The organism is Bradyrhizobium sp. USDA 4503 (assembly GCF_054055815.1).
In genome coordinates this window covers 111,211-1,029,215 of sequence record NZ_JBSRXS010000001.1, presented here as the reverse complement: position 1 = coordinate 1,029,215, position 918,005 = coordinate 111,211, and the positions used below count along the sequence as shown (strand labels likewise).

Annotated in this window: 850 protein-coding genes, 1 tRNA gene, 15 pseudogenes and 1 riboswitch (1 of these 867 running past the window's edge); of the genes and pseudogenes, 351 read left to right on the top strand and 515 right to left on the bottom strand. The window is 64.2% G+C overall.

Annotation, left to right across the window (positions count from 1 at the left end):
* Positions 1-15 precede the first annotated feature (15 nt).
* Positions 16-225, top strand: a complete 210-nt coding sequence (locus ACVMIH_RS04905; protein WP_371852171.1) for a hypothetical protein — start codon at positions 16-18, stop codon at positions 223-225.
* A 278-nt stretch (positions 226-503) separates the two neighbouring features.
* On the opposite strand, the gene ACVMIH_RS04900 is transcribed toward ACVMIH_RS04905, so the two are convergent.
* Positions 504-848: a hypothetical protein gene (locus ACVMIH_RS04900; RefSeq protein WP_456856272.1), complete on the bottom strand. Its 345-nt coding sequence runs from the start codon at positions 846-848 to the stop codon at positions 504-506.
* 133 nt (positions 849-981) lie between these two features.
* On the opposite strand from ACVMIH_RS04900, the gene ACVMIH_RS04895 reads away from it, so the two are divergent.
* From ACVMIH_RS04895 to ACVMIH_RS04885, 3 genes are all read left to right on the top strand, one after another.
* Positions 982-1,665, top strand: a complete 684-nt coding sequence (locus tag ACVMIH_RS04895) for a DUF2161 domain-containing phosphodiesterase (RefSeq protein WP_057020059.1) — start codon at positions 982-984, stop codon at positions 1,663-1,665.
* Between the two features lie 107 nt (positions 1,666-1,772).
* Positions 1,773-2,072 (top strand): putative quinol monooxygenase, encoded by a 300-nt coding sequence (locus tag ACVMIH_RS04890; protein ID WP_076832055.1) that lies wholly within the window; start codon positions 1,773-1,775, stop codon positions 2,070-2,072.
* 89 nt (positions 2,073-2,161) lie between these two features.
* Positions 2,162-2,470, top strand: a complete 309-nt coding sequence (locus ACVMIH_RS04885) for a hypothetical protein (RefSeq protein WP_016843036.1) — start codon at positions 2,162-2,164, stop codon at positions 2,468-2,470.
* Between the two features lie 136 nt (positions 2,471-2,606).
* Here the strand turns inward: ACVMIH_RS04885 and ACVMIH_RS04880 are convergent, their stop codons facing one another.
* Together ACVMIH_RS04880 and ACVMIH_RS04875 are read right to left on the bottom strand one after the other, a co-directional pair.
* Positions 2,607-3,230, bottom strand: a complete 624-nt coding sequence (locus tag ACVMIH_RS04880) for an N-acetyltransferase family protein (RefSeq protein ID WP_456860892.1) — start codon at positions 3,228-3,230, stop codon at positions 2,607-2,609.
* A 140-nt stretch (positions 3,231-3,370) separates the two neighbouring features.
* Entirely contained in the window at positions 3,371-3,769 is a 399-nt protein-coding gene (locus ACVMIH_RS04875) for a PaaI family thioesterase (protein ID WP_057019919.1), read from the bottom strand.
* 149 nt (positions 3,770-3,918) lie between these two features.
* Between ACVMIH_RS04875 and ACVMIH_RS04870 the strand changes: the two genes are divergently transcribed.
* Complete coding sequence (locus tag ACVMIH_RS04870; protein WP_057019918.1) at positions 3,919-4,704, top strand: cobalamin-binding protein; 786 nt, start codon at positions 3,919-3,921, stop codon at positions 4,702-4,704.
* Between the two features lie 193 nt (positions 4,705-4,897).
* Here the strand turns inward: ACVMIH_RS04870 and ACVMIH_RS04865 are convergent, their stop codons facing one another.
* On the bottom strand, positions 4,898-6,175 hold the full coding sequence (locus ACVMIH_RS04865; protein ID WP_456784751.1) for an ArgE/DapE family deacylase: 1,278 nt from the start codon (positions 6,173-6,175) through the stop codon (positions 4,898-4,900).
* A 54-nt stretch (positions 6,176-6,229) separates the two neighbouring features.
* Positions 6,230-6,922: a pyridoxamine 5'-phosphate oxidase family protein gene (locus ACVMIH_RS04860; RefSeq protein ID WP_430641972.1), complete on the bottom strand. Its 693-nt coding sequence runs from the start codon at positions 6,920-6,922 to the stop codon at positions 6,230-6,232.
* Between the two features lie 105 nt (positions 6,923-7,027).
* Here ACVMIH_RS04860 and pdxR (ACVMIH_RS04855) point away from each other — a divergent pair, with 105 nt between their 5' ends.
* From pdxR (ACVMIH_RS04855) to ACVMIH_RS04845, 3 genes are read left to right on the top strand one after another with little or no spacing between them, the layout of a single operon-like run.
* Entirely contained in the window at positions 7,028-8,542 is a 1,515-nt protein-coding gene (gene pdxR, locus ACVMIH_RS04855; RefSeq protein WP_456860891.1) for a MocR-like pyridoxine biosynthesis transcription factor PdxR, read from the top strand.
* 46 nt (positions 8,543-8,588) lie between these two features.
* On the top strand, positions 8,589-8,738 hold the full coding sequence (locus ACVMIH_RS04850; protein WP_167350431.1) for a hypothetical protein: 150 nt from the start codon (positions 8,589-8,591) through the stop codon (positions 8,736-8,738).
* 11 nt (positions 8,739-8,749) lie between these two features.
* Positions 8,750-8,995, top strand: a complete 246-nt coding sequence (locus ACVMIH_RS04845) for a DUF6719 family protein (RefSeq protein ID WP_210262764.1) — start codon at positions 8,750-8,752, stop codon at positions 8,993-8,995.
* Positions 8,996-9,046: 51 nt separating this feature from the next.
* Here ACVMIH_RS04845 and ACVMIH_RS04840 read toward each other — a convergent pair whose 3' ends face one another.
* Together ACVMIH_RS04840 and ACVMIH_RS04835 are read right to left on the bottom strand one after the other, a co-directional pair.
* A complete protein-coding gene (locus ACVMIH_RS04840; protein ID WP_018271325.1) occupies positions 9,047-9,454 on the bottom strand; it encodes a hypothetical protein in 408 nt (135 codons plus the stop codon).
* A 42-nt stretch (positions 9,455-9,496) separates the two neighbouring features.
* Positions 9,497-9,655, bottom strand: a complete 159-nt coding sequence (locus ACVMIH_RS04835) for a hypothetical protein (protein WP_310879470.1) — start codon at positions 9,653-9,655, stop codon at positions 9,497-9,499.
* Between the two features lie 431 nt (positions 9,656-10,086).
* Here ACVMIH_RS04835 and ACVMIH_RS04830 point away from each other — a divergent pair, with 431 nt between their 5' ends.
* Positions 10,087-10,311: a hypothetical protein gene (locus ACVMIH_RS04830; RefSeq protein WP_076832039.1), complete on the top strand. Its 225-nt coding sequence runs from the start codon at positions 10,087-10,089 to the stop codon at positions 10,309-10,311.
* A gap of 43 nt (positions 10,312-10,354) precedes the next feature.
* Here ACVMIH_RS04830 and ACVMIH_RS04825 read toward each other — a convergent pair whose 3' ends face one another.
* Positions 10,355-10,912 (bottom strand): CreA family protein, encoded by a 558-nt coding sequence (locus tag ACVMIH_RS04825; RefSeq protein ID WP_028332339.1) that lies wholly within the window; start codon positions 10,910-10,912, stop codon positions 10,355-10,357.
* Between the two features lie 223 nt (positions 10,913-11,135).
* Between ACVMIH_RS04825 and ACVMIH_RS04820 the strand changes: the two genes are divergently transcribed.
* The 5 genes from ACVMIH_RS04820 (at position 11,136) to ACVMIH_RS04800 (ending at position 15,732) form a co-directional block, all read left to right on the top strand.
* A complete protein-coding gene (locus ACVMIH_RS04820) occupies positions 11,136-12,866 on the top strand; it encodes a L,D-transpeptidase family protein (RefSeq protein WP_456860889.1) in 1,731 nt (576 codons plus the stop codon).
* A 102-nt stretch (positions 12,867-12,968) separates the two neighbouring features.
* Entirely contained in the window at positions 12,969-13,538 is a 570-nt protein-coding gene (locus tag ACVMIH_RS04815; protein WP_057019911.1) for a glutathione peroxidase, read from the top strand.
* Positions 13,539-13,709: 171 nt separating this feature from the next.
* Complete coding sequence (locus tag ACVMIH_RS04810) at positions 13,710-14,711, top strand: polysaccharide deacetylase family protein (protein ID WP_092086392.1); 1,002 nt, start codon at positions 13,710-13,712, stop codon at positions 14,709-14,711.
* Between the two features lie 17 nt (positions 14,712-14,728).
* Positions 14,729-15,286, top strand: coding sequence for a hypothetical protein (locus tag ACVMIH_RS04805; protein WP_057019909.1), 558 nt, complete (start codon positions 14,729-14,731; stop codon positions 15,284-15,286).
* A 17-nt stretch (positions 15,287-15,303) separates the two neighbouring features.
* Entirely contained in the window at positions 15,304-15,732 is a 429-nt protein-coding gene (locus ACVMIH_RS04800) for a hypothetical protein (RefSeq protein ID WP_253590423.1), read from the top strand.
* A 109-nt stretch (positions 15,733-15,841) separates the two neighbouring features.
* On the opposite strand, the gene ACVMIH_RS04795 is transcribed toward ACVMIH_RS04800, so the two are convergent.
* Both ACVMIH_RS04795 and ACVMIH_RS04790 read right to left on the bottom strand, forming a co-directional pair.
* Entirely contained in the window at positions 15,842-16,294 is a 453-nt protein-coding gene (locus tag ACVMIH_RS04795) for a DoxX family protein (protein ID WP_057019907.1), read from the bottom strand.
* Between the two features lie 156 nt (positions 16,295-16,450).
* Positions 16,451-18,760 (bottom strand): NADP-dependent malic enzyme, encoded by a 2,310-nt coding sequence (locus tag ACVMIH_RS04790; RefSeq protein WP_057019906.1) that lies wholly within the window; start codon positions 18,758-18,760, stop codon positions 16,451-16,453.
* 232 nt (positions 18,761-18,992) lie between these two features.
* Between ACVMIH_RS04790 and ACVMIH_RS04785 the strand changes: the two genes are divergently transcribed.
* Positions 18,993-20,984, top strand: a complete 1,992-nt coding sequence (locus tag ACVMIH_RS04785) for a hypothetical protein (protein WP_456860887.1) — start codon at positions 18,993-18,995, stop codon at positions 20,982-20,984.
* A gap of 177 nt (positions 20,985-21,161) precedes the next feature.
* Here ACVMIH_RS04785 and aspS read toward each other — a convergent pair whose 3' ends face one another.
* Positions 21,162-22,937: an aspartate--tRNA ligase gene (gene aspS, locus ACVMIH_RS04780; RefSeq protein WP_141340463.1), complete on the bottom strand. Its 1,776-nt coding sequence runs from the start codon at positions 22,935-22,937 to the stop codon at positions 21,162-21,164.
* 200 nt (positions 22,938-23,137) lie between these two features.
* On the opposite strand from aspS, the gene ACVMIH_RS04775 reads away from it, so the two are divergent.
* Complete coding sequence (locus ACVMIH_RS04775; RefSeq protein ID WP_456860886.1) at positions 23,138-24,610, top strand: protein adenylyltransferase SelO; 1,473 nt, start codon at positions 23,138-23,140, stop codon at positions 24,608-24,610.
* Positions 24,611-24,719: 109 nt separating this feature from the next.
* On the opposite strand, the gene ACVMIH_RS04770 is transcribed toward ACVMIH_RS04775, so the two are convergent.
* A complete protein-coding gene (locus tag ACVMIH_RS04770; RefSeq protein ID WP_456860884.1) occupies positions 24,720-25,709 on the bottom strand; it encodes a zinc-dependent alcohol dehydrogenase family protein in 990 nt (329 codons plus the stop codon).
* 101 nt (positions 25,710-25,810) lie between these two features.
* Between ACVMIH_RS04770 and ACVMIH_RS04765 the strand changes: the two genes are divergently transcribed.
* From ACVMIH_RS04765 to ACVMIH_RS04740, 6 genes are all read left to right on the top strand, one after another.
* Positions 25,811-26,710, top strand: a complete 900-nt coding sequence (locus ACVMIH_RS04765) for a LysR family transcriptional regulator (protein WP_076832014.1) — start codon at positions 25,811-25,813, stop codon at positions 26,708-26,710.
* Positions 26,711-26,826: 116 nt separating this feature from the next.
* Positions 26,827-27,030, top strand: coding sequence for a hypothetical protein (locus ACVMIH_RS04760; protein WP_253590428.1), 204 nt, complete (start codon positions 26,827-26,829; stop codon positions 27,028-27,030).
* A gap of 42 nt (positions 27,031-27,072) precedes the next feature.
* A complete protein-coding gene (locus ACVMIH_RS04755; protein ID WP_028344824.1) occupies positions 27,073-27,567 on the top strand; it encodes a YciE/YciF ferroxidase family protein in 495 nt (164 codons plus the stop codon).
* 280 nt (positions 27,568-27,847) lie between these two features.
* Entirely contained in the window at positions 27,848-28,369 is a 522-nt protein-coding gene (locus ACVMIH_RS04750) for an OsmC family protein (RefSeq protein WP_057019900.1), read from the top strand.
* A 334-nt stretch (positions 28,370-28,703) separates the two neighbouring features.
* Positions 28,704-29,927, top strand: coding sequence for a chromate efflux transporter (gene chrA, locus ACVMIH_RS04745; protein ID WP_456860882.1), 1,224 nt, complete (start codon positions 28,704-28,706; stop codon positions 29,925-29,927).
* Between the two features lie 70 nt (positions 29,928-29,997).
* Positions 29,998-31,152, top strand: coding sequence for an acyltransferase family protein (locus ACVMIH_RS04740; protein ID WP_456860880.1), 1,155 nt, complete (start codon positions 29,998-30,000; stop codon positions 31,150-31,152).
* A 151-nt stretch (positions 31,153-31,303) separates the two neighbouring features.
* Here ACVMIH_RS04740 and ACVMIH_RS04735 read toward each other — a convergent pair whose 3' ends face one another.
* Together ACVMIH_RS04735 and ACVMIH_RS04730 are read right to left on the bottom strand one after the other, a co-directional pair.
* Positions 31,304-34,771 (bottom strand): ATP-binding protein, encoded by a 3,468-nt coding sequence (locus ACVMIH_RS04735; protein ID WP_456860878.1) that lies wholly within the window; start codon positions 34,769-34,771, stop codon positions 31,304-31,306.
* A gap of 382 nt (positions 34,772-35,153) precedes the next feature.
* Positions 35,154-35,876: a GNAT family protein gene (locus ACVMIH_RS04730; protein ID WP_168856981.1), complete on the bottom strand. Its 723-nt coding sequence runs from the start codon at positions 35,874-35,876 to the stop codon at positions 35,154-35,156.
* Positions 35,877-36,392: 516 nt separating this feature from the next.
* Between ACVMIH_RS04730 and ACVMIH_RS04725 the strand changes: the two genes are divergently transcribed.
* From ACVMIH_RS04725 to ACVMIH_RS04715, 3 genes are all read left to right on the top strand, one after another.
* The gene (locus ACVMIH_RS04725; protein WP_456860876.1) at positions 36,393-37,745 is read left to right on the top strand and encodes an ISNCY family transposase; all 1,353 of its coding nucleotides are present in this window, start codon (positions 36,393-36,395) and stop codon (positions 37,743-37,745) included.
* Between the two features lie 431 nt (positions 37,746-38,176).
* Complete coding sequence (gene rnd, locus ACVMIH_RS04720; protein WP_057019895.1) at positions 38,177-39,325, top strand: ribonuclease D; 1,149 nt, start codon at positions 38,177-38,179, stop codon at positions 39,323-39,325.
* Positions 39,326-39,681: 356 nt separating this feature from the next.
* A complete protein-coding gene (locus ACVMIH_RS04715; protein ID WP_016847412.1) occupies positions 39,682-39,885 on the top strand; it encodes a cold-shock protein in 204 nt (67 codons plus the stop codon).
* Between the two features lie 77 nt (positions 39,886-39,962).
* Here the strand turns inward: ACVMIH_RS04715 and purN are convergent, their stop codons facing one another.
* On the bottom strand, positions 39,963-40,613 hold the full coding sequence (gene purN, locus ACVMIH_RS04710) for a phosphoribosylglycinamide formyltransferase (protein ID WP_456860874.1): 651 nt from the start codon (positions 40,611-40,613) through the stop codon (positions 39,963-39,965).
* Positions 40,610-41,683 carry a phosphoribosylformylglycinamidine cyclo-ligase gene (purM, locus tag ACVMIH_RS04705; protein WP_456860872.1) on the bottom strand — a complete coding sequence of 358 codons (1,074 nt, stop codon included), beginning with the start codon at positions 41,681-41,683 and terminating at the stop codon, positions 40,610-40,612. Before purM ends, purN begins: the two co-directional genes overlap by 4 nt.
* Before the next feature lie 160 nt (positions 41,684-41,843).
* Here purM and ACVMIH_RS04700 point away from each other — a divergent pair, with 160 nt between their 5' ends.
* The 4 genes from ACVMIH_RS04700 to ppx all read left to right on the top strand — a co-directional run bounded on the left by ACVMIH_RS04700 (position 41,844) and on the right by ppx (position 47,003).
* Positions 41,844-42,386 (top strand): CDP-alcohol phosphatidyltransferase family protein, encoded by a 543-nt coding sequence (locus ACVMIH_RS04700; RefSeq protein ID WP_028332358.1) that lies wholly within the window; start codon positions 41,844-41,846, stop codon positions 42,384-42,386.
* 88 nt (positions 42,387-42,474) lie between these two features.
* Positions 42,475-43,152, top strand: a complete 678-nt coding sequence (locus ACVMIH_RS04695) for a P-loop NTPase family protein (RefSeq protein WP_168856980.1) — start codon at positions 42,475-42,477, stop codon at positions 43,150-43,152.
* Positions 43,153-43,283: 131 nt separating this feature from the next.
* A complete protein-coding gene (locus tag ACVMIH_RS04690) occupies positions 43,284-45,488 on the top strand; it encodes an RNA degradosome polyphosphate kinase (RefSeq protein WP_057019892.1) in 2,205 nt (734 codons plus the stop codon).
* A 12-nt stretch (positions 45,489-45,500) separates the two neighbouring features.
* Complete coding sequence (ppx, locus tag ACVMIH_RS04685; RefSeq protein WP_057019891.1) at positions 45,501-47,003, top strand: exopolyphosphatase; 1,503 nt, start codon at positions 45,501-45,503, stop codon at positions 47,001-47,003.
* Between the two features lie 3 nt (positions 47,004-47,006).
* On the opposite strand, the gene ACVMIH_RS04680 is transcribed toward ppx, so the two are convergent.
* Positions 47,007-47,846, bottom strand: coding sequence for a TerC family protein (locus ACVMIH_RS04680; protein WP_057019890.1), 840 nt, complete (start codon positions 47,844-47,846; stop codon positions 47,007-47,009).
* Between the two features lie 112 nt (positions 47,847-47,958).
* Entirely contained in the window at positions 47,959-48,381 is a 423-nt protein-coding gene (gene ndk, locus ACVMIH_RS04675) for a nucleoside-diphosphate kinase (protein WP_016847423.1), read from the bottom strand.
* 346 nt (positions 48,382-48,727) lie between these two features.
* Here ndk and ACVMIH_RS04670 point away from each other — a divergent pair, with 346 nt between their 5' ends.
* The 3 genes from ACVMIH_RS04670 to ACVMIH_RS04660 all read left to right on the top strand — a co-directional run bounded on the left by ACVMIH_RS04670 (position 48,728) and on the right by ACVMIH_RS04660 (position 51,354).
* A complete protein-coding gene (locus ACVMIH_RS04670) occupies positions 48,728-48,991 on the top strand; it encodes a hypothetical protein (protein ID WP_018271306.1) in 264 nt (87 codons plus the stop codon).
* A 210-nt stretch (positions 48,992-49,201) separates the two neighbouring features.
* Positions 49,202-49,384 carry a hypothetical protein gene (locus tag ACVMIH_RS04665; RefSeq protein WP_038377182.1) on the top strand — a complete coding sequence of 61 codons (183 nt, stop codon included), beginning with the start codon at positions 49,202-49,204 and terminating at the stop codon, positions 49,382-49,384.
* A 107-nt stretch (positions 49,385-49,491) separates the two neighbouring features.
* Positions 49,492-51,354, top strand: coding sequence for an ABC-F family ATP-binding cassette domain-containing protein (locus ACVMIH_RS04660; protein ID WP_076831987.1), 1,863 nt, complete (start codon positions 49,492-49,494; stop codon positions 51,352-51,354).
* A 383-nt stretch (positions 51,355-51,737) separates the two neighbouring features.
* On the opposite strand, the gene ACVMIH_RS04655 is transcribed toward ACVMIH_RS04660, so the two are convergent.
* The 3 genes from ACVMIH_RS04655 to ACVMIH_RS04645 all read right to left on the bottom strand — a co-directional run bounded on the left by ACVMIH_RS04655 (position 51,738) and on the right by ACVMIH_RS04645 (position 54,364).
* Positions 51,738-52,292 (bottom strand): hypothetical protein, encoded by a 555-nt coding sequence (locus ACVMIH_RS04655; RefSeq protein WP_083715152.1) that lies wholly within the window; start codon positions 52,290-52,292, stop codon positions 51,738-51,740.
* A gap of 101 nt (positions 52,293-52,393) precedes the next feature.
* Positions 52,394-52,846 carry a DNA polymerase III subunit chi gene (locus ACVMIH_RS04650; protein ID WP_028335176.1) on the bottom strand — a complete coding sequence of 151 codons (453 nt, stop codon included), beginning with the start codon at positions 52,844-52,846 and terminating at the stop codon, positions 52,394-52,396.
* Between the two features lie 15 nt (positions 52,847-52,861).
* The gene (locus tag ACVMIH_RS04645; RefSeq protein WP_310884763.1) at positions 52,862-54,364 is read right to left on the bottom strand and encodes a leucyl aminopeptidase; all 1,503 of its coding nucleotides are present in this window, start codon (positions 54,362-54,364) and stop codon (positions 52,862-52,864) included.
* A gap of 370 nt (positions 54,365-54,734) precedes the next feature.
* Between ACVMIH_RS04645 and lptF the strand changes: the two genes are divergently transcribed.
* From lptF to ACVMIH_RS04605, 8 genes are all read left to right on the top strand, one after another.
* Positions 54,735-55,901 (top strand): LPS export ABC transporter permease LptF, encoded by a 1,167-nt coding sequence (gene lptF, locus ACVMIH_RS04640; protein WP_016847429.1) that lies wholly within the window; start codon positions 54,735-54,737, stop codon positions 55,899-55,901.
* Entirely contained in the window at positions 55,898-56,995 is a 1,098-nt protein-coding gene (gene lptG / locus ACVMIH_RS04635) for an LPS export ABC transporter permease LptG (RefSeq protein ID WP_028335173.1), read from the top strand. Before lptF ends, lptG begins: the two co-directional genes overlap by 4 nt.
* A gap of 77 nt (positions 56,996-57,072) precedes the next feature.
* Positions 57,073-59,490: an LPS-assembly protein LptD gene (locus tag ACVMIH_RS04630; protein ID WP_253608914.1), complete on the top strand. Its 2,418-nt coding sequence runs from the start codon at positions 57,073-57,075 to the stop codon at positions 59,488-59,490.
* 82 nt (positions 59,491-59,572) lie between these two features.
* Positions 59,573-60,520, top strand: coding sequence for a SurA N-terminal domain-containing protein (locus ACVMIH_RS04625; protein WP_456860869.1), 948 nt, complete (start codon positions 59,573-59,575; stop codon positions 60,518-60,520).
* 17 nt (positions 60,521-60,537) lie between these two features.
* A complete protein-coding gene (gene pdxA / locus ACVMIH_RS04620) occupies positions 60,538-61,539 on the top strand; it encodes a 4-hydroxythreonine-4-phosphate dehydrogenase PdxA (RefSeq protein ID WP_076831975.1) in 1,002 nt (333 codons plus the stop codon).
* A complete protein-coding gene (rsmA, locus tag ACVMIH_RS04615; RefSeq protein WP_057019884.1) occupies positions 61,540-62,394 on the top strand; it encodes a 16S rRNA (adenine(1518)-N(6)/adenine(1519)-N(6))-dimethyltransferase RsmA in 855 nt (284 codons plus the stop codon).
* Between the two features lie 19 nt (positions 62,395-62,413).
* The gene (locus tag ACVMIH_RS04610; protein WP_028344804.1) at positions 62,414-63,472 is read left to right on the top strand and encodes an alcohol dehydrogenase; all 1,059 of its coding nucleotides are present in this window, start codon (positions 62,414-62,416) and stop codon (positions 63,470-63,472) included.
* Between the two features lie 291 nt (positions 63,473-63,763).
* Positions 63,764-64,846, top strand: coding sequence for a hypothetical protein (locus ACVMIH_RS04605; protein WP_253590441.1), 1,083 nt, complete (start codon positions 63,764-63,766; stop codon positions 64,844-64,846).
* Positions 64,847-64,905: 59 nt separating this feature from the next.
* Here ACVMIH_RS04605 and gmk read toward each other — a convergent pair whose 3' ends face one another.
* From gmk to ACVMIH_RS04560, 9 genes are all read right to left on the bottom strand, one after another.
* Entirely contained in the window at positions 64,906-65,559 is a 654-nt protein-coding gene (gene gmk / locus ACVMIH_RS04600; RefSeq protein ID WP_456860867.1) for a guanylate kinase, read from the bottom strand.
* Positions 65,560-65,562: 3 nt separating this feature from the next.
* On the bottom strand, positions 65,563-66,450 hold the full coding sequence (locus ACVMIH_RS04595) for a YicC/YloC family endoribonuclease (protein WP_141343071.1): 888 nt from the start codon (positions 66,448-66,450) through the stop codon (positions 65,563-65,565).
* Between the two features lie 212 nt (positions 66,451-66,662).
* Positions 66,663-67,913 (bottom strand): endolytic transglycosylase MltG, encoded by a 1,251-nt coding sequence (gene mltG / locus ACVMIH_RS04590; RefSeq protein WP_076831963.1) that lies wholly within the window; start codon positions 67,911-67,913, stop codon positions 66,663-66,665.
* A gap of 127 nt (positions 67,914-68,040) precedes the next feature.
* Positions 68,041-69,306 carry a beta-ketoacyl-ACP synthase II gene (fabF, locus tag ACVMIH_RS04585; protein WP_456827497.1) on the bottom strand — a complete coding sequence of 422 codons (1,266 nt, stop codon included), beginning with the start codon at positions 69,304-69,306 and terminating at the stop codon, positions 68,041-68,043.
* Between the two features lie 96 nt (positions 69,307-69,402).
* Positions 69,403-69,642 carry an acyl carrier protein gene (locus ACVMIH_RS04580; protein ID WP_002716125.1) on the bottom strand — a complete coding sequence of 80 codons (240 nt, stop codon included), beginning with the start codon at positions 69,640-69,642 and terminating at the stop codon, positions 69,403-69,405.
* Positions 69,643-69,931: 289 nt separating this feature from the next.
* Entirely contained in the window at positions 69,932-70,669 is a 738-nt protein-coding gene (fabG, locus tag ACVMIH_RS04575; protein WP_141343070.1) for a 3-oxoacyl-[acyl-carrier-protein] reductase, read from the bottom strand.
* 21 nt (positions 70,670-70,690) lie between these two features.
* Positions 70,691-71,644: an ACP S-malonyltransferase gene (fabD, locus tag ACVMIH_RS04570; protein WP_141343069.1), complete on the bottom strand. Its 954-nt coding sequence runs from the start codon at positions 71,642-71,644 to the stop codon at positions 70,691-70,693.
* Positions 71,645-72,085: 441 nt separating this feature from the next.
* A complete protein-coding gene (locus ACVMIH_RS04565) occupies positions 72,086-73,111 on the bottom strand; it encodes a fatty acid desaturase family protein (RefSeq protein ID WP_456860865.1) in 1,026 nt (341 codons plus the stop codon).
* Positions 73,108-73,824 carry a TetR/AcrR family transcriptional regulator C-terminal domain-containing protein gene (locus ACVMIH_RS04560; protein WP_141343068.1) on the bottom strand — a complete coding sequence of 239 codons (717 nt, stop codon included), beginning with the start codon at positions 73,822-73,824 and terminating at the stop codon, positions 73,108-73,110. The genes ACVMIH_RS04565 and ACVMIH_RS04560 overlap by 4 nt, the downstream gene beginning before the upstream one ends.
* 338 nt (positions 73,825-74,162) lie before the next feature.
* On the opposite strand from ACVMIH_RS04560, the gene rpsF reads away from it, so the two are divergent.
* From rpsF to rplI, 4 genes are all read left to right on the top strand, one after another.
* Positions 74,163-74,630: a 30S ribosomal protein S6 gene (gene rpsF / locus ACVMIH_RS04555; RefSeq protein ID WP_026192679.1), complete on the top strand. Its 468-nt coding sequence runs from the start codon at positions 74,163-74,165 to the stop codon at positions 74,628-74,630.
* Between the two features lie 6 nt (positions 74,631-74,636).
* On the top strand, positions 74,637-74,876 hold the full coding sequence (gene rpsR / locus ACVMIH_RS04550; protein ID WP_016844287.1) for a 30S ribosomal protein S18: 240 nt from the start codon (positions 74,637-74,639) through the stop codon (positions 74,874-74,876).
* 126 nt (positions 74,877-75,002) lie between these two features.
* Positions 75,003-75,971 (top strand): hypothetical protein, encoded by a 969-nt coding sequence (locus tag ACVMIH_RS04545; RefSeq protein WP_456860863.1) that lies wholly within the window; start codon positions 75,003-75,005, stop codon positions 75,969-75,971.
* A gap of 51 nt (positions 75,972-76,022) precedes the next feature.
* Positions 76,023-76,625: a 50S ribosomal protein L9 gene (gene rplI / locus ACVMIH_RS04540; RefSeq protein WP_456860861.1), complete on the top strand. Its 603-nt coding sequence runs from the start codon at positions 76,023-76,025 to the stop codon at positions 76,623-76,625.
* A gap of 49 nt (positions 76,626-76,674) precedes the next feature.
* Here the strand turns inward: rplI and ACVMIH_RS04535 are convergent, their stop codons facing one another.
* The 3 genes from ACVMIH_RS04535 to ACVMIH_RS04525 all read right to left on the bottom strand — a co-directional run bounded on the left by ACVMIH_RS04535 (position 76,675) and on the right by ACVMIH_RS04525 (position 78,787).
* The gene (locus ACVMIH_RS04535) at positions 76,675-77,136 is read right to left on the bottom strand and encodes a PaaI family thioesterase (RefSeq protein WP_456860859.1); all 462 of its coding nucleotides are present in this window, start codon (positions 77,134-77,136) and stop codon (positions 76,675-76,677) included.
* Positions 77,133-77,738 (bottom strand): TetR/AcrR family transcriptional regulator, encoded by a 606-nt coding sequence (locus tag ACVMIH_RS04530; protein WP_057019874.1) that lies wholly within the window; start codon positions 77,736-77,738, stop codon positions 77,133-77,135. Before ACVMIH_RS04530 ends, ACVMIH_RS04535 begins: the two co-directional genes overlap by 4 nt.
* Positions 77,739-77,827: 89 nt before the next feature.
* Positions 77,828-78,787 carry a hypothetical protein gene (locus tag ACVMIH_RS04525; RefSeq protein WP_456860857.1) on the bottom strand — a complete coding sequence of 320 codons (960 nt, stop codon included), beginning with the start codon at positions 78,785-78,787 and terminating at the stop codon, positions 77,828-77,830.
* A gap of 258 nt (positions 78,788-79,045) precedes the next feature.
* Between ACVMIH_RS04525 and ACVMIH_RS04520 the strand changes: the two genes are divergently transcribed.
* Entirely contained in the window at positions 79,046-80,299 is a 1,254-nt protein-coding gene (locus ACVMIH_RS04520; protein WP_057019872.1) for an SAM-dependent methyltransferase, read from the top strand.
* Between the two features lie 20 nt (positions 80,300-80,319).
* On the opposite strand, the gene ACVMIH_RS04515 is transcribed toward ACVMIH_RS04520, so the two are convergent.
* Positions 80,320-80,490 carry a hypothetical protein gene (locus tag ACVMIH_RS04515; RefSeq protein WP_194295401.1) on the bottom strand — a complete coding sequence of 57 codons (171 nt, stop codon included), beginning with the start codon at positions 80,488-80,490 and terminating at the stop codon, positions 80,320-80,322.
* Positions 80,491-80,674: 184 nt separating this feature from the next.
* On the opposite strand from ACVMIH_RS04515, the gene ACVMIH_RS04510 reads away from it, so the two are divergent.
* From ACVMIH_RS04510 to ACVMIH_RS04495, 4 genes are all read left to right on the top strand, one after another.
* The gene (locus ACVMIH_RS04510) at positions 80,675-80,797 is read left to right on the top strand and encodes a hypothetical protein (RefSeq protein ID WP_256520498.1); all 123 of its coding nucleotides are present in this window, start codon (positions 80,675-80,677) and stop codon (positions 80,795-80,797) included.
* Positions 80,798-81,089: 292 nt separating this feature from the next.
* On the top strand, positions 81,090-82,592 hold the full coding sequence (locus tag ACVMIH_RS04505; RefSeq protein ID WP_057019871.1) for a replicative DNA helicase: 1,503 nt from the start codon (positions 81,090-81,092) through the stop codon (positions 82,590-82,592).
* Positions 82,593-82,640: 48 nt separating this feature from the next.
* Positions 82,641-83,945, top strand: coding sequence for an alanine racemase (gene alr, locus ACVMIH_RS04500; RefSeq protein WP_456784724.1), 1,305 nt, complete (start codon positions 82,641-82,643; stop codon positions 83,943-83,945).
* Between the two features lie 30 nt (positions 83,946-83,975).
* Entirely contained in the window at positions 83,976-84,746 is a 771-nt protein-coding gene (locus tag ACVMIH_RS04495; protein WP_456785640.1) for an exodeoxyribonuclease III, read from the top strand.
* A gap of 63 nt (positions 84,747-84,809) precedes the next feature.
* Here ACVMIH_RS04495 and ACVMIH_RS04490 read toward each other — a convergent pair whose 3' ends face one another.
* Positions 84,810-86,054 carry an IS4 family transposase gene (locus tag ACVMIH_RS04490; RefSeq protein ID WP_456866381.1) on the bottom strand — a complete coding sequence of 415 codons (1,245 nt, stop codon included), beginning with the start codon at positions 86,052-86,054 and terminating at the stop codon, positions 84,810-84,812.
* A 445-nt stretch (positions 86,055-86,499) separates the two neighbouring features.
* On the opposite strand from ACVMIH_RS04490, the gene ACVMIH_RS04485 reads away from it, so the two are divergent.
* The 9 genes from ACVMIH_RS04485 to ACVMIH_RS04445 all read left to right on the top strand — a co-directional run bounded on the left by ACVMIH_RS04485 (position 86,500) and on the right by ACVMIH_RS04445 (position 96,381).
* On the top strand, positions 86,500-87,225 hold the full coding sequence (locus tag ACVMIH_RS04485) for a sulfite exporter TauE/SafE family protein (RefSeq protein WP_456860855.1): 726 nt from the start codon (positions 86,500-86,502) through the stop codon (positions 87,223-87,225).
* A gap of 441 nt (positions 87,226-87,666) precedes the next feature.
* Positions 87,667-87,954: a hypothetical protein gene (locus tag ACVMIH_RS04480; protein WP_050386652.1), complete on the top strand. Its 288-nt coding sequence runs from the start codon at positions 87,667-87,669 to the stop codon at positions 87,952-87,954.
* 173 nt (positions 87,955-88,127) lie between these two features.
* Positions 88,128-88,742, top strand: a complete 615-nt coding sequence (locus tag ACVMIH_RS04475) for a hypothetical protein (protein WP_456860853.1) — start codon at positions 88,128-88,130, stop codon at positions 88,740-88,742.
* 96 nt (positions 88,743-88,838) lie between these two features.
* The gene (gene radA / locus ACVMIH_RS04470) at positions 88,839-90,308 is read left to right on the top strand and encodes a DNA repair protein RadA (RefSeq protein ID WP_229192200.1); all 1,470 of its coding nucleotides are present in this window, start codon (positions 88,839-88,841) and stop codon (positions 90,306-90,308) included.
* Positions 90,309-90,496: 188 nt separating this feature from the next.
* Positions 90,497-91,132 carry a CvpA family protein gene (locus tag ACVMIH_RS04465; protein WP_026192677.1) on the top strand — a complete coding sequence of 212 codons (636 nt, stop codon included), beginning with the start codon at positions 90,497-90,499 and terminating at the stop codon, positions 91,130-91,132.
* 25 nt (positions 91,133-91,157) lie between these two features.
* Entirely contained in the window at positions 91,158-92,711 is a 1,554-nt protein-coding gene (purF, locus tag ACVMIH_RS04460) for an amidophosphoribosyltransferase (protein ID WP_456860851.1), read from the top strand.
* Between the two features lie 220 nt (positions 92,712-92,931).
* Positions 92,932-93,672, top strand: a complete 741-nt coding sequence (locus tag ACVMIH_RS04455) for an SDR family NAD(P)-dependent oxidoreductase (RefSeq protein ID WP_456860849.1) — start codon at positions 92,932-92,934, stop codon at positions 93,670-93,672.
* A 193-nt stretch (positions 93,673-93,865) separates the two neighbouring features.
* The gene (locus ACVMIH_RS04450) at positions 93,866-95,005 is read left to right on the top strand and encodes an NHL repeat-containing protein (RefSeq protein ID WP_229192202.1); all 1,140 of its coding nucleotides are present in this window, start codon (positions 93,866-93,868) and stop codon (positions 95,003-95,005) included.
* A 149-nt stretch (positions 95,006-95,154) separates the two neighbouring features.
* Positions 95,155-96,381: an ABC transporter substrate-binding protein gene (locus ACVMIH_RS04445; RefSeq protein ID WP_456860847.1), complete on the top strand. Its 1,227-nt coding sequence runs from the start codon at positions 95,155-95,157 to the stop codon at positions 96,379-96,381.
* A gap of 145 nt (positions 96,382-96,526) precedes the next feature.
* Here ACVMIH_RS04445 and ACVMIH_RS04440 read toward each other — a convergent pair whose 3' ends face one another.
* Both ACVMIH_RS04440 and ACVMIH_RS04435 read right to left on the bottom strand, forming a co-directional pair.
* The gene (locus ACVMIH_RS04440) at positions 96,527-97,096 is read right to left on the bottom strand and encodes a DUF2147 domain-containing protein (RefSeq protein WP_456860845.1); all 570 of its coding nucleotides are present in this window, start codon (positions 97,094-97,096) and stop codon (positions 96,527-96,529) included.
* Positions 97,097-97,147: 51 nt separating this feature from the next.
* Positions 97,148-97,807, bottom strand: a complete 660-nt coding sequence (locus ACVMIH_RS04435) for a DUF3313 domain-containing protein (RefSeq protein WP_456860843.1) — start codon at positions 97,805-97,807, stop codon at positions 97,148-97,150.
* A gap of 116 nt (positions 97,808-97,923) precedes the next feature.
* On the opposite strand from ACVMIH_RS04435, the gene ACVMIH_RS04430 reads away from it, so the two are divergent.
* Both ACVMIH_RS04430 and ACVMIH_RS04425 read left to right on the top strand, forming a co-directional pair.
* Positions 97,924-98,034, top strand: coding sequence for a nuclear transport factor 2 family protein (locus tag ACVMIH_RS04430; RefSeq protein ID WP_244558936.1), 111 nt, complete (start codon positions 97,924-97,926; stop codon positions 98,032-98,034).
* Between the two features lie 9 nt (positions 98,035-98,043).
* Positions 98,044-98,280 (top strand): nuclear transport factor 2 family protein, encoded by a 237-nt coding sequence (locus tag ACVMIH_RS04425; protein ID WP_256520504.1) that lies wholly within the window; start codon positions 98,044-98,046, stop codon positions 98,278-98,280.
* A 33-nt stretch (positions 98,281-98,313) separates the two neighbouring features.
* Here ACVMIH_RS04425 and ACVMIH_RS04420 read toward each other — a convergent pair whose 3' ends face one another.
* The 9 genes from ACVMIH_RS04420 to ACVMIH_RS04380 all read right to left on the bottom strand — a co-directional run bounded on the left by ACVMIH_RS04420 (position 98,314) and on the right by ACVMIH_RS04380 (position 107,312).
* Positions 98,314-99,561, bottom strand: a complete 1,248-nt coding sequence (locus tag ACVMIH_RS04420; protein WP_057019856.1) for an MFS transporter — start codon at positions 99,559-99,561, stop codon at positions 98,314-98,316.
* Positions 99,558-100,940 carry a ribosome biogenesis GTPase Der gene (gene der / locus ACVMIH_RS04415; protein WP_076831908.1) on the bottom strand — a complete coding sequence of 461 codons (1,383 nt, stop codon included), beginning with the start codon at positions 100,938-100,940 and terminating at the stop codon, positions 99,558-99,560. The genes ACVMIH_RS04420 and der overlap by 4 nt, the downstream gene beginning before the upstream one ends.
* Before the next feature lie 153 nt (positions 100,941-101,093).
* The gene (locus ACVMIH_RS04410) at positions 101,094-101,651 is read right to left on the bottom strand and encodes a hypothetical protein (protein ID WP_076831906.1); all 558 of its coding nucleotides are present in this window, start codon (positions 101,649-101,651) and stop codon (positions 101,094-101,096) included.
* Positions 101,652-101,688: 37 nt separating this feature from the next.
* Positions 101,689-102,345 (bottom strand): tetratricopeptide repeat protein, encoded by a 657-nt coding sequence (locus ACVMIH_RS04405; RefSeq protein WP_028335134.1) that lies wholly within the window; start codon positions 102,343-102,345, stop codon positions 101,689-101,691.
* Positions 102,346-102,704: 359 nt separating this feature from the next.
* The gene (locus ACVMIH_RS04400; RefSeq protein WP_456860841.1) at positions 102,705-104,303 is read right to left on the bottom strand and encodes a class I adenylate-forming enzyme family protein; all 1,599 of its coding nucleotides are present in this window, start codon (positions 104,301-104,303) and stop codon (positions 102,705-102,707) included.
* Positions 104,304-104,313: 10 nt separating this feature from the next.
* Positions 104,314-105,135 carry a 3-methyl-2-oxobutanoate hydroxymethyltransferase gene (panB, locus tag ACVMIH_RS04395; protein ID WP_456860839.1) on the bottom strand — a complete coding sequence of 274 codons (822 nt, stop codon included), beginning with the start codon at positions 105,133-105,135 and terminating at the stop codon, positions 104,314-104,316.
* Between the two features lie 2 nt (positions 105,136-105,137).
* Entirely contained in the window at positions 105,138-105,722 is a 585-nt protein-coding gene (locus ACVMIH_RS04390) for an NnrU family protein (protein ID WP_057019851.1), read from the bottom strand.
* A 192-nt stretch (positions 105,723-105,914) separates the two neighbouring features.
* Positions 105,915-106,526, bottom strand: a complete 612-nt coding sequence (locus ACVMIH_RS04385) for a hypothetical protein (protein WP_057019850.1) — start codon at positions 106,524-106,526, stop codon at positions 105,915-105,917.
* Positions 106,527-106,625: 99 nt separating this feature from the next.
* Positions 106,626-107,312 carry a TetR/AcrR family transcriptional regulator gene (locus tag ACVMIH_RS04380; RefSeq protein ID WP_057019849.1) on the bottom strand — a complete coding sequence of 229 codons (687 nt, stop codon included), beginning with the start codon at positions 107,310-107,312 and terminating at the stop codon, positions 106,626-106,628.
* Positions 107,313-107,394: 82 nt separating this feature from the next.
* Between ACVMIH_RS04380 and ACVMIH_RS04375 the strand changes: the two genes are divergently transcribed.
* Positions 107,395-108,540 (top strand): FAD-dependent oxidoreductase, encoded by a 1,146-nt coding sequence (locus tag ACVMIH_RS04375; protein WP_456860836.1) that lies wholly within the window; start codon positions 107,395-107,397, stop codon positions 108,538-108,540.
* Between the two features lie 64 nt (positions 108,541-108,604).
* On the opposite strand, the gene ACVMIH_RS04370 is transcribed toward ACVMIH_RS04375, so the two are convergent.
* Complete coding sequence (locus ACVMIH_RS04370; protein WP_028335130.1) at positions 108,605-110,224, bottom strand: peptide chain release factor 3; 1,620 nt, start codon at positions 110,222-110,224, stop codon at positions 108,605-108,607.
* A gap of 153 nt (positions 110,225-110,377) precedes the next feature.
* Between ACVMIH_RS04370 and sugE the strand changes: the two genes are divergently transcribed.
* Positions 110,378-110,692, top strand: coding sequence for a quaternary ammonium compound efflux SMR transporter SugE (gene sugE, locus ACVMIH_RS04365; RefSeq protein ID WP_016839884.1), 315 nt, complete (start codon positions 110,378-110,380; stop codon positions 110,690-110,692).
* 60 nt (positions 110,693-110,752) lie between these two features.
* Here sugE and ACVMIH_RS04360 read toward each other — a convergent pair whose 3' ends face one another.
* The 7 genes from ACVMIH_RS04360 to ACVMIH_RS04330 form a co-directional block, all read right to left on the bottom strand.
* Complete coding sequence (locus ACVMIH_RS04360) at positions 110,753-111,757, bottom strand: inorganic phosphate transporter (protein WP_057019847.1); 1,005 nt, start codon at positions 111,755-111,757, stop codon at positions 110,753-110,755.
* A gap of 99 nt (positions 111,758-111,856) precedes the next feature.
* The gene (locus ACVMIH_RS04355; protein WP_057019846.1) at positions 111,857-112,501 is read right to left on the bottom strand and encodes a DUF47 domain-containing protein; all 645 of its coding nucleotides are present in this window, start codon (positions 112,499-112,501) and stop codon (positions 111,857-111,859) included.
* 145 nt (positions 112,502-112,646) lie between these two features.
* Complete coding sequence (locus ACVMIH_RS04350; RefSeq protein WP_057019845.1) at positions 112,647-113,615, bottom strand: branched-chain amino acid ABC transporter permease; 969 nt, start codon at positions 113,613-113,615, stop codon at positions 112,647-112,649.
* A 1-nt stretch (position 113,616) separates the two neighbouring features.
* Positions 113,617-114,480, bottom strand: a complete 864-nt coding sequence (locus ACVMIH_RS04345; RefSeq protein ID WP_016839880.1) for a branched-chain amino acid ABC transporter permease — start codon at positions 114,478-114,480, stop codon at positions 113,617-113,619.
* A 64-nt stretch (positions 114,481-114,544) separates the two neighbouring features.
* Positions 114,545-115,774 (bottom strand): ABC transporter substrate-binding protein, encoded by a 1,230-nt coding sequence (locus ACVMIH_RS04340; RefSeq protein ID WP_141342302.1) that lies wholly within the window; start codon positions 115,772-115,774, stop codon positions 114,545-114,547.
* Positions 115,775-115,814: 40 nt separating this feature from the next.
* Positions 115,815-116,558, bottom strand: a complete 744-nt coding sequence (locus ACVMIH_RS04335; RefSeq protein ID WP_057019843.1) for an ABC transporter ATP-binding protein — start codon at positions 116,556-116,558, stop codon at positions 115,815-115,817.
* Positions 116,551-117,306, bottom strand: coding sequence for an ABC transporter ATP-binding protein (locus ACVMIH_RS04330; RefSeq protein ID WP_016839877.1), 756 nt, complete (start codon positions 117,304-117,306; stop codon positions 116,551-116,553). The genes ACVMIH_RS04335 and ACVMIH_RS04330 overlap by 8 nt, the downstream gene beginning before the upstream one ends.
* Positions 117,307-117,645: 339 nt before the next feature.
* Between ACVMIH_RS04330 and ACVMIH_RS04325 the strand changes: the two genes are divergently transcribed.
* Both ACVMIH_RS04325 and ACVMIH_RS04320 read left to right on the top strand, forming a co-directional pair.
* Positions 117,646-117,807 (top strand): hypothetical protein, encoded by a 162-nt coding sequence (locus ACVMIH_RS04325; RefSeq protein ID WP_456860834.1) that lies wholly within the window; start codon positions 117,646-117,648, stop codon positions 117,805-117,807.
* A gap of 3 nt (positions 117,808-117,810) precedes the next feature.
* Entirely contained in the window at positions 117,811-118,428 is a 618-nt protein-coding gene (locus ACVMIH_RS04320; RefSeq protein WP_456860832.1) for a hypothetical protein, read from the top strand.
* Positions 118,429-118,473: 45 nt separating this feature from the next.
* Here the strand turns inward: ACVMIH_RS04320 and ACVMIH_RS04315 are convergent, their stop codons facing one another.
* The 3 genes from ACVMIH_RS04315 to ACVMIH_RS04305 all read right to left on the bottom strand — a co-directional run bounded on the left by ACVMIH_RS04315 (position 118,474) and on the right by ACVMIH_RS04305 (position 120,511).
* Positions 118,474-118,842 (bottom strand): ArsC family reductase, encoded by a 369-nt coding sequence (locus tag ACVMIH_RS04315; protein ID WP_085967190.1) that lies wholly within the window; start codon positions 118,840-118,842, stop codon positions 118,474-118,476.
* Between the two features lie 98 nt (positions 118,843-118,940).
* Positions 118,941-119,450, bottom strand: a complete 510-nt coding sequence (locus ACVMIH_RS04310; protein ID WP_076831881.1) for a cytochrome P460 family protein — start codon at positions 119,448-119,450, stop codon at positions 118,941-118,943.
* Between the two features lie 20 nt (positions 119,451-119,470).
* On the bottom strand, positions 119,471-120,511 hold the full coding sequence (locus ACVMIH_RS04305) for an alpha/beta fold hydrolase (protein WP_168855625.1): 1,041 nt from the start codon (positions 120,509-120,511) through the stop codon (positions 119,471-119,473).
* 164 nt (positions 120,512-120,675) lie between these two features.
* Between ACVMIH_RS04305 and ACVMIH_RS04300 the strand changes: the two genes are divergently transcribed.
* Positions 120,676-122,229, top strand: a complete 1,554-nt coding sequence (locus ACVMIH_RS04300; protein ID WP_141342296.1) for a winged helix-turn-helix domain-containing protein — start codon at positions 120,676-120,678, stop codon at positions 122,227-122,229.
* On the opposite strand, the gene ACVMIH_RS04295 is transcribed toward ACVMIH_RS04300, so the two are convergent.
* The gene (locus ACVMIH_RS04295) at positions 122,190-123,029 is read right to left on the bottom strand and encodes an SDR family NAD(P)-dependent oxidoreductase (RefSeq protein ID WP_456827483.1); all 840 of its coding nucleotides are present in this window, start codon (positions 123,027-123,029) and stop codon (positions 122,190-122,192) included. The two genes, ACVMIH_RS04300 and ACVMIH_RS04295, sit on opposite strands and share 40 nt — an antisense overlap.
* Positions 123,030-123,185: 156 nt before the next feature.
* Between ACVMIH_RS04295 and ACVMIH_RS04290 the strand changes: the two are divergent.
* Positions 123,186-123,929: pseudogene (locus ACVMIH_RS04290) on the top strand (LysR substrate-binding domain-containing protein); the annotation flags it as partial.
* 156 nt (positions 123,930-124,085) lie between these two features.
* On the opposite strand, the gene ACVMIH_RS04285 reads toward ACVMIH_RS04290, so the two are convergent.
* Both ACVMIH_RS04285 and ACVMIH_RS04280 read right to left on the bottom strand, forming a co-directional pair.
* Complete coding sequence (locus ACVMIH_RS04285) at positions 124,086-124,727, bottom strand: glutathione S-transferase family protein (protein WP_168855626.1); 642 nt, start codon at positions 124,725-124,727, stop codon at positions 124,086-124,088.
* A 412-nt stretch (positions 124,728-125,139) separates the two neighbouring features.
* Complete coding sequence (locus ACVMIH_RS04280; RefSeq protein WP_076831866.1) at positions 125,140-126,468, bottom strand: dicarboxylate/amino acid:cation symporter; 1,329 nt, start codon at positions 126,466-126,468, stop codon at positions 125,140-125,142.
* Between the two features lie 140 nt (positions 126,469-126,608).
* Between ACVMIH_RS04280 and ACVMIH_RS04275 the strand changes: the two genes are divergently transcribed.
* A complete protein-coding gene (locus ACVMIH_RS04275) occupies positions 126,609-126,767 on the top strand; it encodes a DUF5993 family protein (protein WP_168855627.1) in 159 nt (52 codons plus the stop codon).
* A gap of 8 nt (positions 126,768-126,775) precedes the next feature.
* Complete coding sequence (locus ACVMIH_RS04270) at positions 126,776-127,321, top strand: disulfide bond formation protein B (protein WP_456827482.1); 546 nt, start codon at positions 126,776-126,778, stop codon at positions 127,319-127,321.
* Positions 127,322-127,326: 5 nt separating this feature from the next.
* Here ACVMIH_RS04270 and ACVMIH_RS04265 read toward each other — a convergent pair whose 3' ends face one another.
* Positions 127,327-128,031 carry a glutathione S-transferase family protein gene (locus tag ACVMIH_RS04265; protein ID WP_456827481.1) on the bottom strand — a complete coding sequence of 235 codons (705 nt, stop codon included), beginning with the start codon at positions 128,029-128,031 and terminating at the stop codon, positions 127,327-127,329.
* A 79-nt stretch (positions 128,032-128,110) separates the two neighbouring features.
* Here ACVMIH_RS04265 and ACVMIH_RS04260 point away from each other — a divergent pair, with 79 nt between their 5' ends.
* Complete coding sequence (locus tag ACVMIH_RS04260) at positions 128,111-128,992, top strand: SDR family oxidoreductase (RefSeq protein ID WP_229190765.1); 882 nt, start codon at positions 128,111-128,113, stop codon at positions 128,990-128,992.
* Between the two features lie 32 nt (positions 128,993-129,024).
* On the opposite strand, the gene ACVMIH_RS04255 is transcribed toward ACVMIH_RS04260, so the two are convergent.
* On the bottom strand, positions 129,025-129,369 hold the full coding sequence (locus ACVMIH_RS04255) for a Lin0512 family protein (protein ID WP_057019830.1): 345 nt from the start codon (positions 129,367-129,369) through the stop codon (positions 129,025-129,027).
* Between the two features lie 62 nt (positions 129,370-129,431).
* On the bottom strand, positions 129,432-130,655 hold the full coding sequence (locus tag ACVMIH_RS04250) for an MFS transporter (RefSeq protein WP_057019829.1): 1,224 nt from the start codon (positions 130,653-130,655) through the stop codon (positions 129,432-129,434).
* A 97-nt stretch (positions 130,656-130,752) separates the two neighbouring features.
* Here ACVMIH_RS04250 and ACVMIH_RS04245 point away from each other — a divergent pair, with 97 nt between their 5' ends.
* Positions 130,753-131,694, top strand: a complete 942-nt coding sequence (locus tag ACVMIH_RS04245; protein ID WP_456827480.1) for a LysR family transcriptional regulator — start codon at positions 130,753-130,755, stop codon at positions 131,692-131,694.
* A gap of 48 nt (positions 131,695-131,742) precedes the next feature.
* Here ACVMIH_RS04245 and ACVMIH_RS04240 read toward each other — a convergent pair whose 3' ends face one another.
* The 5 genes from ACVMIH_RS04240 to ACVMIH_RS04220 form a co-directional block, all read right to left on the bottom strand.
* Positions 131,743-132,447 (bottom strand): PA1136 family autoinducer-binding transcriptional regulator, encoded by a 705-nt coding sequence (locus ACVMIH_RS04240; protein ID WP_057019828.1) that lies wholly within the window; start codon positions 132,445-132,447, stop codon positions 131,743-131,745.
* 156 nt (positions 132,448-132,603) lie between these two features.
* Positions 132,604-133,479, bottom strand: a complete 876-nt coding sequence (hchA, locus tag ACVMIH_RS04235) for a glyoxalase III HchA (protein ID WP_057020049.1) — start codon at positions 133,477-133,479, stop codon at positions 132,604-132,606.
* A 100-nt stretch (positions 133,480-133,579) separates the two neighbouring features.
* A complete protein-coding gene (locus ACVMIH_RS04230) occupies positions 133,580-134,275 on the bottom strand; it encodes a GNAT family N-acetyltransferase (RefSeq protein ID WP_057019827.1) in 696 nt (231 codons plus the stop codon).
* 123 nt (positions 134,276-134,398) lie between these two features.
* Positions 134,399-135,043, bottom strand: a complete 645-nt coding sequence (locus tag ACVMIH_RS04225) for an O-methyltransferase (RefSeq protein ID WP_456827479.1) — start codon at positions 135,041-135,043, stop codon at positions 134,399-134,401.
* 23 nt (positions 135,044-135,066) lie between these two features.
* Entirely contained in the window at positions 135,067-135,699 is a 633-nt protein-coding gene (locus ACVMIH_RS04220) for a PadR family transcriptional regulator (RefSeq protein WP_225641185.1), read from the bottom strand.
* Positions 135,700-135,891: 192 nt separating this feature from the next.
* Between ACVMIH_RS04220 and ACVMIH_RS04215 the strand changes: the two genes are divergently transcribed.
* Both ACVMIH_RS04215 and ACVMIH_RS04210 read left to right on the top strand, forming a co-directional pair.
* Positions 135,892-136,245, top strand: a complete 354-nt coding sequence (locus tag ACVMIH_RS04215) for an MmcQ/YjbR family DNA-binding protein (RefSeq protein WP_057019824.1) — start codon at positions 135,892-135,894, stop codon at positions 136,243-136,245.
* A gap of 157 nt (positions 136,246-136,402) precedes the next feature.
* Positions 136,403-136,819, top strand: a complete 417-nt coding sequence (locus tag ACVMIH_RS04210) for a DUF4145 domain-containing protein (RefSeq protein ID WP_456860830.1) — start codon at positions 136,403-136,405, stop codon at positions 136,817-136,819.
* A 54-nt stretch (positions 136,820-136,873) separates the two neighbouring features.
* Here ACVMIH_RS04210 and ACVMIH_RS04205 read toward each other — a convergent pair whose 3' ends face one another.
* On the bottom strand, positions 136,874-137,440 hold the full coding sequence (locus tag ACVMIH_RS04205; protein WP_057019822.1) for a hypothetical protein: 567 nt from the start codon (positions 137,438-137,440) through the stop codon (positions 136,874-136,876).
* A gap of 90 nt (positions 137,441-137,530) precedes the next feature.
* Positions 137,531-138,496 carry a GlxA family transcriptional regulator gene (locus ACVMIH_RS04200; RefSeq protein ID WP_456827476.1) on the bottom strand — a complete coding sequence of 322 codons (966 nt, stop codon included), beginning with the start codon at positions 138,494-138,496 and terminating at the stop codon, positions 137,531-137,533.
* Between the two features lie 205 nt (positions 138,497-138,701).
* Here ACVMIH_RS04200 and ACVMIH_RS04195 point away from each other — a divergent pair, with 205 nt between their 5' ends.
* The gene (locus ACVMIH_RS04195; RefSeq protein WP_057019820.1) at positions 138,702-139,343 is read left to right on the top strand and encodes an HD domain-containing protein; all 642 of its coding nucleotides are present in this window, start codon (positions 138,702-138,704) and stop codon (positions 139,341-139,343) included.
* 7 nt (positions 139,344-139,350) lie between these two features.
* Here the strand turns inward: ACVMIH_RS04195 and ACVMIH_RS04190 are convergent, their stop codons facing one another.
* Positions 139,351-139,809 (bottom strand): SRPBCC family protein, encoded by a 459-nt coding sequence (locus ACVMIH_RS04190; protein WP_057019819.1) that lies wholly within the window; start codon positions 139,807-139,809, stop codon positions 139,351-139,353.
* A gap of 77 nt (positions 139,810-139,886) precedes the next feature.
* Between ACVMIH_RS04190 and ACVMIH_RS04185 the strand changes: the two genes are divergently transcribed.
* A complete protein-coding gene (locus ACVMIH_RS04185; protein ID WP_057019818.1) occupies positions 139,887-140,978 on the top strand; it encodes an adenylate/guanylate cyclase domain-containing protein in 1,092 nt (363 codons plus the stop codon).
* Between the two features lie 5 nt (positions 140,979-140,983).
* On the opposite strand, the gene ACVMIH_RS04180 is transcribed toward ACVMIH_RS04185, so the two are convergent.
* Positions 140,984-141,232 carry a hypothetical protein gene (locus ACVMIH_RS04180; protein WP_225159130.1) on the bottom strand — a complete coding sequence of 83 codons (249 nt, stop codon included), beginning with the start codon at positions 141,230-141,232 and terminating at the stop codon, positions 140,984-140,986.
* 92 nt (positions 141,233-141,324) lie between these two features.
* Between ACVMIH_RS04180 and ACVMIH_RS04175 the strand changes: the two genes are divergently transcribed.
* Positions 141,325-142,545 carry a helix-turn-helix domain-containing protein gene (locus tag ACVMIH_RS04175; protein ID WP_456827475.1) on the top strand — a complete coding sequence of 407 codons (1,221 nt, stop codon included), beginning with the start codon at positions 141,325-141,327 and terminating at the stop codon, positions 142,543-142,545.
* 133 nt (positions 142,546-142,678) lie between these two features.
* The gene (locus tag ACVMIH_RS04170) at positions 142,679-143,326 is read left to right on the top strand and encodes a Vgb family protein (RefSeq protein ID WP_057019817.1); all 648 of its coding nucleotides are present in this window, start codon (positions 142,679-142,681) and stop codon (positions 143,324-143,326) included.
* A 12-nt stretch (positions 143,327-143,338) separates the two neighbouring features.
* Here ACVMIH_RS04170 and ACVMIH_RS04165 read toward each other — a convergent pair whose 3' ends face one another.
* From ACVMIH_RS04165 to ACVMIH_RS04155, 3 genes are all read right to left on the bottom strand, one after another.
* On the bottom strand, positions 143,339-143,710 hold the full coding sequence (locus ACVMIH_RS04165) for a hypothetical protein (protein WP_245311731.1): 372 nt from the start codon (positions 143,708-143,710) through the stop codon (positions 143,339-143,341).
* Between the two features lie 120 nt (positions 143,711-143,830).
* On the bottom strand, positions 143,831-145,048 hold the full coding sequence (locus ACVMIH_RS04160; protein WP_057019816.1) for an MFS transporter: 1,218 nt from the start codon (positions 145,046-145,048) through the stop codon (positions 143,831-143,833).
* Positions 145,049-145,180: 132 nt separating this feature from the next.
* On the bottom strand, positions 145,181-146,347 hold the full coding sequence (locus tag ACVMIH_RS04155; RefSeq protein WP_057019815.1) for an ABC transporter substrate-binding protein: 1,167 nt from the start codon (positions 146,345-146,347) through the stop codon (positions 145,181-145,183).
* 213 nt (positions 146,348-146,560) lie between these two features.
* Between ACVMIH_RS04155 and ACVMIH_RS04150 the strand changes: the two genes are divergently transcribed.
* Positions 146,561-147,127 (top strand): AAA family ATPase, encoded by a 567-nt coding sequence (locus ACVMIH_RS04150; RefSeq protein ID WP_057019814.1) that lies wholly within the window; start codon positions 146,561-146,563, stop codon positions 147,125-147,127.
* A gap of 8 nt (positions 147,128-147,135) precedes the next feature.
* On the opposite strand, the gene ACVMIH_RS04145 is transcribed toward ACVMIH_RS04150, so the two are convergent.
* Complete coding sequence (locus ACVMIH_RS04145; RefSeq protein WP_057019813.1) at positions 147,136-147,687, bottom strand: carboxymuconolactone decarboxylase family protein; 552 nt, start codon at positions 147,685-147,687, stop codon at positions 147,136-147,138.
* Positions 147,688-147,823: 136 nt separating this feature from the next.
* Positions 147,824-150,334 (bottom strand): outer membrane protein assembly factor BamA, encoded by a 2,511-nt coding sequence (gene bamA, locus ACVMIH_RS04140; RefSeq protein ID WP_456860829.1) that lies wholly within the window; start codon positions 150,332-150,334, stop codon positions 147,824-147,826.
* A gap of 284 nt (positions 150,335-150,618) precedes the next feature.
* Here bamA and ACVMIH_RS04135 point away from each other — a divergent pair, with 284 nt between their 5' ends.
* Complete coding sequence (locus tag ACVMIH_RS04135; protein ID WP_456860827.1) at positions 150,619-151,341, top strand: response regulator; 723 nt, start codon at positions 150,619-150,621, stop codon at positions 151,339-151,341.
* The gene (locus ACVMIH_RS04130; protein ID WP_057019811.1) at positions 151,338-152,678 is read left to right on the top strand and encodes an ATP-binding protein; all 1,341 of its coding nucleotides are present in this window, start codon (positions 151,338-151,340) and stop codon (positions 152,676-152,678) included. The genes ACVMIH_RS04135 and ACVMIH_RS04130 overlap by 4 nt, the downstream gene beginning before the upstream one ends.
* 32 nt (positions 152,679-152,710) lie before the next feature.
* Here ACVMIH_RS04130 and ACVMIH_RS04125 read toward each other — a convergent pair whose 3' ends face one another.
* Positions 152,711-153,178, bottom strand: a complete 468-nt coding sequence (locus ACVMIH_RS04125) for a MarR family winged helix-turn-helix transcriptional regulator (protein WP_456860825.1) — start codon at positions 153,176-153,178, stop codon at positions 152,711-152,713.
* 148 nt (positions 153,179-153,326) lie between these two features.
* On the opposite strand from ACVMIH_RS04125, the gene ACVMIH_RS04120 reads away from it, so the two are divergent.
* Positions 153,327-153,728: an Ohr family peroxiredoxin gene (locus ACVMIH_RS04120; protein WP_057019809.1), complete on the top strand. Its 402-nt coding sequence runs from the start codon at positions 153,327-153,329 to the stop codon at positions 153,726-153,728.
* Between the two features lie 96 nt (positions 153,729-153,824).
* Positions 153,825-154,229, top strand: coding sequence for a cupin domain-containing protein (locus tag ACVMIH_RS04115; RefSeq protein WP_057020046.1), 405 nt, complete (start codon positions 153,825-153,827; stop codon positions 154,227-154,229).
* 51 nt (positions 154,230-154,280) lie between these two features.
* Here ACVMIH_RS04115 and ACVMIH_RS04110 read toward each other — a convergent pair whose 3' ends face one another.
* Positions 154,281-155,798 (bottom strand): MFS transporter, encoded by a 1,518-nt coding sequence (locus tag ACVMIH_RS04110; RefSeq protein ID WP_456827474.1) that lies wholly within the window; start codon positions 155,796-155,798, stop codon positions 154,281-154,283.
* 214 nt (positions 155,799-156,012) lie between these two features.
* Here ACVMIH_RS04110 and ACVMIH_RS04105 point away from each other — a divergent pair, with 214 nt between their 5' ends.
* Positions 156,013-156,921, top strand: coding sequence for a LysR family transcriptional regulator (locus ACVMIH_RS04105; RefSeq protein WP_057020045.1), 909 nt, complete (start codon positions 156,013-156,015; stop codon positions 156,919-156,921).
* Positions 156,922-157,102: 181 nt separating this feature from the next.
* On the opposite strand, the gene ACVMIH_RS04100 is transcribed toward ACVMIH_RS04105, so the two are convergent.
* On the bottom strand, positions 157,103-158,014 hold the full coding sequence (locus tag ACVMIH_RS04100) for a LysR family transcriptional regulator (protein ID WP_456860824.1): 912 nt from the start codon (positions 158,012-158,014) through the stop codon (positions 157,103-157,105).
* A 125-nt stretch (positions 158,015-158,139) separates the two neighbouring features.
* Between ACVMIH_RS04100 and ACVMIH_RS04095 the strand changes: the two genes are divergently transcribed.
* Complete coding sequence (locus ACVMIH_RS04095; protein WP_082653987.1) at positions 158,140-159,579, top strand: MFS transporter; 1,440 nt, start codon at positions 158,140-158,142, stop codon at positions 159,577-159,579.
* A gap of 20 nt (positions 159,580-159,599) precedes the next feature.
* On the opposite strand, the gene ACVMIH_RS04090 is transcribed toward ACVMIH_RS04095, so the two are convergent.
* A complete protein-coding gene (locus ACVMIH_RS04090; protein WP_057019805.1) occupies positions 159,600-160,793 on the bottom strand; it encodes an MFS transporter in 1,194 nt (397 codons plus the stop codon).
* Entirely contained in the window at positions 160,790-161,572 is a 783-nt protein-coding gene (locus ACVMIH_RS04085) for a GNAT family N-acetyltransferase (RefSeq protein WP_082653986.1), read from the bottom strand. The genes ACVMIH_RS04090 and ACVMIH_RS04085 overlap by 4 nt, the downstream gene beginning before the upstream one ends.
* A gap of 103 nt (positions 161,573-161,675) precedes the next feature.
* On the opposite strand from ACVMIH_RS04085, the gene ACVMIH_RS04080 reads away from it, so the two are divergent.
* A complete protein-coding gene (locus ACVMIH_RS04080; protein ID WP_456827471.1) occupies positions 161,676-162,575 on the top strand; it encodes a LysR family transcriptional regulator in 900 nt (299 codons plus the stop codon).
* Between the two features lie 129 nt (positions 162,576-162,704).
* On the opposite strand, the gene ACVMIH_RS04075 is transcribed toward ACVMIH_RS04080, so the two are convergent.
* Positions 162,705-163,502 carry a DUF899 domain-containing protein gene (locus ACVMIH_RS04075; RefSeq protein WP_456827470.1) on the bottom strand — a complete coding sequence of 266 codons (798 nt, stop codon included), beginning with the start codon at positions 163,500-163,502 and terminating at the stop codon, positions 162,705-162,707.
* 217 nt (positions 163,503-163,719) lie between these two features.
* Between ACVMIH_RS04075 and ACVMIH_RS04070 the strand changes: the two genes are divergently transcribed.
* The 7 genes from ACVMIH_RS04070 (at position 163,720) to ACVMIH_RS04040 (ending at position 170,271) form a co-directional block, all read left to right on the top strand.
* Positions 163,720-164,229: a MarR family winged helix-turn-helix transcriptional regulator gene (locus ACVMIH_RS04070; RefSeq protein ID WP_456827469.1), complete on the top strand. Its 510-nt coding sequence runs from the start codon at positions 163,720-163,722 to the stop codon at positions 164,227-164,229.
* A complete protein-coding gene (locus ACVMIH_RS04065; protein ID WP_456827468.1) occupies positions 164,226-165,086 on the top strand; it encodes a DMT family transporter in 861 nt (286 codons plus the stop codon). Before ACVMIH_RS04070 ends, ACVMIH_RS04065 begins: the two co-directional genes overlap by 4 nt.
* A 160-nt stretch (positions 165,087-165,246) precedes the next feature.
* Positions 165,247-167,346, top strand: coding sequence for a YncE family protein (locus ACVMIH_RS04060; RefSeq protein ID WP_456827467.1), 2,100 nt, complete (start codon positions 165,247-165,249; stop codon positions 167,344-167,346).
* A gap of 91 nt (positions 167,347-167,437) precedes the next feature.
* Complete coding sequence (locus tag ACVMIH_RS04055; RefSeq protein ID WP_057019801.1) at positions 167,438-167,905, top strand: carboxymuconolactone decarboxylase family protein; 468 nt, start codon at positions 167,438-167,440, stop codon at positions 167,903-167,905.
* Between the two features lie 59 nt (positions 167,906-167,964).
* Positions 167,965-168,759, top strand: a complete 795-nt coding sequence (locus tag ACVMIH_RS04050) for a sigma-70 family RNA polymerase sigma factor (protein ID WP_456866379.1) — start codon at positions 167,965-167,967, stop codon at positions 168,757-168,759.
* Between the two features lie 72 nt (positions 168,760-168,831).
* On the top strand, positions 168,832-169,704 hold the full coding sequence (locus tag ACVMIH_RS04045) for a GNAT family N-acetyltransferase (protein ID WP_456827466.1): 873 nt from the start codon (positions 168,832-168,834) through the stop codon (positions 169,702-169,704).
* 69 nt (positions 169,705-169,773) lie between these two features.
* Positions 169,774-170,271 carry a peptide deformylase gene (locus ACVMIH_RS04040; protein ID WP_456827465.1) on the top strand — a complete coding sequence of 166 codons (498 nt, stop codon included), beginning with the start codon at positions 169,774-169,776 and terminating at the stop codon, positions 170,269-170,271.
* Between the two features lie 124 nt (positions 170,272-170,395).
* On the opposite strand, the gene ACVMIH_RS04035 is transcribed toward ACVMIH_RS04040, so the two are convergent.
* The 6 genes from ACVMIH_RS04035 to ACVMIH_RS04010 form a co-directional block, all read right to left on the bottom strand.
* Positions 170,396-171,658 (bottom strand): serine hydrolase domain-containing protein, encoded by a 1,263-nt coding sequence (locus ACVMIH_RS04035; protein ID WP_456860821.1) that lies wholly within the window; start codon positions 171,656-171,658, stop codon positions 170,396-170,398.
* A 188-nt stretch (positions 171,659-171,846) separates the two neighbouring features.
* Positions 171,847-172,320, bottom strand: coding sequence for a VOC family protein (locus ACVMIH_RS04030; protein WP_057019799.1), 474 nt, complete (start codon positions 172,318-172,320; stop codon positions 171,847-171,849).
* Between the two features lie 114 nt (positions 172,321-172,434).
* Complete coding sequence (locus ACVMIH_RS04025) at positions 172,435-173,559, bottom strand: MFS transporter (RefSeq protein ID WP_456860820.1); 1,125 nt, start codon at positions 173,557-173,559, stop codon at positions 172,435-172,437.
* A gap of 47 nt (positions 173,560-173,606) precedes the next feature.
* Entirely contained in the window at positions 173,607-174,635 is a 1,029-nt protein-coding gene (locus tag ACVMIH_RS04020) for an adenosine deaminase (RefSeq protein ID WP_456860819.1), read from the bottom strand.
* Positions 174,636-174,810: 175 nt separating this feature from the next.
* Positions 174,811-175,347 (bottom strand): helix-turn-helix domain-containing protein, encoded by a 537-nt coding sequence (locus tag ACVMIH_RS04015; RefSeq protein WP_057019797.1) that lies wholly within the window; start codon positions 175,345-175,347, stop codon positions 174,811-174,813.
* 414 nt (positions 175,348-175,761) lie between these two features.
* Complete coding sequence (locus tag ACVMIH_RS04010; protein WP_076824982.1) at positions 175,762-176,598, bottom strand: IS5 family transposase; 837 nt, start codon at positions 176,596-176,598, stop codon at positions 175,762-175,764.
* Positions 176,599-176,705: 107 nt separating this feature from the next.
* Between ACVMIH_RS04010 and ACVMIH_RS04005 the strand changes: the two genes are divergently transcribed.
* Positions 176,706-177,359: a glutathione S-transferase family protein gene (locus tag ACVMIH_RS04005; RefSeq protein WP_456828442.1), complete on the top strand. Its 654-nt coding sequence runs from the start codon at positions 176,706-176,708 to the stop codon at positions 177,357-177,359.
* A gap of 79 nt (positions 177,360-177,438) precedes the next feature.
* On the opposite strand, the gene ACVMIH_RS04000 is transcribed toward ACVMIH_RS04005, so the two are convergent.
* Entirely contained in the window at positions 177,439-178,626 is a 1,188-nt protein-coding gene (locus ACVMIH_RS04000) for a serine hydrolase domain-containing protein (protein WP_456860818.1), read from the bottom strand.
* A 366-nt stretch (positions 178,627-178,992) separates the two neighbouring features.
* On the opposite strand from ACVMIH_RS04000, the gene ACVMIH_RS03995 reads away from it, so the two are divergent.
* Positions 178,993-180,138 carry an NAD(P)/FAD-dependent oxidoreductase gene (locus ACVMIH_RS03995; RefSeq protein ID WP_456856380.1) on the top strand — a complete coding sequence of 382 codons (1,146 nt, stop codon included), beginning with the start codon at positions 178,993-178,995 and terminating at the stop codon, positions 180,136-180,138.
* A gap of 375 nt (positions 180,139-180,513) precedes the next feature.
* Positions 180,514-180,750, top strand: coding sequence for a hypothetical protein (locus ACVMIH_RS03990; RefSeq protein WP_057019793.1), 237 nt, complete (start codon positions 180,514-180,516; stop codon positions 180,748-180,750).
* A 280-nt stretch (positions 180,751-181,030) separates the two neighbouring features.
* On the opposite strand, the gene ACVMIH_RS03985 is transcribed toward ACVMIH_RS03990, so the two are convergent.
* Entirely contained in the window at positions 181,031-181,927 is an 897-nt protein-coding gene (locus ACVMIH_RS03985; protein WP_076831767.1) for a LysR family transcriptional regulator, read from the bottom strand.
* 303 nt (positions 181,928-182,230) lie between these two features.
* Here ACVMIH_RS03985 and ACVMIH_RS03980 point away from each other — a divergent pair, with 303 nt between their 5' ends.
* Together ACVMIH_RS03980 and ACVMIH_RS03975 are read left to right on the top strand one after the other, a co-directional pair.
* Entirely contained in the window at positions 182,231-182,965 is a 735-nt protein-coding gene (locus tag ACVMIH_RS03980) for an SDR family NAD(P)-dependent oxidoreductase (protein ID WP_456860816.1), read from the top strand.
* A 36-nt stretch (positions 182,966-183,001) separates the two neighbouring features.
* The gene (locus tag ACVMIH_RS03975) at positions 183,002-183,601 is read left to right on the top strand and encodes an NADPH-dependent F420 reductase (protein WP_456860814.1); all 600 of its coding nucleotides are present in this window, start codon (positions 183,002-183,004) and stop codon (positions 183,599-183,601) included.
* Positions 183,602-183,772: 171 nt separating this feature from the next.
* On the opposite strand, the gene ACVMIH_RS03970 is transcribed toward ACVMIH_RS03975, so the two are convergent.
* Positions 183,773-184,426, bottom strand: a complete 654-nt coding sequence (locus ACVMIH_RS03970; RefSeq protein ID WP_456860812.1) for a glutathione S-transferase — start codon at positions 184,424-184,426, stop codon at positions 183,773-183,775.
* 107 nt (positions 184,427-184,533) lie between these two features.
* On the opposite strand from ACVMIH_RS03970, the gene ACVMIH_RS03965 reads away from it, so the two are divergent.
* Positions 184,534-185,097 (top strand): TetR/AcrR family transcriptional regulator, encoded by a 564-nt coding sequence (locus ACVMIH_RS03965; protein ID WP_456860810.1) that lies wholly within the window; start codon positions 184,534-184,536, stop codon positions 185,095-185,097.
* A gap of 910 nt (positions 185,098-186,007) precedes the next feature.
* Here the strand turns inward: ACVMIH_RS03965 and ACVMIH_RS03960 are convergent.
* Together ACVMIH_RS03960 and guaA are read right to left on the bottom strand one after the other, a co-directional pair.
* Complete coding sequence (locus ACVMIH_RS03960; RefSeq protein WP_456860809.1) at positions 186,008-186,775, bottom strand: hypothetical protein; 768 nt, start codon at positions 186,773-186,775, stop codon at positions 186,008-186,010.
* Positions 186,776-186,892: 117 nt separating this feature from the next.
* Entirely contained in the window at positions 186,893-188,503 is a 1,611-nt protein-coding gene (gene guaA, locus ACVMIH_RS03955) for a glutamine-hydrolyzing GMP synthase (protein WP_456860807.1), read from the bottom strand.
* A 137-nt stretch (positions 188,504-188,640) separates the two neighbouring features.
* Here guaA and ACVMIH_RS03950 point away from each other — a divergent pair, with 137 nt between their 5' ends.
* Positions 188,641-189,012, top strand: coding sequence for a nuclear transport factor 2 family protein (locus tag ACVMIH_RS03950; RefSeq protein WP_456860806.1), 372 nt, complete (start codon positions 188,641-188,643; stop codon positions 189,010-189,012).
* 180 nt (positions 189,013-189,192) lie between these two features.
* Positions 189,193-189,525 carry a DHCW motif cupin fold protein gene (locus ACVMIH_RS03945; RefSeq protein ID WP_057019784.1) on the top strand — a complete coding sequence of 111 codons (333 nt, stop codon included), beginning with the start codon at positions 189,193-189,195 and terminating at the stop codon, positions 189,523-189,525.
* A 186-nt stretch (positions 189,526-189,711) separates the two neighbouring features.
* Here ACVMIH_RS03945 and ACVMIH_RS03940 read toward each other — a convergent pair whose 3' ends face one another.
* Complete coding sequence (locus ACVMIH_RS03940; RefSeq protein WP_456860804.1) at positions 189,712-190,161, bottom strand: winged helix-turn-helix transcriptional regulator; 450 nt, start codon at positions 190,159-190,161, stop codon at positions 189,712-189,714.
* Between the two features lie 114 nt (positions 190,162-190,275).
* Between ACVMIH_RS03940 and ACVMIH_RS03935 the strand changes: the two genes are divergently transcribed.
* Complete coding sequence (locus tag ACVMIH_RS03935) at positions 190,276-191,550, top strand: MFS transporter (RefSeq protein WP_456860802.1); 1,275 nt, start codon at positions 190,276-190,278, stop codon at positions 191,548-191,550.
* 137 nt (positions 191,551-191,687) lie between these two features.
* Here the strand turns inward: ACVMIH_RS03935 and ACVMIH_RS03930 are convergent, their stop codons facing one another.
* The 3 genes from ACVMIH_RS03930 to ACVMIH_RS03920 form a co-directional block, all read right to left on the bottom strand.
* On the bottom strand, positions 191,688-192,986 hold the full coding sequence (locus tag ACVMIH_RS03930) for an RsmB/NOP family class I SAM-dependent RNA methyltransferase (protein ID WP_456827451.1): 1,299 nt from the start codon (positions 192,984-192,986) through the stop codon (positions 191,688-191,690).
* A gap of 22 nt (positions 192,987-193,008) precedes the next feature.
* A complete protein-coding gene (locus ACVMIH_RS03925) occupies positions 193,009-193,431 on the bottom strand; it encodes an MAPEG family protein (RefSeq protein WP_057019781.1) in 423 nt (140 codons plus the stop codon).
* Between the two features lie 135 nt (positions 193,432-193,566).
* Entirely contained in the window at positions 193,567-193,719 is a 153-nt protein-coding gene (locus ACVMIH_RS03920) for a hypothetical protein (protein ID WP_456827450.1), read from the bottom strand.
* A 104-nt stretch (positions 193,720-193,823) separates the two neighbouring features.
* Here ACVMIH_RS03920 and ACVMIH_RS03915 point away from each other — a divergent pair, with 104 nt between their 5' ends.
* Positions 193,824-194,660: a metallophosphoesterase family protein gene (locus ACVMIH_RS03915; protein ID WP_456827449.1), complete on the top strand. Its 837-nt coding sequence runs from the start codon at positions 193,824-193,826 to the stop codon at positions 194,658-194,660.
* A 6-nt stretch (positions 194,661-194,666) separates the two neighbouring features.
* Here ACVMIH_RS03915 and ACVMIH_RS03910 read toward each other — a convergent pair whose 3' ends face one another.
* Positions 194,667-195,014 carry a hypothetical protein gene (locus ACVMIH_RS03910; protein WP_307720386.1) on the bottom strand — a complete coding sequence of 116 codons (348 nt, stop codon included), beginning with the start codon at positions 195,012-195,014 and terminating at the stop codon, positions 194,667-194,669.
* Positions 195,015-195,068: 54 nt separating this feature from the next.
* Positions 195,069-196,091: an NADP-dependent oxidoreductase gene (locus ACVMIH_RS03905; protein ID WP_456827447.1), complete on the bottom strand. Its 1,023-nt coding sequence runs from the start codon at positions 196,089-196,091 to the stop codon at positions 195,069-195,071.
* 703 nt (positions 196,092-196,794) lie between these two features.
* On the opposite strand from ACVMIH_RS03905, the gene ACVMIH_RS03900 reads away from it, so the two are divergent.
* The 6 genes from ACVMIH_RS03900 to ACVMIH_RS03875 all read left to right on the top strand — a co-directional run bounded on the left by ACVMIH_RS03900 (position 196,795) and on the right by ACVMIH_RS03875 (position 203,954).
* Positions 196,795-198,765, top strand: a complete 1,971-nt coding sequence (locus ACVMIH_RS03900) for an AMP-dependent synthetase/ligase (RefSeq protein WP_456860800.1) — start codon at positions 196,795-196,797, stop codon at positions 198,763-198,765.
* A complete protein-coding gene (locus ACVMIH_RS03895) occupies positions 198,762-199,547 on the top strand; it encodes an ABC transporter ATP-binding protein (protein ID WP_456827446.1) in 786 nt (261 codons plus the stop codon). The genes ACVMIH_RS03900 and ACVMIH_RS03895 overlap by 4 nt, the downstream gene beginning before the upstream one ends.
* A gap of 9 nt (positions 199,548-199,556) precedes the next feature.
* Entirely contained in the window at positions 199,557-200,486 is a 930-nt protein-coding gene (locus ACVMIH_RS03890; RefSeq protein WP_080667122.1) for a branched-chain amino acid ABC transporter permease, read from the top strand.
* A gap of 15 nt (positions 200,487-200,501) precedes the next feature.
* The gene (locus ACVMIH_RS03885; RefSeq protein WP_229190669.1) at positions 200,502-201,629 is read left to right on the top strand and encodes a branched-chain amino acid ABC transporter permease; all 1,128 of its coding nucleotides are present in this window, start codon (positions 200,502-200,504) and stop codon (positions 201,627-201,629) included.
* 82 nt (positions 201,630-201,711) lie between these two features.
* Positions 201,712-203,037 carry an ABC transporter substrate-binding protein gene (locus ACVMIH_RS03880; protein WP_057019777.1) on the top strand — a complete coding sequence of 442 codons (1,326 nt, stop codon included), beginning with the start codon at positions 201,712-201,714 and terminating at the stop codon, positions 203,035-203,037.
* Between the two features lie 74 nt (positions 203,038-203,111).
* Entirely contained in the window at positions 203,112-203,954 is an 843-nt protein-coding gene (locus ACVMIH_RS03875) for an ABC transporter ATP-binding protein (RefSeq protein WP_456860798.1), read from the top strand.
* A 75-nt stretch (positions 203,955-204,029) separates the two neighbouring features.
* Here ACVMIH_RS03875 and guaB read toward each other — a convergent pair whose 3' ends face one another.
* Positions 204,030-205,520 carry an IMP dehydrogenase gene (gene guaB / locus ACVMIH_RS03870; RefSeq protein WP_028335041.1) on the bottom strand — a complete coding sequence of 497 codons (1,491 nt, stop codon included), beginning with the start codon at positions 205,518-205,520 and terminating at the stop codon, positions 204,030-204,032.
* Between the two features lie 183 nt (positions 205,521-205,703).
* Positions 205,704-205,955: a hypothetical protein gene (locus ACVMIH_RS03865; RefSeq protein WP_018271177.1), complete on the bottom strand. Its 252-nt coding sequence runs from the start codon at positions 205,953-205,955 to the stop codon at positions 205,704-205,706.
* A 139-nt stretch (positions 205,956-206,094) separates the two neighbouring features.
* Between ACVMIH_RS03865 and ACVMIH_RS03860 the strand changes: the two genes are divergently transcribed.
* Positions 206,095-207,582: a DHA2 family efflux MFS transporter permease subunit gene (locus tag ACVMIH_RS03860; protein WP_028344675.1), complete on the top strand. Its 1,488-nt coding sequence runs from the start codon at positions 206,095-206,097 to the stop codon at positions 207,580-207,582.
* 66 nt (positions 207,583-207,648) lie between these two features.
* Here ACVMIH_RS03860 and ACVMIH_RS03855 read toward each other — a convergent pair whose 3' ends face one another.
* The 3 genes from ACVMIH_RS03855 to ACVMIH_RS03845 form a co-directional block, all read right to left on the bottom strand.
* On the bottom strand, positions 207,649-207,852 hold the full coding sequence (locus tag ACVMIH_RS03855; protein ID WP_310882397.1) for a hypothetical protein: 204 nt from the start codon (positions 207,850-207,852) through the stop codon (positions 207,649-207,651).
* Positions 207,853-208,128: 276 nt separating this feature from the next.
* Positions 208,129-208,830, bottom strand: coding sequence for an RlmE family RNA methyltransferase (locus ACVMIH_RS03850; protein ID WP_057019775.1), 702 nt, complete (start codon positions 208,828-208,830; stop codon positions 208,129-208,131).
* Positions 208,831-208,996: 166 nt separating this feature from the next.
* On the bottom strand, positions 208,997-210,040 hold the full coding sequence (locus tag ACVMIH_RS03845) for a Ppx/GppA phosphatase family protein (RefSeq protein WP_082653981.1): 1,044 nt from the start codon (positions 210,038-210,040) through the stop codon (positions 208,997-208,999).
* A gap of 217 nt (positions 210,041-210,257) precedes the next feature.
* Between ACVMIH_RS03845 and ACVMIH_RS03840 the strand changes: the two genes are divergently transcribed.
* Positions 210,258-212,630, top strand: coding sequence for a xanthine dehydrogenase family protein molybdopterin-binding subunit (locus tag ACVMIH_RS03840; RefSeq protein WP_456860796.1), 2,373 nt, complete (start codon positions 210,258-210,260; stop codon positions 212,628-212,630).
* Positions 212,631-212,797: 167 nt separating this feature from the next.
* Here the strand turns inward: ACVMIH_RS03840 and ACVMIH_RS03835 are convergent, their stop codons facing one another.
* Positions 212,798-213,601 (bottom strand): hypothetical protein, encoded by an 804-nt coding sequence (locus tag ACVMIH_RS03835; RefSeq protein ID WP_456827444.1) that lies wholly within the window; start codon positions 213,599-213,601, stop codon positions 212,798-212,800.
* 135 nt (positions 213,602-213,736) lie between these two features.
* On the opposite strand from ACVMIH_RS03835, the gene ACVMIH_RS03830 reads away from it, so the two are divergent.
* From ACVMIH_RS03830 to ACVMIH_RS03820, 3 genes are all read left to right on the top strand, one after another.
* Positions 213,737-214,237 (top strand): YaiI/YqxD family protein, encoded by a 501-nt coding sequence (locus ACVMIH_RS03830; RefSeq protein ID WP_456827443.1) that lies wholly within the window; start codon positions 213,737-213,739, stop codon positions 214,235-214,237.
* Between the two features lie 4 nt (positions 214,238-214,241).
* Positions 214,242-216,059, top strand: a complete 1,818-nt coding sequence (locus ACVMIH_RS03825) for an ABC-F family ATP-binding cassette domain-containing protein (protein WP_456860793.1) — start codon at positions 214,242-214,244, stop codon at positions 216,057-216,059.
* 127 nt (positions 216,060-216,186) lie between these two features.
* On the top strand, positions 216,187-217,266 hold the full coding sequence (locus tag ACVMIH_RS03820) for a D-TA family PLP-dependent enzyme (RefSeq protein WP_456860791.1): 1,080 nt from the start codon (positions 216,187-216,189) through the stop codon (positions 217,264-217,266).
* A gap of 15 nt (positions 217,267-217,281) precedes the next feature.
* Here ACVMIH_RS03820 and ACVMIH_RS03815 read toward each other — a convergent pair whose 3' ends face one another.
* Positions 217,282-218,184, bottom strand: a complete 903-nt coding sequence (locus ACVMIH_RS03815; protein WP_229191197.1) for a LysR family transcriptional regulator — start codon at positions 218,182-218,184, stop codon at positions 217,282-217,284.
* 93 nt (positions 218,185-218,277) lie between these two features.
* Between ACVMIH_RS03815 and ACVMIH_RS03810 the strand changes: the two genes are divergently transcribed.
* On the top strand, positions 218,278-219,495 hold the full coding sequence (locus ACVMIH_RS03810) for an MFS transporter (RefSeq protein WP_225641321.1): 1,218 nt from the start codon (positions 218,278-218,280) through the stop codon (positions 219,493-219,495).
* A 98-nt stretch (positions 219,496-219,593) separates the two neighbouring features.
* Here the strand turns inward: ACVMIH_RS03810 and ACVMIH_RS03805 are convergent, their stop codons facing one another.
* The 9 genes from ACVMIH_RS03805 to ACVMIH_RS03765 form a co-directional block, all read right to left on the bottom strand.
* Positions 219,594-220,814, bottom strand: a complete 1,221-nt coding sequence (locus tag ACVMIH_RS03805; protein WP_456827441.1) for an NAD(P)/FAD-dependent oxidoreductase — start codon at positions 220,812-220,814, stop codon at positions 219,594-219,596.
* Between the two features lie 2 nt (positions 220,815-220,816).
* Complete coding sequence (locus ACVMIH_RS03800; RefSeq protein WP_057019767.1) at positions 220,817-221,734, bottom strand: SDR family NAD(P)-dependent oxidoreductase; 918 nt, start codon at positions 221,732-221,734, stop codon at positions 220,817-220,819.
* A gap of 259 nt (positions 221,735-221,993) precedes the next feature.
* Positions 221,994-222,140: a hypothetical protein gene (locus tag ACVMIH_RS03795; protein WP_229191194.1), complete on the bottom strand. Its 147-nt coding sequence runs from the start codon at positions 222,138-222,140 to the stop codon at positions 221,994-221,996.
* A 192-nt stretch (positions 222,141-222,332) separates the two neighbouring features.
* Positions 222,333-222,812, bottom strand: a complete 480-nt coding sequence (locus tag ACVMIH_RS03790) for a MaoC family dehydratase (RefSeq protein WP_456827440.1) — start codon at positions 222,810-222,812, stop codon at positions 222,333-222,335.
* A gap of 13 nt (positions 222,813-222,825) precedes the next feature.
* Positions 222,826-224,550: an AMP-binding protein gene (locus tag ACVMIH_RS03785; protein ID WP_456784663.1), complete on the bottom strand. Its 1,725-nt coding sequence runs from the start codon at positions 224,548-224,550 to the stop codon at positions 222,826-222,828.
* A gap of 130 nt (positions 224,551-224,680) precedes the next feature.
* Positions 224,681-225,568 (bottom strand): 3-hydroxyisobutyrate dehydrogenase, encoded by an 888-nt coding sequence (mmsB, locus tag ACVMIH_RS03780; RefSeq protein WP_456827439.1) that lies wholly within the window; start codon positions 225,566-225,568, stop codon positions 224,681-224,683.
* A gap of 25 nt (positions 225,569-225,593) precedes the next feature.
* Positions 225,594-226,676, bottom strand: a complete 1,083-nt coding sequence (locus ACVMIH_RS03775; RefSeq protein WP_456827438.1) for an enoyl-CoA hydratase/isomerase family protein — start codon at positions 226,674-226,676, stop codon at positions 225,594-225,596.
* A complete protein-coding gene (locus tag ACVMIH_RS03770; protein ID WP_057019762.1) occupies positions 226,673-227,818 on the bottom strand; it encodes an isobutyryl-CoA dehydrogenase in 1,146 nt (381 codons plus the stop codon). The genes ACVMIH_RS03775 and ACVMIH_RS03770 overlap by 4 nt, the downstream gene beginning before the upstream one ends.
* Positions 227,819-227,945: 127 nt before the next feature.
* Positions 227,946-229,442 (bottom strand): CoA-acylating methylmalonate-semialdehyde dehydrogenase, encoded by a 1,497-nt coding sequence (locus ACVMIH_RS03765; RefSeq protein WP_057020030.1) that lies wholly within the window; start codon positions 229,440-229,442, stop codon positions 227,946-227,948.
* Positions 229,443-229,563: 121 nt separating this feature from the next.
* Here ACVMIH_RS03765 and ACVMIH_RS03760 point away from each other — a divergent pair, with 121 nt between their 5' ends.
* Positions 229,564-230,478 (top strand): LysR family transcriptional regulator, encoded by a 915-nt coding sequence (locus ACVMIH_RS03760; protein ID WP_456827437.1) that lies wholly within the window; start codon positions 229,564-229,566, stop codon positions 230,476-230,478.
* Positions 230,479-230,642: 164 nt separating this feature from the next.
* Here ACVMIH_RS03760 and ACVMIH_RS03755 read toward each other — a convergent pair whose 3' ends face one another.
* Positions 230,643-231,254, bottom strand: coding sequence for a TetR/AcrR family transcriptional regulator (locus ACVMIH_RS03755; RefSeq protein WP_253609110.1), 612 nt, complete (start codon positions 231,252-231,254; stop codon positions 230,643-230,645).
* Between the two features lie 60 nt (positions 231,255-231,314).
* Positions 231,315-231,867, bottom strand: a pseudogene (locus tag ACVMIH_RS03750) (PaaI family thioesterase).
* A 221-nt stretch (positions 231,868-232,088) separates the two neighbouring features.
* Between ACVMIH_RS03750 and ACVMIH_RS03745 the strand changes: the two are divergent.
* Positions 232,089-232,859, top strand: coding sequence for an enoyl-CoA hydratase (locus ACVMIH_RS03745; protein ID WP_456860789.1), 771 nt, complete (start codon positions 232,089-232,091; stop codon positions 232,857-232,859).
* A 182-nt stretch (positions 232,860-233,041) separates the two neighbouring features.
* Here ACVMIH_RS03745 and ACVMIH_RS03740 read toward each other — a convergent pair whose 3' ends face one another.
* From ACVMIH_RS03740 to ACVMIH_RS03730, 3 genes are all read right to left on the bottom strand, one after another.
* The gene (locus ACVMIH_RS03740) at positions 233,042-234,454 is read right to left on the bottom strand and encodes a sensor histidine kinase (protein ID WP_456860787.1); all 1,413 of its coding nucleotides are present in this window, start codon (positions 234,452-234,454) and stop codon (positions 233,042-233,044) included.
* A gap of 141 nt (positions 234,455-234,595) precedes the next feature.
* Positions 234,596-235,855, bottom strand: a complete 1,260-nt coding sequence (locus ACVMIH_RS03735; RefSeq protein WP_431017260.1) for an MFS transporter — start codon at positions 235,853-235,855, stop codon at positions 234,596-234,598.
* Between the two features lie 229 nt (positions 235,856-236,084).
* Positions 236,085-236,747 (bottom strand): hypothetical protein, encoded by a 663-nt coding sequence (locus ACVMIH_RS03730; RefSeq protein ID WP_456860785.1) that lies wholly within the window; start codon positions 236,745-236,747, stop codon positions 236,085-236,087.
* A gap of 177 nt (positions 236,748-236,924) precedes the next feature.
* On the opposite strand from ACVMIH_RS03730, the gene ACVMIH_RS03725 reads away from it, so the two are divergent.
* The 3 genes from ACVMIH_RS03725 to ACVMIH_RS03715 all read left to right on the top strand — a co-directional run bounded on the left by ACVMIH_RS03725 (position 236,925) and on the right by ACVMIH_RS03715 (position 240,469).
* Positions 236,925-237,092 carry a hypothetical protein gene (locus ACVMIH_RS03725; protein WP_168855689.1) on the top strand — a complete coding sequence of 56 codons (168 nt, stop codon included), beginning with the start codon at positions 236,925-236,927 and terminating at the stop codon, positions 237,090-237,092.
* Between the two features lie 634 nt (positions 237,093-237,726).
* Positions 237,727-238,923 (top strand): acetyl-CoA C-acyltransferase, encoded by a 1,197-nt coding sequence (locus tag ACVMIH_RS03720; RefSeq protein ID WP_253587115.1) that lies wholly within the window; start codon positions 237,727-237,729, stop codon positions 238,921-238,923.
* Between the two features lie 241 nt (positions 238,924-239,164).
* Positions 239,165-240,469: an MFS transporter gene (locus ACVMIH_RS03715; RefSeq protein ID WP_168855690.1), complete on the top strand. Its 1,305-nt coding sequence runs from the start codon at positions 239,165-239,167 to the stop codon at positions 240,467-240,469.
* A gap of 27 nt (positions 240,470-240,496) precedes the next feature.
* On the opposite strand, the gene ACVMIH_RS03710 is transcribed toward ACVMIH_RS03715, so the two are convergent.
* The 3 genes from ACVMIH_RS03710 to ACVMIH_RS03700 all read right to left on the bottom strand — a co-directional run bounded on the left by ACVMIH_RS03710 (position 240,497) and on the right by ACVMIH_RS03700 (position 243,809).
* Positions 240,497-241,813, bottom strand: coding sequence for a carbohydrate porin (locus ACVMIH_RS03710; RefSeq protein ID WP_456860783.1), 1,317 nt, complete (start codon positions 241,811-241,813; stop codon positions 240,497-240,499).
* Between the two features lie 48 nt (positions 241,814-241,861).
* The gene (locus tag ACVMIH_RS03705; RefSeq protein WP_456860781.1) at positions 241,862-242,881 is read right to left on the bottom strand and encodes a transporter; all 1,020 of its coding nucleotides are present in this window, start codon (positions 242,879-242,881) and stop codon (positions 241,862-241,864) included.
* A gap of 142 nt (positions 242,882-243,023) precedes the next feature.
* Positions 243,024-243,809 (bottom strand): acetoacetate decarboxylase, encoded by a 786-nt coding sequence (locus ACVMIH_RS03700; RefSeq protein ID WP_253587117.1) that lies wholly within the window; start codon positions 243,807-243,809, stop codon positions 243,024-243,026.
* A gap of 221 nt (positions 243,810-244,030) precedes the next feature.
* Here ACVMIH_RS03700 and ACVMIH_RS03695 point away from each other — a divergent pair, with 221 nt between their 5' ends.
* Positions 244,031-245,194: a patatin-like phospholipase family protein gene (locus ACVMIH_RS03695; protein ID WP_456860778.1), complete on the top strand. Its 1,164-nt coding sequence runs from the start codon at positions 244,031-244,033 to the stop codon at positions 245,192-245,194.
* A gap of 109 nt (positions 245,195-245,303) precedes the next feature.
* Here the strand turns inward: ACVMIH_RS03695 and ACVMIH_RS03690 are convergent, their stop codons facing one another.
* A complete protein-coding gene (locus ACVMIH_RS03690; RefSeq protein ID WP_057019749.1) occupies positions 245,304-246,863 on the bottom strand; it encodes an acyl-CoA carboxylase subunit beta in 1,560 nt (519 codons plus the stop codon).
* On the bottom strand, positions 246,793-247,767 hold the full coding sequence (locus tag ACVMIH_RS03685; RefSeq protein WP_028335005.1) for an IclR family transcriptional regulator: 975 nt from the start codon (positions 247,765-247,767) through the stop codon (positions 246,793-246,795). Before ACVMIH_RS03685 ends, ACVMIH_RS03690 begins: the two co-directional genes overlap by 71 nt.
* A 129-nt stretch (positions 247,768-247,896) precedes the next feature.
* On the opposite strand from ACVMIH_RS03685, the gene ACVMIH_RS03680 reads away from it, so the two are divergent.
* The 4 genes from ACVMIH_RS03680 to glsA all read left to right on the top strand — a co-directional run bounded on the left by ACVMIH_RS03680 (position 247,897) and on the right by glsA (position 253,524).
* On the top strand, positions 247,897-248,118 hold the full coding sequence (locus ACVMIH_RS03680) for an acetyl-CoA carboxylase biotin carboxyl carrier protein subunit (protein WP_076826552.1): 222 nt from the start codon (positions 247,897-247,899) through the stop codon (positions 248,116-248,118).
* A gap of 153 nt (positions 248,119-248,271) precedes the next feature.
* The gene (locus tag ACVMIH_RS03675) at positions 248,272-249,435 is read left to right on the top strand and encodes a TAXI family TRAP transporter solute-binding subunit (RefSeq protein WP_456816549.1); all 1,164 of its coding nucleotides are present in this window, start codon (positions 248,272-248,274) and stop codon (positions 249,433-249,435) included.
* A gap of 143 nt (positions 249,436-249,578) precedes the next feature.
* Positions 249,579-251,642 (top strand): TRAP transporter permease, encoded by a 2,064-nt coding sequence (locus ACVMIH_RS03670; protein WP_057019745.1) that lies wholly within the window; start codon positions 249,579-249,581, stop codon positions 251,640-251,642.
* Between the two features lie 22 nt (positions 251,643-251,664).
* Positions 251,665-253,524: a glutaminase A gene (gene glsA, locus ACVMIH_RS03665; protein WP_456860776.1), complete on the top strand. Its 1,860-nt coding sequence runs from the start codon at positions 251,665-251,667 to the stop codon at positions 253,522-253,524.
* A 189-nt stretch (positions 253,525-253,713) separates the two neighbouring features.
* Here glsA and ACVMIH_RS03660 read toward each other — a convergent pair whose 3' ends face one another.
* The 15 genes from ACVMIH_RS03660 to ACVMIH_RS03590 form a co-directional block, all read right to left on the bottom strand.
* Positions 253,714-254,241 (bottom strand): carboxymuconolactone decarboxylase family protein, encoded by a 528-nt coding sequence (locus ACVMIH_RS03660; RefSeq protein WP_168855695.1) that lies wholly within the window; start codon positions 254,239-254,241, stop codon positions 253,714-253,716.
* A 577-nt stretch (positions 254,242-254,818) separates the two neighbouring features.
* Positions 254,819-255,178, bottom strand: a complete 360-nt coding sequence (locus tag ACVMIH_RS03655; RefSeq protein WP_456860775.1) for a Zn-ribbon domain-containing OB-fold protein — start codon at positions 255,176-255,178, stop codon at positions 254,819-254,821.
* A complete protein-coding gene (locus ACVMIH_RS03650) occupies positions 255,175-256,311 on the bottom strand; it encodes a thiolase family protein (protein WP_456860773.1) in 1,137 nt (378 codons plus the stop codon). The genes ACVMIH_RS03655 and ACVMIH_RS03650 overlap by 4 nt, the downstream gene beginning before the upstream one ends.
* Positions 256,312-256,436: 125 nt before the next feature.
* Positions 256,437-257,603 (bottom strand): acyl-CoA dehydrogenase family protein, encoded by a 1,167-nt coding sequence (locus ACVMIH_RS03645; RefSeq protein ID WP_028344637.1) that lies wholly within the window; start codon positions 257,601-257,603, stop codon positions 256,437-256,439.
* Between the two features lie 11 nt (positions 257,604-257,614).
* A complete protein-coding gene (locus ACVMIH_RS03640) occupies positions 257,615-258,814 on the bottom strand; it encodes a CaiB/BaiF CoA transferase family protein (RefSeq protein WP_057019740.1) in 1,200 nt (399 codons plus the stop codon).
* Positions 258,815-258,977: 163 nt separating this feature from the next.
* Positions 258,978-259,187 carry a hypothetical protein gene (locus tag ACVMIH_RS03635; RefSeq protein WP_057019739.1) on the bottom strand — a complete coding sequence of 70 codons (210 nt, stop codon included), beginning with the start codon at positions 259,185-259,187 and terminating at the stop codon, positions 258,978-258,980.
* A 143-nt stretch (positions 259,188-259,330) separates the two neighbouring features.
* A complete protein-coding gene (locus ACVMIH_RS03630) occupies positions 259,331-260,869 on the bottom strand; it encodes a class I adenylate-forming enzyme family protein (protein WP_456860771.1) in 1,539 nt (512 codons plus the stop codon).
* A 1-nt stretch (position 260,870) separates the two neighbouring features.
* Positions 260,871-262,040, bottom strand: a complete 1,170-nt coding sequence (locus ACVMIH_RS03625) for an acetyl-CoA acetyltransferase (RefSeq protein ID WP_028344634.1) — start codon at positions 262,038-262,040, stop codon at positions 260,871-260,873.
* Positions 262,041-262,085: 45 nt separating this feature from the next.
* Positions 262,086-262,736 carry a bifunctional 4-hydroxy-2-oxoglutarate aldolase/2-dehydro-3-deoxy-phosphogluconate aldolase gene (eda, locus tag ACVMIH_RS03620; protein ID WP_057019737.1) on the bottom strand — a complete coding sequence of 217 codons (651 nt, stop codon included), beginning with the start codon at positions 262,734-262,736 and terminating at the stop codon, positions 262,086-262,088.
* Positions 262,733-263,689 (bottom strand): sugar kinase, encoded by a 957-nt coding sequence (locus ACVMIH_RS03615; protein ID WP_057019736.1) that lies wholly within the window; start codon positions 263,687-263,689, stop codon positions 262,733-262,735. Before ACVMIH_RS03615 ends, eda begins: the two co-directional genes overlap by 4 nt.
* Positions 263,690-263,845: 156 nt before the next feature.
* The gene (gene denD / locus ACVMIH_RS03610; protein WP_028344631.1) at positions 263,846-264,832 is read right to left on the bottom strand and encodes a D-erythronate dehydrogenase; all 987 of its coding nucleotides are present in this window, start codon (positions 264,830-264,832) and stop codon (positions 263,846-263,848) included.
* 52 nt (positions 264,833-264,884) lie between these two features.
* On the bottom strand, positions 264,885-265,808 hold the full coding sequence (locus ACVMIH_RS03605) for a carbohydrate ABC transporter permease (RefSeq protein WP_057019735.1): 924 nt from the start codon (positions 265,806-265,808) through the stop codon (positions 264,885-264,887).
* Complete coding sequence (locus ACVMIH_RS03600) at positions 265,801-266,760, bottom strand: carbohydrate ABC transporter permease (RefSeq protein ID WP_057019734.1); 960 nt, start codon at positions 266,758-266,760, stop codon at positions 265,801-265,803. Before ACVMIH_RS03600 ends, ACVMIH_RS03605 begins: the two co-directional genes overlap by 8 nt.
* A gap of 109 nt (positions 266,761-266,869) precedes the next feature.
* On the bottom strand, positions 266,870-268,189 hold the full coding sequence (locus tag ACVMIH_RS03595) for an ABC transporter substrate-binding protein (RefSeq protein WP_057019733.1): 1,320 nt from the start codon (positions 268,187-268,189) through the stop codon (positions 266,870-266,872).
* A gap of 76 nt (positions 268,190-268,265) precedes the next feature.
* On the bottom strand, positions 268,266-269,333 hold the full coding sequence (locus ACVMIH_RS03590) for an ABC transporter ATP-binding protein (RefSeq protein ID WP_028334988.1): 1,068 nt from the start codon (positions 269,331-269,333) through the stop codon (positions 268,266-268,268).
* A gap of 206 nt (positions 269,334-269,539) precedes the next feature.
* On the opposite strand from ACVMIH_RS03590, the gene gntR reads away from it, so the two are divergent.
* The 4 genes from gntR to ACVMIH_RS03570 all read left to right on the top strand — a co-directional run bounded on the left by gntR (position 269,540) and on the right by ACVMIH_RS03570 (position 274,222).
* Positions 269,540-270,568, top strand: a complete 1,029-nt coding sequence (gene gntR / locus ACVMIH_RS03585; protein WP_456860769.1) for an HTH-type transcriptional regulator GntR — start codon at positions 269,540-269,542, stop codon at positions 270,566-270,568.
* 210 nt (positions 270,569-270,778) lie between these two features.
* A complete protein-coding gene (locus ACVMIH_RS03580; protein ID WP_141339954.1) occupies positions 270,779-272,617 on the top strand; it encodes an IlvD/Edd family dehydratase in 1,839 nt (612 codons plus the stop codon).
* A gap of 111 nt (positions 272,618-272,728) precedes the next feature.
* Complete coding sequence (locus ACVMIH_RS03575) at positions 272,729-273,463, top strand: SDR family oxidoreductase (RefSeq protein WP_057019730.1); 735 nt, start codon at positions 272,729-272,731, stop codon at positions 273,461-273,463.
* A 12-nt stretch (positions 273,464-273,475) separates the two neighbouring features.
* Entirely contained in the window at positions 273,476-274,222 is a 747-nt protein-coding gene (locus tag ACVMIH_RS03570) for an SDR family NAD(P)-dependent oxidoreductase (protein WP_057019729.1), read from the top strand.
* Here the strand turns inward: ACVMIH_RS03570 and ACVMIH_RS03565 are convergent.
* Entirely contained in the window at positions 274,219-275,079 is an 861-nt protein-coding gene (locus ACVMIH_RS03565) for a LysR substrate-binding domain-containing protein (RefSeq protein WP_456785634.1), read from the bottom strand. The two genes, ACVMIH_RS03570 and ACVMIH_RS03565, sit on opposite strands and share 4 nt — an antisense overlap.
* A 105-nt stretch (positions 275,080-275,184) precedes the next feature.
* Here ACVMIH_RS03565 and ACVMIH_RS03560 point away from each other — a divergent pair, with 105 nt between their 5' ends.
* The 4 genes from ACVMIH_RS03560 to ACVMIH_RS03545 all read left to right on the top strand — a co-directional run bounded on the left by ACVMIH_RS03560 (position 275,185) and on the right by ACVMIH_RS03545 (position 278,793).
* Complete coding sequence (locus ACVMIH_RS03560) at positions 275,185-276,087, top strand: DMT family transporter (RefSeq protein WP_057019727.1); 903 nt, start codon at positions 275,185-275,187, stop codon at positions 276,085-276,087.
* Positions 276,088-276,172: 85 nt separating this feature from the next.
* Positions 276,173-276,853, top strand: coding sequence for a site-2 protease family protein (locus ACVMIH_RS03555; RefSeq protein WP_038384092.1), 681 nt, complete (start codon positions 276,173-276,175; stop codon positions 276,851-276,853).
* Positions 276,854-276,955: 102 nt separating this feature from the next.
* Positions 276,956-277,363, top strand: a complete 408-nt coding sequence (locus ACVMIH_RS03550; RefSeq protein ID WP_057020029.1) for a hypothetical protein — start codon at positions 276,956-276,958, stop codon at positions 277,361-277,363.
* 236 nt (positions 277,364-277,599) lie between these two features.
* A complete protein-coding gene (locus ACVMIH_RS03545) occupies positions 277,600-278,793 on the top strand; it encodes an ABC transporter substrate-binding protein (RefSeq protein ID WP_420888230.1) in 1,194 nt (397 codons plus the stop codon).
* A gap of 139 nt (positions 278,794-278,932) precedes the next feature.
* On the opposite strand, the gene ACVMIH_RS03540 is transcribed toward ACVMIH_RS03545, so the two are convergent.
* From ACVMIH_RS03540 to ACVMIH_RS03510, 7 genes are all read right to left on the bottom strand, one after another.
* Positions 278,933-279,724: a TonB family protein gene (locus ACVMIH_RS03540; RefSeq protein ID WP_057019725.1), complete on the bottom strand. Its 792-nt coding sequence runs from the start codon at positions 279,722-279,724 to the stop codon at positions 278,933-278,935.
* A gap of 11 nt (positions 279,725-279,735) precedes the next feature.
* Complete coding sequence (gene exbD, locus ACVMIH_RS03535) at positions 279,736-280,200, bottom strand: TonB system transport protein ExbD (RefSeq protein WP_057019724.1); 465 nt, start codon at positions 280,198-280,200, stop codon at positions 279,736-279,738.
* Between the two features lie 3 nt (positions 280,201-280,203).
* Positions 280,204-281,265 (bottom strand): tonB-system energizer ExbB, encoded by a 1,062-nt coding sequence (exbB, locus tag ACVMIH_RS03530; protein ID WP_456860766.1) that lies wholly within the window; start codon positions 281,263-281,265, stop codon positions 280,204-280,206.
* A gap of 3 nt (positions 281,266-281,268) precedes the next feature.
* Positions 281,269-281,958 (bottom strand): Fe2+-dependent dioxygenase, encoded by a 690-nt coding sequence (locus ACVMIH_RS03525; RefSeq protein WP_028334318.1) that lies wholly within the window; start codon positions 281,956-281,958, stop codon positions 281,269-281,271.
* A 20-nt stretch (positions 281,959-281,978) separates the two neighbouring features.
* Positions 281,979-284,546: a TonB-dependent receptor gene (locus ACVMIH_RS03520; RefSeq protein ID WP_057019723.1), complete on the bottom strand. Its 2,568-nt coding sequence runs from the start codon at positions 284,544-284,546 to the stop codon at positions 281,979-281,981.
* Between the two features lie 259 nt (positions 284,547-284,805).
* Positions 284,806-285,045 carry a hypothetical protein gene (locus ACVMIH_RS03515; protein WP_028344615.1) on the bottom strand — a complete coding sequence of 80 codons (240 nt, stop codon included), beginning with the start codon at positions 285,043-285,045 and terminating at the stop codon, positions 284,806-284,808.
* A gap of 127 nt (positions 285,046-285,172) precedes the next feature.
* Positions 285,173-285,634, bottom strand: a complete 462-nt coding sequence (locus ACVMIH_RS03510) for a MarR family winged helix-turn-helix transcriptional regulator (RefSeq protein WP_016841339.1) — start codon at positions 285,632-285,634, stop codon at positions 285,173-285,175.
* 182 nt (positions 285,635-285,816) lie between these two features.
* Between ACVMIH_RS03510 and ACVMIH_RS03505 the strand changes: the two genes are divergently transcribed.
* From ACVMIH_RS03505 to ACVMIH_RS03495, 3 genes and pseudogenes are all read left to right on the top strand, one after another.
* Positions 285,817-286,986, top strand: coding sequence for an efflux RND transporter periplasmic adaptor subunit (locus ACVMIH_RS03505; RefSeq protein WP_057019722.1), 1,170 nt, complete (start codon positions 285,817-285,819; stop codon positions 286,984-286,986).
* A pseudogene (locus ACVMIH_RS03500) lies at positions 286,983-290,130 on the top strand (efflux RND transporter permease subunit). The gene ACVMIH_RS03505 and the pseudogene ACVMIH_RS03500 overlap by 4 nt, the downstream one beginning before the upstream one ends.
* 105 nt (positions 290,131-290,235) lie before the next feature.
* Complete coding sequence (locus tag ACVMIH_RS03495; RefSeq protein WP_057020027.1) at positions 290,236-290,742, top strand: invasion associated locus B family protein; 507 nt, start codon at positions 290,236-290,238, stop codon at positions 290,740-290,742.
* A 22-nt stretch (positions 290,743-290,764) separates the two neighbouring features.
* On the opposite strand, the gene ACVMIH_RS03490 is transcribed toward ACVMIH_RS03495, so the two are convergent.
* The 3 genes from ACVMIH_RS03490 to ACVMIH_RS03480 all read right to left on the bottom strand — a co-directional run bounded on the left by ACVMIH_RS03490 (position 290,765) and on the right by ACVMIH_RS03480 (position 294,079).
* Positions 290,765-291,172, bottom strand: a complete 408-nt coding sequence (locus tag ACVMIH_RS03490) for a GNAT family N-acetyltransferase (RefSeq protein WP_456860765.1) — start codon at positions 291,170-291,172, stop codon at positions 290,765-290,767.
* A 171-nt stretch (positions 291,173-291,343) separates the two neighbouring features.
* A tRNA-Gln gene (locus ACVMIH_RS03485) sits at positions 291,344-291,417 on the bottom strand.
* 181 nt (positions 291,418-291,598) lie between these two features.
* Positions 291,599-294,079: a penicillin-binding protein 1A gene (locus ACVMIH_RS03480; protein ID WP_057019719.1), complete on the bottom strand. Its 2,481-nt coding sequence runs from the start codon at positions 294,077-294,079 to the stop codon at positions 291,599-291,601.
* Between the two features lie 556 nt (positions 294,080-294,635).
* Here ACVMIH_RS03480 and ACVMIH_RS03475 point away from each other — a divergent pair.
* On the top strand, positions 294,636-294,971 hold the full coding sequence (locus ACVMIH_RS03475) for a hypothetical protein (protein WP_225160656.1): 336 nt from the start codon (positions 294,636-294,638) through the stop codon (positions 294,969-294,971).
* A gap of 117 nt (positions 294,972-295,088) precedes the next feature.
* On the opposite strand, the gene ggt is transcribed toward ACVMIH_RS03475, so the two are convergent.
* The 8 genes and pseudogenes from ggt to ACVMIH_RS03435 form a co-directional block, all read right to left on the bottom strand.
* A complete protein-coding gene (ggt, locus tag ACVMIH_RS03470) occupies positions 295,089-296,825 on the bottom strand; it encodes a gamma-glutamyltransferase (protein ID WP_456860762.1) in 1,737 nt (578 codons plus the stop codon).
* A gap of 84 nt (positions 296,826-296,909) precedes the next feature.
* Complete coding sequence (locus ACVMIH_RS03465; protein WP_456785633.1) at positions 296,910-298,409, bottom strand: amino acid permease; 1,500 nt, start codon at positions 298,407-298,409, stop codon at positions 296,910-296,912.
* Positions 298,410-298,555: 146 nt separating this feature from the next.
* Positions 298,556-298,864, bottom strand: a complete 309-nt coding sequence (locus ACVMIH_RS03460) for a BA14K family protein (protein ID WP_063607138.1) — start codon at positions 298,862-298,864, stop codon at positions 298,556-298,558.
* Between the two features lie 136 nt (positions 298,865-299,000).
* Positions 299,001-299,498, bottom strand: coding sequence for a c-type cytochrome (locus ACVMIH_RS03455; RefSeq protein WP_057020025.1), 498 nt, complete (start codon positions 299,496-299,498; stop codon positions 299,001-299,003).
* Between the two features lie 34 nt (positions 299,499-299,532).
* Entirely contained in the window at positions 299,533-300,810 is a 1,278-nt protein-coding gene (gene soxC, locus ACVMIH_RS03450; RefSeq protein ID WP_310884791.1) for a sulfite dehydrogenase, read from the bottom strand.
* A 221-nt stretch (positions 300,811-301,031) separates the two neighbouring features.
* Complete coding sequence (locus tag ACVMIH_RS03445; RefSeq protein WP_310884792.1) at positions 301,032-301,502, bottom strand: DUF1801 domain-containing protein; 471 nt, start codon at positions 301,500-301,502, stop codon at positions 301,032-301,034.
* A 157-nt stretch (positions 301,503-301,659) separates the two neighbouring features.
* A complete protein-coding gene (locus ACVMIH_RS03440; RefSeq protein WP_456860760.1) occupies positions 301,660-302,616 on the bottom strand; it encodes a catechol 2,3-dioxygenase in 957 nt (318 codons plus the stop codon).
* Between the two features lie 181 nt (positions 302,617-302,797).
* A pseudogene (locus ACVMIH_RS03435) lies at positions 302,798-304,588 on the bottom strand (putative bifunctional diguanylate cyclase/phosphodiesterase); the annotation flags it as partial.
* Between the two features lie 499 nt (positions 304,589-305,087).
* Between ACVMIH_RS03435 and ACVMIH_RS03430 the strand changes: the two are divergent.
* The 3 genes from ACVMIH_RS03430 (at position 305,088) to ACVMIH_RS03420 (ending at position 308,034) form a co-directional block, all read left to right on the top strand.
* Positions 305,088-306,836, top strand: coding sequence for an ATP-binding protein (locus tag ACVMIH_RS03430; RefSeq protein ID WP_137479616.1), 1,749 nt, complete (start codon positions 305,088-305,090; stop codon positions 306,834-306,836).
* A 98-nt stretch (positions 306,837-306,934) separates the two neighbouring features.
* On the top strand, positions 306,935-307,513 hold the full coding sequence (locus tag ACVMIH_RS03425) for a peroxidase-related enzyme (RefSeq protein ID WP_076826497.1): 579 nt from the start codon (positions 306,935-306,937) through the stop codon (positions 307,511-307,513).
* An 8-nt stretch (positions 307,514-307,521) separates the two neighbouring features.
* Positions 307,522-308,034, top strand: coding sequence for an MgtC/SapB family protein (locus tag ACVMIH_RS03420; RefSeq protein ID WP_057019712.1), 513 nt, complete (start codon positions 307,522-307,524; stop codon positions 308,032-308,034).
* On the opposite strand, the gene ACVMIH_RS03415 is transcribed toward ACVMIH_RS03420, so the two are convergent.
* Positions 307,995-308,621, bottom strand: a complete 627-nt coding sequence (locus ACVMIH_RS03415) for a ParB-like protein (RefSeq protein ID WP_057019711.1) — start codon at positions 308,619-308,621, stop codon at positions 307,995-307,997. The two genes, ACVMIH_RS03420 and ACVMIH_RS03415, sit on opposite strands and share 40 nt — an antisense overlap.
* A 436-nt stretch (positions 308,622-309,057) precedes the next feature.
* Here ACVMIH_RS03415 and ACVMIH_RS03410 point away from each other — a divergent pair, with 436 nt between their 5' ends.
* The 6 genes from ACVMIH_RS03410 to ACVMIH_RS03385 all read left to right on the top strand — a co-directional run bounded on the left by ACVMIH_RS03410 (position 309,058) and on the right by ACVMIH_RS03385 (position 313,880).
* Complete coding sequence (locus tag ACVMIH_RS03410; protein WP_057019710.1) at positions 309,058-309,399, top strand: hypothetical protein; 342 nt, start codon at positions 309,058-309,060, stop codon at positions 309,397-309,399.
* Between the two features lie 181 nt (positions 309,400-309,580).
* The gene (locus tag ACVMIH_RS03405) at positions 309,581-309,880 is read left to right on the top strand and encodes an acyl carrier protein (RefSeq protein WP_024582229.1); all 300 of its coding nucleotides are present in this window, start codon (positions 309,581-309,583) and stop codon (positions 309,878-309,880) included.
* A 9-nt stretch (positions 309,881-309,889) separates the two neighbouring features.
* The gene (locus ACVMIH_RS03400; protein ID WP_057019709.1) at positions 309,890-310,366 is read left to right on the top strand and encodes a 3-hydroxyacyl-ACP dehydratase FabZ family protein; all 477 of its coding nucleotides are present in this window, start codon (positions 309,890-309,892) and stop codon (positions 310,364-310,366) included.
* Positions 310,359-311,543 (top strand): beta-ketoacyl-ACP synthase, encoded by a 1,185-nt coding sequence (locus tag ACVMIH_RS03395; RefSeq protein ID WP_456860758.1) that lies wholly within the window; start codon positions 310,359-310,361, stop codon positions 311,541-311,543. The genes ACVMIH_RS03400 and ACVMIH_RS03395 overlap by 8 nt, the downstream gene beginning before the upstream one ends.
* Before the next feature lie 106 nt (positions 311,544-311,649).
* On the top strand, positions 311,650-312,927 hold the full coding sequence (locus ACVMIH_RS03390) for a beta-ketoacyl-ACP synthase (protein WP_028344597.1): 1,278 nt from the start codon (positions 311,650-311,652) through the stop codon (positions 312,925-312,927).
* 17 nt (positions 312,928-312,944) lie between these two features.
* A complete protein-coding gene (locus ACVMIH_RS03385) occupies positions 312,945-313,880 on the top strand; it encodes a lipid A biosynthesis lauroyl acyltransferase (protein ID WP_456860756.1) in 936 nt (311 codons plus the stop codon).
* A gap of 102 nt (positions 313,881-313,982) precedes the next feature.
* Here the strand turns inward: ACVMIH_RS03385 and ACVMIH_RS03380 are convergent, their stop codons facing one another.
* The 7 genes from ACVMIH_RS03380 to ACVMIH_RS03350 form a co-directional block, all read right to left on the bottom strand.
* Positions 313,983-315,092, bottom strand: coding sequence for a polyamine ABC transporter substrate-binding protein (locus ACVMIH_RS03380; RefSeq protein WP_456851453.1), 1,110 nt, complete (start codon positions 315,090-315,092; stop codon positions 313,983-313,985).
* Positions 315,093-315,098: 6 nt separating this feature from the next.
* Positions 315,099-316,268, bottom strand: coding sequence for an aminotransferase (locus ACVMIH_RS03375; protein WP_456784642.1), 1,170 nt, complete (start codon positions 316,266-316,268; stop codon positions 315,099-315,101).
* 8 nt (positions 316,269-316,276) lie between these two features.
* Positions 316,277-316,606 carry a rhodanese-like domain-containing protein gene (locus tag ACVMIH_RS03370; RefSeq protein WP_016848419.1) on the bottom strand — a complete coding sequence of 110 codons (330 nt, stop codon included), beginning with the start codon at positions 316,604-316,606 and terminating at the stop codon, positions 316,277-316,279.
* 136 nt (positions 316,607-316,742) lie between these two features.
* Positions 316,743-318,668, bottom strand: coding sequence for a potassium transporter Kup (locus tag ACVMIH_RS03365; RefSeq protein WP_456860754.1), 1,926 nt, complete (start codon positions 318,666-318,668; stop codon positions 316,743-316,745).
* Between the two features lie 156 nt (positions 318,669-318,824).
* The gene (locus ACVMIH_RS03360) at positions 318,825-320,723 is read right to left on the bottom strand and encodes a potassium transporter Kup (RefSeq protein WP_456860751.1); all 1,899 of its coding nucleotides are present in this window, start codon (positions 320,721-320,723) and stop codon (positions 318,825-318,827) included.
* A 112-nt stretch (positions 320,724-320,835) separates the two neighbouring features.
* Positions 320,836-321,666: an OmpA/MotB family protein gene (locus ACVMIH_RS03355; RefSeq protein WP_016848417.1), complete on the bottom strand. Its 831-nt coding sequence runs from the start codon at positions 321,664-321,666 to the stop codon at positions 320,836-320,838.
* A 28-nt stretch (positions 321,667-321,694) separates the two neighbouring features.
* A complete protein-coding gene (locus tag ACVMIH_RS03350) occupies positions 321,695-322,468 on the bottom strand; it encodes a motility protein A (protein WP_456860749.1) in 774 nt (257 codons plus the stop codon).
* A gap of 374 nt (positions 322,469-322,842) precedes the next feature.
* Between ACVMIH_RS03350 and ACVMIH_RS03345 the strand changes: the two genes are divergently transcribed.
* On the top strand, positions 322,843-323,823 hold the full coding sequence (locus tag ACVMIH_RS03345) for an NADPH:quinone oxidoreductase family protein (RefSeq protein WP_456860747.1): 981 nt from the start codon (positions 322,843-322,845) through the stop codon (positions 323,821-323,823).
* Between the two features lie 296 nt (positions 323,824-324,119).
* Positions 324,120-324,308, top strand: a complete 189-nt coding sequence (locus tag ACVMIH_RS03340) for a hypothetical protein (RefSeq protein WP_016848414.1) — start codon at positions 324,120-324,122, stop codon at positions 324,306-324,308.
* A gap of 6 nt (positions 324,309-324,314) precedes the next feature.
* Here the strand turns inward: ACVMIH_RS03340 and ACVMIH_RS03335 are convergent, their stop codons facing one another.
* On the bottom strand, positions 324,315-324,626 hold the full coding sequence (locus ACVMIH_RS03335; RefSeq protein WP_245311745.1) for a hypothetical protein: 312 nt from the start codon (positions 324,624-324,626) through the stop codon (positions 324,315-324,317).
* A 42-nt stretch (positions 324,627-324,668) separates the two neighbouring features.
* On the opposite strand from ACVMIH_RS03335, the gene ACVMIH_RS03330 reads away from it, so the two are divergent.
* Positions 324,669-324,902, top strand: a complete 234-nt coding sequence (locus tag ACVMIH_RS03330; protein ID WP_057019701.1) for a hypothetical protein — start codon at positions 324,669-324,671, stop codon at positions 324,900-324,902.
* A gap of 20 nt (positions 324,903-324,922) precedes the next feature.
* On the opposite strand, the gene ACVMIH_RS03325 is transcribed toward ACVMIH_RS03330, so the two are convergent.
* Both ACVMIH_RS03325 and ACVMIH_RS03320 read right to left on the bottom strand, forming a co-directional pair.
* On the bottom strand, positions 324,923-326,194 hold the full coding sequence (locus tag ACVMIH_RS03325) for an NAD(P)/FAD-dependent oxidoreductase (RefSeq protein ID WP_057020023.1): 1,272 nt from the start codon (positions 326,192-326,194) through the stop codon (positions 324,923-324,925).
* A 42-nt stretch (positions 326,195-326,236) separates the two neighbouring features.
* On the bottom strand, positions 326,237-327,898 hold the full coding sequence (locus tag ACVMIH_RS03320; protein ID WP_057019700.1) for a thiamine pyrophosphate-binding protein: 1,662 nt from the start codon (positions 327,896-327,898) through the stop codon (positions 326,237-326,239).
* Positions 327,899-328,035: 137 nt separating this feature from the next.
* On the opposite strand from ACVMIH_RS03320, the gene ACVMIH_RS03315 reads away from it, so the two are divergent.
* Entirely contained in the window at positions 328,036-328,185 is a 150-nt protein-coding gene (locus ACVMIH_RS03315) for a hypothetical protein (RefSeq protein ID WP_156436480.1), read from the top strand.
* A gap of 598 nt (positions 328,186-328,783) precedes the next feature.
* The gene (locus ACVMIH_RS03310) at positions 328,784-330,274 is read left to right on the top strand and encodes a methyl-accepting chemotaxis protein (protein WP_063790157.1); all 1,491 of its coding nucleotides are present in this window, start codon (positions 328,784-328,786) and stop codon (positions 330,272-330,274) included.
* A 151-nt stretch (positions 330,275-330,425) separates the two neighbouring features.
* On the opposite strand, the gene ACVMIH_RS03305 is transcribed toward ACVMIH_RS03310, so the two are convergent.
* The 5 genes from ACVMIH_RS03305 to ACVMIH_RS03285 form a co-directional block, all read right to left on the bottom strand.
* A complete protein-coding gene (locus tag ACVMIH_RS03305; RefSeq protein WP_057019698.1) occupies positions 330,426-331,571 on the bottom strand; it encodes an acyl-CoA dehydrogenase family protein in 1,146 nt (381 codons plus the stop codon).
* 12 nt (positions 331,572-331,583) lie between these two features.
* Positions 331,584-332,411 carry an SDR family NAD(P)-dependent oxidoreductase gene (locus ACVMIH_RS03300; protein ID WP_057019697.1) on the bottom strand — a complete coding sequence of 276 codons (828 nt, stop codon included), beginning with the start codon at positions 332,409-332,411 and terminating at the stop codon, positions 331,584-331,586.
* Positions 332,412-332,627: 216 nt separating this feature from the next.
* On the bottom strand, positions 332,628-333,032 hold the full coding sequence (locus ACVMIH_RS03295; protein ID WP_057019696.1) for a MaoC family dehydratase: 405 nt from the start codon (positions 333,030-333,032) through the stop codon (positions 332,628-332,630).
* A complete protein-coding gene (locus ACVMIH_RS03290) occupies positions 333,029-333,484 on the bottom strand; it encodes a MaoC family dehydratase N-terminal domain-containing protein (RefSeq protein WP_028344581.1) in 456 nt (151 codons plus the stop codon). The genes ACVMIH_RS03295 and ACVMIH_RS03290 overlap by 4 nt, the downstream gene beginning before the upstream one ends.
* 7 nt (positions 333,485-333,491) lie before the next feature.
* Positions 333,492-334,676, bottom strand: a complete 1,185-nt coding sequence (locus tag ACVMIH_RS03285) for a lipid-transfer protein (RefSeq protein ID WP_253587148.1) — start codon at positions 334,674-334,676, stop codon at positions 333,492-333,494.
* A 95-nt stretch (positions 334,677-334,771) separates the two neighbouring features.
* Here ACVMIH_RS03285 and ACVMIH_RS03280 point away from each other — a divergent pair, with 95 nt between their 5' ends.
* The 3 genes from ACVMIH_RS03280 (at position 334,772) to ACVMIH_RS03270 (ending at position 337,843) form a co-directional block, all read left to right on the top strand.
* Positions 334,772-335,566 (top strand): TetR/AcrR family transcriptional regulator, encoded by a 795-nt coding sequence (locus ACVMIH_RS03280; protein ID WP_456860744.1) that lies wholly within the window; start codon positions 334,772-334,774, stop codon positions 335,564-335,566.
* On the top strand, positions 335,496-337,052 hold the full coding sequence (locus tag ACVMIH_RS03275; RefSeq protein WP_456860742.1) for an acyl-CoA synthetase: 1,557 nt from the start codon (positions 335,496-335,498) through the stop codon (positions 337,050-337,052). Before ACVMIH_RS03280 ends, ACVMIH_RS03275 begins: the two co-directional genes overlap by 71 nt.
* 194 nt (positions 337,053-337,246) lie before the next feature.
* Positions 337,247-337,843, top strand: coding sequence for a DUF2889 domain-containing protein (locus ACVMIH_RS03270; RefSeq protein WP_057019693.1), 597 nt, complete (start codon positions 337,247-337,249; stop codon positions 337,841-337,843).
* 116 nt (positions 337,844-337,959) lie between these two features.
* Here ACVMIH_RS03270 and ACVMIH_RS03265 read toward each other — a convergent pair whose 3' ends face one another.
* Positions 337,960-339,573: a winged helix-turn-helix domain-containing tetratricopeptide repeat protein gene (locus ACVMIH_RS03265; RefSeq protein WP_316394891.1), complete on the bottom strand. Its 1,614-nt coding sequence runs from the start codon at positions 339,571-339,573 to the stop codon at positions 337,960-337,962.
* A 368-nt stretch (positions 339,574-339,941) separates the two neighbouring features.
* Here ACVMIH_RS03265 and ACVMIH_RS03260 point away from each other — a divergent pair, with 368 nt between their 5' ends.
* Both ACVMIH_RS03260 and ACVMIH_RS03255 read left to right on the top strand, forming a co-directional pair.
* Positions 339,942-340,955: a methyltransferase gene (locus ACVMIH_RS03260; protein ID WP_456860740.1), complete on the top strand. Its 1,014-nt coding sequence runs from the start codon at positions 339,942-339,944 to the stop codon at positions 340,953-340,955.
* Between the two features lie 92 nt (positions 340,956-341,047).
* A complete protein-coding gene (locus ACVMIH_RS03255; protein WP_456860738.1) occupies positions 341,048-342,388 on the top strand; it encodes an MFS transporter in 1,341 nt (446 codons plus the stop codon).
* A gap of 16 nt (positions 342,389-342,404) precedes the next feature.
* Here the strand turns inward: ACVMIH_RS03255 and ACVMIH_RS03250 are convergent, their stop codons facing one another.
* Both ACVMIH_RS03250 and ACVMIH_RS03245 read right to left on the bottom strand, forming a co-directional pair.
* Positions 342,405-342,875 carry a carboxymuconolactone decarboxylase family protein gene (locus ACVMIH_RS03250; RefSeq protein WP_456860735.1) on the bottom strand — a complete coding sequence of 157 codons (471 nt, stop codon included), beginning with the start codon at positions 342,873-342,875 and terminating at the stop codon, positions 342,405-342,407.
* Complete coding sequence (locus tag ACVMIH_RS03245) at positions 342,872-343,279, bottom strand: cupin domain-containing protein (protein WP_168855733.1); 408 nt, start codon at positions 343,277-343,279, stop codon at positions 342,872-342,874. The genes ACVMIH_RS03250 and ACVMIH_RS03245 overlap by 4 nt, the downstream gene beginning before the upstream one ends.
* Before the next feature lie 88 nt (positions 343,280-343,367).
* Here ACVMIH_RS03245 and pdxR (ACVMIH_RS03240) point away from each other — a divergent pair, with 88 nt between their 5' ends.
* Entirely contained in the window at positions 343,368-344,822 is a 1,455-nt protein-coding gene (gene pdxR / locus ACVMIH_RS03240; RefSeq protein WP_456860733.1) for a MocR-like pyridoxine biosynthesis transcription factor PdxR, read from the top strand.
* On the opposite strand, the gene ACVMIH_RS03235 is transcribed toward pdxR (ACVMIH_RS03240), so the two are convergent.
* The gene (locus ACVMIH_RS03235) at positions 344,800-345,627 is read right to left on the bottom strand and encodes an SDR family NAD(P)-dependent oxidoreductase (protein WP_076826468.1); all 828 of its coding nucleotides are present in this window, start codon (positions 345,625-345,627) and stop codon (positions 344,800-344,802) included. The two genes, pdxR (ACVMIH_RS03240) and ACVMIH_RS03235, sit on opposite strands and share 23 nt — an antisense overlap.
* A 263-nt stretch (positions 345,628-345,890) precedes the next feature.
* Here ACVMIH_RS03235 and ACVMIH_RS03230 point away from each other — a divergent pair, with 263 nt between their 5' ends.
* Positions 345,891-346,244, top strand: a complete 354-nt coding sequence (locus ACVMIH_RS03230) for a hypothetical protein (protein WP_082653787.1) — start codon at positions 345,891-345,893, stop codon at positions 346,242-346,244.
* A gap of 179 nt (positions 346,245-346,423) precedes the next feature.
* The gene (locus tag ACVMIH_RS03225; protein WP_057017273.1) at positions 346,424-347,056 is read left to right on the top strand and encodes a TerC family protein; all 633 of its coding nucleotides are present in this window, start codon (positions 346,424-346,426) and stop codon (positions 347,054-347,056) included.
* 63 nt (positions 347,057-347,119) lie between these two features.
* On the opposite strand, the gene ACVMIH_RS03220 is transcribed toward ACVMIH_RS03225, so the two are convergent.
* The 4 genes from ACVMIH_RS03220 to ACVMIH_RS03205 form a co-directional block, all read right to left on the bottom strand.
* A complete protein-coding gene (locus ACVMIH_RS03220) occupies positions 347,120-347,839 on the bottom strand; it encodes an RraA family protein (RefSeq protein ID WP_028344569.1) in 720 nt (239 codons plus the stop codon).
* A 404-nt stretch (positions 347,840-348,243) separates the two neighbouring features.
* Positions 348,244-349,125, bottom strand: a complete 882-nt coding sequence (gene pssA / locus ACVMIH_RS03215; RefSeq protein ID WP_253587153.1) for a CDP-diacylglycerol--serine O-phosphatidyltransferase — start codon at positions 349,123-349,125, stop codon at positions 348,244-348,246.
* A gap of 77 nt (positions 349,126-349,202) precedes the next feature.
* Positions 349,203-349,901, bottom strand: a complete 699-nt coding sequence (locus ACVMIH_RS03210) for a phosphatidylserine decarboxylase (protein ID WP_016846296.1) — start codon at positions 349,899-349,901, stop codon at positions 349,203-349,205.
* A 53-nt stretch (positions 349,902-349,954) separates the two neighbouring features.
* Entirely contained in the window at positions 349,955-351,943 is a 1,989-nt protein-coding gene (locus tag ACVMIH_RS03205; protein ID WP_057017271.1) for an ABCB family ABC transporter ATP-binding protein/permease, read from the bottom strand.
* A 213-nt stretch (positions 351,944-352,156) separates the two neighbouring features.
* On the opposite strand from ACVMIH_RS03205, the gene ACVMIH_RS03200 reads away from it, so the two are divergent.
* A complete protein-coding gene (locus tag ACVMIH_RS03200; protein WP_057017305.1) occupies positions 352,157-352,762 on the top strand; it encodes an LOG family protein in 606 nt (201 codons plus the stop codon).
* 153 nt (positions 352,763-352,915) lie between these two features.
* Here the strand turns inward: ACVMIH_RS03200 and ACVMIH_RS03195 are convergent, their stop codons facing one another.
* The 4 genes from ACVMIH_RS03195 to cysS form a co-directional block, all read right to left on the bottom strand.
* Positions 352,916-353,293 (bottom strand): VOC family protein, encoded by a 378-nt coding sequence (locus tag ACVMIH_RS03195; protein ID WP_229192507.1) that lies wholly within the window; start codon positions 353,291-353,293, stop codon positions 352,916-352,918.
* Between the two features lie 109 nt (positions 353,294-353,402).
* Entirely contained in the window at positions 353,403-355,001 is a 1,599-nt protein-coding gene (gene cimA, locus ACVMIH_RS03190; RefSeq protein WP_456860730.1) for a citramalate synthase, read from the bottom strand.
* Positions 354,998-355,504 carry a GNAT family N-acetyltransferase gene (locus ACVMIH_RS03185; protein WP_057017268.1) on the bottom strand — a complete coding sequence of 169 codons (507 nt, stop codon included), beginning with the start codon at positions 355,502-355,504 and terminating at the stop codon, positions 354,998-355,000. Before ACVMIH_RS03185 ends, cimA begins: the two co-directional genes overlap by 4 nt.
* The gene (gene cysS, locus ACVMIH_RS03180) at positions 355,501-356,916 is read right to left on the bottom strand and encodes a cysteine--tRNA ligase (RefSeq protein WP_057017267.1); all 1,416 of its coding nucleotides are present in this window, start codon (positions 356,914-356,916) and stop codon (positions 355,501-355,503) included. The genes ACVMIH_RS03185 and cysS overlap by 4 nt, the downstream gene beginning before the upstream one ends.
* Before the next feature lie 294 nt (positions 356,917-357,210).
* On the opposite strand from cysS, the gene ACVMIH_RS03175 reads away from it, so the two are divergent.
* Together ACVMIH_RS03175 and ACVMIH_RS03170 are read left to right on the top strand one after the other, a co-directional pair.
* A complete protein-coding gene (locus ACVMIH_RS03175) occupies positions 357,211-357,534 on the top strand; it encodes a hypothetical protein (RefSeq protein WP_057017266.1) in 324 nt (107 codons plus the stop codon).
* Between the two features lie 143 nt (positions 357,535-357,677).
* Complete coding sequence (locus tag ACVMIH_RS03170; protein WP_076826456.1) at positions 357,678-358,844, top strand: DUF2865 domain-containing protein; 1,167 nt, start codon at positions 357,678-357,680, stop codon at positions 358,842-358,844.
* Positions 358,845-358,851: 7 nt separating this feature from the next.
* On the opposite strand, the gene ACVMIH_RS03165 is transcribed toward ACVMIH_RS03170, so the two are convergent.
* The 3 genes from ACVMIH_RS03165 to ACVMIH_RS03155 all read right to left on the bottom strand — a co-directional run bounded on the left by ACVMIH_RS03165 (position 358,852) and on the right by ACVMIH_RS03155 (position 362,544).
* Entirely contained in the window at positions 358,852-360,603 is a 1,752-nt protein-coding gene (locus ACVMIH_RS03165; RefSeq protein ID WP_057017264.1) for an NAD+ synthase, read from the bottom strand.
* 149 nt (positions 360,604-360,752) lie between these two features.
* The gene (locus tag ACVMIH_RS03160) at positions 360,753-361,106 is read right to left on the bottom strand and encodes a diacylglycerol kinase (protein WP_028334253.1); all 354 of its coding nucleotides are present in this window, start codon (positions 361,104-361,106) and stop codon (positions 360,753-360,755) included.
* A 49-nt stretch (positions 361,107-361,155) separates the two neighbouring features.
* The gene (locus ACVMIH_RS03155) at positions 361,156-362,544 is read right to left on the bottom strand and encodes a class II 3-deoxy-7-phosphoheptulonate synthase (RefSeq protein WP_028334252.1); all 1,389 of its coding nucleotides are present in this window, start codon (positions 362,542-362,544) and stop codon (positions 361,156-361,158) included.
* Between the two features lie 151 nt (positions 362,545-362,695).
* Here ACVMIH_RS03155 and ACVMIH_RS03150 point away from each other — a divergent pair.
* Positions 362,696-363,621: pseudogene (locus tag ACVMIH_RS03150) on the top strand (alpha/beta hydrolase family protein).
* Positions 363,622-363,884: 263 nt separating this feature from the next.
* Here the strand turns inward: ACVMIH_RS03150 and ACVMIH_RS03145 are convergent.
* From ACVMIH_RS03145 to ACVMIH_RS03120, 6 genes are all read right to left on the bottom strand, one after another.
* A complete protein-coding gene (locus ACVMIH_RS03145; protein WP_456860728.1) occupies positions 363,885-364,238 on the bottom strand; it encodes a cupin domain-containing protein in 354 nt (117 codons plus the stop codon).
* A 57-nt stretch (positions 364,239-364,295) separates the two neighbouring features.
* On the bottom strand, positions 364,296-364,505 hold the full coding sequence (locus ACVMIH_RS03140) for a DUF2934 domain-containing protein (RefSeq protein ID WP_057017262.1): 210 nt from the start codon (positions 364,503-364,505) through the stop codon (positions 364,296-364,298).
* A gap of 475 nt (positions 364,506-364,980) precedes the next feature.
* A complete protein-coding gene (gor, locus tag ACVMIH_RS03135) occupies positions 364,981-366,366 on the bottom strand; it encodes a glutathione-disulfide reductase (protein WP_456860726.1) in 1,386 nt (461 codons plus the stop codon).
* A 216-nt stretch (positions 366,367-366,582) separates the two neighbouring features.
* Positions 366,583-367,113 carry a DUF2059 domain-containing protein gene (locus ACVMIH_RS03130; protein WP_057017260.1) on the bottom strand — a complete coding sequence of 177 codons (531 nt, stop codon included), beginning with the start codon at positions 367,111-367,113 and terminating at the stop codon, positions 366,583-366,585.
* Positions 367,114-367,136: 23 nt separating this feature from the next.
* Positions 367,137-367,835, bottom strand: a complete 699-nt coding sequence (gene rpiA / locus ACVMIH_RS03125) for a ribose-5-phosphate isomerase RpiA (RefSeq protein ID WP_156436204.1) — start codon at positions 367,833-367,835, stop codon at positions 367,137-367,139.
* Positions 367,836-367,943: 108 nt separating this feature from the next.
* On the bottom strand, positions 367,944-368,777 hold the full coding sequence (locus tag ACVMIH_RS03120; protein WP_057017258.1) for an SDR family NAD(P)-dependent oxidoreductase: 834 nt from the start codon (positions 368,775-368,777) through the stop codon (positions 367,944-367,946).
* A 76-nt stretch (positions 368,778-368,853) separates the two neighbouring features.
* Here ACVMIH_RS03120 and ACVMIH_RS03115 point away from each other — a divergent pair, with 76 nt between their 5' ends.
* From ACVMIH_RS03115 to ACVMIH_RS03090, 6 genes are all read left to right on the top strand, one after another.
* Positions 368,854-369,534 carry an HAD hydrolase-like protein gene (locus ACVMIH_RS03115; RefSeq protein ID WP_168858326.1) on the top strand — a complete coding sequence of 227 codons (681 nt, stop codon included), beginning with the start codon at positions 368,854-368,856 and terminating at the stop codon, positions 369,532-369,534.
* Between the two features lie 161 nt (positions 369,535-369,695).
* Positions 369,696-370,172, top strand: a complete 477-nt coding sequence (locus ACVMIH_RS03110; RefSeq protein ID WP_456860724.1) for a hypothetical protein — start codon at positions 369,696-369,698, stop codon at positions 370,170-370,172.
* A 255-nt stretch (positions 370,173-370,427) separates the two neighbouring features.
* The gene (gene moaA, locus ACVMIH_RS03105; RefSeq protein WP_456860722.1) at positions 370,428-371,462 is read left to right on the top strand and encodes a GTP 3',8-cyclase MoaA; all 1,035 of its coding nucleotides are present in this window, start codon (positions 370,428-370,430) and stop codon (positions 371,460-371,462) included.
* A 342-nt stretch (positions 371,463-371,804) separates the two neighbouring features.
* Positions 371,805-372,344, top strand: coding sequence for a TRAP transporter small permease subunit (locus tag ACVMIH_RS03100; RefSeq protein ID WP_028334243.1), 540 nt, complete (start codon positions 371,805-371,807; stop codon positions 372,342-372,344).
* Complete coding sequence (locus ACVMIH_RS03095) at positions 372,341-373,942, top strand: TRAP transporter large permease (protein ID WP_057017254.1); 1,602 nt, start codon at positions 372,341-372,343, stop codon at positions 373,940-373,942. Before ACVMIH_RS03100 ends, ACVMIH_RS03095 begins: the two co-directional genes overlap by 4 nt.
* A 269-nt stretch (positions 373,943-374,211) precedes the next feature.
* On the top strand, positions 374,212-375,441 hold the full coding sequence (locus ACVMIH_RS03090; RefSeq protein ID WP_456860720.1) for a M20/M25/M40 family metallo-hydrolase: 1,230 nt from the start codon (positions 374,212-374,214) through the stop codon (positions 375,439-375,441).
* 33 nt (positions 375,442-375,474) lie between these two features.
* Here ACVMIH_RS03090 and ACVMIH_RS03085 read toward each other — a convergent pair whose 3' ends face one another.
* The 7 genes and pseudogenes from ACVMIH_RS03085 to ACVMIH_RS03055 form a co-directional block, all read right to left on the bottom strand.
* Positions 375,475-376,803, bottom strand: a complete 1,329-nt coding sequence (locus ACVMIH_RS03085; RefSeq protein ID WP_456784619.1) for a sensor histidine kinase — start codon at positions 376,801-376,803, stop codon at positions 375,475-375,477.
* 2 nt (positions 376,804-376,805) lie between these two features.
* Positions 376,806-377,480 (bottom strand): response regulator transcription factor, encoded by a 675-nt coding sequence (locus tag ACVMIH_RS03080; protein WP_057017251.1) that lies wholly within the window; start codon positions 377,478-377,480, stop codon positions 376,806-376,808.
* Positions 377,481-377,868: 388 nt separating this feature from the next.
* On the bottom strand, positions 377,869-378,957 hold the full coding sequence (locus tag ACVMIH_RS03075; RefSeq protein WP_028334238.1) for a TRAP transporter substrate-binding protein: 1,089 nt from the start codon (positions 378,955-378,957) through the stop codon (positions 377,869-377,871).
* Positions 378,958-379,197: 240 nt separating this feature from the next.
* Positions 379,198-380,287: pseudogene (locus ACVMIH_RS03070) on the bottom strand (TRAP transporter substrate-binding protein).
* A 308-nt stretch (positions 380,288-380,595) separates the two neighbouring features.
* Entirely contained in the window at positions 380,596-380,832 is a 237-nt protein-coding gene (locus tag ACVMIH_RS03065) for a hypothetical protein (RefSeq protein ID WP_076826437.1), read from the bottom strand.
* Positions 380,833-381,038: 206 nt separating this feature from the next.
* Positions 381,039-382,169 carry an Mrp/NBP35 family ATP-binding protein gene (locus ACVMIH_RS03060; protein WP_057017247.1) on the bottom strand — a complete coding sequence of 377 codons (1,131 nt, stop codon included), beginning with the start codon at positions 382,167-382,169 and terminating at the stop codon, positions 381,039-381,041.
* A 57-nt stretch (positions 382,170-382,226) separates the two neighbouring features.
* Positions 382,227-382,664: a VOC family protein gene (locus ACVMIH_RS03055; RefSeq protein ID WP_016843272.1), complete on the bottom strand. Its 438-nt coding sequence runs from the start codon at positions 382,662-382,664 to the stop codon at positions 382,227-382,229.
* Positions 382,665-382,867: 203 nt separating this feature from the next.
* On the opposite strand from ACVMIH_RS03055, the gene ACVMIH_RS03050 reads away from it, so the two are divergent.
* The 4 genes from ACVMIH_RS03050 to ACVMIH_RS03035 all read left to right on the top strand — a co-directional run bounded on the left by ACVMIH_RS03050 (position 382,868) and on the right by ACVMIH_RS03035 (position 386,712).
* Positions 382,868-383,740, top strand: coding sequence for an NAD(P)-dependent oxidoreductase (locus ACVMIH_RS03050; protein ID WP_076826435.1), 873 nt, complete (start codon positions 382,868-382,870; stop codon positions 383,738-383,740).
* Positions 383,741-384,034: 294 nt separating this feature from the next.
* A complete protein-coding gene (locus ACVMIH_RS03045; protein ID WP_456860718.1) occupies positions 384,035-385,642 on the top strand; it encodes a sensor histidine kinase in 1,608 nt (535 codons plus the stop codon).
* Between the two features lie 250 nt (positions 385,643-385,892).
* Positions 385,893-386,096, top strand: a complete 204-nt coding sequence (locus ACVMIH_RS03040) for a DUF1289 domain-containing protein (RefSeq protein ID WP_028334232.1) — start codon at positions 385,893-385,895, stop codon at positions 386,094-386,096.
* Between the two features lie 25 nt (positions 386,097-386,121).
* Positions 386,122-386,712, top strand: coding sequence for a TIGR02281 family clan AA aspartic protease (locus ACVMIH_RS03035; protein WP_076826434.1), 591 nt, complete (start codon positions 386,122-386,124; stop codon positions 386,710-386,712).
* 22 nt (positions 386,713-386,734) lie between these two features.
* Here ACVMIH_RS03035 and catC read toward each other — a convergent pair whose 3' ends face one another.
* Positions 386,735-387,025: a muconolactone Delta-isomerase gene (catC, locus tag ACVMIH_RS03030; RefSeq protein ID WP_057017243.1), complete on the bottom strand. Its 291-nt coding sequence runs from the start codon at positions 387,023-387,025 to the stop codon at positions 386,735-386,737.
* An 88-nt stretch (positions 387,026-387,113) separates the two neighbouring features.
* Positions 387,114-388,691 carry a 4-hydroxyphenylacetate 3-hydroxylase N-terminal domain-containing protein gene (locus tag ACVMIH_RS03025; protein ID WP_028334229.1) on the bottom strand — a complete coding sequence of 526 codons (1,578 nt, stop codon included), beginning with the start codon at positions 388,689-388,691 and terminating at the stop codon, positions 387,114-387,116.
* Positions 388,692-388,943: 252 nt separating this feature from the next.
* Between ACVMIH_RS03025 and ACVMIH_RS03020 the strand changes: the two genes are divergently transcribed.
* From ACVMIH_RS03020 to ACVMIH_RS03000, 5 genes are all read left to right on the top strand, one after another.
* The gene (locus ACVMIH_RS03020; RefSeq protein WP_456860716.1) at positions 388,944-389,561 is read left to right on the top strand and encodes an FAD synthetase; all 618 of its coding nucleotides are present in this window, start codon (positions 388,944-388,946) and stop codon (positions 389,559-389,561) included.
* Positions 389,558-390,082, top strand: a complete 525-nt coding sequence (locus tag ACVMIH_RS03015) for a flavin reductase family protein (protein WP_456860715.1) — start codon at positions 389,558-389,560, stop codon at positions 390,080-390,082. The genes ACVMIH_RS03020 and ACVMIH_RS03015 overlap by 4 nt, the downstream gene beginning before the upstream one ends.
* A 70-nt stretch (positions 390,083-390,152) precedes the next feature.
* Positions 390,153-391,022, top strand: a complete 870-nt coding sequence (locus ACVMIH_RS03010) for an intradiol ring-cleavage dioxygenase (RefSeq protein WP_456860713.1) — start codon at positions 390,153-390,155, stop codon at positions 391,020-391,022.
* Positions 391,023-391,089: 67 nt separating this feature from the next.
* Entirely contained in the window at positions 391,090-392,268 is a 1,179-nt protein-coding gene (locus tag ACVMIH_RS03005) for a muconate/chloromuconate family cycloisomerase (RefSeq protein WP_456860711.1), read from the top strand.
* A 165-nt stretch (positions 392,269-392,433) separates the two neighbouring features.
* Positions 392,434-393,351: a LysR family transcriptional regulator gene (locus tag ACVMIH_RS03000; protein WP_229191310.1), complete on the top strand. Its 918-nt coding sequence runs from the start codon at positions 392,434-392,436 to the stop codon at positions 393,349-393,351.
* A gap of 9 nt (positions 393,352-393,360) precedes the next feature.
* On the opposite strand, the gene dusA is transcribed toward ACVMIH_RS03000, so the two are convergent.
* Positions 393,361-394,356 carry a tRNA dihydrouridine(20/20a) synthase DusA gene (dusA, locus tag ACVMIH_RS02995; RefSeq protein WP_274612842.1) on the bottom strand — a complete coding sequence of 332 codons (996 nt, stop codon included), beginning with the start codon at positions 394,354-394,356 and terminating at the stop codon, positions 393,361-393,363.
* 134 nt (positions 394,357-394,490) lie between these two features.
* Between dusA and ACVMIH_RS02990 the strand changes: the two genes are divergently transcribed.
* Entirely contained in the window at positions 394,491-394,973 is a 483-nt protein-coding gene (locus tag ACVMIH_RS02990; RefSeq protein ID WP_456860709.1) for a tyrosine-type recombinase/integrase, read from the top strand.
* Between the two features lie 1,079 nt (positions 394,974-396,052).
* Here the strand turns inward: ACVMIH_RS02990 and ACVMIH_RS02985 are convergent.
* The 4 genes and pseudogenes from ACVMIH_RS02985 to ACVMIH_RS02970 form a co-directional block, all read right to left on the bottom strand.
* Positions 396,053-397,195: a nucleotidyltransferase family protein gene (locus ACVMIH_RS02985; protein WP_456860707.1), complete on the bottom strand. Its 1,143-nt coding sequence runs from the start codon at positions 397,193-397,195 to the stop codon at positions 396,053-396,055.
* A gap of 65 nt (positions 397,196-397,260) precedes the next feature.
* Entirely contained in the window at positions 397,261-399,351 is a 2,091-nt protein-coding gene (rlxS, locus tag ACVMIH_RS02980) for a relaxase/mobilization nuclease RlxS (RefSeq protein ID WP_456860705.1), read from the bottom strand.
* Between the two features lie 587 nt (positions 399,352-399,938).
* Positions 399,939-400,118, bottom strand: a pseudogene (locus ACVMIH_RS02975) (IS110 family transposase); the annotation flags it as partial.
* 235 nt (positions 400,119-400,353) lie between these two features.
* On the bottom strand, positions 400,354-401,082 hold the full coding sequence (locus ACVMIH_RS02970) for an autoinducer binding domain-containing protein (protein ID WP_456860703.1): 729 nt from the start codon (positions 401,080-401,082) through the stop codon (positions 400,354-400,356).
* A 502-nt stretch (positions 401,083-401,584) separates the two neighbouring features.
* Here ACVMIH_RS02970 and ACVMIH_RS02965 point away from each other — a divergent pair.
* The 9 genes from ACVMIH_RS02965 (at position 401,585) to ACVMIH_RS02925 (ending at position 411,146) form a co-directional block, all read left to right on the top strand.
* On the top strand, positions 401,585-402,790 hold the full coding sequence (locus ACVMIH_RS02965) for an ABC transporter substrate-binding protein (protein ID WP_456866376.1): 1,206 nt from the start codon (positions 401,585-401,587) through the stop codon (positions 402,788-402,790).
* 248 nt (positions 402,791-403,038) lie between these two features.
* Positions 403,039-403,353, top strand: a complete 315-nt coding sequence (locus tag ACVMIH_RS02960) for a putative quinol monooxygenase (RefSeq protein WP_456860701.1) — start codon at positions 403,039-403,041, stop codon at positions 403,351-403,353.
* A 26-nt stretch (positions 403,354-403,379) separates the two neighbouring features.
* The gene (locus tag ACVMIH_RS02955; RefSeq protein ID WP_456860699.1) at positions 403,380-404,171 is read left to right on the top strand and encodes an enoyl-CoA hydratase/isomerase family protein; all 792 of its coding nucleotides are present in this window, start codon (positions 403,380-403,382) and stop codon (positions 404,169-404,171) included.
* Positions 404,090-405,001 carry a CaiB/BaiF CoA transferase family protein gene (locus ACVMIH_RS02950; RefSeq protein ID WP_456860697.1) on the top strand — a complete coding sequence of 304 codons (912 nt, stop codon included), beginning with the start codon at positions 404,090-404,092 and terminating at the stop codon, positions 404,999-405,001. The genes ACVMIH_RS02955 and ACVMIH_RS02950 overlap by 82 nt, the downstream gene beginning before the upstream one ends.
* A complete protein-coding gene (locus tag ACVMIH_RS02945) occupies positions 404,964-405,404 on the top strand; it encodes a CoA transferase (protein WP_456860695.1) in 441 nt (146 codons plus the stop codon). Before ACVMIH_RS02950 ends, ACVMIH_RS02945 begins: the two co-directional genes overlap by 38 nt.
* Positions 405,405-405,861: 457 nt before the next feature.
* Positions 405,862-408,399, top strand: a complete 2,538-nt coding sequence (locus ACVMIH_RS02940) for a CoA transferase (RefSeq protein WP_456860693.1) — start codon at positions 405,862-405,864, stop codon at positions 408,397-408,399.
* Positions 408,400-408,444: 45 nt separating this feature from the next.
* Complete coding sequence (locus ACVMIH_RS02935) at positions 408,445-409,107, top strand: flavin reductase family protein (protein ID WP_456860691.1); 663 nt, start codon at positions 408,445-408,447, stop codon at positions 409,105-409,107.
* A gap of 49 nt (positions 409,108-409,156) precedes the next feature.
* The gene (locus ACVMIH_RS02930) at positions 409,157-409,876 is read left to right on the top strand and encodes a hypothetical protein (RefSeq protein WP_456860689.1); all 720 of its coding nucleotides are present in this window, start codon (positions 409,157-409,159) and stop codon (positions 409,874-409,876) included.
* 406 nt (positions 409,877-410,282) lie between these two features.
* The gene (locus ACVMIH_RS02925) at positions 410,283-411,146 is read left to right on the top strand and encodes a LysR family transcriptional regulator (RefSeq protein WP_456860687.1); all 864 of its coding nucleotides are present in this window, start codon (positions 410,283-410,285) and stop codon (positions 411,144-411,146) included.
* Between the two features lie 201 nt (positions 411,147-411,347).
* Here the strand turns inward: ACVMIH_RS02925 and ACVMIH_RS02920 are convergent, their stop codons facing one another.
* The 4 genes from ACVMIH_RS02920 to ACVMIH_RS02905 all read right to left on the bottom strand — a co-directional run bounded on the left by ACVMIH_RS02920 (position 411,348) and on the right by ACVMIH_RS02905 (position 415,189).
* The gene (locus ACVMIH_RS02920; RefSeq protein ID WP_456860685.1) at positions 411,348-412,139 is read right to left on the bottom strand and encodes a crotonase/enoyl-CoA hydratase family protein; all 792 of its coding nucleotides are present in this window, start codon (positions 412,137-412,139) and stop codon (positions 411,348-411,350) included.
* A 1,059-nt stretch (positions 412,140-413,198) separates the two neighbouring features.
* A complete protein-coding gene (locus ACVMIH_RS02915; protein WP_456860683.1) occupies positions 413,199-413,588 on the bottom strand; it encodes a cupin domain-containing protein in 390 nt (129 codons plus the stop codon).
* A 62-nt stretch (positions 413,589-413,650) separates the two neighbouring features.
* Positions 413,651-414,403: an SDR family oxidoreductase gene (locus ACVMIH_RS02910; RefSeq protein WP_456860681.1), complete on the bottom strand. Its 753-nt coding sequence runs from the start codon at positions 414,401-414,403 to the stop codon at positions 413,651-413,653.
* 207 nt (positions 414,404-414,610) lie between these two features.
* Positions 414,611-415,189 (bottom strand): hypothetical protein, encoded by a 579-nt coding sequence (locus ACVMIH_RS02905; RefSeq protein ID WP_456860680.1) that lies wholly within the window; start codon positions 415,187-415,189, stop codon positions 414,611-414,613.
* Between the two features lie 999 nt (positions 415,190-416,188).
* On the opposite strand from ACVMIH_RS02905, the gene ACVMIH_RS02900 reads away from it, so the two are divergent.
* The gene (locus ACVMIH_RS02900) at positions 416,189-416,527 is read left to right on the top strand and encodes a hypothetical protein (RefSeq protein ID WP_456860678.1); all 339 of its coding nucleotides are present in this window, start codon (positions 416,189-416,191) and stop codon (positions 416,525-416,527) included.
* On the opposite strand, the gene ACVMIH_RS02895 is transcribed toward ACVMIH_RS02900, so the two are convergent.
* Positions 416,507-417,466, bottom strand: coding sequence for a helix-turn-helix domain-containing protein (locus ACVMIH_RS02895; RefSeq protein WP_456860676.1), 960 nt, complete (start codon positions 417,464-417,466; stop codon positions 416,507-416,509). The two genes, ACVMIH_RS02900 and ACVMIH_RS02895, sit on opposite strands and share 21 nt — an antisense overlap.
* 343 nt (positions 417,467-417,809) lie before the next feature.
* Here ACVMIH_RS02895 and ACVMIH_RS02890 point away from each other — a divergent pair, with 343 nt between their 5' ends.
* The 10 genes from ACVMIH_RS02890 (at position 417,810) to ACVMIH_RS02845 (ending at position 426,018) form a co-directional block, all read left to right on the top strand.
* Positions 417,810-418,763, top strand: a complete 954-nt coding sequence (locus ACVMIH_RS02890; protein WP_456860674.1) for a helix-turn-helix transcriptional regulator — start codon at positions 417,810-417,812, stop codon at positions 418,761-418,763.
* Between the two features lie 56 nt (positions 418,764-418,819).
* On the top strand, positions 418,820-419,494 hold the full coding sequence (locus ACVMIH_RS02885) for an SDR family NAD(P)-dependent oxidoreductase (protein ID WP_456860672.1): 675 nt from the start codon (positions 418,820-418,822) through the stop codon (positions 419,492-419,494).
* Positions 419,495-419,706: 212 nt separating this feature from the next.
* Complete coding sequence (locus tag ACVMIH_RS02880; RefSeq protein WP_316398780.1) at positions 419,707-419,970, top strand: hypothetical protein; 264 nt, start codon at positions 419,707-419,709, stop codon at positions 419,968-419,970.
* Between the two features lie 97 nt (positions 419,971-420,067).
* On the top strand, positions 420,068-420,370 hold the full coding sequence (locus ACVMIH_RS02875) for a hypothetical protein (protein ID WP_316398779.1): 303 nt from the start codon (positions 420,068-420,070) through the stop codon (positions 420,368-420,370).
* 112 nt (positions 420,371-420,482) lie between these two features.
* On the top strand, positions 420,483-421,700 hold the full coding sequence (locus tag ACVMIH_RS02870) for an NAD(P)/FAD-dependent oxidoreductase (RefSeq protein ID WP_316398778.1): 1,218 nt from the start codon (positions 420,483-420,485) through the stop codon (positions 421,698-421,700).
* Between the two features lie 76 nt (positions 421,701-421,776).
* Complete coding sequence (locus ACVMIH_RS02865; RefSeq protein WP_456860669.1) at positions 421,777-422,709, top strand: MBL fold metallo-hydrolase; 933 nt, start codon at positions 421,777-421,779, stop codon at positions 422,707-422,709.
* A gap of 70 nt (positions 422,710-422,779) precedes the next feature.
* Complete coding sequence (locus tag ACVMIH_RS02860) at positions 422,780-423,580, top strand: acetoacetate decarboxylase (protein ID WP_456860667.1); 801 nt, start codon at positions 422,780-422,782, stop codon at positions 423,578-423,580.
* 29 nt (positions 423,581-423,609) lie between these two features.
* Positions 423,610-424,785, top strand: coding sequence for a DUF3734 domain-containing protein (locus tag ACVMIH_RS02855; RefSeq protein WP_456860665.1), 1,176 nt, complete (start codon positions 423,610-423,612; stop codon positions 424,783-424,785).
* Positions 424,786-424,818: 33 nt separating this feature from the next.
* Complete coding sequence (locus tag ACVMIH_RS02850) at positions 424,819-425,223, top strand: hypothetical protein (protein WP_456860663.1); 405 nt, start codon at positions 424,819-424,821, stop codon at positions 425,221-425,223.
* A gap of 12 nt (positions 425,224-425,235) precedes the next feature.
* The gene (locus tag ACVMIH_RS02845) at positions 425,236-426,018 is read left to right on the top strand and encodes a 3-hydroxybutyrate dehydrogenase (RefSeq protein WP_456860661.1); all 783 of its coding nucleotides are present in this window, start codon (positions 425,236-425,238) and stop codon (positions 426,016-426,018) included.
* A 404-nt stretch (positions 426,019-426,422) separates the two neighbouring features.
* Here ACVMIH_RS02845 and ACVMIH_RS02840 read toward each other — a convergent pair whose 3' ends face one another.
* Positions 426,423-428,099, bottom strand: a complete 1,677-nt coding sequence (locus tag ACVMIH_RS02840; RefSeq protein WP_456860659.1) for a winged helix-turn-helix domain-containing tetratricopeptide repeat protein — start codon at positions 428,097-428,099, stop codon at positions 426,423-426,425.
* Between the two features lie 223 nt (positions 428,100-428,322).
* On the opposite strand from ACVMIH_RS02840, the gene ACVMIH_RS02835 reads away from it, so the two are divergent.
* A complete protein-coding gene (locus ACVMIH_RS02835; protein ID WP_456860657.1) occupies positions 428,323-429,270 on the top strand; it encodes a helix-turn-helix domain-containing protein in 948 nt (315 codons plus the stop codon).
* Between the two features lie 383 nt (positions 429,271-429,653).
* Positions 429,654-431,393 carry a ubiquinone-dependent pyruvate dehydrogenase gene (poxB, locus tag ACVMIH_RS02830; protein WP_456860655.1) on the top strand — a complete coding sequence of 580 codons (1,740 nt, stop codon included), beginning with the start codon at positions 429,654-429,656 and terminating at the stop codon, positions 431,391-431,393.
* A 517-nt stretch (positions 431,394-431,910) separates the two neighbouring features.
* Here poxB and ACVMIH_RS02825 read toward each other — a convergent pair.
* On the bottom strand, positions 431,911-432,807 hold the full coding sequence (locus tag ACVMIH_RS02825) for a helix-turn-helix domain-containing protein (RefSeq protein ID WP_456866374.1): 897 nt from the start codon (positions 432,805-432,807) through the stop codon (positions 431,911-431,913).
* Between the two features lie 269 nt (positions 432,808-433,076).
* A complete protein-coding gene (locus ACVMIH_RS02820; protein WP_456860654.1) occupies positions 433,077-433,679 on the bottom strand; it encodes a glutathione S-transferase in 603 nt (200 codons plus the stop codon).
* A 122-nt stretch (positions 433,680-433,801) separates the two neighbouring features.
* Between ACVMIH_RS02820 and ACVMIH_RS02815 the strand changes: the two genes are divergently transcribed.
* A complete protein-coding gene (locus tag ACVMIH_RS02815) occupies positions 433,802-434,707 on the top strand; it encodes a LysR family transcriptional regulator (RefSeq protein ID WP_229193104.1) in 906 nt (301 codons plus the stop codon).
* Positions 434,708-434,882: 175 nt separating this feature from the next.
* Here the strand turns inward: ACVMIH_RS02815 and ACVMIH_RS02810 are convergent.
* The 22 genes and pseudogenes from ACVMIH_RS02810 to ACVMIH_RS02705 form a co-directional block, all read right to left on the bottom strand.
* Positions 434,883-435,002 (bottom strand): annotated as a pseudogene (locus tag ACVMIH_RS02810) (nitronate monooxygenase); the annotation flags it as partial.
* Between the two features lie 40 nt (positions 435,003-435,042).
* Positions 435,043-435,402, bottom strand: coding sequence for a hypothetical protein (locus tag ACVMIH_RS02805; RefSeq protein WP_456860652.1), 360 nt, complete (start codon positions 435,400-435,402; stop codon positions 435,043-435,045).
* A 102-nt stretch (positions 435,403-435,504) separates the two neighbouring features.
* Positions 435,505-436,733: pseudogene (gene hemA / locus ACVMIH_RS02800) on the bottom strand (5-aminolevulinate synthase).
* 376 nt (positions 436,734-437,109) lie between these two features.
* Positions 437,110-437,343 carry a DUF6894 family protein gene (locus ACVMIH_RS02795; RefSeq protein WP_456860650.1) on the bottom strand — a complete coding sequence of 78 codons (234 nt, stop codon included), beginning with the start codon at positions 437,341-437,343 and terminating at the stop codon, positions 437,110-437,112.
* Positions 437,340-437,570, bottom strand: coding sequence for a hypothetical protein (locus ACVMIH_RS02790; RefSeq protein ID WP_456860648.1), 231 nt, complete (start codon positions 437,568-437,570; stop codon positions 437,340-437,342). The genes ACVMIH_RS02795 and ACVMIH_RS02790 overlap by 4 nt, the downstream gene beginning before the upstream one ends.
* 594 nt (positions 437,571-438,164) lie before the next feature.
* Positions 438,165-438,620 carry a hypothetical protein gene (locus ACVMIH_RS02785; RefSeq protein WP_141340154.1) on the bottom strand — a complete coding sequence of 152 codons (456 nt, stop codon included), beginning with the start codon at positions 438,618-438,620 and terminating at the stop codon, positions 438,165-438,167.
* A gap of 5 nt (positions 438,621-438,625) precedes the next feature.
* On the bottom strand, positions 438,626-439,021 hold the full coding sequence (locus ACVMIH_RS02780; protein WP_168857402.1) for a cytochrome o ubiquinol oxidase subunit IV: 396 nt from the start codon (positions 439,019-439,021) through the stop codon (positions 438,626-438,628).
* Complete coding sequence (locus ACVMIH_RS02775; RefSeq protein ID WP_229189006.1) at positions 439,018-439,650, bottom strand: cytochrome (ubi)quinol oxidase subunit III; 633 nt, start codon at positions 439,648-439,650, stop codon at positions 439,018-439,020. The genes ACVMIH_RS02780 and ACVMIH_RS02775 overlap by 4 nt, the downstream gene beginning before the upstream one ends.
* Entirely contained in the window at positions 439,647-441,629 is a 1,983-nt protein-coding gene (cyoB, locus tag ACVMIH_RS02770) for a cytochrome o ubiquinol oxidase subunit I (protein ID WP_253641050.1), read from the bottom strand. The genes ACVMIH_RS02775 and cyoB overlap by 4 nt, the downstream gene beginning before the upstream one ends.
* A gap of 2 nt (positions 441,630-441,631) precedes the next feature.
* Positions 441,632-442,507, bottom strand: coding sequence for a ubiquinol oxidase subunit II (gene cyoA, locus ACVMIH_RS02765; protein WP_168857404.1), 876 nt, complete (start codon positions 442,505-442,507; stop codon positions 441,632-441,634).
* A gap of 1 nt (position 442,508) precedes the next feature.
* On the bottom strand, positions 442,509-443,540 hold the full coding sequence (locus ACVMIH_RS02760) for a heme o synthase (RefSeq protein WP_456860646.1): 1,032 nt from the start codon (positions 443,538-443,540) through the stop codon (positions 442,509-442,511).
* A gap of 45 nt (positions 443,541-443,585) precedes the next feature.
* Positions 443,586-444,608 (bottom strand): 3-hydroxyacyl-CoA dehydrogenase NAD-binding domain-containing protein, encoded by a 1,023-nt coding sequence (locus tag ACVMIH_RS02755; protein WP_456860645.1) that lies wholly within the window; start codon positions 444,606-444,608, stop codon positions 443,586-443,588.
* A 21-nt stretch (positions 444,609-444,629) separates the two neighbouring features.
* A complete protein-coding gene (locus tag ACVMIH_RS02750; RefSeq protein WP_168857405.1) occupies positions 444,630-445,553 on the bottom strand; it encodes a 3-hydroxyacyl-CoA dehydrogenase in 924 nt (307 codons plus the stop codon).
* 53 nt (positions 445,554-445,606) lie between these two features.
* Entirely contained in the window at positions 445,607-446,389 is a 783-nt protein-coding gene (locus ACVMIH_RS02745) for an enoyl-CoA hydratase (protein ID WP_229189011.1), read from the bottom strand.
* A 30-nt stretch (positions 446,390-446,419) separates the two neighbouring features.
* Positions 446,420-447,661, bottom strand: a complete 1,242-nt coding sequence (locus ACVMIH_RS02740) for a CaiB/BaiF CoA transferase family protein (protein WP_456860643.1) — start codon at positions 447,659-447,661, stop codon at positions 446,420-446,422.
* A gap of 27 nt (positions 447,662-447,688) precedes the next feature.
* Positions 447,689-448,588: an enoyl-CoA hydratase-related protein gene (locus ACVMIH_RS02735; protein WP_229189018.1), complete on the bottom strand. Its 900-nt coding sequence runs from the start codon at positions 448,586-448,588 to the stop codon at positions 447,689-447,691.
* Positions 448,588-449,802, bottom strand: coding sequence for an acyl-CoA dehydrogenase family protein (locus ACVMIH_RS02730; RefSeq protein ID WP_229189020.1), 1,215 nt, complete (start codon positions 449,800-449,802; stop codon positions 448,588-448,590). The genes ACVMIH_RS02735 and ACVMIH_RS02730 overlap by 1 nt, the downstream gene beginning before the upstream one ends.
* A 169-nt stretch (positions 449,803-449,971) precedes the next feature.
* Positions 449,972-450,727 (bottom strand): helix-turn-helix domain-containing protein, encoded by a 756-nt coding sequence (locus tag ACVMIH_RS02725; protein WP_229189022.1) that lies wholly within the window; start codon positions 450,725-450,727, stop codon positions 449,972-449,974.
* Between the two features lie 217 nt (positions 450,728-450,944).
* On the bottom strand, positions 450,945-451,430 hold the full coding sequence (locus ACVMIH_RS02720) for a hypothetical protein (protein WP_229189024.1): 486 nt from the start codon (positions 451,428-451,430) through the stop codon (positions 450,945-450,947).
* Positions 451,431-451,484: 54 nt separating this feature from the next.
* Positions 451,485-451,811, bottom strand: coding sequence for a hypothetical protein (locus ACVMIH_RS02715; protein ID WP_229189026.1), 327 nt, complete (start codon positions 451,809-451,811; stop codon positions 451,485-451,487).
* A 61-nt stretch (positions 451,812-451,872) separates the two neighbouring features.
* Positions 451,873-452,061 carry a hypothetical protein gene (locus ACVMIH_RS02710; RefSeq protein ID WP_229189027.1) on the bottom strand — a complete coding sequence of 63 codons (189 nt, stop codon included), beginning with the start codon at positions 452,059-452,061 and terminating at the stop codon, positions 451,873-451,875.
* A 138-nt stretch (positions 452,062-452,199) separates the two neighbouring features.
* The gene (locus tag ACVMIH_RS02705; protein ID WP_168857411.1) at positions 452,200-453,096 is read right to left on the bottom strand and encodes a LysR family transcriptional regulator; all 897 of its coding nucleotides are present in this window, start codon (positions 453,094-453,096) and stop codon (positions 452,200-452,202) included.
* 224 nt (positions 453,097-453,320) lie between these two features.
* Here ACVMIH_RS02705 and ACVMIH_RS02700 point away from each other — a divergent pair, with 224 nt between their 5' ends.
* The 7 genes from ACVMIH_RS02700 (at position 453,321) to ACVMIH_RS02670 (ending at position 458,479) form a co-directional block, all read left to right on the top strand.
* Positions 453,321-453,482 (top strand): hypothetical protein, encoded by a 162-nt coding sequence (locus ACVMIH_RS02700; RefSeq protein WP_456860641.1) that lies wholly within the window; start codon positions 453,321-453,323, stop codon positions 453,480-453,482.
* Positions 453,483-454,023: 541 nt separating this feature from the next.
* The gene (locus ACVMIH_RS02695; protein WP_141340166.1) at positions 454,024-454,245 is read left to right on the top strand and encodes a hypothetical protein; all 222 of its coding nucleotides are present in this window, start codon (positions 454,024-454,026) and stop codon (positions 454,243-454,245) included.
* Positions 454,246-454,276: 31 nt separating this feature from the next.
* Positions 454,277-456,331, top strand: a complete 2,055-nt coding sequence (locus ACVMIH_RS02690) for an FUSC family protein (RefSeq protein ID WP_456860640.1) — start codon at positions 454,277-454,279, stop codon at positions 456,329-456,331.
* Positions 456,328-456,537 (top strand): DUF1656 domain-containing protein, encoded by a 210-nt coding sequence (locus ACVMIH_RS02685; protein WP_456860639.1) that lies wholly within the window; start codon positions 456,328-456,330, stop codon positions 456,535-456,537. Before ACVMIH_RS02690 ends, ACVMIH_RS02685 begins: the two co-directional genes overlap by 4 nt.
* Positions 456,534-456,971: a DUF983 domain-containing protein gene (locus ACVMIH_RS02680; protein WP_456860637.1), complete on the top strand. Its 438-nt coding sequence runs from the start codon at positions 456,534-456,536 to the stop codon at positions 456,969-456,971. The genes ACVMIH_RS02685 and ACVMIH_RS02680 overlap by 4 nt, the downstream gene beginning before the upstream one ends.
* The gene (locus ACVMIH_RS02675; protein WP_141340170.1) at positions 456,968-457,951 is read left to right on the top strand and encodes an efflux RND transporter periplasmic adaptor subunit; all 984 of its coding nucleotides are present in this window, start codon (positions 456,968-456,970) and stop codon (positions 457,949-457,951) included. Before ACVMIH_RS02680 ends, ACVMIH_RS02675 begins: the two co-directional genes overlap by 4 nt.
* A gap of 345 nt (positions 457,952-458,296) precedes the next feature.
* The gene (locus ACVMIH_RS02670; RefSeq protein ID WP_420888171.1) at positions 458,297-458,479 is read left to right on the top strand and encodes a hypothetical protein; all 183 of its coding nucleotides are present in this window, start codon (positions 458,297-458,299) and stop codon (positions 458,477-458,479) included.
* A gap of 128 nt (positions 458,480-458,607) precedes the next feature.
* Here ACVMIH_RS02670 and ACVMIH_RS02665 read toward each other — a convergent pair whose 3' ends face one another.
* Genes ACVMIH_RS02665 through ACVMIH_RS02645 form a run of 5 tightly spaced genes read right to left on the bottom strand, consistent with a single transcriptional unit; the run spans position 458,608 to position 464,073 of the window.
* The gene (locus ACVMIH_RS02665) at positions 458,608-458,754 is read right to left on the bottom strand and encodes a hypothetical protein (protein ID WP_159109525.1); all 147 of its coding nucleotides are present in this window, start codon (positions 458,752-458,754) and stop codon (positions 458,608-458,610) included.
* On the bottom strand, positions 458,751-459,107 hold the full coding sequence (locus ACVMIH_RS02660) for a hypothetical protein (RefSeq protein WP_229189032.1): 357 nt from the start codon (positions 459,105-459,107) through the stop codon (positions 458,751-458,753). The genes ACVMIH_RS02665 and ACVMIH_RS02660 overlap by 4 nt, the downstream gene beginning before the upstream one ends.
* A 54-nt stretch (positions 459,108-459,161) precedes the next feature.
* Positions 459,162-462,293 carry an efflux RND transporter permease subunit gene (locus tag ACVMIH_RS02655; protein WP_456860634.1) on the bottom strand — a complete coding sequence of 1,044 codons (3,132 nt, stop codon included), beginning with the start codon at positions 462,291-462,293 and terminating at the stop codon, positions 459,162-459,164.
* A complete protein-coding gene (locus ACVMIH_RS02650) occupies positions 462,290-463,495 on the bottom strand; it encodes an efflux RND transporter periplasmic adaptor subunit (RefSeq protein WP_456866370.1) in 1,206 nt (401 codons plus the stop codon). Before ACVMIH_RS02650 ends, ACVMIH_RS02655 begins: the two co-directional genes overlap by 4 nt.
* Positions 463,496-463,497: 2 nt before the next feature.
* Positions 463,498-464,073, bottom strand: coding sequence for a hypothetical protein (locus ACVMIH_RS02645; protein WP_316399099.1), 576 nt, complete (start codon positions 464,071-464,073; stop codon positions 463,498-463,500).
* An 81-nt stretch (positions 464,074-464,154) separates the two neighbouring features.
* On the opposite strand from ACVMIH_RS02645, the gene ACVMIH_RS02640 reads away from it, so the two are divergent.
* Positions 464,155-465,051 (top strand): LysR family transcriptional regulator, encoded by an 897-nt coding sequence (locus ACVMIH_RS02640; RefSeq protein ID WP_456827385.1) that lies wholly within the window; start codon positions 464,155-464,157, stop codon positions 465,049-465,051.
* A gap of 66 nt (positions 465,052-465,117) precedes the next feature.
* Positions 465,118-465,306, top strand: a complete 189-nt coding sequence (locus tag ACVMIH_RS02635) for a hypothetical protein (protein WP_229189039.1) — start codon at positions 465,118-465,120, stop codon at positions 465,304-465,306.
* Between the two features lie 489 nt (positions 465,307-465,795).
* Here the strand turns inward: ACVMIH_RS02635 and ACVMIH_RS02630 are convergent, their stop codons facing one another.
* The 4 genes from ACVMIH_RS02630 to ACVMIH_RS02615 are packed head-to-tail and all read right to left on the bottom strand — an operon-like array spanning position 465,796 to position 472,005.
* Entirely contained in the window at positions 465,796-468,942 is a 3,147-nt protein-coding gene (locus ACVMIH_RS02630) for an efflux RND transporter permease subunit (RefSeq protein ID WP_456860632.1), read from the bottom strand.
* Complete coding sequence (locus ACVMIH_RS02625; protein ID WP_456860630.1) at positions 468,939-470,015, bottom strand: efflux RND transporter periplasmic adaptor subunit; 1,077 nt, start codon at positions 470,013-470,015, stop codon at positions 468,939-468,941. The genes ACVMIH_RS02630 and ACVMIH_RS02625 overlap by 4 nt, the downstream gene beginning before the upstream one ends.
* A complete protein-coding gene (locus ACVMIH_RS02620; protein WP_456860628.1) occupies positions 470,012-471,136 on the bottom strand; it encodes an efflux RND transporter periplasmic adaptor subunit in 1,125 nt (374 codons plus the stop codon). Before ACVMIH_RS02620 ends, ACVMIH_RS02625 begins: the two co-directional genes overlap by 4 nt.
* Entirely contained in the window at positions 471,133-472,005 is an 873-nt protein-coding gene (locus tag ACVMIH_RS02615; RefSeq protein WP_229189045.1) for a histidine kinase dimerization/phosphoacceptor domain -containing protein, read from the bottom strand. Before ACVMIH_RS02615 ends, ACVMIH_RS02620 begins: the two co-directional genes overlap by 4 nt.
* 208 nt (positions 472,006-472,213) lie before the next feature.
* Between ACVMIH_RS02615 and ACVMIH_RS02610 the strand changes: the two genes are divergently transcribed.
* A complete protein-coding gene (locus ACVMIH_RS02610; RefSeq protein ID WP_141340178.1) occupies positions 472,214-472,867 on the top strand; it encodes a TetR/AcrR family transcriptional regulator in 654 nt (217 codons plus the stop codon).
* Between the two features lie 43 nt (positions 472,868-472,910).
* Here ACVMIH_RS02610 and ACVMIH_RS02605 read toward each other — a convergent pair whose 3' ends face one another.
* From ACVMIH_RS02605 to ACVMIH_RS02595, 3 genes are all read right to left on the bottom strand, one after another.
* The gene (locus ACVMIH_RS02605; protein WP_316399091.1) at positions 472,911-473,561 is read right to left on the bottom strand and encodes a TetR/AcrR family transcriptional regulator; all 651 of its coding nucleotides are present in this window, start codon (positions 473,559-473,561) and stop codon (positions 472,911-472,913) included.
* 8 nt (positions 473,562-473,569) lie between these two features.
* On the bottom strand, positions 473,570-474,007 hold the full coding sequence (locus ACVMIH_RS02600; RefSeq protein WP_168857422.1) for a hypothetical protein: 438 nt from the start codon (positions 474,005-474,007) through the stop codon (positions 473,570-473,572).
* A 71-nt stretch (positions 474,008-474,078) separates the two neighbouring features.
* Complete coding sequence (locus ACVMIH_RS02595; RefSeq protein WP_456860625.1) at positions 474,079-474,330, bottom strand: hypothetical protein; 252 nt, start codon at positions 474,328-474,330, stop codon at positions 474,079-474,081.
* A gap of 152 nt (positions 474,331-474,482) precedes the next feature.
* On the opposite strand from ACVMIH_RS02595, the gene ACVMIH_RS02590 reads away from it, so the two are divergent.
* The 8 genes and pseudogenes from ACVMIH_RS02590 to ACVMIH_RS02555 form a co-directional block, all read left to right on the top strand.
* A complete protein-coding gene (locus ACVMIH_RS02590; protein WP_141340181.1) occupies positions 474,483-474,686 on the top strand; it encodes a hypothetical protein in 204 nt (67 codons plus the stop codon).
* 172 nt (positions 474,687-474,858) lie between these two features.
* Entirely contained in the window at positions 474,859-475,566 is a 708-nt protein-coding gene (locus ACVMIH_RS02585) for a hypothetical protein (protein ID WP_456860623.1), read from the top strand.
* Between the two features lie 30 nt (positions 475,567-475,596).
* A complete protein-coding gene (locus ACVMIH_RS02580) occupies positions 475,597-476,199 on the top strand; it encodes a PepSY domain-containing protein (protein ID WP_229189051.1) in 603 nt (200 codons plus the stop codon).
* A gap of 40 nt (positions 476,200-476,239) precedes the next feature.
* A complete protein-coding gene (locus tag ACVMIH_RS02575; protein ID WP_229189052.1) occupies positions 476,240-477,412 on the top strand; it encodes a DUF3734 domain-containing protein in 1,173 nt (390 codons plus the stop codon).
* 28 nt (positions 477,413-477,440) lie between these two features.
* Positions 477,441-478,232 (top strand): acetoacetate decarboxylase, encoded by a 792-nt coding sequence (locus tag ACVMIH_RS02570; protein WP_229189101.1) that lies wholly within the window; start codon positions 477,441-477,443, stop codon positions 478,230-478,232.
* Positions 478,233-478,305: 73 nt separating this feature from the next.
* On the top strand, positions 478,306-479,094 hold the full coding sequence (locus ACVMIH_RS02565) for a 3-hydroxybutyrate dehydrogenase (RefSeq protein WP_456860621.1): 789 nt from the start codon (positions 478,306-478,308) through the stop codon (positions 479,092-479,094).
* 26 nt (positions 479,095-479,120) lie between these two features.
* Positions 479,121-479,369, top strand: a complete 249-nt coding sequence (locus ACVMIH_RS02560) for a hypothetical protein (protein WP_456827375.1) — start codon at positions 479,121-479,123, stop codon at positions 479,367-479,369.
* Positions 479,370-479,952: 583 nt separating this feature from the next.
* Positions 479,953-480,087 (top strand): annotated as a pseudogene (locus tag ACVMIH_RS02555) (nitroreductase family protein); the annotation flags it as partial.
* A 19-nt stretch (positions 480,088-480,106) separates the two neighbouring features.
* Here ACVMIH_RS02555 and ACVMIH_RS02550 read toward each other — a convergent pair.
* The 12 genes from ACVMIH_RS02550 to ACVMIH_RS02495 all read right to left on the bottom strand — a co-directional run bounded on the left by ACVMIH_RS02550 (position 480,107) and on the right by ACVMIH_RS02495 (position 493,248).
* Entirely contained in the window at positions 480,107-481,723 is a 1,617-nt protein-coding gene (locus ACVMIH_RS02550; RefSeq protein ID WP_456827373.1) for a dihydroxyacetone kinase subunit DhaK, read from the bottom strand.
* 162 nt (positions 481,724-481,885) lie between these two features.
* Positions 481,886-483,052, bottom strand: coding sequence for an ABC transporter substrate-binding protein (locus ACVMIH_RS02545; protein ID WP_229189056.1), 1,167 nt, complete (start codon positions 483,050-483,052; stop codon positions 481,886-481,888).
* 76 nt (positions 483,053-483,128) lie between these two features.
* Positions 483,129-483,842: an ABC transporter permease gene (locus tag ACVMIH_RS02540; protein WP_229189057.1), complete on the bottom strand. Its 714-nt coding sequence runs from the start codon at positions 483,840-483,842 to the stop codon at positions 483,129-483,131.
* A gap of 112 nt (positions 483,843-483,954) precedes the next feature.
* Positions 483,955-484,752, bottom strand: a complete 798-nt coding sequence (locus ACVMIH_RS02535; RefSeq protein WP_456860619.1) for an ABC transporter ATP-binding protein — start codon at positions 484,750-484,752, stop codon at positions 483,955-483,957.
* Between the two features lie 96 nt (positions 484,753-484,848).
* Complete coding sequence (locus tag ACVMIH_RS02530) at positions 484,849-485,898, bottom strand: alpha/beta fold hydrolase (RefSeq protein WP_229189060.1); 1,050 nt, start codon at positions 485,896-485,898, stop codon at positions 484,849-484,851.
* Between the two features lie 10 nt (positions 485,899-485,908).
* The gene (locus ACVMIH_RS02525) at positions 485,909-486,421 is read right to left on the bottom strand and encodes a GlcG/HbpS family heme-binding protein (RefSeq protein ID WP_229189061.1); all 513 of its coding nucleotides are present in this window, start codon (positions 486,419-486,421) and stop codon (positions 485,909-485,911) included.
* 247 nt (positions 486,422-486,668) lie between these two features.
* A complete protein-coding gene (locus ACVMIH_RS02520) occupies positions 486,669-487,580 on the bottom strand; it encodes a response regulator transcription factor (protein ID WP_456827371.1) in 912 nt (303 codons plus the stop codon).
* 419 nt (positions 487,581-487,999) lie between these two features.
* Positions 488,000-488,683 carry an SGNH/GDSL hydrolase family protein gene (locus ACVMIH_RS02515; RefSeq protein WP_316399197.1) on the bottom strand — a complete coding sequence of 228 codons (684 nt, stop codon included), beginning with the start codon at positions 488,681-488,683 and terminating at the stop codon, positions 488,000-488,002.
* Between the two features lie 7 nt (positions 488,684-488,690).
* On the bottom strand, positions 488,691-489,638 hold the full coding sequence (locus ACVMIH_RS02510) for an ABC transporter permease (RefSeq protein WP_456860617.1): 948 nt from the start codon (positions 489,636-489,638) through the stop codon (positions 488,691-488,693).
* A gap of 3 nt (positions 489,639-489,641) precedes the next feature.
* Positions 489,642-490,583, bottom strand: a complete 942-nt coding sequence (locus tag ACVMIH_RS02505) for an ABC transporter permease (protein ID WP_141340193.1) — start codon at positions 490,581-490,583, stop codon at positions 489,642-489,644.
* Positions 490,584-490,598: 15 nt separating this feature from the next.
* Positions 490,599-492,077, bottom strand: coding sequence for a sugar ABC transporter ATP-binding protein (locus ACVMIH_RS02500; RefSeq protein WP_229189103.1), 1,479 nt, complete (start codon positions 492,075-492,077; stop codon positions 490,599-490,601).
* Between the two features lie 97 nt (positions 492,078-492,174).
* Positions 492,175-493,248: an ABC transporter substrate-binding protein gene (locus tag ACVMIH_RS02495; RefSeq protein ID WP_168856804.1), complete on the bottom strand. Its 1,074-nt coding sequence runs from the start codon at positions 493,246-493,248 to the stop codon at positions 492,175-492,177.
* Positions 493,249-493,569: 321 nt separating this feature from the next.
* Here ACVMIH_RS02495 and ACVMIH_RS02490 point away from each other — a divergent pair, with 321 nt between their 5' ends.
* The gene (locus ACVMIH_RS02490) at positions 493,570-494,235 is read left to right on the top strand and encodes an SGNH/GDSL hydrolase family protein (RefSeq protein ID WP_200844587.1); all 666 of its coding nucleotides are present in this window, start codon (positions 493,570-493,572) and stop codon (positions 494,233-494,235) included.
* Positions 494,236-494,283: 48 nt separating this feature from the next.
* Positions 494,284-495,366, top strand: coding sequence for an ROK family transcriptional regulator (locus ACVMIH_RS02485; RefSeq protein ID WP_229189105.1), 1,083 nt, complete (start codon positions 494,284-494,286; stop codon positions 495,364-495,366).
* A gap of 867 nt (positions 495,367-496,233) precedes the next feature.
* On the opposite strand, the gene ACVMIH_RS02480 is transcribed toward ACVMIH_RS02485, so the two are convergent.
* Complete coding sequence (locus ACVMIH_RS02480) at positions 496,234-496,479, bottom strand: helix-turn-helix domain-containing protein (protein WP_229189107.1); 246 nt, start codon at positions 496,477-496,479, stop codon at positions 496,234-496,236.
* Positions 496,480-497,090: 611 nt separating this feature from the next.
* Here ACVMIH_RS02480 and ACVMIH_RS02475 point away from each other — a divergent pair.
* Positions 497,091-498,125 (top strand): helix-turn-helix transcriptional regulator, encoded by a 1,035-nt coding sequence (locus ACVMIH_RS02475; RefSeq protein ID WP_456860615.1) that lies wholly within the window; start codon positions 497,091-497,093, stop codon positions 498,123-498,125.
* Positions 498,126-498,349: 224 nt separating this feature from the next.
* Here ACVMIH_RS02475 and ACVMIH_RS02470 read toward each other — a convergent pair whose 3' ends face one another.
* The 3 genes from ACVMIH_RS02470 to ACVMIH_RS02460 form a co-directional block, all read right to left on the bottom strand.
* Entirely contained in the window at positions 498,350-498,781 is a 432-nt protein-coding gene (locus tag ACVMIH_RS02470) for a hypothetical protein (protein WP_456860613.1), read from the bottom strand.
* Between the two features lie 61 nt (positions 498,782-498,842).
* Positions 498,843-499,967, bottom strand: a complete 1,125-nt coding sequence (locus tag ACVMIH_RS02465) for an HlyD family secretion protein (RefSeq protein ID WP_229189067.1) — start codon at positions 499,965-499,967, stop codon at positions 498,843-498,845.
* Between the two features lie 111 nt (positions 499,968-500,078).
* Positions 500,079-501,518 (bottom strand): DUF1254 domain-containing protein, encoded by a 1,440-nt coding sequence (locus ACVMIH_RS02460; RefSeq protein WP_456866366.1) that lies wholly within the window; start codon positions 501,516-501,518, stop codon positions 500,079-500,081.
* Positions 501,519-501,901: 383 nt separating this feature from the next.
* Here ACVMIH_RS02460 and ACVMIH_RS02455 point away from each other — a divergent pair, with 383 nt between their 5' ends.
* Entirely contained in the window at positions 501,902-503,332 is a 1,431-nt protein-coding gene (locus ACVMIH_RS02455; RefSeq protein WP_456860611.1) for a DUF1254 domain-containing protein, read from the top strand.
* 198 nt (positions 503,333-503,530) lie between these two features.
* On the top strand, positions 503,531-503,968 hold the full coding sequence (locus ACVMIH_RS02450) for a DUF2721 domain-containing protein (protein ID WP_456860609.1): 438 nt from the start codon (positions 503,531-503,533) through the stop codon (positions 503,966-503,968).
* A gap of 196 nt (positions 503,969-504,164) precedes the next feature.
* On the opposite strand, the gene ACVMIH_RS02445 is transcribed toward ACVMIH_RS02450, so the two are convergent.
* From ACVMIH_RS02445 to ACVMIH_RS02425, 5 genes are all read right to left on the bottom strand, one after another.
* Positions 504,165-504,821 (bottom strand): hypothetical protein, encoded by a 657-nt coding sequence (locus ACVMIH_RS02445; protein ID WP_253623975.1) that lies wholly within the window; start codon positions 504,819-504,821, stop codon positions 504,165-504,167.
* Between the two features lie 88 nt (positions 504,822-504,909).
* A complete protein-coding gene (locus ACVMIH_RS02440; protein WP_456860608.1) occupies positions 504,910-505,656 on the bottom strand; it encodes an outer membrane protein in 747 nt (248 codons plus the stop codon).
* Positions 505,657-505,785: 129 nt separating this feature from the next.
* Positions 505,786-506,652, bottom strand: coding sequence for a helix-turn-helix domain-containing protein (locus ACVMIH_RS02435; RefSeq protein WP_456860606.1), 867 nt, complete (start codon positions 506,650-506,652; stop codon positions 505,786-505,788).
* Between the two features lie 211 nt (positions 506,653-506,863).
* Positions 506,864-507,217: an HdeA/HdeB family chaperone gene (locus ACVMIH_RS02430; protein WP_456860604.1), complete on the bottom strand. Its 354-nt coding sequence runs from the start codon at positions 507,215-507,217 to the stop codon at positions 506,864-506,866.
* A 199-nt stretch (positions 507,218-507,416) separates the two neighbouring features.
* Complete coding sequence (locus ACVMIH_RS02425; RefSeq protein WP_057017172.1) at positions 507,417-508,136, bottom strand: outer membrane protein; 720 nt, start codon at positions 508,134-508,136, stop codon at positions 507,417-507,419.
* A 48-nt stretch (positions 508,137-508,184) separates the two neighbouring features.
* On the opposite strand from ACVMIH_RS02425, the gene ACVMIH_RS02420 reads away from it, so the two are divergent.
* Positions 508,185-508,412: a hypothetical protein gene (locus tag ACVMIH_RS02420; RefSeq protein ID WP_456860602.1), complete on the top strand. Its 228-nt coding sequence runs from the start codon at positions 508,185-508,187 to the stop codon at positions 508,410-508,412.
* Between the two features lie 10 nt (positions 508,413-508,422).
* Here the strand turns inward: ACVMIH_RS02420 and ACVMIH_RS02415 are convergent, their stop codons facing one another.
* From ACVMIH_RS02415 to ACVMIH_RS02400, 4 genes are all read right to left on the bottom strand, one after another.
* Positions 508,423-509,364 (bottom strand): hypothetical protein, encoded by a 942-nt coding sequence (locus ACVMIH_RS02415; RefSeq protein ID WP_456860600.1) that lies wholly within the window; start codon positions 509,362-509,364, stop codon positions 508,423-508,425.
* Positions 509,365-509,592: 228 nt separating this feature from the next.
* Positions 509,593-509,895, bottom strand: coding sequence for a hypothetical protein (locus ACVMIH_RS02410; protein WP_194295333.1), 303 nt, complete (start codon positions 509,893-509,895; stop codon positions 509,593-509,595).
* Positions 509,885-510,361: a helix-turn-helix domain-containing protein gene (locus tag ACVMIH_RS02405; protein ID WP_456860598.1), complete on the bottom strand. Its 477-nt coding sequence runs from the start codon at positions 510,359-510,361 to the stop codon at positions 509,885-509,887. Before ACVMIH_RS02405 ends, ACVMIH_RS02410 begins: the two co-directional genes overlap by 11 nt.
* A gap of 405 nt (positions 510,362-510,766) precedes the next feature.
* Complete coding sequence (locus ACVMIH_RS02400; RefSeq protein ID WP_229189072.1) at positions 510,767-511,177, bottom strand: helix-turn-helix domain-containing protein; 411 nt, start codon at positions 511,175-511,177, stop codon at positions 510,767-510,769.
* Positions 511,178-511,412: 235 nt separating this feature from the next.
* On the opposite strand from ACVMIH_RS02400, the gene ACVMIH_RS02395 reads away from it, so the two are divergent.
* Positions 511,413-512,228: an AraC family transcriptional regulator ligand-binding domain-containing protein gene (locus ACVMIH_RS02395; protein ID WP_244558742.1), complete on the top strand. Its 816-nt coding sequence runs from the start codon at positions 511,413-511,415 to the stop codon at positions 512,226-512,228.
* Between the two features lie 2 nt (positions 512,229-512,230).
* On the top strand, positions 512,231-512,407 hold the full coding sequence (locus tag ACVMIH_RS02390) for a helix-turn-helix domain-containing protein (protein ID WP_229189074.1): 177 nt from the start codon (positions 512,231-512,233) through the stop codon (positions 512,405-512,407).
* A gap of 156 nt (positions 512,408-512,563) precedes the next feature.
* On the opposite strand, the gene ACVMIH_RS02385 is transcribed toward ACVMIH_RS02390, so the two are convergent.
* Positions 512,564-513,049, bottom strand: coding sequence for a DUF992 domain-containing protein (locus ACVMIH_RS02385; RefSeq protein WP_229189075.1), 486 nt, complete (start codon positions 513,047-513,049; stop codon positions 512,564-512,566).
* A 433-nt stretch (positions 513,050-513,482) separates the two neighbouring features.
* Between ACVMIH_RS02385 and ACVMIH_RS02380 the strand changes: the two genes are divergently transcribed.
* The gene (locus ACVMIH_RS02380; RefSeq protein ID WP_199805235.1) at positions 513,483-513,758 is read left to right on the top strand and encodes a hypothetical protein; all 276 of its coding nucleotides are present in this window, start codon (positions 513,483-513,485) and stop codon (positions 513,756-513,758) included.
* A gap of 315 nt (positions 513,759-514,073) precedes the next feature.
* Here ACVMIH_RS02380 and ACVMIH_RS02375 read toward each other — a convergent pair whose 3' ends face one another.
* From ACVMIH_RS02375 to ACVMIH_RS02360, 4 genes and pseudogenes are all read right to left on the bottom strand, one after another.
* Positions 514,074-514,754, bottom strand: coding sequence for a cupin domain-containing protein (locus ACVMIH_RS02375; protein WP_229189077.1), 681 nt, complete (start codon positions 514,752-514,754; stop codon positions 514,074-514,076).
* A 90-nt stretch (positions 514,755-514,844) separates the two neighbouring features.
* Positions 514,845-516,155, bottom strand: a complete 1,311-nt coding sequence (locus ACVMIH_RS02370) for a tetratricopeptide repeat protein (protein WP_057017167.1) — start codon at positions 516,153-516,155, stop codon at positions 514,845-514,847.
* 157 nt (positions 516,156-516,312) lie between these two features.
* On the bottom strand, positions 516,313-516,831 hold the full coding sequence (locus ACVMIH_RS02365) for a hypothetical protein (RefSeq protein WP_156436194.1): 519 nt from the start codon (positions 516,829-516,831) through the stop codon (positions 516,313-516,315).
* Between the two features lie 219 nt (positions 516,832-517,050).
* Positions 517,051-518,225: pseudogene (locus tag ACVMIH_RS02360) on the bottom strand (MFS transporter).
* 34 nt (positions 518,226-518,259) lie between these two features.
* On the opposite strand from ACVMIH_RS02360, the gene ACVMIH_RS02355 reads away from it, so the two are divergent.
* Positions 518,260-519,279 (top strand): AraC family transcriptional regulator, encoded by a 1,020-nt coding sequence (locus ACVMIH_RS02355; protein WP_456860595.1) that lies wholly within the window; start codon positions 518,260-518,262, stop codon positions 519,277-519,279.
* 58 nt (positions 519,280-519,337) lie between these two features.
* Here the strand turns inward: ACVMIH_RS02355 and aspT (ACVMIH_RS02350) are convergent, their stop codons facing one another.
* Together aspT (ACVMIH_RS02350) and aspT (ACVMIH_RS02345) are read right to left on the bottom strand one after the other, a co-directional pair.
* Positions 519,338-521,032, bottom strand: a complete 1,695-nt coding sequence (gene aspT / locus ACVMIH_RS02350; RefSeq protein ID WP_456866364.1) for an aspartate-alanine antiporter — start codon at positions 521,030-521,032, stop codon at positions 519,338-519,340.
* A 26-nt stretch (positions 521,033-521,058) separates the two neighbouring features.
* Positions 521,059-522,750, bottom strand: a complete 1,692-nt coding sequence (aspT, locus tag ACVMIH_RS02345; protein ID WP_057017161.1) for an aspartate-alanine antiporter — start codon at positions 522,748-522,750, stop codon at positions 521,059-521,061.
* A 363-nt stretch (positions 522,751-523,113) separates the two neighbouring features.
* Here aspT (ACVMIH_RS02345) and aspD point away from each other — a divergent pair, with 363 nt between their 5' ends.
* Complete coding sequence (aspD, locus tag ACVMIH_RS02340) at positions 523,114-524,739, top strand: aspartate 4-decarboxylase (RefSeq protein ID WP_456860593.1); 1,626 nt, start codon at positions 523,114-523,116, stop codon at positions 524,737-524,739.
* 104 nt (positions 524,740-524,843) lie between these two features.
* Here aspD and ACVMIH_RS02335 read toward each other — a convergent pair whose 3' ends face one another.
* From ACVMIH_RS02335 to ACVMIH_RS02280, 12 genes are all read right to left on the bottom strand, one after another.
* Positions 524,844-525,581: an outer membrane protein gene (locus tag ACVMIH_RS02335; RefSeq protein ID WP_057017159.1), complete on the bottom strand. Its 738-nt coding sequence runs from the start codon at positions 525,579-525,581 to the stop codon at positions 524,844-524,846.
* Positions 525,582-525,795: 214 nt separating this feature from the next.
* The gene (locus tag ACVMIH_RS02330; protein ID WP_168856871.1) at positions 525,796-526,026 is read right to left on the bottom strand and encodes a hypothetical protein; all 231 of its coding nucleotides are present in this window, start codon (positions 526,024-526,026) and stop codon (positions 525,796-525,798) included.
* A gap of 233 nt (positions 526,027-526,259) precedes the next feature.
* A complete protein-coding gene (locus tag ACVMIH_RS02325; protein ID WP_076826336.1) occupies positions 526,260-526,553 on the bottom strand; it encodes an HdeA/HdeB family chaperone in 294 nt (97 codons plus the stop codon).
* 23 nt (positions 526,554-526,576) lie between these two features.
* Entirely contained in the window at positions 526,577-526,873 is a 297-nt protein-coding gene (locus ACVMIH_RS02320) for an HdeA/HdeB family chaperone (protein ID WP_168856810.1), read from the bottom strand.
* A 53-nt stretch (positions 526,874-526,926) separates the two neighbouring features.
* Positions 526,927-527,355: a universal stress protein gene (locus tag ACVMIH_RS02315; protein ID WP_168856811.1), complete on the bottom strand. Its 429-nt coding sequence runs from the start codon at positions 527,353-527,355 to the stop codon at positions 526,927-526,929.
* A 187-nt stretch (positions 527,356-527,542) separates the two neighbouring features.
* Positions 527,543-527,965: a hypothetical protein gene (locus tag ACVMIH_RS02310; RefSeq protein ID WP_233475530.1), complete on the bottom strand. Its 423-nt coding sequence runs from the start codon at positions 527,963-527,965 to the stop codon at positions 527,543-527,545.
* A gap of 29 nt (positions 527,966-527,994) precedes the next feature.
* A complete protein-coding gene (locus ACVMIH_RS02305; RefSeq protein WP_316397287.1) occupies positions 527,995-528,879 on the bottom strand; it encodes a DUF2950 domain-containing protein in 885 nt (294 codons plus the stop codon).
* Positions 528,880-528,923: 44 nt separating this feature from the next.
* Positions 528,924-530,609 carry a DUF3300 domain-containing protein gene (locus tag ACVMIH_RS02300; RefSeq protein WP_456860592.1) on the bottom strand — a complete coding sequence of 562 codons (1,686 nt, stop codon included), beginning with the start codon at positions 530,607-530,609 and terminating at the stop codon, positions 528,924-528,926.
* Positions 530,610-530,696: 87 nt separating this feature from the next.
* Entirely contained in the window at positions 530,697-532,019 is a 1,323-nt protein-coding gene (locus ACVMIH_RS02295; RefSeq protein ID WP_456860590.1) for a TAXI family TRAP transporter solute-binding subunit, read from the bottom strand.
* Between the two features lie 91 nt (positions 532,020-532,110).
* Positions 532,111-532,524: a hypothetical protein gene (locus ACVMIH_RS02290; RefSeq protein ID WP_057017153.1), complete on the bottom strand. Its 414-nt coding sequence runs from the start codon at positions 532,522-532,524 to the stop codon at positions 532,111-532,113.
* A gap of 24 nt (positions 532,525-532,548) precedes the next feature.
* On the bottom strand, positions 532,549-533,781 hold the full coding sequence (locus ACVMIH_RS02285; RefSeq protein WP_057017152.1) for an HlyD family secretion protein: 1,233 nt from the start codon (positions 533,779-533,781) through the stop codon (positions 532,549-532,551).
* Positions 533,774-534,211, bottom strand: a complete 438-nt coding sequence (locus tag ACVMIH_RS02280) for a hypothetical protein (RefSeq protein WP_456860588.1) — start codon at positions 534,209-534,211, stop codon at positions 533,774-533,776. The genes ACVMIH_RS02285 and ACVMIH_RS02280 overlap by 8 nt, the downstream gene beginning before the upstream one ends.
* A gap of 155 nt (positions 534,212-534,366) precedes the next feature.
* Here ACVMIH_RS02280 and ACVMIH_RS02275 point away from each other — a divergent pair, with 155 nt between their 5' ends.
* Together ACVMIH_RS02275 and ppk2 are read left to right on the top strand one after the other, a co-directional pair.
* Complete coding sequence (locus ACVMIH_RS02275; RefSeq protein ID WP_057017151.1) at positions 534,367-534,822, top strand: hypothetical protein; 456 nt, start codon at positions 534,367-534,369, stop codon at positions 534,820-534,822.
* 22 nt (positions 534,823-534,844) lie between these two features.
* On the top strand, positions 534,845-535,645 hold the full coding sequence (gene ppk2, locus ACVMIH_RS02270) for a polyphosphate kinase 2 (RefSeq protein WP_057017150.1): 801 nt from the start codon (positions 534,845-534,847) through the stop codon (positions 535,643-535,645).
* Positions 535,646-535,687: 42 nt separating this feature from the next.
* On the opposite strand, the gene ACVMIH_RS02265 is transcribed toward ppk2, so the two are convergent.
* The 3 genes and pseudogenes from ACVMIH_RS02265 to ACVMIH_RS02255 all read right to left on the bottom strand — a co-directional run bounded on the left by ACVMIH_RS02265 (position 535,688) and on the right by ACVMIH_RS02255 (position 540,846).
* Positions 535,688-536,122 (bottom strand): hypothetical protein, encoded by a 435-nt coding sequence (locus ACVMIH_RS02265; RefSeq protein ID WP_057017289.1) that lies wholly within the window; start codon positions 536,120-536,122, stop codon positions 535,688-535,690.
* 91 nt (positions 536,123-536,213) lie between these two features.
* Positions 536,214-538,966, bottom strand: a pseudogene (locus tag ACVMIH_RS02260) (decarboxylase).
* Between the two features lie 185 nt (positions 538,967-539,151).
* Entirely contained in the window at positions 539,152-540,846 is a 1,695-nt protein-coding gene (locus ACVMIH_RS02255) for a SulP family inorganic anion transporter (protein WP_456860586.1), read from the bottom strand.
* Between the two features lie 163 nt (positions 540,847-541,009).
* Between ACVMIH_RS02255 and ACVMIH_RS02250 the strand changes: the two genes are divergently transcribed.
* On the top strand, positions 541,010-541,897 hold the full coding sequence (locus ACVMIH_RS02250) for an alpha/beta hydrolase family protein (RefSeq protein ID WP_456860584.1): 888 nt from the start codon (positions 541,010-541,012) through the stop codon (positions 541,895-541,897).
* 27 nt (positions 541,898-541,924) lie between these two features.
* On the top strand, positions 541,925-542,506 hold the full coding sequence (locus ACVMIH_RS02245) for an invasion associated locus B family protein (protein ID WP_456860583.1): 582 nt from the start codon (positions 541,925-541,927) through the stop codon (positions 542,504-542,506).
* A gap of 16 nt (positions 542,507-542,522) precedes the next feature.
* On the opposite strand, the gene ACVMIH_RS02240 is transcribed toward ACVMIH_RS02245, so the two are convergent.
* The 3 genes from ACVMIH_RS02240 to ACVMIH_RS02230 all read right to left on the bottom strand — a co-directional run bounded on the left by ACVMIH_RS02240 (position 542,523) and on the right by ACVMIH_RS02230 (position 545,581).
* Positions 542,523-542,942 (bottom strand): response regulator transcription factor, encoded by a 420-nt coding sequence (locus ACVMIH_RS02240; RefSeq protein WP_309143535.1) that lies wholly within the window; start codon positions 542,940-542,942, stop codon positions 542,523-542,525.
* A 124-nt stretch (positions 542,943-543,066) separates the two neighbouring features.
* A complete protein-coding gene (locus ACVMIH_RS02235) occupies positions 543,067-543,699 on the bottom strand; it encodes a response regulator transcription factor (protein ID WP_076826313.1) in 633 nt (210 codons plus the stop codon).
* 118 nt (positions 543,700-543,817) lie between these two features.
* The gene (locus ACVMIH_RS02230) at positions 543,818-545,581 is read right to left on the bottom strand and encodes a sensor histidine kinase (protein ID WP_456860581.1); all 1,764 of its coding nucleotides are present in this window, start codon (positions 545,579-545,581) and stop codon (positions 543,818-543,820) included.
* A 332-nt stretch (positions 545,582-545,913) separates the two neighbouring features.
* Here ACVMIH_RS02230 and ACVMIH_RS02225 point away from each other — a divergent pair, with 332 nt between their 5' ends.
* Positions 545,914-546,582 (top strand): helix-turn-helix domain-containing protein, encoded by a 669-nt coding sequence (locus tag ACVMIH_RS02225; RefSeq protein ID WP_057017143.1) that lies wholly within the window; start codon positions 545,914-545,916, stop codon positions 546,580-546,582.
* 6 nt (positions 546,583-546,588) lie between these two features.
* Here the strand turns inward: ACVMIH_RS02225 and ACVMIH_RS02220 are convergent, their stop codons facing one another.
* Complete coding sequence (locus ACVMIH_RS02220) at positions 546,589-547,026, bottom strand: potassium channel family protein (protein ID WP_038374727.1); 438 nt, start codon at positions 547,024-547,026, stop codon at positions 546,589-546,591.
* Positions 547,026-548,105, bottom strand: coding sequence for an AI-2E family transporter (locus ACVMIH_RS02215; protein ID WP_057017142.1), 1,080 nt, complete (start codon positions 548,103-548,105; stop codon positions 547,026-547,028). Before ACVMIH_RS02215 ends, ACVMIH_RS02220 begins: the two co-directional genes overlap by 1 nt.
* Positions 548,106-548,508: 403 nt before the next feature.
* Here ACVMIH_RS02215 and ACVMIH_RS02210 point away from each other — a divergent pair, with 403 nt between their 5' ends.
* Positions 548,509-548,928: a hypothetical protein gene (locus tag ACVMIH_RS02210; RefSeq protein WP_057017141.1), complete on the top strand. Its 420-nt coding sequence runs from the start codon at positions 548,509-548,511 to the stop codon at positions 548,926-548,928.
* Between the two features lie 36 nt (positions 548,929-548,964).
* On the opposite strand, the gene ACVMIH_RS02205 is transcribed toward ACVMIH_RS02210, so the two are convergent.
* Positions 548,965-549,282 (bottom strand): hypothetical protein, encoded by a 318-nt coding sequence (locus ACVMIH_RS02205; protein WP_082653777.1) that lies wholly within the window; start codon positions 549,280-549,282, stop codon positions 548,965-548,967.
* A 440-nt stretch (positions 549,283-549,722) separates the two neighbouring features.
* Positions 549,723-550,376, bottom strand: a complete 654-nt coding sequence (locus ACVMIH_RS02200; RefSeq protein WP_456860578.1) for an ATP-dependent Clp protease proteolytic subunit — start codon at positions 550,374-550,376, stop codon at positions 549,723-549,725.
* 617 nt (positions 550,377-550,993) lie between these two features.
* Between ACVMIH_RS02200 and ACVMIH_RS02195 the strand changes: the two genes are divergently transcribed.
* Entirely contained in the window at positions 550,994-551,116 is a 123-nt protein-coding gene (locus ACVMIH_RS02195; protein WP_256520575.1) for a hypothetical protein, read from the top strand.
* Between the two features lie 30 nt (positions 551,117-551,146).
* Here the strand turns inward: ACVMIH_RS02195 and ACVMIH_RS02190 are convergent, their stop codons facing one another.
* The 10 genes from ACVMIH_RS02190 to ACVMIH_RS02145 all read right to left on the bottom strand — a co-directional run bounded on the left by ACVMIH_RS02190 (position 551,147) and on the right by ACVMIH_RS02145 (position 560,314).
* On the bottom strand, positions 551,147-552,139 hold the full coding sequence (locus ACVMIH_RS02190; protein WP_057017138.1) for a formate dehydrogenase subunit gamma: 993 nt from the start codon (positions 552,137-552,139) through the stop codon (positions 551,147-551,149).
* Between the two features lie 41 nt (positions 552,140-552,180).
* On the bottom strand, positions 552,181-552,777 hold the full coding sequence (gene fdh3B / locus ACVMIH_RS02185) for a formate dehydrogenase FDH3 subunit beta (protein ID WP_011088224.1): 597 nt from the start codon (positions 552,775-552,777) through the stop codon (positions 552,181-552,183).
* 13 nt (positions 552,778-552,790) lie between these two features.
* Positions 552,791-555,733, bottom strand: a complete 2,943-nt coding sequence (locus ACVMIH_RS02180; protein WP_456860576.1) for a molybdopterin-dependent oxidoreductase — start codon at positions 555,731-555,733, stop codon at positions 552,791-552,793.
* A gap of 2 nt (positions 555,734-555,735) precedes the next feature.
* Complete coding sequence (locus tag ACVMIH_RS02175) at positions 555,736-555,954, bottom strand: twin-arginine translocation signal domain-containing protein (protein WP_028345027.1); 219 nt, start codon at positions 555,952-555,954, stop codon at positions 555,736-555,738.
* A 29-nt stretch (positions 555,955-555,983) separates the two neighbouring features.
* On the bottom strand, positions 555,984-556,763 hold the full coding sequence (locus ACVMIH_RS02170; protein ID WP_141342512.1) for a Cro/CI family transcriptional regulator: 780 nt from the start codon (positions 556,761-556,763) through the stop codon (positions 555,984-555,986).
* Positions 556,764-556,892: 129 nt separating this feature from the next.
* Entirely contained in the window at positions 556,893-557,510 is a 618-nt protein-coding gene (locus ACVMIH_RS02165) for a DUF3306 domain-containing protein (RefSeq protein ID WP_456860575.1), read from the bottom strand.
* Complete coding sequence (locus ACVMIH_RS02160) at positions 557,507-558,022, bottom strand: DUF3305 domain-containing protein (protein WP_253623995.1); 516 nt, start codon at positions 558,020-558,022, stop codon at positions 557,507-557,509. The genes ACVMIH_RS02165 and ACVMIH_RS02160 overlap by 4 nt, the downstream gene beginning before the upstream one ends.
* Positions 558,019-559,026: a DUF6352 family protein gene (locus ACVMIH_RS02155; RefSeq protein WP_456860573.1), complete on the bottom strand. Its 1,008-nt coding sequence runs from the start codon at positions 559,024-559,026 to the stop codon at positions 558,019-558,021. The genes ACVMIH_RS02160 and ACVMIH_RS02155 overlap by 4 nt, the downstream gene beginning before the upstream one ends.
* Positions 559,023-559,562, bottom strand: a complete 540-nt coding sequence (locus ACVMIH_RS02150) for a DUF6505 family protein (RefSeq protein WP_456860571.1) — start codon at positions 559,560-559,562, stop codon at positions 559,023-559,025. The genes ACVMIH_RS02155 and ACVMIH_RS02150 overlap by 4 nt, the downstream gene beginning before the upstream one ends.
* Positions 559,559-560,314, bottom strand: coding sequence for a biotin/lipoate--protein ligase family protein (locus tag ACVMIH_RS02145; RefSeq protein ID WP_456860569.1), 756 nt, complete (start codon positions 560,312-560,314; stop codon positions 559,559-559,561). The genes ACVMIH_RS02150 and ACVMIH_RS02145 overlap by 4 nt, the downstream gene beginning before the upstream one ends.
* A 152-nt stretch (positions 560,315-560,466) precedes the next feature.
* Here ACVMIH_RS02145 and ACVMIH_RS02140 point away from each other — a divergent pair, with 152 nt between their 5' ends.
* Together ACVMIH_RS02140 and ACVMIH_RS02135 are read left to right on the top strand one after the other, a co-directional pair.
* On the top strand, positions 560,467-562,437 hold the full coding sequence (locus tag ACVMIH_RS02140) for a 4Fe-4S binding protein (RefSeq protein WP_456784532.1): 1,971 nt from the start codon (positions 560,467-560,469) through the stop codon (positions 562,435-562,437).
* Between the two features lie 16 nt (positions 562,438-562,453).
* Positions 562,454-562,735: a hypothetical protein gene (locus ACVMIH_RS02135; protein ID WP_057017130.1), complete on the top strand. Its 282-nt coding sequence runs from the start codon at positions 562,454-562,456 to the stop codon at positions 562,733-562,735.
* A gap of 64 nt (positions 562,736-562,799) precedes the next feature.
* On the opposite strand, the gene ACVMIH_RS02130 is transcribed toward ACVMIH_RS02135, so the two are convergent.
* Positions 562,800-564,092, bottom strand: coding sequence for a c-type cytochrome (locus ACVMIH_RS02130; protein ID WP_057017129.1), 1,293 nt, complete (start codon positions 564,090-564,092; stop codon positions 562,800-562,802).
* Positions 564,093-564,208: 116 nt separating this feature from the next.
* Between ACVMIH_RS02130 and ACVMIH_RS02125 the strand changes: the two genes are divergently transcribed.
* Positions 564,209-564,610 carry a hypothetical protein gene (locus tag ACVMIH_RS02125; protein ID WP_456860567.1) on the top strand — a complete coding sequence of 134 codons (402 nt, stop codon included), beginning with the start codon at positions 564,209-564,211 and terminating at the stop codon, positions 564,608-564,610.
* A gap of 128 nt (positions 564,611-564,738) precedes the next feature.
* On the opposite strand, the gene ACVMIH_RS02120 is transcribed toward ACVMIH_RS02125, so the two are convergent.
* The 9 genes from ACVMIH_RS02120 to ACVMIH_RS02080 form a co-directional block, all read right to left on the bottom strand.
* Positions 564,739-564,933, bottom strand: a complete 195-nt coding sequence (locus ACVMIH_RS02120) for a hypothetical protein (protein WP_456835193.1) — start codon at positions 564,931-564,933, stop codon at positions 564,739-564,741.
* Between the two features lie 136 nt (positions 564,934-565,069).
* Positions 565,070-566,374: an acyl-CoA dehydrogenase family protein gene (locus tag ACVMIH_RS02115; RefSeq protein WP_456860565.1), complete on the bottom strand. Its 1,305-nt coding sequence runs from the start codon at positions 566,372-566,374 to the stop codon at positions 565,070-565,072.
* A gap of 11 nt (positions 566,375-566,385) precedes the next feature.
* On the bottom strand, positions 566,386-568,062 hold the full coding sequence (locus ACVMIH_RS02110) for an AMP-binding protein (protein WP_310884909.1): 1,677 nt from the start codon (positions 568,060-568,062) through the stop codon (positions 566,386-566,388).
* A gap of 111 nt (positions 568,063-568,173) precedes the next feature.
* Positions 568,174-568,848 carry a GntR family transcriptional regulator gene (locus tag ACVMIH_RS02105; RefSeq protein WP_229189506.1) on the bottom strand — a complete coding sequence of 225 codons (675 nt, stop codon included), beginning with the start codon at positions 568,846-568,848 and terminating at the stop codon, positions 568,174-568,176.
* A 130-nt stretch (positions 568,849-568,978) separates the two neighbouring features.
* On the bottom strand, positions 568,979-570,520 hold the full coding sequence (locus tag ACVMIH_RS02100; protein ID WP_456866361.1) for a sugar ABC transporter ATP-binding protein: 1,542 nt from the start codon (positions 570,518-570,520) through the stop codon (positions 568,979-568,981).
* Positions 570,517-571,635, bottom strand: a complete 1,119-nt coding sequence (locus ACVMIH_RS02095) for an SMP-30/gluconolactonase/LRE family protein (protein ID WP_456860563.1) — start codon at positions 571,633-571,635, stop codon at positions 570,517-570,519. The genes ACVMIH_RS02100 and ACVMIH_RS02095 overlap by 4 nt, the downstream gene beginning before the upstream one ends.
* 3 nt (positions 571,636-571,638) lie before the next feature.
* A complete protein-coding gene (locus ACVMIH_RS02090; protein WP_168856835.1) occupies positions 571,639-573,750 on the bottom strand; it encodes an ABC transporter permease in 2,112 nt (703 codons plus the stop codon).
* A gap of 115 nt (positions 573,751-573,865) precedes the next feature.
* A complete protein-coding gene (locus ACVMIH_RS02085; protein ID WP_057017122.1) occupies positions 573,866-574,888 on the bottom strand; it encodes a sugar ABC transporter substrate-binding protein in 1,023 nt (340 codons plus the stop codon).
* Positions 574,889-574,947: 59 nt separating this feature from the next.
* The gene (locus ACVMIH_RS02080; protein ID WP_057017121.1) at positions 574,948-575,934 is read right to left on the bottom strand and encodes an ABC transporter permease; all 987 of its coding nucleotides are present in this window, start codon (positions 575,932-575,934) and stop codon (positions 574,948-574,950) included.
* Between the two features lie 510 nt (positions 575,935-576,444).
* Between ACVMIH_RS02080 and ACVMIH_RS02075 the strand changes: the two genes are divergently transcribed.
* On the top strand, positions 576,445-577,038 hold the full coding sequence (locus tag ACVMIH_RS02075; RefSeq protein ID WP_456860561.1) for an alpha-ketoglutarate-dependent dioxygenase AlkB: 594 nt from the start codon (positions 576,445-576,447) through the stop codon (positions 577,036-577,038).
* A 216-nt stretch (positions 577,039-577,254) separates the two neighbouring features.
* Here the strand turns inward: ACVMIH_RS02075 and ACVMIH_RS02070 are convergent, their stop codons facing one another.
* On the bottom strand, positions 577,255-577,527 hold the full coding sequence (locus tag ACVMIH_RS02070) for a DUF2312 domain-containing protein (protein ID WP_016842183.1): 273 nt from the start codon (positions 577,525-577,527) through the stop codon (positions 577,255-577,257).
* 99 nt (positions 577,528-577,626) lie between these two features.
* A complete protein-coding gene (locus ACVMIH_RS02065; protein ID WP_057017120.1) occupies positions 577,627-578,238 on the bottom strand; it encodes an exopolysaccharide biosynthesis protein in 612 nt (203 codons plus the stop codon).
* Between the two features lie 66 nt (positions 578,239-578,304).
* On the opposite strand from ACVMIH_RS02065, the gene ACVMIH_RS02060 reads away from it, so the two are divergent.
* On the top strand, positions 578,305-578,835 hold the full coding sequence (locus ACVMIH_RS02060; protein WP_456815977.1) for a hypothetical protein: 531 nt from the start codon (positions 578,305-578,307) through the stop codon (positions 578,833-578,835).
* Positions 578,836-578,843: 8 nt separating this feature from the next.
* A complete protein-coding gene (locus ACVMIH_RS02055) occupies positions 578,844-579,206 on the top strand; it encodes a hypothetical protein (RefSeq protein ID WP_063790083.1) in 363 nt (120 codons plus the stop codon).
* A 102-nt stretch (positions 579,207-579,308) separates the two neighbouring features.
* On the opposite strand, the gene ACVMIH_RS02050 is transcribed toward ACVMIH_RS02055, so the two are convergent.
* The gene (locus ACVMIH_RS02050) at positions 579,309-580,229 is read right to left on the bottom strand and encodes a LysR substrate-binding domain-containing protein (RefSeq protein ID WP_057017118.1); all 921 of its coding nucleotides are present in this window, start codon (positions 580,227-580,229) and stop codon (positions 579,309-579,311) included.
* 100 nt (positions 580,230-580,329) lie between these two features.
* Here ACVMIH_RS02050 and ACVMIH_RS02045 point away from each other — a divergent pair, with 100 nt between their 5' ends.
* The 21 genes from ACVMIH_RS02045 to ACVMIH_RS01945 all read left to right on the top strand — a co-directional run bounded on the left by ACVMIH_RS02045 (position 580,330) and on the right by ACVMIH_RS01945 (position 604,416).
* Entirely contained in the window at positions 580,330-581,100 is a 771-nt protein-coding gene (locus tag ACVMIH_RS02045; RefSeq protein ID WP_057017117.1) for an ABC transporter ATP-binding protein, read from the top strand.
* Positions 581,097-581,819, top strand: a complete 723-nt coding sequence (locus tag ACVMIH_RS02040; protein WP_057017116.1) for an ABC transporter ATP-binding protein — start codon at positions 581,097-581,099, stop codon at positions 581,817-581,819. The genes ACVMIH_RS02045 and ACVMIH_RS02040 overlap by 4 nt, the downstream gene beginning before the upstream one ends.
* A 1-nt stretch (position 581,820) precedes the next feature.
* Positions 581,821-582,735: a branched-chain amino acid ABC transporter permease gene (locus tag ACVMIH_RS02035; protein WP_057017115.1), complete on the top strand. Its 915-nt coding sequence runs from the start codon at positions 581,821-581,823 to the stop codon at positions 582,733-582,735.
* A gap of 3 nt (positions 582,736-582,738) precedes the next feature.
* On the top strand, positions 582,739-583,812 hold the full coding sequence (locus ACVMIH_RS02030; protein ID WP_016846056.1) for a branched-chain amino acid ABC transporter permease: 1,074 nt from the start codon (positions 582,739-582,741) through the stop codon (positions 583,810-583,812).
* A gap of 31 nt (positions 583,813-583,843) precedes the next feature.
* Positions 583,844-585,031, top strand: a complete 1,188-nt coding sequence (locus ACVMIH_RS02025) for an ABC transporter substrate-binding protein (protein WP_028345052.1) — start codon at positions 583,844-583,846, stop codon at positions 585,029-585,031.
* Positions 585,032-585,120: 89 nt separating this feature from the next.
* Positions 585,121-585,849 (top strand): 5-oxoprolinase subunit PxpA, encoded by a 729-nt coding sequence (pxpA, locus tag ACVMIH_RS02020; protein WP_028345053.1) that lies wholly within the window; start codon positions 585,121-585,123, stop codon positions 585,847-585,849.
* A 40-nt stretch (positions 585,850-585,889) separates the two neighbouring features.
* Positions 585,890-586,132: an acetyl-CoA carboxylase gene (locus tag ACVMIH_RS02015; RefSeq protein ID WP_018270951.1), complete on the top strand. Its 243-nt coding sequence runs from the start codon at positions 585,890-585,892 to the stop codon at positions 586,130-586,132.
* A 16-nt stretch (positions 586,133-586,148) separates the two neighbouring features.
* Positions 586,149-587,549, top strand: a complete 1,401-nt coding sequence (locus tag ACVMIH_RS02010) for an acetyl-CoA carboxylase biotin carboxylase subunit (protein WP_456860558.1) — start codon at positions 586,149-586,151, stop codon at positions 587,547-587,549.
* A gap of 42 nt (positions 587,550-587,591) precedes the next feature.
* Positions 587,592-588,467, top strand: a complete 876-nt coding sequence (locus tag ACVMIH_RS02005) for a 5-oxoprolinase subunit B family protein (protein WP_225646064.1) — start codon at positions 587,592-587,594, stop codon at positions 588,465-588,467.
* The gene (locus ACVMIH_RS02000) at positions 588,457-589,434 is read left to right on the top strand and encodes a 5-oxoprolinase subunit C family protein (protein WP_229189496.1); all 978 of its coding nucleotides are present in this window, start codon (positions 588,457-588,459) and stop codon (positions 589,432-589,434) included. Before ACVMIH_RS02005 ends, ACVMIH_RS02000 begins: the two co-directional genes overlap by 11 nt.
* Before the next feature lie 218 nt (positions 589,435-589,652).
* Positions 589,653-590,618: a LysR family transcriptional regulator gene (locus ACVMIH_RS01995; protein ID WP_076826275.1), complete on the top strand. Its 966-nt coding sequence runs from the start codon at positions 589,653-589,655 to the stop codon at positions 590,616-590,618.
* Between the two features lie 105 nt (positions 590,619-590,723).
* Positions 590,724-591,683 (top strand): AraC-like ligand-binding domain-containing protein, encoded by a 960-nt coding sequence (locus ACVMIH_RS01990; RefSeq protein ID WP_057017110.1) that lies wholly within the window; start codon positions 590,724-590,726, stop codon positions 591,681-591,683.
* A 165-nt stretch (positions 591,684-591,848) separates the two neighbouring features.
* On the top strand, positions 591,849-593,876 hold the full coding sequence (locus ACVMIH_RS01985; protein WP_456860556.1) for a hydantoinase/oxoprolinase family protein: 2,028 nt from the start codon (positions 591,849-591,851) through the stop codon (positions 593,874-593,876).
* 3 nt (positions 593,877-593,879) lie between these two features.
* A complete protein-coding gene (locus tag ACVMIH_RS01980; RefSeq protein ID WP_456860554.1) occupies positions 593,880-595,841 on the top strand; it encodes a hydantoinase B/oxoprolinase family protein in 1,962 nt (653 codons plus the stop codon).
* Positions 595,842-595,944: 103 nt separating this feature from the next.
* Positions 595,945-597,045 (top strand): TMAO reductase system periplasmic protein TorT, encoded by a 1,101-nt coding sequence (gene torT, locus ACVMIH_RS01975; RefSeq protein ID WP_456860552.1) that lies wholly within the window; start codon positions 595,945-595,947, stop codon positions 597,043-597,045.
* 72 nt (positions 597,046-597,117) lie between these two features.
* Positions 597,118-598,656 carry a sugar ABC transporter ATP-binding protein gene (locus tag ACVMIH_RS01970; protein WP_456784517.1) on the top strand — a complete coding sequence of 513 codons (1,539 nt, stop codon included), beginning with the start codon at positions 597,118-597,120 and terminating at the stop codon, positions 598,654-598,656.
* Complete coding sequence (locus ACVMIH_RS01965) at positions 598,653-599,669, top strand: ABC transporter permease (protein ID WP_456784516.1); 1,017 nt, start codon at positions 598,653-598,655, stop codon at positions 599,667-599,669. Before ACVMIH_RS01970 ends, ACVMIH_RS01965 begins: the two co-directional genes overlap by 4 nt.
* The gene (locus ACVMIH_RS01960) at positions 599,662-600,675 is read left to right on the top strand and encodes an ABC transporter permease (RefSeq protein WP_456784515.1); all 1,014 of its coding nucleotides are present in this window, start codon (positions 599,662-599,664) and stop codon (positions 600,673-600,675) included. Before ACVMIH_RS01965 ends, ACVMIH_RS01960 begins: the two co-directional genes overlap by 8 nt.
* Entirely contained in the window at positions 600,672-601,565 is an 894-nt protein-coding gene (locus tag ACVMIH_RS01955; RefSeq protein WP_233475532.1) for an FAD binding domain-containing protein, read from the top strand. The genes ACVMIH_RS01960 and ACVMIH_RS01955 overlap by 4 nt, the downstream gene beginning before the upstream one ends.
* Positions 601,566-601,581: 16 nt before the next feature.
* Entirely contained in the window at positions 601,582-602,040 is a 459-nt protein-coding gene (locus ACVMIH_RS01950) for a (2Fe-2S)-binding protein (protein WP_456866358.1), read from the top strand.
* A 15-nt stretch (positions 602,041-602,055) separates the two neighbouring features.
* Positions 602,056-604,416, top strand: a complete 2,361-nt coding sequence (locus ACVMIH_RS01945; RefSeq protein WP_456860550.1) for a xanthine dehydrogenase family protein molybdopterin-binding subunit — start codon at positions 602,056-602,058, stop codon at positions 604,414-604,416.
* A 144-nt stretch (positions 604,417-604,560) separates the two neighbouring features.
* Here the strand turns inward: ACVMIH_RS01945 and ACVMIH_RS01940 are convergent, their stop codons facing one another.
* The 4 genes from ACVMIH_RS01940 to ACVMIH_RS01925 form a co-directional block, all read right to left on the bottom strand.
* The gene (locus ACVMIH_RS01940) at positions 604,561-605,448 is read right to left on the bottom strand and encodes a 2-hydroxy-3-oxopropionate reductase (RefSeq protein ID WP_057017100.1); all 888 of its coding nucleotides are present in this window, start codon (positions 605,446-605,448) and stop codon (positions 604,561-604,563) included.
* Positions 605,449-605,573: 125 nt separating this feature from the next.
* The gene (gene hyi / locus ACVMIH_RS01935; RefSeq protein WP_057017099.1) at positions 605,574-606,359 is read right to left on the bottom strand and encodes a hydroxypyruvate isomerase; all 786 of its coding nucleotides are present in this window, start codon (positions 606,357-606,359) and stop codon (positions 605,574-605,576) included.
* A gap of 36 nt (positions 606,360-606,395) precedes the next feature.
* The gene (gene gcl / locus ACVMIH_RS01930) at positions 606,396-608,183 is read right to left on the bottom strand and encodes a glyoxylate carboligase (RefSeq protein WP_456860548.1); all 1,788 of its coding nucleotides are present in this window, start codon (positions 608,181-608,183) and stop codon (positions 606,396-606,398) included.
* A gap of 182 nt (positions 608,184-608,365) precedes the next feature.
* Entirely contained in the window at positions 608,366-609,214 is an 849-nt protein-coding gene (locus ACVMIH_RS01925; protein WP_229190204.1) for an IclR family transcriptional regulator, read from the bottom strand.
* 238 nt (positions 609,215-609,452) lie between these two features.
* Here ACVMIH_RS01925 and ACVMIH_RS01920 point away from each other — a divergent pair, with 238 nt between their 5' ends.
* The 6 genes from ACVMIH_RS01920 (at position 609,453) to pyk (ending at position 615,928) form a co-directional block, all read left to right on the top strand.
* Complete coding sequence (locus tag ACVMIH_RS01920; protein WP_057017285.1) at positions 609,453-609,866, top strand: CBS domain-containing protein; 414 nt, start codon at positions 609,453-609,455, stop codon at positions 609,864-609,866.
* A gap of 85 nt (positions 609,867-609,951) precedes the next feature.
* A complete protein-coding gene (locus tag ACVMIH_RS01915; protein WP_057017096.1) occupies positions 609,952-610,971 on the top strand; it encodes a 2-dehydropantoate 2-reductase in 1,020 nt (339 codons plus the stop codon).
* A 5-nt stretch (positions 610,972-610,976) separates the two neighbouring features.
* Positions 610,977-611,759 carry a fumarylacetoacetate hydrolase family protein gene (locus ACVMIH_RS01910; protein WP_057017095.1) on the top strand — a complete coding sequence of 261 codons (783 nt, stop codon included), beginning with the start codon at positions 610,977-610,979 and terminating at the stop codon, positions 611,757-611,759.
* 65 nt (positions 611,760-611,824) lie between these two features.
* A complete protein-coding gene (oxlT, locus tag ACVMIH_RS01905) occupies positions 611,825-613,183 on the top strand; it encodes an oxalate/formate MFS antiporter (protein ID WP_456860546.1) in 1,359 nt (452 codons plus the stop codon).
* Between the two features lie 30 nt (positions 613,184-613,213).
* Entirely contained in the window at positions 613,214-614,509 is a 1,296-nt protein-coding gene (locus ACVMIH_RS01900) for a glycerate kinase type-2 family protein (protein ID WP_456860544.1), read from the top strand.
* Between the two features lie 3 nt (positions 614,510-614,512).
* On the top strand, positions 614,513-615,928 hold the full coding sequence (gene pyk, locus ACVMIH_RS01895; protein ID WP_057017093.1) for a pyruvate kinase: 1,416 nt from the start codon (positions 614,513-614,515) through the stop codon (positions 615,926-615,928).
* An 81-nt stretch (positions 615,929-616,009) separates the two neighbouring features.
* On the opposite strand, the gene ACVMIH_RS01890 is transcribed toward pyk, so the two are convergent.
* From ACVMIH_RS01890 to ACVMIH_RS01880, 3 genes are all read right to left on the bottom strand, one after another.
* Positions 616,010-616,219 (bottom strand): hypothetical protein, encoded by a 210-nt coding sequence (locus ACVMIH_RS01890; protein ID WP_092084574.1) that lies wholly within the window; start codon positions 616,217-616,219, stop codon positions 616,010-616,012.
* Positions 616,220-616,333: 114 nt separating this feature from the next.
* Positions 616,334-617,581 carry a DNA polymerase IV gene (dinB, locus tag ACVMIH_RS01885; protein WP_456860542.1) on the bottom strand — a complete coding sequence of 416 codons (1,248 nt, stop codon included), beginning with the start codon at positions 617,579-617,581 and terminating at the stop codon, positions 616,334-616,336.
* Between the two features lie 198 nt (positions 617,582-617,779).
* A complete protein-coding gene (locus ACVMIH_RS01880; protein ID WP_456860540.1) occupies positions 617,780-618,166 on the bottom strand; it encodes a hypothetical protein in 387 nt (128 codons plus the stop codon).
* Positions 618,167-618,592: 426 nt separating this feature from the next.
* On the opposite strand from ACVMIH_RS01880, the gene ACVMIH_RS01875 reads away from it, so the two are divergent.
* On the top strand, positions 618,593-619,633 hold the full coding sequence (locus tag ACVMIH_RS01875; protein WP_456860539.1) for a hypothetical protein: 1,041 nt from the start codon (positions 618,593-618,595) through the stop codon (positions 619,631-619,633).
* A gap of 157 nt (positions 619,634-619,790) precedes the next feature.
* Here the strand turns inward: ACVMIH_RS01875 and ACVMIH_RS01870 are convergent, their stop codons facing one another.
* From ACVMIH_RS01870 to ACVMIH_RS01795, 16 genes are all read right to left on the bottom strand, one after another.
* Positions 619,791-620,327: a tetratricopeptide repeat protein gene (locus ACVMIH_RS01870; protein ID WP_156436206.1), complete on the bottom strand. Its 537-nt coding sequence runs from the start codon at positions 620,325-620,327 to the stop codon at positions 619,791-619,793.
* 171 nt (positions 620,328-620,498) lie between these two features.
* Complete coding sequence (locus tag ACVMIH_RS01865; protein ID WP_456860538.1) at positions 620,499-620,900, bottom strand: hypothetical protein; 402 nt, start codon at positions 620,898-620,900, stop codon at positions 620,499-620,501.
* Positions 620,901-620,912: 12 nt separating this feature from the next.
* The gene (locus ACVMIH_RS01860) at positions 620,913-622,598 is read right to left on the bottom strand and encodes a type II and III secretion system protein family protein (RefSeq protein WP_456860536.1); all 1,686 of its coding nucleotides are present in this window, start codon (positions 622,596-622,598) and stop codon (positions 620,913-620,915) included.
* 394 nt (positions 622,599-622,992) lie between these two features.
* Entirely contained in the window at positions 622,993-623,403 is a 411-nt protein-coding gene (locus ACVMIH_RS01855; RefSeq protein WP_456860534.1) for a TadE/TadG family type IV pilus assembly protein, read from the bottom strand.
* Positions 623,403-624,722, bottom strand: a complete 1,320-nt coding sequence (locus ACVMIH_RS01850; protein WP_456860532.1) for a pilus assembly protein TadG-related protein — start codon at positions 624,720-624,722, stop codon at positions 623,403-623,405. The genes ACVMIH_RS01855 and ACVMIH_RS01850 overlap by 1 nt, the downstream gene beginning before the upstream one ends.
* 8 nt (positions 624,723-624,730) lie before the next feature.
* On the bottom strand, positions 624,731-625,204 hold the full coding sequence (locus tag ACVMIH_RS01845) for a hypothetical protein (protein ID WP_456860530.1): 474 nt from the start codon (positions 625,202-625,204) through the stop codon (positions 624,731-624,733).
* A gap of 6 nt (positions 625,205-625,210) precedes the next feature.
* Complete coding sequence (locus ACVMIH_RS01840) at positions 625,211-625,846, bottom strand: methyltransferase (protein WP_253587248.1); 636 nt, start codon at positions 625,844-625,846, stop codon at positions 625,211-625,213.
* An 18-nt stretch (positions 625,847-625,864) separates the two neighbouring features.
* On the bottom strand, positions 625,865-626,770 hold the full coding sequence (locus ACVMIH_RS01835; protein WP_168856859.1) for a type II secretion system F family protein: 906 nt from the start codon (positions 626,768-626,770) through the stop codon (positions 625,865-625,867).
* Positions 626,767-627,693 (bottom strand): type II secretion system F family protein, encoded by a 927-nt coding sequence (locus tag ACVMIH_RS01830; protein WP_229190216.1) that lies wholly within the window; start codon positions 627,691-627,693, stop codon positions 626,767-626,769. Before ACVMIH_RS01830 ends, ACVMIH_RS01835 begins: the two co-directional genes overlap by 4 nt.
* The gene (locus ACVMIH_RS01825) at positions 627,693-629,138 is read right to left on the bottom strand and encodes a CpaF family protein (protein WP_456791938.1); all 1,446 of its coding nucleotides are present in this window, start codon (positions 629,136-629,138) and stop codon (positions 627,693-627,695) included. Before ACVMIH_RS01825 ends, ACVMIH_RS01830 begins: the two co-directional genes overlap by 1 nt.
* Positions 629,135-630,337: an AAA family ATPase gene (locus ACVMIH_RS01820; protein ID WP_229190218.1), complete on the bottom strand. Its 1,203-nt coding sequence runs from the start codon at positions 630,335-630,337 to the stop codon at positions 629,135-629,137. Before ACVMIH_RS01820 ends, ACVMIH_RS01825 begins: the two co-directional genes overlap by 4 nt.
* Entirely contained in the window at positions 630,337-631,302 is a 966-nt protein-coding gene (gene cpaB / locus ACVMIH_RS01815; RefSeq protein ID WP_168856862.1) for a Flp pilus assembly protein CpaB, read from the bottom strand. Before cpaB ends, ACVMIH_RS01820 begins: the two co-directional genes overlap by 1 nt.
* Position 631,303: 1 nt before the next feature.
* Positions 631,304-631,810: an A24 family peptidase gene (locus tag ACVMIH_RS01810; protein WP_057017078.1), complete on the bottom strand. Its 507-nt coding sequence runs from the start codon at positions 631,808-631,810 to the stop codon at positions 631,304-631,306.
* A gap of 72 nt (positions 631,811-631,882) precedes the next feature.
* Entirely contained in the window at positions 631,883-632,098 is a 216-nt protein-coding gene (locus ACVMIH_RS01805) for a Flp family type IVb pilin (RefSeq protein ID WP_057017077.1), read from the bottom strand.
* A 91-nt stretch (positions 632,099-632,189) separates the two neighbouring features.
* Entirely contained in the window at positions 632,190-632,405 is a 216-nt protein-coding gene (locus ACVMIH_RS01800; protein ID WP_028334082.1) for a Flp family type IVb pilin, read from the bottom strand.
* 353 nt (positions 632,406-632,758) lie between these two features.
* Positions 632,759-633,055 carry a hypothetical protein gene (locus ACVMIH_RS01795; protein WP_456860526.1) on the bottom strand — a complete coding sequence of 99 codons (297 nt, stop codon included), beginning with the start codon at positions 633,053-633,055 and terminating at the stop codon, positions 632,759-632,761.
* Between the two features lie 757 nt (positions 633,056-633,812).
* Here ACVMIH_RS01795 and ACVMIH_RS01790 point away from each other — a divergent pair.
* From ACVMIH_RS01790 to ACVMIH_RS01765, 6 genes are all read left to right on the top strand, one after another.
* Positions 633,813-634,349, top strand: a complete 537-nt coding sequence (locus ACVMIH_RS01790; protein WP_038377452.1) for a LabA-like NYN domain-containing protein — start codon at positions 633,813-633,815, stop codon at positions 634,347-634,349.
* Between the two features lie 122 nt (positions 634,350-634,471).
* Positions 634,472-634,930, top strand: coding sequence for a hypothetical protein (locus ACVMIH_RS01785; protein WP_057017075.1), 459 nt, complete (start codon positions 634,472-634,474; stop codon positions 634,928-634,930).
* Between the two features lie 270 nt (positions 634,931-635,200).
* Positions 635,201-636,901 (top strand): TolC family outer membrane protein, encoded by a 1,701-nt coding sequence (locus ACVMIH_RS01780; protein ID WP_057017074.1) that lies wholly within the window; start codon positions 635,201-635,203, stop codon positions 636,899-636,901.
* A 267-nt stretch (positions 636,902-637,168) separates the two neighbouring features.
* Entirely contained in the window at positions 637,169-639,322 is a 2,154-nt protein-coding gene (locus tag ACVMIH_RS01775; RefSeq protein ID WP_274612733.1) for a type I secretion system permease/ATPase, read from the top strand.
* A 14-nt stretch (positions 639,323-639,336) separates the two neighbouring features.
* Entirely contained in the window at positions 639,337-640,587 is a 1,251-nt protein-coding gene (locus tag ACVMIH_RS01770; RefSeq protein WP_018270880.1) for an HlyD family type I secretion periplasmic adaptor subunit, read from the top strand.
* Positions 640,588-640,807: 220 nt separating this feature from the next.
* Complete coding sequence (locus ACVMIH_RS01765; RefSeq protein ID WP_057017073.1) at positions 640,808-641,821, top strand: transglutaminase-like cysteine peptidase; 1,014 nt, start codon at positions 640,808-640,810, stop codon at positions 641,819-641,821.
* Between the two features lie 84 nt (positions 641,822-641,905).
* On the opposite strand, the gene ACVMIH_RS01760 is transcribed toward ACVMIH_RS01765, so the two are convergent.
* Entirely contained in the window at positions 641,906-651,574 is a 9,669-nt protein-coding gene (locus ACVMIH_RS01760) for a DUF5801 repeats-in-toxin domain-containing protein (RefSeq protein WP_456860524.1), read from the bottom strand.
* A gap of 174 nt (positions 651,575-651,748) precedes the next feature.
* On the opposite strand from ACVMIH_RS01760, the gene ACVMIH_RS01755 reads away from it, so the two are divergent.
* Positions 651,749-652,252 carry a hypothetical protein gene (locus ACVMIH_RS01755; RefSeq protein WP_229158651.1) on the top strand — a complete coding sequence of 168 codons (504 nt, stop codon included), beginning with the start codon at positions 651,749-651,751 and terminating at the stop codon, positions 652,250-652,252.
* A 44-nt stretch (positions 652,253-652,296) separates the two neighbouring features.
* On the opposite strand, the gene ACVMIH_RS01750 is transcribed toward ACVMIH_RS01755, so the two are convergent.
* Together ACVMIH_RS01750 and ACVMIH_RS01745 are read right to left on the bottom strand one after the other, a co-directional pair.
* Positions 652,297-652,851 (bottom strand): DUF3617 domain-containing protein, encoded by a 555-nt coding sequence (locus ACVMIH_RS01750; RefSeq protein WP_229190224.1) that lies wholly within the window; start codon positions 652,849-652,851, stop codon positions 652,297-652,299.
* Positions 652,852-653,116: 265 nt separating this feature from the next.
* Complete coding sequence (locus ACVMIH_RS01745; RefSeq protein WP_158074169.1) at positions 653,117-653,701, bottom strand: DUF3617 family protein; 585 nt, start codon at positions 653,699-653,701, stop codon at positions 653,117-653,119.
* 329 nt (positions 653,702-654,030) lie between these two features.
* Here ACVMIH_RS01745 and ACVMIH_RS01740 point away from each other — a divergent pair, with 329 nt between their 5' ends.
* Positions 654,031-654,405 (top strand): hypothetical protein, encoded by a 375-nt coding sequence (locus ACVMIH_RS01740; protein WP_057017069.1) that lies wholly within the window; start codon positions 654,031-654,033, stop codon positions 654,403-654,405.
* A 62-nt stretch (positions 654,406-654,467) separates the two neighbouring features.
* On the opposite strand, the gene ACVMIH_RS01735 is transcribed toward ACVMIH_RS01740, so the two are convergent.
* The 5 genes from ACVMIH_RS01735 to ACVMIH_RS01715 form a co-directional block, all read right to left on the bottom strand.
* Complete coding sequence (locus ACVMIH_RS01735; protein ID WP_018270873.1) at positions 654,468-654,731, bottom strand: hypothetical protein; 264 nt, start codon at positions 654,729-654,731, stop codon at positions 654,468-654,470.
* Positions 654,732-654,828: 97 nt separating this feature from the next.
* Positions 654,829-655,599, bottom strand: a complete 771-nt coding sequence (locus ACVMIH_RS01730) for an SDR family NAD(P)-dependent oxidoreductase (RefSeq protein WP_456860521.1) — start codon at positions 655,597-655,599, stop codon at positions 654,829-654,831.
* A gap of 53 nt (positions 655,600-655,652) precedes the next feature.
* On the bottom strand, positions 655,653-656,450 hold the full coding sequence (locus ACVMIH_RS01725; RefSeq protein WP_168858924.1) for an SDR family oxidoreductase: 798 nt from the start codon (positions 656,448-656,450) through the stop codon (positions 655,653-655,655).
* Positions 656,450-657,838 carry a transaminase gene (locus ACVMIH_RS01720; RefSeq protein WP_456860519.1) on the bottom strand — a complete coding sequence of 463 codons (1,389 nt, stop codon included), beginning with the start codon at positions 657,836-657,838 and terminating at the stop codon, positions 656,450-656,452. The genes ACVMIH_RS01725 and ACVMIH_RS01720 overlap by 1 nt, the downstream gene beginning before the upstream one ends.
* Positions 657,835-659,319 (bottom strand): aldehyde dehydrogenase, encoded by a 1,485-nt coding sequence (locus ACVMIH_RS01715; protein WP_456860517.1) that lies wholly within the window; start codon positions 659,317-659,319, stop codon positions 657,835-657,837. The genes ACVMIH_RS01720 and ACVMIH_RS01715 overlap by 4 nt, the downstream gene beginning before the upstream one ends.
* A 217-nt stretch (positions 659,320-659,536) precedes the next feature.
* Here ACVMIH_RS01715 and ACVMIH_RS01710 point away from each other — a divergent pair, with 217 nt between their 5' ends.
* The 3 genes from ACVMIH_RS01710 (at position 659,537) to ACVMIH_RS01700 (ending at position 662,933) form a co-directional block, all read left to right on the top strand.
* On the top strand, positions 659,537-660,799 hold the full coding sequence (locus tag ACVMIH_RS01710; protein ID WP_057017064.1) for a Tm-1-like ATP-binding domain-containing protein: 1,263 nt from the start codon (positions 659,537-659,539) through the stop codon (positions 660,797-660,799).
* Positions 660,796-661,461, top strand: a complete 666-nt coding sequence (locus ACVMIH_RS01705) for an HAD family hydrolase (protein ID WP_057017063.1) — start codon at positions 660,796-660,798, stop codon at positions 661,459-661,461. The genes ACVMIH_RS01710 and ACVMIH_RS01705 overlap by 4 nt, the downstream gene beginning before the upstream one ends.
* 119 nt (positions 661,462-661,580) lie before the next feature.
* Entirely contained in the window at positions 661,581-662,933 is a 1,353-nt protein-coding gene (locus ACVMIH_RS01700; protein ID WP_456860515.1) for an aminotransferase class III-fold pyridoxal phosphate-dependent enzyme, read from the top strand.
* On the opposite strand, the gene ACVMIH_RS01695 is transcribed toward ACVMIH_RS01700, so the two are convergent.
* From ACVMIH_RS01695 to ACVMIH_RS01650, 10 genes are all read right to left on the bottom strand, one after another.
* Complete coding sequence (locus tag ACVMIH_RS01695; protein ID WP_456860513.1) at positions 662,919-663,236, bottom strand: hypothetical protein; 318 nt, start codon at positions 663,234-663,236, stop codon at positions 662,919-662,921. The two genes, ACVMIH_RS01700 and ACVMIH_RS01695, sit on opposite strands and share 15 nt — an antisense overlap.
* Positions 663,233-665,245: a copper amine oxidase gene (locus ACVMIH_RS01690; RefSeq protein ID WP_253587267.1), complete on the bottom strand. Its 2,013-nt coding sequence runs from the start codon at positions 665,243-665,245 to the stop codon at positions 663,233-663,235. Before ACVMIH_RS01690 ends, ACVMIH_RS01695 begins: the two co-directional genes overlap by 4 nt.
* A 68-nt stretch (positions 665,246-665,313) precedes the next feature.
* Entirely contained in the window at positions 665,314-666,333 is a 1,020-nt protein-coding gene (locus ACVMIH_RS01685) for a branched-chain amino acid ABC transporter permease (RefSeq protein WP_229189302.1), read from the bottom strand.
* A gap of 5 nt (positions 666,334-666,338) precedes the next feature.
* Positions 666,339-667,205 (bottom strand): branched-chain amino acid ABC transporter permease, encoded by an 867-nt coding sequence (locus tag ACVMIH_RS01680; protein WP_456860510.1) that lies wholly within the window; start codon positions 667,203-667,205, stop codon positions 666,339-666,341.
* A 17-nt stretch (positions 667,206-667,222) separates the two neighbouring features.
* Positions 667,223-667,921: an ABC transporter ATP-binding protein gene (locus ACVMIH_RS01675; protein ID WP_456860508.1), complete on the bottom strand. Its 699-nt coding sequence runs from the start codon at positions 667,919-667,921 to the stop codon at positions 667,223-667,225.
* Positions 667,908-668,639, bottom strand: a complete 732-nt coding sequence (locus tag ACVMIH_RS01670; protein WP_456860506.1) for an ABC transporter ATP-binding protein — start codon at positions 668,637-668,639, stop codon at positions 667,908-667,910. The genes ACVMIH_RS01675 and ACVMIH_RS01670 overlap by 14 nt, the downstream gene beginning before the upstream one ends.
* Before the next feature lies 1 nt (position 668,640).
* Positions 668,641-669,954, bottom strand: a complete 1,314-nt coding sequence (locus ACVMIH_RS01665) for an ABC transporter substrate-binding protein (protein WP_229189300.1) — start codon at positions 669,952-669,954, stop codon at positions 668,641-668,643.
* 42 nt (positions 669,955-669,996) lie between these two features.
* Positions 669,997-671,085: a CobW family GTP-binding protein gene (locus ACVMIH_RS01660; protein ID WP_456860504.1), complete on the bottom strand. Its 1,089-nt coding sequence runs from the start codon at positions 671,083-671,085 to the stop codon at positions 669,997-669,999.
* Positions 671,085-672,752, bottom strand: coding sequence for an amidohydrolase (locus ACVMIH_RS01655; RefSeq protein ID WP_456860502.1), 1,668 nt, complete (start codon positions 672,750-672,752; stop codon positions 671,085-671,087). Before ACVMIH_RS01655 ends, ACVMIH_RS01660 begins: the two co-directional genes overlap by 1 nt.
* Before the next feature lie 330 nt (positions 672,753-673,082).
* Positions 673,083-674,660, bottom strand: a complete 1,578-nt coding sequence (locus tag ACVMIH_RS01650; RefSeq protein ID WP_456851767.1) for a gamma-glutamyltransferase family protein — start codon at positions 674,658-674,660, stop codon at positions 673,083-673,085.
* 496 nt (positions 674,661-675,156) lie between these two features.
* Between ACVMIH_RS01650 and ACVMIH_RS01645 the strand changes: the two genes are divergently transcribed.
* The gene (locus ACVMIH_RS01645; protein WP_456815932.1) at positions 675,157-676,083 is read left to right on the top strand and encodes a D-alanyl-D-alanine carboxypeptidase family protein; all 927 of its coding nucleotides are present in this window, start codon (positions 675,157-675,159) and stop codon (positions 676,081-676,083) included.
* A 1,208-nt stretch (positions 676,084-677,291) separates the two neighbouring features.
* On the opposite strand, the gene ACVMIH_RS01640 is transcribed toward ACVMIH_RS01645, so the two are convergent.
* A complete protein-coding gene (locus ACVMIH_RS01640) occupies positions 677,292-677,966 on the bottom strand; it encodes a helix-turn-helix transcriptional regulator (RefSeq protein ID WP_028345120.1) in 675 nt (224 codons plus the stop codon).
* Positions 677,967-678,200: 234 nt separating this feature from the next.
* Here ACVMIH_RS01640 and ACVMIH_RS01635 point away from each other — a divergent pair, with 234 nt between their 5' ends.
* The gene (locus ACVMIH_RS01635) at positions 678,201-679,403 is read left to right on the top strand and encodes a serine hydrolase domain-containing protein (protein ID WP_456860500.1); all 1,203 of its coding nucleotides are present in this window, start codon (positions 678,201-678,203) and stop codon (positions 679,401-679,403) included.
* A 22-nt stretch (positions 679,404-679,425) separates the two neighbouring features.
* Positions 679,426-681,015 carry an ABC transporter substrate-binding protein gene (locus tag ACVMIH_RS01630; protein ID WP_456860499.1) on the top strand — a complete coding sequence of 530 codons (1,590 nt, stop codon included), beginning with the start codon at positions 679,426-679,428 and terminating at the stop codon, positions 681,013-681,015.
* Positions 681,016-681,020: 5 nt separating this feature from the next.
* On the opposite strand, the gene ACVMIH_RS01625 is transcribed toward ACVMIH_RS01630, so the two are convergent.
* From ACVMIH_RS01625 to ACVMIH_RS01585, 9 genes are all read right to left on the bottom strand, one after another.
* Positions 681,021-682,424, bottom strand: a complete 1,404-nt coding sequence (locus tag ACVMIH_RS01625; RefSeq protein WP_456860497.1) for an amidase — start codon at positions 682,422-682,424, stop codon at positions 681,021-681,023.
* Positions 682,425-682,510: 86 nt separating this feature from the next.
* Positions 682,511-683,272: an SDR family NAD(P)-dependent oxidoreductase gene (locus tag ACVMIH_RS01620; RefSeq protein ID WP_225647396.1), complete on the bottom strand. Its 762-nt coding sequence runs from the start codon at positions 683,270-683,272 to the stop codon at positions 682,511-682,513.
* A 63-nt stretch (positions 683,273-683,335) separates the two neighbouring features.
* A complete protein-coding gene (locus ACVMIH_RS01615; RefSeq protein WP_016845725.1) occupies positions 683,336-684,046 on the bottom strand; it encodes an ABC transporter ATP-binding protein in 711 nt (236 codons plus the stop codon).
* Positions 684,036-684,755 carry an ATP-binding cassette domain-containing protein gene (locus tag ACVMIH_RS01610; protein ID WP_018270850.1) on the bottom strand — a complete coding sequence of 240 codons (720 nt, stop codon included), beginning with the start codon at positions 684,753-684,755 and terminating at the stop codon, positions 684,036-684,038. Before ACVMIH_RS01610 ends, ACVMIH_RS01615 begins: the two co-directional genes overlap by 11 nt.
* A 3-nt stretch (positions 684,756-684,758) precedes the next feature.
* On the bottom strand, positions 684,759-685,832 hold the full coding sequence (locus ACVMIH_RS01605; RefSeq protein ID WP_038382048.1) for a branched-chain amino acid ABC transporter permease: 1,074 nt from the start codon (positions 685,830-685,832) through the stop codon (positions 684,759-684,761).
* Positions 685,833-685,845: 13 nt separating this feature from the next.
* The gene (locus ACVMIH_RS01600) at positions 685,846-686,712 is read right to left on the bottom strand and encodes an ABC transporter permease subunit (protein WP_076833547.1); all 867 of its coding nucleotides are present in this window, start codon (positions 686,710-686,712) and stop codon (positions 685,846-685,848) included.
* A 93-nt stretch (positions 686,713-686,805) separates the two neighbouring features.
* Positions 686,806-688,020, bottom strand: a complete 1,215-nt coding sequence (locus ACVMIH_RS01595; protein ID WP_141339913.1) for an urea ABC transporter substrate-binding protein — start codon at positions 688,018-688,020, stop codon at positions 686,806-686,808.
* Between the two features lie 58 nt (positions 688,021-688,078).
* Positions 688,079-689,074 carry an acetamidase/formamidase family protein gene (locus ACVMIH_RS01590; RefSeq protein ID WP_057015930.1) on the bottom strand — a complete coding sequence of 332 codons (996 nt, stop codon included), beginning with the start codon at positions 689,072-689,074 and terminating at the stop codon, positions 688,079-688,081.
* Positions 689,075-689,091: 17 nt separating this feature from the next.
* On the bottom strand, positions 689,092-690,492 hold the full coding sequence (locus ACVMIH_RS01585; protein WP_456860495.1) for an amidase: 1,401 nt from the start codon (positions 690,490-690,492) through the stop codon (positions 689,092-689,094).
* A gap of 423 nt (positions 690,493-690,915) precedes the next feature.
* On the opposite strand from ACVMIH_RS01585, the gene ACVMIH_RS01580 reads away from it, so the two are divergent.
* Entirely contained in the window at positions 690,916-692,079 is a 1,164-nt protein-coding gene (locus ACVMIH_RS01580; protein ID WP_057015928.1) for a transporter substrate-binding domain-containing protein, read from the top strand.
* Positions 692,076-692,663 carry an ANTAR domain-containing response regulator gene (locus ACVMIH_RS01575; RefSeq protein ID WP_057015927.1) on the top strand — a complete coding sequence of 196 codons (588 nt, stop codon included), beginning with the start codon at positions 692,076-692,078 and terminating at the stop codon, positions 692,661-692,663. Before ACVMIH_RS01580 ends, ACVMIH_RS01575 begins: the two co-directional genes overlap by 4 nt.
* Before the next feature lie 10 nt (positions 692,664-692,673).
* On the opposite strand, the gene ACVMIH_RS01570 is transcribed toward ACVMIH_RS01575, so the two are convergent.
* The 15 genes from ACVMIH_RS01570 to hutI form a co-directional block, all read right to left on the bottom strand.
* On the bottom strand, positions 692,674-694,962 hold the full coding sequence (locus ACVMIH_RS01570; RefSeq protein WP_456860493.1) for a VWA domain-containing protein: 2,289 nt from the start codon (positions 694,960-694,962) through the stop codon (positions 692,674-692,676).
* Positions 694,963-694,976: 14 nt separating this feature from the next.
* Positions 694,977-695,804 carry a CbbQ/NirQ/NorQ/GpvN family protein gene (locus ACVMIH_RS01565; protein WP_051002629.1) on the bottom strand — a complete coding sequence of 276 codons (828 nt, stop codon included), beginning with the start codon at positions 695,802-695,804 and terminating at the stop codon, positions 694,977-694,979.
* Positions 695,805-695,838: 34 nt separating this feature from the next.
* Positions 695,839-696,858, bottom strand: coding sequence for an alpha/beta fold hydrolase (locus tag ACVMIH_RS01560; RefSeq protein ID WP_456860491.1), 1,020 nt, complete (start codon positions 696,856-696,858; stop codon positions 695,839-695,841).
* A gap of 34 nt (positions 696,859-696,892) precedes the next feature.
* Positions 696,893-698,227, bottom strand: coding sequence for a purine-cytosine permease family protein (locus tag ACVMIH_RS01555; RefSeq protein ID WP_225647403.1), 1,335 nt, complete (start codon positions 698,225-698,227; stop codon positions 696,893-696,895).
* 94 nt (positions 698,228-698,321) lie between these two features.
* Positions 698,322-699,359: an aliphatic amidase gene (locus ACVMIH_RS01550; protein WP_028331418.1), complete on the bottom strand. Its 1,038-nt coding sequence runs from the start codon at positions 699,357-699,359 to the stop codon at positions 698,322-698,324.
* A 33-nt stretch (positions 699,360-699,392) separates the two neighbouring features.
* Positions 699,393-700,085: an urea ABC transporter ATP-binding subunit UrtE gene (gene urtE / locus ACVMIH_RS01545; protein ID WP_050386944.1), complete on the bottom strand. Its 693-nt coding sequence runs from the start codon at positions 700,083-700,085 to the stop codon at positions 699,393-699,395.
* Positions 700,078-700,830: an urea ABC transporter ATP-binding protein UrtD gene (urtD, locus tag ACVMIH_RS01540; RefSeq protein ID WP_057015922.1), complete on the bottom strand. Its 753-nt coding sequence runs from the start codon at positions 700,828-700,830 to the stop codon at positions 700,078-700,080. Before urtD (ACVMIH_RS01540) ends, urtE (ACVMIH_RS01545) begins: the two co-directional genes overlap by 8 nt.
* Positions 700,827-701,966, bottom strand: a complete 1,140-nt coding sequence (gene urtC / locus ACVMIH_RS01535) for an urea ABC transporter permease subunit UrtC (protein WP_456860490.1) — start codon at positions 701,964-701,966, stop codon at positions 700,827-700,829. Before urtC (ACVMIH_RS01535) ends, urtD (ACVMIH_RS01540) begins: the two co-directional genes overlap by 4 nt.
* A 16-nt stretch (positions 701,967-701,982) precedes the next feature.
* Positions 701,983-702,852: an urea ABC transporter permease subunit UrtB gene (urtB, locus tag ACVMIH_RS01530; RefSeq protein ID WP_057015920.1), complete on the bottom strand. Its 870-nt coding sequence runs from the start codon at positions 702,850-702,852 to the stop codon at positions 701,983-701,985.
* A gap of 129 nt (positions 702,853-702,981) precedes the next feature.
* Positions 702,982-704,232 carry a transporter substrate-binding domain-containing protein gene (locus tag ACVMIH_RS01525; protein ID WP_057015919.1) on the bottom strand — a complete coding sequence of 417 codons (1,251 nt, stop codon included), beginning with the start codon at positions 704,230-704,232 and terminating at the stop codon, positions 702,982-702,984.
* Positions 704,233-704,359: 127 nt separating this feature from the next.
* Positions 704,360-705,001, bottom strand: coding sequence for an ANTAR domain-containing response regulator (locus tag ACVMIH_RS01520; protein WP_016845707.1), 642 nt, complete (start codon positions 704,999-705,001; stop codon positions 704,360-704,362).
* Positions 704,998-706,152 (bottom strand): transporter substrate-binding domain-containing protein, encoded by a 1,155-nt coding sequence (locus ACVMIH_RS01515; RefSeq protein WP_028331424.1) that lies wholly within the window; start codon positions 706,150-706,152, stop codon positions 704,998-705,000. The genes ACVMIH_RS01520 and ACVMIH_RS01515 overlap by 4 nt, the downstream gene beginning before the upstream one ends.
* Positions 706,153-706,515: 363 nt before the next feature.
* On the bottom strand, positions 706,516-708,183 hold the full coding sequence (gene hutU, locus ACVMIH_RS01510) for a urocanate hydratase (protein WP_456860488.1): 1,668 nt from the start codon (positions 708,181-708,183) through the stop codon (positions 706,516-706,518).
* Positions 708,184-708,210: 27 nt separating this feature from the next.
* Positions 708,211-709,770 carry a histidine ammonia-lyase gene (gene hutH, locus ACVMIH_RS01505; RefSeq protein ID WP_456860486.1) on the bottom strand — a complete coding sequence of 520 codons (1,560 nt, stop codon included), beginning with the start codon at positions 709,768-709,770 and terminating at the stop codon, positions 708,211-708,213.
* On the bottom strand, positions 709,767-710,981 hold the full coding sequence (gene hutI, locus ACVMIH_RS01500; protein ID WP_456860484.1) for an imidazolonepropionase: 1,215 nt from the start codon (positions 710,979-710,981) through the stop codon (positions 709,767-709,769). The genes hutH and hutI overlap by 4 nt, the downstream gene beginning before the upstream one ends.
* Before the next feature lie 85 nt (positions 710,982-711,066).
* Here hutI and ACVMIH_RS01495 point away from each other — a divergent pair, with 85 nt between their 5' ends.
* The 5 genes from ACVMIH_RS01495 to ACVMIH_RS01475 all read left to right on the top strand — a co-directional run bounded on the left by ACVMIH_RS01495 (position 711,067) and on the right by ACVMIH_RS01475 (position 715,890).
* Positions 711,067-712,425 (top strand): formimidoylglutamate deiminase, encoded by a 1,359-nt coding sequence (locus ACVMIH_RS01495; RefSeq protein WP_456860482.1) that lies wholly within the window; start codon positions 711,067-711,069, stop codon positions 712,423-712,425.
* A complete protein-coding gene (gene hutC, locus ACVMIH_RS01490) occupies positions 712,422-713,165 on the top strand; it encodes a histidine utilization repressor (RefSeq protein ID WP_057015913.1) in 744 nt (247 codons plus the stop codon). The genes ACVMIH_RS01495 and hutC overlap by 4 nt, the downstream gene beginning before the upstream one ends.
* Positions 713,166-713,311: 146 nt before the next feature.
* Positions 713,312-714,256: an ABC transporter substrate-binding protein gene (locus tag ACVMIH_RS01485; protein ID WP_057015912.1), complete on the top strand. Its 945-nt coding sequence runs from the start codon at positions 713,312-713,314 to the stop codon at positions 714,254-714,256.
* A 78-nt stretch (positions 714,257-714,334) separates the two neighbouring features.
* Positions 714,335-715,108 (top strand): ABC transporter permease, encoded by a 774-nt coding sequence (locus ACVMIH_RS01480; protein ID WP_057015911.1) that lies wholly within the window; start codon positions 714,335-714,337, stop codon positions 715,106-715,108.
* Complete coding sequence (locus ACVMIH_RS01475; protein ID WP_168857084.1) at positions 715,105-715,890, top strand: ABC transporter ATP-binding protein; 786 nt, start codon at positions 715,105-715,107, stop codon at positions 715,888-715,890. The genes ACVMIH_RS01480 and ACVMIH_RS01475 overlap by 4 nt, the downstream gene beginning before the upstream one ends.
* A 116-nt stretch (positions 715,891-716,006) precedes the next feature.
* Here ACVMIH_RS01475 and ACVMIH_RS01470 read toward each other — a convergent pair whose 3' ends face one another.
* The 7 genes from ACVMIH_RS01470 to urtA form a co-directional block, all read right to left on the bottom strand.
* Complete coding sequence (locus tag ACVMIH_RS01470) at positions 716,007-716,354, bottom strand: FmdB family zinc ribbon protein (RefSeq protein WP_057015943.1); 348 nt, start codon at positions 716,352-716,354, stop codon at positions 716,007-716,009.
* 101 nt (positions 716,355-716,455) lie between these two features.
* Complete coding sequence (gene fmdA / locus ACVMIH_RS01465) at positions 716,456-717,685, bottom strand: formamidase (RefSeq protein ID WP_057015910.1); 1,230 nt, start codon at positions 717,683-717,685, stop codon at positions 716,456-716,458.
* Positions 717,686-717,713: 28 nt separating this feature from the next.
* Positions 717,714-718,403, bottom strand: coding sequence for an urea ABC transporter ATP-binding subunit UrtE (gene urtE, locus ACVMIH_RS01460; RefSeq protein WP_050400072.1), 690 nt, complete (start codon positions 718,401-718,403; stop codon positions 717,714-717,716).
* 12 nt (positions 718,404-718,415) lie between these two features.
* The gene (gene urtD, locus ACVMIH_RS01455) at positions 718,416-719,171 is read right to left on the bottom strand and encodes an urea ABC transporter ATP-binding protein UrtD (protein ID WP_057015909.1); all 756 of its coding nucleotides are present in this window, start codon (positions 719,169-719,171) and stop codon (positions 718,416-718,418) included.
* 12 nt (positions 719,172-719,183) lie between these two features.
* On the bottom strand, positions 719,184-720,320 hold the full coding sequence (gene urtC / locus ACVMIH_RS01450; RefSeq protein ID WP_057015908.1) for an urea ABC transporter permease subunit UrtC: 1,137 nt from the start codon (positions 720,318-720,320) through the stop codon (positions 719,184-719,186).
* Between the two features lie 17 nt (positions 720,321-720,337).
* On the bottom strand, positions 720,338-721,264 hold the full coding sequence (urtB, locus tag ACVMIH_RS01445) for an urea ABC transporter permease subunit UrtB (protein WP_057015942.1): 927 nt from the start codon (positions 721,262-721,264) through the stop codon (positions 720,338-720,340).
* A gap of 171 nt (positions 721,265-721,435) precedes the next feature.
* A complete protein-coding gene (gene urtA / locus ACVMIH_RS01440; RefSeq protein ID WP_057015907.1) occupies positions 721,436-722,698 on the bottom strand; it encodes an urea ABC transporter substrate-binding protein in 1,263 nt (420 codons plus the stop codon).
* Between the two features lie 169 nt (positions 722,699-722,867).
* On the opposite strand from urtA, the gene ACVMIH_RS01435 reads away from it, so the two are divergent.
* Complete coding sequence (locus tag ACVMIH_RS01435) at positions 722,868-726,236, top strand: hybrid sensor histidine kinase/response regulator (RefSeq protein WP_456860480.1); 3,369 nt, start codon at positions 722,868-722,870, stop codon at positions 726,234-726,236.
* Positions 726,226-727,152, top strand: a complete 927-nt coding sequence (locus ACVMIH_RS01430) for a response regulator transcription factor (RefSeq protein ID WP_076833513.1) — start codon at positions 726,226-726,228, stop codon at positions 727,150-727,152. Before ACVMIH_RS01435 ends, ACVMIH_RS01430 begins: the two co-directional genes overlap by 11 nt.
* A gap of 53 nt (positions 727,153-727,205) precedes the next feature.
* Here ACVMIH_RS01430 and ACVMIH_RS01425 read toward each other — a convergent pair whose 3' ends face one another.
* Positions 727,206-728,201 (bottom strand): AraC family transcriptional regulator, encoded by a 996-nt coding sequence (locus ACVMIH_RS01425; protein ID WP_229189279.1) that lies wholly within the window; start codon positions 728,199-728,201, stop codon positions 727,206-727,208.
* Positions 728,202-728,332: 131 nt separating this feature from the next.
* Here ACVMIH_RS01425 and ACVMIH_RS01420 point away from each other — a divergent pair, with 131 nt between their 5' ends.
* Positions 728,333-728,869 carry a carboxymuconolactone decarboxylase family protein gene (locus tag ACVMIH_RS01420; protein WP_456860478.1) on the top strand — a complete coding sequence of 179 codons (537 nt, stop codon included), beginning with the start codon at positions 728,333-728,335 and terminating at the stop codon, positions 728,867-728,869.
* Between the two features lie 37 nt (positions 728,870-728,906).
* Complete coding sequence (locus tag ACVMIH_RS01415; RefSeq protein WP_057015903.1) at positions 728,907-729,413, top strand: YkgB family protein; 507 nt, start codon at positions 728,907-728,909, stop codon at positions 729,411-729,413.
* A gap of 566 nt (positions 729,414-729,979) precedes the next feature.
* Here the strand turns inward: ACVMIH_RS01415 and cobF are convergent.
* Genes cobF through cbiE form a run of 6 tightly spaced genes read right to left on the bottom strand, consistent with a single transcriptional unit; the run spans position 729,980 to position 735,109 of the window.
* Positions 729,980-730,729, bottom strand: a complete 750-nt coding sequence (gene cobF, locus ACVMIH_RS01410) for a precorrin-6A synthase (deacetylating) (RefSeq protein ID WP_456851805.1) — start codon at positions 730,727-730,729, stop codon at positions 729,980-729,982.
* Between the two features lie 7 nt (positions 730,730-730,736).
* The gene (gene cobA / locus ACVMIH_RS01405) at positions 730,737-731,465 is read right to left on the bottom strand and encodes a uroporphyrinogen-III C-methyltransferase (protein ID WP_057015901.1); all 729 of its coding nucleotides are present in this window, start codon (positions 731,463-731,465) and stop codon (positions 730,737-730,739) included.
* Complete coding sequence (locus ACVMIH_RS01400) at positions 731,462-732,772, bottom strand: cobyrinate a,c-diamide synthase (RefSeq protein WP_057015900.1); 1,311 nt, start codon at positions 732,770-732,772, stop codon at positions 731,462-731,464. Before ACVMIH_RS01400 ends, cobA begins: the two co-directional genes overlap by 4 nt.
* Positions 732,769-733,566, bottom strand: a complete 798-nt coding sequence (gene cobM / locus ACVMIH_RS01395; RefSeq protein ID WP_456860475.1) for a precorrin-4 C(11)-methyltransferase — start codon at positions 733,564-733,566, stop codon at positions 732,769-732,771. Before cobM ends, ACVMIH_RS01400 begins: the two co-directional genes overlap by 4 nt.
* Positions 733,563-733,931 carry a cobalamin biosynthesis protein gene (locus tag ACVMIH_RS01390; RefSeq protein WP_057015941.1) on the bottom strand — a complete coding sequence of 123 codons (369 nt, stop codon included), beginning with the start codon at positions 733,929-733,931 and terminating at the stop codon, positions 733,563-733,565. The genes cobM and ACVMIH_RS01390 overlap by 4 nt, the downstream gene beginning before the upstream one ends.
* Positions 733,928-735,109 carry a precorrin-6y C5,15-methyltransferase (decarboxylating) subunit CbiE gene (cbiE, locus tag ACVMIH_RS01385; RefSeq protein ID WP_456860473.1) on the bottom strand — a complete coding sequence of 394 codons (1,182 nt, stop codon included), beginning with the start codon at positions 735,107-735,109 and terminating at the stop codon, positions 733,928-733,930. Before cbiE ends, ACVMIH_RS01390 begins: the two co-directional genes overlap by 4 nt.
* On the opposite strand from cbiE, the gene ACVMIH_RS01380 reads away from it, so the two are divergent.
* Positions 735,108-735,857 carry a cobalt-precorrin-6A reductase gene (locus ACVMIH_RS01380; protein WP_456860471.1) on the top strand — a complete coding sequence of 250 codons (750 nt, stop codon included), beginning with the start codon at positions 735,108-735,110 and terminating at the stop codon, positions 735,855-735,857. The two genes, cbiE and ACVMIH_RS01380, sit on opposite strands and share 2 nt — an antisense overlap.
* Here ACVMIH_RS01380 and cobJ read toward each other — a convergent pair.
* Genes cobJ through ACVMIH_RS01345 form a run of 7 tightly spaced genes read right to left on the bottom strand, consistent with a single transcriptional unit; the run spans position 735,833 to position 743,740 of the window.
* The gene (gene cobJ, locus ACVMIH_RS01375; protein WP_076833496.1) at positions 735,833-736,567 is read right to left on the bottom strand and encodes a precorrin-3B C(17)-methyltransferase; all 735 of its coding nucleotides are present in this window, start codon (positions 736,565-736,567) and stop codon (positions 735,833-735,835) included. The genes ACVMIH_RS01380 and cobJ overlap by 25 nt on opposite strands.
* A complete protein-coding gene (locus ACVMIH_RS01370; RefSeq protein ID WP_456860469.1) occupies positions 736,564-737,295 on the bottom strand; it encodes a precorrin-2 C(20)-methyltransferase in 732 nt (243 codons plus the stop codon). Before ACVMIH_RS01370 ends, cobJ begins: the two co-directional genes overlap by 4 nt.
* Before the next feature lie 2 nt (positions 737,296-737,297).
* The gene (locus ACVMIH_RS01365; protein ID WP_456860467.1) at positions 737,298-737,927 is read right to left on the bottom strand and encodes a precorrin-8X methylmutase; all 630 of its coding nucleotides are present in this window, start codon (positions 737,925-737,927) and stop codon (positions 737,298-737,300) included.
* Positions 737,927-739,090: a precorrin-3B synthase gene (cobG, locus tag ACVMIH_RS01360; RefSeq protein ID WP_456860465.1), complete on the bottom strand. Its 1,164-nt coding sequence runs from the start codon at positions 739,088-739,090 to the stop codon at positions 737,927-737,929. The genes ACVMIH_RS01365 and cobG overlap by 1 nt, the downstream gene beginning before the upstream one ends.
* Positions 739,087-742,335, bottom strand: coding sequence for a cobaltochelatase subunit CobN (gene cobN, locus ACVMIH_RS01355; protein WP_456860463.1), 3,249 nt, complete (start codon positions 742,333-742,335; stop codon positions 739,087-739,089). Before cobN ends, cobG begins: the two co-directional genes overlap by 4 nt.
* Positions 742,335-743,369, bottom strand: coding sequence for a cobalamin biosynthesis protein CobW (cobW, locus tag ACVMIH_RS01350; RefSeq protein WP_253609414.1), 1,035 nt, complete (start codon positions 743,367-743,369; stop codon positions 742,335-742,337). Before cobW ends, cobN begins: the two co-directional genes overlap by 1 nt.
* The gene (locus ACVMIH_RS01345; protein WP_028331460.1) at positions 743,366-743,740 is read right to left on the bottom strand and encodes a DUF1636 family protein; all 375 of its coding nucleotides are present in this window, start codon (positions 743,738-743,740) and stop codon (positions 743,366-743,368) included. Before ACVMIH_RS01345 ends, cobW begins: the two co-directional genes overlap by 4 nt.
* Positions 743,741-743,834: 94 nt before the next feature.
* A riboswitch (cobalamin riboswitch) is annotated at positions 743,835-744,046 on the bottom strand.
* A 36-nt stretch (positions 744,047-744,082) separates the two neighbouring features.
* On the opposite strand from ACVMIH_RS01345, the gene cobO reads away from it, so the two are divergent.
* On the top strand, positions 744,083-744,736 hold the full coding sequence (cobO, locus tag ACVMIH_RS01340; RefSeq protein ID WP_229193022.1) for a cob(I)yrinic acid a,c-diamide adenosyltransferase: 654 nt from the start codon (positions 744,083-744,085) through the stop codon (positions 744,734-744,736).
* A gap of 11 nt (positions 744,737-744,747) precedes the next feature.
* Positions 744,748-746,196, top strand: coding sequence for a cobyric acid synthase (locus tag ACVMIH_RS01335; protein WP_057015889.1), 1,449 nt, complete (start codon positions 744,748-744,750; stop codon positions 746,194-746,196).
* On the opposite strand, the gene cobD is transcribed toward ACVMIH_RS01335, so the two are convergent.
* Together cobD and cbiB are read right to left on the bottom strand one after the other, a co-directional pair.
* Complete coding sequence (gene cobD, locus ACVMIH_RS01330) at positions 746,193-747,158, bottom strand: threonine-phosphate decarboxylase CobD (RefSeq protein ID WP_456860461.1); 966 nt, start codon at positions 747,156-747,158, stop codon at positions 746,193-746,195. The two genes, ACVMIH_RS01335 and cobD, sit on opposite strands and share 4 nt — an antisense overlap.
* A gap of 11 nt (positions 747,159-747,169) precedes the next feature.
* Positions 747,170-748,111: an adenosylcobinamide-phosphate synthase CbiB gene (gene cbiB, locus ACVMIH_RS01325; RefSeq protein ID WP_456860459.1), complete on the bottom strand. Its 942-nt coding sequence runs from the start codon at positions 748,109-748,111 to the stop codon at positions 747,170-747,172.
* A 149-nt stretch (positions 748,112-748,260) separates the two neighbouring features.
* Between cbiB and cobU the strand changes: the two genes are divergently transcribed.
* Genes cobU through ACVMIH_RS01300 form a run of 5 tightly spaced genes read left to right on the top strand, consistent with a single transcriptional unit; the run spans position 748,261 to position 750,717 of the window.
* Positions 748,261-748,764, top strand: a complete 504-nt coding sequence (gene cobU, locus ACVMIH_RS01320; protein ID WP_456860457.1) for a bifunctional adenosylcobinamide kinase/adenosylcobinamide-phosphate guanylyltransferase — start codon at positions 748,261-748,263, stop codon at positions 748,762-748,764.
* A 32-nt stretch (positions 748,765-748,796) separates the two neighbouring features.
* Positions 748,797-749,429, top strand: coding sequence for a 5,6-dimethylbenzimidazole synthase (gene bluB, locus ACVMIH_RS01315; protein ID WP_057015939.1), 633 nt, complete (start codon positions 748,797-748,799; stop codon positions 749,427-749,429).
* The gene (locus ACVMIH_RS01310) at positions 749,407-749,751 is read left to right on the top strand and encodes a hypothetical protein (RefSeq protein WP_076833476.1); all 345 of its coding nucleotides are present in this window, start codon (positions 749,407-749,409) and stop codon (positions 749,749-749,751) included. Before bluB ends, ACVMIH_RS01310 begins: the two co-directional genes overlap by 23 nt.
* A complete protein-coding gene (locus tag ACVMIH_RS01305; protein WP_456784431.1) occupies positions 749,748-749,960 on the top strand; it encodes a CbtB domain-containing protein in 213 nt (70 codons plus the stop codon). The genes ACVMIH_RS01310 and ACVMIH_RS01305 overlap by 4 nt, the downstream gene beginning before the upstream one ends.
* Before the next feature lie 10 nt (positions 749,961-749,970).
* A complete protein-coding gene (locus ACVMIH_RS01300; RefSeq protein ID WP_092079904.1) occupies positions 749,971-750,717 on the top strand; it encodes a CbtA family protein in 747 nt (248 codons plus the stop codon).
* Here the strand turns inward: ACVMIH_RS01300 and ACVMIH_RS01295 are convergent.
* The gene (locus ACVMIH_RS01295) at positions 750,700-751,527 is read right to left on the bottom strand and encodes a dienelactone hydrolase family protein (RefSeq protein WP_456860455.1); all 828 of its coding nucleotides are present in this window, start codon (positions 751,525-751,527) and stop codon (positions 750,700-750,702) included. The two genes, ACVMIH_RS01300 and ACVMIH_RS01295, sit on opposite strands and share 18 nt — an antisense overlap.
* A gap of 104 nt (positions 751,528-751,631) precedes the next feature.
* Between ACVMIH_RS01295 and ACVMIH_RS01290 the strand changes: the two genes are divergently transcribed.
* From ACVMIH_RS01290 to ACVMIH_RS01280, 3 genes are all read left to right on the top strand, one after another.
* Complete coding sequence (locus ACVMIH_RS01290) at positions 751,632-752,558, top strand: GlxA family transcriptional regulator (RefSeq protein WP_057015882.1); 927 nt, start codon at positions 751,632-751,634, stop codon at positions 752,556-752,558.
* Positions 752,559-752,682: 124 nt separating this feature from the next.
* The gene (locus tag ACVMIH_RS01285) at positions 752,683-752,910 is read left to right on the top strand and encodes a hypothetical protein (RefSeq protein WP_156436101.1); all 228 of its coding nucleotides are present in this window, start codon (positions 752,683-752,685) and stop codon (positions 752,908-752,910) included.
* A 214-nt stretch (positions 752,911-753,124) separates the two neighbouring features.
* Entirely contained in the window at positions 753,125-754,492 is a 1,368-nt protein-coding gene (locus tag ACVMIH_RS01280) for a glycosyltransferase family 87 protein (RefSeq protein ID WP_456860453.1), read from the top strand.
* 234 nt (positions 754,493-754,726) lie between these two features.
* Here ACVMIH_RS01280 and ACVMIH_RS01275 read toward each other — a convergent pair whose 3' ends face one another.
* The 13 genes and pseudogenes from ACVMIH_RS01275 to ACVMIH_RS01215 all read right to left on the bottom strand — a co-directional run bounded on the left by ACVMIH_RS01275 (position 754,727) and on the right by ACVMIH_RS01215 (position 770,540).
* Positions 754,727-755,971 (bottom strand): IS4 family transposase, encoded by a 1,245-nt coding sequence (locus ACVMIH_RS01275; RefSeq protein ID WP_456785505.1) that lies wholly within the window; start codon positions 755,969-755,971, stop codon positions 754,727-754,729.
* Positions 755,972-756,293: 322 nt separating this feature from the next.
* Positions 756,294-757,127, bottom strand: coding sequence for an inositol monophosphatase family protein (locus ACVMIH_RS01270; RefSeq protein ID WP_456860451.1), 834 nt, complete (start codon positions 757,125-757,127; stop codon positions 756,294-756,296).
* Positions 757,128-757,184: 57 nt separating this feature from the next.
* Positions 757,185-758,375: a multiple monosaccharide ABC transporter permease gene (gene mmsB / locus ACVMIH_RS01265; protein ID WP_141339879.1), complete on the bottom strand. Its 1,191-nt coding sequence runs from the start codon at positions 758,373-758,375 to the stop codon at positions 757,185-757,187.
* Positions 758,372-759,953, bottom strand: a pseudogene (gene mmsA / locus ACVMIH_RS01260) (multiple monosaccharide ABC transporter ATP-binding protein). Before mmsA ends, mmsB (ACVMIH_RS01265) begins: the two are co-directional and overlap by 4 nt.
* A 168-nt stretch (positions 759,954-760,121) precedes the next feature.
* Positions 760,122-761,195, bottom strand: a complete 1,074-nt coding sequence (chvE, locus tag ACVMIH_RS01255; protein WP_057015877.1) for a multiple monosaccharide ABC transporter substrate-binding protein — start codon at positions 761,193-761,195, stop codon at positions 760,122-760,124.
* A gap of 615 nt (positions 761,196-761,810) precedes the next feature.
* Positions 761,811-762,527 carry an HAD family hydrolase gene (locus ACVMIH_RS01250; protein WP_456835234.1) on the bottom strand — a complete coding sequence of 239 codons (717 nt, stop codon included), beginning with the start codon at positions 762,525-762,527 and terminating at the stop codon, positions 761,811-761,813.
* Positions 762,524-763,465 carry a CbbX protein gene (cbbX, locus tag ACVMIH_RS01245; protein WP_057015875.1) on the bottom strand — a complete coding sequence of 314 codons (942 nt, stop codon included), beginning with the start codon at positions 763,463-763,465 and terminating at the stop codon, positions 762,524-762,526. The genes ACVMIH_RS01250 and cbbX overlap by 4 nt, the downstream gene beginning before the upstream one ends.
* A 109-nt stretch (positions 763,466-763,574) precedes the next feature.
* Positions 763,575-764,000: a ribulose bisphosphate carboxylase small subunit gene (locus tag ACVMIH_RS01240; protein ID WP_076833455.1), complete on the bottom strand. Its 426-nt coding sequence runs from the start codon at positions 763,998-764,000 to the stop codon at positions 763,575-763,577.
* A 12-nt stretch (positions 764,001-764,012) separates the two neighbouring features.
* Positions 764,013-765,470 carry a form I ribulose bisphosphate carboxylase large subunit gene (locus tag ACVMIH_RS01235; protein WP_456866355.1) on the bottom strand — a complete coding sequence of 486 codons (1,458 nt, stop codon included), beginning with the start codon at positions 765,468-765,470 and terminating at the stop codon, positions 764,013-764,015.
* Positions 765,471-765,506: 36 nt separating this feature from the next.
* Complete coding sequence (gene fba / locus ACVMIH_RS01230) at positions 765,507-766,589, bottom strand: class II fructose-bisphosphate aldolase (RefSeq protein ID WP_076833454.1); 1,083 nt, start codon at positions 766,587-766,589, stop codon at positions 765,507-765,509.
* Positions 766,590-766,604: 15 nt separating this feature from the next.
* Positions 766,605-768,626, bottom strand: coding sequence for a transketolase (tkt, locus tag ACVMIH_RS01225; RefSeq protein ID WP_456860449.1), 2,022 nt, complete (start codon positions 768,624-768,626; stop codon positions 766,605-766,607).
* Positions 768,623-769,498 (bottom strand): phosphoribulokinase, encoded by an 876-nt coding sequence (locus ACVMIH_RS01220; protein WP_229192041.1) that lies wholly within the window; start codon positions 769,496-769,498, stop codon positions 768,623-768,625. The genes tkt and ACVMIH_RS01220 overlap by 4 nt, the downstream gene beginning before the upstream one ends.
* A gap of 10 nt (positions 769,499-769,508) precedes the next feature.
* Complete coding sequence (locus tag ACVMIH_RS01215; RefSeq protein WP_410469753.1) at positions 769,509-770,540, bottom strand: class 1 fructose-bisphosphatase; 1,032 nt, start codon at positions 770,538-770,540, stop codon at positions 769,509-769,511.
* A 155-nt stretch (positions 770,541-770,695) separates the two neighbouring features.
* Between ACVMIH_RS01215 and ACVMIH_RS01210 the strand changes: the two genes are divergently transcribed.
* Positions 770,696-771,622, top strand: a complete 927-nt coding sequence (locus ACVMIH_RS01210; protein ID WP_028331483.1) for a LysR family transcriptional regulator — start codon at positions 770,696-770,698, stop codon at positions 771,620-771,622.
* Between the two features lie 97 nt (positions 771,623-771,719).
* Positions 771,720-773,477 (top strand): ATP-binding protein, encoded by a 1,758-nt coding sequence (locus tag ACVMIH_RS01205; RefSeq protein ID WP_338132258.1) that lies wholly within the window; start codon positions 771,720-771,722, stop codon positions 773,475-773,477.
* A 13-nt stretch (positions 773,478-773,490) separates the two neighbouring features.
* Here the strand turns inward: ACVMIH_RS01205 and ACVMIH_RS01200 are convergent, their stop codons facing one another.
* Complete coding sequence (locus ACVMIH_RS01200) at positions 773,491-774,195, bottom strand: TetR/AcrR family transcriptional regulator (protein ID WP_456860447.1); 705 nt, start codon at positions 774,193-774,195, stop codon at positions 773,491-773,493.
* A 157-nt stretch (positions 774,196-774,352) separates the two neighbouring features.
* On the opposite strand from ACVMIH_RS01200, the gene ACVMIH_RS01195 reads away from it, so the two are divergent.
* Both ACVMIH_RS01195 and ACVMIH_RS01190 read left to right on the top strand, forming a co-directional pair.
* Positions 774,353-775,537: an HlyD family secretion protein gene (locus ACVMIH_RS01195; protein ID WP_456860445.1), complete on the top strand. Its 1,185-nt coding sequence runs from the start codon at positions 774,353-774,355 to the stop codon at positions 775,535-775,537.
* 8 nt (positions 775,538-775,545) lie between these two features.
* Complete coding sequence (locus ACVMIH_RS01190) at positions 775,546-777,159, top strand: DHA2 family efflux MFS transporter permease subunit (RefSeq protein ID WP_082653692.1); 1,614 nt, start codon at positions 775,546-775,548, stop codon at positions 777,157-777,159.
* A gap of 45 nt (positions 777,160-777,204) precedes the next feature.
* On the opposite strand, the gene ACVMIH_RS01185 is transcribed toward ACVMIH_RS01190, so the two are convergent.
* The 3 genes from ACVMIH_RS01185 to ACVMIH_RS01175 all read right to left on the bottom strand — a co-directional run bounded on the left by ACVMIH_RS01185 (position 777,205) and on the right by ACVMIH_RS01175 (position 780,320).
* Positions 777,205-778,848 (bottom strand): benzoate-CoA ligase family protein, encoded by a 1,644-nt coding sequence (locus ACVMIH_RS01185; RefSeq protein ID WP_229193098.1) that lies wholly within the window; start codon positions 778,846-778,848, stop codon positions 777,205-777,207.
* 158 nt (positions 778,849-779,006) lie between these two features.
* A complete protein-coding gene (locus ACVMIH_RS01180; protein ID WP_456851846.1) occupies positions 779,007-779,822 on the bottom strand; it encodes an alpha/beta hydrolase in 816 nt (271 codons plus the stop codon).
* A 3-nt stretch (positions 779,823-779,825) separates the two neighbouring features.
* Positions 779,826-780,320 (bottom strand): MarR family winged helix-turn-helix transcriptional regulator, encoded by a 495-nt coding sequence (locus tag ACVMIH_RS01175; protein WP_016845834.1) that lies wholly within the window; start codon positions 780,318-780,320, stop codon positions 779,826-779,828.
* A 294-nt stretch (positions 780,321-780,614) separates the two neighbouring features.
* Between ACVMIH_RS01175 and ACVMIH_RS01170 the strand changes: the two genes are divergently transcribed.
* Entirely contained in the window at positions 780,615-781,781 is a 1,167-nt protein-coding gene (locus tag ACVMIH_RS01170) for an ABC transporter substrate-binding protein (protein WP_456860444.1), read from the top strand.
* Between the two features lie 21 nt (positions 781,782-781,802).
* The gene (locus tag ACVMIH_RS01165) at positions 781,803-782,255 is read left to right on the top strand and encodes a cupin domain-containing protein (protein WP_057015936.1); all 453 of its coding nucleotides are present in this window, start codon (positions 781,803-781,805) and stop codon (positions 782,253-782,255) included.
* 134 nt (positions 782,256-782,389) lie between these two features.
* On the opposite strand, the gene ACVMIH_RS01160 is transcribed toward ACVMIH_RS01165, so the two are convergent.
* The 11 genes from ACVMIH_RS01160 to ACVMIH_RS01110 form a co-directional block, all read right to left on the bottom strand.
* Positions 782,390-783,631 carry a flavin-dependent oxidoreductase gene (locus tag ACVMIH_RS01160; RefSeq protein ID WP_456860442.1) on the bottom strand — a complete coding sequence of 414 codons (1,242 nt, stop codon included), beginning with the start codon at positions 783,629-783,631 and terminating at the stop codon, positions 782,390-782,392.
* Between the two features lie 286 nt (positions 783,632-783,917).
* A complete protein-coding gene (locus tag ACVMIH_RS01155) occupies positions 783,918-784,313 on the bottom strand; it encodes a RidA family protein (RefSeq protein WP_038382134.1) in 396 nt (131 codons plus the stop codon).
* Position 784,314: 1 nt separating this feature from the next.
* A complete protein-coding gene (locus tag ACVMIH_RS01150; protein ID WP_194295415.1) occupies positions 784,315-785,154 on the bottom strand; it encodes an enoyl-CoA hydratase family protein in 840 nt (279 codons plus the stop codon).
* Positions 785,155-785,165: 11 nt separating this feature from the next.
* Positions 785,166-785,945 carry an SDR family NAD(P)-dependent oxidoreductase gene (locus ACVMIH_RS01145; protein ID WP_456860440.1) on the bottom strand — a complete coding sequence of 260 codons (780 nt, stop codon included), beginning with the start codon at positions 785,943-785,945 and terminating at the stop codon, positions 785,166-785,168.
* The gene (locus ACVMIH_RS01140; RefSeq protein WP_456860437.1) at positions 785,942-788,257 is read right to left on the bottom strand and encodes a bifunctional salicylyl-CoA 5-hydroxylase/oxidoreductase; all 2,316 of its coding nucleotides are present in this window, start codon (positions 788,255-788,257) and stop codon (positions 785,942-785,944) included. Before ACVMIH_RS01140 ends, ACVMIH_RS01145 begins: the two co-directional genes overlap by 4 nt.
* Positions 788,258-788,604: 347 nt before the next feature.
* Complete coding sequence (locus tag ACVMIH_RS01135; RefSeq protein ID WP_076833429.1) at positions 788,605-790,140, bottom strand: sugar ABC transporter ATP-binding protein; 1,536 nt, start codon at positions 790,138-790,140, stop codon at positions 788,605-788,607.
* 11 nt (positions 790,141-790,151) lie between these two features.
* Positions 790,152-791,273, bottom strand: coding sequence for an SMP-30/gluconolactonase/LRE family protein (locus ACVMIH_RS01130; RefSeq protein ID WP_456860435.1), 1,122 nt, complete (start codon positions 791,271-791,273; stop codon positions 790,152-790,154).
* Positions 791,273-793,546, bottom strand: coding sequence for an ABC transporter permease (locus ACVMIH_RS01125; RefSeq protein WP_456860433.1), 2,274 nt, complete (start codon positions 793,544-793,546; stop codon positions 791,273-791,275). The genes ACVMIH_RS01130 and ACVMIH_RS01125 overlap by 1 nt, the downstream gene beginning before the upstream one ends.
* Positions 793,547-793,754: 208 nt before the next feature.
* A complete protein-coding gene (locus ACVMIH_RS01120) occupies positions 793,755-794,780 on the bottom strand; it encodes a sugar ABC transporter substrate-binding protein (protein ID WP_038382137.1) in 1,026 nt (341 codons plus the stop codon).
* A 70-nt stretch (positions 794,781-794,850) separates the two neighbouring features.
* Entirely contained in the window at positions 794,851-795,192 is a 342-nt protein-coding gene (locus ACVMIH_RS01115; protein WP_456860431.1) for an ABC transporter permease subunit, read from the bottom strand.
* A gap of 2 nt (positions 795,193-795,194) precedes the next feature.
* Complete coding sequence (locus tag ACVMIH_RS01110) at positions 795,195-795,878, bottom strand: ABC transporter permease (protein WP_456860429.1); 684 nt, start codon at positions 795,876-795,878, stop codon at positions 795,195-795,197.
* Positions 795,879-795,969: 91 nt separating this feature from the next.
* On the opposite strand from ACVMIH_RS01110, the gene ACVMIH_RS01105 reads away from it, so the two are divergent.
* Entirely contained in the window at positions 795,970-796,965 is a 996-nt protein-coding gene (locus tag ACVMIH_RS01105; protein ID WP_456860427.1) for a LysR family transcriptional regulator, read from the top strand.
* A 128-nt stretch (positions 796,966-797,093) separates the two neighbouring features.
* Here the strand turns inward: ACVMIH_RS01105 and ACVMIH_RS01100 are convergent, their stop codons facing one another.
* Positions 797,094-797,309, bottom strand: coding sequence for a hypothetical protein (locus ACVMIH_RS01100; RefSeq protein ID WP_168859229.1), 216 nt, complete (start codon positions 797,307-797,309; stop codon positions 797,094-797,096).
* A gap of 5 nt (positions 797,310-797,314) precedes the next feature.
* Here ACVMIH_RS01100 and ACVMIH_RS01095 point away from each other — a divergent pair, with 5 nt between their 5' ends.
* Entirely contained in the window at positions 797,315-797,443 is a 129-nt protein-coding gene (locus ACVMIH_RS01095; RefSeq protein WP_456860425.1) for a hypothetical protein, read from the top strand.
* 289 nt (positions 797,444-797,732) lie between these two features.
* Here ACVMIH_RS01095 and ACVMIH_RS01090 read toward each other — a convergent pair whose 3' ends face one another.
* The 3 genes from ACVMIH_RS01090 to ACVMIH_RS01080 are packed head-to-tail and all read right to left on the bottom strand — an operon-like array spanning position 797,733 to position 799,738.
* Positions 797,733-798,296: a VOC family protein gene (locus ACVMIH_RS01090; protein WP_456784408.1), complete on the bottom strand. Its 564-nt coding sequence runs from the start codon at positions 798,294-798,296 to the stop codon at positions 797,733-797,735.
* A 16-nt stretch (positions 798,297-798,312) separates the two neighbouring features.
* Positions 798,313-799,176: an SDR family NAD(P)-dependent oxidoreductase gene (locus tag ACVMIH_RS01085; RefSeq protein ID WP_456860423.1), complete on the bottom strand. Its 864-nt coding sequence runs from the start codon at positions 799,174-799,176 to the stop codon at positions 798,313-798,315.
* A 4-nt stretch (positions 799,177-799,180) separates the two neighbouring features.
* A complete protein-coding gene (locus tag ACVMIH_RS01080) occupies positions 799,181-799,738 on the bottom strand; it encodes a carboxymuconolactone decarboxylase family protein (RefSeq protein ID WP_141340879.1) in 558 nt (185 codons plus the stop codon).
* A gap of 219 nt (positions 799,739-799,957) precedes the next feature.
* On the opposite strand from ACVMIH_RS01080, the gene ilvD reads away from it, so the two are divergent.
* Entirely contained in the window at positions 799,958-801,802 is a 1,845-nt protein-coding gene (gene ilvD / locus ACVMIH_RS01075; RefSeq protein WP_456781047.1) for a dihydroxy-acid dehydratase, read from the top strand.
* 419 nt (positions 801,803-802,221) lie between these two features.
* On the opposite strand, the gene ACVMIH_RS01070 is transcribed toward ilvD, so the two are convergent.
* From ACVMIH_RS01070 to ACVMIH_RS01055, 4 genes are all read right to left on the bottom strand, one after another.
* Entirely contained in the window at positions 802,222-802,437 is a 216-nt protein-coding gene (locus ACVMIH_RS01070) for a hypothetical protein (protein ID WP_028331505.1), read from the bottom strand.
* A gap of 657 nt (positions 802,438-803,094) precedes the next feature.
* Entirely contained in the window at positions 803,095-804,144 is a 1,050-nt protein-coding gene (locus ACVMIH_RS01065; RefSeq protein WP_253587318.1) for a hydroxyacid dehydrogenase, read from the bottom strand.
* Positions 804,145-804,159: 15 nt separating this feature from the next.
* A complete protein-coding gene (locus ACVMIH_RS01060; RefSeq protein ID WP_456860420.1) occupies positions 804,160-805,056 on the bottom strand; it encodes an amidohydrolase family protein in 897 nt (298 codons plus the stop codon).
* A gap of 3 nt (positions 805,057-805,059) precedes the next feature.
* Complete coding sequence (locus ACVMIH_RS01055) at positions 805,060-806,025, bottom strand: Bug family tripartite tricarboxylate transporter substrate binding protein (protein WP_057020281.1); 966 nt, start codon at positions 806,023-806,025, stop codon at positions 805,060-805,062.
* A 170-nt stretch (positions 806,026-806,195) separates the two neighbouring features.
* Here ACVMIH_RS01055 and ACVMIH_RS01050 point away from each other — a divergent pair, with 170 nt between their 5' ends.
* Positions 806,196-806,747: a thiamine pyrophosphate-binding protein gene (locus ACVMIH_RS01050; protein WP_050405122.1), complete on the top strand. Its 552-nt coding sequence runs from the start codon at positions 806,196-806,198 to the stop codon at positions 806,745-806,747.
* Positions 806,748-806,755: 8 nt separating this feature from the next.
* Positions 806,756-807,358, top strand: coding sequence for a thiamine pyrophosphate-dependent enzyme (locus ACVMIH_RS01045; protein ID WP_057020279.1), 603 nt, complete (start codon positions 806,756-806,758; stop codon positions 807,356-807,358).
* Positions 807,359-807,509: 151 nt separating this feature from the next.
* Here the strand turns inward: ACVMIH_RS01045 and ACVMIH_RS01040 are convergent, their stop codons facing one another.
* The 4 genes from ACVMIH_RS01040 to ACVMIH_RS01025 form a co-directional block, all read right to left on the bottom strand.
* Positions 807,510-808,571 (bottom strand): ketopantoate reductase family protein, encoded by a 1,062-nt coding sequence (locus ACVMIH_RS01040; RefSeq protein WP_229191380.1) that lies wholly within the window; start codon positions 808,569-808,571, stop codon positions 807,510-807,512.
* A 202-nt stretch (positions 808,572-808,773) separates the two neighbouring features.
* Entirely contained in the window at positions 808,774-809,163 is a 390-nt protein-coding gene (locus ACVMIH_RS01035; protein WP_016842369.1) for a DUF1236 domain-containing protein, read from the bottom strand.
* Positions 809,164-809,377: 214 nt separating this feature from the next.
* Entirely contained in the window at positions 809,378-810,157 is a 780-nt protein-coding gene (locus tag ACVMIH_RS01030; protein ID WP_057020277.1) for an NYN domain-containing protein, read from the bottom strand.
* Between the two features lie 148 nt (positions 810,158-810,305).
* Positions 810,306-810,713 carry a hypothetical protein gene (locus ACVMIH_RS01025; RefSeq protein ID WP_057020276.1) on the bottom strand — a complete coding sequence of 136 codons (408 nt, stop codon included), beginning with the start codon at positions 810,711-810,713 and terminating at the stop codon, positions 810,306-810,308.
* 361 nt (positions 810,714-811,074) lie between these two features.
* Here ACVMIH_RS01025 and ACVMIH_RS01020 point away from each other — a divergent pair.
* From ACVMIH_RS01020 to ACVMIH_RS01010, 3 genes and pseudogenes are all read left to right on the top strand, one after another.
* A pseudogene (locus tag ACVMIH_RS01020) lies at positions 811,075-811,662 on the top strand (MFS transporter); the annotation flags it as partial.
* 55 nt (positions 811,663-811,717) lie between these two features.
* Positions 811,718-812,488 (top strand): MFS transporter, encoded by a 771-nt coding sequence (locus tag ACVMIH_RS01015; protein ID WP_456860417.1) that lies wholly within the window; start codon positions 811,718-811,720, stop codon positions 812,486-812,488.
* A 106-nt stretch (positions 812,489-812,594) separates the two neighbouring features.
* Positions 812,595-813,353 carry a GntR family transcriptional regulator gene (locus ACVMIH_RS01010; RefSeq protein ID WP_229189929.1) on the top strand — a complete coding sequence of 253 codons (759 nt, stop codon included), beginning with the start codon at positions 812,595-812,597 and terminating at the stop codon, positions 813,351-813,353.
* Between the two features lie 6 nt (positions 813,354-813,359).
* Here the strand turns inward: ACVMIH_RS01010 and ACVMIH_RS01005 are convergent, their stop codons facing one another.
* From ACVMIH_RS01005 to ACVMIH_RS00980, 6 genes are all read right to left on the bottom strand, one after another.
* Positions 813,360-814,469 carry a Zn-dependent alcohol dehydrogenase gene (locus ACVMIH_RS01005; RefSeq protein ID WP_076833361.1) on the bottom strand — a complete coding sequence of 370 codons (1,110 nt, stop codon included), beginning with the start codon at positions 814,467-814,469 and terminating at the stop codon, positions 813,360-813,362.
* Between the two features lie 35 nt (positions 814,470-814,504).
* Positions 814,505-814,813: a DUF6166 domain-containing protein gene (locus ACVMIH_RS01000; protein WP_076833594.1), complete on the bottom strand. Its 309-nt coding sequence runs from the start codon at positions 814,811-814,813 to the stop codon at positions 814,505-814,507.
* A 40-nt stretch (positions 814,814-814,853) separates the two neighbouring features.
* Positions 814,854-815,051 (bottom strand): hypothetical protein, encoded by a 198-nt coding sequence (locus tag ACVMIH_RS00995; protein WP_024579640.1) that lies wholly within the window; start codon positions 815,049-815,051, stop codon positions 814,854-814,856.
* Positions 815,052-815,063: 12 nt separating this feature from the next.
* Positions 815,064-815,441 carry a hypothetical protein gene (locus ACVMIH_RS00990; protein WP_057020272.1) on the bottom strand — a complete coding sequence of 126 codons (378 nt, stop codon included), beginning with the start codon at positions 815,439-815,441 and terminating at the stop codon, positions 815,064-815,066.
* Complete coding sequence (locus tag ACVMIH_RS00985) at positions 815,428-816,225, bottom strand: sterol desaturase family protein (protein WP_456860415.1); 798 nt, start codon at positions 816,223-816,225, stop codon at positions 815,428-815,430. Before ACVMIH_RS00985 ends, ACVMIH_RS00990 begins: the two co-directional genes overlap by 14 nt.
* Positions 816,226-816,492: 267 nt before the next feature.
* Positions 816,493-818,622, bottom strand: a complete 2,130-nt coding sequence (locus tag ACVMIH_RS00980; RefSeq protein WP_057020270.1) for an acetate--CoA ligase family protein — start codon at positions 818,620-818,622, stop codon at positions 816,493-816,495.
* A gap of 217 nt (positions 818,623-818,839) precedes the next feature.
* Between ACVMIH_RS00980 and ACVMIH_RS00975 the strand changes: the two genes are divergently transcribed.
* From ACVMIH_RS00975 to frc, 3 genes are all read left to right on the top strand, one after another.
* Positions 818,840-819,535 (top strand): GntR family transcriptional regulator, encoded by a 696-nt coding sequence (locus ACVMIH_RS00975; protein ID WP_050387017.1) that lies wholly within the window; start codon positions 818,840-818,842, stop codon positions 819,533-819,535.
* Positions 819,536-819,624: 89 nt separating this feature from the next.
* Positions 819,625-821,358, top strand: coding sequence for an oxalyl-CoA decarboxylase (gene oxc / locus ACVMIH_RS00970; RefSeq protein WP_456827262.1), 1,734 nt, complete (start codon positions 819,625-819,627; stop codon positions 821,356-821,358).
* 58 nt (positions 821,359-821,416) lie between these two features.
* Positions 821,417-822,694, top strand: coding sequence for a formyl-CoA transferase (gene frc / locus ACVMIH_RS00965; protein ID WP_057020269.1), 1,278 nt, complete (start codon positions 821,417-821,419; stop codon positions 822,692-822,694).
* A gap of 101 nt (positions 822,695-822,795) precedes the next feature.
* Here frc and ACVMIH_RS00960 read toward each other — a convergent pair whose 3' ends face one another.
* Complete coding sequence (locus ACVMIH_RS00960) at positions 822,796-823,038, bottom strand: helix-turn-helix domain-containing protein (protein WP_057020304.1); 243 nt, start codon at positions 823,036-823,038, stop codon at positions 822,796-822,798.
* Positions 823,039-823,049: 11 nt separating this feature from the next.
* Entirely contained in the window at positions 823,050-823,607 is a 558-nt protein-coding gene (locus ACVMIH_RS00955; RefSeq protein ID WP_199805354.1) for a DUF2975 domain-containing protein, read from the bottom strand.
* 133 nt (positions 823,608-823,740) lie between these two features.
* Between ACVMIH_RS00955 and ACVMIH_RS00950 the strand changes: the two genes are divergently transcribed.
* The gene (locus tag ACVMIH_RS00950) at positions 823,741-824,247 is read left to right on the top strand and encodes a DUF2147 domain-containing protein (protein WP_156436518.1); all 507 of its coding nucleotides are present in this window, start codon (positions 823,741-823,743) and stop codon (positions 824,245-824,247) included.
* 126 nt (positions 824,248-824,373) lie between these two features.
* On the opposite strand, the gene ACVMIH_RS00945 is transcribed toward ACVMIH_RS00950, so the two are convergent.
* Complete coding sequence (locus ACVMIH_RS00945) at positions 824,374-824,577, bottom strand: helix-turn-helix domain-containing protein (RefSeq protein WP_253587329.1); 204 nt, start codon at positions 824,575-824,577, stop codon at positions 824,374-824,376.
* Positions 824,578-824,703, bottom strand: a complete 126-nt coding sequence (locus ACVMIH_RS00940; protein WP_456860413.1) for a hypothetical protein — start codon at positions 824,701-824,703, stop codon at positions 824,578-824,580.
* Positions 824,704-824,749: 46 nt separating this feature from the next.
* Here ACVMIH_RS00940 and ACVMIH_RS00935 point away from each other — a divergent pair, with 46 nt between their 5' ends.
* The 7 genes from ACVMIH_RS00935 (at position 824,750) to ACVMIH_RS00905 (ending at position 831,887) form a co-directional block, all read left to right on the top strand.
* Positions 824,750-825,331 carry an autotransporter outer membrane beta-barrel domain-containing protein gene (locus ACVMIH_RS00935; RefSeq protein ID WP_456860411.1) on the top strand — a complete coding sequence of 194 codons (582 nt, stop codon included), beginning with the start codon at positions 824,750-824,752 and terminating at the stop codon, positions 825,329-825,331.
* 187 nt (positions 825,332-825,518) lie between these two features.
* Complete coding sequence (locus ACVMIH_RS00930) at positions 825,519-825,656, top strand: hypothetical protein (protein WP_167350443.1); 138 nt, start codon at positions 825,519-825,521, stop codon at positions 825,654-825,656.
* Positions 825,657-825,914: 258 nt separating this feature from the next.
* A complete protein-coding gene (gene oxlT, locus ACVMIH_RS00925; RefSeq protein WP_076833351.1) occupies positions 825,915-827,207 on the top strand; it encodes an oxalate/formate MFS antiporter in 1,293 nt (430 codons plus the stop codon).
* Between the two features lie 232 nt (positions 827,208-827,439).
* Positions 827,440-828,756: an oxalate/formate MFS antiporter gene (oxlT, locus tag ACVMIH_RS00920; protein ID WP_456827260.1), complete on the top strand. Its 1,317-nt coding sequence runs from the start codon at positions 827,440-827,442 to the stop codon at positions 828,754-828,756.
* Positions 828,757-829,069: 313 nt separating this feature from the next.
* Complete coding sequence (locus ACVMIH_RS00915; RefSeq protein ID WP_028331534.1) at positions 829,070-829,504, top strand: CBS domain-containing protein; 435 nt, start codon at positions 829,070-829,072, stop codon at positions 829,502-829,504.
* 246 nt (positions 829,505-829,750) lie between these two features.
* Positions 829,751-830,746: an NAD(P)H-dependent flavin oxidoreductase gene (locus ACVMIH_RS00910; RefSeq protein ID WP_456827259.1), complete on the top strand. Its 996-nt coding sequence runs from the start codon at positions 829,751-829,753 to the stop codon at positions 830,744-830,746.
* A 172-nt stretch (positions 830,747-830,918) separates the two neighbouring features.
* Entirely contained in the window at positions 830,919-831,887 is a 969-nt protein-coding gene (locus ACVMIH_RS00905; protein ID WP_456860409.1) for a zinc-binding dehydrogenase, read from the top strand.
* A 46-nt stretch (positions 831,888-831,933) separates the two neighbouring features.
* Here the strand turns inward: ACVMIH_RS00905 and ACVMIH_RS00900 are convergent, their stop codons facing one another.
* The 4 genes from ACVMIH_RS00900 to ACVMIH_RS00885 form a co-directional block, all read right to left on the bottom strand.
* Positions 831,934-832,428 (bottom strand): septal ring lytic transglycosylase RlpA family protein, encoded by a 495-nt coding sequence (locus ACVMIH_RS00900; RefSeq protein ID WP_194295413.1) that lies wholly within the window; start codon positions 832,426-832,428, stop codon positions 831,934-831,936.
* A gap of 362 nt (positions 832,429-832,790) precedes the next feature.
* Positions 832,791-834,812 carry an alkyl/aryl-sulfatase gene (locus ACVMIH_RS00895; RefSeq protein WP_456860407.1) on the bottom strand — a complete coding sequence of 674 codons (2,022 nt, stop codon included), beginning with the start codon at positions 834,810-834,812 and terminating at the stop codon, positions 832,791-832,793.
* Positions 834,813-835,237: 425 nt separating this feature from the next.
* Positions 835,238-836,104 carry a DMT family transporter gene (locus ACVMIH_RS00890; RefSeq protein WP_076833340.1) on the bottom strand — a complete coding sequence of 289 codons (867 nt, stop codon included), beginning with the start codon at positions 836,102-836,104 and terminating at the stop codon, positions 835,238-835,240.
* A 92-nt stretch (positions 836,105-836,196) separates the two neighbouring features.
* The gene (locus tag ACVMIH_RS00885; protein ID WP_456866352.1) at positions 836,197-836,793 is read right to left on the bottom strand and encodes a TetR/AcrR family transcriptional regulator; all 597 of its coding nucleotides are present in this window, start codon (positions 836,791-836,793) and stop codon (positions 836,197-836,199) included.
* 556 nt (positions 836,794-837,349) lie between these two features.
* Between ACVMIH_RS00885 and ACVMIH_RS00880 the strand changes: the two genes are divergently transcribed.
* Both ACVMIH_RS00880 and ACVMIH_RS00875 read left to right on the top strand, forming a co-directional pair.
* A complete protein-coding gene (locus ACVMIH_RS00880; protein ID WP_456860405.1) occupies positions 837,350-838,738 on the top strand; it encodes a cation diffusion facilitator family transporter in 1,389 nt (462 codons plus the stop codon).
* A gap of 193 nt (positions 838,739-838,931) precedes the next feature.
* A complete protein-coding gene (locus tag ACVMIH_RS00875; protein WP_456860403.1) occupies positions 838,932-841,253 on the top strand; it encodes an ATP-binding protein in 2,322 nt (773 codons plus the stop codon).
* Positions 841,254-841,262: 9 nt separating this feature from the next.
* Here the strand turns inward: ACVMIH_RS00875 and mdoH are convergent, their stop codons facing one another.
* From mdoH to ACVMIH_RS00860, 3 genes are all read right to left on the bottom strand, one after another.
* Complete coding sequence (mdoH, locus tag ACVMIH_RS00870; protein WP_456860401.1) at positions 841,263-843,383, bottom strand: glucans biosynthesis glucosyltransferase MdoH; 2,121 nt, start codon at positions 843,381-843,383, stop codon at positions 841,263-841,265.
* On the bottom strand, positions 843,371-844,837 hold the full coding sequence (locus ACVMIH_RS00865; RefSeq protein WP_456860399.1) for a glucan biosynthesis protein G: 1,467 nt from the start codon (positions 844,835-844,837) through the stop codon (positions 843,371-843,373). The genes mdoH and ACVMIH_RS00865 overlap by 13 nt, the downstream gene beginning before the upstream one ends.
* A gap of 234 nt (positions 844,838-845,071) precedes the next feature.
* Positions 845,072-845,968 (bottom strand): LysR family transcriptional regulator, encoded by an 897-nt coding sequence (locus ACVMIH_RS00860; protein ID WP_018270739.1) that lies wholly within the window; start codon positions 845,966-845,968, stop codon positions 845,072-845,074.
* Positions 845,969-846,224: 256 nt separating this feature from the next.
* On the opposite strand from ACVMIH_RS00860, the gene ACVMIH_RS00855 reads away from it, so the two are divergent.
* Genes ACVMIH_RS00855 through ACVMIH_RS00835 form a run of 5 tightly spaced genes read left to right on the top strand, consistent with a single transcriptional unit; the run spans position 846,225 to position 852,191 of the window.
* The gene (locus ACVMIH_RS00855; RefSeq protein ID WP_456860397.1) at positions 846,225-846,701 is read left to right on the top strand and encodes a formate dehydrogenase subunit gamma; all 477 of its coding nucleotides are present in this window, start codon (positions 846,225-846,227) and stop codon (positions 846,699-846,701) included.
* A complete protein-coding gene (locus ACVMIH_RS00850; protein ID WP_456814168.1) occupies positions 846,698-848,254 on the top strand; it encodes a formate dehydrogenase beta subunit in 1,557 nt (518 codons plus the stop codon). Before ACVMIH_RS00855 ends, ACVMIH_RS00850 begins: the two co-directional genes overlap by 4 nt.
* A 13-nt stretch (positions 848,255-848,267) precedes the next feature.
* Positions 848,268-851,147, top strand: coding sequence for a formate dehydrogenase subunit alpha (fdhF, locus tag ACVMIH_RS00845; protein ID WP_456860395.1), 2,880 nt, complete (start codon positions 848,268-848,270; stop codon positions 851,145-851,147).
* Between the two features lie 2 nt (positions 851,148-851,149).
* On the top strand, positions 851,150-851,986 hold the full coding sequence (fdhD, locus tag ACVMIH_RS00840; RefSeq protein WP_141340902.1) for a formate dehydrogenase accessory sulfurtransferase FdhD: 837 nt from the start codon (positions 851,150-851,152) through the stop codon (positions 851,984-851,986).
* Complete coding sequence (locus tag ACVMIH_RS00835) at positions 851,970-852,191, top strand: formate dehydrogenase subunit delta (protein WP_456860393.1); 222 nt, start codon at positions 851,970-851,972, stop codon at positions 852,189-852,191. The genes fdhD and ACVMIH_RS00835 overlap by 17 nt, the downstream gene beginning before the upstream one ends.
* A 163-nt stretch (positions 852,192-852,354) precedes the next feature.
* On the opposite strand, the gene ACVMIH_RS00830 is transcribed toward ACVMIH_RS00835, so the two are convergent.
* The 11 genes and pseudogenes from ACVMIH_RS00830 to ACVMIH_RS00780 all read right to left on the bottom strand — a co-directional run bounded on the left by ACVMIH_RS00830 (position 852,355) and on the right by ACVMIH_RS00780 (position 868,061).
* On the bottom strand, positions 852,355-855,312 hold the full coding sequence (locus ACVMIH_RS00830; protein ID WP_456860391.1) for a bifunctional [glutamine synthetase] adenylyltransferase/[glutamine synthetase]-adenylyl-L-tyrosine phosphorylase: 2,958 nt from the start codon (positions 855,310-855,312) through the stop codon (positions 852,355-852,357).
* Entirely contained in the window at positions 855,309-856,763 is a 1,455-nt protein-coding gene (locus ACVMIH_RS00825) for an ATP-binding protein (protein ID WP_456860389.1), read from the bottom strand. Before ACVMIH_RS00825 ends, ACVMIH_RS00830 begins: the two co-directional genes overlap by 4 nt.
* Positions 856,747-857,427, bottom strand: coding sequence for a response regulator transcription factor (locus ACVMIH_RS00820; RefSeq protein ID WP_016842329.1), 681 nt, complete (start codon positions 857,425-857,427; stop codon positions 856,747-856,749). Before ACVMIH_RS00820 ends, ACVMIH_RS00825 begins: the two co-directional genes overlap by 17 nt.
* A 265-nt stretch (positions 857,428-857,692) precedes the next feature.
* Positions 857,693-859,279, bottom strand: a complete 1,587-nt coding sequence (locus tag ACVMIH_RS00815) for a Do family serine endopeptidase (RefSeq protein ID WP_057020253.1) — start codon at positions 859,277-859,279, stop codon at positions 857,693-857,695.
* Positions 859,280-859,450: 171 nt separating this feature from the next.
* The gene (locus ACVMIH_RS00810; protein WP_316397117.1) at positions 859,451-859,957 is read right to left on the bottom strand and encodes a cytochrome c-type biogenesis protein; all 507 of its coding nucleotides are present in this window, start codon (positions 859,955-859,957) and stop codon (positions 859,451-859,453) included.
* Positions 859,957-861,939: a heme lyase CcmF/NrfE family subunit gene (locus ACVMIH_RS00805; protein ID WP_168858114.1), complete on the bottom strand. Its 1,983-nt coding sequence runs from the start codon at positions 861,937-861,939 to the stop codon at positions 859,957-859,959. Before ACVMIH_RS00805 ends, ACVMIH_RS00810 begins: the two co-directional genes overlap by 1 nt.
* Positions 861,936-862,433 (bottom strand): cytochrome c maturation protein CcmE, encoded by a 498-nt coding sequence (gene ccmE, locus ACVMIH_RS00800; RefSeq protein WP_141340773.1) that lies wholly within the window; start codon positions 862,431-862,433, stop codon positions 861,936-861,938. Before ccmE ends, ACVMIH_RS00805 begins: the two co-directional genes overlap by 4 nt.
* Before the next feature lie 59 nt (positions 862,434-862,492).
* On the bottom strand, positions 862,493-863,614 hold the full coding sequence (gene ccmI / locus ACVMIH_RS00795) for a c-type cytochrome biogenesis protein CcmI (RefSeq protein ID WP_456860387.1): 1,122 nt from the start codon (positions 863,612-863,614) through the stop codon (positions 862,493-862,495).
* A gap of 362 nt (positions 863,615-863,976) precedes the next feature.
* Positions 863,977-865,372 (bottom strand): annotated as a pseudogene (locus ACVMIH_RS00790) (hypothetical protein).
* Positions 865,373-865,729: 357 nt separating this feature from the next.
* Positions 865,730-867,106, bottom strand: a complete 1,377-nt coding sequence (locus ACVMIH_RS00785) for a sensor histidine kinase (protein WP_141340776.1) — start codon at positions 867,104-867,106, stop codon at positions 865,730-865,732.
* Between the two features lie 292 nt (positions 867,107-867,398).
* Positions 867,399-868,061 (bottom strand): response regulator transcription factor, encoded by a 663-nt coding sequence (locus ACVMIH_RS00780; RefSeq protein WP_016841655.1) that lies wholly within the window; start codon positions 868,059-868,061, stop codon positions 867,399-867,401.
* 172 nt (positions 868,062-868,233) lie between these two features.
* On the opposite strand from ACVMIH_RS00780, the gene ACVMIH_RS00775 reads away from it, so the two are divergent.
* A complete protein-coding gene (locus ACVMIH_RS00775; RefSeq protein WP_456860385.1) occupies positions 868,234-868,833 on the top strand; it encodes a VanZ family protein in 600 nt (199 codons plus the stop codon).
* 18 nt (positions 868,834-868,851) lie between these two features.
* Here the strand turns inward: ACVMIH_RS00775 and ACVMIH_RS00770 are convergent, their stop codons facing one another.
* Complete coding sequence (locus ACVMIH_RS00770; RefSeq protein WP_456860383.1) at positions 868,852-869,085, bottom strand: hypothetical protein; 234 nt, start codon at positions 869,083-869,085, stop codon at positions 868,852-868,854.
* Positions 869,082-870,239, bottom strand: a complete 1,158-nt coding sequence (locus ACVMIH_RS00765; protein WP_456860381.1) for a hypothetical protein — start codon at positions 870,237-870,239, stop codon at positions 869,082-869,084. The genes ACVMIH_RS00770 and ACVMIH_RS00765 overlap by 4 nt, the downstream gene beginning before the upstream one ends.
* Positions 870,240-870,365: 126 nt before the next feature.
* Here ACVMIH_RS00765 and ACVMIH_RS00760 point away from each other — a divergent pair, with 126 nt between their 5' ends.
* Together ACVMIH_RS00760 and ACVMIH_RS00755 are read left to right on the top strand one after the other, a co-directional pair.
* A complete protein-coding gene (locus ACVMIH_RS00760; RefSeq protein ID WP_456860379.1) occupies positions 870,366-871,943 on the top strand; it encodes a hypothetical protein in 1,578 nt (525 codons plus the stop codon).
* 36 nt (positions 871,944-871,979) lie between these two features.
* Positions 871,980-872,966 (top strand): UbiA family prenyltransferase, encoded by a 987-nt coding sequence (locus ACVMIH_RS00755; protein ID WP_456860377.1) that lies wholly within the window; start codon positions 871,980-871,982, stop codon positions 872,964-872,966.
* 100 nt (positions 872,967-873,066) lie between these two features.
* Here ACVMIH_RS00755 and galE read toward each other — a convergent pair whose 3' ends face one another.
* The 5 genes from galE to ACVMIH_RS00730 all read right to left on the bottom strand — a co-directional run bounded on the left by galE (position 873,067) and on the right by ACVMIH_RS00730 (position 877,377).
* Positions 873,067-874,062 carry a UDP-glucose 4-epimerase GalE gene (gene galE / locus ACVMIH_RS00750; RefSeq protein ID WP_456860375.1) on the bottom strand — a complete coding sequence of 332 codons (996 nt, stop codon included), beginning with the start codon at positions 874,060-874,062 and terminating at the stop codon, positions 873,067-873,069.
* 139 nt (positions 874,063-874,201) lie between these two features.
* A complete protein-coding gene (locus ACVMIH_RS00745) occupies positions 874,202-874,459 on the bottom strand; it encodes a hypothetical protein (protein WP_143271190.1) in 258 nt (85 codons plus the stop codon).
* Positions 874,460-874,614: 155 nt separating this feature from the next.
* Entirely contained in the window at positions 874,615-875,244 is a 630-nt protein-coding gene (locus ACVMIH_RS00740) for a transglutaminase-like cysteine peptidase (RefSeq protein WP_057020242.1), read from the bottom strand.
* Positions 875,245-875,463: 219 nt separating this feature from the next.
* Complete coding sequence (locus tag ACVMIH_RS00735; protein ID WP_028345280.1) at positions 875,464-876,126, bottom strand: ParA family protein; 663 nt, start codon at positions 876,124-876,126, stop codon at positions 875,464-875,466.
* 15 nt (positions 876,127-876,141) lie between these two features.
* A complete protein-coding gene (locus ACVMIH_RS00730) occupies positions 876,142-877,377 on the bottom strand; it encodes a glycosyltransferase family 4 protein (RefSeq protein ID WP_456860373.1) in 1,236 nt (411 codons plus the stop codon).
* Between the two features lie 194 nt (positions 877,378-877,571).
* Here ACVMIH_RS00730 and ACVMIH_RS00725 point away from each other — a divergent pair, with 194 nt between their 5' ends.
* From ACVMIH_RS00725 to ACVMIH_RS00715, 3 genes are read left to right on the top strand one after another with little or no spacing between them, the layout of a single operon-like run.
* Positions 877,572-878,498, top strand: coding sequence for a hypothetical protein (locus ACVMIH_RS00725; protein WP_229158222.1), 927 nt, complete (start codon positions 877,572-877,574; stop codon positions 878,496-878,498).
* A 25-nt stretch (positions 878,499-878,523) separates the two neighbouring features.
* Positions 878,524-879,357: a tetratricopeptide repeat protein gene (locus ACVMIH_RS00720; protein ID WP_456860371.1), complete on the top strand. Its 834-nt coding sequence runs from the start codon at positions 878,524-878,526 to the stop codon at positions 879,355-879,357.
* On the top strand, positions 879,251-881,080 hold the full coding sequence (locus ACVMIH_RS00715; protein ID WP_456866350.1) for a glycosyltransferase family 2 protein: 1,830 nt from the start codon (positions 879,251-879,253) through the stop codon (positions 881,078-881,080). Before ACVMIH_RS00720 ends, ACVMIH_RS00715 begins: the two co-directional genes overlap by 107 nt.
* Here the strand turns inward: ACVMIH_RS00715 and ACVMIH_RS00710 are convergent.
* Positions 881,021-883,597, bottom strand: coding sequence for a glycosyltransferase family 2 protein (locus ACVMIH_RS00710; RefSeq protein ID WP_456860369.1), 2,577 nt, complete (start codon positions 883,595-883,597; stop codon positions 881,021-881,023). The genes ACVMIH_RS00715 and ACVMIH_RS00710 overlap by 60 nt on opposite strands.
* Here ACVMIH_RS00710 and ACVMIH_RS00705 point away from each other — a divergent pair.
* On the top strand, positions 883,596-884,903 hold the full coding sequence (locus tag ACVMIH_RS00705; RefSeq protein ID WP_456860367.1) for a UDP-glucose dehydrogenase family protein: 1,308 nt from the start codon (positions 883,596-883,598) through the stop codon (positions 884,901-884,903). The genes ACVMIH_RS00710 and ACVMIH_RS00705 overlap by 2 nt on opposite strands.
* A 136-nt stretch (positions 884,904-885,039) precedes the next feature.
* Here ACVMIH_RS00705 and rfbD read toward each other — a convergent pair whose 3' ends face one another.
* The gene (gene rfbD, locus ACVMIH_RS00700; protein ID WP_456860365.1) at positions 885,040-885,951 is read right to left on the bottom strand and encodes a dTDP-4-dehydrorhamnose reductase; all 912 of its coding nucleotides are present in this window, start codon (positions 885,949-885,951) and stop codon (positions 885,040-885,042) included.
* Positions 885,951-886,505 (bottom strand): dTDP-4-dehydrorhamnose 3,5-epimerase, encoded by a 555-nt coding sequence (gene rfbC / locus ACVMIH_RS00695; RefSeq protein ID WP_456860363.1) that lies wholly within the window; start codon positions 886,503-886,505, stop codon positions 885,951-885,953. Before rfbC ends, rfbD begins: the two co-directional genes overlap by 1 nt.
* A gap of 109 nt (positions 886,506-886,614) precedes the next feature.
* Here rfbC and rfbA point away from each other — a divergent pair, with 109 nt between their 5' ends.
* From rfbA to ACVMIH_RS00680, 3 genes are all read left to right on the top strand, one after another.
* Positions 886,615-887,526 (top strand): glucose-1-phosphate thymidylyltransferase RfbA, encoded by a 912-nt coding sequence (gene rfbA, locus ACVMIH_RS00690; protein ID WP_018270712.1) that lies wholly within the window; start codon positions 886,615-886,617, stop codon positions 887,524-887,526.
* Positions 887,516-888,583 carry a dTDP-glucose 4,6-dehydratase gene (rfbB, locus tag ACVMIH_RS00685; RefSeq protein WP_057020236.1) on the top strand — a complete coding sequence of 356 codons (1,068 nt, stop codon included), beginning with the start codon at positions 887,516-887,518 and terminating at the stop codon, positions 888,581-888,583. The genes rfbA and rfbB overlap by 11 nt, the downstream gene beginning before the upstream one ends.
* 168 nt (positions 888,584-888,751) lie before the next feature.
* Positions 888,752-889,318, top strand: coding sequence for a hypothetical protein (locus tag ACVMIH_RS00680; protein WP_225161215.1), 567 nt, complete (start codon positions 888,752-888,754; stop codon positions 889,316-889,318).
* Between the two features lie 116 nt (positions 889,319-889,434).
* On the opposite strand, the gene ACVMIH_RS00675 is transcribed toward ACVMIH_RS00680, so the two are convergent.
* From ACVMIH_RS00675 to ACVMIH_RS00620, 12 genes are all read right to left on the bottom strand, one after another.
* Complete coding sequence (locus tag ACVMIH_RS00675) at positions 889,435-890,679, bottom strand: glycosyltransferase family 92 protein (RefSeq protein WP_057020235.1); 1,245 nt, start codon at positions 890,677-890,679, stop codon at positions 889,435-889,437.
* Positions 890,680-891,182: 503 nt separating this feature from the next.
* Positions 891,183-892,106 (bottom strand): glycosyltransferase family 2 protein, encoded by a 924-nt coding sequence (locus ACVMIH_RS00670; protein ID WP_057020234.1) that lies wholly within the window; start codon positions 892,104-892,106, stop codon positions 891,183-891,185.
* 11 nt (positions 892,107-892,117) lie between these two features.
* Entirely contained in the window at positions 892,118-894,322 is a 2,205-nt protein-coding gene (locus ACVMIH_RS00665; protein WP_456860361.1) for a glycosyltransferase WbsX family protein, read from the bottom strand.
* A gap of 334 nt (positions 894,323-894,656) precedes the next feature.
* Positions 894,657-896,693, bottom strand: a complete 2,037-nt coding sequence (locus ACVMIH_RS00660; protein ID WP_229190042.1) for a tetratricopeptide repeat protein — start codon at positions 896,691-896,693, stop codon at positions 894,657-894,659.
* On the bottom strand, positions 896,690-898,036 hold the full coding sequence (locus tag ACVMIH_RS00655) for an HlyD family type I secretion periplasmic adaptor subunit (RefSeq protein WP_076833256.1): 1,347 nt from the start codon (positions 898,034-898,036) through the stop codon (positions 896,690-896,692). The genes ACVMIH_RS00660 and ACVMIH_RS00655 overlap by 4 nt, the downstream gene beginning before the upstream one ends.
* Positions 898,026-900,260 (bottom strand): peptidase domain-containing ABC transporter, encoded by a 2,235-nt coding sequence (locus ACVMIH_RS00650; protein WP_057020230.1) that lies wholly within the window; start codon positions 900,258-900,260, stop codon positions 898,026-898,028. Before ACVMIH_RS00650 ends, ACVMIH_RS00655 begins: the two co-directional genes overlap by 11 nt.
* A gap of 195 nt (positions 900,261-900,455) precedes the next feature.
* On the bottom strand, positions 900,456-901,070 hold the full coding sequence (locus ACVMIH_RS00645; RefSeq protein WP_057020229.1) for a class I SAM-dependent methyltransferase: 615 nt from the start codon (positions 901,068-901,070) through the stop codon (positions 900,456-900,458).
* Between the two features lie 461 nt (positions 901,071-901,531).
* Positions 901,532-902,803, bottom strand: a complete 1,272-nt coding sequence (locus ACVMIH_RS00640) for a calcium-binding protein (protein ID WP_076833253.1) — start codon at positions 902,801-902,803, stop codon at positions 901,532-901,534.
* Positions 902,804-903,470: 667 nt separating this feature from the next.
* Positions 903,471-904,625 carry a glycosyltransferase gene (locus ACVMIH_RS00635; protein WP_168856483.1) on the bottom strand — a complete coding sequence of 385 codons (1,155 nt, stop codon included), beginning with the start codon at positions 904,623-904,625 and terminating at the stop codon, positions 903,471-903,473.
* Positions 904,622-906,610, bottom strand: coding sequence for an alginate lyase family protein (locus tag ACVMIH_RS00630; protein ID WP_253587357.1), 1,989 nt, complete (start codon positions 906,608-906,610; stop codon positions 904,622-904,624). Before ACVMIH_RS00630 ends, ACVMIH_RS00635 begins: the two co-directional genes overlap by 4 nt.
* Before the next feature lies 1 nt (position 906,611).
* Complete coding sequence (locus ACVMIH_RS00625; RefSeq protein ID WP_456860359.1) at positions 906,612-908,705, bottom strand: bi-domain-containing oxidoreductase; 2,094 nt, start codon at positions 908,703-908,705, stop codon at positions 906,612-906,614.
* A 200-nt stretch (positions 908,706-908,905) separates the two neighbouring features.
* Positions 908,906-910,156: a glycosyl hydrolase gene (locus ACVMIH_RS00620; RefSeq protein ID WP_456860357.1), complete on the bottom strand. Its 1,251-nt coding sequence runs from the start codon at positions 910,154-910,156 to the stop codon at positions 908,906-908,908.
* 117 nt (positions 910,157-910,273) lie between these two features.
* Here ACVMIH_RS00620 and ACVMIH_RS00615 point away from each other — a divergent pair, with 117 nt between their 5' ends.
* The 3 genes from ACVMIH_RS00615 (at position 910,274) to ACVMIH_RS00605 (ending at position 913,674) form a co-directional block, all read left to right on the top strand.
* Positions 910,274-911,557, top strand: a complete 1,284-nt coding sequence (locus ACVMIH_RS00615) for a glycosyltransferase family 4 protein (RefSeq protein ID WP_057020223.1) — start codon at positions 910,274-910,276, stop codon at positions 911,555-911,557.
* Between the two features lie 78 nt (positions 911,558-911,635).
* On the top strand, positions 911,636-912,946 hold the full coding sequence (locus tag ACVMIH_RS00610) for a nucleotide sugar dehydrogenase (RefSeq protein WP_456860354.1): 1,311 nt from the start codon (positions 911,636-911,638) through the stop codon (positions 912,944-912,946).
* Between the two features lie 8 nt (positions 912,947-912,954).
* Positions 912,955-913,674 (top strand): class I SAM-dependent methyltransferase, encoded by a 720-nt coding sequence (locus ACVMIH_RS00605; RefSeq protein WP_076833235.1) that lies wholly within the window; start codon positions 912,955-912,957, stop codon positions 913,672-913,674.
* 21 nt (positions 913,675-913,695) lie between these two features.
* Here the strand turns inward: ACVMIH_RS00605 and ACVMIH_RS00600 are convergent, their stop codons facing one another.
* From ACVMIH_RS00600 to ACVMIH_RS00580, 5 genes are all read right to left on the bottom strand, one after another.
* On the bottom strand, positions 913,696-914,367 hold the full coding sequence (locus ACVMIH_RS00600; protein WP_057020220.1) for a class I SAM-dependent methyltransferase: 672 nt from the start codon (positions 914,365-914,367) through the stop codon (positions 913,696-913,698).
* A gap of 85 nt (positions 914,368-914,452) precedes the next feature.
* On the bottom strand, positions 914,453-915,079 hold the full coding sequence (locus ACVMIH_RS00595) for a class I SAM-dependent methyltransferase (RefSeq protein WP_057020219.1): 627 nt from the start codon (positions 915,077-915,079) through the stop codon (positions 914,453-914,455).
* Positions 915,076-916,395, bottom strand: a complete 1,320-nt coding sequence (locus ACVMIH_RS00590; protein ID WP_456860352.1) for a polysaccharide transporter — start codon at positions 916,393-916,395, stop codon at positions 915,076-915,078. Before ACVMIH_RS00590 ends, ACVMIH_RS00595 begins: the two co-directional genes overlap by 4 nt.
* On the bottom strand, positions 916,392-917,684 hold the full coding sequence (locus tag ACVMIH_RS00585) for an O-antigen ligase family protein (protein ID WP_057020217.1): 1,293 nt from the start codon (positions 917,682-917,684) through the stop codon (positions 916,392-916,394). The genes ACVMIH_RS00590 and ACVMIH_RS00585 overlap by 4 nt, the downstream gene beginning before the upstream one ends.
* Positions 917,681-918,005, bottom strand: the end of a protein-coding gene (locus ACVMIH_RS00580) for a glycosyltransferase family 4 protein (protein WP_456860350.1). 791 nt of this gene lie beyond the right edge of the window; the window shows 325 of its 1,116 coding nt (coding positions 792-1,116); its start codon lies off the right edge, out of view; it ends in the stop codon at positions 917,681-917,683. The genes ACVMIH_RS00585 and ACVMIH_RS00580 overlap by 4 nt, the downstream gene beginning before the upstream one ends.

Below are 918,005 nucleotides of genomic sequence, written 5' to 3'. Positions count from 1 at the left end.
TCTGGCCGATGCCATATGCTCGTGATGACTACTGCAGAAGACATCGAAAAGGCCGTCGAACGGCTGCCTCCTCGTGAGCTGGCCCGCTTTCGCGCCTGGTTTGAAACGTTCGATGCCGAGCGTTTCGATGCAGCGATCGAACGGGACGCAAAGGCCGGGAAACTCGACGCCTTGGCGGACGAGGCCTTGGCAGCTTATCGCGCCGGACAGTCGCGCGACTTGTGAAGCACTCGGCCTCCCCCAAATTTTGGACTGCCTACGAATAACTACCCGTTCCAATCCGTGAGCTCGCCGACGCGAACTTTGCGCTGTTGAAGCGCAATTCACGTCATCCATCTCTACAATTCAAGAAGATCGGGCGATTTTGGTCCGTTCGGGCTGGCTTGCGCTATCGCGCGCTTGCCGTCGAAACAAACGAGGATACCTCTGGTTCTGGATCGGCTCGCACGCAGAATATGATCGCCTGATCAGCTGAGGCCGCGAGCGCGACTAGCATCGGCAGTTCAGTCCGCAACCAGCAGCCGCAGCTTCGACCGGAAGCGGATGCTCTGCTTGCCGGCGAGCGGCATGCCGTCACCTTCGGCTGTCTGGTCGGTGTAGGTGCCGGTAAATCCGATCGTGACCACCTTGCGTTCCCACACCGGGCGCTCGCCATAGGTCGGCGAATGCTCCTCGTTGGTGACCTCGCCCTTCCACTTGCCATCGGCTGCGGTGTAGCTGCCGTAGGCAAAGAAAAACGAGTCGCCGCCGCGCATCTGTCCGTCGCGCAGCACCATGACGCCCTGGTTGCTGCCAGAGACGCCGTCGAGAAATTCGACGGTGATGTGATCGAGCCCGTTTCGGATCATGAGCTGCGCCTGGTCCCGGTTCCGACAATAGCCGCTCGGCCGTGTCTTGGGCAAATTCCAATCGCATCGGCGGGCGCAATTCCGCGCTATGCTGGCGCACCGAGTCGCGGCCGATGCCGCAGGAGCCTGCCTGTTGGAAACCGCGCTTTATCTGCCCGTCAAACGCTTCCTGGAAAAGCTCGGCTTCACGGTGAAGGGCGAGATCGGCGGCTGCGACCTCGTGGCGCTGAGCGGCGATGATCCACCGGTCGTCGTGGTCGGTGAACTCAAGCTCGCCTTCAATCTCGAACTGATCTTGCAGGCGGTCGATCGCGCCGGCGCCGCTGACGAGGTGTGGATCGCGGCCAAGGTGTCGGCCCGCGGCAAGGGCCGCGAGAGCGACGCGCGCTATCGTAATCTGTGCCGGCGGCTCGGCTTCGGCATGCTCGGTGTCACCGACCGCGGCGACGTCGAGGTGCTGGTGCCGCCGCCGACCGCGGCGCCCCGCCGCAATCCGAAGAAACGTTCACGGCTGATCACCGAGCACCAGAAGCGCAAGGGCGATCCCGCAATGGGCGGATCGACGCGGGCGCCGATCATGACCGCCTACCGGCAGCAGGCGCTGGCCTGCGCCTGTGCGCTTTCGGATGGGCCGCGGCGGGTGCGCGACCTCCGCGCGGATATTCCCGACGCCGGCAAGATCCTGCTGCATAATGTCTATGGCTGGTTCGATCGCGCCGAGCGCGGCATCTATGTGCTGACCGATGCCGGTCGCGCCGCGCTGAAGCGCTGGCCGCAGCAACAGATGAGTGCATCCGGGGCAGAAGCCATCCCGTAGAGCATGATCCGGAAAAGTGCGAAGCGGTTTTCCGAAAAGATCATGCTCAAACAAGAACCTAAAGTGCGATGATGACTTGGCTTCATCGCGCATTGGAGGGGGAAATCATGATCGTCGTCACCGGCAGCGTCACCGCCCGCCCCGACTCGTTCGACGAGGTGCGGCGGCTGAGCCTTGAACATGTTCATCGCTCGCGCACCGAGCCCGGCTGTATCTCCCACGCGGTCCATGTCGACTGCGAGAATTCGCTCAGACTGGTGTTCTTCGAGCAATGGGCCGACCGCGCCGCGCTGGCGGCGCATTTCGCGGTCCCTGCGTCACGCGATTTCGTCCGCTCGCTGCAATCTCTCGCGGCCGCGGCGACCACCATCGAACTTTATGACGCTCACAAGATTGAGAGACTCTAGCTGCATGGCTGGATTGCCATCTCACATTCATATTGCAATGCAACATTGGGGACCTTACGTATCTCTCGCGATTCAATGATGAGGCGGCGATGAGCGGAGACTGGAACACCAAGTATGGCACCCGGCGCGTGCGGCATGATCCGCCGACGCTGGAAGAAGCAATCTTCGCTGCCATCGGCATCACCGATGACGTGGAGGCCCAGGCCGAGATCGCGTCGGCCCTCATGGGGCTGCCCTATGACGACGTGCTCGCCGAGGTGAAGAAGACCGCGCGCGTCAGTGCCCGCACCGGCACGGCAACCCGTGTCATCGCCGGCGAACAGGGCGCTCAGCGCTCCGTCGTGGTTGAGCGCCGCGTGGTCCGCCGCTTTGCGACCGACAAGCGCACCGGCACCTGAGACGCACCATCCAATTGCTGAAAGAAAGAGGGCAATCCATTGAGTGGATTGCCCTTTTTCGTTTGATCCGAGATTCTTGCTGGACGCGTGTCCTTCACGCGAACCGGTATCCACTTCGCTTGGAAACGCTGCCGATTCAGGCCGCCCGGCCCCAGCCGGAGATCTGCATCACCATGCGCCAATACGCGCGGTTCATTTCGACGATCGCGTGCGCAGCCTCGACCGGCGTCACCGCGGTGACAGCCGGCGCCGCTTCGGGCTGCTGCTGCTCGCTCAGGTCGATGCTGCCGGTCGACTCGCCATGACGGAAGGTCAGCTGGGCACCGAACTTGGTGGCGAGCGCCCGCATCGCATCGTTCTGTGCGCCAGTGGTGATGCGCAGGCTGCCGTGGCCCTTGGCGTGCGCCTCGGCGATCAGCTTGCGGAACAGGGTGCTGCCGACGCCCTTCCGCCGCGCCGACCGCTCGACGCTGAAAGCGATCTCGGGCTGGGCATCCGGTGACTGCTCCGGCGGATGCAACTCGGCCGCGCCGCGGACCACGCCGTCCTCGAAATAGGCGATGATGACCGTGCCGTCATTGGCGCAGCGCTCGGCGTAGCGGCGGATGAAACTGTCGTCGATGAAGCCATGAAAACGATCATGACGGCTGGTGCGATCCAGCCGCAGCAGGTGATCGCGCAGCAGCGGAAGCTCTTCCTGCTGGCTCAACGTCCGCACGGTGCCCTTGGCGGCCGTCGAACGAATGGAATCATAGTTCATTTCATAACTCCTCTTGGTAGCCCTCGAGGAGGCGTCGAGTCCCTAGCAACCCCTATATTGTGCGACGCACCATAAAATTCAAGCGCCGGGATTCATTCGATTAAGGCATGTGGTGATTGGTAAATCACATTATCGCCCCATCATAGTACCAGCTGTGTCTGGGTCACCACCGCGACCAGCTTGCCGTCTTCGGTCTCCAGCCTGGTCTGCCACACCTGGGTCCGGCGCCCGCGGTGAACCGGTGTTGCGGTCGCAATCACGGTCGTCCCCTCCTTGGCGCCGCCGATGAAGTTGGTCTTGCTCTCCAGCGTCGTGGTGCCCTTGGCGTCCCCAGGCAGGTTGATCACGGTCGCGGCGGCGCCGACCGAGTCCGCAAGGGCCATCACCGCGCCGCCATGGATCGTGTTGCGGAGGGTGCAGAGGTCCGGCCGCACCACCATTTTCGCGACCACCCGGTCCTGATCGGCCTCGATGAACGTAACGCCCTTCAGTTCCGCAAACGGCATCTTCATCGACTGGATCTTTTCGAGCGGCGTCATGGGCACTCCCTGCTTTGTGGCCTTCTTCGAGGTTGATATCGGGCATGATGGATTGCCAGAGCGGGCCCTGCAATGACGTCTGAGGTAATGGCGCGAATGACGTCATGACATCAGTGACAATGTGCCTCGGAGCCTGCATACCGCCTGCCATGCGCGACTTCCCTCCCCGTCGGATCGTCTGCCTGACCGAAGAGACGGTCGAGACGCTCTATCTGCTCGGCGAGCAGGACCGCATCGTGGGCGTCTCCGGCTACGCGGTGCGGCCACCGCAGGTCCGCCGCGAGAAGCCGCGCGTGTCGGCGTTCATCTCCGCCGACATGCCAAAGATCCTGGCGCTCGACCCCGATCTGGTGCTCGCCTTCTCCGATCTGCAGGCCGACATCGTCGCCGATCTCGTGCGCGCCGGCGTCGCCGTCCACGTCTTCAACCAGCGCGACGTCGCCGGCATCCTCGCGATGATCCGCAGTCTGGGCGCAATGGTCGGTGCCGCCGACCGCGCCGATCGGCTCGCGCAAAACCTCGAACAACGGCTGGCGACGATCGCGGCAACGCCGCGTCCGGCACCGCGGCCAAAGGTCTATTTCGAGGAATGGGACGATCCGCTGATCAGCGGCATCGGCTGGGTGTCCGAACTGACCGAGATCGCCGGCGGCGAGGACGCGCTGCCGCATTTGCGCGTTCACAAGGCGGCCAGGGATCGCATCGTCACGCCTGACGCGGTGCGCGCGGCGATGCCCGACGTGATCCTGGCGTCCTGGTGCGGCAAGAAGGTCGTGCCCGACCGCATCCGCAAGCGTGAGGGCTGGAGCGAAATCCCGGCGGTGCGCAACGACCGCATCGTCGAGATCAAGTCGCCCATCATCCTGCAGCCCGGCCCCGCCGCGCTGACCGATGGGCTCGATGCGATCGTGAAGGCGTTGTGGGCGGAGCGCTGAAACCTCCAGCGTCGTCCCGGCGCAGGCCGGGACTCATACTCCGCGGCTAATGTTGTGATCGGGACTCGTCCTCGCAGCGCTGCACAACAAGCAAGATTTGTGGTTATGGGTCCCGGCCTTCGCCGGGACGACAGCGAATTTGTTGCGCAATCACGCACAACACTATGATTGCAATGGCATAGGGAGAACGAAGCTACGCCTTCTCTACGCCGCACCATTCCGCGATGAACAGCGCCATCGCCTTGGTCGCTTTCCGCAGCGACTCCAGTTCGACATATTCGTTGAAGCCGTGCATCGCCGCGCCGGTGGCGCCGAAGCAGAGGCTCGGGATGTTGTGGTTCAAACCGTAGAAGCGCGTGTCGGTCAACGCGGTGAAGGCGCGGTCTTCCACAGCGCCGCCATAGACGACCGAGTGCGCCTTGGCGAAGGCAGCTTCCGGTGCCTCGGAGTTCACCAACTCGTAGCCTTCCGACAGGAAGCCCGACCATTCGACCTGCGGCGGATTGTTGGAGAGGAAGCGATGATCGCGCGCCGCCGCCGACACGCAGGCCAGAATCTCCTTCTGGCACTCGGCGATCGACCAGCCCGGCAAGACCGCGATGCGGCAGTCGACGTCGCACCAGGCCGGCACGCTGGAGGCCCAGTCGCCTCCCTTGATGATGCCCGGATTGAAGTTGATCGGGTGATTGACGCCCTTGAAATGGCGGTCGGCCTTGGCGCGCTCGTTCCAGGCGATCTCGAGCTTCTCCAGCGCATGCACCAGATGATACGCCGCCATGATCGCGTTCGAGCCCGCGCCGGCCTCGAACACATGCACCGGGAAACCGCGCACCTTCAGGCGGAACCAGATCACGCCGACCTGCGAGCGGATCATCGTGCCGTTGGTCGGCTCCGGGATAAAGCAGGCATCGGCGCGATAGCCGCGCTGCAAGGTCGAGAGCGCGCCGACGCCGGTGCTCTCCTCCTCGATCACGGACTGGAAGTGAATCCGCGCCGTCGGCTTCAGGCCGGCCTTCCCGATCGCATCCAGCGCGTAGAGCGCGGCGATCGTGCCGGACTTCATGTCGCAGGCGCCGCGGCCATACATCCTGCCGTCCTTGATGACGGGCGAGAACGGCGGCGTCTCCCACATCTCGAGCGGACCGGTCGGCACCACGTCGCAGTGGCCCTGCAGGATCAGCGATTTGCCGGCATTGCTGGCCGGGCGGTAGGTGCCGACCACCGTGCGTGCCTTCGAGAAATCATGCTCGATCGGGCCGAAGCCGCGCAAATCCTTCAGCTCGTCGAGATTGATGTGCCAGTCGTCGACCTCGTAGCCGCGCTCGCGCAGGAGATCGCCGATCATGTCCTGGCACGGCCCCTCGGCGCCGCGGGTCGAGGGGATCGCGACAAAGGCCTGCGTCGTCGCAAGCTGCGCATCGAATCCCTCATCAACAGCGGCAAGGATTCGTTGTTGCGTCTCGGCAGTCATGCTTTGGCTCCATCGGGAAAACAGATCAGGCGGGAGCCGCAGCGTAGCCCGATTTCACTCCGCCTTGTATTGCGCAAAATAGGCATCCCGCAATGCATCTTCGAGCAGCCGGCCCTCCGAATAACCATCGAGCGTCTTCGGCCGCGTCACGCCGTCGAGCAGCCGCGGACACGGCTCCGGCGCGCCGAGCACGGTGCGCACCGGAATGCGCTCGGCATAGATCGGCAACTCGTAATCCTCGTCATCGTCGGCGACGCCCTTGGCGCGAATTTTTGCCGAGGCCTCCTCGATCTCCATCGCGATGAACGAGGTCGCCTTGATCTCCTGCTTGTTGCTGGCACGCAGGCTCGCGGTGCGCTCGGGAAAGAAGCGGTCGACCATCGCGACGATCGCGCGTTCCTTCTCTGCGGGGTCGGTGACGAGATAGGCCGACCCGAACGCCATCACCGCGCGATAGTCGGCCGAGTGGTTGAAGCCGCAGCGCGCCAGCACCAGGCTGTCGAGATGGGCGACCGTCAGGCACACGCGTTGCCCTTCGGACTGGTTCTCCAGCATCCGGCTCGCGCTCGAGCCGTGCCAGTAGAGCCTGGTGCCCTCGCGCCAGAAGAAGGTCGGCGTGCAATAGGGCTGGCCGTCGATCACGTAGGAGACGTGGCACAGCATCGAGGCGTCGAGGATCTTGTGCACGGTGGCGTGGTCGTAGAAGCCGCGGTCGTGGCGGCGCTTCACGCGGCTGCGGGACGACATGGGATAGGACGGAGCGGATGCGCCTTCGGTCACGGTGAGCCTTTCGAAATCTGGAATCTGTCCAGAGTTGTAGCGGCTCATTTGGTCTGCGATAGTGCCAATTCCATGCGAAAAATTCCGACCAATTCTCGGGAGCCCGCGGCGCGCAAGGCCGAGCTGCCGCTCGATCTCGCCGGCCCGCACGTCACCCCCGGCGCGGCCTCGCAGCAGCGGCTCTATCAGGCGCTGTGCCACGCGATCGTCGGCGGCCTCGTCAAGCCGGGCGAGCCGCTGCCGCCGTCGCGCGCGCTCGCCAAGCAGACCGGCTTCCGCCGCAACGCGGTCACTACGGCCTATGAGCGGCTGATCGCCGACGGCTTTGCGGTGGCAACAACGGGCGCCGGAACCTTCGTCGCGGCGCGCATTCCGGCGCAGGCCGCCGCGCCGCGCCGTGCAAGGATCGCGATCGAACCGCCGCAGCACAACGCGCTGTCGCTCGGCTGCACCCATATCGACGAGCGCGCGCTGCAGCGCTTCCGCGCCTTCGCCGGCCGCAGGCTGCGCGCCTTCGGGTCCGAGCATCTGCATTACGGTGATCCCCGCGGCAGCAGCGAGCTGCGCGCGGCGATATCGGACCATCTGCTGTCGGCGCGCGGGCTGCGCTGCGACCCCGACCAAATCATGCTGGCGTCCGGCACGCTGCATGCCCTGCGCATCGTGCTCGGGGCGATCCTCAAGCCCGGCGACCAGGTCTGGTGCGAAGACCCTGGCTATCCGGCGGCGCGGCGCGCGATCGAGCATTGCGGCTATCGTCCGGTGTCGGTGCCGGTCGACATGTCGGGCATGCGCATCGACAAGGGGCGCGCGTCCGCGCCGCAAGCGCGCGCTGCCTATGTCACGCCCTCGCACCAGTTTCCGCTCGGCGTGCAGATGTCGATGCCGCGCCGGCTCGAGCTGCTCGACTGGGCACGGGATGCCGGCGCCTTCGTGTTCGAGGACGACTACGACAGCGAGTTCCGCTACGACGGCGCGCCGCTGTTGTCGCTGGCCGGCATCGATCATCTGCGCCGCGTGATCTACATGGGCACGTTCGCGAAGACGCTGTTTCCCGGATTGCGGATCGGCTATTGCGCCCTGCCCGAAGCCTTGATCGGCCCGGTGACGGCGGCGCGCGCCGCGCTCGACCGCTTTCCCGCCACGTTGATGGAAGGCGCGGTCGCCGACATGCTGAACTCCGGCGCCTTCGCGGCCAACTTACGCAAATCGCGCAAACTCTATCGCGAGGCGCGCGACATCCTGGCGTCGACGCTTGTGAGCGCATCCGAAGGCGAGCTCACGGTTCCCGTGCCCTCGCAGGGCCTGCACCTCGTGGCGCGGCTCGATCCCTCGACCGATCCGCTGATTGCCGCGCAGGCAAAGGCTAATGCCGGCGTCGGCGGCTGGCTGCTCGCCGAGACCTATCATCGCGCGCCGCCTCTGCCCGGCTTCGTGCTGGGATTTTCCGGCCATCCGGTTCCGCAACTCGTTGCATCGGCGGAACGATTGGCGAAGACAACGCTCGCCGCGCTGCGCGCGACGCGCAAGACATCGGTCAAGCCATCCGCCAAGCCGCAGCGCTCTAGGAGAATCGCAGTCACCTGACTAAGGTCGCCCGCGTTCAGTCAGTGTCCGCTTACGGAGATACCGGATGCCAAATCGCAACGTCCTGTATCTCGTGATCGCCGCGCTGGTCGTGATCGCAGGCATGCTCGGCTACAATCTTTATCAGGCGAACAAGCAGCCCGAAGGCCTTCAGATCAATGTCGGCCCCGACGGGCTCAAGATCCAGAACAAGTGAAGGAGGCTGCGATGCTGCGCTTGGGATTCGTCGCGCTGGTCAGCGTCGCAGCTCTTGGCGCGATGACTCAATCCGCCGCAGCAGAGCAGTCCTACATGCGCGAGGGCGACATCGTCGATCTGCGGGTCGGCCAGCGCGTCCTTGTCGATGACGGCTCGTGCCCGGCCGGGCAGATCAAGCAGGTCGTCGGCTCCAGGCTGAGCCAGAACGGCGTGGTGCGGACCAGCAGCTGCGTGCCCCGCCTCGCCAAAAAGTAAAACGCCCCGCTGTCGCGAGGCGCTGCGGTCCTCATTGCTTTGATGCGCGGCTCAGTTCGAGACCGGCTCGAACATGCATTGCAGGGTCGGCTTGGCGATCTTGGTGAAGGTCGGGCCGATCTCACCCTGCTTGGACGGCGGTACCCAATCGGTCTCGATGGTCGGCACGCCGGTCTCGCTGATGCCGCGCAGCAGCGCCTGGCGCAGGTCGGGATCGTCCACGGTCGCGGCGGCGTGGTCGTGCAGGCAGCCGCACACGGCCTCGGGATGCGCCCAGCGGCCGAGCATATGCGGCGCGCATTGCCGCACGAACTCGTCGCGCGGTTCAGGCACCCGGTACAGCGAGCGGATCTGCATCGATTCGAGGGGGAGCTGGGATTGGGCCTGCGCGGCGCCCGCCAAGGGCCCCATCAGGACAAGCGATGCCAACATCGCGGCGGAACAGATACGGAGCACCATTGGGAGAGCCTTTAACCGGCAGTTCTGTTTTTTGCGTTGCGCTCAGTTGGCCTGCGCCAGCACCATCGGGACCGGGGTGACCACCGGCGAGCCGTTATAGGAGAAGGTGCCAATCCCGGGCAAACCGCTGTCCGGCGAGCCTGCCATCGACGAACCGGCCATCACAAAGGCGAAGGCGAGGATCAGGCTCATGGTTCGCATCTGACAGTCTCCGTTATTCCGCTCGGCATCCGGCGCCGTTATGTGACGGTCTGATAACGATCTGCCGTTTCCGGAGTTCTGCGGAACAAGCCGAAAATGGTTTCGTCGGAACTCGAATTGTTTCGTCGACCAGCGGTCCACGAAACATTCGGCGGAAAACACCAATGATTTCATCGGCAGGAGCGTGGCTGAAAGGCTGTTGAAAACTTCGCACGACAATGCCGGACCCCGGCCACTGCCGGAGCGACGGCCAATTATGCGTGCAAACTGAACGAGCTAGCGCGCTTTGTTAACTTTCCTTTGCTGAGAGGAGAAGCAGCACAGCAAGGGCGGCGGTGAACCGGGCGGCGGTTTCGTCGACTCATGTCTGGGCGCCGTGCAACCATCTTCGCGGTGGCACGTTGTCGTAATCCCTCCCGATCCAACGAAGGATGTCAGTCGTGGGCAATGGCAACATCGGTGTTGGCAATGAATCCGCGGCGAGCAAATCCGGCCAGCAGCAGATGACGGCCGCGATGCCGCAGCAAGGCGCCTACGTGATGGGCGACAATGAGTGCGCGCCGCAGAAGCTGGTCCGCCTCGTCGGCTGCCGCGACTCGAAGGTCAAACCGGGCCTTGGCATCAGCGCGAAGCAGTTCGGGCAAACCGAGCGCTAGCTCGCCCACCGCCTCAGCCGCCTGGGCCAAGCCCCTGCTCCAGCTATTGAATGAACTCGCCGCACTTCTGCACGGCAGCATCGGCCGCGCCCCACGGCATGATCGGCACCGACGACGTCGAGTTCTTTGGCGAGCCCTCGATCAGGCGGTCCGAATAGACCATGTAGACCAGCACATTGCGCTTGGCGTCGCAGCCGCGCACGATCTGCATCTTCTTGAAGAACAGCGACCGGCGCTTGCTGAACATGTCATCGCCCTGCCCGAGCTTGGTCTTGAAGCGGATCGGCCCGATCTGCCGGCAAGCCAGCGAGATATCGGAGACTTCCTCGGCAAGGCCAAGCCAGCCCTTGAAGCCGCCCCTCTCCGGCACCGTGAAGTGACAGGCGACGCCCTCGACCTCGGGATCGTCGACGCCATAGGTCGCGAGCTTGTCGTTGGGGCTCACCCATTTGAACACGGTGGAGCGGCGAAAGATCAGGTCCGGCTCGTCGGCCGCGACCGCAGGACCCGCCTGCCCCAAAGCCAGCAACATCAGCAGCACCGCGCATCCCCATCGAGACAACCGTCGCAGGTCACACAAGCTCACAGTTCTCGATGTCATTGAGGTCTCCGCGGGGTGGGTCCCGCCTATGTAGTGCGCAAACGCCGCACAGGAAGGCGCTGACAGTTCGGTGATCGAACGCGGCGCTTTAACCTCTTGTGAGGCTTTTTTGTTACTCTTTCGTCGAAAATACCGCCCTCACGGAAGGGTTAGATCGCTTGCGCTGGTGAACGCTTTGTGCGTCTGCGACAACCAACATGTAGTTTGGACTGGGATTCGGAATATGCGCGCAGGTGGACGGCGGATTTCGGTTTTTGACTTCGCGAATGAGCGGTTCTGGCAGCTGGCAATTCTGACGACCGCCGGCACCGTCGCCGCCTCCACGCAGGCCGATGCAGCGCTCTATTACTGGAACCGCGACTCCGCCTTCTACGGCGACTACGAGCCGATGCCGCAGCCGCACCGGCAAAAGCCGAAGCGCAACACAGCCAAGAAGAATCCGGCGATCGAGAAGGAGGCCAGCAGCAAGCCGCAAGGTCCCCTGATCATCTCGGTCTCGATCGACCAGCAGCGGGTCAGCCTCTACGACGCCAACGGCCTCTATGCCGAGAGCCCGGTGTCGACTGGCATGAAGGGGCATTCGACCCCCTTGGGTGTCTTCAGCGTCATCCAGAAGCAGAAGTACCATCAGTCCAACATCTACAGCGGCGCGCCGATGCCGTATATGCAGCGCATCACCTGGTCGGGCATCGCCATGCATGCCGGCGTGCTGCCCGGCTATCCGGCGTCCCACGGCTGCATCCGCATGCCGATGTCGTTCGCGGTCAAGATGTACAATTGGACGCGGATGGGCGCCCGCGTCTTCGTCACGCCGGGCACGATCTCGCCGGAAAGTTTCTCGCACCCGCTGCTGGTCACGCAGAAGGTGGCGCCGCAGCAGCCGGTTGCCGACGACATTCTGAAGATGGATGCGCCGCTCGGCGTGAAGAGCGACAAGGGCGCCGACAAGCAGTCCAGTCTCGATTTGCGCAGCAGCGTCGGCCATGCCGCCGCGTCGCTGCGCGACAACACCCACACCGCCGACGCCAGCAGCGCGATGCCGGCAGCGAGTGCGTCAGTGACAATGTCCGATGCATCCTCTTCCACGGCGCGCGACGCCATCGCGGAGAAGATCGCAGCCGACAAGTCCGAGACCGTGAAGCCCGAGACGGCCGCCGCCGACAAGCCGGCCGAGACCAATTCCGCCGGCCACGACAGCAACGCGACCACAGATGACAAGACGGTCGGCGAAACCACCGCCAGCACCGACACGCCAAAGAGCGAGGTCTCCGCAAGCGATCCGGCGAAGGCGGAAGCCAAGGCCGACGAGCCGAAGGCGGACGCCGCCAAGCCTGGTGTTGCCGAGGCGCCCAAGATCGATGCACCGAAGACCGACGCACCGAAGGCCGATGCCTCGAAGGCCGCTGACAAGCCCGCCGAGGCAGCGACTGCAGCCGATGCGCCCGACGCCAAGAAGGATCCGGCGCGGCTGCCGGGCACCGCCAGGATCGACGTGCCGAAGCGCGCCGGCCAGATTGCGGTGTTCATCAGCCGCAAGGATTCCAAGCTCTACGTGCGGCAGAATTTTGCACCTCTGTTCGAGGTGCCGGTGACGATCGCGGCAAGCGACCGGCCGCTCGGCACCCATGTGTTCACCGCACAAGCCGACAAGACCGATACGAACCTGCTGCGCTGGTCGGTGGTGACGCTGCCGACCCGCAACGTCGCCCGCATCGACGTCGAAGAGCGTACCTCGCATCGCCGCAAGGTCGCGGCCGCAGCGGTGGCCGAGGCCAAGCCGCAGCCGGTGACCAACAGTCCGGCCGAGGCGCTCGACCGCATCTCGATTCCGGCCGACGTGATGGCGCGGATCAGCGAAGCGCTCGGCACCGGCGGATCGATCATCGTCTCCGACCTCGGTGTGAACCAGGGCGAGACCGGCGAAGGCACTGACTTCATCCTGCCTTTGCGCTGAGGCCATCCGGGCGACCCGCTTCCGGCAATAACGCCTTCTTGAAAGCCTGCGCGTCCCCTCCGGATTATGATCCCGACGAACATCTGTTCTGGGGACGAGACCATGATGGACCGCAGGACCCTGATCGTGACCGCGATCGCCGCAGCCGCGGCATCCCGCCCGCTGCATGCCGAGCAGCCCGCGATAAGCCGGATCACCGCCTACGCCTTCTCATTTCCGGCACTCGGCGGCGGCGATATCAGACTTGCCGACTATGCCGGCCGTCCGCTGATGATCGTGAACACGGCCTCGCTTTGCGGCTTCACGCCGCAATATGCCGGCCTGCAGCAACTCTGGACCGAATTCCGCGATCGCGGCTTCGTCATCATTGGCGTCCCCTCCAATGATTTCGGCGGCCAGGAGCCCGGCGGCCCGACCGAGATCGCCGAGACTGCGCAGCATCAATATGGCGTCACCTTCCCGATCGCGGCGAAAGCAATCGTCCGCGGAGCGAGCGCGCATCCGTTCTACCGCTGGGCGGCGGAGGCTCGGCCAAAGGACGTGCCGCGCTGGAATTTTCACAAATACCTGATCGGCCGCGACGGCTACATCGCCGACGTTTTCGCTGAGTCGGTTGCGCCCGACGACACGCGCATCAAGACCGGGATCGCACGGGCATTGGCGGCCGCCTGAGATATGACGATAATCCCCGGAATTAACTGATCCGACGAGGATTTTGGACACGCGCTCGCCACGTTCATTGCCTTGGCGTCGCCACTGCGACTAGGGTACGATCGGTTGGGGGCGAAGCGACCCGGTCGCGGCAATGCCGGCGCCGGGCGCGCGAGCAGCAGGGAACACGCCATGCGCATTGCGACAGGTCTGATTTTTGCGGGGACCGTATCGTTGCTCGCGTCGAGCGCAGCTTGGTCGCAGACGTCGCCCCCCAAGGGCGCTACTGCAGCACCGACAGCACCAGCGGCCGCGGCTCCCGCGCCCGCCGCCGCAGCCCCGGCAGCGGCCACTGCAACCGCAGCCCCGGTTCCGCCGAAGCAACCGCCACAACCGGCGCGCGCCGCCTGCAACAATCCGAACGCGCTCGGCGTCGGCCGCACGGTCGAGATCGATACCACCGGCGGTCCGGGCTTCGGCTTCGAGCATTTCAAGCAGCTCGACTTCCTGCGCGACCATGAGGTGGTGCTGACCTTCGACGACGGCCCGTGGCCGGGCAACACGCCGGCGGTGCTGAAGGCGCTCGCGGATGAATGCACCACGGGCATCTTCTTCCCGATCGGCAAGCACGCGACCTATCACCCCGAAATCCTGCGGCAGGTCTATGCCGCCGGCCACACGGTCGGCGCCCACACCTGGTCGCACGCCAATCTGAACAACAAGAAGCTGACCGAGGATCAGAAGAAGGACGAGATCGAGCGCGGCTACGCTGCGGTCAAGTGGGCGCTCGAGACCTCACCCTCGCCGTTCTTCCGCTTCCCGGCGCTGCAGCATCCGCCGGAGATGGTGACCTATCTCGGCAACCGCAACATCGCGATCTTCTCCTGCGACCTCGACTCCTTCGACTTCAAGGCGAGCAAGCCGCAGCAGGTGATCGACACCGTGATGAAGAAGCTGAACAAGCTCGGCAAGGGCATCATCCTGATGCACGACTTCCAGAAGCACACCGCGGAAGCCCTGCCCACGCTGCTGACGCAGCTCAAGGCCGGCGGCTACAAGGTGGTCGCGATGCGCGCCAAGTTCCCGGTAACAGTGCTGCCGCAATACGAGCAGGAGCTCGCCAAGGACGTCAAGCTGCCGACCGTAAGCTCGCGCCCGGTGAACAGCGTCGTCACCACCGTCGATCAGCAATAACGCCGGCGACAATCCTGGTGCCGGCGCTGCGTATCGAAGGCTTCGTCATCGTCTCCGCCGATGGCCGGCTGGCGAATGCGCGGAATGTGATGCCCGACGATCTCAAGATCGAGGGCGACAAGCGGTTCTTCACCGCGGCCCTCGACCGCGCCGACCTCGTCGTGCATGGCCGTCACTCCCAGGAAGAGCAGCCGAACGCGCCGAAGCGGCGGCGACTGATCCTGACCAGCGAGGTCGCGGCCACCGCGCCCGACCCCGACAATCCGAAGGCGCTGTTGTGGAATCCCGCCGGCTGCCCGTTCGAGACGGCGAGCCGCGAGGCCGGCGTGACCTCGGGAATGGTCGCGATCATCGGCGGCCCCGGCGTGTTCGGCATGTTCATGGACCGCTACGACACGTTCTGGCTCTCGGTCGCCCCGAAGGTGCGCATCCCCGACGGCGAGCCGTGCTTTCCCGGCGTCCCCGCCCGCACCCCGCAGCAGGTGCTGTCAGCGCACGGCCTGCACGCCGGCGCGCCGCAGCTGATCGATGCCGCGCAGGATGTCAGCGTGACGCCGTGGCGGCGAAGCGCATAGATCCCGAGCAGCTTGCGATGAACAACGGCATGACCTCCCTGGCGAAGGCCGTAGCGCTTGTGGCGATGGCGTCGCTGGTCGCAACCAGCGCAGTCGGCGCCTGCAAAACCACCCTGCGCGGCGAACTCGTGCAAGCGCCCGGCGACCGCAAGGCCTCTGTCGGGGAATTCCTATACTTCTATCTCGTCGAAATGACGCCGGAGAGCCCGACGGGCTCGGAGAAGCTCTTCCAGTCCTTCGTGGTTCCCAACATGAGCAAGACACTTCCAATTCCGTTCGCCCTGGAGATCGAACAGCCCAAAGACTGCCCAGGCAAACTCGAGCTGCGCGTCGATACCAAAGACCGAGACATCATGCGACTTGGCACTGATGCGTCGTCGGCTGGCAGGAAAACGGTCCGCCTCGAGAGGTTTGAAAGCGTACCTATGTGGGGACCATCTTTCTGAACGTCGCAGAGGGGGTTAGCGCCAGCGTAACCCGCCACCCCTCTTGCCGAATGCGCAGGTCGGCGGGTTACGCCTTCGGCTAACCCGCCCTCCACAGCTGCGTATCGTCCTACACGTCCCCATAGGCCGGGTCGTCGCGGCGCGGGCCGCGGCCGTAGCCGGCGATGATGAACAGCGCGCCGATCAGCGACAGGTTCTTCAGCGCATCGATCAGCGTCCTGAGGTTGTCGGGCGCCGGCTGATTCCAGAAGTCATGGAAGTAGAAGGTGGCGAAGCACACGAAGATGATCAGGAGAATCGCGAAGAACCGCGCCAGCACGTTCACCGCGATCATCAGCCCCGCGACGATCTCGAAGCCGCCGATCGTGACCGCCAGCAGCTGCATGAAGGGCATGCCGACGGCGGTTTCGATCTGCTGCGTATAGGGCGCGACCACGGCCGGGATCGTCACCTTGGCCGCCAGCAGATCCGCCGTCGCCTGGATGCCGAACAGCTTGCTCGCTCCCGAATAGAGGAACAGCACGGCGAACAGGATCCGCCCGAAGGTGATGAACGCTGGCATGGGTCGGCCTCACTGGATGGCAGAAATCGGACGAAGCAGGCGAAGCGATTATGGTCGCTCCACCTGCCTCGATCAAATCGAATCCATCTCGGTTCAAACACGATGCGGAAAACCGCGCTGCGGTTTTCCGAACATAACGTGCTCAAACAACGGCCGTCAGCCGAACAGCGTCGGCTGCGCGCGGCCGGCGCGTTCCTGGGCTTCGACGGCGGCCACCGCCGTCATGTTGAGGATGCCGCGCGCCGTCACGCCGGGGGTGAGGATGTGCGCCGGGCGCGCCGGACCGATCAGGATCGGCCCCACAGGCAACGCGTTGGCGAGCGATTTGATCATCTGGTAGGCGATGTTGGCGGCATCGAGGTTCGGCATGATCAGGATGTTGGCCTCGCCTTCCAGCCGCGACTGCGGCAGCACCAGGCGCCGCGCCGCCGCCGACAGCGCGGTGTCGCCCTGCATCTCGCCGTCGGCCTCGATCTCCGGATGCTTGTCCTTCAAGAGCTGGGTCGCCCGCCGCATCTTGCGCGAGGAATCCGTGTCATAGCTGCCGAAGTCGGAATGTGACACGAAGGCGACCCTCGGCTTGAAGGCGAAGCGCTGGACGTGGATCGCCGCGAGCGATGCCACCTCGGCGAGTTCCTCCGCGCTCGGGTTCGGCCGCACCTGGGTATCGGCGAGGAAATGGGCTCCGGTGGAGGTGATCATCAGCGCCAGCGCGGCATAGTCGCTGACCCCCGGCAGGAAGCCGATGATCTCGCGGACATGGCGCAGATGGCTCATGTAGCGGCCCTCGACGCCGCACAGCATCGCGTCGGCCTCGCCACGCGACACGGCAAGCGCCGCGATCACGGTATTGTTGGTGCGGACCACGGTCCGCGCGGCCTCCGGTGTCACGCCGCGCCGGCCGGCGACGTCGATATAGGACTGCACATAGGAACGGTAGCGCGGATCGTCCTCGGGATTGATCAGGTCGAAATCGCGGCCGGCCTTGATCGACAGGCCGAAGCGCTTGATCCTGGTCTCGACCACCGACGGCCGGCCGACCAGGATCGGCCGCGCCAGCTTTTCCTCGAGCACCACCTGCGTCGCGCGCAGCACGCGCTCGTCCTCGCCTTCGGCGTAGATCACGCGCACCGGCTGGGTCTTGGCCTTGGCGAACACCGGCTTCATGGTGAGGCCGGAGCGGAACGCAAAGCGTTCGAGATTGGCGGCGTATTCGTCGAAATTGGTGATCGGCCGGGTCGCGACGCCGGACTCGATCGCGGCCCTGGCCACCGCCGGCGCGATGCGCAGGATCAGGCGCGGATCGAACGGGCTCGGGATCAGCGAACCGGGGCCGAACCCCTGGGTCTCGCCGCTCTCGAAACCATGGGCCACCGCATCCGACGGCGGATCGCGCGCGAGCTGCGCGATCGCGTCCACCGCGGCATGCTTCATCGCCTCGTTGATCGCGGTGGCGCCGACGTCGAGCGCGCCGCGGAAGATGAAGGGGAAGCAGAGCACGTTGTTGACCTGGTTCGGAAAGTCCGACCGCCCGGTGCAGATCATCGCGTCGGGACGCGCCAGACGCGCCTCATCCGGCATGATCTCCGGCACTGGATTGGCCAGCGCCATCACCAGCGGCTTGTCGCCCATCTGCTTGACCATTTCGGGCTTCAGCACACCCGGTGCAGACAGTCCGATGAAGATGTCCGCGCCGGGAATGACGTCGGCGAGCACGCGTGCGTCGGTCTTCTGGGTATAGACCGCCTTCCAGCGATCCATCGTGGTGTTGCGGCCCTCATAGACCACACCGTCGATGTCGCAGACCCAGATGTTCTTGCGCTGCGCCCCCATCGAGACCAGCAGATTGAGGGTTGCGATCGCGGCGGCGCCGGCGCCCGAGCAGACGATCTTCACGTCAGACAGTTGCTTGCCGTTCAACAACAGCCCGTTGACGATCGCCGCGGCGACGATGATGGCGGTGCCGTGCTGGTCGTCGTGGAAGACCGGGATCTTCATGCGCTCCTTGAGCTGCGCCTCGATCTCGAAGCACTCAGGTCCGCGGATGTCCTCGAGATTGATGCCGCCGAAGGTCGGCTCCAGCGCGGCAACGGTCTCGACTACGCGCTCGATCGTGTCGGCCTTGATCTCGATGTCGAACACGTCGATGCCGGCGAATTTCTTGAACAGCACCGCCTTGCCTTCCATGACGGGTTTCGAGGCCAGCGGACCGATATTGCCGAGACCGAGCACCGCGGTGCCGTTGGAGACCACGGCGACCAGATTGGCGCGCGCGGTCAGCGTCGCCGCCTCGGCCGGGTTCTTGGCGATCTCGGTGCAGGCGGCGGCCACGCCCGGCGAATAGGCCAGCGCCAGGTCACGCTGGTTGGCAAGCGGCTTGATCGCCTGGATCTCGAGCTTGCCCGGCCGCGGCAGCCGGTGGTAGGCGAGCGCCGCGTTGTGGAGTTCTTCAGACGATGACGACATGCGTGCTCCCCGCGTTTCCGGCCCAAATTTCTTGTTTCTGTGCTAATCCAGGCAAAAGTCAGTTGTCCGGCAAATCGAGCCGGATGTGAAGCATGTCCAACCACTTGGATGCAACATCCGATAATATCCCCGTCAACAGGTCCGGGCCGGCCGTTCATCGACGCCTGCCCCTCCCCGCGCCATTCGGCCGGGATTGGCAATTTTTTTCCCTTGATGATCCGGAGTTGACCGAATGAAGAAAATTCTGCTCGGCCTGATCGCCGTGGTTGTGATCGCGGCCGCGGGCTTCTTCGGTTTCGACTTCTACGCCCAGCGCCGGGTCACGCGCGACGTCGAGGCCGCCTTCGAGCAGGTCCGTGCCACCGGCGCCAAGGCGAGCCACGGCAAGATCACGTTCGACGTCAAGAGCCGCACCCTGACGATCGCGGACGTCGCCACCGAGTCGGGGACGCAATCCCCGGTCAGCGTCAAGATTGCCAGTCTCACGATGACCGGCCTCGGTCAAACCGACGCGGCACGGGTCTCCGCCGGCAATGTCGAGTTCAGCGATGTCGAGATCGGCATGTCGGGACCGACCCCGACGATCGCCTCACTGACCTACAAGGCGCCGCGGATCACGGTGAAGGATTATTCCGGCCCCGCCAGCCTGCCCCAGCTTCCGGCGTCGTCGTCGATCTTCGAGCTGTACCGGTCCGCGTTCGGACTGCTCGCGAGCATCAACGCATCATCGGTCGCTGCGCCTAGCCTGACCGGAACGATGACCTTCAGCGCCGCCGCAAAAGCCGGCGACGGCGCCGGCGGCGAATTCGCCTATTCGGGCATCGCCATCGAAAACATGAAGGACGGAAAAATCGCGTCCAGCAAAACCGACAAGGTTGTGTTCACGATCAACCAGCAGGCGGCCGGCAAGCCGATCAAAATGACCGGCGAGCTCGCCAACATCGCCGCGACCGATATCGACGTCGGCGCGATGGCGGCGATATTCGATCCAGGCAAGGCCAACGATGACAGGGAGTATCGGGTCCAGGGACACGTTTCGGCCGGTCCTTATGTCATTACCGCCGCGCCCGGTGTGAACATGCGGATCGAGGGAGTGACCGTCGACGACACCAGGATCAATCCGTCACGGATGCAACTGCCGGCGCTGCTGGCAATGATCCCGCCGCAAGGGAGTCCGCCGCCGTCTGCCGCCCAGGCACGCGAACTGCTGGACAAGGTCGCCGGCCTCTATTCGGGCATCGGAATCGCAGATGCCGAGATGCATGGGCTCTCGGTCGAGACGCCGCAGGGCCCGCTCAAGCTCGCCTCGATGCGGTTCAACTTCGAACACGGCAAGATCGGCGAGCTTGCGGTCGAGGGACTCGATACCCGTGCGCCGAACGGTCCCATCAAGGTCGGACGTTTTGCGCTGAAGTCGCTCGACGTCGCCAACTTCATGCGGCTCTCGGCGCAGTTCGCCGCGCAGAAGCCGTCGGCCGAACAGGCGCTGGCGCTATTCCCGCTGATCGAAGGCGTCGAGGTCAAGGGCGTCGCGTCGCCCTACAAGGCCACCGGCAAGCCGGTCAACATCGACGTCCTCAGCCTCGACTGGGGTCAGTTCGTCGGATCGATCCCGAGCAAGCTGCGGCTGACCGCGAAGCTGGCGGCGCCGCTCGATGCGGCCGATCCGCGGCAGCAACCGCTCGTCGCTGCCGGGATCGACCGGATGGCCGTCGATGCCGATCTCGGCGCCGTCTGGACCGAGACCTCACGCGCGTTCGCGCTCGAGCCGGTCAAGCTCGACATCGCGGGCCTGTTGAACGCGTCGGCAAAGGTCACGCTCGGCAACGTGCCGCGTGAGGCATTCTCGACCAGCGCCGCGGAAGCAATGGGCGCGGCCGCGCAGATCGAAACCGGCACGATCGAGCTCGCGGTCCACGACCTCGGCGTCATCGATCTCGCCGTCGCTCAATTTGCGCGCACCCGGAACGTCAGCCGCGACGAGGCGCGCAAGGTCATCCTCGACGCCATCAAGGCGCAGGGCGGCGAGATCGGCGGAGCCAATCCCGACGCCACCGCGCTCGTCACCGCGATCGGCCAGTTCATCGAGACGCCGGGGCAGACGCTGGTCATCAAGCTGACTCCACGCGCGAAGGCGCCGGCGCTTCAGCTGATGCAGCTCCTCAAGACCGATCCGCAATCGGCGCTGGCGCAGTTCCGGATCGAGGCCTCGACGGGGTTGTGATTGCTGGGCCCTTACCTGCTTTTCCCTCTCCCCGTTCTTACGGGGAGAGGGTCAGGGTGAGGGGCTGCTTCTGCAAAATTGCTGTCGAACGGACTCGCGGAGGCTCCCCCTCACCCGGATTGCATCTAACGATGCAATCCGACCTCTCCCCGCAGGCGGGGCGAGGTGAAGGCCCGCCTAACCCTTCGCCGGCAGGTTGGTGCGGATGTGCAGCTCCTTAAGCTGCTTCGGCGTTGCTTCCGACGGCGCGCCCATCAGCAGGTCCATGGCCTGCTGGTTCATCGGGAACAGCGAGATCTCGCGCAGATTGTTGGTGCCGCAGAGCAGCATCACGATACGGTCGAGGCCGGCCGCCATACCGCCGTGCGGCGGGGCGCCATACTGGAACGCACGGTACATGCCGCCGAAGCGGTCGATGACCTCCTGCTCGCCATAGCCTGCGATCTCGAACGCCTTCACCATCGCTTCCGGCTTGTGGTTGCGGATGCCGCCGGAGGCGATCTCGTAGCCGTTGCAGGCGATGTCGTACTGGAACGCCTTAATGGTCAGCGGGTCCTGCGTCGTCAGCGCGTCGAGGCCGCCCTGCGGCATCGAGAACGGGTTGTGCGAGAAGTCGACCTTCTTGTTCTCCTCGTCATACTCGTACATCGGGAAGTCGACGATCCAGGCGAGCTCGAACCGGTCCTTGTCGATCAGGTTCAATTCCTCGCCGAGCTTGGTGCGCGCGAGACCCGCGAACTTCCAGAATTTCTCGGGATCGCCGGCGACGAAGAACGCAGCATCGCCCTCCTTGAGGCCGAGTTGATCGCGGATCGCAGCGGTGCGCTCGGGGCCGATGTTGTTCGCCAAGGGGCCTGCGCCCTCGCCGCCCTCGCGCCACATGATGTAGCCGAGGCCGGGCTGGCCTTCGCCCTGCGCCCACGAGTTCATGCGATCGCAGAACGCGCGGCTGCCGCCGCCGGTGCCCGGGATCGCCCAGACCTGGTTCTTCGGGTCTTCGAGCATGCGCGCGAACACCTTGAAGCCGGAGCCGCGGAAGTGCTCGGAGACTTCCTGCATCACGATCTTGTTGCGCAAATCGGGCTTGTCGGAGCCGTATTTGCGCACGGCCTCCGCAAACGGAATCCGCGGCCAGTTCTTCGTGACCGGCTTGCCCTTGGCAAAATCCTCGAACACGCCGGTGATCACAGGCTCCATCGCCGCGAACACGTCGTCCTGGGTGACAAAGCTCATCTCGACGTCGAGCTGATAGAACTCGCCCGGCAGACGGTCGGCGCGCGGGTCCTCGTCGCGGAAGCACGGCGCGATCTGGAAGTAGCGGTCGAAGCCCGACATCATCAGCAGCTGCTTGTACTGCTGCGGCGCCTGCGGCAGCGCGTAGAACTTGCCGGGATGGATGCGCGAGGGCACCAGGAAGTCGCGCGCGCCTTCCGGCGAGGACGCCGTCAGGATCGGGGTCTGGAATTCGAAGAAGCCCTGCTCCTTCATCCGCTTGCGCATGGAATCGACCACCGCGCCGCGGGTCATGATGTTCTGGTGCAGCTTCTCGCGACGCAGGTCGAGGAAGCGGTATTTCAGCCTGATATCTTCGGGATATTCCTGCTCGCCGAACACCGGCAGCGGCAGCTCGGCCGCCGGGCCCAGCACCTCGATCTCCTTGATGTAGATCTCGACCATGCCGGTCGGCAGCTCCGGATTGTCGGTGCCGGCGGGACGGCGGCGCACCTTGCCGTCGATCCGCACCACCCATTCGGAGCGGAACTTCTCGACCTCGGCGAATGCCGGCGAGTCCGGATCGGCCACGCATTGGGTGATGCCGTAATGGTCGCGCAGATCGACGAACAGCACGCCGCCATGGTCGCGGACCCGGTGAACCCAACCCGAAAGCCGGACCGTCTGGTCGATATCGCCCTCTCGGAGCGCGCCGCATGTGTGTGACCGGTAGCGATGCATAGTCGTTCCAAAAACTGATGTCGGAGGAGAATCGCGATAGGAAATTTCCTATCCGAAGGCGCTGGGTTTACCCGAGCCCGCTCGGGGCGGCAACCAAGGGAACGCCCGCTTTTGGCCCGAAACTGCAGATTTTGCTGCGATCCGGCGCCAGATGGGCGCCAATCGTTTGCCTATTCGGCCCGCAGGCCTATCTTCGGGATATGACCATTCATTTCCCGTTCCAGAACACCTATTCGGCGCTGCCGGCGAACTTTTTCGCCCGCGTCGCGCCGACCCCGGTGGCCGCCCCCCGCCTGATCAAGCTGAACCGGCCGCTCGCGGTCCAGCTCAGGCTGGACCCGGACCTGCTGTCGACGCCGGAAGGCGCCGAGATCCTTGCCGGAAAGCGGCTGCCTGACGGCGCCGACCCGATTGCCATGGCCTATGCCGGCCATCAATTCGGGCACTTTGTTCCCCAGCTCGGCGACGGCCGCGCCATCCTGCTCGGCGAGGTCATCGACAAGGACGGCGTCCGCCGCGACATCCAGCTCAAGGGATCCGGCCCGACCCCGTTCTCCCGCCGCGGTGACGGCCGCGCCGCGCTCGGTCCGGTCTTGCGCGAATACATCGTCAGCGAGGCGATGTTCGCTTTGGGGATCCCGACCACCCGCTCGCTCGCCGCCGTCGTCACCGGCGAGCCCGTGATGCGCGAGACCGCGCTGCCCGGCGCGGTGCTGACCCGCGTCGCCGCGAGCCACATCCGCGTCGGCACCTTCCAGTTCTTCGCCGCCCGCGGCGACACCGACGGCGTGCGCGCGCTCGCCGACCATGTCATCGCCAGGCACTATCCCGAGCTGAAGGACGCCGCCCAGCCCTATCACGCCCTGCTCGCCGGCGTCGTGGCACGGCAGGCCGCGCTGGTCGCGCGCTGGCTCCTGGTCGGCTTCATCCACGGCGTGATGAACACCGACAACACCTCGATCTCGGGCGAAACCATCGATTACGGTCCCTGTGCCTTCCTTGATGCCTACAACCCGGCGCAGGTGTTCTCATCGATCGACGAGATGGGCCGCTACGCCTATGCCAACCAGCCGCGCATCGCGTTGTGGAATCTGACCCGGCTCGCCGAATGCCTGCTGCCGCTGTTCGCGGACGAGCAGGAGAAGGCCATCGAGCAGGCGCAAGTGATCCTCGGCGAATTCCCCGAAAAGTTCACCGCAGCCTATAACGCCGGCCTGCGCGCCAAGGTCGGCCTGTTCACCGTGCGCGACGGTGACGAGGCGCTGATCCAGGATCTGCTCGACGCGATGGCCAAGAACGCGGCCGACTTCACGCTGACCTTCCGCCATCTCGGCGAGGCCGCAAGCGATGACGCCGCGGACGTCCGCGCGCAGTTCACCGATCCCGCGGCGTTCGACGAATGGGCCGCCCGCTGGCGCACCCGCCTCGCGCTGGAGCCGCAAGCGCCGGCCGAGTGCAAGGCCGCGATGCAGGCGGTCAATCCGGCCTTCATCCCGCGCAACCACCGGATCGAGGCGGTGATTGCGGCTGCGGTGAACTCGGATGACTACGCGCCGTTCGAGGAATTGCTGACGGTGCTGGCAAAACCCTATGAGGACCAGCCGCAGTTCGCGGCCTACGCCGATCCGCCGCTCCCCGAGCAGCGCGTGACGCAGACGTTCTGCGGGACGTGAGGTCTTTCCGCCGTCATTGCGAGGAGCGCAGCGACGAAGCAATCCATACCTCCGTGCATGCGAGCCGATGGATTGCTTCGCTTCGCTCGCAATGACGTTGGTGCGACCCTCACACCGTCACCACGATCTTGCCGAACTGCGTGTTCGACTCCAGGTACCGGTGCGCCTCGACGATCTCCTCGAACGCAAACGTCCTGGCGATGATCGGCCTCAAGGTGCCATCGGCAAGCCCGTCGAGGATGAACGCCTTCGCCGCGGTAAGCCGCGCGGGATCGCGCACGATCTCGTGCACGAGGTAGCCGCGCAGGGTCAGGCTCTTGCCGAGCACGTTGGCGAGCGGAAACGGCGTCGGCTCAGGACAGAGTCCACCATATTCGATCAGGATGCCGCCGGGTGCCATCGCCGCCGTCAGCGGCACGAAGGCGGGGCCGCCGACGGCATCGAGCACCACGCGCACGCCGTTCGGTCCCGCGATCTGCTCCAGCCTTGATTGCAGATCCTGCTCCGCCGACGCGATCACGTGCGCCGCGCCGGCCTCGCGCAGCGCCTGCGCCTTGGCCGATGTCCGCGTCACCGCTATCGGGACCGCGCCGATACGGTTGGCGATCTGGATCGCCGCGAGCCCGACGCTGCTCGACGCCGCTGTGATGACGACGAACTCGCCTCGCCCGAGCCTTGCAAGATCGACCAGCGCACCGAACGCGGTGAGATACTGCATCCACACCGCAGCGGCCGTTTCAAAATCGAGCGCGGGCGGATGCTTGACGACAAGCTCCGCCGGAAAGGTCGCGAGCTCGGCATGGGCCGGCCAGCGCACCATCGAGACCGGCGGCACGATGCTCACGGCATCGCCCGGCGCAAATTCTTCGACGCCTTCGCCGATCGCCGCGACAATCCCGGCGGCTTCCAGCCCGAGGCCGGACGGCAGCGTCGCGGTCTCGATATAGCTGCCCCGGCGCAGCGAGGCCTCGGCGCGGTTGAGCCCGAGCGCCTTGACTCGGATCTGAACCTCGCGGGGCGCCGGCGGCGCAACCGCGATCTCCTCGATACGCAGCACCTCGGGACCACCATGCTGGTGAAAGCGGACGCCGCGGGCCATGGGCGAACTCCAAAACAATTGAATGGAATGCCGCTATGCCCGGCGGCGATCGCCGGATAAATCACCCGGTAGCTCCGACAATCGAAACCAGGAGTTTTGAATTGGATCGCCTCACCAGCATGGCCGTCTTCGTCAGGGCGGTCGATCTCGGCTCGTTCGCGGCCGCCGCCGATGCGCTCGAGATGTCGGCCCCGATGGTCGGCAAGCATGTGCGCTTCCTCGAACAACGGCTCGGCGTCCGCCTGCTCCATCGCACCACGCGGCGGCAGAGCCTGACCGATTCAGGGCAAGCCTATTACGAGCGCTGCCGCATCGTGCTCGGCGAGGCCGAGGCGGCCGACGCGCTCGCCTCCGATCAATCGTCGCAGCCGCGCGGGCGGCTGCGGGTGACGATGCCGGCGCTGCTCGGCCGCTACTGCATCGTCCCCACGCTGCTGAAGCTCGCGCAGAAATATCCCGCGCTCGAGCTCGATCTTTCGTTCGGCGATCCGATCGCCGATCTGATGGAGGGCGGTCACGACCTTGCGATCAGGACCGGCGAGCTCAACGAGCAATCCGGCGTGATCGCGCGGCGCATCGCGCGCCAGCGCATGGTGGTGTGCGGCTCGCGCGCCTATCTGAAGGCCCATGGCAGGCCGCGCACGCTCGACGAACTCGGCCGGCACCAGGCGATCGTCTACCGCCGCTCGGGCCGCGTTCGCCCCTGGCTGTTCCCGCGCGACGGTCTTGCGCCGCACGAGGTCTGGCCGGCCGGGCGGCTCAGGCTCGACGACCTCGAAGCCATCGCAGATGCCGCAGCGCGCGGCATGGGGCTGGCGTGGCTGCCCTCCTGGCTGGTGCGCGAACGCCTCGACACCGGCGCGCTGGTCCGCGTTCTCGGCGACAGCGGGGAATTTCCCTACGATTGCCACGCGCTGTGGCTGCCGACGCCGCGCTTGCCACTCAAGATCCGCTTTGCGGTGGATGCGCTCGCGGCCGCGCTGCCGAAGCTCGTGGCGTAGCGCCGCGCCCCCGATTTGTTTGCAACGATTTCGCGCGCGCATCGTTGGCCGGTCAGCGCGGAACGTGCGGCCTCGTCCGATCCAGGTTCCGTGCCGCCTGTTGATGGAGCGCCAGTATGAACCAGCGCGATGACGACCTGAAAACCGCGATCGAGCGCAGCAACCCGAACGGCGTCGAGCCGCCCTTCTCCGAGGACGATCTGCAGCGACAGCAACTCGGGCCGCGCGGCGTGCCCGGGCAACCGGACCCGGCGAAGATGACGCCACAACGTGCCAAGAAGACGCCGGTCGATTCCGGTTCCGGCGGCCACACCGCCTGAACGCCGAAACAACCTGAACGCCGAAACAAGAAGGGTTTCACGATGAGGATCACCAGCTTCAAGGACATGTATGTCGCCGAGCTTCAGGAACTCGCAAGCGTCGAGGAGCAGCTCGCCGTGGCGCTGGCGCGGATGGCGGAGATCGCCTCGCATCCGTCGCTCAAGGATGCGTTCAGCCGCCATCACCGCGAGACCATCGTGCAGGGCGAGCGGTTGAAGTCGCTGCTGCGGATGCACGGGGCCGATCCGCTGGAGCACACCGACCAGGCCATGCAGGCGCTGATCCACGAGACCGCCAAGATGGTCTCGCTGCTGCCCGACGACAATCTGCGCGATGCCGGCCTCGTCGCGTCGGCGCAGAAGCTCGCGCATTACGAGATCGCCGCCTATGGCAGCGCGGCCGCCCTCGCAGGCCAGCTCAACCTGCGCGACGACCAGCGGCTCCTGCACGACAGTCTCGACGAAGAGCGGCACGTCGACACGCTGCTGACGGCGCTCGCCAAGGGTGAGATCAACCAGGACGCCCTCGCCGCGTGACGCGGCAGGATGGGTAGCCCGTAGGATGGGTAGAGCGCAGCGAAACCCATCAGCTCATCTCGCGAGCGGCACCACTATGGGTTTCGCGGAGTTCTATCATCTGGACGCGCCTTGCGCGGCCCCGTTGGCTCTACTCATCCTACGCATCGACGCGCGCGGGAAAAATGCTGCTGCAAATTTCGCGCTTCGCGGAGCTGCTGTCGTTTTTATCTCGCGACTATTGCCCTGCATGGGCCGTTCGATCAGCCTCTCATGATCGATGCCATGGGGGAGACGAACGATGAGCTTCAGGTTCAAGCAGGTTTTCGCAGACACCCAACAGGCGCTCGGCGCCGATCCGGCGCAGGCGCAGGCCGTGTTCCAGGCGACTTCGCAACTCGGCGACGGCGTCAATAGCCGCGTTGCCGTGCGGCAATTCAACGTCAGCGTCGACGAGCCGCCGGCGCTGGGCGGCAAGGACACCGCACCGAACCCGGTCGAGTACATCCTCGCCGCGCTCGGCTCATGCCAGGAGATCACCTATCGGCTCTATGCCGACGCGCTCGGCATTCCCCTCAACGGCGTCTCCGTCAAGCTGTCGGGCGCCATCGATCTGCGCGGCTTCTTCAGCGTCGATCCAGACGTGCGCGCCGGTTTCCAGCAGATCGAGGCCGAGGTCGCCATCGACAGTCCGGCCTCCGCGGCTGACATCGCCCGGCTGAAGGAAACCGTCGACCGTCATTGCCCCGTGCTGGACATCCTGCGCAACCCGACGCCGGTGGATCTGAAGTTGCGCACCGGACCGCTGAGTGTGGCCGCCTAACGTGCCATGTGAGCGTTAACTCACTCTCCACCATGCGCCGAGGCCGGCTGCGGTAACCATAAGGCTTAACAGCGCGTCAACGCTCCCCCAACAAGTCTAACTGTTTCTGATGGGGAGAATGGCCCGTGGACGCATTTGCATTCGAATTTATGGGATTGGCGATGATCGCGCTCTGTCTCGTCGTGCTGGCGATGCCCGCCGCGCGCCGGCCGTCGAAGAACATCCGCTACGAGTGAGAGCCGCGAGAAATAAGGCGCTCAAACGTCATCGAATGGCGATATGCTCGCGCTGACGAGTCCCGACCTGGGACGCAAATTGCGGGAATTGACGACGCTTGAACAACACCGACGTCCCGCAGCCCGGCACACCGCCCGCCACCGCGAGCTCGACGCACTCGCCGCTCGAGGTGCTGCTCATCTTCTTCAAGCTCGGCGTCAGCTGCTTCGGCGGCCCGATCGCCCATATCGGCTATTTCCGCGACGAGTTCGTCACCCGCAGGCGCTGGCTTGACGAACAGGCCTATGCGGATCTGGTCGCGCTCTGCCAATTCCTGCCGGGCCCTGCGAGCAGCCAGGTCGGCTTTTCGCTCGGCCTGATGCGCGCCGGGTACTTGGGGGCGCTGGCCGCCTGGACCGGATTCACGCTGCCCTCGGCGATCGCGCTCGTGCTGTTTGCCTTTGGCGCCAGCGGATTGAGCGGCCCTGCGGGTAGCGGCCTGGTGCATGGCCTCAAGCTGGTTGCGGTGGCGATCGTCGCCCAGGCCGTCTGGGGCATGGCGCGCTCGCTTTGCCCCGATCGCGAACGCGCCTCGATCGCGACGGTCGCAGCACTCGTCATCCTCGCCAGTTCGTCGTCGATCGCGCAGATCGGCGCGATCATTCTCGGCGCTGTCGCCGGGCTTTGGTTCTGCCAGGCGCAACAGGCCAACGGGGTCACCCTTATCGCGATGCCGGTATCGCGCCGCGTTGGCGGCGCAGCGCTGATCCTGTTCGTCGCGCTGTTGGTCGGACTGCCGCTGCTGTCGCGGACATGGCCCGGCCTCGGCCTGTTCGAGGCCTTCTACCGCTCGGGCGCATTGGTGTTCGGCGGCGGCCACGTCGTGTTGCCGCTGCTGCGCGAAGCCGTGGTGACGCCGGGCTGGATCGGCGACGATGCGTTCCTGACGGGCTATGGCGCCGCGCAGGCGGTGCCGGGCCCGCTATTCACCTTTGCCGCCTATCTCGGCGCCGTGATCGGCGGCCTGCCGGGCGCGATCGCCGGCCTCGTCGGCGTCTTCCTGCCGGGACTTCTCGTGCTGCTCGCGGCGCTGCCGTTCTGGGATAGCTTTCGCAAACGGCCGGCGGCGCAGGCGATGATGCGCGGCATCAACGCCGCCGTCGTCGGCCTTCTGGGGGCCGCGCTCTACAATCCGGTGTGGACCAGCAGCGTGCACCGTCCGCTCGATTTCGGCATCGCGCTGGCCGGCTTCGTCCTGCTCACGGCATGGCGCGCGCCGCCGCTCGTGGTGGTCGTGCTCAGCGCGGCCGCCGGCATCGCCACGGGGCTCCTGCAATCGTGAACGATCGCGCGGTCGTTTCGCCGGGTGGATTAAGAACGCCTTCATGCCTCGCCGCCACGATAGCGGATATATGCCGAGCGTTTCTAAACAACCGGATCCGACCCGGGTTCCCGTGCTGGACCTGCTGCGGCTCGCCGCGGTCGGGGCCGTGATCCTGTATCACTACGGCTTCTGGGGCGTGGCATCGAACGGCGTGCAAAAGGTGGCGATGCCGTACCTCGCCCCGGTCGCGCAATACGGCTTCCTCGGCGTCCCCGTGTTCTTCGCGATCTCTGGCTTCGTCATCGCCTATTCCGCCGAAGGCCGCACGCCGGTCGGTTTCGCGATCGCCCGCTTCAGCCGGATCTATCCGACCTTCGTCATCTGCATGACGCTGACCTTCCTCGCGACGCTGCTGTTGGGCCACGCGTACTTCCACGTGACGTGGGGGCAATGGCTGGCAAACCTCTTTATCGCAGCCCCGATGCTCGGTCAGCCCTACATGGACGACGCCTACTGGTCGCTGGTGATCGAGGTCGTATTCTACGTCTGGATCACGCTGTTCCTGGCCTGGGGCATCTTTCCGCGGCGCATCGACACGCTCATCGTGGCGTGGATCGCAATCACCTTCGCCAACGAGCTGACCCTCGACGTTCCCCTGTTCGAAAAGCTGTTCATGGCCGACGACAGCGGCTTCTTCGCCGTCGGGCTCCTGATCTATGAGCACTACCGGGGACGGCGCGACACCAGGCTGTACAGCCTGCTGACGCTGGCGATCGGCACGGCGACGTTCCAGGCCGTGCACAAGCTGGAGCGGCTCGGCGTCCACACCCATGGCAGCTTCGATCCCCGCGTCGTGACGGTGATCTGCATCGTCTCGCTCGGCATCGTGTTCGCCGCCACTCGCATCAAGTCGGTAGCCCTGCCTGCAGGCCTCGTCAGGGCCGTCGGCGGCATCACCTATCCGCTCTATCTGCTGCATCTGCAGCTCGGCTACGTCATCCTGCTCTTGATCACACCAACGCCGGACGGGCTGTCGACCGCGCTGGTCGTGACGGGCATGGTGGTGCTGGCATGGCTCGTCTGGCGCTTCCTCGAAGGCCCCGCGCATTATCTCGTCAGGGACAGGCTGACGACGCTGGCCTCGCGGCACGGATGGCCGTCACGCGTTCGCGCGAACGAAGCCCGGATCGATCGGGACGACGTTGCCTCGCCAATCGAGGCCAGCAGCATCGCCAACCGCTGATCAGTCCGGCGCACATCGCCGGAACAGCATCCACCCAACGTTGCCGCCGCCGCGAACTTGGGCCGAAGCGAACACCATCATTCATCTGCGATGCGTGGAGACGACGGTCAGGCGCAAGCGGGCGGACGGGCCCCGGGGCGCCTCTGTATCCTTAGACCCGCCCGCTCCATTCTTGATCTCCGGGGATTTCCATTGCCAGTTCATTCGCCAGCTCGAGCGCTTCCTTGACGTCAGGCGTACCTAGACCTTCCGTGAACGTTCGAACGACGGGTAGTAACAGCTCGGCTGCTCGCGCCTGTTTGCCGGAATGTCGCCATAAGCGCGCCAGGCTGACAGCTGACCGTAATTCAAAGGACCGCGCGCTTTGCCTGCGCGCCAGCTCGATCGAGGCGAGGAACATTCGCTCGGCGGATTCAACGGACGATGATCTCGAATCATTGAGCATCATCTCACCTTGCAGACGATAGATCTCGGCTTCGTAAAAATGCTCTCCCGTTCTTCTCCCGATCGCCAGTGCGCTGTCGAGTTCGTGCAAGGCAGCATCCGGCAAGCCGGCACTTGCATAAGCCTTCGCGAGCAGGCTTCTGAACCAGCAACTGGCTAGCCGGGCGCTCATGCCCTCGTAGCCGTCGATAGCCATTCGCATCTGGTTCAATCCCTCATCGACATTCCCGAGCTCGGTCATCGCCCATCCTCGCAGGATGGTCGTCTGATGCTTCCAATGCAGGAAGCCGTGTTCCGATGAGAGAGCCAGTGCCCTGTTGGTGTAGTCGTGGGTCCCTTCGACATCGCGGAGGTGCTGGCAAACGTAGGCGCCGAATGTCAGCGCAAATGACAGCGTGAAGGGGTGGCGAAGGTCTTCCGCTTCCGAAATAGCCTGCTGGCTATATCGGCGCGCCGCGTCAGGACGGCCCAGAAACCACGACACGTACCCGAGATACGAGAGCGAGACGATGCCAGGATGGATGCCATGCGTTGCCGTCAGGGCGCCGTGTAGATCAGGACTGTACAGATTCCTGAAGCGATGAAGGTGATGTTCGGCGGCGACAAACCGCCCGCGGTACAGCATGGTCATCGCGATCGCCCGATGCGCCTCGATCAGATATCCCGTCTGTTGCGTCGCGGACGAACTTTGGTTCGATGCCTCGCGCCTTGCGAACTGCAGGAGCTCCGCGCTCAGCTCATGCGCCCGTGCGAGATCGCCGCGGATGAAGTGGCACACCCAAAGTCCGCGCGTCGCCGCAAAGACCTTCGCCATGTTGCCAAGATTCCGGCCGAGTTCGAGCGCGCGAACATAGTTCTCCTCGACTTCCTGCACGGCGTATCCCTTTGCCGCGATCAGGGCGGTGCCCAGGGCGATGCGAAGCTCAAGCTCGGACTCGTTTCGGCCCTGCATGCCGGGTGAGGCTTGCAGAACCCCGAGCCCACGACGCAAATGACCGATCGCCTCCAGAGTCGCACCCTTCATCGCGGCCTGCTTTCCGGCCTTGAGCCAGAAACCCGCGGCCGGCTCGCTTTGTCCAGACTCGGTCAGGTGGTAGGCGAGAAGCTCCGGTTCGCGCTCGATCTTTTCCGGATATTTTTCGGCCAGCACGCGTCCGATCTTGGCGTGCAGCGTCCGTCTTTCCCTGTGCAACAAGCTTTCATGCGCCGCATTCTGGATCATCACGTGCTTGAACGAGTACAGCGCCTCCGGCAGAAAGCCGAAGCGGACGATCAATCCGGCTGCCTCCAGATGGTTCAGGGCGGCTTCGATCTGGTCCGCCGGCGCTTCGGCAACCTCGCGAAGGATCTCATAAGAAAACTCGCGGCCGATGGTGGCGCCGATCTGCGCGATTTTCTTGAACGATCCCATCCGGTCGAGGCGGGCCATCAGGGAATCGTTCAATGTCGCGGGAATAGCGAGCTGATGCCACGGACCGGACAAGACGTAACGTCCATGTTGCTCAGTCAAGACGTCGGATTCGAGAACGGCCTTGGTCAGCTCTTCAAGGAAGAGCGGCACGCCATCGGTTTTGACAATGATGTCCTCAATCACCTCTCCGGGAAGCTCCTTTTCTCCAGCCACACGTTCGACCAATATCGTGCGGACCTGTCGGCCGAGACGCTTGAGGTTCGCACTGATGGTGTGCGCGTGATCCTTCCAGCCCGGCTGAAACTCCGGACGACAGGTGATCACGACAAGGATCGACGTGGTGCGAACGTTCTCCACCAGCAGATCGAGCACGGCCCGCGAGGTGGGATCGATCCAATGTGCGTCCTCAAAATCGATCAGGAGCGTCTGCTCGCGCGCTTGCGCGAGCAGATGGTTGACGAGCGTGGCGATCGTCGCATCCTTCAGCTGTTGCGGCGAGAGATCCAGGGCCGCGTAGCGGTCCCCGGTGGGAATTGAAAGCAACGCCGCAAGGATCGGCACCACTGTGTCCGCCTCGCCGTTCGAGGCGGCGACACCAGCTTCAAGCTTTGTCAGCCAAAGCGCAGACGCGTTCTCGCCGTCAAGGCCGAGCGCGAATTTGAGATGCTCGATGAAGGGGTGAAAAGCGGTGCTGCTGTAATAGGGAGAGCACTGGAACGAAACTTGTCCGTGCTGATCACCCGCGATCCGCTCCCGCAATTCCTGAACGATCCTGGATTTTCCAATTCCCGGCTCGCCGGTCAGCAGCACGACCTGCCCCTCATGGGCTTTCGCTTGCTGCCAACGCGTGAGCAGCAACGCCACCTCTTCGGTGCGGTTGACCAGCGGCGTCAATCGGGAGCCCATGGCTGCGGCAAATCGCGTCTCGGCGCGGCAGGGCCGAACCACGAGCCAGGCCTGGGCCTTCGCGGATATCCCCTTCAGCGCGTGAAATCCGAAGTCCTGGTAGTCGAACTTTCCTCTCAGCAGGGATTGCGTCGAAGACGCAATCACGACGCCGTCCGGAGGCGCCAAGGCCTGCAGACGGGCAGCCAGATTTGGCGTCTCGCCGACTGCGGAATCGTGCTCCTCGGTGTCCTGTCCAACCAGGTCTCCGACGACAACAAGGCCGGTCGCAATCCCGATGCGCACACTGGGCCCATGACTTGCAACGTCGCGGGCGTCGCTCGCTCTCGCCGACGACAGGCTCCGTACAATTTCGAGCGCCGCACGCACCGACCGCTCGGCGTCATCCTCATGCGCATTCGGATAGCCAAAATAGACCAGAATGCCGTCCCCAAGGTAGCGGGCCGCGAAGCCTTCGTACCGCTTGACCACGCTGACGCACTTTTCCCTGAAGCTCGCGATCACGTCGCGGACGTCTTCGGGATCGAACTGCTCGGACAGCGAGGTCGAACCGACCATGTCGCAGAACATCACGGTCAGCTGGCGCCGCTCGGCGCTCACCGCCGCGCTTTCCGCGACGCTCCTACCGCCGGCGGGACCTTTTGCCGAACGGGTCAGGGAAGCAACCGCGCGCTGCAAGCGCTTGCGGTCTCCCAGCGGAAGTCCAAGTTCGACCAGATCCTGCTCGGTCAAATCGGGCAGGATGTCCAAACCGATGCGATGCAGGACAAAGAGGTCGCTATACTGGCCGAGATCAACGGTTTCGAGCCAGTGCTTGAGAGCAGCCTCCATATCGGCGCTTGGCTGTTTCTCCGGCATTGTGATCCGTCCGACTGCGGGCCATTGGCGACAATGGGCCTCGTTCGACGATGCCAAGGGACCTGTTTACCCCAGACTGGACGCGTTCACAAAGTGCGAAAACAAGGAGCAGACCGATCGAAGACGCACTCTGCCCTCGGTCACTCGGATATTCGAGATAGCGCACGCGCTGGTATTTTGGCCCTTCGCCGACTGCGATGGCGCTGTAGGCGAAACCAGAGTCGCCCCCTCGGGCGCCATCATCCAACCTCCGGCATGTTCGGTACTCGGCGCGACAAAGGCGCCCGGCGAACGACGGCGTGACTCACGAATTTGCGCGCGGAGCCATTCGATTTTGCGCGCTATGACAGGCAGCCCCTGCCACCGAGTTGCCCGTCTGGGGCTATCCAGTCCTTGGCAACGCTGCCCGGTGCCGTGACCAGCGATTGCTCGCCAATCCGGCACAGAACACCGCGTCAGCGCTGTTGGGGATGGTCTGCGCGAACCATCGGTCGACATCCGGCGAGGTTTGGGTCGTCGGCTCATCGCGATAGCGAAGCCGGCCATAGGCCCCCCGCATCACCATCGTCGTCTTCTCGACGGTTTGACGAGGGTACAGGGTTGCAGCCAGTTTGAGACAGAGATCGTCGAGATCATCCGCGTGCGTGTCGTCCGAGATAGCGGACACGACGCTGCGGCACTGCGCGCGACCCAGCACGTAGATGACGGGATTTCTCGTCCGCCAGCACAAGCAGAAGTCAGCCGGCGCCGCCGGGTGACCGAACTCCGCCGTCATAGCGGCATCGAATATCCGCTTGAAAGAGCCGCGACCACGATGCGTGTCTCTGACGGCGGTACCCGAGAGATAGATCACCGACGTGCTGGCAAGGGCGAGGCGCTGAATGATGAGGTAAGCCACGCATTCACCGCCGTGGTGGAGCAGGACAATGCCGTGGTCGGGCTTGAACGGAGAGTGTTCGCGGGACCAGAACTTTTCCTCCGTCAGCCAATTCGTGTCGATGATGCTGTTGATGCTATCGAGCACTGCATCGCGGCGTTGTTCCGGGACTTCAGAGGCGATTTGAAACAGCTCGCTGGTGACAGCCCCGGGCTGCGTCGCGATCACGATAGCGGCTCCTCGTTGGTCATCGACTTCAGGTTGCTTTGGCAGAATACGGCACCCATGATCGGCCAGGCAAGCCGGCCCCGAGAAAGCTCAGCACTCCGGTTGACCCAAATCGCCATCCCGACGGCGCAAGCTCCCGCAGCGGCGCGCCCCCACTACGACTGTCATCGTCCGCGAAAGCGGGCGATCCAGTACGCCGCGGCCTCTCGGTTCGAGCACAACTGTCTCTGGAATACTGGGCGGATTCAACCGGTCGAGCCGGGCGATCAAAGCTGCAAGTGGGGACGCAATGACGGCGCGGTGCGCCTCGTCACCATGACGGGTCGGTTGCAGAAGTCCGCAAATGTCACAGCCCCAAGCGTGGCGACGCATGACTTCGGAATAATGGAAAAATATCGCTGATTTGCCCGACGTGTCAAGTTGCCGTGTCGAACACTGTCAGTAGCTCGTGATCTGTCGCCTGTTTGTAGCTCGTGAAGTGTCGTGTTTTCGGTGCTCCGGAACAAGGGGGGCACGATGAGCACGGCATCCATTCACGAGGGTGTACGACGGATGCGGTTTTCAGATTTGCTGGATCGGACGGAGGCGAAGGAACTGACGCAGGAGGCAGCTTCGGAGGTTCTTGGGATCAGTGTTCGGACGTTTCAACGCTGGGCGGAGCGCTATGAGGCGGAGGGCGACGACGGGCTTGTCGACCGCCGGCTGGGGCGTCGTTCGCCACGGCGGGCGCCGGAGGAGGCGCTGGAACGGATGCTTGCGCTGTACCGGGACAAGTACGCGGACTTCACGGTGAAGCACTTCCACGAGCAGATGCAAAAGCGGCACGACTATGTGCTGGGCTATACGGTGACGAAGCTGGCGCTGCACGCGGCGGGGCTGGTGCGGAAGGCTCCGAAGCGTTCGGCGCACCGCAAGAAGCGGCCGCGGCGGCCGCTTCGGGGCATGCTGCTGCACCAGGACGGATCGCGCCACGTTTGGATCGAAGGCCTGCCCGCGAGGGACCTGATCGTCACGATGGACGATGCGACCAGCGAGATCTACTCGATGGTGCTGGTCGAGGAAGAAGGAACGGCCTCGACCTTCCAGGCCTTGCGCGAAGTGATTGGCGAGCATGGCCTGTTCTGCGCGCTCTACACCGACCGCGGCAGCCATTATTTCCTGACCCCAAAAGCTGGCGAGAAGATCTCGAAGACGCAACAAACCCAGGTGGGACGGGCTTTGTCGCATCTTGGGATCGAGCATATCGCAGCCTATTCGCCGCAGGCGCGCGGGCGCTCCGAGCGGGTGTTCGGCACCTTGCAGGATCGGCTGCCGAAGGAGCTGCGGCTTGCCGGGATCACGACGGTTGAGGCTGCCAACGCGTGGCTGAAGGCGCATTACATCCCCGGGCACAACGCCGCGTTTGCGATCAAGCCCGAACAGGAAGGCACGGCATTCGTGGCCGATCGGCATGAGGCCTGGCGCGAGGCGCTGTGCGTGATCGAGGAGCGAACCGTCGCCAACGACAATACCGTTGCATGGAACGGTCGGCGGCTGCAGTTGCCGCAGAGCCGGCTCAGACCTCACTTCGTCAAGGCTGTGGTGCGGCTCCATGAGTATCCCGATGGCACCGTCAGCGTGTTCCTTGGACCGCATCGGTTGGCGATGTTTAGCGCCAACGGACAGCAGATCAGCCCCGACGCGCCTCAGCCTGGCGGTGTGCTCGGAGCCGTCAAGGACAAGCCCTGGCGGGCGCGCAAGCGCGCGTCCTTGACCGCTCCTGCGCGCGCCGCCGTCGAGAAAGCGCGGGTCGGGACGGAGAAACGGGCTTCAAGTCGAACAAAGAAACTCACCCACAGGGCTAAAACCGCCACAACAGCCGTGGCATGATCAATCAGGGAAAGCCGTCCCCGCCTTCCGGCTCCCCTGCAAATCAGAAACGAAGGCGACAGATCACGAGCTACAAAAACACGACATCTTCACCCGCTACGGACAGTTGCCGTGTCGAACACGCTAGCTGTCGGCTCCTTTGCATGGGGTTGTTTTCGATATTTTGGTCGTGCGCCCCGGCGCCAGCGGGCTATCGCCTGTGGCGCTCAGCCCCCGATCGTCATGCCCGGTCAAGCCGGGCGGTGACACCGAAGGTGGCGGACGACCGACGAACTGCCGGCACGACCGGGCCGAAAACACCCTCGAATCACGCCCAATCAATTCAAAAATGGCCCGTCCCTCACCCCGCGCAGGGCCAAAATCCCTGCAAGACCCTTGACATAGCTGCCCTTTCGGCAGAACGCGTGTGGTCAAGCCGTTATGGACACTTCATGGATTTGATTAGCACGACCTCCGACCTCGCCGCCGCCTGCGACCGGCTCGCCAAACACAAGGTCATCACTGTCGACACCGAGTTCCTGCGGGAGACGACCTACTATCCGCTGCTCTGCGTCGTGCAGATGGCGAGCGCGGACGAAGCCGTCGTGGTCGACGCGCTGGCACCCGGCATCGACCTCAAGCCGTTCTTCGACCTGATGTCGAACGAGGCCGTGCTCAAGGTATTCCACGCCGCGCGGCAGGACATCGAAATCGTCTGGCACCTGTCCGGCACGATCCCGCATCCGATCTTCGACACCCAGGTCGCCGCCATGGTGCTCGGCTATGGCGACAGCATCGCCTACGACCAGCTCGTCGACCGCGTCACCGGCCACCGCCCCGACAAGACCCATCGCTTCACCGACTGGTCGCGCCGGCCGCTGACCGACGAGCAGCTCCACTACGCCGTCTCCGACGTGACGCATCTGCGCGAAGTGTTCGCAGCCCTCGATGCCGATCTGAAGAAGCGCGACCGCAGTGACTGGGTCAGCGAGGAGATGGAGGTCCTGACCTCGCCGAAGACCTACGACTTCCATCCGGAGCGCGCCTGGGAGCGGCTCAAGACCCGCGTCCGCAAGCCGCGCGAGCTCGCGGTGCTGATCGAGGTCGCGGCCTGGCGCGAGCAGGAGGCGCAGAGCCGCGACGTGCCGCGCTCGCGCGTGCTCAAGGACGATGCGGTCGGCGATATCGCCACCCATGCGCCGACCTCGCTGGAGAAGCTCGGCAATCTGCGCTCGCTGCCGAAGGGCTTTGAGCGCTCGAAATGGGGCGCTGACATCATTGCCGCCGTGCAGCGCGGGCTCGCCCGCGACCAGGCCATGCTGCCCAAGCTGGAGAAGCCGAGAAACAATTCCAACGGCGCGGCGACCGTCGAGCTGTTGAAGGTGCTGCTGCGCATGACCTCGGAGCGCCACGGCGTCGCCAGCAAGGTGATCGCCACCGTCGACGACCTCGAGCAGATCGCGGCCAGCGATCAGGCCGAGGTCGGCGCCCTGCACGGCTGGCGCCGCGAACTGTTCGGCGAGGCCGCGCTCAAGCTCAAGCACGGCCAGCTTGCGCTCGCGATCGACAAGGGCCGCGTGGTGCGGGTGGACCGGGGTTAGCGCGTCCGCCTGGTGCCCGCCAGGTTCCACCGGCAGTCGGCCAGTGGCCGAACGTGTTGCCCCGGAGTTCGACCGGCACAGGCTGAGGTTGCGTCACGCAAAACCACCGCGCTTGCTAAGGCGCAATTTTCGTGTTGCAATCCGTCCACAATCGGATTTGCGGCCGTTCGACTGTGCGTTTCGCGACGTTGATATCCAAGGCTTCGATGTACAGGGCCTCGAGAGGCGAAACTTCGGACTTGAAGACTTTGGATCTGACGACCCGGGAAGTGAACAGACAGCGCAAAGTCCGCTTGTGGCGTGGCACGCGGAAAACGTGGCCGCGTCTTTTTTATGTCTAAACTGGGAGAGAGACGATGCCGAAGGGTACCGTCAAATGGTTCAACCCGACCAAAGGTTACGGGTTCATCAAGCCAGCCGTCGGCGACAAGGACGTGTTCGTCCACATCTCGGCGGTCGAGCGCGCGGGCCTCAGCACATTGAACGAGAACCAGTCCGTCGAGTACGAGCTGGTGGAGAACCGCGGCAAGGCGTCGGCAGAGAACCTCAAGGTTCACTGAACGCCGCTGCCAGCGGAATTCATCCTGATGCCTCCCCCGGCCGCATCACCCCGGGGGATGTCTCCTGCAACCGCGCGCTAAGGCGCCGGCGCGATCAGGGTATGGTTGGTTGCGCCGCTGCCCAGGGTCCTGCAGAGATCGCCTTCCAGCTTGAGCCGGCCGCTCGCCAGCAGCCGCAGCGCCTCCGGATAGATGCGATGCTCGATGGTGATCACGCGCGCGGCGAGCGTCTCGGCCGTGTCGTCGTCAGCGACCGTGACCGCGCCCTGCATCACGATCGGTCCGGCGTCGGTCTCCGGGATCACGAAATGCACCGTCGCTCCGGACAGCTTGACCCCTGCACGCAACGCCTGGCCGTGCGGATCGAGACCCGGAAAGCAAGGCAGCAGCGAGGGATGGATGTTGAGCATCCGCCCGTACCAGTGCCGCGCGAACTCGGCGGTGAACAGCCGCATGAAGCCGCCGAGGCAGATCAACTCGACCTGCCTGTCGTCGAGCGCCCGCTGCAGCACGGCCTCGAAGCCGGCGCGGTCCTTGCCGAACGGCTTGCTCTCGATGACGATGGTCGCAATGCCGCTCGCGGCCGCCTTCTCGAGCCCGGCAGCATCGGCACGGTTCGAGATCACAGCCACGATCTCGGCCGGGAAATCCTCAGCCTTCGCAGCCTCGATCAGCGCGGCCATGTTGGAGCCGCGGCCGGAGATCAGGATGGCGACGCGGCGCTTCATCGCGAGAGATCGAGATGACCGTTATAGACCACGCGATGCTCGCCTTTGGCCTCGATCACCTCGCCGAGCAGTGTCACCGTCTCGCCGCCGGCGGTGAACGCCTCGGTCACGGCGTCGACCGCATCAGCCTTGACGATCGCGATCATGCCGATGCCGCAGTTGAAGGTGCGCAGCAGCTCGAGCTCGGCGATGCCGCCCTGCTCGGCCAGCCATTTGAACACCGGCAGCACCGGCAGCCGCGCCAGATCGATGCCGACGCCGAGATGCTTCGGCAGCACGCGCGGAATGTTGTCGGTGAAGCCGCCGCCGGTGATGTGGGCGAACCCCTTCACCGCGCCGGTGTCGCGGATCGCGCGCAGGCAGGATTTCACATAGAGCCGGGTCGGCGTCAGCAGCGCGGCGCCAAGCGTCATGACCGGCGCGAACGGCGCCGGCGCGTCATAGGCAACGCCGGACTGCTCGACGATCTTGCGCACCAGCGAATAGCCGTTGGAGTGCACGCCGGAGGAAGCCAGCCCGATCACGGCATCGCCCGCCGCGATATCCGCGGTCGGCAGCAGCGTGCCGCGCTCGGCCGCGCCGACCGCAAAGCCGCCGAGGTCGTAATCGCCATCCTTGTAGAGGCCGGGCATCTCGGCGGTTTCGCCGCCGATCAGCGCGCAGCCGGATTCGCGGCAGCCCTCGGCGATACCAGCGACGATCTGCGCGGTGGCCTCCGGGTGCAGCTTGCCGCAGGCGAAATAGTCGAGGAAGAACAGCGGTTCCGCGCCCTGCACGACGAGGTCGTTGACCGACATCGCGACCAGATCGATGCCGATACCGCCATGAATGCCGGTCTCGATCGCGATCTTCAGCTTGGTGCCGACGCCATCGGTCGCGGCCACCAGGACCGGATCCTTGAAGCCGGCGGCCTTGAGGTCGAACAGCCCGCCGAAACCGCCGATCTCGGCGTCCGCGCCAGGCCGCGCGGTGGCCCGCACCATCGGCTTGATCAGATCGACCAGTCGATTGCCGGCGTCGATATCGACACCCGAATCCGCGTAAGTGAGCCCGTTTTTGCGCTCGGTCATGCCCAATTCCAGATGATCAGGGGCTGGTTACGAGGAATTCCGCCCCCGCGCAATGGCTCGCGGCGCTGCCGCCGCGATACTATGTAGATAACACAAGGCGGCTGCGCAAAAGAGCCGGATATCGAGTAAAATCAGGCTTCTAGCCGGGAAGCGATCCAAGTTGAGCATTCCGAACATCATCACCCTCGGCCGCATCATCCTGGTGCCGGTGATCGTCTGGGCCATCGTGTCCAGCCAGATGGAGATTGCGTTCGCGATCTTCGTGATCGCCGGCGTCTCGGACGCGGTCGACGGTTTCCTCGCCAAGCGCTTCAACATGACGAGCGAGCTCGGCGCCCTGCTCGATCCGCTCGCCGACAAGGCGCTCCTGGTGTCGATCTATGTCGCGCTCGGAATCTGGGGCGCGGTGCCGCGCTGGATCGTGATTCTCGTGGTGTCACGCGACATCATGATCGTCTCCGCCGTGATTGTGTCATGGTTGTTCGACAAGCCGGTCGAGATGAAGCCGCTGATGGTGTCGAAGCTGAACACGGTGGCGCAGGTCGCGTTCGCAGCGCTGGTGCTGGCCTCGCTCGGCTTCGGCTTTCAGCCACATCCTTACGACCTGATCCTGATGGGCCTGGTCACGATCTTTACTTTGGGTTCGGTGTCCCTCTATCTCGTGGAGTGGGTGCGGCACATGAGCACGATCGAAGCTCGGTAGGCGGGATCCGGAAAAGTGGAAGCCGGTTTTCCCGCGACAAACGCGACGCGTTTGCGCATGGCTAAAATGAAGTGGTTTGGAGACTTGCGTGGCCAGTAGCGTTCAACCTCGTCAATTGGCCTTGGCCCTGCCGCACGAGGAGAAGCTGACCCGCGACGATTTCCTTGAGGGCCCTGCCAATGAGGCGGCGCTGGCGCTGATCGACGGCTGGCCGGACTGGCCAAACCGAATCATGCTGCTGGTCGGGCCTGACGGCTCCGGCAAAAGCCACCTCGCCGCGATCTGGGCCGAGAGCGCCGGCGCGCGCTCGACCGCGGCGCATGCGCTGACCGCCGACACGGTGCCGACCGCGCTTGCGACCGGTGCGCTCGTCGTCGAAGACCTGAGGCCGGCGGATTTCGACGAGCGCGCGATGTTTCATCTTTTAAATCTGGCGCGCCAGGACGATGCCTACGTGCTGATCACGGCGCGCATTCCGCCCTCGGCGTTCGAGATCGAATTGCGCGACCTGCGGTCGCGGCTCCGCGCGGTGCCGACCGTGACGCTGCTGCCGCCGGACGACCAGCTGTTCCGCGGCCTGATCGTCAAGTTCTGCGCCGACCGCCAGATGAGCGTGGACGAACCGCTGGTCAGCTATCTGAGCAACCGGATCGAGCGTTCCTACGTTGCCGTCCGGCAGGCGGTCGAGCTCCTGGATACCGAGGCACTCCGGCTCGGCCGTCCCGTCACGCGGGCGCTGGCGGCGGAGCTGTTGCGCGACGCCTGATCCATCCCGCGGCTTGACGGCGCAGGCGAGCGGAACATCAATGTCATCGAAACGTCATCGCAATATCACATGGTCTCTGCGGCTCTCGGCTACACCGCCCCGGCCCCTGCCCTGAATTGGACCAGCACTTTATGGACTCGGCACAAGCTACTGAAATCAAAGAAAAAGAGGCGGAGTTTCCCGCCATTCCCGCAATCGCGACCAGCCCCGAACGCTTCATCAACCGGGAGCTCTCCTGGCTGCACTTCAACCGGCGGGTGCTCGAGGAATCGGTCAATCTCGGCCATCCCGTGCTGGAGCGGGTCCGCTTCCTGTCGATTTCGGCGAATAACCTCGACGAGTTCTTCATGGTCCGTGTCGCCGGCATCAAGGCGCAGGTCCGCGAGGGCATTACCGAGCGCAGCCCGGACGGCCTGCTGCCGGCCGATCAGCTCGTGATGATCAACAAGACCGTCTCGCAGCTCGCCTCCGACCAGCAGGCGATCTGGAGCGACCTGCGGGATATCCTGGCCAAGGTCGGCATCCAACTGGTCGACGGCCGCGACGTCACCAAGTCCGAGCGCAGCTGGATCGAGGATCACTTCCTCCACAGCATCTTCCCGCTGCTGACGCCGCTGGCGATCGACCCGGCGCATCCCTTCCCGTTCATCCCGAATCTCGGCTTCACGGTGGCGCTGCAATTGTCGCGGATCTCCGACGGCAAGGCGATGAACGCGCTGATCCGCATGCCCGGCAAGATCGACCGCTTCATCCGCATCCCCTCCAACAAGGAAGGCGCGCCGGCGCGGCTGATCACGCTGGAGCAGGCCACCGGTCTCTTCATCGGCCGCCTGTTCCCCGGCTACACCGTCAAGGGCCAAGGCGCATTCCGCATCATCAGAGACTCCGAACTCGAAATCGAGGAAGAGGCCGAAGACCTCGTTCGCCTGTTCGAGACCGCGCTCAAGCGGCGACGCCGCGGGTCGGTGATCCGGCTCGAGATCGAGGCCACGATGCCAGAGGAGCTGCGCATCTTCGTGCAGCACGCCTTGTCGGCCGCAGACGACGAAGTGATCCTGGTCGACGGCGTGCTGGCGATGAACGAGCTGTCGCAGCTCACCCGCCTCAATCGCCCCGACCTCGAATTCCCGCCCTATGTGCCGCGCCACCCCGAGCGGGTGCGCGATCATGGCGGCGATATCTTCGCCGCCATCCGCCAGAAGGACCTCGTGGTCCATCACCCCTACGAATCCTTCGACGTCGTGGTGCAGTTCCTGCAGCAGGCGGCACGCGATCCCGACGTGGTCGCGATCAAGCAGACGCTCTATCGCACCTCGAACAATTCGCCGATCGTGCGCGCGCTGGCGGAAGCCGCCGAGGCCGGCAAGTCGGTGACCGCGCTGATCGAGCTGAAGGCGCGCTTCGACGAGGAAGCCAATATCCGCTGGGCCCGCGACCTCGAACGCGCCGGCGTGCAGGTGGTCTACGGCTTCATCGAATTGAAGACGCATGCCAAGCTGTCGATGGTGGTGCGCCGCGAGGGCGGCAATCTCACGACCTATGTGCACACCGGCACCGGCAACTATCACCCGGTCACCGCGCGCATCTACACCGACCTCTCCTACTTCACCTCGGATCCGATCATCGGCCGCGACGTCGCGCGGGTCTTCAACTACATCACCGGCTATGCCGAGCCGAGCGACATCGAGAAGATGGCGGTGTCGCCGCTGACGCTGCGCAAGCGGATCATCGAGCACATCCACGGCGAGATCGCGCACGTCAAGCACGGCCGGCCCGGCGCGGTCTGGATGAAGATGAATGCGCTGGTCGACCCTGATATCATCGACGCGCTGTACGAGGCCTCGCAGGCCGGCGTCTCGGTCGAGCTCGTGGTGCGCGGCATCTGCTGCCTGCGGCCGGGGCTGCCGGGACTGTCGGAGAACATCCGCGTCAAATCGGTGATCGGCCGGTTCCTGGAACACGGCCGAATCTATTGCTTCGGCATGGGTCAGGGCCTGCCGAGCACAAAAGCTGCTGTGTATATCTCGTCCGCCGACATGATGCCGCGGAACCTCGACCGTCGCGTCGAGGTTCTCTGTCCGCTGCAAAATCCCACGGTGCATCAGCAGGTTCTCGAACAGATCATGGTCGCGAACCTGAAGGACACCGAGCAAAGCTGGCAATTGTTGCCGGATGGGTCGTCAACGCGTATGAAGGCCGCGAAAGGCGAAGAGCCCTTCAATCTGCATGACTACTTCATGACAAATCCGAGTCTGTCCGGCCGTGGTAAGTCTCTCAAGGAATCTTCACCGCGCCGTCTCACGCGTCGCAACGAGCGTCAGCAGCCATCGTCTTAAGGGGGCCTTACGGTGAAGCGGCCGCGGAAGCGCGCTTCCAGCGTCGCTGTCATCGATATCGGCTCGAACTCGGTTCGTCTCGTGGTCTACGAGGCGATGGCGCGCAGCCTCATCACAATCTTCAACGAGAAGGCGCTGTGCGGGCTCGGGCGCGAGGTGCAGAGCACCGGCCTGCTCGCAACCGATGCCGTCAACAAGGCGCTCACCGCGCTGCGCCGTTTTCGTGCGCTGTGCAGGATCCAGCAAGTCGGCCGCGTCTACGCGATCGCGACCGCGGCCTGCCGCGACGCCAAGAACGGTCCGGACTTCATCGCCAAGGCCGAGCGCATCTGCGGCGCCAAGATCGAGATCCTCACCGGACCGCGTGAAGCGAAGCTGTCCGCGCTCGGCGTCGTCTCGGGGGTGCACAATCCGAACGGCATCGTCGGCGATCTCGGCGGCGGCTCGCTCGAACTGATCGATGTCAAGGGCAGCCGCGTGCGCAGCGGCGTAACGCTGCCGCTCGGCAGCCTCGCGCTGCAGGACCTCTCCAACAAATCGCTCAAGCGCGCCGAACGCATCGTCAAAAACGAGCTGCTCGGCGTCGCCCAGCTCAAGACCGGGCGTGGCCGTACCTTCTATGCCGTCGGCGGCACCTGGCGTGCGCTGGCGCGCATTCACATCATCCAGAGCGGCTACCCGCTCAAGGTGATGCACGGCTATTCGATCCCGGCGGCCGACGCCCTCGACTTTGCGCAGCGGCTGCGACGGCTGGCGGCCACCAACATGCTGGCCAATATCGAGTCGGTCGCTGACGCGCGGCGGCCGCTATTGGCCTACGCCGCGCTCGTGCTCGAATACATCATCCGCGTGGCCCAGCCGAAGACCATCGTGTTCTCGACCTTCGGCGTACGCGAGGGCCTGCTCTACGAGATGCTGCCGCAGGCCGAACGCGCCAAGGACGGACTGCTGTGCGCCGCGCAGAACCTCAACGAATTGCTGTCGCGCTCGGCCCGCCACGCCCAGGAGCTGACGGCGTGGACCGACCGGCTGGTGCGCGTCGTCAGGCTGCGCGAGACTGAGGAAGACCGCAGGCTGCGGCACGTCGCGTGCCTGCTCTCCGACATCGGCTGGCGGGTGCATCCCGATCATCGCGGCGAGGAAACCCTCAGCCTGATCATGAACGGCAATTTCGGCTCGATCACGCATCAGGGCCGCGCCTTCGTCGCGCTCTCGGTGTTCTATCGCTACGCCGGGCTCAGCGAGGAAAACGAGCCGCCGCCGCAGATCCGCGCGCTGGTGACGCCGGCGATGGACGAGCGCGCCCGCGTGCTCGGCGCCGCATTTCGCGTCGCGCATCTGATCACGGCGGCGCGCACCGGCGTGCTGCCGGCAACCCATTTCCGCACCCAGGGCCGCAAGCTGATGCTGGTGTTCGAGCACCGGATGGTGGATCTGGTCGCCGACCGCGTCGGCAGCCGCTTCAAGCAATTGGCGCGGCTGGTCGGGCGCGCCGGCTCGATCGTGCGGCGCTAGACCTCACGCCGCCTTGGCGGCGTGCTTGGCCTTGCGGAGTGCGTGGCGGCGCCAGATCGACCCCACAACCAGCACCACGATGATGCCGAGCACCGCGAGCGCGATCTCGCCGCCATTGCCGCCATGGGCGAATTGCGGCGACATCCCGACCGACGTCAGCCAGGAATCGAGCTTGGTACCGAGCGGTCCGGCGAACAGCGCGTCCAGCTTCGGATGCACGGCGGGATCGGTCGCGATGACGTCGCCCGCGATCCAGCCGAGCAGCGCGGCGCCGGCCCAGACCAGGACCGGCAGCTTGGTGAGCAGCGCCATGATCAGCGCCGCGCCGGCAACGATCAGGGGAACGCTGATCGCAAGTCCGAGCACCAGCAGCGGCACGCTGCCGTTGGCGGCGGCGGCCACCGCGATCACATTGTCGAGGCTCATCACGATGTCGGCGACGACGACGATCTGAACCGCGGCCCACAGATGCGAGGCCGCGTGCACGCTGTCCTCGTCCTCCTGCTCCGGCACCAGCAGCTTGGCGGCAATCACGATCAGCGCCAGCCCGCCGACCAGCTTCAAATAGGGAAGCTCCATCAGGCTGGCGACGATGCCGGTGAAGATGACGCGCAGCAGCACCGCCGCGGCGGCGCCGAGAATCATGCCCCACAGGCGCTGGCGCGGCGCGAGCCCGCGGCAGGCGAGCGCGATCACGAGCGCGTTGTCGCCCGACAGCAGGACGTTGATCCAGATGATCTTGCCGACGGCGACCCAGAACGTCGGCGTCGCCATCTCGTTCTTGAATTCGGTGAAGAACGCGCCGATGTACGCCGGATCAAAGATCTGCCACAGCCAGTCCACAGCGAGTCCTATTCGGCCTTGCGGCCGCCCCTGGCGGCGGTCGTCCGCCGCTCCCCGGTTCTACTTCGACGCGGTCTCCTCGGCAGACCGCGCCACTTTCAGCAATACGGTGTCAGCCGACGATCTCGTTGCCGGCGAAGAACTGCGCGATCTCGATCACCGCGGTCTCCGGCGCATCCGAACCGTGCACCGAGTTCTCGCCGATCGACTTCGCATAGAGCTTGCGGATGGTGCCTTCAGCGGCCTTCGACGGGTCGGTCGCGCCCATCACGTCGCGATATTTCAGGATAGCGCCCTCGCCTTCCAGCACCTGGACCACAACCGGGCCCGAAGTCATGAAGTCGACCAGCTCGCCGAAGAACGGACGCGCCTTGTGGACGGCGTAGAAGGTCTCGGCCTGGCCGCGGGTCATGCGGATGCGCTTCTGCGCCACGACCCGCAGGCCCGCCTTCTCGATCACCGCATTGACCGCGCCGGTCAGGTTGCGCTCGGTGGCGTCGGGTTTGATGATCGAAAAGGTGCGTTCAATCGCCATGATTTCGTCCTTGTAAACTTGGCTGGGAGTTGCCGGGGCTTATATCGGCGCGATGGGATAACGGCAAGCGACCCTGTGACGCGTTAGCCTTTAGTTTTGACGCATTTTCACGACGAAAACCGTCGTTAGGGCGCCCTCCGGACAGCGGCCGGCTCGGCCAACTTACCGCGATTTCACCTAGGTGAACCCATTCTGTCAGCGCCGTGCCGCTGCCGTTCAGCTCAAGTCACATAGGCTCTGCAGCGATCGGACGCCTTGCTGGCCCCCCATCCGCAAGCCTCACAGGACGTCTCGGGAAATGTCACCGCGGGCGCGTCGCGCGCGCCCATACCTCGAGGAGACGATCATGTTACGCAAACTCTCGCTTGCCGCCGTCGCCGCGGTTTCGCTCGGTGCCGCCGCGCTCGCCCCGACCTCCGCTTCTGCGTGGGGTGGTTGGCATGGCGGCTGGCACGGTGGATGGCACCACGGCTGGTGGGGCGGTCCGCGCGTCATCGTCGGCGGCCCGGCCTATTACGGCGGTTATGGCTACGGCGGCGGCTGCTACGTGCGCCGCGTGGTGCCGACCCCGTGGGGGCCCCGCTGGCGCCTGGTCAACCGCTGCTACTGATCCATCGAATCTACGACTGCTCCCCTGACTTGCTTCTCGCCCCGGCCCTCGCGCCGGGGCTTTTTTCGGGTCCGCCGGGGGAACCCGGGCATATATGGGACCCACTACCTCAAGGCGAGAGCAAGGCGCGGAAACCAAATTCGGGGTCGCGACTTGTCATGGCGAGGAGCTACTCGAACATGCGAGGTGGAACTCGCCAAGAGACATGCCATGACGATGACAATGAGCAAGATCGACAAGGACGCCGATCAGATTGATCACAAGACCTGCCGTTACATCTGCGATGCCGTAGGCGAACGGCTTCAGCAAAGCATGCGGCCAGAGCCCGCACTTTCGTCTCGCCTGCAGCAACTCCTCGATGAGATGCAACGACGGGAAGGCGATCGCCATTAGATGTTGAGGGCTGACCAGCAGCCCAATTGCGTTTTTGCAACAGCTCCGGGAGAGATTTTACGAACAGACGGGGTTGCGTTTGGCGGCGGGTCCGGTGACAACGCTGCATGCTCTCCATCACTGACATCTCGGTCCGGATCGCCGGACGGCTGTTGATCGATCACAGTTCGGTGCAAATTGTACCCGGAGCCCGCGTCGGATTTGTCGGCCGCAACGGCGTCGGCAAATCGACGCTGTTTCACGCCATCCGGGGCGACATCCCGACCGAGAGCGGCAGCATCGCGCTGCCGCCGCGCTGGCGTATCGGCAGCCTCGCGCAAGAAGCGCCCGACGGGCCCGAAAGCCTGATCAACGTCGTGCTGAAGGCCGATCTCGAGCGCGACGCGCTGCTGCGCGAGGCCGAGACGGCGCACGATCCGCACCGGATTGCCGAAATCCAGACCCGGCTGGTCGACATCGACGCCCATTCCGCGCCCGCCCGTGCCGCGGCGATCCTCTCCGGCCTCGGCTTCTCGACATCAGACCAGGCGCGGCCGTGCGCGGAATTTTCCGGCGGCTGGCGCATGCGCGTGGCGCTGGCGGCGACGCTGTTCTCCGCGCCCGACCTCCTGCTGCTGGACGAGCCGACCAACTATCTCGATCTCGAAGGCACCTTGTGGCTCGAGAACCACCTCGCCAACTATCCGCGCACCGTGATCGTGATCAGCCACGACCGCGACCTGCTGGACACCTCGGTCGATCAGATCCTGCACCTCGATCGCGGCCGGCTGACGCTCTACAAGGGCACCTATTCCTCGTTCGAGGACCAGCGCGCCGCGCGCGAATTGCTCGACGCCAAGCACGCCAAGCGGCAGGCCGATGAGCGCAAGCGCTTGCAGGACTTCGTCGACCGCTTCAAGGCCAAGGCCTCGAAGGCGCGGCAGGCGCAGTCGCGCGTGAAGATGCTGGAGCGGATGAAGCCGATCACCGCGCTGGTGACCCAGGATGTTCATGAGATCTCGTTCCCGGCGCCGGAGAAGCTGCTGTCGCCGCCGATCATCGCGGTCGATGACGTCTCGGTCGGCTACGAGCCCGGCAAGCCGGTGCTCAATCGCGTGACGCTGCGCGTCGATACCGACGACCGCATCGCGCTGTTAGGGGCCAACGGCAACGGCAAGTCGACGCTGGTCAAGCTGCTGGCGGGCAAGCTCGCGCCGTTTGCCGGCCGGATCACGAGGGCCGACAAGCTGTCGGTCGGCTATTTCGCCCAACACCAGGTCGACGAGCTCAATCTCGACGGCTCGCCCTATGATCACATCCGCAAGCTGATGCCGGAGGCGCCGGAGAGCAAGGTGCGCGGCCGCGTCGGTGCGATCGGCTTCTCCGGCAAGGCCGGCGACACGCTGGTGAAGAGCCTGTCGGGCGGCGAGAAGGCGCGGCTGCTGCTGGGGCTTGCCACGTTCTACGGCCCGAACATGATCATCCTGGACGAGCCGACCAACCACCTCGATATCGACAGCCGTGCGGCGCTCGCGGAGGCGATCAACGAATTCCCCGGCGCCATCATCATGGTCTCGCATGATCGCTATCTGATCGAGGCCTGCGCCGACCGCCTGTGGGTCGTGGCCAACCAGACCGTCACGGCCTATGACGGCGATCTCGACGAATATCGACGCATGATCCTGTCGGCCAATGACGGCCGGCCGGCCTCGCGCGAGCGCGTCAAGGAGGCCGCGAAGCCGGAGCGCATCCGCAACGAGAAGCGTGCTTCACCCAGGCAGCGGGTCGCGCAAGCTGAGGCCGAGATCGAGCGCATCAACGCCATCATCGCCAAGATCGATACCGCACTCGCATTGCCCGATATTTTTACCCGCGACCCCAAGCAGGCCGCGCAACTGACCAAGGCGCGCGCCGGCGCCGAGAGCGCGTTACAGCGCGCCGAGGAAGACTGGCTGGAAGCCAGCGCCGAACTCGACGAAGCGGCGAGTTAGACCGGGCGGAGCCACATATCCGATGTCGTCCCTGCGAAAGCACTAGCGTATATACATATCCTCCGCAGTCTTTCCGGAGTCTTCTCAAAGAGTTGGCCGAAAACCGCAGAGAACTTACTCATCTGCACTAGGGTTGCGCCCGCCGATGCGAAAGCAGGGACCCATAACCACAGATGGTCGTTGCTGCACGATCGTCGAACGACGAGTCCCCATAACCACATCCGCCGCGGCGTATGGGTCCGTGCTCCCGTGCGCAATTGCGCACTAGGCAGGGACGACCCGTGGAGGGAGCCGAGGCTCTCATTCTATCCGGTGTGATGTCCGCGCGTCCGGTATCATGCCCGCGCATGCAGGCATTGGCCTGCCGCTGCGGCGAAAACGCTCTAGCCGTGCGAGGTCTTTTTCTTCTTCGGCTTCGCCTGCTTCGGCTCGGGCACGGGATCCGGGCCGCGCTCGACGGACGACAGGCGCCCCGAGGTAAAGGTGTAGATGCCGGCGCGCGCGCCGCGCGACCAGGTCACGACCGCAACGCGCCCGCCGCCCGGAGCGCTGGACAGGTTGACGCTGTCGGGCGCGCCGATGCCGCGCACGACGTCGCATTCAGTGTGGCCGAGTGCAACGCTGCCGCCCGTTGGCTGCGGCGGTGGTGCACCGCCGGCCTGTGCGTTGGCATCGGTGGCGCCCGGCGGCGGTGCCATGCCTGGACAGCTGCCGTCGGCACTGACGAGATCGTCGTTCGTCACCGGCTTGTCCGGCGTCAGTGGGGGCGATTCGATCGAGATGTTGCGGATGAACACCCGCCCGGGACGCGAGAACCATTCCGCATCGCGCGAAAACAAGTCGGATCCGGCGCCCGAACAGCCGGCAAGTCCCGGTGCAAGCACCAGCAACGCCAGCAGCGACTTCCGACTGAATGTTCCGTCCCGCACGATCGACAAAGCTCCTACCCCTTACCTAAGGGCTTGTCCGAACATCACTTTGCGGCATGACCGTGGCCCGCCCCAAGAAACGTCGAATTATCATTAATTAGTAGCTATCGCTATTGGCGCCGCTGCCAGCGTCCCCGCTCGTCGGTCTGCCAATAGGTGACCTCGAAGCCGCGCGCCTTGCAAGCGGTCCAGCTTTCCCTGGCCGAGGCCACCGCGTCGGGGTCGTCGCCGTTGAACACGAGGACCACCCGCTCGTAGCTGTCGCAGTCGGCCGGCAGCGCCGCATTGTCGACCAAGAAGCGGACATTGGCCCGATTCGGGTTGCCCTCCTCGATCGACAGGATGATCGGCTGGTCCTGCGCGTCGGCAACGCGCGAAGTCGCGTGCGGTAGGAACGAATCGTCGCTGTAGGTCCACAGATGCGCGTCGAGCGTCTCGGCACGCTCCTGTGACGTCGATTGCACGACCACGCGCCAGCCGCGCTCGAGCGACTTCTCGAGCAGTGGCGGCAGCACGCTCTCCAGCGTCATGTTCTGCAGGTGGTAGAACAGAACCTCGGTCATGCGCCGGCCGACACTCTATTTCCTGGCTTCATAATAGTCGGAGACCAGCCGCTCGAGCAGCCGGACTCCATAACCCGAACCCCAGCTCTGATTGATCTCGGTCTTCGGCGCGCCCATCGCGGTGCCGGCGATGTCGAGATGCGCCCACGGCGTGCCGTCGACGAAACGCTGCAGGAATTGCGCTGCCGTGATCGAGCCGCCGTTGCGCCCGCCGGTGTTCTTCATGTCGGCAAATTGCGAATCGATCTGCTTGTCGTATTCGGGACCGAGCGGCATGCGCCACACCTTCTCGCCGGTCTCGAGCCCGACCTTGGCCAGCCGCTCGGCGAGTTCGTCGTTGTTAGAGAACATGCCGGCGTGATCGGTGCCGAGCGCGACCATGATCGCGCCGGTCAGCGTGGCCAGATCGACCATGAATTTCGGCTTGAACTTCTTGGCGACATACCAGAGCACGTCGGCGAGCACGAGGCGTCCCTCGGCGTCGGTGTTGATGATTTCGATGGTCTGGCCGGACATCGAGGTGACGATGTCGCCCGGACGCTGCGCATTGCCGTCGGGCATGTTCTCGACAAGGCCGATGGCACCGACCGCATTGACGCGGGCCTTGCGCGCCGCCAGCGCGTGCATCAGCCCGACCACGCAGGCCGCACCGCCCATGTCACCCTTCATATCCTCCATGCCGCCGGCCGACTTGATGGAGATACCGCCGGTGTCGAAGCAGACGCCCTTGCCGACGAACGCGACCGGCGCCTCGCTCTTCTTGCCGCCGTTCCAGCGCATGATCACGGTGCGGCCGGGTCGCGCCGATCCCTGCGCGACGCCGAGCAGCGCGCCCATGCCGAGCTTGGTCATCGCCTTGACGTCGAGCACCTCGACGCTGACGCCGAGCTTGCGAAGCTGGCTGGCGCGGCGTGCGAATTCCTCGGGATACAGCACGTTCGGCGGCTCGTTGACGAGCTCACGCGCCAAATACACACCGTCGACGACGGACGCTTCAGGCGCGTAGGCCTTCCTGGCGGCGGCAACATCGTCGACGGCGATCGAGACGTCGGCCCGCAGGGCGCCGTCCTCGCCGTCCTTCTTCTTGGTCTTGTAGCGGTCGAACTTGTAGGCGCGCAGACGGATGCCGGTGGCGATCGCGGCGGCCTGGCCGGCGGCCATCGCGGCTTCGGGCAGTTCCGCGACCACGGTCATCGAACCGCTGCCGGCATTGAGCTTGCCGGCCGCCACGCCGCCAAACTTGAGAAAATCCTTCTCCTTGAGGTCGGCCGCCTTGCCGGTGCCGATCACGATCAGCCGCTCGACCTTGATTCCCTCCGGCGCCAGGATGTCGAGGACCGCCCCACTCTTGCCCTTGAACTGGTTGGCGGCCGCGGCCCGCTTGACCGTCTCGGCGGCAACTCCCAGCGCCTTCCGGGTGGCGGCTCCCAGCTTCAATTGGTCGTCGCAAAAGACCACCAGAATACCGCGAGCGGACGCGGAGATCGGAACAAAGCCGACCTTGACGGCGTCGGACATAGGAAAATCCTCCAGAACTCAGGGTGTTGCTCGGACCTGAGGCGGTCCTTCCGGCACGCGGGGTGAGCATTGCGATGGCGGTCCGGAACCAGTCCGGACCGGGCTTGTCGTACACTATGACCTGCCGGCTGCGCCGCTGCCAAGCGCCGGAGTGGCCGGAAGGCCACAAAAGCGATTAATTAACCATAAATTAAGCGTGCCTTGGCCCGGCCATTTTGTTGACGGATCAAAGGGATGGTAGTGAGAGAGTGACTAGAGAGTGAGCCGGACGGGTCCGCGGCTCGACCATAGGGGAACCCGGGTTGACGGGGATGGTCGAAAGCCGTGCGTTTGGTTGCGTGCAGGGGGCCTTGGGGGTCGTGCGGTAGCGATGGGGTCGATCGACAAGTACATCTTCAAAACGACGCTGGCGTCGTTTGCGCTTGTCCTGGTCAGCCTCACCGGCGTGATCTGGATTACGCAAGCGCTGCGCGGCATCGATCTGATGACCAGCCAGGGTCAGACCATCCTCACCTTCCTTGGCATCACCGGTCTCGTGATTCCCGCCCTGGTGCTGATCATCGCCCCGATCGCGCTAATGATCGCGATCTCCCATACGCTGAACAAGCTCGCGACCGATTCCGAAATCATCGTCATGAACGCGGCGGGCTTCTCACCGATCCGGCTGTTCCGGCCGTTCTTCCTTGCCACCTGCGTGGTGGCGGCGCTGGTCGCCTTCATCGGCGCCTATCTCGCCCCCGACGGCATGCGTCGAATCAAGCAGTGGGACGCCGAGATCACCGCCGACGTGCTGACCAACATCCTGCAGCCCGGCCGCTTCGCCCAGCTCGACCAGAACTTGACGATCCGGATCCGCGAGCGCCTGCCCGGCGGCGTGCTCGGCGGCGTCTTCGTCGACGATCGCCGCGATCCGCAGGAGCGCGTCACCATCATCGCCGACCACGGCACCGTGCAGAAGACCGACCGAGGCTCGTACCTCGTGCTCTATGACGGCAATCTGCAACGGTTCGAGGTTGGCAAGCGTGATCCGGCGCTGGTCGCGTTCGCCCGTTACGCCTTTGACATGTCGAAATTCTCGCAGGGCCGCGACGTCACGCTCGGGATTCGCGAGCGCTATCTCTGGGAGCTGATGTGGCCGGACGAGGAAGACAAGACCTATCAGCAGCTGTCGGGCCAGTTCTTCGCGGAGCTGCATGATCGCTTCATGGCGCCGATCTATCCGTTTGCGTTCGCTGCCCTCACCTTCGCCTTCCTCGGCGCGCCGCGCACCACGCGCCAGAGCCGCAATTTCTCGATCGGCGGCTCGGTATTCGCGGTGTTCGGCCTGCGCATGGTCGGGTTCGCCTGCTCGGTCATGGCGGTGAAGACGCCGCTCGCGGCGCTGGTGCAGTATCTGATGCTGTTCGGCGGCATCGGCATCGGCATCTGGATGATCGTCGGCGGCGTGGTCGTCGAACCGCCGCCGCGGCTGATGGAAGCGATCAACAGGAATAACGAGCGCATTGCGCGCCTCTTCCGGAGGCCGGCAACCGCATGAGCATGGTCACAAACACGCTCGGGCGTTATTTCGCCGGCCGCTTCGTGGTCGCGGCGGTGGGCGTGTTCGCGGGCATCTTCGTGCTGCTCGTGCTGGTCGATTACATCGAGATGGTGCGCAAGACGTCGGGCCTCGTCTCGGCCTCCGCGATCACGGTCGCGGAAACTTCGCTATTCCGGGTGCCGCAGCTGCTCGAGAAGCTGATGCCGTTCTGCGTGCTGATCGGCGCCATGACCTGCTACCTCGCTTTGTCGCGTCGGCTGGAGCTCGTCGTGGCCCGCGCCGCCGGCGTCTCGGCCTGGCAATTCATCTCGCCGGCGCTGGCCAGTGCGATCATGCTCGGCATCTTCGCGACCACCGCCTACAATCCGGTATCGGCCAATCTGCGCGAGCTGTCCAAACGGATGGAAGCCGAGCTGTTCGGCTCGGCGCCCGGCGGCGGCATTCAGGACGCGTCCGGCTTCTGGCTGAACCAGATCAACGACGAGGGTCAGGCGATCATCAATGCGGCCCGCAGCGAGCAGCAGGGCGTCCGGCTGACCGGCCTCACCGTGTTCCGATTCGATACGGCGCTCCAGTTCAAGGAGCGAATCGAAGCGCGCGAAGCGGCGCTCGAAGACGGCCGTTGGGTGTTCAAGGGCGTGCGCCGATTCACCCTCGATAAGCCTCCGGTGGATCAGGACACCTTCTACTTGACCACCACCCTTACCCCGGCACAGGTGCGCAACAGTTTCTCCACCCCGGAAACTGTGTCCTTTTGGCAACTGCCGAACTACATCCGTTCGTCGGAGAGCTCAGGGTTCGCGACGGCCGGCTATCGCTTGCAGTATCACAAGCTCATCGCACAGCCGTTTTTGCTGGCTGCGATGGTGATGTTGGCGGCTTCTGTGAGCCTCCGCTTCTTTCGGATGGGCGGCGTGCAGAAGATGGTTTTGAGTGGCGTGGGCGCAGGCTTTCTGCTCTACGTGCTGTCGAAAGTAACTGAAGATTTGAGCAAGGCTGAGTTGATGCATCCCATCGCTGCGGCGTGGTTGCCTGTCGTTGTGGGCAGCCTCACCGGTTTCTTAGCCTTGCTGTACCAGGAGGACGGGTAGTGGCTATCGTCGCCGCCCGCCAGTTGAGGTCGCCTGCTCTCGGGCGGCGCAGTGTCCTGCGCCGTCAACGGAGCCGCATGGCCGCGTTTGGCGTTTCGATCTCAGCTCTCCTCGCCGCGTTCGTCGTGGTCAGCGCGCTCGATGTTGTCGCGTCGACGCCGGCTGCCGCGCAGGCCTTCACCTACAATCCGCGTCCGCCGAAGCCGCCCCGCCCGCCGGCCAAGAATGACGGGCAGATGCTCGTTCAGGCGACCGAGGTCGATTACGACTACAACAACCAGCGCATCTCGGCCGTCGGCAACGTCCAGATGTTCTACAACGGCACCAGCGTCGAGGCCGACAAGGTCATCTACGACCAGAAGACCAAGCGTCTTCATGCCGAAGGCAACATCCGCATGACCGATGCGGAAGGCAAGATCACCTACGCCAACATCCTTGATCTCAGCGACGACTACCGCGATGGGTTCGTCGATTCGCTGCGCGTCGACACCGAAGACCAGACCCGCATGGCGGCGACCCGCGCCGATCGGTCCAGCGGCAATTACACGGTGTTCGACAACGGCGTTTATACCGCCTGTGCGCCCTGTAAGGATGATCCGAAGAAGCCGCCGCTCTGGCAGGTCAAGGGCGCGCGCATCATCCATAACCAGACCGAGAAGATGCTCTATTTCGAGAACGCCCAGCTCGAGTTCTTCGGCGTTCCGATGGCGTATCTGCCCTATTTCTCGACGCCCGATCCGACCGTGAAGCGCAAGAGCGGCTTCCTGATGCCGGGCTTCACCACGTATTCGGCGTTCGGCGTCGGCGTCGAAATCCCCTATTACTTCGCGCTCGCGCCGGACTTCGACGCGACGTTCAATCCGCGCATCACCTCGAAGCAGGGCGTGCTGTTCCAGGGCGAATTCCGTCAGCGCCTGTCGAACGGCGCCTATCAGATCCGGCTCTACGGCATCGACCAGCTTGATCAAGGCGCCTTCGCCGGCCAGCCCGGTGACCGCCAGTTCCGCGGCGGCATCGAGACCAAGGGTCAGTTCGCGCTGAACGACAAATGGACCTGGGGCTGGGACGGCGTGCTGCTGTCCGACTACTACTTCATGTCCGATTACCGGCTGGCCCAGTACAAGGATCCGTTCGGATCGTTCCTGTCGCTGCCGACCGAGGCGATCTCGCAGCTCTATCTGACCGGCGTCGGCAACCGCAGCTTCTTCGACGCACGCGCGATCTATTATCTCAGCTACTCCGGCAACCAGAACCAGGTTCCGGTGGTCGCGCCCGTTATCGACTACAACAACGTGATCAACAGCCCGATCTTCGGTGGCGAGTTCAGCTACAAGGTGAACTTCACCAACCTGACCCGCGAAACCGCGGTGTTCGACCCGATCACGACGACGGCCAACACCAACGGCCTGTGCCTGACCACATCCGCGGACCCGATGGCGCGCACGCCGTCGCAGTGCCTGCTGCGCGGCATGCCGGGCACCTACACAAGGCTGACCGCCGAGGCGCAGTGGCGTAAATCCTATACCGACCCGCTCGGCCAGATCTGGACGCCGTTCGTCGGTGTCCGCGCCGATGCCATCAACGCCGACATCTCGAACCAGCCGGGCGTTTCCAACTTCCTGCCGGTCGGCGACACCCAGACGGTCCGCCTGATGCCGACCGTCGGCTTCGAGTACCGCTACCCCTTCATCAACGTGCAGCCGTGGGGCACGACGACCATCGAGCCGATTGCGCAGGTCATCATCCGGCCCGACGAACCCAGCGCCGGCAAGCTTCCGAACGAGGACGCGCAGAGCCTGGTGTTCGATACCTCGAACCTGTTCGCGATCGACAAGTTCTCCGGCTACGACCGCGTCGAAGGCGGCAGCCGCGCCAATGTCGGCGTGCAGGCCACCACGCAGTTCGATCGCGGCGGCAGCGTCAAGGCGATGTTCGGACAGTCCTACCAGATGTTCGGGTTGAACTCGTTCGCAGTCGCGGACGTCACCAACACCGGCATCGATTCCGGCCTGCAGAATCCGCGCTCGGACTATGTCGCGAGCCTCGCCTACTCGCCCAACCGCACCTACACGTTCAGCGTCCGCTCGCGGATGGACGAGGCGACCTGGAACATCAACCGGTTCGAGGCCCAGGCCAGCGCGAACTTCGACCGCTGGTCGGTCAGCCTGATGTACGGCGACTATGCCGCGCAGCCGGAGCTTGGCTATTTGACGCGCCGCGAAGGCATCCTCGCCAGCGGATCGATCAAGGTGGCGGCGAACTGGGTGGTTCAGGGCGCGGCGCGCTGGGACCTTGAAGCGAACAAAATCAACCAGTACGCGTTCGGCGCGGGCTATGTGGACGACTGCTTCGTGCTGGCCGCCAACTATGTCACGTCCTATACCTATCAGGCTGGCTCGACGCCGCCCGTCCTCAGCCACGCGTTCATGTTCCAGATCGGGCTGCGGACGATCGCGCAGACCTCCACGTCCAGCAGTTCGGCTGGCATGCAGTAGCGAGCGGTCTGGCGGGGTGCTTGGATTGCCTGCGGGCCTGTGGCTCCGGCTTGAATTGGTTTAAACGGCTGACATGACGATAATGACGACCGGTAGCCTGCCAACGCGCCGCCATCAGCTAGTGTTGAGTTCCCTGCTGGCTCTTTTCCTCCTGCTCGGAGGCGGTGCGCGACTGCATGCCCAGACCATCGCCGTGATGGTCAATGGCGAGCCCATCACCAATTACGACATCGAGCAGCGCGCCAAGCTGAACGCCCTGACCGGCGGCAGGACGCCTGATCGGAAGACCGTCCTCGACGAGCTGATCGATGAGAAGCTGAAGATCAAGGAAGCCAAGAAATTCGGCGTCGATCCCTCCGCCGGCGATATCGACCAGTCCTTCGGCGGCATGGCGCAGCGGATGCGGCTTTCCGGCGACCAGCTCACCAAGGTGCTCGAGGGCAAGGGCATCCGCCCGGATACGCTGAAGCAACGCATCAGGGCCGACATGGTCTGGACCAGCCTGGTCCGCGGCCGCTTCAAGGAAAGCCTGCAGGTTGGCGAAAAGGACGTGGCCAACGCGGTCAAGGAGGCCGGAGGCGCGGCTGAGGCCGAGGCATTCGAATACAGGATGCAGCCGGTCGTTCTGATCGTGCCCCGCGGCGCGCCGCAGTCGGAGTTCGAGGGACGCCGCAAGGAAGCGGACAGCCTGCGCGAGCGCGTCACCAGTTGCGAGGAAGCCAACACCTTCTTCAAGTCGATGCGCAACGCCGCGATCCGCGAGATCGTCGTGAAGACCTCGGCCGACCTGCCGCAGTCGCTGCGCGACATCCTGGACAAGACCCCGGTCGGCCACCTCACCCCTCCCGAGGTCACCAAGCAGGGAGTTGAAATGGTCGCCCTCTGCGGCAGAAAGGCAACCACCGTCGACACGCCGAAGAAGCGTGAGATGCGCGACAAGATGTACGTGCAGAAGTACGAGGCGAAGTCGAAGGCCTACCTGCAGGAAGTCCGAAAAGCCGCGATGATCGAATATCCAGGCGGGCGATGATCGACTATCGTTGACGCATGGCTCAACCTCTCGCACTTACATCCGGCGAGCCCGCAGGCATCGGCCCCGACATCACGCTCGCCGCATGGCTGCGCCGCCGCGAACTCGATCTCCCGCCGTTCTATCTGCTGGGCGACCGCGCCGCGCTTGCCGAACGCGCCAAGACGCTCGGGCTTGCCGTCGAGTTGGCCGAGGTCAGCGCCGCGGAGGCATCCACGACGTTCGCACGCGCCCTTCCCGTGGTTGCGACCGGCAAGACGGTGACGGCGCGACCGGGCCAGCCCGACGGCACGAGTGCCGATGCGGCGCTGGCATCGATCCGGCAGGCCGTCGCCGATGTCGCCGCCGGCAAGGCCAGCGCCGTCGTCACCAATCCGATCGCCAAGAACGTGCTGTACCGCGCCGGCTTCCGACATCCCGGCCATACAGAGTTCTTGGCCGAGCTTGCCGCAAACGGCGGGCGCGCGCCGCAGCCGGTGATGATGCTGTGGTCGCCGGCGCTCGCCGTCGTCCCGGTGACGATCCATGTGTCGGTCCGCGAGGCGCTGGCGCAATTGACGACCGACCTGATCGTGTCGACCGCGCGGATCGTGGTCGCGGACATGAAGGCGCGGTTCAGCCTCGCGGCGCCGCGGCTCGCCATTGCCGGCCTCAATCCGCATGCCGGCGAAGACGGCACGCTCGGCATGGAAGACGTCGAGATCGTCGCGCCCGCGGTCGAGATCCTGCGCCGCGACGGCATTGCCGTCCGGGGCCCGCTGCCGGCCGACACCATGTTCCACGCAGCCGCGCGCAAGACCTACGACTGCGCGATCTGCATGTATCACGACCAGGCGCTGATCCCGATCAAGACCGTCGCGTTCGAGGACGCCGTCAACGTCACGCTGGGGCTGCCCTTCATCCGGACCTCGCCCGATCACGGCACCGCATTCGATATCGCCGGCACCGGCAAGGCCAATCCGTCGAGCCTGATCGCCGCCCTCCGGCTCGCCGCGCGCATGGCCGCGGCATCAAGCTAAGTGAGCACGATCGACGATCTGCCGCCGCTGCGCGACGTCATTCGCGAGCATTCGCTGTCGGCGCGCAAATCGCTCGGCCAGAATTTTCTGCTCGATCTCAACCTCACCGCGCGCATTGCCCGCGCCGCGGGCCCGCTGGAAGACTCCACCGTGATCGAGGTCGGCCCCGGTCCCGGCGGCTTGACGCGCGCGCTGCTTGCGCTGGGTGCCAAGCGCGTGATCGCCATCGAGCGCGACGAGCGGGCGCTGGCTGCGCTCGACTATATCGCCAAGCGCTATCCCGGCCGCATCGAGATCGTGCATGGCGACGCGCAGCGCTTTGACCCGCGTCCCTTGCTCGATGGCGCCAAGGCCAAGATCGTCGCCAACCTGCCCTACAACATCGCGACCCAGCTGCTGGTCGACTGGCTGTCGATCGAGCCGTGGCCGCCCTGGTACGACATGATGGTCCTGATGTTCCAGCGCGAGGTCGCCGAGCGCATCGTCGCCCATGAGGACGAGGAGGCGTATGGCCGGCTCGCGGTGCTCGCCAACTGGCGCGCCGAGACCAAGATCCTGTTCGACATCTCGCCCGCGGCCTTCGTGCCGCAACCGAAGGTCACGTCCTCGGTGGTACGATTGATACCGCGCGCCGCGCCCGAGCCGTGCGACCGCCGCATGCTCGAGCAGGTCGCAGCCGCCGCCTTCGGCCAGCGCCGCAAGATGCTGCGCCAGAGTTTGAAATCGCTGTCGGTCGATCCGGCGCGGCTTGCTGCCGCAGCCGATATCGACGCGACACGGCGCGCCGAAACCATTCCGGTCGCGGGCTTTGTTGCCATGGCCCGGGAATTGGCCGATATACGGGCCACAAAATAGAACAACAGGAGAAAACGTAATGGCGCGTATGGTTCGCCAATCCCTCGTCAAATTCGATGCACCGCTGTGCGAAACCATCGTCGACACGCCGAAGCCCCAGGGACGCGAAGTGCTGGTGCGCATCGAGCGCTGCGGCCTGTGCCATTCCGATCTCCACATCCAGGACGGCTACGCCGATCTCGGCGGCGGCAAGAAGCTCGACACCACCCGCGGCATGACCCTGCCCTTCACGCTCGGCCATGAGATCGCGGGCGTGGTCGACGAGGTCGGCCCCGATGCGCCGAAGGATCTGATCGGGACGAAGAAGGCCGTCTTCCCCTGGATCGGCTGCGGCCAGTGCCGCGACTGCCTCGCCGGCGACGAGAACCTCTGCGTCAAGCAGCGCTTCCTCGGCGTCTCGATCGACGGCGGCTTCGCCACCCACGTGCTGGTGCCCGACGCAAAATACCTGCTCGATTACGATCCGCTGCCGGTCAACCAGGCCGCCACCCTGATGTGCTCCGGTGTCACCGCCTATGGCGCGCTGAAGCGCCTGGTCGATCGTCCGCGCCAACGCAATTTGCTGCTGATCGGCCTTGGCGGCGTCGGCATGATGGGCCTGTCATTCGCGCAGGCGATGTTCAAGCAGCCGATCACGGTTGCCGATCTCAGCCCCGCGGCGCGCGAGACCGCGCTGAAAAACGGCGCGGCGGCCGCCTATGACCCGGCAGAGCCCGATGTCGTCAAGCGCATGCTGAAGGAGAGCGACGGCGGCTTCGACGGCGTCGTCGACTTTGCCGGCAACGAGAAGTCGATGGCGTTTGCGGTGTCGACGGTCGCGCGCGGCGGCAAGATCGTGGTGTCCGGCCTGATGGGCGGCCAATTCACGCTGCCGATGGTGCAGTGGGTGTACAAGCGCATGACCATCGAAGGCTTCATGGTCGGCACGCTGGCCGAAGGTCAGGAATTGATGGCGCTCGCCCGCGCCGGCAAGATCAAGCCGACGCCGATGAAGGAAGAGCCGATGGCCGACGTCCAGAAATGGATCGACGAGCTGCGCGCCGGCAAGGTCGTCGGACGCATCGTCCTGAAGAACTAGAGCATGATCCGGAACAGCGTGACGCGGTTTTCCGAAAGATCACGCTGAGACATGACGTCCCGCCGGTGCTGCTACCGCCAGCGGGACGCGGCCGCTCCGATGGAACCTGACGGTCGAACCAAGCCATCGTTCGGTTCACGTTCCGCGGCCTCGGGCTCGCCGCAATTGCGGCACGCCGCGAGCCCCAATTAAGCCCCACCCGTTCCGGATTTGCGGCGCATTGCGACCCAACTCTTTGCCGAGATTGGGATCTCCAGCGTTTGCGTTAAAAAAGAGATACCGGGGACGCGTATGTCAAATCGTTCAGCGAAATTCGCTGCGGCGCTTGCCGCCAGCATCCTGGCCGGCGCCAGTTGCAGCGCCATGGCCCAGACCGCCGCCAATACGGCCAATAGCACCAACAACACGGCGGACACCTGCCTGGCCGCGCCCAAGGGAACTGCGCCTGCGGGAAGCCACTGGTTCTACCATCTCGATCGCAGCAAGAAGAAGTGCTGGTATCTCGGCGAGGCCAAGAACGAGGCCAAGAACAAGGCCGCCAAGACGGCGACGACGAGCACGCAGCAGCCGCCAGCGGCAGCAGCGCCCGATACCACAACGGCCGACGCGACGCCGCCACAGAGCCAGCCGACGCCGCAGAGCCAGCCCGCGCCGCAGCAGCCGGCGATGCGCAGATCAGTCGCCGATGCTCATGCCGAATGGCCCTCGCCCCAGGTCGCAGCCGTACCTGCGCCAAGCGCCGACGCCGGCCAGGCCGGCGGAACGGCAGCGACGCCCGACCCGGCAGCCACGCCCACCGGTACCAACGCGCAGCCGTCCGACGTGAACGCCAGATGGCTGGATGCATCGAGCATGGCCGGAACCAACGGAACCAGACGCGCCGCAGACCAGCCGACCGCGGTTGCGCAGGCAGACACGACGCCGCAACCGGCGGCCGCGCCGGCGCCTGCCGCCCCCGCCACGGCCGAAGCGTCCGTGGAGAAGTCACCGTCGTCGACGCAGATGCTGCTGATCGTGATGGTTGGAGCCCTGGCGCTGGCCGGCCTGGTCAGCACGCTGGTTTTCCGGCTGACCCGCACGCGTACGCCGCCTTACGAGACCGAGGATGAGTGGCAGGCGCCGTGGGATTCGCTGCACACCGAGCCGGCGCCCCCGATGGCAGTTGTCAGCCGGGATCGTCCGCTGCGGCTGTCCGAGGCTGCGCCGCGCCGCGCCGAGACGCCCGTTCCGCGCCGTGCGGAGACGCCCGCTCCACGCCGCGCCGAGAAGCCTGCTCCACGTCGCGAGACTACGCGTGATCGGGATCAAAGGGAGCAGGACAACAAGCAGATCGCCGCGATGCTGCAGCGGCTTGCGCGCAGCGCGACGAACTAAGGTCCGCTTAGGAAAAAATGCAAACGGACGTGATGCGCTCGCATCACGTCCGCAACGCGCTACTTCTCGAGCTGACGCTGCAGGCCGCGCACGAATTCGGTAAGGCCGGTGCGGCGCTCGCGCTTGAGGCGCTCGGCCTTCAGGATCGACTGCACCTCGGCAAAGGCATCGTCGACGTTGTGGTTGACGACGATGTAGTCGTATTCCGCCCAATGGCTCAGCTCATGACTGGCGCGGCTCATCCGTCCGCGGATGACCTCTTCCGAATCCTGCGCCCGGGTATGCAGCCGCCTCTCGAGATCGGCGGCCGACGGCGGCAGGATGAACACCCGCACCACATCGGCGCTGGCTTTCTGGTGGAGCTGTTGCGTGCCCTGCCAGTCGATATCGAACAGAACATCCTGCCCCACCGCTAGGGCGGCCTCGACCGGCGCACTCGGCGTGCCGTAGCGGTTGTCGAATACGGTGGCCCATTCGAGCAGTTCACCCTGCTCGACCATCTTCTCGAATTTCTTCTTGTCGACGAAGAAATAGTCGCGGCCCTCGACCTCGCCCGGCCGCATCGGCCGCGTGGTCGCCGACACCGACATCCTCAGGCCCGGCTCGCGTTCAAGCAGCATGCGAGACAGCGTCGTCTTGCCGGCGCCCGACGGCGACGACAGGACGAACATCAGTCCGCGCCGCTCTACGCCGTCAAAACCCTGCGCCGTCATCATTCACTCCAGATTCTGGACCTGTTCGCGGAACTGCTCGACCACGTTCTTCATTTCAAGCCCGGTGTTGGTCAGCTCGACGTCGTTCGACTTCGAGCAGCAGGTGTTCACCTCGCGATTGAATTCCTGGGCGAGGAAGTCGAGCCGGCGCCCGACCGGACCGCCCTTGCCGATCATCTCGCGCGCCTGGGCGATGTGCGAGGCGATGCGGTCGAGTTCCTCGCGGATGTCGGCCTTGGTGGCGATCAGGATCGCCTCCTGGTTCAGGCGGTCGGCATCGAAGCGGTCGGACGTCTCGAGCAGGGCCGCGATCTGCTCGGCCAGCCGCGCCTTGATCGCCTCGGGCTTGCGGCCGGGAGCGGTCTCGGCGCGCCTGGCGAGCCGCTCGACCTCGTCCATCCGCTGCATCAGGATCTGCCCCAGCGCATCGCCCTCGCGGCGGCGCATCTCGACAAGGCTGCCGAGCGCCTGCTCGAAGGCCATCGCCGCCGCCTCGCGCGCCGCCTTGTCCTCGTCCTCGTTGCTCTCGGGCTCGACCACCTCAATGACGCCCTTGATGCCGAGCAGTCCGTCGATGCTCGGCGCCACCGCGTCGATCCGCTGCGCGAGCGTGCCGGCGACCTTCACCACGGCGGCGAGCACGTCCTCATTGATCCGGATCGTCTGCGCCGCGTCGGTGCGCTTGACGCTGAGATTGGCGTAGACCGTGCCGCGCGACAGCAGCTCGCCGGCCCGCTTCTTGGCAAGCGCTTCCAGTTCGTCCCAGCCCGGCGGAAGCCGCAACCGCAGGTCAAAGCCCTTGGCATTGACCGATTTCAGCTCCCACTCGAACGTATAGGGACCGCTTGCGCCATGGCTTCGGGCAAAGCCAGTCATGCTCGACAGCGCCATCGCGTGAACTCTCCAACAGAAGGATATGGGACTCACCCGGAGCCTGCGAGACTCGTGGGGAGCCGGTGCGACCTTAAAACGGATTCCGTGAAAGTGGAATTACGTTCCACCACCGGAAAATGCAGAGCTACAGCATGATCCGGAAAAGTGTATGGCGGTTTTCCGAAAGATCATGCTCAAACAAGAAGCTAAAGCGCGATGACGATCGCGCTTTAGCGCTGCACCACCGGCGGCGAATTGGTCTGTTGGGCTGCGCCCTGCCGACCGCGCGGCGGCTTCTTTTGATTGGTGGGCTTCGGCGTCGTCGCCGTGGGATTGGTGTCGGCGCCGGGCGTCGCGGCGGCGGGCGCCGGATCATCCGCGGGCTCGACGGTGTCGTTCTGGATCTGCTTTTCCGACGCGCGCAGCTTGGCGACGTTCTTCGCGTGCTGGTCGTAGGTTTCGGTGAAGGCGTGGCCGCCGGTTCCGTCAGCGACGAAGAACAGGTCGCGGGTGCGCGCCGGATTGGCGGTCGCCTCCAGCGAGGCGCGGCCGGGATTGGCGATCGGTCCGGGCGGCAGGCCGTCGATCACATAGGTGTTGTAGGGCGACGGCTGCGTGATTTCGCTGCGCTTGATCGGACGGCCCAGCGTTCCCTTGCCGCCCACCAGTCCGTAGATGATGGTCGGATCGGACTGCAGCTTCATCCGCTGGCGCAGGCGGTTCACGAACACGGCGGCGACGCGGCTGCGCTCGTCGGCGCGGCCGGTTTCCTTCTCGACGATCGAGGCCAGCGTGACCAGCTGGTCCGGCGATTTCAGCGGCGTGTCGGTGTTGCGGCGTTCCCAGATTTCGGCGAGCACGCGCTTCTGCGCCTGCTGCAGGCGCTGGATCACCTGGTCGCGCGTGGTGCCGCGCGGGAATTTGTAGGTCTCCGGCAGCAGCGTGCCCTCGCGCGGGATCTCGCGCACCGAGCCGGTGAAGATGTCGTTGTCGGAGAGCCGCGTCACGATCTGCTCGGAAGTCAGGCCTTCCGGTATCGTGATGGCGTGCTGCACCACCTTGCCGTCGACGATGGTGGCGATGACGTCGCGCAGGCTGGCGTTCTTCTGGAACGAATATTCGCCTGGCTTGAGATCGGAGCTTGCCTTCAGCGCGAACACGCCGCCGATGAAGACCCATGGATTGACGTTGATCACGCCCTCACGCGAGAGCACGTCGGCGATGTCACGCTTGCCGGCGCGCGCCGGGATGTTGACGATCTTGTCTTCCTGCAGCGGTCCCGGCGATTCCAGCGCCTGCTTGCCGTAGTAGTACGTCGCGCCGGCGCCGATCATCAGGATGATCAGGATGGTGAAGATGGCATTGCCGACGATCACGAAGGGATTGCGGGCGCGATCCGAGCGCTTGGGCGGCGGCGGAAGCTGTTCGGGTTCCAGCGCGGCGCGTGGACTCCTCGGTGAAATGGGCGGCCTCTCACTCATCGATGCAAACCAATATCCTGCCGGTTGAATCGTGGCCGGACAAACCCCTGCCCTGCCAATAGCATACGCCCGCTATTAGGAGTCACCGCGGAATACGGCAAAACGGTGGACTAGTTCTAGAGTCCTACTAATTGGTCACGCGCTGCACGATCACGGAAGCGTTTGTGCCGCCGAAACCGAAGGAATTGGACAGCGCCACATTGACGTCACGCTTGCGCGACGTATGCGGCACAAGATCGATCGCCGTTTGCACCGACGGACTGTCGAGATTGATGGTCGGCGGCACCACGTTATCGCGAATCGCCAGGATCGCGAAGATCGCCTCGATCGCGCCGGCCGCACCGAGCAGATGTCCGGTGGCGGACTTGGTCGACGACATCGATACCTTCGAGGCCGCATTGCCGAGCAGACGCTCGACCGCGCCGAGCTCGATCTCGTCGCCGACCTGGGTCGAGGTGCCGTGCGCATTGATGTAGTCGAGATCGGATGCCGCGAGGCCGGCGCGCTTCAGCGCCATGGTCATGCTGCGGAAGCCGCCATTGCCGTCCGGCGGCGGCGAGGTGATGTGGAAGGCATCGCCCGACAGGCCATAGCCGGTGACCTCGGCATAGATCTTCGCGCCGCGGCGCTTCGCGTGCTCGTATTCCTCCAGCACGAGGACGCCGGCGCCCTCGCCCATCACGAAGCCGTCGCGATCCTTGTCGTACGGCCGCGATGCCTTTTGCGGGGTCTCGTTGAAGCCGGTGGACAGCGCACGCGCCGCGCAGAAGCCGGCGATGCCGATGCGCGAGATCGGCGATTCGGCGCCGCCGGCGACCATCACCTCGGCGTCGCCGAGCGCGATCAGCCGCGCCGCGTCGCCGACCGCATGCGCGCCGGTCGAGCACGCCGTGACCACTGCATGATTGGGCCCCTTCAGGCCGTGCTCGATCGAGACGTAGCCGGAGGCCAGATTGATCAGGCGGCCCGGAATGAAGAACGGAGAGACCCTGCGCGGTCCGCGCTCCTTCAGCAGCACCGCAGTCTCGGCAATGCCGGTGAGGCCGCCGATGCCGGAGCCGATCATCGTGCCGGTGGCGAACTGGTCCTCGTCCGACTTCGGATGCCAGTCGGCATCGTCCAGCGCCTGCTTGGCCGCGCACATCGCATAGACGATGAAGTCGTCGACCTTGCGCTGGTCTTTCGGCTCCATCCACTGATCGGGATTGAAGGTGCCGCCAGTGCCGTCGCCACGCGGAATGTAGCAGGCGACCTGGCTCGGCAGGTCGGACACGTCGAACGTGTCGATCTTCTTGCCGCCGCTGTCTCCGGCGAGGATGCGCGCCCAAGTTGCGTCAACGCCGCAGCCGAGCGGTGTAAGCATGCCCAGCCCCGTGACGACAACTCGTCTCATTTCCACCTCTCCGGCCAGCAATGCGCGGCTGATAATAAGAAGCCGGGGGACCGCTCGATCACGGTCCGTCCGGCCCCGTCAACTTCGCGATCGGCGTCAGCTCTTCGCGTTCTTCTCGAGAAACTTGGTCGCGTCGCCAACGGTCAGAATCGTCTCCGCCGCGTCGTCGGGAATCTCGCAACCGAATTCTTCTTCGAATGCCATCACGAGCTCGACGGTGTCGAGGCTGTCGGCGCCGAGGTCATCGATGAAGCTCGCGCTATCGACCACCTTCTCGGGTTCGACACCAAGGTGCTCGACCACAATCTTCTTAACCCGCTCGCCAATCTCACTCATCGTTCAACCTCGTTGTTCCATTGGACCCGACCCCAAGACGATACGAGCCATCGTGGTCGTCTCGATTACTCAGTCGCGCATAGTCTTGATTCGGCCCGGTCGTAGCCGATTAAAGCCCCGGCGAACGGCAGGCGTCGCCACGCCAATATACAGGGTTTCAAAATCCTGCAATGGCGTTCTTCGCCCATCCACGGGGGCTTCAGCTACCATACTTCCAAAGCCTTGACTACACGCCTGAACCGGCTCCCGAAAACGGCTTTTCGCCGCATTGCGAGAGGCGGCCAGTAGCTCAAATCATAGCCATCCCGCCGTTGACGTGGATCGTCTGTCCGGTGACGTAGGCGGCCTCGTTCGAGGCCAGATAGACCGCCGCGGCCGCGATGTCCTCGGGCGTTCCGAGCCGCGCCGCAGGAACCTTCGCCAGGATGGATTCGCGCTGCTTGTCGTTGAGCGCATCGGTCATCGGCGTCTTGATGAAACCCGGCGCGATGCAATTGGCGGTCACGCCGCGCTTGGCGTATTCGGCGCCCAGCGTCTTGATCAGGCCGATGATGCCGGCCTTCGACGCGGTGTAGTTGCCCTGCCCCGGATTGCCGGTGACGCCGACGATCGAGGTGATCGCGATGATGCGGCCGAAGCGCTTGCGCATCATCAGTTTGGTCGCCGCGCGCGCCAGGCGGAACGTCGCGGTCAGGTTGACCGCGATCACGTCGTCCCAATCCTCGTCGCGCAGCTGCACGAACAGGTTGTCGCGGGTGATGCCGGCGTTGGCGATCAGGATGTCGACCTGTCCCATCGCAGCTTCCGCTGCCGGCACCAGCGCCTCGACATCATCCTTGCTGGAGAGATTGCACGGCAGGACATGCACGCGCGCGCCGAGCTTGGCCGCAAAGCCGTCCAGCACCTCGCGCCGCGTCCCCGAGATCGCTACCGTTGCGCCCTGCGCATGCAGCGCCTGCGCAATCGCGCCGCCGATGCCGCCGGTTGCGCCCGTGACGAGCGCCGTCTTGCCAGTCAGATCAAACATCGAATTCTCCTTCCGGCTGCTTCAAGCCGAAGCCGCGAGCGCGTCCTTGGCCGCAGCGATATCGTTCGGACCGCCGACGGACACGCCGACCGCGCCGTCGGCAATGCGCTTGACGAGGCCGCTCAGCACCTTGCCGGCGCCGATCTCGAAGAACCGCGTCACGCCCTGCCCTGCCATATAGGCAACCGACTCGCGCCAGCGCACGGTGCCCGTGACCTGCTCGATCAGGCGGCGGCGGATCTCGTCGGGATCGGTGATGGCGGAGGCCAGCACGTTGGAGACCAGCGGCGCCGCGGGCGCCTTGATGGTCACCCCCGACAGCGCCTCTGCCATCGCATCGGCCGCCGGCTGCATCAGCTTGCAATGGAACGGCGCCGACACCGGCAGCAGCATGGCGCGCTTGGCGCCCTTGGTCTTGGCGATTTCGACCGCGCGATCGACGGCGGCCTTGTCACCGGAGACCACCACCTGGCCGCCGCCATTGTCGTTGGCGGCCTGGCAGACTTGTCCCTGCGCCGCCTCGTTGGCGACCGCCACGGCGGTTTCGTAATCGAGACCGAGCAGTGCGGCCATCGCACCGACGCCGACCGGCACCGCCTTCTGCATCGCGAGCCCGCGGGTGCGGAGCAGCCGCGCGGTGTCGCTGACGGAGAGGCTCCCGGCGGCGGCCAGCGCCGAATACTCGCCGAGCGAGTGTCCGGCAACAAAGGCCGCATTGCGGCCGACCGAAAAGCCGGCCTCGCTCTCGAGCACGCGCAATGTGGCGATCGACACTGCCATCAGGGCGGGCTGGGCATTTTCGGTGAGCTGCAATGTCTCGCCGGGACCATCCCAGATGATCGCGGTCAGCTTCTCGCCCAGCGCGGAATCGACCTCGTCGAACACCGCCCTGGCCGCCGGAAAGGCGTCGGCCAGGGCCTTGCCCATGCCAACCGCCTGCGAGCCCTGCCCGGGAAACGTAAATGCTGCCGTCATCGGCGATCCCTACCTTGTTGAGCGTGATCTCCGCGCAGGCGCTTTACGCCTGCCGCAGGGGAAAACGGTATCCGCGTCGCGCAAAACGCGCCACAGCGGGTCCGGGCCAATCCCTTGCAACCAAGCCTTGGCAATCAGGCCTTGGCAACCAAGCCTTGGCAGCCCAGGCTTGGCAGCCCAGCCTTGCAACCGGCCCCGGACCGGGCCGTAAGACACTGACGGAGGCGGTGCTGTCAAGCCGCGCCAGAGGAACCCTGGGGATGCCGGTCCCGGCTCCGGGCTAGTGTCCCGAATCCGAAGTGCGCATCATTTGCCGCACCTTCGGAGCGAACTTCGGATTCGATAAGGACACTAGCAAACTTATGATTCTAGTGTGCTTTATGAATGCGAAGTTCGTGAAAGTAGCTGCCGCGAAATCGCACGAACTTCGCATTCAGCACACTAGAACCCGCCGGCATTCTGGTCGGCGTTAACCTCGGCGCCGGCCCTCGCCCGGCGTGCGCTGTTGACCAGCTGGCCCGGACGATCCTCGTTGGCGGGCCTGGCGGTCTCCAGCCGCAGCACGGCGGCGTAGCCCGGCTGCACTTCCATCCGGCCGGCATAGCGGCTTTCGCTGAGGATGCGGTGGACGCGCGGCAGGTTGTAGCAGGGCACGTAGAACAGCAGGTGATGCTCGAGGTGATAGTTCACGTAGTACGGCGCGATGAAGAGACGCTCAAGGACATTGGCCCGCGTGGTGCGGGTGTTGCGCAGGGGATCGGAGCTGTCGGGCACGACGGCGTGTTCGGCAATGTTGCGGATGCGCGTGATCACCATCATCCAGGTCAGCAGCGGCACCAGCCACAACAGCGGATAGGCCCACCACACGCCGGCGGCGGCGAGGCCCGCGAACAGCAAGGCGTTGGTGACGCATTGCGGCCCGAGCTTCTGCCAGAAGTTGGCGGCGCGCCGCGACAACGGCCACTCCTTCGGCCCGATCGCATTGAGCAATTGCGCCTTGCGCTGCTGGTAGCCGGTCTGCCCGGTGATATCGCGGAAGAACTTCCGGCGGTAGCTCAGCTTCGTGATCGGAAACGGCGCCGACAGCACGAGATCGGGATCATCCTCCTGCTGCGTCCGCGCATGATGCTGCAGATGATAGCGGCGATAGCCGCGGGTCTCCGCGAAGATCGGATAGGCGCAGAACCACTGGCTCAGCGTCAGGTTGGTCCTCTCGTCCGCCGACAGACAGCCGTGCGCCCCGTCATGCATCAGGATCGCAAGCCCGAGCTGGCGCGAGCCGATGATCGCAACGGCGAGCAGATAGGTCAGCGGATTGGGCCACCACGCGACCAGCGCGATCGCGCCCAGGATCAGCGCCCAGGCATGCACGATCAGGGCTGCGCCCTTCCACGTCGTGCGCTCGCGCACCGCAACCAATTCGTCCTCGGTGAGGAAATCGCGGGCTCGCATGCGAAGCGCGGTCATGTGCCTGTCTCGCCGTCCGTTGAGGATGAAGTGTCGTGATCGCCGACCAGGCGCAGCCGCGTCCCGTCATTGGCCGACGTCGAAGTTGATGTCGCCTGCTCGCCGAGCGCGCGCAGCAATTCGCGGCACATCTCGTCGGCAGCGCGGCCCATCGCAAAACCTTCGACGATCACGCCGATCGCGATCGCCCAGAACCGCCGCGAGCTCTCCTCGGGCGCGCGCAGCGAGCGCCAGCCGTGCCGCTCGACCTGGCCCGCATAGGCGCGCGCGCCCTCGCTGTGCAGACGTTCGATGGTGCGCTCGACGAGGGGCGCGAGGTCCTGCCGGCGCCGCGTGAGGGTCAAGGCCTCCGCGAAGAAAGCGACCGTGTCGGTCGCGGTCACGGTCTCGGCCAAAGCGTGGGTGTAGTCGCGCGGGGTGTGGGCATTCAGGGCGGCCTGCTCGGTCGCGCGCGCGAGATAGAGCATGTCGCGGCTGGCCGCTTCGACGAACAGCGCTTCCTTGGTGCGGAAGTAATAGGTGATCTGGCTCGGAAAGGCGTCCGCGGCCGCGGCGATATCGGAGATCGATGTGCCCGAGAGCCCGCGTTCCTTGAACAGGCGGCTGGCGGCATCGAGCAGCAGCGAGCGCATCTTGCGCCCCGCCGACCGCGTCGCGCGGACCGCATGCTTCGGATCGGGCGCAGACATGCCGCTGGCGGTCTCCGAACCCATATCTCGTCCTCCCAAAGATGTTTGTATGACATACAAACAAAGAAATCAACGGGAAATCACCCGAGGTTGCGTCAAACGGCCTGGAGGGCCACGACACCTCGCACATCCGGGGGCCGAGAACCCTTGCTTTCGCGGCCAAAATCCGTATAAGCGCGCCATTCGTGGGCTCCGGCCGGGAGCTGAACGGACGGTCTCAGCAAATTCACCCGTTGATTTTGATGTGGCAGGGCCAGTCGGCCCGTCGTCCCGTGCTCCCGCCTTCTGAGCAGCTCGAGTCCTTTCCGAAGGTCTCGAAGGGCTTGTCGCCGGAAACCGCGCCAACACAGGAAAGGACAACCATGCCTCTTTATGAGCATGTTTTTCTCGCGCGTCAGGATGCGAGCACCCAGCAGGTGGATGAACTGACGGCCCAGATGACGGGGATCGTCGAACAGGGCGGCGGCAAGGTCACCAAGACCGAGAGCTGGGGCGTGCGCTCCCTCACCTACCGCATGAACAAGAACCGCAAGGCGCATTTCGTGCTGATGAACATCGACGCACCGTCGGCTGTCGTCACCGAGATCGAACGTCAGGAGCGGATCAACGAAGACGTCATCCGCTATCTCACCGTGCGCGTCGAAGAGCACGAGGAAGGCCCGTCCGCGATGATGCGCAAGGCCGACCGTGACCGCGAGCGCGATGACCGTGGTGGTGGCTTCCGTGGCGACCGCGAAGGCGGCTTCCGTGGTGACCGCGATGGTGGCGGTTTCCGTGGCGACCGGGGCCCGCGCCGTCCGCGCGAAGAAGAAGCTGCGACCGAGGAGTAATGAATCATGGCTGATGCTGGTGCCCGCCGTCCGTTTTTCCGTCGTCGCAAGTCCTGCCCGTTCACGGGCGCGAATGCGCCGAAGATCGACTACAAGGATTCCAAGCTGCTGATGCGTTACGTCTCCGAGCGCGGCAAGATCGTGCCGAGCCGCATCACGGCCGTGTCCGCCAAGAAGCAGCGTGAGCTCGCCCGCGCCATCAAGCGCGCGCGCTTCCTCGGCTTGCTGCCTTACGTGATCAGGTAATCGTTTCCGGCCGGCGGCATACGTCGCCGGCCGCTCATTCTCATAAGGCTTCCGGGTCGTCCGGTCGCCGATGGTTGGGGTTCTCGATGCAGGACCCCTAACCGCTCGAAGGGGGCGGGACAGCTGATGATCGGAATATTCACCGTTGCACTCGCAGCCGGCGCCGCGTCGGCGCTGATGTTCGCCTCGATCAGTTCGGGCGCGGCGATCTCGATATTGCTGTTCTATCTCGCACCGCTGCCGATCATGGTGGCGGCGCTCGGCTGGGGCCCCCTCGCCGCCGCTATTGGTGGAGTGGGTGCGGCATCCGTGCTCGGCACGCTCTTCGGCCTTCCCTACAGCATCGCGTTTGCCATGATGGTCGCCGTGCCCGGCTGGTGGCTCGGCCACCTCGCCCTGCTCGGACGGCCGGTCGCGGGCGAAGCCGGCGACAGCGCCAAGCAGCAGCAGCCAGCGATTGAATGGTACCCCGTCGGCCGCATCCTGCTCTGGATTGCAGCCTTCGCCATCGTTACCACGACCGCCGCGCTGCTCACGCTCGGCACCGATACCGACACGATCACCGGCACGTTGCGGCGCGGCCTGCTCAAGATGCTCAGCGCCGGCGAAGCGCAGCCCAGCGGTGACATCGAACGGCTGGTCGACGCGTTGGTGATCTTCGCGCCGCTCGCGGCGACCATCATCGCCATGGTGACGCTGACGCTGAACCTTTGGCTCGCCGGCAAGATCACGCAAACCTCCGGGCGGTTGAACCGGCCGTGGCCGGATTTCCGCACCACGGCGCTTCCCGCCGTGACGTTGGTCGCGCTGCTGGCGGCTGTCGCCGTCAGCTTCATCGGCGGCATGCTTGCGCTGCTGGCGCAGATCGTCACCGCGGCACTCGTAATCGCCTATGCGCTGGTCGGCTTCGCCGTTCTGCACACCTTGACGCTGTCGCTCACCAATCGCGGCTTCTGGCTCGGTGGCATCTATGCGGTCGTCGTCATGTTCGGCTGGCCGATCGTGGCGATGTTCGCGCTCGGCATCGCCGACGCCGTGTTCGGGCTGCGCCAGCGCTATCTGCAGACAAGACCGCCGCCTTTGCCCGCGGCTTGAGATTCGATCCAACCACTTAAACCCGTACTTTGCATCTAAAGGAGAACGAAAATGGAAGTCATTCTGCTCGAACGCGTTGCCAAGCTTGGCCAAATGGGCGAAGTCGTGCGCGTCAAGGACGGGTTCGCCCGCAACTTCTTGCTGAAGCGCGGCAAGGCGCTGCGCGCCACCGAGGCGAACCGCGCCAAGTATGATGGCATGAAGGCCGAGCTCGAGGCCAACAACGTCCAGGCCAAGGGCGAAGCCGCCAAGGTCGCCGAGAAGATCGACGGCCGCGACATCGTCATCATCCGCCAGGCCTCCGAATCCGGCCAGCTGTTCGGCTCGGTGACGGTGCGCGACATCGTCGCCGCGCTGGCTGCCGACGGCGTGACGGTGTCGCGCCCGCAGGTCTGGCTCGACTCGCCGATCAAGGTGATCGGCGCGCAGAAGGTGACGATCGCCGTCCACCCCGAGGTCGAGACCAGCGTCACCGTGACGGTCGCCCGCTCCGCCGAAGAGGCCGAGCGGATCAAGCGCGGCGAGGACATCTCGACCCGCCAGGAAGACCAGGACGCTGCCGCCGAGGCGCTCGCCGCCGCCGGCGAATTCTTCGATCCGGAAGCCCAGCACGACGAGGAAGCCGCGCCGGCTCCGGCCGCCGAAGAGAAGTAAGCTTCTCTCCATCGTCCAACCGACTAAACGCTACGAAGCCCGGCCTCGATCAGGCCGGGCTTTGGATTCGTGCCGCCGCCTTGTCGTCGAGCATGGCGATCGACGCCAATGCGGTCGCGGTGTGCTTCTCCTTGCCGTCGATGACGCAGAACACGTCGGCTGCAACGACGGCGACCTGACGTCCCGGCTTGATCACGCGCGCCCGGCAGATCAGACGATCGCCCGAGGCCGGCGACAGCAGGTTCAGCTTGTATTCCGCCGTCAGCGCCGGCTGGCCGCGCGACGTCGCCGCTGCGATCGTGGTGGCGTTGTCGACCAAAAACGCCGTCACTCCGCCGTGAAACAGGCCATGCTGCTGCAACAGCTCCGGCCGGCGGTCGACCGCGAGCGTGCAGGTGCCGCGCGACAGCTCGGCTACCTCGGCACCGACAAAACCCATGAAGCCCTGCCGGCCGACATTGTCGCGAATTCGCGTCGCGATCGGTGCAAAGTCCGGATCGGTCTCGCTCATGAAGTCTCTCCTGTTCGTTCTGGCGCACCCGGCGCCACCACCGCGCGGACCGCGCAGGCGATCAGCGTCTCGACCTGTTCGCGCGGATCGCCGGTATGGCGGCCCGATAGCCAGGCGCGGCAGAAGATCTGCGCCGGCCCGACGATCTGGCTGAAGAACAGCACGGCGCTCATCGGCAGCAATTCGCCGCGCGCGAGCAGTGGCGCGCGCCAGCGCTCGATGCCATCGGTGAGCCGCGAATTCTCGCTGCGCTGCGCGCCGCGCACCTCCTCGCCCCACTCGCTGCGCGAAATCTCGAACAGGAAGCGCGCCTCGCGCCGGTTGCTCACGACCCAATCGAGATGGGCGTGGATCAGCCGCTCAACGCCCTCGCCCGCCCCGCAGCTGGCGTCGACCGAGCTGATGATGGCGGCGTGATAGGCCTGCAGGATTTCCAGGAACAGGGTGCCGGCGAGCGCCTTCTTCGAGGTGAAGAAGTGGAAGAAGCTGCCGTTGGACGCGCGGGCGCGGGAGCGAATCTCGGCCACCGTCGCGCCCTCAAATCCGTCGCGGTCGAACACCGCCAGTCCCGCTGCCAGCAGATCTTCGCGCGCCGTGCTCAAGTCGTCCTCCTGATTAGATTAACACTCTAGAGCACCGCTCTAATGATGGTCAAACAAATACGCCGGACCTTGCGGCCCGGCGTTGGCGATTACTTCGAGGTCGGAGCTTCGGGCGGGCCGGAGCCTGGCGTCGTGGGCGGTGGCGGCGGCGGCGCCGTCGCAGTCACCGGCGGCGCGGCTGGCGCCGGAGCGGGAGATGCGGCTGCTGCCGGCTCGGACGCCGCAGGCGCAGCCGCGGCAGGCGCCGGTGTGACCTGCGGAACCGGATCGGATCGCACGGCAGCCGGCTCGCCGCCGCCATTGCTCTTGGGTGCGTCGACCTTTGCCGTGTCGGGCTCGGCGGCAGGCTTTGCCGGCTTCTCGGCTTCACCCTTGTCATCATGCCGGGTGGATGTCTTGGGGTCTGTCTTGGGCTCGTCGCTGGTCGCCGCGCCCTTGGGCGCCTCCTCGGACTTCGGCTCCTCGACGGGCTTGCCGCGACGGCCGTGCTTCTGACGCGACGGCTTGCCCTCGCCCAAGGCCTGCGGCGTCTGGCCGTCATCCGGCTTCGCGCCTTCCGGCGTCTCGCTCGGGCGGGCCATCCGCTTGCCGCGGTGAGCTGGACGTCCTTCGGGATTCAAGCCATCGCCATCGGGTTTGGCCCCTTCCTGCGGCGCGGCATCCTGGTGCCGTCGGCGGGCCGGACGCTCGGACGGCTGCTCCGGGGACTGGTTCGCCTCCTGCCTGCCTTCCCTACCGCCCTTAGTCCCCTTGGGCTGATCCTTGGCCTGGTAGCGCGGGTCGTTGGCACCATTCGAAATCAGATAGGAGGCAAGCACGCCGGCCATGTCGCTGGACGTCGTGTAGTGCTGGCGCAGGAAGCCCGGCAGCGAACCGGCCGGGACCGATTTCAGCAGGCCGCGCGGGCTCTTGTGGCAAGCTGCGCAGGTGCTTGCGAAGATCTGGGAGGGGCTCTTGCCGGCCTCGAGGTTTTGCGCCTGCGCCGATACGGCTGACAGGCAGCCAATCAGAAGCGCCACCGTCGCCAGACTGAGGGCTCGGCTCAACATTCCTTAAGTCTCCCGATTCCGGAAAAATCGCCGCCAGCGCCTGATGGATCGGCCGCGGCGGTCACCTTTTAGCCGATTATCGCGCGAATGGAAGCGCGCCCATGACGCATCCACGCAATTGTCACATTTTGGAATATCGGCTTTGACCACAACGCTATAGCGCGATCTAATTCCCTGCCTATCTTGAGGTTGGGGACACATTGGAGTGATCAACTCCGGTGGTGTCGGTGTGCAGCTTGCCGTTCCGTTGGTGTTTCGATGGACCGATTGTTGCGATACTTCTTGGGGCGCTTCATCCGCCGCGGTTCGATCACGTTCACGACCGCGAGCGGCGCTCAGTTCATCTGCGGTGATGGCACGGGTGTACCGGTCGCCGTGCGCTTCATGACGCGAGGGGCGGAACTCCGCATCCTAGTCGATCCCGAGCTTTATCTCGGCGAAGCCTTCATGGACGGCACGTTCGTGGTGGAGCAAGGCACCGTCGCCGACGTGCTGGCGGTCCTGATGGGTCAGGCAGCCATGCTGCCGAACTTTGCCAGGCTGCAGGCCTGGGTACGCTTCCTCGGACGCCGCGCCCAGCAGATCAATATGCGCGGCCGATCCAGAAGCAATGTCGCCCGTCATTACGATCTCGACGGCCGCCTCTATTCCCTCTTCCTCGACGCGGACAAGCAATACAGCTGCGCCTATTTCGAGACGCCGGACGCGACGCTGGACGATGCCCAGCTCGCCAAGAAGCGTCACCTCGCCGCAAAACTCCTGATCAAGCCCGGGCACCGCATCCTCGACATCGGTTCCGGCTGGGGTGGCCTTGGGCTCTATCTCGCCGAGATGAGCGGCGCCGACGTCACCGGCGTCACGCTGTCGACCGAGCAGCTGCAAATTTCCAACGCCCGGGCGGCGGAGCGGAACCTGGCGCAATCGGCGCGCTTCCTGCTGCAGGACTATCGCGACATCCCCGGGCCGTTCGACCGCATCGTCTCGGTCGGCATGTTCGAGCATGTCGGGGTCGCCTACTATGAAACCTTCTTCGCGCGCTGCGCCGAACTGCTGAGCGACGACGGTGTCATGGTGCTGCACTCGATCGGCCGCTCGACCGGCCCCGACGTCACCAGCCCCTGGATCCGGAAATACATCTTCCCCGGCGGCTACATTCCGGCGCTGTCCGAGGTCATGCCGGCGATCGAGAAGGCCGGATTGCTGATCTGCGACATGGAGATCCTCCGCCTGCACTATGCCGAGACGCTGAAGGCATGGCGCGAGCGCTTCATGGCGCGGCGCGAGGAGGCCGTGCGGCTCTACGACGAGACCTTTGCCCGGATGTGGGAATTCTACCTGGCTGCGTCGGAGATGTCGTTCCGCGTGCAGAACATGATGAACTTCCAGCTCCAGCTCACCAAGCGCCAGGGCATCGTCCCGATAACCCGCGACTATATCGGCGGCGAAGAAGCCCGCCTGCGGCTGAAGGAGGCCGGCGCGACCAAGCCCCGGCTGCAACTCGCCGGCGAATAGGTCTGAAGGAACGGGTGCTGCTAGTTGCGCAGGCTGTAGGCCGACCCGCAATGGCCAAAGGTCGGCGCCGGACGCGCCAGATGGGCCGCGGCGGCCGAAATCAAGCTGGCATCGCAGGGAACATTGCGGACCTCGGGACGCGCCGCCTGCTCCATGGCATCGACAAGCGCCGCCAGCCAGCGGCGGTCCATGCCATCTGCCCGGCCAAGCCTTGATCGCGCTGTCTGAAACTCTCGAGCCATCGCCGCCGTATCTTGCCTGAGCGTAGACAACCTGGAATCCGCCGGGTCGTTCCCGCGAACCTGCCGCAAAAAAAGTGCGGCGCATGTGATCTGCTTCACAGAGGTCTGTCCCGGACTGTCGTAGTGGTCCGGAATGACCCGAGAAACACACCAGACGATGTTGGACCCGCAGCGCGATATCGCGACTGACTACGCCCTGATCGCCACTGGCGTGGTGGCCGCCTTGATCGCGCTGGCCTTCCTCATCCTGGTCTGAGAAATCGACGCCAACAGCCGCCTCGCCTCTCCATGGGTCCGCTCGCCTGGCAAAAGGTTCAGGCGGCGTCCAATTTTTGCCAACGACCGTGCTGATCGGCCGGCTCCCGCCCGGTTTCGGACAAAACCCCAGTCAAGCGGAATGCATCCGGCTGTTTCGGATTCACACCTCGCGTTGTGTGAATCGTGCATAAGAAACATCCGTCCTTTCGCTTCGTGCCGGGCTGGCGCTTCATCGCCGCCCCACAGCCGAAAATCTCAGTAACGACGAAATCAGAAGAATAAGCTCGTCCATGGCCTTAATTGATTCGAACGTCCACAAGCTCGCGCCCGACGCCGCATCCCCGGCCTACCGAAGTGCGCCGCACAACATCGAAGCGGAACAGGGCCTGCTGGGCGCGATCCTGGTCAATAACGACGCCTTCTACCGGGTCTCCGATTTCCTGGAGCCGAAGCACTTCTTCGAAACCATCCATCAGCAAATCTATGAGACCGCCGGAAGCCTGATCCGGATGGGCAAGGTCGCGAACCCCGTGACCCTGAAGACGTTCCTGCCGGCCGAGCTCGACATCGGCGGCATGACGGTCGGCCAGTACCTCGCCCGGCTTGCCGCCGAAGCGACCACCATCATCAACGCGCAGGACTACGGACGCACCGTTTACGATCTCAGCCTGCGCCGCAACCTGATCCAGATCGGCGAGGACATCGTCAACGTCGCCTATGACGCGCCGGTCGACTTCGCGCCGCGCGCCCAGATCGAGGATGCCGAGCGGCAGCTCTACGGCCTTGCTGAAACCGGCCGCTATGACGGCGGCTTCCAGCGCTTCGCGCAGGCACTGACGATCGCCGTCGACATGGCGGCGAAGGCGTTCCAGCGCGACGGCAAGCTGTCGGGCATTTCGACCGGTCTGCGCGACCTCGACGCCAAGATGGGCGGCCTGCAGCCGTCCGACCTCATCATCCTCGCCGGCCGTCCCGGCATGGGCAAGACATCGCTCGCCACCAACATCGCCTACAACATCGCCAAAGCCTATGTGCCGGAAGTCCAGGCGGACGGCACCACCAAGGCAGTCAATGGCGGCTGTGTCGGCTTCTTCTCCTGCGAAATGAGCGGCGAACAGCTCGCCACCCGTATTCTCGCCGAGCGCACCGGCATCCCCTCGAGCTCGATCCGTCGCGGCGGCATCTCCGAGCTCGATTTCGAGAAGATCCGCGACTGTTCGATCGAGCTGCAATCGCTGCCGTTCTACGTCGACGAAACCGGCGGTCTCTCGATCTCGCAGCTCACCGCGCGGGCGCGACGGCTCAAGCGCCAGAAGGGCCTCGACCTGATCGTGATCGACTATATCCAGCTGCTGCAGGGCTCGGGCAAACGCGGCAACGACAACCGCGTGCAGGAAATCACCGAGATCACCACCAACCTGAAGGCACTTGCCAAGGAACTGAACGTTCCGATCATCGCGCTGTCGCAGCTGTCGCGTCAGGTCGAAAACCGCGACGACAAGCGGCCGCAGCTGTCCGACCTGCGTGAATCCGGCTCGATCGAGCAGGACGCCGACGTCGTGATCTTCGTCTATCGCGAGGAATACTACCTCGCCAACAAGGAGCCGCGCGCGGGCACGCCGGAATATGAGAAGTGGCAGATGGACATGGACCTTGCCCACGGCAAGGCCGAAGTCATCATCGGCAAGCAGCGACACGGCCCGACCGGCACGGTCGATCTGCACTTCGAGGCCAGCGTCACGCGCTTCGGCGACCTCGCACCCGACGGTCAGGTTCCGGATCACGGCCACTGAGATCCGGACTCGGTTGAACGACGCAGGGCACCCGCGTACAACTGAGCCATGAACATCGTGACTGACGCGAAATCGCAGCTGACATCCGAGGCCAGTTTGCTGGCGGCCCACCCGACCGCCAGCGGTATCCTCACCATCGACCTCGACGCCATCATCGCCAACTGGCGCAAGCTCGAGAAGACCGCGGTGCCGGCCGAATGCGCCGCCGTGGTCAAGGCCAACGCCTATGGCTGCGGCGCCGAGCAGGTTGCGCGGGCGCTGGCCAAGGCCGGCTGCAAGACCTTCTTCGTCGCCAGCGTCGAGGAGGCCGCCGCGGTGCGCGCGGCCGCTCCCGAGGCGACGGTGTATTCGCTCGGCGGTTTTTTCCAGAACACCGGCGACGCCTACGCCAGGATCGACTGCAAGCCGGTGATCGGCGATCTCAACGAGCTCGCCGAATGGGACGTGTTCTGCCGCCGCTCCGGCTGGTCCGGCGGCGCCGGCATCCATATCGACACCGGCATGAACCGGCTGGGGCTCACGGTCAGCGAGGCACAGGGCATCATCCCGCGGATCAATGCCGGCGATCACGGCATCACGCTGGTCATGAGCCACCTCGCCTCCGCCGAATTGCTCAACAATCCCGCCAACGCCAAGCAGCTTGCGAGCTTCCGCGAGATCGCGAGCCTGTTCACTGGCGTGCCGGCCTCGCTGGCGAATTCTTCCGGCGTGTTTCTCGGCGCGCAATTCCAGTTCGAGATGGTGCGGCCGGGCTGCGCGCTCTATGGCGTCAATCCGACGCCGGAAGCCGACAACCCGATGCAGCAGGTGGTCGATCTCAAGGCGCGCGTCGTGCAGATCCGCAACATCGATCGCGGCGAGACCGTCGGCTATGGCGGCACCTGGACCGCGCGCCGGCCGACCCGGCTTGCGATCGTCGCCGCCGGCTATGCCGACGGCTATTTCCGCGCCGCCAGCGCCAATGACGGCACCCGCGGCGCCGAGGTCGTGGTCGCCGGCAAGCGCTGCCCGATCGCCGGCCGCGTCTCGATGGACCTGATCGCGGTCGATGTCACCGACCTCGACAAGAATGCCGTGCGGCGCGGCCACATGGTGACGCTGATCGGCGAAGGCATCACGGTCGACGAGGTCGCGCATCATTTCGGCACCATCGGCTACGAGGTGCTGACCAGCCTCGGCCGCCGCTTCGTGCGCATCTACAAGGGCGGCGATGCCGTCGCCGCGAGAAGCGACGCGGTCGCCGAGACGAGCGAGCCGGCTGCCACGCCCGCAGCACCGCCAGCCTTGCCAACAGCAGCGCCCGCTGCGCCGCCGCCACTGCCGGCCGCCGAGCCAACAGCGACGTCCACCTGACATGATCAAGGTTCGCGATTGCCGGTGCGCATGAAGATCGCGACCTTCAACATCAACAACGTCAACCGCCGCCTGCCCAACCTGTTGCGCTGGCTGAAATCAGCCAGGCCCGACATCGTCAGTCTGCAGGAGCTGAAGGCCAGCGACGCCGAGTTTCCCGCGGCCGCGATCGAGCAGGCCGGCTACGGCGCGGTGTGGCAGGGACAGAAGACCTGGAACGGCGTCGCCATCCTCGCGCGCAAGGCCGAGCCGGTGCTGATCCGCACCGCCCTGCCCGGCGGTGCCGGCGATCACGAAGCGCGCTACATCGAGGCCGCGGTGCGCGGCATCGTCGTCACCAGCCTCTATCTGCCGAACGGCAATCCGCAGCCCGGGCCGAAATTCGATTACAAGCTCGCCTGGTTCAAGCGGCTGCGCGCCCATGCCGCCAAGCTGCTCAAGCAGGACGTCCCGGTGGTGCTCGCCGGCGACTACAATGTCGCGCCGACGCCGTTCGACATCTACCCAACGCGGTCCTGGGACAAGGATGCGCTGATCCAGCCGAAGAGCCGCGCCGCCTTCAAGGCGCTGGTCGATCAGGGCTGGTGCGATGCGATCCGCGCCCTGCATCCGGACGCGCCGATGTTCACCTTCTGGGACTACAAGCGCCAGCGCTGGCCACGCGATGCAGGCCTGCGGCTCGATCATCTCCTGCTCAGCCCCGCAGTGGCGCCGCGCCTCGTGAAAGCCGGCGTCGACCGCGCCATCCGCGGCGAGGACGGCGCCAGCGATCACGCGCCGGCGTGGGTGGTGTTGAGGTGACGGGTTTGCGTGTCGCGCTCGCGCCACAATCACTCTGTCGTCCCTGCGAAAGCACTAGTGCATCTACACGTTTGTCGGGCCATTTGCGAGGATTTGGAAGCGGGCCATTCCGGTGTGGAAGGTGATTGGTCCAGGTGGACGGTGGGAGGCGTAGCCGGTCCATCCGCCGAGTTTTGCGATGATCCATGCCGCCCAAGCAAGGGTGTTGGGGCGATGGTGGTTTTTCTGAAGCTCGGTGCGACCTTTCATGGTTTTGTTGATGGCCCTGAGCGTCTCGATCTCTTCTGCGGTGAAGACAAATTCAGCCGGCAATTCTTCGCCACTGTTGCGGGCCTGAACGAGTTGAATGACGATACATGCCGCTCTGGTGGCGACCGCCACGAGCTTGATCAGGCCTTCGGCGCTCTCGATCTGACTATCCTCGATGCGCAAACCCTGGCTCTTCAGCGAGCGAAAGAGTTGCTCAATGATCCAGCGCTGGCGGTACCAGGAGACGATCTGCCAGGCGTCTTTAACGGTGGCGACCGGATGAGTGGTCAGGAGCAGCCAGCGAATGGGCTCCGCACCTCTCGGCGGATGCAACTCGACCACTTCTACGAAGCTGAGTTTGATGCCCTCCGCCAAGTCGGTGACGCCGGGCCTCTGCGGCCGCTTGAGCACGACGGTTCCGAAGCGCATCGAGAGATGGGCCTGCCGGCCGCGCCGATCCATTCGCTGCGGCAGATCGATCACCGCGTTGTCGCAGAAGCGGCTCCGCTCGACCGCCTGATAAAGTGTGTCGCCATCGACCAGCGCATGGTCGTGCATGGCACGCGACAGAAGATGGACATTCTCAGCTGGCGTCAGCGCCCAGTGAGCAAAGAAATCCCCCTCGCGGTCGTTGACGACGGTGATCATGCGGGCATCTGCCAGGACGTCGCGGCCTTGCTCGGCGGCCGTCACCCAGCGCGCCGACTCCTTGTCGGCCAAGGCGCGCCGCTCATGCGGGATTTTTACCTTGCCTTTGCGCGTCCAAACGTTGCCGCCAGTAAGGCCAAGACAGACCCCGCTATCGGCATCCACCGCCATCATCGCATGCAACAGCACGCCGCGAGCATTGCCCTTGCCGGCTTTGCCCAGCCCGCGCCGCCGTTCCGCCTGGGTCTGGAACTTGACCTCGCTCGTATCCTGGATCGCCAGCACATGACGCCCGCTGACCGCAGTCCGCGTCTGCGCGCTCCAGCCCTCAATCAATTTATCGATCGTGACTTGGGGGTTGTTCACAAACCGCCAGAACGCCATATTGGCAGCCCAATCGCCCCGGGCCATCTGGCGCAAGCAGACGCTGCGCGTGCAAAGCATAGCCCGGAGAAGCGTCGCCCCCTTTTGTCGAGACGAACGTCCCCGAACTCACCCAAAGACAAATCCGGCTGCATCGCTGGCGCTCCTTCGAATCAAAGCGCCAGTGAGAGAATCATACAACATGCTGCAGAGACGCCACTTCTTGCTGCACCGAGTCAATCTGTCGCGCCCCAAAACCGTGTAGACACGCTAGTGCGTTCGCAGGGACGACATAAAATGTGTTGCGCGGTCTGTGAGTCATACCTCCGCATTCTCGCGACATGATTTGTCCAAGTCTTGCTGCGCTGCGCACGATGGCGTGTCGATGGTTCGGCGGCGCCCTTGCGCCGTCTCGAGCCATGAGGTCACACTGAGCCCCTCTCCCGGGGCACGCATTCAGCATGGCTCGGGATCACCTCACCGGAGCGCGCAGGTGGGCTTCCTCTTCGTCCTCATTGTCGGCCTGGTCGCCGGCACCATTTCCGGCATCGTCGGCACCGGCTCGTCGATCATGCTGATGCCGGTGCTGGTCTATCAGTACGGGCCGAAGCAGGCGGTACCGATCATGGCCGTCGCCGCCGTGATGGCCAATCTGTCGCGCATCCTCGCCTGGTGGCGCGAGGTCGACTGGCGTGCCTGCATCGCCTACTCGATCACCGGCATCCCGGCCGCCGCGCTCGGCGCGCGCACCCTGCTCGCGCTGCCCTCGCATGCGATCGATATCGCGATCGGCGTATTCCTGATCGCGATGGTGCCGGTGCGGCACTGGCTGGCGCGGCACAGGCTGAAGGCCAATCTCTGGCATCTCGCAATCGGCGGTGCGCTCATCGGCTACCTCACCGGCATCGTGGCCTCGACCGGCCCGCTCAGCGTGCCGCTGTTCCTGTTCTACGGTCTCAGCAAGGGCGCGTTCCTCGCCACCGAGGCGGCGAGCTCGCTCGGGCTCTATGTCAGCAAGTCGGTGACGTTCGAGCGCTTCGGCGCGCTGACGCCGGACATCGCGCTGAAGGGCCTGATCGCCGGCGCCTCGCTGATGGCCGGCGCTTTCATCGCAAAGCGCTTCGTGCTGCAGCTGAAGCCGGAGTCGTTTCGCCTGATCATGGACGGCATCATGCTGGCGGCGGGCACGGCGTTATTGTGGTCTGCAATGACGCAGTAAAATTCCGACATCGACCAGGCCCTGGGCAAACGGATTTCGCCGTGACGAACACCAACATCCTCCCGATGATGTCGTAATTCTACGGGGCTTTGGGCATCGGGTGGCGTGTACCCCGAAAGAGTTTTGTTGAGCGCTCACCTTCCGTTGTTATCCGGATTGCCACCGTCCGGCCGCTGCGTTTATGACAATCTCATTACTTGCACTTGATCGTTTGCGGAAAAGAACTTTGCTCCAGCAGGCATCACGGGATTGATCGACGACCCGGATGCGAGTCCCGAGAGTTCAGGCGACGAGGTTCAGCGACACATGGCGTGCAGATCGGGCGTAGAGCCCGGCGCCTGATGTCGCCGATGTCGGCCTGACGAATGCGGGATCGCAAGTCGAAGCATTGGGAGTCGCGGGTCGTCAAAGCCCACGACAGGCGGGAAAGGCAGGCGCGCGATGCGCAAGATGATGATCACGACTGCGGCGATTGTGACGTTCGCCGTTGCCGGCTCGGCGTTGTGGCCGACGGCAAGGCCCGATGTCGCGCAGTTCGGCGACAGCGTCTACGAGACGATCTGGGTCTGGCGAATTCCGGCCTACGCGAACAATCCGTCGTGGCGGGTTCGCTGGAGCTGGAGCGATCCGTTGCGCGCGCAGGCGAGATGCTGCCGCGCTCTGCCGACGAGTCTGACGCCGCGCGAGAATCCGCCGCTGCTGCTGTCGAGGCGGGACCTCCACGTTTGACCGCGCGTACAATCAGAGAGCAGTTCCCTTGCGCGAAGCGCATTTGATTCAAATTCGCGCTGTAGTTGAACTTACTTTTTATCCTTAACCAGAAACCTGATCTTTGATTTACATCTGCAAGATGCGGTTTACCTTGTCTCCGCGAGCACAGCGGATTCAGGGACAACAACAACATGCGCCAACCAAGCCTCACCCTGTGGTTGACCGTTGTTCTGGCCACGCAGGGATTGAGCGTCGCGGCAGACGATACAAGACCGGGACAACCGGGCGCCGTTGCCGCTGCTGACCGCGTTGCATGTTCCCTGCAGCCGAAAAGCGAGGAACCGTCCGATCCGTCGTCGACCTCGGCAATTCCCCACGCCGAAAAATTCGTCGCGCGGGAACATTTCAAGGAGGACATCGCCTCGAGCGCGCCGGTCAGGATTTCCTGGTTAGGCGCGACCTTCGCGCAGCGCTTCACGAACAAGATCGAGGACGATAGCGGCAGCGCATCGTTGCAAACCTTCGTCCTGAGCGCCGTCTCGAGCGACAAGGAGATCCTCGCCAAACTGGGGCAGAGCCACGAGAGCAGGCTGGCCGACGTCTGGTGCGCGTTGAGGCGACAGCCCAGCGGCAGCAACGGCCCGCTGGAGGTCAACGCCAAGCCGAACGTGTTTTACGTCCGCGACAGCGCCGGAGAGCTTGGTGCCGTCGACGTGCTGTGGGGCGGCGTCGGCTGGGAAATCGGCGCAAGCCCGGTCGGCGACAAGCCGCGCTGGCCGGGCGGAACACGGGTGTTCTCGCGCTGAGCCGGCCCCGCCATCTGGCACTCCGTCTTCGATGGATCGCGCGCGGCGGCCGAACCGTGTTATGCATCGTGCTCGATAGCGCGACTCACCTGCTCCATGGCCAAATCCACCCTCTCCTTCGTCTGCCAGAACTGCGGCGCGGCGTATAATCGCTGGCAGGGCAAGTGCGATTCCTGCGGCGAGTGGAACACGCTGGCCGAGGAGGACACCACAGGCTCGGTGCCGGTCTCGATCCGCAGCAAGCGCAAGGGACGGACGTTTGCGCTGGAATCGCTGTCCGGCAAGACCCAGGACGCGCCGCGGCTGTCCTCCGGGATGGCCGAGCTCGACCGCGTCACCGGCGGCGGCTTCGTCCGCGGCTCGGTGCTTTTGGTCGGCGGCGATCCCGGCATCGGAAAATCGACGCTGCTGACCCAGGCGACCAGCATGATGGCGCGCGCCGGCCACCGCGCCGTCTATATCTCCGGCGAAGAGGCGGTCGCCCAGGTGCGGCTGCGCGCCGAACGGCTCGGCCTCGCGGACGCGCCGGTGCAGCTGGCTTCGGAAACCTCGGTCGAGGACATCGTCGCGACGCTGTCGGAAGGCGCGGTGCCGCGCCTGATCGTGATCGACTCGATCCAGACCATGTGGACCGACACGGTGGAATCCGCGCCCGGCACGGTGACCCAGGTCCGCGCCTCGGCGCAGGCCCTCATTCGTTTTGCCAAGAAGACGGGTGCCGCGATCATCCTGGTCGGCCATGTGACAAAGGACGGCCAGATCGCCGGTCCCCGCGTGGTCGAGCACATGGTCGATGCGGTGCTGTCGTTCGAGGGCGAAGGCTCGCAGCAGTTCCGCATTCTGCGCTCGGTGAAGAACCGTTTTGGCGCGACCGACGAGATCGGCGTATTCGAGATGACCGGCCTCGGCCTGCGCGAGGTCACCAACCCCTCGGAATTGTTCCTCTCCGAGCGCGAGCTCGGCAGCCCCGGCACGGCGGTGTTCGCCGGCATCGAGGGCACCCGTCCGGTCCTGGTCGAGTTGCAGGCGCTGGTGGCGCCGACCTCGCTCGGCACGCCGCGCCGCGCCGTGGTCGGCTGGGACCCGAGCCGGCTGTCGATGGTGCTCGCGGTGCTCGAAGCGCATTGCGGCGTCAAATTGTCCGGACATGACGTCTATCTCAACGTCGCCGGCGGCCTGCGCATCCAGGAACCGGCCGCGGACCTTGCCGCGGCGGCCGCGCTGGTCTCCTCGCTGGTGAACGCGCCGCTGCCGACGGATGCGGTCTATTTCGGCGAGATTTCGCTATCGGGCGCGATCCGCCCGGTGGCGCAGACCCCGGCCCGGCTCAAGGAGGCCCTCAAGCTCGGCTTCGCCCGCGCCATCCTGCCCGAATCGGCCCGCGGCGAGAGCGGCGGCGATTCAGGGCTCACCCTCAACAGCGTCGGCAATCTCACCACGCTGGTCGCCGAAATTGCGGCACGCGGTACGCCCCGGGGCGGCCGGCGCGACCAGGGCGGCTCCGGAGGCCCTGATGCGGCTGAGAAAAATGCCACACCGGCTCGATTCCGTCGCGAGACCAGCTAAAGCGGGCGTGACGTATCAGCCCCCCGCCGCTATACATCCGCCGCGCGGGACAGGTGGCGCTCTGGCCTTGCCGGATGCCCCCAATGCGCCTCAGTTAGGACGGCACCGACTTCGCCGATTCGCGAGAACACTTAGCAGCGTAAGCCCTTAACAGCGTACCGAAACGTACCAGCGGACCTGACCAGCCGATGCCCATAACGATACTTGATCTCGTCCTGCTCGGCGTGATGCTGATTTCGGGCCTGCTCGCGATGGTGCGCGGCTTCATGCGCGAGATCCTGTCGATCGCGGCCTGGGGCGCCGCCGCGCTGGTCACGCTGTATGCGTTTTCGAAGCTTCTGCCGACCGCCAAGACCTATTTCAACAACGACACGGTCGCCGCCGTGGTCGTGGTGGCCGGCGTCTTCATCGGCACGCTGATCGTGGTCTCGATCGTCACGGTGCGGATCTCGGACATGATCCTGGATTCCCGGATCGGCGCGCTCGACCGCACCCTCGGCTTCCTGTTCGGGCTCGCCCGCGGCCTCCTGATCGTGGTCGTGGCGTTCATGTTCTTCACCTGGCTGGTTCCGGACAAGCAGCGGCCCGATTGGGTGACCGGGGCGAAGTCCCGGGTGGTGCTGCAGGGAACCGGGGATTGGCTGATGTCGCTCTTGCCTGACGACCCCGAGAACACCATCTTAAAGAAGTTCAAGAAGAATAAGCCAGACGACGATTCTGCGGCCGATACCAATGATCAGGCGACGCCGGCGTCGGGCGATGGCTATAGCAAACCTGCGCGTGACAGCTTGAAGAAGCTGATCGAGAAACCCGCGGGCCGATAAACTATTTGGGCCCTTACGAGAGGCGATGAACGAGATGCAGACCCCTTCGGATCATACCGACCAAATGGATCTCGACCTCGGCCCGATCGAACTGCAAGACGACCCTAAAAACGACCCTCTCAGATACCACCCCGACCTCGATGGCGACACGCTCCGCGAGGAATGCGGCGTGTTCGGCATCTTCGGCCATCCCGAGGCCGCCGCGATCACCGCACTCGGCCTGCACGCCCTGCAACACCGCGGCCAGGAAGCCGCCGGCATCGTCTCCTTCGACGGCAGCCGCTTCCACAGTGAACGCCGCCTCGGCCTGGTCGGCGACGCCTTCTCACGCCGCGAGGTGATCGAGCGCCTGCCCGGCAACGCCGCGGTCGGCCATGTCCGCTACTCCACCACCGGCGGCACCATCCTGCGCAACGTGCAGCCGCTGTTCGCCGAGCTCAGCGCCGGCGGATTTGCGGTCGGCCACAACGGCAACCTCACCAATGGCCTGACCCTGCGCCGCGAGCTGGTCAAGGGTGGCGCCATGATGCAGTCGACCACCGACACCGAGGTGATCCTGCATCTCGTGGCGCAGTCCTCCAAGCGCACCCGCTTCATCGACCGCTTCATCGAGGCGCTGCGCACCATCGAGGGCGCCTATGCGCTGGTCGCGCTGACCAACAAGAAGCTGGTCGGCGCGCGCGACCCGCTCGGCATCCGCCCGCTGGTGCTCGGCGATCTCGACGGCCGTCCGATCCTGACCTCGGAGACCTGCGCGCTCGACATGATCGGCGCCAAATACGTCCGCGACATCGAGCCCGGCGAGATCATCGTGTTCGACGAGCGAGGGGCGCACAGCCACAAGCCGTTCCCGCCGAAGCCGGCCCGGCCCTGCATCTTCGAATACATCTATTTCGCGCGGCCGGACTCGATCGTCGGCGGCCGTTCGGTCTACGACGTGCGCAAGGCGTTCGGCGCCCAGCTGGCGCGCGAGAGCCATCCCGAGGTCGACGTCGTGGTGCCGGTGCCGGATTCCGGCGTGCCCGCCGCGGTCGGCTACAGTCAGTATTCCGGCGTGCCGTTCGAGCTCGGCATCATCCGCAACCACTATGTCGGCCGCACCTTCATCCAGCCGACCCAGAGCGTGCGCGAGCTCGGCGTGCGCATGAAGCATTCGGCCAACCGCGCCGCGATCGAGGGCAAGCGCATCATCCTGATCGATGACAGTCTGGTCCGCGGCACCACTTCGAAGAAGATCGTGCGCATGATGCGCGACGCCGGCGCCCGCGAGGTGCATTTCCGCCTCGCCTCGCCGCCGATCCTCTACCCCGACTATTACGGCATCGACCTGCCCGACCGCGGCGGCCTGCTCGCCGCGACCCATTCGCTCGAGGAGATGCGCGACATCATCGGCGCCGACTCGCTCGCCTTCCTGTCGATCGACGGCATGTACCGCGCGATGGGCTATGAGGGGCGCGACCCGGCAAATCCGAGATTCGCCGACCATTGCTTCACCGGCGCCTACCCGACCCACCTCACCGACCAGAGCGAAACCGAGGCCCCGCCGCGCCAGCTCTCGCTGCTGGCGGAGGCGAGCTGAGGCGAAGCGTCATCCCGGGGCGATGCGCAGCATCGAACCCGGGATCTCGAAGTTGTCTTGCGTTCTTGCCTCAAATTTCGAGATTCCCCGATGCGCGATTGCGCATCTGAGGTCTGGTCCTTCGGACCATCCCGGAATGACCATGTCTTTTAGCCATGGCCGGGCTTGTCCCGGGCATTTCCGTCTGTAATACCCCGGGCAAACACGCGGACAGACAGACATGACAAAACCCCTCGCCTCCCGTATCGCCCTCGTGACCGGCGCCTCGCGCGGCATCGGCTATGCGACCGCGGTCGCACTGGCCAAGGCCGGCGCGCATGTCGTGGCAGTGGCGCGCACGCAAGGCGGGCTGGAAGAGCTCGACGACGAGATCCGCAAGGCCGGCGGCAGCGCCACCCTGGTGCCGCTCTCGCTCACCGATTACGACGGCATCGCGCGGCTCGGCCTTGCGCTGCATGAGCGCCACGGCAAGCTCGATATCCTGGTCGGCAATGCCGGCACCGCAGGGCCGTCGTCGCCGCTCGGCCATATCGAGCTGAAACCATGGAACGACGTGTTCGCGATCAACGTCACCGCCAACTTCCAGCTGATCCGCTGCATGGACCCGCTGCTGCGGCAATCCGACGCCGGCCGCGCGGTGTTCGTGACGTCGGGCGTGGCCCACAAGGCCAACGCCTATCTCGGCCCCTATGCGGCCTCGAAGGCCGCGCTGGAGGCACTGGTGCGCTCCTGGGCCAACGAGACCGCCAACACAAAGCTCCGCGTCAACCTGTTCAGCCCCGGCCCGATCCGCACCCGGATGCGCGCGCAGGTGTTTCCCGGCGAAGACCCGATGACGCTGGATACGCCCGACATGGCCGCCGAATTCATCGTGCCGATGTGTTCGCCCGCATGGACCGAGACCGGCAAGCTCTACGACTACAAGGCGCGCACGCTGCGCAGCTTCCAGCCGCCGGCGTGAGCGCGGCTCTCTCTCCCGTAGCCCGGATGGAGCGAAGCGCAATCCGGGATAGTCTCTACGCGGAGAAACCGGCCCCGGATTTCGCTTCGCTCCATCCGGGCTACGCACCTCCTTGCGATTGACTCGCTCGCATCCCCACGATTGACTACGCTCCCCAGCGGGACGACCGCCAAGAAAAATCTCGGGAGGCAACATGACGCCGACGTTCAATCGCGCGCGCTCCATTCTGTCCGGATTGTTTCTCTCCGCCTGCATCGCATCATCAGCCCTCTTCGCTACACCAACCCCCGCGAAAGCCGGCGACATCCCGACCTTCACCGTGGATGCATCATGGCCGAAGCCGCTGCCGAACAACTGGATACTCGGCCAGGTCGGCGGCATCACGGTGGATTGGCAGGGCCACATCTGGGTGATCCACCGGCCGCGCTCGCTGACCGACGACGAGAAGGGCGCGAGCCTCAATCCGCCGCGCTCGAAATGCTGCGTCTCGGCGCCGCCGGTGCTCGAATTCGACGCTGACGGCAATCTACTGCGGTCCTGGGGCGGTCCGGGTGACGGCTATGAGTGGGTTGGCCGCGAGCACGGCATCGAGGTCGACGAGCGCGGCTTCGTCTGGATCGGCGGCAACGCCGACAATGACAATGCGATCCTCAAGTTCACCTTCGACGGCAAGTTCGTCTCGCAGATCGGCTCGATCGCACCGAGCAAGGGCAGCAACGACACCACCCAGCTCGGCAAGCCCGCCGAGACCGCGATCGACAAGGAGGCCAACGAGATCTACGTCGCCGACGGTTACGGCAACCGGCGCGTCATCGTGTTCGATGCCACCACCGGCGCCTACAAGCGGCACTGGGGCGCCTATGGCAACAAGCCCGACGACGCCAAGCAGCCACCCTACGATCCGAAGGCGCAGGTCGCGCAGCAGTTCGGCAATCCCGTGCACTGCGTGAAGATCGCCGATGACGGACTGGTCTATGTCTGCGACCGCATCAACAACCGCATCCAGGTGTTCAGGAAGGACGGCAGCTTCGTGAAGGAGTTCTTCTTCGAGAAGAGCACGCTCGGCAACGGCGCGGTGTGGGACATCGCGCTGTGGCCCGATCCCAAGCAGACCTACCTGCTCTCCGCCGACGGCGAGAACAACGAGATCCGCATCATCAGGCGTGACGACGGCGCGGTGGTCGGCAGCTTCGGCCGCAACGGCCGCAACGCCGGGCAGTTCCACTGGGTGCACGCGCTCGCGGTCGACGCCAGGGGCAACGTCTATACCGCCGAGGTCGACACCGGAAAGCGGATCCAGAAATTCAAGCTGACCTCCGACGCGCTCAAGTAAGGGTTTCACCGGATGACGCTTCGACGCAGGCCCACCCGGCTTTAGGCGGATTGCCGCCTCCCCCCGGAAAGGGTAAGCGGGAACCTGAGCGACCGGCAAAAAGGCTCCGCAAGAGGGCTGCCCGGGCTTTAGACAGTGGAGGGAATTTCATGACAACGACGTTTGCGCGGCGCTACGCCGCGCTTCTTGCTTGCGCCGCACTCGGCCTTTCAACTTCTGCGTTCGCGCAGGACAAGACCGTCAAGATCGGCGTGCTCAACGATATGTCGAGCCTCTATGCCGACATCGGCGGCCCGAACTCCGTGGTCGCGATCAAGATGGCCGTGGAGGATTCCGGCCTGCTCAAGAAGGGCTGGAAGATCGACGTCCTCAGTGGCGACCACCAGAACAAGCCCGACGTCGGCGTCAACATCGCTCGGCAATGGGTCGACAACGAGAAGGTCGATGCGATCGCCGACACGCCGAACTCCGGCGTGGCGCTTGCGGTCAACAATCTCGTCAAGGAAAAGAACATCGTCCTGCTGAATTCGGGCGCGGCGACCGCCGACCTCACCGGCAAGGCCTGCACGCCGAACACGATTTCATATACCTACGACACCTACATGCTGGCCAACGGCACCGGCAAGGCCCTGACGAAGGCCGGCGGCGACACCTGGTTCTTCCTGACGGCCGACTATGCATTCGGCCACGCGCTTGAGCGTGACACCACCGCGGTCGTCAACGCCAATGGCGGCAAGGTGCTCGGAAGCGTCAAGCATCCGATCAACACCGCCGATTTCTCGTCGTTCCTGCTGCAGGCACAATCGTCCAAGGCCAAGGTGGTCGGCCTCGCCAATGCCGGCGGCGACACCACCAACGCGATCAAGCAGGCGGCCGAATTCGGCATCGTTTCCGGCGGCCAAAAGCTCGCGGCGCTGCTGCTGTTCATCAACGACGTGCATTCGCTCGGGTTGAAGACCGCGCAAGGCCTGACGTTCACGGAATCCTTCTATTGGGACATGAACGATCAGACCCGCGCCTGGTCGAAGCGGTTCGCCGCCCTCGCCAGCAAGAACGCGATGCCGTCGATGACCCAGGCCGGCAACTACGCGATGGTGCTGCACTATCTCAAGGCGATGGAAGCGCTCGGCGGCAATCCGCATGACGGCGCCAAGGTCGTCGCCAAGATGAAGGAATTGCCGACCGACGATCCGCTGTTCGGCAAGGGCCCGCTGCGCGCCGACGGCCGGCGCCTGATTCCGGCCTATCTGTTCGAGGTGAAGAAGCCCGAAGAGTCCAAATATCCCTGGGACTATTACAAGCTGATCGCCACGATCGCGCCGGAAGACGCCGCGAAGCCGCTTGAGGCCAGCGACTGTCCGCTGCTGAAGAAGTGACCGCGTAGCGGTCATTCCGGGGGCGCGCAACGCGCGAACCTCAGATGCGCAATTGCGCATCGGGACTCTCGAGATTCCCCGAGGCGCGCTTGCGCCCCTGAGGTTCGATGCTGCGCATCGCCCCGGAATGACTTTTTGCACCTTCTTACTTCGCCGCCGACTTCGCCTTGACGGGCGGCGGCAACGACGCCCATTCCCTGTCGGCGCGCGGGCCGCCGACATCGCCGGTCAGGCCGACGAGCTGGCCCGGCTGCACGTCCAGCGTCTGCGTCCAGGTCTGGGTCTGGCACAGCAGCTTGAGCAGGCATCCCTTGAGCTTCGGCCGGTCGGACTTGTCGCGCCACAGCGAGACCGCATAGGACTTGCCGTCCTCGGCGTTGTAGATGTCGCCGTCGAACCTGCCCTCCGGCGTCAGCTTCAATCCGAGGATCAGCTGATGGCCGAGCAGCGCACGCGTCCGCTTGTCGGGTTCGGGATTGAAGCTGTCGCGGAGCGGCTGGCCGTGTGAATCGAGCGGATCCTTCATCCACACGATGAAGCCGCAGATGCGGTCACGCGCGGGGCCGCCGCGCTCGAGGCGGATGCGTGCGCAGCCGTCTTCGGTCAGCCAGGTGCCGCTGGGATCGGCTGGGGCAATCGTCTCGGCGCGGCCGGTCGAGCTCATCAGCAAGGCAGCGACGAGGCTGCGCAGAAACATGCGAACCAGAAAGTTCATGGTAAAGGACCTTTCAGCGTCGGGATGGTTTGCGGACGCGCGCGGCGCGCCTCACTTCAATTGCGCCATGAAGGCATCGGCCCCCTTGTCGATGCCGGCGGTGGCCGCGGCGAGATCGCCGACGCTGGCCTTGATGTCGTAGGCGTTGGGATATTGCTTGCTGACATAGGCGCCGAGCAGGCGCGAGGTCGAGCTGTCGAACATCTCGACGGCATAGATCACGGAGCCCGTCATCGTGCCCTCGCCGTCGCGCGCGGCCTGCACGCCGTTGTAGACCGCGCCCGCCAGATCGAAGCGCGACAGCGTGCCGAGCACCGGCGTGTTGGCGACCGCGCCGGTCAGCGTCAGCCGCAGGCGGAACGTGTTCGGCCCGCGCGTGTTCACCAGCGTGAAGCGGCCGCGCAGTTTGTCGGCGAAGCGGGTCTGCATGTAGGCAGCGAGCGTCTGCTTGTCCTTCTCGGACATGTCGCCGAATTGATGATCCGCGCCGCGATAGATCACGACCGGATCGATCATCACCTTGTTGTAGCTCCGCCAGTCGACCGGCGGCGCATAGCGATACGGCACACGTCCCGAAGAATCGGACGTATCCGGCGTCATGTAGGCCGACGATGCCACATCCGAATAGGCCACCGTGACGGTGGCACATCCTCCCGCGAGGACGCAAAGCGCCATCGCTCCCAGACCGCGCGCGGCGATCGAGCTCTCCATTCCAATCTCCTCATCCGACCTGGGCGGAAAAGCAGCTCGGCCGCAGCCGCGTCCGGGGCTGAAAGTACGGCTGCGGCCGTCACTGGTCTGACTCGCCGTCGCGGCACCGCCAGACCTTGGCGCTCATCGACGCCTGGACGGACGCCGTCCGCCGACCCGACTATCCCGGCATCTTCGCCCATCACGATCAGGACATCGTGATGTTCGACGTTCCGCCGCCATTGTAGTCACGCGGATTGGATGAATACCGGAAGACGTGGGACTTGTTCTTCAGGTATCACCGCCCATCCTACGCCTTCGATGTCGAGGAGATCGCGATCACGGCCGGCGATGATGTGGCCTTCGCGGTCGCGGTGATGCGGTGCGGGCCACCTGATGCCACGTTCCAGTTCAGGCTGACGATCGGATTGCGCAAGGTCGACGGCGAGTGGCGCGTCACGCACGAGCACCATTCGGTGCCGGCGACGGAATAGAGCGTCTCGTGGTGGATCCGTCGGCGGCCCGCCCTACGCTCTCTTTGCCGCCGTCGTGCGCCAGGCGATGGCGAGCGCGAGCAGCAGCAGCGCGCCGGCCAGATAGAACGGCGCGCCGGGCATCTTCACCGGCACGGTATCGCCGATGAAATACGCAAACGTCAGCGTGAACAGGAACGGGCCGATCAATTCCGACATGCTCTGCACGCTTGAAGTCGCGCCCTGCAACTGGCCCTGTTGATCGGCGGCGACGAGCTGCGTCGTCAGCGCCTGCGTCGCAGCGCCCGAGAGGCCCCACAGCGCCATCACGGGAATGCCGATCCAGAACAGCTGGCCGGTCGGCGCGGCGCCGAAGATCACGAAGCCCAGGGCGCCGCAGACGAGGCCGAGGAACAGCGCGTTGCGCTCGCCGAGGCGCTGCACGATCGGGCCGATCGCCGCGCCCTGCACGATCATGCCGCAGAGCCCGACCAGCGCCAGCGTCGCGCCGACGGTGCCGGTGTCCCAGCCATAGCGATAGGTGGCGTAGAGCACGAACACCGAGGGCAGCACGACATGCGCGAGCTGGCCGAAGAACGTCGCCAGCGACAGGCCGGCGAGCGTCCGGTTCGAGCGCAGGAAATGCAGCGCGCCGATCGGATTGGCGCTCTTCCATTTGAACGGCGCGCGCCGCTCCACGGGCAGCGATTCCGGCAGGATGAACAGGCCATACAGCCCGTTGACGAAGCTCAAACCCGCCGCCGCCCAGAACGGCAGCCGCGGATCGATCTCGCCGAGCAGGCCGCCGAGCGCCGGTCCGAGGATGAAGCCGGCGCCGAAGGCGACGCCAATCTTGCCGAACATCGCGGCGCGCTGCTCCGGCGCGGTGACGTCGGCGATATAGGCGAACACGGTCGAGATGCTCGACGAGGTGATGCCCGAGATCGCCCGCCCGATGAACAGCCAGATCAGGTTCGGCGCCAGCGCCATCAGCACATAGTCGGCGGCGAGGCCGAAATTCGACAGCAGAACCACCGGCCGGCGGCCGAAGCGATCGGACAGCGCGCCGAGGATCGGCGAGCAGACGAACTGCATCAAGGCCCAGATCGAGCCGAACACGCCGAAGATGCGCGCCGCATTTGCGGTGTCGTTGTTGACGAAGCCCTCGATCAGCTTGGGCAGGATCGGGATGATGATCCCGAGCGCGAGCATGTCGAGCAGCAACGTGATGAAGATGAAGATCACCGCGCCGCTGCGCGGTTGCGCTACAGCAACCGTGTCGCCCTCCGACCTTTCGCTCACGACGGGCGTTTGCGCTTGTGGGCGAACGGATTGGCCTTCTCGCGCAGCGTGATCCGGATCGGCGTGCCCGGCAGATCGAAGGTCTCGCGCAGCGAGTTGATGAGGTAGCGCAGATAGGATCGCGGGATCGCGTCGGCGCGCGAGCAGAACAGCACGAAGCTCGGCGGGCGCGCCTTCACTTGCGTGATGTAGTTCAGCTTCAGCCTGCGGCCCGAAACCGCCGGCGGCGGGTTGGCCTGGATCGCCTGCTCGAACCAGCGATTGAGCGCCGAGGTCGGCAAGCGCCGGTTCCAGACCGCGTAGGCCTCCTGGATCGCCGTCATCAGGCGGTCGATGCCTTCGCCCATCAGGCCGGAGACGGCGACGATCGGCGCGCCCTTGACCTGCGGCAGCCAGTGGTCGGCATCGGTGCGCAGTTGCGAGATCTGGTTGGGCTTGCGCTCGACCAGGTCCCATTTGTTGACCGCGAGCACGATGGCGCGGCCTTCGCGCTCGACCAGGTCGGCGATGCGCAGGTCCTGCTCCTCGAACTTGTTCTGCGCGTCCATCATCATCACGACGACTTCGGCAAAGCGCACCGCGCGCAACGCGTCGGCCACCGAGAGCTTCTCCAGTTTCTCCTCGATCCGCGAGCGGCGGCGCAGGCCGGCGGTGTCGAACACCCGGAACTGGCGGCCCTGCCAGGTGATCTCGACCGCGATGGAATCGCGCGTGGTGCCGGCCTCGGGGCTGGTCAGCAGCCGCTCCTCGCCCAGCAGATGGTTGATCAGCGTCGACTTGCCGGCATTGGGCCGGCCGACGATGGCGACGCGGATCGGGCGCTGCGCGGCCTCCTCCTCCGAGATGTCCTCATCGTCCTCAAGCTCGTCGTCTTCCTCCGGTGTCTCCGGCACCAGCGCGCTCAGCGCCTCGTGGAGGTCGCCCATGCCCTCGCCATGCTCGGCCGAGATCTGGACGGGATCGCCGAGCCCGAGCGCGTAGGATTCCATCGCGCCGATCTCGCCATGCTTGCCCTCGGCCTTGTTGGCGACCAGCACCACCGGCTTGTTGGCCTTTCGCGCGAAGTCGGCGAAGGCACGGTCGGTCGGCGTCAGGCCGACGCGGGCGTCGATCACGAACATCAGGGCGTCGGCGAGTTCGATCGCGGTTTCGGTCTGCTCCTGCATCCGCGCCGTCAGCGAACCCTTGGCGCCTTCGTCCAGACCTGCGGTGTCGATGATGGTGAAGTCGAGGTCGTAGAGCCTGGCCTGGCCCTCGCGACGGTCACGCGTCACGCCGGGCTCGTCGTCGACCAGCGCGAGCTTCTGGCCGACCAGCCGGTTGAACAGCGTCGACTTTCCGACATTGGGCCGGCCGATAATGGCGATGGTGAAAGACATGGATCATCCAGGCGCCGCGTTGCGGCGCGCGTCAATGAATTGAATTAGGAGCCTAAAGCGCGATGAGATCGGATTGAATCGTCATCGCGCCTTAGATTCTTGTTTTAGCATGATCTTTTCGGAAAACCGCTTCGCACTTTTCCGGATCATGCTCTAGCGGCTAAATCCGCCGCTCGGTAGCGGTGCGGGGAAGGCGCCGCCGGATTGTTGCGTGGTCTGGGTCTGCTGGGCCGGCGCCGCGGGCTGTGCCTGCTGGTCGTCGGCGGGCGGCGCGGTGGTGCGGCGGCGGACGATCTTCTTCGGCTTCGGCTCCGGCGGCAGCGCGGCGGGCGCGCCCTCCTCGGCTGCGGCATCGGGAGCAGCCGCTTGATCTGCGGCCGGCGCTGCCCTGCCCTTGGCGTGCTTCTTGGCGCCCTTCGGCGGCTCGGGCGGCGGGGCCGGCTGGGCGGCAGCGGCTGCCGCGGCGTTCTGCTGATCGAGCTGTTCCTGCTGCGAGCCCTTGTACAATTCCTTCGGCACACCCTGCTCGAGGCCGGGCACGCCTTCGGGGAAGACCGGCTTGCGGTCGCCGGCCAGCTTCTTCTTGGTGTCAAGGAAGTCGAGCAGGTCGCTCGGATCGAAATTGGACATGCCGCCACCGCCGCACCCCGCCAGCACGCTGCAAAGCGCTGTCAGAACTGCGGCTGCGATCAGGCGTTGCGAGCGGCGCATGGTCGATCTCTCACTCAAACTCGGGTTTCGCGCCAAGTCAGCTCTTCGCGACCGGCGGCAACAAGGCCTGCAGCGCTTCGGCACGCGAGCGCAGGCTCGGCGGCGTCTCACCGTCATTGGCAATCTGGTCGAGCCACTGCCGCGCGGCGGTGGCATCGTTGGCGCGCCAGGCCGACAGCGCCAGCAGCTCGCGGGCGGAGTGACGGAACGTCGAGTCCTTCGCCGTTGCCGTGGCCTCGAGCCGTTGCAGCATGTTCGGATAGGTGGTGGTTTCCATCGCGAGCTGCGCGGCGCGGATCCGCGCCAGGTCCTGCTCGGGACCGCCGACGCTGCGGTCGGCTGCGATCTCGTCATAGAGCTTCGCGGCAGCCGGCTGATCGCGGGTCGCGACCTCGGCGGCCATGCGCAGCCGCGCCAGGTTGCGGTAGCCGGACGGTGCCTTGGTGATGAGAGCGGCGAACGCAGCCTCGGCCTCGGCGTGCTTGTTCTGATCGGACAATTCGACGGCACGGTCGAACGCCGCACCGGCCTCGGCGGCCTTCTTGGCCTCAAGATACTGGTAGCCGCGCCAGCCACCGACGCCCGCAACGATCAGGATCGCCAGGGCGATGATAAAGAGCGAGTACTTGTCCCACAGCTTCTTGAGCTGATCGCGACGGACTTCTTCGTCGACTTCGTCAAATAATTCAGACACTTAAGGCTATCCCATCCCCTCGGGACCGCTGCTATCGGTGGGGCCCAGCCCTACCCGATCCCCACATCGCGGCGGCGTTACCCTAATGGTGTGGCGGAGGCAAGGCAAAGCGAGGCGGATCAAAGCGTTAACGGGGGACGTTTGCGACTGGCCGCAACGGCGGCGGGCTCCCTCTCCCGCTTGCGGGGGAGGGTCGGGGTGGGGTGTCTCCACGAGTCGGATCAGTGAGAAAGTCCTTGTGCGGACAAAGCCCCCACGCGCCGCGCTGCGCGCGTTGACCTAAGAGCGAGCTTCGCTCGTCTCGACCCCCGCAAGCGGGAGCGGTGCACCGAATTCGCGGATGGTACGTCCACGCCTCGCTACGCGCCTATCGCGGACAGGCTCTCCCTGATCTGGCGCTTGATCACCTTGCCGTTGGCGTTGCGCGGCAGCGGCTCTGATGTCAGCGCCATGGTCTCCGGCACCTTGTAGTCCGAGAGCCGCTCGGCGCACCAGGCGCGCAGGCTCTCCGCATTCACGTCCGTGCGGGTCACGATCACGGCGTGCACGCGCTCGCCGAGCACCGGGCACGGCTTGGCGATGATCGCGCTCTCGACCACGGCGGGATGGCCGGCCAGAACAGACTCGACCTCGGCGGAATAGATCTTCAGGCCGCCGCGATTGATCATGTCCTTCTGGCGATCGAACACGTGGACGAAGTTTGCCGCGTCGATCGAACCGAGATCGCCGGAATGCCAGAAGCCGGCCGTGAAACTCTCCACGGTCGCCTTCGGATTGTTCCAGTAGCCCTTGATGACCGAGGCGCTGCGGATCCAGAGCTCGCCGATCTCGCCGCGCGGCAGTTCGCGGCCGTCAGCGCCCATCACGATGATCTCGGCGCCGGGGCACGGCAGGCCGACGCTGTCGATATGGGCGGCGGTCAGTTCGCCCGGCATCAGCGTCGAGGGCGACGTGGTCTCGGTCGCGCCGTAGCAATTCGCAAGCTTCAGCCCCGGAATCTTGGCGTCGAGTTTTTCGATGGTTGCGACCGGCATCGGCGCGCCGCCGAAGCCGCCGATCCGCCAGCTCGACAGATCGTAGCTGTCGAAATCCGGCTGCATCAGGCAGAGATTATACATCGCCGGCACCATCACCGTGTAGCTGACGCGCTCGCGCGCCGCGACCTTCAGATATTCCGAGGCCTTGAACTCCGGCATGATGATCAGCGCGCCGGCGCAGCGTGCCATGGTGGTGATGTTGGCGACCGCGCCGGTGACATGCGCGAGCGGCACCGCGGCGATCGAGCGATCCGACTTGGTCAGCTTCAGGCACGACACGAACACCATCGAGGAGTGGATGATGTTGCAATGGGCGAGCATGGCGCCCTTCGGCCGGCCCGTGGTGCCCGAGGTGTAGAGGATCATCGCGGTGTCCTCTTCCCTCACCTCCGCCGGCGCCTGGGCCGCAGCGTTGTCGGCGAGACCGGCGAATTGCGACGCGCCGTCGTCGCTGACCGAGATGCGATGCTTGAGGCCGGGAACATCGGCCGCATCAGGGATGCGGTCGGCGAGCGTGGCCTCATGGACCAGAAGCGTCGCGCCGCAATCGTTCAGCACATAGGCGATCTCGGGCTTCTGCTGGCGCGTCGAGAGCAGCACCGTGACCAGCCCGGCATGCGCGGCGGCGAACATCGTCAGCACGAATTCGATGCGGTTGCCGAGCAGGATCGCGACGCGGTCGCCGGGCGCAAGGCCGAGTTTGGCGAAGCCCGCCGCGACCTTGGCCGATTTCTCCGCGACCTCGCGCCAGCTCAGGCGCGTCGCGCCACAGACCAGCGCCTCGCCGTCGCCGTTCTGCGCAACGGCGTCCGCGATCATCGCCCAAAGGCTGCCGGGCCGCTCCGGGAAAGCCGGCACGACGCGGTCGCCGAACCGCGGCTCGAGCCGCATCGGCGGAATTGCGTGCTGCGACCAGTCCATGCGCGCCCGGTCAGCTCTTCTTCATGCCGTAGACGTGCTCCGGCCCCGGGAAGGCGCGGCTCTTCACGTCGCGCGCATAGCCGGCGATCGCCTCCTCGATCATCGGCCCGAGATTGCCGTAGCGGCGCACGAATTTCGGCGACCGCGGCGACAGGCCGAGCATGTCCTCCAGCACCAGCACCTGGCCGTCGCAGGCAGCGCTGGCGCCGATGCCGATGGTCGGCACGGCGATCGACTGCGTGATCTTGCGCGCCAGCGGCTCGGCGACCGCCTCGACCACGATCGAGAACGCGCCCGCCTCCGCGATCGCCCTGGCGTCGTTCTCGATCGGCGCCCAGGTCTCTTCCTCGCGGCCCTGCGCGCGGAACGAGCCAAGCGCGTTGATCGACTGCGGCGTCAGACCGATATGGCCCATCACCGGAATGCCGCGCTCGGACAGGAACGCCACCGTCTCCGCCATCCGCGCGCCGCCCTCGAGCTTGACCGCGCCGCACAGCGTCTCCTTCATGATCCGCACCGCGGATTGAAACGCCTGCTCCTTCGAACCCTCATAGGAGCCGAACGGCATGTCCACCACGACGAGCGCAGCTTGCGAGCCGCGCATCACCGCGCGGCCTTGCAGGATCATCATGTCGAGCGTGACCGGCACCGTGGTCTCGAAGCCATGCATGACGTTGCCGAGGGAATCGCCGACCAGGATGGCGTCGCAATGACGGTCGACCAGCGCCGCGGTGTGCGCATGATAGGACGTCAGCATCACGATCGGCTCGCCGTTCTTGCGGGCGCGCAGATCGGGCGCGGTCTTGCGCTTGATGGCGGATTGAACAGACATAGTCAGGCTCCCATGACAGGCACGCCGATCACGACCGGGTGGAACGCAAACGCCAGCGCCAGATAGACGATGACACCGACCGCGATCGCGATCAGGTCGTTGGTTGGGCCGCCCACCGGAATCGGCGGCGCGCCGGCATCCGTGCGGCGCTTCAGCGAGATGCGGTCATAGACCGCCCAGCCGAGAAACGAGCCGAACAGGATGATCGAGCCGAGGTCGCCGTTGGCGAGCAGATGCGCGAACGCCCACAGCTTCACGCCGGCGAGCATCGGATGCTTCAGCGTGGTGTAGATGCGGCCGCGGATATAGGAGGCGACGACGAGGATGACGGCGGGCAGCATCAGCGCGACCGTGATGTGCTTGAGCGCCGTCGGCGGGGTCCAGACGTCGATCCATCCGCTCGCGCGATAATGCGCAAAGCCCCAGATGATCAGCACGAGCCCGGCCGCGGAGGCGAGCGAATAGGCGATCTTGTAGCCGCCCTCGCCCATCGCCTTGATCAGGCCGGCGCGCATCTCGCGCAGGCTTGACAGCACATGGACGCCGAGGAACAGCACGAGACCCAGGATCATGACGAGCAGTCCCACGATGTTCCTCCCCTGATCGAACTAATGCCTTCGCGTATCACCTTCGCCGGGCGGGTGGCAATGCGTCACGCCACGACTCCGTCATTCCGGGATGGCCCGCAGGGCCGGACCCGGAATCTCGAGGTTGCCGGGCGCGCAAGCCAATCCCGGGATTCCGGGTTCGCGCTTCCAGCGCGCCCGGAATGACGTGTCTCACGGCTTGTTGGCCGATTTGGCCAGCTCCCGGTTGTCGACATAGCGGATCATGATCGGCCGGCCGGCCAGCGCGCCGCCCAATCCGCCGGTGAATTTCAGCGGCAGGCAGGCATCCAGCGAGGCGTTGATCGCATTGAGGTAGGTGGTGCGGGTGTCGGCCGGGATGCCCCGCGTCGAAAACGTCAGGCGCGGCGCGCCGATCATCTCGCCCGATCGTTTGAAGCTGAATCGCACCGACATCTGCATGCCCGCGCGCGCGTCGTCCGGCGGTGGCGGCGCCCAGCAGGCGCGCAGCGCGGCGAACAGATCGCCGATGGTATTGAGATCATGATCCGGCTTGCGGTACTTCTCGGCCTGATCCTGCGGTGGCACGGTCAGGATCGTGAGCTGGAGATTTTCGCCGTACGGATAATCCATCTCGGGCAGGCATGGCCCGTGGTTGAACACGCTGCAATAGGACGGGATGCAAGGCCCTTCGTCGAGCACGCTGCAAGGCGTGTGTGCGAAGGGCGCCGGGTTGGTTTGTTGCCGCTGCTGCGCAGAGGCCGCGCTCTCGAGCGCAAAGGCCGGCACGGCAAAAGCGAGGCAGATGGCGACGCGTCGGAGCATGCAGGCGGACCCGGATTGCACTCCGGAGAAAATGGGTCCGCGGCCGGACCGCATCAAGCGGGGCGGCGTTCAATTCCTCGCGCTTGTCAATACTAAAACCTAGGTTCGGCCGGTTCGTGTCCCCTTGATACCGGCGAGGATGAGATCGATGCCGGCGAGATAGTCGACACGGTCGTCGTGGTCCCGCATCGCGCCGGCCACGCTGCGTGCAAACGGGTAGTCGCTTGCGTCGAGCGCGGACCAGTCGGTCGCCACCGCATCCAGGAAGCTCGATCGGTCCAGGCCATGCGTCCGCGCGAACTGCGCGTTGGCTGCGTTCTGGCCACCGACGCCAAGGATGTAGTTCAGCAGGACCGAGACGATCGTCCACTGCGTGTCGGCAGCCACGCCAAGCGCGCGAACCTGCTGGCCGATGCATTCCAGAACGCGCACGGTCGGCAACTGCCCGGCAGCACGGATCAGCGCTGTCCCGACCCACGCATGCGCCTCCATCGCATCGAACATGCCGAGCGCAAGGGCGCGAATGGTGGCCTTCGGCGATCCGCCGACCGCGTGCGCATCCACCACGCGCGAGACAATGGCGTCGCAGGCGGCGACCAGCAGATCACTCTTGTTGGCGATATGCCAGTAGATCGCGCCGGGACCGGTCGCGAGCCGTTCGGACAGGGCGCGGAACGTCAGCCCCTCCTCGCCGCTCTCGTCCAGGAGTTCGATCGAAGCCTCGATGATGCGATCCCGCGAGAGCGAGTCCTCGCGTCGCTGGCCGCTGCGCGCCTTCTTGACCATGCCGCACCTTGACATATCTGGAACGACATTCCAAGTTTATGGAACGGCGTTCCATAACTCCGCCGTGCCGGAAGGACTCCGCATGAAATCTCCCGTCACGATCGTCGGTGCCGGCCTCGGCGGCCTGACGCTTGCCCGCGTCCTCCACGTCCACGGGATCGCAGCAATCGTCTACGAAGCGGAAGCCTCCGCAGAGGCACGAACGCAGGGCGGCATGCTCGATATCCATGAGCACAACGGCCAACGCGCGCTGAAGGCCGCGGGCCTCCTTGAGGAGTTCCGCGAGTTGATCCACCCCGGCGGCCAGGAAACCCGCGCGCTCGATACCCAAGGCAATGTCCTGCTGCATCATCCGGACGACGGCACGGGCGGGCGCCCCGAGGTACCCCGAGGCGAGCTACGTCGGATCCTGCTCAACTCGCTGCCCGAGGGCACGGTGCATTGGGGATCTAAGGTCACCGCGGCCACTGCGCTCGGCGGTGGAAGGCACCTATTGAGCTTTGCCGACGGCACGACGGTGACGACCGACCTTCTGGTCGGGGCCGACGGTGCCTGGTCGCGCGTGCGATCGCTTCTCTCTGCAGACAAGCCGACCTATGTCGGCACTTCGTTCATCGAGACATATCTGTTCGACGCCGATGTCCGTCACCGAACGAGCGCGGAAGCCGTTGGCGGCGGCGCCATGTTCGCGCTGGCGCCGGGAAAGGGCATCGCCGCGCATCGTGAGCCGAACGGCGTGCTGCACACCTATGTGGCGCTGACCAAGCGTGAGGAATGGTTTGCCAACCTCGACTTCTCCAATCCTGCAAGCGCCCTCGCCCGCGTCGCCGAGGAATTCGATGGCTGGGCCCGGGCGCTGACCGCGCTGATCACCGACGGCGAGACGGCGCCGGTGCTGCGCCTCACCCATGCGCTTCCGGTCGCGCATCAATGGGACCGCGTGCCCGGCGTCACGCTGCTCGGCGATGCAGCGCATCTGATGGTTCCATCGGGCGAAGGCGCCAATCTCGCAATATATGACGGTGCCGAACTCGGCGCGGCGATCGCTGCCAACCCAGGTGACGTCGAGGCCGCGCTCGCCGCCTATGAAGAGGACCTGTTTCCCCGCAGCGCGTCCGAAGCCGCTGATGCGGCGGAACTCCTCGAGTTGTGCTACGGCGCTAACGCGCCGCAGAGCCTGATCGACTTTTTGGGCAGTCACCTCCCCGCCGAGAACCGTAGCGAATGACGGAGAAGCCGCGGCGTACCGGGTCCCCCGCCTTCCCCGGGGGACGACACAGGAGCAAGCGCGACTACGCCTTCTTCTTCACGTCCTTGACGTTGGAGAAGGTGATGCCCTCGGCGCGCTCCCGGGTGTAGCCGAGATAGAACTCGTTCTTGGCCATGAACACGGGATCGCCGTCGACGTCGTCGGCGATGCCGGAATTGTTGGCGGAGATGAAGGCGTCAAGCTGCTTGCGGTCGTCGGACGATATCCAGCGCGCCAACGAGAATTCAGAGATCTCGAACTCGACCGGCAGCGAATATTCCGCATCGAGCCGCGCCTTCAGCACATCGAGCTGCAGCGGGCCGACCACGCCGACCAGCGCGGGCGCGCCGTCGCGCGGGCGGAACACCTGCACGACGCCCTCCTCCGACATCTGCTGCAAGGCTTCCTTCAGCTTCTTCGCCTTCATCGCGTCGGTCAGCCGGACGCGGCGGACGATTTCCGGCGCGAAGCTCGGTACGCCGACGAAGGTCAGATCCTCGCCCTCAGTGAGGGTGTCGCCTATCCTGAGCGTGCCGTGGTTGGGAATGCCGACGACGTCACCGGCAAAGGCCTCGTCGGCGACCGAGCGGTCCTGCGCGAAAAAGAACTGCGGGCTCGACAGGCTCATGTTTTTGCCGGTGCGTACCAGCTTGGCCTTCATGCCGCGGCTGAGCTTGCCCGAGCACAGCCGGGCGAAGGCGATGCGGTCACGGTGGTTCGGATCCATGTTGGCCTGGATCTTGAACACGAATGCGCTCATGCGCGGCTCCGATGCCTCGACCTTGCGCAAATCCGAGTCCTGCGCGCGCGGCGCCGGCGCGAACTTGCCGAGGCCTTCGAGCAGATCGCCGACGCCGAAATTGCGCAGCGCGCTGCCGAAATAGACCGGCGTCAGGTGGCCCTCGCGGAACGCCGCGAGCTCGAACGGCTTGCAGGCTTCCGAGGCCAGCGCGAGCTCGTCCTTGACCTCGGCGACATCGAGATTGGGATTGCGCTTGCCGAGATCGGCGATGTCGATCTGCTCGGTGGCGCCGGTCTTGGCGCCGCCGCCCTCGAGTAGCCGCACGCCGCCATTGACGACGTCATAGGTGCCGAGGAAGTCGCGGCCACGGCCGACCGGCCAGGTCATCGGCGTCGTGTCGAGCGCCAGCGTCTTCTCGATCTCGTCCAGAAGCTCGAACGTGTCGCGGCTCTCGCGGTCCATCTTGTTGATGAAGGTGATGATCGGGATGTCACGCAGCCGGCACACCTCGAACAGCTTTCGCGTGCGCGCCTCGATGCCTTTCGCCGCGTCGATCACCATCACCGCGGAATCGACCGCGGTCAGCGTGCGATAGGTATCTTCCGAAAAGTCCTCGTGGCCCGGCGTGTCCAAGAGGTTGAACACGAGGTCGTTGAACTCGAAGGTCATCACCGAGGTGACGACCGAGATGCCGCGCTCGCGCTCGATCTTCATCCAGTCCGAGCGCGTGTTGCGCCGCTCGCCCTTGGCCTTGACCTGGCCCGCGAGATTGATGGCGCCCCCGAACAGCAGCAGCTTTTCCGTCAGCGTGGTCTTGCCGGCGTCCGGGTGCGAGATGATCGCAAAGGTACGCCGTCGCGCCACTTCCTCTGAAAGCGGCGAGCGGGACGGCGATTCGGCTGAAACTGAAATGTCGGACATGGCGGGGCATTTGGCAGGGAAAACGGGCGCAATCAAGGGCGTTTTGTCGCAATGCGGAACGCCCGCACCATCCCCATATGGGCACCGGAAGGACGACCTTCTCCTCACTATACCATTCGCGGGGACGACCCTGCCTTATCTGGAGGGTTCGTGATGGCTTGGACCATTCTGTTCACCGCTGGCCTGCTCGAGATCGGCTGGGCGATCGGGCTGAAATATACCGAAGGTTTCTCGCGGCTGGTGCCGTCGGTGCTGACGCTGGCGGCGATGGCCGGCAGCGTGATCCTGCTCGGCCTCGCGCTGAAGACGCTGCCGATTGGAACCGCCTATGCGGTCTGGACCGGGATCGGCGCGGTCGGTACCGCGGCGCTCGGCATCATCCTGCTCGGCGAACCCGCGACCGCGATGCGGCTTGCCAGCATCGGACTGATCGTTGCCGGCATCGTCGGGCTGAAGCTGGTCGGCTGATTACTCCTTTTTGGGACGCGTTTTCTTAACGCGAACCGGCTTCCACTTCGCTCGAAAACGCTACTTCAGAATCTGCACCGCCCAATAGCTCGCGGCTGCGACCGCGGCCGACGCCGGGATCGTGATCACCCAGGCGTAGACGATCGAGCTCGCCACATTCCAGCGCACGGCGGAAAGCCGCCGTGCGGCGCCGACGCCGACGATGGCGCCCGTGATGGTGTGCGTGGTCGATACGGGAACCCCGAGATAGGTCGCCATGAACAGCGTCACGGCGCCGCCGGTTTCGGCGCAGAAACCCTGCATCGGCGTCAGCTTGGTGATCCGCAGCCCCATGGTGCGGACGATCCGCCAGCCGCCCATCAGGGTACCCAGCGCCATCGCGCCCTGGCAGGCCAGCACCACCCAGAACGGAATTTCGAAGGTGTCGCCGAGATGGCCCTGCGAATAGAGCAGCACGGCGATGATGCCCATGGTCTTTTGCGCGTCGTTGCCGCCATGGCCGAGCGAATAGAGCGACGCCGAGGCGAATTGCAGGATGCGGAATGCGCGATCGACCGCGAACGGCGTCGAGCGCACCGAGAGCCAGGACACGATCGCGACCAGCACCAGCGCCAGCAGGAAGCCGACCAGCGGCGACAGCACGATCGCGAGCAAGGTCTTGGAGAGCCCGCTCCACACCGCCGCCGAAATCCCCGCCTTCGCCATGCCGGCGCCGACCAGGCCGCCGATCAGCGCGTGCGAGCTCGACGACGGAATGCCCAGCGCCCAGGTGATCACGTTCCAGACGATCGCGCCGACCAATGCTGCGAAGATCACGGTCGCATCCACCACCGACGGCTCGATGATCCCGGTGCCGATCGTGTTGGCAACGTGCAGGCCGAACACCAGGAACGCGAGGAAGTTGAAGAACGCCGCCCAGAACACCGCATATTGCGGCCGCAGCACGCGGGTCGAGACGATGGTCGCAATCGAGTTCGCGGCGTCGTGCAGGCCGTTCAGGAAGTCGAACAGCAGCGCGACCGCGATCAGGATGGTCAGAATTGGAAGACCCAGCGTGGCGTCCACGTGATGCCCCACTCTATTGTGCTCTGTTGAGCATGATCGCCGCGCAAACGCTTCGCGTTTGTCGCAGGAAAAACCGCATCACACTTTTCCGGATCATGCTCAGACTTGCTCGATCACGATCGAGTTGATCTCGTTCGCCACGTCGTCGAAACGGTCGGCCACTTTCTCGAGATGGTCGTAGATCTCCGCGCCGACGATGTAGTCCATCGTGTTGGCGTCGCGGTGCTTCAGGAACAGCTCCTTGAGCCCGATATCCTGGAGATCGTCGACCCGGCCCTCGAGCTTGGTCAGTTCCTCGGTGATCTGGGTCAGCATCGAGACGTTGTGGCCGATCGACTGCAACAGGGGCAGCGCGCGGCCGACCAGATTGGCGCATTCGACGATCAGGCCGCCCATCTCGCGCATCGGCGGCTCGAACTCGCGCACCTCGAACAGCATGACCGCCTTTGCGGTCGCCTGCATCTGGTCGACCGCGTCGTCCATCGAGGTGATCAGGTTCTTGATATCGCCACGATCGAACGGGGTGATGAAGGTGCGGCGAACCGCGGTCAGGACCTCGCGGGTGACGCTATCGGCGTCGTTCTCGAACTGATTGACGCGCTGGCAAAAGACCGGAGTCTCCTCCCCGCCCTTCAGCATGTCCTGCAACGCCAATGCGCATTGCACGGAGGTCCGGGCGTGTCGGGCGAACAGGTCGAAAAACCGCTCTTCCTTGGGCAGGAAGGCGCGAAACCAGCGCAGCATGTCTCAGTTCCATCATTCCGGGACAGCCCTTTTAGCGACTGTCACAGAACTGTCATAGAGCATCTGGCGGGGAAAGCATCGGGATCGACCGCCCGAGCGGGCGGTCGTCCACCGCTAAGTCGGCCGAAAGTCGCCGAGACCTGCCCTACAGCGACCGCCGCAACAAATGGGCCAGCTCACCGACCAGGCCACGCCGGAACAGCAGCACGCAGGCCACGAAGATCACGCCCTGGATCACCGTCACCCACTGGCCGAAACCGGCGAGATATTGCTGCATGGCGATGATCACGAAGGCGCCGACCACCGGGCCGAAGATGGTGCCGAGACCGCCGACCAGCGTCATCAGCACGATTTCACCGGACATCGACCAGTGCACGTCGGTGAGCGAGGCATTCTGCGCCACGAACACCTTCAGCGAGCCGGCAAAGCCCGCCAGCGTGCCCGACAGGATGAAGGCGAGCAGCTTGTACTGGTCGGTCTTGTAGCCAAGCGAAATCGCCCGCGGCTCATTTTCGCGGATCGACTTCAGCACCTCGCCGAACGGCGAGTTGATGGTGCGGTAGATCAGCAGGAACCCGGCGAGGAAGCCGACCAGCACGACATAGTAAAGCACCAGCGGCTTCGAGAGATCGAAGATGCCGAGCAGGTGGCCTTGCGGAATGCCCTGGATGCCGTCTTCACCATGGGTGAACGGCGCCTGCAAATAGAGGAAGTAAAGCAGCTGCGACAGCGCCAGCGTGATCATCGAGAAATAGATGCCCTGCCGCTTGATCGAGATGTAGCCGGTGACCAGGCCGAGCAAGGCCGCGGCCGCGGTGCCGACCAGGATGCCGAGCTCCGGCGTCAGCCCCCACACCTTCAGCGCGTGGGCCGAGACGTAACCGGCGGTGCCGAGGAACATCGCGTGGCCGAATGACAGCAGGCCGCCATAGCCGATCAGGAGGTTGAAGGCGCAGGCGAGCAGCGCGAAGCACAGCGCCTGCATGACGAAGAACGGATAGATCCCCGTCCACGGCACGATCGCCAGCAGCAGCGCCATCGCGGCGAATACGATCATTTCGTCGCGCATCGCGCGCGGCGTGATCGGAAGTGTATCGTCGGTCAATGCTGACATATCAAGCCGCCCGTCCCGTCAGTCCCGTTGGCTTCACCAGCAACACCACCACCATCAGGACAAACACCACGGTGTTGGAGGCCTCGGGATAAAAATACTTGGTCAGTCCCTCGATCACGCCTAGCGCGAAGCCGGTGATGATCGAGCCCATGATCGAGCCCATGCCGCCGATCACGACCACCGCGAACACCACAATGATGAGATCGGCGCCCATCAGCGGGCGGACCTGGTTGATCGGCGCCGACAGCACGCCGGCGAGCGCGGCAAGACCGACGCCGAGCCCGTAGGTCAGCGTGATCATGCGCGGCACGTTGATGCCGAACGCGCGCACCAGCGTCGGGTTCTCGGTTGCGGCGCGCAGGTAGGCGCCGAGCTGTGTCTTCTCGATCAGGAACCAGGTCGCAAGGCACACCACGAGCGAGAAGATGACGACCCAGCCACGATAGATCGGCAGGAACATGAAGCCGAGATTGACGCCGCCCTTGAGCTGATCGGGGATCGAGTAAGGCAGGCCCGAGGAGCCGAAATAGTTCTGGAACACGCCCTGCACGATCAGCGCGATGCCGAAGGTCAGCAGCAATCCGTAGAGATGATCGAGGCCGGTCAGCCATTGCAGCATGGTCCGCTCGAGGATCATGCCGAAGATGCCGACCACGACGGGTGCGATGATCAGCGCCCACCAGTAATTGATGCCGCCCAGGTTGAGCAGGAAATACGCCACGAAGGCGCCCATCATGTAGAGCGCGCCATGCGCGAAATTGATGATGTTGAGCATGCCGAAGATGACGGCGAGCCCCAGACTGAGCAGCGCGTAGAACGAGCCGTTGATCAGTCCCACCAGAAGCTGTGCGTAGAGAGCCTGCATCGAATGAGCTTTCGCTAGATAGATGAAGCCCGCCGGCCACGCGCATGGCCGGCGGGCATGATCGTCACTTCTTCAGAAGCGCGCAGGCGCTCTTGTCGAGCGGCGTGAAGGCCTGGTTGCCCGGCACGGTGCCGACCAGCTTGTAGAAGTCCCACGGTCCCTTGGACTCCGAGGGCTTCTTCACTTCGAACAGATAGGCATCGTGGGTGACGCGGCCGTTGGGCTCGACCTCGCCCTTGCCGAACAGCGGATCGTCGGTCGGGATCGTCTTCATCTTCGCGACCACCTTGGCGCCGTCATGCGGATTGCCGCCGAGCGCTTCCAGCGCCTTGAAGTAATGCATGAGGCCCGCATAGACGCCGGCCTGCACCATGGTCGGCGGCGCGCTGTTCTTCATCCGCTCCGAGAAGCGCTTGGAGAAGGCGCGGGTCTTGTCGTTGAGGTCCCAGTAGAACGTCTCGGTGAAGTTGAGGCCCTGCGCGGTCTCGAGCCCGATCGCCTTGACGTCGGTGAGGAACAGCAGCAGCGCCGCGAGCTTCTGGCCGCCCTTGACGATGCCGAACTCGGCCGCCTGCTTGATGGAGTTGGTGGTGTCGCCGCCGGCATTGGCGAGACCGATGATCTTGGCCTTGGAGGCCTGCGCCTGCAGCAGGAAGGAGGAGAAGTCAGCGGTGTTGAGCGGATGCTTGACGCCGCCGACCACCTTGCCGCCATTGGCGGTGACGACGGACGTGGTGTCGCGCTCGAGCGCGGCGCCGAACGCGTAATCCGCGGTGAGGAAGAACCAGGTGTCCCCGCCCGCCTTCACCAGCGCCTGGCCGGTGGCGTGGGCGAGCATGTAGGTGTCGTAGGTCCAGTGCACGGTATTCGGCGAGCACTGCGCGTTGGTGAGATCCGAGGTGGCGGCGCCTGAATTGATGTAGACGCCGTTCTTTTCCTTCACGACGTTGTTGACCGCGAGCGCGACGCCGGAATTCGGCACGTCGACGATGGTGTCGACCTTGTCGACGTCGAACCACTGGCGGGCGATGGTGGTGCCGATATCGGGCTTGTTCTGGTGATCGCCGGAGATCAGGTCGATGGTCCAACCCTTGGCCTTGAGGCCGGAGTCCTCGATCGCCATCTGCGCCGCCAGCGTCGAGCCGGGGCCGGCGAGATCCGCGTAGAGGCCGGACTGGTCCGACAGCGCGCCGATCTTGACCGTCTTGTCGAGCTTTTCCTGGGCGGAGGCGACGCTTGCGGCGGACAGCACCATCGCGGTGCCGAGCAAGAGCGCCGAAATCTTGTTCTTCATGTCGTATTCCCTCGTCCTAAATTTTCTGGTTCTGGCGATATCAGACGCCGAGATAGGTATGGAGCTTGTCCATGTTGGCCGACAGCTCGGAATTCGCGAAGCCGTCGATCACCTTGCCGTGCTCGACAATGTAATAGCGGTCCGCAACGGTCGAGGCGAAACGGAAATTCTGCTCGACCAACAGGATCGTGAATCCCTGCGACTTCAGGCGCGCAATGGTGTGCCCGATCTGCTGGATGATGACCGGCGCCAACCCTTCGGTCGGCTCGTCCAGCATCAGGAAGCGCGCGCCGGTGCGCAGGATGCGCGCGATCGCCAGCATCTGCTGCTCGCCACCCGAGAGCTTGGTGCCTTGGCTGGTGAGGCGCTCCTTCAGGTTGGGAAACAGCGTGAAGATCTGGTCGAGCGGCAGGCCGCCCGGGCGCACCACCGGCGGCAGCAGCAGGTTCTCGCGCACGTCGAGGCTGGCGAAAATGCCGCGCTCCTCGGGACAGAATGCGATGCCGAGCCGCGCGATTTTGTCCGAGGTGGCGCGGATGATTTCCTGATGGTCGAAGCGGATCGAGCCGGAGCGCTTGTTGATGACGCCCATCACCGACTTCAACGTGGTGGTCTTGCCGGCGCCGTTGCGGCCGAGCAGCGTCACCACCTCGCCGGCCTTCACGTTGAAATTGATGCCGTGAAGGATGTGGGATTCGCCGTACCAGGCCTGCAGATCCTTGACCGTCAGCACGTCGGCGCCGGCCGCAGCGACGGGCTTCTCCGCCAGTTTTGCCTCAGCCATGACCCGCTCCCAGATAGGCTTCCTTCACGCGCTCGTCCTTGGAGAGGTCGGCGTAGTTGCCCTCCGCCAGCACCTGCCCGCGCGTCAGCACGGTGATGATGTCGGAGAGGTTGGCCACCACCGAGAGGTTATGTTCGACCATCAGGATGGTGTATTTCGCGGAGATCCGCTTGATCAGCGCCGCGATCTTGTCGATGTCCTCGTGGCCCATGCCGGCCATCGGCTCGTCAAGCAGCATCATCTCGGGGTCGAGCGCGAGCGTCGTTGCAATTTCAAGTGCGCGCTTGCGGCCGTACGGCATCTCGACCGCCGGCGTATTGGCGAATTCGCTCAAGCCGACGTCGTTCAGGAGCTCGTGGGCGCGCGGATTGAAGCGGTCGAGCACGCTTTTCGAACGCCAGAAATCGAACGACGAACCGTGCTGCCGCTGCAGCGCCACGCGAACGTTCTCGAGCGCGGTCAGATGCGGAAATACCGCCGAAATCTGAAACGAACGGACCAGCCCGAGGCGCGCCACGTCGGCCGGCGGCATCGCGGTGATGTCGTGGCCCTTGTAGCGAATCTGGCCTGCCGACGGCTTCAGGAATTTGGTCAGCAGATTGAAACAGGTCGTCTTGCCGGCGCCGTTCGGCCCGATCAATGCATGGATACTGCCCCGACGCACTTTCAACGCGACGTCGCGAACGGCGAAGAAACCCGCGAATTCCTTGGTCAATCCGCTGGTTTCGAGGATGAACTCATCGGCCAAATAGATTCCCCCATACGCCATCGCCGCGAAGCCCCTCGCCCGCGTGGCCAGCTTTTTTCGTGTCCGACAGGCGTCCGATCCGTCTTGGAAACCGTCCGGGGCCCGTCGCCTCCGGGCCGGAATATGCCGTCATCTGCGGCAGTTACGCAAGGTGGAAAGCTGTGCAGTGCGGCATCAGCGTGACCGGTTCCGGTTGATCCTTAGTCGAATGGCATTTCGGTGCGCTTTGCGCCTCGGGAAAGCGGTCGTTAACGGTGTTTTGCTCCGGACTCCCGCTTTCATAGAATATTTGCGCCTCTCGCCGAAGCTCCGGCCATTGCATGATGAACGGCTAGAGCCTTGCATTTCGAGCGCGCCAATCCTTCAGTCGTCAAATCGATCCCGCAACGTGATTTCCCCGGCACGTGGCTGCGACTTTATGCCCGCAGCCAAACCATCCCGCAGATCGATGAACTTGTCCCTGGCCGCATCCCGTCCGGGGATGTGCCTGAATTCGGCTAGCCGATGCAATTCAGAAGTGCCGATCCATCGGTGGTCAAATCGATCACGCAGCGTGTGCTGCTGAACGCCTGGCTGCGCGCGCTGCGCATGCCGGACGCGCTTCCCCTGCTGTGCGACTTCCACACCGAGGGCACCGCCGACGAGCGCGCCGACATGATGGGCTTTGACGTGGTCGGCAGTGGCGAGGCCGCCCGTTTCCTGATCACGCAGGAAGGCGCGAGGCTGACGACGGCCTATGGCAACGAGCACGTCGAGCCGCGGCTGCGCACCAACCGCTATCTCGATGACGCGATCGGCCCCGAGCGCTATGCCGGCGTGATCCTGTCCTATCGTGCTTCCCTCGCGCGCAAGCGTCCGACCTATACGGTTGCGGAGGTCACGGACGCCGACGGCAAGGACGTGTCCTATGAGCGGCTGCTGCTGCCGTTCGGACGCGGCGACAGCGTCGAGCACATCATCGGCTCCTACAAGGCGATCAGCATCGACGGCGGCTTCCGGCTGCACAATCTGATGGGCGTGGCTGCGAAGTCGGCCCCGGTGGTCACGGAGCGGGCCGTGATCGACCGCAGGTTCCTGCCCACAGATGGTCCGGCGAGCCATGAATCAGTCGAGCTGATCTAGACTCGTCACTTCTCGCGAAGCGGTCGCGGCATCGCTGGAAGCGCCTTAGCCCTTCTTGCGCGCCTTCGCCGGCACTTCCTTGGCGTAGATGTCCGGCTTGAAGCCGACCACGCGCTTGCCCCCGAGATCGAGCACCGGGCGCTTGATCATCGAGGGCTGCTCGGCCATCAGCGCCAGCGCCTTGCGCTCGTTCAGGCCTTCCTTGTCGGCATCGGGCAGCTTCTTGAAGGTGGTGCCGGCACGATTGAGCAGTGTCTCCCAGCCGACCTCGTCGCTCCACTGCTTGAGCTTATCCTTGGCGATCCCGGCGGTCTTGTAGTCGTGGAAGTCGTAGGCGACGCCGTGATCGTCGAGCCAGGCCCGCGCCTTCTTCATGGTGTCGCAGTTCTTGATGCCGTAGATGGTGATGGTCAATGCCGTTCCCCGCACGCGATTGCGGCGGGAAATTAGCCTCGCGGCAATCCCGGCGCCAGATCGGAGCCATCAGGTCTCCACACCGATATTGCCGGCATTCAATGCGCATAGTGCGTGAAGACGAAATCGTGATCGCTGGCATGGGCCTCGTGGCAGGCGAAACAGGTCTCGTGCTGAGCGGCATCGACCGGCTTGCCGTCGACGAAGCGGCCGAACCCCCAGCCTCCGGTCGATGCATATTTGGCCGCGTCCTTGACCATGACCTGGACCGTGGTCGCCGGCCCCGCGATGAAGGCGCCGTTGAGGCCATCAACGGGCTTGCGCTTCCAGGCCAGCTTGACCAGCACGGTGCCGTCGGGGAAACGCGCGGCGCCGTCCTGATAGGCCTTCACGGCGGTCGCGTTGCCGAGCACGCTGCGCAGTTCGTCGAGCCCGGTCTCCTCGCCGACCGCGATCAGCTTCCAGTCGCGATAGCCGTCGGGGATTTTCACGCCGAAGATCGGCGATGCCAGTGCGGCGTCATCGGCATGTCCGACGGCAAACGGCAATGACGCGCTGATGCAGGCTGCCGCGATCGCGGCAGCTGCCCATTTCAAAACCTGTCTCATGATCCTCGATCGGCTCCGTCTCAGACCTTGCTGACGTCGATGATGGCCTGGACGAAGGCCTGCGGCGCCTCCTGCGGCAGATTGTGGCCGATGCCGCCGGTCAGGAGCCGATGTTCGTAATGGCCGGAAAACTTCTTGGCATAGGCCGCGGGCTCCGGATGCGGCGCGCCGTTGGCATCGCCCTCCATCGTAATGGTCGGGATCGCGATCACGGGCGCCTGGGCGAGCGTCTTCTCGAACGCGTCGTACTTCGCCTCGCCCTCGGCGAGACCAAGCCGCCAGCGGTAATTGTGGATCACGATATCGACGTGATCAGGATTCTCGAAGGCCGCCGCGCTGCGGTCGTAGGTGGCGTCGTCGAACTTCCACTGCGGCGACGCCAGCTGCCAGATCAGCTTGTTGAAATCGTGCCGGTTCTTGGCATAGCCCTCGCGGCCGCGCTCGGTCGCGAAATAGAACTGGTACCACCATTGCAGCTCGGCCTTCGGCGGCAGCGGCATCTTGCCGGCCGCCTGGCTGCCGATCAGATAGCCGCTCACCGAGACCATGGCTTTACAGCGCTCGGGCCAGAGCACCGCCATGATGTTGGCGGTGCGCGCGCCCCAATCATAGCCGCCGAGCACGGCCTTCTCGATCTTCAACGCGTCCATCAGCGCGATGATGTCGGCTGAGACCGCGACCGGCTGGCCGCTGCGCATGGTGTCGCTGGAGAGGAAGCGCGTGGTGCCATAGCCGCGCAGATGCGGCACGATCACGCGGTAGCCGGCCTCGGCCAGCGCCGGCGCGACGTCGGCATAGCTGTGGATGTCGTAGGGCCAGCCGTGCAGCAGGATCACTGCGGGACCGGACGCAGGACCCATCTCGACATAGCCGGTATCAAGCACGCCGGCATTGATCTGCTTGACCGGACCGATCGTGGTGTGGGCGCCGGCCTTGATCGCAGGCAGCGCCGGCTTGGACTGAGCCTGAGCGGAACCGACGAACCCGAACCGGGAAGCGGCAAGGATCCCGCCGGCGATGCCAAGGAAGCGGCGGCGCTGCTGATTGATGGACTGCGACATGGCGATCTCCTTAAGTCTGGTGTCGGGATTGAATATTGCAGAGACCGCCCCCGTCCGCTTTCAGAGGACGTGGATTTGTCCTTCAGAGCGTCGTGATTTTGGCTCCACCCAGCCTGTGCTAGGTTCCGCCACGAACTCAGCCGCCGGCCGCCGGACTCTTCGATTTGACTTACCATTTCAACGACTTGACCCTCGATTCCGAGCGCCGTGAGCTGCGCCGCGGCGATGCTCTGGTGGCCGTCGAGCCGCAGGTCTTCGACCTCATCGAGTTCCTGATCCGCGCCCGCGATCGGGTGGTCAGCCGCGACGAGGTGCTGGCCGCCGTCTGGCACGGCCGGATCGTCTCGGAAGCGACGCTGAGCAGCCGGATCAACGCCGCGCGGACGGCGATCGGCGACAATGGCGAGGAGCAGCGGCTGATCCGCACCCTGCCCCGCAAGGGTCTCCGCTTTGTCGGCGATGTCCGCGAGGTCACCGCGCACGATCGCCCTGTTGCAGACAATGCCAGCCCGCCGCGGCCGAGCGAGGGTCCGTCGATCGCGGTGCTGCCCTTCACCAATATGAGCGGCGATCCCGAGCAGGATTATTTCGCCGACGGCATCGCCGAGGACATCACCACCGCGCTGGCGCGTTGCAGCCGCCTCACGGTGATCGCGCGCAACTCCGCCTTCACCTACAAAGGCAAGGCGGTCGACATCCGCCAGGTCGGCCGCGATCTCGGCGTCGGCTATGTGCTCGAAGGCAGCGTCCGCCGCGGCGGCGATCGGTTGCGGATCACCGGGCAGTTGATCGACGCCAGCTCTGGCGCGCATCTGTGGGCCGACCGCTTCGACGGCGCGGCCGCCGACGTGTTCGACCTGCAGGACCGCATCACCGAGAACGTGGTCGGCGCGATCGAGCCGACCCTGCTCGTCGCGGAAGCCGAACGGCTGCGGGCAGCGCCGCCCGACAGGCTCGACGCCTACGACCTGCTGCTGCGCGCCTACAGCCTGCGTTACGAGTTCACGCCCGAGAGCATGGAAGCGGCGCTCGATTGCCTCGACCAGGCGCTGGCGCTCGACCCCGCCTACGCGCCCGCACTGGCGGCCTCGGCCTATTGTCATGCGATGCGCCATGTCCAGGGCTGGCTGAAGCTGAACGATGCCTACCGCGAACGCGCGGTCGCGCAGGCCTGGCGCGCGGTCGAGCTGGCGCCCGGTGACCCGCAGGTGTTGTGGATGGCGGCGTTCGCGATCTGGAACATGGCCGACGAGATTGAGCCTGCGCGCGACCTGTTCGAGCGGTCGCTTGCGATCAATCCGAACTCGGCGATGGCGCTCGTGCTCGGCGGCTGGATCGAGGCGATGCGCGGTAATCAGAAAGCCGGCCGCGCCATGATCGAGCGCGCGCAACGGCTGAACCCGCGCGACCCGCGCGGCTGGTTCGCCGCCGCGGCGCTGGCGATCTGCGCAGTGCTCGATCGGAATTTTGCCGAAGCAGTGATGTGGGCCGACAAGGCGCTGGCGCAGAACCGCCGCTTCGCGGTGGCGCTGCGCGTCCTGATCGTGGCGCTGGTCAGGACCGGCGACACCGCACGCGCGGCCCAGATCGCGCGCGAGCTGCTCAAGGTCGACCCGGAGTTCACGATCTCCGGCTTCCTGTCGCGGATTCCCTTTCCGGTGGAAGCGATGTCCGCGACCTATCGCGAGACGCTGAAGGCGGCCGGCGTCCCGGACTGATGCTGCTCTGGCGGCGCGACGTCATTCACCCGCTGGTCAGGCCAAAATACCTCCATCGACCACCAAGGCATGGCCGACCACAAAGCTTGCCGCCGAACCGCATAACCATAGAACAGCGGCAGCGATTTCTTCAGGTTCACCAAGGCGTCCGATCGTTCGGCTGCTACGAACGCCTTGACGATCTCTGGATCGTTGTTCCTTGTTACCCGCTTCGCCATCGGAGTATTGCCGATAATGCCCGGGCATACTGCGTTGATACGGATGCCCTTCCCGGCATAATCGAGTGCGGAGGCGCGGGTGAGACCTATCACCCCGAATTTGCTGGCGGAATAGGCGGCGCGCCCTTTGGAGCCCCTCATCCCGCCGATCGACGAGCAGTTGACGATTGCGCCGCTTCCTTGTGCGGTCATGTGGCGAAGCTCCGCCTTCATGCAGTTCCACACACCGCGCAGATTGACATCGATGATGTTGTCAAACTCGGCATCTTCCGTTTCAACCAATGGCGCAGCATCGCAGTTGATGCCCGCATTGTTGAAAGCTGCATCGAGCTTCCCGTAAGTCTCGATCGCCTGCTCGATCATTGCGTTCACCTGGCCCCGATCCGTTACATCGCAGCCGACGGCAAGGACGTCATGACCCGCGGATCGCAGTTCAGCAGCGGCAGTTTCGAGCAACGCTGTGTTGCTGTCTGCAACGACCACGGACGCGCCTGCAACACCAAATGCCCTGGCTGTCGCCAGACCAATGCCACCAGCGGCGCCGGTAACAAGCGCAACCTTTCCTTCGAAGCTCTCTACCATTGCTGACCTTTCAAAATGCTGGATCTCGTCGAATAGGCGGCGCTGCTCAGAGTGACGGAATTGGCTTACTCAGCTTGCTCAGTGTCATCACACGCGCATGCGGGTGATCCAGTATTCCAGAGACGCCGATTGTTGAGCCGAGAGGCCGCGGCGTACAACCGCACCACGCGAAGCGTTGCGCCGACTCCGGCGGGAGAGCGCCTGCTCCGAAGCGTCGGGCCGAAATTTGAGGAAATGGACGCCGAGCTGTCGGCCCTTGGCGAGTTGCGGGAGAAACCGGCCGGCAACATCCGGATCACGGCGACCGAACACGCCGCCGAAGCGATCCTGCTGCCCGCCCTGGCGAAGATCCTGCCGAATTACCCGGACATCAGTGTCGAAGTCATTGTCGACTACGGCCTGGCGAACATCGTCGCGCAGCGATACGACGCCGGCATCCGGCCCGGCGAGCTGGTCGCCAAAGACATGATTGCCGTTCGCGTCGGACCGGATTTGCGGTCCGCGGTCGTGGGCGCTCCGTCATATTTTGCCAACCGAAAGAGGCCGCGCACCCCCCAGGATCTGACCAGCCACAACTGCCCGAACCTGCGCCTGCCGACCCATGGCGGGCTCTACGCTTGGGAATTCGAGAAGGACGGGCGCGCGCTCAACGTGCGGGTCGACGGCCAGCTCGTCTTCAACGGCGCAGGCCCGCTCCTGCAAGCGGCGTTGAACGGCTTTGGCCTCGCATATCTGATGGAGCGTAACGTGCAGCCCTACGTCTCCGACGGACGGCTCGTTCGGGTACTGTCGGATTGGTGTCCTCCATTTTCCGGATACCACCTGTACTACCCTAGCCGTCGTCAACCTTCACCGGCATTCTCGCTGCTGGTTGAAGCTCTTCGGTATCGAGGGAAGTAGGCGGCACTCCCGCTTGCGGCCGTTCGGCGATCTCGGGAGATGACCGCTTTTTCGCCGCTGTGGGGGTTGAGCGCACATCAGCGCCAGCCGCTAATGAGTACACAGCCCGGGCAGTGGACTTGTAAGCGTGGAGCCACAGCCGGCTTGAAGCGAGCACTACAATCCCGGTGATCTCGCCGCCCAAGCCTTGGTGGCCTGGCAGCTTTCCATCGCTCGCGTGTAGGCAGGGCGTGCCGTCGTGCGGGCGAGATAGTCCCGCTCGGTAGGACCGGGGACGTAGTTGCCGGTTCGCATGCCGAGCAGAAGGGCGTAGCTCACCGAGATATCGGCAGCGGTGAATCGGTCGCCGGCGAGATAGGGGCAATCCGCGAGGCGGCGGATAACCAACCCCAGCCGGCTCTCGAAGGTCTCGAATGCCCAGCAGGTAACCCGGGCATCTCGCTCGGCTTCGGGCGCCAGTTGGCGACCGACAATGACGGCGTTCATCGGCCCGGCGAGCCCGGCCTCGCCCAGATGGAGAAATTGCAGATAGGACGCGAAGGCGGGATCGTCCGGAGCGACGGCAAGCGAACCTGAGCCGTGCCGGGCGAGCAGGTACTCGAGAATCGCGATCGATTCGACCATGATCGTCTCGCCGTCCTGCAGTACCGGAATGAAGCCGGCAGGGTTGATGGCGAGGAAATCGCGATCATTCTCGACTGCGAACAGATCGACCGGGCGCAGCCGATAAGCCAACCCTAGTTCCTCGAGCAGCCAGACAACACGGAAGCCACGACCTTCGCCATAGACGGTGAGCATAGTTAAGCGTTCCTGGATTGGGCTGGATGGACGAACTCGCTGAGGTGAGCCAGTCCCGCCACGGACTATCGATGGAGCATCATGCACGCAAGGCTTGGCGCATAGTCGTCATCCTACAGTGCGGGCCCTTCCCACTTCATGGGTTCACGACCTGGGCTGCGGCCGCGAACGAGACGCGTTCCCCTCTCCCGCCTGCGACGCAGTCAGTTGCAGAGGCCCGCAGATGCCATATGCGACAGCCTTGGGACGAGCGGACACCTGCGCAATTTCGGAATATTAGAAGAGTATCCCTGAGTTGCCCGACATGTCAAGTTGCCTGCTCGAACACCGGCCGCCGCCGGCTGCTTTGCATGGGGTTGTTTTCGATATTTTGGCAGCGCCCTATCCGACGGCCCCTTAACTTCATATTGCTCTAGCCTGAGCCGCCCGGCTCCAGCGCCTCGCCGAGCTCGAGCGGATGCGCCATCGTCTCGTGCAGCGCCTGCTTGTCGAGCTCGCCTTCCGACAGGCTGATCACGACGCAGGCGACGCCGTTGCCGATCAGGTTGGTGAGCGCGCGGCACTCGCTCATGAACTTGTCGATGCCGACCAGGATCGCGATCGACTGGATCGGAATATCGGGCACGATCGACAGCGTTGCGGCGAGCGTGATGAAGCCGGCGCCGGTGACGCCGGACGCGCCCTTCGAGGTGATCATGGCGATGCCCAAAATGCCGAGCTCCTGCCAGATCGTCAGATGCGTGTTGGTGGCCTGCGCCAGGAACAGCGTCGCCAGCGTCATGTAGATGTTGGTGCCGTCGAGATTGAAGCTGTAGCCGGTCGGCACCACGAGGCCGACCACCGAGCGCGAGGCGCCGAGATGCTCCATCTTCTGGATCATCTGCGGCAGCACCGTCTCCGACGACGACGTGCCGAGCACGATCAGGAGCTCGTCCTTGATATAGGCGATGAAGCGGATGATCGAGAAGCCGGCGAGCCGCGCGATGGCGCCCAGCACGATCAGCACGAACAGGATGCTGGTGAGATAGAAGGTCGCGATCAGCGCTGCCAGATTCAGCAGCGAGCCGAGGCCGTAGGCGCCGACCGTGAAGGCCATCGCGCCGAATGCGCCGAGCGGCGCGACGCGGACGATGATCCGGATGATGCCGAAGAACATCTTGGCGGCCGTGTCGATCGCTGACGCAATCGGCTCGCCGACCTTGCCCATGAGAGCGATGGCGAAGCCCGAGAGGATCGAGATCAGCAGCACCTGCAACAGGTCGCCGCGCGCGACCGCGCCGAGATAGCTGTCCGGAATGATCGCCATCAGATGGGCAACGATGCCCTGCTCTTTGGCCTGCGTGACGTAGTTGGAGACCGATTTCGGATCGATCGTGGAAGGATCGATATTGAAGCCGTGGCCGGGCTGCAGCAGCTCGCCGACCAGAAGACCGACCGCAAGCGCCACCGTCGACACCGCCTCGAAATAGATCAGGGTCTTCAACCCGACCCGGCCGACGCGCTTGAGGTCGCCCATCGAGGAGATGCCGTGCACCACGGTGCAGAAGATGACCGGCGCGATCATCATCTTGATCAGCGCGATGAAGCCGTCGCCCAGCGGCTTCAATTCCTTGCCGAGATTCGGATAGAAATATCCGATCAGGACACCTGCCACGATCGCGATCAGCACCTGGACGTAGAGGATCTTGTACCAGGGCTGATGACGGGGATGGGCAACGGGCTTGATGGCGGCTGTGGTCATGAGGTGCCCCGGCTGGGATGAACTCAACTGGTGATGCCATCTTGGCGGAGCCGCGCGCAAGCGACAATGCCCATTCGCACCGTCGCGAGCGCACACGAATCTGTCATAGACTGCGGCCGGCTCGCATCGGGAGGCTGGGAATGGAATTCACGGCATTGTTTCTCGCCATCACCATCGCCCTGCTGGTGGCCTGGCGTGGCCCGCGTCCCGTCGCGATCGGTCTGTTCGCGGTGATCCTGATCGCCTGCGTCGCGACCTTGCTGCACCACGCCACCGACCGTCTCACTTTGTCGTTCTGAGGCCGGCCATGAACGACACGCAGGCCGTCATCCTCAATGCCGTCGCGCTCTATGGGCTGGCGCTGGTACTGGCCGCCGCCTTTGCCGCGCAGCTGCTGCTCCACGAGCTGCCCTGCCCGCTCTGTCTGTTGCAGCGCATCCTGTTCGCCGTGCTGGCGATCGGGCCGATCCTCAATATCCGCTTCGGGCCACGGCCGAGTCATTATGCGTTGTCGCTGCTGACGGCCGTCCTTGGCGCCACGGTCTCGGCCCGGCAGGTGCTGCTGCACATCCTCCCCGGCGACGCCGGTTACGGTTCGGCGCTGCTCGGCTATCGTTATTATACGTGGGCGCTGATCGGATTTGTCGTCGCGATCGTGCTGCTCGCGGCGATGCTGCTGTTCGACCGCCAGTTCGAGCACCGCGCGGCGCCGGGCAGCTCGCCCGGCAGGTTCGCGCAAGGTGCGGTGTGGCTGGTGGTCGGGCTGACGGCACTGAATGTGTTCTCCACCCTGCTCGAGTGCGGCTTTGCCGCCTGTGCCGACAATCCCATCGTCTATGAGCTGCTGAAGTAGGTTGCTTAGGGCCGCTTCGGAATGTTCAATCCGCGCTCGACTGCCGGCCGCTTGAGACCGCGCTCCAGCCAGGCCGCGACGTGCGTGAACTGGTCGAACCCGACGAACTCGCGCGCGCCGTAGAAGCCGATCAGATTGCGCACCCAGCCGAGCATCGAGATGTCGGCGATGCTGTATTCATCGTCCATGAACCACTGCCGTCCGGCGAGATGCGTCTCCATCACGCGGAGCAGGCGCTTCGACTCAGCGACGTAGCGCTGCAGCGGCCGCTTGTCCTCGTAATCCTTGCCGGCGAATTTGTGGAAGAAGCCGATCTGGCCGAACATCGGTCCGATGCCGCCCATCTGGAAATGCACCCACTGGATCGCCTGATAGCGGCGCGCCGCGTCCGCCGGCAGCAGCTTGCCGGTCTTGTCGGCGAGATATTGCAGGATGGCGCCGGATTCGAACAATGGCAGCGGCTTGCCGCCGGGGCCGTTGGGATCGAGGATCGCCGGAATCTTTCCGTTCGGGTTCAGCGACAGGAACTCCGGCGTCTTCTGGTCATCCTTGTTGAAGTCGACGAGATGGACCTCGTAGGGCAGCCCGATCTCCTCGAGCATGATCGAGACCTTCACGCCGTTCGGCGTCGGCAGCGAATAGAGCTGCAGGCGGTCCGGATGCTGGGCGGGCCAGCGTTTGGTGATGGGAAAGGCAGACAAGTCGGTCATGTCGACATTCTTTTGCAGGGTTGTTGTTGGACGGCTAATGTACGGAGCTCAGTGAAAGCCGCAAGGTCTGCAACCGGCCATGAACGATCAACAGACGGGCGCAACGACAGGCGCAATGCTCGGCCTCTCCGACGACGAACTCGCAACGCACCCGACCGTGTTCGCGGCCGATGCGCTCGCCGGTCAGGTGGTCGTGGTGTCCGGCGGCGCCGGCGGCATCGGCCGCGCCATCGCATGGCTGTTCGCGCGGCTCGGCGCGCATGTCGTCGTCGCAGGCCGCAATGCCGACAGGCTCGACGCACTGGTCGATCATCTCGTCCATCGCGGGCTCAAGGCGTCGGCGCATGTCGCCGACATCAAGGATCCCGACGCGGTCAATGCGATGCTCGAGGCGCTGTGGACTGAGCACGGCCGCGTCGATCATCTCGTCAACAGCGCCGGTGGCCAGTTCCCGCAACCCGCGATCGACGTCTCGATCAAGGGCTGGAATGCGGTCATCAACACCAACCTCAACGGCACCTGGTACATGATGCAGGCCGCGGCGCAGCGCTGGCGCGACCGCAAGCATCCCGGCAGCATCGTAAACATCGTCGTGGTCACGACGCACGGCCTCTACGGCATTGCGCACTCGATCGCGGCACGCTCCGGTGTGATCGGCCTGTCGCGCGCACTCGCGGTCGAATGGGCGCCGCTGAACATCCGCATCAACTGCATCGCGCCCGGCGCGATCGAGACCGAGGGCTGGAACGTTTACAGCGAAGCGGCGCGCGCCGCCTATCCGCGCTCCAATCCGATGATGCGCCCGGGCACGCCCTGGGACATTGCGGAGGCCGCCGTCTACCTCGCCGCGCCCTCCGGCAAGTTCATCACCGGCGAGACGCTGACCGTCGACGGCGGCGGCCAGCATTGGGGCGAGACCTGGACGACCGGCAAGCCCGACTATTTCAGAGGCGGCGAATAACGCCCGCATGCCGGTCGCCCGACGCGCTTGCGTCACTTGCCGTCGTCGAAGCTGACGATGACGGCGGCGTTCGCGATCAGGATCGGGTCGTTGCCGAGATCGGACGGAATCTCGAGCCCGCCCACGATCGCCTTCACGGTCTTGGTGCCATAGGGCAATTCCTTCGCGACCGCTTCGATATCGACATCTTCGGGATTCGGCACGGCGATCGTGACGTCGACGAACATGTCGTTGGCGGTCTTGCCGAGCATGCGGAAGAAGCCGAGGCTGGAATGACGGATGGCATCCGAGACGGCCCGCTTGGCGGCCTTGGTGGCGTCGCGGCCGTGGACGTCGACGCCCATGCCCATTTCGGTGATACAGCGCACGCGTGTCATGAAGGTTCCTGTTGTCGTTGGCGTGAGAGACCTTCACTCCTTCGGCCGCTGCGCGCGCGGCGTCAAGCCGGGTCCGTCGCCTCGCTTACGCGCTTGTGATCGCCGCGCGCCAGCATCCACGCCGCGAGACCGGCAAGGATCGCCGCGGCCACCACCATGACGCAGGCCGCGCCCCAGCCCCATGCCGAGACCACGGCGCCGACCGCGATCGGACCGGTGACCTGGCCGAAATTGCTGCCCGTCATCAACAGGCCCATCATGACAGGCACCATCGCCGCCGATCGCGCCGCGGCGGGTGCGGTTGCAAGCAACGTCGCCGGGATCAGGCCGCCGATCGCGGAGAACAAAAGGCACAGCCAGAATGCGCCCCAGCCGCCGAGCACCGGCAGGAAGATTCCGAGCGCGGACGCGCCCATCACGAATGCCGCCACGGCAATCAGCAGGTTGCGGCTGACGCCGCGCGCGAGCAGATGACCGGCGGCGAGATTGCCGACGATGTTGCCGGCCGCGGCCAACGCACTGAGCCCGCCGGCGCCTTTGCTGGACACGCCGAGCCGCTCGGTCAGCAGGATCGGCAGGAAGCTGAACAGCGCAAAGAACATCAGGCTGTAGAGCGCAAACAGCACCATCAGGAGCGCCGGGGTGCGGCGCCGCGCCAGCGCTGTGGCTTCCTGCATCAGGCCGCTCCGCGCCGGGCCGGTCCGCGATGCAACTTCAGGCACAATGACGCCGGCGAGCACGAACAGCACAGCGACAAAGGCAGCACTGGCCCACCAGATCGTGCGCCAGCCATCGAAGATCGGGCCGGCGACCAGCGCCAGCGCGATCCCGAACGGCATCACGCAGCTCCACACCGCCATGGTGACGTCGCGCGCGCTGACATCGACGACGCGATCGAGCAATGCAGGAGCCGCGACCATCACCAGCAGGAAGCCGAGCCCTTCCAGCAGGCGCGACGCCAATAGCACCGCTAGCTGTGGCGCGAGCGCGCCCGAGGCTGCCCCCAGCGTGATGGCCGCGAGCCCGCACAGCAGCACCTTGCGAGCACCAACCGCGGCAATCGCGACGCCCGCCGGAACGCTGCCGACAAGCCCGAGGACCGCAAAGATGCCGGCGATCGTTCCGACCGCGGCAAGGTCGATGCCGAGGCTTTGTTGCAGCATCGAGGCGGCAATCGGAACCTTGCCGACCTGCAGCGCCGCGCCGATCCCGCAACCGATCACGATGGCGACCGTGGCCCATCGCTTCGCCTCGCTCTGCTGCATCACGGCCGTCTCGATCGTCATGCGTCCACTCCGCCCTGGGTCAGAGCACAGAGATAGCGTTTCCCGACCATCGACAGGAGTGATATGTTTTGCATTCGATTGATCGATTTCATAGATCATGCTCGACAACCTCACGCTCGATCAGATCCGCACCTTTGTCGCCATCGCCGAGAGCGGCAGCTTTCGCGCCGCCGCGACCAAACTGGCGCGGGTGCAATCCGCGGTCAGCCATGCCATCGCCAACCTCGAGGCCGAACTCGGGCTGACGCTGTTCGACCGCTCCAGCCATCGCCCGGCGCTGACGGCCGAGGGCAAGGCACTGCTGGGCAACGCGCGCGACCTGCTGCTCCGTGTCGACGCGATGCGGGCGCGGGCGCGTGGCCTGGGCGACGGGGTGGAATCGGAACTCTCGCTCGTCGTCGATACGCTGTTTCCGATCACCGCCGTCGGCGCGGCGCTGACGGAAATGCGGGCGGCCTATCCGTCCGTCAGCGTGCGGCTCGCGGTCGAACCGATGGGCGGTCCGATCGCTGGCTTGACCGAACGGCGCAGCGCGCTCGCGGTTACGGTCGGCGAGGATTTTCGCGATCCCCGCCTCGCGCTCGATGCGATCTGCGCGGTGCAGATCGTCGCCGTCGCCTCCGCCGGCCATCCACTCGGCCGCCGCGGCCGCAAGAGCGTGGCTGATCTCGCCGATCATCTGCAGATCGTGCTGTCGGATCCGACCCCGCTGTCGGAGGGCCGCAGCTTCGGCGTGCTCTCGCCGCAGATCTGCCGGGTGAGCAATCAGGACACCAAGCACGCCATGATCCTGGCCGGGCTCGGCTGGGGCCGGCTGCCGCTCTGGCAGGTGGCGCGCGACCTGAAGGAGCGCCGCCTGGTGCGGGTCGAAACCGGCGCGCTCGGCCGCAACGCCGCGCTCGCGATGGAGGCCTATCTCGCCCACCGGCTCGATGAACCGCTGGGACCTGCGGCACGTGCATTTGCCGATGCATTGACGCGGATCGCTGCGGGCACGCATGCGCCGAAGATCAGGGCGAAGACGGCGAAGAAACACTGAGCCGCGGCGATCGCTCGCCCGGCCCTGTGGCGGCCGTCCGCAAGCGCCTCAATCCTCGATCTCGCCGCTGCGGATCGCAAGCCGGATGGCCTGCGCTGTCGTGGCGACGCCGAGCCGAAGCCGCGCACGCCGCACATGGTTCTCGACCGTGCGTTCGGAAAGGCCGAGCGATGCCGCGATGTCGGCCTGGCGTCGTCCCGCCGAAATCCAGCGCAACACCTCGCGCTCCCGCGGCGACAGGCTCGACGCACCGTTCGGCTCGTGCGCTTCCATCAGCCCGCGGGCGGCGCGGAAGGCCGCCGCGCCGACCATCGTCAGCGCCGCACGCGTTCGCGGCGACGCATCGATCCGCGTTCCGGCGAAGCTCATCGCGCCTTCGAGGCCGGTGCGCCCGAACACCGGAACCTGCAGCCCATGGAAACCGGGCCCGCGCGGCGTGCGCACCACGCGGTACTTCTCGCCGCGCGCCGACATCACCTTGGTCCAGAAAAACGCCTGGTCCACATTGAGGAAATTGCGCGTCACCGGACAATGCCGGACATAGGTCTCGGCATCGACGGTCACGCCTTTGCCGAACCAGTCGCCTTCGACCCAGTAGATCCGGTCAACCAGGTCCTCACGTGCCGGCGACGCCGAGAACATCACGAACCGGTCGTAGCCGAGCGGCACGCTCGCGGACCGCACCGCCGCCTGGATCGCGGGCAAGCTCTCGCTGCCCTCGATCGCAACCACGGCTTCGATGTAGCGGTCCATGCGGTGCCATCGTGTCGTGCGGAAGGCCGGTCGCGCGCGGCCGAGCGCGTTGAGGATTTTCCCTCAAGCGAGGTCGGCCTGCAAGGCGCGCGACATTGGCCCGCCACCGGCGGCGGGGCGCGGTTCACCCCGCCCGCAGGTTGAGCCGCCGCCCGCTCAGTGCCCGCCGAGCGTATCGAGCAGAGCCCTTGCGGCTGCCTTGCCGACATTATTGGCGGCGAAGGGGCTGTCACCGGTGATCAGCTTGCGATCCTGATGGGTCTTGCCGGTGATGTCCTTGTTCAGGATCTCAACCCCGAGCGCCTGCAACTGTTCGCCGAACGCCCAGGTCAGCGCGCCCGGCATGTAGCCGATATCGGGCGTGGTCCGATCGATGGCGTCGGGAAATGCGCAGATCTTGTAGCCCTTGAAGGGATAGTCGCCCTTGGCTTCGCCGACCGCGGACGCCAGCAGCGCCGCCGGGCCATGGCAAAGCGAGATGATGTGCTTGTCGTTGTCGAGCGCCCATTTCAGGGCGGCCTTCACGTCGGTGCTTTCGGGCAAGCCGATCAGCGCACCATGGCCGCCGGGAATGAACACCGCGATGTAATCGGAATCCTTGCCGAGTTTTTTTTCGATCACGTCGGAGAGCTTCAGCGGCTGCTTCAGCCTGGCGAGATATTTCTGGTAGATGCTCTTGACCGCGTCATCCTCCTTCGGAAACGCCCAGAGCTCGAATTTGACCGGATTGCCCGACACGGTCGCGATATCGAATTCGAAGCCCGCCTTGTCGAGGTGATACATCGGCAACAAGGTCTCGACGGGATGGTTGCCGGTCGAGAACATCGTGCCGTTCTGCAACAGCAGATAGCGCTCGTCCGCGGCGATCATCAGAATTTTCCAGCGGCCGCCTCTGTAGGCGTTGGGATAGTCAGCGCCGGAGAGATCCGACTTGGCCGAGGTGAATTGCCCAAGCGAGTAAGGCGACGGAAAGAAAGCATTGTTCTCCGCCGGATCGGGTACGGGACGCTTGTCCTGGGATTGCTCGGACATCGAGATATCCTCTCTCATCGTGTTGCGATCCGGCAAAGGTAAGCACGAGATCCGCGATGAGGAATGAGGGATTTCCCTCAACCCACTTTCCCGGGCATCCCTATCCCTGTTTCTGCAACACCGTGATGTGCAGGCGGCGGCGGATCTCCATGCCCTGGCGGCGATAGAGCGCGATCGCCGAGACGTTGCTGGTGAAGACGTGCAGGAATGGAATTTCGCCACGCGCCACGATCTGGCGGGCGACCGCCGACAGCAGCGCCTGCGCGTAGCCACGGCCGCGATGCTCCGGATGCACGCAGACGGCTGTCATCTCGGTGTAGTTCCCCGGCTTCATCCGTTCGCCGGTCATCGCGACCAGTTCGCCATTGATGCGGATGCCGAGAAAGCTGCCGAGCTCATGCGTCCGCACGCTGAACGGGCCGGGCTTTGTCAGCTCCGTCAACGCCATCATCGCAGGAACATCGGTAGCGCCGAGCGTGACGATCTCGACGCCGGGCGCAGAATGGTCCGCGGGCACGCCGATCATCTGCTCGCCGGTCTCGGCCAGCAGCACCTTGAACTGCGGCGGCACCGGGACAGGATCGGGCGTGAACAGCACCGCGATGTCAGGTCCCGACAGCAGTGCACCGAGCGCGGCAAAGCTCCTTGGCGACATGTCGACCATGTCGGCGAAGGGTGCGATCGCGAGCGGGAAGCGCCGCGCATCGGTGCCGCCTTCCGCCAGCTCGCGTTGTCTCGTGGTCAGCGCGCTCCAGATTGGGCGATCGAGCGGATGATTGGGCGGGACTTCGGACATGCGGCGCTTCGCTCCTGATTTTCCTCGAACAGAGCAAGAAGCGCCGGCAAAATCCAGCATGGCATGGTGCGGTTGCGGCTCACAATCCCGACAGCCGTCGATCAAGTGATGCCGTCCGCCGGGTCAGGCCACCTTCAGGCGGAGCTCGGTGCCACCTTTGAGCGGCAGCGTGATCGACACGAAGCCGTTGTCGGGATCGCGCACGAACTCCAGGAAATCCGCCTCGGCATTGTCGTTCATGACGTAGCCGCCGACGCGCAGTTGCGGCGCGACGATCTCGACCACCTGGCGCGCCAGCGTCGGCCCCTTGTCGCCCGGCCAGCCGTCGATCAGGATGAAGTCAACGGGACCACCGAGATCGCGCAGCGTCTTGCGCGCATCGCCCTCGCGGATGTCGGCGTAGTCGGCAAGGCCGGCCTCCGCAAGATTGCGCTTCGCCGCTGTGACCTTGGCCGGCACGATCTCCGACCCGATCACGGTGCCGCCGCCATTGTCGCGCATCGCGGCGGCGAAATAGAGCGTCGACATTCCGACCGAGGTCGCGAACTCGGCGACGCGCTGGGCGCGCAAGCCGCGGCACAACAGATAGATCAGCTCGCCCTGCTCCGGGTGGATCGAGAATCCCTGCTCGGCATAGTCGTGCGGGTCGCGGCTGCCGCTCTGCGTCGGATTGCCGCGCACGGGCGCCCGGCGGGTGGCCTGCAGGCGCTCGATGACGGCCGTGACGCGGGCATCGCGGATCGCGCTGTGCGGTTCGGCGTTGTACATGAAGGGGCTCCTTTGCGACTGCGTCATTGCTGCAGGATCTCAGCGGCCGCGCGGTCGAGGATCTTTGCGATCCGCCGCGCCTCCGCGGCATCGCAGCCGCGCTTCTGGCGCAGCGCGCTCTTCAGCGCGTGACGGGCGCGGTGCACCTCGTCGGAGGCTTCGCCGTCGAGATCGCTCACACCGGCGAAGGCTTCGCGCACCTCCTCCATGCGGCGGCCGATCCGCGACAGCGCCTCGAGAATGGTATCCGCGGTCGTGCGGTTCTCGCCGAGATACGCCCTGCCCTGCTCGGTGATGCTGTAGAGCTTGCGCGCCGCGTCCTGGGTGACGCTGGCATGGCCGATCTCCTCGAGGAACGTCAGCGCCGGATAGATCACGCCCGGGCTCGGGCTGTAGAAGCCGTCCGACCGCTCCTCGATCCTCTTGATCAGCTCGTAGCCGTGCGCCGGCTGCTCGCCGAGCAGCGCCAGGATGACCAGTTGCAGATCCTGCGACGAAAGCCGCCGCGATCCCGGAAAATCACCGCCGCCACCCCGCCCGAAGAAGCCATGGCCGCCGCGGCCAAAGCGGTGACCGCCCCTGCCATGCCGGCCCATGGCGAAGAACCCAAACCGGAAGCCGTCATCGTCCCGGTCGCGAAACATCGATCGTCTCATTCGTGCATTCCTTACTGAAAACATATCTTACGATATATCTACAGATGGAGGGACAACAACCACATTTTCGTGAAATTTCCGAAATGGACGGCGACGACTGCTGGCCGAGGACTGGCCGGGCTCTCAGTCCGGGGCTTGCCGACCTTCATGCGGCTGGCCTATGGCTTTGAACGCCTTCCAGCCCCGCGACTCATGCGCCCCAAGACCTTCGAAGCCCATTGCCTGCGCCTGCCCGCCGCCACCAAGGTGGTGCAATGGGAAGGCACGTCGGTGTTCAAGGTCGGCGGCAAGATGTTCGCGCTGGCCGGCGGCTACATCGAGAGCACCGGCGGCTTCATGTTCAAGACCTCGAACATGGCCTATCACCTTCTGATCGAGCAGGGCCTGGCGCGGCCGGCGCCGTATCTGGCGCGCGCCAAATGGGTGCAGTTGATGGCGAACGACTCCCTGCCCGACGCTGAGCTCAAGGCCTATCTCGACCAGGCGCATGCGCTCATCGCCGGAAAGCTCACGCGGAAGTCGCGCAAGGCGCTCGGGCTCGACTGAGCACTTCGAGCCTCGCTGAGAAAGTAATGTCGGCCACCCGCGCGGGCTGCGCCCGTCCGGGTTGAGCAAGCTTCCTCTATTTCCAGCGCTCCCGATCTGCACCCAGCGGCTCGGCGCAATATTCTCATAGACAGAACAAAACAAGAACACTATACTATTGATCGCACTCCAGCAATTGGGACAGCGTGTAGTCTCCGTTCCTCCTGCCACTCCCCGCCCAGTTGTCGTCGAACTCGATGCGGCCTTCGCCCTCTTTTGGGTTGATCTTTCATCATGCGCAAACAAGATCAGAGTGAGCCTTGAACGACTGCTCGACTCGTTGGGCCTACCTCAGAGTCCGACGCTGGCCAAAAGAATTGAGTCGATCCAAGGCGCTGACAAACTTCAATCAGAGGTTTTTCATGCTCTCCGCGAAGTTGGCAATGTTGGGAGCCATGGAAGCGGTGTCCGTCGCGACGTAGTCCTCTCCGCGTTTGAGATTTATGAGCATCAGCTCGACATATTATTCAGCCCCGGCAACGGTTTAAGGATCGAATCCTTGGCCAGGCGGATACGGGCGACGAAAGGAAAATGAAGGGACGTTTCCCGCCCGATCGCGCCTCGCCCCCTTGCGCAGCCGCGACGCGGCTCAACCACCCAGCGGCTTGTCGGAATCGCCCGACAGCAATTTCGGGAACAGCTCCTTGAAGGCGAACTTGTCGTCGCCCTTGGCGCGGTCGAAGCGCAGCACGACGTCGAACCGGCTGCCCTCCCATTTGGTCGGCGGGATGCCCTTGCTGACCGGGATCAGCGGAAGGATATCGGAGATGATCGCCTTGTGCTCCCAGCACAGCAGCACGACGCCCTTCAGCGCCAGCACCGCAGGCACCAGCCTCGGCTCATCGCCCTTGCCAAAGCTTTCGTTCGGGGTCAGGCCGCGCCGTGCGGCAAGCGCCGAGATCGTCTCGGCCGGACGGCTCGACGGCGGCTGATTGGCCGTGGTGCCCGGTGTCGCGGCATAGATTGCATCGGGCTTGGCATAGTCACCGCCGGTGAGATCGGTGCCGAACAACGCGGTCCACGCGCCCGCACGCTCCCACCCACGGAGCACAAGCGACTCGGTGTCGGAGACGCCATCCGCGGTGAAACCGGGTCCCGGCCAGGAATCGCCCGGCTTCTCGGCATGACGGATGATGAAGAGCGTGAGCGCGTCCATGGGCGGCCTCTCGGGAGAAGATGTGTGGCAGGATCCGGCGTCGGCGACGTCGATCCTATCCCCGATACAGCCTCCGGTTGATGAACCGCATCACAGTTTGCGAAAACTCGCGCGGTACTGCGCCGGGGACACACCGAGCCGCTCGCTGAACACGATCCGCATCCGGTCGGCCGAACCGAAGCCGCAGTCGAACGCAACCGCCTTCAGCGGCCGGTCTGAGCTCTCGAGCAGCCGGCGCGCGGCGTCGACCCGCGCCCGCTCGACGAATTCGTGCGGCGTGATGCCGGTTTCCTGCGCAAAGGCGCGGCCGAAATTGCGCACGCTCATGCCGACGACTTCCGCCAGCGACTGCAGCGTGTGGCGCTCGCCGACCTGCTGCATGACATGCGCCTGCGCGCGCGCAATCGGCGAATCCTCATCGACCGGCGCGGTGAGATAGGGACTGAATTGCGACTGCCCGCCCTGGCGCTGCGCCACCACGACCAGCCGCTTGGCCACCGCGACCGCAACCTGCGGCCCGTGCCGCTCGGCGACCAGCGCGAGCCCGAGATCGATCCCCGCGGTCACGCCGGCCGAGGTCATCAGATGCCCATCGCGAATGTAGATGCGGTCGAAGATCACCTCGGCTGCCGGAAAGCGCGCCGCCAGCCGCTGCGCGTTCTGCCAATGCGTCGTCACCTTGTGGCCGTCGAGCAGCCCGGCATGGCCGAGCGCGAAGGCGCCGGTGCAAATCGAACCATAGAGCTCGGCGCGCGCGGGCGCCCCACGCAGCCACTGTGTCAGTTCGGGATCCGGCGCGGCGTCGGGCAATGCCGGCCCGCCCGCCACGAGCAGGATATCGAACTTCTCCTGTGCCTCGGCGAAGCTGAGATCGGCCGATATCTTCATGCCGTTCGATGCGCGCAGCGGTTCGCAGCCGGCACCGACCAGCACGGTCTCATAGCCATCGCCGGCCGGCACAAAGCCGTTCGTCTCCGCGAACACATCGACGGGACCCGCGACATCGAGCGCCTGCACCCCTTCGTGAATCGCGATCGCGACTCTCTGAACCGCCATGCCTTCTCCCTGCCCGCTGGCGCGAAACGACGTCTGGTTGGCCCGATCCGGCGGCGCGCGATCGTTGCGGGATCGGGCCAAAACGGGCGACAAGCACCCCACGGATCGCGCCATCCGGCGATCCGCACACACCGCAGAGACAAGCGCCGGGCTCGCGTGTTCGCACGCCACGGCATCGTCTTGCCACATCGAGGAGCGTCTTGAAATGACCGAGATCATCGCCGGCATCCGCGTACCCGACAGCGCGATGGCCCGCGCCGCCACCCAGCTGGTATGGGATACCGAGGACGCCCTGCTCTACAATCACAGCCGCCGCGTGTTCTTCTGGGGCGCGCTGACCGGCAACCGCCGCAAGCTGAAATTCGATCCCGAACTGCTCTATATCGGCGCCATGTTCCACGACATGGGCCTCACCGCTGCTCACGCGAGCCCCGATCTGCGCTTCGAGGTCGACGGCGCCAACGCTGCACGCGACTTCCTCAAGGGCTATGGCGTTCCGGAGCGCGACATCGAGGATGTCTGGACCTCAATCGCCCTGCACACCACGCCTGGCGTCCCCGAGCATATGCGTCCGACCATTGCGCTGGTCACCGCCGGCGTCGAGATGGACGTGCTCGGCATCGCCTACGACGATTTCTCGCACGAGCACCGCGACCATGTCTGCGCGCACCATCCGCGCGAGGCGAATTTCAAGGAGAACATCATCGATCATTTCGCCGCCGGCACCATCAGGAAGCCGCTGACGACCTTCGGCAACGTCAAGGCCGACGTGCTGGCGCTGAAGGACATGAACTATACCAGGACGAACTTCTGCTCGATCATCCTCGGCTCGAAATGGCCGACATGACGCGACGTCAATGGCGGTTGGCAGGACCGTGGTCGGGGCCGGGATCCCGACCGGCGGCCGCGTGGGAGAGCCGGCCCATGTAATGCGCCCAACCCTTGTCGTGGCTCTCGCACTGCGCGGCGTTCGGCAGGCCGCTATGGGTCATGCGGAGCAGCGTGCCGTTGTCCTGCTCCATCAGGTCGATCTCGATCAGGCTCGATCCCGGCGGCACTTCCTCGCTGCCCTCCCAGCCGAAGCTGTAGGCGAGACGATGCACCGGCACGACCTCGCGGAACGCTCCGCGCGCGGCGCGGCTGCGATCACTGCCGAGCCCCTTGAGGAAGTAGAGGCCCCCGGGATGCGTCTCGGTCGCGGCTTCCAGCCCCATCCAGCTTACGATCTTTTGCGGATCGGTCAGGAAGGCGAACACGGTTGCAGCCGGGGCTGCGATCTGGATCTCGCGTTGAACGATGAAGGCTTCAGTCATAGATCCATGCTCCATTGACAGTCGGCGCTCAGGGATAATTCGTGACAAGGGTGGTGCGTCAACCCCATGATGGTGTGATGCAATTGTCCTCGACGTTGAGCTGGCTGGTCGACGCCGCCGCCGAAACCGCGGGCGCCAACCGGTTGTTGGCGGACCTCGGTAGCCACCTTATCACGGATGGCCTGCCGCTTGCCGGCGGCGCTCTGACGCTCGAGGTTCCGCACCCCCTGATTGCAAGACGAACCTGGCTGTGGCGTGCCGACAATGGCGAGGTCATCGAAGCGCTCGGATTCGCGCCGGAACAACCTTTTGCGATGCCCGATATGGTGGGATCCGGCGACGCCGGCCGGCGCTGGCTCGGAACTCTCGCGCCCGGCCCGATCCACGAGGGCACGATTGGAACGCGGCCGGATGGCCCGACCCTCGGCTGGATCGGGACACGCGCCTTCACACCTGCCGAGGCGGATCAATTGCGCGAGGCGGCGCGGTTCATGGCCGCGCCGCTCGCCGCGCTCGCGGCGCGCGCGACACTGACGGTGGCGCTGGAGGCGTATCTCGGCCGGCGCAGCGCGGCGCGCGTGCTGGCATCGCCATTGCGGCGCAATACCGGCGAAACCATCCGGGCAGCACTGCTGTTTGCCGACCTCCGCGGCTTCACCGCGCTGTCGGAAAGCCATCCGCCTGCCGAGGTGATCGCGGCGCTCGATGCCTGGTTCGACCGCATCGCGGGCGCCATCCACGCCTTCGGCGGCGAGGTGTTGAAATTCATCGGCGACGGCCTGCTTGCAATCTTTCCGGTCACGACCAGCGCGCGCAGCGCATCCGAGGCGGCATTGCGCGCGGTGTCGGCGGCGCGCGTCGGCATGGCGCATCTCGATGCAGAGCGACGCAAGCAGGGCTTGCCGCCGTTGCCATTCGGCGCGGCGCTGCATCTTGGCGAGGTGCACTGGGGCAATATCGGCGCCGCCGACCGCCTCGACTTCACCGCGATCGGCGCCGCGGTCAATCTGGTGAGCCGGCTCGAAGGGCTCTGCAAGCCGCTCGAGCAGACCGTGCTGGTTTCGGGCGCCCTCGCCGCCGAGACCGAGACGCCGCTGGTCGCGCTCGGCAGTCATGAATTGCGCGGCATTGCGCGGCCATGCGCGGTCTTCACTTTGCCGGAGACTTGAGCCGGTCATCTGAACAGGCGCAGCCATGGCGCCAGATGAAATGCGCTCATCAGCGCGTACATCGGGACCATGCCCTGCAATGACAGCGGTCCCTGCATCGCGCCGCAGATCATGTCGGCCGGCGCCATCGCGGCAATCAGCGCCATCACGGCGAAGGTCGGCGCCGCCGCCAGCGACAGAAAGCGCGCCACGATGGGCCCGCGTCCGCTGAGCCGCCCCCTCACCCAATCTTCTCGTGTTTCGAAACCGGTCATCGTTCGATCTCTCTGGAGATGATCCATGTCGTCATGTGCTAGGTTAGGACCGGGCCTCGGAGGGTGAGAGTGACAAGTGTGTCGGGATTCGAATGGACTCGCTGATCATAGCTGCGGCGCGCGCGCTCGCGGCGGGTGATCCCCTCGGCGCACTGAAACGGGTGGCCCTGCGCGACGATGCGCCGGCGCTGGCGCTGCGCGGCATCGCGATGGCCCGGCTCGGCGATTTCGCCCGCGCCAAGGAGCTGCTGCGGCGCGCAGGCCGCGCCTTCGGCCCGCGCGAAGCGGTCGCGCGGGCACGTTGCGTGGTCGCGGAGGCCGAGATCGCGCTGGTGTCGCGCGACCTTTCCTTCCCCGGCAAGAGCCTCGCCGCGGCACGCGCAACGCTCGCGGCACGAGGCGATGCACTCAACGCCGCCCACGCCGGCTATCTCGAAATCCGCCGCCTGATGCTGATCGGGAGCCTCGATGCGGCCGAGCGCATGCTTGCTGGCCTCGACCCGGCACCGTTCCCGCCGGCGCTGCGGGTCGGCCATGAACTGGTCGTCGCCGGAATCGCGATGCGGCGGCTGCAGACCAAGCCGGCACGCGAAGCGTTGGCCCTCGCAAGGGAAGCCGCGCGCCGCGCCGGCATCGCCGAGCTCGCGGCCGAGGTCGAGAGTACCGCGCGCCTGCTCGCCACGCCCGCGGCGCGCCTGATCGCGCGCGGTAGCGAGCGGCCCCTCCTGCTCGAGGAGGTCGAAGCCCTGATGGCGTCGAAGACGCTCGTCGTCGATGCCTGCCGCTACGTCGTGCGCGATATCGGCACGACGGTCTCGCTGACCCGGCGGCCGGTGCTGTTCGCGCTTGCCCGCGCGCTGGGCGAAGCGTGGCCGCAGGACGTGTCGCGCGGCACGCTGATCGCGCGGGCGTTTCGCGGCAAGCACGCCGATGAATCACACCGGGCGCGGCTGCGGGTCGAGATCGGACGGCTGCGCCGGGCGCTGCGGCCGCTGGCCGATCTCAGCGCCACGCCTGACGGCTTTGTGCTCCAGCCGCATGGCCGGCGCGAGGTGACCGTGCTGGCGCTGCCGGTCGAGGAGGAGCATGCCGCGGTGCTGGCTTTTCTCGCCGACGGCGAGGCCTGGTCGAGCTCGGCGCTGTCGGTCGCACTAGGGGCGAGCCAGCGCACCGTGCAGCGTGCGCTCGACGCGCTGGCCGCCACCGGCAAGGTGCAATCGGTCGGCCGCGCCCGCGCCCGGCGCTGGATGACGCCGCCGGTGCCGGGATTCACGACGACGTTGTTACTCCCTGCCCCGCTGCCGAACGGCTAGCATCGGGGCGCAATCGGAAGCGTTTTCGAGCGAAGCGGATACCGGTTCGCGTGAAGAAAACGCGTCAAAGCAGGATTCTGGAGCCTCGATTCTGATTCAATCAGAATTGAAGCTCCAGGCGACAGGAGCGCACATGAAAAAGGCCACGGCCGAGATCATCCGGGAATACGGTCCCTTCGACGGCGTGGAGAACGTCGGCGGCGTCAGCTTCGACGGCGAGCAGGTCTGGTTCGCGGCCGGCGATCGCCTGGTCGCCTTCGATCCCGACAGCGGCAACACCACCCGCACCCTCGAGATCGCGGCTCATGCCGGCACCGCCTTCGACGGCAAGCACCTCTATCAGATCGCCGAGGACCGCATTCTGAAGATCGAGCCGAACAGCGGGCGCGTGATATCCACCATCCCCTCACCCGGCGGCGGCCGCGACTCGGGCCTCGCCTGGGCGGAGGGCTCGCTGTGGGTCGGCCAGTATCGCGACCGCACCATCGTTCAGATCGATCCGGAAACCGGCAAGGTTCTGCGCACCATCGAAAGCAACCGGTTCGTCACCGGCGTCTCCTGGGTCGATGGCGAACTCTGGCACGGCACCTGGGAAGGCGATGAAAGCGACGTGCGGCGCATCGACCCGCAGACCGGCGAAGTCATGGAAAAGCTGGAGATGCCGCAGGGCGTGTTCGTCTCTGGCCTCGAGTCCGACGGCGCCGACCGCTTCTTCTGCGGAAGCGGCTCCGCCAACAACAAGGTGCGTGCCATCCGGCGACCGAAGCGCAGCCGCACGTGAAGCGATTTGCGATCACCTTTCGGCCAGTGAAAGAATAGAGCGGATCACCTGGCGCTTCTCGTCCGACAAACCCGCGAGCAGCGCCTCGTCGAGATGCTGTTCTCGGATGAGCCGTGCGAAGACAAGCGGGAGCTGCGAGTATCGATAGTCGAACATCTCATCGAGCTCCCTCCTTCGCTGGTGCAGATACTCGCCAACTTCCCACATCTCCGACGGCGTCGCTGCCGCAACGGCCCTGCTCTTGAATTCGACCATCACCTTGGCGAGTGCGCACTCCACCGCCGAATCATAGGCCTTGCGCGCAATCTTCTTCTCGGCCGGGGACCATTGGAGATCACGGTACATAGTGGGCTCTCGTGCGCCTGACGTCGTGCCAACAGTCATGGCATTCAGCCGTAGACGCCCGACCGATGCAAGGACACCACAACGTTGCCCCTTTTGCCCGCCGCTCGGCAAGACCAATGCGTCTGTCCGAGCGGCGCGCTGCATGACGGAGTTAAAACCTCATGCCGGCGCAGGCACCGCCGTGGGCCGCGCCGCCGGCATCGGGCGGAAGGTCATCATGATCAGGAACGCGCCGATGCCGACCGCCCAGGAGCCGACATAGAGCCACGTGTAGCTCGCGAAGGTGTCGTAGATCAGCCCACCGGCGAGCGGTCCGGTCGCCATGCCGAGGCTGCCGGCCATGGCGGTGCCGCCGATTACCGTACCCATCATCCGCAGCGGAAAATTCTCGCGGATCAGCACGGAATACAGCGGCATGGTGCCGGCATAGATGAAGCCGAAGATCGCGGCGACCGCGTAGAATGCGGCGAGCTCGCGCACGAAGACGTAGCCGAGCGCGCCGAACGCCTGCGCCAGCAATCCGAGCACCAGCACGCGCTTGGCGCCAAAGCGGTCGCCGAGCAGGCCGAAGGCGATGCGGCCGCCCATCCCGGCGAGCCCTTCGACGCTGTAGATCGTCACCGCAGCAACCATCGGAATGCCGCAGGTGACCGCGTAACTCACGGTATGGATGATCGGGCCCGAATGCGTGGCGCAGCAGAAGAAATTGGTCGCGATCAGGATGATGAATTGCGGCGAGCGAAGCGCCTGCGCCAGCGACATCGGCGGTTCGCCGTTTTCGGAGACCGCTTCAGCGTGGTCGTCCTGCAGCGCCGGCGGGCGGCGCACCAGGAACGAGACCGGGATCATGATCGCGCCGACCACGCCCGAGACGATCAGCATCGCGGTGCGCCAGTCGTGGTGGGAGATCAGCCAGGCCGCAAGCGGCGACATCGTCATCGGCGCCATGCCCATGCCGGCCGACACCAGCGAGACGGCGAGGCTTCGATGGGTGTCGAACCAGCCGGTGACGCAGGCCATCATCGGGGCGAAGATCGCCGCCGTGGCCGCGCCGACCAGCGCGCCGAACACGAACTGAAATGCCAGCAGCGACGGCGCCTGGCTGGCCAGCGCGAGGCTGGCCGCCAGGACGACCGATCCGGTCAGCACCACCGGAAGCGGCCCGAAGCGGTCGGACAGCGTGCCCCAGATCATGCTGGTGAAGGCCATCGCGAGAAAGCCGATCGTCATCGCGCTGGAAATGCCGGTCACCGACCAGCCGGTCTCGCGCGCCATGGGCTGGAGGAACACCGGCAGCGAGAACATGCCGCCGATCGCGACACAGCCGAGCAGGCCGCCAGCCGCGACGATCACCCAGCGATAGGTCGAATTGCTCATTCCGGAACTCCCATGCAGCTCGTTCTGGCTGGAAGACGAACGGACCGGAGTGGAACCGACAGCTGGCGCGCCCGCCAGCTCACTTTTTTGCGAGCGTGGCGTCTGGCGCGGCTACCGAGATATTCCTTCTGGTCAGCGGCCAGCCAGACTGCACCCCGGCTTCGGTGCGATCTCGCCGAGCGCTCGCACCTGCACGAGTTCCGAACCCTGCGTCCTGGCGATGAACATGCTCATCGCCGCTTGATGGTCCTGACCGAGCGTGACAGGGCCGGTCGGCGACGGAATGGCGAGGTCCGCCATCGCGTCGATGATCGCCTCCTTGTCGAGCTTGCCGGCCTTCTCGGCCGCCGCCTTCAGCGCGATCAGCGTGTTGTAATGCGTCATCACATAGTTCGACACCGCGACACCCGGCTCTGCGGCGGCGCGCGCCTTCGCCACGAACGCCTTGACGGCCGGATCCTCGCTCGCCGCGACCGCCGGCACCACTGTGACCATGTTCTGGCCCTTCCCGCGGAAGATGCCGAGGTCGACCTCGGACAGTCCGAGGAATGCCACGGTGATGTCCTTTAGCAATCCGGCCTCGTCGGCCTGCCGGATGAAATCCATCCCGTCGCCCTTCAGCGCGAACAACAGCACCTTGGCCTTGCTCGCCGCGACCTCCTTGATCAGCGGTGAAAAGTCGGTCTCCGTCCCCAGCGTGTATTTGGTCGCGACCACCTTGCCGCCGAGCTTCTCGATCAAGGGCTGCGCGATGCCGAACATCTGGTGCGGCCAGACCCGGTCGGCGCCGAGCAGGAAGTACGTGTTGCCGAAGGTTTGCGTCATGTAGGGCAGCAGCTGGCCGAGCTCCTGGTTCGGCACCGCGCCGAACGAAAACAGATAGCGGCTGCATTTGCCGCCCTCGTAATTGGTGGCATAGAGCAGCGGCGTCTTCGAGCTCTCGGCAAGCGGCACCAGCGCATTCAGGTTGCGCGAGGTGATCGGACCGACCACCGCCAGCACGCCCTGCTTCTCAACCAGCGAGCGCATCGCCTCAGCGGCCGAACCCGGCCGGGTCTTGTCGTCGACATAGATAACCTCGACCGGCCGGCCGAGAATGCCGCCCACCGCGTTGATATCCTTGGCGGCGAGATCGAGCCCGAGTTTCGCCTGCTGGCCGTAAAGCTCGACCCCGCCGGAAAACGGCAGCACCGCGCCGACGCGGATCGGTTCGCCGGATTCCGCTGCGCACGAAGGCTGCAGCACCGCGGCGCAGACTAGCAGCGCGAGCGTCGTGCAGATGATCGAGCGTGATGCCATGTACGTCGTCCCTTCAAGCTTGATACAACCATGCTTGATCGAGGTTATCGGCGCGGCACTGAAGAATTCGTCAAGCGCGCCCCCATTTGCGTCACATTCGAGGCTATGCTCACTCCGCGCGTCGAGAATTTCCGCGCGCCTTCTTCCCCAAGATTTCAAGCCTATCGGGCAACCCGCGTTCGCGGAGTGCTCGTTCATGCGGTGTGACGATTGATGAAAGGATACCTCTTGCAAAACCGCTTCGTCCTGATCTCCGGCTGCTCCGGCGCCGGAAAATCGACGCTGCTGGCCGATCTGCGTGCGCGCGGCTATCCGGTCGTCGAGGAGCCCGGCCGCCGTATCATCGCCCATGAGCTCGCGTCCGGCGGCAAGGCGCTGCCGTGGGTCGATGCGGCAGCATTCCTGCATCGCGCCATTGACGTCGCACTGAAAGATATGGAGATGGCCAAAGCCCATTCCGGATGGGTGTTCTTCGATCGCGGCCTGGTCGACGCGGCGTCGGCGCTGCAGGCATTGACGGGCGAGCCGGTGCTGCACCCGACCTGCTCCGTCCATCGCTACCACAGATGCGTGTTCATGACGCCGCCGTGGCCCGAGATCTACCTCACCGATCCGGAGCGGCGGCACGGCTTCGAGGCCGCAATGGCCGAGTATCGGCGGCTGATGGAGACGCTTCCAACGCTCGGCTACGACGTGATCCACCTGCCGAAGGTATCGCCGTCCGCGCGCGCCGATTTCGTGCTGGCGACGCTCGGCGGCGGCATCCTGACTGAGGCCTGATCAGGCCGTCACTCCGCGGCCTCGCGCTGCGGAACGCCCTGCTCGACGTCGAGCTGCAAGATGTCGTTGAAGCGATTGAAGGCGCCGCACAGCGCGATCCGCCAGGTCAGCTCGACGATCTGCGCTTCCGAGAAATGTTCGCGCAGCCGTGCGAAGATCTCGTCGCGGGTCTTGTTCCAGTTGTTGGTTACGGCGATCGCATATTCGACCACGAGCTTGTCGAGCGCATCGAGCTCGGGATGATCCTGATAGTCGAGCAGCCGTTCGGCGCCCGCTTCCGAAACTCCCTGGATCGCGAGCTTCGGCGCATGGTGCGACACGCAATAATCGCACTTGTTGAGCAGCGACACCGTTACCAGCGCGAGCTCGAGATGCCGCTTCGAGACCACCGCCTCGTCGGCGAGATCGACCAGCAGCGACCACATGTGCTTGAAGATCGGCGGGCGCTGCGCCATGACGCCGGCCTGGTTCTCGAACGCGCCATAGGTGGTCATCTTGTCCCACAGCGGCTTGAGCTCGCTCGGCAGGTCGTTCCTGGTCTTGATTGACACGCGTGACATGGATTGCCTCGGATCGGAAATTGAACCAATGCAGCCTGCCCCGCTTCGCCTGATACCGCAAGCCGCAGGGCGGCATGGCAGGCGTCACGCTGGTCGCAACCCGCGGCGCGGTCCGGCAAGCGGAGCAACCGTCGGCTCAGAACGACGCCCCGCCTCCGAACCGGAACTCCTGCACGATGTCGTATTTACCCTTCGTGAGCGGCACGGCGTAATCGAAGCGCAGCGGGCCAAACGGCGAGGCCCAGATCAGGCCGACACCGACCGAGGTTCGCACCACGTTCCCGTCGTCGTATTGGAGGCCGCATTTGCAAGCAGCCGTATTCACCTCGCCGGTCGCGGCCCACGACGTCGGGCCTTCATAACCCCACAGCGAGCCGGCGTCCGCATAGACAGCCCCCTTCAGCCCAACCTCAGAGGGCAGGAACCAGAACGGCATCTGCAGCTCCATCGACGCACCCCAGTATTTGGTGCCGCCGAGCGCATCCCCGACCGCGCCAAGGCTCGCATAGGTGATGTCGCGCGGGCCGATGCCGTTGGTGGCAAAGCCGCGCACCAGATTCGGCCCCATCTGGAAATGATCCAGCATGCGCAGATCGTTGTCGCCGACCTTGGTGAGCAGGCCGCCCTGCAGGTGGATCAGTCCGACCAGGTCGGACACCAGCGGCGTATAGTATTTCGCGTCGACCGCGCTCTTCAGATACGTCACGTCGCCGCCGACGCCGGCAAAGTCCTGCTTGAAGTCGATCAGCAGGCCATCGGTCGGGTTCTTGTTGTTGTCGACGGTGTTGTAGCTCAGGGTGTAGCCGATCTGCGAGGTCCAGGTCGCCCCTGCGGCCAGCTCCTTGCGCACCGGCAAGGTGGATTCGCCGTCGCCGTAGCAGCCATATCCATACAGCCCCGACGAGACCGAGTTGGTGGGATCGACGCCGCCGAGCACACTCTGGATGTAGGCAGGCGTCGGATTGAACGCGAGCAACGGGTTGGACGGATTGTTGTTGCAGTTCGCGTAGGCGCTATCGAGTGAGATTTCCTGCTGATAGAGCGAGTATCGCAGCTGGAGGGTCAGGTCTTCGCGTAGCGCCAGGCCGAGCCGCGGCGAGAACCCGATCGTCTTCACGCCATAGGTCGTGTAGTCCGTCGGCAATTGCTCCTTGTAATACGCATCGAGCCCGAGCGCGACGCGATAGTCGAGCAAATACGGCTCGACAAAGGACAGCGACAAGCCACGCGAGTACTGGCCGTAGCTGACCGTTGCCTTGGCGAACAGGCCGCGGCCGAGCAGATTTCGCTCCGAGATACTGACCTCGGCAAGCGCGCCGTCCGTCGTGGAATAACCGCCCGACAGGGAGAAGTCGCCGGTCGACTTTTCCTCCAGGTTGACGATCAGAACGACGCGATCGCTTGTCGAGCCGGGCTCGGTGGTGATCTTGACCGTCTTGAAATAGTCGAGATTCTTCAGCCGCCGCTCGGCGCGATCGACCAGCGCACGGTTATATGCATCGCCCTCTGAGAGATCGAACTCGCGCCGGATCACGTAGTCCCGGGTGCGGCCGTTGCCGCGAATGTCGATCCGCTCGATATAGGTGCGCGGCCCCTCCTCCACGCGAAACATGATCCCCACCGTGTGGGCCTCGAAATTCCGTGCGCCGTCCGGACGGACCACCGCGAAGGCATAACCGCGGCGTGACGCTTCGATCTGCATGTCCTCGACCGACTTCTCGACCGCCTCGACATTGTAGAGCGAGCCTTCGCCGACGCGCGACAATGAACGCAGCGTCGTCGGATCGAAGCCCGCAATGTTCGAGCGGAAACTGACCGTCGCAACGCGGTACTGCTGCCCCTCATCGATCTTGAACGTCACCTGAAAGCCCTTGCGCTCCGGATCATACTCGGCGAGCGCAGCCACGACCTGGACGTCCGCGTAACCGTGCTTCAGGTAGAAACGGCGGATCAGGTCACGGTCGGCCTCGACCCGATCCGGGTCATAGATGTCGGCATTGCCGAGAAAGCTCAGGAAGTTTGTCTCATGGGTCTTGATCACGTCTTTCAGGCGCGCCGCCGAAAAACTGTTATTGCCAATGAACGCGATGGTCTTGATGCCGGTCTTCGCTCCCTCGTCGACGGTGAAGACGAGATCGACGCGATTGTTCGAGCGCTCGATGATTTCCGGCGTGACGTGCACGTCGTAGCGGCCTGAGCGCCGATAGATCTCGGCGATCCGCAGTGCATCGGACTGCACCATCGGCCGCGACAGGGTGCCCCGCGGCTTGGACTGCATTTCGGCCGAGAGCTGCTCGTCCTTGATCTTTTTGTTGCCCTCGAACGCGACGCGGTCGATCACTGGATTCTCGATCACGGAAACGACGATCCTGCCGCCCGCCTGATTGATCATGACGTCCTGGAACAACCCGGTCCCGACCAGCTCCTTGAGGGCGTCGTCGATGGCAGCTTGATCGAGATGGCCGCCGGGCCCCGGCCTGAAATAGGAGCGGATGGTCTCCGCCTCTACCCTCCGGTTGCCTTCGACCGTGATCGCATCAAGCGATTGGGCCGCCACCGGAGCCAACAATGGCCATATCACCGGCGTCCCCGGGATCGAAAAGCCCGACAGCACGATCGCCGCGACAAAGCCCCGCCACGTCTTCATTCCACACCTCGCGAACAACAAGCCCGTTGTGACGGGATGGTGATGGCTGCGGTGTGGCTGCAGGGTTGCGGAATTATTTCCAGTGGTTTGGGACTGTGAGCGCGATGCGACGCAGCCAGCATCGCGAATTGTTTCGGGCTGCGAGCGACGCTTACAGTTCAGAAACACTATGCTTACGAAAAGGCGCAATGCCGCCCACAAGCGACGCCTATGCTGGTCAATTGGTGGCTGAGCGCGCTGGAACGCGCGCCAATGACGTTATGATGAGGACCCAGTCGCGGATCATGCTTGCAAACACTCCGAAGATCCTGATCGTCGAAGACGATCTGCCGACCAGAGACCTGATTGCCCGCTACCTGCGCGACCAATCCTGCCTGGTGGCCACGGCCTCGAATGGCAGGGAAATGGATCGTTACCTCGCCGGGCATTCGCTCGATCTCGTCATCCTCGATCTGATGCTGCCCGGAGAGAATGGATTGACCCTGTGTCGCCGCCTGCGCGGCGACTCGACGATCCCGATCATCATGCTCACGGCGAAAGGCGAGGACCTCGACCGGATCCTCGGGCTCGAGATGGGCGCGGATGATTATCTCGCCAAACCGTTCAATCCGCGTGAGCTGCTGGCGCGGATCAACGCGGTGCTGCGTCGCCAGGCCCAGGCCGGCCTTGCCGGGCGCTCGGGCCAAAGCGCCGCGCGCCTGCGCTTCCAGGACTGGACCATCGATCTTCGCCTGCGCGAACTGCGCGATCCCGACGGCGCCCAGGTCCCGTTGACCAGCGCGGAGTTCGACCTGCTGCAGGCGTTCTGCGAGCGACCCGGCCGGATCCTCACGCGCGATGGCCTCTTGACCATGACGCGCAGCCGGCCGGCCAGTCCATTCGGGCGCAGCATCGACGTCTTGGTCAGCCGGCTTCGCCGCAAGCTCGATACGAGCGAAGGATCGTCGGTGATCCGGACGGTACGCACCGGCGGCTACATCTTCACACCGCATGTGGAGGACGCATGAGCTGGACCCGCAGGATTGCCGCGCTTTTCAGCTTCCACCGGATCAGTGGCCAGATCGCCGCGCTGATCCTGCTGTCGCTGGTGCTCATCCATGCGCTGATCGGGCTTTATTTCGTCAGCCAGAAGCCGAGATCGTTCGCGGACAGGCCGATCCATCAGTTCCAGCTGGTTGCCAAGCTTCTGGCCGAGGCCCCTGCGGCCGATCGCGCAACGCTGTTGCGCGCGGCCGATCGAGCCTTTCCTCGCCTGCACCTCACATTGCGCGACGCAGGTCCGGGCTCGTCTGACGGTGCTTCGTCAGAGCCGCCCGGCGTCGACGATATCGACGAGTTTTCCTCGAAGACCGCGCCGGCGGCGGCTCGGTTGCCGGACGGAGCCCTGTTCGAAGCGACGATCGGCCCGACTAAAATGCCGCCCTTCTTCGGCGGATTCTGGGTCAGCACATTCCTGTTCCTGTTCGTCAGCGTCACGCTGCTCGGCGTGTGGGCGGGCCGCGCGCTCAGCGCGCCGCTGTCCGCGTTCGCCCGCGCCGCCGAGAATTTCAGCATCAGCCAGGCGGCCGCGCCGCTGCCGGAGACCGGCCCGGAGGAAATCCGCGCCGCAGCAGTCGCGCTCAATCGCATGCGCGAACGCATCACCACGTTGATGAATGACCGCACGCGCATGCTCGCCGCCATCAGTCACGACCTGCGCACGCCGATCACCCGGTTGCGGCTCAGGTCCGAATATATCGAAAACGATGCCCAGCGCGCGGAGACCCTGCACGACCTCGATCAGATGCAGGCGATGCTGGAATCCGTGCTGTCATTCCTGAGCGGCGGCAGCGCGGCGAAGCCGACGCTTGTGAACGTCGCTGCGCTGCTGCAGACGATCTGCGAGCAATTCTCCGATTGCGGTCACGTCGTGCGCTACCAGGGCCCGAACAGGGCTTCGCTCCTGATCCGCCCGAGCGAGATCAGCCGCACCGTGACCAACCTGGTGGAGAACGCCCTGAGGTTCGGTAGCGAAGTCGAGATCAAGCTGACCGCGTCAGCCGATCAGGCCACCATCGATGTCTCGGACGACGGTCCGGGGATTCCAGAGCACCGCCGGGCCGAAATGCTGAAGCCGTTCGTCCGCGGAGACGAGGCCCGCACCATGGACGAGACAAGCGGCTTCGGACTTGGCCTTTCGATCGCGCAGGCCATGGTGTGCGGGCATGGCGGCCAGCTGTCGCTGCACGACAACACGCGGCACGGCCTTCTTGTTCGCATCAAATTGCCGGGGCCCGTGCACCCTGGATCGGATCGAAGTGGGACGAGCGCGTCGCGACCCGCAGTTCCTGAGCTCGTTGGCTAGAGCAAATTCAGGATCGGGTTTGGCCCGCAGGATCATCCCTTCCTCGGATCGGCGCGTGTGTTGCGCAGCAGATTGTCGCGCAGCCTCGCGACGGTCTTCTGCACGACGGGAAATTCGTCTCCGAGCCCGGTGGCTTCGACCAGGGACACATTGATGTCCTTGTCGAGCAGGCGCCGGCCTGCCGCCGTCAGGTTCACGCGAACCTGCCGCTCATCGGCGGGATCTCTGACGCGGCTGATATAGCCGCTCTGCTCCAGCTTCTTGAGGATCGGCGTCAGCGTGTTGGATTCCAGAAACAGCTTTTCGCCGAGCGCGCTGACGGTCTGCTCGTCCGCCTCCGACAGCGCCACCATGGCGATGTATTGGGTGTAGGTCAGGCCGACCGCATCCAGGATCGGCTTGTAGGCGCGGCCGAAGGCCAGATTGGCCGAATAGACCGCAAAGCACAGAAAATTCGAGAGTTTTCGGCCCTTGGTCTCGGCCTTGGAGGTGCGGGTCACGGGCGTCTCCGGAGTTTGTGATGTCGCGATCCATATAAATCGTATCCGATTAAATCGGAAGTGCTTGACACGATCAAGCTTGAAGCCTATTTCGACGCGCACACGATTAGATCGGACACGATCTATATTCATCCCAAAGGAGCTCGCCATGACCGCCAATGCAAAGGTTCTCGTCACTGGAAAGACCCACGTCACCGCCGGCCCGAACGGCGCCGCCCGCTCGCGCGACGGCTTCCTCGACGTCAAGCTGCCGCAGCCGCACCCCGCCGCGGAAAACCTGTTCGCGGCCGCCTGGTCGGCCTGCTACATCGGCGCGATCCAGCTCGCCGCCGGTCAGCGCAAGGTCAAGCTCGCGAGCGAGCCCGAGGTCGACGCCGAGATCGATCTGAACCAGGCCGGCAGCGCCTTCTTCCTGAGCGCCCGCCTCAACGTCCACGTCCCCGGCGTCGAGCGCGAGGTCGCGCAGGAGCTGATCGAAGCCGCGCACGGCATCTGCCCCTACTCCAAGGCGGTCCACGGCAACATCGATGTCACGACCACCCTCGTCTGAAACGAGCACATGACGATCTCCGACGCGGGCCGGCCGCTTGCCGGCTCGCGGTCGGGCAAGTCCAGAAGACTGGAGTTCAAGATGACCAGCAAGCTGATGAAGGCAACGCGCCTGCTCGCAAGGACGGCCTTGTTCACCGCAAGCCTCCTGACCATACCGAGCGCACAGGCGCAGCAACCGGCCGGTTTCACGCGAACCGACCTGCAGCGCCACGACCTCAGCGTCGGCGGACGTGAAGCCGTGCAGGTGCGGGTCGACATCGCGCCGGGCAAGGCCTTCGGCCGCCACACGCATCCGGGCGAAGAAATCATCTACGTGCTCGCCGGCCCCCTCGAATACGACGTCGACGGCAGGCCGCCGGCGAGGCTGAAGGCCGGCGACGTGCTGTTCATTCCCGCCGGCACGGTCCATGCGGCGAGGAATGTCGGCGACGTCACCGCCAGCGAGCTTGCGACTTACATCGTCGAGAAGGACAAGCCGCTGCTGACCCTCGTGAAGTGACCGGTACCGCCTGCCCGCCCCGGCGCCTGGGCAGGCACGGCGACATCGTGTTCACTTCGTGCCGTGAGCCTCGGCCTGCCGCACCGGCCGCGCATTGAAGATCAGGAAGCTGAGCGCGGCCATGATCCACACCCCGATGCCGCCATAGAGCATCACCCAGCCGAAGCCGCTCGCGAGTGCCTGATGCACGACCGGGCCGGTCAGCTCCGGCGCGGCTGCGACGTCGCCGGCCGCGATTCGCTCGCCGATCGCGCGAAGTTGCGCGCCGTCCAGCGCCGGTAGCACCGCCTTCAGATGCGCCAGCACGCCGCTTGCCAGGATGAAGCCCATCAGCGCGATGTTGACCGAAAGCGAAACCATCCGCGCGCTCATGTCGATGCCCGAGGCCATGCCGGCGCGGTCGCTCGAGACCGAGCCGGTCGTCGTGTTGGTGACCGGCGTGTTGGTGATGCCGAGGCCAATTCCGGCGAGCAGGCAGCCGGGCAGCATCGTCAGCCAGTCCGGCTGCGCGGCGGCGCTGGCGAATTTCATCAGCATGAATCCGGCGCCGATCGTGAACAGCCCCACCGGAATGATCAGTCCGGGCTGATAGCGCAGCGACAGTCGTTCGGCGAACGGCGGCATCACCAGCGTCGGCAGCGTGTAGGCAAGCAAGGCAAGTCCCGCGGACACGCTGTCATAGCCGAGGCCTGCATGAAACCAGATCGGCAGATAGATCATGAAGGGCCAGTAGCTGAGGTTCATCGCCGCCGAGCCGACGATCGAACCGGAGAAAGCCGGGATCCGAAAGACAGAGAAGTCGAACATCGGCCGCCGGCTGATTCTCTCGGCAACCAGGAACGCGGCGAAGCTCGCCGCGGAGACGCCGAGGATCGCAAGCCCCTTCAAGCTGACGAAGCCGAGATCCGGCCCCTGCGTGATGTAGAAGGCGAGGCAGAACACCGCGACCGACATCGTCACGATACCGGCGACGTCGAGGCTGCTGGCCTTTGGGTCCCTCGATTCATGCACACCGCCGATCGTGAGCACGAACGCCGCGGCCGCTAACAGCACGTGGACGAGGAACACCCACTCCCAGCTCAGCACCGCGACAACGGCGCCGCCGATGATCGGGCCGAAGCCGAGGCCGATGCCGAAGATGACGCCCCACCAGCCCCAGGCGACGGCGCGCACCCGGCCGCCCTGGAATTCGTGCGAGAGCACGGCGATCTGGCAGATCAAAAGCGCGCCGCCGCTGAGGCCCTGCAGGAACCGGGCGAAGATCAGCATTTCGACGCTCGAGGCAATGCCGCAGATCAGCGAGGTGATGCCGAACGCCGCGATCGCGACCAGGAAGATGCGCTTGCGTCCATAGCGGTCCGCGACCGTCCCGATCGCCATCAGCACCGTGGTGACCGCGATCGTGTAGGCGTTCATGATCCATTGCAGCGCCTTGAAGTCGGCATGCAGCACCCGCTCCAGCGTCGGCAGGATCGCGGGGATGCTGGAAATCTCCAATCCGAACATCAGGCAGGCAAGGCAAACGGCGGACAGCACGATAGCGCCGCGGCGGCTCAGTTCAGTAGACATGATCAGGCCTTTTGTTGTGGCAAGCCAACGGAGTACCGCACGCTGTTGCCAGGGTGCTGGCAGCAGCGTCGATCGATCGACTCACGATGTATTGAGGCAGCAGCGGCAGGAATCGGGTGGCCACGGCGCTTCACAACGCAAAGCTAGTCATGGCTTGAGCATTGGTGAATTGGATGACTAGATATTTCAGAGACAACAAATCCGGATGACTGACATGACCACGCTCGACGTCGACGCCGTGAAGACATTCGTGACCATCGCCGATCTCAAGAGCTTTACGCGCGCCGCTGAAGCACTCGGCACCACGCAGGGCGCGATCAGCGTCAAGTTGAAGCGGCTGGAAAGCCAGATCGGCCACAGGCTGATCGAACGGACACCGCGCCTGGTGCGCCTGTCGGCGGAGGGCGCAGCTTTCCTCGCCCCGGCGCAGGAATTGCTCGGCGCGCATGATCGCGCCGTCGCGGCGTTGTCGCCCGTGCGCCCGCGTCGCTTCTCGCTCGGCATTGCCACCCATGTCGGAGGCGCGGAGGTTCCGACCTTGCTGGCGCGGCTGCATGCGCACGACCCGGCGCTCACCATCGAAGTAAGGCTCGAGGATTCCCGCGACCTGCTCGACGCCTTCGACCGCGGCGAGATCGATGCCGCCATCATCCGCCGCGAGGACGACCGCCGCGACGGCGAAATGCTGGCGACGGATCACTATGGCTGGTTCGCCACGCCGGACTTCGTCCATCGCGCCGGCGAGCCGCTGCGGCTCGCCGCCTCTTCGCCGTCCTGCGGCGTGCTCAACATCGCGACGCGCGCGCTGGCGGCGGCTAGCATCCCGTGGACGGAAACTTTCCTCGGCTGCGGGTCCTTTGCCGTCGCCGATGCGGTCGCCGCAGGCCTCGCTACGTCGGTATTCTCGCGCCGGCTCGCCCCGGCCGGGACGATCGAGGTCAGCCAGCGGCTTGGCCTGCCTGCCCTGCCGCCGTCCGAGATCATGCTGCTGTCGGCGCTGTCAGATGCAAAATCCCGCGCGCTGCTGAAGACGATCGTTGGTGCCTTTCGCGAGCATCATCGCATGCCTGCGAATCACGCGGCAGAGGACATCCATACCGTCACCGAAGTTGTCGGCTCCTGAACGATCTGCGCGCCGGCCGGCTAGTGTGCTGAACGCGAAGTTCGTGCGATTTCGCGGCAGCCACTTTCACGAAGTTCGCATTCATAAAGCACACTAGAATTATAAGTTTGCTAGTGTCCTTATCGAATCCGAAGTTCGCTCCGAAGGTGCGGCAAATGATGCGAACTTCGGATTCGGGACACTAGCGACGCGCGCTTCCGGCGCGCTTTCCCTCGAACAACGCACGCTCCGAGGTGAGCGCCCTGGCGAGAAAATCGAGCGTCGCGCGGATGCGCGCGGTGCGCTTGAGATCGTCATGGGTCAATAGCCACAGCGCCGAGCGCGGCTCCGCCGGTGCTTTCGGCGTCAGGCGGCGCAGCGTGGGCACGAGGTCGCCGACATAGCAGGGCAGCAGGGCAAGCCCCAGTCCCGCCGCCGCGGCATCGCGCAGCGCCGGAAGCGCATCGACCCGGCAGGTGATCCGCACCGAACGCACGTTCTCGCGCATCCAGCCGGCGATGACGGTCCCCGCCAGCGCATCGTCGAGCCCGATCCAGTCGTGCACCGACAGATCCCCGTCGACGCGGCGGGCGAGATTGGCGCGCGATCCGTAGACCGCATGGGCAATATCGGCAATGCGCCGTCCGACCAGCAATTCGGATGGCGCCGGCGTCGGTCGGATCGCGATCTCGGGCTCGCGGCGCGTCAGGTTCGCCATCGCATTCGAGATGATGATTTCCGGCTGGATCTCCGGATGCGCGGCGCGCATCGCCGGCAGATGCCGCATCAGCACCGCGCCGAGCGTGTCTGTCGTCGTGATCCGCACCGGCCCTGACGGCCTGAGATCCTGCCCCGCCAGCTTGCGCTCAAGCGCAAGCACTTCGTCCTCCAGCCGGGCTGCCGACGCCGCCGCGATCTCGCCCGCCGGTGTCGGCGCGTAACCGTCGCGGAAACGCTCGAACATGCGCGTTCCGCTCGCATCCTCGATCGTGCCGAGGCGGCGAAACACGGTGGAATGCGTGACGCCGAGCCGGCGCGCCGCCCCCGAGAGGCTGCCTTCCCGCGCAACCGCAAGGACCAGCCGAAGGTCGTTCCAGTCGAGGACACTGTGCATTTTTGCAAACTCACTTCGCAAGGCTGGAGAATATCTTATCACAAACGGACAAGCCATCTTCCCGGAGGTTCAACCGACGGACACCCCTCGTGAGGGCGCCGTCGATTGCCGAGAGGAGCTGGCAGGTGACAAGCGAGACCACCGAGACGTTGCAATTGCACGACACGCGGCCCTCGGCGATCGATCCGCGGCGATGGCTGGCGCTGCCGGTGCTGCTCACCGGCGCCTTCCTGCCGATCCTCGATTTCAATGTCGTCAACCTGGCGCTGCCGGTCATTCGCGACAATCTCGGCGCCAGCTCGAGCGAGGTGCAGTTCGTGATCTCGGCCTATGCCGCGACCTACGCCGTCTTCCTGATCACCGGCGGCAGGCTCGGCGACCTCCTGGGGCGGCGGCGGATGTTCCTGGCCGGCGTCGCTGGCTTCACGATCGCATCCGTGCTGTGCGGCATCGCGTGGTCACCGGCCATGCTGGTCGCCGGACGGATCCTGCAGGGCCTCACCGCCACCGTGATGGCGCCGCAGGTGCTTGCCTCGATCCGCGTGCTGTTTCCGGCGGCCGAACAGGGCCGCGCGCTTGGCTTCTATGGCGCGACCTTCGGCCTTGCCAATATCTGCGGCCAGCTGCTGGGCGGCGTGCTCGTCTCGGCACATCCGTTCGGACTGGCCTGGCAGGCGATCTTCCTGATCAACGTGCCGATCGGCCTCGCCGCCTTCGTCGGCGGCCTGCTGTTCTTGACCGACTCGCGCGCCGCGCACGCGCAGCGGCTCGACGTCGGCGGCGTCATCCTGCTGTCGCTCACGCTCGGCCTCCTGGTCTATCCGCTGATCGAGGGCCGGGAATCCGGCTGGCCAATCTGGATCGTCGCGATGCTGCTGGCATCTCCGCTGATGCTCGCCGCTTTCGTCTGGTTCGAGGCGCGCCTCGAAGCCCGTGGCGGCGACCCGCTGGTCGCGCTGCATCTGCTGCGCAACAGCGATTTCGTGATCGGGCTGGTGATGGCGCTCGCCTTCTACATGCTGTCGTCGTTCTATCTGACCTTCGCGGTCTACCTGCAAAGTGGCCTGCACCAATCTCCGTTGGAAGCCGGCCTTGCCACCCTGCCCTTTGCCGCCGGCTTCTTCGTCAGCTCGCTGGTATCATCGCTGGTGATGCAATGGCTCGGTGCCCGCACGCTGACGCTGGGCTTTGCGCTCCAGGTCACAGGCTTCGGTGTCTTGACGCTGTCGGTCGGTGGCGCGCTCCCGCAAAGCCTCGAATTCGGCCTGATCTGCGGCGGGCTCGGCTTCGGCACCGTGATGCCCTCGGTGATCAAGGCCGTGATCGGCAGCATCGATCCGCGCCATGCCGGGCTGGCATCGGGGATGATGATCTCGACCTTCCAGATCGGCGCCGCACTCGGCGTCGCGATCATCGGCGGCGTCTTCTACAGCCTGCTCGGGCCGCATCCGCAGGCCGACGACTACGCGCACGCCTTCACGATCGCGCTCGGCTGCAATGTCGCGCTACTGGCGCTCGGCGGCTGGCTGTCGCTGTGGCTGCCGCGCGAGCCGGCGGCGGGTTGAGATCGACACCGCCGACGCGGCTATTGCTTCGCGGCCGCGAGCGGCGGCGGAAACAGCAGCTTGAGCAGGATGGCGGCAAGCAGCGTCACCAGGGCGAGACCGGTGGAGAGATAGAGCGCGCTCGCATCGCCGAACCGGTCGATCACGATTGCATAGATCAGCGGCGCCGCCGCCGGCAGGATGAAGCTCGGGACAATGAGCCGGCCGACCAGCGTGCCATAGCTGCGATGATCGAACAGGATGAGCGGCAGCGTTCCCCTGGTGATGGTCAGAATGCCGTTGCAGGCGCCGTAGAGCAGCGCAAACGCAATCCCCATCTCCCGCGCTGATCCGCTGAACAGGCCGGCGATGAAGGAGAGCGGCATGATCAGGCAGGCCATCAGATTGAGCCCGAGCGGATCGATCCGTCCGCCCAACAGAACTTCGCAGAGACGCGCGGCGGATTGCCCGATCCCCCGCAGCGTTGCGATCCACACCGCAACGGTGACGGTGAGTCCCAGGCCGGTGAGCACCGCGATCATGTGCGCCGACATGCCGGCGTTCAAAAAGTTCGCGCCGGTCATGATCACGGCATAGAGCCCGCTCGCCGCCGCAAGCTGCCGTCGCCCCACCGCGCGCGGTTGCCTCGATGCCACCGCAGCAGCGCCCGGCACGCCGGCAAATCGCTGGTTCGGAATCAGCAGATGCAGCGGGATCGTCAATAGCGCAATGCCGGCACAGGCCAGCACCGCGATGCGCCAGCCGAAATGGTCTGAGAGCGCATGGCCGAGCGGCCAGAACACGGTGGCGGCCAAGCCACCAAGCAAGGTGATCCCGGACATCGCACGGCGCGCCTCCGGCCCGCCGATCCGGGCCAGCGCCGCGAAGGCGGCATCGTACAGCGTCAGCCGCATGCCGAGGCCAAGAACGATCCAGGATGCGAAATAGCTGCCGATCTGGTGCGAGAGCGCGAGACCCGCGCAGCCGAGCGCGTTGATCACCGCCCCCGCGACCATGACCTGCCGGCCGCCGCTTTTGTCCACCCACCTGCCCGCAAGGGGCGACGTCACGCCCATCACCAAGAGCGCCGCGGCAAATCCGCCGTAGACGATGTCGCGGCTCCAGCCGAGATCCGCGGCGATCTGCTCGCCGAACCCGCCGATCAGATAGTAGGTCGCGCCCCACGAGATCAGTTGAGCCAGCCCGAGGGCAATCACGACCCGGCGTGCGATCACCGGGCCGTTTCCCTGTCTGACGGAAGCGTGGAAGCGCCCGGCCCCAGCGGCCGCTGCATCAGCACGGTGTCGACCCATTGCCCGAGCTTGAAGCCCACCGACCTCAGCGTCCCCACCATCTCGAAGCCCATGCGACGGTGCAGCGCGATCGATCCGGCGTTGCCGCTGTTACCGATCACGGCGATCATTTGCCGCCAGGGTCCCGCCTCCGACCGTTCGATCAGCGCCCGCAGCAGCGCCGCACCGACGCGGCGGCCACGCAGGGCTTCCGACACGTAGACCGAATCTTCAATGGTGTTGCGATAGGCCGGCCGCGGCCGGTACGCTGTCGCGTAGGAGTAGCCGGCCACCCGTCCGTCGATATCGGCCACGATATATGGCAGCCCAGCGGCCAGCACGGCGGCACGGCGCTCGAACATCTCGTCGAGTGTCGGCGGCACTTCCTCGAAGGTCGCCAGCCCGTTGAGCACGTGGTGCGCGTAGATGCGCTGCACCTCCGCCATGTCGACCTCTGTGGCGTCGCGGATCAAGGTGTCTTCGTTGTCTCTCATCCTTGCCTCGTCTTGCGGCATCATGCCCGTGCTTCGACGGCGCGTCGGTGCACGCTGCGGGCACCACGGGCTCATCTCGACATCGCTGCGCGACAGTCCGACATCCGCCAGCAGGCGATCATCGAGCTCGCGCAGCGCCTGCCGGCGGAGGATGCGCGAATGCGGCGAGACCGCAAGATAGCGCCCCAGCTCGACGATGACACCGCCAATGGACTTGAGGCCGGACAATGCCTGCTCCCGGTCTGCCGAAGCCGTCGCTTGCCGGACTATGCGCCCCGGCGTTATATAAGTGAAGCTTTGACAGCTTATGCACGGCATAAGAGATACTTTGATGAAGAACCTCGACCTCGATTATCTCGAAAGCTTCGCTGTCGTGATCGACTGCGGCAGCTTCTCGGCGGCAGCCGAGCGGCTGCAACTCACGCAGCCCGCGGTGAGCCTGCAGGTGCGCCAGCTCGAGCGCAGCCTGAATGCGACGTTGATCGAGCGGGTCGGACGCAAGGCCAGACCGACCGCCGCCGGCGTCGCGCTGCTCTCCCATGCGCATCAGATCAATGCGGCGGTGGCGTCGGCGGTCGACGCCGTTGCACAGCAGACGACCGGAACGGCAGGCCGCGTGCGGCTCGGCACCGGTGCGACCGCCTGCATCTTCCTGCTGCCGCCGATCCTGAAGGAGCTGCGCGCCGCGCTGCCCTCGCTGGAGATCACCGTCACGACCGGCAACACCGCGGAGATCGCCCGGGCGGTCGAGGAAAACACCATCGACATCGCGCTTGTCACGCTGCCGGTGTCGGGGCGCAGCTTCGAGATCACGCCGGTCGTGAACGACGAGTTCGTGCTGATCGCGCCCCGCGACATGCCACTGCCGGCGCGGATCACGCCGGAGGTGCTTGCGACCAGGCCGGTGCTGCTGTTCGAGCCGGGCGGCAACACCAGGCGCACCGCGGACGAGTGGCTGGCCCGCGGCGGCGTGTCCTTGAAGCCGTTGATGTCGCTCGGCAGCGTCGAGGCGATCAAGGAGATGGTACGCGCCGGGCTGGGCTGTGCGGTGCTGCCCGGCATGGCCGTTCCCGCCAGGACCAAGCAGCGCGACCTGGTCGTCCGGTCGCTGTCACCAAAGCTCTACCGCCGGCTCGCGGTGGTGATCCGCCGCGACAAGCGCCTCGATCGCGGGCTGCGGCAGACCTTGTCGGCGCTGAAGGCACTCTCGGCCAAGGACAATGGCCGCTAGAGCGTCGAGCGAGGTGGACGCCGGTCCGCGTCAAGAAAGCAGGCATGACAAGGAGCGGGAGCTTCGGCTCTGATCCAATCAAAACCGAAGCCCTCGGAAGCACGCCGCGCGTTCTCCCCGTTCTACCCCTTACGTCGCCTTGCGCTCCTGCTCCGCGATCTTGCGGAACGCGGCTTCGCCGGCATCGGTCACCGCCGCCCATTTTGCGTTCGGCGTGGCCTCGGCTTCGTAATTGTCGTGCCAGTTCCACCATTTGTAGGTCGGGCCCTGCGGATAACCCTTCGGCGAGTCCTCCCAGAGTTCCTGGCGGCCGAGCGGCGTGATGTCGAGATAGCTCCACACCGTACCCATCGCCTCGTCGCCGCGGCTGTTGACGAAATAGGTGCGGAAGATCCGCTCGCCGTCGCGGATGAAGACGTTGTGGCCGTGCCACTCGGCAACGCCGAAGTCGGTGTCAAAACTGTCGGTGATCGTGTACCACGGCATGTCCCACTCCATCCGCGCCTTCAGCCGCTCGATGTCCGCCTGCGGCGCGCGCGAGGCGTAAGCCAGCGTGGTGTCGCGCTGATTCAGATGGGAGAGGTGACTGACCTGATCGGCGCCGAGCGAACAGCCGCGGCAGCCATGGTCCGGCCAACCGAACACGCCGGGCTCGAAGAAGGCGCGGTAGATGATCAGCTGCCGGCGGCCCTCGAACAGGTCGAGCAGGCTCGCCTTGCCGTTCGGTCCTTCGAAGACATACGGCTTCTCGACGGCCATCCAGGGCATCCGCCGCCGCTCCGCCGCAAGCGCGTCGCGTGCCCGCACCTGGGCCTTTTCCTTCACCAGCATCTCCAGGCGCGCCGCCTCCCACGCCTCCCGTGACACCACCGGCGGCGTCTGCATCGCTGCCAGTCCGCCACGATCGTTTTCAGCTGATTTATTCATGATGGTCTCTCCATCTCCGATTTGGACGAACTCCGCTCCCCGAGCGCGGTTCCAGCGCCGGCGACCGTTCGTCATTGGCCATGCCGCAATCTGGCTCGGCAGCGCTAGCGAGCGGGAGTGACAAGTGTGTCGGGATTTTTCGCGCAGGTGGTCAGACCGCATCACCATATTTGTGATATGCTTGCACTTTGCAACTAACTATGCGAACCTCGCCGGCATGAAGCAAACCGCTGCCCCTGCGTCCGATGATGGCCTCAAGCTAAGCGCCTGGCTGCCTTACCGCCTGTTCCTGGTCACAGCGCAGGTCGCCCGCCCGCTCGAGCGCTTCTACGGCGAGACGTTCGGATTGAGCCAGGCGGGCTGGCGCATCCTCGCCGTCATCGCCGAGCGCGACGCGGCCAACGCCTCCGAGATCGGTCGCGCCTGCGCGCTCGATCCGTTCGCGGTCAGCCGCGGCATCGGCCAGCTCACAGAGCTCGGCTTCGCGGTGCGACGCTCCGGCAAGTCCGACCGGCGCTTCGCCGCCGTCAGCATCACCCGCAGCGGCCGGGCCGCATTCAACCGGATCGCCGCACTCGGCAACGCGATCGAAGCGCGGCTGCTGGCGCGGCTGTCGGAGAGCGAACGCGCCACGCTCGATTCCGCCCTCACCCGGCTTGAGGGAGAAAGCGCGCGGATCGACGCCGACGGCTGGCGCGCACTGCGCGATGACGCCGGCGCGCCATGACGGCCCTGCTGTTCGCAGTGACCGCGCTGCTCTGGGGCGGCGGCGCGCTGGCAACGGCGATGCAGGCCGGCGTGACGCCCGCGCCGTGGTCGGTCGCGCTGCGCATGGTGCTCGCGGGCGTCATCCTGCTCGGATACGGCCGGATGCGCGGCGTGACGCTCTCGATCCCGCGCAAGGATCGGCCGGCGGTCGCGTTGCAGGGCCTGCTGTTCTTCGCCATTGCCTTCATCGCCTTCTATGAGGCATCCGCACGCATGCCGAGCGGGCTTGCCGCGCTCGTGCTGTCGACATCGTCGCTGTTCGCGGCCGTGATCGCGCGTGCCGTGCTCGGTGTGCCGATCTCTTCCGGATTCGTGTGGGGCGCGCTGTGCGGCGTTCTCGGCCTCGCGATCATCTTCCTGCCCGGCGTCGCCGCGCATGGCGCCGCGCCGCTTGCGGGATTCGCCTGGGCGCTCACTGCGGCCATCGCAACCGGCGCCGGGACAACGGTCGGTGCGCGCAACCAGCGCGCCGGACTGCCTGTCGTCTCCGTGCTCGGCTGGGGCGCGTTCGTCGGCGCGACAGCGAGCGCGCTGTGGGCCGTCGCGACGGGCACGCCGTTTGCGGCCGACATCTCGCCCTCCTACGTGACGAGCTTCCTCTATCTTGCGATTGCCGCGTCCTGCATCACCTTCATGCTCTATTTCGAGCTGGTGCGTCGGCTCGGTCCTGGCCGCGCGGCCTATACGCTTGCGCTGGTGCCGCTCGTCGCGCTCGTGCTGTCGGCGCTGTTCGAACACCTCGCGCTGGGTTGGCCGATGCTCGCCGGCGCCGTCGCGATCCTCGCCGGCAACGTCCTGGTGCTGGCGCGCGATTGACCGGCTCGTCGGCGCACGCAAGAGGCATGCGGCAAGTTGTCCCCGCCGGCGATCGCCGGCCGGTCAACCTCTTATTTCCCGATCGCATTAATCGGACGTTGTCCGGCTCGCATATAAAGAAGCAACCCGGGCCGACGAGGCGGCTTCGCAAGGTTACCCGATGGTGAATTCCATCCGCAAAATCGGCAACACCGAGTACTTCGCAATCCAGGCCGACGGCCAGGATGACTGGATCATGCGTCCTGCCCTCGGCCAGCGGCCCGCGCGGAATGCCGGGCTGCTGCTGGATGGCATCGCCTGGTTCTTCAACACCGACGCGGGATTCATCTTCTATGATCTCGCGCGTCGCCAACTCGTCGATCGGCTGCAAACGCCCTGGGCGCGCGGCCACGACGGAAAGGACGCGCGCGACGATTATCTGAATTACGGATTTCTCCAGAGCAAGGATGGCCGGTTAGTCTATCTCCTGCTTTATCACGCCGCGAACGCGACTGACCTGCATGTCATCGACCTCGAGCGCAGGGCGATCGTCCGCTCGGTTCTGGACATGCCGAGCGGCAACTCGCTGTGCCCGCCGGTTCTGGACCAGGCTGGCCGGATTCTGGTTTCCGCGTTCCGGCACGACAACGGAATCGTTGCACTGTTGCTGCGCATCGATCCGCAGACGGGCCATCACGAGGTGTCGAGCTGCGAGGGATCGCGGGCGAGGTCGTTCCTGATCCGCTCGAGCCCGTGCGGCCGCTATTGGCTGCGCGCCGACAATTCCCGGCTCCCGATGATTACCGAGGAGAGCTCGCTTGTCTCCCGGTTGCTGGGTAGAGGCACCACGGCGCAGCGGGAGTATTTCAGCTTTGCCGTCGAGATCTGGCAGGCGTTTCCGCTGCGGCGGCTGCACTCCGTCGCGCCGATGTGGATGCAGGCGGAAGGGTTGCCCGACACGACCCAGCTCGACCTCGACAGGCGGAAGCAGGGATTGCCGCCTCGGCGAGGCGAGATCTACCGCAAGGTGTCGCAGTTGCTCGATCGCGAGGCCACGCTGACGACCAACCAGATCAACGCGAAATCGCATCCCGATCTGTGGCCGGATCCGAATAGCCACTACGCCAATGTCAGCAGCAATCTCCGCGACTTCGAACTCTCCGAGCGCGACGTGATCGGCTGGCAAGGCGATAGCCAGGCTTTTTGGTTGAAGCGGCATGACTTCGTCGCCTGCGTCGGTGTGGACGGGACGGTTTCGCCCAAGATCATGCTGGAGCGGTTCGGGATGGACGACCGTCCCTGGCTGGCACGCGCCCGCGGCTGGTCGAAGGCGACGCCCCTGCCCGACCGTCGCCTCGATATGCGGTTCACGGAGGGGATGGTGACGGTCTCCGGCGCGCCAGGCGATCCGGTACACCGCGTCCGGGCGGTGCCCGTAACCGAGGATCATTTCAGGCCCGCGCCACCCGAGCCGCAAGAAGAGGACAAGGATGCCGCGCTCGCCAAGAAGGCCGAGACGCTCGCCAGGCGGTTCAGCACCTACACCGTCGATCTCGCCTCGATGAGCGAGCCCGATTGTGTCGCAGCCATCGATGCGCTCACGGCGCAGATCGGTCCCGATATCAACGAGCGTCCCTACGACAACTACCTGCAGGCGGTGTTCCGTTGCGACGGCAAGCGGCTCAACGAGAAGAAGTTCTTCTCGCATGTTGCGAAGCACTGCCCCGGCGCCGCACCTGCGATCCGCGGGCTGATCGACGCGGCATGCACGCACATCGGACCGCATGCCAACGCCTGGTACGATCCTTACGGAGACGAGATTCCGACCGCGCTGTTCGGCTACGCCGCCTGGTGCCTCGCGCGCCTGGACAAAACGAGCAACGATGTCCTGCTGCGCTACTACGGGCTGGTCGATACCGATCACGAGAACTTCTTTTTCGAGAAGATCGCTCCGTTGATGCTGGAGAACGCAGGCGACGCGAGTCCTCGCCTGGAGCTCGCGGAGCAATTCTATTTCGGCGACCTCGGCAATGCCATCGATCACGCCGCGCTCTGGCGAATGGCGAAGATGGCCGAGCATGCGGCGAGCCTGATGACGGCGCAGCAGTACGCGGCGCGATTGCTGGCGCGCGCAGCCGCGACCTCCGCCGCGCGATCGAAGTCGGAGTTCGGGTATTATTGTTTCGACAATCTCGCGCGGTTCCTGACGGATCCTTCGCGATGGGAAACAGAGCTGCTGCAAGAACTCCGCCAAGCGGCGAGCGATCTCGCGCCCCAATAGCGCCGCGGCAGATGAAAATATCACGCCGGCATGTCACATTCGCCGTTCCTCGTTCGTCATGATGTCGTCAACCAACCCAGGGAAACCGACCATGACTGTCAGACTTGATCCGCTCGCCGCCGCCCCCAAGATCATGAAGATCTGGTTCGACGCGTCGGTCGCGATCTCCTCCAGCCTCGAGCCGAAGCTCGCCGAGCTCGTGAAGATTCGCGCCTCGGAGATCAACGGCTGCGCCAATTGCATCAATTTGCACACGACATTCGCCCGCGATGAGGGTGAGACCGAGCAGCGCATCTACCTGCTGTCGGCCTGGCGCGAAGCGCCCTGCTACACCGATCGCGAGCGCGCCGCGCTCGGCTGGACCGAAGCCCTGACTCGGATCTGCGAGCAGCACACCCATGTCGCGGCCTACGAGGCGCTGAAGGCGCATTTCACGCCGGAGGAGCAGGTCAAGGTGACCTTGCTGATCAACATCATCAACGGCTGGAACCGGATCGCGGTCGGCTTTGGCGGCTTCGTCGATCCGCACGTGATCAAGGCCAGGATGGCCGCGGCGTGACCGCGGAAACGGCACGAGACGACGCAGCGGCTGACTTCGCGCCGCTGCGTCCCGGGCTGATGCGCGTCGCCTATCGCATGCTCGGCTCGGTGGCCGATGCCGAGGACATGGTGCAGGAGGCGTTCATCCGCTGGATGAAGGCCGACCGGAGCGAGGTGCGCGAGACGGAGGCGTTCCTGCGCCGCACGGTGACGCGGCTCTGCCTCGATCAGCTCAAATCCGCGCGCCGCCAGCGCGAGACCTATGTCGGCCCGTGGCTTCCAGATCCCGTCGTCGAGGAGCAGGACGATGACGTCACCCTGCCGCTGATGCTGGCGCTGGAGCGGCTGTCGCCGCTGGAGCGCGCGGCCTTCCTGCTGCACGACGGGTTCGGACTTGGCTTCGACGAGGTCGCGGCAACCATCCAGCGAACGCCGGCGACCTGCCGTCAGCTCGCCGGCCGCGCGCGCAACCATATCCGCGAGGCGCGCCCGCGCTTCCAGATCGAGAAGCAGCGCGGCATCGCGCTCGCCGAGGCCTTCTTCGCGGCATCGCGCAGCGGCGACATGAAGGCGCTCGGTGCCATGCTGGCGGCCGATGTCAGCGTGCATGCCGACGGCGGCGGCAAGCGTCCGGCAGCGAACAAGCCGATCCTCGGCTTCGATGCCGTGATGCGCTTGCATGAATCGCTGGCGGCGCATTTCCGCAACCACAGCTCGCACCTGGTTCGCACCGGCTTCATCAACGGATTGCCCGGCTTCATCACGCTCGAGACCGACGGCGAGCTGTCGACCACCGCGCTCGACATCGAGGACGGCAAGGTCGTGGCGATCTATCTGGTGAGGAACCCGGACAAGTTGCGGCATCTGCACTAGGCGGCATGGCTTCATTCGGTCTGGATCGCCGGCCGATTGACGCGGCGACGATATCTGACTAAAGTCAGATATATGCTCGACCCCGTGTCCCGCGTCCGTCGCTTCAACCGTGCCGTGACCTCCGCCGTCGGCGCGCTCGACACCTCGTTCCTCGGGCGCGGCCGGCCGCTCGGCGCGGCGCGCGTGCTGAACGCGATCGGACACGGCCGCGCCGATGTCGGCGAGATCAGGGATTATCTCGGGCTCGATTCCGGCCTGATGAGCCGCCTGCTGCGCAGCCTCGAGGACGAAGGCCTGATCGAGACCACGGCGCATGGCGACGATGCGCGCCGCCGCATCGCACGGCTGACGGCGGCGGGTAGGCGCGAGTTCAGCGCCTATGAAGCGATCTCCAATCGGCAGGCCAAGGACTTTCTCGCCCACCACAGCCAGCGCGAGGCGCTGCTGGCGGCGATGGACCTGATCGCCTCGGCGCTTGGCCGCGACGGCACCGCCCTCGATGAGATGGATCCGCGCAGCGACGAGGCGCGCTACTGCCTGGGCGAATATTACGCCGAGCTCGCGCGGCGGTTCGAGAAAGGCTTTGACGTCAGGCTGTCGCGCGACCCCGAGGCCAAGGACATGGTGCGCCCACGCGGCAGCTTCATCGTGGCGATGTCGGACGGGTTGCCGATCGGCTGCGTCGGGCTGAAGGGCACCAGCAGCGAGTTCGCGGAGATCAAGCGGCTCTGGGTCGCACCTGGCGCGCGCGGCCTCGGCCTTGGCCGCCGCCTGATGGACGCCGCCGAGAAGGCCGCACGCGAGCTCGGCATCGCGGTGTTACGGCTCGACACCAACAGCGCGCTGCCGGAAGCCGGCCAGCTCTATCGCAGGACGGGCTGGACCGAGATCCCGCGCTTCAACGACGACCCCTACCCCGATCTGTTCTTCGAAAAGCATCTCTGAACGGCGCGCCGCACGCGGTGCCCGCATCGGCATGTTGTCCGGCGCGATGCGCTGGCCTAAGACACGAGCATGACCATTCGCGCCATCGTGCGCTATCCCGATCCGCGCCTTGCGCTGCCGGCCGAGCCGGTGACCATGTTCGACGACGCGCTGCGCGAACTGGCGCAGGACCTGCTCGAGACCATGCATGCGGCGCCGGGCATCGGCATCACCGCGCCGCATATCGGTGTGTCCCTGCGCGTCGTGGTGCTCGAGCTCGATACCCGCGAGGGGCCGCGGACCTATGTCAATCCGGAGATCATCCGGACCTCGCCCGAGATGACCCTGCACAAGGAGGGCAGCGTCTCGATGCCCGGGGTCAATGACGAGGTCGAGCGCCACGCCCGCGTCCGCATCCGCTATCAGGATCTCGACGGCAACATGCAGACCGAAGAGTCCGACGGCCTGCGGGCGGTGTGCCATCAGCACGAGATCGATCAGCTCGACGGCGTGTTCTGGATCAGGCGGCTGTCCCGCATCAAGCGGGAGCGCCTGATCAAGCGCTACGACAAAATCTCGCGGACGTGATCGTAGCCCGCATGAGCGAAGCGACATGCGGGACAAGCCGCGATCAGCAGACGGAAAGGCCCCGGATATCGCTGCGCTCATCCGGGCTACGCGTCTTGCGCGAGCGAACCAACCTCCCTTCGTCCTACCCTCCCGCCATCAAATCCTTGGCCAGCACCATGTAAGCCGGCAGCGTCACAGGGTCGTTGGCGGCGTTGCCGGCGGCCGGGTGCGAGGCGTAGCGCGCAATCACTATCTCGGCCTTCGGATCGATATAGAGACCCTGGCCATAAACGCCGCGCGCCATGAAGGCGCCGTGCGCATTGTGCGTCACCCACCATTGATTGCGGTAGGACGCCCCTGGCAGTGTTGTGTAGCCGGCAGGCTTGAATTTCTCGGCATCGCCGCCGCGCGCGATGTCCTCGACCACTTGAGACGGTACGATCTGGCGGCCGTTGAAGCGGCCGTGGTTGCGGATCGTCTCGCCGAACCGGGCAAGATCGCGCAGCGTCGTCGACAATCCGCCGCCGCCGCTTTCGGTGCCGATGCGGTCGACGTGATAATGCGCATCCTCCTCGGCGCCCATCGGCGCCCAGATCCGCTCGGAGAGCAGGTCCGACAGCGTCATGCCGCTGGCACGGCGGCAGATCCAGGCCAGCACGTCGGTGTTGACGGTCTTGTAGGCGAACGCCTTGCCGTGCTCGCCCTGCTTCTGCTGCGCGCAGAGGAAATCGAAGATATTGGTCGCGCCCTCATAGCCCGGCTCGATCGGCGCCATGCCGTTGGCGCGCCGCAGCCCCCACACGTCGGAATTCTTGTCGGTATAGACCTCGGTGTATTTGAGGCCGGTGGTCATATCCATCGCCTCGTGCACGCGGGCATCGCCGAACGCGCTTGCCTTCAGCTCCGGCACGTAATCGGTGATCGGCGCCTGCGGATCGATCTTGCCCTCGGCGATCAGGATACCGGCAAGCGTGCCGGTGAACGATTTGGTCACCGACATCGCGATGTGCGGCTTGTGCGGCCTCAGGGCGCCGAAATAGCGCTCGTAGATCAGCTTGCCCCGGTGCAGCACGGCGATGCCGTCGGCATAGGTTTCCTCGAGCATGCGCGCGAAGGTCATCGGGCGACCGTCCATCGCCACCGATGCCGACGCGCCGATATCATGGTCTTCGCGCGGCAGCACCGACGCCGGCCCTGCCCCGCGCCAGACATTCACGGTCGGCACCAGTTGGCGGATGTTGCTCCAGGCCCAGCGCAATTCGGGGAAGCTGCGGAACGAGCCGTTCTGGAAGGTGATGGTCCTGTCCTGCGGCGGCGGAAAGCCCTGCATCCAGCCAAGCGTCTGCGGATCGGATTCGGCGGCGGTGAGATTTTGCTGTTGATTGGCGGCGGCTGCGACGGACATCAGGGCTGGCTCCAGAGCTGCGAATGCGAATTTCGTATCACGCGACAGCACTAGGCACATCCCGCGTTTGCGCCGGGGTGATCGTCGCGGCGAGCGCACGCCGCAACGCGAATGGCCGCGTGCCGCACACGCCAGCTCGATCGGACACCTGACTATCGAGCCCGGGCCAAATCATTCCACCACGCGGATTACCCCGCCGCCGCGCGCTCGATCGCGGCGATGTCGATGTTCTTCATCGTCATCATCGCCTCCATCGCGCGCTTGCCGGCGGCGCGGTCGGCGCTGTTGACGAGCTCGAGCAGCCGCCGCGGCGTGATCTGCCAGGCAAAGCCCCAGCGATCCCGGCACCAGCCGCACGGCAATTCCTTGCCGCCGTTGGAAGTGACCGCATTCCAGTAGCGGTCGGTCTCCTCCTGGCTGTCGGTGAGCACCATGAAACTGACCGCCTCGTTCGGCGTGTAGTTGGAGCCTCCGTTTAACCCCACGAAACGCCGGCCGAGCACGGTGAACTCGACCGTCAGTTCCTCGCCCTGCCCGATGCCCGGTATCGGAGATTGATGGCCCGCGCCGACATGGCTGTCGGGAAACGTCGCGGCATAAAACTCCGCCGCTTCGCGCGCCCGGCCCTGATCGAACCAGAGGCATGTGACGAGATCGGTCATGGCAGTCTCCTTCCAGGGATCATCGAGCAGAATGGAGAGGGAATAATCCGTGATTATGGTCCTGGTTCGACGCGGCGCAGGCTTTCGTTCCACAACGTGTTTCGCCATCGCGGATCATGTTTCGCCACTTCGGCTCACGCGCATGATCAACAGCGGCACGATGACGATCACTCCCGCCATCAGCATCACTCCGGATAGATCCGAGAGATTCAGCATCCGGGCACCAAGAATGGCTCCGACGCCGATCGCCGAATTGATGACCGCGGAGTGGACCGCGGCCGCGGACATCGCCATGGAACCGGCCGCGCGTAAGATCCAAGTCTGGAGGCCCGCGAACAGCGCCGCGATGGCGGCGCCCCAGACGATGAGCAAGGTAACAACCGCGCCGGCCCCCAGTCGCGGGCCAAACCATCCAAGCCCGACAAGCGCGCCCGCGAGGGCCAGCAGTCCCCACGTGATGACAGATGTCATGAAGCGATCGATCAGAACGCCGGTCAGGATGTTGCCGACAAATCCTGCTCCGCCAAAACCGAACAGCATCACACCGATCATGAAGGGCGGCACATCCGCGATCTCGCCGAGGAAGGGTTCGATGAACGTATAGGCTGCGAAATTCGCTGCCGCCATGAACGCCGTTACGGAATAGATTCTCCGTAGGTCCTGTCGGCGCACCACCGCTGCCAGCGCTTGCCATCCCGCCGGCGATCCGGCCCGGAGCCGCGGAAGAACGCCGACCATCAGGGCGGACGTGCACAATCCGACCCCGCCGATCACGCCGAAAGCCGCGCGCCATCCGTTGTTCTGTCCGATGAGGTTGACGAGCGGCACGCCGATGACGGTTGCCATCGAGATTCCGCCGAACACGATCGCTGTCGCAACACCCATGCGATGAGACGGCGCGATCTGCGTTGCGATCGCGGCCGCCATCGCCCAGAAGAAACCGTGAACGACAGCACCGACCGCGCGCGCCAGCAACAACCCCGTGAAACCGTCGGAGAGCATTGCCGCAAGGTTGGTCGCAGACAACACCAGCATCAGAACAACGAGCAGCGGTTTGCGGGGAAAACGTTGCAGCAGAACGGCGGACAACAGACCGCTTGCAGCGCCGATCCAGGCATAGAGCGTGACCGTGAGCCCGACCGCGGCCTGGTCTCGACCAAGATCGAGGGCGATTTGGGACAACAGCCCGACCGGCGCGAACTCGCTCGTGACCATCGTGAACGAAGCAACGCCGAGCACGATGACGGCGAGCCAGACGCGGAGCCCGGGACTGGAAGTGTCAGTCGTCATGCAGGTGACCGGTGTGGCGGCCTGATGTCCCTGATGACGCGCCGATAGTCCTGACGTCGCCTTTCATCCACGAACGCAGCCTTGAGGCTGTTGTCGGCGAGGCTCAATTGCTCCTCGGCAGTCAGGCCCAACGCCGCTGCCGCACGGACGAAGTTCTCGTTGACGTGACCTCCGAAATACGCGGGATCGTCGGAGTTGACCGTGACGCAGAGGCCGGCGTGGAGCAGCCGGCGCAGATTGTGACGTTGGAGATCGGGGAAGATCCGCAGCGCCACATTCGACAACGGGCACACCGTGAGCGGCGTCCCCTCGTCGGCAAGCCGCCGCATCAGTGCCGGATCGGCCTCGCATTGGACGCCGTGATCGATGCGGTCGACGCGTAGCCTGTCGATCGCTTCGGTCACGTAAACCGGCGGCCCTTCCTCACCGGCATGCGCGGTCGTCTTCCAGCCAAGCGCGCGGGCGCGGGCGAAGACCTGGTCGAAGGTTCCGGGCGGGTAGCCTTTTTCCGGTCCACCAAGTCCGAGGGCCAGCACGCCGTCGCGCCAGCGGCGCGCTGCCTCGATGGCGGCGAAGGCCTCTTCAACAGGCTTATGCCGGCGAACGCACAGGATCACGCCTCCGGTGATATCGCGTTGTAACCGCGCGTCTGCATAAGCGGCGCTGATGCCGTCCATGACAGCATCGAACGGCACGCCGCGCTCGGTATGGTCGGCAGGGGTGACGTAGATTTCCGCATGAACGACGTTGTCTTCCCGCGCGCGGGTCAGGTAAGCGCGTGCCAGCTCATAGAAGTCGCGCTCCGTCCGAAGCACGGTCAGACCAGCCCAGTAGATCTCCAAAAATGACTGGAGATCGGAGAAGCGATACGCCGAGAGGATATCGGTCATCGAGCGGTACGGGATCGCCACGTCGTTCCGGCGGGCAAAATCGAGCAGCATGCCCGGCTCCAGCGTTCCCTCGACATGCACGTGAAGCTCGGCCTTCGGAACGGCCTTGATGTCAAACAAGGGAACGGAATTCATTGAACGCGATCTCTGGCCTCGGCGTGTTCCGCTTCAGAGCTTTTTCCCGCGCGTCCAACCGGATGCGCGTGCCGAAGCTCGTCCGCCGTACGAGCCCGACCTAGCAGCCTTTGTCGAAAGGTCGCCACGCATAAAATATGCGGGCGTTATCCGGCTCAGGCAGCCTCCCCGTGCATTAGGCAATGGTGGTGACCAGCCGCGCGGGGGCACCGTCGGCGAGCATGATGCGCTCCCACAGCATGCGTCCCGGAAGGATCACGAGATCCGCATCGGAGTTCGGACCCGTATTGACCTCGAGCGAGCTGAGCTGCCCGTCATACCAGCCGAGATCATTGAGGGCGGTGTCAGCCGCGAGGATTTCCGGAGAGGCATAGACACGTAGCGATTTGCCCAGGAACTCGGATAAGCCGGTTCGCCATTCGGCCTGCCTGGGCGCCGACGCGGCAAGCAGCCGATGCGTCAGGTCGCACACCAGATGGACCTTGCGCGTCGAGGATTCGACGAGACGCTTCAGAGCGGCATCCTGGGCCGGCTCGAACGGACCCATGAGCAATCGGCGCGCCGAGATCCACTGGGTTTCCGACAGATCGAGAATGCCGCGCTCCCAGCGCGACACGGTCGCCTGATCCACACCCATCAATTCAGCGAGGTAGCTTTGCTTCATCTGACGAAGCAATCGCATTCGTCGCAATCCGCGGCCTTGATCACCCATCAACATTCACCCAACTTTGTTCTGCAACTCGTGGCGCGGGGTCAGCGAATATATACCCCGCGGACACCGCTACCAGTAACGGCTGCGGCGCAAACTCCGCAGCCGTGCGCGCCTGGCGCTGGTCGAACCACAGGCATGTCACGAGCCCGGCCACGGCAGCCTTTCCTTTTTCGCATAGGGTGGTTGGCGAAACCGCACACCGCCATCACGATCGCAAAGCCTGTCCGGATCGGCCAATTCGGCCGCTATCGCGGCGATGACTGCCATTGAGCAGCGAAATCCGGGGTTCTCGCCTTTGGCAGGACCGGCCCCGGATCTCGCTGCGCTACATCCGGGCTACGCTTGGCCAAACGATTCCGGAATCAGCTGTCGGGGCGCGCGCCGCCCGCTCGTCCTCAGAGTCTGACTCATAAATCACCCAACCTTAGCTGCAGCCGCGAGTCTGCGGGTCAGGAGCCTGATGTGTGCAATCAGCAGCCAGGCAGCTTCGGTTGCCACCGTCGCCTCGAAGTCCTTGGCGAGGCGGCGGCATCTGCCGAACCAAGCGAATGTGCGTTCAACCACCCACCGCCTCGGCAGAAGCTGGAAGCCTTTGACGCCTTGAGGCCGCTCGACGATCTCGACAGTCCATGGACCGCAGTCTGAGAGCGCGTCGAGGAGTTGATTTCCGCGGTAGATCCGGTCGGCAAAGACGTGGCGCAGCCGGGGGAAGTTCATCCGCACGTTCTTCAGCAGCGGTACGGCGCCATGGCAGTCCTGAACGTTGGCGGGATGAACATGAACCCCAAGGAGGAGGCCATTGGTATCCGTCACAATGTGCCGCTTGCGGCCGTAGATGCGCTTGCCTGCATCGTAGCCGCGCGGTCCACCAGCTTGGGTGGTTGGCGCACTTTGACTGTCGATCACGGCTGCCGTCGGCTTCGGTGTCCGTCCAAGCTTTTTTCGCGCCCGGCGGACAAGCACGCTGACAATCCTCTGCCACCGGCCTGTATCCCGCCATCTATAAAAATAGCCCTGCACCGTCGAATAGGGCGGGAACTCCTGCGGCAACGCCCGCCACTGGCAGCCGGTCGAAACGATATAGAGGATCGCTTCGATCACACGACGCAGCTCCGTCTTACGCGGCCGGCCGCGCCGGTTCGCTCGCGGCAACAGGCGTCTGATCACCGCCCACTCCGCATCGGTCATATCGCTTGCATAACGCAGATCGTCCCGCCGATATTGCTCCCGAGTGATCTTGGTCCAGGGCATCGTGCTCTCCCTCGAATCTTTGCAAATCCGATGGAATCACACCCCACTGAGATCACTCACCCATTTTTCAGTCAGGCTCTCAGGACGCAAGGACATGGAGAGAAACGATGACGCCCATCATTACCGCCTTCGAACGGTCGCCCGATGGCGGCAAGGGATTGGCGCGCGATACGCACGTTCGCTGGGCGCTGGAAGAAACGGGCCAGCCTTACGAGGTTCGCCTTGTTTCGTTCCAGGCGATGAAGGAACCCGCGCATCTGGCGCTGCATCCCTTCGGCCAGATTCCGACCTATGAGGAAGGTGATCTGGCGCTGTTCGAGACAGGCTCGATCGTGCTCCATATCGCCGAGCGTCATGCCGGCCTGCTGCCCGGCGATGCCAATGCCCGCGCCCGCGCGATCACCTGGATGTTTGCCGCGGTCAACACGGTGGAACCGCCGATCCTCGAACTCATGACCGCCAGGATTCTGGAGAGCGACAAGCCCTGGACCAAAGACCGCCTGCCGCTGGTCATGGATCGCATCCGCGACCGGCTGAAGCAACTCTCCCCCCGCCTCGGCAAGGCCGACTGGCTCGACGGCGCGTTCAGCGCGGGCGACCTGATGATGGTGTCGGTGCTGCTCCGGCTGAGAGCATCGGGCATTCTCGACGAATATCCGGGCCTGTCCGCCTACGTCGCCCGCGGCGAAGCCCGGCCGGCTTACCAGCGCGCTTTCGAGGCTCAGCTGGCGGTCAACACGGGTAAACCACCGACCGGCTGAGGTTGGCGACAACAGCGACAGGCCCTCGCGCAGATGGCAAGGCCCCCGGACATCGCTGCGCCTGCCCGGGCCAGGTTTGCTAGTCGAATGGATCGTGTTCTGGCAGCGGTTCGGTCAGTTCGAAGCCTGGATGAAGCTGCGAGATAATCTCCAGTGCGGTGCGGCCGGGTGCGATCCCCGCGGGGTGCACGCCCGACGCATCGAAATACTGGTTGCTCAGCACCGCGACACCGCATTTCAGTTCCGGCACGACGATCACGATCGCTTCGAATCCGCCTCTGCTCGTCGCGCCGTTCTTTGTGAAAACGGTATGGCCCTGCGTGTCCGTGGTGATCTGCCAGGCGAGGCCCATGGTGACGCTGGTCTTCTCCCCGCAGATGGGGAATGTCCCCTGGTTCTGCTGCGTCAGCGCGATCTGCGACCCGAGCGGCCCCTTCGGCGCCGCGATCTGCGCCGCAAGGAACTTGATCATGTCGTCGCCGGTGGTCTTCAGATCAAAGGCCGTGCCGCCGGTCGGCGTGTTGCGGTCGAAGACGATCGGATATGGCGGCTCGGAGCTCTTGCTCCAATGCCCGATACATCCCTGCGCGATCTTCCACGACGAATTGAGCACCGCTCCGGTCTGCTTCATGCCGAGCGGACCGGTGATGTATTCGGCCAAAATTTCGTTGTAGTTATGGCCCTTGTCTTTCGCAAACATCTGCGTGACCGCAAAGCCCAGGGTCACGAAGCCGATGTTGGAATACTGCCAGCAGCCCTGCGGCGGCGTATCATATTGATTCCACCAGTTGATGAGTTCACTGGAGGGCGGCTCGTCCGCAAACAGCTGCTCGCTGTAGCCAGTCAAGCCGTCCCCCGGCTGCTCCGGCATGCCGGAGGTATGGGTGGCGAATTGCACGAGCTGGATGGCGTCCAGCACCGGCGTTCCCACCGCGTTCGCGCTGAAGAGGTTCAGATAAGGGCCGATGGTATCGTCAAGAGAAGGCCCACCCGCCTTGACCGCCACCGCCAGCAATGTGCTGGTGAACACCTTGGTCACCGATCCGATCTCGAACACCGTGTCGGTCGTGACACTGAATGGCGCGGGCGAAGAGCCGGCCACGCCTGACAGTCCCTTGGGGTAGGCGTAGCCCTTGGTGCCGAACGACTTTTCGTCATAGACCGCGATGCAGCAGCCAGGGGCGTTGCTGATGCCGAGATATTTTTCGGCCGCCTGTTGAACGATCTGTGCCGGACTTGTCGTCGCCTCGATCATCTGGTCGCTCATTTCGCCCTCCTGCCGGTGAAGATGCACCATGTTGACCCTTGGTTGCATCCTTTCATACAACGTCGTTCAGCGCGAGTGAAATCACCCGTGACTATTTGTTTCAAGTTCGCTCGGTGGAGCGTTCGCGCGGAAAAACAGCGTCGTCAGACGCCGGCTTGCGCCGACTTCCCGGCAGTCGCGAAGAGTCTCGCGGGAAATCGGCGCCGGGTTAGCCGAACGCGTAACCTGCTGCCTCGCGCCCGGCTTCAAGATGTGGCGGATTACGCTTCGCCGGTCCACCTGCGCTCGGCTGGATTATGCTTGCTGCCGGAGCATCGGAAATGACATGGTCACACCGCCGATGCAGGCAGAGCGCAGGACTTCTTCGTGAGCACCAATCAAGCGATCAAACTTGCGGTGATCGGACGCGGCCTGATCGGATCGGCGGCTGCGCGGCATCTGAGCAAGATGGGCCACGATGTTGCGCTGATCGGGCCCGATGAGCCGGCGGATTTTTCGCGCCATGGCGGCGTCTTCGGCAGCCACTATGACGAGGGTCGCATCACGCGGAGTTACGATCCAGGGCCGTTCTGGCGGCAAGCGAACCGCGCTGCGATTTCGCGCTACGGCGAGATTTCAGCGGAGAGCGGCGTGGAGTTCTACCGGGAAGCCGGTGCGCTTCACATCGGCCGCAGCGAAACTACCGATGTTGCTTCGATCGGCAGGATCTGTGCCGAAGACGGGATCCGGTGTGAAGCCTATCATGATGCGGGGCTCGCGGAGCGCTTTCCGTTTCTGAAATCGACGGCGGGAATGCAGGGTTATTTCGAGCCACGCAATGCCGGATACATCAGCCCGCGCCGTCTGGTCCGCGCGCAGACGATCGCGGCCGAGCGCGCCGGCGCCCGGATTATCGACGAACCCGCGCTGGGGATTTCGGAAAGCGGCTCCGGCGTGACGATCCGGACGCAATCGGGCAGCGTCGAGGCCGAGCGCGTTCTGGTTGCGGCGGGCGGGCACACCCAATCGCTGCTCGGCCGCTCCCTGAGCTTTACGGTCTATGGGCGGACCGCAGCGCTGTTCCGGCTTGGTGCGGCGGAGACCCAACGCCTGGCCGGAATGCCATCGATGCGTTGTCTCGGGCCCAAGGGTGACAATCCCTACATCCTGCCGCCGATCCGCTATCCGGACGGCCAGACCTGGCTGAAGCTCGGCGGCGATCCGGTCGATCTTCCGCTCGACAGCGAGGCCGATATCAAGGACTGGTTCCGCTCGGGCGGATCGATTGAAGTCGCCGATCGGCTTCAAGGACAGATCCTTGAACGCATTCGCGACCTCGCTTTCGAGGAACGCCGCGTCGTGCCCTGCATGACCACCTTCGGCGACAGCGGACTGCCCTGCATCGGACCGCTTTCGGAGCGCGTCACGGTCGCGTTCTGCTGCTACGGCAAGAGCGCAAAATGTTCGGACGAACTCGGCCGGCTCGGCGGCATGGCGCTGCTCGGCGAGATCAGAGCCGAGCTCGCGCCGTGACGGAGTTTTGTGCGGCGTTTGCGTCCGAAAGTTCCAAGGCACGGGTAGCCCGCATCAGCGCAGCGATATGCGGGACGCCACGACACGCCCCGGATATCGCTTCGCCCGTCCGGGCTACGCTTGCTGAACCCGTAGGAGTGCCAACGCGGACGTAACGCACCCTCACGATCATCACCCGAAGACGTGATGGATTACGCTTCGTTCATCTGGCCTGTCGGTGATCGTCTGCATCGCGCGACACAACGAAGAGTATCTCGTTGCTCACGCAGCGTTGAGCCGGCGTGAGTGATGATTGCATTTAAGTCCGCCGTTGCCGCGCACAAATATCTGACGAGGCCAGACTCCTCGGCCCCATAAACAAAACGGAGAAACTCCATGACCAACGTCAAACTCCTGTCGGCTTCCTTGATCGCGGTTGCCATGATCGCGTCGCCGGCAATGGCGCGTGAAACCCACGCGATGTCCCGCCACGTCGCGGAGGCGAGCGCCGCCGCGCCGACCGAGCACGTCTATGTCGACGGTCGCGCCTGCATTCCGGCGCCGCGCGTCGGTTCATTCGCCACCGCGCCCTGGACCGGCAACAATGTCCCCTGCGAGCCGGGTCCATATTGATCGCGTGGCGCGCATCGATCGGTCGAGCGGCCTCCTAGCTGCTTGACCGGCGCGATGTGCCATCGCTCCGCTGAAACAGTGACTAGCCCGCATGAGCGCAGCGATATGCGGGACACCACGCGACACACGATAGAAAATGCCCCGGATATCGCTTCGCTCATCCGGGCTACGCTTGCTACCGTCAGCAGCGCAAGGGATTGGCCGCGATTTTCGCTTGGTGCAATCGCGGCTCGGCTTCCGATCGGATTGCGGCAAGCGCCATCGGCGACCTGCCCGCGCGTCAGTCGCGTGATACGGACAGTCCGGCGAGAAGCGGCGCGTATGCGGTGAGCCTGCGGGATACGAACTCGGTGAAGAGCCGCACGCGTTTCGTCTTGCGTGTCTCTCCCTGTGTGAGAAGCCAGAGCGTTCCGTACATGTGCAAGTCGGTGCCCGGCACTCTCACCAGCAGCGGGTCGGCATCTCCGACGAAGCACGGCAGCGTCGTCATGCCGATCCCCTGCTGCACCGCGACGATTTGCGCCGCGGCATCTGTCGCCCTGAACGGAACCTCGGCGGCGCGCACCTCACCCTCGTGAGCCCAGTCCGGAATTCCGTGAATACTTATGACGATCCACCTGACAGGATCAGGCGCGCCCGCGCGCCACGCGGCCAGTCGATCGCGGGATATGTAGATGCCGCCGAACAGCTCCGGTCCCTTCAGGCCGTGAAGATTGAGCGGCAGGGTTTTGCGGTCGTAGACGACGCGGATCGCGACATCGGCCTCCCGGTTGGTCAGATTTGCCAGCTCACCGGACGACAGGATTTCCATCTCGATGTCCGGATGCAGTCGTGCGAAATCGGCGAAGTCCGGCATGAGCAGGTGTGTCGCGAGGGGCGGTGCCAGCGTCACCCGCAGAAGCCCGCGCACGCCCTGGTCGCGGCCGAAGACGCGCGTCTCCAGCTGGTGCGACGACGCTTCCATCTGGTCCGCGAGCTCGAGGACCTCCTCCCCCGCAGCCGTCAGGCGGTAACCCGAAGGCAGCTTCTCGAACATGTGCGCTCCGAGCCGCTCCTCCAGCTGGGCGACGCGTCGCAGCACGGTCGAGTGGTTCACCCCGAGCCGTTCGGCGGCAGCCCGCACCGAGCCTCCGCGCGCGACGGCAAGAAAGTAGCGAACGTCATCCCAGTCGATCATGGTGCAATCCAGCACCGCTGAGGTGCGCCTTCCAAAGCCCGTGTCCAATACGTCGAACAGCATCTCGTATGTGGGTAGCACGGGCGGTCATCCTAGCCCATGCCGTCAAGCGCGGCCCAATTCCGAACGGCGGACACCGATCGTCGCGGCTGGCGTCAGTCATCCGGCCGGATCGATTTCGCACCACCGATGTGCACGCTTCATCACTCAACGCCTGACGCCGGCGCAGCTACGTCGAGGTTCTCGGGGGCCATCTCGCAAATGGGACCAGAGACGCTGTCCGACACGACGAAAGGAGAACTCATGGGAAAGCTTGAGGGTAAGGTTGCGGTCATCACGGGTGGATCGAGCGGCATGGCGCTGGCGAGCGCCAGGCGGTTCGTTGAAGAAGGCGCCTATGTTTTCATCACGGGCCGAAGGCAGGAGGCGCTCGACGAGGCCGTCAGGCTAATCGGCCAGAACGTAACCGGCGTGCGCGGCGACGCGGCCAATCTCGACGACCTCGACCGTCTGTTCGACACGGTCAAGCGGGAAAAGGGCAGGATCGACGTCCTGTACGCGAGCGCCGGCATCGGCAACGCCGTCCCACTGGGCGAGATTACCGAGCAGCATTTCGATGCGACCTTCGACCTGAATACGCGCGGCACGCTGTTTACGGTTCAGAAGGCGTTGCTGCTGTTCAACGATGGCGGCTCGATCTTCATGACCGGGTCGGTCGCGTCGGTGAAGGGCTTTCCTGGTTACGGCGTGTATGCGGCGAGCAAGGCGGCGTTGCGCGCATTCGCACGCACCTGGCTCAACGAACTGAAGGGCAGGAATATCCGGGTGAACGTGCTGAGCCCGGGGCCGATCGCCACTCCGATGCAGGACCAGGTTCTCACCGAGGAAGCGAAGCGGATGTTCGAATCCCTGATCCCGCGGGGAAAGATGGGTCGTCCCGAGGAAATTGCGGCGGCCGCGCTGTTTCTTGCCTCAGACGATTCGAGCTTCGTGAATGGGGTGGAGTTGTCTGTCGACGGCGGTTTTTCGGCCATCTGAAATCGAATCAACACCAACACGGATCGGAGAAGCACCATGAGCTACGCGATTGTAGGATTCGGTAAGGTAGGCCAGGCCCTCGCCCACGCCTTCGCCCGTAAGAACATCAACGTGACCGTCGCGAGCCGCCGGCCGCCCGAGGCGTTGGCGCCGCAGGCTCGGGCGATTGGACCCACGGTCGTCGCCAAGTCGTTGCGGGAAGCACTCGAGGCCGACACAATCATCCTGGCGGTCCCGTTCGGGGAGCATCGCGAGGTTGCGAAGGCCCTGCCGAGCTGGAAAGGCAAGACGATCATCGACACGATGAACGCGTTTCCGGTCCCCGAAGAGCTGGACGGCCTCCCGTCCTCCGCCTTCGTCGCGAAGGCGTTCCCCGGCGCCAAGCTCGTCAAAGGGTTCAATCACCTGGTTGCGGCCAAGCTGGCTGCCGATCCGATCGTCGAGGGCGGGCACCGGGTCGTCTTGCTGTCTGGTGACGACGAGGACGCGACCGCTCCCGTGGCGGCCTTGGCGAAGCAACTCGGGTTCGCACCCGTCAAGCTGGGAAAGCTCAACGAGGGTGGCGCGCTGGTGCACGCACGCGGCCGCACTTGGGGCCCGCTCATCTTCCAGGATTTGTTCAAGAAGGAGCAGTAACGGATTTGCGACCCGTAGCCCGCATGAGCGGAGCGACATGCGGGACAAGACGCGGAGCGCCGATCTGAAAACCCCGGATGTCGCTGCGCTCATCCGAGCTACGCTTGCTATCTTGGCGATCCGCCCTCGCGTAAGACTCGCGAGGGCGGCGTTCGCAAACTGCGATCTCGATCAAGATGCCTCGATCGGCTCGGACATCGCTATCCGGTTCTTCACGCTGGGACGCTCCTGCATCGCCGCATACCATGCCAAAAGAGCCTCGCACTCGACCGGCACCGGCACGTTCACCAGTCCCGCGAAGATCAAGCCGCCGATGAGGGTGATATCGGCCATCGTGAACACCTCGCCGGCGACGAACGGCTGTCGTTTCAGAATGCCGTCAAAGTAGTGCATCCCCCTGAGGGCCTTGTCGCGCTGACGGAATCCCCATTCGGGGTTCTGATAGATCTCGACATGAGGCCCGAGACCCGGCGTGGCGTGGTGGAAATAGACGCTGATGGCGTCGAGCAGTTCCAGTTCGGCGCGCTTGCTCATCATGTGGATCACACCCTTTTCGCGCGGCGTTCTGCCGGTCAGCGTCGGCGCGCCATTGAGCGCGTCAAGGTACTCGGTAATGGCCGTGCACTCGCCAATGAAGGTCCCGTCGTCGAGTTCGAGCACCGGCAGCGTGCCGGAGTAGTTCTTGGCAAGGAATTCGGGCTTCTTGTGCTCGCCCTTGTAGAGATCGACCAATACGAACTCCACTTGCGACCGCAGGTTCTTCTCGGCCAAAGCGATACGAACGCGGGCCGGATATGGGCCAGTTGGCCAATCGTAGATCTTCATCAGGACTCCTGTCTACCTGTCACTTGGTAGGGTCAAATTAGCCTTCAAATCCGGCCGGTCAACGCCTATCTGTCACTTGGTAGATAACGAAGCAGTGAGGCGACGAAGTGAGTTCGAGCTCTCGGGAAGCCATCCTGGCGGCAGCAAAGCGGACCGCGCAGGCACGCGGCTATGGCGGGTTGAATTTCCGTGATCTCGCGGACGAAGTCGGGATCAAGGCCGCCAGCATCTATCACCATTTTCCGAGCAAGGCCGATCTCGGCGTGGCCGTCGCGCGGCGCTACTGGGAGGACACCGCCGCCCAACTCGAGGCGATGCTGGCAGAAGCGGCCGATCCTGTCCGCTGCCTGCGTCGATATCCCGATGTGTTTCGCAAAGCGCTCGAGAGCAACAACCGCATGTGCCTCTGCAGCTTCATGTCGGCGGAAGTCGACGACCTGCCGGACGCGGTGAAGAAGGAGGTCCAGACCTTTGCCGACGTCAACGTGGCGTGGCTGAGCAAGCTGTTGGTGGCCGCGGGCCTGGTCAGCTCGAGAAAGAGCGAACAGCGGGCCCGCGCCATCTTCGCCGCCGTCGCCGGCGCGCAGCTCATCGCCCGAAGCCGCTCCGATATTTCGCTCTACGACTCGATGATCGACAGCTATCGCGCCGCGGGTCTTCTGCCGGCATAGATGGTGCGAACGTCAGGTCGACGTGAGGCAGCGACGCCCTACTCCCACTCGATCGTTCTAAGCCATGGTAGCGCGTAGCCCGCATGAGCGAAGCGATATGCGGGACACCACGCGACACGCTGACAGGAGTGCCCCGGATATCGCGGAGCCCGTCATCGGGCGCGCGTTCGCGCGACCCGTTGGCTCATCCGGGCTACGCTCGCTGGTGCACGCACGCGGCCGCGTTTGGGGCCCACTCATCTTCCAGGATTTGTTCAAGAAGGAGCAGTGATCGGCGCACGGGCGCCGTTCGAAGGGCGGGGAGACGCCCTGGCCGCGCCGGATGGGCAGCGCGCAGTTCGGTTCAACGGTTTCAAACAGCGTCAGATATGACACCACGTTCTCGCGACGATAATCGTCCGAGCTTTGCTGTTGATTTCACCCTCTTCGATCAGAGGGCGCAGGGAAGACCGGGTGCCGATCGCACCCATGGGCCCCGAGCAATGGGTAGGAAGCTCGGGAATAGGACCACAGGTGTAACCGGAAACATCCGGCCTTCCCTGCGCGATGGTTGTGCGGCTTACTTCGTGCTCTCCCCGGCGAGACTGGGCTTTTTTGTCACCGTTTCGCGAAGATGCTTCGCATCTCGCGGAAGGCACCTACCACTAGGGCGTCAGGACCACACGACTTCACCGTCCGCCTCATGCGCACTCGTCAGTCGCGCACTCGGCGTCCACCGCATCCCACACCACGTTCGTGACGACCGCGATCCGCCCCTCGTGTCGGGTGGGATGCGCATATTGAACATCTGAGTTGGGTCAAACGCCAAGCGGAATATTTTCTTATCGTGGGATTGACAGGTTTTGGTGAGTTGCCCGTCGGGGTGATTTGTCGCAGGCGGTGAGGCGTGATTTGATTTGCGTCGGGCAACTCAGCCGAGTGACAGGCCTGCGCGCTTTGTCCGCCGTTGCCCCGTAAGGTCTTCGCCCTCACATTCCCCCTGAAACTCTTCAAGCATCACAACAAGGTTTTGAGCGACCTGCAACGAAGCGGTCCGATCTGCATCTGAAAGAGCTTGAGGTATCCTCGCGTCAAAATATTCTCTCTGCCGCCTCGCGGCCACCATCAAGCAAACATCCCAATCAATCGATTCTCTTCCCTCGACCAATTGCTCGGCTGCAGCAACCGCAACTTCGAATAGCATGGCCTTTTGCAGGTCACTAGCGTCGATCACAGCGGCCGGAACAGCCCGTATCCCATTGCAATCTTGGATACTCGCCTCTCGAAACGCTCGCCACGATGCGTCGCGATTAAATAAACTCGTCCCGCTTGGGGCGAACCGATAAGAATGGGCTCTGGGACTGCGTCCGGGTTCAAACGCCTCAGCGACAGCGACTCCCAACGCATTAAAATAGATATTCCAGAATGGATGGACCTTCGTCGTTATTCGAAATCCCGCTGTTCCGGCCGGAACGAGCAACCGTTCCGAAAAGATTGGTAACTCGTCAATTAAGTTCTTAGCGCCCTCCCTGCTCGCTTTTGCCAATTCTTCGCTGAATTTGAACGCGATCCCGGCCAGCTCGTCCTGGCATTCTGCAAGGAAACGATTGTCGATATCGAACGGAAGCGTATCGTTGTCGCCGTTCGCGCTGACGTCCAATATCGCTCGCTTGAAATGCTCGAGAGTGATGTCAGGCATTCGGATTCAGGATTGTGCACAGCAAAGAGACCGATCAAACGGTCGCCTAGGCGCCAAGGGGAAAACCACGTCAATCTACTTGAAATAGTCCACCTTAAAAGCCACGGTTGCAACCCCTCACTCCCACTCGATCGTCCCCGGCGGCTTGGACGTCACGTCGTACACCACCCGGTTCACGCCCTTCACCTCGTTGATGATGCGCGTCGCGGTCTCGGCGAGGAATTTCATGTCGAACTGGTAGAAGTCCGCGGTCATGCCGTCGGTCGAGGTGACGGCGCGGAGGCCGACGACGTATTCGTAGGTGCGGCCGTCGCCCATCACGCCGACGGTCTTCACCGGCAGCAGCACCGCAAAGGCCTGCCAGATCGCGTCATAGAGGCCGTGCCTGCGGATCTGGTCGATATAGACCGCGTCCGCATTGCGCAGGATGTCGAGCTTTTCCCTGGTGATATCGCCGGGGCAGCGGATGGCGAGGCCGGGGCCCGGGAACGGGTGGCGGCCGACGAAGACTTCGGGCAGGCCGAGCTCGCGGCCGAGCACGCGCACCTCGTCCTTGAACAATTCGCGCAGCGGCTCGACCAGCTTCATGTTCATGCGGGCCGGGAGGCCGCCGACATTGTGATGCGACTTGATGGTGACCGACGGGCCGCCGGTGAAGGAGACGCTCTCGATCACGTCGGGATAGAGCGTGCCCTGCGCCAAAAATTCCGCGCCGCCGATCTTCTTGGCTTCCGCCTCGAACACGTCGATGAACAAGCGCCCGATGGTCTTGCGCTTCACCTCGGGATCGGTGACGCCTTCGAGCTCGCCCAGAAACTCCTTCGACGCGTCCACATGGACCAGCGGGATGTTGTAGTGGTTGCGGAACAGGTCGACGACGGTCTTAGCCTCGTCGAGCCGCAGCAGGCCGTGATCGACGAACACGCAGGTGAGCTGGTCGCCGATCGCCTCGTGGATCAAGACCGCCGCGACGGCGGAATCGACGCCGCCGGAGAGGCCGCAGATCACCTTGCCCTTGCCGACCTGGGCGCGGATCTTCTCGATCGCCTCCTCGCGGAACGCCCGCATGGTCCAGTCGCCGGTCAGCCCCGCGACCTTGCGCACGAAGTTGCGCAGCAGCTTGGCGCCGTCGGGCGTGTGCACCACCTCGGGATGGAACATCAGGCCGTAATATTTGCGCGTCTCGTCCTGGATGATCGCGAACGGCGCATTCGGCGAGGTACCGGCGACGGAGAAGCCGGGCGGCATCCTGGTGATGCGGTCGCCATGGCTCATCCACACCTGGTGCTTCTCGCCATGGCCCCAGATGCCGTCGAACAGCTGGCTGTCCGTCTTCACCTCGACATCGGCGCGGCCGAACTCGCGGTGGTGCCCGCCCTCGACCTCGCCGCCGAGCTGGGCCGCCAAGGTCATCTGGCCGTAGCAGATGCCGAGCACGGGAACGCCCGACTCGAAGATCAGCTGCGGCGCGCGCGGCGAGCCGGTTTCATGCACCGATTCCGGACCGCCGGAGAGGATCACCGCCTTCGGCTTCATCTCCTTGAAGGCGGCCTCCGCCTTCTGGAACGGCACGATCTCGGAATAGACGCCCATCTCGCGGACGCGGCGGGCGATCAGTTGCGTCACCTGGCTGCCGAAATCGACAATCAGAATCTTGTCATGCGCCGAGGCCACGGAGGGCGTCGACGGTGCTTGAACTGTGTCTTGGGCTGTGTGCTGGGCTGTCATGGCAAGCAGATACGCGACGGCGCCCGCCCCCGCAACCGCGCTCGAAGGGGCGCCCACATTCTTCTTTGGGCATGGACAAATCGATATAGGTCAGTATTATTGACCTAATTTGACCATAAGCCACATGGAGGAAACCAATGCCGGATTTTCATGAGCCATCCCGCCTGGCCGCGCTCGGCCGCGACTGGATCGCCGCCTGGAACGCGCGCGACCTCGAGCGGGTGCTGGCGATGTATGCCGAGGATGCAGAGATGACCTCGGACCGGATCCCGGCGCTCGGGTTCGGCGCGTCAGGCACCGTGCGCGGCAAGACGCAGCTTAGGGCCTATTGGAGCGCCGCGCTGGCGAAATTGCCCGAGCTGCATTTCGAGCTGATCGACCTCTATGTATCGCCGGACAGCGTTGTCGTGTTCTACCAGAACGAACGCGGCAAGAAGATCTGCGAGTATCTGCGGCTGGATGCCGAGGGGAAGATCCGGCAGGGCTCGGCGAACCATCTGGTGGGGTGAGGCTGCTTCTCAGCCGTCATTGCGAGCCACCCGGTCGGCGCGAAGCGCCGCCGGATGACAGGCTCCGCGAAGCAATCCATTTCGTCCGCATATGCGGAACGATGGATTGCTTCGTCGCTTCGCTCCTCGCAATGACAGTAGAGGACTCCTGGGTTGAACAGAACGTCAGGAACCACGCGCATGAAAATCCCGACCCTGCCCTTCACCGTCACCGACTGGAACATGCTCGAGCCTTCAGTGCATCCCGGCGAGACCGGACAGGCGCTGTGGCGCACGCTCAACATCGGCGAGCTGCGGGTCCGGATGGTGGAATATTCGCCCGGCTACCTCGCCGATCACTGGTGCGATCGCGGCCATGTGCTCTACGTCGTCGCGGGCGAGCTCGACACCGAGCTGCGCGACGGCCGCAGATTCACGCTGAAGCCCGGCATGAGCTACCAGGTCTCCGACTTCGGCGACGCCGCGCACCGCTCGTCGACCAAGACAGGTGCGACGCTGTTCATCGTGGATTGAGGCAGGGCCTCCACTCTCTCGCGTCACCCTGAGGAGGTCGCGAAGCGACCGTCTCGAAGGGCGACGGCCTGGCTCCATCCCCGTCATTGCGAGCGTAGCGAAGCAATCCATCGCGCCGCTTGCCGAGACATGGATTGCTTCGTCGCTTCGCTCCTCGCAATGACGTGGAGAGAGTTCGCCCTTCGCTCACCGCCGCCGCGCCGCCTTCCTCACCTTGGTGTCCGCCCAGCCCAGCGGCTTGCCGCTCTTCGACGGCAGCACGAGCTGCCCGACCGCCTGCCCGGCCTGGTCGAGCAGCACCGAATGCGGCTCGCCACGCGCAAAGAGATGCGCCTCGCCCCATTGCCGCAAGCCGACCACGATCGGGAACAGGTCGTGGCCCCGCCTGGTCAGCACATATTCCTGATAGGCGCTGCCGTCGGAGGCTGCGACCTGCTCGAGCACGCCGAGCTCGATCAGCGTGCGCAGCCGCGTCGTCAGCATGCCCTTGGCGATGCCGAGATTCTTCTGGAAGTCGCCGAACCGGCGCAGGCCGTCGAAAGCGTCGCGCACGATCAGCAGCGACCACCAGTCGCCGATCGCATCCAGCGCGCGCGCCACCGGGCATTCCGCTTTTGCAAATGCGGTCCGCTTCATCGCGGCCAACCTTTCTCGATCACGATTCCGAACTGGTCTTAAAATAGGACTAGACAGCGCTCGGCGCAACTGGTCTCATGATGAGACCAGATTGCGAATTGCAGCGGAGGCAAGATGACGAACCAGACCATGACTGAGGCCCGGCCGGCCGAGGACCATCACAGGACAAGCGACAAGTCGGGCCACACCACGGCTCGCGCTCTGTCTCCCGCCGTCGTGCTGCTGTTCGCCGTCGCCTGCGGGCTGAGCGTCGCCAACATCTATTTCGCGCAGCCGCTGCTGGACACCATGGCGCAGGATCTCTCCATCACGCCGGCGGTGATCGGCGGCGTCGTGACGCTGACCCAGATCGGCTATGCCTTCGGCCTGATGCTGATCGTGCCGCTCGGCGACCTCTGGGACCGCCGCAGGCTGATCGTCGGCCAGACCGTGCTGTCGGCGATCGCGCTCACCATCGTCGGCGCCGCGCCGAACGCCGCGGTACTGCTTGTCGGCATGGTGCTGGTCGGGCTGCTCGCCGTCGTGATCCAGGTGCTGGTCGCCTACGCCGCGACGCTGGCGGCGCCGGCCGACCGCGGCCGCACCATCGGCACCGTCACCAGCGGCGTGGTTTCGGGCATTCTGCTGGCACGGTTTGCCGCCGGCGCGCTGGCCGATCTCGGCGGCTGGCGCGTGGTCTACCTCACCTCGGCCGCGCTGACGCTGGTGCTGGCGGCGCTGTTGGCACGCGCGCTGCCGCGGCATGCGCCGCAGCCGATGGCCGGATCGTCCTACGCCAAGCTGTTGCGCTCGACGCTCGCGCTGTTCGTCGAGGAGCAGGTATTGCGCGAACGCGCGGTGTTCGCGCTCTTGATCTTCGCGAGCTTCAGCGTGTTCTGGAGCTCGGTCGTGCTGCCGCTCGCGGCACCCCCGCTCTCGTTGTCGCATACCACGATCGGGATGCTCGGGATCGCAGGCCTCGCCGGCGCGCTGGCGGCACGCAATTCCGGTCAGTTCGCCGACCGCGGCTGGGGGCAGCGCACCACCGGCTTGTCGCTGCTGCTGATGCTCGCCGGCTGGGTGCCGATCGCCTGCCTCAACACCTCGCTATGGCTGGTCGTGGCCGGCGTCCTGATGATCGACTTCGCGGTGCAGGCGATCCATGTCACCAACCAGAGCCTGATCGTCGCCGCGCGCCCCGACGCGGCGAGCCGGCTGGTCGGCGGCTACATGGTGTTCTATTCGATCGGAACAGGTTTTGGCGCGATCAGCTCGACAATGGCCTATGCGGCCGCCGGCTGGCCCGGCGTCTGCGTCCTGGGTGCCGCGATCAGCGCCTGCGCGCTGCTGTACTGGGTCATCGTGGTGAGCCGGACGCCGGTGCCGATTGGTGCGTGCTCCGAAGCGTAGTGGACACGCCCGTCATTGCGAGCGAAGCGAAGCAATCCATCGTGCCGCAAGCGGAGAAATGGATTGCTTCGTCGCTTCTGCGCAAAATTGCTCTGCAATTTTGTCGCGAGCTCCTCGCAATGACGGCGGGGGAAGCGTTACGCCTTCTTCAACACCGAGACGAAGAACCCATCCGTGCCGGTGCGGCGTGGCGTCATCAGCAGGCCCTCCGCTGACTGCAGCGCAGCCTCGGCAAAGGCTTCGGCCTTGTCCCACAGCACCGCTGCGGTCTGCTCCGGCGGCTGCACGGAAAACTCAGGATGCCGCGCGATGAAGGCCCTGACCTGCTCGCCGTTCTCCTCCGAGAGCACCGAGCAGGTGATGTAGGCGATCCGGCCGCCGCCCTTCACCAGCGGCGCGGCGCGCTGCAGCACCTCGGCCTGATCCTTCAGCCGCACATCGAGCGCGCCGGGGCGCATGCGCCATTTGGCGTCGGGATTGCGGCGCCAGGTCCCGGTGCCGGTGCACGGCGCGTCGATCAGCACGAGGTCGGCGGAAGCCTTGATGTCGGACAGCACCTCCTCCTCGCCGCGCGGCGTGCGCACATCGCAATTGTGCACGCCGGCGCGCGACAGCCGTTCATGGATCGGCGCAAGCTGCCGCTTGTCGCTGTCGGTCGCGATCAGCCGGCCCTTGCCCTGCATCATCGCCGCCACCGCCAGCGTCTTGCCGCCGGCGCCGGCGCAGAGGTCGATCACCTGCTCGCCCGGCTTGGCCGCCGCGAACAAAGCGGCGAGCTGCGAGCCCTCGTCCTGGACCTCGATGGCGCCCTTGATGAAATCCTCCTCGGCATGGATGCCGGGATTGCGCGCGTCGGCGCCGAGCTCGATGCGCAGGCCGAGCGGCGACCAGGGCGTTTCCCTGGCGCCGAGATGCGACAGCCGCGGCAGCACCTTCTCGCGCTTGCCGCGCAGCGTGTTGACGCGCAGATCGAGCGGCGCGCGGCTCGCCATCGCGGTCGCTTCCGCGGCGCGGTCGTCGCCGAACACCCTTGCCAGATGCGGGTCGAGCCAGTCCGGATAATCGCCCGCGACATGCGCCGGCGCATCCTTGAGCGAGCGCGAGGCCAATGCGGCCTCCTCGGTCGCGGTCAGCGGATCCGGCGCGAACCGGCCGCCGTCGCACAGCGCCTGGATCGTGGCGATGTCCATGCCGCGTTCGAGCTTGAGCATGCCGAGCACGCGCGACCGGGCGCTGGCGTCATCCATCAAATAGGCCGCAGAGGATTGCCGGCGCAGCACGTCCCAGATCAGGCCGGAGATCGCGGCGCGATCGCCGGAGCCGGCATAACGGTGCGCGGTGCCCCATTCCTTCAGCGCTTTCGCCGCGGGAATGCGCTGTGCGTCGATGGTGGCGATCAGCTCGATCGCGGCGGAAAGCCGGGCAGCGGGGGTCATTGATCTCTTTCGGTTGGGCGCATCAGATCAGCAGCAGCAGTCTGAGCGCGAAATACAGCCACATGGCTGCCAGCACCAGCGCGCCGGCGAACCAGACGAGCGAGCGCGGCCGCACGTCGTTGGAGGTGACGAACACGCCGGCATGGGCAAATCGTGTCACCACGAACACCCAGGACATCAGCACGATGAACAGATCGGCACGGCGCAGCGGCAGCGCAATAGCGATCAGGACATAGAACAGGATCGGCAGCTCGAACTGGTTGGCGAAGCAGTTGCCGAACTTGGTGGCTTGGGCCGGCCAGTTCGGCTCGCGCAGCGCGATATCGCCGATCTTGGTCTCGCCGCTCGTCAGCGCCCTCGTGCGCGTCGTCGCCATGGCGAACAACAGCGCGAAGGTGATCCCGATCTGGATGAAGACCGGTAACAGAACCATTTGAACCGACATCAAAAATCTCCCTCAGCCGCGGGCGCCCGCCGCCCTCTTAGCCGCCACTCGCCCCCAACACAATGAAGCGTGCGCGGTAACCCGTTGAACCGTAATCCGAGCCCGGGTGACCAACTCCCAGGACCAATGGCGGTTTCAGTCCCTCACGGTTGGCCCGATCAGCATCATCACCCTGATCCTCGACAGCGCGGCCCCCGGCAGCGGCGTGCCCGGCATGGTGACGGCGGGCTCGCCGGCATCGGTGCGGCAACTGGCGATCCAGCGACCGCCCCAAAGGCGCAAAACCAAACAACACATCAAACAGGGCTTCAAACGAGGCATCGAACATGACGGCGAAATCGTCATCGTTCCGACTTCGCGCCGACCTATGCTCCGGCCGAAAGGAGCGATGCATGCCCCAATTTCGCCTGACACAGATCTCCGACACCCATCTCGCGCGCCGCTTCAAGCCGCTGATCGACAACTTTCATCGCGTCAGCGAGCACATCGGCGCGACGCGTCCCGATCTCGTGCTCAACTCCGGCGACGTCTCGTTCGACGGGCCGACCAGCCGCGACGACTTGGCGTTCGCCAAGGAGCTGCACAACGCGCTGCCCGTCGATTGCCTCTATCTGCCGGGCAATCACGACATCGGTGACAATCCGACCGCGGTCGGCCCCACGCCTTCACAATTGCCGACCGAGGAGACGCGCGGCGCCTTCACCTCGGTGCTCGGCGAGGATCGTTGGCATTTCGACGCTGCCGGCTGGTGCTTCATAGGGCTGAATTCGCTGATCATGAACACCGGCCTCGACAGCGAGGCCGAGCAGTTCGACTGGCTCGCAGGCGCGCTCGACAAGGCGGTCGGCAGGCCGGTCGCGCTGTTCCTACACAAGCCGATCTATCTCGACCTGCCCTACGATGCCGAGCACGCCGAGACCGCGATCCGCTTCGTGCCGCAGCCGGCGCGCCGCCGCCTGATCGAGATGCTCGGCAAGGTCGATTGGCGTCTGGTCGGCAGCGGCCATGTGCACCAGCGTCGCGACTATACGTTCGAGCATGTGAGACACATCTGGGCGCCCTCGGCCGGCTTCGTCATCTCCGACGCGCGGCAGGAGGTGATCGGCATCAAGGAAACCGGTCTCGTCGAATACCGCTTCCAGCCCGACAGTTTCGAGGTCCGCCACCTCAGGGCGAAGGGCCAGGTCGATGTCGACCTGGACATGCTGCTCGGCAAGGAGCCGGCCTGAGCCGCGTCAGCTCCGCGCCGCGTCGTGCAGGTCCTGCTTGATCACGGTGAGCAGCGCCTGCAGCGTGTCCTTGTCGGGCTGTGGTGCCGCCTGCGCGGGCCGCACGCAAGCTACGTGCGGCATGAAGCGGACCGGCGTCGTGTCCGGCTGCTCCTCGACGAATTTTCCATGCAAGACGTCGTCGCGGCGGCCCATGACGAACATCGTCGCCCAATAGCCGACGGCGAGGAGAATGACCCCGAAAACAATAGCTTCAAAAATCATGGCTACACCTGAAATATAGCCATATTGAATCAACTGCTGCGGGTCTCCGTCAAGCAAATGGGGGCCGAAAGGCCCCCAAATCCCCGCCATTGTGGCGCTTTTGATACTTTGTTGCGCGGAATGGGAGCTTCCGGGGCCTGTAACTCAGGCCTTGTCCGGCCCGACCCGGACCAGCTGCTTGCCGAAATTGGCGCCCTTGAGCAGGCCCATGAAGGCCTCCGGCGCGCTGTCCAGGCCCTCGGTCACGAACTCCTTGTACTTGACCTTGCCCTCGCGCACCCACCGCGACATGTCGCGGAGGAAGTCGCCATGCATGGCGGCGAAGTCGCTGACGATGAAGCCGCGGAAGGTCAGCCGCTTGGTCAGGATGTTGCGCATCATCGCGCCGGCCCATTTCGGGGCATGCGCTTCGGTGTCGTTGTAATGCGCGATCAGACCGCAGACCGGGATGCGCGCGAACGCGTTGAGCAGCGGAAACACCGCGTCAAACACCGCACCGCCGACATTCTCGAAATAGACGTCGATGCCCTTCGGGCAGGCTTCCTTCAGCTTCGCCGCCAGATTGGGATCGCGGTGGTCGAGGCACTCGTCGAAGCCAAGCTCGTTCTTGACGTAGGCACACTTGTCCTTGCCACCGGCGATGCCGATCGCCCGCGCGCCCTTGATCTTGGCGATCTGGCCGACCGCCGAGCCGACCGCGCCGGACGCCGCCGCGACCACCACCGTCTCGCCCGCCTGCGGCTTGCCGATCTCGAGCAGGCCGGTATAGGCGGTCATGCCGGGCATCCCGAGTACACCGACCGCGGTCGAGATCGGCGCGATCTTCGGATCGATCTTGGCAAGGCCCTTGCCGTCGGACAGCACATGCGTCTGCCAGCCCGCGCGCGACAGTACGATATCGCCCTTGGCAAAGCCGGGATTGTTGGAGGCGATCACCTCGCTCACCGTGCCGCCTTCCATCACGCCTCCGACCGGCACCGGTGCGGCATAGGACGGACCGTCGGCCATGCGGCCGCGCATATAGGGATCGAGCGACAGCCAGATGGTGCGGAGCAGCACCTCGCCCGCACCCGGTGCCGGCGGCGTGTAGTCCTCGAGCCTGAAATTGGCCGACGTGGGCTCGCCGTGCGGGCGCGAAGCCAGAACGATGCGCTTTCCTTGGGACATGATTTCCTCTTGGGATGATTGGTTCGTGGCGCACACGTAGTCATGCAATCCACCTCCCCGCAAGGGAAATGGATTTGCTGTCTTCGCGTTGCGTTGTTTGAAATGTTGTTTGAAATGACAGCCATCATGCCAGGCACATTGGCGCCAACGCGATACCGTCACGTCGCGGCGGTTCGCAGGGCCCCCTGGTGGCGGCAGTTTGTCACGGCGCGCCACCGGCAGACGAAGCGGCCGTAGTCAAGTCGCCTCATCCGACCTCGCGATCCGGCACAGCGGAGCCAAGGCGGTCAGGCGGCCCTCCATGGTCGCAACGAGGGCGGCCGCGCAGCAAATCGGCAACCGGTTTCCGGTCGCCCTCGAAACCTGATGGCGCAGGACTCCGGTCCGCTTCGCGGGACCGTCCGATGGACATGAGGCTCTCCGAAGCATTGGGGTTACCTCTTGAGAGCCGATCAGCGTCTTCGCGCCGCAATGTTCGTCTGGTGGCGGCCGGATTCACCTTCGGCGAATTGGCAGCCGGTAGACCTATCTCTGCCGGGCGCGCCCGCGGCAAAAACACGACCTATCAATCTGGCACTTGTCGGACTTTCGATTCGCTGTAATCTCGGACCATGCGGCACTCGCATGTCTGCTACCCAAAAATGGGGCAGGCATCACCATAACAGGAGCGAACCAACGCTTCGGTTTTTGGATCGAGACCGACATGGCCGGCGACGGATCGTATGATACGCTTCCCAAATTGCTGCTGCGAAACACGGCACAATTTGGCACGCGGCCAGCGTTCCGACATAAGGATCTCGGCATCTGGCAGAGCTGGACCTGGGCTGAGGTTGCCGAGATCATACGTAGCTACGCCGCCGGCTTGCATCGCCTTGGCTTGCGGCCAGGCGAGACAATCGCGGTCGTCGGCTCCAATCGGCCCAAGCTTTACTGGACCATGATGGCAGCGCAGACGCTGCGCGCAATCCCCGTTCCAGTCTACTCCGATGCAGTGGCTGATGAGCTTGCTTTTGTTCTCGCTCACGCCGAGGTGACGCTGGTCGCAGCGCAGGACCAGGAGCAGGTCGACAAGGTCCTGTCGGTGTCCGACCGACTGCCGCAACTCAACAGGATTATCTACGACGAACCGCGCGGAATCGACGGCTACGACCACGGTCGACTGATCGCAATCGGCGATATCATCAATGACGGCCGCGCCGCGCTTGCAGCCGACGCAGCACTTGGCGAACGGATCGATGAATCCATTCGGGCCGGCAACGGTTCGGACATCGCGATCATCCTCTACACCTCGGGAACGACCGGCGCGCCCAAGGGCGTCATGCTGTCGGCACGAGGCTGCATCGATGCTGCAACCGACACCACGCGGTTCGACAAGTTGACCGACAAGGACGTGGTGCTGGCCTATCTGCCGCTGGCTTGGGCGGGCGATCATTACGTCAGCTATGCGCAAGGCCTGGTGGCCGGATTCTGCATGGCGTGCCCCGAGAGCAGCAACACAATCGAGCAGGATCGGCATGAGATAGGACCAACCTTCTACCTGGCCCCTCCACGCGGTTACGAGGCCATGCTGACGCGGCTGATGGTCCGGATGGAGGACGCGGCGCCGATCAAGCGGCGATTGTTCAGCTACTTTCTGGACGTCGCGCGGCGGTATGGCGAGCAAGTCTTGACGGGACGTCCGGTGCCGCTGTCAGGCCGATTGCTCTATGCGCTCGGACGCTGGCTGGTCTACGAACCTCTCAAGAACGTTCTTGGCCTGTCTCAGGTGCGCGTCGCATACACCGGAGGCGAAGCTATCGGTCCGGATCTGTTCGCGTTCTACCGCGCCATCGGACTGAACCTGAAACAGCTCTACGGCCAGACCGAAGCGTTCCTCTATGTAACGTGTCAGCCCGATGGCGAGATCTATCCGGATACGGTTGGTCCGCCGGCGCCCAACGTCGACATCCGCATCGCGGACTCGGGCGAAGTGCAGTTTCGCTCGCCCGGCATGTTCCTCGGATATTTCAAGGATCAGGCAAAGACCGCGGAAGCGATGACGTCCGACGGATATGTCAGGACCGGCGATGCGGGTTTTTTCGACGAGAAAACCGGGCATCTGAAGATCATCGATCGTGCGAAGGACGTCGGTCGATTGGCTGACGGCACGATGTTTGCTCCCAAGTACCTTGAGAACAAGCTGAAGTTCTATCCCAATATCAAGGAAGCGATCACGTTCGGTGACTCCAGAGAGTTCGTATGCGCCATGCTCAACATCGACCCGGTCGCGGTCGCGAATTGGGCGGAACGCAACAACGTCGCCTACGGGTCCTATCAGGAGCTTGCCGGGCATCCGCTGGTCTACGACATGGTCGCCAGAGACGTTGCCGCGGTGAACCGCTCCCTGGCAGGGGAAACGGTGCTTGCGGGCGCCCAGATTCGCCGCTTCCTCATTCTGCACAAGGAGCTCGACGCGGATGACGGCGAGCTGACCCGCACGCAGAAAGTGCGCCGCCGCTTCATTGCCGAACGCTATGCGTCGCTGGTCACGGCACTCTACAACGGAGCGCATGACGCCGACATTTCCACGGAAGTGATGTTTGAGGATGGCCGGAAGGGCACGATCGCTGCACGAGTCGAGATTCGCGACATGCAAATCATCGGTCCGGCAGAATCGCTGGGAAGAGCGGCATGAGAGCCCCAAACACCAACGAAATCCTGCTGCAGGTCGAGGGCGTGGCACTGGCCTTCGGCGGCGTCAAGGCGCTGCGGGACGTCTCGTTCAACGTCAAAAGAGGCGAAATTCGCGCCATCATCGGCCCCAATGGCGCCGGCAAAACCTCAATGCTGAACGTCGTCAACGGGTTCTATCACCCCAACCATGGCGCCATCACCTTCAAGGGAAGCACCCGGTCCAAAATGCAGCCGTTCGAGGCGGCGCGCGGCGGCATCGCGCGCACCTTTCAGAATGTCGCCCTGTTCAAGGGCATGAGCGCGCTCGACAACATCATGGCAGGCCGCACCTTGAAGGTGCGCCGGGGGCTGCTGTGGCAGCTGCTGCGTTATGGCCCTGCCCTCGCAGAGGAGATCGAGCATCGGCGCAAGGTCGAGGAGATCATCGACTTCCTGGAGATCGAGACAATCCGCAAGGTACCCGTCGGGCGTCTGCCATACGGCTTGCAGAAGCGTGTCGAACTCGGTCGCGCCCTGGCGATGGAGCCCGACCTTCTGCTCCTGGACGAGCCGATGGCAGGCATGAACCTCGAGGAGAAGGAAGACATGTCGCGGTTCATCATTGATGTGAACAACCATTACGGCACGACCATCGCCCTGATCGAGCACGACATGGCCGTGGTCATGGATCTGTCGGATCGCGTAGCGGTGCTTGATCACGGCGTGAAGATCGCCGACGGCACGCCTGATGAAGTGAAGAGAAGCCAAGCTGTCATCGACGCATATCTTGGCGTCGCGCATTGAGGTGCGTCCATGATCGCACTGGGTCAGTTTCTCGAGGTCCTGATCGGCGGATTGATGTCCGGCGTGCTCTATTCGCTGGTCGCGCTCGGCTTCGTGCTGATCTTCAAGGCATCCGGCGTATTCAACTATGCGCAGGGAGCAATGGTGTTGCTCGCGGGATTGGCGCTGGTTCGCGCCCTCGACCTCCTGGTCGCCAACGGCCTTCCGCTTTGGGTCGCGGTCATCCTCGCTATCGGCTTTGCCGCCGTGATCATGGCAGCAACCGCCTGGCTCATCGAGCGGTTCGTGATCGGACCTCTGGTCAATCAGGATGGCTTGACGCTGTTCATGTCGACGATCGGCGTGACATTCGTCATCGAGGGCGCCGCGGAGATGATCTTCGGATCGGACGTCTACCCGTTGCGGCTGTTCCCGACCGACGCCTGGTTCTTGTTCGAAGGCCTGTTCCCGGGCGGGATTCTGGTCAACAAGCTGGACGTCTGGGGCGCATTGATCGCGGGCGTCCTGGTCGCCGGCCTCGCGGTCTTCTTTCAGCGCACCAAGACCGGTCGCGCGCTCAGAGCCGTGGCCGACGACCATTTGGCCGCGCACTCGATCGGGATTCCAATCAGCTGGATTTGGTTCGTGGTCTGGCTCGTTGCCGGCCTCGTTGCGCTCGTCGCGGCGACCGTGTGGGGAACCAAGCTTGGCGTGCAGTTCTCCATCACGTTTCTCGCGCTGAAGGCTTTGCCGGTCCTGATCATCGGCGGCCTCACCTCCATTCCCGGGGCGATCGTCGGCGGGCTCATTGTCGGGGCCGGCGAGAAGCTCGCAGAGGTATATCTCGGTCCATCCATCGGCGGCGGCATCGAATATTGGTTTGCCTATGTGCTGGCGTTGGCGGTGCTGCTCTTGCGGCCGCAGGGCCTGTTCGGCGAACGCATCATCGAACGTGTCTGAGGCAGGGAGGTCGTTGTGCTCTATCGCGAAGCTGGCCAGTTCAAGGCGACCTATGCGGAGGATATGGCGATCTTCCCGATCCGGCAGGATCGTATCGCCCTCGCCGTCTTGCTCGCGATTGCTTTCATTGGCGTGCCGCTGTTGGCCACCTTCCGGATCTGGCCGTTCGGCACCGACTATCTGTTGTGGGCCATCCTGCTGCCCTTCCTCATCCTGGCGCTCGCCGCCATCGGGACAAACATTCTCGTCGGCTATTGCGGCCAGATATCGCTCGGCAGCGGTGCGTTCATGGCCATCGGCGCCTATTCCGCCTACAAGCTGGCGACCGGCGTTCATATCCCGCTTGCCTGGCTTGGCTTCGCGATCGCGATCCCACCGTTGCCCGTGCTGGCATCCATTCTGCTTGGCGGGCTCATGGCGGCGGGTGCCGGAATCCTGTTCGGCATTCCCAGTCTCCGGATCAAAGGTCTCTACCTGGCGGTCGCAACGCTCGCCGCGCAGTTCTTCTTCGATTGGGCGTTCCTGCGGATTCCGTGGTTCACCAACTACGCCCCGTCGGGATCAGTGAATGCGCCGGAACTGGATTTCTTCGGTATGGTCGTTCGCTCGCCGGTCGAGCGTTACCTGCTGTGCCTGCTCTTCGTGACCGTGATGGCGGTGTTGGCGAAAAATCTCGTGCGCGGCAATCTCGGCAGGCAGTGGATGGCGATCCGCGACATGGATATCGCCGCCGAGTTGATCGGCATCAGGCCGCTTTATGCAAAACTGACGGCTTTCGCGGTCTCTTCGTTCATCATCGGGGTGGCGGGTGCGCTCTGGGCGTTCGTCTACCTCGGTTCATGGGAGCCGCTCGCGTTCTCGATCGACCGCTCGCTTGAGCTTCTGTTCATGGTCATCATCGGCGGGCTCGGCTCGATCATGGGTTCGTTCATCGGAGCAGCGTTCATCCTCATCGTGCCGATCATGCTGAATGTGATTCCGACCAAGCTCGGCCTGCCACTGTCGACGCAAACGATCACTCACCTCCAGTTCATCATCTTCGGATCCTTGATCTGCTATCTGCTCATCAAGGAACCCCATGGCTTCGCCCGGCTGATCTCGATCGGCAAGGAGAAGCTCAGGCTTTGGCCGTTTCCCTATTGAGGCAGTGATCGTGTCTTGATCGCAATCGGGTGACGGCCGCCGACAACGGAGAGGAAGGAAGTACCGCAAGGAGGATATCAATATGGCAAGTATTGCACGCAGGTTACTGATACTCGCGATCGCCTTGGCCGGCGCGGCGCTTAGCGCACCGGCCGCAGCGCAAAACGAACAGTTCATCCCAATTCTGTCCTACCGGACCGGACCGTACGCTGTGAACGGCGCGCCCTACGCAAACGGCGTGGTAGACTATTACAACCTGATCAATGAACGTGACGGCGGCATCAACGGCGTCAGGATTCTGATCGAGGAATGCGAGACGGGCTACGCGACCGACAAGGGAGTGGAGTGTTACGAGCGTCTCAAGAGCAAAGGACCAACCGGCGCGGCCTTCATCAATCCGCTGTCGACCGGGATCACCTTCGCACTCACCGAAAAGACCGCGGCTGACAAGATCCCGATCATTACGATGGGGTATGGCCGTGCCGATTCCAAGAACGGCGCGGTGTTCGCATATAATTTTCCATTGCTCGGCACGTATTGGTCCGCGGCCGACATCGCGATCCAGCACGTCGCCAAGGAACTCGGCGGCTTCGACAAGCTGAAAGGCAGGAAGATTTCGCTGCTGTACCATGACAGCCCCTACGGCAAAGAGCCAATTCCGATGCTGCAGGTGCTGGCGCAGAAGTACGGCTTTGAGTTCACGCCGATTCCCGTCACGCATCCCGGCGTCGAGCAGAAGTCGCAATGGCTGGCGATCCGCCAGCACCGGCCGGACTATGTCCTGGTCTGGGGCTGGGGCGTCATGAACAGCACGGCAATCAAGGAAGCGGCCGCCGTCGCCTATCCGCGCGACAAGATGATCGGTGTTTGGTGGTCAGGCGCGGAGCCGGATGTGACGCCGGCGGGCGATCAGGCCAGCGGCTACAAATCGTTGATGCTTCAGCATGGCGCAGGAAAATTCCCCGCGCACGCCGACATAGAGAAGTACGTCTACGCCAAGGGAAAGGGTTCGACAGAACCTGGCAAGATCGGCGAAGTTCTCTACAACCGCGGCATCACGAATGCCATGCTCGGCGTAGAGGCGATCCGCAAGGCGCAAGAGAAATTCGGCAAGCAACCGCTGACGGGCGAGCAGGTCCGTTGGGGGCTTGAGAACCTCATACTCACCGATGCACGAATCAAGGAGCTCGGCTTTGAGGGAATGTTGAAGCCGGTCAGCATTTCCTGCTCCGACCACGAAGGCGCGCGCTACGGGCGCGTCCAGCAATGGGATGGCAAGGGTTGGAAAGTGATCTCCGACTGGTACACGGCTGACGAATCGCTCATCGAACCGCTCGTCGCCGACGTGTCCGCGAAGTATGCCGCGGAGAAGAAGATCAAGCCGCGCGACTGCGCGAAAGAAACCTGACCCGTGCGAGTGATCCGGGAGGCAGGATTGCCTGCTCCCGGATCGCAGCCCCTGCTCGGTTTGGAGGTCTGCGCATGTCAATCGCCAAGGTCGTCACCGCTGCGACGGAAGCGGCAGCGCTGATTTTATCGGTCAACAATATCGAGGTTGTCTACGATCACGTCATTCTCGTGTTGAAGGGCGTCTCGCTGGAGGTCCCGCGAGGCGGCATTGTTGCGCTTCTCGGCGCCAACGGCGCCGGCAAGACGACGACGCTGAAGGCGGTCTCCAATCTGCTGCACGCAGAGCGCGGCGAGGTCACCAAGGGCTCGATCCTGTTCAACGGCGTCGAGGTGAAGTCCCTGTCGCCAAACGACGTGGTGCGACGCGGCTGCATCCAGGTGATGGAGGGGCGGCGCGCCTTCCCTCATCTGACGGTCGAGGAGAACATCCTGACCGGCGCCTTTACGCGGACGGACGGCAAGCTCGCGATCGCGCAGGACCTTGAACGTGTCTACGCGTATTTCCCCCGCCTCAAGGAGCGACGCAATTCCACCGCCGGCTATACGTCGGGCGGCGAACAGCAGATGTGCGTGATTGGCCGCGCGCTGATGTCGCGCCCGAAGATGATCCTGCTCGACGAACCATCGATGGGCCTCGCGCCGCAGATCGTCGAAGAGATCTTCGAGATCGTGAAGGATCTCAACGCCGGGGAAGGTGTGTCGTTTCTTCTCGCCGAGCAGAACACCAATATGGCGCTCAGATATGCGAGCCACGGCTACATCCTCGAGAACGGCCGCGTGGTGATGGACGGCGAAGCGCACGCGCTCGCCGCAAATGAGGACGTCAAGGAGTTCTATCTTGGCGTCGCCGGAGAGAAGCGAAAATCATACCGCGATGTGAAGCACTACAAGCGACGCAAGCGCTGGCTCGCCTAGCAGATAATGGCATCCCGCAATCCCGGGACTCCGGGTTCGGTCCTTCGGACCGCCCCGGAATGACGGCAATTGGGCCTACACCCCGCCGGGATAGTTCGGGGCTTCGCGCGTGATGGTGACGTCGTGGACGTGGCTCTCGCGCAGGCCGGCGCCGGTGATGCGGACGAATTCGGCCTTGTCGTGGAAATCCCTGATGTCCTTGGCGCCGACATAGCCCATCGCCGCCCTGAGCCCGCCGGCGAGCTGGTGCATCACATTGCCGACCGGGCCCTTGTAGGGCACCTGACCCTCGATGCCTTCGGGGACGAGCTTCAGCGTGTCCTTGATGTCCTGCTGGAAGTAGCGGTCGGCCGAGCCGCGCGCCATCGCGCCGACCGAGCCCATGCCGCGATAGGCCTTGTAGGAGCGGCCCTGCCACAGGAAGACTTCGCCCGGCGTCTCGTCGGTGCCGGCGAGCAGCGAGCCGACCATGGCGATGTCGGCACCGGCGGCGAGCGCCTTGGCGAGGTCGCCGGAATATTTGATGCCGCCGTCGGCGATCACGGGCACGTCGGCCTTCTTCGCCGCGGCCACCGCGTCCATGATCGCGGTGAGCTGCGGCACGCCGACGCCGGCGACGATGCGCGTGGTGCAGATCGAGCCCGGGCCGATGCCGACCTTGATGCAGTCCGCGCCGGCATCGATCAGCGCCTGCGCGCCGCCCTCGGTCGCGACGTTGCCGGCCACCACCTGCACCGCGTTGGAGAGCCGCTTGATGCGGTTGACGGCGTTGAGCACGTGGCGCGAATGGCCGTGCGCGGTATCGACCACGACGACGTCGACGCCGGCATCGATCAGCCGCTCGGTGCGTTCATAGCCGGTCTCGCCGACCGTGGTGGCGGCGGCGACGCGCAGGCGGCCGTGCTCGTCCTTGCAGGCGAGCGGATGGGCGACCGCCTTCTCGATGTCCTTGACGGTGATCAAGCCGACGCAGCGATACTGGTCGTCGACGACGAGCAGCTTCTCGATGCGATGCTTGTGCAGCATCCGCTTCGCCTCGTCCTGGCCGACGCCCTCGCGCACCGTGACGAGGTTCTCGTGCGTCATCAGCTCCGAGACCTTTTGCCGGGGATCGCTGGCGAAGCGCACGTCGCGGTTGGTCAGGATGCCGACCAGCTTGCCCGGCACGTTCTTGGCGGCACCGGTGACGACCGGAATGCCCGAGATGCCGTTCTCCTTCATCAGGGTCAGCGCATCGGCCAGGGTGGCGTCGGGGCCGATGGTCAGCGGATTGACCACCATGCCGGACTCGAACTTCTTGACCTGCCGCACCTGCGCGGCCTGGCCTTCCGGATCGAAGTTGCGGTGGATGACGCCGAGACCGCCGGCCTGCGCCATCGCGATCGCCATGCGCGCCTCGGTGACGGTGTCCATCGCGGACGCCATGATCGGGATGTTGAGCGAGATTGCGCGGGTGACGCGCGAGCGAATATCGACTTCCGAGGGGAGCACGTCGGACAAACCGGGCTTCAGCAGCACATCGTCGAACGTGAAGGCTTCGCGGATAGCCGGAAATCCCGTGGCCATTGCCAACTCCTTTATCTGCGGCCCAGCCGCGATGGTCTTACGGATGAACGCCGCCTGCGGCGACGCTCGCTGCGTCACCGTCGAATCGGCGCCCATCAGTGGGGTTGACGCTGGTCGATAGCATGGCGGCATGACGAATCAAAGTGTTTGCCAGCCATGCACAGGCCTTTTTAGGGGGCCGGTTCAGGGCGCCCGGTAACCCGGCGGCGGGCCATGGCGGCGGATCGCCTCGACCATTTCGCGATGGCGCCGGTCCTCGCGCTTCATGTGGACCGCGATCACGGCATGGGCCGACGGCACCAGCAGCAACACGTGGAAAAACAGCCCGAAAACCGCGCAAAACACGATCAGGACCAGATTAAAGATGGCCGAAAACGGCTGTCCGTTCAGGAGCAGTCCGATCGGCGGCAAGAGGGCGGCAAGGACGTAGATCACGGCGAACCTTTGGACACGGGCGGATGCATACCAGCGTCACGCAGGATTTAGGGCGTTTGGCCGGTTCCGCAATAGCGTGGCCGAGGGCAGGATGATATGGCCCGCTCGCCCGCCTTTTCAGCACAGCTGTCCTGTTTTGATGAACAAGCAACGCCTGATCCCGCTCATCGTGGCCACCGCCCTGTTCATGGAGAACATGGACTCCACGGTGATCGCGACCTCGCTGCCGGCGATCGCCGCCGATATCGGCACCAGCCCGCTGACGCTGAAACTGGCGATCACCTCCTACCTGCTGTCGCTCGCGGTGTTCATCCCGGCGAGCGGCTGGACCGCGGACCGCTTCGGCGCCCGCATCGTGTTTGCCGGCGCCGTCGGCGTGTTCATGCTGGGCTCGATCGGCTGCGCACTGTCGTCCTCGGTGACCGATTTCGTGTTCGCCCGCATCCTGCAGGGCCTCGGCGGGGCGATGATGACCCCGGTCGGTAGGCTGGTGCTGCTGCGCTCGGTCGACAAGAGTGCGCTGGTCAACGCGATGGCCTGGGTGACGGTCCCGGCGCTGATCGGCCCGGTGATCGGGCCGCCGCTCGGCGGCTTCATCACCACCTATTTCTCCTGGCACTGGATCTTCCTGATCAACATCCCGATCGGGCTGCTCGGCATCTTTCTGGCGCTGAAATACATCGACCCGATCAAGAGCGAGGATCCCGAGCGCTTCGATCTCGTGGGACTGGTGCTGGCCGGGATCGGCCTCGCCGGCATCGCCTTCGGGCTGTCGGTGGCCGGGCTCAATCTGCTGCCGTGGCCGATCGTCGCCGCGCTGGTCGGGGTCGGCACGGTATCGATGACGCTTTACGTCATCCACGCGCGGCGAACCGGCTCGCCGGTGCTCGATTTCGGCTTGCTGCGGCTGCCGACCATGCGCGCGTCGATCGTCGGCGGCTTCATGTTCCGGCTCGGCATCGGCGCGCTACCGTTCCTGCTGCCGCTGTTGATGCAGGTCGGCTTCGGCCTGTCGCCGTTCCAGTCCGGTCTCGTCACCTTTGCGTCGGCGGTCGGCGCCATGGGGATGAAGACGCTGGCGGCGCGCATCATCCGCGCCTTCGGCTTCCGCAACATGATGACCGTCAACGCGGTGGTCAGTTCGGCCTTCCTCGCCGCCTGCGCCTTGTTCACAATCTCGACGCCGCTGATGCTGATCTTCACCATCCTGGTGGTCGGCGGCTTCTTCCGCTCGCTGCAATTCACCGCGATCAACACCGTGGCCTATGCCGAGGTCGAGGCGCCGCAGATGAGCCGGGCCACCACTCTGGTCAGCGTCAACCAGCAGCTCGCGGTGTCCGCCGGCGTCGCGGTCGGCGCGTTCTCGGTTGAAACCACGCTGGCGCTGCATCACCAGACCGAACTCTCCGCCGACGTGTTCGCGCCCGCCTTCATCGTGGTATCGTTGATCTCGGCGGCCTCGGCCTGGTTCTTCTGGCAGATGCCGGCTGAGGCCGGCAACGAGATCGCCGGCCGCAAGGCGATCGACATCTCGAGCCGCAAGGGCGCCGAGAAGCGCGCCGCGACCGAAGCCGTCAAGGTCGCGACCGAGGACACCCAGAACGCGCGCGATCAACGCCTCGGCTAGTCGATCGAACGAGCCGTTCCCGAGGCACGGACACCGCGAGTCGCCGTCAGGGTCACGACCAGACCATCAGGGGTGGCCGGTCATTCCGCCTGGCTGTTTTCGATCCGGACGTTCGATCAGTTCGTATGTGGGAACGTGGGTCGCTTCCAGCCACGATTCCAGCGCAGCTCCGCAGACCGTGCAGATCGCATCACCCGTATGCGGCACCAAGAACTTCTCTTCGGTGCGTCTGTACTCGGCGCCGCAATTGCATTGAACAATGGTCGCCATGTGGGAAATATGCGCTTGCGTCGGCCGATTTTCTAGTCCGGCGCGAAACGGCCCCGGTGCGCGAAACCTGACGCTGCATCAAGGCCGCCAACCCGTGGGGGGTTTTCTCCCGGTGGGCTTGGGGGGCATTGGCCGGGAGCAAAGGAGTCGACTCCGGCCACGCACGGAGGTTCCAACCGTTCGCACCTAAATGTTGTTGCTGCGCCGCTTCGCCATTGCGAGCGGAGCGAAGCAATCCAGCCGTCCGCATACGCAGAACGCTGGATTGCGTCGTCGCTACGCCCCGCGCGATGACGGCTGCGGCTGTCCGCGAAATCCCGTCGCCAGCACATAGCGCTCCGACGAATCCTGCCGGCTGGCGGCCGGCTTGACGTGGCGGACGGTGGCGAAATCGCGCTTCAGCTGCGCCACCAGCTCGGCGTCGGCGCCGCTCTGGAACACCTTTGCCAGGAACGTGCCGCCGGGATTGAGCACTTCGCCGGCGAAATGCGCGGCGGTCTCGACCAGGCCGATGATGCGGAGCTGATCGGTCTTGCGATGGCCGGTGGTGTTGGCGGCCATGTCGGACATCACAATGTCAGCGCGGCCGCCCATCATCGCGATCAGTTTTTCCGGCGCGTCGTGGTCGAGGAAGTCGAGCTGCGCGAAGGTGACGCCGGGAATCTCGCCCATCTCCAGCAGATCGATCGCGACCACCTTGCCCTTGCCGTCGACAGCACCGGTCCGCTTGGCCGCAATCTGGCTCCAGCCGCCGGGCGCCGCGCCGAGGTCGACCACGGTCATGCCCGGCTTGAGCAGACGGTATTTGTCGTCGATCTCGAGCAGCTTGAAAGCTGCGCGGGAGCGGTAGCCCATCGCCTTGGCCTTGGCGACATAGGGATCGTTGAGCTGGCGCTCGAGCCAGAGTTTTGACGAAAGCTTGCGCTTGCCGCCGCTCTTGACCGTGACGTGCAGCCGCCCGGTGGTGTCTTTCGCCATACTGCTTCTCTACTCCCTCGCCCCGCTCTTGCGGGGAAAGGGTTGGGGTGAGGGAATGTTTCCGCAATGAAGATGAGAGATGCGCTCGTGAAGAGTTCCCCTCACCCGGATTGCATTGACATGCAATCCGGCCTCTCCCCGCAAGCGGGGCGAGGCAAGAGAAGCTCTAGCACGCCCGCAGCGCGCCGTCCTCGCGCATCATCTCGACCAGCATGCCCTCGCGCAGGCCGCGATCGGCAACGCGGAGCCGCGGCATCGGGAACGCGTTGCGAATCGCATCCAGGATCGCGCAGCCGGCGAGCACCAGATCGGCGCGCTCGACGCTGATGCAGTTGTTGTTGACGCGCGCCTCATAGCTCATGCCGAGCAGCTTCTGGATCGTCGCGGTGACGTCGCAATCGTTCATCCAGATGCCGTCGATGCGGCGGCGGTCGTAGCGCGACAGATTGAGGAACACGCCGGCGAGCGTGGTCACGGTGCCGGAGGTGCCGAGCATGTGCATGTCGCGCAGATCCTTGCCGTGCTCGGCCGCGAACGGCGCGACGTGCCGCGCAACCTCATCGATCATTCGCGCATACATATCCCTGGTGACGTTCTTGCCGCCGAAATGCTCGGCCAGCGTGACGACGCCGAGCGGGATCGACATCCACGCCTTGATGCGTGGCGCCGCGTCGGGCGCGTTGGGGTCGCGCTCGATCCGCACCAGTTCGGTCGAGCCGCCGCCGATATCGAACAGGATGGCGCCCCGCCCCTTCGGATCGAGCAGCGGCGAGCAGCCGATCACGGCGAGCGTCGCCTCGGTCTCACGATCGATCACCTCGAGCTTGATGCCGGTTTCGGCCGCCACCCGCGCGCGGAAGCTCTCGGCATTGCCGGCGGCACGGCAGGCCTCGGTGGCGATCAGGCGAAGCCGGCGCGCCTTGCGATAGCGAATCTTGTCGCTGCAGATGGCCAGTGCGGCAATCGCCCGCTCAATCGCGGCCTCGCTGATCGAGCCCGTGGCGGCGATGCCCTCGCCGAGCCTGATGATCCGCGAGAATGAATCGACCACGCGGAACCCGTCGCCGGTGGGACAGGCGATCAACAGCCGGCAATTGTTGGTGCCAAGGTCCAGCGCGGCGTAGACGCCACTTTCCGCCGCTGCCGCAACCAACCCTGGCGGGGCTTCGCTGGCCGGGGGGCCGTCGCAAAGCCGCACATGGTCGTTCATCAAAACTGTCTTTCCGCGGGACCCCAAGGGATCCGTAGGATCCTTTAGGCCCGCCGAATAATTATCGTTCACGGAAACTTTAGCAGCGTCAAAGCCCTACGCAAACTCCGTTCACATTGGGTCCATGCCCAATCGGGCGTTGTCGTTAAGGGGGGTGTGCGTTATCTCCTCAGCGCCCCCAAACTCCAGCAAATCCGGGCATTTCAGGTCATTTTCGATGCAAGATCAAACGCCGCCTGCCTCCCTCGAAAACGCTATCGCACTGCAAAAATACGGTGTCGGACAGCCTGTTCGACGAAAGGAGGACGACACCCTGGTGCGCGGCAAGGGCAAATACACCGACGATTTCTCGCTGCCCGGCCAGGCCTATTGCTGGATGGTTCGCTCCTCGCATGCCCATGGAATCATCAAGGGCATCGAGACGGCGGCCGCCAAGGCGATGCCGGGCGTGCTCGGGGTCTGGACCGGCGCCGACCTTGCGGCCGCCGGCTACAACCCCTTCACCTGCGGCCTGCCGCTGAAGAACCGTGACGGCTCCCCGCTCAAGCAGACCAACCGTCCCGCGCTGGTGACCGACAAGGTGCGCTTCGTCGGCGATCCCGTCGCCTTCGTGGTCGCGGAGACCGCGGCGCAGGCGCGCGATGCCGCCGAGGCCGTCGAGGTCGATATCGAGCCGCTGCCCGCGGTGACCGACGCGGCCGAAGCCGCCAGGCCCGGCGCGCCGCAGCTCTATGACGACATCCCCGATAACGTCGCGCTCGACTATCACTATGGCGACACCGCCAAGATCGAGGCGGCGTTCGCCGGCGCGGCGCACGTCACCAAGCTCGACATCGTCAACACCCGCGTCGCCGTGGTCTCGATGGAGCCGCGCGTCGCCCTCGCCCACTACGACAAGAAAACCGAACGCTTCACGCTGCAGGTGCCGACCCAGGGCGTCTCCGGCAACAAGGCGATCCTGGCACGCCTGCTCAACGTGCCCGCCGACAAGGTCCGCATCCTCACCGGCAATGTCGGCGGCTCGTTCGGGATGAAGAACCTCAACTATCCCGAATACACCTGCATCGCGCATGCTGCGCGTGAACTGGGCCGTCCGGTGAAGTGGCTGGACGAGCGCTCGACCAGCTTCCTCTCCGACAGCCAGGGCCGCGCGCAGCTGATCCATGCCGAGCTCGCGCTCGATGCCGACGGCAAGTTCCTCGCGGTGCGGCTGTCCGGCTACGGCAATCTCGGCGCCTACATCACCGGCGTCGCGCCGGGCCCGCTGTCGCTCAACACCGGCAAGAACCTCGCCAGCGTCTATCGCACGCCGCTGCTCGGCGTCGACATCAAGACGGTCCTGACCAACACCACGCTGATGGGCGCCTATCGCGGCGCCGGCCGGCCCGAGGCCAATTACTACATGGAGCGGCTGATCGATGCGGCCGCCGACGAGATGGGCATCAACCGCTTCACGCTGCGCAAGCGCAACTTCATCAAGCCGTCGCAGCTGCCGTTCCCGGCGGCGTCCGGCGTCACCTATGACAGCGGCGATTTCGCCGGTGTGTTCCAGAAGGCGCTGGAGATCTCCGACTATGAGAACTTCGCCAAGCGCAAGAAGGAGAGCAAGAAGAGCGGCAAGCTGCGCGGTATCGCCGTCGGCTCCTATCTCGAGGTCACCGCGCCGCCGAGCGGCGAGCTCGGCAAGATCAGCTTCGAGCCCGATGGCTCGGTGAAGCTCACCACCGGCACGCTGGATTACGGCCAGGGCCACGCCACGCCGTTCGCGCAGGTGCTGTCTGACCGGCTCGGCGTGCCCTTCGAGAAGATCACCCTCGAACAGAGTGACAGCGATCTGGTGCGCTTCGGCAACGGCACCGGCGGCTCGCGCTCGATCACCGCAACGGGGCAAGCGATCGTCGAGGCCTCGGCGCTCGTCGTCGAGAAGGGCAAGAAGGCGGCCGCGCACATGCTGGAGGCCTCCGAGGCCGACATCGAATTCGGCGCCGGCCGCTTCACCATCGCCGGCACCGACCGCTCGATCGGCATCATGGAGCTCGCCGAGCGGATGCGCGCCGGCAGGATGCCGGAAGGCACGCCGGAGACGCTCGACGTCGATCACGCCACCAAGGAGACGGCGTCGACCTTCCCGAACGGCTGCCACGTCGCCGAGGTCGAGATCGATCCGGACACCGGCGTGACGCGGATCGTGCGCTACTCCGCGGTCAACGATTTCGGCGTCGTGGTCAATCCGATGATCGTCGCGGGCCAGCTGCACGGCGGCGTCGCGCAGGGCATCGGCCAGGCGCTGATGGAGGAAATCAGCTACGACGCCTCCGGCCAGCCGATCACCGGCTCATTCATGGACTATGCGCTGCCGCGCGCCGGCGACGTGCCGTCGATGCTGGTCGGCGATCATCCCTCGCCGGCGAAATCCAACCCGCTCGGCACCAAGGGCTGCGGCGAGGCCGGCTGCGCCGGCAGCCTCGTCTGCATCGTCAACGCCGTGGTCGACGCGCTGTCAGAGTACGGCATCAAGCATATCAACATGCCGCTGACGCCGGAACGCGTCTGGCGCGCGATCCAGGACGCCAAGGCGAGCGTGGCATAAGGGCCCTCCTGCTCCCTCGCCCCGCTCTTGCGGGGAGAGGGCTGGGGTGAGGGGCTCCATCCGGCGAGCAAGGTCGTTGTAACTGGAATTGTGCCTTGCCCCTCACCCGGATCGCATCTGCGATGCGATCCGACCTCTCCCCGTGAAGAACGGGGAGAGGTGGAAAGTTACGCCGCGGCCTGCTCGCGCGGCTGGGTGATCGCGATGTGCCAGCAATGCGCGAGCGGCACACCGTTGCCGAGCACCAGCGCGTCGAGCTCGACGAAGCGGTGGCCCTTCTTGTCGTAATTGCCCGTCACCTTGGCGCGCGCGGTCAGCTCGTCGCCGATCTTGCCCGCCGACAGCAGCTGCATGCGGGTGCCGACATGGATCCAGGGCCCGAGGATCGCATTGTCGACCAGGACCTTGTTCATCACCCGCGGCAGCAGGCCGGGATGGCCGAGACCTTCGCGCAGGTAGATCGGGTCGGTCTCCCTGATATCGGCGAGATACTCCTTCGCGGCATCGCCCGACCAGTCGCGCGGGATGGTGCCGAGCCACTTGCCCTCTTCATAGGACGAGGCGCTGACCGGCTTGCGCTCGGCGACCGCGGCGACCTGCTTGTAGTCATCGAGCACGAATTTCGGCGCGGATGCCGGCAGCGACGCGGTGCCGGTGGCGCAGAGCTCGCCGCGGCTGTGGAGCTCGATCGTCAGCCCATTGCCGGTCTCCTGTCCGGTCAATTCCGCGATCTCGCCGTCATAGACCGGCTTCATGAAGCGCGCCTCGATCAGGCCGCGCGCGAGGAAATCGCGGCCCCATTTCTCGACCGGCAGATGCATCATGTAGGCCATCACGTCGACGCCTGGCACCAGTCCGCCGGAAAAGCCGAACTTCCGCGCCACCGTGTCGTCGTGGATCTTGTTCTCCGACAGTTTCGAGGTGTTGTACGCCGAGACGCGGTAGGTCAGCGAAGCCGTCTTCGAATCCATGGGGTTTCCCCTTATTTCCGTTGTTTTTCTCAGGCAATCGTAGTCGAACCGGTCAGCCTGACAAGCCTCTCGTTTTGCTCGCAATTTTCCGTCCGATGGAGTACACGCAGGCCGCGCCTGCCAACCCTGGAATCGATGACTGAAACCCCTGCTCCCACCCGCATCTATGTCGACGCCGACGCCTGCCCGGTGAAGGACGAGATCTATCGCGTCGCGATCCGGCTCGGCGTGCCCGTCAGCGTGGTCGCGGGCAATTTCATCCGCGTGCCGCAGGATCCGCTGATCGAGCGCATTGCCGCCGGTTCCGGCATGGATGCCGCCGACGACTGGATCGCGGAACGCGCGCATGAAGGCGACGTGGTGGTCACGGCGGACATTCCGCTGGCGAGCCGCTGCGTCAAGGCCGGCGCCGATGTGATCGCGCCGAACGGCAAGCCGTTCACCGAACAGTCGATCGGCATGACGCTTGCGGTGCGCAATCTGATGACCGATCTGCGCTCGTCGGGCGAGATCACCGGCGGGCCGAAATCATATTCGCCGCGCGACCGCTCGACCTTCCTGTCGACGCTCGACCAGACCATCCGCCGTATCCAGCGCCGCCGCGCCGAGCAGGCGCAGGCGAGCGAGCAGGGTTAGCGCAATGGCTCCGCCTCCTCTCATTCAGCTCAAGGACATCAGCCTGACCTTCGGCGGCACGCCGCTGCTGACGGGCGTCGAGCTCTCGGTCTCCGCCGGCGAGCGCGTCTGCCTGATCGGCCGCAACGGCTCCGGCAAGTCGACCCTGCTGCGGATCGCGGCCGGCCTGGTCGAGCCTGACGCCGGCAGCCGCTTCGTACAGCCCGGCGCCACCATCCGCTATCTGCCGCAAGAGCCGGATTTCGGCGAGCACAACACGACGCTCGCCTATGTCGAGGCCGGCCTCGGCCCCGGCGACGACCACTACCAGGCCCGCTATCTGCTTGAGCAGCTCGGCCTCAGCGGCGAGGAAGATCCCGCGCTTGTCTCCGGCGGCGAGGCGCGCCGCGCGGCGCTGGCGCGCGTGCTGGCGCCCTCGCCCGATATCCTGCTGCTCGACGAGCCGACCAACCATCTCGACCTGCCGACCATCGAATGGCTCGAGGGCGAACTGGAAAGCCGGCGCTGCGCGCTGGTGCTGATCAGCCACGACCGCCGCTTCCTCACCAATCTGTCGCGCACCACGGCCTGGCTCGACCGCGGCCAGATCCGGCAGATCGAGCGCGGCTTCGGCGCCTTCGAGGCGTGGCGCGACGAGGTGCTGGCCGAGGAAGAGCGCGAGCAGCACAAGCTCGACCGCAAGATCGTCAACGAGGAGCACTGGCTGCGCTACGGCGTCTCCGGTCGCCGCAAGCGCAACGTCAAGCGGCTCGGCAATCTCTTTGCGCTGCGCGACCAGCGCCGCAACTATCGCGGCGCCACCGGCAATGCCACGCTCGCCGCCGCCGAAGCCGAGAAGTCCGGCCGCCTGGTGATCGAGGCCAAGAACATCGCGAAGGCGTTCGGCGAGCGCAAGATCGTCGACGGCTTCTCGACCCGGATCCAGCGCGGCGACCGGCTCGGTATCGTCGGCCCGAACGGCGCCGGCAAGACCACATTGGTGCATCTGTTGATCGGCAACGATCCGCCCGACTCCGGTTCGGTGCGACTCGGGGCCAATATCGAGATGGCAACCCTCGACCAGCACCGCGAGAGCCTCGACCCGAAGCTGACGCTGGCTGAAGCCTTGACCGGCGGCCGCGGCGACCACGTCATGGTCGGCGACAAGTCGAAGCACGTCATCGGCTACATGAAGGATTTCCTGTTCGCGCAGGAGCAGCGCGGCACGCCGCTGGAAGCGCTCTCCGGCGGCGAGCGCGGCCGCCTGATGCTGGCGCGCGCGCTGGCCAAGCCGTCGAACCTCTTGATCCTGGACGAGCCGACCAACGACCTCGATCTCGAAACCCTCGACGTGCTCGAGGACATGCTCGGCGATTACGAAGGCACGGTGATCCTGATCAGCCACGACCGCGACTTCCTCGACCGCGTCGTGACGTCGGTGATCGTGCCCGAGGGCCAGGGCCGCTGGATCGAATATGCCGGCGGCTATTCCGACATGCTGACGCAGCGCGGCGCCGACGTGAAGCGCGAGACGGTGAAGGCGGATACCGCGACCGAAGAGAAGAAGGAAGCCAGGGCGGCAGCGCCCGAGGCAGCACCGCGGCGCCGGCTGAGCTTCAACGAGAAACACGCGCTGGAAACCTTGCCGAAGACCATCGACAAGCTGCACAACGAGATCGCCAAGCAGCAGAAGCTGCTCGACGATCCCGATCTCTATACGAAGGATCGCAAGAAATTCGACGCCGCCTCGGCCGCGATCGCAAAGGCGCAGCAAGAGCTCGCTGCCGCCGAGGACCGCTGGCTCGAGTTAGAGGTGCTGCGCGAAGAGATCGAGCAGGCATGAACACAATGATTCTTGCCGTCATTGCGAGGAGCGGAGCGACGAAGCAATCCATGCATCTGCAAACGCGGACAGATGGATTGCTTCGCTCCGCTCGCAATGACGGAAACTCTGCATTGGAGCCACCCCGATGACGACGCCCCTCGCCGCCAAGATCGCCAAGGAATACGGCACGCCCTGCGCCGTGATCGACATGGACCGGGTCGAGCGCAACATCGCACGCATCCAGAAGGCCTGCGACGAGGCCGGCGTCGCCAACCGTCCGCACATCAAGACCCACAAGAACCCGATGCTGGCGCAGCTGCAGATCAAGGCCGGCGCCAAAGGCATCACCTGCCAGAAGCTCGGCGAGGCCGAGATCATGGCGGACGCCGGCATCGACAACATCCTGATCAGCTACAATCTGCTCGGCGACGAGAAGATGGCGCGGCTCGGCGCGCTGCAAGCAAAGGCCAACGTCACCGTCGCAGCCGACAATTCCGTCGTCGTCGGCGACCTGCCGAAGGCCGCCGCCGCCTCCGGCCGCCCGCTCTCGGTCGTGGTCGAATGCGACACCGGCCGCAAGCGCGCCGGCGTCGAGACCCCGGCCGAGGCGATCGCGCTGGCGCGCGAGGTCGCAGCCTCCAAGGGCCTCAGCTTCGCGGGCTTCATGCTGTATCCGACCGAGACCGGCTGGGCCGATGCGCAGAAATTCTATGACGAGGCGCTAGCCGGCGTGCGCGCCCATGGCCTCGACGCGACCTTCGTCTCCACCGGCGGCACGCCGAACCTGAAGAATCTCGGCAAACTGAAGGGCGGCACCGAGCATCGCTTCGGTACCTACATCTACAACGACCGCATGCAGGTCGCGGCCGGCGTCGCGACCTGGGACGATTGCGCGCTGCATATTTATTCCACCGTCGTCAGCCGCGCCGGCCCCGAGCGCGGCATCCTCGATGCCGGCTCCAAGACGCTAACCTCGGACACCGGCGGCCTCGAAGGCCACGGCCTGATCCTCGAACATCCGGAGGCCAGGATCGCGCGCTTCGCCGAGGAGCACGGCTTCCTCGATCTGTCTCGCAGCAACACCCGGCCCAATGTCGGCGACGTGGTGCGGATCGTGCCCAATCACGTCTGCGTCGTCGTCAATATGATGGACGAGGTCGTGATGGTGCGCGGTGACGAGATCATCGGTGCGTTGCCGGTGACGGCGCGGGGGAAATTGCGCTAGCCGCATCCAGCGCATTTACCCGTGCATCAGCGCCTGCAGCTCGCGGTCCAGCGCCGCGCGAAACACCTCGATCGGCCGCGCCAGGCGGCCGGCCGGCGGGCGATGCACGATCCAGGCGCGGACTGCGGGATTGAAATCCGCGATCTTCACGGCCTTGAGCCGGCTACGGATCGGGCTTCGTTTCAGCGCCACCGGCGTCACGAGGCCGATGCCGAGCCCGCGCGCCACCAGCGACAGCCGCAGCTCGCTGTCGAGTGCCTCGACCGCGATGTTGAACGGCAGATGCGCCGCATCGAATTGACGCTTCAGCGTCTGGCGAAAGCCGCAGCCGTCCTGGTTGATCACCCATCCGGTCCGCGACAGCCATTCGAGATCGACCGACTTCGGCGTCTTCATGTCGCGCGCGACGACGAACACCACCGGCTGCGCGCCGAGATCGTCGGCCACGAGATCGTCGGGCGGCGCGGTGCCGTCAGGCAAACAGATTGCAGCGGCATCGAGCTCGTTGCGGCTGACCCGCTCCATGTGGTTGGGCGACCAGCCGGAGACGACGCGCACCGCCAGCGCCGGAAATTCGCCGCGCACCGCATCGAGCGGTCCGGTCAGCCCGGCCTCCGACAAAAACGGTGTCAGGCCGAGCCTGAACTCGCCGCGCACCACGCCGTCATTGGCGACGCCTGACTTGAGGTCGTCGAGCATGCGCAGCAGCCGGCGGCCCTGCTCATAGGCTTCGATTCCCGCCGCCGTCGGCTTCAGCGGCTTCGATAGCCGGTCGAGCAGCTGCGCGCCGAGCATCTCCTCGAGATTTTGGATCCGCCGCGTCACGCCGGGCTGGGTCAGGTTCAGCCGCGCCGAGGCCGCGACGATCGATCCGGTCTCGACCACGGCGACGAACGCCACGAGGTCATGGGTGTTCATAATAATCTCGCATATTCTTCATCATCTTATTTGAATTGTAGCATATTATCCCGATCCCCTAAAGGGGGCCTCGCCACTCCATCGCGAGGTCCCATGACCATCTCCGAAGCCACCAAACTCTCCCCGGCGCGCACCGTCGCCGTGCGTCCGCTGATCTGGATCGGCGCCATCACGACCGGCACCGTCGTCACCAATCTCTTTGCGCCGCAGATCCTCGTCGGTCTGATGGGCCGCTCGCTCGGCATGACCGCGCTAGAGGCCGGCCTGATCTCGACGTTGACCCTGCTCGGCTACGCGCTCGGGCTGCTGCTGCTGGTGCCGCTGGTCGACCTCGTCGAGAACAAGCGGCTGATCCTGCGCACGCTGGCCTGCGCTATCGTCGCGGCGATCGGCACCGCGATGGCGCCGACGCCGCTGATCCTGCTGGCCGCCACCTTCATCCTCGGCGCGTCGTGCGCCGCGATCCAGATGGTGGTGCCGCTGGTTGCGTCGATGGTGCCGCCGGAGCGCCGGGGACAGGCGATCGGCGATGTGATGAGCGGCCTGATGATCGGCATCCTGCTGTCGCGGCCGATGGCGAGTCTGATCGCGGACAGCTGGAACTGGCGCGGCTACTATGTCACCTCGGCCGTGCTGATGACGGTGCTCGCCGCAGCACTGGCGCGCACCCTGCCGACGCTGCAGCCGGCGGCGAAGGTCAGCTACGGCGCGCTGCTGCGTTCGTTCCCGACACTGCTGCGCGAGGAGCCGGTGCTGCGCGTCCGGTCCTGGACCGCGGCGCTGGTGATGGCCTCGTTCACCGCGTTCTGGGCCGCCGTGGCGCTACGCCTGCCGGACGCGCCGTTCAAGCTCGACGCCAGGGGCATCGCACTGTTCGCACTGATCGGCGTTGCCGGCGCCGTCGCGACGCCGCTGGCCGGCCGCTGGGGCGACCGTGGCCTGGCACGGCCGATGCTGATCGGCTCGCACCTGCTGATATCCGCATCGCTCGCGCTGTGCGCTTGGGCCGGCGTACTGGAGTCGCGGATTGCAGCACTCGTCGCGCTGAGCCTCGGCACCATCCTGCTCGATCTCGGCATCACCACCGACCAGACGCTCGGCCGCCGCGCCGTCAACCTGCTGCGCGCCGAGGCGCGCGGCCGGATCAATGGCCTGTTCGTGGCGCTGTTCTTCATCGGCGGCGCGGTGGGCGCGGCAGCGGCGTCCGCGGCGTGGAGCTTTGGTGGTTGGACCGCGGTGTGCGCAGTGGCCGCGACGTTCGGTGTGCTTGGATTCATCACCGACCTCGCCACGAAGACCGGCTCGGAATGAGCCTATCCCGTAGGATGGGTAGAGCGCAGCGAAACCCATCATGCTTCCGCTGGGAAAAAAGTTGATGGGTTTCGCTTCGCTCTACCCATCCTACAGAGCTACGATTTCTGCACGAGCCATCGTAACACGCCCTTCCCAGCGGCGACGCCCGTTGCAAACGACGCCTGCAACAGATAGCCGCCGGTCGGCGCCTCCCAATCGAGCATCTCGCCGGCCGCGAAAACGCCGGGCAGCCGCCGCAGCATGAAATGCGCGTCGAGTTCGTCGAACCTGATGCCGCCAGCGCTCGAGATCGCGCGTGCGATCGGTGCCACGCCGGTGATCCGGATCGGCACCGCATTGATCAGTTCGGCCAATTCGGCCGGCGGCAGCGCGGCCAGCGAACGGCCGACGGCGACGGCCGCCTCCTGCAACAGCCCGATGCCGACCGGCGAGAGCTGCGCGGCCTTGCGCAGGAAATTGGAAAGGGATTGCTTGCCCTTCGGCGCCGACAGACGCGCGACCAGTTCGTGGCGCGCGGCATCGGGCCGCAACGCCACCGTCAGTGTCGCCGTTCCCTTCGCGAGCACCGCCTCGCGCAATTCCGCCGACAGCGCATAGATGGCGCCGCCCTCGATGCCGGCGCGGGTGACGATCGCTTCGCCGCGCACCGTATGCGGACCAATCGTGAGCGCGACGCCCTTGAGCGGCTGGCCCTCGAACCGGTCGCGGAAGATATTCGACCAGGCAACCGTGAAGCCGGAATTGGCTGGCTTGATCGGCGCCATGGCAACGCCCTTTGCGGCGAGGATCTCCGCCCAAGCGCCGTCCGAGCCGAGTCGCGGCCAGCTCGCGCCGCCGAGTGCCAGCACGGTTGCATCGGCATTGACTGTGCGCTGGCCGTCCGGCGTCTCGAACAGCAGTCCCCCTCGCGCGTCCCATCCGGTCCAGCGATGCCGGAATGCGAATGCAACGCCCGCGGCATCGAGCCGCCGCAGCCAGGCGCGCAAGAGAGGCGATGCCTTGAACGCCTCGGGGAACACGCGGCCGCTGCTGCCGACGAAGGTCGGCTGCCCCAGCGCCTCGCTCCAGACGCGCAGTGCTTCAGGCGGAAAAGCCTCGACCGCAGCCTTCAGATGCGGCATCGCCTCGCGATAGCGCGCAAGGAAATCCGGCAGCGGTTCGGAGTGGGTGAGATTGAGCCCGCCACGGCCGGCCATCAGGAATTTGCGGCCAGCCGACGGCATCGCGTCGTAGACAGTGACTTGTGCGCCACCTTGCGCGAGCACCTCCGCCGCCATCAGGCCGGCAGGTCCGGCTCCGATGACGGCGACGCTCATGCTCAGAGCTTGATCCCGGCCCGCGCGGCGGCCTGGGCGACATACTTCTGTGTCTGCTCGAACGCGCCCTGCAGCGCCTTCGCGGTCGACATGTCGCTGATCGCGTTGAAGTGCGCGGCGACGCCGTCCGGCGTCCATTCGGACTGCGGCAGGTTGACGCCTTCGGTCTCCAGCACGCGGATCACGGCAAACGAGCCGGCGCCGGCGCCCATGATGGTGCGGGTCGGTGCGTCCTCCGAGAGCAGGAATTCGACCGCGGGCGTGATCGCTTCCGGCTTCATCAGCGCCAGCGCCTGCGGCGGCAGCAGTTCCTCGGTCATGCGGGTCGCAGCGGTCGGCGAGATGGTGTTGACCTTGATGTTGTTCTTGCGGCCCTCTTCGGCGAGCACGTTCATCAGGCCGACCATGCCGGCCTTCGCCGCGCCGTAATTGGCCTGGCCGAAATTGCCGAACAGGCCGGACGACGACGTCGTCAGCACGATGCGGCCGTAATTGCGCTCGCGCATGCCGGCCCACACCGCCTTGCAGCAGAAGAAGGTGCCGGTGAGATGCACGTCGAGCACCTTGGCCCAGTCGGCGACCTCGAGCTTGGTGAACGACTTGTCGCGCAGGATGCCGGCATTGGCGCACAGGAGATCGACGCTGCCCCACTCCTTGGTGGCGCGCTCGACCATCGCGGTGACCTGCTCGAAGTTCGAGACGTCGGCGCCGTCGGCCATCGCGGTGCCGCCGGCTTTCCGGATCTCCTCGACCACGGTCTCGGCCGGCGACAGCGACCCACCGGTGCCGTCGCGCGCGCCGCCGAAATCGTTGACCACCACCTTGGCGCCGCGGCTGGCGAGCCCCAGCGCATGCGCCCGTCCGAGACCATTGCCCGCGCCGGTGACGATAGCGACGCGTCCGTCAAACCTGATTGCCATGCCGTAAATTCCTGTTCTTCCCTTCTCCCCTTGTGGGAGAAGGTGGCGCGCGCCAGCGCGCCGGATGAGGGGTCTGTCTCCGCGAGCTCAAGCGAGAGTCTTTGCGTGGAGACAGACCCCTCACCCGGCTTCGCGTGCCGCGAAGCCACCCTCTCCCACAGGGGGAGAGGGTGGAGACGCTCGCGATTGGCAGCTTTTGAGCAGCGATGGATGGCCGGGTCAAGCCCGGCCGAGACTGGCCAGGCGGCCACCGGGCGCGCTAGACCGAAGGGGTCATCGACCCGCAGGGTTTCAGGCTTTTGAGCACATGCCCGCTCCAGCACTCGTGATGCTCTTGAGCGTAGCTAATCGCACCGATCACAATCAAAGCGACTACGACAATTCCGGCGACGATGTTTTGCACCATGGCTGCCACTCCCGGGACCGCACCGCCTAAAGCGGGCATCATGGACACCGGGGAACACAGCCGTCAATGCGCTACATGGGCCAGAGCAGCGCACCGCCTGAAAAACAGATTGAGGTGGCTCGCTGCACCTCCCCGCTTGCGGGAGAGGTGCACAACCCTTCGCGGTTGCAACACAACCGTGTCTTGTGATCCTCAGCTGAAATAGATCAGGCCGAGCCAGTCGGCGACCAGCGCGGGCTTTTCCTCGCCCTCGATCTCGACCGTGACGTTGGTGCGCGACAACAACTCCTTCGGCTTGCGCAGCGTGGCTTCGGCCAGCACGAAGCGGCCGCGGACGCGTTTTCCGGAGCGCACCGGCGAGATGAAGCGCAGCTTGTCGAAGCCGTAATTGACGCCCATCGCGGTGCCCTCGAGCACCGGCATCACCTCGTAGGACATGATCGACATCAGCGACATCGTCAGGAAGCCATGCGCGATCGTGGTGCCGAAGGCGGTCTCCTTCCTGGCGCGCTCGGGATCGACATGGATGAACTGGTGATCCTCGATCACGTCGGCATAGGTGTCGATGCGGCCCTGATCGAGCATGTGCCACGAGGACACGCCGATCTCCTTGCCGACCATGCCCTGGTAGGTTTCCAGCAACACCGGCGGCTTCTTCCAGACTTCGTTCATTGGCTAACCTCTGCTAACCGGAGGTCCGCACCTTCTGCAGCTCCGGAAATTCTTCCTCGCGGAACTCGATCCCGCGCAACGCATCGCTTCTGACATCGTCGTGTTCGAGCCGGCGCAACTGCACGCGACGGATTTTTCCAGAAATCGTCTTCGGCAGTTCGGTGACCAGCTCGATCTTGCGAATGCGTTTAAACGGTGCGAGCCGCGTGTGCAAATGTTTGAAGATCGACAGCGCGGTCTCCGGCGTTCGTTCGACGCCTGATACCAGCAGCACATAGGCCTTCGGGACCGCCAGCCGGATCGGGTCCGGGCTCGGCACCACGGCGGCTTCGGCCACCGCGTCGTGCTCCAGCAGCACGCTCTCCAGCTCGAACGGCGAGATCCGGTAGTCGGAGGATTTGAACACGTCGTCGGTGCGGCCAACGAAGGTCAGATAACCCTCGTCATCGGTGAACACGACGTCGCCGCTGCGATAGATCTCGCCGTCGGTGCCGATCAGCTTGCCGTCGTCGCCCTGATAGCCCTGCATCAGGCCCGCCGGCCGGTCTGCGCCGAGCAGCAAGGTCACCTCGCCTTCCTTCGCGGCGTGGCCGTCATTGTCGGTGACCTGCACGCGATAGCCCGGTAGCGGCCGGCCCATTGAGCCGACCTTGACCTTCTGTCCCGGCGAGTTGCCGGCCAGCGCGGTGGTTTCGGTCTGGCCGTAGCCGTCGCGGATGGTCAGCCCCCAGGCAGATTTGACCTGGTCGATGATCTCCGGATTGAGCGGCTCGCCGGCGCCGCACACCTCGCGCAGCGAGACCTTGAAGCTCGCAAGGTCCTCCTGGATGAACATCCGCCACACCGTCGGCGGCGCGCACAGCGTGGTGACGCCGCAGCGGCCGATGATCGAGAGCAGTCCCTTCGCCTCGAAGCGTGGCTGGTTCGCGATAAAGATCGTTGCGCCGGCGTTCCACGGCGCGAAGAAGCAGCTCCAGGCATGCTTGGCCCAGCCGGGCGAGGAAATGTTGAGATGGATGTCGCCGGGCTGCAGGCCGATCCAGTACATGGTCGAGAGATGGCCGACCGGATAGCTGCGCTGGCTGTGCCGCACCAGCTTCGGCTTTGCCGTGGTGCCCGAGGTGAAATAGAGCAGCATCGGGTCGTCGGCCTTGGTCGGGCCATCGGCCGTGAATGCGTCGGACTGCTTGGCGGCATCCTCGAACGGCAGCCAGCCGTCCTGCGCCTGTGTCGCGCCGACCACGATGCGGACGAGCTTGTCGCTGCCGAGGCCTGCGAATTTCGCGACCTGATCCTGCGTGGCAACCACCGCCCTCGCCTTGCCGCGGTCGAGCCGGTCGCGCAATTCATCCGCGGTCAAGAGCGTGGTGGCGGGGATCACGACGACGCCGAGCTTCATCGCCGCCAGCATGGTCTCCCACAGCGGCACGACATTGCCGAGCAGCAGCAACAGATGATCGCCGCGCTTCAGCCCCTGCGCGCGCAGGAAATTTGCAACCTGGCTTGAGCGGCGCGACAGCTCGGCGAAGGAAAGCTTGGTCTCGTTGCCGCTGGCGGCATCGACGATCCACAGCGCCGGCCGGTCGCGGCTGTCAAGATTTCGCGCCAGTTCGGCATCGAACCAATCGAGCGCCCAGTTGAACGGCACCGGATCGGGCCAGCGAAATCCCTTCACCGCGGCGTCGTAGTCGGTGCGGTGCTTGAGCAGAAAGGCGCGTGCGTCCTGAAATGTGGTCATCCGGCTTCACCACGTATTCTGTCGTCATCCTGAGGAGCCGCGCATTGCGCGGCGTCTCGAAGGATGGCCACGGACACCATCTTTCCATCCTTCGAGGCTCGCTCCGCTCGCATCTCAGGATGACGGCGATTTACTTCGGGGCAAGGGCCCTAACGTGCTGGATAATTCCGGAAAAGTCGACCCCGCCGTGGCCCGACGCGTCGAAGGTCTTATAGATCTCCTGCGCGTGCTTGCCGAGCGGCGTGACCGCGCCGGCGGCATTGGCGGCGTCCTGCGCCAGGGTCAGGTCCTTGACCATCAGGTTCGAAGCAAAACCCGGCTTGTAATCGTTGTTGGCCGGCGACGTCGGCACCGGGCCGGGAACCGGGCAATAGGTCGTCAGTGACCAGCACTGTCCCGACGAGGTCGAGGCGACGTCGAACAGCGCCTGGTGCGACAGGCCGAGCTTTTCGGCGAGCACGAAAGCCTCGCCGACCGCGATCATGGAAATACCGAGGATCATATTATTGCAGATCTTGGCTGCCTGCCCTGCACCGCCCGCGCCGCAATGCACGATCTTCTTGCCCATGTTTGCCAACATCGGCTGGGCCGCCGCGAATGCCTTCGGCTCGCCGCCGCACATGAAGGTCAGCGTCGCGCCCTTGGCGCCACCGGTGCCGCCGGAGACCGGCGCGTCGACCGAGGCCATGCCGTGCTTGGCAGCCAGCACATGCGTCTGCTTTGCGCTTTCGACGTCGATGGTCGAGCAGTCGATGATCAGCGCGCCGTTGGCCATCGCGGGCAGCACCTCGTTCCAGACACCGAGCACGTGCTTGCCGGCCGGCAGCATGGTGATGACGACATCGGCGCCCTTCACCGCAGCAACGCTGCTCTCAGCGATCGCGGCGCCATCACTCCTGGCCTGATCGCGAGACGCTGCGACCAGATCGAACGCGGTCACCTTGTGGCCGGCCTTGACCAGATTGGCGGCCATCGGCCCGCCCATATTGCCGAGCCCGATGAATGCGACGTTTGCCATGGGAAGTCCTCCGCTTGCGACGTTTCTATTTGCTGTCGGGAAATTTCAATTCGTCAGCGCCGATCTCGGCGAAGTAAGGCGTGAGCATCTCCGGCGTCACCTGTTCGATCCGGGCCGGCGACCATGTCGGATTGCGATCCTTGTCGATGACGGCTGCGCGCACGCCCTCGCGGAAATCGTCGCTGGCGAACACCTCGAGCGCGGCGCGATATTCGCGCTTCAGGCACTCTTCCAGCGTCGCGGTCGCGCGCGCCAGCCGCAGCAGTTTCAGCGTCACCACCATGCCGCGCGGCGACTTCTCACTGAGCGTCTTTAGCGTGGCCTGCGCCATATCCGATCCGTCGGCCGTCAGCGCGGCGACGACGTCCTCCATCCGGCCGTGTGCGAACCAGCCGTCGATTTTGGCCTGCATCGCGGCGACAGGGCCAGCCCTCTCGCTAGTGGCGAAGCCTCCGATCAGCCGATCAATCTCGGCCGAACTCGTACCCGGCGTAACCTTGGTCAGCGCCTCGCGCAGCGCCGGCAGCTTTGCGCTCGGCACCACGGCGTCGGCGAATTTGGCGTAGATCGCATCGGGTCCGTTCATGGTGGTGCCGGTGAGCCCGAAATAGGTGCCGATCTCACCCGGCGAGCGCGACAGCAGATAGGTGCCGCCGACATCGGGGAAGAAACCGAGGCCGACCTCGGGCATCGCGAGCTTGGTCCGCTCCGTCACCACGCGGTGGCGGCTATGCGCCGACAGCCCGACGCCGCCGCCCATCACGATGCCGTCCATGAAGGCGACATAGGGCTTTGGGAACTTCTTGATCCGCGCGTTGAGGATGTATTCGTCGCGCCACAGGATCTTGCCGAGATCGCCCTTGACCTTGGAGCTCACCCAGAGCGCGCGGATGTCGCCGCCGGCGCACAGGCCACGCTCGCCCGCGCCCTCCAGCACGATGACAGCGACATCGGGATCGGCCTCGAACGCATCGAGCGCCCTGTCGATGTCGTGGAACATCTCCAGCGTCACGGCATTGATCGCCTTCGGCCGGTTGAGCCGGATAATGCCGGCAGAACCTTCCTTGCGCGCGATCAGGTCGCCCTCGGCTGCTGCCGCATCATTCATCGCGCGCCCTCGATCAACTTGCGCGACACGATCAGCCGCATGATTTCATTGGTGCCTTCGAGGATCTGGTGCACGCGCAGATCGCGCACGATCTTCTCGACGCCGTATTCGCTGAGGTAGCCGTAGCCACCATGCAGCTGCAGCGCCTGGTTGGCGACCTCGAAGCCGACATCGGTGCCAAACCGTTTTGCCATCGCGCACAGCATGGAAGCGTCCGGATCCTTGCGGTCGAGCGCGGCGGCCGCCCGCCACAGGAAGGTGCGTGCGGCTTCCAGCTCGGTCGCCATGTCGGCGATCTTGAATTGCAGCGCCTGGAATTCGTCGAGGCGTTTGCCGAATGCCTTGCGGTCCTTCATGTAGGCCAACGCCTTGTCGAGCGCCGCCTGCGCGCCGCCGAGCGAGCACGCCGCGATGTTGAGCCGGCCGCCGTCGAGCCCGGCCATCGCGATCTTGAAGCCGATGCCCTCCTCGCCGAGCCGGTTCGCGATCGGCACGCGTGCGTTCTCGAACATGACAGCGCGGGTCGGCTGCGCATTCCAGCCCATCTTGCGCTCGTTATTGCCGAACGACACGCCTGGCGTCTTGCCGTCGACGACAAGCGTCGAGACGCCGCCGGGTCCGTCGCCGCCGGTGCGCACCATCGCCACCAACAGGTCGGTGCTGCCGGCGCCGGAGATGAACTGCTTCTGGCCGTTGAGCACGTAATGATCGCCGTCGCGCACCGCGCGGGTGCGCAACGCGGCAGCGTCGGAGCCGGCACCCGGCTCGGTCAGGCAGTAGCTGGCGATCAGCTCCATGGTGCAGAGCTTCGGCAGCCATGTGTGGCGCTGGGTGTCGCTGCCATAGGCATCGATCATCCAGGACGCCATGTTGTGGATCGAGATGAAGGCCGACGTGGTCGGGCACCCCGTCGCCAGCGCCTCGAAGATCAGCGCCGCGTCGAACCGCGTCATCGCCGAGCCGCCGACATCGTCCTTGATATAGATGCCGCCGATGCCGAGGCCTGCTGCCTCGCGCATCACGTCGACTGGAAAGTGCTTTGTCTCGTCCCATTCGAGCGCGTGCGGCGCGATCTTCTCCGCCGCAAACGCCCGCGCCATGTCGCGAACCGCGATCTGGTCCTCGTTGAGAGCGAACTGCATCTCGCCGCCTAGCCCTGAAGGTTACCCCACCGTCTCATTGCGAGGAGCGAAGCGACGAAGCAATCCATTCTTCCACGCGGGGGATAGATGGATTGCTTCGCTGCGCTCGCAATGACGTTCCCGGAAATTACTTCATCGTCGGGATCGAGAACTCCGCGCCTTCCTTGACGCCGGACGGCCAGCGCGAGGTCACCGTCTTGGTCTTGGTGTAGAAGCGGATCGAGTCCGGACCGTGCTGGTTGAGGTCGCCGAAGCCGGACTTCTTCCAGCCGCCGAAGGTGTAATAGGCGATCGGCACCGGGATCGGCACGTTGATGCCGACCATGCCGACATTGACCTTGGCGGCGAAGTCGCGCGCGGCGTCGCCGTCGCGGGTGAAGATCGCGACGCCGTTGCCGTAGTCGTGGTCGGACGGCAGCGCCAGCGCCTCGTGATAGTCGTGGGCGCGCACCACCGAGAGCACCGGGCCGAAGATCTCTTCCTTGTAGATCCGCATGTCCTTGGTGACGTTGTCGAACAGCGAACCGCCGAGATAGAAGCCCTTCTCGTAGCCCTGCATCTTGAAGCCGCGGCCGTCGACCGCGAGCGTCGCGCCTTCCTTGATGCCGATGTCGATGTAGCTCTTGACCTTCTCGACCGCCTCGCGGGTCACCAGCGGGCCGTAATCGGCCGACGGATCGACCGAGGTGCCGATCTTGAGCGACTCGACGCGCGGGATCAGCTTCTCCATCAGGCGGTCGGCGGTGGTCTTGCCGACCGGCACCGCGACCGAGACGGCCATGCAGCGCTCACCGGCGGAGCCGTAGCCGGCGCCGATCAGCGCATCGACCGTCTGGTCCATGTCGGCATCCGGCATCACGATGGCGTGGTTCTTGGCGCCGCCGAAGCACTGGCAGCGCTTGCCGGTCTGCGCGGCGCGCTCGTAGATGTACTGCGCGATCGGGGTCGAGCCGACGAAGCCGATCGCCTTGATATCGGGATCGTCGAGGATGGCGTCGACCGCCTCCTTGTCGCCGTTGACGACGTTGAGGATGCCGGCCGGCAGGCCCGCCTCGATCATCAGTTCGGCGAGCATCATTGGCACGCCGGGATCGCGCTCCGACGGCTTGAGGATGAAGGCGTTGCCGCAGGCGATCGCCGGCGCGAACTTCCACATCGGGATCATCGCCGGGAAGTTGAACGGCGTGATGCCGGCGACCACGCCGAGCGGCTGGCGCATCGAATAGATGTCGATGCCGGGGCCGGCGCCCTCGGTGTACTCGCCCTTCATCAGATGCGGGATACCGCAGGCAAACTCGGCGACCTCGAGGCCGCGCTGGATGTCGCCCTTGGCGTCGGGAACGGTCTTGCCGTGCTCGCGCGCCAGCAGCTCGGCGAGCTTGTCGTAGTCGCGCTGCACCAGCTCGAGGAACCGCATCATGACGCGGGCGCGGCGCTGCGGGTTGGTGGCGGCCCATTCCGGCTGCGCGGCCTTGGCGTTCTCGACCGCGGCGCGGAGCTCGGCCTTGGAGGCCAGCGCCACCTTGGCCTGGACCTCGCCGGTCATCGGCTCGAAGACGTCAGCCGTGCGGCCCGACGTGCCCTTGACCTCCTTGCCACCGATGAAATGTCCGATTGAGCGCATGAACAAACCTCCCTGAAGCACCTGAATCGCCGCTCCTCGCGGCGGGATCGCTTTACAAACCCTATTGACCCTGCATTTTATGGGATTCAAGTCCGATAAATTGCACCATAGATGTGCGGAAATGCTGGATCAAGGCGGCGGCACAATTGACTGGGACGACTTCCGTTTCGTGCTTGCCATCGTGCGCGGCGGGTCGGTTTCGGCTGCCGCCAAGCAGCTCGGCGTCGATCATGCCACAGTGATCCGCCGTGTAGACCGGCTGGAGCGCCACCTCTCCGCAAAACTGTTTGATCGGCGCAAGACCGGCTATCTGCTGACCGAGGCCGGCCAGCGCGTCGCCGACAGCGCGGAGGCGATGGAATCCACCATCGTCGCCAACCAGGAGGCGGTCGGCGGCTCGCGCGCCCACCTCACCGGCACGGTGCGGATCGGCGCTCCCGACGGCTTCGGCAGCCACTTTTTGGCCTCGCGGCTGGTCAAGTTCACCGAGCGGTATCCCGATCTCGATCTGCAGCTCGTCGCCACCGCGCGGCTGTTCTCGCTCTCCAAGCGCGAGGCCGACATCGCGATCAGCCTGACCATGCCGAAGGAAGGCCGCATCGTCGGCCGCAAGCTCCTGGACTACACGCTCGGGCTTTATGCCGCACCCGCCTATCTCGCCCAGGCGCCGGCAATTGCTGCGCGCGCCGACCTGCCGCGGCATCGGTTCGTCGGCTATATCGAGGAGCTCCTGTTCACGCCGGAGCTCGACTATCTGCCGCAGGTCTCGCCAAAGATCTCGGCGAAATTCCGCAGCGCCAATCTGATCGCGCAGCTCAACGCCACCATCGCCGGCTTCGGCATCGCCGTGCTGCCGCACTTCATGGCAACGGCCCACCCCGAGTTGCAGCCGGTGCTGCCGGACGAGGTGCGGATCTCCCGCACCTTCTGGCTGCTGATGCACGCCGACAGCAAGGACCTCGCCCGCATCCGCGCGGTGGCGGACTACGTCTACGAGACCGTGGAAGCCGAGCGCGCGCTTTTTAGCGGGGTGTGAGGTGGACACCGTGTTATTCCCGTCATCCTGAGGAGCGCGTAGCGCGTCTCGAAGGATGCACGGCCCGGCTGGTGGCCGTCGACCCTTCGAGACGCGCGCGATGCGCGCTCCTCAGGGTGACGGATCGAATATTAGGCGCGCTGCACCAGTTGGCGCTTAAAGCGCTAATTCACCTTCTTCTTCGCCGGTGCCTTGGCCCCGGCGGCACGTCCCAGCACCGCCTCGCGGCCCGCGCTCAGGATCTCGTCGGACATTTCGCCGCTGCCGGCGATGCGCGACATCACGATGGTGCCCATCATGGTCGCCAGCGTCGCCATCGCCTGCTTGCGGGCGGTCTTGCGCGGCACGTCGATGATCTGGTCGGCCATCATGTCGATCATCTGGTCGAGCTTGAGGGCGAACGCCTTGCGGGTCTTCGGGCTCTCGCGGGCGATCTCGGCGCCGAGCGCCGGGATCGCGCAGCCCTGGCCGGGATCGTCGCGGTGCACCGCCGAAAGATAGCCGTCGATGATGGTCGAAAGTCGCTTCTCCGGCGGCGTGTCCGCGGCGACCTTGCGCCAGCGCTCGATGGCGCGGTCCATCGCGTAGCTGAAGGCCTCGATCACCAGCGCCTCGCGCGAGTCGAAATGCGCGTAGAAGCCGCCATGGGTCAGGCCGGCGTCCTTCATCAGGTCCGCGACGCCGATGCCGTGGGCGCCCCGCTCGCGCAGCCGCGTCGCGGCCTTCTTGACGATCCGCGCGTGGGTCTCCTGCTTGTGTTCTTTCGAATAGCGCATGCCGGTCTCATGGAATGTTTCTAATCATATAATAGCAGATTTGCGGCCGGAATGCTGCAGTTATTTCGCCTTGTCGGCCACTTTCGGTTCCCCGCCGAGCATCGAAAACATCGCGGTCGCGTGCACCGCAAGATTGCCCTTGCCGTCGCGGACGAAGCCCTCGGTGTAGCTGGTCTGGCGCCCGAGCTTGATCACCTTGCCTTCGGCGCTGATGGTGCCCGACCGTGCCGACAGCGGCCGCAGATAGGTCAGCTTGAGGTCGAGCGTCACCGAAGTCTGCCCCGCCGGCAGCATGGTCGAGATCGCACAGCCCATCGCGGTATCGAGCAGCGCCGCGGCGGTGGCGCCGTGCAGCAGGCCGATGGTGTTTTCCAGGCTCTCATGCGGCTCGAGTTCCATCACGATGCGCCCCTGCTCGACCACGGCCATGCGGAAGCCGATCAGCTTGGCCATCGGCGGGCGGCGGCAACCGGCCGTCGCGGATCGCGCGCATCGCCTCGATCCCGGACATCGACAGCGCCGCTTTCGCCACCGGTCCGGGCGCCTGCCATTCCACCACGCGGGTGCGCGTTAGATCGGGCGAACGAAGATCGATGCTTTCGGCGGCGGTCATGACGGCTCCATTTATATGACGACTATAATTCTATAGATCCGCATCCCTCGGCGCAACCGCCGCACCCGGTCCCTTGACAGAGCCATGCTTTGTCCGGGACATGGCGCAAGTCATTCCGGGGCGACGCAAGCACCAGACCCGGAATCTCGAGATTCCGGGTCTGGTGCTTGCGCACCATCCCGAAATGACTTGTCGATCCATTCCTGCGCCGGGGCTTTTCCATGGACATGCTCAATCCCCACTGCGGCATCGCCCGCGACGACAGAGGCGTCGTCCGCCTCACCATCTGCAACGCCGGCAAGCTGAACATCGTGAGTTCCGCGGTCACCAACGGCGTGCGCGAGGGTTTTGAGCATCTGGCCGCCGATCCGAGCATCCGCGCGGTGATCCTGGCCGGCGAAAGCGAGCGCAGCATGATCGGCGGCGCCGACATCAAGGAGATGGCGACGCTCGACCAGACATCCGCCGAAGCATTCATCAGCCGACTGCGCGACCTCTGCGAGGCCGTGCGCAAATTCCCGGCGCCGGTGATCGCCCGCCTGCCCGGCTGGTGCCTCGGCGGCGGCCTCGAGGTCGCGGCCGCCTGCGACGTCCGCGTCGCCGCGCATGACGCGATGTTCGGCATGCCCGAGGTGCGCGTCGGCATCCCCTCGGTGATCCACGCCGCGCTGCTGCCGCGCCTGATCGGCTGGGGCCGCGCCCGCTGGCTGATGATGACCGCGGAGAACATCGACGCCCAAACCGCACTCGCCTGGGGCCTGGTCGACACCGTGGCAAAGCCCGGCGGCCTCGACGACGCCGTCGAACGCACCGTCAAGGCGCTGCTGGAATGCGGCCCCGAGGCGCTACGCATCCAGAAGGACCTGCTGCGGCAATGGGAAGAGCTGCCGCTGACCGAGTCGGTGAACCTCAGCGTCGGCGTGTTCGGAAAGTCGTTTCAGACCGGCGAGCCGCAGCGCCTGCTGCAGGGATTTTTGGACCGGAAGCGGTAGCGGTTCAGCACCTGTGGCCCGTATGAGCGCCGCGACATGTCATCTGTAGCCCGCATGAGCGAAGCGACATGCGGGGCCGGATGCCCCGGATATCGTTTCGCTCATCCGGGCGACGCTTGCTGCGTCCTCGCCACACATTCGCCGATGCGTCGATCGGCCAGAGGCCGGGCTACCACCAGCGGCTAGCTCGAGACCGGGATCTCGATCAGCACCAGCGTGCCGCGGCCTGGTTCGCTTTCCAGCGCGATCCGGCCGCTGAGCGACGACACCACGGTATTGAAGGCGATGTGCAACCCGAGCCCGATATTGCCCCGCTCCCGCCCGGTGGTGAAAAACGGATCGAACACGCGGGCCTGCAAATCCTCGCGGATGCCGACGCCTTGGTCGGCGCAGGCGATCCGGGCCAGCGCCTGTTCCGGCTGCGTCACCGTCATGGTGAAGCGTCCGCCGCGGCCGTCGGGATAAGCGTGCGCCGCGGCGTTGAACGCCAGGTTGCTGATCACCTGCGCCAGTGCGCCGGGATAGCTGTTCAGAACGATGCCTTGCGGGCAGTCGAGTTCGACGATCAATCCCTGCCGGGACAGCAGCGGCCCGAGCTTTGCGATCAGCTCGGACAGCCATCCGCCCAGCTCGAACGTGTGACGCTCCTCGTCGGCCTGATGGATGGCGACTTGCTTGAAGCTGTGCACCATCTCGGATGCCCGATGCAGGTTTTCCGAGGTCAGTCGAAGGCCGTTCTCGATCCGTGCAATGCCCCTTGTCAGGTCGGAGCGCCGGACAGCGGTGCCGCTCAGCGCCTCGCTCATCGCGCGAAGATCCGCCTCCATCGTCGTTGACGTGGTCAGCGCGAGGCCAAGCGGCGTGCTGACCTCGTGTGCGACACCGGCGACGAGCTGCCCGAGCGAGGCCAGCTTCTCGGCCTGCACGAGCTGCGATTGCGTCGCGTGCAGATCGCGCAACGAGGCTTCGGAACGCTCCTTTTCCTGCTTCAGCGCCTGCGCCGTTCGAAACTGCTGGCGCGCGCGGAACTCGCGGGCGGCGACGGCGTAAAGCGACAGCGCAAAGGCGTTGAGGACCAGGGAATGATTGATGAAGCGCAGCCCCGGCGGCAAAGCCGGCCCGAGCGATTCAGCGATGCATAGCGCAATCCATGTCGTGAGACAGAACACCGCCAGTGGCCCGATCCGCAGCGGCAGCATGGTCGAGACGAACAGGATCACCATCATCACGCCGGGTGCCGCATAGGTGAATCCCGAGGGCAGCACGAGGTAGACGCTCGGCAGCACGCAGCCTGGAACGACGCAATAGACGAGGAAGATCGTCTCGGCCCACGGCTTCATCGCCGGCACCGAGAGCAAGGCGGTGAGCGGCAGCAGGACCAGCACGGCGACCCCGCCGCGGATCGCCAGCGTGGTCGCCACGACGTCGGGATAGAGCACCCAATCCCAGAACGCATATCCGGCATAGGTGAAGGCGCCGAGCAGCATCGCGACCTGCGTCCAGCCGATATTGCCCCGCACGTACTGGTCTACAAATCGGCGCTCCTCGACGATGTCGTCGAAGCGCAGTCCAAGGCGGGTCAAAAGACGGAGCATTACAATATCAAACGAAAAAGGCCTGGCACTGGAACTTGGCACTGGAAATGGGAGCGTCGAAAATGATCTACGACAGCTTGCCCGCGCTGTCGCGTCCTTTTGGCGCATCGGCGACCGCGGCGCGGCATCGCGCCGCGCCCCTCACCGGGCGTTGGCCGGGGCGTGGGTCGGCCAGAGATCGGCGCGCCAGTGCAGCGCGATTGCCAGCATGGCGATGAAGCCGGCGGCGGCGAGCAGCGTGCCGGTCGCGGTGTAGCCGATCAGGTCGATCAGGCTGCCGGCGGCGAGCAGCCCGAGCGGCAGGCCGTAGATCACCATCATGCGCACGCCCATGACGCGGCCGCGCAGATGCGCGCTGGCGTTGCGCATCAGCATCACGGCGGCCGAGATCATCGACATGCTCTGCGCGATGCCGGCGAGCAGCAGGCAGGCCATCGCGACCGGCATGGTCCGGAGCTCGACGAACACCAGCAGCATGGCGTACCAGGCGAGCGTCGCGCCGATCAGGAGCCGCGCGATGCGTACCCCGCCGGCCATGCTGAGCGTGATCGAGCCGATCAGCGAACCCACCGCAAAGCTTGCCGAGAGATAGCCGAGCCCGGTCTGGTCGGTATGGAAGATGTCGCGCGCGACATAGGGCAACAGGCCGTTGGTGAGCGGGAACGCCGTGAGGTTGGCGAGGAACGCGACGCAGAGCGCGGCGCGCATGCCCGGGCCGCTCCAGGCATAGACGATGCCCTCCTTGAGGTCGCGCAGCAGCTTTGAACCCGGCGCGTCGCCGGCCGCGAGATCGGTCGTGCCATGCGACTTGGGGCGGCTCATGCAGAGCATCAGGATGGCGGCGACGAAGTAGAAGCCGGCGATCCCGACATAGACATAGCCAATGCCCAGCGCCGCGAACAATCCGGCCCCGGTCAGGGCTCCTGCGATACGCGCCGAGTCCTGCGTGGTGCGCGCCAGGCTGATGGCGCCGACCAGCTGCTCCGGCGGCATGATGTCGGCGAGCAGCGCGCCGCGCACGCCGAGATCCGACGGGCGGATCACACCCATGATTGCGACGATGATCATGACGTTCAGCGGGGCGAGATGCCCGGTCAGCGCCAGCGTCATGATGGTGCCGGCGAGCACCGTATAGGCAAAGCGCATCACGGCGAGCAGATCGCGGTGCCCCATGCGGTCGCCGATCATGCCGACGACCGGCGCGACCAGCGTGCCGACATATTGCAGCGACGCCAGCACGGTGAGCAGCAGCACCGAGCCGGTCTCGACCATGATGTACCAGCCGAGCACCAGCGTCTCGACCTCGAACGCCCAGGAGGTGAGCAGATCGGACGGCCATTGAAAGCGATAGCTGCGGATGCGAAATGGCGCGAGCGCGGAGGTCCGCGTGGTCCCGCTCAAGACGCGATGACGCGTGTCACGGCGTGTCCTGCCCTTTTTCCTTGTTCTTCTGGGTCTTGCTTCTTGGTCGTGCTTGCGGCGCTTTGAATTCGTCTCGAGTCGCTTGGGAGAACGCTCTGTTCCGTCAGCGTAGCGCCGAGTCGATTGGTGTCAATCGAGGCCGCCGCATGCGGCCATGCACGATTGTATCCGCAGCGACGTGATGGCGTAGCCTCGCGAATCGCAGGCCCTACATCGGCGGCGCGGCGCGCCGCAGCATGAAATGGGTGGGTATGAAGGCGAGCAGTGGCAGGCCGATCATCAGGCCGGTCAGCCACACCAGCGGCGGCACGAAGCCTTGCGCCGCCCTGTCGCTGGTGCCGAAGACGTAGTTGATGTTGACCGGGGTCATGCCCGGGTCCGGCCGCGGTCCCGGCATTACAAAGTAGCAGATCAGCAGCAGCGCCCATGCCAGCACGCTCCAGACGATCAGCGCGCGCTGGTCATAGCCGAGCCGCCAGACCAGGAACAGCAGCAGGAACGGCAGCCAGCCGTGGAAGCCCGACAGGAACCGCAGGAACAGCGAGAGGTTCTGGTCGAACATGTAGTCGGTCATTCCGGTGAGCGAGCAGCCGGCGACATGGGCGAGAAAGTCGATCACCCAAAATGTTTGCGGCACAAGGAGTCCGACGGCGCACATCGAAATCAACAGCGCGCTCTCGGTCCAGACCCCGATCAAGGTGAGGATCAGGCAGACATCGCAGAAATACAGAAAGTTGGTCGGCCCGTAGCAGTAGGTGTACACCGGCACCAGGACAGCCATGAAGGCGCTGAAGCCGATCTTGACGGAGAGCGGAATGCGGGCGGACGGCTGCTCGACGGCGATCACGGACATTGCGGTGGGACTTTCCATTGCACAATCCGCCAGCCCTAGCGCCGGATCGGTAAACAGACCCGTATTCCGCAACCTTGAATTGATCGGCGTCCGGGAATTCGGTTAACGCCAACTCAGCGGCGCCGGTACAGTTTTAGCCGCCCGCGCGCGCGATGATCGTACTAGCATGTCTGTTCCGAAGCCGCGGAGGACGACATGAACGCCTTCGAAGTTTTCGCGATCTACCTGGCGCCCTTTGTAATCATCGCGATCGCAATCCGCCTGCTGATGCAGCGCCATGCCGTCGACCTGCCGGACGTGCAGAAACAAGCGGGCTCCGCGCCGAAGCGACGATTTCTGCTCGGCGCCTGGCGGTCGGATTAGGTCAGGTCGCAGACAAGCTCGGATGCGCCGCCGCCCAGCGAAAATTCTCAATCACTGATTTGCCCGACGGCGCAAGCGACGACCAAGCGAGTGTATGGTTTGTCTGTCTCACCGATCGAGGGACGAATCGCGATCGCCACGAACGGTCGAGATGCGGACACCTATTCGGTGTCGTCCCTGCCTAGTGCGCAATTGCGCACGGGAGCAGGGACCCATAACCACAGGCCGTCATTGTTGAGCGGCGCCCGAACGACGAGTCCCATTCACAATATCCGCTGCGGAGTATGGGTCCTGGCTTACGCAGAGACTACGCCTGGGAAGCAACCGTGCGCTCTCATTCTCCCCGGCATCATCATGAATCGAGGACCATCCTCGTCGTCCTGGCGAAGGCCAGGACCCATTATCCCGAATGCGAATTGCCTCGCTATGCTGGGGCCGCTACCCTCCAACAGCACAAGTCGGTGGTTATTGGTCCTGGCTTTCGCCAGGACGACATTGGTGATGGCGGAACGATCCCATCCCCGACTCATGTGAACACGACATTTTGTCATGAGAGCCGCAGTTGCATTTTTTGCATTGCATCATATGATGACAATAATTCAATCAAATCCCCGGCCTTGAAGGGACTCCTGCCATGGCAACCAGCACCGATCCCGTCGTCATCCTCTCCGCCGCCCGCACCCCGCTCGGCCGCTTCATGGGCGAGCTCGCGCCGCTGCCGGCGCACAAGCTCGGCTCGCATGTGATCGGGGCGGCGCTCGAACGCGCGAAACTCGCGCCCGAGCGCATCGACGAGGTGTTCATGGGCAACGTGCTGCCCGCCGGTCAGGGGCAGGCCCCTGCCCGCCAGGCCGCGCGCGGCGCCAAACTGCCGGATGCCACCGGCGCCACCACCGTCAACAAGGTCTGCGGCTCCGGCATGAAGGCGACCATGCTGGCCCACGACATCATCAAGGCCGGCTCGGCCGAGATCGTGCTGTCCGGCGGCATGGAGAGCATGAGCAATGCGCCGTATCTGTTGCAGAAGGCGCGCGGCGGGTATCGCGCCGGCCACGACCGCATCATCGATCACATGATGATGGACGGGCTCGAGGACGCCTATGAGACCGGCCGCTCGATGGGCGATTTCGGCGAGGCGACCGCGGAGGCCTATCAGTTCACCCGCGCCGACCAGGACGCGTTCGCGATGGAGACGCTGAACCGTGCCCGCAAGGCGGTCGAGGGCGGCGCCTTCAAGGCCGAGATCGCGCCGATCACGCTCGCCGAGAAGGCCGGCCCGCGCATCGTTGCCAATGACGAGCACCCGCTGAAGGTCGATCCGGCAAAAATCCCCGGCCTGAAGCCGGCGTTCCGCGCGGGCGGCACCATCACGCCGGCCGCCTCCTCCGCCAATGCCGACGGCGCCGCAGCGCTGATCCTCAGCCGCCGCTCGCTCGCCGATCGCGATGGACTGCCTGTGCTGGCCGAGATCAAGGGCCACGCCACCCACAGCCAGGAGCCACAGTGGTTCACGACAGCGCCGATCCCGGCGATCAGAAAACTGCTCGACAAGGTCGGCTGGAGCGTCGGCGATGTCGACCTGTTCGAGATCAACGAGGCGTTTGCGGTGGTCGCGATGGCGGCGCAGCGCGATCTCGGCATTCCCAGGGACAGGCTGAACATCAACGGCGGCGCCTGCGCGCTCGGCCATCCGATCGGCGCCACCGGCGCGCGGCTGATCGTGACGCTGCTGCACGCGCTGGAGGCGCAGAACCTGAAGCGCGGCGTTGCCGCGCTGTGCATCGGCGGTGGCGAAGCCACCGCGATCGCCGTCGAGCGGGTCGCGCACTGATCCGGTATGTCGTCATTGCGAGCGAAGCGAAGCAATCCATCTCTTTTCACAAACCGAACGATGGATTGCTTCGTCGCTTCGCTCCTCGCAATGACAGTTAGTTATGAAAGGCGTCCGTGAGGCAGTACGACGGCCTGGCGCCTGAGTCCGAAAATGAGGGAACTATGGCATTTTAGCCATGGCTCCCCTGTGCCATATTGCGCATCACGCAAAGCTTTCACCGCAATCGATCCGGAACACAATGATCTCGAACTGGCTTGCTTCCGCCCTCGCCCGCCGCAACATCCACTACGGCTGGGTGATGGTGGCCGTGACTTTCCTTGCCGCCCTGATCTCCGCCGGCACCGTCGGCGCGCCCGGCGTGTTCATCGTGCCCCTGCAGAAGGAGTTCGGCTGGTCCACCGCCGAGATTTCCTCCGCGCTGTCGATCCGCTTCATCCTGTTCGGGCTGATGGCGCCGTTCGCCGCCGCGCTGATGAACCGCTACGGCCTGCGCAACGTGACGCTGGCGGCGCAGCTGATCGTGGTCTCCGGTCTATTGGCCTCGCTCGCCATGACCCAGGTCTGGCAGCTCATCCTGCTGTGGGGTGTCGTGATCGGAATTGGCACCGGGATGACAGCGCTGGTGCTCGGCGCGACCATCGCTGCGCGCTGGTTCGTGGCGCGGCGCGGCCTCGTGGTCGGCATCCTCACCGCAAGCGTCGCGACGGGACAGCTCGCCTTCCTGCCCCTCCTCGCGACACTGACCGAGCGCTACGGCTGGCGCGTCGCGCTTGGGCTGGTCTGCGTCATGCTCGGCGTCGCCGCCTTCGCCGTGCTGATGGTGATGCGCGACCGGCCGAGCGACGTCGGCCTGCGTCCGTTCGGCGACGAGGGCACCGCGCCGCTACCCGCGCCGCCGCCGGCCAATGCGCCGATCGTGGCCGCCGCGCTCGGCACGCTGCGCGACTCCGCGAAATCCTCGGTGTTCTGGATCCTGTTCGCGACCTTCTTCGTCTGCGGCGCCTCGACCAACGGCCTGGTCCAGGTTCATTTGATCCCGATGTGCCTCGACTACGGTATCCCGCAGGTGCAGGCGGCGAGCCTGCTCGCCGCGATGGGGATCTTCGATTTCTTCGGCACCATCGTCTCGGGCTGGCTGTCGGACCGCTACGACAACCGCTATCTGTTGTTCTGGTATTACGGCCTGCGCGGGCTGTCGCTGCTGTTCCTGCCGTTCTCCGACTTCACGTTCTACGGGCTGTCGCTGTTCGCGATGTTCTATGGCCTCGACTGGATCGCGACGGTGCCGCCGACCGTGCGCCTCACCGCGCAGCGCTTCGGCGCCGAGCGTGCCAACCTGGTGTTCGGCTGGATCTTCGCCGGCCATCAGCTCGGCGCTGGCGCCGCCGCGTTCGGCGCCGGACTGTCGCGCACGATCTATCAGAGCTACCTGCCGGCGTTCTTCATTGCCGGCGCGCTGTGTATCTTTGCCGCGCTGATCGCTCTGGCGATCGCGCGGCCGCAGCCGAAATCGGTGGCGGAGCCGAAGCCGGTCGCGGCCTGAGGCCGCTTCCCGCGCGACGTGCGCCGGTCAGTACGACAGAATGGTGCGCATCCCGAACACCACGCTGTCCTTGATCCGATGCGTTTGCGTCGGATCGTTGGGATCGACGGCGCCGCCGCCGGGATGGGCGATGTATTGAAACATCGGCTGCATGGTGAAATTCGGGTTCACCACGTGCTGGTAGGTGATCTCGAGAATCGCCTCGTAGTCGCGGATCGGATACGGCGTGCCCGTGAAGATCTGGGTGTCGCGGTCGAGCGCACGCGCGGCGTCCGAAATCCTGGCATAGATCGCGGCGATGCCGAACCGATCGTCCGGATATGTCTCGCTGAAGCCGGTGAACAGGAAGCCGCCGTCGACATAGGTGCTGATCAGATTGCGGTCCGATGGGCTGACCGAGGCGCGCATGAAGAACGCCACGCCCTTGTCAGCGTCCGGCCTGGCGCGCGCAAGCAGCTGCTCGTAGACCATGAAGATGCCGTTGTCCCGCCGCAGCCATCGCGTGTCGCCGGAGCTGTCGGGATCAGCGAGCGACAGCCCGTCGGCCGAGAAGCGCTGGTCAGCAAACGAGCCCATGTGATACCAGGCGCCGCCGGTGATGGTCGCCGGCAGCCTGCTCTCGCCGATCTCGAACTTGTATTTGAGCTGGCCGATCCACCATGGCGGATCGTTGACCCGGAAATTCAGCCCGTGGGCGTTCAAGATCTGTGGATCGTCGGCCCCCTGCGGCGGCGAAGCCGAGCCGTCGAACAGTGCCAGATAGGCGGTGATGCGGTCGGACAGATTGGCCTTGAACCGGATGCCGGGCACCGCAAGTGGCGGCGACGGTCCGCCGGCCGGCAGGATGGTGCCGACAATGCCGGGCCAGCCCAGCGCCGAATTGATGAAGATGTCGTCGTACTGACTGTCAATGAACTCGACGTCCGAGCCCTGCTGGCCGACGCGAACCGAGAGTTTGCCGCCGAGCAGCTTCTGCTCGATCCAGAATTCATAGAGCCGCGTCGCCGGCAGCGACTCGACACCGGACACCAGGAACAGGTTGCCGACATAGCTCCGCGACAGCCCGTCGCCGTGAATCTGGTACATGTTGGCGTGGAAGGTCGCGCCGGTCCAGCCCATCGCCTTCTCGAGGTCGATGGTGGTGCCGAGATCGAGACGGCCGGTATAGGCCGCGCCGTTGCTGACGCCGCCGGAGACGTTAGCAAAACCCTCCCCGATATAGGTCAGGCTGAACTGGTAGCCGGCCTCCTCGAGCGCAGCCCGCGTATCCGCAATCCGGTCGGCGACGGGCTTGTCTTCCGCATGCGCCGGCGCGCCGAGCGCGAGGGCCGCGGCCACCAACATCGCGCGGGAAAGAACTCTGCACATCGGGAATGCCGCGGTGCGCTCGCGCTATTTGACGATGCCGAGCCGCCGCATCAGCAGATAAGCCAGCAGCGCCGACCCGATCAGAAGGCCGGCCGCAACCAGGAACCCGCTGTCGACGTCGGTCAACGGCAATCCCTTGGTGTTCATGCCGAAGATGCCGGTGACGAGCGTCGGCGGCAGCAGCATCATGGTGACGACGGACAAGGCATGGAGGTGCTTGTTGCTCTCCTCCTCGAGCTTGAAGCGCAGCTCCTCCTCGAGCAGGCGGCTGCGCTCGTGGAGTTCGACGATATCGTGGTCGAGACCGTCGAGCCGCTGCGCGAGCTTGCCGGCCTGCAGCCGCAGCGCCGGGCTGAGATTGTCGGTGTTCTTCTGCTCGAGCCGGTGAAACAGCACGCGCAGGCCGGCGAGCTGGCGATGCAGTCGCACACAGGTGCGGCGCATCCGGCTCAGATTCTTGCGCAGCTCCGATCCGGTATCCTCGGCGAGCACCCGCTCCTCGATCGCATCGATATCGGTGCCGATCTTGTCCGCCATGCGGTCCAGGGTATCGGCGATCTCGTCGACGATCTTCTCCAGCAGCGCCGCGACGCTGCCGACGCGATGGCCACCCTCGAGCACGCGGCGCGTCGCATCGGCGGAGCACAGCGCCTGATGGCGGCCGCTGACCAGGAGGCGTTCGGTCATCGCAAAGCGGAGAAAGCCGGTCTCCCGGGTCGCGGCGTCGATATCCCGCACCAGATCGGAAAACACGCCGTAGACGCAATTGTCGACGACGTGGATCTGCTGGAAATTGTCATTCGACAGCAAGAGGTCCCGCGCCAGCTGCGGGATGTGCATGTTGGCGAGCCATGCCCGGGTGCGGACGTCGGTCAGGTTGAAGTGCAGCCACAGCCTTCCGTCATGGCTCGGCTCGATCGGCGCATCGATCGGAAGCGCCTCGGCACGGCCGTCGTGATACAGGCGGAACGCCCAGACCAGACCGGGGACCGCCTCGCGGGTCAGCAGCGACCCGACCGGAGCGGGAGGTGGATCAGCCAGCATGGCCCGCCCCCAAGGCAATCGATAACGCAACCGCGCGAAATGACATGTTCAAGGCCTCGCCCACGCGCAACGCTGAGCAAGCGCGTCCCTTCGACGGAACATAGGAGGACGCGCCTGTTACAGTTTTATGTCAGCGACCGCCCTACTCCGCCGCAAGACCGGTCGGCGCCGCCGCCTCCGCGGCCTCCTTGTTGTAGTCGTGCACGACGCGGCCGAACGGCAGCGTCAGATCGGCGAGGAAGTGATGCGCGCCGACGACACGCTTGACCGGGAAATCGGCGACCGGTGCATTGACATGCGGCACCAAATGCAGCCGGCCGGGTCCGATCCAGGAGCCCTTGACGACGATGTCGGTCAGGTTGATCGCGACCAGCTGGCAGACCTCGAGATGCCCGTCGACGCCGGGGATCATCTTCAGATTAACTTGCGTCTTCGACAGCGTGGCGCGGGTGACGTCGCCATTGCCCGCCATGCTCTCGTGCTTGTAGCCCATCGTGCCCATCGCAACGAGCTGGCCGGCATATTCCAGCGTGCCGGTCAGCGTGTCCTTGACGATCTCGAGCTTGGGATGAGCGTACTTCTTTGGAAAGCCCCAGATCTCGCGGCCGGCCGCGATCGGCGGATCGTCGTCGAGGTACATCTGGCAGACGAAGTTGACCTCTTCGCCATGCAGGCGCGCGGGGATCACGAGGCCGGACTCGGTGTAGCTGCCGAAGCCGGAGCTGTCGGGCATCTTGATCCATTCGTAATGCACGAACGCCTGCTCGATCGGCTCCAGCGGCTCGGGCAGGCCGGCGCGGATCAACTCCGGATCGGTCTCATAGGTGATGACGAGGAATTCGCGATCGATGAAGCGATACGGACCGGCGGGATAGCTCGGGCCGGCGGCCGGCATCGACGGAAGCTTGAGCAGATATTCCCTGCGCATCGCAATAACCCCCTGTTTGAAAAGTTTGCCCGAAAGCTAGCGGCCGAGATTGACAGCGATGTGAGGAATTTCCGTCAGGCGCATGACCTGCGTTTCGTGGCGGAGCCCAATGCTAACCATGCAGGCGGGCATGCCGGATGCGCCGTGCGCGGGCGCCGCAATTGTCATCACGGCGTCATCGGCGCGCTGAATTCTCGCCGCGAATTTTTGGAGTGTCTGATATGGACGCGCGAACCCCGCATTTCGACGATATCGATCACGCGACGCCGGGCTGGCGTCCGGAAGGCTGCGATCGCGTGGCCCTGGTCCTGCAGGGCGGCGGCGCACTCGGCGCCTATCAGGCTGGCGTCTATCAGGCGCTGCATGAATCCAACATCGAGCCCGACTGGGTCTGCGGCGTCTCGATCGGCGCGATCAACTCCGCGATCATCGCCGGCAATCCGCCCGAAAAGCGGCTGGAACGGCTGCACACGTTCTGGGATCGCATCACCAGCCGCAAGATCTGGCACTACACCCCGGACGGCGACATCTTCCGCAAGGCGCGCAATTTCACCAGCTCATGGCTGACGACCACGCTCGGACAACCCGGCTTCTTCACCCCGCACCAGACCAATCCGTGGTTCAGCCAGGCCGGCGCGCGCACCGCCACCAGCTACTACGACACCACGCCGCTGCGCGAGTCCTTGCTCGAGCTGGTCGATTTCGACCGCATCAATTCCAAGAAGATACGCTTCGCGGTCGGCGCAGTGAACGTGCTCTCCGGCAACTTCATCTATTTCGACAATGCCCGTGACGAGATCATTCCCGAGCACATCATGGCGAGCGGCGCGCTGCCGCCGGCGCTGCCGATGGTGAAGGTCGGCACCGATCATTTCTGGGACGGCGGCATCGTGTCCAACACGCCGCTGCAGCATCTGCTCGACCAGGAAGACAACATGAATTCGCTGGTGTTCCAGGTCGACCTGTTCTCGGCGCGCGGCGCGCTGCCGCGGGACATCCAAGACGTGATGGCCCGGCACAAGGACATCATGTATTCGTCGCGCACCCGCTACAACACCGACGTCTATCGCAAGACCTACAATCTGCGCACCGCCCTGCACGATGCGCTGGGAAAAATCCCCGACGATCAGCTGTCGGACGAGGAGCACCAGCTCAAGAAGGCAAACGCCCGGCTGCCGGGCATCACGCTGTTGCAGCTGATCTATCAGCAGAAGGCCTATGAGGGCGACGCCAAGGACCACGAATTTTCCGGCACCTCGATGCGCGAGCACTGGGTGAGCGGGCACGAGGACACCAAGCGCTCGCTGAAGCGGCGCGAATGGATCAAGATGCCCGAGAACGGCATGGGCATCGTGATCCACGACGTGCATCGGGAGGCGGAGTAAATAAGGCCGTCATTGCCGGGCTTGACCCGGCAATCCATCCCGCTTCGGATGACTCATTCGATGGATGCGCGGGTCAAGCCCGCGCATGACGCGTTGAGTCTGAGGGCCCTTACGGCCGCGTCGACATGTTGCTCGGCGGACCAGCCTTGCGGATCGGTTCGGCGAGGCGCGCGAACTCGCAGAGCAGCGAGCGCGTCTTGCGCGGATCGATCACCTCCTCGACCCAGAACTTCTCGGCCGAGCGGAACGGCGAGCGCAGCTTGTTGAGGCGATCCTCGATCTCGCGCAGCTTGGCGGCGGGATCGGCGGCCGCATCGATCTCGGCGCGATAGGCCGCCTCGATGCCGCCTTCCAGCGGCAGCGAGCCCCAATAGGCCGACGGCCACGCATAGCGCATCGAGAAGCGGTTGGCCGGCTGATGCACCACGCCGGCGACGCCGAAGGCGTTGCGGATGATGATGGTGCACCAGGGCACCGTGCTCTGGTTGACCGCCGCCATCGCCCGCACGCCGTGGCGGATGGTCGCCGTCTTCTCCGCCTCAAGCCCGATCATGAAGCCCGGGCAGTCCATCAGGTAGACCACCGGCAGATGGAAGGTCTCGGCGAAGTCGACCCAGCGCACTACCTTCTGGCAGGCGTCCGCGGTCCACGAGCCGCCATAGTGGAACGGATCGCTGGCGAGCAGCAGCACCGCCCTGCCCTCGATCCGTGCCAATCCGGTGATGATCGGGCGGCCGAAATTGGTGCCGACCTCAAAGAACGAGCCCTTGTCCACGACGGCATCGATGATCGGCCGCATCTTGTAGACCTGCCGGCGGTTGCGCGGCACGGCGGTGAGCAGCGATTCCTCTGCACGTTCCGGATCGTCGGTGCAGGGAATGGTCGGCGGCAGGTCGTAGACCGACGACGGCAGATAGGACAGGAAACGCCGCGCGTAGTCGAACGCCTCCTCTTCGGTCTCGACGGCCTGATCGATCGCGCCGGCGCGGGTCTGGATGTCGGCGCCGCCGAGCTCCTGCTTGGTCAGATCCTGACCGAGGCGCTTCACCACCGGCGGGCCGGCGACGAACATCGCGGAGCTCTTGGTCATGACCGAGTAGTGCGTGGCGGCAAGCCGTGCGGCACCGAGGCCCGCGACCGAGCCGAGCCCGAGACCGACCACCGGCACGCGGGCCAAATTGGCGGTCGTGTACCAGTACCAGCGCGTACCGCCGACGCCGCCGGGCAGATTGGCGGCGCCCCTGGTCTCGATCGTCTTCACCGAGCCGCCGCCGCCGGAGCCCTCGATCACGCGAACGATCGGCAGGCGAAAGTCGTGCGCCATCTCCTCCGCCATCAACGGCTTGGCGGAAATCGATGCATCCGCCGAGCCGCCGCGCACGGTGAAGTCGTCGCCGACCACGACGACGGTGCGGCCGTCGACCCTGGCGCGGCCGAACACGCAGTTCGCCGGCGTCAGGTGCTTGAGCTCGTTGCTCTCGTCATATTCGGCGATGCCGGAGATGGCACCGACCTCGTGAAAGCTGCTCTGGTCGACGAGCTTGTCGATGCGCTCACGAACCGTGAGCCGGCCCTGGTCGCGTTGCCGCTTGACCTTGTCAACGCCTCCCATCTCCCGCGCGAACGCTTCGCGGCGGGCGAGGTCGTCGAGTTCCGGCTTCCAGTTCATTCACTGCTCCCGTCTTGATGATTTTGTTGTTGTTATGGGCGGTCACCGGAAGCGACTTGCGCTCGATCCGATTGCTGAAGATGTCGCCGTCGGCGCCTTCGAGCAGGCTGCCGAGCGCGGCGGCGAGCTCGACCATTTGCGGCGCGACCTCGCGATGCAGCCGCGCCTCGTCATACATCGCCGAGAGTAGGCCGATCGTGGTGACCACATAGGTCTGATACTGCGGCGACCACAGCGGCACCGCGACGCCGTTGATGTGCGGGCTCCACAGGCCGCAGGCGACGACGTAGCCGTGCTCCTGCAAATGCCGGCGGTTGGCCTCGATGCGCGGCGTCAGCATCTTGGCGCTGTCGGGCAATTCGCCTTCCATCTCGGCGATCAGCGCGTCGCCGACCGCGGGATCGAGCGCGGCCGTGTAGGCGTGGCCGGCCGCGGTGGTCGCCATCGAAATCCGGCTGCCGGTGGCCTCATGCAGGCCCAGCGCGTTCGCCGCGCGGGCGAACTCCAGATAGACCAGGTGAAAGCGGTCGGGGATGACGAAGCCCACCGTGCCGGGCAACTGATCGGCGACATCCTGCAGGCGCAGCCGGATCAGATTGCGCAACTGCAGCCCCTTCATCATCGTGGTGCTCATCGCGACCGCGCTCGGGCCGATGCGATATTTCTGGTCGCGCGGCAGATAGACGAGCTGTCCCATCCGCGTCAGCGTGTGTGTCAGTCGCGACACCGTCGAACGCGGCAGGCCGCAGCGGTTCGAGATCTCGAGATTGCCGAGCCGGGCCTCGTGTCCCTCGAAGCACCGCAACACATCGAAGGCGCGCGACACCACCTGGATGACATCGCCATCGCCTGTCTCGCTGGCGAGCATTCCCTGCCTGCTAAGCCGTTCCGAGCGCCTTCCCATCTGTTTGGCTCCATTCCGTCCTACGGAATAAAATTCCACTTGCAGAAGAAGCTACCTCAGGCAATCTGCCGCCACAACAAAAAGCCGTTCGCCGGATGAAATTTCCGCAAGACGGTATCGGAGAGTGGAATGCCAGAGATCAAGGTTGTGACCGAAGTTGCCGGGCGCGTTTGCGCGCTTCCTGTCGAGACCGGCAGCAGCATCGGCAATGGCGACGAGATTGCGTTCGTCGAAGCGATGAAGATGGAAATACCGGTCACGTCGACGACAGCAGGCAAAATCAAGTCGATTCTGGTCAAGATCGACGATGTCATCGCCGAAGGCCAGGCGGTCGCGATCGTCGAGACCTGAGATCCCACCCCTGCCATCCGGCCGCGACAATCTGTCCGGTGATGCAGCGGCCGAAATCGCCGGCTTGCGCCGGAGGTAGCGTTGCCATCGCCGGATCACGATGCAATCATTCCGCCCGGAAAAGTTTCGCACAGCGAAACAAAGGGAGGAATTATGATCCATCGGCTGATGGCGCTCGCGCCTGCCGCTCTTGCCGGCATTTCGATCTACGCTGCCCTGCCCGCCTCGGCCGAGGACATCAAGCTGCCGCCGACCATGGCGGTGACCGCCTACGACACCGGCACCGCCGGCTTCAACATCGCGGTCGGCGTCGGCAAGATGATGAAGGACAAATACGGCACCGACGTCCGCGTGCTGCCGGCCGGCAACGACGTCGCGCGGCTCGCGCCGCTGCGCGCCAAGCGCGCGGTCTCCTCGGCGATGGGATCGGGGACCTATTTCGCGCAGGAAGGCGTGTTCGAGTTCGGCGCCAAGGAGTGGGGCCCGCAGCCGCTGCAGCTCATGCTGTCGTCGGTCGACTGCAATTGCGGCGCGCTTGGCGTGGCAGCCGATGCCGGCGTCAAGGAAATGAAAGACCTTCGCGGCAAGCGCGTCGGCTTCGTGGTCGGCTCGCCGGCGCTGAACCAGAATTCGCTCGCGATGCTCGCGTTCGGCGGCCTCACCCAGAAGGACGTCAAGATCGTCGAGTTCGCAAGCTATGGGGCGATGTGGAAAGGCCTGATCAACAACGACACCGATGCCGCCTTCGGCACCACGATCACCGGCCCCGCCAAGGAAGCCGAGACCTCGCCGCGCGGCCTGATGTGGCCGCCGCTGCCCGCCGACGACAAGGAAGGCTGGGCACGGGTGAAAAAGGTCGGCTCGTTCTTCTTCCCGCAAACCGCAACCTGCGGCGCCGGCATCTCGCCGGACAAGCCGATCCAGCTCGGCAATTACCCCTACCCGATCTTCGTCGCCTATGCGGCGCAGCCGGTCGACCAGATCTACGCGATCACCAAGGCGATGATCGTCAACTACGACGCCTACAAGGATTCGGCGCCCGGCGCCGCCGGGCTCGGCGCCGACCGGCAGACCAAGAACTGGGTCGTTCCCGTGCATCCCGGCGCGGTGAAGGCGCTCAAGGAAACCGGCCACTGGAGCGACGAGCAGGAGGCGCACAACAACACGCTTTACAAGCGCCAGGAGGTGCTGGCCGCCGCCTGGACGGATTACGGCAAGTCGAGCCCGCCGTCGGACGACAAGGCCTTCCTCGATGGCTGGATGAAGGCGCGCGCTGCCGCGCTTGCGAAAGCCAATATGCCCAATGGCTTTGAGTGAGACCCGCCAACGCGCGATGAGATCGCGTTAGTCGTCATCGCGCTTGCGCCCGTTTGAGTATGGTGCTTCCGGAAAACCGCTTCGCACTTTTCCGGATCATGCTCTAGGCTACGGGCAAAACGGACAACATTGGGGGATGCGTAATGCCCGAGAACGCCGCGGCTGCGCCTGCGAAAAGAATCGAGTTTGAAGATCCGCATGCTGGTCTCGACAACCTGCAGGAGGCCGAGGTCACGCGCGTGCGCACCCTGCGCGGGGTGTGGCGTTGGGCGCTGGTGGTCGCAACCGCCGCAACCATCCTGCTCTGCATCAACCAGCAGTTCTCGCTGCGCTTCTTCATCGACTACACCCAGCTCAACACCGAATATTTCTATCTCTTGATCGCGCTGATGCTGCCCTTCACGTTCCTGATCTTCCCCGGATCGGAGCGCGCGCCGCTGAACCGCATTCCCTGGTATGACCTCGCGCTTGCCGTCGCGACCTTCGCCGCCTCGATCTGGCTGATGCTGAACGTGCGCAAGGCGGCGCAATATGGCTGGGAGTCCGACGGCGCCCCGAGGAATGTCATCATCGCCGGCCTGGTGATGTGGGTGATGCTGATGGAGGCGCTGCGCCGGACCGGCGGCTGGAGCCTCCTGCTCAGCGTGCTGCCCTTCACCGTCTATCCACTGTTCGCCGAGGCCAGCTGGCTCGGCCCGTTCCGCGGCTCGCAGCTGACGCTCGACCAGACCACGGCCTATCACGTGCTGTCCGGCGAGAGCCTGCTCGGCATTCCGATCCAGGCCTTCGCCGACACCGTAATCGGCTTTTTGGTGTTCGGCACCGCGCTGATGATGACCGGCGCCGGAAAATTCTTCATCAACCTCGCCTTCGCGCTGTGCGGCACGTTCCGCGGCGGCGCCGCCAAGGTCTGCATCTTCGCCTCCGGCCTGCTCGGCATGATGTCGGGCTCGATCGTCTCCAACGTGCTGACCGCCGGCACGATGACGATCCCGGTCATGAAGAAGAGCGGCTTCCGCGCCTCCTATGCCGGCGCGATCGAGGCCTGCGCCTCCACCGGCGCCGTGCTGGCGCCGCCGGTGATGGGCGCCACCGCGTTCGTGATCGCGCAGTTCCTCAATATCAGCTACGCGGAGGTCGCGGTGGCCGCGATCATCCCTGCGGCGCTCTACTATGTCGGCCTGTTCATGCAGGTCGATTCCTACGCCGCGCGCCACGGGCTGAAGGGCATTCCGCGCGCCGAGCTGCCGCGCGTGATGGATACGATCAAGGACGGCTGGTACTACGTCTTCGTGATCGCGCTCCTGATCGTGATGCTGCTGTATTTCAAGCGCGAAAGCCACGCGCCGTTCTACGCCACCGCGCTGCTGCTGGTGCTGAACCAGATCTTCTCCAAGGAGAGCCGCTGGACGCTCGGGACGATCGCAAAATTCCTCGAGGTCAATGGCCGCACCTTCGTCGAGCTGGTCGGCATCCTCGCCGGTTGCGGTCTGCTGATCGGCGCGTTCTCGATGACCGGCGTGGTGTCGAGCCTCGCCAACGATCTGTTGACGCTTGCGGGCGACAACGCGTTCCTGCTGCTCGTGATGTGCGCCTTCACCAGCCTGATCCTCGGCCTCGGGCTGACCACCACCGCCTGCTACATCTTCCTCGCCATCCTGGTTGCGCCCGCGCTGGAGAAGCTCGGGCTGAACCGGATGGCGGTGCACATGTTCATCTTCTATTGGGGCATGCTGTCGTCGATCACGCCGCCGGTGGCGATCGCCTCCTTCGCCGCGGCCGGCATCGCCGGCTCGCCCGCGATGAAGACCGGATGGGAATCGATGTGGGTCGGCAGCATCATCTATTTCATCCCGTTCTTCTTCGTGCTGAACCCGGCGCTGGTGATGCAGGGACCGAGCCCCTATCTCGCCGGCCTCGGCCTGATGGCGCTCGCGGCCTGCGGCACGCTGTTCATCTGCGGCGGCATCCAGGGCTATCAGGCCTTCGTCGGCGACCTCCGCGGCGCCGGTGCCCTGGAATGGCCGCTCCGGGTGCTGCTGGTGATCGGCGGCTTCGTGCTCGCGACGCCCGGCGGCGGCATCAACCCGCTGTCGCAGCTGCAGGTGTCGCTGCTGGGGGTCGCGATCCTCGCCCCGACGGTGTTGATCGCCTTGATGCTGGTCCGCCGTCAGGCGCTGGTTCCGAACCAGTTGCGCGCGCCCTGATTGCGATGCACAACAGGAGGCGATGAAACGATCGCCTCCTCCCGTCACCGCCACCACCACGGCCTGGTCCAGCTCGAAGCCGCCGCTGCTGCGGTTTCTGCACACTTGTTACGCAGACTTCCTGCCGGAGGCCGCGGGCGCCGTTGCCGACTACATCCCCGAGCTCGGCAAGGCCGACCCTGCCCATTTCGGCATCAGCCTGGCGACGCTCGACGGCCACGTCTACGAGGTCGGCGACACCAGGGTGCCGTTCACCATCCAGTCGATGTCGAAGCCGTTCGTGTTCGCGCTGGCGCTGGACACGCTGGGCGCCGAACGAGTGGAAAGCGTGATCGGCGTCGAGCCGTCCGGCGACCCCTTCAACTCGATCCGGCTCAATGCCGAGAACCATCCGTTCAATGCGATGGTCAATGCCGGCGCGATCGCCTGCTCCGGCCTGCTCCACGCCGACAAGGGCGACGGCGCGTTCGACTACATCCGCCAGGCGCTCGGCCGCTTCGCCGGACGTGAGCTCGATATCGACGAGGCGGTCTATGCCTCCGAGAGCGCCACCGGCGACCGCAACCGGGCGATCGGTTATCTGCTGCGCACCAACAGCGTGATCACCGAGAACGTGCCTGCGGTGCTCGACGTCTATTTCCGGCAATGCTCCATCCTGGTCACCGCACGCGACACCGCCGTGATGGCGGCGACGCTCGCCAATCGCGGCATCAACCCGCTGACAGAGGAGCAGGTGGTGACGCCCTACGCCATCGCGCGCACGCTATCGGTGATGACCTCGTCGGGCATGTACGACTATGCCGGCGAATGGATCTACCGCGTCGGCATTCCCGCCAAGAGCGGCGTCGGCGGCGGCATTCTGGCGGCACTGCCGGCGCGGCTCGGGCTCGGCAGCTATTCGCCAAAACTCGACAAGCACGGCAACAGCGTGCGCGGCATCAAGGTGTGCGAGACGCTGTCGGCGCATTACGACCTGCATATGCTCAACCGCAGCGACGACGCACGTCACAGCATCATCGCCGACTACAATATCGGCAAGAACCCGTCGCGGCGGGTACGCCGGCCGCAGGAGCAGGAGATCCTGGCAAGGCACTTCCAGGAAGTCCGCGTGATCGAGCTCGTCGGCACCCTGTCGCTCTCCAATGTCGACTATGTCTCGCGCCGCCTCGCCGGCAGCCCGCGGCCCGAATTCGTGATCTTCGATCTGCGCCGCGTCACCTCGACGACCCGCGCCGGCGCAAGGCTGGTGGCCGAAGCTTTCCAGGAGCTCGCCGAGCTCGGCGTCACCGTGATCCTGTCCGGCATCAAGCGGACCTCGCGCGAATGGGCCACGATCAGCGAGTGGACCAGGCGGCTCGGCAATATCAGGGATTTCTATCTGCTCGACACCGCGATCGAGTGGGCCGAGGACCAGATCGTCTACCGCTATGGCGGCTCGATCGACTTCCTCGAGACCACGGAGCTTTCCGAGCAGCCGCTGCTCACCGGATTGAGCGAAGCCGAGATCGCCGATCTCACCTCGCTTTGCACGGTCCGGACCTACCAGCAGAATGAAAAGGTCATCGCCGCGGGCAGTGAGGCCGCCTCACTGTTCTTCCTGCGCAGCGGCGTGGTTCACGTCACCCTGCCGGACGGCATCCGGCTCGCGACGCTGACTGCCGGCATGGCGTTCGGCGAGATGGCGCTGCTGGAGCCGAAGCGGGTCGCGGACGTGGTCGCCGATATGTCGGCGACCACCTACGAAGTGACGATCGAGGATTTCGAGCGCTTCCGCGAGCGACATCCGCGCGCCGGCGAGCGGATCATGCGCAACCTCGCGCAGATCCTCGCCGAACGGCTGATCCTGGCGAATGCAAAGGTGGATCTGCTGACGTCGGGGTAGGTCTCTCTGTTCTCCCTCTCCCCGCCCTTCGCGGGGAGAGGGTCGGGGTGAGGGGCTGCATCCGCAAAATAACTTCGAGTTAGACTCGCGGAGATTCCCCCTCACCCGGACCACATTCCGCTTCGCTGCATGCGCTCCGGCCTCTCCCCGCAGGCGGGGCGAGGCGAAGGACTCCGCGACGCGATCCGCTCAGCTTACCACTTCCGTCACCGGCTGCATGTCGATCTCGAAGGTCTCGAGAAATTTCGACGTCATGATGTAGAAGCCGACCGAGAGTTGCAGCTCGATCAGCGCGGCCGGCGTCAGCTTCGCCGCGATGGTCTTGAAGGTCGCGTCGGTCGGCTTCTTGAGCTTGACGATCTCGTCGGTGAAGGCGAGCGCAGCGCGCTGCACCTCGTTGAAGCAGGTCGCGGACCGCCAATCCTCGAGCGCGGCGTTCTGCTCGTCGGTGACGCCGACATTCTTGCCGATCCGCTTGTGCGCGACGATCTCGTAGGGCGCCTCGCAGAGAATGCCGGTGCGCGTGATCGCCAGCTCGCGGACGACGGGATCGAGCTCGCCCTTGTGGCGGATCGCGCCGCCGAGCCGGCAATACTGTTCAAAGTAGCTTGGCGAATGCGCCATCATGCGAAAGATATTGGCGTTGCGGTTCTTGTCGAGGATCTCGCGGGTCCGCGGGCTTGCCTTCGCGGGATCGGAGTAGTCGATACGGGCCATTTCCTAACCTTGATCTTGCTGTCGTTTCTGTCGGGTTCCGAAACACTAGAGCTTTTTCAGTTCCGATGAAATCGGAACGGGGCTCTAGATCCTTGTTTTGACGCGTTTTCTTCACGCGAACCGGTATCCACTTCGCTCGAAAACGCTCTGTACGGGCTGCTGTCGCAGGAGCAACACGCGCGAGTCAAATTGCCGCCGCATTCCCAGACAACGCTGTCACAGTCGATATTCGCTGAGTGGGGACTCGTCAAAAGCGAATACTCGACGCGGGGTGTTCCGAGTAAAAAATCCGGCCGTCTTGCGCGCAATTCGCGCAACGATGAGTCACGCCCAAGTCTAGGGGAAACGCATGAAGGAAGCCACCAAGAGGGCGGCCTCGGAAGCGCTTGCGCAAATGCTGGCGGTGACGGCAATGCTCGTCATCGCCAGCGTGATCTTTTATTGGCACTGAGGCATGATCCCGAAAAGTGTGTAGCGGTTCTCGGAAGGATCATGCCCAAAATGATCCGCAAACTATGAGGGGCAAGCGCGAACCTGTTCAGCCTGGTCTTGCGTTCTGACTGGATCGTTCAGCCCCTCATTTCGCCTTTGCGAAATACGGAACCAGCCGTCCCGCGAATTGCGTGAAGCGCGCCGCGACCTTGTCGCCGATGGCAAGGTCGTTGTCGCCATGGGCCATCATGCGAAAGCCCTCGTCGGCATCGACAAGCACGATGTTGTAAGGCACATGCGCCCGCGTCTCGGGCGTCGCGGCGCGGCAGACCAGCGAGGTCGCATACACCGTCCCTGCCCCGCCGGCGCGATGCTCGGCAAGATCGGGCGAACCGCAGGCGGCGCAAAAGCTGCGGCGGAAATATTGCCGCGCGCTGCAGCCGTTGCAGGACTGGTAGACGATGGCTTCAGTGCCCTTGGTCCAGTCCACGATCGGTCCGCTCATCGCACGCGCTCCAGGAACATGCTGACATGTGACGACAGCACCCCGCCGTCGCCGTGCAGCAGCGCCACCGAGGCGTCGCGCACCTGACGATTTTCGGCGCGGCCGGTCATCTGCAGATGGGTCTCGATCAGATGCGCCATCGCGCCGCCGACGCCGCAATGGCCGTAGCTGAGCAGGCCGCCATGGGTGTTGAGCGGCATCTCGCCATCCTGATTGAAATAGCCGGCGCGCACCCGCGCCGCCGCCTCGCCGCGTCCGGCAAGGCCGAGATCCTCCAGCAGCATCGCGAGCGTGATCGTGAAGCTGTCATAGACCGCGGCGTAGCGCACGTCCGGGATCGCGACGCCCGCCGCCTGCTTCGCTTTCGCGATCGAAATCTCGGCACCGAGTTCGCTCAGCGCAGGCGCTGCGGTGACGTGCTGATGGGTGTGTGCCTGGGCGCAGCCGCGGACGCGGACCTGCCGCTCGCCGGTCGGCTCGCGGCTGATCACACAGGCCGCACCGCCGTCCGACACCGGGCAGCAGTCGAGCAGCTTGAGCGGCATCGCCACGGGCTTGGAGGCCATCACGTCGGCAACCGTGATCGGCTCGTGGAATTGCGCGCCGGGATGCGTCAGCGCGTGCTTGCGCATCAGCACCGCGAACTCGGCGAGGTCTTCCTGCGTGAGGCCGTATTCATGCATGTAGCGCGTCGCGACCAGGCCGTAATAGGCCGGGATCGTCGGCCCCAGCGTCACCTCGTAGTCGGGATGCCCGACCTGGGCCAGCGCCTGGATCGAGGCGTCGCGGCTCTGCCCGGTCAGCCGGTTCTCGCCGCCGACCACCAGCACGTGTTTTGCAACACCGGCGTCGACCAGGTGATGCGCCAGCATGGTCATCGCAAGCCCGGTGGCGCCGCCGACCTGAACGGCGTGCGCATAAGACGGGCGAATGCCGAAGTGCTCAGCGAAGACCGTGGCCAGCATGATATGCGGCGAGACCGTGGAGTAGCCGCAGAGGATGCCGTCGATCTCGGAGCGCTTCAGCCCGGCATCCGAGATCGCAAGCTCGGCCGCCTTGCTCATCAGGTCGAGCGAGGACAGGCCCTCATGCTTGCCGTAGGACGTGAGGCCGACGCCGGTCACGAAGCTCATTTCAGCGCACCTATCTCAGAGCGTCATTCCGGGGCGATGCGAAGCATCGAACCCGGAATCTCGAGATTCCGGGTCTGGTCCTTCGGACCATCCCGGAATGACAACCTACAATGATTTGCGTCATCTCAATACGACTTCGGAAGGCCGAGCACCTTCTCGCCGATGAAGCTGAGGATCAGCTGCGGACTGATCGGCGCGATGCGCGGGATCAGCGATTCCCGCAAGTAGCGCTCGACGTGGTACTCCTTGGCGTAGCCGAAGCCGCCATGGGTCATCACCGCTTGCTCGCAGGCATGGAAGCCGGCTTCCGCCGCGAGATATTTTGCGGAGTTCGCCGCGGGGCCGCAGGGCAGGTTCTGGTCATACTGCCAGCCGGCGCGCAGCACCATCAGCCAGGCTGCCTCCAGTTCCATCCAGCACTTCGCCAGCGGATGCTGGATCGCCTGGTTCATGCCGATCGGCCGGTTGAACACGATGCGGCCCTTGGCATATTCCGACGCCCGCTTCAGCGCTATCTGGCCGAGGCCGACCGCTTCAGCCGCGATCAGGATGCGCTCGGGATTCATGCCGTGCAGGATGTATTCGAAGCCGCGGCCCTCCTCGCCGATACGGTCTTCGACCGGGATCTCGAAATTCTCGAAGAACAGCTCGTTGGAATCGACCGGCTTGCGGCCCATCTTCTCGATCTCGTGCACGGTGACGCGCTTGCGGTCGAAATCGGTGTAGAACAGGCTGAGGCCATGGGTCGGGCTGCGCACCTCCTCCAGCGGCGTGGTGCGCGCGAGCAGCAGGATCTTGTTGGCGACCTGGGCGGTCGAGATCCACACCTTCTGGCCGTTGACGATGTATTTGTCGCCCTGGCGCACCGCGCGGGTCTTGAGCTGCGTGGTGTTGAGGCCGGTGTTCGGCTCGGTCACCGCGAAGCAGGACTTGTCGCGGCCGTCGATGATCGGCGGCAGCATGCGCTGGCACTGCTCCTTGGTGCCGAACACCACCACCGGATTGAGCCCGAACACGTTCATATGCACCGCGGACGCGCCGGACATGCCGGCACCGGATTCGGAGATCGTGCGCATCATGATCGCGGCATCGGTGATGCCGAGCCCGGAGCCGCCATATTCCTCGGGGATGCAGATGCCGAGCCAGCCGGCATCGGCCAGCGCGCGGTGGAAGTCGGCCGGATAGCCGCCCTCCTTGTCCTTCTTCAGCCAGTAGGCTTCGTCAAAGCGCGAGCAGATCTTGGCGACGGCATCGCGGATCGATTCCTGGTTGGCGGAGAGTGCGAAATCCATCTGTCGTGCTCCTATGCCTGCACCGCTTTGGCCGCGCCGTCGCGCACCATCGCCGCGATCTCCTCGGTGGAGAAGCCTGCCTCCCGCAAAATCTCCGCGCTGTGCTCGCCGAGCCGTGGCGCCAGCCGGCTCGGCTCGACCTTGGTCTCCGACCACCGCGCCGACGGCGTCATGCTGCGGATCCGCCCCTCGGTCGGATGATCGACCACGGGGAAGACGCCGGTCGCGACCATATGCGGGTCCTCCAGCAGGCTCTCGAGATCGTGCATCGGCATCACCGGCACGTCGGCCTTTTCGAGGATTCCGTTCCACTCGGCGGTCGTCTTGGTCTGCAGGATGCGCGCGAGCTCGGCGTAGACGACATCGATATTGGTGGCGCGGCCGGCGAAGGTCGCGAATTTCGGATCGCTGCGCAGATCGTCGCGGCCGGTCGCCTTGAAGAAGTTCTCCCACTGCTTGTCGTTGTAGACGATCACGCAGATATAGCCGTCGAGCGTCTTGTATGGCCGCCGGTCCGGCGACAGATGGCGCGCATAGCCGCCCTTGTCGAGCGGCGGATCGTAGGTCAACCCGCCCATGTGATCGCCCATGACGAAGCCGGCCATGGTCTCGAACATCGGAATATCGACGCGTTGGCCCTGCCCGGTGCGATCGCGATGCACAAGGCTCGCACAGATCGCGCCGACCGCGGTGAGGCCGACGATGCGATCCACCAGCGCGTTCGGCACATAGCGCGGCACGCCGTCCGAGGTTTGCGCCATCAGCGCCGGCAGCGCGGTCGCGCCCTGGATCAGATCGTCATAGGCGGGCTTGGCGGCATAAGGTCCCTCCTGGCCGAAGCCGAACACGCCGGCATAGATCAGCCGCGGGTTGACCTTGGAAACGACGTCATAGCCGAGCTGCAGCCGCGCCATCGCCTGCGGGCGCACATTGTAGACCAGCACGTCGGCCTTCGCGATCAGCCGCAGCACCGCCTCGCGCCCCGCCGGCTTCTTCAGATCGAGGCAAACCGAGCGCTTGCTGCGGTTGGTGTTGAGGAACACCGGTCCCATGCCGGGATGCCGCGTTGGGCCAATCTGCCGCGTCACGTCGCCGTCGGGCGATTCCACCTTGATGACGTCGGCGCCGTAATCGCCAAGCATCTGCGTGGCGTAGGGTCCCATCAGCACGGTCGTCATGTCGACGACCTTGATACCCTGCAGTGGTCCCATCGTCCTGTTCGCTCCCGGATGTCGTGGTTATAGAGCTAGTAACGGGAGCTATTCCAAGAGATCAAGCTGCGCCGGGCGTATGGGCGTATGCATGGCTGCGGCCGGGCCGCTTCCGTGCGGCGGAACGCAGGCTGGGCAAAACGAAGCGGATTCACCGCCGCCCTTATGCCGGCGACTGCCCCGTCATCACCTCGCGCGCCTTCAGGAGCTTTTCCAGTTCCGCATTCTGCTGCTCGAGCCGCTCGGCGATGCGCTCCTCGACTTCGGCGCCGGCTGCGCCTGCGGCCTGCTCGATCAGCTGCCTGATATTGTCCCGGAGGATCGCGATGCGATCGTTCACTTCCGACAGCGACAGAGACGTCTCGATTCCCATGGTCCGTTCTCCCGGTGACAAGCGCAGGCAGCTTAGCGCGGCGGGAGGTCCGGGCATATCCCTTAACCGCCTTAGTGACCCCAATCCCTACTGTGCATGGGGTTGTTTTCGATGTTTTCGATTCAACCCAGCCTCGCCCCGCTTTAGCCCATGCCTTTGGCCAGCATCTCCCGCAGCGCGGTCTTCAGCACCTTGCCGTAATTGTTCTTCGGCAGGGCATCGAGATAGACATAGCGCTTCGGCCGCTTGAAGCGGGCGATCGAGGCAAGGCAATGCGCGTCGAGCTTGCCGTCGTCGGCGGTAGCACCGTCCGTCAGCACGACGCAGGCGACGACGATCTCGCCCCATTCCGGATCCGGCACGCCGATGGCCGAGACCTCGCGGACATCGGGATGGGTCAGCAGGGCTTCCTCGACCTCGCGCGGATAGATGTTTGTGCCGCCGGAGATGATCACGTCCTTGGAGCGGTCCGACAGCGTGAGGAAGCCGTCGGCGTCGAGCCGGCCGACATCGCCGGTGCGCAGCCAGCCGTCCTTCAACGTCTCGGCATTGGCCTTCGGATTGTTCCAGTAGCCGAGCATCACGGTCGCGCCCTTGACCTCGATCTCGCCGGTCTCCCCGGCAGGCAGCGACTTGCCGTCCTTGTCGGTGATGCGCACGGTGACGACGCTCTGCGCCAGTCCGACCGAAGCCAGCCGTTCGAGATAGCGCGGGTGATCGCTCCGGGCGTGCCAGCCGCGCGACAGCGCCGTGATGGTCATCGGCGACTCGCCCTGGCCATAGATCTGCACGAAGCGCTGGCCCATCGTCGCCATCGCATCGGTGATGTCGGCCGTGTACATCGGACCACCGCCATAGATGATGGTGCGCAGCCCCTCGCCGTTCTCTCCGCGCTTCTTCGCGGCATCGACCAGGCGGCGCACCATCGTGGGGGCCGCGAACATCACGACATTGTCGAGCTGGCGGCCGAGGTTGAGCACCTCGTCAGGATCGAAGCCGCCGGACTCCGGCACGACGTGGCGGCCGCCCATCCGGACGTGCGGGAAATTGTAGAGGCCGGCGCCATGCGAGATCGGCGCGGCATAGAGCGAGGCATCGTGCGGCGTCGCCGGATCGACGTCGGCGAGATAGCACAGCGACATCGCGACCAGATTGCCGTGGCTGAGCATCACGCCCTTGGGACGGCCCGTGGTGCCTGATGTGTAGAACAGCCATGCGAGATCGTTGCTTTCGCGCGGCAGCGGCGCAGGCGCGCCCTCGCCGCTTCGCATCGTCCTGTAAGCGGCGCTGTCGACCGACAGCGTGGTCATTCCGGCGGGGCAGTCGTCCTTCGCCTCGTTCAACGCACCGATCGTGTCATCAGAGACGAAGGCGATTTTGGCACCGCCATTGCCGCAGATCCACGCAGCCTCGCGGCCGTGCAGCTTGGCGTTGATCGGGATCGCGGCGGCGCCGATCCACCAGATGCCGTAGAGGCATTCGAGATATTGCGTGCAGTTCGACGCAAACAGCGCGACGCGGTCGTCGGCGGCAATGCCGTGATCGCGCGCCAGCGCCGCCCCGATCGAGGCGGCGCGGCGGGCAAAGGTGGCGTAGTCGGCGTCGAGATCGAAACCGGTCAGCAGCGCCGGCGCGTCGGGACGCGCCCGTGCCGTCGCCGCCAGCCATTCGGCAATGTTCAAGCTATTTCGCCGGCTCGAGGATCGAGACGTAGTTGGCGACCGCGGCGCCGCCCATGTTGAAGATGCCGCCGATCTGCGGGTTCTTGAGCTGCATGCCCTCGGGCGCCTGCCCCGTGAGCTGCATCGCGCTCATCACATGCATGGAGACGCCGGTGGCGCCGATCGGGTGGCCCTTGGCCTTGAGGCCGCCGGACGGATTGACCGGCAGCTTGCCGTCCTTCTGGGTCCAGCCTTCCATGATCGCGCGCGCGCCCTGTCCCTTCGGGGTCAGGCCCATCGCTTCATATTCGATCAGCTCGGCGACGGTGAAGCAGTCATGGGTCTCGACGAAGGACAGATCGGAGAGCTGCAGGCCGGCCTTCTGCAGCGCGCGCTGCCAGGCGGTGGTGCAGCCTTCGAACTGCAGGATGTCGCGCTTGGACATCGGCAGGAAGTCCTGCGCATGCGCGGTGGCGCGGATGTTCACCGCCTTGCCCATGGTCTTGGCGGTCTCGGCATCGGTCAGCACCAGCGCGGCGGCGCCGTCCGAGACCAGCGAGCAGTCGGTACGCTTCAAGGGACCGGCGACGAACGGGTTCTTGTCGCTCTCGGCGCGGCAGAACTCGAAGCCGAAATCCTTGCGCATCTGCGCATAGGGATTGGCGACGCCGTTCTTGTGGTTCTTGGCGGCGATCATCGCCAGCGCATCCGACTGGTCGCCGTATTTCTGGAAATAGGCCTGCGCGATCTTGCCGAACACGCCGGCAAAGCCGCCGACCGTGTCGCCGTCCTCGGGCAGATACGACGCCTTGAGCAGGTTCTTGCCGATCTCCGGGCCCGGCGTCTTCGTCATCTGCTCGACGCCGACCACCAGCACGATCTTCGCGGCGCCGGCTTCGATGGCGCGAATGCCCTGATGCACGGCGGCCGATCCGGTGGCGCAGGCATTCTCGACCCGGGTGGTCGGCTTGAAGCGCAGCGCCGGATTGGCCTGCAGTACCAGCGAGGCCGTAAAATCCTGCGGCGAGAAGCCGGCGTTGAAATGGCCGAGCATGATCTCGTCGACATCGGACGCGGCGATGCCGGCGTCAGCCAGCGCCTCGTTGGCGACCTTGACCACGAGACCCTCGACGGTCTCCGCGTCGAACTTTCCGAATGGCGTGTGCGCCCAACCCACGATGCTGGCGGTCATGGCTGTATCTCCCTGTTCCTGTTCGGAGAGTTATGTAGCGTATCTTCAGGCGGCTTTCAGCGTTTTCATCGCCGTCGCGCACATGGCGGTTATGCCCGCCCAATTGCCGGCGCGGATATCGGCCGCGGGGCACAGCCAGGAACCGCCGACCGCCAGCACATTCGGTTCGGCGAGCCAGGTCGCCGCATTGGCCTCACTGACCCCGCCGGTCGGGCACACCCTGACCTGCGGAAATGGCCCGGCCAGAGCCCGCAGTGCCTTGATACCGCCCGCCTGCTCGGCCGGGAAGAATTTGACGACGTCGAAGCCGTGGGCCAGCGCCTGCATCAACTCGGAGGCGGTCGCGATCCCCGGCGCGAAGGGCAAGCGGCTTGCGGCCGCTGCCGTCAACAGCTCGGGCGTCGCCCCCGGGCTGATGCCGAATTTGGCGCCCAGTGCCTCGGCGCGCACCAGGTCGTCACCATTGAGGATCGTGCCGATCCCGACGATCGCCTCCGGCACACCGGCGATGATGGCCCTGGCCGCGTCGACCGCGACCGCCGTCCGCAGCGTCACCTCGAGCGTCCGCACGCCGCCGGCGACCAGCGCCTTTGCAAGCGGCACCGCGTCCTCGAGCCGCTCGATGGTCAGCACCGGGATCACGGTGGCCTGGCGGATCAGCTCGGCGATCCGGTCCTGCTTCGATGTCGTTGTCATTGCGAGGCCTTACGGGATGGTGGGAGACGAAGCGCCTTTTTCGGCGGCATGGCGTAGCGCGGAATGATCGCGCCGGGATAGCACACCACGACACCGGCCAGCCGATGGCCGGCGCGCGCCGCCTCCTCTGGCTCGGCGCCGCCGAGCCGCGCGGCGAGATAGGCGGCGGCAAAGCTGTCGCCGGCCGCGGTGGTATCGACCACCGGCTTGGTAAGCTGCTCCGCCTTCACCTCGCGCGTTCCGCCGGCCGAGCGCACGATGCAGGCCGGCTCGGCGAGCTTCAGCACCACCTCGGGGCTCGAGATGCCGGCCAGCAGCGCCGTGTTGCTCTCGCCGGGATAAAGCGGCGCCAGATCCTCGGTCGAGGCAAGCACGATATCGGCCGTCTCGAACGCGCTGCTGAAGACCTTCCGCGCGACGTTCAGGTCCGGCCAGCCGCGGGCGCGGAAATTGGTGTCGAACGCAAACCGCGTCCCCAACAGCCGCGCACGCTTCAGCGCCGCCAGCAATCGCTCCTGCCCGTCCTCGCGCAGGATCGAGAGCGTGATCGCCGAGAGATAGACGACGTCATAGGTCGCGAGTGAGTTCAGGATGTCTTCCGTTTCGGGCAGATCCATCAGGTCGCGGGCGGCGGCGCTGTCACGCCAGTGGAAGAAGCGCCGCTCGCCCTTGTCGTCGGTCTGGATCAGATAGAGGCCGGGCAGCTTGCCCGCCGATCGCGCGACATGCTTGGTGCCGATGCCTTCGCTCGCCCAGCCCGCGATCATCTCATCGCTCAGCGCATCATCGCCGAGCGCCGTGAAGTAATCGACGTGGATGCCGAGCCGGGACAGATAGACCGCGGTGTTGAGCGTGTCGCCGCCATAGGAGCGCGAATACAGCCCGCCGAGCTGGCCGCCAGGAGCCTGGCGCAGCTCGATCATGCATTCGCCGATGCTGGCAACTCTGGTCATCTCAAGCGCCGCGCTAAAGCGCGATGAAGCCTGGTTGAATCATCATCGCGCCTTAGCCCCTTGTCTGAGCATGATCTTCGCGCAAACGCGTTCCGCGTTTGTCGCGAGGGAAACCGCTTCGCACTTGTCCGGATCATGCTTTGGCTCGGACGTTGCTCAGGCGGCGAACTTGCCGCCGAGTTCGTCCTCGATATGGATCCGGATGATGTCGTCGAACGTCTTCTCGGCCGTGGTGAAGCCGAGCTTCAGCGCGCGGTCGGTGGCGAAATCGCGCGGCCAGCCCGAGACGATGCTGATGATGGTCGGATCGGGCACCCGCTTGATCCGCGCGGTGACGTTCTTGCCGGCGACGCGCTCCAGCGACGCGATCTGCTCGCCGACGGTGACGGACATCCCGGGCATGCTGAGATTGCGCCGCGGCCCCATCGCATTGAGATCCATCGTGCCGGCGTGAACCAGAAAGCCGACCGCCGATTTCGGCGAGGCGTGCCAGTGCCGGACGTCCTCGGAGACCGGCAGCACTGCCTCCTCGCCCGCCAGCGGCTCGCGGATGATATTCGAGAAGAAGCCGGACGCCGCCTTGTTCGGCTTGCCCGGACGCACGCAGATTGTCGGCAGGCGGATCGAGATCCCGTCGAGCAGACCCTTGCGGGTGTAGTCGTTGATCAGGAGCTCGCAGATCGACTTCTGCGTGCCATAGCTCGTCAGCGGCGTATGGAAGAACTCGTCGCCGATCTTCTCGGGGAACGGCGCGCCAAACACCGCGATCGAGGACGTGAACACCAGCCGCGGCTTGTAGCCGCCGCCGACGGCACGGATGGCGTCGATCAGATAGCGGGTGCCGTCGAGGTTGATCCGGTAGCCCTTGTCGAACTCGGCCTCGGCCTCGCCCGAGACGATCGCGGCGAGATGGAAGATCACCTCGGGACGCTCGGCGATCAGGGGCGCCGCGGCGCCGGCATCGGCGAAATCGGATGCGACCACATTGACCGGGATCGAGGCATTGGCGGGCTTGGCCGGCGCGACCACGTCCTGCAGCGTCATCCGGGTGATCTCTTGCTTGCCGAGGCGGCCCTCGCGCAAGAGACGCTCGGTCAGCTTGCGGCCGACCATGCCGGCGGCGCCCAGAATCAGAATGTGCACGACCCTGCTCCTTTTCTTGTCTTGTTCGAATTCAGCTGCGGGCCTTGCGCGCTCATTCCTTCACGGCACCCGTCATCGCCGAGACATAATGCTCTACGAAGAACGCGTAAAGAATAACCAGCGGCAGCGAGCCGCATAGCGCCCCTGCCATCAGGGACCCCCAGCGATAGATGTCACCGTCAACGAATTCGTTGACGATGGCGACCGGCACGGTCTTGTTCGGGGTCGATTGCAGGAACGTCAGCGCATAGATGAATTCGTTCCAGCACAGCGTGAAGCAGAAGATGAAGGCCGAGATCAGGCCGGGGACGGCGAGCGGCAGCACGATCTTGATCAGTATCTGCCAGCGGCTGGCGCCGTCGATCAGCGCGCATTCCTCGAGCTCGAACGGGATGGTCTTGAAATATCCCATCAACAGCCAGGTCGAGAACGGAATCAGGATCGTCGGATAGGTCAGGATCAGCGCCAGGGGCGAGTCGAACAGGCCGTACTGAAACACGACGGTCGCGAGCGGAATGAACAGGATCGACGGCGGCACCAGATAGGCCAGGAAGATCAGGCCGCCGACGACGTTGGCGCCCTTGTAACGCAGCCGCACGATCGCATAGGCCGCGAGCACACTCGCGATGATCGACAGCACGGTGGCACCCACCGCCACATACATCGTGTTCCAGAGCCAATGCGGATAGTAGCTCTCGAACAGCAGCTTGTGGACGTGCTTGAAGGTCGGATTCCAGGTCCAGAACGGATTGTACTTGTCGAGATCGAGCAGTTGCTCGTCCGGCTTGATCGCCGTCAGCCCCATCCAATAGAACGGGAACAGCAGGATGATCACGATGATCGACAGCGGGATGTAAAGCGTCACGATCCGCCGCGGCACCGACTGCAGGTAGCTCATGCCCTCGCTGTTGTCGACGCGCGACGGCGTCGACAGGATGCTCTTGAGGTCGACCTTGGAGGCGGGAAGATCAGTCATTGCTCTCTCCCTGCTGCCACTTCCTGCGTTGCAGGCCGAACCATGACACCATGATCGCGGCGAGCAGGAACGGGATCATCGCGCTCGAGATCGCGGCGCCCTCGCCCAGCTGCCCCGCGATGATCGCGCGCTGATACGATAGCGTCGCCATCAAATGAGTGGCGTTGACCGGGCCGCCGCGCGTCATCGCCCAGATCAGCTGGAAGTCGGTGAAGGTGAACAGCACCGAGAACGTCATCACGACGGCGATGATCGGCGTCAGCAAGGGATAGGTGATGTAGCGGAACATCTGCCAGCGCGAGGCGCCATCCAACGTCGCCGCCTCATACAGCGACGGCTGCACGGTCTGCAGGCCCGCCAGCAGCGTGATCGCCACGAACGGTACGCCGCGCCAGATATTGGCGAAGATCACGCAGATCCGGGCCCAGGTGGTGTCGCCGAGGAAATTGATGTTCTGGGTGATCAGGCCGAGATGCTTGAGCGACCAGGAGATGATCGAGAACTGGGAATCGAAGATCCACCAGAACGCCAGCGCCGACAGCACGGTCGGCACGATGAAGGGGATCAGCACCGCGGCCCGCAACAGCGCCTTGAACGGCATGCGCTCGTTGAGCAGCAGCGCCAGATAGAGTCCGACCGCGAACTTCACGGCGCTCGCGATGAAGGTGTAGAGCAGCGTGTTGAAGACCGACAGCCAGAAGATGGCATCGTCCCACAACCATTCATAGTTCTCAGTGCCGATGAAATGACCGACGCGGCCGATGCGGGTGTCGGTGAAGGACAGCCAGATGCCGAGCCCGAGCGGATAGGCCAGGAAGAAGATCAGGAACGCCATCGCCGGCAACATGAACCAGAAGCCGAGCCAGTTCTTGTTGTGGCGGAGCTGATCCCAGGTGGTCGCTTCGCGGATTTCGGTTTTCGCACGTCGCGGCGCAAGGGCGATGTCAGCCATAGGCGATGTCCCGATTGCTCAACGGATTGAGCATGACTACGCAATATTCCAATGATGGCATTCCAATGATGACGCGGGCGGCGGCTCTCCGCCGCCCGCGGCCATCACATCAGCGATAGATGCGCTTCAGCTGCCGTTCGGCTTCCGCCATCGCGGCCTTGCCGTCCTTGGCACCGGTGCAGTAGTTCGCGAACATGTCGACCACAATGAAGTCGGCGATCGCGGTCGCGGCCTTCTCGCCGGGCGTGCCGATGCCGGAGGCCGGCAGCGCGCGCTTCGAGGCCTGGCCGAACACCGCGTTCTTCGGATCGGCGGTCCACACCGGAGCCGAGTCGTAGGCATTGAGCGTGTGGGTGAGATAACCCCGCGCGCCCGACAGCCACTTCTCGAAATTCTCCTTCTCCAGCATGAAGGCGATGAACGCCTTTGCCGCGTTCGGATATTTGCAGAAGTTGAAGGCGAGGATCGGAACCGCGAGTTGCAATTCGGTCGGCTTGCCGATCGAGCCGACCGGCCACAATGCGTGGTCGATGTCCTCGGCGAGCTCCTTCTTGCTCGGATCGTCCTTGGCCGCGACGTAGATCGAGATGCCGTTCGAGGTCAGGAACAGCTCGCCGGACAGGAAGGCCTTGTTGTTGGAGGAGTCGTTCCAGGACGCGACACCCGGAATGAAGGTCTCCGACAGCGCCTTGGCATATTCCAGCGCCTTCATCGTCTCCGGCGAGTTTATGATGACCTTGTCGTCCTTGTCGACAGTCCAGGCGTTGTGGCCCCAGAGGATGTTGTGCACCCAGGCATTGGCGTCGCCGGTGGCGTGGCCGAGCGCGAAGCCGGCCGGCGTGTTGTTCTTCTTCAGCGCCTTGCACAGTTCGAGATAGGCCGGGAAATCGGACGGCACCTGCTTGAAGCCGGCCTTCTCGACCGCCGACTTGCGATAGGTCAAATAGCCGCCGATGGTCGCGACGGGAATGCCGAGCCAGTCATTGCCCTGCTTGCAGGTTTTGGCCGCGGCTTCGGTCCAGCCGCCATACTTGTTGCCGAGATAATCGGCAACGTCGTTCATCTTGAGAACCTTGGTCGGGAACAGCTGCGGCAGCGTGTGCAGGCCCCAGGCGAGGTCGAGACCCGAGCCGGTGTTGGCGGCGACCGAGGCCTTCGGCTGCACGTCCTCGAAGGACTCGCTGAACACGTTCATCTCGGTGCCGGTTGCCGACTTGAAGGCCGCGACCATGGCGTTGAATGCATCGTCTTCCGCGGGCACGAAGCGCTTCCAGCGCATCACGGTGAGCTTGGCGCCGGGCTCCGCCTTCCAGGGCGCGCTCTGCGCCCAGGCCTTGGCGAAGTCAAACAGCGCCGGCCCGGTGAGCATGCCGGTTGCAGCCAGCGCCGTGCCGCCCTGAAGTAGCGAGCGGCGAGTAAAATCGTGCATCGTCCTTCTCCCTATGATTGTGTTTTTGTTGTTTTTGATCTGGCCTGTTGGTCGGCCATTAAGATCGATCGGTCCGTCAGCTGTTCAGTCGCTTCCCCGTCGAATCGTCGAACAGATGGACCAGCGACGGATCCGGCTTGAGCCGAACCTTGTCGCCCGGGTTGAACAGATGGCGCTCGCGGAACACGGCGACGACCTGCTCGCCGCCGAGCTTGGCGAACACCTGGGTCTCCGACCCGGTCGGCTCGACCACCACGATCTCGGCCTCGGCGCCGTCATCGGCAATGGTGAAATGCTCGGGCCGCACGCCGTAGACCGCGGGCTGGCCGTCGGAATTGGCCGGCGCCGATTTCAGCGGCAGCTTGACGCCGTTCGGTCCCTCGAAATAGGCGGCGCCGTTCACCTTCACATTGCCCTTGAGGAAATTCATCGCCGGCGAACCGATGAAACCGGCCACGAACTGGTTCGCCGGCGTGTCATAGAGTTCGAGCGGCGAGCCCATCTGCTCGACGATGCCGTCATGCATCACGACGATCTTGTCGGCCATCGTCATGGCCTCGATCTGGTCGTGGGTGACGTAGACGGTCGTGGTCTTCAGCCGCTGGTGCAGCTCCTTGATCTCGGTGCGCATTGCAACACGCAGCTTGGCGTCGAGGTTCGACAGCGGCTCGTCGAACAGGAACACCTGGGGATCGCGCACGATGGCGCGGCCCATCGCGACGCGCTGGCGCTGGCCGCCCGAAAGCTGGCGGGGATAGCGCTCGAGCAGCGGCGTAAGCGCAAGGATTTCCGCGGCGCGCTTGACGCCGGTCGAGATCTCCTCGGGCTTGGCGCCGCGCAGCTTGAGCGAGAAGCCCATGTTGTCGGCGACCGTCATGTGCGGGTAGAGCGCGTAGTTCTGGAACACCATCGCAATGTCGCGCTCTTTGGGCTGGACATTGTTGACGACGCGGTCGCCGATCGAGATCGTGCCGGAGGTGATGTTCTCGAGCCCCGCCAGCATGCGCAGCAGGGTCGACTTGCCGCAGCCGGAGGGGCCGACCAGAACGACGAACTCGCCGTCCTCGATCGGGATCGACACGCCGTGCAGGACCTCAAAATTGCCGAACGATTTCCGCACGTCGCGAATCTGGACCGACGACATCCACTTCCCTCCCTCAAGTTCCCGACGACGTACGACGAGTGCCGCCACCGCTCTGTTTTGTTCCGGCCGCGCTGGGTGCGCGGCGCTGTTGGACTGACGTTATTGTCCGCAGTTTATCCGGTTTTGGCAATCGTTCGATTAGCAATCGCTTGGTAGCGCTGTCAATATCAGTTTGTCTGCGACGAACGTCGTGATATGAGCGGCAAATGGCCCGAAAGCGCATCACGCCAGGCAAGATCCGGCTCGCCGAAGTCGCGAAGCTCGCCGGTGTCAGTCCGATTACGGCCTCACGGTTCTTCAGGAATCCGGAAGCACTTTCGGCCGGCAAGCGCGCGCGGGTCGATAGTGCGGCAAAAGAACTCGGTTACGTGCCCAACCTCGCGGCACGCGCGCTTGCGTCGCAGCGCACCGAGGTGATCGGTGTCCTGATCCCGTCGCTGACCAACAACGTGTTCTCCGACGTGCTGCGCGGCATCTATGACGCGCTCGACGGCAGCCGCTACAGCATTCAGCTCGCCAACACCCGCTACAGCATCCTGCAGGAAGAGCGCCTGCTGCGTCTGTTTCTGGCACAGAAGCCGGCCGGGCTGATCATTACCGGCATCAACCAGACCGCCGATTCCCGCCGCATCATGGAGACGGTCGATTGTCCGATCGTCCAGATCATGGAGGTCGGTCCCTCCCCGATCGACATGATGATCGGATTCTCGCATTTTGACGCCGCAAAAGCGGCCATTGCCCACCTGCTCGCGCAGGGCTACCGGCGGATCGGCTTCCTCGGCGCGCGGATGGACCCGCGGGTGCAGCGTCGGCTCGACGGCTATCGCTCCGCGATGACCGACGCTGCGCTGTTTGATCCACAGCTTATTGTGACAACGGCGATCCCGACCTCGGTCACGCTCGGCGGGACGCTGTTTGCCGACCTGCTCGCCAAGGCGCCCGACATCGACGCCGTGTTCTGCATCAATGACGACCTTGCGCTCGGCGCGCTGTTCGAATGCAAGCGCCGGCACGTGGCGGTGCCAGAGCAGATGGCGATCGTCGGATTCAATGACCTCGAATTCATGGCGTCGAGCGAGCCGACCTTGAGCAGCGTGCGCACCAATCGTTACGAAATGGGCAGAAACGCTGCCATGATGGTGATCGAGACGCTGGAAGGGCGCCGGCCCGCCGAACCCGTCGTCGATCTCGGCTTCAGTGTCATGGAACGGCAAAGCTCGGCGCGACGCAATTGACGTCGCCCGGCAGCTGCCTGTCATAAGGGACGCGAAAAATGATAAAATGATAGCGCAACCAAGACCCTTCAACTAAGGTCCAATCCGTCACACGAAACACCTGTGCGTGATCGGTCGGGTTTGTAATGCACGACGATTTGCGCAAGGTAGAAACGACCTTGAACCAGAGCCCTTGAATGGGCCCACAAGTTTGCATTGCGGGAGAAACCAATGACAAAACCCCCCACCAACGGGCACGACGCCGCAGGCGCGACCAGCAAGGGCAAGGGCCGCAGGCTCCGCTCCCAGGAATGGTTCGACAACCCGCACAATCCGGGCATGACCGCGCTCTATCTCGAGCGCTATCTCAATTACGGCCTGACGCGAGAGGAATTGCAGTCGGGTAAGCCGATCATCGGCATCGCGCAGACCGGCAACGACCTCTCGCCCTGCAATCGGCATCACCTCGAGCTCGCACACCGCGTCCGCGAGGGCATCCGCGCCGCCGGCGGCATCGCGATGGAGTTTCCGACCCATCCGATCCAGGAGACCGGCAAGCGCCCGACTGCGGCGCTCGACCGCAACCTCGCCTATCTCGGCCTGGTCGAGGTGCTGTTCGGCTATCCGCTCGACGGCGTGGTGCTGACCACCGGCTGCGACAAGACCACGCCGGCCTGCATGATGGCGGCGGCGACCGTCAACCTGCCGGCGATCGTGCTGTCGGGCGGCCCGATGCTGAACGGCTGGCACGAGGGCCAGCGCACCGGCTCCGGCACCGTGGTGTGGAAGGCGCGCGAACGGCTCGCCGCCGGCGAGATCGACTATGAGCAATTCATCGAGATCGTGGCCTCCTCGGCCCCCTCGGTCGGCCACTGCAACACGATGGGCACCGCCTCCACCATGAACTCGCTCGCGGAAGCGCTCGGCTTCTCGCTGCCGGGCTGCGCGGCGATCCCGGCGCCGTATCGCGAGCGCGGCCAGATCGCCTACGAGACCGGCAAGCGCATCGTCGACATGGTCTGGGAGGATTTGAAGCCGTCGGACTTCCTGACGCGCGAGGCGTTCGAGAACTGCATCGTGGTCAACTCCGCGATCGGCGGCTCGACCAATGCGCCGATCCACATCAATGCGCTGGCGCGCCATGTCGGCGTCGAGCTGTCGATCGACGACTGGCAGAAATACGGCCATGACGTCCCGCTGCTGGTGAACATGCAGCCGGCCGGCTTCTATCTCGGCGAGGAATATCACCGCGCCGGCGGCGTGCCCTCGGTGGTACGCGAGCTGATCAAGCACAAGCGCATCCACGAAGGCGCCCTCACCGTCAACGGCCGCACCATGGGCGAGAACTGCAAGGAAGCACCTGCGCCCGACGGCGACGTGATCTGGGGCTACGACAAGCCGCTGGTGAAGGACGCCGGCTTCATCGTGCTGCGCGGCAATCTCTTTGATTCCGCGATCATGAAGACCAGCGTGATTTCGAAGGAATTCCGCGACCGCTATCTGTCCAACCCGAAGGACCTCAATGCCTTCGAGGGCCGCGCCATCGTGTTCGAGGGGCCGGAGGATTATCACAACCGTATCGAGGATCCCGCGCTCGACATCGATGAGCACTGCGTCCTGTTCGTCCGCGGCACCGGCCCGATCGGCTATCCCGGCGGCGCCGAGGTGGTGAACATGCAGCCGCCCGCCGCGCTGATCAAACGCGGCATCCTGTCCCTGCCCTGCATCGGCGACGGAAGGCAGTCCGGCACCTCGGGCTCGCCCTCGATCCTCAACGCCTCGCCCGAGGCCGCCGCCGATGGCGGGCTCGCAATCCTGAGGACCGGCGACAAGGTGCGCATCGACCTCAACAAGGGCAGCGCCAACATCATGATCTCGGAGGATGAGCTGCGCACCCGCCGCGCCGAGCTGAAGGCTAAGGGCGGCTTCCCGCATCCGGCCAACCAGACGCCGTGGCAGGAGCTCTACCGCAAGACCGTCGGCCAGCACGCGACCGGCGCCTGTCTCGAGCTCGCGACGCGCTACCACGACATCGCCGGCAAGGTCGGCGTGGCGCGCGACAATCACTAGGACGCAAACCGTCATTGCCGGGCGCGGCCCGGCAATCCATCGTTCTTCGAAAGATGGATGCGCGGGTCAAGCCCGCGCATGACTGCCAATCGCCAAGGAAGGAAGAAACGCATGTCAGACCGCCTGAAGGGCAAACGCGCATTCGTAACCGCAGCGGCCGTCGGCATCGGCCGCGCCTGCGCGCTGGCCTTTGCCCGCGAGGGCGCGACCGTGTTCGCGACCGATATCGACGAAGGCAAGCTTGCGCTGCTCAGGCAGGAAGGCGCCGCCGAGGTTGCGAAGCTCGACGTGCGCGACACCGCAGCGGTCGAGGCAATCGCAAAGCGCGCCGGCAAGACCGACATCCTGCTCAATGCCGCGGGCTTCGTGCATCACGGCACGGTGCTGGAGTGTTCGGACGACGACTGGGACTTCTCCTTCGACCTCAACGTCAAGTCGATGCACCGCACCACGCGCGCTTTCCTGCCGGGCATGCTGGCGCAGGGCGGCGGTGCCATCGTCAACATCGCCTCCGCCGCCGGCGCGGTGAAGGCGGCGCCGAACCGCTACGTGTATAGCGCCACCAAGGCCGCGGTCGCGGCACTGACGCGCTCGGTCGCGGCCGACTTCATCACCAAGGGCATCCGCTGCAACTGCATCTGCCCCGGCACCATCGAGACGCCTTCGATGCTTGAGCGTGCGGCGGCTGCCGGCCCGCAGGGACGCGAGATGTTCGTTGCGCGCCAGCCGATGGGCCGGCTCGGCACCGCCGAGGAAATCGCCGCGCTCGCCGTCTATCTCGCCAGCGACGAAAGCTCGTTCACCACAGGCGTCGCCCATGTCATCGACGGCGGCTGGACGCTTTAATCGGGAGGCAGCATGAACAAGATCGATCTCAACGGCCGCTGTGCCGTCGTCACCGGCGGCGCGCAGGGATTTGGCCGCGCCATCACCGAGCGCTTTGTCGCGTCGGGCGCCAAGGTCGCGATCTGGGATTTCGACCAGCCGCTGGCCGAGAAGACCGCGCGGGCGATCGGCGAGAACGTGATCGCGATCAAGACCGACGTCACCAATCCCGACGCGGTCGACGCCGCGCGCGATCAAACTCTGCGGGCGTTCGGCAAGATCGACATTCTCGTCAACAACGCCGGTATCACCGGAGCCAACAAGCCGGTATGGGAAACCGATCTCGACGACTGGCGCAGGGTGATGCGCATCAATCTCGAGGGTCCCTTCATCTGCTGCAGGGCGATCGTGCCGACTATGATCGGCCAGAAATATGGTCGCATCGTCAACATCGCCTCGATCGCCGGCAAGGAAGGCAATCCAAACGCCGCGCATTATTCGTCGTCGAAGGCGGGCCTGATCGCGCTCACCAAATCGCTCGGCAAGGAGCTCGCGCAGCACGACATCCTGGTCAATGCGGTGACGCCGGCCGCGGCGAAGACCGCGATCTTCGACCAGATGACCCAGCAGCACATCGATTTCATGCTGTCGAAGATCCCGAAGGCCCGCTTCGTGCAGGTCGAGGAACTCGCTTCAATGGTGGCATGGCTGGCGTCGGAAGACTGCGCCTTCTCCACCGGCGCGGTGTTCGACATCTCCGGCGGCCGCGCGACCTATTAACTCGCCGCCCGCCTCGCCGGCTGCCGCAGCGCCGCGACGAGATGATCGGCCAGGAGTGATGCCGCGTGCGACAGTTTTTGCGCGCGATGCAGCCGGATCTCGGCCCGCGGCAGCCGCGGCATACCATCGCGCGCGGTCAGCCGACGCAGCGTCGGCGGAAATGTCCCCGACTTGACCACGGTCACGGCGAGGCCCTGCGCCGCGATCGCCTCGACCGCGGACAGGCTGTGGCTGACAAAGGCGAGCCGCCACGGCCGGTTCGCCTGGTCCAGCGCCTGCATCGCCCAGCTCCGGAACAGGCAGCCCTGCGGATAGAGCGCGACCGGCAGCGGATCGAGCTCCTCGACGCGATGCGCAGCGCTCGCGGCCCACACCGCCTGCTCGGTGCGCAGCAACTCGCCCTCGCCGCGTCCCTCGGGGTGCATCGCGATCACGAGGTCATAGGCTTCGCCGAGCCGATCGATCATTGTCGACGTCAGCCCGGTCTCCATCTCGACATGGATCAGCGGATAGCTGGCGATGAAGTCCTTGAGCAGCGGCGGGACGAGCATCGTCCCATAGTCGTCCATCACGCCGAGGCGAACCCGTCCATCCGTGCCATGCTCGCGCACCCGGCCGACCGCCTCCGCGTTGAGGCTCAGGATGCGGCGGGCATAACCGAGCAATCCCTCGCCGGCTGCACTCAGGTCGACACTGGACGTGCTGCGGTGAAACAGTTCGGCCTGCAGCCGCTCTTCCAGCCGCTTCACCTGCATGCTGACGGCGGATTGGGTCCGGTTCAGCGCCGAGGCCGCGCGGGTGAAGGAGCGATGCTCCGCCACCGCGACAAAGGCCTGCAGAAGATCCGGGTCCAGTATGGGCGCACCTCATAACGATCTGTGATTTAGTCAATCACATCTATTCCATTCCCTGATTATGTCCCCTTCCCTAGATTGCGCAAGCAAAACCGAGGGGCGAACGGAATGGGCGAGATCTGGGGGGTATTGGCGGCGGTGGCCTCGAGCGCGCTCGGCGGCACTTCGATCGGGGCGACGCGGTTTCTGGTCGGCGCCATCGACCCGCTGGCGATCGGCGCGTTCCGCTTCGGCATCGGCGTCCTGCTGCTGCTGCCGCTGGCACTGCTGCAACGCCGGAACTGGCCGACGCGGCACGATTGGCTCGGCGTTGCCGGCCTCGGCCTGCTGTTCTTTGCGGCGTTTCCGGTCCTGTTCAATGCCTCATTGATCTTCACCACCGCCGCGCGCGGCGCACTCGCGCTGTCGACACTGCCGCTGTTGACCATGCTGGTCGGCGCGGTGCTGGGCGCCGAAGCGCTCACCGCGCGCAAGACCGCAGGCGTCCTGATCACCATCCTCGGCGTCTCGATGGCGCTGCTCTCCGGCCTCGCCACGGCGCCGCCTGGTGCCTGGCGCGGCGACCTCTTGATGATCGCAGCCGCGCTGTGCATGGCGCTCTACAGCATCTGGTCAAAACCCTATATCCGCCGCTCCGGCCCGATCCCCTTCACCACGCTCGCGATGGCCGCCGGGGCGGTGGTGCTCATTGTCGCCTCGCTGCTGCGCGGCAGTTTTGCGCCGGTTGCCGATTTCGGCGCGCCGCAATGGTCCGGCGCGATCTATCTCGGCGCCTTCGGCGCTGCGCTTACCTTCTATCTCTGGGCCTTCGCGCTGGAGCGGACGACGCCGACCCGGGTGGCGATCTCGGTCACCGTCAATCCGATCGCGGCATCGCTGGTCGGCGCAGCCCTGCTCGGCGAGCCGCTGAGCTGGAATCTGGTGGCCGGCATCGTCACCGTGTTCGCCGGCATCTGGATCGCGACCACCCAGCCGCCTCTGGCGCACGCGGTCGCCCCCGACATGCGCTGACCTGCGGCAACGCTCGCCAGCAAGGCCTTCCGCGAATCCGTGCTAGCCTGAGGTCCGGTCCCAGCGAACCCGAGGCGGCAGGCCATTGAACATCTCCCTCTATGACATCTCCGTCTGGGTATTGCCGGTCGTCATTGCGATCACGTTTCACGAAGCCGCGCACGGCTTCGTCGCTCATCGGCTCGGCGACGACACCGCCTGGCAGCTCGGCCGCGTCAGCTTCAACCCGCTGAAGCACATCGATCCGTTCGGCACGCTGATCCTGCCTGCAGTGCTGCTGTTCGCGCATTCGCCGTTCCTGTTCGGCTACGCCAAGCCGGTGCCGGTGAACTTCCGCAAGCTCAATCATCCCAAGCTCGACATGGTGTGGGTGGCGCTGGCCGGCCCGGCCACCAACATCATCCTGGCGATCGCCGCGGCGCTGGCATTCCACGCGCTGCCATTGGTGCCGGCCGATGCCGCAAAATGGACCGCGGACAATCTGAAAAACGCCTTCCTGATCAATATCGTGCTCGCGATCTTCAACATGATGCCGATCCCGCCGCTGGACGGCGGCCGGGTCGCGGTCGGGCTGTTGCCAAGGCCGCTGGCGATCCCGCTCGCCCGGCTGGAGCCCTACGGCATGCTGATCCTGATCGGGCTGTTGATCCTGCTGCCGGTGATTGGCCAGCAAGTCGGCCTAAATCTTGATGTTATTTCAACGATACTGCGAACTCTGACCGGCTATGTAATCAACGCCCTTCTCCTCATTACCGGAAACACATAGCCTTGATCTGCGCACGACCCGACCGAAAACCGGTAGCCATTTTTCCGGGTCGCGCGTTGAGGACAGGAACGCTTCGAGGCCATGGTGATCAAAGCTGCCGATATGCTGATTGCACGACGCGCCGACACCCGAGCGCGGGCCGACTTTGCGACCTGGAAGATGATGGCCAAGCTGAACGGCGCCTCCGCCTTGCCGCCTGAGGCGCAGAATTTCCTGGCCATTTACAACAAGCTGCTGGGACAGATGAGCGAAGCCGACGCCGGCGAGGCGACCATCCAGGAGATGTACCGCACCTACTATGTCGAGATGGGCGGCGCCGGCAAAGCGCCGGAGGTTCCGGCGCGCGCGCGCGAGCCGGTCGCCGACAATGGCAACGTCACGACGTTCCGCCGCCTGCCCCCCAAGAAGACGAGCACCTCCGACCCGAACGCCAAGCGTTCGATGCCGGTGGCACTGATCTTCGCCTGCCTCGTCGTGGTCTACGTCGCGATCCGGTACTACTGGAAATAGCGCCGTCCGCGCTTCACCCTATCCGCGTCCGATGATCGAACTCCGCGCACCGCGGCATCCCGTCGCGCGTCACCGGCTGCGCAATCGCCGCGGCGCGGAATATAGCGCACGATCAAACGCGCCGGCGCTCTAGGCGATGCACCCGATGCCGGGCATAATCCGGAACTCAAAAGCAAAATCATACTGGAGGGAAGATGAAGCGTTCCATTGCAGCCTCGGTCACGACGGCCTTGGTCATGGCCACGAGTCTTGCGTTCTGCGGCGGTGCGTCGGCGCAGACGATGGACAAGGTCGCCAAGGTCGGCGCGCTCGGCGATCAGTCCGGCCTCTATCAGGATATCGGCGGTCCCGGCTCGACGGTGGCGGCGCAGATGGCGATCGAGGATTCCGGGCTGCTGGCGAAGGGCTGGAAGATCGATCTGATCTCGGCCGATCACCAGAACAAGCCCGATGTCGCGGTCAATATCGGCAAGCAGTGGATCGACGTCGAGAAGGTCGACGTGTTCGTCGATCTCGCGGCCTCCAATGTCGGGCTCGCGATTGCCAACCTTTCGAAGGAGAAGAACGTCGTCAACCTGAACTCGGGCTCCGCCTCGTCCGATCTCACTGGCGCGCAGTGTTCGCCGAACACGGTGCACTGGGTCTATGACACCTACATGCTCGCCAACGGCACCGGCAAGGCGCTGGTCAAATCCGGCGGCGACACCTGGTTCTTCCTCACCGCGGACTATGCGTTCGGCCAGGCGCTCGAGCGCGACACCTCGGCGGTGGTCACCGCGAATGGCGGCAAGGTGCTCGGCAGCGTCAAGCATCCGCTCAACAATGCCGACTTCTCGTCCTTCCTGCTGCAGGCGCAAAGCTCGAAGGCCAAGATCGTCGGTCTCGCCAACGCCGGCGGCGACACCACCAACGCGATCAAGCAGGCCGCGGAATTCGGCATCGTCTCCGGCGGCCAGCGGCTTGCCGGCATGCTGTTGTTCATCACCGACATCAACGCGCTCGGCCTCAACGTCGCGCAGGGGCTGAACTTCACCGAGACATTCTATTGGGACATGAACGACCAGACCCGCGCCTTCTCCAAGCGCTTCATGGAGCGCTTCAAGAAGAACCCGCCGACCATGGTGCAGGCCGGCGTCTATTCCTCGCTGATCCACTATTTCAAGGCGCTGGAAGCGCTCGGCGGCAATCCGCATGACGGTCGCGCCGTGGTCGCCAAGATGAAGGAGATGCCGACCGACGATCCCCTGTTCGGCGAGGGCTCGATCCGCGTCGACGGCCGCAAGATCCACCCGGCCTATCTGTTCGAGGTGAAGAAGCCGTCCGAGTCGAAATATCCGTGGGACTATTACAAGCTGGTCGCCACCATCCCCGCGGACGAGGCCTTCCTCCCGCTCGAGAAGAGCGTCTGCCCGCTGGTGAAGAAGAGCTGAGGCAACGTTGTTCCGGGCCGCGTGAAACGGCGAATCAGGAATCGACCAGCGGCTCATTCAATGGAGAAATGGATTCCGGGTCGCGACTTGTCGCGCCCCGGAATGACACCGGCGTCTGATCGCAGGCAGCCGCGGCTCGCTACTTCTTCGGCTTGTTGTAATTGACATCGAGGCTGAAGGAGAACTGATCGTCGGTCAGGTCGGCCGGCGGCGCCGGGACCGGATCGGACCGGTGGACCATCGAGATCGCCGCGTCGTCAAAGGCGGCATCTCCGGACGATTCCAGCACGGCAACCGACAGCACCTTGCCCAGACGATTCAGCACCAGGGCGACCTTCACCTTGGCCTCCTTGGCCTTGCCCTTCTCCGGGAATTTCTTGTGCAGGTCGAGATAGGCGCTGATCTTCTTGCCCCACTTGGCGGTCAGCAGCAGCTTGTCCTTGCCGATGCCTGGGTTGGGTGCTTTGGTGGTTTCCGACTGACGCGCGTCCTCCAGCTTGGTCGGCGCGGCCGCCTCCGAGGCCTGCTGCGCTTCCTGCGCGTTGGTCTCGACCTTGGCGACCTTGGCCTCCTCCTCCTTTTGCTTCTTGGCAGTGTCTTCCGTCACGATGCGATCGGGGTCGTCGGACTCCACCGGCTTTTCCTGAGGCAGGTCGGTGTCCTTCACCTCGGCCTTCTGTTGCGCCATTTCCTGCACGGCCTGCTGCTCGTCAGCCGGCGCGCCCGGCGGTGCCGCATCGTCGGGCACATCCGCCGAGGCGAGCTCGACGGCGTATTCCGCACCGGCAGCGCCGAGCCCCTCGCCGTCGTCGCCGCGCAAATTGGTCAGTGCCAGCGCGGCACCGCCCAGATGCAGCCCGACTGCCGTCACGGCGGCGATCACCCAGAGCCGCTTCGAGGTCCGCAGATCGAGATCGGGGTTGGTGGACATCGCGTTCGCCGTCAGGGTTTCCCAGGATCGGCCTGCGCCGCCGCGGGCGCTCCCGGAACGCCCTCGAGCGCGACCAGCTTCACGTGCGTGTAGCCGCCGGCGCGCAGCAGCTCCATCACGCCCATCAGCTCGCCATAGGGTACCATCCGATCGGCCCGCAGGAACACGTATTTGTCCCGGGTCATGTCGGGCACAGCATCCAGCGAATTGACCAGGTCGACGCGCTTCACCGCGTTCTCCCCGATCGCCAGCGTCAGATCCGGCTTGATGCTGAGATAGGTCGGCTTGTCCGGCTTCTTCTGCGGCGTCGCGCTGGAGGTCGGCAGATCGATCGGAAGATCGACGGTCGAAAGCGGTGCCGCCACCATGAAGATGATCAGCAGCACCAGCATGACGTCGATGAACGGCGTGACGTTGATCTCGTGGGATTCCGCGAAATCGTCGTCGCCATCGTTCTCGGAGATCGAGACTGCCATCGCCTACTCCGCCGCCGCGGCGCGCGCATGCGCGTTGCGCGGAACGTCGCCATGGGTGCGGTCGAGATCGCGCGACAACAGCCGTCCTGCGGCACCCGAGGCGCGGTTGACCAACTCGAGATAGACCTTCGTGACGCGCGAGAAATGGTTGTAGATGATGACCGCGGGGATCGCCGCGACGAGGCCGATCGCGGTCGCGAGCAGCGCTTCCGCGATGCCCGGCGCCACCACGGCAAGGTTGGTCGTCTGCGACTTCGAAATGCCGATGAAGCTGTTCATGATGCCCCAGACGGTGCCGAACAGGCCGACGAAGGGCGACGTCGCGCCGATCGTCGCGAGCAGGCCCATGCCGATGCGGATCTTGCGGGCTTCGGCGCGCACGATCTCGGCGAAGCTCGACGCCGCGCGCTCCTTGATGCCGCTGTCGCTCGAGATGCCCGCCGACAGGCGCCCCTCGCGCATCGCAGCAGCGATGAACGACGACAGCACGCTGCCCTTGGCGCCGAGCGCGAACTGCGCTTCGGCCAGCGAGCGCGATTCAGCGATCTTGGCCAGCGCGCCACGCAGCTTGCGCTGCGCTACCGTCAGCTCGACCATCTTGGCGATGAACACCGTCCACGTGACGAGCGACGCGAATGCCAGACCGAGCATCACCGCCTTCACGATGATGTCGGCGTTCAAGAACATGTTCCACGGCGACAATTCGTGCAGGCCGGTCGAGGTCGACTTCAGCGACTTGCTGTCGCCGCTCGCGGGCGCAGCCAGGGACGCCTCGTTCGCCGTCGGTGCCGGAGCCGCCGCGGCAGGGGCCGGCGCGGCGGGGGCCGGCGCGGCCTGAGCCTGCGGCGCCGGTTGTGCCGGCTGGGCGGCCACCGGCGCGGTCTGGGCAGCCGCCGCAGGCTGGGCTGCCCCCGGCTGGGCCGCGGGTGCGGGCTGAGGCCGGGTCACGGGAGCAGGCTGCGCTACAGGCGCCGTTTGCTGCTGCGCCGAAGACGGCGCGGCCAGCATCAGCATCGCCAGCGAGGCGATCATGGCGGATGCAGCGGGGAACTTGAATGTCATCATCAGTTACACTTCAGCCCAGTGACGGATCAGGTTGTGATAAATCCCGGTCAATTTGACCGTTTCGGGGTCATCGCGCCCCAGCCGCTCCACCAGAGCCTGGATCGCGGTATCGAGATCAAAGATCAGGCTGCGCGCGTGTGCATCCCGTACCATGCTCTGCAGCCAGAAAAAAGACGCTACCCGCGTCCCCCGCGTGACCGGCGTGACCAGATGCAAACTGGAAGCAGGATAAACTACGAGATCGCCCGCCGGCAGCTTGATTTCATGGGATCCGTAGAGGTCTTCGATGACGAGCTCGCCGCCGTCGTAGTCCTCCGGCTCCGATAAAAACAGCGTGACCGATAGGTCGGTGCGGATCCTCATGCCCGTCAGCCTGTCGCCGCGCACCGCATTGTCGACGTGCAGGCCGAAATGGTGCCCGTCGCTGGCGGCATAACGGTTGAACAAGGGTGGAAAGATCCTAAGCGGGATCGCCGCCGAGATGAAGCGCGGGCTTGCCGACAGCGCCGACAGGATGCGGTTGCCGAGCTGCCGCGCGACCTCGCTGTCGGGCGGCAGCTGCTCGTTGCGCTTGACCATCGCGGACGCGGCGCCGGCGGTCGAGCGGCCGTCCTCCCATTCGGCTTGCGCCATGATGCGGCGGAAGTCCGCCACATCAGCCTTGCTCAATACGTTGGGAACACAGACCAGCATCTGTCGCCGCGAAGCCTCCGTCAGTAACGCGCAGAAACAACCAGATACGCGGCGCGCCCCGGCGCTTCGAGCACGAACGGCGCCGCGCTCTGGTACAGCGCATCGTAGTAGCGCTTGTCGAAGATGTTGTTGACGAACAGCTTCATCGTCCAGTGCTTGTCGATCTTTGCTTCGGCAAAGGCGTCGAAGCGCCAGTAGCTCGGGATCGAGGTGCCCTGGTTGGCCGCCAGCAGCGTGCCGCCATAGACCTTCGAACGATACACCGCCTGCCCGCCCAGCTCCCACATGTCGGTGAGCTGGTACTTGGTCAACATGCTGAACGACTGGTGCGCGACGTTGGCGAGCGGCAGTCCGACATTGCTGGAATACAGGATGGTGTTGGCCGGCGGCGCGAGCGACCTCGTCACTGCCGACTGCATCAGCACGAGACCGCCGAACACACTCCATTTGTCGGTGATCTTGCCGCCGACGCCGAGATCGATGCCGCGGATGCGGTAGGCCGCGCCCGCGGTGATGCAGGAGATATTGCCGGTCGTCCCGGTCGGATAGGAGCAGCCGAGCGCCGCGGCCGCGGTTGCGTTGTTCACGTTCTGCGATTCGCGCGCATTTTCCTTCTCGGTCTGGAACAGCGCCGCCGTCACCAGCAGATGACGATCGAACAATTCCCACTTGGTGCCGACTTCGATCGCCTTGTTCTTTTCCGGCCCGAAGATCTGGGTATTGCCGCCGTTCAACACCGGAGACAGGCCGCCATACGCCGTGCTGGTACCGTCGAACTCGGCGCCGACAGGGTTCGACGAGGTCGCATAGGCCGCATAGACGCTGCCGTTCGGCAGCGGCTTCAAGGTAAGGCCGAGGTTGAAGTTCGGCATCCCGAAGTCAGCCGACTGACTGCCGAATGTGGTCCTATTGCCCGACGTCAGATATCCTGACGTGTTGATCTTGTAGTCGTCGTAGCGGATGCCGCCATTGAGGATCACGAAGTCATTGTAGTTCGCGGTATCCATGATGTAGCCGCTGGTGGTGTCGATCCCGATCTTGGTCGGCATCCCGGACAACCCCGACGGAATCGGGAACGGAATGTTGGTGTATTGCGGATTGAACACGCTGACGCCGGAGAGCGATCCGCTTCCCGTGAAAGCCGATGTGCCGGTCGTTATTTCCGAGCTCAGGCCGAGATATCTGTCGATCGAGGACCGCTCGTTGTCGTATTCGACGCCGGCCGTCGTCGTGTGCTTGAAGCCGAGCCCGTCGACCGACTTGTACGTCGCCTCGGTCTGGTTGGCGAACACGTCGGTGACCTGGTAGCGGCTTTGCGGATTGGCGCTCAGCGTATACGCCGTGAACGGAGCGCCGGCGGCCAGCGTCGGCGCTTCCGGCAGCGTGCCGATGTAGTTCTGGGTCGAACGCGATTCCCGGATCTTGTTGCTGACCACGAGGTCCGGCGTGATCTGCACCTCGGCGTTGATGGTGCCGATGTCCTGCCCGGTCCTGAAGAAGTCGCGGTTGACGAAACCGTACCAATTGTTGCGGTTGACGCCGAAATCCGGGAACGGGCCGCCGGCCGTGCTCGCGGTGCTCGGCCGGTAATACGGCACGCCGAAATCCGGGAGTCCGGTCAGTTCGGTGTGGATGTAGTTGCCGGTGATCTTCACCGCATCGACCGGCTTCCATGTTCCGGCGACGAACGCGCCGTTGCGGTCGTCGGTGACGTAGCTGCGGCCGGCGACGCCGGCATCCTGGAACAGGCCGCCGGCGCGGATCGCCAGCGTCGGGCTGATCACCTGGTTGACGTCGAGCGTCACGCGCTTGGTGCGATCGGTGCCGAACGTGGTGTCCATGTTGTAGAAGCTGTTCTGCGTCGTCGCCTGCTTGGTGACGATGTTGATCGCGCCGCCGGTGGTGCCGCGGCCGGCAAAGGACGAGCCCGGGCCGCGCAGGATCTCGACCTGCTCGGTGAAGAAGTTCTCGCGGACGCTGACGCCGGAGTCGCGCACGCCGTCGATGAAGATGTCGTTGCGCGCGTCGAAGCCGCGGATGAAGAAGCGGTCGCCGAAGGCATTGCCGCCCTCGCCCGTGCCGAGCGTGACGCCGGCGGTCGACAGGATCGCCGACTTCAGCGATGTGGCGTTCTTGTCTTCGAGCACGTCCTTGGTCAGCACCGTGACCGATTTCGGCGTGTTCAGGATCGGCTCGGGATATTTCCCGGACGACTGCAAACGGTCGCCCTTGTACGGCGCGGCCGGATCCGCATAGGGATCGCGGTCGGCGGGAAGACCGCCGGCGTTGGGAAACGGCACCGGCGTCTGCTGTGCCTGCTGGTTGTTACGGCGCGCGGCGCGGCGCAGCGCGTTGCGGGCGCGGACCTGGTCCGCAGTGGGCCTTGACGTCACGGGCCGCGGGCGAGCGACCGGGGCATCGACATTCACCGGCGGCAGGTTGGATTGCTGCGCTTCAGCCCCCGAAAACGACGCCACCGCGATCAGGCTCGCGACTGCGGAGACCTTCGTGGCGGAATAACCGGTGTCATCAGCCGAACCGATCGCTGCATCAAAGCGCAGCGATCTCGGCGCCTTCACATTGCTCATGTCTTGCTCGCCCCAGAAAAATCAGCTCGTTCGCGAAATGAAGCTGCGACGAACTGTCTCCATCGGTTATCGAGCGTGACCTTTTTTATCAATGCGACGAGCGCAACAGTCGGCTTGAATCGCCCCAATTCAAAGCGATTCTAATCTACGGTTTGAAATCGTTCTAAACTGTAGTTTTTAAGTGTTCTAATAATCGTTCTAAATCGATGCCGCCCGTCATTGGCTGCCGCGTGCGGGCGCTGTCCATGCGACCACGCGATTACTCGGCGCTTGGCGGCTTCATCAGCGAAAACAGTTCGTCGATCGTCCGCTGCGCGACCTGCCGCACTCGGTCGCTGTTCTCAAGGCCGGCGATGTTGACGCCGTTGACGACCGCTTTGATCTCGTCGCGGAAGTCGGTGAGAAAGCGCAGCGGGTCGCGCTGCTCGTTGGCGACGCGCGCGATCAATCCTGTAACCAGGATCTGGCATGCCATCATGCGCCCGTTCAACTCATCCATCGCAGCCCTCGTCCTCTCGCATCGTCGCTGCGCGATATGGACGACATCCCGCGACGATTCAACCGGCTCGCGCACGCTGCAACGGGTGAATGGATGGAGCGAAGGAATCTGCGCACGATGAGATGCGCTATTTCGCGGCGATGCGCTCCGCCTCCTCGCCGAGCGCCTTGATGCGATCCTTGACCTCGCGCAGCGTGGCGAGGCCGCTTTCGACATGCTTGTCCGAGACGTCGCGCAACACGTCGCCGGCGATCGCGTCGCGCAAACTGTCGAGATCGTCGACGAGACGCCGCCCGCTCCGGGTCAGGAACAGGCGATTGGCACGGCGATCCCTGGGATCGGGACGCCGTTCGAGCAGGCCATGCTCGACAAGGCGGTCGAGCAGCCGCACCAGCGAGATCGGTTGCAATTCGAGGACGTCGGCGAGATCGACCTGGGACAGTCCCTCCTGCTCGCGCAGGCGGAAGAGCACGATCCATTGCGCACGCGTGGTGCCTCGCGCCTTGGCGCGATGATCGATATAATTGCGCAGCAGCCGGGAACTCTCGACGAGCTGCGCGATAAACTGGCGTTTGAGATCGAGCGACATAGGGGTCCTCGGTGCGTTTCCCAGGCGAATTGTTTCTGCTCGTTTCTGACCTAAACCTTTCCAAATGTTTAGGATTCTCAAGCCTTGGTGTGTTTACACATTAAGTGCACGCATATTATATCCGCAAGCTCTGTGAACCGTTTCGATCAGCCTTTATTGTTACGTCGAACCCAAGAGTCCGCATGTCAAAGTCACGCACCATCGGTTGGGTTTTAGTGATCGCTGCGGTCGGCGCCGCCGGTTATTTCGGCTGGCAGAAACACACGAGCAACCAGCAGGCGATCGAAGCCGCGCAGAAGCGATCCGCCCAACGCCCGGCCGTTCCGGTCAAGATCTCGCCGGTCGAGAAAGCCGACTTCCCTGTCTATCTCACCGGCCTCGGCACCGTGCAGGCGTTCAACACGGTCCAGGTCCGCACCCGGGTCGACGGTCAGATCACCAGGATCGCTTTCAAGGAAGGCCAGTTCGTCAAGGCCGGTGACACGCTGGTCGAGATCGATCCGCGGCCCTATCAGGCGACGCTCGACCAGGCCAAGGCCAAGAAGGCCCAGGACGAAGCCAATCTCGCCAACGCCAATCTCGACCTGCAGCGCACCACCAGGCTCGGCGAGTTCGCGACACGCCAGCAGCTCGACACCCAGCGCTCCACGGTGGCGCAGCTGACCGCCCAGATCTCGGCTGACGAGGCCGCCATCTTCAACGCCCAGACCCAGGTGGACTACACGACCGTCAAATCCCCGATCGACGGGATTGTCGGCCTGCGACTGGTCGATATCGGCAACATCGTCAATGCCTCGGCCCAGACCGGCATTGTCACGATCACCCAGATCGAGCCGATCACGGTGATCTTCACCGCGCCGGAAGACCAGCTGCCGGATATCAAGGCGGCGCTGGCCGTGGCGCCGCCCAAGACCATTGCCCTGACCACCGACGGCAAGCGGGTGCTATCCACGGGAACCCTGGCGCTGATCAACAATCAGGTCGACACGTCAAGCGGGACTGTCCGGCTGAAGGCGGTGTTTGATAACAAGGACCACGCGCTGTGGCCGGGCCAGTCGGTCTCGACCCGCCTTCTGGTCAGGACCTTGAAGGATGCCACCGTCGTCCCGGATGACGCGGTGCAGCATGGCACCGATGGCCTCTACGCGTATTCAGTCAATCAGGAGAACAAGGCCGAGCTTCGCAAGATCAAGGTCAGCCAGTCGATCGACGGCAAGTCGGTGATCGACGAGGGCCTGTCGCCCGGACAGCAGGTGATCACCGCGGGGCAGTACAAGGTCTCGCCGGGAACCCCGGTGACAACGGCAGTGGCGAGCTCGGATCCGTCCCAGTCGAAGGTTACGCAGGAATGAGCGTCGGCGCCGGAATTTCCGCACCATTCATTCGTTTCCCCATCGGCACGTCGCTGCTGATGGCGGGCATCCTGTTCGTCGGTCTCGTCGCCTATCCCCTGCTGCCGGTCGCGCCGCTGCCGCAGGTCGACTTCCCCACCATCCAGATCACTGCGACCCTGCCCGGCGCCAGCCCGGAAACGATGGCGACATCGGTCGCCCAGCCGCTGGAACGCCAGTTCGCGCAGATCCCCGGCATCGCGCAGATGACCTCGACCAGCTATCTCGGCACGGCGGCGGTCACCATCCAGTTCGACCTCAACCGCAGCATCGACGGCGCCGCCAACGACGTGCAGGCCGCCATCAACGCGGCCAGCGGCCAGTTGCCGAAAACCCTTCCCTCGCCGCCGACCTACCGCAAGGTCAACCCGGCGGACTCGCCGATCATGCTGCTGTCGGCGACATCGGACACGCTGCCGCTGACGACGGTCAGCGATGCCGTCGACGCCCAGCTGGCGCAGCAGATCAGCCAGATCTCGGGCGTTGCGCAGGTCATCATCGGCGGCCAGCAGAAGCCGTCGGTTCGCGTCCAGATCGACCCCGCCAAGCTCGTCGCCAAGGGCCTGTCGCTGGAGGACGTCCGCGCCGCGATCAACATCGCCACCGTCGACAGTCCGAAGGGCAACATCGACGGCGCCACCCGCGCCTATACCATCTACGCCAACGACCAGCTGCTCACGGCGAGCCCGTGGAACGACGTCATCATCGCCTACCGCAACGGCGGGCCGCTGCGGATCCGTGACATCGGCCAGGCCGTCACCGGGCCCGAGGACGCCAAGCAGGCCGCCTGGGCCAACGGCAAGCGCGGCGTATTCCTGGTCATATTCAAGCAGCCCGGCGCCAACGTCATCGACACCGTCGACAAGATCAAGGCGGCGCTGCCCCGACTGGTCGCCGCGATCCCGCCGGCGATCAAGATCGACGTGATCAGCGACCGCACCACCACGATCCGCGCGGCGGTCGAGGACGTCCAGTTCACCCTGCTGCTGACCATCTTCCTGGTCGTGATGGTGATCTTCGTCTTCCTGCGCAGTTTCTGGGCGACCGTGATCCCGACGGTCACGGTGCCATTGGCGCTGCTCGGCGCCTGCGCGCTGATGTGGGTGTTCGGCTACACGCTCGACAATCTGTCGCTGATGGCGCTGACGATCGCGGTCGGCTTCGTGGTCGACGACGCCATCGTGATGCTGGAGAACATCAGCCGCTACATCGAAGAGGGCGAGAAGCCGATGGCTGCCGCCTTCAAGGGCTCGCAGGAAATCGGCTTCACCATCGTTTCGATCAGCATCTCGCTGGTCGCGGTGCTGATCCCGCTGCTCCTGATGGGCGGCATTATCGGCCGCCTGTTCCGCGAATTCGCGGTCGTGCTGGCGATGACCATCTTCGTCTCGATGTTCGTGTCGCTGACGCTGACCCCGATGATGGCCTCGCGCTTCCTGCGCGCCCACAATGACGAGAAGCACGGTCGGTTCTACCAGCTCAGCGAGCGCGGCTTCGACGCCATGCTGCGCGGCTATCAGAGCGTGCTCGACCTCGCTTTGCGCTGGAAGTTCACGACGCTGATGATCTTCTTCGGGACGCTGGCGCTGTCGGTCTACCTGTTCGTCGTCATCCCGAAGGGCTTCTTCCCGCAGCAGGACGTCGGCCTGATCACCGCGACCTCGGAAGCCAACCAGGATATCTCCTTCGCCGACATGAAGCGGAAGCAGGAGGAACTCGGCAAGATCGTGCAGCAGGATCCCGCGGTGGCGACGGTGGCGATGGCGATCGGCGGCAGTGGTCGCGCCGGCAACAACGGCGCGATGTACATCACGCTGAAGCCGCTGAAGGATCGCGACGCCAACGCGCAGCAGGTCATCGCCCGGCTACGGCCGAAGCTGGAGAAGGTCGAGGGTGCCCGGCTGTTCATGCAGGCGGCGCAGGACGTTCGCCTCGGCGGCCGCCCGACCCGCACCCAGTTCGAATTCACGCTGCAGGATGCCAACCTCGCCGAACTGAACGAATGGGCGCCGAAGATTCTCGGCAAGATGCAGACGCTGCCGCAGCTGCGCGACGTCGCCACCGACCAGCAGACCAACGGCACCACGCTCGAATTGAAGATCAACCGCGACACCGCCTCGCGCTATGGCATCCAGCCGCAGCTGATCGACGACACGCTCTATGATGCGTTCGGTCAGCGCCAGGTGACGCAATATTTCACCCAGCTCAACAGCTACCACGTCATCCTCGAGGTGTTGCCTGAGCTGCAGGGCGCGATCGACACGCTGAACAAGATCTACATCAAGTCGCCGCTGACCGGCGAACAGGTGCCGATCTCGACCTTCGCGACCTGGACCAGCGTGCCGGTACGGCCGCTCTCGATCAGCCACCAGGGCCAGTTCCCGGCGATCACGATCTCATTCAACCTGGCGCAGGGCGTTGCGCTCGGCCAGGCGACGGAAGCGGTGCAGAAGGCGATGGTCGACCTCGGCGCGCCGCCGACCCTGAGCTCGAGCTTCCAGGGCACCGCGCAGGCGTTCCAGCAATCGCTGTCGACCGTGCCGCTGTTGATCCTCGCGGCGCTCGTGGTCGTCTACCTGATCCTCGGCATTCTGAAGCTACATCCACCCGATCACGATTCTATCGACGCTGCCGTCGGCCGGCGTCGGCGCGCTCGCGATCCTGATGGCGGCCGGCTTCGACTTCTCGCTGATCGCGCTGATCGGCATCATCCTTCTGATCGGCATCGTGAAGAAGAACGGCATCATGATGGTCGACTTCGCGATCGCGGCCGAGCGCGACCAGCACATGGAGCCTGTGGCGGCGATCCGCCAGGCCGCCCTGCTCCGCTTCCGCCCGATCATGATGACGACGATGGCCGCCTTGCTCGGCGGCGTGCCGTTGATGTTAGGAACCGGCACCGGCTCGGAAATCCGCCAGCCGCTCGGCTACGCCATGGTCGGCGGCCTGATCGTCAGCCAGGCGCTGACGCTGTTCACGACGCCGGTCGTCTATCTCTATCTCGACAGGCTCTCGAATGCGTTTGCGAACTGGGGCCGCTCGCCGCGCACCGACCACGATGCTGACGACGACGAGCATGGATCGGTCAAGGAGGCCGCCGAGTGACTTGACTTTGCTGGCATCCCGGCACATCCGAAAGATGTTCATTTCGGAGCCGGTACCGTGAAGATTGTCGCCAAGTCGCTCTTCGTCCTGCTGAACGCGTTCGGCATGGCCCACTCTGGCCACGCCCAGACGGCCAAGAGCAAGAACGCGCCCGCTCCGGCAGCTGCGCCCGCTGCTCCTCAGGGTGATACAGCAGCCCCCAACAACTCCGGCTGGATCGCACGCTGCACCAGTGCGAGCCGCGACGCTCCGCTCGAATGCGCGATGGAACAGACCGCGGTGCTCACCAAGACCGGCCAGCTCATCGTGCTGGTCAATATCCGCGTTCCCGGCGACACCCGCACGCCGGTTGCATTGATCCAGCTTCCGCTCGGGTTGAACCTGCCGGTCGGCGCCAAGCTGCAGGTCGACGACGGCAAGGCCGTCGACGTGCCGATCCAGACGTGCGAGACACGCGGCTGCTACATCAATACGCCGATCGCCGCCGATGTCCTGAGCCAGCTGAAATCGGGTAAGCAGCTCAAGGTGTCGTTCCAGAATCTCGGCAAGGAAACCATCTCTATCCCGATGCCGCTTGCCGACTTCGCGACGGTCTACGACAAGATCAAATAGCGCCGCGCAGCGTAGCCGTCCGCTATCGCTCCCGCTTGTAGAGGAACGCGTTGTCCGGCTGCGGCATGCCGATGGTCTTGTAGAACCCGATCGAGTCAGGCGCCGACAACAGCAGGCACATCGATTCAGGTCCGGCGAGGCGCCCCGTTTCCGCGATCAGACGCTTGCCGATGCCATGTCCCTGGTATCCGCGATCGACCGCAAGGTCCGCCAAATAGCAGCAATAGGCGAAATCGGTCAGCGCGCGCGACACGCCGACCAGCTTGCCCGCCTTCCGCGCCGTCACGATCAGATTCGCATTGGCGATCATGCGCTCCATCCGGTCGGTATCCGCCAGCGGTCGCCGCTCGCCGAGGCCCGACTGCCGCAGCACCTCGATGAACTCATCGACGCCGATCGACGCTTCGCGGGCATAGAGAATTTCGTCCATCAGCCTAAACCTCTGTTGCAACGAGCCGGACCACACGCGCGAGACCATGGTGGATTACGCCGGACCAATCCACCCTGCCGTGATGGCACACATACGACTGGTCCTCCGTCGGCAGCTGCAGCCGGCTATCTCGTCGGGATTTGAGAGGATGATCACGCCACCGAGGCGGATTGGCTGGGGAACCTGGATTCGAACCAAGACAAACAGAGTCAGAGTCTGTTGTGCTACCGTTACACCATTCCCCAAGAATCGTCCGTGGTATCAACAGCTTAGCTGGATGACTGGACATCTCGGTGCAGCGGGTTCGCCTGCCAAACCAGCGCCCGCGCGAGTGCGACCTTCTACCCGCTTGGTCCCACGCTTGGCAAGCATTGTTGGCGAGGAATGGGCGTGAAAATCGCGGCCCGAAGGCCTGCCCACCAAGCCTCAGTACAGCCCGCCTGTCCCCGACCGTATCACGGCCCGATCGGCGTCCGGCGAAATGCCCTGCTGGGTGCCGTCGATCACGTCGGTGCCGGCGACCATCCCGGGATCATTGAACGGCGGCGCCTGGCCCGGCTTGAAGGCTTCGAGCACCACGCCCCGGTTCTGGCCGGGCACAGCGCGCTGGCCAGTCTTGGCATCGACCAGGACCAGCCGGATGCCGACCGGCTGCTTGAACGGGGTGGCGGGCTTGTCGGCCAGCGCGAGCTTCAGGAAGTCGCGCGCGATCGGCGCCGCGGTATGGCCGGCCTGCGCGTTGCGGCCGAGCGAGCGCGGCTTGTCGTAGCCGACATAGAGACCGACCACGAGGTCCGGCGAGAAGCCGACGAACCAGAGATCTTTGGCCTCGTTCGAGGTGCCGGTCTTGCCGGCAAGCGGCTTGCCGACGTCCTTCAGCGCGGTGCCGGTACCGGCCTGAATCACGCCCTCCATCAGCGAGGTGATCTGGTAGGCGGACATCGCGTCGAGCACCCGCTCGCGGCGGTCGACGAGCTGCGGCTCCGGCTGGTTCTTCCAGCCCTCCGGCGCGTCGCAGCCGCGGCATTCGCGCTGATCGTGCTTGAAGATGGTGTGGCCGTAGCGGTCCTGGATGCGGTCGATCAGGGTCGGCTTCACGCGGACGCCGCCGTTGGCGATCATCGAATAGGCCGTGGCCATCCGCATCACCGTGGTTTCGCCGGCGCCGAGCGCGTAGGCGAGATAGTTCGGCAACTCGTCATAGACGCCGAAGCGCTTTGCATATTCGCCGATCAGCGGCATGCCGATTTCCTGCGCCAGCCGCACGGTCACCGTGTTGAGCGACAGCCGCAGCGCGTTGCGCAGCGTCACCTGGCCCTGATACTTGCCGGTGGAGAAGTTTTCGGGCCGCCAGATGTTGCCCTGCCCCTGGTCGATCTCGATCGGGGCGTCGATCATCATGGTCGATCCGGTGTAGCCGTTGTCGAGCGCCGACGAATAGACGATCGGCTTGAAGGTCGAGCCGGGCTGCCGATAGGCCTGCGTCGCGCGGTTGAACTGGCTCTGGTCGAACGAGAAGCCGCCGACCATCGCCAGCACGCGGCCGGTGTGCGGATCCATCGCCACCATCGCACCCGACAGCTCAGGGATCTGTCGCAGCCGGTACTGGCCTTCGACGCGCTGGCCGTCCTTGCTGAAGAGCGGGTCGGCGTAGATCACGTCGCCTGGCTGCAGCACCTGCGCCACCGATGTCGGCGTCTTGCCCTTGCTCTTGGCCCAGCGCGCGCCGTCCATCGTGATGATGCCGGTCTCGCGCTGCTTGCTGATGGCGCCGCCGAGCTCGCGGCCCGGCTGGAAGCCGATCCGTGCCGACTGGTCGTTGCTCTCCAGCACCACCGCCATTCGCCACGGCGAGATGTCGGACAGCGATTTGATCTCGGCGAGCGGCACGCCCCAGTCACTGGTCAGGTCGAGCTTTTGGATCGCACCGCGATAGCCCTGCTGCTCGTCATAGTTCACGAGCCCAGCCACCATGGCCTTGCGCGCCATCACCTGGACCTTGGGGTCGAGCGTGGTGCGCACCGACAGGCCGCCCTCATAGAGCTTCTTCTCGCCATAGCGCTCGAAGATGTCGCGGCGGACTTCTTCCGAGAAGTATTCGCCGGCGAAGGTGTGCGCGCCATTGCTGCGGTTGGTGACGGTCAGCGGCTCCTTGCGCGCCTTGTCGGCGTCGGCCGCGGTGATCCAGCCGTTCTCCTGCAGGCGGTCGATCACGTAGTTGCGCCGCTCGACGGCGCGCGCGCGGTTGCGCACCGGATGCAGGCTGGCCGGCATTTTCGGCAGCGCCGCCAGATAGGCCGCTTCCGCGACCGTCAGTTCATTGACGGACTTGTCGAAATACACCAGCGAGGCCGCCGCGATGCCGTAGGCGCCAAGGCCGAGATAGATTTCGTTGAGATAGAGCTCGAGGATCTTGTCCTTGGAGTAAGCCCGCTCGATTCGCATCGCCAGCAAGGCTTCCTTGATCTTGCGGGTGAACGACACCTCGTTGGTCAAAAGGAAGTTCTTGGCGACCTGCTGGGTGATCGTCGAGGCGCCCTGCGGCCGCCGGTTGGAACCGAAGTTCTGGATGTAGGCGACACCGGCGCGCGCCATGCCGGTGTAGTCGACGCCGCCATGCTCGTAGAAATTCTTGTCCTCGGCGGCGAGGAACGCGTTGATCACGAGCTTCGGCACCGCCTGGATCGGCAGATAGAGCCTGCGCTCCTTGGCGTATTCGCCGAGCAGCGAGCCGTCGGCCGCGTGCACGCGGGTCATCACCGGCGGCTCGTAGTTCTGGAGCTGCGAATACTCGGGCAGGTCCTTGGAGAAATGCCAGAACAGCCCTGCGACCGCGGCCAGACCAGCCAGGAACAGGATGGTGCCTGCGGTGAACAGGAACCCGAAGAACCGCAACAGAAATTTCATCGACCAGATTTCCGTGGCGAATACGTCGCTCGTTCTGAGCGCGCTGCGTGCCACTTAGGCCGCCCGGTATATCGGTCGCTCCATGGACCTGCAATTCAACACCGGAGAATTAAAGCAAGCCAGGCGTCAAACTTATGCCATAGAGCCCGGCTCGCGCCCGCAGCAAATCGGCAGACCTCGCCGACTGGCGGTGCCCGCGGGGCTGCATCGATCTCCGCTGCAGCGCTGCGCGCTTCGCGCACCGCGCCTGATAGCGCTGCGGTCTCGATACGCTTGCGCGGAGAGCACGTTCCGAAAGAAAAGCGCGGGCCGGACGGATCGATTCCCCGATCCGGCCGACGATTTGGGTGCTGCGACATCAGAAACCGGTGGACAGCGCCGGCGCGCCAATCACATTAAGGATTTGTTAACTATAACTACCGCAAGTTGTTGGCATACACCGACTCGCGACGGGCTGATTTGGATGGCACTGCGCGGATTCAAACGGTCATTTACGGCCGACCCTAACGTTCTTGGATTTCCAAGACCACCCGCATCGGCCATGGGCACAGAAGCCTTGGACCTCGTCTACCAGGCGGCGGATTTGTTCCGCAGCATCGAGGACAGGGCTCGCGCCGGCGAAGCGCGCGCCGAGGCCGCCGAACAGGCGCAGCTCGAAATCATCGCCGCCACCGAGCGCAAATTGAGGGATGCGTCGCGGGCGCTTGAGGAAGCCCGACGGCGCATCGAGTCCCAACAGGAGCAACTCGATGCGGCCGAATTCCGCGCCCAGGCCGCCGAAGCCGAGGCGCGCGAAGCCAAGCAATCCCTGGCTCTGATCGAAGACGCGATCCGCCAGCGCTTGCTGCTGACCGGCGGGCAAAAGGACGGCAGGTCGACCGCCGTCGCCTGACCGCAGCGCGGTTCAATTGGAGCGGCAGCCCGCACGAGCGGAGCGACATGCGGAGCTCAACAAGACCCGGATATCGCTTCGCTCATCCGGGCTACGGATTGTCGCTAGCCGTCACGATCAATAGCCCGTGGCGAGCCCCGAATTGCGCCGCGGGTCGTTCGCGCCATAGAAGCGGTTGTTGCCGACCGGCTTGCCGCCCAGCGACGGCGCGCCGATGATGATCACCGCGAGGTGGTTGGCCGGATGCGGCGGGCCGAATTTGTGGCCCATGCCCTCCAGGATCTTCCGCGTATCCGGCGACAGCGTGTAGTCCTCGAGGTTGGTCACCTCGGGAAGCCACTGCTGGTGGAAGCGCGGCATGTCCACGGCCTCCTGCGCGTTCATGCCATAGTCGATCGCGTTGATCATCGTCAGCAGCACGGCGGTGATGATGCGGCTGCCGCCCGGGGTGCCCATCACGATGACCGGCTTGCCGTCCTTGGAGACGATGGTCGGACTCATTGAGGACAGCGGACGCTTGCCGGGGACGATCGCGTTGGCCTCCCCCTGCACCAGCCCATACAGGTTCGGCACGCCGACCTTGGCGGTGAAGTCGTCCATCTCGTCATTGAGCAGCACGCCGGTCCTGGCCGCCGTCACCTTGGCACCGAACCAGTCGTTCAGCGTGTAGGTGACCGACACCGCATTGCCGTCCTTGTCGGCAATCGAATAGTGCGTGGTGTTGCTGCCCTCATGCGGCGGAACGCCGGGCTTGATGTCCCTGGACACACCGGCCTTGGCCGGGTCGATCGCGGCACGGATCTTCGCGGCGTAGGTCTTGTCGAGCAGGCGCTCGAGCGGATTTTTCACGAAGTCCGGATCGCCGAGATAGCTGTTGCGATCGACGTAAGCGTGGCGCATCGCCTCGATCTGGTAGTGCACCGCTTGCGCCGAGTGGTAGCCGAGCTCCTGCAGCGGATAGCCCTCGAGGATGTTGAGCATCTCGCAGATCACCACACCGCCCGAACTGGGCGGCGGCGCCGAGACCACGTGGTAACCGCGATAGTCACATTCGACCGGCGCCAGCTCGCGAACCCTGTAGTTGTCCAGATCCTCCTGCGTCAGCAGGCCCTTGCCGGCCTGGCTCGCGGCGACGATCGCAGCACCAACCCAGCCCTTGTAGAAGCCATCACTGCCGCGCTTGCTGATCTCGCGCAGCGTCTCGGCGAGCTCATGCTGCGTCAGCCGTTCGCCGACCTGGAACGGCTTGCCGTTGTTGAGGAAGATCGCGGCCGAGGCCGGATCGTCCTGAAAGTCCTTGGTCGAGGTCTGCAGCATGCTGACGTCGCCCTGGTCGAGCACAAAACCATCCTCCGCCAGTTGCAGCGCCGGCGCGATGACGTCAGCGCGCTTCATTGTGCCGTATTTCTCGCGCGCATACTCCATCCCGGCCACCGAGCCCGGTACGCCGACAGCGAGATGCCCCTTGGTCGAAAGGCCGGGGATAACGTTGCCGTCCTTGTCGAGATACATGTCGGCTGTGGCGCCTTTCGGCGCGGTCTCGCGGAAATCCAGGAAGGTCTTGCGGCCGTCGGCGAACTGGATGGTCATGAACCCGCCGCCACCGAGATTGCCGGCGGCGGGATAGGCCACCGCAAGCGCGTAACCAACGGCGACCGCCGCATCGACCGCATTGCCGCCCCGCTTCAACACCTCGACGCCGACCTGGGTCGCGAGATGCTGCGCGGAGACCACCATGCCGTTCTCGGCAGCGGCCGGCGCAACCGAGGCTGCGCGACCGGGCGCAGCCGACGCGATGCTGATCGAGACGAGCGCGGCGACCATCCATCGCGCGCCTGCCGTTGGATTTTGCATGGAAGTCTCCCCGGGGAATGCCGGCCTGTGGCGGCTTGCGGTGCTATCTCAACGCGTACATCTAGCAGGCCGCACGCGCGCGCACTATAGGCCCGCGCGGTCCCCGCCGCCTGCCCGCAGCCGGCTGTGCCGTCTGCCATAGGCCGCATAGATCACAAGCCCGATCACGAGCCACACTGCGAGCCTGATCCAGGTGTCGAGCGGCAGGCCGAACATCAGGAACAGCGAAGTTCCGGCGGCAGCCGGGGCCACCAGCCAGATCGCCGGCGCCTTGAACGGACGCGGCAATTCCGGATCGCGCACGCGCAGCACCAGCGTGCCGATCGAGACCACCGTGAACGCGAACAGCGTGCCGATCGAGACCAGTTCGCCGACCAGCCCGATCGGCAACAGCCCACCGAGAAGAGCGGCCACGGTGCCGGCGAAGATGGTCGAGACATAGGGGGTCTGGAAGCGCGGATGGATTTTGGCGGCAAAGCCCGGCAGCAATCCGTCATGCGCCATGGCGCGAAAGATCCGCGGTTGCGCCAGCAGCATGATGAGGATCACCGATGTCAATCCGAACAGGATGCCGAGCTTGATGAACGGACCGAGCCAGCCGATACCGATCGCATCGATGCCGACGGCGATCGGATCGGGCACGCTGAGCCGGTCATAGGGCACGATGCCGGTCAGCACGAATCCGACCGCGACATAGAGCGTGGCGCAGATCACGAGCGAGCCGAGAATGCCGATCGGCATGTCGCGCTCCGGCGTCTTCGCCTCCTGCGCCGCGGTCGAGATCGCGTCGAAGCCGATATAGGCGAAGAACACCACCGCCGCGCCGCGGACCACGCCGGACCAGCCGAACACGCCAGGACCGGCATTCGGCGGGATCAGCGCGCCCTCCGGGTTGCTCGCCGTTACCCAGTTCGCCAGGGTCACCGAGGAAGCCGCGGTAGCGAGGAACAGCGCGATCACAACGAGCTTGACCACGACGACGAAGCTGGTGAAGCGCGCGGACTCGCGAATGCCGACCACCAGCAGCGTGGTCACGAAGGCGATGATCGCCATCGCCGGGATGTTGATGACCGCACCGGTCGATGACCACGCGCCGGTGTTGACGTCGTAAGCGAGCGGCGCCGAGGTGAATTGCTGCGGCAGGTTGATGCCGAAATCGCGCATCAGACTGACGAAATAGCCGGACCACCCGACCGAGACCGCGATCGCGCCGACCGCGTATTCGAGGATCAGGTCCCAGCCGATGATCCAGGCGATCAGCTCGCCGAGCGTGGCGTAGGCATAGGTGTAGGCGCTGCCGCAGATCGGCACCGTCGACGACATCTCGGCGTAGCACAGGCCGGCGAAGGCGCAGGCCACCGCACCAAGCATGAAGGAGAGCGTGACCGCGGGACCGGCATTGGCGGCGGCCGCGTGGCCCGTCAGCACGAAGATGCCGGCGCCGATGATGCCGCCGATGCCGAGCGTGACCAGTTGCAACGCCGACAGCGAGCGCCTGAAGATCGGCGTCTCCGCGTCGCCATCGGCCCGCGCCGCCTCCCGCAACAGGTCCGAGGTCGACTTTCGGTCCCAGAAACCGGCCAGAGCGTCTGTCACGCCGGGTGTCCTCCGCTGCTCGGGTCCGGCGGGACCCGACACGATCGGCGGACTATAACGCGCCTAACGTCCAGTCGTTCGCGCGCCGGGCGAATGCCGGCGCCCTTATCCACCGCCAAGCGCGGTGCAGGGCCTTATCGGCAGGGATGGCGGCGGCCGTCGCGGCCAAGGAAGGTGCCGGACGCCGGATCGAATGAACGGTAACGCGCGCAGGCGGAAGATGGCTCCGCCGCAGGCATGGCACCGTAGGCGTTCGCCGGATTGCGCCCGCGCTGCGCGGCCTCCTGCGCCTCACCCCATGGCGTCAACGCGCCGCCGTTGATCGCGCTGCGTCCTGGATTTTGCGCGTCGAAATATGCCGGCTCCGACATCTGGGCCGCGACCGGCGTGAACGTCATTCCCACGAGCAGCATGGCGGCTGCGACTGCCCATGACCTGGTCATGCGGCCTCTCCTATCGATCATAAACGTGTGCCGGATGACGGCCGAGCCGCCCCCAAACGGACATAGGGACGGCAATCCTCCGGGCACAGGGGCCACGACGTCACGATGCTGCGAGCCACCCGGCCGTGCCTGCCGCTCAGTGGTTGTGCACGTCGGGCCGCGGGTCGGAGACGAAGCCGTCGCGGTTCGGCATCTTGATGGCGGCCAGCGACTTGGCGTCGAGCACCGCATTGGCCGGCACGATGCCGTTCAGACTGAGGATGTAGGCGGACACCGCGTAGACGTCCTCATTGCTCAGCGATTGTGGCGCGTTCTGCGGCATCGCGCGGCGGATGTAGTCGAACAGCGTCGGGGCATAGGGCCAATAGCTGCCGACGGTGCGGATCGGTTTTGGGCTCGCCAGCGTGCCCTGTCCGCCGACCAGGCGATCGCCGATGCCGCCCTGCCCGCTGTCGCCATGGCACGCAGCGCATTGCTCGCTGAACACCGTGCGGCCGTGCTCGACACTGCCGCTGCCCGGCGGCAGGTTGGAGCCGTCACGGCCGATATCGATGTTCCAGCCGGCGATCTCGGCAGGCGTCGCCGCACGCCCGATGCCAAAGCGATCCTCGGCCTGCCCGGCAGTGGCGAGCATCGCGATCGCACTCACAACGAACGCCGTCTTGAGCTTACGCCTGGCCATTGCTCACCTCACCATTCGCATCGATGCGCCAGGGCCAGATCGCGTTGTTGTGGTAGAACGAGTTGAGACCGCGCACCTTGACCAATTCCGCCAGCGTCGGCTGCACGTATCCGGTCTCGTCGATGGCGCGGCTCTGGATCACGGCAGGTTTGCCGTCCCAATGCCAGGGCAAGCGAAAGCGCGTGAGCGCGCGCGTCAACACCGGCTCCTGCAATTCGGCCTGCTGCCAGCTTTTGCCCTCGTCGAGCGAGACCTCGACGCTCTTGATCTTGCCGTGACCGCTCCAGGCGATGCCGGTAATCTCGTGAAAGCCCTGCGCGGTCAGCTTCTGCCCGCCGGACGGCCGTGTGATGATCGACTTGGCTTCCATGTAGAAGGTGAATTCGCGCGACGTGCCGTCAGGCATCGGGTCGGTGTATTTCGAGGTCTCCTCGCGCGAATAGGCCGGCTCGGCGACGACCTTGAGCCGGCGCAGCCACTTCACGTTCATGTTGCCCTCGAAGCCGGGCAGCAACAGGCGCAGCGGATAGCCCTGCTGCGGGCGCAGCCGCTCGCCATTCTGGCTGTAGACCAGCATGGCGTCGTCGAGGCATTTCTCGATCGGGATCGAGCGCGTCAACGCAGCGGCGTCGGCGCCTTCGGCCACGATCCATTTGGCGCCGGTCTGCAGGCCCGCTTCGTCCAACACCGTCTTGAGCGGCACGCCGGTCCATTCCGCACAGCTCAGCAGGCCGACGAGGTCGGAGGCCGTCTTGCCGTACGGCTTGGTGTAGACCGGATTGCCGGAGCACTCGAGGAAGTGGATGCGCGACTGCGACGGAAAGCGGCGGATGTCCTCCATCGTGAACACCAGCGGGCGATCGACCATGCCATGCAGCACCAGCCGGTGCTCGGCCGGGTCGATGGTCGGCACGCCGCCATGGTGGCGTTCGTAGAACAAACCGTTCGGCGTGATGATGCCGTCGAGCTCCTGCAGCGGCGTGCGGCCCGAAGCGGAGATGTATTGCGGCAGCGTCTTCGAGATGTTCTTGACGACAGCCTTCTCGTGAACCGACGGCGTGCCATAGGGCTGGCTTCCCATCGGGTCGCCGGGCGCTTTCATCCATTCCGGCACATTGGGCGGAAGATTATTCCCCTGTTCGGCAAGCGCGGTAGAACCGGCAACTCCCGATATGGCGGAGCCACCGGCCAGTGTTGCGCCGGCCTGAAGGAATCGCCTGCGAGACGCCTCTCGCACGCGCTTGTCCGTCGTGTGTTCGCTCATCGACGTTTTCCTCTGACGTTACCAGAGCATGATCCGGAAAAGTGCGAAGCGGTTTTCCGAAAAGATCATGCCAGGACAACAATCCAAAGCGCGATGGCGATTCATCGGGCTTTGGTGCAGCCTAACACCAAAGGGCTGAGGCGAGGCAATGCTCTATCGCGCAGAGCTGCATCGACAGCGCGTCGTGGCCGCTGCTTACCGGTCCTGACCTGCGTTGCCACTCACATCCGTTCGCCGGGCAATTGACTGGCTTGCTTCACCCACGCGGTGAACTGGGCTTCGTCGAGCTCGTCGTTCTCGTGAATGTCGAGATAGCGCGTGTGCTGCTGCTTGGACTCGCCCGGCGGCACCGGATGCAGCGACGCACCGCGAAAGAAAGCCACCTTGACGTAGCGCGTGAAGACATGGATGCCGAGGAACCAGCCGTCGCCTTCCATGCCGTAGAGCGGCGAGTTCCACTTCACCGCCTTGTGCACGCCGGGGACGGCACGCACGATGAGCGCGTCAAGCTTGCGCCCGACGTCGCGCTTCCACCCGGGCATCGCGGCGATATAGGCTTGCACCGGAGCATCGCCATAGCCTTTTGCGATCTGCGGATTGCCGCCCGCGAGCAGGCGCGGCTTTGCAGAGACACGCTTCGCGGCGCTCTTTTTCGCCCCCTTCGCCGACGTCTTTCGCGTCTTGCCAGCCATTGTGCCCGCTCTCACCGGTTCAAATTTCGCGCGGCGCAGCGTCCGCCGCCGCGAACCGGATCATATCGGTTGCGCGTCGGCGCTGTCGTCAGCGACCGCGGGTGTTCGCGGCGGCGTATCGACGCGCTCGGGCGGCCTTCGTGCGGCGGTCTCGCATCTAGTCGATCACGGGCGGGGTGCCGTGGGTGTGAAACGACTCGATCGTCTTCAACCCCCACGCCTGTCCCTTCCTGCGCTCTTCCTCGGTCCACACGATCGGCTTCCAGTCCGGCGCAAGGATCAGGCGTGCGCCGGCGTTGGCGACCTCGACGCGGTTGCCGCCGGGTTCATAGACATAGAGGAAGAAGGTCTGCTGGATCGCGTGCTTGTGCGGCCCGGTCTCGATATGCACCCCGTGCTCGAGAAAAATATCCGCGGCACGCAGGATCTCCTCGCGGCTGTCGAGCGCGTAGGTAACATGGTGAAACCGGCCGCGCTTGCCGTAATGGTCGCGCGTATAGGCGAAGTCGTAGCTCTTGTTCGACATCGTCATCCACATCGCGGCTACCGTGCCGTCGTTGAGTACGATCTGCTCGGTGGTGCGGCAGCCGAGGTAGTCTTCGAAGAACAGACGGTTGGCCTTGATGTCGACCGCGAGGCAATTGAGATGGTCGAGCCGGCGGACATTGACGCCGCGCGCCGGAAAGCGCTGCGCCTGGTTTTTCAGCGCGGGCTTCAGCTCGGCCGGCGCCTCGTACCACTCGGTCTCGTAATAGAGCTCGATGACATGGCCGTCGGGATCGCGGCAGCGGAATGCCGGCCCCTGCCCCATGTCACCGTCGATCCAGCCGATATCGAAGCCCGAGCCCTTCAGCGCGGCAACGCGGCGTTCGAGCGCCTGCGGGCTGCGCGCCCGCAGCGCCATGTGCTCCATCCCCGAAGTCTTCGACGCCGTCAGCTTCAGCGAATAGCGCTCGTAATCGTCCCAGCCGCGCAGATAGACCGACTTGCCCTTGCGGCCGCTGACGGTCATGCCCATGACGTCGACAAAGAATTTCAGGCTCTCGTCCGGCTTCGGCGTCAAAAGCTCGATGTGCCCGAGATGCGCGAGATCGAAGATCGGTTCCGGCTGCATGGACGGTCTCCCTCCGCGACGACGCCGGATCGACGACTTGCGGTTGGACAGGTGAGCGGCGCGCCGATTTGTACTAGTGTACAAATGATTAGGTCCCGTCAACAAATTACTGGCGACGGCAATTGCGCTCGCAGGGCATTCCATGGCCGGAATCACCTCGTGAAAGCGGTCAAGGCAGGCGTCAGGCGACCGAGACGGCCTTCTCGTGATCCGACGACAGGAGCTTGCGGATTTCAGCCGATGACACCGGCCGGCTGAACAGATAGCCCTGCATCTCGGTGCAACCGAGGATGCGCAGCAGGTTGCGCTGCTGCTCGGTCTCGACGCCCTCCGCGGTCGTGGTCATGTCGCTGGCAGCGGCGATGTTGACGACGGCCTGGACGATCGTGGACGACGCGCCGGTCCCGGCGAGATCCTTGATGAAGGCGCGATCGATCTTGATCTTGTCGAAGGGGAAGCGCTGCAGATAGCTCAGCGAGGAATAGCCGGTGCCGAAATCGTCGAGCGCGATACGGACGCCGAGTTCGCGCAGCTGATGCAGGATATCGAGCGCAGCCTCGTCGTCGCGGATCAGCACCGCCTCGGTGATCTCGAGCTCGAGCCGCGAAGGTGCCAGACCTGTCGCGGCGAGCGCGGCGGCGACGTTGAGTGCCAGCGTCTGGCTCTTGAACTGGATCGGAGACACGTTGACCGCGACATGAACATGCTCCGGCCAGTTCATCGCCTCGCGGCACGCGGTGTTGAGCACCCAGTGACCGAGATCGTTGATCAGGCCGGTGTCCTCGGCGATCGGGATGAAATCCGCCGGCGAGATGGTGCCGCGTTCGGGATGACGCCAGCGCACCAGCGCCTCGCAGCAACTGACCTGGCCCTCCTCGAGATGGAGCAGCGGCTGATAGTGCAGCTCGAAGCTGCCGTCAGCGATCGCCTGGCGCAGCTCGAGCTCGAGGCTGCGCCGCGCCTTGGCGCGTGCATCCATGCCGGTCTCGAAGAACCGGTAGGTGCGGCGGCCGTCGCTCTTGGCCCCGTAGAGCGCGAGGTCGGCATTGCGCAGCAATTGATCGATGTCGAGGCCGTCGGCGGGCGCAACGGCGATGCCGATGCTGGCATCGGTGGTGATCAGATGCCCGCTGCAGTCGATCGGCCGGCGGATCGACTGATAGATCGCAGCGAGGAGCTGCATGGTCTCGGTCTGATCGCGGACGGTGGTCTGGATCACGGCAAACTCGTCGCCGCCGAGCCGCGCCGCGACGTCGGTGTCCCCAACGCAGCCGCGCAGGCGGTCGGCGATCGCCCTGAGCAATTCGTCGCCGATCTGATGGCCGAGCGCGTCGTTGACGGCCTTGAACTCGTCGATGTCGATATACATGACCGCGAGCTGCTGATCCGGCCGGATCGCCTTCAGCGCCCGCTCCAGGCGTTCGCGGAACAGCACGCGGTTCGGCAGGTCGGTCAGCGCATCATAATGCGCCATGTGGGCGATCTTGTTCTCGGTGCGCGCACGCTCGGTGACATCCTGGATGGTCGCCACCCAGCCGCCTTCCGGCAGCGGCTTGTTGACGATCTCGATCGCGCGCCCGCCCGGCGCCTGCGTCAGCTGACGCGTGGCGCGGCCAAGCTTCACGTTGCCGATGATGGCGTCGCAGAAGTCGTCGACATCGCCGTCGAACGAGCCCGTCTCCTGTCTATGCGCAATCAGCCGGTGCATCGTGCAGCCGGGCTTGGCGACGTCGGGCGAAAGCCCGAACATCTCGATGTAGGGGCGGTTGCAGATGATGATGCGCGCCGATGCATCGTAGAGCACGAGGCCCTGCGGAATGTTGTTCACGGCGGTCATGAGATTGCGACGTTCGGTGGCGAGCCGCTCGTCGGAGATTTCGTGCCGCTTGAGCAACAGGAAGACGATCACGGCCATGATCGCGAATGCCGCCATCAGCAGGCCTTCGCGCTCACTCCATTGCGCGGTCGCGCTTCCGAGCAGGCTGCCGACCAACAGGCCGGCACAGAACGCCAGCCCCTTGGTCGAGCCAGCATCGGCATTTCCTGACGATGAATTGCGGTGTTCGATGCGCACGCTGATCTCTCCCAGGGCGCGGCATCGTTACGCAGCACAAATGGAAAGGTCGTTACAACTCGCAGTTAGCAATCGGTTACGCGATACCGGGCGACAGCGTATGACAAATCGCGCCCATTGCCCCGTAAACCTACGGAGCTGCCGATGCACTCCTCGGAGATGGTGAATCCCGCCTTAACGGAAAAACCGGGAAACAAAGGCGGCTGTGCCGGAAAGCGACGATTCCACCGCCGATGCGCGCGACAGCGCGTAATCTCCCGGTACGATAGAAACAAATCGTCACCGGGAAGGTGTAGATTTAGCCGATGCGGAACCCCGGCGATTTAACGGTTTTTCCAATCCCGGGCGGGCATATTGGTCCGGACATTTAGATTTTGAGAACGAGCCAGGCGGAACTGTGACACCCTTCGGACGTGTGATCTCTGTGCGCGGCTCGCAGGCCCGGGTTGGGCTGCTGGCGGGCGGCCAGATGCAACTTTCAGAGATGCGAGCGACCGTCGGCCGGTTCGTCAGTATCCGCTGCGCGAGCTCGGTCATCGTCGCCATGATCACCGAAGTGACGTGCGAGAACCTGCCGGCATCCGACGAATACATGGCGACCGCCTCGGTCGACCTGCTGGGCGAGATCCTGGGCGGCGACCGCCCGAAATTCCAGCGCGGCGTCACCCACTATCCGACCATCGGCGACAGCACCGATCTGATCACGAACCAGGAGCTGCGCACGGTCTATGCGCCGAGCGGCTCGGACCAGATCAATGTCGGCACGCTGCAGCAGGATCGTTCTGTCATCGCCTATGTCGACGTCGAGGAGATGCTGTCCAAGCACTTCGCGGTGCTCGGCTCGACCGGCGTCGGCAAGTCGACCGGCGTGTCGCTGCTGCTCAACGAGATCCTGAAGTCGCGGCCGAACCTGCGCATCTTCCTGCTCGACGTGCACAACGAATATGGCCGCTGCTTCGGCGAGCGCGCGCAGGTGCTCAACCCGCGGAACCTGAAGCTGCCGTTCTGGCTGTTCAACTTCGAAGAGATCGTCGACGTGCTGTTCGGCGGCCGGCCCGGCGTGCCCGAGGAGCTCGACATCCTCGCCGAAGTGATCCCGATGGCGAAGGGCATCTACACCCAGTACCAGAACTCCGACCGGGTCGGTCTCGGGCTGAAGCGCATCGACCCCAAGCAGGTCGGCTACACCGTCGATACGCCGGTGCCCTATCGCCTCGTCGACCTGATCTCGCTGATCGACGAGCGCATGGGCAAGCTGGAGAACCGCTCTTCGCGCATCATCTATCACAAGCTGATCTCGCGCATCGACGCGGTGCGCAACGATCCGCGCTACGCCTTCATGTTCGATAATGCCAATGTCGGCGGCGATACAATGGCCGAGGTGATCAGCCATCTGTTCCGCCTGCCCGCCAACGGCAAGCCGATGACGATCATGCAGCTCGCCGGCTTCCCCGCCGAAGTCGTCGATTCCGTGGTGTCGGTGCTGTGCCGCATGGCGTTCGATTTCGGGCTGTGGAGCGACGGCGTCTCGCCGATGCTGTTCGTCTGCGAGGAAGCGCACCGCTACGCCTCGGCCGACCGCAATATCGGCTTCGGGCCGACCCGCAAGGCGGTGTCGCGCATCGCCAAGGAAGGCCGCAAATACGGCGTCTATCTCGGCCTGATCACCCAGCGTCCGGCCGAGCTCGACGCGACCATCATCTCTCAGTGCAACACGCTGTTCACAATGCGCCTCGCCAACGACCGCGACCAGGCGCTGCTACGCTCCGCGGTCTCGGATGCCGCCGCCAACCTGCTGTCCTTCGTGCCCTCGCTCGGCACCCGCGAGGTGCTGGCGTTCGGCGAAGGCGTGGCGCTGCCGACCCGGCTGCGCTTCAAGGAGGTGCCGCCGCACCAGCTGCCGCGCGGCGAGGCCACCATCGCCACGGTACCGTCGGTCACCGCCGGCCATGACATGCATTTCGTCAGCGCCGTGCTGGAGCGCTGGCGCGGCGCCACCTCGCATCGCGATAGCCCGAGCGGCGACGCCAACTTCAACTCTCCGGCGCCGGCGCGCACCATGGCGCCGGCCGAGGCGCCGATGCTGCAGCCCTCGCTCGGCCTCGATCCGGACCGCTTCTCGCTGCTGAAGAAGCCGCTGCGTTAGCCGAATTCCGCCAAGGCGCCGATGCGCCTTGCGCCCAAGGCGTCATCCACTATGGTCTCGCGTGACGCCGCATCCAGGCGGCACGCCGGAACCATCTCATGACGCAGCCGACCGCAAAACGCTTCCCGACGCCCGCTCTCGACAAGCTCCCCGAGGACATCCGCGCCCGCATCCTGGCGGTGCAGGAGAAATCCGGCTTCGTGCCGAACGTCTTCCTCACCTTGGCCTATCGCCCCGACGAGTTTCGCGCCTTCTTCGCCTATCACGACGCGCTGATGGAAAAGGACTCCGGCCTCTCGAAGGCCGAGCGCGAGATGATCGTGGTGGCGACCAGCGCCGCCAACCAGTGCCAGTATTGCGTGATCGCCCACGGCGCGATCCTGCGCATCCGCGCCAAGAATCCGGAGATCGCCGACCAGATCGCGGTCAACTACCGCAAGGCCGACATCACGCCGCGGCAGCGCGCGATGCTCGACTTCGCCATGAAGGTGAGCCGCGCCGCTGAGGAAGTCTCGGAGGCGGACTTCGCCACGCTTGCGGCCCACGGCTTCAGCGACGACGACGTCTGGGACATCGCCGCGGTTGCGGCATTCTTCGCGCTGTCGAACCGGCTCGCCAACGTCACCGGCATGCGGCCGAACAGCGAGTTCTACATGCTCGGCCGGCAGCCGAAATAGAGGACGCCTTGGCGGACTGGAGCGAGATCGTCCTGCGTCTCGGCGCGGCCACCCTTGCCGGTTGCGCGATCGGGCTCGACCGTGACCTGCGCGGCAAGCCGATCGGCCTGAAGACGCTGGGTCTCGTCAGCCTTTCGACGGCCATGGTCGTGCTGTTGGCATTGCAGGCCGTCGAGCCCGGCAAATTCACCGACGCGGTGAGCCGCGTGATCCAGGGCGTGCTGACCGGCATCGGATTCCTCGGCGCCGGCGTGATCGTGCGGCAGGGCGACCGCTTCCAGGTCCGCGGCCTGACCAGCGCCGCATGCGCTTTCTTCGCCGCTTGCGTCGGCATCGTCTGCGGCGCCGGACATTGGCCGATCGTCGTCACCGCCGTCGCGCTGGCGTTCCTGCTGTTGACCTTCGGCAAGCGGACCGAGCGGTGGCTGCACCACTTGCTCGGCGGCAGGGAGGATCAACACGGGCCGGCGGTCGCGGCAGATCAGTCGTCAGATGCCGGCCCGCACCAGCCGGGCAAATAGACCGCGTCCTTGCTGCGGCCGAGCGCCAGTCCCTTCTCCAGCGCCTTGGCGAAATTGTTCTCCACCGTCTTGCGCGGGATGTGGCGGCGCAGGAAATCGGCCCACAGGAATTCGCTGAACGGCGTCGTGTCCTTGGCAAAGCCGCCCGCCCGGCGCATCTCGCCGGCGAGGCTGCGGAACGGATCGTCCCTGAGGTCCTTGATCGATTTCGGAATGTCTTTGAAGTGGCGGCGCTCGCCCTTGGAATCGTAGGGATAGACCCAGCGCTTGTTGTCCATCACGCCCCAGAACACGTCACGCTCGACCATCGTGAGATCGCCGATCACCGTGACCAGGATGTCCTTGACGCCCTCGTCGTGCAGCGCCCGCGCCATGTGATGGTGATCGACCACGTAGTAGCGATCGTCGGGACCATGGACGACCGGGATCATGTGCTTGCCCAGCAGTTCGGCGCGCTTCTTGTCCGACTTGTGCTCGCGCCAGCGCTTCCGCTTCTCCGTCACCTCCTGCATGCCGACCGTCATCTGGGTCGGCCGCAGCGACAGGATCGGGACCGGTTTGACGTAAGGCTCGCGCGTGTGGGCCATGACTTATGCTCCCTTTTGACCGGCACTCCGGAACGGGTTCCACTATGTCATGAGCCCGCAGGCGGGTGAAAGAGTCCGGTGTGCCGGAATGGCTTCACGAAGCGGTGGGGGCCGATGGCCGGATGGTCCGCCCTCGGCTGTCGATGCTCCCGGGCTGTCTATGCCCGGGCTGCCAATGCCCGGGCGCGCAGCCTCAACCTCCGTGACGGCGTTGCAGCGCAAACTGTGCATGCGCGAAGGTCGAACAAGTGTGTCGACATCGGCTTGGTCATCGCAATGCCGAGCATCCCGCGCTCCGCAGCAGCCGCCTCGACGGCAAGCCAGTTCCTGGAGGTGATCGACGCATGAATACCACCTCTGCGCGCACCAAGATTTTAGGTGTGAAGTGCAGCGAACATGCTAAACATAACCGGCGACGCGACCGGACTGACAAACAGTGAAGACGCAGCGGCCAATCTCCTCGGATGCCGAGCACGTGGTGCTCAAATTCCGGCCGCGTACCTCGGCGCAGCCGCCCGGCAAGCGCGAGGAGCCGCACCGAACGACGCGCCCGGCTTCCGTTGCCAACGATCTCTCTCGCTATGAGAAGCCGCGCGAGGAGCCCGACGATTTCCGCCAGCGCATGCTCGCCAACATCGCCGCCTTCGCCTTCACGGTGGCGCTCACCGCGATCGGCATCTGGCTTGCCATGAGCATCGCCGATTTGCGCAAGACCCAGGATTGCGTGCTGATGGGCCGCCGGGATTGCGCGAAGATTACGGTGATGCCGCGCAGCTAGGCTGGCCGGAACCCTGCCCAAAAACCGTCCTTGCGATGCCGGCCAAGCTCCATTGAACTAACGGCCCTGCTCCGATATACGGGCACACGACTCCGGCACCAGCAATCGGGCATTCCGGGGCAACGCGCCCGCCTCCTCTGAGCCGACCCGGAATTACCTTCAATATATCAAAGGCTTAATGATGTCCTCCACATTCGAGCAGATCGCCAACATTATCGCGGAGACCTGCGACATCCCGCGCGACACGATCAAGCCGGAGAGCCACGCGATCGATGATCTGGGGATCGACAGCCTCGACTTCCTCGACATCGCCTTTGCCATCGACAAGGCCTTCGGGATCAAGATGCCGCTCGAAAAGTGGACCCAGGAGGTCAACGACGGCAAGGCCACGACGGAGCAGTATTTCGTGTTGAAGAATCTCGCCGACCGCATCGACGAGCTGGTTGCAGCCAAGAACGCGGGCACGGGCACGGGCTCGTAATCGCCCATCATGCAGCTCGAGATCTTTCAGCTGATTGATCGGATCGTCGACCTCAACCTCGACGCAAGGACCATTGTCGTCGAGGCGGATGTTCCGCCCGACAGCCATTCGGTGTTCGCGGGGCACTTCCCGGGCTACCCGATCATGCCCGGCGTGCTGCTGACCGAAGCAATGGCCCAGAGCTCGGGCTGGCTGATCCTTGGTCTGACCAAGTTCGAGCGCATGCCCTTCCTCGCCATGGTCAAGGAAGCCAAGATGCGCGGCTTCGTCAGCCCCGGCTCGGTCCTGACCATCGAGGCCAAGATCGAGCACGAAGGTTCAGGCTTCGCCGTGACCTCGGCGAAGGTTCGCGTCGGCAAGGAGCTCAAGTGCAATGCCGAGCTGACCTTCCGTCACATCCCCTTCCCCAGCCCGGACTTGCGCGTGCACATGGATGCGATGGCCGCCAAGATCGGGTTTCCGCAGCAGGCAATGAGTAATGGCTGAGAAGGAAGTCTGGATCACCGGCGTAGGCCTGCTCTCCTCGCTTGGCGAGGGACTGGATGCGCATTGGGAGGCGCTCGGCGCCCGGCGCGTCAATGCCGACGAGAAGCGTCTCGCGCCATACGTGATCCATCCGATCGCTCCCGTCAGCTTCGACACCCAGATCCCGAAGAAGGGCGATCAGCGTCAGATGGAAACGTGGCAGCGGATCGGCACCTATGCCGCCGGGCTGGCGCTCGATTCCGCCGGCGTCAAAGGCAATCAGGAAATCCTGTCGCGGATGGACATGATCATCGCAGCCGGTGGCGGCGAGCGTGACCTCACTGTCGACCTCGCGATCATGAACGCCGACGCACAGGGCAAGTTGCCGCCAGCCCTCCTCAACGAGAAGCTGATGAACGAGCTGCGCCCGACGCTGTTCCTGGCGCAGCTCTCCAACCTGCTCGCCGGCAACATCGCGATCGTTCACGGCGTGTGCGGGACCTCGCGTACCTTCATGGGCGAGGAAGCCTCGAGCATCGACGCGGCACGGATCGCGGTCGCCCGCATCGGGGCCGGCCAGAGTGACATCGCCTTGGTCGGCGCCGCTCATAACGGCGATCGCGGCGACCTCTTGATGCTCTATGCATTCGGCGATCTCGCCCTCAAGGACCAGCATAGCTCGGTCTGGGCCCGCAGGAACAACCCGGGCTTTGCCATCGGCTCCGCCGGCGCCTTCCTCGTGATGGAATCGCGCGAACATGCCGAGGCCCGCGGCGCAAAGCCGTACGCCAAGCTGACCAAGGTTGTCGCCGACCTTGCCCGACGCAAGGAGCCGGGCGCCGTGACGAAATCGCTGCAGGCGTTGTGGCCGCAGCTCGGCGTCAGCGGCGACAACGGTATCCTGATCACGGGCGCGACCGGCGCCGAGCCTGCGACCGCCGAAGAGCGCGCATTCCTCAGCCAGCATGCCGGCTTAGCCGTCCGCGCCACCGGAACGACCTTTGGCCACACCATGGAGGCGCAGTTCCCGCTTGGGCTCGCGCTGGCCGCGTTGTCGATCTCGCGCGGCGCGCTCTATCCGGCCAACGACCCGACCGGGCTGGAGGTTGAAAAGACCGAAGCACCAACCCAAATTGTGGTGTTGGGGGTCGGCCACTGGCAGGGCGAAGGCATGGCACTGGTCGAGGCCGTCAGTTAGAGCATGATCCGGAAAATTGTTTCCGAACATCATGCTCGAACAAACAACTAGGGTGCGATGAAGCTCATCGCACTTTAAGTCCGGCGCAAGCACCGACGGGGACACCATGACAGCACCACGCGATAAATTCGGCCGACCGATCGTTGTCGTGACCGGCATGGGAATCGTGACGTCGCTCGGCGGCGGCAAGACCGATAATTGGAAGCGCCTCACCGCGGGTGAGTCCGGCATCAAGACCGTGACACGCTTCCCGCTCGACAGTATGAAGACGACGATGGCCGGCGCCGTCGATTTCGTCACCGTCGACCCGTTCTCCTCGACCAGCCTGTCGCAGCGTCTGGCGGAGATCGCGACCGAAGAAGCGCTCGAGCAAGCCGGCATCGGCAGCAAGGGCGACTTTCCCGGCCCGCTGTTTCTGGCGGTCGCCCCGATCGAGACCGAGTGGCCGCAGCGGCTCGAAGTCGCGCGCGAGGTTCCGACCAAGGACTTTGGAATCATCGAATACCTGGCGACCTGCAGTGGCGGGAAGTTCGCGCACTTTCACCGGCGCTTCACCTTCGGCTCCGTCGCGCTCAACCTCGCCGAGACCTTCGGTACCAAAGGGTCCCCGATTTCGCTGTCGACGGCTTGCGCCTCCGGTGCGACCGCGATCCAGCTCGGCGTCGAGGCGATCCGCCGCGGCGAAACCGATGCGACGCTGTGCGTCGCAACCGACGGCTCGGTGAACCCGGAAGCCATGGTGCGCTTCTCGCTGCTGTCGGCTCTCTCCACCCAGAACGACCCGCCGCAGGCCGCCTCGAAACCGTTCTCGAAGAACCGCGACGGCTTCGTGATGGCCGAAGGCGCCGGCGCGCTGGTGCTCGAGAGCTACGAGGCCGCGATGGCCCGCGGCGCGCGCATCCTCGGCGTCGTCGCCGGCTGCGGCGAGCTCACCGATTCCTTCCATCGCACCCGCTCGGCCCCGGACGGCAAGCCGGCGATCGGCTGCGTGCGCAAGACACTCGCCGATGCCGGAATGGAGCCCGAGCAAATCGATCACATCAACGCGCACGGGACCTCGACGCCGGAAAACGACAAGATGGAGTATCTTGCGACGTCTGCCGTGTTTGGCGAACACACCAAAAACATTCCGGTGTCGTCGAACAAGTCGATGGTCGGCCACACCATCTCGGCCGCCGGTGCAGTCGAGGCGATCTTCTCGCTGCTCACGCTCGAGCATCAGCGGATTCCGCCGACGATCAACTACGAGGTGCCCGATCCCGCGATCCCGTTCGACGTGGTCGGCAACAAGGCGCGCGATGCCAAGGTGACCGCCGTGATGTCGAACTCGTTCGGGTTCGGCGGGCAGAACGCCTCACTGATCCTGACGCGCGAGCCGGCCTAGCGCCCTAGCCTCATCAGATGAAACGTCTGCTCCTTCGCACCAGGGCGCACCTGCGTGACGCCGCGAAGCCCGTGACCGACGCGGCGATCGGCGGGCTGACGATCGGCCTGTTGCGTACGACGCGCTACTTCGATCCCGAGAAGACCGCAAGATTCTTCGGCCGCGCCGCGCATTTCATCGGCCGCCGGCTGCGCGAGGATCGCATCGGCCGCGAGAACCTCACGGCCGCCTTCCCGGAAAAGTCACCGGAGGAGATCGAGGAGATCCTGACGGGCGTCTGGCACAACCTCGGACGCATCGGCGCTGAATTCGCGCACATCGACCGCATCTGGGACCACGACCCCCAGAATCCCGACAAGCCGGGTCGCGTCGAATTCTCGGCGCGCAGCAAGCAGCTGTTCGACCAGTTGCGTGACGACGGCAAGCCGGCACTGTTCTTCGCCGCACATCTCGGCAACTGGGAGCTCTCTCCAATTGCCGCCGCAGCGCATGGGCTCGACGCCACCATCCTGTTTCGGCGACCGAACATCGAAGCCGCCGACCGCGCCATCGAACGCATCCGCGCGGTCAATCTGGGCACGCTGGTGCCGGCCGGCCGCGACGCACCGCTCAAGCTGGCGCAAGCACTGAAGAACGGCCAGCACGTCGCGATGCTGGTCGATCAGTATTTGACCAACGGCGTTCCCGTCACCTTCTTCGGCCGCAAGACCACGGCGAATCCGCTGCTGGCGCGCCTGCGCCGGCAGATCGATTGCCCCATCCACGGCACGCGGATCATCCGCCTGCCCGACGGCCGCTTCCGCGGCGAGGTCACGGAGGAAGTCAAGCCGGTGTTCGACGCATCCGGCCAGATCGACATCCAGGGCACCATGCAGGCGATCACCGACGTGGTCGAGGGCTGGGTCCGCGAGTATCCCGATCAATGGCTCTGGCTGCACCGGCGCTGGCGGTAGGCCCGACACTCGTCATTGCAGCGAAGCGAAGCAATCCATTTCTCCGAGCATACGGAGCGATGGATTACTTCGTCGCTTCGCTCCTCGCAATGACGGATAGACCTACTTCCCGGTCTTCACCCGCGTCCACAGGCGATTGATGATCCGCTGCGTCGCCGGATCGCGCGCGGTGATCACGAACAGCTTCTTCTGCATCGCTTCGTCGGGATAGATATTCTTGTCGTTGAAGATCTTCGGGTCGATCAGCTTCTGGCTCGCCAGATTGCCATTGGCGTAGGACAGGAAGTTCGAGTTCTTCGCCGCGACCTCGGGACGGTAGAGGTAGTTGATCAGCTCGTAGGCCTCGGCGACATTCTTCGCATCCGCGGGGATCGCGAGATTGTCGAAGAACATCTGCGCGCCCTCCTTCGGGATCGTGTAACCGATCTCGACGCCGGTGTTCGCTTCCGCCGCCCGGCTGCGCGCCTGCATGATGTCGCCCGACCATCCGACCACGAAGCAGATCTCACCCGAGGCCAGCGCGCTGAGATATTCGGACGAGTGGAATTTGCGCACATAGGGCCGGATCTTGATGACGAGATCGGCGGCCTTCTCGAGGTCGGCCTGCTTGGTCGAATTCGGATCGAGGCCGAGATAACTCAGCGCCGCCGGCAGGATGTCGTCGGCGGAATCCAGCATGTGGATGCCGCAATCCCTGAATTTGGCGAGGTTCTCCGGCCTGAACACCATGTCCCAGCTGTCGATCTTCGCGTCCGGACCGAGTATCTTCTGCGCGATCCTGACGTTGTAGCCGATGCCGGTGGTGCCCCACATGTAGTTGGCGCCGTAATTGTTGCCGGGATCGTAAGTCGCAAGCTGATCCGTCACCACAGGCCATGCATTGGCGAGGTTCGGCAGCTTCGACTTGTCGAGCCTGAGGAACACCTTCGCGGTGATCTGGCGCTGCAGGAAGTAGCCGGTCGGCACCACGACGTCGTAGCCCGACTTGCCGGCGAGCAGCCGCGTCTCCAGCGTCTCGTTGGCGTCGAACGTATCGTAGACCACCTTGATGCCGGTTTCCTTGGTGAAGTCCTCGAGGACTCCCGGCGCCATGTAGTTCGACCAGTTGTAGAAGTTGACCGTGCGCTCCTCGGCGTCGGCGGAGGCCGAGAGCAGCAGGACCGTCGCGACCGCGCCGACGAAGCTGACGAGACGACGGTTCTGCTCTCGCATTCTGGCCTACCTCTTGCGGCGGTGAACGGCGTCCGACAACCGCTCCAGCGCGGCGTCGAGCGTTGAGTCTTTCTTGGCGAAGCAAAAACGCACGACCGATGTCACCGCATCCTGCTCGTAGAACGCCGACACCGGGATCGCCGCGACCTTGTAGTCGTGCACGATCCGCCAGCAGAACTCCGCATCGGTCTCGTTGAGCCCGAGCGGCGACAGGTCCACGGTGAGGAAGTAGGTCCCCTGCGACTTCAGCACCGGAAAGCCGATGCTCTCCAACCCCTTGGTCAGGCGGTCGCGGCTCCGCGCCATGTCCTTGCGCATGTCGAGGAAATAGTCGTCGGGCTTGCCGAGGCCATATGCCACCGCCGCCTGCAGATTGGGCGCCGTCGTGAAGGTAAGGAACTGGTGCACCTTCGCAGCGACGCGCAGCAGCGGCGGCGCGGCGCAGACGAAGCCGATCTTCCATCCGGTCAGCGAGAAGATCTTGCCGGCGCTGCCGACCTTGATGGTGCGGTCGCGCATGCCCGGGATCGTGATCAGGGGGATGTGCTCGCGGCCGTCGAACACCACGTGTTCCCAGACCTCGTCGCAGATCGCGACCGCGTCGAATTCCTGGCAGAACCGCGCCAGCAGTTCGAGGTCCTCGCGCGGATAGACCACCGCCGCCGGATTGAGCGGATTGTTGAACAGCACCGCCTTGGTCTTGTGATTGAAGACGCTGCGCAGCATCTCCTCGCTCAGCCGCCACTCCGGCGGTTCGAGCCGCAGCAGCCGCGGAATGCCGCCGGCCTGGCGGATGATCGGCAGATAGGAATCATAGACCGGCTGGAAGCACACCACCTCGTCACCGGGCTCGACCACGGAGAGGATCGAGGCGGTCAGCGCCTCGGTGCCGCCGGAGGTGACCATCACCTCGGTCATCGGATCGAGCTTGAGTCCGTGCCAGTGGCCGTAATGCGATGCGATCGCCTGACGGAGTTCCGGGATGCCCATCATCGACGGATATTGATTATAGCCGTTGATCGAGGCGTCCGCGGCGGCGCGGCGGATGTCCTCCGGACCGGGATCGTCGGGAAAGCCCTGGCCGAGATTGATGGCGTTGTTGTCGCGCGCGGCCTGCGACATCGCCTCGAAGATGGTGACAGGAAGGTCCGCGAAGACCTTGTTCATGGAGGTCATGTCAGGGATCAGCCGCCGGTCTTGGTCGGCAGTCCCGCCGCCTTCCAGCCGATGATGCCGCCCGCCAGATGCTTGTCATAGGGCAGGCCCGCGGCTTGGGCGGCCAGCGAGGCCGTCACCGAGCGCTTACCGGAGCGGCAGGCGAACACCACCTGCTTGCCCTGCGGATCCGGAATCGCCGCCGGGTCGAACGTCGACAGTGGCACCACAACGCCATCGGGATAGGCCTCGACGGCGACCTCGTTCGGCTCACGGACGTCGACCAGGAGATAGCGGCCTTCCGCTATGCCCTTCGACACCTCGTCCGGAAACAAATCTTCCACCTTGTGGTCCGCCACGGAAATATCCTCCCGACATGATCTTTGGCGAGCATCGCGCGGCTCACCGTTCCGGGCCGCAAAGTCGCCTCTTGCGCGGAGAAAATCAAGCGTCCGAAACGGGTTAGATGCCACGCGGAATCGCCGGATCGTAGTCTTAGATCGTGACCTGCGTGCCGACCTCGACCACCCGCCCGGTCGGGATCTGGAAATAGTCGGTGGCATCGTTCGACGAGCGGCTCAGCGCGATGAACAGATGGTCCTGCCAACTCGGCATGCCCGAATGCGCCGCCGGCTTCAGCGCACGGCGGGACAGGAAGAACGAGGTCGACATGATGTCGAACTGCCAGCCGAGCTTGCGGGCGATCGCCAGCGTCTTCGGCACGTTCGGCTGTTCCATGAAACCGAACTTCAGCGTCACCTTGGAGAAGGTCTCACTCAGCTGCTCCATCCGCACCCGCTCGGACGGATCGATCCGCGGCGTCGGCGCGGTCTCGATGGTCAGGATGACGTTCTTCTCGTGCAGCACCTTGTAGTGCTTGAGGCTGTGCATCAGCGCGGTCGGCGCGCTGACGGGATCGCTGGTCAGGAACACCGCGGTGCCGGAGACCCGCTGCGGCGGCCGCTTCTCCAGCATCGCGACGAGATCGGCGAGAGGGAATTCTAGCTTGCGCGACTTCTCGAACAACAGGCGGCTGCCGCGCCGCCAAGTGTACATCACCACGATCATGGCGCCGCCAAGCGCGAGTGGAACCCAGCCGCCCTCGAACACCTTGAGCAGGTTGGCGGCCAGGAAGGTGATGTCGAGGAACAGGAAGGGCGCGACCAGCGCGGCGGCCGCGATCGGCGACCAGCGCCAGACCTTCCAGATCACGACAAAACCCATCATCGCCGTCACCACCATGGTGCCGGTCACCGAGATGCCGTAAGCCGATGCCAGTGCGCTCGACGAGCGGAACATCAGCACCAGCACGATGACCGTGATGAACAGGAAACGGTTGATGCGCGGCATGTAGATCTGCCCGGAATGCGCCTCCGAGGTGTGGCGGATCTCGAACCGCGGCAACAGGCCGAGCTGGATCGCCTGCCGCGTCAGCGAATACGCGCCGGTGATGACGGCCTGGCTCGCGATCACGGTCGCCATGGTCGCCAGCGCAACCATCGGGATCAAGGCCCAGTCCGGGAACATGAGGAAGAACGGGTTCTCGATGCCCTTGGGATTGCCGATCAGGAGCGCGCCCTGCCCCAGATAGTTCAGCGCCAGCGACGGCAGCACGATGAACAGCCACGCGGTCTGGATCGGGCGTTTGCCGAAATGGCCGAGGTCGGCATAGAGCGCCTCGGCGCCAGTCACCGCGAGGAAGACCGCACCGAGCGTGATGAAGCCGATCACGCCGTGATGCAGCATGAACGACACCGCGAGAATCGGATTGAGCGCGTATAGCACTTCGGGATGCCGCGCGATCTGCGGCAGCGCCGCGACCGCGATCAGGGCGAACCATACGCACATCACCGGGCCGAAGAAGGCCGCGACGCGCGCGGTGCCGCGCGACTGCACCGCGAACAGGACGACAAGGATCACCACCGTGAGCGGCACGACATATGGATCGAATGTCGAGGTGACGAGCTTGATGCCCTCGATTGCCGACAGCACCGAGAGCGCCGGCGTGATGACGGCGTCGCCATAGAACAGCGCGCCGCTGATGATGCCGAGCAGCACGATCGCGGCGCCGCCCTTGGTCGCCGCGCGCTGCGCCAGCGCCATCAGCGCCAGCGTGCCGCCCTCGCCATTGTTGTCCGCGCGCAGCAGGATCACGACGTATTTCAGCGTGACGACGACGATCAAAGCCCAGAGGATCAGCGAGAGCACGCCGAGCACCGCATGCGCCGTCACCGCGCCCTCGCCGCCGGCGGCGGCAACGACGGCCTCGCGCAAGGCGTAAAGCGGGCTGGTGCCGATGTCGCCATAGACGACACCGATGCTGCCGAGCATCAGGGCCTTGAAGGTGGCGGTTGAATGCGCCTCACCATTGCCGTTTGCCGCCGGCGTTTCCGCCGCGGTGATCGCACTCTCGGATGACATGGGGAAGCTGTGCCTCTGTCTTCTGCCGCACCGCACAATGCCCGGGTCGCAGCGCTATACTCCCGGCAGGAATGCATAGGTTAGCCCGGATTCAGGCCTCCGCCATGCACATCACGCATGGGTCACGGCCGATCAATGTCAGAATCCTGCGCCCGGTCAGATAGTTACCTGGGTACCCACTTCAACCACCCGGCCGGTCGGGATCTGGAAATAGTCGGTGGCATCATTGGCGGACCGGCTCATCGCGATGAACAGGTGGTCCTGCCATTGCGGCATGCCGGACTGGGCCGACGGCTTCAGCGAGCGGCGCGACACGAAGAACGAGGTCGACATGATGTCGAACTGCCAGCCGAGCTTGCGCGCGACCGCCAGCGCCTTGGGCACGTTCGGCGATTCCATGTAGCCGAAGCGCAGCCGTACCGCGGTGAACTTGTCGCTCACCTTCTCCATGTTGACGCGCTCGGATAGATCGACGCGCGGCGTCGGTGCGGTCTCGATGGTCAGGATCACGTTGTGCTCGTGCAGCACCTTGTTGTGCTTGAGATTGTGCAGCAACGCGGTCGGCACGAAGCTCGGATCGCTGGTCAGGAACACCGCGGTGCCCTTGACGATATGCGGCGGCCGCTTCTCCAGACTGTGGATCAGGTCGCGCAGCGGCACCTCGATGCGTCGGGTCTTGGCGACCAGGATGGCGGCGCCGCGGCGCCAGGTCCAGATCATCGTCGCCATCACGACGCCGAACAGCAGCGGCACCCACGCGCCCTCGAACAGCTTCAGGAGATTGGCGCTGAAGAAGGTCATGTCGACGATCACGAACGGCAGGATCAATGCCGCCGCCGACGCCACGCGCCAGTTCCACAGCTTCCAGATCACGATGAAGCCCATGATGCCGTCGGCGACCATCGTGGTGGAGACGGCGATGCCATAGGCCGACGCCAGCCCGCTCGAGGTGCGGAATAGCAGCACCAGCAGCAGCACGCCGATCAGCAGCAGCCGGTTGACGCGCGGCAGATAGATCTGACCGGCATGGGTCTCCGAGGTGTAGCGAACCTCGAAGCGCGGCAAGAGCCCGAGCTGCACCGCCTGGCTGATCAGCGAATAGGCGCCGGTGATGACCGCCTGGCTTGCAATCACCGTCGCGGCGGTGGCTAGCCCGACCAGGGGCAGCAGCAGCACGTCGGGCACCATGCGGTAGAACGAGTTCTCGATCGCGCTGGGATCGGACAGCACAAGCGCGCCCTGCCCGAAATAGTTCAGCAGCAGCGACGGCAGCACGAAGAACAGCCAGCCGGACTGGATCGGCTTGCGGCCGAAATGCCCGAGATCGGCATACAGCGCCTCGCCGCCGGTCACCGCGAGGAATACCGCGCCCAGCGTCACCAGGCCGATGGTGCCGTGGGTCAGCATGAACTGGAGCGCGTAATAGGGATTGATCGCCGCCAGCACCGACGGGTCGTCCATGATGTGAACGAGCCCCATCACCGCCAGCGAGGCGAACCACACCACCATCACCGGACCGAAGGCGGAAGCGACGCGCGCGGTGCCAGAACTCTGCACAGAGAACAGCACGACCAGGATCAGGATCGTCAGCGGCACCACATAGTGCTCGAGATGCGGGGTGGCGAGCTTGAGGCCTTCGACCGCCGACAGCACCGAGATCGCCGGCGTGATCATGGAATCGCCGATGAACATCGAGGCGCCGACCACGCCGAGCGCGAGCAGCGGCCAGCTGCGCAGACCGATCGCGCGCTGGCCGAGCGCCATCAGCGAGAGCGTGCCGCCCTCGCCATTGTTGTCGGCGCGCAGCAGCAACAGCACGTATTTCGCGGTGACGACGGTGAATAGCGCCCACAGGATCAGGCTGAGCACGCCCAGCACCATGATGCGGGTGACCGGTTGGCCGTGCGCGGCGCCGCCGACCGCCTCACGGAATGCGTAGAGCGGCGAAGTTCCGATATCGCCGAACACCACCCCGATGCTGCCGAGTGTCAGGGCCCAGAAGCTGGAGGTCGGTTGTCCTTCCTGAGCTTCGGTAGATGAGACGCTGACAGCCATGGCGAGGTTGGAACGCCCGATCGGTTGATTTGATCCGCGCGGCTATCGACGCTTCCGCATCGCGTGTCAACCGCGCAACAATGGTAGTTGACGGTAGTATGGTAACCCAGAGCTACGGCTTCAGATCCGGCGGCAGCGGCGGATTTTCCCGCATCAACGTGATGGTCACGCGACGGTTGGCCGGCAGCGTCGGATCGTCGGGAAACAGCGGCTGGCCGTCGGCCTTGCCGGAAACCGCGAAAATATGCGACGGCGGCAGCCCTTCCCGCTCCAGGATCTGCCGCACCGCGTTGGCGCGGTCCGCGGACAGGTCGAAGCCGTCATAATCGCTGCGCGCCGGCACGAAGCCTGCGGCTGTATGCCCCACGATCGCAACCCGCAGCGGCGTCGCCTTCAGCGGCGCGGCCAGCTTCTGGATCAGCCGGCGGGTGCGGTCGTACGGCTCCCTGGAACCGTCCGCGAACATCGAGCGGCCGTCCTGGTCGACGATCTCGAGGTTGAGCCCCTCCTTGGTCTCCTCGAACATGATGTTCTTGGAGATCTCGGTCAGCTCCGGCATGTCCTGCAGCGCCTGGCGGAGCGAGGCCGAGGCGAGCGCAAATTCGCGGTCGATCTTCAGCCGCGCGCCGTTGATCTGGCTGCGCTCCTTCTCGTCCGGCGTCGGATTGGCCGAGGAGTCCTCCGGCGAGATGTGCTCGACGTTCTTCAGCTTCGGCCGGGTCGGCAGGCCGTCGGATTCGACGATGCCGGAATAGCGCACATTGGTCTGCACGCCGAAGGCATCGCGCATCGAGCCGGCGACGATCTTCAGCTTGTTGTTGTCCATGGTGGAGAACGCGACGAGCATCACGAAGAAGCTCATCATCAGGCCCATCAGGTCGGCGAAGGTCACGAACCAACCGTGACCTCCGGTATGGGCGTCGCCGCGCTTTTTCTTGGCCATCGCTGCGTTTCCCGAAAGCGCGGTCCGGTCAGGCCGGAACCGGCTCGCCTTCCTCCTGGCGATGCTTCTCCGGCAGATAGGCCAGCAGCATCTCGCGCACCAGCGCCGGGCTCTTGGAGTCGCGGATCATCAGGATGCCGTCGATGATCAGCGTGCGGTTGGTCTCCTCGTCGAGCAGCTTGCCGTGCAGCTTGTCGGCGATCGGCAGGCAGAACAAATTGGCGACCAGCGCGCCGTACAGCGTCGCGAGCAGCGCGGTCGCCATGAACGGGCCGAGCTTGGAGGGGTCGGTCATGTTGGCGAACATCTGCACCATGCCGATCAGCGTGCCGATCATGCCGAACGCCGGCGCGCAGTCGCCGATCGCGCGATAGATCTTGCTGCCCTCGTCGAGGTGCATCAGGAAGTTGTCGCGGTCGCGCTCCATGTTGTCGCGGATGAATTCGAGGTCGTAACCGTCGGCGACGTAACGGATGCCCTTGGCGAGGAACGGCTCGTCGGTCTCGACCTTTTCCAGGCCGACCGGCCCCTGCTTGCGGGCGATCTCGGCGATGCGGGCGAGCTCGTCGACGAGGTCGCGGGCCGACAGCCGGCTCATCGTGAAGGCGAATTTGGCGCCGAGCGGCAGCCCATGCAGCATCACGCCCAGCGGGAAGCGGATCATCGTCGCCGCGATCGAGCCGCCGAAGATGATGATCATGGCGTGTTCGGAGACGAACATGTGCAGGTCGCCGCCCATGAACATCATCACCGCGATGACGATGATGCCAGCCAACAGCCCGGCGCCAGTCATGATATCCATAGGAGACTCCAACGCGTACGCAACCTGCCCGTCCTGGACGGCGCGCAGCCCAAGGCGGGCCGCGTGGAAAACCCTAACGTTAACGCCATTAAGGACGCGTTACCGAATTTGGTAGGGATAACAACGGGTAAACGCCGGTCTTTTCGCGATGTCGTTGAAGATGCTGGCTTTCCGCATGCGAGCCTGCCGTGGCATGCGCAAATCCCCTCCCCGTAGAACAACGGACATGGGATAGGTTTGCCGGAAGCGTATTCGCGCGAACTGGCTACCGGCTCGCGTGAAGAAGACGCGTCAACACAAGAATCCGGGGCCCCATTCCGATTCAATCGGAGCGGAAAAGGCTCTCGAGGAAACCAACCAATGAGCAGGACAGGATGAAGGCCGTCGTCGTCGAGCAATACGCGCCCATCGATCAGATCGGGCTGAGGGAGATCGCCACCCCCGAACCCGGCCCCGGACAGATCCGAGTCCAGGTCCACGCCGCGAGCATCGGCTTCGTCGATGGGCTGAAGGTCGAGGGCCGCTACCAAACCAAGGATGCCCTGCCCTTCACGCCGGGCGCGGAATTCGCCGGCGTGGTCGATGCGGTCGCAGGCGACGTCGCCGGCATCGCGCCGGGCATGCGGGTGATGGGCGCGGCGCGCTCGGGCGCGCTGGCCGAGCACATCGTGGTGCCACGCGACGCCGTCGAGATCATGCCCGACGGACTGTCGATGGAGGCCGCCGCGGCCTTTCGCACCAATTACCTCACCGCGCTCTATGCGCTCGGCGAGCGCGGCTCGCTCAAGGCCGGCGAGCAGTTGCTGGTGCTCGGCGCCGCCGGCGGCACCGGCATCGCCGCCATTCAAGTCGGCAAGCTGCTCGGCGCGCGCGTCGTCGCCGCGGCCTCGACGGAGGAGAAGCGCAACTTCGCCGCAAGCTTCGGTGCCGACGCTGTCGTCGACTACACGAAGCCCGACTGGCGCGACGCGCTGAAGGACGCGACCGGCGGCCACGGCGCCGACGTGATCTTCGATCCGGTCGGCGGCGAGGTCTCGCCGCAGGCGTTCCGCTCGATCGCCTGGAACGGCCGCCATGTCGTGGTCGGCTTCGCGGCCGGCAGCATTCCCGCATTGCCGTTCAATCTGCCGCTCCTGAAAGGCGGCCTCCTGATCGGCGTCGATGCCGCCCAGATCGCGCGGCGCGAGCCCGACGCGCAGGCGCGCGTGATGACGCAATTGTCGGCATGGCTGAATGATGGCCGACTGACGCCTGTTGTCGGTAAGGTGTTCGCATTCGACGATTTTCGCGCGGCCTTCACCACCATGCAGACCCGTGCGGCGCTCGGCAAGATGGTGGTGCGGATCGGGTCGTGAGAGAGGCAGCGCTATCGCCTCATCCTCGCTGTCGTCCCTGCGAAAAGCAGGGACCCATACGCCGCGGCGGATGTTGTGAACAAAGCTGGTCATTCCAGCGAAGCACACCAATCAGCACTTGTGGTCATGGGTCCCTGCTTTTCGCAGGGACGACACTGAATGTCGCAAGCCAAGCTTGCCCTGAGGGTCAGAAAAATACGCGACCGTCGCCAAGGTTCGCGAAAACTATCACAGGTTATTGTTGCGCGGTTCTGTGCCGCCTTAGCGTTGCGGAGTACGGCATTCGGGGACGAAAAATGCAGGACATGCTGACGCATCTCGAAAAGCTTCGCCGTGACGCGGCGGAATGTGCGTTGATCCGAGACCTGGCGACTGACATGCGCAAGCGCGAGTTGTTCAGCAAGCTCGCCGAACATCTCACGGCCCTTGCCGCCGAGGTGGAGGAAACCATCAACGCAGCCCGCAAGGAGGACCAAGTCATCTAGCAAGGCCTACGTCGTGCGTTCGAAAGTATCGACACTTGACGTGACGGCTCGCCACCAGTTCACGGGCTTCAGGGCCGCCGCTTCGCCTTCGCGGACCGCGACCAGCGCCTCGTCCGACATGGCAATTTGCCGGATGGAACCAACGTCGCAACGGCGCATTGTCATTTCACCCATCGGTTGACAGGTAATATGCCGCCAGTATCGGTAGACGTGCCGATGCTGTAGCATTGCTGGTTCGCCGAGGAGCCTATTCGCCGCAATGTGTTGTATTTCAGGATTCTTTGTCTTGGCACTTTTTGCACATCGAGCATCGAGCATCACGTCGCGATCGCGCGGGCGGATTACCACCAAAGAGGCGCGATGAAGACCGACAAGGCCATCTGGTACGTCTCGTTCGCCATGCGAAATCCTGACGCCGGACATCACCGCTTCGCGCGCCAGACCCGTACCTTCACGACCGAGCAGGACGCCAAGGCGTTTGCGCGCACGCTGCTCGTTCAGACGCAGGACGTCAGCGCCGGAACGATCAATCCGCACGCACCGCGACGCGTGATCGCACCGGCCGCGATCACGGCCTGGGCCGGCGACAGCTGAGGCTTCGCCGCCGTTGCTTCCTACAGGAAGCGCGAGGGCGCAAACGGGGCGAGCGGAATCTCGGGCGCCTTGCCGCTCAGGAGTTGCGCGACCAGCCGGCCGGTCCGGGCCGATCCGACCAGGCCGACATGGCCGTGGCCGAAGGCGTAGACCACATCGCGCGTGGCACGGGCATAACCGATGCAGGGGCGCCCGTCCGGCATGCTCGGCCGATGGCCGAACCAGGTCTTGATCCGCGATGGCGGAATATCCGTCGGCAGCTTCGGGAACATATTGAAGAGGTGCTTGCGCAGGATTTCGGCGCGCTTCCAGTTCGGCGCGGCGTCAAGCCCCGCGATCTCCACCGTGCCGGCGGCGCGCAGGCCCTTATCGGTCCAGTTGACGACCATCTTGGCATCGGAGGCCATCATCGAATTGCGCGGGCCGGATTCCGGATTTTCGATCATGACGTGATAGCCGCGCTCGGTCTCCAGCGGCAGCGGATCGCCGATCGAGGCGGTCAATTGCCTGGAGCGCGCGCCCGCGGCGACGACGGCGGCGTCGCAGGCGATCTCGCCGCTCTCGGTGATCACACCGACAAGCCTGTCACCGGCGAGCCTGAGGCCCGTTGCCTTGGCGGCGACGCGTTCGGCGCCGTTCGCGACGGCGTGCGCGGCAAGCGCCGCGACATAGGCGCCGGGATCGCGGCAGCGGCCCGCCTCCTCCACCACGACGCCGAATTTGTAGCGCGGATGCAGATCGGGCTCGCGCTGGCGCATCTCGTCTTCATCGAGTTCCAGCCATTCGATGCCGACGCGCTTGCGGATGCGCCAGCCGAGATCGCGGTCGAACGGCGCGCGTGAGGGAAACACATGCATCACCCCGCGCCGCTCGATCAATTCGCCCACGCCGGCTTCCTCGGCGAGCTGCCGGTGCAGCAGCGGTGCATCCTTCAGGAGATCGCGCATCGCCCGCGCGGTGGCCTCGACCTGCGCCTCGGTCCGGCTCGACAGCAGATACTTGACCAGCCACGGCAAGGCCTTCGGCAGATACGACCAGCGGATCGCCAGCGGCCCGAGCGGATCCACCAGATAGCCCGGCACCTTCTTCCAGGTGCCCGGCTCGGCCGGCGGGATCACCGAATGCGACGACAGCCAACCGGCATTGCCGTAGCTCGCCGCCTGGGTGCCGCCGGGCTCGCCCGGATCGATCAAGGTTACGCTGTGGCCCGCACGCAGCGCCTCGATGGCGCTGATGACGCCGACCGCGCCGGCCCCGATGATCGCGACGTGACGGGACTTTTGTTTGGGCATGATCTCCTCGGAAAACCGCTTCGCATTTTTCCGGATCATGCCCTAGCGCGTGGCCTGCGGCGCAAAATCCTTGCCGACCGACAGCGCACGCTGATCGACCAGGCAGTGCAGGATCGCGGGCTTGCCGGAGGCCAGCGCGCGCTCGAACGCGGGCACGAAGTCTTCGGTGCGCTCGACCCGCTCGCCATGGCCGCCGAACGCCTTGGCGTAAAGCGCGAAGTCCGGGTTCTTGAGCTGGGTGCCGACGACGCGGCCCGGATAGTCGCGCTCCTGATGCATGCGGATGGTGCCGTATTGCGCGTTGTCGATGACGACGACGATCAGCGGCGCGTCATACTGCACGGCGGTGGCGAACTCCTGCCCGTTCATCAGGAAGCAGCCGTCGCCGGCGAACGCCACGACGACCCGGTCCGGATGATGCCGCTTGGCCATCACAGCCGCCGGCACGCCGTAGCCCATCGAGCCCGAGGTCGGCGCGAGCTGCGCGGCGAAAGCGTGGAAGCGATGGTGGCGGTGAATCCAGCCGGCATAATTGCCGGCGCCGTTGCAGACGATGGCATCCTTCGGCAGGCGATCGCGCAGCCAGGTCACGACCTCGCCATACTGGAAGCTGCCCGGCAGCTCGCGCGGCTTGTCGGTCCAGGCGAGGTAATCCGCGTGCGCCTTGGCCGCCTCGCCCTTCCAGGCCGGCACTGCCGCCGGCATCATGGTCTCGACCGCGGCGGCAAAGGCCGCAGGCGTCGCCTGGATCGCCAGCGCCGGCTGGTAGACACGGCCGAGCTCCTCGGCGCCGGGATGGACATGGATCAGTTTCTGGCTCGGCACCGGAATGTCGAGCAGCGTGTAGGACGAGGACGGCATTTCCGACATGCGGCCGCCGATCAGGAGGATGACGTCGGCGCCGGTGATGCGATCCCTGAGCTTCGGACTCGGGCCGATGCCAAGATCGCCGGCATAATGCGAGTGGTCGGCGTCGAACAGCGAGGCGCGGCGGAACGAGGTGGCAACCGGCAGGTCGAAGCGCTCGGCGAAGCGCGCAATGCCCTTGGCGGCCTCCGCGGTCCAGGCCGAGCCACCGAGCACTACGATCGGCGCCTTGGCGCCGGCGAGCATGCTGCCGAGGCGCTCGAGATCGGCCGGCGCAGGCCAGGTCGCCGCAGGCTCGACCTTTGGCGCGTCGGCGACCGCGGCGGTTTCAGTCAGCATGTTCTCCGGCAGCGAGATCACCACCGGACCGGGCCGGCCCTGCAGCGCGACGCGGAAGGCGCGCGCGACCAGTTCCGGAATGCGATCCGGACGATCGATCTCGACCGCCCATTTCGCCATCGTGCCGAACACCGCCTTGTAGTCGAGTTCCTGGAATGCCTCGCGCTCGCGCATGCCGGTGTCGACCTGGCCGACGAACAGGATCATCGGGGTGGAGTCCTGCATCGCGATGTGCACGCCATGGGCGGCATTGGTCGAGCCCGGACCGCGGGTGACAAAGCAGATGCCCGGACGTCCCGTGAGCTTGCCATAGGCCTCCGCCATCATCGCGGCCCCGCCCTCGGCGCGGCAGATCACGACGTCGATCGCGCTGTCGTGCAAGGCGTCGAGCGCCGCCAGATAGCTCTCGCCCGGCACGCAGGTGACGCGCTCCACCCCTTGCGCGACCAGCTGGTCGATCAGGATCTGGCCTCCGGTGCGGGCATTGCTTTTGGTCATGAGGGCTCCCTGCAAGTACTGGCGCGCGTTTGAGCTTCGCGCGGATCGTGGTCCCACGGGGTATGATAGACGGAAATGGGGTGCAAGGCCGAAGCTGCGTCTCGCGGCCGCAGCGGCGTCAAGCCATGCGGTAGGCAATGGGCAACGCCGTTTCGTCATCGATTTCCGCAGAGCGGACGATCGCCGGCAGGATTGAAGCCGCCGGCCGGCAAGCAACGCAGGTCACGATCGTCCGGCTCGAGGGCGATCTCGTTGCGCTCGCGCGGGACCACGACGCCGGTCTGTGACCCCGATCGGGTCTCGCGCGGCATGATCGACCTGCGCGGGCTCCTTTCACGAACACCCGCATCGACGATGCGGCCGCCCTGTCATCACGGAGGCGCCGACCGACGCAACAGAGCGCAGGCGAAAGAATGCTCGCACGCCACGTTGCCAAGACCGACAGCGCGTGGCCGCCGAGACGATTGCAGTCAAGAACTCTCCGCTGCGCGCGATGGCGTGGCACAATCTGCATGAGCCACCGCGTTATGTGCACGATAACAATCATTAGGAGCGCACGCTTCTGCTTCCGTAAGATTACGGTGCAGCGATCGGCCGCTTCGCATCTTCGTCGCCGGATCGCGTGGATTTCACGGCAAATCGCGGTGTTGCGCAACGTTTTCGGCTGCGCTCATCGCGAGCATCGCGCGTTCGACCTTGTGCGATCGCACGCGGCGCATTGCGTGCCCTTCTTGGTGGAATTCGAATCGCTTACCGTTCCACACAGTCAGAAATTGTAAATCGTGTAACGCACCTGCGTGGGGGCCGGCGCTGGAAGGCATTCCGCTGCCGATCAGGTGCACCGTTTCAATTCACCAAGATCATTATCAAGGCTGGAGGCAATGCATGTTGGGGATGAAGAGCGTCGCAAGCGTGATCGGCTCGGACAGTTCGTACCGGCTGTTCGACGACATGCCGATCAGTGTCATGCTCTGCGAGCTGGACAATTTCAAAATCACCTACATCAACGAGTCGACGCGACAGAACCTGAAGAAGATCGAGCATGTGCTGCCGGTAAAGGTCGACGCGCTGATCGGGCAATCGATCGATATATTTCACAGGAACCCGCAGCATCAGCGCCGGCTGCTGTCCGACCCGAAGAACCTGCCGCACAAGGCGCGTATCACCATCGGCGGCGAGACGCTCGATCTCACCGTGACGGCGATGACCAATTCGCGCGGCCGCTACACCGGCCCGATGCTGACCTGGGAGCTCGCGACCGAGAAGGCGCGGCTTGAAACGCAGACCGAACGGCTGTTGCAGATGCTCGACAACATGCCGATCAACATCATGATGTGCGACACCGATTTCAACATCACCTACATCAACCAGACCAGCCTCAAGACGCTCGACACCGTGAAGCACCTGCTTCCGGTGGCGCCGGACAAGATCCTCGGCAACTCGTTCGACATCTTCCACAAGAACCCGGCGCACCAGCGCCGCATCGTCGGCGATCCCAAAAACCTGCCGCATGCGGCCAAGATCAAGCTCGGTCCGGAAACGCTCGACCTGCGGGTCTCCGGGCTGACCGACAAGCGCGGCAACTACACCGGCGCGATGCTGAGCTGGTCGGTCGTGACAGGCAATGTGAAGCTGGCGGACGATTTCGAGAAAGACGTGAAGGGCCTTGCCGGGATGCTGGCGTCGGCGTCGACGCAAATGCAGGGCACGGCGCGATCGCTGACGACGACCGCCGAATTCGTCAATCAGCGCTCGGCGAGCGCGGCGTCCGCGTCCGAGGAGCTGTCGTCCTCGGTCAACGAGATCAGCCGCCAGGTGGCCGAGGCGAGCCGCATTGCCCGCATGGCGGTCGACGAAGCCGAGAAGTCCGACAAGCTGGTCGCGGGTCTCGTGACCATGGCGCAGAAGATCGGCGACGTCGTCGCCCTGATCAGCCAGATCGCCGGCCAGACCAACCTGCTTGCGCTCAACGCAACCATCGAATCCGCGCGGGCCGGTGAGGCCGGACGCGGCTTCGCCGTCGTCGCCTCCGAGGTGAAGGCGCTGGCCAACCAGACCGCCAAGGCCACGGAAGACATTTCGGCGCAGATCAACGAGATGCAGGCCGCGACCGGCAACACCGCCACGGCGCTGAAGGCGATCTCGCAGGTCATCGTCCAGATCAGCGAGATCTCGACCGTGATCGCCAGCGCGGTCGAGGAACAGGCCGCGGCCACCAAGGAGGTCACCGCAAACATCAACGGCACGACCAAGGCGATCGACGATGCCAGCAAGGCCGCCGAGAACGTGCTGGCGGCCTCCGGAGAGCTCGCCAGCAACGCCTCAGAGCTGGAAGTTCAGGTCGACAAGTTCCTCAAGAACGTACGGGCGATGTAGCGGCGCACGGCCGAAGGAGATGAGGGCGCACTCACCCCTCCGCGTCATTGGGGCGATGCGCGAGCATCGAACCCGGAATCTCAAGCCGCAACTTCGAGATTCCGGGTTCACGCTTCGCGTGCCCCGGAATGACGGCCAAAGACGCGCCCGCCTACAGCGAACGCGCGATCAGGAGCTTCATGATTTCGTTGGTGCCGCCATAGATCTTCTGGATGCGGGAATCGATGAACATGCGCGAGATCGGATATTCCTGCATGTAGCCGTAGCCGCCATGCAGCTGCAGGCATTCGTCGGCGGTCTCGACCTGCTTCTGCGAGCACCACCATTTCGCCATCGACGCCGTCACGGTGTCGAGGTCGCCGGCGACCAGGCGCTCGACGCACCAGTCGACGAACACGCGGGCGATCATCGCCTCGGTCTTGCGCTCGGCAAGCTTGAAGGCGGTGTTCTGGAATTCGAGCAGCGGCTTGCCGAACGCGGTGCGCTCCTTGGTGTATTCGGCGGTGATCCTGACCGCGCGCTCCATCGAGGCGACCGCGCCGATCGCGAGCGACAGCCGCTCCTGCGGCAATTGCTGCATCAGCTGTACGAAGCCGTTGCCCTCCTCGGCGCCGAGCAGGTTCTCCGGCGGCACCGTGACGTTATCGAAGAACAGCTCCGACGTGTCTGATGCGTGCAGCCCGATCTTGTCGAGGTTGCGCCCGCGCCGGTACCCCTCGGCGCCCGCGGTCTCAACCACGATCAGCGAGATGCCCTTGGCGCCCGGAGCCCCGGTCCGCGCCACCACGATGACGAGATCGGCGGCCTGGCCGTTGGTGATGAAAGTCTTCTGGCCGTTGATGACGTAGGAATTGCCCTGCTTCTTCGCCGTGGTCTTGACGGCCTGCAGATCCGAGCCGGTGCCGGGCTCGGTCATCGCGATGGCGCCGACCATCTCACCCGACGCCATCTTCGGCAGCCAACGTTTCTTCTGCTCCTCCGAGCCATAGTTGACGATGTAATGCGCGACGATCGCGCTGTGCACGGAGACGCCGGTGGTCAGCTCCGGCACCGTGCTCTCGAGGTCATCGAGCACGGCGGCGTCATAGGCGAAGCTGGCCCCTAAGCCGCCATAGGCCTCGGGCACGCTCGGCAGCAACGCGCCCATCTCGCCGAGCGCGCGCCAGGCCGAGCGATCGACCAGCTTCTGCTCGCGCCATTTTTCGGCGTGCGGCGCCAGATCCTTGGCGAGGAATTTGCGGAACTGGTCTCGGAAGGTGTCCAGCTCCTCGGTCATCCAGGACGATCGGTAGTGCATTCTGCCCTCGTATTAAATCAGAAGACCGCCGCCGGCGACGATCACCTGACCACTGATGTAATTCGATTCCGGAGCGCAGAACAGATAGACCGCATCGGCCGCCTCCTCCGGCGTGCCGCCGCGGCCGAGCGGGATCATGCGGCCCATCGCCTCCAGCATCTGCGGCTGGACGCCGACCTTGATGTCGCGGCCGGCGACGTCGATGGTTTTCTGCTGGGTCTCGATCGGCTGGGTCAGGCGGGTGTTGATCAGGCCGAACGCCACGCAATTGACGTTGACCTTGTAGCGGCCCCACTCCTTGCACATCGTGCGCGTCAGCCCGATCAGCGATGCTTTGGCGGACGAATAGCTCGCCTGCCCGGCATTGCCGTAGAGGCCCGCGATCGAGGAGATGTTGACGACCTTGCGGAATACCTCGCGGCCCGCCTCGGCCTCCCTCTTCGCCATCACTCGGATCGGCTCCGACGCCGCGCGCATGATGCGGAACGGGGCGACCAGATGGACGTCCAGCATCGCCTGGAACTGCTCGTCGGTCATCTTCTGGATCGTCGAGTCCCAGGTGTAGCCGGCATTATTGACGATGATGTCGAGACCGCCGAACCGCTCGATCGCGGCGCCGACGAAGCGATCGGCAAAGCCGGCTTCGGTCACGCTGCCATTGACCGCGATCGCCTCGCCGCCCATGGCCTTGATCTCCGCGACGACCGCATCGCCCGGCTCGGCATCGAGGTCGTTGACCACGACGCGCGCGCCCTCGTTCGCGAGCTTCAGCGCAATCGCGCGCCCGATGCCGCGGCCGGAGCCTGAGACGAGCGCGACTTTGCCTTGCAGCTTTGACATTCAAACCTCCCTCAAACAACGTGATCTTTGCGGTATGCCCACCTCACCTCGCCCCGCTTGCGGGGAGAGGTCGGAACGCATCGTCAGATGCGTTCCGGGTGAGGGGGTACAGGTCTCACCACCTCCAGAGTGCGCGGAAGCAGCCCCTCACCCCAACCCTCTCCCCGCAAGAGCGGGGCGAGGGAGCGCACAATCCTTCGTGGCGAGACCTTCGCGCTACAGCGCGATAACCGCCTCGCCGGCGAGCTTCACCTCGCCGTTCTGATCCCTGGTGGTCAGCGCGAGTTTTGCGCGCTTCTCACCGCCCTGCTCGACCAGCTCGGTCACCGTGCCCTCGCAGGTCAGCTTCGCGCCGAGTTGGGTGATCGCCGCAAAGCGGGTCGAGAACGAGCGGATGCGCGACGGCGCCACCGCGTCGGTCAGCGCCTGGCCGAGATAGCCCATCACCAGCATGCCGTGCGCGAACACGTCGGGGAAGCCGGCCGCCTTCGCGAAATCGATGTCGACATGGATCGGATTGTGATCGCCGGAGGCGCCGCAATACAGCGCGAGGCGATGGCGGGTGATCGGTGGAAACTCCTTGTGGACGATGCGGTCGCCGACAGAGGGAGAGCTGCTCATGACGGCCTCGCATTGCGTACCACGACGGTGCGCGAGACATCGGCGACATGGACACCGTTCTGGTTGGTGACCGGGGTGTCGACCACGATCAGCGTCATCGCCCCGCCCTTCTTGTCGGTCACGCCAGTGACGCGCGGGCGGAAGGTCAGGGTGTCGCCGACCACGACGGGCGCATGATAGTCGAAGCGCTGCTCGCCGTGCAGCACGCGCGCCAGATCGATGTCGAGCGCCGTGAGGAACTCGAACGGGTCCGGCGCATCCATCATCTCGAGGCAGAACAGATAGGTCGGCGGCACCGGCGCCGCCGTGAAGCCGGCCGCCTGCGCGGCCGTCTCGTCGCGATAGACGGCATTCGTCTCACCGAGCGTATCGAGGAAGAAGCGCAGCCGCCCCGGCTCGACGCGCGCGGTCACGGGCGTAAATGTACGCCCGACAGCGGATTGATCGACCATGAGTACCTCAAGCGCGTTCGTAGAGCGTCACGACGCAGGCGCCGCCGAGGCCGAGATTGTGTTGCAAGCCGACCCGCGCGCCCTCCACCTGCGTCGCCGCAGCGGTGCCGCGCAACTGCCGCGTCAGCTCATAGCACTGCGCAAGCCCGGTGGCGCCGAGCGGATGACCCTTCGACAGCAGCCCGCCGGACGGGTTGGTGACGATCCTGCCGCCATAGGAGTTGTCGCCGTCGTCGATGAATTTCGCGGCCTCGCCCTCGCCGCACAGGCCGAGCCCCTCATAGGTGATCAGCTCGTTGTGCGCGAAGCAGTCGTGCAGCTCGACGACGTCGAGATCATCAGGCCCGATGCCGGCGGCCTCATAGACCTTGCGCGCGGCATCCCGCGCCATGTCGTAGCCGACCACCTGCATCATGTCTGACGCACCGAAGGTCGAGGGCGTGTCGGTCGTCATCGCCTGCGCCGCGATGCGGACCTGCTTGTTGAGGCCGTGCTGGTCGGCGAATTTCTCCGAGACCAGGATCGCGGCGGCGCCGCCGCAGGTCGGCGGGCACGCCATCAGCCGCGTCATCACGCCAGGCCAGATCACCTGGTCGTTCATCACGTCGTCGGCGGTGACCTCTTTGCGGAACAGCGCCAGCGGATTGTTCTTGGCATGACGGCTCGCCTTGGCGCGCACTTTTGCAAAGGCGGAGAGCGGCGTGCCGTATTTCTTCATGTGGCTGAGGCCGGCGCCGCCGAAATAGCGCAGCGCCAGCGGCACGCCGGGCGCGTCGACCAGCTTGTCGGCCGCGGCGTCGAAATCGTCGAACGCACTGGGACGGTCGGTGAACACGGCCCCGAGCGCGCCGGGCTTCATCTGCTCGAAGCCGAGCGCCATCACGCAATCGGCCGCGCCCGACTCGATCACCTGCCGCGCCAGGAACAGCGCGGTCGAGCCGGTCGAGCAGTTGTTGTTGACGTTGACGATCGGGATGCCGGTCATGCCGACCGGATAGAGCGCGCGCTGCCCGCAGGTGGAGTCGCCATAGACGTAGCCGACATAGGCCTGCTGCACGCGGCCGTAGTCGAGCCCGGCGTCGGCGAGCGCCAGCTTCGCCGCTTCGGCGCCCATCACGTGATACGGCGCATTGGCGCCGGGCTTGACGAACGGGATCATGCCGACCCCGGCAATATAGGTGCGTGACGTCATCGCGTGTCCTCCCGGAAATTACCCACTGGACTATTTGTTACCCATGGGTAATATACGGGCGATCTTCCGGAGTCAATGCGACAACAGCCGACGCGATGGACGCCCACTCCCCCTCTTCCAGCAACGAGTCGCCGTGGCTGCCATTCGAAAGCCGGCGCCGCGCCCGCGACGAGAAGCGCGAGGCAGTGCTGCGCACGGCCGTAGCCCTGTTCCTTGAACAGGGCTATCACCGTGCCACACTGAACGACGTCGCCAAGCGGCTCAACATCACCAAGCCGGCGCTCTACAACTACTTCCACGGCAAGGACGAGATCCTGTTCGAGTGCTGGTCGATCGGCAATGAGCTGGTCGACGAATGCATTGCCGAGACGTCGGCGGGCGGCGGCTCGGGGCTCGACAAGCTGCGCAAGCTCACCGTCCGCTATGCCGAGCTGATGACCGCGGACTACGGCAAGAGCCTGGTCCGCTTCGACATCCGCGATCTCAGCGAGGACAACCGCAAGATCGTGCAGACGGCGAAGCGGCGGATCGACCGCGCCTTCCGCGACTATATCGCACAGGGCGTCGCGGACGGTTCGGTGAAACCCTGCGACCCGAAGCTCGCAGCTTTCGCGATCGCCGGCTCGCTGAACTGGATCGGCCACTGGTTCCAGCCGGGCGGCGAGCTGAGCGGACGCGCCGTCGCCGAGGAATTCGCGATCCGCCTCACCGAAGGCATCGCCAAAACAACAACGCAAATGACATCAACGCGCAAGACAACGGCGCACGAGAAGGCGGACAAACCGCCTCGCAGGGGAAACGCATCAAGGGAGGAGACGAGTGAACATCACACACGGACTGCGGCGCGCGCTGCAGGTCAATCCAAACGGGCTCGCAGTCGTCTGCGGTGAGCGGCGGCGCAACTGGCGCGAGGTCGGCGAACGCGTCGCCCGCCTCGCCACCGCGATCCGCGGCCTCGGCGCCCAGGACGGCGATCGCGTCGCGATCCTGTCGTTGAACTCCGACCGCTATCTCGAGCTCTACCTCGCGGTCGGCTGGGCCGGCGCCGTGATCGTGCCGCTCAACATCCGCTGGTCTCCGAGCGAGAACGAGGACGCGCTGCGCGACTGCCGTGCAACGATCCTGTTCGTCGACAAGCCGTTTGCGCCGGTCGGCACGGCGCTGGCAGGCGCCATCCCCGGCCTCAAGCTGGTCTATGCCGACGAGGGCGACATGCCTGCCGGCATGGCGAATTACGAGACGCTCATCGCGCGCAGCGCGCCTGTTCCGGATGCGATGCGCAGCCGCGACGACCTTGCCGGCATCTTCTACACCGGCGGCACCACCGGCCGCTCCAAGGGCGTGATGCTGAGCCACGGCAATCTGATGGCCAACGCGCTCAACGCGCTCGGCGAAGGCCTATGGCCGAGCAGCACGATCTATCTGCATGCGGCGCCGATGTTCCACCTCGCCAATGGCGCGGCGATGTATTCGGTGCTGCTGTCCGGAGGATCCAACGTCGTAATCCAGGGCTTTACGCCTGACGGCGTCGCGGCCGCCGTGCAGAAGGAGCGCATCACCGACGTGCTGCTGGTGCCGACCATGATCCAGATGTTCGTCGATCACCCGACGCTCGGCAATTACGACCTGTCGTCCTTGAAGCGGATCTCCTACGGCGCCTCCGTGATCAGCGACGCCGTGCTGATGCGCGCCATGAAGGCGCTGCCGCATGTCGAGTTCACGCAAGCCTACGGCATGACCGAGCTGTCGCCGATCGCGACCCTGCTGCACTGGAAGGAGCATATCGGCGACGGCCGCGCCAAGGGACGGCACCGCGGCGCCGGCCGCGCCACGCTTGGCGCCGAGGTCAGGATCGTCGATGCGGAGGACAAGGTCGTGCCGACGGGTACCGTCGGCGAGATCGCGGTGCGCGGCGACATGGTGATGATGGGCTATTGGGAGCGGCCGGAGGAGACCGCGCGCGCCGTGATCGACGGCTGGATGCACACCGGCGACGGCGGCTACATGGACGAGGACGGCTTTGTCTACGTCGTCGACCGCGTCAAGGACATGATCATCTCCGGCGGCGAGAACGTCTATTCGGCCGAGGTCGAGAACGCGCTCGCCCAGCACGCGGCGGTGGCGCAATGCGCCGTGATCGGGATCCCGAGCGAACGCTGGGGCGAGCAGGTTCACGCCGTCGTGGTGATGAAGAGCGGCGCCAGCGCCACGCCGGAAGAGCTGATGGAGCACTGCAAGATGCTGATCGCCGGCTACAAATGCCCGCGCAGCGTCGACATCACCGCGACGCCGCTGCCGCTCTCCGGCGCCGGCAAGATCTTAAAGCGCGAGCTGCGCAAGCCGTATTGGGAGAACCGCGAACGGCGGGTGAGCTGAGGGATAGCTCTCAACGTCACCCCCGTCATTCCGGGGCGATGCGAAGCATCGAACCCGGAATCTAGAGATTCCGGGTCTGGCGCTAACGCGCCATCCCGGAATGACGACCTCTCATGACGCCATTCGACCGCGAGCGTTGACATCGGAGCGCACGGCCGATTGGATCAGCTCTAGATTCAATCCAGCGAGTTCCGATGTCCGCACCCGATACCAATGCCGACGGCAAGCCCCGCCGCCTGATGCACCGCCGCTCCGTCGAATGTCTCGGCTATCTCCGTGACGACGGATTGTGGGAAGTCGAGGCGCAGCTGGTCGACACCAAACCCTATGCCCGACAGGACAAGCATCGCGGGCTGCAGCAGCCCGACGATCCCGTGCACGACATCCGCCTGCGGCTCGCGGTCGACGACAGTTTTACGATCCGCGAGACCGGCACCACGATGGCCTCAACGCCCTACCCGTCCTGCCTCGACGTCGAGGGCATCTTGCAGCGCCTGGTCGGCGAACGCATCGGCAAGGGCTGGCGCGAACTGGTCCGTCGCAAGATTGGCAAGCTCGAAACCTGCACCCATCTCGCCGAGCTGCTGGGTCCCGCGGTGACGACGCTGTTCCAGACCGCAACCTCCGGCAAGGACCCGCAGGGCCGCGGCGCGCTCGATCACCAGCGCGATGTCACCGAGCCGCCATTCTTCGTCGGCGGCTGCTATTCATGGCGGCTGGATGGGCCTGTCGTCGCCGAGACCTTTCCGCAGTTCGCGCAGAAGCCTGTCGAGGCGAAGCCGGGTTCGTGAGTGGTGCTCCTGCTCCGCCGCTGACCAAGACGCGAGTATGGCGCGCCGCTGCTGGAGCTCAAATGTAGCTCCTCGTCGCAGCTTTATCCCATTCACGCAGATGATCGAACGCGGCACTAGCTCTCCGGCACGCCGGCCATGCGCATTCCCTCATAAAAGCGCTTACGCTTGGCGAGCCATACCGGATTGTCGGACAGGAAGACGACATTGACGTCGTATCGACGAATGCTGAAGTTGGGATCGAGCGCCAGTCCGGCTTTGGCACTGGATTGTGCTTCCTCGAGGTCTCCCATCATGGCCAACGCGCCAGCCAAGTGAAAGTGAGCGAGCGCAAAATTGGGATTAGCCTCAATGCTCCGGCGAAGCCAGTCCAGCGCCTCGAGGTCTGCATTGGTGCAGGACATCAACTTGGCCATCCCGACAACCATGATCCAGAGAAAGGCACGCGTATCGCGAGGGGACAGTCGTAACGCCTCTTGAATATGCCCCTCGACTTCCTCACCACGCCCCAGCGCATGCTTCCCGAGGCCAATAAACCCATGCGCATCGGCCAAATTCCGATCGAGCGCCAGCGCCTGGCGACATTCAGCGATACCCTTTGCAGCGCGGTGCGTCCGAATTTGAACCGCGCCGAGCAACATGTGGGCTCTGGGGTGATTGGGCGCACGCAACAACACGCCATTCAGCGCCTTCTCCGCGGCCCTGAAATATGCCGGTCCGTCATCGGCCATGGAGGAAGAACCGATCGCAAAATCGACCTGAGCCGCGGCAACCGCTGCTTCAATATTGTCGGGATCAAGCGCGAGGGCGCGCATGAAGAAATCCCTTGCTCGCGCCATAACCGCTGGCGCTATTCCTTTATTCAGGACAGCCCTGCCCTGAAAATAGAGATCCATGGCGTCCGGCTGGGGCAACCGTTCCGCCCGTCGTGCTTCGGCCTTGATAAGCTCGGCGTTCAACGTATTGGCGAGCCGGGATACGATCTCATCCTGCATGTCCAGCAAGTCGGCAGCGGGCTTGTCGAAGCGCTCGGCCCACACATGGGCTCCGGTTTCCGTGTCAGTCAACTGAACGTTCAGGCGAAAGCGATTGCCGCCGCGTTGCACCGACCCTTCCAGCGCGTAACGGACATTCAATTCGCGACCGATCTCCCTCACGTCCACCGCCTTTCCCTTGAAGGTGAACGCAGTGCCCCGGCCGATGACGAACGCGCCGGCGATGCGCGACAGGTCGGTAGTCAGACTGTGAGTCACGCCATCGACAAAATATTCCTGCTCCAGATCGCCGCCAATATTTGTGAATGGTAGAACAACAATGGACAGGTGTGGGATCGAAGATGAACCCGCTGGCCTTCCGGCGTTGTCTGGCATCGACGAGGTCGTGACACTGGCAGAAGCCGGGCGGTCGGCCTGCTCGCCATCCACGACCAGCATGTAGCCGCGGCGAGGCAAGGTTCTCAGGGCCAATCGGCCCGCCCCTCCCAAGGCCTGCCTGATGTCGCCGATGGCCTGGACAAGCGAGTCTTCCGTGACCTCGCAGTCCGACCAGACCTCATCCAATATCTCGTCCTTATGCACCAGGCGCCCGACGCGTTGCGCGAGGAGCCGCAGCACCGCCCAGGCTTGAGGACGCAACGGCACGATGTCGCCGCGCCCGTCGAGCAGCAATTCGCGGGCCAGGTCCAAGGTCCGGTCGCCGATCACAATCGAAGGCTGCGATGACTTAAGCAAGAACGCCTCGTTGGGCCATTTCGGAAAATATCGGCAGAATATCGGCGAGGTTTCGGGACCTGGCGGCAATTGTACAGCATCATCTTGCGGCGCGGGATAGCAAAACCGTCCCGAGCAGCGATCCACCAAAAGCGGTCAGCGCCAGGCAGGCCTCCATGATCAGTTCTGTCATCCATACTGCGCTAAGTATTTCAGGTTTCAACCCTTCCCCAATTGCGGGGACGGACCGGCGATGCGGTCCCGGCGTCAGCGACACCGAGATCAGGGTCGGCCAATCAATGCCGCGCAGCGCGCCTCTTTCGAGCCTGAGCAGGTTTGCCCGGGAGTGCTGGACCGGCACCAACGAGCAACATGAGGGGGAATGATCGATGGCCTCTGTCCAAGCATCCGCAAGATTGCTGCACCTTATTCAGTCGCAGCGCGTGACCGCGGTCATCTACGTCGCCGCGAAGCTGGGGATCGCCGAGCTCCTGCGCGATGGATCGCGGCCCCTTGGCGAACTCGTCGAGGCGACCGGTGCGAACAAGCAGGCGCTCCGCCGCCTGCTGACCGCGCTTTCGACCATAGGCATTTGCAAGGTCGCTGAAGCGCGATACGCATTGACCGAACTGGGGGCTTGCCTTGACGGGGCCGCAACCCAGTCCCTCAAGAACTGGACGATCTTTGAAGGCCAGTTTCTGACCGAATCGTGGACCGGGTTGCTGGACTCGATCATGACCGGCAAGACCGCCGCGCAACTGCTTGACCACGAAAACAGCTTTGATCTGATGGCGCGCGATCCGGAGATGGTCAGCATATTTAATGCGGCTATGACGGAGGGGACCCGTCTGGCGATTCCGGATATCCTGGGGGCCTACGACTTCGGTGCGTTCGCTCATCTCATGGATGTCGGCGGCGGCTCCGGCGAACTCGTTGGCGCCATAGCCGGGCAGCATCCGCATATCCGAGGGACTATTTTCGACCTTCCGCGCTGCGCCGAATCCGCGACTGGCCACCTGAGGCGCAGCGGACTCAGTGATCGCATCGAATTCATGGCCGGCGATTTCTTCCAGACGATTCCATCGATCGCGGATGCCATCGTCATGAAGAACATTATTCACGATTGGAGCGATGAGCGCAGCATGGTCATCCTCGCAAACTGTCGAAGGGCGCTCCCCGGAGGTGGCGTGCTCCTGCTTATCGAACGGATCATGCCGGAATTCCCGAGCGTAAGCGATGCGCACAGGGAACAGACGCTGACCGATCTGCTCATGCTTCGCGGGCCTGGCGGTCTCGAAAGAACGGAAAAGCAGTACGCCTGGCTGTTTCGCGAATCCGGCTTTACTCACACCGCGACCTATCCGGCCGGGCGTCTCAGCGTCATCGAGGCAAAGGTCACCTGAGCTTTCGAGGTCAGACCATTACTCGCTCGCAATGGAGCAGCGACTGGTTTGAAGGACATCATAGGCAAAAGCATATTTTGGAAGGAACAAGAATGCATCTGCCTGCTGCAAACAAGTCATCGTCGCCGATATTGGAGAACCCGGCGTACAAGGCCGTGTTCGCGAAGGTCGACTGGCGCCTTATGCCTTTGCTACTGATCGCCAGCATGGTCGCCTTTCTCGACCGCATCAACATCGGCTTCGCACAGCTTCAGATGAAGCAGACACTACCGTTTGATGATGCAGTCTACGGGCTCGGCGCGGGCATCTTCTTCGTCGGATATTTCCTGTTTGAGGTGCCCAGCAATCTTCTTCTGGAAAGGATCGGCGCGCGCAAGACTCTGTTGCGGATCATGGTGCTCTGGGGATTGGCGGCGACCGCCATGATGTTCGTATCGACGCCGCTCCAGTTCTATGCGGCGAGGTTCTTCCTTGGTGTCTTTGAGGCCGGCTTCGCCCCGGGCGTGCTGCTGTACTTGACATACTGGTACCCGTCGGTGAGGCGCGGGCAGGTCATCGCGATCCTCGCGTCGGCGCCCCCCATTGTGATGTTCATCGCTGGTCCGCTGTGTGGTTCGATCCTGAAGTATTTCGACGGCGTCAGCGGTCTTTACGGCTGGCAATGGCTGTTTCTGATCCAGGGGTTGCCCGCGCCAATCCTCGGCGTTCTCGTGTATTACCTGCTCAAGGACAAGCCGTTCCAGGCCGCGTGGCTTTCGAAGGGGGAGAAGGCGCTGCTGGACGATGCTTTACAGCATCACGAAGAGAACATCGTGAAGGCGACCTCGGGAACGTTCCGGCAGCTGCTGCGAGACCCGAAGGTCTACCTGTTGTCGCTGGCCTGTTTTTGTCTGCTGGGCGCCAACTACACGATGGTGTTCTGGATGCCGACCCTGATCCATAGCTGGGGAGTAAAGGATCCGCTACTGGTCGGCGTCTATCACGCAGTAGCCAACGCTACGGGTATCGTCTGCATGATCCTGATCGGTCGTCATTCGGACAAGCGGCATGAGCGACGCTGGCACTATGCGACCTGCGTCACGATTGCCGCCGGCGGCTTGTTCTTTCTCATGTTGCTCCACGGCACTTTTGTTGGTTCGATCCTGGCTCTCTCCTTCGCCGTCATCGGGTTTGTATCAGCGCCGCCGCTCTTCTATGCATTGACCAGTGAGTATCTCTCAGCGGGCGCGGCGGCCGGCGGCCTTGCCCTCGTCACCAGCCTCGGAAATCTCGGTCCGGCGGTAAGCCCGTCGATCACCGGGTTCATCGTGCGGAACACCGGCGACAACATCTATGGCATGTACTTCGTCATGGCGCTGTACTTGCTCTCCGGCGCACTCCTGCTGCTGAGCATGCGGCCCGCAACGAATGAGTTGCTTCCGTCCAGGAGTTGACCCATTCCTGCCAAGATCAAGCCGCCGCAGCGGAATGCTCGACCACAGCCTGCGGCGGGTTGCGGAAGCCGATTGCGATGCGGTTGTAGGTGTTCATCAGGCCGATCGCGATGGTCAGGTCGACCAGTTGCTTCTCGTTGAACACCTCGCGGGCCGCCTGGTAATCGGCATCCGGAATCGCGGTCTCCGCCACGCGGGTGACGGTTTCGGCCCAGGCCAGCGCGGCGCGCTCCTCGGCGTCGAACAGCGCCTCGGCCTCGTGCCAGACCTGCAGCACCGCAAGCTTCTCGACCTTGACGCCCATCTTCAACAGGCTGCGGGTATGCGAGTCCAGGCAATAGGCGCAGCCGTTGATTTGCGATATCCGCAGATAGACCAGTTCGACGAGCTGCGCGGAAAGCCCGCTTTGCGTGATGTAGCCATAGACGCCGCCGAGCGCCTTGATGCCCGCTGGCGCGACCTTGTTGTAGTCGATCCGCATGCTCATTGCTTGTGTCCTTCCTTGTCGAACACAGTCAGCGCCTTGTCGTTGCTGTCGACGACGAACACCGCAAGCAGCTTCGCCGGTTCGGTCGCGCTGGCGTTGCGCCCGAGCACGTGATGCGCGCCGGGCGGCTCGAAGAAGCTGTCGCCGGCCCGATAGACATGCGCGACCTCGCCTTCCAGCTGGCTCTCGATCGCGCCCTGGAGCACGTAGACATAGAGAAACGCCGATTTGGCGTGATGATGCGGCGCCGACGGCTCGCCCGGCGGGAAGTTCACCTCCACCGCGATCAGCGACTTGCCGGGAATGTTCGTGATCATATGCTCGAACTTCGGCGTCACCGATTGCGCCATCGCCGGAGTCGCAAGGGCCGCGCAGGCCAGCAGCGTTGTCATCAAGGTCTTCATCTCGTGCCTCCATTGCTACCGGATAGATGCGGGCACGCATGGCCAAAAAGAAGCACCAAGAATGAACCGAATTGGTGTACCACGGGCCATGTCCAACCCGCTTCCCATCGCGCTCGACCGGTCGGCCAGGACGCCGCTCTCCGAGCAGATCCGCAAGGCGATCGCGGCGGCGATCGACAACGGCGTGCTGGTGCCGGGCGCCCGGCTGCCATCGTGGCTCGACCTTGCCGCGCAGCTCGGCGTTGCGCGCGGCACCGTGCGGGCGGCCTATGACAAGCTGTCGGACGCCCAGCACATCGTGTCGTCGAAGGCGGGCGGCACCACCGTCGCGAGGCGGCCCAGGAAGGCCGCCAAGCCCGATGCGCCGGTCGCTCCCGGATCGGTCGTGGAGATGTTTCGCGATCTGAGCGGTCAGGGACACTTTCGGATGGGCGTCCCCGCGCAGGATAGCCTCCCCGCCAAGCTGCTGGCGCGAATCCGCGCGCGCGCCGTCCGGGCGGAATTGAGCGCGGTGATGCGCTATGTCGATCCACGCGGCGAGCTCGAATTGAGACGCGAGATCGCGGCGCATCTCGCGATCGCGCGCGGGCTCGAATGCTCGCCCGCGCAGATCGTCATCACCTCGGGATTCAGCGGAGGACTCGGCCTCGCGATGCGCGTGCTCGGCCTCGAAGGCCGCCGCGCGTGGATGGAAGACCCGGGATTTCCATTGACGCGAAAGGGCCTCGAGCTCGGCCGGCTGGAGGTCGTCCCGATCCCCGTCGATGCCAACGGCATCGATGTCGAGCACGGTCTCAAGCACGCCCCCGACGCGGCGCTCGCGGTCGTGACCCCGGGCCAGCAGGCGCCGCTCGGCCCGCCGCTGTCGCCGCAACGTCGCGCGCAGCTGCTCGACTGGGCCGCCCAAACCGGAGCCTTCATCATCGAGGACGACTATCTCGGCGAATTGCAGCTCGATGGCCGTGCCGCGCCGGCGCTCGCCTCGCTCGATCGCGCCGGCCGGGTGATCCATCTCGGCTCCTTCAGCAAGACGATCTCGCCGACGCTGCGCCTCGGCTTCCTGGTTGCGCCAGAGCCATTGGCGGCGCAGTTCGCCGATGTCGCGACGTGCCTGGTCCCCGCTCCCGGCCCAGCGGTGCAGCTGTCCACCGCGGAGTTCATGCGCGACGGTCACTACATCCGCCATCTCAGGCGAACCAAGAGGGCCTATTGCGACAACCGCGATGCGCTAACGACGGCGCTACGGAGCTGGAGCAACGACGTGCAGGTTGCCGGCCTCGCCGTCATGCTGACGCTGCCGGACAAGACCGCCGATGTCGAGATCGTCAGGGCACTGCTCGCGCACGGGCTGGCGCCCGCCCCGCTCTCGCCCTGGTATTTCTCACCGAAGCGCGCGCAGCCGGGTCTCTTGCTCGGCATTGCGACGGTGCCGGATCGCGGCGTTCCGGCCGCGTGCAAGCGCCTGTTCGAGGCGATCCGCGCCCAAGGTCGCGTCCAAAGTGCGCCGGTCTCGCGCCGGATCAGGAAGCCCGCAGCCCGGTGAGCGTCAGGCTCAACGCCTTGAGCCGCTTGCGCGCCTCGGCGTCATAGGCCTGGGCATGGGCGCGCGCCTCGCGCTTGCCGTCGAAGAACAGCCCGCTCCGGCCTGCCACATCGTCGTCCTGGACCAGACGCAGGATGGCATCACCGCCCTGCTCGACGGTCGAGATCGGCGTCGCGCCGCTGGCGCGCACCATCGTGGTGTTCATGTAGGTCGCGGGGTGCAGCGAGTTGACGGTCACGCCGGAGCCTTCCAGCTCCGCGGCCAGGTCGATGGTGAACATGATCTGCGACAGCTTGCTCTGCGCATAGGCGCGCGCACCGCTGTAGTTCTTCGTGATCATCACGTCGCCGAAATCGATCGGGTGCTGGCCGAGCGACGCGACATTGACGATGCGCGCCGGCGCGCTCGCCTTGAGCCGCGGCAGCAACAGATGCGCGAGCAGGAAGCCGGCGAGATAGTTGACCGCGAAGCGCAGCTCGTGGCCGTCCTTGCTGGTCTGCCGCGCCGGCCCCTCGTTTTGCGAACCGATGCCCGCGTTGCTGACGAACACATCAAGGCGTTCCTGGTCGTCGAGCACCAGCTGGGCGAACTCGCGGACCTCGGCGAGCGAGGACAGATCGGCCTGGTAGAACATCGGCTCGCGGCCGCTGAGGCGCTTGATCTCGTCGGCGAGCGTCTGCGCCCGCTTGGTATCGCGGCCGTGGATCAGGACCCGGGCGCCAGCAGACGCCAGCTTCATCGCGACGTAGCGGCCGACGCCGTCGGTGGAACCGGTGATCAGCACCGTCTTGCCTGCCATATTCATCGAAATTGCCTTTCGATCGTTCGCCCAGCGCTGTCAGCAAAGATAAAGGCGCCGCACGGACTTTGCCATGGCATGCCACCGCGCTGGCGGTGCCAAAATGGCGTCCAGGATCACCCCCCCCGGGGGCTCGGGCCTTCTCCGGAACCGCATAAGTACATCTTGTCGCGCGGCCGGCGGTCGCGCGGCGCCGCGTCGCGCGTCAAGGAGATCGCGTTCTGATATCCTCGACGTGAACGACAAGTCAGGATCGGTAAAGGACCGGAATGTCCTCGATCATTCCAGACACGATGCTGCGAAAGACTCCCTCTCTGGAGCCGTTCGGCATGCTGCTGTTGTTCGGCGCGCTGACCGCGCTGCCGATCGTCCTGACGCTCCGTCTGGTTGAGCCTGCACTCGTGCTGCCCGTTCTCAGCCTGTTGTTGTTCGTCCAGGCAGCCATTGCTGCGATTGCGGCGCGCGTGATCCACGCGCGCTCAACCGTGGCGAACCTCACGCTGTGGGATTTTGCCGGCGCGTTCACCTTCATGGGGTGCGCAGCGGCGATCCTCGGCGAACCGGATCAGGCGGCGCTGTTCTTCGAGGAAGAAGCAGCAATGCGTCCGGTGTCACGACCGTAATCCCAGGCCGGGCCCCTCTGGCAGCCACAAGCTGCGATGTCGGACTGGAACTCAGTTGGAGTGGCCCTGCTTCGACCCGTGACGCGATAAGTGTCGCGGTGGATTTGCCGTCCGCATGACGGCAAGAGCCGGTTTCGTCGAAAAGGGTCCGCTCCCCGACCTCAAGGGGAACATGACCCATGTCCGAACTATTTTCGCCCGAGTTGTTTTCACTCGACGCCCTCAGCGCATTGCTGCAGGTCGTCGTCATCGACCTCGTGCTGGCCGGTGACAACGCCGTCGTGATCGGCCTTGCCGCGGCCGGCCTGCCGGAGAAGCAGCGCGGCAAGGCGATCCTGATCGGCATCGGTGCCGCGACACTGCTGCGCATCCTGTTCGCGCTGGTCACCACGCAATTGATGCAGATCGTCGGCCTGCTGCTGGCCGGCGGCATCCTGCTATTGTGGGTGTGCTGGAAGATGTGGCGCGAGCTGCGCGCCGACGCGCACGAGACCACGGCCGAACACGCCGATGGCGCAAAGGGCCAGCGCAAGACGCTGTGGCAGGCCACCACGCAGATCATCGTTGCCGACGTCTCGATGTCGCTCGACAACGTGCTGGCGGTCGCGGGTGCGGCGCGCGAGCAGCCGATCGTGCTGGTGTTCGGCCTCGCGCTCTCGATCGCGATGATGGGCGCGGCCGCCTCCTTCATCGCGCGGCTGCTGCAGAACCACCGCTGGATCGCCTATGTCGGCCTCGCCGTGATCCTCTATGTCGCCATCGACATGACGGTTCGCGGGGCGAACGAGATCGCGAAGGTGGCTCCGGCCTGACACCGAAAGCAAAACGGCGGGCCCTCCGGCCCGCCGCTCTGCAAATCGACAACGCGTGCTGCCTCAGTGGATCTCCGCCGAACGCTTCAGCGCGTCCTTCAGCTTCTCCAGTGAGAAATCCTTGCTGCGCGCGATGTCCAGGATCGGGGTCTCGCGGCGGCCGCAGAGTTCGGCGGCCTCGGGCAGCTTCGCCGCGACCTCATAGGGGATCACGATGGCGCCGTGGCTGTCGGCGTGGATCAGATCGTCGGATCGCACCGTCATGCCGGCGACGCGGACCTCGCCGCCAAAGCTCTCGGCATGCACCCAGGCGTGCGACGGGCCGATCGAGCCGGCCAGCGCCTGGAAGCCCGGCGCCCATTGCGGGATGTCGCGGATCGAGCCGTCGGTGATGACGCCGAGGCAGCCGAGCGCCTTGTGCACGTTGCTCTGCACCTCGCCCCAGAACGCACCATAGCCGACGTCCGGGCCGTCGATGTCCTGGATGACAGAGATGCGCGGGCCGAAGCCGGTGCCGACATATTCGTAATATTCGATGCGGCGCTTCGACTGCTCCTCGGCCGAGAGGCCGGATTTCAGCACCGAGCGGATCGTCGTGGTGCGGGCGTAGCCGACCATCGGCGGCAGCGTCGGGAACGGGCAGACCAGCGGCTTCACGGTGTAGCCGATCAGACGGCGCTCCGGCGCGACGATCTCCATCGCGTTGCAGATCGTCGGCGTGTCGTAGCGCGCCAACGCTTCAAGGACGGAAGCAGGAAGCGGGGCGGAAGCGGATGTCGTCACGGCGTTTCTCTCCTGATTTTTGGCGTCAGATCATGATGCGTTTCCAGGGAAACGCATCATGATCTCATTTCTTTGTTTGAGCATGATCTTTTCGGAAAACCGGTCTCCACTTTTCCGGATCATGCTCGAGCGGGCCGTTCTCAGCCTATAGCCGAGATCGCAGGCGAACCCAACCGAGGCACGCTCATGGCTGATATTTGCTGGAATGAAACCACTCTATCACCGTCACCCCCGCGCAACGGCGAAACCGTTGTCGCTGGAAGTGGCCGCTTCTTCAGCGGCCCTCGAAGGGTCGACGGCCCCAATCTCGGAGCCGGGCCGTTCATCCTTCGAGGCTCGCCCGGCGGCGCAATTGCGCCGCAAGGCTCGCACCTCAGGATGACGGTCGACTACCGAGGGCGCACTCAGTGCAGATGCGTCGGACGATCGTCGTGGTCACTCTCCGCGACCGGCGCCGTATAGGGAGCAGCGGCCTGCGCCGCCACCGGCGCGCTTGCAGCCTGCGTCTGCGCTGCAAGCTGGCGCTCTTGGTCGCGGTAGGACTTCCAGCCCCAGGGCAGGCTGATCAGATAGAGCACCGAGCCCGCCGACAGGATGTGCCAAGGATAGCCGATCAGCAGCGCGACGATGAACACCACCGACACGAACACCGGCAGCACCATTTCCGGCGGCACGCGCATCTTCACGGTCTTGCCGGAGAACACCGGCAGCCGCGACACCATCAGGAAGGCGATCAACAGCGTGTAGAACGCCGTCAGCGTCGCCGGCGGCATCGGCACGCCGAGGAAGGCGAGATAGATCGGCAGCAGCACGGTGATCGCACCGGCCGGCGCCGGCACGCCAGTGAAATAGTTGGCGGCAAACGCCGGCTTGTTCGGATCGTCGATCGAGGCATTGAAGCGCGCAAGCCGCAGGCCGCCGGAGATCGCGAACACCATCGCGGCGATCCAGCCGCCATTGTTCAATTCATGCAGCTGCCAGAAATACAGGATCAGGCCCGGCGCGACGCCGAAATTGACGAAGTCGGCGAGGCTGTCGAGTTCGGCGCCGAATTTCGACTGGCCCTTGATCATGCGCGCGACGCGGCCGTCGATGCCGTCGAGGATCGCGGCGAACACGATGGCGGCGACCGCCAGCTCCATCCGCCCTTCCGTCGACAGCCGGATCGCGGTCAGCCCGGCGCAAATCGCCAGCAGCGTGATCATGTTCGGCACCAGCATCCGCACCGGGATCGGGCGGAACCGGCGGCGGCGATACTCGGTGGAATTCGGATCGAATGGCGTCATGGCCTGATGAATATAGCAAGCGCCGTCCGGCTCCGCCATCGCGGCGGGAACCGGCTGATGGGGCTGGCGAAACAGAGTTAATCGGCGCGGTAAGTCCGGCCCGGATCGGCGTTGCGGAAATCCGCCAGAATCGTCTCGCCGGCGACCGCGGTCTGCCCCTCCGAGACCAGCGCCTTGGTGCCCTCGGGCAGATAGACGTCGAGCCGCGAGCCGAAGCGGATCAGGCCGAAGCGCTCGCCGGCGCCGATCGACTGGCCCTCCTTGACGAAGCAGACGATGCGCCGCGCCACGAGGCCTGCGATCTGGACCACGCCAATGCGCCCGTTGGAGGTCGAGATCACGAGCGAATTGCGCTCATTGTCCTCGCTCGCCTTGTCGAGCTCGGCATTGATGAAGGCGCCGGGCCGGTAGGCAATGCGGTCGATGCGGCCGACCACCGGGCTGCGGTTCACATGGCAGTTGAACACGCTCATGAATACCGAGACACGCGGCAGCGGCTTGTCGCCGAGCCCGAGCTCGGCCGGCGGCAGCGCCTGCACCACCATCGAGACGCGGCCGTCGGCCGGCGATACCACGATGCCGTCGCGCAGCGGCGTCACGCGAACCGGATCGCGGAAGAACAGCGCGCACCAGACGGTCAGCAGCGTCCCGATCCAGCCCAGCGGGGTCCAGATCCAGAACAGGATCAGGCTCGCCAGAGCGAAGCCGCCAATGAAGGGATAGCCCTCGGGGTGGATCGGCGGGATCTGCGCGCGGATGGAATTGGCGATCGACATCAGAGCTCGCTTGCGTTTCCCCGCCCCATTTGGCGGGAGAGGCCCTAAATCGACTATTCCGCGGCGGTCGGCAAGGGTTTCTCACCCGCATCAGGGCTGGAATCCTCCGACGTTTCGGTGACCGCCGGCGGCAGCCGATTCGGCGCGGTGCCGTCGTCATCGACCTGGGCGAGCCGTTCGCGGGCCTCCTCGGCCTCGCGTTGCCGGTTCCACATGCTGGCATAGAGGCCGTCGGCGGCCAAAAGCCGCGCGTGGGTGCCGCGCTCGGCGATCCGGCCCTGGTCCAGCACGATGATCTCGTCGGCGCCGACGATGGTCGACAGCCGGTGCGCGATCACCAGCGAGGTGCGGTTGCGCGAGACCCGCTCCAGCGCGCCCTGGATCTCGTGCTCGGTGTGGCTGTCGAGCGCGGAGGTCGCCTCGTCCAGCACCAGGATCGGCGGCGCCTTCAGCACCGTGCGCGCGATCGCAACGCGCTGCTTCTCGCCGCCGGAGAGTTTCAGGCCGCGCTCGCCGACCTGCGTCTCATAGCCCTGCGGCGACATCCGGATGAAGCCGTCGATCTGCGCGAGGCGCGCCGCCTCCTCCACCTCGTCGTCGCCGGCATCCCAGCGGCCATAGCGGATGTTGTAGCGGATGGTGTCGTTGAACAGCACGGTGTCCTGCGGCACCATGCCGATCGCCGAGCGCAGCGAGGCCTGCGTCACGGTCTTGATGTCCTGGCCGTCGATCAGGATGCGGCCGCTCGAGACGTCGTAGAGGCGGAACAGCAGCCGCGAGATCGTCGACTTGCCGGCGCCGGAGGGACCGACGATCGCAACCGTCTTGCCGGCCGGCACCTCGAAGCTCAGGCCCTTGAGGATCGGCCGGTCCGCCTCGTAGGAGAAGCGGACATCCTCGAACCGCACGCTGCCGGATGACACCGCGAGCGGCTTGGCCCCCGGAATGTCCCTCACCTCGGGATCGCGCGCCAGCACGTCGAACATCTTCTCGATGTCGATGATCGCCTGCTTGATCTCGCGATAGACCATGCCCATGAAATTCAGCGGCTGGTAAAGCTGGATCATCATCGAATTGATCAGCACGAAATCGCCGACAGTGTGGGTGCCGTTGCGGATGCCGAACGCGCACATCAGCATGGTCGCGGTCAGCCCCGCGGTGAAGATGATCGCCTGCCCGGTGTTGAGCACGGCGAGCGAGGTGTAGGTCTTGACGCTCGCCTGCTCGTAGCGCTCCATCGAGCGGTCGTAGCGCCGCGCCTCGCGCTCTTCGGCGCCGAAATATTTCACCGTCTCGTAGTTGAGCAGCGAGTCGATCGCCTTGGTGTTCGCCTCGGTGTCGGAATCGTTCATCCTGCGGCGGATCTCGATCCGCCACTCGGTCGCGATATAGGTGAAGTACATGAACACGACGACGGTGAGCAGCACCGCGAGCACGTAGCGCCAGTCGAACTGCCAGAGCAGCACCGCCGCCAGCAGCGCGACCTCGACGATGGTCGGGATCAGCTGCAGGATCACCATCCGCACGATGGTCTCGATGCCGGAGCGGCCGCGCTCCAGCACGCGGGTCAGGCCGCCGGTCTTGCGCTCGAGATGGAAGCGCAGCGACAGTTCGTGCATATGCACGAAGGTGATATAGGCGAGCCGCCGCACCGCATGCATCGCGACGCGGGCGAAGATGCCGTCGCGCCACTGCGTCAGCACCGCCATGACGATGCGCACCGCGCCGTAGCTGATCGTCATCAGCACCGGCGAGGCGATCAGCCATACCACCCAGTTCGAGGCCGCAACCGGCGCCGAGCCGGTGCCGTTCAGCGCATCGATCGCCCATTTGAAGGTGAACGGCACCGACAGCGTGGCGAGCTTGGCGAACAGCAGCAGCACCACCGACCAGATCACGCGCGTCTTCAAATCGGCGCGATCGCCGGGCCAGATGTAGGGCCAGAGATGAACGAGGGTGCCGAGCAGCGTCCCCTTCTCGGCGGCCGGCGGCGTGGCCGTGGGCTGTGCGGCGCCGGTCACACTCTGTTGCGGCGGCACCATCAGGCGCCCGCCCGCGCGGTCACGGCGCGGCGGTCCGCTGCCACATCTTTTCCACGGTTTGCCATTGTGCCCGTCATATAGATCGTTTGAACGCGGCGTACAGGCTTATGACGAAAATTGTTCGCGATTCGCGGGAATTTACGGGATTTTTTGGCCCTCAATCCCCATATGGGAGTCTTGACCCTGTTTACGCTGCAGTGCCACAAGGAACGTATGAACCAAATCAAGACTGTCTGTGTTTATTGCGGCTCCGGCCCCGGTAACAATCCCCGTTTCGTTGAAGCTGCCGTCGCGCTCGGCAAGAGCTTTGCCGAAAGCAACGTGCGCCTGGTCTATGGCGGCGGCTCGATCGGCCTGATGGGCGCGGTCGCGAGATCGACGCTCGATCACGGCGGCTCCGTCACCGGCATCATTCCCGAATTCCTGCGCGCGCGCGAGAACGCGCTGACCTCGGTTCAGGAGATGATCGTCACGCCCGACATGCATGAGCGCAAGCGCCTGATGTTCGAGCGCTCGGATGCGTTCGTCGCGCTGCCGGGCGGCATCGGCACGCTGGAAGAGCTGGTCGAGCAATTGACCTGGCAGCAGCTCGGCCGTCACCACAAGCCGATCCTGCTCGCCAACATCGACAATTTCTGGGAGCCCCTGCTCTCGCTTTTGAACCACATGCGCATGACCGAGTTCATCCGCCCGACGCTGCCGATCAACGTGCTGATGGCCGATCGCATCGACGAGATCCTGCCGCGGCTGCGTTCGGCGGTGGCACGCACGCCCGAGGCCGCGAAGGATCTCGCGCCCGAAGTGGCGCGGCGGCTGTAACTGTTCGCCGCACTTTCGGCTCCATGACCGTCATGCTGAGGAGGCCGCAGAGCGGCCGTCTCGAAGCCTCCGCTGGTGGCCGTGCATCCTTCGAGACGCGCTACGCGCTCCTCAGGATGACGGGTCGAGACAAGTGCTAGCCTGAAATCCTTACTACTCGCTCGGAAACGTCACGGCCTCGATGCGGTTGCCGTCGGGATCGAGGACGAAGGCCGCATAGTAGCGCACGCGGTCGTGCGGGCGCAGGCCCGGAGGACCATCGGAGAGGCCGCCGGACGCCAGCGCGGCGGCGTGAAAGGCATCGACCTCCGCGGTGGTCTTCGCGCGCAGGCAGATATGGGTGCCGCTCTCATGCGGCACCTGCGCCATCGTGGCGCGCAGATTGATCCAGAACTCGGGATAGGCCTTGCCGAAGCCGATCGTCGCCGGCCGCGTGACGAGGCGGCTCAGGCCAAGCGCGGCCAGCGTCGGCTCGTAAAACCGCGCGGCCCGTTCCAGATCGCGGACGCCGACGGAGACGTGGTCGATCATGGATACTCCCTCCCCGTTGTCATTCCGGGATGGTCCGAAGGACCAGACCCGGAATCTCGGGATTCCGGGTTCGCTGCTTCGCATCGCCCCGGAATGACGGCTCAATCACTCACGCCTGCGCGCCTGACTTCACCAGCTTGTAGAACACCGAATCCATCAGCGCCTGGAACGAGGCGTCGATGATGTTGGGCGAGACGCCGACCGTGGTCCAGCTCTCGCCGGTCTCGTCCTCGCTTTCGATCAGAACGCGCGTGACCGCCTCGGTGCCGCCATTGAGGATACGCACGCGGTAGTCGATCAGCTTCAGGCCATCGATATATTTCTGGTATTTTCCGAGGTCCTTGCGCAGCGCGACGTCGAGCGCGTTGACCGGGCCGTTGCCTTCGGCGGCCGAGATCAGCCGCTCGCCGTCGACATCGACCTTCACCACCGCGAGCGCCACGGTGACGCGCTGGCCGTTAGCGTTGTAGCGCTGCTCGACATTGACGTCGAACTGCTCGACCTTGAAATATTCCGGCACCTTGCCGAGCGTGCGGCGCGCCAAGAGATCGAACGACGCGTTGGCTGATTCATAGGCGAAGCCCGCGGCCTCGCGCTCCTTCAATTCCTCGACCAGCCGCGTCAGCCGCGGATCGCTCTTGTCATAGGCGATGCCGGCACGGTCGAGCTCGGCCATCACGTTGGAGCGGCCGGCCTGATCGGACACCAGCACCTTGCGGTGATTGCCGACGGAATCCGGCAGCACGTGCTCATAGGTCTGCGGATCCTTCATGACAGCCGAGGCATGGATGCCGGTCTTGGTGACGAATGCGCTTTCGCCGACATAGGCCGCATGGCGGTTGGGCGCGCGGTTCAGCATGTCGTCGAGCGTGCGCGACACCTTCATCAGCGTCGCCAGCTTCTCCGTGGTGACGCCGATCTCGAACCTGTCGGCAAACTCCTGCTTCAGCTTCAAGGTCGGGATCAGTGAGCAGAGGTTGGCGTTGCCGCAGCGCTCGCCGAGGCCGTTGAGCGTGCCCTGGATCTGCCGCGCGCCGGCCCGCACCGCGGCGAGCGAATTCGCCACCGCCTGCTCGGTGTCGTTATGGGCGTGGATGCCGAGATGGGCGCCGGGCACCTGCTTGATGACTTCGCCGACGATGGTCTCGATCTCATGCGGCATGGTGCCGCCATTGGTGTCGCACAGCACCACCCAGCGGGCGCCGGCCTGATAGGCCGCCTTGGCGCAGGCGAGCGCGTAGTCGCGGTTCTCCTTGTAGCCGTCGAAGAAATGCTCGCAGTCGACCATCACCTCGCGGCCGAGCGCCTTCGCGGCCGCGACGCTATCGCGGATCGAGGCGAGGTTCTCCTCATTCGTGGTCTCGAGCGCGACGCGGACCTGGTAGGCGGAGGATTTCGCGACGAAGCAGATCGCGTCCGCCTTGGCCTCGAGGATGCCGGCAAGCCCGAGATCGTTCGACGCCGAGCGGCCCGGCCGCCGCGTCATGCCGAAGGCGGTGAAGCGTGCGTGGTCGAACGCAGGCTTCTTGCTGAAGAACTCGGTGTCGGTCGGATTGGCGCCGGGATAGCCGCCCTCGACATAGTCGATGCCGAGCGCGTCGAGCATGCCTGATATCACGTGCTTGTCCTGCAGGGTGAAGTCGACGCCATTGGTCTGCGCGCCGTCGCGCAGCGTGGTGTCGAACAGATAGAGGCGCTCGCGGCTCACGCGTGGCCTCCCGGGGTCGCGACACCATCGAGCTGCTTCTGCATCGTGGTGTTGGCGAGCCACTCGTCGTTGATAGTGACCGAGTTGCGCTGCTGGGCGACGTAGCCGCGCTTGCGGAAGAATTCCAGCGCGGTGTCGCTGGCATCGACCTTCAGGGTCTTGGTACCGCGGGCGCTCGCGATTTTCTCCAGCGCATCGCACAGCGCGCTGCCGACACCCTGCCCGACCGCGCTCGGATGCACATAGAGCATGTCGATGAGATCGGCGCCCTTCAGCGAGGCGAAACCGACCGGGGCGCCCTGCAAGGTCGCGATCAGCGTGAGCTGGCCGGCGAGCTTCTTGCCGAAGGCCGCCTCGTCGTCGGCGGCCATCGCCCAGGCTTCCTGCTGCGCCTCGCTGTAGTCGTCGCCGGTCAGGTCCATGATCGAGGCCGCGAAGATCGTCGCCAGCAGCGGCCCGTCGTCGGGCAGATACGGGCGCAAGGCGGGCGCGGAGCGGCTCATCGCGCGACCTCCCAGGTGGTGATCGGCTTTCCTTCGGCATCCTTTCCGTCCTTGATCGCCACGCCCATCGCGGCGAGCTGATCGCGGATCCGATCCGACTCCTTGAAGTCCTTGCGGGCCCGCGCCGCGGTGCGCTCGGTGATCAGTGCTTCCACCGCGGCGGCATCGACACCGCTCGCCTGCTGCTTGCGGGCCTCCCACGCGGCCGCGCTCTCCGACAGGAAGCCGAGCAGCCGGAGCGAGCCGGCAAACTCCCTGCGGCTCTGTTCGCTGCTCGACGCTGCACCGCGCAGGCCGTGCAGCACGGCCATCGCCTGCGCCGTATTGAGGTCGTCGTAGAGCGCCTCGACCATCGCCGGCGACGGCGCGCCGGGATCGGCGTCGGCCGCGACCGCGTACCAGTCGTCGAGTGTCTTCGCGGCCTCCTCGGTGGCCTTGGCGGTCCAGTCGAGCGGCGAACGATAATGCGTCTTCAGCATGGCAAGCCGCAGCACCTCGCCGGGCCAATCGGCCAACAGATCGCGGATCGTGAAGAAGTTGCCGAGCGACTTCGACATCTTCTCGCTTTCGATCTGCAGGAAACCGTTGTGCATCCAGACATTGGCCATGCGGTCGGAGTGGAACGCGCAGCAGGTCTGGGCGAGCTCGTTCTCATGGTGCGGGAACACCAGGTCGATGCCGCCGCCATGAATGTCGAACTTCTCGCCGAGATGCTTCCAGGCCATTGCCGAGCACTCGATGTGCCAGCCGGGGCGGCCCTCGACCTTGATGCCTGCGGGCGACGGCCATGACGGCTCGCCCGGCTTCGACGGCTTCCACAGCACGAAATCGGTGTTGTCGCGCTTGTAGGGCGCGACATCGACGCGGGCGCCGGCGATCATCTCGTCGAGCGAACGCTTCGACAGCGCGCCGTAACGCGGCAACATCGAGTTGGCCGCGTTCATCGCCTGCGGCGAGAACAGCACGTGATCCTCGGCGACATAGGCAAAGCCGCCGGCAACCAGCTTCTCGATGATGGCGCGCATCTCCGGGATGTGCTCGGTCGCGCGCGGCTGCACGGTCGGCGGCAAGCAGCCGAGCGCCGTGACGTCGTCCTGATACTGCTGATAGGTCTGCTCGGTGACCTTGCGGATCGCCTCGTTCAGCGGCACGCCGGGATAATCCCGCGCGGCGCGGACGTTGATCTTGTCGTCGACGTCGGTGACGTTGCGGACATAGGTCACGTGATCGGCGCCATAGCGATGGCGCAGCACGCGAAACAGCACGTCGAAAACGATGGCGGCGCGGCCGTTGCCGATATGGGCGAAGTCGTAGACCGTCGGTCCGCAGGCATACATGCGGACGTTGTCGGCATCGAGCGGCACAAACGGCCGCTTCTCCCGGGTCAGCGTATCGTAGAGGCGCAAATCCATGGAAACCGTTCCCTTGCGGCCGGGCGGTCCAATGCTCTCATGTGTTGAGAAAAGACGGCCTCAGCCAGCGAATCGCTAGCTCATAATCTCGCGGCAAATGCTGCAGATGGCGAGGTGGCCGTTCATGGTTCCACCATGTCTCACGGCCCCATTATTGCGTCAAGGGGCTGTTTTCGGGCGGTTAGCCACCCGCTCCGCACCGAAATCACGTCAACGCCCTCATGGTTAATCATTATTAAGGATTTGGGCGTATCCGGTCGCTTGCGGATTCCCCGCCATTTTCACTGGTGCACCATGCGGCCTGTTTCAGCATTGATTGCCTGCACGCTCTTTGTTGCTCCGTCCTTCCTTGTTTCCTCGGCCGCGCTGGCCGACAGCCGCGTCTTCATCGTCGCCAACCAGGCCGACGGCTACGGCATCGACCAGTGCCTCGCCCGCGGCGATCGCTGCGGTGCCTCCGCCGCCCGCGCCTATTGCCGGTCACGCGATTTTGCGCAGGCCACCAATTACCGCCGCGTCGATCCCGACGAGATCACCGGTGCGGTTCCGCACGCCGCGAATGAAAAATGCAACGGCAACAGCTGTGGTGAATTCGTCGCCATCACCTGCCAGCGCTGAGCCAAGCCGCTGGCCAGACGGGGTTATTGCCACACCGGCGCCCCGGAAACGACGTGACGCTGCCCCGAGAAACGGCTATTGCAGCGGCCTTGCCCGCGCGCTTTGGCGTTGATCGCCGCGCGGCGTCGTTTTAATGGCCGGATATGCCCAATAGCTCCCGTTCTCGCTTCTCCCGCTGGTTTCTGAGTTGCGCCGTGCTGGCCGGCATGTCCCTGCCCGCCACGCATGCCCTGGCGCAAGTGCCGCCCGGCCCGCCCGGTCCGGCTCCGCAAGGCGCGCCACAGCCCAATCCGCAGGCCAATCCGATGTGCGGCCGGCTCGAAGGCCAGCTGGCGGCGATCGACCGCGGCGGCGGCTCCGGCGACCCGGCCAAGGACGAGCAGATCCGCCGCTACCAGGACGCGGCAACCCGGCAGCAGGGTGAGCTCGATCGCGTGACGGCGCAGGCCCGGCGCATGGGCTGCGACAGCTCCGGGTTCTTCTCGCTCTTCAACAACAATTCGGCGCAGTGCGGTCCGGTCAACACCCAGATCCAGCAGATGCGCGCCAATCTCGACCAGATCACCGCCAATCTCGAGCGGCTGCGCTCCGGCGGGCTCGGCGGCGCCGACCGCGAGAACCAGCGCCGCTCGGTCCTGACCGCGCTGGCGCAGAATAATTGCGGCCCGCAATATGCCGCGGCCGCGCGTGGCCCCGGCAACTTCCTCGAGAACCTGTTCGGCGGCGGTGGCGGCGGCAATCCCAACAATCCGCTGCCCCCGCCCGATGCGCAGTATGGCGCCCAGTCCGGGACCTTCCGCACCGTCTGCGTCCGCACCTGCGACGGCGCCTATTTCCCGATCTCGTTCGCGACCGTGCAGGCGCGCTTCGCCGCCGACGAGCAGATCTGCAAGGCGCAGTGCCCTGCCGCGGATGCCAGCCTGTTCACCTACCGAAATCCCGGCGAGGACATCAACCAGGCGGTCTCGATCAGCGGCGTGTCCTACTCGTCGCTGCCGAACGCCTTCAAGTACCGCACCGAGTTCAATCCGTCCTGCTCCTGCAAGCCGGCCGGCCAGAGCTGGGCCGAGGCGCTGAAGGCGGTCGACGACAAGGCGTCCGCCGAGCAGCAGGGTGACATCATCGTCACCGAGGAGAGCGCGCGGAAGATGCAGCAGCGCGCCCAGACCAAGGCCGCCGCCGGCAAGAAGGGCGCGCCCGCAGCCGCAGCTCAACAGCAGCCCGCCGCCGCTGACGCCGCGGCACCGGCCGCGCCGGCGAGCGACGGCCAGATCCGCACCGTCGGCCCGACCTTCATTCCCAAGCGGTAAGAAGAGTTCAGCCCTCGAACGCTTCCGCCGACGCGCGCGAGGTGCGCGCCACCAGCGTCTCGTCGGGCGCCGGCAGCGCCTTGCCGAAATCGCGGAAGCGGTTGGTGATGGGATAGCGGCGGTCGCGGCCGAAGTTCTTCCGCGTCACCTTCACCCCCGGCGCCGCCTGCCGCCGCTTGTATTCGGCGATGTTGAGCAGGCGATCGACCCGGGCCACCACGTCGCGGTCGAAGCCGGCTTCGATGATGGTCGCCAGCGGCTCCTCGCGCTCCACCAGCCGCTCGAGGATCGCGTCCAGCACGTCGTAGGGCGGCAGCGAATCCTGGTCGGTCTGGTTCTCGCGCAACTCGGCGGTCGGCGGCCGGATGATGATGTTGACCGGGATCACCTCGCCTGACGGCCCGAGCGCGCCGTCCGGCTTCCAGCCATTGCGCAGGCTCGACAGGCGAAACACCTCGGTCTTGTAGATGTCCTTGATCGGATTGAAGCCGCCGTTCATGTCGCCGTACAGCGTGGCGTAGCCGACCGACATCTCCGACTTGTTGCCGGTGGTCACCACCATGGCGCCGGTCTTGTTGGAGATCGCCATCAACAGCGTGCCGCGGGCGCGCGCCTGCAAATTCTCCTCGGTGATGTCGCGGTCCAGCCCCTTGAACACCGGCGCCAGAATCGTCTCGAAGCCGTTCACGGCATCGGCGATCGGCAGGATCTCGTAGCGGATGCCGAGCGCCGCGGCGAGCTTGGCGGCATCGTCGAGCGACACCTGCGCGGTGTAGCGGAACGGCAGCATCACGCCGCGCACCTTGTCGGCGCCGAGCGCATCGACCGCGATCGCCGCGCACAGCGCCGAGTCGATGCCGCCGGAGACGCCGAGCAGCACGCCGGGAAAACCGTTCTTGCGGACATAGTCGCGCAGACCGAGCACGCAGGCCGCGTAATCGGCCTTGTCGCCCTCGAGCTGCGCCGTGATCGGCCCGTTGCAGCGCCAGCCGTCGGCGGTCTTGCGCCAGGTCAGCGTCGTGATGTTCTCCTCGAACGCCGGAAGCTGCGCCGCGACGGAAAGATCGGCATTCAGCGCGAACGAGGCGCCGTCGAAGATCAGCTCGTCCTGGCCGCCGACCTCGTTGAGATAGACCAGCGGCAGCCCGCTCTCAGTGACGCGCGCGACGACGATCGACAGCCTGAGGTCGGCCTTGTCGCGGGCATAGGGCGAGCCGTTCGGCACCACGAGAATCTCGGCGCCGGTCTCGGCGAGACATTCGACGACGTTCTCGTATTCTTCGGACTCCTCGAGCCAGATGTCCTCGCAGATCGGCACGCCGATACGCACGCCGCGCACCGTCACCGGGCCCGGCGCCGGGCCGCGCGCGAACAGCCGCTTCTCGTCGAACACGCCGTAATTCGGCAGATTGGCCTTGAAGCGCAGCGCGGCGATGCGGCCGCCGTCGAGCAGCGCGCAGGCATTGTAGAGCTTGCCGTCCTCGACCCACGGCGTGCCGATCAGCATCGCTGGGCCACCATCCCTGGTCTCGCGCGCCAGTTCCTCGATCGCGGCGCGGCAGGCCGACTGGAACGCCGGCTTGAGCACCAGATCCTCCGGCGGGTAGCCGGCGATGAACAGTTCCGACAGCACCACGAGGTCGGCGCCGTCGGCCTTGGCTTTCTCGCGCGCGGCGCGCGCCCTCGCGGCGTTGCCGGTGACGTCACCGACCGTCGGATTGAGTTGCGCCAGGGTAATCTTGATCTGTTGTTCGCTCATACGCTTAAGTTGTCCTGCACAACAGCAAACTTCAATCATCTTCCAGTCATGGTGCGATTGCAGAAATCACGCCATGACCGGCGGGAGCTTCTTTTGAGCATGATCTGATCGGAAAACCGGTTCCCACGTTTCCGGATCATGCTCGGGAATCAGAACGCGCCCATGCGTTCGGCGAGGGCGAACAGCCAGAACAGCCCGGCCATGACGAGCGCGACGCCGACCGCGGCCGAGCCCATGTCCTTGACCCGCCCGATCTGCGGATCGTGATCCATGGTCAGGCGATCGGCTAGCTTCTCGATCGCGGTGTTGAGCAGCTCGATGACGAGCACCAGCACCACGGTCGCAACCAATTCGACCCGGCGCATCACGGTGGCGCCGACCAGCCAGGCCAGCGGCAGCGACAGCGCCAGCGCCACCACCTCCTCGCGAATCGCCTGCTCCGAGCGAATGGCGAATGCCAGCCCGTTGCGCGAGTTGATGGTGGCTCGCCAGAACCTCAGCAAGTCACGGCCCCCAAGTCCAAGTCACTGCCTGCCCAAGCCACAGCCCCAATCACAACCCCGCAGCGGCCGGCATCGGCTTGACTTTGCCGGCGCGCTCCTGCTTCAGGAGTTCGGCGATCAGGAAGGCCATGTCGATCGACTGTTCGGCATTAAGACGGGGATCGCAGACCGTGTGGTAGCGGTCGTTGAGGTCCTCATCGGTGATGGCGCGCGCGCCGCCGATGCATTCGGTGACGTCCTGTCCGGTCATCTCCAGGTGCACGCCGCCGGCATGGGTGCCTTCGGCAGCGTGGATCTGGAAGAACGACCTCACCTCCGACAGCACGCGATCGAACGGCCGCGTCTTGTAGCCCGAGGTCGAGGTGATGGTGTTGCCGTGCATCGGATCGCACGACCACACCACCTTGCGCCCTTCCCGCTGCACGGCGCGGATCAGGCCTGGCAGATGGTCGCCGACCTTGTCGGCGCCGAACCGGTTGATCAGGGTCAGGCGCCCCGGCTCATCGTCGGGATTGAGGATGTCGATCAGCTTCAACAGTTCGTCCGGCTTCAGCGACGGGCCGCATTTCAGGCCGATCGGGTTCTTGATGCCGCGGAAATATTCGACATGGCCGTGATCGAGCTGACGGGTTCGGTCGCCGATCCAGATCATGTGGCCGGAGGTCGCGTACCAGTCGCCGGTGGTGGAATCGACCCGCGTCATCGCCTGCTCGTAGCCGAGCAGCAGCGCCTCGTGGCTGGTGTAGAAATCGGTGGCGCGCAGCTCGGGATGGCTCTCGAGGTCGAGGCCGCAGGCGCGCATGAAGTTCAGCGCATCCGAGATACGGTCGGCCAGCTCCTTGTAGCGGCGTGATTGCGGCGAATCCTTCAGGAAGCCGAGCATCCACTGATGCACGCTGCCGAGATTGGCGAAACCACCGGTGGCGAACGCGCGCAGCAGGTTCAGCGTCGCGGCGGATTGCCGATAAGCCATCAGCTGGCGCTGCGGATCGGGAATGCGCGCTTCCGGGGTGAAGGCGATGTCGTTGACGATGTCGCCGCGATAGCTCGGCAGCTCGACGTCGCCCTGCTTCTCGGTCGGCGACGAGCGCGGCTTGGCGAACTGGCCGGCGATCCGGCCGACCTTCACCACCGGCAGCGCGCCAGCATAGGTCAGCACGACCGCCATCTGCAACAGGACGCGGAAGAAGTCGCGGATGTTGTTGGCGCCGTGCTCGGCAAAGCTCTCGGCGCAGTCGCCGCCCTGCAGCAGGAAGGCCTCGCCGGCGGCGACCCGCCCCAGCGCCTTCTTCAGGCTACGCGCCTCGCCCGCGAACACCAGCGGCGGAAAAGTCGCCAGCTGGGCCTCGACATCGGCCAATGCCTTGGCATCGGGATAATCGGGCACCTGCAGCACCTTCTTGGCGCGCCAGCTATCGGGTGTCCACCGCTCGGACATGAGGTCAACTCCTGAGCAAAAACCGCAACTTAATCACGGCATGACGAAAGCCCGGCTTATACACAGGGCCCCGCTTTCCCGCTAGAAGGATTCCTGCAATCTGGTCAAGCCCTTGCAGGGAAATCCGAATTCGCATTTGGTAGAGCATAGCATGAATGCCGGGGAAATCGCCGTGGCCTCCGCCGCGCTGGACGACGTTTTTAGCGACGACATCGTCGTGCCGGCCGCGGACGGCTATCCGCTCGCCGCGACGCTGTTCCTGCCGCGCGGCACGCGGCGTCAGGCCGTGCTGATCAATTCGGCGACTGCCGTGCCCCGCAAGGTCTATCGCGGCTTCGCCGGCTACCTCGCCCGCCGCGGCGCCGCGGTACTGACCTACGACTACCGCGGCACCGGCGGTAGCGGCCGATGGCGGCGACCGGCCTCAACAAGCCGAAATCACTGGCCGGCTTCAAGACCACGATGGCGGACTGGGCTGCGCTCGACGCCACCGCGGCGGTGAGCTGGATGCGCGAGCGCTATCGCAGCCTCCCCTTCGCCTATGTCGGCCACTCCTTCGGCGGCCAGGCGCTCGGGCTGCTTGCCAACAATGCCGAGATCCCGCGCGCGCTCCTGATCGCATCGCAGGCTGCCTATTGGAAGCTGATGGCCTCGCCCGAGCGCTACCGCGTCGTCGCCTTCATGACCGGCGTCGGCCTGCCGCTGGCGCGCACGCTCGGTTACCTCCCCGCTTGGGCCGGCCTCGGCATGGACCTGCCGAGGGGCGCGTTCGAGCAATGGCGGAGCTGGGTGATGCGGGAGCGCTATCTGCTCGATGATGCCACGCTGACAGCGCGCGAGAATTTTCCGAAGTTCAAGGGCAAGCTCCGCGCGCTTGTCATGACCGACGACACCTGGGCAACGCGGCCGGCGGTCGAATTGCTGTGCTCCGCCTTCACGTCGATCACGCCGGAGATCATCTCGATCCGTCCCGCCGACGCCGGCGCAAAAGCGATCGGCCATCTCGGCTTCTTCCGCAGCGACCACCGCGACGCGCTGTGGCGCGGTGCCGCGGAGTGGATTGAGGCGGAGGGATAGACGCGGCACTCTCCGGCGTCGTCCCTGCGAAAGCAATAGCGTGTCTACACGGTTTTGGGGCGCGACAGATTGACTCGGTGCAGCAAGAAGTGGCGTCTCTGCAGCATGTTGTTTGCGAAAGCAGGGACGACGCCGCATTTATTGCGCTGCTGGCGAGTCATAATTTCGCATTCTCGCGACATGAATCGCGCGAGCTTTGCTCTTCAACTCGGATTCGCGGTCAAGATGATGGGTATCGCTTCGCTCCGCCCACCCTGCCAGCCTCACACCACCTTCCGCGGCGCAGCCGTCGCAGCATCGCCCGTGTTCGGTGTCCCCGTCGACTCGATCAGCAGCAGATGCACCTCTTCCCTTGCGACGGGCCGATGCTCGGCGCCCTTCGGCACGATGTACATCTGGCCGGGCGTTAGCGTCACGGTGCGGTCGCGCAGCTCGATGTCGAGGATGCCTTTCAGCACGAGGAAGAAGTAGTCAGTGTCGTCATGCTTGTGCCAGACGAACTCGCCCTGCACCTTCACCACCATCACGTCGCAGGCATTGAATTGCCCCACGGTGCGCGGCGACCAGTGATCGGAGAATGTCGACAGTTTCTGCGAAAGATCGATCGCGCCGCTCATGATGCCTCCGGGTCCGGGCCAGCCTTCCGGACTCGTTAGCTCAGCCGTGCGACGCACTCAATGCACGCCCCTCAGCCTCTCCGGATATGTACTCGGCCCATTGTGCCCGTTGATGTCGCAAGGCGCTTCGCCGTTGGTGGCCCGCCGCGCCAGCAGTTCCTTTTCGGCCTGATACCAGAGCTGATCCATCTTGCCCGGCGGCTCGCCGGCGTCCTTCCACAATTCGTAGGCGCGGGTCCGGATCTCCTGCTCGGTTGGGCCTCTCATGCGCGGCTCCCTCAATTTGAGACATCAAACTGTTTGAGAGTGGAACGGACAGCATAGCGCAAGGTTCCAAGGCGCGCGAGGCGGCCGCGCGCCGATGGCGCATCGCCTGTGCACAAGCGCCGTTGCGCAGACCATTCGCCGGAAACCGCGTTCGATTTGAGGGCGCGAAGCGACCCTGAGGAAAAGTCCCGGGCGGATGTGCATGTCAACAAGGGTGCCCTAATTCCCGGGCACGAAGCACGGCCGTCGGCGCCGGTCTTGCGGAGGCGCGCTACCCCTTCTGAGGTATGAAACCTTTGCCCCGCTTCCGCAGACAAAAACTCATCAGGATTTTGCCAACCTTCCTGGGGCTAGAGACAGCGCCGTCCGCATGTATTTTAAGCGGGCGGCGTTGGGCTGTCAGGCAGGGTTCATTCCCCGTTCCCCATCGCCAGGAGAACACCAGGACGGCAGCGCCGGCCCCTGCGGGCTACCGCTATTCCGCCGCCTGGCGCACGTGGCGCGCGGTCGGGGTGCGCATCGTCACCAGCTCTTCGGAGGCGGTCGGATGCAGCGCGATGGTGGCGTCGAAATCGGCCTTGGTCGCCTTCATCTTGACGGCGATCGCGACGGCCTGGGTGATTTCGGCGGCGCCATCGCCGACGATGTGGCAGCCGAGCACGCGGTCGCTCGCGCCGTCGACCACGAGCTTCATCAGCACGCGGGTGTCGCGGCCAGACATCGTCGCCTTGATCGGGCGGAAATCGGTCTTGTAGATGTCGACGTGGCTGAACTGCGCCCGCGCCTCCTCTTCCGTGAGCCCGACGGTGCCGACCTCCGGCTGCGAGAACACCGCAGTCGGGATCGTGGCGTGGTCGACCTCGACCGGGCGCTTGCCGAACACCGTGTCGGCGAAGGCATGGCCCTCGCGGATCGCAACCGGCGTCAGATTGGTGCGGTGGGTGACGTCGCCGACCGCGTAGATGTTGTCGACCGAGGTCTTCGACCAGCCGTCGACCTGGATGCCGCCATTGGCGGGATTGATGGCGACGCCGGCGGTCTCGAGCCCGAGATTGGCGACATTGGGATGCCGGCCGATCGCGAACATCACCTGGTCGGAGGCGATGCTCGAGCCGCTCGACAAATGCGTGGTGAAGTCACGGCCGTGCTTGTCGACCTTCGCCACCGTGCAGCCGGTGATGATGGTGATGCCGCGCTTCTCCATCTCGGCGCGGACGTGCTTGCGCACGTCCTCGTCGAAGCCGCGCAGGATGTTGTCGCCGCGATAGATCACCGTGACGTTGGAGCCGAAGCCGGCGAAGATGCCGGCGAATTCCAGCGCGATGTAGCCGCCGCCCTGGATCACGATCCGCTTCGGCAGCTCCTTGAGGTGAAAAGCCTCGTTGGAGGAGATCACGTGCTCGATGCCGGGCACGATTGGCCCGTGATTGGGCGCGCCGCCGGTCGCGATCAGGATGTACTTCGCCGTCACCTTCTCGCCGGTGGCGAGTCTGATGGTGTGGGCATCCTCAAGCACCGCGCGGGTCTTCGCGATCCGTGCGCCCGACTTCTCGACGTTGGTGGTGTAGGCGCCCTCGAGCCGGGCGATCTCCTTGTCCTTGTTGGCGACGAGAGTGGCCCAGTCGAACGAGACCTGCCCGATGCTCCAGCCGAAGCCGGCCGCGTCCTCGATCTCGTCGTGGACGTGGCTGCCGATCACGAACAGCTTCTTCGGCACGCAGCCGCGGATCACGCAGGTGCCGCCCATCCGGTACTCTTCGGCGACCATGACCTTCGCGCCGTAACCCGCGGCGATGCGGGCGGCACGAACGCCGCCCGAACCACCACCGATGACAAACAGGTCGACGTCAAACTCGGCCATGGTAAATCTCAGCTCTAATCGCCGGAATTCGGCTTGATCAACTGCTTTCCCTCATCTTGAGGGCATCTAGTCTTTCACCGCCGTCATTGCGAGGAGCGATAGCGACGAAGCAATCCATCTCTCCGCTTGTGGGACAATGGATTGCTTCGCTTCGCTCGCAATGACGTAGATTAGTGCGGCGCACTCAACTTGACGCCCGTCATGCTGAGGCGTCGTTTAGATATCCTTGCCGCGCTTCTTCATCTCGGCCTTGAACTGGGCGTTGACGATCACGCCAAACTGCTGCGCCCACTGCTGCATATATTGCAGCGAATCGTTGATTGCCTTGGGCTCAGAGGTCAGAAGCTTCTGACCGAGCGGCGTCTTGTAGAAGATCACGAGATCCTTCAGCTCCTGCTCGGTGAACTCGGCGGCGTAAAGCTGCGCCATGCCTTCGCCGATTTCTTTCTCACTGCCACCCAGGTTCTTGGCGATGACGAGCGCGACCTCGTTGAGGTCCTTCTGGTAGTTGAGGTATTGCTGGAGCAGACCGGTCTTGGTCTTCTCGATGATTCCAGGAACGGCGCCGGCATACATCACCTGCACGTTCTTCATCTGAAGGATTTCCTTGGCGTACCCAATCGCCGCGGGGGTCGACTGCTTGACCTGGGGCATGGGAGGCAGCTGCGGCTGCTGCGCCATCGCCGGTGCGAGCGCCAGTCCAGCCGCCAGGGCCGCAGCCGACAAAAGTCCCGAAAAGCGATTCATTCCAAGTCTCCTTGCTTGCGGCCTCATGGCCGTTCAACAACCCGAATTCCCTGCGCGCCGGCCAGCACGGCGACGCTGCCAAGCCCGATGAACAGGCCGTGTTCGACCACGCCCGGAATCACGCTGAGCAAACCGGCAAGACGCGGCGGATCGCCGATCCGGCCGAGATGGGCATCGACGATCCAGTGGCCGCCATCGGTGACAAAAACGTGACCGTCCTTGCCCTGACGGACCAGCATTTCGCCGGATACGCCGGCCTCTGAAAACGCCCGCGCCATCGCGGCCTGGGTCGCGGCGAGCCCGAACGGGATCACCTCGACCGGCAACGGAAAGCGGCCGAGCACGTCGACCCATTTGCTGTCGTCGGCGATCACGATCATGCGATCACTGGCGGCCGCGACGATCTTCTCGCGCAGCAGCGCCCCGCCGCCGCCCTTGATCAGGTTGAGCGCCGGGTCGATCTCGTCGGCGCCGTCGATGGTGAGGTCGAGATGGTCGATCTCGTCCAGCGTGGTCAGCGGAATGCCGCAGCGGATCGCATCCGCGCGGGTCGCTTCCGAGGTCGGCACGCCGATCACCTTCATGCCCGACCGGACCTTCTCGCCGAGCAGCTCGACGAAATGCTTCGCGGTCGATCCGGTGCCGAGCCCGAGCTTCATGCCGTCGCGCACCTCTTCGAGCGCGCGCGCCGCCGCCTGGCGTTTCAGTGCGTCCATGTCCACGTGCCGATAGCCCCTCGGTTGGTCCGTTACGGGCCGCCATCGGGTGGCCCGGCGGGCGCATATCTAGCGTCGTTTTGCAGGCAGGAATAGCGGCAAGCGGACCAGTCTTTAGGCCGAAACGGCGTCCATCGCGGCCAAAATCGCCGAAAAGCGCTGTTCGACCTCGGCCCGCATCCCGGGGTGGGTGAAAATGTAGAACTGGTCGTCGCGGATCGCGGCCAGCACATGTCCTGCAACCGACGCCGGATCGAGACCGGCCTCCAGGCGTCGCGCGATCTCGGCGACGACAGCGGCCATCGGGCTTGCCGGATCGAGCTGACGGGTCGGGCCGTACTGCTCCGGGCGGTTGCGCCCGCTCTCGCCGATCCGGGTCCGCACAAAGCTCGGACAGAGCACGCTGACGCCGATCCCGAGCGGCCTGAGCTGCATGGCGAGCCCTTCGGACAGGCTGACGACGGCGAACTTGGTCGCCGAATACGGGCTCAAGCCAAGCCCGGCATTCATCCCGGCCATCGAAGCCGTATTGACGATATGGCCACCCTCGCCGTGCCCGCGGATGTGCGGCAGGAAGCTCCTGATGCCGTGCACGACGCCCATCAGATTGACGTCGATCACCCAGCGCCAGTCGTCGACCGAGATCGGGTCAATGCCGCCGCCGGCCGCGACGCCGGCATTGTTGCAGACGACATGGACCTTGCCGAAGGCGCGGAACGATGCCTCCGCCGCGCGATCGACGCTTAGGGGATCGGCAACGTCGCAGACCACGCCATGAGCATCCGCGCCGCCGGCGCGCAGCGCATCGACGGCCTTGTCCAGCGGACCGGCTTCAATGTCGGCGAGCATCACCTTCATGCCCTCGCGAGCAAAGGCGGTTGCCATCGCCAGTCCGATTCCGCTGGCCGCGCCGGTGACGAAAGCGGCTTTTCCGGCAAGTTCCCGCATCTCAGCCTCCCCTATCTCATGACGTGCCCACATCTACTCTTGCATCGCAGCGCCCGGCCCGATAGCCCAAAGCATCATGTCCGCCTCCTCTCCCCCCATCGTCGTATTCGATCTCGACGGCACGCTGGTCGACACCGCGCCCGATCTGATCGGCGCGCTGAACCACGTGCTGGACCGCGAGGGCCTGCGGCCGGTGCCGCTGGCGGCCGCGCGCAACATGATCGGCGCCGGCGCGCGCAAGCTGCTGGAACGCGGGCTCGAGGTGGAAGGACGCGCGGTCAGCGTCGGTGACCTCGACCGCTTGACCGCGGATTTCGTCGACTATTATGCCGAGCATATCGCCGACGGCTCGCGCCCGTTCGACGGGCTCGAGGCCGCGCTCGACCGGCTCGAGGCAAAGGGCCATCGCTTTGCGGTGTGCACCAACAAGCTGGAATGGCTGTCGAAGCTGCTGCTCGACCGGCTCGGCCTGACCAAGCGCTTCGCCGCGATCTGCGGCGCCGATACCTTCGGCATCGCAAAACCCGATCCGACGTTCCTGCGCGAGACGGTGGCCCGCGCCGGCGGCCGGCTGCCCGGCGCCATCATGGTCGGCGATGCTGGCCCCGATGTCGGGGTCGCAAGGCGCGCCCAGGTCCCGGTGATCGGCGTCGATTTTGGCTATACCGACGTTCCGATGACCGAGCTGAAGCCGGACCGGCTGATCAGCCATATGCGCGATCTGCCGGACGCCGTCGCCAGCCTGAGCGCGGCATAAATTTTTCGCAACACACTGATATCGCTCGGCAATATTTAGCCATGCGATTCCGCCATTAACCATCCTTTAACGAGCAGGGCCCCCGCTGTTGCGCCTCTGTTCCGACGCACCTATGGTCCGCTCCGGGGATTGTGGCTGATTGCCGCAGTAGAGTGTGGATCATGCGTCGTATCATCGTAATTGCGGCCGCCGGGCTGAGCCTGGCCGGCTGCTCCTCCTTCTCGTTGGATTCGTTCAAGTCGGCGCCACCGCCGATGCCGGTGCAGCTGGATTCGAACCCGCCGGGCGCCGATGCCGTGACCTCGCTCGGGCCGGGCTGCAAGACGCCCTGCACTGTGTCGATCCCGGCGCCGGAGACCAACTTCTCCGTCACCTTCAACATGCCGAAGTTCCAGCCGGCGACCGTTCCGGTCACCGTGACCCGCGTTCCCGGCGACTTCACCACGCCGGCCACCACGACGCTGGATCCGAGTCCGGTGTTCGCCGAGCTGCAGCCTGCCGGACCGCCGCCGCGCGCGGCGAAGAAGCCGATACGGAAGAAGAAGCCGAAACCGGCTGCCGCTGCGGCGCCTGCCGCCGCCGCTGCGGACTCCGCGTTCCCCGCCCCGAGCGCGGCTGCGCCGGCGCCGTCGCGCTAGCGCGGGCGGCCGAACCGCATTTGCACTGCACAAGAGCCCGGCCCAAAGCCGGGTTTTTGCATTTGGTCGAGACACATCCGCGATTGCGATCATGCATCGCGCGATCTGCCTCGCCTATCGCTTTGCATGCTGCGGATCATCCATACGATCATCCCTTGGGACGCATTGTGACAACGCGCCAACATGCATAGATTGCGGATGCCGGAGCCGATCACGGCGCGGCAGGCAGGAAACAGATTGCAAGGCCCGAACTGAATGAACGGATCCACGCAAGCACATTCCGACACGCTGTTTCGTCCGATGACCGATCCGTTCGGCCGGACCATCCGTTATTTGCGCGTCTCCGTCACCGACCGCTGCGACCTGCGCTGCTTCTACTGCATGTCGGAAGACATGACCTTCCTGCCGAAGGCCGATCTGCTAACACTGGAAGAGCTCGACCGGCTCTGCTCGGCGTTCGTCGCCAAGGGCGTGCGCAAGATCCGCCTCACCGGCGGCGAGCCGCTGGTCCGCCGCAACGTGATGGGCCTGGTGCGCTCGCTGTCGCGGCATCTGACCACGGGCGCACTCGACGAATTGACGCTGACCACCAACGGTTCGCAGCTGGCGCGCTTCGCCCAGGAGCTGGCCGATTGCGGTGTGCGCCGCGTCAACGTCTCGCTCGACACCCTCGACCCCGTAAAATTCCGGGCCATCACCCGCTGGGGCGACATCGACAAGGTGCTGTCGGGCATCGAGGCGGCGCGGTCGGCGGGACTCGCGGTCAAGATCAACGCGGTCGCGCTGAAGAACCTGAACGAGGACGAGATACCGGCGCTGATGGAATGGGCGCACGGCAAGGGCATGGGCCTCACCTTGATCGAGGTGATGCCGATGGGCGACATCGGCGAAGGCCGGATCGATCAGTACGTGCCGCTGTCCTTGATGCGCGCGCGGCTCGAGAAGCACTACACGCTGACCGATCTGTCCGACGACACCGGCGGCCCCGCCCGCTACGCCCGGGTCGCCGAGACCGGCGGCAAGCTCGGCCTCATCACGCCGATGACCCATAATTTCTGCGAATCCTGCAACCGGGTGCGGATCACCTGCACCGGCACGCTGCACACCTGCCTCGGCCACGAGGACGCCTCCGACCTGCGCCGGCCGCTGCGTGCCTCCGCCGACAACGATTTGCTGGCGGCGGCCATCGACCGGGCCATCGGACTGAAGCCGAAGGGGCACGATTTCATCATCGACCGCCGCCACAACCGTCCGAGCGTCAGCCGCCACATGAGCGTGACCGGCGGCTAGTCTTCAAGCTCCCTCCCGACGCGCGGCCTGTCCCCCGATTACCAAGGCGGGACAACAGTTTGCCGCGGCGTCAATTTGTCCATTTTCCGATTGACGGCGTTCCATGGCGCTGATTTGGTGAATCAGCTTTCACGCTAGTCTGGCCAGCATAGGCCGCTGCCCTCCGTCGGCTCCTGTCGACGATTCCCGGCAGCCAAGAACGGCTGAAGCGGATTTCGGGGGAGGACGAACGTTTGCAACTGCTCCTGAAAGTGAGCCGTGGCTCCGTGCGCATGCGCGCGGCGGCCAGATGATGCTTGAAGAGATATTCGGCGCGCGGATGGCGCGACCGTGGAGATCGTGATGCGCCCATTGTTGGCATTAAGTCAGGCCATCGACCAACTCAACGAGAAGATCGGCTACATCTGCAACCTGCTGGTGCTGATCTCGTGCCTGGTCAGCGCCGGCAACGCCATGATCCGCTACGCGTTCAGCTACTCGTCGAACGGCTGGCTCGAGGCGCAGTGGTACATGTTCGCGATCCTCGTGATGTTCGGCGCCTCCTACACCTTCAAGCGCAACGAGCATGTCCGCGTCGAGATCATGTATCTGATGCTGTCCGAACGCGGCCAGCTCTGGCTCGACCTGATCGGAACGCTGTTCTTCCTGATCCCGGCCTGCCTCCTGCTCGCCTATCTGTCATGGCCGTTCTTCTACCAGGCCTATGCAGTCGGCGAGATGAGCGGCAACGCCGGCGGCCTCTTACGCTGGCCGATCAAGTTCGTTATCCCGTCCGGCTTCGTGATGCTTGCGCTGCAAGGCGTCTCAGAGGTGATCAAGCGGATCGCCGCGCTGCAGGGCTACGTGACCATCGACGCGAAGTATGAGAGGCCGACTCAATGATCACGCTGGAGATGATGCCGCCACTGATGTTCGGCGGCCTGATCGTAGCGATGCTGATCGGTTATCCGGTGGCGTTCACGCTCGCCGCGGTCGGCCTGTCGTTCGGGTTCCTCTCGATCTATCTCGGCTTCTTCGACCTCAACTTCCTGCAGGCGATCCCGGGCCGCATCTTCGGCAGCGTGCTGTCCAACGAGCTGCTGCTGGCGATCCCGTTCTTCACCTTCATGGGCGCGATATTGGAGAGATGCGGGCTCGCCGAGGACATGCTGGATTCGATGGGCCAGCTGTTCGGCCCGATCCGCGGCGGCCTCGGCTATTCCGTGATCATCGTCGGCTTCATCCTCGGCGCCATCACCGGCACGGTGGCGGCGCAGGTGATCGCGATGGCGCTGATCTCGATGCCGGTGATGATCCGCTACGGCTACAACATCCGCTACATCACGGGCGTGCTCGCCGCCTCCGGCACCATCACGCAACTTGTCCCTCCCTCTCTCGTCCTGATCGTGCTCGCCGACCAGCTCGGCAAGTCGGTCGGCGACATGTATCTCGGCGCCTGGGGCCCATCGGTGTTCCAGATCCTGCTGTTCGCCGGCTACACCTTCCTGCTCGGCATCTTCAAGCCGAGCCATGTGCCGGCGGTGCCGATCGAGGCGCGCACGCTGACCGGGTGGGCGCTGTGGAAGAAGTGCCTGCTCGGCATCATCCCCTCGGCGGTACTGATCTTCGTCGTGCTCGGCACCATGATGATGGGCCTTGCGACCCCGACGGAAGCCGGCGCCATGGGCGCGGTCGGCGCCATCGTGCTCGCCGCCATCCACCACAAGGATTTCAGCGCCACCGGCAACAAGGTGCTGATGGTCGGTGTGATCGCCGGCGGCATCGGCACCATCATCGCGATGCTCTACAGCGAGAACCTGCTCTTCAAGCTCGCCTTCGCGATCACCTACGCCGCGGTGGTCTGGATCTGCCTCGAGGCCGTCAAGATCCCGGACCTGCGCGACCTGATCAAGCAGGGCTACGAGACCACCATGCGGATCACCTGCATGGTCACCTTCATCCTGATCGGCTCGACCTGCTTCTCGGTCGTGTTCCTCGGCGTATCCGGCGGCACCTGGCTGGAGCACCATCTGACCTCGCTGCCCGGCGGCGTCTGGGGCTTCCTGATCTTCATCAACCTGTTCATCTTCTTCCTGGCGTTCTTCCTCGACTTCTTCGAGATCGCCTTCATCATCCTGCCGATGGTCGCGCCGATCGCGCAGAAGGTGCTGGCGCCGGTGGTCGGCCCCGACGCCGCGCTGATCTGGTTCGGCGTGATGCTCTGCGTCAACATGCAGACCTCGTTCCTGCATCCGCCATTCGGCTTCGCGCTGTTCTATCTGCGCGGCGTGGCGCCCAAGGAAGTGAAGAGCTCGGACATCTACTGGGGCGCAATGCCGTGGATCGGCTTGCAGGCGATCATGGTGGCGCTGGTGATCGCGTTCCCGGTCGTCGTCACCGGACTGCTCGACAAGCCGCTCGATGTCGACCTCAACAAGGTCAAGATCGAGGTGCCGCAGATCGACCTGCCGCCGCTCGACTTCGGACAGCCGAAACAGTAGCCCGGCATCAGCGCATTCGGCGTGCCCAGAGCATTTCGGTTCTGATTAAATCAGAACCGAAGCCCTGGATTCTCGTTTTGTCGCGTTTTCTTCACGCGAACCGGCGTCCACTTCGCTCGAAAACGCTCGCGGGCGCGAGGCACGCCGCTGTTGACGGCACCGGCGAGGCCTGTGAAGACGGGGATACGGATCGTCCTCCAACTCACAGATCGCCGCCATGCCCCAATTGCATCCCGCCCGCTCGCTCATTCGCCCGCTGATGCTGTCGCTTGGTCTGGCGCTTGCCGCGCCCGCAGCGCATGCAGCCGACATTCGCGCGCTGGCGCAACAGGAACAGCAGCCGCTGCTCGACACCCTGCGCGACCTCGTGCAAGATCGAATCCGGCAGCAAGGACATCGAGGGCCTGAACCAGCTCGCCGAGCGCGTCGCCGGCCAGCTCAAGCAGCTCGGCGGCACGGTCGATATCCTGCAGACCACCGATATCTACCGCCTCGACGACACGCCGGAGAAGATCGGTCCCGCCGTGCAGGCCGTCTTCAAGGGCACGGGCAGCGCGAAGATCATGCTGATCGCGCACATGGATACGGTGTATCTCAAGGGCATGCTGAAGGACCAACCCTTCCGCATCGATGGCGACAAGGCCTATGGGCTCGGCATTGCCGATGACAAGCAGGGCGTCGCCACCATCCTCCACGCCGTGGCGTTGCTGCAGAAGCTGAACTTCAAAAATTACGGCACGCTCACCGTGCTGATCAATGGCGACGAGGAGATCTCTTCGCCCGGCTGGCGCAGCACCATCACCCGCCTCGCCGCGGAACAGGATGCCGTGTTCTCGTTCGAGGGCGGCGGCACCGACGGCACGCTGCGCCTCGCCACCAGCGGCATCGGCTCGGCCTACCTCACGGTGCACGGCAAGTCGTCGCATGCCGGCGCCAGGCCCGAAGGCGGCGTGAATGCGCTCTATGAGCTGTCACACCAGGTGCTGCAGATGAAGGACCTGTCCAAGCCGGAGCAGGGCCTGAAGCTGAACTGGACGGTGTCCAAGTCCGGCACCAACCGCAACGTGATCCCCGCCGAAGCCACCGCCCAGGCCGATGCGCGCGCGCTCAAAATGGCGGATTTCGACGAGCCCGAGAAAGCCCTGCAGGACAGGATCAAGAACCGCCTGCTGCCGGACTCCAGGGTGGACGTGAAGTTCGAGGTGCGCCGCCCCCCGCTCGAAGCCAGCGACGCCTCGCGCCGCGTGGCCGGCCACGGCAAGACGATTTATCAGGAACTCGGCATGGCGCTGAACGTGGCCGAGCGGGCAACCGGCGGCGGCACCGACGCGGCATTTGCCGCCCTCAAGACCAAGGGCGCCGTGGTGGAAGGCATGGGCCTGTCGGGCTTCGGCGCGCACTCCAACGATGCGGAATACGTGCAGATCAACAGCATCGTGCCGCGCCTCTATTTGACCACGCGCATGATCATGGATCTGTCCGACGGCAAGGTGAAGTAGACCGGCAAGGCCGCGGCACGTTCGCGGGCCGGCTCAGGACGCCGCCGGCTCCGCCTTGGCGAGGCGGAAGCGCAGCGTGAACTGGGCGCCGCCGGACGGCAGGTTCTCCACCCTCACCGTCGCATCGTGATCGTCGACGACGCCGCGCACGATCGAGAGCCCGAGCCCCGCGCCGTCGGTGCGCTGGCGATCGCTGCGCCAGAAGCGCTGGAAGATCAGGCCCTGCTCGGCGGGCGCAATTCCCGGCCCGCAGTCGCGCACCTGCACCGAACCGTTGTCGTGCACCTCGACATCGACCGAAGTCCTCTCGGCGGTGTACTTGATGGCGTTCTCCGCCAGATTGAAGATGGCACGCTGCAGCATCTCCGCATTGCCCCTGACCTGCACCGGACTGTCGGTGCCGCGCAACGCGATATCTTTCCGCTGCGCCAGCGCGTAGGGCGCGATCGAGCCGACCACCTCGGCGCACACCGCGCGCAAATCCGCGGTCTCGCCGGGATCCAGCACCAGCGTGTCGAGCTCGGCGATCTCGAGCAGCTGGCTGACGATGCGGCTCATGCTCTCGATGTCGGCATGCAGCTCCCTGGTCCCCTTGGCCGCATCGAGCGTTTCGATTCGGGTCCTGAGGATCGCAAGCGGCGTGCGCAGCTGATGCGCGGCATCGGCCGTGAACTGGCGCTGCACGTGAAAGCCTTCCTCAAGGCGATCGAACGCCTGGTTGACGGCGGTCACCAGCGGCAGGATCTCGCTTGGAATCCCCTCCGTCGGCAGGCGGATATCGGTCCTTGCCGGTCCGATGCTTCTCGCCTCCTCCGAGGCCCGCAACAGCGGTGTCACCGCGCGGCGGAAGATCAGGATGTCGGTGGCAAGCAGGATCAGAAGGATCGGGATGGTGATCCAGCCAACCCGCCGGAAGAAGTTGGAGACGATGTCGTCGATGATGACGTCGCGATGCGACAGGTCCTCGGCGACCAGGATGCGCAGCGTCTGGCCGCCGAGCAGCTTGGTGACGCTGGCACCGGAAATCCGGTTGGCGGACGCCGGCAGTCGCGGCGCCTCGCGATGCGACGAGAACAGCAGATGACCGTCGGCATCGTAGATGTCGTAGCGGTAGCGGCCATAGGCGTCGGAATAGAGCCCCCTCAGGCTGTCCGGCAGGCTGAGCTGCACCTTGCCCGCGGCATCGACCGAGAGGTTCTGGCCGAGATCGGCGGCCTGGTCGCGCATCGCTTCGCGATGCAGCTGATTGATCTCCGAATTCAACAGCCACAGCAGCAGCAGCGGCAGGAAGATCGCCGCGACCGCGACCGCCACGATGTGCAGGAACACGATCCGCGACGTCAGCGACTTGAAGCGGAACACGCCTACTTCTCCTCCGCCATCAGATAACCGACGCCCCGAATGGTATGGATGATGACCCTGGCGCGGTGCTCGGTGAGCAGCTTGCGCAGCCGCGACACGTAAACCTCGACCGCGTTCGAGGCGACCTCGCCGGCGAGGCCGAAGATGTGGTCCTCGACATTCTTCTTCGGCACCACCCGCCCCTGCCGCCGCAACAGGATCTCCAGCACCGATGTTTCGCGCGCCGAGAACACGTGCGGAGCGCCGTCGACGAACACCTGCTTGCTCTCGGTGTCGTAGACCAGATTGGCGAGCTTCAGCGAGGAGCCGAGCAGCTGGCCGGGTCGGCGCAGGATGGCTTCGAGCCGCGCCACCAGCTCTTCCAGCGCGAACGGCTTCGCCAGATAGTCGTCCGCGCCGCTGCGCAGGCCACTGACCCGATCCTGCAGGCCGCCCCGCGCAGTCAGTACCAGGACCGGCAGCGGGTCGGTCTTGCGGCGAAGCTCCGACAACACCGACAAGCCATCGCCGTCGGGCAGACCGAGATCGAGGATCATGGCGGCATAACTTACGCTGCGCAGCGCATCGCGCGCCTCGGCAACGCTGTTGACGACATCGGACTCATATCCCGCCGCCATCAGCCCGCTGGCGAGCAGCCGCGAGAGCTCGACATTGTCCTCGACGATCAGAAGGCGCATCGCAGCAATCCTGACTTCATTCAATCGATCTTCTGCTTGCTGTCGTCAAAACAAGACGCATGCGAAGGTGACGTCTCGATGGCGACACAAGCGCATGTTGCTCCAGCTCGTGTTACTGCCCTGAAAACAGATACCGCCTCCCCGCTGCAATCAAAATCTACGCCAGGCGCCTTTGATTGCTCCCGTGTAAGGCTGACGTCAGCTAGCCATGATAACATAACGGATTGCGCGTTCGCGCCCGGAGATCGAGAACTGGCAGCTGCCGCCACGGCCAGCGACCGGCGGTCATGCGTCTTCGCAAGCCGCGTCGCGCCGCGGCCGCGATCGCGGCATGGAAAAGCCCCGGCGCTTTCGCTCCGAGGCTGATTTCCTGTCCAACTCGCAGCAATCACGCCTGCGAGTGGCGCGCCATGAAATTGTCGTAGCCGACCTCGGCGACCTGGAACCATTGATAGCCGTTGTTGGAGAACGAGGTCAGCGAGTCATAGACCTTCTTGAAGTTGGCATTGGTCGCGGAAACCTCGGCATGCAGCTCCTTGGCGGCCTTGAAGGAAGCTTCCATCACCGCAGGCGGGAACGGGCGCAGCTTGGTGCCGACCGCGAGCAGCTTCTTCAGCGCGATCGGATTGGCCTGGTCGTAGCGCGCCATCATCCAGTTGTTGGCGAGATGGCCGGCCTGCTCGAGCACGAACTGATAATGCTTCGGCAGCGCGTTCCACTTGTCGAGATTGATCATCGCCACCAGCATGGGGCCGCCTTCCCACCAGCCGGGGAAGTAGTAGTTCGGCGCGACCTTGTAGAAGCCGAGCTTCTCGTCGTCATAGGGACCAACCCACTCGGCCGCATCGATGGTGCCCTTCTCGAGCGCCGGATAGATGTCGCCGCCGGCGAGCTGCTGCGGCACCGCGCCGAGCTTCTGCATCACCTTGCCGGCAAAGCCGCCGATGCGGAATTTGAGGCCCTTGAGATCGTCGACGCTGTTGATCTCCTTGCGGAACCAGCCACCCATCTGGCAGCCGGTGTTGCCGGCGAGCAGCGAGGTGACGTTGTAGCTCTTGTAGAACTCGTTGAGCAGGTCCTTGCCGCCGCCCAGCATGAACCAGGCCTGGTTGAGGCGCATGTTGGGCCCGAACGGCACCGCCGAGCCGAAGGTGAAGGTCGGGTCCTTGCCGAAATAATAATAGGGCGCGGTGTGCCCCATCTCGACGGTGCCGTTCTGCACGGCGTCGAGCACCTGCAGGCCCGGCACGATCTCGCCCGCGGCAAAGGTCTGGATCTGGAATTTGTTGTCGGTGGCTTCACCGACCGCCTTCGCCATCAGCTCGGCGCCGCCGTGCAGCGTGTCGAGCGACTTCGGCCAGCTCGTCGTCAAGCGCCACTTGAGCTCCGGCATCGACTGCGCGATCGCGGGAGCTGCGACCGTGGCGGCGCCGGCGACGCCCAGACCCGTGACCTTGATGAAATCTCTTCGCTTCATTTGAATCCTGCCCTGTTCGATTGTGTTGTCCGAGCGTCGACTGCTTTCGATCGTCGCGCCGCTTTTCTTTTTGCCGTCATGACCGGTGACCGATCACACGCCGCCTTCGTGCCGAGGCTTCGGATGCGAGCATGGAGCATCCCCTTCACGAATGCCAGACGCAAAAAACCCGGCCTCCTTGCGGAGGCCGGGCAATGCGTTCGCGTCGCGCGAACGCTCGTCCAAAAGGCTAGACGCCGATCAGCCGCGGGTGCGGCGAGCGGATCATGAAGCTGTCGAAGGTGTATTCGGCGACCTGCCACCACAGATACTGGTCGGAGCGGTACGCCTGCATGGCCTCGATCGATTTCTTGAAGTCGGCATTCTTGGCCGAGATTTCACCCCACAGCTCGTTGGTCGCCTTGAGGCAGGCCTCGAGCACCTCGTTGGTGAACGGACGCAGCTGCGTGCCGCCGGCAACCAGCCGCTTCAGCGCGGAGGGGTTCTGCATGTCGTAGCGCGCGGCCATCCAGCTGTTGGCGTTGGCGGCGCCGTTGGCCAGGATCGCCTGGTAGTTCTTCGGCAGCGCGTTCCACTTCTCCAGGTTGACGAAGGAGTGCACGGTCGGACCGCCTTCCCAGAAGCCCGGGTAGTAGTAGTACTTGGCGACCTTCTGGAAGCCGAGCTTCTCGTCGTCATAGGGACCGACCCACTCGGCCGCGTCGATGGTGCCCTTTTCGAGCGCCGGATAGATGTCGCCGCCGGCGAGCTGCTGCGGCACCACACCGACCTTCTGCAGCACCTGGCCGGCAATGCCGCCGATGCGCATCTTCAGGCCCGACATGTCGGCGACGGTCTTGATCTCCTTGCGGAACCAGCCGCCCATCTGGGTGCCGGTGTTGCCGGTCGGGAAACCGATCACGCCGAACTTCTTGAAGAACTCGTTGCCGAGCTCCTGGCCACCGCCCTGATACCACCAGGAGTTCTGCATGCGGGCATTGAGACCGAACGGCACCGACGCGTAGATCGCGAAGGTCGGGTCCTTGCCGACATAGTAGTAGGCGACGGTGTGCGACATCTCGACCGTGCCGTTGGAGGTCGCGTCCAGCGCCTGCAGGCCGGGGACGACCTCACCCGCCGCGAACACCTGGATCTGGAACTTGTTGTCGGTCATTTCGGCGACGTACTTCGACAGCTCGACGGCACCGCCATAGATGGTGTCCAGCGACTTCGGGAAGCTCGAGGTCAGGCGCCACTTGATTTCAGGCGAGGACTGCGCGATCGCCGGCGCGGCAACCGCCGTCGCGGCAGCACCGGCCGCAGAAACTTTCAAAAAATCACGACGCTTCATCGTAAGACTTCTCCTTCAGGGGCGTTTCCCAGTGACCGCAAGCAGTTCTCCGGCAGGCGCTTGAAAGGCTTGCCGAGGCGCTCTGGGTCGGCCCTTTAACACGGAAGGCGGCGTCACGGAAACGCGACAATGGCATGACCGCGCCAATTAAACGAAAGTCTGATGAGGCTGGAAATCAGCCGGAAAATGCGCCTTCAGGCAGCGACGATGGCGCCTGGCAGGTGGCCGCGGAGCTGCCGCCGACCGCGCGGTAAATCGCCGCGTGCGGACCGTCCGGCCCGCTCTCAACCACCGGGTTACGGGAGCAATCAGCGCCGCGTCGTCGCCCGCGCCTTCTTGGCTTGATCAGCCAAATACCGCCCGCGCCGGATCCAGCTTTGCGCGGTTGTCTTGCTGACACCATACGTCTTGGCGATCACCTCGGCAGCCTCGCCGATCGAGTCGGATTTCTTGGCCATGTTGAATGCCAGCCGGGAGGCCTCTGCGCGCTTCTCCCGCGTCAGATGTTTGCGGTGCTGCTTGTTTGCTTCGCGTGATGCTGCCATGTCGATGGTCGCCTCACGGCCCCTTCCCGCAGTTTTGGCTTCACCCGTGGCCGCCTTCCGCTGATCGAAGGGTGGTACGATTCGGCCACTCCTGCATAAACATACAGGCCGGAACCGATTCAGCAATCGTCCAAAGGCCACGGGCCTGTGAAGAAAGCCCGCCGGGCTCCCGACGCTTCGCGACCAATCGGCCCAGCAGCGCAGGCTCAGGCAGCCGCGATGACGCCTTGCAGCTGCTCACGGACCTTGCCGCCGATCGCGCGGTAGATCGCCGCGTGCGGGCCGTCCGGTTCGCTCTCGACCACCGGGTTGCCGGCATCGGAGGCGGTGCGGATCGCGATGTGCAGGGGGATCTCGCCGAGGAACGGCACCCCCAGCTTCTCGGCTTCGTGGCGGGCGCCGCCATGGCCGAAGATATCCGAGCGGGTGCCGCAATGCGGGCACTGGAAATAGCTCATGTTCTCGACGATGCCGAGCACCGGCACGCTGACCTTCTTGAACATCGCAAGCCCGCGCCGGGCGTCGATCAGCGAGAGGTCCTGCGGGGTCGAGACGATGACGGCGCCCTTGAGCGGAACGTTCTGCGCCAGCGTGAGCTGGGCATCGCCGGTGCCGGGCGGCATGTCGACCACGAGCACGTCGAGCGTGCCCCAGGCGACGTCGCGCAGCATCTGGGTGATCGCCGACATCACCATCGGCCCGCGCCAGATCATCGCGGTGTCCTCCTCGACCAGGAAGCCGATCGACATGATCGACAGGCCGAAGCGCTGCAGCGGGACCATCTTCTTGTCGTCATTGAGCTGCGGCTTCTCGCGGATGCCGGTCAGCCGTGGCACCGACGGGCCGTAGATATCGGCGTCGAGCAGCCCGACGCGCAGGCCGAGGTCGCGCAGGCCGAGCGCGAGGTTGAGCGCCGTGGTCGACTTGCCGACGCCGCCCTTGCCGGAGGCGACGGCGATGACGGCGGAGATGCCGGGGATCTCGGCCTGCCGGGCCATCGGCGATTGCCCGCCGGGCGGATGCGGATGGCGATGGGCGGACGCCGGCGGGACGCCGCCGGCCGGCCGCGGCGCCGGTGCCGCAGCGCCCGCCTTGCGCTCGGCGGTCAACGCGATCATCGCGACGCTGACGCCGGGGATGGCGCGCACGGCATTCTCGGCCTGCGCACGCACGCTCTCCCAGGCGCGGGCCTCCGCGGCGTCGACATTGATCGAGAAGAACACCTTGCCGTCGGTGACCGTGATCGCCGACAGCACATTGGCGTTGGTCAAGGCTGTGCCGCGTGGCGACATCACCTTGGCAAGGCAATCGAGGACCTGTTGCTGCGTCACGCTCACCGCGCATCTCCTGGAAAGTTCAAGAGACCGACCCATAGAGCGTTGCAGCGCAAAAGGCTACCTCGCTCCGACGTCGTCCCGCCGCTCGGCCGGCGCGGCGGAGCCGCCTTCCTTGGCGGCCTCGTAGTTCAGCTCGATCATGACCCCGTTGGGGTCGTTGACGAAGATCTGCCAGAGATCGCCGCCGGGAACCTGGCGCGAGTCGAATTCCATGCCCTTGGACTGAAGCCGCTGCCGCATCCCATCGAAGCCCTGGCTGGCAAAGGCGACGTGATGGACGACGCCCGAGTCAGGCTTTTGTGCCTCGTCGGTCGCCGAAATATCGACCAGATGCACGACCGCCTTGCCCTCGCTGTACATCCACGCACCGGGGAACGCGAAGTTCGGCCGCGCGCCCTTTTCCAGGCCCAGGATGTCCTCATAGAACCGCACCGTGGCGGAGAGATTCCGGGTCCGGATATTGAAATGATCGAGCACACCGACGCTCATGCCCATGCGATACACTCCCTTTTTTGTGAAGTTCGTTGGTGGCCCAATCCTAGCACAAAACCGGGTTCTGCCATCCCACCAAGGCCGTTGCCCTCCGCTGCACAGGGGGTATGGTGCGGCTCCTTCCATGGACGGAATGCCCTGCCCGCCGCGACGTTTTCCGGCGGTCTCAAGGGGCGATCACCACGGCAAATCACAAGGTAACAGATATGGCTAAAGTCGCTTTCCTCGGTCTCGGCGTGATGGGTTTCCCGATGGCGGGACACCTCGTGAAAAAAGGCGGCCATGAGGTCACCGTGTACAACCGGACCGCGGCGAAGGCGAAGGAATGGGCCGACAAGTTCGGCGGCAAGACGGCGCCGACCCCGAAGGCCGCCGCCGAAGGCCAGGATTTCGTGATGTGCTGCGTCGGCAACGACAACGACCTGCGCGCGGTCACGATCGGCCCCGACGGCGCCTTCGCCGGGATCAGGAAGGGCGCGACCTTCGTCGACCACACCACCGCCTCCGCCGAGGTCGCCCGCGAGCTCGATGCTGCCGCCACCAAGGCCGGCTTCAAATTCGTCGACGCGCCGGTGTCGGGCGGCCAGGCCGGCGCCGAGAACGGCGTGCTGACGGTGATGTGCGGCGGCAGCGAAGACGCCTACGCGGGCGCCGAGCCGATCATCACCGGCGCTTACGCGCGGATGTGCAAATTGCTCGGGCCGGCGGGCGCCGGCCAGCTCACCAAGATGGTCAACCAGATCTGCATCGCCGGTCTGGTTCAGGGCCTGTCGGAGGGCATCCACTTTGCCAAGAAGAGCGGCCTCGACGTCGCCGCCGTGATCGAGACCATCTCCAAGGGCGCGGCGCAGTCCTGGCAGATGGAGAACCGCTACAAGACCATGAACGAGGGCAAGTACGATTTCGGCTTCGCGGTCGAGTGGATGCGCAAGGACCTCTCGATTGCGCTGGCGGAGGCCCGCCGCAACGGCGCCACCCTGCCCGCCACCGCGCTGGTCGACCAGTTCTATGCCGAGGTCGAGAAGATGGGCGGCAAGCGTTGGGACACGTCGAGCCTGCTGGCGCGGCTGCAGCGGTAACACTTCCCACCATTTCGTCATGCCCGGGCTTGTCCCGGGCATCCACGTCTTTGGATCCACGAGAAGCAAGACGTAAATGGCCGGGACAGCCCGGCCATGACAACATGGAATTTGTCGGACCGGCGTGCGCGTGTGCGCCCGCCATCGCACAACAGTGGGACCCCCGCGCAAAAGTTAATTTAACTCCCCGTTTACGCTTTTCCTTAGCTCTTTAAGGCAACGCTTAATGATTTAGCGTCACAGATAGACAATGCAAAAAGCCCGCGCGGTTCGTGGGCAGGATTTGTGTTGTTGATGAGTAATCCCGCAGAAAAGCCTGAAGTTGTAGCGCTTCCGGCAGGACCTCAGGTGACGGTGCCGGTGAACAGCCGGCGCGTCGCCGCGAAGCGGGTGCGCGAGGCGCGGGATCGGTTAACGTCAACCAGTGGTACCCGCCCGGCGTTCGACGCCGAACTGCTCCGTCAATACGCCCAGACCCGGATCTCGGCGTCCTACGTCGTGATGCTGCTCGTGGTGGCAACCGGCGTGCTGTTTGGCCTCTGGATGAAGCCGATCGTGGCCGGCGCCTGGACGGTCGGCATCCTCTGCGTCCATCTCGCGATCATCCGCAGCTGTTCCCGCTTCCTCGCCGAACCAACCTCGGTCGCGGTCACCCGCAAATGGCGGACCCGCTTCGTGCTGCTCGACCTGCTCTACGGCCTGTGCTGGACCGCGATCCTGATCCACCCCGCCGGGCGCGATCTCGCCTCCAACACGCTGATGATGTTTTTGATGCTGCTGGTGATCGCGGTCTCCAGCATGCTGGCCGCGAGCCTGCCGATCGCGGCCCTTGCGGCAACGGTTCCGGTGACGGTCGGGATCGCGCTCGACCTCGTGCTCAATGGCGCGTTCGACAATTACGTGCTGGCACTGCTGGCGCTTGCGGCCGAAGGTTATTTCGCCCTGCTCGCGCACCGCCTGCATTCGACCACGCTCGCCACGCTGGAGGCCCGCGCCGAAAAAGATGCGCTGATCGGCGAGCTGGAACAGGCCAAGGCGATCTCGGACGAGGCGCGGCACCGCGCCGAGTCCGCCAACGTCGCCAAGTCGCGCTTCCTCGCCCAGATGAGCCACGAACTGCGCACGCCGCTCAATGCGATCCTCGGCTTCTCCGAGGTGATGAAGAGCGAGATTTTCGGCGCCCACACCGTGCCGGTCTACAAGGAATATTCCGCCGACATCCATAATTCCGGCGTGCATCTGCTCAATCTCATCAACGAGATCCTCGACCTGTCGCGCATCGAAGCCGGCCGCTACGAGCTGAACGAGGAGGCCGTGGCGCTGGTGCATGTCGTCGCCGATTGCCACCATCTCCTGAAGCTGCGCGCCTCCAGCCGCGGCATCACCATCCACGAGGTGTTCGAGCACGGCATGCCGAGGATCTGGGGCGACGAGCGCGCCATCCGCCAGGTCGTGCTCAACCTGCTCTCCAACTCGATCAAGTTCACCCCGCAGGGCGGCGAAATCTGGCTGAAGGTCGGCTGGACCGCGTCGGGCGGGCAATATCTGAGCGTCAAGGACACCGGAAGTGGCATCGCCGAGGACGAGATCCCGGTCGTGCTGGCCTCCTTCGGCCAGGGCTCCAACTCGATCAAGTCGGCGGAACAGGGCGCGGGCCTTGGCCTGCCGATCGCGAAAAGCCTGATCGACATGCATGGCGGCACCTTCACGCTGAAGTCGAAGCTGCGCATCGGCACCGAGGTGATCGTGACCTTGCCGCCGGAACGGGTGATGAGCGCGCTGGCGCCAATGGCGGAAGAAGCACCGCCGATGCAGCCGCCGGAGCCCGTCGAGCCCGCGATGGGCGCCGACCGGAAACGCGTGCGCCGCAAGTCGATCATGAGTGCCGGCACCGGATTGTAGAGCATGTCGCGGAAGATCGTGACGCGGTTATCACTAGAGCCCTTTCCGTTCCGATGGATTCGGAACGGGGCTCCAGATTTTGGCTCTGACGCGCTTTCTTTACGCGAACCGGTATCCACTTCGCTCGAAAACGCTCTGGCGATAAACCCAAGGCGTTCGCGCCGGGACCATGCTCGCGACAAAAAGCCGAGGCGTGATGCAGCATCCCACCGGCTTGCACCGGCCGCCGAAACCGTTCAACACTTGAACAATGAGCTCAGAGACGCCGTGTATCGCAGTCTGCATGATGGACCCCAGAACGAAGCTCTGCTTCGGCTGTGGCCGCACGCTTCCGGAGATCGCGCGCTGGCACAAGATGGACCGTGCGGAGCGGCTGTCGGTGATGGCGACGCTGCCGGCACGCATGGCCGAGGCTGGGCTCGAGCGCATGGAGCCGCGTCCGAAGCGCGCGTGATCGGCGTTGCGGCGGGAGTTGCGCCGTGACCCGTATCCTCCTCGTCATCGTGCTGCTGATGGCAACCGCCGGCGCCGTCGTCGCGTATGGCGACCCCGAGCAGATCGCCCGCGCCAGGGAGAATCTGACCCAGATCTTCGGCCGTAGCATCACCGCCTCAGCCTCCACCTCCAGCTCCGCCCCCGCCGTGCAGATCGCGCGCGGTCAGGGTGGCGAGTTCGCGTTCCGCGCCAAGATCAACGGCGTCAGCGCCCCGATGGTGATCGACACCGGCGCGACCTCGGTCGTGCTGACCTGGGAGACCGCGAAAGCGATCGGGCTGCCGATCGATATGCTCGAATACAATGTCGACCTCGAGACCGCCGGCGGTCACACCAAGGCGGCGCGGCTGACGCTCGACCGGCTCGCGGTCGGCAAGCTGGTCGAGAAATCGGTGCCGGCGCTGGTGGTGCAGCGCGGGCAGATGAAGACCAACCTGCTCGGCATGAGCTTCCTCGACCGGCTCGAGAGCTGGGGCGTTCGCGCCGACACGCTGAGCCTGACCGGCTACCCCGACGTCACCGGCAGTATCAACACCTCAAGCCGCCACCGGCGCGCGCGCACGGCCGTCGATTAGCGCGACGGCGCCTACTCCACCACTACCGGTCGTCGTCGTGGATCGACGACGGGTGCCGGCACAGCGGCGTGACCTGGATCTCCATGAACGAAAACAGTGGCAGGCTGGACAGGATGTCGTGCAATTCCTGCGCGCCAGACACGTCGAAGATGCTGACATTGGCGTAGCGCCCCGCCACCCGCCACAGATGGCGCCAGGCCCCGGTACGCTGCAGCTCCATGGCACGGACGCGTTCCGCCGCCTTCAGCGCGTCGACCTTCTCGACCGGGAGATCGTGCGGAATCCGCACATCCATTTCGACGTGGAACAGCATGACAAGTGAACCCCTTCTGCGACAAGATGGAACAGCGTGGAGCCGCCACGCAACTTGTGGCGGCTCCATTGATCCGTCTAACAAATCGTCAGCCCTGCACCAGACCGCGGCTGACGAGGTTGATGTCGTCGGGGTTGACGAGGTCCTTCGCCGTCCAACCGGAGACGTCGTAGTCGCTCATGCAATTGCGCACGAAATCCTGCATGGCGCCGAGGTCGCCGGTGGCGCTCGCGGCCATCAGCGTCTCGACGCGCAGGTTCTCGTAATTGCCCGCATAGTTGCGCTCGTAGAGCTCATGCCGGCCGCCGAACTCGGAGCCGACCGCGTCCCAGAGCAGCTTCAGCAGCTTGATCCGGTCGATCGCGGCATAGCCGTTGGAGCCGCGCACGAAGCGGTCGAGATAGGGCCGGATCGCCTCGCTCTCCAGATCGGCCGAGCTCGACGGCAGATAGATCAGGCCGCTCGCCACATGACGCTCGATCAATTCCTTGATCCGCGGATAGGCCATCGGTGCGAACACGCGATAGGCCAGCCCGTAGTTCAGATTCGGCAGATTGTAGCCGTCGGTCCCCTGCCAGGCGATCGGCGACTTCACCATGGCGTCCGCAATGCCGTGGAACAGATTGCGCCAGGCGATCACCTCGCCCACCGCCGTCTGCACGCCGCGAAAATCCTTCGACCCGGTCGCCTCGACGGCCATCGAGAACAGGCCGGCGATGAAGTCGAGCTTGACGGCAAGCCGCGTCACGCCGTGCAGCGTGAACCGCGGGATGAAACCCGAGGCCGGGAAGAACTGGTTGATCTTGTCGACATCGCCATAGATGAAGACGTTCTCCCAGGGCACCAGCACCTTGTCGAACACGAGGATCGAGTCGTTCTCGTCGAAGCGGCTGGACAGCGGATAGTCGAACGGCGAGCCGGTCGCCGCCGCCGTGAATTCGTAGGACGAGCGGGCAATCAGCTTGATGCCCTTGGCATCCATCGGCGCCGTGAAGATCAGCGCGAACGACTTATCCTTGATCGGAATACCGTAGTGGGCGATGAAGTTGTAGTGCGTCAGCGCCGAGCCGGTCGCGACCACCTTCGCGCCCGAAACGATCAGGCCGGCGTCTGTCTCCTTCTCGACATGCATGAAGACGTCGCGCACCTCCTCGATGGCGCGGTCGCGATCGATCGGCGGATTGACGATGGCATGATTCCAGAAGTCCAGACGCTCCTGGGTCCGGGCATACCACTTCTTCGCATTGCCGGCGTAATCGCCATAGAAGCTTGAATTCGCCCCCAGCGTGCCGAGGAACGACGCCTTGTAGTCCGGCGAGCGGCCCATCCAGCCGAACGCAACCTTCTGCAATTCGGCAATCGCATCGCGGCCCTTGACGAGGTCGTCGGCCGTCTTCGAGCCGAGGAAGAACGGATGGGTCAGCTGTCCCGAGCCGGTGTCGGTCAGGACGCCGATCTGATCCTTCTTCTCATGGAAACGGTCGTACCAGCGCGCCACCATCCGCGCCGAATTGCGGAAAGCGGGATGCTGGGTGACGTTCTTGACGCGCTCGCCGTAGATGTAGATTTCCCTGCCGTCCTGGATGCTGTCCAGGAATTCCGCACCGGTATAGACGCTGGTGGTCGACGCAGGCACGTCGGCCCGCAGGGCTGCTGCAGTAGTCATGGGCTTCTCCTCCGCTTGTGTCGCTGGACCGGCGGCGTTGCCACACCGGCCTTAAGACCATCTCGTCACGCTCTTGGACGGCGTGACATCGGAGGAAACGCTACGCGCTCACCCGGAGCGGGCGAAAGGTATCACACCATACCGCGCAGACCGGCCCGGCTCGGGCTATGACTCGATGGCATGGACCGGATGGCAACAATCGTTCGGCCGGCGCAACGCCGCAGCTAATGCAGCACGGCAAGGGAGCGAACCATGGGCAGGGGTTTTGACAGCAGCGCTGTCGCTTTCCATCGCGATGGGGAATTGGCCCTCGACGCCTGCGTCGTGACCATCGGCGCATTTGACGGCGTCCACCGCGGCCATCAGGAACTGCTGCGGCAGACCATCGCGGCAGCGCGGCGCCGCGGCATTGCAGCCGTGGTCTACACCTTCGATCCGCCGCCAAAAGTGTATTTCGGCCAGGCCGAGCCGCTGATTTCGCTTCGCGAAAAGCTCGAGCGCATCGCAACATTCGCGCCCGACCACGTCGTCGTCGCCGATTTCGACCAGGTCTACGTCCGGCGCACCGCGCTCGATTTCCTCGCCGAATTGCAGCCTCTGCGACCACGCCAAGTCATCGTCGGCGAGGATTTCCGCTTCGGGTCCTGCAAGGGCGGCAGCGCGCTGCTGCTGCGGCAGCACTTCAACACCCGCATCCTGCCGCCGGTGCGCTGCGGCAATGGCGAGATCGTCTCCAGCAGCCGGATTCGCGCCTTGCGACGATCCGGCCTTGCGGCCGCTGCGGCGACGCTGGAAAACTGGCGAGATATCGTGACCGCGCCACCGGCCAACCGATCCGGTTTGGCCCAACTCGAGGTCGCAAGCCAATGACCGCCATCGATCCGCGAGAGTTGCGCAACGCCTGTGGCCAGTTCGGCACCGGCGTCACCATTATCACGACGCATTGCGAGGGCCGCGATCACGGCATGACGGCCAACGCCTTCATGTCGGTTTCGCTCGGCCCCCCGCTGGTCGCGATCTCGATCGCGAAAAGCGCGAAGATGCTTGGCAACATCCAGAACACCGGCCGCTTTGCCGTCAGCGTCCTCGCCGAGGGGATGGAAGATCTCGCCTGGCATTTCGCGGGCAAGCCCAAGCTCGACCTCTGTGACGTGTTCGAGCGCCGCAACGAGTTGCCCGTCATCGCCAACGCGGCAGCGTATTTCGTGACCGATCTCGCCGATGAGATCGTCGCGGGCGACCACACCATCTTCCTCGGCCATGTTCGCGAGATGGCGCTGGAGCCCGGCAAGAAGCCGCTGCTGTTCTGCCGCGGCCGCTTCGGCGGCCTTGCCGATCCGCACCCTGCGCCCGCGACGCTGGAGAATGCCGCTTACGAATTTGTCTGGTGAGACCAGCAACCGATATTCCCGAGAACGGGAATGCAAGTTTGAGGAAACTGCAAAAAAAGGAGGAACGACCATGCTGAACGTCAACAAGGACACCATCACCGACCACGTGATCGCCGCGCTCTCCAAGGACATTCCGGATCGCAACCGGCGGATCATGACGAGCCTGATCCGCCACATGCACGACTTCTGCAAGGAGGTCGACCTGACCTTCGCCGAGTGGTTCGCCGCATGCGAATTCCTGCGCCGCGCCGGCGACATCTCGGACGAGAAGCGCAACGAGTTCATCCTGATCGCCGACATCCTCGGCGTCGAAGTGCTGGTCGACATGCTCGACCACCGGGTCACCGACGGCGAGAGCGAGTCGACCGTGCTCGGACCGTTCTACCGGGAAAACCCGCCAGTGCTTCCCAAGGGCGCCTCCATCATCAAGAAGACGTTCGACAACGCGCAGACCGTCAAGGTCTCAGGGCGCATCAGCGACACTGTGGGGCGGCCGATCGAGGGCGTCACGATCGACGTCTGGGAAGACGCGCCGAACGGCCTCTACGACCTGCAGGATCCGGAACAGCCGGCCTACAATCTGCGCGGACGCTTCACGACCGACGCCAATGGCGAATATGCCTTCGTGGCGCTCCGCCCCGAGCCCTATCCGATCCCCTATGACGGCGCCGGCGGCGAGCTGCTGAAATATATGGGCCACCATCCCTGGCGTCCGGGCCACATCCACTTCATGCTTTCGAAGGACGGCTATCAATCGCTGATCTCGCAGATCTACGATTCCGAGACCAAGTATCTCGACAACGACTCGGTGTTCGCCGTGAAGCAGAGCCTGATCGGCAAGTTCGCCAAGGCCCCCGCCGGCGCCGACACCGATCTGGTTCTCAACTTCGACTTCAAGCTCAAGAAAGCCGCAGTCGAACGGCTCGTCGCGGCCGAGTAATACCCGTTACGTCCTGCCAGGCCCATCAGCCTGGCAGGGCTCACTCTGAACTGACCTGCGAGGACATATGAGTCGTGCCGTGATCGAAATCGCCGAGCCCGTGGAGCGCGTGCAGGCTCACGCAAGGGACACTGCGATCCGCAGTATCCGCGCGACCATCGTGGAGGCGCCGACCCGCCGCCGGCACAAGCTCTCGAACACCGAAGTCACGCATCAGGGTTACGTGCTGGTGCGCGTCCTGCTCGACAACGGCGTGACGGGCATCGGCGAAGCCTCGACGCTCGGCGGGCCGCGCTGGGCCGAGGAGAGCGTGGAGTCGATCAAGGCCGCGGTCACGAATTATCTGGCGCCGGCGCTGCTCGGACAGCCTGCCCTCGCCTTCGAAGCCAATGCCTTGCGCATGAGCAAGGCCGCCACCCGCAATTTCGCCGCCAAGGGCGCCATCGAGTCCGCCCTGCTTGACGCCGCCGGCAAGACGCTCGGCCTGCCCGCCAGCGCGCTGCTCGGCGGCGCCGTGCGCGAACGCATGGAGGTGATCTGGGCGCTGGCGTCGGGCGACAGCGGCCAGGAGGTGGAAGAAGCGGAAGAGAAGCTGCGGCGCCGCGAACATCGTCAGTTCAAGATCAAGTTCGGCTTCAACCGGCCGCAGGTCGATCTGAAGCGGCTGCAAGCGCTGCGCGCCGGCCTCGGCGACGAGGTGCGCCTGATCGTCGATGTCAACCAGGGCTGGACCGAGGCCGAATGCATCCGTTTCATGCCCGCGCTGGAGGAGCTGGATGTTGCCCTGATCGAACAACCGGTGTCGGCGCTGCAACTGGAAGCGATGGCGCGGGTCGCGGCCCGCACTTCGATCCCGTTGCTGGTGGACGAAGCGGCTTTCACCAAGGAGGAAATCGCGCGCGCGGGCGCGATGGGCTGCGGCAGCGTCTACTCACTGAAGCTCGTCAAGAGCGGCGGCCTGTTCGAGATGAAGCGCGCCGCTGCGGTCGCGGCCGCGCACGGGCTCGAGCTCTATGGCGGCTGCCTGCTGGAGAGCAGCATCGGCGCGGCGGCGCATCTCGCCGCCTTCGCCACCCTGCCCAGGCTCGAATGGGGCACCGAACATTTCGGTCCGCGAATCCTGGTGGAGGATCTGGTCGTCAACCCGATCAGATTCGACGAGTTCGAGATCTGCGTCCCTGATGGCCCCGGTCTCGGCGTAGAGGTCGACGAGGACAAGATCCGCACCTTCGCCCGGAAGGACTAACCGGATGGCGTCGTTCCCGCGGACAATTGACAATCCACGGACCCACGCCCAGTCTTTGCGTCGGAACCATCGTCTCGATCGTGCGCACATGACCACGCGATATCGAACCCGGCAGGGTTTTTCCGCCGCTTCCGCGGAAGCGCGCGAGCAAGCGTTCGGCTAGCCGTGACCGATCGCGACGATGTCATGGATCTCAGGCGGCTGGTCTATTTCGTCGCCGTCGCCGAGGAATTGCATTTCGGCCGTGCTGCATCGCGGCTCGCGATCGCGCAGCCGCCGCTCAGCCGGCAGATTGCGCAACTCGAGAGCGATCTCGGCGTCATGCTGATCGACCGAAGCCGCAGCCAGATCCGGCTGACCCAGGCCGGCAGCGTTCTGCTGGAGCGGGCTCGCGACGTGCTGGAGCGGCTCGACCGCACGCACCGCGAGATCAAGCGGATCGGCGAAGGCTTTTCCGGGCACCTGCGCGTCGCCTTCGTCGGATCGGCGACCTATGGCGTGCTGCCGAGCGTGATCCAGGCGTTTCGGTCGGCCTATCCTGACGTCGAGCTCGCGCTGTCGGCGATGAACAACGCCGAGCAGAAGCGCGCGGTGATCCAGCGCGAGATCGATATCGCCATCGCCCGCCCCTCGCTCGACGACGAGGAGCTAAAGTCGGAGCCGTTGCTGCAGGAACCGCTGATCCTCGCGCTGTCAGATACTTCGCCCCTGCTCGAGCAAAAGATCCCGCGGCTGGCGGCGCTGAAGGCCGAGACGTTCGTCCTCTATCCGCGCAAGCCGCGCCCGAGCTTCGCCGACCACATCCTCAACATCTGCCTCGAAGAAGGCTTCATTCCGAAATCGCAGGTGCTGGCCCAGGACTATCAGACCGCGATCAGCCTGGTGTCGGTCGGCGTCGGCATCGCGCTGGTGCCGAAATCGGTCTCGGAGGCGGAGCGGCCCGGCGTCGCCTACCGCGCCTATGAGGGACACAATCCGGGCACCGCGCTGTCGCTGAACTACCGGCGCGACAACCGGATGCCACATCTGTTCAATTTCCTGAAGGTCGCACAGGACGTCACGCGGCGTCAGCGCAAGCCGTAACGATCGCCCTCAGGCCGCGACCGCCGCCGGCGCGCGATCGTCGACGCATGCGATCGCCTCGCGCAGCACATCGATGTCAGCCCCCGGCCGAACGCCGTTCTCCGCGAGGTGCCTGCGGAACGCACGCGCGCCCGGGACGCCATGGAAGGCGCCGACGAAATGCCGCGTGATCGAATGCAGTCGCGTGCCTTCGGCAAGCTGCCGCTCGATATAGGGCAGCATCGCCGCGAACACGTCCTTCATCGTCACGTGCGGCGCAGTCTCGCCGAACAGCTCGGAATCGACGGTGAGCAGCCGCCACGGCTCCTGATAGGCCGCCCGCCCCAGCATCACGCCATCGACATGCGCCAGATGCTGCTTCGCTTCGGCGAGGCTCGTGATGCCGCCGTTGATGATGATTGGCACATCCGGCAACGCCGCCTTGAGGCGATAGACCCGATCGTAGTCGAGCGGCGGGATGTCGCGGTTCTCCTTCGGCGACAATCCGTTGAGCCAGGCCTTGCGCGCGTGCACGACGAGCGCGGCCGCGCCCGCGGCAATCACGGCGCGCGCCAGCGTATCGAGCGCGACTTCCGGATCCTGGTCGTCGATGCCGATCCGGCATTTCACCGTGACGGGAATCCGCACCGCCCGCTTCATCGCCGCAACGCCTTCGGCGACCAGCGCGGGCTCGGCCATCAGGCAGGCGCCGAAGCGGCCATCCTTCACCCGATCGGAGGGACAGCCGACATTGAGATTGATCTCGTCGTAACCGAACTGCTCGCCGATCCCTGCGGCGGTCGCCAGATCGCGCGGGTCGGAACCGCCGAGCTGCAACGCCACCGGATGCTCGCTGGCATCGAAGCCGAGCAGCCGGGCCCGATCGCCGTGGATGATGGCGCCGGTCGTCAGCATCTCCGTATAAAGCCGTGCCCGCCGCGACATCAGCCGATGGAAGACGCGGCAATGCCGATCGGTCCAGTCCATCATCGGGGCCACAGAAAAGCGATAGTCTTGCGATTTCAATTATTTACCTTAGGCTTCAACAGGATGAACCATGAACGTGTGCACTCCAAACTAGCCGAAATTGCACACGTTTGTACCCGTTTTGACCTGTCAGTGCACACGTAGCGCACACGAAATAGGGAGTGCACACGGCCGTGGCCAGCTTCATTCAGCTGCCGTCCGGGAACTGGCGGGTCCAGGTCCGCCGCAAGAACCGCTACGTGGCAGAGACCTTTCGCCGCCGCAAGGACGGTGAAGATTGGGCGCTCGACATGGAGCGCAGCATTGATCGCAGCGGGTCCCCCAAGCCGCGCGCTGCCGTCAAGGTTAGCATTACGCGAGGTCAAGGGCGCGTATTTCCGCATAATCACAAGTCAGTAAGCGCGGCGTTCACGCGCGCTTGCGATGGGTTGAAGATTGAGGATTTGCATTTTCACGACCTGCGGCACGAAGGCACGAGCCGTCTTTTCGAAGGAGGACTGCCAATTGAAAAAGTCGCCTTGGTCACGGGCCATAAGGACTGGCGTACGTTGCGACGATACACGAAGCTAAAACCGGAAGAGCTTCATAAGCTGCAAACTGAGCCACAGCCAACTCTGGAAGAATACCTCCGGACGCTAGCTACTGCACAGGCGTAGACCAGGATTGTCGTTCGGCCTGCAATATTGACTACATACCTTGATCAGCGTCTCAAATAACCCTGAGGGCTATTGCGCCTGAGGTAATGAAAATTGGCACCTAGACTAGCGCCTTGAGATTGCTGAGGTTATTTTTCGCTGGCTCGATCGATACCAACAAAAATACCAACACTTCGAAATCAACCTGCGACAACAAAAAAATTTCCGCGAGTCCGTTGGACATCGACTAGCAGAGCGGTTGGCTAGTTCGCAACCAACCAAAATCGACGGTCTGCTACTTCTTGTCGACTATCCCAGCGGCCAACTTCCGCGACAGATTCCGACTTGGATTAGCAGCGATGTCCACTCAACGTTCGAGCGGTGCTTCCTGGATCGCGGAGCTCCCGCTGCTTAAATTTTCTCTCCCTTCCTTGCAGGTGGCCCTGTTCGGAGTTCGCGGAGTGATATTGCATCCGAGTTGCGAAGCATAGGAGCTCCGCGTCAACGTCGCCTGCGGTGCTCATGTTGAAAGCGTCAGCGCAATTCGCTTAGGCGACGCTGCGCTCCACACTTGTCGACGCTCCGACGCGGAGACCTATCCAACACCCGATCCAACCGACGCAAAACGAGCTCGGGCCGACTGAGCTCGTGCTGCCATATCCGAACCGGGGTCCAGCCGCGCTTCCTCAACTCTCGTACCACAAGGCGATCGCGCCGCTTGTGTCGCGCTCAGCCACCGGGCAATCAGTTGCTCAACAGCGAAGAGACATTGCCTCTGTCGGCAGGCGGTGCGCGGTCACGCCTCGATTCTGCATGACCAAGCTGCTTCTCATTGTGCGCGGGCTTCGGAGTACCGGATGGATCAGCGATGAGCATGTCGTTCGAGAAATGCCCCGCAAGGCGTGCACTGCCGACCACGCTCAGGCTTGTTGGTTCCGGCGCGCAGGGAGCAGCTTGTTTGATGACGTCGACATGATCGGCATGTCGATCTTCGTCGGCAGAGCATGCCTGGCCGAGCTTCTTGCGCCCGGCTTGTGTGCCGCTGCTGCTGGTCGAGGCTGCGTTGCGGCCGCGTCGGTGTTGAGCCTGCGGTCCGCGGATCACTGTGGACGAGAGGTTGGCGTGTCGGTTGACTTGTCTGCGAGATCGTAGGCGGTGCGATCGGAGCCGAGCTCGGATACACCCTTCCCTAGTTCGGTCCGGAGCAACGTCTGGAAGCTGTCATCATAGGTCGCGATGCTGGTGCGGATCGCCGCTCTCCACTGATCGCCGTGATCCCATGCCTCCGTATAGGCGGCCGCAAGGTCCGACTGCTGCCTGTTGGCGATCATCGCTTCGATGATCGATCGAGCCTGCAGCCGATCCTTTGCGCTTTTTGCGGTCGCATCGCGGTCCTCCTTGCGGCGGGAGCCGACGATCAGCTTGTGGATGGCGTAGCGTTCGGGCGATGGAATGAGGACCGGCACGCCCGGACCGTGCAACAGCACCGCGCGGATCGGCTGGAAGATCAGGTAGTCGAGGAAACGGAGCGGCAGTGCCGCTGCCCCGCCGAGCGCCGGCATCGGGACCGGCTTGCCTGCCTGGTCGTCCGACCACTGGTTCGGCGTCAGGAATTCAACCTTGAAGTTGCCTCTCGACGTGAATTGGGTGGAGACCCTGCCGTCGGCCTGGCTCGGAACCTCGCGGAAGGTCGGATCGACCTGGCGCAGCACCTCCAGGATGGGAGGCATGGAATCCTTGACCGCCACCGAGATTTCGTGGAATTGCGCAAAGTCGGCGTCGCCGGTCTGTATCGCGACCGCATCAAGGCGTCGACCGAGCACGGCGGAGTAGCACTGATAGGCAACAGTGCCGACGAGCACACCCCTCATGCGGAAGAAGCCCGCCTTCGCCAGTCCTTGCACCACCTGGCCAGCCATCGGCAGAGGACGCGGCAGATAGGCCTCGCGCGTCAGTGTGGAAACGAGATGGCGACGTCCCTTGAGATCGGCCTTCAGATCCTTGAATGCTTCGACCCGCTTGGTGATCTCTGGATCGTCGACGGGACCGACATAGCGGCGGTGTTGGCCCGCGCCTTCGGGCTTCGGCGTGTCGAAGTACCAGTATTTTTTGCCCTTCACCTCGACCGCCACGAAGCGGCCGCTCGTGGAAAATTCGGAGGTGAAGCTCTCGTCCAGGCTTCGCTGGACAAGTTCCGAATAGAGCGTCTGGTAGCTGATATCGAGGGCTTGGTTCGACGGCATCTTGGAACTCCGTTATACTATTTTCGCGAGAATAGTATAACTACAGGAATTCTGGAGCAAATCAGCTATACTATTCTCGCAAAAATAGTATAACCATCATTAATTTCAGTGCCTTGGATACATAATCGATAAGCTCCACGAACGCTCCTGGACGGAAATTGGCCGACTTTCCGAGCAATCCGGTCACTTAGCGTCCAATTCCGCGCTTGATGCCGATCGACCAGGGAAATGCCCTCCCCGCCGACTTGACCGGTGACCAATTGCCCGCGCGCCCGCTCCAGCACCGGCCGCCAGGGCACCAGCGCGAACTCATGGGGTCGCTCGATCAAGGCGAACCGCCCACTGTGCAGCGTGAGCAAGCGCCGGTAGACGCCCTCAACCTTGTCGCCGGCCTTGACGTCGACATGGTCAAGGCCGGTGCGCGCGGATATGTCGGCCGCAGTCCTTGCCCGCTCACGGGCCTCGAGCGTCTCGAGCATGTTCCGCGCGTACCGCGCTTGCCCCCCTTGCTCTCGCGCCAGCCCCTGCTCGATCAGCCATTGCCGCCTGGTTCGCAATGCGGTCTCGACTTCCGCGCCGAAGCCGGCCGACACGAACCCATCGGGCTCCTTGCCAACCAGCTTACGATCGAGCCACGTTGCCCCCAGCGCCTGCGGCAGATCTTCAAGCTTCTGCCATGACAGCACCGCGACCCGCACCGGATTGCGCGAGCGCTGCAGCTTCTCGTACTGAAGCGCCCGCTCGAGATAGTCGTTGCCGACATTCCAGCTTCCGTCGACAAGACGGCTCACCATTGCATCGCGCCGCATCGCCTCCAGACGCCGTACGTGCGATCCGACATATTCGCTCGACGCCTGCGGGTCGAACTCCCGGTGCTGGCGGTCGCTATAGACGCCGCGATGCGCGGCGGCGACGCGTGCGATCGTCCGGTCGATCGCACGCGGTTCGGCGGCACGCGATCTGAGTTCCAGGATGGTGTTGCGCACCGGCGGCTCGTCGTTGGCACCGAGCGCGCCGATCTCGGCATAATGCGTTCGCCCGTCCACCCCATCAAGCACGACATAGCGCCGCTCCGTCAGTTCATCGGCGAATCCTTCGCCGACGACCCGTCCGATCAGGCGATTGCCGTCGCGTTCCGGATCGAAGATCGCACAGTCGCCGGCGGCCTTCGACACTCCCGCCGCGGCAAGCTCACGATGCATGGTCTTGATGATGTCGCCGCGTTCCCCCATGCGTCTGAGCTTCGGCTCCAGCTCGGCGTCGATCCGCCAGCGCCCCGGTTCGCTCTCTTCAGCGAGCCCCATCCGCTCCAAGGTTCGCAGCCGTCCGATCCGGGCCGTTTGCCAGACAGGTTCGCGTCCAGACAATGCACCCGGCTCGAGAACCCCGTCCCGAGCATCACGCAGAATCGCCCGGTCGAGCCGCGTGAAGCGCTCGGCCGCGACCTCCTGCTGGAGCTTGCGCGCGACCTCGATCTCGGTTTCGGCGCCGAGCTCCCGGGTGACGAGCTCGGCTGCGCGCGATCGAAAGCCGTGGGCGATATAGTCGCGCGCGATGACGAGATCATTTCCCTCCTCATCCTTGCCGCGCAAGACGATGTGGGTATGGGGATGGCCGGTGTTGAAATGATCCGCCGCAACCCAGTCGAGCCTGGTGCCGAGATCCTGCTCCATCTGATGCATGAGATCGCGGACGAACGGCTTCAGGTCCGCGATCTCCGCACTGTCCTCTGGCGCCACGATAAAGCGGAACTGGTGGCGGTCGTCGGCGCTGCGTTCCGTGAACGCCTTGCCATCGGCGCGGTCGTTGCCCGCATCATAGAGCTCGCCAGGTTCGCCAGCGCGCGTGACGCCATCGCGCTGGACGTAGCGCAGGTGGGCTCGCAACGCACCGGGGTCACCGGCCTTGATGCGAACGATCCGGGCTTTGATCACGACGCGGCGCTGGCCCGGGTTTCGACCACGGCCCGCCAGTACCGCACCTTGCGCGTGGCCGCGGCCAATCCGGCCACCCGTGAACGACGAAGCCCGTTGCGCGACGGCGACAGCCTTGGACGCCTCCTGACGGATGCGTAGAAGATAGCTGGTCGCTTTCCTGGCTCTGCGGTTGCCAATCCGCCCGGGCCTCACGTCGAATTCGTCGTCGATCTCTCGCATGGCGACCATCCGCTGTTTGCAGAAGCCGCCGATATGTGAATTCCACAGGCGCTCGCCAAGACACAGACGCAATTGCGGAGAAGCGCCATTGCATTGGGGCGAACATGGCGACAACGAAGATCTGGAGGACGCCAAATCCCGGGATGTGCAGACAATGGCTTAGGCGCTCTGTAGCGCCAGTGCTTTTATCTTGCAGGTTTGATCGGTCGTCTCATCTGCTTGCTCTCACCAATTGTCGCTTCCTCTCTTTGCTGTGACAAGGTCTTTGCATCGAGCCACGAAGCGTCGCCGGCCACGAGAGTCCCGGTGCGCCGTGCAGGTTTTCGCGCTCGTCGACGGCGATAAATTCGCTGCGACAAGGCAGCCGATAACCGTCGCGGTGCATCTTTCCATCGGTTGGACGGAGCCACATCACAGGCACTACCGCGTGGTCCAGCCGCCCCGCAAGGGGCGTGGCCACAGGCAAGATAACGTGCGTTCCGTCGCCTTGGATCTGCACCAGGTCTCGCTTCCGCCGTGGCGGAGCTCCGTGTTCAAAACGTCGCGTTCATCAGCTCAATCGATCTCCCAAATCAGGCCCTGCGACCTCACGCGGGGGGCGCGAGCAGCCTGCGTTCCTTAACGGCGGCGCGTGCGCTGACGTCCGCCTTGGCGGCGTCCGGATCACCACAGTAGAACGTGCCGCTGGTCCACATCGCGTGCATGATCACGGCGAGTTTGCGCGCTACCACGACGGTTGCCTTGCGGTGCGAGCTGCGTTTGGCGAGCAGATTGCGGGAAAATTGCGGGGCGTGAAGTACGACAGCGTGCATAGAGACCTCCTGACAACATCGGGGACCTCAAGACCAGAAAACGCGGCAGGATTCGCCTGTCAGATTTTGCAGGGATCGGCTCTTTCTTGCTTAAACTTGACCGGATAGCCGCGCGGGCGCCGCGTGACCCCGGCACGCATCGGTGGCATGGCTGTTTCGGTCCTTGCAGGAAATGAACGTGCAGAAAACGCTAGCGCAGCAGGCCGCGCCGCAGGGCTTCCGCGACGCATTGCGCGATCGACGCCGCACCGAGATTGCGGCGCGCATTCTCAAGATGAAAGACCACGGTACGCGGTGCGATCTCGACCAGCAGCGCGATGTCGGCTGCGGTCTTTCCCTGCGCGATCCAGGCGAGACACTGCTGCTCGCGCTGCGTCAGGTCGACGGCGAGGGCTTGTGGTATGGCGGCTCGGCTGAGCCCGACACTGACATGCGCGTGAAAATAAAGTCCAGCGAGTTGCACGACGTCCCTCATCTTGGCCGCGAGCTTCTCGAGCTGAATTTCTCGATCGTTGGTCGCTAGGGTGAAGGCGGCGGTCTGACCAAACCCGCCGCGAATCGGGACGGTGATGCCCGATCTGATCACGAACGTCCCCGCTTCATCGAAGAACCGGCGCTGCTCGCGGCTGCCGTTCGGGGCCGACGGGCTACCTGTCCAGCTGAACAGGCCATGCTCGGCGCGTGCGCGGATCACCACGGGGTCAAGCTCCTGGTAGCGCAGGCTGAAATAGCGGCTGGTCCAGGATTTTGGATAGGACGAGATCAACGTCGGCGCCTCACCGGCAAACCGCAGATAGGCAAATCGTTCGAAGCCGATCTTCTCGGCAAAGCGATTGGCGACACGTTCGAAGGCATCCACGTCGTCCGCGGTGTGGAGTGCATCGATGAACTCCTGGAACGTATTCTCGATCTCGCTCATCTCACCTTCCACCAACCGCGGCCTCTGCCGGCCGCGCTTGCAAGACCGCTGTCACGCGGCCAAGGCTGGTGGCCCAGAGCTCACCAGTCGAGCCTAGACAGGCGTGAACACCCATAGCGGCGGCGTGTCGCTGTCCGCCGTTATCGTGTGATTGCTGCCATTGATGTTCAAGTGCTTGCCATCCTGGTCCGTCGAAGCCCGTCCGGCGAGATGCGTCGCTTGCTCGCCAGCGGCGAACCTAGGGGATATCTCGATAAAAATAGCAATCGCCGCCGCGCCGCAAACGACGAATACGCCGTCATTTCAGGACATGCCAGCCTCAAGCGACTAGCGTTCGGCAGCGAAGCAGCCGGGCTTGTCGGCGCGCGGCTCCCGCGTGCGTGCTGGCCCACGCGCTGCCAAACGTTCAACACCACGGGTTCAGACAGAACGCACCCTCACCGTCTGTCGGGCCGCCACCGGTTTGACTTACTCTCATGTCCTGTTTGTTGGAGGCGTCTTGATGCTCGTCAGGTTGAAACACGCGCTTGTCATTGCCGCGGCCGTCGGACTTGTTCACGCCGATGCGGCCGAGCTGCCAGGGGTCACGGCGACCGAGATCAAGATTGGTGCCACGTTCCCGTTCAGCGGGCCGGCTTCACAATTCGGCGCCTATGGAAAGGGTGTGATCGCCTATATCAACGCGCTCAACGATCGGGGTGGGATCAACGGTCGGAAGATCAACCTGGTTGCGCTTGACGACGCCTATAGTCCGCCGAAGGCGGTCGAGCATACGCGCAGGCTTGTCGAGGGCGAGGAGGTCGCCGTCATCTTCAGCCCGCTCGGCACCGCCACCAATTCAGCGATCGTCCGCTATCTTAACTCGAACAAGATCCCTCACCTTTTCGTGGTCAGTGGCGCGGCAAAGTTCACCCATGCCAGGGAGTTCCCCTACACCACGACCTCGCAGCCGAGCTATGCGACCGAAGGCAAGGTCATTGCGCGCTTCATCGCAACGAGTCTGCCCGAAGCCAGGATCGGCGTGCTCTACCAGAACGATGATCTGGGCCGGGACTTCCTCGGCGCCTTCAAGGATGCGCTCGGCGCGGCCTTCGACAAGCAGGTGGTGGCAGCGCAGTTCGAGGTCACGCAACCGACGATCGAGTCCCAGATCCTGACGCTCAAGGCTGCCGGGGCGAATGCGCTGTTTGTCGCCGGAGCGCCGAAGTTCGCCGCCCAGGCGATCCGCAAGGCCCATGAATTGAACTGGAAGCCGCTGATTGCGGTTCCCTCGGTTGCAAGCTCGGTCTCGGCGACACTGGTACCGGCCGGGCTCGAGGCATCGGTCGGCGTGATCTCCTCATCGTTCTACAAAGATCCGAATGATCCGAAATGGACCGACGATCCGGCCATCAGATCGTACCGGACGCATTTTGCAAAGTATCTGGCGGGCGCAGATATGGGCGACACGCTCTACCTTGCGGGAACACAGCAGGCCGAGCTTCTGGAGCAGGTGTTGCGCCAGTGCGGCGACGACCTCTCCCGGGAGAACATCAACCGGCAAGCCCACAACATCAGGGATTTTGCGCTGCCGACATTCCTCGACGGGGTCCGGGTCAACACCAGCCCGACTGTCAACCAGGCCATTACCCAGATCAAGCTGCGCCGCTGGAGCGGACGGGCATGGGAGGAGTTCGGCGAGTTGCTCGGTGTGTCCGGCGCGGACTAGCGAGCGATTGGCAGACGCGCTGATCGAGCATCTGAAGGCAACTGAGGCGGCATTGCCGGTTCAGCTGTTTCCCCGGTGCGGGAATCCTTATCTCTCCAGCCTTTTCAAGCAATTGATCTGCGATTGGCCAGCAAGCACCGGCATTGAGCACCAGGAGTGTGCTGACTAATCACTGCTCACTGGCTGCTTGCTCACGCTGCGTCACGCTAGGTTTGGACCGTACAAACCCGCATGAAGGACCAGTTCGAATGATACAAGGCATTGTCGTGATCGTCACCAAGCCCGGCATGAGAGCCGAGGTGCTCGAGATTTTTCAGCGCAACGTGCCTGCCGTTCACGCCGAGGCCGGCTGCATCGAGTATACGGCCTTTACCGACTTCCAGGACTATGGTCCTCCGCAGACACCCTATGGCAACGACACCTTCATCATTGTCGAAAAATGGGAAAGCGTTGCGGCGCTGAAGGCGCATGCCCGTTCCCCGCACATGGCAGCCTATGCCGAGCGCGTGAAGGACAAGCTCGCGAGCCGCACGGTGCATCTCTTGCAGCCCGTATCCAGATAGCCAGCTGAGCCGACGGAGCGCCGACCTTGTCTGAGGATGCTTTGGTAACACGCGATGCCCATGGCGGCGTCTCCGTGCTGACGATGGTCTATCGACCCTACAATCTGATCGGGCCGAAACTGATCGATGCCCTGGTGGAGCAGATCGAGGCCGCGCGCGATGCCGGCAGCCGGGCGATTGCGATCCGCAGCGGATTGCGGCATTTTTCCGCCGGAGCCGATCTCGATATTTTCGACCAGCGCGTTGCGGGTGGCGACGCCGGCGGCGAAGGCCGCCGGATGACCGGCCTTGAATTCCTCCGCTTCATGGAACTGCTGCCGATTCCGGTCATCGCAAGCGTCCATGGTGCCTGCCTCGGCGGCGGGCTCGAGCTCGCCCTGTCCTGCGACTACATCATCGCAGCCGCCTCTGCGAAGATCGGCTCGGTCGAGGCGACGCTTGGGCTGCACCCGCTGCTCGGCGGCATCCAGCGGCAGGTCCAGCGCATCGGCGCGGCGCGGGCCAAGGAGATGTCGATGCTGGCACGCCGCTACGATGCGCCGACCCTCGAGAAATGGGGCCTGATCAATCTGACCGTGCCCGACGAGGCGCTTGAGCAGGTCACGATGACGATTGCCGAAGAATTCGCACAGGGTCCGACGCTCGCGCATGCCGCAACCAAGGAGCTGGTCCATATTGCGGTCAACGAGGGCGTTGACGCCGCCGATCAGGCCATGGCGCGGATTCAAGCGCCGATATGGGCCTCGGAGGACCTGAAGACCGGGCTTGCCTCGTTTCGGGCGAACGGGCCGGGACTGGCCAGGTTTACGGGGCGCTGACCATGAGCGGGCCCCTGAAAGGATTGCGCGTCGTCGACTTCTCCCGTGTTCTTGCCGGGCCGCTCTGTGCACGCACATTGCAGGATCTCGGCGCCGAGGTCATCAAGATCGAGCCGCCGCGGCCGGACCTTTCGCGGTTTGCCTTCCCCTCGAGCGAGGGGATGTCCGGCTATTACGCACAGCAAAACGCCGGCAAGCGCAATATCAGCATCGATCTCAATCTGCCGGGCGCCCGCGAACTGGCGCTCAAACTCTGTGACACCGCCGACATCGTGGTGGAGAATTTTCGCGCCGGAACGCTCGGCTTCTTCGGCCTTGATTACGAGACCCTGGCAAAACGCAATCCGCGCCTGATCTATGCATCGATCACGGGCTACGGCCAGGGCGGCCCGTGGTGCAGCCGCATGGCCTACGCGCCGACCGTGCAGGCGGAAGTCGGCTTCACCGCAAACAGCGTTCGCCACTACGGGGAGGCGCTGCGCGAGCCACGGACCGACAGCCTTTCCCATGGCGATGTCTACACCGGATTGCAGGCGGTGATCGCGATTCTGGCGGCGTTGAACAGCAGGCAAAAGACGGGACGCGGACAATTCATCGATGTGGCGATGGCCGCGACCTTGCTCGCGATCAATGAGCGCGCCCATCTCGATCTGTCGGACGATGACATCGGGGCCGAGCCCGCCATTCTGGGAGCGACCGACTGCGCCTTTTTCACCGGGCCCGGGGGGCGAGCATTTCACCGTCGCGACCAGCATTGTCGGGAGCCGGACGTTTCCGTCCTGGCTGCGCGCGATGCGGCGGGTCGATCTCGCGGACGATCCGCGGTTTGAAACGGCGGCGGCGCGGCGGATCCATTTCGGTGCCCTGCACCAGATCATCCAGACCTGGATCCTGACCTTCCCGGACATGGCAAGTCTCGATGCCCAGTTCGACGAAGCCAAGATCGCGATGGGCGAAGTCCGCTCGGTCAAGGAGCTCGCCGGTTCGGATTGGAGCGCATATTGGGGCGCAGTGCAGCGCGTCCCGGATCGCAGCGGCGGCGAATATCGCCTGCCCGGCCGGCCGTGGCGGTTTTCGGACGAGCAGTTGGCGCCGCCGGGTCCCCCCGCCTTCCAGGGTGAGCACAACATCGAAGTCTTGAGCGAGCTCGGCGTTTGTGCGGCGGAATTGGCGCGGCTCGCCGCGGCCGGGGTGCTGATCAGTCATCCCCGCGCACAAGCGGCCGAGGATTGAGCCCGGCCGCCCGACTGCATCCGACGGCGCGCCGACGCCTGATGTTGCGTCATCTTGCCGGGCGCTGCGCTCGCGCTTCCTCTTCCGCGAACGATCGAAAGGCCCGTGGTGGTTCAGCCGCGACAGGCGGCGGCCGGCCGGCTCGATCTGGCGTGCACGACGGCGACACTAGGGCAGACGACGGCGCAGCGCCCCGCACAGCTACAGAAGAACCGGTCGGCGAAGCCATGAGCTCCTCGATCATGCACGCATGGTGTTGATTGAAACAACCCGAAGCCGGTTTATGCCGCAAAGGCAATCGCTAGGATTATCGCAATTTGCTCCGAATAGTCCGAACCAGGCGCAATTCGGCACGAAGATTCAAGCTGCAAGGCAGCCCCGCACGAGCAATCAGACGCAAGCCGCCCGGCGCGGGCGATCGGGCGCAAGAAGGCGCAAAACAAGGGAGTAAGGAACGATGGCCGTGAAATCGCCTGCGGAACATCAAAAGGCCGACCGGCAAACTGTGTTCGCCCCATTGGAAGGTGTACGTGTCCTGAACCTTGGTGGCATCTGGGCTGGGCGGGTCGCGTCGATGCTTCTTGCAGACCAGGGCGCGGATGTCATTGACATCAACAAGCCGGGCGGCGCGGCCATCCCTGCGCGGGCGCTTCTGTCCCGCGGCAAGCGCGAGCTTGAGCTTGATCTTGCCTGCGACAGCGGCCGCGGCCGTGCCGTTCGCCTCGCTGAGACGGCTGATATCGTCATCGACAATCTCGGCCCCGGGCGAAGTGCCAGATTCGGGCTCGACTACGAGACGCTGAAGCGGGCCAACAATCAACTGGTCTATATTTCGATGCCTGCCATTGCGTCGGGCACGCCCACCTCAGGGCAAGGCCAGTGGGAGGCCGCGGTTGCGGCATCCGTCGGCGTCTTCACCGATATCCATGCGCTGGGGCCAGTCCTCGGAGGCAGGCCGAACTTCACCGCGCTGCCGATGGCGTCCGCCTATGGCGGCGTGCACGGCGCGATCGCAGCGTCTGCCGCCTACCTGCACCGGTTGAACACCGGGCGAGGCGCTCACGTCGAAGTCCCCTTGCAGGACGCGCTGCTGTCGGCAATGGCGCTTTTGATCATGAGGATCGAGAACCAGCCGCAATATTTCGACCTGCCGCCGATCGACAAGTCCATGAGCGAGGTTGCCCTACCGATCCTGCGGGATCTCGAGGCCCATCTTGCGCCAAAACACCGCGCCGCGATCAAGTCCCACCTTGCCGGGGCGGCGCAGCCCTTCTTTGCCAATCATCGCTGCAAGGATGGCCGCTTCATCTTCATCAACGCGATCGGTCATGTCCATCAGCCGAGGGCTTGTCTTGAGGCGCTCGGCCTCCTCAACGATCTGATCGCCGAGGGCATCACGGTTGCAAGCCCATATGATGTCGCGACTGCCGGCAGCAATGTCAGCGATTCCGGCGGCCTGTCCGTTGCCTGGAGAAAACGCATCTTCGCGCTGATGTCAGAACGACTGCTGACCAAGACCGCGGCAGAGTGGGAAGCTACGCTGCAGGCGGCCGGCGTTCCCGTCTCAGTGGTCCGGAGCACCGAGGAGTGGTTGAACTTGACCGCGGCACTCGAGGCCGGCTGTGTCAGCATGCTCTATGATCCACGGTTCGGCACGACGCGGCAGGCGGGCCGCTTCGTCACCATCGCCGGCGAAGGCCTGCACTCGCCGAGGCTCCGTGCGCGCAGCGAAGGCCATGGCGAATGGTTGCGATCACGACTTGCCCCGGCCGGCGCAGTGAAAGCCGGCGGCGCGAATATCCTCGAAGGTCTGCGCGTCATCGATCTGTCGAATGTGATTGCGGGACCGGTTGCCGCGCGGACGCTGGCCGAGCTTGGCGCGGATGTCATCCGCATCGACCCGGTCCATCCCCAGGCAGGGCCGCGCATGACGATGTGGTTCGGGGTCGATGTCAATCAGGGCAAGCGCGCCGTCATCCTCGACCTCAAATCCGAGCGGGGGCGACGCGCCTTCCACCGGATGGTGCGCGACTGCGACGTTCTCGTGCACAACTTCCTGGATCGATCGCTCGAGGGGATCGGCATCTCGGAACAGCAACTGCGCCGGATCAATCCCGAGCTCACGATCTGCCAGATCAGCGCGTGGGGCGGCCCGGACGGAGGTCCGTTCAAGGATTTTCCAGCCTATGACCCTGTGCTTCAGGCTGCGACGGGCATTACAACGCGGTTCGGCTCGCCAGAGGCCCCCGTGATGCACGGCCTTGCCTCCTGCGTCGACTACATCACCGGCTTCTCTGCAACGCTCGGCATGCTGCACGCCCTGATCGCGCGCAGGCTCGGCCGCGGTGCGTCTGATGTCAGAACCTCGCTCGCCATGGGGGCGCAGCTCGTCCAGTTTCCCTTCATGGTGCAAGCCGACGGTGTCGAGCAGCAGGTGCCTTCCGGCCAGGACACCCAAGGCTACGGCGCGCACTACCGGCTCTACCGTGCCAAAGACGGCTGGATTGCATTGTGCAGCCGTCCGTCCGAGCTTGGCAGGATCGCAGGTCTGCTCAATAGCGCCGACAACTCCGAGGCGGCAATCAGCGCGGCGATCGAAGGGCTGTCAACGCCTGAGATCTCAAGGCGCATCAGCCCGGTCCCGTCGGCCAGCGCGACTGCCGTGACCCGGCTCGATCAATTGCGCGACGCCATCCTGATTCCGGAAGCATCGCAAGCCGACCGGCAGCTGGACGGGCGTCCCTTGCTGATGATCGAACGCGAGCATCCAAGTGGCCACCGCACGGCCCTGCCCGTTCCTTCATGGTATCGCTCGGCCATCGTGCCGCCCGCGCTGCTGGCGCCGGCGCCAAAGCCCGGGAGGGATACCGAGGAGGTATTGGCCGATCTCGGTTACAGCCAGACCGAAATTGACGAGCTGATCGCTGTCCGCACGGCCGCAACCGCCTGGCCGATATCGCCTGACTATTTCCCAAAGGTCCGCCGCGACGCCTGATCGCTCTGCCGGCACATCGTTCGTCTCCAGTTATGGACCTGCATCATGTTGTTTGACTTTCACCGTCTTGAGCCGATCGAGCGCTATAAGCTGCTGCTGGCCACCGTGCTGCCCCGGCCGATCGCCTGGGTCACGACCCGCGACAGGGCGGGCGCAGTCAATGCCGCGCCGTTCTCGTTCTTCAACGTTTTTGGCTCGGATCCCGCAACCGTTGGCATCGGCATTGGCAGCCGCTCGCCTGGTGAGCCCAAGGACACCCGGCTCAACATCCGCACCAACGAGCAGTTCGTGGTCAACCTCGTCCCCTATTCGCTCGCCGAACAGATGCGGATCACGTCGATCGCCTTCCCGAACGGCGTCGAGGAGCCGACCGAGGCGGGACTGACGCTCGCGCCCGGCGAGTTCGTGGCTATTCCAAGGATTGCGCAGGCACCAGTCGCGATGGAGTGCAGCTTCATGCAGGAGATCGCGCTCGGTTCGTTCAGCCTGGTGCTGGGTCGGATCCATTGCATGCATATCGCGGACGAAGCGGTGATCGATCCTGACCGCAAGCACATCGACGCCGAGAAGCTCGATCTGATCGGACGCATGGAGGGCGGATGGTACGCACGCACGACAGCGCGCTTTGAGCTGCCCAACATTGCGCTTGAAGACTGGATCCGGGACGCGGCGAACCAGCGCGCGCGCCAAACGCGGGCAGCTGATTGACGTCAGCCTATCGTCGAACAACCAGATCGATGCCCACTCGGAGTTTGCCATGCTCGCTTTGCTCAACGACATCCTTGATGCCCATGGAGGCCTTGCAAGGTGGAACGCACTCTCCAGAGTGACGGCCACCATCGTGACCGGGGGCGAGCTCTGGGGCATCAAGGGCCTCATTCAGGACCAGAACCCGCGGCAAATGACGGTGTGGTTGCACGAGCAGCGCGCATCGGTCCAGCCGTTCGGAGCACCGGATCAGAGAACAGCCTACTCGCCATCCCGCATTGCGATCGAGAAAACCGATGGCACGCTCGTCGCCGAGCGGCAGGATCCGAGGGATTCGTTCGCAGACCATCAGAAAACGACGCCGTGGGACGGGCTTCATCGCGCCTATTTCAACGGCTATGCCCTGTGGACCTATCTGACGACCCCGTTCCTGCTGAGCCTGGAGGGGGTCGGCATCACCGAGATGCCCGCCTGGCACGAGGGGCCGGAGCGCTGGCACAGGCTGCGTGCGCGCTTTCCTGCCGGGCTTGCTACCCACAGCACGGAGCAGGACTTCTTCTTCGACAGCACACTCCGGCTCCGCCGGCATGATTATGCCGTGGACGTTGCCGGCTCTTTCCCGGCGGCCCAGCTCGTCCATGACTATGGCGAGGCCTGTGGCATTCGCTTTCCAACAAAGCGGCGCGCCTATCAGCGCGACCAGGATGAACGCGTTATCCGGGATCCGCTGATGGTGTCGATCGACCTGAGCGAGTTTCGGTTTTCGTGAGCTGGCCGACACGGGCATCGATCGAGGCGACAACATGAGACTGACATGAGACCGGCCCGCTGCTCTCCGGGTCGTGCTAATGAAAAATGGCCTGCCGGCAAATACCGGCAGGCCAAGTTGGAAGACGTACGCCGCGGCAGCAGACACCGGAAGCGCTTGCGCATGCGGCCGACGGACATTGCCTTGATAGCGGCGTGCTCGGATCCGATAAAGCCGGCCGCAGTTGTTTCTGTGTGAACGCGTGGTCAATATTGTATGGTGTTGACGGCCCTGCTCGACCCGTGTCGCCTCTGCTCCGGTTGCGCGACTTGATTGCTCAACATTCGTCAACAATACTGTGGCTCATCGGACGCGCTTCGCGCGCCGACCAACGATCTGGCTTCTGACCGTGGACCGACTGACCAGCATGGCGGTGTTCGTCAAGGTGGCCGACCTCGGCTCCTTTGTTGCGGCTGCCAAGGAACTGCGGCTGTCGCCAACCATGATCGGCAAGCACATCCGGTTTCTCGAGGAGCGACTTGGCTCCCAATTGATCAATCGGTCGACCCGCCGGCAGGGCCTCACCGAGCTCGGTCGGAATTACCTTGAACATTGCCGTCATCTGCTGGAGGCAGCCGAAGCCGGTGACGTGCTCGCCGAGCACGCCCTGAAGGCGCCACGGGGCAAGCTCCGGATCACAACCTCGGTGGCATTCGGCTCATACAGCCTGGCGCCAGCGGTGGTTAGGTTCATGAATAAATACCCTGAGATCAGCGTAGAGATTGTCCTGAGCGACCGGATGCTCGACCTGCTCGAGGACGGCATCGATGCTGCAATCCGCTTCGGCAAGCTCGGCGACTCAACGATGATGTCGCGCTCGCTCTCGTCCTACCGGGGCCTGGTCTGCGCCGCGCCGAGTTACCTTGCCGAGCGCGGTATGCCGGTCTGCCCGCAAGATCTCGCTCACCATGACTGCTTGCATTTTGGCGGCTGGGCGGAAGGCCAGCGCTGGACCTTTTTCGGGCCGGATGGTGAGGTGGAGGTTGAGGTCAAGAGCCGCTTGAGCATCAACAGCGCGTTCGGGATAAGGTACGCTGCACTCGCGGGCGCGGGTATCGTGCTGATGCGGGATGAACTCCTGGTCGACGACGTCGCGGCCGGCCGCCTGGTGCACCTCTTGCCGGAATACAAGACCGCTTCGCGCGAACGGCATATCGTCTGGCTGAAGAACCGCCGGATGACGCCGAAGCTCCGGGCCTTCATCGATTTTATCGCCGAGGTCTACGGCTAGCCTCCGCCAGCAAAGTTGCAGCTGGTCCTTCAAGCCTGCCGGTAAGGCCGCGCCCTCGACACGGTCGCCGCCCATGTTGCCCGATGCCTCCATCTCAGTAGCGGCACGGAGCAGAGGTGGCGTAAGGAGCGCAAACTCTGCCGGCCAAGCCGAACATGCGGCGTGCCCGGCTTGTCGACCGGTGGGGCATAGCTCCGCCTGTCACCGTCCCTTGAAGGAGGCCGCCCTTCGCTCGACAAAGGACTGAATACCCTCCAGCATGTCCTGGCTGTTGAAGACGCGCTGCTTGATCTCGGGAATATAGCCGACAGCCTCGCGTTCCGCGGCGTCGATGTACTTCAGCGCCGCTTCCTTGGTCACCTGAATACCGAGCGGCGCATTCCTGGTGATCAGCTGCGCGAGCTCCATGGCCCGCTCGATCTGCTGTCCCGGCTCGACGATCTCCTGCACGAAGCCGATTCTGCGCGCTTCCTCGGCATCATATTCGTCGCAGAGGAACAGGTGATACATCGCGTTGCCCCACCCTGCCCTGGTAAGATAGCGAAAATGGGCACCCCCGAGGGGAGCAATCCCGCGCCTTGATTCCATCTGACAGAAGCGGCTATCTCTGGCCGCGACCACGATATCGCCTGCAAGCATCATCTCGACGCCGATCGTAAAGACGATGCCTTGCACGGCGGTGATGATCGGCTTGCGGCAACGCCGCTTGAGTGCGAACACGTCGACGTTCTGTTCCGGGATGTCGACCTTTTCTGCCTTCGGGCCGAAGAACTTCGGCATGTCGAGGCCTGCCGTGAAGTCACGGCCCTCGGCGCAGATGACGCCGACCCAATACTCGTCGGTACGATCCAGCACCGTCATGGCTTCCGACATCTGCAGCATCATCTGCGGCTGAAAAGCATTCTTTTTCGCCGGGTTATCAATGATGATCTTGAACACATGGCCATGCGCCTCGGCGCGAATGCGCCCCGTCTCGACCTTTTGCTCGCCCACCGCGTCTCTCCCTCGCTTCCGTTGTCTGAGCCCGTGAAGCAGTCGTCCTGTCGATTTCGCGCTCGCCCTAACAAGATTGGCAAACGGCACTGAAGCGCCTGACGTCCCTCGGTCCACTGGCAGCGCCCGTGGTACCTGACCTCCATAGTGAATGATTTTGGACCGATAAAGTCAGCGCCGGTTGTTTTGCCATACACCGTCGGTTTGCGATCACGTAACGCATTGAGAACTCTGCGGGTCTTAATATCGCCCCGGGTTCGCTTCAGATTGGCAGTCTTCGAATTTACTTTGCAGTCTCAGTCCAGATTCTGACAATCTCAGTCCAGATTCTGACAATTCACAGCTTTCTCGCTTGTTGAGATCGTTACAGAATTCTCCGTTGTCAGAATGACCGTCGTGCCGGCTGCAAACCCGCGACACGGCGTACGCGCCGCCTTAGGCCGACAGCAACGGCGCCTTGGTTCCTAGTTTTCGGAAGTGAGCTGGGGATCTCAGCGAGGCCAAGTCCACGTGCTTCGCTGCTGGGCGCCCCGTCACCTCCATCCAGCGACAGCCAGCGTTAGCTAACGAGGGTGAGTTCAATCCATCATGGAGGAATTTGAGCTAGTGAGAGTATTTCAAGAGTAGCGCCATCAAAGAGCGTCCGCCCGTCTCGCGCTCACAGCTGGCGACCCTTGCCCTCCGAAGGCAAAGGTCACACGTTCGAATCGTGTCGGGTGCGCCAACTATCCTTATCGTCCAAAATGATGCGCGTGTTCTATCTCGATCTACAGCGCGCACGGGATTGTCTGAGTAAGCAACCTGATCAAAATCGCCACTGCTAGGCGACGCCGATCGGGCCGAACTGCGAGTCGTCTGGTGCACGCCCTGATCGGAGTATGGACAGGCTGTCTGTTCTCCGTCACAAGCCAATTTCAGGCGACTAGGCCAAGTCCCCTCCACGTCTAGGTGTAGGCATCTGAGCAGGCGACGCCATTGTTCCGTAAGGGCAACAAGCTGACTCATGCGGGGCAGCAACAACGGGCGCAGCGCCAGTGGCGTACTTGGGTTGCATCTAGATCACTGTGCGGGCACGAGCGCCGGGGCGCCCTTGTCCTTGATCAGGAGCACCAGGAATTTCGCCGGCTGAGTGGCGCTCGCGTTCCGGTCGACGACATGAACGTCGGCAGGGCCTTCATAGAAGGACTGTCCCGGCGTCAGTGTCACCTCTTGTCCGCCCTTCAGCTGCATCACGACGGAGCCTTCCAGCACGTAAACAAACCCATGTGCATTGTGCCGATGGATGGCGCTCGAGCCGCCGGGTGCATGCTCGACCGAGATCATCAGAGCTTCGCGGCCGGGACTCTCCGCAAGGTCCTTGGACATCAGTGGCGCGACCTTCGGCTGCTGAGCCACCGCCGTGCCGGCCGTGAGGCACAGAAGAATCAATGCCGCGAGTTTGATCGTCATGGTCGCCTCCTTAGTTCGCCCGGGATCCGCCCCTGAGAGACCGGGCGCACCTCCCGTGGAGATCAGGCCGCTGCCTTTGAGCGGCGGATCCATTCGTCCAAACCGATGCGGCCGAGGCGCGCCTCGCCGAGCGGCACGAGCGAGTGCTCGCTGACCCGGCCGCCCCAGTATCGGGCCTCGGGATCGCTCACGACCTCGCGCGGATCGCCAACCGCCTTGAGATAGCGGGAGATAATTTCGTTGAACGGGGCGCGTTCCGGCCCTGCGATCTCGACGATGCCGCCACGCGGCGGCGCGAGTGCCACATCGGCAACGATGGCGGCAACGTCGTCCGACGCGATCGGCTGGAACAGGATGGGCGGGAGCCTGACTTTGTTGCCGTCCACGCTTGAATCGGCGATGCCGCCGAGGAACTCCATGAACTGGGTTGCGCGGACGATGGTGTATGGGATGCTGGAGGTCTCGATCAGTTTCTCCTGGGCGACCTTGGCGCGGAAATAGCCGTTGTCGGTCCGGTCGGTCGCGACGATCGACAGGGCGACATGGTGCCGGACGTTCGCTGCGGCCTCGGCCGCGAGAAGGTTGCGGCCGGAGGTCTCGAAGAATTCCAGCACCGCCTTGTCTTCGAATGAGGGCGAGTTGGCGAGGTCGATCACCACCTGCGTGCCCGCCATGGCCTCCTTGAGTCCTTCGCCGGTGATGGTGTTGATACCGCTTCGGGGCGAGGCGGCCACGACCTCGTGCCCGCCTTGGCGCAGAATGGCGACGGTCTTCGAACCGATCAGGCCGGTACCGCCGATCACAACGATCTTCATGGTGATCCTCCGTTGTCGTTAGACGTGCTCAGGTTCTAGCTTCAAGGGATCATGAGCGCATCGCTCTACGGTCGTTCGAGCGATGTTGGGGCGGGCGAGAAGCGAGATAAACTCACCCGGCCGCATTCAACGATACCATACGCGAGGCTTTGCCGGCGGTCCGTGATCGGTCAACAAGGTTGATCGATCTGCAGCCGCCCGAACGACTCATTTGCGCGTTGAGAGGGAGCGTGTGCCCCAGGCTGCCGGGTTCAGGTCTTGTTGGGGGCGCATGTCGGCGGCGGCCGGCGCCGGGCGGTAGCGCCGGATCGCGCCGATGATCACGACCACGAAGGATACCAGCACGATGCCTTGGACGATGGCGAACGGCGGCTCGGCCGGCGGCACGCTTGGGGCCAGCGCATGCAATGCCGGCACTTTCAGGAAGGACTGGATCACCAGCACGAAGACGTTGAGATACAGCGAGAGGAGCGCAGTGAGCACGTACATCCAGCGCCAAGATCCCGCGAGCCTCCTGCCGTAAAGCCCAAAACAGGCGATCCCCGGCAGAACCAGCGAGAGGATGGAAATCATGTGGGACGGCAACAGCTTATCGAACAGCAGCGGGGGAATCAGAAGCCCCGAAGCGCTGGTCAAGATGGTGGATGCAAGGAAAACGGCGGTGAGGTTCGGCATCCGCTTCGAGCCGAGCATCCCGAACATCACGACCAGGCCCGCCCCGATTGCAACCAGGCTGATGATCACGTGGACCATTGTGAACGTCGCCAAGCTCATACCCAGCATCATGATGCGCCTCCGAATTCGATCCAAGCCATCGTCGCCTCCATCTGTTTCGTAGGCCCACCGTTTAACGGATCGAGCGTACGCGTGCCCCAGAGGGATTGAGGCGGTTGTAGAGATATTGCTGCTTAGTGGACGCCCTCGACAATTTCCGGGAGTTTATGCATACGCGAGGGTCCGCAGCGGACGCTGCAAGTGACCGGGTGCGATCGAATCCGGGCAGCCAGGCCGGGGCCGCTAACCGGTGCAGCCGATAGGCGGACGCGCAAGAATGGCAGCAATCGCTCTACAGCCAGGGCAATCGCTCTGGCGCGGCGGCACCTTCGGTCCGCTAAATCATCTCCGTGCCCATATTGACGCACGGATGAAAGATGATCCGAAAAGCATCATCGTACCCCGCAAGCCGCGCCACAGACGCGGTAACGGCCGGCCCGGGCAGCACTACCCGCCCGCGTGAGCGGCCCGAACCTAGCTTCAGGTCGAAACTGCCGTGACCAAGCGCTCAGCAAAACGACCGACAGGTTTTACGGAGGGCCGATGCGTCCGCGGGACGTATATTCCCTCGGATCGGGCGGCGGAGATCACCAGATCGCTGAGCTTCACCGGCCCATCGCGCGTGCTGGCGCAATTCTCCGCGGACGATGGCTTTCCAGGCACGGCGGCTGCCGAGAGCGGAGTGCTGCGGCACTTTGCTTTCAGGCTCGGAGACGTTGACGGGCGTTCCGACATTCTCACGCAGAGCGCCCCGATACACGATGCGAGAATGCTCGAACATATGCTGCCTTTCGTAGACACGCGCACGTCCAATGGCGGGCCGGGCGCGAAGAGCAACGCTTTAACCTCCGCCAATCGTGAAAAGCCGCGTCAAGCGAACTTTCCCACCGCCGGGGGCCAGCGAGGGAGCTTTGCCCGCACCATCTTCTGGGGCGTCCACGCGTTTCCCGCTACGAATGCCAAGGGTGAAACACGGTTCATCAAATTCAAGGTCGAGCCGGCGGGGAAGTCATGCTGTCCGAGGACGAAGCTAGGACAAAGTCCGTCGACGTCTGGAACGATGATCTCGAGCTGCGGATCACGGCACGCGATGTCCGCTTTAGCGTGCTGGCGGTGCTCGATCGTCCTAGCGATCCGATAATGGACGCCGCCATCCGCTGGCCGGACGAGGACAAGCGCGAAGCGGTGCGGCTGGGCACGATCGTCATCACCGGTTTGGAGACGAACGAGGTGTGGAAAGGGTTGGCCTTCGATCCGGCAAATCTCGCCGAAGGCATCGGGCATCCGCCGGACGCGGTATTTGCGGCCCGCTGCGCCGCCTACGCCGCATCACGGACCGGGGGGCGCTGACCTGACTTTCCATGCTTCTGCTTCCGTCGAACCCAGTTTTTCGCGGCGCCACGCGCCGGGACTCACACCGGCGGCGGACGAAAACACCCGCGTGAAATGACTTTGATTGGCGAAGCCGGCGGATATCGCGATTTCCGATAGCGGCAACTCGCGAATGGCCATCAACTGCTTGGCCACCTTGACGCGCTGCCGAAGCAGCCACCGGTGTGGCGGCAGACCGGTGGAGACACGGAACGCGCGGGAGAAATAGCTGACCGAGAGGTCGAACTCGGCCGCGATCTGCTGCAGCGAAACCGTTCCTGCGAGATTGGCTTCGAGCCTTTCGCAAGCTCGCCGGACCTGCCACGGAGCAAGGGCGCCGCGTGCGGGCTTGCTGACATGCAGGCCGCCATAGGCCTCGGCGACGTGCGCCGTGAGCGCAAGCATCATGTGATCGACGAAAAGCTGGTTCGCTTCGGATGGCCGGCGCAATGCCTGCATGAGCGAAGCCACGATATTGCGAACGATTTCGTCGCGGAAGCCGGTGCCGAACTGGCAGTCGAGTTGGCCCACGCGCCGCGCGCCGGCCTCTTGCGCGACACCGTTAAGCGCCAGCGCCGGCAGGTAGAAGTGAAGGGAGTGGAACGGCCTTTCGATCACGAAGCGCGGATTGTACTTCAGGTCGTAAAGGTACGTCGTGCCCGCCTTCACGTCGGGCCTGACCACGCACTTGCCCCGCTCCCAATATTCGCAGTTGGGATAGTCGCGAAGTTTCAAGCTGACGATGTACGCGTCTTCGAGGGGAATTTCGCCGCAGAGACCGTGAACGGGATTGTCGTCCCGAGTTTCGGTGACGGCGACGTTGACACCTCGGATGGACCGAGTGGTCAGCGATGACGGTGCCTCTCGAAGGCGAAGAAATTCGCTGTACTTCTGACCGTGGAAGCCGCTCTGCGCCATGGGCCGGTCCTGCTGGCCGTGCCGGGCGGCGGATGTCGTCATCCCCGCACGGTGCGTGGACTATCGGACGCCAGAAAGCGGTCGTCCAGCATTCGTCGAAGTTTCACTGCCCTCTCCGACACGCAAGAACGTCAGTGGTGCTGACCATCTCATGTGCGGCGCCTCGTGCACGGACCATGGCCCGGTGCGGCAACGGAATGCGATTTCGGGCGCCTGCCAGCACATCGGCGGTTCAGCATTGGACAATCCGGGGCGAATTTGGGCAAGACGCCGCATCGGACTGCGGCTAGAACGGATAGGTCGAAAGCTCGATCCGGGTGCGCCTCAACGACGAGGACGGTCCATGAGCAGTCCACGCTTGAAAGATACTTCGCACAATCAGCGGGACGCGACTCCGGCACCGCCGCGCGATTTTCCGATCGGCGAGCAGCGCCCGCACGCCGACGAGGAAATGACGCGCGTGCTGAAGATGGCGCCGCTGCAGATGGCATCGGATCCGTCCAGCGGCGTGATCACCTTCTGGAGGCATGATCCCCTGCACGACGTGGTCAAGCCGATGGTCGATCATGTGATCATGGCTTTTCCCGCCGAGCCGGTTCGATTCGAACGCCGCGACGGAAAAGCGTTTTTGAACGGAATGACGCGTCCCGGGACCGTAACGGTCATTCCGGCGGGTTCATCCTCGCGCTGGGATATCTACCAGCCCTTGAGCGTCGTCCACCTCTACCTTCCGCAGACAACGCTAGAACGCGTTGCCCACGAAGCCGGAACGGCCGCTCCCGGCGACCTTGTGGAACGAACGGCGCATCCCGACCCCATTACAGCCCGATTGCTGCTGAGCGCGGCGGACGCCCTGGAAGGCTGCGCCGCGCTGGATTCGTTGTTCAGGCACCAACTGAGCGATCTTCTGGCCACGCGATTGCTCGCCGCGCACGCCGGCTCGCCGGCAACGTTCCAGCCGGTCATGGGCGGGCTGTCGCCCAAGGTACTCAGTCGCGCCATCGAACGTCTGCGTTCGGATGGCGATGCGGACGTCTCGCTTGCGGCGCTTGCTGCCGACGCCGGCTTGTCGCGCTTCCACTTCTGCCGCGCCTTCAAAGAAAGCACCGGGCTCTCGCCGCATGCCTGGCTGCGGCAGCGCCGGCTCGAGCAAGCCATGAACATGCTGCGCGATACCGACGTGTCGGTCGTCTCGGTCGCAGCCGCGCTCGGTTATTCCACCCAGACCGCCTTCGCCGCAGCGTTCAGGAAACTGACCGGCGAAACCCCCAGCGATTGGCGGAGACGCATATCGTGATGGTTTCGGCGACCGTGGTTTAACGTTTCAAGTACAGCGTCGAAAGGAGAGAGGCAATGAAGACATTTCTTAGCATCGGCGCGGGCCCGGGGATGGGTTTCGCGACCGCCGAACGGTTCGCCAAAGAAGGTTTCCAGGTGGTTATGGCCGCCCGCAGTCTCGCCAGGACCAAAGAGCTGGCCGAGAGATTGACAAGAAAAGGATACAAGGCGGACGCACGACGGGTAGACTCAAGCGATCCGAATGGCATCGCGGAGCTGGTCGCTGAAGTTCAGAAACAGCGCGGCTCGATCGACGTCCTGCACTACAACGCCGCATCCGCGCGCAGGGCGGCTCTGTCTGAACAGCCTCGCGATAGCTTCAACGAGGATCTCGCCGTGAACATCGGAGGAGCGCTCGTGGCAGCGCAGGCTGTCGCTCCGAAGATGGAAGAGCAAGGATCGGGTGCGATCCTGCTGACGGGAGGCGGCTTCGCACTCGCTCCCAGCGCGGACTTTCTTTCGATCAGCATCGGCAAGGCCGGCATTCGCGCCCTGGCCCACGCACTTTTCGAGCCGCTCCGGGACAAGGGAATTCACGTCGCGACGGTGACCGTCTGCACCCTCGTGTCTCCGGAATCGAAGGAGGCCTCGGCGGTGGCCGAGCAGTTCTGGCATCTCTACAGCCAGCCCAAGGACTCCTGGACGGTCGAAACCAGCTACGCCCCTGCGGCACATGAAAATGCTGCGTGATACGGACGAGACGTCCTCCTAACGCAGCCGCACTGGGGCCGTTCCTCGCCGGCCACATTCGTCACCGGAGGTGACCGCAATCCCGAGCGATTGCCGCACCCGCATGAGTTGGCAGCAATCGCTCTACAGGTAGGGCAATCGCTCTGGGGCGGCCGCAGCTCAGATACGCTAGATCATCGCAATGCCCACATCCAACCGGATGGAGAAGAAAGATGATCCGCAAGAGCACCGTCGATTCCCGTGCGATCGCACTGCATTTTTCGAACTGGTCCACAATTTCCGTCTTCGCCAGCAAGACGGCCGAGACCGTATCCGACTTCGCCGTCGTGGTGCGCAACCTGGTCATGGACATTCGCGACAGCTACCGGCCCGAGCTGCACTACATGCGCGGCCCCGGCCCCAAGTGGCGCGCCAAACATCAGCCCTGGCTGGCGTTCGACGCTGTCCCGAGCGACCGGCGCAAACGCGTTCATTAGCAGCAATCGCGCGACAGGTACGGCAATCCCTCTGGGGCAGCGCTACGCGGGGCGGACTAGACCATCACCGTCCAACGAACGCCATTGGAGATCGACGATGATCCGGAAAACCTTCGTCAACCAGCTTGCAATCACATCGCGCCGGCGCGGTCTTGCCACAGCGGTCGTGTACGGACTTTCGCTGTCCGTGCGCTTCACCTCGGCAACCGGCGAAGAGGTGGAGATCCCGGTGCAATCCCTGCAGAGAACCTATACCGCGATCTCCATCACGACTCGGGACCGCCCTTGGCTGCCCTACCAGGATTGGGTTCTGGGCTCGGCTCAGCCCGTCGTTCTTCGACAAGGCTGGTCGCTGAAGTCTCCGATGTCAGCGCGCTCGCCGGAGTGCCTCCCCCCATAACGGGCTGACGCCCTCGTTTAACGCCTTCGCGTCGTCGTCGATCGCCGCCCTTGGTGAAGGGTGGCGGCGGTAGCGCGCGGACTTTCGGAAGTCCAAACCAAGGAGCAAAGACATGAGATTAGTCATCATCGGCGCCGGCTTCGCCGGCATGTACGCCGCCCTCTCCGCCGCCCGCCTGCGCGACATCCGGGGCGTTTCGCCGGAAGAGCTCGAGATCGCGCTGGTTTCGCCGGAACCGACGCTCGTCGTGCGCCCCCGGCTGTACGAGCCGAAGCCCGAGACCCTGACGGCGCCGCTGCTCGATGTCCTCAACGCCATCGACGTCAACTACGTGCAGGGCAGCGCCGAGACGATCGACACCAAGTCCCGCTCGGTGCAGATCGCAACTGGCAAAGGACCCCGGAAGACGCTGTCCTACGACCGCCTGGTCGTAGCCACCGGCAGCAAACTGTTCCGTCCGAAGATTCCGGGCCTCGCCGAGCACGGGTTTGCCGTCGACTCGCTCGATGACGCGGTGGCGCTCGACAAGCACCTGAAAGGCCTCGCCAAGCGGCCGGCTGTGAACGGCCGCGACACCGTCGTCGTGGCGGGCGGCGGTTTCACAGGCATCGAGGCCGCAACCGAAATGCCGGCGCGGCTGCGCGAGATCTTCGGCAAAGGGGCCAAGCCGCGCGTCATCATCGTCGACCGCAATCCTGCGATCGCCCCCGACATGGGCGAAGGGCCCCGCCCCGTCATCGAGGACGCCTTGCGCAAGCTCGGCGTGGAAACCCGGCTCGGCGCCGGAGTCGCCTCGCTCGACGAGTCCGGCGTCACGCTCTCCAGCGGCGAGCACATCGAAAGCGAGACCGTGATCTGGGCAGCCGGTATTCGCGCCGCGCCCTTGACCCAGCAGATTCCCGCCGAACGCGACAATTTCGGCCGGCTGCTGGTCGACCGCGATCTGCGCGTGCCGGGAGTGAACGGCGTCTTCGCCACCGGCGACGCCGCGCGCGCCGCCTGCGACGGCGACGGCAATTACGCGCTGATGTCCTGCCAGCACGCCACGCGGATGGGCGCGTTCGCAGGCAACAACGCTGCCGCGGAGCTGCTGGGGGTACCGACCAAACGCTACCACCAGGAGGGTTACGTGACCTGCCTGGACCTTGGCGAGGCCGGTGCGCTCTTCACGACTGGCTGGGAACGCAAGGTGGCCATGGTTGGCGACGTAGCCAAGAAGACCAAGCAGGAGATCAACACCGTTTGGATTTATCCGCCGAAGGCCCAGCGCGCCGCCGCGCTCGCCTCGGCGGATCCGGAGCGTGTGACCGACGTGACTGGCTTCCTCTAGACCCCTTCACGCGAAACGGGTCGCGCTTCGTGCTGGCTGCGCGGCCTGCTCCAGTGAAACCAGCCAGCAGCCATACATGAAACGGGAGACGAACATGAACCTGCACATGACTTCACCCTCCGCTGGACCAAAGGTCGACGAGTTGGTCCCGTCGCGCTACGCGCTGACGATCGGCAACATCGACGTGATGGTGGTCAGCGACGGCGTGCTGCTATTGCCGGGTGCGATGCTGGCCCACAACGCCGAACCGGCGGTGCGGGCGGCCTGGCTGAAGGAGAATTTCCTGCCGCCGGACGCGTTCGATTGGGCGCTGAACGTGGTCGTGGTGAAGAGTGGCGGCCGGACCATCCTCGTCGACGCCGGGATGGGGACGGAGTTTCCGGACCTGGAGAAGGCCGGGCACGTGATCCCTCGGCTCGAGGCAGCCGGTGTCGAGCTCACGTCCGTGACCGATGTGGTGCTGACGCACATGCACATGGATCACATCGGCGGACTACTCATGGACTGTGTGAAGGAGGCGCTGCGTCCTGACCTTCGCATCCACGTGGCGGCTGCCGAGGTCAAGTTCTGGGAGGATCCCGATTTCTCCAAGGTCGCCATGCCGGACGGATTTCCGGACGCGCTTCGCAAGACGGCCAAGAAGTTCGCGGCTGAGTATCGCGACCAGTTGCGGACGTTCGAGGATGAGTGCGAGGTCGCCCCTGGCGTGCTCGTCACGCGTACAGGTGGCCACACGCCGGGGCACAGCATCGTTCGCGTGACGTCCGGCGGCGAGCAACTGACATTCGCCGGCGACCTTGTCTTCACGGTCGGGTTCGAGCACCCCGACTGGTTCAACGGCTTCGAGCACGACCCCGAGGAAGCGGTTCGCGTTCGTATCAAGCTGTTGCGGGAAGTGGCTGAAACCGGCGGTCTGCTGGTGGCCACGCACATGCCGTTCCCATCCATCGGACATGTGGCGGTTGCGGGCAATGCTTTCCGCTGGGTGCCGGCCGTCTGGGACTACTGACCGCTATCGGGCCGCGCTTCGACGGCGGGGCGCGGCCCTTTCACCTGGATCAATCTGGAGCTCGACGACGATGAAACTTGAGACCGTGCGCGCGAGCGCGTTCGCCATGCCGCTGACGAACCCGGCCTTTCCGCCCGGCCCCTACCGGTTCGTCAACCGCGAATACTTCATCATCCAATACCGCACCGATCCGGAGGCATTGCGCCGCATCGTGCCCGAGCCGCTGGAAGTGACCGAGTCGGTGGTGAACTACGAATTCATCCGGATGCCCGACTCCACCGGGTTCGGCGACTACACCGAAAGCGGCCAGGTCATCCCCGTGTCGTTTCGCGGCCAGGCAGGCGGCTTCGTCCACCAGATGTTCCTCAACGATCATCCACCGATCGCCGGCGGGCGCGAGTTGTGGGGCTTTCCCAAGAAGCTGGCGCAGCCGAAGCTCGCCGTCGAGATCGACACGCTGGTCGGCACGCTGAACTACGGCTCGGTGCGCATCGCGACGGGCACGATGGGCTACAAGCATCGCGCCCTCGACGCCGCGACCGAGGCAAAGAAACTCGCCGGGCCGAATTTCCTGCTCAAGATCATCCCGCATGTCGACGGCACCGCGCGCATCTGCGAGCTGGTCCGCTACCACTGCGAGGATATCGCCGTGAAGGGCGCGTGGACCGGGCCGGCTGCGCTCGACCTCTACTCGCATGCACTTGCGCCCGTCGCCGAGCTGCCGGTGCTGCAGGTGCTGTCGGCCAAGCACGTCGTTGCCGATCTTACGCTCGGGCTAGGCGCCGTGGTCCACAACTATCTCAGTCCGGCCGTGGTGGCGCGCTCGCGGGAGACCGTTTCCGAAATCCCGATCGGAGCCGACGCCGGTTGAACCGTCAACACCATCCAAGGAGCCCTGCAATGTTGAACGTGATGCGCGAACAGACCCATCCGGTAGCGCAGCAGACCCGGTCGCTGCCCTACGACGTCGTGGCGTTGGTCCTGCAGGGCGGCGGCGCGCTCGGCGCCTATCAGGCCGGCGTCTATGAGGGCTTGCATGAGGCCGGGATCCGGCCGAACTGGCTGGCCGGCATTTCGATCGGCGCACTCAACGCTGCCATCATCGCCGGCGCCCCGGAAGAAGAGCGCGTGGAACGGCTGCGCGAGTTTTGGGAGATCATCTGCGCCCAGTCGATCGAATGGCCGGCGGGAGAACGACTGGCCAATGCCCTGCCTTTTGCCTTCGACATACACTCGATCCGCAGTGCGCTGGCGGCGATGCGGGCCCTGGTTCAGGGTCAGCCGGGCTTCTTTCGGCCGCGCTTCCCTTCCCCGCTTTTCTCGCCGTTCTCTGGCGATGCGGCGACCAGCTTCTACGACACCGCGCCCCTGCACCGGACGCTGGAGAGGCTCGTCGATTTCGACCGGCTGAATTCCGGCGAGGTGCGCGTCAGCGTCGGCGCGGTCAACGTCCGCACCGGCAACCTGACGTATTTCGACACCGCCGAACGCCGGCTCTGCCCGAAACACTTCATGGCCTCGGGCGCCCTGCCGCCTGGGTTTCCTGCCGTCGAGATCGAAGGCGAGCACTACTGGGATGGCGGGGTGGTCTCCAACACCCCCTTGTCACGCGTGCTGTCCGGCGAGCCGCGGGACACTCTGACGTTCCAGATCGACCTTTGGTCGGCCAGAGGCCGCGTTCCCTACGACATGATGGAGGTGTCGAGCCGTCAGAAGGACATTCAATATTCGAGCCGCACGCGCGCTGTCACCGACCAGGCGCTGCGCATGCAGAAAATGCGTCAGGCGCTGCAGCGGGTGATCGAGCGACTGCCCGAGGCCGCAAAAAGGGATCCGGAAATCCGCGCGATCGCGGATATGGCCCGCCATCGCTCCCACAACATCATCCACCTGATCTACCAGACCAAGCTCCACGAAGGTCATTCGAGGGACTACGAATTCGGACTGAGCGCGATGCGCGCCCACTGGCAGAGCGGGTTGGAAGACATCCGCCGCACGCTCGCGAACGGACGGCGCCTCGATCCGCCCCCGCCCGAGCTCGGCATCGTCACCCACGACATCCATCGCCGCGATTGAGCTTTCGCGTCGCCCTTATATCAGGAGAACACCATGCCGACCCTTTCCGACGCTCCCGAGCAGAACGCCGCGACGGAGCTTCGTCCACCGCCCGGGCGATCTGCGCCGGCACGTTCCGGCGCCGCCTCGTGGACGATCATCCTGGTGCTCGTCCTGCTCCTGGTGGCCACCGATTTCGTCGCCTACGTCAGCTGGACGCTTGCTGACGGGATCGAGGTTTCGGCAGCCGGCTACGTCACCATGGCTGCCGGCGTGCTGTTCTCGCTCGTCGTCGGATGCGGGCTCACGGCCCTCATCTTCTGCAGCAGTCGGAACGGGTACGACGAACCTCCCGTGCTGATCGGCTCGGACGCGACTCAGAAGCGAACGAATCGACCGACGATTGAATTGCAGGCCATTCGGACGGACCGCAAGCTTCCACTGCAAGATCGACGTTGAAAGGAATCTGCCATGTTGAAGGGCAAAGTAGCCGTCGTCACTGGATCGACCAGTGGCATCGGACTTGGAATCGCCAGGGAGCTCGCCAGGCTCGGTGCCGATATCGTGCTCAACGGTTTCGGCGACGCGAATGAGATCGAAAACATCCGCAGCGGCATAGAGCGCGATCACGGCGTGCGCTGCGTCTACGATGGCGCCGACATGTCGAAGGGCGTGTCCGTGCGGGGATTGATCCATGCGACCGTCGAAAAATTCGGACGTCTTGACATCCTCGTCAACAATGCCGGCATCCAGTTTACCGCACCGGTTGATGAATTCCCGGCCGCCAAGTGGCAGGCCATCCTCGATATCAATCTCTCGGCGGCATTCCATGGAATCTCGGCCGCCGTGCCGCAGATGAAGCAGCAGCGTTGGGGGCGGGTTGTCAACATCGCCTCTGCGCACGGCCTCGTCGCCTCGACCCACAAAGCTGCCTACGTGGCCGCCAAGCACGGCCTCGTCGGCCTCACCAAGGTCGTCGGCCTCGAGACCGCCGGAAGCGGCGTGACCTGCAACGCGGTCTGCCCCGGCTGGGTGCGAACGCCCCTGGTCGAGAAGCAGATCAGCGACATCGCCACGCAGCGGGGCATCAGTCAGAAGCAAGCTACCGAGGAGCTTCTCGCGGAGAAGCAACCGTCCCTTGATTTCGCATCTCCCGAGCAACTTGGCGGCACCGTCGCCTTCCTGTGCTCGGCCGCGGCAGACCAGATCACAGGCACGGCAATCTCCGTCGATGGCGGTTGGACCGCGCGATAGGCGCGAGTGAACCGGCACGGGCTTCAAACATAGCGGGACCTGCCCACGCAGCAGCATTCCAGCGTGAAGATGCGCTTCGCGCTTCTCCCCCGACAATAGCCCTTTTTTGGAAACTCATGATGAACGTGGATCCATCAAGATGTTGATAACCATCCTCGCAATGGTCAGCACAAGTATCTTCGCGGCGCATGCTATCGACGCCTTGCAAACAAGCCACCCCGCGGAGGAACCCGACTTCTCGAAAGCGGACTTGCCGCGGCGCTAACAGACGCCAGTTGGCTCACACGGCTTGACGTTAGCCACGACATGAGGCGCGCCTCACCTCACGGCCGAGTCTGAAGAAACGGCAACCCGAGCGCATCCGCTCGGGGCCATTGGCGGCGCGAGCATCTTGGCTGGGATGATCATTCGGGCAGCCCTGCTTGCCGCAGCCCTTCTTCATATCGCGCGACGTCCTTGGCGCGTCGATAAGGGCCAAGGACGTCTTTGAGATTAGAAAGGCGCAGCGTTGGACTGAGTTCTCGCAGCCGAGCCACTGCCTTGCGTGCCTGCTCCTGGCGGCCGGCCATTGCGTTGCTGGCGGCGGTGATACGCAAGCCAGGTCGGTAGTCCGGGCTGCACTGCAATGCCATTTCCGCCCACGATGCCGCTTCGTCATAACGGTCCGAAAAAAAATGTGCGTACGCGGTCCCGGCCCGCATGCCCATCAGCCACGGATCGAGTGGGCTCAGACGAATGGCGCGTGCGAAGCGCTCGATCGCCGCTTCCGGCTCGCCGAGCCAGATTTTTATCCATCCGCCGAAATTCCATCCTTCGCCCAGGTTGGAATTGAGCGCCAGCGCGCGGTCGACCAAGCCGGCACCTACTCCGAGCTCCCCAACGACAAACGCCAACGCATTCCCGCCGGCGGAGAGCGCAATGGGGTCATTCTTGCCCAACTCGACGGCCCGCTGAGTGAGCGTCTTTACTTCTGCAATTGCATTCGCCGTGTCCGTGATCCAGCCGTTGATTTTGGCGATGAGGTAGCAAGAGGCTGCACGACCGTAGGCGGTCGCAAATTCCGGGTCGAGCTCGATTGCCCGTTTGAAAAGACGCAATGCCTCCTCGTTCGCTTGCCGGTTGCCAAACTGATGGAGACCGGCCAGACCGCGCAAATAGATGGCGTAGGCATCGAGACTGGCGATCGGCTTGCGTTTGGCGCGCTCGATCTCAGCCTTTTCCACCGCGGGCGCGATCGCCCCGACAACGCTCTCGGTCACCTGGTCCTGCAATTCGAAGATGTCGCCGAGCTCGCCATCGAAACGGTCCGCCCAAATATGCGCTCCGGTGGCGGCATCGACGAGCTGTCCCGTGATGCGCACCCGGTTTGCCACCTTGCGAACGCTCCCCTCCAACACGTAGCGTACCCCGAGCTCACGCCCCACCTGTTTCACGTCGACGGCCCGCGCCTTGTAGGTGAAGCTTGAGTTTCGGGCGATGACGAATGGCTCCTTGAAACGGGACAGCGCCGTAATGATGTCTTCGGCCATTCCATCGGCAAAGTATTCCTGTTCGACATCGCCGGACATGTTCTGAAACGGAAGCACCGCAATGGAAGGCTTGTCCGGCAGCGGAGGCGGGCTCTCTGCCTCGGCAAGAAGAAATGGGGCAGCCTCTCGCACTCTAGTAGGCGCATCGACCTCAAAGGCCCTGATTGTCTCCTGGATGCTCTCTACACGTGGAACGCCAACCTTCCGACCCGGGTCCGCGACCAAGGTTCGTGTCGGCAATTCTTCCTCGGTGATCTGGCCAACAAAGCGGAGGCCTTTGCGAGAAACCGTCCGGATCAGGCGTTGCTCTTTTCCGGTGTCCCCGATCGCCTTGCGCACGGCATTGACGTGGCTGGTCAGCGTGGATTCGGACACGATCCGTCCTTCCCACACCGCCTTCAGAAGATCGTCCCTTGTCACGACCTGTTCGCGGTTTTCAACCAGGAAGAGCAGCAGGTCGAACACCTTCGGTCCAACGGGGACGAGTTCGGAGCCTCGCCTGAGCTCGCGCCGCCCGGCATCCAGGCGATAATCTTCAAACAGAAACGGCACTTGTGATCCTTCTTGGACAAGAAGCCAAGGAAAACTCAATCGCAATTCGGGCCGGCTACAAGGTCTTTTCCGCTGAAAACTGTACACATTTTCATATCCTTCGGGAACAAGGGTTCTGCCCGCCCTGCACCCGACGCGCACTGACGTGCGCATCCCCCCTACGAACCCAGCCAGGCCAAGTCACAGCCACAACCTGCATTCCCGCTGAGGCGAGCATACGTTCATGAACAAGCACATCTCGCGCGATGCCTTGGAGGACGCGTCAGGTGCGCCTGAGGCGTGCCAAGTCACTCCGACCCATGTCGAGCGACCTCACCCTAGTGCAGAAATGGCGCGGGTGGTCGGGACCACCCCACTTCACATGGCTTTGGATTCCTGCGGCGCCGGCATCGCCCACTGGAAGCATGACCCGCTGCACGACGTCGTCGCGCCCATGAGCCATCACGTGATCATGGCGTACAACGGCACGGTGCAGCGCATAGTGCGGCGGACGGGAAGCGCGGTCGCTATCGGTACGCTTCGCCCCGGAGCCGTGATCATCATTCCCGAAGGATCGAGCTCTCGGTGGGATATTCCGAAGCCTGTCGACGTCGTCCAACTCTATCTTCCGCACACCACGCTCGAGCGGGTTGCAGGTGAGCTCGACAGCACCACCTCAACCGATCTCCTGGAGCGGACGGCGCAGCCCGATCCCATTACATCTCGATTGCTCCTGACAGCGGCCGGTGCCATGGACGGCAACGGCTTGGATACCCTTTTCAGGCATCAGCTGATGGACCTCGTGACCACGCGCCTGCTGGCAGCGCATGTCGGTGTGCCGACCACGTTCCAGCCGACGCTGGGCGGCCTCTCACCGATAGTGTTGCGCCGCGCCATCGAGCGCCTGCGTGCGGATAACGATGCGGACGTATCGCTCGCGGCGCTCGCTTCTGATGCTGGTCTTTCGCGATTTCACTTCTGCCGCGCCTTCAAGGAAAGCACCGGGCTCTCCCCGCATGCTTGGCGACGCCAGCAACGGCTGGAGGAAGCTAAAAATATGCTACGCTACACCGACGCGTCGGTGCTCTCAATCGCGGTCGCGCTCGGCTATTCTTCCCAAACCGCGTTCGCCGCGGCGTTCAGGAAGCTAACGGGCGATACCCCGAGCAATTGGCGACGGCGTGCGCGTTAGCGCGTCGCCTATGGCGCCTGCAGGCCTGAATGTCAGGTGCTTTCCGGTCCGCAGCGTCACCTTCGCGCGCCCACCCTCACGAGGTAGGAATGCAAGGGCATGCCTGCTGCCGCTGAGAAGGCGCGGATGACTTGCGTAGTTGACACCCGGCGGCGTGCGCAAGTCTGACCGCGAACTCGGTTGCAAATTAGGGGAAAGCCGCTGGCGGGAATGTAGTTTCATTCTCAGTCGTCATCCTCGTGTTTTCAGCAACTCCTGACAAAACAGCGGCAACCGAAGAAAAGCCACTGTCCGATGCATCGGTATCCTGAGCGCTCCGAGAAAGAACCCGTGCTGACAGCCTTTTGGCCGAACGCGGCTTGCTCAACATTCGAGGACGCGCCATGCCTGCCAAAACCGTTGCTGACCAATTCGTTGAGACGCTGGCGGCGGCCGGCATTAAGCGCATCTACGGCGTGGTTGGGGACAGTCTCAACGGCTTGACGGATGCGATCCGGCGTCATGGCGGGATCGACTGGGTCCACGTTCGTCACGAGGAGGTCGCCGCTTTCGCCGCGGGCGCCGAGGCCCATCTGACGGGCGAGCTCGCAGTCTGCGCCGGAAGCTGCGGGCCGGGGAATCTGCACCTCATTAATGGTCTGTTCGATTGTCATCGATCCCGCGTTCCTGTGCTTGCAATCGCTGCGCATATTCCCTCCGCCGAGATCGGCAGCGGCTATTTTCAGGAAACCCACCCGGAGAACCTGTTCAAGGAATGCAGCCACTATTGCGAGCTCGTGTCAGGAGCAGATCAGATGCCGCGAGCGTTGCAGGTCGCGATCAAGGAAGCGGTCGGCAAGCGAGGCGCGTCGGTGCTTGTCATTCCTGGCAACGTCGCGCTGCAGGCGGCTATGACTGCACCAGCCCCAAAAGCCGATAGCTTGCTGCCGCCGATGCCGGTCGTAACGCCGGCAACCGACGACCTCGAAAAGCTTGCTCGACTGCTCAATGGCACGAGCCGCGTGACCGTCCTCTGCGGCTCCGGCTGCGCGGGAGCGCATGACGAACTTCTAGCCCTGGGCGAACGGCTCCAGGCGCCCATGGTGCACGCCCTGCGGGGGAAGGAACATGTCGAATGGGAAAACCCATACGACGTGGGCATGACGGGTTTGATCGGCTTTTCCTCCGGCTATTACGCCATGCGCGACTGCGACCTCTTGCTGATGCTCGGGACCGATTTTCCCTATCGGCAATTCTATCCGGACAACCGCGATGCCCGTATCGTGCAGGTCGATTTGAGGCCGGAGAATATCGGCCGCCGTGCCACTGTCGATCTCGGTGTGGTGGGTGATGTCCGGGCGACGCTTGCGGCATTGCTTCCCTTGCTCAAGACAAAAGCCGACGGCACACATCTGGCACAGGCGCAGCGCCACTACACCAAGGCGCGCAAGGCGCTGGACGAGCTTGCCGTGGCCATGCCGGGCAAGGCACTGATTCATCCACAACAAGTCGCAAAGGCGATCAACGACCAGGCTGCAGATGATGCGGTGTTCACCTGCGACGTCGGCCTGCCAACGGTTTGGGCTGCCCGCTACCTGGCGATGAACGGAAAGCGCCGTCTGCTCGGCTCGTTCTGGCACGGCTCCATGGCCAATGCCATGGCGCAGGCCGTGGGGGCGCAGGCCGCCTATCCCGGCCGCCAGGTAATCTCGCTCTCGGGTGATGGCGGCTTCACCATGCTGATGGGCGATCTTCTCACCCTTGCCCAACAAAGGCTGCCCGTAAAGGTCGTCGTGTTCAACAATGGTGCCCTGGGCTTCATCGAGCTGGAGCAGAAGTCGACGGGAATTCTCAACTACGGCACCGAGCTCAAGAATCCGAATTTCGCAGCGATGGCCGAAGCCGCGGGCATACGCGGCATCCGCCTCGAGCATTCATCCGACGTCACGGAAGGAATTGCTGCGGCGCTCGCCCACGACGGTCCAGTGCTGATCGATGCGGTCGTGAACCGGAGCGAACTCGCCATGCCGCCCTCGGTCACACTGGAAATGGCCAAGGGTTTCACCATGTACATGATCAAGGCCGTGATCAGCGGCCGCGGCGACGAGTTGATCGACCTGGCCGAAACGAACCTCTGGAGATGAGGAGGCCGGCATCTTCAGTTCAAGCAACGGTCATGTACATTACCGGCGAACGGATGCCGGCGCGCACATATCCTCCTCGCATGCGGCCTACGACCTGCTGCTTGCAAGTTTCTCGAAGTATTTAGAAACTAGGTGGTGTGGATTGGCACAGAGTAACGGTTCCTTTAGACGGCGCTTCCTGCGTTTATTCGTTCCGGCCGAGACAAAGGGTCCTGCACCTGTCATGGCGCATTTCAACGGTTTGGACGGACTGAAGGAGTTTCTTTTTCTCTCGGGCTTTCCAAACGCTCTTGCCAGGCGCGGGGTCTCGGCGTTGGTGGTTGATAAACCGGGAGTTGGCGAACCGTTGCGCAAACATGGCTTGCATATTTTTGCCGAAGTCGAGGTGCCTGCAAGCGCGTGTATCGATTTATCTCGAAACGTGCCCGGAAGGTCCAATCACTCATAAAAACTGAATCATCAAATCAAGCCAGGTCACAATGCCGACCGCGCTGACCCGGCCGCCCCGCGCCCGCGATCACGCCAGAATCGGAAGAGCCCGACTGATATCGTCCACCGACGGGTCGCGTTCCCACGATCCAAGCCCCCGACGATACTGGCCGGGCGCCAGACCGGTCGCCTGCCGGAACGCGCGTGAAAAATTGGCTTGGCTGGAAAAGCCGAGTGCCAGTGCAATCTCGACCAAGGGGAGATCACCTTCGATCAGCAGGAGTTTCGCGCGCTCGAGGCGCTTGGTACTCACATAGCGATGGGGAGATTGTCCGACGGCCTGCTTGAAGGCGCGGGCAAAGTGGTAGCGGCTCAGAGCCGCCGTTGATGCCATGCGATCAAGAGTGAGATCGCCTTCGAGGTTTGCTTCGATATAATCCAGCACGCGGAAGAGCCTGCGGCGACCGAGCCCTTCTCTCGCTAAGCGGGTAACAGAGGAGGCAGTTGGCGTACAGATGTGTTTTTGAATCAGCCTGGCGGCCATGCTGCTTGCCAGTGACTCGACCAGCAGCGTGCCTGCAGAGGTTTCGGCCTGCAGTTCCGACGCGATGGCCCGCGCCATCTCGCCTAGTAGCGGATCTTCGAAGGCGCTCTGATATCTCAGGAAGCCGAGCACCGACTCATCGACGTCGATACCGAGCTTGCTCGGGGAGAACTGGCTCGAGGGAAGATGGATATGCATGATTTCCGGCAGATCGTTGGCGATGTCGACGGAGCCGTCCCGCCAACCCGCTGGAGTTAGCCAAACGGTGCCGGGGCGGGTGACCTTTTTATCCACGATCCCGGAAGCACGCCGCGTGATGAGCGACCCATTACCACGGATATCGATACAAATCTCGGTATCGGATTGCGTGCCTTGCCAGGGAATTACGCTTTTGCCATGAGTGCGCACCTCGGCCGACAGGCCAGACCAGCCTCGATTCATCGAAGACAACAATAACTTCGTCGGACCGCGGCTCTGCCAACGGTCGCCGTGAGGCTGTGGTTCTACGCTCGCGCCGGCTGGCTGCTCTCGTCTTATCTCCATGATGCCTTCCCGAGGGTTGGACGTTGCTATCTTCTGAACCAGGCCTTTCGAAATTTGCCGCGATGCGACGAAACTCGAGAGGATCCTCTCAGATCATCGAAGGGCGTTCGGTGGATCGTCCCGAACCGAAGTCGCCGTCACGCGGTGATCAGGCGTCGGCGCACCGCTCATGCCCGAGGGATCGTCGCGATATAGGAAGGACGCTTGGCGAAGCCCGCATGCCAAGCCGCCAGGCCGGGATGGGTCTCGCGCCAGTCCCAGTCGGCGAAGCGCGAGTCCAGATAGCCTAGGGCGCAAGCGGCGCTGATTGTGCCGATGGTTACAGGCCCCTCGAGCTCCGCCGCATCCGCCTCCATACGGTCGAGCGCATTCCGGATCTTGGTCGTCTGGCGCTCGATCCAGGCTTCGCTGCGTCCAGACTCCTGGCGCAGGTTCAGCTCGTAGCGGATCAGGAGCGCGGCATCCAACAGTCCATCGGCCAGGGCTTGCCAGCGCAGCGCGCGCCAGCGGGCCTCGCCCGCGGCGGGCAGCAGGTTCGGTCCGTCATGCCGCGAGTCGAGATACTCGCAGATTACAGGGCTGTCGTAGAGCGGGCCGAAATCGGCCTCCAGCACCGGGATCTTGCGCACCGGGTTGTACGCCGACAGACCGTTTGCCGGGTCCTCGGTGTTAATGAGGACCAGCTCGATCCGGTCCTGCTGGCCGGTCTCGATGGCGACGATCCGGGCCTTGCGGGAGAAGGGCGAGAACGGATTGTAAAACATTTTCATAGTCGTCTCCAGGTTGAGGAAATCAATCAGGACCAGTCCCGGAGAGATCATTCATTCGTGGTGCATTCGGTAGGTGATTGTGCCTACTATCATCCATAAGCAGCCCTTTGAGATCGGTGGCGATGGACCGTTTCATCACGATGGCAACCTTTGTGCGGGTGGCGGAGCTCGGCAGCCTGTCGGCGGCAGCGCGAGAGCTGGGGCTGACGCAGCCTGCGGTCAGCCAGCAGGTGGCAGCGCTGGAGCGGCGGCTGGGCGTGCGCCTCCTGAACCGCAGCACCCGCCGCCTTGCGCTGACCGAGGCCGGTGAGCGCTACCACATCCAGGCCCGCCGAATCCTCGAGGCGGTGACCGAGGTCGAGGACGGGGTGACCGAGGCGGCGGGCACGCTGAGCGGCATCCTGCGGGTGCATGCGCCGGTCGGGTTCGGCCAGGCGCATGTGGCGCCGATCTTGATCGGCTTCCAGCGGCTTCACCCGAAGCTGGCGGTCGAGCTGATCACCGACGACCGATACGCCGATCTCATCGGCGAGGCTGTCGACGTGGCCATCCGTCTCGGCACGCTCGCTTCCCCCGGGCTGGTGGCGCGGCGTCTGGCGATGCTACGGCGGATTTTGGTAGCTTCTCCGGAGTACGTCGCCGTCGAGGGATGCCCGCAAACGCCGGAAGATCTGGCGCGCCACCCGCATGTGCGCTTCAGCTGGTCGGCGGCGGGGGACGTCCTGTCGCTGAATGGCCCGGACGGGCCGCTGGAGGTGCGCGTGCGATCGCGCTTCCTCGCCAACAATACGTTCGTGCTGGTCGAGGCGATCCGCGCCGGCATTGGCGTCGGCGGCGCCCAAGTGCCGCTCGTACAGCCGCTGCTCGAGAACGGCGCATTGGTGCGGGTCATGGAGGACTACGCTTACGCTCCGCTGGAGCTGCATGCGATCTATCCTTCCGGCCGCTTCGTGCCGCGTCGGGTCCGCGCTTTCGTCGACTACCTCGCCGCCGCACTGCCAACCATTCCGGGTCTTGAGCGGGAATGATCCGGGCACCCTAGGCGATTAGTGGTCGACTGATTGAAGGTGCCATCAGCGCGTCGGGCCACACTTCGCCATTGAAGGGGCCCGCCGGAGAGATCCTCCGAACGCAAACTGGCACTATGCCTGCTTGAGCATGGTAATCGTTGTCTGGGGCGCCGCACGGCCTGGACTTGCCCGTCATGGCAAGGCCGCCGGCATTCGACAACGCTGATGCGAGTTCGGCAAAGCCGACATAATGCATGCCGCCCTGGATGATCGGATACCGGATACCGAACAATTCGGTGATTGCTGTCTTCAATTGGAAACTCCGCTTTCCGCCCATTGGACGATTTCGAGCGTCAGTTTCGCTGGGCGGTCCAGTACCCCGAACAACGCGCACGTCCCGAATAGCCGCCCCATGTCCCGCGACCGGAATTGCCCGAGAGCCGGCCCGACCCGGACGCATATTTGTCCGGAACGCTCACCGAGGCGCTGACGGCGCCCGAGCGAGCAACACGGCCCTTGAACTTCACGAGGTTGGGGTGCGTGACGACGCCGTCAGTGATGTTGACAGAGAAATCATAGGTCGGGTCGCACGCGCCTCGTTGCGTCACGAAGAGAAGGTCCCATGACCCGACATACGCCGAGCGGGCCTGTGCGACTGATACGAAGGCGACCAGGCAACCCGCGGCTACCGCGGATGTGAAGAGGTTTCTCATTGTGCGCTCCATTGTTTCCATCATTCGCTTCCTCGAAAATGTTGCCTCAATGCAGTTTGCTGATTTCGGCGAGCCCGTGGCCGATGCGGAATGCACTGCTGGTCACTCTGCCGCGAGCGCATGGTGTCGCCGCGGCAATCCGATCCGGCACCATATATCGACCAACGCTTCACCGAGCGCGTCAATCAGCTTGTCATCATGATAGGGAGTCGGCGTGATGCGGAGCCGCTCGGAGCCACGCGGGACGGTGGGATAGTTGATTGGCTGGACATAAATGCCGTGCTCGGCGAGCAGGAGATCGCTCGCTTCCTTGCACTTTTCCAGATCACCCACCATCACCGGCACAATGTGCGTATCACTGGGCATTACCGGCAGACCTGTCGCATTGAGCACGGATTTTACCCGCGCCGCGCGTTCCTGATGGCGGTCGCGCTCCCATTGCGACGTCTTGAGGTGCCGGATCGCCGCGGTGGCGGCGGCGCAGACTGCAGGCGGAAGCGCGGTAGTGAAAATGAATTCCGGCGCGCAAGAACGCACCGCATCGATGATATCGACGCTCGCCGCGATGTAGCCTCCCAGGCAGCCGAAAGCCTTGGCCAGGGTACCCTCGACGACGTCGATGCGATGCAACGCAGCTTCCCGCTCGGCGATGCCGGCGCCGCCGCGGCCGTACATGCCGGCCGAATGGACCTCGTCAATGTAGGTCATGGCGTTGTAGCGCTCCGCGAGGTCGCAAATGCGTCTCACCGGCGCGATGTCGCCGTCCATCGAGTAGATAGCTTCGAATATGATCAGCTTCGGCCGCTCGGGTGCCTCCACCGCCAGCAATTCTTCGAGGTGATCGACGTCATTGTGACGCCAGATCTTCTTTTCCGCGCCAGCCCCCGCACGCCTTCGATCATCGAATTGTGGTTCCAGGCGTCAGAGAGGATCAGGCAATTCGGCAGCAGCTTGGCGATGGTCGCAATGCCTGCCAGGTTCGACACGTACCCCGAGGTGAAGACCAGCGCGGCTTCTTTACCGTGCAGGTCCGCGATCTCGCGCTCTAATTCGACCAGTGGATGATTGGTGCCCGCAATGTTACGGGTGCCGCCCGCGCCAGCGCCCATGCGGGCCGCGGTTTCGATCATTGCGCCGATCACCTTCGGATGCTGACCCATGCCGAGATAGTCGTTCGAGCACCAGATCACGACCGGCCGTGGGCCATCCGGAGAATGCCACACTGCGTGCGGAAAACGTCCGGCGATGCGCTCGAGATCGGCAAACACGCGGTAGCGTCGTTCGGCGTACAGCCGAGTTAGCGCCGCAGAAAAGAAATGATCATACGTCATGGAATCTTCGCCTGGTTTTGCTCAACGATTGGAACTTCGCCTACTCAAGGAGCAGCCGAGCCCATCCGGTCCGCTGTCGCCCATCAGGCTGAAAGGGGCGGCCGGTCCTCGGGAGGGGAAAGGACCGGCCGCGGGGATGCCCGGCGAGGGACACGGGGGAGGCACGCGCCGGGAGCCCAAGCTGCTTCAGCTAATCGTGACAGATGCGGATGCTCCATGCTTGGAGAACCATTTTGGGCCCGGGCCACGCATGTAATGACGCTCGGGCCGATACCAATCATGAGCCCTCGCCATAAGCTTGCTCAGTCTGCACGCGAGTTCGTTCACCATCTGACGAAGCGACACTTTCCGCGATCCAATTGCGCGCATGCTGACCTCAATGCGGCTTGCCAAGTACGAAAGCGAAGGGGACGACGAACAGCTCATCGCCCTGGTCGTCACTGACATGCAGGACCCAGTCACGCCAGTCCTCGAGGCTGTGCTCGCTGGTGAAGGATCGCACGAGGCGGGTCGCATGATCGCGCGCCTCAGCGAGATCGTTCACCACGGCCCCGGAGTGATCGAGGAAAACCTTCTTCGTGGTGAAGCGGTGGAAAAATACCTGGGTCATGTCCGGTCTCCTTCAAACCGCGCCTGGCTTTGGGCATGGGTGGCCGCGCGGGCCAATGCCTTGGCCGCATCGACATGCGAAGCTTGCGCCGCTCGCCGCTCGTGCAAGTCGGCCAGGGCCTTCAGCTGATGCGCAACTGCCAGATCTGTCATGGTGCTGGCGGAGTGGAGCAAGGCATGCGCGGTTTTCAGATATTCCCTGCCTCGTCGTGAAATCTGCAACGTCATGGAACCCTCCTTCGGGCCAGCGATCAGCGGGATCGATGCGGCCTGGCTCCGTTATGCAGATTTTTCCCGGGCGCGGCTTTGCTCTGGTTGTCGCGATTTTGTCATAGGTTGCTGTCGATGGCTGCCGGTGAACCTGGCCGATCCGCCCGTGAATTTCGTAGCCAGATCTCGCATTGGCCGGGCGGGGTCGACAGGCTGACCGGCGCGTCTCCTCACCGGAGTAACGCCGACCTGCCGATGAGCCACTGAGATGCCCTATTCGGTTCCGTCGGGCTTCACTTTTGAGTCAGCAGACAGGAGAACGCTCGATCGAACCCAGGCTCGGGCCAGATCGAATTGAATCCACTCAGGGCTCAAATGGATGTCCAGTGAATCAAGTCGTCCAGGCCCAAGGTTCTGATAGCCGTACGGAATGTTTGGAGGACCAAACACAACGTCACCAGCTTCAGCATCGATAGTCCTTTCGTTCCCGTGCAACGGCACTAGTGAGGCGCATGGTCGAAGGCTTTGCTTCGAATGTTGCGATCTTGTCGCTGGTTGCTTAGAACACCGCGGCGGGCTCGTACCAAGGTCCCTGATGCCCGGCATCCGCGGTCAAAGCTGCCGGTCGCGCATCTCGTCGAATTCCTCGCGGCAGGCCTCGCTGAATTCGCGCAGCAGGTCAATGGATCCGCGTTTGGCCATGTCACGCAGTTCGCCGAAACTCTTGTCCGGCTCCAAATAGGTATCCATGATCGTCTTGGCGATGTGCTCGGCACTTCGCACGACCGGCCTGGAGGACAGCACTCGCATCCTGTTGAGCTTCGCATACAGCGCAACCAGGCCGGGGGTACCGGCACTTACCTCGTGATGCTGAAGCGCATCGATGTGACATCTCGAGGCTTCCTCGATGAAATCCCTGTAGAGGATCTGCCGCCGGTTTTTCTCATGAAGCAACCATTGCGCGCGGACCTGGCTTCGGTGGTTGAGCCAATTGGCGATTCCGCTGCTCAGGCCGCCAATGGTCGCGCCGATAAGGGCGGCGAGCGCAGAAATGATGGAAGCGTCCATGTGTTTTAGCGCTGCATTTGCAAATTCATCATCTCGCCATGCGCCATCATGTTCTCATTCAGATTGGCCATAATCACGAGGGAGCCCGCGAGGACGAGGATTACGATGAGCACGCCAAACGCGAGCGCCAGGATATTGTGGGTGCTGTCCGGCCCCGTCGTAATGTGAAGAAAGAACACTAGGTGCACGCCCATCTGGGCGATGGCAAGGACCGCGAGTCCGGCCGGCACGCCAGGAGCCCAGATTGCCGACGTGTTGGCCACCCAGAACGATGTGGCTGTCAGGATCGCCGCCAGCAGCAGGCCGATCGTGTTGACGAGCAGGCCGGAAGACGCGCTTCGCTCCGAGGCCGGAATCGCCGGCCGATCTCCCGGTGCAACATCCCAACGTGTGTCGGTCATGGCAGGACTCCCATCAGGTAGACAATTGTAAAGATCAGGACCCAGATGATGTCGAGTGCGTGCCAGAACAGGGAGAAGCAGTGCAAGCGGCGCACCACGACCTGCTGGAAGCCTCGCTGCGACAGTTGAACCATCATGAGGACCAGCCAGCCCAGTCCGACCGCTACGTGCAAGCCGTGACATCCGACCAGCGTGAAAAAGGCGGAAAGAAACGCGCTGCGTTGCGGGGACGCCCCCACCGCCATCATGTTCTGGAATTCACTGAGCTCGAGATTGAGAAAGGCCGCACCCAGGAGGAACGTTACCACGGCACCGAAGAAGGTACCGAGATGATGGCGCGAATTGATGGCGAGCGACATCAGTCCGCAGCTGTAGCTGGAGAACAGGAGAAACGCAGTCTCCATCGCGGCATTGCGCAGATCGAACAACTGGGCACCGGTCGGACCACCCGCAGTCGCCTTTGCGAGCACGGCATAGCTCGCAAACAGCGCCGAGAACATCACGATGTCGCTCAGCAGGAAGATCCAGAACCCGAAGCCGGCGATGATTCGCTTGGACGCGGGACCCGCCTCGGCGACATCAAGGAGTTCGGCCTTGTGTACGGCGTCTGCCTCAACCAGGATGTTCATAGCGATACCTCCACCGGATGTGTCCGATCGAACCGGGCAAGCTGTTCCGCTGGGATCTCGACTTCGTCCTCCGTGCGGAACATGAAGGCGAGCCACGTTATGGTCGCGCCGAGAAGCCCGACGCCTGCCATCCACCAGATGTGCCAGATCAGGGCGAAGCCGATAATCACTGCGAAGAACGCGGTCACGAAACCGGCCGGACTGTTCTTGGGCATTTCGATCGGCTCGTACCTGCGCTGCCGCCCGGACAAATCCTGCTCCGCGAGCACACGCTGCTTCTTTGCCCAGAAGGCATCGATCTCATCCGCACGAGGCAGCACCGCAAAATTCCAGGCCGGCGGCGGCGATGCGATGGACCATTCCAGGGTGCGTCCGTTCCAGGGATCGCCGGTGGTGTCGCGGAGCTGCTCGCGGTCGCGAATGGACACCACGAGCTGCACGACCTGACAGATGATTCCGGCCATGACGATGACAGCACCTGCCTCCGCGACCAGCAGCCAGGGCTGCCAGGCCAGCACATCATAGTGCTGCAGACGGCGGGTCATGCCCATCAGCCCGGTCACATAGAGCGGCATGAAAGCAAGGTGGAACCCGATAAACCAGCACCAGAACGCGGCTTTGCCCCAGCGTTCATCCAGCTTGAAGCCAAATGCCTTGGGAAACCAGTAATTGTAACCGGCAATCGCGCCGAACAGCACGCCCGGGATGATGACGTGGTGAAAATGGGCGACCAGGAAGACGGAGTTGTGCACCTGCCAGTCGACAGCCGGCAACGCCAGCAAAACTCCGGTGAGGCCGCCGAACACAAACGCCACCATAAAGCCGATCATCCAGAGTACCGGCACCGTGAAGCGGACGCGACCGCCATACATCGTGAACAACCAATTGAAGACTTTGACGCCGGTCGGCACTCCGATGATCATGCTGGTGATGCCGAAGAAGGCGTTGACACCAGCACTTGCGCCCATTGTGAAGAAATGATGCAGCCACACGGTGTAAGACAGCACGCAGATCGCCAGCGTCGCGCCGACCATCGATCGGTAGCCGAACAGCGTCTTTTCGGAGAATGTCGCGCTCACCTCCGAATAGATGCCGAATGCCGGCAGCACGAGAATGTAGACTTCGGGGTGACCCCAGACCCAGAACAGGTTCACGTACATCATCGCGTTGCCGCCGGCATCCAGCGTAAAGAAGTGAAAGCCGAGGTAACGATCGAGCAGCAGCATTGCGAACAGCGCGGTGAGCACCGGAAATGCGGCCACGATCAGCAGATTCGAGGCGAGCGCGGTCCAGCAGAACACCGGCATGCGCATATAGCTCATGCCGGGCGCGCGCATCTTCAGGATCGTGGTGACGAAATTGACTCCGCTCAACAGGGTCCCGATGCCGGAGATCTGCAGGGACCACAGGTAATAGTCGACGCCGACACCCGGCGAGAACTGCAGCTCGCTGAGCGGCGGATAGGCAACCCAGCCGGTCTTGGCGAATTCGCCGACCAAGAGCGAGACATTGATCAGCAGGACTCCCGTTGCGGTGAGCCAGAAGCTTGCGGAATTCATCGTGGGAAACGCGACGTCGCGGACGCCGAGCTGCAGCGGCACGGCAAAATTCATCAGGCCGATCACCAACGGCATGGCTACGAAGAAAATCATGATGGTGCCATGCGCCGAGAAAATCTGGTCGAAATGCTCAGGTGGCAGATAGCCCTGCGCACCGCCGGCCGCGACGGCCTGCTGGGTACGCATCATGATGCCGTCCGCAAAGCCGCGCACCAGCATGAGCAGCGCAAGGACGATGTACATGACCCCGATGCGCTTGTGATCGACCGAGGTGATCCATTCGCGCCAGAGATACGGCCAGTATCCATTGATGGTGACCCATGCGAGAGCCGCAACGACGATGGCGCCGACGCTCGCCACCGTGCCCATGATGATGGGTTCATGGAACGGAATGGCGCTCCAATCGAGTTTGCCCAGCAGGTTCATCGTTCTGCCCTCATGGATTTGGGATAAGGCACGCAGAGACCGGCAGTCGGTTGCATTGCGGCATCCATGATGCCGGCAAACAGGCCGCCCGCGACTGACCGGTAGGTGAAGGGCGCAACCGCCCTGCTCGGCCTGACCAGGTCGCTATAAGTCTGTGTGTCGAGCACCGGCCCGGCGCTGCGCGTTGCAGTCGCCCATTGGGCAAAGTCTTGGGACGCAACCGCATCGACCTTGAAAACCATGTCGGCAAAACCCGCCCCGCTATAATTCGCTGACATGCCGCGATATGTGCCGGGATGGTCGGCCACGAGGTTCAGCCGGGTCACCATTCCGGCCATGGTGTAGATCTGGCCGGCGAGCTGCGGCACGAAGAAACTGTTCATAACGCCGGAGGACGTCAGCTCGAAGCTGACCGGCGTGCCGACCGGGATCGTCAAATGATTGACGCTCGCCACGCCCTGCTCCGGGTAGATGAACAGCCATTTCCAGTCGAGCGAGACGACCTGGATCTTCAGCGGCCTTGTCGAGGAGGCAATTGGCTTCGGCGGATCGAGATCGTACGCGCCGATCCAGGCCACGGTGCCGACAAGCAGCACGGTCATCAGCGGGATCGACCAGACCAGCATCTCGATGCGGCCGGAATAGACGAAATCCGGCCGATAGCGCGCCCGCTCATTCGATGCCCGGAACCGGAAGGCAACGCCGAGCGTCGCAATGGCTACCGGGATCACGATCGCCAGCATGATGCCGGTCGCGTTGAACAGGATCTGCCGCTCGGCCAGCGCAATGGGACCCTTGGGATCGAGCACGCCGTCGCAGCCACCGAGTGTCGCGGCCGCCAGCAGGACCAGGGTAAGCGAAACGTATCGCATATCAGATCTCCCGAACCTTGATGCCGCATGCACTGCAGGCGGCGCGCAGCTGACGAGCGGCTGATGGCGACACGCTAATCCAGTCATCATGCGACAACCGCGTCGACGCGAAAGCACGGCCGTTGTGATCGACCAGAAAGGTTGCAAACAGCACGGTCAGATATGCGATGGAGTAGACGAACAGCCTGTGAGCCGCGCGACGATCGCCCGCGGCGCTCCGGTTCAGCTGGAGTGCAAGCAAGAGGAAAAGCACGCCACAGATGGCGACGATGCCGCCATAGATCGCGCCTGCAAACGCGAGCACCCAAGGCAACTCGGAAGCGAGAACAAGGAGACCGCTGTAGACAAGGATCTGCCGCGTCGTTACCGCTCGTCCTGCAGCGACCGGCAGCATGGGAACGGCGGCACGCGCATAATCATCGGTGCGATTCAGCGCCAGCGCCCAGAAATGCGGCGGCGTCCAGAGAAAGATGATGAGGAAAAGAACCAGCGGCTCGAGCCCGATCTGCCCGGTCGCCGCGCCCCATCCAATCACCGGTGGAAGCGCGCCGGCCGCACCCCCGATGACGATATTCTGTGGTGTCGCTCGCTTCAGCCACGCCGTGTACACGACGACATAGAAGAGGATGGTGCCGGCGAGCAGCGCGCCCGCCACGAGATTCGTCACCAAAGTGAGGGTCGCGACTGCAATGAGGCCAAGGGCGGTCCCGAAGACAAGCGCCTCGGCCTTCGAGACCTTGCCGCGTGGAATTGGTCGCGTCGCGGTGCGCGCCATGACCGCGTCGATGTCGGCGTCGTACCACATGTTCAATGCGCCGGCGGCTCCAGCGCCGGCTGCAATGGCCAGAATCGTGATGACCCCGGCAAGTGGTTCAAGCCGTATCGGCGCGATCATCAAGCCGACGAAGGCAGTGAACAGCGAGAGCGCCATCACGCGCGGCTTCGCCAAACTGATGAAGTGGCGCGGTCGCTCGGCCCAGCCGGACCGTGAGGTCAACCGAAGGCGCGATACTGACATCGCGATGCTGTTCATGGTGGATTCCTCAGGGAGAGCATTTCCTGGTTGCGCCTGACGCGGTCAACACGGCGACGCACCAAACAGGTCGGGCGATGCCATGAGGATGCTGACGGGCCCATCGCTCGAATCGGCGCTCGTCCCCGCACGCTTGGTGCGCAGTTCCAGCAGACCGAGCAAAATCTCGTCTCTTTCGGCCTCGAGCTCCGCGATGCTGCGCGATCCGACCTCGGCATGAACGCCGTCGATCAGCTTCTTCTGCACCTCGGGCGTGAGCACGGGCGAACCGAGTGTCTTCCACGACGCGCTCATCGGGCCGGCAAACTGATGCAGGAAATGCTCGATTCCGCCGGGGCCGCCGCCGAGGTGATTGAGCATCATGTTGCCCATGATGCCCCAGCGCAGACCCGGCCCCCAGGACAGAGCGTCGTCGACGTCAGCAGCGCTCAGCACATCCTCGGCAATGAGGTAATAGACTTCCCGAGCCAGCGCGCCCTGCAGGCGGTTGGCGACATGGCCCGGCATTTCCTTGTTGAGCCGCACGGCTTTCTTGCCGATCGACTTATAGAAGGCGATCGCGCGCTGCACCGTCTGTTCCGAGGTCTTGCTCCCGCCAACCACCTCAACCAGCGGAATCAAGTGCGGCGGATTGAAGGGGTGACCAATGACGCAACGCTCCGGATGCAACGCTGCGCCCGACTGAATGTCACTCATCTTGATCCCGGACGAGCTCGACGCGATTATCACGTCAGGCGGCAGCAGCTCGTCTAGCTGTTTGTACAGCCTCTGCTTGAAGTCCAGCCGCTCGGGTCCGTTCTCCTGGACGAGGTCGACGCCGACAACAGCTTCGGCAAGGTTGGCGGTGAACTTCAGGTTCGACAGCGACGCGCCGGGCGACAGGCCGAGCCGTTCGAGCGCCGGCCAGGCCGACTTCACGAACTTCCGCAGCGCGGTCTCCGCATCGGGCGCAATGTCCGTTGCGACGACTTCAAGCCCCTTGGCGAGGTACTGCGCGGCCCAGCTCGCGCCGATCACGCCGGTTCCGATGATAGCGATGCAGCGAATGGGTTTGGTAGTGATGGTCATGTCAGTGCTCCGATGCGTTTTCTAGAGAGCGACGTAGGCGACGCCGGTGAGATTGCCTTGAGCCGCGAGAACCGTGCGCTTGTTGGTACCGTCGAGGTTGGCGACGTAAAGGGAGCCGGCGAGGTCTGTTGCGAACAGCCTGTTACCCGGGACATCCAAGGCGAGGCCAATGCCTTCCATCAGGTTCGACACCACGATCTGCGGCGCGTTATGCGCGGGCTTTGCGTCGATCGGCGCGCGATTCACGGTGTTACCGCGTGGAGGATTGCCGCGGTCGGTCCAGTAGAGAAGACGCCGGTCAGGATCGATCTCGAGATCGATCGGCTCGGGCAGGCCGTCGAGCAGGACCTCGACATCGCTGCGGTTAGCTGGCGTTTCACCTTGCGGCATGTCGATTCCGGCGCGCAGGATGCGCCCGACTTCGGCGTTGTCGCCGCCCTTCTGCGTCCAGTAGATTTGTTGCCGTTCGGGATCGACGGCAATGCCAACGCACCAGCGCGTCTGGTCGCGCCGGTCGTCTTCGCCGTCTCCGGTCTGGATCAAGGTCTCGATCTGCGATCCGTCGAGGTTGGCGCGCATGACACGCATCCCCTCCCGGTCGGACCAGTAGAGCTTGCGGTTCGCCTTATCGAGATGGAGCTGTTTCGGCGTGAACGTGCCGCCCGGGAGGATGATGAACATCCGGTTGCTGCCATCGAAGTCGGCGCGCTCGATCGAGCCGTCGTTACGGCTGGGAACACCCATATTGGTCCAGTAGACGTGACCGGCAGCGGCGTCGACGGCGATGCCGTCAGGATAGGGGCAGTCGGTGGCAACGACCTTGCGGTTCGTCCCGTCTGGATCCATGGAAAGGACACGCCCTCCGCTCAGGTCGAGCAGAAACAATCGGTCGGAATGGGTCGCGCCCGATGGCGCCTTTGCTCGTGTGGCCTGCAGTACGGTCATGTTCTGTCCTTTCGTGTCAGGGCTGTCTCAATGATGCATGGCGTCGCGTGGGCCTACTTGGCCGCTGCCGGAGCTGTCGAGCGGGTGAAGTTGGGCGGACGCTTCTCGAGGAATGCCGCGAATGCTTCTCGGGCCTCGGCGGAGTGCAGCCGCTCGCCAAATTCTCGGCTTTCCACTTGGATGGCCGCCTTGACCTGGTCGACGAAGCCTCGCTTGAGCAGCCGCTTGGCGGCGCGCAATGCACCGGCCGGCTTTGCCGCGAGCTTTCTAGCCGTTTCCGTCGCTGTGACGAACAACCGAGCGTCGGGGACCACGCGGGTCACAAGGCCCAGCTCCGCAGCACGCGCGGCGCCGAAAGTCTCGCCCAACAGGAACAATTCTGCCGCCCGCAGGTGCCCGATGCGGGCCGGAATCGTGAAGCTCGATCCGAACTCGGGCACGAGCGCGAGGTCGATGAACGGCAGCTTGAATTTCGCACTTTCGCCTGCGAAGACGAAATCGCAGTGCGTCAGCATCGTGGTGCCGCCTCCGACAGCCGCGCCCTGCACGGCTACGACGATCGGCTTTTCGAACTTGATGAACGCATCCATCAAGCGGGACTGCGGGCTCTCGCCGGGCGCCGGAGTCTTGAGAAAATCCTTGACGTCGTTGCCGGCGCAGAAGGTGTCACCGGCGCCGTGCCAGCGCACGACACGGACGTCGTCGTCTTCGGCCGCCTCGTTGAGGATCTGCGCCAGCTGCAGATACATGCCGTTCGTCATCGCATTCTTCCGCTCGGGGCGATTGAACTCGACTCGCAGGATCCCGTCGGAACGCTCGGTAATGATGTCGCTCATGATCTGTTGCCTTTCATGCTGGCGAAGCCATCAAGTCGCGCTTTCCTGCTTGCGGGATGGCGCCGGTTTCGCAATAGCGCCGCTTTCGCGCAGGCTGTCGATGCTCTTGGGGTCGAACCCGAGTTCGGCGAGAATCTGCTCGGTATGCTCACCGAGGTCCGGTGCACGCTGCGCTGGAGCCTTGTCCACGCCGTGGATCTGGATTGGACTGGAGATCGTGGAGGTCAGCTTGCCGCCGGCGCCGTTGAGCGGAACGACGATATCGTTTGCCGTCAGTTGCGGATCGTTGACGACCTCTTGCGGTGCGCGCACTTCACCGAAGGTGACGTTGACGTCGGCAAACACCGAATGCCAATGTGCCATGGGCTCGGCGCCGAAGACCTCGTCGAAGACTTCGGTGAGCTTCGACATGTTGGCGACGAGCTGCTTGGGATCGGAGAAATGCGGGTCGATCAGCAGGTCCGGGCGGCCGATGGCGTTCGCCACAGCAGCGAACTTGTCGGGCGTCACGATCAGAACGAACCAGGTGCCGTCGGCGGAACGATAGACGTTCGCCGCCGCATTGGCAGGATGCGTGCGGTCGTGCATCGGCGGAAACTTGGCGCCGGCGAGAGCTGCCTGAATGGAAACACTCGCGGACCACACGCCCTGGGCCAGCAGAGATGTCGTGACATACGAGCCCTTGCCGGTGCGCTCGCGCCGGTACAGGGCGGTCACGATCGCCGCATAAAGACCGACGGCCGTGGCGTTGTCGCCGCTGCCTCCCACCGGCCAGGTGGGCGGCGCGCCGGCATCGCGCGTCATCGACAATAGACCGCTGCGCGCCCAGTACGAAGTGATGTCGAAGCCGGGCAGCTCGGCATCCGGCCCGTGCTCGCCGAAGCCCGTCAGGTCGGCGTAGATCAGGCGTGGATTCCATCCCGCGACGTCGTCATATTCGAGCTTCAGCTTCTTGCGCGCGTGGTGCGGCGTGTTGACGATGAACACATCCGCCCAGTTGGCGAGCTCGAAGATAACCTGCTGCGCGCTCTGTGACTTGAGGTCGAGTGCGATGCTCCGCTTGTTGCGGTTGGAGAGATGCCACTGATAGGGATCGTGGGAATTCGGCTGAAACGCTACCTTGTGCCCATTGCGCCAGGGATCGCCGTGCGGCGGCTCGACCTTGACGACGTCGGCGCCGAAGTCGGAGAGGATCACAGCCGCGCCCGGTGCGGCGACGAAGCTCGAGAAGTCCACGACCTTCAAGCCCGAGAAAATGTTTTCGTTTGCCATTTGCGTTTCTCCTGAAAATGATTGTGATCAACGTCCCGCAAAATGCGGTGCGCGCTTTTCGAGGAAGGCTGAGGTCCCTTCCCTCTTGTCTTCGGTACCGGCGCAGAGCCCGAAGTAGGATGCTTCAAGGGCCAAGCCTTCGTTCTGGCTTGTCTCCATTCCCTTGTTCACGGCATCGAGGGCGTACGTGACGGCGATCGGCGCGTTGGCGACGATCTCGTTCAGGATTGCCTCTGCGCGTGCGATCAGGTCTGCAGCTGGGACGACCTCGTTGACGAGCCCGATGCGGCGGGCCTCCTGAGCGCCGATCAGTCCGCCCGACAAGATGAGCTGGAGGGCACGACCCTTCCCAACCAGGCGCGGCAGCCGCTGCGTGCCGCCACCTCCGGGAAGCAATCCGAGCTTCACCTCGGGCTGGCCGAACCTTGCATGCTCCACCGCGATGCGGATCGTACATGCCATCGCGGTCTCGCAGCCGCCGCCGAGCGCAAATCCATTGATCGCTGCGATCACCGGCTTGCCGAGATTTTCGATCAGATCGAGGACCTGCTGGCCGAAGCGGCTCGACCGTTCAGCGTCGATCGCACTCGCTTGCGCCAGGCCACCGATGTCGGCGCCGGCGATGAAGGCCTTGTCGCCCGCGCCCGTCAGGATGACGCCGCGCACAGCAGGATCATTCTGCGCATCCGCGAAAGCGGCCTGCAGCTCCTGCCACGTCGGTACGTTCAGGGCGTTGAGCACCTTGGGCCGGTTGACCGTTACGTAGGCGATCGCGCCCTGCTTCGTGTAGAGGACATTCGTGAGCGTCAGCGCTCTTGTAGCGATGGCGGCAACCGCCGGAGGCGGTGTAATTGTTGTTGTCGACATATCGATTGCTCCTGCCTGAGGGACAGGCCGGCGCCAGAGCGCCGGCCCGGTCTGCGACATCACACGAAAGCGCTGAACCCGGTGATCGCCTTGCCGACGATCAGGTTTTGCATCTGGTAAGTGCCTTCGTAGGAGTAGATCGCTTCAGTGTCGGCAAAGAAGCGCGCCACGTTGTAGTCGACCACGATCCCGTTGCCGCCCAGCACCTCGCGGGCCCAGGCGACCGTTTCCCGCGCCTTGCTGGTGCAGAACGCCTTGACGATCGCTGCCTGCGCATCCGTCAGCTTGCCCGCCGCTTCCAGCTGCACCGCGCGCGCCAGCATGGATTGGCAGGCTACGATGTTGCCCAGCATTTTCGCCAGCAGCTCCTGAATCAGCTGGAACGATGCAATCGGCTTACCGAACTGCAGGCGCTCCTGGGCGTACTTGAGGGCATGTTCGTAAGCGCCCATCTGGGCGCCCGTGATTTCCCAGCCAACGCCATGCCGGGTACCGCGCAGCACCAGCGCAGGATCGCGAAACGTTCCCTTGCCTCCCTGCAGACGGTTGGAGTCAGGCACTCGGCAGTCGGTCATCGTGATCTGGCCGTTCTGCACAACTTTCAGTGCGATCTTGTTCTCGATTTTCTCGACGCTGAAACCCGGCGTCGTCTTGTTCTCGACGATGAAACCCTTGACCTGGTCGTCGGCGACGTCGCGCGCCCAGACGATCGAGATGTCGCACCACGGCGCGTTGCCGATCCAGCGCTTCTGGCCGTTGAGGATCCAGGTGTCGCCGTCGCGTTTTGCCGTGGTAAGGAGTCCAGCACCGGCGCCAGAGCCCACCAGCGGCTCGGTCAGCGCGAAGCAGCCGACTTTTTCCATGCGCGCCATCGGCGGCAACCATTTCTGCTTCTGCTCCTCGGTGCCCGCAAGGTAGATGGATTCCATCGCGAGACCGGTGTGAACACCGTGGAAGGTACAGAACGAAACGTCGGTTCGCGCGATCTCCAGCGCGACCAGTGCAACCAGCAGCGGGCTTCCGCCCGGGCAGCCGTAGCCATTGATGCCGATGCCGGCGATGTTGAGCTCCTTGTACGACGGCAGCAGCTCAAACGGGAACGTGTCCGCGGCCCAGTGCTTGTTGATGATGGGCTGGACCTTCGTCTCCATGTAGGTGCGCACTTTCTTGACGATCGCCCGCTCCTCGTCGCCCAGCAGGTCAGCGAATTGAAAAAAGTCGCTATTTGGCGGCGGAAGCTGCTTCGAAGGCCTCAGTGCGGTAGCGGTGGCCATGTTGATCTCCTGCGTTGCCCGGCCGCGGCTCCGGCGCTGGCCTCTTTGCTCATGGCATCGAAGGTACGGAAGCCGTTGGCCAACGGCTTTGCATCGTGTGCTGTCGTTTTGTCTTTTGTTGCTGGCGAAAGGCGCTGCAGTGCAAATGCGCGCATGCGCCCGCCCGCAGCTACTGCGCGCCCAGCTTCTGGCGATATTGACCCGGCGCCTGACCTGTTGCTTGCTTGAATGCGCGGGTGAAACTGGCCTGGTCGGAAAAGCTGAGCGCCAGCGCGATGTCCGCCAGCGGCCTGTCGCCCCCGGTCAGCAACGCCTTCGCGCGCTCCAGGCGCCGGACACTAACGTGACGATGCGGGGATAATCCCATGGCCTGCCTAAACGCCCGCGCAAAATGGTACCTGCTCAGGCAGGCAATCGAGGCTATGCGATCGAGGGTGAGATCGCCTTCCAGATTGGTTTCAATGTAATCCAGCACTCGCTGGAGCCGGCGTCGATCGAGCGCTCCCCTCGCGGCGGGGAAGATGGACTGACCAGTCGATTTCCTGATGTACCTTTGCACCAACCTCGCCGCCAGACTCGATGCGAGGCCTTCAATGAGCAAGCTTCCGGCGGCCGTTTCAGCCACCAGCTCCGATGCGACCGCGCGTCCGATTTCGGCCAGCAACGGATCTTCGAGAGCACTTTCGTAGCTTAGCCCGCCGATTGCCGACGCATCTATATTGATAGCGAGATTGCCCGGAGAGAAGTGGCTGAGGGGAAGATAGATATGCAACACGCCGCTCATATCTTCGGCGATATCAAGCGAACCTTCCTGCAAGCCGGGAGGCGAGAGCCACACCGTGCCCCGCCTTACGGCGATCCGGCTTTCGATGCCCGGGGCCCGCCGAGCAATGAATGATTTATTGCCGCGGACATCGACGCACATTCTGATCTCGGATTGCGGGGTTCTCCATGGAAACACCGCTCTGCCGACGCTGCACAGCTGAGCCGACAGGCCCGACCAACCCCGGTTCATCGAACTTGAAGCTAGATTGACGGGGCCGTGCTTTCCCCAAAAGTCGAAGTACGGCCACGACTCAGTCCGGACTGCAGCCGCCCGTTGCTCTTGTAGTACCTCCATGACGCCGCTCCCGCAGAGTTGCTCAAGCAGCGAGCTCGGAAATGCCTGTGCGCAGCCGTTTGAACTTCTCGTTCCGGACCTCGATGGCCTTGACGGAATTTTCGAACGCCTTTTCCAGAACGCGCTTGCCGATAGTCCGGAGGACAAAGCCGAGGAGCCGCCCCATCAGGTTCTTGCCTTCGCGTATGACGACTACGTCAATGTCGGTCTTCCCGTTGGAATGACGTGTGAAGGTGTAGGTGTGGCCCGATGTGCCACCCCACACATTGGAGTCGATCGTCGTAAGGACGACGCGGTTGGGATCGGACCAGTCGTAGTGCAGCCGTTCCCAGATGCCGCCCGAGCCTTCCGTGACGTCGGCATGCGAGCTGCTCCGGTGATGCACCTTGAGACACGCATCGGCGCTGTTGCCAAACAGCGTCGTGCGACCAGGCCCGAAATCAGTCAGGCCGGCGATGTACTGCTCTGGCGTCACCGTGGTCGTCCGGTGAAGATGGATGGTGGACATGCGCGGTCTCCTTGTTACGTTTCGCTTACCGACCGTACCCCCTCAAGTCGAAGTTCAGTTCGAGGCCGTGATCGCGCTGCGAACTAGTACGCGATCGCCCTTCCGGCTGATCTCGATCGCGTATGGTTGCTGCGGTGTAGAGAGGATCACGCGTTGACCAGGCGCAAGAACTGATACGAGACGGATCGGCGTTCCTGCCTCGCCCTGCGCTAGAGTGGCCACCACACGGAAACCATCGCGCTCGACCGTGTAGTAAGCGATCCCGGATATCTCGCCGAGATCGATGCTCTTGCCCTCCATTGGGCGCAGATCGTCTGCATATGCAGGCGGCAGAGCGGCGATACCGAATGCAGCGGCGAAAAGCATGCTGCGGAGTGACATTGCGATTTCTCCTATCAGTTCCGAAAGCGGCATGGGCCAGCGAGGGCCGCCACGATGTTGATCACCAAAAAAACTCGCCGCCCTGATGGATCCAGGTTCCATTGACCGAATGGACGATTGGTGTGTCATCGAGCTGCCTGTTGACGGAATCCGTCGGCGGGAAGACGCTGTCGTACATCGCGCGGGCTTCAAATATCAGGCGGAGCCTTTCGCGCTCGTCCTTCGACATGAATCGGATAACTTCACCCATATTCGCCTCCAACTCGTAACGCCGTTTCCGGCAGATCATTGAGCGGGAGGTGGGGCGAAAGCCTTGGGTCAACAGGCGGGAAAACCGGAAGCCATCCTTCCAAATTCCGGAAGCTCGGACCGAGCCCCCCGTAGCGGCCTACTCCGCGAAGGCTCGCTTCAGCCGCGGCGCGGCAAAGTCCAGAAAAGCGCGAACTTTGATCGGCAGAAAACGGTTGGCCGCGTAGACGAGGTTGACCGGCATTGCCGGCGGCTGAAATGCATTGAGGACGGTTGTCAAGGCTCCTTCCCCCGGCGCATCATGGAGTTGATAGGCAAAGACAATGGAAATTCCCGCGCCAGCGCGCGCGGCGGCGCAAGCCGCTTCGGCGCTGCCGACGATGAGCCGCGTACGCACTGGCACCGCTATGGTCGCCTTGTCCCTGACGAATGTCCAGGAATCGGGTGGCGAGAAGCCGGCATAACTGATGCAATCATGCTCGACCAGATCGTCGGGCGTGCGCGGCGTTCCGCGAGCCGCCAGATAGGTGGGACTGGCGCAGACCACTCGGCGTGTGCTGCCGAGCCGTAACGCTATCAAGCTCGAATCCGGGAGCTCGCCGATCCGCACCGCGATATCGATTTGCTCCTGAGCCAGACTCAGTTTTTGATCAGTAGGGATCATCCGGACCTTGATATCCGGATAAGTCTTGAGAAAGTCCACGATGATCGGCATGAGGATGATACGCCCAAGACCCAGCGGGGTGGTCACAGACAACTCGCCAGTCGGCGCGGTATACTCACCGGACGCTGTACGCTCCGCTTCACTCACGTCCGTGAGGATACGCTTGCAGGCCGCAAGGTAGGAAGCGCCTGTCTCGGTTAACACCAGCTGTCGGTTCGATCGGTTGAAGAGCTTCGTCCGAAGGTGAGACTCGAGCTCAGATACGTTGCGGCTGACCGTTGTGAGCGGTGTTTTCAACCGGCGCGCCGCCGCGGACAAACTGCCCTGCTCGACCACGGTCAGAAAGGTCGACATCGCCTCCAGCCGATCCATCGTGGCCCCTTCCCTATTTCGAAAGCGCGCTTTGCATTTTGCCATATCACCCCGGAAATCGGAAGGCCGCCAAGCACTTGTGAGCAATCCAGGAACATGAACCGGCTCGGCCTTCCGCCGTTCGGGAAGAGCCTTTCCGATTCCGAGCTCTGTTAAGGCAAGCCGTTCAGTCCATTTCCTTGAAAGAAGACGTGCGATGCACGTCGCTTACCGAGGAGAGTTCAATGAACACCCGGATCGAACCTTTCCGCTACGAACTTCTGCACAACGATGACGCTGACTTCGTCGCGTATCAACACCTGTCGAGCGACGGTCACTGGCGAACGGTCTCGATGTGGATGATTCCGCAATCAGCGGGCGACTCAATCCTCGTTAAGCCGCGCTGAATACCTCAGTCTTCGTCGTCAGCAATAAATGACAAACGAACGGCATGCGAAGCCAATCCCATGACCAGCCGCTTCATTATCAATGGTGAATGAGAACTGCCGTCGACTCAATATGAGAGGGATTCCGCTAACGCGGTCTGTTTGTCATGCCGATACGTCAGTATTTTCTTTGGGTGGGAAGTGTCCTTCTCGCAGTACTTTTTGTCGCGGATCTGTTGCTCCCCGCGCCGGTTGCTCATTCACGCGCTGAAATCCCCCCGAATGAAAGGGTCAACCTTCAGATCCGGTCTAATCACAAATGGCCTGAGCGGGTGGTGTTGGACACCGCGCATTCAGCGCCGTCGTTCGCACAGGCTCATGCTGAGCCGGGCCTCGTGCCGCCGCCAGATCCCGCCCGCGGGCTGCCAAATGCGCTGGCAGAGGTGGCGCCGGCTCGGGCTTCGGCAGCAACAAATGACAATGCTTCGGCAATCCCGGCAAAGCCGGTGCCGGGAGCCTTTCGTATGACTGGGACGATCAAGGTCGACTGAAGGGTGCTGACATGAAGGACATTTTTTGCGTCGCCGTGTTCGCAGGCAAGCTGCTGGGCCTCGCGATATTCGTGAGCGTCCTGCGACCGGACGCTATCGTCGCCGTCAAAGCGTCGATGGAACCCGCCTGCAAGATTGAGCGATCCCGCTGGCAAGGATGCGGCAAGTTGGCGGCGGCTTCGGGCGCCGATGTTGCGCCGTGCCGCGACCGTTCGGGCGTCGTTCACTGCTAAAGGCAATTGTGCCTGGCGCCAGGACATCGCCATGAACCACACCTCATCCTTCCGGGAACGTCACGCCGCCATCATCTTTGCGTTTCGCACTTACGCAGCGGCGATGCTGGCGTTCTCGATCGCGCTCCTGCTGGACATGCCGCGCCCCTACTGGGCGATGGCGTCGGTCTATATCACGTCCAACCTGTTCACGGGGGCGACGACCTCAAAGGCGGTCTATCGCATCCTGGGAACGTTGATCGGCGCGGCAGCGACGCTCGCTTTAGTCCCGAACCTGATCAATGCGCCGGAGCTGTTCAGTCTCGCCGTCGCGCTCTGGGTCGGCATTTGCCTATACCTCTCGCTGCTCGACGGCACGCCGCGCAGCTACATATTCATGCTCGCCGGCTACACCGTGGCGCTGCTCGGGTTTCCGATCGTCACAGCTCCGCAGGCGACGTTCGATATTGTGGTCTCCCGGGTGCAGGAAATCACGCTCGGAATCCTCTGCGCGAGCGTCGTTGCGATGCTGGTACTGCCGCGGAGTGTGACGTCTGCAGTCATCGCACAAGCCGACGCCTGGCTCACCGGAGCACGCGGGCTCGCTGTCGGCGTCCTCACCGGTCGGGGCAGCGACAAGGAACGTGACACTGAACGCTTGCGCCTTGCTGCCGCAGCCTCCGAAATCGACCAGCTTGGCCGTCATCTTGCCTACGAGAAGGACGCTTCGGCAAACGTGTCGCGGGGCTTGCAGCTCCTGAGGCGCCACATGCTGTCGCTGCTGCCGCTGTTGGGATCGATAGAGGACCGCCAGCTCGCGCTCACCTCGCACCAACAGGCGTCGGCACGCGTTGCGGCAATTAGCGCGAGGATCGCGGAATGGCTCGCAGGCGGCGGTAGCGATGAAAGGCAGGCCGATGCGCTGCGTGCAGCCCTGGATGAAGTACGGCCGGCGCTGAACGTCGACGCCAACTGGACCGACATTGCCATCAATGGCCTCGCCATCCGCCTGCGCAATCTGATCGATGTCGCACGCGACTGCCGGCTCCTGCGTGAGGCAATCGTTGACGATCGCGATCCCGATTCGCTGCCTCTTGCCTTCCCTCCCAGCCCGTTGGCGATAGCCGTCCCGCATCGGGACTACTGGTCTGCGCTCCTGTCGGCCGGGTCGGTGGCCCTTGCGGTGCTGGGCTGCTGCTGTTTCGCCATTGCGACCGGCTGGACCGACGGCATTGTCGCTCCGCTTTTTGCTGCCGTCGTCGGCAGCCTTCTCGCGGGCGTCGACGATCCCCTTCCGACGTTCCGCAACTTCTACGGACTGTTCCTCGTCGTTATCGCCATCCATGGAATCTACCTGTTCGGCGTATTGCCGCGGATTACGACCCTCGAAATGCTCATCGTCGCGCTGATGCCGACTTTCCTTCTGTTCGGCTGGATGGCTGCGCGACCCGCGACCGCCCGCGTCGGCTCGATACTTGCCATCTATATTTCCGTGCAATTGGCGTTGACCGACACCTATTCGGCCGACTTCTTGTCCTATGCCAACTCCAGCGTCGCTTTGATGGTTGGCGTCTCCCTGACGGGCGTCATTTCCGGCATCGTTCGCCTGGTTGGAGCCGACTGGATCGCAGGACGGTTGCTCCGAAGCAATTGGAGAACGCTCGCCGCGGTCGCGGGGCGCGAGTCGAACCAAAGCCCCTTTGCGCTAGCAAGTCTGATGCAGCATCGCCTTGCGCTGCTCGCCGCCCGCGTGGCTGTGGTCCCTGCCGATGCCAGAAGCGACGCTGCCAATCTTCGCCAGCTTCGAACGGCGCTCAATGTTCTCGACGTCAGGCGGGCGAGCCTCGGCTTGTCACGCCGCTCAAGGGCGACGATCGAAGCATTCTTCGCTCGCATTGCCTCGATTTGCCGGAGCTCGACGGCCGGCTCGCTTCCCAACGGACTGGTCGAACAGCTCGATAGCGCGATCGCAATCACGTTGCGGGAGCAGCCGGGCGAAGCCCGCGACGAGGTGCTGCTGGGTCTGACCGGGGTTCGCTCCGGCCTTTTCCCGCGGTCGCCGGCTTATCAGTCGCACGACATCGACCACAGGACAGTTGCCGCATGAAATACGAGCTTGACCTGATCGGCGTCATCGTTCCGAGCCTGCTGCTCTGGAGCGTGGCCGCCTATTTTCTTGCGCGCATCATCAGCAAGCTGATGAAGCATGCCGACCTGTATCGCCGCATCTGGCATCCCGCGCTGTTCGACTTCGCACTCTTCATCTGCCTGGTTGCCGGGCTCGTCTTCGCTTCCACGGAGTTTTTCTCATGAACGCCCCTGTTTCATTCTCGAAAGCCTTGTGGCGCGGGTTCACGATGAAGTGTCCGAACTGCGGTCAGGACCATCTGTTCGGCCGCTTTCTGAAAGTTGTCGAGCGCTGCGCGGCTTGCGGCGAGGATTACACGCCGCAACGCGCAGACGACCTCCCGGCCTATCTCGTGATCGCTATCGTTGGTCATCTTGTCGTGCCGGCGCTTCTAGCGGTCGAGATGGCCTATTCACCTCCCGCCTGGCTTCAACTGCTGATCTGGGTGCCCGTTACCGGGCTAGCGGCACTCCTGCTGCTGCAGCCCGTGAAGGGGACGATTGTCGGCCTGCAATGGCAGACCGGCATGCACGGTTTTGAAGCCGCAAGGCACCGCCGGGATCAAGAAGCCCGCGTTGGTGTTGCGCCCCCGCCCGACCTCAAGGAGCTGATGTCATGAAAGCCGTTCTGAGTTCGCTACGCCGCTTCGCCCTGACCGGCCTCATGGTGATGCTCGCGCTATGGGCCGGCTACAAGCTTTGGGATTACTACTTTGACGCGCCCTGGACTCGCGATGGTCACGTGCGGGCCGACGTCGTGCCCGTTGCTCCCGATGTCTCTGGCTTCGTAAGCGAGGTGCTGGTCCGTGACAACGAGCAAGTACAACGCGGCGATGTGCTCTTCCGGATTGATCGCGCGCGCTATGAGATCGCGCTAAGGCAGGCCGAGGCGGTGCAGGAAGGCAAACGCGCCGTGCTCGACAACGCCAATGCCGACCTGAAGCGCTACAGCGCGCTGACGCCCGGCGTCGTCGTGTCGACCCAGCGAATGGATCAGGTCATCGCCACCCAGGGCTCAGCACAGGCTGCCTATGACCAGTCCGTAGCGGACGTTGCGCTGGCAAAGCTCAATCTCGAGCGCAGCGAGGTGCGCGCCTCCGTCAGCGGCATTGTCACCAACAACGAGCTGCAGCCCGGCGCCTACCTCACCCCCGGTAAAGGCGTGATGGCGCTGCTCGATACGGATACGCTGCGCGTGGAGGGGTACTTCGAGGAAACCAAGCTGCAGCGCATCCACGCTGGCGACCCTGTCAAGGTACGACTGATGGGAAGCAGTCGCCTGTTGCAAGGTAAGGTGGAGAGCGTTGCCGCCGGTATCGAGGACCGCGATCGCAGCAATGGCTCTACCCTTCTTGCCAATGTCAATCCGACCTTCAACTGGGTCCGGCTGGCCCAGCGCGTTCCGGTCCGGATCGCGCTCGACCGCGCCGACCAGCGCAACAAGCTCGTCGCCGGCGCCACGGCGACGGTCGAAGTCCTTGCTTCGGCTTCGCGCGACGACACGGGGAAAGCTGGAAACCGACTGGCCGCTTCACGACATGCCGGCTGCTACGGCAATGATACAGCCGGCCTCTCAACTTGCAGGGCGGGCCTTCAATAGGCTCGACCTGATGCGCACTACGGAGAATGGCCGTCGGCATGTCCACGAACCCGCAACGGTACCCTTCGGCAAGACACAAAGCGTTTTGGGCGCTCGCGACGGGCCTGCTCGCCGTTCTGTGTGCGGTGGCGCAAATCTCGTCGTCTGCCCGCTCCACTCGATCGGATCAGCTCTTCTATTCCGACTAGGATGCAGCCCTCACCTACGTCGTCGACAGCGCCAATGCGGTCAGCCAGAACGCGGAAGTGGCGCAAGCTCTCGGTAGCCTGATCGGCCGGGTTGCCCAGCATAGCGCCGCCGCGGAGACGACGCTGGCGCGCGCCACGACGATGCTGGGGATAACTCGTGCGGCGTGAAGCCAATGTCCTGTCCATCATCGACGGCTTGCAGGTCGCCTTCTGGGCTGCGATCAGCAAGATGAGCCAGAACCGTGTCGAGGCTGACCGCATCGGCGTTGTCGCCGGCCTTGCGGCGAGCGAAAAGCCGGAAGATCGTAACGTAGCTCGGCATATTCCAATTCGAACCTAAGCAGGGCCGCAGTACGAGGCAGTCGACTTAGGTTGGGTGGGTGCGCAAATCCAACGATTCGTGCCCCCGGGTTGCCGGACGTCGATGCCGACAGTAGGCGCACGATGTCCCCACTACACCGCGAGACCTCATCGGTTGACGGTTGAGGCCGAATAGACAGTCGCGGAGAAAGCGAGCAGCGCGAAACCCGCCGCAGAAGAGCAAAATCCGGCCAGGAACACCGGCACTGCCATGAGCACTTGGCTGCTCAAGGACAGCCCAACGAGCGCGATCATGATTCCTCCGCGATCATGCCGGCCAGGCGATGGTCGACGATAATCGCGAGCAGCAGCAAGGCCGCGACATGGAGGCTGGCGGGCAGGTCCCCTACCCCGAGAAATGTGTCCACATTTTGCGCGAACACAGTCGCCGCCTCGCTCAGCACCGCAATGGCACCCCAGAAAACGGTGTGCGGATATCGTCGGCGCACGGACGGCACGGCCACAACGCTAAGCTGGCAGATCGGCACAATGGCCGCTGCCGCGGCCCAAGGGCTCAGATCGATCCCGCGAAGCAGCGCCTGTCCGTCGATGTCGCCCGATGCGGTCACCAGCGCCTGGGCGAGCCAGAACGTGCGCAGAGTTGTCAAAGCGACGCAGCCGACCCGAGCATGTCTAGGGCACTCGAATATCTCCCGCAGCGTTTACGAAACCGTCTCCGCGGCGCCGGCTCCGTGGTCGCCTCGCGAGGGCCAAACCTTCGCACGCAGGCCGGCGAACCACCGGCTCATCCCATGGAGGTAGATGTAGACAACCGGCGTGGTGAACAGCGTCATCAGCTGAGATACAATCAGGCCACCGACTATGGCGTATCCTAGCGGCTGGCGTAGCTCTGCGCCGGTGCCGGTGCCGATCATCAACGGCACGCCGCCGAGCATCGCGCACATCGTCGTCATGAGGATTGGACGAAACCGGATGCGGCAGGCTTCGTATGCCGATTGCTCGGCCGTTAGCCCTCTGTTGCGCTCGGCTTCGAGCGCGAAATCGATCAGCATAATGCCGTTCTTCTGCACGATGCCGATCAGCAGGATAATCCCGATCAACCCAATCACGTCGAGACCGAAGCCGAACGCCCAGAGCGTCAGCAGAGCGCCCAGCCCTGCGGACGGCAGCGTCGACAGAATGGTGACCGGGTGAATAGCGCTTTCATACAGCATGCCCAGGATGAGGTAGACGGCGATCACGGCGGCAACGATGAGGATCGGCGTAGAAGACAGCGAGGATTGGAATGCCTGGGCATTGCCCTGGAAGCTGGTCGCGACTGTCGAAGGCATGTGCAAGTCGGCCGTGGCTTTCTGCACGGCAGCTACCGCCGTACCCACCGCCGTCCCGGGCGCGAGGTTGAAGCTCAATGTCACCGACGGAAACTGGCTCTGGTGGTTCACTGAGAGCGGTGCAACACCGTATTCGATCGAGGTGAACTGGCTCAGCGGCACCATAGACCCGTTGGAGGAGCTGACATAAATGCGGTTCAACGCATAGGGCCCAAGCTGGAACGAAGGATCGGCTTCCAGGATGACATAGTAGGTGTTGAGCGTCGTGAAGATCTGGGCGACGTGGCGCTGACCGAACGCATCATAGAGCGCATTGTCGACCGCCGCGGGATCGATGCCCAACCGAGACGCGGCGTCGCGGTCGATATTCAGCTTGAGCTGGCGGGCGGCATTGGCCTGGTCGGTCGCGACGTCGGCCAGTTCCGGCAGCGTCTTGAGCTTATTGAACAGCTTGTCGGACCAGCTGTTGAGCTCGTCCTGATTCACATCCGTCAGCGTGAACTGATACTGCGTCTTCGATAGCCGGCTCGCAAGGTTGATGTCCTGCGTGGACTGCATGAACACCTGAATGCCCTTTTGCGTCTGCAGCTTGGCATCGAGCTGACGGATCACCTGGTCGGACGAGTACTGCCGCTGCGCGCGCGGCTTGAGCAGCACGAACAGGCGACCGTTGTTCTCGGTGACGGTCGGGCCGCCCGGCCCGATATAGCCGGTTGCATTGGCGACCGAAGGGTCTTTTGCGATGATGTCGATGACATGACGCTGCAGCTCCGCCATTTGGCTCGGCGAGACATCGGCGGACGCCTCCGTGATGCCGGCGATCATGCCGGTGTCCTGCTGAGGGAAGAACCCTTTCGGAATGCCCGCGAACAGCACACCTGTGACTCCTACGCTTGCGAGCATCACCGCCATGGTTAGCGGCTTGAACCGCAGCGTGAGCCGGAGCACGGCTTCGTAGCCGGCCTGGATCGCGACAAAGCCCCGCTCAAGGCCGCGCAACAGCGCTCCCGGGTTCGCGCCGTGCCCTGAGTCGAGAAGGTAGGCGCACATCATTGGTGTCAGCGTCACCGAGACGATAACGGATACCGCGATCGCGACGCACACCGTGACGGCGAATTCCTGGAACATGCGTCCGATGACGCCCCTCATCAAGAGCAGCGGAATGAACACCGCCACCAGCGACACCGAGATCGACATGATGGTGAAGCCGATCTCGCCGGCCCCTTTCAACGCCGCCTCAAATGGCGGCAAGCCTTCCTCGATATGCCGCGAAATGTTCTCGATCATCACGATGGCGTCGTCGACCACGAAACCGACCGCGATCGACAGTCCCATCAGCGACAGGTTGTCGAGGCTGTAGTTGAACAGATACATCACCCCGAAGGTGCCGATCAGGGAGATCGGCACGGAGATGCCGGGGATCAGCGTCGCTCGGACGTTGCGCAGGAACAGGAAGATCACGCCTACGACCAAAGCGATCGTCAGCACCAATGTGAACTGCACGTCCGCCACGCTCGCGCGGATGGTCTGGGTGCGGTCGGAGGCAATCTCGACCTTGATGTCAGACGGCAGGCCTGAGATCAGCTGCGGAAGCAGCTGCTTGATCCGGTCGACGGTGGCGATTACGTTGGCGCCGGGCTGCCGCTGAATCGCAAGGACGACGGCCGGCTTGTCGTTGAACCAGCCATGCAGCGTAATGTCCTCGGCGGCGACGATCGCCTGGCCGACGTCGCGAAGCCTCAGCGGCGCGCCATGCCGATAGGCGATGATGAGGTCGTCATAGCCCTTGGCGGTCAGGATCTGGTCGTTAGTGGCCAGCGTGAAGGATTGCTGCGCCCCGTAGAGCGCGCCCTTCGGCTGGTTGACGGTCGCGACGCCCAGCGTTGCACGGAGCTGTTCGAGATCGAGCCCCGCCGCCGCGAGCTTCGCCGGGTTGACCTGTACCCGGATCGACGGCTTCTGCGCGCCGCCGATTGTGACCAGCGACACGCCCGGCACCTGGGAGAGTTTTTGCGCCAAAATGCTGTCGGCATAGTCGTTGACCTTGGTGAGCGGCTGGGTGTCCGACGTCAATGCGATCAAAAGCACCGGGACATCGGCTGGGTTGATCTTCCGGAAGATCGGCGGTGACGGCATGTTCTTCGGCAACTGGCCTGAGGCCGCATTGATCGCCGTCTGCACGTCCTGTGCGGCGGCATCGACGCTGCGGTTCAGCGCAAATTGCAGGGTGATCTGCGTATTGCCGAGCCCGCTGCTCGAGCTCATGACGGTCAGCCCTGCAATCTGGCCGAATTGCCGCTCTAAGGGCGTTGCAACCGAGGAGCCCATGGTCTGCGGATCGGCGCCCGGCAACTGCGCGGTCACTTGGATCGTGGGCGTATCCACCGTCGGCAACGCCGAGATCGGCAGTTGAAAGAAGGCAACCAACCCGATCAGGGTAATCCCAATGGTGAGAAAAGCGGTCGCGACGGGTTTGCGAATAAACCCTGCTGAAACGTTCATGGCAGCATCCCTGCACTTGCGGTGGTGGCGTTCTGAACCCGGCTGCTCTGGCTGTCCGGAACGAGTTCGACCGTCGTTCCCGCGCTGAGCCGGTATTGACCTGCGGTCACCACGGTCTCGTTCGGTGACAGCCCCTGCTCGATCAGCACCTTGCCGGCACGCGATTGCCCCGCTACGACCTGGCGCACAGTTACCTTGTGGTCGGGCCCGATCACGTACACAAAGACGCCGTTCGGGCCCTGCTGGACCGCCGTCAGTGGCACGGTCAGCGCATTCTTGCGGACCGCGATGGTCAGATGGATGTTGACGAACGCGCCGGGCCAGAGAGTCCGGGCGGCATTGGGAAAGGAGGCCTTGAGCCGCACCGTGCCGGTCGAGCTGTCCACCTGATTGTCGATCAGCATCAGGCTGCCATGATCGAGCCTGCGGCGGTTCGAAGCATCATAGGCGTCAACCGCGACGTCTCCCGCCGCAATCGCCTTCTGCACATCGGGGATCTCGGTGGATGGCAAGGTGAAGATTACTGCGATCGGCTGCAGCTGGGTCAGCACGACGAGACCGTTGGGATCACTGGGCTGGACGATATTGCCTGGATCGATGCGGCGGATGCCGGTAACGCCATCCAATGGCGCGGTGATCGTGGTGAAGCTCAACTGCGTTTGCGCCGCCTCGAGCGCTGCCTGGTCGAGCTGAATGGTACCCTCGCCCTGCGCCACCTGCGAATTCTGCGTATCCAGCGCTTGCTGGGTGGCAAAGCCACGGTCCGCAAGCGGTCGTGTCCGCGCTAGGTTTGCCTTCGCATTTTTCAGGCTTGCCTGGTCGCGAACGAGCGCCGCGTCCGCCTGGTCCACCTGCGCCTCGTAGACGCGCTGATCGATGCGGGCCAGCACCTGGCCACGTTTCACCTCCTGTCCCTCGACAAAGTCGACGCTTTCGAGAGTGCCCTGCACCTGAGTACGAATGGTCGCGGTGTTGAGCGGGCTGACTGTGCCAAGGCCTTCCACAACGATGGGCGCATCACCTTGCGCGACGCCTGCGGCTGTCACCGGGATAGCGGCCTGTATGGGGACAGGCGTGCGGGAGGCCTCGCCACGGGATGCGGCGCTTTTCGCCGAACCCAGCCAGATATATCCGCCAAAGCCCGACGCCGCGGTGACTAGAAGAGCTGCACCCGCCATCTTCAGAGGTCTTGGCATCATCATCTTCAAGCTCCGTGTCCGCTGTGACGACCGACCATCGCGGCCAGCTCCAGCACAAAGGCTTCCGCAGCGCTCGCGATTGTCGCTGATTTGTTGGCGACAGCACCAAGTCCGATGACGCGAACGTCAATGTTCGCGCGCTGCAATTGTTCGACGAGGCCATCTCCGGCCCGCCCCGAGCCGTGGTGATGCACGACGAGGCGGATAGCCGTAGGCGTTGGAACGATGGCGAACGAGAGCGGGTGGCAGGGTATGTCGATCGCGACGATCCCTGCGCAGTCGATCGTACCTTGGGCGACGAGCTCGAACGCTCGACGCCCGGTTTCGCCACAACCGAGGAGAATCAACCGCCGGGGGTTGGCCGCCCTTCGCTTCATCAGCGCGGCGATATTGTCGAGAATCGTGGTCCGGTTGACCTGGGTCAGGCCGATGAGAGCCCACATTGCGGAGGGGATTAGCTGCCGCCAGGGCGCCAGATCTTCCGGCGCTAGGGTCGACGGTTCCGGGCCGGCAATCAGCACGACCATGATCCTTGCATTGGGCCGCGCCGAGGGCGTCGCGGTGTGACTGACGAAGAACATGCTGGGAAACTGGCGTTCCTCAGCCTATTATTCAAATGAATTGCCTTTATCTCTCAATTCACGTTGTGCATCTAGTCCGCCATGAGACTTCGCAATCTCGATCTCAATCTGCTGCTGGTATTTGACGCCGTACTGCATGAGAGAAGCGTCGTGCGGGCGGCCGATGCGCTTTCGATCAGCCAACCCGCAGTCAGCCACGCGCTGAACAGGCTTCGACACGCGCTGAAGGACAAATTGTTCGTCCGCACGCCGTCGGGAATGATGCCGACGCCGCGGGCCGAGCAGCTTGCGCTACCGGTCCGAAAAGCGCTCAACGAGCTCCAGCTCGCAGTGGAAGGCGACAGCTTCGAGCCGTCCACGGCCGACCGGCGCTTTGCCATCGCGGTCAACAATTATGCCGCAGTCGTCGCGGTGGGCCCTATCGTGGCCGCCGTCCGCGCCCAGGCGCCGAAAGTGCGGTTGTCGTTGGTCCCGAGCGGCACGCTCAATCTTGCCGATCGGCTCGATCGCGGCGAACTCGATCTCGCGATCGCCGCGAGGGAAGCGGCCGGCGAGCGATTTGCCTCGCGGCTATTGATCGATGATCGCTATGTCGCGGCTTTGAGAGGCGGCCACCCCGCGCTACGGAAGAAGCTGACGGTCGAGGCCCTCGCGGCAACGCCCCATCTTGCGATCAGCTCAAGTGGCGAGGATCTGGAGTTCATCGATCAGGCATTGACGCAGAAGGGGACCCGCACCGTTGCACTTGACGTGCCCTATCTGTCCGCTGGTGCTGTTCTGGTCCAATCCAACTTGATCGCCATCCTCGGGCGCAAGCTCGCGCAGGAGTTTCGTCGGGCCCATGCCATCGAGATCCACGAGCTTCCATTCGACACTCCCAGGCTGCGCAGCGTCATGATGTGGCACCGCCGGTTCGACGACGTGCCGGCCCATCGCTGGCTGCGCGACACCATCGTGGCAGCGACAGCCGCAATCTGACGACGAGCGGCATGTGGCTACACCAGAGATCCTCGGTGTGCAGATCAGCCTGATTTTACGGGGGCATTGACCCCGGAAAACCTCATCCTCCAGGCGACGTCGCTGCATGGCGAGCGGTTGCCGATGATGCTTCCCGGCATCTGGATCGGCGCGAAGCCCGACGATTACACCCCTTTCAAGACCTTGCGGATAGCGATCTTTGACAGGAGAAAGCTGGACGATATCGGGCGAGCCGCTGTCAGCCGAATGATGTGACGGAGAGAGTGTCAGTCAATCCCCGTTGAAAGATAAAGCATTTTCGACCTTCATAGACCAAAACCCACCAATTCAGCTACGCGCAGAATTGAAAATTCCTCTGCGCGAGCACGTTGGAAGACCGGCACCATCGGGAGTGGGACTTAGGAACCAACATAGACATCGACACAGAGGACAGACGCCCAAATACTGATCGAGGGAAAAGATCCTGCGTGCCACTGCTGAAATCGAGCCGGTTTTCGTCACACGAACCAGCCAAGCCAGGGCGCCTACGATATCCATGAGCATACTTGGGAGGATGAGCGGGAGCTAATCGGAGATGAGGACGCGCCGGTAGCGCTGTGGGGCGTAGCAACAGGTGCTATTGGCATCGTATCCGCAGCACGAGGCGGCGGGAATTGCGCAAACGCCGCACCTGGCACCTGCGAAATCGCTGCGAACGTCGAAGCCAGCGTCAACGGTTTCTTTCGGGACATAGCGTCTCCCTTGCTAGAATTGCGGCTCAAGGGTCGGCGCTGACGCATCGCGCGGGGAGCTTCGCCCGGGCGCGGCGATTTCGTGCACCGGAGCATCGGCCCCATGCAGTTGATCGCTGTGATCAGGATGAATTCTAAACCACGCCACATACAGCGCCGGCAGAAACAGCAGCGTCAGCAGCGTACCGACGATGATCCCACCCATCATGGCATAGGCCATCGGCCCCCAGAAAATTTCGCGTGCGATTGGGATCAACGCGAGACTTGCGGCGGCCGCGGTCAACAAGATTGGTCGCATGCGGTGCTCGGTTGCTTCCACCACGGCATCCCAGGCGGGCCTGCCCTCCTTCTTGAGATCCTCGATTTGCACGATCAGGATCACGGAGTTCCGGACCAGGATGCCGATGAGAGCCAGCACGCCGAGGATGGCCACGAAGCCCAGCGGCGCGCCGCTTGGCAGCATGGCCATGACAACGCCGATCAGCGCGAGCGGGGCGACAGCGAACACCAGAAACAGGCGCGAAAAGCTCTGCAGCTGCACCATCAGCACGGTCGCCATGATGAACAGCATCAAGGGTACGACCGCGACGATCGGCCCCTGGCTCTTGGCACTCTCCTCCACCGAGCCGCCGATCTTGATCGAGTAGCCCGCGGGCAGCTGCTTGGTAAATTCCGCCACCTTCGGCGCGAGCTGGTCGACGACCGTCTTCGGCTGAACGTTGCCGACCACGGCGGCCTTGAGAGTAATCGTCGGGATCCTGGCGCGGCGCCAGATCGTGGGCTGCTCCAGCTCGTAGCGCAGATTGGCGACCGCGCCGAGCGGCACCGATTGGCCGCCGAGCCCGGTCATCTGCAGGTCGCGCAGCGTATCAATCGAAGCGCGCTCCGGCGCGGTCGCTCGTCCCGTGACGTTGACGAGATAAATGCTGTCACGCACCTGCGTGACCGGCGAGCCCTGAAGCACCGAGTTCAGGGTGGTGGCGATATCTTCCGAGGTCACGCCGAGCTGGCGCGCCTTGTCCTGGAGCACGTCGACCTTGACGACGCGCGCCGGCTCCATCCAGTCGAACACCACATTGCCGAGGTCAGGATTGCTGCGGATGACGCCTGCGAGCTTCTGCGCGAGGTTGCGTACCTCGGCGATGTCGGGGCCGCTCAGGCGGTATTGCACCGGACGTCCCACGGGAGGGCCGACCTCGAGCAGCTTGACGTAGGTGTCGGTGCCCGGGAACGTCTTCCTCAAATAGTCCTCGAACTGCGACTTGAGCTTGTCGCGCGCGGCGATGCCGCCCTTGGTCACGATCACCTGCTGACCGAACCAGGTGTTGGCGGTCTGCAGGTCGAACGACAGAACGAAGCGCGGCGCGCCGGTGCCGACATAGGTGGACCAGTGCTCGATGGAGTCATTGCCCTGCAACTGCTCGCGCTCGAAGCGCGCCATCTGGGTATTGGTCTCGGTGATCGAAGCGTTCTGTGGCAGGTTCCAGTCGATCACGAGTTCGGCACGGTCGGACGAGGGGAAGAACTGCTGCTGCACGAACTGCAAGCCGAACAGGGCGAGCAGGAAGGCCCCGGCCGTGACAGCGACGGTGCTCCAACGGTGATGCATGCAGAACAGCAGCAGGCGCGCGAACATCTGCGCGACGCGCCCCTTTTGCTCGTGGTGTCCCTTCATCTTCGCTGGCAGAATGGTGACGCCGAGCAACGGCGTGAACAACACGGCCACGATCCAGGAGACGATCAGCGACACCGCGATCACGACGAACAGCGTGAACGTGAACTCGCCGGCATTGCTGCTGTTGAGCCCGATCGGGATGAAGCCAGCAACCGTGACAAGCGTTCCCGTCAGCATCGGGAACGCGGTCGACGTATAGACGTGGGTTGCCGCCTTTTCGAGGGGATCGCCGATCTCGAGCCGCGCCACCATCATCTCGACCGCGATCATGGCGTCGTCGACCAAGAGGCCAAGCGCGATGATCAAGGCGCCCAGCGAAATGCGCTGCAGCGAGATGCCGCAATAGGCCATCACGACGAAGGTGATCGCGAGCACGAGCGGAATGGCGATGGCGACCACGAGACCGGCTCGCATGCCCAGGCTCAGAAAGCTGATGCCGAGCACGATGATCACGGCCTCGAACAGGGCTTCGGTGAAGCCCGAGACCGCATGTTCGACCACGACGGGCTGGTCGGCAACCAGGTGGACGCCGACGCCGATCGGCAGGTCGGCGATGATCTTCGTCATCTCCTCCTTCAGCGCCTCGCCGAACTGCAGCAGGTTGGCGCCGGATTTCATGCCGATCGCGAGGACGATGGCGGGCTGACCGTTGTACCGAAACAGGGTTGACGGCGGATCGGCATAGCCGCGCGTGATGGTCGCGACATCGGTCAGCGGGAAGAAGCGGTCGTTGATGCGCAGATTGACCGCCTTCAGGCTCGCCTCCGAGGTGAACTGGCCGTTGACGCGGACGCTGATCCGCTCCGGCCCCTCCTGGAACACGCCGGAGGGCGCCACCGCGTTCTGGCCCTGGAGCGAATTCATGATGGCGTGGACGTCGAGACCGAGCGCTGCGATCTTGCGGGTAGAAAATTCCAGATAAATCACCTCGTCCTGCGCGCCGAGAATGTCGACCTTGCCGACATCGGGCACCGTCAACACCTTGGCCCTGACATCCTCGACCTGATCGCGGAGCTGTCGCTGGCTCAAGCCGTCGCTGGTGAAGGCATAGACGTTGCCGAAGACGTCACCGAAGCGGTCGTTGAAACCGGGCCCGATCACGCCTTGTGGGAAATCGCCCCTGATGTCTGCGATCATGTTTCGGACGCGCACCCAGGTCGGCTTGACGTCGGCCGCCTTAGTCGAATCGCGCAAGTAGACGAAGACGGTGGCCTGACCCGCGACCGTTACACTCTTGGTGTAGTCGAGCGTTTCCAGTTCCTCCAGCTTCTTCTCGATCCGGTCGGTGACCTGACGCGTCATCTCCTCAGGCGAGGCGCCCGGCCACTGCGCCTGGATCACCATGGTCTTGATGGTGAAGTCAGGATCCTCCTGTCGTCCCAGCTGGAGATAGGCAAACAGGCCGGCCGCCATGAAGGCGATCATGAAATACCAGACGAGCGAACGATGGCCGAGCGCCCAGTCCGAAAGGTTGAACGACTTCATGGCTCTTGATCCTGTTCGATACGGACGTGTTGTCCGGGCTTGAGGCTGTGGACTCCGGCGGTGACGACGCGGGCGCCGGCGGCAAGTCCGCCGGTGACGCGGATGCCCGCCTGTTCGGCGACACCATCGATCTTCTGCAGCGAGACGGTGCCGGCGGACTGATCGACCACCCAGACGAAATCTGCGCCGTCCCGCGCGAGCACCGCTGATGCGGGTAGGCGCAAGACCTTGCTCTGGTCCTTCCCGAGCTTTGCCGTGACGGTCGCGCCAAGACGGAAGCTTTCGGGCGGGTTGTCGAGCGCAATCCGGACACGTCGCAGCCGCGTCACCGCATCGGCCTGCGGTGCGATTTCGCGGATGCTGCCTTCGACCTGAACCGCGGGAAGGAGCTGCAGGCTGACGGTGAACGGGAGACCGACTTCGAGCGGCACTGGTAGGTCTTCCCCGATATCGACAACCACCTCGCGAATGTCCGGCCGCGCGACCGTCACTACGGTTTGACCGGGCGAGATCACCTGGCCGACTTCCGCGCCGACGGCGGTGACGACACCGCCGAAGTCGGCCTTGATCTGGGCATAGCCGAGTTGCTCGATGGCTTTGGTCAGGTTCGCCTGCTCCTGCGCGACGCTTGCTTCGGCGCCGGCGCGGGCCTGCTCGGCATTATCCAGCGTCTGCCTGGTGGTCGCATCGCTGGTGATGAGCGTGCGTTGCCGCTCCTCCGTGGCCTTGGCCGTCGCAAACTGCGCCTCGGCCTTCGCAAGTTGAGCTTTGGCCGCGCGAACGGCGAGATCGAGTGCAGTGGGATCAATCGTCCCGATGATTTGTCCTTCGCTGACGATGTCGCCAACGTAGACCGGGCGCGAAGTCAGCCGTCCGAGCACGCGAAAACCAAGGTTGGTCTTGTAGCGCGGCTCGACGACGCCGACGGCAACCGTACTGTCACCGCTGTTCGGCTTGGCCACCATTGAGAGCACGGGGCGCACGGGCTCCGGCGCGTTCATCTCCTGCTGGCAGTCGGTGAGCAACGAGGCCGCCGCGAGCGTGCCAGCGATCATCATGACCTGTCGCTTCATGACTGATCTCCCTCCTCAGTGACCGACTGGCCGACACTCAGAAGCTTGCCGCCGTCGACGACGACGCGCTCGCCGGGCTCGAGGCCTGCCTTGATCAGCACCTGACCGGCTTCATAAGCGCCGACCGTGACGGACTTCAGCGACGCAGTCTTCGTTTTCGGGTCTACGGTCCAGACGGCAGGCCTCCTGCCTGCGGCCATCAGCGCGCTCCAGGGCAAGGTGATGTCCTTCTGAGCTTTCGTCTTGACAGTTCCGGCGACGGCGCTGCCCAGCGTCATCGCGGCCGGCGGATTGTCGATGGACACCTTGACGCGGATCGTGGAGCTCTTCGCGTCGATCGCCGGTGAGATCTCTCTCACCTCACCCGTCGCGGTCACGGCGGGATCGGAGACCAGCGCCAGCGTGATGCGGCGGCTGTCGGTCTCGCCAAGAAATACGGATTCATAGACCTCAAAGACGGCATCCCGCTCCCCATCTTGGGCAAGCGAGAACACAGGTTGGGCAGCCGGAACGACCTGGCCGACCTCGAGGTTTCGAGCGGTAATGACACCGTCGGCTTCAGCGCGCAGGGCGGCATAGCCGAGCGCATCCTTGGAGGTGCCCAGTTGGGCCTTGGCGGCTTCCAGCACGCCCTCTGCGGTTCGTAAACCTTCCTGGGCCTGGTCGTACACGGTCCGGGTGGTGAAGCCGCTTGCGATGAGCGCTTTCTGACGTTCGAAGGTAGCCTTCGCCACGCGCAGCTGGGCTTCGGCCGAGGCCACTGCCGCGGTCGCGGCATCGACGTCGGCTTGTTGCTCCGCCGGATCGAGACGGGCGAGAACGTCGCCTTTGTTGACGTGAGCACCGACGTCCACGGTACGGGCAACCACGCGTCCGCTGACGCGGAAAGATAGATCGGCACGAAAGCGCGCCTGGATCTCCCCGGTCAGCGTGAGAGAGGCTTGCCGGTCGCGCGGCTGCACGATCGTGGTCCGGACCAGTGTGGCGCGCGCGGCCGTCTGTGACGCGCGGTCGTTGCAGCCGCTCAGCGCGACGCCGGCAAGCACGGCCGCCGCGACGAGGGCCTTGGCCGCAGGGAGCGTCCGAAGCGGATCGGTCGGATTGGAAGAATGGGTTGTCATGACGCGTCCGCAGGATGGGAAGGCGACAGCAGCCCGCCAAGGACATCGGCGGACCGACAGGGGAGGACCAGCTCGCGGTCGTGCTGGCACAGCAATCCCGCAAACGGGTCTATCGCAGCGGTAGGCCCGCATTGATGATCGGCCGCTGCGCTGGCCTTCAACACCACTTTGTCTGAAGCGGCAGCTCTCGTGCGGCGCGGAGCCCTCGCCTGGCGCGTCGCGATTGACCGGTTTGGACCCAGTTCGCGCTCGCTGAGCGGAAAAGAGAGGACAATCGAGGTGAATTCGGCGCCAAAGCCTTGCTCGATCCGGCCGCCGAGAGCCCTGGCAAGATCTCTCGCTGTTCGCAGTTCGCGGTCAGAGACGTCGCGCGCCGGGCGCGAGCCGTTGTCCAGAACGACGCAATTCACCAGGGCGCCGGCGCGCGTCAGCTTGACCTTGATCTGCCCGGCCCGCCCGTCGAAGCAGGCGTGCCTAGCCGCGTGCATCACGAGTTCATGGACGATCAGCCCCAGGTGCCAGCAGCGCTCCGGCTGAAGCGCGAGGCAGTGAGTCGCGAAGGCCAGTTGAATGTTCATCCGGTCCAGCAGCGCTCGGCGCATGCCACCTTCCAATTTGCGAATGTAGGTGGCGGCGTGAATCAGCGTATCTCCCGCAGGCATCGCCAGAGCGCGATGCACGTCGGCATAACCGTGCAGCAGTTCCACGACATCGCTGAGTGCGCTTTTGGCTTCCTTCCCCTCGACCCGAACGGCGGCGGCGGAGACAACATCGATGGCGAAGGCAACCCCGTTGGTGACCCTGTGATGCAGTTCGCGCAACAGAACGCGCTCCGGCAAGCCGGACGGGTCTGGGCTCAAGATAGTCACGACACTCTCCTCATTTTGCTCGGACGATTGGGCTCGAACGCCCCACCTCTGCGAGCCTGATCCTCGCAGGAGCATTCGCCAGGCCCGCAACCATCGAGCCCCCCATTTAATAAACTATACCGTATATTTTCTTTTTCTTGCCTTTCTTTGCAGCCCGTGTCAAGTGGGAAACCGACGCGCACAGATTCGTGATTTTGGAGGTCCAAGAATGAAGAAGACGAAGCGAGGCAGACCGCCCAAGGATCTTGCCGGCGACGCGCAGGCGCGAATTCTCGATGCAGCCCAGCAACTGTTTCTCGAAAAAGGCTTCCGCAGCGCAAGCATCGACGACATTTCCGAACTTGCTCCCGCGAGCAAGCCGACCATCTATGCTCATTTCCCCGGCAAAGAAGCACTGTTCGCGGCCGTGGTGGCTCGCAGCATCGACGGGCTGACGGATTTTGAGGGCTTCTCGCCCGAAGGCCGCACCATCGAGGACAAGTTGATGAGCCTCGGAATCGCCATTGTCGATAGGGTTATCGAGGAGTCGCTGGGCATGGTCCGGGCGACGATCGCCGAATCTCAGCGGTTTCCCGAACTGAGCCGCAACGTCCACGACGCCGCGCGCGATCGCTCCCTGGCTGCGGTGTCGCAGTGGCTGGATAACGCCACCCAGAAGCTTGCCCGTACACCAAGGGGACCGTTCAGCGCCAAACGAAGCCGCGCCACGGCGCAGATCTTCCTTGACCTGGTCCTGCTGCCGATGCTGTTTCGCTCGCTCATCGGCGAGACGCCGAAAGACCTGAAGAAGGAGCTTCCCGGTTTCGTGCGCGAACGGGTCGGCTTCTTCCTGGCGGCGTGCGAGTCGGACTGGTACCACTAGTTGCAGGCCTGCCGTCTGATCGCGGGCCGCCCGAGCCGATCCGTCAGCGGCCCACCGCTATCTCCAGGTGCGATGCCATATCGAGCGCTTGCACCGACGGCGTGCGGCGCAACGCACCCGTACAGAAACTCAACATTTCCTCGAAACTCGGCCGAAGCGTCGTCACTCCGGTCCGCGAGGGATTGAGGTAGACATCAAGGGCCTCCAGAAGGCAGCAGGTCAATGCCATCGGACTGCCGTCCCGCAACTCCCCGTTTTCTTGACCGGTGCCGATCACTGGCCGGACCACCCCCCTGATCTGGTCCTCGTAGGCGAGGACGACGGACCAATTCTGCTGAACCGCCGAGGCCAAAAGGTCCTGCAGTCTCCGGTCCCTTGCGGGTCGACCTTCGTTACACTCGGCAATCGCCTTCAGGATTGCGGTCAGGCGCCGCAGCACCGACCCGCCGCCGCGCCCCGCCTCGGCTGCCGCGCTCACGATCTCATCGAGCAATTCACCTACGACAGCCTCCTCGATCGCCTGTTTTGAGCGAAAGAAGCGATAGATGTTGGCTGAGGACATCGACAAGCTCCGGCCGATGTCGGCCACGGTGGTCTTGTTGTGACCGATCTGACAATAGAGGGCCTTGGCTGCCCGCACGATCCTGCGGCGCCCGCCCGCATTCCTGGTCCGGTCGTCAATCTGCTCCCGCATCACGCTTCTCACGGAGCTGGCCGGTTCATGAGTTCGCGACGGCAAGCTTCGCCGAAATCGCGCAATGGATCTATTTCCTCGATGAAGTTGGGCAGATCCACAAACGTGCGATTTGGCGACAGATAGGTTTCGATGATCAGACGCCCGGTGCGCTCGGCGGCCTGAACAACCTCGTTGCTCGAGAGAATCCGCATTCGTCCCACCAGCGTATGGAGACTGACGAGCTGCGGAATTTCTGCCTGATCATTGACCAGGGCCTCGGCGTAGAGCCGTGATGCTTCCTCGATGAAGCTGCGATACAGCCGCTCACGCTTCGAGAACGAGCGGGCGTGATGACGCTCACGCAATTTACGTCGTCGGCTGAACCATCCACTCACGATGGTCGAAACCGATCCGAACGCAGAGCCGCCGAAGGCGGCCAAAGCCGGTATGTACATGGTACTCATTATGTCGCTCCTGTTTCCAGAAGGATTGATGCAATCAACGCGGATCTGATCTCGCCCCTGCGAAGCTGCTTCTATTCGGCCCTGTCTGATCCGGTGCTCGCCTGCTCGAACACTGTTTTGCACGCTTCGCTGAGGTCCGACTTCCTGAGCCGCAGACAGGCTTCTACTCCCGACGGATCGGGAATGTAGACACTGCACAGACGAAAGGCGTCGGGCGCACAGGCCGCTCTCTGCTCCGGAGTGCCACGGTTCTCCTGGGCGGACGCGGCTGAGCTCGCAGCCACGACCCCCGCGCCGATGAACAGCGCCAGCGTCAATCTCATCACGTCGAATCCTCTCACCGCTTGAAGCTTCTGGTTCGCCGGAGCGGAGCCTCGCTTCGCCGTAACGCGTTTGTGAGGCCCTTGCCTTTGACATCAACCATGAAGCATGTTTTATATGAAATATACGGTATAGTTTATTAATGAGGTCGAGAATGTCAACTCTTCTCTTCGCGTTGATGCGTGAAAACCCCTTACCGGGGCTCGCCGCGGCGTCGCTGAACGTTGTCCTCGCTTTGTGTCTCGTGGTCCTGAGCCTGCTGCTCGGCATCACGATCTCGATGGTCGCGTGGGTCCGAACCCTCGTCCGCCGGCTCAGTACCGTCAGGCTTGGCCAGGAACGGAGGACATTCGCATGACGCCAGCTCTGCTGATGGCCCGCAACAGCATCATTTACTGGTCAACGTCTGGCTTGCGCCGCTCGAATGCATGTTCGACATGATCGAGTCCGAACTGGCGCGCAGAGGCGTTGCGCCCGACGAAATCGACTATCACGCGCACACCGCGTGAGACGGCATCCGGAGTCCTGGCGTGCCGAACATCGCCGAAGTTTTGAAGTGGCAAATGCCGAGCACGCGAGCCGGCATCGCGCCCTTTGGAGTATCCGACAATGAGACTGAATTATTCCGCTGCCAGGCGACGCGTGCCGTGAACCGACGATCCCTCGAGTTCATGCGCGCGAGCCGATCGACTGATCACGGCCTTCCCTTGCGCGGCTATTTTCTTACGGTTGGCAGCGCCCTGGTCTGCTTGCTTCTGGCGACCGACTGGGTGCTGCCGGTGCAGCTCCCGGACCACTTTGCCGGACCAGATGCTGTGCGGCCTTCAATTCGCGTCCACTCCGGCCTCAAGGAACCGGAGCGCGTCGTGATCGATACCAATCAGCTCCTGCCGTCATCCGCTGACAAGGAGATCGCCGCAGCCACTACGCAGCCGGACCATGCACCCGATACGAATCAAAGCACGGGCTCGGACGTTCAAACCGACGAAGACGAGGTTTCTCCCGTGACGATGCCCCCACAACCGCGCAACAGTCTTGCACAGTCGGCGGTCGAGGACGTCTCCGGAAATTCCATTGCATTGGCTTCGCCGGAGATAACCCACAAGCTTTCTCACGTATCTGCCGAGAAACGACGGCAAGCCGCGCGGCGCGCGACACCGCATGGCACTGCGGGATCTTGCGGCTCGGCAGGCCACAGCTCTTGCAGCGATACGTTCGCCCTCACTCGCCTTTGGTAGGCGGTCGACCAATCTAAACGAGGTTCACCAATGTCGAAGAAGCATTTGTTTGCCCTGATCGTATGGTCCGCTGCGCTCACGACGACCGGCGCGGTTGCCGACGTGGCACAAAATCCCGCAGACGGGGACAGGCCGAGCGCGACGGCGCAAAGCGAAGCCGAGGACGCTGCGATCCGGCGCGTACTCACGGAATTCCGCACCATACGAGTCCCGCTCAGCCGGGCAATGGAGATCGCCGAGCGTCTGCATGACGGCTCGAAGACTGCCGACATCAGCTTTGAACTCGCCAACCCACCCGTCTACCGCGTTCGCACGATGAGAAATGAAAACGTGTGGGAGAACGCCATCGATGCAAATACCGGAAGCGTCACGGGCAAGGAGCTGGCGTCTTCCCTGAAAGAGCTCGATCGGGACGATCTCGCCAAGATGATTGCCTTGAAATGGAGCAAGCAGGAAATGTCGGATGCGGTGCAAGTCGCCGAAAGAGCTGCGGCCGGCAGTGCGCTCGCCGGTGGTCTCGTGAGACAAGAAGGCAGGCTGAATTTCGTGGTCGTCGTCGCCGCCGGGGACCATTTGAAGGAAGTGATGCTCGAGCCGCGCAAAGTTGGAAAGCAGAGCGCAAGCCAGCGCTGAAACGCGTGTTCACTTCGCAAAACTCAAGAGCAACCGCACCATGAACTTCCAGCCTCGATCCGAGCTCTTTTCCGCGCAACGACGGTTACCCTTTGACTGCATCGCGCTGCTGTTGCAAGGCGGTGGCGCGCTCGGCGCCTATCAGGCGGGCGTGTACGAAGCCTTGGCCGAAGCCAGCATTCATCCTGATTGGGTCGCCGGCATTTCGATCGGAGCCATCAACGCCGCCATCATCGCGGGCAACCCGCCTGAGTCCCGTGTCGAGCGCCTGCGCGACTTCTGGACCCAGGTCACTTCAACGGCGCCCTGGGACTTATCCGGAACACCTTTCCTTGATTGGGCGAAGAGCGACAACACGCGCAACCTCATCAATCAAATGAGCGCCGGCCTGGCAGCGACGTGCGGCGCAACCGGATTTTTTTCCGCCCGCCCCATCCCACCCTGGCTGCAGCTCGCTGGCGCCAACGATGCGACCAGTATTTACGACACACGCGCACTCAAGACGACGCTGGAGCGCCTGGTCGATTTCGATCGTCTCAATGACGGAACGACGCGCTTCAGCGCGGGCGCGGTCAACGTACGAACAGGGAATTTCGTCTATTTCGACAACACGACCCATACGATCCGGCCCGAGCATATCATGGCAAGCGGCGCGCTGCCGCCGGGCTTCCCCGCCGTGGAAATCGAGGGGGAGCACTATTGGGACGGCGGTCTCGTCTCCAACACACCGCTGCAATGGGTGATCGAGTCTGATGCCCCGCAGGACATGCTTGCGTTCCAGGTCGACCTCTGGAGCGCCCGCGGTCAACTTCCGCGCAACATGGCTGAAGTCGTCACGCGACACAAGGAGATCCAGTATTCCAGCCGCACCCGCGCCAGCACCGACCAATTCAAGCGCGTGCAGCGCCTGCGGCGCGCACTCACGGATCTGCTTGGCCGACTGCCTGACGATCTCAGCCAGCACGAGAACGTAAAACTCCTCAGCACGGCAGTGTCCCGCAACGTCTACAACATCGTCCATCTGATCTATCGCGCGCGCAATCACGAGGGGCACTCCAAGGATTACGAGTTCTCGCGCCTTTCGATGCAGGACCACTGGCAAGCCGGCTACCACGACGCGCTGCGCACGCTGCGCCATCCCGAGGTGCTCGCGCAGCCTTCGAGCCCCGACGGGGTCTTCACGTTTGATCTCGAACAAGACGGCCGCGAGTAGGCCCACCCCAGCCGCCTGGAGAGCACAAATGCGCGAGATTGACGTGAAGCGACGAGCCTTTGCAATGCCGCTGACCAACCCGGCGTATCCGCCCGGGCCGTACCGGTTCGCCGATCGCGAATACCTGATCATCACCTATCGCACCGATCCGGCCAAGCTCCAGGCGGTGGTTCCGGAGCCGCTTGAGGTCGACGTGCGAGAAGCTCTGGTCAAATATGAATTCATTCGCATGCCGGATTCGAACGGCTTTGGCGATTACACGGAAAGCGGACAGGTCATCCCCGTCTCCTTCCGCGGACGCAAGGGCGGCTATACGCATTGCATGTTCCTCAACGACGAAGGCCCCATTGCGGGCGGGCGCGAGCTATGGGGCTTTCCGAAGAAGCTCGCCCAGCCGACATTGCGAACCGAGATCGACACATTGATCGGCACGCTGGATTACGGCCCGCTCCGGGTTGCGACCGGGACGATGGGCTACAAGCATCGCGCGGCCGACTTGTCGAAAATCAAGGCGGCCCTGAACGAGCCGAACTTCCTGCTCAAGATCATCCCACATGTCGACGGCAGCCCCCGCATCTGCGAGCTCGTCCAATATCATCTCGAAGACATCGTGCTGAAGGGTGCCTGGGCCGGACCCGCGGCCCTCGCCTTGGCGCCCCACGCCCTGGCGCCCGTTGCCGACCTTCCGGTCCTGGAGATCATCTCTGCCGTCCACATCCGCGCCGACCTTACGCTCGGCCTCGGAAAGGTGGTGCACGACTATTTGCAGCAGCCGGCTCGCGGCTCGATTCGAGCCGGTGAGAACGCCTTGGTCTTTTAAGTTCAACTGGGCGTCGCGAACTCCGGCGCAGCAGCTATCGTCATTCGCATGTGTAGTGAGGAAAGTGTACGAAATGGGATTTCTGAACGGAAAGACAGCTGTCGTCACCGGCTCGACCAGCGGCATCGGCCTCGCGTGCGCGCGAACCTTTGCCGGCGCGGGCGCCAACGTCGTCATCAACGGCATGGGCGCGCCTGCCGATGTCGAGCAGGAGCGTGCCGCGATCGAACGCGATTTCACGGTCAGGGCGATCTACTCACCCGCGGACATGGCGAAGCCAAGCGAGATTGCCGAGCTCATCGCTCTCGGTGAGGATATCTTCGGCAGCGTTGACATCCTGGTCAACAACGCCGGCATCCAGCACGTTTCGCCGATCGAGGAATTCCCCGCCGAGAAGTGGGATGCGATCATCGCGATCAACCTGTCTGCCTCTTTCCATGCCATCCGCGCGGCGGTACCAGGCATGAAGAAGCGCGGCTGGGGCCGCATCATCACCACGGCCTCGGCGCATTCGCTGGTCGCGTCGCCCTTCAAGTCGGCCTATGTCGCAGCCAAGCACGGCATTGCGGGCCTTACCAAGACCGTCGCGCTGGAACTCGCTCGCTCGAAGATCACCTGCAACTGCATCAGCCCCGGCTACGTCTGGACGCCGCTCGTCGAGAAGCAAATTCCGAACACGATGGCGGCCCGGCGCATGCGGCGGGATGAAGTCATCAATGATGTCCTGCTCGCCGCGCAGCCAACGAAGGAGTTCGTCACCGCCGAACAGGTTGCTTCGCTGGCACTGTTCCTGTGCAGCGACGATGCCGCTCAAATCACGGGCGCCAACCTCTCGATGGATGGGGGCTGGACGGTCGCCTAGCCAGTTCAATTCACGGAGCTTCAATCATGTCCCCTGTCAGGCGAGCCAACCGGAACGAGACGATACGCCGTTTCCAGCTCAACCCTTCGGAAGATAACCGCCTTGCGAACGCTCTCCGCGCCTGTGAGGAGATATTCAATGAGGATGTGCTGCCAGGCGACGCCGAGTTGATGGCTCCGAGCGACTTCTACGCAGCGATGGCTCCCGGACCGTCGCGCACTTGGTCAACGGCGCACGGTGATGAGGCAAGGCTGTTTCCCTATCTCGCGGCCTGAGGGACGCTGCATCAGACAATCGGGGCGGTCGACTCAAGTCAACATCTGCAGGATTGACTTGGGAGATCATTCAATTCGAGCACCGAGCGGAGACGATCATGTCAGAGCAGAGCAACGTGCACATATCCCGGGGCGCAGTTAAACGAGCATTGGACCTATCAAGCTGAGCCATGTTCGTGTGCTAACGCCAGGCTTTGTCGTCCTGCCTCCGATTGATGCATTCGGAGTTGCGACCTTGGAGTGTCATAGCTAGCCCTTGGCATGCATCCCGATACGAACAACGAATTCAAGGCGCACGAAATCGGACAAGATCGTAAACCGGCGCACGAGATCGTAGAAATGGCGGAGAGAGTGTCAGTCAATCCCCATTGAAAGATCGGGAATTCCCGACCTTTCCAGACCAAAACCCACGATTTGAGCACCGGCCTGAAGAGCCGTTCGGTCGGCGCCGCCGCAGCTTCCGCCAAATATCGAAAACAACCCCATGCAAAGTAGCCGGCGGCCCGCCGCAACCGACGGCTTGCACCGAAACCTCGACACGTCGGGCAGATCCGCGGCACAATTTCACCATCCCACCACTCAGATGCAGTTTGACGATGTTATCCGCGGTCGCAGGAGTATCCGCGGTTACAAACCTGATCCAGTACCCAAGGCGCTGATTGCGGAAATCATTGGTTTGGCGATGCCCTTTCTGTTGTCGATGAACACCCAGCCCTGGCAACTCGTTCAATGCCGACTTAGCACAAGCTCTCAAGCAATCTCGCAACGGCCTCCGCCCCGGGGTCAGCATGCCCTGTCAACCGTTCCGCGCTGATGTAGACGGCTCTTCCAGCATGCGCCTTGGACATGGTGGCCGTCAGGTTCGCACCCTCTCTTGCTGCGCGAGCTGCGTCGTTCAGCCCCTGCGGCAAGGCATCAAGGGCGGGCAGTAGCGCGTCGATCATGGTCCTGTCACCCGGTTGCGCGCCACCCACCTCCTGCATCCTGGCCAATCCAACCTTGAGCGCGTCGATCGAGCTGTGGCCGCTTGATACCGCATCGCCTGCCGCAGCGAAGAAGATCGCGAGCAGGACACCCGACGAGCCCCCCATGGTCTGGCTGAGCTCCTGCCCCAGCGTGCGATAGAGTTGCGTGGGGTCCGACAGTGGAAGCTGACCGACGTTTTGGATCAAGGCGCTCGCCGCGCTCGCAAGGGTTGTTCCGGTATCGCCATCTCCTGCTCTGGCATCGAGCGCGTTCAGATCCGCTTCGGCGGCGATCAGCGCCTTGCAGCACCGGATGAGGAATTCCTCGGTCGCAGGATCGGCGGAAGGCGTTGGCCGCACGCGAGCCAACCCATCGGGCAAGGGCACGATGCAAGGCGCCACGAAAGGCTGAAGCCCCGGCCAGCTACGCAGTGGCGTTTCTGTGGTCAGCAGTTTTTCGTCCTCGGCGCTCAGCGAATAGAGTGTGAGCGAAAAGCCATGCATGTCGAGGGCCGTCATCATCGAGGCAGGACCAACGATATGGGACACCGCAGGGCCGAGCGCGGACTGCCGCAATTCTTGTGCAAGAACCGACATTTCAAGGGCTGTCGTAGAGCCGAGATTGTTCAGAAGCGCCGCATAGCCGCTCCCGCTCATTCTTGGGACAAGTCTCGCGACCGCGTCAGCCATGGCCTGACGTGCACCGAGATAGGGCAACTTCGCAGCGCCAGCTTCGCCGTGAATGCCAAGCCCCAGTTCAATCTCTCCCGGCCGGATTCGGTTTTCCTTGGGCGAACCGGGCACCGTGCAAGTGTCCAACGACATCCCGATACTCATGACATTGGAGGCCGCGCGACGCGCGGCCGCAGTCACGGCCTCGAGGTCGCCTCCGCTCTCGGACACTGCTCCGGCGATCTTGTGCACGAAGAGCGTTCCAGCGATACCCCGAGGACGGCTGATGTCCGGGATCGCGATATCGTCCTGGACAATCACCATGGCCACTTTCCTGCCCAGTGCTCGTGCCCGTTCAGCAGCAAGACCGAAGTTCAGGCGATCGCCGGTGTAATTCTTGACGATGAGGACACAGCCGGCAGCTCCCGTCACGGCCAGGATTCCTGCCAACACCGCGTCAACGGACGGAGAGGCAAAGACGTCGCCACATACGGCCGCCGTCAGCATGCCCGGGCCGACAAAGCCGGCGTGTGCCGGCTCATGCCCGGACCCGCCGCCGGAGATCACGGCGACGCGGGACTGATCCCAATCCGACCGCGCGATCACGCGTATGAATGGGTAACCGTCCAACCTGACAAGCTGGCCGCCAGAAGCGGCAACCAAGCCGTCAAGTGCCTCTTGAACGATGTGTTCCTTGGAGTTGATGAACTGCGCCATTCTGATCGTCTCTTGGTTTGGGCATCAGGTCGAATGCAACTCCTCGCCGGGCATCGGGAGGTGAGTGCCCGGCGAGGTGGCATGGCCGATGCCTGTGCCTGGTCCTTCAGGTGACCGGGATCACGCCATGCTTCGGTACGCACGCCGCCAGCGTCGCTGGTTCTATCCGTTGATCACGTTGTTGTAGAATTTCGCCTCGACGTCGGCCATGTCGATCGCCGCAAGGTCACTGGGCAGTGCATAAGCGTCAGCATCGGCATGAACCTTCGCCTTGTCGAACTCATTCGCTCCAGCGATGAATTCATTGGTGACATAGCGGGTGGTATCGATGTCGATACTCGACTGGCCGATGGCCTTCAGTATCTTGAAGAAATTGTCCCAGGCCGGAATGTTGTGCTCTCCCCAGCCCGCGCGTGCCGCCATATTGCCCTTGAAGGTGCGGTGAATCTGCATGAGGCTTTCTGTGCCTGCCCGCGGACCGTAGTTTGCCTTGGTCGTCGGCAACGCCTTGAAGACGATATCTGCGGCGGCGCGCGGGTTGCGGTCGGCGAATTCGCTGCCCATCGCCCAGCCCTTCAGGTACTTCTTCAGGAACTTCAGCCGATCGGGATCCTCGAGATCGGACCTCCGCACGACCAACGAATTCGACGGCAGGGGTGAGCCGCGCATGCCCAGCCAGTAGTCGAAATCGAGGCCCTTTGCGCCGAGATCAGCCCTTAGGCCCTCCCATGCGAGGCAGGCATGCCCCTGCCCGCCGGCAAGCGCAGTTGTCCAGGTCGGCCAGCCCGCCTCGACATAGGTGATCTTCTTGGGATTGACGCCGACGGCGGCGAACATTGGGTCGCAGATCGACTGCCAGGCGGCGGACCCCAGAAGCACGGTCTTGCCTTCGAGCTGTTTCAGATCCTTCACTCCCTCGCCTTTGCGGAAAGCGACGTTGAAGAGATCGAGACAACCGCTGCCGAAGACCGAGACGAGGTCCATCCCCGCGTTGACTGCGAACGACAGGACGCCCGGCGAGGGAAAGCCGATGTCGGCCTGTTGCACCGCCAGGAATTTCACCACCGCGGTCCCGTCTGAGGGGCCTGGCTCCATACCGGTCTCTACCCCAAGGTCACCGAAGTAGCCCATCTTCTTGGCCACCCAGTAAGGGTAGTCGTCCATCACCTCGATCGTGCCGCGCGGCGAAATCCAGGTGAAGGGTGATTTGTAGGGCTTGGCCTGGGCCGGGCCGGGGTTCAGCAGGCCGCCGCCGAGAACGGTGGTGGTCACAAGGCCGGTGGCGCTGACTTGCAGCAGCCGCCGACGTGTCATCATTTGGTGAGCCATAGGGTCTCCTCCCTCGTTGGTTGGGCCGCAGTGTTTGTCTTTCCCGGGTCGCGCGCGGCGTCTCGCCCGTTTGTGGTCAGCTTTCCCAGCCGGCCAGCCTTTTTCCGAGCCAGAAAAAGAAGGCGTAGATCGTGATCCCGGTGGCAGCGAGGATCACGATGCAAGCAAAGAACTCCGGCATGCGAAGCGTTGACGAATAAGTCGTCAGGCGGCTGCCAAGCCCGAACCCACCGCCCGACATCTCGGCGCCGACAGCGGTGATCATGCCGAAGATCGCCCCGATCATCAGGCCAACGATCACCATCGGCATGGCCATCGGAATGCGGATCTTGGTAAAGATCTGGAGGGTCGACGCCCCGCAGGATCTCGCCAGCGCAATCTTCATCGCATCGACACGCCGAAATCCGGTGGCTGCGTTGATCATCACCATCGGACCAGACGCAAGAGAGACAGCGATGATCCTCGGCGTGAATCCGAAGCCGAAATTCAAGATCAAGAGCGGCACGAGCGCCAGCATCGGCGTGGTCACCAGCAGCAGGATGTAGGGCGTGATCACTTTTTCCACGAACGGGAATTGCGTAATGACCGCAGCGAGGAGCAACCCGATCGACGCACCGATGGCATAGCCAGCAAAGAGCTCGATCAGCGTGAAGGAATAGTGTGCGCAGATAGTCGAGATCTCCTGGGAGAAAAACACGCTGGCGATGGCCGAGGGGGCAGGCAGGATGTATCGCGGCACCTCGAACAGACGCAGCAGCAACTCTCCTCCGCCGATGACGAGCAGGGCCACCGCGATGATCGCGGCGACTTCCTTGGCTCCCTGGTCACCAAGCCCGCTGGCAATTCCCGTTGCGCCCGCGATGCCGGCACCGGTCTGGGTTGTCTGGCTCATGCTGGCCCCCTCATCTTGCCATGACGACCGCTGGCGTGGCCGGCCGTTGGTGCTGAATGTCGTGCTTGATCATGTTTACGAGGTCGAAGAACTCGCGCGATTCCATCAGGGCCAGAGACCTCGGCCGCGGAAACGGAATGTCCACCATTCGCGCGATTTGGCCCGGCCGCGCGCTCATGATGTAGACTTTGTCGGCCAGAAACACCGCCTCTGCGATCGAATGGGTGATCAGGATCACCGTCTTGCGGGACTCGAGCCAGATCTCCTCCACCAGCTTGTTCATCTCGTCACGGGTGAAGGCGTCGAGCGCCCCGAAGGGTTCGTCCATCAACAGGACCGCGGGGTCACTGGCCAGCGCGCGCACGATGGACGCGCGCTGCTGCATCCCTCCCGACAGTTCACGAGGCATCCTGTCGCCGAAACCGCCCAGCCCGACCCGCTGCAGGAACGTATCGATCCGCGCTGCGTCCGGGCGTGTTCGGCGAATCTCGAACGGAAGCTCGATGTTCTTGCGGATCGTCCGCCAGGGCAGAAGATTCGCTTCCTGAAACATCATGCCGATACTTGGATGCGGGCAGGTGATCCATTCCTCGCCAAGGGCGATGGCGCCTGAGGTCAGCTTGTGCAATCCCGCGATCGACCAAAGCAGCGTGGTCTTGCCGCAACCCGAGGGACCAACGACGGCGATGAATTCGCCCTGCCGCACGGTCAGATCGACGTCCTTCAGTGCATGGACTTCGCCCGATTGTGTCCTGTAGGTCTTGGTAGCGCCTCTGACGTTGAGCGCCTTGCCTTTGGTCTGTTGCATCTTGCACGCGTCCTCAGGCGCGGTAATCGGGACATGCCCGCCCGTTCCCCGAAGCGACGGCGCTCGGGGGAGATTCAAAACTGAGTGTAGAAATCGTCAGGTGGCTAGCAGCTCGTTCAAGTAACGATCAACCTGCTCCATGTATCGCGGTTCGAATCCGTTCAGGCCCATGTGCCCTTCAGGTGAGTCGATCACCCGAAACAAAGCGTGCGGGACAAGTCGATAGTCGGCCTCGCATTCCTGCGGAGGAAAGAAACTGTCGTGGCTGATCGGCATGACCATTGTCTTTGCCTTCACCCGCGCCAGCGCTCGAGCGAGATCACCCGCGGTGTGCCGCGATACGTCGGCCAGTTGCCACTTGTGCATCTCACACAACAGGACATTGGGATCCATCGGCTCGAAATAGGCCTTCATCACACCGTTGATGAAATCGTCAAGCGACGACATGCCAATTATGCTGCGCCACCGCTCCTCTTGGTAGAACTGCGTGGACCAGGCGAGTGTCGCGACGATCCGCGCCATCCGGTCCATGCCCTCGCGCACAACGACGCCCGAGGCGTACCAGCCGCCGTTCCAGCAGGGATCCGACGTGATCGCCTCCTTCAGGGTTTCGACAAAAACCTGCTGGTGCAGCGAAATGCGGGCCGTCGCAGCAATCGGCGCTGCCCGTTCAACCATCATCGGATAGGCGACGGCCCATTCATAAACCTGTTGCCCGCCCATCGACCCACCGACCACAAGCGCGAGCCGTTCGATGCCGAACAGGTCTGTCAACATCCGGTGCTGGGCGCGGACATCGTCGCCAATGGCAAGCTTCGGAAACTTCGCCATCGCCTGTGGCGCGGGCGTGTTCTGCGGCGACGATGACACGCCGCTGCCAAGCTGATCCACGATGACAATGAAGTACCGGTCCGGATCAAGCGCGTGGCTCTGGCCGACATATACGTCCTCCATCACCTTGCCGGTTCCGGAGAACCAGGTCGTCACCAGAATGGCGTTGGATTTCCTTGCGTTCAGCCTCCCGAAGGTACGGTAGGCAAGCTTTGCTCCGCGGAGGGTTTCGCCGCTTTCCAGGATCAGGTTGCCGAGATCGTAGAGCTTGAAATTGCCCTGCGTCTCGGGGCCGTAGAACGGGTTGTTGATCATGGCGCCGCTCTCAGTTCAGGCTTTTCGACACTGCGTTGAGGCCTGCTTGCGCGCAGCTTTCGTCCTGATCCTCGCTGCCGCCACTGACACCGATCCCGCCGACGACATCGCCTGTCGCGGTCTTTATGGGCAGGCCGCCTGCAAACGCCACAAGGCCAGGGACAAAGGCCGCACCCGGCAATCCGGCGTTCACGCCATCGCGCTTCACACCAAAAGACAGGTCGGCAAAGGTCCGGGTCGGTGCAGCATACAGCGACGACGTGATCGCCTTGTTCTGCGCAATGTCCGTGCAGGCCTTGCAGGCCCCATCCTGTCGCGCGGCGGCAATCAGCCGCCCCCCGTCGTCAACCACGACGACATTCACCTTCGCGTATCCGGCGGCCGCCTGCGCAGCGAAACAGGCTGCAATCATCGCTTCAGCCGCGTTATAGGTAAGTATCGGCTTGCTCTTTGAGCCTTCGGCCACGCTGAGCGTTGGCAAGCAAGCCATGAGCATTGCTGCCGCAAGCATTTGTCTGGTCATCTCGCCTCCCCCCTTCGCAAGACCATCCGTCCAGGATGATTCAGCGCGGCACGACGCTTTGCGTGCAATACGGGTCTACCAAGCGACGCGTGGGGCCATCTATCGCGAAGGTTCGCGATACCAATCGGAATCGGCGAAGCATGGCTTCGTCGATCCAACATCATGGAATTGCCGGTTTTCGTCAGGAGAGGCGTTCGCTCCGCGATGTCACGAATGCGACCTTCGTCGGCGCTGCTCCCGCGGTGCTTCAGACCGGCGGCAACTCGGTCCGCGCAAGCAGGCTGACCAGGGCGGAGGTGCTTGAAACGCCGGTCTTCTGCCGGATGCTTCTGAGCTGATGATCGATCGTGGAAAAGGACCTGCGGCGAACCCTGGCGATTTCCTTGTAGCTCATGCCCTTCGCGACCAGCGTGGCAACCTCGATTTCTGATTGCGTAAGAGTTGCCAGCCAGGCCGGCGCCGAAAGGCCCATGGACAAGGTCAGTGGATAGCCACCCTGCGCCTCTCCATTCCGGCTCACCGGATCTCGATCGGCAATCTCCTTGGCAACGGCCACGATCGGGTTGAGGACATCGACCACCGTCTGCTCGAAACAGTCGTACAGGCCAGATTCCCAGGGGGCAAAATGTTCAGTCCAGTCGGCGCAGATCAGGCCGTAGCTGCCGCGTCCGGTCCGAAGCGCCCAGGCGAACTTTGACTTCGTCCGGGCTCCCGCAAGCCTTTGCCGCAGTCGCATCGTGATGCGGCTATCCTGCTTGATATCGGCAAAGATCACCGGGTGGGGATCCAGCCACATCGCCTGCATCGCGGCATCCCGATTATCGACGGCTTTGCCGCCGAACGAGGGAACGTCGTAGTTCGCGTCTTTTGCTTCCGCGAAACCCGGGAAATAGTCCCTCGCCTCGCGCATTCCGAAGCCGGTGTCGACACGCTGACATCGAAGCTCGGCCCGCAGCCAGCTGGTCGCAATCGACCAGCAGCCCGACAGGTCATCAAGATACAGAAGCATGTGGGCGGCCAGATCGCGCGCATGGGCGTTGCGGATCGCACCACAATCAAGAAGCCGGGTGCGCAGCTTCCGCTGCTTTACAAAGACATCCTCGCGGAAATCGTCTGCAAAGGTTGGGATATGCCACGCTTCATGGCTTTGCGCGCCCAACAACTCCTCCCTGTTTCGACTTCCCATCTCGCGGGCGTACGGCTGGCGAAATTTACGGGAGATGGGCACCGGGCGACAAGATGCTCTTCCTTCGATCTTATGCCACCCCCCTTCCAAGTCAAATCCGGATCGGCCAGTGCAGGATCGATAGTGTCGTTTTTGTCCTAGCTTCTCGTGGGGCGAAGAATAAGCGAGGTTCACGATCTCTTTGAAGGTAGGACCACCTTGTCACGGCCTCGGCTGGCCCCAAAAAAAGCCCGCTCCTCGCAAGAGGAGCGGGCTCGGTCATGGCGTCCATGACCAGTCCAGGGAGGAACGTCCCATGCGGGACAACGGAGCGCACGCGGCAGTGGCGCGGCGCAATTCGCAAAAGCGGCCATCGCAGCGGGCTGAAGGCAGCATGCCCTCGTTGACGCGGACTACGTCAACACCATCTCGCGCTTCTGGATGACGGAAAAGATGTCCGCCACTTTTTCCGCGAGCGCCGTTCCAAGGTCAGCATTGTTTTTGGCAGTGAAATGAATGCCATCCACTCCATCGGTCGAGATCACGCTCCCGGCATCGAGGAAATCGACCTTCAGGAAAGCCGCTAGTGATCTGTACTGCTTGGCGAGTTCAACCGTCTTCTCGCGACCACCTTCGAACATTCCCTGAAACCACGGGTCCGGCAAATCGGCGAGTGGGGGCGGCGAAACGATGAGCACTTTGGGCGCGGGATACACCGTTCCTACTCCGCCGCCCGAGGTGAGCACCTGCCCCGCCAGCTTGGACATACCGACCGCGATTTCGTAAGGGGTGCGGCGAAAATAGCTCTTCGTGTCGTTGGTCCCGAGCATGAGGATGACGAGATCCAGCGGAAGATGACTTGCAATGGCGGATGGAAGATAGGCCGACCCGTTCAGCCGTGGATCCGCTGGATCATCGAGCGACGTCGTGCGTGCGCTCAAGCCCTCCTCGATGATTTCATAGTCCGGTCCGAGTTTCGCCGCCATGGCTCCCGTCCACCGCTCCGCATAGGGAAAACGCGTCGTCGGCGAGCCCTCCGGGACGGCAACCCATCCCCAGGTAAGCGAGTCTCCAAAGCACAGGATACGTTTCGTCATCGGTCCCTCACGAGTTTGATTTGGAACGAACGCCATAGAAGACGGCGGCGAGAAGAATGATGAGCCCCTGGACAATGAGCTTGCCGGGCTCCTGCACGCCCAGCGTCGTCATGACCACGAACAAGAGAGCGAAGCAGAGCACGCCGACGAATGGTCCCCAGACTTGCGCGGGTCGGCCGAAGACCACGCCGCCCAGAATCGTTGCCGCGATCGAGTTCATGACGAGTTCAGGTCCGAACCGCACGCTTCCGACGGCTATCGAGGATGTCTGGACCAGCGCAGCCACGGCAGACATGAGTCCCGAGATCGCGTGCGCTAGCACGACCGTGCGTTCGACCGGGACGCCCGAAAAATGCGCGGAGACCGGATTGCTGCCGATCGACCAGACGAAACGGCCAAACACCGATCTTCCGAGAAACGCACTCATCAGCCCGGCCAGCACGAACCAGAAGATGACCGGAGCCGGCAGCGTCCCGAGCCGCACATTATAGAGCTGGCGGAACTGGTCCGGGACGTCCCCCGGCGGCTTCCCGTTCGCGAGATATTCGACCAGTCCAATCAGAACGATGTTCACCGCAAGCGTCACGATGACGGCGGAAGCTCTTCGCTTGCCGACGAGAAGCCCGTTCAAAAGCCCGACCGAAAGTCCGACAGCAAGGCAGAGAGGAATGACCTGGAGAATCGGCCGGTCGTAAAGGAGGCCGGAAGAAATCAAGTAATTGACAAGCAGAATGACTCCGCCGGCGGACAGATCGATGGAGCGAGAGGAGATGACGAGCAGTTGCCCCAGAACGACGATGCCGAGCGGCACGACCTGACGGGCGAACGTGCCGAGAATCGCGACATTCATCAGATTGGGCCGCATCATCCACAAGGTGACGAGGAGCACCGCAACAACGATGTAGGAAGGCGGCATCCGCAACGCCACACGAGACAGGCTGTAAAGTCGCTGCATAACCTACAGTCCAATCGTCTTGCGGGGCTGAAGCGAGATGACGGCAAGCAGTATCAGCCCCTTCACAATGGTCTGTATGAAGGCAGAGACATTGAGCAGGTTCATGCCGTTCGCAATGACGGCAAGAAGCGCACAGCCGACGACGGTGCCGTGAAGGCTGCCGATCCCCCCGGCAAGCTGGGTGCCGCCAAGCGCAACGGCCGTGATTGAATCCACCGCATATTGTGCCCCGATGTTTGGGTCGCCCGAAACGATGCGGCCCGCCAGGAAGATCCCGGCGACCGCGGCGAAACAGGAACTCAGGACGTATGCCGCGACGACATTGCGCTGCTCGGCGATGCCGAAGGTGCCAGCCGTTTCACCTCCACCAATCGCAAAGAGGTGCAAGCCGAAGCGGGAGCCGTGCACCACCTTCCAGGCGACCAGGATTGCGGCAGCAACCCATAGGACAGGCATGTAGATGCCGAAAACCTTACCGCTCACGAGGAACAGAATCTCCGATGGCACTGCACCGCCGGCAGAGGGGCGCACAAACATCGCGACGCCCTGCACGATGCCGGTCATCGAGAGGGTCGCGATGATCGGATGCACCCTGAACGAGGTGACTGAAATTCCGTTCAGGAGCCCGATCGCCACGGCCGCGAGGATGACGGCGGGCACCGAAACATAGGCCGGGGCATTGAGCGACAGAATTCCCGTCGTCAGGCTGACGACGGAGCCGACCGACAGATCGAGCCCTCTGACGAGGATCACGATCATCTGTCCTATGCTCACGAGGATGAGTGGCGCTGCTTGTGCGACCAAGTTGAGAATGTTCTGCGAGCTCGCGAACTCGGCCGTCGAGAGGGTCAGGCCCGCACAACAGGCCAGCGCCGCGACCAGCGGAACGGTCCACAACCCGTGCCGGGAATTTGCGCCGAGAAACATGCGACCAAGGTGGCTCATCACTATCGTGTCCGCTCAACCACGCAGGGCAGCTTCGAGAATGGCATGCTCGGTCGCCGATCTGGCCGGCATTTCGGTCACCACATGCTTGTCGTGGATCACGTAGAGGCGGTCACAAAGCCCGATCAGCTCCAGGGTCTCCCGCGAGAGGACGACGACCGAGCCGCCAGCGTTCGCGTAGTCGCGAAGTAGCCTGTAAATCTCGGCCTTCGCGCCAACGTCGACGCCACGGGTCGGCTCCTCGATGATCAGTATGTCGGCGCCCAAGGCCAGATATCGCCCCAGCAAAACCTTTTGCTGATTTCCGCCCGAGAGCGCGTTGACTGGAAGGGACGGTCTTGCGGCCTTTATGGATAGGTTCTTCATCGAGTTCGCGATCACCTCGCGATGAGCCGCGGCCGGCTTCAGCTCGAAATGCCGGCTGTGCAGACCGATGGTGAGATTGTGCGCCAGCGAGAGGTCAAGAAACAGTCCTTCGAGCTTTCTGTCCTCGGGCACAAAGCCGAGGCCCAGCGCCTGCATCTCTCGAATGCCTAGCTCTTCCGAGAGCGGCAGGGCAAACTCCCGCCCCCTGACGGCCACCTTGCCACCGTGGGGCGCATATTGTCCGATGAGCGATCTGACAAGCTCACGCTGCCCTTGTCCCTCCAGGCCCGCAAGCGCGACGATCTCGCCGCGCCGGAGCACGATTGAAGAGGGCGTCGCCTCCGGCGTCAATCGCAGGCCATCGATCGAAAGAACGACCTCCCCGTCCGTCCGATCCGGCTTCGGCGGGAACAACTCACTCAGCTCCCGCCCCACCATCATCGCGATCAGTTGCTTGGGGGTGATCGACGATACCGGCACGGCATCGACATTCCGACCATCCTTCAGCACGGTGATCGTGTCGCAGATCTTGAAGATTTCCTCCATGCGGTGAGAAATGTAGACGACCGCCTTCTGCTCCTTCTTGAGCGCGAGAATCTGAGCATTGAGAACCTCGACATCGGCGGCGTTGAGCGCGGCCGTCGGCTCGTCGAGAATGACCACGTCGGCGCGTGCCGAGATGCCACGCGCGATCTCGACAAATTGTCGCTCCGCGATCGTAAGATTTCCGACGAGCGTCGCCGGATCAAGATCCAGGCCGAGCTCACGCAGGATGTCTTTCGCCTGCCGCTCCATGCGGGCCGTGTCGGTCGTGCCGAACTTCGTGACCGGCTCCTTGCCAAGATACATATTCTCGGCAATCGACAGATTGGGAAGCAGCGAGTGCTCCTGGAACACCGTCGATACTCCGGCATCGAGCGCCTCACGAGGTGAGGCAAAGCGGACGATGTGACCATTCTTCCGAATCATGCCGGCATCAGGCTGAACGACGCCTGCCAAGACCTTCATGAGGGTCGACTTGCCGGCTCCGTTTTCGCCCATGAGCGCATGAACCGATCCGGGAAGCAGTTGAAAATCGACGTTCTCGAGCGCGGCAATGCCCCCAAAGGACTTCGAGATCGATGTCATCTGGACAAGCGGTTGTGTGGTCACGCTTCGATCCAATGCTTGTATTGATGGAAGGTGGGTGCCGGCGCACAAGAATGAGCGCCGACACCGGCAAAGATCAGCGCTTGCCGTAGTACCTCTGCAGATCTTGCTCCGTCAGGCTGGTCGGAAACCAGACGTTCGCGCTCAGATCTTTGCGGTAGAATTTCTTGGCTTTCTCCAGATCCCAGCCTTCGGGCTCATAGATGTACCGCTTGTGGAGTTGCTTGCCCTCAAGCAAAGCGACCACGGCGCGCACGCCAGCCGCCCCCTGTTCCGGTCCATACTCCGGCGAGATGGAAGGGAAGCCGAGCTCGATCCAACGGGCGAAAAAGCCGTTGTTGCCCTCGCCCGTGATTGGCGGAATCTTCGCGCCATACTGCTGGAAGACATCGACACAGGCGCGGGTCATATCGGCACCCGATGACCAGATACCGTCGACCTTCGGATTGTTCAGATAAAGGGTCTCGCACACCTGCTTGCCGACGTCATATTGCCACTTGCCGGCATCTTCCGCGATGATCTTGACGTCAGTACCTTTGATCGATTCCAGAAGGCCCTTGTAGCGGTTGATGTCCTCGGGGTGCGCCGGCAGTCCACGAAGGACCCAGATATTTCCCTTGCCACCGAGTTGCTTGACAAGGAAGTCCCCCATCACCTTTCCGAAGTGGACCCCCCCTCCCTGGATATCGACGGTGTACTTGTCAGTCTCGGTAAGACCGGTGTGCACGATGACGGGGATGCCGGCGGCGACCGCTTTTTCAATGCCGGCATCGGCAGAGGTCGGCGTCAGCGGCGTCACGATGATCGCGTCGACCTTCTGCGCGATTAGATCTTCGATATCGGCGACCTGCTTGGCTTGGCTTATATTGGCGTCCAGAAGAATGAATTGACCGACTCTTTTGTCGAGCTTGGCGGCCGCTTCCGCGTCGTGTGCCATCTGGACTGTCCAGGTGTTGGCATTGACGCCGAAATGGCTCATGCCGATCTTCCATGGACCGTCCTTTTTGAACTGATTCGGCGCCGTGACGCGCTCATCGCCTGGCCGCGGCATGACACCCTGCATCAGATTCACTTCCTGTGCGCGAGCTTCCGTCCAACTGACCAACGTCGCAGCGATCAGCCCTGCGACTAATCTCAATCCTTGGTGCATGAATCCCTCCTTCACCGCACGCGATGCGCAATTCTTTCAGTAGAGGGAAGCAGAGCGCAGGCCGGCGCGCGCCTTCCCGCGACATCGCAGGACGACGTTGTCAGATCCATTCAAGTCGATGGATCGGCTCCTCTCGACGAAGAGCTGCCTCTTGGTGTTCTACTCCCAATGCTGACGGGCTTTCAGTCCGCCGCCAGCTTACGAGTGCACAGTGAAACGTCGCTTGTCAATAGTTATTCAGATTGAATGATCAATTGGTTTATTGCACACTTTCGGTGGTGAGGACAATGTAGGACCGAAAAAGCACGGAGATTCAGGACCATGCGGGTGCGTTCGGTTCTATGTTTCGGCGATTCCAATACTCACGGCCAAATACCGGGGCGCGGGCCGCTCGAACGCTACGATCGCGCCACCCGATGGCCGGGTGTGCTTCAGGCCGAACTTGGATCGAGATGGTACGTCATCGAAGAGGGGTTGAGCGGACGGACGACCGTTCATGACGACCCCATCGAGGGCACTCACAAGAACGGTCGGACGTATCTACGCCCGTGCATCCAAAGCCACACGATCCTCGATCTCGTGATCATCATGCTCGGCACCAATGACCTCAAGGTGCGATTCAACAAGCCACCTTCGGAGGTCGCAATGGGAATGGGATGTTTGATCTACGACATACGAGAATTGGCGCCAGGGCCGGGTGGAAGCGTGCCCGAGATCATGATCGTCGCCCCTCCCCCTATGCTAGATGACATCAAGGAGTGGAAATCAATCTTTGCGGGGGGACCGGAGAAGTCACGACAGCTCGGCCTTGAATTCGAAATCATGGCGGATTCCCTGGGCGTGCATTTTTTCAACGCAGGGACGGTATGCCAATGCGATGAAGCAGACGGATTTCATCTCAACGCCGGCGCGCATCGCGCACTTGGGGTAGCGCTGGCGCAGGAGATCGATGCGATCGGATGGCCGGCTGGTGATTCTCAGCGCTGAGCAAATCCCTGCCTGAGTTCTTCTGAGAGGAGCAGTTCCTTGCCTGACATGCGATTTGCGCCACCAAACCCGCTGCGGATCGCAGACCGGGCGAGCGGCCTGAATGCGCCCAGCGTGAGAAGCTACAATGAACGACTTGTGCTCTCATTGCTGCTGCAGAGCGCCGGAATTTCACGTCTCGAAATCGGAGAAAAGACCGGCCTTTCCGCGCAGACAGTATCCGTCATCGTGCGTTCACTGGAGCAGGAAGGTCTCGTCTCGAAAGGGGAGGCGCAGCGTGGTCGGGTCGGCCCGCCGACCATTCCCCTCTCGCTCAATCCAAAAGGAGCCTTCTCGATCGGTGTGAGCTTCGGCGAGAGCGAGACCGACATTGCCATCATCGATTTCATCGGACAGGTTCAACACCACGCCGCCCATCCATACTCCGCCTTGCGTGGAACTGGCGTGCTCGCTGTAAAGATCGAGGAGGCTCTACTGGCCCTTCCGTCCTCGTACCGCACCCGGGTTGCTGGCATTGGACTGGCGGCTCCAAACGAGGCGGGCTCACCACACCACGTGAGAGATCTCTTGGGGAGCGATCTGGTAGATCTGCAAGCCAGCATCGAGAGTACCCTCAATCTTTCCGTGTACATCCAGGATGATATTACGGCGGCTGCGGGCGGGGAAAGCCTGTTCGGCGTGGCGCGCTCCCTGCCCGATTTTCTCTTCTTCTATCTGGGCTCTCACCTGCATAGCCGCCTAGTCCTGAACTATCAGATTCACAGGGGGAGATTCGGCATGAGCCACGATGTCGGACTGCAGCGTTTGCGAGAGGAATTGAAGCGGCATGGGCTCGTGCTCAATGACATCGGATCCAAAACCCTGCCGAAGGCTGCCGCGGAGTACTACGCCGAATGGCGCCGCCTATGCTGTCGCCAGTTCGTCGGATCAGTTCGCTCCCTCCTGAGCTTTGTCAGTTTCAACTCCGTGGTCGTCTCGAGCTACGCACCACCGAAACTCGGAGAAGCCCTGTGCTCCCAGCTTCATGAGGAGGTCCCTGAGGTGAATTTCCTCTACGGAGCGAACTCTGTCGCGCCAAAGGCTGTCGGCGCAGCCAATTTGCCATACCACTCGCGCTTTATGGTGCAGTAGGGAGCGTCATACCGATCTCTTACCTGCGTAAGGATCACGTGGTGTTCAACTCCTGGCGCAGATCAAAGCCGTGGCTTAGACACCCTATGCTCGCGTCGCCAGCGCGCTACCGCGCGTAAAATAGTACAGAGTCGAAGACTAGCGCACGAGATCGTAAAAATGGCGGAGAGAGCGTCAGTCAATCCCCGTTGAAAGATAAAGCATTTTCGACCTTCTTAAACCAAAACCCACCATTTCAGCTACGAGCGAAAAAGGAAGTTTGTGTGCGCGAACACGTCCCGTTTGCGACCGCGAACTCAGCGCGTTGCTGGCTTGTCGATAATTCGCCCCCTCGGTTTAACTGATCGAGGTTCACCCAAAGTTCTGACCCAGTCTTTCAGTTTCCGTCGGCGGCTTGAAGGAGTCACAGGGCGATTCGTTCCAGACAGCGTACAAATCCGTTAGCATCAAACCAAGATTGGGGGACACGGCCACGAGGTCACGACCACCGTGACCGACTCGGCGCCTGGACAATCAACCTATCCCATGTGCCAGGCACACCACCGCGATCGCCTCGACAATGCGCTGGTCGAGACAAGCGTAAGCGCCCAGATCAGTCTGTGCATGCGCCGATCGGACGATCTCAAGGCTCGCCGACGCCGCTATGACGGTCGTCTGGTGGATGGCCGTAGCTCCTCTTGTTTGTCGCGAACGGATGGAGCTGGTTCTGCGGTCGGCCGCTCGGGCTCGGCGACGTGATTGCATGACGCGGTTCAGTTGAATGTCAAAAGCAAAATGGCTCCTTACGGAGCCCGGAAATCTCGGCGAACGTTTCCCTCCAATTCAAATCGTACGTCTTGCCATTTTGCGCCAATATTCTGGAATAATTCAGCTATCGATCGCGCAAGTTCGCTTGCGATGGGGCGCTTCCCGATGCTTACCAGCAAATTGCTGCCGCCTGTAGACAACCGGCTGGACTTTCATCAAACGCGCGAAAGTGCGGCTGAAACTGCTTGCACTGGAATAGCCGAGGATTTTTGCGATATCGGACAAGGGCCTGCTCGATTCCGCAAGCAGCCGGCAAGCCATATTCAAGCGAACCTCCGCAAGCATTGCGCTGTGGCTTGTGCCCATACGACCGAGATGACGCTGCAACGTCCGCGCGCTGATCTTGCAGGCGCGAGCTGTGCCATTTATGGTTGCGTCACCATGCCGCAGCGACGCGACGATGGCCGCGCGGACAGCGTCAGACGAAGGCAAACGGACAGCTCTCATCTGTTGGTGTGAGGCACGAAGTCTATGCTCCGTCTAGAGAATACCAGATGCTTCGACGCCATGGGCATTCCGGGCCTCCTTCCGGCCGACTGTCCGGGAAAACCGGGGCGCCTTTCGATCACCCAGCGGCTCTCGTTCGACCATTGTCGAGCGCACGTAATGCTGCGAGGGTGCGGAGAGAGAATTCATCGAAACGCAGCACGGGCTCAGCTTTCCTCCATTGCGGTCGTAGTCTTGATCTCAAGTAAGCCTATGCAGCGAATTGTTGGCCGTCTGGCCATAAGCCGCCAAAAAAGCCGGCAAGACCCGCATCGAAGGAGTGGCTCGCAGCCGACCGCTCGGGTGCAGAGAACGGTGCATGCCGGGAGGGGGCAGCGAACTCTTCCATTTTTGCCGGCCGCGCCAACGCCCGGTCCCAGCGAAACTCCCGCCGACAGGCAGCATCCATTTTACGATCGAGGGGCGGCCCGGTGGCAAATATTCATTTGACGCGCTGCCAGTTCCTCATTCCCTTCGCTGATATCCTTAGCGAAATCGGCGCGTCGACGGGTTCGTTTCTGGCAAAATTTCATCTTCCGACGTCATTGGAAGAAAAGGCCAATCACTACGTTCCGATTCTGCGAGCAATCGACTTCGCGGAAATCGCCCGGAGATCACAAGGTATTCCGGATTTTGGATTCCTCGCCTCCCAACGTCTGCACTATTGTCACCTGAGCGAGAAAACCCGGACGCTGATCGGCCATGCCCCAACGCTGTTGGTCGCGTTGCAACAGGCTTGCAAATGGGCATCGATCGAGGACTCGAACCTGAAGAACTGGATCGAGCGCCACGACGATCACGTGAGGTTTTGCAGCAGTCTCACTGGAACAAAAGGACTCCTGCATCTCGAGCATTCACAATGGCTTCAGAATATTTTCCCTATATATATCGTCCGGCAATTCGCCGGACCGGATTGGGCTCCTGCAACAATCGCCTTTGAAGCCCGGTATACGCCGAGCCCTGCATGTCATTCATTCTGGCCAAACACGCGTTTCCTGTCTGGACAGGACGCATCGTGGATCGACGTGCCGATCTCGCTCCTCAGCCTACCCAATCGCGCAAAGGAGAAAGTGCTCTCCTTGCAGGACGATCAGGCTGGCCCGTCAGGTCATGATATCATCGCAACGCTCAAGTTGATGTTGCCGTCCTACCTCGACCAAGGACTTCCGGCTCTCGCTGAAGTCGCGGAGATGGCTGGCGCGAGCGCGAGGAGCTTGCAACGTAAGCTTGCGTACGCCGGCATGACATACTCGGATCTGCTCGACACCATCCGGTTCGAGAATGCCAGCAAGCTCTTGCGCGACACGGATTCCAAGATCATCGAAATCGCATTCTCCTCCGGCTATACGGATCCAGCGCACTTTACGCGCGCCTTCCGCCGCATTACCGGCGTTACGCCGCGGCAGTTTCGTGCGCAATCGCGGCCGGGACAAGCGCCTGCCTTGGGCGCCATGCTGCCCGAATGATTGAAGGCATCCCTTGATTCGACACGACATCACCGTCGATCGATCGGACCCTGCTTCGCTGGATGGGAGCGCCACGACTTCGGATGGGATAGATCCCTCCTCCTTTGCGCCGAGGAGCTGAAGCGCTGGTCTCCATCAACAGAACGCCGCCGACGGTCAGGTCGGTGCGGTGCGTGTGCCGCGAACGCGCGGGGCCCTCGTGCTCGAACGCACATCAGGCAAACCTAAAAGTCCGGACCAAATACGTCAACGTTGAACTGGGCCGAAGCGTCATCGTTTTCCATGCTGTTGATCAGGTTCTCTTCGGGATTCGTAAAGCCGCCTGCCGAGAGCGTAGTTGCCGGCAATGCACCATAACTGGCGCGATATTTGTCCATAGCGGCCACGCTGCCGACATACGCACAGGTACATCCGGAGGGATCCGCGTAAACGTAGTAGGGACGTCCGCTCCTCTGCCGCAGCTGAAATTGATTGGACGGGAACGACATCAGCCGATTCAACAGCTCCGGCGTGGTCGCAGCGACAGGGCTGAATCCCGATGAGATCAACAATTGACCAGTTGATTGCTGGGCGTAACCGCGAGCACCCGAGCACAACTGGACAAGAAGAGTGACCGAAACGAGGGCTGCAATACTGCCTGCAGATCGAAGACCCATTTTTTCTCCGGAGATATCTGGATGAGCTACCAATTGGAGCCGAGAGTGAAATGGAAGGCGGCTATAAATATGCCGTATACGAACCGATCCAGACCAGGATCGACATCAACAGGCCGATGACGCCGGCGTTGTCCGCGAACACGGTGGCGGTGCCCGGCATTCCGAGCCGGAGTTGGCTACGGTCGATGGTCTTCGGGATCGAAATAGCAGCCGGATAAGCCTTCGCGCCTCCGATCGAGCCGACCCGCGCCAGCGTACCTGAGACCGCGATCTGGCCCTGCCCCACGCCTTGAGGGATAGCCATGACCGTCGCTTCGTGGATACGGCCAGGGTCGTCGTCGAAGACGAGCTTGACCCGCGCGCCGGGCTTGATGGTCCGGAATCCGTTCGGCGGGAACATGCCGGTGATGACGATATCGTTTGCGACGATGAACGACATCACCGAGCGCGCCGGCATGGCGCGGTCGCCGACCGACAGCGCCATGATCGTAACGACACCGTCGCCGATGGCGCGGATCGTCGTCTGCTCGAGCTCCCACTTCGCATGGTCGAGCTGGGCCTGGATCTGTGCGACGGTTGTGTTGACGCCGCCGATTTCCGACTCCATCGCCAATTGTGCGCTCAGCTGTGCGGCCTTGGCCGCCTGAAGCTGAAACTCGACCGTGTCGTATTGCACCTGGACGTCCTGCAGACGAAACGCGGTCTGCGCCTCCTCGCTGACGAGCTTGCGGTAATCGGAAAGCCGCTGGGTGTGAAAGGCGAGCTGCTTGGTCAGTCCATCGACATTCGCCGTCGCCTGCTCGTAACTGGCCTTCAGTTGCTTGACCTGCTGGCGTGCCTGGGCGAGCGATGCCTCGAGCTGGTTGACCTTGTACTGGAACGGTGCCGGATCAATGCGAAACAGCACCGCGCCGGCCTTCACCGGTTCGTTTGGCTTGACCGGGATTTCGATCACCTCGCCGGAGACATTGGGCGCGACCTCCATGACGCGGGAAATCACGACTAAGCTTCCCGACGGGGTCAGGTAGTTGAACATCGCGAGGAATACCGCGAGGATGAACGCGCCAAGCAGCACGGTGACGGTGCCGGACGCCCAGCCCCATCGGACCAGCTTGAGCCTCGAGAAGACGAGCCAGACCAGGACCAAATAGAGCGTCAGGATGATGAGCACGATGATCTCCTGCATCTGTCGTGCACCGGGATTGAACACTCACAAGGGCGGTGCCATGCCCGTGCCGGCCGGATGCGTGCAATTGCGACTCTGTCGCCGCGCATCCGGCCGATAAAAATTCGATCTCTAGGACGCGCGCTTGAAGCCGGGAGGCTTCCACGTCCCTTCACCAGCTGGCAGAATCGATGGCGGCGTGGTTTTCGGCCAGTACAGTCGCATCACCACATAGATCGGGCCATCCGGCGCCGGCAGCCAGTTTGCCTCCTTGTCGGCTCCCGGAGACTTGTTCTGGACGTAGATCGTCAGCGAGCCGTCGGAACCGCACTTCATGTGCGGCAGCATCGGCGAGTTGATCAGGTAGCGGTTGATCGGGTTCTTCACCAGTAGCTGCGTCTTGCCGTCATACATCGTCACCGACCAGAAGGCGTTGACCGGCGGCAGCTGTCCCGCCGCGAAGGTCAACTTGTAGCTCGACTTCGAACAGTCGAGTTCTTTGCCATCGACATCCACTTTGCCCAAAGGATACATGGCCTCCACCGCGTCGTTGCCATAGATGCCGGCCTTCGCGGCTGCCGCGCGCATAAGCCAGTCGCCATGGAAGAATGCGGCATCGCCGAACGGCGCGCCGACGCGCCAGCCGTTGATGTCCTTGCCGAGGGTCGCAACGGCTTCGGTGACCTTGCGCTCACCCTCCTTCATTCCGAGCAGGATCTCGGCCTTGTCTTCAAGCGACAGGCTGCGGAAGTCAAAGCTCTTGCCCGGCCCCACGCCGATCCGCGCCAGCTGCTCGCGGATCCAGCGATCGTCCGGCAGCGCCGGCGCGAATTGAAGCGCGAAATCAAGGTATTCGAAGAACTCGGTGCGGACGAGGTCCTTCTCGAATTTGGGGAAAGAAAGCGCCGGTGCCGGCGAGGGCGCCGGCTGATTCAGGAAGCTGGAAAGCGGCTGCGCCTTGTAGCCGGCCTGAATCTTCTTGACGGCCTCGATATCGGCCGGGTCGAACAGCTGCGTGCGTAAGAGCCCCAGGCAAAAATCGGTGGTCGACCGGAATACCTTCTTGATGCCGGCCGGTGTCACGCCGGTCCATCGCGGGCCGACGATCATATAGCTTCCGGCATCGCTGCCGGTGGTGCGCGTCCCGACATAGCCGAAATTATACGTGTTGAGGTCGTTCAACTGCAGCGAATAGTAGCGCTTGGGGTCGATCGCCGGCACCGAAAAGACAAGCGGTTCGGCCCGCAGGTCCAGCCAAGCGAACGAATACGGCGTGTCGCTGTTGGGGGTGATCACGGCGGTATCTTCGTATGTGAAGACGCGCGCCTCGTTGAACAGTGTATTGAACGGCGCCTTGTACTGGCCCGACGACTTGTCGACCGCGTACTCATACATGATGCCGTATGCCATCACGATCGGCAGGCCATAAATGAAGCCGGCCTCTGCAATGTCCTTGGCCTTGAAGAATCCCGGGCGCTCGGACCACTGGGCCCAAGCCTGGCTTGATTGGGCGCCAGCAGCGGCGACGCCTGCCAGCGCGGCAGATCTCAGCAAATCGCGCTTCGTCAGCATGTTCGGGCTCGATCGCTTTTGCATCAAACCTACTCCGTTTCCGTGGTGGACGGGCCTGACACGCCAAGCGTCTTTTCGTCCGCTCGCCAACCTAACGAAAAAGCGGCCACCCACTATGCAAATTCGGCAATCTCCAGCCCCGCGCGAAGCAATGGTCTGAAATCGCGCTCAGTTATTGCCAGCGCGGGGTCTTCGACTTCGGCATGCGCCCGCTCGGATCCCCGGCTCGCCAAGCGATTGGTCGGATGGGCCTCCGACCAAGGTCAGAAACTGCATAGCCGATGCTGGGAAGTACGGGCTAGCCTGCCTTGCGCGGCACGAGATGGAGCGCCGCAACGCTGCCAAAAAGCCGCCTTGAACGAAACCAATCCCAGGAAACAACGATGGACATCACCCGCCGTTTTGCGCTGAAGACCGGACTTGCCGCCGCTTCCACCGCACTGACCCCGTCGATCCTCCGAGCGCACGAAGGCCCAGTATTTGATATCGTTGAAGGGGCGGAAGATTTTTGGCTCGCCACCGACGCCTATGTGTTCGGTTATCCACTCGTCACAATCGAGATGACCCGCCGGGTCCTCACCAACGTGGCCAAACCGGAGGGCACGCGTGCCCCCATGGGTCAAATCATCAAGCTGCGTCAGTATCCGGATGCCTCGTTTCGCGATGTGACAGCACCGAACGCCGATACGCTCTACACCACTGCATTTTTCGACGTCGGCAAGGAGCCATGGGTGTTGAGCGTTCCCGACATGAAGGACCGGTATTTCCTGCTGCCGATGCTCGACGGCTGGACCAATGTGTTCGCCGTGCCCGGAAAACGCACAACCGGCACCGGGGCGCAGACCTATGCAATCACGGGTCCCGGCTGGAGCGGCACGCTTCCCTCCGGCGTCAAGGAATTGAAGGCCCCAACCAACATAGTCTGGTTGCTCGGCCGGATCTACTGCACGGGCACTCCGGAAGACTACGCAGCCGTCCACGCCTTGCAGGACCAGTTCAAGCTGGTGCCGCTGAGTTCCTACGGAAAGGACTACACGCCGCCCTCGGGCAAGGTCGATCCGTCCATCGACATGAAGACGGCCGTGCGCGAACAGGTCAACCGCATGGATGCGGCTGAATACTTCAGCCTGCTCGCCCAGCTGATGAAAGTGAACCCTCCCTTTGCTGCTGACGCGCCCGAACTCGCGCGGTTCGCCAAGATCGGTCTTGTCCCGGGCCAGGACTTCGATGCCAGCAAGCTGGACGCGGATTTCGTCAAGCGCATTCCCCGCGCCGCTTTCGATCGCATCATGCTCCAGCTCAAGGTCAACGACGCCATCAAGAAGGTCAACGGATGGATCTACGACACCAAGACCGGCGTCTACGGGACCGACTATCTCAACCGTGCGCTGGTCACCGCGATCGGGCTCGGCGCGAACCGCAACAGAGACGCGGTTTATCCGCTTTCGCTAAAGGATGCAGACGGTAGCGACTATCACGGCTCGAACAAATACGTCATGCGTTTTCCAAAGGGCCAATTGCCGCCGGTGAGCGGCTTCTGGTCCGTTACCATGTACGATGCCAACTACTTCTTCGTCTCCAACCCGATCAATCGGTACTCGATCAGTCCGCGACAGAACCTCAAGGTCAATCCGGACGGCTCAACGGACCTGTACATCCAGAATCAATCCCCGGGGGCCGACAAGGAGTCGAACTGGTTGCCTGCACCGACCGGCAAGTTCATCCTGATGCTGCGCATGTATTGGCCGAACGAGGACGACCCGTCGATCCTCGACGGCACTTGGTCGATCCCGGCGGCCAGAAAAGCGACGTAAGTTTAAGCGACGGGCAAGGGGACGCTTCGCGGCGTCCCCTTGCCCGTCACGCTGCGCAGCGATTATCTTGAGCAAACGATCTCACATCGTTGTAAAAAGCTCCCCGTGACCAACGATGCGCTAAGCTTTCGTTGCGAGCGCTCGCCCTGACTCCAATGTAGGCGGCGGCGCAGGTACCGGTCGCGGAGAAAAGTAGCCATGCTGATCGACACACCGACCGCCGCGCACCTGTCGCAGGTCATTTCGCAAGTAGCGGCGCCCGCATTTCTCCTTGGCGCAGTTGCGGCCTTCGTGTCGCTTTTGATAGGGCGCATGAATCGCGTCGTCGACAGGCTACAGGCATTGCACGCTACGTCCGACGACGACCGTTCCGGAACGCACCCTGATATCCCACACCTCAGGCGTCGCGCTGTGCTTCTGAACAAGGCAATCGTTCTCGCGACGGTCAGCGCAATCGTCACCTCGCTGCTGGTGATCCTGGCGTTCGTGTGTACCTTCTTTCGATTCCAGCATGAGTACGGCGTTGCACTGCTCTTTGTTGTCGCTCTCAGCTTCTTCACGCTCTCGCTTGTAGATCTGGTGCGCGAGGCCCGCCTTTCACTGCATGACCTCAGTCATCACAAGCCCAATCCGTAGCAAGCGGCCGGCTCAGCCGGGCTCTTTCGCGTTGTAGCGCCAAGACCCGAAATCGGCTCGTTTCTGGACAGGCCGGCGCTTCCTCGAGTCGAGAGAATCATCGTCCAGTGCCGGCTGGACGCAAATGGTACACAAGGCGCATCAGCCAGAGGCTGGCCCGGCGCAAGGACGCCAGGCCACACTCCGCGCGGTCCCGCTAGTAGCACGGGGGATAGGGATAGTACCCGCAAACCGGCGGCCGATAGTAATACGGGTGGTAAGCGTAGGCGGCCGCAGCGCCAGCCGCCGCGGCGGCTCCGGCATAATACGCACCTCGATAGGCCGTGCGTCGCGCAACGCCAGCGAATGAAAGCGGCGTAAACGGAAGGCCGATGATGTCGATGAAGACAGAGGCAGGACCGTCGGCGCCCTTGACGTCACCTTCGAGAATATCGACATCGAAGGCAAGGTTATCACCTTCGAGCTTGGGATTCTTCAGTGTGACAACGACATCGCGCACGGTGCTGCCGTCCTTCTGGAATACGGACACCGTGGCGTTGGGCGGATTCTTTGCAAAATTGTCGCTGCCGGTTCCCCAGTCTTCGACGATATGGCTGGTCAGATCGTGACCGGCCGAGCGAACCGGCCGATCCGCAAATATGATCGCATTTGGCGCGACGCCAGTGAGGACCAGCTTGCCGGGCTGCACGTTCGCGCCCCTGGAGTTGAAGACGATCAGTGATGGAACGACCTGGGGTTTGTTGGCCCCGATCGTCTTCAGCGGCGCATGGGACGCCGTGTCTTGCGCCAAGACCATGTTTGTGGCCGCCAAAGCACCGAGAAAAGCAATCGCACGCATCGTATTCGACAGCATGATCAACTCCGGAATAGTGGATTACCTGGACCCAGGCATGATGAAACAAGAATGGAGGCCGGCCGAATTGGACGACCTCCTTTCTTCACTAGTAACCGAACTTATAGTTGAGGCGGAGCGCCAGCAGACTCGCGTCCGTCTTGGTGTTGGCGGTGATCGACGTGATGCGCCCGAGTGACGGCGTCAGGAACGTGTTGCTCTCGTTTACCCGCCACAGATAGTCGTACTCGATGCCGGCCGTCCAATTCGGAGAGAAGCCGTACTCGAAGCCGACACCCACGACGCCACCCCAGCGGGTCCGGTTCGCGAAGGCGAGGCCCGTGCCGCTCACATTGTCGATGATGGCAAAGTCCTGGCTGCCAACCGCGCCGCCGCCCTTGACGTAGAACAAGGCCTCGTTGGCCGCGTAGCCCAGTTGAGCCGTGAAGAGGCCCAGGCCGGCGAGGGTCGACTTGTAAGTACGTGTCGGGTCCTGCGCACTGATGCGCGTGTTGCGGATGTTGGCCCAGTCGCCCTGCGCTTCCAGACCGTACACCAATTGTCCGGCCTGCCAACGATAGCCAAGCTGGCCACCGATGATGCCGCCGCCCTTGCTATTGCAGCCTTCCGCGAAGACGCCGCCAATTCCATTGACTGCGGTGATATCGATGCACTGGTTGCTCCAGCCATATCCGCCGTTGATACCGAGATAGAAGCCGGACCAGTTGTACATCATGGGCGCTGCGATCGGCGCCGCCTTGTACGCCGGCCGCTGCGGAAGATCGGCGGCCTTTGCAATACCCGTGAACGCAACGGACATCACCGCCGCTGCGGTAAGTAAACTGATTTTCTTCATCGCCTGCAAGCCTCATTGAACGTGGAAAACACATGAGCCACTTGCCATCGACCTTGTCTCAGTCGGTATGCAGAAACTGTCACCGCCGACCAATTCTTAGCGGTGTTGCACCAAAACCCCACTTCGAGGTCACGGCACGTTGCCAGACCTCAATGCGCGAGACCGGCGATATGTCTCGGATGGCAACTCGCCGAATAGCGACCGGTAGTGGCCGGCAAATCTGCCGAACTCGGTGACGCCGTGTGCCGACAGGATATCGACGACTCTGACCGATGCACCGTTGTCGCGACTGATCTCGTGATAAATCAGGTTTAGCTGCCGAAGCCTCAGATAGAGCTTTGGCGAGAAGCCGAGATAGCGCTCGAAAGCACGCAGCAAGGTGCGGTATTCCACCTTGGTCGCTTTCACGATGTCCTTGATATGGACGATGCTTTCCGACCTGGTCCCAACGAACTCAAGCGCCTCCAGAACGATTCGCTCGTACGAGAGGGTGTACTTGTTGGGCAGGAAGCTTTGGCTCAGGCGATTATCCCGGATGCAAGCCAGCTGATCCATCAGGGCGTCCTCTGCCTCCCGCGCCATCATAGGCCGGTCAGCGAAGGCAGAATCGGAGAAGGAACGCAGAGCCTGCCTCGACACCTCGATCAGTTTCGATTTGATCGGCTCCGGCAGCCGGACGAGATGCTTGGCGGTCTTCGGCGAAGCCTGAGTTGTGGCCGCAGGGAGCATGTTCCTCGCGATGCTCTCCTCATTGGGCAGCGACCACGCCACCCATTCGACATGACCGGAACGGACAAAGGTGAAGTGACAGTTCGGAGGGAAAATGACCAGGTCAGAGGCCTGGCATGGCACACCATCGAGCACGACGCGATCGTCGAAGTTGGAGGACTGGACGATCAACGTCGTAAAATTCGGGTCGGTGACGCCATGCGCAATCCCGGGGCCGCCGTCGGTGCCAAACTGAAGGATCGTGCGATTCAATGCGAGAGACTTCACGCCCCAATCGTGAGAGGACGGAGCGGATTTCAGAAATGTCACCCTCGCGCCTCTAACGGCGTCGGTGTATTGCCCGAAATCATTCAATTCAAAATATCCCGCCCGTCTGAGCGGCAATTCAAGAGAAAAATAGAACAGGCGATGCCGCTCTTAGTAGCACTGCGCACAGCGGATCGGTCGGCAATGTGCGACCGATCCGCCCTCTGACAATCTACTTCATCTGGATTCCCATCATCTCCCGCTCCGCCTTGAACACGACGGCAATAGCGTCGATGATGAGCTTTTCGGGATGTGCCTTGCAGTAGACGATGACTTCGTGCTCCACGAGCTTGCCCTTGCGCAGGTCGAGGAAATGCTTCTTGGCAAGGCCGTTGTACCAGCCGCTGTACCAGGCCGTCAGCGCATCGGCGTCCTCCTGGTAGGTCCCGGCGAGTTGCGCGCAGGTCAGCTTCTGAACATCGATGAATCCATTCGCGTCGACATAGGCCGACAGCGGGGTCTGGGCCCTGACAGACACCATTGTGGCAACCAGCAGAGCTACGGAAAGCAGCAGTCTCGAACGCATTGGGGATCCCATTGTGATGAATCGGATGTAGAAAGATCTCAGACGACTTTCAGAGGCCGGGCGCCTTCGCGCGCGACTGGCATCCGAGCTGAAAAGCATCGGCTCGGATGCACGATCAGGATCAAGACAGTCCTATCGGACGTTCGAGGCGGCGCATCGTCCGTCGAACGGGACCGAATATGTGATCGATGTCCCTTGTTCAGAACCGGTAGTTGATGCCGCCACGCACGACATTCAATTCATCCGTGCTGACTCCGGTGCCGACGACTTTCGTGTAGAGATACTCGGCCTTCACGGACCAGTTCGGTGTAAAGCCGTATTCCACGCCGAAACCCGCGGAGATGCCCGGACGCCAGGACGAGGCTGAGCAATCCGGCAAGACGCCAACCGTGCCGCAGGGCACGCCGGCGATGGTTGATGCGCTGGCGGTCGACTTGACGAAGGCTCCGCCGCCGGTGGCGTAGATCAGGACGTTGTTCATGGCGATACCGACCCGGGCCCTCACCGTCGCCAGCGCGCTGATGTTTGACGAGGTGTTCAGCGTGACGCCCTGTCCGATGCCGAGAATGCTCGGCGTTACGACGGAGGACCCGCTGATGTTGGCCCAGTCGATGTCACCTTCCAGGCCGAGCACGACGTATCCCTGCTGAATCTGCCCACCAAACGTGCCGCCGATCATGCCGCCACTGATGTCAAAACCGGCTCGATCGAACCTGTTGGCGAACAGCACCATCGGGTCCTGGTTGCCCCAGCCGTACCCGGCGTTGCCGCCGACATAGAATCCCGTCCAGTTGTAGACGGCGGCAACCGGAGCCTGCGCCTTGTAGGCGGGCGCCGCCGGCAAATCCGCCGCGGCCGCATAACCACCCATCATCAGCGAGGCCGCGATCGCAACCCCAAACTTTCCAATCTTATTCATTGCCGCACCTGATTGATTGAAGAAATCGTGTAGCGGTGATCGCATCGAATGCGCGCAACCCACTATGCAGAATCTGACGCGCGCGTTCTGTTTTCCCGACTGTGGCCAAGTTGCCGCAGCGAAAGCATCGGCGCGCAGTCGGTGTTGAGCGCCAATGGTCTCTCGGTGTCAGGCGAGCAGGCTGACGAATATGCAAATTCTGACAATCCGGTGGTGTCGAGCGATGACCGGGCGCCCCTGGCCTGGTTCAACCTTGCCGAAATTCCGTCATGCTGACCCGGAAGCCCTAGTTGCGTGCGAAATAGAGCGGCGTCCTGAGCGTGATCTGGTAAGCAGGCTTTGGTACCCACATGATCTGCGCGGTCACGCCAAACAGGCGGTTGTCGTTGTCGTCCATCCGGTCAAGGTCCAGTCGCACGATCGGCTGGGTAAAGGAGGAGACCGACGCGCGGCCCAAGAGCTCGGCGCCGCCGAAAACCTGCACGCCCGCGCGGCCCGTAAACTTCCAATTGTTCGGCCATTGGTAGTAACCGCCGACATAGCCCATGATGTCGGGATGGATGGTCGCGAGCGGACTGCCGATGACAACCCGTGTGTCCTGCACGCCCGCCAGCAACCCACGGGTCTCGTCCTGGTTGAACGCATAGTCGAACTCGAAAATGTTTGTAAAACTCGTGGTAGCAAACGGTCCATTCGGAATCGTCTGGGTAATGGTTGATTGCCAACTCAAGGTCGGAATCGAGCCGCCGTTCTGATTGTAAAGATCGGCCTGAAATCCAAGATTCCAGCTCGTAATCGCCACGGACGACCAGCCGGTCATCGGAGTGCTGGTCGAGCTGGCTGATACGCCGGCGTAGAGCGAGACGTTATCGTTCACGTCGATCGTCATGGGAAGATCGACCACGACGCTCTGGGCGCCCGGCAGCGTCGCGCCGCCCGCAATTGCAGCCAGGCTGCCAGCGTTCGAGATGGCAGCGGATTGCAACGCCGCGAGCAAGGACGAATTGCCGAAGCCGACCGCCAGCGTACCGGCGGGCACCCGCGCGTAGATGGTTCTCATGTCGAGATAGACGTTCGGCGCGCTCGACGCCCCGTTCGAGGAATCATCGTCTCCATCTCCAGCACGGGCAATTCCGCTCGAGAGGCAAATCAAGACGGCCAGCACCAATCCCGGGAAACCAACGCAATTGCGCGCGTTCAGCGCTCCAACCTTCCCCGTAACCTGCAAGACACTCTCCTCGAACGGCGTCCTTATCGGCGATGTCTGACAGTAGTGATGCGGCCAAGCTGATCGATCGAGGGAGCGACAGGCACTATCTCGGTCATCGCCCACTATGCGCCATCCGGTGAACCCGGCACATTCCGGGAAAAGATCGTTGAAACGATATCGGCAATTCGTCGGAACGGTCTATGCAAATTCTGCCAATGCACAGGCGCACCGTATCGCGGCAGGCTCCTACGGCAGATCCGGCTCCTTGGTGTCCTCGAAGAAGGCCGGCTCGACCAACGGCGGCGCGGACGTTTCCGCAAGCCAATGGTGAATGACCGCCGAGGATATCGCCCGCCGCGGCGTGCAGGGATTGATGGTGCCCGCGGTCACGATGTATCCTTGCTCGAACTTCTGGCGAGCAAACCTCTGGGCCTCGAGCTCGGTCGGAAAGCTCTCACTCTGTCTCGGCTGTCGTTGCGCGGATGCCTTGCGCACCCGTTTCGGCACCTCGAACGAGACATACCAGGCTTTCGTCAGGTCAATCGACACGGCGCCCGTCCGCGCCCATCACGCTCGCGCCGAAAGCTCTCGACAATGGATTCTGGTAGTCGATCCTGGCGTTGCGCAGTCCAGCCCTGCCATCGTGCGACATCTCGCTGTCCCGGCATGCCGCTCGAAGCGTCTGCGAAGGGCTCTCGCCGAACAGCTTGCGATATTCAACCGAAAACCGTCCAAGCTCGAAAAAGCCGAAGCAGATCGCAATCTCCGTCACCTTTGCGGTCTCGCCGTCCAGCGCAAGAAGCGCCTGCCTTGCCTGATTCAGTCGGAGCACGCGAATTCGGCGGCACGGCGATTCTCCGTAAACGCTCCTGAACGCCTTTCGTAGAGTTCGCTGGCTCACCGAGAGTTGGTGGCAAATCGCGGGGATGCGGGGCATTTCTTCGGCATTGCCCGCAGCGATGGCCTCGGCCCGCGCGACAAGAACGCGATATCGATCGCTGGCACCGCCAATCATTGGCCGGCGCCTTTCGATCGCATCCGAAAAGCCGATGAAGTGAGGAAGCTACCCCGAATATGGCAACGCAACCCGTTTGCATGGTCCCCTGACGGACCGCTTCGCGCGGGCGTGCAGATCAGATCGGCAGCAGCAATGGCAATAAGAGCGGCGCAGTACATAATAATGACCTCAACGTCTGGCTTTACCTCTGCATCTCGCGTCTTTCAGCGCGAAGCGTCTTGCCATTTCGCGCCAATCATTGATGCACGGTCTTCCGGGCCGCTTTGCCGCCGAAAAACACAGCTCGAATACTGGTAATATGCTAGCGCGACGCTCGTTTGCGGGGCGACGCGGGCCGGTACCTGCGTCGTGGCCCGGCGCATTTGCGCCTACCGCGACCGCTCAGTGCAAGCCACCCGTGCGCTAACTTTTGCTGGCGCGGGCCTTGCCATTCCCTTTGGCGGCCTGCTGCTGCCGATATGCAATCGGCGGCATTTTCATCAAACGCACAAAGCTTCGGCTGAAACTGCTCGCTCCGGTGTAGCCAAGACGTAAGGCGATGTCCGAAATGCGCTCGTTGGACTCCGCAAGGAGGCGGCAGGCCGTATCGAGGCGGACTTCGGTGACCAATTCGCTGTAACTTGTCCCCATACCACCGAGGTGTCGCTGCAATGAGCGCACGCTCACGCCCAGTTGGCGCGCAGTGCACCGCACAGATGCAGCATCCTGACGCAGCAACACCGAAATCGCCGCGCGGACTGAATGTCGGGATGGCGAAGAGACGGGTTTCATGTGCACGTCATGAAAGATTGCAAGCGTGATCTCCTTCCTCAAACCGCTGCTTACGATCTTCTTATAATGTGATCGAATTGGTGGGCCCGTCTGGCCATGAGCCGCCTAAATCGCAATTCTGGAATCAAGATCAATTGCACACGTCCCAGCCTCGCATGCACCGCTGCAACGCGACACCCAATGCACCCGGCGAGCAAATTTCGAGATCGCTCCTCATAGTTCCGCGACGACAAAGTACGACCGTAAAAATGAACGCCGCAGGCAGGGGACGAGCAACATGAGCGGAATTCCCCTAACCCGCTGCCAATTCGTGATTCCGTTTGCAGACATTCATAACGAGGTGGGAGCTCCCACCGCGACGCTCCTGTCGAAATTTGGTCTCCCGACAGCGCTGCAAGAAAAAGCCGATCATTATGTTCCGATATTGCCTGCCATATTGTTTGCACAAGCCGCGCAGAGATCGCAGGGCATCACGGATATTGGCTTTCACGCTTCGCGGCGGCTGCAGTTCTGCCACCGGAGCGATAAGCTGCGAACCATCATCAGCTACTCTCCGACGCTGTACGTCGCCCTGCAGCAAGTGTGCAAATGGGCATCGCTCGAAGACACGAACCTGTACATGTGGCTGGAGCGCCGCGATGATCGTGTAAGAATTTGCAGCAAGCTGGGCGGGACTGCCGGCATGCTCCATCTTGAACACTCACAATGGCTGCAGAACGTCTTTGTCGTCCACATCGTTCGACAGTTAGCCGGATCGGAGTGGACTCCCTCAACGATGGCCTTCGAGGCAAATTATGCGCCAGGCTCGGAGGCTCAGGCATTCTGGCCGAATACGCGCTTTCTGCCGGGCCAGGAAGCCTCCTGGATTGATGTGCCCGTGGCGCATCTCGACCTACCCAGCCTGACACGCGATACGGCGCTGAATTTCTCCGAGGACGAGCCTCAGCCGTTCGGCGACGAGCTTGTCCGTGCACTGATGTTGCCTTCTTACCTGGATGAGGGAATCCCGGCGGTCGCGAAAATCGCCGAGATGGCCGGCGCAAGCGTCAGGAGTTTTCAACGCAAATTCTCAAACGCTGGCCTGACATATTGAGCTTGCTCGAATTGATCCGTTTTGAGAATGCCGCCAAGCTTCTGCGTGAGACGGACGCCAAGATCATCGAAATCGCGTTCTCTTCTGGCTATGCCGATCCGGCGCATTTTTCGCGTGCGTTTCGCCGTATGACCGGCGCCACGCCATGCGAATTTCGCGAGAAATGGAGACCGCGGTAGGCGCGGCCGCCCTCGGACAATCGCTTCCGTTTCGACGGCAGCCCCCTCCGATTGGCACGGAGGCAATTTCCCCCGGCGCAAGCCCGCTATGGAAAGCGCGCCATGCATTCGTCGAGCAATTCGGGACTGCACAAACGGCGGTCGGACGGCGGCGCGTCAATGGATCGGACGCAGTTGGAGCCCGGAGAGGCCGAGGGTCACATTGACGGCTACCGAGCCCTCCACCGAGACGGGCTGCAACGCAAATGACCGCCCCGAGCCACCGACAAGAACATTGACGCCGGCGCCTAAGCCGAGGCCGATGTCGCCTGACGCCCCGACATATTCGCCGGCGAGAGCTCCGGGCGGAGGGCCTGCCGTCGGGGCAAACACCGCCCAGGCGAGTGCGCCTCCGGCCGAAACGCCGATATCGATTCCGATGGTGTTGAGGGCACCTTCATAGAGTTGTGTCGGCAATGGCGGGTTTTGTGTAAAGCGACATGACATCGATTGATGGCCGAATATGACAAACCCGACGCTAGGGTCGAGCTTGCAAGCCAGCATGCCGATCTGGGTCCACGATGCCTGTTGGGCGCCTGCGGAGGACACAGAGCCGGACCATGCGCAGACGATGCAGAGAACAACCAGAATTCGTGCACGCATTTCGCTTCCCTATCATCTCGCAAAGACTCGTTGAACGCGGTCGGCGCTTGGTTCCGACCGCGTTCTGTCTTCGTAGATGAGCATGTGCAGAGCCGACGAGGCTATGCAAAATCGGCAATCCGAACCCGCCGTCAGGCCTTTTTGTCGCGTTAATCGGAAGCGGTTTGCGATGTTGGACGCTAGCCCTCCGTTACTTTTTGAAGACGGCGTTACTTGCGAAACCGCGCGAACGTTATTTGCAATCCCGACACCTGCCGCATGTCGGGCCATCAGCTCAATGCGCGCCGGGCCATGCTGAAAACGAGACCGCTGCCGATTTTGCATAGGCGACGGGTTTTGCGCTGTCTAGGGTCCGCACCGACCAACCTGCCGGAAGCTTCCGGCCGATCGCAAGGAGAACGAGATCCGCAACAGGAGGGGCGTGCAGATTTGCTTGGCATTGCTGGCGACGGCGTTACTGCTCGACATCGGGACCGCGCTGGCACAGAGTGCTACGCACGGAAACCTGAAGACGATCGGCACGCCTTTTGCCGCACAAGCTCAAATTGTGCCGTCGCTCATCGTTCTCAATTCGCGGGGCGCAATGTTGCAGGGCGACAGCCTTGTCCTCACAGGGATTACGCCGAACTCGATCATATTCGCCGACCGACCCCTGCGCGCTGCGGGCCATCAGCTCACGGCTGATATCCATTCCGCGTCGAACAGCTGAGACCGCACTTAAGCACTCGCCTCGCCCTGCCCTCGGAAGTTCAGATCCAGGCACATGCGCCACAGGCCTGCGCACGTTGGCTGTGTTGAGATTTTTCTCGATCTCCCGGTGCACACGTCGTGCACACGCGGGGCGACGGAAAATTTCCATGTCATCTCAATTGCCTAGCCGCAACATCGGTTCAATGCAACATGATGTTTCGGAGCGCTGCCCGGCCGAAACAGGCCCGGCCCAACCAAAATATCGAAAACAACCCCATGCAAAGTAGCTTCGCCATTGCAGGGAGCTCAACGGAGGCGGTCAGAACTGTACCGGCTACCCGGGAAGTCGACAGACATCCGCATGCAGCAGCGGCGCCTCCTTGATCCAGATTTTCGCGCCCTGCGGGCCCACCGTCGCTTTCAGGTCGACGCCGGCGGGTAGCCGACCCCAGCCCTGCGGCTGCAGCGTCTCGCCCCCGACCGTTAGTCCCCCCGATAGAACACAGAACTCGAGCCCGTGCGCGTTCGCAAGGCTAATCGTCTCACCCGGTCGCCAGTCTTCAAGGCGGACCTCTTCGTGGCCGTCGTCAAATAGCACGCTGACGTTGCTTGCACCGGGGCGCGGCGCAACCTGTTGGCCCTCACCTGGCTGACGCACGACCTGGGTCCGGTCCTCGTCCCGGAACTGCCAGAGCCGCACGAAGATTGTGCAGCCGTCCTTCGAGGCGGGAACATGTGACGTCCCCGGAGGGTTGCGGAAGTAGCTGCCCGCGGGATAGTCGCCATGCTCATCCTGAAAGGTACCTTCAAGGACGACAATCTCTTCTCCACCGCCATGCGTATGACGCGGGAAGGCGCTACCGGGAGCATAGCGCACGATCGAGGTGGCGCGCGCGACCTCGGCGCCAATGCGGAACAGCATGCGCCGATCCACGCCGGCCGACGGACTGGCCACCCAGTCCAGCTTCGAGGCGTGAACGATAACAGGCTTCGACAGATCATCGTTGATGCGCATCGTTACTCTCCCTCAGGCTGCGCTATCCGAGACCCACCGCTTCTCCATTTCGGATCTCTTGACCAGCGCAGGTCCTAAACCAGGACACGTTCAGAACCCCGCGAGCGGAACGCCGCTCGCCGCATTCTGCGGTCGTCGTGACGCGATTAGCCGCCGCGCCTCGTCGGCGCGACCACTGCGCAGCAAGGCGCAAGTCACGGAATATTCCAGCAGGTCGCGCTGGGCGCGGCTGCCTCCGACCCTTTCATGGGTTGCCAGGACGGGCGTTAGCTCATCGACGACGCGTGTCCAGTCGCCCTTGGCCAAACCATCGAACCCGCGCGCGATGGGCACCACCATGTCCGCGGCGGGTCCCTTCGGGTTCTCGATGATCCTGGCCAAGGCCTCCGCATCGCCGGCCATTGCAAAGGCGAGCGCGCTGTGCATGTCGGCAAAGATGATCCCCGAGTTGGGAAACCACTTCGCCGCATACTGGCTGATCTCGCTCCACAGTTCCGGATATCGCGGCTCGCCCGCCATCTCGGCGCGCGCAAGGAACGAGGCGCAATCGGTGAGGACATTGATTTGCGGCCCCCACGAGCCGCCCGGATGCAGCGCCTCACGATAGATCTGCCAGGCTTGATCCCGCCTGCCGGTCTCCAGCGACCACAGGGCAAGATGCCAACTGATATGGCAATGCAGTTGCGCCTCGCGCGGGTAAGCGGCGTTCCATTGCTCGAGATAAGCCAGCCCCTCCTCGCGCTGTCCCTTCTCATAGAACAGATGGGCCTTGATATGCGCAGCGTGAGCGTTGCGGGGACAACCACGAAGTGCGGTCTCGATATTCCTGAAACCACTGTCGAGCCTGTGCAGCTCGATTTCGGCAAACGCGAGCACGGTTCGAAACCACCAATCATCGCCATAATGGGTTGCAAGCGGCTCCAGCATCGCCAGTTGCTCAATCTCGCGGCCGGACTTGCCCGAGAAGCCGATCAAGCCGAAGACACCGGTGGCCGGTGCCAGCACCATGGCATCGCGCGGCCAGTGCTTGATATGTTCGGCGATCGCCGAAACCGCCGCAGCGCCTTGACCACTCAGGATCTTGGCAAAGATCGCAATATGACCTTGCTCGCGCGAAGTCGTAGCAGGCGCCAGCGCGATCGCACGTTCGAGCGGCGCTTTGACTTCGTTGCCGCGACCGAGCAGTTGCAGGGTTCGCGCAAGCGCAATGTGCGCCAGAGCAAAACCTTCGTCGGCGGCGATCGCGTCGCGGAATGCCTGGTCAATCCCCGACCCAGCCGAGAGCAGCTTGTCGACGCCGGCGACATATGCGTCGCGGGCGGCGGCAGAGCTTGTGCTCAAGGGGTTGCCGTACCGGTCTTCAAGAACGCCCACCCGATTTCCCATCGAACTCTCGGTCATTTTGATGACACTCCCTCCATGGAAACCTGCTTGGCCTTGGCTTGCCGCCGGCGGCGCTCGTCACCCAGCTTGAGCAGCCGCTCGCGATCCTCTGGATTTACTCTTCCATACCGGGGCCGCCAAAGGGAACCCTCCTCCTTCCACGCAAATGGCGCTTTCACAGTCGTTCGCGGCGCCGTCGCCGTGTCAAAAAGGCGAGCGCCTGGCGCATGATTTCGCGCTGCATGTCCGGTCGCCAGGGATGCCCGCAAGGATTGCCCAGCGGGAAATCCGTGAAATAGAACCGTGGCACGCCGCAGTGCTCCACGACATCCTGCGCCGAGCCGACAATGACCGTCGGAATGCCGTTCGCTTCCAGATGCCGGGCCACCAAGCTTACGGTCTGATGACACACGGGGCAAAGGGGGCAAAGGATCGCAGCATCAGCCCCGTCTTTTCGAACCCGTACCAGGATTTCAGGTGCATCCTCCGCGTTCGTTTTCCGTTGGCTATATTCTGTCGGCACGCCGTGAAAGTGCCGGGTCAGTCCGACAAGGGCGCCCTCGCCGACCAATCCAAAAGCGGCTTCTACCGGCAGGAAGCTGCCCGGATCATTGGTGTGGGTCGATTCCTTGTCCCACGCAACGTTGTCGGTAAACAGCTTCCCGGGCGGCGGCGAAACCTCACCCGACCACACCCGTTTGACGCCGTCAAAATCCGGCGGACTGGCCGTGGTAATCAGTGCGATACGCAGGTCCGATGACAGTTTGGCAGGTTTGGTGAAAGGGACATCATCAAACCTCGCCCAGACATTACATAGTCGTTGTCGTAACCAAGGGCACGGTAATATTGGCGCGTTCGCTCCATATATTGAACCGGGGTTTCCGCTACGCTCATGTGGATTCTCCTCGAGACGCTAGCTTGGTCGTGCGGTGGGCCGGTATGAAAAGCCGATGAGTGCCAGCAATGCGGCGACGAGTGGTGCGAACGACAGCATCAGGACGGTCGACCAGCCGAAGGACGACAGCAGCCCGCCCGACAGGAAGGAGCCGACGGTCATCGTGCCGAAGACCACGAAGTCATTGAGCGACTGAACGCGCGCCTTTTCCTCGGGACGATGGCACTCCAGAACCATCGCGGAGGCGCCGATGAAGCCGAAGTTCCAGCCGATCCCGAGCAGGCTCAGCGTCGCCCAGAAATGCACGACATCGATCCCGAGCAGGCCCACCGACGAAGAGGCCGCAATCAATACCAGCCCGACCGCGACGATCGCGGATGCGCCGAAGCGCGTGATCAAGCGGCCGGTCCAGAAACTCGGGGCGTACATCGCAATGACGTGCCACTGCAGACCGAGATTGGCCGATTCCTGAGGCAGCCCGCAGAGCTTCATCGCCAGCGGGGCTGCGGTCATGAGGAAATTCATGAGCAGGTAGGAGACGACCCCGCAGATCACGGCCAGGATAAAGCGCGGCTGCCGGGCAATGACAGCGAGCGGCCTTCCGGCGTTGAGATGCGTTGCAGTCAGCGGAGGAAGCTCAACGCCCGCCAGAATAACCGCGGAGAGGCCGCAACCACCGCCTGGCCGACAAACGTCGCGGCAAAGAGGTACGGCGCCCACAGATTCATGGTGTGCGTCACAAGCTGTGGACCGATCACACCGGCGAACACACCGCCAGCCATCACGGCCGAGAGCGCGCGCGGACGCCGTTCAGGTGCTGCGCAATCGGCCGCCGCAAAGCGGAACGAGAGCACCACGGCCGCGTAGACGCCGCCAAAGAAGGTCCCGGCGCAGAATAGCGGGAATGACGCGTTGAGTACCGCCAGGACCGCAATCAAGCCTGCGAGGACGCCGCTGCCTGCACCAAGCAGGAATGTCGTGCGCCGGCCATAGCGCTGCGCGACAACGCCCGCCGAAAGCGTGCACAGAGCCATGCCGACGACAAAAACCGAGACCGGCAGCGTCGCAAGTGCCTTGGTGGGCGCCAGCATGTCGCCGACCACGGCCCCGGTTGCGTAGACGACCGTGGAATTGGCGCCTGCGAGGGCCTGGGCGACGGCAAGCCTTGCGACATTGTTGCGCTCGCGGCGAATGGCGGTCGGCGCCTCATGGCTGGGAACGGAAAAATTGAAGTTCACGCTGCGGCTTGCTCCGCCGTTAGATGTCCGTCGACGGGACGTGGCCAATAGGACCGGTGGCCGGTCCACCGGGCCGTGGATCACCGCGTCGGAGTTAAGGAGAAATCGCTGGACTTTTCCTTCTACAGATTGCCAATTTATGTCGATGAAACGTCACATTGGGAATGCCGGCTGGAAGACGGTCGATGCCCCGCAGGGCCTCGGATCACCGAAGCCTTTGATCGTACGGGTGCAGTCTCTTCCTGCGAGGAGCTACTTCGCCGAACACAGTCACAGCTGGAATCAGCTGGTCTACGCGATCTCGGGCGCGCTCACCGTGAAGGCGGATGGACGGAGCGTCGTCATTTCTCCGGAACAGGCCGTCTGGCTGCCGGCCGGTACGAAGCACTCGGTCGGCTCCCTGATGGGAGCGGAATTCCGGAGCCTCTGGGTCGCCAATGCGGCCAGCCAAGGCATGACGTCCGGCACGACGGTCATCCATGTGTCCCCGCTCCTGCGGACGCTCATCGTGGAAGCCGCGTCGCTGAAAAGCGAGGATCGTCGCTACGCCGCTCGCGTTATCGCGCTCATCCTCGATCAGTTGTGGCGGGCGACGCCGATCTCGGCAGCGTTACCCTGGCCCACCCACCCGGGCCTGCTGGTCCTCTGTGAAACCCTCTACGACGATCCTGCGAATCCGCACCACGCCGAGAGATGGGGGCGTGAGATCGGCATGTCGCCGCGAACCTTGACGCGGCACTTCGAGCGCGAAGTCGGCATGAGCTTGCGTGCATGGCGTCAGCGTCTGCGCCTGCTCAAGGCTATCGAATTGTTGGGCAGCGACCTGCCGATCACGGAGATCGCGTTGCGCCTGGGTTACTCATCGGCCTCCGCATTCATATTCATGTTTCGCTCTGAAATGCGGATTAGTCCCCTGCAACATCGACGCAGTCTGGGCCATGCTGCCAGCAGAGGGACTCCATCAAGGCGTCGATCCGAATCTCAAGATTCGCCCCGCCGGGCGCGCTGACCCTTCAGCCGTAGGGCGGCTCTCAATGGCGAGGTAGGCGCTAGCCGTCCCTGCCCCGTCATCCAGCGAAAACGACGACCATGATCGATCCCCAGGTCGTCAGCAGAATATTGGAGATCGGATAGGCGGGCGTGTAGCCGAGCACCACCACGGAGCTGCCCGAACGCTCCTGAATGGCGGCCATCGCGGCCGTGACCGTCTGTGCGCCGGTCAAAGCGCCGAGCATGAGGATGGGGTTCATGCGCAACACGAAATGGCCGAAACAGAAGCCGACGATCTGCGGCAGCAGGGTTACAAACATGCCACCCAGCAGCAGGCCGACGCCCGACTCCCGTATGGCGGAGAGGAAGACCGGACCGGCATGGATCCCGGTCAGGCCGACGAAGGCAGCCAGTCCGAGCGACGTCATCAGGCTGATGGCGCCATCGGGGATCCGGCCGAAATACGGCAGACGTGTGCGGAGATAGCCGACAAGAAGTCCAGCGAGCAGCGTACCGACGCTGGTGCTCAGCGAGATCGTGACGCCACCAATCGAAAAGCTCAGGAGCACGCCAACGAGGCCGCCGAAGAAGATCGCGAGCCCCAGCACCACGAAATCGATGCTGGTGCTTGGCTCAACGATGACGCCGATGCTCTTGGCTGCATTCTGCACCACCGATTCAGGACCGACGACGCGAAGCATATCGCCGCGCTGCAGGACAACGCCGGCCGCGATGGGGAGAGCTTCATCGCCGCGGCTCAACGAACGCAAGTAGAGGCCGCGTGCCCAGCTCTGTTCCGACGCCTGCTGCAGACTGCTGCCTGCGAGCTCCCGGTTGATCAGGAACACGTCCGCCGAGATCACGGGGATGTCGAGCAGCTCGCGGTCCTCCACCTCCTCGCCGCGCGGTCCGATCAGTTCGACGATGGTCTGGCGCGGCGCCGACAGCGCGATGATATCGCCGGCCGCGAGCACCGCTCCAGGCTCTATCTCCAAGATGCGCTCGCCGCGACGAATGCGGTGGATGAACACGCGTTGCCCGGGCACACGAGCTTCGGCGGCGGCCACCGACAATTCGGCGATCGCCGCCTGAGCATCCAGCCGGTAGGCACGCAATTCGAATTTGCGCCAGGCAGACGCCAGGCCGGGCTTGGCGCGCGTGATGCCCAAGGTCTGCTCCAGCTTGAGCGCCTCCGCCTTCAGATCGATCTTCAGCAGCGCCGGAACGATCAGGGTGCAGAATGTGATCACGCCGGCATAGCCGAAGATGTAGCAGACCGCGTCGGCCACCGCGATGTGCGAGACCAACAACGCGCGCTGTGCTTCGGTCACGGCGAGCCCATTGACTGCATCGGTTGCCGTACCCATCGCCGCGCTTTGGGTGAGCGCGCCCGACATGAGCCCGGCTGCAAAGCCGGCGTCGAGTCGCAGCACGCGTGCCGCGACGATCGCTGCCGCAAGCCCGGTGAGGCTGACGACAACGGCCATCAACATCGGCTTCAGCCCGTCGCGCTTCATCGCCAGCATGAATTGCGGACCGACCGAATAGCCCACCCCGAACAGGAACAGCAGGAACAGGAACGATTTGGTCATGCTGGAGACGGGCACATGCGCGAAATCGCCGACCGCGAGTCCTGCGAACAGCGCGCCCGTCACCGGGCCGAGGCTGAAAGCGCCGATCTTGAAGCTTCCGATCCAGTAGCCCGCGGCGATCACCAGGAACAGCGCGAGCTCCGGATAACGAACGAGAAATTGCGCCAGCCAGGTCAACATCGTCTCAACACGGTCCCGCGCCGCGGCTATGTCATCATCATCACCAGCACCATTCCCCAGATCGTCAGCAGCGTGTTTCCGACCGCATAGGTGACGGTGTAGCCAAGACCGGGAATCTGGCTCTTCGCGCGGTCGTTGATCATGCCCAGCGAAGCGGTCGTGGTGCGCGCGCCGGAGCAGCATCCGAGCAGGATCGCGTCGTGGAAGCGGAACACGTATTTGCCGACGAACATCGCCAGGATCAGCGGCACGGTGGTCACGACGACGCCCCAAAGGAACAGGCTGAAGCCGAGCTTTTGCAGGCCGGCGACAAATCCCGGGCCCGAGGAGATTCCGACCACGGCAATGAAGACGTTCAGGCCGACCGAGTTCATGAACCACACGGTGGGTGACGGGATGCGGCCGAAGGTCGGGTGCACGGACCGGAGCCAGCCAAAGAACAGACCTGAGATCAATGCGCCGCCGGAGGTGGACAACGTCAGCGGCACGCTTCCGATCTTGTAGACGAAGGCGCCGACCAGGGCGCCGATCGCGATCGCAGCCCCGATGAAGGCGACGTCGGCAACATCGGTTGCACGGTCCGGCCGGCCCAGCATCTTTGTGGTGGCAGCGACATCGGACGTGCGGCCGACCAGCGTGAGGATGTCGCCCCGATTGATCTTGGTGTTCGGCAGGATCGGAATCTCGGTCGCGATCGCCCCCCGGGCGATCTTGCGCAGGAATACGCCGCGAGCGCCCGGTTCCTTGGCCAGTTGCTCCAGCGTCTTGCCGTCGACGTCCTTGCTGGTCACGTAGACATCGACACCTTCGATCGGCACCGCCAGCAGCTCGCGATCGTCAACTTCCTCGGCCTGCTCGCCGATCAGCTGCACCAGCACATCGCGGCGCCCGGCGACGGCGACGACATCGCCGGCATGTATCACGGTGTCGGAGGTTGCCTCCACGATCTTGCCGGCTTGCCGGAGCCGGAGGACGAAGATGCGATGATCGGGAAGCAGCGCCTCGGCCTGCCCGACGGTCTTGCCGGCGACGGGTCCGCGCTCATGAACGCGATAGGCGCGCACATCGAACTGGTGCCAGGCCGTCCCTGGGCCGCCCAGCTCCTTCTTGCCGCCATGCTCCTCCTCGTATTTCTTGCACGCGGCTTCGAGATCGATCCCGAGCAGCGCTGGTCCGAGCAGCGCCAGCACGATCGCCGACCCAACCGTGCCGAAGATATAGGTCACGGCATAGGCGACCGGCATGGCATCGAGCAGCTTCTTGGCTTCGTCCGCGGGCAGACCAAGGCGATTGATGGCGTCGGTCGCGAGTCCCATCGACGCGGAGATCGTCTGCGAGCCGGCATAGAGCCCGATGGCCGATCCGACGTCGTAACCGGCGACCTTGGCGCCGAGATAGGCGGACAGCAGACAGAAGACGCAGACCACGGCCGCGAAAATCGCCTGCGGGACGCCGTCCTGCGCGATACCGCGCACGAATTGCGGTCCGACGCCATAACCGATGGCGAACAGGAACATCAGAAAGAAGAACGGTTTCAGCGGCCCTGATATGGTGATCCCGATCTGGCCGATGATGACAGCGGCAACCAGTGTCGCGGTGACCGCGCCCAGTCCAAGCCCCTTATAGGTGAAGGAACCGAAATAGTAGCCCAGGGCCAGCGAGAGGAAGATCGCAATTTCGGGATAGGTGCGGAGCGTCTGGAAGAGCCAATCGATCATGATGTCACCCGTTCATGCTGTCCCGGGGCTTCGGCGTGCGCCCGCTTCGATCTCGTGCACGGGTGCCGAAAAGGGCGAGCAACCGTATCGGTCGACATCAGACGGCGGTTGGCGAGCAGGATGTTGATCTATGTCAACCGCAGCTGCGAGAGCCTCGCGATTTCATGATCTTGCCGACACCACACATGTGCCGCGCACTCGCATCGTGAGCGACTATCCGTCGCAGCATCGCATCGCCTGCGCGTGACCGTTGACATAGATCAAGGCTCGTAACCGGTCGCCGATCATGCTGCGCGCGATTGCGCAGGCAACGGAGCCTGTCGCCTCCATTCCAACAGCACGCATCGCCCCCGGGAGTGTCAAATGGCCGATCTTCTGACCCTGAAGAAATTCGAGGCGTTGAGCCCCTTCGAGATCAAGGACGAGCTGATCAACCTCGCCAAGAGCAATTCGAAGCGGAGCCAGATGCCGTTCCTGAACGCCGGGCGGGGCAATCCGAACTGGGTGGCCACGACGCCGCGCGAAGGCTTCTTCCTGCTGGGACAATTCGCCATCACCGAGAGCAAGCGGGTGATGGAGCACCCGGCGGGCATCGGCGGCATGCCCCAGGCAAGCGGCATCGCCGGCCGGTTCGAAGCCTGGCTCAAGCAGCACAAGGACATGCCGGGTGCGAGCTTCCTGACCGAGATGCTGCCCTTTGCGGTCAAGAAATTCGGCTTCGACCCGGACGCCTTCGTCCACGAGCTGGTCGATTCGATCATCGGCGACAATTACCCGGTGCCGGACCGCATGCTGGTGCACAACGAAAAGATCGTGCACGAATACCTGATGTGGGCGGTTTGCGGCGAGCCCCGACCGGCCGGAAAATTCGACATCTATGCGGTCGAGGGCGGCACGGCGGCGATGTGCTACCTCTTCAAGTCGCTGAAGGCCAACCGGCTGCTGGTGCCCGGCGATACGATCGCGTTGGCGACGCCGATTTTCACGCCCTACATCGAGATGACGCACCTGGAAGACTACGACCTGAAGGTGGTTCAGATCAGGGCTCCGCAGGAGAACAAGTTCCAGTTCACCGACGAGGAAATCAAGAAGCTGGAGGATCCGAAGATCAAGGCCTTCTTCGTGGTCAATCCGTCCAACCCTCCGGGGATGGCGTTGAGCAAGGAGACGGTTGCCAAGCTGGCCAATCTGGTCAGGACCAAGCGCCCCGACCTGATGATCCTCACCGACGACGTCTACGGCACCTTCGTGCACGGGTTCCGTTCGCTGCTGGGCGAGCTGCCGCACAACACCATCGGCGTCTACTCCTATTCGAAGTATTTCGGCTGCACGGGATGGCGGCTCGGCGCGATCGCCATCCACGAGGACAACATCTTCGACAAGATGATCGCCAAGCTCCCGGACGGGGCCGTCAAGGCGCTCGACAAGCGCTACGGGCCGCTCACGCTCGAACCGCGCAAGCTCAAGCTGATCGACCGCATCGTCGCCGACAGCCGCGACGTGGCGCTCAATCACACTGCGGGCCTGTCGTTGCCGCAGCAGGTGATGATGAGCCTGTTCTCGCTCGCGGAGATGATGGACGAAAAGAAGGCCTATCAGGCCGCCTGCATGGAGATCGTCAACAAGCGCCTGTGGTCGCTGCTCGACGGCCTCGGGCTTGCCGACAAGCTGACCCCGAATCCGAGCTATGATGCCTACTACGCCCTGATCGATTTCGAGTTCTGGGCCCGAAAGAATATCGGCGACGAGGCGGTTGAATACCTGAAGAAGAACGTCCATCCGCTGGACCTCGCGTTCAGGCTGGCTGAAGCCCACGGGATCGTGCTGTTGAACGGCGGCGGATTCGATGCGCCCGAATGGTCGCTTCGCGTCTCGCTCGCGAACCTGCCCGACGATGTCTATGACGATATCGGGCGAGGCGTTCGGACCATCGCCAGAGGCTATCGCGACGCCTACGAAGCAGCGAAGGGCGCAGCCGCAAAGCGCTGACAGGGCGCTTGCCGCACTTCGGACATTTGGTCCGGTAGCCGCCAAAATTAAAAGAAAGGCCCCGGCAAGAATGCCGGGGCCCAAATTACATCCATGGAGGGAGATCAGTATCTCGCGACGACCGGCCCGCCGAACCGATAGTTCAGGCGGATCGTCAGCAGATCCACATCCTGTCCGATCCGGTTGGCGGCGCCGGCCACGATAGGATTGACCACCGAGAACGTGTTGTTGGCATCGCCCATGAAAAGACGGTCATATTCGAGCCCGACGGACCAGTTCGGGGTGAACCCGTACTCGAAGCCCACGCCGACGGTACCGCCCCAACGGGTCGATGTCGCCGACGCGACCCCGATTCCGCCGACCGTGGTAAAGATGTCATAGCGATTGCTGGTGACCGCTGCACCACCCTTCACGTAGAACAGCGCGGCATCCCAGGCCCAGCCGAGCTGGCCGGTGAAAAGGCCCAGTCCGTCGGTCTTCGTTGTCGTCGAGAACCTCGGATCGATCAGGCTGAGGCGCGAGCTCTTCAGGTCCGCCCAGTCACCCTGCCCTTCCAGGCCGAAGACGAACTGGCCTGCCTGCCAGCGATAGCCGAGTTGTCCGCCGAAAACGCCACCGGAGCGCGAGCTGCACCCGTCGGCCACGACACCTCCCAGGGCGGGGAGGAAATCCCAGCAGGTGCGGCTCTCACCCCAACCGCCATTCGCACCGATATAGAAGCCGGTCCAGTTGTAGACCGGCGGAGGGACCGGCACAGGCGCCGCCTTGACGGCCATGTCAGCCGACAACGCCGGCGTGGCCATGCCGATAATCGCGGCGACAGAAAGCAAAAATCTCTTCATGGAATGATCTCCGGGTCTCTTCGCGTTAATCGAGAAAAGCAGTCCTTGCGCTCGCCCGATCGGGGCAGTGATCGAAGCCTAGATGTGAGTCACGAAAAGGCGCGTGCCAAAATGGCAACACTCAAGGGCAAACCAACACCGTGCTTGGGCTGTGCTTTCAACATTCGGTGCAGCACGAAGCTCGTGCTGCCGGAGAGGAAGCACCGGAGCCGACTCACTGTTCGACGAGCCAATCGGCGATGTTCTGCGAGGGGATCAATTGCCTGGGGAGGTGCGGATTGATGGTGCCGGCAAACACGACCAGCCCTTCGTCCAGTTTTGACCGTGCGAACGCTTTGGCTTCCGATTCAGTAGCAAATGTCCTGGTCTCGCGAGGGCTGCGCGCCCTTCGAGCCAGCAGACCACGTCGGCGAATTTCATAAGTGACATACCAGATGGCCGACACCGCGACACCGGAGAGAGCGAACAGCCCTAGCGACACACCATCTTGCCAGTGGCCGCGCCTTGACCTCGGTCAAGCGCCCGGACCGTAAAAATACGGGAGCCGCGGCCCGCATTGAGGGACAGCCGGTTCGATCGGAAGCGCCAGCGAACCGCGACGAGCCTGCCGACCGTCGGCATTGCCGACGCGAAGGACAAGAATGCCCTCCAAGGCTCGCGCGATCGCAGCGACGATGATCAGCGCCAGTTCTTTTGCATCGCATTCATTACGGTGTCCGCCTTGTGCGACTTGCAGTACTTGCCGATAACCTTGCCGTTCCGCTCGACGTAGCGAAAATCGACGACGGTCAGGTTCTTCGATGCGCTGAAATAGCCTGACATCCAGGAGCTGATCAGCGTTTGTCGTTCCTGATCCGCCTCCAGCAATTGCTTGCAGGTAATGAGGGACAGATCGACGACGACTTGCGCTTTGGCCACGACGCTGGTGGCGAGGAGTGCAACGGTCGCAACGGCAAGGATCGATGGTTTCATTGTTATCTTCCAACCCTGTTTGATCACTGGCCGGCCGTAGAGCGCTCAAGGCCAGCCATCACGGTCTGAGTGGGATTAATCGCGCACCACGCCTTCACGCTTGCGACATTTCGCGCATACGCGTTGAGATCGACAAAGACGTATCCCTTCTTTTGATTGAACCAGCCGCTCATCCAGGCAGAAAATACGGAAGAATCGCCCGGGGACATGGCGAGGTACTGCGAGCAGGTTATCCGCGCCATATCGATGCTGGTCTGCGCTTGCAGCGGACCCGACAACGCCGCGCCGGCAAGAGCCAGGCACACAGTGATTTTGTTCATTCGATTTCTCCCAAGCTCCGTGCACAGTGATTTCTATCCGGCGATCTGCGCCCTCACTGACAGACAAGGACCGGAGTCCTTGCTTGCGTCAGCACCTTGTTTGTCACACTGCCGATGAGAAGCTTGGAGAGCCCGCTGCGCCCGTGCGATGACATAACGATGAGATCGCAGCCCTTATCCTCGGCTGCCGCGATGATGGCTTGATGGGGTTGCCCGCTCTCGGCCTGGCTTGTCTCGCAGGGAACGCCGGCCTCCCTGGCCGCGTGTGCGGCACGATCCAGCGCGCTCGTGGCCTCTTCCTTGCGTATCTCGGCAAATCTCGCGAGCAGCTCACGGTACCGTCCTCCGATTTCAGAGAGCGGCTCAACGACGAAGATGACCGATACCTTGGCTCCGAGGGATTTCGCCAGCGCCAACCCGTGCTTCACCCCATGCTCCGCCAGTTCCGACCCATCTGTCGGAATGAGAATGTGCCGGTACATGCTTAGACCTCCCGGTTATCTGGATGACGTATCGCCCCCCGTCAGGTGCAAGCTGCACCTGCGCCTCGGACCCGGCCTTGAGATAGATCAATCCATCGCTCGGCGCCGCACCCCGGACGCCGGTCGTCGCTCGGCGGAGGCAGCTTCCACCTGCGGCCATCTGAGGCAGGGCGAATCGAGCCCGAGCTCAGCGCAGCGAAATCGTGAGCCCGCCCAGATTGGCGGCAAATTCCAGCCCTGCCTTCGGCCCTTTGAGCATCAGAACCACGCCGTGTTCATTTCGCAGGCTCACCCCGCCTACGCCACCAGCCCATGCGCCACCTGCTCCGACCAGCGCGTAGCTGCCGGCGAAATCGTTGACGTCCCTGATGCCTGAGGCGGTGCCCTCCAGCCAGGTCACCGACGCACCGGCACTCACGCCGAGGCTGAAGCCGGACGCGATGAACCGATAGTGCCGCCCGCGGTAGGTCAACGTGCCGCTGCCGCCGCCGCCGCCCACGACGAGCGCCGCCTTCACGAACTTGACCTGGACGTGGCCAACGGCCTGCGCGAAGCATGGCGCGACCAAGAGGTCCATCGCGACAAGCGCCAGTACGACGGAACGGATCATGGATCGCGTCAACACAGCCCCCTCCTCGCTCAGGGATTTGCCGGATCCACTTTCTTCCAGGTCTGATCCGGATCGAAAACGATCATGCGCTTGGCGAGGAAATCGGTGCGTGAGCCGAGATCCTTTTGATAGACCGTGCCTGCGTGGTTGACCAGGAAGGTCATGACGCCGGAATTGCCGTATTCGGCGGGATAGGCGACCAGCGCGAATCCACCGATCATCTTGCCCTTCACGACATAGTTCAGCGCGCCGCCCGGGGCGTCGGAGCCCTGTGCCTTCAGAATCCGATAGTAGTAGCCGTGGTACGGCATGCTCTGCTCGCCGACCTTGTAGCCTTCCGCGGCGGCCTGGGCCGCCAGTTCGCCGAGCGGGCTTGGATCCTTGTCGTCGCGCCAGAACAACCCGTCCGTCTTGCCCGGCCTGCTGACGATGCGCTGCGCATAGGCGCCCACACCCTCGCCACGATCCTTCTCTGCGTATTCGTTCTGTGCGTCGACATAGGCAAGACTGGTCTGGATCGCGGCCAGCTCATTGCGGCCGATCCTGCGGTAGAGGATTTCGCGCCGCCCCGCGGCGGCGTCGAAACTCCAGCCGTCATTGTTGTTGACGAGCGGGATCGGGAACGGGAAATCGTCCCTCCCCAGAATCAAGGTGGCCTTCTTGTTGCCGTCAGCCTTGATCGAATGCTTGGCGTCGTAGGCAGAAAGAAAGCTCTCTCGCGCATTGGCGTCGGCGACATCGTCGCCCGACTCGATGATATCGGCGGCATCGCGGCCCAGCACCTTCAGCATCGCCCGGCTGGTGCCGGCCTTGACGGCGGTTGCCAAGGCGGACGCCGCGTCTTCCGGATTGGGGAAGCCTTGCTGGGCGCGTGCCGGAGACAGCAGCAAGGCGAGTGCTGTTGCCGCGGCCATGCCGATGGAGGCAATACGATCCAGTCGCGAGTATGAGGGGCCTGTCATCGTGATGCCTCCGACGGGGATGGAGTCTTCGCGCCGGCCGCAAGCCAGTCGTTGTAGCTGCGGAACTTGAGCCCAAGCTTGTCGTAATAGACCCTGAGATAGCCGTCGGCGCCGCGCGTCACCGCCGCCGGCATGACCTGCTCGACCTCCTGCGCCATCACGCCGACATAGGCTTTCCTGCTACCGAGATAGCTGAAGCGATAGTAGCCGAGGCCGTTGGCGAGATGTCCAAGCAGTTCGATATCGTGCTTGAGCGCGATGTCGGAGCGTCGTCCACCGCCACCGCCGCCGCGGAAGCCGCCACCTCCGCCACCACCGCGGAAGCCGCCTCCGCCGCCCCCGCCACGGCCGGCAAAACTTGCGCCGCCGCCGCCGCGTGGCATGCTGGCCATGCTCGATCGCCCGCGCGCCGATGCCGCCGCAGCTGCCCGCCCGGACGATACGTTCATGGCGCCACCGCGACTGCCACCGCCACGATTCGCCGCTGCTGCGCGGTTACCGGCATTGCCGCGGTTGGCGGCCTTGGCGCGATCGCCGCCGCCCTTGGCCTTGTTGCCGGCACCGGCGCGGTCGCCGCCCTTGGCGCGATCGGCGGCACCGGCACGGTCACCGCCTTTGCCGCGATCGCCCGCACGGTCTCCGGCGCGGTCGCCCGCACGGTCGCCGCCGCGGTCTCCTGCCCGGTCACCTGCGCGATCTGCACCCTGGCGATCGCCCGGATTGAGAACCTGCTGACCGTCACGGCCGCGAAAGTTCATCCGATCGCTGGCACCGGCCCGATTGGCGTTGCCGCCGAAGCGCTGCTGGACATTGCTGTTGTTGTAGCGAACGCCCTGGCGATGCGCCGGATTGTGCTGCCAGCCATTTGCGATGTTGGTGGTCCGATGATTGACATAGACGTTGCGATTGCCCCAGTTGAAGCCGCCGCCCCAATAATTGCCCCAGCGCCCGATCGCCCAGCCGGCGCCGAAGGCAAGACCTGCCGCGATCACCCCGGCGCCGATATAGGACGGATAGCCGAAATAATAGGGCGGATAGTCTGCATAGGGCCACGCGCCATAGACCGTCGCGGGATCGTAATAGGGAACGTAGACGGTGTTCGGATCGGTCTGCTCGATGACGATGACCTGCTTGCTCTCCTGGGTCTGGACGCTGACCTTCTGCTGCTTGGTCGTCACCAGCTTGTTGTTGGCCTGCGCCTTGCTGCGCAGCCGCTGGATCGCATCCATGACGTCGGGCTGCTGCGCCAGCACGGCATCGCCCAGACTCTTCGTCCAATCGATCTTGTCGCTCATCATCGCGAGCACGTCGGCGGTGCTGGTGAGCGCCTTCACGCTGTCATCCCAGGCCTGCTTGTCGACCTCGGCCTTCAGCGCATCCCCTTTCAGGCTCTTGCGCTCCTTGAGCCAGCGATCGGCCTGCACGACCTCGAGCGGATAGGTCGACGCCGCCAGCACGTTGGCGAGCAGCGAGTCCGGGTAGAGCGCGATCGGCGCCACCAGGGCTTCCAGCTGTTCCGGCTTCAGGAGCTGATCGGTCGGCTGGGTTGCCGCAGCCGGCTGGCTAGCCTGGGCGGGCGGGCTGGTCTGGGCGGGCGGCTTGTCAGCCGTTTGCGCGAATGCGGCAACGGACGTCACCGACACCAGCACAACCGCGAGCAGAATCTTGCCCCAACGGAACATCGCGACCTCCATCGACACCAACGGTCGACAGCATCGGCCACGATCCCCTCCCCTCCTTGATCGAGATCAAGGAAACTGTCCTTCGACTCAGCTTTCGACCTGGCTTCCGGCCAGGCCCGGCTGTCGCGACGCAAGGTGGATGCGGCGGTCGTGAATCAGGTTCTCGAGCCGATGGGCCGCAACGTTCACCGCCGTGACGGCACGCTCGGCCTTGTCGTCCGCGACCGGCTGCTCGCGCTGCGTACGCAGCACCTGATCGATTTCGCGCTCGATCTCTTCGAGATCCGACACACGCCTGGCCATCCGAATTCGCCCTGCCAATGCATAAAGCGTGTCGAGCGCCTCCTTCCGGCTCGGTGCCTCGCTCGAGCGGAGAAATTTCCACGCCGCCGCGAGCACCGACGCAAGCCCGCCCGCGATCATCGGCGCCAGGAAGATCGCATTGCCCCATTGATCGAGAAAGCTCTCCCTGGTCCCCTCATAGACCGCAGCCGCCCCGGGATGCACGGGAATGTAGGCGCCCGCGTCGGTATCAGGCGTAGCGATCTGGGAGAGCGCCGGCAGTTCGGCGAGCAACTCTCGCCGCGCGTTCATGATCGACTGCGTCAGGTCGCTGATCACGTCATTCCCGAGCTTCTTCTGTGCCACCAGATAAAACGACGTCTGCAGCGTCGTCAGGTCATCGGCAGGAACAGGCGGCGAGCCGCGCAGGGTTCCCTTGGGGACGTCGAAGCTTTCATAGGCGCGCTCTTTCTCGGCGATCGCTCCGGCGGACTCGATGGCGATCATCACCGGGCCGGCTCGCGTGGTGCGCGCGAAGACATTGCGCAGCAGCGAAAGATATTTTTCGGTCAAGGGCATGACGAGCAGAATCGCCCGTACCTCCTTGGTGTCGAGCGCCCGGCGCGCGTCCGCGGGGGCAAGCGGCTTGAACGTCACGCCCGCGCGCGTCAGATCGTATTCGTCGGTCAGCACCTTGATCAGCTTCTGATTGGCTTCGGCGCCGATCACACCGATCGCGACGCGTTTCAACTCCGCCACGTCAGATATCGCAGCGCCGGGCGGCGCGACCAGCAGGACGGTGGCGTGGGCCAACACGATCACGGCCTGGGCCTGCGATAGATCGCCGACGTCTCCACGGACGACCGCGAGGTCCACCTTTCCGGACGCGAATGCCTTGGCGGACTCAAGCGGTCCCGGCGTCTGGACCAGGCTGAGCCGGACTGGTGCTTTCGATTGGGCAAACTTTCCTGCGATCGCCGAGACCAGCCTCCCGGCCTCGCCGTCCAGCGACCCAACCGCGATCGTCAGGGTCGTCGGCCGCTCGTACCAGCGATAGGCAAACAGGCTTGCACCCCCCGCCAAAAGCACAAGGCCGGCCACCAGGGCGATGCGCAATGACCTCGGCAACCTGCTGGGATCCACGGCGCATCACTCGATCGGTTCGGCGCCAGCCGACAACGGTCCGGCGGCGCTGAGCCAGCGCGGGGAGCGGATGCCTCTAGATCTTGCAACGATGATAGTTGACCTCCATTCCCTCGATACCCGGGAATTGGCGCGTAATGGTATCGTCGTCGACGGCCTTAAGGAAGAACTGCACATTCGATACCATGATTCCGGACGCACAACCGACGATGATGTTGATGGTCTGGCCGTCGTCCTTGCGCGATTTGATCTTACAGTTCTCGAACTTGCTCCGGAGGCGATCGGGCTCGGCGATGAATCCGCCGCCATAGACGCCTGAGAAGTTCGTGAAGGTCAGCTGGTTCGCCCTGCCCTTGTGGGCGAACACCTTTCGGCATTGCTCGGCGCTCGTGGCCCAGGCACCCGTGAGATCGAAAGCCTGCGCGTAACCCGGCAATCCGAAGATCACGCCCGTCGCCACGATTGCGCGAAGCTTACGGACCGGTTTCATCTGCTGTCTCCCTGTTCGCACCCGTCAGTGGCCACTAACCACCAGCGTCTTGATCGGCAGCAGCAGAGCCTGGATCCGAAGCAGCAATGCATGAACGAGTGCAGTCGCGTCGACGGCGTGCAGGGCAAAGCCTTTCAACGCCCCGGTTTTCGGATCGGAAATCTCGTCATGGTTGCTGGTGTAGGCATTGACGATGCAAGTGCTGCCCGGCGTCACGCCGTCAAGGCCGCCCTTGTAGAGCGGCTCGAGGAACACGAGGATCGAACCAGGCTGTTGCAGATTCTGCGGGTCGATCAACAGCTCGCTGGCCCGAAACTGGCCGGCGGCGATGAAATCCTGCACGCTGGTGACGACCAGTGGAATGATCACCCAGGGTTTCGACATGCAGGTGGCTTCCGCGACCATGCCGGGCTTCATCACCTGGGCCTCGATCTGCCCGAATCCCGCCTGCAACCTGTTGCGGCCCGCTTCGTCCGGTATCAGGATTCCGGCCGGCCGCATGATCTGGGCGACGAGGTCCCCGGGGCGAACGAGGAATTGCTCGACGCGGCCATCGACGCCGGCACGGACGAAGGTCTTGTCGAGATCCACTTGCGCCTGCGCCCGCGCAGCCTCGGCGCTCGCCTTCTCGGCCGGCAACAGCGTGGAGACGCGCAACGTCGCCGACTCCCTGGCGGCGCTCGCGGCATCGACGCCGGACTGCCGCTGATCAACCAGCACCTGCAGCTTCTCGATGTCACGTTGCGGCACGATGCCGGGATTGCGGCGCTGCAACTCGCTCTTCACCTCCAGCTCGTCCTTGGCCTGCTGCAAGGAGGCCTTCGCCTCCCCGATCTGAGCGTCCGCCTTTACGACGTCGGCCTGCGCCGCGATCAACGACGCATCCACCTCGGCGATCTTTCGCTTGGCGGTCTCGAGCGCGGCCTCCTGCTTCGAACTGTCGAGCCGGAACAGAACGTCCCCCTTCTTCACCGGCGCGGTGAAGCCGACATTGACCTCGACGACACGTCCGGAGCCTTCGGGCAGGATCGGCACGGTCCTGAAGTAGATCGCCGCCGAGGTTGTCGAGGGATGAAAGTAGAAGATCATCGTGATCAGCGAGATCGTGAGCATCAGGCAGCCGGTGATCCCCCATCTCAGTTCATACCAGACAGAGAAGAACGTGATCTCCTTGCCGAACCGCTTGCCTTGCCGATAGCGGCGGTAGAGGTAATCCGGCAGGATCGTCACCAGCGAGCAGATCATCAGCTCAAGCATGGTTGTGCACCTCTTGCTTCGCGGGCGTCCGGACATCGGGACCGCCGCCAGGTCCGGATTCGGCTACCGGTTCGGCACCGCCCGGCGTGGCGTCGGCTATGCGCTCGACGGAATCTGCGATGCTGCGCATCGGCGTGCCGAAATCCGGCAGGTCGATGAGTGCCAGCAACAGGCCGGCGACCCAGAAGATATGCATGTGGGTGAAAAGCGATATCAAGCCGAGAACGGCGACGATCTCAAACTGAAGTTTCTGGCTCTTGTGCGCCATGCGCTCCGGCAGGCTGTGCAGCTTCCAGTACAGAGTGCCAACCCACAAGACGGTGGCTACGAGGAAAATGCCCATCACCACCATCAGGGTGTCCGACCCGTCGGCGCCGGGAATGAAAAACGGCAGATGATGGGGGGCCGCCGGATGCATCTGTTCGCTCAAGCCAAGTCTCCCGGTCGCAATGACACCGCAGGCGAATCCTGATCGACACTGCTGACGATCCTATCGCGCTTGCTTGATCTGGATCAAGGAAGCCGGTCGGCTCATCCCTACCGTTCCGGGGGCAAGGTGGAAGATCGGGTTAGGAGTCCCCAGCCATGCGAAACAAGATCGATGACCTGATCCCGAAGGCGCACGAGATCCAGAAGCAGGCAGCGCTCAAGGAAGCGGAGAAGGCCGAGGAGCATGCCAAGCGTGCGGCTGCTATCGAAGCCGAGAAGCGCGCGTTGATCGAGCGGCTGAGCAAGCCCTCGGGGCTTACCGAGGACGAGAAGGTCAAGCTGGCGTCGACGGTGATTCAGCGGGCGGTGCGCAATGGCTTGAGCGAGGTCCAGGTCTATCGCTTCCCGAACTCGCTGTGCTCCGACAAGGGGCGAGCGATCAATCAGATGGAGGCCGGCTGGGAGAAGACGCTGACGGGTATACCTAAGGAAATATACCAGCTCTGGGCCGACTACTTGCAGCCGCGCGGCTACCGCATCCGCTATCAGATCGTTGATTACCCCGGCGGCATGCCCGGCGACATCGGCATTGTCATTGCCTGGGGTGATTAGTTGAAACGATGGACGGATATCCATGGCGAAAGACAAGCCGACCGAGAAGATGAAGCGCAAGGACTATGAGGAAGAGCTGCAGAAGCTGCAGGCCCAGCTCTGCCAGCTCCAGGATTGGGTACAGGCGAACAAGCTCAGGGTCATCATCCTGTTCGAGGGACGCGATGCGGCCGGCAAGGGCGGAACGATCAAGGCCCTGACCGAGAAGGTCAGCCCGCGCGTGTTTCGCGTGGTCGCCCTGCCCGCGCCCTCGGATCGTGAGAAGTCCCAGCTCTTCATCCAGCGCTACATGCAGCAGTTTCCGGCGGCCGGCGAGATCGTGATCTTCGATCGCAGCTGGTACAATCGCGCGGGCGTCGAATATGTGATGGGGTTCTGCACGCCGGCGGAGCACAAGCGATTCCTTTCCCTCTGCCCGCAGATGGAGCAATACATCATCGAGGGCGGCATCATCCTGATCAAGCTGTGGCTCGAGGTCGGGATGGAGGAGCAGGAGCGCCGCTTCAGGGCGCGGATCGACGATCCGATGCGGCAATGGAAGCTGAGCCCGATGGACACGGAATCCTATCGCCGCTGGTATGATTACTCCCGCGCGCGCGACCTGATGTTCAAGGCGACGAGCTCGAAGCACGCGCCCTGGAACGTCATCCGTTCCGACGACAAGCGGCGGGCGCGGCTGAACTGCATCTCGTTCCTGCTGAAGACAATTCCTCACGGACGGGTCAAGCGCGACAAGGTCAAGCTCCCCAAGCGCTCCAACAAGGGTCGCTACAACGATCAGGCCGGACTGCGCGGAATGAAGTTCGTCGAGGAACGCTACTGAGAGGACAGGCCGCGCAGGACGCGCGGCCGGCCTCCCTTGGACCTACTTCAAGCGGATGGAAACCCCGCCCACGGCGGCCGAGACTTCGGCGCCGACCTTCGGGCCGCTGAGCTGCAGGATCACGCCATTGGCGTTCTGAAGCTGCACGCCGCCGGCGCCCGCGGCGATCGCCCCACCGGCGCCTGCCGCGCTGTAGGAGCCTTCGATCGAGGCAGGCCCTCTGAGATTGAGGGCGCGCCCGACCAGCTTGGTGGTCGAGGCGCCGATCGTGAAGCCGACGCTCATGCCCGACACCGTGAACGGATAGTGCTTGCCGCGCAGCGTCAAGACGCCCTCGCCGCCTCCGACACCAACGATGAATCCACCCTTGGTGAAGATGACGGCGACCGAGCCGGTTTCAGCCAGCGACGGCGTGCTGAAGCCGGCCAATCCAATGGCCAGCATTGCGAGAGCTCCGATCAAACTCACTTTCCTCATCATGTCCCTCCAGGAACCGGTTGCGTTACGCCTCGTTGCGCAAGAGTCATCGCCGCAAGAATGCGAAGACGCCTTGCGGAATCTCCTTCGTCTATGATGCAGCCTTGAACTTCGGCGCGGCCGCTCGCGGCTTGCCCATCCTGCCCAATGCCTCGGTCGTCACCAGCTTCAAGCCCTCGGCCGCGTCGTAGCCATGGATCTCCTTCACATCCAGCTTGCGCATGAAATCGATGGTCTCCTGCGTGATAACCTGGCCAGGGACCATGATCGGGAAGCCCGGCGGATAGGGAATCACGAAGTTGGCGGAGACGAGAGCGGGCCCGTTCTTCAGACGCCTGTCGATCTCGGGATCGTGCAGGCGAATATATTCGCATCCTGCCGCGTCATAGGCCGAATAGAATCCGCCGCGGATGTCGCCCTCATTCGTCTTCGCGCCGGCATCGCCGCGATAGGCGTCGTGGAAATGCGAGAAGTTCGGCAGATCGGGGACATCCTTCATCAGGCTGTTGACCCGCATGTCGAAGTCGACCCTGGCGTTCGCGCCGCCCTTGGTCAGGCCGCGATCGATTTCACCGGAGATTTCGGCCAGCACCCGGACGAGATGCGCGACGTCGCTCCGCGTATTGTTGATGTTGGACTGGATCAGGACCGAGTTGCGCGAGGTCTTGTTGACCTGGATGTTGTAGCGGCTGGCGAGCAGCCCCTTGAACGACGTTCCGTCGTACCCGGCGGTGCCGCAGACCAGCGTCATGCGGGTCGGATCGAGGCAGAACTCGTCGTCGTTCAGGCTCTTCAGGGCGCTAGCCCAGTTGGTCCCGGCCGCCAGATAGTCGGTGAATCCGCTCTCGCGGTATTGCTTCGGCACCATGGCATCCGCGCCAAGAACGCGGAAATATCTCGAAATCAACGGATTGGTGTTGACCGCGTTGCGGATGGCGAACGCGATCTCCATGGCATTGGCCACCAGTCCATATCCCTCGAGCTCCATCTGCCGGCGCGAGACGTCGAGGCTCGCGATCAGCTGCTGGTTCGGGCTGGTCGAGGCGTGCGTGAATACGGCCTCCTTGAACTGCGCTTCGACGGTGTGTGGAATTCGATGTCCTTGACCGCCAGCATCGAGCCCTGGCGGATCGCCGACATCGACTTGTGCGTCGAGTTGGTCTGGTAGACGCGCAGCCGGATCTGGCGCGGATCGGGGATCAGCCTGGTCTTGAGCAGAACCTCGTCGGACGGATTCTTGCCGAGCTCGGCCTGCTGTTTCTCATAGGCGGCGACCGACCTGGGATCGCGCATCCAGGCTTCGATCTCATTCGCCGCGCCCATCGCGGTTCGCCGCCTCAGGAACGGCGAAAACCGCGCGAAGCCGAACCAGGCCTCGTCCCAGAGGAAGATCAGGTCAGGCTTGATCGCGAGGCATTCCTCCATCACCCGCCGCGTGTTGTAGATGTGGCCGTCGAAGGTGCAATTGGTCAGGTCGATCAGCTTGACCCGGTCGAGCCGGCCATCCGCCTTCGCGTTCAGAAGTGCCTGCTTGATCGTCTGCAACGGCACCGCGCCATACATCGAGTATTCCGTCATCGGGAATGCCTCGACGTAGAGCGGCTGCGCGCCGGCCAGCACCATGCCGTAGTGGTGCGACTTGTGGCAATTGCGGTCGACGATTGCGATGTCGCCGGGACCCAGCAGCGCCTGCACCGCCATCTTGTTGGATGTCGAGGTGCCGTTGGTCACGAAGTACACGCGGTCGGCGCCGAGCGCGCGCGCGGCCTTCTCCTGTGCCTTCTTGATGTTGCCGGTCGGCTCCAGCATGCTGTCGAGGCCGCCGGTGGTCGCGCTGCTCTCGGCAAGGAACAGGTTTAGCCCGTAGAATTCGCCCATGTCGCGGATCCAGTCCGACTTGAACACGGACTTGCCGCGCGCGATCGGCAGCGCGTGGAAGGTGCCGATCGGCCGCTGCGCATATTTCTTCAAATTGTCGAAGAACGGCGTGTCGAAGCGATCCTGCACGCCCTCCAGAATTGAAAGGTGCAATTCGAGGATATCCTCGACCGAGTAGAACACGCGGCGCACCACATCGGCTTCGGGATTGCCGGCCAACTCCTCGACGTCGCGGTTGGACATCAGGTAGAGGTCAAGCTCGGGACGCACCCGCTTCAGGATATGGGCCAACCGGAGCGCGGACGCATCGGACTCCTCGCTGAGCCCCATGGCGCCGGTCATGGCACGAAGCACCGGCGCATCGTGGCGCGAGCGCAGCCCGAAGCCTTCATTGATCACCACCGCCGCAATATTGGGGTTCAGCATTGCCGCACAGAAGGCGTCCTCGAGGTTGCCCACGACCACGGGCTCATAGATGAAGGCGTCGACCGGACGCCGCAGCTTGCGCCACTCCGCCAGGAGTCCCGGCCAGTTGCTGGCTGGCACTCCGGTCACGATCAGCGTCTCGAAATACGGCCGTCTCGCCGCCGATTGCCCCAGAGTTGGCGGAAGCAGATCGGGAACGTCGCCATTGCCCTCGTCCTGCGTGCTCCAGTCACCTGCATGCTGGCGGAAGGATTTTGTCTGAAGCGCCTGGGCGATCCGCGTCGCAAGCATATGCGAGGTGGCGGCGTCGCCCGCCGCCGCGGCTTCCTTCAACGCCGCCATCAAACGAAGGCCCGGATAGCCGTGAAACTCCTCCGTCACCGCAAGCGCCGTCAGCGCCGCGTCATACGCCGCACGGTCGCCGCCCCTGCTCCACACCTTCGCCGCCTCGACCAGATCGCGCCAATTGTCGGCACGTCCGCCGGGCCCGGAGAAGAACTGATCGATGCGCTGCTGTGCCGGCTTCGCGTCGTTGGCCATGAGTGTCTCCCGATCTCGTGATCTCAGCGCTGGTTCTGTCCAATCGTACAAACCGGGCCCGTTGCGCCCTTTGATCCAAGTCAAGCTGCAAGCTGGATTGAGACAGCTCCCCAAGCGCGCATGGTCGCGACGTCTTGCGACGCAACAAGGCTGGAATGTCGCGGCAGTCCGTGCGGCCGCGCACGCTAGATTCCTGCCTGCGGCTTCCTGTTGCTCAATACGCTGTCGAGCGTACGCATCCAGTCGCCGCTATCGGTCTTGTCGGCAAGACCATCCGCCCGAAGCAGATCCCGCAACTGCGCGTGCGCGCCCACGATGCAGAATGTGATCTGGCGCGATGCGAGCTCCTGGTGAAGGTCGTGCAGCATGCGCGACCCCGCAAGGTCGATGAACGGCGAGGCCGACAGGTCACAAGCCACCAGCTTGACGTCAGCCGACGTCCGAAGCGCCGCCAGCACCGTTTCGAGGATCGTCTCGGCATTGACATAGAGGAGCGAGGTCTCGGGGCGGAACGCGATGATCCCGGTCAAGGGCTCGACATCATCGTGTCGCGCCCGGTCGGAATAGCGCCCGCTGCCGGCATGACGGCCCAGAAACGCGATATTGGGTTGCGACGCCCGCAACAGCAGCAGGAAGATCGAAGCGACGGCCGCCAGCAGCACGCCCTGCAATATCCCGAGGAACAGGACGGACACCAGCGCGATGATAGCGGCATAGAAATCGATCCGGCTGATCCGCCACATTCTGGCGAGCGCCGCAATATCGACCAGTTTGTAGACGGCTGAGAAAACGATCGCGGCGAGCACGGTCTTCGGCAGATTGGTCAGGAGGCCCGTGAAGAACAGCAGGCAGAGCGCGAGGGTTGCCGAACAGAACACCAGCGCCAGCGGCGTGCGTGCGCCGGCAGCGTCATTCACGGCCGACTGCGACAACCCGCCGGCGACGGGATAACCATGCCCGAAGGCCGCGGCGAGATTGGCCGCGCCGAGTCCCAGAAACTCCTGTCTGACATCGAGCGGGTAGCCATGCTTTGCCGCAAAGCTGCGCGCGGCAGACACCCCTTCCACATAGGCCAGCACGAGGCATCCGGCAGCGATCGGAAAGAGATCGTCAAATTCGAGCAGACCAAATGTCGGTAACGACATCGTCGGCAGCCCGGTCGGGATCGGCCCGGTCACCGGCAGTCCCATTTGCGCGAGCCCGAGCGCGGAGACCGTCAGGATCGAGAGCGCGACCACCACCAACCCAATGGGCTTTCCCGGCAGCCTCTTCTCGCCGAGCAGGAGCAGCACCGTCGCAGTCAGGCCGACGCCGAGCACCAGCGGCCTGGTGTCACCGAGCTGGCCGGCAAGCTTGATCACGCGGTCGAAGAAGTTGTGGCCGCCTCCAGCGACGCCGAACAGGCTGGGCAGCTGGCTCATGATGATGGTGAGCCCCGCTCCGGCCTTGAAGCCCACCAGAATACTGTCGCTGATCAGCCGCACCAGCAGGCTGAGCTTGAACAGCCAGGCAATCAGGCAGAGCACGGCGACGCTGAAGGCCACGAGACTGGCAATCTGCCCGTAACGCGCGGCGTCGCCGCCGGCCAGTATGCCGACGGCGCCGGCGATCATCAGCGAGATCGCCGACGTGGGTCCGACCGCGAGCTGCCGGGACGAGCCCAGCAGGGCGTAGCCCACGCCGCCGAGCAGATAGCCATAGACGCCGATCTGCGGCGGCAGACCCGCGAGCCCCGCATAGGCCAGCGACACCGGGATCGCGTAGGCTGCCAGCGTGACCCCGGCGATTGCGTCCGCCCCGAGCCAGGATGCCCGGTAGTCGGCGAGCCAGTTCGCCGGCGGAAACCAGCGCATCCAACTCGTCTCTGCCTGGATCGACATCAAGCCCGCCGTATGACGCACAATGGTCGCATGTGGTTGCGCCGGCGGGCCCGATGCGCGTTGATTCAGATCAAGCCTCGAAGTGCTCAAATGTGCTTCTGATCTTGCGCGGCTCGATCGTCGTGACCTGCAGATTTGCCAGATGACTGCCGGAGCGCATGGCATGCGTCAGCACCGCTTACGGACCCTCGCAACCGCAGCGCTGCTGTTGCTTGGCCTGATCGCTCCGGCGCGCGCGGAGGACCAAGACACGTCCCAGCGCATCCAGGAAGAGATCTGGGCGCTGCCTACCCCGCTGCCGATGTTCGCTTATCTGGTCCGTCCGCTCGGCGATGGCCCTTTCCCACTGGTCATCATGAACCACGGCGTGTCACTGAATGCCAGGGATCGCAGCTTCTTCCCGCTGGTCGAATTTCGCGATGCCGCAATGTGGTTTGCACGGCGCGGCTATCTCGTGGTGGCGCCGGTCGGTACCGGCTATGGCGCGGCGGCCATCGATATTCCTGAACGCGGTCTTTATGGCCCATTCTTCTCCAAGGTCGGCAAATGCACCAATCCGAATTTCCTCGATGCGGGCCTGGCCGTCGCGCAGGTCGATCTCTGGATCATTGATTACATGGCCACCGAAAAGCGCACCTTGCCGAAGGACGTCATCGTCATCGGACAGTCGGCCGGCGGCTGGGCTGCGATCGCGCTGTCGAGCCTCAACCCGCCGCAGATCAAGGCCATCATCACCTTCGCCGCAGGCCGCGGCGGCCGCGTCGATGGCAAACCCAACAACAATTGCGGCCCCGACAGACTGGTCGAGGCCACCGGCATGTTCGGCCATACATCGCGGGTGCCGATGTTGTGGTTCTACATTGAGAACGACACATTCTTCGGCCCGGCCCTGTCGAAGCGAATGCACGAGGCCTTCACGCGCGCCGGCGGTCGTGCCGAGTACCATCTTTTGCCGCCGTTCGGCGACGAAGGGCATTTCCTGATCGGCTCTCCCGATTCCATTCCCATATGGTCGCCTTTGGTCGAACGATTTCTCGACAAGGTTCGCTAGGCGGCCGTTCGCGCTGGAGGAGCATCCATGGTCCGATATGGTGCCTTGGCGAAGTTGGCGCTGTTTGCGGCCGGCATCAGTGCTGCCCACGCTCAACAGACGTCCTCACCGCCTGCTACGGTGAAGGACGGCGGCGAAGTAGCCCCGCGGGGGGCACGTCAGCCGGTGCGAGACATCAAGTATGGCGAGTGGCGAAAGGTCTGCTTCAACGCCGCCGGCGCCAAGACGTTGTGCCGAACGACGATCACCGGCACCTTCCCCACCGGGCAGACGGCCGTTCGCCTCGATCTGATCGAGCGAGAGGACGGCAGCAGCCGCGTCCAGCTATTCCTGCCGGTCGGAATGTATCTGCAAGCCGGCGTCAAGCTATCGGTTGACCAGAAGGCGGTTCATCGGCTGCCCTACACCTGGTGCGCGACCAACATGTGCATCGCGGCCGATGTCGCCGATCCCAAGCTTCTCGAGGACATGGATGGCGGAAAGACGCTCTCGATCGAGGTCGTCGACACCAGCATTTTGACGATGACGACATCGGTGCCGCTCGACCGCTTTGCAAGCGTGCGCAAGGGCGCGCCTGCGCTGACGCTCGATCAAGTCATCGATGAATGATTGAGACCGGCAGGCGCTAGACCACGCCGGCCAACAGCCGTTCAATCGGCTGGATCAGCGAATTGGCGGTGAATGGCTTGGTCAGATAGGCAACGCATCCCGATGCCGTTGCCGCCATGCGCGTCGCCGGATTGTCATTTCCGGTGATGTAGATGACGGGGATTTCGATGCCCTGATCCGCCAGGCGGTACCGCAGTTCGATCCCGGACCCATCGCTGAGATTGATGTCCAATATCAGACAGACCGCGCTGTCAAAGCTGCCATGTCTCAGTAACGCACCGCCGGTCTCGAATAGCCTGGATGCAAATCCGCACGCCCGCAGCAGACGTCCGATTCCACGAAGCATGGAAGGATTATCATCCACAACGAAAACGAGTTTCGCGGTCGGCAAATCCTGAAGCCTCACCCTATCGCTGAATGACCTTCGCCCACGCATGGATAATGGACACGTCAAGCGGCTACCGGCGCGCAATATTCCCGCGGCCAATATCGGAGATACGCCGCGTCACAGAGCTTTCATATTGTACCATGGGACAGGAGGGGCAGAGCTGCCCGGCCGATCAAGCCTTGACCTCGCCACCGGACGCGCGCGTGCCGAGCTGCTCGGCGATCGAAACCAGCTCGGCAAGCGACTGCACCTGCATCTTCTCCATGACCTGGTGACGATGCGCCTTGATCGTGCGTTCGGTCGTGCCAAGCTCGTGAGCAATCTGCTTGTTGATCCGGCCGCACACAATCAGATCGAACACCTGCCGCTCGCGCGGGGTCAGCTTCGCCAGCAGCGCGCGCAGCGAATCGAGCCTGGTTCGCCGGCCGCGGGCCAGTTCGTGCCGCGCAAGGGCGCGATTGATCGCCTCGATCAGCTGCTCCGACGCGATCGGCTTGGTCAAAAAATCTTCGGCACCTGCCTTGATCGCCTGGACGGTGGTCGCCGTGTCGGCATGTCCGGTCAGGAATACGATCGGGAGCGTCGACCCCAGCTCGTTGAGGCGGCCCTGCAGCTCCGGTCCACTCATTCCGGGAATGCGGACGTCCAGCAGGATACAGCCGGCCCCTTCGTCGTCGGGCAATTGGTCGAGCAATTCCCGGGCCGATGCGTAGGTGACGACGCGATAGCCTGCGAGCTTGAGCCGGCGCTCGAGCGCTGCGCGAAACGAGGCGTCGTCGTCGACTATGTGCACGTAAGCGTGCATTGCTGCTCCATCGCCGGGTGATCGCCGTTACCTGTAGAATGTCCTTCAGCGGCGATCTGAAAATGCTGCGTTCGTCGTAAATCGAACCTTGCACTCCGGCAAACAAGACCCAAACGCGCTACGCTGCCAACGGCAGCGAAAGGTGGAATACCGCCCCTCCTCCGGACTGATTCTCGGCCCAGAGCTGGCCGCTATGCGCCAGAACGATCGTCCGTGCGATGGACAGGCCGATGCCCATGCCCTGCTCCTTTGTGGTGAAGAACGGATCGAAGATATCGTTCAGCCTGTCCTGCGGAATTCCCGGCCCAGAATCGCTGATGGAAATCACCGCCGACGCGTCCCCATTGACCTCCGTACGACCGATGATGGTGCGCCCGTAGGGCATTTTGGCCATCGCGTCCATGCTATTGACCACGAGGTTGAGAATGACCTGCTGCAACTGCACCGGATCGCCCTTCACCCGCAGGGTCTGCGGCGAGGTCTGCAGGTAGATCGCGACGTTGCGCGCCGAGGCCTGCAGCTTGAGGAAATCGAATGCTTCCCGCATGGTCTGGTTGAGGTCGATCTCCTTCTTCTCAAATGGCGCACGCTTGAGCAGGCTGCGCATCCTGCGGATCACCTCGCTTGCGCGCAGATCATCACGCTTGATGTCGGAAATGATTTCCCGCACCTCCTGAAGGTCGGGCGTCGGCGAAGCGAGGATCAGCTCCGCGCTCTCGGCATTGGTCAGGATCGAGCCCAGCGGCTGGTTGAGCTCATGGGCGATCGAGGACGAGAGTTCTCCGGCAGTCGCCTGCCGATTGATATGGGCGAGCTCGGACAGGCGACTGCGGGCTTCGACCTCGGCACTGCGCCGCATGTGACGCTCGTGGAGCAGGAACGCAATCAGCGCGGTTTGAACCAGCAGCGCCACTGCCAGCGCAACGGCCCGCCAACGATATTTTTCCAAGAAGGATGGCTCACGGAAGCGAATTTCGCTACCTTTTGGCAGACTGGCTTCGCTGACGTCCCAATGCTGCATCTGCCGCCAGTTGAAGATCGGCTTCACCGCATCGATGACCGACGGTGGCAGGCCTTCGGGCGCCTCGCCATCCAGAATGCGCAGCGCCCTTCCCGCAGCCTCGGCACCGATCAGCGACGGAACTATGACGAATCCGCCGATGCCGCCCGCCCCGAGGAAGGTCTCCGCGGCGACGACAATCGGACGATTGGCTCTTGCCGCGACAAATGTGAGGGCATCCGACGGCGGATAATAGTTGCCTTTGCCGTCGCTATAGAGGCCCGTGTAGATGATCGCGCTATGATCGGGGAGCGCCGCGACCCGCTCAACGATCTCGGGCATCGGACGTCCGATGATCTCGATGATGTCGAGGCCCGGAATGCCGGCCGCTGCCTGGTCTTTCCAATTGCGAAACAGAACTTGCCGGTCCCAGTCCGCGCCAACCAGCACGACGGTCTTGAGGCCCGGCAACACGGCGCGGGCAGCCGTGACGGCATCCTTGAGTTTCAAGTTCACGATGCCGCCGGTAACATGGGCCGGCGGCTGCAATCGCTTGAAATCAGCCTCTTCGACCAGCGAAAACACGATCGGCGTGTCGGGCCAGAGCTGAGGGCGCCAGCGGAGCGCAAGCTCAAGCGCAGCCGCGCCAATGGTGACCACCACGCCGATCGGCCGATCGCGATATTTCGCCTCGAGGAATCGCCGGATATCCTCCTGATAGGCCTCGCCGCCGAAGCGATTGAGATCGAGGCTTTCGGTGTAGACGGTGGTCGGCGCGTGCCCGTGAGCGCTCACCGCATCCCTTAGGCCAACGAACACCTGGTAGTAGAAGGGGCCACGTCGATCGGATTGGTCCAGCACCAGCATGGAATGCGGGCGCATCTGTTGCGCCTGGAGGCCGACCGGCGCCAATAACGCAGCCAGGAAGATGACCAGGCCAGAGAGCCGAATTGCCTTGCCCATAGCGTTCGGAGCCGGAGACCAACGAGTTAGAAAGCTAGCACCCGGTTATCATCGTGAAAATTGAAAAGTGATCTAAGACGGTGCGCATCAATTTACGAACAAATTGTCGCATTTCGCGCACCCTGTCCTTTAGGACAATGACCTCAAGACCAATAGAGACCGGCCGGACTCCGTCGTAGTCATTGCGCGCGGGACAAGCATTTCGAGCCGCCGCGGACGCTGCACCAGTCGTTACCCGAGAGAGTTAGTCCATGTTCGCTCGCGTCAATGTCAGACCGGCCAATGTGCCGAGCATCCTCGGTGGGTTGACCGTCCGGCACGCCAACTGCATCACCAGCGAATTCCACTACAGGAAAGGCACCGAGATCTACGGGGAGAAGGAGCCGGCAGAGTACGTCTACCAGGTCGTTTCGGGGGCGGTCCGCAGCTACAAGCTGCTTTCCGACGGACGCCGCCAGATCGGTGCCTTTCACCTCGTCGGGGATATTTTCGGCCTCGAGAATGCCGAAACCCATCGCTTTACCGCGGAAGCCATCGTCGACACGAACGTGCACCTGATCAGGCGGATCAGCCTCGAACGCGTGGCCGACTCCGATTTCGCCCTGGCTCGCAACCTGCTGGTCATGACGACCAGCAACCTGCGGCATGCCGAGGAGCACATGCTGCTGCTCGGCCGCAAGACCGCATTGGAGCGGGTTGCCGCGTTTCTGCTCGAAATGGATCGCCGGCTGACCGGAGTCGGCGTCGTCGCCTTGCCGATGTGCCGGCGTGATATTGCCGACTATCTCGGACTGACGCTCGAAACCGTGTCACGTGCGCTATCCAAGCTGCACGCCTATGGCGCGCTCAACTTCCTTGGCTCGAACCAGCGCGAGATCATGCTGGTCGACCGCGACCAGCTGTCCAGGCTGGACAACTAGCCGACGTCAGGGAGATTTCGTCAGCGCCGCCTGGCGCTCGATGGTCTTTTGCAACACCTCGAACAAGACCGCGGTCGACCACCCGAACATGAGAATGCCGTTCATGGCCGCCATCGGTCCGATCAACAGCCACTGCTTGACCGGGATGACGTCGCCATAGCCGAGCGTGGTGTAGTTCACAAAGGCGAAATACAGCAGATTGCTGCCGGCGGGCGCGGCGCCGAGCACCCAATAGGCCAGGCTCCACACCACGATCTCGAGCGTGTGAGCCAGCATCAGCGCAAGCGCGGTTGCGACCATCACGCCGCTGAGCTGTAGCCCCGCCCGGCCGGCCGCGCTCAAGGCAACGTTGCGAAGCAACCCGATCGCCGCGACGGTCCACAGCGAATGGATCGCGATGTTGATCGCGCTCACCGCCGATCCCACGAGGAGCTGAAACAGCATTATCGCTCTCCCGCCAGCCGGGCGCGGTCGTCCCGGATCCATGCCGTGAGCAATTCCCAGGCGACCGCGAGAATGATTGGACCGATGAACAGGCCCACGATGCCGTGGGCAAGCGTGCCGCCGATCACGCCGACAAAGATGACGAGCGCCGGCGTGGTCAGGCCCCGCCCCATCACCAGCGGCTTCAGCACATTGTCGAGGACGCCGACGACCAGGAAGAAGAACGTGAGGGCGAGTGCGGTCGTGAAATCCTTGGCCGACCATAGCCAGATGATGACCGGAAACAGCACAATTGCCGCCCCGATCTGCACGATCGCGAGCAGCATCACGACAAACGCCAACAGCCCCGCGCTCGGGATCCCCGCCAGCTTGAAGCCAATGCCGGCCAGCAGCGATTGCAGGACGGCGACGCCGATGACGCCGCGGGAAACCGCCCGGATGGTCGCACCTGCAAGGTCGAGGAAGTGCTCGCTCTGCTCCGGCACGATGCGGGACAGGAAGCTCCGGCACGCCGCCGCAAGCTGCGAGCCATAGGGAAACAGAAACCCTGCCACGACGACCGCCAGCAGAAACTTCAGCATCCCGATCCCGGCATCGCTGGCAAATGCAAACAGGGTCCCGGCCAACGGCTTCAGTTGCGGCACGACCTCGCGCAGCACGGCACGCAGATTGGTCGACGCCCGATCCCAGATCTCATGGAGTGGGCCGCCGATCAGCGGCCAATCCTTGATCTCGGGCGGCGGCGACGGCACGACAACGTGGCCGGCGCCGAGTTGTTCGGCGAGCTCCCTCACCCCCTCTACCGCTCCGATTCCGAGCCAGGTCGCCGGCCCGATGACGACTCCCAGAGAGATCAAGGTCAGCACGAGCGCCGCGACGCCGGTATGGCCGCCGAGCATTGCTGCGAGCCAGGTGAAGACAGGATAGAGCGCGACCGCGAGCACCACGCTCCAGGCCAGGATCGGCACGAACGGGCTGACCAGAACGAACGACCAGTAGATCAACAGCGCCAGCAATCCGAGGCGAATTGCGAGCTGGACGAACTCGTCTCCGGTCACGAGCTGGCGAAGGGTTTTCAAGAGCGTGCTTTCGATCGAGCATCAGCAGCTACGCGGGAAGCGATGCCATCGCCTTGCTGCGCACGGCTTGATTCAGATCAAGCGTGACGCGTCCGGACTTTCACCGAGGAAGCGGCCCGGTTCGGGGGCAGGAATTGGGGGCCGCTCCGACTTCGCCGGGATGCATTCGCGGTCGGGATCACGAGCGCGAGCGCGCCCCATCAGGCGGCGTCCTGCCTATCCGCGGCAATTGTCCCAGGCGCAGGATCAATCGTCCGCACCGCCCTCTTGCCACTTTGATTCAAATCAAGCTTCGGGCCGGCCGCGGCTGACAGGCTCGGCGTCCTCATGGATCGGAAAGCCGCTCTCGATTTGGCTGCCTTTCGGTCGCGACTGCCTGTGTCACCCCGATGTGGAGGACGTCATGAAGAACACCAAGACCCTGCCGGCCTTGATCCTGCTTGCGAGCATGGTCGGCATTGGCGCGAGCCAGGCGGCCCCGTTGCCGACCAACGTCGCGGCCATGAAGGGCATGGTCGAGAGCAACACCGCCCTTCAGGTGCGCTGGGGCGGCTGGGGCGGCTGGCGCGGCGGCGGCTGGGGCTATCGCGGTTGGCGCGGCACCGGCGGCTGGGGAGGCTATCGTGGATGGGGCTATCGAGGCTGGGGCGCTGCAGCCGCCGGTGCGATCGTTGGCGGAGCCATCGCGAGCTCGGCCTACTATGGCGGGTATCCCTACTATGGCGGTGGATACGGCTATGGCGGCGGCTATGGCTACGACTATTGCCCGCCGGGCGGAGGCTACGGCTATTACGCTCGGCCACGCTACTATGACGGATGGTAGTGCCGGCTTTACGTGACAGGCCGGCCTTCGGTGATGTCACCGAAGGCCGAGCAGCGAACGCCGATAGCCGCTCTCGCGCGCTTCATTCCTGCACACGAAGCCGCCATCGAAGCCCCTGGCATAGCGGCTTTGCCCTTTGAGGTAGTAGCGTCCGCGCCGAAAATCGAGCCAGACCACGCTATCGCCGGGGCAATGCCGCTGAGCCTGGGCTTCATAGCGGAAAGGCGTCAGCGGCAGCGCGGCCGTCTGTTGCGCGCAGCAAAACAGGAAGGTCGCGGCGCAGGTCCCGACGCCCAACCTGGCCGCCAGACGGTCTCGACGTCCGCTCGATTTTTCAGCTAATTCGAAGTGCATTCATTGCCGCCGGGGATGATCCGTGTCGTGCTGAAGACGATATCTCATCTTGTCAGAGCTTCACGGGCGGAGCACCTCAGAACGACAATTCCAGCATCACGCGCGGCAAACAAGAGGCGCGCTCAGGACGATAGCAATCCAAAGGCGATCGCCGCGGTCGACAGCATCCCGGCCGTCACGACCACGACCTTGAAGGCAATATCGCCGTCGGCCTCTTCAAGCCAGCGACGCAGCCAATTGCGAGCGCCAGCCGGCTGGCTTGCGCCACGCACTCGCCGAAATCTGTCGCTGGTATACCCCATGGCTGCGATTGTAGATCGCGGTGGAATGGAGAGACCAGTGCAGCTTGTGCCAAGCAGTCAGGGTCACGTGCGACGGCTTGACTGACCCAATCGGGCTATACGAGCCGGTTCGGCGCCAAGGCCCGCTCAACCAGCGCCCTAGCTTCCCTTCGAGCCGGCGGCGTTCCGCATCGGCCGCTCCTCCTCCGACGCGCTCTTCGAGGGCGCCGCGCCGCACATGGAGCCACTCCTTGATTCCGCGGTCGCCGCGCGAGCGGTGCGATCAAACGGATTCCGCTCCATGACCTTCAGCGAAGCGAGTTCCTCCTTGTTCAAATAGGAGATCTTTCCCGGCGGAGTCATGACCATCCTGCCGATGGCCGACGGAGGAATACGGAGCTTGGCCGACAACCTCGCAAGCTTGATCGTGTCACGAATCGTTCGACTGTCCTCGTTGCCGTGTAAATTGGAAACCGAATGGACGCCGATCTTGGCATTTGGCGCCACATAACGCTTCCTGCTCGCCAGGAAAATGAAAGCGCATGCCGAGTCGCATTCTCCGGAAACGTAACTGGCGATTTGCCTCTGGTGCGCGAGCATGGCGATTCGGAAGCCTTCGTAGAGTGACCCACCTCGGGAATCGAGATCGAGGCCAACGACCCGACGCTCAGTCGCCAGATATCCGCGAAAGCGGACAAAGTCCCCATCCCTGATATCTCCACTGAGCTTCAAGACATCTCCAAAGCACCCCTGGACACGGGAAAACTCCATCGCGAGACAGTTCGTCGAGGTCAGCACGACCGCGATGCTCAAAACGCATCCTGCAATCCGCATCGACCCATGCGTGGCGCTCCGGCTGTTTGCGTCGCCATCGATAAATGTCGCGCGGAGGACCCTCAAAGCGTGCTTCCAGACTGCCACGGCGCTCCCCATTGGACCCGGTACCTCACACCATAGACAGAGCATCGACGCGCATCGTGGGTTGATCTGAATCAAACCCAATTCAGCAAGCGCAGGCGGGAGCGCCATTTTGACGTCTAGAAGCGCACGCTCTGTGCCGAGAGCAAACATCATCTACCGTGACCCTGGGATCAGCCAGTCCAATCCAGCATCGGGGTCACCGACAATCTCTACCTTAAGTCATTCATTTCATTTATTTCTTTTTGCCCCCGATCCTTGAGGGGACCGGACCGCCTGAGGAATCCCATTAAGGCTCGACATGCGCGATCAATCCACGCTCCACGCGACCTGCTGGTCGCCAAGGCAACCTAACGCGGGATGCGGCGTCTCGATGGTGCAGCGTCCCGAAAGCCGCCGCTTGCGCCCCATGGCTTGAGCGATGGCCGCCCACACGCGCCGGACAACGCTGTCCGCGACGCGTCATCTTGTGTAAACTCCCACTGCATCCCGATCGATTTGGGAGAACGACAATGAAAGTCTTCTTGCTCGCCTGCGTGGCCGCCGTCGTCGTGTCGGCATTCGGGGCCCTGGCGCTAAACCGGGTGCAAGAACCGGTCGCACAGGCCTTTGCAACGACGGGCGTACGGCTGTAGCAAGTTCGCGTTCAACGGCTGCGCGCCCCCCTACTCCGCCGCGGTGACGGAGGGCTGAGGTCGAGCATCGCGCGCATTCTCCTCTTCCAGCCAGAGGCTGTGGTGCTCCCTGGCCCAATTGACATCGACGGTGCCGCTTCCCATCGCCTCGAACGCGCCTTCCATGCCGATCGTGCCGATATAGATGTGCGCCAACATCACTGCCGTGAAGAGCATCGCTACGATGGAGTGGACGATCTGCGCGAGCTGCATCCCTTCGATGCCTGACAGGTAGAAGGGGAACATCAGCGCATATCCCGTCGCTGCCACCAGACCTCCGCCGATGACCACGATCCAGTAGATCGCCTTCTGGCCGGCGTTGAAACGATAGGCCGGCGGATGATCGTGCCCGACGATGCCGCCGCCGCGCTTGATCCAGTCGACATCCGCCTTGTTCGGGATATTGCCGGCGATCCACATCAGGAAGATCAGCACGACGCCGATGGTGAACGGGAAGCTGAGATAGTTGTGAACATATTTCGCCCATTGCGACCATTCGGAAAACGCTTCGTGGCCGATCAACGGCAGCAGCAATGGACGTCCAAAAGTGACGTTCAACCCCGAGATCGCCAGAATGATGAAGCAAGTCGCCGTCATCCAGTGCACGAAGCGCTCGAATGCGGAAAAGCGCACGATGGTCCGGCCGGAACGACCGCTCTGCAGCCGCACCATCCCGCGGCTGAGATAGAAGATGACCAGCGCCGCGAGCATGCCAAGAATGGCGATGCCGCCGATCCAGCGCAGCGTCACGTTCCGGAACTCGCGCCATTCACGGCCGGCCGGCTGTTCGAGAACGCCCGAGCGCTGGTCGGGTATGCTGACGCGTCCCTGCACCCGGTTCAGTTCCTGCAGGAGCTGTTGCTCCTTGACCGCGCTTGCGGTCGGGTTGACCTGCTGGGCTACGGACGGGGAAGCCGCGGAGACGAGCAGCAGGAGTCCAGCCACGCCAATGACGAGCCGAACACATCGTGCAAAACACGCCATAAGGTCCTCCCGATATCGACGCGACCCGCGCCAGGTCGTCGTCAGGACTCGATCGTCTCGCGATAGGCGGTCTTCCAGCCCCATGCGCCTGAGCCGTAGCCGCGCTTCAGCACGCGCTCTTTATAGATCTGGGCAATGATTTCGCCGTCGCCGGCGAGCAGCGACTTGGTCGAGCACATCTCCGCGCACAGCGGCAGCTTGCCTTCGGCAAGCCGGTTCGCGCCGTATTTCTCGTACTCTTCCTTGCTGCCATCGGCCTCGGGACCGCCGGCACAATAGGTGCATTTGTCCATTTTTCCGCGCGAGCCGAAATTGCCGACCTTCGGATATTGCGGCGCGCCGAACGGACAGGCGTAGAAGCAGTAGCCGCAGCCGATGCAGAGATCCTTGGAGTGCAGAACCACGCCGTCGGCGGTGGTATAGAAACAATTCACCGGGCACACCGCCGCACAGGGCGCGTCCGTACAGTGCATGCAGGCCATCGAGACCGAGCGTTCGCCCGGCTTGCCGTCGGCGATGGTGACGACCCGGCGGCGGTTGATGCCCCAAGGCACCTCGTGCTCGTTCTTGCAGGCCGTGACGCAGGCGTTGCACTCGATGCAACGGTCGGCGTCGCAGAGAAACTTCATACGTGCCATCGTCGTTGCTCCCTTATGCCGCCGCGATCTGGCAGAGAGTGACCTTGGGCTCCTGCATGCCCGTCGCGGGATCGTATCCGTAGGTGGTGATCGTGTTCGCGCTTTCGCCGAGCACGATCGGATCGGTGCCCTTCGGGTAGTTGCCGCGAAGATCCTTGCCCGCAAGCCAGCCGCCGAAATGGAAGGGCATCCAGGCGACGCCCTTGCCGACCCGCTCGGTGACGAGCGCCTTCATCCTTGCCCTGGAATTGTTCTCGGCGCCGGTGACCCAGACCCAGCCGCCGTCCTTGACACCGCGATCGGCGGCATCGGCAGGGTTGATCTCGATGAACATGTCCTGCTGCAACTCGGCGAGCCACGGGTTCGTGCGCGTCTCCTCGCCGCCGCCCTCATATTCGACCAGACGGCCGGACGAGAGGATGAGCGGAAACTGCTTTGCAATGCCCTTCTCCACCGCGGCCTTCTGCACCGAGAATCCGATATTGGGCATCCGGAACTGCTTGGCGTCGGGCAGCGTCGGGTATTTGGCGACGAGATCGACGCGTGGCGTATAGATCGGCTCGCGGTGAACCGGGATCGGATCCGGCAAGCCGAAGGCATTCATGCGCGCCTTGCCGTTGCCGTAGGGTACGCAGCCGTGCGCCAGCGCGACGCGCTGAATGCCGCCCGACAGATCGAGCGACCACGACACCGTGTCCGGATTGGCCGGATTGATCTTGTTGATCACGGCCATTTCCGCTTCGGTGAGCTCGCTGTCCCAGCCGAGCTTCTTCAGGCTCGCCAGCGTGAATTCCGGATAGCCATCCTGGATTCCCGACCCCAACGAATACGAGCCGTCCGCGAGCAGGCTTACCTTCCGCGTCGTGCCGTCCGGCAGCTTCTCCTCACGCTCGACGCCGAACCGCGGCCGGAACGTGCCGCCGCCGTCCATCACGTGCAGATTGGTGTTGTAGAGCAGTGGCGTGCCGGGGTGCCTGACCTCGGGTGATCCCCAGCACGGCCAAGGCAGCCCGTAATAGTCGCCGCCAACCTCGGGATCATCCTTTGGCGCCCGCATCGTCAGCATGTCGAACTTCGCTTGGTTCTTCATGTGCGCCTTGAGGCGCTCGGGCGATTGTCCGCAATAGCCGGTCGACCAGCTACCGCGGTTCATCTCGCGCAGCACGTCCTCGGCCTCGGGCAGGTTGTTCTCGACCTTGATCTTCTTGAACATCTGATCGGCGAAGCCGAGCTTCTTCGCCATCAGATAGATGATTTCGAGATCGTCCTTCGACTCGAAGATCGGCTTCACGATCTGCTCGCCCCATTGCAGCGAGCGGTTGGAAGCGACGCGCGACCCCTTGCACTCGAACTGGGTGGCGACCGGGAGAATGTAGACGCCTTCGGTGCGTCCCGCCTCGACCGCGAGCGAGGCCCAGGTCGTCGGATGCGGATCGGCGATGACGAGCAGCTCGAGCGCCTTCAGGCCGTTGAGGGATTCAGGGATACGGGTGATGCTGTTGGAGGCGTGTCCCTGCACGAACACCGCCTTCACGTTGTCCTTCTGCGCAACCTGCTCCTTCGGCAACGTCACCGCCTCGAACCAGCGGGTCAGCGGAATGCCGGGGGTTTCCATGATCTGCTTGGAATCGAACCGCGCCTTCAGGAAGTCATAGTCGACCTCCCAGACCCGCGACCAGTGCTTCCAGGCGCCTTCGGCAAGGCCGTAGTAGAACGGCAGCGTGACGATATCGAGCCCGACATCGGTCGCGCCCTGCACGTTGTCGTGGCCTCGGAAGATGTTGGCGCCGGCGCCGGCCTTGCCGACATTGCCGGTCATCAGCAGCGCGATGCAGCTCGCCCGCACATTGGCGGTGCCGACGGTCTTCTGCGTCTGGCCCATGGCCCAGATCAGCGTTGCCGGCTTCTCGGTGGCGAACATCTTGGCGACGCGCTTGAGCTGCTCGCCGGGAATGCCGGTGACGCGCTCGACTTCCTCAGGAGGCCATTTCTCGACCTCCTTCTTGAGGTCGTCGAAACCGTAGACGCGCTGCCGGATGAACTCCTTGTCCTCCCAGCCGTTCTGCAGGATGTGCCACATCATGCCGTAGAGCACCGGAATGTCGGTACCCGGCCGCATCCGCACATATTCGGTCGCGTGCGCGGCGGTGCGCGTCAGCCGCGGGTCGATGACGATGAAGTTGGCCCTTTGCAGCTCCTTGCCCTCGAGCAGATGCTGCAGCGAGACGGGATGCGCCTCGGCCGGATTGCCGCCCAGGATGACCTGCGTCTTCGCATTGCGGATGTCATTGTAGCTGTTGGTCATCGCGCCGTAGCCCCAGGTGTTGGCGACGCCGGTGACGGTGGTTGAATGGCAGATGCGGGCCTGGTGATCGGTATTGTTGGTGCCCCAGAACGCACCTAGCTTGCGGAACAGGTAGGCGCCTTCGTTGGTCATCTTGGCCGAGCCGAGCCAATAGACGGAATCGGGACCCGACTTCTCACGTACCGCCTGAATCTTGTCGCCGATCTCATTGATCGCGGTGTCCCAGGAGACGCGGGTCCACTGCCCGCCCACCAGCTTCATCGGATAGCGCAGCCGCCGCTCGCTGTGCACGAGCTCACGCACGGAAGCGCCCTTGGCGCAATGCGAGCCGCGATTGATCGGCGAATCCCAGCTCGGCTCCTGGCCGATCCATACCCCGTTCAAGACCTCGGCCGTCACCGTGCACCCAACCGAACAATGCGTGCAGATGCTCTTGCGGACGGTCGCGCCCGCCGTGAGCGGACCGGCCGCCGCGGCTTCCGCCTTGCGCACGCTGCCGAGCGGCAAGGTGCCGAATGCGGCAAGCGCGCCGCCGGCAAGACCGGATTTGCGCAGGAAGCTGCGGCGGTCGAGGCCACCGGCCTGATCTGCAGGGGAGCTGGCGGCGGAGCCTTGGCGCAGGGAACGCTGGTTTGTTCGCTTGATCAGCACGGTCAACCTCCCTTGGCCGGATAACGATTGACGCGGTAGAAGGCCTTGACGTGATCGGTTTCCTTGTAGCGCGCCTTGCGCTTCTCATCGTTGGTTTCGCTGTCAGCCTGCGCAGCCCCGACCAGCGGCGTTGCGAGGGTCGCGCCGGCGCCCACCGTGCCGACGCCGACCTTGCGCAAGAAATCGCGGCGCCCGACTGTGGTTGTCCTGTCTTCACTCATCGCATCTCTCCTGGACCTGCGGATGCAGGTCAGTTCGCGAACGTGAATGCTTCTGTCTCGATCTCGACAAAGGCGCGACCAAGCGCACCGACCGCACGATAGAAGACGGCGCTCTCCGCGCGCTCGATGTCGACGAACAGCCGCCCCATCCAGGGCGCGACGTGTTTGCCGAAGAAGGCACGCTGCGTGTCGAACGGCGCCGGGAAACGCCCTCCCGCGAAACCTGCCATGATCTCGCACAGGATAGCCGCGTGATCTTCCGGCTCGGAATTGTTCGCTATGCGCTCGATCCCGGACGCAGCGAGGTCGGCGCGCAGCCTCGACAGCGGCCGCTCGTTGAGAAAGCCGGTCAGATAGTAGGAGGCGTAGGGCAAGAGTTCGCCGCGGCCGAGACCTGTGAACAGATCGAAATATTCGCGTTCGACCGTCGCCGCGACTGCATTGGCGGCGGATTCGGCCAGCGCGGCATGCGCGCGCCCAAGCGGCGTGGCATCGGCGGTCAACGCAGCCAGTTGATCGAGCAGTTTCTTCGATGGTGCGGCGGACAACAGTGTCGCGAGCAGCAGATATTCCTGCGCACGCGCGACATCGACAGAATCGATCGGCTCTTCGGAGAAAAACGGCTCGCTGTACAGATCAGGCCGCAAATTATCGCGCGAGATGCCTGTGGCGGCTTCGACGGCGATCACCCGTTGCGCGGGCACCTTGTTCCAGTTCGAAACAGAGGGCTGGCTGATGCCGATTTTGCGCGCAAGCTCTGCAACGCCGCCGGCAGCGTCAATGGCTCGCTCAAGGCCAGCATCGCGCACGTGGACCTCCATCCAAGTCCCGGGTGCTGATTTTGCTTTTCTTACAAAGCGCTAGCGAAGCCTAGTCCCGGCCCAACGGGGGGTCAATCAGCTCGCATAGTCTGAGGCTATGGCCTTTCGTCGCGGTCCCTAGCGAGGCAGCGCGCTGCCGTGCGTGCGGCGCTCAACCGGCACCTGTTCGCCGTCGGAGCTTTCGGTGAGCGTTCGTTGCGTTGCAGCAGGATCAGGTGCGGTTCCCGTGGTCGCGGCTTCTTCGGCGCCGATGCCCGGCAACTCGACCTCGCGCAATTCCTGCGAAGAATCCGCAACTTCAACCGAACGCTCAGGCGGCGCCTCGGCCAACTTGCCGAGGCCGCCGACGATCCTGTCGATGAGCGCGGTGAGCTCAGCCTCGGAGCAATCCAGCGGGCCAAAACCCGGCATCGCAGTCGGGTCGTTGAAGTCCCAGGCGTTCTCTGCAAGCCCGACAAAGTCGCGGATGGCGGGATCGGCGCTCCAGGCGCGACGAAGCGCCGCACGCGTCAGCTCCTGCGGGATTCCCTTGCGCAGGAACGCGGTGATGTCGGTCGCCGAGGTAATCGTGTCAATCGAAGGCAGGCTCGCAACGTCGAACTCCGCGTCGTCGTCTTTGACGGCTGGCGGCGGCGACTGCATGTCGTCGCGCATTGCCGGATCCGGTGGCGTGGCATTCGCCTTTGCCTCCTGCTTGCGACGGGACCAGCGTGTCAGGAACTTGTCCTCACTCATTCGTGTCCGCCTTCATGCTGCCGGCGCGCGAGCGCCTCCGGATCGGCCTGCCGTCGCTTGCGCTTGAAGAACTCACGTTCGACGTGGTGCTCGGCCACGAAGCTTTCAATCTGCTCACGCAGCATCTCCGGCATGTGGACAGCCTCGACCAGATTCGCACCGGCCTCCGTGAACGCCTCGCCCTCCGAAGGATCGGCGGTCGCGGCAGCCACCGAGTAGGGCCAGGCGCCTTCGGCCGGCGACAAGACGGTCCAGATGGCCGGACTGCCCGAGGCGAGATTGTCGCGATAGCGCGCCGTCTCGGAACCATAGAGATCGACCATGGCGCTGCCGGCATAAAACAGCGTCGTCCCATTCTCGTCGCGAAGCACCGTCCAGGGTTTGGTGTCCGGCTCGTCGGGCAGCACGGCGACCGCGCGCCAGACAAAGTCGGTCCACGGCGAATCCGCCTGGTGCCGCTCCACCACGACGCCGACGGGAACGCGCACAAGCGGCAGCGCGGCCGGACTCATGTCGCCATCTCCAGATGTTTGACCGGCAGCCCCGTCAGCAAATTCTGCGGCTTCATCCGCAGCTTCTGATCGGCGTTCATCGACAGAATGAGATAAACCGGCTCGCCCCGCATCTCGTCTGCGGCCGCGCTCGTGTCCGCAAACGTCAGGCGGAACAAGGAGAGCACGCGTCCGGCGCTGCGGTCGTCGAGCTGCTCGCCATGCCAGAGACGGTCGCCGAGTCTGGTCGCGTCGGCGTCGAGCCCGACATACCAGGTGAGACGTGCATCACGCAGCTCGCGCAGCGGCTCAATGCTGACGTCGATCCCGAGCAGATGGGAGATCCAGCGCACCATCGCCTGCGCCAGCGCCGCCGGCCCGCGGCCGCCTGCGGTGAGGTCGAATGCCATGTCGAACTGGTCGCTCCGGCGCCAGTAATCGCCGGCATTGTCCTCGCGCAAGACGTCGAGCTCGGCATCGGTCACCGCCCCCAGCATCGACATCAGCGAGAGCACCGGGGTCGGAGTCTGTCCACCGACGACCTCTTCATCGCCGAGCAGCAGGGCCTGCTCCTGCGGCAGGATGCGCTGCGGGCGGAAGAACAGTTCGGCTGCGCGCAGCACGAACGGATCATCGCAGCCATCGAGCGCATTGCGCAGGATCACGTGCACGAGCTGATTGACAAACAGCGGCGGCAAATCGTTGGTCCCGGACCGGACGGTTGCAAGATAGGCCTGCTCTAGCGTCGGATGTCGCACGAGGAGGTCGCGGAAGGCGAGCACGAGCCGCCAGTTCTCCCGGGCATCCGCATCGACAATCGCTTCGATTTCTTCCGCGCCGACCGGCCTGCGGGGAGCCGCGAGCAGCGCGCGGTGCAGCCGCCGCTCGACCGGGCATGCTTCGTCCGGCGGAACCAGCTCCGGACGAGCAAAATAGGCCTTCAGGAACTCGTCGGTGACGCAAAGCCCCCCGCTCCCGTCGCGATCGAGCAGATGGTGGCCGCACGCGATCCAGAAATCATTCATCGGTGCCGCGACTCCCCACTCATATCGGCAAGCCTGAGATCACCGTCAGGCTCGACATCGTCTTCGACTTCCATGAACGAGAACGCCTTGCTGTGTCCCTGACCCTGGCGCAGTTGCAGCCTGCGGAACGACTCCCGGACTTCGCCGTCGCTCACCGAACGGTGAACGGCAATGAGCGAGCTGACCGGATGGTTGCAGAGCGACTGCGCGAAGGTGACCTCCTCTTCCGCCGCCGTCCGCGCGGTCGCCAGATCCGGCGCACCGAAGCGATCGACGAGCTGCCTGGCGAGGCGGTCGATCAGCGCGCTGCAATCATTCTCGGTCGCAGGCACAATCTGCACCAGCGTCGACCAGCCCCAGGACTGCACCCCAAGGAAGCCACTGCGGAACGCGACGCGGGCCTTGCCGGTCAGCTTCATCGGATCCTGATCGCAGAAGCGGAAGGCACCGGAGACGGCCCATTCGCCCGGCTCGGCCGCCACATCGAATACGAAGGTGTCGGAGGGATCGAGCGCGATGCTGCGGAGCAGTTTCATAGCCGCGGCCCACCGAGCTTCGGATCGAACCAGGACGACGTTCCGAGTGCCTTGACGAGTCCGCTGCGTTCAATCCTGTCGGCACCGACGCGGCGCGTGAGGAGATCGCCGCCGTCATCGATCCGCAGCACGGTTCGCCGCTCGCGGGGGATCCGGCTGAGATAGTCGCGCGCGAGGCTGCCAAAGCCGTCGGTCTGCCAGCTATCGATCGCCCGCATCAGGTGCCGCGCAAAGCTCTCGGTCACCTGCACGGCTCCCGCTTCGCCAAACCCCTCCTCATCCAGCGCGGACGCGAGCGGATGGACGCCCGGTCCCTGATCGGCCATTGCGACCGTCCGGATCATGGCGCCGAACACCAGCCAGGCAGGCGGCTCGTCCTCGCGCGCTGACGTCGGCCATCCCATCCGTCCGCCGCCGACCAGCCCACCGTCGATCGCGACGGTGTCGGGCCAGCCGATCGCGACCGTCTTGTGCGGCGGCGCATAGGCGCGCAGGGCGTCGGTGAGCGCGACCATGCCGGCATAGAAGGCGCGCCGTGCGGTGGCCAAGGGCTCGCCCGGCTCGAGCACCACGGCGAATTCGGCAAGATCGAACCGCCCGACATACACCAGCGTGCCGGCACCGCTTTTGGGTGCAATGCGGCAAGCGTGAGCAAAGGCGTCTCCGCTCTCACGCAACCGGACGAGCGTGAATGGCGGCGGCAGATGGATCGCTTCCGTCACGGAGACGCGGCTGGTCGGGGTCGACCGCAAGGGCCGTCCTCCACTTTCCTTTTCCTTCCGATAGTGAATATCTATACGAGGTGAAGGAATGGCGCGAGTCCGCAAGACGGCGCCGCACCCGCGGAGGGATCGACCTGGAGCAGCCAGCGAAGACCGTCCTGATCTGCTCGTGTGAAGACACGATGCGCCTTGACGTGGCCGCGATCCAGCGTGGATGTCCCAACTGCGAGATCAGGAGCCATCGTCATCTCTGCGGCGCCGACCTCGAAGATTTCCGCAACGCCGCGAAAGCCGACGGCCCGCTGACCGTCGCCTGCACGCAGCAGGCCGGCCAGTTCACCAATGAGATGGGCGAACGCGCCGGCCCGATCAGCTTCGTCAACATCCGCGAGACGGCGGGCTGGTCGCGCGACGGCGCGAAGGCGGGCCCGAAGATGGCGGCGCTGCTTGCAGCGGCGGCGGTTCCCGCGCCGGACTATCCGCTGGTCACATTGTCGAGCGATGGCATCATCCTGATCTATGGGCGCGACGAGACCGCGATCGAGGCTGGCCGGCTGCTGGCGGACCATCTCGACGTCACGGTCATGCTCAGGAAGCCGGCGGACGTCGTGCCGCCTGCCGCGGCCGTGTTCCCGATCGTGCAGGGCACGATCCGCAATGCGCGGGGGCACTTTGGCGGCTTCGAGCTCGCGATCGACGACTACGCGCAGCCACGCCCGTCCTCACGCGCCCGCTTCGAGTTCGAAGCCCCGCGCAACGGCGCGATCTCGCGCTGCGATCTCGTGCTCGACCTCTCCGGTGAGCCGCCTCTGTTTCCCGCACACGATCTGCGAGACGGCTATCTCCGCGCGGATCCGAGAGATCCCGCGGCCATGCTGCGTGCGGTGCTCGCCGCCCGCGATCTCGTCGGAAGCTTCGACAAGCCGAGATATGTCGACTTCACACCCAGCCTCTGCGCGCATTCCCGCTCGAAGCTGATCGGATGCCATCGCTGCCTCGATTTGTGCCCGACCGGCGCGATCACGCCGGACGGCGACCATGTCGCAGTCAACGCGGAGGTGTGCGCAGGCTGCGGGCAATGTGCGGCCGCCTGCCCCACCGGAGCGGCATCCTACGCGCTGCCACCCGCCGATACCCAGTTGCAGATCCTCCGCGCCATGTTGCGCGCCTATCGCGAGGCCGGCGGCACACATCCGGTCCTACTGCTGCATGACAGCCAGCACGGCACGCCGCTGATCGATGCGCTCGCCCGCCATGGCGACGGATTGCCAGCCAATGTGCTTCCCCTCGCCGTCAACGAGCTGACGCAGGTCGGCCTGGAAGCCATCATCGGCGCCTTCGCCTATGGCGCGGCTGCCGTGCGGCTCCTGCTGCGCGCCAAGCCACGACACGACGTGACCGGATCGTTGCTGACGATCCGGATGGCCGAGACCATTCTTGTCGGCCTCGGATTTGACGGTTGCCGCGTGAGCACGATCGAAACCGACGACCCCGACACTCTGGCCGAGCAACTGACGGGGATTGGCCCCCTCGCCGGCCTCGAAAATCCCGCGACTTTCCTGACGGTCGGCAAACGCGGCGATCTGCTTCGCTTCGGCTTGAGCGAACTGCATCGCCTCGCCCCCAAGCCGGTTGACGTGATCGCCTTGCCTGAGGGTGCACCTATCGGTGCGATCACCGTCGACGTCGCCGGTTGCACGCTGTGCCTGTCCTGTGTTTCGGCCTGCCCAACCGGCGCGCTCCGCGCCGATCCCGACGGCCCTGTCCTCAAATTCGTAGAGGACGCCTGCGTGCAGTGCGGTTTGTGTCAGAGCACCTGTCCTGAAAAAGTCATCAGGCTCACCCCGCAGATCGATTTCCGGGCAAGACGCGCGCCGGCGCGGGTGATCAAGGAAGAAGAACCTGCCCTGTGTATTCGCTGTGGCACACCGTTCGGCGTCAAGAGCACGATCGATCGGATCGCGACCAAACTCGAGGGACGGCATTGGATGTACCCTGCCGGGGACCGTCGGACCGAGGCCTTGCGGATGTGCGCCGATTGCCGGGTCATTGTCATGAGCGAACAGCAGTTCGATCCGATCCAGGACGTGCCGGAACGCGCGCCGCCACGAACGACGGATGACTACCTGCGTCAACGCGAGAACAAGGACTAGCCGCATGCCTCGATTCATGAAGGTTCTGTCGACGTGCCTTGTCACCACGGTCCTTGGCGGCACAGCCGTCGAGGCCGCCGCCCTTACCAAAGCGGAAAAGGTTGCACTCAAGCAGGCGGTCGTCGCCTGCAAGGCCGAGGCGAAGGGCAAGAAGATCAAGTGGCTGTCCCGCCGCAAATACGTCAACCAGTGCGTCGTGGCGGCGCTCAAGGAACATCCCAGCATTAGTATCGCCCGCATGCTCAAGGAGAACCCTGAGCTGACGAAAATTCCGGTGGAGCAATGGCCGGGGTATTAAAGTCTCATATCGCGGCTTGACGCCTTCGCTTGAGTATGCGCAAGGCGGCTAGCGCCAACTCGGGCTATTTCGACGTCGCACGCGCCAGGAAGTCCGTGAGCGCGCGGCGATCTTCGGCCGAGCCGATCTGCTGCTCCGGCATCTTCGTGCCGGGCGTATAGGCGTTCGGCCCGATCTCGAACAATTTTGAGACGGTCTCCGGCGTCCAGACGATGTCCATCGTCTTGAGTGCGTCGGAGAAGCGATAGCCCGGCAGCGAGGCGATCCTCCGACCGAACAGTCCGGCAAGGGTGGGACCGGCGCGCTGCACCTCCGTCTCCGACAATGTGTGGCAGGCGACGCAGGCCCTGAAGATTTCGGCACCGTGGTCGTCGGCATAGGCGGCGAGCGGGTCCCTCGGCGTGCCCACCACGTTCGATCCGGCCGCCGCGCCAGTCAGTGCATTCCAGCGCCTGATCTTGCCGTCGGCGCCGCCGGTCAGGAGCGTCACGCCATCGGGCAGGAATGCCACCGACCAAACCGGCCCGCCCAGCCCGGCGAGCGTGCGCAGCACGCTGCGCGCCTTGCGATCGACGATCGCCACCGTGCCGTCAATTGCCGCCGCGGCGATCAAGGCGCCGTCATGCGAGACTGCCAAGGCGACGATCGGAGTGGCGCCGGCCGTGACCTCGCCGCTTGCCTTGCCGTCGGCCGTCATCATGCGCAGCTTGCCGTCCGCTGCGCCGGTGACGATTTCGCCGTCAGGCGAGATGGCCACGGCATTCAGCGGCAACGGCACCGTGACGACCTCGGCGCTGCCGTCCGGCAGGCGCCAGATCCGCACCGTCAGATCGTAGCCCACGCTCACCAGCGACTGTCCGTCGGGGGCAAAGGCGACGCCATTCACGTTTTGCGAGTGACCTTGCAGCACGCGCGAGCCCCCGTCGGACAACGACGAGAGCCGCACGGTATGGTCCCACGAGGCGGATGCGAGCTTGGATGCATCGGGCGAAACGGCGAGCCCGACGATGGGTCCCGTATGGTCCGCGAAAACCCGGTCCGGCTGCGGCCGGCCCGACGTCCAGATGGCAATCCGGCCATCCGCACCCGCCGTTGCCATTCTTCCATCGCCGAGGAAGGCGACCGCGTTCACCGCACCCGAATGGAAGCGAAGGACCTGATCCGCGGACTCGGTTGCCAGCGACCATCGGATTGCCGCAGTGTCGAAGCTGCCCGACAGAATCGTCCTGCCATCGCCTGAAACGGCGATCGCGCGGACAGGTCCGCCGTGTCCGGCCAATTGCGCTTGCGCGGGTTGCAGCGCAAGAAGCAGCGATGCTGTTACAAGGAACGTGGCGAGACGCAAAATCAAATCCATGGCCGTCGGAGACACTCGCAGCGCAGCCCCAAGCCATTCTGCCCGTTTTTGCTGCCCGGCCAAAGTGCTCCCCTGGCGTCCATCGGCCCCGCCGGCGATCATTCTGGAAATCTGGCGTGTCCATGGGCGACGGGCTTGGCCCTTGGCAACAACGTGCCCATTTCACCAGTAATCAACAAGGGAGCTCGTATTCGGTTTGGGGTGCGACAAGCGGCGCCTTGAAGAGCGGCCCACGCGGTCGCAGTCTTGGTAAAGGCGCCTCACAATCGAGGTCGAACATGCAAATACATCCGAAAGCATATCTGCAGTTCATCTCGCGCATTTGGCATTCTCGCGTGTTGCCGCCGCGGGATCGCAATCTCACCAGCCGGGACGCGTCGCCACTGCTCATCTACATCGCTGCGGTGTTGGCGCTGCTACTGGCAATTCTGATAGTCGATCGCCACGGTGCGCCGTTTCAACTCCCAGAACATGTCGGCGATCCCGCTGAGATCAACCCGATCTTCATGAGTTTTTGAAACACAGCGCGCGACGGGGGCTGCGCAAGCGAACAAGCCGTCCGACGCGTCGCGCTGTTCAACGCCAGACGATTTCCAGCCCGCTCATCCCGAACCGAATGCGTTCGGATGCGACGGCACCATTCTCTCTATTGCTGAGTTCCCCTCGGAAACACCAGCGATCGATCGTCGAAATCTTCAACCGGCAGCTTGTCTTGTTCTTGCACAGCGGGCATCCCTGCCACCGATGTGTGGCTCACGGACGATGGATGCGATCTCGGGACATTCGTCGCAGCCAGAAAAAGCGCGATGGCGGTCAGGCCGGCGATCATCAGGAGCTTCATGCGAACCTCCGTTGGTTCTGGGAGAGTCCTGACTAGTGCAGGACTCGACATCCCCCTGTGAGATCGCTCACAACTCTCCTTTTGTTGATCAGCGCTGGAGCCGATGCGCTCCGGCTCCAGCCCCTTCCCAACCCGCCTATGGCAAATCTTTCGGGCGCGGCCACAAGCCGCCTTCGGACCAGGATTCGGATTCATCGGGCAACAACGGATCCGCGCCACCGCCGGTCCGTGCGGGATCGACGTTGAGCCATCGGCGCAATTCGAGCTTGCCGATCTGGTTGCGGTGGACCTCGTCGGGGCCATCGGCCAGTCGCAACAAGCGCGTCGTCGCGAGCGCTGCCGAAAGGAAATGGTCGTTGTTGGTGCCGCCACCCCCGAACGCCTGGATCGCCCAGTCAACAATGGTCTGCGCCATGTTCGGCGCGACGACCTTGATCATCGCGATTTCCTGCCGCGCTGCCTTGTTGCCGACCGTGTCCATCATGTAGGCCGCTCTGAGCGTCAGCAGCCGCGCCTGGTCGATCTTCATGCGCGCTTCGGCCACGCGCTCGAGCGTCACGGTTTGCTCGGCGAGAGGCTTGCCGAAGGCGACGCGTTTCAGCGCGCGTCGGCACATGCGCTCGAGCACGCGCTCGGAGAGGCCGATCAGCCGCATGCAATGATGAATGCGTCCGGGCCCGAGCCGACCCTGCGCGATCTCGAACCCACGCCCCTCGCCGAGCAGCATGTTGGCGGCCGGCACGCGTACATTGGTGAATATCACCTCGGATGCACGATCCGGGACGCCGTAGAAGCCGAGCACGGGCAGCGAACGGACGACATGCACGCCGGGCGTCTCCTTCGGCACGAGGATCATCGACTGACGCTTGTGACGATCCGGATTCTGCGGATCGGTCTGCCCCATGAAGATGATGATCTTGCATCGCGGATCGGTGGCGCCGGTGGTGTACCATTTGCGACCGTTGATCACGTAATCGTCGCCATCACGGACGATCGAGCTGGCCACATTGGTCGCGTCGGACGAGGCAACGTCGGGCTCCGTCATCGCAAAGGAAGAACGGATCTCGCCGGCCAGCAAGGGCTTCAGCCAGCGTTCCTTCTGCGCCTCCGTTCCGTAGCGCAGGATGGTCTCCATGTTGCCCGTGTCAGGGGCGCTGCAATTGAAGACCTCGGGAGCAAGATGCGAACGTCCCATGATCTCGCACAGCGGGGCATATTCGAGATTGGTCAGCCCGTCCTCGTGAGCGGGTAGAAACAGGTTCCACAGGCCGGCCTGTTGTGCGAGCGGCTTCAGTTCCTCGACAACCGGGTGCACAGCCCAGGGCCCGAGCCGCTCGGCCTCCTGATAGTATCGGCGCTCATTCGGATAGATGTGCTCCATCATGAAGCGCTGGAGACGCGCGGCCAGTTGCTGGCTGCGCTCGCTTTGGGTGATATCCATGTAGATTCTCCTTACCGGCCGCGTAGGCCGTCCCTGAGCGTGTTTCGGGTGATTTTTCCGGATTCCGTCTTCGGCAGATCGTCCAGCACGCGAATGTCGACCGGGCACTTGTAGGCCGCCAGTCGCTCGCGGCAGAAGCGCGAGAGCGCGGCAACATCGATCACGGTGCCGGGTTGAGCGGAGACGAAGGCGACCACCGTCTCGCCGCGATAGGGATCGGCGGCGCCGACGACGGCTGCTTCGCGCACGCCCGGAAAGCCATAGATCACGTCTTCGACTTCGCGCGGCCAGACCTTGAAGCCGGAGGCGGAGATCATGTCCTTCTTGCGGTCCACGAGGTAGAACCAGCCGCTCTCGTCAAAGAAGCCGACGTCGCCGCTATGCAGCCAGCCGTTGGTCAGCACCTCGTCGGTTTCCGCCGGCTTCCTCCAGTAGCCGGCCATCACACCTGAGCCACGCACAACCACCTCGCCATGCGCGCCGGGTCCGAGCGGGCGGCGCTCGTCGTCGACGACGATCGCATCGACGCCCGAAGTCGGCCTGCCGATCGACAGCGCGCCTGAGTCGGGATCGACCGGAATCCGACCTTCGTTGGGCGCAAGATGGCTTGCAGAGGTCAGTTCGGTCATTCCATAGGAACTGCGGATCGCCCGTCCAAACCGTTTCGCAAAGGCATCGATGACCGAGGGCGCGATCGGCGCGCCGCCGGAATAGATATGTACGAAGCTCTCGAAATGCCGGCTCGTTGCGTCAGCCTGGTTCATCAGCGCGATGTACGCGGTGATGGCACCGACGATGAATGTCGGCCGCCATTCAAGGAAGGCATCGAGCGCGACCTGGGGCTGGAAGCGATAGGTCAGCACCATCGCTGCACGCGCGGCAAACGCCGCGACCATCTGGATTTCAAAGCCGGTGATGTGGAACAGCGGCGCGACCCCAAAGATGCACGACGTGCCGTTCAATTCGAAATGATCGCAACAGATCAACGCGGTCGCCACCAGATTGCGATGCGTGAGCATGGCGCCCTTTGGAACGCCCGTGGTTCCGGAGGTATACAAGAGAAGGGCGATGTCGTCGGACGTCAGAACCGGTGCCGGTGGTGCGGCTGCATTTTCGGCGAAAACCGTCGCCAGCGCCCGGGCCTGCGGAGCTGCGCCCGGCACCGGCAGCACCCGGACATCGTTTCGCAGCTGGAATTCCCGAGCGCCGGTCCAGAACACCAGCTCGGAATCGACCGAACCGGCGGCCAGGAAAACGTTCTCCCATTGATCGTCGTGGCAGATCACCGCCTTCGGCTCGCAATCCCCGAACAGCTTGCGAAGCTCTGGCGTGCGGTACATCGGGTTGAGGCTGACGACGATGGCCCCGACCTTCCAGGCCGCTACGCTGACGATGACGAACTGCGGCACATTCTGAAGAATGACGGCGACCCGATCGCCGCGCCCGACTCCTTTTTGCGCAAAGCGGGCGGCGAGCCGGTCGCTGAGCCGATCGATATCGGCATAGGTCTGCGTCGCATCGAAATAGAACACGGCCGGCGCCTCGCGCGGCGCGGCTCGAAACAGATCAAGCGCCGTCCGCCTTCCGGGATCGGGCGGAGCGACCGATTCCCCGAGCCGCGCGCGCAGCCGGCCCGCGGCTTCCTCGTAAGCGCGTGCACGCGACACGGACTCCAGGTCGACAGTCATCGCCGCTTGCCACCACTGTCGCAACGATGGCAGCCCCGTCCGGGCCGGCGGCCGCTATAGCCCGCCGCCACCTGGCGCAGCAGGAACCGTGGCAAAAGGCGTTCGCCGCCACTACTCATTGGCACTTTTTCCTCGATAGACCGAGCCGAGACGCGCATGCGGAAGCGCGGCACGGCTTGCAAGGGGCGGCTGGGCCGCCCCACTCTCTTTTGCTTGAATGACAACGCGCGTGCGCCGGATGTGGAGACGCACCAACACCTGTGCAGCTTCGACATCGCGCGCCCGGATCGCGTCCATGATCAGGACATGCTGGGGATCGGAGAACGGAAACCCGTCCTTGGCATAGGTCTCGCTCACAAACTGTCGCCGGAAATGCTGCGTGCTGTTCCAGAAGCGTTCGACCATCGCGAGCAGTTGCGGCATCCGCGCCCGCGAATAGGTCCGTAGATGAAACTCCCGATCAAGCTGGATGTATTCCTCGAGCGTGGTGACCTGCTCAAGTTCGCGCACAATGCGGTCAAGCGTCTCGATATCCTCGTCGGTCAGATTTGGAACGCTTTCGCCGATGGCAAGCGGCTCGACCGCTTCACGGATCTTGTAGATCTCGATCGATTCTTCCGAATTGACGTCCGCAATCCAGGCGCCACGGTTCGGCGCCATCACGACGAGCCCCTCGTTCTCGAGCTGCTTCAGCGCCTCGCGCACGGGAATGCGGCTGGCTCCGAAATGGGCCGCAAGAAGCTCCTGCCGAATCCGCGTGCCTGGCCGCATCTCGCCGCTCAGCACCGCGCTGCGAATCTCGCTTGCGATCCTCTCGCTCATCAGGCGACGGGACTCCGGATCGTCCTCATTGCCGTCCCGCGTCATGTCCTTCCAATGGGGAGGCCGCTGATAAGGACTCATGAAAGGCCCTCCTTCAATGAATGGCCGCGTACATGATCTTGTCCTCGGTCGCATCAGCCCGTGCCATTTCCTCGACGATACGTCCGCCGCGAGCGACCAGGATCCGATCCGAGATAGCCAGAATCTCCGGCAGATAGGAAGAAATAACGACAACCGCCTTGTTCTCGCGCGCCAGCCTGCGAATCGCCTCGTGAATTTGTGGAATGGCGCTCACATCGACACCACGCGTCGGTTCGTCGAAGATGACCACCGTAGGCTCCTGGGCCAGAGACTTTCCCACCACGACTTTCTGTTGGTTGCCGCCGGAATATTCGACAATCTTCAGCGTCCGCTTCAATGCAGAGATCGAGAGCGCCGAGATCCATTGATCGGCGATCCGTTTCATCTCGCGCGCGGAGTAAAGGAACCGCTTGACGCGCGGCGACGACAGATAGCCAAGATAGATATTCTGATCCACCGTCATCGTCTCGAAGAAACCGTCGACCTTGCGATCCTCGGTGATGTAGGCGATTCCGTCGCGCACCGCCTGCCGCGGCACCCGGTAGCGGACCGGCTTGTCCCGCAGATAGATCATCCCGCCGCGCAGGAAGTTGCGCTTGCGGGCGCCGCTGACGATCTGCGCGATCTCGGAGCGCCCTGCCCCGACCAGCCCGAAGATGCCGACGACTTCTCCATTGAACACCGAGAACGACATGTTCTTGACGATGCTGCCCATCGTCACGTTCTCGACCGAAAGCACCTTCTCACCGCGGGAGGCATGCGGCTTCGGCGCATCCGGATCAGCCCCGTGGGTCGCGTACTGCGCTGCGGTTTCCTCACGGCCAACCATCATCCGCACCAGGGCGTCACGCGTGACGTCCTTCGCCGGTACAGTGGCGACCAGCTTGCCATCGCGCAGCACGGTGATGCGATCCGCGATGTTCAATGCCTCTTCCAGAGCATGCGAGATGAAGATGATCCCGGCGCCCTTCTCTTTCAGGGTGTTGAGAAGATGGAACAGGTGCTGGGTCTCTTCAGGGGTCAGCGATGCGGTCGGCTCATCGAAGATGAAGACCTGGGCGTTGTGGCGAACCGCACGCACGATTTCGACCATCTGCCGCTTGGCGGTTCCGAGATTCTCCACCAGCACCAGCGGGTCGACGTTGAAGTTCATCGATTGCAACGACTGGGTCGCCGCAATGTTGATCTTGCTGTAGACCGTGACCCATTTCTCCATGCCGAGTTCAAGGTTCTGCGCCACCGTCATCGACGGGACCAGGCTGGATTCCTGGTAGACCATCGCGACCCCACCCTCGAGCGCTTCCTTCGGCGACGCGAACGAAACCTTGCGTCCCTGGATCAGGTAGTCGCCGGAGGTCAGCACGATCGCACCGGCAATCGCCTTGCACAGCGTCGATTTCCCCGCGCCGTTTTCTCCTAGCAGCGCGTGGATTTCGCCCGGCCGCAGATCGAAATTGACACCATCGATGGCGTTCAGACCGCCATAGACCTTGCTGCCATTGACGATCTGAAGCAGCGGGGTCCCTGCCTGTTGTTCCGCCGGCATGGCGTTCATCCTTCCTGCATGCCGCGACCAGGCGGCAGTTCGACGAGGCAATCGCGTCCCTTGGACACCGCCAGCACGCGCGAGCCGATCGGGCGGACGGCGGTGATTCCATGAACCCGACCATCGACGCGGCTGTGCAGCGTCTCGGTCGCCGCGCCCTTGTCGTCGAGCCGGGCGACGAGACCATAGGAACGCGGCGGCGCCCACGGCTTCTGGATACCGAGTTTCTTGATGCGGCCGATCTGGGTCGGTTCGCGCGGATTGAGGCGGCCATCCAGCGCCGGCCCGATCCAAAGCTCAGGTGGCACCGTCCGCATCATCTCTTCGCAGAATGCCCGCTCGCGCAGGACGAATTCGGTCAATTGCGTGCGCAGCGCGAGGAAGGCCATCCAGACCTCACCGTTCGCGCCTCGGGCAAGACGCGCCGGGTAGCCGGTATGATTCTTGACGATCACGCGCCTGTCGTCACCCGAGCGTGAAAAAGCGGTCAGGCGGTGGGTCCAGGATTCGGCGACCCAGACCTCCTTGCCGTCGCCGGATACGACCAAGCCGAGCGGCCATGCGAGCTTGTCCGCACGCACGCTCGCACTGCCGAGCGAGGAATTGCAGGCGATGAGCCGGCCCGAGGGGGCGCGGTTCTGCATCAGGTCGGTCAGCCAATGCTCTGGCCGATTGTTTCGCGAGCCGTCGGTCAGGTAGATCGCCCCGTCCGGCGCGACCGTCACCGACAGCGGACAGGCAATCTTTTCACCGCCGACGCTTTCGAGCTTGCCGATGATCTCGCCAGCCGGCGAAAGCGCCACCAGCCCCACGCCGGAGACGCAGGCGAGCAGCCGGCCGTCCGGCGTGCAGGCAAGCCCGCCGACCGGGCCGTCGAGCGTCGCGAACTCCGTGCGCGTGTTGAAGTCGTCTCCCGTGCAACGCAGGACGTGGTTGCCGGTCGAGACGTAGAGCGCACCGTCCTGCCCGAGCGCAATGTCGTCCGGTCGCTCGATCTCGTCGCCGAGCTGGCGCGCCTGATCGAGCCGCTGGTTCGGGGAGAAGGCGCCGTCGAGCACCGGAATGCCGTGAATTTCCCGGTTCGGGGACAGCACGCGATCGATGATATCGCCAAGCAGAGACATGGCTCAGGCCCTTCCCCAATAGGACTTGTGCGCTTCCCAGGTCGGGTCGGCGTCCTGCAGGCGGATGCGGCCGATGCGGTTGTTCTCCAGACCCCCGATATAGAGATAGCCCTTGTGTTCACGGACCGACGTGATGGTCGGATGCGAAAGCCCGCCTGGATCCCAGAGCGATTCCGTCACCACGCCGTTGTCGTCGAACTTGACCACGCAGCCGTAGTTGATGCCCGGACACAGCCATTCGTCCGGCGGGATCTGCTTGACCATGCGGGTGCGGAAAACAGGGTTGCGCATCGCAAGGTCGTAGACCGGCGTGCGCAGGCCGACGAAGGCGAGCCAGTACTTGCCGTCGGAGGCGCGGTTGATGTTGTCGCAATAGCCCGGAAGGTTGTCGATCAGGATTTCGCTGGTGCCCGCCTTCGGGCCAGCGATCCAGAAGCGATTGATCTGGCATAGCCAGGTGCTGGCCCACAGCACCGACTGACCGTCATGCGAAATGCAGATGCCGTTCGGGAACGTCAAGTTCTTGAGGACCGTCCTGGTGGTGCCGGTCTTCGGATCGTGGCAGATCAGCCGGCCGTTGCCGCGCCCCTCGAAGCCGTCGAGCGCCCAGTCGGTGAGTTCATAGCGGGTCGAGGCCTCGCTGAAATAGATCTTGCCGTCTGGCGCGACGTCGAGATCGTCAGCGAGATAGAGCCGCGAGTCGTCCTTGAGGCGCGTACGCGTGCGCGTGGTGCGGTCGGTGACCTTGAAGACCGAGCGATCGGGCTTCACGCCGTAAACGCCCATGCCCGCGATGCAGACGAGGAGGTTCTGATCCCGATCGAACGCCAACCCGAGCGGCCGGCCGCCGATGCGCGCGAACTCTTCGCGCACGGTATAGTCCGGCGCGAGAAAGCGGATGATCGAGCCGTTGCGGTTGACGGTGTAGAGGTTGTCCTTGCGGTCAAGGATGATGTCTTCCGGGCCCTCGATCATGTCGAGCGCGATCGCTTCCGCGTTCTTCAGGCGATCGTTCTCCGCGAACGGCGTGCCGCTGCCCCGCTCGACCGACGGCGGCGGCTCGAAATCAACCCAGCTTGGGGTGACGTAGACCTTCTGCAGCACCTTGCCCTTGTTCTTGACCCACTTCACGTTGAAGCCGACCGCGAGCAGCAGGATGATGCCGATGATGGCGGTGGTCAGGTTGCCGGAGATGCCGAGCCGGACCATGCCGCTGGTGAGCATGAAGATGATCGCCGCGCCCATGACGGCGCGCGCGATGGTACCGCGGCCACCGGCCAGGCTGATGCCGCCGAGAACCACCGCGGCCAGCGCGTTGATCTCCCAGCCGACGCCGGTGTCGGTGCCCGAGCTGCTCTGCCGCGCGGCATAGAGGATCCCCGCCAGCGCCGCGATCGCGCCCGACATCACATAGGCGGAGAACAGCACGCGCTTGACGTTGACGCCGGCGTGGCGGGCCGCCTTGCGGCTCGACCCGACCGCCATGATGTGGACGCCGGGCTTGATGCGGGTGAGGAAGAAGTGGGTTCCGACCGCAAGCAGGATCAGCACCAGCATGTTGAAGGGAATGCCGAGAACCCTCCCCGAGCCCATGAAGTCCCACGTACTGGACCCGCTGTCGATGCTCGCGAGTTCGTTCGTGAACGCAACCGTCACCTTGTTGTAGGCGGCGCGGACGATGATGAGGACGACGAGCGTCGTCAGGAACGGCCGGGTCTTGCCGTAGGCAATCAGGCCGCCGTTGATCGCGCCCATCGCCGCACCGAACAGGACCACAAGCATGATGGTCACGGGCAGCGGCAGCCCGAGGATGAGATACAGATAGAGCGCGAGGAAGTTCGACATCGCGAACACCGCGCCGACCGACAGGTCGATGCCGCCCGACAGCACGGAGAAGGCCATCGCGACCGCGACCATGCCCTGCTCCGCGAAATTCCGCATCAATTCCTGCAGGCTGCCCGCCGTCAGGTAGCGCGGGATCATGATCGCGAAGGCCAGGAAAACCGCGATCGTCAGCGTGAATGGAATGATCGGCTCCATCCAGCGCTTCTCAAGCAGTTCGCCCAGGAACAACTGGGGCGAATGGCGGTGCCAGGCTCGTTGCAGGCTCTTCATCAACAGACTCCGGCGGGCTCGGCGCAGCAGCGGCCGAACGGCGGGACGACGCGGGGGATTGGGATCGACAGCTCCGGCCTGCCCGCGCCGCGGTGGGCGCGGGCGCCGGAACGACTTACTTCGCGCCCTTCGGGATGCTGAAGCAGTACATGCGATCGTCCTTCGACTTCACCCAGGCGGGGGTCGTGTAATAGGCGATGTTCTTCGCGCCCGGCTTGTCGCCGCTCTGCAACAGCGCAATCACCGCGTCGGCGATGGTCTGGCCCTGCACGTCGGCGCGATACGACAGGTTCGCGGAGAACGCGCCTTGCTCGAGCAGATCGCAATCCGCAGGCTGGCCGTCGCTGGCGACGAACACCTTCACCTTGTCGCCCATGTTGGCCGCCTTGATCGCCTGCGCCGCGCCCGCGGTTTGCGGTCCCCAGACGCTGAGGATCCCGCACAGCTTGGGATGCTGCTGCAACACGGTTGTCGTGATGTCGCCGGCCTTGTTGGCGTCCCAGCTGGTCGGCTGCGACGATACGACCTTGATCGACGGGTCGGTCTTGAACACCTCCATCGCGCCATTCTTCATGTCGAGCGAATAGGCCGCGGTCGCCTCACCTTCGAGGATCGCAACCTCGCCGGAGCCCTTGCCGCCGCCACACTGATTGATGACCTCGCGCGCGATCTTGGTGCCGAGATCCTTGGCATCGACGCCGACATAGGCGTCGGTCAGGGTGTTCGATGCCATGTTGACCTGCACGACATAGATGCCCGCGTCCATCGCACGCTTGAGCTCCTTGGCGAGCAGCGTGACGTTCGGATTTTGCACCACGATCACGTCGGGCTTGTCGTTGATATAGTCGCTGACGGTCTGAAGCTGGATGTCGGACTTCATGTTGGCGTCGCGGGTGACGAGCTTGATGCCGTAATCGTCGAAACGATCCTTCATCACGCGCGTCCATTCGGATTCCAGAACGCCCATCCAGACCGGCGACCAGGCCACCGTCTTGCCCTTGAGCGACTTGTCGAATTTGTCGCGCAGCTGGTCGCGCGGCCCGGCCGCCTGCGATGGCGCCGCCACCAGTGCGGCGGTTGCCACCATCGCCGCCAGCCCGATGCCGGCAAACGCCCTCCTGTGCACAGCTTTCGTCATGTCAATTCCTCCCCTGTTATGTCGGCCGACTGTTGCGGCCCGTTGGTTGATGCAGAGCTCTAATCGCCCTGCTTCGACGTCTCCTCGTCGCGCGGATGCAGCCGGGAATCGAGCAGGATCGCGATCAGCAGCACGACACCCTTGACGATGTTCTGGGTCTGCACGTCCATGTCCATGATGGTCATGCCGTTCAGCAGCACGCCGATCAGCAGCGTTCCGGCGATGACGCTCATCACGTTGCCGCGGCCGCCGACGAGGCTGACGCCGCCGAGCACCACAACCATGATGACGTCGAAAATGATCGTCGATTCCGCGACCTGGAGATGCATCAGCGCCGTCTGCGCGACCATCACGACACCGCCGACATACCCGATCGCGGCGCACAGCGCGTACTCGATCATGGTCAGCGGGCGGGTCGGCAGACCGGTCTGACGCGCGGCGTCGGGATTGTCGCCATGGGCATAGACGAAGCGCCCGATCACGGTGCGCGACAGGAAAAGATGCACGACGACCGCGGTGGCCGCGAAGATCAGGATCGAGATCGGAACGCCACCCCAGATGTTGCCGCCGAGCCGCAGGAATTCGTCATGCCCCTTGGAAAGATAGACGACATAGTGCTGCACCGCTGTGGTGCGCACGATCCCCAGCACCGCAAGGCTCGACGCCAGCGTCGTCAGCAACGGCGGCATCTCGATCACCGAGATCAGAAACCCGTTCAGGATGCCGATGGCGATCGCCATCACGAAGCCGATCAGCAGCGCGACCGGCGTCGCGTAGCCCGAGTTCATCAGAATGATCGCGATCGCGGTGGAAGCGGCAAAGGAGGCGACTTGCGACAGATCGAGTCCACGTCCGATCACGACCACGGCCATGCCGAGCGCGAGAATGCCGAGTATCGAAATGTTGCGCGCCAGCGCGAACAGATTGCCCAGCGTCAGGAAGCCCTTCAGGAAGATCGAAAAAATGACGATCAGGACCGCGCACATCACCAGCACGGCCGTCGTCTGCGTCAATTTCGCCCCGCGCGCGCCCGAACTGCCGGTCACCGGGTCCTCCCAGGATTGATTTTATTGTGGGCGGAAATTGAACAGAATGTATCCAGATGTCAATCTCCGTATCCAAATTTTGGACAGCGGCTGGTTTGACCGGAGGATATATTCGCACCTGAAACCCTCCATAACTATCTACATCTACATGGATATATGTATGTTCTGGCGTCCGCGATCGAAGCGCATTTTCCGAGTTCGATCGGTCCTTTTGAAGCCGACATTGCTTTATTGGATACATTAGGCTTGAGAGCCTGTCCCTAAGGTCAACTGGTCCTCATAGCGCCGTCACCCGCGGCGACGGAACGAAGCCGACGACGTTGCGGCAATCGCTCCTGGCCAAGGCCTGAAGATCGTGGCGAAAGAGAATGCCGAGACCGAGCTTTGACGCTGCCTTTCGCCCATCGAAGCCGCGCCAGGTGGAAGCCCGAGCGAACTGACGGCCGGTTTGAATTCTGTCTCGGCGCGCCCATATGCGTGACAGGTTCGCAAACACTGACGGTACCAGATTTGTCCGAGCAACTGTCGATGTTCGATGCGTCCGCCGCAGGACCGGCGGGTCTGCACTACGCGCCGGATTTCATCTCCAAAGCGGCCGAGGGCGAACTCATCCGCCACATCCGGGCACTTCCGCTTGCCCCCTTCCAGTTCGGACAGTTCGAAGGCAAGCGCCGCGTGGCTTCGTTCGGTTACCGGTACGACTATGGGTCGCGCCGACTGGAATGTGCCGAACCGATCCCGCCCTGGTTAAACGGCATCGTCGCCGCGATCCAATCCTTCGGCGGCGCGTCGACCGAGATCGGGCAGATCCTGTGCACCGAGTATGATCGCGGCGTCGGTATCGGCTGGCACCGCGACAAGCCGCATTTCGACCGGATCTTTGGACTGTCCCTGGGATCCGCATGCAAGTTCCGTTTTCGTTGTCGGACGGAAAACGGATGGGAGCGGTTCACGCTCGATGCGGCGCCCCTATCACTCTACCTGATGGCCGGTGATGCACGGCAGATATGGGAGCACAGCATTCCGCCGGTCGAGGCCCCCAGATACTCGATCACCTTCCGAACCATGGTCGAAACGGTGCGGGGCGCCAAAGCGTCGCGATAACCTTGGATTGCCGGTTCCAGCGCTCCGCTGCGCATCGCCGCATCAACCCTGATCGAGCGCTACTTCGATCCGATCAGAAGACGCAATCATGAGCGGAAGGTGCGACCAACGCCGCGCGAATGGTTGATGGGACGGGGGCGGACGAACTTGGGAAGTTCGTCCGCCGAGAGATCGCGCGCCCCCGGAGTGTCGATCGCGGGGAACGCAGCGGGCGTCTCACGCCGCTTTCGCAGCAGCCTTGTCGGCCGGTGCCGTTTCCATGGCGCGCATATAGAGATCGAGCAGCGATTCGCGCTCGTCGCGCTCATCCTGATCCTGCTTTCGCAGTTTGACGATCTCCTTGAGGATCTTCACGTCGAAACCCTCACCCTTGGCTTCCGAAAAAACTTCCTTCTTCTGCTCGTTCAGTTCCTGCAGTTCAGCGTCCAGATTCTCGATCCGCTCGATGAAAGAACGAATTTTTCCGCCGGGAATGGTGATGTCAGACATGGTGCCTCTTTGTTGAATGAGGCGGTGAAAATGAAAGCAAAGTGATAACCAATGTCTTAAGCTTCATCGGTTCCTGTAGCGCATCTATCCCGCGGTATTTCAGAACGCGATCCAGCTGATCACGGCCGCGGCCGACGTCCAGAGCGTCCATCCAAGGCCAAGCAGGGACATCACCGCGGCCGCCATTGCTACGGCCAGCAGCAGACCATCTTCCTGCAGGTAAGCGATCGCGATCAGGACGACCACAATCCCGGGAATGACATTGACCAGAGGCAGGGGCCAGCCCGCCAACAGACCCAGCAGGAACACGACCAACCCAACAAGCCGGTCAGTCACGTCATGGCGCGCGTTCCAGCGCGGCCGGCTGATGTTCTCGATCGCGCGCAGCAGCGGGCCCGCCCTGACGGTGAACCGCTTGAATCGCTTGAAGTCGAACGGCCGCTTCGACAGGAAGCGAGGAAAAGATGGAGCACTGTGCCCCAACATCATCTCGACCGCCGGAAACAGGAGGGCCAGCGTCGCAATTGTGGCCACGCCGGGGACGATCACAAGCAGCCCCAGCAATAGCAGGAGCAGCCCGAACGAGCGCCTGTCCAGATGGCTGAGGAGCCATTCGAGGTCGACGGGGCCGTCAGGTGCTTGCGCGACGAGTTCTTCGAGGAGCTGGGAAGTACGGGTAGGCGCTGAGCGGGGAACGGGCAAATGAAGCATTACCCGGTAACATGGTCGAACTCCGTATCGATTGCAACGAATGCCAGAGGCGCCTAGGAAGCATTGATGGACAACGATTCCGACCAGGCGTGGCACGGCCATGCGCCGAACAGCCCCCTGCCCGCCGGTCGCCGCCGCTGGCCGTGGTTTCTTCTGATCGTCGTCGTCGCCCTTGTCGGCGCCGGCGGCGTCTACGCTTGGCCTGAAGTCGCGGCATTGGTCCCCGCCATAAGCCACGAATCGTCCGGCGGGGCGACGACGACGAGCGACAAGGAGGCATTGCCAACTCTCCTCGCGGCCCAGCAGAAGCTCGAGGAAGACCTCGCCGCACTCGATCGGTCGGTAGCCGACGGGCAGGCGCAGTTGAAGGCCATTACCGACCAGTTGGCGGTCCTGACCTCGAAGGTCGAAGAGTTGCAGCATCTGCCCCCGCCGGTAGCGCCGCCGCCACCTGTTACGGCCGAGGTGCCGCGTGCCCCGATCGCGCCAACTACCCCGCAGCCGAGAAAGCCGCCGCCTCGGGCCGCCAGGCCTTCAGGTCCCGTTTCGATTGGCGGCGCACCGCTCAATGCCGCGCCCGGCAGCATGGCCCGTTGAGCTCAGAAATGCCCCAAACCGCATTCCGATTTTTGGCTTGGGGTTTGATCCTGGGCCTCTTCATCGTCACCGATACGACGCTGGCATTTCGTCCCCACACGTTGATATCGCCAAACGCCGATCGCTTTGCCGCGCTCTTCGTTGTCGGAGCCGTCTTTTCGCTCGCCTATCCGAAGCATGTCCTGCCGATCCTGCTGGCACTGCTCGCCGTCATCGTCGGCTTCGAACTCATTCAAAAGCTGCTCGCCGGCAGGCATGGCTACATAAAAGACATATTCGTCAAAGGTGCCGGCTGCTGCGCAGGCGTTGTCGCCGCCAATGCCCTGAGACGCGCGCTTTCAGCGATGTCCAAGCCGACAGGTACCTCCTGACGTCCTGCGCCGCCTTTCCCTGTTCGACGTTGGCGCAGAGGCACGTGTCGGCAACTTTCGGTCCAATCCATCATCAAACCTGCCTTGGCACGTGCAAGTCCGCTATTCAAATTGGACCGGCTCGGATCCGGGATAGGAATGAGCGACGAACTCGCAGAACGCGCGAGCCGCCGGAGAAAGCTTCGCCTTGTCCTTCCAGGCAAGCCCGACATCCATGGTGTGGACGTCGTCATCGAGCGTCTTGAGATCGATGCGATGTCCTTCGAGCGACCAGGGACGGTAGACCATGTCGGACAGGATTGTAATTCCCATGCCGGTTGCGACCATGCTGCGAACCGCCTCGACCGACAGGGTCCGGAAGATGACGTTCGGCACGTACGCCGTATGCTGCCAGTAACGCATCGCGGAGCGTTCGGCTTCATCGACGGTCAACATCAGATAGGGCTCGCTCACCAGGTCCGCCAGCTTGATGCTGTCCTTGCGAAGCAAGGGATGATTGACGCAAGTCCACAAGCGACGCGGCGAGCGCAACAAGAGCCGCGAGCGAATGGAGTCCCGGTCATGCAAGTTCGCAACCAGCATGATGGCCGCATCGACGCTACCGCTGATCAAGCTCTGCTCGATCGCGTCGCGCGGAAACTCGTGGAGACGCACCGTGATGCCCGGGAATGATCGCCAGAAGCGCGACAACAAAGGCGGCAAGAAATATCCGGCGATGGTGTAGCTGACGGCGACATCGACGGTGCCGTCCACCTGCATTCCCCAGCGATGCGGCCCGCGTATCGCATCCGATACGCTGGCCTCGATGGCGCGGGCACGCTGCAAGAACTCCCGTCCGTCAAAGGTCAGCGTCACGCCGTTCGAGTGACGGTCGAACAGCTTGTGGCCGAGCTCGGCCTCGAGCGCCTTGATGGACGCGGTGACCGCAGACTGCGTCACGCTGAGCGCCGCCGCGGCAGCCGAAACGCGCCCGGTCTCGGCGGTTGCGATGAAATGCCGAACCTGACGGAACGTCAGAGACATAAAAATTTCCGATATCAGCGAACGATATTTCGAATTTTACAATCCCCCGGCGGACCGGAAAAATCAATCCATCGGTTCGCGAGTGAGAGGCATTGAGGTCATGTCCGATGGTTTGGAGTTGGTCGCTCGCGATATCAGCGTCCAATTCGAAGGCCTGAAGGCGCTGTCCAACGTGACCTTGAGCGTACCGCGGGGACGTATCGCCGGACTGATCGGCCCGAACGGAGCCGGCAAGACCACCCTTATTAATGTGCTGACGGGTTTCCAGCCGGTTGGCGCCGGAACCGTGGAACTGGAAGGCGAGACGCTGAGTGGCATTGCAGCGCACAAGCTGCGCCGCAAAGGCGTGGCGCGAACCTTCCAGTCGGGCCGACTTTTCCGCGACCTGCCGGTGATCGACAACCTTGAGGTCACCGGCGTCGGCCTGGGCCAATCCCGTCCGGAGGCGATCGGTGAAGCCGAGCGCGTCATGGCTTGGCTCGGCATTTCGCATCTGTCCAACACCATCGCCGGCGCCCTGCCCTATACCGACGAGCGCCGCGTCGCGATCGGCCGCGCCATCATGTGCACACCGCGCTATCTGCTGCTTGATGAACCGGCGGCTGGAATGTCGGAGCACGAAAGCCACGAACTTGCCGCCATCATCCGGCGGATCGCCGGCGAGCTCAATGTCGGGGTGCTGCTGATCGAGCACAACATCGGCCTCGTGCTCGAGCTCGGCGAGCGCATCTACGTCCTCGATTCCGGCGAGGTCATCGAAGCCGGCCCGCCCGCTCAGATCCGTGACAGCGACGCCGTCAGGCACGCCTATATGGGCACGCAGCGCGACGAGCTGCTTCCGGTCGCCGCCGAAGAGGCCGTCGCGTCATGACGCTGCTTGCCGTCGACGACATCACCGTCAGCTATGGCCGCCTGACGGCTCTCCGCGGCCTAACGCTGAAGATCGATGAAGGCGAAATCCTGTTCGTGACCGGCCCGAACGGCGCCGGCAAGTCGACCTTGCTCAACGCCATCGCAGGCGTCGTGCCACCGGGCTCCGGGTCCATCATGATCGATGGCGCAAAGATCACGGGTGCCGCACCCGAAGACATCGCCCGGCGCGGATTCTCCCTGGTTCCCGAGGGACGCAATGTCTTTGGCGCGCTGACGATCGAGGAGAATCTGAAGGTCGGAACCGGCATGCGCACCGACCGCAAGAAGATCGCCGACGACCTGGATCAGGTCTACGAGGAATTCCCGATGCTGGCCGAGCGCCGCCACACCCCGGCGGGCATGCTCTCCGGCGGCCAGCAGCAGATGCTCGTCATTGGCCGCGCCTTGATGGCCGCGCCCCGCATCATGGCGATCGACGAGCCGTCGCTCGGCCTTGCGCCAAAGATCATCGACCAGGTCTACGAGATCCTGGTGCGGCTGCGGACGCAGCGCAAGCTCACCCTCCTGATCGTCGAGCAGAGCTCGACACGCGCCATGATGACGGGCGGACGGATGGTCCTGATCCGCGGCGGCCGCATCGTGCTCGAGGGCCCAGCGGCCGATATGGTCAGGGATGATCGTCTGAAGCAGTCCTATTTCGGCTTCGGAGATCATTGAGATGCGCGAGTTGCTCCAGATCATCTTCGATGCCCTCAGCCTCGGCAGCCTCTACGCCCTTGGCGCGCTCGGTATCGCCCTGATCTTCGGCGTGATGCGGCTCGTCAACTTCGCGCACGGCGATTTCATCGCGTTTTGCGTCTTCGCCATGCTGTGGCCGTCGATCGATGCGGCGGCGATCGTCTTTGCCGGGCAGCTACCGTTCTATCTGCTGATCCCGCTGCTGCTCTTGATCGGCGCCGCGCTGTCGATCCTGTCGGAGATCGTCGTCTTCCGCCGCTTCCGCAATGCCAATCCGGCGACGATGATGATCGCATCCTTCGCACTCGGCTTCGTGATCCGGCATCTCCTGCTGATGCTGTTTTCCAGCCGGCCGAAGTCGATCACGCTGTGGCCGAGCCTCGGCCTGCCGGTCGAATTCCTCGGCGCTCACATCCCGATGCTCCAGGTCGTGACCATCATCATCACGCTGGCCGTGCTGGTGGTCCTCGTCCTGTTCCTCAAGCGCACGCGCTACGGGCTCGAGATGCGCGCGGCCGCCGACAATTTCACCATGGCGCGCATGCTCGGGGTCCGCGCCAACGGCGTGATCCTGCTGGCCTTCGCCATCAGCGGCATGCTGGCGGCGGCGATCGGCCTGATCCTGGCGACCAATTCCGGCACCGCCGACATCGGCATGGGCGCCAACGTGATGCTGATCGCGTTCATCGCGACCGTGATCGGCGGCCTCGGCAGCATTCCCGGCGCCGTTGCCGCCGGCTTCCTGATCGGTGCGGCCAGCGTCGTGTTCCAGGCGACCCTGCCGCATGACGCCAGGGTATTCCGCGACGCCTTCGTCTACGGCGCCGTCATCGTCGTCCTTCTGGTGCGGCCGCAGGGCCTGTTCGCACCGAAATCCGCCAAGCAGAGGGTCTGATCGATGTCGCAGCGGCCGTCCGTCATCCGGCAAACGATCATCACGCCGATCGTGCTGATCGTGGCGCTGCTCATCATGGCGGCCCTCTCCTATCAATTCGGCAGCCGGGCCTTCAACCGCACCGTGGTCGAGATGTTCATCAACATCATGGTGGTGGTCGGGCTCTACGTCTTCGTCGGCAATTCGGGCCTGCTGTCGTTCGGCCATATCAGCTTCATGTGCCTCGGCGCCTACATGACCGCCTGGCTCACGATTCCGCCGGTGATGAAGTCGATCACGCTCAAGGGCCTGCCGGCATGGCTGCTCCACGCGCAACTGCCGATGTGGGTAGCGACGCCGATATCCGGACTGTTTGCGGCACTGTTCGCGCTGATCGTCGGGCGCGTCATCATGCGCCTTTCGGGCATCGCCGCCTCGATCGCGACCTTCGGCCTGCTCGGCGTCATCAACAATGTCTATTCGAACTGGGATTCGGTGACGGGCGGACAGGGTTCGATCGTCGGCATTCCGCCCACCATGAATGTCTGGACCGGATGGATCGGCGGCGCCGTGGCCATCGCGATCGCCTATCTCTACTCGATTTCGCGCTCCGGACTGGCACTTCGCGCCACGCGAGACGAAGCGGTCGCGGCCAGCGCCTCCGGCATCGACATCGTCCGCGAACGGCTGATCGCCTTCGTCGTCAGCGCCTTCATCATCGGGCTCGCCGGCGCGCTCTACGCGCATTTCCTGAGCATCGTCAATCCCGGCGCATTCTATCTGCGGACGACGTTCATCACGCTGTCGATGCTGGTGGTCGGCGGCATGTACAGCCTCAGCGGAGCCGTCTCGGGCGTGGTCGCGATCTCCGTGTTGATCGAGCTGTTCCGCAATCTCGAGAAGGGCATCAGCCTCGGCGGTCACACCGTCGGCCTGCCGAACGGTGTCCAGGAAATCGCGATCGGCATCATCACCATCGCGATCCTGATGTACTTGCCGACGGGACTGACCCGCAACCAGGAATTCTCCTGGCGTCGATGGCCGTTGCAGCGCCGCCTGACGCCACCGGTCCAGACCGCGCTGAAGGAACTGCACTGACGCTTGTTTGTACAATTGGAGGAGTTGGGATATGCGCTTTACGACATTACTCAGCATCTTGGCCGGAGCATCCGCGCTCTGGTTCACGCCTGCCCGGGCAGCCAACGAGATCGTTGTTGGGTTTGCGACCGCGGCATCCGGATTCATGCAAGCCTACGACAAGCCGGCGCAGGACGCGGCACTGATCCGGATCGAGGAGATCAACAAGGCCGGCGGCCTGCTCGGCAAGAAGATCAAGCCCGTCTTTGCCGACACCAAGACCGATCAGGCCGAGGGTGCCAAAGCCGGCCTTGCGGTGCTCGACCAGGGTGCCGACCTCGTCATCGTCTCCTGCGACTACGATTTCGGCGCGCCCGCGGCGTTGCAGGCGCAGGCTGCCGGCAAGGTTTCCTTCTTCCTCTGCGCCGAATCGATCAAGGCCGGCATCCCCGGCGTCGGCCCGTTCTCGTTCTCGGCCTCGGTGCTGGCACCGGTGCAGGGAGCGACCATGTCGGAATGGGCTTACACCAAGAAGAACGCACGCAGCTTCTATCGGCTGCTCGACAGCTGGACCGTCTACAACAAGGGCATCTGCGACGGCTTCGACTGGATGCTGCCGCGCCTCAAGGAGGCCAAGCTGGTCGGCAGCGACACCTTCAAGAACGACGATGCCTCGATCGCCTCGCAGATCACGCGCATCAAGAGCCTGCCGAAGGAGCCCGACGCAATCATGCTCTGCACGATGATGCCGGGCGCTGTCTCCGCCATCAAGCAGATCCGCGCCGCCGGCATCAAGTCGATGATCCTCAACGGGTCGGGTGTCGACGGCAGCTACTGGATGAACGCCGTTCCTGACCTCTCGAACTTCTACGTCCCGGTGCAGGGCTCGGTCTATGGCGACGATCCGAACCCGAAGGTCAACGAGTTCAACAAGAAGTACAAGGAGGTCACCGGCGGTGACCCCTCCAGCCAGTACGTCTATCCGGGTTACGTCCTGATCGACGTCTGGGCCAAGGCGGTCGAACGCGCCAAATCGACCGATGCGGCAGCCGTCGTGGCCGAGCTCGAGAAGATGAACAACGAGTCCACGCTGTTCGGGCCGCGCACCTTCACCAAGGACATCCACCACCAGAACCAGGGTCGCTACCTGATCGTCGACACCGAGGCCGGCAAGCCGCAGGTGATCGACCAGTGGACGATCTCGGAAAAGATCCCGCTCGACTATCTGGTGTCCAAGTAACCCGGCAATGCGCCGCCCTGGGTGCGCCAGTCATACCCGGGGCGGCCTTCGCCGGTCATATGCAAAGCCAGTTGGAAGGAAATCAGGAGATGGTCGTGATCAACTGCGACATGGGCGAGGCCTACGGCCTCTACAAGATGGGCGACGACAAGGCATTGATGCCTCATATCGACGTCGCGAACGTCGCCTGCGGCTTTCATGCCTCCGACTTCAATCACATGCGCAAGACCGTGCAGCTCGCCAAGCAATTTGGCGTCAAGGTCGGGGCGCACCCGTCGCTGCCCGATCTGCAGGGATTTGGTCGCCGGGAGATGAAGATCGACCGCGAGGAGCTGGCCAATTGCCTGCTCTATCAGATCGGCGCACTCAAGGCCTTCCTGGATGCCGAAGGCATGGCGCTCAATCACATCAAGCCGCACGGCGCACTTTACGGCATGGCATCGCGCAACGAGGAGATCGCCGAAGCCGTGGCTGATGCCGCTGACGTCTACAAGGTGCCGTTGCTCGGCATGAAGGGAACGTTGCACCAGAAGGTCTACGAGCGGCGCGGTCATGCCTTCGTCGCCGAATACTATGCCGACCTCGACTACAATGCCGACGGCAGCCTGATCATCACCCGCGAGCACGAGGCGAAGGATCCGGCCGACGCCGCAACCCGATGCGCAAGGGCGGTCAATGAAGGCAAGACGCGCACGGTGGCCGGAAACGACATCGTGGTCGGCTCCGATTCGATCTGCATCCACTCCGACACGCCGAACGCCGTCGCCATCGCCGAAGCCGTCCGCGAGGCGGTGCGCCCCTATCTCACCGCGCGCTGAACCGTCGCGGCAACGAACCAAAGACTCTCAAGAGGAAACAATGGCAACGCAGCAGATCTTCTCGCCGCTCCCAGGCATCTTTTATCGCAAGCCCGCACCCGACAAGCCGGTCTACAAGAACGACGGCGACGCCGTCGCCGAGAGCGACACGATCGGGCTTATCGAGGTGATGAAATCGTTCAACGAGGTGAAAGCCGGCATCGCCGGCAAGATCGTCCGCTTCCTGGCCGAGAATGAAGATGCCGTGATGGCCGGCCAGCCGATCGCCGAAATCGACGTTTAGGGCTCTTCGACCAGCCATGGCGATCAAGAAGCTCCTCATAGCCAATCGCGGCGAGATCGCGGTGCGCATCATCCGCGCAGCGCGCGATCTCGGCATTGCAACCGTGCAGGTCTACAGCAAGGCCGACCAGGCCTCGCTTGCGGTCAGGCTCGCCGACGAAGCGGTCGATATCGGTCCGCCGCAGGCGTCGAAATCCTATCTCAACCAGGCCGCCATCCTCGCCGCGGCGCGGAGCACTGGTGCCGACGCTATCCATCCCGGCTACGGCTTCCTGGCCGAGAACGCCGAGTTCGCCGCCGCAGTCGAAGCGGCGGAATTGATCTTTGTCGGCCCGACCGCGCAATCGATCCGGCTGATGGGCGACAAGGTCGCGGCACGCGAGGCCGCCGCCGCGGCCGGCGTGCCGACCGTCCCTGGCAGCCAGGGGCGGCTGGAATCGGCCGAAGCGGCCTTCGCGCTGGTCGAGAAGACCGGCTTCCCAGTGATGATCAAGGCCGCCGCCGGGGGTGGCGGACGCGGCATCCGCATCGCGCGGTCCCCCGGGGAGTTTCAGCATCTGATGCCGCAGGCACAGGCCGAGGCACTCGCGGCCTTTGGCGACGACGGGCTTTACGTCGAAAAGCTGATCGAAGGCGCGCGGCATATCGAGGTGCAGGTGCTCGGCGACGGACACGACGTGATCCATTGCTTCGAACGCGAATGCTCATTGCAGCGCCGCCGCCAGAAGGTCTGGGAAGAAGCCCCCTCGCCCTCGCTCACCCAGGCCGTGCGGGAGAGGCTCTGCACCTCGGCTGTGGCACTCGCCCGAGCGGTCAATTATCGCGGCGCCGGCACGCTCGAATATCTCTACGACGACGCCACCGGTGAATTCTACTTCCTGGAGATGAACACCCGCATCCAGGTCGAGCATCCGGTCACGGAGATGATCACCGGCATCGACCTCGTCCGCGAGATGATCCGGATCGCCGGCGGCGAACGTTTGCGCATCAGCCAGAACGAGATGTGCGTCAGCGGCCATTCGATCGAGGTCCGTATCAACGCCGAGGATCCCGCCAGAAACTTCCTGCCCAACCCGGGCACGGTGAGCGCGCTCAACCTGCCCGTCGGCGACGGCGTTCGCTTCGACAGCATGCTCTATGAGGGATACACGGTGCCGCCCTTCTACGACAGCCTGCTCGGCAAGCTGATCGTGCACGACAAGGATCGGCCGAGCGCCATGAAGAAACTCGAGCGCGCGCTCGCCGAGCTCAGCGTCGAAGGCATTTTCACGACCAAGCCCCTACACCAGGCGCTGGCGCGCGACGCCGACGTCCAGGCTGGGCGCTTCCATACGGCATGGCTCGAATCCTGGCTTGAGTCCCATGCCGCCACGCTTGCCACCGCTCAGCCGCCATCAGCCGCGAAGGTCGCCTCATGATGGCGAGAGAATCCGCCCCGTCAGCAACAGGAGGCCGCTAGCATGCAAACTCGATTTTCCTTCGGCGGCGATGAGCACATTTTCGCCGAGGTCGGCGAAGCGATGTCGCTCGAGGCCTTTTTCAAGAGCCTGTTCATCACCAATGCGGTGCGCGATGCCAGGATCAAGGGCGTCACCGAGATCTGCCCGGCGAACGCGTCCTATCAGGTCAAGTTCGATCCGGAGCGGATCAAGCCCGACGATCTCCTCGCCGAGCTGAAGCGGCTGGATTCCGCATCCGAGAAATCGGAACCGGTGATCAAGACGCGGATCATCGAGATTCCCGTGCTCTACAACGACCCCTGGACCCGTGAGACCTTGATGCGCTTCCGCGAGCGTCACCAGGATCCTGACGGCACCGACCTCGAATACGCCGCGCGGATCAACGGCCTCGACAGCGTCGATGCCTTCATCAAGGCGCATTCCAGCGCGCCCTGGTTCGTCTCGATGGTCGGCTTCGTCGCCGGCCTGCCCTTCCTCTACCAGATGGTCGAGCGCAAGCGGCAGCTTCAGGCCCCGAAATATCTGCGCCCGCGCACGGATACGCCGAAGCTCACCGTCGGACATGGCGGCTGTTTCAGCTGCATCTATTCGGTGCGCGGCGCCGGCGGTTACCAGATGTTCGGCATCACGCCGATGCCGATCTATGATCCCAACCAGACCATCAGCTATTTGCGCGACTTCATGTGCCTGTTCAAACCGGGCGACATCGTGAAATGGAAACCGATCGACCGGGCAGCCTATGACGCCGCGGTCGCCGACGTCGACGCCGGCCGGTTTGCGCCCGTGATCCGCGACGTCTCGTTCTCGTTGACGGAGTTCAACCGCGACATTGATGGCTACAACAGCAAGCTCGATGGAGTTCTCCATGGCCGTTAGGGTTTTGAAGCCGGGTCTTGCGACCACCGTCCAGGACCTCGGACGTCCCGGCTATTATCACATCGGCATCCCGCTCTCCGGCGGCATGGACCGTCACGCGCTGGTCGCCGCAAATCTGCTCGTCGGCAATGATGCAGGCGCAGCCGTGCTTGAGGCGGTGTTCATGGGGCCCGAGCTCGAATTCACCGAAGACGCCACGGTCGCCGTCACCGGCGCGGAGCTGCCGCCGAAACTCGACGGCGAGCCGCGCGAGACCTGGACCAGCTTCAAGGTGAAGCGTGGCCAGATTCTCTCCTTCGACTTCCTCAAGCGAGGCGCACGCGGCTACATCGCGGTCGCCGGCGGCATCGATGTGCCCGTGGTGCTCGGCTCGCGATCGACCTACGCACTCGGCGCGCTCGGCGGCTTCAAGGGCCGCAAGCTCGAGGCCGGCGACGAATTGCCGGTCGGCCATGCCAGCGTGACGGTCAAGGACGGCCGCACCGTCGCCAACGATTTACGCGGACAACCGGCGGGAATGCCGACAGAGCTGCGCGCCATGCCCGGCCTCTATTGGCACCGCATTACCGAGGCCGCCGGCAACGGCTTCTTCTCCGACACCTGGAAGGTCGCGCCGGAAGCCGACCGGATCGGCTACCGCTTCAAGGGTGGCAAGGCGCTCGAATTCGTTCCGCGCGAACCGCCGTTCGGCGCCGGCTCTGACCCGTCCAACATCACCGATGCCTGCTATCCCTACGGCTCGATCCAGGTTCCCGGCGGCACCGAGCCGATCGTGCTGCATCGCGACGCCGTATCCGGCGGCGGCTACTTCATGGTCGGCACCGTGATCGCCGCCGACATGGATCTGATCGGTCAGCTCCAGCCCAACACGCCGGTGAAGTTCGTCAAGGTCGACATGGATCAGGCGCTTGCGGCACGCAAGAGCCGGACCGAGCTGCTGGGCAAGCTTCGCAGCGCCATGGCGTAATCGCGAGGGGGCCCACCGCATCTGCCAACGGACCTCGGCCGCGGGCGCCGGAGCGATCGCGCATGGTCACGTCTAAACCTGTGGCTGTCGATTGCGCGCTCGCACATCTGAGGTCTGTGCCACGGTGTGCTGTCCGCCGGACGGCACGAGAGTTGCAGCGGACACATTCGGGCTGAGAAACACTGCTCATGAGTTGTGCAAACATCGGAACAACCGCGATGTCCGTTTCTCTGAAACAGATCCGCTACTTCGTCGCCGCCGCCGAGACCGGGCGGATCAGCCAGGCGGCCATCGATCTCAACGTCTCGCAATCAGCGGTCACCGCGGCGATCCAGCAGCTCGAGGCCACCGTCTGCGCCCGCTTGCTGGAGCGCACGCCGAACGGCGTAACCGTCACCATGGAGGGCAGCCGCTTCCTCTCCCAGGGCCGTCATATCCTCGCCGCCGTCGCCGAGGCGGTGCGCGACACGCAGATGTCCGCCGGCCCCCTGTTCGGGACGATCCGCGTCGGCGTCACCTACACCGTGTCGGGCTACTTCCTGCCGCGTCATCAGATGCGCTTCAAGGCGAGTTTCCCCGGGATCACGATCGAGCTGTTCGAGGCGCCGCGCGACGTGCTCGAGCGCGCACTCGTCGATGGTGCCCTCGACCTCGCGGTGATGCTGGTCTCGAACCTGCGCGACAACGCCATGCTCACCAGCGAGACCTTGCTGCGATCGCCGCGCCGGCTGTGGCTTGCGCCCGAGCATCCCCTGACCCGTGCCGAGCGGGTCCACCTCGCTGACGTCGCGACCTATCCCTACGTCATGCTCACGGTCGACGAGGCCAAGCACACCTCGATGCGCTATTGGAACAACGCCTCACTCGAACCGAAGACCGTGTTCCGCACCTCCTCGGTCGAAGCTGTCCGCTCCATGGTCGCCGGCGGCATGGGAATCGCCATTCTGTCCGACCTGATCTACCGGCCCTGGTCGCTGGAGGGGCAGCGGATCGAGACCCGCGTCATCGAGGACGAGGTGCCCAGCATGGACATCGGTCTTGCCTGGCGTCGCGACACCAAGCCATCGGGGGCTGCGATGGCTTTTCGCGATTTCATGCGCTTTGCGGTTGCCGGCGTCGGGCCGGCCCGGCCGCCGGTCAGCATGGACCACCGACATCAGGCCGAGGAGGCCATCGAAATCTAGAATATCAGTTTCCGTTTTATTCGACTTGACGCCGTCCGGCTGTCCTCGCCAAACTTTGCCCGGGGACACGACGACCGGAGGCACAGCCGGCGGCGGGAGTGAGACATGCAAGTCACCTACACGACCAACGACATCCCGTTGCAGACGCGCCGCCAGTACTGGCAGGAGGTCGTCTCGAAGACCTATTACTCGCTCGACCTGCGCTTCCCGAGCACGCGCGACTTCAATGCGCGCCTTGGCGCCTGGTCGATGGGCCCTGTCTCGGTGTCCCGCAACATCGCCAATGGCCTGCTGTACAAGCGGCATGAGCGGCATCTCCTGAGCGAGCGGGAGGAATCCTTCCTGATCACGGTGCCCGAACTCGCCGAAATCCGTTTCGAGCAGGACGGCAAGGTGGTGCATTGCCGCCCGGGCGCGTTCCTGATCGAGCGCAGCCACCTACCCTACGAGTTCAGCCATCAGGATCCGACGGCGCTGTGGTGTCTGAAGATCCCGAGCGCGGTGCTGCGCGCCCGCATTTCCCGGCCCGAGCGCCTCGCGACGCTGCAATTCGACGCCAGCCGCAGCGTCGGCGCGCTGTTCGTCGACACGCTGCGCCTGTCCGGTGAACGGATCGAGGAAATGGACGAGACGGCGCGCACGATGATGGGCAAGCACCTGATCGAGCTGCTTGCGATGGCCATTGAATCCGACGACCGTGTGTTGACCGGTCACTCGTCCTCCGTGCGCAACGGCCATTTGCTGCGTTGCGAGCAATTCATCCGGGCCCGTCTCGACGACATGCGGCTCACGCCGCAGATGATTGCCGACGGCTGCGGCATCTCGCTGCGCTATTTGCACCAGATCTTCGAGGGCGAAGGTCTGACCGTCTGCGCCTACATCCGCAACCAGCGCCTTTCAATGTGCGACGCCCTGCTGCGCGATGCGAACTGCCGCAAGAGCATTTCGGAAATCGCCTATCAATGGGGCTTTGCCGACCAGGCGCAGTTCAGCCGCAATTATCGCGGCCGGTTCGGATGCACCCCGAGCGAGGCCCGCGCCATTTCGCGCACAGCCAACTCCTGAAGACTGGCCTGCTGATCGATTCTTAGGCACACCGCCGCCGGCCTGGGCATGTATGGGCACCGGCACGGTTCGCTCTCTCGCACAAATCTTCCTGCGCTCAGCGTCAAGAACGAAGGCCGCCGCTCTGCCTAAGATCGGCGAAACGCTCGTTCGAAAGGAAGAGGCATGGCGCAGAACCTTCGTGTGGCCGTCGATGTCGGTGGCACCTTCACCGACATCTGCATCATGGACGAGACGACCGGTCTCGTGCGCATCGAGAAGACCTCCTCCACGCGCGATCCGATCGAAGGGATCATGGGCGGCGTATCCAAGGCCGGCATCGACCTGTCCAAGGTGGCGCTGTTCTCGCACGGCACCACGATTGCCACGAACGCGCTGATCACCCGCCGCCTGCCGCGCACCGCGGTGGTCACGACCAAGGGGTTCCGCGACGTCATCGAGATCCGGCGCGCCAACAAGGAAGACCTCTGGGACACCTACAAGGACGTGGTCCGGCCCTATGTGCCACGGCGCGACCGCCTCACCGTGCCCGAACGCGTCGATGCTGCCGGCACGGTGATCGAGCCGCTCGACGTCGAAGCTGCGCGCAGCGTCGCACGCATCCTCAAGCGTCGCGGCGTCGCCGCGGTCGCGGTGTGCTTCATGAACGCCTATCTCAACGGCACCAATGAGCGCGCCATGCGCGATATTCTGCTGGCCGAGATGCCCGATATTCCGGTCTCGATCTCCTCGCAGGTGCTTCCCGAAATCTTCGAGCACGAGCGGTTCTCGACGACGGTCGCCAACGCCGTGGTGAGCCCGGTCGTCGTCAACTACACGAGCCGGCTCGGCGAACGACTCTCGGACGAGGGCTACACCCGTGATCTTTTGCTGCTGCACACCGGCGGCGGCGTGATGACGCCGGCGAGCGTGAAGGATTTCGCGGCGCGCCTTGCCGGCTCCGGCATCGCCGCCGGGGCCATAGCCAGCCGCCATATCGCCGGTCTTTGCGGTTTCCCCAATTCGATCGGCCTCGACATGGGCGGCACGTCGACCGACGTGTCGCTCGCCTATGAGGGCCAGTCGCGGATCACCAAGGACTGGCACATCGAGTTCGGCTATCCGATCCGCTTCGCATCGATCGAGGTGCTCACCATCGGTGCCGGCGGCGGCTCGCTGGCCTGGACCGATCCGGCCGGCTCGCTGCGCAACGGCCCGCAATCGGCCGGCGCCTATCCGGGACCGGCCTGCTACGGCAACGGCAATACGCAGCCGACCAACACCGATGCCAATGTGACGCTCGGCCGGCTTGGCACCGATCTCGCCGGCGGCAAGGTCAAGCTCGACCCCGAGCTGGCGCGGCAAGCGGTCGAGGGCGGCGTCGCCAAGCCGTTCGGCCTCGGCCTGCACGAAGCCGCAGATGCAATCGTCAAGGTCGCCAATGCCAACATGTCGGATGCGGTGCGCCTGATCTCGATTAGTCGCGGCTACGATCCGCGCGACTTTGCGCTGGTGGCGTTCGGCGGCGCCGGTGCCCTGCATGGGGTCGACGTCGCACGTGAGCTGGCGATTCCCGTCGTGATCGTTCCGCTCAATCCCGGCGTGACCTCAGCGCTCGGTTGCCTGCTCGTCGACATGCAGCACGATTTTTCGCGGAGCTGCATGGTCGACGCCGCCGAGGCCGACGCCACCGAGATCGAGGCACAGTTCGCCGAGCTCGAGAAGGCTGCGCTCGCACGGTTGATCCATGAGGGCGTCGCGCAGCAGGACATCGTGCTGCAGCGCTCGATCGACATGATGTATCGCGGCCAGTGGCGTTCGCTTGCCGTCAACGCGCCGCGGCCGATCGGCGCGATCGCCGATCTGGTGCAGAGCTTCCATGCCGAGCATCAGCGCGAATACAATTTCCGCCGCGACAGCGCGCCGGTCAGCTTCTTCCGTCTCAATCTGAAGGCAGTGGGCGTGGTCCCCAAGGCCGAGTTTGCCGTCCACGAGCCGACCGGCGCTAGCCCCGAGCCGGTCAGCCGCCGCAGGGTCTGGTTCGAGGGCAGCGGGCTCGATACACCCGTCTATCGGCGCGACAACCTGCCCTGCGGCTTCTCCTTTCAAGGCCCCGCGATCATCGAGCAGGTCGATGCCACCACCGTCGTTCCGCCCGGCGCCGCCGCCGAGGTCGACAGATATCTCAACATCATCATCCGCGTGAAGGAGTAAACCATGGCCGGAGCTCTCCCGCTCGACCCCGTGACCTTCGAGGTTTTGAAGAACTCCTTCATCACCAGCGTCGACCAGATGGGCGAGCAGGTCCTGAGGACCTGCTACTCCTTCGTCATCTACAATCGCGACTTCTCGAGCGCGCTGCACGACGCCAACGGTGAATGCGCGGCGCAGGGCAACCAGGATATTGCCGTCCACGTCGGCACGCTGCATTTCACCTGCAAGGATGTCATGCGCCATTTCGAAGGCGACATGCATGAGGGCGACGTTTTCGCCATCAACGATCCCTATGCCGGCGGCACGCACTTCTCCGACGTGCGGCTGATCCGTCCGATCTTCGCCGACGGCAAGATCATCGCTTTCAGCCAGTCCAACGGACACTGGTCCGACGTCGGCGGCAGCGTGCCGGGATCGTTCGACGTCGCCGCCCGCGAGATGTTCCGCGAGGGCCTGCGCATCACGCCAGTCCGGCTGTTCGACAAGAACGGCCTGCGCAAGGACGTCGCGCATCTGATCGCGTCGAATACGCGCGATCCGGCCTCGATCATCGGCGACATCCAGGCACAGGCCGAAGCCACCGCCGTCTGCGAACGGGAGATCCTGCGCCTGGTCGGCAAATATGGCCGTGAAACCGTCGAGACCGGGCTTGCCGCCGTCCAGGACTATGTGGAGCGTTCGGCGCGCCAGCGCATCGCGGCGCTCCCCGACGGCGAATGGGAAACCGTCGACTTCATCGACCGCGATCCGGCCGGCGGCGAAGGCATGATCCCGATCCGCATCAAGATGACGATCAAGGGCGATCGCGCAATCTACGACTTCACCGGCAGCCATCCGACCATCGGCTCGATCTACAATTCGGCGTTCGGCGCAACCTTCTCTGCCGTCGCCGCCGGCATGAAGACTTTCTTCCCCGACCTGCCACTCAATTCCGGTTTCTACCGCTGCTTCGAGATCATCGCCCCCGAAGGATCGATCGTCGACGCCAAATGGCCGATCGCGGTCACCGGCTTTCTGATGCCGTTCGAGAAGATCATGAACTCGATCTACGAAATGTGGTCGAAGCTGATGCCGGAGCGCGCGCTCGCTTGCGCGTTCAATCTCGAATATCTGCTCACCGGCGGGCTCGATGCCCGCAGCTCCGACAAGCCGATCTTCATGTTCTATGACTGGCTGCCCGGCGGCTGGGGCGGGCGCAACGGCAAGGATGGCAGCAATGTCACAACCGCCTGCTTCGGCACCGGCTTGATGTCGCAGCCGGTCGAAGGCCAGGAGCGCGCCAACCCGATCCTGACCACCGAATGCGAGATCCTCAAGGACTCGCCCGGCCCCGGCAAGTGGCGCGGCGGCGCCGGCGTGGTGAAGACGTCGCGGATGCTGCAGGCCGAGAAAACCGTGATCTCCTATATCTGCGACCGCGAGCGCGCGATCGTGTGGGGCATCGAGGGCGGCCTGCCGTCGATGCCGCACGGCCTGACCCTGAAGCGCGCCGGCAGCACGGCCGCGGAGCGGCTCGGCTCGATCTTCTCGGACGTCCCGATCGGCGAAGGCGACACTTTCTCGCGTCCGACCGCCGGCGGCGGCGGATTTGGCGATCCGCTGGAGCGCGATCCGAACCTCGTCGTCGAGGATATCAAGGACGACTATGTCTCGGTCGAGCGTGCCGCCAAGGACTATGGCGTCGTAGTGCACACCATCGACGCCGAGCTCTGTAACTACGAGGTCGACAAGGTCGCGACCGAGGCGCTCCGTGCGAAGATCCGCTCCGAGCGTGTCGCCAATGTCCGGCTCGATCCGGAGCTGGTGGCGCAACGCTATCGCAGCGGAGCAATCGACGCGCTCGACGCGATCCGCAAGCACGCGGTGATCCTCGATTGGGGCACCGGTGCCTTGCTTCCCGAATCCACGCGCCAGTTCCGCGAGGTGTTTGAGCGGCGCTCGGTCGCAACGTGGAAAGCAGGCTGAATGCCATCGCCGGCCGCGACGTCGGCAGACCGCACAGAGCGTTCACGAAAAACTGGATCCGACACCGCCCCTCCACTTTCATTCGAGCCATGAGGATTGTGCTATGACGAGTACGACGTGCCTTTCCCCCAATCGAGTTTGGCCGATCCGCCCCGCGCTCGGCCTTGCCGCCGGCCTCGCCCTTGCCGCTGCGGTCGCGCCGGCCGCGGCCGAGACGCCGTGGTTTCCGATGAAGGTCTACGACGCGTCGTCCGGCACACCGAAGCCGGCCGAGTACACGCCGCTGCCGAAGGCCGAGAAGCCGTACAGGCTCTGCGTGCTGTTTCCGCACATGAAGGACAGTTTCTGGGTCGCCGTCGCCTATGGCATCGTCAAACAGGCCGAGGCGATGAACGTCAACATGAACCTCTACGAGGCCGGAGGTTACGAGAACCTGCCGAAACAGCTGTCGCAATTCGATGACTGCATGGCCAGCGCACCGGACGCCATCATCGTCGGCGCCATCTCCGGCGCAGGCCTCAGCAAGAAGTTCGAGGAAGCCAAGGCCAAGGGCGTGCCGGTCGTCGGTGTCACCAACCCGCTGCCGCCGAACGCGCTGCCCGCGGCCAACTACGTCGACTTCGTCGCCATGGGCGAAGTCACCGGCGCCGGCCTGCTGGCGCAATCCAAGCCCGACGACAAGCTCAACATCGTGACGTTCCCCGGTCCGGCCGGCTCTGGCTGGGCGGAGTCGTTCAACGAAGGCTTCAAGAAGGCCGTTGCCAAGAACCCGAACGCCGAGATTCTGGCCGAGAAATTCGGCGACTCCGGCGTCGCCGTGCAGCTTCAGCTCATTCAGGACGCCTTGCAGGCCTATCCCGGCATGAACGTGATCTGGGGCACCGCCCCCACCGCTGAAGCCGCCATCGGCGCCGTTGCCGAGGCCGGCCGAAGCGACCTGAAGATCGTATCGTCTTACGAAAACCAGGCCATGCTTGACGCGCTCAACCGCGGCGACATCCTCGCCTTCGCAACCCAGTATCCGGTCGGAGAAGGCGCCGTCGCGATCGATCAGGCAGTGCGTCTCATCGAGAAGAAGCCGGTCATGAGCCTTGTCCAGCCGATCGCCGCTGTCATCGACAAGACCACCGTACCGAAATTGCAGATGGACCTCGTGCTGGCTCCGGCGAGTTGGACACCGGTCTATTCGGTCAAGGCCAAGTAAGCCGCTCGCGAATGGTGCCGGGTGGGAGCACCTGCTCCCACCCGTCTTGCTCACGGCCCAACGGAGACGCGGATGGATGTCGAGATTGACCCGAAGCCCGCCGAGCCTCTGCTTCGATTGCGGGGGATATCAAAGCGCTTCACCGGCGTTCGCGCGCTCGACCGGGTCGACCTCGACGTTCGTGCCGGCGAGCTTCATGTCCTGTTCGGCGAGAACGGCGCCGGCAAATCGACCCTGATCAATGTCATCTCGGGAACGTTTCCGCCGGACGAAGGCACGTTCCATTTTGGCGACGAGGAGATCCATCATCTCACGCCGCAGAGGGCCCGCACGATCGGCATCAGCCCGGTCTTTCAGGAGTTCTCGCTGATCCCGAGCCTCACGGTGGAAGAGAACCTGTTCCTCGGCCGCGAGGTCACCCATGGCGGCGTGCTGCGCTCGCGCGAGATGCGCAAGCGCGCCAGGGCGCTGATCGACGAGCTCGGCTTCGATCTCGATCCGGCGCAGCGGATCGACGACCTTTCCCGCGCGCACCAGCAGATGGCCGAAATCGCCAAGGCCCTGCTCGGCCGCGTCCGCCTTTTGATCCTTGACGAGCCGACTGCCTCGTTGACCGAGCGCGAGACCGGACGGCTGTTCGAGCTGATCGCGCGCCTGAAGAGCCAGAATGTCGGGCTGATCTATGTCTCGCATCGCATGCGCGAAATCCGCGCCCTTGCCGACCGTGTGACGGTGCTGCGCGACGGCCGCCACATCCAGACCCTCGACGCCCCCGGCTCGACCGACGGCGAGCTGGTGGAGCTGATGACCGGCCGCAGGATCGACCTGCTGTTCCCGGCCATCGCCCACCGGCCTGACAAGGTGATGGTCGACATCGAAAACCTGACGCTCGCGGACGGCAGCGTTCAGGAGGTGAATTTCCATGCCCGCGCCGGCGAGATCACCGGCATCGCCGGTCTCGTCGGCTGCGGCAAATCGGAGCTGATCCGCGCGGTCTACGGCATCGAGCCCGCGGCATCAGGCGTGATCCGGATCGACGGTCTGCCTTACGAATTCCCGACCCCGAGGCAAAGCCTCAAGCGCGGCATCGCCTATTTTCCTGCCAATCGGGTTGCCGAAGGGCTCGCGCTGTCCCGTCCGATCCGCGAGAACGCATCGATGACGGTGCTCGACCTGCCCGCGTTCGCGCGCTTCGGCGTGCTGCGGCAGGCCGCCGAACGCGCCACGATCGCGGACATCATGGAGCGGTTGCAGCTGAGGCCGCCGAACATCGAACGGAGCGCCGGCGCGCTGTCCGGCGGCAACCGTCAAAAAGTGATGCTGGCACGCGCGCTCACGCGTGAGCTGACCGTGTTCCTGTTCGACGAGCCGAGCGTCGGGATCGACGTCGGCGCCAAGCTCGAGGTCTACCAGTTCATGAAGCGGCTGGTCGAGGCCGGCGCCGCCGTGATCGTGGTGTCGTCGGAATTGCCGGAGGTTCTGGCGCTGTCGAACCGGCTCTACGTCATGCATCACGGCCGCATCGCCGCCGAGCTGACGGACTCCGAGAAGACCGAGCAGAACGTGCTGTCGAGCTTCTTCCGCGACCATCTCGCCGCGGAGGTCGCGTGAACACCGCGCTGGTCACCGCAAACCCGCAAGGCGCGATCGGCTTGCGATCGATCGCAGGCCGTGTCGGGTTCCTGCCGGCCCTGCTGGTCTTGCTCGTCGCCGGCATGTCGGCGATCGATCCGCAGTTCTACGGCATCATCAACATCCTCAACATCCTGCGCAACGCGTCGCTGCTCGCGATCGTCGCCTGCGGTCAGGCGCTGGTCATCATCGCGGGCGGCTTCGATCTTTCGGTCGGCGCCGTCGTGGCGCTCGCGAGCGTCGTCACCGCCAAGACCATGGCCGCCGCAGCCACCGCGTTTCCCGGCAACAACGCCCTCATCATTGCCAGCGGGATGGCGGCCGGACTCGGCTCCGGGGCCGTGGTCGGGCTCGTCAACGGCTTCTGCGTGGCGAAGCTCAAGGTATCCGGCTTCGTGGTGACCCTGGGCACGATGTCGGCGACTGCGGGCGTCGGCCTGATGATCACTAACGGAATCCCGGTTTACGGCATGCCCGATATCTTCGTGAAGGGCTTTGGGCGCGCCCAGGCGCTCGGCCTGCCGACCGCCGTCCACGTCGCGCTGGTCATCATCATCGTGATGGTGTTCGTGCAGCGGCGCACGCTGTTCGGCCGTTACGTCTACGCGATCGGCGGCAATGTCGATGCGGCCATCGTTTCGGGCGTATCGATCCAGCGCCACGTCGTCGGCACCTACGTTGTCTCGAGCATGCTCGCGGCATTGACGGGCATCCTGCTGACCGCGCAGGTCGGCTCCGGCCAGGCCAGCTTCGGCGGCGACCGGATGATGCTGCAATCGATCGCAGCCGCCGTGATCGGCGGCGTGAGCTTGCGCGGCGGCGTCGGGCGCATCGAAATCGTCGCCATCAGCGCCCTGTTCCTGACCATCCTGGGCAATGCGCTCAACCTCCTGCACGTCGACTCCCGGCTGCAGCCGGTCTTTCTCGGCGTCATCATGGTCGCGGCCGTGGCGCTGGACGAACTCAGCCGACGGAGCAAGGCTCGTGTCTGACCTCGAATTGTCCGTCGCCGCCAAGAACGCGGATCGCCCGAAATTGGCGCCGGGTCGCTGGCTCTGGAGCGCAGTGCTGCCGGTCGCATTGGTGGCCCTGTTGCTCGCCTTCGCCACGGTCGACCGCGGCGTGTTGTCGCCGGCCAACCTGCTCAACATCGCGCAACAGAGCAGCTATCTGGCCCTGTTCGCGATGGCCCAGACCGTGGTGATCCTGACGCGCGGCTTCGACCTCGCACTCGGCCCGACCGTATCGATGGTGAGCGTCGGCACCGCGCTGGCGATGGCCGGCGCGACGGCGTCGGGCCATGGTACAGGCGCCGTGCTGCTCGCCGGGCTCGCTGCCGGCTTCGTGCTCGGCACCGCGTGCGGGCTCTTCAACGGCGTGGTTATTGCGCTGCTCGGGGTCAACCCCTTTGTCGCAACGCTCGGCAGCTACAATATCGCGATCGGGATTGCGACCACACTATCGTCCGGACGGCCCGTGCAAGGCGTGCCGGCGCCGTTCTCGCAGATCTTCTACGGCGGCAGCGTCTTCGGAATTCCGGCGGCCATCGCGATCACGGTCGGGGTCGGCGCCGTGCTCCATTGGACCCTGACGCGGACCGTGTTCGGCCGTTCGCTTTACCTCATCGGCACCAACCCGCGCGCAGCGGCGGTCGCCGGCCTGCCGGTCAAGCGCACCCTGATCGCGACCTATGTGCTGTGCTCCGGGCTTGCGGCGCTCGGCGCGATCATGATGACGGCGCGGACCGGATCGGGCGAGCCGAACCTCGGCGGGGCGCTTTCACTGCAGGCGATTGCCGGCGCCGTAGTCGGCGGAACAAGCCTGGCGGGCGGGCGCGGTGGGGTCGGCACCGCGGTGCTCGGCGCCCTGTTCATCACCATTCTGTCCAACGGCATGAACCTCACCCGGATCGACGGATACGTCCAGATGGTCGTGCTCGGCGCGATCGTCATCGTCGGCGTTCTGCTCGATCGCCTGCGACTGGAGCGGCGCCAATGACGACGGGTTCTCCCATGCAGAGCGTCGCAGGCGAGATGCACGATGCACCTGCCTCGATCTACGTTGCGCCCTCGCTCGCTTCCGCACTCGACGCACTGAGCGAATTCGGCGCGGCCGGCGCTGCCTTTGCCGGCGGCACGTGGATCATGCGGTCACCGATCCGCCATGAGCGGTTGAAGCCACATTATGTCGCGATCGGCAAGATCGCCGAGCTGACCACGGTTCGTATCGACAGCGATGCAATCGAGATCGGCGCGGCGGTTACGCATGCGGCACTCGCGGCGGCCCTGGCTGATCTTGCGGAATTCGCGGTCCTGGTCGACGCCGCCGGCCGCTCCGCCAATCCCGCGATCCGCGCGATGGCGACGATCGGCGGCAACCTCGCGACGTCGGAATTCGCCGCCGCGGATTGCGTACCGGCGCTGCTCTGCCTCGATGCCCAAGTGGAAATGTCGGACCGCGACGGCCGCGAGCGCATCGGCCTGTCGCATTTTCTGAAGATCCGATCGTCCCTTCCGCGCGGTCATCTGGTGACGCGGATCATCTTGCCGCGGGCGGCGCGCAGAAGCGCCCATGCCCGCCTGCCGCTGCGCAAATCGGGTGACTACCCGGTCGCCATCGTCAGCCTGTCGGTCAGCATCGATGCAGCGAACCGTGTCCAGGCGGCGCGCGTCGCGGTCGGTTCAGTCGAGCCGGTGGCGCGCCGCTGGGAGCGGCTCGAGGCAGCTCTGATCGGACGCCCGCTCGATGCGGCGGAGGCGGCGCAGAGTGCGGCCGCGTTGGCGGATGAGTTCGTCGGCCGCGACAGCGTCGATGCCCCGGCCTGGTATCGGGTCAGCGTGCTACCCGGTCTCGTCCGCCGCGCTGCGATCGCAGCGCTTGGCTCCTGAACCAGTGGGGATCGACATGGGATTCAACTTGACAGTGAACGGTGGTCGCCTCTCTTCCGTGGCCGACCCCGCCACGCCGCTGATCGACATTCTGCGTGAGGAGATGCATCTGACCGGCGCGAAACCGGTCTGTCGCGAAGGCTTTTGCGGTGCCTGCATGGTGCTGGTCGACGGCGAGCCGACGCCATCGTGCCTGTTGCCCGCCGCGCTCGCCGATGGCCGCGAGATCCGCACCGTCGAAGGCCTTGCGCCTCACGGCGAACTGAACCGCATCCAGGCGGCCCTCGAGGCCAGCGATGCGGTCCAATGCGGCATGTGCTTTCCCGGCATGGTGGTGAGCCTGACGCATCTCTTGACGACCCGGCCTGACGCTACCCGTGACGATATCCGGGCCGCACTCACCGGGAACATCTGCCGCTGCACGGGATACGAACGCATCGTCGAGGCGACGCTGCTCGCCTTGGCCAACGCATAATCGGGAGGCGCAAGCATGTCCGACGTTTCCGCGACGATGGATTTGCGCCGGCGGGACGCCGCCGACAAGCTGCGTGGCCGTACGCGCTACACCATCGATCGATATCTGCCCGGCATGCTGCACGCCGCGGTGCTGCGTGCCGGCCTGCCTTCGGGCCGGATCATTCGCCTCGACACGTCGAGGGCTGCCCGCATGCCGGGGGTACGTGCGATCGTGACGGCGTCGGATGCGCCCGGCATGATCGGCATCGGCATCGCCGATCACCCGCTGTTCGCCCGCGATGTCATTCGCTACGACGGCGAACCGCTTGCCGCGGTCGCTGCCGTCACGTTGGCGCAGGCGCAGGCCGCGCTCGTGGCGATCGACGTGGAAATCGAGCAACTCCCCGCAATATTGACCATGGCGGAGGCGCTGGCACCAGATGCGCGGCTGGTTCATCCGGACTGGCGCGGCTATGAGGTCCTGGTCGAAGGCGGCGCGCGTGCGGGCAATGTCGCCTGGGAGGCGACCGTCGTTCGCGGCGACGTCGACGCCGCCTTTGCGCGGCCTGACGTCGAGATCGTCGAAAGTTTCTATCACGTCGGCCGCCAGAACCACGTGGCCTTCGAGCCGCGTGCGGTCGTCGCAAGCTACGAGGACGGCCGCTTCCATATCGAGACGTCGACGCAGGTTCCCTGGAGCGTCCGCAATGCAACCGCGCGCGCGTTGGGCGTGCCGGCATCGCAAGTGCGCGTCACTGTGCCGCCGGTCGGCGGCGGCTTCGGTCTCAAATTCGATCTGGCGGTTGAGCCCTTCGCCGCCCTCCTCGCCCGCGCCAGCGGCCGGCCGGTTCGCCTCGTCAATTCCCGCGAGGACGAGATGCTGACCTGCCTGTTCCGCGAGAACGCCGATATTCGCATCCGCTCGGCGGTGACGCGCGACGGAGAAATCGTGGGCCGCGAGGCGGTCGTGCTGATGGACTGCGGCGCCTATGGCGGCGAACAGATCTTCCTGACCACCATGACCGCACACACGCTCGGCGGAAACTACAGGCTTGGCAGCGTGCGCATGGTCTCGCGCGCGGTCTATACCAACACGGCGCCGAACGGCGCGTTCCGCTGCTGCAATGGCGTCTACAACACCTTCGCGCTCGAGCGGCACACCGACGAGATCGCAGCGCGGATCGGAATGAATCCGCTTGCTTTCCGGCGCCGCAACGTGCTCGGCGACAAGGATCTCGGCGCCACCGGCCAGGTATTCGAAGGCGATGTGCTCGGCCCGATGCTCGACCGGATGGATACGTTGCGCGACGCGGCAGCGCCGCTGCCGGCGCGCACCGACGGCAAGCTCCTTGGACGCGCGACCACCGTCGGCACCTGGTTCGTCTTCGTCGGCCCATCGGCCGCGACGGTGAACATGAATGCCGACGGCACGGCGACCCTGGTCACGTCGGGTGTCGAGATCGGATCCGGCTCGATGATGCAGAGCCTGCCGCAGATCGTTGCCAGCACGCTCGGCATCGCGCCCGAGCAAGTGATCGTCCGCGCCGCTGATACCGATGCGGCCGGTTATGATGTCGGCGTCGGTGGCGGCCGCACCACCGTCTCGCTCGGCGCCGCCAGCCTGTCGGCGGCACAGGAGGTGCGCACGAAGCTTTTGAGGATCGCCTCCGAGATGATCGAAGCCGCGCCCGGCGATCTCGTCATGCGCGATGGTCGGATCGAGATCGCGGGCGCGCCGGGCTCCGGCCGCACCGTCGCGGAGGTCGCGACCCGCGCTCAAGCGCTGGGCGGACCGGTCGCCGGCACCGGCGCCTTCACCGGCGCCGGCGTGCCGGCGATGCCCGGTTGCGTTGCCGGTCATTTCATCGACGCGATCGACATCCCCGTCTTCGCCGTCCACGACTGCGAGGTCGCCGTCGATTCGGAGACCGGGCATGTCGAGGTGCTAAGCTATCGCGTGGTCCAGGACGTCGGCCGTGCGCTGAATCCACGCGCAATCCACGGCCAGATCCAGGGCGGCGTCGTGCAGGGCCTGGGCTATGCCCTGCACGAGGAGGTGACGATCGGCAGCAATGGCCGTGTCGGTCAAAGCGGCTTCGAGACTTACCGCGTACCGCTTGCGCTCGACGTCGTACCGGTGGAGATCAGCCTCTATGAGGGCGCGCCGTCGGTGGGGCCGCTCGGCACCAAGGGCGCCGGCGAGGTGCCGATCCTCAATGTTGGCGCCGCCGTCGCCTGCGCCGTTGCCAACGCGACAGGAAAGCGGGTACAGGAATTACCCCTGACGCCGCCGCGCGTGCTCGAACTTCTGCTCGAGCGCAAGCCGGGTCTGGCACTGTCTCACATTGCCGAGGTGTGGGCGGACAACCTTGTTCGTCCTCACGGGGCGCCCTAGGGACACCAGAAAAAATGCCCAGCAAACGATCCGAACGCTGAGCGACCGGCTTGGGCGCCAGGCGCCTGATCCGTGGCAGGTAGGCGCTACCGTCCCCGCACCGACCAGGCCCACGATATTTTCGTCCATTCCCCTCCGCGGCGCTCAGGCAGCCGCGACCTCGTGGCCCGCCATGACCTCCAGCGCTCTCAGAATGCCGGAATGGTCCCAGCTTCTGCCGCCGAGGGCGGTACAGGCGTTGAACAGCTGCTGGGCTGCGGCAGTGCCTGGCAGCGACAAGCCGAGCGCGCGCGCACCTTCCAGCGCGAGGTTGAGATCCTTCTGATGCAACTCAATGCGGAAGCCCGGATCAAAATCGCGCTTCAGCATGCGATCGCCGTGCACTTCGAGGATTCGCGACGACGCGAAGCCACCCATCAACGCCTGGCGCACCAGCGCGGGGTCGGCCCCGGCCTTGGAGGCGAACAGCAACGCCTCGCTCACCGCCTCGATGGTCAGCGCCACGATGATCTGGTTCGCAACCTTGGTGGTCTGGCCGTCGCCGTTGCCGCCGACATGCGTGACATTCTTCCCCATCGTTTCAAACAGGGGCTTCATCGCATTGAACGCCCGCTCCCGCCCGCCGACCATGATGGTCAGGCTGGCCGCCTTTGCACCAACTTCGCCGCCGGAGACCGGCGCGTCGAGATAATCGGCCCCGAGCGCATCGATCCAGCGTGCAAACTCCTTCGTCGCCAGCGGAGAGATCGAGCTCATATCCGTCACGATCATGCCTTTGGAGATGCCCTCCGCGACGCCGCCTTGACCGAACAGCACGGCTTCGACATGCGGAGTGTCCGGTACCATGATGATCACGGCGTCCGCCTCCTGCGCCACCTGCTTGGCGGACTCGCAAGCGATACCGCCGGCCGCGATCAACTCAGGCGCAACAGGTACGACGTCGTGCAGGAACAGACGATAGCCGGCAGCCAGGAGGTGGCCGGCCATCGGACGTCCCATGGTGCCAAGTCCGATGAATCCGATGTCTTTCATTGTCGTTGCTCCCTGTCAGCCGGATGAAGGCGTTTTTTCGGCGAGCGACTCTCGGCTCGCGTGAAGAAACCGCGTTAAATAAAATTCCAGAGCTCCGTCCCGATTCAATCGGAACGGAACAGGCTCTAGGTCACGAAAGTCTGTGCGGCGTGCCAGCCCAGGCTCTCGAGCGTGGTCGTCCGCGGCTTGTATTCGCACCCGATCCAGCCCCGATACCCGATGCTGTCGAGATGCTTGAACAGATAGGAGTAGTTGATTTCGCCGGTTCCCGGTTCATAACGGCCCGGATTGTCGGCGAGCTGGACATGCGCGATCCGGCCGAGATGCTTCTGCAGGGTCCGCGCGATATCACCTTCCATGATCTGCATGTGATAGATGTCGTACTGGATGAACAGATTGGATGAGCCAACCTCGGAAATGAGCTGCACCGCCTGTTCCGTACGGCTCAGGAAGAAGCCGGGAATATCGAGCGTGTTGATCGGTTCGACCAGGAGCTTGATGCCATGCTGGGCGAGCGCGCCTGCGGCGAAGCGCAGGTTGGACACGAGGACTTCCTGCAGGTCTGCCCTATCCGTATCGGCTGGAGCGATGCCGACCAGGCAGTTCAGCTGCCGGCAATCCAGCGCCTTTGCGTAGTCGATTGCGCGCACCACCCCGTCGCGAAATTCATCGACCCGATTGCGCAGGATCGCAATGCCACGCTCACCGGCGGCCCAGTTGCCGGCTGGAAGATTGTGCAGCACCTGGGTCAGCCCACAGCGCGCCAATTCCTCCCGCAACGCGCCCTTTTCGAAGTCATAAGGAAAAAGATACTCGACTGCGTTGAAGCCGGCCGCCTTGGCGGCCGCGAACCGATCGAGGAACGGCAGCTCGTTGAAGAGCATGGTGAGATTGGCGGCAAATTGAGGCACGAGTCGTATCTCCGCTTGAAGCGATGAATGATGTGGTCAGGCCGGCAACAGCGTGCCGGATCGTGATGCGCCCGGCACGTCATCGAGCGGAAGATCGAGCACCTCTTCGAACTCGACGATGTTGTCGATCTCCGTTCCCATCGCGATATTGGTGACTCGCTCGAGAATGAACTCCACGACCACGGGCACGCGATGCTTCGCCATCAGCTCGCGTGCGGTCGCGAACGCCGCCTGCGCGTCGTTCGGATCGGTGACCCGGATCGCCTTGCAGCCCAAACCCTCTGCGACGGCCACATGGTCGACGCCGTAACCGCCGATCTCGGGCGCGTTGATGTTCTCGAACGAGAGCTGGACGTGATAGTCCATGTCGAAGCCGCGCTGCGCCTGCCGGATCAGGCCGAGATATGAATTGTTCACGACGACGTGGATGTAGGGCAGATTGAACTGCGCCCCGACCGCGAGCTCCTCGATCAGGAACTGGAAGTCGTAGTCACCCGACAGCGCGACGATGTCGCGGTCGGGATCGGCGGCACGCACGCCAAGCGCGGCCGGCAGTGTCCAGCCGAGAGGACCGGCCTGCCCGGCGTTGATCCAGTTGCGCGCATTGTAGACGTTGAGGAACTGGGCCCCAGCGATCTGCGACAATCCGATCACGGTCACGTAGCAGGTGTCGCGGCCAAAGGCCTTGTTCATTTCCTCGTAGACGCGCTGGGGCTTGATCGGGATGCTTTCGAAGTGGCTCTTGCGCAGCATCGAACGCTTGCGGTCGCGACAGGCGGCGGGCCAGGCCTGCCGATCGCGCAGCCTCCCGGACTTCCGCCACTCCCTGGCGACGCTCACGAACATTTCCAGCGCGGCCTTGGCGTCGGAGACGATACCGAGGTCCGGATTGAAGACCCGCCCGATCTGCGTCGGCTCGATGTCGACATGCACGAATTTGCGGCCCTTCGTGTAGGTCTCGATCGAGCCGGTATGCCGGTTGGCCCAGCGATTTCCGATGCCGAGCACGAAATCGGATTCGAGCATCGTGGCGTTGGCGTAGCGATGGCTGGTCTGCAAGCCGACCATGCCTGCCATCAGCGCATGATCGTCAGGAATAGCGCCCCAGGCCATCAGCGTCGGAACGACCGGAACGTTGACCGCTTCGGCAAAGGCGACCAGCAGCTCGGATGCATCGGCGTTGATCACGCCGCCGCCGGCCACAATCAGCGGCCGCTCCGCGGCGTTCAGCATCTCGAGTGCCTTCTCGATCTGCTTGCGCGTCGCCGTCGGCTTGTAGACCGACAACGGTGAATAGGTCTCGTCGTCGAACTCGATCTCGGCCAGTTGCACATCGAGCGGAAGGTCGATCAGCACCGGTCCCGGCCGCCCCGACCGCATGACATGGAAAGCCTGGCTGAACACGCGCGGCACCAGCGCCGGCTCGCGCACGGTGACGGCCCATTTCGTCACTGGTTTTGCGATCGACTCGATGTCGACGGCCTGGAAATCCTCCTTGTAGAGCCGCGCCCGCGGCGCCTGACCGGTGATGCAGAGGATCGGAATGGAATCAGCGATCGCCGAATAGAGGCCGGTGATCATGTCGGTGCCGGCCGGACCCGATGTGCCGATGCAGACGCCGATATTGCCCGCCTTCGCCCTGGTATAGCCTTCCGCCATATGCGAGGCGCCTTCGACGTGCCGCGCCAGAATATGCTGGATCGATCCGTTGCGCTTCAGCGCGGAGTAAAGCGGATTGATCGCCGCGCCGGGAACGCCGAATGCGCACGTGATCCCTTCGCGTTGGAGAATGCGCACTGCTGCATCGACTGCTCGCATCTTCATGTGATGATCCCGCTTCGCTATGAGTTGGCCTGAGCAGGATCATCAGGCCCGCGAGCATCGATCTCAACGCAATCGATTGGAATTTCCGCGCTGTGGCAACGCTCGCGATTTCTTGCGCGTCTTCAAACGATTAGCGTCAGTGTAGAAATGGAAATTGTTGCGGACGGAATTGCAGCCCGCCCTTACGCCTGCGTTTGCTGCGTGCGGTTCCCGCGAAGTTCGGCCGTGAGTTCGGCTGCGATCCGATGCACGATCGTACCGATCTCGGGCAAGCGTTCGTTCGTCAGCCTGTCCGCCATGCCGGATACCGAGATTGCGGCATATGGCTCGTTGCAATCGTTGAAGACGACCGCGGCCACGCAGCGCAGGCCGAGGCGCGCCTCTTCATCATCCACCGCATAACCCTGACGCCGCACGCTCTCCAATTCCTTGAACAACTCGCCGGGCCGCACGATCGATTTTTCCGTCAGCCGCGGCATGCCCTGACGGCGAATGATCGCGTTGACGTCTGCATCGGAATAGGTAGCCAGCACCGCCTTGCCCACTCCCGAGGCGATCATCGCGACGCGTCCGCCGACCTTGGTCAGCGAGCGCATGATCTCACGGCTTTCAATGCGGGACACGACGATGATGGATTCATCGTCGACCACGGCAAGATTGGCCGTTTCCCGGGTCTGGTCGCGCAGCTTGCGCAGATAAGGCAGTGCCTGCGCGGCAAAATTCCGCCGGCGCACGAAGGTCGAGCCGACCACGAAGCTTTGCGCGCCGATGTGCCACTTGGATTCGTCGCGGTCGAATTGAACGAACCTGCGGTTCTCGAGCGTGGTCAGCAGCCGATGTACGGTCGAGGGAGACAGGCCGGTGCGGATCGCCAGATCGGTCAGCCGATAGCCTTCATCATCCTCTGCAAGTGTCTCCAGGATTTGCATGGCGCGATCAACGGACTGAACACCGCCGTCGCGCGCGTCCAGCTCCGGCTGCGCGCGAAGATCGGGATCGGACGGCTTGCGCCGGATCGGCTCTCTTTTCATCACGACCTGCCCCTAACCGGTTGCGGTTCAGAACCAAATTGCTCGTCGAGAGCGAGCTTCAGAATTGGCATATGGCATACCAAAAGGCCATTGAGTCAAGGCGACAATACTCGCGAATAGGTCAGTATTTTTGCCATTATTCTTGGCAAATGGCTCGATTCTTTTGTTTGACTTCTGGGATAATGTATACCACGATCGCTTCACAACGACCAAATCAAGCAACCGGGAGGACGATGCCATGTACGTCGGGGACATCCTTCGCGCCAACAATGCGCACGTGGTGACGATCGGCTCGAACGAAACCGTGAGCATTGCGGCGAACCTGATGTACGCGAGCAATGTCGGCGCCCTCGTGGTCAGGAACGCCTCGCGCAGCAAGGACGCCGCCGTGATCGGAATGTTCAGCGAGCGCGACGTCGTCGCTGTGATCGCCGAGCGCGGCACTAATGGTCTTGCGATGAAAGTCGCGCAATTCATCTCGCCGCGGCCGCTGCTGTCCTGCAATTCGCAAGATGCGCTCACGGATGTCGAGCGCCTCATGGCCCGTCATGGAATCCGCCATGTCCCCGTCATCGACAACGGCCGGCTCGTCGGCGTCGTGAGCATGCGGGACATCACCCTTGCTTTCGAGGAAGCCGCCTGCGCGGCCTGACAGACTTGCCCAAGGCCATTGCCACGCTACTCGGTTCGAGCCGCTGCGGCTCCTGCTGTGTCCCCACTCTGCTTGCGAGGATCGAATGAGAATCTGCATCTACGGCGCCGGCGCGATCGGCGGCTATCTCGGTGTCGAATTTATGCGTGCTGGTGCCGATGTCAGCCTGGTCGCGCGGGGTGCGCATCTCGCCGCAATGCGGCAGAACGGCCTGAAACTCCTGATCGGCGACGAGGAGCGCGTCGTGCATCCTCGCTGCACCGATAACCCCGCCGAACTCGGCGAGCAGGATTACGTCATCATTTGCCTCAAGGCGCATTCGATCACCGGTGTCATCGAGCCCATGCGGCCGCTGCTGGGCGATCGGACCCGCATCGTCACCGCCGTCAACGGCATTCCCTATTGGTATTTCCACAAGCACGGTGGTCGGCACGAAGGATCGACGCTCGAGAGCATCGATCCTGGCGGTCAGCAGTGGAACGAGCTCGGCCCCGAGCGCGCGATCGGCTGCGTGGTGTACCCCGCCACCGAGATCGAGGCGCCCGGCGTGATCCGCCATGTCTACGGCAACAACTTTCCGCTGGGCGAGCCCTCCGGCGAGATCACATCCGACGTCCAGAAACTTTCCGAGCTGTTCGTGGCCGCGGGCATGAAAGCTCCAGTCCTCGACCGTATCCGTGACGAGATCTGGCTCAAGCTGTGGGGCAACGTCTGTTTCAACCCGATCAGCGCCCTCACCCACGCGACGCTCGACGTGATCTGCAGCAATCCGGGCACGCGCGCGCTGTCCCGGGCGATCATGCTGGAGGCCCAGGCGATCGCGGAAAGCCTCGGCGTCAAGTTTCGGGTCGATGTCGAACGCCGCATCGAAGGTGCGCGCAAGGTCGGCGCGCACAAGACCTCGATGCTGCAGGATCTCGAGCGCGGACGTCCGGTCGAGATCGATCCGTTGATCACCGTGGTGCAGGAGATGGGCCGGATGACAGGAATCGCGACGCCCGCCCTCGATGCGGTGCTGGCCCTGGTCGCGCAGCGCACCAGGCTGGCCGGCCTCTATGACGGGGCGGCCGGCGCCGCAGCAGCAGAAACGCTGGCGGTGGCGTGATCCCGATGGCCAATGTTACGCGCTGGGTCCGCTTCCGCCACCATGCCGAAATCGGCTTCGGGCAACTCATTCCATCCGGCATCTCCGTGCACGAAGGGGACATGTTCGGCGACATGCGACCGACTGGACAAACGCTGGCGCTGGACAACGTCGAGCTGCTCGCCCCGACGCAACCGAGCAAGGTCATCGCGCTCTGGAACAATTTTCACGCGCTTGCGGAGAAGCTGAAATCACCTGAGCCTGCCGAACCGCTGTACCTGTTGAAGGCGCCGACCAGCGTCACCCGGCCTGGTGCCGTCATCAGGCGTCCCTTGGGCTATGATGGCAAGACGACCTACGAAGGTGAACTCGGCATCGTCATCGGCAGGAGCTGCACGGCGGTCGCGCCCGAGCAGGCCGACGCCTTCATCTTCGGCTACACCTGCACCAACGACGTCACCGCCGCGGACATCCTCAATCGCGACCCGACCTTCCCGCAATGGGCGCGGGCTAAGGGCTTCGATGGATACGGCCCGTTCGGCCCCGTGATTGCGTCAGGCCTCGACCCCGCACGCCTCGTGGTGCGCACCATTCTGAACGGCGTCGAGCGCCAGAACTACCCGATCGCGGACATGATCTTCAGCGCACAGACGCTGGTCAGCAAGATCTCGCACGACATGACGCTGTTGCCGGGCGACCTGATCTGCTGCGGGACATCGATTGGCGTCGGGGTGATGAAGGAGCCCGTCAACACGGTCACCGTCGCGATCGACGGAATCGGCGAGTTGACCAACGAATTCCGTCAGTAGGCTGCGGCGGGACGACAACCCGACGCAGCCGGCCCAAACGACGATTATCTGCCTTAGGAGCGTACATGATCTCCACGAACCCGGCATCATCGCCCGGCGGCTTCCGCTGGCTGCAACTGGCGATCGGCATCGTCTGCATGGCGATGATCGCCAACCTGCAATATGGCTGGACGCTGTTCGTTGATCCGATCGACGCGAAGTTTCACTGGGGCCGTCCGGCCATCCAGCTCGCTTTCACGATTTTCGTGATGACGGAGACATGGCTTGTGCCGGTGGAGGCCTGGTTCGTGGACAAATACGGCCCCCGCATCGTCATCATGTTCGGCGGGCTGATGATCGGGTTGGCCTGGATCATGAACTCATACGCCTCCTCTCTCGTTACGCTTTATGCGGCAGCTGTCGTCGCGGGCATCGGTGCCGGCGCCGTCTACGGCACTTGCGTCGGCAATGCCCTGAAATGGTTTCCGGACCGGCGCGGCCTGGCCGCAGGAGCAACCGCCGCCGGGTTTGGCGCCGGTGCGGCCCTCACCGTCGTACCGATTGCCAACATGATTGCCGCCAGCGGCTACCAGAGCACCTTCCTGACCTTCGGGATCGGACAAGGCCTCATCGTCATCCTGCTGGCCTGGTTCGTCCGGCCACCACATGGCGTCGAAGCACCCAGGAAAAAGCGTCTCAATCTGCCGCAGAGTGCGATCGACTACACTCCGCCCCAGGTGTTGCGTACCCCGGTCTTCTGGGTCATGTACGTGGTGTTCGTCATGGTGGCTTCCGGCGGCTTGATGACCGCCGCGCAAATCGGGCCGATCGCCCATGACTTCAAGATCGCGGACACGCCGGTCACCCTGGCGGGCTTCCAGATGGCGGCACTGACGTTTGCCATCTCGCTCGATCGCGTCTTCGACGGTTTCGGCCGTCCGCTCTTTGGCTGGGTCTCCGACAATATCGGGCGCGAGCACACGATGTTCATCGCGTTCGCGACAGCGGCGCTGATGTTGCTGACGCTGTCCACCTACGGTCACATTCCGGTTGTCTTCGTGCTGGCCACGGCGATCTATTTCGGCGTCTTCGGCGAAATCTACAGCCTGTTTCCCGCGACGTCGGGCGACACGTTCGGCGCCAAATATGCAACCACCAACAACGGCATGCTCTACACGGCGAAGGGCACGGCGGCGCTGCTCGTGCCGCTCGCGAGCATCATCTCTTCCCAGCTCGGCTGGCAGGCCGTGTTCATCGTCGCGGTTGCACTCAATGCGACCGCTGCCCTCACCGCGTTGTTCCTGATCAAGCCGATGCGGCGCGCGTTCATTCTCGGCAGTGAAGCGACGGCAAGTGCCGCAATCGCTCGCGCAAAGGTCTTTCCCGGTGAAGGCGGTCGATTTGAGGCACCCATGTCTTACGACCGTCTCGAGAAGGCGCCATAACAAGAGACCTATCGGCCGGAGCGCAAGCGATTGAACGACAGATGGACGGATGTGCGGGCTCGGACCGCCCTGCGGCGAATCTTCGACGCCGCCATCGCGAGCGCCGATCCGAGGATCACGATTGCCGACGCCCTGCCGGCAAAGCCGAGGGGCAGATGCATCGTCGTCGGCGCGGGTAAGGCGTCGGCGGCAATGGCTGCGGGCCTCGACGCGGCATGGCCTGACGTCGCGCTTTCCGGCGTCGTCGTCACGCGCCACGGCCATTCGGTTCCAGCCGGCCGTATCGAAGTGCTCGAAGCGTCTCACCCCGTGCCGGATGACACGAGCAGGACCGCGGCCCTTCGCATGCTGCGCGCCGTCGAGGGGCTTTCTGCAGACGATCTCGTCATCGCCCTGATGTCCGGCGGTGGCTCGGCGCTGATGACCCTGCCGGCATCTCCGATGACTCTCGCCGACAAGCAGGCGGTCAACCGGGCACTCCTTGCAAGCGGCGCGACGATTGCCGAGATGAACGTCGTCCGCAAACATCTGTCCGCGATCAAGGGCGGTCGGCTGGCGCTGGCCGCCCGTCCCGCCCGCGTCACGACCCTTGTGATCTCAGACATTCCCGGCGACGATCCCGCGGCGATTGCCTCCGGTCCCTCGCTGCCGGACAGCAGCACGAAAGCCGCTGCGCTGGAGATCGTTGGCCGCTTTGCAATCGACCTGCCGGAAGCGGCGCGGCTTGTGCTCGAACAAGCGGACGAGACACCCAAGCCCGGCGAGATCGATGCTGATGTCCGCATCCTTGCCGCTCCATTCCATGCGCTTGACGCTGCGGCCAGCGCCGCCCGGGACGAAGGCCTGACGCCGATCATCCTTGGAGACGCGATCGAGGGCGAGGCACGGGAACTCGGAACCGTGATGGCCGGCATCGCCCGGTCGGTCGCGAGACATGCGCAGCCGGGCCCTGCCCCCGCGGTGCTGCTGTCCGGAGGCGAGACGACGGTGACGATCGGGCGCGGGCCGGCGGGACACGGCGGCCGCAACACCGAATTCCTGCTGGGGCTTGCCGTCGCCCTGTCCGGCGCATCCGATATCTGGGCCGTCGCGGGCGACAGCGATGGAATTGATGGAACGGAAGATGCGGCTGGCGCTTTGATCGGTCCGGATACGCTGCGGCGCGCCGCCGCGAATCTGCTTGACGCACGGGCGCATCTGGCTGCCCATAACAGCTATACGTTCTTCGACCTCCTTGGAGACCTCGTGCGCACCGGGCCGACGCTTACGAACGTCAATGATATCCGTGCCGTGCTGATCGCAGCCGGCCAGCCACCGACGAGGTGATTCATGCGTCGTCATCGACGAGCCAAGATCGTTGCAACCGTTGGTCCAGCAAGCAGTTCCCCCGAGATGCTCGAGGCACTGCTGCTGGCGGGCGTCGATACGTTCCGCCTGAACTTCAGTCACGGAACACAGAGCGATCACGCACGCATTCACGCGGCGATCCGAAAGCTGGAACAGGACGTCGGCCGGCCGATCGGCATCCTGATGGACCTCCAGGGCCCGAAGATCCGCGTCGGCACCTTGCGCGATGGAAAGATCGCCGCAATGGCCGGAGAGACCATTCGGTTCGTCTTGTCCGGATCGGAAGGCGACCGAACCGCAATTCCCCTCCCGCATCGGGAGATCTTTGCCGCCGTTGCCCCCGGCCATGACCTTCTGATCGACGACGGCAGGGTCCGCGTTCGCGTTACCGGGCTCGGTGACGATTTCATCGAAGCCAAGGTGATCGTCGGCGGCACGATCTCGAATCACAAGGGCGTCAATCTGCCGGGTACGGTCCTCGATCTTTCACCGCTGACCGCGAAGGATCGCCTCGATCTGGAGTTCGGCCTGAAACTTGGCGTGGATTGGGTTGCGCTGTCGTTCGTGCAGAAGCCCTCGGATATCATCGAGGCGAGAGGCCTCGTCGGGGACCGCGCTGGCCTGATGGCCAAGATCGAGAAGCCGGCAGCGCTCGAACGGATCGACGATATCATCCAGCTGTGCGACGCCATCATGGTTGCGCGGGGAGATCTCGGCGTCGAAATCCCGCATGAGGACGTGCCGGGGCGCCAGAAGGAGCTGGTGCGGGCCTGCCGTCTCGCGGTGAAGCCCGTGATCGTCGCCACGCAAATGCTGGACTCGATGGTCGCGGCCCCGACGCCGACACGTGCGGAAGTCTCCGATGTTGCGACCGCCATCTATGATGGCGCAGACGCCGTGATGCTGTCGGCGGAGTCCGCGACAGGCCGATATCCGCGCGAGGCGGTCGAGATGATGGACCGCATTATCCGCAGCACCGAACAACACAAGATGTACCGCTCGATCGTCGAGGCGACCCAGCCCGGCGAAGAGCAAACGCCACCGCATGCCGTGGCAACGGCGGCGGCCGATCTCGCCTCCGTGGTTCACGCCGCAGCCATTGTGGCCTATACGTCGAGCGGCACCACGGCCGCACGCGTCGCGCGGAAGCGGCCGAGCCGCCCGATCCTCGCCATCACCCCAAGCCGCGAAGTGTCCCGCCGCCTGTGCCTGCTTTGGGGGGCTCACAGCGTGCTTTCCGACGACGTTCAGAGCTATGAGGAGATGGTCGAGCGCGCAACAACATTCGCGCATGCAGAGCAGTTTGCATCGAGTCGCGATCTGCTGGTCGTGGTCGCCGGCATTCCCTTTGGACAAGCGGGAACAACCAACAATCTACGGGTCGTATCGCTGCCCTGAGAGAACCGTCGGCCCGAGCGATTGCATCATCAGCGCACCGCGCGGCGAGGTGAACGCGACGGTCGCGCGCATCCCGATCGCCTAGGTCAGCATCGAGATGATCGACTGAAGCTGATCGGATGCCGACGTCACGAGCCCGTCGAACGATGTCTGGCCGTGAGCTGCGGCTCGCAGAATGCATTCCGCAACAGCGGCCTTGAGACCGAACACGGATTGATCCGCCGGTACGCTTGCCATGACCGCATCCAACGCATCGCGCATCGTCTGGATCAGTTCGGCGCTGTGCTTCATGGCTGTCCCTCCGCGGGCTCAAAATAAGCCGGCCGTACAGGGTCGCCACTCACAAGCGCGCGATTCCAAATTGCCTTTTCTTAATGCAGTGACAGATACGTGAACCGGCGAACGCTAGAGCTCTCTCTCGGCAAGCTTGCGAAACGCGTCGGGCACCGAATGAACCGCCTCCAGCGCCGCTGAACCATATCCGATCGCCTCCCAGCCAAAGCGATCGCGGATCTTGTCGATCGCACGGTCCGCCGCCCAGCGGGCCATCCCTGTCGGACTTCCAGGCCGAAGCGCTTCGTCCTCCAGTCCGAGTGGAAGCTCCAGTGCAAGATCCCAATGCTCCTCGAGATGCGAAATCGAGATCGCCAGCAGCGAGATGATCTTCTCGCCGGGATGGTCGGCAAGAGCAGCGCGCACCAGATTCTCGGCGAACCGCGCCAGGACGATGGTCGTGCACACCGGCGCATCGAGCGTCATCGAGCGCGTCACCGACTTCAGGTCGGCGAAGCGGACGCGCACCGTCACGGTTCGTCCAGGCCGTGACTTCGCCCGAAGCCGCGTGGCGACGCGGTCGGCGAGATGAAGCAGCGTAGGCCGGATGACTTGCTCGATCGCAGGCTTTCGGCCAAGTGCAGATTGTGCTCCTGCCGATCGCGCGCGCCGGTGTGGCTTGAGCTGTCGCGGATCGCGATTCCAGGCCAGCGCGGCGAGTTTCTCGCCCGCTGCCGGACCGAGCAAGTGCGTCAGCGACCGTTCCGACAATTTGGCGAGCTGACCGATCGTCGCGACGCCGATCGCGTCCAACCGGGTCCTGGTGACCGGCCCTACTCCCCACATCAACTCAACCGGCAATTCGTGAAGGAAGCTCAGCTCGGCGTCGGGATCGACGACGACGAGTCCGTCGGGCTTCGCGACCTGCGAGGCGATCTTCGCCAGATGCTTGGTGCGGGCGACGCCGACCGAGATCGGAAGGCCGAGCTCGCTGCGTACGCGCCACCGGATCGACGCGGCTATTTCGGCAGGCGTTCCGAACAGGTGAGTGCAGCCGGCAACGTCCGCAAACGCCTCGTCGATCGAAATTCGCTCGACCAGCGGCGTGAAGTCGCCGATCACCTTGATGGCCGCGTCACCCAGCCGCTGGTAATCGCTGAAATGGCCGCCGACGAAAACCAGTTGCGGGCACAGTTGGCGCGCTTCCCGCCCCGACATGCCGCCATGCACTCCGAAGGCCTTGGCCTCATAGGACGCCGCCAGCACAACCCCGCCCCCGACGGCGATCGGCTTGCCGCGCAGCGACGGCTCGAGCAGCTGCTCGACCGATGCGTAAAATGCATCCAGGTCCGCATGAAGGATGGTGGCTGCGGCTGCCATCTCGACCCGCTCATCCCTGACCCGACCGAAGCCGCCCGTCTCCGGACGTGGAAACTAGCAATAGAACAAAATAGGAACATTTTGGAATCGAGTCAATCCAGCACGCGTCGTCACGGCCGCTGGCGCAGCGAACGAGCCAGCTTCGTCAACGCGCGCTGCCACTGCGCGCGCCGCGCGAGGGAGTCTGCCGGCTCTCCTTCAGCCGGCCTCGCCCATCGCCCCCGATCTCGGCAGCGGGAGATCGAAGTGGGAGTTGCTGCGAGGCATCGACGCAAGGCACATCGGCGGATCGTTCGAGAGCATGACGGCGGCCTCTGCGATGCACGACCGCACGCAGCTTTGCGCGTATTGCCGCACCGGCTCACTCATCAGCCGGCTGACTTTGCCGCGCAGGGCTTTTCGGGTAGATATTTTGCAATGACCGACCAATCCCATCAGGTGGACTTCCAAGCTGCGGCCCACCTTTACAAATGGCCTTCTCTCAACAACTCGAGGCGAGAGGATCGCGCGCCCTATATGGTCGTCAATGGAACGCTCGACCAATGCATTCGGGATTTCATGGGCAAGCCCGAGAAGACGCGACATCTTTACGAGATCCGGACCAAGTCGCAGCCTCCCCTCGTTCCCGACGTGCTGTCACCCGAGCATGTGATCGAGCTTTCCAGGCTTCGCGAGTTTCTCTGAGGCGCGCAACGAACGCGATCCCGACGCGTGTCGTTTGCGGGCCGACTTATCCATCTGTCGTAGGTCTGGTGCCGGATTGTTTGCCCCTTGGCGAGCCGGTACACTTGCTTGACTCCCTGACTGACCGACGTCCGTGCCGGCATGATTGATCCGCTTCGACCCCGCTGAGGCTCGCACGTCGCCTGCACGGGAGCGGAACGGCGGCACGGCCGGTTGAGGAGCATCGCGAGGCGCCGCATGAGGTTCAATCTGGCGATCTTGAGTGTGCTGGCCGCAAGGCCCGGCCAGCGGATCGCGATCGACGAGGTAAGCCGCGAGGTCAAGCGCATGATCGCGGCCGGCGATGAAGCCACGCAGTCGAAGCGGCCGTCCGAGCTTGGCGACGCCGACGTCTTCCAATCGGGATGGGCATCGATCAACGACGCGGGCCTGCAGATCACCGATTCGGGACTCTCGCTGTGGCGCTCGCTTGAAACCGCCCGAATCGAACAAGGACCCGATCGACAGGAAGCGGAGCGATTGGACGCCGCTACGGCCGACACGCGCCATTACGTTGCGGATACTGCGATCGACCGCCCCGACGACGTTGATCTCGAGCTCCCCGGTATGACGCGCGAGGACCACGACGACCGCCAGCCATCCGGCGCGGGCCGTTCGGCTACCGCTCCCGGCATCCCCTCGGCGCACTCTCCGGTCGTCGCTGCGCCTGCACTCGGCGCCTTTCAAGAGGCGAACCGCGTGGTGGCTGCGCGGCTGTCCGGTCTGGTCAGCTTCCTCGGCACGATCAAGCCGAAATTCGCCGCCGCGCGGCAACGGCGATCCGCGGAGGATGTCGGGGATCGTCGTGCCGATCGTCGAGGCGGATTGACGGGGCTGGCGGTGGCGTGCCTCAGCCTGATCTCGGTCGTCGCTTGCGTTGCCGCCGCGATTGCACTTGGTCAGCTCTCTTCGCTGAAGTCGGACATTGCCGCGTTGCGGCGGGAGATCGCGCCGCTGAGGGAACGCCTCACCAGACTCGAACAGGTCGAAGTCGCAAGACGCGATGCCGCCCAGCAGCAAGATGCGCAAGACAGGGCCGAGGCGGAAAAGAAGCTGGCTGACGGCGCAGGCGAACAGGCCGCGCTCAGCCTCTCGCGTGAAGAGATTCAGTTGATCAGGGAGTACATCAAGGCAGCGCCTTCGGCCGGCGCAGCAGTCGCGCCGATCAACGTCGGCGATCCCGTCACCGGCGGAATGATTCCGCTGCCGTCGTCGTTGACGGAAAAAGTGCCGCGGCTTCTCGGTGCGAGATTCGCCACCCGCAACGGCGCCATCGTCATCAGCACACGAAACAGCCGCCGCATCGATGTCGTGCTGATGCCGAACTAGATCGTGGCGAGGTCAAGTCGCAGGGGCGAGCTGCCAAAATATCGAAAACAACCCCATGCAAAGGAGCCGGCGGACCCGGCAACTCGACGCGTCGGGCAAAATTTGGTATTATTATACCCCTAAGAAATCGTGCAGAGGCTCGTGAACCGCTGTCAACCTACGGCTGATTGTTCGGCGGCCGCTCGATGAACTTCCGGCTACCGTTGAGAAGCTCGAGGTTGTTGGCGATGACGGGGTTGCCCGGATCGAGCGAATACGCCTTCTCGAACTTCCGCCGCGCGCCGTTCAGATTGCCGCGCAGCATGAGGGAATAGCCCTGATCGTTGAGGATCTGGACGGTCTCGCCGCCAAGCCGGATCGCCTGCGCATAGGCCTGATCGGCAAGATCGAAGCGGCGCAACTTGTCATAGCTCGCCGCGAGGCCGACCCAGGCCGTCACGTCCTTCGGCGCCTTCTCGACAGCTTCCTTGAAATAGCGCTGCGAGATTCCGTAATTGCCGCGGTTGTAGTGCTCGAGCCCCATCCGCACCGGTTCGTCGGAGGGATAGTATTTGACGTCGGTCGGCTCCTGCACGGGGTCGCCGCCTGGCGGATCCACGGGGGCGACGATCGCAGCCTCCCGCGTCGTGTAGTCACAGGCCCCAAGGCCGGTCGCCAAGCCGCAACAGATCAACGCCGGTGCGAGGCGATGCAATCCTCGCCCCGTCCCCCAAGTCCAGCGCATCCCCTGCACCATTCGAAGATCCATCGCAAAACTACCTACGAAAACAGACGGCACGACCGAAATACCGAGGTCCGCCGAAACCTAACGTCGCATTTCCCTTCCGAATCCCTGCCCCGGCACTTGTCCGACGCTGCAAGGATATTACCTGCCGCCTCCGCCGACCCCGACGGCCACCGATCCTCCGGTCCCTGCGCCCAATCCGGTCGTGTTGACGTTCTGAATCGTGGTGACAGGCGGCGGCTGGCCCATCGCCTTGGTCGGATCACCCATGTCGGGAAGCTGATCCAGCGGGCGTTGCTGAGTGCCATAGCGCGTTATCGCAGTGCCCGTGCGCCGCGCGTCGTAGGCGATCCTGCGATCGCCGACATAGGCCGGCCATGGATGGATCGTGTGGGTGACGGCGTTGACCTCCTTGGCGTTGCCGGCGCTCATCGTGATGGTGTCGGACCGCTGCACGTAGCGGTCCATCTCGTCATGACCATAAACGCCGTAGCAGCCGCCGAGCAGGAAGGGCGCGAGCAGAGCGAGGTATCTGACGGTCATCTCTCGCCTCCCCTAGTTCAAGGTCTTCACGACCGGCTGGTTCGCACCGACGGCCGGTGGCGGAGCCGGAACAACAGCGTTTGGCGCGATGATGTGACCATAGGGTCCCTTCACGTCGCCGCCGGAATTCACGTAGTCGTCGTAACGCTTGCGGACTTCCATCTGGCCATTGAGGAAGAAGTCGACGTCATTGGCCGGCAGGCGGGAATCGAGGGGCGATGCCAGTTGCTGGCCGGGCGCTGCCGGCGCGACGAGGCGCGGCGTCACGATGATGACGAGATCGGTTTCCTGCTGCTGGTACGACTTGCTGCTGAACAGGGATCCGAGCACCGGCACCGAGCCGATCCAGGGCAATTGCGAGACGTCCTGCCGGTTGCGGGTCTGCAAGAGGCCGGCGATGGCAAAGCTCTGGCCGTCGCGCAACTCGACCGTGGTGCGTGCGTCACGGCGGCTCAGCGCCGGGATGGTCGTTCCGGCGATGCTCACCGCGTTGGTAAAATCGAGCTCGCTGACCGAGGGCTCGACGCGAAGGTTGATCACTCCGCGCGACAGCACGGTTGGCACAAAGGCAAGTTCGACGCCGAACTTCTTGTAGTCGATGCTCACGGTCGGCAGTGCGCCCGGGACCGGCGACGAGGCGACCGGCACCGGGATCTCGCCACCTGCCAGGAATCGCGCAGCATCGCCCGAAAGAGTGGTCAAGTTCGGCTCTGCTAGCCGGCGGGCCAGCCCTTTTGTTTCCAGTGCGGTAATCAGAAGGTCCACGGAACTGCCATTGCTGGTTCGAAGAATGCTCGTCAACAAGCTTCCGAACGGGGGCGCAACCACGCCGCCAGCCGAACCAACAAGCGTTCCGATCGTTCCCAGCACTGGAAGGCTGCCAGCAGGATTGGCACCAACAGGAGTGCTGCTGGTACCAGGGATGGCGCTGACACCACTGATGGGCACAGTATTGATACTATTGACACCGCCAATGGGAGTTCGGCCAGCGACTGCGACGCCGCCCAATCCCGAATTGGCAATATTGGTCCCATTGGCGTTGGCCGCCATGAGGTTCACGCCGAGATCGCGTCCCGCCTCGCGGCTGACCTCGAGGAAGCGCACCTCGAGCATGACCTGCTGCGGCGCCGCAACGCTCATCGCATTGACCACGATGGCGTCCTTGGGAACGCTGCCCTGGGCAATCGTCATCGCCCGCTCGGCGGAGACGGCATCGGTGGCCGTTCCGCTCAGCACCACCTGCCCTTCGGAGGCGGACACGCGAATGCCGCGTGTGCCGGTGCCTGACTGGATGTTCTGCTGCAAATTGCCGATATCGAGCGTCACCTCGACATCGAGAATGCCGATCTGCTTCATCGAGCTGTCGAACAGGATGACGTTGGTGGTGCCGGTCTTCCTGCCCTGGACGTAGATCAGGTGATCGCTCAGCGACTTCACGTCGGCGATATCGGGCGAGCCCGCGACGATCGACGAGAACGCCGTATCGACCCTGAAGGTGCGCGACTTGTTGACGGTCACCCGGACGCGCTGGACGTCGCTCATCTCGCTGACGAAGACGCCGCTGGACGACGGTGCCCGCCGGTCGGCGGCGGCAGCAGGATCGGAGAAATGAAACAGGGCGATCGCAGCGCCAAACGCCATCGCGCTCAAGGCAACCAGCCCAAGTCCCGCATCAACCGAAACGCGACTTCCCATCATGCCAATCCCCTTCGCCGCGTCTCCGCGACGATCCCCGTAAATCTACGACCTCGGCGTCCCGATCACTCCCGTTCGTCCACCACGCCGTAGAGCTTACAGTCTGTCCGACTACAAATAGTTACTCGCGAAAATTCCCATTTCCCCGCGCACCGAGTACTCACCCGGGTCGCAAGGCCGCTAATGGCGGCTGGTAGATCATCCCCCGCTACGCGCCTCGATTGCAAGGAGAGAGGTCCGCCCGGCTGCGGCAACGCGGGAGAAAACTCCCCGTTGTTGCCAGCGCGCACCACTTCCATAGCCCGCCCGGGCTATTCCCGGCCGCCCAACGGGCCGAGCCGCTCCGCCGGCCGCCCAAGCCGGCGCCGCCGATCAGCCTCGCCGAATCGGGTTCTGCTCAGAAGGGAATCGTGGTCGACACGCTCGGCGCGTTGAGGGACGTGCCCCAGATCGGCATGATCATGGCAAAGCCCGATAGGGATGCTGTCACCGTCAGCGCCGAGGCGCCTGCCGTCGTGGTCACCGTCGGCGTGAGACTGGCGCCATACAGGAAGGGAGCAACGGCCTGCTTCTGCGCAAGCGTCAGATAGTCACCGGTACAGCTGGATGGTGAATTGGACGCCAGCACAGCGGGCGTGTAGCAGCTGATCATGTTCGCCCGGGCCCCGGCATCCGCAAGCAGGCGCAGCGACTGCATCGTGATCGCGTAGCGTCCGAAATCAAAGACGGCGAAGATCAGCGTGAACAGGGGCACAGCAATGAGGCAGAACTCGAGAGCCGCCACCCCGCGCTGGTCGAGCCTTTTCATCACTGCACCAGGCGCACGGTTTGAACGTTGGGCCTTGCTGCCCCATCCGACGAACACTTACTGTTGTCCAGGCTCGTATTGCCCTGGAAACTCACCGCGTAGGCTATGACCTGATAGCAACCGGTGCCGGGGGCACTCGACGAGCTGTTGCCTCCGTATGTAACTGGTGCATTCGGGATATAGACCGTGCCATTGAAATAGCTGGTCGAAGTGCCACTGATATTGACGCCTTGCTTCGAATACGCCTCACCGTCATAGATCAGCAGATCCGTCATGAGGGCCTTGACCGATGCTGACAATACGGACGGTCCAGTAGGCGACTTCATTGCCGTGAGCTGGATCGTCGGGGTCCCTGTAATGGTGAGCGTCGCTCCCGCGAAAAATATCAGGGTCGCCGTACCGGTTATGGTCGGATTCATATTGATCTTGACGTTCCCCGAAAAATAGTAGGTGCCGTTTAATGCGCCGCTGAACGTCGGATTATTGGAGCTATTGTAACAGCTGCATGTCTCATATGGCTGGGGTACTGCGTTGTTGTTATTGTTCGCGAAATCTGACGTCTTCAACGCGGACAGTGCCGTGTTGACTGCACTTAGCGGATCAGGGATCGGTTGCTGATAGGTTTGCACGCCGGTGCATTGACTTCCGCCCGTCTGGGAGCAGCCGCCGACCGTGTAGCTCGGTGCATTCACCGAGATGCCCGAATTGCCGATGAAGCCGATCGCGTTCGACGCGCTGCTGTCCGACGAGATACCGCAGTTTGCTGACGATACCGTAGCGCTGCCCTGGAAAGTAACGGGGTCCTTCAACGCCAACACGCATGGAGGTTTCGCCAAGCTATCGAGCTTGGCGACCGCCGTCGCGGCGATCGTGACCGTCGACAAGCCAAGCACCTGAGCCAAATATCCCGGCTGCTGCTGGCTGATGGTGGCCTGAACGTATGTCCCCGCCACCCCGTTCCACGACGTCAGCGAGGCGACCTGGACGGTCCGCGTGACGCCGCTGGTCGCCACACATCTGGAGCCGGGATAGGCGGTGTCGCCGGAATTGCAGAACGTATTCTGAGCCGCCGCCTGCTTGCCGCGGTAATCGTATGTCTGGGTGTTGTTGCAGGTCGTGCCCGGCTGCGGGGCGCTGTCGCACGCGAGCCGCAAGGCGCCGGCATAGGCAGCCGCATCAGCCGCACCCTGGGCGCGCTGCTGGGTGACGTACCACGACCCGGCTTCACCGCCGAGCGCCATCATCCCGATCAACGGGATCAACGCAATCACAGTTGCGAATGCGGCCGAGCCGCGACGGCAATGAAGCACGTTACGCATGGAACACCTCATTGAAACCGTTCCGAATAGGTCAGCGTGAACGAACAAGGATTGGTATTGGTGCTGGTGCAAATCGCCGACCTCAACACCATTGGCGTCAGCGTGATCGTCGTTGAATAAACGTAGTACTTCGGCTGGGACGGATCAGAATTGGTCGAATCGCAGACCGCATTGCTCTCGCCACAGATGAGCTGGATGCTGGGGATCGGATAACGGGAATCGGCCTTGGCGAGCGCGGCTGTCGCCCAGCTGGATGCGTTCGTGACGTCGCCCGGCGGGGAATACTGGATGGACTGTCCGAACCCGCGCAGCGCTGCGAGCGCCTGGATGTATTGAAAGCCCGCCAGCGCGAGGTCGGCAAGCGGCAGCAAAATAACCAGGAACAGGAAGGCGAAAACGAACAGCATCTCGAACGCGACGGCGCCGCGTCGATCCGCGATCAGGGAACGCCTGCCGATCACTCGGCTTTTCCAGCTCTGCATCGCCGCTCACCAGACATAGGGAATCAATCTCCAGCGCGACGCCTCGTAGCTGGAATATTCAGGAAGCGTGCGCCGAAGCACGTCCTCCTCGTAGTGAATTCGCCAGACCTGGATGCAGATGTGCAGGATCAGCAGGCCCACGGTCATCCAGCTCAGATGCTGCAGCACGACACCAAGGAACACGATTTCTTCCGACAGATAGAGCGGGTGCTTGATCCACCGATACGGCCCGGTTTGCACCACCGAACGCGCCTGCGGCACCAGGCTGAACGACCGTCCGAGATGACGAACGGTCACGAGGATCATGATCATGCCGGTCAGCACGAAAACCGCAGACAACAAATTCGGCAATGCGCCCTCGGTCTTCTCGAAAAACGTGATCGTCCATGGCCAGTAGGTGCCGACGAACGCCGCAATCCTCGGCAGCAGGCCTTCGGCCTGCGCCTTTGCGGGGCCGCGGATCAGGATCAGCAGCGCCAGCATCAGGTAAAACACCGCGACGAGAAAGTTCGAGACGAGCGACGGCCATGGCTGCCCCGTCTTCGCAAGATTGGTCGTCACGGCAAGTCCCAACAGCAGGAACCATGCGCTGCCCAGGAATCGGGTCGCCCGATCGTAGGCCAGGTTCGTCGAAAGACTCATTGCAGCTGCGCTCATGGCTCAATTGCCGAGGTTGGAGAATGTACGGATCAAATGAAGGAACGGGCTTCCGCCCAGAATGACGAACATCGCCGGAAGCAGGAACAGCACCATCGGAACGGTCAGCTTGGCGCCCAGTTTGTGCGCCCGCTCCTCGAGCTTGGTGATGCGTTCGCGGCGCAGATCGACTGCGATGCTGCGCAGCGCCTGACTGAGCGGCGTGCCATATTGCAGGCTCTGGCTGACCATGGTGCCGAAGCGACGGAGGCCCTCCGACGTGGACGCAAGCTTCTCGAACGCGTCGGCACGGTTCGGCAGGATCCGCAGATCATCGAGAAGACCGCGCAGCACGTGGGTGATAGCGGGATTGGTCTCCCGCATCTCCTCCGCCACACGCTCAATCGCGCTCTCCAGGCCCATGCCGGCTTCGCTGCAAACCACCAGCAGATCGATGGTGTCCGGCGTGCCGAGCCGGATCGCGGCATCGAAGCGTCGCTTCACGACCAGCAAGATCAGGCGCGGAATCATGATTCCAAACGCCAGGCCAAGCAGCGTGAAGATCATCACGTCGCTGAACGGCCGTCCAAGAATCTGCGAAATAGAGAAAGCCGCGATCGGCAGCACATATGTGCTGACCGTCTTGAAGCCGATCCAGATCGGCAGGGTTCGATAGTGATTGAACCCTGCCGACTGAAGAACCATCCTCAGCTGGTCGAGATTTTCCTGGGCGTAGTAGCGCCTGTAGCGCATGCCGACCGATGAAAGCCAGCCGATCAGATCCTTCGAATTCGATCGATCGGAGATGCCCAGCACGGCATTCGAGACACGCGTGTCCAGGGTGCGCAGATGTATTTCGCGAATGACCAGCAGGAAGGTCGCGGCCGCGAGTGCGACGGCAAGCGTGGCAAAACCGAGAACAGCCGTCATAGGGTGGTTTCCCTTCTGACCATCCAACGGATCACGAAATGCCCGATCAGGACCGAGCACGCCGCATAAGCGAGCAGCACGTTTCCTTGTGGATCGAACAACAGCAGGTCGACCGACTGCGGATTGATCAGGTAAAGCAGCCCGCCGATAACGACCGGCGCACAGGTGAGCGCACGCGATGAAAAGATGACCTCTCCCGCCAAGGCCTTCGCACGCGCCGCCAGCGCGACCCGCTGACTCACGGTCTCGCCCAACGTCTGCAGCGTTTCCGCCAGGCTGCCGCCGGTCTTCAGTTGCACCGCGAGGGTTACCGCAAACATCGCATACTCCGACACCTGCGTTCGCTGATAGATCTCCTCGACGGCTTCCTCGGGCGACCTGCCCAGGTTCAATTCATGACAGACGATGGCAAATTGCCCGGATGTCGGTTGCGGCATCTCGCGGGCGATGGTGCGAAAAGCTTCGTGCACGGGCAATCCGGACCGGACAGTACTCGTCACCAGCTGGACCGCATCGGGAAGCTGCTGGAAGAGCTGGTTTGCAAAGCGATGTTGCTGCCATCCGAACAGACCGCGCACGACCATGATGGCGACGCCGACAGCCGCAATGGCTCCATAGGAGCCAGGGAACCGCAGGAATCCATTGACGTAGAGAATTCCTGCCGCTGCCATTCCCCCTGCAAGCAGCACATAGACCGGTCGTACGACGTACACCATATCAGGGCGGTAATTGGCAAAGCGCTGAAGCGCGCGCCAACGCGACGTCTTGGCCGCGCGACGGATGGAGACCAAGGCTGCTGCTTCAGCCGTCGGCAGCGCAATCTCGAGCTGGCGATCCATTCGTCTCTGTCGTGCGTCGAGCCAGAGGGTGTTGGCCCCAGCACACAACAGAAGCACCAGAACGATGATCAAGGGCGTCGACATCAGATGTGCCTCATCGCTTCTGCCCAGGCCCGATCGAGCCCGTAATAGACGAGGCGGCTCTTGAACTTCGGAACCGCATTGGTGGAGCGGTAGGTGCCGGATATCCGCCCCTGGACATCCTCGTCCTTGTACTCGAACAACGCGATGTCGTTGGTGGTGATCACCTCGCCCTCGAGGCCGATCACCTCGCTGATCTGCACGATGCGGCGCTGGCCATCCCGCATGCGCTCGACCTGCACAATCAGATCCAGGGCGGCGACGATCTGGGAGCGGATTGCGCGCGATGGCAGATTGACCTGCCCCATCTGCACCATGTTCTCCACGCGGGTCAGCGCGTCGCGGGTACTGTTGGCGTGCACGGTGGAGATCGATCCATCATGGCCGGTATTCATCGCCTGCAGCATGTCGAACGCCTCGGCGCCGCGCACCTCACCGACGACGATGCGGTCCGGACGCATACGAAGTGCGTTCCACAGAAGGTCGCGCTGGGTCACCTGGCCGGTGCCCTCGAGGCTGGCCGGACGGGTCTCCAGGCTGATCACGTGCGGCTGCTGAAGCTGCAGCTCCGCCGCGTCCTCAATCGTGACGATGCGCTCGCTATGGTCGATGAACTGACTCAAGGCGTTCAGCAGCGTCGTCTTGCCGGAACCGGTGCCTCCGGAGACCAGGACGTTGAGCCGGCAGCGGGAGGCGATCTCCAACAGCTGTCCAAGCGCGGCGGTCATCGAGCCGTTTTCGATCATCCCGGCGATGTTCAGACGCCGGTTCGGAAATTTTCGGATCGAGATGCAGGGGCTATGAATCGCCAGCGGCGGCAGGATGATGTTGACACGGCTGCCGTCCGGCAGACGGCAGTCCACCATCGGGCTGGATTCATCCACCCGCCGGCCGACCTGCGAGGCGATCTTCTGTGCGACCGAGGCGATATGGTCATTGTCGCGAAACCGGACCGCGACCCGTTCCAGCTTGCCGGCCCGCTCGACATAGACGTTGCTCGGCCCGTTGATCATGATGTCGTTGATCGTCTCGTCGAGCAGAAGCGGACGCAGCGGCCCGTAGCCGGTCATGTCGTCGGCGATCTCCTCCGCCAGGAAGAGCTGCTCGCGGCCCGACAGCTCCAGCCGCTCCTGGTTGGCGATGCCGTGGATGATTTCCTCGATCTGCCGCCGCAGGACGTCGCGGGGAACGGTCGCGGCCACCGACGGCTCGATCTGCTCGATGACCCGTTCGCGCAGGGATGCCGACATCACCGGATGGTGGGTCGCAGGTTCTTCATGCTTCGGCGCCGATGCAAACAGGCTGGACGCCGGTGACGCCACGCTCGGTTCCACCGGCGGCAAGGGTGGCGGCGCCGGCCGCGCGCTTGGCGCCGCTGCCGGGGCGTCCGGCACCGCTGCGGGCATCCGCACTGGCATTTCGTCTGCGCGCCTGCCGAACTTTTTCATAGCCCGAGCCACCTCTTCCACCCGGCCCTCTTCTTGGCACCGACGCCGGTGATTTCCCGTACGATCGGGGCAAGGTGGCGCCGCAGACCGGATACGTGCTTCAGAGCCGGAACGCCGAGGTTGACCGCCTGGGTCATTCCCTTGCCGAGATCCGGGATCACCATGTCCGGCTCGGCGCCCAACGCCTTGACGATCGTCGCCCTCGGCAGACCGCCGGCGCGGTCGGCGCGATTGAGCAGGGTAAACACCCGATCCTTGCCCGCGATGTTGGTGACGGCGTTGCGCAGCGCATGGGCATTGCGCAGGCCGGTGACTTCGGCCTCCAACAGCACCAGCACATGACGGGACATCTGAATGACCGGATAGATCGATGCCGGGAACGGCACCGGCACATCGACAACGACGTAGTTGAACCGCTGACGGAGCAGGCCCAGCACGTGCCGCACGCCGGCTTCGGTGATGTCGAGCTTGGCATCGAGCTCCTCGTCGCCGGAAATCAGGCAGACCCGATCGTTCACCTCGATCGCGGCCCGTTCGAGAAACAGCGTGTCGGCCCGCATCGGGTTTTCAAGGGCGATGCGGAGGCCGGGTCCAGGACGAACACCCAGCATCACCGCGGTCTCGCCGCCCTGCAGATGCAGGTCGAGCAACGCCACCTTGGCCTTGGTGGTTTCGGCCAGTTGCAGCGCGAGGTTGATCGCGACGCTGGTCGCTCCGGCGCCGCCCTGCGCACCGCAGATCGACACCACGTGCCCGCCGCGGTCGTTCTGGGCCGGCGCGACGTCCCCGATCAGCTTGGGACGCAGCTGGTCGAGCACCATATCCCTGGTGATCGGCGTCGGCAGGTATTCAGTAAGGCCGATCTCCATCAGCTCGCGGTAGAAGATGATCTCCCTGTTGTCGCCAATCAGGGCCACCTTCACATCGGGCGGACAGACACTGGAGAGGCGTTCCAGTTCAGTGAAGGGATCATCGATCCCGCTGATGTCGGTCACCAGCGCGTACAGATCGGTGTCGGTCTCGAGCATGCGTGTCGCATGACGGATGGTACCGCGCCGGATCACCAGATTGCTGCCGTCGAGACCCTTGCGGAGGGCTGCCGCGCTCAGCTCGTCATTGACGAAGCAGACGATGCGGTTGCGCGCGACAAGAGACGTCGTCTCTTCGGGTTGTTCCACCACTGCCATGTTCGCACTCATCAACGTTTCTCCGATCCCTTGCCGACGTCACTCGCTGCCGCTGTAGTCTGACGATCGAGTTCGGACGGCACGTCGCAGCCCGCGCGGGCGTCGTCGTCAAGATCCTGCCTCCTGACCGAGTATTGCTTGACCTCGCTGCCGGTATAGATCGCGACCGTCGTGCTCTGGCCGGCAATCGCACTCTGGCGCGCCAGCTCCGGCGATACGTCGCAGCTGGACGTTACGCTTGTGTCGGCCTTGCCCCACTGCTCGGCCGCAGCGCGGATGACGAGCGACAGCGTTCCGAGCTGCTTTGCGACGGCCACCTTCTTGACCTGATCCGGCTTGAGCTCCAGTGACACGGTCTGCGCCGTCTTGCCCGGGACGGCATTGGTGATCGGACGGCCGCCTTGCGCAATCTCCTGGTCGATCGCGATCACGCGCACATTGGACAGAACGGTTTCGCTGACGGCTCGCTTCACCGGCGCGGCCTTCTCGAACACCTGGGTCAGCACCACGTCGACATTGTCGCCCGGCCTGATCAGACCGGACACACCGGTCTCCTCGTCGACCTTGATGCTGATGGCGCGGCTGTCCGGCGCCAGGACGCTGGCAAGGAAGCCGCGATCCTTCGGACGCAGGATGTCGTCCAGTGTAATCGCGCTGCCGGCTTCGACGAACTTGCGAACCAGCGAACCGGGCAACCCGGCCTTGGAGTCAGGCGTTTCAAGGATCGCCCCCGCAGGGACACGGTTCGGTGCCGTCTGGCGCACCGCGAAATCTTCGTCCCGCGCCAGCGTTCCCTTCGAAAGCGGGCGGGTCGCGACAAAGTAGCCGACCGTCGCGGCCGCAGGCGCAGGCTTCTCTTCGACTGCCTGCGCAACAACCGGATCTGCAGGTCGGTTCATGCTGTAGGCGATCATTCCAAGCGCCGTAGCCGCAAGCAGCAGCACCATGATGATCGAGACACGGAGAGCGGACGACATGTCAAATTCCTTTGCTCAAAATGGCCCAGATACCGCCGCATGCGATGGCGACCCCGTAGGGAAGCGGTGCATGTCGCAAATGACGCCAGCGCTCGACCGCGTAGACCCGGCGCATCAGCGATGATCCGACGGGCGCCAGCCTCGGTTGGGGCAGACGGCGCATCATCAGATGCACCGCGGCCAGAACGCCGCCGGCCAGTGCAGTTGCCGTCAACAGTTCAATCACGCCGGTCAGCGGCAGACCGATCGCCAGGGCAACCAGCAACTTGACGTCGCCACCGCCGATCGCTCCCCGCAGGTAAATCACGAAGAGCGCCAGGAACAGGATTGCGGCAACGATCAGCGACTGGCCGATCTGCATCGGACTGGCCAATTGGCCGACGATCCCAAGGAACGCCAGCGCCAGACAAATTTCGTTTCGGATCAACCGTGTCGCGATATCGATCGTTGCGACATACAACAACAATGCGATTTCCAGACACAAGGTCGTGGACGCAATCCAATTCATGAAATAATCGCCTTAGAAAAATGGCGGGGGGCAAAAAATAATGCCCCCCTCCGGAGCGCCGTCCCTCTGGACTTAGGCGCTAACCGCGTTGGCAACCGCGGTGCCGATCGAAGTGAGCGAGGTGGTCAGAACACTGCCAATGCCACTCGCGGTACCCGTACCGAACGCTGCGGAAACGGCAGCGACGATACAGGCGGCGACGATCACGTACTCGAACGACACAACGCCGTCCTTGTCCGTGCGCAAACGCCTCAATATTTCTGTGACCTTGATATATGACTGCAACATAGGAGAAAGCCTCCTTAAGGCTCGCGCACATCGCAATCCGGTTGACCGCTGTTGACAGAAAGAATCTGCCAACAGCATTCAACATCCGGAGTTAAGCGGAGACTGCGGTGGCGACCTTGCTGGCGATCGTGGTGATGGAGGCGTTCAGAACCGAGCCGATGCCGCTGGCGGTACCCGTACCGAACGCAGCAGAGACGGCGGCCACGATGCAAGCGGCGACGATCACGTACTCGAACGACACAACGCCGTCCTTGTCCGAGCGGAGACGCTTGAAGGCTTCGGTGGTCTGGATGTACAGCTTCAACATAGGAAAATATCCCTTTTACGATGAAATTTACGCAATACGTTGGCGGGGGGCAAAATCCGGGTGCCAACTAGCATTTTCTTATAATGCGTCGCGAGAAAACTGTCGATTGGTAATCGTTTATTAACCCTACCGGCGTAGCGGCGCACACCTTCTCCTCGGCGAGGCGCTCCGACAACGATGCACGAAACCCCTTAAATTGTAGGACTTTCGACATTTCACACTATTTCAACTTCGCTGCTCCGTGCGAATACGGTGACAGCGTCGGACGTGATGCTGTCACGACAACGACCTCGGAGGTGACGGTGTCACGATCCGGTTCCATTCCCCGATGGCCGTTTGCAGGATTGCTCGTTTCAGTAGCAGGTCCCCGAATCCCCTCCGAGCCGGCCGCAACCCTCCCCGTTGGATTGTCGCCACTGCGTGACCGCCAGCGGCGGCGGCTTGCTCCCGTCCGCCGGCGCGGCCGATAGCCTGCTGCGCTCCTCTTCGAGGAGCTGCGAATGCAGCTTCTGGATCTGGATGTTGCGCTCGAGCAGCGACATCGTTCTTGTCTGAACCTGCTCGGCCAGCGCCTTGCGCAGCGCATTCTCGCGGTCGAGCAGTTCGGGAAACGGCAGCAGCGGACGTACGAGGTCGGTCGCCTTGATCACGCAGGACGCCCGCGCCACGGCTTGCGCGATCTGATCCGGAAACGCGCTCCGGCATTCCGCGAGCGCGCCGCTCAGGTTGACCGTTGCCGCCGTCGGTGTCGGTACCGGTGCCGCCTCCGGTATCGTTGTCGCCGCTGGTGCCGGCTCTGTGGGCGCTGTTGCCGTCTCCGTTGTTGGCTCCGCTACCGGTCCCGCCTCCTTTTCGATGGCTTGGCGAGCGGCCCCGCAGCAGGTCAGCAGGAAGCAGAGCGCGACAACGACCAGGCATCGCGCGCGCTTCGGCCAAGCCTGTCCATCCCGATGCACCATCGGGTGTCCGGCGGGCGCAACAGCTGTGCCGCCATGCGTCGCGTTCCGAGAACGAAATGTCCGTGCAATCAGGGACGCAGAACCGCGCTCTCCACCGTGGCAAGCAATTCGTATTGGCAAAAATGACGTCTTCAAAAATGGCCCAGCGCGAAATGGCACCGGCCCCAGCTGATTGATTTTAGATACAATTTAGCTGTTCACGCAATAGCGACCTTGCGCATCGGCGGCCCGCAAGTCGATCGCGCCGCTGCGCTGCACTATTGGCGCAGCATCGGCGCGTGCGCCCGATGAGAACCGTGTCGACGGTTGGCGAAAATTTCCGCTTCTTCCCGGCCAAGCCCTTGCTCTAGGATTAGCCATTTCAGCTAGGGTGCTCACCCACGATGCGCCCGTGGAATTTCAGAACCACAGCATAAAGTGACTGATCCGGGCGTCATGGGGATTTGAGATGGCCGATCGCATTGCACTTTTCATTGATGGTGCGAACCTCCACACCACTGTCAAGAACCTCGGCTTCGAAATCGACTTCCGGCGACTGCTCTCGGAGTTCGGCAAGCATGGACAGATCGTTCGCGCCTACTTCTACACGGTCGTGAGAGACGACGACGAGTTCAGCAGCCTTCGGCCGCTGGTGGATTGGCTCGATTACAACGGATATGCGGTCAGGAGAAAGTTAGCCAAAACGCACGATGACGGCGAAGGGCGGCGGCGAATGAAGCGCAGCATCGGCATCGAGCTCGCGGTCGACGCATTGGAAATCGCGCACCGCATCGACCACGCGTACCTGTTCTCTGGCGACGGTGATTTGCGCGCCGTTGTCGAAGCCGTCAGGCGGGCTGGTGTCCGCGTGACGGTCGTTTCCAGCATCCGAACCAAGCCTCCCATGATCGCCGATGAGCTTCGCAGGCAAGCTGACGTCTTCCTCGAACTCGAAAGCCTCAGGGCATCGATCGAACGTCCAGCGCACCCGATCGCGCCCGAGTGAAATCGCGGGCGCCTCTTCCGGCGAGGAAGCAAAGCAGCTCTGCTTGTCCGTAAATCACCGAGTTGCGCGAGTCGGGCGCTGACATCACTATCCTCCAAACAACGAAACAGAGGGTAACACCCATGTGGAGGTCGGTCGGCTGCCTGTTGCTGTTCTTGGCGGCGACGAGCGCTGCGATCGCCGAACCTTCCCGGTTCACCTGCGACGCGCCGCGGGGCAAACGGGTGGAGCTCGGCCCGTCAGGCAAAGGCGGTGACGCCCAGTGGATCGATGACGATCTCGATACGGTCCGGCCCGCCGTCGTGATCGATGGCGACACGTTCACGGTCACCTGGGGGACATCTGTCGCGGCAGAAGGCAAGGGAGGAGCCAAGCTCACGACCTACGTCTTTGCGGCTGCCCGCCGTACCGCCGCGTCGATCTTTGCGACCCGCACCGACGACACCACGGCCGAGATTTTCCGGTTCTATTTTGGCGATAAGTCGCTCTACAAACTAACGAGCCGACTGGGAGGCCCCTCCGCGGACACCAAGGCCGCGCCCTTCGTTGCAACCTACCTGGCGACCTGTCGCCAGCAGTAGCCGGCTGCCGCCAACCTTAAGATGGGCTTAACTGATCTTTCATGTTCCGGTCCCCGGTGTTGCGGCTCGGCACCAGTTCGCGCGATCACAGAACATCATATAAATCACTGAATTTTAATAAAAATGTTTAGATTTGCGCGCACTGGACCTCGGATGGTTCGGCCCCCACTTAGGGCGCCTGTGTGGCTGAAATGTCATAGGTCGCGGAACTGTCCTTTGTTACCCTTTGGAGGATTCTACATAATATTTTTGTGAGTAGGGGCTGAGATTATGAAGTCGGCATACACGGTCATAGCGTGCCTATGTCTGGCGGCAACGCCAGCATGTGCCGAGGTTTTTTCTATTAATGATGCTTTGCGCCAGGCCATGCAGACCAACCCGGGTATCGGCGAGGCTTCGGCGAACCGGCGGGCGACGGAAAGCGAACTGCGGCAAACCCAAAGCACACTGCTGCCGCAGGTGCGCATTGACGCCAGCTACGGCCCGGAAAAATTCGATCAATCGCCGGGCTTCATCACCCCGAACATTCAGGCGGCACCGACCGTGGGCTCAGGACCATGGCGCAATGGCAGCCAGGAATCGGTCGTGGTGCGCCAGCTGCTGTGGGACGGTTTTTCGTCGATCTATGACGTCTGGCGCCAGACCGCGCGGGTCAATGCCGCCGCCTCCCGCGTCAAGGAGAGAACCGAGCTGCTGGCCCTCGACGCCGCCGAAGGCTACATGGACGTCGTCCGCTACATCCGTTTGGTCAGCCTCGCCCAGCAGAACGTCGCCAACCACGAGAAGATCTTTGCAAACGTGAACTCCCGCTTCTCGGGTGGCCGGGCCGGCGAAGGCGACCTGGAGCAAGCGCGGGAGCGCGTCGAAGCTGCCCGTGCGGCACTCGCCGAATTCCAGCGCAGCCTCGATGACGCCCGGGCAAAGTACCGCAAGGTTGTTGGCCTTGAGCCGATCAATGTTCGCTTCCCCGCCCCTCTCGCAGGATTGCCGCACAGCCGCGACGAAGCGCTGGCGACCACCCTCCGATTCAATTCGACGATCGCGGCGGCCCAGTCCGACGCCGACGCCGCCAAGCATGCGTTCAAGGCCACCGACGGCACGTTCGGCCCGAAATTCTATCTCGAGGGACGGGCAACCCATTACGACAACTCCTACCCCTACGTGGCGACCCCCGGGACTCCCTCCATCACGCATGAGGACTACAGCGGCAAGGTCGTCATGTCGTGGGACATCTTCCGCGGCGGCCAAGATGCCTGGAACAGGTCAGAGAAGGCCGAGCGCTATACCGAAGCCACCATGCGCCACGCCCGCCTGCAGCGCGACGCGTATGAGTCGATCGACAAGGCGTGGAATGCCCGTACAATTACGGCTACCCGCATCGGTGCTCTGACCCGTGAGCTGGAAGCAGCCAGGAAGACCATCACGGCGTTCCAGAAGGAATATGAACTCGGCCAGCGTTCGCTGATCGATCTCCTGAACGCGCAGAACCAGTTCTTCAACGCATCGGTCTCGCTCACCTCCGCCCGCAGCGTCGTCGTTTTCGCCGACTACCAGCTGCTGGCCGCGATGGGGACCCTGATTGAGTACCTGAAGGCTCCGCCGCCGGTCGATGCTGCGCCGACGGACATGCTTTCGATTGGCCTGCCCCGCTACTCGTTCCCGACTCTTCGCGTGAACCTCCCGCAAACCGGGTCCGAGCCGCTGCACGTCGCCGTTCCGGCGCCTGTCGCCCGTCCTGCCAAGACCTATGCGGCAACCCAGCCGAAGGACGTTGGCTTTGCGGACCGTTTCACCGGTGCGACGACGACCGCAGCGGTGCCCGGTTCAACGGAATGGATGCAGCAGCAAAAGACGGCTGCGGACGGCCCGAACGTGATTTACGCGGATCCGTCGGTCACGGCGAACGCGAGCTCCTATGCGTCGACCAAGCCCCACTGGCTGCTGTCGGCCTTCCCGAGTTCCGCTCGATAGTGACCGCCAACAAGCTCAGGACAGGACTGCCGGAAGGGCCCCAAGTCGGGGCCCTTTCGATTCCTTATTAATCGTTAAGATAAGTTTCGCTGAATTTGTTCGCTGTTTGTTGTAGTCTGCCCGAAATCTAATGCGATTGCTGCATTTCCATTTTGCTTGTCGAGGTTTCAGTTGTTGTTTCGCACCCCCAGCGCGGCGGCCGACGCCGTCCGCCCCTCGCCGGATGACTCAACCTCAAAGCCTGCCGCGACAAGCAGGCCACGCGCGCTGGGCGACGATCCCCTCACCGCGTCGTTGACTTATCTCGCCGCCCATCATGGCCGCGCGGTGAGCCGCGAAGCTCTGCTCGGCGGACTTCCGATCACGGACGGACGCTTGTCCGTTTCGCTCTACGACCGCGCCGCCAGGCGCGCGGGTCTGGAGACCGAGGCCGTCAAGCGCGACATTTCAGACATTCCCGCGCTGGTCCTGCCGGCCGTCCTCGTCATGAAGAACGGCTCTGCGCTGATCCTTCTGGGTGTGGACCCGGCGAACAAGTCGATCAAGGTCGTTGATCCGGCGACGCCGAACAGCCCGCGCGTCGCCGACATCGCCTCGCTCGCCACGGACTATACCGGCTATGCGTTCCTGGTGAGAAGCGCGCCGCAGGCCGATGCGCGCGCCGCCGCCGCAGGCGACATCCCCAAGAGCCACTGGTTCTGGTCGGTGGTGAAGACGCATTGGCGCAGCTACGGGCACATCGCGGTCGCGGCTTTTCTGACCAACATCCTCGCGCTCGCGACGCCGCTGTTCACGATGAGCGTCTATGACCGCGTCATCCCCAACGGGGCAATCCCCTCCCTGATCGCGCTCTCGATCGGCATGGGGCTCGGCATCGTGTTCGATTTCATCTTCCGCATGGTCCGCAGCCGCATGATCGACGTGACCGGCAAGACGATCGACGTCGTGCTGGCCGCAAACATCTTCGAGCACGTGATGTCGGTGAAGATGGCGCAGCGGCCGACTTCGGTTGGCATCCTGGCCAATCAGCTCCGCGACTTCGACTCGGTGCGCGAGTTCTTCACCTCCGGAAGCGTGGTTTCGGCAACCGATCTGCTGTTCGCCATCCTCTTCGTTGGGGTGCTGTTCCTCATCGCCGGACCGCTGGCCTGGATCCCACTGGTCATGCTGCCGCTGGTCATGCTGATCGGCTTCCTGCTGCAGCGCCCGCTTGATCGCGCCATCAAGCGGCTGCAGGCCGAATCCGCCGCACGGCACGGCGTGCTGGTCGAGTCGCTGTCCGGCCTCGAAACCGTCCGTGCGACCGGCGCCGAGGCCCGCATGCAGACCTTGTGGGAACGCTCGGTTGCCGCGACCGCCCGATCCGGCGAGGACGTTCACTTCTGGTCGTCGATGTCGCTGACGAGCGCGAGCACGGCCCAGCAGATCACGAGCCTGCTCCTCGTCATCGTCGGCATTTTCCTGATCCTCGACGGCAAGCTGAGCGTCGGCGCGCTGGTCGCCGCAAACATGCTCGCCGGGCGCGTTCTGGCGCCGATCGCCGGGATCGCCGCGGTGATCACCAAGGGTACGCAGACGATCACGGCCCTCAAGGCGATCGATCGCATCATGTCGATCGAGCGGGAACGCTCGCCGACCCGGTCCTACGTCGCAAGACGAATCGAAGACGGCAAGGTCGCCTTCGAGAACGTATCGTTCGCCTACCCCAACGCGCCGGGTAACGCGCTCGAAAAGGTCAGCTTCAAGATCGAGGGCGGAGAAAGGGTCGGCATCATCGGCAGGGTGGGATCTGGCAAGACCACGGTCGGCAGGTTGCTGCTCGGATTTTACGAGCCGAAGGAGGGCCGCATCCTGGTCGATGGCGTCGACTCGCGCCAATACGATCCCTCGGACCTGCGCGCCGGCATCGGCTTTGCGATGCAGGATACCGACCTGTTCTTCGGCAAGCTGCGCGACAACATCGCGCTTGGCAAACCGGAAGCGACCGACGAGGAAGTCCTGCTTGCCGCGCGGCTTTCGGGCGTCGAAAGCTTCATCGCCGGTCACCCGATGGGCTATGACATGCCCATCTCGGAAGGCGGCCGCAGCCTGTCGGGCGGCCAGAAGCAGGCCATCGGACTCGCGCGCGTTCTGATCCGCAAGCCTCGCGTGCTCTTTCTCGACGAGCCGACGGCGCACTTCGATATTCGCAGCGAACAGGAGTTCTTGGAGCGGCTCAAGGGCCTCGATGATGATCGCATGACCATCATCATTTCGACCCATCGCCTGTCATTGCTGAACATGGTCGATCGGTTGCTGCTGTTCGACAATGGCCGCCTGGTTGCCGACGGCCCGCGCGACAAGGTGCTCGCTTTGCTCCAGGGCCGGCCGGCGTCCGCGGCCCCGTCGCCGGAGAACACGATCCAGCCGAAATCCGCATAACGAGCAAATACATTATGGCGTCTTCCGATTTCACATTTGCAAATGACATCCGGTCCGCGGCGCTGCTGCGCACGCCGCGGACCTCCCGCATGCTGTTGTGGACGTCGTGCGCGCTGCTTGCGACGTTCTTGATCTGGGCTCATTTTGCCGTGCTGGACGAGGTCAAGCGCGGCAGCGGCCGCGTCGTGCCGTCGCGGCAGATGCAGGTGGTTCAATCGCTCGAAGGCGGGATCGTCGGCGACATCCTGATCCGGGAAGGCGACATCGTTCAGCAGGGCCAGTCCCTGATGCGGATCGATGATACGAAATTCGCTTCCGAGTTCGGCGAAATCCGCGAGCGCCGTGCGGCGATGGCGGCGCGGGTGGCCCGTCTCGACGCCGAGGCGCGCGGCCGAGCCGAGATCACCTTCCCGGACGATCTCGACAAGATGGTTCCCGCCGCCGTCGCGACCGAGACCAGCGTGTTCAAGATGCGGGGTCAGAAGGTCGCGCAGGACATCGACGTCCTCAACCAGCAGGTCACTCGCCTCACCGGCTCCCTCAAGCTCCTCGAGCGCGAGCAGACCCTGACGCGCAGGCTGTATGAGCAGAAGGTGGTGCCCGAGATCGAGATGCTGCGACTTGATCGGCAGGCAACCGAGATGAAGGGACAGCTGGCCGAAGCGCAGTCGAAGATCGCGAACATCACCGCGTCGTTCCGTTCACAGGCCGACGAGGACCTGGCCAAATCGCGTGCCGACCTCGCCGTGCTCGACGAGAATATCAAGTCCGCCCAGGACCGGGTGCGCCGCACGGATCTGAAGGCGCCGGTCCACGGCATCGTCAACAAACTGAACATCAGTACCATCGGTGCCGTCGTACAGCCGGGCGCCAACCTGATGGACATCGTGCCGCTGGACGACACGCTGCTGGTGGAAGGCCGGATTCGTCCGCAGGACATCGCGTTTATCCGTCCCGACCAGGACGCGGTGGTGAAGATCAGCGCCTATGATTCCTCGGTCTACGGATCGCTGAAGGGCAAGGTCGAACGCATCAGCGCCGACACCATCGTCGACGACAAGGCGGAAAAGACCGAACGCCAGGAGACCTTCTACCGGGTCATGGTGCGTACCGATAAGAACCATCTCGGCACCGAGCAGCATCCGCTGCCGATCATTCCGGGCATGGTGACCACGGTCGAGGTCCTGACCGGCGAGAAATCCGTGCTGGACTACATCGTGAAGCCTGCTCGCCTGCTGCGTGACGAGGCGCTGCGCGAACGGTGATCGGGACCACGGTGGCCGTGGTTAACCAATCGTAACCTCGGTTCGTTCAATTTCGAACGAACCGGCAAACCCCGGATTGACCGCCTTTTCGACATTCGAGGTGGCGCCCCCCTCCACTTAACTCCGCTTAAGCGGCCAAGGCGCCAGTTTGCGTCCCGATAACAGCGGGGACGCAGATCGACGCACAGACGTTGACGGTCCCCGACATTGGGGACGTCATATGAAGTCGCTGAAGTTTGCTTCGTCGGCGGTCATGGCCGCGGCTGCACTGACAATAGGTCTTTGCGCCATGCCTGCCGCGTTTGCCGCGGACGAGCTCACTCTCGGAAAACCCGCCGGCGAGCTCGCGCCCGCTGCGGACGCCGCGTCGAACCGCCCGCCTGCCACCTTCTTCACCATCGCCGACGTCCTGGCCAAGCTCGACCGGCAGCACGGCCGGGGTCCGAACGCCATTCGCACCGCCTCGCTCACGCCGCCAAATATCGCGACCGACGCGGTGCCCGCGACAAAGCCGCTTCCGCCTGTCGGCGCCGAGCCGTTTGGCCTGTTCACCTTCCGCGCACCGGAAAACGGCCTGTGGCGCAAATGGCGCGGCCTCGAATCCGATCTCGCAAAGGAGGCGAGCGTTCTCGCGCAATGCCGCGAGAACGCGGCCGCCTGCCCGTCGCAGGCCGCGCAATTCCTTCGTCTGATCGGCGCGGTCAAGTCCAAGGCCGGACGCGACCGGCTGGATGAGGCCAACCGCGCCGTCAACCAGGCGATCCGCTATGTCAGCGACTTCGCCCAGCACGGCGAGGCCGACCGCTGGACTGCGCCGCTCGCCACCTTCGCGACCGGCAAGGGCGACTGCGAGGATTATGCGATCGCAAAATACATCGCGCTCAGCGAAGCCGGCTTCCCGCGCGAGGATCTGCGCCTGGTGCTGGGCCGCGATCGCGCCATCCGCCAGGATCATGCCGTGCTGGCGGCGCGCCTGGACGGCCATTGGCTGATCCTGGACAGCCGCCGCTCCGAACTGATTGATGACGGCGAGCTCGGCAACTTCACACCGATGTTCGCGATCAACGACCGCGGCGTGCAGCTGTTTGCGGCCCCCTATGCCAAGCGCCTCCCGCTCGGCGACGAGCTCGACGCGGCGCCGGCGGCCGCCAATGCCGCGGAGACCGAATGGACCGGCGTAGAAGCGCTGGACGCGGCAAGCCCGCTCTTGGGCTTCCTGCCCGTGCTGATGTGATTGCGCGCAAGAAAGGCGACAATTCAATCAATAAAAATCCGCGGAGAGGTCTCCGCGGATTTTCGATTTTGCTGCAAGCCTAGCCTAGAAAATATGAACGTTCGTGGCCGCCGGCAAGCCGGTGCTCACATGTGCGAGGTCCACCTTGTCGGAGCCGGTGCCATTTGCCGAGTACCAGAGCTCATGGGTCGTATTGTTGAAGAAGAACTTGTTCGTGCTTGCGCTTTCGTTCCAGGCGCTCGCGTTGTTCTCGGTCCCGCCGGTGACTGCCGATGACGTGAATTGACCAGCCGTAAGGGCGTTTGAAACGCCCGTCGGCAGGCTCAGACCGGCCACGTCGAGAAGGAGCGTATCACCGCTGTTGAAATCACTGATGATATCGTGGGCGCTGAGATTGAGAACAAACTTGTCGTCCCCACCATTGCCAGTGAGCGTCTCGTTGGTTGGTCCGGCGACAATGACATCATTGCCGGCCGTGCCCAGCAGGGTCGCGGTGCCATTGATGTTGATACTGATAGTGCTCGACGCAGTGTCGCCGTCACCGTCAATCGTCGACACGTTGAAGCTCAGATCCTCGGAGACGTTCGTGGTGGACGAAACTCCGACGCCAACCAGGTCGACCTTGCCGCTGCCTGTCACGTCCGTGAACTGGACAGTGTAGAGCTGCAGGCCGGCCGGCGCTGTGGGCGTCGACCATTCGGTGGCGACCGTGGTGTGGGTGGAAGGATCGAAATCACCGGAGACCGATGTGATCGAGGCGGCGTGCACTCCGTCCCAATAGGAGACGACGTAGTGAATGTCGTCGCCGGCTTTGTAACCGCTGAACGTGTAGTTCGCGACCGATTCGTGTGCTGGAGGATGGAACCCCGCGTTGCCGCCGGGGCTGGCGCTTGCGCCGTCCGTGAAGTCAAACAGCAGCTTTTCGTTGGGATCGAAGTTGTTGTTGCCGACGCCCCAACCATTGGTCGATCCGTTCACGCTGCCTTGAGCACCGCCGGAGGCCGTGCCCGAAATAACCGCCAGCTGATCGGTGCTCGAGGAAAGAATCTGCTCTTGCGAGGGTCCCGAGCCGAAGGCGGATGAACTGCCGACATTCTGGATCGTTGTCTCCGTGAATGGCTGAAGCAATGTGAACAGGTAGTGACCGGTTGTGTCATCCAGAGTCAGCGTGAAGATATTATTCGCTGCCGATGGGGCCGCACCGATATAGGCCGTCAAATTCTGTCCAAATGCGTCGATGGAATAGTGCACGGCCTGGCCATTGAACGTCAGGCCGGCCGGCGCCGTGTTTCCAGTCAAGGTGAAGTCATATGCGCCAAAACCATCGGCGCCGGAGAACACGGGTAGGTTACCTAGCACGGACATTCCCGCGTAATCGGCAATGATTCCATGCTCGATCGTGCCGAAACTCGGGCCGTCGTCGAGGAAGCTGATATGAGTGCTGATGTCGGCGGTGGCCGTCACATGATCGCCATCGGCGTCCGTCAACGTGACCGTCGCGCCGATCTTGCCGGCCGTCATCGTCAGCAGATCGTTCGGACTGGCGGTGCTGTTGTGGTGGAGCGAGAGATAGTCCGCCACATAGAGCTGACCGGTGATCGGATCGATGGCGATCGCGAACGCCGTTTGGCCCGTCAGGCTGGGGTTGGCGGCATCGTTGCCCACAGTACCGATGATCCGGCCGCTGGCATCCAGCGACAGCGCGATCCCTGTGCCATCCGTCAATGTCAGGCCTGACGCAGCGCTGAGGACGCTCAACGCATAGGTCGTAGACCCCGCGCCGTCAGAGCCGAAGCTGCCCCCGGCCACCGTCAGGATGCTGCTCGCGCCCGTCGAGGCAAAGCTGAGCGCACCGTTGTCAAGTGACGCTCCCGGCACATCGGTGTCGACGCCCTTGTTCGCAACCGTGCTGAACAGCGCGGCGACAGTGCTGGCGGCACCGTTGAACGTGATCGCGGTGGAGCCCAGCACGTCGCTCGCGCCGCCGGTGGTCTGCACGCCGGGCGTCTCGTCCACGCCGATCGTAGCTGCGCTGACCGTCGCTGTCGGCGCCGTCGGGCCGCTGTCCTGGATTGTGAACACGCCGGTGCCGAGGTCGAGCGGCGTCGACACGCTGTCGCCGTCGGCATCGACGATGGTCTGCACCACCTGCAGCAGGTTGGCGCTCGAGAGCGTCAGCGTCGCCGCATCGTCCGAATTGTTCGGATCGGAGTGCCAGATGTTGTTGACTTGGGTGAAGGTCACGATCCCGGTTGCGGGATCAATGGCGATCGTAAAGTAGGTCGTCGCGCCAACCGAACCGGTGATGGTGTTGCCGGACTGGTTCAGCAGAATCTGCGCACCTTGTCCGATACCATCGCCGTCGCCGGCAGTCTTGTCGGTCGCATCGAGCGCATAGAGGCCGGAGGCCACGTTCGAGCCCGTCAGCTTCAGCGTGTAGGTCGTCGAACCAGCACCGTCGCTGCCATAGCTACCGCCGGTGAAGTTGTCGGAGAAGTTCGCCGTCACGGAAACAACCCCGTTCGGCGCCGTGCCGCCCGCGGTGTCGGTGCCAACAGGACGCGTCTCGTCGAGCACGAGCGTGTCGGTCGGGCCGGTCACCGTGCCGGCGGTCGGACCGCTGTCCTGGATCGTGAACACGCCGGTGCCGAGGTTCAGCGGCGTCGAAACGCTGTCGCCGTCCGCATCGGTGATGGTCTGCACCACCTGCAGCAGATTGGCAGCCGACAGCGTCAGCGTCGCCGCATCGTCCGGGTTGGTCGGATCGGAGTGCCAGATATTGTTAAGCTGAGCAAAGGTCACGATGCCGGTCGAAGGATCGATCGTGATCGTGAAGTAGTTGGTGCCGCCAACCGAGCCGGTGATGGTGTTGCCGACCTGGTTCAGCAGAATCTGCGCACCCTGTCCGATACCATCGCCGTCGCCGGCGGTCTTGTCGGTCGGATCGAGCGCATAGAGGCCGGAGGCCACGTTCGCACCGGTGAGCTTCAGCGTATACGTCGTGCTGCCAGCACCGTCGCTGCCGTAGCCGCCGCCGGTGAAGTTGTTGGAGAAATCCGCCGTCACGGTGTCGAGCCCGGTCGGCGCTGTGCCGCCCGCGGTGTCACTGCCGACAGGACGCGTCTCGTCCAGCACGAGCGTATCGGTCGGACCGGTCACCGTACCTGCCGTCGGGCCGCTGTCCTGGATCGTGAACACGCCGGTGCCGAGGTTGAGCGGTGTCGTCACGCTGTCGCCGTCCGCATCCGTGATGGTCTGCACCACCTGCAGCAACTCAGGGCGCGTCAGCGTCAGCGTCGCCGCATCGTCCGGGTTGTTCGGATCGGAGTGCCAGATGTTGTTGACCTGCGTGAACGTCACGATCCCGGTCGTCTCATTGATCGTGATCGTGAAGTAGGTCGTGCCGTTCGCCGAGCCGGTGATGGTGTCACCGACCTGGTTGAGGACGATCTGCGTACCCTGTCCGATGCCGTCGCCGTCACCGGCGGTCTTGTCAGTCGGATCGAGCGCATAGAGGCCGGAGGCCACGTTCAAGCCCGTCAGCTTCAGCGTGTAGGTCGTCGACCCAGCACCATCGCTGCCGTAGCTGCCGGCGGTGAAGTTATTGGAGAAGTCCGCCGTCACGGTGTCGAGCCCGGTCGGCGCTGTGCCGCCTGCGGTGTCGCTGCCAACGGGACGGGTCTCGTCCAGCACCAAGGTGTCGGTCGGGCCGATCACCGTGCCCGCGGTCGGACCGCTGTCCTGGATCGTAAACACGCCGGTGCCGACGTTGATCGGCGTCGCAACGCTGTCGCCGTCCGCATCGGTGATGGTCTGCACCACCTGAAGCAGGTTCGCGGCCGACAGGGTCAGCGTCGCGGCATCGTCCGGATTGGTCGGATCGGAGTGCCAGATATTGTTGACCTGGGTAAACGTCACGATCCCGGTCGTCTCATTGATGGTGATCGTGAAGTAGGTCGTGCCGTTTGCCGAGCCGGTGATGGTGTCACCGACCTGGTTGAGCACGATCTGCGTACCTTGGCCGAAATGGGTTGGGTCGGTGTCGGTCGGATCCAGCGCATAGAGGCCGGAGGCGACGTTCGCACCGGTCAGCTTCAGCGTGTAGGTCGTGTTGCCCGGGCCGTCGCTGCCATAGCTGCCGGGCGTAAAGTTGTTGGAGAAGTCCGCCGTCACGGTGTCGAGCCCGGTCGGCGCCGTGCCGCCGGCAGTATCCGTTCCGGTGGGACGGGTCTCGTCCAGCACCAAGGTGTCGGTCGGGCCGGTCACCGTGCCCGCGGTCGGACCGCTGTCCTGGATCGTGAACACACCGGTGCCGACGTCGAGCGGCGTCGTCACGCTGTCGCCGTCCGCATCGGTGATGGTCTGCACCACCTGCAGCAGATTGGCCGCCGACAGCGTCAGCGTCGCAGAATCGTCCGGATTGGTCGGATCGGAGTGCCAGATATTGTTGACCTGGGTGAACGTCACGATCCCGGTCGTCTCGTTGATCGTGATCGTGAAGTAGGTCGTGCCGTTCGCCGAGCCGGTGATGGTGTCACCGACCTGGTTGAGCACGATCTGCGTACCCTGCCCGAAGTGGGTCGGGTCGGTGTCGGTCGGATCCAGCGCATAGAGGCCGGAGCCCACATTCACGCCGGTCAGCTTCAGCGTGTAGGCCGTGTTGCCCGCACCATCGCTGCCATAATTGCCGCCGGTGAAGTTGTTGGAGAAGTCCGCCGTCACGGTGTCGAGCCCGGTCGGCGCCGTGCCGCCTGCGGTGTCGCTGCCAACAGGACGGGTCTCGTCCAGCACCAAAGTGTCGGTCGGACCTGTCACCGTGCCCGCCGTCGGGCCGCTATCCTGGATCGTGAACACGCCGGTGCCGACGTCGAGCGGCGTTGTCACGCTGTCGCCGTCCGCATCGGTGATGGTCTGCATCACCTGCAGCAGATTGGCAGCCGACAGCGTCAGCGTCGCAGAATCGTCCGGATTGGTCGGATCGGAATGCCAGATGTTGTTGAGCTGGGTGAAGGTGACGATGCCGGTCGTCTCATTGATCGTGATCGTGAAGTAGGTCGTGCCATTCGCCGAACCGGTGATCGTGTCACCGACCTGGTTGAGCACGATCTGTGCACCTTGGCCGAAGTGGGTCGGGTCGGTGTCGGTCGGATCGAGCGCATAGAGGCCGGACGCCACGTTGGCACCGGTCAGCTTCAGCGTGTAGGTCGTGTTGCCCGCACCGTCGCTGCCGTAGCTGCCGGCTGAGAAGTTGTTCGAGAAGTCTGCCGTCACGGTGTCGAGGCCGGTCGGCGCCGTGCCGCCCGCCGTATCCGTGCCGACGGGACGGGTCTCGTCCAGAACCAACGTATCCGCCGCCGCGACCACCGTGCCCGCGGTCGGACCGCTATCCTGGATTGTGAACACACCGGAGCCGAGGTTGAGCGACGTCGTCACGCTGTCGCCGTCGGCATCGGTGATGGTCTGCACCAATTGCAGGATTTCCGGGCGCGACAGCGTCAGCGTCGCGGCGTCATCCGGGTTGGTCGGATCGGAGTGCCAGATGTTGTTGAGCTGGGTGAAGGTCACGATCCCGGTCGAGGGATCGATCGCGATCGTGAAGTAATCGGTGCCGCCGACCGAGCCGGTGATCGTGTTTCCGACCTGGTTCAGGAGAATCTGCGCACCCTGCCCGAAATGGGTCGGGTCGGTGTCAGTCGGATCCAGCGCATAGAGGCCGGACGCCACGTTGGCGCCGGTGAGCTTCAGCGTGTAGGCCGAATTGCCCGGGCCATCGCTGCCATAGCTGCCGCCGGCGAAGCCGTTCGAGAAATCCGCCGTGACGCTGGCAAGGCCGGTCGGCGCCGTGCCGCCTGCGGTGTCGGTGCCGGCAGGCCGCGTCTCGTCGAGCACGAGCGTGTCCGTTGCGCCGGACAGCGCGCTCGCCGTCGGGCCGCTGTCCTGAATGGTGAACACACCGGTGCCGACATCGAGCGGTGTCGTCACGCTGTCGCCGTCCGCATCCGTGATGGTCTGCACCACCTGCAGCAACTCAGGGCGCGTCAGCGTCAGCGTCGCCGCATCGTCCGGGTTGTTCGGATCGGAATGCCAGATGTTGTTGAGCTGGGTGAACGTCACGATGCCGGTCGTCTCGTCGATCGTGATCGTGAAGTAGTTGGTGCCGCCAGCCGAGCCGGTGATGGTGTCACCGACCTGGTTCAGCAGAATCTGCGCACCCTGCCCGAAATGGGTCGGATCGGTGTCGGTCGGATCCAGCGCATAAAGGCCGGAGGCGACGTTGGCGCCGGTCAGCTTCAGCGTGTAGGCCGTGTTGCCCGCACCGTCGCTGCCATAATTGCCGCCGGTGAAGTTGTTGGAGAAGTCCGCCGTCACGGTATCGAGGCCGGTCGGCGCGGTGCCGCCTGCGGTGTCGCTGCCGACAGGCCGCGTCTCGTCCAGCACAAGGGTGTCGGTCGGACCTGTCACCGTGCCCGCCGTCGGGCCGCTGTCCTGGATCGTGAACACACCGGTGCCGACATCGAGCGGCGTCGACACGCTGTCGCCGTCCGCATCGGTGATGGTCTGCACCACCTCAAGCAGGTTCGCGCCCGACAGGGTCAGCGTCGCGGCGTCATCCGGGTTGGTCGAATCGGCGTGCCAGATGTTGTTGAGCTGGGTGAACGTCACGATCCCGGTCGTCTCGTCGATCGTGATCGTGAAGTAGGTGGTCCCGCCGACCGAGCCGGTGATGGTGTCACCGGATTGGTTCAGCACGATCTGCGCACCTTGGCCGAAGTGGGTCGGGTCGGTGTCGGTCGGATCGAGCGCATAGAGACCGGAGGCCACATTCACGCCGGTCAGCTTCAGCGTGTAGGCCGTGTTGCCCGCGCCGTCGCTGCCGTAGCTGCCGGCCGAGAAGTTGTTGGAGAAGTCCGCCGTGACGGTGTCGAGGCCGGTCGGCGTGGCGCCGCCCGCAGTGTCGGTGCCGACAGGACGGGTTTCGTCCAGCACCAACGTATCCGCCGCCGCGATCACCGTACCGGCGCTCGGGCCGCTGTCCTGGATCGTGAACACGCCGGTGCCGACATCGAGCGGCGTCGTCACGCTGTCGCCGTCGGCATCGACGATGGTCTGCACCACCTGCAGCAGATTGGCGCCAGACAGCGTCAGCGTCGCGGCGTCATCCGGGTTGGTCGGATCGGAGTGCCAGATGTTGTTGAGTTGGGTGAACGTCACGATCCCGGTCGAGGGATCGATCGTGATCGTGAAGTAATTGGTGCCGCCAGCCGAGCCGGTGATCGTGTTGCCGACCTGGTTCAGCAGAATCTGCGCACCCTGCCCGATGCCGTCGCCGTCGGCGGTGGTCGTATCGGTCGCATCAAGTGCGTAGAGACCGGACGCCACATTCGCGCCGGCGAGGTTCAGCGTGTAGGTCGTGTGGCCCGGGCCGTCGCTGCCATAGCTGCCGGGCGTGAAGTTGTTGGAGAAGTCTGCCGTCACGGAATCAAGGCCGGTCGGCGCCGTGCCGCCCGCGGTGTCGCTGCCGGCAGGACGCGTTTCGTCCAGCACCAGGGTATCGGTCGCGCCGGTCACCGTGCCGGCGGTCGGGCCGCTGTCCTGGATCGTGAACACACGGGTGCCGACATCGAGCGGCGTCGACACGCTGTCGCCGTCCGCGTCGGTGATGGTCTGCACCACCTGCAGCAGGCTCGGGCTCGACAGCGTCAGCGTTGCCGGATCGTCCGGATTCTTCGGGTCAGAATGCCAGATGTTGTTCGACTGCGTGAACGTGACGATACCGGTCGACGGATCAATCGTGATGGTGAAATACGTCGTCCCGCCGGCCGAGCCGGTGATCGTGTTGCCGGACTGGTTGAGGACGATCTGCGCGCCCTGTCCGATACCGTCGCCGTCAGCAGTGGTCGTGTCGGTCGGATCCAGCGCGTAGAGACCCGAGGCCACGTTCGAGCCGGTGAGCTTCAGCGTGTAGGCCGTATGGCCGGGTCCGTCGCTGCCGTAGCTGCCGGACGTGAAGTCGTGGGAGAAGTCCGCCGTCACGCTGGCAAGCCCGCTCGGCGCAAAGCCGCCCGGCGTGTCGCTGCCGACCGGGCGCGACTCGTCCAGCACCAGCGTTTCCGCCGGCCCTTCCTTCTCGATCACCGTGCCGGCCGTCGGACCGCTGTCCTGAATTGTGAACACGCCGCCACCGAGGTTGATCGGCGTTGCCACGCTGTCGCCGTCCACGTCAGTGATGGTCTGCACCACCTGCAGCAGGCTGGCGCTGGAGAGGGTCAACGTCGCCGCGTCATCCGGGTTGGTCGGATCGGCATGCCAGATGTTGTTGACCTGGGTGAAGGTCACGATCCCGGTCGTCTCGTTAATCGTGATTGTGAAGTAGGTCGTGCCGTTCGCCGAGCCGGTGATGGTGTCACCGGACTGGTTCAGCACGATCTGCGCACCCTGCCCGAAATGGGCCGGGTTGGTGTCGGTCGGATCCAGCGCATAGAGGCCCGAGGCCACGTTCGTGCCGGTGAGATGCAGCGTGTAGGCAGTGCTGCCGGCGCCGTCGGCGCCGTAGCTGCCGCCGGTGAAGTTGTTGGAGAAGTCAGCCGTCACGCTGGCGAGGCCGGTCGGCGTCGTGCCGCCCGCGGTGTCGCTGCCGACAGGGCGCGTTTCGTCCAGCACCAGCGTGTCGGTCGCGCCGGTCACCGTGCCCGCCACCGGACCATCGTCAAGGATCGTCAGATGCGAGCCGACATCGACGCTCGCACTTGCCGACTGATTGTTGTTGTCAGTCACGGTGGCGGTCAGCGTGATCAGACCCGATGCCAGCGTGATCCCTTCATTGAAGTTGCCCGGTGTTGCCTCATGAACCGCGCGCAGATCGGTCAGCGTCACATGACCCGCGGCGTCAACCGAGACCGTGAGGACCAGATCGCCACTGATCGCCGTGCGCCCTTCCACGACGCCGGCCGCGTTGACCGTCAGCAGAACGTGCTGACCGGTCGCCGAATCGATCAGACCGGAATCTTCGTTCGGGGTCGTGACCGACAGCGCATAGGTCAGCGACTGCTGGCCGCCCGGTACCGTGACGTTGAACGACACCTGCACAGACGCGACCGTTGCCCCTGCGGGTCCGAGCCCCGAACCGGCGACACCATGGTTGGTGGCCGCGGTCAGGAAGCTCTCGTCGACAATCAGCGCCGACAGGGGGTTGCCGGAAATGGTCGGAGGCGGAGCAATGCCCAGCACGAAGCCGGTCGGCGGCACAGGGGTCACGAGGTTCGGCAACTCTTCCTGCGGCGCCAACACGTTGGTCGGCACAGGAGCTAACGGATCAATCGCGAACGGACTGAAATTCGCGCCGCTCGCCTGCGCGTTGCCGTTCGAGTTGCCGCCATTGTCGGCCGCCGGCAACACGGAGGCGTCCGTGCTGATCGGAAAAAGGGTCGCGAACTCCTGGACCGAGACCTCGCGCCCCGGCGCCATCTCGATCGTGACATTCTTCAGTCCATCCGCACGGGAGTCGAAGAACGGCTCAACCGTGACGGTCGACTGGTTGTCGAACAGGATGATCAGCTTTTCGCCGACGTGAACCAGCGTGATCTTTTCATTGGCGATCGACGAAAAGTCGACCTTCACCTTCTGGTCGTATCCAAGATTGACGACCACCGCCTGATCGGTCAGCGGCTTGGTCAGCTTGTAAATTCGTACGGGAGCCGAATTGGTGGAATTGCCGGTGCCGGTTGCCTGAGCGACCTGAAACGAACCCTGCATTATCAACTCCGCAAAATGCGATTAGAGGAAAAGTTGTAGAAAAATTTAGTTTTAGGCTATTGTTAACCCTCCCCGCGGTCAAGAAATGTATTTGGTTAATCAATGCTTTCCGTGGAAGTGTGGTAAAGATCGGACAGGTCGAAGCTGAAAGAACAACGGCTTAGCCGGATTAACTTGGCCAAAGGCAGTATTTCCCCGGCCCCGTTCGTCCTTCCCGGCGATTTGGAGCAGCAGTCGATGCGGGTGATTCTTCAGGCGTGTGCCGCTGTCCTGATTTGGGGATGTTTCGGCGCGGCGGCCGCGCAAGCCCCCGCACAACCTGTCCCCCAGGAGACCACGGTCGAGCGCCAGGTTCGCGCCCTGGCCAACCGGGACACCCAGATTGGCCTCTATCTCAACGTGTTACCTGATTGCACGTCGGGCCCGCTGCCGACCATCCGCCTAGTCGCCGCGCCGGCTGCCGGAAAGGTTGTGGTGAAGTCGGCGAAGGCGAAGGCCACCAATTACAAGGCCTGTTTGGCGCTCGAGGTGCCGGCCTATGTCGCCTTCTACAAGGCGCCGCCGGAATTTCTCGGCGATGACGCGCTGACCATCGAGGTCAAGTACCAGGGCGGTCGAACCGAAATTCAGAAGATCACCGTCAAGGTGAGTGCACCAGGCGGGCAGCAGAAGATCTGATGGGTGTTGCCGGCGATCTGAGGCCCGCGCGCCGACCAATCGCCTTACAGCGGCTCGCCCTCGGCTTCGTCCAGCTGCAACGACACCTCGCTCGGTGCGGAGGCCGGCTGCCTGAGCGAAGCTCTATCCTCGTGGCAATCGCTGATTCGGCGGGCAACCACCCGGTCGGTCCGCGGCGCTTGACCAACATTGGTCTTGTTGACCTCGGTATAGGCCTCGTCGCTGAGAACCGTGATGACGGTGCTGACCGGCCCGAGATAGTCGCAGCGGTTGGAGAAGACGTATTTGTTGTTGATCTTCTCCGGCCGCGAAGAGTGGCAATTTCCAACGGACGGAGATGAGAAGGTCGCCTTCATCGCCTGGGTTGGATCGACACAGCGCGTCATTTCGCGCTCGAGCAGCGTTTGCCGGACGTTCGAGGACGTGGCGATTTCCAGCGTCCGCACGAAGCGCCACATTCCCTTTCGGAAGGTCGGCCCGCTGAATCCCTCCTCCGCCATGGCGCTCGGGGAGGCGAGCACGAACACGGAAAGCGCGGTCACGACGCCAAGCGCGGATGCGAAGATCTTCGACGGGGCGAAGCCCTCACGCGATGTCATTTATTGAATCCTTAACCGGCCGATTGACGCGGATCGCGTGACTTCGCTTGAAGCACGTCCAACCTCACATCATTCAGGAGCATTTCGTGTTAAGACCCCGTAAATGCTTGGTCTTTCCTCGACGCTCTCACGAGTCTTGCGCCAAACACGGTGAATGCCCGGTTGCTTCAGGCCGAGGCAGCTTCGGCGCGAAAGGAAGCGCAGCGTCTGCGTCGTCGGGGACAAATGGACGCCTCGTCCGCCGCCACTGCCGTTTGATTGCCAGCTAGTGCTGCAAAGCCGCCGCAGCGGACTTGTCAGTCTTGGCCTCGGACTTGGCCTCAATCTTGGCCGCGCTACCGTCGTCGCAGTCGCCGATCCTTGTCGCGACGACCGTGTCGGTCCGGGGATGCTCTCCGGTGCTGATCTCGTTCAGCTCGGTATAGGCCTCGTCGCTGCGCACGGTGATGACGGTGCTGACCGTCCCCATGTAATCGCAGCGGTGTCCGAAGGTGTATTGATTACCGACCTTCTCCGGCTTGTCCGAGACGCAGCTTCCGATCGATCCCGAGGCAAAGGTCGCCTTCATGGCGTGGGTCGGGTCGACGCAGCGCGTCGTCTCCGCGTTGACCATCCGATACTTGAAGTTCTTGTTGGCCGTCCTGACCACATCGAGCGTTCGCACGAAGCGCCACAGACCTTTGCGGAAGCTCGGGCCAGAAAAGGCTTGATCGCCCTGAGCCGGCTGCGCCGCCGCTGCCCGGCCGTTCGCCGGTTGAGGAGCCTGAGTCTGCGCATGAGCTGCCAGCGCAGGCAATGAGACAATCATCAGGGTCAGCAGCGAACGTGCAATGCCACCACGGAAGTCCATTCCCACCCCCGATGTCCGTCCGAATGCGTTCGTGATGCGATCCGGTCAGCGCATTGAAGCAATCTCCGGAACACGACTCAATACATCACACCACTTGCAGGGCGAATTGTGGCCAGTAAAGGCGCATTAACGCTACCGGGCAGCTTGCAGCCGAATTCAGACTTACTGCAGCAAACTTGCAACACCTGACACGCCATTCGCGATGGCGCCGGCCGATCTCCCCCGCACCGCATTGGGCAGAGAGGTTTGACCTCAGAGGTTTTTTTTGCTCATTTAGCGCGAGATATTTTCTTCAATTACTTAGCCTATCGCTGGACGAGGGGGCACTGATGCGTATTCGGTTTGGCTACACGGTCGCAGGCATTTTGGCGTTGGGTGCAACGTTGTTCGGCAACTCCGGGCCGGCGGCGGCAGCGGACCTTGGCCTGGTCACAAAAGCACCGGTCGGCACCTGCACCGAGATCGTCTTCACCTGCGAGAACGGCCATCAATATCCGCTGTGCCCGCGCGCTGTGTCGGTCGAGGGCGAAGTGGTCACGGCCTCCCTGCTCACCGACCGTGGCGGCATCCATGTGCGGCACGTTCCGATGGGCGTCGGCTATCGCTATGCGGGCCGCGGCGTCTGGCTGGACGGCTTCCGGGAAAACGCGCTGCTCAACTTCGGCAAGCGCCACCAGGTGGCGTGTACCATCGCGCATTCATGAGTGCGCGCTCTGCGTCGCTGCAATGGGCGCGACGCAGAGCACCTCAAGCAGCCGAACTCTCCTCACCCCTTGGTGCGGAGCACGGCGCGCGACGAGCGCGAGAACATATATGCCTTCGGATTGACGTAGACCGGGCAGTAGTCCTGCCACTGGTACAGCTGCCAATTCCATTTCCAGCAGCCCGATACGATCTGGGGCTCTTGCACGTAGTCCAGCCGGTACGGCGGATCGCCAAACGGATAGTAGTCGCCGCATCGCGCCGCCGTCGAAGACAGAACGACGATTGAAGCGGCCGCGGCAATGATCACGGAAAATGACTTGTTCATAACGCCCCTCGATCGAATGACGTGACCGCACGAGAGTGCCAAATCCGCCGGTCGTTATCAAGGTGCCGGCCGCCTGCCCGAGACGCCAACCGGCCGCCTACACCGCGCGATTCTGCGTCGGCGCGCGGCCGCCGCCGTCGGCGACCAGCACCGCGCCGGTCACGAAGGACGCCTCGTCGGAGGCCAGAAACAGGCAGCACGCGGCGATCTCGGCGGGCTCGGCCATCCGTCCCAGGGCAATGCGTTGTTCGACGCCGCGAATCTCGGCATTGACCGTGGTGCCGTTCTGGTCCGCGAGCAGCTGCATTTCATGGGCGCTCATCGGCGTGCGCACCCAGCCCGGCGCCACCGCATTGGCGCGGATGCCGTCGGCGCCGTGCGCGTAGGCCAGCGAGCGCGTATAGGCGACGACGGCCGCCTTGCTGGCGGCGTAGCTTGCGCTGTCCGGGCTGGCATTGAACGCGGCAACCGAGGCGACGTTCACGATCGCGCCGCCGCGCTGCCGGAGCAGCGGCAGGGACGCGCGACAGACCCGCATCGTCCCCGTGAGGTTGACGTCAAGCGTTTTGGCCCACACCTCGTCGGAGACGCTGGCCGGCTGATCCGGCACGATCAGGCCGGCGGCGTTGACCACGATGTCGAGCCACGCCCCGCAGGCGGTGACGGCCTTTGCGATATCGTCCGGACGCGTGACGTCGCCATGGACCGCCTGCCCTCCGCACTCCGCCGCGGCGGTCTGGAGCTCTGCCTCACCGAGCCCGAACAGCACGACGCGCGCGCCGCTCAACGCCAGCAGCGCCGCCGTCGCCCGGCCGATCCCCGTGGCTGCGCCGGTCACCAGCGCCGTCTTTCCGTCGAGCCGCGGCATCAGGGCATGATCGGGAAAAGTGGAAACCGGTTTTCCGAAAAGACCATGCTCATCTAGACTCCCCACTGCCGTTCGACGGCAAATCCGGTCTCCGGCAGCGTCGAGCCGCCATCGACGACGATGGTCTGCCCGGTGACGTATTTGGCCTCGGTGGAGGCGAGATAGAGCATCGCGCAGGCGATGTCGTCGGCGCTACCCATGTGCCCCATCGGAATGAAGCGCTCGAGCTTCGCCTTGTTCTCCGGCGCGCTCATGGTGCCGCGGCCCGGCTTTTCGATGAAGCCGGCCTCGACGCCGTTGACCGTGATGCCGTCGCGCGCGAGCTCGAAGGCGGCGCCGCGGATGAATGCGTTGACGCCGGCCTTCGCCGCCGAGTAATGCGCGCCGCCGCCCATCGCGACGCGCGCGGAGACCGAGGATGTCACGAGGATGCGCCCGAACCTGACGGCACGCATGTGCGGAATTGCGGCCTGCGCGAGCCAGATGCTGGCGTTGAGGTTAAGCGCCAGCGTGTCCTCAAGTTTGGCTTCGTCAAGCTCTTCAAGCGATGACCACGGACAGCCGCCGGCATTGTGCACGACGATATCGAGCCGGCCATATTGAGCAGCGACGCGATCGACCATCGCGCGCAAGCTACTGCGGTCCAGCCGGTCGAACGGGACGCAATAGGCCGCCCGTCCATCGGCCGTCAATTCGCGCGCCAACGCCTCGGCCACATCAAGCGTCCGGTTGGCGATCACCACGGTCGCGCCGGCCTCCGCGAGCCGTCTCACGATGGCGGCGCCGATCCCCCTGCCCCCGCCGGTGACGATGGCGATGCGGCCGTCAAGATTGAACGGAGGCACCTGCATCAGATCGCTCCTGCGCCGCGCAGCAAGTCGATGAACCGCGCCAACACCGCCGTGTGTGTGTCGACGTCGCGCGCGGACGTCGCCGGACACATCAGCAGCATGGTGTGGAACGGGGTCACCAGAATGCCCTCGTTGATGTAGAACGCATGCAGCAGGGTCTCGAGATCGGGTTGCCGGCCGGCAATGACGTCGGCGCCGCTGCGTGGCGGCTGCGGCATGAACATGATCTCGGCGCGCGCGCCGATCTGCGTGACGTGCCAGGGCAGACCGGCCGCCGCGATCAGCCGGCGCGCTTCCTGCGCAAGCCAGGTCGCGGTTCCGATCATCCGCTCGTAATTCGCAGAGGTCAGCACCTTCTCCAGCACCGCGCGCATGGTCGCGACCGTCAGCGCGTTGCCGGCAAGCGTGCCGCCGAATCCAAGATGCGCCGATTGCCGCTCGCGCGGATTGACGTGGGGAACGAGTTTCCAGAGCCGCTCGGCGATCTCCTGGCTGAGACCGAATACGCCGGCAGGGATGCCGCCCGCGATCGCCTTGCCCGCGACGAAGATGTCGGGCTCGAGTCCATGGCTCTTCGTGTAGCCACCCGGCCCGCAGGACAGCGTGTGGGTCTCGTCGATAATGAGGACGGTGCCGGCGCGGCGCGTCAGCTCCCGCAACGCTTGGTGAAAACCGGGATCGACCGGGATCATGCCGAAATTTGTCATCAGCGGCTCGGTCAGCACGCAGGCGACGTCGCCATGGGCAAGTGCCGCCTCGAGGCCCGCGACATCGTTGAATTCGACGACCCTGCTCACCGCATCATGATCGATGCCGTTGGGATGGATCATGTTGCGCAGGCCGACCCGGCCGTCGCGGATCTCGACATGCGCCTCCTCGACGCCGCCATGATAGCAGCCGGAGAACACCAGCACCTTGCGCCGGCCGGTGATCATGCGCGAGATACGGATCGCCGCGCGGTTGGCGTCGGTCGCCGACGTCGTCAGCGTCCAGTATTTCGGGCCGAAGCGGCGCGACAGTTCGGCACCGACCCAGATACTGTCTTCCGTCGGCAGCATCATGGTCGCGCCACGCTTGAGCTGAGCGAGCGCCGCCTCGGTCACCGCCTCGGGCGCGTGCCCACACATGCCGCCGGTGTCGCCAAGGCAGAAATCGATGTAGTCGCGTCCGTCGATATCCCTGATATGCGCGCCCTGCGCCTCCTCGGCATAAACCGGGAAGCCGCCGGCCCAGCGCCGCATCCAGTGCGACGGGCCGCCGTAAAGGTAGTGCTGCCTTCCCTCCTGCCAGGCTGCGGCCGATCGCGGGCGCAGCGCGCGAAAGCGCTCCTGCTCGGCATCGAGCAATCGGTTCAGAACGCCGGCGCGTTCGGCAGTTGCAGCTGTCATAGCGCGATCCAGGCGGTCTTGAGGTCGGTATAGGCGTCGAGGGCGTGCAGCGACTTGTCGCGTCCGAAGCCGGATTGCTTGAAGCCGCCGAGCGGCACCGTGATGTCGGCGCCGCCATAGGCGTTGACGTGCACGACGCCGGCCTTGATGGCGCGCACCATACGATGCGCCGTCGACAGACTTGCGGTCCACACCGCCGACGCAAGTCCATAGGGGGTCGCATTGGCGAGCGCTGTGGCATCTTCCTCGCCCTCGAACCGCGTCACTGCCAGCACCGGGCCGAACACCTCATCGCGCCAGACCTGCATCGACGGCGTCACTTCGGTGAGGATCGTAGGCGCCATGAAGTTGCCGCCGCTCTCGGCGCGGATTTGCTCGCCGCCGATCAGCCGCGTCGCGCCCTGCGCTTCCGCGCCGGCAACGGCATCCAGGTTCTTGCGCAACTGCGGCTTGCTCGCGATGGCGCCGATATCCGAGGTCAGTTCGAGGGGATCGCCGACGCGGAGCTTCGCGGTTGCCTCGCGCAGTTCGGCCATGAAGCGATCATAGATCGAGGATTGCACCAGGAGCCGCGATCCGGCCACGCAGACCTGGCCGGAGTTTCGGAAGATGCCGTTCGCCGAGACCTTGGCCGCATGCTTGATATCGGGCGCATCGGCGAACACGATGTTGGGCGACTTGCCGCCAAGCTCGAGATGGACGCGCTTCAGGTTCGATCGCGCCGAGCATTCCAGGAGACGCCGGCCCACCGCACCCGAGCCGGTGAATGCAAGCACATCGACATCCATGTGCAGCGCGAGCACTTCGCCGGCCGTTGCGCCGCGGCCGGTGACGACGTTGAGCACGCCGTCGGGCAACCCCGCCTCGGTCGCGAGCTCGGCAAGCCGCAGCAGCGTCAGCGACGCCAGCTCCGGCGGCTTGACCACGACCGAATTTCCGGCGGCGAGCGCCGGGCCGATCTTCCACGCTCCGATCATCAGCGGGAAATTCCACGGCACGATCACGCCGACGACACCAAGCGGCTCGCGATGCACGAGCCCGAGCACATCGCCTGAGGTCGGCGCGATCTCGCCATAGACCTTGTCGATCGCCTCGGCGTAGTACCGGATGGTGCCGGCGGCCGAGAGCGGCTCGGCCTTGTAGGCCATGCTGATCTCGGTGCCGTTGTCGCGCACGCCGAGCACCGCAATCTCGAGCGCGTGCCGCTCGATGAGATCGGCGAACCGCAGCAACACCTTCTTGCGCTGCGCCGGCGCCGCGCGCGACCAGCTGCCCTGCTCGAAGGACTGCCGCGCATGTCTGACCGCGGCGTCGACATCGGCCACGTCGCCGTCAGCTATGCTGGTCAATACCTTGCCGTCGATCGGCGACACGACATCAAGCCGCGCCTCGCTGATCGCCGGCGCCGGCCGGCCGCCGATGAAGAGCTGCTGAGCCGGAATGACGGCCACGCGTAGTCGATCGATCTGGGCTTGCTGCATGCGAGACAATTATGATGATGACAAAGGCGGCTTCCGAGCGAGACCGCTGGCACCGCGCAATCCTCGCCAAATCAAGGCTTTGGCAGCAATCAACCGATAGGTGGATGTCACGGCAAGGCGCGCCCCCATAGCGTGATCGCACGATGGCCGAGCGCTCCGCCTGCGTTATCCAAACCGGTTGTCACCATCCCTTACGCCTGCCGGCGAGCCGAAGGTCATGCCTGAGATGACGCACCCCCGCATTCTCCTGATCGGAACGGGAGACACCAAGGCCGACGAACTGCTGTTCATGAGCGAGTGCATCGCCCGCGCCGGTGGCCGAACCATCATGATGGACATCAGCGTGCTCGGCGATCCGCCGTACCAGGCGGCACATGACAAGCACGCGGTGGCGGCCGCCGCACAGACCACGATCGAGGCGATCGCATCGAGCGGCGACGAGAATTCCGCGATGTCACTGATGGCGGTTGGCGCCGCCAATCTGGCGCGCGCGCTCGCGGAGCGCGATACCATCGACGGCGTGATCGCGATCGGTGGCACGATGGGTACCGACCTTGCGCTCGACGTCGCGCAGGCGCTGCCGCTCGGCCTGCCGAAGCTGATCGTCTCAACCGTCGCCTTCTCGCATCTGATCCCGCCGGAGCGCGTCGCCGCCGATCTGATGATGATCCTATGGGCCGGCGGTCTCTACGGCCTCAACGGCACCTGCACCGCCGTGCTGTCGCAAGCCTGCGGCGCGATCGTCGGCGCCGCCAGAAGCGCAATCAGGCCGCGCAAAGACCGGCCGGTCGTTGCGATCACCTCGCTCGGCAAGAGCTGCCTACGCTATATGGTCGAGCTCAAGCCGCAGCTCGAGCGGCGCGGCTACGAGGTGGTCGTCTTCCACACCACCGGCATGGGCGGCCGCGCGATGGAATCGATCGCCGCGCAAGGCGGCTTTGCCGCGGTGCTGGACCTCAGCCTGCAGGAGGTCGCCAACCAGCTCACCGGCTCGGTGGTCAATTCCGGCGCTGACAGGCTTGAGAATGCAGGCAGAGCCGGCATTCCACAGATCGTCGCGCCGGGGGCGATCGACATGGTCGACTTCCCGGCATGGCTTGGGGTTCCGAGCGAGCTGTCGGATCGTCCATTCCACGCGCATAACCGGCTGCTTGCGTCGGCAACGTCGGGATCCACCGATCGCCAACGGATCGCCCGCGCGATTGCCGGGAAACTGTCCCAGGCCAACGCTCCCGTTGCCTTCGTGCTGCCCGCCGGCGGCATCCAACAATGGGATCGCGAAGGCGAAGCGTTGCACGATCCTGACGCTCTCGCCGCCTTCGTCGACGCCATGCGATCGGCGATCAAGGCGCCGGTCGAGCTGCACGAGATCACCGATCACATCAACAGCGCCGCATTCAACGAAACGGTGCTCGGCGTCTTCGACCGATGGGTCGCTGCCGGCATTGTCCCTCGCGGCCGCACCACGGTTGCCGCATGAGGAGGCCGCTTGCCCAGGCGCTGGTGCTCGACTTCGGCGGGGTAATCTCGAAGACATTGTTCGAGACCCACGACCTGACCGAGCGCACGCTCGGACTCGCCCCCTGCACACTGAAATGGCTCGGACCGTTCGCGCCCGACAGCGATCCGCTCTGGACGAGCATGCAGCTCGGCGAGATTTCGGAACGCGACTACTGGCTGACCCGCAGCCGCGAGGTCGGGCGCTTGGTCGGCGAGGACTGGCGCGACATGGAGACCTTCGTGAAACGCGCGCGGGGCGCCGATCCCGACACCGTGATCCGCCCTGAGGCAGCGCGCGCGATCACCCTCGCCGCCGATGCCGGGTTCCGGCTCGCCATCCTCTCGAACGAGCTCGACCTGTTCTACGGCACCGATTTCCGCAGCCGTCTTTCCATCCTCGAGCGCTTCGACACCATCGTCGATGCCACGCATACCGGGATCCTGAAACCCGACCCTCGCGCCTATCAAAGCGTGCTGGACGAACTGGCGCTGGAGGCAGACAATTGCGTCTTCGTCGACGACCAGCGCCGCAACATCGCAGGCGCCGCCGCATGCAACATGCGCACGGTGCTGTTCGATGTGCGCAATCCTGCCACGTCCTACAGCGAGGCGCTGCGGCATTTCGGGCTGCAGTTCGACTAAAGCGCTTTCGAGCGAAGCGGGTACCGGTTCGCGTGAAGAAAACGCGTCAAGACCAGAATCTGGAGCTCGGTCCCGATTCCATCGGAACGAAAAAGGCTCCAACCGGACAGGGAACGATCATGCGCGACAGAAACTTCCTGGTTGAGAACAACGCCAAGCCGATCTGGCACCCGATGGCTCATCCCGCCGAGATGCGGGCGCAGCCGCCGCGGATCGTGATGAAGGGCGAAGGCGTCGAAGTCACCGATATCGACGGCAAGACCGTGATCGATGCGGTCGGTGGATTGTGGAATGTCAATCTCGGCTACAGCTGCGATCCGATCAAGCAGGCGATCGCGGACCAGCTCAGCGCGCTGCCGTATTATTCGGGCTTCCGCGGCACCTCATCCGGCCCCTCGATCGAGCTAGCCTACGAGCTCACCGAATGGTTCAAGCCGGAAGGCATGGTGCGCGCTTTCTTCACCTCGGGCGGATCGGACTCGGTCGAGACCGCGCTGCGGCTCGCGCGGCAATACTGGAAGATCAAGGGCCAGGCCGACCGCACCAAGTTCCTGGCGTTGAAGAGGGGCTATCACGGCACCCATTTCGGCGGTGCCTCCGTCAACGGCAACGCCAATTTCCGCCGCAACTACGAGCCGATGCTGCCCGGCGTGTTCCATATCCCCGCGCCGTCGACCTATCGCAATCCCTTCAACGAGACCGATCCCGCAAAACTCGCGCAGCTGTGCGTGGCGGCGATGGAAGAGGAGATCGCGTTCCAGGGCGCCGACACCATCGCGGCCTTCATCATGGAACCGGTGCTCGGGGCCGGCGGCGTGATCGTGCCGCCGGACAGCTTCATGAAGCTGGCCCGTGAGATCTGCAACCGTCACGGCATCCTGATGATCGCGGACGAGGTCGTCACCGGTTTCGGGCGCACCGGCGCATGGTCGGGTTCGCGGCTCTGGGGCGTGAAACCCGACATGATGACGATGGCCAAGGCGATCACCTCGGGCTATTTCCCACTCGGCGCGACGCTGATCGGCGAGCAGGTTGCGGAAGCTTTCGAGGCCGACACGACCACGTTCGGCTCGATCGGCCACGGCTACACCTATTCCGGCCATCCGGTCGGCTGCGCCGCGGGCCTTGCGGCGCTCGCCGAGACCCGCCGCCTCAAGCTGGACGAGAATGCCGCCGCACGCGGCGAGGACCTTGCGCGGGCACTTGCCGCGCTCAAGGCGAAGCACGCGCTGGTCGGCGACGTCAGAGGCAAGGGTTTGATGGCCGCACTCGAGCTGGTCGCCGATCGCGACAGCAAGAAGGCCGCCGACAAGAAGACGATGGCGAAGGTCGCCGATGCGGCCTACGAGGCCGGGGTGATGCTGCGCGTCTCCGGCAACAACCTGATCCTGTCCCCGCCCCTGATCCTGACGTCGGCCGACGTTCGGCGGATCGCCGAAGGAATCGACGCCGGCCTCTCAGCGGCCGGTTGACAGCACGCTGACGCAAGCCATGGCGCGCTCGAACAGCGCGCCATCCGCATTGTCGCGGTCGAGGCAATCGGCCAGCGACGCGGCCGACATACTCTGGTCGGTGCAGAAGATGCGCATGAAATCGGCCGCCAGCGCGACCTTGCGCGGCGCGGATTGGCGCTCCCAGTCGCGGCTGCTCAGATAGAGCAAGGACGCATCGTCAATGCTGATTTCAGCCGCTGCGCCAGCAGCGGCCGGCCCTGTCGCGAGCAAAGCCAGCAGCGCGCCGGCCACCGCTCCGATGCAACGCGCGCGGCCGCTCATTTCGTCTCCCTGGCATTCACCATCGGCGGCACGTCGAGCGCGGGATTGCGATCGAAGAAGTTGAACGGACGCAGCCGGAAGCCATGCCACAGGCCGGGCATAACCGGCCAATCCTCGGCGCGCGGCACGTGGCGGAAGCCGACCGTGTACCACAGCACGAGGTCGCGGTCCTCGATCGGCCGCTTCGCCGCCGTCCATTTCGGCAGGCCGTCGACCTCGGGGTTTCCGTTCGGATACATGCCCGCGGCGTAGCGCTCGTCCTTGGCGTAGGCCGAGGTCCATAGCGTGTAGGCGCTGAAACCCGCGCGCAGCTGGATCGGATCGTCCTTGGCGAGCAGCGAGACGTCGGAGTGACCGGGCATCAGCTGATAGCTCGTGCGATAGCCGCGGCTGTTGGTCTTGCCTGTGCTCTCGATCCTGAACTGTGCCGCGTTCAGCGGCATGGTGATCGGCCCTTCGGTCGCAACCGGCCTGGTGTCGACCTGCCAGAGGCTCTTGCGCTGACCCTGCTCCAGCCGGCGGACATTGAAGCGATCCTCGACCAGCCGGTTCGAGGTGCCGTCGACGTCCATGTCGATCCGGAACGTCATGTAGTGATCGTGATTGACCGCGAGCAGCCGTTCGTCGACCAGCGTCCCAAAGGCGGTATCTTGCGCCGCCGTCGGGTCGCTCAGTGTCTTGCTCGCGACGCCCTTGGTCGCATCGATGCCGTAGGCGCCGAGCCGCACATCGATATTGCCGGCACGGTCGAACACGTAGTCCACCAGATAGTCGTAATTGCCGACCACCGGCGCCATCCGCACCACCAGCTCGTTGTTCGGCCGCACCTCGGCGGTGTTGTTGATCAGCTCGCTGTGGCGCCAGATCGGATCGCCGGTCGGGCGCTCGAAGATGCAGACCGCGCCCTTGGAAACGACCGGCGCACCCTTGGTATCCGAGATCGTCAGGTCGAGATAATGCGCGCCTTCGGGACAATCCGCGCCGCGCTGCAATTCGCTGGAGAGCACGCCAAAGCCATACTCACCGATGTCCATATAGGCGCGGAACGACCAGGTCGGCGCCGGATCCATATAGGGCACGAACATCTCGCTCGCCGAAATCTGGTAGGCGATGTCGCGAAGCGTGCCGTGGTCGTCGTAGCGGATCAGCGACAGCACGGCGCCGACACGCGGCTCGAGACGGACATGGAACGACCAGTTGTCCCAGTGGACCTGGCCGCCCTCCACCTTCACGTTGCTGCCTTCAGGCGCGGTGATTTCGATCGGCTTCGGTGGCTTGCGATATGTTCCGGAGTCGGCATAGGCGTGCGAGGGCGTCTGCGGCGGTGGCGGCACCACGCCGAGATCGGTCACCGACAGCACCGTTTTGCTCTTGAGATCGACCTGAGCGAACAGGTTCTCGATCGGCTTGCCCCAGAGATTGTTGGCGGCGCCCGTGGTGTCGACACAGGGAACGTTGAGCAGGCGGCGGCCTTTCAGGACCGGGTCGCTCACCGGACCGACCGTCAGCGGCAGACACATGACGTTGCGGAAATCGGTGATGCCGCGCTTGGCCATCGCGGCGATCCAGCGCGGGTCCTGCTTCGGCAGGTCGCCGGCGGAGATCAGCTCATCGATGGTCAGCGCAGCCTCGTGATCCCTGACTTCCTGCCAGCCGAGCAGGCTGCGCGCGGCGAGATCGACATGGGCCTCGTAGAGATGCGCGCCGCTCAGCAGCGTCGCGCTGGCCCGGCGCGTGAAGGGCTGTCCGGGCTTCCACGCCCGCACCTCGTCCTTGGGATCCTCCTCGACCGACATCGAGACGACCCGCGCCGAATCGTCGAGCTTGCCGGCGCCGCGCAGGATATCGGAGACCGAGCGGATTTCGTCGGTGGTGAGCCCGTCCATCGGGTGCGTTGCGGCCGCCTGCGGCCACATCCGCCGCTCGGCCTGCGCCGGCAGCGGCGCCGCCAATGTCGCGACCATCAGACTGGCCACTGCCCACACGCCATGCCTGAAAATCAGAGCCATTCCGCCCTCCACTCAAAGCCAGAACTGTCAGAATACAAGCAACGGTGGCGACGTGAAGGCCCGCTTCTTCATCCGGTAACCTGTTCCGACGCCGCCGGCAGGATCGCGGCCGCGGCCGGGCATGGCGCGGCGCGGTGTACATCGAGCAGCCGCACGCCGAAGCGATCGCGCAAGGCCGGCCAGAGGCCGCGCGGCGCCACGATCATCACCACGACGGCGATGATGCCGAGCCCCACCAGATACCAGCCGCCGGATAGGCCGAGCGGTCCGGTCATCAGCTCGCGCAGGCCGAAGAAGATGATGACGCCGAGGATCGGGCCTTCCAGCGTTCCAATACCGCCGATGATCACGATAAACATCATGTAGACGGACCAGTTGACGTCGAAGGCCGCCAGCGGCGCGATGAACAGATTGCCCATGAAGCTGAGCGCGCCGGCAAGCCCACATCCCGCCGCCGAGAGCACGAAGGCGACGAAACGATTGTGCCGGACGTCGACGCCGACGCTCATCGCGGCAAGATCATTGTCGCGCACGCTCATCAGCCCGAGCCCGAAGCTCGACGTCATCATCCTGTACAGCGCAGCGATGGTCACGAGCGTCAGGCCGCCGGCGAGCCAGAACATCGTCGGCTCGAACCAGTCGAAATCGATCAGCTTGCTGGTCGCGAGCGGCACGCCCGACGTGCCGCCGACGGCCTGCGACTTCATCGTAAACGCGCCGATGATCTCGGCGAACACCCACATCGCGATCGAGAAATAGGCGTCGCGAAGCCGAAACAGCGGAAAGGCGATGATCGCTGCAACGGCGCCCGCCACCAGCGGCGCGACCGGCAGCACCCAGATCGGCGTAACCTCGAGCCAGCCCGAGGTCAGGAACAGCGCATAGGCGCCGAAGGCGATGAAGACCTGGTGGCCAAGCGAGACCAGCCCGGCATAACCCGCCAGCAGGTTCCACATCTGCGCCATCGTCAGCAAGAGTAGGCACTCGGTCGCGAGCCGCAGGAATCCCTCGTTCAGCACGAAGGGCGCGCCGGCAATCACCGCGACGAGCACGATGGCAGAGGCCGCAAGAATGGTACGTGTCGGCATCGGCATCACACCCTGCTCGACACGAGACCCGACGGGCGGATCAGCAGCATGATGAAGAACAGGAGGTGCGCATAGAGCAGCCCGGCATTCGGATCGATTTTCAGCCCGATCAATTGCGCCATGCCGAGCGCGATGCCGCCGAGCAGCGCGCCCCAGAACGAGCCGAGCCCGCCCAGCACCACGACCTCGAACGCGATCAGGAGCCGCTCGGCACCCGAGAACGGCGTGAAGCTCGAGCGCACCGCCAGCAGCACGCCGCCGATCGCGCCGAGCGCGAGCGACAGGCCCATGACGTAATTATAAACCCGGTCCGGCTTGACCCCGGACAGCCGGACGATATCGCGGCGGTCGGCGGTGGCGCGCACGATCCGGCCGAACTCGGTATGGCGCAGCATGAGCTGCAGCGCCATGAACAGCAATGCGGCCAGCACCAGTGTCAGCAGCGGCATGATGCCGATATTGAGGCCCGCGATCTCCAGGCTGGCGCGCGAGAGCTCGCCGACCTGGAGGCTGCGCACGTCGGCGCCGAACACCTCGACCATCACGTTGCGCAGAATGACAGAAACGCCGAAGGTCAGCAGCAGCGGCGATAGCGGATCGGGCGAGGTCACCACCCGGTTGACGATGGCGGCCTGGTAGAGCCATCCGACCGCAAAGGACAGCGCGATCACTGGGATCAGCATCAAGAGGGGCGAGACCTGCGGAAACAGGTTGGCCAGCAGCACGGCGCAGAACGCGCTCAGCACCATGAACTCGCCATGGGCGATATTGACGACGCGCATCACGCCGAACACCAGCGCGAGCCCGATGCCGAGCAGCCCATAGAGCCCGCCGAGCAGAGCCCCGTTGATCAATGTCTCAACCCAGATCATGTCGTTGCCAACCCTGGCTAGTTACCGAAATAAGCGTGCGTCAGCTGCTCCGGCTGCAACCCTTGCGCCGGGCCGGTCAGCGACACCCGCCCCTTCAACAGGCAATAGATCCGCTCCGAGGTCGCGAGCGCACGCTTGACGTCCTGCTCGACCAGCACGACCGCGGTGCCCTCGCGGCGGATGTCGGCAAAGGAGCGGTAGATCTGTTCGACCACGACCGGCGCGAGCCCGAGCGAGATCTCGTCGCACAGCAGGAGCCGCGGGTTCGACATCAGCGCGCGGCCGATCGCCGCCATCTGCTGCTGGCCGCCGGAGAGCTGGCCGGGAAACATCCGCCGCCGCTCCTCGAGGATCGGGAACAGGTCGAACACCCGCCGCAGGGTCCAGCTGCCTTTGCGCCGGTTGACGCTGCCCATCAAGAGGTTCTCCTCGATCGTCAGCGAGTCGAACAGCAGGCGGCCCTCGGGCACCATGATGAGGCCGAGCCGCGACACATCTTCGGCCGGCATCTGCGAGATATCGACGCCGTCGAACTGCACCGCGCCGCGACGCTCCTCGTTGAGACCAACCAGCGCCTTCAGGAACGTCGACTTGCCGGCGCCGTTGGCGCCGACCAGCGCTACCGCCTCGCCGTCCGCGACGGTGAAGTTCATGTCGAACACGGCCTGCAGATCGCCGTAGAAGATCTGCAGGCCGTTCACATCAAGCAACGCCATCGGCTTTCAATCCCATGTAGATCTCGCGCACCACGGCGCTGTCCATGACCTCGGCCGGCGGTCCCTCCAGCACCTTGCGGCCGAAATCGAGCACCAGGATGCGATCCGATACCGCGCGCAGCGCGTGAGGAATGTGCTCGATCCAGATCATGGCGTGATCGGCCTTCACCGACTGGATGATGGCAACGAGGCGCTCGACCTCGGGCTCTGTGAGACCGGCCGCGATCTCGTCGAGCAGGATCAGTTTCGGCTTCGAGGCCAGCGCCTTGGCGAATTCCAGCCGCTTGCGGTCGATCAGCGGCAAGGCGCCCGCGAGCTTGTCCGCCTTGGCGTCGAGCCCGGTGCGCTGCAACACCTCCATGGTCCAGCTCGACGCCGCCTCGCCGGTGAGGCCGGCGCCGTAGGATGCCGCGACCAGCGCATTCTCATAGACCGACAGATGCGGGAACGGCTGCGGGATCTGGAACGCTCGCCCGAGCCCCATCCGCGCCCGGCGGTGCGGGGGCAGGCCTGATATCTCCCTGTCGTCGAGCATGATCGAGCCGCCGTCGGCGGTGAGCAGGCCGACGATCAGGTTGAGCAGCGAGCTCTTGCCGGCGCCGTTCGGGCCGATCACGCCGAGGCACTCGCCGCGCGCCAGCGCGAAGCTGACATTGTCGGCGACCACGATCTCGCCAAAGCGCTTCGACAGCCCGCTGACGCGCAGAAGCCGTGCCATCTCAGGCCAGCTTGGAGAGCAGCTGGAGATCGGCCTGCTTCGGGATGAACGGTGCCGTTCCGTTGTGCACGATCAGGAGCTCGTATTTCGACTTGCCGCCCTTGGCCTTGCGCCATTGCCCGCCCGACAGCGAGGTCACCGCGACGTTCTTGATCGGGCTGTCCTTGAACTTGACCCGGCCGACCACGGTCTCCATGTCGAGGCCGGCGATCGCATCGCGCAACGAGTTCTTGTCCTTGGGATCGCTGTTCTGCAACGCCGCGAGCCCGACCTCCCACAGCGCATGGGCGTAGCCGATCGGCTGGGTCCACTGCTTGCCTGTCGTCTTCTCCCACTCCGCGGCGAGCTCGTCAGCGCTCTGCCCGGTCAGCGAGGACTTGAACGGATAGGCCGGCGTCCACCACACCTCGGTCGACATGCCGTCGCCGCGATCGCCGAGCGCATTAACCGCGGCCGGGAACAGGAAGGCCGCCGCCACCGTGCAGATCTGCGGCTTGAAACCGGCCTGCGCCGCCTGATTCCACAGCGTCACCCAGTGATTGCTGAAGGTGAAGCCGGAGACGATGTCGACGCCGTTGTTCTTGAACAGCGCGATCTGGTTGGTGAAGTCGTCGGTCGCGATCTGGAATTTGCCGGCCGAGAATTCCTGATAGCCGGCCGCCGAGATGCCCGCCGGCAGGCCGAGCTTCGGATCGGAGAACGCCTGGCCCGGCGGGTTGTCGATGTAAAGCGTGCCGACCTTCTTGTTGGTGTCGACCGACTGCCACATACCCAAGAAATTTTTGGCGACGTCGTCGGCGCCCCAGAAGAAATGGTAGCTGTACGGAAACCCCTTGTCCGGCGTCGACTTGCGCGGGAACATCCAGCCCTGCCACGGCACCATGGTCGAGATGGTGGGAATGCCGCGGGCGTCGGCGAGCTCCTGCACCGGCGGCTGGGCGTCGCCGTCCTCGATCAAGATCAGGTCGCACTTCTCACGCAGCACCAGCTCGCTCGCGATCACCGACGAGCGGTTCGGATCGGATTGATTGTCCTTGAACACCAGCTCGACCTGATAGGTCTTGCCGCCGATCTTCAGACCATCCTTCAGCCGCGCCTTGATGCGCTCATGGATCCAGGGATCGGGCTCGGCGAACTGCGCGCGGACGCCGGAGAGGCAGCCGACCCAGCCGATCTTGATGGTGTTGCCGGTGGCCCGCGCGACATTGACCAGCGGCACGTTCATCGCCGATGCGAGGCCGGTGGCACCGGCCGCTTTCAAGAGCGTGCGCCGATTGAGCCGACCGGATGCCGTATTGTTCTTTGTCTCAGTCATGTCCCTCTCCCTCCACAACCAATGAAAATGCCTGACCGCGGCTCACGCAGCCGGTCGCTGGATCGCCGCACGGCTCACCGCGGCGAATTTGCACAAGGTGTTTTCGATGATCTGGCGCGGGATGCCGCGCACGATGAAGACGAGCCGCGAGCGCCGGTCCGCCGACGGCCAGCCCTGCAGCGCGATCGGCGGATGGAACACGTGCTGCACGCCGTGCACCACCATGGGCGCATCGGGCTGCTCGGCGACATGCACGATCGCCTTGAAGCGCAGCAGGTCCTCGCCTCTAAGCGCCGCGACATAATCGAGCCAGCGCGCGAACGCCTCCCGCTGGATCGGCTCGTCGATGATCAGGCTGTAGGACGATACGCCGGTGTCGTGCGCGTGGTGACTGTGGTGGCTGCACGCCTCGCCGTCGCAATGGTGATCCCCGTGATGGTGCGGCGTGTTCGCCGCCTGCCCTGCCAGATCGAACCAGCGCACCACATCAGCGGAGCGCGCCGCCGGATCGAACAGCCCGGCATCGAGGACTTTTGCCGGATCGACGATCCCGTTCCGCACGTGTGAGCGCGTTGCGACCGGATTGATCGCCGCAAGCTGCGCACCGAGCCGCGCCAGTGCATCATCGGCGGCAAGGTCGGTCTTGGTCACGAGCAGCCGGTCGGCGACGGCGATCTGCCTGACGGCTTCGCTGTGCGCCGCAAGAGTGTGCGTACCATTAACCGCATCGACGGTCGCGACCACGCCGTCGATCCGGTAGCGGCCGACGATATCGGACGCCGTCATCAGCGTGTGCAGCACGGGCACGGGATCGGCCAGCCCGGTGGTCTCGACCAGCACCCGGTGGAATGGCGGGATCGTGCCGTCAGCGCGGCGCGATGCGAGGTCGGCCAGCGTCTCGATCAGGTCCTCGCGCACCGAGCAGCAGATGCAGCCATTGTCGAGCAGCGCCAGGCGGTCCTCGCTGCTCTCGACCAAAAGGTGATCCAACGCCACCTCGCCGAACTCGTTGATGATGGCGACGACGCCATTGAGCTCTGGCTGGCGCAGCAAATGGTTCAGCACCGTGGTCTTGCCGCTGCCGAGGAAACCGGTCAGCACCGTGACCGCGATCTGATCCACCGTTGCCATCACGCGCCCCGCTCGTAGACCTTGCGGCCCTCGAAGAAGGTCATCTCGACCCGCGTATCGGCCAATTGATCCGGCGGGATGTCGAAGATCATCTGGTCGAGCACGATGAGGTCGGCGGATTTGCCGACCTCGATCGAGCCGATCGACTGGCCGAGGCCGGCCGCGCGCGCGGCGTCGATGGTGTAGATGTCGATCACGGTTTTGAGGTCGAGCGCCTGCTCCGCCCACAGCGACTTGCCCGGAAAATCTCCGGTCGGATTCTGCCGCGTCACCATGCCCTCGATGCCCTGCCAGGGGTCGGGGATCGGGATCACCGGCCAGTCCGAGCCGCCGGCCATCAGTGCGCCGGCTTCCTTCAAATCCTTGTTCGGCCAGAAGCGCTGCGCGCGCTCCTCGCCCATCGCGGCCTTATGCGCCTCGAGGAAGATGGTCGGATACCAGATGATCGGCGACAGGTCGGCGGCGACGCCGAGCTCGGCGAAGCGCTTGACATCGTCGGGCGCGATATAGCTCGCATGCGCGATCTGATGGATCAGATGGGTCGGGCCGTTGAAGCTGCGCACGACATCGATGGCGTCGAGCGCCTGCGTCACCGCGGCGTCGCCCGCGCAATGGATCTTCGCGGCAAGGCCGAGCTTCTCGCAGCGCCCGAGCCAACGGATCAGGTCCGGCACGGTCAGCATGGTGGAGCCGCGGAAGCAGCAGCCGCGCACCGGGTCGGCCACATACGGCTCGTGGAAGGCCGCGGTCTTGGCGCCCGGCACGCCGTCGAGGAACACCTTGACATAATCGGGCTTCACATGCGCACCGCGGTAATCCTCGCGCAGCGCGAACAGCTCCTCGCCAGCCTTGCCGAACATGAAGCCCGGCTCGACCACCGGCATCGCGCACACCGCCCAGGCGGTCAGCTCGCCGCGGTCGTCGAGCCCCTTCAGCGCCGCCATGATCGGCTGCATGCTGGCAGCGTCGATGAAGGCGGTGACGCCATAGGCGTTCAGCACCGAGATCGAGCGCGCCACCGCCGCGCGGTCCATCTCGGCCGTGTAGTGGCCGGAGGCCGCGAGTGCCCGCTCGACCAGGCCGGAGGCGGCCTCGATCATGATGCCGGTCAGCGTTCCGGTCTTGAGGTCGCGGCCGATTTCGCCGTCGGTCGGATCAGCCGTGTCGGCCGCAACGCCGGCCAGCCGCAGCGCCGCCGAGCTCGCCCAGCGATTATGATAGGTGTCGTCGCGCAATACGACGGGATGCCCGAGGCAGGCAGCGTCCAGCAGCGCGCAGGACTCCGCGGTGTTCATCTCGTTCAGGAGATTATTGCCGAACTGCCCGCCGACGATCCAGGCGCCCGGCGCAGCCGCTGACGCGGCCTTGTGCAGGGTTTCGGCGATCCTTGGAATGCTGTCGGCGTTGCAGAAGCGCAGCTCGTAAAGATCGGCCTGTCCACCCATCATGATGTGATTGTGGATGTCGACGATCCCCGGCATCGCCATGCGGCCGCCGAGATCGACGGTCGCCGTTTCCTCGCCGATGAGCGCCGCGACGTCGCGTTCCTCGCCCACGGCGATGAACCGGCCGGCCTTGACGGCCGCGCAGCTTGCCCAGGGTTGCCCGCGGTTCGACGTGTAGATCCGGCCGTTGCGGAAGACCGTGTCGGCGAATGTCCTGTTCATACGGATCAAACTTCTCGATTGGGAAAGCCTGGAGCGATCAGCCTCTCACCGTGCGGTGCACAAGGCCGAACCGCGCACGACGCCGGCATGATGGCCAAACGTTCGGCATGTCGGCATTTGGAACAATCCACCGTCCGGTGGATGCTCCGCCGCTTCCCCGCAAGCGCAGGGCTATTGCGTATTGCCTGCCTCCGCAGGGGCGCACTGCCAAAACATCGAAAACAACCCCATGCACAGTAGCTGGCGGCGTGCCGGCACTCGACATGGCGACTTGACATGTCGGGCAAATCAGCGTTACTATTCTATTATTCCGAAACCGCGCGACGCGCCTCAGAACCCTAGCGCCAGTCCGTCCTTGCGGTGGTCCGAAGCGCCGAACAGGACGCCGCGGGCGTGGTCGATGCGGATCGCCTGGCAGCCGCCGATCGGCTCCTCCGAGAACCGCGCATCGTGGCCGCGGGCGCGAAGGTCGTCGCGAATCCCGGGAGAAATGGTCGTCTCCAGCGACAGCGCGCCGTCGAAGGCAAAGGAGCGCGGCGCCTCGGCCGCGGCCTGGATGTTCATCTTCATGTCGAAGATGTTCGACAGCAGATTGGCGTGGCCCGCGGCCTGGTAGTGCCCGCCCATCACGCCGAACGACATCACGGTCTTGCCGTCCTTGCGCAGAAGGCCCGGAATGATCGTATGCATCGGCCGCTTGCGCGGCCCGAGCGAATTGGGATGTCCCGGTTTGGCGCGAAAGCTCCAGCCGCGGTTGTGCAGCAGGATGCCCGATTTCGGCGCGTAGATGCCGCTGCCGAACGGATAGAACAGCGAGTTGATCAGCGAGACGGCGTTGAGATCGCGGTCGACCACCGTGACATAGACGGTGTCGCGATGCTCGATATCGTCCCAGGTCGCGGGCGCGGATGCGCGGCGCATGTCGATCTTGCCACGGATTCTCTCGATATAGTCGTCGGCAAGGAATGCGGCCGGATCGACCTTGCTGGTGGCGGGATCGCAAAAGAAGGCGTCGCGCGCGCGGTAGGCCGCCTTGGTGGCTTCAGCCAGCAGATGGATGCGATCGGCCTCTCCGAGCTTGCCGACATCGAAGCCTGCAAGCGTCCGCAGGATCATCAGTGCGGCCAGGCCCTGCCCGTTCGGCGGGCACTCGACCACGTCGTGGTCGTGGTAGCGCGCCGAGATCGGGTGCACATAGTCGGAGGCTTGGGCGGCGAAATCGTCGGTGCTGTGGGCGCCGCCCAGGGCACGCAAGATAGCCACCATCTCGTCGGCAGCCTCGCCCGTGTAGAACGCGTTGCGTCCGTGCTGCGCGATCCGGCGAAGGGTGCGGCCGAGCGCGGGTTGCGTACGGATGTCGCCGACCTCAGGCGCCTTGCCGCCGGGCAGGAACTGCGCCGCCGCATTGCCGTCGATCTCGATCCGGGCCCGGAAGCGGCGCCAGTCCTCCGCGACGCGGGGCGTCACGCAAAAGCCCCGCTCGGCAGCCGCGATCGCCGGTCGGAAGATCTCCTCCAGGGACCTGCTGCCATGATCGGCGACCAGCCGGCACCACGCATCGATCGCGCCGGGCACGGTGACGGCCTCGGGCGCGGTCGGCGGAATGTCGCGCGCGCCGCTCGCGGCAAATTTCTCGGCATCGGTTGCGGCAGGCGTGCGGCCCGAGCCGTTCAGCGCGATCGGCTCGCCGGCGTCAGGCGAATACAGCGCGAAGCAGTCGCCGCCGATCCCGGTCATCTGCGGCTCGACGACGCCCTGCACCGCGACCGCCGCCACCGCGGCATCGACGGCATTGCCGCCGGCCTTCAGCATCTCGACCGCGGCCAGCGTCGCCTGCGGGTGCGAGGTCGCGGCCATGCCACGCTCCGCAACCGCCACCGAACGGCCGACGGCCATGAAATCGCGCATGTCGTTTCCTTCAATGTTGTGAGCGGCCGCCGCTCGCCAACATTGTCGAAAACGACACCGGTCCTCGCGGAGGACTCTCGTTTGGCCACCGGGTAGGCAGCAATCCACCCAACGGTGGATCGGTGAATACGGACGAGGGTTGTCACGCCTCTCGGACGCGGCGAATTGATCCGGCGGCAACCGGGCAAAACCTGTCAAACCTGCGCGTGAGGAATTCTTTCGGCCTATCTGAATAGTTGCGTGCTCGGCGGCAATTCTGTGGTGGGTAACTGGTTGCCAAGCCCGGAGCGCGATGGCACGCTGCCACGATCAATTTAGCTCATGTCGATTGCCAATGCCGATGTCATCTCTCAGAGAGCTTCATGGCGCCAGGCGAAGTCGGTTCGGTTGGGGGGCTGGTTGGTTACGCATTGCCTCGTCTCTGGTCTCACTGTCATGCTGCGCCGTCGTTCACGACGTGCGTGCGGCGTCGCCCAATGAGGAGTCGAGCCGACCCGTGACGGCATCCGAACCGTCGGCTCAATCCGATGCCGACGGAGGTGTCTTGCCGGATGCGGACCGAGCGTCGCCCGAGGCTCCGTCGACGACGCCAGGCGAGAAGCAACCTGAGCAGGTATCCACGGCCAACGTTGCCGGCTCGTTCAAGGTCGCCCCGGACAATATTGATACAGTTCTGGTCCTGGACGAATGCTTTGTTGCCGAGGCGTGCATCGACCGGTTCCTTGGCGCGCTCTACACGCGAGCGCCGAAGACCGACTGGATCGTCGTGTACGAAAAAAAGGACGTGATCATCAAACGGAAGCGCAAGCTGATCACGGTCACGCGCAGCATCCCGAAGCGGGTCGAAAATGACTTCGGATGGAAGGACCCCAAGGCGGCAGAAAGAGCCCGCATGCCTCTGATGGATTACGTGATCGGAGGGATGGATCGAGCCTTCAAGCAAAAGCTGTTCTATATGCTCCACGCAGCGGAGCAGGCCGGACTGGCACCCGGGATCACAAGCGGATTTCGCGACGACTACCGCCAATCGATTGCAAGCGGGCTGAAGGCCGCAAATGACAAGTCCTATCACGGCGGCAGCTCGCGTGGAGGCTATGGTCACGGGCTCGCCGCAGACGTCGTCAGCATGAATGGCGGGAGCAAGGAGGAGCGTGCAACCGAGACCAAGCGATTATGGAAATGGATCGACGAGCACGAAAAGCAGTTCGGAGTCGGACGTCCATACTTGAATGGAGACCCAGCGCATCTCGCACCGGTCGATGGTCGGGAGTATGCTGCTCATCGTACGGTATCAAGGCACACAAAGCTGGCCGGCAAGCGACATACCCGAATCGCAGCATCTTCCAGACATGGCGTGACGACGCGCGCAAAGTCAAAGGCAGCGTCGAGGGCCGCGACGACGAAACTCAGCTCGCGCCTCTGATTGGCCTACCCCTCCTGCGCTTCGTGCGCTCCGGCGCGCCCCAGCTCAGGGGGTGAGCTGGGGCTGACGGCGGCTTCGGAGGCCGCAGCGGCCAGCCTCCGTCCATGACGTTACGCCTCTCCCCGCGACTCTCATCTACCAGGAACCGCGATTGCTGCGCCGCGCTACTACTTCTGCGCTGTGGAGCTTGCTTGCCGCTGAATCTGTTACTCGGGGCTAGTCCAGAATGGCAATTGCCGCGTGCGCTTGTCGATCTATCATGTCCCCAGTCGTGCGGATTGGCCGACATTTTGCCCACACCCGACCATGCACCTCGCGCGATCAGGGATCGCCGCTTCGGCCCACGGAGCGACGGTCCCGCCCAATTCCGGAAACGACAGATCAGTTCGACGGGCAACTCAGCAAATCCTGTCAATCCTTCACGCGAAGAATATTTCGCTTTGTCAGAAGCGCCACTCGATCACCCGCATGCGCATGCGCGGGTGATGACACCGAAGAAGGGTGCGCAGTAGCGGTGCGTTGTCTCGCGCGAGAAGCATCCTCATCGTCGTCCTGGCGCAGGCCGGGACCCATAACCACTGAAGATGATTGTTGTGCGACGCTGGGGCCACGGCTTTCCTCACCAACCCAGTCCTGTGGTTATGGGTCCCGGCCTTCGCCGGGACGACACGTGGAGGGAGCTGTGTGCTGGCATATTCTTCGGTGTCATCGCCCGGCTCGACCTGGCGATTCAGTGTGCCGCGGCCTCTCGATTCAAGCACAGGCATCTCTGGAATACTGGATCCCCGCATGCGCGCATTCGCGGGTGATGACACCGCGCCGTTTGACATCTTGAATTGCGATTCATCCTCATCGTCGTCCCTGCGAAAGCACTAGGGCATTTACACATCTCTTCGAGGCTAGAAAACCGACTCATCATCAAGGGGTTAGCTACTAGGCGAGAGCCGAAATCGGCGGGCGCAACCCTAGCGCAGATGAGTAAGCTCTCTGCGGTTTTCGGCCAACTCTTTGAGAAGACTCCGGAAAGACTGCGGAGGATATGTATATACGCTAGTGCGAAAGCAGGGACCCATAACCACCGATGTTTATCGTTTCACGACGCTGGAGTGACGAATCCCGTTCACAACATCCGCCGCGGCGTATGAGTCCCTGCTTTCGCAGGGACGACGTGCCGGAAGAGCCGCGGGCCCTAATCGACAGCCCGCGCCTCAATGCGGCCGCGACATCATCGCCACGACGGCGGAGCGGGTCTCGACGCCGAGCTTTTCGAAGATATGGATCAGATGCGTCTTCACCGTCGCGAGGCCGATGTTCAGGCACTCGCCGATCTCGCGGTTGGTTCGGCCGCAGCACAACAGCTCGACGACTTCCATCTCGCGCGAGGTCAGGCCAAAGCGCGCCGGCTCGTCGGCATTCGACGACAGGCGACTGGTCAGGTTGAACTCGAGATAGTCGTGGATCTTCTCCGCAATGTGCATGCTGCCGTCGGGGATCGCGCAGCCCGGCGCCCACAGCACGCTCATTCCGGCGACGATGCGGTCGTTGCGGCGGAAGAAGAACTCGATCATGTCGGCGACGCCGCATTGGCCGGCGAAGGCGCGGTAGGTCGCCGCCTCCTGGGTCGCGCATTGGTCGAGCGCCGTGCTCAGCCGCGCAATCGGCCGGTTGCTCGCCGAGCGCGGATGCAACGGATCGAGCCGGTTCATGCCGGCAAGATACTGGTCGTGGAAACTCGGCGGCACGTTGCTAGAGAGCACGAAGCGGTTGAGGGTCAAATTGCCGTCGACCTCGTAGAACGCGGTCGCCGACCCCTCGAGAATGCCGCGCGCGAACTGAATGGCCTGCGTGGTTGCCGGATCCGGTCGGCCCAGAAGCGCGATCATGACCTACCTCCCGATGTTTCCCGATGGCGAACGTCTGCGCGTCGCGTAACCGTCACGCTGAGGCACGCGCGAGCCGTAGTCAAGCAAATTGCGGGCCAAACGCACGAAGCGCACATCCGGGGAAACGGTTACGCCGAAGTAACCCAACGGCCCCCTCCACCATCCGGTTGATTGCGAGCGACGCGAGCCATGCGGAACTTTCGCGCATCATCCGATGTCATTGCTGGATCAAGAATGAATTCGCGTCGCATCATGGCCGCCTTCCCGTCGGCGGCCGACGAACAGGTCACGCTCGCCAACTGGCGCCAACATCCCTTCAACGAGTGGGCATTCCGCAATGTCCGCGAATTGCTGCCCACCGCGAACATCGCGCGCGCCGCAGCGCCGGCGCCACTGTCCTTTGCGCCGCGCTATCTCGACGACCTCAGCTTCGCCAACCCGCGCGGCGAGACGGTCGGCGTCGGCGAGGCGCTGCGCGCCAGCCACACCGACGGCATCGTGGTGTCGCATCGCGGACAGGTCGCGTTCGAATGGTATGCCCATGGCCTGACGCCCGATACCCCGCACCTGATCTTCTCCGTCAGCAAGTCGGTCGCCGGAACGCTCGGCGGCATCCTCGCCGATCAGGGCAAGCTCGACCCCGACGCGCCGGTGATGCGCTACATCCCGGAGATGGAGGGCTCGGTCTATGGCGGCAGCTGCACGGTGCGGCATCTGCTCGACATGAGCGTCGGCATCCGCTTCGACGAGGATTACATGGCGCGCGACGGCGACGTCATCAACTACCGGCGCTCGACCGGCTGGGAGCTGCCCGATCCGGCGATTCCGCCGAGCAATCTGCGCGACTATCTGCGCACGCTGCGGCCGAACGGCGCACCGCATGGAGAGACCTTCCACTACGTCTCGACCAACACCGACGTGCTCGGCTGGGTCTATGAGCGCGCCTGCGGCATGTCCTACGCAAAGATCCTCTCCCACTATCTGTGGCAGCCGATGGGCGCCGAGCACGACGCTTACATCACGGTCGATTCACGCGGTGCCGGCCGCGTCGCCGGCGGCATCTGCGCGACACTGCGGGATCTCACCCGGTTCGGCGAGATGATGCGCAATCACGGCATCAGCAACGGACGACAGGTCGTCCCCGGCTGGTGGATCGACGACATCAGGCAGAACGGCAATGCCGAGGCCTGGTCGCGCGGCGACCTGACGAAAGTGTTTCCAAACGGCAACTACCGCAACAAGTGGTACACGCTCGATCGACGCGAAACGCCGTTTGCCGCGGTCGGCATCCATGGCCAGTGGATCTACATCGATCCGGCCAATGAGACCGTGATCGCACGCGTCTCCTCGCAGCCGCTGCCGATGGATCTCGATCTCGATCACATGTGGATGCGCGGCTATCGCGCGATCGCGGCCAGGCTTGCCGGCAAGAGCTGACCGATTGCGACAGGGGGACACCATGGGACCACCGATCAACCGCCGCCGTCTGTTGCAGATCAGTGCGGGAGCAAGCCTCGGCATTGCGATGCCGCGCATCGCGCGGGCCAGTTCGAAGACGATCACGGCCGTCATGCACGCGCCGCTGCGCGTCACCGATCCGATCATGACGACGGCGTGGACCGCGCGCAACCACGGCTACATGATCTACGACACGCTGTTCTCGACCAATTCGAAATTCGAGATCAAGCCGCAGATGGTCGAGGCCTGGGAGGTCTCCGCCGACGGCCTGACCTACACCTTCCGCCTGCGGCCCGGCCTCAAATTCCATGACCGCAGCGCGGTGACGTCGGCCGACGTCATCCCCTCGCTGCAGCGCTGGGCCAAGCGCGACACGATGGGCCAGAAACTGTTCGAATTCATTGCCGAACTGAAGGCGGTCGACGAGCGCAGCTTCCGCATGGTGCTGAAGGAGCCCTGCGGCTTCGTGCTGGCGGCGCTCGGCAAGCCGACCGCCAACGTGCCCTTCATCGTGCCGGCGCGGATCGCCGCGACGCCCGCCGACCAGGCCATATCAGATCATCTCGGCTCCGGACCATTCCGCTTCGTGACGGCGGAATTCCAGCCCGGCGTCAAGGCCGCCTATGAGAAAAACCCGGACTACGTTTCCCGCGACGAGCCGTCCGACGGCACCGGCGGCGGAAAGGTCGTCAAGATCGGCCGCTACGAATGGATCAGCGTGCCGGATTTCCAGATCGCGACCAACGCGCTTGTCAACGACGAGATCGACTATTTCGAGGTGCCGCCGCACGACCATCATCCGATGCTTGCGCGCGCCTCCAATGTCGAGCTGACCGATTACAACACGCTCGGCTTCTCCGGCATGTGCCGGATGAACTGGCTGGTGCCGCCGTTCGACCGGCCGGAGATCCGCCAGGCCGTGCTGCACGCGGTGAACCAGAAGGACTGGCTCGACACCCAGATCGGCAATCCCGATTACTACAAGATCACGCCGGCAATCTTCGTCGCCGGCACGCCGTTCGAAAGCGCGGTCGGATGGTCGACCAAGGCGGACACCGCGAAAGCCAGGGAGTTGCTCAAGCAGGGCGGCTACAAGGGCGAGCAGATCACGATCCTGCACGCGACCGACGCCCCGATCATCACCGCGCTCGGCACGGTCACCGCCGAGGCGCTGCGTTCGATCGGCATGAACGTCAGCCTGCTGGCGATGGATTGGGGTTCGGTGGTGGCACGCCGCGCCAAACAGTCGATGCCGGCCGAGGGCGGCTGGTCGCTCTACCATTCGACCTGGGCCAGCGCCGACCTCGTCAATCCGATCGGCAACGCCTGCGTCAACGGCAAGGGCAAGAACGGCGGCTTCTTCGGCTGGGTCGAGGACGCCGAGCTCGAGCGGCTGCGCGACAGCTTTGCCCGAACCGCGGCGCCGCCGGACCAGAAGGCGCTGGCCGACAATATCCAGGCACGCGCCTACGAGGTGGTCACCCACGTCCCGACCGGGCAGTACAATCAACCGGCCGCGACGCGCAAGGCGCTGAAGGACATCGTCCGCGCGCCGGTGCCGCTGTTCTGGAATGTCGACAAGACGGGTTGAGGCCTCTATTCGATCGGCGGCCGCCGCGTATGCCAGTCCGTCATCGACTGGAACGCGGCGCCGGCGCGGACCAGCACGTCTTCGGACAGATGTGGGCCGACCAATTGCATGCTGAGCGGCATCTGGTCCGAGGCCATGCCCATCGGCAAGGTAATAGTCGGGCTGCCCGAGAAATCGAACACCGCCGTGAAGCGCAGAATGCTCAGGAGGATATTGGGGTCGGCACCGTATTCGCTCATCTTGGTGAGCGTCGGAATCGGTACCGGCATCGTCGGGATCAGCAGCAGGTCGATATCTTCGAACATGGCGGCGAGGCTGCCGCTGAACTTCAACCGTTCATGATGGATCGCGGCAATATCGACGCCGCTCGTCGCCCGGCCCTGCTCGATCAGCTGCGCGAGATCGGGTCCGTATTCCGACTTGCGCGACGGGTAGGTGTCCAGATGCGCCTCAGCCGTCTCGACCGAGCACATCGCAATCCACTGGCTGACGAGCTTCTGGTAAGGCGGGACATGCACCTCGCGGATGTCGGCGCCGAGATCGGCGAGCGTGCGCTCGGCTTGCACCAGCGCGGCGACGACCTGCCGATCGATGCCCTCCTGGGTGTACCTGCGGTCAACACCGATCCTGAGGCTCCTGATGCCGTCGCCCGCTCCAGCCAGATAGTTCGGCACCGGAGCCCGCAAGGCGGTCGGGTCGTTGATATCAGCGCCCGCGATGACGCCGAGCATCGCCGCGGCATCCGCAGCGCTGCGGCACATCGGCCCGACGTGATCGAGCGAGTCGGCCAGCGGGAAGACGCCGTGCCGGCTGACCCGCCCCCAGGTCGGCTTGATCCCGGTCAACCCGCAGGTCGCCGACGGAAAGCGGATCGAGCCGCCGGTGTCGCTGCCGATCGAGCCGTAGCAGAGCCCCGCTGAGGTCGCGACGCCCGATCCGGTCGAGGAGGAGCCAACCCAGTAGTTCACATTCCACGGGTTGAGCGGGGCCTGGATTGCAGGATGATGGCTGGTATAGGCGCCCTCCGTCATCTTCAGCTTGCCGAGCGTCACCGCGCCGGCGACTTCGAGCCGATCCACGATCGTGGCATTGAAGGACGGCACGAACTTGGCGTGGATCGTCGTGCCACCCGCGGTCGGCGCAAACGAGGTGTAACAGAGGTCCTTCAGCCCGATCGGAACGCCATGCAGCGGGCCGCGCCAGACACCCTTGGCGATCTCCGCATCGTACTGCTTGGCCTGGGCCATCGCCCGCTCCGCAAGGACCAGCGCATAGCCGTGAAACTGTCCATCCAGCTTCGCAATCCGGCCCAGCATTGCCTCGGTGATCTCCGACGGCTTCGCCTCCTTGCGGCGAATGAGCTCGGAGATTTCGGTGATGGATTTGTAGTGCAATGAATCCGCTGACATCTGACGCCCTGCTGTTATCGGAATATGCCTGTCCGGACCGCCGCCGCGGGCGGCGATCTCGCGGCTCTGCTGACGGCGCGCCCCGCCTAGAACTGGACGCCGCGCGTCAACGCGCCGTCCACCACGAGGTTGGTCCCGGTGATGAAGCTCGCCGCCTTGCTCGCCAGGAACACAGCGGCGTTCGCCATCTCCTGCGGCGTGCCCATGCGGCCGGTCGGGTTGAGCGCCAGTGCTGTCTTGTACAGTTCGGGATTGCCGTCCTTGATCATGTTCCAGACACCACCCTCGAAGTAGGTGTTGCCCGGTGATACCGAATTGGCCCGGATGCCCTTGGCCGCGAGCTGGTAGGCAAGGCCCTGCGTGTAGTGGATGATCGCCGCCTTGAACGTACCGTAGGGACCGCTGGCAAAATCGACCTCGCGTCCCGACACGCTCGAGATGGTGACGATCGCGGCGGCGCCGCTCTTCTCCAGATACGGCATCGCCGCGTTGACGAGGCGCACCGTCCCCATCATGTCGGTGGAGAATTCCTTCTCCCAGCTCTCCTCGTCCTGCCCGATCGACAGCGCGCTGACATTGGCGACCACGACATCGATGCCGCCGAGCTTGGACGCCATGTCGGCGACCCAGGCCTTCAGGGCCGGCCCGTTAGAGACGTCGACGGCACTACCGAACGCCGAAACGCCCTTGGCCTTGAGCGCTGTGACCGCAGCGTCGACGTCGCCCTGGTTGCGCGCACAGATGCCGACATTGGCGCCCTCGGCGGCGAACGTGTCGGCGATCGCCCTGCCGATGCCCTTGGTGCTGCCGGTAACGAGAACCTTTGCTCCCTTGAGTCCGAGATCCATGTCCATTCCCTCCATTATTATCAATTATGCAACGCACTGATCTTCACCGCATCGCGCGGTCGATCACAGTAACAGCTGCGCGCGAACGTTGTCCGCGTTGACCTCCTCACCGGCCAGCGATCGCGTGATCTTGCCCTTCTCCATGATGTAGCAGCGCTGCGCGATCTCCAGGATGGTGTCGAGGTTCTGCTCCACGAACACGATCGTGGTCCCGAGCTCCGCTCGGAACGATTTCAGCGCCTCGCAAATATGCTGCACGATCGACGGCTGGATGCCCTCCGACGGCTCGTCGAGGATCATCAGCGCCGGATTGCCGATCAGCGCGCGGCCGATCGCAAGCTGCTGCTGCTCGCCGCCCGACATGGTGCCCGCGATCTGGCGCCGGCGCTCCCTCAGGCGTGGAAAATACTCGTAGACGAGCTCGGGCAGCTTCTTGCCTTCGGGCCCGCCGATCAACTCGCCGACCTGCAAATTCTCCTCGACGCTCATTTGCGGAAACACGTCGCGACCCTGCGGGATGTAGCCGAAGCCGGCGCGCGCCCGCGCATCGGCCTCGAGCTGCGTGACATCCTGATCCATGAAGCTGATGGTGCCGCGCCAGGTCTGCAGCAGACCGATCAGGCAGCGCATCAGGGTCGACTTGCCGACGCCGTTGCGGCCGATCACGCCGACGATCTCGCCGCGCGAGACCGACATGCTGACGCCTTGCAGGATCGGCGTCGCGCCGTAGCCCGCCCAAAGCCCCGACACCTCCAGGATGCGATCAGTGGGCATGAGTCTTACCCAGATAAATTTCCGCGACCTTCTCGTCTTCCAAAATCGCCTCCAAGCTGCCGCGCGCGAAGATCTTGCCAAGATGCAGAACGGTAACGCGCTGGGCGACCTGACGCACGAACGCCATGTCGTGCTCGACGACCAGGACGGTCATGCCCTCGGCATTGAACGACTTGATCAGCTCGCCGGTCTTGAAAGTCTCTTCCGGCGACATGCCGGCGGTCGGCTCGTCCAGCAGCAGCAGCTGCGGCTGCAGCGCCAGCGCCATCCCGATCTCCAGCCATTGCTGCTGGCCGTGCGACAGCGCACCGGCGAGCTTGCCGCTATCGTCAGCCAGATTGAGCAACGCGAGCAGCCGCTCCTCTTCAGCACGGCATTCCGCGCCCGAAATGCGTTCCTGCAGCGCGATCTGGATGTTCTGCCGCACCGGCAGCTCCTTGAACACGCTCGGCGCCTGCATCTTGATGCTCATGCCGCGCTGCACCCGCGCGTAGGGCCGCTCGGCGGTGATATCGATCGAGTCGAAGAAGATGCTGCCCGTGGTCGGCGGATAGAGCCCGACGATCAATTTGAACAGCGTGCTCTTCCCGGCCCCGTTGGGCCCGATCAGGCAGTGCACCTCGCCGGCATTGACCGTCAGGTCGACGTCGGAGACGGCGGTCAATCCACCGAAACGCTTGGAGACACCTTTCACATCGACCAGCGCCATGATTCAGGTCTCATCCGATTGCAGGCGGGCGGTATCGGCCAGCGCGGGGGCTTCGTCGCGGCGCCGACGCCTGGTCCACCAATCGACGACGAGCTTGCCGATGCCGAGCACAAAGCCCTGCGGCGCCAGCATCACGGTGGCGAGCAGCAGCACGCCCATCAGCACCAACGCCGCCTGCTGGCTGTAGACCGTGATGGTCTGAAAGCCGAACAGCAGCAGGAACGATCCGACCAAGGTCGCGGTCAGATCGTTGCGTCCGGAGAACGCCACCCACACGATCGGCATCGCCGCCGCCGGCAGGCCGATGCTGGATGGCGTGATGAACTGCCCCCACGACGTGTACAGCGCACCGCTGAGACCGGCGAGGCCGCTGCCGATCACGAAGGTCAGAAGCTGATACTTGCGGACGTCATAGCCGAGCATCTCGGCGCGCTGCGGATTTTCCCGCGTGGCCACGATCACGTTGCCGACGCTCGAGTTCACCAGCATGCGCAGCGCGATGTAGACGATCACGATCAGCGCGATCATGACGTAATAGAGCGCCGAGCCCTCGATGTCGAAGTTGCCGACCGTGAGCGGGTCCATCCCCTTCATGCCGTTGAAGCCGTTCAGCCGGGCTGGACCGATATGCCATTCGGGCCCCGCGGTCTGCCCGAGGAAGAAGGCAAGCACTAGCGTCGCCGACAACGTCACGATGCCGAAGAAAATCCCGCTGATGCCGCCCCAGATCATGAAGTAACCGAGGATCCCGGCCGCGATCATCGCGATGACCACGGAGAGAACCAGCGCGGCGATCGTGGTCGTTCCCCCGCCCATATTGATGGCGAGCACGCCATAGCCGTAGCCGGCGATGCCAAAGAAGAAGGTCTGGCCGAACGACAGCATGCCGCCGTATCCCCACATCAGGCAGAGACCGAGCGCCATGAAGATCCAGATCAGGAAGTAGGCGAAATTGCCGACGTCATAGGAATCGGCGAACAGCGGATAGATCAGCGCCCCCGCCAGCACGGCGAGGAAGCAGGACCAGAAGATCTTCCCGCGTCCGAGCGTCTGCGGGCCCTCGAGCAGCTTCAACATCAGAAATTTCCGTCTAGCGCCCACGACGAACCAGCACGCTGGATAGTCCCTCGGGCAGCACACGTATGATCAGAATGACAGCAAACAGCATGCCGATCTGGCCGATGATCTGCCCGTAGCTGGCATTCAATGCCATTCGGATCATCGCCAGGAACACCGCGGCCGGCGCGGTTCCGAGCAGGACATTGGCGCCGCCGATCACCACGGTGACGAAGCTCTCGACCACAAAGGTCGCGCCCATGGTCGGGATCAGCGTCATGGTCGGCGCGTAGAGCGCGCCGCAGAGCCCCGCGAGCGCGGTGCCGATACCGAAGCTGATGGAATAGATCCGCCCGGTGCGCGCGCCGAGCGCCTTGGCCATCGCCGCATTCTGCATCGTGGCGCGGGCGATCACGCCAAAGCGCGTCTTCATGAAGATGATGTAGAGGCCCGCCAGGACCGCTACCGCACAGGCAAACAGCACCAGCCGGTAGGTCGAAAACGTGTAGCCGCCGATCGCAAAGCTTCCTTCCGGCGTACCGATACCGCGCACCGCGGAGCCGACGATCAGCAGCATCGACTGCGTCACGATCAGACTGAGGCCCCAGGTCGCGAGCAACGAGTCGAGCGGTCGCTTGTAGAAGCGCCGCACGACGAGGTACTCGACGATCATGCCGATGATCCCCGCCGTCAGCGCGGCCATGATCTGCGCGATCGGAAGCGGGACGCCGAGATTCACGAGCCCTACGGTGACGTAGGCACCGCACATGATGAACTCGCCATGCGCCATGTTGATGACGCCCATCATGCCGAACACGATGGCCAGGCCCGCCGCCGACAGGATGAGGAACGCGAAGACATCGGCGAACTGATAGAATACCGAGAAGAGTTCAGCCGACATTCCGGTCTCCCTGATCGCGGCGCCGCATCATTGCGGCGCCGGCTTGCTTCAAAGCCGCGATGCAAACACGAGCAAGATTCGTGCCTGCGCGCATCACGACTTGCTGGGAAGATGACTCGGCGTGTACTGATCCTTGTCGTTCTTCTTGGTGAGGTCGCAGCCGATCTCGCCAAGCCAGTATGGCTGGATCGTCCCGTAGTCCTTCTCCACCGTCACCTCATGCTTGGGCCCGACCGAGATCAGGCGCATGCGGTGCGACGTATGCTGGCTCTTCGGGTCGATGCAGACCTTGCCCTCGGGAGCCTCGATGCAGGCATCACCCGTTGCGATTACCTTGCGCATGTCCTCGAGCTTGGTCGACTTGGCCTTCTCGACCAGCGCCTTGTACATGTAGAGCGCGTTATAGGCGTTGTAGCCCATGTCGTTGATGTAAAGCTCATCGGGGAATTTTGCGTGCCAGCGCTTCTTGAAGTCATTGGCTTCGGGGGTATCGATCTCCTCGAACCAGTTCGCGGTCGCATGCATGTTGTTGAGCGCCGGCGGCTTGAACCGCTTATGCTCGAAGCCGAGCATGATCTTGATCGAAGAGCCCATCGGCAGGTTGAGGTTGGCTGCGGCTGCCTGTTCGAAGAACGAGTCCTGCGCCGCGCCGACATTGATCGTCAGCAGCCAGTCCGGCTTCGCCTTCTGGATGTTCTGGATCGTCTGCGCGAACTGCGACACGCCGAGCGGGATGAATTCCTCGCCCACGACCTCGCCGCCGAGGTCCTTCATGATCTTGCGGTTCCACTCCGCGGAGATCTGGCCGAAATTGTAGTCGGCTGCGATGACGTAGACCTTCTTGCCGAACTTCTGGACCATCCAGGGGATCAGGGTCGAGAACTGCTGCTCCGGTACCGCACCCATGCTGATCATGCTGGCATCGCAGACACCGCCTTCATACTGGTTCGTATAGAAGTACGGCGTGGTGGTGCGATCGACGATCGGACGCAGCGCCTCGCGCGATGCCGAGGTGATGCCGCCGATCAGCACGTCGACCTTGTCGCGATTGAGCAGCCGGCGGCCGAACTCCTGATAGCGGGCATTGTCACCCTGGGGATCGAGATGGATCAGCTCGATCTGCCGGCCGAGAATGCCGCCGCTCTTGTTGATCTCCTCGACCGCCAGCTGCGAGCCGTGCAGCTTCGGCATGCCCATGAAGGCGAGATCGCCGGAGACGTCCTCCAGCAAGCCGACCTTCAGCGGCGGCTCCGCCGCCTGGGCGGCACCTATTGCCGCGGTCCCGAGCATTGCACCAAGCAAAGCCATTCCGACTATACGCCCCGAATACATCGCGATGTCCTCTGTCGTTGAAGGATGTTTGAAGTCACGCCTTGAGGTAATTCTTCAGGATCGACGCCCCCATCGTGTATTTGGGATCGACCATGTTGCCGAGCCGCATGCGGCCGGCCTGGCTGAGCAGCATGTAGGCGTCGATCTCGTCGAAGCCGTAATCGGCGCTCATCCAGCGCACGAGCTCGCGATAGGCGATGCGCGCCGCGTCCTCGAGCGGGCGCGCGCTGCCGATCGTCATGATGAAGTCGCGCGTCTCGAGCCGCGGCCAGGCGAAGCTCCAGTTCTTGATCAGATCGATCTGCAGCGTCACCGTCGCGCGCTGCTCCAGCGCGACGCCCGAGAGCTCGCCATCGCCCTGCGTGGCGTGGCAGTCGCCGACATAGAGCAGCCCGCCTTCGGCATGCACCGGCAGATAGATGATCGCGCCCGGTGCAACGTCGGGCAGGTCCATGTTGCCGCCGTGATAATCGGGCTGCAGCGAGGAGATCGCCTCGATCTCGGGCGAGACGCCGATCGTGCCGATGAACGGTTCATAGGGCAGCGTGATCTTGTCGTTCCAACGCACGCCGTTGCGGTCGACATGCAGCTTCCTGACGCGTTCCGGCAGCGGCGGGTTGAGCAGCGCCGTGGATGCGGTCCCGACCAGGCCGCCGAACTCCGGAATGATGCAGGTCGTTCCGGCCGGCTGCGCGCCGCGGGTCTCGACGTCGCGGATATAGACGGCGAGGCAATCACCCTTCTTGGCGCCCTTGACCGCGATCGGCCCGCATTGCGGGTTCAGATAGGGGAAGTTCAGCTTCGCCGTAGGACTGTCGCTTTCGCTGGTGAGCACGCCGCCGAAGGCGTCTTCGGTTTCGACAACGACGACCCCGCCCGGATCGATCGACAGGGTCGGCTTGGCATAGGGTCCATAGACGTAATGAAAGCCGCCCTGCTGCTCGATCGTCAGGCTATGGGTCGTACCGGTCGCGCCCTTGGCAAGGGCGCGCTTGGCCATGATGGAACTCTTCAACCAATCTTCGGTCATGCGGTCGGCTCCTCAATTCAGATCGCGGGATGGCGCTTGTGCCAGTCGGTGACGCGCTGGAAGGCATCGCCCGCGCGAACGAGGCTTGTTTCGTCGAAGTGACGGCCCACGAACTGGAAGGCGACGGGCCCGCCGTTCGGCGCGAAGCCACCGGGAAGCGTCACGGTCGGGCTGCCGGTCATGTCGAACGGACAGGTGAAGCGCAGCAGCCCGGTAATCAGCGACGGATCCTCACCCAGCGCCGCCATCTTGGCCAATGTCGGCGCAGCGAACGCCTGGGCCGGAACGGCGATCAGATCGACCGTCTCGAACAACAGCCGCACCGCGCCGCGGAACGCTTCGCGCCGCAGCACGATCTTCTGGTAATTCATGCCGGATTGCGCCCGGCCGAGATCGAGCAGGCCGGCGAGCGCCGGACCATATTCGTCCTTGCGTGCGGGATAGGTCTCTTCGTGCGCGACCGCCACTTCGATGCCGCACAAGGGGAACCAGTCCTCGATGACGGCCTTGGGATCAGGAAACGTGATGTCCTTGATCTTCGCGCCCAGATCGGCAGCAACGCGCAGCCCTTCGCTGAGCACCTTGCCGGCAGCCTCGTCGGTGCCTTCGATGGTCCAGCGCCGATCAACCCCGATCGTCACGCCGCGCAAATCGCCGGACAGGCCGGCGAGATAGTTCGGCACAGGCAGCGGCACGGAGGTGGTGTCCTTGGGATCCTGGCCGGCAATCACGGCGAGGATCGCGCCGCAATCGGCCGCGCTGCGCGCCATCGGCCCGATGTGATCGAGCGTTGCCGCGAGTTCGAACGCGCCATAACGGCTCACGCGTCCCCAGGTCGGCTTCAGCCCGGTGATGCCGTTGGCGGCCGATGGAAAACGGATCGAGCCGCCCGTATCGGTGCCAAGCGAGCCGAAGCAAAGCCCCGCGGCGGTGGCGACGCCGGAACCGCTCGACGATGCGCCCGACCACAAATCCGCATTCCACGGATTCTTCGGCGGATCGATCTTCGGGTGATGGTCGGCATAGGCGCCCTCGGTCTGCTGCAGCTTGCCGAGGATGACAGCGCCGGCATCCTTCAATCTCGCGACGACCGTGGCATCCTCGCTCGGCCGGAAGTCCCGGTGAATGGTCATGCCATGCGCGGCCGGAGCGCCCTTGGCCCAGCACAAATCCTTGACGGCGATCGGCACGCCGTGGAGCGGTCCCTTGATCTTGCCGGACGCGATGTCCTTCTCGGCTACCGCCGCTTCGGCCAGCGCCGCCTCGCCCATCACATAGGCGTAGCTCTTGAGCTTGCCGTCGAGCTGCTCGATCCGCCCGAGCATCGCCTTGGTCACCTCGACCGGCGAGAGCTTTTTGGCCTGGATTTGCTGCCCGATCTCAATGAGCCCGAGATAGTGAAGATCCGTCGTCGGCATCGTTTCTCATCCCCGCACTTGACATGACGCAAGCGCAGGCACTGCCCATCACCGCGCATGCGCCGCCGGCTTGGCGGCACGGACGTGTCGCCAATTTGTTTAGCGGCAAAAGCAAAAAACCACCCGCCCCTCCGAAACGAAGGTGACGAATGGCCCAAATGCCGCGGCTATGAACTATCGCATGGGTCCGGAGTCGAACGGAGCACTCTGCGCGGCGATCGGGACGTCATCGGCCAGATCGACGCACGCAAGGTTCGACAGGAAGCCCTGTAGGAGAAAATTCTAAGGAGGTGTGCAGCGCGTTGTCAACGAGGCTGGCTGCACAAATTTCGCGAGGTGCATGCGCAGCAAATCGGCATGACCTCTTGCACCGACCTCTGCGAAGATGATTTCCTTGATGCGTTGCGCGGCCGAAAGTACTCAATGACCAAGCCCTCCATTCCAGTCGGCATCATCTGCTCGCAGCACGGGCCCTATCAGGCCATGGGACGCGAGATCCTGAAGAGCGCCATGATGGCGGTCGACGAAATCAACAATCAGGACGAATTCGACTTCGCGATATCGGCGCATGTCCGCGATCCCCGCGGAATCATTTCGGAGTACCACACGGTCTGCGACGACCTCATTCGCAACGTCGGCGTCGAGCATATCATCGGCTGCTACACCTCGGCCTCGCGCAAGCAGGTGCTGCCGATCGTCGAGCGTACCGACCGCCTGCTCTGGTATCCGGCGCGCTACGAGGGGTTCGAATGCTCCGACAATGTCATCTATGTAGGCGCCTCACCCAATCACAACGTACTGCCGCTGGTGCGTTACGTGCTCGATAATCTGTCGCGCGAGATCTTCTGTGTCGGCTCCAACTACGTCTGGACCTGGGAAACCAATCGCGTCACCCGCGAGCTGGTGACGGCGGCCAAAGGACGCATTCTCGCCGAACGCCTGCTCGAACTTGGTGAAAGCGCGGTCACGCACATCGTGGACGAGATCGTGCGGCGCCGGCCGCCGGTCGTCTTCAACACCTTGGTCGGCAGTTCGAGTTACGACTTCATCCGCGCCTTTCATGCGGCGACCGCCGCGGCTGGCCTCGAGATCCCGATGCTGAGCTGCAGCCTGTGCGAGCCCGAGCTCAAGATCGCGGGTCCTGCATCGGCCGGATGCATCACATCGTCGGCCTATTTCGAGAGCATTCGCCTGCCCGAGAACCGGGCCTTCGTGGCGCGCTGGAAGGCGCGCCACGGCGAGCACAGCAGCCCGTCCGTCGACGGGCAATCCGCCTATGTCGCGGTCTATCTGCTGGCCCGGGCGCTGCAGCGCGCGGGCACATCCGATATCGGCGAGGTGCGGCGCGCGGCGGCCGGCCATCGCTACAATTCGCCGCAAGGTCCGGTCTGGATCGACGGCAGCAACAACCACTGCGTCCTGACGCCGCGGCTGGCCGTCTCGAACGCCGAAGGACAGTTTGACATCTTCTGGGAAGCTGAAGCGCCGGTTAGACCGGATCCCTATCTGACGCAGCTCGACATCGCCGCCAGCCCGGCAAGGGATGGAACGTTGCCGAATGCGCCGCATTTGCGGGTTGTGAAATGAGCAAACCGTCTTCATTTTCGCTGCGGGGCCGCAAGGCGCTCGTCGCCATCAAGGATGAGCGCGATGCCTCGATCGTCAGGCGGCAGTTCGAGCGCCTCGGGATCGAGATCGTCATATGGGAGCCCGGTGCCAGTATCGACTGCCGTCCCGACGTGACGCTGATCGATGACGAGTTCCTGCCGCTCACCTCGCCGGCACAGCGGACGTCGCTTGGACGAAGCCCGGTCATCGCCCTGCTCGGCACCGAGACGCCAAGCCGTCTGAAGCTGGTGCTCGACCTCGATCCGGCGTCATTCCTGGTGAAGCCGCTGCGATCGGCCGGCATCTATGCCGCGCTCGTCCTGGCTTTCGAGCGAAGCGAGCGCACCAGCGAGCTCAAGCAGCAGGTGCTCAAGCTGGAGCAGCGGCTGCGATCCCGCCGCGTCGTGCTTGCCGCGGTCCTTCAGGTCATGCACAGCCATGCGCTGGCCGAGCCGGCGGCCTTTGCGCTGATCCGCCGCGCCGCCATGGAGCAGCGCAAGACGATCGAGGAACTCTCGGCGGAGATCACCGCAAAGGGCTCCCTGCCCCGGGCAACGGGCTAGAGCCGGTCGTCTATTTCTTCAGTTCCGCGTAGAGCTGCATCACCCGTTGCGGCAACACCTCGATGCGCGGCACCCGGAGCGCATAGCGCTCGCCGAAAATCCGATCGAGCTGGGGAAATCTGTGCTCACCGATGCCGAAGGCAAAGATATCGGTGCCGCGCCGCCGCAGCTGCTGCGCGGCCCGGCGGGCGTCCTCGACGAGATATTGCGCATCCGGCACGTCGACGTCGGACGGCTCGCCGTCGGTCAGAACCAGCAGCACTTTCCGGAACGCGCGTCGTTCCGCGAGGTAGCCCCCGGCATGGCGCAATGCCGCGCCCAGCCGGGTGGAATGGCTGCTGCCAAGACCCGCGAGACGTGAACGAACCACGGCGTCCATCGGCTCCGCAAAGCCCTTGATGCGCAGATAGCGCACGCGCTCGCGGCCGTCGGAGCTGAAACCATGCACCGCGATCGCATCATTGGCGGCCTCGACCGCCGCCGCCATGATCGCGGCCGCCTTGCGTTCGACGTCGAGGACCGTCCGGCCGCGGCGGTCACGGTCGGCGGTCGATTGCGACAGGTCCAGCAGCAGCAGGATGGCGAGATCGCGCGGTCCGGGTGCATCGCGCTGGTAGACCCTGGGTTCGCTGATATTGCCGGTTCGCCGCTCGATCGTCAGGGCGATCGCCGCGTCGATGTCGAGCGCGTCGCCGTCGCGCTGGCCCTTGTGTCTGATCCGGCGGCCAATCGACGCGTCGCGGGTCAACTCCGTGATCCAGCGCATCGCCTCGGCGTCCGTCGAGGAATCGAAGGGCTGCGCGGAAACGGCGGCGTCGGCTTCCAGAATCGTGGTCCAGTCCGGCCGCTCGGTACGCGCCGCATAGTCCCATTCCGGGTAGGTCGCGACCGGAAACCCGTCCAGCAGCGTTACCGCGCTGGCCTTCGCGCGCAGCGTCTCGTCCGGCTTGGCGTTGTCGTCGGCCGGCTGACCACCCGCATCGTCGCGCCGCTCGATCCGGACGGAATCGACGGCAAGTTCGATCGTCTCGGCCGGACTGTCCCGCTGGTCGCCGAAATCCCACAGCGCCAGATTGTCGTCGCGATAGGCAGGTTCGACGACGTAGCTCTTGGCGTTGAACTGCAGCCGCATCTGCCCGATGTCGTTGCCGAGCAAACCACCGATCTCGCGGCTGATGGCGGGATCGGTCCAGCGGCCGGCGGCAGCGGCAAACAGCGTCCGCCCCTTGGTCACCCACGCATCCGGATCCTGATAATCGGGATCGATCAGCGCCCGCGCCAGCCGCATCATCAGTCCGGCTGCGGTTGCCTGGCCGGCTGGCGTCGCGCTGTGAAATGGCAGCCACAGCCGGCGCAGCCCCGGCATCTGGTAGAGCGCCAGCGCCTCGACCCGGGCATCCTCGATCAGCGAGACCAGCGCGATCTGCAGCGCCTTCAGTCGTCGCACCGGAAAGCGGACGGTGGAATGCACCAGATGCGCGCCGGCATGCGCGACCGCCGCGAGATAGACGGCGTCGGCCGCCTCGCCCTCGAAGCCGGGAAAGGTCTGCGGAAGACCGACGAGGCCGGCGGCGAGCGAGGTCCGCCGCGGCACCGGCGTCGGTGCAACGGCAAGTTTGCGGAAACGCGGCTTTCTGTTCCACAACGCGATCGTGGTTGCAGCGAGGCGCTTCTCCAGCCGCGCGAAATCATCCCCGCTCCGACCGGCTGCGAACAGCTGCGCCGAAAGCTGATCGTCGAGCGCGAAATAGGCGCGGCGGCGCGATGCGCGACTGCCACTGGCGCGCAAGCCAGCGGAGACCCACGCCGCAAACTCCTCGCCGCCGGCTTGCGTCAGAAACTGCCCCAGCCGGCCGATCGCGAGCCCCGCCGACTCCGGCCCGGTGGCTGCGAGTTCGTCGAGCGCGGCGAGAACCGCGGTGAGTTCTCCCGCACCCGCAAGCCGGGGCAGCACCTTGGACAATTCGGTCAGCAAGGCATGGGCGACACGGCTTCCGGCACCGCAGCCGATGTCCCTGACCGCGCGGCCGATCGCGATCAGATCATCGGCCGATCGCTGCGCCGGCCATTGCTCCGATAGACGCAGAAAACCCTGCACCACGGCTTGACCGAGATTGGCCTCGAACAGGGCGTGCACGGCCTCGTCCCAGACCGCCAGGTGATCGAACCAACCAGTTCGCTGCAGAGCGGTACGCGCTGTCTGCACCGCCGCAGCTACATCGTCATGGCCGCGCAAGAGTGCCGCAAGCCGACGTCCGGACCGGAAGCTATCGAGCGAACTGATTTGCGCGACCGCCACCTGCAATCTTCCACTTACCCACAGGCCGAGATCACGTCGCGCAACGTGTTCCTGGTGTCCGCATCATCGGTCAGGGGAACGACGATCGTGGTCTCGCAGGCCTTTTCGAGGCTGATGCCGCATCCGATCAGTCGGCCGGCATTGACCAGCATCCGGGTCGAGGCACCTTCGTCGAGCCCCTGGCCTTTCAGGTTGCGGCTGTGCTGGGCGATCTTCACCAGGAGATCGGCGAGGTTCGGCTCGATACCGGCTTCGCGCGACACCACCTCGGTTTCGGCCGGCCGATCAGGATAGCCGAAATCCAGCGCCGCGAAGCGCTGCTTGGTGGATTCCTTGAGGTCCTTGATCGCGCTCTGGTAGCCCGGATTGTAGGAAATCACGAGCTGGAAGTCGGAATGGGCGTGGATCAATTCACCGCGCTTTTCCAGCGGCAGCACACGACGATCGTCGGTCAAGGGATGGATCACGACCGTCGTGTCCTGGCGCGCCTCGACGATCTCGTCGAGGTAACAGATCGCGCCAAGGCGCACCGCTGTGGTGAGCGGCCCGTCGCTCCACACCGTGCCCTCTGCGTCGAGCAGCCAGCGCCCCACCAGATCCGCCGCCGTCATGTCCTCGTGGCAGGCGACCGTAATCAGCGGGCGGCCGAGCCGCCACGCCATATATTCGATGAAGCGGGTCTTGCCGCAGCCGGTGGGCCCTTTCAGCATCACCGGCATGCGGTTGGCATAGGCCGCACCGAACAGTTCGACCTCATCCTTGAGCGGCCGGTAATACGGCTCTTCCCGGATGCGGTATTGATCAAGCAGCAAAGCGGGATTGGACAAGCTCACGCCTCCCATGATCGCGCAGGCAGCCGTTCGCAACCGGTCGATATCACGATGCGAGCAGCTCCTTGAGCTTGCTGTCGATGAAGTCGACATCGACCGGATTGGTCCCCGGCCCGCCGGCGAAGTGGCCCCAGATCGACGGTACCGGCACGAACTTGGCGTTCGGCATGTTCTCGACCTCGAACTCGCTATCCTCCGGCGGGAAATAGAGATCGGTCTGACCCGGCATGACATAGGCCTTGGCCTTGATCGCCCGCAGCGCGGCCTTGAAGTCGCCGTTGTAGATTTCGTTGTCGCTGATGTCGCCGTGCTGCCAGGTCCACAGCATGGTCAGCAGGTTGTTGGGATCCTTGGGCAGGAAGAAGCCTTCCCAGAATGCCACCAGGAAATCCTCCAGCGACGAATAGCCCAGCGTCTTGATGTCGAGCTGCTCGCGATAGAAGGCCTGCGAAAAGCCCCAGCCGGCATAGACACGCGCGGCGGCGCGCAGGCCGCGGGCCGGCTTATCGGTGTACCAGCCCTCCTTCCACGCAGCATCCGCGGTGAGTGCCGCCTTGACGCCTTCGAGAAACACGAAGTTGTGCCGCGAGCATTTGGCCGAGCCGCAGAACGGCGCCAGGAGATCCATCATATCGGGATAGAGCGCGCCCCAATGGAACGTCTGCAGCGCGCCCATCGACCAGCCGACCACCAGACGGATGTGCTTGATGCCGAATTTCTCGGTCACCAACCGGTGCTGGGCGCGCACATTGTCATAGGCCGTCACCTGCGGAAAACGCGGTCCATTATACGGTTCCGGCGTGTTGCTCGGCGACGACGACAGCCCGTTGCCGAGCATGTTCGGGATGATGATGAAGTACTTTGCCGGGTCGAGCGCCCTGCCCGGTCCGATCAGCCATTCATTGTCGTAGTGCTGGCCGGAGTACCAGGTCGGATAGACGATGACGTTGTCCTTGGCTGCGTTGAGCTGGCCATAGGCCTTGTAGGCGAGCTTGCAGTCGCGAATGGTCGCGCCGCGCTGCAAGGTCAAATTGCCGAGATCATGGATCTGATAGTCGACGCTCATTGATGTACCCTTCTTGCTTGATCGAGCTGATCGCTTACGCCGGACGCGCCACCTTTTCAGTCGGAGACTCCACCCGTGCGATCGCACCGTACACGATGCCTGCGACCACCGCGGCGGAGATCGCAGTGGACAGTCCCGGCATCAGGTTTTCAACCGCAAAGGCAAACAGCGACCCGATGCCCCAGGCGATGAACGGCTTCGCACGCCAGTCGACGTCCGCACGCGCCTCGGCCCGTAGCAGATACTGATCGACCAGAATGATCGCACCGATCGGCGGCACGAGGATGCCGAGCAGCGACAGCCACTGTATGAAGAACGCCCAGACATTGCCGGCAGCAACCAGGATGCCAAGCGCGCCGAGCACCACCGCCATCAGCCGCATATTGGTCCCGAGGATGCGCGACCAGCCGGTGGCCGCGTTGTACAGGCAATGCGAGCAGACCGAGCCGAGATTGGCATAGAGGAAGATGAATGCGAGGATGCTGAGCCAGGTGAGCTGCTTGCCGTTCATGTAGCCGAACATGTTGTCGACACCGAACGGGTTGGCGTTCGGCACGGCGAGCGCCGCCGTCATCACGCCGCCGACCAGCATCGCGACCAGATTGGCGAACGGAAACGCGCTGAACGTGGCAAACAGCGAGGACCGCGTGCTCGGCGCCCAGCGATTGAAGTCCGCCGTCACCGTGCCTGCGTCGATGAACAGCGCGAGCACCACGGTAAGCCCGACGCCCATCGACATGCTGGCGACGCCATTGTTGCCGGCATAGCCGAAGATCGCCGCCGACGTCGTGGTCGAGGCGGCATCGGCCGCGACCCAGAGGCCAAGCACGACAAACAGCGGCACCGACGCCAGCCCGATCCAGTGCAATCCCTTCACGCCGACGAAGGTGATCCCGATATAGAGCACGCCGGCGACGATGGTCATCGCCACATAATTGAGGCCGTAGGTCGAGGAGATCAATGCGCCGGTGATGCCGGTCTGCACCGCATACCAGCCGAGCAGCAGGGTCGACAGCAGGCCCGACGCCAGCACGTAGCCCTTCTTTCCGAACACGATGCTGGCGATCAGCGCGAAGTTCATGCCGCGCCGGGTGCCGATCAGGCCGAGCGCGCCCACATAGGCGAACATGATCAAATTGCCGACGATCATCGCCACCAGTGCATTCTTGAACCCCATGCCCAGCACCAACAGCGATCCGGTCATCGCGCCGGTGATGATCATCGGAAAGCCCAGCCACACCATCGTGACCGAGAAGGCGCTGCGCCGGGCGCTCATCGGCACCGGCTCGTGCTCGAATTCATGGCCGAGAAGGTCGTCGATCTGCCCTTCGGTCTGCTGAACCAGCCCGCTATTCGATTGACCGCTCATGATGTCCCCCTGTTTCCTCCGCGAGGAAGTGTCCGCCGTTGCATCGAACCACGCCGGCGCGAAACATCGCGCCGGCGCCGATCATCGATGTCACTCAACGATGTGCGACTTTCTGGTTCGGAATGCCCTCGATCGGGCATTCGTCGGTTCCGACGGTCGGACGGGTCATGGCCTCGACCATTTCCCGGGTGCCCTCGGGGTCCGTGATCCAGTTCTTGTAGAAGGTGTAGGGGCAGACCGCGTGCCCCCGATCGCCGTCGCCGGAGTTGATCAGGCCGGTATAGCCGCGGTGCATCAGCTTGAAGAGATGGTTCTGCGACTGCATGTTGCGGCGGGCGTCGCGGATCAGCGACACCGAGAGCTGCGCGTACTGGATGCCGTTCTCCTCCGTGCCGCACTCGCCGAGCGTCCTTCCGTCGAAACCGATGAGCGCGGAATGGCCGAAGTAGGAATAGACGCCGTCGAAGCCAGAGGCGTTGGCGACCGCGACGTAGCAGTTGTTGGCCCAGGCCATCGACTTCGATATCTGGATCTGCTGCTCCTTGGCCGGATACATGTAGCCCTGGCAGCGCACGATCAGCTCGGCACCGCGCATCGCGCAGTCACGCCAGATCTCCGGATAGTTGCCGTCGTCGCAGATGATCAGGCTGATCTTCAGCCCCTTCGGCCCGTCCGAGACGTAGGTGCAATCGCCGGGATACCAGCCCTCGATCGGTACCCACGGCATGATCTTGCGGTACTTCTGGACGATCTCGCCCTTGTCGTTCATCAGGATCAGGGTGTTGTACGGCGCCTTGTTGGGATGCTCCTCGTGGCGCTCGCCGGTCAGCGAGAACACACCCCAGACCTTCGCTTTGCGGCAGGCGTCCGCGAAGATGCGGGTCTCCTCGCCCGGCACGGACGACGCCGTCTCGTACATCTCCTTGGAGTCGTACATGATGCCGTGGGTCGAGTATTCCGGGAAGATCACGAGGTCCATGCCCGGAAGGCCGAGTTTCATGCCCTCGACCATCTTGGCGATGTTGCGCGCGTTATCCAGCACCTCGGCCTTGGTGTGCAGGCGCGGCATCTTGTAGTTCACCACGGCAACGCCGACCGTGTCCTTGCTGCTCGATATGTCTCCATGCAACATGTCTCGACTCCCTTTCCTGAGCGATAATTCCCGCTACACGGCCATGTGCAGCTGGATGAGATCATCGGTGAGCTCACCGATCGCGCCCTTGGCGACGACGCGTCCCTTTTCGAGCAGCGCGAAGCGGTGAGACGCGCGCCGCGCGAACGCGACATTCTGTTCGACCAGCACGACCGTGATGCCGCGCTCGCGATTGAGACTGACGATCACGTCCTCGATCTGCTCGACGATGTTCGGCTGGATACCCTCGGTCGGCTCGTCCAGCAGGATGACCTTGGGCTTGGCCAGCAGCGCACGCGCGATCGCAAGCTGCTGCTGCTGGCCGCCGGAGAGATTGCCGCCATAGCGATTGAGAAAGTCCTTGAGTACCGGAAACAGCTCGAGCACCCACTCCTCGATTCCGTTGGCCGATTTCGCCGCGAAGGTTCCGAGCGTCAGGTTCTCCCGCACGGTGAAGCGCGGCAAAATCCCGCGGCCCTGCGGCACGTAGGCAATACCGGCCTTGGCGCGCTGATAGGTCCGCAGCGGCGAGATGTCGGCACCGTCGAGCGATAGCCGTCCGGTGCACCGGTCCATCAGGCCGAGGATGCTGCGCATCAGGGTGGTCTTGCCGACGCCGTTGCGGCCGAGCACCGAGAGGAATTCGCCATTGCCAACCATCAGGTTGATGCCCTGCAGGGCGCGGCTGTTGCCGTAGAAGGCGTCGACGTCGGTCAGCTCAAGCATGGCTGATGCCTCCCGATCCGAGATAGGCGCGGCGCACTTCCGGATGCGCCTCCACTTCCGCCGCGGTGCCCTCGGCCAGCATCTGGCCCATATGCATCACGGAGATGATGTCGCCGATCGCCTTGACGAAGCCCATGTCGTGCTCGACCACGATCAGCGTGTGCTTGCCCTTCAGCCGTGCGAACAGTTCGGCGGTCTTGCGGGTTTCCTGCGCCGTCATGCCCGCGGTAGGCTCGTCCATCAGGATCAGCTCGGCGTCCTGGGCGACCAGCATGCCGATCTCCAGCCACTGGGTCTGACCGTGCGACAGATAGGCGGCCGGTCGGTCGAGCTGCTCGGTGAGCCCGACCAGCTCGGCCAGACGCTCGACATGCTCGCGTCCTGAATTGCCGATGTTCCAGCGCAAATTGCCAAGCACGGAGGTGCGACGCGCCCGCGCCACTTCGAGGTTCTCGGAGACCGACAGCTCGCGGAACACGCTCGGCACCTGGAATTTGCGGCCGACGCCGGCGCGGGCGATTTCGTATTCCTCAAGATCCTGCAGCGCGGTGCCATCGAAGCTTACCGTGCCGGCGCTCGGCTTGACCTTGCCGCAGATGATGTCCAGCGCGGTGGTCTTGCCCGCGCCGTTCGGCCCGATCAGGCAGCGCAGCTCGCCCTTGCGCACGCTCATGTTGAGTGAATTGAGCGCCTTGAAACCGTTGAAGCTGACCGACACGTCGCGGAGATCGAGATGGGAGCTCATGTGCTGCCCTCCGTCTGGCCGACGCCTTGCGCCACCCCGCCCGCGGCCGCATGGCGGCGCTGCACGATCCAGCGCAGCACGACCTGCGCAAGGCCGGCGAGCCCCTTCGGCAAAAACAGCACCACGAGCACGAACAGCGCGCCCATCACCAGCGTCCAGGTTTCCAGGAACGCCGCTGACTCCGACAGCGCGCCCTGCATGCCCGCCACCAGCACTGCGCCAAGGAACGCACCGACCAGGCTCTGCCGGCCGCCGACCGCGCACCACACCACCACCGAAAGAGAGAGCTGCACGCCGAGGAAGGTCGGCGAGGCAAACTCCATCACCACCGTGTAGAGCATGCCGGCAAGGCCCGCGATCGCCGCCGACAGCGCGAACACGAAGATCTGGTAGAGCGCGACGTCGTAGCCGAAGTAGCGCACCCTGCTCTCATGGTCGCGGATCGCCTGCACGATCAGTCCGGCCTTGGTTCTCGTGAAGGCAAAGGCGACAAGCAGGCTGAGCAGGACACAGCTGGCCACGAGATAATAGGTAGCCCGGCCATAGGCATCGAACGCGACGCCGAAGATCTCGAGCTGGGCGAGATCGGTGATGCCGTTGAAGCCGCCGGTGTAGCTCTGCTGGTCGATGATCACGAGATTGATCACCACCATGGCGGCGAGCGTGATGATCGAGACATAGACGCCGGTGACGCGGCCCCGGAACATGAACCAGCCGAGCGCCGCCGCAACCAGCGCCGGCACGATCAGGCCGGCGGCGATCGCGAAGGTCAGCGAGCGGAACGGCTCCCAGAACCACGGCAAATGCGGGACATTATTCCAGACCATGAAGTCCGGCAGTCCGCTCGCTCCGGTGTGCACCGGGACGGTCCTGAGCTTGAGCGCCATTGCCATTGCGTAGGAGCCGAGCCCGAAGCTCATCGCCTGGCCGAGATTCAGAATGCCGCCGAATCCCCAGGACAGCCCGAGCGACACAGTAAGGATGCCCAGCACCAGATAACGCGCGACCTTGTTGAGCAGGAAGTCGTTGTTGAGCAGCACCGGCAGCGCGAACACCACGGCAGAGACAATGAGCAACGGTGCAAGCTGCGCGATCAGGCGCTGCAATCCGCTGGAGTTAGGAACATGCGACGGCATAGATGAGCGATCTGTCTCAGGCCCGCACGCGTGCGGTGAAAAGCCCCTCGGGGCGGAAACGGATGAGCACGACGATGGCGAGCAGCACGATTGCCTTGGCCACCGTGTCGTTCTGCAGGAAGGCAATGCCGCCGGAGAGCTCGCCGAGGATGAAGGCGCTCGCCACGGTGCCGGCGAGGCTCTGCACGCCGCCGAGCACCACCACCATGAAGGCATCGACCACATAGCCGGTGCCCATATCGGGCGACACGCTCTTCAGCGGCGACACCAGCGCGCCAGCCAGTCCCGCAAGGCCCGCACCGTAGGCGAAGGTCAGCGCATAGACCCGTTTGGCGTTGATGCCGAACGAGGCAGCGACGGAACGGTCCTGGATGATCGCGCGTAGCTTCATTCCGACCGTGGTGCGGTTCATCAGCAACCAGGTCGCCACGAACAGTGCGATCGACACCACGAACAGGAACACCCGATAGGACGATACCGAGATGCCGAACACGTCCATGCTGTCGGACAGCGCCGGCGGCAGCTGCACGTAGCGCAGTTCGCTGCCGACCATCAGCCGCACCGCCTGCTGCAGCATGATGCCGACGCCCCAGGTCGCAAGGATCGTGTCCAGCGGCCGGTTGTTGAGCAGGCTCAGGACGTAACGCTCAATGACCCAGCCGAACGCGGCGACCACGAAGAAGATCGGCACCAGGCTCGCGAGCAGGCCGAGCCCGAGATAGGTATGGAACACCCAGGCCGCGTAAGCGCCCAGCATCACGAACTCGCCATGGGCGAGATTGATGATGCCCATCGAGCCGTAGATGATCGACAGGCCCAGCGCGACCAGCAGCAGGATCGATCCGATGCTGAGGCCGGTGACGATTTGTTCGATGAATTGGTCCACGTCGGGATCCGCTTTCGATGTTCGCGTTGTGCGCCCTGCCCCTCGCCCCCGTTCGTGCGAGAGGCAGCATTCGTTTCGGGACGCTGGCCGCCGGCGCCGCACGCCGACGGCCTTCGTCAGCCCCCGTCGTCAGCTCTTCTCGACCAAGCCCTTCTCGGTGCATGACTGTCCGGGATAGGCCGCGTAAGGCACCGGCTTCAGCCACTCCTTGGCCTCGACGAGAATCTCGAACTGTCCGTTCGACTTCGCCTGCGCGATCTTGGGCCACAGCCAGGTGTGCAGGTTCTCCGGCTCGATCCGGACCTTGCCCTGCGGTGCAATCACTTCCTGGCCCTTGACCGCGTCGCGGATGTTCGGCGGCGTGAGATCGCTGGTCGCGAGCTTCTCGACCGCCTGCTTGAACAGGTAGGTCTGGAAGTAGCAGGCCTCCGACACGAAATGCGTCACCTTGTCGGCGCCCCAACGCTTCTTGTAAGCCTCGACGAACTTCTCGTTCTCCGGCGACTTGTGCACCATGAAGTAAGGCGCCGAGGTGAAGTGACCGGCGGCCGCCTCGCCGCCCATCGCAGCGACTTCGTTCTCGGAGGTCGTGAGACTCGCCATCGGCATCTTCTCGGGATCGAGGCCGGCCGCCTTGTACTGACGATGCAGCGCGACCACGGAATCGCCGACCACGGTGGAAAAGATCACGTTCGGCTGAGTCGAGCGGATCTTGTTGATGACGGAAGAGAATTCGGAATGGCCGAGCGGCACATATTCTTCCGCCACGACCTCGCCGCCGAGTTTCTCAAGCAGCTTCTTGCAGTAGTTGTTCTCTTCCTTCGGATAGATGTAGTTGGAGCCGATCAGGTAGAACTTCTTGCCGAACTTCTTGACCAGCCAGGGCACGAACTCGTCCTGCTGCTGGTTCGGCACCGCGCCGGTGTAGATGACGTTCTTCGAGCACTCGCGGCCTTCATAGAGCGTCGGATACCAATAGAGATTGTTCTGCCGCTCGAACACCGGGAGCACCGCCTTGCGGCTTGCCGAGGTGTAGGAACCGAACACACTGACGCATTTGTCGCCGACGACGAGCTTGCGAGCCTTCTCCGAGAAGGTCGCCGGATCGGACGCGGGGTCCTCGACGATCGGCACGATCTTGCTGCCCTTGATGCCGCCTGCGGCGTTGATCTCCTCGATGGCGAGCAGCGTCGCCTTGTTGAGCGATTCCTCGATGATCGCGGTCGTTCCCGTCAGCGAGAACAGCACGCCGACCTTGATCTCGCCGCCGGCGGCGTAAGCGAGGTCGGCGTTCTTGATCCAGATGTGCGGCAGTCCGGCGCCGGCAAACGCGCCCAGCGCCGCGGTATTCCTCAGCAAAGTCCGCCGTGAAATGCTCATCCCTAGCTCCCTTCAGGACTGAAAAAACAAAAAGCCCTCCCGATGCGCGCTTACGCGAGCATTGGGAGGGCTTTGTTGCCGGTTGTGTCGAAGGCGGCGCTGTCGCCGCCGGCCCCGCTATTGGGGCTTACTGTTGATGATCGTAGCCAAGCAGTTCGAACGAGTCAACAATCGCCGCGGCGACTGCACTTGCCGACACGCGACGATCCATCGCCTGTCGTCTGATGAAGCCATAGGCTTCGGTTTCCGGCATCTGCCGCGTCGCCATCAGGATCGCCTTGGCGCGCTCCACCGTGCGCATCGAGCGCAGATTGTCATCCAGCTTCTCGATCTTGCTGCGAAGCCGCCGTTCATAACCAAATTGACTGCGCGCCAGCACGAGACTGGACAGCACGGCATTCTGCGTGAACGGCCGCGGCAGCACGGCGTTCGGCGTCGCATGACACAGCGCATCGGCGTGAACGGTTTCCGTCGCCGGCAGGATCACAACCAGCGCCGAGCGCGCGTCGCCGGGAATCCATGGCAGGCGCCGCGCCAGGTCAGGGGAATATTCGCAGTACACCACGTCGGCATCGGCGGGCACGCTCTCCGGCATCGGCCAGACCTGCCGCACCCGCATCCGGAACCGCTGCAACTCGCGCAGCAACATGCCGACCTGATCGTCGACCGGCGCGACCACCACCGCCGACAGATCGGCAAGTTCCTGAACCATGGTCTTGCGTCCGCCGACGTCTCGGCTCAGCGACGGCTTACGCGACATTTCGTTCATTGGACGCTTCCTGTTTGCGTTGCACGACCATATCCGATCAGGAACGGATCCGCATGCACCGGCTCCTTCGACTGGCTGACGACATCGAACTGCCCCTGGCGGTTGGCGCGCCCGATGCGGGTCCAGAGGTCGGTATGACCCGACATCGGGTTGACGGTGACGGCACCTTGCGGTGCATCAAAGCTGGTGCCGAACACCATCGAGCGGAGAACTTCGGTGTCGAGTGAATTGACCTGCTCGAGCGCCTTCGCGAACAGATGCAGCTGGAAATAGGATGCTTCGGCGCACATGTTGGTTGAGATATCGGCGCCGAACCGCTTCTTGAAGCGCTGCACAAACGCATTATTAGCGCTGCCCTCGACGCCCTGGAAATACGATGCGGCCGTGACGTGTCCCTCGCCGACGTCGAAGCCCATGGCGGCAATTTCCGCTTCCGTCGTGGTCAGGCTGGCGATCGGCACCTGCTTTGGATCGAGCCCGACATTCGCATAGGCCTGATAAAGGAACACCGTGCCCTCGCCAACGACGGTCGAGAAGATCACGTCGGGCCTGACACGCTTGATATCCTGGATGATCGGCACAAAATCCTGCCAGCGCGCGTAAACATTGACATAGCGCTCGCCGACCACCGAGCCGCCGTTGCTCTTGAGCAGCTCCCGCATCACCCGGTTGGACTCGCGCGGATAGATGTAGTCCGACCCCACGAAATAGAACCGCGTTCCGAACGTATCCATCAAATAACGGCACAGCGCGAGGCTGTTCTGGTTCGGCGAGGCGCCGGTGTAGATGACGTTGGGCGACGCCTCGAACCCTTCGTAAAGCGTCGGATACCAGAGCAGACCGTTCAGCCGTTCGACCACCGGCAGCACCGCCTTGCGGCTCGACGAGGTGTAGCAGCCGAAGATCGTGCTGACCTGATCCTCGATCATCAGCCGCTTGGCGTAATGACCATAGGCGGCCGAGTCCGATCCGGGGTCATAAGCAACGGGAACCAGCTCGCGGCCGCAGACGCCGCCCGCTTCATTCACCTCTTCGATCGCGAGTTGCGTGCCCTGATACTGGGTCTCCTCGATGACCGACATGAAGCCGGTTCGCGAGAACAGCACTCCTATCCGCCACGGAGCGGATGTCGTTTGGGTAAGGTTCGACATGATCAGGCCCTCGACAGAATTGGAGGGACGAGAGGGATTATTGTTCTTGTTGCTCTCGAACAGCATTGCCGGCTGCGGAAGATTGCATGCCATCTGCCGCGAGACAAGGACCCTGGCCGCTCATCCTGTCAGCGAAGCTGACGCGAAAGCAGGCAGACTAATGTGTCACCCGCGACGGGTCACAGGCGCAGCGCTCCACGGACCACCTATCTCCGGTAGCTGCACCGCCGATTTCCCGTATCAAGGCATGTCCGGCCGGTCACCTCACGTACATCAACCGGAAGGTTGAGAGCTGCAACGGGATTGCTCGTTAAGCTGCGCCCCGGTCGGGAGATGCCGCAACTCCCGATCGAGGAGGTCCCATCAGCGCAGGCTAGGCAGATCGAGCCGGTTGGCGCGCGCGCATTCGACCGCCGTGTCATAGCCGGCGTCGGCGTGGCGCATCACGCCTGTCGCCGGGTCGTTCCATAGCACACGCTCGAGCCGGCGCGCGGCCTCCGGCGTGCCGTCAGCGACGATCACCATGCCGGCGTGCTGCGAATAGCCGATGCCGACGCCGCCGCCGTGATGCAGCGACACCCAGGTGGCGCCGCTCGCGCAGTTGAGCAGTGCATTGAGCAGCGGCCAGTCGGACACCGCGTCGGAGCCGTCGCGCATCGCCTCGGTCTCGCGGTTCGGGCTCGCCACCGAGCCGCTGTCGAGATGATCGCGGCCGATCACGATCGGCGCCTTGAGCTCGCCGCGCGCCACCATCTCGTTGAAGGCAAGGCCAAGCCGATGGCGGTCGCCGAGCCCGACCCAGCAAATTCGCGCAGGCAGTCCCTGAAACTTGATGCGCGCCTTGGCCATGTCGAGCCAGTTGTGCAGGTGGCTGTCGTTGGGCATCAGCTCCTTGACCTTGGCATCGGTCTTGAAGATGTCCTCGGGATCGCCCGACAGCGCCGCCCAGCGGAACGGCCCGACGCCGCGGCAGAACAGCGGACGGATATAGGCCGGAACGAAGCCTGGAAAATCGAACGCCTGCTTCAGGCCCATGTCCTTGGCCATCTGGCGGATGTTGTTGCCGTAATCGAGCGTCGGGATTCCCTGCGCGTGAAAATCCAGCATGGCCTGGACGTGATCGACCATCGAGGTCTTGGCTGCCGTCTCAACGGCCTTCGGGTCGCCCGCGCGTTTGGTTTCCCAATCGGCGAGTGTCCATCCCTTCGGCAAATAACCGTTGATCGGATCATGCGCGCTGGTCTGGTCGGTGACGATGTCCGGGCGCACGCCGCGGTGCACCAGTTCGGGAAAGATCTCGGCCGCATTGCCGAGCAGGCCGACCGACACCGGCTTCTGGCTCTTGACCGCCTCAGCAATGATCGTGAGCGCGTCATCGAGCGTCGCCGCCTGGCGGTCGAGGTAGCCCGTCCGCAGCCGCATCTCGATGCGGCTCGGCTGGCATTCGACCGCGAGCATCGAGGCGCCGGCCATCGTCGCGGCCAGCGGCTGGGCACCGCCCATGCCGCCGAGGCCCGCCGTCAGGATCCATTTGCCGGCGAGACTGCCGCCATAATGCCGGCGGCCGACCTCGACGAACGTCTCATAGGTCCCCTGCACGATGCCCTGGCTGCCGATATAGATCCATGAGCCTGCCGTCATCTGGCCGAACATCATCAGGCCCTGCCGGTCGAGCTCGTTGAAATGATCGAGCGTTGCCCAATGCGGCACCAGGTTGGAATTCGCGATCAGTACGCGCGGCGCGTCGGCATGGGTCCGGAAAATGCCGACCGGCTTGCCGGACTGCACCAGCAGGGTCTGGTCGCCTTCGAGCTTGCGCAAGGACGCGGCAATCCGATCAAAGCTCTCCCAGTCGCGCGCCGCACGGCCGATGCCGCCATAAACCACGAGCTCGCTCGGGCGCTCGGCGACATCAGGGTCCAGATTGTTCATCAGCATGCGCAGCGGTGCTTCCGTCAGCCAGCTCTTGGCGCTGATGTCGGTGCCGCGGGGAGCACGGATGATGCGTTCGTTATCCAGTCGGCGGTTCATGACGGATGTTCCTGCTAAGCAAGTCTTCTAAGTCAGTCTTGGAAATGGATCGGTCGGAAGCACCGCGATCGCAGCGGCGGGCAGCGCGTCGGCTTCGATCAGAGCGGCCGCCCTGGCGAGATCGTCAGCCATGTAGCGGTCGGCGGCGAGCGCCGGAACCTGCTCTCGGAGCGCGGCAATGACCGCAGCGAGCGGCGCGCTCGTTGAATGCGGCGCGCGCAGCGTGATGCCCTGCGCGGCGACCAGCAGTTCGATGCCGAGGATGGCGGCGAGATTGTCGGCCATATCGGACAGCCGGCGCGCAGCATGCGCGGCCATCGAGACGTGATCTTCCTGGTTGGCGCTGGTCGGCGTCGAATCGATCGAGCACGGCATCGCACGCTGCTTGTTCTCGGCATAGAGCGCCGCCGCCGTCACCTCGGCGATCATGAAGCCGGAATTGATGCCGGGTTCGGGCGTCAGGAACGGCGGCAGGCCGAAGTTCAGGGCGGGATCGACGAGGGTCGCGATCCGGCGCTCGCTGGTCGCCCCGATCTCCGAAAGCGCCAGCGCGATCTGGTCGGCGGCGAACGCCACCGGCTCGGCGTGGAAATTGCCGCCTGACACGATCTCGCCGGTCTCGACCAGGACCAGCGGGTTATCCGTCACGGCATTGGCCTCGATGGTCAGCCCGCGCGCGGCCTGCGCGAGCAGGTCGAGCACAGCACCCGCGACCTGCGGCTGGCAGCGCAGGCAATAGGGATCCTGCACGCGCTCGTCGCCCTCGAGATGCGATTGCCTGATATCGCTGCCGTCAAGCAGCGCGGTCAGGGCGGCGGCCGCAGCGATCTGCCCGTCATGGCCACGCAAAGATTGAATCTCGGGACGAAACGGCACCGTCGACGCCATCGCCGCATCGACCGACAGCGCACCGGTCACCAGCGCGGCGCACGCCAGGCGATGCGCACGCAGCAGACCGGAGATGGCGTAGGCGGAGGAAAACTGCGTGCCGTTGATCAGCGCGAGCCCCTCCTTCGGGCCGAGCGTCAACGGCGCGAGGCCGGCAACCGCAAGCGCTTCGCGGCCCGGCACGACTTTGCCATCAAGGATTGCCTGTCCCTCCCCGATCATGACCGCGGTCATGTGAGCGAGCGGCGCGAGATCGCCGGAGGCACCGACCGAGCCCTGCTGCGGCACCAGCGGATAAACGCCGCGCGCCAGCATGCCCTGCAACTGCTCGATCACCTCGCGGCGCACGCCGGATGCGCCGCGACCGAGCGAAATCACTTTCAACGCCATCATCAAACGCACGATCGGCTCGGGCGTGTTCGGACCGACTCCACAGCAGTGCGACAAGATGAGGTTGCGCTGAAGCAGCGCGGTTTGATCGGGCGCAATGCGCGTCGATGCCAGCTTCCCGAAACCGGTATTGATGCCGTAGACGGGAACGTCGATATGCGCCGCCTTCGCCACGATCTCCGCGGCCGCCTCGACGCCCGGCCAGCACGATAGATCGAGCATGATGGGCGCGCCCGCGAGCACGCGCACCAGGACGTCGAGGCCGACGGTTCCGGGCGTCACGACGACAGGCGCATCCCGATCGCTCATTGCCCCCTCCACACCCGGCTGTGCAGCGGGTTGAAGCAGATGCGGTAGACCAGTTCGGCCGGACGCTCGATGTCCCAGATCGCCAGATCGCACCACTTGCCGGCCTCTAACGTACCGGTCTCGGCGAGCATGCCGAGCGCGCGCGCCCCTTCCCGCGTCACCCCTGTGAGGCATTCGGCGACCGTCATCCGGAACAGCGTTGCGCCCATGTTCATCGCCAGCAGGAGCGAGGTGAGCGGCGAGCTGCCAGGATTGCAATCGGTCGCCAGCGCCATGTTCACACCGTGGCTACGGAACAGCTCGACCGGCGGCTTGTGCGTTTCACGAATGAAATAGAACGCGCCGGGCAGCAGGACCGCGACGGTGCCGGCCTTCGCCATCGCCACCGCGCCGGCTTCGTCGGTGTGCTCGAGATGATCGGCCGAGAGCGCCGAGGATTTCGCGGCCAGCGCCGCGCCGCCGAGATTGGACAGCTGATCCGCATGCAGCTTGACCGGCAGTCCGAGCGCACGCGCCGCCTCGAACACCCGTGCCGTCTGCTCTCCGGAAAACGCGATCCCCTCCATGAAGCCGTCGACGGCATCGGCGAGGCCGGCCTTGGCCACGGCCGGCAGCATCTCGTTGCAGACCAGATCGATGTAACCGTCCTTGTCGCCATTGGCCTCCAGCGGCAGCGCATGCGCTCCGAGGAAAGAGGTGCGGATCGCGACCTGCCGCAGGCGGGCGAGGCTGCGTGCCGCCGCAAGCTGTCGCATCTCGGTCTCGGCATTGAGGCCATAGCCGGACTTGATCTCGACGGTGGTTGCGCCCTCGCCGATCAGCGCGTCGAGCCGCGGCAGCGCGCCGGCGACGAGCTCCGCCTCGGTCGCCTTGCGCGTCGCCGCAACGGTCGAGACGATGCCGCCGCCGGCGCGCGCGATCTCCTCATAGCTCGCGCCCTTCAGGCGCAGCTCGAACTCGTGCGCGCGGTTGCCGCCGAAGACGAGATGGGTGTGGCAATCGACGAGCCCAGGCGTGATCCAGCGGCCGGCACAATCGATCCGATCAACGGCGTCCGCATCCACAGGAAAGTCCGACTGCACGCCGGCATAGACGATGCGGCCGTCGCGCGCCGCGATCAGGCCCCGCTCGATCTCGCCGAGATCAGTGCGGTCGCTGCGCATCGTGGCGAGCCGGGCGTTGTGCCAGATACGGTCGAAGCGCTCTGCCATGCGATCGTCCCCTCGAGGTGGGATGCTTGACTTATATGTCTAGACATATAATCGTGTCCGGGTTCTGTCCAGCTGGCGTGGAAAAATGACACGACTGCATTTCGCATTCGCGCTGCTGCCTTCGGGCTGGGCCAATGACGTGCAGGTCGTCGTTGTCGATGGCGCGATCGCTTCGGTGACGGCGGGCGTTGCGCCTGGCGCCGGCGACGAACGTCACCAAATGGCGGTTCCGGGATTGGCGAGCCTGCACAGCCACGCCTTTCAGCGCGGCATGGCCGGCCTTGCCGAACTGCGCGGCGACACGACCGATACGTTCTGGACCTGGCGTGAGACGATGTATCGCTTCGCGCTGACCATGACGCCGGACGACGTCACAGCCGTCGCGACCCTGCTCTATGTCGAGATGCTCGAGCGCGGCTTTACCCGTGTCGGCGAGTTTCACTATCTGCATCATGATCGAGACGGCGCGCCCTACGCCAATCTCGCCGAGATGGCCGTACGCATCGCAGAGGCCGCCGACGCCTCCGGCGTCGGGCTCACACTGCTGCCAAGTTTCTATGCTCACAGCACGTTTGGCGGCGCCGCACCGCATGCCAGGCAACGTCGCTTCATCTGCTCGGTCGATCAGTTCGCCGCGCTGATGGCCGCCTCGCGCGAGGCAATCCGAAAACTTCCCGGCGCCAACATCGGCATCGCTCCGCATAGCCTGCGCGCCGTGGCGCCGGATGAGCTGGCGGCGATCATCCCGCTTGCCGGGGCGGACCCGATCCACATCCACGCCGCCGAACAGGTGCGCGAGGTGGAGGATTGCCTTGCCTGGTCAGGACAGCGGCCGGTGCAATGGCTGCTCGAACATGCGCCCGTCGATCAGCGCTGGTGCCTCATTCACGCGACCCACATGACGGAGCAGGAAGTCAATGCACTCGCCGGCAGCGGCGCGGTTGCCGGCCTTTGCCCCGTCACCGAAGCAAGTCTCGGCGACGGCATCTTTTCGGCGCGCGAATTCCTCGCCGCGGGCGGCCGGTTCGGCATCGGCACCGATTCCAATGTGCTGGTCGGCGTCGCCGACGAGCTGCGCCAGCTCGAATACGGTCAGCGGCTGAAACACCGCGAGCGCAATGTACTCTCGGGGCGTCCCGGCACATCCACCGGCCGCGCCCTGTTCGACCAGGCGCTCGCTGGCGGCGCGCAGGCTCTGGCACAGACCAAGGCCGGGCTTGCGCCCGGCGCGCGCGCCGACATCGTCAGCCTCGACACCGCGCATCCGTCCCTCGCGGGACGGTCGGGCGATGCGGTTCTCGACGGCTGGCTGTTTGCAACCGGCAGCGACGCGATCGATTACGTCTGGGCCGCCGGCGACAAGGTGGTGGCGGGCGGACGGCATCGGCTGCGCGACAAGGCGCGCGAGCAGTTCAATGCAAGCGTGCGGAGGCTCGTCGCATGAGCCTCGCCTCCGACCAGGCCAAGCCCGGCGCGGCGAACAAACCGACACTCTACAAGCGCATCCGGCTCGACATCGAGACGCGGATCCTGACCGGCGAATGGCCGCCCGGGCATCGCATCCCGTTCGAGCACCAGCTGATGGCGCGCTATCGCTGCTCGCGCATGACGGTGAACAAGGCGTTGTCGGAACTGGCGCAGGCCGACCTGATCGAGCGGCGGCGCCGTGCCGGCACCTTCGTGCGCCGTCCGCAGCATCTGTCGGCGGTGCTCAAGATCGCCGACATCCGCGCCGAGATCACCGCGCTCGGCCGCAGCTACGGCTATCAGCTGATCGAATGCCGGCGCCGTACCGCGACATCGGCCGATCGCGCCCGGCTCGGCGTCAGCACGGCCGGCAAGATAGTCGCGATCGCCTGCCGGCACAGCGCCGACAATGTGCCGTTCGCCGTCGAGGACAGGCTGATCGATCTCTCCACGGTCCCGGAAGCTGCAACCGCGGACTTCGCCCGCGAACCGCCGGGATCATGGCTGCTGCACCATGTGCCGTGGACCGAAGCCGAGCATACCATCAGCGCCGTCGTCGCCGACGACCGCACGGCAAAGGCGCTCGACATCGCGGTCGGCGCGCCCTGCCTCGTGATCGACCGCTACACCTGGCGCAGCGCACGCACGGTGACGGCGGTGCGGCTGCATTATCCAGGCGAGACGCATCGGCTGGTGGCCCGCTTCAAGGGAGGCTGAGGACAGCTTGCGCGGCATATTTCATGCAATGCATCATGGGCCATCGTCCGCCGACATGCTTCATGCGGCAATCCGCCGCGACTGAAGAGATCAGTGACGTGAAGACATCAACTGGGTTCAATCCATCGTTCAAGGGGTCGACAATCATGCGTTCCTTCAAGCTATTGCCCGCAATCGCAGTGTTGCTCGCGTCCACGGGCGCGTTCGCGGATGACGTCAAGGTCGGCGTCGGCATCTCCGGATGGACCGGCTTCGCGCCGCTGACGCTCGCCAAGGAGGCCGGCATCTTCAAGAAGAACGGCCTCGACGTGACCCTGAAGAAGATTCCGCAGAAGGACCGCCATCTCGCGATCGCCTCGGGCGACATCCAGTGCGCGGCCACCACGGTCGAGACCTGGATCTCCTGGAACGCCAATGGCGTCGCGACCAAGCAGATCTTCCAACTCGACAAGAGCTATGGCGCCGACGGCATGGCCGTGCGCAACGACATCGCCGCGATCAAGGACCTCAAGGGCAAGACCGTCGCGGCGTCGGCGCCCGGCACCTCTCCGTATTTCGCGCTGGCCTGGATGCTGAAGAAGAACGGCCTCACGGTGAAAGACGTCACCGTGGTGAATCTGGAGCCGGCCGCCGCAGCGCAGGCCTTCGTCTCCGGCCAGAACGATGCCGCGATGACCTACGAGCCTTATCTGTCGACGGTGCGCGCCGCTCCCGACAAGGGCAAGATCATCGCGACCACGCTCGACTACCCGATCGTGATGGATACGTTCGGCTGCACGCCGAAATTCCTGACCGACAATCCGAAGGCGGCGCAGGCGCTTGCCAACAGCTATTTCGAGGCGCTCGACATGATCGCCAAGGACCAGGCCAAGTCCTACGAGATCATGGGCGCTGACGTGAAGCAGACCGGCGAGCAGTTCGGCAACTCGGCAAAGTACCTGCGCTGGCAGGACAAGGCCGCCAACCAGAAATTCTTCGCCGGCGACTTCCTGACCTTCAACAAGGACGCTGCCGAGCTGCTGCTCGAGGTCGGCATCATCAAGGCCGCGCCGAAGGTCGAGGACATCTACGACGCCAGCTTCATCAAGTAACGCAGCAACCATTTCGACCGGTCCCGCATCGCGACACAGCTGGCGGGACCGGCGCATAAGCTACTTCCGGATCATTTGATGCGTCCTCTCGAGCCCACGACATCGAAGCAGCGCGTGGCCTATGGCCTCGCCTTCTTCGTGCTGTTCGTCGCCCTCTGGTCCTGGGCAACGTTCGGCGGCCATGTGTCGAGGACCTTCCTCGCCAACCCGCTGACCATGGTGCAGGAGGGCTATGAGCTGCTCGCAAAGCAGGGCTTTCTGTTCGACATCGGGATGACGATCTGGCGCGTGATCGGCGGGTTTGTGCTTGCGGCCGTCATCGCGGTGCCGCTCGGCGTACTGATGGGCGCCTACAAGCCGATCGAGGCCTTTCTCGAGCCCTTTGTGTCCTTTGCGCGCTATCTGCCGGCATCCGCCTTCATCCCGCTGCTGATCCTGTGGGCGGGCATCGGTGAGTTGCAGAAGCTGCTTGTGATCTTCATCGGCGCAGTATTTCAGATCATCCTGATGGTCGCCGTCACCGTCGGTGCCACACGGCGCGACCTGGTGGAGGCCGCCTACACGCTCGGCGCCCGCGACCGCGGCATCATCCGCCGCGTGCTGCTGCCCTCCGCCGCGCCCGAGATTGCCGAAATCCTTCGGCTCGTGCTGGGCTGGGCCTGGACCTACGTCATCGTGGCCGAATTGATCGGCTCATCATCCGGCATCGGACACATGATCACCGACAGCCAGGCGCTGCTCAACACGGGCCAGATCATCTTCGGCATCATCGTGATCGGGCTGATCGGCCTGATCTCCGATTTCCTGTTCAAGGCCTTCAACGCCTGGCTGTTCCCGTGGAAGCTCGCATGACCGCGCTCAGGATCGATCAGGTCTCGCGAACCTTCCCCGCCCGCGCCGGCAACGCGCCGACGAGAGCGCTCGAGCCGACCACGCTCGACGTCGGCAACAACGACTTCGTCACCATCCTCGGCCCCTCCGGATGCGGAAAGTCCACTTTGCTCCGGATCATCGCCGGGCTCGACCGGCCGACCAGCGGACGGGTCACGCTCGACGGGCGCGAAATCACCGGCCCCGGCGCCGATCGCGGCATGGTGTTTCAGTCCTACACATTGTTTCCGTGGCTGACGGTGCGGGAGAATATCGCCTTCGGCCTGCGCGAGCGCGGCGTGTCGCAAGCGGAGCGCCACGAGATCGCCGATGCGTTCATTCGCCGGGTCGGGCTATCGGGCTTCGAAAATCACTGGCCCAAGCAGCTGTCGGGCGGCATGCAGCAGCGCACCGCGATTGCCCGTGCGCTGGCCAACGATCCGAAGATCCTGCTGCTCGACGAGCCGTTCGGCGCGCTGGACAACCAGACGCGCGCGCTGATGCAGGAGATGCTGCTGGGGATCTGGGAGCGCGACCAGAAAACGGTGCTGTTCGTCACCCACGACATCGAGGAAGCGATCTTCCTCGGCAGCCGCGTCATCGTCATGAGCGCGCGTCCGGGCCGCATCAAGGCCGAGATCGCAGTCGACCTGCCGCATCCCCGGTCCTACAAGATCAAGACCACGCCCGAATTCGTCGCCCTGAAGGAACGGCTGGTCGAGGAAATCCGCACCGAAGCCCTGAAGGTCGCCGAACAGGCCTGATGATCAGCCACGCTTCTAGAGCCCTTCCCGTTCCGAGTGAATCGGGACGGGCTCCAGACTCTTGTTTTGACGCGTTTTCTTAACGCGAACCGGTATCCACTTCGCTCGAAAACGCTCTAATGGCTGATCATCCAGGGCCGCGCGGTCGGAAAGCCCTTGGCGCCGCTCTTGGTTTTGGTCATCAGCCGTGCCGGCTTCTTCCTTCCCGTCGAGCAGCAGCCGCAGCCCGGGCCGTGCGCCGCCTTGTATTGATCGAGCGTCTTCGGCGCGTGGCGGCTCTGCTCGTTGGTGGCGTGGGCCTTGCGCTTGTCGGAGGGCATGCAGAAGAACGCCGGCGCGGTCAGGATCACGCGCGGCGACGTCGTCTCGCATTGCGGGCAGTCCTGCGGCAGGTCGCATTCCGCCATCGGCCGCATGTCGGTGAACGGGCCGCAGTCGTTGCAGAGATATTCGTAGATCGGCATTTCCTTCATCCTTGCGCAATCGTGCGTGACATCCGGCGATGGATGCGGGGCGGCCAATACGCAGCCGTCCCGCACCCTTCGCGCAGGGATCACCAAAAGGATCACTTGTCCGGCGAGATTGGCATCTGCACGTCGCCCGTGATGTGCTTGATCGGTCCCGCCGACGACGGCATGACGTCGAAGTCGAAGATCTCGGTCGGCAGCCACAACGTGGCGCAGGCATTCGGCACGTCGACGACGCCGGAGATGTGACCCTGGCACGGCGCGGTGCCGAGGATCGAATAGGCCTGGGCGCCGGAGTAGCCGAACTTCTTCAGATACTCGATCGCGTTCAGGCAGGCCTGGCGATAGGCGATGTGGACGTCGAGATAATGCTGCTTGCCGGCCTCGTCGACCGAGATGCCCTCGAAAATCAGGTAATCCTTGTAGTTCGGCGTGATCGGCGACGGCTTGAACACGGGGTTCTTGATGCCGTATTTCGAGACGCCGTCCTTGATGACGTCGACCTTGATGTGCAGCCAGCCGGCCATTTCGATCGCGCCGCAGAAGGTGATCTCGCCGTCGCCCTGGCTGAAATGCAGATCGCCCATCGAGAGGCCGCCGCCCGGCACATAGACCGGGAAGTAGATCTTCGAGCCGCGCGACAGATCCTTGATGTCGCAATTGCCGCCGTGCTCGCGCGGCGGCACGGTGCGGGCGCCCTCGAGGCCGATCTTGGCCTTGACGTCACCCTTGGCCTGGCCGGCATGCGCGGTCGGCGCGAACGGCGGATTGGCAAGGCCCGGCACCCGGGTCGGGTTGGTCGCGATCAGCTCGGCCTCGCGCTTGTTCCAGGCCGCCAGCATCTTGGCATCGGGCAGACAGCCGATCAGGCCGGGATGGATCAGGCCGGCGAAGTTGACGCCGGGCACGTGGCGCGACGAGGTGTAGAGGCCCTTGATGTCCCAGATCGACTTCTGCGCCAGCGGGAAATGGTCGGTAAGGAAGCCGCCGCCATTCTGCTTGGAGAAGAAGCCGTTGAAGCCCCACAGGCTCTCCTTCAAGGGACCGACGTCGAGCAGGTCGACGACGAGGAGGTCGCCAGGCTCGGCGCCCTTGACGCCGATCGGGCCGGACAGGAAGTGCACGATCGACAGATCGATATCGCGCACGTCGTCGGCGGAATCGTTGTTCTTGATGAAACCGCCGGTCCAGTCGACGGTCTCGATGATGAAGTCGTCGCCGGGGCTGACCCACTCGACGATCGGAACCTCCGGATGCCAGCGGTTGTGGATCTTGTCGTTTTCGTAGGCCGACTTGCTGAGATCGACCTTGATCAGTGTATCTGGCATCGCATTGCTCCCCTTGGGTTACTGATAGTTAGACGGACAGGTACTTGGAAATCTGCGCGGCATCGACGCTGGCGCGCGGATCGTCGCGGACGATCTCGCCATTCTCGATGACGAGCACCCGGTCGGCGATGTCGAGCGCGAAGCTCAGGACCTGTTCGGAGACCACAATCGACAGCCCGCGCTCGTCGCGGATCCGCTTCAGGGTGCGCGCCATGTCCTTGATGATCGACGGCTGGATGCCTTCGGTCGGCTCGTCCAGCAGCAGCACCTTCGGCTTGGTCGCCAGAGCGCGGGCGATCGCGAGCTGCTGCTGCTGTCCACCCGAGAGATTGCCGCCGCGGCGGCCCTTCATCTCGAGCAGCACCGGAAACAGCTCATAGATGTCGCCCGGTACCTCGGAGCCGCCTGACACCACGAGCCCGGTCTCGATGTTCTCCTTCACCGTCATCGTGGAGAAGATCATGCGACCCTGCGGCACATAGGCGAGCCCCTTCGCGACCCGCTCGTAGCTCTTCATCGCGCCGAGCTCGGTGCCGTCCATGGTCACCTTGCCGCTCTTGGCCGGCAGGATGCCCATCAGCGACTTCATCAGCGTGGTCTTGCCCATGCCGTTGCGGCCCATGATCGCGACGATCTCGTTGGGCGCGACCGAGACGTTGAGGCCGTGCAGCACCTCGCTCTGGCCATAGGCGACGTGAAGATCATTGATTGCCAGCATCGTCCCGGTTCCTCAGTGGCCCAAATACACTTCGATGACTTTCGGATCGTTCTTGACGTGCTCCATCGTTCCCTCGGACAGGATCTGTCCCTGGTGCAGCACCGTGACCTTGTGCGCGATGTCCTCGACGAACTTCATGTCGTGCTCGATCACCAGCACCGAACGGTCCTTGATGATGCGGTTGAGCAGCTCGGCCGTCTTGGCGCGCTCGGACACGCTCATGCCGGCGACCGGCTCGTCGAGCATCAAGAGGTCCGGATCCTGGATCAGCAGCATGCCGATCTCGAGCCACTGCTTCTGGCCATGGCTCAACTGGTCGGCATAGGTGTTGAGCTTGTCCTTCAGGAAGATCATCTCGGCGACCTCCTCGACCCGCTGCCTGACGGTATCGTCGCGCTGGAAGGTCAGCGAGCCGAACACGGTCCGGCCGCGCGGGAAGGAAATCTCGAGGTTCTCAAACACGGTGAGATCCTCGAACACCGACGGCGTCTGGAACTTGCGTCCCACCCCGGCCTGCACGATCTCGTTCTCGCGCAACCTGGTCAGCTCCTGGCCACGGAACTGGATCGAGCCTGACGTCGCCCTGGTCTTGCCGCAGATCAGGTCGAGCACCGTGGTCTTGCCGGCGCCGTTCGGGCCGATGATGACGCGGATCTCGTTCTCCTCAACATAGAAGGAGAGATCGTTCACGGCCTTGAAGCCATCGAACGACACAGTGAGACCGGAGACCGCGAGCAGGAAGTCCTTGGGCTGATGGCCGACGAGCATGATGATCCCTCCTCACTCGGCCGGTGCGCCGTCGGCGATCAGGCCGGCCGCCGATTTCGATTTGCGTGATGCCAGCAGGCGATCGATGCGCGGCTGGACGTGGTCCGCCCAGATGCCGGAGAGCCCGTTCGGGAAGGCGAGCACGACCGCGATGAACAGCGCGCCGAGGCCGAACAGCCAGAGCTGCGGGAAGGACTCCGAGAGGCTGGTCTTGGCGAAATTGACCAGGAGCGCGCCCCAGACTGCGCCGAAGATCGACATCCGGCCGCCGACCGCGGTGTAGATCACCATCTCGATCGACGGCACGATGCCGACGAAGGACGGCGACATGAAGCCGACCTCGAGCGTGAACATGGCGCCGCCGATCGCAGCAAACACCGCCGCGGCGCAGAATGCGAAGATCTTGAAGTTGGCGACGCTGTAACCGGAGAAGCGCACGCGATCCTCCTGCTCCCGCATTGCCACCAGGATGCGCCCGAGTTTTGTCAGGCGGATGAACTGCGCGACGCAGATGCAGCCGAACAGCAGCACAACCTCGACGAAATACAGAATGAACTTGGCGTGATCGGTGCGGATGTCCCAGCCGTGCAGCGTGCGTAAGTCGGTAATGCCGTTGATGCCACCAGTGTAGCCTTGCTGCCCGACAATCAGAATAGTGAGGATCGCGGCGATCGCTTGCGTGATGATGGCAAAGTACACGCCGCCGACCCGACGCTTGAACATCGCGGCACCGATGATCAGCGCGAAGACCGCGGGAACCAGCAAGATCGCAAGCAGCGTGACCGGGAAGCTGTGGAACGGCTTCCAGAAGAAAGGCAGCGAGGTGAGCTGGTTCCAGTCCATGAAGTCGGGGATGCCCGGCGTCGACTGGATCTTGGTGTTCGCGACCGACGACGCCTCGAGCTTGAGGTACATCGCCATGCAGTAGCCGCCGAGGCCGAAGAACACGCCCTGCCCCAGGCTCAGGATGCCGCCATAGCCCCAGCACAGCACGAGGCCGATCCCGACGAAGGCGTAGGTCAAATATTTGGCGACGAGGTTGAGGCGGAAGATATCCAGCGACAGCGGCAGGATGACAAACAACAGCACTGCGAGCGCAAGGAAGCCGAGCAGTTCGGAGCGATTGAAAAAGCGCGAGTTGATGATCATGACCAGCCTGCTTGTTCTTATTTGCGGACCTTGAGCGCGAAGAGCCCCTGCGGACGCACCATCAGGATCGCGACGATCGTCAGCAGCGTGATCACCTTGGCCATCGATCCCGACAGGAAGAATTCCAGCGTCGATTGGGTCTGCGAGATCGAGAAGGCGGAGGCGATGGTGCCGAACAGCGAAGCCGCACCGCCGAACACGACGACCAGGAAGGTGTCGACGATGTAGAGCTGGCCGGCGGTCGGTCCGGTCGAGCCGATCATGGTGAAGGCCGAGCCGGCGATCCCGGCGATGCCGCAGCCGAGGCCAAAGGTGTAACGATCGACCTTCTCGGTGTTGATGCCGACGGCGCCCGCCATCACGCGGTTCTGCACCACGGCGCGCACCTGCTTGCCCCAGCTTGACCAGAACAGCACATAGGCGACCGCGATCGTGATCAGGATGGTCAGCGCCATCACGAACATGCCGTTGATCGGTATCTGGATGGAGTCGGTCGCTTGCCAGGAGCCCATCATCCATTCCGGCAGTTCGACGCCGACCTCGCGCGCGCCGAAGACCGAACGATAGGCCTGTTGCAGGATCAGGCTGAGGCCCCAGGTCGCCAGCAGCGTGTCGAGCGGACGCTTGTAGAGATGGCGTATCAGCGCCCACTCGACCAGCATGCCGAGCGCGCCTGACGCAGTGAACGCGAGGATCATTGCGATGAAGAAGTAACCGGGGAACAGCCAGGGCGCGACGTGCTGCACGGCGTTCGACGTCATCCAGGTGACGTACGCCCCCAGGATCATGAACTCGCCGTGGGCCATGTTGATGACGCCCATCTGGCCGAAGATGATGGCAAGGCCCAGCGCCATCAGCACATAGACGGAGAACAGGATGAGCCCGGCAAATCCCTGCATCGCAAGGATGGCGCCGAGATCGCTGATCGAATAGTCGCCGAACATCTGGTCCTCCGTCATTCCAAGGGGCACGCGCCGCCGGTCAAGCGACGCTCGTTCCGTAGCGTGGACGATGACGTCCACGCCACGATGCGTTGTGGAGCTTCGTAGCCCGGGTGAGCGGGTGCGATACCCGGGACGGTCCCGCATATCGCCCCGCTCATGCGAGCTACTGGCTCACTGGTAGCCCTTGGGGAACGGATCCGGCTCGACGAGATCGGCGGTCTCGTAGATCAGCTCGTACTGGCCGTCGGCCTTGGCGCGTCCGACGCGGGTCTTCGACCAGAGGTGATGATTCTCGTGGATCCGGACGTAACCTTCCGGCGCGCCCTTGAACTCGACGCCGGGCGACGCGGCCGCCACCTTGTCGATGTCGAAGGAGCCGGCCTTCTCCACCGTCAACTTCCACAGCCACGGACCGAGATAGGCAGCCTGGGTGACGTCTCCGATCACGGTCTTCTCGCCCCACATCTTCTTGAAGGCGGGCACGAAGGCCTTGTTGTTCGGATTGTCGAGCGACTGGAAGTATTTCATGCAGGCATAGGCGCCGGCGATGTTCTCGCCGCCGATGCCGTCGATCTCGTCCTCGGTGACCGAGATCGTGAGCAGCGTCTGCTTGGACAAGTCGATGCCGGCCGCCTTGAGCTGCTTGTAGAATGCGACGTTGGAGCCGCCGACGATGATCGCGTAGATCACGTCCGGCTTGGTCAGCTTGATCTTGTTGATGACCGAGTTGAACTGGGTCGAGCCGAGCGGGAAGTATTCCTCGCCGACCACCTTGCAGCCCTGCAGATGGTTCTCGATGTGCTTGCGCGCGATCTTGTTCGAGGTGCGTGGCCAGATGTAGTCCGAGCCGAGCAGGTAGAAGCTCTTGGCGCCCTTGGTCTTGTTGACCCAGTCGAGGCCGGCGATGATCTGCTGGGTCGCCTCCTGCCCGGTGTAGATCACGTTCTTGGACTGCTCGAGGCCTTCATAGAAGGTCGGGTAGTACAGCATGCCGTTGTACTGCTCGAACACCGGCAGCACCGCCTTGCGCGAGGCCGAGGTCCAGCAGCCCATTACGGCCGCGCATTTGTCGTTGACCAGCAGCTTCTTGGCCTTTTCCGCGAAGGTCGGCCAGTCGCTGGCGCCGTCTTCCTGGATGAACTTGATCTTGCGGCCGAGCACGCCGCCGGCGGCATTGATCTGCTCGATCGCGAGCTTCTCGGCCTCGACCGACCCGGTCTCGGAGATCGCCATGGTGCCGGTGACGGAATGCAGGATGCCGACCGTGACTTCGCTATCGGTGACTGCAAGACCCGTGGTATTGACCGCAGAGGTTGCAGGAACGTCGGCAAATGCCGGACGGCCCAGCATCGAAACGGCCGGCAATGCCGCCATTCCCATCAAGAGCTTGCGCCGGAGCGGAGACTTCAGGCCTGGTTTTGGTTCGTCTGACATGAGCACCCCATCTGGTTCGAGAACGCTTATTGATCAGGCGAGGATTGCTCACTTTTGTGCAGCGCACTGATACGTGAGATCGCGTATACTGCACCGCAAAATAGCGACGTAGGTTTTTGGTACGGGATTTGCCCGCGATCAGCGCATCGTGGACCAGGAGTTCAAACGAGTGGCAGGGCGGCAGCGGATAGACCGCGTCAGGCGCCAGTACAATCAATGGGTCGCCAACCAGACGCTGGAAGACTACGCGCTGCGCTTCACCGCCAAGAGCGCGCGGCGCTGGTCCGCCGCCCGCGTCGCCAACACCGCGCTCGGCGCGATCTCCTTCCTCGCGCTGGAGGCGATCGGCGGCACCATCACCCTGAACTATGGCGCGATGAACGCCTCCGCCGCGATCCTGGTCGTCAGCGTCATCATCTTCCTCTGCGGACTGCCGATCGCCTACCATGCCGCGAAAAGCGGCATCGACATCGACCTGCTGACCCGCGGCGCCGGCTTCGGCTATATCGGCTCGACCATCACCTCGCTGATCTACGCCTCCTTCACCTTCATTTTCTTCGCGATCGAGGCGGTGATCCTGGCCAGCGCGCTCGACATGTGCTTCGGCATCCCGCGACCGATCGGCTATTTGATCAGCGCAGTCGTGATCATTCCGCTGGTCATCTACGGCATCACGCTGATCAGCCGCTTCCAGCTCTGGACCCAGCCGCTGTGGATCATCCTCCACATCATGCCGTTCGCGGCGATCGCCTGGGCCAATCCGCATTCCTTCACCGAGTGGCGCAAATTCGCCGGCGATCACGGCGATCCCGCAGGGACTCTCGACCTGCTGCTGTTCGGCACCGCCGCCTCCGTCGTGTTCGCGCTGGTGGCGCAGATCGGCGAGCAGGTCGACTTCCTGCGCTTTCTGCCGCGCGACCGCCGCACCTCGCGCAAGGCCTGGTGGATCGCGCTGCTGAGCGCCGGTCCCGGCTGGATCGTGCTCGGCGCGCTCAAGCTGCTGGCCGGTTCGTTCCTGGCCTTCTTCGCGCTCAGCCACGGCGTCTCGGCCGAGCACGCGGCCGAGCCGGCCAACATGTATCTCGAAGCCTTCCGCTACGTGCTGTCGCAGCCGGATCTGGCAATGGCGCTGACCGGGACATTTGTGATCCTGTCGCAGGTCAAGATCAACGTCACCAACGCCTATGCCGGCTCGATCGCCTGGTCGAATTTCTTCTCCCGCCTCACCCACTCGCATCCGGGCCGCGTGGTGTGGCTGGTGTTCAATGTCGTCGTCGCGCTCCTGCTGATGGAGATCGGCGTCTACAAGGCGTTGGAGCAGACGCTCGCGCTCTACTCCAACGTCGCGATCGCCTGGGTCGGCGCGCTGGTGGCCGATCTCGTCGTCAACAAGCCGCTCGGCCTGCGGCCGCAGCACATCGAGTTCAAGCGCGCCCATCTCTGCGATATCAATCCGGTCGGCGTCGGCGCGATGACGATCGCCACCGTGGTCTCGATCAGCGCGTTCTATGGCCTGTTCGGCCCGACCGCGAAGGCGCTGTCGGCCTTCGTTGCGCTTGCGGTCGCGTTCGTCACGGCTCCCCTGATCGCCTGGGCCACCGACGGCAAGTACTACATCGCCCGCAAGCCGAAGCGGAGCTGGCAGAACATCGAGTCGATCCAGTGCTGCATCTGCGAGCATGCGTTCGAGCCCGAGGACATGGCTTCCTGCCCGGCCTATGCAGGCCCGATCTGCTCACTGTGCTGCTCGCTCGACGCACGCTGCCATGACCTCTGCAAGCCGCATGGCCGGATCGGCGCACAGGTCTCGGACGCGCTGGGCAAGGTGATGCCGCAGCCGATCTACGCCCGCATCAATTCACAGCTCGGGCATTACCTCGGCGTGTTCGCCGTCTCAGCCGGCCTCGTGGCGCTGGTGCTCGGCCTGATCTACCTGCAGACCACGGCGGCCGTGCATGCCAATGAATTGCTGGCCGACGTGCTCTGGAAGGTGTTCTTTGCGCTGACCCTCATCATCGGCGTGGTCGCCTGGCTGTTCGTGCTGGCGCAACAAAGCCGGCGCGCCGCGGAAGCGGAAACGCGCCGGCAGACCACGCTGCTGATCCAGGAGATCGACGCCCACAAGCGCACCGATGCCGAACTGCAGCGCGCCAAGGAAGTCGCCGAGTCAGCCAATCTCGCCAAAAGCCGCTACGTCGTGGGCCTCAGCCACGAGCTTCGCTCGCCGCTGAATGCGATCTCCGGCTACGCGCAATTGCTGGAGCAGGACGACAGCCTGCAGGTGCGGCCGCGCGAGCAGGTGCGCGTCGTCCGCCGCAGCGCCGATCATCTGTCTGGGCTGATCGACGGCATCCTCGATATCTCCAAGATCGAGGCCGGCCGGCTCTACCTGTCGCGCGACGAAGTGCGGCTGAACGATTTCCTCGAGCAGCTGGTCGGCATGTTCCGCCTGCAAGCCGCAGCAAAAGGCATCGACTTCGTGTTCAAACGGCCGGCCGTGCTGCCCGTCGTGGTCTATGCCGACGAGAAGCGGCTGCGTCAGATCCTGATCAACCTGCTGTCGAACGCGATCAAGTTCACGCAATCCGGCCAGGTCCAGTTCGTGGTGCATTACCGCAGCCCGGTCGCAGAGTTCGAGGTGATCGATACCGGGCCGGGCATCCAGCCCGACGACCTCGAGCGGATCTTCGCGCCGTTCGAGCGCGGTGCGCTCGGCGTCACCCAGCCGCAGACCGGCACCGGGCTTGGCCTGACCATCAGCCGCCTGCTCGCGGGCGTGATGGGCGGCGACATCAAGGTCCTGAGCACGGTCGGCACCGGCAGCACCTTCCGCGTCAAGCTGCTGCTGTCGGAGGTCACCAATCCGCGGCGCGATGCACCGGTCGATGCTCCCGTGTACGGCTATCACGGTCCGCGCAAGACCATCCTGATCACCGACGACGACCCGACCCACCGCGACCTGTTGCGCGAGATCCTGACGCCGCTCGGCTTCATCCTGCTCAGCGCGCCGGACGGACCGGGCTGCCTTGCCCTCGCACAGCATTGCCGGCCGGACTTATTTCTGCTCGACATCTCGATGGCGGGCATGGACGGCTGGACGGTCGCCGAAACCCTGCGCTCCGACGGCCATCACCAGGCGCGGATCCTGATGATCTCGGCCAGCGCGCTGGAGGCTCATGGCGCGCCGCTGGCGCAGCCATTCCATGACGGCTACCTGATGAAGCCGATCGACATCCCGCGGCTGCTCGAGACCATCCGCCAGTTGCTCAAGATCGAGTGGCAGTATGAGGCCGAGCCGGCCCCGCCTCCGCAATGGAAGCCCGAGAGTGGTTCGCGGCCGCCGGTGAAATATGTCGAAGAGCTGATCAGCCTCGGCCAGCTCGGCTATGTCAGGGCGATCCAGCTCAAGCTCGACGAGATCGGCAATGAGTGTCCCGAACATGCCGATTTCGTCGGCCAGATGCGCACGCTGATCGACCGGTTCGATCTCGATCAATATATGGCGACGTTGAAGACATTGCACAGCTATGACCATTGAACAGAAGAAGCGCGACGTCGCGCTCGTCGTCGACGACTCACCCGAGACGTTGCGTCTCTTGACCGATGCGCTCGACGGAGCTGGCATGACCGTGATGGTCGCGCTCGACGGCGCCTCGGCGATGCGCATCGTCGAACAGATCACGCCCGATATCGTGTTGCTCGATGCCGTGATGCCCGGCATGGACGGTTTCGAGACCTGCCGGCGGCTGAAGCGCGACGCAGGGCTCGACGGCGTGCCGATCATCTTCATGACGGGCCTCGCCGAGACCGAGCATATCGTGCGCGGGCTGGAGGCCGGCGGCGTCGACTATGTCACGAAGCCGATCGTGGTCGAGGAGATGCTCGCGCGCATCCGGGTCCATCTCGCCAATGCGCGGATGACGCAAAGCGCCCGCGCGGCGCTCGACGTCTCCGGCCGCTATCTGCTCGCCGTGAACAGCGCCGGCGCGCTGCTGTGGGCGACGCCGCAGGCACAGCGACTGCTGTCGGATACGCTCGCCGACGCCGCCGACAATTTCGCGCTGCCGGACCCGATGCCGCAATGGCTCGAGCAGGCGCAGAAGGGCGGCACGGGAAAGAAGACAGCGACCGTGGCGTCGTTCCCCGGCAACGAACAGCTTCGGCTGCAATATATGGGCAAGCTCGGGCCCAACGAATTCCTGCTGCGGCTCGCCAAGGACACCAGCGGCGACATGCCAGCCGAGTTCTCCAGCGAGCTCGGCCTGACCACCCGCGAGGGCGAGGTGCTGTCCTGGCTCTCCAAGGGCAAGACCAACCGCGACATCGCGCAGATCCTCGGCCTCAGCCCGCGTACCGTCGACAAGCACCTCGAGCAGATCTACGCCAAGCTCGGCGTCGAGAACCGCACCGCCGCCGCCGCGATCGCGGTCAACGCGAGGCATCGCAAGTCTTGATCAAGCGCACTCTGCGCCTCGCGCATCGAAACGTACGCGAGGCACGGGGGACGCTACGCATCCACAGTCGGCGAACTGCCTTTCCGATCAGCTGGCACCGCAGATTCCAACGACACGTCGTGTTCCGGCGGCTGCGTCTTTCGCCACTGCGCCGGCGTCACGCCCATGTGGCTCTTGAAGGCGCGCTGAAAGGCAGCCTCCGATTGATACCCGACCATCTCTGCCACGGCGCCCGTCGAAAGCGATGATCCCTTCAACTCGTTCGCCGCAAGTGTCATCCTGATATCGGTGAGCAGATCGCTGGCCGATCGCCCGAGCTTGTCCTGGAACTGCCGCGCCAGCGTCGCGCGCGACATGTTGCAAAGCCGTGCGAGCTCCGGCAGCGACCACGCATGCGCGGGCTCCTTGAACATGGCGGCCACCGCCGGTGCGAGCCTGGGATCGCCGACCAGGGCGAGAAGTCCCCGTGACGTTGCATCGGTCTCGCTGGCAAGCCGCAGCACAAGCGCGAACATTGCCGTGGACAGCGCATTCAGCATGGCGTGGCCGCCCAGATGATCGTCGGCCGTTTCGCTGCGCATCAGCGACACGAGCCCGGCGAGCTGCGCAGCCGTTCCCTTTCCCGCACGCGTGCCGGCATGCACGACAAGACGCGGCGGAAGATAACCGCGCAACAGACGGTCGTGTGGCGGTGCAATCGCGAAGTGCCCGCACAACAGGTCAAGCCGTTCGTCCGATCCGAGGTTTTCGCTGATCGTGAAATTCTCCGCCGCCCGGTTGCGCGCCGGCAGCGGTGTCGCCCCGCTTCCGTCGTGCATCACGTGTCGCGGGTTGCCGGGAAGCAGGAGGATGTCGCCGGGCTTCAGCAGCAACGGCCGTCCGCCCGCGGCGTCGTCCAGGATCGCCGAGCCGGCAAGCACCGCATGATAGGGGATTTCGCTGGTTACACCCGGTCCCTGCTCGATACGCCAGGGCACGCTGTAGCTGCAGCGCAGGTCGAGCCGCCCGCGCACCGGCATCATCTCGAACAGCCGGCTCAGCCAATCCATAGCCAAATTCCCCTGAAGCAGTTCATGAGACGATTGAGCATATAAACGAGCAATATGGATATTCAATGTCTCAAATCTCGATCCTATTGTCACTCCGCAATCGTTCACTACCCCGAACAAGGAGTGCCACCATGTCTCGTCTCTCAGTTCCGAACCTCGAAGCCGATATCGGTCCGTCGGGCCAGGTCTACGCCCAGATCAAGAAGGCGATCGGCGCCGTCCCGAACACCTACGCGGCGATTGCCGCCCACGGTCCGGCCGCGCTCAAATCGATCCTCGCGGCCGATGCCGTCCTGACTGGCGGTAGCCTGCCCCGGCGCGACCTGGAGATCGTCAAGCTCGTGATCAGCGCTGCCAGCGGCTGCGATTATTGTGTCGCCGCGCACTCGCATCTCGCCAGGCTCGCCGGCGTGAATGCCGATGTGCTCAAGCAGATCCGCGACGGCGCGCCGACCGGTGACGCCAAGCGCGATGCGCTCGTGCATTTCGTGCGCAAGCTCGCGCAGTCGAGCGGCACCGTGAGCGACGAGGATTTCGCCGCGATCAAGTCCGCCGGCTACAGCGACGCGCAACTGGTCGAGATCAGCCTGGCGTTTGCGACCACGGTCTTCACCAACGTCTTCAACCGCATCAACGACACCGACATCGACTTCCCGGCAGTCGCGTGAAGCGACCGGGCGATGTCACGCGAAAAGGATCACGACCATGACCACGCTTGCCAACACCACACAAAATCCGCTTGTCCGCGCGCTTCATAGGTCCGGCCTGCTCGCGGAAGATCTCGACTATCACGTCGTCCGGGCCGCGATGGTGATCATGTTCCTGTTCTTCGGTTACCAGAAGTGGTTTCCGTACGAGTTCGAACGGCTGGTCCCGTTCATCAGCAACGGGCCGCTGATCTGGTGGCTGTACCCAGCGTTCGGCCACGCCGGCGCCAGCTACTTCCTTGGCGCCTCTGAGTGGACGTTCGGTTCGCTGCTGCTCGCGGGCTTCTGGGACAAGCGGCTAGGCGTGCTCGGCGCCCTCGGCTCGACCGGAACCTTCATCGCGACGGTCACCATCATTCCGTTCATGCCCGATGGCTGGGACGTTGCCGCCGGTGGCTTCCCCGCGATGACCGGTAACGTGCCCTTCCTGATGAAGGACGTCGTCCTGCTCGCCGTCTCGCTCTACCTGCTGCGACAGGACGTGGTTCGTCTGATCAGGCAATAGCTGATCGCGATTGATCGCCGGTGGGCCTCGGGCGTGCCGGCGATCGCGCGTGGTATTGAGCAGACGCAGCATTTCTCTCGAACACAACGACATGGCAGTCACTATTGCTGCACGGTCCAGCGGCCCATGCTCCTTAAGAGCCGAGCCATAACCCATTGCCGAACTTGCATAACGCGTTGAAAATCGGCTCCGCGCGATCGGCTGCGCTGTCGCCCGCTCGACGACGCACCGCCGCTTCCATGCACGAATGATCCGGTAGCTCTCCGGCCATGAACATAGTTCCGCCGCGCGGTCTGGGCTAAAAGGAGCGCCGGTGTTGTTCTGGGGTGAGTTGATGAAGAAGGACGACGTCACATGCCCGCGTTGCGGGGCTGGATTCCGACGCCTTGAGCTGGCATCCGGGTCAGGAAGTGAGGGCGAGTATCGCTGCCCGGTTTGCGAGACGACCCTCGAGCAGTTCGATGGCGACAAGCTTGTCGCTTACCGCCTGACCATCCAACCATCGATTCGCGGGTTGAAGACCTAGCGGCCCCGCTGCATGGAATGCCCCCGGAGCAAAATCTGGATCACGAACTCCGCTTCAGGACATAGCTGTCCATGATCCAGCCGTGCCGCTGGCGTGCCTCGCGTCGCGCGGCGACGATGCGAGGGCCCACCACTGCCAGTTCCCCCGCCATGACGATCTGATCGGGCATGCCGAGATAGGCGCCCCACCAGATTTGCAGTCCGGCAGGATCCAGCGTCTGGAAGGCGGCGCCGCCGTCGAGCATCACGACCACGGTGTCGAGGCCGGGCGGCCAGCCGCCATCGCGCAGCCGCCGGCCGGTCGTCACGAGGAACGGCTCGCCGATCTCATTGAGCGGCAGCGCATGCGCCGCGCACAGCGCCTGGATCGACGTGATGCCCGGGATCACCTCGATCGATGGCAACGGATCGAGCCGTCTCGCAATCCGCAGGCTCGAATCGTAGAGCGAGGGATCGCCCCAGATCAGCAGGGCGACGCGTCCCTCCCCGCCGAGATGGCGCGCGATTTCCTGCGACCACGTCGCGGCGATCGCATCGTGCCAATCGTCCACACCCTTGCGATAGTCCTCCTCACCGGCGTCACGCACCGGCAGGTCGAACTCGGCAATGCGTGTGCAGTCATTGCTCAACGCTTCTGCGCAGATGGTGCGACGCAACTCGGCGAGATCCGACTTCGCCGTCCCCTTGCGCGGGATCAGGATCAGGTCGGCGGCATTGATCGCGGCGGTCGCGGCGAAAGTGAGCTGCCGGGGATCACCACAACCGATGCCGATCAGGGACAGCGTCAACATGGCCGCGTCACCCTTGTTCCGGCGCCAGCGCACCGAACAGGATAACGGCAGCCGCCGTGGCCGCGCCGGCATGCGTGAGCTGTTCGGCCAGCGCTGCGATCGTGGTGCGAAGCAGCCGCTCGTCGGTGTGCCCGAGCGATTCCGCCAGCAGTGCGGGCGTGTCGGGCGCGAGGCCGTGCGCGATCAGCCTTGCGGCCAATGCCGGGAAGGTCCGCCGCCCCATGTAGACGACGGTGGTCGCTTCCGGATCGGCCAGCGCCGCCCAGTTCAGATCCGCGGGCAATTCGCCCGTCACATCGGCGCCGGTGACGAACTGGACCCGGCGCGAGGTCAGCCGACGCGTCAGCGGAATGCCGGCCTGCGCGGCGGCAACCGAGGCCGAGGTCACACCGGGAATGATTTCGTAGCCGATGCCGGCCGCGCGCAGCGCTTCGATCTCCTCCTCGAGCCGTCCAAAAATACCGGCGTCGCCGGATTTCAGCCGCACGACCCGCACGCCGGCGGTGGCATAATCGACCAGCAGCCGGCTGACATGGTGCTGCTTCGCCGACAGGCGGCCGGCGCGCTTGCCGACCGCGACGAGGTTGGCGCCGGCGCGCGCGAGATCGAGGATCGCGCCCGAGGCAAGATCGTCATAGAGCACCACATCGGCCTTGCGCAGCCGCGCCGCTCCCTTCATGGTCAGGAGTTCGGGATCGCCGGGACCGGCCGAGACGAAGGAAACGAATCCGCTCACCGGTCCTCCGCAATCAGATGGAAGAATGTACCCGTCGCACAGCCGCGCCGCGATCCGGTCTCCGCAACGATCGTACCGGTCGCATCACGCACCACCGCGAGCGGCGTGTCGGGCTGCGCGATGATCGTCGAATAGTGAAACTCGTGGCCGCGCAGGCGTGCGCCTGGGCCGTGGCCGGGCATCGGTGCGGCGAGCTCGGCGAGCCGGTAGCCCAGATGCATGCGGCGCTTGGCATAGCTCGTCTCAAGGCCGAGCAGGCCCGCCATCTCGTGGCGCACGCCGTCGGCATCGGTCAATGCGGCGCCCAGCACCATGTAGCCCCCGCATTCGCCATGCACCGGCCGCGTCTCGGCGAAGGCGCGGAGCCGCCCGAGAAATTGCCTGTTGGCCGCAAGCCGGCCGGCATGCAGTTCGGGATAGCCGCCGGGCAGCCAGCACACATCGGCGTCCGCGTCGGGGCCTTCGTCCGCAAGCGGCGAGAACGTCACGATCTCAGCGCCGGCCGCGCGCCAGGCTTCCAGCATGTGCGGATAGACGAACGAGAATGCGGTATCGCGCGCCAGCGCAATGCGCTGGCCGGGCGGCGTGATGTCCAGGCTGGGTACGGCGGATTGCGGCGACCAGACCTCGGCCGATTTCAGCACGGCGTCGAGATCGACATGCTCGGCGACGAAGCGTGCGGCTTCGTCGATCAGACCGTCGATTTGAGCCTGCTCTTCGGCCTGTACCAGGCCGAGGTGACGCTTCGGCAAGGCGATCTCGGCGTGGCGCGGCAGCGATCCCAACACCGGGATGCCCGCGCCTTCCATGGCACTGCGCACCAGGGCTTCATGCCGTGCGCTCGCGACGCGATTGAGGACGACGCCGGCAAGCCGTACGCCGGCGCGAAAATCACGCAATCCCGCCGCGACTGCCGCTGCCGTCTGTGCGTGGCCGGAGGGATCGATCACCAGCAATACCGGCCATCCCATCATCTCGGCGATGTCGGCGGTGGCGCCGGTCCCCGAGACGCCCCGCGCGGCGACGCCGTCGAACAGTCCCATCGAGCCTTCCGCCAGCACGAGATCGGCGTCCGCGCCGCGGCCTGCCAAATGCGCGATCGCTTCGCGCGCCATCGCCCAGCTATCGATGTTGACAGACGGGCGTCCCGTGGCGACCGCGTGAAAGGCGGGATCGATGTAATCAGGCCCACTCTTGAGGCATTGTACCTTGAGACCACGATTGCGATAGGCGCGCGCCAACGCCAGGGTCAGCGTCGTCTTGCCGACACCGGATGCCGGCGCAGAGATGACGAGCGCCGCGGTCATTGCGATGATTCCGGCGACGATTCCGGAAAACGCGGCGCCGCCCCGACCGGACGGTAGCGACGGTCGTAGTCAGCTGCATAGAGACGGCTCTCGGCGAATTCGTCCGCGCCGAGCGTCTTGCCGACCAGAATGAGCGCAGTGCGTTCGAGCTCGGGGCCGACGGCGGTATCGAGCGTCGCGAGCGTGCCGCGCACGATGCGCTGGTCCGGCCAGCTCGCGCGCCAGACGATCGCAACCGGGCAATCCGCGCCGTAGTGCGGCGTGAGCTCGGCGATGACCTTGTCGAGCAGATGGATCGAAAGATGGATCGCCAGCACCGCGCCGGTCGCGGCAAAGGCTGCGAGCGTCTCGCCATCAGGCATCGCGCTCGCCCGGCCCGGCGTGCGCGTCAGCACCACCGATTGCGCAAGGCCCGGCAGCGTGAGCTCGGCCTCCAGCGCCGCCGCGGCTGCCGAGAAGGCCGGCACCCCGGGCGTGACCGAATACGGAATCCGCAACGCGCGCAGCCGGCGCAGCTGCTCGCCCATCGCCGACCAGATCGAGAGATCGCCCGAATGCAGCCGCGCGACGTCCTTGCCCTCCGCATGCGCGGCAGCGAGCTCGGCGATGATTTGGTCGAGCGAGAGCGACGCGGTGTTGACGATGCGCGCATCCGGCGGACAATGCGCCAGAACACCCGCTGGCACCAGCGATCCGGCATAGAGACAAACCGGGCACGAGGCGATGAGATCGCGCCCGCGCAGGGTCAGCAAATCGGCAGCGCCAGGCCCTGCGCCGATGAAATGCACCGTCATTCGCCGTCTCCTTCCGCGATCGCCGCAACGGCCATCCGGTCCGGTGACGCGGTCCTGATCGAGATCAGGCGCGCACCGCGCCCTGCTGCAGCGATCGCCGCAGCTTCGGCGACCGAGCCCGTTCCGAATCTCGCCTCGATGAACTCGGATTGCGTTGCAGTCTTTATTTCAGCCAGGACCCCGGCGGGAATGCTCAGGACCGGCAGCCCCAATTCCCGCGCCAAGTCCCTCAATGCCGCCGCATCGGCCTTGTCACTCACCGTTGCAATTGCCGCAAGGCTGTCGGAACCGCCTGCCGCGTCGAGTGCGTCGCGCAAGGACGCGACACTGGCATTGCGCCTGAATCCGAGACCGGCGACTTTCATCGGAGCGCGCTCCATTGCACGATCGGCCGCGCGGCCTTCCAGGCGCGATAGCGGCCCAATGGCTCGGCCTGCGCGATCTCGAGGCGCATCAACTCGCCGCCATGACGCCGGTGCAGATCGGAGAGCAGCGCCTCTGTCTCCAAGGTCACCGCATGTGCGACCAGCCGCGTGCCCGGCGCGATCCGCGACCAGATCGCATCGAACATCGCGGCGTCGAGGCCGCCGCCGATGAACACAGCGTCAGGCGCGGCGAGGTCCGATAAAGCGCCGGGGGCCTCGCCTTCGATGATCGTGATCCGATGCGCCAGGCCGAAGCTCGCCGCATTGCTGCGGATGTTGGCGGCGCGTTCGCTGCGGGCTTCGACGGCGATCGCCATCCCTCCACACAGCGCCCACTCGATCGAGATCGAGCCCGAGCCCGAGCCGACATCCCACAGCCGCTCACCGGGCCGCGGCGCGAGCGCCGACAGCGCAAGCGCGCGGACCGGCCGCTTTGTCATTTGCCCGTCATGCACAAAGAGCGCATCGGCAAGACCCGAGCTGCGTGCGATTCCCTGCGCTCCCCGCGCCTCCAGCGCGATCGCGACCAGGCTCTCGCCTGAATCACCCGCATACGAGTCGGCGCGATGCTGCGTGATGGATTCACGCGGTCCGCCAAGCGCCGCAAGCGTCCATATTGCCGACGCCCCCCAACCACGCTCCGTCAGCCAGCGCGCAAGGTCGGAAGCTGCCTTGCCGTCACGCAGCAGGCAGATGATCCGCGCATCGCGCACTAGATGCGGCAACAGCCGCTCGAACGGCGCGGCATGAAGACCGAGACAGACAGCATTCTCGATACGCCAGCCCAAACGAGCCGCCGCCAGTGAGAACGTCGACGGCGCGGAGTGCGCGACCCACTCACCGGCCTGCAGCTTCTCGACAAGGCTTCCGCCGACGCCATGCCAGAACGGATCGCCCGACGCGAGCACCGCCGTCGGACGGCCGCGACAGCTCAGCACGATGTTCGCATCGAACGGCACCGGCCAGGCACGGCCGCGGTCGGTGATGCCGGCGAGCGCGAGGTGCCGTTGGCCGCCGAAAACTGTGTCGGCTTCGGACAGCGCCTTTCGGCTTGCATCGGAGAGGCCGGCAAGGCCATCTTCGCCGATGCCGATGATGGTCAACCAGGGATTATCCATGATGCGCGCCCTGATCCTGGGCGGAACGGCCGATGCCAATCTGCTCGCCGCTGCGATCGCACGCGCGGGCATCGATGCGGTCTATTCCTATGGCGGCCGCACCCACACGCCAGCCGACCAGCCGCTGCCGACCAGGATCGGCGGCTTCGGCGGCGTCGACGGTCTTGCCGACTATCTCCACCGCGAAGCCATCACGCATGTGGTCGATGCGACGCATCCCTTCGCCGCCGAGATGAGCCGCAACGCCATCGCGGCCTGCGCGCAGACCGCAACGCCCCTGCTCGCGCTGGAACGCGCGCCTTGGGACAAAGCCGCGGGCGATCGCTGGATCGAAGTCGCGGACGTCGTCTCCGCGGCCGCGGCCTTGCCGGACAGCCGCGCCAGCGTGTTCCTCGCGATCGGCCGCCAGCACGTCGCGCCGTTCGGCGCCCGGCCGCAGCATGCCTATACGTTGCGGTTCGTCGACCCGCCCGAGCAAGCGCTTCCATTGCCCGATGCCGACGTCATTGTGTCGCGCGGCCCCTTCACGCTCGAGGGTGAGCTCGCGATGATGCGCACGCGTCGCGTCGAATGGATCGTCGCCCGCAACTCCGGCGGAACCGGCGCGCGCGCCAAGATCGACGCCGCCCGCGTGCTCGGCCTTCCCGTCATCATGATCACACGGCCGTCGCTGCCCGACCGGCCACGGGTGGAAAGCGTGAGCGAGGTGATGCAGTGGCTCGGTCATCGAACCTGCCTCGGGGCGTAGACCCAGCGGCCGACCCGCCGTGTCGCCGAATTGCCGACGATCACGAGCGTCCGCATGTCGGCCATGTCTGGCCTTGCGTCGCGCAGTTCGACCGTCTCGATCCGCTGCTCGGGCGTGCTGACGGAGCGCGCGAACACCACGATCCGCTCGTCACAGCCGGCCTCGCGCAAGATCTCGAGCGCGCGCCCAAAACCTTCCGGCCGGCTGGCCGAGCGCGGATTGTACATCGCGATCGCGAAATCCGCTTCGGCCGCAAGCCGCAGGCGTTTCTCGATCAGCGGCCAGGGCTTGAGATTGTCGGAGAGATTGATCGCGCAGAAATCATGACCGAGCGGCGCGCCGGCGCTTGCCGCCGCCGCCAGCATCGCCGTCACGCCGGGCAGAACGCGAATCGGCAGGTCGTGCCATTGCGGCGCGTCCTCTAGCGCTTCGAACACGGCCGATGCCATCGCAAACACGCCGGGATCGCCTGAGGAAACCACGACGACGTGGCCTCCTTCCGACGCGAGCCGCAGCGCGTCAGCGGCGCGCTGCGACTCCACGCGATTGTCCGAGGGATGCAGCGTGAGCCCGGCGCGCGGCGGCACGCGCGTCACATAGGGCGCATAGCCGACGATGTCGGTCGCGGCCGCGAGCGCAGCAGCGACCTCCGGCGTGATCAGCGCCTCGGCGCCCGGGCCGAGCCCCGCGATGGTCAGCGTGCCGGTCATTGCGCGACCTCCCTGCGCCGCCCCTGCCCGTGCACCAGCACGATCGCAAAATACGGACAATCGGCCTCGCCGACATCTGCAAGCCGTGCGACGCGCTGATCCGGCATGGTGCCGCGTTCGACCAGCCACGCATCATCGAGGCGCCCCGCGGACGCCAGCGCGCGGCGAATCTTCGGAAGATTGCGACCGGTCTTCATGACGACCAGCGCGTCGGAGCTGCGCATCCGCTCGGCGAGCTCCGCCTCCGGCAGCGTCCCCATCAGAACGGTCGTCACATCGTCGGCCAGCGCAATCGGCTGACCCACCGAATTCCAGCAGCCGACCATGCCGGGAATGCCGGCGATCACCTCGATCTCGACACGCCCCTGCAGCCGTGCATGCAGATGCATAAATGAACCATAGAAATAGGGATCGCCCTCGCAGAGCACGACGATGTCGACCCCGCGCGCAAATCGCGCCAGGCGCTCGGCCCATTCGTCATAGAAGTCGGCAAGCAGCCGCGCATAGTCCGGACTGTCGAACGCGATCTCCGTGGTGACCGGATATTCCATCGGATATTCGCTGACGTCTGCGGCGAGCAAGCCTTCGACAATGCGGCGCGCCTGCCCCGGCTGGCCCTTTTTGCGAAAATAGGCGACGTGCTTCGCGGCACGCACAACGCGGTCGGCGCGCACGCTCATCAGGTCCGGATCGCCTGGGCCGAGGCCGCAGCAGATGATACGTCCCATCGCTATTCGCTCCGGCTCGCCAGCGCATTGACGGCGGCAACCGTGATCGCCGAACCACCGAGCCGTCCCTCGACCGTCAGCGCCGGCGCGGGGGGCTCAGCCATCAATGCCGCCTTGGATTCCGCCGCGCCGACAAAGCCGACCGGACAGCCGATGATCGCCGCCGGCCTTGGGCAATCACCATCCTCCAGCATGTTGAGCAGATGAAACAGCGCCGTCGGCGCATTGCCGATCGCGACGATGGCACCGGCCAGATGCGGCCGCCACAGCTCGAGCGCTGCCGCGGAGCGCGTGTTGCGCATCGATTGCGCAAGCGCAGGTACCTTGACATCGCCGAGCGTGCAGATCACGGCATTGCCGGCCGGCAGCCGCGCGCGCGTGATTCCCTCCGACACCATGCGCGCGTCGCAGAGGATTGGCGCGCCCTCCTGCAAGGCGGCTCGCGCGCGCGCAGCCATGCCTGATGTGAAGCGCACATGCGCTTCCAAGCCTACCATACCGGCGGCGTGGATCATGCGCACGACCACCGGCTCTTCGTCTGGCGTGAAGCGGGCAAGATCGGCCTCGGAGCGGATGGTGGCAAAGGACTGGCGATAGATCGCCGCGCCATCGGTCTCGTAGACGTGCGGCATCAATGGCCTCCCGTCAGCACGGTAGGATTTGCAACGAGGTACGTACTGCTCAATCCTCGGAGGACCGGCGCATCCCGCGTCGTGCCGCGGCGGATCAGATCAAAGCCCTCGTCTGTCGCAACGAGGGTAACATCCGCAGAACCGGAATGGGCGCAGCCCTTGGCGCAGCCGGAGACGTGAAGCCGCGCATCGGATGGAATATGCCGCGCGAGCGCCGATGCCAGCATACGCGTGTCCGCATGCGCATCGCCGCAGCGCGGTGCGCCGCTGCAGGCGACCACACGAAGCCTCGGATCGCCGGCATCAGTCACGAGGTCCGCCCCACCGGGCATCTCGCGCATCCCCTCCACCAGCATCATCCGCCACGGTGTCATGCGGAGAGCCCGCGCGCAGCCGGCGAGATCGTTGAGCGTCTGGTGCGGCATTTGCCCGAAGGCGACGCCAACCATCGCGCCCATTGGATAGATGCCCGGCACGGGACTCGACGATTGGCCGACTGGTTCGGCATCACCGCGAAGCGACTGCGGCAGGCTCGCGCCGCCGGCGAGATGAGCCGCCATCCGTCGCCGCTCACCCCTGGTTCCGCCGGAGGTGACAAACCATTCGGCCAGCGCCAACGCGACCTGAACGGCCTCGCTCCGCATGACCGAAAGCCCGCGCTGCGCGCCATTGGCCCGCACCAGCAGTCCCCGGCCGCGATCGCGCTCGATCCTGATATCGGCGGACGCATCCGCCAGCATCCGCGCATTGCCATCATCGATTGCGAAGCCGAACTTGGTTGGAAGATCAAACGAGGCACCGGCAAGCCCCTGCTCAAGTTCGGTCGCAAGCGAGCGCGTCTCGTCGGCGAGAGTCCAGAACGGCGTCACCAGAATGTTTCGCTGCGCCTCGGTATTCGAGTCCGTGTCCAGCAACCCGAGTTCAGCGAGCCCATCGACCAGGGGCGGATAACCTTCATCGCTGACGCCGCGAATCTGGAGATTGGCGCGGCTGGTCAGGTCGATCAGGCCGTTGCCGTATCGCGCCGCCAGCCTGGCGATTCCCGCTGCCTGCGCCGCGTCCAGCCGTCCGCCGCGCGGGCGAATGCGCACCACGAGGCCATCGCCTGACTGCATCGGCCGCAGCGCGCCTGGACACCAGCCCTTGACCGCAACCGCGCTCATGAGGCCTCCTGCAGCGCAGCCGCGATCGAATTGCGCCGCGTCTGCCAGAGCGAGGCTTCATGCAATCTCGCGAAGCAGGTTTCGATCGCAGCCAGCGCCGCCGGGTTCTCGCGCGCCATGAAGCCGCGAACCTCGTCATTGCCGAGCGTCGCATCGTAGTAGAGATCGAACAGATGCGGCGGCACCGCGCCGGCAAGATGGGCGAACGCCGCCATGTGCTCCAACGTCGCTGTGATTTCGGCGGCACCACGGAAGCCATGGCGCATCATGCCCGCGATCCAGGCAGGGTTGGCCGCGCGCACTCGCACCACCCGTGAGATTTCCTCGGTCAACGCCCGGGCATGCGGCTGATCCGGCCGCGTCGCATCGAGGTGATAGAGCGATGGGGCTTTCGTGCCAAGGCGCCTCGCCGCCGCCGCGATGCCCGCCTCGTGCGCGGCGTAGTCGGCCGCCAGCAGCAGATCGGTCTCCGGCAGATCCTGGGTGTGAACAAAACTGTCCGCAGCCGCGAGCCGCGCCTCGATGCCGGCGCGATCGGGCCGCATCTCGCCGTCGGATGCGAGAGCCCACGACGATGCCGACAACCAGGCTTCGCCGGCCGCCTCGCGCGCTTCCGGTGTGAAGACGTCGGGGACCGACGAAATGCCAACGCCATAATGTCCGGGGCGAGGACCGAACACGCGCGCGATGCGCTGCCGGTAAGGATTCTCGTCCGCCTCGTCGCTGCGTTCGGACAACGCCTCCGCCGCGGCTTCGAATAACTGGGCCAGCCCTGAGAAGACGTCGCGGAACAGCCCCGACACGCGCAGCGTGACGTCGATGCGGGGACGGCCGAGTTCCGCAGGCGCGATGATGTCATAGCCCGACACCCGCCCCGATCCATGATCCCAGCGCGGCGCGATGCCCGCGAGATGCAGGGCCATCGCAAAGTCCTCGCCGGCGGTGCGCATCGTCGAGGAGCCCCAGAGGTCGACCACGAGTCCCTTCGGCCAGTCGCCGTGATCCTGCAAATGACGGCGCAGCAGCTCTTCAGCAAGCTTCACGCCTTGCGCATGCGCCGACGGCGTCGGCACCGCGCGCGGATCGACCGCAAACAGATTGCGCCCGGTCGGGAGCACGTCGCTGCGCCCGCGATAGGGCGAGCCCGACGGCCCCGGCGCAACACGCCGGCCGGCGAGCGCACCAAGCAACGCCTCCTTCTCCGCCTCACCGCAAGCGCCCTGCCCGAACACATGCAGGCCGTCGCCGAACTGGCTTTCCTTGAGGTCGCAGACGAAACGATCGATCTGCGGAATGGCCTCGGCCGCGGAGACCGACGCGGCGAGACCGAGATCGTCCTCCAGCCCGGCGATGCGCGCTTCGTCGCGGATCGCGGCGATCAGGCGCTGCCGCCGCGCCGGATCGAGACCATCGGCGGTCGAATACTCATCGAGCAAGCGCTCAAGATTGCGCAAGCCTTTGGGGACCGCGGCCTGTGCCAGTGGCGGCGGCAGATGACCGATCGTCACGGCACCGATCCGGCGCTTGGCCTGCGCCGCCTCGCCGGGATCGTTGACGATGAAGGGATAGACAACAGGCAGATCGCCGATCAGCGCCTCCGGCCAGCATGCGGGCGACAGCGCAACCGACTTGCCGGGCAGCCATTCCAGCGTTCCGTGCGCGCCGATGTGGACGACGGCATCGATGGCCTGCTGCCTGAGCCACAGATAGAACGCGACATAGGCGTGGCGCGGCGTGCGCGCGAGATCGTGATAGTCGGCGTCGCGCTGCCCTACCTCACCGCGCTCCGGCTGAACGGCAATGACCGATTTGCCGCAGCAGATCGCAGCGAAATGAAATGCGCCGTCACGGCAATCCGGATCATCCTCCGGCGCGCCCCATGCGCGGCTGAGATCGTCCTGCAGCAGCTCGGGAAGGCCGGAAAGCGCCGCACGATAGTCGGCGACGTTCCACGTCAAATTCCTGCGCAAAAGAATGTCGCCCAGTGACTCCACCGGCTCAAGGTCAAATCCCGCGCCCGCGAGATCAGCCAGCATCGCCCCGACCGAGGCAAGCGCATCGAGGCCGACGGCATGCGCGACCTGATGTGGACGGCCGGGATAGTTCGAGAGCACCAGCGCGAGCCGCTTCTCCTGTGCCGGCTTGCTGGCAAGCCGATGCCAGGCGGCCACGCGTGCGGCAATTGCAGCGACGCGCTCGGCATCCGGCCGATGCGCAAGATGCGCGAATTGCAGCTCAAGATCGCGCTCACCAGGCGATTTGAAGCTCACGACTCCTGTGAACAGGCGGCCGTCGACCTCCGGCAGCACCACATGCATCGCGAGATCGCCGGGCGAGAGCCCGCGGAGCGACAAGGCCCAATCCTCGCGCCGCGCGGTCGACAGCGCGACCTGGAACACCGGGCATGATGCAGCGTCGAACGGCGTCGTGCCGTCGTCACCGGCCGCGGAAAACGCGGTCGCATTGACGATGGCCGCTGGAGCGCATTGCGCAAGCTGAACGCGCAGCCAATCGGCCACGCCCGCAGCCTTCAGCGAAGTGACGAACACGCCATGAGCATCAAAGCCCCTCTCACGCAATGCATCGATCAATGCATCGACCGGCGCCGTATCGCCGGCCGCGAGGTAGGAACGATAAAACGTCACCAGCACGCGCGGCCGGCCGTCCGGTGCCGGCAACGCCGTGATGGCACCGCGCCGGGAATCGTAGACGCCGATCTCGGGAAGATCGATCTCGCCGACCACCGGCCCGGCATAGAGTCCGGACGCCAGCGCCAGTTGCGCGATCACGGCCTGCGCGGCAACCGGGCCGCCCTTGTCGCACAGCACCTTCAGACGGCGCAGCGTCGAGACCGGCAAGGTCGAGAATTCATCGAGCCGCAAATCGTCGCGGCCATCCGCCGGCAGCACGACCAGGGCGATGCCGCGCTCCTTCGCCAGCCGATGCACCGCGGCCAGCCCGTATGACCAATAGGGCTCGCCGCCGATCAGCCGCACCAGAATGCCGCGGGCGTGCGAGAGCGTCCGCTCGATATAGGTATCGACCGACAGCGGATGGCGCAGCTCCGCGAGATTGGCGAGCCGCAGCGACGGCAGCGCAGCACGGCCGCGCCGCCAGCCGGCCGCGAAGGCAGCAAGATCGCTGTCGGAAAACGACAACACCACGAGATCGGCCGGATCCTGGCCGAGGTCCCTTGGCGTCGCGGTCTCCTCAAGGCCGCGACTCTCGCGGAAGACGACGTGCATCAGACACCAAGCCGTGCCCTGATCGCGGCTTCATCGATGTCGGCATGTTCGCCGATCACGACGAGCTTCGACTGCCGTGCCCGGGCACCCCAGGGCATGTCGAACTGATGCCGCACCCGCTCGCCGACCGATTGCACCAACAGCCGCATCGGCTTGCCTTCGACCGCGATGTAGCCCTTGGCGCGCAGCACGTTCTGCTCGCGCGCCAGCCCCTTGATCGAGGCGACCAGCGCGTCGACATCCGAAACTTCCGGAAGATCGATCACGACGGAATTGAAATCGTCGTGCTCGTGTTCCTCCTCGCCATCGTGATGCGACGGCCGCGCCGCGAGATCGCTTTCCGCCGCCGCCCCGAGCCCGAGGATCACGCGCGCGTCGATCGTGCCGTCGACGACGGGCAACATCGGCACCTCGCGCGGCATCTCGGCCGCGATCACCGCTTTCGCTGCCTTGATCCCCTCCGCCCCGGCGAGATCCGCCTTGGTCAGCAGCACGATATCGGCACAGGCGATCTGGTCCTCGAACACTTCCGACAGCGGCGTCTCGTGGTCGAGATTGTCGTCCGCTGCACGCTGCGCATCCACCGCGGCCGGATCAGGCGCAAAACGGCCGGCGGCGACGGCCTCGGCGTCGGCTAGCGCGATCACGCCGTCGACCGTGATCCGCGAACGGATCTCCGGCCAGTCGAACGCTTTCAGCAGCGGCTTCGGCAGCGCGAGCCCGGAAGTTTCGATCACGATGTGATCGGGCTTCACGTTCCGCGCCAGCAACTGCTCCATCGCCGGGATGAAATCGTCGGCGACGGTGCAGCAGATGCAGCCATTGGCGAGCTCGACGATGTTCTCGGCCGGACAATTGGCGTCGGCGCACGACTTCAGGATGTCGCCGTCGACGCCTTCGCTGCCGAATTCGTTGACCAGTACCGCGAGCTTCTTGCCGTTGGCATTGCGGATCAGATGCTGGATCAGTGTCGTCTTGCCGGAGCCGAGAAAGCCGGTCACGACGGTGACCGGAATTTTGGCGAGCGTGGTCATTCTGCGGCCTCCGGCACGACGGGAAGAGGTGGAATGCGGGCGAGCGATTGCTTGCGGAAGATTTCCGGACGGCTGCGCCACGGCACGATGCCGTCGGGCGCCGCCGCATAGGCGGAGGCACCGGCGATCACATCCGCGGCATTATCAGCGGACAGTCGGCCGTAGACATAGGACCAGCGCCCCGGCGCGCTGAGCGCGACCGAGCAACCCTGGCTGCAGGCCGACAGGCATGCGACGGGAACCAGATTGACGTCATCAGGCACGCCGGCCTCGACAAGCGCGGCATGCAGGCGTGCACCGGGCGCGAGCTCACCTTCCGCCGGCGTCTGGCCGGCGCGGCAGGTGATGCAGACATGAAGTGTAACGCTCATCGCCCTTCCTGGATTGACAGCGGGAAGCGATGAGGCACACGAACCGATTTTGGATAGGTTCGTTCCCCGTCGCGGAACACCCCGTCCGCCGGTTTCACAACATGCTGCGTTGGCAGGTCTCCCGGCTTGCGGAGCAGGTTTTACCCTTCGATGCCCACCTTCCCGACTCCGTATGGAATCAGTGGCTTGGGCATCTCTCCGGTCACGGTCGCGGGGGCGGCTGCGCTTCGGGCCCGATTTAGCGGAGCCCTATCGCATTCCCTCTTCGCCTGTCGTAGGACAGGAACCAACGCAGGACCACCATTCGTCCAAGCCTCGCACTTGTCAAGCCGAAGGAATGTGATGACTTCTGATGGAAAGGACGCTGAAGACGGCGCCGTCGGCACCGATCTTTCGCCGGATGCGCGCCACGCGGACAAGATGGCGAAAAAGAAGGCCGCCCGCGACCGCATCATGGCGACCAAGAGCGGTGAAAAGGGCCTGATCATCGTTCATACCGGCGCCGGCAAAGGAAAATCGTCCTCCGCGTTCGGCATGATCGTGCGCTGTGTGGCGCACGGCTTTCCCTGCGCCGTGGTGCAGTTCATCAAGGGCGCCTGGGATACCGGCGAGCGCCGCCTGCTCACCGGGCATTTCGGCGATCTCTGTCAATTTCACGCCATGGGCGAAGGCTTTACCTGGGAGACGCAGGATCGCGCCCGCGACATCGCGGCAGCGCAAGCCGGCTGGGAAAAGGCCAAGCAGCTGATCGCAGACCCGAGCCTGCGCATGGTCGTGCTCGACGAGATCAACATCGCGCTACGCTACGACTACCTCGCGATCGCCGATGTCGTCGACTTCCTGACCACGTCGAAGCCGCCGATGACCCATGTCGTGCTCACCGGGCGCAACGCCAAGGAGGAGCTGATCGAGATTGCCGATCTCGTCACCGAGATGACGCTGGTAAAGCATCCGTTCCGCTCCGGCATCAAGGCCCAGCCGGGCGTCGAGTTCTGACGGGCATCACGATGGCGCGCGCATTGATGATCCAGGGAGCCGGCTCGGACGTGGGCAAATCGCTCATCGTCGCCGGCCTCGCCCGCGCCGCCAGACGGCGCGGCCTGCGCGTGCTGCCGTTCAAGCCGCAGAACATGTCGAACAACGCCGCCGTGACCGTCGATGGCGGCGAGATCGGCCGCGCGCAGGCGTTGCAGGCGCTCGCCGCCGGCGTCGAGCCGCACACCGACATGAACCCGGTGCTGCTGAAGCCCGAGACCGATGTCGGCGCCCAGGTCATCGTGCACGGCAAACGGATCGCCACCGCACGCGCGCGCGAATATGCCGGCATGAAACCATCGCTGATGGGCGCGGTGCTGGAGAGTTTTGCGCGCCTGAAGCAGCGCGCCGATCTGGTGCTGGTCGAGGGCGCCGGCAGTCCCGCCGAGGTCAACTTACGCAAAGCCGATATCGCCAATATGGGATTTGCGCGCAAAGCAGACGTGCCCGTGGTGCTGGTCGGCGACATCGACCGCGGCGGCGTGATCGCGCAGCTCGTCGGCATCAAGACGGTGATCGACCCTGATGATGCCGCGATGATCCAGGGCTTTGTCATCAACAAATTCCGCGGCGATCCGACATTGTTCGACGACGGCTATCGCCTGATCGAAGAACGCACGGCGTGGCGCGGCTTTGGCGTGCTGCCCTGGTTCGTCCGCGCCGGCGAACTTCCGGCCGAAGATGCGCTCGGGCTCGGCGAGGCGCGCAAGCCCGGCCAGTGCAAGATCGCGTTCCTTGCGCTGTCGCGGATTGCCAATTTCGACGACCTCGATCCGCTGAAGCTCGAGCCCGGCGTCGATCTCGTGATGGTACGTCCGGGCGAAGCCATCCCGGGTGATGCGAAGCTCGTCATCCTGCCCGGCTCGAAATCGACCCGCGGCGATCTCGCCTTCCTGCGCGCGCAGGGCTGGGACATCGACCTCCTCGCGCATCATCGCCGCGGCGGCCATGTCCTCGGCCTGTGCGGCGGATACCAGATGCTAGGACACAGCGTCGCCGACCCCGATGGGATCGAAGGTCCTGCCGGCGAAACGCGCGGGCTCGGGCTGCTCGATGTCGCAACCACCATGACCGAACAGAAGACGCTGACGCGCTCCAGCGCGGTGCATGCCGCGACCAGCCAGCCGATCAGCGCCTATGAAATCCATATCGGGCGCACCGACGGGCCGGATCGCGCGCGGCCCTTTGCATCACTCGACGGTACGGCTGAGGGCGCGGTCTCCGCAGACGGGCGCGTTCACGGCAGCTATCTGCACGGCCTGTTCGCCTCGGACGAATTTCGCAAGGCGTTCCTTGCACAGCTCGACATCCCCGCGGCGGATCAGACTTACGGCGCCAGGGTCGAGAGCGCGCTCGACGCGCTCGCCGGGCACATCGAGACCCATCTCGATGTCGAAGGCTTGCTCGCGCTGGCGCGCTAAACGGGCAGCACGGCGGAAAGGCGCGACCACTCGGCCTCGCCTCCCGGCAAGCCGAGGCGCAGCCATCCCGGTTTCTGCTGGAAGACCCGCGACCAGATCTGCGCACGGGCAAGTTTCTCCTGCGCAGCCAATGCATCGCCCGTCTGGTAGAGCCGGAACAGCAACGTGCCACCGAGCAGCGTCCAACCCTGCGATCGCGCTATTGCATCGAGCCTGACGCAGTCGTCCGCGAGCCGCGCGGCCGTGGCCTTGGCCCAGTCGTGATCGAGCAACGCGCGCCGCCCGATCGCGATTGCTGCTCCCGAAACCGGCCATGGGCCCGCCCTCGCCGCAAGCGCGGCGACGTCCGCCTCGCTGCCGATCGCGAAGCCGAGGCGCAAGCCGGCAAGTCCGTAGAACTTGCCGAATGAGCGCAGGATCAGCAGCCCCGCGTGTCCTGCTTCCGGTGCAAGGGACAGGTCAGGAACGGCGTCCGCAAAACTCTCGTCGATGACGAGCCGGCCAACGCGCGGCAGCAGTGCCAGCAACTCGCGCCGGTCATGGCGTCGTCCGTCGGGATTGTTCGGATTGACGACGACGGCGATGTCCGCTCCCGCCAGCGCGGCGAGATCGGACACCTCGGCGACGTCCCAGCCGGCGGCCGACAACACCGCGGCATATTCATTGTAGGTCGGCGCCAGAATCCGCGCCCGCCCCTTGAGCGCCAGATGCGGCAGCAACTGAATCGCGGCCTGCGCACCACCCATCGCCACGATCGGCGCCTTGGTGACATAGGCCTGCCGCGCAGCGTCGTGCAGCGATTCAAGATCGGATCGCGACGGCAACGCGCTCCATTGCCGCGGCTCGACATCGACCAAGGGATACGGCACCCGATTGATCCCGGTCGACAGGTCGATCCAGTCGTCCGCGGCGCCGCCGAAGCGCTGCCGGGCGACATCAAGGTTCCCGCCGTGCTCACGCATGCGCCGCACCTTCACGCCCGCGCCAGGGCGACAAACGCCGCAGCCAACAGCACCATGGCGTAGCGATAGAGTTTCAACCCGGTGAGGACATCAGCTGCAGCCGGATCGCGCGCCCCCTCGTTCAGCCAGGGCTCATCGGCGACGTGCCCGTGATAGATGCGGGGACCGCTGAGCCGCACGCCGAGCGCGCCGGCCATCGCAGCTTCCGGCCAGCCGGCATTCGGCGAGCGATGCCGGCGCGCATCGCGCAACATGCATGACCACGCCTGCGAACGGTTCGGCGCGAGCAGCACGAACAGAACACCCGTCAACCGCGCCGGAATGAGATTGGCGAGATCGTCGATCCGGGCGGCTGCCCAGCCAAAGGCTTCGTGCCGCTCGGTGCGATGACCGATCATGGAGTCCAGCGTGTTGATCGCCTTGTAGCCAAGGATTCCCGGCAGGCCGAACAGCGCGCCCCAGAACACCGGCGCCACGATGCCGTCGGATGCATTCTCGGCGAGGCTCTCGATGGTGGCGCGCGCGATGCCGACGTCGTCGAGCGTTGCCGGATCTCGCCCGACAATCTGCGCGACCGCCGAACGTGCGGCCGTGATGTCGCCGGATACCAAGGGACTTGCCACCGCGGCGACATGGTCATGCAGCGAGCGCACGGCAACCAGCGGCCACGCCAGGACGCCGACAAGGACAATGCGAACCCATCCGGATGCGAGCACGGACTGAACGGCCCAACCGAGCGCAATCACCAGCGCGATCACCAGGATCGCAGCCGCAATGCCAGCCACGCGACGAAACGCCGGTGGGTCGGAGGCGCGGTTCCAGGCGCTATCGACAAGATTGATCAGCCGGCCGAGCCAGGTCACGGGATGGCCGATGCGGGCAAACAGCCACGTCGGCCAGCCGATCAGGGCATCCACCGCCATCGCCACCGCCATCGCTCCCGCAAAACCCACGATAATCCTCTCCGCGCCGCGGTCCCCCTGATGCGCAAGACATCGGCCGAGTGCAAGCCCTCCGTGACGGATTTCGGCTTTGTCTTTCTCCGCGATTGGTGGTTAGAGCGTTTGTGAACGACGTGCGTACCGGTCGCACAGGAGATGATATGGCCGTCATTCTGATCACGGGGGGAGCGCGGTCCGGCAAAAGCCGGCGCGCCGAACTTCGTGCGCGCAGCTTTCCGGGACAGCCGGTCTATATCGCGACCGCCGAGGCGCTCGATGCGGAAATGGATGAGCGGATCGCCAAACATCGCGCGCGGCGCGGCAGCGACTGGATCGAGCGCGAGGTGCCGCTCGATCTGGTTGAAGTGCTGTCCGGGACCGATGGCGCTGGTGCAAGGCTGGTCGATTGCCTGACGCTCTGGCTATCCAATCTGCTGCATGCCGGGCGCGACTGGTCGCAGGAAGTGACGCGGCTGGCGGATGCGCTGTCGCGCCAGCACGGCCCGGTCATCCTGGTCACCAACGAGGTCGGTCTCGGCATCGTGCCGGACAATGCATTGGCGCGGACTTACCGCGACGCCGCAGGAATCATGAACCAGACTATCGCCGGCATCGCAGACGAGGTCGAGTTCGTCGTTGCGGGCCTGCCGATGAAGCTTAAATGAAATCCGAGATCGATCCTGCCAAAGGCCCCGCAATGGTCTCATTCGACGATACGTTTCGCCGGCAGCTGCACGATCTGTTCGTGTGGCGGCGCGACGTGCGGCGGTTCCGAACCGATCCGCTGCCGGATGGCACGATCGAGCGGCTGATCGAGATCGCCTGCCTGTCGCCTTCGGTCGGCCTGAGCCAGCCCTGGCGGTTCGTCATTGTCGACGACAAGACACGACGCCGCGCTGTCATCGACGACTTCAAGGCCTGCAACGCCGATGCGCTGCGGTCCTATTCGGGCGAGCGCGCCACAAAATACGCCGCGTTGAAATTATCGGGCCTCGAGGAGGCGCCGGGACATCTCGCCGTGTTTGCCGAGAAGACCGACCGGATCGGCGCCGGTCTCGGCCGCGCGACGATGCCGGAGACGTCGGAATATTCCGTGGTGGCCGGGATCTGCTCGATGTGGCTTGCCGCGCGCGCCGAAGGCATCGGCATCGGCTGGGTATCGATCCTCAATCCAGAACGCATTCATGGCGTTCTGGAAATCCCGGCCTCCTGGAAATTCATCGGCTATCTCTGCATCGGTTACCCCCAGACCGAGTGCGACCGTCCGGAGCTCGAACAGGCCAAGTGGGAATCGCGGCGAGGTCCGGATGAATTCACCATCCGACGCTGACCGCCCCCCTGCCGGCGACGGCACCTTGAGCTGTGACGCGCACTGGCGCGCCGACATCGCCTCGCTGGTCTTTCCCGTGCCGGAGCACCGCGCTATCTGCGCGGTGCATCGGGGCGCCTTTCGCACGCTGCTGGGCACCGATCCGACGGTGGACGCATGTCTCGCCCATTTCAGGCGGTTTGAACCAGCCTTCAAGGCAGCCGCACGCGCCAAGATCGAGCGCAAGCGCATTCCTCTTGGAACAAATTTGCATCTTACCAGTCGCGACATCACCCGAAAGCTGCTAGAAGCCGATCAAATCGAATGTGGAGAACGACCATGAGCCAGTCCCAGACCGCGCAAACCCAGGTTACTCAAGCTCAGGTCACGCATCTGCCGATCGCTACCCGACAGGTCGGACGGCTTGTACAGTCGTTGATGGCCATGACGCTCGGCCTGTTCATCGTCGGCGTGGTCGGCTTCTCGCACATCGACGTGATCCACAACGCCGCGCATGACGTGCGCCATTCCAACGCCTTCCCCTGCCACTGATCTCGTTGGCATGAGCACGTTTCGCTCGATCGTCTTCTCGTCGGTCATTGCCGGATTCATCGTCGGCCTGATCGTCACGGCGGTCCAGCAGTTCGGCACCGTTCCCCTGATCCTCAGGGCCGAGGTCTACGAGAAGGCGGCCGCGCACAAGCACGAAGCCGCCGCGCCACCGCAGGCGATCCTCGTCCATGATCATGCGGATCATGATCATGGCGCGGAGGCCTGGGAGCCGCGCGACGGTTTGGAACGCAACGTCTATACCGCGGGGGCGAACATCCTGACCGCGATCGGCTTTGCGCTTCTGCTCTGCGGCTTCCTCGCGGTTCGCAGCGGCGCGACCGGCGAGCAAATCTCGTGGCATGAAGGCTTGATGTGGGGCCTCGCCGGTTTCGCCGTCTTCACCATCGCTCCGGGCCTCGGACTGCCGCCTGAATTGCCGGGGGTCCCCACCGCTCCATTGCTCTCGCGCCAGATCTGGTGGGTGACGGCGGTGCTGGCGACCGCAGCCGGCCTCGGGCTGATCGTGTTCCGGCGCTCGATGCCGGCCGCCATTGCCGGCGTGGTCCTGATCATGCTGCCGCATCTGATCGGCGCGCCCGAGCTGGAGCACGTCGAGACCAACGTGCCTTCGTCCCTGTCGCATCAGTTCATGGTCGCCGTCACGCTGACCAGTCTGGTGTTCTGGTCCCTGCTGGGCAGCCTGACGAGCGCCGCATTCGCCTATTTCGATCGGCCGGGCTCATCCGCTCGCGGGTGACAGCCGCTGCCTGAAAAACGCCAGGATCTCATCGCGGGCCGCGATGGTCGGCTGGCCGGCCTCGTCGATCAGATGCACGGTCACGACGCTGTGCGGTGTCGTGACGAAATTCCGGAAGAACGGCGGCACATCGCGGTTCGCCGCGCTGTCGGGAAGCACTCGCCCGATGAAGCGGTCGCCGAGCGCCTCGCGATAGGCCGCAAAGCGCTGCGCCATGCAGAACTTGTCGCCCTCAAAGCGATAGGCCAGCACGGTCAGGTCTTCGCGCTCCAACCGCTCGCGCACCGCCCTGACCTCTTCCGGCGCGATCTCGATGCCCGCCGGATCGTTCAATGGCAATGACGGCTGCGAAAGCACCGGCGCCAGCATCGACGGCTCCAGCATCATGGTGAGCGCGAAATTGCCGGTAAAGCACATCCCGATGGCCCCGACACCGGGACCGCCGCATTCGTCATGGGCAAATCGCGCCAGCGCGCGCAGCCATTGCGTCACGGGACTGGACTGGTTTGCGGCCATCGCGCGAAACTCGGCGCTGACGCAGGCGCGCTGAAACACCGCGGCGCCCTCCTCTGCGCTCGCAATAGCGCCGTCACGGCCGAACAGCGATGGCATATAGACGGTGAATCCGGCATCGCGAACCCAGCGGGCGAAGCGCGCCACATGCGGGCTGATACCCGGCATCTCCGCCATCACGATCACCGCAGGACCGCCGCCGCCAACATGGACGGTCTTGCCGGCACCATCGAGGGTGATCTGGCGGCGCTCGAAATCCTCGAGCGGATCGTCCTGGGTCATCGGCCGGTTCGGCATCGGCGGTCCTCCTGATCGAGATCGGCAGCGTCTCGGCGTCAGAGTTGCGATTTTCCGGCCCGGCAGCTAGTGTCAAAAATGACATTGATCGCGGATTTTATGACATGACCAGGATTGCGGTTGTCGAGATCGACGGCTGCCTCGCGTCAGCGGCCGCCATCACCCACGACGTGCTGGCCACCGCCAACCGGATCAGTACGACGAAGCGCACACGCTTCGAGGTGACGACGCTGCGTTATGGGCCGAGGCGGCGCGCCGCCCGATTGCGCGGCGCCGACCTCGTCATCGTTCCCGGGCTCGGCTCGGCATCGGCCGGTGAGCTGGAGCGGAAGCTGGCGACACCGGCATGTCGGCACGCCCGCGACATGCTGGTCACGGCGTTCGCGAGCGGCGCGATGCTCGCCGCGTCCTGCGCCAGCAGCTTCCTGCTCGCGGAGACCGGCCTGCTGGACGGCAAGCGAGCGACCACGACATGGTGGTTCGCGCCGCTGTTTCGGCAACGCTATCCGAATGTCGAGCTGATGACGGAGCGGATGGTGGTCGCCGACTGGCCGATCGCAACCGCCGGCGCGGCGATGGCGCAAATGGACCTGATGCTTGCGGTGATCACGCGTCTCGGCAGCCCGGCGCTGGCCAAGGGCTGCGCCAATTACCTGCTGCTTGGCGAGCGGCATTCGCAGGCGCCGTTCATGGCGATCAATTATCTTGCCAGCCAGGACCCCAAGGTCGCCAGGGCCGAGAAATGGGTGCGCAGCAACATCGCGCGCGACTTCACGATCGGGGACGTTGCCGCTGCCGTCGCGCTGACGCCGCGGACATTTGCCAGACGGCTCGAGGCGATCTGCGGCGTGTCGCCCATTCAATTCGTGCAACGCATCAGGATCGAGACGGCTCGGTCGTTGCTCGAGACCACGCGCCTGTCGGTCGAAGAGATCGCGGGCAAGGTTGGATATGCCGAGCCCTCGACCCTCCGCCGGCTGATCCGGCGCGAAACACGGCATTCGCCGCGGCATTTCCGTTCAGGCGGTTGATCCGCAACGACGCCACATCCGCGATGAAATCATCACGCCGAGAGCCACGCGAAGGCGCGGCGCAAGAATGCCGGCGCATCCTTTTCGACTGGCGTGCCATGTGCTTCCACTCGGCGAGGAACAAATGATGCAGCGAGTTGGGCGCCACGATGTGCCTGACCTGGCCGAGTGCGTCGACGCCGGCCTGCATTTGCTCGGTCAACCGGACCGGCGACCAGATGAAAAGGGCACCGTCCGCCAGCCTGACGATGGCCATCCGGGTCGGATAGTGAAACCCGGCGACCGCAAGGTTCGGTCCCCCGGCAATCCAGATGTCGTGGCCGAACTGCTGCAATACCGCCATTCGCGATGAACCTTGACCGTCGGGCTCCGCATCCAACCCCGCACGCTGCCGCCGGCGTTGCGGGTCATTTACCATGCCCGGCGTGACAGGCCGCGGACAAGGGGCAATGTCGATCATCGGTTCCGATTGCGCCGCGGCCAATTGCAACGATCGGGTTTACGCAACCTTAGACGATTTGATCCAAATGTTGCGCGTGCACGACGCGAATGGGATGAAGCGGCCGATGTCGCAGAAGTCGGACCTCGAGGGACACAGGCTGGCCTTCGCTGATGACGCCGCGCGTCACCTCGCAGCGGATGACGCAGGTCGTGACGCTGTGATGCCGCGCGTGACCATCAGCCCAACCTCGAATACGTCCACAGGTCAGCCGCCGGTGGCAATCGCGCATTCACGGCAGTCCGGCGCGGGCGTGCTGGTCTCCGCGCTGCGTGAGGCCGACTGGCTCACGGCTGACCGTGTCACCGCCTTCACCCGCGTATTTCTCGTCCTGTTCATCGCCTGCATCGCGATCATCCCATGGGCTGTGCCGACGATGGATGTCGGCCATGATTTCGCGGCGTTCTGGACCGCGGCGAAGCTCGCGCTCGAAGGCCGCGCCGGCGACGCCTATGGCGACGCGGGCCGCGCCGCTGTAGCCGCCGTGCTCGGTCAGAACACCTACGCACCGTTCTTCTACCCGCCGACGTCGCTGTTGTTCTGGCTGCCCTTTGCACTGGTTCCCTTTGCAACGGCGGCCGTCGTCTGGATCTTCGCGACCGGCGCCGCCTATGCAGCCGCGGTGAGAGCCATGCTCGAGCGCGGCTCCGTCGTTCCAGCGCTCGCCTTTCCCGCCGTGTGGGTGTGCGCGCTATTCGGACAGAATTCGCTGTTCTCGGCGGCTCTGCTCGGCGGATCGGCCGCCACGCTGGACCGCTACCCGGTGATCGCCGGCGCGCTGCTCGGGTGCTTCAGCTACAAGCCGCAGATCGCCCTGCTTGCGCCGCTGGTGCTGATCCTGACGCGGCGCTGGCTCGCGCTGGCTGCTGCGGCCGCAACGACGCTCGTGCTTGTGCTGGCGGCCACCGCTTTCTTCGGGATCGACCCGTGGATCAAGTTTGTTGCCGTTCTGCCGGAGGCAAGCGCCTGGAGCCTCGGCGGCGGACCCGGTTTCGAGAAGTTCGCCAGCCCCTATGCCGCGGTCAGGCTGGCCGGCGGATCCAGCAGCACGGCCTGGCTCGTCCAGGTGACCGCGGCCGCGATCGCGATCGCCGTCCTGATCCTGGTGCTGCGAAAACGTCCCCGCGGCGCCGCCGAGATCGCGCTGATGGTGGCGATGACCGGCCTGTGCGTACCATCGCTCGGCAACTATGAGGTCGTGATCCTGGCGATCCCGGGCGCGTGGCTGATCGCGCAGGCGCTTGCGCATGGTTGGCTGCCCTATGAACGCATCGCCGTCGCGGCGCTCTATTTGACGCCATTCGCCATGGTGCCTGCGGGCGCCAACGGCCTGCAACTGGCACCGATCGCCGCTGCGGCAGTTGCCGTCCTTGTCGTGCGCCGCATCAGGCACCTGCCACTCCCGGATGCTCCGGCCGAAATCGCCAATCACTGATTTGCCCGACGTGGCAAGTCCCTTTGCGAAGACGCGAGGCGGACGGCGAAATCGTGCAGGCCTGACGCCCTAAGCGAAGGTATGACCCACAAACGACGACCCATATTGGGTGTCGTCCCTGCGAAAGCAGGGACCCATAACCACAAATGCTGATTGTTGAACGATGCTGGGACGACGAGTCCCGTTCCCAACACCCGCCGCGGGGTATGGGTCCCTGCTTTCGCACTAGTGCATCTACACGTTTGTCGGGCCATTTGCGAGGATTTGGAAGCGGGCCATTCCGGTGTGGAAGGTGATTGGTCCAGGTGGACGGTGGGAGGCGTAGCCGGTCCATCCGCCGAGTTTTGCGATGATCCATGCCGCCCAAGCAAGGGTGTTGGGGCGATGGTGGTTTTTCTGAAGCTCGGTGCGACCTTTCATGGTTTTGTTGATGGCCCTGAGCGTCTCGATCTCTTCTGCGGTGAAGACAAATTCAGCCGGCAATTCTTCGCCACTGTTGCGGGCCTGAACGAGTTGAATGACGATACATGCCGCTCTGGTGGCGACCGCCACGAGCTTGATCAGGCCTTCGGCGCTCTCGATCTGACTATCCTCGATGCGCAAACCCTGGCTCTTCAGCGAGCGAAAGAGTTGCTCAATGATCCAGCGCTGGCGGTACCAGGAGACGATCTGCCAGGCGTCTTTAGCGGTGGCGACCGGATGAGTGGTCAGGAGCAGCCAGCGAATGGGCTCCGCACCTCTCGGCGGATGCAACTCGACCACTTCTACGAAGCTGAGTTTGATGCCCTCCGCCAAGTCGGTGACGCCGGGCCTCTGCGGCCGCTTGAGCACGACGGTTCCGAAGCGCATCGAGAGATGGGCCTGCCGGCCGCGCCGATCCATTCGCTGCGGCAGATCGATCACCGCGTTGTCGCAGAAGCGGCTCCGCTCGACCGCCTGATAAAGTGTGTCGCCATCGACCAGCGCATGGTCGTGCATGGCACGCGACAGAAGATGGACATTCTCAGCTGGCGTCAGCGCCCAGTGAGCAAAGAAATCCCCCTCGCGGTCGTTGACGACGGTGATCATGCGGGCATCTGCCAGGACGTCGCGGCCTTGCTCGGCGGCCGTCACCCAGCGCGCCGACTCCTTGTCGGCCAAGGCGCGCCGCTCATGCGGGATTTTTACCTTGCCTTTGCGCGTCCAAACGTTGCCGCCAGTAAGGCCAAGACAGACCCCGCTGTCGGCATCCACCGCCATCATCGCATGCAACAGCACGCCGCGAGCATTGCCCTTGCCGACTTTGCCCAGCCCGCGCCGCCGTCCCGCCTGGGTCTGGAACTTGACCTCGCTCGTATCCTGGATCGCCAGCACATGACGCCCGCTGACCGCAGTCCGCGTCTGCGTGCTCCAGCCCTCAATCAATTTATCGATCGTGACTTGGGGGTTGTTCACAAACCGCCAGAACGCCATATTGGCAGCCCAATCGCCCCGGGCCATCTGGCGCAAGCAGACGCTGCGCGTGCAAAGCATAGCCCGGAGAAGCGTCGCCCCCTTTTGTCGAGACGAACGTCCCCGAACTCACCCAAAGACAAATCCGGCTGCATCGCTGGCGCTCCTTCGAATCAAAGCGCCAGTGAGAGAATCATACAACATGCTGCAGAGACGCCACTTCTTGCTGCACCGAGTCAATCTGTCGCGCCCCAAAACCGTGTAGACACGCTAGTGCGAAAGCAGGGACGACACAAGCTGTTTGGCAGTTGAATCCGAAAACCAATGTGGCTCATAACCGCCGCAACGCGACGAACCGCACGTTGTGCTGCTATCCAGCCGGCATCAGGATCGCCTCTCGCGCCGCGCGCCAGCTCGCCTCGTCGGGTGCGCACAGCAAGCCGCCGGTCAGATTGACCGGCCGGTAGGATGATCCGTCGAAATGCGCGCTGTAGCCGCCGGCCTCGCGATGCAACAGCCAGCCCGCGGCATGATCCCACGGCATCAGCTTGTTGTAGAACAGCAGGTGGCAATGTCCGGACGCCGCCATGCGATACTCGTGCGCGGCGCATCTGAGCCAGGCGCTGCCGCCGAGCCTGGAAAGATTGCCGGCGACAATTGTGCGTAGCGGCTCGGGCAGGAAGTTGACGCCGACGATCGCATCCATCTGCTTGACCGGCACGGCGGGAGCCACTTTCAGGTCATGCCGCCGGCCGTCCGGCATCGCGAGCCAGGCGCCCTCGCCGCGCAGCGCGAATGCGGTGTCGTTGCTGACCGGATCATGGATCGCACCGAACACGATCTCGCCGCACATGGTGGCGGCCACCATGGTGCCGAACAGCGGCAGGCTCGAGGTGAAGTTCCGCGTGCCGTCGATCGGATCGATGATGAAGGCAAGCTCCGCGGTTCCGACCTGATCGAGCGCGGCCGGATCACGCGCGGTGCCCTCCTCGCCGATCACAACCGCATTCGGAAACGCCCGCAGCAGCGCCGCCGATATCGCCTGCTCGGCAACCTCATCGGCTTCGGTGACGACGTCGAATGCCGATGTCTTGGTGCGGACCTCGATCTCCCGCACGCGGCGGAACCGCGGCATGATCTCGCTGCGGCCGACTTCGGCAAGGATGGCTCCGATATCAAGCGCGTCGGCATGGGACAGTTTCACGCGGCATTCTCCTGCGTTGCGCCGGCATCCTATCGTGGAATTGCGACTACGTGGCGGTCAGCGGCGCTGGTTGTAGACATCGATGCAGACGGCGCCCAGCAGGACGAGGCCCTTGATCACTTGCTGATAATCGATGCCGATACCGAGGATCGACATGCCGTTGTTCATCACGCCCATGATCATGGCACCGACCACCGCGCCACCGACCCGGCCGACGCCGCCATAGGCCGACGCACCGCCGATGAAGCAGGCGGCGATCACATCGAGCTCGAAGCCGAGGCCGGCCTTCGGCGTCGCGGTGTTGAGCCGGGCTGCGAACACCAGCCCGGCGAGCGCGGCCAGCACGCCCATGTTGACGAAGGTGAAGAAGGTGAGCCGTTCGGTCTTGACGCCCGACAGTTTCGCCGCCTTGGCGTTGCCGCCCACCGCGTAGATCTGCCGCCCGATCACCGTCCGCCGCGTGACGAAGCCATAGAGCGCGATCAGGACGGTCATGATGACGAGCACGTTGGGCAGGCCGCGATGCGAGGCGATCAGGTAGGTGAAGTAGAGCACCGCGCCCGCCAGCGCGATGCTCTTGACGACGAAGAACGCATAGGGCTCGACGGCGATGCCGTGCGCCTGCTCGCGCGCCCGGCTCCTGGCGGTCGCCAGCACCAGCACAAACGCCAGGACGATGCCGATCGCGAGCGACGTCGGATAGAGCGTGCCGGCGCTCGGGAACAGCTCGGGGATGAAGCCCGACGACAGCTTCTGGAAGGTCGGCGGGAACGGCCCGACCGACTGGCCCTGCAGGACCGCAAGCGCGAGGCCCTTGAACACCAGCATGCCCGCCAGCGTCACGATAAAGGACGGAATGCCGAAATAGGCCACCCAGTAGCCCTGGGCCGCGCCGATCGCGGCGCCGACCAGGAGGCAGGCGACGAAGGCGATCGGGTAGCTGACATGGTAGCGCACCATCAGCACCGCCGCGACGGCGCCGACGAAGCCCGCGACCGAGCCGACCGAAAGATCGATATGCCCGGTGACGATCACCAGCAGCATGCCGAGCGCCATGATGACGATGTAGCTGTTCTGCAGCACGAGATTGGTGAGGTTGAGCGGCTGCAACAGCGTGCCGTCGGTCACGATCTCGAAGAACAGCATGATCGCGAGCAGCGACAGCAGCATGCCGTAGTTGCGCAGATTGTTCTTGATGAAGCCGGAATGCCTGGGGGCCTCGGGAAGTGATACCGTCTTGTCGGTCATGGTGCCCCTCCTCCGGCGCGTGCCGCCCTTTCGTCGGCGCCGCGTCCGGACATTCTGTCATTGCGCATGATGGCGCGCATGATCTTCTCCTGCGTCGCATCGTGGCCTGCGAATTCGCCGACGAAGGCGCCGTCATTCATCACACAGATCCGGTCGCAGATGCCGAGCAGCTCGGGCATCTCCGAGGAGATCACCACGACGCCCCTGCCGGCCTCCGCCAGCTCGTTGATAATGGAGTAGATCTCGTATTTCGCGCCGACGTCGATCCCGCGCGTCGGCTCGTCCAGCAGCAGCACCCTCGGATCGGTCATCAGCCATTTCGACAGCACGACCTTCTGCTGGTTGCCGCCCGAGAGGTCGCCGGTCGCCTGGTAGACGTCGGAGCAGCGGATCCGCATCCGGGTGCGGTAGTCGCTCGCGGCCTTCAGCTCGGCGACATCGTCGATCACGCCGCGATCCGACACGTGGCGGAGGCTCGCCACCGTCACGTTCTTGCGGACGTCGGCGGCAAGGATCAGCCCGAGCTGCTTGCGGTCTTCGGTGACATAGGCGATGCCGGCATCGATCGCGGCCGGCACGCTGGACAGATCGGCCTCGCGTCCATCGAGGCGGACCTTGCCGGAGACGTTGGTGCCCCAGGCGCGGCCGAACAGGCTCATGGCGAACTCGGTGCGGCCGGCGCCCATCAGGCCGGCGATGCCGACCACCTCGCCGCGCCGCAGCGTGAAGTCGACGTTCTTGATCACCTGCCGCTCGGTATGCAGCGGGTGATACACCGACCAGTTCTCCACCGTCATCACGGGTTCGCCGATCTCCGCCTTCCGCTCGGGGAATCGATGCGCCAGATCGCGGTCGACCATGCTGCGGATGATGCGGTCCTCCTCGATGCGCTCGGTGCGGCAGTCGATGCTGTCGACGGTGCGGCCGTCGCGCAGCACCGTGATGCGGTCGGCGACCCGCGCAACCTCGTTCAGCTTGTGCGAGATCAGGATCGAGGCGATGCCCTGCTCGCGGAAGGCCAGGAGACGCTCGAGCAAGGCGGCGCTGTCGGCCTCGTTGAGACTGGCGGTCGGCTCGTCGAGGATCAGGAGGCGCACCCGCTTGGACAGGGCCTTGGCGATCTCCACGAGCTGCTGCTTGCCGACGCCGAGGTCGGTGATCAGCGTGTCCGGCGGCTCCCGCAAGCCGACCTGCGCCAACAGTTCGGCGGTCCGCCGATGCACCGCGTTGCGGTCGATGACGCCGAACCGCGACGGCGGATGCGACAGAAAGATGTTCTCGGCAATCGACATCAGCGGGATCAGCGCCAGCTCCTGATGGATGATGATGATCCCCAAGCGCCTCGCTGTCGTTGATGTCGCGGAAGCGCCGCTCCTCGCCGTCGAACACGATCGACCCATCGTAGCTGCCGGCCGGATAGACCCCGCTCAGCACCTTCATCAGGGTCGACTTGCCGGCGCCGTTTTCGCCGACCAGCGCATGGATCTGCCCAGCCTCGACGGTGAAGCTGACGTCGCGCAACGCCTGCACGCCGGCAAAGCTCTTGCTGACGCCGCGCATCTCAAGCATTGCCGTCATCGGATCATGTCCTGCAGCGTCAATCGCCCCCGGCCCGGCTCGCCGCCGCTTGCCCGGCGATCCGCCCTAAAGCCTATTCCGTTCCGATTAAATCGGAACGGGGCTCCAGATTCTAGTTTTGACGCGTTTTCCTCACGCGAACCGGTACCCGCTTCGCTCGAAAACGCTCTAGTCGAATTGCGAGCGCTTGTAATAGCCGCTGTCAATCAGGACTTTCTCCCAATTGGTCTTATCCACCACGACCGGCTTGAGGAGATAGGACGGAACCACCTTGACCCCGTTGTTGTAGGTCTTGGTGTCGTTGACGCTGACCTCCTTCTTGCTCAGCACAGCGTCGACCATGTCGGCGGTGACCTTGGCGAGGTCGCGGGTGTCCTTGAAGATGGTCGAATATTGCTCGCCGCGCAGCATCGCCTTGATCGAGGGGACTTCGGCATCCTGCCCGCTGATATACGGCATCGGCTGGTCCTTGCTGCCGTAGCCGACGCTCTTCAGCGAGGAGATGATGCCGATCGACAGGCCGTCATAGGGCGACAGCACCGCGTCGACGCGCTTCTTGCCGTAGAACGCGCTGAGCAGGTTGTCCATCCGCGCCTGCGCGGTCGCACCGTCCCAGCGCAGCGTCGCAACCTTGTTCATGCCCGTCTGGCCGCTGCCGACCACGAGCTTGCCGCTGTCGATATAGGGCTTCAACACCGACATCGCGCCGTCGTAGAAGAAGTACGCGTTGTTGTCGTCGGGCGAGCCGCCGAACAGCTCGATGTTGAAGGGCCCCTTGCCCTCCTTGAGCCCGAGCGCGTTCTCGATCGACTGGGCCTGCAGCACACCGACCTGGAAATTGTCGAAGGTCGCGTAATAGTCGACGTTGGGGGTGCCGCGGATCAGGCGGTCATAGGCGATCACCGTGATGCCCTGGGCCTTGGCCTGCTTCAGGACATCGGACAAGGTGGTGCCGTCGATGGCCGCGATGACCAGCACCTTGGCGCCCTTGGTCACCATGTTCTCGACCTGGGAGAGCTGGTTCGGAATGTCGTCTTCGGCATATTGCAGATCGGTGCCGTAGCCGCGCTCCTTCAGCACCTTGACCATGTTGTTGCCGTCGTCGATCCAGCGCGCCGAGGACTTGGTCGGCATCGCGATGCCGATGGTCGGCTTGCTCTGGGCCATGGCGTCGCGATCCGACACCGTCGCGGCAAGGCCGGCCAGCGCAAGCGCGAACAAGGTGGTCTTCAATTTGAACATGCTTCACTCCCTTGCTTTTTTGAGTTGGGATTCCAGTTGCCGTGGACAGCGTCAATCGACGGCGATCGCTCGTGGGCCGGCCTCAGATTCTACGGCGATGTCGGATCGGCGCCGGGACCGTCACGAACCGAAATTGCGGAATGTCGATCGACCCCGTCAACAGCGCCAATGCTCGCTACGCATGGTCGGTCATGTCGATCCCGCAATGCCGGGTTCAGCCGCGAGCCATGTCGTTGGACGAACGAGGCGCAGGAATGACGTGGAGGATCATGAGGCGCCGGTCTCCCGGAATCGTTGGCGAGCGCCAGCGTCCGACAGGACGTCTGGCGGTGCGCTGCCGTTTTCTGCACCCTTTGGTTGATGTTGCCGCTGCAATGTGGACGCAAGCGCCGACTGGCCATTTATTTAATTATCCGAAGAAATTTATCGGAGACGCGGAGGGTCGCAGGGGTACTGTCCGGAATCGCCGGCAAGTCCCACCGCCTCCCAGGTGGTGCAGCACCGCTTCTGGTAACCTTTGGCCGGATTGTGCCTTCACCCTGCTATGGATGCAAGCGCCATTTATTTCATCATCTGAATAAATTGGCCTGAGCTGCCGGCCGGCGGCAGCGATCTTCAGGCGTCGATGTCAGAGAGATCGTCAACAACCAGCAATGCCTCGGTGAAATCGTCGTCGCTGAAATAGGTGCTGCGGGTGATGACCACGGGGATGCCGGCGCGCGCCGCGGCGGCGAGGCCGTTGCCGGAATCCTCGATTGCGACGCAATCTGCCGGCCCGAGCCCGAGCCGGGTCAGGACCTCGGTGTAGACGTCAGGCGCCGGCTTCTTCCGCGGCACGTCGTCGCCGGCAACGATCGCCTCGAACTGATCGGCCCAGTCCAGCCCGAGCGAAACCGAAAGCAGCGCATCGATATTGCCGTGCGAGGTGGTCGTTGCGATCGCCAGGCGCTGGCCGCGGCTGCGCGCGCCGGCGAGCCAGGCCCTGACACCCGGCCGCAATGGGCAGCCGCCCGAGGCAATCAGCGCGGCGTAGCGCGCGGTCTTGATCCTGTGCAGGTCGGCGATCTCGGCGAATGTCAGCATTGGGACCGCGTTGCGCTGGTCGAAGGCGCGGATGCGCTCCTTGCCTCCGGCCACCCGAAGCAGCCGCGCATAAGTGACCTGGTCCCAGAACCAATCGAGGCCGGCTTCGGCAAAGGCTTCATTGAAGGCGCGGCGGTGCACCTCCTCGGTTTCGGCGAGCGTGCCGTCGACATCGAAGATCAGGGCGCGGGCGCTCACGATGATGTCGCGCATCCCGGCGGACCGGATCACGGCGAGCGCCTCGTTCATCGTCCCTCGCCCGGCGCACCGGCGCCTTTGACGAACACCCGGCTGGCGAGCACGTCGCCGGCCTCGATCGACATCACGTCGTCGGCGGTGAGCGTGCGGTCGAGCTTCGCCACGATCCGGTTGGCCTGGCGCAGCCGGATGCGATCGAGCGCATTGCGGATCGAGCGTGCATTGGAGAACAGCGGCTGTTCTTTGCGCACGGCGATGTAACGGATGAAGGCCTCGCGGGCTTCCGGAGAGAACCGATAATTCTGCTGCTGCAACATCAGCTCGGCGATCCAGAGCAACTCGCCGTCCGAATAGTCCGGGAAATCGATATGATGCGCGATGCGGGAGCGGAAGCCTGGATTGCTCTGGAAGAATTTCTCCATGCGGTCGCCATAGCCGGCCAGGATCACCACCAGATCCTCGCGCTGCTGCTCCATCACCTGCAGCAGGATCTCGATCGCCTCCTGCCCGTAGTCGCGCTCATTTTCCGGGCGATAGAGGTAATAGGCCTCGTCGATGAACAGCACGCCGCCCATCGCCTTCTTCAATATCTCTTTCGTCTTCGGCGCGGTGTGGCCGATATATTGGCCGACGAGGTCGTCGCGCGTGACGCTGATGACGTGGCCGCGGCGCACGAAGCCGAGCTTGTGCAGGATGCCGGCCATCCGCAGCGCGACCGTGGTCTTGCCGGTGCCGGGGTTGCCGGTGAACGACATGTGCAGGGTCGGAAACGTCGTCGCCAGCGCCATCTTCTGCCTGATGCGTTCGACCAGCAGCAGCGAGGCGATCTCGCGGATGCGGGTCTTCACCGGCTTCAGGCCGATCAATTCGGAATCGAGCTGGTCGAGCACGTCGCCGATGCCGAGGTCGGCGAATTCATGGCGAAGGTCGATGGTCTCGAGCGGGGTCTCGCGGATTTGTTCGCTGATCTGTTCTTGCGCTTGCGTCATTGTCCTCTCGCCTGGAAAAGCTCCGTCGCCGCGGCGGCGACGACGGAGAAGTGCATCCGGACCAGGACGGTCGAGGGAGCAACCCGCCTGGTTTGCAAGCCGGACGCGGTCAATGATCGGTGTAGCGTTCGCCTTCGGGGCGGCCCGCTGCATAGGAATGGGTCGCATAACGCAGATTGCGTCCGGCCGCCTCCTGGCGGTCGAGCCGGAAGCCTGGCTCCTCCTGCGGCCGGTTGACGATGAAGGAGATGCGAACCGACTCCCAGCCCGGGCTGGAATCAAAGCCGGAGATCCGGATATAGCGGTCGCCATAGACCCGTCGGCAGTCGGCGAGCTCCTTCATGATGCCCGCCGCATCGCGCAGGTCGAACATCGGCAGGCCCCACATGTCCCAATAGGTGTTGCGGGGATGCGGATCGTCGGTGAACTCGATGTTCACCGCCCAACCCTTGTCGAGGCAGTATTGCACCTGCGCAGCGATCTGCTCGTCGGTGAGATCGGGCAGGAACGAAAAGCAGCCTTGGGTAACGCGCATGAGAACCTCCTCTCAGACCGCCATGCTCGGCGTGGGAACGAAATCGGGGGCGTCGGTCGACTCGTAGTTGAAGGTGACGTCCTTCCAGACGTCGAGCGCCTCCCGCAGCGGCGTGCAGGTCTGCGCCGCCCTGGCCAGGATCTCCGGCCCCTCGTGGACGTAGTCGCGCCCCTCGTTGCGGGCGAGGATCATGGCTTCCAGCGCGACGCGGTTCGCGGTGGCGCCGGCCTGGATGCCGCGGGGATGGCCGATGGTGCCGCCGCCGAACTGCAGCACGACGTCCTCGCCGAGCAGATCGAGCAGCTGGTGCATCTGGCCGGCATGAATGCCGCCGGAGGCCACCGGCATGAGTTTGTTGAGGCTCGCCCAGTTCTGGTCGAAGAACACGCCGTGCTCCAGGTGCAACGGATTGAAGTCCTCGCGGCAGATGTCGTAATAGCCGCGGGTAGTGTTCGGATCGCCCTCGAGCTTGCCGACCACCGTGCCGGCATGGATGTGATCGACGCCGGCGAGCCGCATCCATTTCGCGATCACGCGGAACGAGACGCCGTGGCTGCGCTGCCGCGTGTAGGTCGAGTGGCCGGCGCGATGCAGATGCAGGATCATGTTGTTCCTGCGCGCCCACTTCGCCATCGACTGGATCGCGGTGTAGCCGATCACAAGGTCGATCATGACGATGTTGGAGCCGAGCTCATGGGCAAACTCCGCGCGCTCGTACATGTCCTCCATGGTCGCCGCGGTGACGTTGAGATAGGTCCCCTTGATCTCGCCGGTCGCGGCCTGCGCGCGGTTGACCGCCTCCATGCAGTAGAGGAAGCGCTCGCGCCAGTGCATGAAGGGCTGCGAGTTGATGTTCTCGTCGTCCTTGGTGAAATCGAGCCCGCCTTTCAAGGCTTCATAAACAACGCGGCCGTAGTTGCGGCCGGACAGGCCGAGCTTCGGCTTCACGGTGGCGCCGAGCAACGGACGGCCGAACTTGTCGAGCCGCTCGCGCTCCACCACGATGCCGGTCGCGGGGCCCTGGAATGTCTTCACGTAGGCGGTCGGCAGCCTCATGTCCTCGAGCCGCAGCGCCTTCAGCGGTTTGAAGCCGAACACATTGCCGATGATCGAGGCGGTCAGGTTCGAGATCGAGCCCGGCTCGAACAGGTCGAGGTCATAGGCGATATAGGCGAAGTAGCTGCCCGGCGAATTCGGCACCGGATCGACGCGGTAGCACTTCGCCCGGTATTTCTCCGCGGCCGTCAGCCGGTCGGTCCACACCACGGTCCAGGTCGCGGTCGAGGATTCGCCCGCCACCGCCGCGCAGGCTTCGGTCGGATCGACGCCATCCTGCGGCGTGACGCGGAACAAGGCGATGACGTCGGTGTCCTTGGGCTCGTAGTTCGGCTCCCAATAGCCCATCCGCTTGTATTCCATCACGCCGGACTTGTAGCGATCCTTGCCGCGCACTGTGATCGACTGCTGCATGTTCATCGAAATCTCCTGTGGTTCGTCGCCATTTGCTCAGGCGGCCTGGGTCATCTTTCCAATTTGCGGATCGAGCGCGCCGGCGCGATAGCGGCGGGCCATCTCCGGCAGTGCAACCACCTTGATCCGGGCGGCATTGCCGGCCGTGCCGAACTGCTCGAAGCGATCACGGCAGAGTTCGCGCAGCGCATCCATCGCAGGCTTCAGGAATTTGCGCGGATCGAACTCGCTCTTCGATTGGACGGCGACCTTGCGGAAGGCCGCCGCCATCGCCAGGCGGCAATCGGTGTCGATATTGACCTTGCGCACCCCGTGCTTGATGCCGCGGACGATCTCCTCGACCGGGACGCCCCAGGTCTGCGGCATCTCGCCGCCGAACTGGTTGAACATGTCCTGCAGCGGCTGCGGCACCGAGGACGAGCCGTGCATCACCAGATGCGTGTTCGGCAGCCGCGTGTGGATCTCTTCGACCACGCGCATCGCCAGGATCTCGCCGTCGGGCCGCCGCGTGAACTTGTAGGCGCCGTGCGAGGTGCCCATCGCGATCGCGAGCGCATCGACCTTGGTGGCGCGGACGAAATCGACCGCCTGGTCCGGATCGGTGAGCAGCTGATCATGACTCAGCTTGCCCTCGACGCCATGGCCGTCCTCCTGCTCGCCGCCGCCATGCTCGAGCGAGCCGAGCACGCCGAGCTCGCCTTCGACCGACGCGCCGACCCAGTGCGCCATGTCGACGACCCGGCGGGTGATATCGACATTGTAGTCATAGTCGGCTGCGGTCTTGGCGTCGGCCTTGAGCGAGCCGTCCATCATGACGGAAGTGAAGCCGTAGCGGATCGCGGTCGCGCAGGTCGCCTCTTCGTTGCCGTGATCGAGGTGCAGGCAGAGCGGAATCTGCGGATGCATCTCCTCGAGCGCGTCGATCATCTTCGCCAGCATGATGTCGTTGGCATAGGAGCGCGCGCCGCGCGAGGCCTGGATGATGACAGGTGCATCGCAGGAAGCCGCCGCCTCCATGATGGCGAGTCCCTGCTCCATATTGTTGATGTTGAAGGCCGGAACGCCGTAGCCGCGTTCGGCGGCGTGGTCCAGCAACTGCCTCAGGGTTATCCGCGCCATGGTGGCGTCCTCCTTTCAATTCGCTCGTTGAATGAGCTGTTTTGCTGCAGCAGCGATTGCCGCGGGCGTGATGCCGAATTCGCGGTAGAGCACGTCGGCCGGCGCGGAAGCGCCGAAGCCGGCCATGCCGACGAACGCACCGTTGTCGCCGAGCCAGCGGGCCCAGTCGCCCTCGACCGCAGCCTCCACGCCGACGCGCGGGGCGCTGCCCAGCACCTGGGCGCGATAGTCGCTCGGCTGCTGGCGGAACAGGTCGAAGCACGGGCCCGAGACGACCGCGGCCTGTACCCCGTCTTCCGCCAGCAGCTTTGCGGCTTCGAGCGCAATCGCCACCTCCGAACCCGTTGCAATCAGGGTGACGTCACGCGCGAAGGCCGGCTCGACGAGAACGTAGGCGCCGAGCGCGACCTGGTTGTCCTTGCTGCCGTCGCGAACCGTCGGCAGCGCCTGCCGCGACAGGCAGAGGATCGACGGCGAGGTCTCTGCCTTCAGCGCGCAGTCCCACGCTTCCGCGGTCTCGACCGCATCGGCCGGACGGAACACCAGGACGTTTGGGATCGCGCGCAGCGCCGCCAGATGCTCGACCGGCTGATGCGTCGGCCCGTCCTCGCCGAGCCCGATAGAGTCATGGGTCATCACATGGACAACGCGGATCCCCATCAGCGCAGCAAGGCGGATCGCCGGCCGGCTGTAATCGGCAAAGCTGAGGAAGGTGCCGCCATAGGGAATGAACCCGCCGTGCAGGGCGATGCCGTTCATCGCCGCGGCCATGCCGTGTTCGCGAATGCCGTAGTGGATGTAGCTGCCGTCGAGCGTTTCCGGCCGCACCGAAACCTGCGACTTCGCCAGCGTCAGATTGGAGTGCGTGAGGTCAGCCGAGCCGCCCAGCAAATTGGGCAACGCATCCGCGATCACGTCGATGACCTGCTGCGAAGCCTGTCGCGTGGCGAGCTTCGGCCGCTCGGTCGCGAACCGCTCCAGCAGCTTTGCCATCGCCTCGGCATAGGCGCAGGGCAATTTCCGGTTCAGCGCATCGTGGAACGGAGACCGCTCGGCCCTGTCGCCCTTGCAGGCGTTGCGCGAACGCTCGATCCAGGCCCGCCGCGCGTCGCGGCCCCGGCCGCCGAGCTCGCGCCACTCCGCCAGCACCGCATCGGGGATTTCGAATGCCGGATACGGCCAGCGCAGCGCGGCACGGGTCTTCGCCACCTCATCGGCACCGAGCGGCGCGCCATGCACCTTTTCGCTGCCCTGCCGGTTCGGCGCACCGAACCCGATCACCGTCCGGCAGGCGATCAACGACGGACGATCGCTCGATCGCGCCTGCCTGATCGCCGCGGTAATCGCCTGCGGATCGTGGCCGTCGATGCGGTTGACGTTCCAGCCGCTGGCCTTGAACCGCGCTGCCTGGTCGTCCGAACAGGACAGCGACGTGACGCCGTCGATCGAGATATGATTGTCGTCGAACAGCACGATCAAGCGGTTCAGCCGCAAATGGCCGGCCAGCGAGATCGCCTCATGGCTGATGCCTTCCATCAGGCAGCCATCGCCGGCGATCACATAGGTGTAGTGGTCGACGAGGTCGTCGCCGAAGCGGGCGTTCATCAGCCGCTCGGCAAGCGCCATGCCGACCGCGGTCGCAACCCCCTGCCCGAGCGGCCCGGTCGTGGTCTCGACACCCGGGGTGTGGCCGTACTCGGGATGGCCCGGGGTCTTCGATCCCCACTGCCGGAACGCCTTGAGCTGGTCGAGCGTCATGCTCTTGTAGCCTGTGAGGTAAAGCAGCGCGTAGAGCAGCATCGAGCCGTGCCCCGCCGACAGCACGAAGCGGTCGCGGTCGGGCCAGGCCGGATCGGCCGGGTCGAACTTCAGGAACTCCGTGAACAGCACGGTCGCGACGTCGGCCATGCCCATCGGCATGCCGGGATGACCGGATTTCGCCTGCTCGACCGCGTCGACGGCGAGGAAGCGGATGGCGTTCGCCATCTCGTCGTGGCTGATTTCGGGGCGGCTGGCAACGGACGCAAGTGCGGTCATATCGTTCGCCTCTTTCGTTCGATCAGTTGCAGGATCAGCGGGGTCAGGATGAGCTGCATCGCGAGGTCGAGCTTGGCGCCGTGCACCACGATCGAATTGGCGCGCGACATGAAGCTGTTCGGGATCATCGAGAGCAGATAGGGGAAGTCGATGCCGCGCGGGTTCTTCAAGCGGATCACGACCATCGATTCATCCGGCGTCGGGATCCAGCGCGCGATGAAAGGGTTCGACGTATCGACGGTCGGCACGCGCTGGAAGTTGATGTCGGTCTCGGTGAATTGCGGACAGATGTAGTTCACGTAGTCCGGCATGCGGCGCAGGATGGTGTCGGTCACTGCCTCGGTGGAGTAGCCGCGATGGCTGCGGTCGCGATGCAGCTTCTGGATCCATTCGAGGTTGATGACCGGCACGACGCCGATCTTGAGGTCGGCATGCTGCGCGACATTCACCTTGTCGGTGACCACGGCGCCGTGCAGGCCCTCGTAGAACAGGAGGTCGGAATTCTCCGGCAGCGCCTCCCAGGCGGTGAAGGTGCCGGGCTTGGCGCCGTAGAGCCGCGCCTCATCCTCGTCGTGCACATAGTGCCGCGTGGTTCCGGTGCCGGTCTCGGCATAGTCGCTGAACAGCTTCTCCAGCTCCTCGAACAAATTGGTCTCGGGGCTGAAATGGCTGAAGTGCTTGTTGCCGTGCTCGGCCCTCTCCGCCATCAGGCTGCGCATCTCGGCGCGGTCGTAGCGGTGGAAGGCGTCGCCCTCGATATAGGCGGCGACCACGTTCTCGCGGCGGAAGATGTTCTCGAACGTCTTCTTCACCGAGGTGGTGCCGGCCCCGGAGGAGCCGGTGATCGAGATGATGGGATGCCGACGTGACATGCGGTCCTCCTCAGCGGAACAGGCCGCGCCGCGCGAACAGCGGGGCATCGCTGCTTTCGAACAACGGCTCGACGGTCAGGTGGATCGCATCGACGTCGCGCACGGCGCTCGCCGATCCCATGATCAGGGGCACACGCTGATGCGGCGTGCGTGCCGACAGTTCGAGAATGCGCGACCGGCCGTTCGACGCCGCACCGCCCGCCCATTCCATGATCAATGCGATGGGATGCGCCTCGTACAGCAGACGCAACCGGCCTTCGCGGTAGCCCTGGCGCGCATCCGCCGGATACAGGAACACGCCGCCGCGCATCAGGATGCGGTAGGCTTCAGCGACCAGCGAGCCGATCCAGCGCATGTTGAAGTCCTGCCCGCGCTCGCCGTTCACTCCGGCGAGGCAATCGTCGATGTAGCTGCGCACCGGGCCGCTCCAGTGCCGCCGGTTCGAGGCATTGATGGCGAATTCCGACGCGTCCTGCGGCACGCGCAGATCGCGCGCGGTCAGGACGAACTCGCCACTTCGCGGGTCCAGCGTGAAGCAGTCGACGCACTGGTCGATCGCCAGCACCAGCACGGTCTGTGGACCGTAGATGAAACAGCCGGCGGCACATTGCGCCGTGCCGGGCTCGAAGAAGGTCGAGATGACGTCGTTTCCTTTCGGCCGGATTGAGAAGATCGTGCCGATCGAGATGTTATTTTCGAGATTGGCGGATCCATCGAGCGGATCGATCGCGACACAGAGCGGCGCGTCGGGATCGAGCGTCTCAGGCAGTTCGACCTCCTCCGACAGCACTGCGGCGACCGGCGCGGTGCGCAGCGCGTTCCGCATCAGATCGTCGGCGACGATGTCGATGGTCTTCTGGCGGTCGCCGTCGGGATTGACGCCACCGCTCTCGCCGCCGACTCCGGCGAGCGGCCCGGCGGCAATGATGCGCGAGAGCTCGATCGCCGCACGCGCAAGGGCTTCGATCACCACAACGGTCGCGGCGCGCAACGGGTTGTGCTGCGCGGGCCACTCCAGATGGGCATGCAATGCTGGACGAATCTCCACCGGCCTCTCCCTATGATCGCGCCCTCTGTCCCGAGGCTTCGAGAGGCGACCTCAGGGGAGTCGCCTTCGCCCTATCAACGCGCGAATTGCCCAATTAGGGAAATTTTATTATCTTTGGTCCGAGCAAAGTATTTCTTATGGAGCTTGTCATGGCCGGCAACTTCTCGCGGGATCTCACCATCCGCCAGCTGCGCGCACTGTCGACCCTGCACGAGGCAGGCTCGATCACGTCCGCCGCCAACCGGTTGAACCTGACGCAGCCCGCGGTGACGTTGCAGCTCCGCAACCTGCAGGCGCTCGCAGGGTTGCCGCTGATCCAACGTACCGGCGACGGCATGGCGCTGACGGATGCCGGCGCACATGTGCTGACGCTGGTCGAGCGGATCGAAGCGGCGCTGAAGGATTGCGAGCAGTCGCTCGACATGATCGCCGGCCGCAGCGGCGGCCGCGTCGCGATGGGCGCGGTCTCCACCGCGAAATACTTCGTGCCGTTCGCGATCGCGGCGTTCTCGCGCCGCTTTCCCAAGATCGAGGTCACGCTCAGGATCGGCAACCGCGAGGAGATTCGCGACGCGCTGCGCGGCTATGATCTCGACATCGCGGTGATGGGCCGGCCGCCGGCCGACGTCGAGGTCGAGATGAAGCCGCTCGGCCGGCATCCGCACTTCATCGTCGCCGCGCCCGATCATCGGCTGGCGCGGCGGCGGCACGTCGCCCCATCGGAGCTCGCCAACGAAACCTTCATCACTCGCGAGCAAGGATCGGGGACGCGGATGCTGATGCAGCAATATTTCGAGCGGGTCGGGCTGGAGCCGAAACTCGGCATGGCGATGGACAGCAACGAGACCATCAAGCAGGCTGTGATGGCCGGGCTCGGCATCGCCTTCATCTCCCAGCACACGGTGTTCCATGAGCTGGAGGACGGCCGGCTGGTGGTGCTCAAGGTGAAGGGCCTGCCGATCGTCCGGCAGTGGCACGCGATCAGGCGCGCCGACAAGATCCTGCTGCCGCCCGCGCAGGCCATGCTGGATTTCCTCGGCAAAGAGGGCTGGCGCTATCTGCCGAATTCAAACTAGCGCCCGGGCGACGTCGCAACGCCCGATCGAGCCAGAAAATCGAGGTGGCGCCGTATGTTAGGCATTGAAGTTCCGCGAAACGCATGTCACATCTTGACTGCGGTCACCCGGCGGACCGCACCCTGCGAGGGAGGTTGAACTGCAGAACCAGTCCCCGCCGACGCCCGACTTCAAGGCGTTATTCGAGGCGGCGCCCGGCCTTTATCTGGTGCTGACGCAGCCCGACTTCCGCATCGTGGCAGTGAGCGACGCTTATCTGCGCGCCACCAAGACCGAGCGCGCCGCGATCCTTGGGCGCGGGCTGTTTGAGGTGTTTCCCGACAATCCGGACGATCCGACCGCCGACGGCGTGCGGAACCTGCGCGCCTCGCTCGAGCGCGTGGTTCAGTTCCGCCGCCCCGACACCATGACGGTGCAGAAATACGATATCCGCAAGCCCGAGTCGGAGGGCGGCGGCTTCGAGGAACGCTACTGGAGCCCGCGCAATACGCCGGTGTTGGGGCCGAACGGGCAGTTCACCTACATCATCCATCGGGTCGAAGACGTCACCAGCTTCATCCAGCTGAAGCAGCGCGGTGCCGAGCAGGACCAGCTGACCGACCGGTTGCGCGAGCGCACCGAGCAGATGGAAGCGGAAATCTTCATGCGCGCCCGCGAAGTCGAGGCCGCCCGCGAACAGCTCGAAGCCGAGCAAAAGCTCCGCCAGGTGCAGAAAATGGAGGCCGTCGGGCACCTCTCCGGCGGCATCGCCCACGACTTCAACAATATCCTGACCGTCATCACCGGCCTGATCGACATCCTCGCGGAAGCCGTTGAACATGATCCGGCGCTGTCGTCTGTCGCCAAGATGATCACCGATGCGGCGTTTCGCGGTGCAGAAGTGACCAAGCACCTGCTGGCCTTCTCGCGGCTGCAGCCGCTGCAACCGCGTGAAGCGAATCTCAACACGCTGGTGCAGGACACCGCGCGGCTGCTGCGCCCCTCGCTTGGCGAGCAGATCGAGATCGATACCGCGCTCGAGCCCGATGCCTGGTCGGCCTTCATCGATCCGAACCACATGGCGACCGCGCTGCTCAATCTCGCGGTCAATGCCCGCGATGCGATGCCCGATGGCGGCAAGCTGATGCTGGAGACCAGCAACGTCATCCTCGACGAGGTTTATGCCGTCGCCAACCCCGACGTGCGGGCGGGTGAATATGTGATGGTCGCGGTCAGCGACACCGGCGGGGGCATCCCGGCGGGGATCCGCGACAAGGTGTTCGAGCCGTTCTTCACCACCAAGGACACCGGCAAGGGCACCGGCCTCGGGCTCAGCATGGTGTACGGCTTCATCAAGCAGTCCAACGGACACCTCAAGATCTATTCCGAAGAGGGCCACGGCACCTCGATCAAGCTCTATCTGCCGCGCAGCAGCGGCGACATGATCGACGTCGAGCCGCCTCCTCCGGTCGACACGCGCGGCGGCAATGAATCCATCCTGGTCGTCGAGGACGATCCGCTGGTGCGCAATTACGTCAGCGCCCAGCTCGAGCAGCTTGGCTATCGCACCATGGTCACCGCCAACGGCCCGGAAGCACTGGCTGCGGTCGACAAGGGGTTCGTCTGCGACGTGCTGTTCACCGACGTCATCATGTCCGGCGGCATGAACGGCCGGCAGGTCGCCGACGCCGTGATCGCCAAACTGCCCTCGGTGCGCGTGCTCTTCACCTCCGGCTACACCGAGGACGCGATCATCCACCACGGCCGTCTCGACCCGGATGTAACGCTGCTGCCGAAGCCTTACCGCAAATCCGATCTCGCGCGGATGATCCGGCAGGTGCTGGCCCAGCCGCCGGCGGCGGCAATGGGCAAGTGACGCAGGGCCGGCGTCACGCCTCTCCGTTCTGCTTCTTGATCTGATCGGCCGGCACGGCGCATCCGGACAAGAACAGTGCCGCGCAGGCCTTGGCGCGGGCCTCGATCTGCGCCCGCGACGGCGGCGGCCTGTGGCCGTACATCACGTCGCGTTGCGGCTGGAACACGAGCATGCCGAGCAGCATGCCCGCAGCAGCCTGCGCGTCGTCCACCGCGATCCGTCCCCTCCGCCTTTGCACGCCGAGCCACGCAGCCAGCGCGCCAAGCGTCCGCTGCATCGCCTTCTCGTAGAACATCTCGGCGATGTCGGGAAATTTGTCGCTGTCGGCCAGGATGATGCGCTGAAGCGCGATGACCTCGGCATCGAGGATCAGCTCGCCACAGGTCGAGAGTGCGGCCTCCAGTGCCGCCGCGATATCACGGCCATCGCAGGCGCCGAGATTTACGGCCGATATGAATCGGTCCATCCGGTCCGTCACCGTGCCCTCGAACAGCGCCAGCTTGGTCGGGATCAGCCGATAGAGGGTCTTGGTGGAGACGCCGGCGCGGCAGGCCACGTCGGCGATGTTGGCCGCAGCAAAGCCGCGCTCGGAGAACTCGCGCCGCGCGGCGTCATAGATCAGCGCGCGCGTCTCGTCGTCGGAACGCAGCTGCGGCCGCCCCCGGCCGCGCCGCGCCGGCGCGCCTTGCTCAGTCTGATCCTTGCCATTCCGGTTCATCCGCGAGCCATGCTTTTAAATGATGCCTGTCATTCTATTGACACTCCCAATATGGGCTCTATTTTGGAAAACATCAAGTTTCCTAATTAACCCTGCCGGAATCGGCCGAAATTAGCAAGATTTTCCAGCAGGATAGAACGGATCAGGGAGCACTGCCATGAGCCAGCATGAGACATCATTCAAGGCCGAGAGCCAGGTTCCGGCCGAGACCGCCAGGCAATTGATCGCACATCCGGAGGCCGCCAGGCCGCCCGCCGCCAAGGGCAGGCTTCGCCGCCTCCTGCTGGCCGGCGCGGCGCTCGCCGTCCTTTCGGGCGGCGCCTGGTACGGCTGGGATTACTGGACGGTCGGCCGCTTCCAGGTCTCGACCGACGACGCCTATGTGAAGGCCGATAACACGACGATCGCACCAAAAGTCTCCGGCTATCTCAGCGCGGTGCTGGTCGGTGACAATGAGCATGTGCGCGCCGGCCAGATGCTGGCGCGGATCGACGATCGCGATTTCAGGGTCGCGCTGGATCAGGCCAAGGCTGACGTCGCGGCCGCCGAAGCCGCGATCGCCAGCAAGCATGCGCAGCTCGATGTGCAGCAGTCGGTGATCGAAGCGGCACGTGCGACCCTCGCCGTCGACACCGCGACGCAGACCTTCGCCGAGCAGGAGAACAAGCGCTACACCGACCTCGCCGGCACCGGCTTCGGCAGCGTGCAGAACGCGCAGCAGGCGCAGTCGCGCTACGCCAGCGCACAGGCCGCCGTCGCCCGCGATACCGCGAACCTCGCCTCCGCGCTCCGCCAAGTGGAACTGCTCAAGGCCGACATTGCACAGGCGGTCGCGTCGCAGGCGCGCGCAACCGCGCTCCAGCATCAGGCCGAGTTGAACCTCGGCTACACCACCATATCAGCCCCGATCGACGGCGTGGTCGGCAACCGCACCCTGCGCACCGGCCAGTTCGTCCAGGCCGGCACGCAGCTGATGTCGCTGGTGCCCGCCACCGGCGCCTATGTGATCGCGAACTATAAGGAGACGCAGCTCACCAATGTCCGCAAGGGTCAGCCGGTCGAGATCGCGGTCGACATGTTCCCGGGACAGGTGGTGCGCGGCCATGTCGACAGTCTCGCGCCTGCCAGCGGCCAGGAATTCGCGCTGCTGCCGCCCGACAATGCGACCGGCAACTTCACCAAGGTGGTGCAGCGCATCCCGGTGAAGATCGCGCTCGACGCGACGGCGGTCGAATTGCGGCCCGGCATGTCGGTCATCCCGACCATCGCAACCTTGTCGCAATCTGGCGAGGCGCCGCGCTCCGGCGCCTCTCCCAAGCTCGCTGTCGCCTCCTTCAAATAGGTGATGTCATGTCCGATCTCGCGCTCTCCTCCCCGGCTGCCGCGCCCCGCGCGGCACCCGCAGTGGTCGATCCCAACCGCGCCAGCATGGCCGTCTGGATCTCCATCGTCGCCGCCATGATCGGCGCGTTCATGGCGATCCTCAACATCCAGATCACCAACGCCTCGCTGCTCAACATTGAGGGCGGCATCGGAACCGGCGTAGACAACGGCTCCTGGATCTCGACCTCCTATCTGATCGGCGAGATCGTGGTGATCCCGCTGACCGACTATCTCAGCCGGGTGTTTTCCTTCCGCAAGATCATCATCGGCTTCGCCACCCTGTTTGCGATCTTCTCGGTCGCCTGTGCCTTCACCCACGACCTGCCCTCGATGATCGCGATGCGCGGCTTGCAGGGTTTCTTCGGCGGCGTGCTGATCCCGATGGCCTTCACGCTGGTCTTCACCAAGCTGCCGAAGGCCCAGCAGCCGGTCGGCCTTGCCATGTTCGCGCTCGCCGTGACCTTCGCCCCCGCGATCGGCCCGACCATCGGCGGCTACCTCACCGAGAATTACGGCTGGCAGACCATCTTCTTCGTCAACGTGATCCCGACCGCGGTGATGGTCATCACGCTCTGCTTCACGCTGGAACGCCAGCCGATGCAGTTGCATCTGCTGCGCGAGGGCGACTGGCTCGGCATCGCCACGATGGCGATCGGCCTGTCGTCGCTGCAGGCCGTGCTCGAGGAAGGCAACAAGAACGACTGGTTCGGCTCGCCCTTCATCGTCAAGCTCGCGGTGATCGCCGCCGTCAGCCTCACTCTGTTCGTCTGGATCGAGCTCGTCGTCGAGAAGCCGCTGATCCGGCTGCGCCTCCTGACCCAGCGCAGCTTCGGCTTCGGCACCATCTCGGCGGTGTTTGTCGGCTTCGCGCTGTTCGGCTCGGTGTACCTGCTGCCGGCCTATCTCGGCCAGGTGCAGCGCTACAACGCCGAGCAGATCGGCCAGGTGCTGGCCTGGACCGGCCTCCCGCAGCTGATCCTGATCCCGCTGGTGCCGAAGCTGATGCAACGTTTCGATCCGCGCTTCATCGCCTTCACCGGCATGATCCTGTTCGCGGTCTCCTCCTTCATGAACATCGCGATGTCGCTCGATTACTCCGGTGACCAGTTCTTCGTCCCGAACATCGTCCGTGCAATCGGCCAGGCGATCATGCTGGCCCCGCTGTCGGCGGTCAGCCTCGGCAGCGTCGCCCCGCAGGATGCCGCGGCGGCCTCCGGCATCTCCAACATGATGCGCAATCTCGGCGGCGCGATCGGCACGGCGCTGCTCGCCACCATCGTCACCAAGCGCGAGCAGTTCCACTCCAACATCATCGGCCAGTCGGTCGACCTCGGCCGCGAGGAAGTGCGCACCCGGATCGCCGAGGTGACCAATTACTTCCTCAGCCACGGCATCTCCGATCCGGCGACCGCGCATCATCAGGCGATCGTGGCGCTCGGCAATATCGTGAAGCGCCAGGCCCTGGTGCTTGGTTTCAGCGACACCTTTGCCGTGATCGGCATCGTGCTGGTGTTCGCCGCGATTGCGATCCTCTTGACCGGCAAGCCGAAGAACGCCGCCGGCGGCGGCGCGGCGCATTGATCTGTCGGGCGGCGGCCGCGGGCCGTCGCCCTCCCCTTTTACTTGTCAGCTTGCCTCGCGCAGCTTGAAGCGCTGGATCTTCCCGGTCTGGGTCTTCGGCAGCGCCTCGACGAAGGCGATCGCGCGGGGATATTTGTACGGCGCGATCGTCGCCTTGACGTGATCCTGTAGCAGCTTGACCTCGACCTCGTCGCAGCGTGCGCCCTGCTTCAGCACGATGAACGCCGAGACGATCTGCCCCCGCTCCTCGTCGGGTGCGCCAATCACGGCGCACTCCGCGACATCGGGATGGCCGAGCAGCGCGGCCTCCACCTCGGGACCGGCGATGTTGTAGCCCGCCGAGATGATCATGTCGTCGGCCCGTGCCACGAAGGACAGCCGGCCGTTCTCGTCCCTGACGAAGGCATCGCCGGTGATGTTCCAGCCGTCGCGGACATATTTGGTCTGCCGGGAGTCGGCGAGATAGCGGCAGCCGGTCGGACCGCGAACCGCCAGCTTGCCGACCTGGCCCGCCGGCAGCTCGTTCATCTCTTCGTCGACGATCTTCGCCTCGTAGCCGGTGACAGGCGTGCCCGTGGTGCCGCCGACGGCGCTGCCGGTGCGGTTGGTGATGAAGATGTGCAGCAGTTCAGTGCTGCCGATGCCGTCGAGGATCGGCTTGCCGGTCTTCCTGGTCCAGCTCTCGAACACCGGCGCCGGCAGCGTCTCGCCGGCCGAGACGGCGAGCCGCAGCGACGACAGATCGGCGCCCTTGTCCATCGCGGCCATCATCGCTCGATAGGCGGTCGGCGCGGTGAAGCAGATGGTCGCCTTGTAGGTCTCGATGATCCGGATCATCTCGCTCGGCGCCGCGTTCTCCAGCAGCGTCGCGGTGGCGCCGAACCGCAGCGGGAAGATTGCCAGCCCGCCGAGGCCGAACGTGAACGCAAGCGGCGGCGAGCCGACGAACACGTCGTCGGGCGTCACCTTGAGCACCTCGTTCGCATAACCGTCGGCAACGATCAGGAGATCGCGGTGAAAGTGCATGGTCGCCTTCGGCTCGCCCGTCGTGCCCGACGTGAAGCCCAGCAGCGCGACGTCGTCGCGGCCGGTCTTCACCGCATCGAACTTGACCGGCTTGTTCAGCGCGATCCGATCGAGCTCGGCATCGTGGTTCTGCGTGCCGTCGAAATTGACGACCTGCTTGAGGAACTTGCTGGTCTTGGCGCAGGCCACCAGTTCATCCGCGATGCGGCTGTCGGTCAGTGCCAGCGAGATCTCAGCCTTGTCGACGATCTTGGCCAGTTCGCCGGCGCGCAGCATCGGCATGGTGTTGACGACGACGGCGCCCGCCTTGGTCGCCGCGAGCCAGGCCGCGACCAGCGCCGGGTTGTTGCCCGAGCGGATCAGCACGCGATTGCCGGGCTTGACGCCGTAATTCTCCACCAGCGCGTGCGCCAGGCGGTTCGACCAATCGGTCAATTCCTTGTAGGTGCGCTGACGGCCATTGCCGATCAACGCGATGCGATCGCCCATCCCCTGCTCGACGATGCGGTCGGTCAGTTCGACCGCGGCGTTGAGATAATCGGGATATTGAAACTCCGGCCGGTCAAGCAGCAGTTGCGGCCATTGCGCTGATGGCGGCAGGTTGCGCCGCGCGAAATCGTCGACATGCCCGGATGGGCCGAGCCCGGGAAATTCACCTGACATTCGATTGCCCCTCGCTTTCCATCCAGAAAGGCCAAGACCAACGTCGAGAAGAACAAGGACGCCCGGCAGCGTTCCAATCGCCAATCATTTTATACTTAAAACAATTCGGCGCAAGGGTGGAAATCGCGCGGCAAACGCCGGCCGATCCTTCAAGAAGCTCAGATTTGCGTAAGCTGCTTCAGCCGCGCGACCATCGCCGAGCCCGGGTCGGCGAGCGGCGCAATCGCGGTGAAATGATTGGCGTCGGGCACAGTGCCGAACCGCGTTGCAACGCCCGCTTTGCCCCAGACATCGACGATGGTCCGGCTCTGCCGGTGATATTCCGCGCTCTCGGCGCCGCCGACGACGGCATCGAGCGTCGCGCCCGCAGGCGGCGTCCAGGACAGCGGGCTCGCCGCCCTCGCTGCGGCGCGGTCGAAGCCAAGCGCCTTGTTGATGGAGGTGCCGACCAATGGCTCAAGCTCGAACAGGCCGGAGATCGCGTAAGCAGCCCTGACCAGGTCGTTCGGCAGCGACGCATCATAGGCCGGCCAATCGGTCGCGAGCATGCATGCGGCAAGATGTCCGCCTGCGGAGTGTCCCGACACGACCAGCGGCCGGCCGAGCCTGGCCAGTTCGCGGCACGCCGCACGCATCTCGCCGATGATGTCGCCGACCGTGACATTGGGGCAGAGATCGTAGCTCGGCACCGCGACGCTGATGCCGTGGCCGTTGAGCCCTCGCGCGCAGTGGCTCGATGACGAGCCGTCGAGCGCCTGCCAGTAGCCGCCATGGATGAAGACCACGAGCGGCCCGCCACGATCGCCCTCGAACAGGTCGATGACGTTGCGGCTGCCCGGACCATAGGTCAGCCGCCGCGGCGGATGCTGCTCGCGATAGGCCGCGGAGTCCCTCGCCCAGCCGGCCATCAGCGCCGGATTTTCTGGCACCCGCGCCCGGTTGTTGTATTCGACCTCGTAATCGACCTCGCTCACGGCTTAAGCGCTCCTCGCCTTGGCGGAGCGCTGCGCCGAGCCCTTGGCCTTGGCGAGCAGCCGCATCAGTTCGCGGATATCCTTCGGCGAGAGATCGCCGAAGATATCGGCGATCCACTTCTCGTGCTCGGCGGCCATCTTGCGGAATTCGGCGCGACCGAGTTTTGTGAGCCGGATGAACTGCACGCGGCGGTCCGTCTCCGAGGTGCGGCGGTCGAGATGGCCCGATTCAACCAGGCGCTCGACCAGCCCGGTGACGTTGCCGTTGGATACCATCATCCGCTTCGACAGGTCCGACAGCGTCATGCCGTCGGACACCTTGTCGAGCTGGGCCATCAGGTCGAAGCGCGGCAGCGTGACGTCGAACTTCTCGCGCAGCCGGCTGCGCACCTCGCCTTCGATCAGCGTGGTGCAGGTCAGGAGGCGCAGCCACAGCCTGAGCTCGGTGCCGTGATCGTCGGGCAGTTCGACGGCTTTGGTTTCGGAATCGAGGATCATGCGGCGATCGTGCCTCCGCGGCGGGTTCCGGTCGGACCAATTGTTTTGAGCTTCAAGCAATTCGCGGCGCCCCGCAAGGACAATTGCGAATCGTGCCTGATCCGTCTGGGCAATCCTGCAATTTCTTTAAACTTCAAGCAATTGGCGCGGCGCTTGCATGGGGTGCGCCTGCATGATGCGCGACGATCGCCCTGACGCGATGCCACATCGCTTGCAGCGGTTGCGCGCGTCAGACTAAGCTGAGGCCAATTGGGCTGAAGCCGAAAACATCAAGGCAGTGGTCGGGGGAGAGACATGAAACAATTGACGAAGCTCGCGGGATTGGCGGCGCTGCTGGGTGTCGCCGTCACCCCGGCGGCCGCGCAGGAGAAGATCAAGATTGGCGTGCTGGTCACAACGTCGGGCCCGGCCGCGGCGCTCGGCCAACAGGTCCGCGACGGCTTTGCGCTCGCGATCAAGGACCTCGGCGGCAAGATGGCCGGCCGCGATGTCGAGATCGTCAACGCCGACGACGAACTGAAGCCCGACGGCGCGGTGGTCAAGGTGCGCGGCCTGCTCGAGCGCGACAAGGTCGATTTCGTGGTCGGCCCGATCTTCTCCAACATCCTGCAGGCGATCCACCGCCCGGTCACCGACAGCAAGACCTTCCTGATCAGCCCGAACGCAGGCCCCTCCAGCTATGCCGGCAAGGAGTGCAACCCGTTCTTCTATGTGACGTCGTACCAGAATGACCAGGTGCATGAGATCCTCGGCAAGGTGGCGCAGGACCGCGGCTACAAGCGCGTCTATCTGCTGGTGCCGAACTATCAGGCCGGCCGCGACTCCGTCGCCGGCTTCAAGCTCGACTACAAGGGCGAAATCGTCGAGGAATCCTACACGCCGCTGAACACGCTGGATTTCCAGCCCGAATTGTCCAAGATTGCCGCGCTGAAGCCGGACGCGCTGTTCACCTTCATGCCGGGCGGCATGGGCGTTAATCTCGTGAAGCAGTACAAGCAGGCCGGCGCCACCGTGCCGGTGCTCTCCGCCTTCACCGTCGACGAATCCACCCTGCCCGCGCAGCAGGACGCAGCGGTCGGCATGTTCGGCGGGGCGAACTGGGCCCCGAACCTCGACAATCCCCAAAGCAAGAAGTTCGTCGCGGCTTATGAAGCCGCCTACAACGGCGTGCCCGGCACCTATGCCATGCAGGCCTATGACGCAGCGTTGTTGATCGACAGCGCGGTGAAAGCCGTGAAGGGCGATCTCTCCAACAAGGACGCCGTCGCGGCTGCGCTGAAGAAGGCCGACTTCACCTCGCTGCGCGGTAACTTCAAGTTCAGCAACAACGGCTATCCGATCCAGGATTTCTACCTCACCAAGGTCGCGAAGCGGCCGGACGGCAAATTCCAGACCGAGATCGTCGATAAGGTGTTTTCGAATTATGGCGATCGCTACGCCAAGGACTGCGCGGCAAAGTAGATCATAGGAGCAAGCATGAGCATGAAAGACGAGATTGCGGGCATCACCCGCGCCAATGAAGGCATGCAGGGCATTTCCTGGAGCATCCTTGGCCAGACCTACGTGCCGAAGAGCCGCACCGAGCATTCATTCTCCTGGCACGCCACCTTCCCGCCGGGCACCTTCGTTCCTCCGCATATCCACCCCGACCAGGACGAGTACCTCTATATCCTCGAGGGCAAGCTCGACTTCATGCTCGACGGTGCCGACGAATCCGCAACTCCTGGCGATCTAGTTCGGCTGCCGATGGGCAAGCCGCACGGCATCTTCAACAAGTCGCAGCAGCCCGCTAAGACGCTGTTCTGGGTGTCGCCGACGCGGAGGCTCTACGACCTGTTCTGGGCGATCCACAACATGAAGGAACAGAACCCGGACGACGTGGTGCGGCTCGCCGCCGAGCACAACATCCACTTCCTGCCGCCGCCGCCGGCGTAGCTTATTCCGTCATTGCGAGCGAAGCGAAGCAATCCATATTTCCGCGATCGCGGAACGATGGATTGCTTCGTCGCTTTGCTCCTCGCAATGACGGTGTGGAGATGGCCTGCCGGACGTCTCCTCCTGCAAAGGACCTACTGCCGCGCCACCACGCGCGCGGCAAAGCCGGCCTTGGCCGCATAGCCGCGGACGATCGCCTCGCGCGCCTCATAGTTGAGGATGGTGTCGACGTCGGTAAAGCCCTGCGGCGCGAGCTGCTCGACGGCGTCGATCACGCCCTCCGGCCCGCCGCGGCGGTTGGAGGCGACGATGTCGGCGGTCATCGGCAGCCGCTGCCGCTCATAGGCCGCCAGCGCCTGGCGCGGGTGCTCCGATCGCGCCAGCAGGTCGGCCAGGCTGCGCGCATCGAGAATGGCTTGAGAGGCGCCGTTCGAGCCGACCGGATACATCGGATGCGCGGCGTCGCCGAGCAGCGTGACCCGGCCACTCGACCAATACGGCAAGGGATCGCGGTCGCAGCACGGATACTCCCAGAATTCCGGCGTCGCGTTTATCAGTCCGGTAAAGTCGACCTGCGGGATCGTGAAACCAGTGACATAGGGCATCATCTCGTCGCGCCGGCCGAGATTGGACCAGCCCTCGCGGCGCGGCGGCGGCGAGGTGCCGTCGCCGATCCGCACCAGCACCGCCCAGTTGGTGAGGCGGCTTGCCGGGCTCGAGCCCGGCGCGATCGGATAGATCACGGCCTTGGCGTTCAGGCCGCCGGCGATGATCATCGAGCGCCCGGTCAGGAACGCCGGCCAGTCGGTCGCGCCGCGCCACAGCATCAGGCCGTTCCAGCACGGCCCGCCCTCGTCCGGAAACAGCGTCTGCCGCACTTTCGAATGGATGCCGTCGGCGCCAATCAGGATGTCGCCGCGCGCGGTATGCACATGGGCGCCGCTGCGATCGAAGAAATAGGCCGAGACGCCGCCCTCATCCTGGGTGAAGGAGCCGAGCCGGCAGCCGGTGTGGATCGCATCCGCGCCGAGCCGATCGATCACGGCCTGATGGATCACGCCTTGCAGGCGGCCGCGATGGATCGAGAATTGCGGCACGTCGTGGCCGGCATCGAGCCCGCGCTTCTCGTGCCAGACCTGCTGGCCATATCGCGTCAGATAGAACAGCTCATAGGTGCGGATCGCCACCTCGTCGAGCTTGTCGAGCAAACCAAGCCCCGCCAGCTCGCGGATCGCATGCGGCAATGTGTTGATGCCGACGCCGAGCTCGCGGATCGTCTCGGACTGCTCGTACAGCTCGCAACTGATGCCGCGCGAGCGCAGCATCAGCGCAGTGGTGAGGCCCCCGATTCCGCCTCCGACGATAATCGCCTTCATCGTCCTCACCTCCACTCACAACAGGACGCTTTTACGCTTTGGGCTAAGGTCGCATGCCCCGTTGTCCGGCCGCAAGCGGGTTTGCGGCCCGGGACGAGGACTGGCCCACGACGATTGGGCTTAGCCTTAACATTGCTTCAGCGTACCCCGATCTATCCCCGTCACCCTGAGGAGGCCGCAACGCGGCCGTCTCGAAGGGTCGACGGCCACCAGCCGGGACGTGCATCCTTCGAAGCTCGCTCCGCTCGCACCTCAGGATGACGGGATTGGCGGAACTGCGTCACCCTCAATCCGGCACCACCGCAATTGCCTGGATTTCCACCTTGGCGCGGTCCTCGATCAGGCCGGCAACCTGGATCGCGGTCATCGCCGGAAAGCGCCGGCCGATGATGTCGCGATAGACCGTGCCGATCTCCTTCAGCCGCGCGGAATATTCCTTGCGGTCGAGCAAGTACCAGGTCATCGACACGATGTGCTCGGGGCCGGCGCCGCCGGCGGCGGCGACTGCGACGATGTTGCGCAGGGTTTGGCCGATCTGCGCCACGAGATCGTCGGTCTCGAACACGCATTGTCCGTTCCAGCCGATCTGGCCCGCGATGAAGAGCTGTTTGCCGCGCGCGGCCATGCCGTTGGCGTAGCCGATCGGCTTGGCCCATCCTTGGGGTTGCAGGATCTCGATCATCTCAATTGCCCTCGAAGGCCGGTTTCTGCTTGGCGGCGAACGCCTCGAAGGCGCGGCGGAAATCGCCGGTGACCATGCAGATCGCCTGCGCCTGCGCTTCCGACTCGATCATCTCGTCGACGCCCATCGCCCATTCCTGGTTGAACATCGTTTTCGTCACGCCATGCGCGAACCACGGCCCATCCGCGAGCGAGCGCGCCAATTCATGCGCAGCACCGGCGAGTTCCGCCGGCGGCACCAGACGGTTGTGGAAGCCCCACGCAAACCCTTCCTCGGCGCTCATCGCACGCCCGGTGTAGAGCAGGTCGGCCGCATGGCCCTGCCCGATCACGCGGGGCAGCAACCCGCATGCGCCCATATCGGCGCCGGCAAGGCCGACGCGGGTGAACAGGAACGCGGTCTTGGCTTGCGGCGTCGCCAGCCGCAAATCGGACGCCAGCGCCAGCATCGCCCCGGCCCCGGCGCAAATGCCGTCGATCGCTGCGACGATGATCTGCGGGCATTTGCGCATCGCCCGCACGACCTCGCCGGTCATCCGCGTGAAGGCGAGCAGGTCCGGCATCGCCATCCGCGTCAGAGGCTCGATGATCTCGAACACGTCGCCGCCAGAGCAAAAATTGCCCTCGGCGCCGGTCAGCACGATGGCGCGGACATCGGCGGCGTATTTGAGATTGGTGAAGAGATCGCGCAGCTCCTCATAGGACTCGAAAGTCAGCGGGTTCTTCTTGTCCGGCCGGTTCAGCGTGATGGTCGCGACACGGCCGCTCGCATCGACCTGCCAGCGGAAGTGCTTGGCGGGATAATCCTTGAACGGCCGTAGCTTTGCTTTCATCTCGGACATGACGTGTTCCTTCACCCGGTAAAGACTTCGCCGCCGGCGACCGCGACGGCTTGTCCGTTGATTGACGATGCGCCCTCGGCGGCAAGCCAGAGGATGGCGTCGGCGACCTCCTCCGGCGTCACCAGCCGCTGCATCGGATTGACTTTTGCCAACGCTGCGCGCGCTTCCTGTTCGCCGCGGCCGGTCTTGGCGACGATGTTCGCGGCGGCATCCGCCACCAGCGGTGTATCGGTGTAGCCGGGACAGACCGCATTCACGGTGACGCCGCGCCGTGCATATTCCAGCGCCAGCGAGCGCGTCAGGCCGATGACGCCGTGCTTGGCCGCGACATAGGCGGAGACGTAGGCGTAGCCGGTGAGACCCGCGGTCGAGGCGACGTTGATCACGCGCCCGCGGCCGCGTTGCGCCATGCCGGGCAACACGGCATGCGTCACCAGGAACACGCTGGAGAGGTTGCTCGCCAGCATGTCGGCCCACAACGCCGCGCCGGTCTTGTCGAACGGCGCGCTCGCGGCCTTGCCGGCATTGTTGACGAGAATATCGATCGGCCCTGCCTCAGCCTCGATCTGCGCGACACCCTTGGTCACCGCAGCTTCATCCGTCACGTCGATCGAAACCACGGCGCCGGCCTGCTTGTCGAGCGATGCCGCCGTCGCCTTCAGCGCGTCGATCCGCCGTCCGGCGATGCTGACGCGCACGCCGGCTTTTGCCAGCGCGATCGCCGTCGCGGCGCCGATGCCGGAACCGGCACCGGTCACCAGCGCATGTGCGTTGGGCCAGAACCTCATCATGCCTTCACTCCCGCGGCTGCGCGTTCGAGATTGGCTTCATATTGCGACTTGCCCGACAGGTACTGCTTCGGCCACGCGACCTGCTTGACGCCGATCTTCGCGGCTTCATGCAGCGTCCAGGCGGGGTCGGCGAGATGCGGCCGCGCGATGGCGCAGAGATCGGCGCGGCCGGCGGCGATGATCGAGTTGGCGTGATCGGCCTCCGAGATCGCGCCGACTGCAATGGTGGCGATGCCGACCTCGTTGCGGATCTTGTCGGCGAACGGGGTTTGGTAGAGTCGGCCGTAGACCGGATGGTCGTCGGCCCAGACCTGCCCCGAGGAGCAGTCGATCAGGTCGGCTCCCGCCTCCTTGAACAGCTTCGCGAAGGCCAGTGCATCCTCGGGCGTGTTGCCGCCCTCGGCCCAGTCGTGACACGACAGGCGGACCGACATCGGCTTGTCCTCCGGCCACACCGCGCGGACGGCGCGGAACACCTCCAGCGGATAACGCGCGCGGTTCTCGATCGATCCGCCATAGTCGTCGGTGCGGCGGTTGGTCAGCGGCGAGAGGAAGCTCGACAGCAGATAGCCGTGAGCGCAGTGCAGCTCCAGGATATCGAAACCCGCGCCCACGGCGCGCTGTGCCGCCGCGACGAATTGGTCGCGTACCTCGTCCATCTCGGCGCGGCTCATCGGCTCCGGGATCTGGCCGTCGGGCAGATAAGGCACTGACGAAGCCGACACCAGCGGCCAGTTATGGTCCGGCAGCGCTTCGTCCATGCCTTCCCAGGCGACGCGCGTCGAGCCCTTGCGGCCGGCATGGCCGAGCTGGATGCCGATCCTGGCTTGCGAATTGTGATGCACGAAGTCGACGATGCGCTTGTAGGCCGCCGCCTGCGCGTCATTCCACAGGCCGCAGCAGCCGGGCGTGATCCGCGCCTCCGGCGAGACGCAGGTCATCTCGGTAAAGAGAAGGCCGGCGCCGCCGAGCGCGCGGGAGCCGAAATGCACCAAATGAAAGTCGGTCGGCACGCCCTCCTCCGCCGAATACATCGCCATCGGCGAGACGATGATCCGGTTGTGAAGCGACAGGCCGCGGATCTGGAACGGCGTCAGCATCGGCGGCGTGACGCGGTCGTTGGTCGCGGCCACGCCGCTGCGCTCCGCGAACCAGCGCTCATAACCCTCGAGCCAGGTCTTGTCGCGCAGCCGCAGGTTCTCGTGGCTGATGCGCTGCGAGCGGGTCAGCAGCGAATACATGAACTGTTCCGGCTCCAGCGTGTCGGCATAGCGCGAGCCGACCACTTCGAACCATTCCATCGCGTTGCGCGCGGCGTTCTGGATCCGCGCCACGTCGACCCGGCGCAGCTCCTCGTATGCCTTGAGCACCGCGGGAATGCTGTCGCGCGTCGCGCCGTGGATCTTGAACTGGTTGGTGAGCTCGATCGCATCCTCCAGCGCGAGCTTGGTTCCCGAACCGATCGCGAAATGCGCGGTGTGGGCGGCATCGCCCATCAGCACGACATGGCTGTTGCCGTTGAACGCGGTCCATTTGCCGCAGATCAGCCTGGGAAACGACAGCCAGGCCGAGCCGCGCAGGTGCCGCGCATTCGAGACCAGATGATGCCCCTCGAGGATTTCCGCGAACACATTCTCGCAGAACGCGATGGAGTCGCCCTGCTCCATCTTGTCGAGACCGTGGGCGAGATAGGCCTCCTCGGTGGTCTCGACGATGAAGGTCGCCGCGCCCTCCTCGAACTTGTAGATGTGCGCCTGGAACCAGCCATGCTCGGTCTTGCGGAAGTCGAAGGTGAAGGCGTCGAACGGACGGTTGGTGCCGAGCCAGATGTAGCGGTTCGGCCGCATCAGCATGTCGGGTTGGAACGTCTCGGCATATTTGACGCGCACCTTCGAATTGACGCCGTCGCATGCCACGACGAGATCGGCGTCGGGGAATTCGAGATCGGAATTCACCTCGCGCTCGAAGATCAGCTCGACGCCGAGTTCCTCGGCGCGCGCCTGCAGGATGTTGAGCAGCCGCTTGCGGCCGATGCCGACGAAGCCGTGGCCGGTGGTGCGCATGCGCCGGCCCTTGATCAGGACCTCGATGTCGTCCCAGTGGTTGAAGGCCTGCTCGATCGTGTCAGCGGTGACCGGATCCCATTTGCGCATGTTGTCCATGGTCGCATCGGAAAACACCACGCCGAAGCCGAAGGTGTCGTAGGGCCGGTTGCGCTCGACCACGGAGATCCGATGCGCGGGGTCCAGCATCTTCATCAGGATGCCGAAGTAAAGCCCGGCCGGCCCGCCCCCAATGCAAACGATCCGCATGGCGTTCTCCCGTTGGCTTCGGCGGCGCGGGCACGGACGAGGCGCGTTCCCCTGGAGCCGATACGGGATATTATTTTATACTTAAAATAATTGTCAAGGGAGTTGGCGCCCCACCCAACGCTGTCGTCCCGGCGCAGGCCGGGACCCATACGCCGCAGCAGATATTGTCGGCGGGACTCGTCGTTCCAGCGACGTACAACAATGACGATCTGTGGTTATGGGTCCCGGCCTGCGCCGGGACGAGACTGAACTTGTTGCCGCTGATTTGCCCGTCGAAGGCGTGGCAAGACGGCGGATTGCGCTGCGCTAATCCGCCCTACGCCGACGACAGGCCGCGCCGCGCGCCGTCAATGCACCGCGGCGTACAGGATCTTGTCCTGCGTCGCGTCCGCCGCGTCGAACTCGGCGACGATGCGGCCGGTGCGCGCGACCAGGATGCGGTCGGACACCGCGAGGATCTCCGGCAGGTAGGACGAGATCACCACCACCGCCTTGCCCTCGTCGGCGAGGCGGCGGATTTCGCCGTGGATGTGCGGGATGGTGCCGACGTCGACGCCGCGCGTCGGCTCGTCGAAGATGATGATCGAGGGGTCCTGCACCAGCGTCTTGGCCAGCACCACCTTCTGCTGGTTGCCGCCGGACAGCTCGATGATCCTGGCCTTGCGCTGCAATGCGCTGATCTTGAGCCGATCGACCCAGTAGCTGGCGAGCTTGCTGCGCCGCGCGCGCGACAGCAGGAAGCTCCAGCCCTTTCCGGTGGCGAGGCTGCCGATATAGACGTTGTCGTCGACCACCATGGTCTCGAAGAAGCCGTTGGCCTTGCGGTCCTCGGTGATGTAGGCGATGCCGTCATTGATCGCCTGCCGCGGCACGCGGTAGCGGATCGGCTTGCCGCGCAGCCGGATGGTGCCGCCATTGACCAAATTGCGCTTCAGCGCGCCGTAGATGATCTTGGCGATCTCGGTGCGGCCGGAGCCGATCAGGCCGGCGATGCCGACCACCTCGCCGGCATAGACCGAGAACGACATGTTCTTGACCGCCATGCCCATGGTGACGTTCTCGACCGTCAGCACCTTCTCGCGGCGCTGATGGGTTTTTGCCTTGCCGCCATAGACCGCCTGCGCCACCTCGCGGCCGACCATGTGCTGCACCAGCGCATCGCGCGTCAGCTGCCTGGCCGGCGCCGTGATCACCAGCTTGCCGTCGCGCAGCACGGTGATGCGGTCGGCGATCTGCAGCGACTCCTCCAGCGCATGCGAGATGTAGATGATCGAGACGCCGCGGGCGCGCAGGTCGCGCACCAGATGGAAGAAGTGGACGATCTCCTCCGGCGTCAGCGATGCGGTCGGTTCGTCGAAGATGATGATGCGCGCCTTGTTGTAGATCGCGCGCGCGATCTCCACCATCTGCTTCTTGGCGGTGCCGAGCAGCGCCACCGGCGTCGCCGGATCGACGTGGAAGTTGAGCGACTGCAACAGCTGCTGGGCCTGGATGTTCAGGGTGCGGAACCGGGTCAGCAGCTTTTCGTTGCCGAGCTCGATGTTCTGCGCGGCAGTCATGGTCGGCACCAGGCTGGTCTCCTGATAGACCATGCAGATGCCGGCATTGAGCGCGTCGCGCGGCTGCTCGAAACCGGTCGGCTTGCCGTCGAGCAGATAGTCGCCGGAGGTGAGCTGGATCGCGCCCGCGATCGCCTTGCACAGCGTCGATTTGCCGGCGCCGTTCTCGCCGACCAGCGCATGCACCTCACCGGGATAGAGGTCGAAATTGACGCCCTCGATGGCGTGGACGCCGCCATAGATTTTTGAGCCGTTGGTGATCCGCAGCACCGGCTCGCGGACTGCGGAGGTCTCTGCCGTCTTGGCGCCGGGGGTCGCCTGCATCACACCGTCATTCATCGCAGCTCTCCCGTATGGCGCAGCAGGCGTCCGGCGCCGCGCGCCGCGATCACGACGCCCGATGGCGTGGCGCAGGCGGCGGTGACGCCGTGGAAGCGGCCGCCGGCGCGGCTGTGCAGGCTGTCGGTCGCATCGCCCTCGGCATCGAGATGCACCAGCAGACCATAGGAGCGCGGCGGCGCCCACGGCTTCTGGATGCCGAGCGCCTTGACGCTGCCGATCTGCATCGGCTCCAGGCAATCGCTGCCGCCGGCGAGCGCCGGCGCGACCCAGTAATCCGGCGGCATCGTCGCCATCATCTCCTCGCGGAAATCGTCTTCCTTGAGCACGAACTCGATCAGATGGGTGCGGCGGGCGAAGATGCCGAGCAGCAGGCCGCCGTGGCCGTCCGGATGCAGCCGCGCCGGATAGCCCGGCATGTTGGCGGCGACGGTCTCGCGCGGACCAAGCCCGTTGCCGCCGAGCGCGAACCGGCTGAGGCGATGCGCCCAGCTTTCGGTGAGCCACAGGCTGCTGCCGTCGGCCGAAACACTCACGCCATAGGGATAGGGCAGATCGCGCAGCAGCACCTGCGGATTGTCGAGCCCGGCGCCGCAGCTGACGAGCCGGCCATTGGCGCGCTTCTCCATCAAATCATGCCGCCATTCGCCCGGGCGTCGGCCGGTGCTGCCTTCGACGGCATAGATGCGGCCATCGGGCGCCGCCGTCACCGACAGCAGCCCCGTGAGCGCGCTGCTGCCGGCAGACTCCAGCCAGCGCGGATCGGGCTTCGCCGGATCGATCGCGGCAAGGCCCCTGCCCGCGACGCAGACCAGCAGGCGGCCGTCCGGATGCAACGCGAGCCCGCCGGCATCATCCTCGAACTCGGCGACGACCGTACGTGTCGACAAGTCATTGCCGCCGAGCTTCAGCACCCGGCGTCCGGCCGAGACATAGACCGCGCCGTCGCCGGCGGCGATCACGTCGTCGACGCCGGGCAACGGCTCGCCGATCGGGGTGGCGCTGTCGAGCCGGTCGTTCGGGCTCAGCGCACCGTCGAGCGGCGGGATCGCGTTCTGGCCGCCGTCGCGGTCGATGACGCTGCGGATGTCGCGCAGCAGATGATCGAAAAATCCCATTACGTCGTCACCCTGCTCTTTGCGCCCCAATAGGCATCGTAGCCGGTCCAGCTGTCGTCGACGCCGTCGAGCTTGATGCGGCCGATCCGGTTGTTCTCGAGCCCGCCGAGATAGAGATAGCCCTGGTGCTCGCGCATCGAGGTCAACGTCGAATGCGAAATGCCGGTCGGATCCCACCAGGATTCCAGCGCCTCGCCCTTCTCGTTGAACTTCAGCACGCAGCCATGGTTGAGCGCCGGCGCCAGCCACTCGTCGGTCGGCACCTGCTTCACCATGCGCAGGCGGAAGCCGGGCTTTCGCGCGGCAAGGTCGAAGGTCGGCGTGCGGATGCCGACCAGCGCCAGCCAGTAGGTGCCGTCGGACGCGCGGTTGATGTTGTCGGGATTGCCCGGCAGCTCGTCCATCAGCACCTCGGTCTTGCCCTTGTTCGGCCCCGCGATCCAGTGCCGGAACACCTTGCACAGCGAGGTCGACGCGATCAGGATCGATTTGCCGTCATGCGAGACGCAGATCCCGTTCGGGAAATAGAAGTGGTTGATCACAGTGCGCGTGGTCTTGGTCGCCGGATCGTAGCAGACCACGCGGCCGTTCGGCCGGCCCTCGAGGATGTCGAGGGTGTTGGTGGTCATCTCGTAGCGCGTGGTGCAGTCGCTGAAATAGATCTTGCCGTCGGGTGCGATGTCGAGGTCGTCGGCCATGCGCAGGCGGCTGTCGTCGTTCAGCTTGTACCAGGTGCGGTTGGTCTCGTCGGTTACCTTGAAGATGCGGCCGTCGGGCGCGACGCCGTAGACGCCCATGCCGGCGACGGCGACGATCAAATTCTCATCGCGATCGAACTGCATGCCGAGCGGCCGGCCGCCGATATGGGCGAACACCTCGCGGGTCTCGAAGTTCGGCCCGGAGAAGCGGATCACATTGCCGTCGCGGGTCGAACCGTAGAGCCGGCCCTGGCGGTCGAGGATGACATCCTCGGGCCCCTCGACCTGATCGACGCCGATCGCCTGCGCATTGATCAGCCGGTCGTTCTGCGCATAGGGCGAGGCCGCGCCGGGCTGCACCGCCGGCGCGGAGGCGAGCGGCACGAAGGCCGGATTGACATAGATCTTCTGGATCGCCTTGCCGCGGTTCTTCGACCATTTGACGTCGATGCCGACGGCGGCGAGCAGGATCATGCCGGTCACCGCCGAGGTGACGTAGCCCGGGATGCCCATCCGCACGAGGCCGTTGATCAGCAGGAAGATGATCAGCGCGCCGATCATCGCCCGCCATACCGTGCCCTTGCCGCCGGCGAGCGACACGCCGCCGAGCACGACGGCGGTCAGCGCCTGGAATTCCCACCCCACGCCGGTGGTGGAATCCGTCGAGGCTTGCCGCGCGGCGTAGAAGATGCCGCTCGCCGCGCACAGCGTTCCCGACAGCACATAGGTCATGAACAGCATCACGCGAACGCGGATGCCGGCGTGGCGCGCCGCCTTGCGGCTGGCGCCGATCGCGGTGAGATGCCAGCCATAGCGCGAGCGCGACAGGAAGATGTGGCAGATCAACAGCACCACGAACAGCGTCGCCGCATTGACGGGAATGCCGAGCACGCTGCCGCCGCCGATGAAGTCCCAGGCGTCGCTCTCGACCGAGTTGGTCGCGAACACCTGGGCGTAGCTGGTGTTGAGCAGGTTGACCGAGGCGCGCAGGATGATCAGCGTCACCAGCGTGGTCAGGAACGGCCGCGTCTTGAGGAAGCCGATCAGGAAGCCGTTGATGCTGCCGAGCAGCGCGCCGACCAGAAGCGTCGCCGGCACGGCGAGGCCGACCGGCCATTCGCGCACCAAGAGGAAGTACAGCGCCGCGAAATTGCACAGCGCGAAGATCGCGCCGACCGACAGGTCGATGCCGCCGGTGACGAGGCAGAACCCCATCGCCAGCGCGACGAAGCCGAATTCGGCGAACAGTCGCAGCAGCGACACCGAGTTCTGCACCGAGGCGTAGTCGGGAATCGTGAGCGCGAAGTACGTCCACAGCCCGATCATCACGGTGAAGGGAACCACCGGCTCAAACCACTGTTTCAGCAACAGCTCCGACAGCAGGAGCCGGGGTGAAAATCGCCGCACCGATGCGGCAAAGGAATCAACGGCCATCGACATCGCCAAAGCACCCTCTTGATTGAGCACGACCTTGCGGAAAACCGGCTTCCACTTTTCCGGATCGTGCTCTTGATTGAGCACGATCTTGCGGAAAACCGGCTTCCACTTTTCCGGATCGTGCTCGTGATCGCGCACGATCTTGCGGAGAGCCGGCTTGCACGTCCCGGATCATGCTCCTGGTCATGACGCGATCGGCCATCGCATCGCGACCTCGTCCCTTGATGAACACGCTCTCCGTGAACGCTGCGCGTCGGTCGGAGAAAAACCGGCTCCACCTTGCCGGATCGTGCTCTTTGATACAGCCGGCGCGGGAATGCCCCCCGCGCCGGCTGTCCGCGCCTTGTTAATTTTTCTTGGGTAGCGCGAAGCAGTTGGCGCCCGAGGCGTTCGACTTATCGAGCCAGATCGGACGCGTGTAATAGACGAGATTGCGGCTGCCCGGCTTCTCGCCTGATACCAACAGGGTCTCGGCGGCGAACATCAGGTCGTGGCCCTGCTCGGTCGCCTTGTAGCTCAGGAACTTGTAGAAATTGCCCGAATTGACCTGGTCGCAATCGAGCTGCGAGCCTTCACCCGAGGCGAACACCTTCACATCGTCGATCTTGCCGGCATTGCGGATCGCCTGCGCCGCGCCCGACTCCATGATGCCCCAGAACCCGATCGAGGCGCAGAGGTCGGGATGCTGCTGGATCACCGTCGCGGTGACGTTGAGCGCGGTGTTGGCGTCCCAGTTCGCGGCCTGGTTCGAGACCACCTTGATGTTCGGATCCTTGTTCAAGACCTCCATGATGCCGCCGACCTGGTCGACGCTGGCGGCCGCGGTCAGTTCGCCCTGCACGATCTGGACCTTGCCCGACTTGCCGGAGCCGGTGCCGCAGGCCTTGACGGCCTCGTTCGCCAGCATCTTGCCGATCTCGCGCCAGTCGGCGCCGACAAAGGCGCCGGATTTGTAGTTCGAGGACATGTTGATCTGGATCACATGCGTGCCCTGGCTTTCGGCGCGCTTCAGATCCTTCATCAACAGCGTGACGCTCGGATTCTGCACGATCAGCACGTCGGGCTTCTGGTCGACCAGCGCGGTCAGGGCCTGCTGCATCGCCGAGGGGTTGTTGTTGGGATCGCGCACGACATATTTCATGCCGCGCCACTCGGCCTCCTCCTGCACCACCCGGCCCCATTCGTCTGACAGCGGCACGCCGAGCGCGATCGGCAGATAGGCGATCGTCTTGCCCTGCAACGCCTTGTCGTAGACGGCACGCAGCTCGCGCGCGGTCTTGGTGCCTTCCTCCTGCGCCGATGCCGCAAACGGCATCGCGGCCAGCGTCACGCCGGCCAGCAGGATCGTCCAGAATTTTGTCGTCGTCTTCATCGTCTCCCTCCACAAAGCAATTTCTTTTGATTGATTTATTTGGCGCGGCGGCCGGCTCGGTCGCCCTGTTTCAGTCCCCTTGCCGCGCGGTCTCCTCGTCGCGGGGGTGCAGCCAGTTGTCGAGCACGATGGCGGCCAGCAGCACCACGCCCTTGATGATGTTCTGCACCTCGCTGTTGACGTCCATGATGGTGAAGGCGTTGAGCAGCGTGCCGATCAGGATGCAGCCGACCACGACGCTGAACACGCTGCCGCGGCCGCCGATCAGGCTGATGCCGCCGATCACGACGACGAGCACGACATCGAAGATCATGGTGCCCTGGGTGATCGCCATCTGCATGCTGCCCGTGGTGCCGACCCAGACCAGGCCCGCAATCCAGGCGAGCAGCGCAACCAGCACGTGCTCGAGCACGATCAGCGGCCGCAGCGCGCGACGCCGGTCAGCCGCGCGGCCTCCGGATTGTCGCCCTGCGAATAGATGAAGCGGCCGATCGAGGTGCGCGACAGGAACAAATGCATTGCGATTGCACAGGCCGCGAACACCAGGATCGGAACCGGGATGCCGAACAGCCGTCCGGCGCCGAGATACATCAGGCCCGGCGCATCCTTCGGCGCATAGACCACCCAGGCCGGCGCGATCCAGAAGGCGAGGCCATAGATCACGAAACCGGCAGCCAGCGTCACGAACAGCGCCGGCGCCTCGACGAAGGCGACCATCACGCCGTTGACGACGCCGATCAGCACCGCGACCGCCAGCGCCAGCAGCACTGCCGTGAAAACAGGCATGCCGTTCTGCATGTAGATCAGCGCGATCGCCCAGGAACCCGCCATGATCGCGACCTCGGAGAGGTCGATGCCGCGGCTGATCACGATCAGCCCCATGCCGAGGCCGAGCACGCCGAGGATGGAAATACTCCGCAACAAATTCAGGAGATTGGAGACGGTGGCGAAGCCGTTCAGCGTCAGGCCGAACACGATCAGGAGTGCGATGGTGATCAGGAGCACGATCTGCTCCTGGCTCGGCTTTGCAAGCATTGCGCCCAGGCGAGATGATGCCGCAGGGACAGCAACGCCGCGCGATGGCGATTGCACGCTCATCGTTTCCTCCAGGTATTATTTTGCTTGAGACTTTAAGAGTGCCGATTAGTATTCGTCAAATGCATTCGGCGGATACGGATTGATCATTTCCATGCATGTACGCGACGTCGATCTGAACCTGTTCGTCGTGTTCGACGCGATCTATTCCGAGGGCGGCGTCAGCCGCGCCTGCTTCCGCCTCAACCTGACGCAGCCCGCGGTCAGCCATGCGCTGAGCCGGCTGCGCGCGATGTTCAACGATCCGCTGTTCGTGCGCCGCAACCACGTGATGACGCCGACCCCGCTGGCCCGGCAGATCATCACTACGGTGCGCCAGGCGCTCAACGGCCTCGAGACGACGCTGACCCACACCCACCGGTTCGATCCGGCGCAGACGCCGAAGCGGTTCGTGATCGGGCTGCGCAACAATCTCGAGGCGCCGATGCTGAGCGCGCTGATCAACCGCATCAGCACGGTGGCGCCGCTGGTCGAGATCGCCACCGTGCGCAGCGAGCGCAACAATCTCGAGCGCGAGCTTGCCGCCGGCACCCTCGACGTCGCGATCGATACGCTGTTGCCGCTGTCGGCGGAGGTGCGGCGCGAGCAGATCCTGACCGAGCATATCGCGGTGTTCGCGCGGCGCGGCCATCCCGAGCTCGGCAGCCGGCTCGACAAGAAGGCTTATTTGCGCATGGAGCATGTCTGCGTGACGTCGCGGCGCAGCGGGCTGTCGTTCGAGGATTTTCAGCTCCAGCGCCTCGGCCTGACCCGCACTGTTCGCCTGACCTGTCAGAATTTCGCAACCGCCTGCCACGTCGTGAGCCGCAGCAACATGCTGCTGACCGCCTCGGAGAGCGCCGCCTCCGTGCTGGAAGATCCCGGGCTGCTGCAGTGCTTCCCCTGCCCGTTTCCGATCAGTCCGCACGTCAATTATCTCTACTGGCACGCCACCGCCGAGGACGACACCACCAATCAATGGCTGCGCGAGCAGTTGCGCGCCGCCGCGGCGCTGCTGGCCGGCAGCCGCTTCAGCAAGAAGAATCGCCGCGCAGTGAAAGCGCGCCCCAGGGTCGGCATCCCGCTTTCGGCCAGCCTCGCCGCCGAATAGCCGCGTCCGCCCGGTATTATGGCGCAAACGCCACAAGCCTACCGAAACTCCGGTTCCTAGATTCCGGGAGGGTACCGTGAGCTAGGAGAAGCGCCGTGTGGCGGCGCGCTGCTTGGGCCGCAACGCTCTTAAGTCTTTTGATTGTATGCCGGAGCGGCGTCGGCGACAAAGTAGCCGTGCGTATTGGGATTATCGACCCTCCGCCAGCAAAAGCCGCTTTCACGGCGGACCTGTATGAAATCGAGATAGACCAAATTGCAATAGAACCAGAGGGTTTTGCCGCCTTTGCGCAATGGGTCCGAAAACTCGCCGCTGGCGATGAATTCAAATTCGTTAACTTGCATTCCGTTTGGCCGCCGAGGCTGTTCAGATACCGGGTAGAACCATGAAGCTGAAACGTGGATCGTTTACGGCGATCTTCTTCCTTGCATGCGTCGCGGCACTAGAGCTTGAGCAGGTAGTGCTGGAGGAGATTTGACCGCAATAACCGGCAACTTAGTGCCTTGAGGCGTTTTCAGATCGTTCCGTGATCGGGGAGAAACATATTGCTGGCGCTCGCACGAAATAGAGCGCAGCTTTGTCTCTATCACCGCACGGCCTTTCGGCATCTATCGGTGACGAGATCGCTGTCAGTCACCGCGCTCCCGCCTCGCCCCAAGCAAAGCAAGTGGAGCGCGCAATGCCTGAACTGCCACGTTTCGAATCCCATTCTGTCCCGGCACGCATTTGCCTTGGCATTGCAGCTTTCAGTACTGCCGTGCTCGTCCTCATAACCCTTGTGGCGTTTGCGCCATAATACCGCGTCGCCCCACCACGCGGATCGGGTCCGAGCCGTCCCAAGTCGCGGCCGCGGTCCTGATCGTCTCGAAGAACCGCCCCTTCGATCCCGAGATGTCTGAGATCTCGATCACGGTGCCGGCATGGCCGGCGGTGTCGAAATAGGCGAAGCGTCCCTTGGGGCCGCCGATCTGGCCTTCATGACCGACCGTGAAGCCTGCCGCGACGGCGCGGTCATAGAGCGACTGGTAGTCCGTGCTCCAGTACGACATGTGCTGCAGGCCCTCGCCGTGGCGCGCCAGAAAATCCAGATACATCGACGGCGCGTCGTTGCGCTGTTGGATCAGCTCGATCTGCAGATCGCCGGAATTGGCCAGCGCGATCGACATCTCGACCGCGGAGTCCACGCCGCGATAGCGGAACCAATCGACCTTGACCGAGGGGATCAGGAAGAATGGCCCGACCCGCAGTATCTCGGTCCAGAACTTCAGCGCCGCGTCGATGTCGCGAACGACGTAGCCGTTCTGACAGACCTTGCCGAACAATGCGCTCATGCGCCCTCCCCGCCGCTCACAAACCGCTGAGCCCGCTGTCGACCGCGAGCGTCTGCGCGGTGACATAGACGCTTTCATCCGACATGAAGAACAGCACGGCATAGGCGATCTCCCAGGCGGTCGCCTGACGGCTGAACGGGATATGCCCCTTGCCGCGCGACGGACGGCCCGCGCCGGCCTCGCGGCCGTTCGGGGTGTCGACCAGCCCGGGATAGACCAGATTGGCGCGGATGCCGCGCCGTGCGCCGGCATGTGCGATGTTGCGCATCAGGCCGCCGAGCGCGGCCTTGGAGGAATCATAGACCGCCATCTGCGATCCGGCCTTCAGCGCCGCGATCGAGGAAATGAACACGATCGAGCCGCCGTCTTCGAATTTCGGCAAGGCCGCGCGGCAGCACAGCATCGGGCCGCGGACATTGACGTCGTAGATCCTGTTCCACTCCTCCGCGCTCACATTGTCGAGCCCGGTCTTGCCGAAGGTACCGATGTTCAGCACCATGCCGTCGAGCCCGCCCATCGTGCGATGCGCCTCGTCGATCATCCTGATGACGTCGGCTTCCATGGTGACATCGGCGGCGATCGCGAAAGCGTGGCCGCCGTCAGCAGCGATGCGCGCAACCGTGTCCTCGGCCGAGGCGCGGTTGAGGTCGGCGACCGCGACATGCGCGCCCTCGCGTGCGAACAGCAGGCTCATGGCGCGGCCGTTGCCGATCGGATCGGTGGCGGCATCGAACACCCGCTGGCCGCCGCCGACCACGAGGATGCGGCGGCCGTTGAGGCGTCCCCTGCCCGGCGCGGTACCCGAGGATTCCGCGCTCAGCGGACGGACATAGCGCTCCGGCTCGGGGTCTTGCTTGGCCTCTTGCGAAGTCTCCGACATCTCGTCAACCCTGCTTCTTGCCGCCTTCGAACACGGCCATGCCGGCGGCCGGATCGAGATCGGTCTCGGTCGCCTCGGTCAGCCGCGCCATCATCATGTAGAAGCCGAGCGCGACGATCGCCTCGACGATCTCCTGATCGCTGAAATGCTCGCGCACCGCGGCAAAGGCGGTATCGCCGACGCGGACCTTCTCGACCACCTCGCGGCCGAAGCGAAGCAGCGCGCGCTCGGCTGCGTTGAGTGCAGCATCGTCGTAATCGCCGCGCTCGACGGCATCGATCTGCGCCTGGGTGACGCCGACACCGAGCGCGATCGGCACGTGCTGGCGCCATTCATAGGCGCCGCCCTCAAGCTGCGCGGCCTGCAGGATCAGGAGCTCGCGGTTGACCGCCGACAGCTTCTGCTTGTGCAGGATCGAATTGGCGAGTCGCATCGCCGGGATCATATTGGCCTCGGCATGGGCCATCATGCGGAAGATGTTGAGCTTGACCGGCATGCGGTCGAATGAGGCGCGGATCTCTCCGCTCGTCGTCTCCGGATCAATCAGGGGCAGCCTTGCCACGCGTGTCTCTCCCTTTTTTGCTTGTTCGTTATTCTTGCCGTCGGTGCGACCAGCTAATGCACCGGGCCGACCGAGATCAAGCCGACCGGCTCGACATTGCCCGAATTGCGGGGTTCAGCCATGCGGTTCCGCGCTTGAATCCGCATCCACGGGCAGGCATAAGGAGCGCCAACTCCCCTAAAAAATGCCCTTAGCCCAAGGATTTGAGAAGGATTTACGATGCCCGCCTATCGCTCCCGCACCACCACCCACGGCCGCAACATGGCGGGTGCACGCGGCCTCTGGCGCGCCACCGGCATGAAGAACGAGGACTTCGGCAAGCCGATCATCGCGGTGGTCAATTCCTTCACCCAGTTCGTGCCCGGCCACGTCCATTTGCAGAATCTCGGCCAATTGGTCGCGCGCGAGATCGAGAAGGCCGGCGGCGTCGCCAAGGAGTTCAACACCATTGCGGTCGATGACGGCATCGCGATGGGTCATGACGGCATGCTGTACAGCCTGCCCTCGCGCGAGCTGATCGCCGACAGCGTCGAATACATGGTCAATGCGCATTGCGCCGACGCGATGGTCTGCATCTCCAACTGCGACAAGATCACGCCCGGCATGCTGATGGCGACGCTGCGGCTCAACATCCCGACCGTGTTCGTCTCGGGCGGACCGATGGAATCGGGCAAGATCGTGCTCAAGGGCAAGAAGCGCGCGGTCGACCTGATCGACGCGATGGTCGCGGCCGCCGACTCCAACGTGTCGGACGAGGACGTCGCGGTGATCGAGCGCTCGGCCTGCCCGACCTGCGGCTCCTGCTCTGGCATGTTCACCGCGAACTCGATGAACTGCCTGACCGAGGCGCTCGGCCTCGCGCTGCCCGGCAACGGCTCGGTGCTGGCGACGCATGCCGACCGCAAGAGCCTGTTCGTCGAAGCCGGCCATCTGATCGTCGACCTCGCCCGCCGCTACTACGAGCAGGACGACGCCAAGGTACTGCCGCGCAACATCGCGAACTTCAAGTCGTTCGAGAACGCGATGACGCTCGATATCGCGATGGGCGGCTCGACCAACACCGTGCTGCATCTGCTCGCCGCCGCGCGTGAGGGCGAAGTGCCGTTCACGATGACCGATATCGACCGCCTGTCGCGCAAGGTGCCGGTGCTCTGCAAGGTCGCGCCCTCGGTGCAGGACGTCCACATGGAGGACGTGCATCACGCCGGCGGCATCATGGCGATCCTCGGCGAGCTCGACCGCGCCAAGCTGCTCACGACCGACGGGCCGACCGTGCATGCCGCAACGCTGGACGATGCGCTGAACCGCTGGGACGTGGTGCGCACCACAAGCGACAAAGTACGCAACTTCTATTGCGCCGCGCCGGGCGGCGTGCCGACCCAGGAAGCCTTCAGCCAGGACCGCCGCTTCGACGAGGTCGATCTCGACCGCGCCAAGGGCTGCATCCGCGACGCCGCGCACGCCTATTCCAAGGACGGCGGCCTCGCCGTGCTGTTCGGCAATCTTGCGGAAGACGGCTGCATCGTGAAGACCGCCGGCGTCGACGAGAGCATTCTGAAGTTCTCAGGTCCCGCCCGCATCTTCGAGAGCCAGGACGCATCGGTCGAAGCCATCCTTGGCAACAAGGTGAAGGCCGGCGACGTCGTGCTGATTCGCTATGAGGGACCGCGCGGCGGCCCGGGCATGCAGGAGATGCTGTACCCGACCAGCTATCTGAAGTCGAAAGGCCTCGGAAAGGCCTGTGCGCTGATCACCGACGGCCGCTTCTCGGGCGGATCGTCGGGCCTGTCGATCGGCCACGTCTCGCCGGAAGCCGCCGAAGGCGGCCTGATCGGCCTCGTCGAGGAAGGCGATATCATCGAGTTCGACATCCCGAACCGCAAGGTCAACCTCAAGGTCGACGATGCCGAGCTGAAGCGCCGTCGCGCAGCGATGGAAGCCAGGGGCAACGCGGCCTGGAAGCCGGCAGCGCCACGCAAGCGCGCCGTCTCAACCGCGCTGAAGGCCTATGCGGCGTTCGCCAGCAGCGCGGCCAAGGGCGCGGTTCGCATCCTGCCGGAGTGATCGGCAACCGTTCGGCCGCTTTTGGCTTCTCGTGGCGGAGTTGCTGCACCTCTCCCGCTTGCGGGGTCGAGACGAGCGAAGCTCGCTCTTAGGTCGACGCGCGACGAGCGACGCGAAGCGTCGTCCGCAGCGCGGCGGGGGTGGGGGCTCTTTCCACAATACGACTCGCGGAGCGAGCCCCCACCCCGACCCTCCCCCGCAAGCGTAGGGCAATCGCATATGGCCGTTTGAGGTAATCGGAGTTTCCACAAACTCGTCATGCCCGGGCTTGTCCCGGGCATCGAAGAAAAGACGTGGATGGCCGGGACAAGCCCGGCCATGACGGCGCGGAGGAATCGGTTCATTCCATATGCGATTCCCCTGCCCGCAAGCGGGAGAGGGAGCGCATTGCGGATGTAGCTGGTAGTCGACCTGTGACGTCAGCTCACGTGCAAGTCGGCCGCCTCGATCCGGATGCGGTCGGCATGCAGTGACCAGTCGCACAGCGATTGCTCCTGGCAAAACTTGACCTTGGCCATCTCGGTGGCCTGGCCCTCGCTCGAGGCGTCGATCTCAAGCGCACCCTGGCAAACCTCGCGCTCGCGGCCATTGCCGCCGAGCACGTCTTTCATGAAATGAACGACGAAGCGTGACATGGAACCCTCCCTGCTGCACCGGCAGAGCCCGGGGGTACCACGCTAGCACTAACACGAAAGGGTAGTGAGTTAATTCGGCTGATACGCGTGCGACTGTTCGCAGCGGGAAAAGCTACGCGCCGGCCTGGGGCAGGCTGGCGGCGGCGATCGCGACGATCTGCGCAAGACGGCGGCCGATCCTGGCGGGCGCGTTGCGGAGCAATGACTGGACCTGTCGCATGAACGTCTTCCTTCCGTGCCTGGAATGGTCGGGCACAGACGGAAAATGGCGATTTCGGGCTAAGCCGTCGATATCTCAGGGAAAATAACAACGGACGTGTTGCGAGGCGGTCGTTCGGCAGTGGGTTTATTGCCTCGATCGAGGCTGCAACGAAGGAGATTTTCTCCGGTATTTTTGCCCGCGCAACAACGCTCGCACGGCTGGCCGCTTGTGCGAGGGAAGCACCGGCGGAAGAGTTCCCTTCCGCCCTTGCGGGTATTCTCCCCCCGCAAAGCCCAGCGCTTGCACGATTTCTGAATATTGGAAATGTACCCCTGAGTTGCCCGACGCGTCGAGATGCCCGCTCGAACGCCGACAGCCGCCAGCTCCTTTGCATGGGGTTGTTTTCGATATTTTTGACCGCGCGCAGCCGCGGCCCCGCAGGGGCACTGCCGACCCTACCCCGGCATGAACCCGAACGCCTTCTCGAACCGTCTTGCGTAGACCGGCCAGACCTCGGGATTGATGATGCGCGGCGGGCGCTTGCCGTCGAGGGCATCGAGGATCTGCTCGGCGGCGATCCGGCCCATGTTGATGCGCGCCTCCCGGGTGACGCCGGCGGTGTGCGGGCTCGCCAGCACATTGTCGAACTGCAAGAGCGGATGATCCGGCGGCGGCGGCTCCTTGTCCCAGACGTCGAGGCCCGCACCCGCGATTCGCTTTTCACGCAGCGCTTCCTCCAGCGCCTTCTCGTCGTGGATGAAGCCGCGCGCGGTGGTGACGAAATAGGCGTGCGGCTGCATCAGCGCGAACTGGCGCGCGCCGATCATGCCGCGGCTGTTCTTGTCCAGCGGACACGAGATCGAAACAAAGTCCGCGCGACGCAGGAGATCGTCGAGCTCGACCTTCTCCCCGCCCCGCTTTGCCATCTCATCCGCCGTGAGATAGGGATCGTAGGCGATCACCTTCATGTGCAGGAGGCCCTTGCACAGCTCGGCGATGCGGCGGCCGACATTGCCGAGCCCGACGATGCCGACGGTCTTCTCCTTCAGCTCGTTGCCGATCAGGTCGTTGCGGTTGACATTGGCCTCGCGCCGCAGCCTGCGGTCGGACTGGATGATCCGCTTCGACAGCGTCAGCATCATGCCGAGCGCGTGTTCGGCGACCGAATTGGCATTGCCGCCGGACTGGTTGACGACAAGCACGCCCGCCGCGGTGCAGGCATCGACATCGACGGGATCGAAGCCGGCACCATTCGACGACACGATCAGAAGATTCGGCGCACGCTTCAACAGCTCGGCGTGGGCATGGAAATGCGGCGCCAGCTCATCGCGCGCCGCGCCGATCTGATAGGCATGCGCGTCGGCAAGAACCGGCGCGAACGTCGCCTCCGGCGTCTCGTTCTCGAGACGATCGAGCCTGACGTCCGGCCGCTTCTTCAGGATATCGACGTAGATCTCGTGGGCGAGGTATTTGACGTAGAACACGCGCTTGTTGTTGACGGTCATGTCTTCGAGCAGCTTTCAGTTTGGGAAGCCATAGAGTCGCGCGGGATTGTCGACGAGGATACGGTGCCGGGTCGCCGCATCCGGCGTCCAGTCCTGGAACAGCGTCAGCAGATGGCCGGCGTCGGGCATTTCGCCTTCGACCCGCGGATGCGGCCAGTCGCCGCCCCACACCAGCCGTTCAGGATTGGCTGCGACCAGCGCTTCGTGGAACGGCCGCGCATCGGGATAATCGGGCGCCCGCCGGCTCAGGCGATGCGCGCCCGAGAGCTTGGCCCAGCACCAGCCTTCGTCCACCGCACGCAGCAGGCTCTGAAAGCCCGCGGTGTTGATGCCGGCGGCAGCATCGGTGCGGCCCATGTGATCGACCACGACCGGCAACCCGAGCGCCTTCAGCGTCGGGATCGTGTCAGGCAAATCCCTCACGTCGATCCAGAGCTGCAGATGCCAGCCGAGCTCGGCCATCACGCCCGCATGCGTCTCGGCAACGTTCAAGGGAATGCCGCCGCGATAGTGCAGCTGCCCGCCGCGGAAGAAATGGTTGAAGCGCAGGCCGCGGACGCCGAGCACATGCCATTGCCGCAGCGTGCCTGCCGCCACATCGGCATCGGCCACCGCGGCGCCACGCAGACGCGCGGGTTCACGCTGCAACGCATCCAGCATCGCCGAATTGTCGTGACCGTGCGCGCTGCCCTGCACCAGCACGCCGCGGGCGAAACCGAGTGTATCGAGCATGCCGAGATAGGTCGCGAGCGGCGCGTCCGGCGGCGTGTAGCTGCGATCGCCGGCATAGGGAAAGCGGTCGGCCGGGCCGAACACATGCGCATGCGTATCGCAGGCCTTCGGCGGCAGCTTGTCTCTGGGCGGCGTCACCGGACGCGGCGGCAGGCAGGCGGGAACTTTTGACGCGGCCATCGTCTACTCCGCCTTCATGCCGGCGGCCTTGATGATCGGCCCCCATTTGTCGTAGTCGGCCTTGATCTTGGCGGCGAACTTGTCCGGCGTGGAGCCGATCGGGATCGCACCGAGCTTGCCGAGCCGCTCCTTCACGGCATCGGTGTTCATCGCCGCGACGAAATCATGCGAGATCTTGGCGACGAGGTCGGCCGGCATGTTGCCAGGTCCGAGCAGCCCCCACCACACTTCTGTGTCGTAGCCCGGCACGGTTTCCGACATGCTGGGCACGTCAGGCAGGAACGGCGCACGCGAGCCGGTCGTCACCGCCAGCGCGCGAACCGTGCCGGCTTGCAGCTGCCCGACCGATTCCGGACCGTTGTTGAACGACAGCGGAATTTGCCCGCCGAGCAGATCGTTGATCGCGGGCGCACCGCCCTTGTAGGGGATCGCGTCGAGATCGATCCTGGCGAGGCTCTTGAGCAGCTCGCCGGCCAGATGGGTCGAGGTGCCGTTGCCGGCATGGGCGAAGGACAGGCTGCCGGGCTTCGCCTTCGCCGCAGCGATGACGTCGGCGACCGATTTGAACGGCGAATCCGCGCGCACCAGCAGCACGTTCGGCGACGACGCCAAGAGCGAGATCGGCGAGAAATCCTTGAAGGTGTCGTAGGGCAGCTTTGGATAAAGGAACGGATTGGTGGCGTGGCCGCTCGCCACCATGATCAGATTGTAACCGTCGGGCGCGGAGGTCGCGATCGCCTGCGAGGCGATCACCCCGCCGGCGCCGGGCCGGTTCTCGACCACGATCGACTGCGTCCAGGTCTTCGACACTGCTTCGGCGAGCGTGCGCGTCAGCACATCGACGCCGCCGCCGGGCGGATATGGAACGAGAATGTGAACGGCCTTGGCCGGGAACGGCTGCGCGGACGCAAGCCCGGCCACAAAAATGGCCGCTGCCGCAATGGCGGTCCGCCAGACCCATCCGGCCATCGACGCCTCCCGTCCCTTTTTCGTTACGCCAGTATCGCGCGTTGGTCCGGCGCTGCGATGGCCGAATTCCGCAGATCGCGTTGCGGCCGCGACATGTTGACAATCGCAGGCACCGCGTCAAGTTTCGTGCGGCAAGCGGCCACCAGCGTCGCACGAGCAGGGAGAACAGGATGGCGGCCGCGGAACAAGCCTCGTCCCAGAAGACGGCGACCACCTGGCACGGCATCGTGCTGCAGACGCTGAAGCGGAACGAGATCAAGCTCGTGCCCTACGTGCCCGACCGGGTGCTGACCACGCTGATCAAGGACCTGCACGCCGATCCCTACTTCACGACATTTCCGACCGCGCGCGAGGAAGAAGCGGTCGGCATCGTTTCCGGTGCCTGGATGGCGGGCACGCGCGGCGCGGTGCTGATGCAGACCTCGGGCTTTGCCACGCTGGCCAATGTGCTGGCCTCGCTCGCGGTGCCCTACCAGATCCCGTTGATCATGTTCGTCTCCGAGCGCGGCACACTCGGCGAGTTCAACTACGGCCAGGCGCTGGTCTGCCGCACCATGCGCCCGGTACTGGATTCGCTGGCCATGGAGCATCACACCATCACCCGGCTCGACGAGCTCGAATTCATTGCCGATCGCTCGATCAAGCAGGCCGTCACCACCCAGGCGCCGGTGGCACTGATACTCTCGCCGCTGCTGACCGGCGGCAAGACCTTCGACAAGTGAGATCAGCCATGACCAGCACCCCCGCGCGCAACACCAAGGTGATGAACCGCTTCGAGCTCACCCAGCGCCTCGTCGCCGGGCTGAAGGACGAGGCCGTGATCGGCGGCATCGGCAACACCAATTTCGACCTCTGGGCCGCCGGCCACCGCCCGCAGAATTTCTACATGCTGGGCAGCATGGGCCTCGCCTTCCCGATCGCGCTCGGCGTCGCGCTGGCGCAGCCGAAGCGGCGCGTATTCGCACTCGAAGGCGACGGCTCGCTGCTGATGCAGCTCGGCTGCCTCTCGACCATCGCGACACTGGCGCCGAAGAATCTCACCATGGTGGTGATGGACAACGGTATCTACCAGATCACGGGCGCGCAGCCGACGCCGGCCGCCGGCCATACCGATATCGTTCAGGTCGCAATCGCCAGCGGCATCGCGAGCAGCTCATGGGCCGCCGACGAGGACGATTTCGAGCGGCTGATCGAACAGTCGAAACAGACCTCCGGCCCGACCCTGATCGGCGTCCGCATCGACGACAAGCCCGGCACCGGCACCACCCGCCGCGACCCCGTGCAGATCCGCGAGCGGTTCATGAACGGGATGGGGGTACGGCAGCTGCTGTAGGCAAGACCCGGCGGCCGCGCATCCGTCATTGCGAGGAGCTCGCGACAAAACTGCAGAGCAACTTTGCGCTGAAGTGACGAGGCAATCCATCATTCCACAGATGCGGAGAGATGGATTGCTTCGCTGCGCTCGCAATGACGGCCGTGGCCACTCAATTCAACCTCAGCTCCGTGATGTGCCGCGGATCCGGCGCGAGCTCGCCGCGTTCGACGCGCTTGACGATGTCGGTCAGCGCGGCATTGGCGTTGCACGCGATGCCGAGCTTCTCGCCTTCGCTGACCACGAGCCCGTTGAGGAATTCGATCTCGGTGCGGCGGCCCTTTTGCATGTCCTGGCCCATCGAGGGGCGCTGCGCCGATGAGGTGCGCTTGGCATCCTTGAAGCGCTGCTCGTCGCACGCGCGCGTTGCGGCCTCGTCGCCCTCGCCGGCGCGGGCGATGGTCTCGGGCGGCAGGTGCAGAATCTCCTCCAGCTGATAACCCTGCGCCTGGCCGACGCGGATCGCCTCGCTGCCGAGCCGGGTCGAGAAGCGGCGCAGCGGTTCGCTTTGCAGCACCTCGCCGCCCGCCAGACCCGTGCAGGCCGAGAGCCCGTTGCCCATCACGTTGGCGACGAGCTTGGACCAGCGCTCGCCCCAGAGATTGGAGGTGACCTTGGCGCTGTCGGAATAACCGACCAGGCGGCAGACTTCCTCCGCCCGCGCGGTGATCCGGCCATGCACCTCGCCGGCGCGAAACACGGTGTGGGCGGCCCCGCCCTTGCCGGCGCCGCGGTGGATATGGCCCGGCTCCGGCAAATTGACGGTGATGCTGCTCGCGATGCAGCCGAGCGTCTTGCCCCAGCCGACGATGCCGGCGATGGTCTCCTCGTTCATACAGTTCTGCAGCGAGACGACGTAACCGTCCGCCGCCAGATATTGCCGGATCAGCATGGTGGCCCAGGCGGTGTCGTAGGACTTCATGCAGACGAAGGCGATGTCGACCGGTTTCTCTTTCGCCAGCTGCTGCGCGTCGGTGACATCAAGCGCGCGCACCGGCACCGAGAATTCCGCGACGTCCATCGCGTGCGTGACGCGCAGGCCGTGCTTGCGCATGTGCTCGACATGCGCGGGCCAGGGATCGATGAAGGTGACGTCCTCCCCCGCCTGCACCATATGCGCACCGGCGTAGCCGCCGACAGCGCCCGCGCCGACGATCGCGATCTTCCGAGCCATGCTTCCATCCCCTGTTCTTGATTGAGACGAACGCTGGCTGCGTCCATCTGTTGCGGATCAGTCTAGGGGATCGCGGCGTCAGGCCAACCGGTCGCTTCATGAAAAAAGCGGGCCTGTGCCATACCAGTATTCATGGGACTCAGGAAAATCCCCGCGGGCGATGGGCCCGCGAGGATCTTCGTTGTCAGACGTCTCGACGCGATCAGTCGATGATCTTGACGATCCGGCGGGTGCGCGGCTCCACGATCACGCGGCGATCATTGACGACCGCATAGCGATACTCGGTGTAGCGCGGCACCGGGCGCAGCACGACGGTGTCGGGCAGCGGCTCGCCGACGACGACGCGTTCACGCACCACCACCGACGGCTCGTTGCGCGGGATCGACGTGATCACCGCATTCGGAATCTCGAGGCCGGCGCCGACCGCGGCACCCACCGTGCCGCCGACGATCTCGCCGACAGGCCCCGCGATTTCGCCGCCAGCCCGCGCGCCGTTCGCGGCACCCGCCGCAGTCGTGGACTGCGCGAAGGCCGAGCCGGACGCGAGCAGCGACGCAGCAGCGACAAGGGACACAGCAAAACGCTTGTTCATGATTCTCCTCCTCCGAATTGATCGATGCCCCCTCAACATCGCAAGCAACGAGAACGTTCCAGTTCCAACGCTGCAACCCGCGCAACGCCAGTTCCGCGCGCAATTCGCTTGATTCCGGCACGAACGAAAATGCTGCTCCGAACAACCTTCGAAGCAGCATTCATCCTGGGTTCAGATTCAGAGATCGTGCAGAACAGACCGCACTGCGCGCCGTTCATTCCGGCGATTTTTGATCGGCTCGCCGTCTCGGAGCTCGCCGTCTTGGCGGCGGTGCAGCCGCTGGCTTGATGCGAATTCGCATCGTCCCGCCTTTCGACTCGATCTCGAAAGCGTTGGTCCTGCGCACCAGTTCGCCGAGGGTGCGGAAGCCGTAGGTCCTCTGATCGAAATCCGACGCGAAATTAGCCAGCTGCCGTCCGACCTCGCCAAGCGTGACCCAGCCGTCTTCGCTCGCCATCTGGCTGATGACCTTCTTGATGATCGGCGTGGCAGCCTCCGGCGGCTGCAACGGCTGCGCCCGCACGGCGGCATCCTGATTGCTCGGCGCGCCGCCGCGCAGATTCTCGGTATAGACGAACCGGCGGCAGGCCTGCCGAAAACTCTCCGGCGTCTTCTGCTCGCCGAACCCGAACACGTCGATGCCGTGCTCGCGGATGCGGGCGGCAAGCCGGGTGAAATCGCTGTCCGACGACACCAGGCAAAAGCCATCGAACCGGCCGCTGTGCAGCAGGTCCATGGCGTCGATCACCAAGGTGATGTCGGATGCATTCTTCCCGGTCGTATAGGCGAATTGCTGCTGCGGGATGATGGCGTGCTTCGACAGGATGTCGGCCCAGCCCTTGGACCTGGGATTGGAGAAGTCGCCGTAGATCCGGCGCACGCTGGCCTCGCCGATCTTGGCGATCTCCTCGAACAGCCCATCGGCGATCTTTGCAGATGCGTTGTCGGCGTCGATCAGGACGGCCAGACGAGGCGAACGGAGTTCGGAAGGCATGGCATTTCTCGGCTGGGACAGGATGAATGGACAATTCCGCAGACAGCTGCGGAACCGGCGCAGGCGTCGCATCGGAGCACATCGCGCGTCCCAAGCATAGGCGGCATCGCCAAGACGCCGCGGCAATGGCGGCCGTGAGGCGGCGAGGTCAGATCACCTCGCCCAAGTCGATCGCCCGCCTGGCGAACTCGATGGCCTTCTCGGCGGTGATCGCGTCCGCTGTGGTCGTCGCCTCGTCGCGCACTGACGGCGGCGAAGCGATCCGGATCTTCTTGCCGTTCGAACGGCGGATGGTCGCGCGCCAGCGATCGATGTCGCGCCGGTAGGCATCGATGACAAAATCCCGATAGGCGACACCGCTCATCAGCGGCTGAATCGATACCGCTTCGACAGTGAGCGGCCGGCTTGCGATGTCGCGCACCATCTCGACAATCGTCTCGACGGCATGCTCACGCGCGACGCCGGTCGCGTCCCTGAGCAGGTAGTTCACCGCCGCGCCGATCTGCGCCCTCGCGCGATCGTCGCTCGCAAAATCCAGATCGGCCTGAACTGACATATGGGGAAAACGCCTCCGCCCGACGCAACATCGGATACCTCCAGGCATCCGGCACGTTGCAACCACGTGACGTTTAGTCGGCTCCCCATTAAAGCCGGATTATCCGTTAGCCCCCGATTTCTCGGATGCCGTTAACCGGCTCTTGATGCCGCTTCGCAGGATGCCTCGACGCGGCAGGGATGGTCGACCGGATCACAGGACCGCGCTACGCGCCGATGTGTCCGCGGCCTCACCCGCTGCCGCAGCCGGCCGCGCCGTCAATTCACGCGTGATCAGCAATTGACATATCACTGCTATCCGTGTGACATTTTATTAAAAGGGGCCGACAAGAGCCCATCAATCTCTACTTGGGGAGGCAGCAATGACCATTTCCGATGTCACCGCGGCAGCGGGAAGCCGGGCTCCGGCCGCCGTTGCGCGAACCGCGCAGGCGCAGCAGGTCGCCGATATCGCGGCGCGGCTCGAACGCCTGCCGCTCACCTCCTATCAGCGCTGGATCTTCGGAATCATCGCGACCGCGTGGTTCTTCGACAGCATGGATCTGGCCGCGCTCACCTTCGTGCTCGGTTCGATCCGCCAGACCTTCGGCCTGTCGACGGCGGAAACCGGGCTGCTGTCCAGCATGAGCTTCCTCGGCATGTTCGCGGGCGCCGCGTCCGCCGGCCTGCTCGCCGACCGTTTCGGCCGCGCCCGCGTCTTCCAGGTCAGCATGATCTTCTGGGGACTGGGCAGCCTGTGCTGCGGTCTGTCCACCACGGCGACCGCGCTCGGTGCATCCCGCCTGCTGCTCGGCTTCGGCATGGGCATGGAGTTTCCGGTCGCGCAGTCGATGGTCTCGGAGATCATGCCGGCGCGCAACCGCGGCCGCTACATCGCGTTCCTCGAAGGATTCTGGCCGCTCGGCTTCATCGCGTCGGGCTTGTTGACCTACTTCGTGCTGCAGGTCGCCGACTGGCGCTGGGTCTTCATCCTGCAGGCAATCCCGGCCGTGTTCGTGCTCGGTGGTGCGCCGCTTCGTTCCGGAATCGCCGCGCTGGCTTGCGTCCCACGGTTATTCGGAGCGGGCCGAAGCGACCGTGCGCGACATCGAATCCAGGGTCCGCGACCGTCTCGGCGGCAAGGAGCTGCCGCCGGTGGTGCGCCAAGTGGCCGCCCCCGCGTCCGAAGTGACCGGCCTGAGAACGCTGTTTTCGGGCATCTATGCCAAGCGGACCACGATGTTGTGGACCCTGTGGTTTTTCGCGCTGCTCGGCTTCTACGGCCTGACCACGTGGCTCGGCGCGCTGCTGCAGGCCAAGGGCTTCCCGATCACCAAATCGGTGTTCTACACCATCCTGATCTCGCTCGCGGGAATCCCCGGCTTCCTGGTCTCGGCGTGGCTCGTCGAATCCTGGGGCCGCAAGGCGACGCTGGTGATGAACCTGCTCTGCGGCGCGATCGCCTGCCATTTCTACGGCTCGGCGGCGGACCAGACCCAGCTCATCATTGCCGGCCTCTGCATGCAATTCTTCCTGTTCGGCATGTGGTCGGCGCTCTACGCCTATACGCCCGAACTGTACCCGACCCATGTCCGCGCCACCGGAACGGGCTTTGCCTCCGCGGTCGGCCGAATCGGTTCGCTGATCGGCCCCTATGTGATCGGCGTGATCCTGCCGGCGGCCGGACAAGGCGGCGTGTTTGCGCTCGGCGCCGGCGCGTTCGTGGTGGCGGCGCTTGCGGTGCTGTTGCTCGGCGAGGAAACCCGCGGCCGGACGCTGGAAAGCATTTCGCACTGATGGGCGCGCGGCGCGCCGTCCGGTTCAGCGCGGCGCCGATCGACCGGCCTTGTCATTGCCATCGGGCGTGTGAGATATCTGCTGTACAGCAGCACTCACGATCCTGATGGTAAATTCGAGCAAACGATCCAGCACGGTGCGCGTGCGCACAGCAGGAAGCCGCCGGCCGGCACGGCAATCGTCCGCCGCCGGCGACAAGCCGCGCGGTTCCGCGCCGGCCCCGCTCCCGCAAAGCGACGTCACGCTCACCGATCGCGCCTATGCCGAGCTGGAAGAGCTGATCGTGACGCTGCAACTGCCGCCGGGCACCGCGCTCTCCGAGCTCGTGCTCGCCAAACGGCTCAACATCGGCCGAACCCCGATCCGCGAGGCCTTGCAGCGCCTGTCGCGCGACGGCCTCGTCAACATCCTGGCCCGCCGCGGCGTGCTGGTGTCCGAGATCGACCTCAGGGCCCAGCTGCGCCTGCTCGAAGTCCGGCGCGAGCTGGAACGGCTGATGGCGCGCGGCGCCGCCGAGCGCGCCACCAGCGAGCAGCGCATGCAGTTCTCGGAGATCGCCGCCGGCATGCGGCGCGCGGCGGAGAAATCCGACGACCTGCTGTTCATGCGGCTCGATCACCAGTTCAACACCCTGATCTCCGCGGCGTCGCGCAACGAGTTCGCCTCCCGCGCCATGGGCCTGATGCATGGCCTGTCGCGCCGGTTCTGGTACCAGCATTACAAGGAAGCGGCCGATCTGCCGCTGGCGGCGCGGCTGCATGCCGACGTCGCCGAGGCCGTCGCCGAGCGCCGCGTCGACGCCGCGGGCGCGGCGTCCGACAGCCTGATCGACTACATCGAGAGTTTTGCACGTTCGACGCTGTAACGGCTCTCAGAGCTCGACGACCGTGCGGATCGAACGTCCGCGCCGCAGCGCCTCGAAGCCGTCATTGATGCTGTCGAGGCTGCAGCGGCCTGTGATCAGTTCGTCGAGCTTGAGCCGGCCGTCCAGATAGGCCTGCGCCAGAAAGGGAAAGTCGCGCCGTGGCCGCGCGCCGCCATAGCTCGAGCGGCGAAATCGCTTCTCGCCCATCAACGCGCCCCAGCGAAAACTCACGTCCTGCGTGACGTCGATCTTGCCGAGCCAGATCACCTCGCCGCCCGGCCGTACCGCCTCCGCGGTCTGCCGAAACGCGTTGGGATGGCCCGCCGCTTCAAGGATGACGTCGGCGCCGCGGCCGCCCGTCGCCTGCTTTGCGAACTGGACCGGGTCCTCGCGGGCCGCGTTGACGACGTGCGTGGCGCCGAGCTGCCGCGCCAGCGCCAGCTTTGCATCATCGAGGTCGACCGCGATGACAGCACCTGCGCCGGCAAGCCGGGCGCCCTGCACCGCTGCCAGCCCGACCGCGCCGCAGCCGGTGACCATCACGGTATCGCCGTGACCGATGGCGGCGACGTTGAGCGCGGCGCCGACGCCGGTCATGACGCCGCAGCCGATCAGGCACGCGCGGTCGAACGGGATGTCGTTCGGCACGACGATCGCCTGCTGGGCCGGCAGCACGACATATTCCGAGAACGCGCCGAGGAACATCAGCTGCGTCAGCTTGCGTCCGTCCGCGAGCTGCGCCTTCGATGCGCCGTCGAAATGCACGCCTTCCGCACCCCGCGCGAGGTAGGTCTCGCACAGGATCGGCTGCGCGCGGTCGCAGTGAAAGCAGTGCCCGCAATGCGGATTCCAGGACAAGATGACGTGATCGCCGACGCTGATGTCCCGCACCGCGCTGCCGATTTCCTCGACGATGCCTGCCGCCTCGTGCCCGAGGATCATCGGCAAGGGATAGCGCAACGATCCGTCGATGACTTCGAGATCGGTGTGGCAGAGCCCCGCGGCACGCACCTTCACCACGACGTCGGTCGGCATGGGCGGCGCAAGCGATACGCGCTCGACGGAAAGCGGCGTTCCGCTTTGATGCAGCACCGCCGCGCGACAGGTCAGGGTCATCTCAGGAATTCTCTGCCGGGGGCATCAGCACGGGCTCAGGCCGTCTGTCCGGAGCGCAGCGCCGCGACCGCTTCGTCGAGATCGGCCGAAGAGAGCTCCCATTCATTGTCGAAATTGGCGACGACGCGCCGCATGAACGGCTCGTGCAGCGCTTTCGCGGCAGCGGCATCGTGCAGATGGTCATAGAGCAGCGCGAAGGCCAGTTGTGCCGGCTCGGGCCCCTCGTAGCTCCATTCAAACCCGTGCTCGGTGAGACGAAGCTGGTCGTAATGCGGTGACAGCGGCTTGCCGTCGACCAGCACCGAAATGCCGTCGATGGTGCGGTCCCCGGTATAGCTCGCCATCGGATCCTCCCTGTGCTGCAGCATCATATCAGGAGCTCGGTCAGGATCCCGGCGGACGCATCTTGAGGTCCTTCTTGACGACCTCGGGGAAGATCCACATCGCGACCGTGGCGAACACGCCGAGGAAGGCGACCGCATAGCTCGGTCCCTGCTGGCCCAGATAGACCATGAAAAAGTATCCGCAGGCTGCCGTGGCGAGGCAGGCCAGCGACAGCATGAGCTTGATGTGGCTTGGCATCGAGACCTCCCTTCAGGTTATCCACGTGGAAAAGGACGGCGCGGCGACGCGGACCAGCAGCGCGAGCGCGGCGATCATGGCGCAACAGGACAGCCGCAATCCCGCGCGTCCGTCGCGCCACCATTCCGGCAGCGCCTGAAACAGCCCGGGTAGAAACAAGAACAGCACGCCGCCGACGACAACGATTGTGGTCCAGCGCAATTCGGCCAGCGCGAATGCCAGCGTGCCGGCGAGCAGCATCACCCACAATGCGGTGGTCATCGTCACCGGCAGGACGGCGCGCCCGCGCAGCGGGTACATCCCGGCCAGCTGCAGGAAGCCGATGCAGCACACGCTCCACAGCAGGCCGAACCAGGCGAGACCGGCGAGATTGGGCTCAAGCTGCGGCATGCGGCACCGATTGCTCCTTCGCCACGACCCGCGGCGTCCGCGCCGTCCGGCGCATGTCGGTCTTCACATGGCGCGTGCTGTAGCCGTTGAAGATGTGGCCAAGCAGGCCGCGATTGAGATCGGAGGTGCCGAACACATAGTCCATCACCGGGAAGGTCAGGTTCATGTTCCGCTCCATCATGATCGACTGGTTGTGATGGGCGGTATGATGCCGGCGGATGGTGTTGACGAACGGCATGTTGCGCACGAAGGCATTTTCCTCGACGTGGCAGCAGAAATGCATGAACTCGTAGATCAGGTACATCGAGGTCGTCGTGGTGATCAGCAGCCAGCCGGTGTTGGCCGAGATCACAAGGCCCGCGACGATCGCCGGCGGGATCGACATCAGAGTAAACACCACGAGCGCATAGGGCGGGAAGAAGGTGACGCGCCAGTCGTGATGATCGGCGAAGCGCATCTCCTCCTCGGTGAAGAACTGATGGTGCATCAGCGTGTGGCGGCGGTAGATCGCGCGCAGCAAGGGCACATTCGAGGGCCGGTGCATGACGAAGCGATGCACCGCCCATTCGAAGAAGTTTGCGATCAGGAAGACCACGGGAATGGTGAGGTATTCCCACCATTTCACGTCGTGCACATTGGCCAGATAGACGTACAGCGCCGTGAAGCCGATCGTGTAGATCAGCACGACATGCAGCCAGCCATTGTACCAGCCCACCACGCGCTCGCGGTAGGTCGCGCGATATTTGCGCTGGCGGTCGGTCATCCCTGTTGCAGCCAACTCCATCGCGGGTCCCTCCGTCATTGATCTGATATATCAGTAGCACATCAGATGCGGAAGGCAAGCTTCGTCAGCCGCGCGCGGGTCCGGAAAAGAAGATGGTGCGGAACCCGCGCTGGAAGATCAGGAAGGCCTGGCTTGGTTTCGCGCGATCGGGCTGGTCGCGCCCTTCCCGTTCATCTCGGCGGCCCATTGCAGATGGGGGCAGCCCAATGAAAAGGCCGCCCCGGACGGTGTCCGGGGCGGCCTGTGGTATTCGACAGATTCAGAAGATCAGAGCAGGCCCGCGCCGCGCGCCCACTTGTACTTGGCGCCGAGCACCTCGACCGGGAGTTCGGTCGAATAGGCGTAGGCCGGGATGCCGTTCTGGTAGAGATACTCGGCGGCTTCCTCGACCTCGACATCGCCGGCGAGCGAGGCGACGATCGGCTTGACGAAGCCCTTGGCCTCCATCTCCTTCTTCACCTCGACCATGTTGCGCGCGAACACCATCGGCGGCGTCACGATGGTGTGCCAGTAGCCGAGGATCAGCGCGTGGATGCGCTCATCCGACAGGCCGAGCTTGACCGTGTTGACGTAGGTGATCGGCGGCTCGCCGCCGGTGATATCCACAGGATTTCCGGCCGCGCCGAACGGCGGGATGAACTTGCGGAACGCCGCATCGAGGTCCGGCGGCATCTGCATCAGCGACAGGCCATTGTCGACCACGGAGTCGGAGAGCAGCACGCCGGAGCCGCCGGCGCCGGTGATGATCAGCACGTTCTCGCCCTTCGGCGTCGGCAGCACCGGCACGCCGCGGGCGAATTCGAGCAGCTGCCGCAGGCTGCGGGCGCGGATCACGCCCGACTGCTTGAACACGTCCTCGTAGATCTTGTCGTTGCCGGCGAGCGCGCCGGTATGCGACGAGGCCGCCTTCGCGCCCGCAGACGTGCGCCCGGCCTTGAGCACGACCACCGGCTTCTTCTTGGAGACGCGCTTGGCGGCTTCCGCGAAGGCGCGGCCATCCTTCAGGTCCTCGCAGTGCTGCGCGATCAGGTTGGTGTTGGGATCCTGCTCGAAAAAGGCGAGCAGATCGTCCTCGTCGATGTCGGACTTGTTGCCGAGGCCGACGATCGCCGACACGCCCATCTTGGCCGAGCGCGAGAAGCCGATGATCGCCATGCCGATGCCGCCCGACTGCGACGACAGCGCGGCGTGGCCCTTGACGTCATAGGCGGTGCAGAACGTGGCGCAGAGATTGGCCGGGGTATAATAGAAGCCGTAGATGTTCGGCCCCATCAGGCGGATATTGTACTTCTTGCCGACCTCGACGATCTCGGCCTGCAATTCCGGCGCGCCGGCCTCGGCAAAGCCCGAGGGAATCAGCACCGCGCCGGGGATTTTCTTCTCGCCGCATTCGGCGAGCGCGCCGGCGACGAATTTCGCCGGGATCGCGAACACCGCCGTGTCGATCACGCCGGGCACGTCCTTGACGCTCTTGTAGGCCTTGTAGCCGAGGATCTCGTCGGCCTTGGGGTGGATCGGATAGATCTCGCCCTTGTAGCCGCCGTTGATGAGGTTCTTCATCACGGAGTTGCCGATCTTGCCGTCCTCGGCGGAGGCGCCGATCACGGCAACGCCCTTCGGCTGCATGATTCGGTTCATCGCGGCGACGATCTCTTCGGTCGGACGCGGCGCCGGGCGCGGCTTGTAGTTGAAGTCGACGACGATGCGGACGTCGGCCGCGATCGCGTTCTTGCTGGTGGCGAACACCGGGTTGAGGTCGAGCTCGACGATCTCGGGGAAATCGCTGACCAGCTGCGACACCTTGACGATGACGTCGGCGAGCGCCTCGCGATTGACCGCCTCGCCGCCGCGCACGCCCTTCAGCATCTCATGCGCCTGGATGCCGTCGAGCATCGACAGCGCATCGTCCTTGGTCGCGGGCGCGAGGCGGAAGGTGATGTCCTTGAGGATTTCGACCAGCACGCCGCCGAGACCGAAGGCGACCAGCTTGCCGAACGAGCCGTCGGTGATCGAGCCGACGATCACCTCGGTGCCGCCGCCCAGCATCTGCTGGACCTGGATGCCCTCGATCTTGGCGTCGGCCTTGTACTTCCTGGCGTTGGCGAGAATCGTCTCATAGCTCTTCTCGGCCTCGGCGGCGCTCTTGACGCCGACCACCACGCCGCCGGCCTCGGTCTTGTGGAGGATGTCTGGCGAGACGATCTTCATCACGACCGGGAAGCCCATGTCGGAGGCGATGCGGGCGGCCTCGGCCGCCGACTTGGCGACACCCTCTTTCGGCACCGGAATGCCGTAGGCATCGCACACCACCTTGCCTTCAGGCGCGGTGAGGCTCGTGCGCTTGTCGGCCCTGACCGCATCGAGAATTTTGCGGACCGCATCCTTCGAATTTGACATTGGCTTCCTCCTGGGACAGATTTCGTGGCATTTGGTATGCCAAAAACGCAATTGTCAAGGTCGGTCGAGGTCCAAAAAGATCGAAAAATATAGGCAGCTTGACATTCTGGTATTTGGCATGCCAAAAATCTAAGGCAATTTCTTCTGCTAAGAAGACGTCTCCAAGAGGAGGAGACGAGTCGTGCCAGAACCGAAACAGACCAAGGCGTCGCCCACCATGGCTGACACAGACATCGCCATCGTCCGGATCGCGCCGGAGACGAGCTTCAAGAACAAGGCCTATGAGGCCTTGAAGGAAGCGATCCTGAAGATGGACATCTACGCGACGCCGGAGCCGGTGATGCTCGACGAGCGCGCACTGTCCGAGCGCCTCGGCGTCAGCCGCACGCCGATCCGCGAAGCGATCGCGATGCTCGAGCAGGACGGATTCGTGAAAACCGTGCCGCGCCGCGGCATCGTCGTGGTCCGCCGTACCAAGGCGGAGATCGTCGACATGATCCGCGCCTGGGCGGCGCTGGAGAGCATGGCGGCGCGCTTGATCACGACCACCGCGCGCAAGAAGGACATCTCGGCGCTGCGCGACTTCTTCAAGGACTTCAGCGACGATCGCCTGCCGCAGGATCACGTCGAGGAATATTCCAAGGCCAACATCGCGTTCCACCAGGCGCTGATCTCGCTGTCGGAATCGCCTGTTCTGGTCGACCTCACCAATGACCTGCTGCTGCATGTGCGCGGCTATCGCCAGCTCACGATCGGCCGCAAGGACCGCACCGCGACCTCGCTGCCCGAGCATCTCGGGATCATCGAGGCGCTGGAAGCGCGCGACACCGAGCTCGCCGAGAAGCGCGCGCGCGACCACACGCTTGGGCTTGCCGCCTACGTCGAGGCGCACGGCCAAGAGTTATTCACGTAGAGAACCGTTCACTTAAGTTTGAGAGTCCACACCCGCTTCAGACGACAATCAGATCGTCCGAACAAAGAACGACCAGGGAGACGATGCCGATGCTGAATACCGCTACGAAGTCCGAGGCACCGGGCACCGAGCAAGAACTGACCGATGGCTTCCATCTCGTCATCGATGCGCTCAAGCTCAACGGCATCGACACCATCTATGGTGTGCCGGGTATCCCGATCACGGACCTGGGCCGCATGGCCCAGGCGGCGGGCATTCGCGTGCTCTCGTTCCGCCACGAGCAGAATGCCGGCTATGCGGCTTCGATCGCCGGCTTCCTGACCAAGCGGCCCGGCGTCTGCCTCACGGTGTCCGCGCCCGGCTTCCTCAACGGCCTCACCGCGCTCGCCCACGCCACCACCAACTGCTTCCCGATGATCCTGGTCTCGGGCTCGTCCGAGCGCGAGATCGTCGATTTGCAGCAGGGCGACTATGAAGAGATGGACCAGCTCGCGATCGCCAAGCCGCTGTGCAAGGCCGCGTTCCGCGTGCTGCACGCCCAGGACATCGGCATCGGCCTCGCGCGCGCGATCCGCGCCGCGGTGTCGGGCCGTCCGGGCGGCGTCTATCTCGACCTGCCCGCAAAGCTGTTCTCGCAGGTGATGAACGCCGACGCCGGCCAGAAGTCGCTGGTCAAGGTGGTCGACGCCGCGCCCGAGCAGATCCCCTCCCCGTCTTCGGTCAAGCGCGCGCTGGAAGTGCTGAAGAGCGCGAAGCGTCCGCTCATCATCCTCGGCAAGGGCGCGGCCTACGCGCAGGCCGACGAGGCGATCAAGAATTTCGTCGAGAAGAGCGGCGTGCCGTTCCTGCCGATGAGCATGGCCAAGGGCCTGCTGCCCGATCTGCATCCGCAATGCGCGGGTGCGGCGCGCTCGACGGTGCTGAAGGAAGCCGACGTCGTGATGTTGATCGGCGCCCGCCTCAATTGGCTGCTCTCGCATGGCAAGGGCAAGACCTGGGGTGAAGCTCCGAAGAAGTTCATCCAGGTCGACATCGAGCCGAAGGAAATGGATTCCAACGTCGAGATCGTCGCCCCCGTGGTCGGCGACATCGGTTCCTGCGTCTCGGCGTTCCTCGACGCCATGGGCGCGAACTGGACCGCGGCGCCGTCCGACTGGCTCTCGACCATCGCCAAGAAGCGCGACGACAACGTCGCCAAGATGGCGCCGAAGCTGATGAGCAACGCTTCGCCGATGGATTACCATGGCGCGCTCGGCGCGCTGCGCGCGATCATCGCGGAGCGTCCGGACACCATCTTCGTCAACGAGGGCGCCAACACGCTCGACCTCGCCCGCGGCGTTGTCGACATGCACAAGCCGCGCAAGCGGCTCGACGTCGGCACCTGGGGCGTGATGGGCATCGGCATGGGCTATTCGATCGCCGCTGCGGTCGAGACCGGCCTGCCCGTGCTCGCGGTCGAAGGCGACAGCGCGTTCGGGTTCTCGGGCATGGAGATCGAGACCATCTGCCGCTACAGGCTGCCGATCTGCGTCGTGATCTTCAACAATGACGGCATCTATCGCGGCACCGACGTCAACAGCGCCGGCGACGATCCGGCGACCACCGTGTTCGTCAAGGGCTCGCGCTACGACAAGATGATGGAAGCCTTCGGCGGCGTCGGCGTCAACGCCACCTCGCCGGACGAGTTGAAGCGCGCGGTCAATGCAGCGCTGGATTCCGGCAAGCCGACGCTGATCAACGCGGTGATCGATCCGGCGGCGGGCTCGGAGAGCGGCCGCATCGGCAACCTCAATCCGCAGAGCGTTCTGCAGAAGAAGAAGTAACCCCTAACCCCATCACTCCCTGCGGGTGCAGGGGCATATAGAGTACGGAGCAAACATTATGACCAAGGCGCTGAAGGGCGTTCGCATTCTCGATTTCACCCACGTCCAGTCGGGTCCGACCTGCACGCAATTGCTGGCCTGGTTCGGCGCCGACGTGATCAAGGTCGAGCGTCCCGGCGTCGGCGACATCACGCGCGGCCAGCTGCAGGACATCCCGAACGTGGACAGCCTGTATTTCACCATGCTGAATCACAACAAGCGCTCGATCACGCTCGACACCAAGAACCCGAAGGGCAAGGAAGTGTTGACCGCGCTGATCAAGCAGTGCGACGTGCTGGTCGAAAACTTCGGCCCCGGCGTGCTCGATCGCATGGGCTTCCCCTGGGAGAAGATCCAGGCCATCAACCCGAAGATGATCGTCGCCTCGATCAAGGGTTTTGGCCCCGGCCCGTATGAGGACTGCAAGGTCTACGAGAACGTCGCGCAGTGCACCGGCGGCGCTGCCTCGACCACCGGCTTCCGCGACGGCCTGCCGCTGGTCACCGGCGCGCAGATCGGCGACAGCGGCACCGGGTTGCATCTAGCGCTCGGCATCGTCACCGCGCTGTACCATCGCACCCACTCCGGCAAGGGCCAGCGCGTCACCGCCGCGATGCAGGACGGCGTGCTCAACCTCGCCCGCGTCAAGCTGCGCGACCAGCAGCGGCTCGCCCACGGTCCGCTGAAGGAATACAGCCAGTTCGGCGAAGGCATTCCGTTCGGCGATGCCGTGCCGCGCGCCGGCAACGATTCCGGCGGCGGCCAGCCCGGCCGCATCCTGAAGTGCAAGGGCTGGGAGACCGACCCGAACGCCTACATTTACTTCATCACCCAGGCCCCGGTCTGGGAGAAGATCTGCGACGTGATCGGCGAGCCGACCTGGAAGACCGATCCGAACTACGCCAAGCCGCCGGCCCGCCTGCCGCGCCTCAACGAGATCTTCGCCCGCATCGAGCAGTGGACGATGACCAAGACCAAGTTCGAGGCGATGGAGATCCTCAACAAGGACGACATCCCCTGCGGTCCGATCCTGTCGATGAAGGAGATCGCCGAAGACCAGTCGCTGCGCGCGACCGGCACCGTGGTCGAGGTCGATCACCCGACCCGCGGCAAGTACGTCTCGGTAGGCAACCCGATCAAGCTCTCGGATTCGCCGAGCGACGTTCAGCGCTCGCCGCTGCTCGGCGAGCACACCGACGAGATCCTGCGCGAGGTGCTCGGCTTCAGCGATCACCAGGTCGCCGAGATCCACGACTCCGGCGCGCTCGACCCGCCGCGCAAGCAGGCGGCCGAGTAAACGCAGCGCTCAAGCAGAAACACGAATGGCCGCGGGCAACCGCGGCCATTTTGTTTTGGGAGGAACTTGCGGTCCCGCGCCGCTGTCGACCGCACGCCGGATCAACCACCCTCGCCACTCTCGCCTTCGCCGCCCTCATCGCCAGGCACATATTCCAGGATATCGCCCGGCCGGCAGTCCAGCTCGCGGCAGATTGCCGACAGCGTCGAGAAGCGCATCGCCTTCGCCTTGCCGGTCTTCAGGATCGACAGGTTCTGGATCGAAATGCCGATCGCGTCCGCGAGGTCTCCGAGGCGGCGCTTGCGCTTTGCAAGCATGACATCGAGGTTCACCACGATGGGCACAAGCATCACCCTCAGATCGTCAGATCGTTTTCGGACTGCAACAGGATGGCCTGCTCGATCACGAATTTCAGCGCCATCAGGAACACGCCGCCTGCGACCGTGCCGACGTCGACGCCGTAGCTCGGCAGGAAGAATTTGATGTCGCCAAGCTGATACAGCGCATAGGTCACCGCGATGGTCGTGATCGTATCCACAAACGGCCAGACCACCAGGAAGATCCCCATCCACCAGACACCCTGCAGCGTTTCGGACACGAAGATCCGTCCGTTGGCGAATCGGTTCACCATGCGATGCAGGATGCCGATCAGCACGGCGTAAAACGATACCCCAAGCGCGAACAGCGACCAGAACAACACCTGGCCCTTGGCGGACATGGTCAGCGGGTTGGCGACGATGCTGGCGCACTTCGCCTGGTCGCCGATCAGGCTCTCGGCGATCGTCGCCGACGCCGTGGTGGTGCGGTAATAGGCCAGCCACAACACCACCGGCAACGCCGCCCATATCAACCAGAACGCCCGATCGAGCCTGCGAAACCAGAGCTGGCGCTGCTCACGAACCGATTTCCCCATCGCACCCATCCGAAAAATTCTTTGCCAAAAAGCCGGTACGGCCGGATTGCATCATGCCCAGGCAATGTCATTGACTCAACCTTAAACGCGATTTATTTCATGTTTATCATGAAATTTTTCATGAAGAAGGTGGATGATGACGGTAATCCCAGACCAAAACGGCCTGCGCAAGGCCCTGAAGCAATTGATCCACGCTCACCTCACGCGCCGCCTGATCGTGGCCACGTTCCACATCCCGCTGCTCGGCAGCCCCGCCGATGCCGCCAAGGCGAGCGACAAGGCCAACGATCCGGCCGGCGTCTGGCTGACCCAATCCGGCGACGCCAGGATCAAGGTCCACCGCTGCGGCAGCGCGCTGTGCGGCCGCGTCGTCTGGTTGAAGGAGCCGACGGACAAGGCCACCGGCAAGCCGCAGCTCGACGACAAGAATGCCGATCGCGCGCAGCGCACCCGACCGGTCATAGGCATGTCGCTGTTCATCAACATGCAGCCCGCCGGCCCGAACAAATGGGCCGGCCGGATCTACAACGCCGACGACGGCAAGACCTATGAGAGCTCGGTGACGCTGGTGTCGCCGGGCACGCTGAACGTTCGCGGCTGCATGGGAACGCTGTGCGCCGGCGAAGACTGGACGCGGTGAAGCGGTGAAGGGAATGCGGTGAAGGGACTTGGCCCCGACCCTTCATCGGCCAAGAAGAAAAGCAAACCCGCTCACTCGAGGCCGCCGCATTTGGGCGGCCTTCTTTTATGAACTCGCCGCCCGCCCTCAGCCTTCCACGCCGAGCTTCCACAGCGGCGGCAGATCGGCGAAGGGCGGCGTGGTGTGGGCGATGACGATCGCGGCGCGCCGGCTGTCGGAATCGATCTTGCTGTTGATCGCCTTGACGTGCGCCTTCACGGCATCGAGCCCGACGCCGAGGATAGCAGCGATCTCTTCGTTCGACTTGCCCTGCGCGATCCACGACGCCACCTAGATCTGGCGCGGCGTCAGCGCGGGAAATGCCAGACGCAGGCGGTCGCTCGGTGTCAGCGCCGCCAGCGTTCGCTCCTGCGCCTGGCGGTAGCCGCGTAGGATGTGCGGACGAAAACCCTGCATCCGGTCGCGCTCCTCGTCGCTTGAACGCCGGCCGTCCCACCACGCGATGCCCGACAACCGTGACCACATAACCGGCGTGCTCGAACGCGATCCCCATGATCCGCCGCGCCCCCGACGGCAGGAACACCTCCTTGGCAATCGGCAGCTCGACGAATTCCTCGTCGCTGAAGAAATCCGACTCGCGCAGCGCGCGTTCGCCATAGAACGCCGGATCGTGCTGCCAGAACGGATGCGAGTGCATGTGCTTCGCAAACGCCTGCATGCCGCGGGCACGAACCTCCGGATCGTCGCCGACCGAAATCAACGACCGGAAATCCCAGCTCGGACGATGGAACTCGGTGAAGCTCACCACCTCCGCATCGACCAGGCGGCCGACGCCGGCGAACAGGCGGTGGCGTGGCAGTACGCCTTCGGCGACGTGACCCCGACATCGGCGCTCGCGTTCCAGGGCCTGGGAACCGGATTCACCGTGGCCGGCGTGCCGCTGGCGCGGAACGCGGCACTGGTCGAAGGCGGCCTCGACCTGCGGGTCACACCGCAGGCCAGCATCGGCATCGCCTATGTCGGCCAGCTTGCCGACCGGGTCCAGGACCACTCGGTAAAGGCCAGTTTTAGCTGGAAATTCTGACCCGGCGTCGCCGCCGGGCTCCGCCCCATCCACGCCGATCCGGAATCCGATCAGCCGATTTTGCTGCATTGCACAGTCGTGCATGCTGCTATGCAAACAAGTCCGTTGTATCTGGCATCTGGTATACATAATTTGGCTGCAGATGATGAGCCGGCCCATTGCTGGCCTCCAAGGAAAGGGGACACCAATGTCCAAGACCACTGTACTGACGCTCGCGCCCTCCTCCACCCTGTTCGGCCGCCTGCTGGCCTCGATCGACCGCCTGCTGATGAAGAGCGCGGAGATCTCGAATCGCAACGGCGACCTGCCGCGCTTCGGCCTCTAAGCCAAGGGATTTCCGGCGCTCTCCGCCGGATGCAGCTTTCGTCGCAAGATGCGACCGGACATTGAACCTTCGACCAATGGCCCCGATTTTCGGGGCCATTTCCTTGCGCGCTGAACTACTCTCCCGGGGTGCCCGGGCTGAGTCCTGTGCGGCATAAGCGCGCGCTGCCCCTGCGACAGCTTGAACCTTGGCATATCGGATACCAAGATAGCCATCGCGCGCTCATAAGCAACGACAAGGGGCGCACTGGGAGGATCTATGTCGGACATGGTTCAGGCAACTGCGGCCCCAGCGGCCGCGCGTGTCAGCGACACCTATCGCTGGATGCAACTCGCGATCGGCGTCGCCGCGATGGTGATGATCGCAAATTATCAATACGGGTGGACATTCTTCGTCCCCGACATCCAGAAGAAATTCGGATGGGATCGCGCATCGATCCAATGGGCCTTCACGCTGTTCGTGCTGTTCGAGACCTGGCTGGTGCCGGTCGAAGGCTGGTTTGTCGACAAATACGGTCCGCGCATCGTCGTGCTGGTCGGCGGCATCCTCTGCGCACTCGGCTGGGCGATCAACGCCCAGGCGACGTCGCTGAACGGCTACTATCTCGGCATGATCATCGCCGGCATCGGCGCCGGCGGCGTCTACGGCACCTGCGTCGGCAACGCGCTGAAATGGTTTCCGGATAAGCGCGGACTTGCCGCGGGCATCACCGCTGCCGGCTTCGGCGCAGGCTCGGCGCTCACGGTCGCGCCGATCCAGGCGATGATCAAGGACTCCGGCTTCCAGACCACCTTCCTGTATTTCGGTCTCGGCCAGGGCATCATCATCGTGCTGCTCTCCTTCTTCCTGCTGGCGCCGAAGGCCGGACAGGTGCCGGCCGTCGTGGCGAACGCCAACATCATCCAGACCCGGCGTAACTATCAGCCGACCGAAGTGCTGCGGCAGCCGATCTTCTGGCTGATGTACTTCATGTTCGTGATCGTCGGCGCCGGCGGCCTGATGGTGACGGCGAACCTGAAGCCGATCGCGGTCGACTGGAAGGTCGACAGCGTGCCGGTCACGCTGATGGCGGTGACGATGACGGCCGTCACCTTCGCGGCAACCATCGACCGCGTCCTCAACGGCCTGACGCGTCCGTTCTTCGGCTGGATCTCCGACATGATCGGCCGCGAGAACACGATGTTCATCGCCTTCGGCATGGAAGGCATCGGCATCTGGATGCTCTACCTCTGGGGACACGACCCGGTTTGGTTCGTGCTGCTCTCGGGCTTCGTGTTCTTTGCCTGGGGCGAGATCTACTCGCTGTTCCCCTCGACCTGCACCGATACGTTCGGCGCCAAGTTCGCCACCACGAATGCGGGCCTGCTCTACACCGCGAAGGGCACCGCGGCGCTCTTGGTGCCGATCGCCAACTACATGCAGCAATCGTCGGGCAACTGGGACAAGGTGTTCATCATCGCGGCAGGCGCCAACATCCTCGCCTCGCTGCTCGCGATCATGCTGCTCAAGCCCTGGCGAAAAATCGTGGTCGCGAAATCGGCTACGGCTTGAGCAACCGCCTCACCACAGCCTGCGAAGCGCCTGGCCAAAAGCCGGGCGCTTTTCATTTTGGCTGGCCACGAGATGCCGTCTGGACCGGCGCGTCGAATGTCAGATTTGCTGCGTTGCAGCGGAATGAAGGGCTTGCTTTCTGGAATATAGTATACCAACTTCCGCCGGGCGCTTGCGACGCCACAATAATTGCGACACTCGGTCACAAGACCAGCGCGCTCGGGAGGACTTGATGGTTTCCAGCAATACTGCCGTCACACAAGCTCAACCTTCGTCCAGCGGCTTCCGCTGGCTGCAGCTCGTCATGGGCATCGTCTGCATGGCGATGATCGCGAACCTGCAATATGGCTGGACGCTGTTCGTCGATCCGATCGACGGCGCGCATCACTGGGGCCGCGCGGCGATCCAGTTCGCCTTCACGATCTTCGTGGTGACCGAGACCTGGCTGGTGCCGGTCGAGGCCTGGTTCGTCGACAAATACGGCCCGCGGCTCGTCATCATGTTCGGCGGCATCATGATCGCGCTCGCCTGGGTGTTGAACTCCTATGCCGACTCGCTCGCCCTGCTCTACACCGCCGCCGTGTTCGGCGGCATCGGCGCCGGTGCGGTGTACGGCACCTGCGTCGGCAACGCGCTGAAGTGGTTTCCCGATCGCCGCGGCCTCGCCGCCGGCGCAACCGCGGCCGGCTTCGGCGCCGGCGCCGCGCTCACGGTGGTGCCGATTGCAAAGATGATCGCCGCGAGCGGCTATCAGACCGCGTTCTTCGATTTCGGCATCGGACAGGGATTGATCGTCTTCCTGCTCGCCTTCTTCATCCAGCCGCCCGCGGTCTCGATCCCGCCGAAGAAGAAGCAGCTCAATCTGCCGCAGACCAAGGTCGACTTCACGCCGCCGCAGGTGCTGCGCAGCCCGATCTTCTGGGTGATGTATCTGGTGTTCGTGATGGTCGCCGCCGGCGGCCTGATGGCGGCGGCGCAGATCGCGCCGATCGCGCACGACTACAAGATCGCGAACACGCCGGTCACGCTCGCCGGCTTCCAGATGGCCGCGCTGACCTTTGCGATCTCGCTCGACCGCATCTTCGACGGTTTCGGACGGCCGTTCTTCGGTTGGGTGTCCGACAATATCGGCCGCGAGCACACCATGTTCATTGCGTTCGGCACCGGCGCGCTGATGCTGCTCACGCTATCCACCTGGGGTCACAACCCGGTGGTGTTCGTGCTGGCGACCGCGGTCTATTTCGGCGTGTTCGGGGAGATCTACTCGCTGTTCCCGGCGACCTGCGGCGACACCTTCGGCTCGAAGTTCGCGACCACCAACAACGGCATGCTCTACACCGCGAAGGGCACCGCAGCGCTCTTGGTGCCTGCCGCCAGCATCGTTGCCGCCAGCTATGGCTGGCAGGCGGTGTTCGTGATCGCGGTCGCCCTCAACGCCACCGCGGCGCTGATGGCGCTGTTCGTGATCAAGCCGATGCGCCGCGCCTTCATCAATGGCAACGAGGCTGCCGCCGCGGAAGAGACCGCGACGGGCGCCAAGACGGCTTAACAAGACGGCTTAACAAGACGGCTTGGCTAAAGACCACCTGATCAGGACCGCTTGGTCCCGACATTTCCCCGGAGACTGATGGAGGCGCATTTCGGTGCGCCTCTTCTCTTTTTTGCCAGCTCAGGGATGCCAGATGCCACCACGCTTAGTGCGGCAGATCGCCCGCGCCGCCCACGGCCGCTCACAATTGTCGGAAATGTCAGCAAACCTGCCTATTTAAGCATTTTGCTGATGGTAGATTTCTGTGACAGCCACGTTGACAATTGGCATTTTGTATACCAGACTCCAGTCAACGATAACCCAGGAGGTTGCCATGCAAGTCGGAGATATCCTGCGCAAGAAGACCCCCCGCGTCGCCACGGTGCGCATGAACGAGACGGTGGCGATCGCCGCGCAACTGATGCGCGCCAGCAATATCAGCGCGCTCGTGGTCAAGGATGTCGTTCGCACCGAGGGTAACACCGCCGTCGGCATGTTCACCGAGCGCGACGTGGTGCGCGCGATCGCCGAGCACGGTGCGGCGGGCGCAAGCATGAAGGTGTCGCAGTTCGTGTCGGTGCAGCAGCTGGTGTCGTGCACATCGAGCGACACGCTCGAGCACATCCGTCATCTCATGACCAAGCACCACATTCGCCACGTGCCCGTCATCGACAATTACAGCCTGATCGGCGTCGTCAGCATGCGCGACATCGCCGCCGCATTCGACGAGGAGACCGCCGCGTCGAAGAAGGACGCCGTGCCGGCGTAACAAGCGCCTGCTTTGCCTTGCTCTCAGCCAGGCGCTGCGTGTTCGATCACCAGCGCCTGAACAGATGACGAAAGATTTCCGTCCCGCCCTCGCCCGACCGCCGCGGCCTGTCATTTCCGCATGGGCGCGCCGCAGGTCGCCGGTAGACAATTGCCGGACAGGACTGCATCCTTCCCCTCGACATCCATAACAACACCGTGCGCCGCCGTCCGCGACACGGAAAATCCTGATGGAAACGAGGGCAGAATGATCAAGACACGTTTCACCGAAATGTTCGGCGTCGACCACCCGATCGTGCAGGGCGGCATGCAATGGGTCGGGCGCGCCGAGCTGGTTGCCGCCGTCGCCAATGCCGGCGCGCTCGGCATGATCACCGCGCTGACGCAGCCGACGCCGGACGATCTGCGCAAGGAAATCGCGCGCTGCCGCGAGCTGACCGACAAGCCGTTCGGCGTCAACCTGACCATCCTGCCCGCGATCAAGCCGCCGCCCTATGCCGAGTATCGCCAGGCCATCATCGAGAGCGGCATCAAGATCGTCGAGACCGCCGGCAACAAGCCGCAGGAACATGTCGACGAGTTCAAGAAGCACGGCATCAAGGTGCTGCACAAATGCACCAGCGTGCGCCACGCGCTGTCCGCCGAGCGGATGGGCGCCGACGCGATCTCGATCGACGGCTTTGAATGCGCCGGCCATCCCGGCGAGGACGACACCCCCGGCCTGATCCTGATCCCCGCCGCCGCCGACAAGGTGAAGATCCCGATGATCGCTTCCGGCGGCTTCGGCGATGCGCGCGGCCTGGTCGCAGCGCTCGCGCTCGGCGCCGAAGGCATCAACATGGGCACGCGCTTCATGTGCACCAAAGAGAGCCCGATCCATCAGCTGGTGAAGGAACGCATCGTCGCCAATGACGAGCGCGAGACCGAGCTGATCTTCCGCACCATGCGCAACACCTCGCGCGTCGCCAAGAACGCGATCTCGACCAAGGTCGTGCAGATGGAGAAGGAAGGCGCCAAGTTCGAGGATGTGCGCGAGCTGGTCGCCGGCGCCCGCGGCAAGATGGTCTACGCGTCGGGCGATGCCGACGAAGGCATCTGGTCGGCCGGCCAGGTGCAGGGCCTGATCCACGACATTCCGTCCTGCGCCGAGCTGGTGTCGCGCATCGTCCACGAAGCGGAAGCCATCATCAGCGAACGGCTGGAAGCGATGATGTCTGGCGGCAAGCGCCAAGCCGCGGAATAGGCCGGAGCGGAGCACGAGTGTTATCCGTCACCCTGAGGAGCGCGAAGCGTGTCTCGAAGGGTCAACGGCCACCAGCCGGGCCGTCCATCCTTCGAGGGCCGCTGAAAAAGCGGCCACCTCAGGATGACGGAATTCAAGTCATCTCGCGTTAGACACAAACGAGAAGAAGCCCATGAAAGCCTATGTCTACGGCCCTAACGGCCCTGAAATCACCGACGTTGCGAAGCCCGTGCCGAAGGGCACCCAGGTGCTGGTCAAGGTTCATGCCTGCGGGCTGAACCGCGCCGATCTCGGCATGACCAAGGGCCATGTCCACGGCGCGGCCGGCGGCGTCGGCACCGTGCTCGGCATGGAATGGGCCGGCGAGGTCGCCGAGCTCGGCCCCGATGCCAAAGGCGTCAAGGTCGGCGACAAGATCATGGGCTCCGGCGGCGCGGCATTCGCAGAATACACGCTGGCCGATCACGGCCGACTGTTCCGCGCGCCCTCCAACATGAACTTCGACGAGGCCGCAACCCTGCCCGTCGCGCTCGCCACCATGCACAACGCCGTCGTCACCAACGGCGCGCTGCAGCCGGGCCAGAGCGTGCTGATCCAGGGCGCAAGCTCCGGCGTCGGGCTGATGGCGATGCAGATCGCCAAGCTGAAGGGCGCCAAGCTCGTGGTGGGCTCATCGACCGACGCGATGCGTCGCGGCCGACTGAAGGAGTTCGGCGCCGATCTCGCGGTGGACTCGAAGGATCCCGGCTGGGTCGATCAGGTGCTGAAGGCGACATCAGGCGAAGGCGTCGACCTGATCGTCGACCAGGTTTCCGGACCGGTCGCGAACCAGAACCTCAAGGCGACCAAGGTCAAGGGCCGCATCGTCAATGTCGGCCGGCTTGGCGGCACCCACGGCGACTTCAACTTCGACCTGCACGCGGCGCGCCGCATCCAGTATATCGGCGTCACCTTCCGCACCCGCTCGATCGAGGAAATCCGCGCGATCTTCGACGAGGTGCGCAAGGACATCTGGCCCGCGGTCGAGGCACGCAAGCTGCAGTTGCCGATCGACCAGGTCTACAAATTCGCCGACATCGGCAAGGCGTTCGAACACATGGAAGCCAACAAGCACCTCGGCAAGATCGTGGTGACGCTGTAGCAGCAGCCTCCGGCGATTGTCATCGTCACCGCGAGCAAAGGGCGGATCAGCCAACGGGCCCGGGAATCCAATAGTCCCCCGCAAGCGGGCTGACCTTGACGCCACTGATGACTCCGAGCTCCAGGCTTGGATCGAAATAGCGCATCGTCCGCTCATTGAGGTCAATGATGCGGCCAGGCTTGAGTGGCCCCACGTCATTTATCTTCACGATGACCTTCTTGCCGACGGCCTCGACGAGGGCATATTTCGGCCTCGCGCCAAATTGGACCCCACCAAACTTCCGGCGCAGACTCGTCTTGATGGCAGCCGCCCAGACCGAGTGATCATAGCGCTCGCCGGAGGCTGTGCTCGGACCGCCCTCCTCCTTGCCGGGCTTGAACGGATTGTACATGGATGCCGCGCCAACGATTGCATCCCCACACGCGGCATTGACGACGGCGCTTGAATGAACCGCAGCGATTTCACTTCGAGCAGCGGTGCCAGAAAAGGCGAGCGCAACCAGGGCGCCGCAAATCGCGGCGCTCGAGCCGAACAGCATCATAACTCCTTGATTGATTTTCTTCGATCGTCCGGTTCCCGATGCCGCAAAACATGGTCAAGCGAACGCGGAGGCGTTAGCGCGTGCCAATTCCTTGCGGATTCGTGCCAGTTCCGGCGGTGGAACCATCGTGAAGACCTGGGCGGCCCTCACACCGTGTTTTTCAGTTTCTCGCTCGACTAAAACAGAGATTGCGTCAGCAAAATGACTGAATGGAGCTGTCTTCGACAGCGCGTGAGGAGTGTATCGTCACCTTCCGCACCCGCTCGATCGCGGAAATCCGCGCGATCTTCGGCGAAGGTGCGCATAGCGAAGCGGCGCGAAGCAAGTGCTCCGCGCCGCTTGACCGTATGATTATCGTATGATTATCGCGACGTTCCCCCTCGCCCCGTCGTGGCGGATTGAGCCGTCTGGTTCGGCGTCACGATATTGAACCAGAAGTCGAACGTGTCGAGATACGACACGAGATCGCGCAGCCTGGTCTGGTCTCCGCTGACCTTCACCGCGCCGGCCGAGATGGCATCATCAAACCTGGTTTGCTGCAGGATGATGCTGTTCAGCGTATCCCGCGACAACGCGACCGTCGCATCGGCATTGTTGGACTTCATGTTCGCCGTGTGGTTCAGCACTCCGTTCTTCAGTTCGACGAAGTAGTTGCCGTCCTTGCCGAACTCGAAGTTGAGCTTCGCATGCGCGTTGCCGGCCTTCTCCGCGTTGAGGCGAACCCCGAGATAGTCGAAGAACAAATCTGCGGACATCGCGCGCACCGTATCGGGGCTCGCGGTGTTCGGCGTCGGCAGCTTGGCGACACCGTTGCGCAGCTCCTGGGCGCCGGTCAGGTAGAAGTTGCGCCACGGTCCGGACTCGGCCTGATAGCCGAGCTGCTCGAGCGCGTCGGCTTCGAGATTCTTGGCGGCCTGATTGTCGGGATCGGCGAACACGACGTGGTGGACGGCTTGAGCCACCCAGCGATATTCGCCCTTGTCGTAGGAAGCCTTGGCCTTCTTCAGAACCTCGTCGCTGCCGCCCATGAACTCGACGTACTTCTTGCTCGCCTCGACCGGCGGCAGTTCGTGCAGGGTGGCCGGGTTGCCGTCGAACCAGCCAAGATAAAGAACATAGGTGGCGGCCACGTCATGATAGATCGAGCCGTAGTAACCACGGTTTGCCCAGACGTTGGCGAGGCTGTCAGGCATTTTGAATCCGTCGGCGATCTCGCGCATCGTCATGCCGTGGTTGACCATGCGCAAGGTCTGGTCGTTGATGAAGCGGTAAAGGTCGCGCTGGCTCTCCAGAAGTGAGACCACCTTGTCATTGCCCCATGTCGGCCAGTGATGCTGCGCAAACACCACGTCGACCTTGTCGCCCCACATCACCAGCGCCTGGTTGAGGTACTTCGACCAGGGGAGCGGCTCGCGAATTTTGGCGCCGCGAAGCGAATATGTATTGTGCAGCGTGTGGGTCGCGTCCTCGGCGGATTCCATCGCCTTCTTTTCCTCGATGAACCACATCATCTCCGACGGCGCTTCCGAACCGGGCGCCATCAGAAATTCGTAGGTCAAGCCGTCGATCTTCTCTTTCTGTCCGGTTTCCTTGATGATGTTGGTCGGCGCGATGAGCGTGACCGTGCCTGCCGAGGTCGTGGTGCCGAGACCCGCGCCGACCTGACCTTTCGGATCCGCCTTGAGCAGGTTGCCGTACATGTAGCTGGCGCGCCGGCTCATCGCGGTGCCAGCCATGACGTTCTCGGCGACCGCAGCCTCCAGGAATCCATCCGGCGCGTAGATCTTGACCTTGCCGGACTGGACGTCGTCCTCGCTGGTGACGCCCCGCACACCACCATAGTGATCGACGTGGCTGTGGGTGTAGATCACGGCCTTGACGGGTTTGTTTCCGCGCTTCGAGCGGTACAGGTCGAGCGCCACCTTTGCCGTCTCTGCCGACACGAGCGGATCGACGATTGTAATGCCCTCGCTGCCCTCGATGATCGTCATGTTCGACAGGTCCTGATTGCGGACCTGATAGATGCCGTCGGTCACCTCGAACAAGCCGGAGATGTTGATCAGCCGGGATTGTCGCCACAGGCTTGGGTTGACCGTATCGGGGGCCGTCGCGTCGCTGATGAAGCCGTACTGCTGCGGGTTCCAGATCGCGTTGCCCGTGCTTCCCTTAATTGCCTCGGAAGGCAGCGCGGCCATGAAGCCTTTGTTCGCGGCGTCGAAATCGGAGGTGTCGTTAAACGGCAGCTGTTTCAGCAAGACCGAATTTGCCTGCTTGGTCGCATCGGCCGCGCCATTGCGCAAATCTTGAGTCTGTGCCGCAGCCGTACCGATCAGCCCCGCGCTGACAAGCCCGAGGATTGACGCCTTCGCGAAAACGCTCCTCATGTGGCCTCTTCCTTCTGCATTGGATATTGGTCCACTCCCTGAGCACCGAGAGCATCGCCGCCAAACACGCCCAGAGGGCAATCGTTCCACCCGAAGTTGCGACGTCGAAACATGTCCGGCAGCATCCGTCCGCATGGCTGCGCGCTCTGGCACAAGCTGCACACCAACGCTGCGGGCTGAGCGGTCAAAAAAGATGTCTGGCGCGCGAAATCACGCTCCGAGTAGCCCTGCATGCCGCGATGGCCGGCTCTGAGGCGAGGCGCCGCGCACCGGCCATGCCGAGAGAGCGCTGTTTTGCCGCACACGCTCGCGTCCTGGCGGCGGCGAACCGTTCGCATTTTACGCAAACGGACGACCGACCGAAGGGGGTTCCCTGTTGCGGAAGCGAAGCATCGGCTACGGCCGAAATGCCGTCCCTGCGAGCGCTACGACTGGTCCGACTTCGCACCCGGTCTGACCTGTGTGATGGCGACGCCGGAGATCGCGAGCAGTCCGCCGACAACCAGTTTCGGCGTCACCTGGTCGCCAAGGAACAGCACGCTCGAGATCAAAGCGAACACCGGAAGCAGCAGACCGAAGGGCGCGACACGGGCCATGGAGCAGCGGGCGATCAGCCAGAACCACAGGCCGAACCCGACAATGCCGCCGATGAAGACGGTGTAGGCGAGCGCCAGCCAGCCCCGTTGATCCGCAGTGCCAAGGCTCGCCAGCTGTCCGTATTCCAGCAACAGCGACATCAACATCACCTGCGGCACCGTGAGCAGCGACGACCACCCCATCAGCATCAGGGGATCAAACGGGCCGTAGCGTTTCGTCAGGACGGTGGACACCGCGAATGCGAACGCCGCGGCAACCACGAGCAGCAGCGGCAGCACGTTTGCCGACAGCCCCGGCCCCGCCGCCAGCACCACCACGCCGACGAACGCCAGCACCACGCCAGCGGATGTGACGAGCGACGGCCGCTCCGCGAGCAGCGGCCAGGCGAGCAGCACGGTGAACGGCGGGGCGAGTTGATAGGCGACCGCCGACATGCTCCCCGAGCCGAGCCCAAGGCCGACATAGAACAGTCCGAAGTTCAGTCCGCCGAGGAAAACCGAAATAGCTGAGACAGGGCCGAGTTGTTGGCGTGTCGGCCTTCTGACGAACGGAACAAGCAGCAGCGCGATGGCCAGGAAACGCAGTCCGAGGAAGAACAGCGGCGGAAACTCGGTGACGCCGACCTTGATGACCACGAACTGATAACCCCAGAGCAAGGGAACGGCCACCGCGCAAATGATCTGGATGGCAGACATCGCATCCTTCCTTTCGAGACCGATCGGTCCATATATGGGCGTACCGATCGCGCAGACGTCCAGAGGACATCAAGGGTCATTCCAACAGTTGCTTATTTGATGAAGCGATCGAGCAGCGCGTCAGCGGTGGCCTGCGACGTGGTACGTGCCGGAGCCGTCTTTGCGACCACGCGCAGCCCCCAAAGGAAACAGATCAGGATTCGGGCGGCACTCGAAGGCTCGACGCCATCGGCCAATCTGCCCGCGGTCTCCGCACGGGAAAATGCGTCCGCCACCCTGGTCTCCATGGTTTTGAAGAAGCTCGCGAAGCGACGACCAACCTCGGCATCCTGGCCAGCCAGCTCCATCGCCGTCGCCACCAACAGGCAGCCACGCCGGCCATTGGCACCGCACGTGCGCTCAACGTAACCGGCAAGGTAGGCCCGCAGGCCATCGACCGGATCTCTGCGGGGATCGAGTTCGTCATCCATCCGGGTCAGGGCATCGGCAATGTAGCGATCGAGTGCGCGCAGGAACAGCGAGTGCTTGTCGCCGAAAGCGGCATAAAGGCTGCCGCGCGAGAGTTTTGTCGCACTCAGCAGGTCCGGGAGTGCCGTGGCGTGATAGCCGCGCGACCAGAACACATTCATCGCGCGTTCGATGGCGGCGTCCACGTCGAAACTTCGCGGGCGGCCACGGGGCGCCTGCATGGTGGTTTGGCGGCTCATTGCCGATATATAGACCAATCGGTCCTTAAATGGCAAGGGCCGCTTTGGATCATTAGCTCGTAGGATGGGTAGAGCGCAGCGAAACCCATCGATTGCATCCGCACGCCGAGATGATGGGTTTCGCTGCGCTCTACCCATCCTACGTTACGCGTCGAGATGGCGGCATGAGTTACCCATTCGACACGACGGGCGGTGCAGCGCGCACCCGGCATTCCCTGCGCCCTCTTGTGTCGTGGCGAAACGATTTTGCAAAGCTCGGGCGAAACGCGCCGCGAGAACGCAGATGTTCGGTTGACACGTCGCGCAACACATCCAGCGTCGTCCTGGCGGAAGCCAGGACCCATTACCCCGAATGCGAGTCATGACGCGATGCGGTTGCCACAGCTCACTTCAACCACACAACCCTGTGGTTGTGGATTCTGGCTTCCCGCCGGGACGACCGCGTGATTTTGGCAAAATCCTGCAATTGCAACTGAGTGGCGATTGCGTTTCATCAACGACACTTGATGTTCACCAACTCCCTGCTAAACCGCCGCCCATGAGCTCTTCCAGCACCAGCGCACCCTCCACCAAGACATCGGTCGCCGCGATCTCGATCCTCGCCAGCGGCAGCATGGCGGTGGCGAAGTTCGTGGTCGGCATCGCGATCGGATCGCTGGCGCTGATCTCGGAGGCGCTGCACTCGTCGATCGACCTGGTCGCCACCATCATCACCTGGGCGGTGGTGCGGGTGTCGGACCAGCCGGCCGACGCCGAGCATCATTACGGACACGGCAAGTTCGAGAGCGTCTCGGCGCTCGGCATCATCGCCCTGCTCTATGTGCTGGCCGGCGGCATCCTGGTGCAGGCCTACAGCCATCTGCGCGAGGGCGCGCCGCCGCCGTCGATCTCGGCCATTCCCTTTGTCGTTCTGGTCATCGATATCGGCGTCAATCTGTGGCGGGCCCGCGCGCTGCACCGCGCCGCGCGCGACACCAAGAGCCAGGCGCTGGCCGCCGATGCGCTGCATTTCGCCTCCGACGTGATGGGCTCGACCGCCGTCATCGTCGGCCTGGTGCTCGCCGGCTTCGGCTTCTGGTGGGGCGATGCCGCAGCGGCGATCGCGGTCGCGGTGATGATCGCCCTGCTCGGCCTGCGCATGGCGCGGGAGACGGTCGAGACCCTGCTCGACCGCGCGCCCGAAGGCGCGCTGGAGAAGGCCACCGCCGCCATCAAGGCCGTGCCGGGGGTGGTCGATGTCGACCGGTTGCGCGTCCGCATGGTCGGCGCGACGCATTTCATCGATGCCATCGCCAAGGTGCCGCGCACCTACCCGATCGACCGCGTCGAGGACATCAAGCGCCGGGCGCAGGCGGCGGTGACCAAGACGTTCGGCGACGCCGACCTTACCTTCACCGCGGTGCCGGTGGCGCGCGACAATGAGAGCGTGCGCGAGCGCATCATGGTGATCGCGCGCAATTCCGGCCTCGCCATCCACCACGTCACGGTGCACGACATCGGCGGCAAGCTGATCGTTGGCATCGACCTCGAGGTCGACAGCGACATGGCGCTGGACGCAGCGCACGACATCGCCCACGGGCTCGAGCGCGCGATCCGCGAGGATTTCGGCGAGGACGTCGAGGTCGACACCCATATCGAGCCGCTCGAGCCGGAACTGCCGTGGGGAACCGACGCCGCGCCGGACCGCGTCGAAGCCATCAAGGCGGCGCTGACCGGCTTTGCCGATGGCGACGCGATCCATGACATCCACAATGTGCGGGTCCGCAACACCGACGCCGGCGAGGTCGTCAACTTCCATTGCCGCGCGCGGCCTTCGATGAGTGTGATCAAGGTGCACGAAAGCGTCGACGAGATCGAACGCAAACTGCGTCGTGCGTTCCCCACCGTGAAGCGTGTGATCAGTCACGCAGAGCCGACGCGCGCGTAATTCTACGGAACCGTTCCCGTTTCGGACTCGCTTTGCACCGCATGATTCTTCCCGGGACAAGAATTTTTTCGCATTAACGAATCGTTGACTCTCGACAGTCCCGGAAATCTGGATTCAAATGATCATGATTCGGATGCATCGTGGGGAGCATCCGAACCGGGTAAAAAATCAGCTTAGAGCGGGGGTCTCAGGCATGGCGCGCGCGCATGCAGCGAACGCGTGCGTCCAATCCGATTCGATCAAGGGATTGGCGCAGTCGATCGCGAAACCGGCCTATCACAGGCTCCTGACGGCCGAGCCTGCACTGCGCCGCGCTGTCCCTACGCTCATCATCGCCTTCCTCATCACGATCTGCCTCGGCGCCTTCGTCCAGGTGATCGACCAGAACCGGCAGAAGCGCGGCGCGATGAAGCGCGACCTTGCTGCACTGTCCGACATCCTCGCCGAACGTCTCGATCGCCTGACCTCGGTGCGGCGCGACCGGCTCGCCAGCATCGAGCGGATGCAGGAACTGCTGCCGGACCTGATCCCGTCCTGGGGCATCGCCTATGGCCGCCACGTCATCATCACCGGCGCCGATCACCGCGTGCTGGCGCGCGTGCCGGTCGACGGCGCCGGCGAGAACGACCGCATCCTCGACATCGTCTCCACCGCGCAACTGCTCGTCGCGCCCGGCCAGCAGGGCACGGTCAGCGACATGACGCTGCCCGGCGGCACCGGCGCGCTGGCGATCTCGCAGCTCGTCAAGTCGCTGCCCGGCCAGGTCGTCGTCATCCAGGAGATGAACGAGCCGATCTGGGGATCGGACGCGGCACTCTCGGTGACGCTGTCGGCGACCACGAGCTTCGTCGTGCTGATCCTCGGCTTCGCATTCCACTGGCAATCGACCCGCGCCCGCGAGGGCGACCTGATCAACGACGCCGTGCGCGGCCGGATCGACACCGCGCTCAACCGCGGCCGCTGCGGATTGTGGGACTGGGACCTGTCGCGCGGCCGGATCTTCTGGTCGCAGTCGATGTTCACCCTGCTCGGCCTCGACACCCGCAACGACCTCCTCACCTTCGGCGAGGTCAACGCGCTGGTGAATTCCGACGACATCAACCTGTTCGACATCGCCGACCAGCTGATCTCGGGCAAGATCGATCACATCGACCAGAGCTTCCGCATGCGCCATGTCGGCGGCCACTGGATCTGGCTGCGGGTGCGCTGCGAGCTCAGCCACGCCGCCGCCGACGGCGGCCTGCACCTGATCGGCATCGCGGTCGACATCACCGAGCAGAAAAGTCTCGCCGAGAAGTCGGTGGAAGCCGATCTCAGGCTGCGCGACGCGATCGAGACCATTCCCGAGGCTTTCGTGCTCTGGGATGCCGACGATCGTCTCGTGCTCTGCAACTCGCACTTCCAACGGCTGCACAAGCTGCCCGATTCCGCCGTCAGCCCCGGCACCTCCTACGAGACCGTGATCGAGGTCGGCAGCATGCCGGAAGTGCGCACCCGCCTGCACGAGAGCGGCGTGCCGGCGCCCGGCGCCCGCACCTTCGAGGCCCAGCTCGACGACGGCAGCTGGCTGCACATCAGCGAGCGCCGCACCAAGGACGGCGGCTACGTCTCGGTCGGCACCGACATCACCCGCATCAAGGCGCACGAGCAGAAGCTGGTCGACAACGACCTGCGCCTGCGCGCCACGGTGATCGACCTGCAGCGCTCGCAATCCGAACTGGAGCGGCAGGCCGTCGAGCTTGCCGACCTCGCCGAAAAATATTCGCAGGAGAAGACTCGCGCCGAGGACGCCAACGCCGCGAAGTCGAAATTCCTCGCCAATATGAGCCATGAGCTGCGCACCCCGCTCAACGCCATCATCGGCTTCTCCGAGATCATGGGCAGCGGCCTGTTCGGCACGCTCGGCTCGGACAAATACGCGGAGTACTGCCACGACATCCTGACGTCGGGGAAATACCTGCTCGAGGTCATCAACGACATCCTCGACATGTCGAAGATCGAGGCCGGCCGCATGAAGTTCGACATGGAGCCGCTCGATCTCTCCGGCATCCTCGCGGAGTCGCTGCGCGTGGTCTCCGGCCGCGCCGAGCACAAGGGACTGTCGCTGGAGTCGGATATCGAAAGCACGATCTCGGTCGTCGCCGACCGCCGCGCGGTCAAGCAGATCATCGTCAACCTGCTCTCCAATGCAGTGAAATTCACGCCCGACCACGGCCGCGTGCTGGTGCGCGGCCAGATGCTGGATGACTCGATCGTGCTCCTGATCGCCGACAGCGGCATCGGCATCGCGCCGGAATCGCTGCGCCGGCTCGGCAAGCCGTTCGAGCAGGTCGAGAGCCAGCTCACCAAGAGCTACCAGGGCTCCGGTCTCGGACTTGCGATCGCGCGCTCGCTCACCAATCTGCACGGCGGCTCGATGCGGCTGCGCTCCAAGCTCGGCGTCGGCACCGTCGTCCGCGTCACGCTGCCGCGCGATCCGCGGTCCCTGCAGACGAAGCTGCCGGAAGCGGCCTGACGCCCCCCACTACTTCGCAAGCACCCCTTCCAGCAGCGCGGAATCACCGAGCACGGCCAACGTCTCGCGAGGCGTGAGATGGCGGACCGCCTGGTCGAAGCTGTCGCTTGCCTCGATCCGCGCACGCGCCACCGCGAGATGAAGATCGATCTCGCCCGGACCGCCGCGCCGCGCCGGCGGCAGCGACGAGAGATGGCGCTGCAACAGCCCGGAATCCTGCCGCAACGTCGCGAGCGCAGGGGCCGATGCGTGTGCCGGCGACGCCGCCAGCTCATTGGCGCGGACCAGCACGCGTGGCGGCTTAGCTTCCTCCGGCGTCACGAACAGCGCGTGCATCGCCGGCCGGGCGGTCCAGGCGCCGATCGGAATCGCAAACAGCAGGCCAACGATCACCGGCGACATCCACAGCAACAGCGGCAGCGACACCGCCCAGGCGCTTATCGCCATCGCGACACCGCAGGCGGTGGGAACGCCATACTTCCGATACAACTCCCGCCGCTCGACCGCGCCGTCGTCGCGCCGCTGCGTCTGCCAGCCGGCGTCCCGGCCGAGCAGGATCTCGACGACGGCGATCGACTGGAACACCATCATGACCGGCGCGATCATCGCCGAGATCAGCACCTCGACGAGCACGCCCGTCAGCGCCCGGAACCCGCCGCCGAATTGCCGGCGCGTATCCGAGCGCGTCAGCAACAGGATGAAGCCGAGCAGCTTCGGCACGATCAGCAGCGCCATGGTGAGGCCAAATACCCAGGCGGCGAGCACCGGGTCCTGCGCCGGCCAGTTCGGGAACAGCGAAAAACCCTTCGGAAAATATTCGGGCCGAATGAAGCGCGCCTGCAACGAGATCAGGATTCCGAGCAGCAAGAACGACAGCCAGAGTGGCGCGGTGATGTAGGAGCCGATCCCGGTCATGAAATGCAGCCGCGAGATCCAATGCAACCGGCGCGTCCTCAGCACGGCGAGATGCTGCAGATTGCCCTGGCACCAGCGGCGGTCGCGCGCGGCAAAATCCAATAGCGACGGCGGCACCTCCTCAAAACTGCCGCCGAGCATCGGGGCCATGTAGATGCCCCAGCCGGCGCGCCGCATCAGCGCCGCCTCGACGAAGTCGTGGCTCAGGATATGTCCGCCGAACGGCTTGCGTCCGGAGAGCTCGGGCAGCCCCGCCTGCTCCGCAAATGCCTCGATCCTGATGATGGCATTGTGCCCCCAGTAATTGCCCTCGGAGCCGTGCCACCACGCGACACCGGCCGCGACCATCGGCCCGTAGAGCCGGCCGGCAAACTGCTGCAGGCGGCTGAACAGGCTGCGCGCATTGACGATGACCGGCAGCGTCTGCAGCAGCGCCGCCTGCGGATTGGTCTCCATGGCGTGCGCCATCCGCACCATGGTGTCGCCCGACATCAGGCTGTCGGCGTCGAGCACGATCATGAACCGATAGGCGCCGCCGAACCGCGTGATCCACTCGCCGACATTGCCGGACTTCCGCGCCGTATTGTCGGCGCGATGCCGGTAGAACAGCCGTTGCGCGCCGCAGGCCTCGCACAATTCGAGAAACGCCCTCTCCTCGGCGATCCAGATATCGGGATCGCGGGTGTCGCTGAGCACGAACCAGTCGAAGCTGTCGCCCTGCCCGGTCGCCTCGACGGACTCGTAGATGGCGCGCAGGCGCGCCATCAATTGATGCGGATTCTCGTTGTAGGTCGGGAGCAGGACCGCGGTCCGGCTCGCGAGCTGCGGCAAGGGACCGTCGTCGCGGATCGGCAAGGCGTTGCCGTTGCGGCGAAGCAGAGCGAAGAAGCCGGCGAGCGCCGAAGCGAACGAAAACGCGATCCAGGCGAGCAGCGCGACGAACAGCACCAGCACCATGCCTTCCATGATCGTCACGCCGCCGACCTGGACCACCATGTACATCTCGTAGGCGCCGGCACCGGTCAGCGCCGCCGTCAGCATCAGGACGAACGCGCGGCGCATCAACATGCCCGCGCCGACCGACACCGGCGTGCTCACCGCATGCGGCGGCCGGCCGAGATCGGCCGCCGACATCGCAAGCGGGCTCTCTTGTGGCAGGAAGCCGTCGGCCTCCGCGGCGACGTCGGACTGAGGCGACGTGACTATGGCGCCCATCGATAGACCCAGATCTCGGAGAGCGGCTTGTCATCCTGCGCCAGATGCGCACGCAGCTCGACCGGGTCCTTCTTGACGGCGCATTGGAAGCTGAGCCGCCATCCGCCGGTATTCGGATTTGGCTGCGTGACGACATTCGTGATCTCGGACTTCTCGGCCGTCACGACGCCCTTGACGCTGCCGGGATCGATCCCCTTCAGATTGCCCCCGAACAGGTCGAGCACGAACAGCTTGCTGTTCTCGCCATGCGCGCCGATGCCGCTGCGCGTGAAGCGCGCGAGCGAATGCGGCTTCGGCGCGTCCGGCCCCCAATGCAGGCGATAGGTGAAATTGGTCTCGCTCTTGGCCTTGAGCGGCGCCTTGGGCCGCCAGAACGCGGCGATGTTGTCGTGGATCTCTTCCTTGGTCGGGATCTCGAACAGGATGACCGCGCCCTCGCCCCAGTCGCCGATCGGCTCGACCCACAAGCTCGGACGCTTCTCGAAGCGCGATTCGATGTCCTGATAGGCGAAGAAATTCTTCTCGCGCTGCATCAGCCCGAAGCCATGCGGATTGACGTCCTGGAACGTGCTGATCTGGAGGTCGCGCGGATTGCTCAGCGGGCGCCACAGGCTCTCGCCCTTGCCGTTGTAGATCGCAAGCCCGTCCGAATCGTGCACCGACGGCCTGAAGTCGTCGACCTCGTTGCGATCGTTGGGCCCGAAGAAGAACATGCTCGTCATCGGCGCAAGGCCCGCGTGCTCGAGATCGGCACGCGGATAGAGCGATGCCTCGACATCGAACACCGTGGTCGCTCCAGGCCTGATCGTGAAGCGGTAGCTTGCCGCGCAGCTCTTGCTGTCGAGCAAGGCGTGAATGACCAGCGAGGTCGCGTTGGGCACGGGACGCTCGAGCCAGAACGCCTTGAAGAACGGAAACTCCTCGCCCTTGGCCTCGCCTGTATCGATCGACAGGCCGCGCGCCGACAGGCCGTAGGTCTCGTCCTTCGCGACGGCGCGGAAATAGCTCGCGCCGAGGAAGACGCAGACCTCGTCATAGTAGTCCGGCTTGTTGATCGGCGCGTGGATGCGAAATCCGGCAAAGCCGAGATCGGTCTCGGTGAAGTCAGGTACGGTCTCGCCGAACGTGAACATGTCCTTGCTGTACTTGACTTCGCTGACCTTGCCGTCGGCGACCTCGAAGATCTTGACCTTGTTCTTGTAGAAGAAGCCGCGGTGGAAGAACTGCGCCTCGAACGGCAGCTTCGCGCCGCGCCACAGCGCGCGCTCGGGCGTGAAGCGGATCGAGCGGTACTGGTCGTAGTTCAGGTCCGTCAGGCCGTTCGGCAACTTCTCGTCCGGCGCCTCGAACGACTTGCCGGCGAGATTGCGCGCAAGCTCCCTGACCATGCCTGGGTTGAAGGGTGCGTCCGTCGCGCTCGCTGCGGCGGCGGCCTGGCGCTGTGGCAAGAACATGAGTGTCGGCAATACGGCCGATCCGTGGAGTAACTGGCGACGATTCAAAGCAGCTCCTGCTCGCTGACCGGGACGCCGCAATGCAACCGCCGAACCGGCGCTGAGTTCCATCTTTGCTGCGAGTATTGTCCGCCGGCTGAACACCAGGACTTGCTTCAACGCAAGCACACAACGCGTGGTCGGTTGCTGCTGTGCCGGAACCGTGGCGGAAAGGCTACAAAGGAATGCCGAGAGCTACGCGCTCTCGAGCGTCGGCGCGACCTCGCGTGCGACCTGCACCAAGGCTGCGATCAGCGGCGTCATCGGATCGCGCTGCGGGATCACGAGGCCGATGCTGTAGTCCACGACCGGATCGACGATCGGAATGCTGCGCACGGCATCCGCAAGGCCGAGCGTCTCGGCGAGCTTGGCCGGCATCACGCTGGCCCAGCGGCCGGTCTTCACGTGGGTGTAGAGCACGAGCAGTGAGTTCGACGTCAGCGTCGGCGTCGCCTCCGCGCCGACCGAGGTCAGCGCGCGATCGATGATGCGGCGGTTCTGCATGTCGGGCGTGAGCAGACAGAGCGGCACGGTGCCGACTTCCTTCCACGTCACCTGCTTGCGGTCGCCGAACATCGCATCCGGCGCCGTCAGCAAGCGATAGCTCTCGTTATAGAGCGGGATGGTGCGGACCTTGCCGATCGGCTCGTTCTCGATATAGGTCAGCCCGGCATCCACCTCGAGATTCTCAAGCAGACCGAGCACATCGGCCGACGTGCACGACTGGATGCGGAACCGCACGTCGGGATGGCGCGCCCGGAACGGCGTGGTCAGCGAGGCCACCATGCCGAGCGCGGTCGGGATCGCCGCGATCCGGATCTCGCCCGACAGCTTGTCCTTGAGGCTGTTGATCTCCTGCTTCATCGCGCGCGCATCGCCGACGATGCGCCGCGCCCAGTCCAGCGTCCGCTCCCCTTCGGGCGTGAAGCCCTGGAAGCGGGATCCGCGCTGCACCAGCATGACGCCGAGGATTTCCTCGAGCTGCTTGAGACTGGTCGACATCGTCGGCTGGGTGACGCCGCACGCCTCCGCAGCCCGGCCAAAGTGCCGTTCCTTGGCCAGCGCCAGCAGAAGTTCCAGCTTGTCGATCAAGGTTCAAATCCCTTCGGAAAACGGCGCCCCAAGCGGCAGCCCAACACGTCCATAGGTAGCACGATCGGGGTGCGATCCCGAAATCCAAAGCGCCCCGGAAGTGCGTGATTCCAGAACATTATTACGATCCCGCATCGATCCATTCGACAGCGCTATTAATCGCGTTTCGCAATCGCCGCATGAGACAGCTTTATTGATGTTTCGAAGGATTCCAACTCTCATGTGCGAAGCAAAAAACTGATCGTGAGAAGCGCTGATGACGGTGGGATACGAAGCTTGGGACAAGGCGCGCGGCGCTGAAATCATCGCCGAGCATGCCGGGCTCGAAGGCGCCACGCTGGTGATCCTGCACGCACTGCAGGAGGCCTTCGGCTACGTGCCGGAGCCTGCGATCCCGATGGTGGCGGAGGCGCTCAATTTGTCGCGCGCCGAGGTGCACGGCGTGTTCACCTTCTACCATGATTTCCGGAAGCAACCTGCGGGCCGCCACGTCCTCAAGCTGTGCCGCGCCGAGGCCTGCCAGGCCGCCGGCGGTGATGCGCTCGCGGCGCGCGCGGAAGCCAAGCTCGGCGTTGCCCTGGGCAATACCACGGCGGATGACCGCGTGACGCTGGAGCCGATCTACTGCCTCGGGCTGTGCGCCACCGCGCCCTCGGCGATGCTGGATGGCCGCGCGGTCGGCCGGCTCGACGAAGCGCGGATCGACGCGCTGGTCGCGGAGGCACAGCGATGACAATGCGGATCTTCATTCCCCGCGACGCCGGCGCGGTCGCCGTCGGCGCCGACGACGTCGCCCTCGCCTTCGAGCAGGCCGCAGCAGCGCGCGGCATGCCGATCGAGATCGTCAGGACCGGTTCGCGCGGGCTGTACTGGCTGGAGCCGCTGGTCGAACTCGCGACCGCCCAGGGCCGCGTCGGATTCGGCCCGGCGACGCCGGCGGACGTTCCACCCCTGCTCGACGCGATGGCCGGCAACGGTCAGCACGCGCTGCGGCTTGGGGTCACGGACGAGATTCCCTGGCTGAAGCGCCAGACCCGGCTGACCTTCGCCCGCTGCGGCGTGATCGATCCGCGCTCGGTCGACGATTACCGCGCCCATGGCGGCTACAAGGGCCTGGAGCGGGCGCTGACGCTGACCTCCGACCAGATCCTCGCCGACGTCACGACGTCCGGTCTGCGCGGCCGCGGCGGCGCCGGCTTCCCCACCGGCATCAAGTGGAAGACCGTGGCGCAGGCCAGCGCCGACCGCAAATACATCGTCTGCAACGCAGACGAAGGCGACAGCGGCACCTTCGCCGACCGCATGATCATGGAAGGCGACCCCTTCGTCGTGATCGAGGGCATGACGATCGCAGGTATCACCGTAGGCGCCACCAAGGGCTACATCTACATCCGCTCGGAATATCCGCACGCGGTCGAAGCGATGAACGCGGCGATCGTGGTCGCCCGCCGCGCCGGCTTGCTCGGCAAGCGCATCGGCGGCTCCACCCATGAGTTCGATCTCGAGGTGCGTGTCGGCGCCGGCGCCTATGTCTGCGGCGAAGAGACCTCGTTGCTGGAAAGCCTCGAGGGCCGCCGCGGCATCGTGCGGGCCAAGCCGCCGCTGCCGGCGCATAAGGGCCTGTTCGGCCGCCCGAGCGTGATCAACAACGTGCTGTCGTTCGCGGCGATTCCCTTCATCCTCGACAACGGCGCCAAGGCCTACGCCGATTTCGGCATGGGCCGCTCGCGCGGCACGATGCCGATCCAGCTCGCCGGCAACATCAGATATGGCGGGCTGTTCGAGACCGCCTTCGGCGTCACGCTCGGCGAACTCGTCGACGAGATCGGCGGCGGCACCTTCACCGGGCGCGAGGTGCGCGCGGTTCAAGTCGGCGGCCCGCTCGGGGCCTACTTCCCGCGCGCGCTGTTCGACACGCCGTTCGACTATGAAGCGTTCGCCGCGCGCGACGGCCTGATCGGCCATGGCGGGATCGTGGTGTTCGACGACAGCGTCGATATGGCGAAGCAGGCCCGCTTTGCGATGGAGTTCTGCGCGGTCGAATCCTGCGGCAAGTGCACGCCGTGCCGGATCGGCTCGACCCGCGGCGTCGAGACCATCAACAAGATCATCAATGGCGAGCGCGTGGCGGAAAACCTCGCTGTTGTCGAAGACCTCTGCAACACCATGAAATTCGGCTCGCTGTGCGCACTCGGCGGCTTCACGCCCTACCCCGTGATGAGCGCACTGAAACACTTCCGGGAAGATTTCGGTCCCGCACCGGCCCGGCTGCAGGCCGCGGAATAGCAAGGAAATCACGATGTCGCTGATCCAGGAAACCGATTTCGGCACGCCCAAATCCAAATCCGAGACGATGGTCACGCTGACCATCGACGGCAATCAGATCACGGTGCCCGAAGGCACCTCGATCATGCGCGCGGCGATGGAAGCCGGCACCCAGATTCCAAAGCTCTGCGCGACCGACATGGTCGACGCCTTCGGCTCCTGCCGGCTCTGCCTCGTCGAGATCGAGGGCCGCGCCGGCACGCCGGCCTCCTGCACGACGCCGGTTATGCCCGGCCTCGTCGTGCACACCCAGAGCGAGCGGCTGAAGAAGCTGCACAAGGGCGTGATGGAGCTCTACATCTCCGACCACCCGCTGGACTGCCTGACCTGCGCCGCGAACGGCGACTGCGAATTGCAGGACATGGCGGGCGCGGTCGGCCTGCGCGACGTGCGTTACGGCTATGAAGGTGAGAACCACGTCTTCGCCAAATCGCACGGCTGCGAAAACGACAACTGGATGCCGAAGGACGAGTCCAATCCGTACTTCACCTACGACCCCTCGAAGTGCATCGTCTGCTCGCGCTGCGTCCGCGCCTGCGAGGAAGTGCAAGGCACCTTCGCGCTGACGATCTCCGGCCGCGGCTTCGACAGCCGCGTCTCGCCCGGCATGAACGAAAGCTTCCTCGGCTCGGAATGCGTGTCCTGCGGCGCCTGCGTGCAGGCCTGCCCGACCGCGACGCTGACCGAGAAATCCGTGATCGAGATCGGCCAGCCCGAACACTCGGTCGTCACCACCTGTGCCTATTGCGGCGTGGGCTGCGCCTTCAAGGCCGAGATGCGCGGCGAGGAAGTGGTACGCATGGTGCCGTGGAAGGACGGCAAGGCCAATCGCGGCCATTCCTGCGTCAAGGGCCGCTTCGCCTGGGGTTACACCACCCACAAGGAGCGCATCCTGAAGCCGATGATCCGCGAGCGGATCGAGGATCCCTGGCAGGAAGTGTCGTGGGACGATGCGCTGAATTTCGCCGCCGCGAAGTTCAAGGGCATCCAGCAGAAATACGGCCGCGACGCGGTCGGCGGCATCACCTCGTCACGCTGCACCAATGAAGAAACCTATCTGGTGCAGAAGCTGATCCGCGCCGGCTTCGGCAACAACAATGTCGACACCTGCGCCCGCGTCTGCCATTCGCCGACCGGCTACGGCCTGTCGCAAACCTTCGGGACTTCGGCCGGCACGCAGGATTTCGACTCGGTGGAGGACACCGACGTCGTGCTGATCATCGGCGCCAATCCGGCTTCCGCCCATCCGGTGTTCGCCTCGCGGCTGAAGAAGCGGCTGCGCCAGGGCGCCAGGCTGATCGTGATCGATCCGCGCCGCACCGAGATGGTGGAATCTCCGCACGTGAAGGCGCTGCATCTGCCCCTGATGCCCGGCACCAACGTCGCCGTGCTCACCGCGCTCGCCCATGTCATCGTCACCGAAGGGCTCGTCGATGAGGCCTTCGTGCGCGAGCGCTGCGACTGGAGCGAGTTCCAGGACTGGGCGGCTTTCGTCGCCGATTCCAAGCACAGCCCGGAAGCCACCGCGATCATGACCGGCGTCGATCCGAAGGTGCTGCGCGAGGCGGCCCGAATCTATGCCACCGGCGGCAACGGCGCGATCTATTACGGGCTCGGCGTCACCGAGCACAGCCAGGGCTCGACCACGGTGATCGCGATCGCCAACCTCGCGATGGCGACCGGTAATATCGGCCGGCCCGGCGTCGGCGTGAATCCGCTGCGCGGCCAGAACAACGTGCAGGGCTCCTGCGACATGGGCTCGTTCCCGCACGAGCTGCCGGGCTACCGCCACATCGCCGGCGATGCGGTGCGCGAGCAGTTCGAGGCGATGTGGAACGTCAAGCTCAACAACGAGCCGGGCCTGCGCATCCCGAACATGTTCGACGCCGCCATCGAAGGCAGCTTCATGGGCCTCTACGTGCAGGGCGAGGACATCCTGCAGTCCGACCCCAACACCAAGCATGTGGTGGCGGCGCTGTCGGCGATGGAATGCATCATCGTCCACGATCTCTTCCTGAACGAGACCGCGAACTACGCCCATGTCTTCCTGCCCGGCTCGACCTTCCTCGAGAAGGACGGCACCTTCACCAATGCCGAACGCCGCATCCAGCGCGTCCGCAAGGTGATGACGCCGCTCAACGGCTACGCCGACTGGGAAGTGACGATCATGCTCGGCAAGGCGATGGGCTTTGAGATGAACTACACCCATCCATCCGAGATCATGGACGAGATCGCCGCGCTGACGCCGACCTTCGCGGGCGTCTCCTATGCCAGGCTCGACGAGCTCGGCTCGGTGCAGTGGCCCTGCAACGAAAAGGCGCCGGAAGGCACCCCGGTGATGCATATCGGCGGCTTCGTGCGCGGCAAGGGCAAGTTCATCCTCACCGAATATATCGCGACCGACGAACGCACCGGCCCGCGCTACCCGCTGCTGCTCACCACCGGCCGCATCCTCAGCCAGTACAATGTCGGCGCGCAGACCCGCCGCACCGAGAACGTGGTGTGGCACGCCGAGGACCGGCTGGAGATCCATCCGCACGACGCCGAGCAGCGCGGCGTGCGCGACGGCGACTGGGTGCGGCTGGCGAGCCGCGCCGGCGAGACCACGCTGCGCGCCGAGATCACCGACCGCGTGGCGCCGGGCGTTGTCTACACCACGTTCCACCACCCTGACACCCAGGCCAACGTCATCACGACTGATTTCTCGGACTGGGCCACCAACTGTCCCGAGTACAAGGTCACCGCAGTGCAGATCTCGCCGTCGAACGGTCCGTCCGACTGGCAGAAGGCCTATGACGAGCAGGCTCGCCACTCCCGCCGCATCGCCGCGCCGGTGGTGGAAGCCGCGGAATAGCGATGCGCGAGCCCGTCTATCAGGCGAACCGGAAGGTCTGGCGCAACGGCGTCTTCAGCGACGGCGCGCGCCTGATCCCGGAGGAGACGCCGCTCGCGCTGACCTATAATGGCGGCACCTACGCCGTGATGATGGGCTCGCCCGAGGACCTCGGCGATTTCGCCGTGGGCTTCAGCCTGAGCGAAGGCATCGTGCAAGCGGCCGACGAGATCGAGACCCTCGACATCGTCGAGCTCGATGACGGCATCGAGCTTCGGATGTGGCTCAGGCCTGACAGGGCCGAGCGGATCGCCGAGCGACGGCGCAACATCGCCGGACCGACCGGCTGCGGCCTGTGCGGACTCGATTCCATCAGCGAGGCAGTCCGGCCGGCCGCGGTGGTACGCGCCGGCCGCGCCTTCTCGCCGCGCGAGATCATGGCGGCGATGGCGGCGGTGGCGCCGCTGCAGGAGATCAACCACCAGACCCGCGCCGTGCACGCCGCGGCGTTCTGGACGGGCGCGCGCGGCATCGTGGCGCTGCGCGAGGATGTCGGCCGCCACAATGCGCTCGACAAGCTCGCTGGCGCGCTGGCCCGCGACAAGGTCATGGCCGGCGAAGGCATGGTGCTGCTCACCAGCCGCGTTTCGGTCGAAATGGTTCAGAAGACCGCCGCGATCGGCGCGCCGCTGATCGCTGCGGTGTCGGCGCCGACCGCGCTTGCGGTGCGGATGGCGGATGCCGCCGGCATCACGCTCGCCGCGATCGCTCGCGCCGATGGATTTGAAATCTTTACGCATCCGGAACGCGTCACAGGCGCGATGGCCGGCAAGGAGCCCGCTTATGTCGTCGTCGCCTGACAAACTGGTCTATATGGCGAACCAGATCGGAAAATTCTTCCAGAGCCAGGGGCGCGAGCGTGCCGTGCAGGGCATTTCCGAGCACATCTGGAAGTTCTGGGATCCGCGGATGCGCAAGCAGATCTTCGCCCATCTCGACGCCGGCGGCACCGGCCTCGATCCCGACGTCCGCCATGCCTTGCAGAAGCTGAAGCAGCAGGCGTAGCTTTCTGGACTATCATTCCTAGAGGCTGTGAGCGCTCCGCACCGCCGTCATTGCGAGGAGCGATAGCGACGAAGCAATCCACCTCTCCGCTTGCGGAACCGTGGATTGCTTCGCTTCGCTCGCAATGACGTGGATCGAGCGGTGATTGTAGGCGCTACCGCCTCTACCCCACGATCGTGTTGAAGACGCGGCGCACCTCGCTCTGGGTTTCGCGCAGGCGCGCTTCCAGCGCGGAGAAGTCCGGCGTGTCCCCGGCCCGCGCCATTACGCGCAGCAGGTCTTCGCCCGCGGTCTCCGGATTGAACTTGCCGGTGACGCAGAGCCGCAGGATCTGCGTCAGGTCATGATAGAGCCGCGCCGCGGAGCGCAGGATCTCCGCCTCGGACTGGCCGAGCAGGCCGAGCTTGGCGGCATTGTCGAGCACCTGCAGCGTCGAGACACTGAGGATTTCCGGCTTCGCCGCGGCATGCGCGAGCTGGAGATATTGCGCGATGAAATCGATGTCGACGAGCCCGCCGGCGGCGAGCTTGAGATCCCAGACGTCGTCCTCGCCCTTCTCCAGCGCGATCGCGCGCCGCATGTCGGCGACGTCGGCCGCGGTCGATGCCGCATCGCGCGGCCGGGTCAGCACGCTGCGGATGATCGTCTCGATCTTCTCGCGGAACTCAGGCGACGACGAGATCACGCGGGCGCGCGTCAGCGCCATGTGCTCCCAGGTCCAGGCCTCGCGCTCCTGGTAGTCGGAGAATGAATCGATCCGCGAGGCGACCGGGCCGGCGCGCCCCGACGGGCGCAGCCGCATGTCGACCTCATAGAGCACGCCGTAATTGGTTCGGGTCGTGAAGGCGCTGATCAGGCGCTGGGTGAAGCGGGCAAAATACTGCGCGCCATGCAGCGAGCGCTCGCCGTCGGAGTCCGGCGCCTCGCTGTCGAAATCGTACAGCAGGATCAGATCGAGGTCGGAGGACGCCGTCATCTCGCGGCTGCCGAGCCGGCCCATCGCGATGATCGCGGTCTCCTGCCCCTTGATCCGACCATATTGCGCGGCGAACTGGTCGGTGACGAGGCCGTGCACGGTGTGGACGATCCCCTCGGCCACATCGGCAAAGGCGGTGCTGGCGTGCTGCGCCGATACCGTGCCGGACAGGATCCGCGTGCCGATCAGGAACAGGCTCTCCTGGCCGAACAATCTCAGACGATCGAGAAAATCCTCGTAGGACGACGCATCCTGCAACGTGGCGGCCAGCCGCTCCGACAGTTCCTTCTTGTCCGGCATCGCGCCGAAGAAGCGCGGATCGACCAGGCCGTCCATGATCTGCGGCTGCCGCGCCAGCATGTCGCCGAGCCGCGGTGCCGCGCCGAGGATCAGCGCCACCAGCGCGACGAAGTCGCGGTTCTGGCTGAGCAGCGAGATCAGCCGGCCGCCCCGCTGCAGCGCGCCGAGGAAACGGTCGAACGCCGCCACCGCATCGTCCGGCTCCTCGGCATGCGCGAGGCCGTCGATCAGGCCGGGAATGAATTCCAGGAACGCGGCGCGCGTCGCCTCGACGCGCAGCGCGCGATAGTCGCCCTCGATCCATTGCTGCACGGTGCCGGCAACCGCAATGGGCTTCTTGAAGCCGAGATTGGCGAGATGTTCGATCAGGCGGGCATCCTCAGGCCCGGCGCCGTAGTCGATATCCGGCAGCTTTGCGGTGCCGGTCGGATCGTCGCCCTCGAACAGCTTGCCATAGTGGTTCTGCACGATCTTGAGCTGGCCGAGCAGATCTCTGGCGAAGGCCTCGCGATTTTCGTAGCCGAAGAAATGCGCAAAGCGCTCGACATCCTCAGGCGCTTCGGGCAGCGAATGGGTCTGCTCGTCGGCGATCATCTGCAGCCGGTGCTCGACCCGGCGCAGGAATTCATAGGCCGTCGTCAATTCGTCGCGCGCTTCAAAGGTGATCCAGTTGCTGTTGGCGAGCACGTTGAGCGCCTCCAGCGTCGGCCGCACCCGCAACTCCGGATGGCGGCCGCCAGCGATCAGCTGCTGGGTCTGGGCGAAGAACTCGATCTCGCGGATGCCGCCGCGGCCGACCTTGACGTTATGGCCCTCGACCGAGATCTCGCTCTGGCCGCGATAGGTCTGCATCTGCCGCTTCATGTCGTGGACATCGGCAAGCGCGGCAAAATCCAGATGCTTGCGCCAGACGAACGGCGCGAGCTCGGCGATCAGGGCCTCGCCGGCCTTCGGATCGCCGGCACAGGGCCGCGCCTTGATCATCGCGGCGCGCTCCCAGGTGCGTCCCTCGCGCTCGTAATAATGCAAAGCCGCGTCGGTCGAGATCGCGACCTGGGTCGAGGCCGGGTCCGGACGCAGCCTGAGATCGACCCGGAACACATAGCCGTCGCCCGAGCGCTGCTGCAGCATCCGCGCCATCGCCTGGGTGACGCGCACGAAGAACGGCTGCGGCTCGATGTCCTCGGCGAGCGAGGTGGCCGCGCGATCGAAGAACACGATCAGGTCGATGTCGCTGGAATAGTTCAGCTCGCCGGCCCCCATCTTGCCCATCGCGAGCACGATCAGGCCCGAACCTGCTTCGGGGTGATCGGGATCGGCGGCGGTCATCCGGCCGCGGGCCACTTCCTGCCGGAACAAATATCGCAGCGCCGATTGCACCGAATTCACCGCGATGTCGGTTAGCGCCGCCGTCACCCGCATCACCGGCCAGACGCCGCCGATGTCGCACAGCGCGATCATCAGCGCGGCCTCCGCCTTCATGCGGCGAAGCAGAACCATCACGTCGGCCTCGCTGCCGGCGGCGAGCACCTCGCGCGACGTCGCCTCGATCAGGTTGGCCAGATGCGACTCCGGGTCGCATGACAGGATCCTGATCAGCCGCGCGGCGTCGGCACGCGCGAGCTCGAACAAATAGGGCGAGAACTCGGCGATGCCGCGCAGGATGTCCCGTGCGAACGGATGTTCAAGCAGCGCATTGAGCGCGGCCAATTGCGCCGGCTCGAGCTCGGCGAACCAGTCGGTCAGGCGCTGATCGGCGGATGTGGGCGCGGCGACACGCGGTCCGTCCGCGAACCGCGCGGCCAGACCATGTCGATCCGCGTTTCCCGGCGCGGCGGCATTCATGCCGCCTTCTGTGGCACATCCGGCGTTTGAGCCGCAAGCCTGTCACTGCCGCCCGCCCGCGCGGGCAGCACCAGGGTGGCGACCAGCCCCGGATGGGCATCGCCGAGCCTGAGCTCGCCGCCATGAAGCGTGGCGACCGCCGAGGCCAAGCTGAGGCCGAGACCGGAACCGGGTAAGGTCCGGCTCGCCTCGAGCCGGACGAAGCGCTCGACCGCGTGCTTGCGGTCGGCCTCGGGAATGCCCGGACCGTGGTCGGTGACGCTGAGCAGGACCTGGTCGCCCTCGCGCCGCGCCTCGATCAGGATCTCCCGCGCATCCGCATTGAGCGGCTGCACGCTGACGTCGGGCTTGCCGTATTTGATGGCATTCTCGACCAGGTTGGCGACCGCCTGGCTGATCAATTCGCGGTTGCCGTGAATCGGCGCCGGCACGGTCTTCACCTGCAGCGTCATGCCGTCGTCCTCGGCCAGCGGCTCGTACAGTTCGTGGATGCCGTTGGCGACATCGGCGCCGTCGAAATCGTCCATGTTGCCGCGCGCCTGGCCGGACTCGGCACGCGCAATCATCAACAGGGCGTTGAAGGTGCGGATCAGCCCGTCGGATTCCTCGATGGTCCGCTCCAGCGCCGCGCGATAGTCGGCCTCGCAGCCCGACCGCGCCAGCGCCTCCTCGGCGCGGTTGCGCAGCCGCGTCAGCGGCGTCTTGAGGTCATGGGCGATGTTGTCGGAGACCTCCTTCAGCCCCGTCATCAGCGCCTCGATGCGCTCGAGCATGGCATTGAGATTTTCCGCCAGGCGATCGAGCTCGTCGCCGCTGCGGCCGACCGGCAGCCGGCCGGACAGATCGCCCGCCATGATGCGCTTGGTGGTGCCGGTCATGGCGTCGATCCGGTGCAGCACGCGGCGGGCGACGAAGATGCCGCCGCCAATGCCGAGCACGACGACGACGAGGATCGACCATTGCGCGGCCTTGGCGACGATGCCGAACAGCCGCCGCCGCTCCTCGAGGTCGCGCCCGACCAGCAGGCGGAAGCCGTTCTCCATCTCGGTGACCTTCACGAGCGCGCGGTGATCGGTCTTGTCCTGGTCGTCGAGCCGGCGATAGGCGGTCTCGGTCCAGCCCTGCACGCTCATCACGCCCGGTGCCAGCGCGCCGACATTGCCGGCGAGCATCTGCCCGTTCGGCGCCGTCACCAGATAGAGGTTGGCACCCGGCCGCAGCGCACGATTGCCCATGGTGCCCAGCAGGCCGCGCAGGCCGCGGCGGTTGTAGATGTCGGTGATCTCGCTGATCTCGACGTTGACCGTCGTCGTGATCTGCTCGGTGATCAGCCGCCGCGTGTTCCAGGCGAAGTAAGCCAGCAGCGAGGCGGCGAACAGCGCGAACAGGAACAGGTAGACCAGCGTCAGCCGAAACGCCGTGGTCCGGATCAGTTTACCGAATGCCGTCACGGATCATATACCCCGCGCCGCGGATGGTATGCAGCAGCGGCCGCTCAAAACCCTTGTCGATCTTGGAGCGCAGCCGCGAGATGTGGACGTCGATGACGTTGGTCTGCGGATCGAAATGATAATCCCAGACATTCTCGAGCAGCATGGTGCGCGTCACCACCTGCCCGGCATGCTTCATGAGATATTCGAGCAGGCGGAACTCGCGCGGCTGCAAGGTAAGCTCGTCCTTGCCGCGGGCGACGCGATGGGACAGCCGATCGAGCTCGAGGTCGCCGACCCGGTAGGTCGTCTCCTCGGCCGGGCCGACATTGCGCCGCGACAGCACCTCGACGCGCGCGAGCAGCTCGGCGAAGGAATAGGGTTTCGGCAGGTAGTCGTCGCCGCCGGCGCGCAGGCCCTTGATGCGGTCATCGACCTGGCCGAGCGCCGAGAGGATGAGTACCGGCGTCCGGTTGCCCTTGTCGCGCAGGCTGCCGATCAGCGACAGGCCGTCACGCTTCGGCAGCATGCGATCCACAACCAGCACGTCGTAGTCGCCGGTCTCGGCCATCGACAGCCCTTCCTCGCCATCGGAGGCGAGATCGGCGATATAGCCGACTTCGCGGAATGCCTTGACCAGATAGTCGGCTGACTCACGGTCGTCTTCGATGATCAGGATGCGCATTTGCGGAGCGATTGCGGTCACGGGAATTGGCCCTCTGTCAGCATGACGCGGCCGGCCTGCACATGCAAGACGACCGCGTATATTCTCGATTGCTTGAAAAAAGTGGGCGGTGAAGCTGGGGGACCTCACCGCCCTGAGACCTTCCGACAGAGGGGGGCATATTCCATCGAAAGGCAACGTAGGGAGCGAGCAAGGGGCCCGCCCCCCGGAAAGCGCCGTCGGCGGGGGCGACTGATGCCGGCGACGCCTTCCAACTCATAGATAGTTATCCCTTCGCCAGCGGCACTGCCACAAAGCGCGACGAACCGCCGCTCTTCACGCGCATGAGAACGCTGTTCTTGCTGTCATTGCGCGCCGCGGTGATCGCATCCCGCACTTCACCGGCGGTGCCGACGGACTTGCCGGCGACCTCGAGGATCACGTCGCCTTCCTTGAAGCCCCGCTCAGCGGCAGCACTCTTGGGATCGACTTCGGTCACGACCACGCCATCCTTGCCGGCGCCGGCCACGCTGTTGGCGGGCGCGACGGTGAGGCCGAGCTTCGGCACGTCGGTGCCGCGGGACGAGTTGCCCTTGTCGCTCTTGTCGGTGTCCGCCTTGGCTTCCAGGTTGTTCGGCAGCTGGCCGAGCGTGAGGTTGACGGTCTTGTCCTGACCCTTGTGCAGCACGTTCAGCTTCACGGCGTTGCCGGGCGCGAGGCCACCGATGGTGCGGGCGAGTTCGCGCGCATCCTTCACCGGCTCGCCATTGACGGCGGTGATGACGTCACCGGATTCGATGCCGGCCTTGGCCGCCGGGCCGTTGGCCTGCGGTTCGGCAACCAGCGCGCCTTCGGCCTTCTTCATGCCGAGGCTGTCGGCGATGTCGGAGGTCACCGGCTGGATCTGGACGCCGATCCAGCCACGGCTGACCGCGCCCTTGTCCTTCAACTGGGCGACGACGCTCTTGACGGTCTGGGCCGGGATCGAGAACGCGATGCCGACGCTGCCGCCGGACGGCGAGTAGATCGCCGTGTTGACGCCCATCACCTCACCGGACACGTCGAACGCCGGGCCACCCGAATTGCCCTTATTCACGGGCGCATCGATCTGGATGAAATCGTCATACGGGCCGTTGCCGATGTCGCGGCCGGAGGCCGAGACGATGCCCGCGGTCACGGTGCCGCCTAGGCCGAACGGATTGCCGACCGCCAGCACCCAGTCGCCGATGCGCGGCTTGGTTTCGGAAAGCTTGGCAAACTGGAAGTTGGAGCCGCCCTCGACCTTGATCAGCGCGAGGTCGGTGCGCGGATCGGTGCCGATCACCTTGGCGGAATAGGTCTTGCCGTCGTCGGTGGTGACTTCGACCTTGTCGGCGCCGTCGACGACGTGATTGTTGGTCACGGCAAAGCCGTCAGCCGAGATGAAGAAGCCGGAGCCCTGGCCCGTCACCACGCCACCGCCGCGCGGTCCACCGCGCAGGCCCGGGGGCAAGCCATCCGGACCGCCGAAGCGGCGGAAGAAGCGCTCCATCGGCGAACCCGGCTGGAACGGCGAATCGTCATTGTTGTTGCTGTCATCCTTCGCGACCTTCTCGCGAATGTTGACCTTGACCGAGATCACCGACGGTTTCACGCGCTCGACGATGTCGGCAAATCCGACCGGCTGCTGAACCTTCTTGACCTCGTTATTGACCTGCGCATGCGCGGGCGTCGTGAACAGGTCGGCGGGGTTGTGCGAGGGGCTGAAGCCGTAGGTGGCGGCGCCGAGGCCGGCCACGACCGACGCCATCAGCGCGAGTTTGCGGGCAGAGAACAGCGAGCGCTTCGGCGCCTTGTAGGATGGAAGGGTCGAGAGGTCGGGACGGTCAGTCATGTCTTGAAATCTCCAGGGGCCAGAATCATTGGTGCCGGGGCAAGCACCTGATGGGTCTGAACATGGGGTCATCAGCCTTACGGCGCGCTGGCTGCGGAATTAAACTTTTGTAATCGAGGCGGCCGCCGCTGCGGCAGAATAGCGCAGGTAAATAAAGGACTTAAAAGGGAACTAAAGCGGCTTGTCCGGCGCGGATTCCGCCGCCAGTAGGCGTTCCAGCCGCGCCTGCTCGTCGGACGTCAGTCCAGGGGCGGAATCGCCCCCGCCGGCGGCCGGATTTGCCTTGCGCCGGCCGAGCCGCCAGAGCGCCAAGCCGCCCAGCAGCAGCGCCAGCGGCGGGGTCAGCCACAGCAGCAGCGTGTGCTCGTTGAGGCGCGGCTTCAGCAGCACGAATTCGCCGTAGCGGGCGACCAGGAAATCGATCACCTGGGCGTCGCTGTCGCCGGCCGAGATGCGTTCACGCACCAAGAGACGGAGATCGCGCGCCAGCGGCGCCTCCGAATCGTCGATCGACTGGTTCTGGCAGACCATGCAGCGCAGCTCCTTGGAGAGCTCGCGCGCCCTCGCCTCCTTGGCCGGATCCGCCATGACCTCGTCGGGCAGCACCGCTCGGGCCGGCGTCGCACCGAGCATCAGGACCGCGGCAAGCACGGCGGCTGCAAGCGCGCGCGACCGCATCACTCGGCCGCCTGCAATGCACGCGCCGCTTTCGCCGGCTTCGGCGCGCCGACCCGCAAGCGGCGGTCGGACAGCGACAGCAGACCACCGAACGCCATCAGCACCGGGCCCCACCAGATCATCAGCACCAGCGGCTTGTGATAGATGCGCACCGCGATCGCGCCGTCGGCCGAGGTATCGCCGAGCGAGATGTAGAGCTGGCTGGCGCCGCGCGTCATCAGCGCGGCCTCGGTCGTCGAGGCGCCGCGCGTCGTGAAGTTGCGCTTCGACGGCGTCATCACGCTGACCTTCTCGCCGTCACGCGTCACGGTGAATTGCGCGACCATCTCGCGGAAATTCGGACCCTGCCGCGGGTTCAGGCCGTCGAGCCGCAACTGGTAGCCGGCGACGCGAGCGACGTCGTCCGGCTTCATCGCGCCGATATATTCGCTGTTCCAGGTGGTCTCGCAGACGATCCCGATCAGCGCGACGCCGAGACCGGCATGCGCAAACGCAGTTCCCCAAGTCGCACGCGGCAAGCCGCGCGCGCGGCGCAACGAGAGCGACAGCGGAATCCGGAACAGCGCGATGCGCTCGGCGAGATCGCACAGCGCGCCCATGATCACGAACACCGCCAGTCCGATCGCGAGCGGCGCCAAGGTCGCGCCGCCATAGGTCCACGCCAACACCAGCGCCATCGCAACCAGCGCGACGATGCCGGCCACCATCAGCCGCTGCGCCGCGCCGAGCAGATCGCCGCGCTTCCAGGCCAGCAGCGGCCCGAACGGCACCGCGAGCAGCAGTGGCACGAACAGCGGCGCGAAGGTGAAATTGAAGAACGGCGCTCCGACCGAGATCTTCTCGCCGGTCAGCACCTCTAGCGCCAGCGGATACAGCGTGCCGATGAACACGGTCGCGCAGGCGGTGGTGAGCAGCAGATTGTTGAGCACGAGCGCGCCTTCGCGCGAGATCGGCGCGAACAGCCCGCCCTGCTTCAGCGCCGGCGCACGCCAGGCATACAGCGACAGGCTGCCGCCGATGAAGACGAACAGGATCAGCAGGATGAACACGCCGCGTGTCGGATCGGTGGCGAACGCGTGGACCGAGGTCAGCACGCCGGAGCGCACCAGGAAGGTGCCGAGCAGCGACAGCGAGAAGGTCAGGATCGACAGCAGGACGGTCCAGACCTTCAGCGCGTTGCGCTTCTCCATCACCAGCGCCGAATGCAGCAGCGCGGTGCCGGCAAGCCACGGCATCAGCGATGCGTTCTCGACCGGATCCCAGAACCACCAGCCGCCCCAGCCGAGCTCGTAATAGGCCCAATAGGAGCCCATCGCGATGCCGAGCGTCAGGAATATCCAAGCCATCAGCGTCCACGGCCGCACCCAGCGCGCCCAGGCGGCGTCGATCCGTCCCTCGAGCAGCGCCGCCACCGCGAACGAGAACGAGATCGAGAAGCCGACATAACCGAGATAGAGCATCGGCGGATGCACCGCGAGGCCGATATCCTGCAGCACCGGATTGAGGTCGCGTCCCTCCAGCGGCGGATTGGCGATGCGCAGGAACGGGTTCGAGGTGATCAGGATGAACAGATAGAACGCGCTGGCGACCCAGGCCTGCACCGCCAGCACATGCGCGCGCAGCGACAGCGGCAGATTGTTGCCGAAGGCCGCGACGAGGCCGCCGAACAGCGCCAGGATCGACACCCACAGCAGCATCGATCCTTCATGGTTTCCCCACACGCCGGTGATCTTGTAGAGCAGCGGCTTCAGCGAGTGCGAATTCTCGTAGACATTGGCGACCGAGAAATCCGAGGTGACGTGCAGCGTCACCAGTGCCGCGAACGACGCCGCGACGAACAGCAACTGGGCGAGCGCGGTCGAACGCGCGACGTTCATCAGCGCCGCATCGCGCCAGCGCGCGCCGACGATCGGCACGATGGACTGGATCAGCGCCAGCCCGAGCGCGAGCACCAGGGCGTAATGTCCACTTTCGGCAATCACCGCACGGCTCCCTGGGTCGGCGCCGCGGAGGCGCTCGGCGTATTGCCTGATTTGGCACCGTAATCGTCCTTCCAGTGCCCCTGCTTCTTCAGGGCGTCGGCGACGTCCTTCGGCATGTAGGTCTCGTCATGCTTGGCGAGCACGGTGTCGGCGCGGAACACGCCGCCCGCGTCGAGCGCGCCTTCGGCGACGACGCCCTGCCCCTCTCGGAACAGATCCGGCAGGATGCCCTTGTAGGCGACCGGCAACGTCGCGCCGCCGTCGCCGACGGTGAAGGTCACGGCGAGATTGTCGCCGCGCTTGAGCGAGCCCTGCTCCACCAGGCCGCCGAGCCGGAAACGCTTGCCCGGACCGAGATGCTTTTCGGCGACCATCGACGGCGTCGAGAAGAACACGATGGAATCGCGCAGCGCGTTCAGCACCAGGCCCGCGGCGATCGCGAGCACGACGAGCGCGCAGCCGATCAGTGTCAAACGCCGTTGCTTCCTGGTCATGTTCCATCCTTGCGCATGACATCCTCCGAAAACCGCCGCGCACTTTTCGGCGTCATGCTCTATCCATCCAGCCCGAGATTCTTCAGCCCCTCATTGAGCTGACGCAACCGGTCCGCATCGTTGGCGACCGCCTGACGGGCATCCGCGAGCGCGCTCATCGCCTTGTCGCGCTCGCCCATCACGAGATAGGCGCGGACCAGCCGCAGCCAGCCCTCGACGTCGTCGCCATTGGTCTTCAGCCGCGTCGCCAGCCGATCGACCATGCCTTTGATCATGGTGCCGCGATCGGCCTCGCTCATGTCCCTGGCCGCAGCCACCGCACTGTCCGGCAGCGCCGGTGCGCTCACGCCACCGGGCACGCTGCCGCCAACCCGCACGAGCGCGGCCTGCACCAGCGGCCGCCACGGCGCGTCGGCCGGCGCCTTCGCCAGCATCTTCTGCCAGAGCGCCGCGGCATCGGCCTTGCGCCCGTCCTGCTCGGCGGCAAGGCCGAGGAAATAGTTCGCCTTGGCATCGTCGCCATTCAGGGCGACCGCGCGCTCGAACTCCGCCTTGGCGTCCGCGGTGACGACGCCGCCGGCAGTCCCCATCAGCGCCTCGCCGAGATCAGCGCGGCGATCGGCGCTGTCGCCGGCATAGGTGATGGCGTTGCGATAGGCGCGGACGGCGTCATCGTAGCGGCCGAGGCGCGACAGCACCGGCGCCAGCACCGTCCAGCCGCGGCCGTCGGTCGGGTTCTTTTCAAGGTGCGTCTCGACCTGCGCGACCAGATTGGCGAGCGGCTGGTTGGCGTCGGCCACCCGGCCGCGCTCGGCGAGCGGAAAGTCGCCAAGCCGCGGCGAGCCGAGCGCGAGATAGAAGCTCGAGGCAATCACCGGCAATCCGACCAGGCCGACGATCGCGGCAGTGCGCCGCAGATTGAGGTTGCCTTGCACCGGGGTCTCACGTCCGCCCTGATCGGCGGCGGCCAGCAGCCGGCGGCTGATCTCGACCCGTGCGGCATCGGCCTCGGCGGCACCGATGATGCCGGCGGCCATGTCGCGGTCGATTTCGGCGAGCTGGTCGCGGTAGACCACGACCTCGCTGCCGCCGGTATCCGCGCGCCCGCGGCGGCTGAGCGGCCACAGCACGGCAAAGATCGCCGCGACCGTCATCAGCGCGAACACAAACCACAGCGTCATCAAGCGGTTCCCGGATGGAACGGCGGCTTCCGGCAAGCCGCCTTAGAATCGCTTTACACTACCGGCGGCGAGCCCGGCAATTGACAATTGCTGGATCGGCGGAAGGTCGAAATCAGGCGGTTTCCGGTGCCGTTCCGGCGGTATTGCGCCGGCGTCTCCGGGCGAAGGCGCGCACGACCAAAATATCGAAAACAACCCCATGCAAAGTAGCAGGCGGTCGCCGGTGCTCGATTGACGGTTGACACGTCGGGCAACTCAGTGCCACACTTCCATTATTCCGAAATAGCGCAAATGCCTATCATCCCGCCGTGGCGGGGCTCGTCGGCTTACCGTCGAACATGCTCGCGAATTGCGCGGTCTCGCTACCCCGCGCGCGACGACTTGCGCTCGCCGGTCACGGCGTTTTCGGCGGCCCGGTTCATCAGGGAGGCGTAGTCGTGGCCGAACAGCACCTCGCAGAAGCGGATCGCGGCCTTGACCTGCTGCTGGCGGAACGCCCGGACCCGGGCGTCGCCGCCGCGCAGCGACTGCACCAGCCCTTCGGTCGACTGCTCGACATAATGTTGCAGGTCGGAGAAAGTCCGCAGCGTCACCTCGTTGATGGCGAGCTCGCTGGCATAGGTGCGGCACACCGCGACGAAATCGATCAGCGCGGCGGCATCCTCGACCTCGGTCGCATCGATCTTGGCCCCTGCCGTAATGTCCTTGTCGGCGCGCTGGCGCAGGATGCGGCGGACCCGGCCCGGCACGCTGTCGATCTCCGATTGCAGCGCGTTGGAAGTATCGGCGCGGACCGAGGTGAGCTGGCGGCCCCAGGTGGAATCGTTGCGCAGATCGAGCTCGGTGCGCAGGCCGCGGACGCCGTCATGCAGGGTCTTGAGCTGCTCGCCGACATAATCGAAATGCCCGCGCCTGATGTCGGTGCGCAGGCAGGCCGCGACGAACGACAAATCATGCAGCGCGATGGTGACCGCGATGCCGTAAGGCGTCGCCGCAACCCGCAGTTCGTCGTCGGAGGCCGCCATCTTGATGGCGAGACGGATGATCTGCCATGGCGCGGCGAGCCGCTGCGCAATCAACGACAGCGCAAACGGCAGCAGTTGCGGCGTCTGCAACGACGGCAGCTTGAGCGCCTCCATCGCGGAGGCGATCTGGGAATCGGCAAATACCCGGATCTGGCTCGGCAGCCGGCTTCCCAGGGTTTCCAGCGCTTCGCGGGCCTGCAGAACGAGGCCGATCGGCAGCAGGTCCTCGACCACGTTTGGCGGGCCGACCCGCGACAGCGCGCGCTGGCGGTCGTCCTGGCTCGGCGCCGCGATCTTGAGGATGGCGTCCGCGGCGGCAAGCTGGAACTTGCGCGCGGCGGCCTCCATCGGACCGCTCTCCGTGGCCGCGGCCAACGCCGCCTCGAACGCGCGAGCCGCTTCGGGCGCGCCCTCGCGGGCCAGCCATTGCCAGATCGGCAGCAGCGAGGCGCGCCGGATCTGGCCCGCTCGCGTCGGGAAATTGGTCTCGGCGAGGAACGGCTCGAGCGGCCGGAACAGGAGCCGCGCCGGGTCGTCGCTGCGCGGCTGGATCTGCTCGTCCTCCTCAGCCCCCGCGCACGATCTTGCGCAGCTGCTCGAGGACCAGATTGGCGACGGCGACGTCATCGCCGCGTTCGACGGCGCGCTCCAGCTCACGCATCAGCAGCGCCTGCGATTGCGGCGGAAGCTGCGCGAGATAATCCCTCAGCCGCTCGGTCGATTTCTGGCTCATGCCCGGTCGTGAAAGCTTGGTGCCCGGCAAGCGCCGCAGCCCGTCCGCCCGCAATGATAACGGCGGGCGCGTTAAGAAGCCGTTTAGGAAGAATAGCGGCGCCGAGCCTCCCAAGGCCGACTAGAGCGAGATGGGTTTAGATCGGATGGCGACCGCGGCGGCGCTGCGCTCCCTCGCCCCGTTCTTACGGGGAGAGGGTTGGGGTGAGGGGCCGCCTCCGCGTATCGGGTGATAGCTGCGTTTACGGAGACTCCCCCTCACCCGGAACGCATCTAACGATGCGTTCCGACCTCTCCCCGCGCGCGGGGCGAGGTGAAGCGGAATCTGCCGCTCGATTCAGAGTAAAGTCATCTTGCACTACACCGCCGGCAGCGTGAGCTCGGCGCGCAGGCCGCCGATCGGCGCGTTGTTCAGGGTGAGATTGCCGCCATAGAGGCCGGCGAGATCGGTCACGATCGACAGGCCGAGCCCGGAGCCGGGTTTCGACTCGTCGAGCCGCTGGCCGCGCCGCGACACCTGGGCACGCTCGGCTTCCGACAGGCCGCGCCCGTCGTCGTCGACCACAATGCGCAGCCTCGGCCCGGCGCCCGAGGCCTCGGGCGGAACCACGGTCACCTCGACGAACACCTGCGAATCCGCCCATTTGCAGGCGTTGTCGACGAGATTGCCGACCATCTCCTCGAGGTCCTGCCGCTCGCCGCGAAACCGTGCCGCCGGATCGGCCTTCGCCTCGATCGAAAGGTCGCGATCGCGATGGATCTTCTCCATGGTCCGGCGCAGCGCCTCGATCACAGGTGCGACGTCGGTGATGGTGCTGACGATGGTGGCACGGGCCGCGATCCGCGCGCGCTCCAGATGGTGCGCGACCTGATCCCGCATCAGATCGGCCTGCTCCAGCACCTTGCTGGCGAAAGGATCGGCGGTATGGGCGGCCGCCTCGTTCACGATCACCGAAAGCGGCGTCTTGATCGCATGGGCGAGATTGCCGACATGGGTGCGCGAGCGCTCAACGATCTCCCGGTTGGCATCGATCAGCGCATTGGTCTCGCGCGCCAGCGGTGCGATCTCGACCGGAAACCGGCCTTCCAGCCGCTCGGCGCGGCCGGAGCGGATGTCGGCGATCGCATCCGAGATTCGCTTGAGCGGCGCGAGACCGTAGCGCACCTGGAAGATCGTGGTCAGCAGCAGCACGATGCCGAGCGCGGCGAAGGTGCCGCCGAGATAATAGTCGAAGCTGCGCGTCTCATCGAAGATCTCGGTAGCATCGCCGGCGACGCTGACCAGGAACTTGCCGTCGGCGCCGAGATCGACCGGCCGCTCCACCACGCGCAGGCTCTGGCCTTCGGGCCCGTCGACATAGCCGAGCCGGACCCCGGCAGCGGTCAGCTCGGCGCCGTGCTCCTCGAGCTTGGGCAATTTCTTGTCCCACAGCGAGCGCGAGGCGCGGGTCTCGCCCTTTTCGGTATCGGTCCGGGTGATCTGCCAGTACCAGCCCGACAATGGCAGGTCGAACAGCGGCTCGCCCAGCGACTGGAACTGGCGGTCCGCCGGCTCGTCCGGCGTCGCCACCTCGGCGATCAGGGTGCGCAGATAGAGATTGAGCCGGCGGTCGAAGGCGCGCTCGGTCGCGTCGCGATAGACCGACGACAGGATGACGCCCGTGATCGCCAGGATCACCACCACCCAGGCGGTCGCCGAGACGAACAGGCGTGTCGCGAGCGAGCTGCCGCCCATCAGGGCACGAGCTCGAACATCGCGTCAGCGGGCCGCGACAAGGCGAGTTCAGACATGGCGAATCCAGTCCTCCTGGCGCGGATCATGCCAATGCCCGCATCGCGATCAAGCACCTTAAGAGCATGATCCGATTGAATAGGACATGCTCTTATCCCATTGTTTGGTCCGCGCTTTCTTCACGCGAACGAACCGGCATCCACTTCGCTCGAAAATGCTTCAAGAGCATGATCTCCGCGCAAACGCTTCGCGTTTGTCGCAGGGAAAACCGCTGCGCACTTTTCCGGATCATGCTCTAGGTCGGCGGCGAAAGCATGTAGCCGAGGCCGCGCACGGTCTGGATGATATCGACTTCCAGCTTCTTGCGAATGCGCCCGACGAACACCTCGATCGTGTTGGAGTCGCGGTCGAAGTCCTGGTCGTAGAGATGCTCGACCAGTTCGGTGCGCGAGACCACCCGCCCGGTGTGGTGCATCAGATAGTCGAGCAGATTGTACTCGTGCGAGGTCAGCTTGATCGGATTGCCGTTGACGGTGACCCGCTTGGTCCGGGTGTTCAGCGCCACCGGCCCGCAGTTCAGTTCGACCTGGGCATGCCCGGTCGCGCGGCGCAGCAGCGCGCGGATCCGCGCCAGCACCTCCTCGAGGTGGAAGGGCTTGGCGACATAGTCGTCGGCGCCGGCGTCGAAGCCCTGAACCTTGTCGCTCCAGCGATCTCGTGCGGTGAGGATCAGCACCGGCATCACCCGCTTGTTCCGCCGCCAGGCCTCGAGCACCGAGATACCGTCCATTTTCGGCAGGCCGATATCCAGCACCACCGCGTCGTACGGCTCGCTATCACCAAGGAAATGCCCCTCCTCGCCGTCGAACGCGCGATCGACCACATAGCCGGCGTCCGTCAGCGCGGTGGTGAGCTGGCGGTTTAGATCCGGATCATCCTCAACGACGAGCAGACGCACTTTGGCCTCCGAGAGTGAGCATTACGACATTCCGGCACCAAATGAGGCTTCCCGCCGTGAACGGCTTATGAATGGACCCGCAAGGCGCCGCTAATTTTTTCGTCAGGTGCACCATCCGGGGAACCCGCGCAAGCACCCCTGGTTCCCTCCATGAGATGCGCGCGAAGTGAGATTGGGTTTCAGTTTAGGGTATTATAATACCATAAACTTGAAAGCAATTGTTGCTGGCAACCTTCCGGCGGACCGGAGCGCGGACAACATGTCGGGTCATTTGCAGCCGACCGGCAAGTTAACCTTCGACGACCATTTTCATGTCGCTGACACCGGCGATGCGCTAATTCAACGGCGGCGCGCCCAGCGCATATGGACCGGGAAGAACGCGTTGCTTGTTTCAAAGATACGGAGGTTCGGCGTGATTGCAGGCTGGCTTGCGCTTGCGCTCATCGCCTTCGTGACACTGTCCCCGATCCAGGACCGTCCCTCGCTATTCCATCCGCAGATCGAGCATTTCGCGGCGTTCGCCGTGATGGCGCTGGCCTTCGTGCTGGGCTACCCGCGGCGCACCGCGCTGATCGTGCTCCTTGTCATCTTCAGCGCGTTCACGCTCGAAGCAATGCAATTCCTGACACCGGATCGTCACGGCCGCCTGATCGATGCGATCGTCAAGGTGGCGGGGGGTCTCGCCGGCATCGGCGTCGGTCGCTTCATGCTGCTCGTGCTGCGTAACCAACTCGGCCGGCTGAGGTCGGGCGTGGAGCAGTCCGCGAACTGAGCGGCCGGCGCATTGCGCTCAATCGCGCTTCGGCGCTTCCGCCGACTTCGTGTCGTCTTGCGCCATGCATTGCTGAAAGAAATGCAGCCGATCGCCATTCATCGGCACGGCCCCCGGTCGCTTGTAGGGGTAGAACATGTAGGCCGCGCGCAGGCAGCGCTTTGCGGTCTCGGCATCGGGTGCGGCGACGGCGGCACGCGATGCCAGCAGGAGCGCCAGCACGACGCTGAGCCGGACGGACACCCCGCTCACGGTTTCTCGCATTCCGAGTAGAACACACCATTTGCGGCCGCCAGCCGCTGCAGGCAATGCCGCTTGTCGGTGACCGCGCCCTCGACCGTGAAATCGTAGGCCTGCGCCTTCAGGATCAGCGCGTAGCGTCCCGGCGGCAGCGGCGCGTCGTCGCGCGGCAGGATCTCGAACATCTGCGGATCGTCCTTGAGCGGCGCCGCGCGGAACGGGATCGAGATGTTGCGGATCACCCAGCTGTCGTCGCCCGGCGAGACCACCGGCTTGCCGGTCGCGTCGAACGTGGTCTGCTGGCTCACATGCGCGATCAGACGCACATCGATCGGGTCGGAGGCGCCGCCAGCACCCTCGCGCCGGAACACGATGAAGCGGAGATGTCCGTCAGGCAGCGTGGTCTCGCTCGGCCTGGTGATCGCCGCCGAGATCGCCACCCGCGGATCCGGCGCACGCCCCTGGATCAGTTGCAGCTCGTAAAGCTTGCGGCCGCTCTCGGCGTAGACGCCGTAGGCGGTCGGCAATGGCCGTCTCGGCACCGGCGGCTCGGCCGCAGCGGCCGGCGCCGGGACGGCCGCGACCACCGCCGGCCTTTGGGCTTCGGGCGGCGCCGATGCCAGCGTGCCGGCAATCATCGCGCGGGCCGCAGCCAATGACACGCCGCGTTGCTGCAGCAGGACAACGGCCGCGATCAGCCCGAAGAACGCCAGCATGACAACGTAACGCAGCGGCGCCGACGACGACCATCGCGGACCACGCGTCACCGCGGCAGGCTCGACGCGGTCGAGGGTCGTGACAAAGGCCGCCTCGGCATCGATCCGGGGCGGTGCCTCGATCCGCCGCGCAGCGCCCGCCGCCTCGAGGAATGCGGGCAGCGCCCGCGCCGGCGGCACCTCGAATTTCTCGATCACATTGCTCTTGGTGTGCGCTTCGACGCCTTCGATCGCCACTTCCAGCGCCTGCATCAGACGCTGCTTTTCCGCCGGATCCTCGTGCGCGAGCTGCTGCAGCTTCTGCCGCGCGAGCTCGTAGACCGCGCTGCGCAGCTGCTGCGGGTCGGCGCTCACGGAATCGATGGTTCGTGCCAGCACCAGCGCGAACTCCACCTCGGGGTGCGCAGGACCGATGTCCCTGACCGTTCTCTGGGCCGGCGTCGGCGTCATAAATGTTAGTCTGGTTTGCCCATAATGTTACAACATTCTATGTGGATTTTACTGTTAACACAAACCACCAGGCCGGCAGATGACGCCCCGGTTTGACCGTCCCGATCCGAGCAGCAGCAGGATTCATTGACCCGTTCTCTGCCCATCCTGGACCAGTGGTTGTTCGCGCCCAAGCGGGACCGCCGATCCTGGCCGGACGTCCTGCTCCTCGCGGGATGGGTCGCGCTGGTCGGCTTCCAGATCGGCCGTCACGTGATGTGGCGCGACGAGGTCCGGGCGCTCACCATTGCCCTGAACGGCGACGATCCGGTCGCCATGCTGAGAGGGTTGCATGGCGAGGGCCACCCCGCCCTCTGGTACCTCCTGTTGCGCGGCGTGCATGCCGTATTCGATCGGGTCGAGGTGCTGCCCGCCGTCGCCTTCGTGGTCGGGCTCATCACGGTCGCACTGCTGATCTTCCGGTCACCATTCCCGCGGCCGTTGGTCCTGCTGCTGATCACGGGCCATGCGCTGTTGTTTGAATATGTCGTGATGGCGAGGAATTACGGCATCTCGGCCCTGTTCCTGTTCGCGATCGCGGCCTGCTATCGGGCCCACCGCGACCGTGGTCTGCTGCTCGGCGCGCTGCTGTTCCTGCTCGCCAACACCAACGTCGTCGGCGCGATCATGGCCGGCGCATTCCTGCTGTTCTGGCTGCTCGACCTGCTCGAGACCCGAGGGAGCCGTGACTGGCGCTGGTCGCCGCAACTCAACAATTTCGCGATCAATGCAACGATCGCGACGATTGGCGTCGTGATCTGCGCGGTGACGATGCTGCCGACCTACAATGACGCCGCGGCCCGGGACTGGTCGCACGAGTCACCGCTGGCGGCGGCAATCCTGTCCCTGGTGAACCCTGGCGCGACGTCGCTGGGCGCGCTGTTTGCCAATCTGCTGCCTTCGATCGCGGGATCGGTGCTGCTGTTCGGCGCGACGCTCGAGCTGCTGCCGCGGCGACCGGCGTTTCTCGCCGCCATCGCCGCCCTGTTGCTGACGTCGTTGTTCTTCGCCGTCGCCGCCAACGGCGCCTACCGACATGCCGCGGTCTGGCTGAGCTTCCTGATCGCGCTTTACTGGATCGGCTGGAGCAGGGTCACCGCACCATCCGGCTCTCGGGCGTGGCTCGACCGGCGCTTGCCGACGATCGGACGCGGGTCGCTGCTGCTGGTGCTGGCGATCCAGACCGCCGCCGGCATCAACGATTTGCGCAACGCGGTGACCGGCGTGGTCGCGAGCCGCAGCGCCGATCTCGGCCGCCTGATCGCCTCGCGCGCCGATCTCACCAATGCAGTGATCCTCGGCGAGCCGGAATGGCTGGTCGAGGCGCTGCCCTACTACGTCAAGAACCGGACCTATCTCGCGCGCGACCACAAATTCGGCAGCGTCGTGATCTTCTCGCGCAAGGGCAAGATGGACAGCGATCTCGGCGAGACCCTGCGCCTTGGCCGCGAGCTTCGCGACACGACCCGCGCGCCCGTCATCATCCTGCTGGCCTACCGGCTCGACGAGATCACGCCCGACCGGAACTACGACGAAGGCAAGGACTGGCGGACGTTCCGTGCCTCAGCGGCGCAGATCTGCGATTTCCGCGAAGCGACCACGATGCTCCGCCGCTTCGGCCCCGCCAAGACCGACGAGAGTTTCGACGTCTACCTCCTCAACTAGGCGATCGATCAACGACGACAGAAAAAGGACCGCGCGATGGCGCTGATGGACAGCAAGGTCGAAGCCGGCAAGCCGCCGGCCGCAAGCATCCGGCAGTATCTCGCCATCCTGCGGCTCGATCACAGCACCAAGCACATCTTCATCGTTCCCGGGATTGTCCTCGCCTGGCTGTTGCGCGGCCCGAGAGGCGAGCATATCGCAAGCGCGATCGTCCTCGGCCTCGTGGCCGCGATCTGCATCGCGTCGGCCAATTATGTGATCAATGAATGGTTCGACCGCGACTTCGACCGGCATCACCCGACCAAGTCGCAGCGCTCCGCGGTGCAGAGCGCGATGGACGGCAAGATCATCGGGCTAGAGTGGCTGCTGCTGGTCGCGCTCGGCCTCGTCTGCGCATCTGCGAGCAGCCGCCTGATGCTGTTCGCAACCGGCATCTTCGCCTTGCAGGGCATCGTCTACAATGTGCCGCCGCTCCGGAGCAAGGACAAGGCCTATTTCGACGTTATCTCGGAATCCGTCAACAATCCGCTGCGGCTGTTGATCGGCTGGGCGATGATCAACCCGACCTCGCTGCCGCCGGGCTCGGTGATCCTGTGCTACTGGTTTGGCGGCGCGTTCCTGATGGCGGCCAAGCGGCTATCCGAATATCGCGAGATTGCCGCGTCCCATGGCAAGGAGCTTCTGGCACGCTACCGCGCGAGCTTCGCGCACTATACCGAGGTGTCGCTGACGGCCTCGTGCCTCAGCTATTCGCTGTTCTCGGTGTTCTTCCTCTCGGTGTTCCTGGTGAAGTACCGTATCGAGTATGTCCTTGCGATGCCGCTGGTGGTGATGCTGTTCACCACCTACTTCTCGATGTCGACGTCGCCGGGCTCGTCGGCGCAGAAGCCCGAGAAGCTCTATGGCGAGCGCGGCCTGATGCTGCTCGTGCTGGCGCTGGTCGCCGTCTTCCTGGTGGCAAGCCTTGTCGACATGCCGTTCCTCTCGCGGCTGGCCGAACAGCACTACATCACATTGAACTGAGCCTCTCGCGGCTTGATCGTTATTTGAGCATGATCTCCGCGCAAACGCGTTCCGCGTTTGTCGCGAGGGAAAACCGCTTCGCACTTTTCCGGATCATGCTCTACCGCCGGCGCGGATGCGCCTTCTGATGCCAGGCCCAGGCCGAGCGAATGATGTAGCCGAGATCGGACCGGCTGGCCTTGAAGCCGAGGCCGCGCTCCGACCTGGAGGGATCGGCCACCAGGATCGGCGGATCGCCGGCCCGGCGCTCGCGCACCACGCTCGGCACCGCTTCACCGGTCTCGGCCCGGATCGCGTCGAGCACCTGGCGCACCGAATAGCCGGTGCCGGTGCCGAGATTGAACACGCCGCCGGCGTCGCCACTCAGCAGCAGCTCGAGCGCCGCGATATGGGCGCTCGCGAGGTCATCGACATGGATGTAGTCGCGCACCGCGGTGCCGTCAGGCGTGTCATAGTCTTCGCCGAAGATGGCAAAGTCCGGCACGTGCCCCAGCAGCGCCATCAGCGCGCGCGGAATCAGATGCGTCTCGGGATCGCGGAGTTCGCCGATGGTGACGGAGGCGTCGGCGCCGCAGGCATTGAAATAGCGCAGACAGACCGAGTTGAACCGATAGGCCGCGCGGTAGTCGGCCAGGATCTGCTCGATCATGAATTTGGAGCGGCCGTAGGGATTGACGGTCGGACCTGCGGCACTCTCGGGAATTGGATCGCGGCCGGCGTTGCCATAGACCGCGCCGGTGCTGGAGAACACCAGGCGGTCGCAACCCGCCTCCCGCATGCCGCGCAGCAGGCCGAGCGTGCCGGCAACGTTATTGGTGAAGTATTTCTGCGGATCCGCCACGGACTCGCCGACCGCACTGAACGCGGCGAAATGCATCACGGCGAGCGCATTGTGCTCTCGGATGGTAGCGGCGATCTTGTCGTGGTCGGCGACGTCGCCGATCACGAGCGGCCCCCATCGCACGAAATCACGGTGACCGGTGGACAAATTGTCGTAGACGACCGGCAGAAATCCGGCCTCGGCAACCGCCTTGGCGCAATGGGATCCGATGTATCCCGCGCCACCCGTGATCAGGATTGAACCCCTGCTCGCCATCTGAAAATTTCGCCCTGCGCGAACCAATCCCGCGCCTCAACCGGCGCAGTGATCGCATCGGTACGACATTCCGTCCGAGGCGGCAAAATGACGATGGGAATAGCGTTAAGACTGAACGGATTTGCAGCCGAAGCGACGGTCAGCGCGACCCCAGCGGCACGTTGGTCCGTTGACCGACCGGCGGCCCGTGCCGCGACGCTCTGCCATAGGGGTAAGCCGGTGTTGCCGGCGGGACCGGCTGGGTCGCCTGCGGCCGCGATGTCGGAACACCACCGCCTGGTCCATCGATCGAATAGCGCGTTGTGCCCTGCGTGGTCTGCCCGGTGCCCTGTGCAAGCACCGGCGTGGCTAGGGCGACGACCAGCGCCGCTGTTGTGACAAGGCCGGCCAGCTTCATGTCGATGCCTCGACGGGTTGAACCGGGGTCAACCGTCGATGCCTCCAATCGTTCCGGATGAGATCACAGCGACCCTGCGGTCATCCCTCATATGAAAATGGCGCGGCGAAATGTCTCGCCGCGCCATTTTCGATCGATGGGGCTCGTTCAGGAATTCAGGCGCCGGCCTGCGCGACGCCAGCCCAGTGGTCGGGGTTCGCCGGGGTCTGCATCCTGACCCAACGATAACGCGCCTGCGACCAGCTGCGGATCTGCGCATTCAGATTGTCGAGCACGATGTCTCCACCCTTGGCGCGGACCACCAGCACGAGATGATGCTCGCCGGAGGAGGTCACAACCTCGCTCAGCAGAAGGTCGCGCATCGGCCAGCCGCGCGCCAGCAGCTCGTGGCGCTTGCTGACCGCGTAGTCGTTGCAATCGCCGCGCGCCGGATTGATCACCCATTCCTCGCCGGCAAGGCCGCGTTCGTTGCGCTGTGGCACGATGCTGCGATTGACCGAAGCGTTGACCTCGATCAGGTCGGCGATGCGCTGCTTGGTCAGGCGTGTGGCGCCGCCGCGGAACACCATCCGGACGCGGGCTTTCGGCTTGCACTCGTCGGCATAGCGCATGCAGAACATGGTGTAGGCCATCGGAGCCAGCGTCGGCTCGCTGAAGCGGATCTTCTCGATCACGCCACGCAGCGGCAGCGGGAAGCCGACCATTCCAGCCTGGGTGTTCTGTGCGCTTGTCCCGAGCGCAAGGACGGCCAGAACCAGGGCCATCACTCTCTTGACGTTGTACATTCTTCACTCCCCACAGTGACGGGAAGCATGTACGGGAAATGTCTTGAGCTTGGGCTCAAGCGCGCGGCGGCATTTGTTTCAAATGCGAGGGTGCGCGCGAGCAATCCGTTAATCAAGCCTGCGGGGCGCCGCCGTCAGGTCAAGGGCCGGTTGCGGCCCGAACTCTTTCGTTCCCATGCCGGCATGGTTGGCCTGTCGTGAAGCCGCCGGCGCGCTCTGTTAAATCGCCACCCGCTGCCTGGGCGCGATCCCGCACCAGCTCATCACGAGATCGGCGAGCATCTTGATCTCGAGATCCGCGGGCGTCCCGCCGGCGAAATCGGCGACCGATTGCCCCAAGGCGACGGCGCGCACATAGGCCGAGCGGCTGCCGATCATCGGCCCGATCTCCTCGTCGAGCGTATCGAGCTCCTCGATCAGCTGCTGGCCTTCGAGCGTGCGCTGGTCGACGCGGTTCGGCACGATCATGGCACGGAGCGCCGTTCGCCGCGTGGCGCGCACTTCCCGCACGATGTCGAGCGTCCGCGCGGTGGCCTCGATGTCAAGGCCGGACGGCGTGCACGGCATCAGCACGATATTGGCGACCGCGAGCACCGCGCCCAGCACCCGATCGTTCGGCGCGGAGTCCACCACGATGATCTGATGCGGAATCTGGCGCATCAGCTTGGCCCATTCGGCGACCGGCCGGGTTTCCGGATCAAGCTGGTAGACGGGGAACGACAGATTGCCGGGCTCGGCCCAGTGACACGCGGACGCCTGCGAGTCGGCGTCGACCAGTCCGACCACGCCCGTGCGCCGATCCAGTTCTGCGGCGAGCAAGACCGCAAGGGTCGTCTTTCCGACTCCGCCCTTGCGCTGGGCAACCGAGATGACAAGCGGCATCGCAAACTCCTGGCGTTATCCCCCGTACGTGCGCGGGAGGACACCTTCATCAACGAGCGTCAGCATCCGGGGCAGACAGACCCGCCTTGCGTCGTAATTGTCCCGCACGAAGCTGCGCGCCTTCATCCGCATCTTCTTGAAGGCCTTGGGCCGTGACAGCACCGACAGTACCTGATCCGACAGCGCATCAATATCAAAAAACGGCACCAGCAGGCCGTTGCCGTCCGAGATGATATCGCGAAGCGGGGCGGTGTCGGATGCCACCACCGCACATCCCGCGCTCATGGCCTCCAGCAGCGACCACGACAGCACGAAGGGATAGGTCAGATAGACGTGCACCGAGGAAATCTGCAGCAGCTCGAGATACGGTTCCCGAGGAATCCGGCCGAGGAAATGCACCCGGCGCAGGTCGATGTCCGACTTGATTTCGTCGAGGAACATCGACTTCCAGCTCGAGCCCTTGGGTGGATTCGCCCCGTAGGATGTCCCGCTGCCGCCGACGATCACGACCTGCGCATTCGGCCGCGCGGCGAGTATCCTCGGCAGGGACCGCATGAAGATATGGAATCCGCGCACCGGCTCGAGGTTGCGCGAGACGTAGGTGATCACTTCGTCGTCCGCCGACAGCGTCGCACCGTTCGGAAGCTGAAACCGCGCGACGGGATTGGGCTTCACCTCGTCGGTGTCGACGCCCTCGTGGATCACCTCGATCTTGCTCTGAAACTCGGCGGGAAAGGTCGACCTCTGCCAGGGCGTCGGCGAGACGCCCGTATCGCATTCCGTGAGCGCCAGCAGCGTGGTCGCATTCTTCAGATGGAGTGCGACGTTGCCATCAAGGCCCGTCATGGGAAACTCGGGATCGAAGCCGACGTCCCTGCCCTCGGCACCGTAGTAGAATTCGCAATAGAGGATGATCCGCGCGCGCGGAAACATCGTGCGCAGCGGCAGCGTCTCGCCCCAACCGGGATGCGCGAAGATCAGGTCGGGCACGAAGCCTTGCCCCGACAGCGACGACAGCGCGTACAGAACCTCTTCGGCACGCCGCGATTCGACATCGAAGCGCCGGGCAAACGGATGGACGACCGCGGAATCCGTCTTGGTCGTCGAATATTTGAGCAGCCGGATATCCGGCGTCGTGCTCGCGGTCGATGAACCGACAGCAACGACCCTGTTGCCGGGCTGCTCTGCGAGCGCGCGCGCAATGTGGCGGTACTGGGCCGGAAAGTTATTGTGGACGAACAGGACGTTCATTGGCGGGCGAGCGCGCCCCCCGGCCGCGCGGTCTTCGATTGGGGTCAGGGTCTGCATCATCACCGGCGGTATGTCATCGATTGGCGAGTAAAACTATCTTACCGGATTAACATTAAGCCCCCTTCTATCACACAGATTTTTGGGGCACACTGCAGGAGACTTACCAATCCATTCCGTTAGGCTCGCAGGCGACAATGAACGAACAGATTCAGCAGAAAACCATTGATCTGGCACGGGGTCTCTTCCTGGTTCGATACAATGGCGCAGATGATAAGGTGTCACCTCCGGTGGTGCGCGTATACGCGGATCGCGCCAGTCTTAACAATTGTAATATCATTACCGGACCGGACGTGGTCAATGGAACCCTGTTCGCGCCCGAGACCGCGCTGGTCGTGTCGGTCGCCCGGCCGAGCCGCCTGATCGTCGAGGTCACGGCAGGGCGCGTCGGCGGGTCGACCGCCGCCAATATCAAGATCGAGCCGCTGACCCAGGGACAGGCGGCTGAGCAGCAGCCGGCCAGCCAGCCATTCGACATGTTCGAGCCGGAGGCCGGCCCCGGCGAGTTGAGCGACCTCAAGCTGCTCGCGCATGTCGCGGGCCTGGGCGACGTGACCGTCGGCTCGAATGTCTGGATTGCCGGACCGTCCGCGCCGGCCCGGATCGAGGGAATTTCCCTCGAATGGCCCAACAAGCCGCGGGATCTCCAGCTGCAATATGCCGTCAAGTTCGCCAGGCCGCAGCGCGGCGACAACCAGTTCGTTCCTCTCGGAACTTTTGCCGGAACCCGGGGACGCGCATTGGCCATCACGGGGTTCTCGCTGGAGGCCACGGGTCCCGGCGCGGATCGCTTCTCCATCGCGGCTGAAACCATCTTCCTGGGGGCTCCGACCCTGCGGGTCACCGGGAACCGGATTGTGGTGTCGGGTCCCTCAGGACGGGAACCGCTGGTGGGCCTCAAGCTCAACCTCGAGGAGCGCCGGGTGCAGGCAGCCCCTCTCGCGCCCCAGCAGCCGAGGCGCGTCGAACCCGCCACTCCGATGCCGCACCAGGACGGACCCCGCCTCGAGGGACGGGTGCGCGTGTTCCGGAGCCGGCAGGGCGCCGTCAAGACGGCAGGCTGACCATGCGGACAGATAAGGGCGCCATTTGACCGCCGCCGCGCGCAGGATCGCCTTTACGTCCAAAACGCTCCACCACGTCGATCTCGAGCGGGCCGCTGTCGGGGCGCTCGAGGCGCGTGATTTCCGCCTGGCGTTCGCGCTCGCCGACCGCCGCTGCCGGATCCTGCCGCATCCGGGCGCTCGCGCCCATCTGCTGCGCGCGGAAGCGCTGTTTCATCTTGATCTCAGGGATGCGGCCATCGCCAGCGTGGCGAGGGCGCTCGAGCTCGAGCCGGACGATCTGGTCGCTGCCCGGCGAATGATGGCTTGGGGCGACGACCTTCAGCAGATCGAGGCGGCGCGAAGCGTCACGCGGCGTGATGACGATCCGGATTCGGTCAGGGCCGCCCTGCTGCTACTCGAACAGAGCGGCCAGGACGGCTGCGCCCGCATCGACTTTCTCGATGAAGAGGTGAAGGGATGGGTCACGTGGCGCGGGCCGGACGACCCGCACCTTTCGCTGGCGCAGGCGGATCAATCCAGCACGATCCAGCTTCCCGCCGATCCACGCCACAGATTCGCGCGTGACGGGCGACAGGCTGCGAGCTTCCGTCTGATCCGGCCCGCATCCGCGACCTCGCAGCGCCTGCAGATCACGCAGGCGGACCGGGTGATCGCGAGTGTTCAACTCCCGGCCAACCGCGTTCCGGATCACCGGGCCGCACCACGCCGGCCCGGCTCGCCTTCGAAACGGCGAACCTCCCCCGCTCACCATCATCATCCCGGTATACCGGGATCTGGCCGCAACACGAGCCTGCATCGACAGCGCGTTGAATGCGCTCGCCTGCACGCCGGGCTCGACCATCGTCGTCGTGGATGATGCGTCGCCCGAGCCCGACATCAAGCGCCTGCTCAACGAGCTCGCCGCCGAATTCCGCATCCGTCTCCTGACCAACGAGCACAATCTCGGCTTTGTCGGCGCGGTCAACCGGGCGCTCGGCGAGACCGGCGCCGGCGACGTCGTGCTGCTGAACTCGGACACGATCGTGCCGAAATACGCGCTGCAACGCCTGCGCAGCGCCGTGCAAGCGACGCCGCGGGTAGGCACGGCGACCCCGCTGTCGAACAACGGCGAATACACCAGCTTTCCAATCCCGAACCGGTCAAATCCCCTGCCCGCGGTCGGCGAAATCGAATTGCTGGATGAACTTGCAGGCAGGGCAAATTCCGGGATTGCGATCGACATCCCCAACGGTATCGGGTTCTGCCTCTACATTACCCGCGAATGCCTCGACGCCGTGTGCGAGCTCTCCGACGACTTCTATCGCGGCTATCTCGAAGACGTCGACTTCTGCCTGCGCGCAGCGGAGGCCGGCTTGCGCAACGTGTGCATTCCTTCGGTTTTCGTCGGGCACGAGGGCTCGCGCTCGTTTCTGGGCGAGAAGCGTTCGCTCGTGATGCGAAATCTTCGCGTTCTCGAACACCGTTACCGGCGCTATGCGACGGACTGCGCCGCATTCCTGCTTGCCGATCCACTCCGCGATTGCCGCGCCGCGCTTGAGCTCAAGCTGCTCACGAACCAGCAGGTCGCCGCCGGCCCATCCGTCATCCTCTGCGGCTCGTTCGCCGGCCGCGCAATTGCCATCAGGCGCTGCCGGCAGTTGGCGGCAGAGGATCAGCACGGTGTGGTCGTGCAGATCCGCTCCGAGGGACAACGCCAGCTGGCTGCGATGTTCGATCCGGATGGCGGAGCGCCGCAGTCGATCGTACTCGACGTTGCGACGCCTGAGGGCCGCGAAGCTCTTCTGAAGTCTCTCGCCGATCTCGGAATCCGATCGCTCGAGATCGCAGAGCCGAACCGCATTCCCGGCGCATGTCTGGCGCAGCTCACTCAACACTTTGCCTACGACCTCCTGATCACCGACACCGCGCTTGCAACGCGCGCGGCGGTTGGATCAGGCGTTCATCCGGACTGGGCAAGCCTGGTCGCCGGGGCGCGGCGCGTGACTGCGATCGATGACCACGGCGCGGCCTTTTCGGAAGGGGTTCTCGGCCTGCAAGCCGTGAGGCTGAGCGACCCGCCCGCGCCGCCGGCGCTGTATCCCGCCGTGAGCGGCCCCGCGCGTCTCGGCCTGCTGGTCCTGCACGCCAACGCCGCGGAATTTCGCTTCATACGAGCGTTGAGCGATCAACTGGCCGACGCCGACGAAGACGTCGAGATCATCGTGCTGGGAAGTACCCTCGACGATCTCAAGCTGATGCAGCGCACGAATGTCATCGTCACCGGCGATATTGTCGTCGACGACGTCGCCACGCTCATCGAAGGTCACGGCATCACGAAATTGGTTCTCGACATCGGCAAACCGGCGTTTGGCCATCCGTTGGTGGACGCGCTGCTGGCAACCGGCCTGCCGATCGCCGCGACGGAATGGAGCCCGACGCCTCCGGGGCGCGGCCGAAGCACGGACCTGCAGCTGCAGCCAGGCTTTGATGCCGATGCAACGATTGCTGCCGTACGCGACTGGGCGGTCGATGACGTCCTGCTACAGCCCGATCGGAGGAGCCGTCGACACCGGCGGCAGGTTGGCACGCGGCTTCCATGATCGCGGCGGCCATGCAAGCGAGGAGAACGGCGTCGAATCCAGCCCCAGCAGTGGGCTGTAATAGGGATCGTCGAGCAGCACCTCGCCCCATTTCGCGCGCAGGATCGACAGCTCGCGCCTGAAGCGTGCCCTGCGATCCGGCGCGGAATCGCGACCGCGGCTTGCCGATTCCAGATGAACGAGTTTCGCGTCCGGCGTGAACACGATCCGCTTTCCGAGCTGGCGCAGCTTCAGGCACAAATCGATATCGTTGAAGCTGATCGGAAAGCGGATCTCGTCCATGCCGCCGACGGCCACGAAATCGCGCTTGCGCATCAGGAGGCACGCCCCCGTCACCGCCGAACATTCGTGCGCCACCTGAAGCAAATCGCCATAGCCGGGATCACCATCCATCCGGTCGTTGAAGGCGTGCGCGGCCGAGAAATTGGCTCCCAGCACCACTCCGCCGTGCTGCACGACGCTGCTCGGCCAGAGCAGCTTTGCACCGACGGCTCCGACGTCGGGAGCCGCGAGCCGCCACAGCATCTCCGCCAACCAACTGTCGTCGAGCGCCTCGACGTCATTGTTGAGAAAGCAGATGTTCTCCGTGTCGACGCAAGCGACGGCGGCGTTGTTGATGAATGCGAAGTTGAAGGGCCCCTCGACCGAGATGACGTCGATTTCCTGCGCCGACAGGCTGTCCAGATAGTCCAGCGTTTCCGGCTCGGTCGAGCTGTTGTCGACGACAAGGATCCGGGCGTTCGTCTCATTTGCCGCCGGCATGACCGTCTCGATGCATCGCTTGAGCAGTTCGGCGCGATTTCTGGTCGGGATGATGATGGTGGTGCGCTCGCTCCAATCGACGGCGCGCTTGACCTGAACGGCCGGAAGAAGACCCGCTTTCCGAGGCTCGACATTGGCCTCGATGCCGGCTCTGGCAAAATACGCCTTGCTCGCGGCGACCAGTTCGGAGGTTGCGGCCGATGCATCAATCCGCGGCAATGCCGCAACCGATCCCGGAAGATGATAGGTTCGATCCGGCTCCGCGCAGCAAAGGAAGATGTCGTAGAGCGACGTCGCCGATAGCAGCGCTTCCACGGCAGGCTCCCGACGCACCGCAAAACAATACGCCCCATAGCCCTGCTCGAGCGCGCGTTCGAGATCGAATGCGGAGAACGCCAGCGGCCAGACAGCCCCGGCGCCTGCAGCAACTTCGACGTCGCCATAGACCATATCGCAGCCGGGTTCGGACGCGAAGAGATCGGCGAAGCGCTGCAAGGCGTCTTCCGCGAGGATCGTTCCGCTCAGACAAAACACAAAGAACGCACTGCCAGCGGCATCGCCGTCGACAAACTCGCGCGCTGCCATCGGATCGAATTGACTGAACGCTCGCGCCGGCAGGGACACCGCCGACCAGGCGGAGTGCCGTTGGGCTTCGAGGCTTTCGATGCTCTCGTCCACCCTGACATCGCCGATCAGGACGACTGCCGCCTCGGATACAACGTCAGACTGTTCAGATTGTGTCGTCGGCGAGAAGCGCTCTTTCCAGCCGCGATAGGCGTGAAACGGCATCGAGGCCGGCAACACTCGGTCGAACAGCTCTCCACGAAGCCGCTCGCTATCCCAGCGCCCGAGATCCGCGAGCGTTTGCTCCAATCCGCGATCGAAAGCGACGAAGGAAATCGGCTCCGAGATCAGGCTCCGTCCCGAAATCGTCCGCGCGGATAGTCCGCGCATGCGACCGTCCGCAAAATGCTCGGGCAGATGAAAATCGATCCGGCGGCCGACGCCGAACTCGCCGCCCCGCGCAACGTTGGTCCACCCGGTCGGCTTCACGGTCATCACCGGGCGTTGCGCGATCAGGATTTCGATGTCCTCGTCGATGTCCTGAGCAAGCCAGCCTTCGAAGCGCAGACCTCCGACCCACTCGATATCGCCGATCCGGTGCCATCGCGCTTCCGGCGCAGCGACATCGCAGCGAATCGGAGCACCGACGGGAGTGCCGATATTTGCCAGCCTTGCCTCAATGATCCCGGCGTTCGCGCTGACCTGATCCTGCACGTTGAACGTAAAGCCAAATCGAGCGTCGCCGATCCCGGCGTCGGCAAGCTCTGTTACGAACTCGTCACACAATGATGACATGTATGGCTCGCCGTCGACGAGCAGGTCGACAGTGTAACGCCGGCCGAGATCGGCGCGATCATAGACAAACCCGGAAAACGTCGTGCGATCGGATCTGGAGAACCGCGTTTGCAACGACGCGTATTCAGCTCCTGAGAGCTTCTGCTTGCTAATCGTCTTCATGCTCATGTCCACCCTCAAACGGCAGCTCGAATGTCGGTCGATTTCAAGTTGAGAATGTGTCCATGGTGCGCCCGAGGTGACTAGCGGGCGCTCAGCTGCACTGGGGCGATCACCGTTTGCACAAAAAGCCGCCGACCTCCAACACAAACTATGCGTTATAAAACTTGGCGTTGTCGGCGCCAATTGTGCTAGTGCTAACTCCTCCTCTCCACACTGATCGACGAGCGGATTCATGAAGATTGCAATGGTTGGAACGGGATATGTAGGTCTCGTGTCCGGAGCGTGTTTTGCCGATTTCGGCCACCAGGTCGTTTGCGTCGACAAGGACGCCGGCAAGATCGAAGCCCTGAAGCACGGCAAGATCCCGATCTACGAAACTGACCTCGATAAGCTCGTCGACACCAACGCCGCAGCCGGACGGCTGACCTTCACGACGGAGCTCGCGGGCGCCGTCGCGGACGCCGATGCCGTGTTCATCGCGGTCGGAACGCCCTCGCGGCGCGGCGACGGCCATGCGGACCTGAGCTACGTCTATGCTGCTGCCAAGGAGATCGGCGCGGCGCTCAAGAAGTTCACCGTGGTGGTGACCAAGTCGACCGTACCCGTGGGCACCGGCGACGAGGTTGAACGCCTGATCCGCGAAACCAATCCGGACGCCGATTTCGCCGTTGCGTCGAACCCCGAATTCCTGCGCGAAGGCGCCGCAATCCAGGATTTTCGCCATCCCGACCGCATCGTCGTCGGCACCGAGGACGACCGGGCCAAGAGGGTGATGGGCGAAGTCTATCGTCCGCTCTATCTGAACCAGGCGCCGATCCTCTATACCGCGCGACGCACGGCGGAATTGATCAAATACGCCGCGAATGCCTTCCTTGCCACCAAGATCACCTTCATCAACGAGATCGCCGATCTCTCCGAGAGGGTCGGGGCGAACGTGCAGGAGGTCGCGCGCGGCATCGGGCTCGACAACCGGATCGGAACCAAGTTCCTGCATGCCGGCGCCGGCTATGGCGGCTCCTGCTTCCCGAAGGACACCCGTGCGCTGTTCAAGACCGCGCTCGACCACGACGTCCAGCTGAAAATCGTCGAGGCCACGCTGACCGCGAACGACAACCGCAAGCGCGCGATGGCGCGCAAGGTCGCCAACGTGCTCGGCGGCGAGCTGCGCGGCAAGACCATCGGCGTGCTCGGCCTGACCTTCAAGCCCGATACGGACGACATGCGCGAGGCGCCCTCGATCCCGCTGATCAACGGCCTGATCGACTTCGGCGCCAAGGTTCGAGCCTACGATCCCATCGGCATGGAGCAGGCGCGCAAGGAATTGCCGGAGATCGAGTACAGCAAGGATGCCTATGAATGCGCGCGCCAGGCCGATGCGCTGGTGATCGTGACCGAGTGGCGCCAGTTCCGCGCGCTCGATCTCAAGCGCATCAAGCAGGAGATGAAGCATCCGGTCGTCGTCGACCTGCGCAACATCTACCGTCCGGACGAGATGGCCGCGCACGGCTTCACCTACGACAGCATCGGTCGGCCGCGCTGAGCGCTCGCGCCTGGCAACGATAGCCGCCGGCCGGTTCAATCCTGGAGCCTTGGTTCTGATCAAATCAGAACCAAGGCTCTTTTCTTGTCTGACGCGTTTTCTTCACGCGCACCGGCATCCCACTTCCGAAGCCGTCCTAAGCGTGGGCGGGCGCGCCAAGCTGGACAAATGCATCCAGTTCGCGCGCCAGCGCTTCCTGCCAGGTCGGCATCGCCACGCCGAACTGCGCCTTCAGCCGGGACAGATCCAGCCGCGAATTGCCCGGACGCACCGCCTTGGTCGGGAATTCGGCCGCTGCGATCGGAGCGATGTTCTCGACCGCCAGCGTGACCCCGCGGGACCTCAGCCCGCCGACAATGGCGGTTGCGAAGCCATGCCAGCTGGTTTCGCCGGCGCAAACGAGATTGACGACACCTCCCCGGCGCACGAGCTGATCGTGCAACGTGGTGAGGTTCGGCAGGACGATGCCGGCGACCGCACCGGCGATCGCTGATGCCGTGGTCGGCGCACCGATCTGATCGGCCACGATCCGCAGCTCCTTACGCTCGCCGGCGAGCCGCGCGATGGTGCGCAGGAAATTCGTGCCCTTTGCGGCATAAACCCATGAGGTGCGCGCGATCAGATGCGCCCCGCCCGCCGCCTGGATCGCGACATCACCGGCAAGCTTGCTGGCGCCGTAGACCGACAGCGGCTCGGTCGGGCTGTCCTCACGCCACGGCCTGTCGCCAGAACCATTGAAGACGTAGTCCGTGGAGAAATGCACCAGCGGCACGCCGTTCGTTGCAGCCCATTTGGCGATCGCTTCAGGTCCCTTCGCGTTGACCAGGAACGCCAGCTCACGCTCGTCCTCGGCGCGATCGACGGCGGTATAGGCCGCCGGATTGATGATGAGATCGGGCTTCAGACTCTCAAGCTGGCTCGTCAGCATCTCCGGCTTCGACAGATCGAACTCCGCGGTGGGCGGCGCGATGATCGTGCCGTGGCTCTCCAGCAAAGGCTTGAGCGCACTGCCAACCTGGCCGCGTGTTCCCGTCAACAAAATCCGCATCAGATTTGTCCATAGGTCGGAAGGTTGCTGGCGTCGGCAAGGAGCGGCGCGTCCGCATCCTTGGCCGACAGCTGTGGCTTGTCGACGCCCCACTTGATCCCGATCGCTGGATCATTCCACCGGATCGAGAGCTCGTCCTTGGGGCTGTAGAAATCATCGCACTTGTAGAAGAAGTCGGCGGTCTCCGAGAGCACCACGAAGCCGTGGGCGAAGCCGCGCGGCACCCATAATTGCCGGCGGTTCTCCTCGCTCAATTCGACCGCGACATGCTTGCCGAAATTCGGACTGCCGACGCGCACGTCGACGGCAACGTCCAGCACCTTGCCGCGCAGCACGGAGACGAGCTTGCCCTGGGTGACCGGGTTTTGCAGATGCAGCCCGCGCAGCACGCCATAGGCCGAGCGGGACATGTTGTCCTGCACGAACGGACGCGTGATGCCGTGCTCGACATAACGCGGAGACTGGTAGGTTTCGAGGAAGAAGCCGCGCCGGTCGCCGAACAGCTTCGGCTCGACGATCAGGACTTCAGGAAGCTCGGTCTTGATGACGTTCATCTAACATTTGTTCCAGTTTGATGCGCTTGAAATGTTAATTGCCTTCTCATAACAAACTTGTGCAGCGCACGCTATATGTTATGTTCTGATAGTCAAATTGTGAGGGACCATGAAAGGCATTATCCTTGCCGGTGGCACCGGCTCGCGCCTCTATCCGGTGACGACAGTCGTCTCCAAGCAACTGCTGCCCGTGTTCGACAAGCCGATGATCTACTATCCGCTGTCGACGCTGATGCTGGGCGGAATCCGCGATATCCTGATCATTTCCACGCCGCAGGACAAGCCGCTGTTCCAGCGCTTGCTTGGCGATGGCAGCGAGATGGGTGTCCGGTTCGCCTATGCCACGCAGGAGACCCCGCGGGGTCTTGCCGACGCCTTCATCGTCGGACGCGACTTCATCGGTGATGACTCCGTTGCCCTTGTGTTAGGGGATAACATTTTCTATGGCCACGGCCTGCCGAGCATGCTGTCGTCCGCCTCGATCCGCAAGAAAGGCGCCACCGTGTTCGGCTATGTCGTGAACGCGCCTGAACAGTACGGCGTGATCGAGCTGGACGGCACCGGCCGGGCGCTCTCGATCGAGGAGAAGCCGAAGCGGCCGAAATCCAACGTCGCGGTCACCGGCCTCTACTTCTACGACAATGATGTGGTCGACATAGCGGCCGGTATCAGGCCATCCCCGCGCGGCGAGATCGAGATCACCGACGTCAACAAGGCCTATCTCGAACGCGGCGACCTCTATGTCGAGGTGCTCGGCCGCGGCTTTGCCTGGCTCGACACCGGCACCCATTCCTCGCTGGTCGAGGCCAGCCATTTCGTCCAGATCCTGGAGCAGCGCCAGGGCCTGCGCATCGCCTGCCCCGAGGAGATCGCGCTGCGCCAGGGCTACATCTCGCTCGAGGCGTTCGCGAGGGTCGCACAGAAGACCGCCAAGAGCAGCTACGGCGAGTACCTGCTGTCGGTCTACCGCTCATTCCACGGCGAGCCGCGCGCGGCGGAGGTATTCAAACATGCGGTTTAAGGGATCGACGATCTTCGTCACCGGCGGCGCCGGCTTCATCGGCTCCGCCGTGGTCCGCCACCTGCTGCGCGACACCCACGCCCGCGTCGTCAACATCGACAAGCTGACCTATGCGGCAAACCTGGCCTCGCTGCCCCGTGCCGCCGAAAGCCTGAACTACACCTTCGAGAAGGCCTGCATCTGCGAGGCGCAGAACCTGCGCCGGCTGTTCGAGAAATATCAGCCCGATGCGGTGATGAACCTTGCCGCGGAAAGCCATGTCGACCGCTCGATCGACGGCCCCGGCGAATTCATCCAGACCAACATCGTCGGCACCTTCACGATCCTGCAGGAGACGCTGCGCCACTGGCGTTCGCTCTCGCCCGAGAAGCGCGACCGGTTTCGCTTCCTGCATATCTCGACCGACGAGGTGTTCGGTTCGCTCGGCGACGAAGGGCTGTTCACCGAGACCACGGCATATGCGCCGAACTCGCCCTATTCGGCCAGCAAGGCATCGTCCGATCACCTGGTGCGGGCCTGGCGCGAGACCTACGAGCTGCCGACCCTGGTGACCAACTGCTCCAACAATTACGGCCCCTATCACTTCCCCGAAAAGCTGATCCCGCACATGATCATCAAGGGGCTCGCCGGCGAGCCGCTGCCGGTCTATGGCGACGGCAAGAACATCCGCGACTGGCTGTTCGTCGAGGATCACGCCAAGGCGCTGACGCTGGTGCTGGAGCGCGGCGAGGTCGGCGAGACCTACAATGTCGGCGGCCGCAACGAGCGCACCAACCTGCACGTGGTCGAGAGCATCTGCGACCTGCTCGACGAGGTCGTGCCGGCCGCGGCAGGCCCGCGCCGCCAGCTGATCAATTTCGTCGCCGACCGGCCCGGCCACGACCGCCGCTATGCCATCGACGCCACCAAGCTCGAAACCGAGCTCGGCTGGCGCGCCGAGGAGAATTTCGAGACCGGCATCGCCAAGACCGTGCGCTGGTATGTCGACGAGCAACCTTGGTGGCGCGCCATCCTGGAGGGCGGCTACAAGGTGGAGCGCGTCGGCCTGAACCAGTAGTCGCCGATCTTTCCAATCACCGGCGTGGATGGCCGCCAACAGGACGTCGAGAAGCGCGATGACGACTCAACCAGATATCATCGCTGCTTGACGAGCCGCGACCGCCTTCCGACGGTGGATTGGCAGCCACCCGCCAGACAACAACTCGAGAAACCACGGAATCCCGTCATGAACATCGCAATGGACGGTCAGGAACTGACACTGTTCAAAAGTTTCGTGGACCTCTCGACGCGGTATCTGGAATTTGGCTCGGGAGGAAGCACTTGGCTGGCCTGTCAAACCAAGAAGGAGTGGGTCATTTCCATCGATTCCTCCGCGGAATGGCTCGCCAACGTTGCCGACGCCACGGGCGACGCGAGCACCAAGCCTTTGCTGCTGCACGTCGATATCGGCAAGCTGCGCGAGTGGGGTTATCCCGTGGAAAAGGACAAGGAGCGCTCGTGGCCCGAGTATCACGAACGTGTCTGGGAGCGTCCGGAAAGCAAGACCGCCGACCTGTATTTCGTTGACGGCCGGTTTCGCGTGGCTTGCTTCGTACAGTGCGTGCTTCACGCCGCACCGGGAGCCTTCATCGCAATTCACGACTTCGAGAATCGTCCCCACTACCATTCGGTGCGGACGGTCGCTCGCGAAATCGCGCGCGCCAACAACATGTCGATCTTCCAAAGGCCGGCAGAGATTGATCTCGTCGCCGCACAGCAGTTGCTTGCGAAATACCGGCTGGAACCGCTGTAGCCGATCGCTGCGGCCAGAGTAGCCGATCGCGGCGATCAAGAATCACTTCAAGCACACGATCGGGCGCGCCGCCTGGCGCGCCCTCCTCCGGCGAGGACATCGCTGTTCCCTTGAATTCAGCCCTGAACCAGTTTCTTCAGCTCCGGAAGAAACCTCTGGATCGTGGCGTCTTCGACATCGTTGCGATCGCGCAACGTGAAGAATTCCATTGCGCGGATCTTTTCAGGATCTCCATCGCCGAGCGGCCTGCCCCGCTCACGCTTCTTCAGCAATTGCTGCCGCGACTTCGTGTAGTAGTGATTGATCACGAGCTTGTTCCGCTTCGGAGCAGTGCAGCGCCCGCCGATCGGGAAGACAGGCGCGCCGTCCTCGTGAACGTAGCAACCCAAGACAAGCGATTGATGGGGATGCAGATAGGACACGATAGTGTCAGGCCGCACGATTGACTTCATGATGAAATGATCCGGGAAATCGTCCGGAGCACGACGCGTGAAAGATTCGATGCACAGACCGGCCGGCCTCGCGTCGTGACCGTTCGACCCGAAGTTCAACCAATGCACCGCCACCGCCGGCGCCGGCCCGAGCTCGGTCAAGACGTCCTTGATGTTGCCGGCCTGCGTCGGAAACAGATACTCATCGGCATCGATGAAGGCGCACCATTCGGCACAATTGCGGTAGCTGTCGATCGCATGCGAGAACGCGCGCATCTGGCCGAATTCCCCTTCCACGAAATGATAGGTGATCATTTCCGGCCACGGGAAGGACTCGATCACGGCACGAGTATCATCAGTGCTGCCGTTGTCGTAGAGGTAGAAGTGATCAACGCCGACCAGTTTGTGGAAGTGTAGCCATTCCAGCAGATCGTCGCCTTCGTTCTTGATGGCGCACACCACCGCCAAGCCGTGCTTCTTCCGATCGACCCCGGCGTAGAGCTTCTTGGCCTCCATCACGCGCAGGAGGCCGGCAAACTCTCGCCGCAGATTTTCACTTTTCGGGGCCGCAATGAGCGCGGCAAGATAGACATCCTGCGCTTCATGGGCGGACCCCATATTGAGGGCCGCGATTGCCAGGCGATGCAACACCCGCGAGTCGGATGGCATCTGCTTGACGAGGTCGAGAAGGATTCCACGCGCTCCGGCGAAATCGCATGCCTGCACAAGCGCCGCCGCCTTTGCAAACTGGAATTCCTTGTAATCACCGAATTGCTGCTCCAACTGCTTGACCGATTGGATCAGCTCGTCGGGCTTCGGATTTGCGATCCGCCCGGAAAAGAAATCTCTAAGCCTTGTCTCGATCTCACTTGCTGGAAGCGTATCGAGATTCACGCCTGAGCTGAAACTAGACAATGCTGGAATTTCCATGTCCAACCTGAGCCGCTCCACGAGATCAACAAGCTATTAACATTGGTTCGCACCACGAATTCCCTATTAGCGCACATATCCTACAAGAATAAGGCTATAACACGCAGTGCTCACAATTAACTCTTGTAAGGTTATTTCGAGGAAAATCAATACAATAGAGCAAGGGGCTCGACGTCATTTGCACGAAAACCGCGTCAGGGGACCGGAACGATCGGAGATCGCCGATGGACGACGGGAATGAAGCAGTCCGCTAGTCGTTCGGGCTTACAAGAACGATGCTTTTGACATCGTTATCCGCAAGCCTCCCGCCCGGCGCGTTCAGCTTTTTGAGTTCCAGCACCCTGCTGCGGCTGCGGCACGCTCCAGACCTCTCGTCGGCGCAATTCGATCGGACGCCAGGCTCCCAGCCGACGAAGCGATGAAGCAATCGCTCGGTCTCCATCCCAATCAAGGCCCCGTTCCGATTGTGTCGGAACGGACAAGGCTGGCCTTGCATTGCTCGATCAGCGCCAGCGAACCGGCCGGGTCCGATCGTTCGACTCCACCGTCCGGTGTTCTACATGATAGGGCGCGTAGATCTGCTTCACCCAATAGTTGAAGTTCGGGTGCAGCTTCACGAAGTCATAGAATGAATCGCCGAAATTCGACGGACTGAGGCAGGTCTTGTTCTGAGGCCGTGACGCGATTGCATTCAGGCAATACGACATCATGCAAGCCTTTGTCTCGCTCTCTGCCACCTTGCTCAGACTTCGGAAACTGTTGGTTGAATGAAGTCGGTACAGATAGCGGTCGGTCTCGAGATAGGTCGGCTCGACCTTGGTTACCGCGCGCAACGCAAAGTCCCAGTCATGGCAGTATTTGAGATCGGCAAGCCAACCCACCTGCCGCAGCAGTTCACGGCTGAAGACAAAGTTTCCGGTCGATGCCGCGATCTGAGAATCCAGAAATGTCCATGACAACGGCGCACCTGCGATCTGGGCCCGATCGATCGCATAGCGCAGGCGCGTTGGAAACTGGAAGTTGCTGATCGACTTTCCATGTTCGTCGATTGGCTCAACCGCCGAGAAGCCGAAGAACAGCCGATCATTGGCATGCTTATCCGCGAACAGCCGAACCCGATCCTTGGAAAAGGCATCGTCCGAATTCAAAAGGAAAATCATGTCGCCGTTCGTCAGCGATAATGCCCTGTTCCAGGTGTAGTGGGCGCCAAGATTTTGAGGGTTCTTGAGCAGCGTGCAGGAAACAAAGCGCTTTCCGAACGACCTCTTCTTGAGGACCCTCTGCGCGACTTCAAAACTCTTGTCCGGCGAATTGTCGTCTACGATGACGAGCTCGATGTCGGCAAACGTCTGTTGATAGACAGTCTCAAGGCATTCCTCAAGATACTGCTCATGCTTGTAGCACGCGATGACAACACTTGCGAGCATTGGTGGCGACCTCAACGTCTCACGATGATCGAGTGGCGAGACCGCACGAGTGCACTAGTCCCGTCGCCGACCTCCAGAACCGCGAGTTGATATTCACCATCCGGCAAATCTCGAATCGAGAAGGACAGCTGGAAACCGAAATAGCAGTCCTTGCTCTCGGCCTTCATATACTCCTTCACGTCCACGCGCTCGTGCCAATCTACGATCAGGCAATAGCCGCCGTTTGCTGCGCCATCCGGAGTAAGCCCCGACAGGACCAGGAATCCCGTTCTCTGTCGGCTGGCCTCAAAGGCGTTGCCCGCGCAAATCCATCCCCGCACCAATATCTCATAGCGCGGATCGACAATCACCCGTTCGCCGGTTTGAGAATTGATGTTCTCGATCACCAGCAACGAACCTGCCGGATTACCGGACGCGCCTTCTGCCTCCACTGGCGTGCCGCTTCTTACGCGCTGCACCCCCGAATGGGTGAGGCCCGACCGGTGCAGGCTTGCGAGCACTTCGACATGCGTCGAGGCTTCTTTTACCGCCCACTCGAGCTCCTGCCTACTCAGGCAATCCAGCAAATCCGGGCTATTTCGAATCTGGGCCGAAATGGGCTCAGCCGAAGCGACCCTTCGCACGACCTCGAGAAACGCCCGTCCATGGCGCGAATCCGGCTCGAGATGCGCACCTTCCGCCCACTCGTTCCAGGAATTGATAAACACCAATGATTCGGAAAAGCTGTTGCCCTTGGCACGCAGGGTTGCATCGCGAAGCCAAACCTCAAACGCTTCCGGACTGGACCTGGTAAAGACGTGACCGCGCGGCCCCTTGCGAGGCGTATTGTCCCAACGCGGCATCACCGCAGGAAAGAACGGAAAGTCGTAGATCTTGCCGATCGACGATCGCATGGCGTCGACATAGTCGTACACCTTTCCAGCGAAGGTCGGCGGTGCATCGACTTCGGTCGGCGGCACCTCCCTTGTCGAGACCGTGTGCGGAGGAAACTCGATTGCCGCGTCGCAATTGACGTCGCGCGGATCGAACTCTCCGAACGTCATCGCATTGCAAATGAGAAGCTCGCCGATTCCGAGTTCTCTGGCTCGCTCGCGCCAAATCTCGAACAAGCGCTGCTTGTCCGGCAACAATGACGGCCTGTAGATGACGATGACCTTTCGACCGTCGACAGTTATGTAGCGCTCATCGAGCAGCAGGTCGGCCATGTCGTCGATAAAGCGGACATCGTCGTCCAGGGAGTGGTTTTGTCCCAACAGAAGCTCAGCGTCCGAGCCGTCCCACCGACGAGACCAATTCTCGTTTGCCCAGCAAATGCAGAAAGGCAGGTTCGGCTCGCCGTCCTCGAGCAGCAGCTGAAGCGGCTTTTCCAATAACCTTCGGCCCTGGAACCAATAGACGTAGTAGCAAAATCCATCGACGCCGTACTGGCGCGCAAGCTCGCCCTGCTGACGACGCGTTTCCGGCAGCCGGACGTCATAGAATCCAAGATCGGCCGGCAACCATGGGGACTCGTGTGCCGGAAACTGGGCACGCATGCGCGCGACGTTGGTCCACTCGGTAAACCCTGGCCCCCACCACCTGTCATTTTCATCAAATGAATGGAATTGCGGGAGGTAGAAGCAAATGTAGCGCACCTCCTTGGGAGGCGCGTCCGCCAGTCCAGCAACGATCCTGTTGTTGCTCGGAAACAACAGGTCGTCGTAGTCCGCGGTCGAGAACCCCAGCGCGACGATCAATTCGCCTGGCGTATAGTTCTCGAACAGGGGTATTTCGTAGTACTCGCCATCATTCAGGCTGATACGCAGATAGATCTGCGCACGCTTAGGCTCCACAAGCGCGTTTCTCAGGGCGCGCGCCAAGCGACGGCGCACTCCCGGCGCGGATAGATCGATACGAAATCCGGGACGCCCGATCACGCTCCGCGGACCTACGCGGGCCGGCATAGATCGGCCTGTCCGTCCCTCCTCGACACAGTGGGAACCGACAAAAAGCGCGATCGAAACGGTTGAAGCGGGCGACTGGGCATCGACAATCCAACCCGAAATCCCACGCCCCGAATACTCCAGTATCGCGCCGCGCAGACGCGATCCTGACTGGAGATCGCCTACGTCGGGATCCAGGAACAGGCTCTGCGGATGGTCGTCCTGCTGAACCGGACTGGCAACGGGCAACATATCCTTTGTATCCCTGACGCTCCGTTCGACCATCTTGTTCATTGCCACTCAATCTCCTGCCAACGCTCAGCGCCGGGTCCAGTTTCTCTTTCCCGGTCGCGCGGAAGTTCGATCCCGAGATCACGCTGCCTGACATGCCCGGATCGTGACCTCTTGATCCTTATCGATCATCTCCACACAACCAGAGGTACAATGAACATTTCTTCCGCGAACGCAACATTAGCGCAATCTCTCTGTCGTCGATGTGAAAACCATTGTTAGTTCTGCCTAGATTGTCACGCGGACTTGCCCGCTTCCGTGCCTTCGCGCTCAAAAACAAAGCTGTCCATCATCTCTGCCGTTGCCTGCGCGCAACGCGATGCCGCCTCCAACAATCTCAGCCAACGCTCTCGCCCATTGCCTGCAGACGACGTCGCGCGCCTTCGTTGTTCTGCTGCGCCGCTTGTCGATACCAGTACAGCGCCTGATCGCGATCCTGTGCGACGCCGTTGCCGGCGCGCAGCGCATCGCCAATTGCGAGTTGGGCTTCGATCATGCCCTGCTTCGCAGCGGCCTCGAACCATTCGGCCGCCTTCGCCGGATCGGCATCGCGGCCCTGTCCCCGGCCCAGCATCACGGCAAGGTTGTATTGCGCCGTCGTATGCCCCTGGCGCGCCGCCGCCTCGTACCACGTGACGCCGTTGGCGAGGTCCTGCTCGACGCCTTGTCCGGTGCAATACATTACCGCAAGCTTGAACTGCGCCGCAGCGTTGCCGCCGTCCGCGGCCTTGACGATCCAGCCGGCGGCGGCCTGCGGATCCTTGAGGCCGCTCTTGGGATCGGAATACAGTAGCGCCAATGTGTGCTGGGCCTCGACGTGGCCGGCGCTCGCCGCGCGTTTGAACCATTGGGCTGCGGCCGGAACGTCGACGGCGCCGCCGGATCTTCCCATGTGAAGGCCGCCCAGCTGAAATGCCGCGGCCGGATGGCCGGCCTCGGCAGCGTCGGTCAGCAGCGCACGTGCCTGCGCAAGACGCTCCGCGGACGGTTCATCCTGGATAAGAAACATCGCATAGGCCGTCTTCGCATCGGCATCGCCGCCGTCGGCCGCCTTGCTGAGCCACTCCGCCGCGCGCACTTGATCGCGCGGCACGCCGTTGCCCGCCGAGTAGAGCCGGCCGAGCTGCACGCCTGCGGCGCTAATGCCTCCCTCGGACGCGCGCTCGAACCACTTGATCGCAGTGGCGACGTCGCGCGCCACGCCCCTGCCATTGAGATAGAACACCGCAATGTTGTGGGCCGCCGTGGCATGGCCGCCCTCCGCCGCACGCTCGAACCATTTCGCAGCCTGGCGAATGCTGGGCGGAACGCCGGTGCCGGTGGCATAGAAGCGCCCGGTCAGGAACTGCGCCTGCGTATCGCCGCGCTCGGCCGCCTTCTCGTACCAATACGCAGCCTCGCGCAGATCCGGCTCGGCGGCAGTCCCGAGCGCATAGAACTCAGCCAGCGCCTGGATCGCCGGCAGGTAGTCCTTCCGCGCCGCCTTGCGCAATGCGGTCTCGGCCCTGTCGAGATCCTTGACAGCCCCTTTGCCGCTCAACCGCAGCAGTGCAATGTTGTAGAGCGCGATCGTATCGTCATGGGCAGCGGCGCTCTGGAACAGTCGCGCGGCTTCCTCGACATTTTGGGGAAGCCCGGTGCCCTTGAGGCACATGAAAGCGAGCGCAACCTGTGCGCGCACATGTCCCTGTTCCGCGGCCTTGTGATACCAGATCGCGGCCTGCGCGAAATCGACGGGAACGCCCCGCCCCTGATAATACACATCGCCAAGCGCGAACTCACCGGCCGCCGCCTTCTGCTCGGCCGCGGCCTCGTACCAGCGCAGGGCGGCAGCGTGATCTTTCGTGCAGCCTTGCCCGTTGGCGTACATATCGCCAAGGATCGCTTGCGCCTCCGCTTTGCCGGCCTCCGCCGCCACCGATAACCAGAGGAACGCGGCGTCGATATCCCTGGGCACGCCGATTCCGTTCGGGAAAACCAGATCGTGGAGGTTGACTGCCTTGTCGCCCAGACGCGCCGCAGTGGATTGCCGCCACATCTCTGGCCTGTTCGGTCCAACCGTGGCGTTGACGCCGTTGAAGTAGATCAAGCCAAGCTGGAATTGGGCTTCGGTATGTCCCTTCAGGGCGGCGCGTTCGTACCACGCGACCGCATCCGGAAGGCTGCCGATAACGCCCTCGTTCCGCGCATAGAGCAACCCGATCCGGTAATCCGCCTCCGGATCGCCGGCTTGCGAGGCGAGCCGCCAAAACCGCAACGCCTCGAGATATTGCTGGTTCTCGTACGCCTCCAGCCCCCGTTCAAACGGCTTCGAGTCTGAACGGGACGAGCCGGGGCGCAGCAAGTCGAGAAGGGAACGCGTCGATACCGTCATGGCTCGCGCATTGCTTCTTTTGCGCTGCGCAGCATGCCGCCGAGCAGATACATCGCCACCGAGCGGGTGCCGACATTGACATCACCCTGCAGCGTCATGCCGGGGATGAGGCGGAAGGTCTTCGGAACATCCTTGAAGTTGGTCTGGTCGACCGAACACCGCGCCTTATAGAAGGCGTCGACAGGCTTTCCATCATCGTCGTTCGTGAAGGCGCCTTCGCTGATCCAGCGAATCTTGCCTTCGGCCGTACCGTGCTCCGCCGCGTTGAACGCATCGACCTTCATCGTGCAGGGGTCGTTGGGCCGGACGAAGCCGACGTCGCGCGACAGGATCTGGATCTCGGCCTCGAGCCGCGTCTTGAGCGGCATCAGCGTGATGAAGGGATCACCCGGCTTCAGCACGGACCCGACCGAGAGCTTGGCGAGGGTTAAGACGACCGATGGCTCGGCAGCCGTCCACCGCACGAGGTCCTGATGCTTGATCGCCTTGTCATACTGTGAGCGGGCCGTATCAAGGTTGTTGCGTGTCGTGACCAGATCCTGGCTCAGCTGCGCGTTCCACTGCTCGGTGAAGGCGTTGCGATCCGCCTTCAAGGAATCCAGCTGGTGCTGCGCTTCCAGCAAAGTGTTGTGCGTGTTGTCGATCTGACGCAACAGCTCCAGGCGCGTGTCCTGCGAAAGATACAGGTTCAGCTTGGACCCGCTGCCGCTTTCGGCGAGCGTCGAGCGCATGTCCTCGATCTTGCCGGCGATCTCGGCACGCTGACTGTACCGCTCGTCGTCCTTCTTCGACTTCTGGATCGTCGCTTCGGTTTGGCTGATCTTGGAATCGTAGCTGTTCACCTGTGCGTGGTACTGCGCGACGCGCTGGTCGTAGAGCGCCTTTTGCAAGGAGTTGTACCTGGTGACATCAGGATCGTTGGATTGGCCGTACGACAACGGCTTTCCGGACAATTCGGCCTCGTCCCGGGCGACCTGCGCCTCAAGGCTCGCAACCTGCAGCTTGTACTGCGTGACATCGGCAGCCGTGAACGTCGAGTCCAGCGTCGCGAGCAATTGTCCCGTCTCAACCTGCTGACCTTCCCGAACATCGATCGTCTTGATGATGGACGCGTCCAAAGCCTGCAGGACGTTGATCTGATCGACGGGAACGATCTTGCCGCCCACGCTCGTGATCACGCGATCGACGCGCGTGAAGCACATGATCGCCACGACGGCGGCGAGGAACCCCACCAGGACGAACAGCGTTGCGCGGGCCAGCAACGGCTCGGCGGCCTCGCGGATCGCATCGGTCTCGGACTGGAACTGGCGAACGGTCGCGAGCGAAGCTTGATTAGGAGACAAGGGTCGGACTCCTGAAATTCTTTTCATTGCGGCCCGCCGGCGCAAGGTGAGTGTTCTGCTGGTACCAGAGCGAGCTGTAGATGTCGTTCCGTTCAAGAAGTTCCTCATGACGACCGATATCGTCGACGACGCCGCGGTTGAGAACGAGGATCGCGTCGGCCTTCGTCAGCGACGACAGACGGTGCGAGATGATGATCAGCGTGCGGCCATGGGCAATCCGCGAAATATTCGCGTTCACGATCGTCTCGCTCTCCGCATCGAGCGCGCTGGTCGCTTCGTCCAGGATCAGAATCGGCGGATTGACGATCAGCGCTCGCGCGATCGCGAGGCGCTGGCGCTGGCCTCCGGAAAGATTCGTGGATCCCTCGTAGATATAGGTCTCATAGCCTCGCGGCAGCTTGTCGATGAATTCCTCGGCACCGGCCAATCGCGCCGCCCTGACGATGTCATCGAAGGTCGCATCGGGCTTTGCGGCCGCAATATTCTCGCGGATCGTGCCGCTGAACAGGAAGTTCTCCTGCAGCACGACGCCGACGTTGCGCCGGAGATGGTCGACGTCGTATTCGCGGACATCGATACCGTCGACCTTGATCAGTCCGCCATAGTCGGAGTGCAGGCGTTGCAATAACCGCGTGATCGTGGTCTTGCCCGAGCCGCTCTTGCCCATCACGCCCAGCGTCGTACCGAGCGGAATCTCGAAGGAAATATTGTTGAGCGCCGGCGACACCGCGCCCTTGTACTTGAACGTGACGCCGGAGAATTCGACCAGCCCCTTCAGCGGGACCCTCACACCATGGCCGGAGCGTCCCTCCTCGGCCGGCTGATTCACCAGCCTGCCGACGATCGTGACCGCGGTGCGCGCCTCGTCATATTGGTTGATGAGCTGGGCCATCTGCATCAGGGGGCCGGCAACGCGCTGCGACAGCATCAGAAAGGCAAACAGCGCGCCAACATAGACCGGATCGCCACTCGACACGGCCATGTAGACGCCGAACGCATAGGGAGCACTCACCGCCAGCCGCTCCAACGGCTTCACCAGCGTCTGGATGGCGGTTCCGGTCATGCCTTCCGCAAGCCGCGCCTTGGCGACGCGCGCCACCAGCACGTCCCACATGTGGCGCTGGCGCGCATCGAGCGCCAGCGATTTGATGGTCCGCATGCCGTTCAGGCTCTGGATCAGAAACGCTCCCTGTGCCCCTTCGGCCGCCAGGGTTGCCGAGGACTTCTTCCGATAGGCGGGCAGCATCACGATCAGCCAGGTCACGATCATCGCAGCAAAGGCAAGAACCATCAGCGTCATGAGCGGGCTGAAGAAGAACATGACGGGCAGGAAGAAGAACAGCGTCGTCGAATCGAGAATGGTCCCGAACAACTGCCCGGTCAGAAAGCCGCGAATTCGAAATACTTCGCGGATATCCCGGGAAATCAGGCCGACGGGATTCTGCTCGAAGTAGTCGATCGGCAGATTGAGCACCTTCTCGAACACGTAGGTCGACAGTTTGACGTCGAGGCGTGCCGTCAAACGCTGAACCAGATACTGCCGCAGGAACGAGAATGCCGCCTCGAACACGATGACCACGAGCATCGCAGTACACAGCACATAGAACGTGTTGTAGGCCTTGTAGAAGATAACCTTGTCCGAGAGCAGCCGCCAGAACATGATCGGTGCCAGGCCCATGAAGCCCAGGATCAGCGCCGCAATCGCGACGTCGCGCAGGATGCGCCGTTCGCGGAACAACAATGCGGTGACAAAGCCGAAGCTGAACGGCTGCGTCTCGTCGGAAATCTCATAGTCGCGCTTGGCCATGACGACGTCGCCCGACCAGATGTCCTCAAAGCGCGGCTGATCGATGACGAGCAGCGCGTCCTCGCTCGCGTTCGGATCCTGCAGGACCACCCGGGAGCTGTTCTCGTCGCCTTCGAGGCGCAGCAGCACCATGTGGCTGCCGTCGCGCAGCCGAACGATGGCCGGCAGCGCCCTCTTGAGATGGCTCAGACCCTTCCAGTCCAGCGTGACGGCCTTTGCCGTCATGCCCGAGGAATTCGCACACTTCAAAAGCTCGGCCAGCGTGACTTCCTGATCGCCCAGGAGGTTGTCGTGGATCAGCTGGGACGGGGTCAGATGCAAGCCATGCTGCCTTGCCACGATGACGAGACAAGCGAGGCCCGAAGGTGGCAGCGCCTCCACCGAAGGTGCGCCGACGAGCGAGAGGTGTTTGGTCATGGATGCCTCGAAGTTTCGACTGCGCAAGGTCCGGTCCCAGCGAGATATAACGTATCACTGTTAGTTCGCTAACGCAGCATTTTCAGCGCGTCACCCGAAAAAGATATGTTTCACGGCAGGCCGCGAAGCCAATTTCGAGCACGTTCTCGCGCGATTTAACCAGGGAACCTTATAACATTGTTTAACATCGACAAATCACGAGTCGGCGGTCACTGTCTCCTGGAAGTCGAATCCGCAGGCCTCCAGCTGCGGCCTGATCCGCTCATCCCTGGCCTCCGGCATGAGTGCCAATGCACAGATCTCAAAATTCCCGCTCCGAACGGAAACCGTCGGAAAGCCGGCGCTGAGCAGCAGGTTTCCCATCCGCTCGGTCGAAAAGCCGGTCTTGTGCGCCATGTGATAGCGCCCCTGTTCGATCGCGCCGGAATGCCCGTAGATCATGTCCAATGGCCGGATCGGACCGGCCGGCGAGACGTAAGCGATCGCGCCGAGGCCGCGCGTCAACATGTGCTGCGCGACCGCCTCGAGGTCGGGAGACATGATCAACGCGAATCCGTCCGGCTTGAGGACTTGGCGGAACTGGACGAATGTGGGGTGAACCTCATGGGCGTAGAGATGCTCCATGACATGAGAACACCAGATCGCGTCGAACGAGGCCGCCGGGAACAATCGGGCAAGATCGGTAATCGACCCGACGACGTCGGGGCTCACGCCGCCGTCGACGTCCAATCGAATCTCGTCCCATTCATGCGATGTCAGGAGCGGCTGGATGCGCTTGGTAACCGTCGATCCAGCGCCGGCATTCAGCATTTTTTTCTTGGCCAATTCGAGAGCTCCGCGAGTTCGTTAAGCGGCTGAGTTCTGCAGCGATCGTTCGTCTTGAACAAAGGTGCCAGGGCCGCAGATAGCCATCGGGCGCAGCTCCGTTGTGTCAAGCGAGCGGCACGGCTTTACAAAAGCTACGTGGTCCGAATGTGACGAACTAACTTATAACATCCATTGGCGGAAATGCCCCGGGCGGAACTTGTGATTGATTCGATGCATCCGACGCGAATCGGCCGACAAAGTTCCAATCGGAATGCGCGCATGCGCTTCCCCTTGAGGCGAGCCGTCGAACTCATCGCAGGTGCGTCATGATCATCAACGGCAGCGTATTCGATTGTTCAATTTCAATTACCCATTCCTGACGGCCATGCCGGCGATCAAAGAAAAAAAAGCGCCGCCTCAACCTCGGTTGGGGCGGCGCTTTCGCTTAGTGCAGACCTAGGATCTTACAGCTTGGTCGAGTTACCATCGTTGAAGATCAGGTATTCGATGTTGCTGATCTGGGTCACCTGACCATTGCTGAAGGTGATGTCCATAGAACCGTTCGATCCAGAGCTGATGTTGCTCACGTCGGTCGAAGCGTGATCCAGGAAGGTCAGGGAGTCCTTGTTGCCGCCACCGCCATCGATGGTGTCGCTGCTGGTGGCGTTGTTCAGGTAGAAGTAGTCCTGACCGGAGCCGCCGACCATCGAAGCCGTACCGGTGTCGGAGCCGACGAACGAGTCCTTGCCGTCGCCGCCGATCAGCGTCTGCGTGCCGGAGCCGGCGACCAGCGTATCGTTGCCGGAACCGCCATGCAGCGTGTCGTTGCCGGCACCGCCATAGAGCGAGTCGTTGCCGGCACCGCCATCGAGCGAGGTCGCGTGCGACGCATCGCTGCCCGAGTAGAGCACGTCCTTGCCGTTGCCGCCGAACTCAGCAGCAGTCTGAGCACCGCCGACAAGGAGGTCATTGCCGTTGCCGCCATGCAGCGTGTCGACCCCGGAGCCGCCATACAGCGAGTCGTTGCCGGCGCCGCCATCCAGGCTGTCGTTGCCCGCACCACCGTACAGCGCATCGTTGCCCTTGCCGCCATCCAGCGTGCTGGAATTGCCGGCGGTGCTGCCGGACACCAGCACGTCCTTGCCGTCACCGCCACTCAACTGCGACGAGCTGCCGCCGTAGAGCGTGTCGTTGCCGGAGCCACCGTTCAGGGTGTCGGCACCGGAGCCGAACAGCAGATCGTTGCCCTTGCCGCCATCCAGCGTGCTGTGACCGGAGACGTTGTCGACCAGCACATCGTTGCCGGAGCCGGCATCGATCGAGTCGTGACCGGCACCGCCGAAGATCGTGTCGTTGCCGGAGCCGGTGAGAACCGTCGTGTCGCCGGTATTGTTGATGAACACCTGATCGTTGCCGTGGCCGGTCGCGACCAGCACCGGGGTGCTGCCGTTCACCGTCAGCGTGACGTCCTTGTTGGTGTCCTCGATGATCGCCTTCAGGTTGGCGTCGGTGTTAACGGTGTTAATCGGGTTGGTTTCGATCAGAACATTGGCGTTCGGATCCGGGTTGGTGATCCCAGCCCCTTCCTGCACCGGAATCGTCGCGCCGTTATCCGGGCTGGTGTATCCGATCCCCGCGTTGATCAGATAGTCAAGAATCTGTTGCTGGGTCGAGTGATCGATCGTTCCGTTGATCGCGTGTTTGAGGTCCGTCTGGTCTAGATTGTAAGTCGCCATCGATGTAGCCCCTGCTTGGGATACGAGGATTCAAGCCGCTCGCCCACACATAAGCTGTTGATTCACAACTGGTTTGTTGCGACGCAACTCAAATGTGGACCCAGGTTACGAACTTGTTAAGTCCATTGTTAAGACCGTTAGGCCGGAGTGTCAATCAGCAATGCGCTGTTAACACCTGGTTCCCTGAGATTTATGCGGGACTTAGCACTACTTCGAGTGCACCATAACATTCAACGCACGCCCATCGCCAATGTTAGCCGCGACGCAAAAAAGGGTAGCGATTATACGGGGTTTCACGGGGCCCCCGGATACCGCGGGAGCGCAGAATTTCGCTGATGCCGTGAGCGCTTCGACGCGATTTTCTGATCTGAAAAAATATTTCTGCATCGCATGAGACGTTTTGCAAAAAAGCGTCAAACTTCGCAGCCGGCGCCCCACCGGCCAGTGTTGTAGCGCCCCTTGGCAGCAGTTTGCGGGCTCGATCAAGCGAGATCCACGGAATCACCCGCAGAATCAGCGCCGTTCGACCGCAAGATCAAAAACCTGGCGCGATGCCGCTCAGACACCCTGCTGTAACAAATTAACACCAGATTTGCCGCAATATGTTAGCAACGCCGGCATGGAACCGGCGATGCCCGATCGCGGGCAGAGCGCCGACCTGCGGCGATCATCCCCCGGCGGCCCGCGCGTAGATGGCCTCGAGCAGCCGGCGGTTCTCGTCCGGCGCGTAGCGCTCGAGATAGGCGGCTCGTGCGGCCCGTCCCCATGCGGCGGTCAGTTCGGCGGCGCCGAGAACCTCACTGATCCGATTTCGGAGCGTGGCCGCGTCGCCCGGCGGCACCAGCGCGCCGGTCTTGCCGGCGCTCACCACCTCGGCAAGTCCGCCGATCTCGGAGGCGATGACCGGCGTGCCGCACGCGAAGGCCTCGACCACGACAATCGGAAATCCTTCGTACCATAGCGACGGCACCACCAATGCCCGGGCATTCGCCATTTCCCGCAGCACCTCATCGCGCGAGAGCCCGCCCAGGAAGGTGACATGATCGGAAGCCCGAGCCTCCAACGCAGCACGCTCCGGCCCCTCGCCCACGACGCGCAAGGGCACGCCGGTCCCCGCAACGGCCTCGAGCAGCACGCCGACGCCCTTCTCGCGGCTCAGCCGTCCAACATAGAGTAGCCCGCTGCGCGGCGTGGCTGCATCGGGCGCTCCCGGATCGACCATGAAATTCGGTTTCACGTCGATCCGATCGGCGTCGAAGCCGGCCTGCGTGAACAGGGTTTTGGCGAACTGCGTCAGCGCGATCAGGCGCAGGCCGGGACGCGTCCAGGTGCCACGGCGCTGGTGCTGCGCGATCATGTAGGCCGAGGCGATCGAGCCCGGAAGCGATCCGCGGTAGCAGCGGTGCACGACGCCCCAGAGGTGTCCGCGATCGAGGCACTTGTGGCAGATGCGGCCGTCGCGCAGCAGCATGCCGCCGGTGCAGATGCTGCGATAATTGTGCAGGGTCGCCACCGCGGGCACGCACTTTTGCCGGCAGAGATCGAACACGGCGGGCGACAGCAGCGGGAAGAAATTGTGGACGTGCACAACGTCGGGGCGTAAGCGGTCGATCGCTTCCGCCACGCCCCGCTTTCCCTCCGCATTATCGGCGATCGACAGCGTGGTCGTGATGCGCGCGGGGAGCGAATTGATCGCCGCGTTGCTGACCGTGAGCGTTTCAACGCTGTGTCCTGCGGCGCGCAGCAGGTCGACTTCCGCTTCAAACACGACATCCTCGCCGCCGCGTCCCTGATACCTGTTGTGAGCGACCAGGATCTTCATGATCTGGCCGGGTCTGAAAACCAGCGTAGCTCGGTCACCAGGTTTTGCCCGCCCGCGAGCGTACCGCAGCCGATCAAGGTCGTCGCCGGCACCTTGAGATCGAAGGACGGCGAATACCAGCCGGCCGGCATGGTCTCGTCACCCCGATACGGCACCCAGCTGAGGGCCGCCGGCAGATCGAGCTCGCCGCGCCCGCCGGGCCATGCGAGCTGCGCCCTGTGCCCTTCGAGCCTGCATTCGACCTCGGGACCGAGATGCCAGCTGAGGCTCGCCGGCACCGCAAGCGCTTCATCAGCCAGCACCGTATCGGTGACGACGAGCCGCGCCGCCTGACGCTGCAATTGCGCCGAGCGGCGATGCACGACACCTGCTTCGTCGCGATATCCCGAATGCTCCGCGACCCAGCTCGCATCCGCATCGCGATCGTCCAGGCCGCTGGCGGCGACAAGCCGGCTCTGCGCATGCCGTGTCCAGAGAAACGGCCCGCCCGACACTGACTGGTCGCGCGCGAACAGGCACAGCGTGTTGTGCGCCAGCGTGGAGCGGAAGTAGGCCCGCCATCGCGGATCGCCATGGTAGCAATAGGTGCCGGGGTCGGCGAGGATCTCCACACCGCCGATCCTGCATTCGAGCGACAACGCGTCCGCATGGGCGTGGGCGGCAATGCGGCCGAAGCCATGCGGGCCATGGTCACAGCGGCACCACACCGCGCGGTCGGAATCGATCAGAAAGGTCTGTCCCGCCCCCTCGAGCAGATGCGGGCGGCGCTTGGGCCGCCCGGCGATCGCTCGGGCCTCGATGCCGTCGGTGAGCACAAAGCTGCGCAGATCGGGCTCCGGCGATGTGGGCCACCATGGCAGAGCGCCGAACAGGCGCGCGCCGCTGGCGAGCAAGCCGAGCCAGCGATTGCCGGCGTGATCGTCGAGCAACAGGCCGATGCCGTCGTCGCCATCGCCCTGCCGCGGCGGATGACCGCGATCGTCCAGCATCGCAGCAATGACGTCGCTCATGCGGCACATCGTGGTCCACACCGCATCGCCAAGCGGATGTCCGGAGGACTCGCCCTGCACTGCCGCCGCCAGCAGCAGTTCGAGAACAAAGCCATGATAATCGGTCGCGAGCTCGCTGTTGCTGCCGCAGGCAAGCGTCTGCGCAACGGCTTCGTGCGCCAGTGTGGCGGCCGATTGCTCGCGCCATCGCGCACTGTCCTGGAAGAACGGAAACACGCAAGCCGCCACGAACTGCCCGGCAGCCTCCGCGATGAGGTGGTTGTTGGCCGAGGAGCCACGGCTTGGGAACTGCGACAGCCAGTATTGATGCGCATAAATCTGCGTCAGGAACAGTTCGTTGTCCTCGAACAGCGCGGCAGCGCCGGGCCAGTTCTGCAGCAGCTGGCGCACCCAGGCCCATGAGATCAACCGCACGCCAAGCTCGATGCCGCTGATCCAGTGCGGGCCGCGCGGGAACGGATTTTCGCGCCACCAGCTCACCAGATGCTCGGCCGCGCGCACGGCGTAGCGCTCGTCGGAGCTCAGGTAATACGCGGCCGCGAGCACCGTGAGATGGTGATGACGCGACGGCTCCCAGATGTATTTGATGTTTCCGACCGCGGTTTCGTCACGATAGGGAACCGCGAATGCGTGCACGCCGGCCGGCGCCCGCTTGCCGCTTCTGATATCGACGAACCAGTCAGGCCGTTCGCCGAGGGCCCCATGGTCCCTGGCGAAAATCCGCCAGTGCCCTACGAGAATCCGGTCGGCGCTCTGGATCAGCCGTTCGGCGGCCTGTTGCGGGGCGCTCGCCCGCGAAGGCAGCGGCTTCAGGCGCGGCTGCCGCGGGCCGGCAGCGAGCCTGGCGCTGGCGCGCCGTGCGATGTCGGGCGGAGTGATCCGCCAGAGCAAATGCAGCACCTGGTCGTTCACCCGCCCCGCAAGCTCGGACGGCTCCATGCGCTGCAGCCTGCGCAGATACCAGGCCGGATTCATCTCACGCCGTCGAGGCGCGCGCGACGCCCTGTTCTGCCGCGCCGGCCGTCAGATCGATCGGCATCCCGGCGGCCGCGCTTTCCTGCACGGCAAGCGTTGCGCGCGTGGTCGCCAGCAGCCCGTCGAGCGCAATCGGCATCGCGGCTCCCGATGCGACCGCGGCGATGAAGGCATCCAGCATCGGCCGCTGGCCCTTGTCGAGCCGCGCCGTCTTCGCCGTGCGCTGTCCGGCGTGCCAGACCTCGAAGCCCGAGAAATTGTCGAAGGCGGCAAAACCCGTGCTTGCCGATATCTCGAGCGCTTCCTTCGGCACCCGCGGATCGCCGCCGGTGAGATAGCTGAGACTCGCGACCGAACCGTCGGCAAAATCGAAGGTGGCGACGAGATTGTCGACATCCTTGCCCGCCGTGCTCGCGGAGACACGCACCGGCTCGGCGCCGAGCCACCAGCACAACACGTCGATGAAATGGCCGCCCTCGCCGACGAAGCGGCTGCCTTCGCTATCGGCCTGCAGATACCAGGACGATTTCTCCAGCGGCCCGGCGATGACGCGATATTGCAGGGTCTGCGGTCCTGCCTGCGCGAACGCCGCGCGCATGCCCTGCAGCAGCGGCGAAAAGCGGCGGTTGAAGCCGACCATCAGCCGGCTGTTGCCGGTTTCCCGGATCACCTGCTCCAATCGATCGAGCGAGCTTGTATCGATCGCCAAGGGCTTCTCGACAAACACCGCCTTGCCGGCGCGCAGCGCCTGCGTCGCGAGGTCGGCATGGGAGGAATGGCGCGTTGCGATCAGCACGGCATCGATGTCGTCGGCGCCGAGCACCGAGGCCGCATCCGTCGAGGCACGCGCGAAGCCGAACTTGCGGACCGCCGTGGCGCCGCTCAGGCCGGTATTGGTGGCGACCTCGACGAGATCGACGCGCTGGTTGCTCGCAAGCTGCGGCAACAGCATGCTGGAGGCATAATTGCCGGCGCCGATGACGCCGAGCCGCACCCGGCCGCTGCGCAGGGCAACCGCCGGACGATAGGTCATCTGCATCGCGCGGGGAGCGGCGTCCGGATAGGCGAACACCATGCCGAGACCGACCTCGCCACGGCTCATGCGCTCGAACGCCGACGTCGCCTGCTCCAGCGGCACCGTTTCGGAAATCAGCGAGGAAAAATCGAGCCGCCCGTCGGCGAGCAGCGCGACGATCGCCTCCATATTGCGCTTCTCGGTCCAGCGCACATGACCGATCGGATAATCGATGCCGCCCTCCTCATAGAGCGGATCGTAGCGGCCGGGGCCGTAGGAGCGCGAGAAGCGCACGTCGAGCTCCTTGTCGTAGAATTCGCTCCACGGCAGGTTCAGCGTGCATTTGCCGATATCGACAATGCGGCCGCGGTCGCGCAGCAGCGCCGCCGAACGCGACGCGAGATCGGGATCGTCGCTGCCTGCGGTGATGAACACGCAATCGACGCCGTTGCCTGCGGTCAGCTGGTCGATCCGGGCGCGGAATTCGGCCGCGGCATCATCCAATGCGACGGCACAGACCGCGGCGCCAGCAGCCTCCGCCTGCCGGCATCGCGCCTCCAGCCTGTCGAGCCCGACGACCACGACACCGGCGCTGCGCAGCAGCCGCACCATGATCTGCCCGATCAGGCCAAGGCCGATCACGCAGGCGGTCTCGCCGAAACGGATCTCCGACTGGCGCATCGCCTGCAGCGCGATCGAGGCGATCGTGGTGAATGCGGCCTGGTCCAGCGCAGCGCTGTCCGGCAGCGGCACGCAGAGGTTCACCGGCACCCAATTATATTCGGCGTGGGTTGCATATTGATTGCCGCCGCAGCAGACACGCTGTCCGACCGAGAAGCCGCCGACGCCCTCGCCCACTTCCACGACGGTGCCCGACAGCGAGTAGCCGAGCGGCGTGTAGGAATCGAGGCGGTTCATCACCTTCTGATAGGTCGCAGCCAACCCCTGCTGACGGACCGAACGCACCACCTTGGCAACCTGGTCAGGTCGCGCGCGCGCCTTGCCGAGCAGCGACAGGCGACCTTCGGTGAACTTCATCATCTCGGTGCCGGTCGACACCGCCGAGAACGCCGTGCGCACCAAAACCCCCCGCCGGGGCGGCAGCGCGGCGCCGGCACATCGATCAGCTTGAGCTCGCCGCTCTTATAGTTCTGCGCGATCTGCTTCACGGTCGGTCAATCGCCTCAAGTTAACAGCGCTCCTTGTATCGCGCCTGCCGCCCGCAATGAAGCCGGGATCATCGTCATAATTGTCTCATTGCCGGAGACTTAACATTGTTATCATTCCAGCAACAGGACCGGTTTTGGCGAGATCTCGACCTCGCCGTTGGCGACAGGCCCTTCGCCGCCGTCGAGGCCCTGGTAAAGGCTGAAGCGCGGGTCGACCCGATAAACGGACCGGCCTTTGGTGGTCCAGAGGATCAAGCCGTTGCGGCCATCCGGCATGCGAAGCTCGACGCGCCAGGTCGACGGCGACGTCCTGCCTGCCGCCACGACGCTTGCATCGACCAACCAGGACTGGATCGTGCGGTAGGCAATTCCGCTCGGAAGCAGCCCGCGCGCCGGGTCCCATAATTTTCCAAAGTCGCTGCCGCCTCCGGCAAACTCGTACCAATAGAACCGGTCGACGCCGCTGATCCATTTCAGGATGTAGGCGCGCGCCAGACACCCGTCCGGATTGTCCTCATAGGACGACCAGCCGGCCTCGGTGTCCCAGATTGGCCTCGCGGACAGGTCGTGTGCGGCGAGGATTTTCTTGAAGCGCGCAATGATTCCAATCACCGCTTCGGGTTCGCTCGTGTAGCCGTGGAAGGCGAACACATCGGCATATTGTCCGCCGCCTTGCGCCATGAAGGCCTGTTGCCAGCGATATCCGTCCGGCGTGCCGTTGGACGGCGGTGTCAGCACGGTCAAGGTGGGATCGCTGGCTTTAATGATCTCGTAGGCCCGCTTCTGCAGCTGGACCATGGTCGCGATATCGCCCGAGTAATATTTGGGATCCTCGGGCTCGTTCCAGATTTCCCAGTATTTGATGCGGCCGGCGGCGCGCGCCACGGCCGCGCGCACCCAGTCGTCCCATGACGCGAGATCGGCCGGCGGTGAGCTGGCGCCGGGCGTGAACGCCGGCGGCGCATCCTTCACCGACGCGGCCCAGCGCGGCGTATAGGCGAGATTGAGAACGATCTCGACGTGTTCTCGCTCGGCCGCCGCCAGGATGGCATCGAAGCGCGCCCAATTGTAGATGCCGGGCGCCGGATTAATCTGTGCCCAGTAGATCGCGCCCCATAGCCGAACGCCGTCGAATTTGAGCTCCGGCCAGGGCTGCGACTTTGGCTGCGACTGTCCGATCGCATTGATGGTCATGCCGAAAAGCGTCGGCGGGATCACCGCGTTCACGCGGCTCGCATTCAGCGCATCGCTTGACGTCGAACCATTCCACTGCAGCGGCCATTTGTAGGCCAGCGGCAGCACCGCGCTCAAAACCAGCGCAATCAATGCCCTTTGGCCCCAATCCCTCACTCTGCCTGCCATGTCCCTGTCTCGTCGCCGTCACATCGGTGCCGGGATTGCATAGTGGAAGCCGCACATGTTAATGCCGATGTTAGTCGGATTGTGATGTTGTTAGGTCAATGGTATAGATCATCTCAGATGTCGAGAGCTGAACCATCACCGCGGCGGATCCTGTTCATCGTCGAGAACCTTCCGGTTCCTTTCGATCGCAGGGTGTGGTGCGAAGCAACGTCGCTGCGCAAGGCGGGCTATGAAGTTTCTGTGATCTGCCCGAAGGGCCGCGGCCATGACGAATCCTACGAATGCCTCGAAGGCATTCACATTTATCGCCATCCGATGCCCGTGGAAGCGCGCGGGATCGCTGCCTACCTGATCGAATATCCGGTCGCGCTGTTCTGGGAAACGCTGCTCGCGATCAAGGTGGCGTGGAAGCACGGCTTCGACGTGATCCAGGGCTGCAATCCCCCCGACCTGATCTTCCTGATCGGCCTGTTGTTCAAACTCGGCGGCAAGCGCTTCGTGTTCGATCATCACGACGTCAATCCCGAGCTCTACGAGGCGAAATTCGGCCGCAGGGACTTCTTCTGGCAGCTGCTGCGGCTGGTCGAATATCTCACCTTCAAGACGGCGAGCATCTCGATCGCGACTAACGAATCCTATCGCGAGATCGCGATCACGCGCGGCGGTATGCCGGCCAGCCGGGTTTTCGTGGTGCGATCCGGCCCCAATCTTGACCGGGTGCGCTCGCGGCCGGCCGATCCGGCCTGGCGCCGTGGCCGGCGCTACAGCGTCGGCTATGTCGGCGTGATCGGCCAATCGGAAGGCATCGATCTTCTGCTGCAGTCGATCGGCCACATCGTGCACGATCTCGGCCGCACCGACATCCAGTTCAACATCGCTGGCACCGGGCCAGAGTGGAATGCCGTGGTCAAGCTCTGCGAGGAGACGCAGCTCTCCGACTACGTGAACTTCACCGGCGCCATCGCGGATGACGCGCTGTTCACGATGCTCTCGACCGCTGACGTCTGCGTCAATCCGGACCGCGTCACGCCGATGAACGACATCTCCACCATGAACAAGATCATGGAATACATGGCGCTCGGACGGCCGATCGTTCAGTTCGACGTTCGCGAAGGCCGCCGCTCGGCGCTCGACGCCTCGCTCTATGCCGCGAAGAACGATCCAAAGGATTTTGCCAGCAAGATCATCACGTTGATCGACGATCCGTCGTTGCGACAGACGATGGGGGCGTTTGGCCGCAATCGCGTCGAGCGCGCGCTCTCGTGGACACATGAGGAGCCGAAGCTGCTCGCGGCCTATGAGGCGTTGTTCGCCAGAAAGGTCCCCGCACCGCGCGCGCATGCACCCGCCGAGCGGCCGACCTCGCAACCTTCCAGCGCCTCCGGACGGGTATCGTCTTGAACGCGCAGCCGCCTCACTCACGTCAAACGCGACGCGGCTGCGGCCACGCGCACGTCCTGGATTGTTGAAGGTCGAAGCATGAACGTCAGCATTTTCGGCCTCGGCTATGTCGGAACGGTGTGCGCCGCCTGCTTCACCGAACTCGGCCACCAGATCATCGGCGTCGACAAGAGCGTTGCGAAGGTCGACCTGATCCGCGGAGGCAGGTCGCCGGTCGTCGAGCCGGGCATCTCGGACAAGGTGGCGCGCGCGGTGGCAACCGGTCAGCTGACCGCGACCACCGACGCCACCGAAGCGATCGTCAACAGCGACATATCGATGGTCTGCGTCGGCACGCCCTCCTCCGGCAACGGCAACCTCGACCTGACCGCGATCCGACAGGTCGCGATCGAGATCGGCCGCGGACTGCGCGCCAAGAACGCGCCGCACACCGTGACGATCCGCTCCACCGTGCTGCCTGGCACCACCCGCGGCACCGTCGGGCCGCTGATCGAGGAAGCCTCCGGCAACAGGATCGGACGCGATTTCGACCTTGCGTTCAATCCCGAGTTCCTGCGCGAGGGCAGCGCGATTGCGGATTTCAACGCGCCGTCCAAGACCGTGGTCGGCGCTTTCAATCAGGAAACCGCCGACCGCGTCATGGCGCTCTACAAGGACCTGCCGGGCGCCAAGATCACGCCGCCGGTCGAGACCGCCGAGCTGGTGAAATATGTCGACAACAGCTGGCATGCGCTCAAGGTCAGCTTTGCCAACGAGATCGGCACGATCGCGAAGACGCTCGGCATCGACGGGCGCGACGTCATGAACATCTTCATGCAGGACACAAGGCTCAACATCTCGCCGGCCTATTTGCGGCCGGGCTTTGCGTTCGGCGGCTCCTGCCTGCCCAAGGACGTCAAGGCGCTGAAACACTTGGCACACAGCCGCGGACTGTCGACGCCGGTGCTCGAGAGCATCCTGCCGAGCAATGATATGATCATGTCGCGCGGCGCCGACTGGATCCTGTCGCATGAGGGCCGCCGCATCGCGTTCCTCGGCATCAGCTTCAAGGTCGGCACCGACGACGTCCGCGACAGCCCCTTCGTGAGGCTGGTGAAGAGCCTGCGCGGCGAACGGCGCGACATCCGGATCTACGACCCCAATGTGCAGCTCTCGCAACTGATCGGCGCCAACCGGGATTTCCTGATGCGCAATCCGGAGCTGGTCGGCCTGTTGAACGACGACGTGACGGCAACCATCGAGTGGGCCGACATTATTGTGCTGACGACGGCGGATCCGCGCTTCGTTGCGGCGCTGACGGCGACCCGTCCCGACCAGGTCGTGCTCGAACTGTCGGAGATCGGATTGCCCGAGCAGGTGCGCGCCAAAGTGAGCGGCTTCCACTGGTAGGGAATATCATGGCCACCATGGGCCGGACCCGCGAGCGACCCGAAATCCGCTTTCACGACGAGATTTCGTCGGGGTGGGAGACGCTGCATCAGAGCCGCACCTTCAGGGCGCGGACGGCCGCGATGTTCGGCCTGCTCGGGAACGCAGACCTCAATGGGCAGCGCTGGCTCGACGCCGGTTGCGGCACTGGAACGCTGTCCCGCCTGCTCGCCGGGCGCGGCTGCGACGTCACCGGCGTCGACGCCTCATCGGAGATGATTGCGGCGGCTCGCGGCCGCGGCGCCGACGGCACGCTCGCCGGGCGGCTCAAATTCCAGCAGATTCCGACCATCGCAAGCCTGCCGTTTCCCGATAGATCCTTCGACGGCGCGCTGTGCGCGAGCGTGCTGGAATATGTTCCCGACGTGGCGCAGTGCCTCGCCGAGATGCATCGCGTGCTCATGCCCGGCGGGCTGTTGCTGCTCTCGATCCCAAACCGCGGATCGCTGCTGCGCCGGAGCTACAAGCTCGCGCATGCGGCCTCTTCACGCGTATCGGCGCGGCCGCTGTTTCGCTATCTCGCGTTCTCCAAATTCGACACCTCGCCGGCGGCCATGCAGGGTCTGCTTCGGCAACATGGCCTCACGATGCTGGGGAGCAGCTTTGCCGGCTCCCCGCTGCCGCCGGCGCTCGATCGCCAGCCCGCAGTGGGCACGCTGATCAACATCCTGGCCCGGCGCGACGATTGACGTGGCAGGCGGATAGCTGCCTCAGGCCTTGATCGCCATCAGCGATTTAGTCATGCCGAGATAGCGTTCGCGATAGATCTTCGCGTCCGGAAACGTTTCGGTCATCTCGCGCCAGTCGAACAGATGCCAGTCGGGCGCGGTGCGCTTGAACCAGAAGCGATTGAATCGCTCGATCAGCGCGATCTGCAGCCGCCTCGGCAGCAAGACGATGATGCCCGGCAGCCAGGTATGGCTTTCGATCGGAAAGTACCGGTACGGCGTCTGCACGTAGAAGGACTTTGCGACCCGCGAGATCTCGCCCGCAAAACGGTTCTGATGCGCGCGCGCGATGCTCTGAAACGCCGCTTCGTCCTCGATCGTCACGACATCCTGCTTCGGCCCGGTGACATGTTCGATCACCGACGAGCAGAAGCAGAAGTCGAACGCCTGATCGTCGAACGGCAGGCGCTCGGTCTCCCGGAGCAGGACCGTCTTGAATCCAAAGCGCTCGCGCGCGGCCTTCAAATCATCGGCAGATATGTCGCAGACCGTGATGTCGGTATGGCGCGGCAGGATCGCGCGAATGTGGCGGCCGGTGCCGCCGCCAAGATCGAGGATTTTCGCATCAAGCGGCAGGTTCACGGTGCGAACGAGGAATTCGCCGCGCCGCTGGCGCGCTGCATTGGAAAATCGGGCTTGAATCGCACCCAGCAAGGTCAGTCTCCTGCTACCGGTCGGTCCGGTCTAGCACGGCATGCGCGATCCCTCACGCTACGATGCATCGATTTTCCTGTCGCGCTCACTTGATGGCCTCGAAGAAGATCGACTCGTCCGGCCGGTTGTCGAGCCGGTCGATGTCGGGACAGACCCCCTCGCGATAGGCACGGGTGTAGGTTTCCGAACAGCCGGCGTTGCGGAATAGCGCGGCGAGCGAGGCGCGGGTAAAGCCCCAGTGATGCGCGAAGGCGGCCTCCTTGCGGCGATCGATCTCGAAAACGCCCTTGAGGAAAGCCAGCGGCGCCGCCGGATCGTAGAGCGCGACGATCCGCTCCATGTCGGGGACGACGATGCGACATACCCCGCCAGGCGCCAGCACCCGCGCGATCTCGCGCGCCAGCCGCTCGACCTCGTCGGGAAACAGGTGCTCGAAGACGTGCGCGCTGAACACCGCCGAGAGGCTGCGATCCGCGAACGGCAGCGGCTTGGTCAGGTTCATGTGGCGCAGTCCGGCAAACTTACCTTGGCGATGCTCGGCATAGCGGGCATCGCTCAGCATGCCGGCGAGATGTAGCGCTTTCGCCGCGAACGGCACCCGCGCGATCCACAGGTGCATCGTGATGTCGGTATTGATCCAGCCGTCGATGCCGCAATTGAAGGCACCGATATGCAGCTTTTCGAGCGAGCCGCCGCGCGCGTCGTCGGTCATGTCCGCTCCCGCGCCGAATTGGTCAGCACAACCGTGATCACCGACGCCGCGCTGGAGGCCACCATCGCCGCAACCGCGCCCATCACCTGCCAGGCCTCGGCTGCGAACGGCAGGACGCAGCACAGCGCGACGAGGCCGGCAATCCGGCTCAGCATGAACCGCTGCGGCTTGCCGGTCGCAAACAGCGGCAGCGCGAGGCCGAGCCACACCGCGTCAAGCGCCATCGCAGCGCCCATCAAGGCGAGGCTGCCGGTGCCGATCTCATAGCTCTGTCCGTGGATGACAAGCGCCAGAATGCGCTGGCCGAGCAGCACGACCGCCGCCCCATAGGCCGCGGCGATCGATCCGAGCAACAGGGCATTTTCGCGCGCGGCAGCGGCGACCGCGCTGCGCCGGCCGGCGCGCAGTTCGGCCGCGATTTCCGGCAGGCGAACCGAGAACATCGTCGCGCAAAATTGGCTGAGCGGTGCGAACACCAACAGCAGGATTCGCAGCGACGCGCTCGCGTCCAGCCCGATCAGGAAGCCGCAGACCGGGATCAGCCCGATGCTGCCGATCCAGTAGGTGAGCGAGGTCGCGACGAACCAGCGCCCGTTCCGAAACAGCCGCCGCAGCGAGCCGCGGAAGATTCTGGCTTGCGGCCAGGCCAGCTCGCGGGTGTGGGCCAGCAGCAGGCTGCCGGCGAGCGCGGCCGAGATCGCGATACACGCCATCGCCGCGGCGGCGCCGGCGAGCTTGAGCGCGATCATCAGCCCGGCCGAGACGACCAGCGCCACGCAATAGGTCAGCGAGGACGCCAGCGCGCGCGGCAGTCGCCCGTCGAGATAGCAGATCCGGCGGAACATGCTCTGCAGCCGAACCGCCGGGATCGCGAGCCCGGTTGCGATCACGAGCCCGCCGGCGTCCGCGCCGACGGCTGCGATCACAAGCCCCGCACCCACCAGCAGCAGGCCGAGCGCACCCGAGACGAGCAGCGACGACAGATAGAGGCCGAGCCGCAGCTGCGGCCATAGCGACGTCGGGATGCGATGCGCGGTCGCCGGCAGCCCGTCGTCGAACAGGCCGCGCAGAAACACCGCCTCGATCAGGATCGAGAATGCCCAGGCGACGCTGAACCTGCCGAATGAATTGATGTCGAGCACGTTGGCGAGCACGATCGTCAGCACGAAGGCAGACCCGCTCAGCAGCGCCTGATCGATCAGGCCAAGCGCGACATTGCCCCCGGCATGCCGCAGCCGGCGAAGCAATCCGCTCATGGCACCGGCGACCCGGGTCTGAGCCGCCGCCCGGTCCAGCCTGTTGGTCAACGCACTCACGCCTCACTCACCCGCAATCTGTTGAATGTCCGCCGCGGCGCCATCTGCAGCCTGGCCTCCGGGCCGAAATAGCACCAGAACACCAGCACGCAGCCGAAATAATTGTGCAGCAGCTGGCTGGAGTCATTGGCCGACGCGATCACGACGAACAGCAGCATCGCGAATGGTGCCATGCAGTACATCCCTCTCCGCTCGAACGCGAAGACGATGCTGTTCCACAATGCGCGCGCCAGCAGCAGCATATAGAGCGCACCGCCGAGCAGGCCGAACTGGAGAAAGGCGTCAAGATAGGAATTCTCGAACGAGCCGAACTCGGTATTCCACGGCGCCATGCTCGTCAGCTCGTTCACCGGCGAATTCGGCAGTTCGTTGAAGAATCCCGAAAACCCGTAGCCGAGCCAGGGGTGCTGCCAGAAGAAGTGCGGCCAGACCGACCAGAGGAACGAGCGGCCGGTCAGGTTTCCGCTGCGGCCCACCAGCCCGTACAACTCGTCGCTCGGCAGGGCGAACACGACAAGCGCAACAAGAGCGAGGCCAAGCCAATAGATCGAGGCAGCGCCCCTGTGCCCGAGCACCACGAGCACGAGCCCGAAGGTCACGGCAAGCGCCGTCAACATGCTGATCAGCGGACCTGCGGCGCCGGCCGCGGCGAGCGCAAAAAGATGACATCCCATCAGCAGCAGCGTCCAGCCGAACTGGCGGCGCGGTCCTGCCAGCATGCGCACGAAGCAGATCAGCACCATGAGACCGAAGAATGCGCCCGCGAGGTTCTTGTGACCGAACACGCCGGCATAGGCCTGGGTTCCGAGCACCGTCGGCCGATGCAGCGGGTCGTAATCCCATTGCGAGCCGATCACCGGAAACAGCAGGACGTGAACGATCAGCACCACGATCCCGATCCGGAACAGCGCATCGACGAGACGATCGACCGGGCAGCTGATCACGACCCACGCCGAGAACATCGTGGTCAACAGATACATCGCGAACTTGATCGACGAGCCGGCGGGGTCGGCGCTCAGCGCCAGTGATACCAGGGCGAAGGCGATGAACGTCAGATAGAGATGCGACTGCAGCATCAGCAGGCCGAAGCGCTTCCGATCGATTGCAATGTGCAGCACCAGGAGGATGTAGAGCAGCAGCCAGGCGCCGCGGAACAGCGTGGATTCCCCGGCCCTTTCCGCGAACGAGATGCCCTCGATGAAATTGAACAGGAAATAGATGCAGCCGAGCACCATCACCAGATAGGCGTGCAGAAAGACATCGGTTCGCAGCCACCATCTGCCGATCATTGCACGGCCTCCTGCCGGGCCGGAGCCCTCAAGAGATGATCGACCGCGGCCGCAAAACGCGCCGCGGCGTCGGCAAGCGCATCGCGTCGCACGCTCTGCCGGGCCTGCCGCGACATCGCCTCCCAGTGCGCGGGATGTTCGAGCAAGCCGCGCGCCGCGTCGACCCAAACCTGTTCATCGAGCGCGCAAACATAGCCGTTGTCCTGGTCACGGACCAACTCGCCGCCTGCCCCGACATGGGGCGACACCAGGCACGGAACCCCGCACTGCAGGGCCTCGTTGCACACCAGGCCCCACGGTTCCAGCAGTGAAGGCAGCAGC

Coding starts and splice junctions, on each gene's coding strand:
- ACVMIH_RS01650 (WP_456851767.1), bottom strand. CDS start 674,660: ATGCGCGATTTCATGGCCGTCGGCCGTTCGGTGGCGGTTGCGGAGCGT.
- ACVMIH_RS03360 (WP_456860751.1), bottom strand. CDS start 320,723: ATGGCTGTCAGCGTCTCATCTACCGAAGCTCAGGAAGGACAACCGACC.
- ACVMIH_RS04815 (WP_057019911.1), top strand. CDS start 12,969: ATGATGGACCGCAGGACCCTGATCGTGACCGCGATCGCCGCAGCCGCG.
- ACVMIH_RS01310 (WP_076833476.1), top strand. CDS start 749,407: ATGAATTCACCATCCGACGCTGACCGCCCCCCTGCCGGCGACGGCACC.
- ACVMIH_RS00940 (WP_456860413.1), bottom strand. CDS start 824,703: ATGCAGGGTTTTCGTCCGCACATCCTACGCGGCTACCGCCAGGCGCAG.
- ACVMIH_RS02565 (WP_456860621.1), top strand. CDS start 478,306: ATGGGATTTCTGAACGGAAAGACAGCTGTCGTCACCGGCTCGACCAGC.
- ACVMIH_RS00730 (WP_456860373.1), bottom strand. CDS start 877,377: ATGAACGTCCTGTTCGTCCACAATAACTTTCCGGCCCAGTACCGCCAC.
- ACVMIH_RS03015 (WP_456860715.1), top strand. CDS start 389,558: ATGACCGCCATCGATCCGCGAGAGTTGCGCAACGCCTGTGGCCAGTTC.
- ppk2 (WP_057017150.1), top strand. CDS start 534,845: ATGGCGAAAGACAAGCCGACCGAGAAGATGAAGCGCAAGGACTATGAG.
- ACVMIH_RS04605 (WP_253590441.1), top strand. CDS start 63,764: ATGTCAAATCGTTCAGCGAAATTCGCTGCGGCGCTTGCCGCCAGCATC.
- ACVMIH_RS04770 (WP_456860884.1), bottom strand. CDS start 25,709: ATGGCCCGCGGCGTCCGCTTTCACCAGCATGGTGGTCCCGAGGTGCTG.
- ACVMIH_RS03045 (WP_456860718.1), top strand. CDS start 384,035: ATGAGTAATCCCGCAGAAAAGCCTGAAGTTGTAGCGCTTCCGGCAGGA.
- ACVMIH_RS01710 (WP_057017064.1), top strand. CDS start 659,537: ATGCCTGAGATGACGCACCCCCGCATTCTCCTGATCGGAACGGGAGAC.
- ACVMIH_RS02855 (WP_456860665.1), top strand. CDS start 423,610: ATGTTGAACGTGATGCGCGAACAGACCCATCCGGTAGCGCAGCAGACC.
- ACVMIH_RS02315 (WP_168856811.1), bottom strand. CDS start 527,355: ATGTACCGGCACATTCTCATTCCGACAGATGGGTCGGAACTGGCGGAG.
- ACVMIH_RS02650 (WP_456866370.1), bottom strand. CDS start 463,495: ATGATGATGCCAAGACCTCTGAAGATGGCGGGTGCAGCTCTTCTAGTC.
- ACVMIH_RS01995 (WP_076826275.1), top strand. CDS start 589,653: ATGTCCGTTTCTCTGAAACAGATCCGCTACTTCGTCGCCGCCGCCGAG.
- ACVMIH_RS03560 (WP_057019727.1), top strand. CDS start 275,185: ATGGGCGAGATCTGGGGGGTATTGGCGGCGGTGGCCTCGAGCGCGCTC.
- ACVMIH_RS01430 (WP_076833513.1), top strand. CDS start 726,226: ATGACCATTGAACAGAAGAAGCGCGACGTCGCGCTCGTCGTCGACGAC.
- urtE (WP_050386944.1), bottom strand. CDS start 700,085: ATGCTTGAGCTGACCGACGTCGACGCCTTCTACGGCAACAGCCGCGCC.
- ACVMIH_RS02515 (WP_316399197.1), bottom strand. CDS start 488,683: ATGACGAAACGTATCCTGTGCTTTGGAGACTCGCTTACCTGGGGATGG.
- ACVMIH_RS03285 (WP_253587148.1), bottom strand. CDS start 334,676: ATGACGTCACGCACCTATATTGCCGGGGTCGGCATGATCCCGTTCGTC.
- ACVMIH_RS01295 (WP_456860455.1), bottom strand. CDS start 751,527: ATGCCGAACCGGCCGATGACCCAGGACGATCCGCTCGAGGATTTCGAG.
- rplI (WP_456860861.1), top strand. CDS start 76,023: ATGGAAGTCATTCTGCTCGAACGCGTTGCCAAGCTTGGCCAAATGGGC.
- ACVMIH_RS02640 (WP_456827385.1), top strand. CDS start 464,155: ATGAGACTTCGCAATCTCGATCTCAATCTGCTGCTGGTATTTGACGCC.
- ACVMIH_RS03510 (WP_016841339.1), bottom strand. CDS start 285,634: ATGTCGCTCGATCTCAAACGCCAGTTTATCGCGCAGCTCGTCGAGAGT.
- ACVMIH_RS00725 (WP_229158222.1), top strand. CDS start 877,572: ATGAACGAACAGATTCAGCAGAAAACCATTGATCTGGCACGGGGTCTC.
- ACVMIH_RS03625 (WP_028344634.1), bottom strand. CDS start 262,040: ATGACCGCCAGCATCGTGGGTTGGGCGCACACGCCATTCGGAAAGTTC.
- ACVMIH_RS02440 (WP_456860608.1), bottom strand. CDS start 505,656: ATGAAGAAAATCAGTTTACTTACCGCAGCGGCGGTGATGTCCGTTGCG.
- ACVMIH_RS02155 (WP_456860573.1), bottom strand. CDS start 559,026: ATGAATGATTTCTGGATCGCGTGCGGCCACCATCTGCTCGATCGCGAC.
- ACVMIH_RS04260 (WP_229190765.1), top strand. CDS start 128,111: ATGAACGATCAACAGACGGGCGCAACGACAGGCGCAATGCTCGGCCTC.
- ACVMIH_RS02530 (WP_229189060.1), bottom strand. CDS start 485,898: ATGATCAACAACCCGTTCTACGGCCCCGAGACGCAGGGCAATTTCAAG.
- ACVMIH_RS03025 (WP_028334229.1), bottom strand. CDS start 388,691: ATGACTACTGCAGCAGCCCTGCGGGCCGACGTGCCTGCGTCGACCACC.
- cyoA (WP_168857404.1), bottom strand. CDS start 442,507: ATGCGATACGTTTCGCTTACCCTGGTCCTGCTGGCGGCCGCGACACTC.
- ACVMIH_RS01575 (WP_057015927.1), top strand. CDS start 692,076: ATGAGCAAACCGTCTTCATTTTCGCTGCGGGGCCGCAAGGCGCTCGTC.
- ACVMIH_RS00830 (WP_456860391.1), bottom strand. CDS start 855,312: ATGAATGCCGCCGCGCCGGGAAACGCGGATCGACATGGTCTGGCCGCG.
- frc (WP_057020269.1), top strand. CDS start 821,417: ATGACCAAGGCGCTGAAGGGCGTTCGCATTCTCGATTTCACCCACGTC.
- purF (WP_456860851.1), top strand. CDS start 91,158: ATGAACGAGATGCAGACCCCTTCGGATCATACCGACCAAATGGATCTC.
- ACVMIH_RS02655 (WP_456860634.1), bottom strand. CDS start 462,293: ATGAACGTTTCAGCAGGGTTTATTCGCAAACCCGTCGCGACCGCTTTT.
- ACVMIH_RS04495 (WP_456785640.1), top strand. CDS start 83,976: ATGAAGATCGCGACCTTCAACATCAACAACGTCAACCGCCGCCTGCCC.
- ACVMIH_RS00880 (WP_456860405.1), top strand. CDS start 837,350: ATGAGCTCTTCCAGCACCAGCGCACCCTCCACCAAGACATCGGTCGCC.
- rnd (WP_057019895.1), top strand. CDS start 38,177: ATGGATTTGATTAGCACGACCTCCGACCTCGCCGCCGCCTGCGACCGG.
- ACVMIH_RS01910 (WP_057017095.1), top strand. CDS start 610,977: ATGGCCAATGTTACGCGCTGGGTCCGCTTCCGCCACCATGCCGAAATC.
- ACVMIH_RS04130 (WP_057019811.1), top strand. CDS start 151,338: ATGAGCTGGACCCGCAGGATTGCCGCGCTTTTCAGCTTCCACCGGATC.
- ACVMIH_RS01580 (WP_057015928.1), top strand. CDS start 690,916: ATGACCAAGCCCTCCATTCCAGTCGGCATCATCTGCTCGCAGCACGGG.
- ACVMIH_RS03065 (WP_076826437.1), bottom strand. CDS start 380,832: ATGGCAGCATCACGCGAAGCAAACAAGCAGCACCGCAAACATCTGACG.
- ACVMIH_RS02255 (WP_456860586.1), bottom strand. CDS start 540,846: ATGTCGATCCAGGCAGAGACGAGTTGGATGCGCTGGTTTCCGCCGGCG.
- ACVMIH_RS01780 (WP_057017074.1), top strand. CDS start 635,201: ATGAAGTCGGCATACACGGTCATAGCGTGCCTATGTCTGGCGGCAACG.
- ACVMIH_RS02795 (WP_456860650.1), bottom strand. CDS start 437,343: ATGACCCAGGTATTTTTCCACCGCTTCACCACGAAGAAGGTTTTCCTC.
- ACVMIH_RS01705 (WP_057017063.1), top strand. CDS start 660,796: ATGAGGAGGCCGCTTGCCCAGGCGCTGGTGCTCGACTTCGGCGGGGTA.
- ACVMIH_RS02905 (WP_456860680.1), bottom strand. CDS start 415,189: ATGATGCTGGGTATGAGCTTGGCGACGTTCACAATGGTCCACGTGATC.
- ACVMIH_RS03050 (WP_076826435.1), top strand. CDS start 382,868: ATGGCTAAAGTCGCTTTCCTCGGTCTCGGCGTGATGGGTTTCCCGATG.
- ACVMIH_RS02025 (WP_028345052.1), top strand. CDS start 583,844: ATGCGCTTTACGACATTACTCAGCATCTTGGCCGGAGCATCCGCGCTC.
- ACVMIH_RS04610 (WP_028344804.1), top strand. CDS start 62,414: ATGGCGCGTATGGTTCGCCAATCCCTCGTCAAATTCGATGCACCGCTG.
- ACVMIH_RS02205 (WP_082653777.1), bottom strand. CDS start 549,282: ATGCACTTCGAATTAGCTGAAAAATCGAGCGGACGTCGAGACCGTCTG.
- ACVMIH_RS03850 (WP_057019775.1), bottom strand. CDS start 208,830: ATGGCGAAAGACACCACCGGGCGGCTGCACGTCACGGTCAAGAGCGGC.
- rpsR (WP_016844287.1), top strand. CDS start 74,637: ATGGCTGATGCTGGTGCCCGCCGTCCGTTTTTCCGTCGTCGCAAGTCC.
- ACVMIH_RS01665 (WP_229189300.1), bottom strand. CDS start 669,954: ATGACTGAGACAAAGAACAATACGGCATCCGGTCGGCTCAATCGGCGC.
- ACVMIH_RS02495 (WP_168856804.1), bottom strand. CDS start 493,248: ATGCACCAAGGATTGAGATTAGTCGCAGGGCTGATCGCTGCGACGTTG.
- ACVMIH_RS02130 (WP_057017129.1), bottom strand. CDS start 564,092: ATGGATTTGATTTTGCGTCTCGCCACGTTCCTTGTAACAGCATCGCTG.
- ACVMIH_RS04665 (WP_038377182.1), top strand. CDS start 49,202: ATGACGATGACAATGAGCAAGATCGACAAGGACGCCGATCAGATTGAT.
- ACVMIH_RS01700 (WP_456860515.1), top strand. CDS start 661,581: ATGCGCGACAGAAACTTCCTGGTTGAGAACAACGCCAAGCCGATCTGG.
- ACVMIH_RS01010 (WP_229189929.1), top strand. CDS start 812,595: ATGGTAAATTCGAGCAAACGATCCAGCACGGTGCGCGTGCGCACAGCA.
- hutU (WP_456860488.1), bottom strand. CDS start 708,183: ATGAACCGCCGACTGGATAACGAACGCATCATCCGTGCTCCCCGCGGC.
- ACVMIH_RS03720 (WP_253587115.1), top strand. CDS start 237,727: ATGGCAACCAGCACCGATCCCGTCGTCATCCTCTCCGCCGCCCGCACC.
- ACVMIH_RS04195 (WP_057019820.1), top strand. CDS start 138,702: ATGACCGAGATCATCGCCGGCATCCGCGTACCCGACAGCGCGATGGCC.
- ACVMIH_RS02095 (WP_456860563.1), bottom strand. CDS start 571,635: ATGTCTCTGCTTGGCGATATCATCGATCGCGTGCTGTCCCCGAACCGG.
- ACVMIH_RS01565 (WP_051002629.1), bottom strand. CDS start 695,804: ATGGGAGGCGTGAGCTTGTCCAATCCCGCTTTGCTGCTTGATCAATAC.
- ACVMIH_RS04250 (WP_057019829.1), bottom strand. CDS start 130,655: ATGACGATCGAGACGGCCGTGATGCAGCAGAGCGAGGCGAAGCGATGG.
- ACVMIH_RS01835 (WP_168856859.1), bottom strand. CDS start 626,770: ATGACGGCTGTTCTCGGTTTTGCCACGCTTGCCGTCGCACTCGCGGCC.
- rfbB (WP_057020236.1), top strand. CDS start 887,516: ATGCGGTTTAAGGGATCGACGATCTTCGTCACCGGCGGCGCCGGCTTC.
- ACVMIH_RS04200 (WP_456827476.1), bottom strand. CDS start 138,496: ATGGCGGTTCAGAGAGTCGCGATCGCGATTCACGAAGGGGTGCAGGCG.
- ACVMIH_RS04885 (WP_016843036.1), top strand. CDS start 2,162: ATGAGCGGAGACTGGAACACCAAGTATGGCACCCGGCGCGTGCGGCAT.
- ACVMIH_RS02815 (WP_229193104.1), top strand. CDS start 433,802: ATGGACCGTTTCATCACGATGGCAACCTTTGTGCGGGTGGCGGAGCTC.
- ACVMIH_RS04525 (WP_456860857.1), bottom strand. CDS start 78,787: ATGTTGAGCCGAGCCCTCAGTCTGGCGACGGTGGCGCTTCTGATTGGC.
- ACVMIH_RS01050 (WP_050405122.1), top strand. CDS start 806,196: ATGGCGGCCGCGGAACAAGCCTCGTCCCAGAAGACGGCGACCACCTGG.
- ACVMIH_RS00930 (WP_167350443.1), top strand. CDS start 825,519: ATGTCCAAGACCACTGTACTGACGCTCGCGCCCTCCTCCACCCTGTTC.
- ACVMIH_RS00670 (WP_057020234.1), bottom strand. CDS start 892,106: ATGCTCGCAAGTGTTGTCATCGCGTGCTACAAGCATGAGCAGTATCTT.
- ACVMIH_RS01555 (WP_225647403.1), bottom strand. CDS start 698,227: ATGAGCGGTCAATCGAATAGCGGGCTGGTTCAGCAGACCGAAGGGCAG.
- ACVMIH_RS02420 (WP_456860602.1), top strand. CDS start 508,185: ATGCGCGCAACCCACTATGCAGAATCTGACGCGCGCGTTCTGTTTTCC.
- ACVMIH_RS01730 (WP_456860521.1), bottom strand. CDS start 655,599: ATGCCGCGGCTCGACGGAAAGACGGCGCTGGTGACCGGCGCAGCCACG.
- ACVMIH_RS01335 (WP_057015889.1), top strand. CDS start 744,748: ATGGCGCGCGCATTGATGATCCAGGGAGCCGGCTCGGACGTGGGCAAA.
- ACVMIH_RS04840 (WP_018271325.1), bottom strand. CDS start 9,454: ATGGTGCTCCGTATCTGTTCCGCCGCGATGTTGGCATCGCTTGTCCTG.
- ACVMIH_RS02580 (WP_229189051.1), top strand. CDS start 475,597: ATGTCGAAGAAGCATTTGTTTGCCCTGATCGTATGGTCCGCTGCGCTC.
- ACVMIH_RS01640 (WP_028345120.1), bottom strand. CDS start 677,966: ATGATCGCGCTTCTGGGCCGACCGGATCCGGCAACCACGCAGGCCATT.
- ACVMIH_RS04105 (WP_057020045.1), top strand. CDS start 156,013: ATGACCACGCTCGACGTCGACGCCGTGAAGACATTCGTGACCATCGCC.
- ACVMIH_RS03945 (WP_057019784.1), top strand. CDS start 189,193: ATGAAAATCCCGACCCTGCCCTTCACCGTCACCGACTGGAACATGCTC.
- ACVMIH_RS03330 (WP_057019701.1), top strand. CDS start 324,669: ATGAAGACCGACAAGGCCATCTGGTACGTCTCGTTCGCCATGCGAAAT.
- ACVMIH_RS02045 (WP_057017117.1), top strand. CDS start 580,330: ATGTCCGATGGTTTGGAGTTGGTCGCTCGCGATATCAGCGTCCAATTC.
- ACVMIH_RS03845 (WP_082653981.1), bottom strand. CDS start 210,040: ATGAACGACCATGTGCGGCTTTGCGACGGCCCCCCGGCCAGCGAAGCC.
- ACVMIH_RS03820 (WP_456860791.1), top strand. CDS start 216,187: ATGACGACGCCCCTCGCCGCCAAGATCGCCAAGGAATACGGCACGCCC.
- ACVMIH_RS03540 (WP_057019725.1), bottom strand. CDS start 279,724: ATGTCCACCAACCCCGATCTCGATCTGCGGACCTCGAAGCGGCTCTGG.
- ACVMIH_RS02695 (WP_141340166.1), top strand. CDS start 454,024: ATGAAGGACATTTTTTGCGTCGCCGTGTTCGCAGGCAAGCTGCTGGGC.
- ACVMIH_RS02605 (WP_316399091.1), bottom strand. CDS start 473,561: ATGCGGGAGCAGATTGACGACCGGACCAGGAATGCGGGCGGGCGCCGC.
- ACVMIH_RS02875 (WP_316398779.1), top strand. CDS start 420,068: ATGATCCGGAAAACCTTCGTCAACCAGCTTGCAATCACATCGCGCCGG.
- ACVMIH_RS03310 (WP_063790157.1), top strand. CDS start 328,784: ATGTTGGGGATGAAGAGCGTCGCAAGCGTGATCGGCTCGGACAGTTCG.
- ACVMIH_RS03760 (WP_456827437.1), top strand. CDS start 229,564: ATGCTGGATCAAGGCGGCGGCACAATTGACTGGGACGACTTCCGTTTC.
- ACVMIH_RS03525 (WP_028334318.1), bottom strand. CDS start 281,958: ATGCTGGTCTGTGTTCCCAACGTATTGAGCAAGGCTGATGTGGCGGAC.
- ACVMIH_RS03425 (WP_076826497.1), top strand. CDS start 306,935: ATGACGCAGCCGACCGCAAAACGCTTCCCGACGCCCGCTCTCGACAAG.
- ACVMIH_RS03825 (WP_456860793.1), top strand. CDS start 214,242: ATGGCTCCGCCTCCTCTCATTCAGCTCAAGGACATCAGCCTGACCTTC.
- ccmI (WP_456860387.1), bottom strand. CDS start 863,614: ATGACGCTGTGGTTTGTGTTCGCGCTGATGACGGTCGCGGCGATCTTT.
- oxlT (WP_456827260.1), top strand. CDS start 827,440: ATGGTTTCCAGCAATACTGCCGTCACACAAGCTCAACCTTCGTCCAGC.
- ACVMIH_RS04630 (WP_253608914.1), top strand. CDS start 57,073: ATGGCCGCGTTTGGCGTTTCGATCTCAGCTCTCCTCGCCGCGTTCGTC.
- ACVMIH_RS03875 (WP_456860798.1), top strand. CDS start 203,112: ATGTCAATCGCCAAGGTCGTCACCGCTGCGACGGAAGCGGCAGCGCTG.
- ACVMIH_RS00765 (WP_456860381.1), bottom strand. CDS start 870,239: ATGACGCCGACGCCGGCCCAGAGAACGGTCAGGGACATCGGTCCTGCG.
- ACVMIH_RS03185 (WP_057017268.1), bottom strand. CDS start 355,504: ATGAGCCGCTCCGCGCCCGCCTTGCGCCCGTATCTGCCCGACGACGGG.
- ACVMIH_RS01670 (WP_456860506.1), bottom strand. CDS start 668,639: ATGGCACGGCTTCTGCGCGTCAGCGGGCTGTCGAAGCGCTTTGGCGAG.
- ACVMIH_RS03765 (WP_057020030.1), bottom strand. CDS start 229,442: ATGCGCTCAATCGGACATTTCATCGGTGGCAAGGAGGTCAAGGGCACG.
- ACVMIH_RS02425 (WP_057017172.1), bottom strand. CDS start 508,136: ATGAATAAGATTGGAAAGTTTGGGGTTGCGATCGCGGCCTCGCTGATG.
- ACVMIH_RS02035 (WP_057017115.1), top strand. CDS start 581,821: ATGCGCGAGTTGCTCCAGATCATCTTCGATGCCCTCAGCCTCGGCAGC.
- ACVMIH_RS03270 (WP_057019693.1), top strand. CDS start 337,247: ATGTCCGCACCCGATACCAATGCCGACGGCAAGCCCCGCCGCCTGATG.
- ACVMIH_RS02940 (WP_456860693.1), top strand. CDS start 405,862: ATGGCCGTGAAATCGCCTGCGGAACATCAAAAGGCCGACCGGCAAACT.
- ACVMIH_RS00595 (WP_057020219.1), bottom strand. CDS start 915,079: ATGACCGACGACGCGCGCGGCGGCTCGCTCGAAAAGCTGCATATCGGT.
- ACVMIH_RS04785 (WP_456860887.1), top strand. CDS start 18,993: ATGAAGAAAATTCTGCTCGGCCTGATCGCCGTGGTTGTGATCGCGGCC.
- ACVMIH_RS04375 (WP_456860836.1), top strand. CDS start 107,395: ATGAAATCTCCCGTCACGATCGTCGGTGCCGGCCTCGGCGGCCTGACG.
- ACVMIH_RS04120 (WP_057019809.1), top strand. CDS start 153,327: ATGACCGCCAATGCAAAGGTTCTCGTCACTGGAAAGACCCACGTCACC.
- ACVMIH_RS03595 (WP_057019733.1), bottom strand. CDS start 268,189: ATGCACGATTTTACTCGCCGCTCGCTACTTCAGGGCGGCACGGCGCTG.
- ACVMIH_RS02785 (WP_141340154.1), bottom strand. CDS start 438,620: ATGGACGCTTCCATCATTTCTGCGCTCGCCGCCCTTATCGGCGCGACC.
- ACVMIH_RS02040 (WP_057017116.1), top strand. CDS start 581,097: ATGACGCTGCTTGCCGTCGACGACATCACCGTCAGCTATGGCCGCCTG.
- ACVMIH_RS02060 (WP_456815977.1), top strand. CDS start 578,305: ATGGACAACGATTCCGACCAGGCGTGGCACGGCCATGCGCCGAACAGC.
- ACVMIH_RS03115 (WP_168858326.1), top strand. CDS start 368,854: ATGTCCGCCTCCTCTCCCCCCATCGTCGTATTCGATCTCGACGGCACG.
- ACVMIH_RS03235 (WP_076826468.1), bottom strand. CDS start 345,627: ATGAATATGGCAGGCAAGACGGTGCTGATCACCGGTTCCACCGACGGC.
- ACVMIH_RS02745 (WP_229189011.1), bottom strand. CDS start 446,389: ATGAGCGACATCATTACCGAGCGTTCCGACGGGATCCTGCGAGTCGAG.
- galE (WP_456860375.1), bottom strand. CDS start 874,062: ATGGCGAGCAGGGGTTCAATCCTGATCACGGGTGGCGCGGGATACATC.
- fabF (WP_456827497.1), bottom strand. CDS start 69,306: ATGAGACGAGTTGTCGTCACGGGGCTGGGCATGCTTACACCGCTCGGC.
- ACVMIH_RS02960 (WP_456860701.1), top strand. CDS start 403,039: ATGATACAAGGCATTGTCGTGATCGTCACCAAGCCCGGCATGAGAGCC.
- ACVMIH_RS03775 (WP_456827438.1), bottom strand. CDS start 226,676: ATGAATGATGCGGCAGCAGCCGAGGGCGACCTGATCGCGCGCAAGGAA.
- cobM (WP_456860475.1), bottom strand. CDS start 733,566: ATGACGGTGCATTTCATCGGCGCAGGGCCTGGCGCTGCCGATTTGCTG.
- ACVMIH_RS04275 (WP_168855627.1), top strand. CDS start 126,609: ATGGAATTCACGGCATTGTTTCTCGCCATCACCATCGCCCTGCTGGTG.
- ACVMIH_RS03385 (WP_456860756.1), top strand. CDS start 312,945: ATGAAACGTCTGCTCCTTCGCACCAGGGCGCACCTGCGTGACGCCGCG.
- ACVMIH_RS03990 (WP_057019793.1), top strand. CDS start 180,514: ATGACCAACGTCAAACTCCTGTCGGCTTCCTTGATCGCGGTTGCCATG.
- ACVMIH_RS02890 (WP_456860674.1), top strand. CDS start 417,810: ATGAGCAGTCCACGCTTGAAAGATACTTCGCACAATCAGCGGGACGCG.
- ACVMIH_RS02480 (WP_229189107.1), bottom strand. CDS start 496,479: ATGGGCACAAGCCACAGCGCAATGCTTGCGGAGGTTCGCTTGAATATG.
- ACVMIH_RS03650 (WP_456860773.1), bottom strand. CDS start 256,311: ATGAGCTTCGTGACCGGCGTCGGCCTCACGTCCTACGGCAAGCATGAG.
- ACVMIH_RS01240 (WP_076833455.1), bottom strand. CDS start 764,000: ATGCGCGTTACCCAAGGCTGCTTTTCGTTCCTGCCCGATCTCACCGAC.
- ACVMIH_RS03685 (WP_028335005.1), bottom strand. CDS start 247,767: ATGGGAAGGCGCTCGGAACGGCTTAGCAGGCAGGGAATGCTCGCCAGC.
- ACVMIH_RS01285 (WP_156436101.1), top strand. CDS start 752,683: ATGATGCAGCGAGTTGGGCGCCACGATGTGCCTGACCTGGCCGAGTGC.
- ACVMIH_RS04065 (WP_456827468.1), top strand. CDS start 164,226: ATGACGGCCCTGCTGTTCGCAGTGACCGCGCTGCTCTGGGGCGGCGGC.
- moaA (WP_456860722.1), top strand. CDS start 370,428: ATGAACGGATCCACGCAAGCACATTCCGACACGCTGTTTCGTCCGATG.
- ACVMIH_RS01760 (WP_456860524.1), bottom strand. CDS start 651,574: ATGCAGGGTTCGTTTCAGGTCGCTCAGGCAACCGGCACCGGCAATTCC.
- ACVMIH_RS04055 (WP_057019801.1), top strand. CDS start 167,438: ATGACTGTCAGACTTGATCCGCTCGCCGCCGCCCCCAAGATCATGAAG.
- fabD (WP_141343069.1), bottom strand. CDS start 71,644: ATGACGGCAGCATTTACGTTTCCCGGGCAGGGCTCGCAGGCGGTTGGC.
- ACVMIH_RS04320 (WP_456860832.1), top strand. CDS start 117,811: ATGCAATTCAGAAGTGCCGATCCATCGGTGGTCAAATCGATCACGCAG.
- mdoH (WP_456860401.1), bottom strand. CDS start 843,383: ATGGGCGCCATAGTCACGTCGCCTCAGTCCGACGTCGCCGCGGAGGCC.
- ACVMIH_RS01810 (WP_057017078.1), bottom strand. CDS start 631,810: ATGAATTGGATTGCGTCCACGACCTTGTGTCTGGAAATCGCATTGTTG.
- ACVMIH_RS04690 (WP_057019892.1), top strand. CDS start 43,284: ATGGACTCGGCACAAGCTACTGAAATCAAAGAAAAAGAGGCGGAGTTT.
- ACVMIH_RS02525 (WP_229189061.1), bottom strand. CDS start 486,421: ATGACCAGACAAATGCTTGCGGCAGCAATGCTCATGGCTTGCTTGCCA.
- ACVMIH_RS03970 (WP_456860812.1), bottom strand. CDS start 184,426: ATGAAGATCTACGATTGGCCAACTGGCCCATATCCGGCCCGCGTTCGT.
- ACVMIH_RS02110 (WP_310884909.1), bottom strand. CDS start 568,062: ATGACTGTCGACCTGGAGTCCGTGTCGCGTGCACGCGCTTACGAGGAA.
- ACVMIH_RS04560 (WP_141343068.1), bottom strand. CDS start 73,824: ATGGGTTCGGAGACCGCCAGCGGCATGTCTGCGCCCGATCCGAAGCAT.
- ACVMIH_RS04520 (WP_057019872.1), top strand. CDS start 79,046: ATGGACCGATTGTTGCGATACTTCTTGGGGCGCTTCATCCGCCGCGGT.
- ACVMIH_RS01875 (WP_456860539.1), top strand. CDS start 618,593: ATGATCGCGGCCGGCGATGAAGCCACGCAGTCGAAGCGGCCGTCCGAG.
- ACVMIH_RS01865 (WP_456860538.1), bottom strand. CDS start 620,900: ATGACCGTCAGATACCTCGCTCTGCTCGCGCCCTTCCTGCTCGGCGGC.
- ACVMIH_RS04410 (WP_076831906.1), bottom strand. CDS start 101,651: ATGCGCCGCTCGCAACGCCTGATCGCAGCCGCAGTTCTGACAGCGCTT.
- ACVMIH_RS03980 (WP_456860816.1), top strand. CDS start 182,231: ATGGGAAAGCTTGAGGGTAAGGTTGCGGTCATCACGGGTGGATCGAGC.
- ACVMIH_RS01520 (WP_016845707.1), bottom strand. CDS start 705,001: ATGAACGAAATGTCGCGTAAGCCGTCGCTGAGCCGAGACGTCGGCGGA.
- ACVMIH_RS01725 (WP_168858924.1), bottom strand. CDS start 656,450: ATGCAGGTGCCTCCGTTCAATCTTGACGGCCGCATCGCCATCGTCACC.
- ACVMIH_RS00705 (WP_456860367.1), top strand. CDS start 883,596: ATGAAGATTGCAATGGTTGGAACGGGATATGTAGGTCTCGTGTCCGGA.
- ACVMIH_RS01600 (WP_076833547.1), bottom strand. CDS start 686,712: ATGTCGGCTGAACTCTTCTCGGTATTCTATCAGTTCGCCGATGTCTTC.
- ACVMIH_RS02590 (WP_141340181.1), top strand. CDS start 474,483: ATGTCAACTCTTCTCTTCGCGTTGATGCGTGAAAACCCCTTACCGGGG.
- ACVMIH_RS04775 (WP_456860886.1), top strand. CDS start 23,138: ATGACCATTCATTTCCCGTTCCAGAACACCTATTCGGCGCTGCCGGCG.
- ACVMIH_RS02895 (WP_456860676.1), bottom strand. CDS start 417,466: ATGGCGCAGAGCGGCTTCCACGGTCAGAAGTACAGCGAATTTCTTCGC.
- ACVMIH_RS04350 (WP_057019845.1), bottom strand. CDS start 113,615: ATGTCAGCATTGACCGACGATACACTTCCGATCACGCCGCGCGCGATG.
- ACVMIH_RS02535 (WP_456860619.1), bottom strand. CDS start 484,752: ATGCAACAGACCAAAGGCAAGGCGCTCAACGTCAGAGGCGCTACCAAG.
- ACVMIH_RS02730 (WP_229189020.1), bottom strand. CDS start 449,802: ATGGCCACCGCTACCGCACTGAGGCCTTCGAAGCAGCTTCCGCCGCCA.
- ACVMIH_RS04245 (WP_456827480.1), top strand. CDS start 130,753: ATGCTCGACAACCTCACGCTCGATCAGATCCGCACCTTTGTCGCCATC.
- pdxR (WP_456860733.1), top strand. CDS start 343,368: ATGTCCAACCCGCTTCCCATCGCGCTCGACCGGTCGGCCAGGACGCCG.
- ACVMIH_RS02915 (WP_456860683.1), bottom strand. CDS start 413,588: ATGACGATCAAACTCGCGGCATTGATTCTTCTGTGCCTCACGGCCGGC.
- ACVMIH_RS02570 (WP_229189101.1), top strand. CDS start 477,441: ATGCGCGAGATTGACGTGAAGCGACGAGCCTTTGCAATGCCGCTGACC.
- ACVMIH_RS03960 (WP_456860809.1), bottom strand. CDS start 186,775: ATGCCTGACATCACTCTCGAGCATTTCAAGCGAGCGATATTGGACGTC.
- ACVMIH_RS01365 (WP_456860467.1), bottom strand. CDS start 737,927: ATGCCGCACGTCTACGAGACCGATGGCGCGGCGATCTATCGCCAGTCC.
- ACVMIH_RS03545 (WP_420888230.1), top strand. CDS start 277,600: ATGGCCACGAGTCTTGCGTTCTGCGGCGGTGCGTCGGCGCAGACGATG.
- ACVMIH_RS03365 (WP_456860754.1), bottom strand. CDS start 318,668: ATGTCATCCGAGAGTGCGATCACCGCGGCGGAAACGCCGGCGGCAAAC.
- ACVMIH_RS03200 (WP_057017305.1), top strand. CDS start 352,157: ATGAACCAAATCAAGACTGTCTGTGTTTATTGCGGCTCCGGCCCCGGT.
- cobJ (WP_076833496.1), bottom strand. CDS start 736,567: ATGACCGGCACGCTGACCATCGCGGGGCTCGGCCCGGGCGCCGAGGCG.
- ACVMIH_RS00820 (WP_016842329.1), bottom strand. CDS start 857,427: ATGCGCATCCTGATCATCGAAGACGACCGTGAGTCAGCCGACTATCTG.
- ACVMIH_RS04645 (WP_310884763.1), bottom strand. CDS start 54,364: ATGTCCGACGCCGTCAAGGTCGGCTTTGTTCCGATCTCCGCGTCCGCT.
- ACVMIH_RS01820 (WP_229190218.1), bottom strand. CDS start 630,337: ATGAGTGCGAACATGGCAGTGGTGGAACAACCCGAAGAGACGACGTCT.
- ACVMIH_RS01615 (WP_016845725.1), bottom strand. CDS start 684,046: ATGCCCACTGATCGCATCCTGGAGGTGTCGGGGCTTTGGGCGGGCTAC.
- ACVMIH_RS03245 (WP_168855733.1), bottom strand. CDS start 343,279: ATGAAGACCTTGATGACAACGCTGCTGGCCTGCGCGGCCCTTGCGACT.
- ACVMIH_RS04050 (WP_456866379.1), top strand. CDS start 167,965: ATGCGCGTCGCCTATCGCATGCTCGGCTCGGTGGCCGATGCCGAGGAC.
- ACVMIH_RS01160 (WP_456860442.1), bottom strand. CDS start 783,631: ATGAAGGCGATTATCGTCGGAGGCGGAATCGGGGGCCTCACCACTGCG.
- ACVMIH_RS01390 (WP_057015941.1), bottom strand. CDS start 733,931: ATGAAAGTCGCCGGTCTCGGATTCAGGCGCAATGCCAGTGTCGCGTCC.
- ACVMIH_RS02115 (WP_456860565.1), bottom strand. CDS start 566,374: ATGGATATCACCCAAAGCGAGCGCAGCCAGCAACTGGCCGCGCGTCTC.
- ACVMIH_RS02925 (WP_456860687.1), top strand. CDS start 410,283: ATGGCGGTGTTCGTCAAGGTGGCCGACCTCGGCTCCTTTGTTGCGGCT.
- ACVMIH_RS04545 (WP_456860863.1), top strand. CDS start 75,003: ATGATCGGAATATTCACCGTTGCACTCGCAGCCGGCGCCGCGTCGGCG.
- ACVMIH_RS03695 (WP_456860778.1), top strand. CDS start 244,031: ATGGACGCGCGAACCCCGCATTTCGACGATATCGATCACGCGACGCCG.
- ACVMIH_RS00890 (WP_076833340.1), bottom strand. CDS start 836,104: ATGTCTGCCATCCAGATCATTTGCGCGGTGGCCGTTCCCTTGCTCTGG.
- ACVMIH_RS04145 (WP_057019813.1), bottom strand. CDS start 147,687: ATGTCACGCGTGTCAATCAAGACCAGGAACGACCTGCCGAGCGAGCTC.
- cbbX (WP_057015875.1), bottom strand. CDS start 763,465: ATGACGCAAGCGCAAGAACAGATCAGCGAACAAATCCGCGAGACCCCG.
- ACVMIH_RS02750 (WP_168857405.1), bottom strand. CDS start 445,553: ATGACCGTACTGCAGGCCACACGAGCAAAGGCGCCATCGGGCGCGACC.
- ACVMIH_RS01950 (WP_456866358.1), top strand. CDS start 601,582: ATGGGATTCAACTTGACAGTGAACGGTGGTCGCCTCTCTTCCGTGGCC.
- ACVMIH_RS04020 (WP_456860819.1), bottom strand. CDS start 174,635: ATGAATTCCGTTCCCTTGTTTGACATCAAGGCCGTTCCGAAGGCCGAG.
- urtE (WP_050400072.1), bottom strand. CDS start 718,403: ATGCTGGCAATCAATGATCTTCACGTCGCCTATGGCCAGAGCGAGGTG.
- cysS (WP_057017267.1), bottom strand. CDS start 356,916: ATGGATTTGCGCCTCTACGATACGCTGACCCGGGAGAAGCGGCCGTTT.
- ACVMIH_RS03345 (WP_456860747.1), top strand. CDS start 322,843: ATGAAGGCCGTCGTCGTCGAGCAATACGCGCCCATCGATCAGATCGGG.
- ACVMIH_RS04230 (WP_057019827.1), bottom strand. CDS start 134,275: ATGTCCGAAGTCCCGCCCAATCATCCGCTCGATCGCCCAATCTGGAGC.
- ACVMIH_RS04265 (WP_456827481.1), bottom strand. CDS start 128,031: ATGACCGACTTGTCTGCCTTTCCCATCACCAAACGCTGGCCCGCCCAG.
- ACVMIH_RS03395 (WP_456860758.1), top strand. CDS start 310,359: ATGGCTGAGAAGGAAGTCTGGATCACCGGCGTAGGCCTGCTCTCCTCG.
- ACVMIH_RS04015 (WP_057019797.1), bottom strand. CDS start 175,347: ATGGGTGATCAAGGCCGCGGATTGCGACGAATGCGATTGCTTCGTCAG.
- ACVMIH_RS02725 (WP_229189022.1), bottom strand. CDS start 450,727: ATGTGCGTCGATGTCCGCGGCAATAAATCATTCATTGCTCGGCGGGCC.
- ACVMIH_RS02505 (WP_141340193.1), bottom strand. CDS start 490,583: ATGAGCCACCTTGGTCGCATGTTTCTCGGCGCAAATTCCCGGCACGGG.
- ACVMIH_RS01720 (WP_456860519.1), bottom strand. CDS start 657,838: ATGACAGCTGCAACTGCCGAACGCGCCGGCGTTCTGAACCGATTGCTC.
- ACVMIH_RS01070 (WP_028331505.1), bottom strand. CDS start 802,437: ATGTCACGCTTCGTCGTTCATTTCATGAAAGACGTGCTCGGCGGCAAT.
- ACVMIH_RS01605 (WP_038382048.1), bottom strand. CDS start 685,832: ATGTTGAAGCTGCTCGAGGGCCCGCAGACGCTCGGACGCGGGAAGATC.
- ACVMIH_RS01525 (WP_057015919.1), bottom strand. CDS start 704,232: ATGAGCATTTCACGGCGGACTTTGCTGAGGAATACCGCGGCGCTGGGC.
- ACVMIH_RS01105 (WP_456860427.1), top strand. CDS start 795,970: ATGCATGTACGCGACGTCGATCTGAACCTGTTCGTCGTGTTCGACGCG.
- ACVMIH_RS01110 (WP_456860429.1), bottom strand. CDS start 795,878: ATGAGCGTGCAATCGCCATCGCGCGGCGTTGCTGTCCCTGCGGCATCA.
- ACVMIH_RS04280 (WP_076831866.1), bottom strand. CDS start 126,468: ATGACCACAGCCGCCATCAAGCCCGTTGCCCATCCCCGTCATCAGCCC.
- ACVMIH_RS04515 (WP_194295401.1), bottom strand. CDS start 80,490: ATGGACCGCCGCTGGCTGGCGGCGCTTGTCGATGCCATGGAGCAGGCG.
- ACVMIH_RS03700 (WP_253587117.1), bottom strand. CDS start 243,809: ATGCGCAGGGAATATCTGCTCAAGCTTCCGTCGATGCCGGCCGCCGGC.
- ACVMIH_RS03080 (WP_057017251.1), bottom strand. CDS start 377,480: ATGCGCCTTCTGATCGTCGAGGACAATGTCGAGCTCTCGCGGCTGCTC.
- ACVMIH_RS03805 (WP_456827441.1), bottom strand. CDS start 220,814: ATGAGCGTCGCCGTCATCGGAGCCGGACCTGCCGGCCTGATGGCGGCG.
- ACVMIH_RS02965 (WP_456866376.1), top strand. CDS start 401,585: ATGCTCGTCAGGTTGAAACACGCGCTTGTCATTGCCGCGGCCGTCGGA.
- ACVMIH_RS04595 (WP_141343071.1), bottom strand. CDS start 66,450: ATGGCGCTGTCGAGCATGACTGGCTTTGCCCGAAGCCATGGCGCAAGC.
- ACVMIH_RS02790 (WP_456860648.1), bottom strand. CDS start 437,570: ATGACGTTGCAGATTTCACGACGAGGCAGGGAATATCTGAAAACCGCG.
- ACVMIH_RS04440 (WP_456860845.1), bottom strand. CDS start 97,096: ATGAACTTTCTGGTTCGCATGTTTCTGCGCAGCCTCGTCGCTGCCTTG.
- ACVMIH_RS01130 (WP_456860435.1), bottom strand. CDS start 791,273: ATGGGATTTTTCGATCATCTGCTGCGCGACATCCGCAGCGTCATCGAC.
- fdh3B (WP_011088224.1), bottom strand. CDS start 552,777: ATGGCACGTATGAAGTTTCTCTGCGACGCCGACCGTTGCATCGAGTGC.
- ACVMIH_RS04240 (WP_057019828.1), bottom strand. CDS start 132,447: ATGGACCGCTACATCGAAGCCGTGGTTGCGATCGAGGGCAGCGAGAGC.
- ACVMIH_RS04715 (WP_016847412.1), top strand. CDS start 39,682: ATGCCGAAGGGTACCGTCAAATGGTTCAACCCGACCAAAGGTTACGGG.
- ACVMIH_RS03770 (WP_057019762.1), bottom strand. CDS start 227,818: ATGCAGTTCGCTCTCAACGAGGACCAGATCGCGGTTCGCGACATGGCG.
- ACVMIH_RS00640 (WP_076833253.1), bottom strand. CDS start 902,803: ATGGCGACTTACAATCTAGACCAGACGGACCTCAAACACGCGATCAAC.
- fdhD (WP_141340902.1), top strand. CDS start 851,150: ATGCGCGAGCCCGTCTATCAGGCGAACCGGAAGGTCTGGCGCAACGGC.
- ACVMIH_RS01420 (WP_456860478.1), top strand. CDS start 728,333: ATGTCTCGTCTCTCAGTTCCGAACCTCGAAGCCGATATCGGTCCGTCG.
- ACVMIH_RS03900 (WP_456860800.1), top strand. CDS start 196,795: ATGGCCGGCGACGGATCGTATGATACGCTTCCCAAATTGCTGCTGCGA.
- ACVMIH_RS03645 (WP_028344637.1), bottom strand. CDS start 257,603: ATGGATTTCGCACTCTCCGCCAACCAGGAATCGATCCGCGATGCCGTC.
- ACVMIH_RS03380 (WP_456851453.1), bottom strand. CDS start 315,092: ATGCGAGAGCAGAACCGTCGTCTCGTCAGCTTCGTCGGCGCGGTCGCG.
- ACVMIH_RS00745 (WP_143271190.1), bottom strand. CDS start 874,459: ATGAAGCTGGCCGGCCTTGTCACAACAGCGGCGCTGGTCGTCGCCCTA.
- ACVMIH_RS00680 (WP_225161215.1), top strand. CDS start 888,752: ATGAACATCGCAATGGACGGTCAGGAACTGACACTGTTCAAAAGTTTC.
- ACVMIH_RS01175 (WP_016845834.1), bottom strand. CDS start 780,320: ATGATCCTCGATTCCGAAACCAAAGCCGTCGAACTGCCCGACGATCAC.
- ACVMIH_RS00650 (WP_057020230.1), bottom strand. CDS start 900,260: ATGACCAAACACCTCTCGCTCGTCGGCGCACCTTCGGTGGAGGCGCTG.
- gmk (WP_456860867.1), bottom strand. CDS start 65,559: ATGACGGCGCAGGGTTTTGACGGCGTAGAGCGGCGCGGACTGATGTTC.
- ACVMIH_RS04795 (WP_057019907.1), bottom strand. CDS start 16,294: ATGCCAGCGTTCATCACCTTCGGGCGGATCCTGTTCGCCGTGCTGTTC.
- ACVMIH_RS00885 (WP_456866352.1), bottom strand. CDS start 836,793: ATGCAGGCGCCCCGTGGCCGCCCGCGAAGTTTCGACGTGGACGCCGCC.
- ACVMIH_RS04005 (WP_456828442.1), top strand. CDS start 176,706: ATGACGCCCATCATTACCGCCTTCGAACGGTCGCCCGATGGCGGCAAG.
- ACVMIH_RS02225 (WP_057017143.1), top strand. CDS start 545,914: ATGTTCGCTCGCGTCAATGTCAGACCGGCCAATGTGCCGAGCATCCTC.
- ACVMIH_RS04080 (WP_456827471.1), top strand. CDS start 161,676: ATGAAGAACCTCGACCTCGATTATCTCGAAAGCTTCGCTGTCGTGATC.
- ACVMIH_RS01280 (WP_456860453.1), top strand. CDS start 753,125: ATGTCGCAGAAGTCGGACCTCGAGGGACACAGGCTGGCCTTCGCTGAT.
- ACVMIH_RS03835 (WP_456827444.1), bottom strand. CDS start 213,601: ATGGATTCGAAGACGGCTTCGCTGACCTACCGCGTCTCGGCGTACAAC.
- ACVMIH_RS00900 (WP_194295413.1), bottom strand. CDS start 832,428: ATGATGCTGTTCGGCTCGAGCGCCGCGATTTGCGGCGCCCTGGTTGCG.
- ACVMIH_RS03230 (WP_082653787.1), top strand. CDS start 345,891: ATGTCCTCGATCATTCCAGACACGATGCTGCGAAAGACTCCCTCTCTG.
- ggt (WP_456860762.1), bottom strand. CDS start 296,825: ATGCAAAATCCAACGGCAGGCGCGCGATGGATGGTCGCCGCGCTCGTC.
- ACVMIH_RS01735 (WP_018270873.1), bottom strand. CDS start 654,731: ATGAACAAGTCATTTTCCGTGATCATTGCCGCGGCCGCTTCAATCGTC.
- ACVMIH_RS02100 (WP_456866361.1), bottom strand. CDS start 570,520: ATGAACGCCATGCCGGCGGAACAACAGGCAGGGACCCCGCTGCTTCAG.
- ACVMIH_RS03350 (WP_456860749.1), bottom strand. CDS start 322,468: ATGGATATCATGACTGGCGCCGGGCTGTTGGCTGGCATCATCGTCATC.
- guaA (WP_456860807.1), bottom strand. CDS start 188,503: ATGACAGCCCAGCACACAGCCCAAGACACAGTTCAAGCACCGTCGACG.
- ACVMIH_RS03010 (WP_456860713.1), top strand. CDS start 390,153: ATGCTGAACGTCAACAAGGACACCATCACCGACCACGTGATCGCCGCG.
- ACVMIH_RS03250 (WP_456860735.1), bottom strand. CDS start 342,875: ATGAGCATGCGGATCGACTACAACAAGGTCGCGCCAGCGGGCATCAAG.
- poxB (WP_456860655.1), top strand. CDS start 429,654: ATGCCTGCCAAAACCGTTGCTGACCAATTCGTTGAGACGCTGGCGGCG.
- ACVMIH_RS00630 (WP_253587357.1), bottom strand. CDS start 906,610: ATGAATCCGGCCTGGTATCTGCGCAGGCTGCAGCGCATGGAGCCGTCC.
- ACVMIH_RS01480 (WP_057015911.1), top strand. CDS start 714,335: ATGCGTCCTCTCGAGCCCACGACATCGAAGCAGCGCGTGGCCTATGGC.
- oxlT (WP_456860546.1), top strand. CDS start 611,825: ATGATCTCCACGAACCCGGCATCATCGCCCGGCGGCTTCCGCTGGCTG.
- ACVMIH_RS03120 (WP_057017258.1), bottom strand. CDS start 368,777: ATGCGGGAACTTGCCGGAAAAGCCGCTTTCGTCACCGGCGCGGCCAGC.
- ACVMIH_RS01085 (WP_456860423.1), bottom strand. CDS start 799,176: ATGTCGGAGACTTCGCAAGAGGCCAAGCAAGACCCCGAGCCGGAGCGC.
- bluB (WP_057015939.1), top strand. CDS start 748,797: ATGGTCTCATTCGACGATACGTTTCGCCGGCAGCTGCACGATCTGTTC.
- cobG (WP_456860465.1), bottom strand. CDS start 739,090: ATGAGCGCGGTTGCGGTCAAGGGCTGGTGTCCAGGCGCGCTGCGGCCG.
- ACVMIH_RS03415 (WP_057019711.1), bottom strand. CDS start 308,621: ATGGCCCACACGCGCGAGCCTTACGTCAAACCGGTCCCGATCCTGTCG.
- ACVMIH_RS04660 (WP_076831987.1), top strand. CDS start 49,492: ATGCTCTCCATCACTGACATCTCGGTCCGGATCGCCGGACGGCTGTTG.
- ACVMIH_RS03520 (WP_057019723.1), bottom strand. CDS start 284,546: ATGAGCAATGTGAAGGCGCCGAGATCGCTGCGCTTTGATGCAGCGATC.
- purM (WP_456860872.1), bottom strand. CDS start 41,683: ATGACCGAGCGCAAAAACGGGCTCACTTACGCGGATTCGGGTGTCGAT.
- ACVMIH_RS01275 (WP_456785505.1), bottom strand. CDS start 755,971: ATGGCCCGGGGCGATTGGGCTGCCAATATGGCGTTCTGGCGGTTTGTG.
- ACVMIH_RS01005 (WP_076833361.1), bottom strand. CDS start 814,469: ATGACCCTGACCTGTCGCGCGGCGGTGCTGCATCAAAGCGGAACGCCG.
- ACVMIH_RS03490 (WP_456860765.1), bottom strand. CDS start 291,172: ATGGACGAAATTCTCTATGCCCGCGAAGCGTCGATCGGCGTCGATGAG.
- ACVMIH_RS04480 (WP_050386652.1), top strand. CDS start 87,667: ATGCGCAAGATGATGATCACGACTGCGGCGATTGTGACGTTCGCCGTT.
- ACVMIH_RS01560 (WP_456860491.1), bottom strand. CDS start 696,858: ATGAGCGTCGACTATCAGATCCATGATCTCGGCAATTTGACCTTGCAG.
- ACVMIH_RS04820 (WP_456860889.1), top strand. CDS start 11,136: ATGCGCGCAGGTGGACGGCGGATTTCGGTTTTTGACTTCGCGAATGAG.
- ACVMIH_RS00910 (WP_456827259.1), top strand. CDS start 829,751: ATGATCAAGACACGTTTCACCGAAATGTTCGGCGTCGACCACCCGATC.
- ACVMIH_RS04175 (WP_456827475.1), top strand. CDS start 141,325: ATGGACTCGCTGATCATAGCTGCGGCGCGCGCGCTCGCGGCGGGTGAT.
- ACVMIH_RS03815 (WP_229191197.1), bottom strand. CDS start 218,184: ATGAACACCCATGACCTCGTGGCGTTCGTCGCCGTGGTCGAGACCGGA.
- ACVMIH_RS01145 (WP_456860440.1), bottom strand. CDS start 785,945: ATGATGAGGTTCTGGCCCAACGCACATGCGCTGGTGACCGGTGCCGGT.
- ACVMIH_RS02575 (WP_229189052.1), top strand. CDS start 476,240: ATGAACTTCCAGCCTCGATCCGAGCTCTTTTCCGCGCAACGACGGTTA.
- ACVMIH_RS04505 (WP_057019871.1), top strand. CDS start 81,090: ATGGCCTTAATTGATTCGAACGTCCACAAGCTCGCGCCCGACGCCGCA.
- ACVMIH_RS00710 (WP_456860369.1), bottom strand. CDS start 883,597: ATGAATCCGCTCGTCGATCAGTGTGGAGAGGAGGAGTTAGCACTAGCA.
- ACVMIH_RS02970 (WP_456860703.1), bottom strand. CDS start 401,082: ATGAGCGAGATCGAGAATACGTTCCAGGAGTTCATCGATGCACTCCAC.
- ACVMIH_RS01345 (WP_028331460.1), bottom strand. CDS start 743,740: ATGAGCGTTACACTTCATGTCTGCATCACCTGCCGCGCCGGCCAGACG.
- rfbD (WP_456860365.1), bottom strand. CDS start 885,951: ATGCGGATTTTGTTGACGGGAACACGCGGCCAGGTTGGCAGTGCGCTC.
- ACVMIH_RS03460 (WP_063607138.1), bottom strand. CDS start 298,864: ATGACCAGGTCATGGGCAGTCGCAGCCGCCATGCTGCTCGTGGGAATG.
- ACVMIH_RS02085 (WP_057017122.1), bottom strand. CDS start 574,888: ATGACGAAAGCTGTGCACAGGAGGGCGTTTGCCGGCATCGGGCTGGCG.
- ACVMIH_RS01200 (WP_456860447.1), bottom strand. CDS start 774,195: ATGAACCGGAATGGCAAGGATCAGACTGAGCAAGGCGCGCCGGCGCGG.
- ACVMIH_RS00915 (WP_028331534.1), top strand. CDS start 829,070: ATGCAAGTCGGAGATATCCTGCGCAAGAAGACCCCCCGCGTCGCCACG.
- ACVMIH_RS04810 (WP_092086392.1), top strand. CDS start 13,710: ATGCGCATTGCGACAGGTCTGATTTTTGCGGGGACCGTATCGTTGCTC.
- ACVMIH_RS01305 (WP_456784431.1), top strand. CDS start 749,748: ATGAGCCAGTCCCAGACCGCGCAAACCCAGGTTACTCAAGCTCAGGTC.
- ACVMIH_RS01800 (WP_028334082.1), bottom strand. CDS start 632,405: ATGTTGAAGCTGTACATCCAGACCACCGAAGCCTTCAAGCGTCTCCGC.
- ACVMIH_RS02945 (WP_456860695.1), top strand. CDS start 404,964: ATGCGGCGGGTCGATCTCGCGGACGATCCGCGGTTTGAAACGGCGGCG.
- ACVMIH_RS03915 (WP_456827449.1), top strand. CDS start 193,824: ATGCCCCAATTTCGCCTGACACAGATCTCCGACACCCATCTCGCGCGC.
- ACVMIH_RS00605 (WP_076833235.1), top strand. CDS start 912,955: ATGGCCACCATGGGCCGGACCCGCGAGCGACCCGAAATCCGCTTTCAC.
- ACVMIH_RS01920 (WP_057017285.1), top strand. CDS start 609,453: ATGTACGTCGGGGACATCCTTCGCGCCAACAATGCGCACGTGGTGACG.
- ACVMIH_RS01585 (WP_456860495.1), bottom strand. CDS start 690,492: ATGCCGACGACGGATCTTCACTATCTCGGGCTCATTGAGATCGGGCAG.
- ACVMIH_RS01100 (WP_168859229.1), bottom strand. CDS start 797,309: ATGCAAGTTAACGAATTTGAATTCATCGCCAGCGGCGAGTTTTCGGAC.
- ACVMIH_RS01990 (WP_057017110.1), top strand. CDS start 590,724: ATGCAAGTCACCTACACGACCAACGACATCCCGTTGCAGACGCGCCGC.
- ACVMIH_RS03615 (WP_057019736.1), bottom strand. CDS start 263,689: ATGACCAGAGTTGCCAGCATCGGCGAATGCATGATCGAGCTGCGCCAG.
- ACVMIH_RS02910 (WP_456860681.1), bottom strand. CDS start 414,403: ATGAAGATCGTTGTGATCGGCGGTACCGGCCTGATCGGTTCGAAGACC.
- ACVMIH_RS03095 (WP_057017254.1), top strand. CDS start 372,341: ATGATCACGCTGGAGATGATGCCGCCACTGATGTTCGGCGGCCTGATC.
- chvE (WP_057015877.1), bottom strand. CDS start 761,195: ATGTTCAAATTGAAGACCACCTTGTTCGCGCTTGCGCTGGCCGGCCTT.
- ACVMIH_RS04035 (WP_456860821.1), bottom strand. CDS start 171,658: ATGTCCGTCGCAGCCGCCGCCAATCAACAGCAAAATCTCACCGCCGCC.
- ACVMIH_RS03745 (WP_456860789.1), top strand. CDS start 232,089: ATGGACATGCTCAATCCCCACTGCGGCATCGCCCGCGACGACAGAGGC.
- ACVMIH_RS01235 (WP_456866355.1), bottom strand. CDS start 765,470: ATGCAGCAGTCGATCACAGTGCGCGGCAAGGATCGCTACAAGTCCGGC.
- ACVMIH_RS01690 (WP_253587267.1), bottom strand. CDS start 665,245: ATGGCTCTGATTTTCAGGCATGGCGTGTGGGCAGTGGCCAGTCTGATG.
- ACVMIH_RS04165 (WP_245311731.1), bottom strand. CDS start 143,710: ATGACTGTTGGCACGACGTCAGGCGCACGAGAGCCCACTATGTACCGT.
- glsA (WP_456860776.1), top strand. CDS start 251,665: ATGAAACGATCGCCTCCTCCCGTCACCGCCACCACCACGGCCTGGTCC.
- ACVMIH_RS01185 (WP_229193098.1), bottom strand. CDS start 778,848: ATGTCAGGTGAATTTCCCGGGCTCGGCCCATCCGGGCATGTCGACGAT.
- ACVMIH_RS02735 (WP_229189018.1), bottom strand. CDS start 448,588: ATGTCGCAGACCGGGCCGGCGCTCTGGCGCCGGCCTGTCCCTCAGGCA.
- ACVMIH_RS02850 (WP_456860663.1), top strand. CDS start 424,819: ATGCCGACCCTTTCCGACGCTCCCGAGCAGAACGCCGCGACGGAGCTT.
- ACVMIH_RS03880 (WP_057019777.1), top strand. CDS start 201,712: ATGGCAAGTATTGCACGCAGGTTACTGATACTCGCGATCGCCTTGGCC.
- ACVMIH_RS04800 (WP_253590423.1), top strand. CDS start 15,304: ATGAACAACGGCATGACCTCCCTGGCGAAGGCCGTAGCGCTTGTGGCG.
- ACVMIH_RS01120 (WP_038382137.1), bottom strand. CDS start 794,780: ATGAAGACGACGACAAAATTCTGGACGATCCTGCTGGCCGGCGTGACG.
- ACVMIH_RS03305 (WP_057019698.1), bottom strand. CDS start 331,571: ATGCACTACCGATCGTCCTGGATGACCGAGGAGCTGGACACCTTCCGA.
- ACVMIH_RS01090 (WP_456784408.1), bottom strand. CDS start 798,296: ATGAGCGCATTGTTCGGCAAGGTCTGTCAGAACGGCTACGTCGTTCGC.
- ACVMIH_RS04380 (WP_057019849.1), bottom strand. CDS start 107,312: ATGGTCAAGAAGGCGCGCAGCGGCCAGCGACGCGAGGACTCGCTCTCG.
- mmsB (WP_141339879.1), bottom strand. CDS start 758,375: ATGACCGACAAGACGGTATCACTTCCCGAGGCCCCCAGGCATTCCGGC.
- ACVMIH_RS02055 (WP_063790083.1), top strand. CDS start 578,844: ATGCCCCAAACCGCATTCCGATTTTTGGCTTGGGGTTTGATCCTGGGC.
- cobD (WP_456860461.1), bottom strand. CDS start 747,158: ATGCGTGAGCACGGCGGGAACCTTGATGTCGCCCGGCAGCGCTTCGGC.
- ACVMIH_RS00835 (WP_456860393.1), top strand. CDS start 851,970: ATGTCGTCGTCGCCTGACAAACTGGTCTATATGGCGAACCAGATCGGA.
- ACVMIH_RS04740 (WP_456860880.1), top strand. CDS start 29,998: ATGCCGAGCGTTTCTAAACAACCGGATCCGACCCGGGTTCCCGTGCTG.
- ACVMIH_RS02325 (WP_076826336.1), bottom strand. CDS start 526,553: ATGAAACCATCGATCCTTGCCGTTGCGACCGTTGCACTCCTCGCCACC.
- cobO (WP_229193022.1), top strand. CDS start 744,083: ATGACTTCTGATGGAAAGGACGCTGAAGACGGCGCCGTCGGCACCGAT.
- ACVMIH_RS03800 (WP_057019767.1), bottom strand. CDS start 221,734: ATGGCAATCAGGTTTGACGGACGCGTCGCTATCGTCACCGGCGCGGGC.
- ACVMIH_RS03895 (WP_456827446.1), top strand. CDS start 198,762: ATGAGAGCCCCAAACACCAACGAAATCCTGCTGCAGGTCGAGGGCGTG.
- rpsF (WP_026192679.1), top strand. CDS start 74,163: ATGCCTCTTTATGAGCATGTTTTTCTCGCGCGTCAGGATGCGAGCACC.
- ACVMIH_RS04565 (WP_456860865.1), bottom strand. CDS start 73,111: ATGACCGCGCTTCGCATGCGAGCCCGCGATTTCCTCACCGAGGACGAA.
- ACVMIH_RS02755 (WP_456860645.1), bottom strand. CDS start 444,608: ATGACCATCACTACCAAACCCATTCGCTGCATCGCTATCATCGGAACC.
- ACVMIH_RS04305 (WP_168855625.1), bottom strand. CDS start 120,511: ATGTCGCAGTCCATCAATCAGCAGCGCCGCCGCTTCCTTGGCATCGCC.
- ACVMIH_RS03405 (WP_024582229.1), top strand. CDS start 309,581: ATGTCCTCCACATTCGAGCAGATCGCCAACATTATCGCGGAGACCTGC.
- ACVMIH_RS02630 (WP_456860632.1), bottom strand. CDS start 468,942: ATGAAGTCGTTCAACCTTTCGGACTGGGCGCTCGGCCATCGTTCGCTC.
- urtC (WP_456860490.1), bottom strand. CDS start 701,966: ATGCCGTCGCATGTTCCTAACTCCAGCGGATTGCAGCGCCTGATCGCG.
- ACVMIH_RS02720 (WP_229189024.1), bottom strand. CDS start 451,430: ATGTCCACCATCCATCTTCACCGGACGACCACGGTGACGCCAGAGCAG.
- lptF (WP_016847429.1), top strand. CDS start 54,735: ATGGGGTCGATCGACAAGTACATCTTCAAAACGACGCTGGCGTCGTTT.
- ACVMIH_RS03640 (WP_057019740.1), bottom strand. CDS start 258,814: ATGGGACCACTGCAGGGTATCAAGGTCGTCGACATGACGACCGTGCTG.
- cobU (WP_456860457.1), top strand. CDS start 748,261: ATGGCCGTCATTCTGATCACGGGGGGAGCGCGGTCCGGCAAAAGCCGG.
- ACVMIH_RS04070 (WP_456827469.1), top strand. CDS start 163,720: ATGAAGCAAACCGCTGCCCCTGCGTCCGATGATGGCCTCAAGCTAAGC.
- ACVMIH_RS02385 (WP_229189075.1), bottom strand. CDS start 513,049: ATGCGTGCACGAATTCTGGTTGTTCTCTGCATCGTCTGCGCATGGTCC.
- ACVMIH_RS02160 (WP_253623995.1), bottom strand. CDS start 558,022: ATGAGTCCGGCCGCGCTGCCGCTTGTGCGCGTTCCCGTCGGCGTCGTG.
- ACVMIH_RS02950 (WP_456860697.1), top strand. CDS start 404,090: ATGGGCCTCGGAGGACCTGAAGACCGGGCTTGCCTCGTTTCGGGCGAA.
- dinB (WP_456860542.1), bottom strand. CDS start 617,581: ATGGCAGCCGCAGCCACCATCCTTCATGCGGACCTGGATGCATTTTAC.
- ACVMIH_RS02845 (WP_456860661.1), top strand. CDS start 425,236: ATGTTGAAGGGCAAAGTAGCCGTCGTCACTGGATCGACCAGTGGCATC.
- hutH (WP_456860486.1), bottom strand. CDS start 709,770: ATGAGCGATCGGGATGCGCCTGTCGTCGTGACGCCCGGAACCGTCGGC.
- ACVMIH_RS03260 (WP_456860740.1), top strand. CDS start 339,942: ATGGCCTCTGTCCAAGCATCCGCAAGATTGCTGCACCTTATTCAGTCG.
- cpaB (WP_168856862.1), bottom strand. CDS start 631,302: ATGTCGTCCGCTCTCCGTGTCTCGATCATCATGGTGCTGCTGCTTGCG.
- ACVMIH_RS02600 (WP_168857422.1), bottom strand. CDS start 474,007: ATGAGTACCATGTACATACCGGCTTTGGCCGCCTTCGGCGGCTCTGCG.
- ACVMIH_RS00865 (WP_456860399.1), bottom strand. CDS start 844,837: ATGTTCTTGCCACAGCGCCAGGCCGCCGCCGCAGCGAGCGCGACGGAC.
- ACVMIH_RS03280 (WP_456860744.1), top strand. CDS start 334,772: ATGGACGCCCACTCCCCCTCTTCCAGCAACGAGTCGCCGTGGCTGCCA.
- ACVMIH_RS03985 (WP_076831767.1), bottom strand. CDS start 181,927: ATGATCGACTGGGATGACGTTCGCTACTTTCTTGCCGTCGCGCGCGGA.
- ACVMIH_RS02240 (WP_309143535.1), bottom strand. CDS start 542,942: ATGCGTGGGCGAAGGTCATTCAGCGATAGGGTGAGGCTTCAGGATTTG.
- ACVMIH_RS01635 (WP_456860500.1), top strand. CDS start 678,201: ATGAATTCGCGTCGCATCATGGCCGCCTTCCCGTCGGCGGCCGACGAA.
- ACVMIH_RS02310 (WP_233475530.1), bottom strand. CDS start 527,965: ATGATCCGTTCCGTCGTACTGGCGCTTGTCGCGATGGACCTCTTGGTC.
- ACVMIH_RS02245 (WP_456860583.1), top strand. CDS start 541,925: ATGGTCCGATATGGTGCCTTGGCGAAGTTGGCGCTGTTTGCGGCCGGC.
- ACVMIH_RS03730 (WP_456860785.1), bottom strand. CDS start 236,747: ATGGAAAGTCCCACCGCAATGTCCGTGATCGCCGTCGAGCAGCCGTCC.
- ACVMIH_RS00990 (WP_057020272.1), bottom strand. CDS start 815,441: ATGCCGCAGCTTGAGCCCAATCTCGCCGGTCTCGCCTGGTTCGGCCTG.
- radA (WP_229192200.1), top strand. CDS start 88,839: ATGGCCAAATCCACCCTCTCCTTCGTCTGCCAGAACTGCGGCGCGGCG.
- ACVMIH_RS03710 (WP_456860783.1), bottom strand. CDS start 241,813: ATGTTGGTGGCCGCGGCCCTCGCGCTCGGCGCGCCGGCGCATGCGGAA.
- ACVMIH_RS00995 (WP_024579640.1), bottom strand. CDS start 815,051: ATGCCAAGCCACATCAAGCTCATGCTGTCGCTGGCCTGCCTCGCCACG.
- ACVMIH_RS03505 (WP_057019722.1), top strand. CDS start 285,817: ATGTCAAAGTCACGCACCATCGGTTGGGTTTTAGTGATCGCTGCGGTC.
- ACVMIH_RS00615 (WP_057020223.1), top strand. CDS start 910,274: ATGTCGAGAGCTGAACCATCACCGCGGCGGATCCTGTTCATCGTCGAG.
- ACVMIH_RS03840 (WP_456860796.1), top strand. CDS start 210,258: ATGCAAGATCAAACGCCGCCTGCCTCCCTCGAAAACGCTATCGCACTG.
- ACVMIH_RS04370 (WP_028335130.1), bottom strand. CDS start 110,224: ATGTCCGACATTTCAGTTTCAGCCGAATCGCCGTCCCGCTCGCCGCTT.
- ACVMIH_RS01945 (WP_456860550.1), top strand. CDS start 602,056: ATGTCCGACGTTTCCGCGACGATGGATTTGCGCCGGCGGGACGCCGCC.
- ACVMIH_RS01715 (WP_456860517.1), bottom strand. CDS start 659,319: ATGCAGCAAGCCCAGATCGATCGACTACGCGTGGCCGTCATTCCGGCT.
- oxc (WP_456827262.1), top strand. CDS start 819,625: ATGCTGAATACCGCTACGAAGTCCGAGGCACCGGGCACCGAGCAAGAA.
- ACVMIH_RS02740 (WP_456860643.1), bottom strand. CDS start 447,661: ATGGCAAACGAAAACATTTTCTCGGGCTTGAAGGTCGTGGACTTCTCG.
- ACVMIH_RS00810 (WP_316397117.1), bottom strand. CDS start 859,957: ATGCGGTCGCGCGCGCTTGCAGCCGCCGTGCTTGCCGCGGTCCTGATG.
- fba (WP_076833454.1), bottom strand. CDS start 766,589: ATGGCGCGGATAACCCTGAGGCAGTTGCTGGACCACGCCGCCGAACGC.
- ACVMIH_RS02450 (WP_456860609.1), top strand. CDS start 503,531: ATGCTGATCGACACACCGACCGCCGCGCACCTGTCGCAGGTCATTTCG.
- ACVMIH_RS04875 (WP_057019919.1), bottom strand. CDS start 3,769: ATGACGCCGCTCGAAAAGATCCAGTCGATGAAGATGCCGTTTGCGGAA.
- ACVMIH_RS02175 (WP_028345027.1), bottom strand. CDS start 555,954: ATGAGTGAAGACAGGACAACCACAGTCGGGCGCCGCGATTTCTTGCGC.
- ACVMIH_RS04760 (WP_253590428.1), top strand. CDS start 26,827: ATGAACCAGCGCGATGACGACCTGAAAACCGCGATCGAGCGCAGCAAC.
- rfbC (WP_456860363.1), bottom strand. CDS start 886,505: ATGAACGTCATCAAGACCGAGCTTCCTGAAGTCCTGATCGTCGAGCCG.
- ACVMIH_RS03255 (WP_456860738.1), top strand. CDS start 341,048: ATGCATCTGCCTGCTGCAAACAAGTCATCGTCGCCGATATTGGAGAAC.
- ACVMIH_RS03670 (WP_057019745.1), top strand. CDS start 249,579: ATGCCCGAGAACGCCGCGGCTGCGCCTGCGAAAAGAATCGAGTTTGAA.
- ACVMIH_RS04890 (WP_076832055.1), top strand. CDS start 1,773: ATGATCGTCGTCACCGGCAGCGTCACCGCCCGCCCCGACTCGTTCGAC.
- ACVMIH_RS03400 (WP_057019709.1), top strand. CDS start 309,890: ATGCAGCTCGAGATCTTTCAGCTGATTGATCGGATCGTCGACCTCAAC.
- ACVMIH_RS03055 (WP_016843272.1), bottom strand. CDS start 382,664: ATGGGCATGAGCGTCGGTGTGCTCGATCATTTCAATATCCGGACCCGG.
- ACVMIH_RS04310 (WP_076831881.1), bottom strand. CDS start 119,450: ATGAGACAGGTTTTGAAATGGGCAGCTGCCGCGATCGCGGCAGCCTGC.
- ACVMIH_RS02825 (WP_456866374.1), bottom strand. CDS start 432,807: ATGAATCGAGGCTGGTCTGGCCTGTCGGCCGAGGTGCGCACTCATGGC.
- ACVMIH_RS04475 (WP_456860853.1), top strand. CDS start 88,128: ATGCGCCAACCAAGCCTCACCCTGTGGTTGACCGTTGTTCTGGCCACG.
- pdxR (WP_456860891.1), top strand. CDS start 7,028: ATGCGAAAAATTCCGACCAATTCTCGGGAGCCCGCGGCGCGCAAGGCC.
- ACVMIH_RS01250 (WP_456835234.1), bottom strand. CDS start 762,527: ATGAACGAGGCGCTCGCCGTGATCCGGTCCGCCGGGATGCGCGACATC.
- ACVMIH_RS01060 (WP_456860420.1), bottom strand. CDS start 805,056: ATGGCCGCGTCAAAAGTTCCCGCCTGCCTGCCGCCGCGTCCGGTGACG.
- pdxA (WP_076831975.1), top strand. CDS start 60,538: ATGGCTCAACCTCTCGCACTTACATCCGGCGAGCCCGCAGGCATCGGC.
- ACVMIH_RS00585 (WP_057020217.1), bottom strand. CDS start 917,684: ATGATCGGCAGATGGTGGCTGCGAACCGATGTCTTTCTGCACGCCTAT.
- ACVMIH_RS02290 (WP_057017153.1), bottom strand. CDS start 532,524: ATGAAACCGGTCCGTAAGCTTCGCGCAATCGTGGCGACGGGCGTGATC.
- ACVMIH_RS04790 (WP_057019906.1), bottom strand. CDS start 18,760: ATGTCGTCATCGTCTGAAGAACTCCACAACGCGGCGCTCGCCTACCAC.
- ACVMIH_RS02140 (WP_456784532.1), top strand. CDS start 560,467: ATGCGCCTTGACGTGGCCGCGATCCAGCGTGGATGTCCCAACTGCGAG.
- ACVMIH_RS01985 (WP_456860556.1), top strand. CDS start 591,849: ATGGCGCAGAACCTTCGTGTGGCCGTCGATGTCGGTGGCACCTTCACC.
- cbiE (WP_456860473.1), bottom strand. CDS start 735,109: ATGGATAATCCCTGGTTGACCATCATCGGCATCGGCGAAGATGGCCTT.
- ACVMIH_RS02030 (WP_016846056.1), top strand. CDS start 582,739: ATGTCGCAGCGGCCGTCCGTCATCCGGCAAACGATCATCACGCCGATC.
- ACVMIH_RS03675 (WP_456816549.1), top strand. CDS start 248,272: ATGATCCATCGGCTGATGGCGCTCGCGCCTGCCGCTCTTGCCGGCATT.
- ACVMIH_RS01025 (WP_057020276.1), bottom strand. CDS start 810,713: ATGTCAGTTCAGGCCGATCTGGATTTTGCGAGCGACGATCGCGCGAGG.
- ACVMIH_RS01890 (WP_092084574.1), bottom strand. CDS start 616,219: ATGAAGCACAGCGCCGAACTGATCCAGACGATGCGCGATGCGTTGGAT.
- ACVMIH_RS03320 (WP_057019700.1), bottom strand. CDS start 327,898: ATGACCAAAAGCAATGCCCGCACCGGAGGCCAGATCCTGATCGACCAG.
- aspD (WP_456860593.1), top strand. CDS start 523,114: ATGGCCGATCTTCTGACCCTGAAGAAATTCGAGGCGTTGAGCCCCTTC.
- ACVMIH_RS03155 (WP_028334252.1), bottom strand. CDS start 362,544: ATGTCCGAGCGGTGGACACCCGATAGCTGGCGCGCCAAGAAGGTGCTG.
- ACVMIH_RS02065 (WP_057017120.1), bottom strand. CDS start 578,238: ATGCTTCATTTGCCCGTTCCCCGCTCAGCGCCTACCCGTACTTCCCAG.
- ACVMIH_RS04335 (WP_057019843.1), bottom strand. CDS start 116,558: ATGGCTGAGGCAAAACTGGCGGAGAAGCCCGTCGCTGCGGCCGGCGCC.
- ACVMIH_RS00950 (WP_156436518.1), top strand. CDS start 823,741: ATGATGACGGTAATCCCAGACCAAAACGGCCTGCGCAAGGCCCTGAAG.
- ACVMIH_RS04650 (WP_028335176.1), bottom strand. CDS start 52,846: ATGACCGAGGTTCTGTTCTACCACCTGCAGAACATGACGCTGGAGAGC.
- ACVMIH_RS02455 (WP_456860611.1), top strand. CDS start 501,902: ATGGACATCACCCGCCGTTTTGCGCTGAAGACCGGACTTGCCGCCGCT.
- ACVMIH_RS01195 (WP_456860445.1), top strand. CDS start 774,353: ATGAGCCAGCATGAGACATCATTCAAGGCCGAGAGCCAGGTTCCGGCC.
- ACVMIH_RS02320 (WP_168856810.1), bottom strand. CDS start 526,873: ATGAACAAAATCACTGTGTGCCTGGCTCTTGCCGGCGCGGCGTTGTCG.
- ACVMIH_RS03925 (WP_057019781.1), bottom strand. CDS start 193,431: ATGTCGGTTCAAATGGTTCTGTTACCGGTCTTCATCCAGATCGGGATC.
- eda (WP_057019737.1), bottom strand. CDS start 262,736: ATGACAACGACATCGAAGCAGGACCGGATCGCCGAGCTGATCCGCCAG.
- ACVMIH_RS04905 (WP_371852171.1), top strand. CDS start 16: ATGCTCGTGATGACTACTGCAGAAGACATCGAAAAGGCCGTCGAACGG.
- ACVMIH_RS04255 (WP_057019830.1), bottom strand. CDS start 129,369: ATGACACGCGTGCGCTGTATCACCGAAATGGGCATGGGCGTCGACGTC.
- urtD (WP_057015922.1), bottom strand. CDS start 700,830: ATGAGCTCCCATCTCGATCTCCGCGACGTGTCGGTCAGCTTCAACGGT.
- ACVMIH_RS01595 (WP_141339913.1), bottom strand. CDS start 688,020: ATGGCTTTGCTTGGTGCAATGCTCGGGACCGCGGCAATAGGTGCCGCC.
- ACVMIH_RS04510 (WP_256520498.1), top strand. CDS start 80,675: ATGACCCGAGAAACACACCAGACGATGTTGGACCCGCAGCGCGATATC.
- ACVMIH_RS02675 (WP_141340170.1), top strand. CDS start 456,968: ATGAAAGCCGTTCTGAGTTCGCTACGCCGCTTCGCCCTGACCGGCCTC.
- ACVMIH_RS01825 (WP_456791938.1), bottom strand. CDS start 629,138: ATGAAAAAGTTCGGCAGGCGCGCAGACGAAATGCCAGTGCGGATGCCC.
- ACVMIH_RS01135 (WP_076833429.1), bottom strand. CDS start 790,140: ATGCAGGCGACCCCCGGCGCCAAGACGGCAGAGACCTCCGCAGTCCGC.
- hutC (WP_057015913.1), top strand. CDS start 712,422: ATGAGCCTCGCCTCCGACCAGGCCAAGCCCGGCGCGGCGAACAAACCG.
- ACVMIH_RS04670 (WP_018271306.1), top strand. CDS start 48,728: ATGTTACGCAAACTCTCGCTTGCCGCCGTCGCCGCGGTTTCGCTCGGT.
- ACVMIH_RS04870 (WP_057019918.1), top strand. CDS start 3,919: ATGCGCGACTTCCCTCCCCGTCGGATCGTCTGCCTGACCGAAGAGACG.
- ACVMIH_RS01850 (WP_456860532.1), bottom strand. CDS start 624,722: ATGCGTAACGTGCTTCATTGCCGTCGCGGCTCGGCCGCATTCGCAACT.
- ACVMIH_RS02135 (WP_057017130.1), top strand. CDS start 562,454: ATGAAGGTTCTGTCGACGTGCCTTGTCACCACGGTCCTTGGCGGCACA.
- exbB (WP_456860766.1), bottom strand. CDS start 281,265: ATGATGACATTCAAGTTCCCCGCTGCATCCGCCATGATCGCCTCGCTG.
- fdhF (WP_456860395.1), top strand. CDS start 848,268: ATGTCGCTGATCCAGGAAACCGATTTCGGCACGCCCAAATCCAAATCC.
- ACVMIH_RS01740 (WP_057017069.1), top strand. CDS start 654,031: ATGCGTATTCGGTTTGGCTACACGGTCGCAGGCATTTTGGCGTTGGGT.
- ACVMIH_RS01485 (WP_057015912.1), top strand. CDS start 713,312: ATGCGTTCCTTCAAGCTATTGCCCGCAATCGCAGTGTTGCTCGCGTCC.
- ACVMIH_RS00850 (WP_456814168.1), top strand. CDS start 846,698: ATGACAATGCGGATCTTCATTCCCCGCGACGCCGGCGCGGTCGCCGTC.
- ACVMIH_RS04220 (WP_225641185.1), bottom strand. CDS start 135,699: ATGAGACGATCGATGTTTCGCGACCGGGACGATGACGGCTTCCGGTTT.
- pxpA (WP_028345053.1), top strand. CDS start 585,121: ATGGTCGTGATCAACTGCGACATGGGCGAGGCCTACGGCCTCTACAAG.
- ACVMIH_RS01855 (WP_456860534.1), bottom strand. CDS start 623,403: ATGAAAAGGCTCGACCAGCGCGGGGTGGCGGCTCTCGAGTTCTGCCTC.
- ACVMIH_RS04755 (WP_028344824.1), top strand. CDS start 27,073: ATGAGGATCACCAGCTTCAAGGACATGTATGTCGCCGAGCTTCAGGAA.
- ACVMIH_RS03810 (WP_225641321.1), top strand. CDS start 218,278: ATGACCATCTCCGAAGCCACCAAACTCTCCCCGGCGCGCACCGTCGCC.
- ACVMIH_RS03290 (WP_028344581.1), bottom strand. CDS start 333,484: ATGGTCGATCAATCCGCTGTCGGGCGTACATTTACGCCCGTGACCGCG.
- ACVMIH_RS02070 (WP_016842183.1), bottom strand. CDS start 577,527: ATGTCTGACATCACCATTCCCGGCGGAAAAATTCGTTCTTTCATCGAG.
- ACVMIH_RS01165 (WP_057015936.1), top strand. CDS start 781,803: ATGAAAGACGAGATTGCGGGCATCACCCGCGCCAATGAAGGCATGCAG.
- ACVMIH_RS02430 (WP_456860604.1), bottom strand. CDS start 507,217: ATGCGTTCGAGACTGCTGCTTTCCGTAGCTCTGCTGGTTGCCACAATG.
- ACVMIH_RS03860 (WP_028344675.1), top strand. CDS start 206,095: ATGAACAAGCAACGCCTGATCCCGCTCATCGTGGCCACCGCCCTGTTC.
- ACVMIH_RS01695 (WP_456860513.1), bottom strand. CDS start 663,236: ATGAGCGGCCGCGCGCGTTGCATCGGAGCGGTGGCCGGCGCGCTGCTG.
- ACVMIH_RS02715 (WP_229189026.1), bottom strand. CDS start 451,811: ATGTCACTCCGCAGCATGCTTTTCGCCGCTGCATTCGGTATCGCCGCT.
- ACVMIH_RS03930 (WP_456827451.1), bottom strand. CDS start 192,986: ATGACCCCCGCTGCCCGGCTTTCCGCCGCGATCGAGCTGATCGCCACC.
- ACVMIH_RS03205 (WP_057017271.1), bottom strand. CDS start 351,943: ATGGTGCCGCCGCAACAGAGTGTGACCGGCGCCGCACAGCCCACGGCC.
- ACVMIH_RS01860 (WP_456860536.1), bottom strand. CDS start 622,598: ATGATGGGAAGTCGCGTTTCGGTTGATGCGGGACTTGGGCTGGTTGCC.
- ACVMIH_RS03315 (WP_156436480.1), top strand. CDS start 328,036: ATGGGCAACGCCGTTTCGTCATCGATTTCCGCAGAGCGGACGATCGCC.
- ACVMIH_RS04850 (WP_167350431.1), top strand. CDS start 8,589: ATGCCAAATCGCAACGTCCTGTATCTCGTGATCGCCGCGCTGGTCGTG.
- ACVMIH_RS01370 (WP_456860469.1), bottom strand. CDS start 737,295: ATGGGACGTATCATCTGCTGCGGCCTCGGCCCAGGCGATCCGGACCTG.
- ACVMIH_RS01625 (WP_456860497.1), bottom strand. CDS start 682,424: ATGTCAGCGGATTCATTGCACTACAAATCCATCACCGAAATCTCCGAG.
- ACVMIH_RS03110 (WP_456860724.1), top strand. CDS start 369,696: ATGCGTCGTATCATCGTAATTGCGGCCGCCGGGCTGAGCCTGGCCGGC.
- ACVMIH_RS02220 (WP_038374727.1), bottom strand. CDS start 547,026: ATGCTGTTTCAGCTCCTCGTGGGATCGGCGGTGAGCGCGATCAACATC.
- ACVMIH_RS03340 (WP_016848414.1), top strand. CDS start 324,120: ATGCAGGACATGCTGACGCATCTCGAAAAGCTTCGCCGTGACGCGGCG.
- ACVMIH_RS02820 (WP_456860654.1), bottom strand. CDS start 433,679: ATGAAAATGTTTTACAATCCGTTCTCGCCCTTCTCCCGCAAGGCCCGG.
- ACVMIH_RS02930 (WP_456860689.1), top strand. CDS start 409,157: ATGCTCGCTTTGCTCAACGACATCCTTGATGCCCATGGAGGCCTTGCA.
- ACVMIH_RS01980 (WP_456860554.1), top strand. CDS start 593,880: ATGGCCGGAGCTCTCCCGCTCGACCCCGTGACCTTCGAGGTTTTGAAG.
- ACVMIH_RS04160 (WP_057019816.1), bottom strand. CDS start 145,048: ATGAGCAATTCGACCTATCGCTGGGTGATCGTCGCGGCTGGCGGCCTG.
- ACVMIH_RS01210 (WP_028331483.1), top strand. CDS start 770,696: ATGGCCGGCAACTTCTCGCGGGATCTCACCATCCGCCAGCTGCGCGCA.
- ACVMIH_RS02230 (WP_456860581.1), bottom strand. CDS start 545,581: ATGCGCCCGCATTCCATGCTGGTGCTGGACCAATCCGATCGACGTGGC.
- ACVMIH_RS01790 (WP_038377452.1), top strand. CDS start 633,813: ATGGCCGATCGCATTGCACTTTTCATTGATGGTGCGAACCTCCACACC.
- cobN (WP_456860463.1), bottom strand. CDS start 742,335: ATGCACGTCGTCTTCCGCGAGAGTCGCGGCCTTGAGGAGACCGCGACG.
- gntR (WP_456860769.1), top strand. CDS start 269,540: ATGGCCCGAAAGCGCATCACGCCAGGCAAGATCCGGCTCGCCGAAGTC.
- ACVMIH_RS02665 (WP_159109525.1), bottom strand. CDS start 458,754: ATGATCGCGCTCGTTGGGCTGTCCTTGAGCAGCCAAGTGCTCATGGCA.
- ACVMIH_RS02470 (WP_456860613.1), bottom strand. CDS start 498,781: ATGGGTCTTCGATCTGCAGGCAGTATTGCAGCCCTCGTTTCGGTCACT.
- ACVMIH_RS02835 (WP_456860657.1), top strand. CDS start 428,323: ATGAACAAGCACATCTCGCGCGATGCCTTGGAGGACGCGTCAGGTGCG.
- ACVMIH_RS00895 (WP_456860407.1), bottom strand. CDS start 834,812: ATGAGGAGCGTTTTCGCGAAGGCGTCAATCCTCGGGCTTGTCAGCGCG.
- ACVMIH_RS03390 (WP_028344597.1), top strand. CDS start 311,650: ATGACAGCACCACGCGATAAATTCGGCCGACCGATCGTTGTCGTGACC.
- ACVMIH_RS02335 (WP_057017159.1), bottom strand. CDS start 525,581: ATGAAGAGATTTTTGCTTTCTGTCGCCGCGATTATCGGCATGGCCACG.
- ACVMIH_RS03600 (WP_057019734.1), bottom strand. CDS start 266,760: ATGGCTGACATCGCCCTTGCGCCGCGACGTGCGAAAACCGAAATCCGC.
- der (WP_076831908.1), bottom strand. CDS start 100,940: ATGTCTTTCACCATCGCCATTATCGGCCGGCCCAATGTCGGAAAGTCG.
- ACVMIH_RS04215 (WP_057019824.1), top strand. CDS start 135,892: ATGCGCCCCAAGACCTTCGAAGCCCATTGCCTGCGCCTGCCCGCCGCC.
- ACVMIH_RS01915 (WP_057017096.1), top strand. CDS start 609,952: ATGAGAATCTGCATCTACGGCGCCGGCGCGATCGGCGGCTATCTCGGT.
- hutI (WP_456860484.1), bottom strand. CDS start 710,981: ATGGCAGAGCGCTTCGACCGTATCTGGCACAACGCCCGGCTCGCCACG.
- ACVMIH_RS02805 (WP_456860652.1), bottom strand. CDS start 435,402: ATGAGAAACCTCTTCACATCCGCGGTAGCCGCGGGTTGCCTGGTCGCC.
- mmsB (WP_456827439.1), bottom strand. CDS start 225,568: ATGGCAAACGTCGCATTCATCGGGCTCGGCAATATGGGCGGGCCGATG.
- ACVMIH_RS04340 (WP_141342302.1), bottom strand. CDS start 115,774: ATGAAGAACAAGATTTCGGCGCTCTTGCTCGGCACCGCGATGGTGCTG.
- ACVMIH_RS01030 (WP_057020277.1), bottom strand. CDS start 810,157: ATGCCTTCCGAACTCCGTTCGCCTCGTCTGGCCGTCCTGATCGACGCC.
- ACVMIH_RS01940 (WP_057017100.1), bottom strand. CDS start 605,448: ATGAAAGACATCGGATTCATCGGACTTGGCACCATGGGACGTCCGATG.
- ACVMIH_RS04075 (WP_456827470.1), bottom strand. CDS start 163,502: ATGAATAAATCAGCTGAAAACGATCGTGGCGGACTGGCAGCGATGCAG.
- ACVMIH_RS02465 (WP_229189067.1), bottom strand. CDS start 499,967: ATGCAGGAGATCATCGTGCTCATCATCCTGACGCTCTATTTGGTCCTG.
- urtA (WP_057015907.1), bottom strand. CDS start 722,698: ATGTCAGACGAACCAAAACCAGGCCTGAAGTCTCCGCTCCGGCGCAAG.
- aspT (WP_057017161.1), bottom strand. CDS start 522,750: ATGATCGATTGGCTCTTCCAGACGCTCCGCACCTATCCCGAAATTGCG.
- ACVMIH_RS02900 (WP_456860678.1), top strand. CDS start 416,189: ATGCTGTCCGAGGACGAAGCTAGGACAAAGTCCGTCGACGTCTGGAAC.
- ACVMIH_RS01590 (WP_057015930.1), bottom strand. CDS start 689,074: ATGACCGAAGATTGGTTGAAGAGTTCCATCATGGCCAAGCGCGCCCTT.
- ACVMIH_RS04170 (WP_057019817.1), top strand. CDS start 142,679: ATGAAAAAGGCCACGGCCGAGATCATCCGGGAATACGGTCCCTTCGAC.
- ACVMIH_RS04155 (WP_057019815.1), bottom strand. CDS start 146,347: ATGGCATCACGCTCGATCATCTGCACGACGCTCGCGCTGCTAGTCTGC.
- ACVMIH_RS02485 (WP_229189105.1), top strand. CDS start 494,284: ATGCGATTTGCGCCACCAAACCCGCTGCGGATCGCAGACCGGGCGAGC.
- ACVMIH_RS04450 (WP_229192202.1), top strand. CDS start 93,866: ATGACGCCGACGTTCAATCGCGCGCGCTCCATTCTGTCCGGATTGTTT.
- ACVMIH_RS01955 (WP_233475532.1), top strand. CDS start 600,672: ATGACGACGGGTTCTCCCATGCAGAGCGTCGCAGGCGAGATGCACGAT.
- ACVMIH_RS03570 (WP_057019729.1), top strand. CDS start 273,476: ATGAACAAGATCGATCTCAACGGCCGCTGTGCCGTCGTCACCGGCGGC.
- ACVMIH_RS01055 (WP_057020281.1), bottom strand. CDS start 806,025: ATGGCCGGATGGGTCTGGCGGACCGCCATTGCGGCAGCGGCCATTTTT.
- ACVMIH_RS01845 (WP_456860530.1), bottom strand. CDS start 625,204: ATGCAGAGCTGGAAAAGCCGAGTGATCGGCAGGCGTTCCCTGATCGCG.
- sugE (WP_016839884.1), top strand. CDS start 110,378: ATGGCTTGGACCATTCTGTTCACCGCTGGCCTGCTCGAGATCGGCTGG.
- ACVMIH_RS00635 (WP_168856483.1), bottom strand. CDS start 904,625: ATGAAGATCCTGGTCGCTCACAACAGGTATCAGGGACGCGGCGGCGAG.
- ACVMIH_RS03375 (WP_456784642.1), bottom strand. CDS start 316,268: ATGACCTCCATGAACAAGGTCTTCGCGGACCTTCCTGTCACCATCTTC.
- ACVMIH_RS03100 (WP_028334243.1), top strand. CDS start 371,805: ATGCGCCCATTGTTGGCATTAAGTCAGGCCATCGACCAACTCAACGAG.
- ACVMIH_RS04355 (WP_057019846.1), bottom strand. CDS start 112,501: ATGCTGCGCTGGTTTCGCGCCTTCCTGCCCAAGGAAGAGCGGTTTTTC.
- ACVMIH_RS03855 (WP_310882397.1), bottom strand. CDS start 207,852: ATGGCGACCATTGTTCAATGCAATTGCGGCGCCGAGTACAGACGCACC.
- ACVMIH_RS01170 (WP_456860444.1), top strand. CDS start 780,615: ATGAAACAATTGACGAAGCTCGCGGGATTGGCGGCGCTGCTGGGTGTC.
- ACVMIH_RS00665 (WP_456860361.1), bottom strand. CDS start 894,322: ATGAACAAGATGGTCGAACGGAGCGTCAGGGATACAAAGGATATGTTG.
- ACVMIH_RS04135 (WP_456860827.1), top strand. CDS start 150,619: ATGCTTGCAAACACTCCGAAGATCCTGATCGTCGAAGACGATCTGCCG.
- ACVMIH_RS04030 (WP_057019799.1), bottom strand. CDS start 172,320: ATGACCGATCTCGTCACATGCCTCTGGTTCGATCAGGGCCGGGCGCGC.
- ACVMIH_RS01380 (WP_456860471.1), top strand. CDS start 735,108: ATGATGCGCGCCCTGATCCTGGGCGGAACGGCCGATGCCAATCTGCTC.
- ACVMIH_RS04625 (WP_456860869.1), top strand. CDS start 59,573: ATGACGACCGGTAGCCTGCCAACGCGCCGCCATCAGCTAGTGTTGAGT.
- ACVMIH_RS01630 (WP_456860499.1), top strand. CDS start 679,426: ATGGGACCACCGATCAACCGCCGCCGTCTGTTGCAGATCAGTGCGGGA.
- ACVMIH_RS03145 (WP_456860728.1), bottom strand. CDS start 364,238: ATGAGCGGCGCGATCGATCTTTCGCAGAAACTGTCGACATTCTCCGAT.
- aspS (WP_141340463.1), bottom strand. CDS start 22,937: ATGCATCGCTACCGGTCACACACATGCGGCGCGCTCCGAGAGGGCGAT.
- ACVMIH_RS02500 (WP_229189103.1), bottom strand. CDS start 492,077: ATGACATCGATCTCGAAGTCCTTTGGGGGCATTGCCGCGCTCGAGAAC.
- ndk (WP_016847423.1), bottom strand. CDS start 48,381: ATGGCGATTGAACGCACCTTTTCGATCATCAAACCCGACGCCACCGAG.
- ACVMIH_RS02190 (WP_057017138.1), bottom strand. CDS start 552,139: ATGGCGTGTTTTGCACGATGTGTTCGGCTCGTCATTGGCGTGGCTGGA.
- ACVMIH_RS02885 (WP_456860672.1), top strand. CDS start 418,820: ATGAAGACATTTCTTAGCATCGGCGCGGGCCCGGGGATGGGTTTCGCG.
- ACVMIH_RS03905 (WP_456827447.1), bottom strand. CDS start 196,091: ATGTCCCAAGGAAAGCGCATCGTTCTGGCTTCGCGCCCGCACGGCGAG.
- cobF (WP_456851805.1), bottom strand. CDS start 730,729: ATGTTGACGCTGTCCCTGATCGGCATCGGTTGTGGTGATCCCCGGCAG.
- ACVMIH_RS02150 (WP_456860571.1), bottom strand. CDS start 559,562: ATGAAACTGCTCCGCAGCATCGCGCTCGATCCCTCCGACACCTTCGTA.
- ACVMIH_RS02210 (WP_057017141.1), top strand. CDS start 548,509: ATGAAGAACACCAAGACCCTGCCGGCCTTGATCCTGCTTGCGAGCATG.
- ACVMIH_RS04045 (WP_456827466.1), top strand. CDS start 168,832: ATGCTCGACCCCGTGTCCCGCGTCCGTCGCTTCAACCGTGCCGTGACC.
- ACVMIH_RS03575 (WP_057019730.1), top strand. CDS start 272,729: ATGTCAGACCGCCTGAAGGGCAAACGCGCATTCGTAACCGCAGCGGCC.
- ACVMIH_RS01000 (WP_076833594.1), bottom strand. CDS start 814,813: ATGGCGAGCTATACCGGGGACCGCACCATCGACGGCATTTCGGTGCTG.
- hchA (WP_057020049.1), bottom strand. CDS start 133,479: ATGTCCGAGCAATCCCAGGACAAGCGTCCCGTACCCGATCCGGCGGAG.
- ACVMIH_RS02610 (WP_141340178.1), top strand. CDS start 472,214: ATGAAGAAGACGAAGCGAGGCAGACCGCCCAAGGATCTTGCCGGCGAC.
- ACVMIH_RS04580 (WP_002716125.1), bottom strand. CDS start 69,642: ATGAGTGAGATTGGCGAGCGGGTTAAGAAGATTGTGGTCGAGCACCTT.
- ACVMIH_RS02595 (WP_456860625.1), bottom strand. CDS start 474,330: ATGAGATTGACGCTGGCGCTGTTCATCGGCGCGGGGGTCGTGGCTGCG.
- ACVMIH_RS02985 (WP_456860707.1), bottom strand. CDS start 397,195: ATGCCGTCGAACCAAGCCCTCGATATCAGCTACCAGACGCTCTATTCG.
- ACVMIH_RS01830 (WP_229190216.1), bottom strand. CDS start 627,693: ATGTCGACGCCCTTGATCATCGTTCTGGTGCTTCTGTTGTGTGCTGGG.
- ACVMIH_RS03795 (WP_229191194.1), bottom strand. CDS start 222,140: ATGGTGCAAAACATCGTCGCCGGAATTGTCGTAGTCGCTTTGATTGTG.
- ACVMIH_RS04115 (WP_057020046.1), top strand. CDS start 153,825: ATGAAGGCAACGCGCCTGCTCGCAAGGACGGCCTTGTTCACCGCAAGC.
- ACVMIH_RS01065 (WP_253587318.1), bottom strand. CDS start 804,144: ATGACCGTCAACAACAAGCGCGTGTTCTACGTCAAATACCTCGCCCAC.
- ACVMIH_RS01675 (WP_456860508.1), bottom strand. CDS start 667,921: ATGGCGTTGCTTGATGTGAACGGCCTGCAGATCTTCTACGGCGATCTG.
- ACVMIH_RS01805 (WP_057017077.1), bottom strand. CDS start 632,098: ATGTTGCAGTCATATATCAAGGTCACAGAAATATTGAGGCGTTTGCGC.
- alr (WP_456784724.1), top strand. CDS start 82,641: ATGAACATCGTGACTGACGCGAAATCGCAGCTGACATCCGAGGCCAGT.
- ACVMIH_RS03445 (WP_310884792.1), bottom strand. CDS start 301,502: ATGGCTGGCAAGACGCGAAAGACGTCGGCGAAGGGGGCGAAAAAGAGC.
- ACVMIH_RS03515 (WP_028344615.1), bottom strand. CDS start 285,045: ATGGATGAGTTGAACGGGCGCATGATGGCATGCCAGATCCTGGTTACA.
- ACVMIH_RS04285 (WP_168855626.1), bottom strand. CDS start 124,727: ATGCTCACCGTCTATGGCGAAGGTCGTGGCTTCCGTGTTGTCTGGCTG.
- ACVMIH_RS01290 (WP_057015882.1), top strand. CDS start 751,632: ATGACCAGGATTGCGGTTGTCGAGATCGACGGCTGCCTCGCGTCAGCG.
- ACVMIH_RS01685 (WP_229189302.1), bottom strand. CDS start 666,333: ATGCCGACACGTACCATTCTTGCGGCCTCTGCCATCGTGCTCGTCGCG.
- ACVMIH_RS01840 (WP_253587248.1), bottom strand. CDS start 625,846: ATGAGTCTTTCGACGAACCTGGCCTACGATCGGGCGACCCGATTCCTG.
- ACVMIH_RS01680 (WP_456860510.1), bottom strand. CDS start 667,205: ATGATCTGGGTTGAGACATTGATCAACGGGGCTCTGCTCGGCGGGCTC.
- ACVMIH_RS01140 (WP_456860437.1), bottom strand. CDS start 788,257: ATGCGGATCGTTTGCATTGGGGGCGGGCCGGCCGGGCTTTACTTCGGC.
- ACVMIH_RS03130 (WP_057017260.1), bottom strand. CDS start 367,113: ATGAATCGCTTTTCGGGACTTTTGTCGGCTGCGGCCCTGGCGGCTGGA.
- ACVMIH_RS01035 (WP_016842369.1), bottom strand. CDS start 809,163: ATGAACAAGCGTTTTGCTGTGTCCCTTGTCGCTGCTGCGTCGCTGCTC.
- ACVMIH_RS00980 (WP_057020270.1), bottom strand. CDS start 818,622: ATGTCAAATTCGAAGGATGCGGTCCGCAAAATTCTCGATGCGGTCAGG.
- ACVMIH_RS03715 (WP_168855690.1), top strand. CDS start 239,165: ATGATCTCGAACTGGCTTGCTTCCGCCCTCGCCCGCCGCAACATCCAC.
- ACVMIH_RS04830 (WP_076832039.1), top strand. CDS start 10,087: ATGTCAGTCGTGGGCAATGGCAACATCGGTGTTGGCAATGAATCCGCG.
- ACVMIH_RS03020 (WP_456860716.1), top strand. CDS start 388,944: ATGGGCAGGGGTTTTGACAGCAGCGCTGTCGCTTTCCATCGCGATGGG.
- ACVMIH_RS03175 (WP_057017266.1), top strand. CDS start 357,211: ATGCGGCCTGTTTCAGCATTGATTGCCTGCACGCTCTTTGTTGCTCCG.
- ACVMIH_RS02120 (WP_456835193.1), bottom strand. CDS start 564,933: ATGAAGCTCCTGATGATCGCCGGCCTGACCGCCATCGCGCTTTTTCTG.
- ACVMIH_RS01415 (WP_057015903.1), top strand. CDS start 728,907: ATGACCACGCTTGCCAACACCACACAAAATCCGCTTGTCCGCGCGCTT.
- ACVMIH_RS00985 (WP_456860415.1), bottom strand. CDS start 816,225: ATGGAGTTGGCTGCAACAGGGATGACCGACCGCCAGCGCAAATATCGC.
- ACVMIH_RS04845 (WP_210262764.1), top strand. CDS start 8,750: ATGCTGCGCTTGGGATTCGTCGCGCTGGTCAGCGTCGCAGCTCTTGGC.
- ACVMIH_RS03935 (WP_456860802.1), top strand. CDS start 190,276: ATGACGAACCAGACCATGACTGAGGCCCGGCCGGCCGAGGACCATCAC.
- ACVMIH_RS02460 (WP_456866366.1), bottom strand. CDS start 501,518: ATGCTGACGAAGCGCGATTTGCTGAGATCTGCCGCGCTGGCAGGCGTC.
- ACVMIH_RS02050 (WP_057017118.1), bottom strand. CDS start 580,229: ATGTCTCTGACGTTCCGTCAGGTTCGGCATTTCATCGCAACCGCCGAG.
- ACVMIH_RS00735 (WP_028345280.1), bottom strand. CDS start 876,126: ATGCCGCTTGTCATCTCGGTTGCCCAGCGCAAGGGCGGAGTCGGAAAG.
- ACVMIH_RS02865 (WP_456860669.1), top strand. CDS start 421,777: ATGAAACGGGAGACGAACATGAACCTGCACATGACTTCACCCTCCGCT.
- guaB (WP_028335041.1), bottom strand. CDS start 205,520: ATGGCCACGGGATTTCCGGCTATCCGCGAAGCCTTCACGTTCGACGAT.
- ACVMIH_RS02285 (WP_057017152.1), bottom strand. CDS start 533,781: ATGCTTGAGCTGATGATCTGCTCGCTGGTGACGATCCTGCCGGATTAC.
- ACVMIH_RS04435 (WP_456860843.1), bottom strand. CDS start 97,807: ATGGAGAGCTCGATCGCCGCGCGCGGTCTGGGAGCGATGGCGCTTTGC.
- ACVMIH_RS02275 (WP_057017151.1), top strand. CDS start 534,367: ATGCGAAACAAGATCGATGACCTGATCCCGAAGGCGCACGAGATCCAG.
- ACVMIH_RS03140 (WP_057017262.1), bottom strand. CDS start 364,505: ATGAGAGGCCCAACCGAGCAGGAGATCCGGACCCGCGCCTACGAATTG.
- urtB (WP_057015942.1), bottom strand. CDS start 721,264: ATGTTCGGCGACTATTCGATCAGCGATCTCGGCGCCATCCTTGCGATG.
- ACVMIH_RS04445 (WP_456860847.1), top strand. CDS start 95,155: ATGACAACGACGTTTGCGCGGCGCTACGCCGCGCTTCTTGCTTGCGCC.
- rlxS (WP_456860705.1), bottom strand. CDS start 399,351: ATGCGAGAGATCGACGACGAATTCGACGTGAGGCCCGGGCGGATTGGC.
- ACVMIH_RS02250 (WP_456860584.1), top strand. CDS start 541,010: ATGCGTCAGCACCGCTTACGGACCCTCGCAACCGCAGCGCTGCTGTTG.
- ACVMIH_RS00675 (WP_057020235.1), bottom strand. CDS start 890,679: ATGGAAATTCCAGCATTGTCTAGTTTCAGCTCAGGCGTGAATCTCGAT.
- ACVMIH_RS02860 (WP_456860667.1), top strand. CDS start 422,780: ATGAAACTTGAGACCGTGCGCGCGAGCGCGTTCGCCATGCCGCTGACG.
- ACVMIH_RS04725 (WP_456860876.1), top strand. CDS start 36,393: ATGAGCACGGCATCCATTCACGAGGGTGTACGACGGATGCGGTTTTCA.
- ACVMIH_RS03605 (WP_057019735.1), bottom strand. CDS start 265,808: ATGACTGATCTTCCCGCCTCCAAGGTCGACCTCAAGAGCATCCTGTCG.
- ACVMIH_RS04010 (WP_076824982.1), bottom strand. CDS start 176,598: ATGCCCTGGACCAAGATCACTCGGGAGCAATATCGGCGGGACGATCTG.
- fabG (WP_141343070.1), bottom strand. CDS start 70,669: ATGTTTGATCTGACTGGCAAGACGGCGCTCGTCACGGGCGCAACCGGC.
- ACVMIH_RS00610 (WP_456860354.1), top strand. CDS start 911,636: ATGAACGTCAGCATTTTCGGCCTCGGCTATGTCGGAACGGTGTGCGCC.
- ACVMIH_RS03910 (WP_307720386.1), bottom strand. CDS start 195,014: ATGGCGGGGATTTGGGGGCCTTTCGGCCCCCATTTGCTTGACGGAGAC.
- ACVMIH_RS01655 (WP_456860502.1), bottom strand. CDS start 672,752: ATGAACAGGACATTCGCCGACACGGTCTTCCGCAACGGCCGGATCTAC.
- ACVMIH_RS04400 (WP_456860841.1), bottom strand. CDS start 104,303: ATGGACTGGTCGCAGCACGCAATTCCGCCGATGCGGCTCGAGCCGCGG.
- ACVMIH_RS01300 (WP_092079904.1), top strand. CDS start 749,971: ATGAGCACGTTTCGCTCGATCGTCTTCTCGTCGGTCATTGCCGGATTC.
- ACVMIH_RS02560 (WP_456827375.1), top strand. CDS start 479,121: ATGTCCCCTGTCAGGCGAGCCAACCGGAACGAGACGATACGCCGTTTC.
- soxC (WP_310884791.1), bottom strand. CDS start 300,810: ATGAGCGAACACACGACGGACAAGCGCGTGCGAGAGGCGTCTCGCAGG.
- ACVMIH_RS03890 (WP_080667122.1), top strand. CDS start 199,557: ATGATCGCACTGGGTCAGTTTCTCGAGGTCCTGATCGGCGGATTGATG.
- ACVMIH_RS02375 (WP_229189077.1), bottom strand. CDS start 514,754: ATGCGCATCAACGATGATCTGTCGAAGCCTGTTATCGTTCACGCCTCG.
- ACVMIH_RS02545 (WP_229189056.1), bottom strand. CDS start 483,052: ATGGCTCACCAAATGATGACACGTCGGCGGCTGCTGCAAGTCAGCGCC.
- ACVMIH_RS03300 (WP_057019697.1), bottom strand. CDS start 332,411: ATGTCAAAGCTGCAAGGCAAAGTCGCGCTCGTCTCAGGCTCCGGCCGC.
- ACVMIH_RS02775 (WP_229189006.1), bottom strand. CDS start 439,650: ATGAACATCCTGGTTGAGGCAGACGCCGTACACAAGGCCGAACTCCTT.
- panB (WP_456860839.1), bottom strand. CDS start 105,135: ATGTCTGTTCAATCCGCCATCAAGCGCAAGACCGCGCCCGATCTGCGC.
- ACVMIH_RS03655 (WP_456860775.1), bottom strand. CDS start 255,178: ATGAGCGGACCGATCGTGGACTGGACCAAGGGCACTGAAGCCATCGTC.
- ACVMIH_RS03740 (WP_456860787.1), bottom strand. CDS start 234,454: ATGCTCCGTCTTTTGACCCGCCTTGGACTGCGCTTCGACGACATCGTC.
- ACVMIH_RS02550 (WP_456827373.1), bottom strand. CDS start 481,723: ATGGCGCAGTTCATCAACTCCAAGGAACACATCGTTCAAGAGGCACTT.
- gor (WP_456860726.1), bottom strand. CDS start 366,366: ATGGCCGAGTTTGACGTCGACCTGTTTGTCATCGGTGGTGGTTCGGGC.
- fmdA (WP_057015910.1), bottom strand. CDS start 717,685: ATGCCAGATACACTGATCAAGGTCGATCTCAGCAAGTCGGCCTACGAA.
- ACVMIH_RS02490 (WP_200844587.1), top strand. CDS start 493,570: ATGCGGGTGCGTTCGGTTCTATGTTTCGGCGATTCCAATACTCACGGC.
- ACVMIH_RS03325 (WP_057020023.1), bottom strand. CDS start 326,194: ATGCCCAAACAAAAGTCCCGTCACGTCGCGATCATCGGGGCCGGCGCG.
- ACVMIH_RS03635 (WP_057019739.1), bottom strand. CDS start 259,187: ATGGGAATCGAGACGTCTCTGTCGCTGTCGGAAGTGAACGATCGCATC.
- ACVMIH_RS01040 (WP_229191380.1), bottom strand. CDS start 808,571: ATGGCTCGGAAGATCGCGATCGTCGGCGCGGGCGCTGTCGGCGGCTAC.
- ACVMIH_RS03195 (WP_229192507.1), bottom strand. CDS start 353,293: ATGATCGACCACGTCTCCGTCGGCGTCCGCGATCTGGAACGGGCCGCG.
- ACVMIH_RS02405 (WP_456860598.1), bottom strand. CDS start 510,361: ATGATTGGCGGTGCCAGCGATCGATATCGCGTTCTTGTCGCGCGGGCC.
- ACVMIH_RS01925 (WP_229190204.1), bottom strand. CDS start 609,214: ATGAAAAGAGAGCCGATCCGGCGCAAGCCGTCCGATCCCGATCTTCGC.
- ACVMIH_RS02935 (WP_456860691.1), top strand. CDS start 408,445: ATGTTGTTTGACTTTCACCGTCTTGAGCCGATCGAGCGCTATAAGCTG.
- ACVMIH_RS01400 (WP_057015900.1), bottom strand. CDS start 732,772: ATGACCGCGGCGCTCGTCATCTCTGCGCCGGCATCCGGTGTCGGCAAG.
- ACVMIH_RS02445 (WP_253623975.1), bottom strand. CDS start 504,821: ATGCTGTCGAATACGATGCGTGCGATTGCTTTTCTCGGTGCTTTGGCG.
- ACVMIH_RS00855 (WP_456860397.1), top strand. CDS start 846,225: ATGACGGTGGGATACGAAGCTTGGGACAAGGCGCGCGGCGCTGAAATC.
- ACVMIH_RS02010 (WP_456860558.1), top strand. CDS start 586,149: ATGGCGATCAAGAAGCTCCTCATAGCCAATCGCGGCGAGATCGCGGTG.
- ACVMIH_RS02015 (WP_018270951.1), top strand. CDS start 585,890: ATGGCAACGCAGCAGATCTTCTCGCCGCTCCCAGGCATCTTTTATCGC.
- rfbA (WP_018270712.1), top strand. CDS start 886,615: ATGAAAGGCATTATCCTTGCCGGTGGCACCGGCTCGCGCCTCTATCCG.
- ACVMIH_RS02305 (WP_316397287.1), bottom strand. CDS start 528,879: ATGGCCGCGGCAACAGCACTCGCCTTGCTGCTGTCTCCGGCACGCGCC.
- ACVMIH_RS03295 (WP_057019696.1), bottom strand. CDS start 333,032: ATGAGCAGCTCTCCCTCTGTCGGCGACCGCATCGTCCACAAGGAGTTT.
- ilvD (WP_456781047.1), top strand. CDS start 799,958: ATGCCCGCCTATCGCTCCCGCACCACCACCCACGGCCGCAACATGGCG.
- ACVMIH_RS01785 (WP_057017075.1), top strand. CDS start 634,472: ATGTGGAGGTCGGTCGGCTGCCTGTTGCTGTTCTTGGCGGCGACGAGC.
- ACVMIH_RS03590 (WP_028334988.1), bottom strand. CDS start 269,333: ATGTCGTCGGTCCAGATTCGCGACGTGCGGAAATCGTTCGGCAATTTT.
- ACVMIH_RS03335 (WP_245311745.1), bottom strand. CDS start 324,626: ATGCTCGATGCTCGATGTGCAAAAAGTGCCAAGACAAAGAATCCTGAA.
- ACVMIH_RS01470 (WP_057015943.1), bottom strand. CDS start 716,354: ATGCCGATCTACGAATATCTCTGCAACGACTGCGGCCCGTTCACCGAC.
- ACVMIH_RS02870 (WP_316398778.1), top strand. CDS start 420,483: ATGAGATTAGTCATCATCGGCGCCGGCTTCGCCGGCATGTACGCCGCC.
- ACVMIH_RS04345 (WP_016839880.1), bottom strand. CDS start 114,480: ATGCAGGCTCTCTACGCACAGCTTCTGGTGGGACTGATCAACGGCTCG.
- ACVMIH_RS04865 (WP_456784751.1), bottom strand. CDS start 6,175: ATGACTGCCGAGACGCAACAACGAATCCTTGCCGCTGTTGATGAGGGA.
- ACVMIH_RS04110 (WP_456827474.1), bottom strand. CDS start 155,798: ATGTCTACTGAACTGAGCCGCCGCGGCGCTATCGTGCTGTCCGCCGTT.
- ACVMIH_RS00815 (WP_057020253.1), bottom strand. CDS start 859,279: ATGACTGACCGTCCCGACCTCTCGACCCTTCCATCCTACAAGGCGCCG.
- ACVMIH_RS01765 (WP_057017073.1), top strand. CDS start 640,808: ATGAAGTCGCTGAAGTTTGCTTCGTCGGCGGTCATGGCCGCGGCTGCA.
- ACVMIH_RS00935 (WP_456860411.1), top strand. CDS start 824,750: ATGCCCGACAACCGTGACCACATAACCGGCGTGCTCGAACGCGATCCC.
- ACVMIH_RS02195 (WP_256520575.1), top strand. CDS start 550,994: ATGAAAGTCTTCTTGCTCGCCTGCGTGGCCGCCGTCGTCGTGTCGGCA.
- ACVMIH_RS01155 (WP_038382134.1), bottom strand. CDS start 784,313: ATGATCGAGATCCTGCAACCCCAAGGATGGGCCAAGCCGATCGGCTAC.
- ACVMIH_RS04060 (WP_456827467.1), top strand. CDS start 165,247: ATGGTGAATTCCATCCGCAAAATCGGCAACACCGAGTACTTCGCAATC.
- ACVMIH_RS03690 (WP_057019749.1), bottom strand. CDS start 246,863: ATGAACTGGAAGCCGGAACTCGACGACCTCGCCCGCCGCGAAGCGTTC.
- ACVMIH_RS00905 (WP_456860409.1), top strand. CDS start 830,919: ATGAAAGCCTATGTCTACGGCCCTAACGGCCCTGAAATCACCGACGTT.
- ACVMIH_RS04295 (WP_456827483.1), bottom strand. CDS start 123,029: ATGGTAGAGAGCTTCGAAGGAAAGGTTGCGCTTGTTACCGGCGCCGCT.
- ACVMIH_RS01880 (WP_456860540.1), bottom strand. CDS start 618,166: ATGTCGCGTCTTCTCGGGCTTGCCCATGAAATCCCGAATGCATTGGTC.
- ACVMIH_RS04835 (WP_310879470.1), bottom strand. CDS start 9,655: ATGCGAACCATGAGCCTGATCCTCGCCTTCGCCTTTGTGATGGCCGGT.
- ACVMIH_RS02235 (WP_076826313.1), bottom strand. CDS start 543,699: ATGCACGCTTACGTGCACATAGTCGACGACGACGCCTCGTTTCGCGCA.
- ACVMIH_RS03725 (WP_168855689.1), top strand. CDS start 236,925: ATGAACGCCTTCGAAGTTTTCGCGATCTACCTGGCGCCCTTTGTAATC.
- ACVMIH_RS00645 (WP_057020229.1), bottom strand. CDS start 901,070: ATGCTGAATGCCGGCGCTGGATCGACGGTTACCAAGCGCATCCAGCCG.
- ACVMIH_RS03580 (WP_141339954.1), top strand. CDS start 270,779: ATGACAAAACCCCCCACCAACGGGCACGACGCCGCAGGCGCGACCAGC.
- ACVMIH_RS01750 (WP_229190224.1), bottom strand. CDS start 652,851: ATGACATCGCGTGAGGGCTTCGCCCCGTCGAAGATCTTCGCATCCGCG.
- ACVMIH_RS01495 (WP_456860482.1), top strand. CDS start 711,067: ATGACACGACTGCATTTCGCATTCGCGCTGCTGCCTTCGGGCTGGGCC.
- ACVMIH_RS03165 (WP_057017264.1), bottom strand. CDS start 360,603: ATGAGCGAACAACAGATCAAGATTACCCTGGCGCAACTCAATCCGACG.
- ACVMIH_RS03170 (WP_076826456.1), top strand. CDS start 357,678: ATGCCCAATAGCTCCCGTTCTCGCTTCTCCCGCTGGTTTCTGAGTTGC.
- oxlT (WP_076833351.1), top strand. CDS start 825,915: ATGTCGGACATGGTTCAGGCAACTGCGGCCCCAGCGGCCGCGCGTGTC.
- ACVMIH_RS02880 (WP_316398780.1), top strand. CDS start 419,707: ATGATCCGCAAGAGCACCGTCGATTCCCGTGCGATCGCACTGCATTTT.
- ACVMIH_RS04040 (WP_456827465.1), top strand. CDS start 169,774: ATGACCATTCGCGCCATCGTGCGCTATCCCGATCCGCGCCTTGCGCTG.
- ACVMIH_RS02395 (WP_244558742.1), top strand. CDS start 511,413: ATGAGCGGAATTCCCCTAACCCGCTGCCAATTCGTGATTCCGTTTGCA.
- ACVMIH_RS03660 (WP_168855695.1), bottom strand. CDS start 254,241: ATGGCCCGTATCGACTACTCCGATCCCGCGAAGGCAAGCCCGCGGACC.
- ACVMIH_RS01045 (WP_057020279.1), top strand. CDS start 806,756: ATGACCAGCACCCCCGCGCGCAACACCAAGGTGATGAACCGCTTCGAG.
- ACVMIH_RS01660 (WP_456860504.1), bottom strand. CDS start 671,085: ATGGCAACGGTGGATCAGATCGCGGTCACGGTGCTGACCGGTTTCCTC.
- ACVMIH_RS01620 (WP_225647396.1), bottom strand. CDS start 683,272: ATGGATCTCGGACTCAAGGGAGCAAAGGTTCTCGTTACCGGCAGCACC.
- ACVMIH_RS01745 (WP_158074169.1), bottom strand. CDS start 653,701: ATGGACTTCCGTGGTGGCATTGCACGTTCGCTGCTGACCCTGATGATT.
- ACVMIH_RS03550 (WP_057020029.1), top strand. CDS start 276,956: ATGCTGATTGCACGACGCGCCGACACCCGAGCGCGGGCCGACTTTGCG.
- ACVMIH_RS03495 (WP_057020027.1), top strand. CDS start 290,236: ATGGCCCACTCTGGCCACGCCCAGACGGCCAAGAGCAAGAACGCGCCC.
- ACVMIH_RS03480 (WP_057019719.1), bottom strand. CDS start 294,079: ATGAAATTTCTGTTGCGGTTCTTCGGGTTCCTGTTCACCGCAGGCACC.
- ACVMIH_RS02705 (WP_168857411.1), bottom strand. CDS start 453,096: ATGGATCGGCTGGAGGCGATGTCGACCTTTCTGACCGTGGTCGAGCAG.
- ACVMIH_RS02000 (WP_229189496.1), top strand. CDS start 588,457: ATGGCCGTTAGGGTTTTGAAGCCGGGTCTTGCGACCACCGTCCAGGAC.
- tkt (WP_456860449.1), bottom strand. CDS start 768,626: ATGACCGCACTTGCGTCCGTTGCCAGCCGCCCCGAAATCAGCCACGAC.
- mltG (WP_076831963.1), bottom strand. CDS start 67,913: ATGAGTGAGAGGCCGCCCATTTCACCGAGGAGTCCACGCGCCGCGCTG.
- ACVMIH_RS02090 (WP_168856835.1), bottom strand. CDS start 573,750: ATGAAGAGCCTGCAACGAGCCTGGCACCGCCATTCGCCCCAGTTGTTC.
- ACVMIH_RS00660 (WP_229190042.1), bottom strand. CDS start 896,693: ATGACGGTATCGACGCGTTCCCTTCTCGACTTGCTGCGCCCCGGCTCG.
- ACVMIH_RS04465 (WP_026192677.1), top strand. CDS start 90,497: ATGCCCATAACGATACTTGATCTCGTCCTGCTCGGCGTGATGCTGATT.
- ACVMIH_RS03455 (WP_057020025.1), bottom strand. CDS start 299,498: ATGCTCGCCACTGCCGGGCAGGCCGAGGATCGCTTTGGCATCGGGCGT.
- ACVMIH_RS01970 (WP_456784517.1), top strand. CDS start 597,118: ATGGATGTCGAGATTGACCCGAAGCCCGCCGAGCCTCTGCTTCGATTG.
- ACVMIH_RS02645 (WP_316399099.1), bottom strand. CDS start 464,073: ATGTTCTTCGTCAGTCACACCGCGACGCCCTCGGCGCGGCCCAATGCA.
- lptG (WP_028335173.1), top strand. CDS start 55,898: ATGAGCATGGTCACAAACACGCTCGGGCGTTATTTCGCCGGCCGCTTC.
- ACVMIH_RS04000 (WP_456860818.1), bottom strand. CDS start 178,626: ATGAGCGACCAGATGATCGAGGCGACGACAAGTCCGGCACAGATCGTT.
- ACVMIH_RS04455 (WP_456860849.1), top strand. CDS start 92,932: ATGACAAAACCCCTCGCCTCCCGTATCGCCCTCGTGACCGGCGCCTCG.
- ACVMIH_RS02165 (WP_456860575.1), bottom strand. CDS start 557,510: ATGAGTGAGGACAAGTTCCTGACACGCTGGTCCCGTCGCAAGCAGGAG.
- ACVMIH_RS03785 (WP_456784663.1), bottom strand. CDS start 224,550: ATGACCACATTTCAGGACGCACGCGCCTTTCTGCTCAAGCACCGCACC.
- ACVMIH_RS02265 (WP_057017289.1), bottom strand. CDS start 536,122: ATGAGGAAAGTGAGTTTGATCGGAGCTCTCGCAATGCTGGCCATTGGA.
- ACVMIH_RS01610 (WP_018270850.1), bottom strand. CDS start 684,755: ATGGCGCTGGTCGATGTGAAAGGTGTCTCCAAGCGTTTCGGTGGATTG.
- ACVMIH_RS01220 (WP_229192041.1), bottom strand. CDS start 769,498: ATGTCACGTCGGCATCCCATCATCTCGATCACCGGCTCCTCCGGGGCC.
- ACVMIH_RS04190 (WP_057019819.1), bottom strand. CDS start 139,809: ATGACTGAAGCCTTCATCGTTCAACGCGAGATCCAGATCGCAGCCCCG.
- ACVMIH_RS04900 (WP_456856272.1), bottom strand. CDS start 848: ATGATCCGAAACGGGCTCGATCACATCACCGTCGAATTTCTCGACGGC.
- ACVMIH_RS04180 (WP_225159130.1), bottom strand. CDS start 141,232: ATGACCGGTTTCGAAACACGAGAAGATTGGGTGAGGGGGCGGCTCAGC.
- ACVMIH_RS03830 (WP_456827443.1), top strand. CDS start 213,737: ATGACTGAAACCCCTGCTCCCACCCGCATCTATGTCGACGCCGACGCC.
- ACVMIH_RS03705 (WP_456860781.1), bottom strand. CDS start 242,881: ATGCTGGCTGATCCACCTCCCGCTCCGGTCGGGTCGCTGCTGACCCGC.
- ACVMIH_RS00955 (WP_199805354.1), bottom strand. CDS start 823,607: ATGGGGAAATCGGTTCGTGAGCAGCGCCAGCTCTGGTTTCGCAGGCTC.
- ACVMIH_RS04205 (WP_057019822.1), bottom strand. CDS start 137,440: ATGGACGCGCTCACGCTCTTCATCATCCGTCATGCCGAGAAGCCGGGC.
- ACVMIH_RS02620 (WP_456860628.1), bottom strand. CDS start 471,136: ATGACAACCCATTCTTCCAATCCGACCGATCCGCTTCGGACGCTCCCT.
- ACVMIH_RS02625 (WP_456860630.1), bottom strand. CDS start 470,015: ATGAAGCGACAGGTCATGATGATCGCTGGCACGCTCGCGGCGGCCTCG.
- ACVMIH_RS04385 (WP_057019850.1), bottom strand. CDS start 106,526: ATGCTCCGACGCGTCGCCATCTGCCTCGCTTTTGCCGTGCCGGCCTTT.
- urtD (WP_057015909.1), bottom strand. CDS start 719,171: ATGCTCGTCGGCCATCAGCCCAAGGACTTCCTGCTCGCGGTCTCCGGT.
- ACVMIH_RS01190 (WP_082653692.1), top strand. CDS start 775,546: ATGTCCGATCTCGCGCTCTCCTCCCCGGCTGCCGCGCCCCGCGCGGCA.
- ACVMIH_RS02690 (WP_456860640.1), top strand. CDS start 454,277: ATGAACCACACCTCATCCTTCCGGGAACGTCACGCCGCCATCATCTTT.
- ACVMIH_RS00975 (WP_050387017.1), top strand. CDS start 818,840: ATGGCTGACACAGACATCGCCATCGTCCGGATCGCGCCGGAGACGAGC.
- ACVMIH_RS03440 (WP_456860760.1), bottom strand. CDS start 302,616: ATGCAGCCGGAACCGATCTTCGATCTCGCGCATCTCGGGCACATCGAG.
- ACVMIH_RS03755 (WP_253609110.1), bottom strand. CDS start 231,254: ATGCGCTATTCGAAAGAACACAAGCAGGAGACCCACGCGCGGATCGTC.
- purN (WP_456860874.1), bottom strand. CDS start 40,613: ATGAAGCGCCGCGTCGCCATCCTGATCTCCGGCCGCGGCTCCAACATG.
- ACVMIH_RS03975 (WP_456860814.1), top strand. CDS start 183,002: ATGAGCTACGCGATTGTAGGATTCGGTAAGGTAGGCCAGGCCCTCGCC.
- ACVMIH_RS03940 (WP_456860804.1), bottom strand. CDS start 190,161: ATGAAGCGGACCGCATTTGCAAAAGCGGAATGCCCGGTGGCGCGCGCG.
- ACVMIH_RS03005 (WP_456860711.1), top strand. CDS start 391,090: ATGAGTCGTGCCGTGATCGAAATCGCCGAGCCCGTGGAGCGCGTGCAG.
- aspT (WP_456866364.1), bottom strand. CDS start 521,032: ATGTTGACCTGGCTGGCGCAATTTCTCGTTCGTTATCCGGAGCTCGCG.
- ccmE (WP_141340773.1), bottom strand. CDS start 862,433: ATGACCAGGAAGCAACGGCGTTTGACACTGATCGGCTGCGCGCTCGTC.
- ACVMIH_RS01550 (WP_028331418.1), bottom strand. CDS start 699,359: ATGTTGCATGGAGACATATCGAGCAGCAAGGACACGGTCGGCGTTGCC.
- ACVMIH_RS02700 (WP_456860641.1), top strand. CDS start 453,321: ATGAACACCCGGATCGAACCTTTCCGCTACGAACTTCTGCACAACGAT.
- ACVMIH_RS04185 (WP_057019818.1), top strand. CDS start 139,887: ATGCAATTGTCCTCGACGTTGAGCTGGCTGGTCGACGCCGCCGCCGAA.
- ACVMIH_RS01425 (WP_229189279.1), bottom strand. CDS start 728,201: ATGGATTGGCTGAGCCGGCTGTTCGAGATGATGCCGGTGCGCGGGCGG.
- ACVMIH_RS02510 (WP_456860617.1), bottom strand. CDS start 489,638: ATGCAGCGACTTTACAGCCTGTCTCGTGTGGCGTTGCGGATGCCGCCT.
- ACVMIH_RS03680 (WP_076826552.1), top strand. CDS start 247,897: ATGCCAGAGATCAAGGTTGTGACCGAAGTTGCCGGGCGCGTTTGCGCG.
- ACVMIH_RS01515 (WP_028331424.1), bottom strand. CDS start 706,152: ATGTCGAACCTTACCCAAACGACATCCGCTCCGTGGCGGATAGGAGTG.
- pssA (WP_253587153.1), bottom strand. CDS start 349,125: ATGACGCCATTCGATCCGAATTCCACCGAGTATCGCCGCCGCCGGTTC.
- ACVMIH_RS04490 (WP_456866381.1), bottom strand. CDS start 86,054: ATGGCCCGGGGCGATTGGGCTGCCAATATGGCGTTCTGGCGGTTTGTG.
- ACVMIH_RS02780 (WP_168857402.1), bottom strand. CDS start 439,021: ATGACCGACACACGTTGGGATGTTGCACCGGGAGATCGGCCGGCGATT.
- ACVMIH_RS04535 (WP_456860859.1), bottom strand. CDS start 77,136: ATGAGCGAGACCGATCCGGACTTTGCACCGATCGCGACGCGAATTCGC.
- pyk (WP_057017093.1), top strand. CDS start 614,513: ATGCGTCGTCATCGACGAGCCAAGATCGTTGCAACCGTTGGTCCAGCA.
- ACVMIH_RS04735 (WP_456860878.1), bottom strand. CDS start 34,771: ATGCCGGAGAAACAGCCAAGCGCCGATATGGAGGCTGCTCTCAAGCAC.
- ACVMIH_RS03040 (WP_028334232.1), top strand. CDS start 385,893: ATGAGCTCAGAGACGCCGTGTATCGCAGTCTGCATGATGGACCCCAGA.
- ACVMIH_RS01475 (WP_168857084.1), top strand. CDS start 715,105: ATGACCGCGCTCAGGATCGATCAGGTCTCGCGAACCTTCCCCGCCCGC.
- ACVMIH_RS04825 (WP_028332339.1), bottom strand. CDS start 10,912: ATGACATCGAGAACTGTGAGCTTGTGTGACCTGCGACGGTTGTCTCGA.
- ACVMIH_RS04860 (WP_430641972.1), bottom strand. CDS start 6,922: ATGTCGTCCCGCAGCCGCGTGAAGCGCCGCCACGACCGCGGCTTCTAC.
- ACVMIH_RS02685 (WP_456860639.1), top strand. CDS start 456,328: ATGAAATACGAGCTTGACCTGATCGGCGTCATCGTTCCGAGCCTGCTG.
- ACVMIH_RS00755 (WP_456860377.1), top strand. CDS start 871,980: ATGGCGCTGATGGACAGCAAGGTCGAAGCCGGCAAGCCGCCGGCCGCA.
- ACVMIH_RS02005 (WP_225646064.1), top strand. CDS start 587,592: ATGCAAACTCGATTTTCCTTCGGCGGCGATGAGCACATTTTCGCCGAG.
- ACVMIH_RS00785 (WP_141340776.1), bottom strand. CDS start 867,106: ATGGGCGGCAGCTCGCTCGCGACACGCCTGTTCGTCTCGGCGACCGCC.
- ACVMIH_RS04150 (WP_057019814.1), top strand. CDS start 146,561: ATGAAAGGATACCTCTTGCAAAACCGCTTCGTCCTGATCTCCGGCTGC.
- ACVMIH_RS00620 (WP_456860357.1), bottom strand. CDS start 910,156: ATGGCAGGCAGAGTGAGGGATTGGGGCCAAAGGGCATTGATTGCGCTG.
- ACVMIH_RS00875 (WP_456860403.1), top strand. CDS start 838,932: ATGGCGCGCGCGCATGCAGCGAACGCGTGCGTCCAATCCGATTCGATC.
- cobW (WP_253609414.1), bottom strand. CDS start 743,369: ATGACCACGCTCGCCAAAATTCCGGTCACCGTCGTGACCGGCTTTCTC.
- ACVMIH_RS00740 (WP_057020242.1), bottom strand. CDS start 875,244: ATGTACAACGTCAAGAGAGTGATGGCCCTGGTTCTGGCCGTCCTTGCG.
- bamA (WP_456860829.1), bottom strand. CDS start 150,334: ATGAAGACGTGGCGGGGCTTTGTCGCGGCGATCGTGCTGTCGGGCTTT.
- ACVMIH_RS04225 (WP_456827479.1), bottom strand. CDS start 135,043: ATGTACAACGCCGAACCGCACAGCGCGATCCGCGATGCCCGCGTCACG.
- ACVMIH_RS03355 (WP_016848417.1), bottom strand. CDS start 321,666: ATGGCCAAGAAAAAGCGCGGCGACGCCCATACCGGAGGTCACGGTTGG.
- ACVMIH_RS04880 (WP_456860892.1), bottom strand. CDS start 3,230: ATGAACTATGATTCCATTCGTTCGACGGCCGCCAAGGGCACCGTGCGG.
- ACVMIH_RS01770 (WP_018270880.1), top strand. CDS start 639,337: ATGGCGTCTTCCGATTTCACATTTGCAAATGACATCCGGTCCGCGGCG.
- exbD (WP_057019724.1), bottom strand. CDS start 280,200: ATGGCAGTCTCGATCTCCGAGAACGATGGCGACGACGATTTCGCGGAA.
- ACVMIH_RS01150 (WP_194295415.1), bottom strand. CDS start 785,154: ATGTCCGAGATGAAAGCAAAGCTACGGCCGTTCAAGGATTATCCCGCC.
- ACVMIH_RS04750 (WP_057019900.1), top strand. CDS start 27,848: ATGAGCTTCAGGTTCAAGCAGGTTTTCGCAGACACCCAACAGGCGCTC.
- ACVMIH_RS02760 (WP_456860646.1), bottom strand. CDS start 443,540: ATGAACAGCATCGCGATGTCAGTATCGCGCCTTCGGTTGACCTCACGG.
- ACVMIH_RS04100 (WP_456860824.1), bottom strand. CDS start 158,014: ATGCACAGTGTCCTCGACTGGAACGACCTTCGGCTGGTCCTTGCGGTT.
- torT (WP_456860552.1), top strand. CDS start 595,945: ATGACGAGTACGACGTGCCTTTCCCCCAATCGAGTTTGGCCGATCCGC.
- ACVMIH_RS03210 (WP_016846296.1), bottom strand. CDS start 349,901: ATGTCGATCGCCAATTCCATCCGCGCGCAGATCCCGCCGATCCACCCC.
- ACVMIH_RS02300 (WP_456860592.1), bottom strand. CDS start 530,609: ATGTTCCGTTGGGGCAAGATTCTGCTCGCGGTTGTGCTGGTGTCGGTG.
- ACVMIH_RS02710 (WP_229189027.1), bottom strand. CDS start 452,061: ATGGGTGAAGTTATCCGATTCATGTCGAAGGACGAGCGCGAAAGGCTC.
- urtC (WP_057015908.1), bottom strand. CDS start 720,320: ATGATCATCAACTCGCGCTTTTTCAATCGCTCCGAACTGCTCGGCTTC.
- ACVMIH_RS02370 (WP_057017167.1), bottom strand. CDS start 516,155: ATGACCGAGAGTTCGATGGGAAATCGGGTGGGCGTTCTTGAAGACCGG.
- ACVMIH_RS04270 (WP_456827482.1), top strand. CDS start 126,776: ATGAACGACACGCAGGCCGTCATCCTCAATGCCGTCGCGCTCTATGGG.
- gcl (WP_456860548.1), bottom strand. CDS start 608,183: ATGAAGATGCGAGCAGTCGATGCAGCAGTGCGCATTCTCCAACGCGAA.
- ACVMIH_RS03225 (WP_057017273.1), top strand. CDS start 346,424: ATGTCCGAACTATTTTCGCCCGAGTTGTTTTCACTCGACGCCCTCAGC.
- ACVMIH_RS03790 (WP_456827440.1), bottom strand. CDS start 222,812: ATGAACGAAGTCTGGAAGAAGCCGCCGGTGTTGCTGGAAACCTACCAG.
- ACVMIH_RS03950 (WP_456860806.1), top strand. CDS start 188,641: ATGCCGGATTTTCATGAGCCATCCCGCCTGGCCGCGCTCGGCCGCGAC.
- ACVMIH_RS02680 (WP_456860637.1), top strand. CDS start 456,534: ATGAACGCCCCTGTTTCATTCTCGAAAGCCTTGTGGCGCGGGTTCACG.
- catC (WP_057017243.1), bottom strand. CDS start 387,025: ATGCTGTTCCACGTCGAAATGGATGTGCGGATTCCGCACGATCTCCCG.
- ACVMIH_RS03075 (WP_028334238.1), bottom strand. CDS start 378,957: ATGAAGCGAAGAGATTTCATCAAGGTCACGGGTCTGGGCGTCGCCGGC.